This is a genomic window from Neobacillus sp. PS2-9 (assembly GCF_030915525.1).
Lineage (GTDB): Bacteria > Bacillota > Bacilli > Bacillales > Cytobacillaceae > Neobacillus.
Genome location: NZ_CP133269.1, coordinates 598,420 through 1,521,165, shown reverse-complemented (window position 1 = coordinate 1,521,165; position 922,746 = coordinate 598,420). Strand labels below are relative to the sequence as shown.

Below are 922,746 nucleotides of genomic sequence, written 5' to 3'. Positions count from 1 at the left end.
TGGCGAACGGTTGCTCAGCAATCGGCTTTTCTTTCTTTACACCTAAATTGATTGTTGTTTCCGGTTTCGTTCCCATAGGGGCTTCTTTCTTTATGCTTCCTCCTGTTGTTGGGACTTTTATTTTCATACCGGGCATAATCATATCAGGGTTGCTGAGCTGTGAATTAAGCTTCTTCAGCTCTTCAAAATTCACGCCGTACTTCTTGGCGATCTTCCAAAGAGTATCCCCTTTCTGTACGATATGGATCTTCACTCTGATTTCCCTCCTATGCATAAGTCCATATAGTGTATGTGAAAATGGGCAAAGTGCTATCATTCTTCAGAAAAACTTATGCTGCTTTTTGAAAAAATATGTATAAGGTCGAAAGAAAGGACAGCCACCTTGTTTTTTGCTACATGTATAAGGCACCATAATCTGTCTGTTGATTTCCGCTCCAGTAGCTTCGCTTTCCGTGGGTGTTTCGGCGAACCTCCTCGGCGAAAAGCGCCTGCGGGGTCTCCCCTGAACCATACTCCCACAGGAGTCTACGCTCCTTCCGCTCCAATCAACAGGTGTTTCAATTCAGCATAAGGCTTTAAACAGGCATATAAAAAAGATGCCTTTGCTAAAATGGCATCTTTTTTTGTTTATTTATTATGAATTTTGCAGCATTTTTTCAAGTGCCAGTTTGGCATTTTGGGCAATTTCTGGACTAACTTTAATAATATTTTGTGTTTCTTCCAAGGTATCCAAGCTCCAAACTAAATGGGGCAGATCGATTCGGTTCATAGTCAGGCATGGGCACATATGTGGATTCAATGAAATGATTTTTTTATCCGGGTGATTTTTTATTAGTCGATTAACCAGATTCATTTCTGTTCCAATCGCCCAAGCTGTTCCAGGCTTAGCATTCTCAATAGCATGTATAATATAACTAGTTGAGCCCGCCATATCCGCTAGCTCTACTACCTCTCGGCGGCATTCTGGATGAACAATGATATTCATATTGGGGTATTGGTACCTAGTATCAATCACATTTTGAACAGTAAAATTTTCATGAACCGAGCAATGCCCTTTCCAGAGAATGACTTTAATTACTGAAATATCACCATCAAACTCCAACTCATTGGTTATTGGATTCAAAATAGCCATCTCGTCTAAGCCTATACCTAAATCAGCCGCAGTATTTCTGCCCAAATGCTGATCAGGCAGGAAAAGAATTCGTTCTTTTTTCTCAAATCCCCATTTAACCATTTTCTCCGCATTCGAAGAGGTTACCGTTGCTCCTCCATGGGCTCCTACAAATCCCTTGATGGCTGCTGTTGAATTCACGTAGGTTAAAGGAAGAATCGTGTCACCAAAAAGTTCCTGAAGCCGTTCCCAGGCTCGTTCTGTTTGCTGGATATCCGCCATATCAGCCATCGAACATCCTGCGCGCATATCTGGCAAGATTACCTTTTGCTTTTCAGATGTTAAAATATCAGCTGTTTCTGCCATAAAATGAACGCCACAGAAAACAATAAATTCGGCCTCGGTATTTTTCGCTGATAATTGTGCAAGCTGTAGGGAATCACCAGTCGCATCAGCAAACTGAACGACTTCATCTTTTTGATAATGATGCCCTGGAATAAACAAACGGGACCCTAGCTGTTTCTTTATTTCCATTACCCGGCTTTCGAGTTCTTCACGTGTCATTTGCTTATATTTTTCAGGAATTATACTATTTTTTTCTAACGCCGCTAAAAAATTCACCTTACTCCTCTCCTTTGTTCCATCGGACTTTTACACTTATGTCTAATGCTTTATAAGAATGAGTTAAGTAGCCAAGCGAGATAAAATCCACACCAGTTTCACGGTAGTCGGCGATATTTGTTAATTGGATTCCACCTGAGGCTTCGGTGATGATAGACGGCGGAACTAATTTAATCAATTCCTTAATTTCATCAGGTGTACGGTTATCAAACATAATGACATCTGCACCTGCATTTACTGCTTCAAGCACTTGTTCTTCCGACTCAACCTCGACCTCCACCTTTACCATGTGACCAGCATTTTTCCTGATCGCATCTACTGCCTTTGTTATAGAACCGGCAAAGGAGATGTGATTGTCTTTAATCATGACTCCATCGTATAATCCGAAACGATGATTAAAACCACCTCCACAGCGCACAGCATATTTTTCAAGCATACGCAGGCCTGGTGTCGTTTTCCGTGTATCACAAATTTTCGTATGACCACTGTCAAGGGTATTAACTGTTTTTCGAGTTAAGGTGGCAATCCCACTCATCCGTTGAACAAGATTGAGAATGACTCTCTCGCCCTTTAATAAATCAGCAATTTTCCCTGAAACGTGTGCAAGCTCTTGTCCAATTTCGAATGACTGGCCATCTTTTACAAATACCTGTGCTGAAATAGTAGTATTTAATATCTGGAACCCCGTTTTAATAATCTCTTCACCGCAGAAAATTCCAGCTTCTTTTGCCAGAAAAACAATTTCCCCTTTTGTATCATCTGTAAAAATTAAATCTGTGGTAATATCTTGTTCGCCGATGTCTTCAATAAAATATTGCTCAAGTAGCGAGCGCAGTTTTAGTGTGTTCATTGGTTTTCTCCACTCCATGTATATATTTATGAATAATTGATTTCCTTAACCACATTTTGTCATCTTCCATTGGATAATCACTCCTAAAATGACCACCCCTGCTTTCTGTCCTCTTTAACGCGGACTCTGTAATCAGCTTGGAAATAACCAGCATAAAAACCTTTGTCATTTCCGCTGAAGAACAAGCATCTAAATTAATTTCTTCCGGCTTGTATTCGTCGATCCAGGCTAGCTGCTTCATAAGATTACCTTCATTTCTAACAATTCCAACCCGCTCCATCATTAAATCCCTTATCTGTTGAACATTTGGTAGAGCAAAGCTCTCTTTTTTAAAAGAAGGATAGAATGGCTTCGAATCTAAAGATTGAGTTTCTTTTTTGCCTTCATTGATCCATTTTGATAATTGGTCGCCTTGATATAATCCTTCTAAAAGGGAGTTGCTGGCTAAACGATTGGCACCATGCAATCCCGTGCAGGAGGCTTCTCCAATCGCATATAGTCCCATAATGGAAGACCTGCCGATTAAGTCTGTTTTAATTCCTCCCATTAAAAAATGGCTTCCTGGAGCGACAGGGATTTTCCCATCCGAAACACGGACTCCATTTTCCTCGCAAATCGTTGTAACCGAAGGAAATCTCTTTTCAAATTCAGCAATTTTACTGATATCTAAATAAACTTGGTTACCTTTTTTCAGACATTCATATATTCTTTGTGAAACAACGTGTCTTGGGCCTAGGTCCTTTAAAGGATGAACTCCCTCCATAATAGGAGTCCCGTCCTCCGTGATTAGGGTTGCCCCTTCCCCTCTAACAGCTTCCGATATTAATCCTTTTGTTTCTCCGTTTACATATAAGAGGGTAGGGTGAAATTGAACAAATTCCATATCCACAATTTCCGCTCCTGCTAAATAGGCCATCGCAATCCCATCACCACTTACCGTTTTCGCATTTGATGTGTAGCTATATAGTTGACCGCAGCCTCCTGAAGCGATAATACAATAGGTACCATAGAAGCTTCTTATTGACCCATCTAAGGCTTTAGCTTTAACCCCAATACAGCGGTTTTTTCTTGTATTTAGGAGTAATTCATAGGCGAAGACATTCTCTTCTACGATGACATTGTCCTTAAGCTTACTAATCAGATGCTCCATGACATTTTTACCAGTGGCATCACCGCCGCCATGAACAATTCTCTTTTCGCTATGTGCCCCTTCCATCCCAAGAAAAAGTTCACCCAGTTGATTTTTATCAAAAATATCGCCTTGTTGTGCCATCTTCTTTATAAGTAAAGGTGCGGCATGAATGACTTGTTGAACCACATCTGAATGGTTGTGAAATCTCCCTGCCTCTAGCGTATCGACCATATGTTTTGTTGGGTGGTCGTTTGCACCCAAGGCTGCTGCAATCCCACCCTGGGCAAGATAGGAATTTGCGGTTCTTATCTTTTCTTTTGTGAGTATCCTCACATTTAAATCCAGTTTTAATTGATTGGCAAGCTGCAATGCCGCTACTCCACTTCCAATGATTAATACATCATCTTTTGTCATGTTCTGACCCTCCTGACATAACAGGTGTCTTGACATATATATTTACATACAATTAAACTAAAAACAAGTATTTTAATAGAAAAATAGAAGGACAGTTAACTAGAGCTTTAGATTCTAAGACTGAATCAAAGGCAGTGTAAAAGAACAGTACTGATTTTTATATCCTGTTGATTGGAGCGGAAGGCGCGAAGACTCCTGTGGGAGTACGGTTCAGGGGAGACCCCGCAGGCGCAAGCGCCGAGGAGGCTCGCCGAAACGCACACGGAAAGCGAAGAGCCTGGAGCGGAAATCAACAGACAATTTTAACAGAGCCTAACCAAAAAATGAGTATGGGAGAAGTTTCATGATATATTGTGATTTTGCAGCCACAACGCCTATGGATCCGGAAGTAGCACAGGTATTTACAAAAGTTGCAACAGAATACTATGGTAATTCAAGCAGCCTCCATGATCTCGGTGGACTTTCACATTCCTTGCTTGAAAATTGTCGAGAAGAATTAGCCAATCTAATTGGGATTGACAAAAATGGGCTTTTTTTTACCAGTGGTGGATCGGAAGCAAACTTTTTAGCGATTGAAGCATTGTTGTCCTCCCCTAAAAAAGAAGGAAAACATATTATTGCTGGAATAGCGGAGCATTCATCTGTCCACGGAACGCTTAACAGGTTAAAAAAGGCTGGCTATCAAATCACTCTAGTACCGTTTAATTCAGTTGGACTGATTGATCAAGAACAGCTATTGAATGCTATAAAATCTGATACGATTTTGATGATCCTGCAACATGTGAATTCAGAGATTGGAACAATCCAGCCTATCGAAGAAATAGCTAGAGTATGTAACGATAACAATATCCACCTGCACAGCGATATTGTTCAATCCTTTGGTAAAATAGATATTAAACCTATCGCTTCTCTTGTCAGTAGTTTATCTTTTTCTGGTCATAAAATTTATGGACCAAAAGGGGTCGGGGGAGCATATGTCGATCCCCGAATTAAGTGGGAACCATTTTTTCCTGGAGCCTCTCATGAAAAGGGATTCCGCCCAGGAACGTTAAATATCCCAGCCATAGCTGCCATGACAGTAGCCGCACAGAAAATTCACGCAAGGCTCAGTGACGATAACATTCACTTTCAGTTGTTGAGGCGTAATTTTATCAATGCACTTGGTCCCATAAAAGACAGAATTAAGCTTTACCAAGCTGGCGAGGGGTCTCAGCTTCCTTCTATCATTGGACTTGGAATTAGTGGCATACAGGGACAATTGTTGATGCTTGAGTGTAATCGATTAGGCTTTGCTATTTCCACAGGAAGCGCCTGTCAGATTGGAATGCAACAACCCGCAAAGGTCACTCAGGCACTTGGGCTAAATTCGGAAGAAGCAAAGGAGTTTATACGGGTCTCTTTTGGTCAAAGCACCTCCCTTGAGGATGTTGTCCGTCTCGGGGAAACGATTGTTACTATTGTAAAGACATTTTGAGTTGTTCCCTTATTAAATCAAACGAAACTATGCTAGAATGATAAAACAGAATTAGATGTAGGAGGAATTATATGGTAGAGCAAAAGAAAATATTGGGAGAGGAAAGGAGGTCGCTCATTCTTCAACAGCTAAAGGATAGCCCCATACCGTTAACAGGCAGCGAGCTAGCAAGTAGAACAAATGTCAGTAGACAGGTGATTGTAGGGGATATCACACTGCTTAAAGCAAAAAATGAACCGATTATCGCTACCAGTCAAGGGTATATTTATTTACAGCAAAACTATAGTAAAAGTACGTTTGAAAGAACGATTGCGTGCAGACATTCACCTGAGGACACTGAAAAGGAACTTAATTTGCTCGTTGACCATGGAGTATTAGTGAAAGATGTCAAAATCGAACACTCGGTTTATGGAGATTTAACTGCATCGATTATGGTTTCTAATCGTCAAGAAGTTAAACAGTTTATGCAAAACATCCAGAATACAGGGGCTTCATTATTATCTCAATTAACAGATGGAATCCATCTTCATACCATTTCAGCCTCAAGTATTGATATCTTAGATAAAGCCGAAGTCGCGTTAAAAGATGAAGGCTATCTCATTGAATCATAAAAGGACTCGCTACATGCAGCGGGTCCTTTATTTAAGTATTAGAAAGTTTCAAAAGCGACTACGAGAATTGTCCAGCTCCAGCGCCTAGCCCCTCGGGTCAAATAACCTTCGGCAAGTAAAGTCAAAGAGCGACTTTTCTTGCCGAAGAACATTTGCCTGTCGGGGCTGATCAAGGCGCTTGCGCTTTTCTTATTTAATCTAGTTTTACCATTATGGATGGATAACTGCCTAATAATGTTACACCGCAGCCTAACGCTTCTAACTCCGCCATAGCGCCCGGAATCAAAACCTCATCAAGTTTCATTTCAATGTCAATAATGAAAAAGTAATTGCCAATTCCTGTCTTCATCGGTCTTGATTCAATTTTTGAAAGGTTTAATTTTCTCCACGCAAAGGCAGATAACACTTGATGAAGTGCCCCAGCTTGGTCATCTGCAGGAAGCGTCACCATCAACGTTGTTTTGTAATGAGTCGAACCACTTAATGATGAAAAATCAAAATCTGCTTCAGTTAAAACCACAAAACGAGTATGGTTGTAGTCAAAATCATGAATGTTCCTTTTGACAATGGCCAGCCCATATTCTTTTGCAGCCAGTTCATTCGCAATCGCGGCAGATTTTAATTCAGGTCGTTCCATAACAAACTGTGCAGCCGCTGCCGTTGAAGATACAGCCTCATACGGGATGCCTTTAAATTGATTATGTAAGAATTTATGACATTGAGCAATGGCATGAGAATGGCTGTAGATTTTGGAGACCTCCATCCAATTCTCTGCATTAGATGGATGGACCATTAGATGCTGCTTAATAGGTAATGTAATTTCCCCGACAATTGGAACCTGAACCATATGTGTTAAATAATCAAGAGTAATATTAACGGACCCTTCAAGGGCATTTTCAATCGGTACCACAGCAAGGTCTACTTCCTTTTCGACTAAGGCATCCATGCTTTCAGGAATGGTTCGATACGGCATAAGATCAAATCCTGAAAAAACCTTCTTAACTGCGAGTTCTGTAAACGTAGCTTTTGGTCCTAAAAAACCAACCTTCATTCTTCCCCACCCCCAAAAATATAAAAAGAAGGCTGAAAACAGCCAAGCATAATGAACAATCGGTTCATTTATGCACCTGTTCCCAGCACTTCTACTTTCTCGACAAATTCAAGCTTTCTTAACTCAGAAAGCACTTCATCGAATCCCAAAGTCAAGTTCGATGTGTTTAACGACAACGTCACATTAGCTCTGCCCTGAAGTGGAATCGTTTGATGAATAGTTAAGACATTACAGCCAGACGATGCAACTACTCCTAAAAGTTTGGAGAGAGTGCCGGAGCGATCCTCTAAATGGAAAAATAGGGTGATAAGCCTTTCCTTTGTAATCGTTGAAAAAGGAAATACCGTATCTCTGTATTTATAATAGGCGCTTCTGCTTAAATCTACCTTTTGAACGGCATCTGCCACCGATTCTGCTTTGCCACGTTCAAGCATATCCTTCACATCTATGGTTTTCTTCATCGCTTCAGGCAACACATCTTCACGGACCAGATAAAATTTTTTATCAACGTTATCCATCTTCATCTCTCTACCTCGATCTCTTACAGGAACTAATCAACAAACTCGAATTCAAATTCCATCAACTTAACGATATCCCCGTCTTTTGCTCCTCTTTGTCTTAACGCCTCATCAACCCCAAGAGTACGAAGCTGACGTGAGAAACGGCGAACAGATTCTTCTGTTTGGAAATTAGTCATTTTAAACATTTTTTCAATCTTTTCACCAGAAATAACAAACGAACCATCTGGCTCTCTCGTAATATAAAAAGCTTCTGGGTCTGCTTCGTGCTTATAAAGAACACGATGTACGCCTGTATCCTCTTCTTCATGGTCAAGCGGGAACTCTGGAGTTTGCTCAATCTTATCTGCAATAGAGAATAAAAGCTCCCTTAGTCCCTTTCTAGTAATAGCTGAAATTGGGAATATTGGATAATCCTCTTCGAGACGTTCTTTGAACTTTTGTAAATTCTCTTCCGCTTCCGGAATGTCCATTTTATTCGCCACAATAATTTGCGGACGCTCTGTTAGTCGGAGATTATATTCTTCTAATTCTTTATTAATATTCAAATAATCTTCAAATGGATCCCGGCCTTCTGTTGCTGCCATATCGATGACATGAACAATGACCCTAGTCCGTTCAATATGTCGTAAAAATTGATGTCCTAGACCTACTCCTTCAGAGGCACCTTCAATGAGGCCTGGTAGGTCTGCCATAACAAAGCTTCGATTATCTTCTGTTTCGACCATACCTAGGTTAGGAACAATCGTTGTAAAATGATATTCAGCAATTTTTGGTCTTGCGGATGAAACCACTGATAATAAGGTTGATTTCCCTACACTTGGATAGCCTACAAGACCAACATCAGCAAGAAGCTTAAGTTCTAATATTACTTCGCGCTCTTGTCCAGGTTCACCATTTTCAGCGATCTCTGGAGCCGGATTTGCCGGAGTAGCGAATCGAGAATTACCTCTACCTCCGCGACCACCTTTAGCAATAATTGCACGCTGACCATGTTCAACAAGATCGGCTAGTACTTCTTTTGTCTCAGCGTCAATGATTACCGTACCCGGTGGAACTTTAACAAGCATATCCTTCGCATTTCTACCGTGCTGATTTTTTGACATTCCATGTTCACCACGTGGCGCCTTGAAATGACGTTGGTAGCGGAAATCCATTAAGGTACGGAGTCCTTCATTTACTTCAAAGATCACATCTGCCCCTTTACCGCCATCACCGCCAGCTGGACCGCCTTTTGGTACATATTTTTCACGGCGATAAGCGACAATCCCGTTGCCACCGTCTCCACCTTTTACATATATCTTCGTTTGATCGACAAACATCTTATTCCTCCCGACTTGCACTTTTAAATAAACTGATGTCTTACGAAAACGCCTTCAAGCCCTTATAAAGCAGGCATAAATATTTCTACAGAGAGTTCGTTTTCAGTGAATTCCTTCACCTCTAGCTCTAATGGCTTCTTCTGGTCAGAAAGGCATTCTTCAATCAGTTCCCTTTTTAGTATTATCCCGCTAAAATCAAAAAAGAAACGAACTCCTTCTGATTGCGGTTCAATTGTTATTGATAAATGATTTTCCTGGAATGCTTCAATTGCCTTATTTAAACATGAAAAAAAGGAATTTGTCCAACTTGTAATCATTAGGTCATCAATTTTTGTTGACTCAGTGTCTTGAAAGACCTCATATTCCAGTTTAAATGAAGGGTTCACCCAATTGGATTTTAATAGTAAGGAAGCAAACAAAGGCATATGTAAATTTGAAAGCTTTGTCTCATGCTGAGCCTCAATCACAATTTCATCAATTACTGCTTTTGCCCGGTCCATTCGATTTAAATCCAAGTTTCCCTTTATTAATTGCAGTTTATTTAACCAATCGTGTCGTGAGTGCCGCAACACTTCAACGATATCCCATTCTCTCTCCATACTCACACTCCTACATAAATGCGGAACATTGTTTGCTGTTAGTATATCAAAAAAATTTCCAAGAGTAAGCATTTTTATCTGAATGATTTGGTTTGTGGTAAAAAATGAGCTTGACGAAGTAGTTTCCTTGAAGAGTTTTGATGGAAGGTGTACTTTCGCAGCAAAAAGAAAACTCTAACCAAACAGGTTAGAGTTTTCAAAGTAATCCTTAAGCTTCTTGAGCTACTGGATAAACGCTCACTTTTTTGCGATCACGACCGAAACGTTCAAATTTCACAACGCCGTCAACTTTTGCAAAAAGTGTATCGTCGCCTCCACGGCCAACGTTTTCACCTGGGTAAATCTTTGTACCGCGTTGACGGTAAAGGATTGAACCACCAGATACAAATTGTCCGTCTGCACGCTTAGCACCAAGGCGCTTTGCATGAGAGTCACGTCCGTTCTTTGTAGAACCTACACCCTTTTTAGATGCAAACAACTGAAGATCTAATTTTAATAACATTTATTCCACCTCCTGCTTTTTGAAGGTAATTTTTATGTGCTCTCCGTATGTTTCTTCAATCGATCGTAATGAGACAGCCATTCCTTCGAGAAGAATCTGGATTTTCTCATAAACGGCTTCCGGAAGTTCTTCCGGGATAACGCAACGGAGAAAACCATCTGCCCGATGTTCAAGGTCTGGAGTAACGCCGGTAAGCTCGTGCACCGCATTGATAGCACCAACGGACACGGCTGATACGCCTGCACAGACGATATCTTTTCCACGATCCGCGAACAAGGCATGACCGCTTAGTTCGAATGATTGAATTTTTCCGGATTCAGTACGATAAATAGTAATACCTATCATCTTTTTTCAACACCTTACGCGTTGATTTTTTCGATGATTACTTTAGTGTAAGGTTGACGATGACCTTGCTTCTTACGATTGTTTTTCTTCGCTTTGTACTTGAAAACAATGATTTTCTTCGCACGGCCTTGTTTTTCAACTTTAGCTGTAACAGTAGCGCCTGCAACAACAGGACTTCCAACTTTTACAGTTTCACCGCCAACGAAAAGAACTTTGTCAAAAGTAACAGTCTCACCAGCTTCAACATCTAATTTCTCGATGTAGATAGCTTGGCCTTCTTCGACTTTCAATTGCTTACCGCCAGTTTCGATAATTGCGTACATGAACTGCACCTCCTTATAAACTCAGACTCGCCAATTACAGGCGCTCCTGCAAATCTGCAGAAATCTTATTACCTGTTCTGTGCGGTTGTAGCACGGGTGCGCTACAAACATAACATTAAAATCATACATAATTTAATCGAAAGTGTCAACCTATTATTTAGTTTCCTTACGAATAATCCATTACTCGTTGAGAAATCTCCTGAATCGTACCGAACTGCTTTAATTGATAATAATGCCGTTCAGAGGGCTGTATAGAAAAATATAATGTAACCTTTAACAGGTCTTCTAACACTTCTCTATGCGCCTCATTTTCGCCTAAGAGTGCGTCCTTCACCTCTTCTGTTGCCTCAACTAGAATGGCTTCAAAATCAGCATGACGGTGCTCTAATAGCTCTCTTTCTAATCGGAAAGCCACCGTTTCAGCACTTAGGAGCCGCCCCGTCCCTTCACAAACCGGACATTTCACTTGTAACGCCTCAGAAATGCTTACCTTCGTCTTCTTCCTGGTGATTTGAAGAATGCCAAGTGGAGTAAATCCGATCATCTTTGTTCTTTTTTCATCCCTTGACAGCTCTGATTCCATTAGGGAGAGAATGGATTGTTTGTCCTTTTCACGCTTCATATCAATAAAATCGATTAGAACAATTCCACCGATATCACGAAGTCGCAACTGTCTGACAATTTCTTTAGCGGCGAGCTGATTCGTTTTTAACACCGTATCTTGATAATCCGTTTTTCCAGAGAACTTCCCCGTATTTACATCAATAATGGTTAGAGCTTCGGCTTCGTCAAAAATAAGATAGGAACCATGATCCAGCCAGACAATCCGTTTGAGTGCTTTGTCAATTTCGTGCTCTATCTTATTAACGGAGAAAATATTTTCTTTTCCATTGTAAAAAGTAATTTTAAGGTGCGGGTTGTTCTGTTCAAGCGTCTTCTTAACGTTCAAATCGTCTACTATTATTTCACCCGTCTCCATGGCAGCTACACGGTCTAGGACCATTTCCATAAAGGTATCTTTTTGGGATAGGAGCCTTGGCTTCTTAAAGTGTGATGTTTGCTGGAGCAATTCCTGGTGTTGTTGACGTAGTACCATCAATTCCTCTTCAATCTCCGCCTTTGTACAGGTCATGCTGGACGTCCGAAAAATGATCCCCTCTTCCTCCGTTTTCAGGCTGCTGCCTATTTTTCGGAGGGTAATATTTTGCTTTTCATCTGCAATTTTTTTACTAACTGCCACATAGCGTCCTGTAGGCATATAAATCAAATGGTTTCCATGAATTTCAATAATCCCCGTCACTTTAGGACCTTTTGTTCCTGTTGCATCCTTATCCACCTGAACGAGCATTTTCTCTCCCTGGTGAACAAATGAGGTAACGTTCTGTTGTTTTTCAGTTGACTGTACATACGAAGGCAGCTGATCGCGATGCAAGTAGGCATTTTTTTCCTCACCAATATCGATGAACACTGCATTCATGCCCGGAAGTACCTTCGTAACGGTCCCAAAATAAATATTACCGACCAGTGATTGATTGCCTGGTCGGTCAAAAAGGATATTTTCAACACGGTTATTTCTGAGATACGCCAACCTTTTTTCCCGCGTTGTGTAGTTGACAAGTAGTGTTTCCAATCCAGCTTCCTCACTTTTTTCATAGCTCTGCTAAAATTGCCTGCTGATTTCCGCTCCAGACGCGAGCGGTTCGTGGGCGTTTCGGCGAGTCTCCTCGGCGCTTGCGCCTGCGGGGTCTCCCCTGACCCGTACTCCCACAGGAGTCTTCGTGTCTTCCGCTCCAATCAACAGGGTATCATAATCAACAATGTTCTTTAACACAGCCTTTTTCATAGATGACTTCATTATAACCATAATCAATATAAAAATAGAAGGTCGCTGATTTTATCTGTTAATCGTTTATCTGTAAAGTACGCATGTAAAAGTTCATTTTCATCTAGGATTCCTTTTTCTTTCCCCGCTGCTTCCACTATAATTGGATGTTTGCAGCCTCGTTGAAATTTTTCTAAAACGTGGATCAATAAATCATGCTCATTCGCCTGTATAGGCTTTAAGGCACTTGGATTCGATTTTTTTCCATAATAGCGTTCTAATAAAAATCTCATAAAAATAAAGCGCCGCTGCTTCCATTCATGGTAAAGGGAAAAAGCTAAGAAGGCGATAATAACCCATACGTTGATATGCGATGGCGCAATGAATAGGATTAGGAATGAAAAAAGACCCAAACTTAAAAAGGAAAGGATAAGTGTCAGCCTGTGGGCACTCGGAAAGGAGTGTTTTAATGAGAGCAGTAAAAATATCAGCTTCCCCCCATCAAGCGGCCAAACTGGAAAAAGATTAAATATAAAAATCATTAAGTTGTAGTTGATAAAGAGCTGAAATAGGTCTTCAGAAATCAACGAGAACGATAGTAAGAGGTAAGCTGCTCCCATCATCCAAAGATGCTGAAGCGGTCCAGCTACCACCACAATTAATTCTTCCTTTAATGGGCGATTGCCGTGTTCATCCATCTCTGCAACCCCGCCAAAGGGAAGAAGGGAGATTTTTTTGATTCTCCATGAAAAAAAAGAAGCTGCCGCTGCATGCCCCATTTCATGTATAAAAATGATCCCCAGCAGCAAGCAAACTTCAAGGAAATGTGCGGTAGCGATAGATATAGCAATGATAATCCACAGCAAGGGGTGGATATGAACTTGTCTGAGTAATGAAATGGCTCTATTCAAAACGGATCACCTGAATAGGGTCGATAAATTCATCGCCTTTTTTTATGGCAAAGTAATATTTCCCTTTTGTTTTATCTTCACCCGTTGAAGTGGATACAGTTCCAACGACGGTTCTCTTGTCGATATATTCGTATAGGTTTACTTTTATTTCGTCTAAGTTTCCATACCATGTTTCCGTTTCATCTGAATGCTGGATGATGACGGTTTTTCCAATTCCCTCTTTTACTCCTGCAAAGGTGACTACACCACCGTTAATGGATTGGACTGGCGCTCCTTTACCGGTTTCAATCATGATGCCTTGCCCATTTTTTTCAAAATTTTCGAGGATCTTACCCATGGCTGGGACAGAAAACTCTGTTTGGACCACTTCTTCTTTTTTGTCTGTTTTATCTCCCTCTGAGAAAGGCAGAAGTGCTAAGGGTTTGCCAAACTTATCTTCGTACCAATTTGAAACAGTGGCAAATTTAAAATCCTTGTCCATTGCACTGGTCACATAATCCCTTACTGGATCAAAGGTCGCTGTCTGGTTGCGAAACAGAATGGCTACCACGAGAAAAAGGAGGATGGAAGCCAATATTTTGAAGAAGAACACTTCTTTTTTAAATAACGGATGTCCGTCGTCACCGTTGCTACTTTTGGAGCTACCCGTATAGTTAAATCCATATTTGTCATCATCATCCCCAGGCCAAGCGATTTGACGTTCTGGACGTTCTGGACGTTCTGGACCTTTTGTTGCTGTTGTTGAACCCATTTCTTTTTTTCGTTTAGCGATTCGTCGCCGTATTTCCTCCGGTGTAGACCGCGCCATTCCCATCAACCCTTTTCCCACTTTTTTGTACAAGTCTATGTGAGAATTTTTGAGAGTATGACTGAATTTAATTTTTAGGCTGTGTTAAAGAACAGTGTTGAGTTTTACACCCTGTTGATTGGAGCGGAAGGCACGAAGACTCCTGTGGGAGTATGGTTCAGGGGAGACCCCGCAGGCGCTAGCGCCGAGGAGGCTCGCCGAAACACCCACGGAAAGCGAAGTGCCTGGAGCGGAAATCAACAGGCATGTTTAACAGAGCCTTAAAAAAAAAGCCTGTCACGATAGATCGTGAACAGGCTTGTATTTATCTAACTCCGAAGAACTTCTTAAGTTTGGTGAAGACGCCTTTGTTTACTTCATCTAGTGGTTGCAGTGGAATCGATTCGCCTAGAATTCTTCTAGCAATATTTCGATAGGCAATCGATGCTTTGCTGTTTGGATTCAGGGCAATCGGTTCACCGTGATTTGATGCTTTAATTACCTCTTCATCATCCGCAACAATCCCAATTAACTCTATAGATAAATGCTGGGTAATTTCATCAATTTCCAGCATGTCCCCGCTCTTCATCATATGATTACGAATACGGTTGACCACTAATTTTGGAGGCTCCATGTTTCTTTGTTTTTCTAAGAGACCAATAATACGGTCCGCGTCACGTACCGCAGATACTTCCGGAGTTGTGACAACAATCGCTTTATCTGCTCCTGCCACTGCATTCTGGAATCCTTGTTCGATACCAGCAGGGCAATCAATAATTATATAATCATAGTCCTGCTTTAATTCTGTAATAAGCTCTTTCATCTGTTCTGGTTTAACCGCCGATTTATCAACAGTTTGCGCAGCTGGAAGTAGATATAATAATCCATCAAATCGCTTGTCCTTTACTAACGCCTGATGAATCTTACATCTTTTTTCTACTACATCGACTAGATCATAAATGATTCTGTTTTCAAGCCCCATTACGACATCTAAGTTTCGAAGACCGATGTCTGTATCCACTAAGCATACTTTTTTTCCTTGAAGGGCCAAAGACGTCCCAATATTTGCGGATGTCGTTGTTTTACCAACGCCGCCCTTACCAGAAGTAATTACTATTGCTTCTCCCACTTTAATGTCCCCCTTCTAATCTAGTTAAATCTGGCCTTAAATGAATTAAAGCTTGTAATCTATCAACGATAATTTGTCGGTTATCATCTATATAAGCACATTCCATTTCGCGATTTTCGCTAGTTTTTACAGAATCAGGCGAACGATTGATGCAATCGCTAATTCTAAGCTGCGATGGTTTCATGCTTGATGCCGCAATCACGGCTTGTTCATTTCCGAAACAACCTGCATGAGCCACACCCTTTAAGGTCCCCATAATGAAGATATTACCGCCTGCAACGACGGTCCCACCAGGATTCACATCACCAATCAACAGCAGATCGCCTGAAGTTTCAAGAACTTGGCCCGAACGAATGATTCTAGATACAGTCATAATCCCCGCTTCTGCCTTTAAACGTTCTGCTTCCACTTTTGTGATGACATTTGAAATAATATCATCCACAACTAAATTCTTTTTCTGACGAATTAAGTGCTTTAGTTCTTCTCGTTGTTCTTCCGTAATATACCGATTCCCAATTTCAACTTTAACAGAAATTAAGTGGCGGTCATCTTGTGTTCTTAAATTCGCCGAAAGCTTCTGATCCAGTTCTTTTTTTAGGTCGTCGTAAGAACACTTATCATCAAGATGAAGGACAAGACCTTCCTTCGTTCCTTTTATTGTAACATTTTGCCGTTTTTTCATGGAGAATTTTCACCTCATAATTAAGAAAGCCGTCTAGAAACGTGCAATTCCCGTAAATTTCAAGGAATTTTGCACGTCCTTACGCTAGTTCTGAATCGAAAGTACAGACTATTTGATAATAATTCGACATGATGCGTCCATTCTCCTCTTTTTTCAAATGAAAACTTAAGTAGCAAGGAACTTAAAAACAGTAAGCAGAAACTCATTATTCATCTCGTAAAGATTCCAAATGATTTTCAAATAATCTCTTTAAAGGAAAGCCTGCTAGGATAATAAAAGCCGCATTTAATAAAAGGGTTGGATAAAAACGCAAAGTAAGAAAACTCATAAAATCAAGGCTTGTGACATGGATTAAATAATCCATTTCATAAACACCCACTTCTAATAATGCAACAGCAAAAAGGGAAACGAGGAAAGCAATGATAAAATTCGCCTGCATGATGTGCATGATTTTAGAAACAAGATACGAAATAAATGGATAGAGAAATAAATAAATCCCAATAATTTCTACGTAAACCACATCAAACAACAGCCCGAAAATAGCGGCATAAATGACACCTTTCTTTTTACCCACAAAAATCGTTAAAAACAACAGTGCGACAAAAAGAAAGTGCGGTACAAGGATTCGATCCTTACCCAAAATGCCATCTGGTAAGTATTGAACAAAGATACTTTCAAAAATCAATAAAAATAGAAACAAAAGAGGAAGAAGGAATTTTTTCACGATCCTTCCTCCTTCCCACCGGTTAAATCATTTTGATTTGGCTCGGCCATAAGTCTCTTCGTTACCATCACTGACTTGATGTCATAAAAATCGGCACCTGGTTTGACTAGTGCAGTTTGGTTTAGTCCATACTGGTCAGGCTTTACCTCTACTACTTTCCCTATCATTAATCCTTTAGGGAAAATCCCACCTAAACCAGAAGTAATTACAGTCTGGCCTTTTTCAATTTTCGCACTAGAAGGAATCGCCTTCACCATAAGTAGTTTTTTCTCTTTGTCATAGCCTTCAACAAGTCCGTACACATCGGTAGTTCCTTGAACAATAGCGGAAATCCGATTCTTAGGGTCCATTGCACTTAACAGCTGTACGGTTGAACTGAATTGAGTTACACTCTTAACCTTTCCAATCAATCCGCTGGCCGTAACAACAGCCATATTTTTCTTAACTCCTTGTAGATTACCTTTGTCGATAATAATCATTTCATGCCAACGATCAGGATTTCTACCAATAACTGTAGCTGGAAGTGGTTTCAAATCTCTCAGGGTCTCTTTTTCACCGAGAATGTCACGCAATTCTTTGTTGTCTTTTTTCAGTTCTTGAACTTCTGCTTCAAGGCTGACAAGATTTTCAATCCGTGATTTTAATTCTTTATTCTCTTCATATGTATTGGTTAAGTCCTGGAGATTTTCAAAAAAGCCGGCAACATAGTTGGTAGGCTTTGAAACCAGGGATTGAACCCAGCCGGCTGTATCTTTAATAAATTGTTCCGGCCAGGTAAGCTTCTCTCTCTCCCTTAAAGAAAACCCAATCAATGCCACGAGAACAATAATGCTGACAAGCAAAATAATCAGTCGTTTATTCAAGAAGAACTGTGGCATGATTATACACCTCTATTTTTTCTAGATAAAATTGCGTCGCTTAAAAGAAGCTTCCTCTTTTTATCTTGAGTCTTTCGCTTTGTTTTTAAATAAATGAATATGATCTAACGCTTTTCCAGTCCCAATCGCAACGCAATCGAGTGGATTTTCAGCAATTAGGACCGGCATTTTTGTCTCTTCACTAATAACCCTGTCCAAATTACGCAGTAGCGCACCTCCACCCGTTAATACAATACCGCGGTCCATAATATCCGCTGCAAGTTCAGGTGGTGTTTTTTCTAATGTATTTTTTACAGCCTCTACAATCGCGTAGACCGTGTCATTTAATGCGGTGGCAATCTCTTTTGCTGTAATTTCAATGGTTTTCGGCAGACCTGTTAATAAATCACGTCCGCGAATTTCCATGTTGTCGATTCCTTCCGGTATACCCGCTGAACCAATTTCCATTTTGATAGCTTCCGCTGTACGCTCCCCAATCATTAAATTATAATTCTTGCGGATATACGAAATAATGCTATCATCCATTTCGTCTCCAGCAACGCGAATCGATTGGCTAGTCACGATTCCGCCTAAAGAAATAATCGCAACTTCAGTGGTACCTCCACCAATATCAACGACCATACTACCAGTTGGCTCCCAAACAGGTAGGTTCGCACCAATCGCAGCTGCGAATGGTTCTTCAATTGTGTAAGCATCCTTCGCACCAGCTTGTCTTGTCGCGTCAATCACAGCCCGCTCCTCAACCGCAGTTATACCTGAAGGCACACAAACCATAACATATGGCTTTCCAGAAAAAGGATTATTACTTTTTTGGGCCTGACGAATATGGTGCTTCATCATTGATGCCGTTGTTTCAAAATCGGCAATGACCCCGTCCTTCATCGGTCTTAGAGCAACCACATTCCCAGGTGTCCGTCCGATCATATTTTTAGCGTCATTACCAACTGCGACGATATTTTTTGTATCTGTCTGCATGGCAACTACTGATGGCTCACGCAAAACAATTCCTTTTCCTTTTACATATACGAGGGTATTCGCTGTACCCAGGTCAATTCCAAGGTCTCTTGATCTAATTCCAAACATAGTGTTGTATCTCCCTTTCTACACTTACAAAATGCAAAATAGCAATAGGCAGGTAATCGCCTTACTTATCATGTCTATTTCCTAATAATTTATTGGCCCTTTCACAGGGCAGTCCTAAAAAATCATAACTAATATTATATCGTATCGTCAAATAAAACAATAGTGTTATAAATACCCTTTTTCCTTTAAACTCACAAACTTATTTTCACCGATGATTAGATGGTCAAGAAGGTCAATGCCAATAATTTTTCCGCATTCGACCAATCTCTTTGTTACTTCAATATCCTCGCGGCTTGGAGTGGGGTCTCCGCTCGGATGATTATGCAGAGCAATAATGCTCGCAGCGGAGCGCTTTAAGGCCTCTCGAAAGACCTCGCGTGGATGAACAATCGAGGCATTTAAGCTGCCGATAAAAACCGTTTGTTTATGAATGACCTGATTTTTTGTATTTAAATATAAACAAACAAAATGTTCCTGCGATAAAAAGCGCATATCATTCATGACATACTTGGCTCCATCCTCTGGGGAGCGGATCACATAGCGGTCATTAAAGGATAGGTTGGAAATCCGCCTGCCAATTTCTACCGCTGCTAAAATTTGAATGGCCTTTGCTAAGCCTATTCCTTTAATTTCGGTTATTTCTTCTAACGTAGCGCCTTTTAATAGCCGTAAGCCTTCAAAATGGTTCAGCAGACGATTCGATAATTGCAGGACAGATTCATCCTTTGTTCCTGTCCGCAATAGAATTGCAATTAGTTCATGATTAGATAAACTTTGTGGTCCATGTTGAATAAATCGTTCCCTTGGCCTTTCGTCTTGTGGAAAATCGCGAATCATCAATGTATCAGTTGACATTTTTTTCCTCCCTATATTCGGGAGTTAAGGCACAAAAAAGTTAATACGGTAACTGGTAGCCTGCCTTTCTTAATTCTCTGATCGTCCTTGCTACTGGCAGACCGACAACCGCAAAATAATCTCCATTTATTTTTTTGACAAGCATACTTCCGAGCTGTTGAATTCCATAGGCACCTGCTTTATCAAGCGGTTCACCACTTTGCACATATGAACGGATTTCGTCCTCCGTTAACTCCCAAAACCATACTTCTGTTTTTTCATAGAAACGGGTCTTGCTCGTTGGAGACACTATTGAAACACCTGTAAACACTTCATGCTGACACCCTGAAAGAGTTTTCAACATACGAACGGCTTCTGCTTCATCAGCTGGCTTTCCTAAAATTTGATTATTCGCAAAAACAATCGTGTCCGAACCGATAACAAAGGCTTCTTGATTGTCCTTAAACACAGCTTGTGCCTTTCGTTCGGCTAACTCCATTACTACCTCCTCAGGGGAGAGTGTGGGGTCAAAGCTTTCGTCTACTTCACTGCTTGAGACTGCGAATGTTAAGCGGAGATTTTCTAGAAGTTCTTTTCGCCGTGGAGAAGAAGAGGCTAAAATGAGGTTCTGCATTCAATCACCTTACCTTTTTTGCTTCATTAGGGAGATACAATTCAATCCTATCAGAAATTGTAGAAGCAAACAATTTTTATATAACTAAATTTTGAAGAAATCTGTCAAATTATGCATTTGAATTTGAATTCTATCACTTATTAGGACGACGAAAAGCCTGCCCTATTTGGACAGGCTTTATGTTATTATTCATTTCCCGGAAAATATGTTTTTTTGTCGATTACATGGAATAGTAGACGGATAAAAAATTTAATAAGTGCTGTTGGGCTGCACTTAAGCTTTTCTCGTCTTTTGATTTTTGAAAGTCCTTAATTTTAACGTCTGCACCAGCTAATTCTGCATGTAGTTTTTTTACATTCTCATTTTTTAATCCACTTACCTTTAACTGCTCGCTTAGAGCTGTTAATGTCTTGGCGGATTCCTCTGGGATCGACTTCGTAACCATAGCGCTCGAAGTTACAATAGACAACGCCTGATAAATGGTAGGTGCCCCTTCTAAAAAGGCCTTTTCCTTTTCAGATACGTCAGCTACCTTCTTTTCATCTACTAATAATGGCTTGGCAAATACCTCTGAAATCCCATTTTCTTTGTATTGGTTTCCGAGGGTTTTAGCCATATCAATAGTATCCGCTACACCAAGAAATAAGTATTGCTTTCCGCTCATTTCTACTAATTTCGAGGGTATACCCTTTTCTGTAATCTGATCTGCTGTTGCCTTTGCACCATCTTTGGACGAGAAAACTCCACCTTGGATGACATAAGCCGTTATTTGCTCAATCGCAGCCGTAGTTGTTTTCCCTGTAGTTGTTGTTGTCGTTTCCGTTCCACCTGTTTCTTCCACCACAGCGGGTTCAGTTGCCACCTTCTTACTTGGTTCTGTCACCATCTTCAGCATAAAAATGCCAATCGTAAGACCGATGAGGATGGCAAAGGTCGCTGAAACAAAGATAGAGCCTAGCGGCCTACCATTCTTCTTCATGCTGTTTGATGATATCGATGTGTTCATTTTAGGACCCTTTTTCTTCGTATTAGTGGTAGTGGCAATTTTATATTCCATAAGATCAGTGTCAGAGGATTCAGGAATAATCCAGTCAAAGCTCTCATCGACCGACTCCTGTGAAGCAGCTGTCTCTAAATAGCTGTCCGATTCTGTTGGGGCTGGGTTAATTTTGATCACTTTCGTCGCTGTGTTTGAGCTGACTTCTGGCTCCATTTTTGAAGCTTCTTCCTCAAACTTTGTATTTTCTCCATTTAATTTAATCTTAATTGTATTGCCTTTGTTAGGCTTGTCCACTATTCGTACTCCTCTCTTCCGCTAGCTCATTGGATTCATCCTAACATACAGGCAAAAAAAAATAACAAGACTTTTGTCGTCTTGTTATCGTAGACTTTCGTCAAATTATTTGTAAGTTCGCAGTGTTGTTAATTACGGCTGTGTTTGTGCGGTTGAAGGAAACTGACTTAATGGGTTATCCTTACCCGCTGGTGCCGGTGCATCGATCGTTGGCTGTTCTGCAGCTAAATCAGCTAGAGTTGGCATATAAAAAGCTGAAACTGTTAGGCTGTAGCTAATAGGTGCGTCATCCTGACCCAGACTGGTGATTTCTTGGCCACCTGAATAGGTAATAGCCTCAACTACCACTAATCGTTGTAAGGATTCCAACGTTTTGATAAATTTTTCTAAATCCTCATATTTCGGTGATTCCACACTCAACTGGACAGTCATTTTTTTTAATCCTGCGGGTACAGGGGTAACCGGCTGTTGAGTTTGAGCAGCATTTGGGTCTGCCGCTGTTGTTTGTACAGTGTTTGTCGTTGTAGCTTGGGCAGCATTTGAATCGGCAGCTGCTTGGTCACTTGTAAGCGCAACATCTGCATCCTTCGCAAACCCCATAGACAGGATTTGACTATTTGAAACATTTTCAGCTTTTTCTAGGTCCAAAATAAACTGTTCCTGAAGTGGACCAACAGGAAGCTTTTTCTGAAGCTCCTTAGTGTCAACCGTTGTCGTTTTGGCGGAAGCCGCCTTTTTTTGACTGACAATATCCAACAGCTTTTGCTCTGACTTTAATTCCTGCTGCTTAATGCCTAAGTCAGACTTCAAAGGTGTTAACGAAAAGAATTGAGCATAGACGATGAGTAACACAAGCAAAAGAACACCGACGGCTACAATCAACTTGTGTTTTTTAGAGAGATAAAGCCTCATGAGCCCTTCACTCCTTCCCCATCCTTCTTGCTTTTCTTGATCTCTTCCTTGTTAAACTTGATTTCAAACTGTCCTGTATAGCGAGGAAGATAGTTGGTTGACTTTTTAATTGTTGAACTAGTTGTGGCTGTTGTTACATTCGTTTGATTGGTTGTAGTTGCTGTGTTGCTTTGTGCAGTTTGGTCGGATGTCCCAACTGTCGTGTTGTTCTGCCCCTCAACAGTTGTTGTAGCTGTTGTTGTCTGATTAGCACTTGTTTTCGGATTCGTTGTAGTTGATGTGCTATTTGAAGCTGCGGTAGCATTAGCAGCAGTAGTTTCTGATTCAGATTGTGCCGTTGATAGTGAGCTAAGACTAGCCTCATCAATCCATTTAGACTCGTGTAAACTATCTAAAAAGTAGGCTGCCTCTCTAGCGCTATCAAATTGAACCGTAAGCGTAACGGTTCCGGCCTCAGTATAGGCAAAGGATTGAATAAAGCCACGTTCTGGCAATAACGATGTTAAGTGCTGCATGACTGGTACTGTTTGAAGAGGATAGTCACTTGCCCACTCAATGGCACTTTTCAATTGACTCACAGAACTAGTAGATGCCACTGTATCACTGTTTTGCTGTTCTTTATCAGCAATTTTTTTGGTCATCGTAATTTGTTTATCTAGGGATGCTATCTCGTCATTAATGGATTGGGTTTGCCAAAAATAATAGCCACCAATGAGAATGAATAACGCAAGTAGTCCTGCAATCAGTATGAAAAAGCTAAATTTTTTCGGTTCCTTCTGTGGAAGCAGGTTAATTTCAACTAGCATTGCATTAATTCACCTCTTTTAAAGCGAGACCTAGTGATAGTAATAAATTTGCCGGCACGCTTCCTTTTATTTCCGGGTCATGCGCCAACCGTATTACAGGAGTTTCAAATCTCTCTCTCATTTCTTCAGTTACAGCCTGGATCATCGGATGATCACCGACTAACAGAAACTTGGATATATCATGTTTCTCTTTGTTTAGTGCATACCGATAAAAATCTAGCAATTTACTTAACTCTTTTAAAATATCTTCAAACTGGATAACTAATTCATCCGCTTCACCTGTGTATTTAAAGTCCATGGTTCCCATATTGTCATGTCGTATTTCCCAATGGTCTAAGTTAAACGGAAGGGCAAACGGACGCATGACTATAGGAACAGCTCCTTCAAAAATACATAAATTAACACTCGTTAAATCAAACTGAATCATGAAAAGGTTCTCGCTCTCATTTCCATGTCCGAGCTGATGATATAAGCGGTAAAGTGCCAACGGAGAAATATCCGCAGCTACAGGTGTCAGCTTTAAGCTGGAAAATAAGTTTGCATATTCCATCACATATTGTTCAGGTGCTGCAAATAAAAGAAGATCTTTTGTTTTTTCATTTTGTGAAAGCAAGTAGTAATCAAATATTGGTTCCTCAAACGGCAAGTGAATACTAGAACCAAGCTCTAGATAAAGATACCCCTTTATTTCATCCTCTTGAATATCAGCAGGCACGGAAACCTTGCGGATGATGACCAGTTGGTCTGGAACAACAAAACGGATTTGACGTCGTTGAATTTTCCATTCATCAATGCACTCATCCAAAATATTCACTAACGATTCCATATCGGCAATTTTACCGTCGCAAATAATTCCTGGTGGCAAAAAACGCTCTCCCCATTTCTGAGCTGTTGGGAGATTCGCTTGTTTCAGTTCCACATAGCGAATAGAGTGGTCATTTAGTACTAGATTAATTATTCGGTTTTTGGATGAGAAGAGGGAAAAAGCCATGTAAAAAACCCCTTAGTTAAAATCCTTGATTAAGAAAACGTATATAAAGTTCAATCATTTCCGATCCCCAATAATAAGCGGACAAGGTTCCCGCTGCTATAAAAGGTCCAAAAGGTATCGGCTGACGCCTTTTGACAATTCTAAACAACAGTGCTAATCCACCAAGAACTGCACCGTATAATGTCGAAAGAAAGAAGGACATAAGTACTAGTTTGAAACCTAAAACGAAACCTAGTAACGCGTACAGTTTAACATCACCAAAGCCCATACCGCCTTTGCTGACAAGTGCGATAATTAGTAGTAGGACAAAACCAGCGACTGCACCTGCCAAGCTGTCCCACCATGGGTGTAACGGCCAAATAATCCGTTCCAATAAAAAAATCCCTGCAAACCAGATGAGAATTTTATCAGGGATGATCATATAGTGAATATCTGAAACTATGATAATGATAAACATAGAAATTAGTGTTAACGCTAGGACTAATTCACTAGACCATCCAACAACTAATGGAGCTGTCGCAAATAGGATACCCGTAAGCAGTTCCATAGTCGGATATATAGGAGAAATCCGCGACTGACAGCCGCGGCATTTCCCTTTTTGGAGCAGATAAGATAGTACTGGTATTAGTTCGTAGGATCTTAATTGATGCCCACAGGTTGGACAAGCCGAGCGTGGAGCTACTATTGATTTTTTTACTGGAACCCTTAAGCCTACTACATTATAAAACGAACCAAATACCAAACCCAGAATTAATAAATATAAATAAAGAAAAATATTCATTTTTAATTACCATAATAAATTATTTTATTTTGTACCAGCAACATTATCAGCAACTACAGGTCTTTTTAGTAATGTTGATTCAGTGAGAGGTATATTTCTCTTTGAACCCAATAATTTAACACTATATTTAAGTCCTTTAGTTACTTTTTCAACTTTTACAAAGGAACCATCAGTAAGAGCAGTAGTTAATACTGTAGTTCCAGCAGTATAGGTGGAACCAGTTTTCACATATGCAACAGTTGTATCATCAGCATCTTTCATATCTTCAAGATAATCATTTTTGACTAAATAATCTAATGATAAATAGACCGGGGTACCATCAGCAGGAATTAAACTATTATCGCTAGCTACGGCTGTTTTTGCTGAGTTAACCATTTGTTGTGCGTTTGCAACATGAGCATCTTTTTTAGAGTTGTCTATTAGACCTAAAATTGAAGGGACTGCAATAGCTGCAATAATACCTAAAATAACAATAACTGCAAGTAATTCAATTAATGTTAAACCTCGTTGATCTTTTAACTTATTTTTTAACTTTTGTAACATATTTTCATCTCCTTAACGGTTCTATGAACCTAGTAATATTATCTCTTGTAGTATACATTAATTTACAGATATATGAAAAGAGATTTTTTGGGTATTTTGTCACATTTCATCATCTTTTATATTTTTACGTCTGTTACTGATTCATTTGTTGAAATTGGTCGAACATGCTAAACATTGGAACCATAATGGAAGTTACAATTGTCCCCACAAGCCCGGCTAAAAGGACTATCATTATTGGTTCTATTAACGATTTTAATTGGTCAGTACCTGTTTCTACTTCTTTCTCATAGAATTCAGCAATCTTAGATAACATTGCATCCAAAGCACCCGTTTCTTCTCCTATGGCAATCATTTGAGTTACCAAAGGTGGGAATGCCCAATGTTTTTGCATTGGCTCAGACATTGAACGACCTTTTTCGAGTGAATCCCTGGATTCTCGAATTACACTTGAAAGTACCTCATTCTCGACAACTTTTTCAACAATAGCCATTGCTTGCAGAATTGGAACAGAACTTGAAAATAATGAGCTTAGCGTTCTCATCATTCTTGAAAGTGCAGCTTTTTGAAGTAGCTTTCCAAAAATAGGCATCCTCAATAACATATAATCTAGATAATATTTTGTCTTCATATTGCTCTTCAAATAGGTAAATAAGACTATAAAGCCAAAAATAATTACAGCCACTAACCACCAAAACGATTGCATAAAGCCACTTGCAGCAAGAACAAACTTCGTAATTCCAGGCAGTTCTCCTCCCATATCATCAAACATCGAAACAAATGTGGGTACAACGGCAATAAGTAAAAATATTACAACTGCTATTGCAATGACTCCAACAGCAATTGGATAGGATAAAGCTGACTTTATCTTCTGAATTGTATAGTGTTGCTTTTCAAAATGATCCGCCAATCTGTCTAGTGTTTCATCCAAATTCCCACTTATTTCTCCTGCCTTTACCATATTAATAAACATTGGAGTAAATATTTTCTTATGCTTTGCTACAGCATCAGAAAGTGGGTTCCCTTCACGTAGTTCCTGCTCCACATCAATCAAAGCCTTTTTTAGCCCCTTACTTTCTGTTTGAGAAGCTAGAATGGATGTTGCTTCAACAACTGTTACCCCTGCTTTAATTAACGTAGAAAATTGCCTTAAATATATGACAAAGTGCTGAAGCTTTACCGGATTACCAATTGAGATATCTTTCGTAAACAAGGTTTCAGGAACTTCATTCATTTCAATAACCCTGATTCCCTCTTCCTTAAGCTTCATCATTGCTTCCCTTTTTGACCCAGCAGTTATAGTGCCCTGCCGCTTACCTTTTCGATCACGTCCAGAATATTTAAATCTAGCCATTCATCATCATCTTTTCATGCAAGTATTGTGAAGCGGCTTCCTTTTGAATCACACTTCTATCAATTAGATCTCTAATACTCATCTCGAGCGTATGCATTCCCTGGGCACGGGAAGTTTGCATCGTACTTTGAATTTGATGGATTTTCTCATTTCTGATTAGGTTAGCAATTGCAGCATTATTAACCAATATCTCAGTGGCAGCTTTTCTTCCTTTTTTGTCAATAGTCGGGAATAATCGTTGAGAAATGACACCGACTAACACAGACGCTAACTGTATACGTATTTGTGGTTGCTGTCCTGAAGGAAACACATCGATAATCCGGTTTATAGTCGTCGGTGCACTTGAAGTATGGAGCGTTCCCAGTACAAGATGCCCGGTTTCTGCTGCTGTGATTGCAATTGACATCGTCTCCAGGTCACGCATCTCTCCAACAAGAATAACATCAGGGTCTTGTCTAAGCGCTGCTTTTAAGCCACTGGCATAGTTATTTGTATCAAATCCTACTTCTCGTTGGTCAATAATCGAGTTTCCATGACGATGCAGATACTCGATTGGATCCTCTAGAGTAATGATATGCTTTCGCATCGTACGGTTCATATAATCAATCATAGAAGCAAGTGTCGTTGATTTTCCGCTCCCTGTAGGACCAGTTACAAGAATAAGACCTTGAGGCTTTTCTACTAGCTTAGATACAATTTCAGGTAAATCTAAGTCTTCAATTGAGGGAACCTTTGAAGCAACAACCCTTAGGGCTAAAGAAACACTTTTTCGTTGGTGATACGCATTTACACGGAATCGTGAGCTACCCGGAACACCATAAGAGAAATCAAGCTCCCCTTTTTCTTTAAAAATATCCCACATATTATCTGGAATAATGGCATGTGCCATTGCCTCGGTGTCATCTTGTAGCAATTTGTCTGACCCATACCTTCTTAAATCACCATTTATACGCATGACCGGCGGCACTCCGACAGTTAAATGAACATCGGAAGCTTTATATTCAATTGCTGCCCTTAAGATCGCATCTATTTTTTCTTTCATGCTCATTTACTCCTACTCCAGAATTGCTACTTTTAATACTTCTTCGGTTGTTGTTAAACCTTGCTTTATTTTTAATAAGCCATCATCAAGTAAGAAAATGGTTTTATTTTTAGTTGCAAGTTCTTTTAATTTTTGAAAAGACTCCCCATTCATCATTGCTCTACTTATCTCGTCATTGATGACTAACACTTCATGAAGTGCTATCCTTCCTTTATAACCAGTCATATTACAGGAAGAACACCCCTTACCACGTGTTACTTTTTCAATCTTCATTCCTCGTCTTGTAAAAATTTCATGCTCTCGCTTAGATGGTTCTATAAATACCTGACAATCACGGCAAACTTTACGAACAAGACGTTGAGCCACAATCCCACTTAAAGAAGAGGCAAGTAAGAATGGTTCCACTCCCATATCGATTAACCTGGTAACTGTTCCAATAGAATCATTTGTATGAAGGGTACTTAAAACTAAGTGACCAGTTAATGATGCGCGAATAGCCACTTCCGCTGTCTCCTTATCCCGGATTTCCCCGACCATGATAATATTCGGATCTTGTCGAAGAATCGATCTTAACCCCGCAGCAAAAGTCATACCCACATTTGGGTTCACCTGTATTTGATTAATCCCTTCTAATTGGTATTCTACCGGGTCTTCAATTGTTATAATATTAACTGTTTCATCATTTAACCTGTTTAGAGCAGCATAGAGTGTAGATGATTTACCTGATCCAGTTGGTCCTGTAATTAGGACAATGCCAGTGGGCTTTTCAATCATCTCTTTAAATCGTTTTAAATTAAGTGTGTTAAATCCAAGTTTACTTAAATCATTTAATGTTGAGCCCATATCAAGAAGCCGCATAACAATTTTTTCACCATATACAGTAGGAAGAGTGGAAACTCGAAGGTCAACAGGATGAAAATCAAGATTTAACTTGATTCGACCATCCTGTGGAATCCTGTGTTCAGTAATATCTAAATTTGACATTATTTTTATTCTAGCAGTCAGTACCCCTTGCATGTGACGTGGCAAAACACGTTCAACCCGTAAGACCCCATCAACACGGTAGCGGACGACAACCTTTGTTTCCTGAGGGTCAAAATGGATATCACTTGCTTTTTGAATCACAGCATTTGAAAGAATTTGGTTCACGAGACGGACAATGGGTGAATCAAGATCTGTAACATCTTCTATACGTCCCTTTTCATTTTGCTTCAATTCACCAAGGAGCTCGTCAAAAGCGTCATCAACGTTGTAATATTTATTTATGGCACGAAGAATATCATCCTTTGTGGCAATGGCTGGCTGGATTTGAAATCCTGTTGAAAGACGTAAATCGTCAATCACAATAAAATCCATTGGATTGGCCATCGCTACATAAAGCTTATTTCCATCTCTTTTTAGAGGAATAATTAGATTTCTTCTTGCTAATTCTTTAGAAAAAAGAGAAAAGAGATTTGTATCAAAAGGATAGTTAAATAAGCTAATGTGGGGAATACCAAGCTGAAATTCGAGTACTTCAATTAATTGCTGTTCAGTAATAAAGCCTCTTTGGAGCAAAGCCTCCCCAATTTTTTGGTTTTTTGATTTTTCCTCTAATGTTAATTGAAGTTGTTCAGGGGTAATTAACCCAACTTCAATTAACAAATCACCAAGGCGTTTTCGAGCTTGTCTCATTTTTAATCCCTGCTTTTATTTAGGTTGTTCATTCGGTTTTCCCCATAGATCACTATCAGCTGAATCTTGTTGGACTTGATCTGTTGCAGTCTGTGTTTGTATATCATTTGAATTAGTTGCATCATTCACCTGGCTGCTAGTTGTTGCAGAGTCAGTCCTAGTCTCTTGATCACTTCCACCTAGACCATGAATCTCCACCTGATAGGTTGGAGGATAATAATCCTCTGAAATTAACTCACTTTTTATAAACGCTTCACCCTGGTATACATCTCTATATACCTTAATCACTTGCCCCTCCACTCCTGGTGTTTGGACCTTGGTCTTTCCTGGGAGAAGCAACGGGCTATATTGAACAATCGTTTTAGGTTTAAGCTTCTGTCCGTCTTTTGTGCTGACTTTATAAGTATAGGTAAACTTTTGGCCCTTTAATGTAACCATTAACTTTTCATTCTCTAATCGTAGTTCAAGCGTATACTTTGTCTTATTAGGATTAGCTAGTACTAAATCAACATTTCTGCTTTCATTCACTTTTGCCTCATATCCTAATGTTACATATTCAGGAAGTGAACTACTAATATTTCTTTCTATGATTGAAATATTTGTTGGCAAGACAGCTTGATAAATTCCTGTAGCTAAAACATCTAACGAGTATGGATCTTTTAAATTTTGTTTCTTTACCAACTCTAATAGTGAAAATGTAGATTCATTTTTTATTTCAATCTTTGGATTTTTATCAATAAACGTTTGCAGCTCAATAGGTAGTTCATTTAAATTAACGATAGCAGTATTCAATGAAGCATCCTTATTCTGACTAGCTAATAGATAATCGTTATAAAGATTGAAGGAATGAGAACCTGCTTCGAATTGTGATGCTGTCTGATTTAATTCTTGAGTGAGCTTGTCTAAATCAAGGTCATTACTATTTACTTGAGGAAAAAGTAATTCCACTTGTTTTCCTATTTGCTGCTTTTCTATTGATATAAATGCGGTGTTTTTCTGACCATCTTTAATAGAGTCTATGGTTTGCTTTGCATCTAAATGGAACTCATTTAAATCAATGGGGGCAGATATTTCCCCGTATTGCAGCTCCATTGATGATTCCTTTACCCAATTAATAAACTTCTGTTCTAATAGACTCATAGCCTCTTCCTCTGTTTTACCAGCAACATCAAGGGTCCCTATCGTTGTTCCTTCAGAGTACTTTCCATCAGCATTTGAAATTGTCCCAAATGCTTTGGCACCATAATGGGAGAAGCTAAAAATAAATGCTGTGCCAAAAAATAAAACCACAAACACCTTTAACAATTGCTGATTTGTTTTCAATTGTATCTGCCTCCCCCGTTTTATTTTTGTAATGGAACCTTTTTATCTTCTTCAACCACTTCATGTGCTGCTGCTACTTCATCAAGGGGCATAAGATTATCCAACTCTTCTAACCAATCTCGTTTTTCCAACTCTTTCTTTTCAACCAATTGATCATCTAGTAAACTCTCAATATCAGATAAATAGGTAACTTCAACTTTAGGTTCATCTAATTCCTGTTGTTCATCCACACTTTTTTCAATATCTCTTTCTAATAAAAAGGAGATATCCTCTTCCGGCAAGGAATTTCTTTGTTGTCCCTGCTCACTAACTTGTGAGGATGAGACTAATGGAGTTGAGTTTAACACTAGTGACTCTTCTGTTTGTCTTAGTTCTGTTAATTCAAAAGATGTATCACTTTGACTAAGATCTAATTTTGAATTTAATACAGGATTAATCAATTCATCTGTCCATTTTTCTTCGAATACTGGTGTATCTTTAAATACTACAGTTCCCAAGCGTTTTTCAAAGAAATAAGCTGCGAAAAAGACTAACGCCACCAACATTAATGCTGTTTGCCATAAAGGGAAGGATACAACTGCAGCAAGTCCTCCTAGAGCAAACAAAAAACTAGTAACAGCAAGAAAAAGTTTGCCTTTTATCGTAAGTCCCAAAGGTAAAAAAGCTAAAATGAGAAAAAACACTAACATAGAACATAAGGCCCAAACCATTGAAGTCATTCATAATCACCCTATCTATATAGATCATAAATACTATTTAACTACATTTTTTTGCAAAGACTTATAAAATTTGTTGATTTCTTCAAAAATTAGACAAAAATCGCCTACTAAATATTGTATAATACTATTATGTTTTTTAAAAGGACTGGAAATTAATTATGGGCCAAAATAACTAAAATTTCTTGTTTATTCTATTATCTCTAAAACGCCCTGAAGGGAAAGAATTATTAATGAAACATATTCAAAATGAAAATGGATTAACACTCATCGAGGTCCTTATATCAATTGCTATATTATCAATTATCTTTGTTTCTTTTATGAGTTTTTTTCCTCAAATGGGATTTATGAATAAACAAAATGAAGATAAAACACAAGCAATTAATACCGCAAAAGAGGTACTTATAGAATGGCAAGAAATGCCGGATTTAAAAGCATTCCTTGTTGATCCTACAAATGACACCTTAGATGATTTACCGAGTAATAAAAAAACAGAAGGGGACTACTATTATTTTTATACAACAAAAAATAATTATGATGTGACAATTAAAATAAATATCTTACCAAGTAAAGAATCAAAAGCTGCTAAAGCACATCTTATCATGATCCAATTATTTAATAAAAAAGGTACGGTTGTTAGTGAAACATATGGTTATGTACTTAGATAGGAGTGGTTATGAATGAGTCGAAATGAACGTGGCTTAACACTGATTGAGGTTTTAATTGCAGTAGCAATTCTTTCAATTATTGGTGTTATCATTTGGAATGTCTTTTATCAAGGTTATTCGTATTCAAAAAAAGCTACATCAAGAAATTCTATGCAGCAGGAAACAAACATTCTTATAACCAACCTTAAAAAAATTCATCAATCAAATATTAATTACACAATTAAATCTTCAAATTGTGATATCACAGTTACTTATCAAAAAGACCCTACATCTACAGCTCAAACACAAATATTTAGTCATTCTCAAATATGCTTCAAGCTTGAAATTATTGTTGATTCTATCAATCAAGGAGCTGGACCGATTAATATCCAACCCAACAAGTCTGATATTACACTCAACATAAATACAAGTGATAAAAACAATCCGGGCAATAATTTAACTATAAGTACATTTCTTTATCGAATGAAGGGGGTTGGTTATTAATGCTTAATGCAAAGAGTGAACAAGGCTATGCACTTGTAACAGTTTTACTAATTGTAGTAATTTTTATGGTCGTGTTTTTGTCTTTCATGGGACAAGCTTTTACAAGTGTGAAGCAAAATCAAGTAGTAGAAAAGAAATCTCTTTCGATCGATACAGCTGAAATGGGTGTAACCTATTATAAAGTAGCTATTCAAAATCTATTTGAATCTAAACAAAGTGCTGTAAACGATAGAGTCAAAGCAATAATGACAACAACTCCAACAGCAAATTTTAAAAGACAGGCTGCAATTGTTCTCGCTGATGAAATACAAAAATCCTATCCCATTGGAACCACACAAGCACCGATACCAATAAGTGATACTAATGCTACATTTACAATTAGCAACTTAATAGCTTCTCCAGATACTGATATAAATTCTAGCAAAGTTTTTATCACTTTTGATATTGTTGGTAAGGAAACTGGAACGAGTAGTGGCTCCAAATTAACAGCAAAAATGACAATCAATTTAGACACTATAACCAATTTAGCAAACAGTGGGTCATCTGGTGGCTATTCTCTTCCAAGCTACAATGAAATACCAAAGCCTAAAGTTGGATGTAGTAATTTAGATTGCAGCGAAGTTTATATAGCCGGGAACGGAAACTTTAGTGGGAATAATTCATTTAAAAAATCTACTCAAACCATCTATACTACAGGTTCTTTTACTCAAGTAGGTACAGGGAATGAAAATAACAAAAGTAATATTTCTATACATGCTGAGGGTCCAATTACTATAGGGAACAACATGAATAAAGCATTAAATTTCAAAGTAGAAACGAAGGATAATGCTTATTTTGGAGGACATCTAGACATATATGGTTCTTCAAAAATACAAATTGGAGGAAATGCCACGGTGGCTAAATCCTTATCAATTGGCTCTTCTTCTAAAATGTGTGTTCGAGGCGATTTAACCGCCGGGAGTATTTCAGTTTCTACAAGTAATCCACCAGGGAAATTAATAGTATATGGGAAAGTAAACGGTAGTACAATATCTCCTTACAGGGTCACCGATTCTGCATTTAAATCTGAATGTGGAACCTACATCCCTTCAGCTTTTCAAATTAACTGGGGAGATGATATAAGTACATTAATTAATAATGTTGATTATAAATAAAAAAAGGAGTGTGATTGTTAAAAACAATTTCACTCCTTTTAACATGAAGAATATTCCGCAACACGATTCCGTCCAGCCCTCTTAGCCCCAACATAAAGCGCCCGATCTGCATGGCGGATTAATGCTAATGCATCTTCAGCATCCTCTGGTGCGGTTGCCACACCGATGGAAGCCGTGATTCTGACTTGCTGATGCTTTTGGTCTAACGACTGGCTTATGATGAAAGGCCAGTTGGCGATGGATTGACGGATGAGTTCAGCCATTTGATAGGCATCTTCTTTTGATACATCTGGTAAAAGGACCACAAATTCCTCGCCACCATACCGGGCAACAGTTCCTCGGCCTCCTACCAGCTTATTTAACCTGTTAGCCAGTTCGCATAGAATTTCATTTCCACTTTGATGGCCATACGTGTCATTCACGTTTTTAAAATGGTCAATGTCGAGAATAATTAATGAAAGCATTTTGCGTTCGAAACGGGTGAGTTTTTCAAATTCTTCTGTTAGCATATTCTCAAAGTAACGATAATTATATAGACTCGTTAAGGCACAACGTTCGCTCTGTCTCTTGGTTTGCTCATAATGGCGTGCATTTTCAATTGCTACGGCAAAATGAGAGCAAAGAATATCGATAATCATTAGTTGAGATTTTTCATAGGCCCGTTTTCTTCTTGAAGCTAACAGTAAGACACCAATTAACTTTTTACTTCGAATGATGGGTACACCCAGAATACTTTCGGCATCCTTCGGAATGTAGCCATTCGAATACTCAATCCAGTCCTTCTTAGTTTTGAATAGGAAGGCCTTTCGGCTTTCCCAAACCATTCCACTGATTCCTTCATGAATACTCATAGTCTGCTGATCATTTGGTAACGCATTCCCTGATTCAATCCGGCGAATCAATTTCAGTTCATCGCCACTAGCCTCAAGTATATAAGCATAGTCTACTGGTAGCATTTCACTTAATTTCTGAATAAATAGGTTAACGACATCATCAATATACAAGCGTTCAGCCATTTGATGACCAATTTCGGCTGCCTTTTGCAGGTACTCATTTATTTTTTCACTAGAATAATAGAGATTAAAGATCATAGATAAGCTAACAAATGGCACTCCCACAAAGAGGAGGGCTAATAAGCCTAAATTATTATAAAGAATGTACAAAATGAATCCGATTGGGAAGGTAATTAACGTAGTGATTGTCTCGACAAAGAGTTCTTTCCCAAAAAAAGGATCCTTACTTTTATAAATCACATATAAATTAAATGCGAGAATCACTTGATTTAAGGTATAGCTAAGTACCGCATACAAGACCGCCAACAACAAGAAGTCTGCATTAATTTGTAGTTTTTCTCCTGTATCTCCGCCAAGTAAATAATATAAACCGCCACTTAAAAAAGAAACGAAAAAGAACATAATCAAATTTAGCGGTAAGCGGAAAAATTCACCCCTGCGAAGGATCCTTAGTTTAAGTAATAATACAACAACTGCAATTTGAGCAAAGATAATCTCAACGAATAAACCAAACCGCAAAAAGGTAGCCAGCGCCACCCATTGAATTAAAAAGATATACATTTCGTTAATGACAATAGGCATGGAAGCAACCACAGAGGTTAATAACAAAAAGGCTAATAGATCTATCCAATGCCCATTAATCTCAAGAGGATACGTATGATAGGTAAACCACAGCCCTGCAGGTACTAATAAAAACCATACAAGAAAAATGGCTTGTTTTGTTAGCGGTTTAACCATCTTACTTACCTCCCCTTCATATTATTATTAATTCGAGATAAAAACATTTTACCACTATTACTATAGCTTGTCACAAAGAAATTTTCATATTTTTCAAATATTTACATAAATGTGGTTTTATCTCAGAGATAAAATAGAGAGAACCAGTAATAACAAGCATACTAGAAGAATCTATAGCCTGAATCTCCTCTAAAAGGTAGGACTCCCAGTTGGTTACTGCCACCTTATTGGTAGATTGACTGATCTTCAGTAACTCTTCCGCTGCAGCTGCCCGTGGAAAATCAAAGCTGACAAATGAGATTTGATTAGCTACTTGATCCAGCTTTGCAATCATTTCATCCAACTTCTTATCCTTTAATGCGGCAAACACAATATGGATGTGTCGTTCTTTATATCTCGTTGATAATTCTTTTACTAGGGCTGTAATCCCTTCCTCATTGTGAGCCCCATCGATGATAACTAACGGGTTTTCAGATAGAATTTCAAACCTGCCTGGCCAGTATGCCTTTTTCAGGCCTTCTCTAATGGCTTGGTCACTGATAAGAAAGGAACCCTCTTGATTTAAGTATAGTGCTGCACAGACTGCAAGGGCCGCATTTTCCGTTTGATGCTGACCGATCATACTAATTTCGAAATCATTGAAGGCTTGTGATGGTGTAGTTAAAGTAAACTTTTCACCTTTAGTCAATGATTGGTGCTCAGAAATGGAAAATTCCTGGTTCAGTCGATAAATCGGTGCTTTCATTTTTTCTGCCTGATTTTCTATTACTTTAAGAGCTCCTGGATGTTTAACCGCCGTAAAAATGGGCGTATGCTCCTTGATGATACCTGCTTTTTCAAAAGCGATTTCCTCATACGAGTTTCCAAGAATGTTCGTGTGGTCCAATCCGATATTTGTAATAATAGAAACTAGTGGATGAAGAATGTTGGTGGAATCAAATCGTCCTCCTAATCCCACTTCATAAACAACCACGTCCACCTTGCCCATTTCTGCAAAATAATAAAACGACATAGCGGTGATCACTTCAAACTCAGTCGGTCCCCCAAGCTCCGTTTCTTCCAATTCATCTGCTAATGGTCGAATAACATTGGCCAGGTGTAAAAGCTCTTCATCCGTAATCGGTTTTCCATTGACACTAATGCGCTCATTAAATTGCTCGATATAAGGTGAGGTGAAGGTACCCACCGAATAGCCTGCAACTTGTAAAATATTTCGAAGGTAGGTGACGGTCGAGCCTTTTCCATTTGTCCCACCCACATGGATCGTTTGGATCTTCTTTTCAGGGGAACCCAGCTTGTCCATCATCCATTCCATTCGTTTCAAACCAGGCTTAATCCCAAGCCGTAATCTCGCGTGGATCCAGTCTAGGGCTTCTTTATATGAAGTAAACATTTCGTGACACCCCATCTATTTTTATTAATAAGAAAAAGGAGTCAAACCCCACAATTATTTTAGTGGGGTTTGACCCCTTTATATAAAGGTTACCCTCTTAATTCTTTAATGCGTGCTTCCACGATGCTTCTTTTTTCAAGATAGTCATTTTCCTTTGCACGCTCTTCAGCAACAACACTTTCAGGTGCTTTCTTCATAAATCCTTCATTGCTTAATTTCTTTTGAACGCGCTCTACTTCTTTATTTAATTTTTCGTATTCCTTCTCAAGACGAGCAATTTCTTCGTCAATATTAATTAAGCCTTCAAGCGGAAGAATGATTTCCAAGCCTGTAATAACCGCTGTCATCGCTTTTTCAGGTGATTCAATATCGATGCCCATTTGTAATTCCTCTGGATTACAGAAGCGCTCGATATAGCTGCGGTTTGTTTCGATGGCCTTCAGGATTGATTCGTCCTTCGCTTTAACCAGCATTTTAATTTTCTTACTCATTGGCGTATTCACTTCCGCACGAATGTTACGTACCGCGCGAATCATTTCCATAAGTAGCTTCATATCCTGTGCTGCCTTGTCATCGGAAAGCTCTGATTTTACCTCTGGCCATGCAGCTGTTGTAATGGACTCACCAGCATGTGGGAGGTTCTGCCAAATTTCCTCGGTAATGAACGGCATAAATGGATGTAACAGACGCATCGTTTGATCTAATACATAAGCAAGGATGGACCGAGTCGTTTTCTTCGCTGCTTCATTTTCACCATATAATGGAAGCTTCGCCATTTCAATGTACCAATCACAGAAGTCATCCCAAATGAAGTTGTATAATGCACGGCCTACTTCACCGAATTCGTAGCGTTCTGAAAGCTTGGTAACATGGTCAATCGTTTCATTTAATCTTGTTAAAATCCATTTATCCGCAACGGATTTTTCACCACTGAAATCAATTTCTTCGTAAGTCATGCCATCCATGTTCATTAAGGCAAAACGAGAAGCATTCCAAATTTTATTAGCAAAGTTCCAGGTTGCTTCAACTTTTTCGGTGCTGTAGCGTAAATCCTGACCTGGAGACGATCCAGTCGATAAGAAGTATCGTAAGGAGTCTGCCCCATATTGATCAATGACATCCATTGGGTCCACACCGTTACCAAGTGATTTACTCATTTTACGTCCCTGTTCATCACGAACAAGACCATGGATTAGAACATCTTTAAATGGACGTTCACCTGTAAATTCGATGCTTTGGAAAATCATTCTGGATACCCAGAAGAAAATGATATCGTAGCCTGTTACCAAAACGTCTGTTGGGAAATAACGTTTAAAATCAGCTGCTTCTTTGTTCGGCCAGCCCATGGTTGAGAAGGGCCATAATGCTGAGCTGAACCATGTATCTAATACGTCTTTGTCCTGCTCCCAGTTTTCAGCGTCTGCTGGTGCTTCGTGACCAACATATACTTCACCTGTTTCTTTGTGATACCATGCAGGAATCCGGTGTCCCCACCAAAGCTGACGTGAAATACACCAATCACGGATATTTTCCATCCAACGCAAGTAGGTTTTCTCAAAACGGTCAGGAACAAAGTTGACTTTGTATTCTTTATTTTGCAGGGCAATTGCTTCATCTGCCAGTGGTTGCATCTTAACGAACCATTGAGTAGATAGGTAAGGTTCAACAACTGCACCACTACGTTCGGAATGGCCTACGGAATGGAGATGCTCTTCAATTTTGAAAAGAACGCCTTGTTCTTGTAGGTCCTTTACAATTTGCTTTCGGCAATCGAAGCGATCCAAACCTTTATATTTTCCTGCTTTGTCATTCATCGAGCCGTCTTCATTCATAACGAGAATACGCTCAAGATTATGTCGGTTGCCAAGTTCAAAATCGTTCGGATCGTGTGCAGGGGTAATTTTAACCGCCCCAGAACCGAACTCCATATCTACATAATCATCTGCTACGATTGGAATTTCACGGCCAACGATTGGCAGAATAACGGTTTTGCCAATTAAGTGCTTGTAGCGCTCATCTTCAGGATGAACCGCAACAGCTGTATCACCGAGCATCGTTTCTGGACGAGTTGTCGCAACCTCGATGGAACCAGTGCCATCTGCTAAAGGATATCTCAGATGGTAAAACGCCCCCTGAACATCTTTATAGATTACTTCAATGTCAGAAAGGGCAGTTTTCGTGGAAGGATCCCAGTTAATAATATATTCGCCGCGGTAAATTAAGCCTTTATTATAAAGGGTAACGAATACTTCGCGAACCGCATCTGATAGGCCTTCATCCAAAGTGAACCGCTCACGGCTGTAATCTAAGCCTAATCCTAGCTTCGACCATTGCTGACGGATGTGTGAAGCATATTCATCCTTCCACTTCCATGTCTCCTCAACAAACTTTTCACGTCCTAAGTCGTAACGGCTTTTGCCTTCACTGCGAAGCTTCTCTTCTACCTTCGCTTGTGTGGCAATTCCCGCATGGTCCATCCCAGGAAGCCAAAGCACGTCATAGCCTTGCATCCGTTTCATACGAGTAACAATATCTTGAAGGGTTGTATCCCATGCGTGACCTAGATGAAGCTTACCTGTTACGTTTGGCGGTGGAATAACAACGGTATATGGCTGTTTCCCCTCGTCATCCTTTGCTTCAAAATACTTTCCTTGCAGCCACCAGTCATAACGACCTTTTTCAATCGATTGCGGGTCGTATTTCGTTGGCATCGTTAATTCTTTTGTTTCCATCAAAAATTCCTCCTTCATAAACTACTGTTTCCACAGAAACATAAAAAACCCCATTCGTCATAAAAGGACGAATGGAGTTTGCTTCGCGGTACCACCTTTTTTCCAATCAAAAAACATGATTGGCACTTAACGGGATAACGGATTTCATCCGTCTTCAACTAATTAGATCATTTGACCTTTTCGCAGAAGAAGCTCCTGGGCGACCTTCTGATGTTCCTCTTAGGAAATCTTGCAGCTAATGATTTCCCTCTCTAAAAGTAGGATGGCATCGTACTCTTCCCTGTCGTTGCTTGTTTTTTAAATTATATTGTTATACTACCGAAAAAAAGGGTTTGACGTCAATCATGATAACCAATTTTTTTATTTTTTATACTGTATGTATTTAATGGAGAACTTCTATAGGCATTTGGAATATATATAAAATAAAGGTTAAATCCCAAAGGGGGAGATTCTGGGATGAAGAGGAATTTTCATAAATACAAATACAAGCCTTGGTTCATCATGTGCCGAAGGTTTGCTGCCCAATTGATTATTCCGTTTAGTATTTTTCAATTTATCCGGACGCTGCTTTTACCAACCGTATTTGATGTATTACTATTAACCTGTTTTCTTGTCCTTGCTGTATCCATTTATTTTGACATTATTTAAGGAGCCCATCTTGCAGAGTTATGACTGCTGCTGGGCTCCTTCTTTTGCTTTTTGTGCGTTTTCGATTTCCGTCATTTTCATGACAATATACTCAGAATTCTTTAAATGCCAGTATCGGTGCTGCAGCTGGCTGACATATTTCAACTCATTTTTTCGCCCCTGCTTTCGATAATAGCTCTCCGCTACCTGTATGATTGGAATGGGAAGAGCTAAATAGCTGAAGAATAATAGCTTCTCATCTGGTTTAAACGGGAAGTATTTGAAATAATGGTACACCCAGTCGATCGCTGTATCACTCCGCTTCGGCCTGGTATTAATTGCACGAGAAAGGTAAGGGAGCAAATCATGAATCGGGGAACCATAACGTGCATTTTCAAAATTAATAAAATAGCCGTATCCTCGATCATCATACAAAAAATGCTCAGAAGCTAATTTCCCATGGGTTATGACCATACGGGCCTTTTCGGTTTCCTTTGTGCTTTCGTACCATTCTTCAAATTTTGTTTTTGAAAACCTTAGCGCTTGGCTAATTTCGTTATAATACATGCAATACAATAATTCGAACGGAGACATGTAGGTCTTTTTTTCGCATTGATCGATAAAACCATCCAGGAATTCCTGTTGTTTTTCCATCTCTTGAATGGTCTTTTCATAATGCTCTGTTCGTTCTTCTTTGTTGACAGTGATTTCTTTTGCCGAAAGGGTATGAAGTCTCGCTAATTCGCGAAATAATTGCAGATTGGTTTGCTCGCGGTTTTCTTTTAAATCATTTGGCATCCAGGGCATGAGATAGTACAAGTCATTTTCGTGCAGCACCGCATACCTGCCGTCCATTGTTGGATAAATTGGGACGATGCGATTAAATCCTTTTTGGTACAGAAGATGCACATGGCGAATGAAATCAGTCCCGATTGAGGGATTGATTTTCTTTAAGGCAAACGTACCTTTATTGGAATAAATTTTTTGTACCGTACCATAATCCTCTACAAAATGAGGTTCAATATAATAATTTTTTAATACGGGTGCTAGCATTTGTATCCGATTTGACTCATTCATGTCAACTCGACCTTCTTTCAATGGAAAAGCCGAAATAGCTTTTAAAAGAAGCTGAGCAGGTTAAAGAAAACCCGCTCAACAATTGTGAATGGTTATTTTTTTGCAAAAGCACTAGGGATATATAATACTTGCCCCTCATACACATCTTGATTGAGTTCCAGATTATTTTCGCGCAACAGATTTTGAACCGTAACATCATAACGGTCTGCGAGGGTACTTACTGTATCCCCCTTCTGTACTATGCAAACTCGTAAACTGGTTTGGGCGGAGTTTTCATCTTTCCTTGCAAAAAATTCGGTAAGTGTCATACTCTTTTTCTTGGCTGCCTTCTTCTTCTTGACCTTAGGTGCTTCCTCAGGAGATGAAGAGCTTTCTTCTACATGCTTTACTTCCTCTTCAAAAATAACCTCTGGTTGTGGTGCTGCTTGTTCTTGAACAACGATTTCCTCTTCTTCAATCTCAACTGGCTGGCCGCCTTCATTTCTGGCCCATTCAGGCTCAAATTCTTCTTGTTCCTCTGCAGAAGGCTGATAGTTAAAGGTTGGGAACTTCGGTAATACTTCTACTTCTTCCTCTTCCTGTTGTTTTCTTGCCTCTGCTTCAAATAAGAAGTTGTTTTCGTATGTGCTTTGAACTGCTGCTTGTTCAATGGCTGCTTCTTCCTCAGCCTCTTCAATTTCGTAACGGTTAAGTACCTCATATTCAGGTTCTACTTGTTCCTGCTGCTCTGCATCATATAAACCACTGATGGTCAGCTCTGCAGATAGTTTAAGGCAACTGCGCTCTGGTGTAGCATAATCGAATGATTCAACGAGAACATCAATATCATAGATGCTTTGAATCCGATTGTTCGGGATGGTGATATCGACTGGGAAGCGATGTGAAAATTCACAGGTGCCCTCCTCGCGTTCTGCCACCCTTTCAACAAATTTTTGGGATGTTACTTCCTCTTCGCTACCCTCATTGCTAGGTTCGTAACTTTTATATTCGCCGGTAAGCTCCAGCGAACCACGTATGGTTACGTACTGATCGTTTTCCTGGATGGTAATATCCGGGTCTAGAGAAATCGATAGAAGTTCCTCGACTTCCTGTCCTTTTCTAAACCACAAAGATTCCTCCAAAGAAAATCGTAGGCACGATTGATTCTCTTGGGACAAAGCGACTCCTCCTTTCGTATCCTTCACGCAAAATCACTATGTCACTTACACTCTATGAACAATGAGATTTATTTATGATAAAAAACATTATTGCAGAGGGAAAAGAATTAGGAGAAACGTGATTCGCTGATAAAATCATAAATTCGCCGATAAATTGGGTAAATTCGCTGATAAAGGCTTAAAATCCGCTGATAAATCATTTCATCAGCCTAAATTAGTGTAATTTTACACCACTTACAATGCATTTTAGGTGTTTACAACTAGAAATTCAAATTATTTTATTGTTGAGTATTATTGATTGGCTCAAAATTTATCATTATTGGCTTATTTTAACCAACGATTGGCTCATTTTCGTAAGAGATTGGCTCATTTTTCAGGGTTATTGGCATTTTTTTCACATTTACCCAGAAATACCCAACAAAAAGACACCCACCAAATTAGGTGAGTGCCTCCCAAAACAAATTTATTTAAGCTTCGAAAATGCAATTTCCGCTGCTTGTATTGTTTTTTCAATGTCTTCATCCGTATGGGCAGTCGATAGGAATAATCCTTCGAATTGAGAAGGTGGTAAGAAGATACCTTGCTCCGCCATTTCACGGTAGTACTCTGCAAAGAACTCTAAATTAGATGTTTTTGCTTTTTCAAAGTTAATAACCTCTTCATTGGTGAAGAAGAAACCAATCATGGATCCCGCACGGTTAAATGTAATTGGAATATCGTACTTTTCAGCAGCCGCCTTAAAGCCTTTTTCAAGAAGATCTCCCTTACGGATAAACTCCTCGTAATGTTCCGGCGTTAATTGGCTCAAAGTTTCATAACCTGCTGTCATAGCAAGCGGGTTACCAGAAAGGGTTCCAGCTTGGTAAATCGGACCGCTTGGAGCGATTTGCTGCATGATTTCAGCTTTACCGCCGTATGCCCCTACTGGAAGTCCACCACCGATTACTTTTCCAAGACAAGTGATATCAGGAGTTACATTGAAGTACCCTTGTGCACAGTTGTAGCCCACGCGGAAGCCAGTCATAACCTCGTCAAAAATGAGCAATGCGCCATTTGATGAAGTAATCTCACGCAGTCCTTCCAAGAATCCAGGAAGCGGCGGAACAAGACCCATATTCCCAGCAACTGGCTCAACAATGATACAGGCGATATCTTCACCAAATTGCTCAAACGCATACTTTACACCTTCAAGATCGTTGTACGCTACCGTAATCGTATTGGATGCTACTCCTTCAGGAACGCCAGGGCTGTCAGGAAGTCCTAGTGTAGCCACACCTGATCCGGCTTTAATTAACAGGGAATCCCCATGGCCATGATAGCAGCCTTCGAACTTCAAAATCTTATTACGGCCTGTATATCCTCTTGCTAAACGAAGGGCACTCATCGTTGCTTCCGTACCTGATGATACCATCCGTATTACCTCGATTGATGGAACACGTTCAATGACAAGCTTTGCCAGCTCATTTTCCATCAAAGTAGGAGCACCATAGCTTGTACCAAGCTCCGCTACTTTTTTCATTGCTTCGACGACACGGTCATTGGTATGTCCAAGGATTAGAGGACCCCATGAAAGTACATAGTCAATGTATTCATTGCCATCGATATCATAAATTTTAGACCCTTTGCCTCTTTCCATAAAAATCGGGTCCATATTCACTGATTTAAAGGCACGAACTGGACTGTTTACGCCGCCAGGCATAAGGGTTTGGGCTTCTTTAAATGCTTCAATCGATTTTGTATATGAGCGCATCCTTTTCCCTCTTTTCAAAAATGTTTATTGGTCTTCTTTCAACCAGCGAATCGCATCTTTTGCTGCATACGTGATGATCAAGTCAGCACCGGCACGCTTCATGCCCATCAACATTTCAAGAACGGTGTTTTTCTCGTCAATCCAGCCGTTTGCAGAAGCTGCCTTAATCATGGAATACTCACCGCTTACGTTATAAATAACAATAGGCAGGTTAAAGGTATTTTTCATATCACGAACGATATCAAGGTATGGCATACCTGGTTTAACAATTAAGAAATCAGCACCCTCTGCTACATCCGATTCTGCTTCTCTGAATGCTTCCATTCGGTTAGCAGGATCCATTTGATAAGTCTTGCGGTCACCGAATTGTGGCGCGCCTTCTGCTGCCTCACGGAACGGTCCGTAGAATGCAGAAGCATATTTAACGGCATAAGACATAATTGGAATCTCTGTAAATCCAGCTTCATCAAGACCGGCACGAATAGCAGCAACAAAGCCGTCCATCATGTTAGATGGCGCAATAATGTCCGCACCAGCTTGAGCTTGTGCCACTGCTGTTTTAACAAGAAGATCTAATGACGCATCGTTAAGGATTTTTTCCCCTTCAACGACGCCACAGTGTCCATGGCTTGTATATTCACACAAGCAAGTATCAGCTACAACGATGATTTCTGGGAAGTGTTCTTTAATAAAACGAGTGGCTACCTGAACAATTCCGTGGTCATGATAGGCTTGCTCCCCACACGCATCCTTCGTCGCAGGAATACCGAATAACAGGACAGACTTTATGCCATGAGCAACGATATCTTCCATTTCAGCTTGAAGATGGTCCATGGAAACTTGGAACACGCCTGGCATAGATGACACTTCATTGCGGATGTTTTCCCCTTCATAGATAAACAGCGGATAGATAAAGTCCTCCGCTTTCAAGTGATTTTCTCTAACAAGTGCGCGCATGCTGACACTAGAACGCAGGCGGCGATGACGTTTGAATTGAAGTTCCATTTATGATTCCTCCACATCTAAATAAGCAATAGTGCTTTTAATCATTTCTTTTACGGTATATTCCTTTGGTGAAGCATGAACGGTAAGGCCGTGTTCAACTAGCTTTTTCTCTGTTACCGGACCGATACAGCCGATGACACACTTGTTTACCTGTTCTTCAAGGCCGTAGTCTTTGACAACCTCCATCAAATGATCCACCGTAGAAGGACTTGTAAACAGCAGAATATCCAGTTGCCCGTCAGCCAGCATCCTTGCCAGCTTTTCTCGGCTTTCATCAGGCAGATAGGTTTCGTAAATGACGATTTCATCAACCGCAGCTCCAGCTTCTGATAAGGCTCGTGAGATGTATTCCCGCGCGAGGTTTCCTTTCGGAAGCAAAATCCGCATACCACTTTGGATAAAAGGTAAAAACTCCTCAACAAATACCTCAGCCACATAGGCAGATGGAACGAATGCGGTAGTTAGCCCTTTTTTCTCCAAGCACTCTGCCGTCTTTTTCCCAATCACTGCGATTTTAGGAAATCTTTCATCCAATTCTTCCTTTTGGTAAAAAGAAAAAAAGGTCTCAACCGTTACATTGCTCGTAAAAATAATCCAATCATATGTATCAAGGGCCTTCAAAGAGTCTTGAAGGCGATCGACTTTTTCAATGGGTCGAAAGGAAATAAGAGGGATTTCGACTGGAATCCCTCCCTCCCTTTCTACAAGCCGTGAAAAGGATTTTGCTTGATTTTCGCCTCTTGGAACAAGGACTTTTTTATCAAGCAAGGGCAATGATTGGATCATTGACCTTCCAGCTCCCGTTTCACCTTTTCAATCAGGTCCTTGGCTCCTTTTTTAATTAATAAATCAGCAGCCTGAACACCAAGCTCTTCCGGATTTTGTCCTCTTAGTTCCTCTTTAAAGATCTCTTGACCTTCTGGAGAAGCAACAAGTACATTTAATACGACTTCATCATTTTCCTCTATTCGAGCAAATCCGGCAATCGGCACCTGACAGCCACCCTCCATTTTTTGCAGGAAAGCACGCTCGGCACGAACCGCTCTTTCTGTTTTCTTACAAGTGAATTTCTCAAACAGCTCTAGTAATTCTTTATCATCTTCGCGGCATTCAATGGATAGTGCACCTTGCCCAACAGCAGGAACACAAATATCGGCATCAATAAATTCTGTTACTACATCAGTAGCCCAGCCAAGGCGGGAAAGTCCTGCGGCTGCTAAAATGATCGCATCATATTCTTCTTCCTGTAATTTTGCTAGTCTTGTATCCACATTTCCACGAATCCATTTAATCTCTAAGTCTGGGCGTTGTATTAATAGCTGAGCACTGCGGCGAAGGCTACTCGTCCCAACAATTGCACCTGGCTTTAAATCTTTCAACTTAACATGATCTCTTGAAATAAGAGCATCACGATGGTCTTCACGGAAAGGAATACAGCCGATTGTAAGACCCTCAGGTAAAACAGCTGGCATGTCTTTCATACTATGAACGGCCATATCAATCTCTTTATCAAGCATAGCTTGCTCTATTTCCTTCACGAATAACCCTTTTCCGCCCACTTTTGAAAGTGTAACATCGAGGATTTTATCACCTTTGGTTACGATTTCTTTTACTTCAAACTCAAAACGAGAATCCAGCTTCTTTAGCTGTTCAATCACCCAATTGGTTTGTGTTAATGCCAACTTGCTTCGTCTAGAACCAACAATAATTTTTCTCATGACTGCCTCCTAAGGTTATGCATACCATAAATGGAAAGATGATAATCGACCAAATAAGAAAAAATTAATTAATACTATTAAAAATGAAGCCGTATTCCACATGGCTAACTTTCTGCCAGATAGGTTTTTTCCAATCCGGAGATATAAATAGATGCTGTAGGCCGTTAGCAACAAAAACGACCCAATAATTTTCATATCGTACCACGGCATCCCAGGAACCTTTAGAAATGCCCACTGTAAGCCTAAAATAAGGCTGAGCAGGAGCATCGGGACACCAATGACAGCCAATATGTAAGATGATTTTTCAAGTTTATCTAAATCTGCCAGGCGCACAAGCCTTGTTCCCCATTTTTTCCGTTTCAATAGATCATATTGAAGCAGATACAGGGCTGAAAATACAAACGACAGGGAAAATGCCCCGTATGAAAGAATCGCCATTGTAATATGGATTAACAGTAGTTCTGATACTAGCTGTTTAGCCATGATATGAGAATGGTACTGCATTGGAGCGAAGGTATGAATCGCCATTACGGTAAAACCAAGGATATTCGTAAAAAAGACGATAAAATCGACTCGCAGTAAATGATTTATCCCAATTGACAATGTTACTAATACCCAAGCATAAAAATAGAGTCCCTCAAAGATCGTTAGTACAGGGAACCTTCCTGTTTTTGTCATATAAAAAAATAGGAAAATCGTTTGTAAAACCCATACAAATGCAAGTAACCAGAAGGCAATTCGGTTTGCCTTCCGGTTATGGTGAATGAAATCAAAGAAATATAACAACACACTGAAGGCATATAGAACAACCGTTAATTCATGAAGCCTTGTCATAAAGACATCGAACATAGAAGGTACCCCTTATGACTGAAAGGAAGCCTGTGGTTTAAGAACCGGTGATGTATTAACTTCGGCTGCTCTCGAATGTTGTTCTTCAACAAGCTCTTCAATATTGAATATTTTAATAAACAAATCCATCGCCTGTTCGGCATCTGGTCTAGCAGCCATTTCTTTCGCTTGTAAAATCGGATCCTTTAAAAGCTGGTTGATAATGCTCTTTGTATGTTTGTTTAATACTTTCAGGTCACGATCTGATAAATTGGGCAATTTTCTTTCCAAACTTACCATTGTCTCAGCTTGAATAGCCAAAGCTTTTTCGCGAAGAGCGGAAATGACAGGCACTACACCAAGCATTCCAAGCCATTGCTTGAAATCAACGATTTCTTTTTCAATCATCAGTCTGATTTTAGCTGCTGCTTTTTGGCGTTCTTGCAGGTTTGCTTCAACAATGCCTTCTAAATCGTCAATATCGTATAAAAAGACATTCTCAAGCTCTGAAATTCTTGGGTCCAAATCACGTGGTACAGCAATATCTACCATAAATAATGGTTTGCCCTTACGCTTTTTCTCAACCTTAGCCATCATTTCTTTTGTAATGACAAAGTCTTTTGCACCCGTTGAGCTAATTAAAATATCCGCTTCAATGAGTGACTGCTGTAAGTCAGCCAACGTTTTCGCCTCGCCATTAAAACGGCTGGCAAGGGTTTTTGCTTTATCGTAAGTACGATTGATCACTGTTACCTTTTTCACACCGTTACCGTGCAAGTTTTGGGCTGCTAATTCACCCATTTTTCCCGCACCGAAAATCAATACATGTTTATTGGCAAGAGAGCCGAAGATTTTCTTTGCCAGCTCAACCGCAGCATAACTAACAGAAACGGCATTAGCGCCAATATCTGTTTCTGAATGTCCACGTTTGGCTACCGTAATCGCTTGTTTAAACAAGTGATTGAACACTGAACCAGTCGTTTCCTCTTGTTGTGCCAGCATAAAGCTAGTACGCACCTGCCCAAGTATTTGTGTTTCCCCTAAAACCATGGAATTGAGTCCGCATGTAACATTAAACAAATGCTCTACAGCTCCATCGTCTTCATAAACAAATAAGAATGGAGAGAATTCCGTTTGTTCCATACCGAACCATTCGGACAGAAATTCTTTTATATAATAGCGGCCTGTATGGAGTTGATCGACAACCGCATAAATTTCCGTACGATTACATGTAGACAAGATGATGTTTTCTAGGATGCTTTTTTTAGTGTTTAACTTTTTTATGGCATCCAAAAGTTCGGTTTCATTAAATGTCAACCGCTCACGGATTTCTACAGGGGCAGTTTTATAGTTAAGACCGATTACTACAATATGCATTTTTTCGTACACCCCCACTTAATAGTACATTAGCAGTATTAACTAGTATGATTATATCATGAGCAATTTCGACTTTTGCTCGTAAAATGTGAACAGAAAACGAAAGATATGTTATGATAAAAAAATAATAGGACTTAGTTTTATCTATTACTTCCTTAAGTACAGTATCAAAAAAATAGAATAGATTCAAGTGAACCTTATTGGAAGTGGTGTTTTTTAATGAAAAATCAGCGAATCTTTCCCGGAATTATTCTGATTGGTTTTGGAACTTACTTTTTACTACAGCAAACAGGAATTACTATTTTTCAACAATTTTATACATGGCCTACCTTGCTGATGATCGTTGGGATTGCTTTTTTAGGTCAAGGCTATTCAGCTAAGGAACATGAAGCCATTCTTCCTGGAGTTATCATGAGTGGTTTCGGTCTTCACTTTCATCTTGTCGGTCATGTGTCTTTTTGGCCAAGCCATACCATTGGCATGTTAATTCTCATTATATCAATTGGATTTTTCCTTCGTTTCCAAAAAACAAATACAGGCTTGTTTCAAGCATTCCTCTTTCTCATTTTAGCGGTATCGCTACTATTTTATGATAAAATTGCCGGCTATCTTGGCTTATTACAAAATGGCATGAGCTTTATTTGGAAATTCTGGCCCGCTCTTTTAATTGTTGTTGGTATTTATTTTCTACTAAAAAAGAAAAAATAACAGTGAAATTTTCCAGCCTGACATAAGAAAAACGCCTGGCACTTAACTGCCAGGCGTTTTCTTATGTCTTACTTACATATAACTCTGTAGCAAGGACCATGCTTTGTCTTTTCCCTCTCCCGTTTCAGAGGAGAAGACAATCAAGTGGTCATTTTTATCAAGGTCTAATGTTTCGCGTGTGACCTTAAGATGCTTTTGCCATTTTCCCTTTGGAATTTTATCTGCCTTAGTTGCGATAACAATGCACGGGATTTCATAGTGTTTTAAGAAATCATACATCATAACATCATCCGCTGTCGGCGGATGGCGTAAATCAACTATTAAGACGACTGCCCGTAATTGCTCACGAGTGGTAAAATACGTTTCAATCATCCTTCCCCATGCGGCCCTTTCTGACTTCGAAACCTTGGCATATCCATATCCAGGGACATCGACAAAATGAAGGATTTCATTAATCAGGTAAAAATTTAACGTTTGGGTTTTACCAGGCTTAGACGAAATTCTCGCTAATCCTTTCCGGTTTAGCATCTTATTAATAAAAGATGACTTTCCTACGTTTGAACGCCCCGCAAGAGCAAATTCAGGCAAATCTGTTTCTGGATACTGTTCTGGCTTAACTGCACTGATGACAATGTCTGAACTTACTACCTTCATTTTGTATCACCTTCTAAAAGGGCATGTCTTAGAACTTCGTCCACATGTGAGACTGGTACAAATTCTAGTTCATTCCTTACACTTTCTGGAATATCATCAATATCCTTTACATTGTCCTTTGGTAGAATGATTTTCGTCAGACCTGCGCGATGGGCACTTAAGGTTTTTTCCTTTAGACCACCAATTGGTAGAACTCTTCCTCTTAGTGTAATCTCACCCGTCATTCCAACCTCTCTGCGAATCGGTTTGCCAGTTAAAGCTGATACGAGTGCCGTTGCCATTGTAATTCCTGCAGAAGGTCCATCCTTCGGAACAGCTCCTTCGGGAACGTGGATATGAATATCATATTTTTCATGGAAATCGTCTTCGATGCCCAGTTCAGTCGCCTTTGAGCGAACATAACTAAATGCAGCTTGTGCAGATTCCTTCATCACATCGCCAAGCTTACCTGTTAGAACAAGCTTCCCTTTACCAGGAGACAATGAAACCTCTATCTGCAGGGTGTCGCCTCCAACTGTCGTATAAGCCAATCCAGTTGCCACTCCTACTTGATCTTCTGTTTCAGCCATTCCATAGTGGAATCTTGGCTTTCCTAAAAATTCTTCTACATTCTTTTCAGTGATAATCACCCGCTTCTTTTCACCGGAAACGATGATTTTTGCTGTCTTCCTACAAATGGTCGCCATTTGACGCTCTAAACTTCGAACGCCGGCTTCGCGAGTATAATAGCGAACCACTTTCAGTATCGCATCATCACGAACTTGAAGAATCCCTTTCGTTAAACCATTTTCTTTAATTTGTTTTGGTAGCAAATGGTCTCTACAAATGTGTACTTTTTCAAGCTCCGTGTAACCTGCAATCGTAATGATTTCCATTCTGTCTAATAGCGGCCCAGGAATGGTTGATAAATTATTAGCCGTTGCAATAAACATGACCTTTGATAAATCGTAGGTTTCTTCAATATAATGGTCACTAAAATTATGGTTTTGTTCTGGGTCTAATACTTCTAGCATAGCTGAAGATGGATCTCCACGGAAATCATTAGACATTTTATCTATTTCATCAAGTAAAAAGACAGGGTTTATCGTTCCTGCTTTTTTCATTCCTTGAATAATGCGTCCAGGCATGGCTCCCACATACGTTCTTCTATGGCCGCGAATTTCAGATTCATCGCGTACCCCGCCAAGAGACACTCGAACAAAGTTGCGATTCAGTGATGACGCAATAGAGCGGGCAAGGCTTGTTTTCCCCACACCAGGAGGTCCTGCTAAGCAAAGAATAGGGCCTTTTAAGGAATTCGTCAGCTTCTGTACCGCCAAATATTCAAGTACCCGTTCCTTAACTTTTTCCAATCCGTAATGATCTTGATTTAATACCTTTTCAGCACGGAGAATATCAATATCATCCTCTGTCTTTTTCGACCAAGGAATCGTTATCAACCATTCGATATAATTTCGGATGACTGCACTTTCTGCCGAACTAGATGGCACTTTCTCATATCGATCTAATTCCTTAAGGGCCGCCTTTTTCGCATGCTCAGGCATTTCAGCCTGCTCAATTTTTTTCGTCAACTCCGCAATCTCACCCGTTTTGCCTTCTTTATCGCCTAATTCTTTTTGAATGGCCTTCATTTGCTCACGAAGATAATACTCTTTTTGCGTCCGTTCCATCGACCGTTTTACTCGTTGGCCAATTTTCTTTTCCAAATTAAGTACTTCTTTTTCATTATGAATGGTATCAATTACACGATTTACACGGCTCTTTACATCAATTGTCTCAAGGATTTCTTGCTTTTCCTTTAGCTTGAGTGGTAAATGAGATGCGATGATATCCGCCATTCTTCCTGGTTCTTCAATATCAGCGACAGAGGCATATGTTTCTGCCGAGATTTTTTTTGAGAGTTTTATGTATTGCTCAAAATAGTCAAGCATTGTTCTCATCAGGGCTTGGTCTTCCACATCCTTAGTGTCAGGATCATCATACGTGACCACGCTTACCGAATAATACTCTTCTTCCTCATAAAATGAAACAATTTCCGCTCGGTTTAAGCCTTCTACCAATACTCTAATGGTTCCGTTTGGTAGTTTTAGCATTTGCTTCACTTTTGTTAACGTACCAACTTTGTATATTTCCTCTTCTGATGGATCATCGATTGATACATCTTTTTGAGTTGTTAAAAAGATTAAGTGGTCATCTACCATTGCTTTTTCAAGTGCTTGCACAGATCTTTCACGCCCTACATCTAAATGCAGGACCATTGTCGGATAAACAAGCAAACCTCGAAGCGGCAGGAGGGGGACGATCAATTCGTTCTTTTCCGCCATATAATGCACCTCCACATGCAATCCTCGTTTTCCTACTACTACTAGCAGATTAGTCTTTGTACAATTCTAACGTATTTATAATATGGTGTCTATTTTTAGAGATTCGAGATCTCTTTTTCAATATAATTTATATTTTCCCCAAACGTAAGGAAATCTTCCTAAGTTCATTTTGGATTTCTTATAGAAAAATGGCAATAAAAAAACTCCGGTTTGATTTTTACAACAAACCGAAGTTCTATAATCTCTTTTTAGATTAAATCGATTCTTTCTTAGTTAGCTCGATGGAGGCTGGGATGGCTTCGTGTTTTCCGAAGGATTGGACTAGGGCAATCTCGAATACTTCATGTAAATGGGTGACAGGAACGATGTTGATTCCGTCAATCTCATTCAAGATGGTTTGCATATTTTCCTCTGGAATGATGACGGTTTTGGCTCCTGCCTTTCTTGCTGCCTTCACTTTAGGATAAACCCCGCCAATAGGCTTCACATTGCCATGAATACTAATCTCACCAGTCATAGCTACCGTGTTATCAATGGGAATTTTGTAAATGGCGGAATAAATTCCTGTTGCCATGGCGATTCCAGCAGAAGGTCCATCGATTGGGACCCCGCCAGGAAAATTAACGTGAATATCGTAGTCATTAGCGGGTACTCCCATCGAACGGAGAACTGTAATCACATTTTCGATCGAACCACGTGCCATACTCTTCCGGCGAATGGATTTCCCTTGACCGCCAATACTTTCTTCTTCCACAATCCCAGTTATATTGATTGTTCCCTTGTCTTTTGCAGGGATAACCGTTACTTCAATCTCGAGCAAGGCACCAGAGTTTGGCCCATACACAGCTAATCCATTCACCAGACCCACATGTGAAATATCATTAATCTTTCTTTCCATCCTTGGAGTCATTTGACTGGAATGGATGACCCACTCAATATCTTCATCCTTGATATAATTACGGTCTTCTGTAATAGCAAGCCCAGCTGCAATTTGGATCATATTGACCGTTTCACGGCCATTTCTCGCATATGTAGATAAGGTATTCACACCTGTTTCAAAAATTTCTAAGTTTACTTTTTCAGCCGCTTTCTTCGCTACCTCCACAATTTCCTCCTGATTTAGATCACGGAAGAAAACCTCCATACAGCGGGAACGAATCGCCGGAGGAATTTCACTTGGAGTCCTAGTAGTGGCACCAATTAAACGGAAATCGGCAGGTAATCCATTTTTAAAAATATCATGAATATGCGTTGGTATTTGCGTATTTTCTTCATGATAATAGGCACTTTCCAGAAAGACCTTTCGATCCTCTAATACTTTTAGCAGTTTATTCATTTGGATTGGATGTAATTCGCCAATCTCATCAATAAAGAGTACTCCACCATGTGCATTTGTCACAGCACCTTGCTTTGGCTGTGGTATACCTGCCTGTCCCATTGCCCCTGCACCTTGATAAATAGGATCATGAACAGAACCAATTAAAGGGTCTGCAATTCCTCTTTCGTCAAACCGTGCTGTTGTGGCGTCTAATTCAATAAACACAGAGGATGCTTTAAATGGTGACTTTTGATTCTTTTTGGCCTCTTCTAGAACGAGGCGGGCAGCAGCTGTTTTACCAACTCCCGGTGGTCCATAAATAATTACATGCTGCGGATTCGGTCCACAAAGGGCCGCCTTTAATGATTTAATCCCATCTTCTTGGCCTACAATATCCTTAAAGCTTGTAGGGCGAACTTTTTCAGCTAATGGTTCAGTCAATGAAATGGATCTCATTTTGCGAAGCTGCTCCATTTCTTTACGGGATTCCCGGTCAATGGACACTTTTTGCGTACGCTGATTCCTCAACAAATTCCAAAAATACAGCCCAATAATGATTCCGAAAAATAGCTGTATAAATAAGGCAATCCCCGTCCAACTCATACATTTCCCTCCTACTACATACTCACAATATATTAATAAGTATTTCCTGCTGGAAGAAGGAATAAACCACAAAAAAAAAGAAAAGCGGAAGCGACTTGTTCAGCCCCGACAGGCAAATGTTCTTCTGCAAGAAAAGTCGCTCTTTGACTTTTATTGCAGAAGGTTATTTGACCCGAGGGGCTAGGCGCTGGAGCTGGACAATTCTCGAAGTAGAATTTAATATCCCTTGAAATAGAAAAAGACCTGGCAGAGAGCCAGGTCTTTTAAAGTTTATGCGGATTTTTCTTCTGCAACAACCGTTCCATCTTCTAACACTAATTTCGGAACACTGTTTTCTAAGACAGTTTCCTTCGTAATAATACATTTAGTAATGTCTTCGCGTGAAGGAAGATCAAACATGACATCAAGCATGATTCCTTCGATTATTGAACGAAGACCACGGGCACCCGTTTTTCGTTCAATTGCTTTCTTCGCGATTTCCTCTAATGCGCCATCTTCAAATTGCAGCTCTACATCATCGATTTCAAGCATTTTTTGATATTGTTTAACAAGCGCATTTTTTGGTTTTGTTAAAATTTCAATCAATGCTGTTTCATCTAATTGCTCAAGGCTAGCAATCACTGGAAGACGACCGATGAATTCTGGAATTAATCCAAAGCGAAGTAAGTCTTCAGGCAATACTTTTGAAAGAAGCTCTTTTTGAGAAACATCTACCTGCTTCACATCTGATCCAAATCCAATTACCTTTTGGCCTAAACGGCGTTTAATAATTGGCTCGATTCCGTCAAATGCTCCACCGCAGATAAATAAAATATTTGTAGTATCAATTTGGATAAACTCCTGATGTGGATGCTTTCTTCCACCTTGTGGCGGAACACTTGCAACCGTACCTTCAAGAATTTTTAATAATGCTTGTTGCACACCCTCACCAGAAACATCACGTGTAATAGAAGGATTCTCTGATTTACGAGCGATTTTATCAATTTCATCAATATAGATGATTCCTTTTTCTGCTTTTTCCACATCATAATCAGCAGCTTGGATCAATTTTAATAAAATATTTTCTACGTCTTCCCCAACATATCCAGCCTCGGTTAAGGAAGTAGCATCAGCAATTGCAAATGGCACATTCAAGATTCGAGCCAATGTTTGTGCTAATAATGTTTTACCGCTACCAGTTGGTCCAATCATACAAATATTACTCTTTGAAAGCTCTACGTCATCAATTTTGCTGTTCGAATTGATTCGCTTATAGTGATTGTAAACCGCTACTGATAGAGATTTTTTCGCCTGGTCCTGGCCAATGACGTATTCCTTAAGAATTTCACAGATTTCCTTTGGCTTTGGAACGTCTTTAAATTCTACTTCTTCTTCCGTTCCAAGTTCTTCTTCCACGATCTCTGTGCAAAGCTCGATACATTCATCGCATATGTAAACTCCAGGCCCGGCAACTAATTTACGAACTTGATCCTGTGTTTTTCCACAGAAGGAACACTTTAACTGTCCTTTTTCATCATTAAATTTAAACAATCCTTTCACCCCTTAAAACGTTGTTAGTACCCTATTTGAAGCAGTGATTTACACAAACAAAAGTCTATATTTTTCTAACTATTCAGGTGGTATGTATTTTGCATTGTAACACATGAAGCCAATGGACTGGAAATAAAACGCATTATGCCATTATGTTTTTTCTTTACTCTTTTTGTTTGTGTAAGTCGATGGAAAACTTATGTACTCATTAATCTTAACCATATTTTTTAAAATTAAGTCTTAAAACTATTTGGAAATTAATTATTCGCCTTCGTTTACTCTATTTCCTGCCCATAGAAGAATAAAAATTATTCCCTGCTGAGGAACTTAACAGGATAATAAACAGGTTTCCCTGTCCTTATTATAATATGTAATGAGAAAAATGTATAAAACAAGGCACGATAAAAATCGCACCTTGTTTTTTAAATGGTTAAAATTTATTTCTTGTTTTCAACAAGAAAATCAACAGCTTTTTTAAGTTTAAGGTCAGTTTTAATACCTTCAGAACCGCCAAGAGCTTGTTTAATCATATCAACTGTCATGTTGTACATACCAGCCATTTTTTCTAGTTCAGCTTCTACATCTTCGTCAGTTACTTCAAGGTTTTCAGCTTTAGCAATCGCTTCTAAAGTTAAGTTCACTTTTACGCGGGATTGTGCTTCTTCCTTCATTTGCTCACGTAATGCATTTTCGTCTTGACCAGAGAATTGGAAGTAAAGCTCAAGGTTCATACCTTGCATTTGTAAACGTTGTTCAAACTCTTGAAGCATGCGGTTTACTTCATTTGTAACCATAACTTCTGGAATTTCAACTTCAGCATTTTCAGCAGCTTTTTCAACTACAGTATCACGTAGGTGGTGCTCTGCTTCATGCTTTTTGCTATCTACTAAACGAGTGTTGATTTTTTCTTTAAGAGCATCTAATGTTTCAACTTCATCATCTACATCTTTAGCAAACTCGTCATCTAAAGCAGGAAGTTCTTTTCCTTTAATTTCGTGAACAGTCACTTTGAATACAGCAGGTTTACCAGCAAGCTCAGCAGCATGGTATTCTTCAGGGAATGTTACTTCAACATCTTTAGATTCACCAGCTTTTACTCCAACTAATTGCTCTTCAAAACCAGGGATGAAAGATCCAGTACCTAATTCTAATGAGTGGTTTTCAGCTTTTCCACCTTCGAAAGCTTCGCCATCAACGAATCCTTCGAAATCGATAACAACTGTATCACCGTTTTCAGCAGTTCCTTCTTCTTTAACAACTAACTCAGCTTGACGTTCTTGAAGAGTTTTTAATTCGTTTGCAACGTCTTCATCCGTTACGTTAGCATCTAATTCTTCAACTTCAAGGCCTTTGTATTCGCCTAATTTCACTTCTGGCTTTACTGTAACAGTTGCCTTGAAGATAAGCTCTTTGCCTTTTTCCATTTGCTCGATATCGATTTCAGGACGATCAACTGGCTCGATTCCAGTTTCATCGATTGCCTTTCCATATGCTTCTGGAAGAATGAAATCTAATGCATCTTGATAAAGTGCTTCTACGCCAAAGCGCTTTTCAAACATTCCACGAGGCATTTTACCTTTACGGAAGCCTGGAACGCTTACTGTTTTAACAACCTTTTGGAATGCTGCGTCTAGACCTTTTGTTACCTCTTCAGCACTTACTTCAACTGTAAGGACGCCTTGGTTTCCTTCTAATTTTTCCCATTTTACTGTCATACCTTTTTCCCTCCAACAAATCTATTCTCATATCATTCGTAACGAATTGAGTCGGAAATTGTCTTGTCCATCAAGCCAATCTTCCATTTTTAAATGTAAAATATAGTTTTTTACACAATGCAACCCCTACATTATAACACAGGATTGTTTTCTTTCAACAGCGAAGCCTATATATTAGGATAAGAAATTTTCTCAATTTCCTCTATTTGAACCCTCGCCTGCTCAATTTCTTCTATTGGAATTTGATAATCACTTGATAGCCTCTCAACTTTTCCATCCATCCCCAAATAATTTTCAGCTACTAAATGAAAGGCTGCCGCCCAAGCATTTGGTTTCTCCGGTTGGAAATCAAATGGATAAGTGATAAAAAAGGTTCGTTCTACCATCCCGATGGTGTGTTCAAATAGTATAGGATCACTGCTCTCTAACTGTGCTTCTAGTAGTTCCTTTACCCTTTTCATTTTCGGGTGAACCCTTACTTCAGGTAGGTTGACTGGGTGGAAGCTTTGTTCACTCGTAAATTTCTTTATCACAAATTCTCTATCTATTTCTTGCTCTTTTAAAAGAGTTAATAGCATTGTTTTAAGAAACGGATGCCCTGTTTCTACTTTTAAATAATCAGCAATTTCATTTATATAGGGGCGAATGTTTTTTTCCGCTAAGCCTGAAATAAGAAGTAGCTGATCGTTTAAGTTATTGATTTTTAATAGATTAAGCTCTTTTGCATTGGCTTCCTCGGACACGTTTTTTTCTTCTGGTGCCTGACGATTTTCCGCCATCCTTCGGCTGAATTGAAGGATGGTTAAGAAGTGATCATGTTTTTCTGTCGGAATTTCCTTTTCTTCAAAGAGAGCCTCAATAGTAGAGACAATCTCATGGTATTCATGCAACTGAATCAACACAGTCAAATACAAATCAACTAACTGAAAATATTCACCAATTCCCTTAAGCAGCATCTCCTTCGCAAGTACCTTGGCGTTCTTGAAAGAGCCTGCTTCAAAATAAGCGAGCACTAGCCCAATTAATATATTATCGTTATCCGGGTCAAGTTCTTTAGCTTCTTCTAAAAGAGTGATGGCTTCTTTAAATTTTTTCTTTTCAAGGCTTTCCAACCCTTTATCTGTTAACCTTTTTTCTAGTCCGGGAAAGTAAATGATATTATCTTTTCTTTTGGCTTGTTCCCGTTTTTTCATAGTATACCGTCCTTCAGATTATTGTTGGACATTAGTGTAGCATAATTAGAACATAAAAAAAACTCACCAGCGCTGGTGAGTTATATGATTGGTATGTAGTTACTTCTTACAAGAAAATGGCGTCCCAGGAGAGATTCGAACTCCCGACCGTACGCTTAGAAGGCGTATGCTCTATCCGGCTGAGCTACTGGGACATATTAATTGTTCTTTAAGACAAGATTTATTATATTATCCTACTATTAAAATGTCAACACACTTCCTTTTATTTTTTCAATAAAATAAATGGGGGAAAGGTTCCCCCTTATCTTCGTAGATTGAATTCACAAGCTAAATCTGTTAATTCGTGACCATTGACCTCGTATACGGACATTTTCACTTTCTCATCCTTCAAATCCAGGATCACATAGGTTTTTTCCAACCGCTCACGAGGGAGGCGTATGCTTCCAGGATTTAAAAATAATGTTCCACCGATTTCTTCTGCACCTAATACATGGGAATGACCAAAACAGACGATGTCCGCATCCACTTCTTGTGCCTTGTATTTTAAACTCATCAATGAAGTTTTGACAGAGTATCGATGCCCATGTGTAACAAAAAATTTATGTCCAGCAGTCTCTAATACCGTCTCTAACGGAAAGCCACCACCAAAATCACAATTTCCCATCACAGTTACATAGCCGGATATCGCCCGGTCATCAGGCATTAACTGTGAATCTCCGCAGTGAATCATAACATCTACGTCGCTTAAATGCCTTTCTCTAATGATTTCGAGCTCTTTAGTTAACCCGTGACTATCACTGACAATTAAAACCTTGCTCATGACTGTTCAGGGCTTTCTAATATAGAATCAAGCAATACATCGAGCTTTTTCAACGCATTTGCACGATGGCTGATTTTATTTTTCACATCAGCAGATAACTCGGCCATAGCAAGACCTTTCTCCGGCACATAAAACACCGGGTCATATCCAAACCCATTTACCCCTCTAGGTTCATTAAGTATACGACCTTCACAGGTGCCTGACACCGTCATCGTTTTTTGACCTGGTACGGCAACAGCCAATGCACAGTAAAATCTGGCTGTCCTGGTTTGATCAGGGACATTTTTTAATTCAGCTAACACTTTTTCGGTATTATTCTGATCATTCTTCGGTTCCCCTGCATAACGGGCAGAATAGATTCCCGGCCTTCCTTCAAGAGCATCAACAATCAAACCAGAATCATCACCAATGACCATTTTATTTAAGGCTTTAGAGACTGCCTCGGCTTTTAAAATGGCGTTTTCTTCAAACGTAGTGCCGGTTTCTTCCACCTCTGGAATCTCTGGAAAATCTAGCAATGTTTTGACCTCAATACCTCTTGATGCAAAAATATGTTCAAATTCTCTGGCCTTCCCAGAATTTTTAGTAGCAATAATAACTTCTTTCATCATGGTTCCCCTCTTATTTTTTTCTACGTGCTTCAATTTTCTTCGTAATGATCTCACCCAAAGCAGCTTTTTGCTGTTCAAATAGCTCCATTAGCCCTTCCTGAGCCGCTGAAAGCAGTCCTTGAAGCTGTTCATAAGAGAACGTCGATTCCTCTCCCGTTCCCTGTAATTCAACAAATTCACCGGCTCCTGTCATGACAACATTCATATCGACCTCAGCTTGGGAATCTTCCGCGTAGTTTAAATCCAGTACAATTTGTTTATTTTGCAAGATTCCTACACTAGTTGCAGCTAAATAATCTGTAATTGGAAACTTTGAAAGTGACTTTTTCTCTGCAAGTTTGTTAAGAGCAATCGTCATCGCGACAAACGCACCAGTAATGGAGGCTGTACGTGTGCCTCCATCTGCTTGAATCACGTCACAATCTATCCAAACCGTTCTTTCTCCTAGAGCTGAAAGATCTACAATCGCTCTCAGCGCACGGCCTATTAAGCGTTGAATCTCCATCGTACGGCCGGACACTTTTCCTTTTGATGATTCTCGAATGTTTCTAGTCTCTGTCGCTCTAGGAAGCATTGAGTACTCTGCGGTAATCCAGCCCTTTCCTTCCCCTCTCATAAAATGAGGGACTCTCTCTTCAATACTGGCTGTACAAATCACCTTTGTATTCCCAACAGAAATAAGGACAGAACCTTCAGGATGCATTAAATAATTGGTTTCAATATGTATTGGTCTTAGCTGTAATGGTTCTCTTCCATCCACTCGCACTTGTACTTCCTCCTTCATTTCGTAAAGCATTACTTCATGTTTATTATTCCAAATAAAGAAGAGGCGGCCTTCTAGCCAACCTCTTTCATTGTCACTATATAGTATAACAAAAAACTTTTTTTAAAAACTACCTGTGTTGACTTTTTCTGGTCGAGTTACCGGCTCAGTCAATTTTTTCCCTTTATCATTTTTTAACTCAGCTTTTCCTTTTACTTGGACAGCAACCTTCTCAACGCCTGTTTGTTCCGTTAAGGAAAGAACCAGTGCATCTAGTAGATGTTGAGAGATTACCTTTTCTTCAAAGCTGCCATAAATATTCTCATTAAAGTTTAAGGTAACTTTTCCATCCTCGTATTTAGGAGCCTCAAGAAGCTTTACATCTGGCATAAATTCTGAAACAAGGTTTGATTTTTCACTAGGCCCTTTTATTAACTCATTCACCACTGCAACGATATTATTTGACTCGCTCGCACTCACCCTGCGAGTAACTGGAACATAGTAGTAAGAGCCCTCTTCTCCACCAATATAATAGACGGTTACAGGCTTTGTATTCGTGATATCTACTACATCCGTTGTATCGTAGTTAATACCTGTTGCTCTTGAAAGATTTTCACTGATTGGTGTTCCATTTACAGGCATTTCCGTTAAGTCATGACCATTCATCTTAAGTTTGACTGATTTCACATTATCAAATTGAGTTAGTGTCCATGTTACGGACTGAAGAATTTTCATCTCATCCTCTGGCTGATAATTTTTAAATTCCTTCGAGAAGTTGACTGTAGCGACACCTTCTTTATTAATATCAACAGATAGCTCGGTATCCTCTGGCAGGACAGCTCTAAAATCATTAGGAAGCAGTTCGGAAACAGGTCCATTGGCCACTAGGTATTCTAATGCTTGTTTAGCTACGGAAGATGTTTTCGGCAAAGCTAGGGTCTGTGGTACCACATAGCCATTTTTATCAATTAAGTATAATTCTGTCTTTACGACATTTTCCGCATTTTCTTTTTTAGCTGCAGTTGTTTCTTTACTTGTCTTGTTTTCCACGACAGTTTTTGGCGGGTCGATTTTCTTTTGTGTTTCGGTCCCAAACAAGCCACAGCCAGAAAGTAGAACGGTTGAAGTAAGAACAGTTAAACCAATAATTTTTGCTTTATTATTAGACATCATAATTCCCCCCTAAGACAGTTTGTACTAACATGTATACGAGCCTTGTCAGAAATTAGACCGCCTTATGAAAGAAAAATAGAACTTTTCTATTAAAAAATTTTTTTAGAAAGTAGGCTGTGTTAAAGAACAATGTTAATTTTTATACCCTGTTGATTGGAGCGGAAGGCTCGAAGACTCCTGTGGGAGTACGGTTCAGGGGAGACCCCGCAGGCGCAAGCGCCGAGGAGGCTCGCCGAAACGCCCACGGAAAGCGAAGAGCCTGGAGAGGAAATCAACAGGCAACTTTAAAAGCGCCAAAAAACAAAGAAGAGGCTGCCTTTTGAGACAGCCTCTTCTAATTAGAGTTTAATTTTATTAACAGGATTAATAGGAAATCCCAGCCATTGTGAAGCAATTTTCGAAAAGATCCTTCTTGAACCAGTCGTGTAAAACTCATGTTCAGGCTCTTCCTCACAGGTCTCTAGCAAACCATTATATTCGAGGATGGCACTGATTTCACGTGCCGTTTCATCACCAGAACTAATCACATTCACTTCAGTACCCATCGTCTTTTTAATGAGTGGTTCAAGTAATGGATAGTGCGTACAGCCTAAAATAAGCGTATCTAAGTTTTGCTGCAGCATGGGTTTTAACGACTCGTTCACAATTTTTTCAGCTATCGGGCCATCATATTCCCCACTCTCAACAAGCGGGACAAATTTCGGACACGCATGTCCCTTTACAAAAATCCGGCTATTCAGCGATTTCAACGCCTTTTCATATGCACCGCTCTTAACCGTTACTTCTGTACCAATCATTCCAACCCGATAATTCTTTGTTCGTTTAATTGCAGCACGTGCTCCTGGATTAATGACTCCGACTACAGGAATGGAAAGTTCCTTACGAATGTCTTCCAGAGCTGCAGCGGTTGCTGTATTACAAGCAATAACAAGCATTTTGATGTTTTTTTCTAATAAGAAACGGGTCATCTCCCATGTAAATCTCTTTACCTCTTTGGTTGTCCTTGGACCATAGGGGCAGCGTGCGGTATCACCTAAATAGATGATTTTTTCATTTGGAAGCTGCCTCATTACCTCTTTGGCAACGGTTAATCCTCCGACACCTGAATCAATGACACCTATTGGTTGCTTCAAACTTCTCGCCTCATTCTTAACGCATTTCTTGATGTAATTTCTTTAAACTCTGTTGAAGAAGAAGGATTTCTTCTGAAGTGAAATCAATTAAAATTTCCTCTAGATATACCTGACGTTTTTTAATCACCTCATCGATAATTCGCTTTCCTTCTTCTAATAAATGAATTCTAACCACGCGGCGGTCACTTGGGTCCTTTACTCGTTCCACAAGCAAATTCTTCTCCATGCGATCGACCAAATCCGTGGTTGTACTGCACGCCAAATACATTTTATTAGAAAGCTCACCGATGGTCATGTCACCGTCTTCAAAGAGCCATTGTAATGCAACAAATTGGGGCGGAGTAATCTTATAATTACCCAGCATTTCTCTACCTTTTTGTTTGATAATACCGGAAATATACCTTAAATCCTTTTCAATGTTTGCTACTACGTCCCCATTCACCTTTTGTGAATTTTCGAGTTTCATCTATTTATACACTCCTATTAGTAGGCTTCTCCTCAAGACTTTTCATTAAAGCCCTTATGCCACGATGAACGTCTCAAGCTTGTACTTATTTTCTACTTTTTTCGCAAAAAATTCAAGACTTAAGTAAGAAAAACGGATGCCGACTTAGCATACTAACTTTCTACAGGCAGAATAAGTTCAACAATTGTTCCCTTTTTATCACTCCAAAAATGAACACTGCCATGATGATTTTCAACAATTTGCTTTGAAATCATAATCCCTAAACCTGTACCGCTTTCTTTAGTTGTAAAGAAGGGTTCTCCAATTCTCTTTAAAATATGCTGTGGCATGCCACACCCTGTATCCTTAAAAATAATCTTGACCTTACCCTCACTGTGCTGTTTCATTCCAACGGTAATCACTCCACCTTTTGGCATCGCATCGATAGAGTTCTTCAAGATATTAATGAACACTTGTTTTAACTGGTTTCTATCACAGCGAATGCTAAAGCTATCACTGTCATAAATGGTTTCTATTTGAACTCCATTCATAATGGCTTGCGTATTTATTAAGGTCTTTACGTTTTCCATAAGTGTAATGATATTCTCTACTTCAAATTTCAAGTCTTGAGGCTTAGCTAGTACCAATAATTCGCTTAAAATGAGCTCAATCCGATCGATTTCAGATTGGATAATAGTAAAGTATGTCTTATTATCTAATTGATTTTCCATTAGCTGTAGAAAGCCTTTAATTGCAGTAAGTGGATTCCGAACCTCGTGTGCAATCCCCGCAGCCAACTGTCCTGCAACGCTTAATTTTTCCGAGTTTAGTAAGAGCTCCTTTGTGTTGATCTGCTCTGTTATATCTCTTATGACACTGACTATTTCTAAAACAAGATGGGTATCGGGGTCAATAACTGGTTTGCAAAGAATTTCAACCCAAATATACTCTCCATTCTTTTTGGCAATACGATAGGAGCCTCTTCCATTTATATGTTCATTCAAAACATTTTTGCGATCCTGAAAAGCACGAACAGCGTCATCCGTATGTATGAATGAAAAAATATTTTTTCTGTATAATTCTTCAGATGAATATCCAAGGATATGCTCACTGGAGGGGGAAACATAAAGAATTTCGCCCGATAAATTGGTACTAATAATGATATCGAGTACATTATCAGTCAATATATGATGCATGACTTCTACTTTTCTAGCTTCTTCTTTTTTTCTTTTTAAATGGGTTATATCTTTTGCAACCGCAGAGACGCCTACTATTTGGTTATTAACACTAATAGGAATTTGTGTGACATTCAAATCAATGAGCTTTCCTGCTTTATTTTGTATCCTACAATCAAAATTTTGAAATTCGCCGAAAGAAGCTTTATGAAAATGGTGAAATATTTTATTCATATCTTCGATTGGAAAAAGAAATTGGAGTTTCAATTGCAAAGACTCTTCCTCTGAGAATTCTGTTAAGCTTTCAAATGCAGGATTCACTTGAACAATATGTCCTTCTAAGTCCATGGTAAAAATACTATCTGGATTACAAGCAAACAAGGTTTCAAATCTGCTTAGATTGTCATCTAAAAAATGTCTTAATAACAGTTTCTTTTCACTCTTAATTGCTTCTACAGAACCATTCATCTCTCTTTATCAGTTCCTTTCCCGTAGTCACCAGTCATTATATAAAAAGCCAAGATGGATTTATTCCCATCTTGGCTTGCTTTTAGAACAATAGTTTTTGTCTAATTCAAGTCCACTCTTTCGCTTTTGAAGCTGAAAAGAACAATCAATCTTATCTAGTTAAAATTGCAATTTGCCCCTAATTAAGATAAAGGTATTGAATCTTTTATCCTAATTTCATTGTAAATTTAACTAATTATTTTTTCAATATTTTTTGAACATTTTTCCATTTACTTATTCTATATTTACATTACCAATCATTAAATCAAACATTGGTAAAAACTATAGCTCTTTTATGGTCTGAGACATATGAACCGGCCTCCTAAACGGACGCCGGTCATATTTAAAGTTCTAGCTCTCCCATTCGAAGGAGCTCTACAACTGCTTGTGAACGCCCCTTAACACCAAGCTTTTGCATGGCATTTGATATGTGATTTCGAACCGTTTTTTCGCTTATAAATAATTCACCAGCGATTTCTTTCGTTGTTTTGTCTTGTACTAGTAATTCGAATACTTCTCTTTCACGTTTGGTGAGTAACGGCTTGTGATTATAATCATTCTCCTTCAAGTAATGTAACCCTCCTTGCCTCGCCAGTTATGAACACGGGGTGGGTATATATTTAGTCACCATATCTTATGTGAACGATACAAATGTAGTGACTTTTTTTCTTATGAGAAAATAAAAAAAAGGCCCTAACAATTAGGAACCTGTAAGCTTCGCATAAATGATATATCGTTTTGGCGCATTTCCTATATAACGAAATGGATAGCAGGTGGTTAAAATTAGTTCTTCTTTCTGCTTTTGTAAGGTGATAATACTTGTATCATTTGATTGAACAACTTTAGTGTGGGTAATTTCATAGGTGAAATTTCCATAGGGCATTTGCATCTTTAGTGAATCACCAATTTTCAGCTCCCCTAATCGCCGAAATACCGTATCCCTATGCCCTGATAAAACAATCTGCCCTGCGTCACCAGGGTAAAAAGAGCCTTTGTAATGTCCGACTCCCTTCTCAAGGTCATCCGGGTCTGTTCCTTCAATAATAGCTAGTTCAGCTTTAATTTTGGGAATCGTTAATAGTCCGACCGTATCTCCCGTTTGAGGAGGTGGGCTATCGTTTTTCTTCCCTTCATGTGTATTCACTGTCTGCCTTGAAACTAATTCTTTTGCTTTCTGCAGTGAATCATTTGTTTGGAGCTTACCATCAATTAGCTGCCAAATGCCGATTCCTAATACAATAACACCTATTAATATAATGAGTAGTGGAAGTTTTGATTTCAATAAATCCCCTCCCTATTTTTAATGGTAATGATATGTATAGTATAACAAAGTATTCGTCCGCATTTAAAATAAGAAAAGCGCAAGCGCCTTGATCAGCCCCGACAGGCAAATGTTCTTCGGCAAGAAAAGTCCGCCCTTTGACTTTTATTGCCGAAGGTTATTTGACCCGAGGGGCTAGGCGCTGGAGCTGGACCATTCTCGAAGTCAAAAAATTTATACTTTCCTATAGTACGAAAAAACCTCCTTTTCATACTAGAAAAGAAGGTTTTAAGATTGAAATCATAGGCACTAGAGACCTTGAACTTATTAACTATGGTCACTTCCGAAGAAGTTTCTAAACGATTGGAAAGTGGTGTCACGGTTCAATGCAGCAATGGAGGTAGTCAACGGAATACCTTTTGGACAAGATTGAACACAGTTTTGTGAGTTACCACAGTTGGCAAGACCACCCTCACCCATGATCGCTTCTAAACGCTCAGCCTTATTCATTTCCCCTGTAGGATGTGCGTTAAATAGGCGAACCTGAGAAAGCGGCTGCGGCCCGATAAAGTCAGATTTACTGTTCACATTTGGACATGCTTCTAGGCAGACACCACATGTCATACACTTTGAAAGCTCATATGCCCACTGACGCTTTTTCTCCGGCATACGAGGTCCTGGTCCTAAATCGTATGTTCCATCAATAGGAATCCATGCTTTTACTTTCTTTAAAGCATCAAACATTCTGCTTCGGTCTACCGCAAGGTCCCTCACAACTGGGAATGTTCTCATTGGCTCTAAACGGATAGGTTGCTCTAATTGATCAATCAATGCCGAACAGGATTGACGAGGCTTACCGTTAATAACCATTGAACAAGCACCACAGACTTCTTCGAGACAGTTCATTTCCCAAGTGATTGGGGTAGAGGCTTGTCCCTTTGCGTTCACAGGATTCTTACGAATTTCCATCAAAGCGGAAATGACGTTCATATTTGGACGATATGGAACCTCAAATTCCTCCTCGTAAGGAGTAGCATCCGGGGTATCCTGACGCATAACTAGAAACTTAACTGTTTTATTTTCAGACATTATTATCCACTCCCCTTTCTATTAATGCTTTGTTGTGTAATCTCGTTTCCGTGGCTTAATTAAAGATACGTCAATCTCTTCATAATGGAATGCTGGAGCTGATTTAGCATCCACAAATTTCGCCATTGTTGTTTTCATAAACTCTTCATCGTTACGCTCAGGGAATTCTGGTTTATAGTGAGCACCACGGCTCTCATTTCGGTTATACGCTCCGATTGTAATAACACGTGCTAATTGAAGCATATTTTGTAACTGTCTAGTGAACGCAGCTCCTTGGTTGCTCCATTTCGATGTATCATTGATATTAATATTTTGATAGCGCTCTAATAGCTCTTGAATCTTTTGATCTGTCTTTAACAGCTTGTCATTGTAACGAACAACAGTTACGTTATCTGTCATCCATTCACCAAGTTCCTTGTGAATGATGTAGGCATTTTCTGTACCGTTCAATGACATGATTGAATTCCATTTTTCTTCCTGTTCCATTACATGACGGTCAAAAACAGTAGAAGATACAGCATCAGAACTCTTCTCAAGGCCGCTGATATATTTAACTGCATTTGGTCCTGCAACCATTCCTCCGTATACAGCTGAAAGCAAGGAGTTTGCACCTAATCGATTGGCACCGTGTTGTGAATAATCACACTCACCAGCTGCAAAAAGACCTGGGATACTTGTCATTTGATCATAATCAACCCATAGTCCACCCATTGAGTAGTGAACAGCTGGGAAAATCTTCATTGGGACTTTACGTGGATTATCTCCCATGAACTTTTCATAAATTTCAATGATTCCGCCCAGTTTTACGTCTAACTCATGTGGATCCTTATGAGATAAGTCAAGGAAAACCATGTTTTCGCCGTTAATTCCAAGTTTCTGGCTAACGCAAACATCAAAGATTTCACGTGTCGCAATATCACGTGGAACAAGGTTTCCATAAGCCGGATATTTTTCTTCTAGGAAATACCAAGGTTTTCCGTCTTTGTACGTCCAAATACGACCACCTTCACCACGAGCGGACTCACTCATTAAACGAAGCTTATCATCACCAGGAATAGCAGTTGGATGAATTTGAATCATTTCTCCGTTTGCATAAGATGCACCCTGTTGATAAACAATAGAAGCAGCGGAGCCTGTATTTATTACAGAGTTTGTTGACTTACCGAAAATAATACCAGGTCCACCGGTTGCCATAATGACTGCATCCGCGGCAAATGATTTAATTTCCATTGTTTTTAAGTCCTGAGCAACAATCCCACGGCAAACGCCTTCATCGTCAACGACCGCACCAAGGAATTCCCAGCCTTCATATTTTGTAACTAATCCGTCCACTTCGTGGCGGCGAACTTGCTCATCTAATGCATATAACAATTGCTGACCAGTTGTCGCACCAGCAAAAGCTGTACGGTGATGTTGTGTTCCTCCAAAACGGCGGAAGTCTAAAAGACCCTCTGGTGTACGGTTAAACATAACACCCATCCGGTCAAATAAATTGATAATACCAGGTGCTGCATCACACATGGCTTTAACTGGCGGCTGATTCGCTAAAAAGTCTCCGCCATAAATCGTATCGTCAAAGTGAATCCACGGGGAATCCCCTTCACCTTTTGTGTTTACTGCTCCATTAATACCGCCTTGGGCACAAACAGAGTGAGAACGTTTAACCGGAACAAGAGAAAAAAGCTCTACCGGAGTTCCTGATTCTGCAGCCTTGATGGTAGCCATTAAGCCAGCTAAGCCGCCGCCGACTACGATCACTTTACCTTTACTCATTCGTGACTCACTCCCTTAATCCAAAAAATACTATATTTTCCGACCTTAAAATGATTATTGAACAAATGCGATAAGTGTTTGAATTCCAATAAAAGAAAGAACAATAAAAACACCAACGGTCACGTATGTAGAAATAACTTGTGAGCGAGGTGATACTGTGATCCCCCAACTAACAAAGAAGGACCAAAGTCCGTTTGCAAAGTGGAAAATAGCCGAAAGGATTCCCACTAAATAGAAAACAAACATAAATGGTGATGAAAGAATATTATGCATCATATCATAGGATACTTCCGCACCAAACGCCGCTGCTACACGTGTTTGCCAAACGTGCCACGTAATAAAGATGAGCGTGATTACGCCTGATACACGTTGAAGCATGAACATCCAGTTCCTAAAGAAACCAAATCTTTTTACATTACTTTTAGCGGTAAAAGCAATATAAAGTCCATAGATTGCATGAAAAAGCAATGGTAAATAAATAATTACAGTTTCTAAGACAATGCGGAATGGTAGACTTCCCATAAAGCCTGCAGCCTTGTTGAAAGACTCTGGACCTCCAGTGATAAAATGGTTGACTACAAGATGCTGTGTAAGAAACACTCCAATCGGAATGACCCCTAGCAGCGAATGTAATCTGCGATTAGCAAACTCTCGATTCCCCGCCATACATTTACCCCCCTTAATTTTTAAAAAATGATGTTAAGCTCTTTCTTCTATGTACCCCTTAAAGAAACTTAACCCAATACTACTGTGACAATAATGTGACATGTCCATTTTACTCCCATCGACATAGAGCGTCAAGAAAACGGATACACAAACTTTATCAAAAAATAAAATTTTTAAAATATATTGATATTATAATAGGATAGTACCTTTTCTAGAAAAAAAGCTGCTTCAGCCACCCACACAACCCATATTATTACATTTAATTACCAACATCTTACGGTTGGTATTTCCCCTTAAACGGATAAGATAATTATGATGATAAATAAGATAAGATATTCCAAAATAATATATCATTCACAAAAGGATTTATTCACATTTTCAGCAATTCAGTACTGAAAAATAAATCAAATTGTATATAATAGAATGATAGAAAGAGGGGAAGCTTGTGAAAGAAAGTACAGCCGTTAATCAACATTTTGATAATGAAGAGCCAGAACCAAGAACCATTTCAATGTTTGGGTATGAAATCATTAGGGAATACCTTTTGCCAGAAATCCTAGGCAAAGACACTCCTGAAATCTTATACTGGGCAGGAAAACGTCTTGCACGAAAGTTCCCATTACCTGACCACGAAACATTAGTTGAATTTTTTACTAATGCTTCTTGGGGACAGCTTGAAATAATAAAAGAGACGAAAAATGAAATCGAATTCGAACTAGTAAGCCCACTCATTGTTTCTCGTGTAAAATCAAAAGCAGAACACTTCTTCCAACTCGAAGCCGGCTTCCTTGCCCAACAAATTGAACTACAAAAAGAAGTGATTGCAGAAGCGTTTGAACACCCTGTAAAAAAAGCAAACAAAGTCCAATTTACTGTTAAATGGGATCGGAAAGATCTAATTTAATATCGGAAAGAGGCTGACTCACATTCCAACGAGTCAGCCTCTTCTTTGTTAATTTCCAAGCTCAAATGCACGGTGGAGGAGTTCAACTGCTTTTAACATATTCTTCTCTTCTAACACAGCAGACACTTTAATTTCAGAGGTGCTGACCATTTTGATTTGGATGCCATTTGAAGCAAGAACTTCAAACATTTTCGCAGCCACACCCGGATTAGAAATCATGCCTGAACCCACAATAGAAACCTTTGCCAGTTTATTCTCTGCATCAAGTTGTTCATAGCCAAGTACAGCTTTATTGTCTTCTAATACCTTTAATGTCTCTAACAAATCATCGGTATGTATGGAGAAAGATAAATTAGCCGTTCCTCCTTCTGTTGTGCTTTGAATAATAATATCAACGTTAATGTGATTTTGAGCAAGAGTAGTAAAAATCGTTGATAGGCTGGTTAAGGAATTGGTTAACCCCAAAACGGTAACCTTTGTAATATCATCTTCAAACGCGACACCACGTACAACTAAATTTTGTTCCATTGTTGCTTCCCCCTCAATGACTGTTCCTTCGATTTTCTCCATGCTTGAACGGACTTCAAGTCTTACTTGATAATTTTTAGCAAATTCTACCGCTCTTGGATGCAGTACACCTGCACCGAGATTGGCAAGCTCCAGCATTTCGTCATAGGAAACGGATAATAACTTACGGGCCTCTTTCACATATCTTGGATCTGTTGTAAATACACCTGTTACATCCGTGTAAATATCACATTTATCTGCTTTTAACGCCGCTGCTAATGCAACCGCTGTCGTATCAGAACCCCCTCGACCAAGAGTGGTGATTTCCCCATCTTCAGTTATTCCTTGGAATCCTGCTACAATAACAACCTTGCCTTCTGTAAGTTGGTTTTTAATGGATTCTGTCTTGATCGTTGAAATTCGTGCGTTTCCATGGACAGGTTCTGTTACAATTCCCGCTTGCCAGCCTGTATAGGAAACCGCTGGTAGACCTTGTTGATTTAAAGCCATAGATAATAAGGCAATGGTTACCTGCTCGCCTGTCGAAAGGAGCATATCCATTTCCCGTTTATTAGGTTGATTGGAAATTTCCTTCGCTAGACCAACAAGCTTGTCCGTGGATTTTCCCATAGCAGAAACAACGACAACAACGTTATTGCCTCTCTCTGTTTCATCTTTTACACAGGCTGCTACATTTAAAATTCTTTCTACACTGCCAACGGAGGTTCCCCCGAATTTTTGTACAACTAAGCCCATCATTTCCCCTTCTTTCAGTTATGCTCTACCTATTTTGCTACAAAACATAAATAAAAAAGCAATGAGAGGCATCTCATTGCTTTTTGAACACGAAAAATAAATTCCTGTACAAATAACGTAAGATAGCTCTCCAAGACCTGCGTCTTGACAATCCGGCATTTATTCAATACAGGACCAGCAAAGAAAGAAATGAGACTTTCTTTACTTCGGCGAACATCCCCTTTCATGATTCTTCCTTGAAGCTCATCCTTCTCAGAATCATTACTCTTGAAGCTCGCACCTCTACCTTCACTTTAGTACTATAAAGTGATAGTAATTTAAATTTTCACTAATTATAGCATGGTCAATTTATTCTGACAATAACTATTCTTGAAGTTTTTTCATTAACTCTTCTGCCACATTTGATGGAATACCCATGTCGGTAAATTCCTCCAGACTGGCTTCCTTCATTTTTTTTACAGAACCAAACTGTTTAAGCAATAGTTTTTTGCGTTTCTCCCCAATCCCCGGGATATCATCCAACAATGATTGAAAGGCGCTCTTTCCACGTATTTGGCGGTGAAAGGTAATGGCAAAGCGGTGAACCTCATCTTGAATACGTTGCAGTAAATAAAACTCCTGGCTGTTCCGTTCAAGTGGAACAATTTCTAACGGATTGCCGTATAACAATTGCGATGTACGGTGTTTTTCATCCTTTACAAGACCCGATAGTGGGATATCTAATCCTAATTCATTTTCTAAAACATCCCTTACCGTTTCTACATGTCCTTTTCCACCATCAATAATAATAAGGTCCGGTAGAGGAAGATTTTCTTTTAAGGCTCTCGAGTATCTTCTTCTAGTTACTTCCCTCATCGATTCATAATCATCCGGTCCCTTTACAGACTTGATTTTATACTTGCGATATTCTCTCTTATTCGCTTTCCCATCCGTAAACACAACCATCGCTGAAACAGGATCTGTCCCTTGTATATTAGAGTTATCGAAAGACTCAATCCGATGGGGTGTATAAATTCCAAGAAGCTTTCCGAGGTTTTCTACTGCCTTAATAGTTCGTTCTTCATCCTTCTCAATTAATGAAAACTTTTCATTTAGGGCAATTTTTGCATTTTTGATTGCAAGGTTAACAAGCTCCTTCTTTTGTCCCTTTTTCGGTTGAAGAACCTTCACTTCTAAGAGCTGTGCAGTCATATTCAAATCAATTTCATCTTGGATCAGGATTTCCTTTGGCTTAAAGTGATTGGCTTTTTGATAAAATTGTCCTAAAAACGTAAGGATTTCTTCCTCTGGCTCATTGTAGATGGGAAACATGGAAACATCCCGCTCAATCAGCTTTCCTTGACGGACAAAAAAGACCTGTACACACATCCAGCCTTTGTCAACAGCATAACCAAACACATCCCGGTCCGTGAAATCCGTCATGGTAATTTTTTGCTTTTCCATGATGGTTTCAATGTGGACGATTTTATCACGGAACTCTTTTGCTCTTTCAAAATCCAATTCTTCTGCTGCTGCCGTCATTTTTTCGGTTAGTTCTTTTTTTATTTCCTTATATCCGCCATTTAAAAATCGAGTAATTTCATCCGTCATTTGCTTATACTGTTCCTCAGGAACTTCGTTTACACATGGGGCGAGACACTGGCCTAAATGGTAATATAAACATACTCGGTCAGGGAGAGTCGCACATTTTCGCAACGGATAAATACGGTCTAGTAGTTTCTTTGTTTCATTTGCTGCTCCAACGTTAGGGTAAGGACCAAAGTATTTGCCTTTATCTTTTTTTACTTTTCTTGTGATAATCAGCTTGGGATGTCTCTCTGCTGTCAGCTTAATAAACGGATAGCTTTTGTCATCCTTCAGCATGATATTGTATTTTGGATCATATTTTTTGATGAGATTTAGTTCAAGTATCAAAGCTTCTATATTGGATGAGGTCACAATGTACTCAAAGTCTTCTATTTCATTAACAAGTCTTAACGTCTTTCCGTCGTGTGAGCCGGTAAAATAAGAACGAACGCGGTTCTTTAATATTTTTGCCTTCCCTACATAAATAATTGTCCCCTGACGGTCTTTCATTAAGTAGCAGCCAGGCTGGTCAGGCAGCAGGGTTAATTTTTGTTTAATATTTTCATTCACTCCGGCCACTCCTCTTTCTTTTATGCTATCCATAAAATTTTAACACATCTGTTGATAAAGGAAAGTGGGAGGTTTTGTAATCAACAAAAAAACCTTAGCCAGAACGTGTCCAGCTAAGGTTTTAATTTCTATAGGTTTATACGTGCTTTTGTAACACACTTGCTAAAGCATCTTTAGGTTGGAAGCCGACTACTTTATCTACAACTTCACCATTTTTTAAAACTAATAAGGTTGGGATGCTCATAACGCCAAAATTAGCTGCTGTTTGTGGGTTATCATCTACATCTAATTTAGTGATTTTTACTTTGTCTCCCATTTCTGCATCAAGTTCTTCAAGAACTGGAGCGATCATTTTACAAGGTCCACACCAAGGTGCCCAGAAATCAACAAGTACAGTACCTGAACCTGTTTCTGATGAGAAATTTTGATCTGTTAAATGTGAAATAGCCATTATATATTGACCTCCTATTGAATACTGAATTACTACCGAAAGTATACCATCGTTTGGAATATCAAGCTAATAATATGTTTCGCAACTAATATACCCCATAAAGCATTAAGTATTCTCTCTTTGTACCAAGTCAGTTGATTTCCGCTCCAGGAGCTTCGCTTTCCGTGGGTGTTTCGGCGAGCCTCCTCGGCGCTAGCGCCTGCGGGGTCTCCCCTGAACCATACTCCCACAGGAGTCTTCGCTCCTTCCGCTCCAATCAACAGAGTGTAAAAATCAACAATGTTCTTTAACACAGCATAATGATAAAAGCGAGCGGATTTTGACCGCTCGCTCTCCACTTTATTATTATGAGTGAACTTTAAGTTTTTTAAACTCTTCTGTTAGTAAAGGTACAACCTCGAAAAGGTCACCAACGATTCCGTAATCTGCCACTTTGAAAATGTTGGCTTCTGGATCCTTGTTAATGGCAACAATCACTTTCGAGTTAGACATACCGGCTAAATGCTGGATTGCACCTGAAATACCGCAGGCAATGTATAGATCGGGAGTTACAACCTTTCCTGTTTGCCCAATTTGTAAGGAATAATCACAATAGTCGGCATCACATGCACCTCGAGAAGCACCAACTGCTCCTCCTAGTACGTCAGCAAGTTCTTTTAGCGGTTTGAATCCTTCTGCACTTTTCACACCACGGCCGCCAGAAATAACTACTTTAGCCTCACTTAGATCCACACCTTCACTTGCTTTTCTTACTACTTCTTTAATAATTGCACGAAGGTCTTTAATTTCCACAGATAGTGAGGAAACCTCACCGCTTCTGCTTTCATCTTTTGCTAATGGGGCAATATTGTTCGGACGTACGGTAGCAAAAATTACGCCGTCTGTTACAATTTTCTTTTCAAATGCTTTACCAGAATAAATTGGTCTAGTAAATACAATGTTTCCACCCGCTGTCTCTACTGCTGTTGCATCGGAGATTAGACCCGATGAGAGCTTACCAGCAATCCTTGGTGAAAGGTCTTTTCCTAATGCAGTATGACCAAACACTAATCCTTCAGGCTTCTCTTGATCAATGACAGCTAATAAGGCTTGAGCATAACCATCAGAAGAATATTGTTTTAAATTCTCATGCTCAACTACCACTACACGGTCAGCCCCGTATTGAACTAACTCCGCACCTAAAGCGCTTACAGATTCGCCCACTAATACACCAACAACTTCTCCGCCCTCTGCAACTGTTTTTGCTGCTGCAACAGCTTCGAAAGATACATTACGTAATGATCCGTCACGAACTTCTCCTAATACCAATACTTTTCTAGTCATTTCATTTACCTCCTGAAAACAATTTTTATGAAGTTACGATTAGATTACTTTTGCTTCAGTATGAAGAAGTTGAACAAGTTCTTTAACCTGATCATTTAAATCGCCAGCTAAGACCTTTCCAGCCTCTTTTTTAGGCGGCAAATAAATTTCAATTGTTTTAGTTTTTGCTTCTACATCCTCTTCTTCAAGATCAAGATCATCTAATTCTAATTCCTCAAGCGGCTTTTTCTTCGCTTTCATAATTCCAGGTAAAGATGGATAGCGCGGCTCATTAAGCCCTTGTTGTGCTGTAACTAAAAGTGGAAGGCTTGTTTCAATGACTTCTGAATCACCTTCAACGTCACGAGTAACAGTCACATTTGTTCCATCAATTTCGAGTTTCGTAATGGTAGTTACATACGGAATATTGAGGAGTTCGGCTACTCTTGGTCCTACTTGTCCTGTTCCACCGTCAATAGCCACATTTCCACCAATAATTAAATCAACTTCTTTATCCTTTAGATATTCGGCAAGGATTTTAGCAGTTGTAAATTGGTCACCGTTTTCCACATCATCTTCAGTATTAATTAGAACAGCTTTATCTGCACCCATTGCAAGGGCTGTACGCAATTGTTTTTCTGTTTCTTCATTCCCTACAGAAATAACATTCACTTCTCCACCCTTTGCATCACGGACTTGAATCGCTTCTTCAATCGCATATTCGTCGTATGGATTGATAATAAATTCTGCACCGTCTTCATTGATTTTGCCGCCTGAAATCGTAATCTTTTCCTCTGTATCAAAGGTTCTTTTCATTAATACATAAATGTTCATGGTTTCGCCTCCTAAGAAAATTCAAACATTTTTTCAGTTCTAAAGATTGAGAAAATTTTATAGAAAAAAATTTTTTTATAAAAACTTCTTAAGCAAAACTTAAGAAGCTTTATTCACCTTTAAAATGTGGCTCTCTTTTTTCAAGAAAGGCTTGGATCCCTTCTTTTGCATCATTAGAAACAAAAACTTGACCAAACAGCTCTGCTTCTTTCTGTGAACCTTCATAAAATTCTTCCGTCTTGGCAAAATTCAATAATTGAATCGTTGCACTGATGGAGCCAGGACTTTTCTTAGCAATTTTTTCTGCAAGTATGTAGGCTTGCTCTAATACTTCGCTTTCTGGGTACGCATGATTAGCCAGCCCATATTGGACTGCCTCTACGCCTGTAATAGGCTCAGAAGTGAACAGCATTTCAGCTGCCCTTGCCACACCTACATATTTAGGAAGACGCTGTGTCCCTGCAAATCCTGGAATTAGACCAAGCTGTAATTCAGGTAAGCCAAGCTTTGCATTCTCACTGACAAGGCGGATATGGCATGCCATTGCAAGCTCTAATCCACCGCCAAGAGCGGCCCCATGAATAGCTGCGATAATAGGTTTAGGAAATTTCTCCATGCGATCAAATAAATCTTGTCCAAACTTCCCAAGGTTAGCAAAGCCTTCTGAAGAAGTAACTGTCGTAAATTCCTTAATATCGGCACCTGCTGAAAAAAAGCGTCCTTCACCATGAATAACAATAACACGTATATCACGGTTCGGTTCAATTTCGTCAAGTACCGCCGACAGTTCCCTTAATAAACCTGATGAAAGGGCGTTTGCCGGAGGACGTTGAATCGTAATGGTAGCAATACGATTTTGATTAGACCACTTTAAGTATTCCAATAATTTCTCCTCCTCTAAACTTTACCGGCCTCCAATTCCATTGATTAAAAGCCGATGAACTGGTGATGCCAATGCAAGTAAATCATACTTTTCTTCATTCATTACCCATGATGTTGCCGTTTCATCAATCGTTCCAAAAATCATTTGTCGGGCAAGGCGAATATCAAGGTCATTTGAAAACTCACCGGTTTCTTTGCCTTCAATTAGCACCTTATCAATTACCTTTAAATATCCTTTTAGAACGTTGTTGATGCGGAGTCTCAATTCCTTATTGGATTGACGGAGCTCTAGCTGCGTGACAATTGCTAAGTGATGATCCTCATAGAGCATACTGAAATGAGCTTCTATCATCTTTAATAATTTCTCTGCCGCCGTCCCTTTTCCTGCAATCATGTTATCTATTTTTTCAATGAAATTTCCCATTTTTTCTTCAAAGAGAGAGATTAGGATGTCTTCTTTGTTCTTAAAGTACAGATAAATGGTGCCATCTGCTACCCCAGCCTGTTTCGCAATTTTCGAAACCTGTGCTTGATGGTAGCCATTTTCAGCAATAGCAATCACTGCTGCATCAATGATCTGCATATATTTCGGCTTACTCTTTTTCATGTCTAACCCTCCTTTGAAGCTTTAAGCAATTAGAAAAGCGCAAGCGCCTTGGTCAGCCCCGACAGGCAAATGTTCTTCGGCAAGAAAAGTCCGTCTTTTGACTTTTATTGCCGAAGGTTATTTGACCCGAGGGGCTAGGCGCTGGAGCTGGACAATTCTCGAAGTCGCATTTTATACATTCTTTTAATCAAAAAATATGAATGAATCATCATTCATATTTTAATAATAGTGATTATATGTATTTCTGTCAAGAAATACTGTTGAACAACTTAATGATAGTATGATTTCTTTTTATAGACAAGCATATGAATTCAAAAAAAAATCTGAGCTATTGGCTGTTAGGCCTGCTTTGTACTTTCTTCTTCTATTTTTCTCATCTCTTCTTCTACAAGCATTCTTCTTAAAATTTTTCCAACGGCTGTTTTAGGCAATTCTTTTCTAAATTCATATAGCCTTGGTGCTTTATAGGCAGCCAAATATTTTCTTGCAAATTGATTCATTTCTTCTTCTGTCACAGATGAACCATCTTTTAAAACGATGTAGGCTTTGACTGTTTCTCCGCGGTATGGGTCTGGCACCCCGGCCGCAACTGCCTCAAGCACATCTGGATGTTCATATAAAACTTCTTCTATTTCTCGTGGATAAATATTATATCCACCTGCAATAATCATATCTTTTTTACGGTCAACGACGTAAAAATAACCTTTATCATCCATATACCCAAGGTCACCAGTATATAGCCAGCCATCTTTTAAGACTTCCTCGGTTTCTGAAGGCCGATTCCAGTAGCCCTTCATCACTTGCGGTCCCTTGATTACAATTTCTCCTATTTCTTTTATTGGTACAGGCTCACCTGTATCGACTGAAAGGATTTTGACATCCGTATCGGGATAAGGTACGCCAATGCTTCCCTTCACTCGTTCTACATCCCACAAGAAGTTGGAATGGGTAACCGGAGAAGCTTCTGATAAGCCATACCCCTCTACAAGCTTACCACCTGTAACTTCTTCAAATTTGTCCTGAACCTCGAGTGGAAGTGGTGCTGAGCCACTGATACAGGCTTCAATAGAAGAAAGGTCATATTTTTTCAAATCCGGATGGTTTAATAATCCAATATAAATGGTTGGTGCCCCAGGAAATAAGGTTGGCCGCTGTTTGTGAATCGTTTTCAAAGTGGTTACAGCATCAAATTTAGGCAATAGAATCATTTTACATGCCATCTTTATCGATAAAATCATGCAAACTGTCATTCCATAGACATGGAAAAAGGGGACAATTCCCAGCATCGATTCTTCACCCAATTTCGCTTTGTATAACCAGGCTTCACTCATTGCTGTATTTGAAATTAAGTTTTTGTGGGTAAGCATGACTCCCTTTGGAGAACCGGTTGTTCCCCCAGTATACTGAAGTAACGCAATGTCCTCTTCAGGATTGACTTCATACGTGGTTAATTTCTTCGGTTTCATTTTTACAATTTCTGTGAACAGATGGGTACTTCCTTCATGTTTTACTTTTACGACGATTCCATATTGTTTTTTCTGGATGAAAGGATAGGCAAGATTTTTCGGGAATGGCAGGTAATCTTTGATAGCGGTTACAATAATATGCTGTAAATCAGTCTGCGGCATGATTTTCGATACACGGGGGTAGAGGATATCTAATGTGATGATGGCCTTTGCTCCGGAATCCTTCATTTGGTATTCAAGCTCACGTTCCGTATATAAAGGATTGGTCTGTACAACAATTCCGCCTGCCATCAGAATACCAAAATAACTTATGACAGCCTGCGGAGTATTTGGGAGCATGATGGCAATTCGGTCATCTTTTGAGATACCTATTTCCTGTAAATACCCTGCAAAATTCAAGGCTTCTTCATAAAGTTTCTTGTAGGTTAACTCTTTTCCCATGAAATGAATCCCAATCTTATCTGGAAACCTTTCCGCTGTTTTTTGCAAGTAACTTTGAACAGGATCTTGGGAGTAGTGCAGTGTAGCGGGAATGTCTTTCGGATAAATGTCTAACCACGGTTTAGACTCTAACATAATAAACCTCCCTTTTTGTATAAATAATTTTAAAAATTCTAATTTCACTATCTATTATAGTACAGCGTGTGAAAATTAACAATGAAACCACTGAATAATAGTACAGAAAAAAGAGGCTGATTGATGTCAGCCTCTTTCATCCTAAAGATTGTTTAGTAGTTCTTTATGCAAAAAACACCATATATATAATTCCTATTAGTAAAAATAAGCCACATAATCCAAGAAGGATTTTAGCTAATGTCTCCACTCTTTTCTCCCCTAACTAAATTCCTGCCCCAATGACATAGGATAATCCAATTGAAATGACCATGGAAATCAGCCCCACTGCACGATTGTCTTTTTGAATTTCTTCGTCAATCTTGAATTTTGGTGTTAAAAATTCGAAAATAAAATAGCCAATTAATAAAAGCGTAAAACCATATATTCCCCAGCCAATCATGTTAAGTAAGGAATTATGTGCCTCAATAGTATGGCGAAAAATATTAGCTACACCAAATATTTTCCCGCCGGTAGCCATCGCAACAGAAATATTTCCATTTTTTATTTCCACCCAATTTTTATACTTCGTTACTACTTCAAAGATGGCTAAAAAAACAATCATACATAAAATAACAACACTATAATAGGCAGCTATTTGAATGTATTCGTTCTCCCAAAACTGGTCCATAGCTTAATCTCCCCGGTCATTATTTAAATTCTACTATGGTAACGCCAGACCCGCCTTCTCCAGCTTCTCCAAAGCGAATTTTTTTAACGGAACGATGATTTTTTAAATACTCCTGAACTCCCTGCCTTAAGGCCCCAGTCCCTTTCCCATGGATGATGGATACGCGTGGATAACTTGATAGAAGGGCATCATCAATATACTTTTCTACTTTTAATAAAGCATCTTCATATCTCTCACCGCGAAGGTCTAGTTCTAGTTTAACATATGAGTCCCGCCCTTTTACAATAGCAATTGGTTTTGTCTCCACTTGCTTCGGCGTGCTCATATACTCCATATCCTTCTCCTTGACCTTCATCTTCAAGATCCCGATCTGAACCTGCCATTCATTTTCAGACACACGTTCGACAAGTGTGCCTTTTTGGCCAAAGGTAAGGACTTTTACTTCATCTCCAGGCATATAGGTATGCGTCTTATTTTTCTTATTGGTCAGCTTCGCTGATTTCTTAATTTCCGGAGCTGCTTCTTCAAGACGCTTTTTCGCATCAATTAATTCATGCTCTTTAATGTCCGCATGCTTTTCCGTTCTCATTTTGCGGAGGTCCCGAATAACCTTCTCTGCCTCCGTCTTAGCCTCTTCTACAATCTCTTCCGCTTTTTCAGCCGCTTTTTCCAGCATGGAGTCTTTCTTCTCGTAAAATTCCATCATTTGCTTTTGCAAATCTTTATGCAGCATCTCTGCTTGCTTCAAGAAATCGCGGGCTTCCTCTTGTTCTTTCTCTGCTTGCCGTTTGCTTTCCTCTAAGGAAGCAATCATTTTATCGATTTGATTCGTATCCTCGCTAACATGTGAACGCGCCGATTGTATGACTCGATCATTAAGTCCTAATCGTTTTGAAATCTCAAAGGCATTACTTCTCCCTGGGACGCCTAACAGCAATTTATACGTTGGACTTAATGTCTCTACATCAAACTCCACACTGGCGTTTAGTACGCCTTCCCGGTTGTAGCCATAGGCTTTTAATTCAGGGTAGTGTGTCGTTGCGATTACCCTCGCACCTCTTCTATGCACTTCATCTAATATAGAGATGGCTAGTGCCGCACCTTCCTGAGGATCCGTTCCTGCACCAAGCTCATCAAACAAAACAAGGCTGTTAAAGTCCACTTTATTTAAAATGTCGACAATATTGACCATATGTGATGAAAACGTACTTAGGCTTTGTTCAATCGACTGTTCATCACCAATATCCGCATAAATCGCATCAAAGACAGCTAGTTCTGACCCGTCATAGGCAGGCACTTGTAATCCCGCCTGAGCCATTAAGGAACACAATCCTAGCGTTTTTAAAGTTACCGTTTTTCCCCCTGTATTCGGTCCGGTAATGACAATCGTCGTGTAGTCTTTCCCAAGCATAATGTCATTGGCAACGACTTCATCGATTGGAATTAATGGATGTCTCGCCTTATATAAGGCAATTCTTCCCTCATGATTCATAATCGGCATGGAAGCTTTCATTTGTTTGCCATATCTAGCTTTTGCAAAAATAAAATCCAAATTTGCTAACACGGCAACAATCACCTGCAGCTCACTTTCATGCTCTGCTGCTTGCGCGGAAAGTTCGGAAAGGATCCGTTCAATTTCTAGTTGTTCCTTGACCCGAATATCCTGCAATTGATTATTTAACTGCACAATCACTTGGGGCTCAATAAATAAGGTTTGTCCGGATGAACTTTGGTCATGGATAATCCCACCGTAATGGCCGCGGTACTCCTGCTTAACAGGAATAACAAACCTGTCATTACGAATGGTAACAATCGCATCGGAAAGCATTTTACTTGCATTGGAGGAACGAATCATACTTTCTAATTTTTCCCGTACCCTCGCTTCATTCGAGCGAAGCTGATGTCTTAAGGAACGTAAAAGTTCGCTTGCTCCATCTAATACTTCTCCACTTTCATCGATGGCATATTTGATAGCTTGCTCTAGGTTTGTAAGGGGGATAATTCGCTCCACTTGTTCGGATAAGATTGGAAGCTCGGTTCTCTCAGCAGCAATCTCCTCAATAAAACGTTTCATCTGTCGACTGGCATGAATGGTGCTGGCAATTTGGACCAACTCTTGTGGGCTAAGAACACCCCCAATGATCGACCGTTTTACATGAGCACGAATATCATAAACCCCTGATAGTGGGACATTCCCTTTTATACGTAAGACAGTGGCAGCCTCATCTGTTTCTGCTTGAAGTGCAACCACTTCATCAAAATCAATTGATGGCATCAAGTTCTTTATTTTTTCCATACCAAGTGAAGAAGAAGCATGGTTTAACAGCTGTTCCTTCACTTTGGTGAATTCTAATACTTTTAATGCTCTTTCTTGCATGGAGTAAATCCTCCTTATTGTCGATTGTGCAGGAATTCAAGCAGATCATTCTTGTCGAGTGCATTTAACACGGATGATTTTTTTATCCAGCCCTTTTTGGCAGTGGAAACACCTATTTCCATATGCTTTAATGTATCCATTTTGTGTGCATCTGTATTGATGAGAATCTTTACACCTGAATCCTGTGCTTTTCTTAAATATTCTGAAGCCAAATCAAGTCGATTTGGATTTGCATTTAGTTCTAAAGCTGTATTGGTTTCTTTAGCTAGCTCGATCAGTAAATCAATATCCACGTCATATCCTTCTCGACGACCAATTTTCCTGCCTGTCGGGTGGGCAATTAAATCCACATGGTGATTGGTTAAAGCGGTTTTTAAACGCTCCATGATTTTTTCCCTCGACTGAGAAAAGGCCGAATGAATGGAGGCAATAACAAAATCCATTTCAGCTAGGAGGTCATCCTCATAATCCAACGTCCCATCAGGAAGAATATCCATTTCTACTCCAGAAAGGATGAGAAAATCATCGTATTTCTCATTTAATTGTTTGATTTCTTCCCTCTGCTTTAACAGCCTTTCACGCGTCAGTCCATTCGCAACCTTTAAATATTGGGAATGGTCGGTAATTGCCATATACTGATATCCTCGAGCACGACACGCTTCCGCCATTTCCTCAATGGAATGGGCCCCATCACTCCACGTAGAATGCATGTGGAGATCCCCTTTTATATCTTCAAGCTCAATTAATTCTTGCTGAGCTGTGAATGTATCTACTTCTCTGCCGTCCTCCCTAATTTCAGGTGGAATAAACGGGAGTTCAAAATGCTTGAAAAATTCATCTTCAGACGAGAAGGTAAGAATTTCACCAGTCTCAACATTCTCTACTCCATACTCACTAATCTTCTCCCCGCGTTCTTTAGCAAGCTGCCTCATGCGGACATTGTGGTCCTTTGACCCTGTAAAATGATGCAAGGTTGTAATAAATTCCTCCGGCTTCACCAAACGAAAATCAACGGAGACATCATAATCAAAGGCAAAAACTAAGGAGACCTTTGTATCACCCGCACCAACCACTTCTTTGATATTTGGCCATTCTAATAGAGATTGACGAACATTCTCTGGTTGAGTGGTTGCTATAATAAAGTCTAAATCTTTAATCGTCTCTCTCATTCTTCGCAGGCTTCCTGCCCTTGAAAAACGATCGATAGCCGGGGTTTCAGCAAGTCTTACCTCAATCTGTTCCGCAATTGGGAGCATGTAAGCTAGCGGTAGCCGCTCAGGTCGATTTCCCACATTTGCAATAGCACTTAAGATTTTCTCTTCCGTCTTCTTACCAAATCCAGCAAGCGCCTGCACTTTTCCTGTTTGGCAGGCCTCTTTTAAGCTAGAAACGTCTACGACCCCTAATTCTTTGTATAGCTTGGCAATTTTCTTACCGCCAAGACCAGGAAGCTGCAGTAACGGAATGAGTCCTGATGGGACTTCTTCCTTGAGCTCAGCTAACACGGAAGAGGATCCCTCTTTCATGTATTCTTCTATTACAGCGGCAGTCCCTTTTCCAATTCCTGAGATCGCTGTAAAATCCTCAATTTCTGTTAAAGTTCGCTCATCTGTTTCAAGTGCAGTAGCTGCCTTACGGAAGGCCGATACCTTGAAAGGATTCTCTCCTTTTAATTCCATATAAATAGCAATCGTTTCTAGTAAACGAATCAAATCTTTTTTATTAACTTCCATTATGATTCACCCGCCTCATATTTAGCATTTTCATTTTAGCCTACTTTATGGCAGAATAGAAAAACTTCTCTGCTACAGAGAAGTTCAAGCAGCTGTATATTCAATCCACAAGCTCTTTATTTGCTGTGAAAGGATAGGGGTGTGGTTCACAATTGCTTTTGCCATAAACGAGTTGTCCAAAGGATTTTGTAAAAAATCTATTGGAATCAAAGCAGCAATATATAATAAAATAAATATAATGAGATAGACTTCCAAGAAACCGAAGATTCCTCCTGCCCACACATTTAACTGGCGTAGAACCGGCAAATGAGCAATGAAATCCAGCATGGACCCTATTACTTGCAAGAGGATTTTCACAGCAAAAAAGATAATTACAAAAGAGATGGCACGATAGAATGCGGTCTCCATATTAGTGCTATCAGTTAAGAGCTTTAAAGTTGTTCCTTCACCTAGGTTTGGATAGGGAATCCACAGGGTTAACTTTGGAGCCAGCTCTTCATAGTATATTGTAGCGACTACATATGCAATAATAAAACTGGTTAAATGCACAAGTTGCAGTATAAAGCCTCTTTTAAGGCCAACAAAGAATCCAATAATTAAGAGAATAATAATAGCTAAATCTAACATGATAAATTAGTCCTTTTCCTTTAGTAGTTCTGTTTGCAGTCGGTCGAATTGGTCCTTAATTTTAATATAATCATTGACTGCGTTTACGGCTGTTAAAACGGCAAGCTTACTAACGTCCAGAGATGGATTCTTAGAACTGATTTCCCGCATTTTATCGTCAACTAAAGATGCTACAAGCCTAATATGACTTGGGCTTTCCGTACCCATAATAACGTATTGCTGACCGTAAATATCTACGGTTGTTCTGTGTTTTTGTGTGTTTGACAACGCAAATGCCTCCAATCAAAGAATCCTACTCTCTATCATAACATGAACTATTCGAACTGGAAAAGTCAAACTAATTAAAAACTAGAGATAGCTTGAGTTTAAGAGATAATAATAAGTGGAAATGTGGTGTTTTTTACTTGGGAAATGTGGTAATTAAATTAGGAATAAATGAAATTACGGAAATGAAGAAGTATTACTCGAAGCAGCTTGTGGAAAAAAATCCGCCTGGAAGCGTGTTTTCGGCCAAGACTCCAGGTTGTGTCATCACAGCATACAATTCCGGCAAGGTGTTATTTCAGGGAAATGATAGTGAAAAGGAAGCTGGTAGATGGGGCAGTGTTGCTTTATCAGCTGGGGCTGGTGGTGCTAAAAAGGTTGTTTCTTCTGCTAAAGGGGATTTGCCACCTGGCATCAGTCAAATGTCTGCTATTGGTTCTGATGAAGTGGGGACGGGAGACTTTTTCGGTCCGATTACCGTTGTTGCCGCCTATGTAAAAAAAGAACATATCCCTCTATTAAAAGAATTAGGTGTCCGCGATTCAAAGGACTTAAATGATGAAAAAATCATTGCGATTGCAAAGGTTATCAAGGATGTTGTACCGTTCAGCTTAATGACTTTGAAAAATGATAAATATAATAAGCTGCAGCAGTCGGGTATGTCACAAGGGAAAATGAAGGCGATTCTTCATAATCAGGCGATATTAAATGTTCTGGAGAAGATTGCCCCCAATCAGCCAGAAGCGATCCTCATTGATCAATTTGTACAGCCGAGTACTTATTTTCAGCATCTGAAAAGCCAAAAAGCGATTGCTAAAGAAAAAGTTTGTTTCAGTACGAAAGCAGAAGGGATTCATTTAGCTGTTGCTGCTGCCAGTATTCTAGCTCGCTACGCCTTCGTCCAATATATTGACAAGCTGAGTGAAGCAGCAGGTTTTAAGATTCCAAAGGGTGCAGGGGCACAGGTAGATGTGGCTGCGGCCAAGCTGATTGTGAGTAAAGGGCGTGATATTCTCCCCTCCTTTGTGAAACTCCACTTCGCTAACACGGATAAAGCAATGGCTCTAGTAAATAAAAGGAAGTTCTGACAGGTGTGGCGAATACACTTATTGTGGGAGGGGATATTTTGGCAAATAGACTTAGTTTAACAGAGATTGGTCAATTCCTTGCGGAGTTAACAGGTTGGAAACTCGACGGTAAATTCATCGTGAAAAAATATCGTTTTCATGAATTTTTAAAAGGTGTTGCTTTCGTGAATGAAATTGCGGAGTTGTCTGAACAGGTCAACCATCATCCATTTATCGCGATCGACTATAAATTAGTTACTTTGCGGCTCACATCATGGAATGCCGGGGGATTGACTGATTTGGATGTGGAATTGGCGAAGAAATATGATGCTTTTTATGAAAAATATAAAGAAAAATAGAAAAAAAGAGGAAGTCTCTAGTTAATTTACTTAGAGACTTCCTCTTTTTATACTTTCTTATCGTGTTTTGATAGGTTTATTTGCGAAAAATGGTCTTTTATTTGCGTAAGTAGCGGTTTTATTTGCGAAAAGAATATGTTTATTTGCGATAAAGCTAGTTTTATTTGCGTTCGTACAATTCACGGAAAATTAACCGGAATATACATACGCATCTTCTTTGTCCCATCGGCTTTTATATTTTTTTCAGATCGTAACATTCTTCCAGCTGTATCAATTGAATCTAGTTGAACAAATACTCGGAATTGCTGATTTGTAATTATTAAATCTATTAGCAAAAAATAATCCTTTAGGGCAGTTACATGTGCATCTTTTGAGTATATGTTACATGAAGTGCAGTACCATTTCTTTTTCTTACGAATCAATGGAACATGATTGCAGGTAGGGCAAAAGACACCAGTTAATACATCCGTTTTATTGATTTGATATTTTTTAAAAATATAATTGGTTGGAATTGTATTCAGTTTTATCAATAGACGACTAAGCTTTCGGATCCCTTTAGCATTGAGAGTAGGCTTGGAATACTGATTTTCAATACTAGAAATTCTTTTTAGTAAAACATCTGCTTTACATACGCGAGCCTTTACTTTATGAGAATTTTTTCCGGTAATTACGTACGAAGAATACCCATTGCTGATAACCACAAGGTATAAAATTGGAACAGCAGGAAATTTATATTCTGCCATTAGTTTCTCAAGGTGATCTCTATGCCTTTCTGCTTGAGCTATGGGATAAGGATAACCTTTTTCCTTCTCATTATTTACTTGCATAAACTGTTCATTTTCTGTATCAAAAATTAGTTTGCCAGCCATATTTTTCACTTCAATAATAAGGGCGAATTCTTCTGTTAGGAGGAGAGTATCTATTTGGCAGTTGTAGTCACCATCTGGAAGGTTTAAATCGTGGAGTATTGTGTACTTATCCATTGGGAGTAAACGTAAGTAATAATCAAGACTTACCTCACCTTTGTATCCAGCTTGCCTCCTTCCTAATTCCTCTAAAACCTGCTGGTATTTAGGATAATTTAAGGGCAGCCGTCTGGACAAAGCCTCTAAAATAAGCATTACTAATGGAATATTCCTTTCTTTAACAACCAATCATTTTCACTCCTTTCAATTTAATAATGTTTTTCTAAAAGAATTTCAAAATCCCTGCCGAATTTTAGCGAAAATTGTTACAAACATAAGAATTTCATTAGAAAAAATCAATAAAAAAACCAGCCCGAAAAATTTTTCCGAGCCGGCCTCTTTCTATTTTTATGAAATTATCCGCGTAAAACCGCGCCTGCTTTTTCTTCTAATGCCTTAAGAACACTGCTGTGAACCTTTGTTACTTCCTCATCAGTCAGTGTACGTTCAGGATCCGCATATTTTAATGAGAATGCAATCGACTTCTTGCCTTCTTCCATCTTGTCGCCTTCATATAAATCAAACACATGAACCTCTTTAAGAAGCGGTGCACCTGTCGTTAAAATGATATCCTTCAAGGTGCCTGACACCATTTCACTGTTTACCACTAGAGCAATGTCTCTTGTGATAGATGGGAAGCGTGGAATCGCTTCATATTGTAATACTGGTGCTTCTGCTTCAAGGATCGCTTGTAAAGAAAGTTCGAATACATACGTATCTTTTAAGTCTAGATCTTTCTGCACATTTGGGTGTACTTGACCCACAAAGCCGATTTTCTCACCGTTAAAGAGAACTTCCGCTGTACGGCCAGGATGCATTCCTTCTACCTGTGCTTGAACATATTGGACTTTGTCAGATAAGCCAAGCTTAGTAAACATTCCTTCTAAAATACCTTTTACAACGAAGAAATCTACTGCCTTCTTTTCACCCTGCCATGAATGACTGTGCCAAAGACCAGTTACTGCACCTGCAACATGTTCTTTTTCGGTTGGAAGCGTATCTTCGCCATTTGCCAAGAATACAGCACCTGTTTCATATACGGCTAAGCTATCGTTTTGACGAGCGCTATTATATTTTAATACTTCTAACAGCTGTGGCATGATGCTCAAACGAAGCACGCTGCGTTCCTCGCTCATCGGCATTGCTAAACGGATGGTATCGCGCTTTTCAAGAGCAAATTGTGCCGCTTTTTCCTCACTTGTTAAGGAATAAGTAACGGCTTGATACAAGCCTGCTCCTTCAAGATACTGACGGACCACTCGACGCTTCTTTTGATACTCGGACAACTTTCCAGCAGTAGTAGAACCGATTGGTAATGTCTTTGGAATGTTATCATAGCCGTATAGACGAGCTACTTCTTCTAATAGATCTTCTTCGATTCGGATATCTCCGCGTCGTGTTGGTGCCGTAACAGTAATCGTATCCTGCTCTACACTAACTGAGAATTGAAGACGATCAAAGATATCCTTTACATCGCTCATTTGAAGCTCTGTGCCTAGGACACGATTGATTTTTTCAAGAGTAATTGATACCACTGCTGGTTCGACAGTAAGTGTATCTACCTCTGAAGCTCCCTCTAACACTTCTCCGCCAGCGTATTTTGCCATCAGATAGGCTGCACGTTCACCAGCTACACGGACACGGTTTGGATCCACACCCTTTTCAAAGCGAGCGCTCGCTTCACTTCTTAATCCATGATCCTTGGATGCTTTTCTAACAGTCCCACCGTTAAAATAAGCAGCCTCTAATAAAACAGTGGTTGTGTCTGAAGTTACCTCCGAATTGGCACCACCCATGACACCAGCAAGAGCTACAGGTTCTGAACCATTAGTAATCACAAGATGATCCGATGATAATGTCCGTTCTACGTCATCAAGTGTTACAAACTTTTCGCCATGGTTTGCACGGCGAACAAGAATCTCTTTTGAACCTAGGCGATCATAATCAAATGCGTGTAATGGCTGACCGTATTCTAATAAAATATAGTTGGTAATATCGACAACGTTATTGTGCGGACGAATGCCTGCAGACATTAAACGTGTTTGCATCCAAAGTGGTGAAGGACTAATTTTTACATTTTTAATAATTTTTGCCACGTAAAGCGGGTTATCGTCTTTCGCTTCAACCACTACCTTAACGTAATCAGATGCTTTTTCACTAGTAGGCTCCAAGCTCGTTTCTGGAAGTTTAACCTCTCTTCCAAGAATCGCTGCCACTTCATAAGCAACACCAAGCATGCTCAAGCAATCCGAACGGTTTGGCGTTAAGCTAAGCTCTAGAACTTCGTCATCACGATTAAGTAATTCAAGTGCATCTACACCGACCTCTGCATCGGCTGGAAAAACAAAGATTCCTTCAGAATATTCCTTTGGAACGACTTTCCCTTCCATTCCAAGCTCGGTAAGAGAGCAAATCATGCCATTTGATTCTTCGCCGCGAAGCTTCGCGCGTTTAATTTTAAAATTACCTGGTAGAACTGCTCCAACCTTCGCTACTGCTACCTTTTGTCCTTGTGCCACATTTGGTGCACCACAGATAATTTGTACAGGCTGCTCTTCGCCCACATCAACCAGACATTTACTTAATTTATCGGCATTTGGATGCTGCTCACGCTCTAGAACATGACCAACAACCACTCCTTTGATACCTTCGTTAAGAATGTCTACTCCTTCAACTTCAATTCCGCTCTTCGTAATTTTTTCAGCTAGCTCATCAGCTGTTACTCCAGTTAAATCGATATAATCCTGAAGCCATTTATATGAAACGAACATGTCGTAACCTCCTATTCATGTTTTGAAAATTGTTTTAAGAAACGTACATCATTGGTATAGAAATGTCTAATGTCATCCACACCGTATTTCAGCATTGCAATCCGTTCTGGTCCCATACCGAAAGCAAATCCAGTGTATTTCTTAGAATCGTAGCCTGCCATTTCAAGAACATTCGGATGAACCATTCCTGCTCCTAAAATTTCAATCCAGCCCGTTTGCTTACACACGTTACAGCCTTTGCCACCGCAAATTTTACAAGAGATATCCATTTCAACAGAAGGCTCTGTGAAAGGGAAGAAACTTGGTCTTAGGCGAATTTCACGGTCTTCCCCAAACATTTTCTTCGCAAATACCTCTAATGTTCCTTTTAAATCGCTCATGCGGATGTTTTCGCCGACAACTAATCCTTCGATTTGCATGAACTGATGGGAGTGTGTCGCATCATCATTATCGCGGCGGTACACTTTACCAGGGCAGATAATCTTAATTGGACCTTTACCTTGATGCTTTTCCATCGTCCGCGCTTGTACTGGCGATGTATGTGTACGAAGAAGGATTTCCTCTGTAATATAGAAAGAATCCTGCATATCACGGGCAGGGTGCCCTTTCGGTAAGTTAAGAGCTTCAAAGTTATAATAATCCTGCTCCACTTCTGGACCTTCTGCAACTTGATAGCCCATTCCAATAAATAAATCTTCAATTTCCTCAATGATTCTTGTTAATGGATGATGGTTTCCTACCTTAACAGGGCGTCCTGGAAGAGTAACATCAATACTTTCAGAAGCTAATTTTTCTAAAACAGCCGCTTCTTCTAGTCCCTTTTGCTTCTCTTCAATTTTAACTGCAATAGCTTCACGTACTTCATTCGCAAGAGCCCCCATAACTGGTCTTTCTTCCGCTGAAAGCTTACCCATACCGCGAAGCACTTCCGTAATTGGGCCTTTTTTGCCTAAATACGCAACACGTATATCATTTAGTTCTTTTAAGCTTGTGGACTGTTCAACTTTTTGAATAGCCTCTTCCTGCAATTCCTTTAAACGTTCTTGCATGTCTATTCCTCCTTATAAATTGTCATTATGTTTGTAGTCCTGCAAACAAACAAAAAAACCCCATCCCTGGAAAGGGACGAGGTTGTTGATTCGCGGTACCACCCTTGTAAACACGGTATGTAGAAACACATGTGTTCGCTTCATTGGGATAACGGCTTAGGCCGGTGCATCTTTACACTAAAGGGCAGGTGCCCGATTGTGGTCCCGATGCCAACTCAGGAGGTGAACTTCTCTGAACCTTTCCATAAAAGTGTTTTCAGTCACGACACTTTCTCCCTAAATGGTTCTGAATCAGATACTTTTCTCCGTCATCGTCTTTACTATTCAATATTGCATTATTATATAATAATTTTCCTTTTAAGGTCAAACTAGTTTTCGCCTATTTTTTCAAATAATAAAGAAGAACCCCTGTGGCCACGGCTACGTTTAATGATTCGCTTTTTCCGTAAATTGGGATATAAAGATTCTTCGTTGTGGTAGAAAGCAAATCTTTCCCAACACCGCTGCCTTCGTTACCCACAATTAAAGCGAAGGATTTTCCACCTGCAATTTCTGTATAAACTGCTGCTCCTTCAAGCGCTGTCCCATATACAGGAATATTTTTTTCATGGAGCTTATCCACCCATTCATGAAGGTCAGCTCGTAGAATTGGAAGGTGAAAATGGCTTCCTTGTGCAGCTCTTAAAACCTTGGAGTTATAAATATCCACACTCCCACGCCCAACGATCACTGCGTCAATCCCTGCTGCATCAGCTGTGCGAATCATCGTGCCAAGGTTTCCTGGATCCTGGACCGCATCGATCAATAAGTAGGTTTGACCTTCTTCCGCCTGAGCCTCCGTCCTCTTACTTGGCATTCTGCAAACGGCGTAAATACCTTGCGGTGCTTCCGTTTCTGTTAACAGATCAGAAATCTCCTCCGTAACAAGAGTAACTGGAGTAGAACTTACATCCCAACGCGGCGGCAGGCCAACTTTCTCGGAAACAATAATTTCTAATACCTGTTCTCCTTGTTTTAGTGCTTCTTCAACTAAATGAAAGCCTTCTACGATAAATGATTCGGTGTTATCGCGCTCTTTTTTCGTTAAAAGCTTTTTCCATTGTTTTACCTTAGGATTATTTACTGATTCAATATGTTTCAAAACTGGTTCTCCTTTAAAAAACTCTTCTGATTTTCTCATTATAGCCTAAAAAGGATACATAATAAAACCACATAATAGAAATGATATAAAAGAATGAAGGTTATAAAAAGGAGTGTGTGTTTATGAACTTAAATTTGCGAAATGCGATTATTCACAATGTCTCTGGTAATACGCAGGATCAATTAGAAGATACAATTGTAGATGCTATTCAAAATGGAGAAGAAAAAATGCTCCCAGGTCTTGGCGTTCTATTTGAAATCATTTGGAAGAATTCTTCTGAAGAAGAGAAAAAAGAAATGCTTGAAACTCTTGAAAGCGGGTTAAAGTAAACTCCGTGTAGCTGCCGAAATGAAATCGGCAGCTTTTTTCTGCAAAAAACCCCTGGCAACTTCCACCAGGGATTTCCTTTTTATTATTCAAATGTAATTTTATCAACTGCCTCACGGTCTAGGCGTTTGATAACTTCGACAATTAGCTTAACCGCATTTTCATAATCATCACGATGAAGCATCGCTGCATGCGAATGGATATAACGGGTCGCAATCGTGATCGCTAATGCAGGAACCCCATTATGTGTTAGATGGATTGAACCAGCATCTGTACCACCGCCAGGGATGGACTCGTATTGGAAAGGAATGTTTAGTTCCTCTGCTGTATCTGTAACGAAATCGCGAAGCCCTTTATGTGCCACTAAGGAAGCATCGTAAATGACCACTTGTGGACCTTTGCCCATTTTGCTCATTGCTTCTTTTTCAGTGATTCCAGGCGTATCACCCGCAATACCGACATCAACAGCAAAACCGATATCCGGTTGGATTTTAGCAGCGGCAGTCTTCGCCCCACGCAGACCAACTTCCTCTTGAACGGCTCCTACACCATAAACAACGTTCGGATGGTCAGTGCCTTGTAGCTGTCGTAATACATCAATCGCAATGGCACAGCCAATGCGGTTATCCCAAGCTTTAGCCAAAAGCATCTTTTGGTTGTTCATCACAGTAAACTCAAAGTATGGAACAACCATATCTCCAGGACGTACGCCCCACTCCTGTGCCTCATCACGGCTGGACGCACCGATATCAATGAACATATCTTTAATTTCAACTGGTTTCTTACGAGCTTCAGCTGATAAAACATGTGGTGGCTTTGAACCGATAATACCCGTTACATCGCCTTTTTTTGTAACGATGGTAACGCGCTGTGCAAGCATAACTTGTCCCCACCAACCGCCAACTGGTTGAAAACGTAGAAAGCCTTTATCGTCGATTTGTGTGATCATGAAACCGACTTCATCTAAATGACCAGCAACCATAATTTTCGGGCCGCCTTCTTTACCAACCTTCTTAGCAATTAAACTGCCAAGGCCGTCAGTAGTTACTTCATCAGCCAATGGAGTTATGTATTTCTTCATTACTTCGCGTACTTCACGCTCATTGCCGGGAATCCCTTTGGCATCGGTTAAGTCTTTTAACATCAATAATGTTTCATCAAGTTTTGCCACTTATTTAGCCCCCCTAATTATGTATATCCGACCTTCATTATACCTAAAAAAACTGTAAATTTACAATTTTTCTGCTAATAGTTATTTTGTTGTCTTTGATAATTTACTTCGTTTTTAAGAAAATATGCCTGCTCCATTTCTTTCTCGTTGAATCCAAGCAAGGAAGCCAGCTGCAAATATGCTTCAAAAACCCTAATGTAATCATTAAACTTTTTGCTCTTTTGAAACAAACCAATTGTCTCATATACTATCAGGAATTGTTCGGTCACATCCGAACTTGTTTGATTCACCTTTAAATTAAGTTCCATGTCATTAAAACCACATTCAATCCCTAGTGACAATATGAAATGGATTCCGTCCACAAACTCCTCAAGAATCACAGCTTTATCTGAGGAAGGCTTGACACTCCAAAACTTAAAACAACGAGTTTCATTTGCCAATTCTCCAATTTCCACAAGCAAGGCAAGAACCTTGCGATCAAATAAAGCCTCATTTTGCAGTTGATGTTTTTCTTCTATATGTGAATCTAATGCCTTTTGCATCTCAAATAGTTTTTTAAGTTGCATACGATTACCACCAAGCCTTTATTAAAAGTATCAGTTCGACTCCCGCTAGAAAGGGAAAGCCGATTTGAAATGCTAAATGCTTTGTTTTATGACGGTAAATCTGCATTCCTGCAGTCGTTCCGATGGCACCGCCGAATAATGCTACCAGCCATAATGTCCGCTCAGAAATTCGATATTGATGCTTCTTGGCACGCTTTTTATCTTCTCCCATAATAAAAAGTCCTATTAGACTCATTACGACATAAACCAAAAGTAAAACCAGTTTACTATCCAAAGCTGTATCCCCCTTATAGAAAAAGCCATCCTCAAGAGAGAATGGCTTTATATCTTTAATTATTTTTGTTGTTGTTTAGCTTGGTTTGCTAATTCAGCAAATGCGTTAGCATCGCTTACTGCTAATTCAGCAAGCATCTTGCGGTTTACTTCGATACCAGCAAGCTTTAAGCCATGCATTAAACGGCTGTAAGAAAGACCGTTCATACGAGCTGCTGCATTGATACGAGTAATCCAAAGTTTGCGGAAGTCGCGCTTCTTTTGACGACGATCGCGGAACGCATACATTAAAGATTTCATAACCTGTTGGTTAGCAACTTTATATAATGTATGTTTTGAACCGTAATAACCTTTTGCTAATTTAAGAACTTTTTTACGACGTTTGCGAGTAACTGTACCGCCTTTTACACGTGGCATGTAATTTCCCTCCTATAATAAATCAATCTGTCCGAGATTACTTAACGTAAGTTAATAATTGACGAATGCGTTTGAAATCGCCTTTAGAAACAAGAGATCCTTTGCGAAGTTTACGCTTAGCTTTTGTAGATTTGTTCGCGAATAAATGGCTTGTATAAGCATGGTCACGCTTAAGTTGACCAGAACCAGTCTTTTTGAAACGCTTTGCAGCGCCGCGGTGAGTTTTCATTTTTGGCATTGGAATATCCTCCTTATTACTTATCAGCTTTAGGTGCTAAAACCAAGAACATGCTTCGGCCATCCATTTTTGGATGTGACTCAATAGTCGCTACTTCCTTGCATGCTTCAGAGAAACGGTCTAATACACGTTGACCAATTTCTTTATGGGTAATTGCCCGACCCTTAAATCGGATGGATGCTTTTACCTTGTCGCCTTTTTCCAAAAACTTAATAGCATTACGAAGCTTTGTATTAAAGTCATGCTCATCTATCGTTGGGCTTAGACGAACTTCTTTAGTAGTAATAATCTTTTGATTCTTACGAGCTTCTTTTTCTTTCTTTTGATTCTCGAATTTGAATTTGCCATAGTCCATAATCCGGGCTACCGGAGGCTTTGCATTTGGTGCTACAAGTACCAAATCAAGATTTACTCGTCCAGCAATCTCCAACGCTTCGTTTTTGGATTTGATCCCTAACTGTTCGCCATTTTGGTCAATCAGACGAACTTCGCGAGCGCGGATGCCCTCATTTAACAACATGTCTTTGCTAATAATTAGCCACCTCCAAGGTTTTTTCACGAATACAACGTCTTGGGTACAAGAATGATTCACCTTACTATTTGACACCCTAGTTGGAATCGACAGGTATAAAACTTTTTATAAATGCTATTTCTTAAGTACACAAACAAAAAAGTGCGGATGAATACACCCACACTTTACGAAACATAAGTAAATAAACAAAAAGTTCACGTAAAACCTGCCAACTGCCGTATGCGTCAATCAGGTGAGAAGCGGGTGCTTCTTCTTTTCCCAAAATCATATTCAATTTAACCTTTGTAACTATAACATAAACAAAGACGTATTGTCAAACGAACTATTTATTCATGACAACGAAATTTATTGTAGCAAGAAACCAAAAATTATTCAATATATTTTTTTCAAAAACAAAAAGAAAGAGAGGAATGACCCTCTCTTTCTGAAAAATTTATCCTCTTTGCACTTCCGCTTTTATTTCGGCTAGGAAGTCTGCAAACGGCTTTGTTTCTGAGTTTTGCTCACCATATTTACGAACGTTAACCGCATGATCTTCTACTTCTTTGTCACCGACAACGAGCATATATGGTATTTTTTGCATTTGTGCTTCACGAATTTTATAACCAATCTTTTCATCACGGCCATCTAATTCTACACGGAAGCCTTCATTTTGAAGCTGTTCCTGTACTTGCTTAGCATAATCGTAGTGAACACCTGGAGAAACAGGAATCACTTGAACTTGAACTGGTGCCAACCAAGTAGGGAATGCTCCTTTATACTCTTCTATTAAGAAGGCAACAAAACGTTCCATTGTTGATACGACACCACGATGGATAACAACAGGACGATGCGGCTTACCATCTTCACCCACATAAGTTAAGTCAAATCGCTCTGGAAGTAAGAAGTCAAGTTGAACAGTGGAAAGAGTTTCATCTTTACCTAAAGCTGTTCTAACTTGAACATCAAGCTTTGGACCATAGAAAGCAGCTTCGCCTTCAGCCTCATAATAATTAAGTCCAAGTTCGTCCATAGCTTCCTTCAACATCCCCTGAGCTTTTTCCCACATTGCATCATCATCAAAATATTTTTCAGTGTCCTGAGGGTCACGATAGGAAAGACGGAAAGAATACTCATTCAGATTGAAGTCTTTATAGACCGCTAAAATAAGGTTAACGACGCGTTTGAATTCCTCTTTAATTTGATCAGGGCGAACAAAAATATGCGCATCATTTAGAGTCATTCCCCGAACACGCTGCAGACCAGAAAGGGCACCAGACATTTCATAACGATGCTGTGTACCGAGCTCAGCAATTCGAATCGGAAGCTCACGATAACTGTGAATGCTGTTCTTGTAAACCATCATATGATGCGGACAGTTCATTGGACGAAGAACTAATTGCTCATTATCCATCTCCATAACCGGGAACATATCTTCATGATAGTGATCCCAGTGACCAGAAGTTTTATATAAATCAACGCTACCCATAACTGGTGTATAAACATGGTCGTAACCAAGTCGCTGTTCTTTATCAACGATATATCGTTCGATTACACGGCGGATAGTAGCCCCTTTAGGAAGCCATAGTGGCAACCCTTGACCGACTAATTGATTAGTTGTAAATAAGCTCAGCTCTTTACCAATTTTACGGTGGTCACGCTCTTTTGCTTCTTCAAGAAGGCGAAGGTGTTCAGCTAAATCCTCTTTCTTAAAAAAGGCTGTTCCGTAGACACGTTGCAGCATTTTATTATTGCTATCACCGCGCCAGTAAGCACCCGCAATGCTCAAAAGTTTAAATTCTTTAATTTTTCCTGTTGAAGGAACATGAACCCCACGGCAAAGGTCGAAAAAATCACCTTGTTCGTAGATTGTCACGGTTTCTTCATCAGGAATCGCTTCAATTAGTTCAAGCTTGTAAGGGTCTCCTGCTTCTTTAAATAATTGAACAGCATCAGCACGGCTTACTTCTTTGCGAACAATCTCGATATTTTCATTAACGATTTTCGCCATTTCTTTTTCGATTTTTGGAAGGTCCTCTGGTGTTAACGACACCTCAAGGTCCATATCATAATAAAATCCACCCTCGATCACCGGACCTACACCAAGGTTTGCATTTGGATACAGTCTTCTTACAGCTTGAGCCATTAAGTGTGCTGTACTGTGACGCAATACCTCTAGCGCATCACTTGATTCAGGAACAACGATTTCTATAGAACCGTCCTCCATAATGGGACGACGAAGATCGAACATAGTTCCATTCCATTTACCAGCAATAGCTTTTTTCTTGAGGCCAGGGCTAATGGAAGCGGCAATATCTTCCGTTGTTGTTCCCCGTGGAAACTCCTTTACTGCCCCATCTGGAAACGAAATCTTAACAACGTCTGACATGGTAATTCCTCCTTTGATTTTGAGCGTTCATGGACTATCAATATCCGTCAAACGCTTTAAAAAATAGGCTATGTTAAATTTTCCTGTTGATTTCCGCTCCAGGCGCTTCGCTTTCCGTGGGCGTTTCGGCGAACCTCCTCGGCGCTTGCGCCTGCGGGGTCTCCCCTGAACCGTACTCCCACAGGAGTCTTCGCGCCTTCCGCTCCAATCAACAGGGTGTAAAAATCAACACTGTTCTTTAACACAGCATAAAAATAAAAAAACCCGTCCCTGGAATAGGGACGAGTTTTGATTAACACGTGGTTCCACCCAATTTTTCATGTTCAATACAAACGATTAATCATGACTTTGGTCAGGTAACGGCTGTTGCCGTCAACAATTACTAATTCCATAGAACAGGAAATGTTCACTGCTGAAGTTTAAAGGTGGTAAGTATTTATCCCGTGTTAGAAGACTTTCAGCCGGTGGTCTTCCTCTCTAGAAACCGTAAATGAAATACTGTTGTCCTTATCATTACTTTTACTACATATTTGCTATGTACGTTATTATAATGATTTACTTTTAAAATTGCAAGGTGCATAAAACTAAATATTGACATTATTTTATTTTTTATGCATGATTTTCCGATGAATTTTTTTCAGTAGTCCATTTTTTAATCTCACGAAGTGCGCCATACTCCTTAAGGGTTACTCTTTCCTCAAATATATTCTTGATGGTTCTTACCAGCGGCTCATCAGGATCTTTTGTATAAATAAAAATAGACGTTGGTGCAAGTGACAGCAGCGGTGCAATGGAAGCAGAGTCAACATAAACAGGATGATTCACCAATAACCTTCTGTCAATCAATCTTGTTAATTCACCTCTTTTAATTTCAACAAAATCCTCATTAAAAAAAGTAATTTCCTCATCGAACAATAAATGAAGCGTATCCATTTTTGGTTCACGGTTCACTAAAAAGTCTCTTAGCATGTGTACAAACATTTGATATTCCTGCTCCATTTTGTATTCATCAATGGCAATCTCAACATAGCTTTCTAGAGCATGTAGATAGGAACGCAGGCGAAATTTAACAAAAGAGTCGAAAGAGAACGTGACATTTTCATGAAGAATCTCATCAATAGCCTCACTAATTAGGTTAGGCTCTTCATTTATTTCTTTTAATAAAACAGCAAGATCCTCTCTTTGCCCGTCCAGTATGGAATAGATAATATCAATAATCTGCTGTTGCTCTTCCATGTCGGTATAATAATAATGATCCCTTACTATCTCTCGAAACCAATGATCCCGTTTCGTATTTGTTATAAACTGATAAAAGGCCGATTTCACCCTGTCAAACAGAGACGTAGAAAAGCAAATATCAACTATCTTTACTATATGTCGATCTTCTAAAAGAAGAATAGTTTCATTCATTGGATTATATGGTACGTACATCAGCAAGTGGTTATAAAGTTTTTGTGCATCCAGCTTGCTTTGGAAGATGATTTCCGCCAACCAAATCCCCCCTTTGAGGCATTGTCTGTTTAATATATATGGGGGACTTGGCCAAAATAGAAGTTAGATAACCACAGTTTTACTATAATAATTAAGAAAAGCGCAAGCGCCTTGTTCAGCCCCGACAGGCAAATGTTCTTCGGCAAGAAAAGTCCGCCTTTTGACTTTTATTGCCGAAGGTTATTTGACCCGAGGGGCTAGGCGCTGGAGCTGGACAATTCTCGAAGCCGAATTTTATACTTTAAATGTAAAAAGGACTACCGGGTGATCCGGTAATCCGATGGAAACACATATTATTCCTAACGCCTATTAGGACCACTAACTAGAACCGGCTCACTTAAGGTGCGAATTCGCTCCATGATTCTTCTCGCTTTCATTCTCTCTTCTTCCCCACGCTGGCTATAAGTCAAATGATGTTCCAACTCATTAAAATCGAAGTTCGAAGTAAAAAACGTCGGCAAACTTTCCAGCATCCTAAACTGAAGAATTGGACCTAATACCTCGTCCCTTGTCCAACTCGACATCGACTCTGCCCCAATATCGTCCAGCATCAAAATCGGCTCTTTCTTCAAAGCTTCAATTTTTCCATTTAAGGTCGAATCTGCAATCGAACTTTTCATCTCTCTAAGAAGTTCAGGTACATAGACAATCATAGAAGAGATTTGTTTTTGGGCCAATTTATTTGCAATTGCACCCAACAAATAAGATTTCCCTACTCCAAATTCACCATAGAAATATAGCCCCTTTGTTGGTTTTCCTTGTTTAAAATCAGCTACAAATGCGATTGTCTTCTTAAAAGCATCTATTCGCTCATCATCAGTAAAAAAGTTGTCAAAGGTAGCGTTTAAGATATCTTTCGGGACATATAAACTCTTAATTAAAGTTTCATTTTTTTTCTTTTCGTCATGCATGATTTTTCGATGACAGCGTTCGTATCGAACATCTATGAAATTTCGTGTTAAAACCAATTCAGGCCGATAGCCTTTCATCATATTGATACAATTATCAAGGCTTTCGCATTTCTCACAATCCTTACTTTGATTTGTATATTCAAAAAGCTTACCTAAACTTTTATCAATGATTTCTTTCGTTATTGCTTGTTCATTCTTTAAAATAAATTCTTCGACATCTGGGTTTTCGAGGGTTTCGCGGCGCATTTTATCGTATCGTCTTTGAAAATCTCCTTGTGAGGATAACCGTTTCAATGTTTGATTTATTTTCTCCATAAGTCACCTCTAGTCATCTAATGCCTTTAGCATTTCTTCTATCTCACGCTTTTTAGCTTCTAAATCAGGACTCTTCTCTACCTTCTCCGACTTTTTTGGTTTTTCTTTATCAAACCATTCAGGAAGAAGCTCTGTCCGAAGAGGCTTCTTATTTGTACCTTTTGTACTTTTTGCAGTTTTTTTGCTTTCTTTCCGTATGCGCTCGTCCTTCTTTGCAAGTTCCATTGCTTCCTTTACCGTCTTCACTTGCTTTCGTGCCCAATGACTGGCTATTGAGTCGACAAATGCTTTAGTAAACTTCATATCTGATTTTATCATGACAACCTCAATAAGAACATTCACTACCCCTGGAGGAAGTTTATACTTAATCATAATCTCCTCTAAGATATCCAAATTAGCATTTGAAGGTTCCACACCACCTGAAATGTCCTTAAAAACAGTTAAAGGAGAAGTAGTTTCATAATAACGAATCAGTTTTTCTTCTGGGGTTTTTGGCTCAGTAACTTGAACTTGGTGAATTACAGGCTGTGTTCTGTTTATAAGGCTCGGGAGCTTGTCATAATGAACAAATTGATACCAATCACGTGCGCCTTTTCTTAAGTCTTCTATATCAATTTCTTCATTCGGATTTATGGCACCTAAGATAAAATTTTTCATTTCAATCGGATTTATGTTATACAGAAAAGCAAGATTACTAATAACATTCTTTACTTTTGGTGTTAGTGCTTTTTTGGGAACCAAAGATTCATTAAGTCCTGCAGCTAATAAATCAAAATCAAACGTATTTGTATCAATTTGAAGTGGCTTTTGTTCATTACGACCGATAAACTGTTGATTTTGTTCTGCTTCAAGATCCTCTGTTACATCCTGAAGATACTGAAGGCTACCAGGCGTAGCTGAAGCAAACACATCTTGGAAGGCCTTGGTTACATCCTGATATTCCTTATCCTTTGTCATTTGCTGGTCAGAGAAAAACCGTTTTAGACGAGCAAAATGTTTTTTTCCAATTTTCCGATAAAGAAATATATTTAACATTCCATCCAAAAAGAATTGTTCAGGCGTTAAAGGAGGAAGCAGCTCATAAATAAAGGACCGGTCTCCCTCTTCATCTATTTTAACGAAAGTCTTTAATAACCCTATTCCCTCTAACTTTAGACGCGCTTCATATATATCCTTTAAATTTAACCCTAACAGGTTCATTAACAGATGGTGGGTGGATGAATCAGACCAGAGTTTATTTTCCTCCAGTTCCGCCCAAAGTGTCATATACAAGCTTAAACAAGTTGACCCAATCAAGGGCTGGTATAGAAACGTCAGCACTTTCCGGTCATACTCATGGAGCAGCCCATCGGCTGCTACAATATAACGATCGATAGGAAGAATTTCCTGCCAATGCTGCGCCATATGATTCCAACCTTTCTCTTTCAATAGTGAAAAAAGAGCCAAAGACGACCCTTTAGCTCATTACGATTTTTCTTTTTTTATCAGTTCCTTTAATTCGTCGATAAATACATTAATATCCTTAAATTGACGATAAACGGAAGCAAATCTTACATATGCGACTTCATCAACATGGGCAAGTCGATCCATTACCATTTCGCCAACAGCTTCACTTTTAATTTCAGAAATCCCCTGACTTCGAAGGTCCTTTTCCACACCGTGCGTAATATCTTCTAACTCCTTTAAGGCAACAGGCCGCTTTTCACACGCCTTAATCAAGCCCCTAAGTATTTTATCACGGCTGAATTCTTCCCTTGTCCCTTCCTTCTTTACAACTATTAAGGGAATCTCTTCAATTTTTTCAAATGTAGTAAAGCGATATCCGCATTCCTCACATTCGCGTCTTCGCCGTGTTGCACGTCCTTCATCAACAGGCCGAGAATCAAGCACACGTGTACCATAATTTTGACATGAAGGGCATTTCATTGTTAATCAACTCCAAATCTAACGAAATCCGAACAATATCCTACTTTTATCTTATAAAAAAGCAGACCTTTGCACAAGTACAAGTATTAGGAGTTTTGTTTTTCTTTAATAACCGTATGTAATTGATTCACCCGATCGTAATAAGAAACCACTCTTTTTTTTAGTTCAGGGTAATTACCTAAGATAGAGAATCGTTCAGTTGAAATATTAAAGTCTACAGCCGTTTCTAGTGCTTTCACAGAAACAATGGTCACAATCAGAAAACAAGGGAAGGGCTTTTTAATTTCTACCGCAATCTCTCCATGTTCTTTTGAGACCGTTAAAATGCGACAGTCAGCATCTTCATGAAATACCTTTTCAACCGATTCAAAAATTTTATTAAAATTGCCTTTATAGTAATGAGTCTTTAAAGAAGCATCCTTGTTTTGATCAGATGTTTCAATTTGACTTCTAAAGCGTCCGAATAAACTCATTTAAATATAACCCTCCAAAAATTCTTCCTTTTTATTTTTATAAGAAAGTATAAAATGCGGCTTCGAGAATTGTCCAGCTCCAGCGCCTAGCCCCTCGGGTCAAATAACCTTCGGCAATAAAAGTCAAAAGGCGGACTTTTCTTACCTAAGAACATTTGCCTGTCGGGGCTGACCAAGGCGCTTGCGCTTTTCTAATTAGTTTACAACATTATGAGGAAAATATAAAAAGAGGTGTACATAGTTCGTACACCCCTTCGATCATTTTTTTAGATTAAAGTACTTTTGCTTGCTTAACATTTACTGGACCCATACCACGTGGAATTTCAATATTTTCACGCGTTTGAGCATTTAAAGCCTCAGCAATATAATCAGCAGCTACATTAGGGTTTAAATCACCACAAGTATATACATCAATGCTTGCATATCCATGTTCAGGGAAGCTGTGAATTGTAAGATGTGATTCAGAAATTATTACAACACCGCTAACGCCTTGTGGAGCAAATTTATGAAAAGCTACTTCGCGGATTTCCGCACCTGATTTAAGAGCCGCTTCTACAAAAGTTGTTTCAATAAAATCCATATCATTTAATTTTTCAAAGTCGCATCCCCAAAGTTCAGAGATTACGTGTCGTCCCATTGTTTCCATATTCTTATTTCCCCCTCTAACCTTTTATGATGGTTTCCTGAAATCCGGTTATTGACGGTATCTTATAACTACCACGGGGGAAAGTTAGTCCAGAGAGGTCCTAACCCTTTAAGTAATTAATAGGTACCTAATTTCAAGAAGTTCACGATGACTAGTATACTTTGTTTATATTTTTTTTGCAACCTATCAAATTAAAATTTTCATAAGATATTTTTGTAACAAGGCAAGGTGGGCATATTCCTCTATATATAATAATAAAAAGTCATTAGTTCAAAAGCATTTTATGCCAAAATGTACAAAAATGGAACAGGCTAGGACAGAAAAAAATGCTGTCAATCGACAGCATTTTTCTACCTTTTTAATCTGTTCTAGCCGACCTTAACCTGTGAGGATTTAGCTATTTGCTCTGACACATATAGAGCCAAGTCTACGACACGAGACGAATATCCCCACTCATTATCATACCAAGCTAAAACCTTAACCTTTCTGGTCCCCATTACCATTGTCGAAAGTCCATCAATGATTGCTGAATTCTCGTTTGTATTAAAGTCCACTGAAACGAGCGGTTCCATTGTTAAATCCAAAATCCCTCTTAAACTGCCATGTGCAGCTTCCATAAAGGCATTATTAATATCATCAACCGTTACATCTTGGTGTAGGTCTACTACTAAATCAACAAGTGAAACATTTGGTGTCGGTACTCGTAGTGCCATCCCATGTAATTTACCCTTCAATTGTGGCAATACCAGCGATAGTGCTTTAGCCGCACCTGTTGTTGTAGGGATAATAGATTGTCCACAGGCACGGGCTCTCCGTAAATCTTTATGAGGATTATCAATATTCTTTTGGTCATTTGTGTAGGCATGAATTGTTGTCATTAAGCCACTTTCAATTCCAAATTTCTCATCTAGTACCTTTGCAACTGGTGCAAGACAATTCGTTGTGCAGGATGCGTTTGAAATAATATCATGCTGATTAATATCAAGCATTTCATCATTTACACCCATAACGATTGTAACATCCTCATTTTTCCCTGGTGCAGTTAAAATCACTTTTTTAGCACCTGCTGTAAGATGCAGGGCAGCCTTTTCTCTGGAGTTGAATTTTCCAGTTGCTTCGATCACGATATCAATCCCTAGCTCTCTCCATGGAAGCTGCTCCGGGTTACGTTCACTTAGTAATTTTATTCTTTTACCATTTACAATTAATTCGTTATCTAAAGGGATAACTTCTCCCTGAAAAGGTCCATGATTTGTATCATATTTAAGTAGATGAGCTAATGTTTCAGACGGATAGCTCGCATTTATTGCTACTACATCAAATTTTTTTTCAAGGATTGCTTTTCTAAAGACCATCCTTCCAATTCTCCCAAACCCATTTATTGCAATTCGTGACTTCATTTTACGGCCCCTTCCGTATTAATGTTATACTTTTAAGTTGTATTCTTGTAATTAGTATAACATATATAGGTTGAATTGCGATGAATAAACTGCGGATTTTTAAATGTTTTATAATTCTGATAAATTAGTAGTTTTTTCTACTTGCCTGTTGATTTCCGCTCCAGGCACAAGCGGTTCGTGGGTGTTTCGGTGAGCCTCCTCGTCAACAGTGTGTAAAAATCAACACTGTTCTTTATCACAGCCAAATTCAAAAAAGGAGAAGGGGGCTTCCCTTCTCCTCTTATGTTATTAAATTTTTATTCCAAATTGGGATAATACGTTTATGAGTTGTTTTTTTGTTTCTTCTATTGATCCATTATTATTAATCACAGCATCTGCTAATTTTATTTTTTCGTTGAGCGGCATCTGAGACTGTATTCGGGCCTTAGCATCATCTATCGAAAGGCTATTTCGCTTCATAAGTCTCTCTAATTGTATGTCATAATCCACGTATACAAGAATCGTCTTCTCAGCCATATAGGTTAGCTTGCTTTCAAACAATAGAGGGATATCCAGGACAATGACTTCTTCCCCATTCAACTGAGCCTCTTCAACCTGCCCCATCATTCTCTTTCTAACTTCCGGATGGACTATTTCATTTAAAAGCTTTCGTTTCTCTTCTTGATGGAAAATAATCGAGCCCAATTTTTGCCGATCAATCTCCCCGTCCTCTAATAAAATGTCCTTTCCAAACGTATCAATTATTTGAAAGTAGGCGGCTTCACCTTTCATCACAGCAAGGCGAGCCTCCACATCAGCATCGACAACTGGTATATTCATTTCCTTGAACATTGTTGATACAGTACTTTTTCCACTGGCAATTCCGCCAGTTAAACCGATAACTAATGACATGCTTTTTCCTTTCAGGTATCATAATTTCCAAATACCAATAATGATTAATAAAACCCCAGGTAAAAACGTAAACTTTTGAATCCAATCGAACTTATGGAAAAAAGTGCCACTTTTTATTCCTAATAGGACGAATAAAGAGCTCATGACTGCGACAGTAAGAGCTAAATATAGTGGAGGAAATCCAAGCATAGCCGCTCCAATCCCAGCCCCGAAGGCATCTAATGACAAGGCAAAGCCCAGCATTAATGCTTCGATCCCTGTAATGGTCCCTGACTGGTCAAAGTCAGCAGACATGGGTTTTTTTAATATACTAATAGCTAATCCTAGGGAGCGGATTTCAAGGTTTACGATTGTTTTTTCATGTTCCACTAATTCTTTTTCTTTTTCGGGCCGAAAAAATTGGTACAATACCCAGGCACCTAGAGCAATCAGAATAAATCCCCCTAGTTTTGCCGTAATATTCGGTGATATTACTTTTTCTAAGCCATGTCCAATTGACACAGCAATCATTAATGAGGCTGCCGAACAGGTTGCAATAACGAGAACGGATTTAATCGGCATGACCATTTTCCTTAATCCATAGGTAAACCCTACACTAAAGCTATCAAGACTAAGGGCAAATGCTAATATGAGAAGTGATAACAACTGAACCATTACGTCTAGGACTCCTTCCTGAAAATCACTACGATAGTATATGGCAGGAGCCCATCCAGTGTTATTGAATTGTTGTTCTCACATTCATTTTGCTTACCTCATAGTTTCTGACAGCTTGGGCAATAATGGGTGCCTCTTCCTCCGACTGTTGTTTTTTCTAGAGGAATTCCGCAATTTTTACAAGGTTCCCCTTTTCGCCCATACGCATATAATTCAAGCTGGAACATACCAATCTCCCCTTGGGAATTAACATAGGAACGAATCGTACTCCCTCCCTTTTTCACCGCTTCTCCTAAAGTAGCAACAATTTCACTATGAAGAATACTAACTTCGTCCTCAGTTAAAGTACTAGCAAGCCGCTCTGGATGTATTCCAGCCCGGAAAAGGGCCTCATCCACGTATATGTTGCCAAGACCTACTAGTAATTTTTGATCGAGTAAGGCAGGTTTTATTTTCCTATTGGTTTTTTTCAGTTTCTGAGACAGGTACGCTTGAGTAAACGCTTCTGAAAAGGGTTCAGGACCAAGCTCTATCAATGGAGGTTTTGTAAATTCTTCTCCCTTTTTATATAAATGCATCGTTCCAAACTTCCGGACATCTCTATACCGTAATTCTGTATCGTCAGTAAAATGGAAAATGACATGTGTATGTTTATCAAAAGGAAGTTCCTTCGGATGAAGTCCATACTTTCCTTCCATCCGTAAATGTGATACTAACGCAAAGTGATCTGTATATATGATAAGAAACTTCCCTCTTCGACCAACATCAATAATGGTCTCATTTTTTAATGCATCAATAAACTGCTCGACCTCTACAGGATTTTTAATGATTTTAGGCCAGTAGACGGTGATTTTTTCAATAGTCTTATTAAGAACCAGTTTTTTTAACGTCTTGCGTACTGTTTCTACCTCTGGAAGCTCTGGCAATATAGATTCTCCTTTTATTTATTTCGCATCAAACCAGGTTGGACCATAGGAATAATCCACTTTTAATGGCACCTTCAATTCAAGAGCATTTTCCATGACACTTGGAACTAGCTCTTGAAGAATAGCCACTTCATCCTCTGGAGCCTCAAAAATCAATTCATCGTGTACCTGGAGCAATAAGCGTGTCTTTAAACCTTTATCTTTTAACGCCTCATCCATATCAATCATTGCTTTCTTGATAATATCTGCCGCACTGCCCTGAATAGGCGTATTCATGGCTGTACGTTCTGCAAAACTTCTCAAATTAAAGTTTCGGGCCGTGATTTCAGGAAGATAACGTCTTCTCTGCATTAACGTGGAAACATAGCCTTTTTGCTTTGCCGAGTGAATAATATCATCCATATATTCTTTCACACCAGGGTAAGTATCTAAGTATCTCTCAATGAAACGTCCAGCTTCCTTACGGGTGATCCCTAAGGACTGTGATAGTCCATAGTCACTGATTCCGTAAACAATTCCAAAGTTAACAGCCTTTGCTTGACGTCTCATATTAGAGGTTACTTCATCTTCCGACACATGGAATACCTCCATTGCCGTTTTTGTATGAATATCAAGATCATCTTTGAATGCTTGGATTAGCTTTTCATCCCCAGCAATATGGGCAAGTACACGAAGTTCTATTTGCGAGTAATCGGAAGCAAAAATCACCCAGCCTTCCTCAGAAGGGACAAACGCCTGGCGAATTTTTCTTCCTTCTTCCAGTCGAATCGGAATATTTTGTAGGTTCGGGTCGATAGAGCTTAATCGTCCAGTTGCGGTTAATGTTTGCTGGTACCTTGTATGCACTTTTTCTGTTTTTGGATCAATCACTTTTAATAAACCTTCAATATAGGTAGATTGGAGTTTGCCTAATTGCCGATACAGAAGGATATGCTCAATTATTTCATGATCCTCAGCTAACTTTTCCAAAACATCAGCCGAAGTAGAATAGCCCGTCTTTGTTTTCTTTAATGCTTGAAGACCTAACTTTTCAAATAGAATGACACCTAATTGTTTTGGAGAATTAATATTAAATTTTTCTCCCGCAAGTTCACAAATCTTCTCTTCAATTTCCACTAGTCGTTCATTCAGTTCTTTGCCCATTGTCTGCAGACGTTCCCGTTCTACTTTTATACCACACGATTCCATATCAGCTAAAATGAGTGAAAGTGGCATCTCAAGCTCATTGAATAATTCATATTGTTCATTTGCTCGTAATTCATCTTCCAATTTATCCTTTATTTCAGCCATGGCAAGCCCTTTACGTACAAGATGTTCTGCTAGCTTTGGCTCTTCAGGGACTTTTCGTTTAGCTCCCTTCCCATAAAAGGAATCATCCGCTTGAATGTTATGATAGTGATATTTATGTGCAATCGCAGCAAGATCTTCTTGGGTCTCCGAAGGATTAATTAGATAGGAAGCCATTAAAATATCAAAGTCTGTACCTTTCAGATGGATATTCTGCCTTCTTAAAGAAACCTCCGACCGCTTTGCATCATAAACGGTCTTCTTTTTCCCTTCATCTTCTGCCCAGTTTTTAAACGCCTCTGATTTCAATGCTAGTTCCGTTGGCAGGTAGAATTGTCCATTTTCATTTTTAAGGGAAAACCCAATAATCTCTGCATAATGATAATTATCATCAAGAAGTTCTACATAAAAATAATTATTTTCAGCAAACATATCTTCGGTTATTTCGGAAGGAGTGACATATTCAATATCTACAAGCTCCTGATCGTTATGTACGGTTGTATCTTCCCCCAGCTTGTCTAATAAGGAATGAAAGCCTAATTCTTTAAAGAGGGGCACTAACTTCTCTCTAATATAGCCTTCAAAGGCGATTGTTTCTAAATCGACTTCGACGGGTGCTTGCCTTTCAATCGTTGCCAGCTCTTTACTCATTATTGCCTGGTCTTTGAATTCCTCTAATTTTTCCTTAAGCTTATTTCCGCTTACTTGATCAATAGATTGAAGCAGTTTTTCAAGGGTTGTAAATTCTTTTAACAGCTTAATAGCAGTCTTTTCACCCACTCCGGGCACACCAGGAATATTATCAGATGCATCCCCCATAAGACCTTTCATATCGATAATCTGTTCGGGTGTAAGACCATATTTTTCAGTTATATGCCGAGGAGTATATTCCTCTATATCCGTAATTCCTTTTCTAGTGATTCCTACAGTGGTATGGGGCGATGACAACTGAGTTAAATCTTTATCCCCAGAAATAACTTTGACTTCAAACCCATCCTTTTCAGCCGTTAGGGAAAGCGTTCCAATTATATCATCCGCCTCGTAATTTTCTAGCTCATACCTAGAAATCCCGTAGGCATCTAATAAATCACGAATAAACGGGAATTGCTCAGATAACTCTGGTGGCGTTTTTTGTCTTCCTCCTTTGTACTCTCCAAAGGTTTTATGTCTGAAGGTCGTTTTTCCCGCGTCAAAGGCAACAAGCATATGCGTTGGTTTTTCATCCTCCAAAATCTTCATCAACATCATCGTAAAACCATAAACTGCATTCGTATGAATCCCCTTATCATTATTAAGGAGCGGTAGTGCGAAAAAAGCACGATAAGCTATACTATTACCGTCTATCAACACAAGCTTTTTCTTTTCCAACTTCTTCACCATCCAATATCATTTCAAATATTTATGAAGCTCTAGGATAAACTCACTGCCTTCCCCTAACATACTTCTAACACTGATCTGCCCATGATGAGCCTCCACTAAATGTTTAACAATCGCTAAACCAAGACCTGTTCCACCTGAGTTACGGCTTCTTGCACGGTCCACCCGGTAAAAACGTTCAAAAATTCTTGGAATCTCTTCTTTCTTTATACCTACCCCAGAGTCCTTCACATGGATTCGGACTTTTTCATTGTGTTCCAGGAGGATGATTTTCACATCGCCTCCGGATGGCGTGTAGGAAATGGCATTACCAATTAAATTGATAAACACTTGTTTTAAACGATCCACATCACCAATGATTGGCACCTTTTCCTGCTTATTATAAAATTCAAGGCGTATGTTTTTAGCTTCTGCCTTTCCACTTAAAAGAGTAATTACCTCTTCAAGCAATAGCTTTAAGTCTACTTCTTTTAATAGTAATTGAAAGCCTTGCTGCTCAATTTTTGAAAGGTCCAATAGGTCCTGAATCAGGGTTTGGAGACGATCACTTTCTTTTAAGATAATAGATAAAAAAGATTCTAATGTTTCTTTATTATTCATCGCACCATCTAAAAGGGTTTCAGAAAATCCCTTAATAGACGTAACAGGTGTTTTTAGTTCATGGGATACGTTGGCCACGAAATCCTTGCGAATTTGTTCAAGCTTTTTTATTTCCGTAATATCGTGAAAAACAAGTAATACCCCTTTCCAAACATTGTTTTTCCCAATAATAGGCACACCATAAACCATAAAAAATTTTCTTTCTATCAATAAGGGAATAGATAATTGCTTACTTACTTTCTGTTCGGTTCGAAATACTTCGGCAACTAATTGACATATTTCTTCAGAATCAACTACTTCATAATAAAGTTTATTTAAGTAATTGGTAGGATCCATGTGAAATATCTCCACAAAGCCTTTGTTTATGAGACTGATATATCCGCGGCTATCAATTAATACTAACCCAGAACCCATATTTTCTATTAATGCACCTAAGCGATCCTGCTGCATTTCTTGTGATTTAGCTAATTCTTGCAGATTTTCAGCCAACATGTTAATAGCTGATCCCAACATTCCTGTTCCGTTAAGCTTACCTACAGATGTTCTCGCACGGTAATTACCGTTTGCCAATTGAATGGCAACATCAGTTGCTGCTTCTATTTGCTTTGAATACTTCGAGGTAGTTCTGACGCAGAAGAAGCTGATGACAATTAAGACCATAACAAGTATTAGGAAGAGTATAAGTAATACTTCAATTTTATATTGACCCTTTAGTAATTCTAAAACGTCATTTCTAAATAAATGGGTCAACCATATTCCAATCGCAATCAACACTGTAATAATAGTGAAAACTAATGGAATTAACAGCTTTGTACGAGATTTTGTCATTCTTCTTTTGGTCCCTCCAGCTTATAACCTAGACCACGAAGTGTCTTAATATAAACAGGCCTCTTCGTTTCTTCTTCAATTTTTTCCCTAAGGTGAGAGATATGTACATCAACTATTCTAGTATCGCCAGCAAACTCATAATTCCAAACAGCACTTAATAACTGATCCCGTGTTAATACCCGTCCTTTATTCTGTGCCAAATAAAGAAGTAATTCAAACTCTTTTAATGTTAATTCAAGGAGTTCCTCCTGAAAATAAGCTTCATATTTTTCTGGATAAATTTTTAATTTACCGATTTGAATTAGTTCATCGTTATTCTTTTCTGCTTCTTCTGGAACCTCATGTTGAATCTGTGTTCTTCTTAATATGGCTTTCACACGTGCAATCACTTCTCTTGGGCTAAATGGTTTGACCATATAGTCGTCTGCACCAAGCTCTAAACCAATTATTTTATCTAATTCATCATCTTTCGCTGTTAACATTAAAATAGGAATCATGATATTCTTTTGACGAAGCTGTTTGCATACTTCCATTCCATCTAATTTTGGCAGCATTAAATCTAAAACAATTATATCAGGAGATTCCGTTTCTGCTATTTCCTTCCCCTCTTGACCATCCATAGCTGTTAAAACCTCAAATCCCGACTGTTCTAAATTATATTGGAGTAATGTCACAATCGATTGTTCATCATCTACAACCAGTACTTTGTTTTTCATAATATCCCCCGCTAAATCAAGATACCTTCATTATAATAATAAAGAACAGGTATTTCCTAGAGATACATCTTCCTCATTTCTTATCTTTACAAAAAATTAACAAAGTATATATGTTTTTTATAAAAATGGCTTTGTAAACTTGTCTGTTGATTTCCGCTCAAGAAGCGAGCGGTTCGTGGGCGTTTCGGCGAGCCTCCTCGGCGCTCACGCCTGCGGGGTCTCCCCTGAACCGTACTCCCACAGGAGTCTTCGCGCCTTCCGCTCCAATCAACAGTGTATAAAAATCAACAATGTTCTTTATACACTGATAAAAAAAGCAAAAAGGAATGCTGAAAACACATTCCTTCGTTCATTTCTATTAAAAATTCTCTAATGCTTTTCCGTGTATATCTTCTAACCGGTGTGGAGGGCAGACTTTTACTTTTCCCTGAATGACCGTCTCATTTTTTTCATTGGTTCCCACTACACTGATTAAGATGGTATGTTCTTTCCTCTGTACATCAATCACTTCAAATAGGCATTCGACTGTTCCATAATGATAGACAGGCTTCGGAAAGTTAATTTCTTGACTTAAAATATGACTTCCTGGGCCAGGTAAATATTTTGAGATAGCCGAGGTGATAATACCTGTTAACATAATATTAGGTACAATCGGTTTTTCAAATGGTGTTTGTGATGCATAATCATGCTGTATGTATAAAGGGTTTGAGTCATCTGTTAATCCTAAATAAAGAAGGATATCCTTGTCTTCAATTTTTTCTGTTAATGATAGTTTTTCACCAACTGTTATTTCTTCAATCTTTCGACCTAACTTTCTTTTCTTCCCTAAAAGCATCCATTACACCTCCATTGTAAGCGATTTCATATAAATATAGAGAAAATTCGGGGCATGCACCCCGAATCCTATGTTTTCTATTATACTAATACGTTCATTACATTACGAACAGAATCAGCGGACTTATCTAATGCTGCTTTTTCTTCAGCAGTAAGGTTAAGCTCGATCACCTTTTCAATACCATTTGCCCCAAGGATAGTTGGAACGCCTAGGTATATGCCATCGTAGCCAAACTCGCCTTCAAGGTAAGCAATAGAAGGTAATACACGACGTTGATCCTTAAGGATTGCTTCACACATTTCAACTAGTGATGCAGCCGGTGCATAGTATGCACTTCCGTTACCAAGAAGGTTAACGATTTCGCCGCCGCCTTTTCTAGTGCGCTCAACAATGGCTTCTAAACGATCTTTAGGAATCAATGTTTCTAATGGAATACCACCAGCATAAGAATAACGAACAAGTGGAACCATGTCATCTCCGTGTCCGCCTAAAACAAATCCAGTAACATCTTTTACAGAAAGATTTAATTCTTGAGCAACAAACGTACGGAAACGAGCAGAATCAAGGACTCCTGATTGACCGATAACACGGTTTTTAGGGAAACCAGATTCTTTGAATACTGTGTAGGTCATAGCATCCACTGGGTTAGTTAAGACAAGAATAGTACAGTTTGGAGAATATTTCACAATCTCCTGCGTTACACTTTTCATTACTTTTTGGTTTGTTTGCACTAAATCGTCACGGCTCATGCCTGGTTTACGTGCAATACCCGCAGTAATAACTACAATATCAGAATCGCGTGTGTCTTCGTAATTAGAGGTACCAGTAATGTTTGAGTCGAACCCTTGAACAGGACTTGCTTCAAGCATATCTAATGCTTTCCCTTTAGTTGGGTTTTCCATTTGAGGAATATCAACTAAAACTACATCACCAAGTTCTTTTTGTGCAAGCAAAAATGCTGTCGTCGCGCCAGTGAATCCGCCGCCGATTACTGAAACCTTTTTACGTTTTAATGACATGTAACTCTCCCCTTATATGTAGGATTATTTATTTTGCAGGGCTGTTAAAGACAGACCCTGCAACTATTCTTGTTTATGCCTATTCCAGTTAGCTTATTCCATATTTTTAATTAGTTCATCACCGAATTCAGATGTTTTAACTTCAGTTGCACCGTCCATCAAACGTGCGAAATCATAAGTTACAACTTTAGATGCGATGGTTTTTTCAACTGATTTAATTACCATATCAGCTGCTTCGTTCCAGCCTAAGTGCTCAAGCATTAACACACCTGATAAAATAACAGATGAAGGATTTACTTTATCAAGACCAGCGTATTTAGGAGCAGTACCATGTGTTGCTTCAAAGATAGCATGTCCTGTTTCATAGTTGATGTTAGCTCCTGGAGCAATTCCAATTCCACCAACTTGTGCTGCAAGTGCATCAGAAATGAAGTCACCGTTTAAGTTCATTGTAGCTACCACATCAAACTCACGTGGGCGAGTAAGAATTTGTTGTAAGAAGATATCAGCAATAGCATCTTTTACAATGATCTTTCCAGCAGCTTCTGCATCTGATTGTGCTTTGTTTGCAGCGTCTGCACCTTGCTCAGCCTTAATGCGGTCATATTGAGCCCAAGTAAAGACTTTATCACCAAATTCTTTTTCTGCAAGCTCATAACCCCAGTTTTTAAACGCGCCTTCAGTATATTTCATGATATTGCCTTTATGCACGAGTGTAACAGATTTGCGACCCTCTTTAATTGCATAATTAATAGCTGCACGTACTAGACGAGTTGTCCCTTCTTCTGAAACAGGTTTAATACCAATTCCTGAAGTTTCAGGGAATCTGATTTTATTTACTCCCATTTCATTTTGAAGGAAGTCGATTACTTTTTTAACCGCTTCAGAACCTTTTTCATATTCAATTCCTGCATAAATATCTTCAGTGTTTTCACGGAAGATTACCATATCTGTATCTTGTGGACGCTTTACTGGTGAAGGAACACCTTCAAACCATCTTACCGGACGTAAGCAAACAAATAGGTCTAACTCTTGGCGTAAAGCAACGTTTAAGGAACGGATCCCTCCGCCAACAGGAGTGGTTAGTGGACCTTTGATTGCAATCAAGTATTCATTGATTACATCAAGTGTTTCTTTAGGAAGCCATTCGCCTGTTTGGTTGAATGCTTTTTCACCAGCTAGAACTTCCTTCCATACTAATTTACGCTCGCCTTTATAAGCCTTTTCAACTGCTGCATTTAATACTCGCTCTGAAGCAGCCCAAATATCTGGTCCAATACCGTCCCCTTCAATAAATGGGATAATTGGGTTGTTTGGTACATTTAATACTCCATTTGTAACTGTAATTTTTTCGCCTTGCATAGTTGTTCTCCCTCCTAGTTATGTAAAAAACTTTGAACTTTGTTCGTTCCCATAGAAAAAAATGCTGAATCAAAGGTTAGAGAGTTTACCTCTAACCTTTGATTCATTCTATCATATTGAATCAATTTTTTGAAAAAAAGTAAAATATTAAACTCTTTGTTCGATTGGTACATATTTTTGCATTCCAGGACCAGTATATTCTGCTCTTGGACGGATTAACCGATTGTTTTCATATTGTTCTAAAATATGAGCTAACCAGCCAGAAACACGGCTTACAGCGAAAATTGGCGTCATTAAATCGTGATCAATTCCTAAGCTGTGATATACAGAAGCGGAATAGAAATCAACGTTTGGTGGAAGCTTCTTCTCACCAGTGACGATTCCTTCGATCTTAACAGACATATCATACCAGTGCGGCTCACCAGTAAGTTCTGTTAATTTCTTAGACATTTCTTTTAAGTGTTTCGCACGTGGATCACCTTGACGGTATACTCTGTGACCAAAGCCCATAATTTTTTCTTTCTTTTCAAGCTTACCGCGAACATATGGCTCAACATTTTCGATTGTACCAATTTCCGTAAGCATCTTCATCACCGCTTCATTGGCGCCACCGTGTAGAGGACCTTTAAGTGCACCGATTGCAGCCGTTACTCCAGAGTAAACATCAGAAAGTGTAGCTACACAAACACGTGCTGTAAATGTAGAAGCATTCAACTCATGATCCGCATGTAAGACAAGCGCTTTATCAATTGCTTCAACAGCAATTGGCTCAGGCACATTCCCAGATAACATGTAAAGGAAGTTTGCTGCAAAGCTTAGATCCTGTCTTGGAGCAATTGGATCAAGACCTTTTCTTACTCGGGCAAATGTAGTAACAATTGCTGGCATTTTTGCCTGGAGTCGTACTGCTTTACGATAATTGGCTTCAGAATCCATTAAATCTGCTTCTTCATCATATAAACCTAACAAGGAAACAGCAGAACGGAGCGCTGCCATTGGATGTACTTTATCAATAGGGTACATTTTAAAATGCTCAATCACTTCCTGTGGAAGTGCAGCATTTTCTGCAAGTTGCTGTTTTAGTTCAGCTAATTGTTCAGCATTTGGCAGTTGGCGGTGCCATAATAAATAAATGACTTCCTCAAAGCTTGCGTTTTTTGCTAAATCATCAATGTCATAGCCAACATATGTTAGCGTGTCATCAATAATAGAGCTGATGGAAGAAGTTGTTGCCACTACCCCTTCAAGACCGCGTGTTACTGTCATAATAAATCTCTCCTCACATTCTTAATATCCCCATTGGAAAACAAACACAGAGAAATAAAACCCCTTTACTGATTAACACGGATGTAATAATGACAAATGGTATTATCTGAGTATAATACTCTACCTATTGCTTCATTCGTAAAAAATGACTGAGCGATTGCTCGGGATAGTCACAAAAAGATGTATGCCCTTTCAATCACAATAAAAAAACTATTTTACAAGTAATTCAGCATATATATATGGTTTATGTAGAAAAGGATACGCTTACAAGCCTATTATAAACAATTATCAGATTTTTGTGAATGAAAAGGCGTCGAAAAATCGAAAAAAATATTATTCCAAAAAAAATCTAGCTAAAAAAACTAAAAACTTTCATCGCTGCATAAGCAATACCTGCACCAATTAACGGACCTACCGCCACCCCTTTGAAAAGAGATACAGATAAAATGGTTCCTAATACTAGTGCGGTTGTAATTTGTGGGTCATCCGCTAGTAATTTCACTCCACCTTTTGCGAGTAATGCCACAGCCATTCCAGAAATGAGGGCAATCCAGGCATAAGAGGACTTAAATGCACTTGTTAAATCCTTAAAACCTATGTCCCCACTTGCAATCGGTGCTAGAACAGCTACCGTAATAATCGTCACTCCCCAGTTGATTCCTTTAGACTGCACAAAGGAAAAGGACTTCGCATCTAGCCCCCCGGCTTTTAATATAAGTAATATCCCAACAGCCACCAATAACGAGCTATTCTTAGCAATAAAGCCAATGATTAGAAGCAATAAAAGAAAAAGCAACGACTCACTAACCATTTGTTCACCATCCTTTATCCAAATTATCGTACCATAATAACTTAATGGAGTAAAAATGTGGCAAATATTCTCTATCTATATCTGAAACCTTTCCTATTTTAATTACGTAGTAATCTATTACACAGACATGATTTTTTGGAAAATTATGCAGTTTTATTCATAAAATGATAAACTAAAAACTATAAATTATATTTTAAGGAGGGTTGTCTTTGAATTCAAAGTACATAAATCGGACAATTAGATTTCTTCTTGTCATTGGAGCCGTTGTTTTGGCCCTGTACTCTTTTTTTTATTTGTCAAAAGTAACTTATCCATTTTTAATTGCTCTTGCGATCGCCTTTTTAATTAACCCGCTCGTCAATTTTTTTGAACTTAAAGCAAAAATGCCTCGAGCGCTTGCGGTTTTAATTGCACTCATTATTATCTTTGCTTTTTTTGCAGGGTTGATCACACTTTTAGTTGCAGAGATCGTCTCTGGAGCAGCTTATTTAGCTAAAGTCGTACCTGAACACCTTGATACATTAATTGAATATATCGAGAATTATTTTACTGGTCAGATTATCCCTCTTTATAATCAGTTAACAAGTGTATTCAATAAGCTCGAAGCTGGTCAACAGGATACAATCATTGGTAACATTCAAAATGTTGGTCAAAAAATAGGAACCACCGTTGGATCGTTTATCCAAGGTTTGTTCGGGAATATTCCAAATATTTTATCATGGTTTCCTAACGCAGCCACAGTCCTTATTTTCTCATTATTAGCTACATTCTTTATCAGTAAGGATTGGTATCGACTATCCATACTTGGTGGTAGGATTTTACCTGAGAAAGCAAAAACAAGCGGGCAAAAGGTCTTTATTGACTTAAAAAAGGCTTTATTTGGTTTTATTAAAGCTCAATTAACACTGATTTCTATAACTACGGTTATCATTCTAATTGGCCTACTTATCCTAAGGGTTGATTATGCCATAACCATAGCGCTGCTAACGGGGATTGTCGATATCATCCCATACCTTGGAACTGGAGCAGTTTTCGTACCTTGGATCATTTACTCGGCCATTTCAGGGAATATGGGCCTTGCTATTGGTTTAGGTGTACTTTATATCATTGTCCTTGTTCAAAGACAGATTATGGAACCGAAAATCCTCTCTTCTAGTATCGGTTTAGATCCATTAGCCACACTAATCGCCTTATTTGTTGGATTTAAAACCATTGGCTTTTTAGGCTTAATTGTCGGTCCTGTTACTCTGGTTATTATCAGCACGCTTTACCGAGCAAATGTGTTTCATGATGTCTGGACGTTCATTAAAGGAAAAGAAGCATAGTAAAAAACGTCAGCCTGTGTATATCAGCTGACGTTTTTCTATTTTATGATTTTTATATTTCCTTTATCAATACTTTTTCGCCACAGATTTTTTATTAAATATTTAAATGGCCTTCTGGTTAGTGGAAAAAGCAAGAGAAACCCTGTTAAATCAGTGACAAAACCTGGTGTAATCAGTAGGGTTCCACCAATAATTATACATATTCCATCCAAAACTGCTTCACTAGGAATCTCCCCATACCGAAGCTGCTCCCTAGCCCTGCGAATGGTCTGAAGCCCCTCTCGTTTTGCCATATAGGCACCAAGGACACCCGTTAAAATAATGATCGCTATAGTGGGCCAAACCCCTATTGTTTTCCCAGACAAGAGTAGCACTCCAATATCAATAGCAGGAATTACAATAATCAACAAAAATAAATACCGCATGTTTTGTCCCCTTCCAATCGGCTTGTTTCCATTATATTACGATTGGTGACGAATTAGTTTTATTATGTAGAAAAAGAAGGGTTTCCCCTTCTTTTCTTTTTTTACCTATAGGACACTAGCGTGGCCGTTGTAAATAACACCTCTCGATGAATCAACAGTGATCTCTTGACCATCTTTAAATAATTCTAACGCATTGTCGACTCCAACAATGACAGGAATTCCAAGGTTTAGACCTACAACAGCCGCATGGCTTGTTAATCCGCCTTCTTGTGTGATAAGAGCAGCACATTTTTCTAGTGCAGGAACCATATCACGATCCGTTCCTAATGTAACAAGAATAGAACCTTGCTTCACATTTTCTAAAGCTTCTTTTGCATCATGGGCAACAACTACTTTCCCAAATGCGGATTTACGGCCAATTCCTTGTGCCTTAGCAATAATATCGCCGACAACATGAATCTTCATCAAATTCGTTGTACCAGCTTCACCAACAGGAACCCCTGCAGTAATAACTACTAAATCACCGTGTTTTACAATACCACTGTTTAAGCTTTCTTGAACGGAAAGCTCAAGCATTTCGTCAGTAGTTGAGCACATTGATGTGATACGTGAATAGACACCCCAAACAAGTGACAACTGTCGAGAAACCTTGTCATTTGCTGCAACAGCAACAATCGGTGCCTTCGGACGATACTTAGAAATCATTCTAGCAGTATGTCCGCTTTCAGTTGGTGTAATGATGGCATTAACTTCTAAATTTAAAGCTGTATGGGCAACAGACTGACCGATTGCATCTGTTAGATTATGTCCAGTGTCTTTGCTGCGGCTTGATAAGATTTCTTTATGATCTAATGCCTGCTCCGCTCTTGAAGCAATATTATGCATAGTCTGAACTGCTTCTACAGGATAAATACCAGCAGCTGTTTCACCTGAAAGCATGATTGCGTCAGTACCATCAAAAATAGCATTGGCTACGTCACTAGCTTCTGCACGCGTAGGTCTTGGATTACGCTGCATGGAATCAAGCATTTGTGTTGCAGTAATAACTGGTTTACCAAGGGCATTACATTTCTTAATTAACATTTTTTGAACAAGAGGAACCTCTTCAGCAGGAATTTCCACGCCAAGGTCACCACGTGCAACCATCAAGCCATCAGAAATCTCAAGGATTTCATCGATGTTGTCAACACCTTCTTGGTTTTCAATTTTAGGGATAATATGGATATGTGTTGCATTGTTTTCCTCTAAAAGTTGACGGATTTCTAAGACATCTTTTGCACGGCGGACGAAGGAAGCAGCGATGAAATCAATTCCTTGTTCAATACCGAACATGATATCTTTAGTATCCTTCTCAGTGATTCCTGGAAGGTTCACTGACACACCAGGAACATTTACACCTTTTTTATTTTTTAATGTTCCGCTGTTTAAAATCTTTGTATAGATTTCATTTGCGGCTTTATTCACTTCCGTTACTTCAAGACCGATTAAGCCGTCATCTAAGAGTATCTTTGAACCAACATGTACATCTTCAATTAAACCTTGATATGTAACAGAGAACTTCTCAGCTGTTCCTTCGACTTCTGTCATAGAAACAATCACATTTTCTCCAGCCTTAAGCTCAATTGCACCGTTTACCATATTGTTTGTGCGGATTTCCGGACCTTTTGTATCAAGTAGAATCGCTACTGTTTTACCCGTTGCTTTTGCTGCTTCACGAATATTTCTGATTCGAGCACCATGCTCTTCAAAATCACCGTGAGAAAAGTTCAAACGAGCAACGTTCATCCCCGAATTTATTAATTGAGTTAACTTTTCAACACTTTCACTAGCAGGACCAATCGTACAAACGATTTTTGTTTTTCGTAGCATGCTATATTTCCTCCCATTTTAGAAAAGACAAACGCTATTCTTTAAATTGATAATTCCTTGGACAACTTGAACAGTTCAAGATCTAATGTATGTTTTCTACCTAAAGCTTCAATGATGTCATAATCAACAAGCTGATTCTTTTCAATACCTACTGCACGGCCGCCTTTTCCTTCGATTAATAGTTCTACTGCCCTTGCACCTAATCGGCTGGCAAGTACTCGGTCAGCTGCAGTTGGAGAACCACCACGCTGGATATGGCCTAACACAGAAACTCTTGTATCAAAGTTTGTTGCTTCTGACAGCTGCTTAGCGAATTCAACTCCACTGCAGACTCCTTCAGCCACAATGATGATACTATGCTTTTTACCACGCTCTTGCCCTTTGCGAAGTCTTTCGGCAATTTCATTCATTTCATAGTTTTCTTCAGGAATTAAGATGGTTTCTGCTCCACCAGCAAGACCCGCCCATAAAGCAATATCACCCGCATCGCGTCCCATTACTTCGATTACAAACGTTCTTTCATGAGAGGTAGCGGTATCACGAATTTTGTCTACTGCATCGATTACTGTATTTAAGGCGGTATCAAAGCCAATCGTAAGCTCTGTACCTGGAATATCGTTATCAATCGTGCCGGGTACACCAACACAAGGAAAACCTTGTTCTGTTAATGCCTTTGCTCCACGATAGGAACCATCCCCACCGATAACTACAAGCCCTTCAATTCCAAGAGCTTTCATTTGTTCAATTCCTTGCTGCTGTCCTTCTTTTGTTTTAAATTCTAAACAGCGCGCTGAATGCAGCATGGTACCGCCACGATGAATGATATCACCAACAGAACCTAGCTCAAGCTTCTTTATATTACCAGAAATTAATCCTGCATAACCGCCATAAATACCGTAAACCTCTACATTATGATAAATTGCTTTCCGCACAACGGCACGGATGGCCGGATTCATTCCTGGTGAATCTCCACCGCTCGTTAATACCCCAATTCTTTTCACACCTATCACCTCAATCATTGATTAAGAAACCCTCATTATACGAATGTTAATAACATTAAATTATCTCAGGATGTACTTCCTTTATTATTAACATAAAACCTACGAATATTTATAAAATAACACGAAGAAATCACCATAACAACCGATTCATAGTAGTAAATATAATAGACGGAATAATTAGTAAACTGGAAGCGTTTTATTCACAATTGAAAGCGTCATCATTGGAATTTCCTTGAACAATATGTGAACGTGAAAAAATCGTGCCCCCTAGGAGCACGATTTTTTATTTAGCACCAATGTAATCATTAACTATTGTGTATTCGCCAATTGTCCTAAAACGGTTATATCGGTCGGCAATTAATTCATCCTCTGATAGTTTAAGAAGTTGTTTAAGTGAAGACATCAGACATTTTTCAATTTCTTCTGATTGCTGTTTAACATCCTTATGTGCGCCGCCTTTAATTTCAGAGATAATATCATCGATTACTCCCAGTTCCTTCAAATCAGGAGCTGTGATTTTCATTGTTTCTGCAGCATTTTTAGCTAAGGATGCATCCTTCCATAGAATAGCTGCCGCTCCTTCTGGGGAAATAACGGAGTAGGTAGAGTTTTCCAGCATATAGATTCGGTTACCCACTCCAAGTGCAAGAGCACCGCCACTTCCGCCTTCTCCAATAACAATACAAATCACAGGAACTCTAAGACCCGCCATTTCAAATAAATTTCGTGCAATGGCTTCACTTTGGCCACGTTCTTCTGCAGCCTTACCTGGATATGCTCCCTTCGTATCAATAAAACAGATAATTGGCCGTTTAAATTTATCAGCCTGTTTCATGAGACGAAGTGCTTTTCGATATCCTTCAGGATGCGGCATTCCAAAGTTTCTGCGGATATTTTCTTTCGTGTCTTTTCCTCGTTGATGACCAATAACTGTTACAGGCAATCCCTTAAACTTGGCAACTCCTCCTACGATGGCTTCGTCATCCGCAAAGGTCCGGTCGCCATGTAATTCAAAGAAATCCTCAAATAGATAAGAAATATAATCAAGAGTTGTGGGTCTATTTGGATGACGGGCAATTTGTACACGATCCCATGGTTTAATATTCTCATATATATCCTGCTCAAGCTTTTCAAGTCGAGCTTCTAACTTAATAATTTCAGAACTTAAATCGACATCTGCTGTTTTAGTGAACTCTTTTAGTTCGGTAATTTTTCTTCTTAACTCCACTATTGGGCGTTCAAATTCTAATTCGCCTACCATTCGAGCTCACCTCCAGGTTGATGAATTTCTAATATATTTGTGATTTTCTCTACTAGGTCCTCACGAGAAATGATGGCATCCAGCTGACCGTGCTTTAATAGGAACTCCGCCGTTTGAAAATCTTCAGGTAATTCTTCTCTAATCGATTGTTCAATAACGCGTCGTCCGGCAAAGGCAATAAGGGCTCCTGGTTCAGCAAAGTTGAAATCACCTAATGATGCAAAGCTTGCAGATACCCCGCCAGTCGTTGGGTGTGTCATTATAGAAATGATGAGACCACCATTTTCACTAAACCGCTTTAACGCGACACTTGTTTTTGCCATTTGCATTAAACTTAATGCACCTTCTTGCATTCGGGCACCACCCGAAGCAGTAAATATAATAAAAGGCAAGGAGAGTTCATCTGCTTTCTCAATTGCACGGGTAATTTTTTCACCCACTACAGAACCCATACTTCCCATGCGGAAGGAAGCATCCATTATCGCCAAAACTATTTTTTTGCCATTTACGGCTCCTACACCTGTTACAACAGCCTCGTTCAACTTACTTTTTTGTCGGTCTTTTTCTAGCTTCTCCAGATAATCGGGGAAACCAAGTGGGTTTTCAGAAATCATGTCCTCATTAATTTCTTCAAAACTTCCTTCATCTAAAAAGCTATTAATCCGCTCATACGAATTCATTTGAAAATGAAAACCGCAATGTAAACAAACCTTATAGTTTTTTACTAGTTCCTTTGTGTACATGATTTTTTTACATGAAGTACACTTTGTCATAATCCCTTCAGGTACGTCATTTTTAGCTGTTTCTGTTGGAATTGTTGCATATTTCTTCTTCTTTGTGTGATTTTTTGAAAAAAGATCTTTAAGCGCCAAAATGAAACCTCCCTTGTGAACGCTCCTGCCATTTAGCAAGATTCTCAATCTAATGCTATCCTAGAAGTCTTTCTATCCTACATTAACTTCATACCTATCTGTGATAAGTGGTCAGACCACCATCTTGTAAAAAATACCCTTGATAAGAGGGCTTGTATCACTTTCACTATAAATTAAAAAGAATTCAAAATCTGTTAGTTTTTGTCGTTAAAACATGACAAATTTCGAAGCTCATAATAAGCAGACACTGTTTTTGCTTCATCTTTTGAAGCTAATGCTTCAAGTATTAATAAATAGTTTTCTTTCTTATAGTCCCTTTGTGGAAAATCTAAAGAATAATAATATTCCTTTAATATTCCCCACAATCTTAAAAATAGATGGTTATCAGCCAATTCTATGATTCGATAAAAAAACTCATCATCCTGTACACGATTTGATTTTTTTACCCATTCTTTCATATGCTCAATCGTTTGAATGTCCATTCGCTGAATTGCTAATCGGAGACAGTCCATCTCAATATAATTTTTTGTCTCATAAACATCTCGTATCGCTTTCTCATCCTGCAGAATGAATGTGCTGAGGAGCTGTACTAGCTGATGTCCGCGAAAATCTCGAATAAAAGTCCCTTCGCCTCTACGTGTTTCAATTAATCCAAGTAATTCCAATGCACGAAGGGCTTCTCGAACGGAAGAGCGCCCGAAATTCAGGCGCTCAGACAATTCACGTTCAGAAGGTATTTTATCTCCAGTCTTTAGACCATCCATTGTAATCATTTCTCGCAGCTGCTTTACAATCTCTATATATACTTTTGTATTCGTCACTTACTTGATCACTCACTTTTACCGATAATAGCGAGCCTCTGTGTTTTTTCTTTTACATCTTCTGGGTCAACCTTTAGGCGAGCAACACCTGTTTCCATTGCCGCTTTCGCTACCGCAGCTGCTACATCAGGGGCAACTCTTGGGTCGAAAGGTGCTGGAATCACATAATCTGCATTTAGCTCGTCCTCATTGATTAAGTTCGCAATCGCTTCAACAGCAGCCACTTTCATTTTTTCATTTATATGTGTAGCACGAACATCAAGAGCTCCACGGAAAATACCAGGAAAAGCAAGTACATTGTTTACTTGGTTCGGAAAATCAGAACGGCCTGTCCCAACTACTTTTGCTCCGGCTTCTTTTGCTTCATCCGGCATAATTTCTGGTACTGGATTAGCCATGGCAAAAATAATGGAATCATTGTTCATGGAAGCGACCATATCCTTGGTTAAAGCGCCTGCTACAGATACACCAATAAATACATCCGCACCTTTAATAACATCTGCAAGGCTGCCTGATAAGCTATCCCGGTTGGTATACTTTGCTACTTCTGCTTTTACTACATTCATTCCCTGTGGGCGTCCTTCGTAAATGGCTCCCTTTGTATCACACATGATAATGTCTCTTACACCATAGCTATATAATAATTTAATAATCGCAATCCCTGCAGCACCAGCACCGTTTGCGACTACTTTAATTTCAGTCATCTTCTTGCCAACTAATTTTAGTGCATTAACGAGGCCAGCCACAGTAACAATGGCAGTACCATGCTGATCATCATGGAAAATAGGAATATTGGCTTCTTTTTTTAGTCTTTCTTCAATAACAAAACAATTTGGAGCAGCGATATCTTCAAGATTTACGCCCCCAAAGGTCGGTTCAAGCAGCTTAACCGTTTCAACAATCTTATCCACATCCGTTGTATTTAAACAGATTGGAAAGGCATCTACACCAGCAAAGCTTTTAAATAATACTGCTTTCCCTTCCATTACAGGCAGGGCTGCTTCAGGTCCAATATTTCCAAGACCTAACACTGCAGTACCATCGGAAACAACAGCAACCATGTTTCCTTTCATGGTATATTCGTAAACCATCTCTGGTTTTTCATAAATATCTTTACATGGCTCTGCCACACCTGGAGAATAAGCTAAACTTAAATCATGAGCATTCCGAACAGGAACTTTGGACTTCGACTCTAATTTTCCTTTATTAATTCGATGCATATGCAATGCTTCTTCACGTAAAGTCAAGATATGTCACCCCTTAAATGATTACAATAGAATAATAACTTTGCTAAATTTAAGTCCAACAATAGTGGTCAGACCACACTCGTCTCATTATCACTATAACATATCTGCCATAGTTGTAAAGATTAATCTCTCAGTACTACATTTTTTTCCCCAAGAATCATTCTTAATTTTTGCTGTAATTCCGGGGTTGGCTGAACCTGATTTTCTGCACCTAATTTAACGGTTTTACGAGTCGTTTCATCATGTAAAATAACGGAATCTCCCCCTTTGTATTCCGTCAAAAGCAGTTTTATTTTATTTAGAATGTTCTCATCTTGTAATTCTGCAGAAATTTTCAAATATAATATTGGCTGTTTTAGCGACTGTGTTTGTAGCCATTGATCTAAATCAAACACTTGTTGAATAATAAATTGCAACTTTCCTTCTCGTTCCTCCATCTTTCCTTCAATTAATACAAAATTCCCTTGTCCTAAAAAAGCTTGGTACTTTTTATATACATTTGGGAAAACAACGGCTTCCATTTCACCGCTTCCATCACTAACAGTTAAAAAGGCCATCGAATCTCCTTTTTTCGTCCGAATCGCCTTCATTGCTGAAATATACACGCCAGATGAAACCCTTTTATCATCATTTCTTAACTGAAATAGGACCGTGGCTCCTCGTCGCTTAAGCTCTTTTTCATAAAGCGAGATAGGATGATCAGAAAGGTAAAAGCCAAGTGCCTCTTTCTCAAAGGCCAATTTGTGCTCCAGATCAATAGAATCAACTTGAACATATTTTGGCTTAAGCATGAACTCATCTTCAAATAAGTCAAATTGGCTTGAATCATCAGGTTTAAAAATTTGCGCATGTTCAATTGCTACATCTAAACTAGCGAGAAGAACTGCACGGTCCTCACCAAACTCATCAAAACAGCCTGAGTGAACAAGATATTCTAGTGTTTTTCGATTAATGACTTTTAAAGAAACTCGTATACAAAAATCAAAAAGGTCATCAAATTTTTTCTGCTTCCTGGCTTGAAAGATTTCCTTTAAGGCGGCAGCTCCTACACCTTTAATAGCTGCCAGACTATAACGAATTCCCTCTTTTTCTACTTGGAAGGAGAATACGCTATTATTAATGGAGGGAGGCAGAATGGTCATTTCTTTTTGTTTTGTCTCCATAAAGTATTGGGCTATTTTTGATTCATTACCAATAGCAGAAGTAAGCAGTCCTGCCATAAAAAACAATGGATAGTTTGCTTTTAAATAGGCTAACTGGTAGGCAATCATACTGTAGGCAACCGCATGGCTTCTGTTAAATCCATAATTGGCAAAGCGAACAATCAAATCGTATATCTCATTGGCTAGGGACTGATTATATCCCTTTTGAAGTGCTCCTTGAACAAAATGATTTCTCTCTTCGTCTAGGACCTCTTTTTGCTTTTTCCCAACTGCTCTTCTTAAAAGATCTGCTTCTCCTAGCGAGAATCCCGCCATTATGGAGGCAATCTGCATGATTTGTTCTTGGTACACAATGACACCATACGTATTCTCAAGGATCGGCTTCAAATTTGGATGGGGATATTCTACGGTTTTATCGCCATGTTTACGTTCAATAAATAGTGGGATATTTTCCATTGGACCAGGGCGGTATAATGCATTAACCGCAACAATATCTTCAAACCTGGAAGGCTTTAGACGAGTTAATACCTTCCTCATCCCTTCTGATTCTAGTTGGAAAATTCCAGTTGTCTCACCCCTTGCTAATAATTGAAAGGTCTCGGGGTCATGTAGCGGTATGGAACCTATATTGATTCTTCGTTTGGTGCTCCGATAGATAGAAGACAAAATTGATTCAATTAAAGTTAAATTTCGTAAACCTAGAAAGTCCATCTTAAGCAGGCCGATTTCCTCAAGGTATTCCATTGAGTATTGTGTTAAATAAACATCAGATGATCCTTGTTGAATAGGAATCAAATCTATTAGCGGTTTCTCGCTAATGACCACACCTGCCGCATGTGTGGATGTGTGGCGAGGAAGCCCCTCAAGCTTCACAGCAACATGAAAGAGCCTTTGGTTCATTGGGCTTTCGTTAATAAACCTTCTAAATGGTTCAGATTCTTTATAGGCAGATTTTAAGTCTACTCCTAATCGGGATGGAATAAATCTGGATAACTGCTCTAATTCTTTCGAATTCAATCCAAAAACCCTGCCTACATCTCGCAGCGCCGCTTTTGCAGCGAGCGTTCCAAAGGTAACAATCTGAGCAACATGCAGCTTTCCATATTTCTCGGCAACATATTCAATGACTTCATCACGACGATGATCAGGAAAATCGATATCAATATCAGGCATGGAAATTCGTTCAGGGTTTAAGAACCGTTCAAAAAGAAGCTGATGTTCGATGGGATCAACATCGGTAATGTACAAAACATATGCAACAAGTGAACCAGCAGCTGAGCCCCTTCCCGGGCCTGTTAAAATTCTATTTTCCCGTGCATACCTCATAAAATCCCAAACAATTAAAAAGTAATTGCTAAAATTCATCCGTTTAATAACGGAAAGTTCATAGGATAGCCGTTCAAAATAACCCTTTTCAGGTGAAGAGAACCGCTCACTTAATCCTTTCTTACATAACATTTCTAAATATTCATCTGCTGGCAGATTGTTTTCAGTTGGAAATGAAGGTAGGTAGGTTTTGTTTAGTTCAATGTTTACATTACACCGATTGGCAATGTGCAGTGTATTCTCCAAAACTTCAGGTATTTCAGAAAAGGTATTTACCATTTCCGCTGCCGTTTTCAAATAATATTGGTCACCATCTAATTTATCCCGATGATCGTCTTGTAGCTTATCTCCGTTTTTAATAGCTAACAGGCATTCATGGGCAAACATATCCTCTTTTTCTAAGTAATGTACTTGATTGGTCGCAACAAGCGGAACATTTAACTCGTTACTTATTTGTCTCAATTGGTTGTTAACTACAGCTTCTTGCTCTAACTCATGATTCTGGATGGAGAGAAAAAAGTTTCCGTTACCGAAAATGCCAGCCAATTTTTTAGTTAGATTCCTAGCCGATTCAACATTGCCATTAATGATTGATTGTTCAATTTCACCCTCTGTTCCAGGTGTTAAGGCAATAATTCCTTCCGCATAATGTTTTAGCCATTTTAGCGGGATTCCTTGATTGGATTTTGTTTGAACAGCACTGGATATTTTCAAGAGATTTTTAAAGCCTATATCATTTTCTGCAAGTAAAACGAGAGGATAGGATTCGTTCGTTGTGATTTCACTTTCCACATCTACAGTTAACCCCATTATTGGTTTTACATTTTTCTTCTTACACATTTTATAAAACTCAATAGCACCGTACATCACATTTCGATCGGTTAAAGCAAGCGCAGTAAACCCTTTTTTATGTGCAGTGTTAATTAACTCTGGGACAGACGCTGTACTCGTCAACAAACTATAGGCACTATATACATGAAGGTGAATAAAAGACATAATACTACACCGTTCCTTAACTTAATCTATTAATTATTATAAAACTTAATCTCAAAAAAAGAAAATATGTTCTCATTGTTATCCTTAAGGTAATCAAAAAACATAAATGCACATACTTGTCCATATAAATGATATATAGGTCTTTATTATGTAAAGAGGCGGTTGAAGGGATGAAAGAAATTGGATTTTTTCCTACATTTATTGAAAGCTACTTTATTGCTTTAGGAGTTGTACTTGGGGGGTCGCTCATTGGCGGTATTGCTTCTTTTTTAACGGGCCAACCTCCACTAACAACCGTCTATCGCTTATCTGCAGCACTCAGAATTTGGGCAATCGTAGCAGCAATAGGAGGTACATTCGATACGGTATATACCTTCGAAAGAGGTTTGTTTAATGCAGATACTAAAGATATTTTTAAACAATTTTTATTAATTCTCTCCGCATTAGGCGGCGCGCAAACAGGTGCCCTAATTATCAATTGGTTAACACAGGAGCATATTTCATCATGAGGATTCCACCCTATTATCGAAGACCCTCCTGGCAGCGTTTTTTTGCAGGTGCCGCAGTAGGCGGTGCAATAAGCTGGTGTATCTTTTTATATATTTACGGGGTATGGCAGGAAGAAAACACAGAATTATTAAGGATACAACAACAAAAGATTATAGACCTAAACGAAGAAAAAAAAATTTGGCAGGAAGAATATAAGGAAATGAATAAGCGGAATATCGAACAGCTAACTGTCCAAAAAATAAATATAAAGATTACAAACTGGGAAAAATATAAGCTAGATTTACTCAGTGTTTCCGAGACAGAAGACTCCGTCAAAGATGATATCAGTATGATGCTCGCAAAGGATTTAGATACCGTCTATAAAAGTAAGGATCTCCTGAAAAAAATAATTGAAAATAAACTGATTAAAATAAATGATAAACGATACAAACTTAAAGTAAAAGAAATGGTAGTCTACACTAACCTATCCATACAACTTGAGATACAATTTGAGTAAGAAAAGCGGCCCCGCACACATTGGGGCCGTTTTTTTTCTATTTTGTATAATTCCGGCATACCTCATCTAGTTCTTTTAAGACTTGATCTACTTCATCCCAAGAATATATGGAAGCGCCTGATGCAAGTGGATGGCCTCCACCTTTAAACTTTCTAGCAACACCATTTATGACCGGCCCCTTTGAACGAAGACGAACCCGAATTTGATCCTCTTCCTCAATGAAAAAGACCCATGCTTTAATGCCTTTTACATTCCCTAAAATACCGACTAGTAAGGAAGCCTCTGCAGGTCTTGCTCCATATTCCTTTAACAATTCCTTCGTAAGCATCACGGATGCGACTCCGTTTTCCTGAAGTTCAAAGTTCTGAAGGATATACCCGTTCAACTTGATGATATGAGCATCCAATTCATACATCTTATCAAATACTTCTGTACGAGAGAAATGATAATGGATCAGTTCACCTGCGTAAGCAAAGGTTTTCTCTGTAGTGCTAGGAAAAAGGAATCTTCCTGTATCACCGACAATACCAGCGAATAGCAGTCTTGCTGCTTCATCATTCATCTTCAACCCTTTTTCTTTACCGGTTAAATAAAACTCATAAATCATCTCGCTGCACGAACTGGCACTGGTGTCTACCCATAATAAATCACCATATGGATCTTCATTTGGATGATGATCAATTTTAATAAGCTTATCACCTAATGAATATCGGTCATCACAAATTCTTGCTGCATTTGCTGTATCACAAACAATGACCAAGGCACCTTTGTACAACTCATCCTCAATCACATCCAGTCTGCGCATAAAATGAAGAGTTGGTTCCTCTTGGCCGACTGCGTAAATCTTTTTATCCGGATACGACTCTTGTAAAATGGCTACCAGTCCACCCTGTGAACCATAGGCATCCGGGTCAGGTCGGACATGTCGATGAACAATGATGGTTTCATATTGTTCAATTGTTGCTAAAATTTGCTCAATCATAAACACTGCTCCTTAGAACCAATCATGGCTTTTTTATAAAAAAAAAGGTAAAATAATAATGATTTTCAAGACTTGGAGGATCCAATCATGTTTGTATTTGCTGTATTAGTTTTCATATTATTCGCTTTCTATTTATTTTATAAGACAAAATACTTTAGAAGCAACCGTGAAGTAGAAAAGAAATGGCTTTCCGCAAAATCAAATATAGCACTCGGTCTTTTTGTTTGTTTCTTTGGTTTAAATTATTTACTATTTATTTCTGAATCTACTTCAACTCTTATTGTTTCCGCTATTTTTATTATTTATGGTGCATTTTTCAGTTGGATAGGTTTTAAAAAGTATAAACATTACCTTCCATTCGCAGTAGAGGAAGCTAAGCTATACGAAGCGCAGAAATAATAATTAAGAGGTTGACTCGGAAAGGAGTCAACCTCTTTTATTATTGTCCAGCTCCAGCGCCTAGCATTTCTTATTGTCTATCAATCAATTGGCACATCATCATCGCTTTTCCTACCAAAATTCCTTCGTTGAAAACCTCAACATCTACCTTTCCGAATTTCCGTCCGACTTCAAGAATCCTCGGATATACCTCTAAGGTACTCTCCATTTGAACGGGCTTGATAAAATAGATGGTCATATTCTCAACTACAAGATCTCCCTTTTTATAGCTTCTCATGACCCGGTTAGCTGCTTCGGATACGATGGTTGTAAATACACCATATGAAATGGTTCCTAGATGATTGGTCATTTGAGGTGTTACTTCACAGGAATATACTTCTTCTCCTTTAACCTTACCCTGAATGAGGGCCATTTGATTTGTGACAATATCATCGATTGTTTCACCGACTTGTGGCTGTCTTTGATTCATTTGTAATGCCTTTAATACATCCTGTCTGCTTATGATTCCTTCTAATCGATTGGAGTCGTCCGCAACTGGAAGTACTTCTATTCCCTCCCATACCATCGTATGGGCAGTCGAAGCGACACTCGTTTTTCCATTCACCGTCATTGGCTGCTTCGTCATAATCTTATCAATCGACGTGTCTAAATCCTGTCCTAAAATATCCTTGCTTGTTACCATACCTTGAATTTTCATATTTTGATCGACTACAGGATAGCGACTGTGTCTTGTTTCCTGATTAAACTCATGCCATTTAGAAACCTTATCTATTGTTTTTAAATAATAGGTCTCAGATAAAGGGGTTAGAATATCTTCGACTAAAATAATTTCCTTTTTGATTAATTGGTCATAAATTGCTCTATTAATCATTGTAGCCACAGTGAAGGTGTCATAGCTAGTTGAAATGACAGGTAGTTCAAGACTATCAGCAAGCTTTTTCACGTGTTCTTCAGAATCAAATCCACCTGTAATCAGTACAGCTGCCCCTGCTTTTAATGCTAGCTCATGTGCTTGCGTGCGGTTACCGACAATTAACAGGTTCCCTGCCTCCGTATACCGCATCATAGCTTCAAGCTTCATGGCACCAATGACAAATTTATTTAGTGTTTTGTGCAAGCCCGTTCTTCCGCCTACGACCTGCCCATCAACGATATTTACTACTTCCGCAAATGTAAGCTTTTCAATATTTTCTTTCTTCTTACGTTCAATTCTAATTGTTCCTACTCTTTCAATGGTGCTGACGTATCCTTTATTTTCAGCTTCCTTAATCGCTCGGTAGGCTGTACCTTCACTGACGGTCATCGCCTTGGCGATTTGGCGAACTGAAATTTTTTCCCCTACAGGAAGTCCATCAATATATTGCAAAATTTGTTCGTGCTTAGTAGCCAAGACCTTCACCCTTTATATTTGAATTCCCATTACCTGGTGACAACACGACCAGATTAGTCTAAATTTCATTATAAAGTGTTAAAAGCCTTGATTCAATGCGGTTTCTCACATTGTTGTCTAAATCTCAGTGAAAAGACCTGGACTTTTTCTTTAATCGGCCAGCTTGAGACTTTTGTATTTGCCTTTTTGGACTATAAAGCAACCCTGTTAAGTTCCCCGCAATGACCATCAATGCAAAGGTCAACCAAGCTAATGAGAATATTCCTTGAAGACCATCTGCATGAATTGATAATCTAGGAACAGCAAAATAAAGCATAAGGCCACAAAGGAGCAGGCAAAGTAAGTATCGGTTCTTTTTCATCTTTCATTTCCTCCCTATAAAAAAGACTGCTTGTTCCATCTTTATGCAAGAGAGGGAAAAAAAAGTAGGTGATTCCAAAAGAAGATGATTAAATTTCGATAGATTCTCCAGGTTGAAGGATTTTACCGTTTTTATCATCGAGCATTTCTAAAAACGTATTTGGATCCTGCTTAATTGGTGGGAATGTATTGTAATGAATCGGTACAACTGTTTTGGCTGCTAATAATTTGGCTGCATAGGCCGCGTCTTCCGGTCCCATGGTAAAATTATCTCCTATTGGCAAGAAGGCCAAGTCAATCGGATGACGTTCACCTATTAGTTTCATATCTGAGAAGAGCCCCGTATCACCTGCATGATATATGGTTTTGCCTTCATTCATAAAAAGAATACCGGCGGGCATTCCGCAGTAAATAATCTCCTGGCTGCCAGCAATGACATAGCCCGAGCCATGGAAAGCTTGTGTCAGTTTTACTTTACCAAATTCAAATTGATAGGCCCCTCCAATATGCATGGCATGGGTCTTTACCCCTTGAAAGCTTAAAAATGCACATAGATCAGCATTCGCTATGACAAGGGCATTGTTTCTTTTTGCTAGTTCCACCGTATCACCTACGTGATCTCCGTGACCATGTGTGAGGATAATAACATCCGGTTTCACTTCGTCTATTGATAAATCTGTTAAACTGTTTCCAGTAATAAACGGGTCAATGATAATTGTTTTTCCATTGGTTTGAATTTGTACCACTGAATGACCATGATAAGATACTTTCATTTTTGTAACCCTCCCAAAGTTCTTTTAATAGTACTTCCATAAATAATATAGAAATTCCTTCCTCATTTATACCCATAAACCACCCGTTTTAGCACAAGATAACCTCAGATAGTTTACAATTCAAATTTATATTGTTACTCTCAAATTGGATTTGAAATTAGGGGGAGAAATGATGAATCAAAGATTGAACAAACTGCAAGCATGGATGAAGGAGAATGACATTGAAGTCAGTTTTGTTACTTCTTCCGAAAATGTATTTTATTTAAGCGGCTACTATACCGATCCACATGAACGCTTACTCGCCCTCGCTGTGTTCCAAGAGGAAGAGCCGTTCCTAGTTTGCCCAGGGATGGAAGTACATGATGCTAAACGATCTGGATGGGATCATGAATTAATCGGCTATAGTGACATTGATAATCCATGGGAAATGATTTTGAAATCTATCAATAAAAGAATGGATCGCGTGTCAAAGGTTGCTATCGAGAAAGAGCATATGAATGTAGAGCGGTATGAACAGCTCTTACGATTATTCCCTCATTCCACTTTTGTTTCAGGTGAGGAAAAATTAAGACTCCTTCGAATGGTCAAAGATGCTTCCGAATTAAAAATTATCGAAGAGGCTTGTGCACTTGCTGATTATGCGGTTGAATTCGGGGTTAATGAAATCAAGGAAGGGAAAACAGAGCTAGAAATTCTTAATGCATTAGAGTTTGCCTTAAAGCAAAAAGGCGTGACTGAGATGTCTTTTTCAACAATGGTTCTAACTGGTGCGAATGCTGCTTCTCCTCATGGTAATCCAGGCACTACTAAAATTCAAAAAGGTGATTTAGTTTTATTTGACTTGGGTGTAGTTGTGGATCGCTATTGTTCAGATATCACAAGAACCGTTGCATATGGTGACATTAACGACAAGCAAAAAGAAATATATGATACAGTGTTAAAAGCCCAATTGGCAGCGATTGAAGCAAGTAAACCTGGTGTGAGTGCAGCAGACGTTGACCTTACTGCTCGTCGTATTATCGCTGAAGCAGGATACGGTGAATATTTTCCACACCGTCTTGGACACGGCCTAGGAATTAGTGTTCATGAATATCCATCCTTAACCGAGACAAATCAACTGATTATTGAAGAAGGAATGGTTTATACCATTGAACCAGGAATCTATGTCCCTAATGTAGCCGGAGTGCGTATCGAGGATGATGTGTTTATTACTGCTGATGGGGCAAAGATTTTAACCAAATTCCCAAAAGAACTGCAAATTGTGAAGTAGGCAGATTTGGATGATTTTAGCATTGTATTTTTGTTTTAATTGAGGTAATATACTAATACAAGCTGCGTTGTACGTAATCATAATAAAGTTTTAACCTTTAAGCTGTAATAGGGAGTTTAACCATTGAAGCTGGAATGACAAGCCTTTGTCTATAAGACATGGAGGACACGCAGAAAAGCTTCTGAAAACACCCACTTTGAGGAGTGGTGGTTTAAAACTTTCTTATATTTCTTACGGCAATGGCGGCTACATACTTAGCACTCAAAACCAGTTTCTGACTAGAAGCTGGTTTTTTTGTTTACTACAATTATTACAAAAGAAGAGGCGGGCTTCCGGACCACCTCTTCTGCAACATAATTTATTATTGTTTCTCTAACAATGTTTTTGTATCTAAGAATTCAAGGCCGTGTGCTTCTGCGACTGCTTCATAAGTCACATAGCCGTTTAATGTGTTAATTCCTTTTAGCAAGGCCTCATTATCTAAACATGCCTTACGATAGCCCTTGTTCGCAATTTGAACCGCATATGGAACGGTTACATTTGTTAATGCAATAGTCGATGTTCGCGGTACTGCTCCAGGCATATTGGCCACTGCATAGTGGACTACACCATGCTTTACATACGTTGGATTATCGTGCGTAGTTATACGATCTGTTGTTTCAAAAATACCACCTTGATCAATGGCGATATCAACAACAACACTCCCCGACTTCATGGTCTTAATCATTTCTTCAGAAACAAGTTTTGGTGCCTTTGCACCTGGAATCAAAACTGCTCCAATGACTAGATCAGATTCTTTCACTGCTTCTGCAATATTATAAGGGTTCGACATTAATGTTGTCACATCAGATCCGAAAATATCATCCAATTGACGAAGGCGGTCTGGATTTAAATCAATAATGGTCACTTTTGCCCCTAATCCAATCGCCATTTTAGCTGCATTGGTACCAGCAACTCCACCGCCAATAATCGTAACAGTCCCTCTTTGTACACCGGGAACACCGGATAGTAAAATTCCCATCCCTCCGTGAACTTTTTCAAGGAATTGGGCACCAATTTGTGCGGCCATTCTCCCAGCCACTTCACTCATTGGCGTTAATAATGGTAGGCTTCGATTAGGAAGCTGAACTGTCTCATAAGCAATCCCTATAACTTTTTTATCAATTAGTGCTTTAGTCAGTTCAGGTTCCGGAGCTAAATGTAAATATGTAAATAAGATTAATCCCTCGCGAAAATATTGATATTCGCTTGGAAGTGGTTCCTTAACTTTCATGACCATTTCCATGGACCATGCTTCGGCTGGTGTTTCTACTAACTTTGCTCCTGCATCTCTATAGTCTTCATCTGAAAAACCAGAGCCTAAACCAGCTCCATTCTCAATAAAGACCTCATGGCCAAATTTCACAAGGTTGACCACTCCAGCAGGCGTCATTGCTACACGGTTTTCATTATTTTTTATCTCTTTAGGTATTCCGATTCGCATGTCCATACCTCCAATTAATATAAGCAGTAGAAAATAGTTCAAATAATTCCGAAAGTAAAAGCAATTTTATTTTACCAAAAAAATAGGAGTTACCCAAACTTATTCTAGTATAAGTTCTTCAAATAACCACAAATTCCCTTAATCTTAAAAAAGCTTTGACGCTAAATTAACGACAAAGCTTTTTTCTAGCAATTTAATAATAAGGGTAATATGGGTCTCCATAATAAGGATAACCATAATAAGGGTATCCATATCCATAACCATAAGGAGCTGATAATAACGCCCCTGCAGCTAATCCACCCAGGAACGGTAATCCGAATCCACCAAAGCCCCAGCCCCATGGACGGCCAAAACCGAATCCAAATCCTGGACGGCCAAAGCCTCCAAAGCCAAATCCTGGACGACCGAAACCACCAAACCCAAATCCTGGACGGCCAAAGCCTCCAAAGCCAAATCCAGGGCGACCAAATCCACCACCAAAATGTCCAAATCCACCAAAACCAGGACGGATCCGTTCATCCGCTTGGTTCATCGCAGGCATTCCATAAATTTCAGTACTCAATGTTTATTCCTCCTCATTTTATTTACTTCACACACTAAAGAATATGCATATCTAACGGGAAACTCTTGGGTAAATGCCCCTCATAAAGGAAAATTCCTAGATATATGTCTACTAAATACCTTTTGCAACAAGAACAAAAGGCGGAAGCGCCTCGTTCAGCCCCGACAGGCAAATGTTCTTCGGCGGGAAAAGTCCGCCTTTTGACTTTTCTTGCCGAAGGTTATTTGACCCGAGGGGTTAGGCGCTGGAGCTAGATTCAGACAACTAGTTCAGTTATCAACACTCGGACCTTTTTATAATTTCCTGGAACAAAGAAAAGGCCATCCTATTATGGACAGCCTTCGTTCGAACATCTTATTGCCTAGCTTTCTGTGTACCCGTCAGTATCTACTGATGCAGTGGCAGCGTTAAAATCAGCTTGGTCGGCTACTGCCGCTCCCTCTCCTATAAAACCGCTATTATAGGAATTCATTATCTGTTGACTTACTTCATTCGAACCTTGTTCATCGAATTCAAATGAATATTGGTTATTTGGATTTCTTTTTTCCATCACGCAAATCTCCTTTCATTCTAAGCTACTACTTCATTATTGTTCGAAAAATTGCAACAGTTATTCGTTGTTAAATAATGTATAATTTAGGTAAGGAGATGATGATCATGGGACTCAAATATAAAAATATTTTAGTCGCTATTGATGGATCGAAAGAAGCAGATTGGGCCTTACGAAAGGGTATTGAAATCGCGAAAAGAAATGATGCTGCCTTACTTCTAGTTCATGTAATAGATACTCGGTCATTCGCGTTAATCGAAGCCTATGACACCGTTATTGGCGATCGCGCAGAAAAGCTGGCAAAAGACATGCTAGATAACTATCAAAAGCAAGCTGTTGATTCAGGTGTAAAAGAGGTTCAATATGAAATTGAATTCGGTTCTCCAAAGGTTCGAATCCCTAGAGATGTGGCAAAAAAACATAATGTTGACTTAATAATTTGTGGTGCCACAGGAATGAATGTAGTAGAAAGATTCTTTATCGGTAGTGTATCAGAACATATTACACGATATGCACCATGTGATGTTCTAGTAGTTCGAACTGAAAAAGAATAAACAATAAATAACAGGGCATGCAGCATTTACTGCATGTCCTTTTTTCACTTATTCCATTGAAAAAGAGTTATGATAGGTAGGAAACAACTATTTGTAGTAAAATAAAAATTATTACACAGCTTGGAGGCAGCCAAATGAAGGACCATTTTTCTTTCGATCAGCGACTAGGTATCTTTCTTCCTAACTTAACAGTAGATTGGGAACAACATAGCAAAGATACTCAACAAGATATTCTTTTTCATTGGGAACAAATACGCGGCTCAATTCCTGACCGAATTGTAGACCTAGAAGATCAAATTAATCATAAACAAGCAGAGCTTTCTGATGAAAGTGACTTCATTCGTTCTTGTCAACTGAACAAAGAAATTGCAGAACTTGCCTCCATCATCAATGACTTATGGCTTTGGTATAGAGCAAACCAAACACTTTCCACAAAAGCTCATCATTAAAAAGAGGATGACACTAAATCGTCATCCTCTTTCTCTCTATTACAAATCTTTCTTTATTTCTCTTACCACATGCCCTAATTCGGGCAAAATTAATTTATTCATCGCAAGCTTTACCGCACCAGTGGAACCAGGGGTAGAAAATACCGCCCTATTATTCACTACACCAGCAATTGCTCTTGAAAGGATTGCTGCAGAACCGATATCTTCTTGATAACTCAACATCCTAAACAATTCTCCGAAGCCAACAATTTCTTTATTAAGAAGGCTTTTGACTGTTTCAATTGTGACGTCCCGCTTGGCTATCCCCGTCCCGCCATTAATAAGAATAGCGTCAATATCTTCCCGGTTACAGGCTTTTAAAATTTCATCTTGAATTGGGATTGCTTCATCCTTTACAATCACATAATCAGAAATTTGATGTCCGGACTGCTCAAGCAATTCAATCATCAGCTTACCACTTTTGTCTGTGTCCTTATTTCTTGTATCACTGACTGTGATTATCTTACAATTAATACTCTTAGGGGCTTCCCGTTTATGTTCCTGCGTGCTCATATTTGAAACTCCTCTTTTTCTTTTAGATAGCGGTATTGATAATATTTATGAGCTAATTCCGTTACTTTCCTCGTTAACTGATAATTTGCTCCTGCACCAATGGCTATGCTGACGAGCGGCATCCCTTGAATCATCTTTCTCCGAAACAAGGCAATAACCATCGCTTTAAATACTTGTTGCAAGGGTTGTTCAAGCCAGGTGATATTGGAAATCTCTTCTGTCCCCTCATAAAAATACGGATTATCGTACTTTTCTAATTCATCTTTTAACATGATCCAGCCTTCTTTTTGTATTCTAGGAGGCAAGGTACCTATATGAAATACCTTAAGGGATGTCATCATTTCATAAGGAGTGTTAACTTCATATCCATAAGTCATGGCTATTAATTGGACAACCCTCAAATTAATAACGGCCATTGCTGGGATATCCATCCCCAAAAGCAAGGAACTTCCGGTTCCCGCTAATCCTCCTTGAGCTAAGGAATAAAGGCGATGCCTAGCAATGTGCTGTTCTGCTATGTATTGTAATTGATTAATATCCAAATTTTTTAAGTCTGATATATTTTCTAAATTAGGGATAAAAACCCTTCCAGATGAAAGAATTCTTTCTTTTGCATCCATTTGAAGCTGAGAGCCTTGAATCATACCATGCAAATGGAACAGCCATGTATCAACAAGGGAAAAAAATTGCTTCTGAACTGTTTCAGGCAATAAGGAGAAAGAACGCTCCAAATATTTTTCATAAGTTAATTGAATGTCATTTGGTTCGTAATTGAATAGATTCTTTTCCCATTCGCTTATTTCATTCCATACTTTAGTTTCCCGGTCTGTATATGGCATCGTATGAACCTCCTCCAACATGCTTCTCCTAACAGTATAGCATAAAGCGAGAGAACGTTAAAAAGGCAAAAGCCATTTATTGTTAGCTTTTGCCTCTTTGGAGATTTAAGTTGAAGAGAGTTATTGTGCTAAGCGAACAACGTCGCGCGCGATCATTACTTCTTCATTAGTTGGGATAATAATAACTTTAACTGGAGAGTGAGGATAGTTAATGAAAGCCTCTTCCCCTCTTACTTTGTTAAGAGCAGGATCCCAATATACACCCATAAATTCAAGACCTTTTAGCACATTTTCACGAATGGTATCACTATTTTCACCAATACCTGCAGTAAAGATAATCGCATCTACACCATACATACGGGACGCGTATGAACCAATATATTTATGAATTCGGTTTGCAAATACATCTAATGCTAGCTGTGCACGCTCATTGCCTTTCTTGGCTTCAATTTCAATATCCCTTAGGTCACTTGAGAATCCAGAAACAGCTAACATACCGCTCTTCTTATTTAATACATCTAGAACTTCATCAGCAGTCTGGTTCGTTTTTTCCATGATATATGGAATTAAAGCAGGGTCAATATTACCTGAGCGTGTACCCATTGTTACACCTGCAAGTGGTGTAAAGCCCATTGATGTATCGATAGATTCTCCACCTTCGATAGCTGCAATACTTGCACCATTTCCTAAGTGACAAGAAATTAAACGAAGTTGTTCAACTGGGCGACCTAGTAATTCTGCTGCACGTTGTGAAACATATTTGTGAGATGTCCCATGGAAGCCGTATTTACGGATACCGTATTCTTTGTAGTATTCATATGGAAGGCTATAAAGGAAAGAACTTTCCGGCATTGTTTGATGGAAAGCTGTATCAAACACAGCAATCGCTGGTACATTTGGAAGTACACTTTGGAATGCACGGATTCCAGTTAAGTTTGCTGGATTATGCAGTGGTGCAAGCTCCGAAAGTTCTTCGATTTTATTTAAAACTTCATCTGTAATTATTACAGAGTCATTAAATGCTTCACCACCGTGTACAACACGATGACCAATTCCTTCAATTTCATCAAGTGATTGAATGATACCTAGTGTAGTTAATTTATCTAATAACATTTTTACTGCTATTTCATGATCAGGTATATCGGTTATTTCTTGGACTTTTTCACCGTTAACTGTAATATTAAAAATTGAATCGCTTAATCCAATTCTTTCGATAAGACCTTTTGTAATTACTTCTTCACTTGGCATTTCAAATAATTGAAACTTTAAGGAAGAACTCCCCGCATTGATTGCAATAATTTTTGCCATTTAGCTTACCGCTCCTTTTATATAACAACGTCGTGAATATACAATTTTGGTTAAGTACACTTTTATTTTGCGCAAACCGACCTTGTTTATTTCCCTCAATTCCTCATTTAATCACTGAATTTAGGACATTACAAGGAATAAATTGCTTGACAACGGTTACAGAGCAAATGTAATTATATTCAAATTTTTCTCTCTTTTTTACTAAAACTAATAAAGGATAAAATCGGGATTTTTCACCGATTTTATCCTTTATTTTCTTGGAACCATTTTTCAATTTGTGATAAGATTCGGTCCATTTCATACTGCTTTGACAGACTCGGTAGGTTTACGAGCATAGCCTGCTTCGGAGGCTGAATCCCCTCACCCTTTTTTTGCAAAATGAAAATATTTTTAGCTGCACTTTTATTTTTAAACATTGTTTCAGGCAATTGTAGAAGACCCTGAATGATTACATGTTCTTTTAAGAATTCATGAAGCTGTGCTGCTTGTTCACTTTCAAAAAGACCACTTGGAACTAGGAAGATCAAATATCCACCAGGTACTGTATGTCGTACACTTTGCTCAATAAATAAGTGATGCGAATACGAGTGTCCAGTATTTGCCTTTAATTGATAATCTGCTGCCCGTACATCATTTGGATAAAATCCAACAGGTAAATCAGCTATTACAGCCTCTACTGGATCAATAAATAAAGGCTCTAAGGCGTCCTGATTAAATAACTGAATTGGATGTTCCTGTAAATTCGCGTTTACATAGGCAAGTTTAATGAGAATATCATCGACATCTACTCCTATTGAGGTTATCTCTTTAGGCACATGATTTAAAACAGTCGTTAGTAAATTCCCTGTTCCAACCGCCGGATCGAGAAGCCTAAACGTGGATTGTTTTACAAATCGGTCAAGTAAGTATCCTACCAGTAGTCCAATCGTATCAGGAGTCATTTGGTGATTGGGTTGAACATTTTCCTTCATCCCTTTTAAAATAACTAGCTGGTAGGCTTTACGTATATCTTCCTTGGAATACTTGTCTAAATGGATTTCTTCGTACTGCTTTTTTAACCTTTTTGTAGTTAGTTCACTTAACTCATCCTGTAGAATTGTGCCTTGGAACATGTTTTCTCCTGTTTCGGCTAATGCCTCCAGATAACTACAAGACAATTCCTCTTGTAAAACAAGTGCCGTTTCATTAAATACAGTAAATAGTTGCTCTATTGGAGAAATTTTCATCTATTCCCCTCCGTTACTAAATTTCCTTATTCATTTTATACGAGTATGTATTTTTTAAACAAGTATAAAGGCCTCGCCATAATGCCGAGGCCTTGTTATTCCTATTTTATTTTGCATTTCTAGCAGCTTCAATTGCCGCTTCATAGTTAGGATGATTCGTTGCTTCACTCACATATTCTACGTATGTCACTGTATCTGTAGAATCTACTACGAACACAGCGCGAGTTAATAGTCTTAATTCTTGAATCGCAACGCCATATGCCTCTCCGAATGAAAGATCACGGTGATCAGATAAGGTTTGAACGTTTTCAATTCCTGCTGCTGCACACCAACGTTTTTGAGCAAATGGTAGGTCCACGCTTACAGTTAAGATCTTAACATGCCCTAAACCATTAGCTTCTTCATTGAAACGGCGTGTTTCCGCATCACAAACACCAGTATCTAGAGAAGGTACTGCACTGATTAAACGAACCTGTCCCTTCGTATCGTCTAAAGTCACTTGTGATAAGTCATTAGCTAATACTGTGAAATTTGGAGCCTTATCTCCTACCTTCACTTCATTCCCTAACAATGTTACTGCATTACCCTTAAAAGTTACATTTGCCATCCTTACATCCTCCTTTGTCGTGTTAAAGCAATACATGAAAAAGATGAATTTGCTTTAATATGTACAGTGTAAATATATCTTTTCAAATTCTATTTTGCAATTATTGAGCATCAAGAAAAAAGTTAACCTTCCCTAAAGAGAAGATTAACCCATTCATTTAAAACTCAAGCTCTTGTTTATGCTGCTGTGACTGTTGGGTCTGTTGATGATTTTGTTGCTGTTGTTTGTTCTCATCTTTCTTCGAGAACATTTGCTGAATCTTATCAACTGCTTGTGGAGCAAGCTCCAATATTTTCTCGTATAAATGAGTGCTTTCATCCAGGTGTAGCATCTTAACCCCATTTGAGTTAACAATTAAAAAGGCGATTGGAGTAATGGATACACCCCCCCCGCTTCCTCCACCAAACGGAAGCTTCGGTTGGCCTTGACTCTGACCCTGGCCCTGGCTCTGCGCTTGAGACTGGCCGCTATCTAATTTAAACTCGCTACCACCAGCAGCAAATCCAAACCCTACCTTAGAAACTGTTAAAATAACACTACCATCAGGGGTTTCAACAGGATCCCCAATAATGGTATTTACATCAATCATTTCTTTTAAACTTTCCATTGCAGTTGTCATCAAACCTTGAATTGGATGGTCGGACATGGATCTTTCCTCCTATTTCAAACAGAATTAGTTTTTTCATTTGCATACTTTTCTTTACTTTTTAAGTGCGGTTTACCGCCCTTCCAGAATTTAATCAGCTTTAATCCTGCGAGAATAGCATGCCCGATTCGGAACTGAAAAATACCTGTAAATCGTGTTTGAATGACAGCAGCTTGGAAATGAGGGGTAACTGATAATTCCGGAATTTGTTTCATGGCAAGGTAATGACTGAGAAGTCCTATTATACTTCCTTTAACCGCCCATAGCCCTCCAGTTATGATACCCGTATACGCTGCATCACCTACTCCAACCATCGTATGCCATTCAAGCTTTTTAATAGATACCTTTTTAAAAAACTTCCTAACAATCAGGTGCAGCTTAAACACATGCTCGAGCAGTTCTTTTGTATTATTGAAACTTGTCATAACATCACTTTTATCAATCTGGTTCACTGACACATTGTCTTTTTTCGTTTTTTCATTTTCCTTTTTCTTCTTCCTCTTAACAATAATGCTAGGGGAATTATCATCGATTTTTATTAAGGGAACATCTATTTTGTATTTAATTAATCCGAACCATAACCGAAACTCTACCTTCAAGTCATCATTGTCATTAAAATGGTAGTAATTTAAAAGAATCGTTAATTTAGAAAAAATAAGTAGGACGAATAAGAGCATTATTATTGATACAATGATCAGGACCCAAACCAAATTCCTTCACCACCTTTCAGCCTATTATTATTCGCTTATCGTAAAAAAATAAACCTGCCAACTTGTTGTTGACAGGTCATTACAATGTTCTTTTCCCCTCTTTCTTTTATCTAATAGGTTGTAACTGCTTTCATAATGTCTCTAAAAAATGCTAAACTAATTTCAGACTAACCTAATTTTATCAGTGTTTAATTTTTAATAATAAATATTTTCACCAACATTTAAAGGAGGCACAATTTATGGAATTAAGACGTAACATTTATTTTTATCATAAGCGTGATGCAGACATGCTTTCAAAAGCCGCTCCACTTTTTGAATTGGCTGACCGCTACGGTTTTACCATGGTAAATGATTATCGGAAAGCGAATATTATTGCCAGTATTGGCGATGATGGGACCTTTCTGCAAGCTGTTAGAAAAACAGGCTTTCGTGATGATTGTCTTTATATGGGAATCTCCACTAAAAATAGTTTAAGTATGTATTGTGATTTTCGAATCAGTGATACCTCAAAAATGATAGAAGCCATTACAACTAATGAACATATTGAGGTCCGTCGCTATCCAACCATTGAAGTAACTGTTGATGGCCAAGGGACGTTCCCATGTTTGAATGAGTTCAGCATTCGATCTTCTATCATTAAAACACTTGTTTTGGATGTATTTGTCGACCAATTACATTTCGAAACCTTTCGCGGAGATGGTTTAATTGTTGCAACACCAACAGGAAGTACAGCCTATAATAAATCAGTAAATGGTTCAGTAGTCGATCCTCTATTATCTTGTATGCAGGTAAGCGAGGTTGCGTCAGTGAATACCAATCGTTACCGGACACTCGGCGCTTCCTTTATTTTAGGAAGTGAGCGTACCCTGACACTTAAAGTCATTTCTGAAGGAAATGATCATCCAACCATGGGCATGGATAACGAAGCCTTAAGCATCCGCCATGTTGATAAAATCCAAGTAAAAATTAGTGATAAAAAGCTAAAAACATTAAAACTAAAAGACAACTCCTTCTGGGAAAAAGTAAAAAGAACCTATTTATAATTATAGCTGTGTTAAAGAACAGTGTTGATTTTACACCCTGTTGATTGGAGCGGAAGGCGCGAAGACTCCTGTGGGAGTACGGTTCAGGGGAGACCCCGCAGGCGCATGCGCCGAGGAGGCTCGCCGAAACGCCCACGAACCGCTCGCGCCTGGAGCGGAAATCAACAGGCAAGTTTAACATGGTCATAATAATAAAAGGCAGACTCATCTTATATGGAGTCTGCCCCTTATATTACATACTTGTTCTCTTTTCTCTCCGCCATTTCAAACCCTTTTCCGAAATCAGCTTTGTTTTAGAAAGCGAATAAATAGTTAACGCTGACCAAATGAACATAAATGACAAAAGCTGAACCTTCGAGAAATGTTCATTATACACAAAAACACCTAAAATCAAAGTAAGTGTAGGTGCAATATATTGTAAAAACCCTAATAGGGATAATGGGATTTTCTGAGCTCCTTTTGCAAAATAAAGCAAAGGCACAGCGGTTGCTACTCCTGCTCCAATTAAAAGTAAATCCGTTCCCAAAGTTGAAGAGAAAAGAGTATTCGCACCACGACTAAATAAGATTATCATATAAATAGCAGCAATTGGGGCAACCACCATGGTTTCTAAAGTCAATCCCACTGCAGATTCAACATTAATCAGTTTCTTTGCTAATCCATACAAGCCAAACGATACAGCTAAGGTAATTGCAATCCAAGGAAATGCACCATGGGCTACTGTTAAAATGACAACCCCAACGGCAGCCAGAACAAAGGAGATATATTGATAAATCGTTAATTTCTCCTTCAAAACCACCATTCCTAATAAGATGCTAACAAGTGGATTAATATAATACCCTAAACTCGCTTCAATCATATGCCCACTATTAACTGCCCAAATATAAACAAACCAATTGACACTTATTAGTAGTGAAGCAATCGTTAATGCATACAGCTGTTTTTTGTTTTGAGCAAATCCTTTAAACGTTTGGACAAACAGTTCCCACTTTTTTGTAAAAATCAACACTACAATCATAAAAATAAATGACCAAAATACTCGGTTCGCCAGTATTTCCTGTGCATTAACCTGGTCTAAAAACTTCCAATAAATCGGCAATAATCCCCAAAGTAAATAGGAAAAGCCGGCATGGATGGCTCCCTGCTGAAGTTCCGTCCGTTTCATATATTCTCGAGCCCCTATTCTTTCTAGTATCGAAATAATCTCTATTATAACCCGAATAACTTAAAATAGGGGATTAATTTGACTTGAAAATGGCTGTGTTAAAGAACAGTGTTGATTTATACACCCTGTTGATTGGAGCGGAAGGCACGAAGACTCCTGTGGGAGTATGGTTCAGGGGAGACCCCGCAGGCGCAAGCGCCGAGGAGGCTCGCCGAAACACCCACGAACCGCTCGTGCCTGGAGCGGAAATCAACAGGCAAGTTTAACAGCGCCTTGAAAATAATAAAGCAGACGGTAGCCACCGCCTGCTTTATTTTCATTAAACCTGTTTAGCCGCTGCAAACTCTTTTTGCCTAAGCTCTATACGACGGATTTTTCCTGAAGTCGTTTTCGGAAGCTCAGTTAAATACTCGATTTTTCTAGGATATTTATATGGTGCAGTTAATGTTTTTACATGTTCCTGCAGGTTTTTTGTTAATTCTGGGTCAGCAGGGTCTACATCCTCTTTTAAGACAACAAATGCTTTAACAATGAATCCCCGAATTTCATCTGGGCTAGCCACCACTGCGCATTCCTTAACATATGGGTGCTTAACTAGAGCATCCTCTACTTCGAATGGTCCAATGGTATAGCCAGAGCTTATAATAATATCATCCCCGCGTCCTTCAAACCAGAAATATCCATCTTCATCCATTTTAGCTTTATCACCCGTTACATAATAATCCCCACGGAATTGCATAGCGGTTCTTTCAGGATCTTTGTAATAATTTTTAAATAATGCCGGTGTTTCTACGTGGACAGCAATATCTCCAACCTCTCCAACGGCACACACCTGGCCTTCTTCGTTAATAATTTCCACCCTATTTCCAGGCGTTGGTTTTCCCATTGATCCTGGTTTCAATTCCATTCCTTTTGTTACACCTACAAGCAATGTGTTTTCCGTTTGACCATAACCATCACGAACTTCAACGTTAAAATATTTCCTAAACGTATCAATAACCTCACGATTTAATGGCTCCCCAGCAGATACCGCACTATGAAGGTTTGGTAACTGATAATCAGTTAAATTATCTACCTTCGCCATTAAGCGGTACTCAGTTGGTGTACAGCATAATACATTAACTGCATATTTTTGCAAAAGGCTTAAATAATTTTTTGGCTCGAATTTTCCGTTATATACTAACCCCGTTGCCCCTGAACCAAGTACTGATAAAAACGGACTCCATATCCACTTTTGCCAGCCAGGACCTGCCGTCGCCCAAACGGTATCCCCTTCTTCAATAGCAAGCCATTTTGGTGCAGCGGTCTTTAAATGAGCAAACGCCCAACCGTGGGTATGGACAACACCTTTCGGATTTCCCGTTGTACCAGAAGTATAAGATAAAAACGCCATATCATCTCTTAATGTATCTGCAAGTAGGAAATCATTTTTTGCCTGTTTCATTTCTGCATCTAGATGAATCCAGCCCTCTTCCTCTGCCCCAATTGTAAACTTTACAATTGGTTGTGTTTCGTTTATGTTTTTAAATTGGTCTACATATGGATAATAGCTGACCACCGCCTTCACATCGCCATGTGTAATTCGGTATTGCAAATCTTTTTCCCTTAACATTTCAGAACTTGGAATAACAACCATTCCTGCTTTTAATGCAGCTAAATAGACTACGTAGGCTTCAATGAGACGCGGTACAATAACAAGAACAACATCGCCTTTTTTTAAGCCATTTTCGATAAAAACATTGCCTGCTTGATTTACTTGCTTCAATAAATTCTCGTATGTAACCTGCCTTGTCTCCCCAAACTCACTTTCCCATTTCAATGCTACTTTGTTTGGATCTTTTGCAAAACGTTCTACTTCAGAAACAAGATTATACTTTTCAGGTGCAATCAAATCTTCCCTTTTCATCGTTCTCCCCCTTTACAAATATCCCACAAACCTTATTATACAAAATTATTTAAAAATTTAAAATTATTATTCCCTTAAGAGTAATTTTCCACAAAAAAGAGAGCGGGATAAATCCCACTCTCTGTAGCCATCGTATTTTGTTTTGGATTAACGAGCAAATCCGCCGCCTAATTGTTGTTCAGCCATAGCGACTAAACGCTTAGTGATTTCACCACCAACAGATCCGTTAGCACGTGAAGTAGTATCAGCACCAAGTTGTACTCCAAATTCAGTAGCAATTTCGTATTTCATTTGGTCAAGAGCTTGCTCAACACCAGGAACTAGTAATTGATTAGAATTGTTGCTTCTAGCCATGTGATATCACCTCCTTGTGAGTATAGAATGTGTAGAAGTGAGGTTCTTCATTCTATCTTACAAATGGTAAATGTTCACAAAAAATTCTTAATTTCCTTTATTAGAATAATGCATTAAACTCTGAGTGTAAATCATGAGCATCATCCGTAGTTATATTAAGAGTTTCAATTTTTTGTACAGCTTCCTCAATCAGTTTTTCAAAATCAACAAAGCTTTCATAACGATGGACCTTTTCTCTTCTTGGCTTCGTTTTTGGAGAAGCAGGTACAAAAATCGTACAGCAATCTTCAAACGGCCGATTAGAAATCTCAAGAGTATCTATTTCTTGCGCGATTTTTATAATATCGGTTTTGTCCATCGAAATCAAGGGACGTAAAATAGGGGTATTCGTCACTTCATTTATGGCAAACATACTTTCTAACGTCTGACTAGCTACCTGACCTAGGCTTTCTCCGGTAATAATCGCTAAACCTTCTCGTTGCTTTCGAATTTCATCCGTAATACGCAACATCATTCTTCTCATCGTAGTCATAGTATAGTTTTCAGGAACTTGCTCTTTAATGGCCTGCTGAATTTCTGTAAACGGCACAATATGAAGTGTCAGCGATCCATAAATTTCCGCTAGTTTTTTAGTTAGATCGATTACTTTCTCTTTTGATCTCTCACTTGTAAACGGAGGACTAAAAAAGTGGACAGCTTCAATTTCTAATCCCCGTTTCATCGATAAATAACCTGCAACTGGACTATCAATCCCACCAGATAACATCAGCATTGCTTTGCCAGCTGATTTAACCGGCAGTCCCCCCGCACCTTGTATGGTTTCACAAGATAAATAAACGGCTTCTTGTCTAACCTCGATTCTCACATTGATATCGGGTTCTTTCACATTCACTTTGAGACCTGGGATATTCTTTAGCAGATGTGCCCCTATGACTCGATTAATTCCGTCTGTGTCCAATTCAAAGGTCTTGTCAGAACGCTTAGGAGTAACCTTAAAGGTCTGCCCTGCACGAAATATTGAACTTACTAGCTCCAAAGTGGTTTGTTTGATGTTTTCTACATCTCTTTCTACCTTAATCGCAGGACTAAAGGACTGAATCCCAAATATCCCCTTTAGCTTTTCAATTATTTCCTTTCCGTCTTCACCATTTAAAATGACATACATCCGGTCGCGACTTGCTTCAACTTTAATATTTGGAAAGGAAGTAAGTGAATTAACAACACTTCTTCTAAGTTTTTCTACAAATTTATGACGATTCCGTCCTTTGGTTGAGATTTCTCCATAACGTATGAGTATACGATCATATTTCATTTATTTCATAACCTTTCGTATATGTTTAGCAGCTTTATTTATAGCTTCAATCGCTACTTGCGCCTCCTCAGGCGTATTTTCAAAGGATAAGCTTATCCTAATCGCACTGTCTGCCTTCTCTTCTGGCACACCCATTGCAAGCAATGTACCACTTGGTGATTTCTTCTTTGACGAACACGCACTCGTTGTTGAAACAAATATTTCTTCCTGCTCAAGGGTATGAATTAATACCTCAGACTTCAATCCTTTTAACGATATATTTAATATATGTGGAGCTGCATTCTCTACAGGAGTATGAATAGTTACTTGCTCTATGTTAGTTAACCCTGTTCTTAGCATGCTCAGGATGGTCTTCATTTTTGCTATACCTGCTTCACTTTTCATCAAGGTCATCCGAAGTGCTTTTGCCATTGCTACAGCACCTGCCACATTTTCTGTCCCGCTTCGAATAGTCCTTTCCTGATTCCCACCCGATAATAAAGGGGCAAGCTTGGCCCCTTCTCGAATAAAAAGAGCACCTGTCCCTTTAAGTCCATGAAATTTATGAGCAGAAAAGGAACAAAGATCGATTCTGTTTTGGTGAATAGCTAGAGGAACCTTTCCCACACCTTGGACAGCGTCTACATGAAAAAGGATGGTTGGGTATTTTTTCAACATTTCTCCTACCTCTTTAATCGGTTGAATTGTACCCACTTCATTGTTAACGTGCATAATCGAAATTAAGATGGTGTCCTTGCGAATGGCCTTTTCAACATCTTCCACACTCACCCTCCCCTGAGGATTGACAGGGAGATAGGTAATATCGAATCCATTCTGTTCCAACTGCTCCATAACTGCACGAACAGAGGCGTGCTCCACACTTGTAGTAATAAGGTGACGACCTCTTTTTTTATTTAATAATGCCGCACCTTTTATCGCTATATTGTTACTTTCTGTTCCACCTGAAGTAAAGTAAATTTCATTAGGTTCTACAGTTAAAAGCTTTGCCACTTGCTCCCTCGCATGAGTTAACAGCTTTTCTGCCTGTATTCCCAATCCATGCAATGAAGAGGGATTTCCAAAATATTCACTTGAAACAGTAACATAAGATTCAAGTACCTCTTTATATGGCTTTGTCGTTGCACTATTATCTAAATAAATCACTAACTTTCCCCTCCATAAGAAGACGAACTTACAAAATAAAATCTTAACATAAAAACCGAAACATTTGAAAAATAATATTATACAAAAAACCGACCTAGCTATTGCTAAATCGGTTTATCATTTTATTCCATTTCAATTGTAGCCTTTATCTTCTTTAACGCATCAGGGTCAACCCCATCCAAAGATGCCGCTACCTGTTCTAAAGCTTCTTGAAAATCATACTGTCTGAATGCCGTTTCAGCATCAGCTAATCCTTTAGCAACTGATGGATGGTGGCTACGATAACGATTTCCATATTGAATTGCTTTTTCAGCTAAAGTGACATTCTCAATAAGCTCAATCGTTGAATTTACAAGTTTTTCAACTGTCAGTACTGCAATTTCTAAATACTGATTTAGAGCAGATATATTTAGAGGCTTTTCTTCAAGTTGGTATCGGACATTATTGATGCTTTCGTTTGTATCTTCTATTAAATATTTATAATCCTCAGGCAACCCAGGAACGTTACTCTTTGAAACAAGACGAACAGTTTCTGCTACTTTCTTGGTAAGTTCCTTAATTTTTTCCCTTGCTTCAAGTTCGTCCTTTCTCAAGGCTTGAAGTTTTTGGGCAAAAGCTTGCTGCCCTTCACATATCATATCCAGTTGGTCTTTTAACTCACTTAATTCTTCACTAATCGCTGATTGAGCCGTTTCATTCATCTTTAACTTTTCAACCAAAATTTCATAATGCTTATACACCGTTGAAAGTTCTTTTTCTAGATTATTTTGAACCTCTAAATCACTATCTGATAATTGATAGCTCGCTTGAACATGAATTAATTCATTTGAAAGATTCTTATTTTCCTCTTGAGCAGAAGCAAGTTGTTCAGCAGCAACCTTATTATTTTTCATGACATAATGTTTTGCGTGTACTTCCTTTTCCAAGAGGTCAAAAAGAATATCAATTCGATCCTTTACTTCCTTAATGCCCTCTTCTGCTTTTTCAATTTCGGTGGTTTCAATCAAGCGAATATTTTCAGCAATTTTCTCTTCAAGGCGTTGTATTTCAGTGGTTACATTTAAATGCTCTAAGTGATAATCCTGCTCTGTCATTTCTCGATAGCCCTCAAGACAATCTGCTAGCTGATTTGGAAGAAGAGATTGACTTTCAATTAAAAGCTGAGGAATTAAATCCATATGGTTCTTGATTGTTCCAAGCTGACTATGAATAAGTAAAACTACTTCTCGAGCTTCAAGATAATTACCGAGCTCCGTTTTTTCATCAAATTCCTGGAACTTCTGTGCCACTTCATTTAGTTTTGCTTCTAAGTGCTTTTCAGACTTACCAAAACTATGACGATGAGCAAGTAACATTTTTTTTGATTCTCTATAAAGTTCCTTAAGTTCCTCAATTTCCACTCTGTTCTTTTCTTCACTGCCCACTAGTTCATGCAGCTCTTCTAGTACCTTTTTAATTTGTTCCTCTGTTTCCATTAGCTTCGTATTAATCGCCTGTTGGGCTTCTTTTGCCTTTTTGAATCTATAGCGATCTATATATTCTTCTGCATCAAAAAGCATTTCTTCTAAATCAGGAAGCTGAACCGTTACCACATCATCCCACTGACTACGCCAACGCTCAAAAAGCTCCTCAGTCTGACCCGTCATATTTAACTGTTTAACTTTCGACATTTCATCTAGTATGGGACGATTCATAATATCGATTTTCCACGCTTCCAATCGATCCATTTCTTTAAAATACTTTTTCTTTATTAAATATCCCACTATAAATAAGGCTAATAATAGGATGAAAAATCCAATGATAAATTTCACAAGTAAGCCCCCTATTTCAAACAACATTGATTCCACTATGTATTCAAATCATCTATTTTAGAAAAACTCATTAAGTTCAATTCAATGCTTTTATGATACCATGTAAACGACATTTTTTGACTATTATTTTCAATTTTTTTGTAAAATAAAAAAAAAATAGCGATTACCGCTATTTTAGTACTGCTCCCTTTTTGATAGGTATGTCTGAACAAAGTGTTTTATCAATCCATAAGTGAAGATCCTTAAGATATTTCTGCTCGAAAAATGGCTCATTCGGAAATACATATAGTACTTCTCTCATATAATTGCTATTCATAAACGGCATCATGATTAATCCTTTTAGCTGTATAATTAAATAAGGAATGGAATGTGGTCTGAATTCATGCCATTCAAAACCCCGTTCAAATATTTTTTGAAAATAATATTTTTCTTTTAAAGAATAGGTGGACATGATTTCCCTTACTACTTGGGAATCCATCGACATCTCCCTGTAAATGAAACTAGCAAGCTGGTAGTTCTCACATTGGTAATGGAGCAAATCAGATACCACACGTTTTAAGCACTCTTTTGCCCCTCTATCAATAGATGCATAAGCAGCTTCCATCTTTCGGGTGTACTGTTCAAAAAAATGCATAAAGCAATATTCTAAGAGACCTGTTTTATTATTAAAATGATAGGCAATCGTTGCGGTATTTACATTAGCTGCATGAGCAATTTCCCTTATTGACGTTCCTGAGTACCCATTGGAATTAAATAACGTGATAGCGGCCTTAACAATTGCTTCTTTTGCATTTTTCTTCATCCATTCTCCCCCTTCAGGTAATTCCCATAATCCCCTTATCATAATGATTCTTGGTGTCACAATTGATTCCTTTAAGAAAATATCGACAAAGTATGCTCATTTTCTCTGATTTTTGATAAAATAAAATATAAATTATAAGAGAAAAAGGTGAAATACCGTGTTTAACGTCGAAATGTACACCGGAAATCGAGAAGAAAATTATGAACTTGTTAAGAAGCAATTACAGGCTCTCCTTCACGATGAGAAAAATCAAGTTGCCAATCTTAGCAATGCCTCTGCCTTATTGAACCAATTTCTAGACCGCGTTAATTGGGTAGGATTTTATCTACTAGATACGAATGACGAACTAGTGTTGGGTCCCTTCCAAGGACTCCCAGCATGCATACGCATCCCTCTTGGCAAGGGTGTTTGCGGTACTGCTGCATTAAAAAAGGAAACCCTTCTTGTTGAAGACGTGAATCAGTTCCCAGGTCATATTGCATGTGATGCTGCTTCACAATCAGAAATAGTTGTTCCACTGCTAAAAGGAGAGCAATTAATCGGCGTTTTAGATGTTGATTCTCCTGAATTAAATCGGTTTGATAAGCTCGACCAACAAAAACTTGAAGAATTCGTAGAAATTCTCGTTACCTATCTGTAAAAACAAAAACTCGCTTAGGCGAGTTTTTTTAGATCCTATCAAATGCCTGCTCTAAATCTTCTTTAATATCCTCCCAGGCTTCAAGACCCACTGAAAGACGAAGCAAGGTTTGATTAATCCCCATTTTTAACCGTTCCTCGTCTGGAACAACGGCATGTGTCATGGTAGCCGGGTGTTGAATTAATGTCTCTGCATCCCCAAGACTGACCGCAATTTTAATTAAGTTGAGCTGATTCATAAACATTTGAGCCGTTTCTTTCGTTCCCTTAATCGAAAATGATATAAGCCCTCCTGGTTTTTTCATTTGTTTTTTCATTATTGAGTAATCAGGGTGCTCTGAATCCCCGGGATAATAAATAGCATCCACCTTCGGATGTTGTTTAAGAAAGTCAAATAAGACAGTTGTATTTTCACAATGGCGATCCATCCGTACCGGAAGCGATTTTAACCCCCGTAACAACAGCCACGCATCGAATGGCGAGATAATTCCCCCTATATCCTTTTGAGTTGTCCTTGAAACTTGGTTAATAGTCTCTCTTCCTCCAACCACGATTCCAGCGATGACATCGCCATGTCCGCAAATATATTTTGTTGCACTGTGTATGACAATATCGCAGCCATTTCTAATTGGATTTTGTAAATAAGGAGAGCAAAACGTATTGTCCACTACTACGGGAATTCCCTTTTCTTTCGCCACATCTGCAACCATTTGAAGATCAACAAGCTTCATTGTTGGATTAATGGGAGTCTCAATATAGATACAAGCTGTATTTGGTTTAATTTGGTTTTCAAGGGTCTCCCTTGTATCCATTAGTGAAAAATCATGTTCAATATGATACTTCTCCTGTAATAATTCGAGCAATCCAAATGTACAACCATAAACACCCTGAGAGCATAGAATGTGGTCACCTGATTTTGTTAAAGCAATTAGCACTGCACTCACGGCAGCCATGCCTGACGAAAAAGCTAAAGCAGCTTCCCCCTTTTCAAGTGCAGCCATTCTGTCTTCCAGAATTTTTACGGTGGGATTTCCTAATCTTGAATAAATATATCCCTCTTCTTTCCCAGCAAACCTACTTTCCCCTTGCTCCGCACTCTCGAAGGTAAAGGTGGATGTTTGATATAACGGGGGAACTAAGCTTCCTTGATGATTTTCCGCATGATAGCCAAAATGAATGACTTCAGTTTCAAAACGAGGTTTTTTATCTTTCAATGTAGACTCCTCCTAATTGTAAGCGTTATCATTTTTTTACTTATAAACTATGATGGGTATGTAAAAATCGTTAAGGGCTGAATTCTGTCAAGTTTCAGCCCCTTAACTTGCTTTACTATTGTCAGCTTGTGTAACTACTTTATTTTTCCCCGTGCCTTTTGCGTGGTACAATGCTTCATCTGCTCTTTTAAATAGATATTGATACGTATCAGGTTTTTCGCTATTCCAATAGGAAACACCACACGACACAGTAATGTGAGGGTTAGAACTCTCAGATACCTTTGTCACTAATCTTTCAGCGATAACCGCTCCGGATGATAAAGGAACTTTGGGGAGATAGATGGCGAGTTCTTCTCCGCCCCAGCGTGCTCCCACATCATTCCCCCTGATATTTCCTTTAATGAAATTTGCGACTTGTATAAGTATTTCATCGCCTATTTGGTGACCGTAGGTATCATTGATTTCCTTGAAATTATCAATATCAATAAGAATAAAGGTTCCTTCACTATCTACTTTCATAGAAGTCTGAATTTTTTCATCTAAATAATTACGTGAATGGAGCTTTGTTAGATGATCAGTGGTAACTAATTTCTTGAGTTCCTCTCTCAACATGGAGTTGGTTAGGGAAAGCGATAAATGATGTACTAATGTCTGAAGAAGTTGAAATGTCTCAAAAGAAAAGAAATAGGGTTTTTCCTGCATGATCATTGAAAAACCTTTTAAATTCTTACCAAGTACTAATGGTACAACCATTATGGAATGAAAGCATGTACTAGGATTGGTAAGCGGAAGACTTATATCCCCAAATAATAGTGGATCATTTTCAGTATTTAATTTTCCTTTTATGTATTCTATATAGGTTTGAGCAGTTGTTGAAAAAAAGAAGGGTGTGGAACCAGGGAGTATTTTGACCTTGGCTTTCTCAGTAGAGCCTAAAAAGAAACCAACCTCTTTTGCATTAAAGGAAGATTTAATTTGTTCTGCCATAAATGTCAATGTATCAGCTAATGGCAGGTTAGAATTTAAACGATAGGAAGTTTCGTTAATTAATTGAAGCTCTAAAATGGTCTTTCTTGACTGCTGATAGTGGTGGGCATTTTCGAGAGCGGCTCCTGCACTTTCTGCCAACAAGGTCATAAATTCCACTTCTTTAGTCGGAATATCCTGAGCATTAGGTGCAATAATCTGTAATACCCCATAAACCCCCTGCTTGCCTTTTAAAGGTGCATAAAGTATGGTACTCTTTTCCGTATGAGAAAACTCATATTGAACATTACCTGATAAATACGCTGTTGTTGCTGCAATATTTTCACTATCATATTCCAGGTCAATGACTGGGAGGTCGCTATGTTTGTAGGTAGTCTGTGACAATAACAGGAAATATGAAAAGTTTGGATATTCTTCTTTAAGAATAACCAATAGTTCGCTCAGAAGACCTTCTTCATCTAAAAACGAATGTAGCTTTTCTGATATTCCATATAATTTTCTAAAATCAACTATGTCCAAAATATTTGTTCTCCTCTTTAGCTAAAATCCCAAATATATACATCGCAACCTAATTATAGTTAATTTATGTTAGCAATTGATATACTTTTTTTGAATAATTTATTAATTTTTTTTACAAACATGTTTGAATGTCATTCCTCGAACTCTGAGTTAACAAAAATATACTTGACTTTAGAGTAATAAAAATAATATAATACTCTTTGTGTAAAATATTGCAGCCTATTGAGTTCACTTGAATAGTCTCATTTTGTTCCTCATGAGAGTTTTGCTATCTCATTTGATGGTGTATCTTGTAACCCTTAGCTGCTAGGGCGAAGGTGCATGAAAACAAAATGACTGTCAACGAGTCTCATACCGGTTTTTATTTTACCAAAATAAAAACACTAAGGAGGAGTCATTCATGGCTCGATATACTGGCCCAAGCTGGAAATTATCTCGTCGTCTTGGAATCTCTCTAAGCGGCACAGGTAAAGAATTAGAAAAGCGTCCTTACGCTCCTGGACAACACGGTCCAAACCAACGCAAAAAGCTTTCTGAATACGGATTACAATTACAAGAGAAGCAAAAGCTTCGTCACATGTATGGTGTTAACGAGCGCCAATTCCGTACTCTTTTCGATAGAGCTGGCAAATTATCTGGTATCCACGGTGAAAACTTCATGGCGTTACTTGAGTCACGTCTTGATAACGTTGTTTACCGTTTAGGTCTTGCTCGCACTCGTCGTGCAGCTCGCCAATTAGTTAACCACGGTCACATCCTAGTTAATGGATCACGCGTAGATATCCCATCTTACCGTGTAACTGCTGGTCAAACAATCAGCGTTCGTGAAAAGTCACGCAACCTAGATGTTATTAAAGAAGCAATCGAAGTGACAAACTTCGTACCTGATTTCTTAACATTTGATGCTGACAAATTAGAAGGTACTTTCACTCGCTTACCTGAGCGTTCTGAGTTACCTGCTGAAATTAACGAAGCTCTTATCGTTGAGTTCTACTCACGTTAATAGTAAAAAAGTCCTCATACCATTTGGTATGAGGACTTTTTTTATATTTCTCTTCAAGAAAAAGGGCTCTGATTCCTCAAAGCCCTTTACTATTAATATTTAATTAATGTGTATTTCTTTTTCCCTCTTCTAATAATGGTAAACTGACCGTCGATTCGATCATTTTCCTGAAGGGCATAAGCCGTGTCGGTAATCTTTTCACCGTTTATCGTGACTGCTCCATTGGTGATATCCTCACGAGCTTGACGTTTAGAAGGAGAAATTTTTGCAGCAACTAGTAAGTCAACCAGGTTGCCATCTTCCTCGCCTGCATCAAATGACGGAACATCTTTAAAGCCCTGCTTAATTTCAGCAGCAGAAAGATTTTTCACATCCCCGCTGAATAAGGCTTGGGAAATCTTAATGGCCTGCTGTAGAGATTCTTCACCATGGATTAGACGAGTCATTTCTTCCGCTAACGTCTTTTGTGCTTTACGAAGATGCGGCTCTTCTTGAACACTATGTTCCAATTGTTCAATTTCTTCGTGTGAAAGGAATGTAAAGTACTTTAAGTATTTCACAACATCCGCATCTGCTGTGTTGATCCAGAACTGGTAGAATTCGTACGGTGTCGTCTTTTCTGGGTCTAACCAGATGGCACCGCCTTCTGTCTTTCCGAATTTCGTTCCATCAGCCTTCGTTACAAGCGGAATCGTCAATCCAAATGCCTTTGATTCTTCATGCATTTTACGGATTAACTCTAGACCTGAAGTAATATTCCCCCATTGGTCACTTCCGCCAATCTGTAATTTACAATTATGGTGGTCATATAGATGATTGAAATCCATTGCCTGTAAAATCGTGTAAGTAAATTCAGTAAAAGAGATTCCCGTCTCAAGACGAGATGCGATTGTATCTTTTGCAAGCATATAGTTGACACCAATATGCTTACCGATATCACGCAGGAAGGTTACAATATCCATTGAACCTGCCCAATCATAGTTATTAACCATAATCGCTCCATTTTCACCGTCAAAGTCAAAAATAGAGGATAGCTGCTTTTGAATCCCTGCAACATTGTCCTGAACGGTTTCTAAAGTAAGCAATTTACGCTCTTCACTTTTCCCGCTAGGATCACCAATTAATCCTGTTGCACCTCCGACCAACACTATAGGTCGATGGCCGTGCTGTTGAAATCTTCTTAAAGTTAGAAACGCAACTAGATGCCCAATATGCAAACTATTTGCTGTTGGATCTACTCCGCAATAAAGGGAAATGCTTTCCTTACTTAATAAGTCCTTTAATCCTTCTTCATCCGTTTGCTGGTAGATGATGCCTCTCCAGGTTAAATCCTGTAATAAATCCATTTTAATCCCCTCCAAAAATAAAAATAAAAACGCCCCTGCAAATATGCAGGGACGTAAATTTACGCGGTACCACCCAGCTTGAGGAACTTTCCTCCAACTCGAAAAAAATAACGGTTTTGACCGTTCTCCATTACTAAGCAGTGTGTTCACAGAGAAAGCTCGAGGAGGTAATTCATTCTTCTATTTGTGTCAGCTTGCACCACCGCTGACTCTCTAGAAACAGGGATAGAAGAACTACAGTTTGTTCCTGTCAAAGCTTTTTATTAAAATTAACTATAGCTTTTTTTATCACATTTCAAAGAGCATGTCAAACATCCACTGGAAATTTCAGAAAAATGTAGAAGGTTGTCAGTTTTTATACCTTCTATATGCTATAATGTATGTGATTTTAGATGAGGTGATGCTATTGATGAATGAAAAAATGCAAGCCTGGATGGAAAAAGCAAAGTCCATACTCAACTTATTTACCCATAAAAAAACGGTAAAAAGTGCACGAATTACCTATCAAGTAGTTTGGAACCTTTTTCTCCTTGTGATGACGGTTGCCATTCTTGGAGGTTCATTTGCAACAGGTGTAGGAGCTGGTTATTTTGCCTCCCTTGTGAAAGATGAACCGGTCCGTCCTTACGAGAGTATGAAAAAGGATATTTATAATTACACGGAAACATCCGATTTATACTATGCTGATAATGTTTACCTCGGCAGGCTTCGCAGTGACCTTATACGCGAAGAAGTAAAGTTGGATCAAGTTTCAGAAAATTTAATTAATGCCGTAGTGGCAACTGAAGATGAGTACTTCTATCAGCATAACGGGGTGGTTCCCAAGGCAGTTTTCCGGGCCCTTTTCCAAGAAGTAACGAATTCTTCTGTCCAATCAGGTGGAAGTACCTTAACACAGCAATTAATTAAGAATCAACTTTTAACCAATGAGGTATCCTTCCAACGGAAAGCGAATGAAATTCTACTTGCACTCCGTTTAGAGAAATTTTTCGACAAAAAGGAAATCCTCGAAGCCTATCTTAATGTTTCTACATTTGGAAGAAATGCTTCCGCGCAAAACATAGCTGGTGTTCAGGCAGCAGCAAAAGGAATTTTTGGTGTAAAGGCTAGTGAGTTAACACTCCCACAAGCAGCGTTCATTGCTGGCTTGCCTCAGAGCCCGTTTGGTTATACTCCTTTTACAAGGGATGACAATGGAAAACCGGTTTTAAAGAATAATCTTGAACCAGGTCTCACACGGATGAAAACGGTTTTAAAAAGAATGTATGATGGTGGCTACATAGATGGAAAACAGTATGCTGAGGCATCATCCTATGACATTAGAAAAGATTTTCTCAAACCTACTGTTTATTCTCAAACAAATACTTTCCTTACAGACGAAATTGAAAAACGTTCTGTCGAGGTCCTTACTACCGTACTTGCAAAGAAAGACGGCTACACCGAGAAAGAATTAAAAAATGATGACCAACTTTTTTACAAATATAAAACTTTAGCAACCCGTGATTTACACCAAAATGGTTATGAAATTCACACAACCATCAACAAAGATATTTACGATGCGATGCAAAAGGTAAAAGATAGCTATAAGAACTACGGCCCTGCTAAAGCACAGGAAAAAAAGGATCCAGAAACGGGTGAAATAAAAACCGTGATGGAGCCTGTTGAAGTCGGAGCCGAGTTAATTGAAAATAAAACGGGTAGGATTATCAGTTTTGTTGGCGGAAGAAACTATGAAAACCAACAAATGAATCATGCCACAACCGCTCTACGGCCTAATGCCTCTACCATGAAACCGCTGCTCGTCTATGGACCAGCGATTGAATTGGGAAAAGCAGCACCTGGAACGCCAATACCAAATGTTGCGTTGAATTTTATTCCAGGTAGGAGTAAGCCTTGGCCACAAAACTACGACTACCGCTACAGCGGGATTGTGTCTGCTCGGTATGCACTTGCGAAATCGTATAACGTTCCAGCGGTTAAGGTATATTCCGAAATTGTTAATCAAAACCCAGCAAAATATTTGGAAAAGATGGGATTTACTTCACTAACGAAGGATGATCATACAAACCTTTCAGCTGCCATCGGTTCCATTTATGGTGTAACGGTTGAGGAAAATACAAATGCGTTTAGCACATTTTCAAACGGTGGGAAATTCATCGATGCCTATATGATTGATAAAATCGTAGATAAAAGCGGCAAAGTGATTTATCAGCACGAAGTAACGCCTGTCGATGTCTTCAAACCACAAACAGCTTATTTAACACTTGATATGATGCGTGATGTTATCAAAATGGGGACTGCAGCTGGAATTAATAGCAAATTAAATTTCAGAGCAGATTGGGCTGGTAAAACAGGAACAGGAAATGAATATAAGGACTCATGGTTCGTTGCGACCAACCCTAATATTACATTTGGTTTATGGACAGGGTATGATACGCCCAAATCATTAAAGATTTCAGGTATGTCGTATAGTCAACGAACAAATAATCTTTGGGCTGAATTAATCAATGCAGCTTATAAAATTAAACCTGATGTAATCAATCCTAAAGAATCATTCCAAATGCCAAGTGGAATTGTTAAGCGTTCATATTGTGCTGTTTCAGGTATGCTTCCTTCAAATGCTTGCTCGAAGGCCGGCCTGATCGAAAGTGATTATTTTAATGTGAATGATGTGCCAACAAAAGTGGACGATAGCTTAATTGAAGGAAATTTCGTTACTATTAGCGGCAAAAAGTATTTAGCATTGGATTCTACTCCAAAGGAATTTGCTCAATATGGCTTAATATTAAACCCAGACTTTATTACACGTATGGTTGGAAAAACGTTTAAAGACTATAGCCAGCTCATTCCACAAAAGGACCGATGGGGTAAAATTCTTGTACCTACAGCAAAAATGGTGGATAACGGAAAAAAACCTAATGCTGTTAACTTAAGTATTACCGGTAATACATTATCTTGGTCTTCCTCAGGGGACAATGATGTGGTCGGTTACCGAGTATATCAAGGCGGGCTGATATCGACCAAAGTAGCTAGTATTATAAATGGCTCAAAGCTTTCCTATAAGGTAGGAAATGGTTCATTTTATGTAACAGCAATAGATATAGCCGGTAAAGAATCCGCTCCGTCTAATCTAGTTGAGGTAGGAGCAACAGTACCACCTCCATCTGATACAACCGCACCGTAAAGACCAAAAGGCGGAAGCGCCTCGTTCAGCCCCGACAGGCAAATGTTCTTCGGCGGGAAAAGTCCGCCTTTTGACTTTTCTTGCCGAAGGTTATTTGACCCGAGGGGCTAGGCGCTGGAGCTAGATTCAGACAACTAGTTTAGTTATCCACACTTGGACCTTTTTATAATTTCCTAAACAATAGTAAAAACCGCACCGAAATGTCGGTGCGGTTTTTGTTTCAATTAATCTTCCATAGTTGAAAGATCACCCGTCGGCAAATTAAGCTCCCACGCCTTTAATACGCGTCGCATAATCTTACCACTTCTTGTTTTTGGCAGTTTATCTCGGAAATCAATTTCTCTTGGTGCAGCATGGGCTGCTAATCCTTTTTTGACAAATTGTCTGATTTCCTCTTTCAGTTCTTCAGAAGCCTCAAAGCCGTCACGCAGCGCAACAAACGCTTTAATGATTTCACCACGTACAGGGTCTGGTTTACCAATTACGCCTGCCTCTGCTACTGCTGGGTGTTCCACAAGCTTGCTTTCCACCTCAAATGGTCCTACACGCTCTCCTGATGTCATAATAACATCATCCACCCTACCTTGGAACCAGAAATAACCATCCTCATCCATATAAGCCGAATCCCCGGATACGTACCAGTCACCTGGCATAAAGTAGGATTCAAATTTCTCAGGATTATTCCAAATGGTGTGCATCATGGAAGGCCAGCCCTTTTTAATAGCCAGATTCCCCATTCGATATGGCGGCAATTCGTTTCCTTGATTATCGACAATTGCAGCCTGCACACCTGGAATCGGCTTACCCATCGAACCAGGTTTAATTTTCATACATGGATAGTTACTGATTAGTTGTGCTCCTGTTTCTGTCATCCACCAGTTATCATGAATACGATGGTTAAATACCTTTACACCCCATTTGACCACTTCTGGGTTCAATGGCTCACCCACACTTAGAATATGACGCAGGCTGCTTAAATCAAATTTCTTTACGAGTTCATCTCCCGCACCCATTAACATCCGGAAGGCAGTAGGAGCACTATACCAAACGGTAACCCCAAAGTCCTCAATCATCTGATACCAAGTTTCAGGGCTAAAACGCCCTCCCACAATGACATTAGAGGTTCCCGTTAACCACGGTCCAAAAATACCATACGACGTTCCTGTTACCCAGCCTGGATCTGCCGTACACCAATACACATCATCCTCTTTTAAATCAAGAACCCACTTTGCCGTTTGATAATGCTGAATCATTGCATTATGTACATGCAAAACCCCTTTAGGCTTGCCGGTTGAACCTGATGTGTAATGCAAAATTAAGCCATCTGTTCTGTCTACCCATTCGATCTTAAGTTCTTTACTTGCCTTCTCAAATTTCCCAAGGAAGTCAATGTATTGACCTTGTTCCTCCACATTTTTTCCAACAAGGAAAATATGCTTTAAGGCAGGTAAATCTTCCACAGGTACACGATCCAATAATTCAGGTGTAGTTACTAGAACTTTAGCTTCACTATCCTGCAGACGGTCACGAACCGCGCCTTCCATAAAGGCTTCAAATAATGGACCAACGATAGCTCCAAGCTTAATAGCACCAAGAACAGTAAAGTAAAGCTCTGGAGAACGAGGCATAAAAATAAATACGCGGTCTCCTTTTTCTACATCTCCATAACTCTTTAACACATTACCGGCTTTGCTTGAGAGATCCTTCATTTCCTTAAATGTGTACTTTTCATTACGAAAACCGTCTCGATAGTAAAGAGCAATTTTATTTTTTCGGAAGGTCTTTGCATGGCGATCAATGGCCTCATATGCCAAGTTAACAAGCCCTGTTTCACTCCAGGAGAATGTCTTTTCTGTTTCCTTCCAGTCAAATTGTTTGTACATTTCATCATAATTACTTAGATTATGGTCTCCTTGCACAACTGGTAGCGCTTCCACTTTCATTACTATCTCCCCCTCATGCTTTATAGAGATTATTATAGTACAAATAGGAACTATTCACAATTTTTTAAATATTATTATTCACGAATAATTGATTTATTGATATGTTGATTGGAGTAGACGGCGCAAAACCCCTGTATAAAACAGAAAATTTTGTGAAATCGCTTTCTCTTACTAGATTTTATGTATAATAGAATTAATGTACTAACGATTTTTTAAGGCAGGTGACCTTATGGAACACAAGAAAACATACAATGCAAAAGAATTGAAAACACCTCATGGGAATTTAATCATTGAAGGCCCTATTCCATCTGATAAATTAGCAGGTTATGAATTTCACGAAGACCTTGTTGCTTTTCGTCCTCCTGTACAACAGCATAAAGCTTTAGTGGGTATTGCCAATCTTCCAGAAGGTAGAATTATTATTGCTAGACATAGGCACACCATTGTAGGTTACGTTACTTATTTATATCCAGACCCGCTTGAAAGATGGTCTGAAGGGAAAATGGATAATTTAATTGAATTGGGTGCCATCGAGGTAATTCCACAATTTAGAGGCTGCTCTGTAGGAAAAAACCTGTTAATCGTTTCCATGATGGATGATGCAATGGAAGATTATATTACGATCACAACAGAGTACTATTGGCATTGGGATCTTAAAGGTACCAAGCTAAATGTGTGGGATTATCGAAAAGTAATGGAAAAAATGATGAATGCCGGTGGGCTTGAATGGTATGCGACGGATGATCCGGAAATTTGCTCCCATCCAGCTAACTGCCTGATGGCTCGAATGGGCAAGAGAGTCGATATGGAATCCATCCAAAGATTTGACCGTCTTCGGTTTATGAACCGGTTTATGTATTAAATATTTAGCTGAAATTCACTTGAGACCTGAGGTGATTTTATGATAGTGGAAGAAATTATGAAAACAGATGTGGCCACACTTTTACCAACAGACACCATTGCTGATGCTATGAAATTAATGGAAACAAAAAAAATCCGTCATATACCCGTCATTGATAATCAAAGACATCTAATGGGGTTAGTCACTGTCGCTAAAATAAGGGAAGCAACGCCCTCCATTTTTCATGCAAATGAGCATCCCGAAGATTTGAAAAAGCCGCTTGAGACGATTATGGAAAGAGATATGATTACAGGGCATCCACTGGATTTCGTCGAAGAAGTGGCTGGCCTATTTTATGAACATAAAATCAGTTGTATTCCCATCATTAATGACCGTAAACTAGTGGGAATCGTTACAGAAACCGATTTACTCCGAACCTTGGTTGAATTAACAGGGGCCCATCAGCCGGGGTCTCAGATCGAAATAAAGGTTCCGAATCTCGCTGGTATTCTTAGCGACATTACAAATGTGATTAAAAATCGAAAGGCTAACATTTTGAGTGTTCTCGTTTATCCAGATAAGACAGATGAACATTTTAAAATCCTGGTCATTAGAGTTCAGACAATGAATCCAACAGCCCTTATTCAGGATCTTAAGCAGGCCGGGTATCATGTCCTATGGCCGAACCTCCCGGGGATTTCCATATGAGTGATCGGTGTTCCTTTGTATTCTCAGAAGAACTGTTGAATTATAAATTCAGCAGTCATCATCCTTTTAACCAATTTAGGCTTAAACTAACTGTTGACTTGTTAGAGAAGATGAATGCGTTAGATCCTGCGCATACCATCTCCCCTAAGATGGCAACGGATGAAGAGTTAGCCCTTATACATGATCGAAGTTACATAGAAGCGGTTAAGAAAGCAGGACACGGAGAACTTTCAAAAGAAATCGCTGAAAATTATGGATTAGGTACAGAAGACACACCCATATTCCCGAACATGCACGAAGCCAGCGCCTTATTAGTAGGCGGTACCTTAGCCGCAGTTGACCAGGTTATGACAGGTAAGTCTCTCCATTCTCTTCACCTTGGAGGCGGTTTACACCATGGGTTCCGAGGAAAGGCGTCTGGATTTTGTGTATATAATGATAGTTCGGTTGCTATTAAGTACCTTCAGGAAAAATATCATGCACGTGTGTTATATGTAGATACTGATGCCCACCATGGGGATGGTGTCCAATGGTCCTTTTACGACGACCCCAATGTTTGCACCCTTTCCATTCATGAAACCGGACGATATTTATTTCCAGGTACCGGAAATATCAATGAAAGAGGCCAGGGCTCTGGTTATGGGTATTCTTTTAACATACCTGTGGATGCTTTTACAGAAGATGATTCCTGGCTCCATGCCTATACAAACTCCATAAAAGAAGTGGCTGAATTTTTTAAGCCTGATGTGATACTTACTCAAAATGGAGCTGATTCCCATTATTTTGATCCGTTAACACACTTATCGGCAACGATGAAAATTTATCGTGAAATCCCCAAGATTGCTCATGAAATTGCTCATCAATACTGTAATGGAAAATGGATTGCAGTTGGCGGCGGTGGGTATGACATTTGGCGAGTGGTTCCAAGAGCATGGGCACTTATCTGGCTTGAGATGACAGAAAACTCAAATTGTTCAGGGAATCTACCTGATGCATGGATTGAACAGTGGCAAAAAGAGTCGCCCGTTACTTTACCGAAGGAATGGGACGACCCTGACAACTTATATACACCTATCCCAAGAAAAGCTGAGATTACAGAGAAGAATGAAATTACGTTAGAAAAAGCTCTATACCCAATTCGTAATCAACAAAAAAGCCAAAAGGGCCTGCCATCTTAATGGCAAGCCCTTTTTTACATCTATTAGTTATTTAGTTGAATCACGATGCTCAATGCGGTGAGGAAGTACGACAATTTGTTCTTCAACGCCTTCTTTATTCATTAATTTTGTTAAGAGTCGCATTGCAACAGCGCCAATATCATATAACGGCTGCACAATCGTTGTAAGCTGTGGACGAACCATTAGTGATAATCTGGTATTATCTGATGTGATTACTTCAAAATCCTCAGGAATTTTATAACCTTTATCCTCGGCACCATGAACGACTCCCAGTGCCATTTCATCCGCTCCAACTAAAATGGCTGTTGGTCTTGCTGCTGCCTCGAGTAATTTATCAAAGGCTTCAATACCTGAATCGTACGTATAATCTCCTTCAACTATAAGCTCTTCATTATAAGGAAGCCCGGCTTCTTGAAGCGCCCTTTGATACCCTTTAAGTTTTTTCTGGGCATTTTTCGGTTCATGAAGTGGTCCCACCACAATGGCAATATTCTTATGGCCCTTTTGAATGAATTCCTTTACGGAATCATATACTGCTTCTTCATAATCAATGTTTACTGAAGGAATTTTATTTGACTCCTCAATAGAACCCGCAAGAACAATCGGTACTGGAGATTTCTCAAATTCCTCCACGTGGTCTGCAGTAATATTTCCTCCCATGAACACGATTCCATCTACTTGCTTCCCAAGCATCGTATTAAGTAAGTGTAATTCCTTGTCCATGTTTTGATCAGAATTGCTCAAAATGATATTGTACTTGTACATAGTTGCAATATCTTCTATGCCTCGAGCTAACTCTGCAAAAAAGATATTAGATATATCTGGAATAATTACTCCAACTGTTGTTGTTTTTTTACTAGCTAATCCTCTTGCTACGGCATTAGGGCGGTACCCTAATCTTTCAATAACTTCTAACACCTTTTTCCGGGTTACTGGCTTAACATTTGGATTTCCATTTACTACACGGGAAACTGTCGCCATTGATACATTTGCTTCCCTAGCCACATCATAAATCGTTATATTCACTTATAACACTCTCCTGTAACGTACATTGTTTTCTTTATTTTACATCTGTTATTAAAAACCTAGTCATAATATTGATTGTGAGATAATAAACAATCTTAGTATGTATTTAATGATACGATAAGAATATTAAAGCCGCAATTGCATTTGTCAACATTTTTCGTATATTTTTCTAAAAGTCATTAAAAAACCTCCTGCAAGCATGTGCAGGAGGTTTTTTTAAAAAATTGGCTCTGTTAAAATTTGTCTGTTGATTTCCGCTCCAGTCACTTCGCTTTCCGTGGGTGTTTCGGCGAGCCTCCTCGGCGCTTGCGCCTGCGGGGTCTCCCCTGAACCATACTCCCACAGGAGTCTTCGTGCCTTCCGCTCCAATCAACAGGTTATAAAAAATTAACACTGTTCATTAACACAACCAAAAAATTAAATCCGTACAAAGTTTGATGCTAGTAATTCATTATAAAATTTGTCAAATTGGTCAAGGTCCATTTGTTGCTTTTGGTCGGATAAGGCCACTGCCGGATCTGGATGAACTTCAGCCATGACTCCGTCTGCACCAATGGCAATCGCCGCTTTTGCAGCAGGTAATAACAAGTCTCTTCTACCAGTAGAATGAGTAACATCTACCATTACTGGTAAATGGGTTTCTTGTTTAAGAATTGGAACTGCCGAAATATCAAGTGTGTTTCTAGTAGCACGCTCGTATGTCCGAATACCTCGTTCACAAAGGATGATTTGGCCATTCCCTTGTGCCATAATGTATTCTGCTGCATTGATAAATTCTTCAATCGTGGCAGCAATCCCTCTTTTTAACAATACAGGTTTATTTACTGCCCCTGCAGCTTTTAATAGTTCAAAGTTCTGCATGTTCCGTGCACCAATTTGGATAACGTCAATATAATCTAAAGCCATTTCAATATCGGCTGGGTTTACGATTTCGCTAATTACTGCCATATCGTATTCATCTGCTACACGCTTTAAGATTTTTAGCCCTTCCACACCTAATCCTTGGAAATCGTAAGGAGATGTCCTTGGTTTATATGCACCACCACGGAGAAGCTTTAAGCCCTTTTCCTTCATCGCCTTAGCAACCGTCGCTACCTGCTCATAGGATTCAACCGCACATGGACCAAACACAAAATGTGGCTTGCCATCACCTATAGTTTCTCCCTTTAGGTTTACAATCGTATTTTCAGGCTTCTTCTTTCTAGATACAAGCAGGGCTTTCTCATGATCATCCTTTTGAAGATCTAAACCTGCTTTAAAAATTTCTTTGAAAATATGATCGATTGTAGAATTTTCAAATGGTCCATCGTTATGCTCTTTAATGATATCAAGCATTTTTCTTTCACGGACTGGATCGTAACGGTACACACCTTGATTTTCTTTTACCCGTCCAATCTCTTGGACGAGCTGAGCTCTTTCATTAATTAGCCTCAATAATTCCAAGTTTAACTCATCGACACGTGTTCTTAATTGATCCAATTCAACCTTTTTGCCCATATTCGTCCCCGTCCTTTCATTTGCAAATCTTACTAAACTCATAATGATTTACACTTAAAATTTTTTAATTTTATAATATTTCAATAATTAGGCTTTATTATAGCGGAAATATATTTCTTTGTCACTCATTTTTTCTTTATTAATTAAACGCTTTTAAGCGTTAAAGTATCATTAGGTATATAAAAGTATTGTATGTTACCTACTTAACATACGTGTCTAAATTTTTTATAAAGAAGAGGATGAACGTTCATCCTCTTTAGTATTTAGTATTACTTATTGAGTTACATTACTTGCAGTTAGTAGTGCCTTGTTGGTAATTTTCCAATGTGAAGCATTCCAAGTTGCTTCTCCATTCGAAAATAGGATTGCTTGTGGTGATTCATGTTTAATTTGAAATCTTTCTGCAACCTCGTTAGAAAGTGGCCGTGAATCTTGTACCGCTATGAAATATGTTGGCATATTCTGATTTTCATTTGCATATTTTTCGTACTCCTTGTACGCAGCATGACTGATCGGGCATGTTAAACTGTGCTTTAACAAATAAAATCTACTTTCTCTTTTTACTATTTCATCAAACTGTTCAATTGAATCAATTTTTTCTAACATCTTTACATTCCTCCATTAAAAAAAGCATACTGTCAGCAATGAACCCGACCTACTTTAAAAAAAGCTCTCTTTAAACTTGTCTGTTGATTTCCGCTCCAGGCTCGAGCGGTTCGTGGGCGTTTCGGCGAGCCTCCTCGGCGCTTGCGCCTGCGGGGTCTCCCCTGAACCGTACTCCCACAGGAGTCTTCGAGCCTTCCACTCCAATCAACAGGGTATAAAAATCAACTATCTTCTTTAACAAAGCCTAAATAAAAATAAACGGTGAAGTCATTTTATCACTTCACCGTTTGTATCACAAATAATATAACTATTAAAGTTTTACCTTGCTCTCTTCTTCATCAAAAGCTTTTTGAGCTTCTTCTAATTTTTTTCGAATTTCTTCACTGTCATGTGGCACTGATTCATTCGACTTTTTTACAGTTCCCTTTTCCTTTCCATGCTGGATTGGAATATAAGTTAACTCAGATTCTTCTTTGGGAGATTGCTTTCCCTTTACCTTATTTACTAGTTCGGAGGATTGAAGCACAATCCCCTGGGAAAGGGATGCCGTTTTAGATGCTAATTCACTGCTCTTGCTAACTACATTCTCCCGTAATGAACCACTCTTGTCCATAATTGAACCTGCTTGGTTAGTTAATGTTGAACGGAGATCTTTCCCTGTTTTAGGTGCAAAAAGTAAAGCTGCTGCAGCTCCAACTACCCCTCCAATAAAAGCTCCTAGGATAAAGCTGCTGGAAGATTCGTCGTTACGATTTTGATTCGCTTCCCTTGACTCATATTCTCTATTAGACATCTTCGTTCCTCCTTAATTCTAATGAGATCTTACCCTTTTAATCATTTGCTCTGATTCTTTTTCTTGTTTTATTTGCTTTCTAGCTTGCCATTTATCCTTCAATTCAAGGATCACATTACTCCATTGAACTATTTGTGAGATTTTTTCTTTACTATCTTCTACTTGCTGATCAACAGTATGGGTTAAGTTCAGTAACGTTCCGTTGAATTTGGAAACGGTCACCCCAACGTCCTTTACAGAATCCACCACACTATTTAAACTTTCGGATTTTTGCTGAATATCTTCAGCAAGCGCATTGGTCTTTTGTAAAAGTATTGTCGTTTCGCTTGTAACCCCATCCAACTGTTTTTCTAATCCTGACAGCGTTTTTGAAACGCTTGTAAGTGTACCCTGAAGTGATTTAAGCGTTTTTGATAAGTAGATAACTAGCACAAAAAACGCAATGGCTATCAAGGCTACGCTTAAGTATAAAATAATTTGCATCGTGCACCTCCGCCTTAACTATATCAATATGTATTACCCATCCATCATGGATATAAACCTCGCTAATATCTTATACTACTTCCATTCATTTGTCTTGTTTTCCTGCTATTCCATTAAAAAAATTCACTATTCATACGGAAGAAATTACTTTATTTTTCAACTTTCAGTCATTATTCGGTTACAATAGTATTGTACTTACATAATTGTTTGGAGGCGCTACCATGAAAGATCCTCGTATCGAGAAACTGGCAAAGAATTTAATTAATTATTCTGTGCAGCTACAAAAAGGTGAAAAGGTGTTAATTGAGAATTTTGGGTTGCAACGTGAACTTGTAACTGCGCTCGTGAAGGAAGCCTATGCTGCAGGTGGCTATCCATTTGTTCTATTAAAAGATCATCAGGTTGACCGTGCGCTATTATTTGGTGCCGAAGAAGAGCAATATAATATGATGGCTGATTTTGAAGCAAACGTCATGAGTAAAATGGATGCATACATAGGGTTGCGTTCTGGAGATAACATCAATGAACAAGCTGATGTTCCTGATGAAAAAATGAAAATTCACGGCTCTACAATTGGAAAGAAGGTACACCGTGATATTCGTGTACCAAAAACAAAATGGGTTGTTCTTAGATATCCTACGTCATCAATGGCGCAATTGGCCAAGATGAGCACAGAAGCATTTGAAGACTTTTATTTTAACGTGTGTAACCTGGATTACGGGAAAATGGATCAAGCCATGGACAGCTTGGTTGAACTGATGAATCGAACAGACAAGGTTCGCATCACTGGACCTGGAACAGATTTAAGCTTCTCTATAAAAGATATACCTGCCATTAAATGTGCAGGAAGATTAAATATTCCTGATGGTGAAGTATACACAGCTCCAGTTCGTGATTCAGTAAATGGAGTTATCACTTATAACACACCGTCTCCTTACCAAGGCTTTACCTTTGAAAATGTTAAGCTCACTTTTAGAGATGGAAAAATTGTTGAGGCTGAGTCTAATGATTCTAATCGTATTAACAAAATCTTTGATACAGATAAGGGAGCACGCTACGTGGGAGAGTTTGCAATCGGAGTGAACCCTTTCATCTTAAATCCGATGCAGGATATTTTATTTGATGAAAAAATTGCCGGCAGCTTCCACTTCACTCCTGGACAATGCTATGATGATGCGTTTAATGGAAACCACTCTAATATTCATTGGGATATGGTAAACATTCAGCGTCCGGAGTATGGCGGAGGGGAAATCTATTTTGACGATGTACTCATTCGAAAAGATGGTCTTTTCGTACTACCAGAATTAGAAGTATTAAATCCTGATAATTTAAAATAAACAAAAGAGAGGCTGACACTTATTTGTGTCAGCCTCTCTTTTGTTTATTGATTGAATTGTTTTTCATAAGATTCCTGGAACTTTTGAATATCCCCTGCACCCATAAATATAATTACACTATTGTCGTATTCATTTAATACTGAAGTATTTTCTTCTGATAGAACCTCAGACCCATCAATTTTTTCCTGTAGGTCCTTAATTGTCAGCTTTCCATGATTCTCACGAGCTGACCCAAAAATTTCACACAAGTACGCTTTATCAGCTAGACGAAGACTCTCTGCAAAATCTTCTAAAAAGGCTTGGGTACGTGTAAAAGTATGTGGTTGGAATACAGCGACAATTCTTTTATCAGGATATTTCTGCTTTGCAGCATCAATGGTTGCTTTGATTTCAGTCGGATGATGGGCATAATCATCGATTAAGATTTGCGTTCCAATTTTCTTTTCAGTAAATCTTCTTTTCACACCTTGGAATGTTAGCAATTGTTCTTTCACGATAGTAACATCAATCTCTTCATAGTGGCATAAACCGATGACTGCAAGCGCATTTAACACGCTGTGATCCCCAAATGTAGGGATTGAGAATGTGTCATAAAAAGTATTACGTATAAATACATCAAAGGTTGTTCCATTGGTGGATTTGACAAGATTTTTTGCCTGGTAATCATTTTCGTCGCCAAATCCATAAAACAATACAGGAACCTTCGCCTGGATTCTCTGAAGCTGCTCATCATCACCATAAGCAAATATTCCCTTTTTCACTTGAACAGCCATCTCTTGGAAGGCTGAGAATACATCTTCAATATTGGCAAAGTAATCTGGATGATCAAAATCAATGTTTGTCATAATGGCATAATCAGGGAAGTACGATAAGAAGTGCCTTCTGTATTCACACGCTTCAAAAACAAAATATTCTGCCCCTTCTTGTCCTTTCCCAGTTCCATCGCCAATTAAAAAGCTCGTAGGTTTAGCTCCTTTAATAACATGAGCCAGTAAACCAGTCGTAGAGGTTTTTCCGTGTGCACCTGTAATCGCAACACTTGTAAAATTCTGCATAAAATCGCCTAAGAAACGATGGTACCTTATTACTGGAAGTCCAAGTTTCATTGCCTCTTGAATCTCTTCATGCGTATCTGGATAGGCATTTCCTGCAATAATGGTCATTCCTGGCTTGATATTTTCCTTTTGAAAGGGAAATATCTTTATACCGGATTGTTCAAGGGCAAGTTGAGTAAAAAAGCGCTTTTCGACATCGGAGCCTTGAACCTCAAATTTCATATCATGCAGAACTTGTGCTAATGCACTCATCCCAGACCCCTTAATACCTACAAAATGGTAAATAGTCATAGAAGAACCTCCAACCAACGTCTATCTGTAAAACAGTATATGACATCTGTCTGTATTTGACATTGTTTATAGAATTACTGAACAAGTAAGCTTACTTATTTAAAATCATTTAATTATTATAACATTGTTTTCGCGTAAAAACTATTAGTGTCAATTATCTTTCTATCCACCCAGAATTTGCATTCATTATTATTTGTTCATACCTGGAAAGAATACGGTGGATTATTGATTTATATTATTCTTGAATGGCCTCTAAATCAGCTCCTGTTATTAAGACCTCACGAGCCTTACTCCCATTTGCACTTGTAATATATCCATTTTGTTCAAGTATATCCATTAATCTTGCTGCTCTATTATAGCCAATTTTAAAGCGCCGTTGCAGGCTTGAAGTGGATGCTCCCCCTTGCTCAATAATAAATTCACAAGCTTCATAAAAGAGTTCATCTTCTTCCTCTGTTACTTGGGCCTTTTTCAGCAGCTCTTCTTGTTCGAATAAATATTCTGGCTCGCGTTGATCCCTTACATGGGCAACCACAAGATCAATTTCTTCATCCGATACGAACGTTCCCTGCAATCTTACAGGTTTCGATGATCCATTTTCTAAGAACAGCATATCGCCACGGCCGAGTAATTTTTCCGCCCCGCTAATGTCAATAATGGTACGTGAATCCACTTGGGAAGAGACAGAAAAAGCAATTCGGGTTGGAATATTGGCTTTTATTAATCCAGTTATAACATCAACCGATGGTCTTTGTGTGGCTACAATAAGATGAATACCGCATGCCCTTGCTTTTTGAGCTATTCTACAAATTGCTTCTTCCACATCAGCTGGTGACATCATCATTAAATCAGCTAACTCATCAATGATTATCACAATAAAAGGCAGCTTATCAGAATAGCGCTTATGCTTTATTGCAAGTTCATTAAATCGGTTGATATCACGAACACCCGCATGAGCGAAAAGCTCATATCGCCTTTCCATTTCATCCACAGCCCACTTTAATGCAGCTGTTGCCGCTTTTACATCGGTAATGACAGGGCTGACAAGGTGTGGAATTCGGTTATACGGTGCAAGTTCTACCACTTTTGGATCAATCAGCAATAGCTTTAGATCTTCTGGACTGGCTTTACATAACAGGCTAACTAAAATTGTATTAATACATACGCTTTTACCTGAACCTGTTGCCCCAGCAATTAGCCCGTGTGGCATTTTCTTTAAGTCAGTTACAATCGGTTTTCCTGCAATATCTAGCCCCATTACTGCTGTTAAAGGAGACGTAGATTCTTGAAACACACTACTTTGAATGATTTCATTTATTAAAACAGGTCTTGACTTTTGATTTGGCACTTCAATACCAATGGTATGCTTTCCCGGTATAGGTGCTTCAATCCGAATATCCCTTGCTGCCAGACTTAATTTAATATCATCACTTAGATTAGTAATTTTGTTTACTTTTACTCCTGGTTCGGGTTGTACCTCAAAGCGGGTAACAGATGGACCTTGGGTCACGTTGACTACACTTGCACCAACATTAAAGTTTTTCAATGTAATATTTAGGAGTTCTTCTTGCTCTAACAACCAACCAATATCTTTATCTTCTTTAACGGGCGGATGTAATAGAGTTGATGGAGGGAGCATATAAGTCCCATTGGACGTTACCTGTTCAACTTTCTCCGCCACGGTTGGAGAGGAAACAACCGTCTGAATAATTGTCTTATCAGTTGGTTTTTCAATGGGCTTTTCTACTGGTATTTCTATCGTACTATCTTTTGGCTCCACCATATCTCTTTCTAGTAGTCTTTCTAATGAAGTATCAACTGTTTTTTCTACTAAAGTGTTCTTCCGTGCCTGAATAGGCTGCTCACGTTCTCTTCTTTGTATTTTTTCTTCCCATTTTAGTTTATCCTGCTTTAACATCATTACATTAAATGGCAAACGAGAACGCTTGGTCTCAGGCTGCTCGGGTTGGGGTTCGGCTACATTCTCAGATTCAGCTTGTAGTTCGACAGAAGTTTCAACCGGTAAATTCGGTTCGAGCTCCATTGGCTCAGGCTCATATTCAATCGCCTCTATCACATTTTCTTGCAAGGATTCAAATTCAATACTAGATTCCTCATTCGTAATAAGGGACGCTTCAGCAATTATCTCTTCAAATACTGCTGAATGGTTAAGCAGATCTTTATCCTCTTCGTTTAAAAAGTGGCTCAACTCATGCTCTACAACCGTCTCTGTCTTCTTAGGCCTGTTAAACCCGAAAATAGGAGAAGGAATTTCTGTTGGGTGAAATGGGCCCCTCATTCTCGGTTGTTGCTTTGGCTCTTTGATTGGTTTTGGGACTTCCGTTTTTACAGGTTGGGTTTCTTTTTGTTCCCTTCTGCTTCTCTTTTCAGGCTGTTTCTCTAAAATCCTTTGCTGTCGGACATTCTCCCTAACTTTGGGCTTGACCTCAGATAAAGGTGTAGTGGAAGAACGCAGGCCACCTTTTGGATATTGATAGGAAATTCTCGTATCTAAATCCTTTAAACTTTCGTATTGGTTTAGATGTGGAAGTTCATCGTTTCTATGGTTATGTATAACAAATTCGTTTAATTCCTCTTCCCCATCTTTTTTAAACTTTTGAAAAAAGTTTTGGATCCAGCTCAAAACTATCACTCTTTCTACTTTCATCTATCATTCTATTTTATCAGTATTTGATATTTTTTCGAGATAATTTCTCAGAATAAGTCGAAATATATTCGAATTGGATATATCCTCCAAAGAAGTAATGAAAAAAGACCACTTGATGTGATCCTTCTTTCATTCATTTTATTTATTTTTCCCTAAAATGAAAATGGGTTCTAACTCCCCATTTTCATAGATGAATGACAAAGCTGTTATTGGAACACGCCCATTCGCAAAAAAGCTCATAGCCATCTGGGCCATAACATCATATCCTCTGTCGTTACGAATATCCGCCATGATTAATACATCTTGGTGGGGAACGGCTAAAACCATCGTCCCAACCATTCGTTTCTGCATTTCATTGAGGAAGCCTTTATTTAGGATTCGGCTTGCATCATATCCATCATTGGTGTTGAGAAAATAAAAACTATTCCCAGCGACCTGATCTTCCTTAAAAGGAGTTGACAGGGATCTTGCGTTGAATAAGGCAATTTCCTTAATTCTGTTCGCTTCCCAGCCTTCCTTTTCCATGATTCGACGGTCAATTAACCGGTACGTCTTCCCCATGTCATAAGCGTAATAGATCTTCGTTTCGGCGGTATGATCATCGCTCATGAACGGGTTTCCCTCTTCTGATTCATTAGGAAAAGACGTAGACCGAATAACCGGAAAAATATTCTTTTCATGATCTGTTAACTGAACGGTATCCTCCATTGCTTGCAGACCTTCATTTACATAATAAACGACTTCATCAATCGCCTTTTCTTTTTCGGTATGCCATTTGGCTATAATTCCAGGTATTGTGACGGTAATCCCCTTACCTGTTGCTTTATTTTCAAATCTGAGAGTGTCTTTATCTCGGTCATAGGAAATGACTCGTTCCTCATTTGCTAAACGAGTTTCTAATTCTTTTCTCATTTTTTTACTGTCCATTTTCATGTTTGTTCCTCCCTTCAAGGGCTGCTAATCCATTGTACAATAAAAATGAGGCTGACTCAAAAGCAAAGAGCCAGCCCCGGAACTTATTATTTTAAACCATTGATGAATTGTTCGATTTCTTCTTGTGTTTTTCGGTCTTTACTTACGAAGCGGCCGAGTTCCTTTCCGTTTTCGAAAGCAATAAAGCTTGGAATGCCGAATACATCTAATTGCTGACACAAATCAATGTAGTCGTCACGGTCTATATGAACAAAGGTGTATTCATTAAATTTTGCTTCTATCTCTGGAAGGATTGGTTCAATTACCCGACAATCTGGACACCAGCCTGCAGAAAACATAAAAATGGTTTTCCCTTGGTCCCGAAGTTGTTCAAATTGTTCCATTGATTCTAAATTCTTCATCATTAACGCCTCCATTTATTCTGTGAACTTGACTGAATTAACTATTTGCATCATCATTTTCGTATTTTGTACCAAATCACTTGTTTCAGATTGCGTCGTTATTTTTGCCCCGCCCACTCCGATTGTTAATTCATTTAAACCATCGTCCTTAAGTTGGTCAATGGTTATAAACCCAAGCTTGTTGTCGGTAGAAGTAAATTTCTCATTTGTATATAATTCCTTATATTGATCGACAGTTGCTTTGTACACAACATCACTTGTTGTGCTTTCCTTTGGGTTAAAGAAAAGAATATACGTATCTGAACCGTTTCTTAAAATAATATTATTAGCTAATACACTTTTTATAACATATCCTGCAGGTAAGAAAAAGTGAATCTTTCCACTCTTTTTATTTGGCTTTTTCTCTTTTTCAGTGAACGTTGCTTTCGCTGTTTTTTTTGCAGCTATACTTTCTTCTTTTATGGAAGCATTGTCGCTACATGCACTTAGTAAAAGCAGCGATAGTATGAAAATAGTAATGGTTTTTAAAAATTTCAGCTTTTTCGCCTCCCGTTCATACGAATAAAGTCCCATAAATATATCATACCTGCCTGAATATTCAAAAGACAAGACTTTTGTCGAATGAGGATGTCGAAAAAAAGCTACTCTGTTCTGTTAATTGCTTTTTCGATAGTAATATTGACCCACTAAAAGATTTGTAAGGTGTGTAAACATATCTACCCGATTAATTACACCATTAGTGAATATCCCTACTGCTCCCTCGTGTTTCCTTACGTTCTTCATTTTTGCATAATCATCCATGACTGGACCAAGCTCTTCTCCTGCTCTAAGCCTTACTGCAACTTCTTCAGGAAGAAGAAATCTTGCTCCACCTGCAATTATAGGCTCCCCAGTTCGAGAGGCTAGTGCTCCCCAGTTACAGAGCATCAGACCCTGGGATGTTTCTTGTACACCGCCTTCTAGACCGATACCAATATCACCATTCCCCTGCTTTAAAGCCCCTATAGCTCGATTGATTGCCCCTTGGATCGTTTCTTCATCAGAAAAAGGCTGATCGCTCACATTCGATGGAATATCTAACACTAAAAACTCCACTTCCTCATGAATGAAACTATTTTTTACTGCTAAAATTTTGGCTGGGTTTTTAGAACCGATAATAATTTTCATTTCTAAATCTCCTATCGATGTAAAAAGGAAGCATGAATCATGCCTCCCGAAAAATTAGCTGTTTGATCGAATGGTATCAACCGTAGTTCGGTCACATGCTTTAACAAGTTTAACAATTAATTCTTTCGCTGCCGCATAGTCATCAATATGGATGATTGACGCATGGGTATGGATGTAGCGTGAACAAATTCCCACTACAGCACTTGGAACGCCCTCATGGGATTGATGAACACGTCCTGCATCTGTTCCACCCTGTGAAACGAAATATTGATATGGAATCTGATGTGTTTCCGCAGTATCAAGAACAAACTCTCTCATCCCACGATGCGTAACCATGGATCTATCAAGGATTCGAAGCAATGCCCCCTTGCCTAATTGGCCGAATTCTAGTTTGTCTCCACTCATGTCATTAGCAGGGCTTGCATCAAGTGCAAAGAAGATGTCAGGCTTAATCATATTTGCGGCTGTCTGAGCACCGCGTAAACCTACTTCCTCTTGGACTGTAGCACCCGAATAAAGGATGTTTGGTAATGTTTCATCCTTTAATTCTTGTAGAAGTTCAATCGCTAAGCCACAGCCATACCGATTATCCCATGCCTTTGCCATGATTTTTTTCTTATTTGCCATCGGAGTGAATGGACAAATCGGCAAAATAGCCTGACCGGGTTTAATTCCGATTTTCTCAGCATCTTCCCGGTTATCTGCACCAATGTCAACCAACATATTCTTGATTTCCATTGGTTTGTTTCGTTTTGACTCATCTAAAAGATGAGGCGGAATCGAACCTACTACGCCAATGACAGGACCATTATTTGTCATAATCTGAACCCGTTGGGCGAGTAGCACTTGACTCCACCAACCTCCAAGCGGCTGAAAACGAACCATTCCGTTTTCAGTAATGGAAGTTACCATGAAACCCACTTCATCCATATGGCCCGCAACCATTACTGTCGGTCCCTGTCCATGTCCTTTTTTCAGGCCAAAAACACTACCTAAATGATCTTGAACAATTTCATCTGAGTATAGAGCTAATTGCTCCTTCATAAACTTTCTTACTAAATGCTCATTTCCCGGTGCACCTGGAAGCTCCGTTAAGGTTTGAAAAAGTTTTAATGTTTGTTCATTCATTTTGAGACTCCTTCAGGAATAGATTCTGTGATCTTATGTATAGTTTTATTTTACAGAAATTTCGTGTCTCTTACCAATATTTCATCCGATATAAGTAATATTACCTTCTTACTGCTAAATACGATATACTGAGAGGAGAATCCTTATACGTAATCTTTTCCAATTTATTTTTTGGAGGTCCTTCACTATGAACTGGAAATCTTTCATCGTTGGAGCTGCGGTCGGTTTAATTGGCGGTTATGTGGTAAAAGAAGTAATTGATCAAAAAACGAATGTGTCACCCGAAAAGGTACTGGAACAAGTAAAAAGACAGTTTAAACAAAATGGCCCCATCAGCGGCTCTTGGATACATATGGAAACCGAACCATATGAAAAGCAGCATATACACTATCGTGTATACAAAGGCGGAATTTCAAAAAATAATGAAGGCTCTACTGAGCAATATGAATTTATTGCTGATGCGCAGACGGGTACTCTTATAGACATTACACCCTTATAAAATAGTAACAAAAAAGCCGTATCCTCAGTGGGTACGACTTTTTTGTCTCTATTTTCTTTTTATCACTTCAGCTAATTTCCCTTCGTTGTCCCATTTTACTGCTCTGTAGAAGGCATCATGGTAAAAGGTAAACCATGCATTTTTCTTTAACCCAAAAGGGAGCCATTTCTCTTTTGCGAATATAGAGTCCATTGGGTAGTCATCATATGCCATTACCCATAATACATTTTGATGGGCATGTGTCGCCATTAAATCTGCCATGTGAATAGCGATGTCTCCACCATCTTCAACCATAACAATAGAATGACCGTTACTATGCCCGCCGGTATGAATCATCCTAATAGCTCCTAAAGACCATTCACCTTCAAATGATACAACTTGAGTTTCAACAGCTTCCCAGTTTTCTTTCCAATATGTATTTTTTGAACGTATATTAGGATTTCGCATTTCATCCCATTCCACTTGTGACGTGATGATTTTCGCATTAGGAAAGGTTGAAACATAACGGTCATCCACAAGCTTCGTCAATCCTCCTGCATGGTCAAAATGCAGATGGGTCATTAGAACATAATCAATATCATCTGTACTCAATCCTAACTCTTCCAAAGATGAATCAAGCTCAGATTCCTGTGTGACACCAAAGTTTCTTAATTGTTTTTCGGTTAATTTTCCTTTTCCCAATCCTGATTCGACCAGTATATTCTTCCCATCCATTTGAATGAGAATGGGATCGGTAGGGAGCTCAATTTGATTTTTATCGTTACACGGATACTTTTTCGACCATAATCCTTTGGGGACAACTCCAAACATGGCCCCACCATCCAAATTTGTAACGCCGCCTGATAACCATGTGAATGAAACACGACCAATCTTTAATGTTTCCATTTACCATTCCTCCTCTTCCCTCATTTTTCTATATTTTAACATTCGGAAGGTGGGTAGAGAAGAACAAAAAGCGGAAGCGCCTCGTTCAGCCCCGACAGGCAAATGTTCTTCGGTGGGAAAAGTCTGCCTTTTGACTTTTCTCGCCGAAGGTTATTAGACCCGAGGGGCTAGGCGCTGGAGCTAGATTCAGACAACTAGTTCAGTTTTCCACTCTCGTACCTTTTAAAATTTCCTATAGAAACAAAAAGACAGTTCATGGAATGAACTGCCCTAAAAGATCTACTTTTCATTTTGATATTTAACTTCACTACGGTAAATTCGCTGTCCCATTTCAGAAAACTTCTGTTCATATTCGGTCATGATGTTTCCTTCATACCCACTGTTATGGAAATCAAGGCTTACATATTTTAGTAATAGTCCATAAGCAGAAAAGCTCGTTAAGGAATATTCAAATAATCCTTGGTTGTCTGTTTTAAAGTGAATTTCCCCACCATCGACCAAAATATCCTCATATAACTTCAAGAAATCTTTATAGGTCAACCTTCTCTTTTCATGACGGGATTTCGGCCATGGATCAGAAAAATTTAAATACACTCTGTCTACGTCATTTTTCGAAAAATATTTACCTAGATCAGCTGCATTCACATTTAAAAGCTTTAGATTTGGTAAATCTGCTTCAATTAAACGATCCAAGGCTGCTACAATGACGCTGACATGTAATTCAATACCAATATAATTTATATCAGGATTTGCTTTTGCCATTCCTGTAATGAATTGCCCTTTACCTGTACCAACTTCAATATGAAGTGGCTGGTTTTTTTCAAACACATTATGCCAATTACCCTTGTGCATTTCGGGATTTGCTACAACAAATTGAGGATGTTGATCTAATTTATCCTGTGCCCAAGGTTTATGTCTAAGTCTCATTACGACACTCCTAAAAAATAATTTCGTTCAAACCATATCATGCAAGACCTTCGCATGCAAGCAGTTCTTGTTGGAAAATAAGAAAACGCATAAACAGAAAAAGAATTCACAACCTAACTGTGTGAATTCTTTTTAAATACCACTTGAGAGGGTGTCCTTTATGCCATTAAGTCATGGTGACCAAGTAACATTACTAAAAGATATATTGAACAACCATCAGTCCGATTGCTGTGGTTCCGTAGCGGAATGTGAACAGCTAGAACGCTTAGTGAAATCTCTAATGGTCAACACACAAGTTGATCAAAATGTTAAGAACATTCTACAGGAAGTGTACCAGTATAGCCAAAATGGTGCACAAACAGCTGATTTAGATCAACATATTCTATCTAATCAGAATAACTTATCACAATGGGTTAACGATATTGATGAATTTTCATAATTTATAGAATTTCATGTAAAAAATGGATCCATTTGTTCATCTCTTCCAGGCGATTTTTATTTTTATGCCACTGAATGGAAGATAAGGTTTGCACGGTCACATACCACTTCATTCTTAACTTTAGATGATCTGTTAGCTCTTTTCCGTACATGATTAGCCAATCCTGCCAATTTTCTTGTGGGATATACCAATATAGGAGTAATCCAAGATCAATAGCAGGGTCTGCAATCCTGGCTCCATCCCAATCAATCAAATACAACTGGTTGTCTTCTGCTAACAGCCAGTTGTTATGGTTGACATCTCCATGACAAACCACTTTTTCATCACAATAGACATGTAATGCTTCATCTTTTAAAAAGTTTATTGCTTTTTGTGTTTCTTCTAAGGATCGAACTTGATCGTCTAACTCATTGACCACTGATTGAAAAATGGTTTCCGGGTGTAATGGCGAGTTCTCTATCCTGCTTAACATTCCAAGCATCGGCTTTGAGCAGTGAATTTTCTTGAGAAGCCTGGCAACAAGCTCTTGATTCATTTCCGCCGGTGTTAATTCTCTGCCTGGAAGCCATTGTTGTGCTGTTATTACATCTCCATTTTCCAACCGTTTGGTCCAAACAAGCTTTGGGACAATGCCTTCTGCTGAAAGAACCGCAAGGAATGGAGAGGAGTTACGCTTTAAAAAAAGCCTTTGATCCTCATATTCTGCATAAAAGGCTTCACCAGTAGCGCCTCCGGCAGGGGTAATTTCCCACTCTTGTCCTAGTATATGTTCCAAAATCGTTCACCTTCAATTTATGCCGTTCTATTGGGCTTATTCCCCCAAATCATTCGGAGGTAAAACCTGTGCTGCTGGAAGGTTTAAAATAACCAGAGTTCATTCAACAGCTTTTATTTTTTATAAAACAAAAAAAAAGCTATTGAAACCATTGCACACAATAGCCATCTTAATAAATTTTATCTCCAATTGCCTTTTTTCGTCAAGTAATCTCGAGAAACTATTTTTTTAGTAAAACATTTAAAGATATAGGTTGTATCTTGACATCGCCACCATGTAGCACTCCTTTGGAATAAATTCCCGCCTGATTTTTATCAACCAAAATGGACCAATCTCTCTTTGGAAGAGTAAATCCTTGTTCCCTTGTTGAGGGATTAATGATTAAAATTACCTCATCGTGAACCATTTGATAGATGCACGCTAGAGTCGGAGGTGAAGATGGGAGGGCACGAATATTGCTTCGAATTTCATCAGAAGTTCTCATTCGAAAACAAGGGAAGGCTTGGCGGATCTCAATCAAACCTTTAATGTAATTTACATTATCTATAAATTGACTCTTTCTCTCCCAATCAAGTTGGTTAATCTGATCAGGAGCACAGTAACTATTTCCTTTTCCTTGCTTGGTTCGGAAAAATTCCTGCCCACTATGGAGAAAAGGAATTCCTTGTGACAACAAAACCATTCCGGTTGCCAGACGATGAAATTGTGCGCGTGTGGTATCATCAACGTGTGGAAGACAGGATTGAAGTTTATCCCAAAGGGTATGATTATCATGACATTCAACATAATTTAATGATTGGGTGGGTTCATTAAAAAGTCGCAAATTTCTCTTCTTAAACCCAATGCTCCCCGTTATGACCTCCAATGCTGCATCCAAGTAATGGTCATTCCCAAGTGCATATCCCTTATCCAATATATTAAAAGTGCTTCCCTTAATAACATCACGAAATTTATCATTAAATTGAGCAATCTGGGGTATTTTTGCTTGATTAGCAATTGTCGCTTTTAGTTCTGTGGGAAGTGGTGTGTTCAGATTCCATCCCTCTCCAAGGATCAGTATGTCGTCTGCCATACTGTCACACGTCTTTCGCACTTCTCTCATCGTTTCCACATCTAAAATCCCCATTAGATCGAAGCGAAATCCATCAATATGGTACTCTTCCATCCAATAACGAATAGAGTCAATGATAAATTTCCTAACCATTTTCCGCTCGGATGCGATATCATTTCCTACACCTGTTCCATTTGAAGGCAATCCTAATTCGTTATGACGAAAATAATAACCTGGAACGATTTTTTCAAAGGGGGAATCCTCCCGAATAAATACATGATTATACACTACATCCATAATGATCCTTAGTCCACTTTCATGGACTCGATTAATTAGTTCTTTTAACTCTTTAATTCTAGTGTAAGGGTCGGCAGGATTGGTCGAATAGCTACCTTCTGGTGCATTGAAGTGGAGAGGATTGTATCCCCAGTTATAATCCTTATTGGGCGTCAACTCATCTACACCTGCATAGTCATGAAAAGGCAGAAACTCAAGATGCGTAATCCCTAGCTCTTTTACATACGATAACCCTGTCGGTTCATCGTCTTTTCCTTTTGTATGCAATTCACCTGCTCCTAGATATAATCCCTTATTCTTTATTCCACTATGGGGATGGATACTAAAGTCCCTTATATGGGTTTCATAAATAACTGCATCGACAGGGTTTTCTAAGGGAGGCAAATCAGGCCTAGGTCTTGGAGGGCTGTCTGGCATTACTACTACACCCAATTCTCCATTTACCGTTACGGCTTTCACATATGGATCAACAGCCTCGCGCCATTCTTGATTGATTAGGACCAGAAAACTGTAGTGATAGAGCTCTAAAACCCGCGGAACCATAACAGACCATATGCCTCTATCCCCCCGCTTCAGTTTGATGATTTCCGAAAAACTGCTCTCTGGAGGAGTAATTTTTAACTTGACCTGGATAGCCGTTGGTGCCCAAAGCTTAAAGCGAGTCTCTTCTGCACACAGGGTCACACCAAGGTCATCTCCATCATAGTAAAATCTCTCGTCAAAACTCTCTGTCCGAATCACTGCACCAATTTGAAGGTCTGTTTTCCCTCCATGCTCATCTACTACCCAATATTGCTTTTCAAAGGAATAATCTCCTGAAAACCTACAAATATATTTATGATGATCGACTATTTCACTCTTTGCAATAATGTCCAATGGACACTTTCCTGAATCATTAACAAGATAGAAAGTGGACGACACTCCTCCATGATAGGAAAGTGGCAGAAGAATCGTAATGATATGAAGCTCATCTAAATAGGCAAGAAATTTTCTGTCAGTACCAATCATTCCTACCCCTCTCTTTCAGCTCAACTTCCTTTTTAGAACGTATTCGCGTTAACACTTCAACCGCTTTATCTTGAAGCTGAATAGTCAGTGGTGTATGCCCCACATGCTCCCCATCTGCATGAACAAATAATGAATCAGTAGAATGAATAGAAATGGCTTTTCCTTTATACGTTTTCACTTCTTTAAAATGAATGTGCTTTCCCCAAAAAACACTAACGAAAACAAGCAGCAATTTTAGCCTTGATAACTGGTGAACGACAGTAATATCAAACAGCCCGTCATCTGGCACTGCAACAGGAGCTATTTTCATCCCACCGCCATAATAGGGTTGATTGGAAACAGTTACAAACCATGTTTGTTCAAATATATGCTTTTGACCGTCAATTGATAAATAGATTGTTGTGGTTTTATAAGTAAATAGCTTTTTGAGTAGAAAATAAACATAAACAAGCCTGCCTAACGAAAGCTTATTTAACAGTGCCTTCATCTGTGATTGATTGACTTCGTATGATATGACTGCATCAAATCCAGCACCCATATTATTAATAAAATTATATTCCTGCTGATTGGCCATTTTAATTTTACCAATATCAATAGCTAGCGCCTCCTGCTTCATCAAGCGAAGAATGACCGTTAAGGCTGCCACCGGCTCTGAAGGGATTTGGAACCCTCTTGAAAAGTCATTTCCTGACCCTCCTGGGATAAAGCCAAGGGTAATATGATTTTTTTTTACTACACCATTCATGACTTCATGAATGGTCCCATCTCCACCTACCGCAATGATGATTTTTTCTTCGCAGTTTTTTTGGGCAATCTGGCTGGCCAGTTTTTTTGCATGTCCTTGATATTCTGTAAAAACAGCAAGATAACTAACTTGTTTTTCTTTAAGTTGATTTTCAATTTTCTCCCATATCTTAAGACAGTAACCGTTTTTTGCCTTTGGATTAACAATAAAATAAATTTCTTTCATAATACCAACCTTTTTTATTTGTTGGCTCTGTTAAACGTGTCTGTTGATTTCCGCTCCAGGCGCTTCGCTTTCCGTGGGCGTTTCGGCGAGCCTCCTCGGCGCTAGCGCCTGCGGGGTCTCCCCTGACCCGTACTCCCACAGGAGTCTTCGCGTCTTCCGCTCCAATCAACAGGGGATAAAAATCAACAATGTTCTTTAACATAGCCTATTTGTTTTTCATTCCGTTAGTGGAAATACCTGGATTGCTTCATATTTTGGTGTTTTATGGAGATGTGTTTGATATAAAACCACCTCATTCGCTTGAAAAGCGAGCGGCTCTGATTGGAGCTCGTTCCATATTTCGAGAAGTGTCTGTTGAAATGCTTTTTCGCCTATCCACTTTCTTGCTAAGGTAATATGGGGACGGAAGGGCCTTGTCTCCAGTTCAAATCCCGCGTCTTCACAAGCTGAAAACACCTTATTCCTTAAAAGATTTAGTTCATTACTTTCCTCTGTATCTGCCCAAAAAACACGTGGAGAGTGACTACTTCCGAAAAAACCAAGTCTATTTATTTTTAATTGGAATGGCTTTGCATTATTTAAGGCATCTTTCACATTGCTAGCAGCTGTTGCTAGTTTTTCTGGGGATGCTGCACCCAAAAAAGCCAAGGTGATATGTAAATCTTGAAAATGTACCCAGCGGCTAAAAGGAATTACAGCTTTTATTTTTTCAATATGTTCCTTCATCATTAGTTTTGTTGCTTCGGGCATCCTAACAGCAAAGAAGAAATGCGTTTTCTGTTCCATTGTTTATTCAGTCCTTTACTCAATTTTAGTTTATTTTCCCCAGATTGTATCTATTTGTGGCAGAAGAATAATCGATATTTTTTACAAGCCGCCTTTTTTTATTTATGATTATAGAGTATATAAGAAAATTGTAGATGATACAGAAGATAGAAAGGATGGGTCCCTATGAAAGTAGTCAATAATATTGCTGAATTAATTGGTGAAACACCACTGGTCAAACTTAATCGCTTAGCTCCTAAAGGCGGGGCCTCTGTTTATTTGAAGCTTGAGTTTTATAACCCAAGCAAAAGTGTAAAAGACCGCGCTGCATTTAATATGATTATAGAAGCAGAAAAAGCTGGTTTATTAAAAGCGGGCTCTACCATTATTGAACCAACTAGTGGAAACACAGGAATTGGCCTAGCCATGAATGCGGCTGCACGAGGGTATAAATCCATTATTATTATGCCTGATACAATGACTCAGGAACGGATTAATATTTTAAAAGCCTACGGGGCAGAGGTTGTCCTTACTCCAGGGGATGAAAAAATGCCTGGTGCCATAAGAAAGGCACAGGAATTAGCTAGTGAGATACCAAATAGCTTCGTTCCGATGCAATTTGAAAATGAAGCCAACCCCGATGCGCATCGGTACACTACTGCTGTGGAAATTATTGAGGCAATGAAAGAAATCGGTAAACCATTATCCGCATTTGTTGCTACAGCAGGAACAGGAGGTACCATCACGGGTACTGGTGAAACCTTGAAAGAGCATTTTGAGGGATTAACTGTACATGTTGTGGAGCCTAAAGGTTCGCCTGTTCTATCAGGTGGCAAGCCTGGTAAACATAAGCTTGTAGGGACAAGCCCTGGCTTTATCCCTGAAATTCTAAATCAAGATGTGTATGATGAAATTCATGCGATTGAAGATGAAGATGCATATGATATTGCTCGCAGGTTAGCGAAAGAAGAAGGAATTCTTGTTGGCCCATCCTCTGGTGGAGCTTGCTACGCTGCTTTGGAGGTTGCCAAGCGTCTGTCTCCTGATGATGTAGTGGTTTGCATTGCTTGTGATACCGGGGAAAGATACTTATCGAGCGATTTGTTTCAGTATTAAATAAGAAAAGCGTAAGCGCCTTGTTCAGCCCCGACAGGCAAATGTTCTTCTGCAAGAAAAGTCGCTCTTTGACTTTTATTGCAGAAGAACATTTGACCCGAGGGGCTAGGCGCTGGAGCTGGACAATTCTCGAAGTCAAATTTTATATTTTCTTATAAGTAAGTAGAGAGGCTGACTCGTTAAGGGTCAGCCTCTCATTTTGGTTATGAAGAAATCTTTTCTTTTAAATCCCCACATTGCTTCTCTATTTCTTCAGTTAATAAGCTTTGTAGCTTTCTTGTGATAGGGCCAGGTAAACCCTCCTTAACCTGATCTTTGTCAATTTCAACAATTGGCATAACCTCTGAAGTCGTACTAGACAGGAATACTTCATCAGCCGTAGCCAGTTCAGCCAAGGTAAAGGAGCGTTCTTCAAATGGAATGTTGTTTTGGGAACATATCTGTAAGATTACATCTTTAGTAATCCCCTTCAAAATAAGATGATTTGATTCATGCGTAATAACCACACCGTTTTTCACAATAAAAATATTCGAGCTGCTACCTTCTGTGACTTGATCTCCACGGTATTGAATCGCTTCAAAGCATCCCTGCTCCGCAGCCTTTTGTTTGGCTAATAGGTTGCCCAATAAATTTAAACTCTTGATATCACAACGAAGCCAGCGAATATCCTCCGTACGAATGGTTTTCACACCATTCGTCAGGCTCTCAACAGGACGTGCCACTTCTTTCGTATAGGCTACAAGTGTAGGAACGACATCCTTTGTTGGAAAAACATGATTACGCGGAGCCGTTCCCCTCGTAATTTGCATATAAATGGTTCCCTCAACCAAATTATTTTTTGTAACTAGTTCTTCTAACAAAGCTGTACAATCATCAATGGAATAAGGTAATGTAATCCCAATACTTTCAGCACTTTTCACAAACCGCTCCAAATGTTCTTTTACCGTGAACATTTTTCCATTATAGACACGGATGACTTCATATACTCCATCCCCGAACTGATAGCCTCGGTCTTCTATATCTACCTTTGCTTCCAATCGATTGACCAATTTTCCATTTATAATTGCAAAGTTCATTCTCCCTGTCCCCTTTTGTTTATCTATTCACTCTTTGCCAACTCATAAATTGCTTGTGCATAAATGGCTGTGGCCTTCAGTAAATCTTCAATATACATATATTCATCCTTTTGATGGGCAATGTCGGGGCGCCCTGGAAATAATGGTCCAAAGGCAACACCGGACTTTAACGAACGGGCATACGTTCCTCCACCAATAGCAATTAATTCAGCCTTTTCACCGGTTTGCTCTTCATACACCTTTTTCAACGTTTGGATTAGGAACTCTTTTTCATCGACATGATGTGGTTTAGAGTCTGAGAAGTTATCAAGAACAAATCCTTCCGTTTGTAAAAGCGCCTCTAATTTCGCCTTCGTCTCTTCCATTTTATTTGTGACAGGGTATCTGCACGTCATTCCAATTCTTCCATTTGTATCTTTTGAGTAGGATAGCTTACCAGGATTAATGGTTAATTCTCCTGAAATGTCATCTGAATAAGCAACACCAAGATTCACACCCCGTGAATCTTCAAAGAAATAGTGGGATACAAATTGGAAATAATGTGAAGCTTTTGCATCTACATTCAATTTAGACAGAAACTCTGCTAAAAACAAACCGGCATTCTTCCCATTTTTAGGCTCCATTCCATGGGCTGAAATACCTTTTACTTCTAAGTAAAGTGCCCCGTCCTCTAGTTGATGACTGTGCTCTAACTCGTACTTTGTCATGAATTCAGTAAACTGACGGACAATTTCTTCTTCGTTTTCCTTAACTAGGATCATCGCTTTTGCTAAATCAGGAACCATGTTGTATCTCTTCCCAGAAACAAAGTTCTCCACTTCAATCAAGGCTTCCTTCGTATCAAAGGAAGATTGCTCTTGAACCATATCGAAATCGGCAATGCCCTTCTCTGCATTGATAATAGGAAAATCTGCATCCGGTGCAAACCCGAGTGTCGGCATCTCTTCATGCTTGAAATAATGGTCTACACAGCGCCAGTTGCTTTCTTCGTCTGTTCCAATAATCATTCGAACACGTTTACTCAATGGCAAACCTAATTCTTTTACAATTTTCATTGCATAATAGGCTGCCATTGTAGGCCCCTTATCATCAAGTGCACCACGAGCAAAAATTTTACCATCTCTGATTTCCGCTCCAAATGGATCACTTGTCCAGCCGTCTCCCTCTGGAACTACATCCACATGGCAAAGAATGCCTAACAATTCTTCTCCTGAGCCAAACTCCAGATGTCCTGCTAAATTGCCCACGTTTTTCGGAATGAAACCATCCCTTTCCCCAAGGTTTAGCATAAAATCTAATGCTTCCTTCACACCTTTTCCAAGTGGTGCTTCAGGTGATGTATTTTCTTCATCTAGCAGGCTTTTAATATGTAATAATCCTTGTGTGTCTTTTATTAGTTCTTCTTTTCTTTTTTCTACTTCGTTCATCCAATTAATCAGTGTCAATATTCTTTTCCCCCTCTATACTATTTCTTTTACAATATCATTTTTGCGAATATCTTAGCAATTTTGCTTTTTAAAAAGGCTGTGTTAAAGAACAATGTTGATTTTTACACCCTGTTGATTGGAGCGGAAGGCACGAAGACTCCTGTGGGAGTATGGTTCAGGGGAGACCCCGCAGGCGCTAGCGCCGAGGAGGCTCGCCGAAACACCCACGGAAAGCGAAGTGCCTGGAGCGGAAATCAACAGACAAGTTTAACGAAGCCTTTTAAAAAGGAGTAAGTTTCTCCTTAACGCGTTATGTTAGAATAAATTATACATTTTAACTAAAAATTCAAAAAAACTTAGCATAAACCCAGCCATATTTACCATATCTTAGAGTATAAAATAAATTAGGAGGTAGGAAAAAAAGACGATTTTTGTAAATTTTTGATGATATTTATGTAAACTTTACTATAGTGGTGGAAATTTTCAGAAATTATGGGTACAATAAATGTAGATGTATGACATCTAAGTCTCACTACTCCAAAAAAAAGGAGATGTCTGCGCGGAAAAGAAACTACATATGATTGAAGAGCAATCTTCAAAGAGGCTGTCGGTAGCAGGGTTAAAGCCATAAGGTTTGAAAAAAGGATAGGGAGTGGTTCTTTGAAACCTTCAACTAACCGGATGTTAAACCGCATCAAATGTATCTACATGTTTATTCGCAATAAAGGCACTGTTTCAACGCAGGAACTTGTAGAGGAATTTGGTATCACTCCTCGCACCATACAACGAGATTTAAATGTCTTAGCCTATAATGACTTGGTAATTAGCCCAAGCCGCGGAAAATGGACAACAACAGAGAAGAAAGTGAAGATGTCATCTTAATATCAGTGAAACCATAGAAAATAATCTAGGAAGCACACGAAATCATCGTGTGCTTTTATTTGTTTCGTATATAATTTTTCTAATTATACTATAGAGAATATCCAATGAAATTCTCTAAATTTAATTGACAGTTTTAATAAATATGATATATTAATATAAAATTCTTTAGCGCTTAAAAGCGTTTATGTAAAAAAGAAGATTGGTAGGTTCATCATGGAGAATAATCAGCAGAACTTAAAGAAGGGTCTCTTACCGCGGCATGTTCAATTTATTGCCTTGGCAGGGATGATTGGAACAGGGATTTTTAAAGGCAGCTCTGACACCTTAAATATTGCTGGACCTAGTGTTGTGTTTACCTATTTAATGGGCGGCTTACTATTATTTATCGTTATGGCAGCCTTAGGGGAAATGGCTCTTGCGTTTCCTAACTTCAATGTTCAGCATTTAGTTAATAAAGCATTTGGTTTTCGCGTTTCCTTTATCGTAGGCTGGCTCTATTGGATTAACTGGATCCTGGTAACAGTAGTAGAACTACTTGCTGCAGGAAGTTTCCTCCAATTTTGGTTTCCAGATACCCCATTATGGCTATTAAGCTTAATTTGCGCGTTTGTTATTATTGGCATTAACTTATTTCAAGTAAAATATTATGGAGAAATGGAATTTTGGTTCGCTGGAATTAAGATTCTTGCATTAGTGGCCTTTATCGTTTTAGGATTCTTCCTATTACTTGGTTTCATTCCTAGTGATGTTGAAAACCCTATTTCAAACTACACTGGGCACGGAGGATTTTTCCCTCATGGAGTCAGCGGAATGCTGAGTGCCTTTTTGGTTGTAATGTTTTCATACGGAGGAGCAGAATTAATTGGGGTCGCTGTTACTGAGACAAAGGATGCGGACAAAGTATTGCCCAAAATTATTAAAGGGGCAGTATGGCGGGTTATTATTTTTTACGTTTTACCGATCCTAATTATTTGTGGGATTATGCCTTGGAATAGGGTATCTAGCGTCGATAGTCCATTTGTACAAGTTTTCAGTATTACTGGGTTACCAGGGGCTGCACACATCATGAATTTTGTGCTCATGACAGCTGTACTTTCAGCAGCCAATTCAGGGATTTATGCTACATCTAGAACACTATTTTCGATGGCTCAGAGTGGCGTTGCACCAAAAGGATTGGCAAAGACATCAAAAAAAGGCATTCCGTTAGTAGGAATCATGATCACAACTGTGTGTATTTTGGCTGGAGTTTATTTAGCCTATATCACACCAAGTAAAATCATTAATTACCTTATGACAATCCCTGGTTTTACTATTATGTTGATTTGGATTTGTATTTGTGCAGCACAATTGAAGCTACGTCCTACGTACAAAGAAAAACCACATTTTCAGGTAAAAGGGTTTCCGTATACAACTATTTTCGCAATTGTCAGCTTAAGTGTTATTTTTATTGGGTTCTTAACAAGTCCAAGCAATCTGATTGGTTCGTCCGTAGCACTTGTGACAGTTGGTGTGCTAATTATCCTTTCCTTACTTGTTAGGAAAAATGGTTCCAAATAATATACAAAAGTGATACCCGAAAAATTTGGGTATCACTTTTTTGTATTACAGATTTACTCATTTTCATCTGACTCAACAAATAATCTTAGTGCAGTCAGCTTATTTTCCCAAAATAATTCAAAATACTGCAGCCAATCTTTTAATTCCATTAAAGGTTCAGGCTCGAGCTTGTACCGAGTTTCTCTGCCGACTTTCCGTTCTTTTACCAATCCTGCATCTGCTAATACGCGCAAATGCTTAGATACAGCCGTACGGCTAATTGGAAATTTTTCACTGATTGCTGTGACAGGCATCTCTTGGTTACTAAGAAGCTTTAATAAACTACGTCGGGTTGGGTCAGCAATCGCTTGGAAAACATCATGCTTAGCAGAAGCAGCGACCATCTACGCCTCAACATATCCTTGTAATTTTTTAACAAGCCCTGCCCAGCCTTGATTCATGTTGTCTCTAATTGGTGTATGTGGAACACCAAACTCTGTAACCTTATTAACATCCCAACCGCCATGGATTAGTGTTAATTCTGTCTTATCTTCTAGTGCCTTTAACTCAAACGTTAGTGTCCAATCCTTCCCCCAATTAAAAGAGAGGCGGTTTGGCGGATCTACTTGTGTCACCTTACATGGAGACATACCAAATTGGCCTGCGTTAATATGAAATTCATGACCTTCAACAGCCTTCAGATCATTTGGCATGAACCAACCGGAAAGTCCTTCTGCGGTAGCTACTGCATTCCAAACTTTATCAATTGGTGCATTGTATACTTCCGTGTATTTGATATCTTCTAATTTTGGTTGTGCTTCGTTTGTCATTAGATTTCCTCCTAAGATTGAGCTATTGTTAATGTTTCATTTTTTGGTTGTTTTTAATACGAAACCATTTGGTTACGTATTAAATAATATAACACCTTTTGGTTTCATGTCAAGTTCCTTGATTTTAAAAATGGCGGCACTATATAATCATCCTGTTAAAATATGTAGGCTTTTTTCTTAAAGATTATTGTTATGGGAGAAAAGCAGAGGTTTATTCATTTAGAATCAGTGCTAAACTACGAAAAAGTGGACTAATTGATTGCCAGCTTAGAAGAATACCAATAAACGGAGTTTTTCCCCTTATTTGCAAAATCGAGCTCATTATGGAAAAAATAAGCGGAGTTTTTCCCCTTATTCAAAGAAAATTGCCCCATTTTTGCGTTTTAAAATCAAATAAGGGAATTTCTCCGTCTATTTAAGCTAATTTACATCCAGTTTCCCAAATAAGGGGAATTCCTCCGTCTATTTATTAGAACGAACCTTAAATAAGGTATCCAAAGCCAAAAGCAACAATTTCTTAGAAAAGAGCCAATATGTAAAAGGTGTTACTACCTATTATTAACAAGTTTTGAATGATAAAATATTACTAAAAATGTATTTTAGAGGTAGTCCTATGTTAAATTCTCAATATTTACGAAGGATCCATTTAAAAAGGGAGGAAATTCCCTCTTTTAGCAAATATCCTTTTAAACTGACAGCTATAAAGACACTTGATGAGCTCGTGTTTCATCCTAATGTTACGTTCCTTATTGGTGAAAATGGAATGGGTAAATCCACTTTATTGGAGGCAATTGCAGTTGCATTAGGGTTTAATCCAGAAGGTGGATCCTTTAATTTTAATTTCTCCACTTATGATTCTCACTCTTCGTTAGCTGACCATTTGAAGGTAATCAAAGGTGTAGAGAAACCTCAAGATGGATTTTTCCTTAGAGCAGAAAGTTTTTATAATGTAGCTTCAAACATTGAAGAGCTTGATAAGGGAGGCGGCGGTCGTAAAGTCATTGATTCTTTCGGCGGTGTTTCCCTTCATGAGCAATCACATGGTGAGGCATTCTTTGCCACGTTTCTTCATCGTTTTAGGGGTAATGGCATCTATATTTTAGATGAACCTGAAGCGGCCCTCTCCCCTTTGCGGCAGATGTCGATGTTAACGAGGATTCATGATTTAGTCAATGAACAATCCCAATTTATCATCGCTACTCATTCACCGATCATCATGGCCTATCCCCATGCAAAAATCTTTGAATTTACAGATGAGGGTTTAATAGAAAGTAAGCTTGAAGAAACCAATCATTACAGGATTATGAAGCAGTTCTTTGACGATAAAAATCGTATGCTTCATCATCTGCTAGATGATTAAAACGTAAAAAGCTCGGTAATTCCGAGCTTTTTTGTTACACCATGTTTTTCCCGTAAAAAATTTCATCCATCTCCAGCTTGAGTCTTTCAGTGATTTCAATATGTTCATCAGGAGTCAATTTATCTTTTGTATAGCCAAATAAATAATGATTTAAATCAAATTCCCGAAGCTTACATTTTGTATGGAAAATGTTTTCCTGATAGACGTTCACATCAATCATATCGAATAGTTCCCCGACATCTTCAGGAATGTAATTTTGAATCGAGTTAATTTCATGGTCAATAAACAGCTTATGCCCCGTTTTATCCCGAGTAAATCCGCGAACACGGTAATCAATAGTCATCACATCCGTTTCGAACGAACGGATTAAATAGTGAAGAGCCTTAAGCGGTGAGATTTCCCCACATGTGGAAACATCAATATCTGCTCTAAAGGTGCTGATTCCTTCATCAGGATGAAATTCCGGATATGTATGAACCGTGATATGACTCTTATCAAGCTGCATCACCACTGATTCCGGAAGTGGGCCTGGAGATTCCTCAAACGACTCAGAAGGAGCATTGGTAAGCGGCCCCTCTGAAACTAATAGCGTCACACTCGCTCCAGCAGGCTCAAAGTTTTGCGCAGCCACATTCAATACATGAGCCCCAATAAGATCTGAAACATTTTTTAGAATAGCTTCCAGTCTCTCCGCGCTGTATTGTTCATCAATATATTTCAAATAGGCTTCACGCTCATCCTTTGTTCTTGTATAACAAATATCATACATATTAAAGCTTAGTGACTTCGTCAAATTATTAAAGCCGTGTAATTCAATTGCCTGCTCGTGCGTAAGTCTCATGGCAATTCCCCCTTGTAAGAATAACATTCGAAAGTAAATATTATTAAGATACCCATTGTTATACCCAGTTACTTATTTTTTAAAAACTTTTTGATCTTGATAATTCTTTCCTTCTTGTGAACAATAATCGAAGGACTTTCTTAAGAGGTGAAAGGATGAAGAAAAAGTTTTATCTTATATTGATTTTCCTATTATTACTTCCTAACCTAGCAATAGCGAAACCTGAATCGGATAAAGTAAAAGTGGCATTTGTTAGAGATGGCATTCTTTGGACGAAAATGAATGGCATAGAAGAAAAAATCACGATCAAACCTACCAAGTATAACGAGCCACCCCAATGGTCTCATGATGGAAAGTGGATTGTTTATGGTGTAGAACCGAAAGAGAAACTTAGTCCGAACTTAGAGTCCCAAACAGAGATTTGGGTGTATAGTTTAGAGACGAGAAAACACAAACGAATTACCTATGACGGCTCGAAGCCAAAATGGTCACCGGTTGAGAATATCCTAGCCTTCAAAAGCGGTGGTGTCTTAAATGTCTCCAACCTGGATCAGTTTTATAATATTGCGTTAGGTGTAGGAGATTATGATTGGTTCCCGGATGGAAGGGCCTTTATTACCTCCTCAGGCGCTTCACTAAGACCCGATGGCTGGACAAATCCTGTTCTTTACAAAATTGGACTTGATAAAGATTTTTCAAAAATCACGAGCCTAACAAAAAATGTGAAAAAATTGTACACCATTCCAAGTGAAATAAAAAAAGGGAATATTAGTTTACTTGCCATTGATGCAACTAATTTTCAATTTTCCCCTGATGGAAAGTGGATTTCTTTTATGGTCAGCCCCACCGCTTCCTGGTCAATGGACAGCAATATGATGTGTGTGATCTCATCTGATGGACAAACCTTCGAGGTTTTAGATGAAATGATTTGGGAAGTTGACTCTCCTCAGTGGGCCTTCCATCAAAACCGGTTAGGTTATATTGCGGGTGGGGGAAGAATTGTTTTAGGGTTCAAGAATAAAAAAATGAAGGTCACGGAACTTCCGGCTTTCAAGTCAATCAGCTTGACTCCCCCTCACTTTGCGGAGTTAGGTTTTACATGGAGAGATGATCAGTCAGTAGTTGTCTCAAGGGTTAAAGAGAGCGAATGGTCAAATGATCCTAAGCAGAGGCCCGATCCTTCTATATTTTTAATAAAAATGGGGGAGCAAACGCAATTGCAATTGACCCATCCGCCAAAGGGGTTTGGTGATTACCACCCTATTTATCTTCCTTCAGCCCGTAAATTAACCTGGGTCAGAAAAAAGGATTTGGCTGAAACACACAGAGATTTATGGATTGCCGATCAAAACGGAGAAAACGCTCGGGTATGGATCAAAAATGTGGTTGGATATGATTTTTATCAAGGGAAATAGATGATGACAGGCCTCCTTTTCATGTAAAGCGGGGCCTTTTTTTGTGTGAATTTCATTTATCGACCACTTCGGGTCAAAAATCGGCCGATTTAGAAATTATTTCGTCCACTTTGAGTGATTTTTTGTCCACTTTTTGGTTTTATCGTCCACTTCATGTAACTTATCGGCCACTCTGTCCTAATCTCCTTCCATTTTTTACAATTAAATCATTGACAAAAAGAATATTCAGAATATATATTGCTTTTAAGAGTAATTATTTTTCTTTAAAGAGTAATTCTATCTAAAGGAGGATTACCATGGATCAATTAAGACTGAATGTTGAATTATTACGAAAACGTGTGCCTAATCTAACTGTTGCAGCCGCTGCAATCGGATTACGTCCCGCCACCGTTTCTAACCTTTGCACTGGGAAAATTCCTTTAGCACGTGCTGAAGTCAAGACCCTTGTCACTCTTGCAGACCTTGCAGAATGCACCGTGGATGATTTAATCATCAGGGGATCAGATGCGGAGATGCTGGAAACCGGGATTAAAGTCATTGACCTTTTTGCTCCGTTAACACGCGGGGGTACCATCGGATTTGTTGCTCGACCGGGCATGGGTCAGCTTGTCGTTTTAGCAGAGATTTTCCATCGTATGAACCTCAATGGTTTTGAAACCTTCTTCTTGAAACCTAAAGAAGATGCTTTGGGTTTAAGTGATGTCATCAACGAAACGAAACACGTCTGTTACTCTGTCCAGGAAGCTTTCGAAAAAATGGTGAACATGTCCAAACAAACCATCTTTCTCGCTGCGGATCGGCAAATGGTTTTAACCGGGGAAATTTACGACCTCATTGAAAAATTAAAGGATGCAGGAGTCACTCCCACTACTTTGTTAGTCGACTTACGGGGTGAAGCTGTCGATGAACAAGATCCATTTGGACCATTAGATACCCTGTTGCAATTTGATGCAGAGCTGGTTTCTCGAAAAATTTACCCAGCAATCAATCCACTCCATTCTACTTCGGTACTAATTGAAGGAGCAAAGCTTTCGAAAGTACAATTGCACACACAGCAGCAGGCAAAAAAAATCCTGCGCCGTTATCGTGAATTACGTTTTCTAGGAACGGAGCTAATCCCTGCATCTGAGCGAGAGACTTATCACAAAGGACTTCGTCTCGAAGCGTATTTTACACAACCATTTTTAATAACAGAGCCTTTTACAAAGAAAAAAGGAGTTTCAGTTTCAACTCAAATGACCGTCGCAGATGTCCAACGAATCTTAAAAGGGGAAATGGATGATGTGGATCTGGAGACTCTTTTCTATGTGGGTGAACTCAAAAAAAAGGAGGAATGAACAATGTCAACCTATCAATCTGGATTTGCTGAGATTAATGGAGCTACAATTTTTTATGAGGTAAAAGGAGAAGGTCGCCCCGTGTTACTATTGCATGGATATCCTCTAGATTCAAGAATGTGGGATGATCAATTCGAGGAATTCTCCAAGTACTATCAAGTTATTCGCTTTGATTATGCAGGCTGTGGAAAGTCTAGTCATCACGATGAAGATTTTTCACTAGTAGAAGATGCTAAAAACTTATTATTATACCTAGGTGTGGCAAAAGTGGAACTTGTGGGCCTCTCAGTTGGTGGGAATCTAGCAATGGACTTTGCCTTAGCCTATCCGGAGATGGTCGATAAACTGATTCTGGCTTCCTCAGGATTATTAGGGTGGACTGATTACTCTCCTGAAAGACAAAATTATAATAAAGAAGTGAATGAGCTATTTCAGAAGGAGTCCCTTGAAGAGGCAGTTGAGTTAATGTGCAAGGCATGGGTCGCAGGTCCTTTTCGGTCTATCGATGAAATCAATCCAGCAATTATAGAGAAATATGCTGCCATGCTGTCAGGGAATATAACTAGAGAGAACGGTACGGGCAAAATGATTTTACCAGAAAAGAAAACATTGGAATTGGTTGGGAACATATCTGTTCCAACGTTGATTATCTCCCCTGATATCGATTTCCCTGATTTCAGTGCAATTTCAGAGCTCCTTCATGAAAAGATTACGGGTTCACAGTTAGTTGTGATTCCTGGCACTGCCCACATGATGAATATGGAAAAACCATTGGAATTCAACCAGCTTGTAGTGGATTTTCTAAACAGGACGCTGATTCGCTCATTGCCCCAACAATTTTTAAAATAAATAGAAAAAGCAGCTCATGCAAAGCTGCTTTTCCTCTATTTCACTTGATAATTCATCAAAAGCTCGATTTCTTCATCAGTTAATTCGCGGTATTCTCCCAACTCAAGGGTTTCGTCTAATGCAAGTGGTCCCATGGAAATACGCTGGAGGTATACAACTCTTTTTCCTACCGCTTCGAACATTCTTTTTACTTGATGAAATTTCCCTTCGGTGATCGTCAATTCTATATCGGAACGAATTCCAGATTTCAATATCTTTAATTCACCTGGCTTTGTTTCGTAGCCGTCATCCAATGTTACACCATGAGCAAAGGCAGTAATATCCGCTTCTGTTACTTCTCCTTCAATCACAGCAAAATAGGTCTTCGGAACATGTTTTTTCGGTGTCAGCAATCGATGAGCCAATTGACCGTCATTGGTGATTAACAATAAGCCCTCTGTATCCTTGTCCAATCTTCCAACAGGAAAAGGCTCATACACTTGGTCTTCAAGTTCCAATAGATCAATGACCGTTTCACTATTATTATCCTCCGTTGCTGATAAAACGCCTGGAGGTTTGTTCATCATTAAATAGATAAATTCTCTATATTCAATGACCTCACCGTTAAGCGTGACGGTTTGTTTCTCCGGATCAACATGCTGTTTTGCATCTTTCACCACAACATTATCTACTTTAACTGAGCCGCTTTTTAGAAGTTGCTTTACTTCTTTTCGGCTACCAAAACCAAGGTTAGCTAGCATTTTATCAATTCTCAAGCAGTACCCCTCCTTCTTGGCAATTTTAACTTTGTCATTAAACGCTCAAGCCTAGTTCCAAATAAGCGGCTGGCAAGGCCTGATTTTAAGCCTAAATAAAAATAGATAGCTGCCCCTACTCCTGCACTAACTAAAATTAACAAAATAGATTGCCCTTTCAATGCTGGAGATAGGAATAATGATAGGAACTTATAGACGGCCTCTGTCCCTGCCCACATTAATCCAGCAAAGATCATGATTAATAAACCCCTTCGCCAAACAAGTCGGAATGGGTAACGAGAATACGTTTTTATAACGATGATATTGATAATAATGGCTGCAAGGTACCCAAGTGTGGTAGCGAGTACAGCCCCTTTTGTTTCCATCATTTTTATTAAAGGAATGTTTAACGATAATTTTATTAATAATCCTACAAGGAGACTTAAGATTGTAAATCGTTGTTCATTAATACCTTGTAAAATGGCAGCTGTAACTGAGTAAAGAGAAAATAGAATCGCAACCGGTGCATAGGCCCTTAATACTTCTGCTCCAAGTAAGTCATGCTGATAAAAGACGGTGTAAATAGGCTCAGCCAGCAAGGAAAGACCAATCGAAGCCGGGAGCGTTAAGAATAATAAGACCTGAAAGGTTTGATTTAATTGCCGATTCATATTTTTCCTGTCGTTCTCAACAAAAGCCTTCGTAATACTAGGAACAAGCGTTAACGAAAAAGCTGTTGCGAGTGACACGGGGATGATGACAATCTTGTGCGACTCGAAATTCAACATGGAGAAGAAAGATTCAGCGACTTTCGCCGATTTCCCAATTTCCGCCATCGCCTTTGTAAAAGTAAACTGATCAATCGCCTGAAATAATGGATTCGCAATGCCCACTAAAACAAATGGAAAGGCAGAAATAAAGATTTCTTTATAGATTTCCTTGAGTGAGATATCCATCGTACCCTTATCATGTTCAAGAAGCTCGTCTAAATACGGCTTTCTTTTATACCAGTACCAAAATAAAACGGCAAGTCCACCAATAGCTCCAATAAAAGCAGCAAAGGTAGCTACACTAACTGCCGTTACCATTTTTCCATGGAAAATATTTAAAACTGCATAAGCACCTAGTAGTGTAAATAGAATCCGTACTATTTGTTCTACTACTTGAGAAAGTGCCGATGGCCCCATCGATTGATGGCCCTGAAAATATCCTCTGATCAAACTCATGAACGGAACAACAATTAAAGCAAAGCTAACTGCTCTCATCACGGTTGTGACATCTTTTAAATTCGCTTTTTCACCTTGTGTACTCATTTCAGCCAACATAGGGGAAGCAAAATACATGGCTAAAAAGGCAACAAATCCAGTGATGAGCATAATCATTAATCCAGATTTAAATAGCTTCCTGCCAACAGCGTATTCTTCAAGTGCATTATATTTAGAAATAAATTTGGAGACCGCCAACGGTACACCTGCTGTGGCGACACTAATAAAAATGGTGTAAGGAACATATGAAAATTGATAAAGGACCGTCCCTTGACGCCCGACAATTTGAAAGAATGGAATAACGTAAATTAACCCCAAAATTTTGGAAAGTATCGTTCCTATAGTTAATATAAATGTTCCTCTTAAAAGCTTAGATTGCATAAAATCCCTTCCTACCCGAAGAAATACGTGCGTGTTTTCACAAAGTACCTGTCGACTTTTTTTGCACACTATTAGTAGTTTACAACTCTTTTCCCTTCGATGCTACTAACAAATCAAGTTAATTTTATTAAAATCTTGCCTATTTGTTTTAATTCATCAAGAAATGTTTATAATGAAGTGACATGAAATCTTTGAATGAATATAAAGTTGGTGTAAATATGGATTATGATGTGATTGTCATCGGCGGGGGCCCATCCGGTTTAATGGCTGCCATCGCCGCTGGTGAAAAAGGCGCGAAAGTACTTTTAATAGATAAAGGCGACAAGCTGGGCCGAAAGCTTGCTATTTCTGGGGGCGGACGCTGTAATGTGACGAATCGCCTGCCCGTTGAAGAAATCATTAAGCACTTGCCAGGAAATGGCAGGTTTTTATACAGTGCTTTTTCCATCTTCAGTAATGAAGATATAATTAGATTTTTTGAAAAGCTAGGAATCGAATTAAAGGAAGAAGACCATGGGCGTATGTTCCCTGTTTCCGACAAAGCACAATCGGTCGTGGACGCACTTTTACATCAATTGGAAAAGCTCAATGTAAAAGTGTTCAAAAATAGTCCTGTAAAGGATCTCATGTATGAAGATGGTCAGGCATCCGCTGTCTTGTTAAAGGATGGCCAACGTCTATCAGCCAAATCCATTGTGATTGCTGTTGGCGGAAAGTCTGTTCCCCATACAGGTTCCACAGGAGATGGGTATGCATGGGCAGAAAAAGCGGGGCATACCATTACGGAACTGTTTCCTACTGAGGTACCTGTCACGTCCAACGAACCTTTTATCAAAAATAAATCGCTGCAGGGTTTATCTTTACGGGACATTGACTTAAGCGTCTTAAATCCAAAAGGGAAACCGATCATCTCTCATCGAATGGACATGCTATTCACTCATTTTGGCGTTAGCGGCCCCGCTGTATTACGTTGCAGTCAATTTGTTGTAAAAGCAATGAAGAAATGGAACTTAAAAGAGGTTACCATGAGTCTAGATGCTCTACCCGATAAAAAGGAAGAAGAGATTTTTCAAGAAATCATTAAACTAGTAAAAGGCGAACCTAAAAAGAGTATTAAAAATACACTAAAAGGGCTGCTCCCTGAACGGTATTTACTATTTCTCTTAGAACAAAATAGCATCGACCCATCCGAGCAGGGTGGTACCATTTCTAATGAAAAAATCAGAAGTTTTTCTAAAAGCTGTAAGCAATTTCTCATTAAGGTAAATGGCACTCTTCCACTTGAAAAAGCCTTTGTAACCGGTGGTGGGGTCTCGGTTAAGGAAATTGAACCGCAAACCATGGGGTCAAAGCTAATGAACGGCTTATATTTTTGTGGGGAAATTCTTGATATTCACGGGTATACAGGTGGCTATAATATAACCTCCGCGCTCGTAACCGGAAGACTTGCTGGGACTAACGCCGCCCTCTTCGCAAAAACTAGTTATCACTGAATATAAGAGCAAAAGAATCCTATTAAGTGACTTTTCATTTCTTACTAATAGGGTTCTTTTTTTGTGGGATTACTTATGTACCAAGATTTTCAGCATTAGCGTTTTTTAGTTTCTTTTTAAATAGAAGCCCTAGCAATAACAAAATTATAGGCACACCAACGCTGATAGACATCGCGAGCAAGACCCAGTAGGACTCAATATAACTGATGGCCCGGTGGTGATCAAGTACCACCCAATACCCAAAAGCACTTAGTACAAAGCTCACGGGAATAATGGTTCGGTTGAACTTTTTTATACCAAATATTCGTTGAACGGAAATCGTTGCACAATAAAAGGTCATAATGATTTGAGTAATAGACGAAAGAGCAAAGAATGCAATCATAATCATTTCATACCGATGGATAAACAACCCGATCTCTGCGCTTCTTGCCATTTGCATGCAGGAAATAATGTACTGCCCAGCTACTTCTGCCGATAAAACACCTGACTCAAGAATCGGCCACAAGACAACGAAGGCTCCCCCTAAGAGAATGCCGTATGCTCCCGATTTACTCCATGTTTTATTTTCTTTTACTTTCGGTAAAATCATCGCGGCCATCAAGGTCGCCATTGCCCAGTCTGTATTATTATGCCTGCTTGCCCAAACATCTGGAACCAGCCCAGCATCAAAAATAGGTAACAGCTCCTTGATATCGAAGTCAGACATAGACCCAATAATGATTAAAATATTGAGCATTAAAATGGAAAAAACACCGATAAGGGCCATTCTTCCGATGACCTCAATTCCATGATATAGAGCAAAAACAGCAATCACCATGCCGGCTAAAATAAATAAGAACGTGGGGGCTTCAGGCAAGAAATAATCTTTAAGATGGTAAACAAATGTGGTAAATACCGCCCCAGCTGCACCTACAAAAAAGAAGAAGAGAAGTAAACTAATTATTTTCCCAAACCATTTACCTAATAGCACTTCACTTTGTTCAATGATATTGAGGCTTGGAGTTTTGCGTATTAGATATACCGTTAATAGCATCATTAAACAACCCTGGATGGTAGAAAATAATGTGGAAATCCACATATCCCCACCTACCTCTCGGGCAATCGATCCTTGTGTTAAACCAATGGCTTTTGCATATACCATATTAATTATGAGTGCCATAAAAATCCCATTTGAAATCTGTACTTTCATTTAGTTCTTCACACTTCCTGGCTTTGTCTGTTTTTTTAATAAAACAGTATCATTTATTGTTGCTTTCGTATGAACCTCAACTGCTACTGTCGGAAAAATCGTTTCCCAACTGGGCCCAATTTTCCGCCATTCTACCGGATATTTATTGTTAAACACTTTTCCAAGTTCAAGGAAATCAGATTTAAATTCAATCTGGGCTTTTTTTACAATCTTCTCGAAATCTTTTTTCTTTTCTTTCTCTATCATTTTTTCTAGTGCTCTTACCTTGTCTCTTTCCTCTAACGCAAAGGGACAAGCTGCCTCCACTACACTTCCCGTGGTTTGGTAGGATATCTTAAACGACGGTTTATTATTTTGAAAAGAAGGAGTCACACTGAATTTCTGGTTCTTTAATTCCACTGTCATTTTTTTACTTTTGTCATCGGGGCAAGACAAGATATGTACACCTGTATCAATTGGTTCAATAAAAGGAATCATCCCTCTCACTTCCACAGGCTTTAAAGTTCCTACAAGCTTATCCTCCCGAAAGATACCCGCCCCTGCTAATTCAACCTGATTGTAGGCACCAGCCTGCCCCTCCTTTTTATTGGAGACACCCCGTTTTACAAAATGGAGTCTTGCCAATATAGGTTGAGTACTTTCATTTAGGTAGGCAGACTGCAAATCAATCATTTGTGTCCGTGGCGCTTGTACTGAAATGGGGGTATACCTGAATAACTTATCTAACGCTTCTCCTGGAACCACTTCTAATCCCGTCATCGTACTAACTACTTGGTTTGCCGGATTTGGTGTGACAACAACCCAAGTTCTCATCCTAAGTTCTGGATTTCGTGTAAAGAAATCAATAATGTCACTTATTCCTTCCTTTGCCAGGTCTTCATTAATAACAATAATGAGATTATGAGCCCAAAATACCCTTCGACTGGAAAATGTGGATAAGTTTCGTATGGCTTGAAAAATCGTTTCACCTTCTGCGGAAGCAGACCAAATAGGATCTCCCGTTTGCCCGGAAGGAGCCCCTGTGGAACCTCTTGCATCTGCTGGCCTTGCAATCTGGGTGGTTACTTTTATAGTTCCTTCTTTCTCTCCTTTATCTAGACCTACTGCCATAACTAGTGCTAGATCGCTTAATTCTCTTTTTCCTGTTTTACAACCGCTCAATAGTAATAAACAAGATAAAAAGAGAATGATATATTTAGGAAACACTATCGTTCACTCCTTTTTCGATAGGTTTTTCCGTTAACCTTCATTATTATTGTTTCCTTGTGGGTTTTTAGGTTTTTGACTATCACTTGCACGTTGTCTTTGCTTTGCCAGGTGTGGCAGTCGTTCCATTGACCACCACGGAAACCTTATAATCATATCCTTCTGATCAGAAGGCTGAAAAGGAGTGGCCGGAGCTAGATATGACTCACCAAAGGACCTTAAAGATAACGCGTGAATAGCGATAAGAGAAAAAACAACTGTAAATCCTAACAAACCTAACGTTCCTGAAGCAATTAATAAAGGAAATCTAACTAGCCTTATGGAAAAGGAGGCTGCATAATTCGGCATAACAAATGAAGCAATACCAGTAATTGCAACGATAATAACCATAAAGGGAGAAACCAAACCGGCTTGTACGGCTGCTTGTCCGATGACTAGAGACCCAACGATACTCACGGCCTGACCAACAGGTTTAGGCATCCTTAGCCCTGCCTCCCGCATCAGTTCAAAACTTATTTCCATGATGAGCGCCTCTATCAAGACCGGGAATGGAACTACTTCTCTCCCAGACGCAATCGTTAACGCTAAAGCTGTTGGAATCATTTCTTGATGAAAGCTTACCAACATAACATAAATAGACGTTAGGACAAGACTGATAATGAAAGCAAAATAACGAATGAGACGAAAGAATGAACCAGCCATGTACCTAGAATAATAATCATCACTTGCCTGTAAAAATTGCCAAAAATAAGTTGGAACGATCAACACAAAAGGGGAATTATCAACAAAGATTGCTACTCTACCCTCTAAAATAGACGCTGCCACCTTATCAGGGCGTTCCGTGCTTTGCACGGTAGTGAACGGAGAAAGTGGCGCATCCTCTATTAATTCCGATATATAGCCCGAGTCGATAATTCCATCAATATCAATATTGTCCAATCTCTTCATTACCTCTTCAACCAAGCCCTTTTTTACAGTCCCTCGATGGTAGGCAATGTTAAGCGTGGTCTTAGATGACTTTCCAACTACAGTCGATTTAATAGAAAGAAGCGGATCCTTTATTCTCCTTCTAACGAGAGCAGTATTTGTGCGCAAATTTTCAGTAAAGCCATCTCTAGGACCAATAACTACTTGCTCTGTCTGTGGTTCGCTGACAGCTCTGTCCGCCCAACCTCTAGTCGAAACAAGGATGGCTTGATCACATTTTTCAATAATAAATACGGAATCACCCGATAAAATGGCATCAATCACATCTGCTACCTTGGAAATTAATTTAACACTGTGTGCATGAAGGATATGCTTATTGATTTTATCCGGAAGATTCGTATAAAGAGTATTTATATCCATGTCTCTTAATAATCGCGGGGCTTGATAAATAAAGGAATCAATAACGGAGCCAATGATATTGGTGTTTACTAAACCGTCGATATAAAAACAAACGATCGCTATGTTCTTTTTCTGATGAAAAAAAAATTCTCGTACAATTAAATCTCCATTATCAGTAAGAATCTTTTGGATTAATAATTTATTTTCCTCGTAATTTGCTGTTAATTCTTTTTTTAGATGCTGATCTAGATTATTTTCCATTACTTTACCCTCTCCGTGTAATGAACATTTGAATCTATTCTCTTTATATCCAAACCACTTATAAAATAACCCCTACTAAGGTATGAATGGTGTATAGGGCGTCGACAATAACATTGAGGTGTTTGCAATGGATTTTTATCATTTTTGGCTATACCAATATGTGATAAACACGATATGGTTTTTATGGATAATTGTTGGTGTCGTGATAGTGTTAAACTTTTCGGGGCCAGTGATATTTTGGCTGGTGATGACAGGCAAGGGAAAATCCAAAAAGAAACAAAAAGAAAAACCTAGTCTTAAACAATAAACTTGCTTAAGCTAGGTTTTACATTTCCTATAATGAGAGTTTCACGGTCACGAGCGATAGATAATCATCGCAGAAAAGCAATAAATTTGTTCTTCCTCTTCCTCTTCTGTCATGGCAGCAACGTTATATTTAATATCGAGCAGACTCTGCTCATCAATTCCTCTTAAGAAGCGATTCATTTCTTTTTCTAAATCCTTCTCATGCTCCCGGTCAAATAACTTTACCTGAATCACTGTACTCTCCCTCTCCTTTTTACTATCATTATTTACCATTTTTCTGAATTTTATAAATTAAAGTCTGTAAAAATTTAAGTTTATATTAAGGTTTAACTTGTAAACTCCTAAATGTAAGACATTTGAAAGAGGAAAGGAGCACTACAATTGGATAAAAAACAAAAAATCTCATGGAGTGTAAGTTTTGGTAGTTTAGCCTTAGTGGCAGGAATGGTGTCCTATCTGGGATTATCAAATGGAGATCAAGCAAACAATTCCTTAGCATTAAATCAGGGGCAACCTTCTAACAATAATTCCAATCAGCAGTCACAAGATAATTTTAATTCTCAAGCGCCTGAGGAATCAAATCAAGGGTTTAATCATTCTTTTCGCGGGGATCGTTCCTCTCAATTTAATCAAAATGACCAAAGTTCAGATAATAGTGATCAATTTTCTGGCAATAATGATCAATCCTTTGACAATAGTAATCAGCAAGATCAATTCTCAAATGGTGGCAGTCCTGAGATGGGCCATCATGGCGGATTTGATACTACTACTGGTGGAACCTGATGTACTCCTATCGATTCAACTCTATGAGTACGATTGTTCAAATTTCTATCAATCATGAACTGTTTGCAAATGATATGATGCCCATCTATAAACTATTTGAATTAATAGAGTCGACGTGCAGCCGGTTTCGTGAAGATAGTGAACTTTGTCGGTTAAATCAGCAGGTTGAAAAAGAAGTCACAATTTCTAGTGAAATGTTGTCCATTCTTACCGATGCCTTTCGTTTCTATAAGGAAACAAAAGGTATCTTTAATCCTTGTGTATTAACGTCACTAGAGGACAATGGTTATGCTAGATCGATTGAATATATTAAGGGGCAGGTAGTCGTACCACTCCCTTCAACTGCTGTAAATACGACTCGATCACCATTTACTCTTTATAAAGAACAGCAGACAGTCACACTTCATGACAAAATTGATTTAGGTGGGATTGCCAAAGGCTGGGTCATTGACCGTGCTGCTGAACGCTTGGAAAAGATGGGCTATGGTTTTATTAATGTAGGTGGAGACATTCGGATCTTTGGAGAATTACCTCGTGCAATAAACATAGGAATTGAAAGTCCTTTTGATGAAAAACAAATGCTATCCTCTATTCAGGTGACCAGCGGAGCAGTAGCTACCTCCACCTCAATGAAAAGAAAGTGGATTGTTAATGGCGAGTGGAAGCATCACCTGATTGATCCACGAACGGGTCAGTCATCTGAGAGTGAAATTTTATCTGCTACTATTGCCGCTCCAACCGCTGTAGAAGCTGATGTATGGGCAAAAACCGTCCTTCTTTTAGGAGAAGAGCAAGGTAAAGAGTGGATTAAAGAGAAATGGACACAAGCCGTTTTAATCAATAGGAAAAATGATATTTGGAAAGGAGAAAACTAGTCATATGGAAATGTTTGAGTGGTATATGATTCGAGCGACTGGAACGGTGTCTTATTTACTACTTTACCTTTCTGTCCTTCTCGGCCTGTATTCTCAGGTTCAAAAAAAGAGAAAACAAAAAGTTACCGTTTCCTTGTTTTTGCATGAGGCACTTTCCAACTGGGCACTGATTCTTGTCTTAGGCCATGTTGGTTTTTTGCTCATTGACTCGTATATTTCCTTTCAATGGGTTGAAGTGTTAACACCTTTTAATACAGACTATAAGCCTCTGCCAATGGCAATGGGGACAGTGTCATTGTATTTTTTAATCATGACGATTTCCACCTCAAAAGTACGAAAAAAGATTGGCTATCAAAAATGGCGTAAATTACACGCCTTGAATCCGATTCTCTATATTTTAGTGACGCTGCATGGACTATTCATCGGAACAGACTTCCAAGGGGTTGTCCTTTTAGTCATCAATATACTACCAGCCTTGCTAATAGGTAGCTTGCTTTTTAGAGATAAGTCGACACTTGAAGCAACTCATTGAGATTATAAAAAAACCGATTCTCCAAGGGAAGAATCGGTTTTTTGGTTTATTTCTTTGTTTCACCTGTCCAGTTTAGCATTCCGCCAATCATGTTGCGGACCTTATAGCCTTGTTCCTGCAAATAATAGCAGACATTCCCACTGCGGGCGCTTGAGCGGCAAATAAGAATATATTCTTTATCCTTGTCAAAGTAATCAAGGTTTGCAGGAATATCGCCCATACGAATATGTTTAGCGCCCGGGATCATCCCTCCTGCTACTTCCTCATCTTCCCTTACATCTACAAGATCAAGCTTTTCCCCTGCTTCAAGTTTCTTTTGTAACTCTTCAGGTGTAATAATTTGAATTTCTTCCATGTCATCCATCCCCTTTTTAAGAGTAAAGAGGCTTACCCCATTCGCTTTGGAGGCAGCCTCTTCATTTCATTTAGTTTGCTACAATGTTTACAAGTTTACCCGGAACGGTAATCACCTTGCGAATGGTTTTTCCTTCGATTTGCTCTTTCACTCGATCATCATCCATCGCAATTCCTTCCAACGCTTCCTTACTTGCATCAGTTGGTACCATAAGCTTTGTTTTTACCTTACCATTTACCTGGATTACAATTTCCACTTCGTTATCTACTAACTTCGCTTCATCATAGGCTGGCCACGCTTCATACGAAATAGTTCCACCACTATGACCAAGTTTTTCCCAAAGCTCTTCCGCGATATGCGGAGCAACCGGTGATAGCATTTTAACAAATCCCTCCATATAATCCTTTGGAAGCACAGTCGCTTTGTAGGCTTCATTGATGAATACCATCATTTGAGAAATAGCAGTATTGAAACGTAAGCCCTCGTAATCCTCAGTTACTTTTTTCACGGTCTGATGATAAACCTTTTCCAAATTAGATGCTTCTTCATTTGGCTGGATTTTTGGATTTAACCCTCCATTTTCTTCTACCATCAACCGCCAAATCCGGTCAAGGAAACGACGTGATCCGTCTAAACCATTCGTTGACCACGCAATCGATGCATCAAGTGGTCCCATAAACATTTCATATAAGCGAAGTGTATCAGCACCATGGCTGCTTACAATATCATCCGGATTCACAACATTTCCTTTTGATTTGCTCATTTTTTCATTGTTTTCACCTAAAATCATTCCTTGGTTAAATAGCTTTTGGAATGGTTCTTTTGTTGGTACCACTCCGATATCATACAAGAACTTATGCCAGAAGCGCGCATAAAGCAGGTGAAGTACGGCATGCTCGGCACCACCAATATAGATATCAACAGGAAGCCAGTGGTTTAACTTCTCTTGGGAAGCTAGTGCCTGATCATTTTTCGGATCAATATAACGTAAGTAATACCAGCAGCTGCCTGCCCATTGTGGCATGGTATTTGTTTCGCGGCGGCCTTTTTTACCTGTTTCAGGGTCAACTACATTTACCCAATCCTCAATATTGGCTAATGGAGATTCTCCTGTACCAGATGGTTTGATATCTGTTGTTTTTGGTAATGTCAATGGAAGCTGATCTTCCGGAACAGCAGACATTGTGCCATCTTCCCAGTGGATAATTGGAATCGGCTCACCCCAATAACGCTGACGGCTGAACAACCAATCGCGTAAACGGAAGGTTACCTTCTTTGTTCCGATTCCTTTTTCTTCTAACCAAGCAATCATTTTTGAAATGGCTTCTTCTTTGTTTAAACCATTTAAGAACTCAGAATTGATGTGTTCACCGTCACCAGTATATGCTTCTTTTTCTACATCGCCGCCTGCTACTACTGGTTTAATTGGTAAATTGAACTCCTTCGCAAATTCAAAATCACGCTCGTCATGTGCAGGAACTGCCATGATTGCACCTGTTCCATAGCTTACTAATACATAATCGGCAATCCAGATAGGCATTTTCTCACCATTCGCTGGGTTGATGGCATAGGCACCAGTGAAGACACCCGTTTTTTCCTTCGCAAGGTCTGTACGCTCAAGGTCACTCTTCGTTTTCACCTTATCTAAGTATGCATCCACTGCCGCACGCTGTTCTGCTGTTGTAATTTTATCAACAAAGGAATGCTCTGGAGCAAGAACTGCATAGGTTGCACCGAATAATGTATCTGGACGAGTGGTGAATACAGTAAACGTTTCTTCGTGTCCGTCAATTTGGAAGTTTACTTCAGCGCCTTCTGAACGTCCGATCCAGTTGCGCTGCATTTCTTTCAAGCTTTCTGGCCAATCAAGTTCTTCAAGATCTTCTAATAAGCGGTCACCGTAAGCTGTGATTTTTAACATCCACTGCTTCATTGGGCGGCGCTCTACTGGATGGCCACCACGCTCACTCTTACCATCGATGACTTCTTCATTAGCCAAGACGGTTCCAAGTGCAGGACACCAGTTTACGGCTACTTCATCAATATAGGCTAAGCCTTTTTCGTAAAGTTTTAAGAAAATCCATTGTGTCCATTTATAGTATTCAGGGTCAGTCGTATTCACTTCACGATCCCAATCATAGGAGAATCCTAATGCTTTGATTTGTCTGCGGAAGGTATTGATATTTTTTGCCGTAAATTCAGCCGGATCGTTCCCTGTATCCAATGCGTATTGTTCTGCTGGTAGACCGAATGCATCCCATCCCATTGGGTGAAGGACATTATAGCCTTGCATACGCTTTAAGCGTGAAAGAATATCGGTTGCTGTGTAACCTTCAGGGTGTCCAACGTGTAGGCCAGCACCTGATGGATATGGAAACATATCTAACGCGTAGAATTTGCGTTTATCATATTCTTCACTTGTTTTAAATGTTTTTTCTACTTCCCATTTCTTTTGCCATTTCTTTTCGACTTGTTGATGATCGAAACTCATACTGCTTTCCTCCTAGCTAGATAAAAATAAAAAATCCCCTCATCCCAAAAAGGGACGAGAGGATTGTATGTATCTTCCCGCGGTACCACCCACATTAGTGCTTATGCACTCACTTCATTCATCCTTAACGCGGAATACGGCAAACATTACTGTTCCTTCATGTTTGCAACTCAAAGGCGAGTTCATGATGTACCCGGTTGACTTTCACCAGCCGTCAACTCTCTTCGTACGGGTATGGACCACTACTACTCCTAGTCACTGTCTTTTCAATATGAAGTATTACGGTTATTGTATTAAATTTATCATAAGTATGCAAGTAAACATAGCCTAATTTCAGAATTGACCAAATCCCACCGATTTAAACTATAAAAAGACATTTAGGCCTGGATCAGGTATATTCCTTTTCAAATTATGTGTTGATTGCCTCTTGAAGTACCTCTAAAGTTACCTTTTTTTATTTCTTCCTTTCTTACTTGTCACTTTCGGAGGTTTACTTGTCTAAATCCATGATTACTCGTCTATTTTTCATTTTACTCGTCAACCTTCTCACTTTACTCGTCACTATCCACATTTTACTTGCAAACTACTAAACTACACCCAATTCTCCATAAAAAATACCACATTATTCAAGGACTGTGATGGGACAGAATTATATAAAAAGAACAAAGGAGACCGGCTCCTTTGTCCAATTGTCCAGGTGGGATGGACAAACTCCTACATTTGTCCATGGATGGTGCCTGACACCATTTTTGTTTTTAAAGTGCGGTCATAGATCAAAGTGGTTACGATTGCAATGACGAATAGTCCTATAAGGACGATAAATAGGGCTGAAATATCGTAAATGTCTACGATTATTCCTCCAAGCAGAGGTCCAATCATCCTTCCGCCGGTGGCAGTGCTGTTGACGATTCCTTGATAGAAGCCTTCGCGTCCTTTAGGTGCAAGGTTAAAGGCAACGGTCGGTACAGCAGGCCAGATAAACATTTCTCCTATTGTTAAGATAATCATTGCAACTAAAAGTCCAGAAAAAGCATTTGCCTTTCCTGCAACAATAAACGAAACGATAAAAATACCAATCCCGATAAGCATTTGAAGCTTCAGTGAGGATGATAGTCGCTTCAATACCCCATTTAAGAGTGGCTGCCCTAAAACGATAATGGCACCATTGATTGTCCATAACAAGCTATATTGACTTAACGAAATGTTGATTTCCTGTGTATAAGATGAAATCGTTGTTGACCACTGAACGTATGCGACCCAGCAAAGTAAGTACCCTATGCACAGAATTAACAATGCTTGCAGATTATTTCTGTTTTTTACAACTGGTCCATCTGTGTCACTTATTGGCTTAGCTGAAGCGGTAGCGATTCCTTTATAACCAAACACAGCAATGAGAAGAAAGATGATATACATGATCGTATTGGCAAGGAAGATGAGCTGGAAGGAATAATCTGCTACAATCCCGCCCAAAGCTGCTCCTACTGCTACCCCAAGATTTTGAGCCACATAGATTGCGTTAAATGCTTTGCGACCGCCCTCTACCCAAACGGTGCCCGCCATCGCGTACATTGCTGGAAATACCACCCCAGAACCAAAGCCAATGATGGTTAAAAACACAATATATGCTGGCCAGCCATGCCAAAACGTCAGGCCTATCAGCGCAGCGAGCGTAATACCAATTCCCAAAATGATAGATTTATAGCCGCCTATTTTGTCAAATAGACTGCCGCCATAAAGGTTTCCGATGACACTGGCTGCCGAGTTAAGCATCAAGACAACACCAGCAACGGATAAGGATTTACCTAAATGATCGTGAATATAGATTGTATTTAAAGGCCATAAAAAAGAAGAGCCTGTTACATTCACTGCCATCCCGATGATTAAGAGCCATAAGGCACGTGGCATGAAAAACGCTCCTTTACAATTAGCTATTATTTCAATTCCCAAAGAAATATATTATTCCTTTTTCAGCGGAAGTGCAATTATTTTTCATTGCCAGCACCGGGTAAATGTTCGCTGGATTTCTAGTCAATTCACTGAATTTCGATAGATTCCGCCAAAGTTGAGATTTATTCCGCCAACTTTGCAGTTTATTCCGCCAACTTCGAATGGAATTCCGCCAACTCTGCAGTTTATTCCGCCAACTTTGAATGGAATTCCGCCAACTTTGCAGTTTATTCCGCCAACTCTGAATGGAATTCCGCCAACTTTGCACTTTATTCCGCCGACCTAAAAATTAGAACTCTAAAATTGACTCACCACAATTAATTTGACAAAATAAACGCAAGAAAACACTGTTTCTCACGAAGAAACAGTGTTTTCTACAACGTTACCTAAGGCTCTTTCCATTCTTATTCCTTCTTGGCGGGACGAATAAGATGATTAATGGAAAAGTCTATTTTTTTACAGGCGGTACAACAGGTGCTTGAGCAGGGAAATAACTATTTACTGCCTTATCTTTTTTCTTCTCATTTACCTTTTCATCCAGGACTGCTTTTTTCACTTTTTCAATTTCCTTATCCAGCTCATCCATGTTAACGCCTTTTTTCACAAGTTCTTCAGTAGCTAAGCGGATGGCTTTATTGGACTGCTCAATAGAGATTCGTAACGAATCCATCGACCCTTGTGGATTATGAAAGCCTGCAGAGTTTTCAGCTGCAATAATATCCCAGAACCATTGTCCCTTGCGTACAAATTCCTGTGCTTGTTTAATTTTCTCTTGGCTTACCCCAGTAGTAATCATTTTGTTTACATAATAGTGAGAGGTGGTTGAAACGTCCTGTGCTTCGTGTAATGCACTAACATTTGCCTCTTGAATCTCAAGAACACGATCTTTTAATTTGTCTAAATCACGGTCCCCGTGGCACTGGCCGCAAGAGGTTTGCATCGTTTTTAGTGGAGACGTCCACCAGTGTGATGTGATCTTTCTTTTTCCATCGACGCGTTCATACGGCATGTGGCAATCTGCACAGGAAACATTAGCTTTACCATGTGTACCGGATGAGTGTGTTTCATATTCAGGATGTTGTGCTTTTAACATAGGAGTACCAGAAATATTACTTACCCAGTCCTTCTCAAAACCGTTTTCTTTTGCAATCGTATTATAGTATTCATACATTTCTTCCGGCTTAAATCCTTTTGTCCAAGGGAAGGTTACTTCACTATTCTTTGAAGCAAAGTAATACTCCACATGACATTGTCCACATACATAACTGCGCATATCATTTTTCGTTGGTTTGGATACATCTACTCCCTTAGCTTCTAAAGCTTTATAAAAACTAGGACGTGTCACTCGCAAGTCCATCGTTTTTGGGTCATGGCAATCAGAGCAGCCAATTGGAGAGTGTCCCATCGCTTCACCCTTTGGCCAAATATCCTTGTTAAAATTGGCCCCCCAATAGCTATCGCCCATTTCCTCAATCATTTTTGGAACAGCCGTTGATTTACATGTATAACAAGAACCTACAGATTTATCAGTAATTCGTTTAATATTACGAATATCTTCTAATGCATACGTATGCCCACGCTCTTCGTTATACTCGGTTGCAAATCCATAACCATTAAACAAAATCGGCAGCAATGGCTCTTTATCCTCATCATACTTGCTGCGTTTGACAGAGCCACCGTATGTTGTATCTTCCATCTTTTCATTTTTCTTATAACTGTTGTACTGTAGCGGAAATAAGTCTTTGAATGCTTCATTACTAATTTCATCTGCTGAGAGGCCAGTTGTCTTTTTACCTGCAGCGGTTGCTGTTTGATCACTGGATTCAGTGCCACAGCCAGTGATCAATAGTACAAATGCAAGCAGGAAAAGATATGCCCCATATCGGAACCTTCCCATTATTAAAATCCTCCCTTATTTTCTAATAATTCTCCTGATTTAGGTGGCTTATTATAGTGGTCATCTTTAAAGCCTTTCCCATGTGGTACTGTTTTGTGACAGGAGACACAACTATCCTTCGCGTCATGAGACACATTAGTAATGGTACTCTTGTGACAGGAAACACAGTTTTCATTGATTACTTTCATCGTACGGTCTGTGGCCTCAATGACATTCGGGATATCATCTGTTCCTAGTGAGTTGTAATACACATGAGTCATCCCTGCTCGACCTTTAAAAAATAACTTTCCTACTTCACTCTTGTGCGGTAAATGGCAGTCATTACATTGAAGTTCTGCATGAGTAGAGTCCATGAATGATGTGTATACATTCTTCATCGTATGACAGTTTTGACAGAAACCTGGTGAATCCAGATATGCCATAGTCTTTACTGTTGTGAGTGATAGAAGGACACCGATTAGAAGTACGACTACAAATAGAAATTTTTTGTTGATTTTTAAAAGCTTTTTGAACATCTCTTCACCTCCCATAGAATTCTTTTTTCTCTTTTTTATTTATTAAAGTACTTACGTACCTTAATTCCCGGTAGATTGTTTTCTTTTTCTTTTCTTTAAAAGAATGGCCAAGATCCCTGCTGAAAGGACAGTTATTCCACCAAATGTGCCAACGGCCAGATGTGTGGCATTCTTCGTCTCTTTCTTTTCATCTATGTTTACTGCATTATCATTTAGTTCTGTTGTTGGTTTCGTTTCTTTACGGTCATACTTCAGTTTGAATTCTTTCCCGTCCCCTGCTTTCACATCTTGGAAAAGATAAGATAACGTTTTATCTCCTTCAACATGATTCTGATTCTCTTCTGGAGCTGGCGTAAGCTTCATATTCTTTGCTTTTTCGGGCTGGGTAAAGGAAATGTTAAGAAGTCCAATATCAGCAAAACTTTTAAAGTCATACGCTAATGACTTCTTTTCTTTTTTAACCATTAAGCTATCCGTAAAAAATTCAATTACGAATTTATATCGTTCATTTGGACCTATTTCTTCACTTGTAGTCCAGGAAATGGTCTCTTTTTCACGATCTAGCACATATTCAATCTCATACGCCTTGCTTAAATTAATTGAGTAATCTGCCACGTAGCCAATTCGAAAATTCTTCTCCTTAGTTGGCAGCGGAATTTCGATTTGACCTTTTTGGGGCCCTTTTGAGTTGTTTACCATAGTCCCTTGATAGCCGATTAATAGTGGGGCATGGTTCTTTTTTTGATCATTTGGGTGATACGCATACTCCGGCATGATATGTATCGACAGTTCTTCCATGCTTAAAACACCTTGATTTTCTGCATAGCCATTCATTGGAAACATTAGGACGAAGAACATACTTAGGAAAAATAGATACTTTTTCATTGTTACTCCTCTCAGGATCGGTTGGTAAAAAATGTGGATGATTTGTGAACATGTTCACATGGTATGTTTGAAAAATTGTTAGGTGACCGTCCTCAAACTCTTTGGTCTCCTAACAGAAAGTGGAGGTTTTGGAATGGAATCTTATAATCCATACCTTATTTAAACCATGTTAAACACACCCAATCTGTGACCTACATCACACATCAAAACCCAGTTGTTTCTAATGTGTGAACGGGATTTTTCTTCTATTTTCAAGGTGTTTTCGTTGAAAAATTTATATAGAAGGGGTTTAAGGGGCTCTTTTAACGAAAAGAAGAGGCAGACTTTTTTGTCGGCCTCTTCTTATTTTTTTTTAGGAGGATTGATTTTTTTCTTGGTGGAATTTAGACTTCACTGGCTGGCCGCCAGTTTTTTCGTACTTCTTTTTGGATTGTTTAACCACATCGAAATCCTGACCAAGCTCAACGTCTTGATTATTTACTCCATTTCGAGTTTTTTGCTCAGGGTTTTGTTGTTTTGAACGTTTTTTCAAGATTTCTCCTCCTCTTAATGACTTTCAAGGATCATTGAGTTTTGAATCTGCTGTAGCTGCAATCTCATTCGATGGAGTTGTTCACGCTGTTGTGAATTCGCACTATGTGCCATTTTTGCAATGTCCTGATAGGTTTCTTCTAGCTGTTGTAATGCTTTTGTGTAATCATCGTCATTATAATGCTCTTGAAGGCTGCTTTGCTTATATTGATCCTCAGCATATCGAAGCGCATCCTCACACTGCTGCATTAGATTATCCATTGATTCACGAGTAGCCATGTAAAAGAACCCCCTTTATTTTGAAGCAAGCACACTGCTTCATTTCTTATTTTGTTCTTGTTTCTTTTTCCTATAACACAACCAGTTTGATAAATGCTGGCAATTTTGTATGAAAGAATTTCAATTGGATATGCTCTTGAGTTCATGTTAAAATTTTTCTATCTTATTCAATTTATTGAGTGGAAATTCTTTAACAAGGAGGTTTACTGATATGATTCAGACTAAACCTTTTCCCTATGCTGTTGATGATAAGCGATACCATACATGGAATTACCACCTGCGAAACCAATTTGGGCACAAGGTATTTAAAGTGGCACTAGACGGCGGATTTGACTGCCCAAACCGTGATGGTACCGTTGCTCATGGCGGTTGTACTTTTTGTAGTGCTTCTGGATCTGGTGATTTCGCAGGAAACCGTGCGGATGACCTTGAGAAACAGTTCATTGATATCAAAGAGAAAATGCACACTAAATGGAAAGACGGCAAGTATATGGCCTATTTTCAGGCTTACACTAACACCCACGCACCCGTTGCCGTTCTCCGTGATAAATTTGAAAGAGTTCTACAGCAGGAGGGTGTCGTAGGCTTGTCAATCGCCACTCGTCCAGATTGTCTCCCGGATGATGTCGTGGAATATCTAGCAGAATTAAATCAGAGAACCTATTTATGGGTGGAGCTTGGCCTACAAACGGTCCATGAACAAACGGCGGCTCTTATTAATCGAGCCCATGATTTCCAATGTTATATCGATGGCGTTAATAAATTAAGGAAGCACGGGATTCGTATTTGTTCCCATATTATTAATGGGCTGCCACTTGAATCGTATGACATGATGATGGAAACGGCAGGAGAAGTTGCAAAACTTGATGTACAAGGGATTAAGATCCACTTGCTTCACCTTTTAAAAGGCACACCAATGGTTAAGCAATACGAAAAAGGAATGCTCGAGTTTCTTTCCAAGGAAGACTATATAAAATTAGTATGTGACCAATTGGAGATTTTACCGCCGGAAATGATTGTTCACCGTATCACAGGTGACGGCCCGATTGACTTAATGGTGGGTCCAATGTGGAGCGTAAATAAGTGGGAAGTGTTAAATAGCATTGATGCGGAGTTAAAAAAGAGAAACAGCTGGCAAGGGAAATTTTATCACGGGCAGGCGGAGGAATAAAATATGAAGATGGATCGTATTTTACCTTTTGCCAGAAAATTACTTGAAAAAGCTGTAAAACCTGGAGATATCGTAATAGATGCCACATTAGGTAATGGCCATGATACCGTTTTTTTAGCAGGTCTAGTTGGAGATAGTGGAAAAGTGTACGGGTTTGATGTACAGAAAGAGGCGATTGCTGCGAGTAAGGATCGCATACATCAGCATGGTCTTTCCGAACGAGTAGAGATTTTTCACGAAGGTCATGAGAATCTTTCCCGACTTATCCCAACTATCCATCATGGTAAGGTTACTGGAGCTATTTTTAACCTAGGTTATTTACCAGGAAGCGATAAATCCATTGTAACTCGTCCTGAAACAACCATTTCAGCAATTGAGCAATTATTAGAAATGATGACTCCAGAAGGCACCATCGTGCTTGTTATCTACCATGGACATGTGGAAGGAGCAGTAGAACGTGATTCCTTGCTTCATTACTGTCAGCAATTAGAGCAAAAAAAGGCCCATGTCCTCCAATACCAATTCATCAATCAGCAAAATAACCCGCCATTTATTGTGGCTCTTGAAAAACGCTAAAGAGGCTGACTTGAAAAACGCTAAAGAGGCTGACTTGAAAAAGTCGCCTCTTTTATTTTGTCATTAATCTTATCACAAAGGATGGTACAGATTTTTGAATCGACCGATAGGCAAGTCCATTAAAATAAAAGAAATAACTAACCCACCCACCCGATTTAATCATTCCTCTTGCCAGCTTACGGACATTTTTTTGCTTTCGTACTTTCTCATCTGATAAATAGATCCCTAGCAGACCGCGATTGATCAGCTGGTGAAATTTTTTATGAGGGAGAAACTCAGTGTGCCTATCTGCTTCCATAACAAAATGGTTTAAACGATTAAAGAGAGTTTCTTGATTTTCATAGTAAGCACAAAAATTCAAGTCTCCTCCGGCAATATCCTCTTCTTGATCAATAAAATAATCCAACAAGATATGTAAGCCTTGAATATAAGGGAAATACCCTTTGCGAATGTTCTCAGCATCGCTGGTCTTAAAATCGTCACGCATAGCATAGGAGACTAAACAAAAGATCCCCAATGTAGAACCTGAACATGCCGAGAATTCATACCATTCCATTTCAGGCAGCTGTTGTTGGTAGTGATTAAACCATTTTTCCAGACGTGGGACACGTTCATCGTGAACTACATGTTTATTTATTTGCAGGTCGCAATAATACTGGCATAGTTCAAGTAGATAATCCTTGATCTTGTCGTAATGTTTTAATTCCCGTAATACTGATCGGCAGGTTTCCGATAAATCATGCAAGTAATTATCGTCGTTTTGGTCCTCACGGAACCGGTAATAGTTTTTCTCTTCAGCGTGTAAAACCAGCGCATCTGACATAGATTCATGCAGGGCAGCAAAATCGATAGGATCAAGAGACGTACTTCGGTCACAAAGATTATCTAAGTAATCACTGATCGTTTGGTAGGCCACTATGAATTTTATTGCTTTTCTATATTCTCCTTTGGCAGTTAGAGCAAGGATGGCTCCTCCTTCACAGTGGAAGGTTTTATGCTCTATACTCGCCAGGGCCTGTGCCCTTAGTTCAGGATTCGGGATTTTCTCAGCTCGGCTTTTCCAATAGGCCAATTCTTGATGGACTGCTGGAAGTACTTTGCGATAAACCCTGGACATGAGGGTGATTGGCATCATGAAAAAAAATCCACCTTTCTATACGATATAGCCAATTGCTTTTAGTTGACTGTTTACAAAATCCTTGGCATATTCAAATACTTCTTCCCGCTCTGGCTCATTAAAGATTTCATGATAGCATTTTGGCCATTCCTTAAATCTTTTTTCGGATAATGGGGCGTGATTAAACCATTCCTTAACGGTTGCCTTATTGACAATCAAGTCATCCCCACCCTGCATCACCAGCATGGGAATATCCTGTGTTTGATCCATAGTTACGAATGCCTGCTTCATGGCAGCAACTAACTCTCTATACCATCTGACAGAGACTTTTGTAACGTATAGGGTATCATTGGAATCCGCTTCTCGCACATCTTCATTTCTAGTCGCCATTTGAACCGTTAAGCCTGAATTCATCCGTAAAGATGGGAATACCACATTCAAACCGTAAGATAGAATGTCTATAACTTTAGATGGGGATTTAACCAGGCCCAAACATGGTGATGACAAAATGACACCAGCAATGTTTAGCTTTTCTTCCTGTAATAAACGGATAGAAATTAATCCCCCCATACTATGGCCTAATAAAAATACAGGTAAATCATATCGGTAAGCCGCCTGAATCCAATCCTTTACCTCATAAATGTATTCGTCGAAGGAATCGATATGGCCACGGTTCGCCCTCGTTGTCATACCCTGACCGGGAAGATCGGCCATAATTACATGAAAGCCCGATGAACGCCACATTTCAATCAGCCAGCCATAACGCCCATGATGTTCCATGGCACCATGAACCATCACAATGACTGCTCTTGCCTCCCCTTCCGCTTCCCACTTCCACATATATTTTCCCCCTAGAAAAATGTAATTGCTATTTGTTGAAAAGTTTATTTTACTATAGTCATTAAAAAAGATGAATTTTTTGAATTCCCGGTCATGCATTCGCTACAATAAAGATATCATTGTAAAAAAGGAGCGAACAGAATGATTTACCCTTATAAAGATAAGTATCCATTAATCGCTGAGTCAGCGTTTATTGCCGATTATGTAACGATTACTGGTGATGTTGAAATTGGTGAGCAGTCCAGTGTTTGGTTTAACTCGGTCATTAGAGGGGATGTTGCCCCCACCCGAATTGGCAATAAGGTAAATATCCAAGATAACTCTATCTTACACCAAAGCCCTAATAACCCGCTAATTTTAGAGGATGAAGTAACCATCGGTCATCAGGTTATCCTTCACAGCTGCATCATTAGAAAACGAGCTTTAATTGGCATGGGCTCCATTATCCTCGATCAAGCGGAAATTGGTGAAGGTGCCTTTATAGGTGCAGGCAGCCTTGTTCCTCAAGGTAAAAAAATTCCTCCTAATACCTTAGCATTTGGCAGACCAGCAAAAGTTATTAGAGAATTAACAGAAGAAGATATAAAAGATATGACAAGAATCTATACAGAATATGCAGAAAAGGCCCAATATTATAAGTCACTTCAATCATAAATTTTAAAAATAGGCTGCGTTAAAGAACAGTGTTGATATTTACACCCTGTTGATTGGAGCGGAAGGCACGAAGACTCCTGTGGGAGTATGGTTCAGGGGAGACCCCGCAGGCGCTAGCGCCGAGGAGGCTCGCCGAAACACCCACGGAAAGCGAAGTGCCTGGAGCGGAAATCAACAGGCAAGTTTAACAGAGCCTAAAAATAAAAAGAGGCTGACTCAATGCTCAAGAGTCAGCCTCTAAATATTAATGTTTTAGTGATTCTAATACTTTTTTCTGTGCAAAGTCACGTTGAAAAGAATAAACATCTTCAACGTACACTTGATGCCACACCATAAACATAAGAACCGTCCAAATCTTACGGCTGTTGTCCGCCTTACCTTGACAGTGGTCTTCAAGCAATTGCAATACATACGCTTTATTGATTAAATGATCCGTATTACTTTCACGGATTATTTTTTTCGCCCAATCGTTCATCTCATTTTTTAGCCAATGACGAATTGGAACAGGGAATCCAAGCTTCTTACGGTTAAGAACATGCTCTGGAACAACACCTTCAGCTGCCTTGCGCAAGATATACTTTGTTGTGCCATTAGCAGTTTTCAAGCTTGTCGGAATTTTAGATGCCACTTCAAAAACGGCCTTATCTAAGAAAGGGACACGAAGCTCTAACGAATGAGCCATAGTCATTTTATCCGCTTTTAGAAGAATATCTCCGCGCATCCATGTATGGATATCAATATACTGCATTCGATCCACTGGATCATATCCTCTCGATTCTGCATAAAGAGGATTAGTAATGTCTGTATACTTTAGTCCTTCATGATACACATTCAATAAATCACGTTTTTCTTCTTCGGTGAACATCTTGGCATTTCCGATGTAACGCTCTTCCATAGGAGTTACACCACGCTCAATGAAGCTCTTTCCTTTAGTGCCTTCTGGCATCATATTGGCAATTCCTTTGAGAAGGACTTTCCCTACTCGAGGAATTTTGTTGAAAATCTCTAAATCTTGTGGCTCACGGTAGATGTTATAGCCGCCAAATAATTCATCAGCGCCCTCACCTGAGAGAACAACGGTTACGTGTTTTCTCGCTTCGCGAGCAACAAAGTAAAGTGGTACGCAGGCAGGATCTGCTAGGGGGTCATCCATATGCCACATAATTTTTGGAATTTCATTCATATATTCATCAGGAGTAATCACATAGCTGATATTTTCTACACCCAGTTTCTCCGCTGTTTCTTTTGCCACATCAATTTCACTGAAGCCATTGTGTTCAAAACCAACAGAGAAGGTTTTAATGGCAGGATGAAACTCTTTCGCAATAGAAGCAATTATAGACGAATCGATTCCACCAGATAGGAAGGAACCTACTGGTACATCACTACGCATATGCTTTTCGACTGAATCGAATAAAATATCACGAATTTCTTTTGTAAAGTCACTCTCTGATTTTTGAACAGGACTAAAATGTGCCTTCCAATAGCGCTTAATTTCCATTGGTGAGCCAATTTTTTTTGTAAAATAATGACCTGGCTCAAGCTTTTTAATCCCTTCTGATAAGGTATTGGGTTCAGGAACAAATTGATACGTTAAATAATGCTGAAGAGAATCATAGTCTAAAACATCATTTTCAAGTGCAAGCAAGATACTTTTCTTTTCTGAAGCAAAGAAGGTTTTCTCACCGTCTTCTAAATAAAAGAATGGTTTGATACCGAACGGATCACGGGCACCAAATAATCTTTGCTCTTGTTTATCCCAAATGATAAAAGCAAACATTCCACGCAGCTTTTCCACTGCTTTCTCTTTTAAATGACTGTATAAGGCAATAATAACCTCAGTATCAGAGCTCGTTGCAAACGAAAGGCCTTCTTTTACCAATTCCTCACGAAGCTCGACATAGTTATAAACTTCACCATTAAAAATAATCCAGTAACGTTCGTTTTCATATGTTAATGGCTGATGTCCACTCTCAATATCAATAATACTTAAACGGCGAAATCCAAATTGAATATGTTCGTCATAATAAAAACCATCATCATCCGGTCCACGATGGGTAATGATATCGTTCATATTTTTAAATAGTTGTTTTTGTTCATCACTAAAGTTTTGTGTTTTGTCGTGTACACAACCGATAAAACCACACATTATGTACCTCACCTACTCCAATCTAAATTAAACATTCTCTAAAAAACATCTCTATAATACTACCACTTTTTTATTAAAATAACACTGTGAACTTATAGGTAATTTTCGTACTATCATTTTTCACTTCTTTAGACCTACTTAAACATTTTATTCCAATAACCAATTACGTACCAACCATTTAGACGAAAAAAGAAAAAGAGAGTTACATTTAAAATGCAACTCCCTTCTATTAGGGTATTCGCTTGAGGGCGAATGATTTTTAGTGATTTGCTGCTTGTTCTTTTAATGTGTCTGCTTTGTCTGTACGCTCCCAAGGAAGATCCACATCTGTACGGCCAAAATGTCCGTAAGCTGCTGTCTGCTTGTAGATAGGACGGCGAAGGTTCAACATGTTAATGATACCAGCTGGGCGTAGATCAAAGTTTTGTTCTACTAAATCAACTAATACATCTTCACTTACTTTGCCAGTGCCAAACGTATCAACAGAAATGGAAACCGGTCTTGCTACACCGATTGCGTAAGCAAGTTGAACTTCACACTTCTCAGCAAGTCCTGCAGCAACAATATTCTTTGCTACATAACGTGCTGCATAAGCGGCAGAACGGTCAACCTTTGTAGGATCCTTACCAGAGAATGCGCCACCGCCGTGACGTGCATAGCCACCGTAAGTATCAACAATGATTTTACGGCCTGTTAAACCAGCATCCCCTTGTGGTCCGCCGATAACGAAACGGCCTGTTGGGTTAATGAAGTATTTTGTATTTTCATCGATTAATTCTTGTGGAACAACCGGATTGATCACATACTCTTTCAGATTACGTTGAATCTGTTCTAATGTAACTTCAGGGTGGTGTTGAGTAGAAATAACGATTGTATCAATACGAACTGGTTTATCGTTCTCATCATATTCAACTGTTACTTGTGTCTTTCCATCTGGACGTAGGTAAGGAAGTAGCTCTTCTTTACGAACTTCTGTTAAACGGCGTGCAAGCTTGTGCGCAAGGGAAATTGGAAGCGGCATAAGCTCCTTTGTTTCATTACATGCGAAACCAAACATTAAACCTTGGTCGCCTGCACCAATTGCTTCAATTTGCTCATCTGACATTTGGCCTTCACGAGCTTCAAGCGCTTGGTCAACACCCATCGCGATGTCAGGAGACTGTTCATCGATAGAAGTTAAAACTGCACATGTTTCGGAGTCAAATCCGTATTTTGCACGATTGTAACCAATGCTTTTAATTGTTTCACGAACAATTTTTGGAATGTCCACGTAAGTTGAAGTAGTAATCTCGCCAGCAACCAAAACTAAACCAGTTGTAACTGAAGTTTCAGCAGCAACACGTGCATTAGCATCTTTTGCTAAAATAGCATCTAAAATGGAATCAGAAATTTGGTCACAGATCTTATCGGGATGACCTTCAGTTACTGATTCAGAAGTGAACAAACGACGTTTTGTTGACATCTGAATTCCTCCTATATAGTGAGATAAGTGAGGTTATCTGTGTGGGTATGTAATGACCTTGCCGTTTAACCTCGGATTGATACGGAACTCATTCCCTTAGTAGTATGAAATAAATACAGGGTTTTTATTAATTAAACAATATTCTGCAATAACCCCATAGAAAATTCTAACGATGGAATAAATAGAAGCGATTATATAGCACGAAATCATTTGCAAACAAAAAACCTTTCCATCTCTGAGGAAAGGTTGATAGCAAAAGTTTTGCGCGCCTTTCACTCTTATCGTTCAAGGCTAGGCCTTGCTTCAGGTTTAGCACCTTTGCCCGAAAATAATAATAGAAGAAAACCTACTACTATCTTGCTTTCGTTTGCAGGTTGCTGGGTTTCATTGGGCCTGTCCCTCCACCAGCTCGGGATAAGAGAGTATCCGTTCAAGGGTAAATAATAACCTACACTGTCGAACAATGTCAATGCATTTTTCAAGAAATTTAAATTTAATCCATACAACCTATTTTTCATTAATTAGTATAGATTATTTGAATAAATGTGTTATACTTTTTATTAAATTATTACCATTAAAAACATGGAAAAAGGAAGGTTGCAGTAGATGAATTCTGTTCATATTCCCAATGACTTAAAACAAATGTTATCAGAAAGTAATGTCCACGTGCAATTATCAGTTCCCCAGTTAGTAGAAAAGATCTTATGTCGTAACGAAGGTTCTTTAACTTCGACTGGCGCTGTAAGCGTTTCAACTGGTAAATATACAGGCCGCTCACCTCAAGATAAATTCGTTGTGATGGAAGAGTCCACAAAGGATAAGATTGCTTGGGGTTCGTTGAATCAACCTATATCTGAAGAAATATTTACGAAACTTTATCAAAAAGTCCTAAATTATTTAAAACAACAAGAAGAGATTTTTGTGTTTAAAGGATTTGCAGGGGCAGATAAAAAATCCCGATTGCCTATCCAAGTAGTGAATGAATTTGCCTGGCACAATCTTTTTGTTCATCAACTATTTATACGTCCATCAGAGGATGAACTTTTATCGCATGACCCAGGATTTACGGTAATTTCAGCACCTAATTTTAAGGCAGATCCTAAGGTCGACGGAACCAATTCAGAAACCTTTATCATCATCTCATTTGAACGCCGCATTGTTCTCATCGGTGGGACTGAATATGCAGGTGAAATGAAAAAGTCCATTTTTTCCGTAATGAATTACTTATTACCGGAAAACAATATTTTCTCCATGCACTGTTCTGCAAATGTAGGAATTGAGGGAGATGTCGCTCTATTCTTTGGTCTATCAGGAACAGGAAAAACTACTTTATCCGCTGATCCAAATCGCCGTTTGATTGGTGATGATGAGCACGGTTGGTCATCAAACGGTGTCTTTAATATCGAGGGAGGGTGCTATGCGAAATGCATCAATCTTTCTAGGGAAAAAGAGCCGCAAATATTTGATGCCATTCGGTTTGGAACTGTTCTTGAAAATGTAACGCTTAACCTGGAATCGCGGGTCCCTGATTATGATGACGGAACGTTAACAGAGAATACTAGGGCAGCATATCCAATTGATGCCATTGATAATATTGCCAAACCAAGTATTGCCGGACACCCAAATACAATTGTCTTCTTAACTGCAGACGCGTTCGGGGTATTACCTCCTATCTCAAAATTAACAAAAGAACAGGCTATGTATCACTTTTTAAGTGGGTATACGTCTAAGCTTGCCGGTACCGAACGTGGTGTAACCTCACCTGAGGCAACGTTCTCAACCTGCTTTGGTGCACCATTTTTACCGCTTCCTGCTACTCGCTATGCTGACATGCTCGGTGAAAAAATTCTTGAGCATAATGCGAACGTATTCCTTGTGAATACAGGCTGGACTGGCGGAGAATATGGAATTGGAAGCAGAATGAAGCTCGCTTACACAAGAGCCATGATTCAAGCGGCACTTGAAGGGGAATTAAACCATGTTGAGACAACGAAAGATGAAATCTTCGGTTTAAATATTCCACTTCATATTGCCGGTGTTCCTGATGAAGTATTACAGCCAAGTAAAACATGGTCAGATCCAGATGCCTATGAAAAGAAAGCAAAAGAACTTGCAGCAAAGTTCCGCGAAAACTTCAGAAAATTCACGGATGTATCCGTTGAAATTGAAGAAAAAGGCGGTCCAATAGCCTAATAAGAAAAGCGCAAGCGCCTTGATCAGCCCCGACAGGCAAATGTTCTTCTGCAAAAAAGTCGCTCTTTGACTTTTATTGCAGAAGGTTATTTGACCCGAGGGGCTAGGCGCTGGAGCTGGACAATTCTCGAAGTCGAATTTTAACTTTCCTATAATGTGTGAAAAGCCCATATCATTCATTTGATATGGGCTTTCTAACTTCTACAGCCTCCGAATGTTTTAACACGCTAAATCGGTATTTGCCGCTCTTTTTAATTTGAAAATCACCTGTATATAAAGAAACCTTTCTACCGTCAGTTGTTGTGTAGTCTGTTTTGTCTTTAAATGTAAAGGTAGTCACTTCAGCATTTTCTATTTGAAATAACTCTAGTTCAATTTCAGTTGGAAGATTGTCACCTTCAACTTCAATCACAGCATCCTCATAAAAACCAGCGTATAAATCTTCTTGTGAGATCATTAAAGTAGAATTCCCTATTTTAATATAAGGTTCCTTCACATAAATGGAGAATGTACCTACCTTTTTATTTCCAGCAGTAAAGGTAAGGTTGTATACGCCAGAATCAGTAAATGGCTCGAAACTTGTCATGGCATGGCCATCAGACCCATACATGCCACCAGATATCACGGTTGTTGCTAGATGTTCCTTTACACCTGTTTTCACATGAACAGCATCCACTTTAAGCGGTTTATTGGCAAAATCCTTCTGGTAGTCTCCCCATAAATAAATCATGATTTTTGATACTGAGCGCTTATCTTTCGCAATCCATTCGGTTGGTGCCAACAAACTGACTTTATTAGGAATGCCGTAATTGCTGTCTACATAATGTGGACCGTTCTCATCCATCAGCGCAAAGAAGTCCCCCTGCTCTACTTGATTACTCGTTTCCCCTTTTGAGCCTGTTCGAATAGCATCGTTTTCCTTGCTACTTGAAAAATATAGAATCGGGGCAATTAGAATCAAGACAAATACAGCAGCCCATGCAGCAAATCTTTGAAAATTAAATTGGTTGCGCTGTTTACGACTGCCGGACTCACCAAGAACTTTTAACATTTCTGTCCTCTGCCTCGTGTTTAACTCATGTTTAGGGAAATCCGCCATCACTTTAAGTAGTTCTTTATCCGATAATTGACTCAAACTGCTCCCCCTCCTTAAGTCGATCATTTAGTTTTTTGACAGCTCGGTAAAAAGTCACGTTCACTTTATTTTCTGACCACCCAAGAACCTGACCCGCTTCCTGTGAAGACAACTCACTAATGCCTCTAAGTAGGATGACATCTCGATAGTTGGGTTTTAGAGCATTAATTGCCTCATATAAATGGGTATATTCCATTTTTTTAACTACTTTCTCTTCAGCCCCTTGTTCCCGAAGTTCGGGTGCTTCGAGATTTATCAATTGTTTCAATCTGTTCCAGCCCGATTTCTTTCGGTAAAAATCAATAGCAGTATTGCGCGCTATGGAGATCAGCCATGTTTTGGGGCTGGATTCATTTTTAAAACGGTTTATAGCTCTAATCGCCCGCAAGAATGTCTCTTGGACCAAGTCCTCTACATCGGTGGTACCCGTATAATATACGAGATAATTTGTGACATCCTTTTCGTAGTCGATGAACCATTTCTCTATTTGATGGGTCCGTTCCAACCAAATTCCCCCTTTCTCTGTCTACCATTTGTTGTTAACTACTAATAAGACGTACCTTCCAAACTTTTTCTTACACTTTTTTCAAAAAAAAAAAGCAGGTAACTTTTTACCCGCTTAATTCGTAGAGTTTAAGGAAACTAATTGATATGTAATAGTGGTATTGCCTTGCTGCCACTCCACTTTCTTGATTATAGCTGTCCCGCTTGAATCGCTGTCCATCGTTTTTCTCACATCAATGGGAATGTCAATCGGATAGAGTCTGTAGCCTTCTTTTTCCATTACAAAAAGATTTTCCTCCACCCTTTTCTCTCTACCTTTTGTTACAATCATCGTATTTAACTCAAGGGGCATACCCATAGCAATCCGCTCCTCTGCTTGTATTAATTGTATTTTATCATCTTTTGCCTTGCCTTTTCATCCACTTTGTGGCATCTTCCACGACTTTTCTATTTACTGCAGGTGGAAAATAGTGTGTAAACTCATCAAAATACCAACATTCGACTGCTTTGTTTAAGCCCCTAAGCCGCCTCTCTAATCGATAGGAGTGCTCAACGGTGACGTTGTGATCGTTCACACCGTGAATGATCAGTACTGGGGCCGTAAGTTGTTCCAATTGGTAAAGTGGAGTCCTTTCCTGATAACGTGCAGGATATTTTTCAGGCGTCCCACCAATAACCCGTTTCATCATTTTTCGTAAATCAAGGCGCTCCATATAGGTTAATGACATATCACTGACCCCACCCCAGGTGACTACAGATGCTGCCTCTGGAAAATTTATGCCTGTCAGAAGGGCCATAACACCGCCGCGCGAAAAACCAAAAATATGGATTTGACGGACTCTAGGTAGTGATTTTAACAGTGAAAAAGCAGAAAAAGCGTCTTCCCGGTCTTCCCCTGCAAAATCTTCATTCCCTTCGCCACCTTGATTGCCACGATAATAAGGAGCAAAAACGATAAAACCCTCAGCCGCAAACTGAGCAATTCGGGCTGGCCTTACTTTTCCCACATTTTTTATTCCTCCACGTAAATAAAGCAGTCCATCATATACTCCTTCTTCAACCGGCTCAGCCAGCATCCCTTTTACGCGTAAACCACCAGATAGGTAGGTAATCACCCTTAATTCCACTTTTGGATTTGGAGATGGAAAGCGATAGCTCTCAAGTATTTTTCCATTATTGTCATTGTTCATTTCAATTCTTCCCTTGTATATTAAGAAATTATTTGTTCCTAGGCATTCACACATTTTTCTCAACTTCATACGATATCTTAGGCAATTAGCCCAGATTCCTTTACGGAAATAAGGAGGTTTTTTTGTATGAAAAAATGGATAAGATTCAGTTTCTCCTTTCTTCTTATCGGTATACTTATGATTTCATTAGCCGCTTGTAATAATGATTCCACGAATGAACCAAAGAAACTAGAAAAGGTTCGTATTGCAGAAGTGACACGTTCCATTTTCTATGCCCCTCAATATGTTGCCCTATCTAAAGGATTTTTTAAAGAGGAAGGCTTGGACGTCACACTGGCAACGACAGCTGGCGGTGACAAGACGATGACGGCCTTACTTTCTGGAGGGGCAGATATTGCACTAGTCGGCTCGGAAACATCCATTTATGTCTACGCTCAAGGGGCTAATGACCCAGTAATCAATTTTGCCCAACTCACCCAGACAGATGGCACTTTCCTTGTTTCAAGAGACAAAATTGACAATTTCTCTTGGGATTTACTAAAAGGAAAAACCTTTTTAGGTCAGCGCAAAGGCGGTATGCCTCAAATGGTTGGTGAGTTCGTTCTTAAGAAACATGGAATCGATCCACAAAAGGATTTAAATCTCATCCAAAACATCGATTTTGCCAATATTGCGAATGCTTTTGCCTCTGGCACAGGTGAGTTCGTTCAGCTATTTGAACCAACAGCGAGCATTTTTGAAAAAGAGGGTAAAGGTCACATTGTTGCTTCCTTCGGTAAAGAATCCGGCCATGTCCCTTATACAACATTCATGACCAAGGAAAGCTACTTGAAAGAACATAAGAGTACGGTTGAAAAATTCACGAGAGCCATTTATAAAGCCCAGCAATGGGTAGAATCCCACAGTGCCGAAGAAATTGCTAAGGCCGTAGAACCATACTTCCCTGACACAGATTTTGAGATTATGAAAACCGTTGTTGACCGTTATAAAAGCCAAGGCTCCTTTGCCACAGATCCTATCCTAGACGAAGAAGAATGGAATAATCTCCAAAACATTATGAACGAAGCTGGCGAGCTTCCAAAAGAGGTGGATCATAAAACCCTAGTGAATACGGAAATCGCTTCAAAAGTAATCAAAAAATAATAGGATAGGGAGGCCGTCCATATGAGTTTTTTAACCATTCAAGATGTCCAGCACATATATTTTACCAAAGCTAATGCCACCACGGCCCTCTCCGATATTTCACTAACAGTTGAGGAAGGAGAATTTATCTCCCTCCTCGGCCCTAGTGGCTGTGGAAAAACCACCTTGCTATCGATCATATCCAGTTTACTTAAACCGACACAAGGAACGATATTGTTAGAGGGTCAACCCGTTTCAACCGCTAAAAATGAAATTGGCTACATGCTTCAGCAGGATTATTTGTTCCCTTGGAAAACGATTGAGGAAAATATCTTGATCGGGCTGATATTATCCAATCAGTTAAATAAACAAACGAGAGCAAGTACCTTAGACTTACTTGAGCAAATTGGCTTAAGTGGAGTGGAGAAGCAACTCCCTAAGCAATTATCTGGCGGCATGCGACAGAGGGTCGCCCTTGTTCGGACACTAGCGACACAACCAAAACTGCTTATGCTTGATGAACCTTTTTCTGCACTTGATTATCAAACAAAGCTTAAACTTGAGGACCTGGTTTCACGAACATTAAAAACCTTTGGTAAAACAGCCATTCTTGTTACCCATGATATTGGCGAAGCCATTGCGATGAGTGATCGTGTCTATTTGCTCTCACCAAGTCCTGGAAGGATTTACAAGACGTTTGAAATGCCTGAGGAGTTAAAAAGGCTGTCACCCTTTGAAGCAAGGAATCATGAATTGTATCCAGATATCTTTCAAATGATATGGAAGGAGTTGGAATCTCTTGAACCAGAACAAGAATAAGGTAGCACTCCTCCATAAAAAGTACATTCATACTTTAAAAATTGAACAAAGATGGATCCGATTTTATCAAGCTGTTATTTTTATCGCCTTTTTCTCTAGTTGGGAACTATCCAGTCAAAAGCAATGGATCGATCCATTGATCTTTAGTTCCCCATCTAAAATATGGAATTTATTTTTAGATAAAATCCAAGATGGTTCATTACTATCCAATTTAGGTGTCACCTTAACGGAGACCATTTGTGGATTTATTCTTGGAACCTTATTAGGAACCATACTGGCTGCCGTCCTTTGGTGGTCACCTAGGATACAAAAGATCCTCGATCCCTATTTGGTTATTTTAAATGCTATGCCCAAAGTAGCACTGGGACCGATATTAATTGTAGCCTTGAGCCCTGGGTATCCTTCTATCATTGCCATGGGTGCGATCATCTCTATCATCATTACCACTATTGTAGTGTATACGTCCTTTAAGGAGGTAGACCCCAACTACTTAAAGGTATTGCAAACATTTGGGGCATCACGTCTTCAGTGCTTTAAGGAAGCTATTTTACCTGCAAGCTTTCCGACGATGATTTCTACTTTAAAAGTAAATGTCGGTCTATCCTGGGTAGGTGTTATTGTTGGAGAATTTCTTGTTTCTTCCCGTGGACTTGGATACATGATTATCTACGGTTTCCAAGTGTTTAATTTTACACTGGTATTCTTATCACTTTTAGTGATTGCTGTAGTTGCCACGCTTATGTATCAGTTGGTTGAATTGTTGGAAAAGAAACTAATCAAAGAGTAGTGGATTGCGGAGAGGCTTCCACTATTCTTTTGATTTTTGGTTAATATGATGGATACATTCTTCAATGACTTGATCCTTCATAATAAAACTAAACTGATTTCCCATTCTTAATTCCAATACATCTCCCTCGAGCATGACAGGCCCATTTGTTTCATGATAGTTGTTCGTCCTATCCATTTCTTTTACTTGTCCCCAAAAAACTGCTTTAACAAATGAACTGTTTTGATCGCTCACTTTATACTCTGCAACAAATTGTAGTTGTCCCAAAATGGCACCTGTTTCTTCAAAGGTCTCTCTTCTTGCTGCTTCTTCAAGGGTTTCAAAGGGTTCTACTTTTCCACCAGGAAATTCGAGGCCTCTTTTCTTATGATTCGTTAAAAGCCACTTGTCCCCTTGCTGGCAGATAACCAGTACATGTTTGGCCTCTTCTTTAAAGGCTTTTTGTTTGAAATCAAGTTCTACTTTATTTCTATTCTGATCGAAAAACTGTATCATTAAAAAACCGCCCTATTTTTTCAATATACTTTTATTATAAGCGAAAAAAGAGACTGACTCAAAAACTAAGGAGTCAGCCTGTTACTTGCCATTATTCTTGTTTAGGTAAGATATTCATACTATCAATATGATTTTTTGCCTCGTCATCGCCTAATTTGTGGAGCATTCCATATACTCTCTGAATAGTTTGATCATACGCATCGTTTTCTCTGTCATAATGATACTGAACATAAGGAACATGGGCTCTAAAAAAGTTCTGCCACTCAGTGGAGTAATTTTCATCAAACAGTTCGCGCAGCTGGGTTATTTCTTCATCGTCAGCTTGAATTTTATAACTCCATGTCGAGCTAGTGGCACTTTGTGAAATTTCACCCGTTCCAACATCTATATAATACGTTTTCTTTTGCTCACTCATCAATGTCATCCCCTTTTACCTATAGTAGTCCACAAATGAGAAAAATTTATTCTTTTTCAAATTTCGACTTTTTTTTAGATATGAATACGCTATAATGAGCATACAATCAAGAAAACAGATTTTTCAGTCAATTTTTTCCAAGGGTTTATTTTATCTTAATATGGGAATTCAATAAGTTATGAATGTAAATGATTATTCTAAGGAGGTGTGGCAATTGAAATTGGTCGATGAGTTATATGAAATGTATCGAAATAAGCTAACTGGTGACGAAGAGGATATTGATATGCTTACATTTGCCTTTTTAGAAGAAATGACACATGAAGATCTTCTAGCCTTAATTCAAGAAATGGATAAACAAGAACTGTATGATTTAATGGGGCTTTACTTAATAGAAAGTCTTAAAGGGAAATTTGCACAGGAAGAATATGGGCAACTTCGCACAAATACTTATTATCCTAGAAATATTCATTGATTGTACATACCATTGGAAAATCAGATTAAGGAGGCTGTCCAATCAGCTTCCTTTTTAATTGTTTTTTATCAATAAAGGTCTATTCATGATACAATGGGAGAAGAACAAGGAGTCAAGGAGGCCATAGCTTTGTATACGGTATTTGTCGTTTGTATTGTCATTGTCATTGTTGTTTTACTATTAGCTGTAGTAACCACTTCCAAGGCCTATTCCTATAAACATACAATCGATTCTTTAGAAGAAAATGCTCATATTGACCACCTGAATAAACAAGAGAGTAATCAGGAAAATAAGCCGAAATAAAGAGGTTGACCCGAGTCAGCCTCTTTATATTTTTTATGCAAATACCTGTTTTAAATCCTCTTTACTTTGCTCAAGCCAGAAACGCATTAAGCGTTTTGCACCTTCTAAATCATGCAGTTTTGCTTGACCGCATTGTCTTTCATTTGCAGCAGGGATATCAATGATTTCAACTGCATCCTTCATAGTATCCTCAAGAAGATCGATAATCTCCTCTACCGTTGGTTCACCGCTTACCACTAGGTAATATCCTGTTTGGCAGCCCATTGGTGAGATGTCAATAATATCAAAGTGATCGTACTTCTCTGAATGCTTGCGAATATTAAACGCAAGCAAGTGCTCCAATGTATGAATCGCATCTGGTTTCATAGCTTGCTTGTTTGGCTGGCAAAAACGAATATCATATTTATTTACAATCCCGTCACTACCTACCTTATGAACACCACAATGTCTTACATAAGGGGCTTTAACAGCATTATGATCTAAATCAAAGCTTTCAACTGAAGGCATTAAGAATCACTCCTTTTATAATCTACCTACTACTATACCGCAAAAACCAAGTTTTTTCATCTACTTAGTACAGTTAAGCATTTAGACGTACATTATAAAATATGGTATGTTTACATTAATCGTAATTAGGGAGTGAAAGCCGTGTTGAAAAAAATTTTTATTTCATTCATTCGTTTTTACCAAATTGTAATTTCACCCATCAAACCACCAACATGCCGCTTCTATCCCACATGTTCTCATTACGGTTTAGAGGCTATTCAACGGTTTGGTGCCTTCAAGGGCGGCTGGCTTACCATCAAACGGATAGTAAAGTGTCATCCTTTTCATCCAGGAGGCTTAGATCCTGTTCCTGATAAAGAGAAGCATTAATTTTTGTACCCATCGACAACTAAATCTAGTTTTCCTGTTTTCGGATCAATGACTAAGCCATGAACCGGAACATCCTTCGGCATTAATGGATGGTTTTTAATAATGCTTACACTATTTTCTACGCTCTCTGTTACATTATCAAAACCATGCAACCATTGTTTAATATCAATCCCAGAATATGTAAGTATATTGAACGTTTCCTCAGAAACCCCCCGCTCCTTCATATTCTCAATCACAGGTTCTGCCTTCATACCACTCATTCCACAATCATGGTGAGCTATTACTAAAACCTCCTGCGCTTTTAATTGATATAAAGCGATGAGAATACTCCTCATAATACTTCCATACGGATGTGAGACAATTGCTCCTGCATTTTTAACAATCTTCGCATCCCCATTACCTAAGTTTAAAGCCTTAGGCAATAATTCCAATAAACGTGTATCCATACAAGTAAGGATGACCATTTTTTTATTTGGGAATTTGGTTGTTTCATATTTCTCATATTCATGTTTTTCGACAAATTGATGATTAAACTCTAAAATTTCATTTAATATTGTTGATTTTTCCATTAATAATCCCACCCTTCTATCTAAGCATACATAATATGCCTAGTTTGAAACAAATATTATACTTGCATTTATAGTTTTTTTTTTGTAAGATACTAGAGGAAATCGGAATCGTTCCGTATTATACACTATTTTTTCTTATTACTATTCTAAATTTTTTTTGACAAACAAATCGTAATAAATCCGATTTAAATATAGGATGAGGAGTTTTTATGAAAAAAATTATTCTACTACTTTCTCTGTTGTTGCTATTAACACTTATTTTATCTGCATGTTCTGACGGTACCCAACCGTCACAATCAAAAAAAGACAAATTAACGATTTATACAACGGTTTTCCCCTTGCAATATTTTACAGAACGGATTGGAGGTAACTTGGTCGATGTAAAAACCATTTATCCACCAGGTGCCGATGAACATACTTTTGAGCCATCCCAAAAAGATATGATGAATTTGGCTGATTCAGACTTATTATTCTATATTGGACTTGGACTTGAAGGCTTTGTAGAAAAGGCAGAAGGTACATTAAAAAATGAAAATGTAAAGTTGGTGTCTGTTGCGGATCAACTTCAACTGCCAAAGGAAGATAGCACTCTTCACGAAGAAGAGACAGACGACCATGAGCACCATGGTGATGTTAACCCACATGTATGGCTTGATCCTATCTATTCAAAGGAAATGGCAGCCGTAATTCGTGATAGATTAACTAAAGAAATGCCGAAAAATAAAGACCTTTTTGAGGCCAATTATCAAAAGCTGGCAACTGAACTAGATGAACTCAATACCCAATATCAGCAGACGATTTCAACTGCAAAACATAAAAAAATAATCGTTACCCATGCTGCATTTGGTTACTGGGAAAAACGGTATGGGATTGAACAAATTAGTATTTCCGGACTTTCAACAACGAATGAACCTACACAAAAAGAACTTGAAAAAATAATCTCAATTGCTGATCATGACGGCTTACACTATATTCTTTTCGAACAAAATGTCCAATCGAAACTAGGAAGAGTCGTTCAAAAGGAAATTGGAGCAAGAGCATTGCCGATTCACAACCTTGCTATCCTGACCAAAGACAACATCAAGAACAAGGAAACCTATTTTACTTTAATGTCTAAAAATCTAGAATCATTAAAAACTGCACTGAATAACTAATGGTCTATCTCCCGATTCCTTCGGGAGGTTTTTTTTATATGAATAGAAATATTTACATATTCCTCCTTAACATGTAAACAATACATTCATACGTGTTTAACTAGAGAGGGAGATTCACATGGAAGATTTATTAATCGCAAGGAGTCTATTTGGAACAACGATGGGCTTCCATATTATCTTTGCTACTATTGGGGTTGGATTACCTTTTATGATTTTGACTGCAGAGCTCATTTATCAAAAGACCAAGGATATTGAGTATGTTGTTATGGCTAAAAGATGGACAAAAGCATTCGCCGTTCTTCTCGGTGTAGGCATTCCTACCGGTACCATCGCCGGGGTCCAACTGTCCTTGCTATGGCCCGGGTTCATGGAAGTGATTGGAAAGGTAATGGCATTACCCTTTCAAATTGAGATTTATGCTTTCTTCATAGAGGCCTTATTTATGTCCATCTATGTCTATGCCGCAGAGCGCATTGCCCCATGGATGAGAATTACGAGTTTACTCCTCGTTGCCATTGGAGCAATGGGGTCAGCTGTATTGATTACCAATGTCCATGCCTTCGAAGGGACACCAGCAGGTTTTAATATCGTCAATGGAAAGATTGTAGATGTAGATCCATGGGCAGCTTTCTTTAATCCAAGTTTTTTCGTAACCGCCGGTCATGTAGCACTATCTGCTTATACAACAGGGGCCTTCATTGTAGCAACGGTTTCAGCATACAAAATGCTAAAAGCAGATCGTTCTTCAAGAGTTTATCAATTCCATCAAAAAGCCTTGATGCTGAGTCTTATCGTTGGCGGCCTTTTTTCCTTATTAACTGCTCTTAATGGGCATGAATCTGCCCAACTTCTTCATGAATACCAACCAGAGAAGCTGGCGGCTGCTGAAGGATTATTTGAAACTCAGTCCCATGCACCACTTGCGATTGGTGGAATTACAGATCGAGAAACAGAGACCATAAAAGGGGCGATTGAAATCCCATGGGCACTAAGTTTTTTAGCTGGAAATAGTTTTAATACCGTTGTTAAAGGGTTACACGATTTCCCTAAAGAACACTGGCCGCCACTGTTTGTTCATACCCTGTTTAATGGAATGGTAGGTATCGGTTCCCTACTCATACTCCTTTCCTTTGTTGGACTTGCATGGAAACGAGTATTTAAAAAAGACCACTTTCCGAAATGGTTAATGTGGCTCTACGTGCTTTCTGGCCCTTTGGCGGTTTTAGGAATTGAATTTGGTTGGGTCTTTGCTTGTACAGGAAGGCAGCCATGGACTATTTATCATGTGCTTTCTACGAAGGATTCCGTCACTACTGCAACCAATTTGGGAATATTATTCATCCTGTTTGCGATTGTCTATGCGATTTTAGCCTTTTCAGTTCTATTTGTCCTTCGGTATTATTTCAAGAAAAATAGCGTTATTGATGACCTAAACCGTGCAGACCAAAAAGGAGTACCACTGTTTAGTTCAAATTCATAAGAAGGTGGAACAATATGTTGGATGTTTATCTTGCAATAACAGTATTATGGGGATTTGTGTTCATCTATGCTGTTATGGCCACAATGGATTTTGGCGCAGGATTTTGGTCGATGTTCTACATTAACGGTAGAAAAGCAACAGCAACAAGCATTGCTAACCGCTACCTATCCCCGACATGGGAGGTAACCAATACGTTTATTGTAGCACTTGTTGTTGCCGTCTACAGTCTTTTTCCGAGAGGTGCCTACACGCTGGGTACAATATTATTAGTACCAGGGAGCCTAATCTTATTACTGCTTTCAATCCGCAGTGCGTTTTTGGTCTTTTCTAATATAGCTGAAGAGTACAAAAAGCCACTTACATACATTTCTGGTATTTCAGGTATACTCATACCAGGATTATTAATTAGTGTACTCCCCATTACTCATGGAAACTATGTGGATTTCTCAGGGAACCGGCAAACCTTAGATTTAGCTGGAATGTTTACGAGCCCCAATGAATATGCTTTTTTCGGATTTGCCCTAACAAGTACTCTATTCCTATCCTCACTTCTATTAGCGGACTATTCCAAAGCCTCTGAGGAATTCGAGGCTTACCGGGTCTATCGGAGAGATGCATTGTTTATTGGTCCCATTTCTTTAATAATGGCATTTCTAATTATGTTTACATTAAAAAATGAGGCAGCTTGGATTTATGGAAAAATGATGAAAGACCTTCCACTACTTTACCTATCACTTGGTTGCTTTTTAGTCGGTGGGCTTGGCTTATTGTTGCCATCTCAAAAGACAAAGACACCAGGCTGGCCTCGACTATCTGTTATTGCCATAACTGCACAATATTTAGTAGCCAGTTATGTATATGGCAAGGCGCATTTGCCTTATATCGTCTATCCTGAAGTGACGATTCATTCTGCTTTTACTGACCCTAATTCTTTTCGGGCTATTTTTATTACTTATATTGTTGGTTTCGCCATTTTGTTTCCTGGTTTTATTTACTTTTGGAGCTTATTTATGAATGATAAACGCTATTTAAGACAAAGCAAAACAAGCATTCCTAAAAAGTAATATCCCTATTCTGGCAGGCATGTTTTCCATGAAATCATCAAATGCTATTCCTGTATCTTAAAATCCAATAAGGAGTGATACTTTCAATGGCTAAAGATGTGTTATGTGAAGTAAATAACTGTTCGTTTTGGGCGAAGGGAAATAGATGTAGTGCGGATCAAATTTATGTAGTCAGCCATACTGGTGATACAGCTGATAATAATAGGGAAACGGATTGTAAAACATTTGAACCAAGCGGATTATCTTAATCGAGGATAAAAGAAGAACCAGCCGACACGTAGGCTGGTTCTTTCGTATTAGAATTGAAAAGTCTTTTTGGTTAGAAGAATCTCATTAAGTCTCTTCTCATTTACATTAAAACCAATACCTGGTTGATTCGGTACGGTAATAAATCCATTTTCCACGACAACTTCCGGAGTGATGATGTCTTCCTCCCAAAAACGGTTCGATGCACTGATATCTCCTGGTATGGTGAATCCAGGAAGGGAAGCAAGCGCAATATTGTGAGCACGAGATACACCAAATTCAATCATGCCGCCACACCAAACAGGGATATCTCTTTCATAACAATAGTCATGGATTCGTTTGGCCTCATACAGTCCTCCCACTCGTCCCACTTTGATGTTGATCACCTTACAGCAGCCGAACTCGATTGCCTTTCTTGCATCTTCAAAACTGACAATGCTTTCATCCAAACAAATGGGAGTCTTCAGTTCTTTTTGAAGCAAGGAGTGTTCTAGAATATCATCTTGTGCAAGCGGCTGCTCAATCATCAGTAGATTAAAATCGTCTAGGGCTTTTAAGCGGTCGATATCTTCTAATGTATACGCAGAATTAGCATCCGCCATAATCGGGATGTCTGGGTAAAAACGACGAATTTCTGACAGGAAGGAATAATCCTGGTTCGGATGAATCTTAACTTTAATACGCTGATATCCTTCATCAAGATATTGTTCAATCTGTTGTAATGCTTTTGAAGTTGAATCTGTTGCTACTACCACACCTGAGGCAACCTGTAAGCAGGTTCCGCCAAGGATGTTTGACAAAGAGTATGAGTGAATTTTCGCATATAAGTCCCATAAGGCCATTTCTAATGATGCCTTTGCCATATGATTTCTTCTAATAGAACGAAAAAGGGTATGAATATCCTCCGGGTGGATAATTGGATGTTTTTTCAATATTGGAATGAAAAAATCCGTTAACATATGTAAGCTGGTTGAAACTGTTTCTTCTGTGTACCATGGGGATGAAAAAGCTACACCTTCCCCATACCCTGATATCCCCTCTTTATTTGTTACCTTTACAATGATTCCTTCTCGAGTGTCAACGGTACTTAAATGAGTTAAAAAAGGAGATTTTAAGGGCATCTGAATGACAAAAAGTTCAACTGACGCAATCTCCATCATATGTCCTTTCCTTCTTTCAGCCATTCTCTGAGATTTCTTCGCAGTAATTTTTTTGCAGCATTTCTTGGGAGACTTTCGGTAAAATAAAATGCTTTTGGAACCTTATATTTTGCTAGGTGCTGCAAACAAAACTGTTTGAGATCATCCACCTCTACTTTTCTGCCTTCCCTACATACTATAAACGCAACGGGTACCTGTCCCCACTTCATTTCCTCTACCCCGGTTACACCAACTTCGGCCACATCCGAATGGGCGAGCAGGACCGATTCAATTTCAGCTGGATAAATATTTTCTCCCCCTGAAATAATTAAATCAGAACGTCGGTCGATTACAAATAAAAACCCTTCCTCATCCTGATAGCCAATATCTCCGGTATAAAACCAACCATTGCGAACCTTTTCTTCTGTGGCATCCGGTCTATTTAAATAGCCAGGAGTAACATTGGGTCCTTTAACAACAATTTCTCCTACCTCCCCTGCTTCAGCTTTCCGACCGTCCTCCAGCCTGATTTGAAGCTGTGCCGGGAACAAAGGCTTACCTGCCGAACCAAGCTTAGTTAAGCTATATTCGGGGGAAAGTGTCACGATTTGTGAGGAGGACTCCGTCATTCCATATGTTTGGAATACAGGTATATCCTTCTCCAAACAAGATTTCAATAATGGTAACGGTGCAGGTCCTCCGCCCAGTAGCATACAGCGAAAAAGAGGGGGGAGACGCCTCTCCTGCAGTGTATCAACAATCCTGGTTAGCATGGTTCCTACGACAGACATGATGGTGACTTTTTTAGTGGTAATATCTTCAATCGTTTGTTCCACATCAAAGCTTTCATGTAATACAATAGGCATGCCATAGATGACACTCCGCATTAAAATGGAGAATCCGCTGATATGAAACAGTGGAACCGCACATAACCAGCAATCACTATCCATAAATCCTAAATTTAATGCGGATCCCACCGAACTCCACCAGTGGTTCCCATAGGTTTGTATAACTCCTTTTGGATGACCTGTTGTTCCTGACGTATACATGATCGTACAGGTATCTGATAAGTTGATTTCCTCCTGTATTACGGGAGTTTTTGCTTCCACGTTAAACAAGCCACTTTTTGTCATTGTAGCTAGAGATGGTATTTCGATTCTTATGGCTTGTTCTATATCTGAAAACGAGTCTTCAACAAGGAGAAAGGCTGCTTTTGAATCCTTCAATTGCCATACTAATTCTGCTGGTGTTAAACGGTTATTCAAAATAACTGCTTTTACCCCTAATAACTGAAGGGCAAACAAGATCACAATGGTATCTAGATGATTTTTTAATAAAACAGCTAGGTAATCATCTTTTTGCACTCCTAGTGCCTGAAGCTGCCCTGCAGCCTTAAAGGAACGTTCATAAAGTTCTTTAAAGGTTAAGGTCTGCTCGTTAAAATAAACTGCCGTCCGATCCGGCGTTAAAAAAACTCGTTTCTTTATGAAGTTAGGAATAGTCTCGTATTGCATTAAATCATCGCCTTCATTTTTTCTATTAGGCTTTGTTAAAATTGTCTGATGATTTCCGCTCCAGGCTCGAGCGGTCCGTGGGCGTTTCGGCGAGCCTCCTCGGCGCTTGCGCCTGCGGGGTCTCCCCTGAACCGTACTCCCACAGGAGTCTTCGAGCCTTCCGCTCCAATCAACAGAGTATAAAAATCAACAATGTTTTTTAACACAGCCTTCTATTAAAAACAGCCTGATGGGGAACCATCAAGCTGTAAGCAATTTTTGATCAAGGAAAACGTGGGAATTGGCCGAAATCAGGTTTACGTTTTTCCTTAAAGGAATCACGGCCTTCTTTTGCTTCATCCGTTGTATAGTAAAGTAATGTTGCGTCACCAGCGAACTGCTGTAGACCGGCTAAGCCGTCAGTATCAGCGTTCATTGCTGCCTTCAAGAAACGAAGCGCAGTTGGACTCTTCTCAAGAATTTCATTACACCATTGAATGGTTTCTTCTTCGACTTTCTCAAGCGGAACTACTGTATTTACAAGTCCCATATCGAGGGCTTCTTGTGCATTGTATTGACGGCATAAGTACCATATTTCACGGGCCTTCTTATGTCCGATAATTCTTGCAAGATAACCTGATCCATAACCAGCATCAAAGCTACCCACTTTAGGACCAGTTTGTCCAAATCTAGCATTATCAGCGGCAATCGTTAAATCACATACCACATGAAGAACATGTCCTCCACCAATTGCATATCCCTTAACCATCGCAATGACTGGCTTAGGAATCACTCGAATTAAGCGTTGAAGATCAAGAACATTTAAGCGTGGAATTTGGTCTTCTCCCACATATCCGCCATGTCCACGGACCGATTGGTCTCCTCCAGAACAGAATGCCTTATCACCAGCACCAGTTAATACAATAACCCCAATACTTGAATCATCACGTGCAAACGCAAATGCATCGATTAATTCCGATACGGTTTTCGGTGTAAACGCATTATGTACGTGCGGACGGTTAATTGTAATTTTTGCAATCCCGTTATATGTTTCATATAAAATCTCATCATATTTACGTCCTGCAATCCATTCTACTGTCAAAATGATATCCTCCTTTATTATGTATTAAGAAAGTCACTTACTATTGTACCAAACTTTTCTTTTTCTTCCACATGAATTGCATGTCCACTGTTTTCAAAAGTCATCCATGTTCCGTTTTTTAACTCTTTGACCATTTTTTCCGCTAGTAAACAAAACTTAGTATCTTTTTTACCAGTAAGCAGCAGGACATCCATTTCTAGTTCGTTCAACCTTCCCCACCAAGAAGGCTGTGACCCTGTGCCCATGCCTAACAAGCTATTCGCAAGCCCTATGGGAGAATTGTTTAAACGTTGGCCTCTTATGGATTCATTGATTGACTTAGGCAAGCTCTTCATGGTCGAAAATAAGGGAATCTCCTCCCAGTAATCGACAAATGCTTGAATTCCACGGTCTTTTATAAAATTTGCAAGTTCAGCATCTTTCATTCGGCGAAGTTCTCTTTCAGTCTCTGTTAATAGTCCTGGAGAGGCACTTTCTAAAATCAACTTACGAACTCTTTCAGGAAAGAGTATAGCAAAGGTAAGGGCAAGTCTGCCACCCATTGAATATCCAAGCAGATCTACTTGGTGCACCTCAAGATGTTCGAGGAGCTTGTTTAAGTCATGAGCAGCAGATTCTATATAATACCGCTCTATTTCTTCAGGGGACTCCGTTTTCCCATGTCCAATAATGTCAGGAAGGATTAACTTAGAACGCTTACACCAATCCTCAAGAAAAGGAGTCCAGGTTGTTACATCTCCCGTAAATCCATGTAAACAAACTAAAGGAAACCCATTCCCATAAACATCGACATGATAGGTAAGCCCTTCCACCACTACATTCATTAACGAGCTCCTTTGACAAATTCTGATATTTCCTGGGAAACAGAACGCCAAATTCCGCGGTGCTCATCACGATTTTTTTCTCTGTTCGTTGCCACCTCGTATACATTAATACCAAACTGGTGAACTGATTTTTTCATTTCCAATTCAAACTGATCCCAATTCTGGATTTTTGAAAAGTTTCCATTAAACATGCGAACGGCGTGCTCAAATTCTATGTTTAACGGTGTACCAAACAATAGTTCAAAATTCTTGGGGTGTTCTGACTGTGGAAGGAATGAAAAAATTCCGCCCCCATTATTGTTCACTAGGATAATATGGATATTAATATTGTAAAGTTTTGCTGCAATAAGACCATTTAAATCATGGAAAAAGGTTAAATCTCCTAACACGAGATATAATGAATCAGCATACAAGGCAGCTCCTAATGCTGTGGACACAGTACCATCGATTCCGTTAGCACCTCTGTTAGCCATGATTTTAATGGATTTACCATTATTATGAAAGAAACTATCTAAGTCGCGAATCGGCATGCTATTCCCAACAAAAAGAGTTGAACCTTCCGGCAATAAATCTGCTAATTGGTAAAACAGACGCCCCTCACTTAATTCTGTGATATCTCGTATTTGGGTCATATTCGATTTCGTCAGCTCGTTAACCTTACGCCATTCTTCTAAAAATGAAGAAGACACTTTGCTTTCATTAAAGCTAAGCAACTTCTCACAAAATAATGTTTCATTACAAAAAATCATTTCAGTAGATAACGATGCAGGGTCACGCCAGCCTCCACCACCATCGATTACATATTGCTCCGCTTCATGATTTTCTTTTAAGAAAATCGTTAATGCTTTCGAGATCGGCATTGCCCCGAATCGAATCACGACTTCCGGCTTCAGAAAGGTTTTGGCATCTTCATTTCGTAAAAACGTATCGTACGTTTCAATTATGTTTTCATGACTATGTTCCCCGCTTCTTAATTGAGATAACGGGTCTGCCAATATTGGAAAGTTTAACGAGGTGGAAAGTTTGGTCACAGCATCAGCAAAATTTGTGTCTTCGAGATTCCCACAAACAATGATGCCTCTCTCTTTTCCCATTAACTTTTCTGCCATTTCTTTAAAATACTCATCATCTATAGTTAATTCGCCATTATGAACCTTCACATATCCTTTTGGCCGTTCTGTTAATTGGAACAGATTTTCATCCAACTTAGGGATAAGCGGTTCCCTAAATGGAAAATTCAAATGGACTGGTCCAGATGGTGCCCCTGTTGCTATAGCCGTGGCGCGAGCACAGACTGTCCGGGCGTAACGAATCATTTCGTCACTATTCTCTGGTAAGGCCATTTCCGCAAACCACTTAACATGTTTTCCATATAAATGAATTTGGTCAATTGCCTGTGGGGCACCCACTTCCCTTAACTCATGAGGTCTATCTGCAGTCAGCACAATTAAAGGCACCCTAGAGTAGCGAGCCTCAACAATAGCTGGAAAATAATTAGCTGCAGCAGTGCCTGAGGTACAAAGAATGGCTACCGGTCTGTTTGTTGCTTTTGCTATTCCTAAGGCAAAAAAAGCCGCTGATCGCTCATCCACATGGATATGAACCTTTAAATCAGGGTGTTCCGCCATCACCATCGCCATGGGGGTAGACCTTGAGCCCGGGCTTACAACAACATCTGTTATCCCTGAAGAAAATAGTTCTGCAACAAAGGCAGCAATATATGCGGTTAAAGCTTCTTGATGATTCATATTATTGTCCTCCAAGAGCTCGAAGCATGGGTCTAAACTTCAAACTCGTCTCCAAATATTCACTTTCTGCATTCGAGTCTGCAACCACACCACATCCAGCAAACAACGAAGCCTCTTTACCCTGGATTAGCCCAGAACGTATCGAAACTGCAAATTCACCATTCTGCCTATAATCAACCCAGCCTAACGGAGCAGCATAAAAACCACGGTCTAAATCCTCCACCTGTCTAATTTTTTCAACTGCCGCCTCTTTCGGTAACCCTCCGAGTGCAGGAGTAGGATGAAGCCGTTCAACTAATAACAATAAGGAAGCAGCAAAATTACATTTTCCAATTACTGGTGTGTACAAGTGTTGAATATCTCTAATCTTCATTAACTGCGGCTTAGCTGGAAGAATGATTTCTTCACATGATTCTTCTAGGGCTTCCTTAATCATTTCCACCACATAACTATGCTCGATTAAGTTCTTCTGATCGTTTAATAAGGTGTCACCTAAAATTCGATCTTCCTCTTCGGTCTTACCCCTTGAAATAGAACCAGCAAGACATGTAGAGTACACTTCTGTCCCTTGTTTTTTAACAAGCCTCTCTGGTGAAGCACCGATAAAGCAATCCCCATTCGACTCAAAAGCAAAAATAAAGCTTTCATGCTGCTGGTTGTACAAATTATTCAGTACAACCTCAGCCTCTACTAAGTCGTTAAAAACAAGTCTCAATTCACGAGCAAGAACAACCTTTTTTAACGGACCATTTGTTAACTCATTCACAACTCCATCAACAGTGCTTTTCCATTTTTTAGGTAGTATCTCTCTTTTTTCAACTAATGCACTAGATAGTGGTTTAGATTTCCGTTCTAAAGAATGTAATAGTTGATTTCTTTCTTCAAGAATCTTGTTGAATAAAGACAAGTCATCATGTGGTGTACAAATTGTGTTAATCGTTAAAAAGGCCTTTCCATCAACAATACTTAATAAGTATTTAGGAATATGAAATAAGGAATCCGCAAATTTAGACCAGAGCTCGGTTTTTTCTTTATAAGGGTCAAATGAAAAACCACCGAACATAACAGGACCTGTACCGATCTCGTTAAAGTCGTTATAAATAAGGCTATCCTTTAAGAAGTTTTTCCACTCCTTCTCAACAAGAAAAAAGCGGTCAGTAGCCTGATCCGACTGAATTTGTTTAGAAATCCCAAGTCCAATAAGTATGACCTCATTTGTAGGATCCTTCCAGAAAAAACGTTCCCCTTGGTAGCGGTCTTTTCCAGCATTAAAAAATTGTAGTGGGTGAATCATGTCCATTTGATGAACTTCACTTATTAAAATCGGTCGACCGAGTTCTTTCGCACGATTAACAGCCGAAAGACCCCTTTCCATTATTTCCGTTTCTTGAATGGTAACCAAACAAATCCCTCCAAAACAGCCGAAATGACTGTTATCCATTCATTTTAAGCTTTATATAAGATACTATTCCCATTGTAAAGAAGTCAATATTACTTGTCACTACTAAAACTGCCTTCATTCCTTATTATATATCAAATTGTCACCTTTTGGGTGAAAACGGATTTATCATTACTTTCATTGTCCCACGAACCAACTAATAATAGTCGAACAGGTATTATCTTCTAGTTTTGATAGCAAAAATTAATTGACACTATTACTGGAATTCCATACACTTAGTTTTGGACATAAACCCATACAACACTACTAATTGAACTTCATATAGAGAATAAATTTAGAAAAGGGAGAGAATAATATGCAGCCAAATATAAAGCAGAATTCGAAACCTGTCGTAGAATCAAATCGCGGCATTCAAGTTTGGTGGCAAATGACCCGTCCGCATACATTAACTGCTGCTTTCGTACCGGTTTTACTAGGTACTGCACTTGCATTAAAGTTAGGCAACATTCACTTTGGGCTATTTTTAGCCATGTTAATTGCTAGTTTATTAATTCAAGCAGCTACGAATATGTTTAATGAGTACTTTGATTTTAAACGCGGCCTTGATAATGAACATTCAGTTGGAATTGGCGGATCTATTGTCCGTGACGGAATTAAGCCAAAGACAGTTATGCAAATTGCTTTAAGCTTATATGGAATAGCCCTTTTATTAGGAGTGTATATTTGTTTGAACAGCAGCTGGTGGCTGGCAGCAGTCGGCCTCATTTGTATGGCAGTTGGCTATCTATATAGCGGTGGTCCATTACCGATAGCTTACACACCATTTGGTGAATTATTTTCAGGATTTTTCATGGGAATGTTAATTATTCTAATTACTTTCTTTATCCAAACAGGGACTGTTTCCAAGACAAGTATCCTTATTTCCATCCCAATATTAGTGTTGGTTGGCGCGATTAATTTTTCAAATAACATACGTGACCTTGATGGGGATAAAGAAAATGGCCGTAAAACATTAGCCATTCTTATTGGAAAAAAGAAAGCCATCCGCTTATTAGCTGTCATGTTTATCTTTTCTTACCTTTGGATTCTGGGGCTTATCATTAGCAATGAAGCACCAATTTGGACAGCAGTTGTTATACTGAGTGCACCGAAGGCAATCAAAGCAATCAAAGGCTTTATCGAAGGTACGCTGCCAATTCAAATGGCACCAGCAATGAAGGCAACTGCCCAAACCAATACAATTTTTGGATTTTTATTAGCGATTGGGATTTTTATCGGACATTATATTTAAATAAAACAAAGAAAGCTTCTGCCATTTTAGCAGAAGCTTTTTTGTTAAATTGATTTAATTCCCCATATACCATCCGCGTACTCTCGAATGGTTCGGTCACTCGAAAAATAACCTGCATGAGCAATGTTCGTTAAACTCATTCTTTGCCATCTTAAAGGATCAATAAACGCTTCTCCAACAGAACGCTGAATATCAGCGTAGGAAGCAAAATCCTTCAAGACAAAATATTGATCGTTTTCCTCAAGTAATGAATCAAAAATAGGCTCAAATTCGTTGTAGACTCCAGGAAAAAATCCGTTTACCAGTTGATCGACTGCCTGGCGAATTCTAACATCATGGTGATAATAGTCAACGGATTGGTATCCTCCATGTTGATAATAATGGAGAACTTCTTCTGCACTTAGACCAAATGTAAAAATATTTGAGTCGCCCACTAATTCCTTTATTTCAATATTTGCACCATCTAATGTCCCTACCGTTAATGCACCATTGATCATAAATTTCATATTTCCCGTACCTGACGCTTCTTTGCTTGCTGTTGAGATCTGTTCACTTACATCTGCAGCAGGAAAGATTTTTTCAGCTAAAGAAACACGATAATTCTCAAGGAAAATGACTTTCAAGCGGTCATTCACTTTTGGGTCATTATTTATTTTTTCAGCCACCGTATTAATTAATTTGATAATTTTCTTTGCATAATAATACCCCGGAGATGCTTTTGCTCCAAAAATAAATACTCTTGGTACAAGCGAAAAACTGGAATCCTCTCTAACCTTATTATAAAGGTGCATAATATGTAACACATTTAACAATTGACGCTTGTAGGCATGAAGTCGTTTTACTTGAACATCGAAAATTGCCTGTGTATCCACAGCAACTCCCGTTTTATCAAGGATAATATCTGCCAGTACCTGCTTATTTTCATTTTTAATTTTAAGGAGCTGCTCTAAAAATGCGGTATCATGTTGAAAATTAAGTAAGCTGGAGAGTTCTGTTCCTGAATAAGTCCAGGATTCCCCAATTGACTCAGTGATAAGGGTTGATAATTTCGGGTTGGCTTTGAGGAGCCAGCGGCGGTGTGCAATTCCGTTTGTCTTGTTATTAAACTTTTCAGGATATAGCTGATAGAACTGATTCATCTCCCGCTGCTTTAAAATCTCCGTATGCAGCTTTGCCACACCATTGACACTAAAGCTTCCGACAATAGCTAAATGAGCCATTTTCACAAAATCATCTGCAAGGATTGCAAGTCCCCTGATTCGCTCCCAATCACCTGGCGTTTGATTCCATAATTCCCTGCAGAACCGTTCATTAATTTCTTCAATAATCATATAAATCCTAGGTAGTAAGGGCTGAAAAATATGGATTGGCCATTTTTCCAAGGCTTCTGATAAGGTTGTATGATTGGTATATGAGATCGTATTTTGAGTGATTTCCCATGCCTGTTCCCAGTCAAATCCTTCTTCATCAATGAGGATTCTCATTAACTCTGGAATAGCAAGTACTGGGTGAGTATCATTGATATGAATACAAATATGTTCATGTAGTTGATGTAAGCTCGTATGTTGTTTTCTGTAGCTTTTAATAATGGATTGGATACTAGCTGAAACGAGAAAATATTGCTGTTTTAATCTTAAAATTTTCCCGTCATCATGCGTATCGTCCGGATATAAAAACTCAGAAATCAATTCGGTTTCTCGCTTATATTTTAAAATATCCTTATGAAAAGGAAATTGCGAGGGTTCCGCATTCCAAAGCCTTAAAGTATTAATGGTATTTGACTTATATCCTATGACAGGCATATCATGAGGCACAGCTGTAACGGTTTCCGCATTTAGATGTTGAAAGACCAGACGTCCATTTTCCATTTTGGCTTCCACCTTACCCCAAAATGGAATTTTTACAGCATAGTCTACTTTCCTAATTTCCCAAACATTACCGCTCCGCAACCATTGCTCAGGCAATTCCACTTGATAGCCATCCACAATTTTTTGTTCAAATAACCCATGTTTATACCGAATTCCGTGACCATGCCCCGGAAGGTTAAGGGATGCTAAGGAGTCTAAAAAGCAGGCGGCTAATCTACCTAAGCCGCCGTTTCCTAGACCCGCATCTGCTTCTAATTCTTCTAACTCTCCCAGGTCGATTTCCAGTTCTTGCAGACCTTCTTGGACAGTTTCTTCGATCCCTAGATTGATTAAATTTTGCCTTAGTAGCTTTCCTAATAAATATTCAATGGAAAGATAATATACCTGCTTACCTGGGGCAGCAAGGTACCGTTCGTTTGTTGCAATCCAGTCATTACTCACATATTCACGAATCATATTCCCTAGTGTTTGATAGTGGTCTCTATTCGAGCTATCTGAGAAACTCTTCCCACACAGCATCTCAAGCCTCTTTAAAAAGGTCTTCTTAAACTCAGTTGTACTAGAAAACATGGGTTTCACTCCTTGAGATGAGCTCCGCGTAGAGCTGGTTATATCGGAATGCGGACTGTGCCCAGCTATAATCCATTTTCATTGCTTGTGTGACAATGGTTTCCCATACATCACGGTCATGAAAAAAGCTAATCGCTCTTTGAATAGTATAGAGCATGTCATGTGCATTAAAGTTTTTAAAAGAGAATCCATTTCCTTCACCAGTAAATTCATTCCAGGCATGGACTGTATCGTTTAAGCCCCCCGTTTCACGGACAATTGGTACTGCGCCATATTTCATAGCAATCAACTGGCCGAGTCCGCATGGTTCAAACAAGGATGGCATTAAAAATAAGTCTGCGGCTGCATACAACTTATGGGCAAGCTCTTCATTAAAACCAATATGAACTTTTAATTTTTCAGGATAAATACGGGCAACCTGTCTCAAATGTTCTTCGTATTCGTAATCCCCAGTGCCAAGAAAGATGATTTGGATATCTTCTTGTAAAAGATCACGCAGCACACATTTCACTAAATCAAGTCCCTTTTGCTTCGTTAGCCTTGAAATCATTACGAGTAAAGGAGTTCTTGAGCTTTGTGGCAGGTCAAACCGTTTTTGAATCTCACTCTTATTTATTGATTTTTTTTGGTGAGTATTCGCTGTATAGGTTTGGTAAATCATTTCATCTTTCGCTGGATTGTAAAAGTCCTCGTCTATTCCATTTAGAATACCTAGGAGATCTTCATTTCTCTCCCTTAGAAGTCCATCCAGTTTTTCACCAAAGACTGGCGTTTGAATCTCCTCTTTATAAGTCGGGCTTACAGTGGTGATTTTATCTGCTGCAACCAGTGCACCCTTCATAAAGTTAACATTGCCAAAAAACTCTAAGCTGTTTGGACGAAAGACTTGATAGTCGAGTCCAAGTAAATCACCAAGCACCTCTTTAGGAAATATACCCTGAAATTGAAGATTATGAATCGTAAACATCGTTTTAATAAGACCGTACCCTTTTCTCTTGTAATATTCAGTTCTTAATAGAAAAGGAATCATCGCTGTATGCCAATCATGACAATGCATGACATCTGGGAAGAAATTCAATTGAGCGATGGTTTCAAGTACCGCCCGATTAAAATAGGCAAATCTCTCGCCATCATCATAATAGCCATAGAGGTTTTCCCGCTTAAAATAGTATTCATTATCTACAAAATAATAGGTAACACCTTGATGAGTAAGCTCTTCAACGCCACAATATTGATTTCTCCAGCCAACAGGAACAGTAAATTCTTTTATCTTTTTCATTTCCATTTTATACTCTTCAGAAATGGTTCCATACTTAGGTAATATTACTCTTACATCTGTTCCTAAATTTTTTAGTTCTTTAGGAAGTGAACCAGCAACATCTGCTAGACCTCCAGATTTCGCAAATGGACCACACTCCGAAACAGCAAATAATACTTTCACGAGTTCATCAACGCTCCTTGTTTCGTCCCTTTTCGAATCACATATGGGGAAAGAGCAGTTCCGACTAAGTGGGTTCCTGCCTCTACTCTCACATCTTTATCTAGAATAACTGAATCTAGATAACAATTATCTTCTATATGGCATTTCTGCATGATAATACAGTTCTTAATCACTGCCCCTTTACCGATCTTAACTCCACGTGAAATGATACTATTTTCAACATGACCCTTAATTAAACAGCCATTTGCAATCATTGCGTTTTTCACTTCTGAGCCTTTTACATATTTGGTCGGAGGTTCATCCTTTACCTTTGTAATAATCGGCTGTTCTTTGATAAAGAGTTTTTTCCATATATCAGGCTGCAACAGGTTCATGCTAGTTGAAAAGTAGTTTTCAATGGAATCAATCATTACCGCATGACCCTCATAATTATAGCGGCAGATTGTGTAGTCATTATGTAGATCATTTACTACATCCTTCATACACGTATATCCTGTTTCATTTCTTGTTTCAATTAGCTTTATTAACAAAGAGGTCTTAATTAAATACATCTCCATTGGACGGCCGTCTTTATGATGGATTTCAGTGATATCACATCCATTTTCACTATGCCAATTAAGAACAGAATGAAAGGTCATGTTGAAAACGGTATAACAATTAGAAATAATTGCATATTCTTGGGTGCTTCGATAAAAGAAGTCCAAATTCGCGGCAAAATGCTCAAAGGATCCAATTTTATTTCCATCATTATCAACAATCGGAGACGGGAAAAAGAAAAGTCCATCCCGCTTTCGATTTAGGTCCCAGTTTTTCCCTGAACCAAGATGATCCATAAGCGAGCGATATTGCATTTTTGGAAAAATGGCTACACTTCGGATCCCTGAATTTACCATATTTGATAACACAAAATCTATAATTCGGTATCTGCCTGCAAAAGGTAGTGCAGCTAGTGAGCGGTGGGTTAATAAATCTTCTAAATCCTCATGGTAAGTAGTGGCATCAATGACGCCTAAAAGCTTTCTTTTCACTCCGAAACCCTCCAATTAATAAAATGGGAAACGCTTTTTCAAGGGGGCTACTTAGCCCCTTGAAATTAATTAAAAAGCAGGATACAGTCCGCTTATCATTTCGTTCGTAACTAAAACAATCTCACCATCAAAAGAACGAATCACTGTTCCGTCTGGTACATGAACATCGCATGGAACAATCGCTTTTTCAATCAAGCAATTATTTCCGATTGTGGCATCTGGCATAATAACAGACTCTTTAATAATAGAGCCGCTTCCCACCGTCACCCCTTGGAATAATACAGATTGCTCGATTTCACCTTCAATCGTACATCCCTCGTTGATTAGTGATTCCTTAACCACTGCATTTGGTGATATATATTGTGGAGGTTGGTTCGGATTGACAGAGTATATTCTCCAGTCATGATCAAATAAATCTAGGTCACAATCCTCTCCTAACAAATCCATGTTTGCTTCCCAAAGACTTTGAACTGTTCCAACGTCCTTCCAATACCCTTTAAATGGATAAGCAAATAATTTCTTATTTTCCTCTAATAGCATCGGAATGACATCTTTACCAAAATCATGGCTTGAATCAGGATTTCGTTCGTCCATTTCTAAAAATTCCTTTAGGACATTCCAGCTGAAAATATAAACACCCATGGAAGCAAGATTGTTCTTTGGATTCGCTGGTTTTTCCTCAAACTCTACTATTCTCATATCCTCGGTTGTATTCATGATGCCAAATCGACTTGCTTCGACCCAAGGCACCTCGATTAAGGAAATCGTTACATCTGCCCTTTTTTGAATATGATAATCAAGCATACTTTCATAGTTCATTTTGTAGATGTGGTCCCCGGAGAGGATTAATACATATTCCGGCTGATATTGCTTCAAATAATTTAAGTTTTGATAGATGGCACTTGCAGTACCTGTATACCACTTTACTTCTGAAGACTCACTGTAGGGTGGTAAAACAGTAACTCCGCCATCTTTACGATCGAGGTCCCATGCACTGCCAATTCCAATATAAGAATTTAACAGCAAGGGTTGGTATTGAGTAAGAACACCGACCGTATCTATCCCAGAATTAGCACAGTTGCTTAGCGTAAAATCTATAATTCGGTATTTACCACCAAATGGTACCGCTGGCTTTGCTAAATCCTTTGTTAGTGAATTAAGTCTGCTCCCTTTCCCTCCTGCTAATAACATGGCTACGCACTTTTTCTTTGCCATTTCCTTTTCGCTCCTTCCGTTTTTTAACCGGTCTAATTATTTGAAAACCGAATGCGGGAATGCTGATGTTAATTGAGTATGTTTGACCATGGAATGGTTCTTCTAACGCGAAAATGGTCTTTTTGTTAACCATTCCCGTTCCACCGTATTCTTTTTGATCACTAGTAAAGATTTCTCGATACTCTCCTGGTAGAGGGACACCGACTTTATACACCGGGTATCTAGCACCAGTAAAGTTGCAAATAATGATTAAATGATCCTCTTCTTTTTTACCCTTTCGAATAAAGGAAAAGATTGATTGATGACTGTTATTCGCATCAATCCATTGAAACCCTTCGTGTAGATGATCCAGTTCATAAAGGGCTTTTGATCGCTTATACACCTTTGTAAGCACCTTGACATAGTCATTTAAGCTCCGGTGCATGTCATAGTCCATTAAGTGCCAATCAAGTTGTTCTTTATCTTTCCATTCGGCAAACTGCCCAAATTCAAATCCCATAAATAAAAGTTTTTTTCCTGGGTGGGCAAACATATAGCCGAGGAGAAGCCTTAATTGAGCAAATTTCTCCCAATATTCACCTGGCATCTTATCTAGTAACGATTTCTTCCCATGAACCACTTCATCATGCGAAAAGGGGAGCATAAAGTTTTCTGAAAAAGCATATAAAAGTGAAAAAGTGACTTTTGAATGGGCCTGCTGCCTTGAATATGGAGGGGTTTCCATATATTCCAGCATGTCATTCATCCAACCCATATTCCATTTGTAATCAAATCCAAGACCGCCATAATGAACGGGTGCTGTAACTTGTGGAAAATCAGTTGAATCCTCACCGATCATTAAAAAATGTGGATCGTATTCATGAATTTCTTGATTTAATTTCTTTAAAAAATTTATTCCAAATGGATTCTCACTCTTACCGTTTGAAGCATTCGGCCAATAAATGATATTTGCCACCGCATCCATTCGGAAACCATCAATATGGAAATATTCCATCCAATACCGAGCATTTGAGATGAGGAAACTTTGTACTTCTCCCTTACCAAGGTCAAAGTTTGCTGTACCCCATACAAGATTTTCTCTATCGCATTCATGCATATAAGAATAGATATGAGTACCATCAAAGCGATAAAGTCCGTGAGCATCTTTACAAAAATGTCCTGGTACCCAATCAAGAATGACACCAATACCATGTTGATGACATTGGTCTACAAAATGTCGAAAGTCATCTGGTGTTCCATACCTTGAAGTGACTGAGAAATAACCTGTACCTTGATAACCCCAAGAGTCGTCGAGCGGGTGCTCGACAATCGGCAACAGCTCTATATGAGTAAAGCCATGCTCTATAACGTATGGTATTAGCTCTGAAGCTAGTTCTTGATAAGTTAAGTATTCATTGTTGGCTTTCTTCTTCCAGGAACCCATATGGACCTCATAAATGATGGCTGGTTCAGATAGGAAGTTCTTTTTTCCTCTACGATTCATCCAATGATTATCTTGCCACTTATAGTTATTTAGTGAATAAACGATCGAAGCCGTCATTGGTCTTATTTCAGAATAAAACGCGAATGGATCTGCCTTTAACAGTCTTTCTCCTGTTTGTGAGAAAATTTCATACTTATAAAGTCTTCCTGTCATGTCTTGCTTCAAGATTAGAATCCAAACGCCTTCATTGTTAACCCTTTGTAATTCATACCCTTCACCATTCCAGTTGTTAAAATCCCCTGCAAGTCTTACCTGATGGGCATTAGGGGCCCATACGCAAAAGCGGGTGTATACCTGATCGGAATTCTTGAAGATATGAGCGCCAAAGAGCTGATGACTTTGAAAGAAGTTTCCTTCATGAAATAAGTGCAGCTGATAATCTGTAGGAAATAACGTGTTCACTGTCATGGCTATCCTCATCCCCATTGAAAATATGTATTACAAAGACCAATTATAATTCCAATTGGGTGATATGCCTTCAAAAACTTTTTTATCTTTTCTGACAATTGGTGCTGAAAACCGCTATAAAGAGGCAGTTTTCAGCAATATTCAACACCAAACGACAAATAATCCATCGTGAATCGACAGGAATCTTTAAAGTTTTTTTGATTTTTTTTATAAAAAACCTTTAAAAAAATTATTTGATTTATATCACTTTAAAGGAATGAATTTTCAGAAAATCCAGTGTTATGTAAGCGTTAACAATTTTTATTCGGGATAAAAATCCACTAAATTGTTATTTTATTATAATATTTTTACGTGTTATTAAGTGAGTGATTGTTAAAATAGATTAAAGGGACCTTTTAGCTAGTGCGTGAGGAAATAGTCACGAAATGGAAAGATGGACTTTTAAAGCTGCTCTTGTAAAATCTGGGGGATCTATACGTTGTGCGATAATGTCTAGAATGTAGCAATTGGTAATGGACATGTTGTCTACGTTACCCTAATGGTTTTTTGGGCTTTGTTCGGTCACGTAAAGGTGTCTACGTGACCCATATGATTTTTTTCCTCTGCGCTCGGTCACGTAGGAACGGTCTACGTTACCCATATGATTTTTTTTCGCTGTGTTCGGTCACGTAGGAACGGTCTACGTTACCCATATGATTTTTTTTCGCTGTGTTCGGTCACGTAGGAACGGTCTACGTTACCCATATGGCTGGTTGACGTTATGTTCGGTCACGTAGGAGACATATACGTTACCCATATGGTCTTCTACGCTGTAATCGTTACCGTAAAAAATCCATCTTAAACAATCAATAATCATAATCCAGCTTCTTCTAAAAAAGAACACAAAAAAACTGATGACAATGTATCATCAGTTTTTTTGTATGACCCCTACGGGATTCGAACCCGTGTTACCGCCGTGAAAGGGCGGTGTCTTAACCGCTTGACCAAGGGGCCGATAATTAAATTATATGGCAGAGAAGAAGGGATTCGAACCCTCGCGCCGGTTACCCGACCTACACCCTTAGCAGGGGCGCCCCTTGAGCCACTTGGGTACTTCTCTACATGGCTCCGCAGGTAGGACTCGAACCTACGACCGATCGGTTAACAGCCGATAGCTCTACCACTGAGCTACTGCGGAATAATATATGGTGGGCCTAAATGGACTCGAACCATCGACCTCACGCTTATCAGGCGTGCGCTCTAACCAGCTGAGCTATAGGCCCATAATATGGAGCGGGTGATGGGAATCGAACCCACTACATCAGCTTGGAAGGCTGAGGTTTTACCAGTAAACTACACCCGCAAAATAAATGGGGCGACTGATGGGAATCGAACCCACGAATGCCTGAACCACAATCAGGTGCGTTAACCACTTCGCCACAATCGCCACAATAAAAACACTATTAAATTAAAATGGTGGCTCAGGACGGAATCGAACCGCCGACACAAGGATTTTCAGTCCTTTGCTCTACCGACTGAGCTACTGAGCCAACAAATGGCGGTCTGGACGGGACTCGAACCCGCGACCTCCTGCGTGACAGGCAGGCATTCTAACCAACTGAACTACCAGACCATATTGCGGGGACAGGATTTGAACCTGCGACCTTCGGGTTATGAGCCCGACGAGCTACCAGACTGCTCCACCCCGCGACGGTAAAAAATATTTAATTTAGAGCATGAGCCATGTTTTAAGACCGCACCGATTTCGGAAAGTCTATTCAAGCAGCGGCTCAATCGTTGCGCTGTAGATAACTCGAGAAGCATATTCGAACGTGCTCCACCCCGCGACGGTAAAAATTAAGTTTTTAAAAAATAATATGGAGGAGGAAGAGGGATTCGAACCCCCGCGCGGTATGACCCGCCTGTCGGTTTTCAAGACCGATCCCTTCAGCCAAACTTGGGTATTCCTCCGTGTTAACGATTAAATTAATGGTGGACCTTGTAGGACTCGAACCTACGACCGGACGGTTATGAGCCGTCTGCTCTAACCAGCTGAGCTAAAGGTCCAAGATCTATAAATATATCTGGTAGCGGCGGAGGGGATCGAACCCCCGACCTTACGGGTATGAACCGTACGCTCTAGCCAGCTGAGCTACACCGCCAAATATACAATTTAATTAAGGTGGAGCCTAGCGGGATCGAACCGCTGACCTCCTGCGTGCAAAGCAGGCGCTCTCCCAGCTGAGCTAAGGCCCCATAATTATAGTAAGGATGGTCGGGAAGACAGGATTCGAACCTGCGACCCCTTGGTCCCAAACCAAGTGCTCTACCAAGCTGAGCTACTTCCCGTTAAAGTGCGCCCTGAGAGATTCGAACTCCCGACCTTTTGATTCGTAGTCAAACACTCTATCCAGCTGAGCTAAGGGCGCATATTAGTTTAATAAACTTAAGTGGTGCCGAGGACCGGAATCGAACCGGTACGGTAGTCACCTACCGCAGGATTTTAAGTCCTGTGCGTCTGCCAGTTCCGCCACCCCGGCACATCTGGAGCGGAAGACGGGATTCGAACCCGCGACCCCCACCTTGGCAAGGTGGTGTTCTACCACTGAACTACTTCCGCATATGATTTAAATGGTGCGGGTGAAGGGAGTCGAACCCCCACGCCTTGCGGCGCCAGATCCTAAGTCTGGTGCGTCTGCCAATTCCGCCACACCCGCATATTCATTTAAAATGGTGAGCCATGAAGGACTCGAACCTTCGACCCTCTGATTAAAAGTCAGATGCTCTACCAACTGAGCTAATGGCTCGAAAAAGGTGCCGGCGAGAGGACTTGAACCCCCAACCTACTGATTACAAGTCAGTTGCTCTACCAATTGAGCTACCCCGGCATAGGTATAAAATAAATATGGTGGAGGATGACGGGATCGAACCGCCGACCCTCTGCTTGTAAGGCAGATGCTCTCCCAGCTGAGCTAATCCTCCATATTACAGCCTGGCAATGTCCTACTCTCACAGGGACTTTCGTCCCAACTACCATCGGCGCTGAGAAGCTTAACTTCCGTGTTCGGTATGGGAACGGGTGTGACCTTCTCGCCATAATTACCAGACCATTTATTCGACACTATTTTATTATAATGTCTTTTTCATATTTTGCAAGAGGAAATTTTAACTTTTTCATTCCCTCAAAACTAGATAATGCAGAAGAAGTTTTTGTAAACTACGAGTTCGCTTTAAAAATTGGTTAAGTCCTCGAACGATTAGTATCAGTCAGCTCCACATGTTACCACGCTTCCACCTCTGACCTATCAACCTGATCATCTTTCAGGGTTCTTACTAGCTTGACGCTATGGGAAATCTCATCTTGAGGGGGGCTTCATGCTTAGATGCTTTCAGCACTTATCCCGTCCGCACATAGCTACCCAGCGATGCCTTTGGCAAGACAACTGGTACACCAGCGGTGCGTCCATCCCGGTCCTCTCGTACTAAGGACAGCTCCTCTCAAATTTCCTGCGCCCACGACGGATAGGGACCGAACTGTCTCACGACGTTCTGAACCCAGCTCGCGTACCGCTTTAATGGGCGAACAGCCCAACCCTTGGGACCGACTACAGCCCCAGGATGCGATGAGCCGACATCGAGGTGCCAAACCTCCCCGTCGATGTGGACTCTTGGGGGAGATAAGCCTGTTATCCCCGGGGTAGCTTTTATCCGTTGAGCGATGGCCCTTCCATGCGGAACCACCGGATCACTAAGCCCGACTTTCGTCCCTGCTCGACTTGTAGGTCTCGCAGTCAAGCTCCCTTGTGCCTTTACACTCTACGAATGATTTCCAACCATTCTGAGGGAACCTTTGGGCGCCTCCGTTACTCTTTAGGAGGCGACCGCCCCAGTCAAACTGCCCACCTGACACTGTCTCCCACCCCGATAAGGGGTGCGGGTTAGAATTTCAATACAGCCAGGGTAGTATCCCACCGACGCCTCCACCGAAGCTAGCGCTCCGGTTTCTCAGGCTCCTACCTATCCTGTACAAGCTGTACCAAAATTCAATATCAGGCTACAGTAAAGCTCCACGGGGTCTTTCCGTCCTGTCGCGGGTAACCTGCATCTTCACAGGTACTATAATTTCACCGAGTCTCTCGTTGAGACAGTGCCCAGATCGTTACGCCTTTCGTGCGGGTCGGAACTTACCCGACAAGGAATTTCGCTACCTTAGGACCGTTATAGTTACGGCCGCCGTTTACTGGGGCTTCGATTCAGAGCTTCGCTTTTAAGGCTAACCCCTCCTCTTAACCTTCCAGCACCGGGCAGGCGTCAGCCCCTATACTTCGCCTTGCGGCTTCGCAGAGACCTGTGTTTTTGCTAAACAGTCGCCTGGGCCTATTCACTGCGGCTCTTCGAGGCTATTCACCTCAAAAAGCACCCCTTCTCCCGAAGTTACGGGGTCATTTTGCCGAGTTCCTTAACGAGAGTTCTCTCGCTCACCTTAGGATTCTCTCCTCGCCTACCTGTGTCGGTTTGCGGTACAGGCACCTTTTATCTCGCTAGAGGCTTTTCTTGGCAGTGTGGAATCAGGAACTTCGGTACTAAATTTCCCTCGCTATCACAGCTCAGCCTTCACGGAAAGCGGATTTTCCTACTTTCCAGCCTAACTGCTTAGACGCGCATATCCAACAGCGCGCTTACCCTATCCTCCTGCGTCCCCCATCACTCAAACGATAAAGAGGTGGTACAGGAATATCAACCTGTTGTCCATCGCCTACGCCTTTCGGCCTCGGCTTAGGTCCCGACTAACCCTGAGCGGACGAGCCTTCCTCAGGAAACCTTAGGCATACGGTGGATGAGATTCTCACTCATCTTTCGCTACTCATACCGGCATTCTCACTTCTAAGCGCTCCACCAGTCCTTACGGTCTAGCTTCAACGCCCTTAGAACGCTCTCCTACCACTGACATCTAAGATGTCAATCCACAGCTTCGGTGTTACGTTTAGCCCCGGTACATTTTCGGCGCAGAGTCACTCGACCAGTGAGCTATTACGCACTCTTTAAATGGTGGCTGCTTCTAAGCCAACATCCTGGTTGTCTAAGCAACTCCACATCCTTTTCCACTTAACGTAAACTTTGGGACCTTAGCTGGTGGTCTGGGCTGTTTCCCTTTTGACTACGGATCTTATCACTCGCAGTCTGACTCCCACGGATAAGTCTTTGGCATTCGGAGTTTGTCTGAATTCGGTAACCCGATGAGGGCCCCTAGTCCAAACAGTGCTCTACCTCCAAGACTCTAACTACGTGAGGCTAGCCCTAAAGCTATTTCGGAGAGAACCAGCTATCTCCAAGTTCGATTGGAATTTCTCCGCTACCCACACCTCATCCCCGCACTTTTCAACGTGCGTGGGTTCGGGCCTCCATCCAGTGTTACCTGGACTTCACCCTGGACATGGGTAGATCACCTGGTTTCGGGTCTACGACCACATACTCAATCGCCCTATTCAGACTCGCTTTCGCTGCGGCTCCGTCTCTTCAACTTAACCTTGCATGGGATCGTAACTCGCCGGTTCATTCTACAAAAGGCACGCTATCACCCATTAACGGGCTCTAACTACTTGTAGGCACACGGTTTCAGGAACTATTTCACTCCCCTTCCGGGTGCTTTTCACCTTTCCCTCACGGTACTGGTTCACTATCGGTCACTAGGGAGTATTTAGCCTTGGGAGATGGTCCTCCCTGCTTCCGACCGGATTTCTCGTGTCCGGCCGTACTCAGGATCCACTCAGGAGGGAACGAAGTTTCGACTACAGGGTTTTTACCTTCTCTGACGGGCCTTTCCAGGCCGCTTCATCTACCCCGTTCCTTTGTAACTCCATGTTGAGTGTCCTACAACCCCAAGAGGCAAGCCTCTTGGTTTGGGCTATGTCCCGTTTCGCTCGCCGCTACTCAGGGAATCGCGTTTGCTTTCTCTTCCTCCGGGTACTTAGATGTTTCAGTTCCCCGGGTATGCCTTCAATACCCTATGTATTCAGGTAAAGATACTGTTCCATTACGAACAGTGGGTTCCCCCATTCGGAAATCTCCGGATCAAAGCTTACTTACAGCTCCCCGAAGCATATCGGTGTTAGTCCCGTCCTTCATCGGCTCCTAGTGCCAAGGCATTCACCGTGCGCCCTTTCTAACTTAACCTAAAAGGTTTGTTTCTCTTAATTTAATAAGAGAGAAAACTAAAATGGCGATTACTCGATGTATTTACTTGACTTCTTCATTACGATTATCTAGTTTTCAAAGAACGATGTTTTGAGAGAAATTGCACTCTCAAAACTAAACAAACAAGAAACAATCAAACAAACATGTTTTGTCTGGCTCATATGTCCAGCTTATATCCTTAGAAAGGAGGTGATCCAGCCGCACCTTCCGATACGGCTACCTTGTTACGACTTCACCCCAATCATCTGTCCCACCTTAGGCGGCTGGCTCCTTACGGTTACCCCACCGACTTCGGGTGTTACAAACTCTCGTGGTGTGACGGGCGGTGTGTACAAGGCCCGGGAACGTATTCACCGCGGCATGCTGATCCGCGATTACTAGCGATTCCGGCTTCATGTAGGCGAGTTGCAGCCTACAATCCGAACTGAGAATGGTTTTATGGGATTGGCTAAACCTCGCGGTCTTGCAGCCCTTTGTACCATCCATTGTAGCACGTGTGTAGCCCAGGTCATAAGGGGCATGATGATTTGACGTCATCCCCACCTTCCTCCGGTTTGTCACCGGCAGTCACCTTAGAGTGCCCAACTGAATGCTGGCAACTAAGATCAAGGGTTGCGCTCGTTGCGGGACTTAACCCAACATCTCACGACACGAGCTGACGACAACCATGCACCACCTGTCACTCTGTCCCCCGAAGGGGAACGTCCTATCTCTAGGAGTGTCAGAGGATGTCAAGACCTGGTAAGGTTCTTCGCGTTGCTTCGAATTAAACCACATGCTCCACCGCTTGTGCGGGCCCCCGTCAATTCCTTTGAGTTTCAGCCTTGCGGCCGTACTCCCCAGGCGGAGTGCTTAATGCGTTAGCTGCAGCACTAAGGGGCGGAAACCCCCTAACACTTAGCACTCATCGTTTACGGCGTGGACTACCAGGGTATCTAATCCTGTTTGCTCCCCACGCTTTCGCGCCTCAGCGTCAGTTACAGACCAGAAAGCCGCCTTCGCCACTGGTGTTCCTCCACATCTCTACGCATTTCACCGCTACACGTGGAATTCCGCTTTCCTCTTCTGCACTCAAGTCCCCAGTTTCCAATGACCCTCCACGGTTGAGCCGTGGGCTTTCACATCAGACTTAAAGGACCGCCTGCGCGCGCTTTACGCCCAATAATTCCGGACAACGCTTGCCACCTACGTATTACCGCGGCTGCTGGCACGTAGTTAGCCGTGGCTTTCTGGTTAGGTACCGTCAAGGTACCGGCAGTTACTCCGATACTTGTTCTTCCCTAACAACAGAGCTTTACGACCCGAAGGCCTTCATCGCTCACGCGGCGTTGCTCCATCAGACTTTCGTCCATTGTGGAAGATTCCCTACTGCTGCCTCCCGTAGGAGTCTGGGCCGTGTCTCAGTCCCAGTGTGGCCGATCACCCTCTCAGGTCGGCTACGCATCGTCGCCTTGGTGAGCCGTTACCTCACCAACTAGCTAATGCGCCGCGGGCCCATCTGTAAGTGTCAGCCGAAACCGACTTTCAGCTTTTCCTCATGAGAGAAAAAGGATTATCCGGTATTAGCTCCGGTTTCCCGAAGTTATCCCAGTCTTACAGGCAGGTTGCCCACGTGTTACTCACCCGTCCGCCGCTAACCACCGAAGTGGTTCGCTCGACTTGCATGTATTAGGCACGCCGCCAGCGTTCGTCCTGAGCCAGGATCAAACTCTCCAAGAAAGTTGATTAGCTCATTTTGTTACGTTGGCCTAGTTTCATAAGAAACTAATAATTTTTTGTTTGTTGACGTTTTTGTTTGTTTAGTTTTCAAAGAACAATATTTGCGCTATCGAAAGTGCTTCACTCTTGCTTAGAAGCTTGTACCGTCCAAAAGCGACTTCCTTAATTTATCATATCGCTCAACTTAATGTCAACAACTTTTTTCACTTTCTTTTGTTGTTTAACTCTCTCGCTGAGGACGAGATTTAATATAACATGTTATAAAAATGATTGCAATATAATTTTAAAAGTTTTTCGGATTAAAATTATTTATTATTACTATTGAACATTTCCTATATCTTCTCTTTAAAAAAACTATTGGTTAATTTCTTTCTTATTTATATTAATTTGTGGGTAAATAAATTAAGTCATAACCAGTATGAGGGAAGGATAAAATAATAGGAACACCTTCAAATACTTTCAAATCATTTGACGCGTGTATCCCCTAGGAATGCTTTAGTTCTTCCCTTAGAAACTCCGTTATGTGTAAAATCAAAGTATGTTCCTCTTAGGTAACCGCATTCTATATTAACTGCTTACATTCTACTAACTAATAAATAGGACGTGAATGAGTATGAACAGTATGGAGATAGATGTTCTAATTAAACTGGGTATTTCCGCAGTTTTTGGCCTGATTATTGGTATGGAACGTGAATTAAAAAGAAAACCTGTAGGACTGAAAACCAGTCTTGTTATATCTGTAGTAAGCTGTTTGCTCACCATTGTATCTATTCAATCTGCATATATGTTTCCTAATTCTGATGATGTAAAGATCACCATGGACCCACTTCGCTTGGCGGCGCAAATTGTTTCTGGAATCGGTTTTCTAGGGGCAGGTGTAATTTTAAGAAGAGGGAATGACAGTATTTCAGGTTTAACAACTGCTGCTATGATATGGGGAGCAGCTGGTATTGGCATTGCAGTTGGTGCCGGATTTTATTTAGAAGCATTTGTAGGGGTAGCTCTTCTTATTATAAGTGTTGAATTAATTCCTTTTTTAATGAAACTATTTGGACCGAAACAATTACGTGAAAAAGAAATTACGCTTCAACTCTTTATAAGAGACCAATCACAAATCGACAAAGCAATTACCTTTCTCCTCGAAAAAAAATATATCATTCGTCGACTTAGAATTAAAGATTTAGATAACGGAGATCATTTGGTGCAGATATTACTAGCAGTAGATTATCGTAATAAGACTACAGAAGTGTATGCATCAGTCTCTAATATAGAAGGAGTACAAAAAGTAGAAATAGAAAGTATAAGTTAATAGCCCTGTTACTATTGAAAAAAATTACAAAATTTCCTCTTGCAAGTTATTTGTAATACGGATATAATTTTCCTTGTACCAAATTATTAGGGGGCTTAGCTCAGCTGGGAGAGCGCTTGCATGGCATGCAAGAGGTCGTCGGTTCGATCCCGATAGTCTCCATATTCAAAAAACCTTTGCGAAGCAAAGGTTTTTTTATTTTGTAACCCTACTTTTTCACCCCTCTCAAAAATGATAGAAATTTCCTATTTTTACAAATTCATCTTGCGTTGTTAATTGTATTTTCACTATAATAAGAGTGTATAATAATCTTAAAATTTAGAAAAATCTGTAATCAAGGGGGATTAACTACTCAAAACTAATATATGATATTTCCTCATGTTCTTCTTTCCAGCTTGAGTTTCTTCACCATTTGACCCACCAGCATTGTCTTTTCTTTTAACCTCAGATTCAGCACAAAGGTTTTTTATGAGAGGGGGAGCTTCCATTGGAGGCAAAACAAATAAAGGCTAATTCTGAAAGCGATTATAGTGCCATTGTTCAATCAGCATCTTTCCAGACATTACTCTCCGAAAAGAAAAAATTTATCATTCCCATTACCATATTCTTTTTCTGTTTTTATTTTGCATTGCCCATATTAACTTCTTATACCACGGTATTAAACCACAAGTTTATTGGAAGTATCACTTGGGCATGGGTTTTTGCTTTCTTACAATTCGTAATGACATGGGTTTTGTGCATGCTCTACTCGAAAAAGGCAGCAAGATTTGATGAGTTAGCTGCTCAAGTGGTTGAAGAAGGAGGAAAAAGCTAATGAATACAGCTGCTTTTACGATGTTTCTTTGTATTGTTTTTGTCACTTTAATCATTACCTATTACGCTTCGAAACGGACGAAGAATGCTAGTGAATTTTATACTGCTGGTGGAGGGTTGACAGGTTGGCAAAATGGACTCGCCATTGCTGGTGATTATATGTCTGCCGCATCCTTTCTTGGGATAGCTGGTGCAGTAGCCTTAACAGGTTTTGATGGATTCTTTTATAGTATTGGTTTCCTTGTTGCTTACCTAGTGGTTCTGTATATCGTAGCCGAACCCATGCGAAACCTTGGAAAATATACCTTTGCAGATATGATTGCCTCCCGCTTTGATGCGAAGAAAGTACGTGGATTTGCTGCCATGAACACCGTTACAATTTCCATTTTTTATATGATCGCTCAACTAGTCGGAGCGGGTGCACTCATTAAATTATTATTAGGCTTAGAATACACAACTTCTGTATTAATTGTTGGTGTGTTAATGACAGTGTATGTTATTTTTGGAGGCATGCACGCAACAAGCTGGGTGCAAATCATTAAAGCAGTTCTATTAATGGGTGGGACCTTCGTCATTTCTATTATTGTTTTTGCTAAGTTTAATTACAGTATTACAGATATGTTTGCTCAGATGAAAACCGCCACTCCTTTAAAGGAGGCATTCCTAAATCCTGGTGTGAAGTATAAAATTGGGCTTGATACAATTTCCTTAAACATGGGACTTGTTCTCGGTACTGCCGGTCTCCCTCATATATTAGTCCGCTTTTTCACCGTTAAGGATGCAAAGACTGCCCGCAGTTCTGTTGTTTACGCTACTTGGATTATTGGTATCTTTTATGTTATGACAATTTTCCTTGGCTTTGGTGCAGCCGCCTTTGTTGGTACAAGTAAAATTGTGGCCGCGAATCCTGCAGGTAATATGGCTGCTCCGCTTTTGGCCCAGGCATTAGGTGGCAATATGTTGTTTGCTTTCATCTCTGCCGTAGCATTTGCTACCATCCTAGCAGTTGTAGCTGGGCTCGTTCTAACAGCAGCATCTGCATTTGCCCATGATTTTTACAATGAAATCCTGAAAAAGGGCAAAGCAACAGAGAAACAGCAAGTTAGCATGGCACGTTGGGCTGCTATTGGTGTTTCTATCATTTCTATTATTCTTGCTTTAGGAGCTCAAACACTTAATGTGGCTTTCTTAGTTTCACTCGCCTTTGCCGTTGCAGCCAGTGCAAACCTTCCAGTCATTATCTACACTATTTACTGGAAGCGATTTAATACAGCTGGTGCAATCTGGGCAATGGTGGTTGGACTGATTTCGGCAATTGGGCTGGTAATTATTAGTCCGAATGTGTTCAGTCCTGAAGTAGGAAAAGCTATTTTTGTTGGTACCCCTCTCTTCCCTTATACTACACCGGGAATCCTTTCAATTCCGCTTGGCTTCCTTGCAGGTTATCTTGGAACGATCTTCTCGAGCCAAAAGGCAGATATGAAGAAATATGAAGAAGTATTAGTTAAATCAAATACAGGTATAAAAGCAGGAATATAACAAAGAAAGGGACTGAAAATTTCTTCAGTCCCTTTTGCTTTTTAAATCTATCATTTACCGCTGTTTATTTCTTGTTGATCCCGTTTTTGTTCCATTATTTCTAGGCGAACCACTTTTTGTTCCACTTCTACTGGACTTAAATCCTTTGGAAGGTGTGCTGGCTTTTTTTCCCTTGATCTGTCTATCCTGTCTCCCACGCTCTGGAGAGTTTTCTTTTCTTCCTCCACGTCTTTCTTTTTGGCCCTCCGGTCGGGGTTTTCTAGTATCCTTCTGACTCTCTTCTATACTATTTGTGTTTCCTATGTTTTGTTTTGGAATCGTAATGTTTAGCTCATCTTCAATTAATTCGAGAGCAGGACGGTCGTCTGAGGTGTAAAAAGTTATGGCCAAACCTGTCATTCCTGCTCTGCCTGTTCGTCCTATCCGATGAATGTAGCTTTCAGTATCCTGAGGAATATCATAATTGAATACATGAGTAACTCCTTCTACATCTAATCCTCTTGCTGCGACATCCGTTGCAACTAATAGCTGAGTCTCAGCCTCTCTAAATCGCTTCATTACTTGTTCTCTTTTTGCTTGTGATAAGTCCCCGTGCAGTTCATCACATGAAAAACCGTGAGCTTTTAAGACATCATAAAGCTTACTGACTCTTCGTTTCGTTCGGCAAAAAATTACCGCTAAAAATGGCCGATAGGTTTCAACTAATTGAATAAGTGTGCCTTGTTTTGCCCGATCGGTTGTATGAATAGCGATCTGTTTCACACTTTCAGCAGGTCCCTGTGTTTTTTCCACTTGAATGTATTCAGGTTCTCTCATATGCTTTTTAGCTAACTTGCGGATTTCCGGAGGAATGGTAGCCGAAAACAACATAGTCTGCCTTGTCGGAGGCGTTTCCCTGATAATATCCTCTACTTCTCCTAAGAATCCTATATGCAGCATTTGATCTGCTTCATCTAAAACAAGATAGGAAATTTCTGATAATCTAATTGTTTCTCTTCTAATATGATCCAATAGCCGACCAGGTGTTCCAACCACAATTTGCGGGTTTCTCCTTAATTTTTTTAACTGCTTTGCCACGTCCTGGCCACCATAGACGGCTAATACATTTACATCAGTCTTATCAGCAATCAATTTTTCCACTTCTTCTGTGATTTGCAAGGCCAACTCCCTTGTAGGAGTCACAATCAGCGCTTGAATATGTGTTGCATCAGTCTGAATCTTCTCAAGAATCGGTAGGATAAATGCAAACGTCTTTCCAGTTCCTGTTTGTGCTTGAGCGATGAGATCACTGCCCTTCATTGCAAAAGGAATCGATTGTTCTTGAATGGGTGTGGGTTTTGCAATACCTATACCGCGAAGTTGTTCTACTAACGATGGGGAAATACCCAATGATAAAAAATCTGACAAAAATACCCCTACTTTCTTCATAACTTCCTATTAATATTGATTGTTTATCGTTTGAATTGCAAATATACTTTTTTATGTTTGAAACCGCAAATAATTATTTGCTTTGACTTCCGTTGCCTTTTTCAACCGAAAAGATTATAATTTTGTTAATACCAACTTATTTCATCGGAATAGTAAACAAAGAGGAGAGGGATTATTTGAGCCAATACAGTTTTTTAATTGTTCATGGATTAGGTGGGAGCGGACCAGATCATTGGCAAACCTGGCTTGCACAGGAGTTGAGACAAAAAAACTATCACGTTTGTTATCCAACATTTACTGAATTTGACTCACCCAACAAAGAAGTGTGGCTGAAAGAATTGACTGCAGCAATCCAGACAATTCCTGAAAATCAGCAATTGATCGTTGTTACACACAGCTTAGGTTGTTTACTTTGGATGCATTACGCTGCACTAAATAATAAGCGAATAGCTAAACGAGTCATTCTAGTTGCCCCTCCTTCTCCAGAAATCGTCCTTAAGGAAGCGACATCTTTTTATCCAGTACGCTTAGAGAAGAGGAATCTATCAAGAACAAGTGAAGAAACCCTTTTTGTTCATTCATCGAATGATCCATATTGTAATCAACAGCATAGAGAAAGGTATATTAATATGGGGGTACCTACTATTACATTCCCAAACATGGGCCATATTAATGCAAATTCAGGACATGGGAAGTGGTCTTGGATTTTGGACCAATGTCTAACCGCTGAAAATGCATCCATAATTGTTTAAAAAAATACTGCTGAGATTTACTCAGCAGTCTTCTGCATTATAACGGTTCTTTAATGTTGTATTTTCGGAGGATGCTCTCAATTTTAAATCCGGTGCTTAAGTCACCTTTTGCTTTTACCTTACCAGTGAGTAAGGCCATGGTACCACTTTGTTTACCTAGGAGGAATTTCTTGAAATTATCATATGACAGCGCCATCGTTACATTAGGAACTGCTTCTACACCTTGCTTAATCATTAATTTTCCATCTTGAAAAAAATGCTGGTAGGTTGCAGGTTCCTGGTCGTAAACGTCATACTGTACCACGGCGTTAAAACCTTTAATTGGTCCTGGATTTTCATTGAATATTTCTTCTATCCTCGTCATCAGATCTGCCAAGGAATATTCCTGAATCGCTTTTGCCATCTGTTGCCCCTCCTAGATATTTAAAATATCAAACATTTCTTATAACTCTATGATACTAATTTAAATTCAAATTTAACAATGGACGTTTTTTGAACTTTTTAAATCCAATCAGCTATTTTATGATAAAATAAACTATTCAAATTATCTATTTTATCTATTACTATTAATCGAAAAGTCTGGGGTGATAATTCTTGGATTTACACCAGTTATACGTATTTACAAAGGTAGTTGAACATAAAAGCTTCTCAAAAGCAGCTGAAGATATTTTCTTAAGTCAATCAACAGTCAGCTCTCATATCCAATCGTTGGAAAAGACGCTTGGTATCAAGCTTTTTGATCGCGTTGGCAGGGAAAGTATCCTAACTCCAAATGGGGAACGGTTGTATCAATGGGCACGTAAATTGTTATTATTAAAAGACCAAGCTCTACTTGATTTGAAACAGGGGATGACTGATCTTCGAGGGATGATTCGAATGGCTGTTAGTTCTGTACCCGGGCAATTTGTGATTCCAAAAATGGTGAAGCAATTTAGGCAGAACTATCCAGAGGTCTACTTTCAAATCCACCAATCATCTTCAAAAAACGTGGCTGAAAAGGTACTGAACGGATCAGTTGATTTCGGTGTTTTAGGGGAGAAATATGAGGATGATAAGCTTCGCTATATTCCGTTATTAAAGGAGAAGTTAGTCCTAGTTACCTCGAATGAAATGGATATAAATGGTCCAGTTAACATTCAGGATATTTTACATTACCCTTTTGTGATGCGTAATTCATATTCAGGAACGAATGCCATCCTCGAAAGATTCTTGAAAAAAAATAAAATAGCAAAGGACCAGATAAATGTTGTTGCCTATATAGAAGACGGGCAGAGCCTTTTACAATTTGTCATCCAAAATGTAGGTATTTCGGTGACGTCAGAAATAGTCGCAAGGGAATATTCCGGTAAAAACATGCTGAAGATGCATGAATTATTTGGTTTCGATGATGAAAGGTATTTTTATCTTGTCTACAACGTAAATAAAACACAATCGCTTCTATCAAATTTATTTATTGAAGGCGTAATGGATTTGGTTTAGAGGCAAAAATGTATCACTGGTTAAACAATAATACTATCTATAACAGCAAATGATTTCACGAAAAAAAGGATGGTATCCATCCCTCTTTGTGAAATCATTTTTTTCATGCTTAATGTGGTTTTAACACCACTTTGATACAGCCATCTGTTCTCGTATCGAATACTTCGTAACCATGTTTTGCTTGAGCTAGCGGTAAAACATGCGTAACTACATCTCCTGGGTCTACTTCACCTTTGGCAATTAAATCATATAAAAACGGCATATAGGGAATAACAGGAGCTTGTCCCATTTTAATATCAATATTACGGTTCATAAAATCACCAAGTGGAAACCCATTATAACGGCCGCCATAAACACCTGTTACTTGAACGGTACCACCTTTACGTACGGCTTGGGAAGCGATAACGATACCGCCCATTGCTCCGCCATGAAGCTTTAAGCCTGATGCAAGAAATTCCATCGGAGACATTTTTCCGCTCATGCCTGAGCAATCGATAACGATATCTGCACCGCCATTTGTAATTTCACGTAAGTATTCACCAGTATTATCATGTTGTTCAAAATTCACCGTTTCAACCTTATTGGTTCTCTTTGCATGCTCTAAACGATAATCGATGTAATCCACTGCGATAACCCTTTTAGCTCCTTTATACCAGGCAAACTTCTGTGCTAGTAAACCAACAGGGCCACATCCCAGTACAATGACAGTATCCCCAGGTTTAACCCCTGCATGGTCAACACTCCAGTATGCAGTAGAACAGGCATCAGCTAAAGTCACCAATTTTTCGTCATCCACTTCACAGTTTTCCGGGATTTTAAAAGGAGTAAAATTACCGTATGGAACACGTAGATATTCTGCTTGACCGCCAGGAATTCCACCCGTTGTATCCGAGTATCCAAAATACGCGCCCATTTCCCCATTTTCATTTGAGTTATCACACTGACTTGTCAAATCATGCTCACAAAACCAGCAATGACCGCATGCGACATTAAACGGAATAATCACGCGGTCCCCTTTTTTTACTTTTGTTACTTCTGGTCCTACCTCTTCCACCACTCCCATTGGTTCATGCCCAATAACAAAGTCTGTTGGCATATTTGGAATCATTCCATGTAATAGATGCAGGTCAGACCCACAAATGGCGGAGGTTGTAACTTTGATAATGATATCATCTGGTTTTTTAATAGAGGGATCTTCTACCTCTGTGACTTCTACATTTTTAATTCCTTGGTACGTAACGGCTTTCATTTAACAATATCCCTCCTTTTATTTATTTGGCGTTGCAAACATTCCGCCTCGATCCGTATCAATCGGATAAAGATTTAATTGGGCAATTTGGACAGCTGTTTCAGCACCTTTTATATCGATTGGAAACTGTTCTTTAAAATCATATGGATGAAGCCATTTATTTTTCATCATCAGATCGGATATTTCACCATGTAAATCGATTGCGGCTTCCATTTGTTTAACCAAAATACTTCTCAGCTGTGGATTTGCTGTTTCTGTAATCGCAAAACCATAATTTCGGATTCCATTTTTTACAGATAATAAAAAATCAAGTGCAAAAGCTGAATCTGCTAGATTTGGCATTCCCTCAGCATTCCTCGGGTCTAAATAATCTTCCATGATTCCACCTCCAATTAATGTAGTATTTGACTCTGTTTATAAAAGGGCAGAAGTTCGTTAATATCTTGAATGGATTGTTGTACATCTTTTTCCATCAGCTGTTTTAACTCATTGTTGAAACATATTCCTTGCATTAATTTCGATCTAAGCAAACATACGGTTTTAAAGTTGATGATTTCATGGGTTTCTAACGTCTCATGTAAAGCTAAGGTTTCCTTTTCCATATCTTCACCTCCAATTTGTAACAGAAGTATTTTCCCCCATTACTTTTTCCATTTATGCAAGCTTATCGATTTTACCTATAAATATTTTCCCTCAAGATAAATGAATAATAAGTTCTGTTCATTGAAAATATAAGAAAGCAATAAATGCATTATAATGGGGTGAGATGAATGACTAAGTATTTAGGGCTGCACGAAACACTTGAAGTTCATGAATTATTAACTTTTAAAAACCTTTGCTTAACAAAAGCAACTACAATGAGTGCATTAGCACAAGATGAAGAACTTAGAGCTATACTCTCAGCGGATGTAACAAGTGGAACTGGGCACATTCAACAATTACAGCAGTTTTTAACGAATCGGGGTGAACAATGATGAATCAGTTTTTACAAAACATGACTGGAATGAGCGGAATGACAGATCAGGTGATTGCAACTGATTTCTTGATTTCGGCTAAATCGGGAGTAAGGAATTACGCTGCTGCGATTACAGAAGCAGCTACTCCAGAACTAAGAACTGCTTTAAGAGTACAATTACGAGCAGCGATTGCTACACATGAAACAATTAGCAATTATATGGTTGCTAATGGATATTACCATCCACATGAATTAAGTGAACAACTCCAGGTCGATTTAACTGCAGCAGAAGCAGCGATAAATCTTGCCCAACATTAAAAAAGGAGAACAATTTGTTCTCCTTTACCTAATCTGACTTATTTCTTTTAATTTCTTTTTATCAATCTTTCCAACATGTGTTTTAGGGAGCTCATGTAAAAGAATGAATTTCTTAGGAATTTTATACCGACCTAGTTTAACTTCACAATATTCTCTCAACTCTTCCACATTTAATTGGAAAGAATCTTTAAGTATAATAAATGCAGCCACCATTTCTCCCCACTTTTCATCCGGCAAACCTATTACTGCTACTTCATCAATCCCAGGATGCTCAGCGAGCCAGTGCTCAATTTCAAGAGGGTACACATTCTCGCCACCGGTAATAATCATATCCTTTTTCCGCCCAACGATATAAAAGAAACCCTCCTCATCTTTTTTTGCCAAGTCCCCAGTATGAACCCATCCATTTCTTAATGTTTCCTCGGTGGCCTGTTCGTGATTCCAATAATACGAAAAAGCATGCTTCCCCTTAATACAAAGCTCACCAACTTCGTTAGCACCTGCTTCTTGACCATCTACTTTCATTAGTTTGATCGAGTTAAACACCATCGGCTTACCCACTGAACCACGTTTGACTTGGGCATCTTGCGGACTAATATAAAAATTATTCGGCCCTGCTTCCGTTAAACCGTATCCCTCTTTAAAAGCCAGCTTCTTTTTTTGAAAGGCGTCGTATATTTGTAAGGGACATGGTGCAGCACCAGATAAAAAGATCTTCATTGTCGGAAAATCAGTAGTCTGAAATTCGTCAGTTTGGATAAGCATATGATACATTGTTGGCACCAAGAGTATTATGGTGCAGCGATAATGATTGATGGACTCAATAGTTTTTGGGGCATAAAACTGATCTCCTAGTACCACTGTTCCTCCAATCATAAGGATTGGAATGCTTAAAGCATTTAATCCGCCGGTATGAAACATAGGTAAATAGTTTATTGTTACATCTTCCCCTGTTAGGCTCCAGCTGATAATTGTGTTCATCGCATTCCATAGGATTGATTGATGGCTAAGTACCACACCTTTTGGCTTTCCGGTTGTCCCCCCTGTATAAATCATCGCTAACGGATTAGTTTCAAATATATCTTCGGTAAAATTTTCACCCATTGGAAAGGAGGCGATCGTCTCATAACTCGCCTCTCCAACACTAAAGCAGCTTGAACCTATGTCCGTAAATTGGTCACTGAGAGTTTCAAATTGCAGATGAATTCCTATTAAAACTGGGCTGCAATCTTTTACGATTTCTCGTATCTCATGTATGGATAAACGCCAATTAAGTGGGACGAAAATAGCACCGATTTTACTGCAGGCAAATAATAAATCAAAGCAACTAATATGATTGGGAGAGAGCAATGCAATGCGGTCTCCTTGTCTAACACCGCGTCCCTCAAGCCAGCTTGCCACAGAAGCAGCACGTTCATTTAATTCTTTGTATGTCCAACTTTTATTTGTATTTTCATCGATAACCGCTATTTTATTTGGCGATAATCTAGCTCTATTATCCAGCCAATCCAGTTCCCACCTCACCAAACAATCGCTCCTTCACTACTAGATGGAACCATTTTACTTTTACCAAGTTACAAGGAAGTTACATATAGTCATTTAGCTTGGTTTTTGGTGGGATGAGAATGGTTATCGACACGTTTTCTAAACATATCTACATGATTTCACAAGATATCTACACATTTTAATGAGATATCTACATACTTTCAGTAGATATCTACACGTTTTTGAACTTTATCTACAAATTTTCTTCCTATAAAAATAACGACCCCTCAAGGTCGTTTTTTCCACTCACATCATTATTCCGCCGTCAACATGAAGCACGGTCCCATTTACATAATTGGATTCATCTGAAGCCAAAAAAAGATAGGCATTTGCAATATCCTCCGGCTTGCCTAGTCTGGCCAACGGCACCATTTGCTTCATTTGATTTAATACTTTTTCTGGAACCTTAGCCGTCATGCCTGTTTCTATAAAGCCTGGGGCAACCGCATTGACATTGATTCCTTTTCTTCCAAGCTCCTTTGCCCACGATTTCGTCATCCCAACCACGCCGGCTTTTGTTGCAGCATAATTCGTCTGACCCACATTTCCGTAAATGCCTGATACAGAAGAAGTGTTGATAATTCTACCTCTCCCCTTTTCAACCATCGATGGTAAGACTGCTTGTGTACAATGGAATACACCTGTCAAGTTGACATCAATCACCTTTTGAAAATCTTCCACCGTCAACTTTGACAGCATGGCATCTCTTGTGATTCCCGCATTATTAATCAGGATATCGATGTTTCCATATTCCTCACGTACCTTTTCGACCATTGAATCCACACTGGCACGATCGGCTACATCGACTTGAAAAAATGTCACCTCATAACCTTTTTCCCGTAACACACTCGCCTGCTCTACTCCTTGTTCCACGTTATAATCTGCCATGGCCACTTTCGCACCTTCACGCGCAAAAACTTCTGTTGCCGTTAATCCAATTCCAGCAGCAGCCCCTGTTATAATGGCCACTTTATCCTGTAATCTCATACCTTTACCTCACTATCTAAAAATTGTTCCATTGCATGCAACAATTGCGGTAGATCATCTACTAATGCCGAGTGACCGCAATTCTTTAATTCTATGACGGTTACTTTATCTCCCAAGTCCTCAATAAGCTCGTTTGTCATTTCTTGTACAACCACCATATCCCGCTCTCCGTAAAGAACCAATACAGGTACATCGATATCATCTACTTTCCCATTGCCCTCGACCAGGCCATTAAAATGATGGCTAATATTAAAGTAATTTAAGGCATAATACACCTCAGCAAGATTTCGTTGCGTTCTCATATCCTGAACATATTCATCATAACGTTCAGGCTCTGGTTGATTGTGGGTATAAATAACCGAATTCCATATCAACTTTAGCAACTTAGCATTATTCGTGTCATATGCTGATTGAATAGGAATGGTGCGAACGAGATCCCGCTTCATTTCTTCATGCATGGTTAATCTCCGCAGCTCGTCTTCATCCTTTATTTTCCCATCGTACGGATAACCCCTTGTGGATGCAGAAGCAAGTAAAATCAGTTTGTTACAATAGCCTGGATAATCAGCAGCAAACTGCATCCCTACTGCACCACCGGTTGACCATCCAGCAATAGCAAAGTCCCTTAAGCCAAGTGCATCAACAAACAACTTCACATCATCTGAAAAATCTTTAATAGACATGACTAAATGGTTATACGTCGAGTTTCCGAACCCGCGTAAATCAACTGCATAGACTTTATACTTTGGATCGATATTTTCATAGACAAGATCCCAATGCTTGGAGGAAGTCATGTTTCCGTGGATTAATAAAAGCTTTTTCTCCCCGCCTTCTCTTTCTCTGTAGGCAAGTGTTTCTCCATTTGGCAGCAGTACTTCTTTCATTGTTACATTTACCATACTAATCACCCTTTCCCCATTTAATTGTAGTTGCTCCCCAGGCGTACCCAATTCCAGCACTAACGAAGACGACGACATCGCCATCCTTTACCTTTTTGGACTCTAAGGCTAATTCCAGTGATAGAATTTGATCAATTTGACCAATATGCCCATAGTCTTCTAGATAAATAGACTGTTCGTCGGACAAACCTAATTCCCTTAATACATATTCATGGGCGGATTTCTTCATGTGGAGAATAGCTAAATAATCAATATCTTTCTCACTAAAGCCACTTTTCCGGACCGATTCACGGATGACCTTTAAAAAATTATCCATCGACTTCTGTTCTAATCGCTGCTTCATCCCTACTGGGTCAAGAACATCAAGCATATTCAGACGTTGGTCAATTGCCTCTTTTGAAATGGGGTTCTTCGTTCCTCCAGCAACAACCACGACATCCTCCGAAAAAGAACCGTCCGTAATCATTTGGGTGTCTAATACCAGGTTTTCGTTGTGGTCTTTCTTAAGAAGGATAGCTCCTCCCCCTGCCCCGAGATTATACATGAAACGGGTTCTTGGATTCTCGTAATCAATGAAATCTACGTTCCGATACCCTCCTGCCAGCAGAACGGTTTGAATGTCCGGGTCAGCGAGCATCATACTTTTAGCTACTTTCAACGCCATAACAGTCGTCCCGCATCTTAAGGCCACATCAAATGCCCAAGCATGAAAAGCACCGACTTCTTCCTGGAGTTTAATTCCTGCTGTCCAAAGAGGGTATTCCTTATGTTCCTCGCCAATATAGATGACTAGATCAATCTCTAATGGATCGATGCCCGCCTTTGATATTGCTTGTTTAGCAGCAATAATCCCCATCTCACACGTATGATCTGATGGACCTGGAACATGCTTCTTCTTTATTCCCATTTTCTCTTCGACAATACCGTGTGGGATACCTGCCAATTCGGCAATCTCTTTTCCCGTCATATATTTCTCTGGTAAATAAATCCCTGTACTGAGTATTCCTATCTGCAAACCCATCACCTACTCATCTATGCTTCTTCCGCCATTTCCTGCATAAATTCCATGGCTTCTTCAATTGACTCAAACAACGTCTCCCTATCCTCTTGAACATGCGTCACTTTAATTCTCCAATGTTTCCTTCCAGTGTCCTTCTCGACAGTGGCCAGTTGAAAACGAACGACGAAGGAAGCTATTTGATTGATTTCCACTAGGTCCTCCTTCTACCCCACCATTTTTTGTTCTTTTTTTACGGAAGGGTGTTTTTTACGTTTCCATGAAATTGTACTTAACGTACCCACAATTCCTCGCGGGAAGAACATAACGACTAAAATGTAAATAATCCCGAAAAAGATAATCCAACGTTCAAATATCCAATGCTCTTTTGCCAGTTCGGTCAGCCAATCATGAGCAAATTCTATTAACCCAGCTCCGATGATTGCTCCGACTAGTGTTCCAACTCCACCAATAATCGTCATTAATAAAGCATCTAGAGTTATATCCATTGAAAATACGCTTGTATTCACAAATCGGAGTGAAATCGCATATAAAATACCGGCTATTCCTGCTAAAACCCCAGAAACGATACTCGCTGCAATCTTATAATGCAAGACATGGAAGCCAAGCGATTCTGTCCGTTGTTCATTTTCGCGAATGGCCTGAAGCACCCGACCAAGCGGAGAGTTGGTAAAGCGTTTCAGGATCAAAAACACGGCCACCATGACAAAAAGACAAAGAAGGTAAAAATGAGTCCGGTCAATAAACGGTTCTGGTACTCGAAAAGTAAAACCATCATTCCCATACGTCATGGTCCGCCATTTTTCTGCTAACACGAGAAAAAGTCCAGATAATGAAAGAGTTAGCATGGCATAAAAATGACTTTTCAATCGAAGCGTGAGTAATCCAACAACGAAACTAACAACAGCTGTAAGGGTAATCGTAGTCAAAACTGCCAAAAAGAAGTAGGACATGGTTGGCTCAAACCTCTTCATAAAGATCCCCATTGAATAGGCGCCAATTCCAAAAAACATGGCATGACCAAAAGAGACAATTCCCGTAAAGCCTAGTAATAGGTCATAACTCATCGCAAAAATAGAAAAAACAAACACCTGTGTTAATAAGATAAATAAGTTTCTAGATTCATAAACAAACGGCAATAGGAGAAGAAAAGCCGCAACGACTAACACGATGGCTGTCATCCTATTTCCCTGCAAAAACCTCAATGTATTCACCCCTTTGCCCCGAATAGACCCTGAGGCCGAATAATTAACACAATCGCCATTAGGAGCATATTAACAGCGAGGGAAAGATCCGGAACATAATAAGCCATAAAAGACCCGGAGAGCCCAACTAAAATAGCAGCTAAAACGGAGCCTTTAAAATTGCCCATTCCTCCAATCACGACAACGATGAAGGCTAAAATAGCAAACTCCATCCCCATACCCGCATGAATGACCCCAGAGTAAGGTCCGAGCAAGACGCCTCCAAGTGCCGCCATCCCAGCTCCAATCATGAAAACAAACATAAACACACGTTGAATGTTGATTCCAAGTGCTTGAACCATTTCTTTATTCATAACACCTGCCCTGACAACCAAGCCGATTTTGGTTTTCTTGAGTAAATATTGCACTCCGGCAAAAATAAGAAATCCTACTAAAATAATAAATACTCGGTATTTAATGATAATGACGCCGCCTAGCTCCCAGCTACCCTTCAAATAATCAGGAGGTGAAGCTGTTAGTTGATTCGGCCCCCAAATGACCTTCAACATCTCAGACAATACAAGCATGAGACCTAACGTAATCAAGATTTGCTGCACATGATTTCCGTAAACTGGCTTGATAATCCACTTTTCTATTATTATTCCTAGCAAAAATCCGGTAACGATTGCACCCAGAATTCCAATGAGAAAGCTGCCAGTTTGGGAATAAATCCAAAGACCACTATATGCGCCCCAGGCAAATAATCCGCCATGTGCAAAATTTAGAACATCCATTAAACCAAAGATTAAGGTTAAACCTGCTGCTAATAAAAAAATCAGCATCCCTGTGGCCAAACCATTCAGGGCTAAATTCATGAATAAGTCCACGAAGAACTTCCTCCTTCCTTAGGCAATTCCTAAGTACTTCCGTTTCATCTCTTCATCTTCCTTTAATTGCTTCATATTGCCATGGCTAACAGACCTTCCATCATCAATAATGTAAAAACAATCACCAATGGTACTAGCCATCATAAAATTTTGTTCTACTAATACAATGGTGGTTTGTTCCTTCATTTGTAAAATGGACTCCATCACTTTTTCTACTACGATTGGCGCTAAGCCCTTGCTCGGTTCATCAATTAATAAGAGCTCGTTTTCATTCACATACGCTCTAGCAATAGACAACATTTGCTTTTGCCCTCCGCTAAGTAACCCACCTGGTTTTTTCCAGAATTTCTTTAAGTCAGGAAACAGGTTTAAAATATAGTCCATCCGTTTTGATGTTTCCTCGTTCTCTTTCTGAATGGCTACCTTCATGTTTTCTTCAACGGTTAAACCAGCAAATATTCCTTGGTCCTCAGGCACATAGCCGATCCCCTTTTGGGCTATCGTATAGGTGGGCAGGGTCTGAATGGGTTCACCATTAAAAACAATGCTCCCCTTTGATGCTGGATTGAGGCCCATGATCGTACGTAATGTTGTTGTTTTCCCTGCACCATTTCTCCCGAGAAGCACGGTCACTTCGCCTTTTTTCACCTCTAAGGAAACGCCTTGGAGAATGTGGTATTGTCCGATAAACGTTTCCACTCCATTAAGCTTCAATAGGTCGTTCATCAAATTGACCTCCTAAATATGCGGACTGCACCGTATCGTTTTTCATGATTTCTTCAGGGGTTCCGTCAGCAAGGAGCCTGCCATTAAATAGGACCATTACCGAATCAGATAAATCGAGAATCATATCCATTTTGTGCTCAATCAAGATGATGGTTCGGTTTCCTTGTTCCTTAATTCGTTTGATCACTTCTAATATGGCTGGAACTTCTTCGAGAGACATCCCTGCTGTAGGTTCATCTAATAAGAGGACCTCCGTTTCAAGAGCCAGCAGCATGGCAATTTCTAGTTTCCGTTTTTCACCATGTGCAAGATTACTAGCTAATGAATCCTTTTTATCATCCAAAAGCACGAGCTTTAGCCACTCTAATGCCCGCTTTTCAAAGGTTCGATACTTTTTATAATGAAACACCATTTGATACCGAACTCCCGACTGGGATTGAACGGCTAATCGGACATTCTCTAAGACAGTTAGGCTCGGAAATACATTGGTAATTTGGAAGGAACGACCAATCCCAGCTCTCGTCCGATTTGTCGGGGAGTAACGTGTAATGTCTTTCCCGCGGAAGAGAATTTTTCCATTTGTGGGTGTCAATTGGCCGCTAAGTAGATTAAAAAATGTTGTTTTCCCTGCCCCATTGGGACCAATGATGGATTTAAAGTGCTTTTCTGGGATGCTAATACTAACGGAATCGACAGCTGTATGACCACCAAAGCGTATGGATAAATCACTTGTTTCTAAAAGAGTTGCCATCTGTTTCACCACCTCTATTTGCTAAAAATAAGGAAGAGGGTGACCGGTAATAAATTCGGTCAGACCCTCGTCGTTTTTATTAATGGAGCAGACTCGCTTCTTCTTGTTTGATATGCATTACTTGTTACGAATTGGCGGAGCTGTTTCCTCTGGAGATAATTCTCGAATTAATACTGGCACAGGATATGGAACGCCATCTTTCTTTTCTAATTTAATGGCGTACAAGGTTTGCAGTGCCTGGTGATCCTCTTTACGGTAAGTCATTTTGCCTTTCGGTGTGTCAAAGCTCATACCTTCCATTGTTTGAATCAACTTATCAGAATCTGCCTCACCATTTGTTTTCTTTAATGCTTCAACAATGGAAATGGCAGCACTCATCCCACCAGGCGTAAATAAATCCGGAACATCGCCGTTAAAACGTTTCTTATGCTCAGAAACGAGCCAATCATTGATTTTATTTTTCGGCAGATCATGGTAATAAACAGTGAAACCTTCCATACCAATGAGTGGTTCCATTGTTGATAAGGCAGCAATATCAGGTGCGCCAGTAGAAATCTTGATTCCTTTTTCTTGAACCTTCATATCGGCAATTTGCTTCCACGGGGAGTTGGCGCCAGCCCATACAACAAATAGGTAATCTGGTTTTGCGTCAACAATTTTTTGTATGTTAGAAGTGAAGTCTGTAGCAGCAGGATCTGCATACTCTTCCTTCACAATCTCTGCGCCAAGCTTTTTCGCTGCTTCTTTAAAGGCAGCCACTCCATCACGACCAAAGGCATAATCAGGAGCAAGTGTAGCAATTTTCACACCCTTCTTTGCAATAGCCGCTGCACCGGCAACGGCATCCTGAGAGGAATTACGTGCGGAATGGAAAATATACTTATTAAACTCTGAACCTGTAATACTATCAGCCGCAGCTGGTTCAACAACCATGATTTTTTGATATTCTTCTGCCAGCGGGAGCACGGCTAACGTATCTGCTGAACTTGAGGATCCAACAAGGAAGTCTACCTTATCTTCCTCTAATAGCTTTGTTGCTTTTTGAACTGCAACTTCAGGTTTTGTTTCTGTGTCCTCAACAATGAATTCGATTTTATGACCAGCAACCTCCATTTTTCCTTCCGTTGCATAATCAAGCCCTAACTCAAAGCCTCGAAGTGTTTGTTTTCCGTATGCTTCTAACGCACCTGTCTTAGAGGCAAGAACCCCAATCTTAATTGGTTCTTTACTTTCTGTCTTTTCTCCACCCTTTTCATTTGACTCAGATGATGACTTGTCGGAGCTGCACGCACTGGCAAATACCATCATAAAAATAAGTAATCCTAATAAGGCCCATCTTCCTTTGTTTCCCTTCACTCTTTTTCCCCCTTAAAATAGTTATTCACAAACTGGCAAAGCTTTGATTTTAGGATAAAATACGGGAGTTACATGCAAGTTACAAATCCGTTTTAATATAAAAATAGGGCATTGGCTCATTTTCAAACAGTATTGGCTCATTTTCACGCGACATTGGCTCAATTTCTAACAGTATTGGCCCATTTTTACGAGGCATTGGCCCATTTTTCGGAGTTATTGGCCATTTTACCATTTAAAAGTAAATCTCTCTTCCAAAAATTACTTTTTCTTAAAAAAAGAACAGCCCTATATATTAAGGCTGCTCAATTGGATTGATGATGCTTTGTGATTCAATAATCATTTCGTACATATGCTTCGTCGGTTCTAATGGAGACACACCGAGCTCTTCCTCCAGTACTTCTGTGCATTTTTGAAACCACTTCATCGCTTGTGGACGATTGTTTTTTCGATAATAACAATACATCAGTAAACGATAAGCTTCTTCCCAGGTCCGGTCACGCTCTAAAATTTTTTCACACCAGTAAATGGCCGTATCATAGCTTTCTCTTCGGACCATTAACTGGGCCATTTTTTCAGCACCTCGTAAAAAATATACGAGCATACTTTCTCTTTTACTAATACACCAATCTTCATAGCGTCGGTCAGGTAAATATTCTCCTTGATAATGGGTTAAGCCCTTATCTAAAAAATAAACAACCTTATCAAAGTTAGTCTCATTTAATCCATCCTGAATACAGGACTGAAATTCAGTCGTATCCAATTCGATGACCGCCTGCGGGTTTAACCCATAAAACATTCCTTCTCTTATGATAAAAAAAGGAGCAGCCCTTGCTTTTCTTGTTGGTTCTAATACATGATGAAGACTGTTTAATGCCACTTTAAAATCACGGTCCGCACTTTTTTTATCATGGTTAGGCCAGAGAACCTGGATTATTTCATCCTTCGCCATCGGCTCACTAACTGTAATAAGTAACTGAAACAATTCTTTCGCTTTTTCTCTGGGCCAATCCTTGTCAACTACCTCCTTCTCACCAAGCCAAACCTTAAATTGACCAAGTGTCTGAACTCTTAGTGAATACCCAGGATGTGAGTCGATTATGGCTACACCCATATTCTGAAGAATTTTCGTCACATATGGTTGATGAATTTCTTCTTTTATCGCCTCCAATAATAAGGGGACAAATACTTGTAGATCCCTCGGACTAAAGACCGATCTTTTATGTAAGAAAAATTCATACTCGTTACTCTGCACGACATTTAGAAAATCAGTTATACTCTTCCTAAAATCTTCCGTTCTTTTCTGTACATAATAAACATGAGACATCCAGAAATGACTTAACATCAGTCCAAAATAATCCTCACATAGTAAAAATAATGACTGGGTTTTTTCAAGATAGTGATGTGCCTTCGGCAAACGATCATTATAAATACAGGTAATCCCCATACACAAAGTAATAAGTGCTGACAGCCATACATCATGAACCTTTTCTGTTTCCTGAAGGGCTATTCCCCCTGCCTCCAAAGCCCGTTCCAGCTCACCTCTTGTTCCATATAAAATACAGAGCCCCATAAGCGGCTCCGCTTTACCGCGATCCACATTAAGCTGCGCCATAATATCTAATGCGGTTTGGTAACAGGTTTCTGCTAGATTTAAATCATATTTATTTAACACTTGTACGGCATGCCCCATACGAATCCAGCCACAGGCTTCAACAAATGGCGCATTTAAGTTTATACCTTGCTGAATTCCGGCTTGGGCTAGCTCCTTCGCCTTTATCCCTTCTCCTGTAAAGGCTTCGATGAGGGAAAGTAATAAATCGGTTTCACGGTGCGCTTGCGGCAAGGAGGCAACATTTGTCCCATTCAGCTCTCCTTTTTTTGAATAAAGCGCTTTCTTCGCTTGTTCAAAACGACCGGTTCGTAGATATAATCTAGCTTCTAAATTTCCATCCAAGCTGTCCAGCATCGATTCCTTCGTCTTTTTTATCCACTTTTCTGCTTCAGACGATTTACCTGAGTTTAATAGATTCTCAGAAAGTAAGTGATAGAGTTTCCCCTTTTCCTCCGCTGAACTCATAGTTTTCTCTCGAAAAGTAATTGCTTCATATAAAAATTTTTCTGCGAGCTGCGGTTGTATCGTATCTAAATAGATTTTGGCTTTTCCTTCTAACGCCCTGCTCATGCCCAAATAGTCCTGCTTTTTCTCAGCACCGGCGAAGGTTTTGCTGTAACACTCCTCGGCCTCTTGGTACTGAGATCGGTAACGATACACCTCTGCTTTTAGAAACCAAAGGAGATAATAGGCTTGCATTTCCACTTCTGGAACCATTCTTAGCTGATCAAATAAGCTATCTAATTTGCCACTTTCAAGCATTCTTAATCCATTCTCCTGAAGAATAGAAGCAATCGCTTTATAGTGGTTAATTTTTTTATAGTGGTGAAGGGCTTCCTCCCATAATTCTCGTTTTTCATAAAAACGAGCTGCTCTTTCGTGAAGCATAGCATAATTAGATGGATTGTTTTTTTGGAGGGACTCTTCTAAGAATTCTTTAAAAAGTGCATGATACCGGTAATGGCTCAACCCTACCTTTTGTATAAATAAATTTCTTTCTTTTAATTGCTCTAGCATTCCAGAGGCGCCTTGAAGCCCAATCACCTCATCACAAATTTCTTCTTCTATTTCATCAAAGATCGAGGTCTGCTCTAAAAACTGTTGGATGATTGGAGGCTGTTTTGAGAAGACTTCCATCACTAAGTATTGGAATAAATCTTGAAGTGAATGTGAGGAGTGGTCAAAAAGATCCGAAATGCCTTGTGAAAGAGGAATTTGCTGTGCAATCATGCATAAAGCAATCACCCATCCCTCTGTCATTTGATAAATCGTTTGTAAATGGCTTGCCTCAATATCTAATCCATAAAGGTCGGTTAATAGCATTTCCATTTCATCGAGGGTTAGGACCAAGTCTTCCTTCGTGATTTCTAGTAATTGCCCACATACCTTCATTTTTGTCAAATGCTTCCATCCTGGTCTACTTCGGCTGGAAATAACAATATGTAAATTGGAAGGGATGTGTTCAAGCAGTTTCTCTATCCAGCTATTAATCGTATAGGAATGTTCTATTTGATGGAAGTCATCTAAGATCAATGTTAATTCAGTTGAGATGGAAAGGACTTCATTTATAAAAAGTGAACATAATATACTGAGTTCCTCTGCACGAATATAACGGTCCATTGTATCAATATAATTCGATAGTTCCATTCCGAATTCAGGGACAGCTCGGCGAATGGAATGGATGACATAGGAAAGGAATGGCAGGATGTCGTCATCCATTGGCGAGATGGAGTACCAACATCCTTGTACGGCTTCGTCTCTCATAAATAAAGCAAGCGCCGTACTTTTTCCAAAACCTGCACCCGAATGAATGATGGTCAAAGGGTAGTCAGGAATCTTCTTCATTTTCTGTGTTAGTTTTGCTCTTCTAATAAATTCATCCTTCACTGCAGGGATTCGTAGTTTTGTTTCAATAATTGGTAGCTTCAATTTATGAGACCCCCTCTCTTTTTCGCAATATTTACACTATTTTACCATATAGTGAGTCATAAGTGTACGAGTAAGGAGAAACAAATAAGGAGCATATTTATTCAGTGTAAATCATTTTCCGAGTCATTCCGCCATCTATGACTAAATTAATACCAGTAACAAAATCATTTTCATATTCTGCTAAATAGAGACAGGCACGTGCGATATCGCTAGGTTTGCCTACACGTTTAGATAGATGCTGTTCATGATCGAGTTCCGATAGTTCTGACTCGTCTCCGGTATGAATCCAGCCTGGAGAAATGGCATTAACTGTAATTCTATCGTTACTAAATGAAGCAGCCATTGCATGGGTTATTGCGGTAATTCCACCTTTCGTTGCGGCGTATGCTTCTGAATTTGGCTCTGACATAATGGCTCTAGTGGATGCGATGTTTACAATGGATCCCCCTCCTTCGTTCTCTCTCATATACTTAGCCGCCTCCCTCGAGCAAAGGAAAACACTTCGCAAATTGGTATCGATGATATCGTCCCACTCTTCTATAGATAACTCATAGGGGGATTTAAACACACTCTTCCCGGCATTATTAATTAATATATCGATGGTTCCATATGTATTCTTGGTCGTTTCAAATAGGTGAATAATGTCCTTTTCCGATTTTACATCTGTTTTCACAAATTTTACTTCTGCTCCATTGTTTCTTAATTCGTGAGCGGTCATGTTCCCTGACTCAGAGTCTACATCCGCTATAACTACCTTTGCACCTTTTTCAGCAAAGGCGGATGCCACACCACGTCCAATTCCATTTGCCGCACCTGTGATCACAACTACCTTATTTATAAAATCCATTTGTCAACCATCCCTTCTTTTTTATAACTAAGCTTATTCCCATATGATATACGGAAATTTCAAGTAATAAAATAGGGCCTGCTTGAAAAAACTAAACAGATAATAGAGGGTTATCTCCTCAGTTAATTGGAGTGTTTAATATTGTCCATTAAGAAAAAGATTCCGCTACTTTTTTGCCTATTAGTTTTCTTGATTCTACTATGCAATAATACCTTTCATTATGTTCGTTCGAAAAGTCAGTTACTCAATTATAACGAGAAAGAAATCGAAATGATTATTAAAGAGGTCTCCTTCCAAGTAGAGAAAACAAAGGAAGGTTCGCTTTATGTGGAGGATATTCTAGGTAGAGACCTTAGAATAGCTTCACTAGCAATCAAACAAAAGCTCCCCCCAAACTACCAAGACATAAGCAATGAACAGTTAACATCATTAGCTAAAGAGGTAGGAGTATCCCATATTACATTATTAGCCAAAACGCCAGATGACATTATCGGCGTAAAATCCTCCGACCCTGAAGAAATTAACATGTCTACTAAGGACTGGGGCTATTGGTATGATGCCTATCAACAATTGTTCGCTATAACTCCTGTTTCCGTTGGTAAAGGGTTAACCTTACAGGATTATTGGTCTGGTCCAATAGAAATTGCGTCCTCCGACCCCGAACATATCGATAAATGGGGCTACTATTTTGATGGGTCTACCAATTACATCATTAACCCTTATTTTAGAGACAATGAAGTGTTAGAATACGAGGAAAGATTCGGACCTGGGAAGGTAATCGAAGGTTTCATTAAAGAACGGGGAGTTTTGGAACTATCCGTCATCAATCCTAAAAACTTTGGTAAAAAAAGTGAAGTGGTTCATCTAAACGGAAATAGTTATATACGAATTTCCGCTAGACCCATTTGGTATGGATCCTACAAATACCGCAATGTGATAGATGATACAAAATTTGTAAAAAAGGCGATAAAAACGAAAGGATTACAATCATATAAGGTTTGTTTGAATGGAAAAAGTATCATGAAAACCTTTGTGCCTGTTTTTCCTAAAAATGACCAAGCCTATGTGATTGGTCTTGTTTATAATTATGGCTTGATTGAGCAGGAACTTCGTCATGAGTTAATGGTCCATGTCCTTCTGTCTATTGCCATTATGATTATTGTATTAATAATCAGCTTTATCTTTTCTCGGTCCATTACACAGCCAATTGGATATATCGTTGACCAAGTCAATGAAATCGCCCAAGGAAATTACGAAAAAAACATCCACTTAAATCGAAAAGATGAGTTAGGATTACTTACTGAAAATGTGAATTCTCTTTCTAAACATTTACAGAGCTATGTTAAAGACTTACATCAAAGTAAAGAACTCATTGAATACCAGGCCTACCATGATCCTTTAACAGGCTTATTAAACAGAAGATATGTCCTTGAAAAATTAACCCCTTTTATTAACCGTGCTAATAAAACGGGTGAAAAAATATCTGTTTTATTCATCGACTTGGATCGGTTTAAACAAGTCAATGACTCCTTTGGACATAGCAAAGGGGATGAAATATTGAAAACCGTTGCTATGCGTATTAGAAGTTCTCTCCCGGAAGATGACACCATTATCATTACAAGACAAGGCGGAGATGAATTTATTATTTTTCTAGTGGACTTTGATCTCTCCGAAACAAAAAAGGTTGCTGAAAAAATTGTCAGCAAACTTAAAAAATCATATTCTCTTGATGGCAGTGAAATTTACCTTGGTGCCAGTTGTGGAGTTAGCTTGTATCCTGACCAATCAAAAGAAATAGACACACTTGTTATTTATGCGGATTTGGCTATGTATGCAGCTAAAAAGATGGGTGGCAATAAGGTAGTGGTTTACTCGGAAAAAATAAATAAATCCAATGTAAAAAGGCCGCGGTTAGAAGCCCGTTTACGTAAAGCTATTGAGAATGAAGAAATTGAAGTGTATTACCAACCCAAAATCAATGCTGACTCTGGTACAATCTTTGGTGCTGAGGCATTGGTCAGATGGAATGATGAAGAATTTGGATTCGTAGCACCAGATTTATTTATCCCGATTGCTGAAGATACGGGACTCATTCAACCTTTATGGGAAATCGTCATGAAGACAGCTTGTCAACAGGTTAGCAGCTGGAACATGAAGCGTTCCCAATCGCTAACAGTTTCAGTGAATTTCTCTGCACGTCAATTTCAAGAGCCGGATAGTATGGTCAAACGTGTGAAAGAAATTCTATCCGAAAGTCGTTTAAACCCACATAACTTTGAAATTGAAATTACCGAAAGTATACTTCTTAACAATTCGACTGAAATTGTTCATTCACTACAAACTCTACAAAATATGGGAATTGCTATTTCAATTGATGATTTTGGTACTGGTTACTCTTCCTTAAGTTATTTGAAAGATTTACCAATCGATTCCTTGAAGATTGATAAATCGTTTATTCAGAATATCGATGAAGACTATAGAAATACGGAGATTCCTGAGGCCATCATTAATTTTGCTCGAGCCCTTCATCTAAGTGTCATCGCTGAAGGGGTAGAAAAAGACTTCCAAAAGGATTTTTTACTTTCGAAAAACTGCGTGCAAATGCAAGGATATTTATTTAGTAAGCCATTGAGTAAAGAGGATTTTGAGAAATACATGAATGATTAAGAAAAGCGCAAGCGCCTTGTTCAGCCCCGACAGGCAAATGTTCTTCGGCAAGAAAAGTCCGCCTTTTGACTTTTATTGCCGAAGGTTATTTGACCCGAGGGGCTAGGCGCTGGAGCTGGACAATTCTCGAAGTCGAATTTTATACATTCTAATTATGTAAAAAATGAGGCAGCCATGGCTGCCTCATTTATTTCTACTGAACAAATTCTTCTGCGGTACATATATTACTTCCTGTATCACTGATAGACAACAGCATTGCGTGCATTTCAGGAAATCCAGCTTGCATTGTATGCATAAGCTGCTTCCCTTTTCCTTTCTCGATAAAACAAATAACCGTTGGTCCAGCACCGCTTAATGCTACTCCGAATGCGCCACTAGATTTGGCCAGTTGTTCCATTTCATGATAGGCGTGAATAAGCGGTTTACGGTAAGGCTGATGAAACAAGTCCTTCTCCATCATTTTTCCCGCTAATGACCAATTTTGGCTTAATAAAGCTGCGATTAATAGATTGGCTGTAGAAGAGGCTTGGATTGCCTCTCCTTGAGAATAGGTTGTCGGCAGAACTTCTCGAGATTCTTTAGTCAGTAATATGTCTTGTGGAACCAGGGCTACCATTTCAAAAGGAAGGTCCGTAAAGGAGAGCATATCTACTTCATCTTGGCCATAACAACCAATGACAAGTCCTCCAAAGAGAGATGCGCCCACATTATCAGGATGCCCTTCCCATTTAGTAGCAAGGAGAAGCTTCTCTTGCTTAGTCAAGCCCAGATCTCCTACTGAATCAGCCAGCTCAATACCGGCCACAATGGCTGCGGCACTAGACCCAAGTCCCCGTGCTAATGGTATCTCACTATCCACACTAATTTTACATGGGGATAGTTTTGTGCCATAGTGAGCAGCTGTCTGAATCGCAACTTGGCAAATGAAATGACTCTCATCAGTTGGTAAATCCTTTAATTCTTCACATTGAGATCGGCATTCCCATTTGTCATGTTTCTCAACTTCTAAGGTCAAATACAAATTTAATGCTAGACCGATTGAATCAAATCCTGGTCCGAGATTAGCTGAACTTGCTGGTACTTTAATGATTAGCCGGTCATTTAGAGTCACGTTGGACCACACCTTTGATATGATCTTTTACCGCCTCTTCATCATTCGGCAATTGAACTGGTTTAACCAGACTGCTGCCAATAGCTGTATCCGGATCTTTTAGCCCATTCCCAGTGAGGACAGCCACAATCTTAGCCCCTTTTTTTACTTTTCCCTGTTGGATACTTTTGTAAATACCAGCAATAGATGCACAGGATGCAGGTTCAGCAAAGACCCCTTCCGACGAGGCTAGTTTTTTATAGGCAGCAATAATCTCTTCGTCTGTTACTTCATCGAACTGACCATCTGACTCCTGAACAGCAGAAACAGCTAGATTCCAGCTGGCCGGATTCCCAATTCGAATGGCCGTTGCAATCGTTTCCGGGTTTTCAAATACTCGGTTATGCACAAGAGCAGCCGCTCCTGCTGCTTCATAGCCAAACATTCTTGGCAACCCGGTTCTCTTCTTATCAGCAAATTCTTTAAATCCTTTCCAATAGGCACTAATGTTTCCTGCGTTACCAACTGGGATGGCTAAAATGTCTGGAGCTTCTCCTAACTGCTCACAAACCTCAAATGCAGCTGTCTTTTGCCCTTCTAGTCTGAATGGATTAACGGAATTCACTAGTGTGATTGGCTCTTCTTCGCTAATATTTCGAACCATTTGCAATGCCTGATCAAAATTCCCCTCAATGGAGATGATTTCTGCTCCATACATCATCGCCTGAGCAAGCTTGCCTAAGGCGATTTTCCCTTCTGGAATAACGATAATACACTTTAATCCTGCTCGTGCTGCGTATGCTGCTGCAGCCGCAGATGTGTTACCCGTAGAGGCGCAGATAACCGTCTTACTACCTTCCTCTACGGCTTTGGCCACAGCCATCACCATTCCTCTGTCTTTAAATGAACCAGTTGGGTTTGCACCTTCCATCTTTACATAGAGGTCTACATCCCATTCCTTTGAAAGTCGTTCAAGCTTAATTAAAGGCGTATTTCCTTCATTTAATGTTAGATTAGGTGTGTTGTTGTTTATTGGTAAAAATTCTTTATATGCTTCTAATAGTCCTGGCCATCTCATAATGATTTCCTCACAACCCTATATGCACTTTTTATTTCTTTGACTGCTGTTAAATCATATAGTTCTAGTAAAATTTTATCGTAATTTGTGACTGAAGCTCGATGTGTCACTAAAACAATTTCTGATGTTTCATTCTTCTTAATTGGCAATTGAAGGATTTTTTCAAAGCTAACTCCGTATTTTGCAAAAATGGAGGTAATATCAGCAAACACGCCTACCTCATCCTGGACATGAATTCGGAGGAAATACTTGGAGAATTTCTCTTCATCCTCTTTTAATCGCTTAGGGTATTGCGGTGTAACCGCACTTCGTCCATTTACACCCAGTCTTAAATTTTTTATCACACCTACCAGATCAGAAACAACGGCAGTTGCGGTTGGTAAACTTCCTGCCCCTGGCCCATAAAACATCGTTTCCCCTACTGCTTCACCATAAACATAAACTGCATTATATTCATTTTGAACGGAAGCAAGTGGATGATTATCTGATAAGAACGTCGGTGCCACACTTACTTCTACCTTTTCTCCTTCACGGTGAGCGAAGCCAATTAGTTTCATTGTATAGCCTAATTGTTTACCGTATCTTAAGTCCTCTTCCGTTACATTAGATATACCACTTACTTTTACATCATCCAAATCGATATGCATAGAGAATCCTAGTGTCGCTAAGATAGTCATTTTCCTCGCGGCATCTAATCCCTCCACATCTGAGGTTGGATCGGTCTCTGCAAATCCCAGTTCCTGAGCTTCTTTCAAAACTTCGTCATAGGAGCGGCCTTCGTTGCTCATTTTTGTTAAAATATAGTTAGTGGTACCATTCACGATACCCATCATTTGCGTAATCCGGTCAGAAGCCAAGCCATCGACCAAGCCTCTTAAAATGGGAATTCCTCCCGCCACACTTGCTTCATAAAACAAGTCACAGCCATGTTCTGATGCAACGGTTAACAACTCTGAACCATGCAAGGCCATTAAATCTTTATTTGCAGTGACCACATGTTTTCCTTGGCGAAGTGCAGTAATCAAATAATCCTTTGTCTCTTGTACTCCGCCCATAACTTCAATGACAACATCAATGTCATTGTCGAAAAGTATATCATCGGCGCTTGACGTTAACATTTGAGCTTCTACCTCAACAGGTCTACTTTTATGTAGGTCTTGTACAAGAATTTTTTTGATGACTACCGGACACCCCACTTGGTGAATTAATTTATCCTGATGATTTTTAATGATTTTGACTACACCTGAACCAACTGTTCCTAAGCCTAATAGTCCAATAGAAATTGCTTTCATGTGTTCGCCTCCCATATTCGTGTCCGCATATCACGCACAAATGTTTTTCTGTTGTAGACATTATATGACTGTCTGAATTTTTTTACAATATATTTATTTAGGCGAAACTATATGTAATCGCTTACTACCGCGCCGTTACTGAATAACTTTTTTATGGTGAATTTCCTCATCTAAAAAGTTAAATTTTTTTCCGCTTTATCCCTTTACAATCCTGAAGGTATGGTTGTAGAATAATCCCTATATTCAATTGAATTTTGAAATTTCGAGCAAATTAGTTTTTTATATAGTAAAAAAGTATTGATGAAGACGGCAATAAGAAAAAGCTTCAGAGAGCCGGTGGCTGCTGTGAACCGGTGCTGTTTCTTAATATGCCTAGCCCTTCTGAACTGGCTGCTGAAAGCTTTTAGTAGGCTCGCCCGGTAGAAACCGTTAATTTCTTGAGGCTGCACTTCTTTTGTGCAGCAAAAGAGGGTGGCACCACGTGACCTTACGTCCCTCATAACAAGACAAATCTGTCTGTTATGAGGGACGTTTTTTATTAGAAACCTATGTTAAAGAACATTGTTGATTTTTATCCCCCGTTGATTGGAGCGGAAGACGCGAAGACTCCTGTGGGAGTACGGGTCAGGGGAGACCCCGCAGGCGCTAGCGCCGAGGAGGCTCGCCGAAACGCCCACGGAAAGCGAAGCGACTGGAGCGGAAATCAACAGGCCGTTTAACAAAGACTATTAGAAAGCAAAAATTGAGGAGGCTTGGAGGAAAATGTACAAAGTACTTGTAACCGATGGAATTAGCAATACAGGATTAAAAAGCTTATTGGAGCACCCTAATTTCGTTGTCGACCGGCAACCCACTCTTCCTGTCGAAGAGTTGAAAACCATTATTGGGAATTACGACGCTCTAATTGTGAGAAGCCAAACAAAAGTAACCGGGGAGCTGCTAGAAGTGGCTGGCCGATTACGAGTCATCGCAAGAGCAGGTGTTGGCGTTGATAATATTGATGTGAATGCAGCTACTCGTAAAGGAATTATTGTCATTAATGCTCCTGGGGCTAATACAATTGCAGCAACTGAACATACTTTAGCGATGATGCTATCCTTAGCTAGAAAAATTCCCCAAGCCCACAAAAAAACTTCTAACGGCGAATGGGACCGTAACTCCTTTAAAGGGGTGGAGCTTTATAAGAAAACACTCGGTGTTATTGGAATGGGTAAGATTGGGACCGAGGTAGCAAAACGGGCCAAAAGCTTTGGAATGAACATTTTAGGGTTTGACCCTTATTTGACAGAAGAACGGGCCCAAAAACTGGGGATGACAAAGGCAAGTCTTGATTTAATTGCACAGGAATCAGATTTTATTACCATCCATACTCCTCTAACTAACGATACAAGAGGACTAATAAACGATGAGTACTTAAGCAAAACAAAAAAAGGTGTCCGCTTTGTCAACTGTGCTCGTGGAGGCATAATTGATGAAAAAGCACTGGTAAGGGCCGTACAATCTGGCCATGTTGCAGGAGCAGCCCTTGATGTGTTTGAAAAAGAGCCAGTTGCAGACCCGGAATTACTAGAAAATCCAAACATTATTGTGACGCCGCATCTCGGTGCCTCAACTGTTGAGGCACAGGAGAAAGTTGCCCAAGAGGTAAGCGCGGAAATTATCGATATTTTTGAGACACAGTCGATTCAACATGCCGTAAATATGCCGCAAATGTCTGGGGAAACTCAGGCAAAACTGCAGCCCTATTTACTTCTTGGCGATCAAATGGGGCAGCTTGTCATTCAATTATTAAACAAGCAAGCTCCTACCAAAATAGAAATCAATTATTATGGTGATTTAGTAAATGAAGATACAGAGTTATTAACTCGTACTTTATTAAAAGGTGTTTTATCTTATCATTTAAGTGATTCCGTCAATTTGATTAATGCACTTCATCTTTTGAAGGAGCAAGGTGTTTCTCATAACGTGGTAAAGAACGCGACGAATAAGGGCTTTGCAAATTATATGGAGCTTAGCGTATCACAGGGGAATCAGACAGCGAAGATTGGAGCAACGGTCTTAAATGGCTATGGCGCGAGGATTTTGAAAATTAACCAATATCGGATCGATGTGAAACCAGAGAAATACCTACTTTATATTAAGCATCGCGACGTTCCTGGTATGATTGGAAAAGTGGGTTCATTATTAGGCGATCACAATATCAATATTGGAACGATGCAAGTAGGACGGACGGAAGTTGGCGGCGAGGCAATTATGGTATTAACTCTCGATAAAACATTAAGTCCAAATGTAATCCGCGTACTAAAGATGATTGATGGATTAAATGAAGCACAAGTCCTGGAGTTGAGTACGGTCGATTCGTTTGAGCCTGGGCGGCTGGAACCTGAAAAAGTAGAAAGTATCTAGGGTTATTTTGCATAGAAAGAGGGATAGCACTAGCTGCAATCCCTCTTTTTTTATCTTTCAGGATTCTTTCTCAATAATAAAAGTCAATGCGGTACCCGCCGTTTCAAAAGGAAAGCTGAACGGATGATGAATTCCAACTGCAAAAAGGGCAATCGCCAACACAATCATGTATGGAATACTTCTTTCTATTGTCCGATTACAATTCCATCCTCCTCTTTCCATGTGACCCTTACACAATCACCTGGTTGACAGATCTGATCCCCTTTACTTTGCATCATTGCTACAATTCTCTGTCCTTGAGGCAGCTGTATTACCGCGCGAATAAAAGAACCTACATAAATGAGTTCCTCTACCGTTCCTGAAAGGAAGTATGGTGCCTCTTCGCCATGGGCCAGAAGCTTTACCCGTTCTGGTCGAACCGACAAGAAATTCCGATTGGATAGACCTTTAGGATCACGTATCTTTCCACCTACCTTTGTTCCTAACAGATTGAGAACATTATTCTCTTTTGTTGGCGAAATTTGAATTTCAAACAGGTTGGTATCACCAATGAAGTCAGCGACGAATTTGGTGGAAGGATTTTCGTAGATTTCTTTAGGTGAAGCAACCTGTTCAATCACTCCTTTATTCATGACGGCAATGCGGTCTGAAATGGTCAATGCTTCTTCTTGGTCATGGGTTACATAAATAAATGTAATTTCCAATTTTTGCTGGAGATGTTTTAATTCAATCTGCATTTGTTTTCTTAACTTCAAATCAAGCGCGCCCAAGGGCTCATCAAGAAGTAATACCTTTGGATTATTCACTAAGGCTCGTGCCACTGCTACACGTTGCTGCTGACCTCCACTGAGCTGACGCGGTTTTCTATCTCCGAAATTCTCAAGTTGAACGAGGCGTAAGGCTTCTGTCACCCGTGCCAATCGCTCTGACTTTGGAACCATTTTCATTTTTAATCCATAAGCAATATTCTCATTAATTGTCATATGTGGGAACAAAGCATAGTTTTGAAAGACCGTATTTACATCCCTTTTATAAGGAGGGATACCAGAGACAGGTTTCCCATCAATCCAGATTTCTCCTGCATCCGGTTCCTCAAATCCTGCAATCATTCGTAGAGTCGTTGTTTTCCCGCATCCGCTTGGACCAAGCAAGGTCAGAAATTCCCCAGGCCTGACGTCTAAATTAATGCCTTTGACAATGAGCTCATTTCCGAATCCCTTTTCCACTTGCTGAATTTTTACAATATTATCCACTCTCGTCTCTCCTTCCTACTAATCTACTTCTCTATTCAATCTTGTAACAATGACAATCATAACCATAGAAAAAAGGAAGATGAGAGTCGAAATTGCATTAACCTCGGGTGTAATTCCTCTACGAAGCATGGCCCAGATCTGAACGGGCAGCGTCAATTCCCTTCCTGTCAAGAAATAACTAACAGCGATTTCATCGATCGATAGGGTAAAGGATAATAAGGTTGCCCCTATCACAGCTGTTTTGATATTAGGCAGTGTGACATAAAAGAACGTCTTTAAACGTGTAGCTCCTAAATCCAAGGATGCTTCCTCAATGGCCCGGTCCAATCTTTTAAGCCTAGCATAGACCTGTGTCATCACCACAGCGATAAGGAATGTACCATGACCGATAAGTATCGTGATTAAGGACAGCTCGACTCGCATCATAACAAAGACACTCATCATCGCTACACCTGTGATAATCCCTGGCAAAATCATGGGAAGGAGGACAATTCGCTCAAACACGATTTTACCGGGAAAACGGAAACGGTCCACCACAAAGGCTGCAGGAATACCAAGGATCAAACCGATGCCCGTTCCTGCGAGAGCCACTAGAACACTGTTCTTTAGCGATACCAATAGAGCGCTATCTTCAAGCATGACACTATACCATTTTGTAGACCAGGTTTGTATGGGAAAGCTATTGACAGCGTTGCCATTGAAGGAATATACAACAACTACAATCATCGGCAAATAAATAAAAAGAAAGATAAGCCCAGAGGAAACTCTAAGGCTCGCCGAAATCCAATCAAAGCGTGATGCCTTCCCCATGATTACACCCCCTTATTTTCTTTGACGTTTTCAAAGCTGGATGTCCTTTTTTCCAATCGATGCGTTACCTCTAGGATCACTAGAACTAAACCGAGAGTCACGATTCCAATGGTTGAACCCAATGGCCAGTTGTTGGCAACCCCAAACAAACTGTATACGACATTCGAGATCATCATACTGCTAGTTCCTCCTAATAATTGAGGTGCCAGAAAATCCCCCATGGTCAACACGAAGGCAAAGGTCGCTCCGGCAATCACTCCTGGCAAACTAAGCGGCAAAATAACCTTGAAAAAAGTTCGAAACCTTCCTGCCCCTAAGTCTTTTGATGCTTCTTGCAGATTACGAGGGATATGCTCTAACGAAGTGTAAATCGACATTAGCACCCAAGGAGTATAAATATGCGTTAAAGCAAGTACAACAGCATAAGGGCTATATAGAAAGACCTCTAATGGTTTGTGAATAATACCTATACTGATCAATACACTGTTTAAAATCCCATCCTGCCCAAGAACAATCTTCCATGCGTACGCTCGAACCAAATAACTGACCCAAAGTGGGATAATGACCAGTGTATACATGAGCTGTTTATTTTTCTTCACCTTAAAGTTAATAAAGTAGGCCAGAGGATAACTGAGCATCACACTAAAGATGGTTACTAGGGACGCAATTTTTAAGGTTTTCAAGAGTGTCCCATAGTACAAATCATTAGTAAAAAATTTCGTATAATTATCCCATGTAAAAGTATGAACAATGGTTCCAAAGTCCACCTTCCAAAAGCTGTTCAAGAAAAGGGCGACATAGGGAGTGAATAGAAATACAGACAACCAAATGAGAGGTGGAATGAGCAATACCAATAATCTAGGGTTAAATCGTTGGTGCTTCTTTTTTTCCCGACTGGTTGTCTGTCGTACCTGTGTAGAAATGTTAACGGACATATACGCTTCCTCCCTTAAATAAAGCCATAACTAGCAGTCTGCCCGCCATATATAGCTGTTAAAACCTTTTACTGTGCTTTTACCTCATTCCAAACCTCGTTGTATTGATTTCGGTCTTTTACAATCTGCCAAAAATTAATGCGCTTCATATAATTTTCCATATCATCGATATGAATGGATTTTGCTTGCTCCGGTGACATGTGTTTCGCCGCATCCTTATTCGCTACCCCATACCCAGTGGCATCACTGACCAACTTTTGCGTCTTTGCATCCGTCACATAATTGATGTACTTTTCAGCCAGCTCCTTATTGGGAGAAGATTTAACAATCATTAGTCTATCGATCCAACCGGTAATTCCCTCTTTTGGGATCACTTCCTTTAAGTTTCTTCCAGTAGCATTAAGTGTTGTTGGAGTAAGCGGCCAACCTACGGCTAAGACAACCTCTTTATTGGAAAATAAATCATTAAGCTCTCCTGCACTCGTCCAATATTTACGAATTTGAGGCTTTAAATCTAGTAATTTTTTCTTAGCATCCTGCAGTTGTTTATTCGTCATGTTGTATAACGCAGAAGGATCATTTTTATCTAATCCATCCATTTGTCCAGCTAGGTAAATATTTGAAATATCATCCCACAAGGACACTTTGCCTTTATATTTTGGATCCCAAAAAATATTCCAGCTATCCGGCTCGTTCTTGATGACATCAGCATCATAAATCAAAGAATCCGGTCCCCAAGTAAACGGAATTCCATATACTTTTCCATCTTTTTTGACATCATCCATCTCGACGAGCTTAGAAGCTAGTCTTTTATAATTTGGCACATTGTCTAAATCAATAGGTGAGACTAGATTCTCCTTTACTAAATAACCAGCTACATCAGAGGAAGGGGATATGACATCATACACGTTCCCTCCGCCGCCTTTCAGTTTAGAGACAAGCTCATCACTGGATCCAAAATAGGTGGCGGTAACTTTTACCCCGTATTTTTCTTCAAATCCCTTTACAAATTTAGGATCCGCATATCCTTCCCAAGTGAGAAGGTTGAGTGTTTTCCCATCACTCTTTGTTGTCTTTGGCTGACTGCTGCTTTGCTTATCTCCACCGCATGCAGTTAACGCAAGCGAGCAGCTCAATGCGAGTAAGACTTTGGACCATCGTTTTTTATTCATATAACATTCCTCCTATATACAATCTACCTATAGTAAATGCAATAATTGTGCCAATATTAAAAAAACATTAAAAAACGCAGAATCATACCGATTCTGCGTTTTTGAGAACTTAAATTCTATTGGCTGTAATGCTCCACTGCATCATAAAAGCATGAATTGGACTTAGAAAGCATTACATTATATCCATCTTGTTTAATTTTCGAACAACAGTTGATTGATTGATTTTTAATAGGTCTGCGATTTTGTACGTACTAGATACCATCGTTCTCGCCTTCTTGATTAATTCTTTTTCAACCAAATCAATCGCTTCCTTTAAAGGAATAACCTTATTGATTATAATCGGTACCTCTCCATGTATACCTAAGAGTGACTCTTTGAATTTAGGCGGCAGTGCGTCCACTTCTATTGTCTCGCCATCAGAAGCAACACACAACCACTCGACAGTATTTTCTAGTTCTCGTACATTCCCTGGCCATTGATATCTGCTCAATAAGGACATTACTTCGGTTGAAAATTGTTTTTCAATCCCATCTCTAGCAATTATCTTCTCTAACGATGTTAGGAGTAATGGGATAATATCCTCTGGACGTTCTCTTAAAGGCGGAATAGCTAATGGAATGACATGAAGGCGATAATAAAGGTCTTTTCTAAATTTTCCGTTCTCCACTAATTCTTCTAAATTCTGGTTCGTAGCTGCGAGCACTCTAACATTGACGTGAATCACCTCAGAACCCCCGACCCGATAAAAAGACTTATTCTGTAGGACATGTAAAAACTTAGCTTGCATGGACAAGGGAAGTTCTGCAACTTCATCTAGAAAAATCGTCCCTCCATTTGCAAGCTCAAAAAGTCCCTTCTTTCCTTGGCGCTTCGTACCTGTAAAAGCCCCATCCTCGTATCCAAACATCTCACTTTCCATAAGCGTTTCAGGTACTGCAGCACAGTTTATGGACACAAACGGTTGGTGCTGTCTTTTGCTCATCTTGTGAATAAGTCTTGCCAACTCCGACTTTCCATTCCCTGATTCCCCCAGAAGCAGAATAGTAGAATCACTCTTTGCTACCTTAGAAGCGAACCTGAAAAATTCTTTCATTCTACCACTTTTGATGACGAAATTTTCCTGTCTTAGAATGTCAATAAAATCATTTTGGCTATGCAAAGTAGGTAAGAGGAAGCGGGGCTCTATAGTTGAAATATCCTTTGAAGTACAGATCACCCGATAGATCTCAGCATTTTTTTCCCAAAGGATATTCGCCTGAACAAGTAGCCGCTTTTTATTTACCGTTTCCTGAAGAATGGATATATTCTCTTTTTTGTCGATTGCTAAAGCAATGGCAGAAGGGAAAAAAACACCTTCTTGTTCTAAATCCCTTACATTTCTACCAATCAACTGTTCTTTCGAGCAATTATAAATCTGTTCACACTTATCATTAACTTTGAGTATTTTTCCTTGCCTATCCGCAATGATGATGTCATCAATGGATAAATCGATGAGAACCTGGGCTTCATCTCGATATGCAGCTTGCTCCAGTGATTCAGCTTGTTTTGGATTTCTCATGATCAGTGCCATTCCGTCTCCAAAACCAGGAATTATTTCAACACCCATTTCAGGAGCTTGCAAATTAGTGAACCTCTGATAACGATTTTCCCACATATTTTGTATTTCCCTGGGCAGGTCCTTTATGGTATTGACAGCCTGAGTAGTTTTCAGTATTTTCCTTGCAGATGTATTAAAAATTAGAACTACTCCCTCAGGATCAATAATAATTACCCCTTCCTCGAAATGTTGAAAAATTCTCGTCATAAATTTCCAAGTTAATGCAGATGGACCACGTTCTAGCATATATCCTCCTAATAAACTAGCAATTTTTGAAATTCATTAAATTACAATTAACATTCGATAGCTACCTCTTCAAACGGCCAAGCTGGGAGCATCTTTCTGAGTGTTTTGTCCTCTCTATACCCAAGAGCATACTCAGCCTGCATAATTGTATGAATTTCTCTTGTTCCCTCATAAATAACCGGTGCCTTTGCATTTCGTAAATAACGCTCAACAGGAAATTCATTTGAGAATCCATATGCACCGTGAATTTGCACGGCATCATTTGCTGCCTCAAATGCAGCATCGCATGAGATCCATTTTGCCAATGAGGTTTCCTGCGTGTTTCGTTTGCCATTATTTTTTAACCAGCCTGCTTTAAAGACTAGTAAACGTGAGATCTCAAGATTTGCTGACATTTTCGCAATCATCTGTTGGACGAGCTGATGTTTACCGATTTCTTTGCCAAACGTTTTTCGTTCTTCGCAATATTTTACACTTGCCTCAAGGGATGCCATAATGGTTCCGCAAGCACCAGCTGCTACAGTAAATCGGCCGTTGTCCAATGCAGACATGGCAATTTTAAATCCCTCTCCTTCCAGCCCGAGCATATTTTTGGCAGGAACTCTAACATTATCTAAAAACACTTCACCAGTATTTCCGGCTCGGATTCCAAGCTTCCCTTTAATAGCTTTCGTTGAAACCCCTGCAAATGTTCTCTCAACGATGAAACAGGAAATGCCATGATGCTTCAATCCCGGACTCGTTTTAGCAAAAATTAAAAAGTGATCTGCTACGTCACATAATGAAATCCAGGTTTTTGACCCATTTAATAGAAAGTAGTCTCCTTCCTTTACAGCTGTCGTTTCCATCGCCGCCACATCCGAGCCGGCATTCGGTTCGGTCAAACAAAAGGCTCCAATTTTTTCTCCGGCCGCTTGTGGAACAAGATATTTCTGTTTCTGTTCTTCCGTCCCCCATTGTAATAGAGTCATACTGTTTAATCCCGTATGAACAGAAACTGCTGTACGGAAGGCGGTGTCCCCTCGTTCTAACTCCTCGCAAACGATAGCGAGTGTATTATAGTCCATTCCCACCCCGCCATATTCTTCTGGGATACATACCCCCATCAACTGTAATTCTGCTAAACGTTTTAAAATATTTGTTTCAAAATGACCTTTCTCATCCCATTCTTTAATGAAAGGGATGATTTCTCGATCTACAAAGGATCTAACTACCTTTCTCACGCTATTTTGTTCATCTGTTAATGAAAAATTCATTTTGCTTCCTCCTTATATAATTTGGTCTTGTTTCATCTTCTTTATTTCTAATAGTGAATAGCCGAGCTTTAACAGAACTGCTTCCGTATGCTCACTATGCAATGGAGGATGACAATCCATTTTCACCGGTGTTTTTGAAAATTTTAATGGCGAACCAACTAGCTTCAGGTCTGGAATGGTTGGATGTTTTACTTTCACGACCATGTTCCTTGAATTTGCCTGGTCTGATTCTAACGCTTCTTTTACATTGTAAATAGGCCCATTCGGGATGCCTGCTTCATCTAGAAGCTGTTTCCATTCAGCTCTTGATTTCGTTCTAATCCTTGCTGCGATGATTTCTATCAGCTCACTCTTATTTTGTAGTCTGCTAGAATTTGTTTTATATTTTTCGGTAAGCAGTTTTTCATCTTCCAGCAGGATGGTTAGCTTTCGATATTGCTGGTCATTTCCAACAGCAATAATAAAATCACCATCACTCGCCGTAAACACTTGATATGGAACAATATTCGGATGAGCATTACCGAGTCGTTCAGGTATTTGTCCGGAACATAGATAGTTGCTTGCGACATTTACTAAAGAAGCCAGTTGGGAATCAAACAATGAAATATCTACTTCCTGCCCCTCTCCCGTCCGGCTCCGGTGATGAATAGCTCCTAATATCCCGATACAAGTAAAGAGGCCGGTAAGGACATCGGCAATTGCTACTCCCACTTTTGCTGGCTGTGCCTCTATTTCACCAGTAATGCTCATTAATCCCGACATTGCTTGGACAATATAATCGTAGCCTGGAAGATGGGAATAAGATCCGGTGCTGCCGAAACCACTTATTGATGCCAAGATAATTTCTTCATTTATCTTCTTCATTTCCTTATAACCAAACCCAAGTCTTTCGAGCGTTCCTAGCTTAAAATTTTGGACTACTACATCTGCATCTGAAACTAGCTTTCTTAATATATCAATGCCTTTTTTTGATTTTAGGTTTAATGTGATTCCCTGCTTATTTCGGTTGGCACAAAGATAATAGGCACTTTCTCCCTCCACAAAAGGCGGCCCCCACCCCCTTGTTTCATCCCCGTAATCCACACTTTCAATTTTGATTACTTCCGCTCCCATATCACCAAGGAGCATCGTGCAATAGGGACCTGCGAGAACCCGCGACAAATCTATTACTTTGACTCCTTGAAGTGGCCCTGTCATAGAATGCCTCCCTTACTATAAGGTTTGTTAATAGAGTGGTCCGCTAAAAACTTATAAATCTACTGCTTAAAAAGCCAGCTAAAACATTCCATGACCAATTAAGTCACTGAAGGTTTCACTGGCTTTTATCAAGGTTTCTCCTTAGGAAGGAGGAGAAACCAAATGGGACAGTTATTATTAATATTTAAAAAATAATTTTTCAGAAATCCAATCCAATCGATATATATTTCACTTCTAAAAACTCTTCTATCCCGAAATGACCGCCTTCACGACCAAGACCGCTTTCTTTGTAGCCTCCAAATGGGACTTGGACAGCGGACGGCAATGCATCATTAAGCCCTACGATTCCATACTCAAGCTGCTCCGTGATTCTGAAAGAACGGCTTAAATTTTCAGTGTAGACATAGGCGGCCAGCCCATAAAAAGAATTGTTCGCCCGTTCAATGACTTCCTCTTCCGTCTTAAAGGTCGAGATTGGCGCCAGCGGACCAAAAATCTCATCCTTCATACATTCCATCTCGTCATTAATATCGGTTAAGATCGTTGGAACAAAGAAATAGCCTGTGTCATTGGCAGGTTTTAGCCCGCTATAAGTGACTTTTCCACCCTTTTTAAGTGCATCGTTGACCAATCCTTCAACCTTCTTATAGGCAGCTTTATCAATTAATGGGCCAATATCGGTTCCTGCTTCAAGCCCATTCCCAACCTTAAGCTTTTCCAATTCTGCCTGAAAAAGCTTAATAAATTCGTCGGCCACCTTCTCTTGAACATAAACCCGGTTCGTGCAAATACAGGTTTGACCAGCATTGCGGAATTTCGATTGAACAAGTCCAACAGCTGCTTTTTCCAGATTTGCATCGTCCATGACAATAAACGGAGCATTCCCGCCCAGCTCGAGCGACACTTTTTTTACATTTTCAGCCGCGCCGCGCATTAACGTTTTTCCGACCTCAGTTTAACCCGTAAACGTTATCTTAGTCACACGTGGGTCCTTTAACCACACATCACCGATTTCCGCGGACCTCCCGGTAATGACATTGATTACCCCATTAGGAATGCCTGCTTCATGAGCAAGCTCAGCCATTTTTAGGGCGGTAAGCGGTGTTTGGGTAGCAGGTTTAACTACAACCGTACATCCCGCTGCCAGTGCCGGTCCTACTTTTCTCGTAATCATCGCGGCTGGGAAATTCCAAGGTGTAATTGCAGCCACGACCCCCACTGGCTCTTTTCTGACAAGGATCCGCTTATTGGGATGGGATGCGGGAATGGTTTCCCCATATATCCGTTTTCCTTCTTCTGCATACCAGGAGATAAATCCGTTTGCGTACTGAACCTCTCCCAATGCTTCTTTTAACGGTTTTCCTTGCTCAATCGTCATAATTCTAGCAATCTCTTCCTTGTTTTCCTCAATCAAATAAAACCATTTCATCAATAGCTGATAGCGCTCTTCAGCCGTTTTTTTCGACCAGAGCTTGAAAGCCTTATGGGCCGCATCAACAGCCAGCTGGGCTTCAAATGCACCACCAGTTGGAACAGCACCTACAACTTCCTTTGTTGCCGGATTAATAACTTCAGTAAAAACATCATAGTCACTGCCAACCCAATCACCATTTAGATACATTGGGTAGATTTGATATTTTTGCTCTACGGTATCCATTTTATTTCCCTCCAACTGATAAGGCAGGATCATTCAGATAAACTGCTTCAATCGCTTCCTCAAGAATTTGTAATCCTTCTTCAAGCTGGTCGTCCGTAATCGTTAACGGCATAAGTATGCGAATGACATTACTAAAGAGGCCAGCACTTAGCAACATTAAGCCCCGCTCTCCTGCTGCTTTGACAATTTTACCGACCGCTTCTTTATCAGGGGTTTTGGACTGTCTATCCTTGACGATTTCCATCGCGCACATCGCCCCGAGACCTCTAACATCTCCAATACACTCAAATCGGTCCGCAAGTAGCTCCATTTTTTCAATGACCCGAGCACCAAGCTTGTCGGCGCGCTCATTAAGGTTTTCACTTTCGATAATATCCAAAACAGTCAGTGCGGCACGGCAGCCAAGAGGACTTCCTGAATAAGTACCGCCGATTTCTCCCACTTCAGTAGCATCCATAATCTCAGTCCGGCCAATCACACCGCTGATGGGAACACCTGCCCCCATTGATTTTGAAATTGTGATTAAATCAGGAACTACATCAAAATGATCAATCGCAAAATATTTTCCCGTTCGGGCGAATCCCGTCTGAATTTCATCGGCAATAAACAAAATGCCATACTGGGTACATAGCTCTCTAACCCTTTTTACAAAGGCAGTGTCAGGTACGATAAATCCTCCTTCCCCTTGAACCGGTTCCATTACAACTGCAGCAATCGTTTCCGGTGCAACTTCAGCCAGGAGGAATTGTTCAAATTGTTCAATAATCATCGCACTGTATTTTTGTTCGCTCATTCCATCTGGTCGTCTGTAAACATATGGATATGGCGCTTTATAAACCTCTGGAGCAAATGGCCCAAACCCGAACTTGTATGGCTTCACCTTGCTGGTCATCGTCATCGTCATTAATGTTCTGCCATGGAAGCCTCTTGTAAAAGATACAATCCCTTGACGCTTTGTATATTTCCTCGCAATCTTTACCGCATTTTCAACCGCTTCCGCACCGCTATTAAAGAAAGCGACCTGTTTGTCGAAATCCCCTGGTGCAAGCACGCAAAGTCTTTCGGCAAGATCGATGTACGATTCATACATCATGACATTAAAGCCTGTATGCACAAATTGGCTTGCTTGTTCCTGCAAAGCCCTCACCACTCTTGGATGAGAATGGCCAACGTTTAGCGTTCCAATTGCACCAGCAAAATCAATATAGTGATTACCGTCTACATCTTCGACAATGGCTCCTTGTGCTTTTTTGACAAAGGAATGGCAGTTATTGCTGATTCCTTTTGAGACAAATTTATTTCTTCGCTCCAAGATTGCCCTTGATTTCGGACCTGGTATCTCTGTTTGGAGCTTGACGTATTTCTTTTCCACTTTCGTGATCCCCCTTTTTACTACACATACCTAATAAATGAATGTTATTCTTTCACCTGCTCTAAAACCTCTTTGAAGGTACTGACAACCTTATCAACCTCTTCATAACTGATGGTCAGCGCAGGCTCGACGCGGATGGTCTTCGAATTGATGAGTGTTCCGGCAACTAGAATACCTCGGTCAAACATTCCTTTTGAGACTTCATAGCCGATTTCATCTTTATGAAATTCAATTCCAATCATCAAGCCTTGACCGCGGATTTCTTGAACTTTATCTTCGTGTCCTTTCGCCGCTTCTTTCAGCTGTTTAAGGAAATATTGACCGACCACTGCAGCTCTTTCTGGCAGGTTCTCTTCAATTAAAATTCCGATTGTAGCAATCGCTGCTGCACAAGCCAATGGATTGCCGCCAAAGGTTGTTGTGTGCATGAACGGATTAGGGAACCAACTCTTAAACACTTCTTCTTTTGCGACTATGGCACCTGCAGGCATGACCCCGCCTCCGAAGGCTTTTGCCAAACAAATAATATCTGGAACGACGTCATACAATTCCGCAGCGAACATTTTTCCGGTACGTCCCATCCCTGTTTGTACTTCGTCAAAAATGAGCAGTGAACCATATTGATCACAAAGCTCACGAACCTGTTTTAAATAGTTTTCCGGAGGAAGAATAATTCCGCCTTCCCCTTGAATCGGTTCTAAAATAACAGCCGCGACATCTTCTCCGACTGAAGCGCACACTTCGAAGGTTTTTCTCATCATGTCGATATCCCCGAATGGCACATGACGGAAGCCAGGAATCAATGGCAGGAACGGTTTACGGAACATTCCTTTTGCGGTACCTGACAACGCACCTAAGCTTTTTCCATGGAATGCACGAGTGGTGGAAATAAATGTTGTCCGCTCACTGTACATTTTCGCAAGCTTTAGTGCGGCCTCCACGCTTTCCGTTCCGCTATTTGTAAAGAAAGCATATTTCAAATCACCTGGGGTGATATCAGCTAAGATTTTGGCTAGCATCGCTCGGAGCGGATCAAGCAGATCTTGGCTATGAAGAGCCTGACGCTTCAATTGATCAGTTACCGCCTTTACAACCTTGGGATTCCTGTGACCGACATTGTAAATGCCGAAACCTCCAAGACAATCCACATATTCTTTCCCGTTTACATCCTTAAAGCAGGCTCCATTATCAGACCATTCAACAGCGGCAAATTGCCCTCCCTCTGTAACTGTTTTACGGTATTCCAGAAAACCTGGATTAACGTGCTCGCGGAAGCCATCAACCGTTTCCTTTGTGATCCAAGCCGCATCTTCTGCAGTTACCTGCTCTTTTTCTATTAAGCTTAAAACCTTGTTAATGTAATCGCTCACATTTTCCTTCTGCTCACTTTTAGTCTCTCGTGTTAATTCGATACTCATATTATTGCTCCTCATCATGATTTAGTTTGAAAACCAGCCTACAGGCTCAATTTGTAAATTGATATTAATTTGCTTAATTTCCTGAAACTCCTCAAGACCAAATGTTCCTAGACTGCGGCCAATTCCACTTTGTTTATAGCCACCCCAAGGAGCTTCATTATAAGTAGGGTGATAGGAATTGACCCAAGTAATCCCTACACGCAACTTCTTAATTACTCGAAGGGCCTTGGCGCCATCATTGCTAAATACTGCACCAGCAAGTCCATAAACCGTATTATTCGCTAGCTTTACTGCTTCGCTTTCATCCTTGAATTTTTGAATAACTACAACTGGTCCGAAAATTTCCTCCTGAACGATTCGCATTTCCTGCTTTACGTCAACGAAAACAGTCGGCTCCACAAAGTATCCTTTTTCTAAGCCGTCACGAACGATTCGGCTGCCACCGCATGCGACCTTCGCACCTTCCTGCTTTCCTAACTCGATATAATATAGGACCTTTTCCAAATGCTCCTTGCTAACAAGCGGGCCCATCTCTGTTGAAGAGTCGTTCCCTGGTCCGACCTGAATTTTTTGAGCTCTTTCAACAAAGCGTTCAACAAACTTATCGTAAATACTCTCTTCCACTAGAATTCTTGACCCGGCTGAGCATACCTGACCAGCGCCGGCATAGATTCCAAACAGAGCATAATCGACAGCAGTTTCAAAATCAGCATCCCCAAAAATGATATTAGGTGATTTACCGCCTAACTCCAGAGAAACCTTTTTCATTGTATCGGCAGCGGCCTTCATAATATGTTTTCCTGTTTTGGTACCGCCAGTAAATGAAACCATATCCACTTCTGAATGAGTGGCAATTTCATTTCCTACCACTGGTCCTGCGCCCAATACCATATTAGCGACACCCTTTGGCAGACCCACTTCCTCGAAAATTTCGAATAGTTTTTTCGGTGTAATCGGTGTCACCTCTGAAGGTTTAAAAACGATTGTATTGCCTGCGGCTAAAGCAGGGGCAATTTTCCATACGCTCATTAAGAGCGGATAATTCCATGGAACAATCAATCCGCACACGCCAACCGGTTCACGAACAACCATAGCCTGCATCGGATCTGCTACATGATACGTATAACCGTCTGGCTTCGTAATCAGACCGGCATAATAACGGAAACAGGCAGCTGCATCACCAACATCATATCCCGCCTCTCTTAATGGCTTGCCGTTATCCATTGTTTCAAGTTGAGTAAGTTCTTCTGCATACTCATCAATTTTGTCTGCAATTTTGAATAAATAGGAGGCACGTTCCTGTGCAGAGATTCCTGACCAGACACCTTCCTCAAATGCTCTGCGTGCGGCGAAAATGGCTGCGCGTGCATCTGAAATAGTACCTTCTGGCGCATATGAAATAACCTCGCCATTTGCCGGATTAATGATTGGGCGTGTTTCTTGATTCTCCGCATCTTTCCATTCACCATCAATAAACATCTTTAGGTTAATCACTCTATTGTTTACCTCGACCATTATCAGTTCCTCCTTTTATTTCTCTCATTCTTTATTATTGCAAGAAGCGTGCCAAAACTTAAATCCTAGTAAATACATGCCTTTCGAAAAATAAACATATGAGGTTATTCATTTTTGCATAACACTATTGTTGATTGCATAAAAAGAAAAAGCCGCTTCAGTTCGTAGAAACTGAAGCAGCTTTTTCTTTTTATAGAGTAGATAAGTTCTCGATATTCATATTTTTCTCGCTTAAGATTTTTTGATATTTCCTGCTTACGGAGGATTGACTGATTCCTAATGCTTTTGCTGCCTTGGTGGTCGTTTTGTACTGGTTCATCGCCATGACAATCAGCTGTTCTTCGACATGATCGATGGCATCCTGTAACGGAATAACCCTGGTTATGACTGGCTTCATTTTTTTATGTTCATAGCCAAGCGATAAAAATTGGCTTACAAATTCGGCATCAATCGCTGAATGATCTGCTGTAACCACTAGTCGTTCAATAATGTTTTGCAGCTCCCTGACGTTGCCTGGCCATGGATAAAATTCCATGACATTCACTGCATCAGGCGTTAAATGATAGTTTCGATCGTATTTTTCATTGAGCTGCTGAAGGAAATGGAATGCTAGCAAGGATATGTCTTCCGTGCGCTCTCTTAATGGCGGAATATGAATCGGAATAACATTTAAGCGATAAAATAAATCTTCGCGAAATGTTCCTTCCTCGATCAGTTTCTCTAATTTTTTGTTCGTGGCTGCGATGATTTGAACATTTACCTTTATTGGCGTGGTGCTGCCGACTGGAATAACTTCCTGCTCCTGAAGTACCCTAAGGAGCTTCACCTGCAGATGCATTGGCATTTCCCCGATTTCATCAAGGAACAAGATGCCTTCATTCGCTTGTTTAAAGTAACCTTCTTTTCCATTCTTATCAGCACCTGTAAAAGCACCTTTTGCATAGCCAAACAATTCGCTTTCCAACAAATTTTCCGGAATAGCACCGCAATTTAATTTGAGAAACGGTTTGGAAGAACGTTTTCCTAATTGGTGTATCGCTTGAGCAATTACTTCTTTTCCGACTCCCGATTCTCCGTGAAGGAGAACAGTAGAAGAAAAGTCAGCAATTTTCTTCACCTGGTTCATGATTTTTTCCATTTTTGGACTGCAGTAAATTAACTTTTTTAAAAAGCGGTCTTTAGATTTAAAGTCATCTAATTCCTTCTTATATTGCTCTGATATTTTTCTCATTTCCAGCAATTCGCTTTTTAAGCGAGTTGTTTCTGTTATATCCCGAGATGCCACAATAATCCGGTCGAGCTCACTTTTTTCATTAAAGACAGGATTCCCAACGGCGAGAATTTTTCGGCCGGATTTTGTTTCCTGAACTACCGATACTTTTTTTCTTTTTTCCATCACAAGTCTTGTTACAGATGGTGTAAACAACCCCTGGTCCTCAAACTCAAGAATATTTTTTCCGATTAGTTCCTTTAAATCGACCTTCCAGAAATCCTGAATAATATTATCACTAAATCTGATAAGTTCTCCTTTTGCATTTACAACCAGTATTTCATCATAAATGCTTGAGAGAATTGCATTTAAATCCTTATTCAAATCCTTGATATATTCAATTTCCAGTGCCATTTCTTCGACCATCGGTAAATCTTGAACCACAATGATAATTCCTTCGACCTCATCATCATAGTTTAAAATCGGGCTATAATCCACGAGGACACCCATCTCGTTCGTAATCTCAAGATGGTTTAAGAGTGTTTTACCGGTTGAGAACACATTGTCAATATGATGTCTGCTGAATATAGTTTCTGCTGGAAAATTTAATACTTTTTCCGCAGTGGATTTAATCATTTTTAAACCAGCTTCATTGCAATTAATGATGCGCTTTTCCTTATCAAGCACAAAAATGCCCATCGGAATGGAGGTGAGAATAATTTTAAGTAAATCTACGCTTTTATTTTCCTGCTTAAAAAGCTCGGCCAAAACGTCTTCTCTTCTTATGTAACCGGATGGCTTTCCATCCTCTCCCTTTATGAGGGCAAACGGCTCACCGATAATTTGGAACAAAACAGGCAGTGAAATATTCTCACTCAAATGACAGATGGTTTCGATGGACTTGGCGTGTTCAAGCAATAATTCTTTTGAAAAATTTTGCGCCTTCAGCTTCTCTAGCAATTGATTACTTAAGGATACATACGCAAATAATTTATTTTGTTTTTCTAAGAATATAAAGGGTTCTTTTAATTTGTTTAAGACCGATTGTAAAACTTCTTCATTTTCAATTGTGACTGAAATTATTGGCTTGATTTTTTCTTTAGCGACGGAAAACATTTTTTCATCCCCCTCGTCCTTATCTACCTAATACTAACACTTTTTAGAATCTTTTAAATAGATAAAAATCATTAAAAAAAGAAGATGGACGCCCATCTCCTTTTTCTACCGTTTAGTCGCTGCCGGTTACATACAAATCTTCTTTTATATATACGAGAACCATGCCAGGGATGACGTCATCTCCTTCCTGTACTTCAAGGGATTCTACCTCTCCACTTACGCCGGTAATAATCATCTCTTCATGACCATCATCTGCTTTAATCATAAATAAGGGGTCCCATTCATATATTCTTTCTTCATTCTTTATTTGAATTTTTTCTACCCTCCCGAAGCACGGGCTAGTAACCACTCCTAGGTACATGAAAGTCCTCCTCCATTCTCGAATTAATATTGTTCCTGAAAAGGCGCTGTCTGTAAAACAAGGCCGAAGAACTCTTGGAATTCCGGGATGTCCTCGACCTCAATTCCCAGTCTAGCTGCCCAAAGATCATCTGAATACGTGTCCTCTTGGCAAAGTAAAACCATATTTCCAGTTTGAATTGAAGTCACCATCGCTTTGCCAAAAAAGTGCTCTGAATAGCTGATAATCAAATCATAACGATGGTTATTGGAAATTAAGCAAAAATAATGTAAAAGCTGCCGTTCTTTTTGTTCTGATAAAATTTCTAGCTTCATTCTCCATTCCTCCTTTTTAACATTTCAACCATCCTCTTAGTCTTGAAGCTTCAGCTAATTTTTGAATACCTTCGATATAAGCTGCAATTTTTAAATTAACTCCGTGTTGTTTAGAGGTATTAAAAACATTTAGGAAACTTTCGATAATTTTTTCCTTGAGCCTCTCATCAACAGTATCCTCAGTCCAGTAATAACCTTGATTATTCTGACACCATTCGAAGTAAGAGACGATCACGCCGCCGGAATTGGCTAGTATATCAGGAACAACGAGAATCTCTCGTTCATCGAGAATTTTTAACGCCTCTTTTGTCGTTGGCCCGTTTGCCGCTTCAATGATAATACTACAACTCAGACTGCTTGCATTTTGTTTATGAATGACACCAGATATCGCCGCCGGAATGAGAACATCGCATTCTTTTTCCAATAACTTTTGATTCGTGATGGAGTTTTTAAAGCGATTGGATACAATCCCAAAGGAGTCTCTATTTTCTAGGAGATACGGGATATCGAGGCCATTTTCATCATATAAACCGCCAAGTACATCACTAATTCCAACCACTTTAGCCCCTAAATCATATAAATATTTTGCAAGATAACTCCCTACATTGCCGAATCCTTGAATGATCACGCGGAGGTTTTTTAATGATAGCTTTTTTAATTCACATACCATTTCCAGGGTGTACAAAACGCCTTTTGAGGTGGCAGTTTCCCTCCCTTTCGAACCACCGAGGGCAATCGGCTTTCCTGTGATAAAGCCTGGGGAATCGAATTCGCGGATGTGATCGTATTCATCGAGCATCCAGGCCATAATTTGCGAGTTAGTATACATATCTGGCGCCGGGATATCCTTTGTCGGTCCGACAATTTGGCTGACCGCTCTAACGTAGCCCCTGCTTAATCGCTCTAATTCATCTAAACTCATTTTGCGGGGATCACAAACAATTCCGCCTTTTGCCCCTCCATATGGAAGGCCAGTAATCCCACATTTTAAACTCATCCAGCCCGCCAATGCCTTCACTTCTTCAGGGGTAACATCCGGATGGAAGCGAATCCCGCCTTTTGTCGGCCCTGATGCGTCATTGTGCTGGGCCCTGTACCCTTGAAAAATCTCAGTTTTACCGTTATCCATGCGGACGGGAATGCTAACTTCCAAAAATCTCATCGGCTTCTTTAAAAATTCAAAGACCTGCGGAGGATAATTTAGGATACCTGCTGCCTCTCTTAATGTTTCTTGAAACTCAGTTAAGGAGTTATCCTTTTCCATTAATCCCTCACTCTTTTTCAAATCTAAAGAATCGATTGCCATCATAACACCTCATTTTTTGTTGTTACTAAAGTAGTAGCAATTTTCGTGCCAACTTATGAAAATAGAATTATTACGGCTTTTTTCATGTAATGTATTTAGAAAAATGTAAACGCTATGAAAAATTGATTGGATTATGCATTTTTGCATACTATTGAAATATGCCTAGAATTCAAATGGAAATAAAAATAGATGACCAAAAACTCAGTCACCTATTTTTCAGCTATTTTTTATTATAAAGTAGTAGGTTTCTCCGCTTCATCAAAATGTAGATCAACAATACTGGTTTTAGAGATTTTAGTTTTGACGGCCAAGTAGATTAGCCCAATGACAATCCAAGCAATTCCACCAATAAGTGCATCTGCTTGCAGGTTATACCACAATATCCCCGTAGTTCCTGCTCCAAGGATAGGCATTATAAGGAAAGAGAATATATCTTTGCCTGTTTTATATCTTTTTTGACGGAAAACGAAATGGGCAATGACGGATAAATTAACAAAGGTAAAGGCAATTAACGCCCCAAAGTTGATAAAGGATGAAATTAATTCAAGACTTGGTGCAATCGCAAGCAGCGAAACAACGCCAACGAGGATGACATTAAAAGCCGGAGTCCTAAATTTCGGATGGACCGATCCAAACAGTTTTTTTGGAAGGACACCATTCCGTCCCATCACGTACAAGAGACGTGCAACACTCGCATGTGATGCCAGCCCAGATGCAACAGTGGCAGCAAATGCACCTGATAAGAATATGAGTTTAAAAAGCGTTCCCCCAACAAACAGTCCAATTTCAGGCAGCGTATCATCTGTCACTTTAAAATTAGAGACATCTGGGAATAATGCCTGAGCAAAGTAACCGCAGATGAAAAAGATGGCTCCACCGATTAATACAGTCAGCATAATTGCTTTTGGCATTGTTTTTAGGTCGACCGCCTCCTCGGCGTACATGGTGACAGCATCAAAGCCAATAAAGGAAAAACAAACCACTGTTGCTCCTGTTAAAACTGCACCAAGATGGACATTGGAATGAAAAAGCGGTTCAGTTGTTAAAATGGTGCCTTGTCCCATCCCTTGAGATAGCTTCACAAAAGCAAGGACAATAAAGGCCACAATTAAGACGACTTCAAATATAACAAGCAGGGAATTCAAATTTGAGGTTTTACTCATACTCCATACATTTATGGCAGTAACGATGGCGACATAACAGACCACCCAAATCCATGCTTGAACCGAAGGAAAGACAGATACCATATAAATACGGATGATTAAGGCATTCACCATGGGTAAAAGGATATAATCAAGTAATGCAGCCCAGCCAACGATAAATCCAAGATGGGGGCTCATTGTCTCTTTCGTATACGTATAGGCAGATCCAGCGCTTGGAAATACTTGGACCATTTTTCCATAACTAATTGCCGTAAACAACATAACAGCCAATGCCGTTAGATATGCAAGAGGAACAACACCATTTGTTTCATCTGACACAATCCCAAAGGTATCAAACACAATAGTAGGCGTCATGTAGCCTAAACCAAGACCTACGATGGCCCATAGTCCAAGTGAACGCTTAAGGGTAACATTCTCCAATTTGAACAACTCTCCTTTTTTAAAAAATAATTAAAAAATGTAAGCATTTTCATTTTTGTTCAAATCAATAGAAGTATGAGGTTTTAAAAGCTCATACTTAACATTCCGAACCTCCCCTACAAATTAATTATATTACTATTCAAAATAGTTGCAATTTTCATGCCAATTATTTAAGTGTGAAAAAATAAAAATATAACTCCTTAATTCTATGAAATTTTGCATAATCTAATCTGATTTGCATAAATAAGTCCATCAAAAAAACCTTCAATCTAAAAAATGATTGAAGGCTTAAAAGATGCTTGATTTTTTTATTATAGGCTGTGTTAAAGAACAGTGTTGATTTTTATACCCTGTTGATTGGAGTGGAAGGCTCGAAGACTCCTGTGGGAGTACGGTTCAGGGGAGACCCCGCAGGCGTGAGCGCCGAGGAGGCTCACCGAAACGCCCACGGAAAGCGAAGAGCCTGGAGCGGAAATCAACAGACAAGTTAACAAAGCCTTATTATAAAATCCCTTTAATATCTAATACAGAATCTAAAATATAATCCGCTTTGTGTTTCTCGAACTCATTTCTTGCGTCTTTCCCTGATAGTCCAGTTAAGACAGCAGCAAATTGACATCCCAATTGTCTGGCGGCAAGCAAATCTGCCAAGGAATCTCCGACAACTAAGACATCTTTCCCATTTTTAATAGGGAGAGAAGTATTTAAACAGTCTGACACAGATGTGCCTTTCCCTTTAAGACCCATAATGTATGTATAGGGATGAGGTTTCGATAAGGATTTACTGCCTGGAAGCTCTTGTTCTGCCTTTAACACGTCATCAGCGGTTACCATCCGTTTTTCATCAAAATACTGTAACCACTTTAAATGGTGAAAAGGCTGAATCGTTTCTAATTCCGGTCTTCCTGTTCCTATACCGATTGTATATCCAGAGGTGGTTAGGAAATCGAACAGTTCACTAATTTCTTCCTGAGGAGCTAATGTTGTTTCATTGGCAAGGAAGCCATGTTTCCCTTTTTGCACCGATGGTCTACCAGTAGAAGCTGAAACATGCTCATCCCCTACATACCACTCCTGGGAAACATGTTCACACACAGACCACAGCTCCCCTTTTAGAAAAATGGACGTTTCCACTCCCAGCTTCTCATAAGCCAACTCATTTAAATAGCCCAGTAATTCCTGTTTCGTTGCCTCAGATTGCTCAAATTCCTTCACAAACAAAGAAAAATCCATCTTTACAGGATAATTCCCAAGAACCCTTCCAATCTCAAGCAACGTTTCACGATTAATGGGTGCCTGACACCAGTTGTTAATTTTTTCAAATTCATACTCTTTTATTTGTGATAACAGATGGATTAGTTGATGGCTGAAGGAAAGAAAGATCATATCCCAGTTCGCGTTTAGGCCGCGGGATTTCATCAACTTAAGAATTTGGTCGTTTATAAAAACTCGTTCTCTTATTCCCTTCATTTCCTCTGCCGTATAGTCTGTTTTAAACTTATCCGGAGACAGCCCTAAGTACTTATTACTAATTAACATCTCCCAAACCGTCAATGCTGAAGCATCAAAATAGTGCTCTTCACTTAACAGGACACCATCCACGTCAAACAAAATCGTTTTAATCAATTTCCCTTCCCTCACTTCTAGTTATGCTTTTATACGCTATCGTAACACAGCAATCCTAATTATTTAAAGGGATTTGTTAAAATAGGACGGTTTAAATTTGCACATAATAAAAAAAGCTAACCAATTAGGCTAGCTTTTTAGGACAACTATTATCTCGCGAAGCGGTGATTACCGATTGTCACAGTCACTTGGCGTGATGTAATCCAAGAGCTGGTAGAAGTTTTAGGATTATAGAAGAATAAAGATCCATTCCCTTTTCCCATGAATGCGATCGCTTCATTAACCGCTCTCTTTGAAGCATTATCCGCTGGTTGATTAATTTGACCGTTTGCGACAGGTGTGAATGCATAGTGGCCATTTGAAATTTGATAGATGACGCTTTTCACAGTTGAAGGGAAATCAGGGCTCTTCACTCTATTTAAGATAACAGTTGCGACTGCAACCTTCCCTGCATATGGTTCCCCTACAGCCTCTGCCCGAACTAAACGTGCCATTAATTCTTTCTCTGCTGGTGTAATTGGCGAGTTAGGAATTAACATGTTTTGACCAGTATAAAGTGGTTTCGAATGATTTGTCGCCATTAATGTATTGATTGGCACACCAAAGCCTTTTGCTATGTTCCAATAGGTTTCACCGGATTGAATTTTATGAGAAGTCGTTGCCGCTTCTGACTTTTCAGTTAACGTAAAGGCTGACATTGATAAAATTAATCCCGTTGCAATAACTAGTTTTTTAAGTTTTTTCATGTGTTAGTACCTCCCGTGTTTTGTCTGTCGTTTCTCTACTCATAAGGCTATCAGTTGTAACATACTAATTCATCGTCCAAAAAGTGGTAACTAGTAAACTACTAAAACCGCGCCCATCCTCATGCTATCTCTCTACTAAATGGAATTTTAAACCACTTCTATTTTTTATCCTAAAAATGGTTTTATTAGATAGTTTTGGTTGCCTTATTACAATTTGTATCAGCTATGTAACATAGAAAGGGAGCCAAATAGACCTAGTTTTCACGATATTGACAACAAAAATCCTTATTTCCATGTAAGTTATCATCCAAAACTTGGGTAAGATAAAAGAGACAAAATAATCGGGAGGCTTTAAAAATGAAAAATCAATTAGTTGACGTACTCAACAAACAAATTGCCAATTGGTCTGTCTTGTATATCAAGTTACACAACTACCATTGGTATGTGAAGGGCGAAAATTTCTTCACCTTACATGCTAAATTCGAAGAGTTCTATAATGAGGCTGGATTACATGTGGATGAGTTAGCTGAACGATTACTTGCAGTTGGAGGCAATCCCGTTGCAACGATGAAGGAATGTTTAGAACTATCTTCTATTGAAGAAGCATCTGGTAAAGAATCTGCATCTGATATGGTTCAGTCTATAATAAATGATTTCTCCATCATCACAGGTGAATTAAAAGAAGGTATGAGTACTGCAGAGGAATTAGATGATGAAACAACAGGAGATATGCTACTAGCGATTCATTCTGGTTTAGAAAAACACATTTGGATGTTAAATGCCTATCTTGGTAAGAAAGTTTAATAAATAGATCAAAAGAGGATGACTCATTAACCATTGGAGTCATCCTTCTTTTCAAAATTATGACTTTGTTAAATTGTCTGTGGATTTCCGTTCCAGGCGCTTCGCTTTCCGTGGGCGTTTCGGCGAGCCTCCTCGGCGCTTGCGCCTGCGGGGTCTCCCCTGAACCGTACTCCCACAGGAGTCTTCGCGTCTTCCACTCCAATCAACAGGGTATAAAAATCACCAATGTTCTTTAACATAGATTAAATTATAATAATTATTAAAAAGGTTTGACTTTTATTTAGTATTAATATTATTATAATAATTAGATAAATTCCTACTGGGAGGTAGAAACATGGAGAAACTAGAAGTAATTGTCTACAGTAGTACAGGCTGCCCATATTGTGAAAAGGTTAAGGCTTTCCTTAAGGAACACGGAATTGACTTTGAAGAGCGAAATGCCTCTATACATAAAGAATATTTTGATCAATTAAAGGAACGGAAAATCTTTGGAACCCCAGCAACCCTTATTAATGGAAAGCTAGTCTTAGGTTTTCAAGAGAAAAAATTCAACAAGCTTCTCGGTCTTGCAGAAACTACACCTGCGAGTGTGACACCCCCTACTCTAGCGGAAGCACCAGAAGAGACAGCAGACAACATTTTTCAACCAGTTAATCAAAGAGTGCTTGATGAAGTGTATGATTTCGTTACAATAGGCGGTGGACCTGCAGGTGCCTCAGCAGCTGTTTACGCAGCCCGTGGGAAATTAAAAACGCTTGTTATCGATAAGGCTCCTAAAGCAGGCACACTAGCTATTACACATAAAATCGCAAACTATCCTGGTGTTCGCGAAGAAGTAACAGGTCTTGAGCTCCTTACGAGGATGCAGGCCCAAGCAAAGGATTTCGGGGCAGAATTTGTTCGTTCCACCGTACTTTCTGTTAATTTTTCCGATGAAATCAAGAAGATTGAAATTGCCGAAGGAACCATTCAGGCGAAAAGTGTCTTTATTGCTGTCGGTGCAAAAGCCCCCTCGAGTAAAATTAAAGGGGAAGAAGAATTTACGGGACGTGGTGTAAGTTACTGTTCAACCTGTGACGCGGCCTTCTATCAGGACCAAGTCGTAGCTGTTGTCGGAGATAATGATGAAGCCATTCATGAGGCTGAAACACTAGCTAAGTATTGCAAGGAAGTGAAATTATTAATTCCAACCGAACAGTTAAAAGGAGACGCAGATCTTTCTTCTTTAGAAGCAAATCCTAAGGTTGAAATCTTTAGACGTCATCGAGTCCGTGAAATTCTAGGGACAGATAGTGTGGAGAAAATTGTTATTCTTACTGATAAAAAAGAAGAACAAGTTTGGGCTGTTGACGGTATTTTCTTATACTTAGGTGGAATGAAGCCCGGGACAGACTTCTTAAACGGAGCCGTCATGCGGGACGAAGAAGGTTATGTAGTAGTAGATGAATACCTTCGCACTAATATTGATGGCGTGTTTGCCGGTGGAGACGCCCGTAGAACGCCAATTAAACAAGCCGTTATTTCTGCTGCAGATGGCGCCATTGCCGCACTTAGTGCAGAGCAGCACGTTAATAAACGAACAAAACTACGACCACAATACAGCTAATTAGAAAAGCGCAAGCGCCTTGATCAGCCCCGACAGGCAAATGTTCTTCGGCAAGAAAAGTCGCTCTTTGACTTTCCTTGCCGAAGGTTATTTGACCCGAGGGGCTAGGCGCTGGAGCTGGCCAATTCTCGAAGTCGAAGTTTTCTTATACTAATAAAAAGGACGCCTATTAGGTGTCCTTTTTCTCATATTGCCTTCCGTTGTTGTCAGATTCTGTCGGAAACTGTACAATTTAATACAAGATATTAGAATGGCAATTGGGGGAATAACCATGAAAAAGTGGATTTTTTTATTACTAGCCGTATTTATTCTTTCTGCCTGCACGCCAAAAGCCTATACCGAAAGTTTGGATGCTGGTAAGGCTGCACTGGAGAAAGAGAACTATACTGAAGCGAAAGACAAATTCGAAAATGCATTAGAAGAAAAAGAAACAAATGAGGCAAAGAATTACCTTCATGCAGCTGAAATCATGCAGGAAAGTGTCACACTCTATCATAAAGGTGATTTTGATACTGCCACTTATACGCTTAAAAACCTGTTAAGTAAGAAAGCCACTAAAAAGTTAGTTAGTAAACAGGCTAATGCACTCATCAAAGAGATCCAAGAGGCAAAATCACTTTCTGACTCAATGAGGGAACGAATCATTAAAGGTAAAGCATTAATGGAGCAAAATCAGTATGACCAGGCATTAAACGTCTTTAAAGAAGTATCAGAAACCATTCAATTTACTGATATCCCTTCTATTGAAGAAATTACAAAAGAAGCCTCTGAACTTATGATTGAGACAGCCAACAAGAAAAAGACCGCGGACGAAGAAAAGCAGAAACTAGAGGAAACAAAACAGAAAGAAAAAGAAGAAGAAGCAAAAGCAAAACAAGAAAAGGAAGAAGCAAACCAACCACTTACACATGCACAAGCAGAGGATTTAGTGAAACAACATCTTAACCTTTCTTCTGATCAAAATGTTAAAGTGGTCTATGATCACGATGCTGATAACGGTGATTACGTTATCCACGTTTATGAGTTTGTTGTCGATAACTCACAAACTGGCGAAGGACATACGACAACATGGGGCTGGTATGGTGTGAACAAACAAACGAAGATGGTGTATGATGCAATGCAATAACAAGAAAAGGCTGTCCCGTGTTAAAAAAACACATTGGGCTCAGCCTTTTTACTTTTTCCATCAACGTTTGTCCCTTTCACTATGAACAACACCTGCATACATTGTATTAGTTTAGTATGGGAGGTGATCTTCTATGTCAGACGGCAGACACAATAACAACGGCTTTGCTTTAATCGTTGTATTGTTCATTTTATTAATTATTGTTGGTGCATCTTATCTATACTAATTATTTAAACTGCACCTAATAAACAAAAAGAGCGGTAAAACCAATCGGTTTTACCGCTCTTTTCTTTAATTGATTACACTACTCTTTATGGCCTCGTGCAAGGACCACTAAACTTACTGTAATAATAGTAAATGCAATAAAGGCTAATAAAGGGATCGTAATAAAACCAAGCCAATTGATGTAATCTCTCGCGCAAGGCACACCCGAAGTACACATTTCAAACTGCTGTAAATAAGGAATCTTTTGCAATAGTGTATGATAGCCCGAAATCAACATGCCAATGATCGACAATGGCAAAACATATTTATGAATTCTTAAATCGTTACGATAAACTGCCATACCTAAAATAATGGCTAATGGATACATGAAAATCCTTTGATACCAACAGAGGGTACATGGAATGTAGTGCATCACTTCACTAAAATACAAGCTGCCAAGTGTGGCGATGACAGCAGCAATCCAAGAAAGTAATAATGATTTATTCATTTTATTTCTCCTTAGTGGCGTCCTCTACCATTTTAATTAAATCATCGATGGTTTGTCCTTCAAACAGCTTACCATTAACGAAAATAGTCGGTGTTCCCGTTACGCCTAGTTTTTCTGCGTAACTCATATCCTTGTCCCACGAATTCTCCGACTTCTTATCACGGAAGTTTTTAACCACTTTATCCACTTCATTGCTATCAGCCACTTCTTTTAAAGTATCAGTTAAAAAGGATTCAGTGAAGATATCCATTTTTTCTTTTTCAGGCTCGGCTGGTTGCTTTTCATATAGAAGATCATGAAATTTCCAAAACTTCTCGTTCCCAAGCTCCTGATAAACTGATTCAGCAAATTTAGCCGAACGAATGGAATCGACATTGATGAAAGAATCATTCATGAAATAGAATTTAGCTTTCCCGTTATCAACAAGCTCTTTTTGAATAATTGGAACAACCTTCTCAGTAAAGTTCTTACAATTTGGGCATTTGTAATCGCCAAATTCAATAATGGATACCGGTGCAGACTTGTCTCCAAGAAATGGCTGATTGCTATAATCAATCGCTTCCTTTGTTTTAGACTCTTCTTGTTTGGAGTGATTCCCCAAAAAGATAAATCCTAGAACAAAGGCTGCAATAATTCCTACCATCCAAAAGACAAACTTAGAGGATGATTTTGTTTCGTTTTTCGTATTCTTCTTTTTAGAAGCCATATTCAATCTCCTTTTATGCAATGTATGAGAAAATAGTTTATAAATAATTATAGGATATTATAATAGAGGATACTAATTTTTTCACTTAAGGAGCAAAGAAAATGACAAATACGAATCATTATATGGGGTATATTGGCACATACACAAAAGGAGAGAGTAAAGGAATCTATTCCTTTACCTTAAATACGGAAGACGCAAAGATAGAGAATGTTACGATTGCTGCAGAGTTAGAAAATCCTACATATGTAAACATTAGCAAAGATAATCGCTACCTTTATTCGGTTGTCAAAGAAGGAGAAAACGGCGGGCTTGCTGCTTTTTCCATTCATGAAGATGGTAGCTTAACTGCCATTAATCGTGAGCTTTCAGCCGGGGCATCTCCTTGTCATGTTAGTGTAGACAGCCAGAATCGATATGTGTTTGGTGCTAACTACCATAAAGGTTTGGTAGAATCTCATTTACTAAACAAAGAGGATGGTTCGATTTTACCAGCTGCTTCTATCATGATTCATGAAGGTTCTGGCCCAGATCCAAGGCAGGAAAAACCTCATACTCATTATGCCGGACTTACACCAGATGAAAAATATCTAGCTGTCGTGGAATTAGGGATTGATGCCTTAATCACATATGCGGTAAACAGTGACGGAACACTTACGAAAGTAAAGCTTCTGCCATTAAAGGCTGGAAGCGGTCCAAGGCATTTAGTGTTTCATCCGAATGGAAAAATTGCCTATGTAATGACAGAGTTTAGCTCTGAAGTCATTGTGTTAACCTATCACGAGGAAAATGGCCATTTTACAGAAAAGCAGTATATCTCCACACTTCCTGAAGACTTCACTGAAAACAATCAAGGCAGTGCCATTCATATTTCATCTGATGGACGTTTTGTCTATGCGGGGAATCGTGGACATAATAGTATCGCCGTTTTTAGTGTGAATCCTGAAACTGGAGAGTTAAGTTTTGTAGAACATGTTTTAACTAAAGGTGACTGGCCGAGGGATTTTGCTCTAGATCCGAGCGAGAAGTTTATTGTAGCTTCGAATCAGGAGTCGGGGAATCTTGTGCTTTATTCACGGGATGAGGGAACTGGAACACTAACGTTAATTCAGTCTGATATAGTGGTGCCTTATCCGGTTTGTGTGAAGTTTTTGCATGAGTAAATTCTAGTGTAACAGCCATTTGTCAACGGACAGATGGCTGTTATTATTCTTACCCTGATATTGATACAGTTTTTTTGGGAACAGAACGATAGGCTGGAAAATAAGTTTTATTAACTTCATCTTCATAATAGTTCTCCCATTTTTGTATCAGTTGATTATATAAAACAGGATTATGGACTTTCTTACCAATATAAAATGGGAGTACTCCATTAGGATTAAAACGGGATTTAAATTGAAAAAGAGAATCTCTTCCTTTATGGCCTCCACCCAAATGGAATCTTTCTAATCCCGCTCTTTTCCCCCAAATGCCTAATTGATGAAGAAGAAAGGTGTTCACACCTAAATGTAAATATTCCTTATTGGAACAACCCAAATGATAATGCAATGAATTGCCTTCATACAGACACATAGAGGCGGCTACCATCTGATCTTTATAAAAAACAGCACCAATAATTGAATACTGACTTAAATGAGATAATAAATCTTTTATATAACTAGTAGAAAAGTAAGAATAGGTAGAAGCATTCAATTTATCCATTGTTTCTTTATATAATTGGTAAAAGGTTTCTACCACTTCAAGTGCCTCTTCATTTTTAAAAACTCTGAACACTAACTCTTTTTTATTTGCTTTGTTAATATTTCTTTTATGGTTAGTATGATAACCATTAAAAATTTCCTTTTCTGTTTTCGTCAAATCTATAAAAATAGTCTCCCGATCAAAAGAGGTGTCTACAAATTCCTCCATTATCCGGCAATTCTGCAGCAAGGGATGAAACCTAATAAATTCACATATTATATTTTCTTTTTGACAGTATTCTTCAAACTCTTTTCTAAATGCCGATACTAGCTGTTTTTCTTCCATGTCGTATAATGGGCCCCCATAGCCGTATGAAGGTGTAATAATATCGTAAATGTCATCATTCGTTTCATGTTTGGCAAAAGGCAATCCCTTAATCTTTCTTTTTAGAAAGACATAGCCTACCTTTTTTCCACTCTGATCTTCATAGAAAAATAAGTGAGGTTCTCCATCCCCCATGCTTTGATACAAACCAGAATATGAAGGGTGATAGAAGATATCCTTTTTGGAAAGTGTGTTTAACTTTTCTTCCCAAAATGTTTTCTGCTGAAAAGAAAAAACCTCGTACATAACAATCCCCTTTTTATACGGATTTTTGTAAATGATGGTGAAATGGAACTTGATCTATCCCTCTTAAAATTAATACATCATCAAACTTTATCATGACAGATCCATCAGAATAATTTCCTATATCAACCGAATTACACATGCCCGCTAAATTATTTACTATATTTTTCACAAAATTTTGACCTTCTTCATGTGCATGAAGATATCCTCCACCGAACCTTGGATTAATTTCTGAAATAATGTACTCGCTATCCGTTTTAAAACAATCAATATCTACAGGTCCTATTGCTTTTAGTTCATTTAGCGTTTTTTCAATTAAATGAAGAAGTTCAGGATCATTCACGGCGATTGATTTGTCCGTTTCTCCTGCTCTCATTTTTATTTTCTTTTTGCAGAAAATATTGGTAGTTTTATAGTTAATAAAGTCAACATAACAATCTACTCCATATTCATCCCCCACAATAAATGGCTGGGCAATCAACTCACCCGTATCCTTCCAAAGAGCGTGTAACTCTTCCAAAGAATGAATAATCGAGATTCCTAGACTTGCACTGCCAGTTCTCGGCTTTATAATTAAAGGAAACTGAATTTGATTCTTTTCAATTTCAGAGAGTATATCATCGATCTTTACGTATGTGGGGACTGCCGGCAAGTTGTGTGATGTTAAAAAAGTATAGGTGAGGAATTTGTCGAAACAGATATTTACTACATCTTTATTAGAAACAATTATGTTTATATTCTCCTTTTCAAACTCAATCTTATTCTCTGCTAGTAGGCTTAATTCGGGATCAATCAGACTTAACACGGCATTGATTTTATGCTTTTTGCAAACCTGTTTTATGTGTTGGATATATTCTGGATGGGTGATACGGGGCACTATTTCTGCTGAGTCTGCAAGATACAAGGCTGGGGCGGAAGGATCACAATCTGCAGCTACTACTTTCCCCCCTATTTTCTTCAGTTCTTCTTTAAAATATTTAACTAATTTCACTCTTCTCCCCGCACTACATAGTAAAATATTCATACTCTATCCCTCAATCATAGTTATTTAAAATACATAAAGATCCTCATTAAAAAATTCCTTCAAACTTTCCTTTCTTCGTACAGTGAAAAATTCACCGTTAACTGTTGCCACAATGCCTGGTCTTTCCTTAATAAATGGTGGATTAAAGACAACCGTATAAGCACCAACATTCTCGAAAATAACATAATCGTCTTTTATGGGTAATAGCCCTTTTACTTTGTATGCTAAATAATCCTTTTCCATGCAGGTATATCCTACTATGTTATATGTGTCGTAAGAGTTTCGTTCTGGATTTTGGAACACATGACGCATAGGAAGATTTCTTTTATGCATGGTAGGCTTAATATTGTGAACGCTGCCATCTATTAGAACAAATGAGTTTTCTTGTATTGTCTTTGTATCGATTACTTTTGCAATAAAGGTAAATGCATTTGCTACCATGGAAATTCCAGGTTCCAATATTAAGTATGGCTTTTTTACATAACCTTCAAATTCGTTGTTCATAATACGACAAATCGTATCAGCATAATCCACAAAACTTGGTGTTTGCAGTTTAAAGGAGGCAGGTAGTTCTCCATATATGCCACCTCCTATGTCTATATATTCAATAGTGTCTGGGATATACTGCTTGGCTAGTTCGCATAGTTTCCTCGCAATAGTCCCATATGTTTCGACTTTTCTTTCTTTCGTGGAGAAATGACCATGTAAGCCAACAATATTAAGATTTTCTAATTCCTTAAGCCTCTGTATAGCAGAATGAAAGTCTCCATTTGAAACACAGATTCCAAATCTACTAACCTCATATCCTTCCTGAAGTGGACTTTCCCCATTAGAAGAAAGGTCGAAGTTAACTCTTACACCTACTTTTACAAGATTTTGTTTATTCTTTAAGCAGTAGTCTGTCACATAGTCTATTTCATAGAGCGAATCAATGTTTAACATACTTCCATTTTCTAGAGCTGTTTCAATATCTTCAGAAAATTTTAAAGGACCATTAAAGATAATCTTTTCTGGAGGAACTCCTATTTTTACAGCTAAGTCATATTCTAATCTAGAGACAACCTCGGCATAGGCTCCTAATTGATTCATTTCCTTGCATAAGTAAGGCAAGTAGTTCGTTTTATACGAATAACCAATAATAAAGTTTTGGTATCTACTCCTAAATGCAACGTCAATTTTTTGATAATTACTTTTTAATTTATCTACATCTAATAAGAAAAAAGAAGACCCAAACTCTTTGTCTAGGCCTTCTAGTTGATGGTATGTTAAAAACATGTATTCACCTTATTTCAATAATTATTTTGTCGACACAAAATTTTTACTATATTTATATTCAGGACTTTTTCTCCACTTAAAATGTATCGGAATAATTCCTAACTTTCCAATTAGACTATTGGAATAAAAAATCCTTGAGTCAAATCCAGTTATGGGTCCGAACTCTAGTTTGAACTTATTTACGTTTTGCCCCTCTATGTCTTCCTCATTCATTATTTTTCCACCAAAGTTATACCATTTACATCCTTTTTGTTTAAAGCTCTGAATATCTTTCCAGTGCAAATATCTATTAGCTCTTCCTATTAAGTTACGAAAACCGGAATCGTCATGATTATAGCGCCTAGATGCAGAGTATATTAAATATCCTTGTTGATCATCTTTTTGATAAACATGATAACATAGAAACCGACGGTCCTTATCTGTAACAAATGACATGACTAATGCCCCTTGGTCTCTTAATTCCTTCAGTTTATTGACATCACAAGTTCGAATATTTCTTTCCTTCGCAAATGGGTTAAAAAATATTTTAAATTCCTCAATTTCAGAGTCAGTTGGATTTGTATGCTCAAAGTAAAGTAAATCATCTCTATTTATTGCTCTGTTTATTTTATACCGGGTATTTTTGTGTATCTTGTTAAAAATTTGACTTTCTTCTTCAGCTAAATTTATTAGATAGTTTGGGATCAAAAGACGAAAGGAAAAATTCCTTTTATTAAGTTCGGAATTCTTAGGTGGAGAAAACAAAAGCTCAAATCTAATGGTGATATCTGGTTTTATTGTTTGATTCTCATAGCTACCAGAACCTATCTCTTCACAGATTTGGAAAATACTTCTTTTGTAATTCAACGTTAACATATGAGCCTCCCACTTCTTTAACAAATATTAATCAACTTCATTTAGACAGCTGCTTTACCTCTAACAAAGCAAGCCTTTTTTGCAAAATACTCCACAACTGAATAATCAATAGTATCATCAAATTTCCTTGCGAAGAATTGATTTGAATTCTCTATTATGTTAATATCCTTACTTGTTAAGTACACAGGGGAATTTCTCTCACTTAGTTTTTCCCCCATTCTTAGATACAAAAGATTATTATTCACCACGTCACATTTAAAATGTGAATTCATAATTAAAGTATGGAAAAACCACTCATCAGGAGTGTAAGTATTTTTAAAGTATTGGAGATACCATGTATTATTATCTAAAAACTCGATGATGTAATTTGCAACATTAGAAGGTATCGTAAACCATTGCGAACCGCAATAAAATGAGTATTCCTTAGGCCAATAATTAGTATTGGGGAATAAATTTATTCCCTTATCGTACAAAGCTTTGATTGTTCTTCTGTAAATTCTAAAAGGATGTGCGGAAGTATACCTTTTTCTTGTAATATTAGGCCAATTTATCCTCATTGCACCTTCGTTTTTCCATGTGATATTAATGAAATCCATAAATATCTTACCTTTATTATTCAATAAGAAATCCTTAAATCCATCCTTTACAAGTAAATCTTGCCCACTTCTTAAGCAAACAAAATCATACTTATTTTTGGAGGCTAATACTTCCCTCAACAAATGGATAGTCGTTTCTACTTGGCTAATATGTCCCCACTCACAAACAATACTTTTTTGTAAAACTTTAACATTTGGACTTTTGATTATCTTTTTATTCATGTCTTCATAATTTCGCTTATCAATATGAACAAATACATCCGCCTGATCGCCTGAAATTAGTTGATTGATAAACTTATTCACTTGATCTGGATTTTTATGGATTTGTAAAATATAAGCAGTTCGTGGGGAAGAATTCATTTTATATCCCTCCTTAAGGGGTTAATATAATTAGAAACGTACAAATAATTCATTATAAAGAACGGTGTAATAAAAAAATACCGTTAAAACCCCTGAATGTACCTTAATTCATTAGGAATTTCCTCTATAAAATTTGTAAGAGTGTGAATTAGTTTTGTGAGCCCTGCTGAGAATATTGTTCTTTTTTTATTTTATTTATTAATTTTGATTCTTTATTGATCATTATGTTGGAATATATTTGTTCCATTTCTGTTATTACATTTTCAATTGAATATGTTTGAATAAGTTCCTTATTTTTATCAGCAAACTTCTCCCTTAATTCTTGTGAATTATACAGTTTCTCAATTGCATTCGCACATGCTAGTGAATCATTATCACCTACCACAATCCCATTAACATCATTTGATATTAAGTCCCGATTCCCACGGCAGTCTGTAACAATTATTGGTAACCCAACAGCCATTGCCTCCATAACATTAACCGGGAGACCTTCCTGCCTAGAAGTTGAAACTGCAAGATCAGAAATACTCATAAGTGCATTAATATCTTGCCGGTAACCTAAAAAATCCACATGGTTCTCCAATTCTAGTGTTTGGACCAACTGCTTGTAATTGCTGAGTTGATCTCCTTCTCCAACAAGTAAAAGTTTAATATTTTTTATCTTCTTACTAACAATGCTTACTGCCTGTATCAACAAATCTTGGTGCTTTCTGTAACATAGTTCTCCAACATTTATAATAATAAAATCTTCTAAATTATAATCATTTTCTTTTCTTAATGTACTTTTCTCTTTAGGATTTGACGGTTTAAATCTAGTCAAATTGAGCCCAATACCATGTACTTTGTAGACTGAATTCCTTTTTCTTAATTTTAGTTTCTTAGCTGAGGAAAAGTCCTCATCATTCATGGTAATGATTCCATCGGTCCATTTAGCTGCAATTTTCTCAAGTGAATAGTATATAACCCAATTTATTTTTGGAGCACCCTTAAAAAAATGAAATCCATGTGCAGTATAAAGCATTGTGACTTCAGACATATTTTTACATGCCCATCGGGTTATTAATGAAGCAACAGGTGCATGTACATGTACTAATTTATACCCTTCTGTTGAAATAATCTTTTTTATCTCTTTTAATGCATAAAAGTTATTTTTGTTAAACGGATTCCTTTGGAACTTAACATGATGAATTTTACATCCTAATTTAATTAATTCAGGATTGATTTCTTTATCTTCATTGAATGCCAATCCTACCTCGTTTCCTTGTTCGACTAAAACTTTAATATGAGGAATCAAAAATGCATTTATCATATTAGATATTGTGGCAACATATAAAATTTTCACCATCGGACTCCTCTTTCCCGTATTTTTCCAGTACTCCCTTTATCATTACACCTCTATTTTTATATTTCAGCAGCTTCACTTTCCGTTAATGGTCTCAATTTCCCTTTTATTTCACCAATTATCATTTTCATTTCCTTAATTTTAAATAAGTAAATAAGTATAAAGTACACAACTGCACCTATACATACTGAAATTATTAAAGAGATATCTAGATTAAACTTATTAAGTAGTAAGCTATAAATATATTTACTTAGTCCCCCCATAGCTAGTGACGCAATTAATATTTTCAAAAAGGAAATTGACACACCCGTTAGACCAAGATTCCCTATTCTTTTTCTGAGATTAAATACTAAGAGAATTGTGCAGAAGATAGTAGATATACTTGTTGCCAGGGCTAATCCGCCGATTCCTAAATACTTGGATAAGGTCAAATTCAAAACAATATTTAAAATCATTGCTATGGCCGCGTTTATCATAGGAGTTTTCGTATCTTGAAGAGAATAAAAGGTATTCGATAAAATTTCCCTATGACTTAACCCAACAATTCCAATTGAGAAATAGAAAAGTGCATTTGATGTCATATTCAAAGCATGTGAGTCAAAATTCCCTCTACCATATAAAAACTCAACGATCGGTCCAGAAAAAATCATACATCCAACAGCCGCAGGTAACACGAGTATGTTGACAGCACCAATTGCCCCAGATAATACTGTTTTCATTTCTGTAATTTTATTATCAGCAGACAATTTAGATATTTTGGGATAAAGTACGGAACTAATCGATAAAACAAAAATCCCAATTATGACTACACTTAATGTACTTGCATAATTTAATGCCGCTATTCCTCCCACTTCTAGCTTAGAAGCTATTGTGCGGTCAATTAATAAATTAATCTGTGTAACTGAAGTACCTAATATAGCCGGTAATGCTAAAATGGCCATTTTCCTAATATTTTCATCTCGATAATCTAATTTTGGTTTATATCTATAATTACTTTTATAACTAAAAATGAATAGAAGTAAAAATTGTGAAAAAATTGCTATTAAACTTCCTACTGATAATAAGTAGATATTCTTATGTGAGCTAACAATGATAGAAGCAACCATAATAATATTTGCTGGTAACCCCATAAGTGCTGGAATGACAAATACACCTTTAATTTGGAGATATGCTAAATACACATAATTAACCCCGGTAAAATAAACCCCTATTAACGTGATTCGAGTAAATGTTACTGTCAGTTCTAGTGTCTTACCTTCAAAGCCAGAAGCAAATAATTTTACAATAGGCTCTGTAAAAAATAATCCTACTATAAAAATAGCCGTACATACTATAAGTACAAAATTAATAACGTTATTGGTATACTGATTCGCTCTTTCTGTTCCATTTTTACTTTCTATTCGGGTATACATAGGAATAAACCCAACAGATATCCCTTTACCCACAAAGGCAAATATGACAGTAGGAATTGTCAAGGAAATTAAGTAAACATCACTTATATCAGAAGCACCATAGAAATAGGATAATACTATATCTCTTGCAAATCCTAGAACTTTCGAAATGATCGTTACTAACATTAAAATAAGAACCGTTTTTTTCATGGTTATCCCCACTAATCATCATTGTCTACAGATATTAGCTGCTTTGACTGATTTTTGATCATCTCCCTTAATCTATCTAGCATTCTTTTAAATTTGTCTAAGATATCTACTTGCTCAACCGTCCCTAAATGAATGCCCCGCTCTGTAAAAAAATTCAGGAAATAAATAATTATATAGTCAAGTTTTAACTTTTCATCAAACGATAAATTAAATAAAGAAAATAACTTATAAAAATAATTATTGTATTCACCTTTTATATACTTATGAATATAAAGATGATTATTATTCACATACACCTCAAGCCACATCATATTAAATAGATCATAGAAAAATATATACTCTCTTGAATATTCCCAATCTATGTAACAAATATGACTCTTTCCTTCCTTAACGAGCAGGGTATTTGATGTCCAAAGATCACCGTGCAGTTTTACGCAGGGAAACTTTACATCTAGTAATTCAGGATTAATTTTATTCCTAATGGGTTCTATTACTGCGTTCATTTTTATTTGAGAAATTAAATCTGTAGGACTACTAGATGATTGAATTCCATTTTCCACGCAAGCCTTAAAATAATTTATATTTCTTTCAAAGACATCTTCCATAACAAACAGGTAATCTTCTTCTATCCACGTATGATTTTGTTCAAAATTAACTAGTTCCTCCATTATTATAAGTTGCTCAGCATCTGCCTGTAAGATGGCTGGCATCGGAAAAAACTTTTTAAAACTTTGGTAAATACTAAGCACAGATTGATATTCTTGTTTATTTGAAAAAATGGACAGTACCTGGTTCCGCGATAAATCAAATATCTTACTGTCGTTATAGCCATTCGAGCTTCTAACTGGCCTATAAACACTCCCAGAAAACTCATTTTTTTGCTCTGCAGGTTCCACAATTTCTACCTTTTTTCTAAAGAATGTCTTTCTTAATAAAAAAATAAAAACCTTGATAGCAGCTTGATAATAATTATTCTGAAAAATTTGCAAGGCTCTATTTTTAGTGTACGAATCATTCCTCGTAATATACTTTAAAGAATCATCATAAACGTAAATCCCAGCACACATATACTTTGTGTTTCTTTGAAAGCCTTTAAGTATCTCCCTCTTTCTTTTTAAGAAGAGGTAAATCTTCTTAAACATATTTCCCCCCCGTTTTTTTGCATATTTGATTCCTATCTAAAGAAGAAACTAGCGCCCCAAAAACCAGCCATAGGATTCGCGCATTATTCAATGAAATAGCCATTGACCCAATCAATAGGATGATAATAATATCTCGGAAAATCAGGTTATTCTCAAAATCGGGTGAATCCGACACAGTTGAAGCCTTCCCTATGATAAAAAATACATAGGCAAAGAAGGTAAAAGCTAAAGGAATTCCCCACTCAGCAGACAACTGTAAAAAGGTGTTATGTGAGATATCACTTTGATGGAACATTTCAACGGCAATAGTCGTGTACGTTCCAATTCCAACCCCTATTACTGGGGAGAGTTGAATGATTTGTAAAGCAACCTTCCAAGTAATATTCCTTCCAGAACCATTTTCTGAAAGTGCGCCATTAAAATCAGTAAAAAGAGGCTCAATTCTCGCAAAGGAAGGTACAGTAGTACTGAGGAAACTCACCAAATTCTGCAGAAAACTAAATACTATGGGAATGGCCAAAATTATTAGACCAATTGTAAATAACTGAACAACAACTGAGAATGCTTTTTTCTTGTAAGTTAATAAATATTCTATTACCCTCAGCATTACATAACTAGAAAATGTAAGGATTCCTGTTTTTGAGCCTGATATTAAAACTGCTAATGCTGTAATGAGAACTGCGGCATACTTATACTTCATTTTTATGCTCTTCACCCTAGTAATATAAACTAGAGACGTTACTTGAAGGATGGAAAAGTAGTTAGGGTCAATCATTAGTCCTTTATACCTAACCCCTCCATAAAATAGAATATCTGTATGAATGTTTAGCACAGTAAAAACTAATCCTATTCCCCCAATTAACATACCGAAAAAAGAGTACCACTTTAAAATATCTACCATATGATCGTTTCTGGACAAATTATATCCAAAAATAAAATAGACCAATATAGCTGCCAATTTTGCATAGTCACTAACAATTTCCATTGGGTTTGGAGTATACATAAATTGTGATGGAATATAGAAAATAGAAGTTAACAAAACCACAATGGAAACAACTAAAAAATATATAACTGGTGTTACCGGTATTAACAACTGTTTATTAAGTATGAAAACGATAAAAATAAGGACACAAAATAAATCTGCAAATGAAATATTTACCCCAAAAATAACTTGGGATTGATGTAGTAATATAGCCATAGAAAAGAGTGCCATTGTAAACAAGATATTACTATTTTTATGACTATCGATTACTTCTAGTGAATAGTTCACTCCTCACCTGCACCTTCCTTTTTTAATTTCACGGTAATATTAAAAAATTCCTAAGAACTTCTTCCTTATTGGAATAGGCTGCTCTTTTTGAGGGTATTGCCCAAGCAGGAGTAATTCGGCATTTTCTTGAAAATAAAAGGTGTGGTCTATACCAAAGCCTTTTGTTATTGCTTCATATGCCCCAATGAGTTGAAAACCTCTCGTAGTAATATTATGAGCATCAGTTGCGATGAAGTGGGTTAAATGGTGCTCAATAATTCTTTCAGCAAAAGTCTTTACCTTTTTTCCAAAATGGCCGATTATGCTGCCTGCTGTCACTTGAGTTAATGCTCCCTCTAGAACGAGATCAACTAATAGATTGTTATCCTCTAAAAAGCCTTTATTTCTCTCCGGATGGACGATAATGGGAGTGATTCCTTTCAATAAAAGCTCATAGACTACCTCTTGCGTGTAGTTAGGAACCTCCCCTGACGGCAGTTCTAACAATAGATATTGTCCTTTATTATCAAGGGTCATCACTTCTTCCATTTCAAGGGAAATAAATAATTCCCGGTTCACTCTTAATTCTTGCCCTGGATGCACAAGTAGGGGAATATTCTCCTGTTCAAGCTGTGCATTAAAATCTTGTACATATTTCATGATATTTCCTTTTAAATTTTCATAACGACCGTTCATGTGATGCGGAGTGGCAAAAAGGTGGGTAATTCCTGCATTAGCTGCCTGTTTTGCCATAGCTAAACTCCGAACAAAATCTGGAGGACCGTCATCAATTCCCGGTAGAATATGACTGTGTATATCAATCAAAATATACATCCTCCTTTTTTAATTTAGATACTTTACTAGATTTCCTATCCAACCATCTTAAGCGTTATCCATACTCATAATAGTAACCACCGCTTCTTAAATCGACACCATTTACTACCGCACCAAGTAAGTGTGCGTTTGCCTTTTCTAACAACGTCTTAGCTTTCATCGCTATTTCCTTGCGTGTTTTCCCACTGGCTACCACCATGATTACGCCGTCGCATTTATTAGCCATAATTTGCGAGTCGGTAACAGCTAGTATCGGAGGTGTATCAAAAATGACAAAATCGAATGCTTCTTTAAGCTCCTCCATCATCACTTCCATCGCTTTCGAATCTAGTAATTCAGAGGGATTGGGTGGAATAACTCCACTTGGTAATACCTTCAAATTAGGAATATGAGTATTTGATATCGCTTCTTCCATACTAATTTTTTTAGTCAACACACTGGTTAATCCATCCATATTACTAATGTTAAACGCATAATGAACAGAGGGTTTTCTTAAGTCAGCATCCACCAGTAACACTTGTTTTCCTTGCTGGGAAAGAACGATAGCTAAATTAGTTGAAGTCGTAGACTTCCCATCTGAAGGTTCAGGTGATGTTACTACAATAGATTTAATCTCTTTATCAACGGATGCAAAGTTAATATTATTTCTAATTTGACGATACTGCTCTGTTATTGGTGACTTTGGATTAAAATGGGCAATGATATTAACCGCTCTTTTCCCTCTACTTTTTGATTTACGAAGCAACTGTTTCACTCCCCATCTTTTGATTTGTTGAGGTTTTTTTTCCTTTGCTTTCGTTTTTTGGCATTTTAGGAATTGCTCCTAGTACTGGCATTCCTAATAGTTCTACAACATCTTGATCATCCTTTAATGTACTGTCCAGGAAATCCAATAGGATGGCAAGCCCAATACCTGCTAATAACCCAATCACCACTCCAATTGTGATATTAAATAATGGATTGGGTTTAACGGGAACAGGATTCTTTTTTATTTTTGCCTCTGCAAGAATGCTCACGTTATTAACATTCATTATGTCTAGAATTTCCTTTTGAAATGTTTCAGAAATGGTATTTGCTATTTTAACTGCCAGAGCAGCGTTGCTATTCTCAACCGTCAACGAAAAGACCTGTGAATTTTCTTGGCTAGTTACCGAAATATTTTTAGTAAGCTGCTCTACACTTTGTCTAAGTTCCAATTTATTTATTACTTTTTCCAATATGCGTGGGCTCTTTACGATCACACTATACGTATTAATTAAATCCACATTACTTCGTAACCGGGACTCATCCAATTGATTTTGAGAATCCTTCTGATTGACAAGGATTTGTGTAGATGCCTGATATACAGGTGTTAATACAAAAAACGAAAGGATGCCACTCAAGGTTGTTGCTGACAATAGCACGAGCATAATTAACATCCAACGCTTTTTTAGCGTTTTAAAGATATCAGTTAATCTAATTGTTTTATCCATAATTTCCTCCAGTATTGTAATCCGCATGAACTAAATTACTGACTTTTTAAAAATTCATATAAAAATTCAAACCATATCCAGTTACCCTTATTATTTGGATTAATATAATCATTAGTTAGAACATCTACTAATATTAGGTTTTCTTCTGTCAGTTTCTTCTCAATTCCAGATATGCTATCAATATATTGCCAGCTATTTTTTGTTATTAATTCTTTAGAAGCATTAATATAATCCATATACGTTAGCCCTAAACTATTTTTAGTATCTTTATTAACAACCGGATTAGGAGACATAATAAAAATCCTGGCATTAGGAAGCCCCGTCTTTAATGCGGCCATAATGTTTTGCAAATCTTGTGTAGTCTGTTCAATTGTTAATGACTGCAAATGATTATTAATAAGCGAGTTTTCAAAAATAATTAAATCCGGCTTTTCCTTGATTACTAAATCTATTTTTTTACTTGTTAATAAATCGGATGTCGAGTATCCTTCATATCCATGGTTTACAAACCTTAATGAACCTATGTCCGCGGTATCTGATTGTAATTGTTTACGTAAAAGTTCTGCCCAACCATAAGAAGAATCTGTTGCCCCAATTGCAGCAGTAACATTACTACCAACAACTGAAACTTTAACTTGATTTTCTGTAAGGGCTCTATAACGTAAAAAGTCTATAAAGGACTGCTTTTTATTGTTTTCAGGCTTTAAACTATTTATCAGGGCTTGTTTTTCTGCTTTTTCTTTTTCTAGTAGTTTTTCAACAGCACTTCTCCCTTCAATCTCTGCTGCTTTACTCTTATTTTTCCAATACGTGTGACCGAATACCAACACCGCTATACAAAGGACCGCCATAAATAAAACCAGAAACTTTTTCATTTTCCCTCCAACCTACCTGTCATTTCTTTATCTTTGTTTAGTTTCTGAATTTTCATTTTTCCATCTTATAAATTCTATTACTGTTTTATATTGCTGTATTTGTTCCTTTTCAAGCCCCGATTCCTTTAGTTCCCGTACAAAATCGAACCATTCTTTTTCCATAAACAAATTACGATCCTCTTCAAGACCTGTTTGTAAAAGTGTGATAAGATCAACCTTTAACACTGACGCAATCTTTATCATTATTTGAAGCGAGGGGTTCTTATTAAGATTACGCTCAATGTTACTTAAATAGGATTTTGATATATTCGTAAGTTCGGCCAGCTCCGATAAGGAGTAACCTCTTTGGTTTCGTAGTCTCGCTATATTTTTTCCAATCATTATGTTTACCTCTTTATTTTTTATTTATTTGATAATCACGTTTACATTACATTTCCCCCAAATTTATCATGGTTTTTACAAACTATTGAATGTTTTCTTAATACATTCAATGACCCGCAATTGTTCTTGGACTGTCAAATTTGAACCTGAGGGTAAACAAATTCCTGTTTGGAACAATTCTTCGGACACACTTTCGTTCTCAGCATGTGGATAATACTTATTTTTATTAAAGAGGGGCTGTAACTGAAGCGGTTTCCAAACAGGCCTCGCTTCAATATTCTCCTCTTCTAAAGCAGCAATTAACTCCTTGGGAGAGACGTTGGTTTCTTCCTTGTTAATCGTAATAGCAGTCAGCCATCTAGTTGAAAAAGTATCTTCTAACTCTTGCATGAAAGAAATAGAAGAGATGTGTGCAAGCTCCTGTTGGTAGGTATTAAAAATTGCTCTTCTAGCATTAATTCTTGCATCCAAGACCTCTAACTGACTTCTGCCAATTCCCGCCAATATATTACTCATTCGATAGTTATAACCTAGCTTGCTATGCTGATAATGAGGAGCAGGGTCTCTAGCTTGAGTTGCTAGGAAACGAGCTTGCCTTAACGCCTCTGTATTATTGGAAACGAGCATGCCTCCGCCTGATGTTGTAATAATCTTATTTCCATTGAAAGAAAAGATACCAAATTCCCCAAATGTCCCACTAGGTTTACCTTTATATTTAGCTCCTAGTGACTCGGCAGCATCTTCAATAATAGGGACATGAAACTTCCTACAAATAGATACTAATTCATGCATTTTGGCAGACTGTCCATAAAGATTTACTATGATTACTGCTTTAGGTAATTTATTTTCAGCAACCGCTTCTTCTAATGCTTCTTCTAATGCAATCGGTGACATATTCCACGTATCTCGTTCTGAATCAATGAATATAGGCTCCGCGCCTTGATATAAGATGGGATTGGCACTTGCAACAAATGTTAGACTAGAGCAAAAAACAGTATCGCCTTTTTGGACATCTAATAAAGAGAGGGCCAAATGGATCGCTGCCGTTCCTGAACTAACTGCAACTGCTCCATTCATTCCAATATATCCTGCTACTTCCATTTCAAATGCATCTACATTTGGCCCTAATGGAGCAACCCAATTCGTTTCAAATGCCTCATTAATAAAATTCATTTCCTTACCGCTCATATGTGGTGATGAAAGAAATATTCTCCGATCTGTGGTTGTATGTAACAACTCATACACCTCCTACTTTTTTTCCTTTGTGAGAGAGAACACTACTAAATTTTCAGATTAGTATTTTAGACTTCATTTGCTTGTCAAGCTTACTAGATTATTAACCATGCCCCTCTTTGTCATTTGTTTGTGTGCCCGTAAATCGAGCAACTGTGACATGATTATCCTCGGAGATACCTTCAGATCGAATCACTTTTTTTACAGTAAGAAATAAAATTTTTATATCAAGTACCAGTGTTTGATGATTCACATACCAAACATCCAGTTTAAACTTTTCCTCCCATGTAATGGCATTGCGCCCATGAACCTGAGCCCATCCTGTAATTCCAGGTCTAACTAAATGCCTTTTTGCTTGTTCCTCCGTATATAGGGGGAGATATTCCATTAATAGTGGCCGAGGACCCACTAAGCTTAGATCGCCTTTTAATACATTCATTAGCTGTGGCAGCTCATCTAAACTAAACCTCCTTAGAAAAGATCCAAAAGAGGTTAAGCGCTTTTCATCAGGCAGAAGTACTCCCCTACTGTCCTTCCAATCAGTCATGGTTCTAAACTTATATAAAAAAAAAGGTCTCCCATTCAATCCAGGGCGTTGTTGTCTGAATAGAATCGGAGAACCAAGCTTATACTTGACTAAAATAGCTACTATAAAAAGGATTGGAGCGAACAAAACAAACAATAGTAAAGAAATAAGTACATCCATCATTCTTTTCATATACTCACTTCCTTTTTTTGATTAAGCAGTTGTGATGGAGAATTTAATTCTGTTTTCATCTCAATAGTTTTTACTTTATTAACTCTTTGTCTAATACAGAAGACAGATACTCTAATAACCTACCACGTAATTCCTTACGTTCTAAAGCATATTCAATATTGGTTTGAATAAAGCCTATTTTTTCGCCCACATCATATCTAATACCTTCAAAGTGGTAGGCATAGACTGCTTCATTTTGATTTAATACTTCTATTGCATCGGTAAGTTGAATTTCACCACCGGCGCCAGGCTCTTGATTCCCTAATATATCGAATATTCTCGGGCTTAATATATATCGTCCTAGAATGGCAAGGTTTGATGGTGCTTCTTCTACTTTTGGTTTTTCTATTAAACTATTTACACTGAAAAATCGATCACTTATACATTTACCATCAACAATTCCATACCTCGAGACATCAAATTGTGGTACTGGTTGAACACCAAGTATGGAAGCATTGTATCGTTCATATTGGTGCATTAATTGTTTTAGGCAGGGGTTTTCCGCCTTAACAATATCGTCACCAAGTAGCACAGCAAATGGCTCATCTCCAATAAACTTTCGTGCACACCATATAGCATGCCCTAATCCTTTTGGTTCCTTCTGTCGAATATAATGGATGTCAACTAGACTTGAGGATTTTTGAACTTCACCTAGTAACTCGTACTTCCCATTTTCGAAAAGATTATGTTCTAATTCAAAACTGTTATCAAAATGGTCTTCAATCGCTCTTTTCCCCTTACCCGTGACAATAATAATATCCTCAATTCCTGATTCGACTGCTTCTTCGACGATATATTGAATGGTCGGTTTATCGACAATGGGTAGCATTTCTTTTGGCATTGCCTTCGTGGCAGGAAGAAATCTTGTCCCCAATCCAGCTGCAGGGATAATGGCCTTTTTAACCTTCATTATTCCACCTCCTAAATAGGTACTTTCATAATCGTCATTTCCTTGATCCTATGATTAGCAATATCTAAAACTCGTTTTCTTAATTCTTGCTTTTCTAATTTTCCATAGATTGAAATAAGCTCCTCTATTTCCCTCATATATAGCTCAGATGTTTTTCCAATATAGATTTTTGGATAGATTTGGTGCTCTTCCACTTCTTCTTCTTTTAATAATTCTTCAAATAATTTTTCACCAGGTCTCATACCTGTGTATTCAATTCCAATATCATCAAGTGAATTACCTGAGAGTTTTATTAAATTCTTAGCCAAATCTACAATTTTCACAGGGTCCCCCATGTCTAAAACGAAAATTTCTCCTCCTCTTGCTAGAGCACCGGCCTGTAATACCAACCTCGATGCTTCTGGAATTGTCATAAAATAACGAACCATATCAGGGTGTGTAACGGTAATGGGACCACCTTTTTCAATTTGATTTTTAAAGAGCGGAATAACACTTCCTCTACTTCCTAATACATTTCCAAAACGTACAGCAACGAATTTAGTAGCACTTTCTTTATTCATATTTTGGATAACCATTTCGGCCAACCTTTTTGTTGCCCCCATTACACTTGTTGGGTTAACTGCCTTGTCAGTAGAAATCATCACGAATGTCTTTATCCCATTCCAGCTAGCTGCTTTTGCTGCATTTAACGTACCAATGATGTTATTTTTCACTGCCTCTTCCGGGTTTTTTTCCATAAGAGGGACATGTTTGTGGGCAGCAGCATGATAGACAACATCCGGTTGATAGGTACTCATCACAGCCATCATTTTCTTTTCATCCTGTAAGTCAGCTATAACTGGTACGAACTCTATCTTATTGTTTTTATAGTTTTCTTTTAATTCCATTTCGATGGTATAAATGCTATTCTCACCATGACCAAGCAGGACCAACTGTCTTGGTTGGAATTTTGCGATTTGGCGGCATATTTCCGATCCAATTGAACCACCTGCTCCTGTAACCAAAATAACGTTATTTGTAATATTTTGAGAGATTGTATTTATATCTAATTCAACTGGTTCTCTGCCTAATAAATCTTCCACTTGTACATCGCGAAATTGATTAACTGAAACCTTCCCCGTCATTAAATCCTCGAGCAATGGGAGGATTTGTGTTTTTGCATTCGTCTTAGCGCACTCCATAAAGATCTTATTTAATTGCTTCTTATTAAGCGATGGAATGGCAATCACAATATTTTCAATCTTAAGTTTCTTAACGATTTCTTCAATTTTTGAAACTCCACCCAAGACAGGGATTCCTAAAATATCAAGTTTATGCTTCTTCTGATCATCATCAATAAAGCCCACAGGCAATAAGTTCGAATCATTTTTCCTGTTAAGTTGTCTGGCAACCATTATTCCGGCTGAACCTGCACCAACAATGAGGATTTTCTTTTGATTATTTTTTTTATGCAAGAAAGCATCCTGAAAAGCGCGCCAACAAAAGCGAGACCCACCAATAAAAGTCAAGTTTAGCAGCCAAGTTACAATTAATAGTCTTGTAAAGGTTTCATGAAACATAAGCTGTTGAACCAGGGCTGCAATAAAAATGGTAAACGTTTCTACTTTTATGATGCTTATTAATTCTCCTACACTCGCATACACCCAAGCTTTTTTATATAACTTGGATTGAAAGGATAGGTAATGATGGCTTAGTAATATAACTATGGAGCTAAACACAGCTGGGAAGGTAATTACATCTAATGTCGCGTTTACAAGAAAGTAACTAATAAAAATAGCAGTAAGTACTATACAAGAATCTATACAGACAAAGAGTGGTAATCTTTGATTATAGGTCATATGTTTCCTCCCCCTTCATTAAAAAAAAGATTTAATTATATACTCTTTATGAGGGTATATAATTAAGTCTTTTTTTAATCAGGCATCTAACCTGCCCTCACATCACACTACCGACGACTTGCGTCTAAGGTACTAGACCCACAGTATGACCGAGTGCCTCCATCGATAATGGAAAGGAGACATCACCAAGGTTGAATAACAACCTTATACATATTCGTTCTAAATAAAGAACTTCCTAGTAAAAATTTTTTGGTTTCGATCATACATTCAATTAAGATTATAGTTTGTTCTTAAAATAAGTCCTATATCAATAATATTAGTTCTTTATACAGAACATGTCAATTCTCCATGTAGAATTATATTTTTTTATTTGGCTGTTTTAAAGAACAGTGTTGATATTTACACCCTGTTGATTGGAGCGGAAGGCACGAAGACTCCTGTGGGAGTATGGTTCAGGGGAGACCCGCAGGCGTAAGCGCCGAGGAGGCTCGCCGAAACACCCACGGAAAGCGAAGTGCCTGAAGCGGAAATTAACAGGCAAGTTTAACAGAGCCTTTTATTTAATTGTTAACCCTATAAAAAAAGTTTGACATCCCCTACTAATCTGTAGTAAATTTTATAAATAATCTAAATAATTGATTTCTTATCAAGAGAGGTTGAGGGAATGGCCCTGCGACGCCTCAGCAACCTTCAATGAACGGTTCGTTCATTGAAAAGGTGCTAAGTCCTGCAAATTTTACTAATTTGCAAGATAAGAAGAATGACAAGTGTGTCGTACATACAAAAGTCTTCTTCTTATAAGAAGACTTTTTTTATTTATCTGAAAGCTTTAGCGCCCTGTAGCGTTAAAGTTGGCAATTAAAACTCTAATTACAACATTAAACTTACCTTTAAGGAGTGTGCGTTATGTACAAAATTGACACAAAACTAGCCCAAATTGGGAACCGCAGCGAGACAGCGACAGGTACAGTGAACCCGCCTGTTTATTTTTCTACTGCTTATCGACACGAAGGTATCGGGCAATCAACAGGTTTTGACTATAGCCGAACAGGGAACCCAACGCGTCAGCTCCTGGAAAAAACGATTGCTGATTTAGAAGCTGGGGACCAAGGTTTTGCCTGCAGTTCAGGAATGGCTGCGATTTTCACGATTCTTTCCTTATTTCAATCGGGAGATGAATGGCTGGTAAGCGAAGATTTATACGGCGGTACCTATCGCTTATTAGAACAAGGCTTTAAAAAATGGGGATTAAACACTCAATATGTAAATACCTGTTGTCCGGAAGAAATCGCAGGGAAGATTACTCCACAAACAAAGGCCATATTTTTGGAGACTCCTACTAATCCCCTCATGCAGCAATCGGACATTGCTGCTGTTTCTCAGATTGCTAAGAAGCACGGAATACTCTTGATTGTTGATAATACCTTCTTTACTCCACTATTACAGCAACCGATTAAGCTCGGGGCTGATATCGTTATTCATAGTGCTACAAAATACCTGGGTGGTCATAACGACGTACTTGCAGGTTTGATTGTCGCAAAAGGAAAGGAACTATGTGAAGCATTGGCTTTTCATCATAACGGTGCGGGTGGTGTACTTAGCCCATTTGACTCCTGGCTGTTAATGCGCGGAATGAAAACATTGTCTCTCCGCATGGAAAGACATGAAAAGAACGCAAAGTCAGTGGTGGAGTTTCTTTCCAATCATGAAGATGTGACAGATGTTCTATATCCTGGACGCGGCGGAATGGTATCTTTCCGAGTAAAAGATGAAGCATGGGTGAACCCATTCCTACAAGGATTATCTCTCATTACGTTTGCAGAAAGTCTCGGTGGAACGGAGAGCTTTATTACGTATCCTGCTACACAAACACATGCGGATATTCCGGAAGAAATTCGAATTCAATCCGGAGTTTGTAATCGTTTATTACGTTTTTCCGTTGGGATTGAAGATCCACAAGACTTAATTGATGACTTGAAAAAGGCTTTCGCGAACGTGAAAGAAGGAGTGATTGCGTAATGTCACACGAAGAATACACCTTTGAAACCAGGCTACTTCATAATCAGCATAAAGTGGACCCGACAACTGGTGCGGTTAGTGTACCCATTCAGCATGCATCCACCTTCCACCAATTTGATTTCGACCAGTTCGGTAAATACGATTATGGTCGCAGCTTAAATCCAACAAGAGAAGCGCTTGAGGATGTGATTGCAGAACTTGAGGGTGGTGTAAAAGGCTTTGCTTTTTCTTCTGGTATGGCCGCCATTTCGACTGCGTTCCTTCTGCTTTCCGCTGGTGATCATATTGTCATTACTGAAGATGTATATGGTGGTACGTTCCGGATGGTCACACAGGTCCTTTCCCGGTTCGGTATTGAACATACCTTTGTGGATTTGACCCATTTAGACGAAGTTAAACAAGCGATTCAGCCGAATACAAAAGCATTTTATGTTGAAACACCCTCCAATCCATTAATGAAAGTGACTGATATTGAGGCAATTAGCAGGTTAGCAACGGAAATTGGAGCTTTAACCTTTGTTGATAATACGTTTCTTACCCCTTCACATCAAAAGCCATTGGAATTAGGGGCAGATGTGGTCCTTCATAGCGCAACGAAATTTTTATCAGGACATAGTGATGTCGTTGCGGGTCTCGCTGTGGTTAAGGATGAAAACTTGGCGAAAAGATTAGGCTTTTTACAGAATGGATTTGGTGCTATATTGGGCGTCCAGGATGCCTGGCTCGTACTAAGAGGGATAAAGACGCTTCACGTTCGGCTAGAACAATCACAGAAATCAGCTATTAAACTCGCAGAATTTTTAGATGAACATCCGCTTGTGAAAAAGGTGCATTATCCTGGGCTCGAAAGTCACCCTCAATATCACATCCAGAACAAGCAAGCAGCAGGACCTGGAGCCGTCTTATCCTTTGAATTAGAAAGTGAAGATGCGCTCCGAACCTTTTTGGCCAATGTAGAAATCCCTGTTTTCGCTGTCAGCCTGGGAGCAGTCGAATCAATTCTATCTTATCCGGCGAAAATGTCACATGCCGCCATGCCTCAGGAGGAAAGAGAAAAGCGCGGGATTACTAATAGCCTCGTCCGACTATCGGTTGGACTAGAAAATCCAGATGATCTAATCAAGGATTTTTCCCAAGCGTTTGAGAAAGTTAATCGAATTCAATTAGTATTCGAGCGGGGAGAATAGCGATGAGCTTTTTAGAAAAATTAAAAAATCAAATCTTAATAGCCGATGGAGCCATGGGGACTCTATTGTATTCGTACGGAAAGGATAGTTGTTTAGAGGAACTGAATCTTTCCCAGGCAGAACATATCCAAACGATCCATCAAGCGTATATCGATGCCGGTGCTAATGTCATTCAGACCAACACCTATGCTGCCAATTATTTAAAGCTGCAGCGATATGGTTTGGAGGATTCTGTAAAGGAAATTAACAGTGCTGCCGTAGCTATTGCTAAAAGAGCCGCTTCAAAAAGCCAGTCGTACATCCTTGGAACAATTGGCGGAAATCGAGGAATTAAACCTGATTCAATCACCATTGAAGAATTAAAACGAAGCTTCCGCGAACAATTATATTGTCTTCTCCTTGAAGGCGTAGATGGTTTGTTACTTGAAACCTTTTACGATTTAGAAGAACTTGAAACGATTTTAACCATTGCTAGGAAGGAAACCAACCTGCCAATCATTGCACAAGTCTCCCAACAGGAGCCAGGATTTTTGCAGGATCGAACTCCTGTCAATGATGCCTTAAAACGGCTTGAAGGTCTTGGCGCCGATGTCGTCGGTCTGAACTGCCGGCTCGGCCCCCACCATATGCTGCTAGCATTGGATCAGATAGAAATACCTGAACATGCATTTCTATCAGCCTATCCAAATGCCAGTATCCCTGCCTATACGGACGGAAAGTTCCACTATGAAGGAGATGCCGATTATTTCCGAAACTCTGCAAAAGCGTTCCGTAATCAAGGGGTACGATTACTGGGCGGTTGCTGTGGGACAACGCCAGATCATATTCGAGCCTTTGCAGCGGAATTAAAGAATAGTGTTCCAATTACTGAAAAAATAGTAAAATTAAAGCCAAAGCAGATTGTGGTTGAATCAACACCCTCTCCGATAAGGGAGTATGCTCCCCTACAAGAGATTGTGAGAGAAAGACCTTCTGTTATTGTAGAATTAGATCCTCCTAGGAAGCTAGATACGACCAAGTTTTTCGAAGGAGCCAAAGCATTAAAAGAAGCTGGAATTGATTCTATTACTTTAGCTGATAATTCCCTTGCAACTGTACGTATTTCCAACGAATCATTGGGATATTTAGTGAAAGAAAAATTAGGCATGCGACCGCTTATTCACATTGCATGTCGCGACCGTAATATTATTGGATTACAATCCCACTTAATGGGGCTCCATACTCTAGGATTAAATGACGTTCTTGCGATTACAGGCGACCCTGCAAGAGTAGGAGATTTCCCTGGTGCTTCATCCGTCTATGATGTGTCATCATTTGAACTAATTCAGATGATTAAGCAACTAAATGAAGGTTTGTCTTTTTCCGGTAAAGACTTAGGACAAAAAACCGACTTTAGTGTGGCAGCAGCTTTTAACCCGAATGTGCGCTCACTCGAGAAAGCTGTTAAAAGGCTTGAGAAGAAAATTCAATTTGGTGCAGATTATTTCATCTCCCAGCCTGTTTTTTCAGAAGAAAAGCTGATTGAAATCTATGAACATACAAAACACCTTAAGGCACCTATTTATATTGGACTCATGCCACTGACAAGTAGTAAAAACGCTGAATTCCTTCATAATGAAGTTCCTGGGATTAAAATTGCCGATTCGATACGTGAGCGAATGGCCAGGTTGAATGACAAACCGCTTCAAGCAGCGCGGGAAGGTATTGCTATAACGAAGTCACTCATTGACGCGGCTTTAGATTTATTTAATGGAATTTATTTAATTACACCATTTTTACGTTACGAATTAACTGCAGAGCTGGCTCATTATGCCCGTCAGCGTGCAAGTGAAGTGAGGGGGAACAACATTGCTGAAAACATCATTTACTGATCAGTTGAAGAAACGAATCCTCGTAATGGATGGAGCCATGGGAACAATGCTGCAACGAGTCAACCTTACCGCTGAGGATTTTGGCGGAGAGGAATTCGAGGGCTGTAATGAAAACCTTAATTTAACTGCTCCCTCTGTCATAGCCAATATTCACCGAGAATATCTTGAGGCTGGCGCAGACATTATTGAAACCAATACGTTTGGGGCAACTAGCCTAGTGCTTGATGAATATGGTCTCGGCTACAAAGCCTATGAAATCAATAAAATCGCTGCGATGATTGCGATTGGTGAGGTGCAAAAGGTTTATTCTGAGGACTGGCCACGTTTTGTTGCTGGTTCGATGGGTCCGACGACGAAAACATTAAGTGTGACTGGTGGAACGACCTTTGATGAACTTGCGGCAAGTTACGAGGAGCAAGCAATTGGCTTAATTGACGGCGGCGTTGATCTTCTGCTACTTGAAACAAGCCAGGATATGTTGAATGTAAAAGCTGGGTTCGCTGGTATCCAAAGTGCTTTTTCGAAGACAGGTACTACACTTCCGATTGTGATATCGGGGACGATTGAACCGATGGGTACCACTCTTGCAGGACAGTCTATCGAAGCGTTCTATATTTCAGTTGAGCATATGAAACCAGCTGCAGTAGGACTGAACTGTGCAACGGGTCCAGAGTTTATGCAGGATCATATTCGTTCCCTTTCTAATCTTGCGACAACTGCCGTTAGCTGTTATCCGAATGCTGGTCTGCCTGATGAGGAAGGACACTATCATGAAACACCGGAAATCCTTGCGAAAAAGCTATCTGATTTTGCTGCGCATGGCTGGTTAAATATTGTCGGCGGCTGTTGTGGCACGACTCCTGAACATATTAAAGCCATTTCGGAAGCAATGAAAAATTATCAGCCACGGGGATATGAGCCATCTTCTGTTCACATGGTATCAGGTATTGAACCATTTGTTTACGATGATCCGACATTACGTCCGATCATGGTGGGAGAACGCACGAACGTCATTGGATCTCGTAAATTCAAACGGTTAATCACCGAAGGGAAATTTGAAGAAGCATCAGAAGTTGCACGGGCACAGGTGAAAGGCGGCGCTCATGTCATTGATATCTGCCTTGCTGACCCTGACCGCGATGAAATCGTGGACATGGAAAATTTCATTAAAGAGGTCGTAAAAAAGGTTAAGGTACCTCTTGTAATCGACTCAACTGATGAGAAGGTCATTGAAAAAGCACTCAAATATTCTCAAGGAAAAGCGATTATTAATTCAATAAATCTTGAAGATGGCGAGGAACGTTTTGAAGCGATTGTTCCATTGATTCATCGCTATGGGGCGGCTGTTGTTGTCGGTACAATTGATGAGGAAGGTATGGGAGTTACTGCCGAGCGAAAGCTGGAGATTGCCAAACGTTCCCATGATCTGCTGGTCCATAAGTATGGGTTGCAATCGCAGGATCTAATTTTTGACCCACTAGTGTTCCCTGTTGGTACTGGGGACGAACAATACATTGGATCTGCGAAGGCAACGGTTGAAGGAATAAGGTTAATTAAGGAGCAGCTTCCAGGGGTGCAAACGATTCTTGGGATTAGTAATGTATCCTTTGGATTACCGCCAGTTGGAAGAGAAATTTTGAATTCGGTATTCCTTTATCACTGTACACAGGCTGGTTTGGATTACGCCATTGTAAATACAGAAAAGTTGGAGCGCTTTGCCTCCATTTCTAAGGAAGAAGTTACCTTAGCGGAGGATTTGTTATTTAGAACAACTGATGAGACGTTAGCTGTTTTTACAGAGTTTTACCGTGGTAAAAAGAAAGAAGCGAAGAGCACCGTCCCAAATATGACTTTGGAAGAGCGTCTCGCCTATTATGTTGTGGAGGGCACGAAAGAAGGCTTACTATCAGATTTGGATTTGGCACTTGAAAGCTATCCTGCCCCGCTTGCTATCATTAATGGACCGTTAATGGATGGCATGAAAGAAGTTGGGCGACTATTTAATGATAACCAATTAATTGTTGCTGAGGTTTTACAGAGTGCAGAAGTGATGAAGGCCGCGGTATCACATTTAGAACCGCATATGGAAAAAGGCGATGTGTCTGCGACAAAAGGCAAAGTTATTTTAGCGACTGTAAAAGGTGATGTTCATGATATTGGTAAAAACCTTGTAGACATTATACTGAGTAATAATGGTTATGATGTGGTTGATCTAGGAATTAAAGTGACTCCTACTGAGTTGGTAAAAGCGATCCATAGAGAAAAACCGGATATGGTTGGTTTGTCAGGTTTACTTGTTAAGTCTGCACAGCAAATGGTGTTAACGGCTCAGGATATGAAAGATGCTGGCATCTCACTCCCTATCTTAGTTGGCGGTGCCGCTCTATCTCGTAAGTTTACCGATACGAAGATTGCTAAGGAATATGATGGACTTGTTTTGTATGCAAAGGATGCGATGAATGGATTATCACTGGCAAACCAACTGCAAGACCAGGAGGAACACCAAAAGCTGTTGGATGAGAAGGCTGAAAAGCTGGCTGCATTAGAGATACCAAGAGAGTTACCAATACGTCAAGTTGGGGCTGTAGCAGTTAAAGTGAAGCCCTCTGTATCAACAGAAGCTCCAGTATTTACGCCAATGGATACAAAAAGACACATTTTAAAAACCTATTCCTTATCTCATATTGAGCCATACATCAATATGCAAATGCTAATTGGGCATCATCTTGGTGTTAAGGGAAAGGTTGCTAAATTGCTTGCTGAAAAGGATGAAAAGGCTGTAAAAGTTAAAGAGGTCGTGGACCAATTGTTAGCAGATGCAAGCCGTGAAAATTGGATTACACCGAATGCTGTTTATCAGTTCTTTCCGGCACAGTCGAATGGTAACAAAGTAATTATCTATGATCCTGAAAATACTGAGACAATCATTGAAACGTTTGATTTCCCGCGCCAAGATGCGGCGCCACATCTTTGTTTAGCTGATTTCTTAAAATCCGTTGACAGTGGTGTAATGGATTATGTTGGCTTCTTTACCGTAACAGCTGGAAGAGGTATTCGAGAAAAAGCGGATGAATTCAAGGCGGACGGTCGTTTCCTTGAGAGCCATGCTCTCCAATCATTAGCACTCGAGACTGCAGAAGGCTTTGCCGAATTGATACACCGTCAGATGCGTGACCGCTGGGGCTTCCCGGATCCGCTTACGTTTACTATGCAGGACCGTTTTGCTGCTAAATACCAAGGACAACGTTTTTCATATGGATATCCGGCCTGCCCAGATTTAGAAGACCAGAAAAAGTTGTTTAAATTAATTCAGCCGGAAGAACTTGGAATCCAATTAACAGATGGTTGCATGATGGAACCGGAAGCTTCTGTTTCTGCGATGGTTTTTGCACATCCTGAGGCAAGGTATTTTAATGTACTAAGGTAATTTTTTCTTATTCCCGTGGAATCTTAGATTGATTCCGCGGGATTTTGTGTTTATTCCGCGAGTTTTCATGATTATTCCGCGCACTTTCTAAATAATTCCGCGCAATTCTCCAGTTATTCCGCCAACCCTCGAATCGGGCTCCAAATTGTGAACATTCCTTGACATATTAATATAAACACTATATAGTTACCTAGGTAACTAATTATACGCAGTATCGGAGTGCAAATATGTTAACCCACGAATTATTTCATACTCTTCACCAGCTTTCACGTCATCTCACCAACAAACTTAATGAAGCATTGTCCTCAATGGGCTTGTACGGTTCGCAATGGGCCGTTATTTTTGTATTAAAAACCAAAGGATCGTTAACACAGAGAGAACTTTGTGATTATCTTTTTGTTGAGGCACCGCCCATGACACGAACCATCCAACGCCTTGTAAAACAAGGCTATGTGAGACAGGTGTCAGGTAAAGACAAGCGGGCAAAGTACATTGAATTAACAGAAGAAGCATTGAAATTATATCCCGAATGGGAAAGTGTTGTGAACGAGGTCAACCAGACATTACTGCGGCATTTTCCAGAAAAATCACAGGAGGAATTACTGACATTGCAATACAGCTGGTTAAAGCAGCTTTTATAAAGGAGTGTATTACATCTATGAACAAACCCAAATTATGGACGAAGGATTTTATTAGTGTTTCTTTAAGTAACTTTTTTCTGTTTTTAACCTTTTATATTTTACTTGTCACTCTCCCCACCTATGCACTTGATGAATTACATAGCAGTGCAACTGTTGCCGGATTGATGACAACTGTCTTTTTACTTTCCGCGATTATTTCACGTCCGCTTGCAGGACAGTGGCTTGAACGCGCGAGCAACAAAAAAGTACTCTTAACTGCACTCATTATTTTTACTGCAGCTGCCCTTCTATATTTTATTCCCAAAACAGTTGCTGGTTTTCTTGTCATCCGACTGCTTCATGGAATTGGTTTTGGTATGGCAACAACTGCAGTTGGTACAATTGTTGCAAATATCATTCCCGCTTCACGCAGGGGCGAAGGAATGGGATACTTTGTCATGTCCACGAACATGGCAATGGTTTTAGGACCATTTGTCGGATTGATGGCAATTCAACATTGGGGCGCGAACACCCTTTTCATTCTTAGTGTCATTGTTGCTGCTGGTTCTCTCCTGACTGGACTTAGTGTAAAATTAACTAATTCTGAACAGCCGAATCAGCCAAAAGCTGCTTCAGCCTTTTCATTTAAAAACTTATTTGAAGCATCTGCTGTTTCTATCTCGATTGTTGGAAGCTTCCTAGCGATTGTCTATTCTGCTCTTTTATCATTTGTCTCGATTTATGCAACAGAAATTCATTTAGCTAGCGTTTCAAGTCTTTTCTTTGTTGTCTATGCGATTGTTCTGTTACTTTCTAGGCCATTCACAGGTAAATGGCTCGATCTTTATGGTCCAAACGTAATTTCTTATCCCTCTATCTTGCTCTTTGCTATTGGGATGTTTGTATTAAGCCAAAGCACCGGAGCATTCATGTTCCTCTTTTCTGCGGGAATGATCGGCTTAGGATGGGGAACACTATTCCCTACCTTCCAAACGATTGCCATCCAAGATGCTGAGCCTAGAAAAAGAGGTCTAGCGACAGCAACCTTTTTATCTATCTATGATACCGGTATTGCACTAGGTTCGTTGGCAGTTGGCTTACTGGCAGCTAACATGGATTATAGTTCGTTATATTTCATGTGTTCCTTTTATATTTTAATTGGGTTGGTACTCTTTTACTTCCTTCATACGAAGAAAAGAAGTACCCCGCAGGAGCAATCAAAAATTCAAGAAATTTAATATTTTCTCTTCACACTCCTTCAAAATATTATATAATGGTAGGAAACCATTTATAGGAGTGATTACAATGGCGAAATCAAAGGCCAAAAAGCTGCGTGACAAGCTGACACGCGAAGGAAAATTGAATCCAGAAAACAAGCGAAGCCCATTTGTTTTTACGGATATGAGAACAAGAGCAACAAAAACGAAAAAAGACAATATATACCAATTTAAACACAAGAACCATCAATCCCAGAACGGAAATGATGGTTCTTTTTATTTTGTCAGTTAGTTTATCTTGAAATTTGGTTTGTAGGTTAACTCAATCCTGAGCAGGTGTATGTCTTGCTCCTTGTCTTCCTCTTGCAAGAGAATCGTCCAGTTTTTAGCGATCATGTCACGGAGTACCTGAAGATTTTCACTGGTCATTCTAACCGTATCTAGAAACTCCCCAGTATCAGTGAAGTCTTCACCTTCATTCATTCCAAACTTAATGGCTAACAAGGATTTAAGTGAACCTTTTGTCATAAAAGAAAATTCGTACCCAGAAGTGATGGCTTGGTGACACTTCTCTTTATTTTCATGGTAATAGTCGACCATTGCTTTCCATGAAGGAATTCCTTCTCCGATACTCTCAAGTATTTCTTCATTACCTTCATTTAATAGAGCAAGGATGGTCGACTGATCGAATCCTTTTGCTTTCATCATTTCAAGCATTAATGCATAATTTAACGCTAATTTTACCTTTTCCATATATCCGGCCACCTTATTTTAATATAAATGGCAGGCAACAAGATGCTCACCATCTACTTCTCTTAACTGTGGATCTACTTCTGCACAAATGGGCTTTGCAAATGGACAGCGAGTTCGGAAGCGGCAGCCTGTTTGCATCTCAATTGGGCTTGGAAGCTCTCCTGTTATGATTTCACGCTTGTTATTCTGTGCTTTAATTGGATCTGGTATAGGAATCGCAGACAATAACGCTTGCGTATATGGATGCAGCGGTTTATCGTATAGCTCATCACTCTTAGATATCTCGACCATTTTTCCGAGATACATTACACCTATTCGGTCAGAGATATGTCGCACCATTGATAAATCATGTGCTACAAACAAATAAGTAAGATTCATCGCACTCTGTAAATCTTCTAACATATTAATAACTTGCGCTTGAATGGAAACATCGAGTGCTGAAATGGCTTCATCGCATAAAATGAAATCAGGATTAATTGCTAACGCACGGGCAATACCTATTCTTTGACGTTGACCACCACTGAATTCATGTGGAAATTTTCCTAAGTCGTCCTTTTTCAGTCCCACTTTTTCAAGCATATCGATAATGACTTCTCTTCTTTCATTTTTCGATAGAGCGGTATGAATTTCGAGTGGCTCATCAATGATTTCTTCCACATTCATATAGGGGTTAAGTGATGAATACGGATCCTGAAAGATCATCTGCATTCTTTTTCGATACGGTTGAAGATCTTTGTTATTTAAGTTGGCAATATCTTTCCCATCAAAAAGAATTTCTCCCGCAGTCGGGTCGTACAAGCGATTTAGGGTTCTACCTAATGTGGACTTACCACACCCCGATTCTCCTACTAGTCCAAACGTTTCCCCTTTATAAATATGAAACGAGACATCATCCACAGCCTTTACCACTTGTTTGCTTTTGCTAAACATCGAAGTTTTTAATGGAAAGTATTTCTTTAGATTCCTTACTTCAATAAATCTTTGTTGTGTCTCAGTCATCTAAGTGATCTCCTTCCCCTGCTAAGAAGCACATACTTTTCTGTGTTGCTGAGAAGTTTTTGTATTCGGGTATTTCCTTAAAACATTTATCCATCGCATAATCGCAACGTTCGGCAAAGGGACAACCGCTCTTCATACTTTCAAGCGATGGAGCTGCACCTTTTATCGGCTTTAATCTCGTTTTTTCTCCGTCCACCCTTGGTATAGAATTCAATAACGCCTTTGTATAGGGATGTTTGGGTGAATAAAAGATTTCATTCGCAAGTCCCTCTTCCATCACCATTCCTGCATACATAACCAAAATGCGGCTGCATATTGTCGCCACGACCCCAAGATCATGGGTAATGAACACTACCGACATATCATTTTCTTGCTGCAGTTTTTTTAACAATTCTAGAATTTGTGCCTGAATCGTTACATCCAATGCCGTAGTTGGTTCATCAGCAATTAACAGCTTGGGATTACAAGCTAACGCCATTGCAATTAAAACCCTTTGTCTCATTCCACCCGAAAATTCATGAGGGTACTGATCTACTCTCGTTTCAGGAGAAGGAATTCCTACCATTCTCAGTAATTCCACTGCCTCGAGCTTGGCTTCTTTCTTTTTCATCCCTCTAACTCTAACTAATAACTCAACAAGATGTTCTCCTGCCTTTTTTAATGGATTAAGAGCTGTCATCGGATCTTGAAAAATCATTGCAATATCTCGGCCTCTTATGGCCCTTTTTTCTTTATTCGATAGGCTTTCGAAATGCTTCCCATCTAAAATAATCTCTCCAGAATCAACTTTTGCGTTACTCGGAATAATGCCGAGAATCGACTTCACCAAGATACTTTTTCCGCTCCCAGATTCACCGACAATTCCAAGGATTTCACCCTTTTGAACAGAAAAGTCTATCCCACGGACTACCTCCGTTTTTGACTTGCCTTTATAAAAGCTTGTACGGAGGTTTTTAACATCTAGTAAACTATTATTATCTATTAAATTATTTTTCATATCATCTAAACCTCCTATTTACTTCCCACTCGTCTTTGGCTCAATAACCGCTCTAAGAATATCACCAAGTCTATTAAAAGAATAAACGGTTAGTACAATGAGAAGTCCAGGTAATATGGCCATATATGGGGCATTCCCTAAATTTCCTTGTGCATTTTGCAGCATGCTCCCCCATGAGGATAATGGCTGCTGTATGCCTAAGCCAAGAAAGCTTAAAGCTGACTCCATTAATATGGCATTAGCGATACTGACGGTAGATGCCACAATAAATGTAGGAAAAACCGCTGGAATGATATGTTTCAAAATAACTTTTTTTAATGATTGTCCTGAAGATTTAGCATATAATACATATTCTCTTTCTTTTATCGAAAGTGTCTCAGCACGAACTAATCTAGCCGTGCTCATCCATGTAAAAAGACCTATAACAAGGATAATGGCTTTTAAACCTGGGGTAAGATAGATACTTACAACCGTCACAAGAATCATCCATGGAATCGAAGAAATCACATCTACGGTCCTCATTAAAAAATTATCCACTCTACCTCCAAAATAGCCGCTTATTGTACCAATTAATACTCCAATGCTAGTAGAAATGAGCATCGCTAAAATCCCAACTGTGAGGGAAATTCGTCCACCATATAATGCCCTTGTCAGATAATCTCTTCCAAGCTCGTCTGTACCAAACCAATGCTTACCACTTGGTCCTTCAAGAACACTTGTTACATCAACCTTATCAGGAGGATAGGGTGATAAAAAGGCAAAAATCGATATTAATAGAATAAGAAAAAGGAAAATAAGGGCTATGGCTGCCGTCTTATTGCGTTTAAACTCTTTTTTAAACTGTTGCATTCTTCTATTTTTCTTTCCGGCCAACTTTTATTCCCCCATTCCCTTAATTCTTGGATCGACAATGCTATATAAAATATCTGAAACCAAATTCCCAAGAATAACAAGGCTCGCTGATAGCAGCATGATTGCCATGACAACTGGATAATCAAACCCTTGAATCGCTTTTACAAAATACGTTCCAATTCCCGGCCAGCCGAAAACTGTCTCCGTTACGACTGCACCAGTTACTAACATTGGTAGGCTCATCCCTACAATAGTAATGATAGGCAGTAAGACGTTCCTAAGTACATGCCTAAATAAAATAGAAGTTGAATGGGCCCCGTATGCCCGTTGTACCATCACATAATCTTCAGAAAGCTGGCCAATTGTAGATGAACGGACATACCTTACAAGCTCAGGCATGAATGAAAGCATTAAAACCGTACAAGGTAGGACCATATGACTGAGAAGATCGGAAAAAGATTCTTCATTCCCAATTGTGTGCATCCCGAGGATTGGAAAGATATTGAGACGGTGGCCAAAAATGAATACTAGAATCATTGCCATCCAAAAGCTAGGAATGGCAATCCCAAATGAACTTAAACCATCAATGATTTTATCCGCTAATTTCCCCTTCTTAGCACCGGCAATTAATCCAAGAATAATAGAAAATAGCAAGGCAAGTATGTAAGCGGGAAGAACGAGTAGAATCGTATTTGGTATCCTCGCTGTAAGATCCTTTGTAATGCTTTCATGTGTAACAATGGAATATCCCCATTCTCCACTTAAAATCCCTTTCACCCAATAAAAATATTGCATATATGCAGGCTGGTCTAACCCATATCTAGCTTTAATCAGTTCAACTGTTTTCTTCGTCATGTTCGGTGTCGTCATTGCATCCACCGCATCATATGGAGCCAATTGGATGAGAGTAAAACAAATGATTGAAATAATAAACAGTAACGGGATCGCCTGTAAAATTCTTTTAAAAATGTACTTTAACAAAAATAACCCCACTCCTTACGCTTCTCAACTAGTGATTTGCCTTATGGAAACGAATTCTAACACTCTTTTCTTTACCATTCTATTACTTTTTCTGTTAAAAAATAAAGATAAACAGCGGACTGTTTATCTTTATCTTTAAATAAGCAATTTTATTAATAGGACAGCTTCGACATATCCTCGAATGTGTAAACAGGTACTAGTCCCGCTTCATCGATGCCTTTGATTCTAGAATCAATTGCAAGAATACGTTTGTTTTCAGTTAGAGGATAGAAGGCAGCATCTTCGATAATAAGCTTTTGAATTTCTTCATAAATGGTTTTACGCTTCGCATCGTCTCTCTCTACACGACCTTGATTAAATAACTCATCCACTTTTGTATTGCTGTAATGCATGTAGTTTGCTTCACCATTTGTTACAAATAATGAATTAAATGTGTCTGGATCAATTCCCATAATGTAGCCGCTAAGATACATATCAAAATCAGTTTGAACGCTTTGTAGCTTCTTGCTTAATGCAGTAGCATCCATTCCTACCAACTCAACGGAAATACCCGCTGCCTTTAAGTTTTGTTGGATCACAGCCGCTTGCTTCTGCTGAATTGGATTATTAGCAATAAACGCGAGCTTTAATTTAAGATTAGAAGCTCCTGTTTTTGAAAGTAAGTCTTTTGCTTTTTTTATATCAAATTTATGTTTTTCTACTTTGTCAGTAAAATAAGTTGCTTTCTTTGGTAAGAATGAATACGCAGGCTTAGAATAATCAGTAGATACATAGCTTGCCGTATTTATTTCATCACGATTTAATCCGAAAGCAATTGCCTGTCTTACCTCTTTATTCTGTACTGCTTTTGAGCTTAAGTTAAACGCTAAGTAACCAATTCGTCCTTCTTCATAAGGTTTAATAGTCACATTTGAATCTTTAAACTTGCCTGCATCTGAAGGCTGAATAGCTAAAGCGTTAATCTCACCTTTTTGAAGAGCCATTGTAGCAGTATTTGGATCCATAATAATACGGTAAACCACTTTTGCAATCTTTGGAGCACCTAAAAAATAATCGTCATTCTTTACAAATGTTACACTTTCCCCAGCTTTATATTCTTTTAATTTATAAGGACCAGTCCCCACTGGAGTAGCGTTCTTTGTACTATTCGCAATGTTTGTTTCACCTTCATAAACATGTTTAGGCATGATAAAAATATTACCTAAAGCTTCCATTGCACCCATGCTAACAGTTGGCAATGTGAATTTTACTGTATAGTCATCTACTTTTTCAACTTTAACTGGTTGATTATTAAATAATAGCTGGCTTCTTGCCCAACCACCATTTTCTTCTTTTAACATTTGCTCATAAGTGAAGACAACATCATCGGCATTAAATGGCTGGCCATCATGCCATTTCACGTCTTTTCTTAATTTCGCTGTATACGTTAAGAAATCTTCTGATGGTGTCATACTTTCCGCTAAGAAATACTTAACATCATCTTTCCCGTTATACATATACAATGGAGAATAAATAGTTTTAATTTCCATTAATCCATAACGGTCACCGGTTGAGATGACGTTAACCGCATTTCCTGGATCTCCATCAATTCCATAAATAAAAGTATCTGGTTTGTTGGTCCCTTCATTTTTTGTGCTTGCTTTATCTGTCGATTTTGAAGAACAGCCAGCAAGAGCTAGTAAGCTACTTAATAAGATGGCTACAAGAATATTTACATTTTTACGAACCAATTGACTTCCCCCTAAGTAATTTTTTAGAACAATAGAATAGTAGCATTTTTAATTCCTACTATTCATATATGTATTACAAGAAATCATTTTACATGATAGGCAAATTTAAGTAAATAATAATTTCTTTTATTTTCTCATTATACATATGAAAAAGAACGAGACGTCACTTGATTGTAAAAAAGAGTTTTATTTTGCCGCAAGACATAAGTGCTTAAGAAATAGCAGTCTTTCAAAATATAATCTTTGTGCTTCTTTAAGAGAGACTTCCACAAATTGGATTTTGGTGTCAGGCACCGCTTGGGCGAGCAGTGGAATATCAACGGAAATAACCGTTCCTATTCTTGTGTAGCCGCCGGTTGTTTGTCGGTCAGCCATGAGGATGATGGGTTGGCCGCTAGCAGGAACTTGAATCCCTCCTAATGGAATGGGATCAGAGATGATATCCGGGCCTTGAACGTGGTCAAGCTTTGGTCCATTAAGCTGAAAACCCATTCGATTTGACTGCGGTGTCACAATAAATTCTTCTGAGAGGAATCGCTCGATGCTTAAACCGGTAAACCTCTGCACGTGCGGACCAAGAATGACCCTTACAGTTAGCTGTTTTTTAAAGTGCGGAATAAATTTCGGAGGCAGTGATTTCAACGGCTTCCTAATGACTGGCTCACCAAATATAAGGTCTTTTTTTTGTAATGTGCGTCCCTCATATCCTCCAAACCTTCCAATTAAAGAGGTAGATTTACTATTTAAAACAACAGGGACATCGATTCCACCACAAACAGCAACATAAGCCCGGGCACCTTGTTTACACGAACCTAAAGATAAAGTTTCCCCTTTTTTTAATAGAAAGCTCTTCCACATAGGAGCTTCTCGATCATCTACCTTCGGGGAAAAATCCCCACCGCAAATAGCAATGACCATGTGACTGCAAGCTTCTAAAACAGGCCCTGTAAAAGACACTTCCAGTACTGCCTCCCCTGGAAGATTCCCAACTAAGATATTCGCCAGCTGCATGGAGTATGAATCCATCGCCCCAGAAGGACTGATTCCAAATTGTTGATAGCCATATCTTCCTAAATCTTGAACAGTCGATTGTAATCCTGGTTTTATTACTTTAAAAATAACTGTTTTCATTGGCCATGCCAGGTTTTTCTTATTATAATATTTTCCTGTGTCAATGCCTTTCGTAATTCACTGACAAACTCGACTGCCTTCGGTCCATCACCATGTACACAAATTGTATCAACCTGAATATCAAGGTCTGTTCCATTTACCGCTTTCACTTTCCCTTCGGTAATCATCCGAACCACTCTCTGGATGGCTTCGCTAGAATCATGAATGAATGCGTTGTTCTCTCTTCTTGATGTCAATGTCCCATCCGGCTGATAAGTACGGTCCGTAAACACTTCCTGCGCAACCTGAAGCCCTTTTTCCTGCCCTGCTTTTATTAATTCACTTCCTGCTAAACCAAACAGTACTAGTTGTGAATCGAGAGCAACGATTGCCTCAGCAATTGTATCTGCTATTTCCCTACTTCTACCCGCCATATTATATAAGGCACCATGGGGTTTGACATGGGAAAGAGACGCTCCGTTTGCCTTACATACACCTTGTAAGGCCCCTATTTGATAAATGATTAGATTGTATATTTCCCTCGTGGAAAGATTCATTTCACGGCGGCCGAATCCAGCAAGGTCAGGAAATCCTGGATGCGCCCCTATTTTCACACCGTTTTTTTGGGCAAGCCTGACTGTTTCAAACATGACATTATGGTCACCCGCATGGTAGCCACAAGCTATATTAGCAGAGGAGATATACTTTAACACCTCTACGTCATTTCCGATTTTAAAGGCTCCAAAACTTTCTCCAATATCACTATTGAGATCAATGATTTTCAAGTTGCTCCCCCCTTATGTAAGTTTTCACTTTGTATTCTTTTCTATCGACCAATTGTTTAATAGTTTTATATTCTTCAAAATTTATCGGAATAAATTTTATATAATTGCCTGGTGCAACAAGGGCTGGCGGGGAAATTTCAATAGCAAACAGCTTTAGTGGTGTTATACCAAGAATCCTCCAGCCCGACGGTACCTCTGAAGGATAGATGCCTGTTTGGTTTCCGCCAATGCCCACTGAGCCGGCAGGGACACTTCTTCTTGGATGTTCATGCCTTGGGACAGAAAGCATTGATGGTAATCCTCCTAGATAGGGAAATCCAGGTATAAACCCTAGCATATAAATGAGGTATTCTTTATTACTATGAAGTGCAATGACTTCCTTTTGACTTATCTCACAATACTGGGCAATAGAGGCTAAATCCGGACCTGTTTCACCTCCATAGTAAACGGGGATTTCATATACCACCGGCTGATAGGGTTCATTATGCTTTGAAGTGGTATAAATGCCCTTTACCTTATCCACTAAGGTATGATAGCTAATCTCCTCCGGACGATAATAGACGGCAAGGGAAGTATAGGACGGTACCCATTCTATGATCCCTTTCACCCTCGTATTGTTCAGTCCGACAATAAATTGGCGAATCTCCCTATGAATCTTTTCACTAATTTTTTCACCGAAATAAATCACAATAGCCGTATCCCCGAGTGGTTTGATTTCTATGATCATCACTCCTAAGTTCTTCTTTGCTTTTAAGTTATCTGCTTGCTTAGAATATTTCAACATATTTTTACATCTCGTTTACCAAATATCTTGAAACGAGCAGTTTATTTTACATTCACTGTTTGTTAGGCTACATTTATTTTGTTACTAATTAAAAATTCTGGAGGTTTTGGAAATGTTTGATGTGTTAATTGTCGGAGCTGGACCTACCGGTGCGAGCGCTGCTATTTTTACAGCAAAAGCTGGAAAGAAAACCGTAGTGGTTGATAATGATAAAAGTGTGACTAAGCGTGCATGGATTGAAAATCATTATGGTGTAACAGAAATTACAGGACCTGACCTTGTTGAAACTGGTAAAAAACAAGCGATTAAATTTGGTGCTGAAATCGTCCAAGCAACTGTTTCAACTATCAGTAAAACTGAAAGCGGTTTTAAAGTAGAAACAGATCAAGGTGAATACGAAGCAAAGCATGTCATTTTGGCTACTGGAATGTCTGTTGACCTTGCTGAAGCAGTTGGACTAACAACAAAGCCTGGAACTGAGCCAAGAATCAAGACAATCCTTGACGTGGATGCTGCTGGAAAAACAAATATTGAAGGCATTTGGGCAGCAGGTACGGTTGCTGGGGTGAGCATGCATACGATTATTACTGCTGGAGACGGTGCTAAGGTAGCGATCAATGTAATTAGTGAACTAAACGGTGAGCGCTACGTTGACCACGATGTATTAAAAGCCTAAGACAGATAGGTAGGTGGGTGCCAAATGGCTGTTAAGAAAATGGACCATGTTGGTGTATACGTAAGCAACTTAGAAACATCCCTGACTTTTTATCAAGAAGTCGTAGGGTTGGACTTAAAAGACAGATTCACTATTTCAGATGGGGCTGTCACTTTAGCCTTCCTTGGATTTAATGGTTCCGATGAAACAGAGTTAGAACTAGTGTATGGCGGGAATCCAAACCTCCCTAATGAAGGAAAAGTGAATCATATTGCCTTCTTAGTTGATGATATTAATGAGGAATACGAACGTTTAAAAGAATTAGACGTATCCTTCATAAGGGATGAGGTTGTAACACTTCCCAACGGTTATCGTAACTTCTTTGTTCACGGCCCTGATGGTGAAAAGGTTGAGTTTTTTCAAAGATAATCCCCGAATTTTTGGGGATTTTTTTCTTATAATAAACTGATGCTAGCAAGGAGGAGGTTTTCATATGAAGTATCGTAAATTAGGAAGTACTGGTTTAGATGTATCGGTTATTGGTGTGGGGACCTGGCAGTTTGGCGGTGAATGGGGCAAAGATTTTTCCCAGAGAGAAGTAGATGACATTTTACATAAAGCGAATGAGCTCGGTATTAACTTTATTGATACCGCGGAATGTTACGGCGATCACCTTTCCGAAAAACTGATTGGTGGGTATTTGAAAAATAATAAACGTAATGACTGGGTTGTTGCTACAAAGTTCGGGCACCACTTTCTAAATGATGGCTTTAAACGGGCAGATGAATGGTCTGCAGATGACATAGTCAAACAGTTAGATACCTCTTTAGCGGCATTGCAAACTGAATACATTGACCTCTACCAATTCCACTCAGGCAGTGATGAAGTTTTCAATAATGATCCCTTGTGGACGGCTTTAGATAAGCAGGTCCAAGCTGGCAAAGTTCGCCACCTAGGTATCTCTATTAGCAGTAAAGCGGATACCTCCTATCAAGTCGACTCTGCCACAAAAGTAGGGGCAGAAGTGATTCAAGTGGTCTATAATCGTTTAGATCGTAAACCGGAGGAACTGTTCTTCCCGGCCGCTGAACGTCAAAATCTTGGTGTCCTTGCTCGTGTCCCGCTAGCCAGTGGATATTTAAGTGGAAAGTATAAGCAAGGAGCCGTTTTTGCTGAAACAGACGTACGGCATGGGCATGATCCAAAGGAAGTAGCAAGACAGCTTCAACTAGTTGAAGAAATACAAAAACACGAAGTACCTGAAGGCGTCAATATGGCACAGTGGGCACTAGCTTGGTGTTTGAAGCATCCAGCTGTTACACTCGTTATTCCAGGATCTAAAAATGTTGAACAGGTTACAATGAATGCTAAAGCAGCTGAGTTAGTAGAATAGGATATGAAAAAGGGACTTTTTCTCAGGTCCCTTTCTCTATTTTACCGATATCTTTAAGGTTGTATGTAGTGTCTCCCCTGGTCCTACCATCACTAATTCTTCTTTCCGATTCAGTTCATCTGTCATTGCCATCCATGGTTCGACACAGACAAATTCTTGATCCTGTTCGGTCCATAACACGACGTACTTAAATTCCTCCCCATAGGTCATCGTAAGCGACATCTGGCGATCGGGTAGCTCAAATGAGATTTCCTTTTGGACGGAATCCAAGAGGACGAGAGACTCTTTTTTATTAGTTAAATCTAATGAGCTTTGAATGGATTTTGTTTCCATATCATTATAATCTAAATAGGTCTTCGCGTCGGTATGATAAACCAAGTTTTTGCTGGCCGTTTTGAAATACGGATGAAACCCTGCATAAATCGGCATAGGCGCACCCGAAATATTTTGATAGGCTTGGGCAATAGTGAGTCCGTTTTGGGTCAATGAGTAGGTAAAAACTACCTCAAAATCAAAAGGATATTCCTTTTTGGTCTCTTCATTGCTTACTAAACGTAAAGTAATAGTGGCTTGTCTGTCATCCGTATGAGTATTGACTACTTCCCATGGATAATTCCTCGCTACTCCATGGTTTTTCATTTGATAAACAGTACCATCCCATTCATATTTCCCATTTTCCAACTGACCAGAAATCGGAAAGAGAATCGGAATTCCCCCTCTTATATTTTTCTTACTATCATATAGTGTTTCTTTATTTAAAAAGAGGACCTCTTCCCCACTTACTCCATAGCTAGTAATAATTCCACCACGCTCTGGTACAACTTTAATCCAGCTGCCTAACTCGGAGTCCCTTAGTTCATATACACTTAGTTCTTGCTCTTTCGTTACCATAAGCTGATACATTAGCTCATTCGTCCCTTCTATGTAAAAACAACATTCTACTCATTTTAGTTATTATTTGACAAATTTTCAACCAGCCTTATAGAATTACTTTAGCTATCTTTCTAGCAGCTTTTTTTAATGGACAAACCTTAAAATAACCGAAAAGGAGCGACCTTTTGTTTTAACCTACTTACATTTTGGAAAATTAAAGGGTGATTAATTTGATTAAAAAAGACAATAATCTTAAGTTCGTTGTCACAGGCTTGTTACTAGCCATCTTGATGGCAGCCATGGACAATACCATTGTCGCAACAGCCATGGGTACGATTGTTTCTGACCTTGGCGGTTTTGACAAATTTATTTGGGTAACTTCTGCTTACATGGTAGCAGTTATGGCCGGGATGCCAATCTTTGGAAAACTCTCCGATATGTATGGACGGAAACGCTTCTTTATTTTCGGATTGGTTGTATTCCTTATTGGCTCTGCCCTTTGCGGAATTGCTCAGTCGATTGTTCAGTTAAGTATTTACCGGGCCATTCAGGGGATTGGTGGCGGCGCCTTGATGCCAATTGCTTTTACCATCGTATTTGATATCTTCCCCCCAGAAAATCGTGGAAAAATGACAGGTCTTCTTGGAGCAGTATTTGGTGCCTCCAGTGTCCTTGGACCATTGCTAGGTGCGTATATAACTGATTATATCAGCTGGCACTGGGTGTTTTACGTCAATGTTCCGATTGGTATTGTTTCGATTATTTTAATTGTTCGTTATTATCATGAATCCTTACAGCACTCTAAGCAAAAAATCGACTATCTTGGAGCAATTACGCTTGTCATTTCCGTAGTTAGCTTGATGTTTGCTCTTGAGTTGGGCGGCAAAGAATACGAATGGGACTCTGTTCAAATCATTGGATTATTTTCAAGTTTCTTTGTTTTCTTTATTGCCTTTTTCATTGCAGAATTTAAGGCAGAAGAACCGATTCTACCACTGTGGCTTTTTAAAAGACGTTTGTTTGCGACATCCCAGATCCTATCCTTTTTATATGGTGGGACGTTTATCATTCTGACTGTCTTTATTCCTATCTTCGTGCAGGCTGTTTATGGCGGCTCAGCTAAAAATGCAGGGTTGATCTTAACACCTATGATGTTAGGGTCCGTTGCGGGAAGTTCCATAGGAGGTATTTTCTTAGCAAAGACCTCTTATCGTAACCTGATGTTTATCTCAATTGTATCTTATTTACTCGGTATGTACTTCCTTGGAACGATGACGATAGACACGGCTCGCTACTTACTAACGATCTATATGATTCTTGTTGGATTTGGGGTAGGGTTTTCATTCTCATTGTTGCCAACGGCGTCGATGCACAACTTGGAACCACAGTATCGCGGAACGGCTAACTCTACTAACTCGTTTTTACGTTCGTTTGGGATGACCCTTGGCGTGACCATTTATGGAACGCTGCAAACGAATATGTTTACAGAACAGTTAAAGGAAGCATTTAAAGGGATGCAGGGTGCGGGGAATTTCAAAATGGGTGATCCTCGGCAAATTTTCCAACCAGAACAACGCTCAAAGATTCCTGATTTTGTTTTAGATAAAATCGTTCACGCGATGTCTAATTCCATTACACATACCTTTTTGCTTACGCTGATTCCGATTACAATTGCAGCTGTTACTATCTTTTTTATGGGCAATGCTCGTGTAGTAGTGAGTAAGAAGCCTGCTAAAGGGTAAAAGAAAAGCACTGGACCGCTCTTGTGAGGTGGCCCGGTGCTTATTTTATTCTGCGAATTTGCCGGCCATGTAATCGCGGTATGCCTGGCGAATTTCTTCTTCGGTATTCATGACAAACGGTCCTCTGGCTACTATTGGTTCATTTAGAGGTCTACCTGCATATAACAAGACTCGGAGGTTTTCCACTGACTTTATAGAGATTTCGCTAGCTTGTCCCGTCTCTGCTTTCTCTAGCAAAAGAACATGCCCTTTTTCAGCCTCTGTCTGATTTTTTCCGAAAAGTCCTTTTCCTTCTAAAATATACATGAAGCCGTTGTAATCACCCGGCAGGTCCTGTGTAACCATTGCACCCGGTTCGACGTTGATTTCAACCATTGTTACTGGAACATAGTTTTTCGTATCAGACTGAATGCCACCTGAAGAACCAGAGAAAATCCTGATTAAGGCTCCGTCTTCTTTACGGACCGGCATGTCTTTCGCACGAAGATTTTGATAGCGTGGTTCTGCCATTTTATGTTCACGCGGCAGGTTCACCCATAGCTGCAAAGAGTGAACAGTCTCCTCTTCGGCTGGGTCCTCAATGTGAATGACACCTCTGCCGGCCGTCATCCATTGAACATCACCCGGTTCCAGCTCCCCTTTACCGGCTTTATTATCTTGATGCTCGAGTTTCCCTTCGATCACATAGGTAACGGTCTCGATGCCGCGGTGCGGGTGGAAGTCAAATGTTCCTTTTTTAAACCAATCCTCTGCTAAAAAAAGAAAAGGATCTGATTCTTTCATTTTGTTAGGATCTAACACCATTCCTGCTATATGAATTGGACTATTCTGGCGATGTTCCACCGTCCAAATCCGTTCGATACCCCTTTGTTGAATAGAAGTCATTATTTTTCCCCCTTTGGTGTTCAAATTAATGGTAGCGCTGTTTGGGGGTATTATCAAATAAAATGGACTGGTTTTGAGGTTCGCCGATTGGATGCGGGAATTCGCCGATAGAACCCACGAATTCGCCGATAAAAAGAACAATGTAATATTTTTTACAAGATCCGATGAATTTCGGCAGGATTTTTAAAATCCTTTTAGAATTTATAAGTTAAAATGAAAGGAGTGATATTGATTGATTATAAAAGAAAGGTCTATACCATTAAAGTTACTCATCTTACAGGCTTTATTGCGTAGTCTCCTTTTAAGCCACGAAAAATATCAGCAAATTTCAGAAGAAGTAGGAAGGCGCTCTGCTGGCTATCAAGGCGAGAAGTCTCTTGACTACTATTATCGGTCGCTTCCACAACAAAAGTACATGATCCTCCACGATTTAAACCTTCCTGACGGTGATTACAACTGTCAAATTGACACTTTTCTATTAACTCCGGAATTCGGCCTAATTATTGATGTGAAAAATATGGCTGGGAAATTAACCTTCGATACTGATAACGAACAGTTTATCCAAAATAACAATGATAAAGAAAAAGGTTACGATTATCCGATTGCGCAAGCAGAACGGCACAGAAAATATATTCAAGAACTGCTTCGGGCTCATCACTTCCCACCTGTTCCAATCGAGTATTTAGTTGTCATCAGTAACAGTTACGCTTCCTACATCATTACAGGGAAAAATTCGTATAAAGTGAAACCTCGAATTTGTAAAGCTGATGTCATGCTAAATCGGATTGAACAATTGGAAAAAACGTTTACCGAACCCATCCTCAATAAAAAAGATCTCCGTAAGCTTGGCAGACTCCTACTGAAAATGAATACTCCACCTACTATTCAAATACTAAAAAAATATGGTATTCAAAAGTCTGATTTGTTAACCGGTGTCCACTGTCCTTTCTGCAAGCATCTGCATCTTATACGTAAAAAACAGCAGTGGTACTGCACCTCTTGCGATACCTATTCAAAAGACGCACACATTCAAGCACTTATGGACTATTTTTTACTAGTTGATTTGAAGATCACTAATATGGAGTTTCGTGAGTTTGTTCGTTTAAGCTCCATTCATATTGCTGGTAGATTATTGCTTTCCGCAAATTTAGACTATACGGGGAAAAATAAAAAACGAGTCTACTTTATGAAGGATTTTCCTACTTAAATCTCAATTCGCGAATAAACCGTCTAGATTCGCGAATACCCTTTATAAATTCGCGAATAAATAACAGAAATTCGCGAATAAACGTTTAAAATTCGCGAATAGAACAACTTTAACACCTCAAAACTCTAAAAAAACATAAAAAGGACGCTACAATTGGCGTCCTTTTTGTGGAATTCTACTCCTAAACCTTCAAATCTCTACCCTCTTCAACGATATGGAAGATTAAATGAGCTAGGTGCTGCATGGCCCCGTATTCTTGCTCCTCTTGCTCCTCCCCTTCAACTTCCTCGTAATCAATGTCATTTAGGTACAGCGCCATAAATTCGTAGAAGTCCTTCAGCTGGAAAGAATAGCAGGCAGAAGGCTCTTCATTTTCTTCTTCATACTGCAGCACCATATAGGATAGATTTCCATCTTTATCTGCTCCATCAAAAAATACAAAGAGCCCAATGTTTGTGTCGAGTTCAAATAAATGCCTTGTTCCACCCTCCGTAGCCTTCCCAAACTCCTCTTGACTAAGCTTTTGGATTTGCATTGAATCCACGTTATCTTCTTGATGAAAACTAACAATAAATGATTTCATTTTGTCCTCCTTAACCTTCTACTGGAATTAAAACACATATTCTTAGGATACCCCTTAAAAGGTAGGATTCATTCTTTTTATCAAAAATAACTATTCTTCCTTTTCATTTCGCTCAATATGATATTCGGTTAAGAGCGGATTTTCAGTTGTAGCAAATCGAGCTGATTGCAAACTCATCTCTGGTTCCATTCCAAATAATTCTTGCATGGCCTTCTTTTCCCACTCTTCCTCCATACTTTTCGGGTCCTTTTCTTGTTCTTTCACTTCAATCACCTCTCTTTACCTTTCATAAAATTAATCCTATTGTCTGCCATCAGATACTCTTACATTCCCACAAATAAAAAAACCCCTGATATTATCAGGGATTTGCTTCCACGATCATCCGATTGGCGGTTGAATAGGGTGGTCAGAAGGATCAGAATAGGCTACATGATGGACCGATTTTTGAACATCTACATTCTTTGCAGATGAGAAAAGTACAAGCATTGAAACTGACATTAATAGTACAACAAATTTTTTCATAGTAAACCTCCTAAGTAATTTTATTTAAATAATTCACAGCTTCCATAATCATTCCCTTACCTTGGTAATAATCAGCAAGCATTTTATAAAAACTGGTAAGGTCATCAATATGTTCATTTGCTTCTTCAAAATAAGGGATTACTTTTGTTTCTAAATATTTAAACCCTTTTGATGGAGAAACCAAAAGGAATAAATAAAAATCTGCTAGAAGCCTATATTTTTTCACACCTAAATCCTTTGCCAATGAATGTACTTCTTGAAAACATTCTCTAGCCTTCTCAACTGATTGAAGATGATAGTTAAGTTCTCCTATGGAATATAAGGTTACTAGATAGTGTTGATTAAAATTAGGTTGCAGGTCGAGACTTTTTTCGTAGTAATACAATGCACCCTTTACATTTTTCATTTTATTTTGCAAATAGCCCATATTATGATAGATTTGCGGAAGCATCCTTTCTTCCTTTAATAACTCAGCATTACGTATCAAATGTTGAAAGCATCCTTGGGCTTCTTCATAAATATTGGAGTGTGTATAATTGATCCCTAGAAGCATCAACGTATGAAGAATTCTATAAAAGTTATGCTGATTCATAAAGATCTGCAAAGCCATTTTCCCAAAATGGATAGCATGACCTGACTGCTCAAGGGAACTTTTTATCAAGGCACGGTGATAAAGAAATTCTCCATCTGTCGTTTCATTACCATTTTCTGCATGCAAGGCTTCCAGGATATCATCTGCATTTTTATATTGACCCTTCCACATTAAAAATACAGCATTATAGTATCTAAATAAATAGTCTTCATGTTGGGAAAAATTCTTCTTCTGCTTGTATAATAGATCCTTTTGACTTTCAGCTTCAGCGACTAAACCTTTAAATATTAAGTATCTAAATTTATATAATTCCCAGACATAAATATACTTGGAGAAAGGTATGATATGCTCTATCTCTTTTAACTGTTGGAAGGTTTCATCAATTTTATCCTTTAGGTAAAAATTAATCTTTTCTGCAAATTCTCGAAGTAAGATTTTGATTTGATCTTCTTTCTCCTCTATCTCTTCCAAACTTATTTCTAGCCGCTCCAATAATAGAGAAATCGTTTCCTCATTCGCTTCTTTGGAGTTATTCTCAATTTTGCTCAAATGCGGGACAGAGCAAATCCCTTTTGCAAGCTCTGCTTGAGTGATTCCTCTTTGAGTTCGATAAAATTTAATTAATGCCCCGAATTCCATATAACCACCAGCTTGCCTTTCGTTTTTTACCATTTTACTACTATAGTAACTATTTTTACAAATATTTTTCAGATTATTTTTAAAAGATTGAATAATTCATTTAAAAGCCATCCAGACCCAGGTCTAGATGGCCATAATCATTATTTTACTCTAGGGAAGCCGAAACCTGAGGCATAATCATCGCCAGTAGTAGCACCTGTTCCACCTTTAATATCATACGCTTTCGCTCTGTTTTGCAGTTCTGCGCGTAGCTGGCTCGCTGACCAAGATGGGTTCGCTGCCCAAATCTTTGCAGCAAGACCAGAGACGTGAGGAGTAGCCATCGATGTTCCACTAATGGTGTTATATCCACCATCCTTCCAGGTTGACTCAATCGCTCTGCCTGGTGCAGATACCTCTACATCACGTTCTTGGATTACATAGTCACCATCAGTTGCTGGATTTCCTCTGGATGAGAAATCTGCCACACGATACGTACCATTTTCCTGTACATTCTCTAATGCAGCTACGGCTACTGCATTGACTAACGCACCTGGGTAACCAATCGTATTGTCTCCAGGGCCGTCATTTCCTGCAGCGGCGACAACAAGTACACCTTTACTATATGCATAATCAACCGCATTAGAAATTAGCGAATCCTTCGAGCTTGACCCCAGTGACATCGAAATAATGACTTTTGAACCCGTCCGTACCGCTTCATCTGCTACTTTATTTATGGCTGCAGCAATATCATCAGAATAGCCGCTGCCACGATCGTTCAATACTTTATAGGACCATAGGTTTGCTTCTGGAGCCACACCGTAAATTCCCTTACCTGTGCTTCCGCCGTTAGCAAGCACCGTACCAGATACATGTGTTCCATGTCCGTTACCATCTGTACAGGTCCCATCTACCCATGAAACTTTTGTTTGTGAAAAGTCTTGACATTGTTTTACGTTGCTAGCTAAATCAGCATGGTTTTTATTTACACCTGTATCTAAGACCGCTACCGTGATGCCACTTCCTCCGGATGTAGCCGCGATGGCAGAATCATTATAGATCGCTTGAATTCCCCATGGTGTTCGATCACTAGGCACTGCACCTGTTGTTCCACCTGGTTTGGCTGCTGCTTCTTCTCTCATGGTTCCTACGTTTACCTCAGAAACTTTTTCAATCGTTAAGTTTTTGTTGTGTAAAAGCGCCTCGTATTGCTGTGCATTGACTGTTGTTGTAAACCCTTTACTGTTAAAGTCCCAGCGAACTCCATAATTTGCCTTTGCTTTTGACTTTTCGGAGGCAGGTCCTTGAATTAATACTCGATAAGATTCCTTACCATTTGTTTGCTGACCAAATGCACCGGTTGCGAACATTGAAATCCCCATTACCACACTCATTACCGTAGCCCCAAGAACTTTCTTTCTCTTCATCAAGAAACTCCTCTCAAAATATGTTTACAGCAAACTCACTGCTCTTTAACTATATTTTGATTTTTCTGAAAATATATGGACAAATAGTCCTATTGGAAGTTGGGAAAATTTTTGATTTTCAACAAAAAAGAGGCAGAAAAAAAATAAAAAGCCAGCACATTAAATGGCTGGCAATCTAAAAATATTTCTTTTTCCAAAATATAAATGCAGTTAAGCTAGCAAAAAAGACCGAGATAGAAAGTGGAATGACATACGGGTGACGAATATGTTGAAACGGAATGTCTACGTTCATTCCATAAAAGCTTGCTACCATCGTGGGCAGGGCTAAAATAATCGTTATGGACGTTAAGAACTTCATCACGATATTCAAGTTATTTGAAATAATGGAGGCAAAAGCGTTCATCATCCCGGTTAAGATCGAACGGTAAGTTTCAGCCATTTCTATTGCCTGTGTTTTTTCAATAATGACGTCTTCCAACAAATCCTTGTCTTCTTCATACATTTTTAGGTAATTAAAGCGCAAAATTTTATCAAGAACGACCTTATTAGATTTTAATGAAGTCGTAAAGTACACCAAACTTTTTTCTAAAGCTAGAAAAGCATATAGTTCTTTATTCTTCAATGACTGGTGAACGACTCGTTCAATTTCATTAGTTTTCTTGTTGATTTGTTTTAGGTACCGAAGATAATACGATGAAATAACAAACAAGATTTGCAGAGCGAAGCGGGTCTTCTTAAAGGTAAAAAACTCTTTAACTCTGTTTCTCTTAAATTCCTCTAAAATCGGTGTATCCTTCAATGAAACAGTGATAATACATTCATCCGTTAGGATAATGCCAATTGGGATGGTCTCATACCCTTCATAGCCTGTTTCATCCTTTACGATATACGGAAAGTCAACGATGATATATACTCTGCCGTCATCACGTTCAATCCTCGGACGTTCTTCATCATCCAATGCGTCTTTTAGGATGTCAACGTCGACTTGAGCATCACTAGACACTCGATTAATTTCTTCTGCTGTCGGAGCATGCATATTAACCCAGCAGCCTTTTGAAATCACATCAACTTTTTCCAAGACTTTTGTTTCCGTACTTTTAAAAATTTCTAACATGCAAAAAACCTCCTCGCCTACTTGTTTTGAGGAAGCCAACAACCTTTTCCAGAGTTGATATTCTTGCTATTATTCAATTCAATCCATTCAAAGACATTGACTTCCCCTCGCCTACTACTTGGGTCCGGGTCAACGGAATAACTCAACAATATCAACTCCCTCTAACTTTTTTATATCCTTTCCTATCATAAACCCTAACGCTCAAAAGTACAAAGGAGTTTTTTATTTATCTTCTGGAAAATACGGATTTAAATGAATCAACACTTCATGAATGTTATCAAATTGATCCATCAGCTTTTGTTTAATGGTTTTGGCGAGATCATGACCTTGCTTAATTGTTTTGAAATGATCAATGGAGATACGTAAATCAACCAATACATAATGTCCATGCTCTCTTGCTCTTATGCGGTCAATTCTTCTAACTTCATCAAAATGATTAATCACTTCAATGTATTCCTGTAGTGTTTCTGAATTGATATTTCGTTCTAATAAGATATCAAATGCTTCCATCAACATTTCCTTAGCAATCTTAAAAATTAAGTAGGCCACAAATATGCTTGCTGCCTTATCTCCATAAAGTAAGAAGTGAATATCCATTCGTTCCCCAACAACGGAAAGTAGGACCCCGATAGCCGCAGCGATGGATGCCACAATATCTGCTTTATGGTCAAACGCAATGGCTTCAATGGCCTTACTATTATGCTGCTGTGCAACCTTAAGTGAACTCCTGTATAAAATAATCTTGGTAATATAAGAAAATAAAGCAACCCACATGGCCAGCAAACTCGGTGACTCCACTTCATGAAAAAAGCCGCTGATTCCCTCGTAAACGACATATATAGCGACAAAGAAGAGTAAGATTCCTATAATTCCTGAAACAATAACCTCCGCTTTCCCATGTCCGTATGGGTGTTCAAGGTCTGCAGGTTTATTCGCTATTTTAATCACCAAAAGGACAATAATCGAAGCAAAGACATCGGCAGCAGAATGAATCCCATCAGCAAAGACGGCATCACTATTTCCGTACCACCCGATGGCAATTTTTCCTACCGTTAAAATAATATTGCTGATTACACTGATCCAGGCTATTTTTTTAGCCAAGGTTTCTCTCATTTCCATACTAAACCACCTTTTTAATTCTTATGCCTTTGGATTGTCTTGATTTTCTTTTATCATTTCAACTTCCTCAACCACAGAAATTTTGTTAATTTGGTCATGAAGAAAATGAAAAGCTTCGTCTAATTCTTCTCTTGATGGAAATTCATTTTTTTTGTTCATTTTTTTCACTCCTTAAAGATTTATTTTTTTATGTGTAATACATGAGTAAAAAGGGAAAAAATACCGTTGTACCAAAATTAATAAAGGAGTGGTTCATTTGGAAAAAAAGAGTACGAATAACAAAAGTGCAGAAATCGCAGGTCGAGTTTTTGATACAAGCGATTACCAAAAAGGGGATGCCCTTTCATCTGGGCTTGCAACCACACATGAACAAGTGAGCGACACCTATATGGAAGGCGATATTGGTGGCGTTAGTGATGACGCAAATGGTCAGGACACCGATAACGCCGAAGAATAAAAATCAGAGAAAACAGCTCTCAATAGAAAGCTGTTTTCTTTTTTGAATAACTTATTTTTCGTCATCCACATACGGATCATGTTCATAGGCTGGTAAGTCGCCGAAACTGGTCATGATTCCCTCTTCATCTAGTGCATTTTCGTATTGCTCATGCTGTGGATTAGGATAAACCGTTATATCCTTTCCATACATATCAGTACCTACGAAATTTTCGAAGTCTTCTACATATCCAACATTTTCGTTTGCTTCTTCGTATATATCCTGATAATTATCCTGTGGGAAGGCTAAATCTGACGGTGTTTCAGAAGTACCCCACTGAGCAACCTCCTGCCAAGAATCCTCTGCATCATAAGCAACATTTTCATCCTTTTCATCCATATCAAATTTCCCGAAATCCGGCATTAATACTCCTTCTTCAACGGGACGATTGTGTGAAACGATTTGATCCGGACTATGTTCAATACAATAAGTAGTATTGGGCAGAGCTTCTAACCTTTCAACTGGTATCTCACTACCACATACTTCACATTTTCCGTAGGTTCCTTTTTCCATGGCTTCAAGAGCGTGATTAATATTTCTAAGCTGTAGCTGATAGTGTTCATTTAATGCAAGATCCTTTTCACGTTCATATAGCTCGGTTCCTTCATCAGCAGGGTGATTATCATAGCTGGACAATTCCCCCATCGACTCATGAAAATGCCCTCTTTCCAAACCAAGATGATCATTTTGTTCTAAATGCTCTTCCACATCATTCTTTTCCTGCAATAATTGTAAACGCAACTCAGCTAACTGCTGTGTAGATAACATGGGATAAACTCCTTTCATGAAAAGCGCAAGTGAATCTTTTTTCAACAAACATTTATACTTTATATTTTCATTTGTTTCGCGTTTGATTATGTAACAAAAATTTAATTCCAGCAAAATTCAATCTGTAATGCTTCCAAGGAATTCGAATAAGATTTGTCTTCACGCGCATCTTAAAGGATATAAATGATGAGAAAGAGGAGATTTTATGGTAAATGAAAACTTTCGTAAATTTAGAAGTGTTCAACAAAAACACGAAGGGGAATATCTAGGTTCTGACAGAGAACAAAAGCCTGGTTTAAATGACCCTGAATATAATAACCAAGATAATACCGATAAATCGCCAGGTGCAACTGGCCGTGACCTTCAATGAGTAAAGCTAAATCGACGAAAGGGGAACAAAGCAATATGAAATGGTGGCAGCTTTCTCTCTTTGGAGTTGGCTGCACAATTGGTACTGGCTTTTTCCTTGGCTCAAGCTTAGCAATAAAGATGACGGGACCATCCATCTTAATTGCATTTATCATTGCTGCCATTGGAACCTACTTTGTCTTTGATGCACTGTCTAAAATGACATCTAAGGAGCCGCTTAAAGGCGGGTTTAGATCCTATGCCAAAAAAGCCTACGGTCGATGGGCAGGCTTTAGCAGCGGCTGGGTGTATTGGAGTTCAGAAGTACTCATTATGGGAAGCCAAATGACGGCCTTATCGATTTTTTCCCGCTTTTGGTTTCCTAAAATACCTTTATGGATTTTTGCCACCATTTACGGTGTTCTAGGAATAACCGTCATTCTTATTGGAATAGGTCTATTAAATAAGATGGAAAACATTCTTGCCATTTTAAAAATTTCTGCCATCTTAATGTTTGTCATTATTGCAGCTTTAGCTATTTTTGGTGTAATCGACGGTGACCGACCAATTTCTTATCCTGACAGCCAGAGAGATATATTTCCTCATGGGCTTAAAGGTTTATGGTCTGCCGTCATTTTTGCCTTTTACGCATTCGGAGGCATTGAAATTTTAGGATTAATGGCCACCAATTTAAAAAATCCTGATGAGGCACCGAAAGCCGGAAAAGTGATGCTATTTGTGCTCACCTTTATTTATGTCCTTTCGATTGGTCTATCTGTGCTTATGGTTCCATGGAAGGAATTTAATTCGAAAGACAGTCCCTTTGTCGTTGCCTTAGATACATATCACCTTTCGTTTGTGCCTCACTTCTTTAATGCTGCGTTAATTATTGCTGGTTTTTCAACAATGACTGCTTCTCTTTATGGGGTTACAAGTGTCCTTATGACCTTAGGAGAAGAAGGAGATGCGCCAGCATGTTTTTCTAAAAAAGGGAAACTAAAGGTCCCTCTATTTACTTTGCTGATTACCATGATAGGAATTACTGCCTCTATTGTGGCAGCATTGGTGATGCCTGATAAAATTTACGAATATATCACAACAGCAGCAAGCTTAATGCTTCTATATAATTGGATTTTCATTTTAGCTTCCTCAAGAAAAATTTTGGAATTGAAGGTAAAGGATAAAATATTCTATTCAATTGGTGCGCTGTTTATTTTGATTGCCGTATCCGGAACTTTGTTCCATGAGACAAGTAGACCTGGATTTTTTATCAGCTTAGCCTTTTTGTGCGTCATAGGTGTCATCACCTTTATTATGCACTTTAAATGGAATAAAGAAAAAAAGAAGAGTAAAAAGAAAGTGCTTAAGCCGTGGCCAACAGCATAGAAGAGGCTGACTCATAAGGGGTCAGCCTCTTCATATTATCCAAATAACACCTGAAAGGCCTGCATGCCGAAGTAAATACCAAAACCGATTAAGGAAACCCCAGAAAGAAGAGAAATACTAACTAGTAATCTGGAGGTCAGAAACTTTCGAAAACTGCTGGCCACTCCTGCCATTGTTATATCCCAAAGTAACAGACCGATAAAAATGGCACTGCTGTAAAGAATCAGCTCGCTGCTGTCATAGGTTGCGGCTGTCTTTGCAAGGACAGAACCGTATATACCCAGCCAAAACAAAATCGTTAGTGGATTCGATATGGACATCAAGAAACCAGAAGCAAATGACTTTATAAGAGGTTCATTGCTCCTCGAATGCTCAAGGTTAATTTTCCCCGCACTCATGAAGGTTTCAATGCCGGTATACATGAGAACAAAACAGCCAAAACACCAAAGAAAAGTTTGCATAAAGGCTGTCTCTAGAAACTGAACCACACCTATGTAAACAACAAGCATATACACTCCATCAGCGACAACGGCCCCCACTCCAATAAGCCAAGAGTGCATAAAGCCATTTCTTATTCCCCTGTCAATTTGTGCTGCATTAATCGGTCCAATAGGAGCAGCAAGCGATAACCCCAGTAAGATATAGCTTAAGAATACATTCATTTTTATCTCTCCCTATTTGAACATAAAAAGCCTGTCTACCCATTTTTATTCAGCAAGGGAGGGTTGTACGACAAAAAAGTAAAAAAGAGCCTCCCTTTAATAATGTGTACCCGTTGTAAAGGACATTTTTAAAAAAAGCCTAGGCAGATTTAAGAAGATGGTCTCTGTATTGAACAGGGGTCATCTTTTTTAAATTCCATTGATATCTATAGTGGTTGTAATACGTCATATATTGCTTAATTTCTCTTTTTAGCTCCTCTAGGGTTGTACATTCTTTTATATAAGCTTCGTCTTTTAAGTGGCCAAAGAAAGATTCTTGAGGTGCGTTATCCCAACAATTACCTCTTCTTGACATAGATTGGCGTAGTTTAAGTTTTTTTACAGCTTTTTGAAAATCCGGATGCGTATAATGTACTCCTTGGTCTGAATGGATCAATGCATCTTTCGCTTTTTTAAAGTGTTTATTCTTCTTTAGTTTTTTAAGAGTGTCTGTGGCTAAATCAATGGTCATACGTTCTGAAATATTATAGGCTAATAGTTCACCTGTGGAACCATCTTTTATGGCTGATAAATAAGCTTTCCGACCTTCACCGTAAAATAAGTAAGTGATATCTGTTAGAAGAACTTTATAAGGGATTTCCTGTTTAAATTCCCGATTTAAAAGGTTTGGTACGACTCTATGTTCTTGTGTGGCTTTCATCATCCGTCTATAGGGATTTGCCTTTCTAATAGGGCAAATAATACCGTATTTCTTCATGATTCTTCTAATCCGTTTTAAATTGTATTTAACATTAAATTGACCCGCCAAAGTCATTTTAATTTGACGTGCCCCTTTCTTACGGCGTTTAAAATGAAAGGCTTTTAGGATGATCTCCTTCACTTTCTCATCTTCCGCTTCTTTTTCTTTTCTTATTTTTTGTGACCGTTCAGAGAAATAATTATAATAACCAGACCGTGAAACACCAGCCACGTTACATAAATAGCTCACCATATTCTTCAACTTATATTTCTGTATAACTGAACGGATAAGGATAAACTTTTGATCAGTGGGTAAGGTTATAGGTTCCTTTTCAGCCCCCTTTCTGCAAATCGTATCTTTTTTAATAGTTCATTTTCTGCCTTTAATAAATTATTTTGAGCTTCTAATCTCGCAAATTTCTCTTCTAGTGTTAGCTCCCTTTCACCAAGTCTCCCTGAATTTTCACCTCTGGTATCGCGTAGACCGGCTACTCCGTTTTCTCTATAGGAGGCGCGCCATCTCTTACCAGCAGCTCTAACACGATCCATTCCTAAAACATCAATATCGAATCCACATTGTTCAAATATCTCTCTAGGTAGCTTTCCACCTGCATTTTCTTCAATGAAAAGATGCTTAAACTCATCTGTATAGGTTATTCCCTTTGATCTAACTGATTTAACATAAGGGTTATTAGAAAGAATCTTAACCTCTTTCTCTGTAAATAATCTCTTACTCATCTGCATTCCCCAATCCCATTTTTCTTAAGTATACAAAAAAGTACCCGATAGAGGACTTTTTTAAGTGTCTACTCTATCGGGTACATTTTATAAATGGAAAGCTCTTTTTAGCCGATTTTATTTGTAAAGACAAAGTATTTTTGCCCTAGATAATTGCTAATGGTATAAAACACACTGCCTAAAAGAACAGAAACATTTTTCGCCATTTCTGGGCTGATGATAAAATATTGGCTAATCCACTCCCCCATTTTCCCACTAAGAAAATAGGAGCTAAAATAACATAGTAATATAACAATGATAAACCGTGACAGCCCTTTATGATAGGAAACCGTACTTTTAAACGTAAAGGCTCTATTTAATAAAAAGCTGACACATGCACCGATTGCATTCCCAGTAAATGTGGAGACCCAATAGCTGGCTCCGACAACATTAAGCAACAAAAACATAATGGCCAAACCAATACCTGTATTCACCAACCCCACAAGCAAAAAACGGACAAGTGAATGATTAGTTGGTATCAGATACTTTTCTGAAATCAAGATTAAATACCTCATCTTCTTTGGTTTGATTAACTAAATGGTGCCTTGGTTTTGGGAGATTAAAGGAATCGATATCGACGATATATTTTGGCCGCTGTTTGGCCTCTTTATAAATTTTCCCGACATATTCACCAATCAGTCCGATTGCGATTAATTGCAATCCACCAATTAACCATATCGATGTAATTAACGATGTCCATCCCATGGTTGTATGACCAAAAAATTTCAGAGTTAAAAAGTACCCTCCGAATATGAGACTCATGAAAAAGGAAATAAATCCAATCAGCAACACAAACCGGATGGGTGACACCGAAAAGGAGGTGATTCCATCAAAGGCAAAGCCTAGCATTTTTTTTAACGGGTATTTTGTTTCACCAGCCTGCCTTTCTAACCGATTATAATAAACGACATCTGATTTAAATCCCAGCAGTGGCACGATTCCCCGCAAAAACATATTCACTTCTTTAAAGCGCTCTAGCTCTTCTATAGCACGTTTGCTCATTAAACGAAAATCAGCATGATTATAGACGAGGTCTACTCCCATCTTTTTCATTAACTTATAGAATCCTTGTGCGGTACTCCTTTTAAAGAATGTATCTGAATCTCTTCCTTTACGTACACCATAAACAATATCAGTGCCTTTTTGAAACTTATTAATAAATTCACGGATTACTTGAATATCATCCTGTAAGTCAGCGTCAATTGAAACAACACAATCAGAAAGCTCGTTTGCGGCAAATAGCCCAGCAAGCAGTGCATTTTGATGTCCGACATTCCTTGATAATTTTAATCCTCGGACATAATCGCTTCGGAGCCCTTCTTTATATATTAACTCCCATGTTCGATCCTTACTTCCATCATCAACAAATAAAATTTTACTTTGATTTGAAACAAGTGCTTCGTTTATCAGATCTTTTAACAGCCACTGAAGTTGATCAATGGTGTCAGGTAAGACCTCTTCCTCGTTATAGCATGGTACAACAATAGTTAGGACTGGTTCCATCATCTGTTCAAAACCCCCGGTGTCTACAAAGTCTTGTATAAGTAAATTTTCCATGCTGATGTCTTTGAAACAAATACTCTATCCAATGAGAGGTGATTTTCCTCGGCATTGTCAATCGGTAAAGCTGAAAGGATGTACCTGCCGCCCATCTCTTTAAACACTTTTGTATTCAACTGCAAATGTTTCAAATGTCGTTTTGAATCTTTTTTTATCATATATCTTTTTCCAAGCTGTGCTGTAAATAGATAACAGCGACCGCCCCATTGGTCAAAGTATGTGCGAATGGTTTTATTTTTCTCTAATTCCTTTTCAATTATTTTTCTAAACTGGTGTTTATAGCTTAAGGGATAAAAATTATTATAGGTATCGATCGTGTAAAATCCATTATACTGAGAAATGGCAGGATGGATTCCGATACTAGCGACGCGGTATTCTTCCTGCCTTAAACCAATATGCTCTTTAATGTCCTTGAACAGATCCTCCGCAAAAAACTCTTGGACTGTTGGCTTTTGTTGATAAATAATCTCATCATTAAATAAGCCTAAAAAAAGAATTTGTAAGAGAAGCAACCACTTTGCAGTTCTGACCCAGCTTCCACCCTGTAAGGCGATGATTTTTAAGGCAAGAGCAAACCCACTATAAATGACCAGCGGTCTTAAAAAATGATACCGTGCAAAATTAAAGGTATTCATAAAATGAAATCGTTTGGTTAAAGGAACCCAGCCTTCATAAAACCAAAAGGCATACCAGATAGATAGCAAAATATTTATTGCAAATAAAAACACAAACAACTTTTCCTGCTTCCAAAGCTTTTTTCTAAAAATAAAATAAATAGCGATAAACGTTGCAGGCAAAATAAATAGAGTATGTACAGTCATGACATGAGTGTGTCCGAGCGTGTAATTCTTTAAGGTAAGCCTTACTGCTCTCCAAAAAGACAAGTGAGCATGAAAATATTCATCACGACTATTCGGCTCTGCTGTATATAAAAAAGAAAAAACGAGGCGGTATTCCACGAGCATAAATATAGAAGTCATATAAGCAATAGCGGTCAAAAATCTTAGATTCCAGCCCTTCCCACGTAAACCATCTACCAGCCAGAAAATCCCCATCGCGCTTAGAAAAAAGAAGAATCCCAATACAATGCTAGCGTACAAGGGCAATAACGTAAGGACAAGATATTCCTTCCAGGTACCAGTCCCTGCTCGAATGTTTAAGAAAGCCCACAGTGCCAAGGGCATCCCTAAAGTGCTAAGCATCCCTGACGGCCAAAATGGTGTTAATGCAAACGCAAGTGCAGAGCCAATTTGCAGGTCCATCCATTTCCCGCCCGGAAGGAAATGTTTCTTTAATAATAAATACATCCCAATAAATGCTACCACCCTTGTTAATGCCTGACTGAGCCCATATGCAATCATCGTTGGGAAAAGTGCATACAACCAAACGATGATGCTGTATTCCGTCCCAAAAGCATTTCTCTGTAGCTGTCCATTGATAATCTGAGGAATAGTGGCATCGACTGCTCCAAACATTTCCCCGCTCCTCGCAAGCACCTTGTACCAAGCCAGGTTTGAATCTAAATTATCATGAACCCGGATATGGGCATTTTCCTGTAAAATAAATAACGGAGAGAGATAGATCACTAGAACTAGTAAAGCAAAGAGGATGAATCTCTGCTCCTTTTTCGTTTCATTAACCACTCTTCTACACCTCAAAACCTTCTTCTCAAAGAGAACTTCCGTTTTAAATTTTGCTTCTAAGATGAAAATTATTCTTCAATCTTACAATTTAGGATAATGAACTATCATTCACGTAAATACTAATTCTTTTTTAACCTGCATAGGATGTAAACAAGGATTCCTAGTCATTTACATGTAAAAGGGGATGAATGAATGATAAAAAAGGCCGTCATACCTGCTGCGGGCTTAGGGACACGATTTTTGCCTGCGACAAAAGCACAGCCAAAAGAAATGCTCCCCATTGTCGATAAACCCACCATACAATACATTGTGGAAGAAGCCGTACTTTCTGGAATAGAGGACATTATTATTGTAACGGGGAAAAACAAACGAGCGATTGAGGACCATTTTGACAAATCGCTAGAATTAGAAATCCAACTGAAAACATCAGGCAAAATTAAAATGTTAAAGGTTGTTCAGAGTATTTCAAATCTAGCTGATATCCACTACGTGAGGCAAAAAGAGCCTTTAGGACTTGGCCACGCTATCTTATGTGCTAAAAAGTTCATCGGAAATGAGCCTTTTGCAGTACTGCTCGGAGACGATATTATTGACAGTGAAGTACCTGCCTTGAGACAAATGATTAATAAATACAATGAGGTTCAGTCCACCATATTAGGCTGCAAAGAAGTGCCCCGTATGGATGTTGTGAAGTATGGAATCGTTGAATACTCTTACAAGTATAACGATATGTTTAAGGTTCAAAGCCTTGTTGAAAAACCATCAATAGCCGAAGCTCCTTCCACCCAAGCCATTGTTGGACGTTACATTTTAAGCCCTGTTATATTTGAAATGCTCGAAAAAATAAAACCAGATGAAAAGGGTGAACTTCAGCTAACCAATGCCATTGATCTTTTACTAGCAAGAGAGCCAATCTTTTCTTATTTAATTCAAGGATCTCGTTACGATGTAGGTGACAAGTTCGGCTTCCTTCAGGCGTCCATCGATTTCGCTCTTAAGCGCCCCGAACTAAAGAAGAAACTGGAGAAATATTTAAGAGACTCCATACGAAAAATCGAAAAAGGCCAGAGCTAAACGCTCTGCCTTTTTATTTTGAGTCGACAAAAATAGACATTTTCCATTATTTACATATTAATAAATTTCCGTTAAAATAAATTTAACCATTAAAATTTTTTTTAACGATAAAATATATTTTGGAAGGATGATCAACAATGTTGAAGATTCTTAGTAACCGGACCTATTTTCGTTTTTGGTTAGGTCAAATCATTTCACAATTGGGCGATGGATTTACACGAATTGCCATTGTCTACTTGGTAGCTACCTTAACAAAGGATCCCTTTGCGATTGGTTTAGTCATTTTTGCCCAGCTTCTGCCAACGGCCTTTTTTGGTATTTTCTTAGGCCCATTAGCTGATAAATACAATCGTAGATGGTTAATGGTCGGGGCCGATGTATATCGAATGGTTATCGTACTTTTAATGATTCCTTTCCACCATTCTGCATTAGCCCTAATCCTACTTATCGCTCTTCAAGGGATTGGTTCTGCCCTCTTTGACCCTGCCCGCTCCTCATCCATACCGGACTTAGTTGGTGAAGAAAATATTCAGCAGGCCATCTCTCTGTCACAATCAACAAGAGCGGCCATGGATATCATTGGTCCTTCTGTTGGTGCCTTATTGATGATGACAAACAATTATAATTTTATTTTTGCCATTGATGCGGTTACCTTCGGCCTGTCAGCTATGTTCATCCTTACACTCCGAAATCTTGGTAGAATGACATATTCAAAAGATGCAGTTAAAGAATCTTATTTCATGTCAATACGCTCGGGCGTAAAAGAGGTCATTGGTATGCCTGCATTACGTTTTTTGCTGATTCTATTGATTCCTATAACACTTGTATGCGGAATATTGAACACCAACCTTATTGCCGTTCTTACCAATCAGTTCCATGTATCCGCCTTCCATTTTGGATTTATTGAAGCCGCTACCGCTGTTGGTGTTATTTTCGGTGCAGGCTTTGCTGCACCATTTGCACTCAAGCACATTAGTCCAAGTACTATTTTTTTAGCAGGTACTGCTGTAATTGGACTTTGGATGGTGGTTATCATCCCTGTTGACAGCTTCCGTTTACAATTTGGCCTCCTGCCTGTCTATATTTGGAGTATAATGGTAGGTGTATTAAACGCCTTTTTAAATGTCCCGTTGAGCAGTTTATTTTTAAAAGTGACACCTGCTGCCTTTAGAGGAAGAGGTTCCTCTTTATTAGGAATAACAGCAAGCACCTCCTCTATTGTTGGAATTTTAGTGGGTGGTTGGCTTTCTAGAGAAATTGGTGTATTGTATGGTACTGCATTCTCAGGTGCCCTTCTAGTCGTTGTTGCGATATTGATGCCATTACTGAAGGGATATAGGAGCCTATCGGAACATAGTGACGCAGACGCTGTCCGAAAAGCAAAGCAGCCTGCGGCCGTTAATTAATCTTGGAGGTACGTTTGTGAAAAAAATAGATGATATTGAAATTGCAAAAATGATGTTAGATGTAAGAAAAAGAAGTATTATTGACATTGCTAGCAAACCTGTGACCGTCAGTCAAATTGCCGAGGAATTAAATGAAAAACAATCTCGGCTATATTATCATGTAAAAAAGCTGGAGGAGGCAGGATTACTAGAATTGGTGGAGACCCGGCAACAGGGGAATTTAATTGAAAAGTACTATCAAAGAACCAAGGTTGCAGGAGAAAGATTTGAATTGGATGAAGCATTATTAAGAGAACATCATGATTCAGTCATGGAGGAAATCATGAAACTTCTTGAGCCTGGCTTGAAGCTCCTTCAATCCGAGTTAAAACAAGGAAAATCAGATTTTGATAAGCAAGTAAATTTAATGATTAGTTTGCCTACCCTGACAGGCAGAGAATGGGAAACCTCTCATGATCGAATGATGCGGTCGATTCGCGAAGAAAGTGAGCAGCAAGGCTCCTTCGAGGATTACAGTCTGCCAAAGCTTTCAGAAGAAGACAGAAATAAAAAGTCAAAATATGCTTATATCATGTTAAGTTATCGAGTCGAAGATGCTCAGTAACGATCGATGACTGTGGAGGCTGACTCATTTGAGTCAGCCTCTTTCTATCTCTTAATAATGAGATGAGCATTTTTGGATAATAATAGATACTATCCAAGGGAGGTGAAGTTTGTGCAAAACAGAGTTTATATCAGCTTTTTACGAATGCCGCTCCTTATTCGTATTCTATTCATAGCCATTCTTGTCTTTCTAACATTTGGAGTTTCTATTCACTTGTTAGAACCTCAAACCTTTCCTACGGTTTTTGACGGAATTTGGTGGGCTATTATCACCGCCTCTACAGTTGGCTATGGAGATTATGTGCCACATTCTATTTTAGGCAGAATTACTGCGTTAATTTTGATATTACTAGGTGTCGGATTTGTTTCCTCCTATTTTGGAACCTTAGCAGCCGCTGCTGTGACTAAACAAGATGCCTTGTCCGAGGGAAAAATCCCCTTTAAAGGAAGTGGCCACATTGTTATTATCGGCTGGAATGAACGATCGAAAGAGTTGATTAATAAATTGATTCAATTCCCGCAAACGATCGTCCTTATTGATGATACCCTTGAAGCAAATCCAGTCCATTCAAGATACGTTCATTTTATTCAAGGGAAAGGACATGTCGATGAAACGATTATTAAAAGTGATATAGAGAAGGCTGAGAAGGTCCTGATTACAGCAGATAGAGGAAGTGAAGAACTCCAGGCAGATATGAATAGCATATTAACGTTACTTACGATTAAAGGCCTCTGCTCCCAAGTCAAGTGCATTGTCGAAATATTGACGGCAGAACAAGTCATTAATGCGTTACGCGCTGGCGCAGACGAAGTTATTCAATCCAATAAGCTAACAAGTGTCTTTATGATTAATAGCCTTCATTCCAATGGAGATGGGTTGTTGTCAAATGTTGTACATCAGCTTCAGGAGCGAAGATTATCCTCCCATTCGGTGGATGAAGCATATATTGGAAAATCATTCGGAGAGTGCTGCCAAGAGTTAATGTTAAACGGACTCCTGTTAATTGGAGTAAAAAGAGGGGAAGAAACCCTGTTGAATCCCTCCCACTCCATTTCAATTGAGAAAAATGATGAATTATTAACCTTTAAATAAGTTTAATCGGTTAAAAGAAGCATCTCTAATTCGGAAACAAGGTTCTTGCCATTTTCTATATAATTTTCAGGAAAGCTGGCATCCTTATCAATTGGGTCCTGAAATTGATTTATTGAACCTGAAAAGGTTCCTGTAGACGCGTCATCGTCTAGATTTCCTTCGTATAAATGGGACAACAGAAACGGTCGCCCTAATTCAACAGTACAGTTCCTAGCATCAAGCTGTCCATCTACTGCTGAAAATGGCAACCTTAAAAATTGGTAGCCTTCTTCATCATTAAGCTTATAATCAAAAGCACCATGATCATAATCCCAGTTGCCGCCAATTGAATAGCCAATTGGCTTTAATTTTTGTTCAAGCTTATATAAATCAAACTGTAGCCCTTCTACCTTTGATGGTAATTGAATCATCTATTTTACCCCCTTTAGTCATTAGGGTTAGTTTCTCCAAACTAAATTGTTTCATAACAAAAGAGTGCTGACGCTTTTAGCATCAGCACTCTTTTTTTCAACATTATTTCAACCGTTTTTCTAATTCTGCCTTTTTCTCTTCAAATCCAGGCTTGCCTAATAGGGCGAACATGTTCACTTTATAAGCTTCAACACCCGGCTGATCAAATGGGTTTACCCCTAGAAGATAACCGCTCATCGCACAAGCTTTTTCAAAGAAATAGACAAGGTACCCAAATGTATACTCATCCATTGCAGGGATAGAGACAATCAGGTTAGGTACGCCTCCGTCTGTATGTGCAAGCATGGTTCCTTCAAATGCTTTATTATTAACAAAATCCACTGTTTGTCCAGCCAAATAATTAAGACCGTCCAAATCATTATCAAACGCTTCAATTTTCAACTCATGACGCGGCTTATCCACCTTAATTATGGTTTCAAATAAATCACGGCGTCCTTCTTGAACATATTGTCCAAGTGAGTGAAGATCTGTTGAGAAATTGGCTGAAGATGGGAAGATTCCCTTTTGATCTTTCCCTTCACTTTCTCCAAACAGTTGCTTCCACCATTCAGAGAAATACTGAAGACCTGGCTCATAATTAATCAGCATTTCAATAGTTTTACCTTTGTTGTAGAGGGCATTTCTAACGGCTGCATATTGATAAGCTGGATTCTCTTCTAGCTCTGAATGACCAAAGTCCTCTTGTGCTACTGCTGCACCCTCCATCATTCTTTCAATATTTGCGCCACTCACCGCAATGGGAAGCAGCCCTACAGCGGTTAAAACAGAGTAGCGACCGCCAATATCATCTGCAATTACAAAGGTTTCGTAACCTTCTTCTGTTGCAAGCGTCTTTAAAGCTCCTCTTGCTTTGTCAGTTGTTGCATAAATTCTTTTTCTTGCTTCTTCCACACCGTACTTTTCCTCAAGAAGCTTGCGGAAAATACGGAAGGCAATCGCTGGTTCTGTTGTTGTTCCAGACTTCGAAATCACATTGATAGAAAAATCTTTTCCTTCAAGGAGATCCATTAAATCTTTCATATAAGTGGAACTTATATTGTTCCCTACAAAAATGATTTGTGGAGTTTTACGTTGTTCCTTTGTTAAAGCATTATAAAAGCTGTGCTGCAGCATTTCAATGGCTGCTCTTGCGCCAAGATAAGATCCACCAATCCCAATCACAAGAAGGACATCGGAATCGCCTTTAATTTTCTCAGCAGATTTCTGAATACGCGAGAACTCTTCTTTATCATAATTAGCTGGCAGGTCAATCCATCCTAAAAAGTCATTGCCTGCTCCCGTTTTCTCATGTAAAGAATGGTGTGCTACTTTCACTGCATCGCGAAGGTATGTAAGTTCATGTTCCCCAAAAAAAGTAAGTGCTTTTGAGTAATCAAAACGAACGTGTGTCATGTATGATCCTCCATAAATTTATTTTTCAATAACCACTTTAACCAATGATGAGCGGATAATCAAGGAAGGTACCCTCTTGTAAGCGTACCCATTTTCGACAGTTTTAAAAAAATTGTCACTTAATGATGAAATTAAAGAAAAGACTCGGACAATGTATGCTCCGAGTCTCCCCCAATTATAATGATGCCCGATAAATAGCTAAGGTATCTTCTCTATTCAACTTTTTGAAATTACCGAACTCACCGTTTGCCATTGCCCGGTCAGCCATTAAATCCAGCTTGCTATCATCGATATCGTAGTCAGCTAAACGAGCTGGTGCTTCAATGCTGCTCCAGAATTCACGTAATTTTTGAATCCCCTCAAGACCTGCTTCCTCGGCAGTCTTTCCTTCAGGGTTCACGCCAAATACTCTTACAGCTAATTGCTTAAAGCGCTCTGGTTTTACTGCTAGGTTATGTCTCATCCAGTGAGGGAAAAGGATAGCTAAACCTCCTCCATGTGGAATATCATAAACAGCTGAAACCGCATGTTCTAGATTGTGAGTTGCCCAATCTCCTCTATAGCCCATATTCAAGATGCCGTTTAATGCCATCGTACCGCTGTAGAGAATGGTCGCTCGATAATCGTAATTTTCAAGGTCCGCTAATAATTTTGGCGCAGTCTCCATAATAGTTACGAGCAGGGATTCACACATACGGTCTTGAAACTCCGTTTTTTCTTCCAAATGGAAGTAATGTTCAAGAACATGTGACATCATATCAACTATTCCATAAATGGTTTGATTCTTTGGAACAGTATACGTATGAACAGGATCTAAGATAGAAAATTTAGGGAAAGTAACAGGACTGCCCCACCCATATTTTTCATTGGTTTCCCAATTCGTAATAACCGAGCCTGCGTTCATTTCTGAACCAGTTGCTGCGAGGGTCAATACTGTTCCGAATGGAAGGGCCTCCCGAGCAAACGCCTTTTTAATCACTAGATCCCATGCGTCTCCGTCATACTTTGCTCCAGCAGCAATCAACTTTGTGCAGTCGATTACACTTCCTCCACCTACGGCTAAAAGGAATTCGATTCCTTCTTTTTTACATATTTCTACGCCTTTTCTCGCAGTTGCGATACGTGGATTTGGTTCCACGCCTGAAAGTTCAAATACCTCAGCACCTATTTCTTGTAAAAGTGCTTGAACATTATCGTATAGCCCGCTCTTTTTAATACTGCCACCGCCATAAACGAGCAATACTTTTTTTCCGTATACAGGAATTTCCTTTTTTAATTGTTCGAGTTGTCCCTTACCGAAAATTAGCTTTGTAGGATTCCAAAATGTAAAATTCTCCATAGTTTGCACTCTCCTTTTCATTAAACATTATTAATTATTATCTCCCTTTTTGCAAAAATAAGGATTTTATTTTTTTAGGAATAGTTAAGCAAATATTGAATCAAACTAAACCTGAAACAATTTTAAAGGAGGATAAATCATGAGTTCTATTCAACGTATCGCACTAGTTCTTACTATTATTGGCGCCATTAATTGGGGCTTAATTGGCTTCTTTCAATTCGATCTTGTCGCTAGCATATTTGGTGGCCAAGATTCTGCCCTCTCTAGAATTATCTATGGTTTAGTAGGTATTGCTGGATTGATTAACCTTGGTCTTCTCTTCAAACCAAACGAAGAACGTGTAAGAGAGCCAGAAACGGATAGAGTGTAAAAAACAAAAGGCGGAAGCGCCTCGTTCAGCCCCGACAGGCAAATGTTCTTCGGCGGGAAAAGTCCGCCTTTTGACTTTTCTTGCCGAAGGTTATTTGACCCGAGGGGCTAGGCGCTGGAGCTAGATTCAGACAACTATTTCAGTTTCCATTCTACCCTTTTATTATTTTCTATATAATAAAAAAACCTTGCAGCCCAAAAGAGACTGCAAGGTTTTTTTATTTATATCCATCCTCTGAATAAGGATGCCTCTGCCATTTTTCTTACGCCCACCATATAAGCAGCTAACCGCATATTAATATTCCGTGCTATGGCAAGCTCATAAATATCATGGAAGGATTGGATGATTCTTTTCCTCAATCTGAACTCAACCTCTTCCTCACTCCAATAGTATCCTTGATTGTTTTGGACCCACTCAAAATAGGAAACGGTAACACCACCGGCACCTGCAAGGACATCAGGCACAAGCATAATATTACGCTCTGTTAGTATTTTTGTTGCTTCAAATGTAGTAGGGCCATTGGCAGCTTCTACAACAATCTTCGCTTTAATATTATAAGCATTTTCAGCAGTAATTTGATTCGAGACAGCAGCTGGTATTAAAATATCACATTCCTGTTCAAGCAGTTCTTGATTGGTAATCACGCCCTCAAAAAGGGTAGTTATGGTACCAAAGCTATCGCGACGGTCTAATAAATATTGAATTGGCAGGCCGTCAGGATCATAAAGTGCACCATAGACATCTGAGATTCCAATAATCCTGGCACCCATTTCATGAAGAAATTCCGCAATAAAACTTCCCGCATTTCCAAAACCTTGGATAATAACTTGGGCACCTTTTATGTTAATTCCACTTTTTTTGGCTGCTTCTTCAATACAAATCGTTACACCCTTTGCTCCTGCTTTTTCCCGGCCCTCAGATCCTCCAAGCACGAGCGGTTTCCCCGTTATAAACCCTGGAGAATCAAATTGTCGTAGACAGCTGTATTCATCCATCATCCAGGCCATAATCTGAGAATTTGTATACATATCTGGTGCCGGTATATCCTTCGTCGGCCCAACGATTTGGCTGATTGCACGAACATACCCACGGCTTAAACGTTCAAGTTCCCCCGATGACATGGTCCTTGGGTTACATACAATACCGCCCTTCCCCCCACCAAAGGGTAAATCAACAATCCCACATTTCAAGCTCATCCACATGGATAATGCTTTGACTTCATGTTCGCTTACCATGGGGTGAAAGCGGACACCGCCCATTGTCGGTCCAACCGCATCATTATGCTGGGCACGGAAGCCTGTATAAATTTTCGTAGAACCATCATCCATACGAATGGGAATTCGTACGGTCATGGTTCTTAAAGGTTCTTCCAATAAATGATACACGTCTTGATTAAGCCCTAGCTTGTTTAATGCATCATGAATAACAATCTGCGTTGATGAAAGAAGGTTGATTATTTCCTTTTCCATTCCGTCTCCATCATTAGTCCCCATTTTTGCACCCCTATTTGATAATCTTAGCCTAATACTTTGACAATCCGCTCGATTGCCCAATCTAACTCTTCTTTAGTAATGACGAGGGGAGGTGCAAAACGAATGACTGTATCATGAGTTTCTTTACATAGAAGTCCAAAATCCTTTAATTGTTCACAATACGGACGAGCAGCTTCTGTCAATTCCACTCCGATGAACAATCCTCTTCCGCGAACGTCCTTTATTTTAGGATTCTTAATCTCTTTTAATTTGCTAATAAAATATTCTCCAAGTTCTAATGATTTTTGTGCAAGCTGTTCATCAACCAACACATCTAAGGCTGCAATAGAAACTGCACAAGCCATTGGATTTCCGCCAAAAGTAGAACCATGTGAACCAGGATTAAATACGCCCAAGATATCCTTATTGGCGACGACACATGAAATGGGGAATACACCCCCGCCAAGTGCTTTGCCCAGAATATACATGTCTGGTTCAATTCCCTCCCATTCACATGCAAACATTTTACCCGTACGTGCTAGTCCCGCTTGAATTTCATCTGCTATAAAAAGAACATTATTTTTCTTACAAAGGTCCATTGCTTGCTTGATAAACCCTTCAGGTGGAATGACAATGCCAGCTTCACCTTGAATCGGTTCAATTAAGAATGCAGCTGTATTTGGAGTAATCGCTGCTTTTAAGGCCTCTAAATCTCCATAAGGAATGAGCTTAATTCCTGGAAGCATGGGACCAAATCCACGTTTATATTCAGGATCGGAAGATAATGAAACGGCTGTCATTGTTCTTCCGTGGAAGTTTCCTACACAAGCAATGATTTCTGCTTGGTCTTCTGCAATCCCTTTCACATCATAGCTCCAGCGGCGAGCTGCCTTTACAGCCGTCTCAACAGCTTCTGCCCCTGTATTCATTGGAAGGACCATTTCTCTATTCGTTAATTGGCTTACTTTTTCATACCACGGACCAAGCTGGTCATTATGGAAGGCACGTGAGGTTAATGTCACCTTGTCTGCCTGATCCTTTAATGCTTGAATGATTTTTGGATGACGATGGCCCTGGTTTACCGCAGAATAAGCACTAAGCATATCCATGTATTTGTTGCCTTCCGGGTCTTCCACCCAAACACCTTCAGCACGTGATATGACAATTGGAAGTGGATGATAGTTATTTGCACCATATTTCTCTGTTTTCTCAATCAATTCACTTGTATTAACGTTAGATTTCATGAATCCTTCCTCCATTTCAATCCTGAAATTTAAGTATGTATAGTACTATTGTAGCCGAGCCCCAAAAAAGAATGAACACTTCTAATAAACTTTTTTTAATCTCTAAAAAAAAGCCTAGTCCAAGCTATGTGTCATAGCAGGTCCTAGGCTTTTAGATTCTTTATTTTTTAATTTCTTCGCGTTGTGACTGATCGATCCACTCTTGAAGCTTATCTTTTAACGTGTTAAAACCTTGTTGACCATCAGCTTCAGGAATAATTGCTGCTGCCTGGCGCTTACGAGGCTTCTTAGCTTTAACAGCTTGTTGTTGTTGAACAGGTGCTTCTTCTGTTGCACGAATAGATAAGCCAATTTTTCCAGCACTTTCGTCCACAGATAATACCTTAACCTTGATTTCATCTCCAACTTTAAGGTGTTCATTAATATCTTTTACATAGCCGTGCGTGATTTCGGAGATGTGTACAAGACCTTGTGTATTTTCGTCTAGCGCAACGAACGCACCATATGGTTGAATACCCGTTACTTTACCTGTTACTATACTGCCTGTTTCGAATTTTTCTGACATGAAAACACTCCTAAATAATAATTATTTATACCCTTATATACGCATTTAAAGATTATATCATACTAAATAGGTTTAATCAAAAAAGCTTCTCCATGAATTAATGGCTCTAGAAGAATTTTTTAACAAAATGTTCAAAAAGGGAATAAGTAAAAAAATAATACAATGATATACTAATAGTGAGAAAATATATTTTCTAAAAAGAGGTGAACGGTATGAATACCATCGGCCACACCATTAAAACTTACCGCGAAAGAGTAAACATGACCCAAGAGGAACTAGCTCAAAAGATTAGAGTGGGAACGCAAACCATTGAAAAGTATGAATCTGGGGAACAAATCCCAAGTAACCAAACGATTCTAAAAATATCTACTGTTCTAGATATCCCTGCTACTGAATTATTAGCACATAGTGAGTGATTATAAAGCAACGTTGAAAAGCGGGTCAAAAGTACCGCTTTTTTATTTTTTTCTTTTAGGAGTATATAAAAAGAGGAATCTGGAAAAGCTTAAAATATAAAGCTTTCTAGTATTCCCCCTTTTTGAGAGGACAACCATAATGGTTTGTCCTTTTTTTTATTAGATGGCTCTGTTAAAATTGCCTGTTGATTTCCGCTCCAGGCTCGAGCGGTTCGTGGGCGTTTCGGCGAGCCTCCTCGGCGCTTGCGCCTGCGGGGTCTCCCCTGAACCGTACTCCCACAGGAGTCTTCGAGCCTTCCGCTCCAATCAACAGGGGATAAAAATAAACAATGCTCTTAAACACAGCCTATTAGATAGAACAAGATTCATTTTCTTTTATGATGAGTAATTTCTCTGCCATTTTCAAACAGCTTTCCATCGGGATTAGTTTTTCAAATGATAACTCATAAATGGCTTGAATTCGCTCAGCAAGCTTTTTTGAATCATTTAATTCATGCACTGCTTGCACCGTATCAGCAATCTCTGTTTCATAGCCGCCCGTCTTTAATTGAAATGGATCCCACTCATTTAATGCATCCACATACTGCAAGTTTGTTTGAAGCTCTTTTCTCATATTATTCTCTCCAGCTCATCTTCGTCGTATTATTTCAGAACATATTCTGCAAGAACACTTTGAAGCTCATAGATGTTAAGGTTTTTGTTAAATTGCTTTTGTAATGGAAGGGCATTCCCTGAGATCCAGATTTTCAGTTCTGCATCTAAGTCAAAGTTTCCTGCTGTTTCAATACTGAAATGTGTAATGCTTTTATAAGGAATCGAATGGTACTCGACCTTTTTCCCTGTAAGTCCTTGTTTGTCTACTAATATTAATCGCTTATTAGTAAAAATAAACATATCACGAATAAGTTTATATGCCTTTTCAATTTGTTCAGCCGGTGCTAGAACTCGTCCAAATTCCCGCTGTACTTCTGCAGCATTTACTTCTGATGCATTACCCATTAATCCATCTAAAAATCCCACGATTTTCACCCTCTCACGTTTCTAATCCAAGTATACCTAAATATCCAAGCAAAGAAAACTTACAGGAAGCTATTTTAAACGCGCTAAGATAAGTTCAAGAATCTCTTCTGCTGGTAGGTGGGCATCTCCTCCGCCTTGTGCAAAGGATTCATTTCCACCGCCTTTTCCATTTATCTTTGATAGAATTTCTTCAACCAATGCTTTCATATTTTCTTCTCTTGCAGCACCTCTAGCACACACAAGCTGTAACCGACCTTCATTGGTTGAGACAATGAAAACTAGAACCTGATCGTTTTCAGCAGTTATAAGTCGAGCAAGCTTTTGCAGCTCTTGGATGGTGCGATTTTGAAATACCTTACCCACTATTTGACGAGCGTCCTCTGATTTGGCCAATAGATCCTTTGCTTCATATTGAAGTAAATTTTCCTTCGCTTGCTCCAACGCCTTTTCCAAACTTTTACCGTTTTCAATCAATCGACTGACAGCAGCTTCCATTTCTTTTTCGGGAGCATTGAGTAGCTTAGTTAATTCAAGCATAACCTTTTGTTTTTTCTCAAGCTGCTTTATTACTCGGTGCCCGCAAACAAATTGCAGACGAATCTTTTTCTTCTGTCTTTCCCAATTTAATATTTTAATGGCGCTAACCTCTCCAGTTGATTTAGGATGTGTTCCACCACAGCCGTTATAATCAAAATCCGGAATAATCACAAGTCGAATATCCTCTTTTACCTTTGTCTCTTTTCGAAGGGCATATTGGGATAACTCTGCTTCCGTTACCCATTTCACTTCAATCTCTCTATTTTCCAAAATAGTTTTATTTGCAAGTTCTTCGGCCCTTTTTACTTCGTGTTCTGTTAGAGTTTCAGTTTCAAGGTCTATCGTCAGCGTCTCTGCTCCTAAATGAAAACCAACTGTTTTATATTGAAAAAGATGATCAAAGGCTGCTGATAAAATATGCTGTCCACAATGCTGCTGCATATGGTCGAACCGTCTTTCCCAATCAACTCTCCCTTCTTTTATTCCTTCAACCTCCTGTAAAGGGGTTTCCAGGTAATGACGGATTTCTCCCTCTTTTTCTTCCACATTGATAACGTTCCTATCTGCAATGGTTCCTTGATCATATGGCTGTCCGCCACCTGTTGGATAAAAGGCAGTCTGGTCTAAAACAACATACCACTGTCCCTGCTCATCTTGTTCTTGTTTTACTATTTGAGCAGAAAACGTTTGTATGTACGCATCTTGGTAATATAATTTTTGTTCCATTGTCCATGCACTCCAATAATTAATTTAATGAATTCATTGTCTTGAAAAATACGATAAAAAGCAAGAAATAGAAAAACCTGTCCCTTATAAAAAGTTGACAGGTTTACCTATAGTTCAGATGACACTCATTATTTTTTGTCTTTTTTTCGTTGGCCGCCCATTGATGGTGGTTTCTGTCCTTGAGTCGATCCACCCATCTGTTGCCCGCCCATCATTTGTGGGAATCCAGGTTGCTGTCCACCCATCATTTGTGGAAAGCCTGTTTGCTGCCCACCCATCATCGGTTGTTGAAAGCCTCCCATTTGTTGAGGAAAGCCTCCCATCATTTGTGGATAGCCGTGATGGTGGTGATAGCCTCCCATCATCTGTCCAAATCCAGGCTGCTGGTAACCTCCCATTTGTCCAAATCCAGGCTGCTGATAGCCTCCCATTTGTCCAAATCCAGGCTGTTGGTAGCCTCCCATTTGTCCAAATCCAGGCTGTTGGTAGCCTCCCATTTGTCCAAATCCAGGTTGCTGATAACCTCCCATTTGTGGGTAACCCATTTGTCCGGGGAATCCGCCAAATTGTCTTTTGTCCATTTTATCGCCTCCTTACCGTCTCTAATGTAGTGTATGTCTCACTTTTTGGATAAGCTTAGATTCCTACCCATTATGAATAAATTTTTTTAAGAGGACATAAAGAACAAAAGGCGGAAGCGCCTCGTTCAGCCCCGACAGGCAAATGTTCTTCGGTAAGAAAAGTCCGCCTTTTGACTTTTATTGCCGAAGGTTATTTGACCCGAGGGGCTAGGCGCTGTAGCTAGATTCGGACAAATAGTTCAGTTATCCACACTTGAATCTTTTTATAATTTCCTGGCTAAACACCAAAAAGCTATCCCCTGATAGAGATAGCTTTCAGTTTTATTCTTTTTCTTCCTGCGCCTTTTTTTGTCCATTTTTATTCTTTGAAATTTCACCACAAGCGATTCGATTTCCGGAGTCTCCCGTTGGTTGGGTCATCCCATCATCCTTTCCTTCGGTGACGACAATAGATGTTCCTTCTTTCGTAAATAATGACTTCTTCCCATTCTTTAACGTTACATTTGGCGCCATTAGTTCTGCCGTAACAGCCCCACTATCCTCTACAATTAAATTTGGCAAGTCTCCAGCATGTGCCCCTTTGGGATGAAGGAGTCCATGTTCTTTTTTTTCTGGGTTAAAATGATTACCTGCCGATTTAAAATCAGGTGCTTCACATTTCCCCTTTTCATGAATATGAATCGCATGCTCTCCAGCTGGAAGACCCTTTAAACTTACCGACATTTTCACACCGCTGGTTTGCTCAGCCAATGTAACTGTTCCAAGTGAGTCTCCTGAAGCATTGAACATCTCAACATCCAGTTTTTTTATTTCCTTTTCCATACATCCTGTCAGCAAAAGAAGTGGAATAATCAACCAGCTTTTTTTCATATGTACTCCCCCATTAATAGACAATTTGCGCTTAGTATGGGCTTGAGTGGGTAGACCTATTCACCTCATTTCATATAAAAAAAGAAACAGCACTGGTTAACTGTTTCTCTGATTGGACTGATTATTTTTTAGTATTTGTTCCTCTAGCTCTTTTGTCTTCAGAGCCTCACGTTTTGAAATCTTTATGATGAATCTCATTGTCAGAAGAGCACCAATTAAAAAGATGGCAAACGTAATGGCTGCAGGAATATACTCTGATTTATCTTCCGGAAAATATAAAAACAATGATAGAACGGATGGTAGAAACATTTTTCTCTCCCTTTCTAAAAGGAATGGCTCTAAAAAGTAATTATAGCAACAAAAAACGTTTCTTACCAATGAATCATTTTACAGTTACGCTTATTTTGGCTCTGTCAAACTTGTCTGTTGATTTCCGCTCCAATCAACAGGGTAAAAAATTATTACTGTTCTTTAACACAGCCATTATTTTAAAACGGTAATTTTTTTGATGATTACGTCTTTTTCTGGCTTGTCCTTTGGATCTACTGGGGTATTGGCAATCTTATCAACAATATCCATCCCCTCAACTACTTGACCGAAAACTGTATGTTTATGATCAAGCCATGGTGTTCCACCATTTTTATCGTAGGCTTCTATCATCTCTTTTGGATAACCCGCTTTTTCCATTTCCGATTTCATAGATGGATCTAGAGAGGTCTTTTGAACAATAAAAAACTGACTTCCATTTGTGTTCGCACCGGAGTTAGCCATTGAAAGGGCTCCGCGTAGATTGAAAAGATTATTAGAGAATTCATCTTCAAACGGATTGCCGTAAATACTTTCTCCACCTGTTCCATTCCCATTAGGATCTCCGCCCTGAATCATGAAATCATTTATTACTCTATGAAAAATAAGTCCGTCGTAATACCCTTCTTCACTGTGTTTCACAAAGTTCTCAACTGCTTTTGGTGCATACTCGGGGAATAATTTAATTTTGATTTTCCCCATGGAAGTTTCCATTTCAATCAATTTCTCATTTTCAGCTACTTCAGTAGTTAACTGAGGATACACTGTATTTGACACTTGTTCGTCTCCTTTCTTTTGTTCTGTTTTTGGCGTGGCAGTCTTCACTTTTGCTTCTTCCTTGTTCGAACTTGTCCCACATGCTGCCAATACTAGAACGATTGTCATTAGTGTGACAATTATTTGCAATTTCTTTCTCATTTAGCTTCCCTCCAATTATCCACTTTAAACGAATGAATATTATTTCACACATTGTTTTTAATTTACTATGTTTTCTTATAAAATGAAAGGAGAAACAATTAGATGGAGGAGTGATGGATGTGTCGGAGATGCAAATTGGTGATATTGTTACAGGAATTTATAAAACTGGGAAATATATTGGGGAATTAACGGAAATTCGACCTCAGCATTATTTAGTAAGAGTTTTGAGTGTTCTTAAACACCCGATGCAAGGGGATCTTCATAATCCCAAGGATGCAGATGTTCTAATTTTCCATGAAAGACGGGCACTCGCTTTTAGGGAGCAAGCTAATATTCCGAAACAGATGGTAAAACAGTTTGACGGTGAAATCCCTGAATATCAGGAATCCTTAAAAGAAGCTATGGCCAAAATGAAAAAAGACCTCGAGGAAGCTCCATCAGAATGGGCTGAAATGAGCTTGAAAGCGGTCGCAGCATTAGAAAAGGATTATAAGTTATAGAAGAACAAAAGGCCAAATCAGTTTGAATGATTTGGCCTTTTATGCAAATTCATTTAATAGCTTTGAAAAATCAATACGATCCCCAATAGTTGTTGGTTTTGGTTTTTCCAAGTATCGTTTATCCTTTTCAACAAGTTTGAATATATTGTAGGTAGTCAACGCATCATCTAATGCCCGGTGGTGCCTGCCTGTCCCTTCTTTGCCATATTCCTGAACAGCTTTCCATAAGCCGGTTTGATTTTGATCACCAAAGAACCGTTTATATTCCATAGACAAATCAATTTCAGCTGCCTTAAAAGGAAATGCCATACCCGCCTGTAAACAATTATGCCGTAAGACCTTCATATCCATATTTCCCCAAGTAACAATAGTGGTATCATAGTTAATTTTATTGAACTCCTCCAGCTTTTTTATAAGTTCATAAATTGATAGCCCCTTATCGACCTGCTGCTGTGAAATATGTAAGAATGATTTGCAGCGCTCTGATAGTTTTGGGAATTTAAGTGGTGAAACATAGGATGAAAATTGTTCCGTAACCTCATCATCAACTACGGCAACTATTCCAACCTCGATGATTTCAGCAAAAAAATCTTTCATACGCATATTTCGCTCAGGCATTGTAAATTCAAAATCAATAAATAAATATTGTTTCTTTGTTCTCATTTTACTATCACCACCATTCGTTTCCATCTTACTATCATTATATAAAGAAACCTGTACAAAAAATTGTGCTTTTTTTCTATTTTTTTTATTTCTTTGATTATATCATGAAACCAATCTAAATTTTTTAAATTTTTGTACAATAGACATAAAAAAGAATGGAAAAAATCCCATTCTTTATTTGGTTACTGTTTTATTTTTTGGCTCTGTTAACGTGTCTGTTGATTTCCGCTCCAGTCGCGAGCGGTTCGTGGGCGTTTCGGCGAGCCTCCTCGGCGCTTGCGCCTGCGGGGTCTCCCCTGACCCGTACTCCCACAGGAGTCTTCGCGTCTTCCGCTCCAATCAACAGGGTATAAATATCAGCAATGTTTTTTAATAAGCCTATTTTTTTAATTTAATCACTGCCATTGTACATCTAGAAACACAAATTAGTCGGTCTTGTTCATCTGTAATTTTAATATCCCAAACCATCGTTGATTTCCCTTGGTGCAGAACTGTCCCTACTGCCGTAACCACACCTTCGGTTTTCGGACGAACATGGTTTGCGTTTATTTCTAATCCTGCTACACCCTCTGTTTCTTTATCCACTAATTCATAAGCCCCAATACTTGCAACTGTCTCTGCTAAGGCAACCGAGGCACCTCCGTGCAGTAATCCAAATGGTTGACGAGTTCGCTCATCTACTGGCATTGTGGCAGTGACTTTCCCTTCTCCTAATTGAGTAATCTCAATTCCGAGCGCTTCAATTAATGTGTCCTTTATCATTTATATCCCTCCGGTATGTAGGTCTTTTCTATCTAAACCTATTCTCCATTTCTTAAAAATTTCCTTTTTTTATCTATCATCTAAACGAAAAAAACAGCCTCGAGAGCTGTTTTTAACTTTTTCCTAATAATAACCTGGGAATCCCATTGGAGGATAGCCTACAGGGGAAAAGCCCATTGGCGGATAGCCGAAACCTGGGTAGCCAAAACCTGGGTAGCCGAAGCCGCCATAAAAAGGGCGAGCTGCAAAAGATGCTCCTAATCCGCCTCCTAGTAATCCCCCTAGAAAACTAAGTCCACCTATCGCTAACGGCAATCCAAAGCCAATAAATCGTTGATCGTGTACCGGGTACGGGCTTCGATAAGGGTACATACACCATTACCTCCTTTTTCATCTATACTTGCCTACACTATTGCATATGCAAAAAGATGGGGTTTGGAGTGGGCAAATGCGTATGTAATCCTCTAAATCGAATATGAAGCTTTCTCCAGTCTATTTTCCAATCGGTTCAAATCGTTCAACAAATAAGGCAAGCGTACGCGTCATAACTCCTGTTGCACCTGCTGGACCCAGGTCATAGTCCTTCGAAGAAGTAGCCGTTCCTGCAATATCCAGGTGTACCCATGGAGTCCCTTCAGCAAACTCACCAATAAACGCACCCGCGACTAATGCATGACCTTCACTGCCAGGAGAGTTATTCAAGTCAGCTACTTTACTATTTCTTACACGTTCAATCTCGGTGTCAAATAACGGCAATTGCCACATCTTTTCTCCCGCTTCCATCGAAGCTTCCAGTACTTGTTCATATAAAGATTCATGGTTCGTCATTGCACCCGTTGTATGTAGCCCTAGTGCAGTGATAACGCCACCCGTTAATGTAGCTACATCTACTAGATAATCCGCCCCATGATGCTTAGCATAGGTAACTGCATCTGCTAGCACAAGGCGGCCTTCTGCGTCTGTATTTAGCACCTCTATGGTTTTCCCACTCATAGACGTAATGACATCGTCTGGCTTAAACGCTCCACCGCTAATCATATTATCTGTTGAAGGAATGACTGCTACAACGTTTTGCTCTGGTCTTATTTCTCCGATAATCTCCATAGCACCAAGGACAGCAGCCGCTCCGCCCATGTCGGTTTTCATGCCCACGATTCCAGCCTTTGTTTTAATCGAGTAGCCACCCGTATCAAAGGTAATTCCTTTTCCAACAAGACCAATGACATCCTTCCATTCGTCTTTTCCTTGATATTTTAAAACAATCATCTTAGGTGGTTCCGTAGACCCTTGATTAACCGCTAGAAACGCACCCATCCCAAGCTTTTCAAGCTCTGCCTTCTCTAAAATTTCTACTTCAAAATCATACTTGGCTGCAAGCTCTTTTGCATAGTTCGCCATATCAGTGGCTGTTAGTAAGTTACCTGGAGTGTTCACAAGAGTCCTTGCGGAGTTGGTCGCTTTTCCAAAAGCATAACCAACATTCAATGATGCATGCACATCTTCTTCCTCATTAGTGTTACAGAACACAGTCAGATTCTCTAATTTTTTCTCTGGCTCATTCGACTTTTGCTTATATCCTTCGAATTGGTAGGTAGATAACGCAAACGCCTCACTTAATGCGTGTGCTGCATCCAAAGTATCTACTTTGTCTGAAATAAACGATTCTAAGTAAATGGCTGTTTCTACAAGCTTACTTGCTTTAATCTCCTTGAATAGCTTACCAAATGAGGCTCTAATCTTTTCAAAGGACGCTTCTTTTTCTTTTCCTAATCCTACAAACCAAATGCGCTTTGCTGCTATTTTTCCAAAGCTATGTACTTTTGTGATACTTTTTAATTTTGCTGAAAGATCACCGGACTTAACCAATTCGGTAAGCTGTCCATCAAACCTCTCATCAAGATTGGCTAATGATCCTGTAAATTTCTCGGGTTTATCAAACAAACCGATAACCAAGCCTTCATGCTCTGTTGTAAAATCCAATTCTTTTTTAACGTGAAACATGTCCACTCCACCTCCATGTTAGTCTTCTCTATTATATCGAAAAGGTTTGTTTATTTCGATAGACTAAATTTTCATCCTATAAAAAGGCTTCGTTAAACTTGTCTGTTGATTTCCGCTCCAAGCGCTTCGCTTTCCGTGGGCGTTTCGGCGAGCCTCCTCGGCGTTTACGCCTGCGGGGTCTCCCCTGAACCGTACTCCCACAGGAGTCTTCGCGCCTTCCACTCCAATCAACAGGGTATTAAAATCAACAATGTTCTTTAACACAGGTCTATAAAAAAAAACAGGCACAGTGCCTGTTTCTTATCTTTTCTCTGAGCTTATATACTGTTGGCGGAATACTTGCAGAGTCTTATCTTCATTTAATGCCTGTAATTGCGCCTCAGTTAATTTACCATTTCCTTTTTGAACTACATACACGTCCACCTGTTTTTTGCCCCATTTGTTATAAACATCCTCAACCGTTTCGTAATAAAGGTCGAGCTCATTTCCTTTAATGGCTCCTCCTTTATCCGCGACGACACCATATCCATAGCCTGGAACAAATAGGATCGTACCAATAGGGAAAACGTTTAAATCAGCTGCAACGGTGGAGAATAAATCACGTTTAACTTTTACACCAGAATAGGTAATTCCATACTCCGGGTGTCCTTTGCTCTTACCTGTTGATTCAATCCCTGCTGTATATCCTGTGGCCGTAACTGTATGTTTAGGATACTTTGACCAATCAAAAGCATCCTCTAACGATGGCGACGTTGTGTTTGAAGCAGTTTCACTTACAGAAAGTCCAGACGCAAAATGATTAATTAGAGTTCTTGCATTTACGCCAGAGATGGATTGGAAGGTTGCTAATAATGCCATTAAGAATAGACATACAAGAGCAAATCGTTTAATCCAATTTTTTGTTTTATTCATTAAAATTTTCACTCCTCCCAAAATATTCATTCCCAAGCTGAAGGGAAATATTCAAAAAAGAAGTGGGAAATTTTTTCCAACAACTAAAAAAGACTTTTTACCTTAAGGTAAAAAGTCTTAGAACATCTGATATCCATTTTTACGTAATAACTTAATTGTAAACCCAGCAGCAATGGCCCCTGCTAACCCACTTACCAATATTAGAATATCTGCGGTGGCTAAAGAACCGAACTTTTGCCCTAGTTCCTGAAAGGCCACTTTACTATTTGTAAAATATTCAACAAAACGGACTTTATCTACAATTAAAATTGCCACTACAGGGTACACTATAGCCATTACCCATGACATTCTTAGCAGCATATTAAGGATAAATCCAATTCCAAAAAATAAGACAAAAAATAGCACAATCGATATGATTAACACCACAATGCTCATTTGCATCCGAGATTCCTCCCTTTATACATCAACTTTTAGTGTACTGAATGTCTAAAAGGGAGTCAATTAAAAACAAAAAAAATAGCTCTTCGAAGTGATCCGAAGAAGCAATGTAGAGCATTTTACAATCATTCTGATTTATCTTTAGTCTTTTTTCGTCCCTGAACCCCCGCAGCAGGAACAAGTTTCCGATCCTCCTAGTAATAGTTGAAAATATCCATTACCTGAACAATAATCACACTTTTTTGTATCCACGCTCTTCACTGTCATCTTGATCATCCCCTTAAATTATTAACTTAATTTTCTGATAATATATCAAGGAACGAGCAAAAAGAAAAGACCGGAAATTCACCAAATAAGGCAAAGAAAACGGATACATTGTAAGTTTTCTTTCATTTCCTAAGTGTTACTTAAATTTTCTAAAAATTACAAAAATAATTTATAGGCTGTATATCCAAATTGATTTCCAGGGTTTAAATCATCTACACCGGGCTTACTAGTTAATTCCATTTGTTCAATTAAATAATGTAAAAGAATGGACGCATCCTTTTCAAGAAGCAATTTATGTGGAGCTATAAATCTTGCTTCATATAGCTCATTCTCCTGATGTATGATTCTTTCCTCCTGTTTTACAGGTTCAAGCAAGAATACAAGCATATTATCACTTATTTCCCCTTTTAATACACCTGTTCTTAATCCAATTAACCCCTTAACAGTACAGCTGATTCCGGTTTCTTCTTTCACTTCCCTAATCACAGCCTCGTCAGCGGTCTCCCCCTCCTCAACAAAACCTGCAGGTAAAGACCATTGCCCCTTTAAGCCCCCGTACCTCTTCTTTACCACGAGCCAATGGCCTTCACTGGATTTCACTAATCCAGAAACGGCCAACCACACCTTCCCGCGTTTTTCACGACTGCTCATATCAACACTCCCTATGTAAACTAAACTATTTAATCTACTATACCAAAAAAAGGACAGAAGATTCTCTGTCCTTTTACCTGTTGTATTTTTAGAATACGTTAAATTTACCTTTTTTCAACACTAGGCCTGCTCCGCCAATCATATAAAGAGAACGATTGTCGATTACTTTCTTCATGAAGGATGCTTTAGCACCAGTTAATTTTTTACCAAATACTACACCAATTGCATCATCTTCGCCAAGGGAACATACTGTACCTTTATTGTCGAATGTGAAGGATTCAAGTTCAGACTTATTGCGAACTAGTGCTGCTAAGTTGCGCGCAACCACTTCACCTTGCTGCATAGCAATTTGTGCAGTTGGTGGATATGGACGATTGATTTCTTCATTGATTACAAGAGAACTGTCACCAATAATGAATACCTCATCATGTCCAGGTGCGCGTAGGTCAGATTGTACTTTTACGCGACCTCTCATTGCTTCAAAACCAGACTTTTCGATAATCGCATTACCACGTACACCTGCTGCCCAAACAACTGTTCCAGCCTTAATTTCGCGTGTTTCCTCTTCTCCTTTAGCTACAAAAATACCTTCAGGAGTCGCTTCTTTAATCGCCGTTCCAATAAGGAATTCAACGCCTTTACGCTCTAGTTGAGAAACCGCATAATTTACAAGCTCTGGGTCAAATCCTGGTAATACCGTTGGTGCAGCTTCCACACAGATAATCTTTACCTTATGGAAATCAACATCATATTCATGACATAATTCAGGAATACGGTTCGTTAACTCACCAAGGAATTCAATTCCTGTAAATCCTGCTCCGCCAACAACAATAACCAAGCGGTTGTCGTTCTTTTCTTCTTCCATATTGTACGTAGCAAATTGATATTCAATATGTTCACGTAATTGGCGGGAAGAATTCACATTGGTAATTCCAAATGCATATTCTTTTAAGCCTTTGATTCCAAACGTTTCAGGCTCGCCTCCAAGTGCGATAACAAGGTAGTCATAATCGACTTCACCTTTGTCTAAAATAACCTTTTTCTCTTCTCTGTTGATTTCAACCACCGTATCTTGAACAAAATCAACCTTACTACGATCAATGACATCTCTAATATCATAACGAACACGATCATGATGTAATGTACCAGCAGAAGCCTCGTGTAACCATGTTGTTTCATAATGGTAGTCGTTCTTATTTATTAATACGATATCTGCTTCATTTACACCGATTAACTTTTGTAAACGAACTGTTGTCATAAGTCCGCCGTAACCAGCACCGATAATAACGATTTTAGGCTTTCTCAAAGTGATCACTTCCACCTTTTATAATAATATTTTTGAATAAATTTCTCTTTTTCTTATCTTCCACTGCTTAGCCCATTTTTATTTTGCTTTGTGTAAAAATGTATGTGATATTATTCACGAATGGCTTCAAAGAAAAAGAATAAACTAGTAAGCACATAGGGAATGAATAAAATAAATAAATTAGACTGAATATTCGAACCTGTTACATCATTCACATAAATGTGCCTTTTTTGCCACAGAATGTTAACAATATATCCACATTACATCTTATGCTACTTTAACACTATTTTCAAGCTGATTTTTAAAATATTTACCTTAACAATATTATAAAATCGGCCCCATTATGACTGAAATTTTATTATTTAAAAATTACACCTACTCTGAATAATTGCTAGAAAGTTGTGAGGATTTCCTAGTTTTATGATATTATAGTGAGTGGAGTTTGTTACTACTAGTTGGGGGGATACGGAGTGCAAGAAAATCAAACAGTTTATGACATTACAATAATCGGAGGCGGCCCTGTTGGTCTATTTACTGCCTTTTATGGCGGAATGAGACAAGCATCAGTGAAAATCATTGAAAGCTTACCACAGCTTGGTGGACAACTATCGGCTCTTTATCCGGAAAAATATATTTATGACGTAGCTGGCTTCCCAAAAGTCCGTGCTCAAGAATTAATTAATAACCTAAAAGAACAAATGGCCAAGTTCGACCCTTCTATAGCTCTTGAGCAATCTGTTGAAAAATTAGAGAAATTAGAAGATGGAACGTTCAAATTAACAACTAATAAAGAAGTGCATTATTCAAAGACAGTTATTATCACTGCTGGAAATGGGGCTTTCCAACCGCGCCGTCTTGAATTAGAAAGTGCACAACAATATGAACATAAAAACCTCTATTATTTCATAGAGGATTTAAATCAGTTTGCTGGTCAAAAGGTAGTCGTATTCGGTGGCGGAGATTCTGCAGTTGACTGGGCATTAATGCTTGAACCAATTGCTGAAAAGGTAACAATTGTTCACCGTCGCGATAAGTTCCGTGCACATGAACACAGTGTGGAAAACCTTTACAATTCAAAAGTTGATGTAAAAACTCCATACGTGCCTGCTGAATTAATTGGCGATGAGAACGGAATTAAACAAGTGGTTCTTTCTACGGTAAATGGTGAAGAAAAGGAAACAATTGATGTAGATGCAGTCATCTGTAATTATGGGTTTGTTTCTTCCCTTGGACCAATTAAAGAATGGGGTCTTGAAATTGAAAAGAATTCCATCCTTGTTAATTCAAAAATGGAAACAAATACACCAGGCATTTATGCTGCTGGAGACATTTGTACCTATGATGGAAAAGTGAAATTAATTGCTTGTGGTTTTGGTGAAGCACCAACAGCTGTTAATAACGCCAAAACATACATCGATCCAAAGGCAAAAGCACAGCCATTACACAGTTCTTCTATGTTTAAGCAATGATAAAAAAAGGCGTCCAATGGGCGCCTTTTTTTTGTTCTAGCACTCTTCCGGTGTTCCTGTAGCAGTAGCTGTTCTAAAAGAAGATCCGCATCCGCATGAAGCGATGGCATTAGGATTATCAATCGTAAAGCCTCCGCCCATCATGGACTCTTTATAGTCTAATTTTGTCCCTTGGAGGATAGCTGCACTTTCTTTATCAACAAGTACTTGAATCCCATGCTGTTCGAGTTGAAGGTCATTTTCATTTACCTCATGATCAAAGCCCATCCCGTAGGATAATCCGCTGCATCCGCCCCCTTTTACGCTAACACGTAAGAGTGCACCTTCTTCCTCGTTATGCTTCATCATTTCTTTAATATGAAGTGCTGCTGCTTCAGTTAGTATAACAACTTCCTTACTCATTCAAATTCCCCACCTTTACCTGCGCTTTTAATATAGTATATACACTACAATTACAGGACTCAACTGTTAAGATTCACATACTATAATCTATTCTATTTAAGAAAAAAAGGAAGCGGCTTGCTCCCTTTAGTTAAAACATCGGATTTTCCTCTAGATATTGGTAAATATTATCAACCAATTCATCTGCTGTGTTACCAGTAACGACCTCTCCGTTCACTAGAGCATAAAGTGTGGTGGCACATTTCCCGCAATATCCGAGACATCCATATTCAATAATATCCAAGTCAGGATCTTTTTGTAATTTTTCAAGTGCCTTTTGAGCACCATTTGCCAAGTTACTTATACAAAATTCAATGATAGGCTGAATCACTAGTTTCACCTCTCCACACCTAGATATGCTACTCTATTTCAACCTCTTCGTCAATTACCATGTTCTAGGGTTTACTGTCAAGAATAGTATGAAAAATGTTGTTATTTGTACACATTTTAGTTATACTCGTATGTGGTAAAGAAAGAGATTATTATTCTAATATTTTAAAATTGCAAGCGCTAACCATTCTTTATGAAAAACCGGATAAACAAAGGGGAATTAATAATGAAAAACCTTGTCATTCTCGGTGGTGGATACGGCGGGATGAAGATTCTAAGCGAGCTTCTTCCAAATCATTTACCAGAGGACGTAACAATTACACTTGTTGACCGAGTCCCTTACCACTGCTTAAAAACGGAATATTATGCATTAGCCGCTGGAACGATTTCAGATAAAGAAATCCGTGTTACATTCCCGGAACACCCTCGTTTAGTCGTAAAATACGGCGAGGTTATCGGGATTAATACGTCTGATAAAAAGATTGAATTAAAGGATGCTGAGGCAATTAGCTACGATGATTTAGTTGTGGGTCTTGGCTGCGAGGATAAGTATCATGATGTTCCAGGTGCAGAGCAATTTACCTATAGCATACAGAGTATTGATAAATCACGTCACACTTACTCTGTTTTAAACAATCTCGGACCTGGTTCTGTTGTAGCGATTGTCGGTGCTGGTCTAAGTGGAGTAGAGTTAGCTAGCGAATTAAGTGAAAGCCGAGAAGACCTACAGATTAAATTATTTGATAGAGGGAACCATATTTTATCCTCTTTTCCTGAACGTTTAAGTAAATACGTGGAAAATTGGTTTGTTAAAAACAACGTGGAAATCATTAACAATTCAAACATCACCAAAGTAGAAGAAAAGAAGTTATACAATCACGATGTTCCTATCGATTGTGATGTCATTGTATGGACGGCTGGCATTCAAGCAAGTAAAATTGTCCGCGATATGGACGGGGAAAAAGATCGTATGGGAAGATTGGTCCTTACTCCACTTCATCATTTGCCAAGTGATGAGCACGTGTTTGTTGTCGGTGACTGTGCAAGCCTTCCACATGCTCCTAGTGCTCAATTGGCTGAGGGACAGGCAGAGCAAATTGTTGAGGTACTAAAAAGACGCTGGAAAGGTGAAGAGCCTCCTACATCGTTCCCTCCGATTAAATTAAAGGGTATCCTTGGCTCTCTCGGCAAAAAGCATGGCTTTGGATTGATGGCTGATCATGCCATTACCGGACGTGTGGCCCGTTTATTGAAATCAGGAATTCTTTGGATGTATAAATTTCATAATGGATAATGGAAAAGAAGCATTCCACTGCGGAATGCTTCTTTTTACATTGCTTGATAGCCATATTTTTCTAGTTCTGAAAATATGGTCTTTAATCGTGGGTTTCCTTCACCCACTACTTTGTCTTTGATCACGACAACAGGATAAAACATGTCCTCATCAATGACTCTTTGGGCAAAGCTACGTTTTTCATCATCACCAGTGGGTTGCTGTATATCTACATAAACCATCTTAACGGGTTGATTAGGAAACTTTCTTGCAACAGCAGCTTCAAGCCATTCGAAGGTTTCTTTTGAAGAAGGTAAATTAACACAGCTAGGACACAATTGTTCAGCACCATAAAGAACGATTTCCACTTCAATTCTACTCATGTATACTTCCTGCCTTTTTTCTTTTGGCTGTATTAAGGAATATTGTTGATTCTTATACCCTGTTGATTGGAGCGGAAGGCGCGAAGACTCCTGTGGGAGTACGGTTCAGGGGAGACCCCGCAGGCGCAAGCGCCGAGGAGGCTCGCCGAAACGCCCACGGAAAGCGAAGCGCCTGGAGCGGAAATCAACAGACAAGTTTAACAAAGCCTTTCTTTTATTGTACTTTATATTTACTATAAAAACTAAGAAAATGTATTTAAATGTGTGCTTTACTAATTTCTGAGAATGGATTTTTAGCACTAATGACATTATAATATAATTAGGAAAGGAGTCGATTAACAGTGGAAGAACAACAAATGATTGAGCAAGTTCAAGAAGTATTAGATAAGTTACGTCCATTTCTTCTTCGCGATGGCGGGGATTGTGAATTAGTAGATGTAGAGGATGGTATTGTTAAGCTCCGCTTATTAGGTGCTTGCGGAAGCTGCCCAAGTTCAACTATCACATTAAAGGCTGGGATTGAAAGAGCATTATTAGAAGAAGTTCCAGGCGTTGTTGAAGTAGAACAAGTATTTTAATAAAATGTTAAAGCGATTGCCAAGGCGGCAATCGCTTTATTTATGCTATTAAGCCTTGACTAAGGGTTTCCAATCTTTATTCACCAATGTCTTCGGTTCATTTCCCTCTATCCCAGCTTGAATATTTGACAAGCAGAGCTTCATCATTTCCATTCTTGTTTCCACACTAGAACTTCCAATATGCGGCAATGCCACAACATTAGGAAGCTGTAATAATGGATGGGTTGCCCCAATTGGTTCTTTCTCAAACACATCAAGACCCGCACCAGCAATCTCTCCTGCAACTAATGCATCAAATAGAGCCTGTTCATCAACAACTGGACCTCTTCCGGCATTAATAAAAATAGCTGACTGCTTCATTTTCTTAAACATCTCACGGGTAAACATTTTTTTCGTTTCACTCGTAAGCGGAGTTAGGCAGACAATAAAATCTGCTTTTTCCACTAATTCATCAAGGCTCACGTACACTGCTCCAAGCTCTTGTTCAACCGCAGGCTTACGTGTTCGGTTATGGTACAGTATATTCATCTCAAAACCAGTTGCCCGTTTTGCTACCGTCTCACCGATTTTCCCCATACCAACAATGCCAATTGTTTTATGATGAATGTCATGTCCAGCTAATAACAAAGGGCTCCAACTTTTCCATTTTCCGTCTTTCACAAACTCTGCCGCTTCCATTAATCTTCTTGCTGTCGCCATAAGCAGTCCAAAGGTTAAATCTGCAGTAGTATCCGTTAACACATCAGGTGTATTGCACACTGCGACTCCCTCTCTGCTGGCAACTTTTAAGTCAATATTGTCAAAACCCACAGCAAGGTTTGCGACTACCTTTAACTTCTTTCCAGCGGTTAGAACCTTTTCATCAATGAAATCTGATAGCATCGTTAGTAGTGCATCCGCTTTTTTTGCTTCGGAAAGGAGTAAATCTTTTGGAACAGGGATATCCTCCTGTTCCCACATGCTCACTTCATAGTTTTGCAGTAGTGGTTTTACAACTTCGTCTGGAAGCTTCCGTGTAATAAAAACGTATGGCTTCATGCTGCATTCACTTCCTTAATTATTCTGAATCACATTATTATATTACCATATGTTTTTTAAAACGTTGTTCCACAAGTCTGAATACTATAAATTATTTTCCAAGCCACTCCAGTTGAGGGAGGTTGAACCGGCGAATCGGTGCTCCAGCCATTTGGAAGAACCCAGCCAAAAACCGTTCGTACTCACTTGCTTGCCGTAATATTTTGCTTAAACGTTCCTCTAATACCTTCTTATCCTGTTCAGAACGAGTAATATAATAACTTTCAATACAATCATAATAGTGAAGTGGAAAAATCAATCGAGAATATAACAACCTCCAGGAAAAGGATGTTAATGGGGAAACACTTTGGTATTCGTTAAAAAACTGTTTTAAATCTACATCATAGGTTTGGATATTGCGGAAATATCTTTCCCTTGTCCATTCAGCTAAGTCTCGGCTGCGGTGATCAAAAACCCAGTCAAATGGACTTTTAATCATATAATGTCCACCCCATGTTTGCTGTGTAAAACGTTCATGGCAAACAGTCCCACCATCTGTTTCTGTAGGCTCATCATCAAGCTCCGAATCAACCAAATATTGAATCGCATTCTCCGTTAATCCTAAGTAGTAAGGAAATGAATCAATGAACATCTTTTCGAATTCATCTTCTGGTGTTTGGAAGAGCAGATTGTTCCACACTTTCTCCATCTGTTCGAGACGCTTTTCCCATAAGGACTTCCATTCCCCAATTCTGCTCGACCTTTCAATTTGAAAGGGGACCCTGCGGCCACGTTCGTGAAATTTAGCTAGCTTTCGTCCCAGTTTGATTTTTCGTTGCTCTTCCATTTGCCGATTGGCTAACACACAGTATTTATTTTGCTCCCAAGTGGTAATTAGTTGGCCTTCCTTTGTTGGCAAGAAGATAGGGACATATTGATCGCCATAATTCCTTAAATGTTCCGCAATTTTCTCAAGCTCCGTCACATCTGCTTCTTCCCTGCCAGAAGGATTAGAGACTAAATACAACCAGCCATTTCCTCTTAGCGCATCATACCTATCTAATTTCACATATTCCTCAACAGTAATCCCATATTGATTCTCAAGCAATTTTTGAAGCATTCCTCCACCTCGTCTCTAGACATCTATTTACCTCATATATATGTATGGGGATTCAAAAACTTGTTTCTTCCCCTATTTTTTAAAAAGAATAGCGGAGTTTGGTGAAGGAAATAATAAAATTTTGGTTTACTCCTTTTACATAAAATTGCATATCTTATGGAAAAAGAGTATATATATAGTGAAAATCCAAAGAAAAGGTGATCAGAGGATGGCAGACCACAAAAAAGTAGATTTCACTGAAGAAACAGCTCGCAGATGGCTAAAAGAAAGAGGCGTTGAAGTTCAGGATATGGCTGATTTAGTCTTCTTTTTGCAGGAAAAGTACCATAAAAACCTCAAAATGGAAGACTGTATAGCAAACGTGGAACGTGTTCTTTCTAAACGTGAAGTACAAAATGCCATAATCACAGGAATACAGCTTGATATGCTTGCAGAAAAAGGGATGTTAGAGGAGCCTCTTCAATCGATCATTGGATCCGACGAAAGTCTTTATGGGGTGGATGAAATCCTGGCGTTTTCTATTGTGAATGTATACGGCTCCATCGGTTTTACAAACTATGGATACATCGACAAATTAAAGCCCGGGATTTTAGCGCACTTAAATGATAAATCCACTGGTGAATGCCATACATTTTTAGATGATATCGTCGGCGCCATCGCCGCCGCTGCCTCAAGCCGACTGGCACACCGTGCCGCACGACAAGAGGAAGAAAGAGAAAAAGAGAAATAAAAAAACGGGGACAGTCCCCCGCCGCTTTAAAGCGGTGGGGGACTGTCCCCTTTATAGTTTCCATTGGTCTAGGGTATCAACAACAAATGTTGGCTGGCGGTCATAGCCGGTGAGCAATTCTTTTGTGGTGACTCCTGTATGGACTAGTAAGGTATCCATTCCTGCATTCATTCCAGCTAATATGTCTGTATCATAATAGTCTCCAACCATCAATGTTTCTTCCTTAGCGGTTCCTAAAACCTTTAACGCTTGTTCCATAATAATCGACTCAGGTTTTCCAATAAAGATTGGTTTGGTCTGGGTAGAAACGGAAATAACAGATGTTAGGGCACCATTCCCCGGTAATAGCCCTCTTTCAGTTGGGATTGCTATATCCCCATTAGTTGAGATAAATGTAGCCCCGTTTCGTACCGCTAAACAAGCAACAGCTAATTTTTCATAGGTGATTTCACGGTCTATGCCAACAACGACAAAATCAGCCTCAACACCAGCAAATGAAAAACCTTTTTCTTCAATAGCTGTCTGTAACCCCTCTTCACCAATAACATATACAGATGCATCTTTTTTTTGTTCATAAATGAAATTTGCGGTTGCTTGACTCGTTGTAAAGACCATTTTTTCTTCGGCTGGAATATCAAAACTAACCAGTTTCTCAGCCACCTGGGCAGGAGTCCTTGATGAATTATTCGTGACAAACAGATACGGGATTCCATTGTCACGGAGATTTTTCACAAAATCAGAGGCCGCTTCAATCCTCTCCGATCCTTTATACATCGTTCCATCTAAATCAATTAAATAGCCTTTATACTTTTTCATATCATCACTCCCTTAGTATTTTTCCCTAAAATAAAAAAAAGAAAAAGGTTGACTGCGTCAACCTCTAATTAGTTTTTAAATGCAGAAACAGGCCCTAGTTCATTGGCTAAATAATCCCGAACATTTGCCGCGAAAGTGACCAACTCATGAAGATAAGCTGAAAACTGATTGTTTAGTTCTATATGATTGATACTAATATAGTCCTGTACAAGTTTTTTACGATAGTGAATAAGAACTTTTAAACTTTCTCCTGTTTCAGCAGTAATGACCTTTTCATCGACTAAAATATCGATAATGTCTTCATAGCTTCCTGGATCACGCATGATAAAGCCGTCAATCATTGCATTTCCGACATCTAAAACAGACTCAATCATCATGTGATTTAACCGTTCTAAAGCTACTTTTTCCAGAGATGATGACCAATTTTTTTGCTGTGAAAAGAGGTGAATGAGTTCTTCTAAGTAAATTAATGTTGCTTCTATTTTTTCCCTGTCTACAAAATACATAGGGTCCCACTCCTTTTTCTAGGTTGCAATAGCTGATACCAACGCTGTAGGTCGTGCATAAAAATACCCTTGTGCCAAGTCCACATTGTTTCTTGTTAGTACGGATGCCTCGTTTTCATTTTCGATTCCTTCTGCTACAACTAGGGAGCCCACTTCTCTGGCTACTAGCATCAGCCCTTTTAACATGGATTCTTTAATGGAATTTTTATCTATATTTTGAATAACTGAACGATCAATTTTAATAATATCTGGCATGATGTCACTAATAATACTCAAGCTAGAATATCCAGCACCTGTATCATCCATGGCAATTTTATAGCCCATTAAGCGCAGCATTTTTATATTATAGATAAAGTTTTTCAAGCCTTCAATCGAATCATTTTCCGTTACCTCAATGGTAATCTGACGAGGGGGTATATCTTTATATTGCTGCATTAAATTTTTAAGATCTCGGGTAAATCGGATATTTCCAAGTGTAAGCGGGGTACAATTCACAAATATATCTTTCCTGCACTTGGCAGCTTTTATTTGTTCAAGCACCTTTTCAATCACGATCATTTCTAAGTCATATAGCAAGCCTGTTTGCCTTGCTACCGAAAACAACGGTAAAGGGCTTTCGAGAACCGACCCTGTTGGGCCACGGGTCAGCATCTCCCATGCGTGTACTTCTTTCGTAGCCACGTCTATGATTGGTTGTGCTAACAGATTTATATCTTTTTTGGAAATAATCCTTTTCATTAAGTAGACCATTTCATTAAATTCAGATTTCACTCGTTTTTCAGCCATAGCAATAGCCTGTCTTTGAGCTCTTCCAATTGAATCCTGAATGGATAAATGTCTTTTTTCTACAAACATATATCCAGTCTTAAACATAGGCTGGATGTAAGGATAAGCCTTATGCAGGCTATGCTCCACGCTATAAACGATTTTCTTCATAGCTAAATCAATCTCAGAGAGAGTGTGACGTGTATAATCCACTTTTATGTATAACGTTAGTCCATCACCGTAAAAATCATCAAGGGTAATCACATCTTGATTGTCTATTTCTTTCTCCACAGCAGAGCGAAAGAATTTCTTAGTATGTTTGATAAATTGATGGCTTTGGGACTGTCCTAACTGCTCTGACAATTCATTCATATCTTTTAGATGAAAGACAACAACAGCTACCTCGTGTCCTTCATGAAAAGCTGCTTTAACCCCTTCTAACACAGGATTTCTTAATATAAATTGGGGAGGATAAAAGCGCATGGTTGAAAGAGGTAAGACGATCTTTCCCCATTTCAATACACTTTTGACCTTTTCTATGTACTGACGGACCATTAAATTCATCCCTCTCAGAAGCCAACATACATGATTTACGTATATTGTAGCATAATTTGACACCATTCGTGTTTTTTTAACCATAAATTTCTAGTAAAAAATCACGGAATATTCTTTACTCCCCTCCTTTCTATTTATTTGTTACTATATAAGAGATGTCAGTTTTAATTAAAGGAGACCATTTCATGAAAGAACGCTTTTTCCTATACGATGATACAGAAAGTACGAAAACAAGATTTGTTAGCTTTGTCGGAGAAAACCAGCGATTTGATTTAGCTATTGTCCAAAGTGACCGTCATTACGGAAAGCATTTGGTACTTGATATGCAAGGCAACCGCTTTGCTATTATTGGATTGGATGATTTACAAGAAGAGGGTTATTTAGAATATGCTTTTCAGTTAAGTGAAGAAGATGCCGAGGAATTACGCGGCTTTTTGATGGAGTTAATTTAAGTTTCATAAATACACACTTCTTTTCAAATAATAGGGAGTAAAGGAGTGTGTTTATCATGGCAGATATAGATTCTGAGCAGTATCATGATTTCTCGAATGTGGAAGCTCAAAGGAACTTCTTAACGGTAGAGGATCTTCCAGAGGGACCATACGGATCTCCGCGGGGTAAAAATGATCCAGTTGAGAATAAAAGCACCCCCTGGGAACAAGAACAGCGCTACTATAGTGCATTTAATTATGAATATAAATCACTTCATGAAGATTTGCCTAGACAGATGGACGGGGCACACCCGCCACATGATGACCCTGAAACAGACAAACAGGCTCCCTATAATGAATAGAAACCAATGGCAAAGTAAAAAGAGGTTGACACAAGTCGACCTCTTTATTTTTTCACTTTTTTCAATACAAAGTATGCACAGCCAAAGTTGCAATATTCATAAAGGTACTCACTTAACGTGCTAATTTTTGTATCAAAAGTAGCTTTTTGGTTTTGGTCATCAAAGAACCCTTTCAGGCGCAGCTGTCCGTATCCCCAATCCCCTACAATATAATCATACCTAGATAAAATATCGCTATACCTTGATTTAAAAGCCTCTTCATTATACCCATCCCGATATTCCTGGAGAATTTCATAAGAGATATTGTTTATTACGATCATATTATTCACCTCAGTTATCCCAGCCATTTCCTACTATCCATTATAACCGATTCACCATCAATTACTAAGAAAAAAAACGGAACATTGGTCATTCTAATAAAAGGAGGTGTATATGATGAAAAAATTTATCATAATCGCTGGATTATGTACCATAACAGCATTAACTGGATGCTCAAAGGATATGGGAAATCGTGATGTATATGAAGAAAGCGGTAATACCATTAATGTGAATAACAAAAGACACGAACTTTACAATGAAGGTGCTAGCCGTGGCGTACGTAACGTTAGTGACAATTATGGTTTTGTTCGCCACCAAAAGAGCCCAATAATGAATGATAATACGGCAAATGACGGCTATACAGCCTTAGACCGCGAACAGCTTGCCAATATTATTAGTAAATATAGTGTAAATGTTCCTAACGTGAATGACGCAGCCACACTTGTTACTGATCAGGAAGTGTTGATTGCTTATACTACCGATTCAAAAGATCGTAATATGACGGCTGATCAGGTGAAGAAAACCGCTTTTTCAGTCGTACCAAGATACTATCACGTCTATGTAACAGATAATAAAACGCTAATGCGCGATGTAGAGAATTTAGCTAATCTGGACTCTACAAGCCGTAATGCGCGTCATGCCGTTACTGAACTGATTACGCAAATGAAAAAGTCCCCTCAGGGTATGCGTTTGAGTGATAGCGAAAATGAAAACGGCGAAACACAAGATGATATGGATATCAAAAGGATTAATATGCATAAGCGTTAAGACTAAAAGAGAGAGGTTGACAACAGTCAACCTCTCTCTTCCCACTATTTTATGCTTCCTGGGCTTCTTTTTCACCAAGTAAGTGTTTATGTTTCGCTGCTGCATTTACTTGTTCATCCGCATGATAAGATGAACGGACAAGTGGGCCTGCTTCACAGTGGCTAAATCCTTTGTTCATTGCGATTTGTTGTAATTCCTTAAATTCATCAGGGCTATAATACTTCTCAACCTTTAGATGACTTTTGGTTGGCTGTAAATACTGACCTATAGTCATAATATCTACATGATTCGCTCTTAAGTCATCCATTACTTCCAAGATTTCTTCTTTCGTTTCTCCGATACCAATCATTAAACTGGATTTAGTGGGAATGCTTGGCTGCATTTCTTTCGCACGACGGAGGAACTCGAGAGAGCGATCATATTTAGCGCGAGCTCTCACTCTTGGTGTTAAGCGTCTAACGGTTTCAATATTATGATTAAGGATATCCGGTTTCGCATCCATTAATAGCTGTAAATTTTCTTCTTTCCCGCCCATATCAGAAGGAAGTACTTCAATACTGGTAAATGGATTTTTACGACGAATGGCACGAACCGTTTCAGCAAAAACAGCGGCCCCGCCATCTTTTAAATCATCACGTGCAACTGCTGTAACTACCACATGCTTTAAGTTCATTAATTGAACGGAGTCTGCCACTCTTTCAGGCTCTTGTAAATCTAATTCAGTTGGTAAACCCGTTTTAACCGCACAGAAACGGCACGCACGCGTACATGTATCACCAAGAATCATAAAGGTTGCTGTACGTCTTACTGCCCAGCATTCGTGTATATTAGGGCAGCGAGCCTCTTCACAAACTGTATGAAGATTTTTTTCACGCATCATTTTCTTTAACCCTGTGTATGACTCATTGGTATTTAGCTTTATTTTTAGCCAGTCAGGCTTTCGTAGAATTTCTTCTTTTTTACTCATTATGACACCCCTTGAATCCCATTAATATGTATGGTGAGTGAGTTCTTCTTTGTCACTTTACCATACTAGAAAAGGAACGACAAGCAAGGAAGTTTTATTACCAATTATTAGCGATAATGAAATAACTCAATATCCATAAACTAAACATGTACATTAATTGGGAAGGAGGATTCCTGTTGCGGGCTGTTCTGATTATTGGAACTTTCCTTTTATTCTTCACCTCTTCTTTTGCTGTAAGGAATGCACATGCGGAGGAACCCGATCCATATAAGGAAAGAATGAAATTATATAAAAAAGTTGAAACGGTCACACAAATTCCGTGGTATTATTTAGCAGCCATTGATCAATACGAAAGAAGCATCCGTCAAGTCCGCAAAGACTTGCCTAAACCAGATAGTGTAATCGGAATCTACTTTCGTCCTGAGGAGTGGGCGGGTCTGACCAATCCGAACTCGGAAGAAGAATCCCCTGCTGTCATCCAGTTTTTCAATGGAATGGGTGTGGATGGAAATGGGGATGGAAAAGCAAGCCTTAAAAGCGATGAGGATGTTTTATATGCATTTGCCCATTATCTTCTTTCTTACGGTGTGGACCCTGATAATATAAAGATTGGACTTTGGAATTATTACCATCGTGATAAAACGGTCGGAATTATTGCTGGTAAGGCAAAAATTTATCGCCACTTTGGACGGCTCAATTTAGATACTCAAGTATTCCCTGTGCCCATTCGTAGCAATCATAGCTACAGAAGTACTTGGGGAGATGCACGAGGTTGGGGCGGGAGAAGAATACACGAAGGTACCGATATATTTGCAGGCTATGGCGTTCCTGTTCGAGCTACTAACTATGGCATTATTGAGATGAAGGGCTGGAATAAGTTTGGTGGCTGGAGAATTGGTATTCGTGATATTAATAATACGTATCATTACTTTGCCCATCTAAGCGGGTTTGCTAAGGATTTAAAAGTTGGGCAGATTGTAGAGCCAGGAATGGTCATCGGTGGTGTTGGAAGCTCTGGATACGGCCCTCCAGGAACCTCAGGAAAATTCCCTCCGCACTTGCACTATGGTATGTACAAAGATAATGGAATAACCGAATGGTCATTTGACCCTTATCCACATTTAGCCAAATGGAAACGGATTGAACGAATTAATATACGAAAAAAATAGAGGCTGACTTTGGTCAGCCTCTTGCTACTTTCCAGACTTTTTCGTTTCAGTTTTCTTCTTTGTTTCTGTTTTCTTTTCTGGTATTTGAATAGATGGTGTGATGCTTCCTCCGCCTCCATTATAGAATTGTGGAACCTCTCCATGGACCAACGAGCCACCTACAGGTATGCTTTGTTTTAATTTGGTAATTTTCGTTGCAAACGGAGTAATAATCTGAACTGACACTTGTATATCTACAGAAACCTCCACCCATGTATTATTGATTCCCATTTCTTTTGTTTGGATATGGACATCCGGTTCCACTTCACCAATGGCATGAAATTTGACTGGTATTTTCGGTCCAATATTCCCCAAAAGGGAAATATTTGTTGCTTGCCCTAATGGTACATACCAGACAATCCCATCATCCTTTTCCGTATTTTCCGTTTCGATTTCAACATCCGACTCTAATAAGGCGATTTCGCCCCTTCTGGCAGTTTTTAAGTTCTTTTGAATTTGTGCAGTTATTTCAGCTAATACACGATTGATTAAATCTGTATTCAACTGTGCATTTTCCCCTGATCCATTGCTTCCTGGCACAATTTTTATTACTTCATTATTGTCTCCCACATTTGTCGTCCGTTTTGTAATCGCCCTGTTGATGACAAGCGACGCAATATTCCGCGTTTCTGTTTCAGCATATCGCATTAAGGTGGGCTCGATCCCTTTATTAACCATCCATAAGCCAGTAGCAGTGGAAAAAAGAAAAAAAACAAAGGTTAGCAGCATGACATATCGGAAAGGCAGCGGTCCACGTTTAGGTAGACGCCGGCGTAATTTTCTCAAGAACAATCACCCCTTCATGCTATATGTATGCAAAGAAAAGATGAACTAGCCCATAAAAAAAGCCTGCTATTTTTTCAGCAAGCTTTTTAAACCATCTTCAACAAGGCATCTTTACCGATCATCCCTTGATGAATACCTAATTCTTCTGCTTCTAATGTGACAGATTCTAGCGGAGCATTTAGTAGCTGATCAATAGTCCTCACACCGACTGCACGACCAGCAATGATTTTACGGTCCTTTAACTTCTCGTTTAATAAGCCCACATCTAAGGCACCGCACATAATATATCCTTTATCGCTTGTCACAGCAAGCAAAGTTGTCTTTGGAAGTAATACGGAAACAGCCAGGAAGGTATGGCCGTTTATTTCAATTGGCGAAAGATCAATCAATTTCCCAACACTCCTTTCCTCACTATCACTTTATGATAAGTTTGGAAAAAGCGTGTATCCATAGTGTTTTAATTATCGATGGGAACCTGAAAGCTTCCATTTTAATATATCCCGTAAAAACTCAGGCAAGAAATACTTCTTTTCTTTTTTTGGAAGGATGTCTTTGAAAAAATGGCCAAAGGTAAACATATCAGGAAGTGCGAGGGTGTAGGTCTGATCAAGCTCCAATTCCTTCCCTGCAACAAAGATTGTTTTTCCTTTGGTGATAATTTGGTCATAGACGAAGATCCCTAGCACAGTTCCTCTGAAGCCAAGGCCCTTTATTTGTTTATGGTGCAAGGCTTCATCCTTTGTTTGTTTTAGAATAGACATTAATTCTTTCCCCGTTAATTCAATGACACACGGATTTATTGGATGTGGACAAATTGAGAGCAAATCGTACTCAGTGACTTCGCCCGATAAACTACCCAGAAGGAGCCCTGCATTCACGACGGCACAATCTGTCCCGCACCATTCTCTTAACGCTTCACAAAGCAATCGTACTAAGTTGGTTTCACGGAAGGGATCACTTTGTAAAGGCTCGGTAATGACCGTGACTTTTTCGCTTAACATACCCTGCCCCTTTTTTAAAAAGGACGCAATTTTATCTTGTTCATTTAAGACAGCCGGCAGTTGGTTAAAATCATAGAGGGTTGCTTCTTTTTGGGAGAGTTTCTTTTTCTCATCCAAATGAAGAGTTACATGACCAACGAAGTTCCCATGCTTTCCGGCTGCCCCAAGAAGTACTTGGTTGATTACCTTTCCTCTCTCCAGTACATGATGGGTGTGGGCACCTAGAATCACATCAATATCTGGAAATTCTTCCGCAATGCGTTCATCCTCATGTAAACCAAGGTGGGAAAGTAGAATGATAATGTCCACTTCTTTTTTTAAAATCTGTATCCAGTTGCTCAGTTCTTCAATTGGGTCAGTCAATCTCCAGCCAAGCAGTTCGTAGAGATGGGTAAATGGGGCGGTTAATCCTAGGACCCCAACCTTTGTCCCACTACTTGTCTTGTAAATCTCATATGGCCTTGCCCAAGAAGGATAGTCTTGATTTACATAAAGATTGGCTAATATGACGTCAAACTTAGCTTCATCATATAGCTGGTATAAATCCTCGTATGGGAGATTAATCCCTTCATTATTACCAATCGTGACAGCCGTATATTGACTCTCATTTAAAAGGGTTACATTCCCCTTGCCTCTAGTTGCCTCTGTATAGGGGTGCCAACGATCAAGAAAGTCGCCAATATCAAATAAGAAAACTTCTTCTCCTATGTTCTTGAGTTGCTCTCTCTGCTGCTTCAAGAAATGTTGAATGCGCGGCCAATGCTCGAAATGGCTGTGTAAATCATTGGTATGAAAAATATGTATCGTTTCCATTTTTCACCTTTACCCTGTTATTCCTTGATAGATTAATCGTATACCGACAATAATAAGGATTACTCTGATAATCCAGACAATCGTTTTGCTTTTTAGCTTTGTATTTAAGAATACTCCTACTTTTGCTCCCATCCAAGCACCAGGTACTAATGCCAGTGCATACAGCCAATTCACATTACCTAAAGCAATATGAGTAATGGAACTTAAGATAGCTGTTGGCAAAATCATGAACATAGATGTGGCCACAGCTACATGCGGTGGGAAAAAGAAAAGAATAATCATCGTTGGTACCATCAAAGAGCCGCCGCCTATTCCAAAAATCCCTGATAAAAATCCAACTACAAAGGAAATGAGAACGGCCATTATCGGGTTAAAACCATATTCGAAGTTTCTCCCAATGTTATCGGTAAATTGACGGACAACTCCCTTATCTTTCCGAAAAGGAAGAGGCTTTAATTTATCCTTTACTAGTAAAACAAAGGAAACAAAAATAATAAATAATCCGAAATATAGATTAAATGAATGCAAATCGAGCTTTTCAGTAATCCAGGCACCTAGAATGCTACCTGGACCACTTCCAATAAGAAAAATAAGTCCACTTTTATAATCCACGGTCTTAATTTTCATATAGGCAAGTGTGGATGAAAGACCCGTAAAAATCATTGTAAAAAGGGAGGTCCCAACCACAACCTGCGGGGTGAGGTGACTGAATTCAGGCAGTGTGGCTAAGTAAAGTAAAGCAGGAACAACGATAATTCCTCCTCCCATGCCAATGAGTGACCCTAAAGAGCTTGCAATCAACCCCACTATAACTAAAACAATCCATTCCATTACTTTCACCTTCTACTTTTCTGTGTGATGCCTTAAGTTGCTAGATTGAACTACCCCTCCTTAACACCTCGTGGGTTGTTTGAAGAAGGGGATTCCTAAGAACACCATTGTAACCACTAGTTATTGATTAGGCGATCCCCATAGTCCCTATGGTTAGAAGTCTAATGGCTTCATTCTTTATGTTTATACTTGCGTTACTATCTCGATTATGATGGGTAAGGCATTTAGGGCAATCCCATTCACGTAATCCGAGATTTTTAACCTCTTTGTTTTTGTAGCCACAACAAGAACAAAGCTGACTACTAGCGAAGTTTTTTGAAACAGTTATGACTTGTCTACCGTACCATTTCGCTTTGTATTCAATCATGCCTTTGAATTGTGACCATGATACTTCGCTGATCCCTTTGGCAAGATGGTGATTCTTCAACATGTTACTTACTGACAAGTCTTCCATACCGATGACGTCGTGGTTTTTGACAATCTCGGTGGAGATTTTATCTAAGTAATCTTTACGTGCATTCGCAATTCTTTCATGAATACGTGCTACTTTGAATTTGGCTTTGTACCAATTTGCACCGCCAACGGTTCGTCTGCTCATGATTCGTTGTGCCTTTGCTAATTTTTCTTCTAAGGTGCGGAAGAATTTAGGGTTCGAATATGTGATTCCATTAGAAAGAATGGCAAACTCTTTAAGCCCTACATCAATACCAATAGCGGAATTCGTTTTGGTAATTCCGATACCTCTGTTTCAGTCGATAGAGAAACAAAGTATTTACCAGAAGGATTTCGTCTAATAGTTGCATTTAAAATTCTTCCTTTAACTTCACGACTTTTCGCAAAACGAACGTTCCCTAGTTTTGGAAATTTAATATAGTTGTCTACGACATCTATATTTCCGTTTGTATGTTTTGTTGTATAAGATTGCACTGGATTTTTTTTCGACTTAAATCGAGGTTGTTTATTTTGTTTTTTATAGTAGTGATCATATGAATCAGCTAGACATTCTACTGATTTTTGCAAAGCAATACTATCGACTTCTTTCAAAAATGAATAGTGTTTTTTTAGTTCAGGAAGTGATTTCACTGTTTCATATTTGTTTAAGAATTTGCCTTTCCAATTATTCGCTGGGAACTGACCTTTTTGCACCATTTCTTCGACGATATACCAGTAAGCATCTTTTTCTTTTTGTTTGCCAAGAAAAAAATTGAATACAAATCTTGAACAGCCAAAGGTTTTGTTAATCAGTTCAATTTGTTTTTTGTTTGGGTAGATGCGGAACTTGTATGCCTTGTTTACTAGCATTTAATTCACCTCACCTAACAGGAACGTTTGTTCTTATTATGGCATAAGAGGAAAGTTTTGGCTATCGCTAACCGACATTCATCCCCTCCCTACTCATTGGGCTTCGCCCTTCATATTCCTTGAGGAAGGGGTATTCTGTCGGAATTAAAATAAATCCAATTGCCTTGGGGCTAGTCCTTCGTATTCTATGTCTAAAAGATTCATCATATCCTTCGCATTATCCGCTGCATCTCCGCCAGAGTTGTTATTAAACAAAAGATAGACATGTTCAGTCTCTTCCGAGAGCTTTACTATCGACTCGCGCCATTCCTCTAATTCTTTCTGGTTATATCGATACAGATAGCGTACCTCACGCCAATTTTCTGCATTCCTCTTTTGCCAGCCATGAACATTGCGGCCATGGAATCTCACCAGAACCCTTTGATGGTCTACAGCCGTTAAAACGGTGGGAATAGAACCTTCACCAGACTGTGGTTCGTCACAAATACTATGGATCCAGTTTTCCTGTTTCATAAAATCAAGCGTTTTTTGTATATAAGGGGGAGCAAACCAGGATTGGTGCCTGAACTCTAATGCACAAGGGACCTCTTCCATTTCTTGTTTACACCATCGTAAGTATTCAACATTTTCACGTTTACAACTAAACCACGGTGGGAATTGAAACAGGACCATGGCTAGTTTACTTTTTTCTATGTATGGCTGTAAGGAGTCTTTAAATGCAAGAAACATCGCTTGTTTGCTTTCAAAGGGAATTTCTCCACGCATATGCCCCGTCATACCTTGGTAGGCTTTTACGATAAACTGAAAGCTTCCTGGCGTTTCTTGCACCCACTTTTCTGCATTTCGTTTGGGCTGAATTGCATAAAATGCAGAGTCTACCTCTACAATTGGAAAATGGCCCGCATAGTGCTTTAATTTGTCCCTTGAGGAAGTTCCACTTGAATATAAGCTGTCATGGTCTCCCCAGCCTGTGACACCGATATAAATCAATTCGTTCACCCCCAGTTATTAATAATAGCATACAAAAACCCGCCAGCTATAGCCAGCGGGCGGGTTTCTTTAGTAAAAATATTAACCGATGGAACCTTCCATCTCAAACTTAATCAGACGGTTCATTTCAACGGCATATTCCATTGGTAATTCCTTTGTAAATGGCTCGATGAAGCCCATAACGATCATTTCAGTAGCTTCTTGTTCAGAAATACCACGGCTCATCAAGTAGAAAAGCTGCTCTTCTGATACTTTAGAAACCTTGGCTTCGTGCTCAAGTGAAATGTTATCGTTTAATATCTCATTGTAAGGAATGGTATCTGATGTCGACTTGTTATCCATAATTAATGTATCACATTCGATATTAGAACGGGCACCATCTGCCTTACGTCCGAAGTGCACCTGACCACGGTAGGTTACTTTACCGCCGTGCTTAGAAATGGACTTGGAAACGATTGTTGAAGATGTGTTTGGTGCTAAATGAATCATTTTTGCTCCAGCATCCTGATGCTGACCTTTACCTGCAATCGCAATAGATAAAGTCAAACCACGAGCACCTTCACCTTTTAAAATAACGGCTGGGTATTTCATTGTTAACTTAGAACCGATATTTCCGTCAATCCATTCCATTGTTGCGTTTGCTTCACAAACTGCACGCTTGGTAACTAGGTTGAACACGTTGTTAGCCCAGTTTTGAATGGTTGTGTAACGGCAATAAGCATCTTTTTTAATAACAATCTCAACCACTGCACTGTGCAGGGAGTTAGTTGTATAGACTGGTGCAGTACAACCCTCAACGTAATGCACGTGTGCACCTTCATCTACGATGATTAAGGTACGTTCAAACTGACCCATGTTTTCAGAGTTAATGCGGAAGTAAGCCTGTAAAGGAGTATCCACTTTCACACCTGGTGGTACATAGATAAATGAGCCCCCTGACCATACGGCAGAGTTAAGTGCAGCAAACTTGTTATCTGTTGGCGGAATTGTTTTTCCAAAGTGTTCCCGGAAAATATCTTCATTTTCTCTTAAAGCGGAATCGGTATCTTTAAAGACGATTCCTAATTCTTCTAGTTCTACCTTCATGTTGTGATAAACAACTTCAGATTCATACTGTGCAGATACCCCAGCAAGGTACTTTTGCTCTGCTTCAGGAATTCCTAGTTTATCAAAAGTAGCCTTGATTTCTTCAGGTACTTCATCCCATGACTTCTCAGATTTCTCCGATGGTTTTACATAATACGTAATTTCATCAAAGTTTAAAGAAGCCATATCGCCGCCCCATTGTGGCATTGGCATTTTGTAAAAATGCTCAAGCGATTTCAAACGGAAGTCTAACATCCATTGGGGTTCGTTCTTCAACTTAGAAATTTCTTTTACTATATCATCTGTTAAACCGCGTTTTGATCGGAATATGGAAACGTCTTTATCGGCAAAACCATATTTATAATCACCGATTTCTGGCATTTTTTTCGCCATCGTCTTATTCCTCCATTTCTTAAACGAATAAGGCCTAAAAATGCCCTATTTCATCCTATTCTTTTTCATCTTCTTTCAATCCTTTTTCCATTGCCTTCCACGCTAACGTGGCACATTTAATGCGGGCTGGAAACTTGGCAACCCCTTGGAGGGCCTCAATATCACCTAAATCAAGGTCTTCATCATACTCTTTCCCTTGCATCATATCAGAGAAGATTTGTGACATTTTTAAAGCCTCATCGATCTTTTTCCCTTTAATTGCTTGAGTCATCATCGAAGCCGATGACATGGAAATCGAACAGCCTTCCCCTTCTTGCTTTGCATCAACCACAATTCCATTTTCCACCTTAAGGCTCAATTGAATGCGGTCTCCACATGTAGGGTTATTCATGTTAATCGTATGGCTTCCATCCTCCAACACACCACGGTTTCGAGGATTTTTATAATGATCCATAATGACTTGACGGTAAAGTGAATCTAAATTATTAGAAGACATCGCTGAAATACTCCTTTGTTTTGACAAGCCCTTCAACGAGTTTATCAATATCCTCTTCAGTATTATATAAATAGAAGCTAGCACGAGCAGTTGCTGAAGCCTTAAGCCACCTCATCAACGGCTGTGCACAATGATGTCCCGCACGGACAGCAATACCTTCTGCATCTAATACGGTTGCTACATCGTGTGGATGTACGTCTGTTAAATTAAATGTTATGAGACCTGCGCGTTTCGCCGCATCAAGCGGGCCATAAATCGTCATACCTTCAACTGCAGACATTTTATCTAACGCATAAGCAGCAAGCTTATGTTCGTGCTCAGCAATATTCTCTAAGCCTATTTCAGTTAAAAAGTCGATGGCAGCTCCTAGACCAATCGCACCTGCAATTATAGGTGTTCCGCCTTCGAATTTCCACGGAAGCTCTTTCCACGTTGATTCCTGCAATTGCACGAAATCAATCATTTCACCGCCAAATTCAATCGGCTCCATGTTTTCTAGTAAATGTTTCTTTCCATAAAGAACGCCGATACCAGTAGGAGCGCACATTTTGTGTCCAGAGAATGCAAGGAAATCGCAATCCAAATCCTGAACATCAATTTTCATATGCGGAGCACTCTGCGCACCATCTACTACCATAATTGCCCCATTTTCATGGGCGATTTGTGCAATTTCTTTCACCGGATTAATAACGCCAAGTACATTTGATACTTGCATCACAGAAACAACCTTTGTGTTCGCTGTAATGGTTGCACGTACATCATCAAGTGAGATGGTTCCATCCTCTTGGAGAGGAATGTATTTTAACTGGGCACCTGTCCGTCTGGCCACTTGCTGCCATGGGATAATATTGCTGTGGTGCTCCATATAAGTTATAACGATTTCATCGCCTTCTTTAAGATTAGCGGCAGCATAGCTTGCTGCCACAGTATTAATAGAAGTCGTTGTTCCTCTTGTAAAAATAACTTCCTGAATCGATTTAGCATTGATAAATTTGCGAACCTTTTCTCTTGCCCCTTCGTACGCATCAGTAGCTCTTGTTCCTAAAGTATGCACACCACGATGGACATTGGAATTGATTTCACGGTAATATTTATCAACTGCCTCGATCACTTGAAGCGGCTTTTGTGATGTAGCAGAACTATCTAAATACACCAACGGATTGCCGTTCACTTCTTGGTCTAGGATCGGAAACTGTTTGCGAATATCCTGGATATTCATTAGCGTACTTTCCTTTCGATCACTTCAGTCAGTTGTTTCTTTACTCCTTCTATCGGAAGCTGGTTAACAACCGGTGCAAGGAAGCCATGAATGATTAAGCGCTCTGCTTCTTGCTTTGGAATTCCGCGGCTCATTAAGTAGTAAAGTTGCACTTTATCCACTCGGCCGACAGATGCAGCGTGACCTGCTGTTACATCATCTTCATCTATTAAAAGAATTGGGTTAGCATCTCCGCGCGCTTTTTCGCTAAGCATTAATACGCGTGATTCTTGCTCGGCATTTGATTTAGAAGCGCCATGCTCGATTTTTCCAATCCCATTAAAGATGGAAGTTGCACTATCCTTCATAACACCATGCTTTAGGATGTACCCTTCGCTATTTTTCCCAAAGTGAACAACCTTTGTCGTAAAGTTTTGTGTTTGCTCTCCACGTCCAACGACAACTGTTTTTGTATCACCATAGGAACCATCACCAATTAGGTTGGTTGTGTTCTCAGAAATAGTGTTTCCTTCGTTCATTAACCCTAACGCCCACTCAATACGTGCATCTCTTCCAGCAACACCGCGACGGTTCACATAGGTAGTTGTTCCTTTTGCAAGGTAATCTACTGCACCATATACAACCTTCGCATTGTTATTTGCGATAACCTCTGAAAGAATGTTTACCACAGAATTAGAATCTTCAATCGTTGAAATATAGTTTTCAACATATGTGACAGAGCTGTTATCTTCTGCTACCACGATAACATGGTTAAAAAGATTAGCTTCCGCGTGGTCGTGAACGTAAACCGCTTGAATAGGTTGAGAGATGACTACGTTCTTTGGAACATATAAGAAGACTCCACCGTTCACAAGTGCCGTATGAAGGGCAGTGAGACGGTGTTCGTCAGCATTAATTGCTTGTGTCATATAATACTTTTTCAAAAGCTCGCCATGCTCTCTAGCTGCTGTGAAAATGTCTGTAAAGATAACACCCTTACTTTTTAGATCTTCTGATAAAGATAAAAAAGCAGGAGTTTGATTACGTTGTATATATAGATTCTTATCATCTGCTTCCAAATCAACTAAAGCTTTTACTTCCTCCGGTAATTCATCAAGAGAAGAATAAGCAGCACTTTTAACAGTATGTTGATTGAACTGAGTGAAATTCCATTTATCTATTTTTGTTTTATCAGGTCTTGGCATTGGCAGTTGTTCAAAACTCTCTAATGCTTTGAGACGGAACTCTTCAAACCAAGCAGGCTCGTTCATTTCTTTCGAAAAGGAGCTTACAAAACCCTTATCAAATGGTAATTTTGTTTCTGTTGTCATTGTAATCCTCCTAACACTATCTTACGCTTCTTGCCCAACTGTTTCATCTTCAATTCCAAGCTCTTGCTTGATCCAGTCATATCCTTCTGCTTCTAAGCGTTGTGCTAACTCTGGCCCGCCTGATTTCACAATACGACCCTGCATCATAACGTGCACATAGTCAGGAGTGATATAGTCTAAAAGACGTTGATAGTGAGTAATAACTAGGCATCCGAATTCTTCGCCTCGCATTTCATTGATTCCTTTTGACACAACTTTTAATGCGTCAATATCTAGCCCTGAGTCAATTTCATCCAGGATCGCAATTTTTGGTTCTAACATCATTAATTGTAAGATTTCATTACGCTTTTTCTCTCCACCAGAGAAACCTTCATTTAAGTAGCGTTGCGCCATATCAAGGTCCATTTCAAGGAATTCCATTTGCTTATCCATCTTACGGATGAATTTCATTAATGAAATTTCATTACCTTCACCTAGGCGACTATTTAATGCTGAACGTAAAAAATCGGCATTGGTTACGCCGTTGATTTCACTTGGATATTGCATTGCTAGGAATAGACCTGCACGAGCGCGCTCATCTACTTCCATTTCAAGGACATTTTGTCCATCTAAAGTAATGTTACCACTAGTTACTTCATATTTAGGGTGACCCATGATTGCAGATGATAAAGTGGATTTACCAGTTCCGTTAGGTCCCATAATTGCGTGGATTTCTCCACCTTTCACTTCAAGGTTAACACCTTTTAAAATTTCTTTCCCATCAATTCCTACATGTAAATCTTTAATCGTTAAAGTTGATCCAGCCATATCTATACCTCCGAAAAGAAAGTGTTGTATCTTGCAGACCGTGTTAGGTCTATAACTCTATTCTCATTTTATTCTCATTACAATCTTATAACAAATGAAATGTATTAGCAACTCTAAAACAGTAAAAACAGTACCCCTATTTTCATTAAGTAATTGCTAATTGAGAATAAGAAGTGCTTTTTAAAGAATTTTCTGATAAAAAAATTCTTGAACCCATATATGTAAAAATACACTCGGTTAAAATCATACCTTATTTTTTCAACTTTTGCCAAGTGAATTTGGGTGTATATCTCTTCTATTTTTACCCAATTCTAACGTTTCATGTATGACTTCAGAAATAGCAAAAGCCAGTGAATAGCTCACTGACTTTTACTATTTTCTTCTTATTTATATGGTAATCGTTTTTTATTCAGAAACAGGTACAACTGCACCTTTGTATTTTTCAAGGATGAAGTCTTGGATTTCTTTTGAATGAAGGACTTCTACAAGAGCTTTGATTGCGTCTTTATTTTCGTCACCTTTACGAACGGCAATGACGTTTACATATGGTGATTCTTTGTCTTCAATTGCAATAGAATCCTTCACTGGGTTTAATCCTGCATCAATTGCGTAGTTAGAGTTGATCAATACTGCATCACCTTCACCATTATTGAAGATCTGTGGTAAAAGCTTCGCTTCATAGTTTGCATCAAATTTTAGGTTCTTTGGATTTTCTACAACGTCTTTTAATTCTGCTTTTGTTTTATCAATGCCTTCTTTTAACTTGATTAAGCCTTGTGCTTCTAGTAATGAAAGTAGGCGGCCATGGTCAGCTACAGAGTTACTCATGATTAAGTGAGCACCCTTTGGAAGGTCACTTAACTTTTTATATTTTTTAGAATAGACACCGATTGGCTCGATGTGAATACCGCCAGCGTTAACAAATCCGTAGTTAAATTCTTTGTTTTGTGATTCTAAGTAAGGGATGTGCTGGAAGTAGTTTGCATCTAATTCTTTTGAAGCCAATGCTTTGTTTGGTAAAACATAGTCAGTGAAAGTTGTGATTTCAAGGTCGATTCCTTTTTCTTTTAATAACGGTTTTGCTTGTTCTAAAATTTCAGCGTGTGGCACAGTTGAAGCCCCAACTACTAATTTAGTAGTGCCACCCTTTTCTGAAGTACCCTCAGATTTTTCTTCTGATTTACCGCAAGCTGCAAGAGCTAGGGCTAATGTTAAAGCTAGTAAAACGGATAACCATTTTTTCATGTTGAACTCTCCTTTTATTTTTATCTTTTATCTAATTTTGAAGTGATGAGATCACCAATTAACTGAATGATAAACACAATAATTAAAATAATGACGGTAGCGACAAATGTGACGTCATTTTGATTTCGTTGGAAACCATAGTTGTAGGCAAGGTTTCCTAATCCACCTGCACCAATCGCTCCTGCCATTGCTGTGTAACCCACAAGAGCAATAGCTGTAACGGTAATACCGGAAATGAGCGCTGGCATGGATTCTGGTAGTAGCACCTTCCAAATGATCGTGCTTGTTGTTGCTCCCATTGACTTAGCGGCTTCAATGACTCCTTTATTAATCTCTCGAAGACCAATCTCCACCATCCTTGCATAAAAAGGGGCAGCCCCAATAATCAGTGCCGGCAAGGCCGCATCTTCTCCAATCATCGTTCCTAATAAGAAGGTGGTGAACGGGATTAATAATACAATTAAAATGATGAACGGAATGGAACGAAAAATATTAACTATTCCACTAATAATCGTATTAATCGGTTTATTCTCCCACATATTACCTTTCGTTGTTAGGAAAAGAAGTAAACCTAAGATTGTCCCCAAGATAAAGGTAACGAGAACCGAAATGGCTGTCATATAAACGGTGTCTTTCGTTGCGTCCCACATCATGAGCCAATCGACATTTTCAAAATATTTTCCACTATTATTCATTTGTTACCACCTCCAAACCAACCTGCTGGGAACGAATAAAGTCTATGGCTTTGTTTACTTCTTTTTCGTCACCATCAAGATGAATAAAGAGAGTTCCATATGAACCACTTTGTGTTTGCGAAATTTTCCCCTGCAGAATATTTACTGTAACCTCATGGTGTCTGATTAAATTTGAGATGAGCGGCTGCTCAGCTGACTCGCCAATGAAAGTCAATTGAACGACCTGACCAGAATGATACCGTGCCAGCAAATGTTCCGCTGTTTCTTTTGTTTCTTCAGGCTCTGTCACCTGTTGAACAAATCGCTTCGTGATTTGCTGCTGCGGATTACGGAACACATCCAAAACGGAACCAAGCTCAACTACACGGCCGCTTTCCATGACGGCAACCCGATGGCAAATTTTTCGAATAACATGCATTTCATGTGTAATCAACACAATGGTCAGACCTAGTCGCTTATTGATATCGACTAATAAATCCAAAATGGAATCGGTTGTCTGAGGGTCCAGTGCTGAAGTTGCTTCATCACAAAGTAAAACCTTTGGATTATTAGCAAGGGCTCTCGCAATCCCTACCCGCTGCTTTTGTCCCCCACTCAATTGAGAGGGATAGGCGTTTTCACGTCCCTCAAGGCCGACGAGTTTGATGAGCTCATTGACTCTTTTCTGTCTTTCCGGTCCCTTTATACCTGCAATTTCCAGTGGAAAAGCAATATTTTCACTTACTGTTCTTGACCAAAGTAAGTTGAAATGTTGAAAGATCATACTGATTTCTTGACGTGCTTTACGAAGCTCACTGCCCTTAATCTTTGAAATGACACGACCAGCCACTGTGACTGATCCATCGGTTGGTAGCTCCAACCCATTAAGCATTCGAATTAACGTACTTTTTCCGGCACCACTATATCCGATGACTCCGAAAATTTCCCCCTCTTGAATTTCTAAATTCACGTCATCGACCGCTTTTAGCTGGCCTTGTTTGGAAGGAAAAATCTTACGGACGTTTTTTATTGAAATCATTTGAATCACCCGCTTCTATCCTATTTACCTAAAATTCAGAAAGTATCTACTATAACCTGACATTTACTTATAGAATTTGACTGTACCCCTGAAAAGATTCTATTTTAGAAAAATAAAATGCCTTTCTGCACGGGCAGAAAGGCATTAGTAAAATAGACCTTTCTCCCATCTCCCAAAGCAAACGCTTTGTGTGAATTGGCACCATTTCAATGTAACATTGACGGTTGCCGGGCTTCATCGGGCACATCCCTCCACCTCTCTTGATAAGAGCTTACAGCATTCTATATTCAATTAACACGTTAGTCAGTTTAAGTAGTTATTTTAGTACGAAAGCTATCGTATCATGGATAAAAAAGGGTGTCAATAAAAAAATCTATTAATTCTTACTTATTGGATGAGGTAAATTTTAGGCATTTGCTTTGACAGATGCCAATCCCGTTGCTGTCTCAATCGCAGATTCGAGATCATCAATTAAGTCTTCAACATTTTCAATCCCAATAGAGAGACGGATTAAATCTTCTGATACACCTGCTGCCTTCAACCCCTCTGCATCTAATTGTTGATGGGTAGTACTAGCTGGGTGAATGATTAGACTTTTTGAATCGCCAACATTGGCCACATGTGCCCATAAGGATAGAGAATCAATGAGCTTCGCTCCTGCTTCCTTCCCACCTTTAATTCCAAAAACAACCATGGACCCTGCACCTTTAGGTAAATATTTTTTCGCTAATTCATAGTCCGGATGTGATGGATGCCCCGGATAGGATACCCATTCTACTGCTGGGTGGTTTAATAAATAGTCCACAATCGTTTTCGTATTGGCTACATGCTCTTTCATCCGAACATGCAGGGTTTCAAGGCCTAGTGTAAATTGGAATGAATTTTGCGGGCTCAGTGCCGGACCGAGATCACGCAATAACTGTACACGTGCCTTTACAATATACGCTACAGCGCCCAATGCTTCTGCATAGACAAGATCATGGTAGCTTGCATCCGGAGTCGTAAAGCCAGGGAATCTAGAAGAGTTCCAGTCAAACTTCCCACCATCAACAATTATGCCGCCCGTTGATGTCCCATTACCTAATAACCACTTTGTTGCCGAGTGAACAACAATGTCTGCCCCGTACTCAATTGGTCTGCATAAGTATGGTGTCGCAAAGGTATTGTCGATAATTAATGGGACACCTGCCTCGTGTGCAATATCAGCCACTTTTTCAATGTCTAACACACGTAAGCTTGGGTTCCCGATTGTTTCTGCAAAGACAGCCTTTGTTTTTGGAGTAATCGCTGCTCTGAAGTTCTCCGGATTTTCCGAGTCGACAAATTTAACGTTAATTCCGTACTTTGGAAGGGTCACTGCGAATAAATTATAGGTTCCACCATAGAGGTTGGAAGCAGCAACAATCTCATCTCCTGCCTCAGCCACATTCAGAATGGCGAGGGTAATTGCTGCCATACCACTAGCAACGGCCAGGGCTCCGACACCGCCTTCTAGCAGGGCTACTCTCTCTTCAAATACGGTTGTAGTAGGATTATGAATACGGGTGTATATGTACCCTGGTTCTGCTAAACTAAATAGGTTTGCTGCATGTTCAGTGTTTTTGAATTGATAGGCATTGTTTTGATAGATGGGAACGGCACGCGCTCCTGTTACTGGATCTGGAGCCAATCCTCCATGAACACTCAAGGTTTCAAAACGATATTTCTTTTGATTTTCTCCCATTTTCCTAGCTCCTCCCTTAACAACATAAACAAAAACCCCCGCTTCATAAGAAGAGGGGGCTCTCTTCTTATCTTTCAGAGCTTTTTATGCTCTGCTGGATTTAGCACCGTGTATAAACCGGTTGCCGGGCTTCAAAGGGCCAGTCCCTCCGCCACTCTAGATAAGAATGTTTATGTGGTTGTTTTAATTAATAGAATATTTAAACAATATATTACATGATGTCCCTTTAGAAGTCAATGTATTTTAAATGATGTTTGCAAAATCTTCCTGTGCTTTTGTTAGGTAAAAAAGGGACTCCAGTAATAGGCTAATTCTTAACGGTGCATCTACTTTTATTTCTTCTTTTTGTTCTAGTACTCGCAGCCTTGCCGCTCCTTCAACTAGTTGTTTCATTGACAAATCGCTACCTCTAATTTCATAGGCCACTTGATGCTCAGATGGATTTTGGAGAATAAACACTGCCCCATTTTTTATCACTAACTGGACCAGTTGCTGGTCGCAACGAAGGTTTACATGGACTTCTGCCTGACGAATTAAAGGATACACATGCTCCTGTTGTTGCATTTTCACAAGAAATTTTTGGATTTCCTCTATCATTTTTACCACTCCGGTCTATACTCTTATATCTAAACTATTCAGCAATAGGAGCGGAATTCCTTTTATAATCGCTCGACAATATTTGGGCTAATGGTCATAATTTTCCTGAGAAATATGTCGGATACTTAGGGTTTATGAAATGTCGGTAATTGGTCACACATTTGGAGTGGCTTTTTAATTAAACTGAAAATGGTAGGATGTGGTTTTCTATTTTGAAAGGATGTGGATTATGGCTTATAAAGAGCGGTGTGAATCGATGGAATTAATAATTCTTAAATTACTTTCCCAACGAATGACTCTAGAAGATAAATACAAACAATCATATCACAACCTCGAAAAGGGATATGAGGGTGAAGTTGTGTTTGATTTATTGACAGAAAAGTTGAGCTGTAAAAGTTTTATACTAAACGATTTATTGCTGGAGACCAGTGGTGCGAAATTCCAAATAGATTCTTTAATAGTTACTCAAGACCCAATTTATCTTTTCGAAGTAAAGAATTATGAAGGTGATTATTATTATGAATCAGGTAGGTTCTATACCATTTACAAGAAAGAAATTACAAACGCTTTACTACAAATTGAAAGAAGTGAATCCTTACTCCGGCAGCTTCTCCAAAATCTTGGGTATCGAATCCCCATTAAAGCGTATGTAGTTTTTATTAACCCCGAGTTTTATTTATATCAGGCTCCCCTAGACAAACCTATTATTTATCCAAATCAGCTTAATCAATTTATGAAAAAATTGAACAATCATCCTTCGACATTAAAAGACCACCACAAAAGGTTAGCTGACCAATTAGTTTCTATGCACCAAACTGATTTTAAAAAGGACAAGATTCCCCCTTATGATTTGCATTCTGTTAAGAAAGGAATAAATTGTTGTTTATGCCATTCCTTTAACGTTACTGTTTTAGGCAAAAAATTAGTTTGTGATGTTTGCGGTTATACAGAAGGTCTTGACAGCTCTATATTGAGGGGAGTAAATGAATTTAGTTTACTATTTCCAAATGAAAAAATAACAACCAATGTGATTCATGATTGGTTTCAAGTGTTGGATTCAAAGAAGACTTTTTTAAGGGTTTTGAAGAAGAATTGTGATGCTGTTGGAAAGAAAGAATTTATTTTTATTAAATAGAATTAGTTTTTCCACAGAACTAATAATAGCAAAGGGTATGCTGATATTACGGGGGTTATGATCTTTCCTCTTTTTCGGGGACATCGGGATTTGTGAACCTTTCACAATTCCCATACTCGCTCTTTTTAGAGGCTACAGGATTTGTGAGCCCTTCACAATTCCCATACTCGCTCTTTTTAGGAGTCTACGGGATTTGTGAGCCCTTCACAATTCCCATACTCGCTCTTTTTAGGAGTCTACGGGATTTGTGAGCCCTTCACAATTCCCATACTTGGTCTTTTTAAAGGCTACGGGATTTGTGACCCTTTCACAATCCCGATACTTGCTCATTTGGGTTCTATGAGGCTGTAGAGTCCCAATGTATTTGCTCACATTCCCCATATCGGAAGTAAAAAGCAGACACCCCGAGGTATCTGCTCCACTAAATATAACTCTTAATTTTATCCAACAAAAACGGAACAGAATGAAATGCATACAGCATTTCTACTACCTTTCCGTCTCTCACGATTAACAGACAGGGTACACTTTCAATCGCTAAATCCTTCGCCAATTGTGGATAAAAATTTAAGTTCATTTTTCCCATTGGCCTATCTACCAACTCTTCGACCACCTGCAGCATCTTGGAAGCGAGCTGGCACGTACCACAAAGTGGTGTATAAAAATAGATTAGTCCTGTTGACTTATTTTCAAGGAAATCAACAAAATCATTTTGGTTCCATTCGTTCATTTTTCGTTATCCCATTTCTAAAAACTCAGTATGCACATCGATGTTCGCCCCTAAAAGCACAGTCGCCAAATGCTGTACTGGTGCCGTTGCGACCTCGCGATACATCCGATCAATATATATATGCTCAGCATGTGGAAATTCCCGCTTAAATTGCTTACGAAGCTTTTCACCTGCTTTATCTGCATCAACAAGAATATAGACATCCTTATCCTCAAGAAACTCGATTAATTCATCGAGTCTCGAAACACTGATGGTTCCATTCGTACAAATGATTTCAACCGGTTCCTTTACAATACTTTTTACCTTATTTTTATCTGACTTTCCTTCGACAATAAGAACTTTGTCAACATACGAATCATTCATATCCATCACCTGTAATAGAAGTTGTTTATGTTAACATATTCTAAAATTTTGATTACGTGTGTCTTCTTCTTAGTATGTTAACTATATCATTATTGTCATCTTAAAAATAGGTATTTGCTCATACTCACGACGGCTACAACGTAGGAGTTAACACCATCCACCTTCATCACAATCGGTATATTTCGCATCAGGTTGATCGGTAACCGTAACATGCTGGTATATCTTTTGTTGGTCAGCCTCAAAGTGATGCTCTAGGTCATACTGCATATTTTCAGGTAGTTTAATTTTTCCGATAGAGGATGATTCTAAGAACAGTTCAATCTCACCATTTTTAATTTTCCCTACTACACGATCAGTAACGTCTACCTTTTGTTGTTTCAATGACATATGTCCACCCTCTTTAATATATTTACGTTTAGTTTCCCCACTTTAGTAGAAGAAATCGTGGAAATTATTATAAAAAAGAGGAACCCCTATATTATTAACAGAAAAAGCACCCTAAAAGGTGCTTTTCTAATGATGATGATTAGTCTTCTTTAACCATTTCTTCGTACTGTTCAGCAGTCATTAGCTTATCTACTTCGCTGCTGTCAGAAAGTTCGATGACAATCATCCATGCTTTTTCATATGGAGATTCATTTACAAATTCAGGACTGTCATTTAAGTCTTCGTTTACTTCTACCACTTTTCCGCTTACAGGAGCATATAGCTCAGAAACTGTTTTAACAGATTCAACGCTTCCGAATGGCTCGTCAGCTGATACTTCAGTACCAACTTCAGGTAGTTCTACGAATACGATATCTCCTAATTCATGCTGTGCAAAGTCAGTGATACCAACGCGCACCTTTTCCCCTTCAACTTTTACCCATTCATGTTCTTCTGAATAACGTAACTCTTTTGGTGTACTCATTCGCTTAAATCCCTCCATTGTTTTTTCTAAAATCTATCATCGAATAAAATCGATTACCATGAGTCAGGAAAGGAAGAGCAGGCTTATTGCCACATTTTTTCATACTCTTCTTCTTTAAAGCCTACGGTGACTCGTTCGCCATCCGTTAAAATCGGCCGTTTGATTAACATCCCATCGGAAGCAAGTAGGTCTAGCAGCTCTTCGTCCGTTGCTGACTTCATCTTATCCTTTATACCTAATTCACGATACTTCATACCGCTCGTATTAAAGAATTTTTTAAGTTCTAGTCCGCTTTTTTGATAAAGATCCTGCAGTTTCTCACGACTTGGGGGATGTTCCACAATATGTACTTCTTCATAGGAAAGTTGATGGGCATCCAGCCATTTCTTAGCGTTTCGACATGTGCCGCATTTTGGATACCAGTAAAAAGTCATCGACATAAGTTTCACCGCCTTTTCCCACTTCATTCAATGACATAATCACGTCATTTGAATATTATCATAACGTTTTTCAAAATCCTAATGCAAAAAATATGTTCCAAATAAAAATTCGACTAATTTCGTAAATACTCCTTCTTTATCTAAATATAATTTTAAAAAATAAATAGCCCCCTTGAGAAAAAGGGAGCCCTGATTTCATTTTAAACGATATAGCGTTCTGCTTCGATAAGCGCGTCTGCTGCTTCACGCTTTTTCGCAATCACGTTAATTGGCGTGTGGCGAGTAAACTTGCGAAGAGATGATAACATCATGCGAAGAGTATCACCGTGTTCAACGGCCACCAATGTTTCTTTCGCATCTGCTTCGATTTTATTAAATGCTTCTTGGCAGAAAATTTGTGTGTAAAGAAGCTTTTGTTTGCTCTTCTCCACTCCATCTTTAGCGATTGCTTTTTCTGTACGTAATACGACAGATTCCATAGCATACGCATTAGAAACAATATCAGCAATGTTTACGAATATTTCTTGTTCTTTTTCAATCGCCTTGCCGTATTTTTGTGCGGCTAAACCAGCTGCAAGCAAACCAATTTTCTTCGCATTTTTCACCAAATATTTTTCTTGTGCTAACGGCTCATCACCTGGCTCCTCAGGCATAAGCATCATAAGTTCTTCTTGAAGTGCCATTGCTTTTTGGAATAATGGAAGCTCACCCTTCATAGCTTTACGCAGATACGTGCCTAATACTAACAAACGGTTGATTTCGTTTGTACCTTCGAAAATGCGGTTAATACGAGAATCACGGTATGCTCTCTCGATTGGGTACTCTTGCATGAAACCATATCCGCCATGAATTTGAACGCCTTCATCAACGACATAATCTAACACTTCACTGTTAAAAAATTTGTTTAATGAACACTCAATCGCATACTCTGCAATTGAATTGGCCACCTTTTTAATGTCTTTCGCTTCCTCATCGGTCAGCTTACCTTGGTTATCCTCATATAATCCGATTGTACGGTAAACAGCACTTTCTGCTGCATAAATTTTGGATGCCATTGTACCAAATTTCTCTTTTGTTAAGTTGAACTGAGCGATTGGCGTTTTAAACTGCTTACGGCCATTTGCATACTTTACAGTCATTTCAAAGGCACTCTTCGATCCGCCTACACCGCCAACAGCTAATTTATAGCGGCCGATATTTAAGATATTAAAGGCAATGACGTGGCCCTTACCAAAATCACCTAATAGGTTTTCAACTGGTACAGGAACATCTTCTAAAATAAGAGTACGAGTGGAAGAACTCTTGATCCCCATTTTCTTCTCTTCAGCGCCAGTTGAAACGCCTGGGAAGTTTCTTTCAACGATGAATGCAGTGAAGTGTTCACCATCCACCTTTGCATACACGACGAATACATCTGCAAAGCCTGCGTTTGTAATCCATTGTTTTTCACCGTTTAAGATATAGTGTGTGCCTTCAGCATTAAGCTTCGCTGTTGTTTTAGCACCAAGGGCATCAGAACCTGATCCTGGCTCAGTTAATGCGTAGGCAGCCAGCATTTCACCTGATGCAAGGCCAGGTAAATATCTGCCCTTTTGGTCATCGTTACCGAATAATACAATTGGCAAGGACCCAATACCAACGTGGGCACCATAAGAAAGTGAGAATCCGCCAGCCCTAGACATTTTTTCAGTAATTAATGAAGAAGTAATTTTATCTAGACCTAGACCATCAAATTCTTCTGGTACGTCAGCTGCTAAAAGACCAAGCTCCCCCATTTCCTTTAGAAGCTTTACCGTACGATCAAACTCATGGTTTTCTAAGTGTTCAATTTGTGGTAGTACTTTGTTTTCCACAAAGTCTTCTGCTGTTTTAGCAATCATTTTGTGCTCATCTGAAAAATCTTCCGGTGTAAATACTTGATTATAAGAAACATCCTCAATTAAAAAGCTTCCGCCTTTAATAATCTTTTCTGTTTGATTTGCCATCTCTATTCCTCCTAGACTTTAATTAGCCAGGGGCTAAGTCCCGCTTACCCCTGGTGCGTCTTGATTACAAAAGTTCAAATACTCCGGCAGCACCCATACCGCCGCCGATACACATGGTAACTACACCGAATTGCTCGTTCCTGCGTTTTAATTCATGAATAAGTGAGAGTGTTAGTTTTGCACCCGTACATCCTAGTGGGTGTCCAAGGGCAATCGCACCACCATTTACGTTCACAATTTCTTCGTTAAGACCTAATTCTCTAATTACCTGAAGCGACTGTGAAGCAAACGCTTCATTCAATTCAAACAAGTTAATATCGGATAATTCTAATCCAGCTAGCTTCACTGCTTTTGGAATAGCTACCACTGGGCCGACACCCATAATTTCAGGTGGCACGCCTCCAACTGCAAACGATCTGAATTTTGCTAGTGGCTTCAAACCAAGTGCTTCCGCTTTTTCACGGTCCATGACCATCAATGCAGCTGCTCCGTCACTTGTTTGCGACGCATTACCTGCCGTTACCGTTCCTGTAACAGAAAAGGCAGGACGAAGTTTACCTAATGTTTCTAAGTTTGTATCTGGACGAACGCCCTCATCTTGTGAAAATTGGATTGTTTTTTCAACTAGTTTATTGTCATGTCCAACAGTACGAATGGTCACATCAACTGGTACGATTTCATCGACAAATTTTCCTTCTGCAATCGCTTTGGCTGCCCGCTGATGACTTCTTACCGCAAAAGCATCTTGGTCTTCACGGCTGATGCCATATTTCTTTGCTACTTCTTCTGCTGTATGGCCCATTCCCATGTAATATTGCGGTGCCGTTTCGGCTAGTTTAATATTCGGCCGAACCACATGTCCCATCATGGGAATCATGCTCATTGATTCGGCTCCACCTGCAATAGCTGTGTCAATTTGCCCTGTCATAATTCCTTGTGCTGCATAGGCAACCGCTTGTAGCCCCGAAGAACAGAAGCGATTGATTGTGATAGCAGGGACCGTATGTGAAAGCCCTGCAAGTGCACCGATATTACGAGCCATGTTATTCCCTTGTTCTGCTTCAGGCATAGCACAGCCAATGATTAAATCATCAATATTTCCTTCATAGTTTCCTGCACGTCTTAATGTTTCTTTTACCACCAATGCTCCCAAATCATCAGGACGAACATGGGCAAGCGTTCCTTTCTTTGCCTTACCTACCGGGGTTCTGGCTCCTGCCACGATTACCGCTTCTCTCATGCAAGTTCCCTCGCTTTCTATCGAATTAGAAAAATAAAAATCTATTATTAGTTACGTAGAGGTTTTCCTTTTACAAGCATGTGCTGCATACGTTGTTGTGATTTTGGCTCTGCAATTAGACTTAAGAATGCTTCTCTTTCTAAATCTAATAAATATTGCTCATCTACTTCCGTTCCAAATGGCACTCTGCCACCGGCGATCACATAGGCAACCTTCTTAGCAATTTTCAAATCATGCTCGGAAATATAGCCAGATAAGCGCATCGCTTCTGCACCCAGTAAAAGTGTTGCATAACCGGTTTCACCGACTACGGGAACCTTTTTACGTACTCTTGGCTTATAGCCCTGCTCATGTAAGGCAAGAACGGCTTGCTTCGCATCATACAATAGGTGATCCCCATTAAAGCTGATGCCATCAGATCCGTCTAAGAAATTCGTTTCGCGTGCTTCTTCAGCGGATGTAGAAACCTTTGCCATTGCAATCGTTTCAAACACTTTGTTAGCGACGTTTTGCAAATCAAACGGAACACCGCTTGGAAGATTTTCTAAGTGCTTAATATAAAGCTCTTTGTTTCCACCGCCGCCTGGAAGCAGGCCGACACCGACTTCAACAAGCCCCATATAGGTTTCTGATGATGCTTGAATATGTGCCGTTGGCAGACAAACCTCTGCACCGCCGCCAAGTGTCATACCAAATGGTGCTGCCACCACTGGCTTCGAGCTGTATTTCACTTTTAATAATGCGCTATGGAGGTGACGGACCACTAAATCAAGCTCATAGATATTGTCATCCTGTGCTTCCATCAGCATCATGGCGAGGTTCGCACCGACACAGAAGTTCTTTCCTTGGTTACCGATGACAAGGCCCTTATAATTCTTCTCCACCTCATCCACAGCAAAATTGATCATTTGAACGATATCAAGACCAATGGCATTATTCGGTGAATGGAACTCTAGGAGTGCCACACCGTCGCCAATGTCAATTAGGCTCGCGCCACTGTTCTTCTTAATGACACCTTTTTGGTTTTTAATCTTTTTAAGGTCAATTACCTTCGGATTAAATTCTACTAAACGATATTGACCCTTATGATAGAAGAAGGATTCACCGTTTTCCTCGATATAGAAGGAGGTAAAGCCTTTTTCAAGCATCTCCGTCACCCAATCAGGTACTTCCATTCCTTCTTCCTGCATCTTTTTAACTGATTTTTCAACACCAATTGCATCCCATGTCTCAAACGGTCCTTTATCCCAGCCAAATCCCCATTTCATGGCACGATCAATGGCTACGATATCATCAGCAATTTCACCTAATAGCTTTGCTGAGTAAAGAAGCGATTGCTTGGTCGTATTCCATAAAAATTGCCCCGCCTTATCATTGGCGTAAACAAGCGCTTTCAATTTATTCCCTGAGCCTTTTTCCTGTTTTGCCAATTCAACAGATGGAGTTGTCAGCTTTTTACGCGGTCCATATTCCAATGTGCTTGGATCAAGCTCAAGAATTTCTTTTCCTTTTTTCAAGAAAAACCCTTGTCCGGACTTGCTGCCAAGCCAGCCTTTTTCCACCATCGCCTTAAGAAAAGTAGGAATTTCAAACACTTCTTTCTCATGGCCATCCACTTTCTCATAGACGTTGTTGGCAACATGATAGAAGGTATCTAATCCAACTACATCCAATGTACGGAATGTTGCACTCTTCGCACGGCCAATCAGCGGACCTGTGATGGAATCAACTTCTCCAACACTTAAGCCGCCTTTTAACATTTCTTGAACCGTAACTAGAAGACCGTACGTACCAATGCGGTTTGCAATAAAGTTAGGCGTATCCTTTGCCACTACCACGCCTTTTCCAAGTACATCCTCACCGAAAGTTTTCATAAAGGAAAGAATTTCTGGATCCGTGTACTGAGTTGGAATAACTTCGAGTAATTTTAAATAACGAGGTGGATTAAAGAAATGTGTTCCTAAGAAATGCTTTTGGAAATCTTCTGAGCGGCCTTCAACCATCGCCTCGACAGAGATACCTGATGTATTAGAACTAATGATACTTCCAGGTTTACGGAATTGATCCACTTTTTCAAAAACCTGCTGTTTTACCTTTAAGTTTTCAACGACTACCTCGATAACCCAGTCGACATCTTTCAATTTCACTAAATCGTCTTCAAGGTTTCCTGCTTCAATGAGAGCAAGATTTTTCTTGGAGGTCAGTGGGGCCGGCTTTTGCTTTAATAGCTTTTGAATAGCGGTCGCACTGATTCGGTTGCGAACTTGTTTATTTTGTAATGTAAGTCCTTTAGCTTCTTCCTCTTTCGTTAATTCACGTGGCACGATATCCAATAATAGTGTAGGAATTCCGATATTCGCTAGATGTGCTGCAATCCCTGAGCCCATAACTCCTGATCCTAGGACAGCTGCTTTCTTAATTAATTGGTTCAACACTGTCTCCCCCTTCAAACTTTGAATGAATACTCATTCATTTTTTAGTCAAAAAAAATATTTCTGAATGAGCTTTGTTATTATTTATAATAAAATATTTCGAAAATTTGTGCAATCGATAATAGCGGAAATTTGAAATTTTTTTGAACATTTGTCTCCTCTTACATAATTTCTAAGCACTGGGCATCCTATTCTTGAGGTGATAAAGATGGCGAAAATGAAAAAGAACCCTTCCAAAGCTGGAGTTAGTGCGGCTAGTGTCAAGGGAAATGGCGGGCCAGGAAATGAAGAGGCCCACCTAGACAAAAAAAACAGCCAGAACAATCAGTTCAAAAGGTAATTAAAATCCAAAGAACAAGGAGGATTCTCTATGCAGCAACAAAATATGAACATGCAAAATCAACAAGCGACCATGCAACAGCCTCCAGGTGTAGTATCGACGAAGGATGCTCTTTATTTAACCGATATGATGTCATGGAATTTACTCTCTGCGAAGAAAGCACACTTCTTTGCCGGACAGTGCCAAGACCCTGAGATTAAAGCGGAAGCAGAAAAGGTTTGCCAAATGCATGAGCGTCACTACCAACAACTTCTAGGCCACCTAGGCATGCATTCAGGCCAGCAACAGCCACTTAACAACATGCAATAACGAAAAGCGGAATCGCCTTGGTCAGCCCCGACAGGCAAATGTTCTTTGGCAAGAAAAGTCCGCCTTTTGACTTTTATTGCCGAAGGTTATTTGACCCGAGGGGCTAGGCGCTGGAGCTAGACAAAAAAGGAGGAATCTGATGATGAACCAAAGCCAACAAAAAATTCAAAACCCTGAATCACAGGTGCCAAAAACTCCACAAATGAACGATCGTGATTTTATTAATGATATCCTGTCTACGGAAAAATATATGACTACGGCTTACACTATGGCTCTGCATGAAGCTAGCCACGAAGGCTTGTATCAGGATGTTATGCAGATTTTCACTGAAACACAACAATGTCAGCGCGACCTTTACGACCTTATGTTTAGAAAAGGCTGGTATGCAATTGAAGCTGCCGATCAACAAAAGCTTCAGCAATCGTACCAGCAGTTCCAAGGTTATACAAACCAGTTGCCACAGCATGGCGGCGGCAATACCACTATGCAATAAGAAAAGCGCAAGCGCCTTGGTCAGCCCCGACAGGCAAATGTTCTTCTGCAAAAAAGTCGTTCTTTGACTTTTATTGCAGAAGGTTATTTGACCCGAGGGGCTAGGCGCTGGAGCTGGACAATTCTCGAAGTCGAATTTTAAACATTTTTATTATTTAAGCTAAAACCCGAAGGCGCCGCCTCCGGGTTTTTTATGTACTTATTGAGCTGATTTCCGATGCTTTTCGTTCATCTGCTTAATTTCGCCAACTATCTGTTTTATTTCTTCTTTCCCATCAGGGTACAGTTCATTCCAATGCTTAGCTAAAGCAGGCATGGACTTCGCAATATGCGTATACAAGGCCCACGCCTTCACTTTTTCCTTCACCTCTTCGTTGGATTCTCCAACCAAAAGCTCACTATACTTCTCAAGCAAAGCTTCGAACTGCTGAACAAATACTTTCTCCATCATGACACCTTCCATCCTTAGTTACATGCGTACATGGGCATACTTTACAGCGTTTTCCTGCTGCAAGCTGATAAGAGAAACAGCACGTTTTTCGTAGACGAATCTCTTCATCCATTTCTTCTACAAACGTCTTTTCTGCATAATAGCGTTGCAGGGGATTTAAGTTATATTGGCCGAATAAAGAACCTTCTGCTTCTAGTAACAAATAACGGAAGTCGTCTGCTACATTACTATTCTCGTTCTCTTTTAATTCTTTTTCATAGAGCCAAAACAAGTAAACAGCAATATTTTCCCACAGAATTAACTTGGATATACCAACAGCTTTTTCTAATGCCATAATGATTGGATAAATGTTATTGGCGAAAAGGTCCCGGAGCACAATATCACGCCATAGAGTGCGATCCTCTCCATTCCAATCCTGTGTAGTCATCTCCTTCAACGAAAAAGACGGGAGCCAGGCTTTCCCCTGTTCAGGAGATTCCATTGATACATTTTCTACCGATACATTCAGCTTTTTATTCCAAACACTCATACTATAAAGGACCGTTACCGCTAAAAAAGCATATCTTTTGATAAAAATGGATGCGGCAACCTTTGTGGAAGGTGCACCAATGGTCAGAGCTAACTTTTCAAGAAAGTCTTTAAGGAATGACTCGTCAAGCAGAGAGGCAATAGGAAAAGAATTCGTACTTTTACTGCCCAACCTGTATTTCTCCAATACAAGAAGTTCATTTTCTGTCAGCTCTTTATCCATTCATCGCCACCGCCTTATCGATAATACATCTTCCCCTGCCATAAGGAATGCATAATGGTGTTCCGAATAATGGATCCATCGTGACCTCACAGTCCATACCAAACACATTTTTCACAAGGCCACAATTGATGACATGCTCAGGCTTGCCCTGGGCATACACCTTTTTATCCTTAATAGCTACCACGTTATGAGCATAACGGCAGGCAAGGTTAAGGTCATGAAGGACCATCACAACGGTCCGCTTTTTCTTTTCATTTAATTCAAACAGTAAATCGAGAATTTCGATTTGATGTGTCATATCCAAGTAAGTGGTTGGTTCGTCTAAAAGAATGACATCTGTATCCTGAGCTAAGGTCATGGCAATCCAGGCACGCTGTCTTTGTCCGCCTGAAAGTGAGTCTACTGTTCTTTCTTTTAACTCCTCTAAACGGGTTGCCTTTAAGGCTTCATTGACCTTTTTTTCATCTTCCTCCGACCATTGTTTTAACCAAGTTTGATGAGGGTAGCGCCCCTGTTTAACGAGTTGAAGTACGGTTAGCCCTTCTGGTGCGGAAGGAGACTGAGGTAAAATGGCCATCCTTTTGGCGATTTCCTTAGTTGAAATCTTTGCGATGGCTTTTCCTTCGAGCAACACACCGCCAGAAGTTGGCTTCAAGAGACGGGCGATCGAACGAAGAAGGGTAGATTTCCCGCACCCGTTTGCTCCAATAAAAACGGTGATCTCACCCTTTGGAATTTTTAAATCCAACTCATTAATAATGAGGGTCTCTCCATATGAAAGTGATAAATTCTTCGTTTCAATCGCGTTCATTCTCATGCCAGCTCCTTCGTTAACGTTTGTCTTCCATTATGCATTTCTTGTTTTAAAAAGTAAGTAGATAAAATATGGTGCCCCGATACCGGCTGTAAACACACCCGCAGGTACCTCCATAGGTGAAAACATGGTTCTTCCAATCAAATCGGCTGTCATAACAAGAATTCCACCAATAAGTGCAGAAGCCGGAAGCAGCGCACCAAAGGAGGAGCCTACTAATCGCCTTGCCATATGCGGTGCCATCAAGCCAACGAAACCAATTCCTCCAGCAAAAGCTACCGAACTTCCAATCAAAGCGGTGCTAATCATCAATAATAAAAATCGTTGTTTTTGGACCTTTCCACCTAACCCCGTTGCCACTTCATCGCCTAGTTCTTGAATATTAATGGTTCTCGCTGCAAAGAAAGCAATTAAGAGGAACGTAATCGTCCAAGGAACCAATGTAGCAACATTTTTCCAGTTAGAGCCGTAAACCGTACCTGTAATCCATATGTTTGCCTGACTTGCCTGATAGATCGGTCCCATAATCATCATCAATGTCGTTAGTGCTTGCATCAAAGTGGATATCCCAATCCCGATTAAAACAAGACGTATAGGCGATACTCCATTTTTCCAAGCAAGGATGTACACTAAAAAGGCAACAATCCCAGCACCCAAAAAGGCGGCTAACGGAAGCCAAGCAATACTGACTGTTAAAGCATTATTTTTATCACTAAAGAAGGCTAAAAATCCAACCACTGCAACAGTCGCGCCACCAGTAATTCCAAGAACATCAGGCGATGCCAGCGGATTTCGAATCATCCCTTGTAAAATACCACCGGCCACCGCTAATGAAATACCAACCATTAAGGCAACAATGATTCTTGGCAATCGAAAGGAGGTAATAATAAGCTTTTCCATTTCAGGACCGCCGCCGAACAATACTTGTACCACCGTGAGTGGGTTAATTTTCATTTCCCCCATCCCTGTACTAATAACAAAGACAATGAAGGCTGCAATCAGCAGGATGATAAAAGTGGTAGCTGCCTTCTTATCGATTAAAAAAGAGATTTTATCATTGAATAAGCGAAAGTTTTTATATTTGCTCATCGTCCGTTGAACCCCCTTCTTGCAATAAAAATAAAGAATGGAGTCCCAATAACCGCTGTCATGACACCGACAGGCACTTCAGATGGCATTAAGACATATCTTGCAGCGATATCTGCTGCCAATAAGAGGATGGCTCCCAAAATACCGGATAAGGGAATCACCCAACGATGATCAATTCCAATAATGGATCTTGTAATATGAGGAACAACAATCCCCACAAAGCCAATCGGACCAGCGACTGCTACTGAACCGCCCGCAAGTAGGATCACAATGACTCCAATGGCTAGTTTGACTAGCCCTGTGTTTAGCCCCAGCCCCTTAGCCACATCTTCCCCCATGGACAAGATATTCATTTTTCCAGAAATAAGCACGGCTCCTACCCAGCCAACACCAATATAAGGTAAGACAGAAAACAAGGTCTCCAATTTTCTTCCTTGAACAGACCCTGCCAGCCAGAACAATACCTGCTCCAATGCCGCTTCATCAACTACAAGCAAGCCTTGTGTAAAAGATGAAAACATGGCTGACATCGCTGCTCCAGCTAAGGTTAGCTTCATCGGTGTTAAGCCTTCACGACCGAAGGAACCGATGGCATATACACTGACAGCGGCTACAGCTGCACCCAAGAATGCGAGACCGTTGAATGCTTGAAGGTCTGTTACTGAAAATAAAGTAATGGCCACAACAACTGCAAACCCTGCTCCCGCATTAATCCCAAAGATTCCTGGCGATGCCAAAGGATTTTTGGTTAATGTTTGCATGAGAACCCCAGCAATGGCAAGGCTTGCCCCCACTGCGGAAGCAATTAATGCTCTCGGAAATCTAACAGTTTGAATAATAATATGTTCGTTTGACCCATTATAACTCGTATAGGACTCGATTGCTGTCCGCCAGCTAGTGTCTGTATAACCATAGATGACACTGGCACACATTAATAACAGCATTAGCAAAATGGCAGTGATTAGCCCCAGCCATTTTAATGGTGTACTTTTTAACAGCATGTGATTGAAACCCTTCTAACATGTTTATAGTAGTAATTAATTTAAGTCTATCTCTAAATGATAATGATTGTCAATGACTATGAAAATCATTTTCATTTACCTTTTAAAGTTTGTTTACAGTGTCGTAAATGATTTTGAAAATCATTTTCAATTAAATCGTTGACATCCTCCAATTGTTCATTTTATGATAAAGATGTCATTGAAAATGATTATCATTTACATTTACCAAGGAGGATACATACCCATATGAAAATGACAAAATCTTTATTATCTATCTTCTCCATCCTGGCTATATTCTTATTAGCAGCTTGTGGCGGTGCAGAGGACAAAACAACTAAAAAGAAAGAAGCACCAAAGACAGCTGCTGAAAAAAGCTATACTGTCGAACACGCAATGGGATCAACCACTATCAAGAGTACGCCAAAACGCGTAGTTATTCTTACAAACGAAGGAACAGAAGCCCTTTTATCTATGGGAGTTACTCCAGTTGGTGCGGTTAAATCTTGGACGGGTGACCCTTGGTATGAGCATATCGCTGGTCAGTTAAAGGACACAAAAGTTGTGGGTACGGAGAGTGAAGTTAACGTTGAAGCAATTGCTGCATTGAAGCCTGATTTGATTATCGGTAATAAAATGCGTCAAGAAAAAATTTATGAGCAATTAAGTGCGATTGCTCCGACTGTTTTTGCCGAAACTTTACGTGGCGACTGGAAAGCTAACTATTCTCTTTATGCGAAAGCTGTTAATAAAGTAGATAAAGGGAATGAAGTTTTAGAAAAGTACAATGGCCGAATTGCAGATATCAAGGAAAAACTTGGCGACAAAAAGAATATGAAAGTTTCTATGGTTCGTTTTATGTCTGGAGAAGTTCGTATTTACCATAAAGATACCTTCTCAGGTGTGATCTTAAATGACCTTGGGTTTGCTCGTCCTGAGAGCCAAAACGTGGATGATTTTGCTGAAAAGAATGTAACGAAAGAGCGTATTCCAGCAATGGATGGGGACATTCTCTTCTATTTCACTTATGATACAGGGGATGGAAAAGGCAATACGCTTGCAAAAGAATGGCTTGCTGATCCATTATTCAAAAACCTAGAGGTAGCAAAAAAAGGTGAAGTACACAAAGTAAACGATGCTATTTGGAACACAGCTGGTGGTGTAATAGCTGCAAATCTAATGCTTGATGATGTGGAGAAAATCTTCCTTAAGAAATAACATCTCATATGTAACAAAAATAGAAGAGAGCGGGGTTGCCATGACCCCGCTCTCTTCTGTTTTAAGCTGTTGTTGAAAACATGTATTTTTTATAATGGTAGCGTATGGAAAAGATTAAACCCAGTCCGAGCATATTCCCCATGAGGGCACTTCCTCCATAGCTGATGAATGGCAATGGAATACCGGTAATTGGCAGAACTCCAATAGTCATTCCGATATTTTGAAACACGTGGAAGGTAATCATGCTGATGACACCTACACATATATACGTATAAAAGTTATTCTTCGTTTCCATTCCAACCTTGGTAATGTGATAAATTAATAAGAAAAATAAACTGATTAACACACTTGCTCCAATGAAGCCATATTCCTCCCCGACGACACTAAAAATGAAATCAGTTTGGCTTTCCGGTAAATACACTTCACGGTTACCTGTTCCTTTTCCCCCAGTCTGCCCTGATCCAATCGCAAGTAACGATTTGGTCAATTGATAGGCATCTGAGCCTTGATAGCTATACGGGTCAAGCCAGGAATAAATCCGATTGAACTGGTATTGTTTTACTCCAAGATATTTTTCAAGTAGTTCTGGATTCCAGAGAACGAAGTAAAAAATCGTTCCAATAAGCAAGACACCGACTGAAAACAACGGTGTGAGCAGCTTCCAGGAAATTCCCGAAATAAAGATCATACCTAATAGGATGGCAAGGAAAACGAGAGAAGTTCCTAAGTCCTGTTTAATGATTAGAATCAACGGTGCCATTGTTACCATTCCAAGCTTCACTAACAACCAAAAATCGGATTGCATCGTTTTGATTAGATTTTTCTGATGGTGGTCCTCAATCGTCCGGGAAAGAGCTAAAATAATGAAAATTTTAACAAACTCTGACGGCTGGATGGTACCCAATCCCGGAACCTTAAACCAGTTTTTTGCTCCGTTGATGACCGGTGCAATACTTGGTGGCGCGACAATCAGGAATGCCAGCAGGAAAAGTCCGAATCCATACGCATACCAGGTTAGCTTTCGTAATTGATCCGAGTCAAGTGTCATTACACTCGCAATAATTCCCCCACCAACGACGTACCAAACGATTTGCTTTAATAGGAAGTTCTCCTTATATTGACCGCTTGCCTGGGCGCTATAGATTGCTAAACAGCTGGCTAGAAAAAGTAATATCAGTATAAAAACGAGATTATAATCAAGTTTAGAAGTTGTATTATTATTTGAAGTCATACTAGGTCTCCACCTTATATTAAAACTTGTCCATTCCTCCATTATATTTTTAAAGAGGACAAATCACAACTTCTAAACGACAATGGTTTTATTTACATACTATTTTCCTATATTAAACTTGTCTGTTGATTTCCGCTCAAGACGCTTCAATCAACAGAGTGTCAATTAAAGATTTTGCTTTAACCTATCATTTAAAGTAAATCCGCTTTACTTCGTTTGTCATCCATTCTAGGTTGCTTGGGACTTGTGGAAGGCCATAGCCGATGTAGAGTGGAGTGGTGACGAAACGGGAGACAACCTTGGCGTAGATTTTATCATCTATATGATGAAAAAACACATTGTAGCTCGTTGCCTTGAATGGAAAATGATTCAGTATATAATGAACCGCTATTTGCAGATAATCCGAAAATGGTTCCTGGTAGCTCGAATCATTCATCTCGATATTAAACTCATAAAATCCCACACGTGGTTTGGAGGAAAGCGTAAATCGAGTGCCCTCCTCTTCTGCAATCACAAGCCCCTCAAACATTTCATGGGTAACTTTTTCTTTATAATCAATATCATTTAAGCCAACGATTTGCATATGCGGATGGGCAAGTGTTCCTCCAGATAATGGGCCATGATTTTTGAAGAATATCACCGAACGATAGCGACCAGTCTCCTCCATTTCGAGCCAATGCTTGATTCCGAACTTTATTAAGCGATGCAAATGATCTTTTGAATAAGTTGACAGCTCTGCATGGCAATCGTCTGTTTCAATTAAGACGGTCTGATATGCATTTTCTAAAACCGGGTATTTATTTTTCAATAGAATGATGGGTCCATCCACCGCTAGAAGGTCCGTCAGTTGGTCGCGTTCGCAAAAAGGGCAGGCCTGTTGTTTGTTCCGGATATTTTCTGGCTTTTTGACTCCAATAGAAGTATTAAAATGCAGATGTGTATGTTCCAAAGTGTTTCTCCTCTCGAACGTTATAGTTCTATTTTATGGGAGTCGACCCTTCATTTGCACTTATTTTGTTTGAATGTCGGAGAATTTCATTGACCCAATTGGTAAAATAAACCTAAAATAAAGGTGGATTTCATGAAGCTGCTTTTCTATGCATATCATTTATATGTACAGGCTTATTATTATGTAGAAATGAGAGGGGACCTATGTTAACAAAACTGGAAGCACTTATTCTCGGAATTATCCAAGGTTTAACGGAATTTTTGCCTATTAGCAGTACAGGCCATCTTTATTTAGGAAGAAATTTATTTGGGCTGCAGGAAGCGGGGCTTTTACTCGATACCATGCTCCATATCGGTACCTTACTCGCTGTTTTCGTTTTTTATAAGGATGAATTTATTAAAATCATCAAAAATCCCTTTAGTAAGTTAACCTTTTTGTTGATTGTCGGTACGATCCCTGCGGTTATTTTCGGTCTTACTTTAAAGGATTACATTGATGAAATTTCCAAGACAGGCGTTACGATTGGCTGGGAGTTTCTCGTTACAGGATTATTCCTGTGGCTCGCAGATTCAGCAAAAAATGGTTATAAGAAAATGGACGATATTAGCTATAAAGATGCGTTGATTATTGGGACTTTTCAAGCGGTAGCCATTATGCCTGCCATCTCTCGTTCGGGTATGACGATAGTAGCAGCCCTGTGGCGGAAATTAGATCGAGAAACAGCGGCCTATTTCTCCTTTCTCTTATCAACCCCTGCTATTGCTGGTGCGATTGTGCTACAAACGAAGGATTTGTTGGGCGGCGCTGGTGAGGAAATCTCCTTGTCTGCTTTGCTCGTGGGGATAATCTCTTCTGCCATTTTTGGCTATATTGCTGTTAAATGGATGATTGGTTATTTGAAAAAGAATTCATTAAAACCGTTTGCTATTTATGTATGGGCACTAGGAATTATCGTCTTGTTTTTCCAATTTACAGGGAAGTTTTAATCAGGTGGAGCGGTTTCGCAAATAAAAGGTCTGTTTTCGCAAATAAAACATGGATTATCGCAAATAAAAGGTGGATTATCGCAAATAAACCACCTTTTATCGCAAATAGAATAGATTAAACTCAAAAAAAGGCAGTTCGAGATGACTCGAACTGCCTTTTTTTATACTGTTTCAGTCTGTTTTGCCATTTCTCGAGCAGCCTCCGCAGCCTGTGCTTTCGCTTTTGCCATAATTTCCGGGACTATTTTTGGAAAATGATCCATTCCTTCTGCAAAAACGGTTTCCATCAATTCAAAGCCAAGGAATTCAAGGGCTTTGCTTAAATAACGGTCGCCCATTTCAAAATCCACCATCCGGCCACTTGAATAAATGCCTCCACGTGTTTGAATGTGAATAGCCTTTCTTCCCGTAAGAAGACCCTCTGCACCATGCTCAGAGTATTTAAACGTTTTTCCTGCAATAAATAAACAATCCATAAAGGATTTTAAAATGGCCGGTGCACCCAGATTCCATATTGGAGTAACAAAAACATAGTAGTCCGCATCAATAAATCGCTCAGCAAGTGCATGCATTTTTTCGATTTTTGTCAGCTCTTCTTCTGTAAGCTGATCTTTTGTATATCCCATAAAGGATAATTTTGCACGTGCATATAGTAAATCCATGTCAATCTGGGGGATATCCATGCTATATAAGTGCATATGTTCAATTTCAACATCCGGCTGTTCCTTTTTAAACTCCTCTAAAAATACTTCCCCAATCTGCATTCCTTTTGAAAGCTTTATATCGTTTTTCGGATTAGCCGTAATATACAAGAGCTTCGACATGTACATCCCTTCCCTTATCACACAATTAATATTTCTACTACTATACTACAACAAACTTCCATGCTCACCATTGAACAAAAAGTGAAGTTTGTGATATTTATGTGAAATTTACAGCTCCCTTTGAACAAACAGTGACAATTCCACACGAAACCAAACAAAACTTAACAAAACTTAACAAAAATCACAGCTATTATGATAATCTTTTAATAAAGTAAACTTGGAATTGGAAAAGGTGGGTGACACATGGAAGAAAAGGCATATACTCCCGATGAAGTGGCCCAAATCTTTCAAATCTCTAAACATACTGTTTATGAGTTAATTAAAAGAGGTGAGTTGCAGGCATTTAAGATTGGTAACAAAATGAGAATTGAGCACGCCGAGCTGGAAAGGTACAAAGAGAATACGAAAGCTCCGGCAAAGAAAAGTCATGCTGGACTATCAAACACGTTCAATAATCAGCCCCTCTCTATTCGACTATCCGGAAGTCACGATTTTCTTGTCGAACATTTTGCTAAACAGGCTGGCACTGCATTAAATCTACAAATTCAGCCATCTTACATAGGGAGTCTAGAAGGGCTCATGATGCTATACCGCGGTCAATGCGATATCGCTGCCATTCATCTATTAGATCCGACATCACAAGAATATAACCTGCCATTTATTCATCAGCTTTTTGTCTATGAATCCATCCTGGTCCTTCGATTGGCTGCAAGACAGCAAGGCTTTATCGTTGCAAAGGGCAATCCAAAAAGTATTCTTGATTTCCCTGACCTTGTAAGAAAAGATGTCCAATTTATCAACCGTCAAAAGGGAGCAGGGACAAGATTCTTACTTGACTCTAAGCTATCAAGCTATGGGATTAATCCTAGTAAAATTAACGGTTACGAAAATGAAGAATGGAATCATCTTTCTGCAGCTTCTTATATAAGCAGAGGGGTCGCAGATGTGGCCTTTGGGATTCAGTCCGCTGCTAGCCATTTAGGACTAGATTTCATTCCCGTTGCGCAAGAACATTTTGATCTTGTGTTCCGTTTCACAGATGAGAACAAACAAAGCCTGAAAGAGATCATCCAATATCTACAATCTCCTGAGTTTAAAAATAGTTTAACTGAATTAGAAGGTTATTCTATCGTTGATTTAGGAAAAGTAATCTATCAAACTACTTTACCGGAGGAAACCACATGTTAAAAAATCGCTATGTTGCTGTTTTATTTGCTTTTATGCTTTTAGTCCTTTCCGCCTGCGGAAAATCCGAAACCAATGATGCAGCTGCGAAAGAGAAGAAGGTAGAACCTAAGGCAGCACCAACTGAAATGATTCTTGCTACAACAACAAGTACACAGGACAGTGGTTTATTAGATGTCCTTATTCCTATGTTTGAAAAGCAAAATAATGTAAAAGTAAAAACCATTGCGGTTGGTACTGGACAAGCATTAGAGATGGGAACAAAAGGAGAAGCAGATGCCCTTCTAGTACATGCTCCAGCAGCTGAAAAAGCAGTGGTTGATGCTGGTGATGCTATTAACTATAAGCGCGTAATGTATAATGACTTCATTTTAGTTGGTCCAAAAGAGAATCCAGCGGGTGTCAGCGGTGATGACGTTACTGCTGCGTTCAAGAAGCTGGCAGAGGCGAAAGCTACTTTTATTTCCCGTGGGGACGACTCTGGTACAAACAAAAAAGAACTTGGCATCTGGACTTTAGCGAACATGAAGCCTGCAGGTGACTGGTATGTTTCAACAGGTCAAGGTATGGGTCAAACATTACAGGTGGCGGCAGAGAAAAAAGGCTATGTGCTAACAGACCGTGCTACTTGGCTTGCCCAAGAGAAAAACTTAGACACTCTTAAAATTGTTGTTGAAGGCGGCAAGGATTTAATGAACATTTATCATGTCATGCAAGTAAATCCTGAAAAGCATGATAAAATTAATAGCAAAGATGCCGAAAAATTTGTAGAATTTATGGTAGATCCTAAAACACAAGATGTGATCGAAAACTTCGGCAAGAAAGACTATGGCCAATCATTGTTCTATAAATATACTGAATAGATTTACCAGCGGCAGGAAGGTCTCTTTGATTCTTCCTGCCCTGTTTTTAACCTGGAGGGCAGCTATGTATGGAACTATTAATAGATGGACTTAAAAAAGCAATAGAGATGATCCTCTCTGGAGACCCAGAGATTTTTCAAATTACATGGCTGACTCTAAAGGTTTGTTTAATTTCCATCCTTTTTAGCACCTTACTTGGTCTTCCCCTGGGTATTCTACTTGGATTAACTAGATTTAGAGGCCGCAAATTATTTCTATTATTCATTAATATGGGAATGGGGCTCCCCCCTGTTGTTGCAGGACTTTGGATTACCTTGTTTTTATGGCGCTCTGGCCCGTTAGGTGATTGGTCTCTGCTGTATTCACCCACAGCCATTGTCATGGCACAAGTGTTAGTCTCCTTGCCCATAATTACAAGCTTAACCTGTTCTGCTTTTCAGCAAATTAATGATAAAATGCTTCTGCAAATCAAAGCGCTCGGAGCAACGAAATGGCAAACGTTAGTCATCCTCATCAAACAATCTAAAATTGCGATTCTAGCTGCGGTAATGGCTGGGTTTGGGCGGGTCATTGCTGAGGTGGGTGCCGCCATGATGGTTGGTGGTAATATCCAAGGGGACACACGAATTTTAACTACTACGATTGTGATGGAAGTATCAAAAGGTAATTTCGATATTGCCCTCGCCCTTTCGTTTATCCTATTGACCGTAGCCCTATTAATCACAGCCATCTTAACCTTTTTACAGCAAAGGAAGCGATTTTCATGAGCCCACTAATTGAGTTGAAGAATATCACTTTTAACGCGCATGATCGAACAATTCTCACGATTCCGGATTTCCATATTCATGAGGGAGAGTTTCTTGGCATCATGGGGCCGAATGGTGCAGGAAAAAGTACACTGCTGAAGGTGCTTGCTTTTCTTGAAAGCCAAACAAGGGGTGATATACTTTATCGTGGACAGTCCATCCCAAAAGGAAATGTCCCTCTAGAGTTACGACGGAAATTCTCGATTGCTCTTCAACAGACCTTACTTCTAGATGGAACTGTTTTTCAAAACATTGCTATTGGGTTAACCTTACGAAAGGTTCCAAAAAGCATCATAAAGGAGAAAGTGGCTCATTGGATGGAGGTATTCGGCATCACTCATCTAGCGAAGAAAAATGCCTTGTACTTATCCGGTGGTGAGGCACAAAGGGTCAATTTGGCACGAGCAATGATTGTGGAACCAGAAATTCTGTTTCTAGATGAGCCTTTTTCTGCTTTAGATTTCCCGACTAAGATTAAGCTAATGGAAGATTTCAAGCGAATTATTGAGGAAGCGAACACGACGGCTGTGTTTGTCAGCCATGATTTGATGGAGATTCATTATCTCACAAACCAGCTCGCCATTATTGTCAATGGAGAAGTGAAGCAAACGGGGCCAACTTCCCGGGTGTTAGATCAGCCGAATGCAGCCACCTCCCCTTTCCTAAATGAATGGAAAAAATTCTTTCCAGTCGCACGTTAAACGGCATCTCCCTCTAGAGCTGCCGTTTTTGTTTGATTAAAAACGACGAGAGGAATAAAATATGGTAGAAGTTAACTTTTTACAGATACATATTAATCTGAGATTTTAAGGGGGAGTTCATTCCATGAAATATGCAATAATAACCGGTGCATCAAAGGGGCTAGGTGAAGCGATTGCGAAACGCCTCATTCAAGAACAAATTGCCGTCGTTTCTGTTTCTAGAACAGAAAACGAGGAAATTAAACAATTGGCTGCCGAAAAAGGGCTATTTTATCAGCACTATGCCTGCAATCTCTCTTTGGAAAAAGAAGTACAGGAAGTATTTATGGAGATTGCCCACTGGATTTTTGAAAAGAATCCTAAAGAGATTCTTCTTTTTAACAACGCAGGCGTTATCGAACCGATTCAGACAGTCGGAAATTTAGATCAAACGCCGATTATCCGTAATATCCAAGTTAATTTAATTGCACCGATCATTACAACTAATCTCTTTTTTAATAAAGCGCAGGTCACAAATACGGCAGTACAGGTCATCAATGTAACCTCCGGGGCAGCCGTTCGTTCAATCGAAGGCTGGAGTGTGTACTGCAGTTCTAAAGCGGGCATTAATATGTTTACACAGACAGTAGCACTCGAACAAACTGAACTGAAGACGAACAACAAAATCATTGCCTTCAGTCCAGGGGTCATGGATACTAACATGCAGACTACCATTCGCTCTTCCTCAAAAGAAGCGTTTAAAGATTTGGAACGCTTCAAGGAATTTAAGGAGAAAAATACTCTCTTACAGGCAGACACCGTGGCCAATGCATTAGTAGACTTACTGTTAAGCGGGAATGTTGAAAGTGGAAAAGTGTACAATATTAATGAACTATTAAAGTAAGCAATGAGGCCTTGCATCTAGCAAAGGCCTCTTTTCATTATAAAAAAGTATAAAATTCGACTTCGAGAATTGTCTAGCTCCAGCGCCTAGCCCCTCGGGTCAAATAACCTTCGGCAATAAAAGTCAAAAGAACGACTTTTCTTGCCGAAAAACATTTGCCTGTCGGGGCTGACCAAGGCGCTTCCGCTTTTCTAATCTTCCTGTGGAAACCATAAGGTGATGCTGGTTCCTTTGTTTAGTTTACTTTTTACTTTGATTAACCCTTTGTGTGCATCCATTAAGGCCTTCACAATAGAGAGACCAATGCCGACCCCGCCTGTTTTGCGGTCTCGTGATTTGTCACCGCGATAGAACCGTTCGAATATATGCGGGATATCATCTTCGGCCATACCTGAGCCTTCATCTTGAATTTTGAAGCCAACATAGCCTTCCTTATCCGTTTGGACGGAAAGGGTGACATTCTTCCCTTCTGGTGTATATTTCAATGCATTATTAAGTATGTTTGAAAGGATTTGCATGAGCTTGTCTTTGTCCGCCTCAAACAATTCCTCCTGTTTCGGTTCCTCGATGTGAAGATGAACACCTTTTTCCTTAAAAATAGGCATAAACATTTCGTACAATGCCTCTAATACACTACCAGCCTCTAATTCTATTTTTTCCAGCCTAATTTGCGGATTTTCAGCAGCTAGTAATTTTTCTAGTTCATTCACTAGTCTTACTAACCGCATCAGCTCTTCGTGACTTACCTGTAAACGCTGTGGTGTTGGCTCCCAAATCCCATCCTGAAAGGCTTCAATTTGACTTCTTAAAGTCGCCAGGGGTGTCCTTAATTCATGGGCCAGGTCACCGGTAAACTGCTTCCGAAGCATTTCTTCCCTTGCCAGGGATTCTGCAAGGTTATTGAATGAGATGGCAATTTGCTTCACTTCTGTAGGCAGACCTGACAATGGAATGCGAATATCCAAATTATGCTGCTGAAGTTCATTTGCAGCAAAAGATAACTTCTTTAAACCAGATGTCAGCTTTTTTGAAAAAAGCATGCTGAATACGATGGCTAGAACAATCGTTAAACATACCGCTGCGTAAATATAGAGTTGGATAGATTGGATAAACGTATATTCATCATCAATTAAGCCTTTAGGATAAATGGCCACCAATTTCCCAATGATGGTATTATTCACCTTCAGTGTGTAGGACTTGGAATGCCACTCCTCCCCATCCGGTGCTGGTTCAGTCAAACCGAAGCTATTCAGCATGCTCCTAATGTTAGAAGAATCCATCTGCAGTTGTCCAAAGCGATCATATAATTGAAAATAAAGCTGATCAGTCATTGCATGCTCGTGCAACAGACCATACACAGGATCACTGGTAAAATGTCCATTCTTCCTATAATCCTTCTCAATTTCCGTGATAATTCGATCAATTTTCTTTTCTCTGTTGTGGTCTAAATAACTATTAAAGCTCTCTTCAAATCCATATTGAATAAAAAAGCTGACGATTAAGATTCCGATCATAGAAATCAAAACTAAATAAAAAAGGATTTTAGACCGGAGTGTTTGCAGCATCTAGTACCCCTCCAAATTTATAGCCCATCCCAAAAACAGTAACGATGAAATCCGGCTGTCGTGTATCTTGCTCTATTTTTTTCCGGAGGTTTTTAATATGTGTATCCACACTGCGTTCATAGCCTTCATAATACATGCCCTCGTCCTGAATTTTCTCTAATAAGTCCATTCGACTGTATACACGACCTGGATTTTCCGCCATATTCGTTAATAGCTTGTATTCGATTGGTGTTAATGTCACATATTCTCCGTTTACTTTGACTTCTTTCTTTATAATGTCTACCACTAATTTTTTTTCGTTGAATTCAAGGAGTTGTACTTTCTCCGTCTTTTTGACACGCCTTAAAATGGCCTGAACGCGTACAACCACTTCCCGAGGACTAAATGGCTTCGTTAAGTAGTCATCTGCACCCATAACAATTCCGTTGATTCGGTCATCCTCTGCCGATTTGGCCGTAAGCATCAGAATGGGAACATCTGATTCTTTCCGTACGAGCCGGCAAACCTCTTCCCCAGAAATATCGGGCAGCATAAGGTCTAATATAATTAAGTCAGGGTTTATGCTTTTTGCCTTCTTTAAAGCATCTATTCCATTATCAGCACTGTGAATTTCATAGCCTTCTCTCTCTAAGTAGGCCTCGAGAACTTCTATAATTCTACGTTCATCATCCACCAATAATATTTTCATTATAATCACTCCCCATATCTTTACTATATCATCTTGGGTCTGTGATTTTTGTAACTTCACAAATTCGCTACAACTTAGTCAAAACATCTTCAATTTTTAAAAATTGGCTACAACTTGAGACTACTTTTACTCTATTGTTGTAGTATTCTTAGGAGAGTGAGGTGCTGAATAGAATGAATAAAATATCATTTAAAATAGGCTTGCTTTTCTTCTTAGCCATTTTTCTACTAGAAACGATTTCGATGTTCTTTTTGCATAATAATATTATTCATTCCCGCGTGCATGAGGAGCTGTCTGCGCTCCAGACCAGGGGAAATAACCATCGGGAAGTATTAGAGGCTTCATTTCATGATGAGACAAATAGACATATTGCTATGATGGAAGCCCAGACAGATACACAGGTAATCCTTACGAAACCAGATGGATCCATTTATATGTCGTCCAATAAAGTGACAGATGAAATGAAGCAAATTCTCCGTAATACACCGAAGAAGATACCACATGAAGGACTGATTTTAGAAGACAATTGGAAAAATGCGACGTATATTGCTTCAATTAGTCCTGTTGTCATTGATCAACAGATTAATGGCTATGTATACATGTTCCAAAATACACAAAAAATTAAAGACTTAATCTCCGGACTTAACCAGCATTTTCTACTTGCCGGACTGCTATCCCTTCTCTTTATGATGATTATCATTGTGTTTTTAACCCGAGTGGTCACACATCCGCTTATTCAAATGAGTGAGGTGACCAAACGAATCAGTAAAGGTGACCTCAGCGTCTCTTTGCCAAAGTTGGGGAAGGACGAAATAGGGGAACTGGGAGAATCCATTAAAGTCTTAGCGAGTGATCTAGAAATTTTAAAGAATGAACGAAATGAATTCCTGGCAAGTATCTCACACGAGCTGCGAACGCCGTTAACTTATATTAAGGGCTATGCAGATATTGCCCGACGTAAGGAAACGAATGAACAGGATCGGAAACACTATTTAGACATCATCCATGAAGAGTCACTGAAGTTATCCAACCTGGTGAAGGAACTATTTAATTTGGCTAAAATGGATGAAAATACGTTCTCTATTGAAAAAGAAGAGGTTCACTTACGTCCTTATTTCCAAGGAATCATTGAAAAAGTTTCTCCAGCACTGAAAGAACATCATATGAACCTTTTTCTTGATTGCCCGGATGATCTGTATTTATCGATTGATCCGATCCGATTTGAACAGGTCATTCTAAATCTGCTGGATAATGCGCGGAAATATTCTGAGCCTCATACCAAAATTAGACTTGGGGCGAAACAGATTAGTGGAAAAATTCATATACGAGTACAAGATGAAGGAAAAGGTATACCTGTAGAGGATTTACCTCGCATCTTTGAACGCTTCTATCGTGTGGATAAATCAAGAACCCGGGCACTTGGCGGCTCGGGGCTTGGACTAGCTATTGTAAAACAATTGATTGAGGCCCATGGTGGAACAGTGGAGGTAACAAGCAGCCCAAATGAAGGTACGACTTTTGACATAATCCTATAATTAAAAACTCCTTATCGCAGTATTCGATAAGGAGTTTTGTTATTTATTCGGTCTTCTTTTTCACTTCGTCTGTTAATTCCTCAATGCTTTTTCTCACATTACCTTTACCTGAGTAATTCTCAATCAACTCTTTTACATCGATGCCGCTTGATGCCTTTAAGGATTCCTGAAGGCTCGCCATTAGATTCGTTGCGTAGCTGGTGATTTTATTGGCACCGCCATTTTCACCTGAGCCACCGCCCGTATCCACGACCGTAATTTTATCGATATTAGATAATGGAGCAGCCACTTGCTTTGCATATTCAGGAAGCATTTTAATAACCATATCCAAGATCGCTGCTTGCCCGAATTGCTCGAACGCTTCGGCGATTTTTACTTTCGCTTCTGCTTCTGCCAAACCTTTTAAGCGGATAATTTCTGCCTCGGTTGAACCCTGGGCCTTTTGTGCTTCCGCTTTCGCCAAACCGTCGAGGCGGATTCGTTCTGCTTCCGCCTTTGCCATTGCTTCGATCCGGTATTTATTTGCTTCTGCTTCCGCCATTTGCTTCGCTTTATCCGCTGCTGCTGATTGCTCAACAGAGTAACGGTCTGCATCGGCCTTTTTCTTCACTTCAGAATCATATTGGCGCTCACGGCGCTGAATTTCTTTTTCTTCTAGTTCGATTTGCTTTTGTCTTTCGATGATCTTGATTTGCATTTCTTGCTCCATTACCTCTTGCTTCGAACGTGCACTTTCAAGATCATACGCTTGGTCGGCACGGGCTTTGGCTATATCTTGCTCACGGCGGAAATCAGCAACTTTCAGCTGATTCGTTTTCTCTGCTTCAGCGATTTCAGTTGCGCGCTCTAGTTCACTGCGTTTTGCTTCCTTAGCGGCTTCCGCTTTTTTAATCCGTGTTTCTTTCTCTGCCTCGGCCGTAGCAATATCGGCATCCCTTTTTACTTGCGCAATACGCGGCTTACCAAGTGAGTCAAGGTAGCCATTTTTATCACGAACATCTTTAATAGTGAACGAGACAATGACTAACCCCATTTTCGCTAGATCCTGTGATGCTACCCTTTGGACCTCCTGCGAAAACTTATCGCGGTTTTTATAAATTTCTTCCACTGTCATAGAGCCAAGAATCGACCGTAAATGACCTTCAAGAACTTCCCTTGCTTCGTTTTCACGATCTTCCTTCGGCTTGCCAAGAAACTGTTCAGCAGCCGTTGCGATTTCACTAATAGAACCGCCAATTTTAATAATTGCGACACCATCAGCCATAACCGGCACACCTTGCTCTGTATAGACCTCTGGAGTGGTTACCTCGAGTTTACTAGAAAGCAAGCTAATCGGCTTTGCTTGTTGGAATACTGGTAAAATAAAGCTACCTCCGCCGCGGATAATCTTGATTTTGTTTCCTGATTCGTCGACATGTACACTCCCGTTACCGAGGAAGCTACCTGTTATGATAAGTGCCTCGTCAGGTCCAGCTGTTCTATACTTTGTGATAAACACGCCAATTAAAGCAATAAGAATAAGTGCGACAATACCGATAATAACCCAGATAATGCTAAATTCCATCTCTTAAAACCCCCTCTAAATAAAACTCTCTAATTCTTGATGAACAGTGACTTCAAGTACCCCATTTTTCACCTGCACGACAAGTACAGTTGTGCCATTCGGGATTTGCTCTCCATCAAAGCTTGATGCCGGTTTGGCAATTCTTCCACTTGTGCTATCAATCATTACTTCCCCAAAGCCATCCACAGGGATAGGTGTGATCACGGTCCCTATTCGTCCCCTTAAATCTGAATCTTTGTAGACCAGAGACTCCTCCGCAGAGGATAAAGGTACGAGTACAAATACATTTAATAAGGTGACGATCATAAAAGCGGCAACTGCAGATATTCCCAAAATCAGTAAATAATGTAGAGATGATAGCTTTTCAAACAAATAACCGCTTGCTGATAAGATCGTGATAAAGGCAAAGATCAAGACAGGATTGAGAAAATGAAGTCCCCCATCGCCTGCTCCGTGGAAATGAAACACATCCGCAAACAAGACATACACAACAGTTAATACACCCGAAATGATTAAGCCATACAAATAAATCGTCTCTAAAGGAATGCTAAAAGGTTCCAAAGGCATCAGTCCCTTCTTATGTAGGTACCATATTTACGTTTGAATGTGGAAAAAGTTTCATTTTTCTTCAAATATTTACCTAATAATTATAAATTCAACATTGAAACTGAGTATCCTACAGTAGGATAAGGAGATATTATGAACAATTTTACTGCCAATTTTGCGATTGGCTCATTTTTGGGAAACATTGGCTTATATTTTGGGTGGATTGGCTCATTTTTGTGGGAGATTGGCTCATTTTCAAAGGGTAATGGCTATTTTTCCAAATACTAGAAATATCAACAACAAAAAAGTGCCATAGCTCCCCGAGCTACAGCACCTTACTGAATCATATTCAAAAACTTCCTGGTTCGTTCTTCTTTTGGCTGGGTGAAGATGACCTCTGGCTTGTCTCTTTCGACCACTACACCTTGGTCCATAAAAATGACCTCATCCGCCGCTTCACGGGCAAAGCGCATTTCGTGGGTGACTACAATCATCGTCATGCCTTCTGCGGCAAGATCCTTCATAACTTTTAAAACTTCACCGACAAGCTCAGGGTCAAGCGCCGATGTCGGTTCATCAAACAGCATCACCTCAGGCTCCATTGCAAGCGCCCTGGCAATCCCAACACGCTGCTGCTGGCCGCCTGAAAGCTGTGCAGGGTAATAGTCCACCTTATCCCCAAGTCCTACCTTCTCTAATAGTGACAGGGCTTTTTTTCGAGCAGCCTCTTTACTTTCACCCTTTACCACCACTGGTCCTTCCATCACGTTCTCAAGGGCCGTTTTATGTGGGAAAAGATTATAATTTTGAAACACCATTCCGGTTAATCGCCGGAACGTAGAAATATTTTTTTTCGCAACTGCTTTTGAAAAATCAAGACTCTGACCTTCGATGGAAATAATACCTTTTGTAGGAGTTTCCAGCACATTCAAGCAGCGAAGCATAGTCGTCTTTCCGGAACCGGACGGCCCGATGACAACCACCACTTTTCCCTTCTCCACCTCAAGGTCAATTCCCTTTAACACTTCTAATTGACCGAACTGTTTATATAGACCATTAATTGAAATCATCGTAAAACTCCCTTTTTTCCGTTAATCCCCATGCTATGCTCCATATCGGTCCAGTCTTCTTTCCATAAAACCTTGAAGGACGGATAGGAAAAAGCAAATGACCCAATAGAGGAGTGCCGCTTCGGAATAGACCAATAAAAATTCATAATTGGTTGAAGCAATCTCCTGAGCCCGGCGAAACATCTCAGTTACAAGCACAAGTGAAGCAAGTGATGTATCTTTTACAAGACTGATAAAGGTATTCGATAAGGGCGGAATGGAAACTTTGGCTGCCTGTGGAAGAATAATTCTTCTTAATGCTTGCGTATAAGACATACCAATGGAATATCCCGCTTCCCACTGTCCTTTCGGAATAGAAAGAATAGCTGCACGGATGATTTCTGATGCATATGCCCCTACACTAAGTGAAAATCCAATGACCGCAGAAATAAAAGGATCAAGGGTAACACCAAGATTAGGAAGCCCGTAAAAAATAATAAATAATTGCACTAACAACGGTGTTCCTCGAATCGCTGAAACATAGACTCTAGCAATAATTTGCAATACCCTTACATGAGAAATCCTAGCTAACGCTGTCAGCACAGCCAAGATTATACCGCAAATAAAGCTAACAATAGTCAACGGTATCGTATTTAAAATAGCTCCCTCCAGCATCGGCTGGAGGGAATTTTTTGCTATCTCAAATAACTTTTGTGCTCTTTCTGGGTCAGTAAAAATACTATTTAAGTACATCTTCACCAAACCATTTCTCTGAGATTTTTTTATACGTACCATCATCGACGATATCTTTTAATGCCTTATTCACTTCATCCACAAGCGAGCCGCTTTTCTTTCTAAACATAAATCCGCTAGTTGAAGCATCATCACTAGTAGCAGCGACCTTAACCGGTGCATCTGGCTTACTCTTTTTAAAGTCTAAGAATGTTAGTTTATCATTGATAGTTACATCGACACGTTTTTGAGCAAGCAGTTCAACCGCTTGTTGGAAGCCTTCTACACCAACGATATTAGCTCCCAGTTTTTTCGCCATATCTGCATAGTTACTTGTCAAGGACTGGGCAGAGTTTAATCCTTTAATGTCTTCAAAGGCTTTTACCTTATCATTGTCCTTGCTTACAATTAATACAGCAGATGACGTAATGTACGGATCAGAGAAATCATACTTTTCCTGACGGTCAGGACGAATTCCTACCTGGTTTGCAATCATATCAAAACGCTTGGCATCCAGTCCGGCGAACATCGCATCCCACTGTGTTTCTTTGAATTCAGCCTTAACACCCAGACGCTTAGCGACTTCTTGTGCAAGCTCCACATCAAATCCAGTTAAGTTTCCACTTGTATCATGAAAGGTAAATGGTGGATATGTACCCTCAGTACCAATAGTAATCGTTCCATCAGCTTTTATTTTTTTCAATAAGTCCCCATCAGCTTTTTCAGCTGTCTTTTTATCTGAATCCTTTTTATCTTTATCAGCATTCTCGTCTTTACCACATGCTGATAGTACAAACATGAAGCTTAATAAAAGTGCAAATAGTACAGTTAACTTTTTCAATTTTAAAACCCCCTAATTCTGATAGTTTTTATAGGATTTAATTATCATATTACATCCATTCCTATCTGTCAAAAGAAATAAATTGTTTGGAATCAAAATTATTTTGCCCCTTTCAATAAAAAAAAACCTATCAGAGAATCCCTGATAGGCTTTTTTATGCGGCCTTTTGTTGGGCCTTATTCGCCCTTTTCTTTTTCAACATTGGTCCGTAGAATAAGATTCCACTTGCTAAAAGAATCATTCCGTAGGTAAAGGTTTTAATATCCGCCGTTCCTGCGATGATGACCCAAACCGAATAAATGGTTGAAAGCAGAGCGATGATTCCATCTGTGATTCTGGATTTATCCCCATTATAGGTATCTCCTGTAACAACTAATTTCAGTTGATAGACAGACGAGATAAAGTATGGAACTAAATACGATAAAGTGGCAATGACAATAACAAAATCAAATGCACCTGAGATTGATTTTGAAATCGTAGAGAAAATGAACAATTGACCTAAACCGTTTGAAACAATCATTGAAAAGACTGGTATGCCTTTTTTATTTTCTTTTAAGAAAGCTGGAAGGAACAATCCCTGTTTTGCTGCTTGATACGGAACCTCTGCACTTAACATTAACCAACCAATCGTTGATCCAAATAAGCTGATTAGTCCCACTGATGCTAACACTTTCCCACCAATTGGTCCTAGTACAGTAGAAATCGCATCAATTAATGGCTTATCCGAGTGAATAAGTGTGTTTTGGTCTAACATCCCCATCACTAATGTACTGATTCCGACGTATATTCCAAGCGCAATAAATAATCCAAGTATTGTCGCACGTTTGACGTCTGTCTGTTTTCTCGCACGTGAGGCAAAAACGACTGCTGATTCCACACCAATAAATGCCCATAAGGTATTAACTGCTGCGTTGTTAATTTGCTTCATCATACTAATCGAGTGACCAGCGTCATCGAGTCTTTCTGCCATGAATGGAAGCATATTACTTTTTTCAAAAGCAAACAAACCAACGATAATAAATAAGATAAATCCAGCAACCTTAGCAGCAGTAGCTAAAAAGTTTAATTTACCAGCACTTTCCATCCCGCGGAGGATAATTGTATGCGTACCCCATAATAGAACGGAACAAACGATAAAGGTTAAACCATTCCCCACCTTAAGTGTAAAGTTACCAATAGTGAACCAGTCAGCCTGGCTTGTTAAAATCGGGAAAAAGGTAGATAAATAACCAGCGAAGGTAGTAATCATGGCTACGTTCCCTGCTAAGTTCCCGATCCAATAACCCCAAGTAGACATAAACCCTGATAAAGTAGATGCATGTGAACCTTGTTTAAACAAGTCTTTTGCATAAATTTGCGGTCCGCCTTGTAATTTAGGTTTTCGTACCGCCAAGTTTCCGAACACGAGCGCAGTCATTAATACACCAAGTCCAGTTACAAGCCAAGCAGCAATAACGCCGGCAGGACTTGCTGATTCTGATAAAGAACGTGGAAGCATAAAAATACCCGAACCAACCATGTTACCAACAACCAGTGCGGTTAGCACCCAAAAACCTAACTTATTTACTTTCCCCATGCTGTGAACACCTCTCCGATGAAATGTATATTTTTATTGTGCAATAATTTTTGAAGTCGACAATTCATTGTATAAATATTAATAATCAACGGTTTCTAATATAGGATGAATCAGAATTTATGTCAACAGAAAATTTTATCTTAGTAAAGTGTTAACATGTTAAAAACACCAAAAAAAATAGTAAGTAATCAAACGTCGTGATCACATTACTACTTGAATTTGCTCTATAGAACAGTTCCCATTATATCTTCAATATGTTGTTAATCAAATATGAGGTTAATGGAAATTAGGATAGTTTTCGCCATTATATCCATCTCCTCATTTTCGGCTCTTCTTCATTCTTTTCTTCCTCTTCAGCGATCTTCCGATTTGAAAAATAAAAACTCTTTAAGATGAAATAGAAACCAAGTGTTTTAAAAATATGGCCCAAAAAATTATCCAGATCAAATACACTTTGATAGATGGTAAAAACTAGCTCTGTTAACAGTAAATAAACAAATGCTAAAGCAAGCGAAAGTGTCGCTTCACTTTTTTCTAGATGATATTGATACAATGTCCTAATTAAAGTGACAAAAAGAATAAAACTAATCCCATATTCAATTCCATTTTTCAAAAGGGTTGTTCCTTTACCTTCTACCATAAGGATAGGCAAGTTTTTTTCATAATAAATAATCAAGAAGCCGATCATTAGTGCAACAATTATTCCAGCTAGTAAAGTTAGCGGGCGGTAATCCCTTGATAATTTTCGCTCAGGAATGAATAGGGTAGCTAAAATGAATAATGACTGAAAAGTTCGTGCACAAACCCAAAACCAGGTGGCTTTCGCGACAGAGCTTTCAGTAAAAAAATAAGGCATCCCTTTAAAGGATAAGGTGTGGAGCAGGTCAAGTGTCCCTACTATTAAGAATGTAAAAGATAAGAGGAGCATCCGACTGGACTGATTCTTCTCAAAGCTTTTCAATCCATACAAAAGTATAGCTGCAGAAGCAGCGATGCTAAAGCTCTCTAAAAGCGTATGAAAGCCAACGTAGTTCGCGGGGTTATAAAAGACAGCAATTTGCGCTTGAAACACATGAATCATCATTAGTAAAACGATGGCCAAAACCGAAAAGATTAGAAATCTCCCTTCCGTTATTTTCACACCAGTTACACCTCCTTTGACATCTTGTTTTACTTTATTATAAAAGCAGTTGACTACAAATGACGGTCATACTTGTAGCTGTTTTATGAATTTTACAAAAAAAAGAGACTGCCGGATATGCAGCCTCTCTTTTGGTTTATTTCCACCAGTCGTCAAACATAGTAGCGGGCATCTGACGCTTGTGCTCCGTCATGAGATATCGTTTCTCCACTTTTTCAGCCACTTCTTTGGAGACAGGTTTTCCTTCTAGATAATCATCCAGTTCATCATATGTTATCCCTAATTCCGTTTCATCTGCCTGACCAGGTTTTTGATCGAGGAGGTCTGCCGTTGGAACTTTTAAATAGAGACGCTCATCTGCACCAAGTTCCTTTAGCAAGGCCTTCCCTTGGCGTTTACTTAATCCAGTCAATGGCAGGATGTCCGCCCCGCCGTCTCCATATTTTGTATAAAAACCAGTCACTGCTTCTGCTGCATGATCGGTCCCAATAACAAGCAGCCCCTCCATACCACCGATTGCATATTGGGCAATCATTCTCATTCTCGCTTTTACATTTCCTTTATGGTAATCACGTAACGGCTCACCATCAATGCTAGCATTATACTCATTTTGAACCTCGTCCACGGCTGTTTTTATATTAAAAACATGCTCACGGTCTGCACGGATAAAGGCTAATGAACGCTGTGCATCCTCCTCATCTTTTTGCAAGCCATATGGAAGACGAACAGCAATAAACAAAGCATCTTTTCCTTCACTTCGCAATTCTTCCACTGCCAACTGTGCCAATCTTCCTGCGAGTGTGGAATCTTGACCACCGCTAATCCCTAGTACATATCCCTTAGCCTTGGTTTGTAGCAGGTAATTTTTCAAAAAGTCGATTCTCTTACGAATCTCCTCTTTTGGTTCAATGTTCGGAGTAACATGTAAATCCTTCATAATTTGTGCCTGTAAATCCATTGATTGTACCTCCTGACCAGATATTGATATATGTAATGTACCACAACTACGTTTCATTCGCTTATTATTTAACTGCTTGTTCTAGGTATGAGGACAATCATCTTTCATTTTTAAAAATAAAATAAAAATAGGACGGTGATGAGCATGTCGTTTTCAATAAATATCGACTATTTCAAAGTAAATTCTATCAATAATAATGCAAATATTAATGTTGGGCCAACAGTTCAAGACAGTAATACGGCAAATAGTAAACAAGTTGGCTGTACGATTAACTTTGGTGACCACTGCACGATTATATCCAAACATGTATTTCAAAGTGTAAGCAAGGATTTTGAAGTAAACAAATAATTCCACATTGAAGGGCATAAGGTTTATAATCTATTACTATCGTGGCCATACTAACAAAAAATATGCCCATGGCCATCTACTAAGTATGTTGTAGGGGTGCAAAAGAAGTGTGGAGTGATAATAATGGAAGCAAAGACTTGTAATGAATCTAGAGTAGTAAGAACGAGTAGAATTTTCCCTAATGATGTCAACAACCATAATACGTTATTTGGCGGTAAGTTAATCAGTGATATTGATATGATTGCTTCGATTTCAGCGGTTAGACATTCCCGGGCTGAATGCGTAACGGCGTCGATTGATTCGGTTGATTTCCTCAGTCCAATTACGCCGAAGGATTCCGTTTGCATTGAAACGTTTGTTTCCTATACAGGAACCTCGTCAATGGAAATTTTCGTCAAAGTTATCGCCGAAAATCTGATGTCAGGTGATAGAAAAATTGCAGCCACCGCCTTTTTAACGTTTGTTGCGTTAGATGACAATGGTAAGCCAACTAAGGTCCCTTCTATTATTCCTGAGACAGAGGAAGAGAAGAAGCTATTTGAAACGGGGAAAGATCGGGCGGAAAAGCGGAAAGAACATCGAAAGAGCAGTAAGGAACTGGCCGGGGTTTTTACAACCAAGAAGCCTTGGGAATAAAAAAGTTCGCGAAATTTTCGCGAACCTTTTTTATTAGGAACCCTACTCCGGATTTAATTCACTCTTGCTCTTCCAGGTCATGACTCCATCTTCCTCATCAATCTCGATTGTTACATCCACGACGCCTTTTTCAGCCATGATTTTTTCTTCTAAACGGTCCTTAATATCATCGGCAGCTGCCACCGTTAATTTCGGGTCCACTTCAATTTCCAATTCAACGTGAAGGTCTTCTCCCTCTTTGATGACCGTAATCCCTTGAATATCCTTTACATCAGGGTCAGCCATAACAAGTGCTCCTATTTTATTCTCCATCTCTTCATCTGCTTGTCCTATGACACCTGCAGCATTATCTAAAAACACCTTACCCACCACGAAAAACATCATCGCCCCGATGATCATAGAAGCGATTCCCTCTAGTTGGTGCAAATCGGTGTAATGAGAAATTACAACCGCAATTATCGCTAACAAACCGCCCAACGTTGCAACCAAATCCTCCATGAATACAAGCTTTGTGGCAGGCTTCGCTCTACTCAAATTAGCAAAGCTTTTACCAAACACACTTAGACCGCTTGCTTCCACCTCAATATCATGCAATATTTCCTTCATCGCCTTAAACAGGACAAACGTTTCCAAAAGCGTTGCAACTGCAAGCACGATAATATTAATGGCGAAACCACCAGACTCGGTTGGATGTACCACATGGTGATAGCCTTCTTTTATTGTTTCAAAGGCCATGATTCCAACGATTAGGACAGCCCCTAAAAGGACAAGATTGACTAAACGGCCAAATCCATTTGGATATTTTTCTGTCGGTGCCTTTTTACTTAAAGCGGAGCCGATAAAAACAAAGAACTGATTGGCAGCATCCCCTAAACTGTGCATCGTTTCAGCAAACATCGCGACATTGCCAGTATACATAAAGGCTACACCTTTAATAATTGAAATGACCGAATTAATAATAGCTGCGAGCATGGCTGACTTATTTCCACGCTTTAATAATTGAAATATTTCTCCCATCGTATCCTCTTTTCTTTTACTAAAGTATGTACACTTACTATTTTCAAAAATAACATATTTCATGATAAATAACTTGTTGGACCTTTCAAGAAAAGTAAATTTATTAAAATTGATGTTATTATGGAGAAAAATGACAAGAAGTTGAGGTCGCTAGATGAAATTAGATGAAATCATGCATAAGCTCGAGGAACTGGGGTCCGAACAAACTAAGAAAACATTTATGAATCATGGTGCTAAGGGAGCATTCTTCGGTGTGAAAGTCGGAGATTTAAAAAAGCTTGTAAAATACGTGAAAAAGGATCAGGAATTAGCGTTGGCACTTTACAACACAGGTAATCATGACGCTATGTATTTAGCAGGACTTTCTGTAAATCCAAAGCTCATGGAAAAAGAAACGCTTCAGGAGTGGGTGAAGAATGCCAACTGGTATATGCTCGCGGAATATACGGTGGCGAGCGTGGCGGCAGAAAGTAATTACGCCATGGAACTGGCAAAGGAATGGATGAAATCAGAAGTAGAGATGACTGCCGTTGCCGGGTGGAGTACATATTCTAATTATTTATCGATTACACCTGATGAAAAGCTGGACCTGGAGGAAATACGCACGCTCTTGAAACAGGTTGAAACTTCGATCCATTTAGAAAAAAATCGGGTCCGCTATGTGATGAATAATTTTGTTATATGTGTTGGAGCTTATGTTGTTGAGCTTTACGAAGAAGCGATCCGGGTTGCCGGAGTTATTGGTAAAGTGCATGTCGATGTTGGAAACACTGCCTGTAAGGTACCGCTTGCTACCGATTATATTAAAAAGATTGAGCAGCGTGGTAAAATTGGGGTCAAGAGGAAGACTTGTATCTGTTAAGTGGGATGGGAATTTAAAAAAACAAGTAAAAGTCGATGTTGACACGTTTTACTTTTACTTTTCCTTGGTTAAGCCTGTAAAAGTCGATGTAGACTCGTTCTACTTTTACTTTTCCTTGGATTAAGCCTGTAAAAGTCGATGTAGACTCGCTCTACTTTTACTTTTCCTTCAAAAAAACGAGCAAAAGTCGATCTAGACTCGCTCTACTTTTACTTTCCCTTGAAAAAAGCGATCTAAAATAGATCTAGACACTTTTCCCCCGGAAAAACAAACCAATAAACCAAATTAAAAAGGGTCGCGTATCTTCAAGATTCTACGCGACCCACAATGATTATAAGTTCCTTAACACCAAATACAAACGCTCGTTACGAGCACTTTGCTCCTCACCAGACGCTAAATCATACTTTTTCAGCAAATGGAACACTTCATTTAAAAGCTCCTGCGTATGCTCACCTGCAAAGAAGGAATCAAATAATTGCTTCATGTCCTCCGGTAAAAATTCAGCCTGAGACTCGTACTTACTTTTCACATCTTCTTTTGTATGGTTCAACTTACACTCGCCCATCTTAACTCCTCCTCACCTGCATCATACCCTTAGCATATCAGAAAATGACAAACAAAAAAGCCCACAAAAGGGCTTTTTTACGTTTTCTTCGTCTCCGTCACTTCTAATACATCCAAAAGGAAAACAAACACCGGAATCCCGATAATCAGTCCCCATATTCCAAAAAAGTGTTCTGAAAAAATTAGCACAATGAATGTATAGAAAACAGGAAGATTCGTTTTTGAACTCATTAAATTAGGATTTAAGATATAAGCTTCCACACCATGAATGATCATAATGGCAATACCTACATACAGTACCTTCATCATACCGCCTATACTGTAGGCAATAATGACAAGTGGTATAAGTGAAATAATGACACCTGCCACAGGGATTAATCCCAATATGAAAATCATAATGGACAATCCGCCTAATTGCGGAAAATCAAGCAGCCATAGGGAAATCGTCGTTAAAGTACAGTTAACCACGGCAATAATTAATTGTGCCTCAATTACTTTACCAAAAGTACGAACAAATTTCTTAGCGAAGAATTCAATTTCCGCATAAAACGGTGCAATTTTACTCGTCTTGAATTTCTTCGTAAATTCGATTAAGCGTGGTTTTTCTAATAAGAAAAATAAACTCATTAATAAAGCTAATAACACTTGTAACGTAATTTTACTAATATCAGTAAAATATTTTAATACAAACTGAAAGCCTTGTTCCAGATAACTAGAAATCTGAATTTCTTCAATTCGCTTGACTACATAATTTAAAAAGATATTATCATGCTTTGATGTGTAAAAAGCGGTTAGCTGCTTAATTAACGCCGTAATCTCACCGGCAATCATTGGCAGGTACATCACCAATCCATAGGATAGCAATCCGACAATACATGCATACGATGTAACCACAATCAATTTGCGATTGAGAGGTATTTTTCTCTCAATGAATTGCACTAATCTATCCATTAGAAAGGTGAAAATAAACGTAAGTAAGATTAAATTAATCATCGATTGCATCGCATACAAAACGAGTGCAATTAGGACAAAAATTGATATTCTCTTAAAACCACTGCTGTTCAAAATTTTATTTATCATAGGAAATTATCGGACCCCATTATTTATACTATTAACTGCATGTTAATTATATCAAACCCTGAAGCATTTTGTCCTACCTAATTGCTATCTTACCGTAAATTGAACCGGCGTCATAGAGCTATCGATCGCTTTACCTTCGTATCCCTGTTTACTCAAATAGTCAAGTAAAGCCGGTAAATGCATAAGCGTTTCCTTTCTTTCATGCATAAGAATGACAATCGGACCATTATGGTTAGCTAACTTTGTTAATTGTTGTTTGACACTCTCCACATAGCGTGCATCTTTATAATACCAATCTTTGCTGTCAATATTCCAATCCCACATTAAGTAGCCATTATCGGTAACCGCTTTACGGTACTCTGCAGTCATGCCTGGTACACTACCATAAGGTGTTCTCATAATATACGAATCGACCCCCGAAACTTCTTTTAGAGTATTTCGGTTTTGGGTTAATTCATTGATTACAGATGTGGCAGATGCATAGAAAACCTTTTGATTGTGGGAGACACTATGAAGTGCCACTGTCTCTCCAGATTGGACCATCAATTTTACCGCGTTTGGATATCTTCTTATATTGCCGTCAATCATAAAGAAGGTCGCTTTGTAGTGAAATTTTTCTAAAAGCGCGATAATTTCCCCAGAAAACGCAGCTGGGCCATCATCGAATGTTAAGTATATCGTTTTCTTACTTGCTGCCGCTGGCTGTGCATTAGCTGGTTTCGTTTCCGTTGATGGCGGTTTTGTTTTTTCTTGGTCCTTTGGTGTTGTAGGCTGTGTTGAAGGCTGTGTAGTGGCAGTATCAGTAGTTGTTTTTTCCGGAGCCTTAGTTGCCTCTCGCTCTTGTTTATTTCTCCCAACCATCGCTTCCTCTTGTTTCTTGTGAATCATTTCTTTCTCAATCCGTAAATCATTGGTATTCTGAACAATAGTTTCTGAGGTTTGACCAGGATGATTCATAAATTCATTTTTTTCTTGAGTAATAGGTTTACTGGCGGCTTTTGCCTTAAAATAGTTGTTCACAAATACCCCTGCAAACAAGAACCCAATTGCAAAAATGACAATAACTAATGTCCCTTTGGTCCATCCTTGCTTTTGATCCCCCATGTTTCATTACCCTCTTTGATGTTTTATGTCTTTCTTCATTATAGACGAAGCTTCTCTTGAATTGTTACTATCCTATTAAAAATATTACAATTCTATTAAAATATAACTTTTATATCAGCACATCCTCCAAAAGTCTTGAACTGAAAAATTCCCCCATTTCTTATATACCCCACTTTTTACCAATCTATTATAACAGGTAAATTTAGAAAATGTACCCGTGGACAAAATTTAAATCAGAAATTTCTAAAAGAAGGACAGGCAAATTCTCCTGTGAACTGACATACATATCATTGAACGGGATTTTCTTACTAGATGGAATTCCTCTTAATTTTGAGTTATGGAGGTGAAGTTAGTGTCAGGTGGGCAAAAAGCACTCTTTTATATCTTATCTATACTTATTCCTGTGGTCGGGATCGTTCTAGGAATTATTTGGATGAACGATCAAGATCCAGAAAAGAAAGCTGTCGGAAAAACCTGTTTATACATTGCTTTAGGTATGATCGTATTGAGCTGTATCTGTTGGTTCGCTCTTTCTGCCTTCTCCTTTTTGCCGTTTATGTCGGGGTATTAAAAAAGTGGAAAAACCCAATTCATCTCTTCAAGAATTGGGTTTTTCGTATAGGAGTGATACTCGTTGTTACACGAACTATTGGATTTCTTTGGAAGAGCCATCTGTCACCAATTAGAAGAAAGATCACTCCAAATTTCAGGAGAAACTCTTTCCGTTTGCGCCCGTGATACAGGTATTTATATTGGGATTTTTTCCTCACTTACGTATTTGCATTTCACTAAACGAAAATCAAAAATCACCATACCTACAATTAAAGTAAGCTTCTTTCTTCTATTATTAATGGTCCCCATGATGGTTGACGGCCTAGGCTCCTATCTGCATTGGTTTGAAAGTGACAATATCAAACGATTAGTGTCAGGCACCAGCTTTGGTTTTGTTTTGCCCTATTTTCTATATCCGTTGCTTTCGTCAAGGTCGCTTGATAATGATAGTGAGCCTTGTGTGAAGGGTAGCAGAGATTGGATTGTGCCACTGATTGTAAGTGCAGTTTTGGGCGTTGTAGTTTATTGGGGAATGATTTCATATTATATTTTTGATAGCTTTATCATTTTGACGGTGGTCATTTGGCTCAGTTTATTTACTTCAAGGCTTTTTTCATCCGTCTCCAACTATAGAATAAAATCCCTTTTTTCAATCCTAGTTAGCCTTGGGATCTTGTCGCTCCTTTCGTTACTTCACAATGTTGTCTTATCCTGATGAGAAATTAATTAAGAAAAAAGAGAGCCAGAGTCAACTGGTCTCTCTATCAATGAAACTTAACACTCACTTATCACATGGATTAATTCTTTTATCTGTTTTAATTTCTGAGGACTCAGTTGCTCCTCCGACAGTTCAATTTCTACTTTTAAGATACTCTTAACAGAATATTTCCCTTTAGTACTATTAGTTGATTCACTATCTTCTTTTTTCACTAGCTCTTCCATATCTACTTCCAAAAGGGTTGCAAGCTTATTTAATATTTCTAAGCTAGGATTCCTTTGAATATTACGTTCAATCAAACTTAAATAAGACTTTGATATACCCGTACATTCACTAAGCTTTGTTAATGAAAATCCTTTTCCCAGTCTCAACTGTTTGAGTCTTTTTCCGTCCATTTGATCTCTCCTTAATCCAAAACAACAATGTCGTAAATCCCACCATTCTTGTACTTAGAAATTATCCACCGAATCCCTTTGTGACCAAAGTAATGACTAACGGACCTAATATGATGATAAATAAGGCTGGAAAAATGAAAAACACCATTGGAAAAAGCATTTTTACAGGGGCTTTCATGGCTTGTTCACGGGCTGCTTCACGACGCTGTTCTCGTACACGGATCGTGAGATTCCCTAACACCTTAGCCATACCAATTCCCAGTTGATCCGCCTGAATTAATGAAGTGATAATCGTTTGAAACGAATCAGAAGGTACTCTTTTGCGTAAATCATAAAAAGCTTCTCTTCTTGATTTTCCTAGCTTCATATCCTCCAATGTATGTAGAAACTCCTCTGAAAGAGGGCCCTTATTGTTTTTAGACACTTCAGCAATTGCTAAATCCAGCCCCATTCCTGCCTCAAGTAATAGGTTAACCGTATCGAAAAAATCAGGCATCGACTTATTAATCTCCTTTATTCTTGCCGTCTTCTTTTTTCCAAGTAAAAATACAGGCAAGCGGAAGCCTAGCAAACCCATGGTAATGGCCAATATCCAAGTTATCATCTTGTTATCAGCTATAGGCAGAATGAAAAGAATAAAAGGAAGAGCAAGAGCTGCACTTAGTACAAATTGAAATAATCTAAAATCAATAGCCGTTTTAAATGGATAGCCTGCATCACGAAGGGTGCTATCTATTCTTTTTCTTTCTGTTTTTGACACTTTTTTATTTAACCAATTTGTCCCCATATCCCAATATCTTTGAAATCTTAGTTTTAATTTACTTTCCTTCAGATTCTCAGAATGCTCCATTTTTTCTTTTCCTTTAGGTTCTTCAAAAAATTTGCCTACACGCTCATTAAAAGCGAGCTGTTTTTTGAATACAGAAAATAGTATGCCAGCAAGTAGAAAAGTGAGGAAGGCTCCTGATAATAAAATAAGAATCATTTCCTGCATGATCACACCTCTATTCGGATAATCTTTTGAATAAATATCCAGCCAATCATTATAGAAACCCCGCAGATAAAGAGCATTGCCCAGCCAAGTGGGTGCTCAAGCATGGGGCCAAAATATTCTCTGTTCACTAATGATAAATATAAGCCTAACCCAACTGGGAGTAGTGTAATAATCCATGATGACATTTTCCCTTGTGCGGTCAGTGTGTTTAACTCTTCTAAAATTCTGACCCTGCCTCTAATAGTTTCCTCCATCGTTTCGAGAAGCTCAGCCAGGTTCCCTCCACTTTTTCTTTGTGCTAGAATGGCACGTACCACTACTTCAAGTTCTTTATTCGGGACCCTCTTGACTAATTCTTCAAAGACCTCTTCCATTGGCATCCCTAGTGCTACCTGTCGAACAACTCGATCAAACTCAGGACCAAGTGGGGCTGGAACTTCTTTTCCGACCAGTTGCATGGCCTGCATAAAACTAAATCCCGCCCTCATTGAATTCGCCATCATCCCTAAAATATCAATTAACTGGAGGGATGATACATGTAGTCTTTTTTTTCTTTTTTTCTGCATGAGGAATTTAGGAATAACAAACCCCATGATAATCGGTATAGCAACGAGATACCATGACAGCCCTAAAATAAGAGTCACGCCTCCTAAACCTGATGCTGACAATAATCGAAGAGCAAAAAATTCCTCGGGTTTTAATTTGCTCCCTGCCTCAAGTAAGATATTCTCTGTCCTTTCACTAAATTGAACATCCTTAAACAGTAAGCTAATCGATAGAAAAAAATGCTGGAATAGAGGTTGTCCTTTTTCTTTTATGCTGTGAGAGTTTTCCAAGGAAGGAGTTGGCAAAAACTTATCTAGACGGTGCGAGATTCTTTTCTTATTTGAATAGCTTTTTAAGAAAATGAAGATCAATGCACTTGTTATTAAAAAAATGGCAGTTAGTTCCATTATTAGTATCAACTATTACCACTCCCTCACAAACCATGAAGCAGGCATTGAATAGCCATTTAATTCAAGCTGCTCTGTAAATTTTGGCCGGATACCTGTAGAAATAAATTTCCCTTCGATTTTCCCGTCATGAGAAAGCCCAGTCTCTTTATATAAATAGATATCCTGGAGAATAATGGTATCACCCTCCATCCCCAGTACTTCGGTGATATGTGTAATTTTTCGAGAGCCATCCTTCAATCTCGATTGATGAACAATTAAATCAATCGCATTCGCAATCTGTTCTCGAATAGCCTTTACTGGCAGGTCAAACCCAGCCATCAAGACCATCGTTTCCAGACGGGATAAAATATCTCTCGGCGAGTTGGCGTGACCGGTACTTAAGCTGCCGTCATGTCCGGTATTCATGGCTTGGAGCATATCCAAGGCTTCGGCACCACGGACCTCACCAACTACTATACGGTCAGGACGCATACGTAGTGAATTTCGAACTAAATCCCGAATCGTGATTTGCCCTTTGCCCTCAATATTTGGCGGACGAGATTCTAATGCCACAATGTGCTCCTGATTGAGTTTTAGTTCTGCAGCATCTTCAATCGTAACAATCCGTTCATTGTTAGGAATAAAAGATGATAAGACATTTAATGTAGAGGTTTTTCCTGACCCTGTCCCACCACTGATAAAAATATTGAGTTTGGATTTTACACATACATTAAGGAATTCCGCCATGTCTTTATTTAAGGTTCCGAAATGAACAAGATCCTTAATTTTAAAAGGAATATCAGAGAATTTCCTGATTGTTAAACTAGGTCCTTTTAACGCCAGAGGAGGAATGATGGCATTGACACGCGATCCATTCGGCAGACGCGCATCTACCATGGGAGAACTCTCATCGATCCTCCTGCCAATCGGGGAAACAATCCTCTCTAGGACACGCATCACATGATGATTATCAACGAAATGAACATTGCTTCTAATAATCCGTCCATTTTTTTCATAATAAATTTCGTCATAGCTATTAACCATAACCTCACTAATCGTTGGGTTTTCTAATAAAGGTGTAATGGGACCGTAGGCCATTAGCTCGTCTTTGACGTAATTCAAAATTTCTTGTTTTTCTTCAAATGTCAGTCTGCCGCCCTCTTGCTCAAAGAAAGCCTGCCCTAGTTCTTCTATTTTTAATGTTTCTTGTTCTCTATTTTGTCCGGGGTATTTCTTTAACTCTTCTAAGAGGAAATCGTGAAGATCTGCTTCAAGCTTCCAAAATTCTTGTGATCTCTTAAGCACCGAAAATTCCAGTGTATCTGTTGCTATGCTTTTGTTCCCCTGTCCTTTAACCGATTCCTCTTTAAATCGTTCAAACAGTGACAATAGGATCCCCTCCTTACCTACCTATAAGAAACCAACGTTTTTCCTTTTTTGTTTCGGTCACGACTGGATTGATTTGTTCAGAGAGTTTCTCTGCTAATTTCCAAACTCCCTTACCAATTTGACTACGAGAATTCGAAAGCATAAATGGCTCACCGGATTTAATCGAGGCAGCCGCGACATTTGATTGTTCTGGTAAAAGGTGATAGATTGGCATTTCAAAGATACCTTCAATTTTCTTAAGTTCCAATCCCTTGCCTTTTTCGAATCGGTTTAAAATCAGCTTTACTTTGTCTTTTTGCTGAATGGTCTCAAGCGTTTCAAGGTAAAGTTGGCTTAGTCGTAAAACTGCGATATCATTGCTGGCCAGAAGTAATATGTCGTCTGCCAAATCCAAACACCGTAAATGAATTTCTGAAAGATATACCGGCAAGTCAATCAGGACAATATCATACAGATTCTTCGCTGCTTCAACCGCTTCTTTCATATGTTCCTCTGAAATACCTTCAAAGAATTCGGGACGTGGTGGTGCTGCCAGGATGGATACATCGCCATCAACAGCCGTCATATATTGTTCAATAGAATAGGTTCCACGGCTAGAGGCTTCTTTTACCCATTCATAAATCGTTCTTTTGGGTTTTGAATTAAAGTACATGGCCACTTCACCAAATTGCAGGTTCCCATCAATGACCGCCACTTTTTTCCCCATTCTGGCAAAAGCAATCGCTAGATTGACTGTAACTAGTGTTCTACCAACCCCACCCTTGGGAGTGGCAACGGCCATGACTCTACTTTTTTCTTTTAAATGGAACATGGAATCCTTTTTTGCGCGGTGCTCCATATATTTCTTCGCATGATCAATCGCTTCACTAAGTTCTTCGTCAGTATACGAAGATAGGAGGGTATCGGACGCTCCCATCAGCATGGCCTTTTTCAAATTTTCCATGTTGTCAGCCACTATTAATATGATATAAACGTGCGGATAAAGGACCGAGATTTCCTGACACAGTTCATACACGTTATATAGTGTATGGGCTTTAATAAATAGGACCGACTGGTTATTTTGGACTAGAAGGGAATGCAGTTTTTCAACCTGATTGGATGCTGTTAACTGAAATTGCTTTTTTTCCAATAGTGCTTTAATTTCTCCAGGAGGAGTATTGGTATCAGAAAAATAAATCCAGTTTATACTCATTTCGAATCTTTACCCTCCCCATTGTCATCTTTAATCACTTCTCTTGTTTGTTTTAACCCTGCTTTACCACTCTCATTATCATCGGTATTTCGGAGCATGAGGTAAAATCCATCCTTATCCTTTGATGCTAGGCCAAGCATGATCCCTTCTTCAGGTGTCACCTCTAAAGTAACGGTTTCGTAATGAAGGGCCTCTTCTTTGTTATCTGAGGATTTGCCTGAGGTTAAGACTTTTACATTTTCAAGCACGAGGACGGCAGATTTGAATTCCTTTCCTTCCGCATCTTTAGTAGTTTCATAAGCAATGACATCTACGTTTGAATTTTGTGCGATGTAACCCGATACCCCCTGCTCGAGGTCTACCTTGATTGACATCGCTCGTTTCCCCTTGCTTACCTCGACAAGATAATTTTTAAATTCTCTTTCACTCTTTTTCTTTTCCTCGTCCGCTTTTTTCTTTTCTTCTGCTTGCTGATTGGATTGGTCAGTAGCTTTCTGTTGCTGCTCCTGTCCTGTCTCTGTTCCCGAAGCAGTTGTAACGTTTCCCTTTGATAAAATAGTAAAATAAGCAAAGCAAGCAACAGTCATGCCAAGTATTAATGAAATCATCCATATCTTTTTCGTATTCATAACGTCCTCCTACACCTCTTGCTTACATGAATTATCATTCTACTAGTTTGACACTATATAAGGTGCCAACGCCTGTATCACTAATCTCTCCTGGTTGAAGTCTAGTCAGGAATTGACCTTTGAGTGTTTTGTCGTCAAATCCCTCAAGCCAATAGGATGCAAATCCGGTTACATTTAATTCGTCTCGTCCATTTGCTCCATCCCAAGTGTCAATGACTACAATGTTTATTACTCTGTTGCACTGATTATCGGCAGTTTTTGGGTCCTGACACTGTGGTTTGCTTGCATCACTAGCAATCAAATCATTGATTGCTTTACTGGTGGGTCCCCACGTTACTCCAGGTTCGGTTAAAACTGTTTCGCCAACAGTATAAACACTTCCATTTCTAATCGCTTCCTCTAGGCTAGATGCACCTCTTCCATCTAGAGCTAGAAAACCACAGTTCCCCTTGTTCTTCTCAAAGCAGGTTAGCTCCTTGCCATTTGGAATATGACTTTCTTCTACTGCTATCGGAGCCACTCCTTTTGCCATCCGTACATGTCCAACAATCGCCTTAGCAGTTGCCTTAACATCTGTATCATTTTTTCCTATTACCCTTGCAAAAGTAAGCGGTACATTTACAAGTTTTGTTGCCTTTATGCTGTCACCTGTTATAGTGAGATTACTTTCTGTAATTGAAAAACCGTTTTTTGCAGCGACATCTTTAGCGTTTGTAATTGCTTGCGTCTCACTCTTCTTTAAGCCTTGGGCCCCTGCTAATACTGCTGCATCTAGAGCATTCTGCAACTTGCTTTTTTCAACATAAAGTCTTCCACCATCTATTACTAAAGCAGTAAAGCCTAGAAGAGCAACCAAGGAAATGGCCACTATTACCAATGCTGACCCGCTTTCATCATTCAAATTCAACAACCTAATTATTTTTTTCATTTACTCCACCCTCATTGTTGTGGTGTCCTTTAAGGTTAAGGATCCAACGATTTCTCCAATTACTGGGGTTAGAAATGTGATTGGATAGGTAATGGTTATCGTTACATTGGTACCAGAATTCCGAGTACCAGAAATGGCTACCCTATCTGCTGTTAAACCGATACTTGTCGCATCGTTTACAGCGGTATTTTTTATCTCTGAAACATCGTTTCCAATACTGGCTGCCCGGGCAGCTTCTCTTCCTGCATGATCCATTGTCAGGTAAACATGAAAAATTCTTGAAAAGTCAATAATTCCAAACAGTAATAAAACTATCAAAGGGAGAACTAGTGCAAATTCAACTAGTGATTGACCATTTTCAGACTTCATTAAAATCCACCCCAGATTAGTGAACAAAGTGTTCCAAGTACTATGGCTATTCCATACGGAAAGGAAATGCTTGATTGGTTGCCATTAGCTAAGTGAATGGAACCTAGATTGCTTCGGATAAATACAATTGCAAAGAGGAATGTCTTAATCATATTTACAAAACCCTTTTGTTTTACAATCAGCACAACTGCAATTAATCCACCAATTAATGCTGTATAGATAAAAGAATAAAAAACAAAGCTAGTTCCCATTAAAGCTCCTATTGATGCCATTAGCTTTACATCCCCTGCTCCCATTCCACCTAACATATACGGAAGAATAAGTAGCCCTAATCCTACTAGAAATCCTTTTCCGCTAAAAAGGAATCCATCTAATCCTTGAAAAGATAAATAATAAACAAAAGCAAACAAGATTGCTGGCAAGGTGACAATGTTTAATATCTTTCTACTTTTTACATCTGTATAAAATGAGATTAATAATATTGCTAAAAGTATTATTTTTGTAATCATAGGAAATACCTCAGTTTTTTAAGAATTAAGCCCCACTTTTTAAAGCAGGGCTTCTTTCGAAAATCCATAATATTTATCACTTTAATTTATCAGTGATTTTCCCAAACACAGTTACTAGCTCATTTTTTAACAATATCAGTGATCCCGCTACAACAACTGCAACTAATGCAAGAATTAATCCATACTCAGTTAATGCCTGGCCTTCTTCTTGTACTACTAATCCCTTAATTTTTTTCAACATGTTTTTTTCCTCCTAGAAATAGTTTAATTTTTCGAGTGTCGTTCATTGTACAGAACACCTATCAAATAATATTCGTTCTTTATATTACGTAAATATTATGGTGTTTGTTCTTTTTAATGAACAGCTCTTGAGTAAATAATAGTACGATTGGCATGAATTGTAAATAGATTCCTAGTAATCTTGTTCTAAATAAAAAACGACATGTTTCTACAACGTTCAATATTGAGAACTGCTATTCAATACTGTATATTCAATATAAAGAACAAAAAATTTAAAGGAGACTATTTAATGGAACAAGTAACGAGGACCATTCCCTATTCTATTAACCTTGCTGATTCATTTTTTAAAAGATTAAAAGGATTAATGTTTCGGAAGGAGGTACTGATGGACGAGGGTTTATGGATCATTCCCTGTAATTCCATACACATGTGCTTTATGAACTTTGAAATTGATGCCATTTTTCTTAGTAAAGAGGGACAAATTGTTAAAATGATTGAAAAGCTCAAGCCATGGCAAATTGTTAAACCAATCAACCATGCCTACTCAGTAGTGGAACTTCCAGCTGGTGATGTATCAAAGTTAGGATTAAAAAAAGGTGAAATAATTATGCTTAAATAACCCAAGAGACAGATTCTACTGTCTCTTTTTGTTATTCAATCATTGTTCACCATTTATACATACCAATCCCCATCAATTACCAATATGATAATAATATAGATACCTATAGAAAGAGAGTTAGGGCCGATGATGAATAAACAGATGCGGTTACAGATGATTACGGAGCTTATTTCTGATCAGGAGGTAAAGACGCAGGAAGAACTGGGGCAATTGCTTTTAGAGAACGGACTGCCGGTTACTCAAGCAACCATCTCGAGAGACATCCGGGAGCTGAAACTGGTCAAGGTTCCTTCTAAAGATGGCAGTCTGAAGTATAGCCTTAAAGTAGATCAGGACCATTTAATTACGGAGAAGTTCCGCCATAAACTAAAGGATGCACTTATTAACATCGAAGTAATTAACTACTTTATTATCATCAAGACGCTTCCTGGGCATGCCCATTCCTTCGGTGCCCTGCTCGATTCCATGGACTTGGACGGGAAAGCAGGAACCATTTGTGGAAACGATACATGCTTGATTATTTGCCGTTCACCACAAGAAGCACTTGGCATCGAAGAGCAGCTCAAAGTCTATCAAAAGTAAAGGCTAGAACTACACACACGCAAAAGGAGGGTTACGATGCTCAACTCATACGTGGAAAAGATGGATGTACTTTCTGATTTACAACAAATTGAATTATTAAAATGTCTTCCAGTAAAAACACTAAAAAAATATCTACCTTACTTCTATTTTCGCTCCTACAAGAAAAATCAACTCCTCTTTATGCAGGGAGACCCGCGCGATAAAATCTTTTTTTTACTAGACGGATATGTCATGTATGAACGCAGCAGCCAGGATGGCAGCATGCTTTATTTAGACTTTATTAAAAAGAATCAAATGTTTCCCTACGGGGGCATTTTTCAGGATCAGGTGTACCAAGACACGGCCATTGCTGTCACGGACGTTCATTTGTACTTTATTCAAACCCACGTTGTGGAAGAACTATTGAAAGCCAATCCTAAACAACTACTCTATATCATCTCTAAACTATCAGACATTCTTAATCTTCATCAAAAACGCGTCCAAAAAATTCTCATTCCTAACGCACAGGAACGCGTGCTGCATTCGCTCCAGTTTTTAATGGAGGACCTGGGCGAAAAGGATGGCGCAGGAATCGTCATCCCCTGCCCTCTCACGGCTACAAACATTTCTAAACTATCTGGAACCACACGGGAAACCGTTAGTTTACTAATGAATCAATTAAAACGAGAGAACATCCTCTCCGTTACCGGAAAAAAAATAACCATTCATCAACCTGATTATTTTAAAAGCATATAGAGAGGCTGACTCCACGAGAGTCAGCCCTTTTTGTTGGCTCCAATAAGTTTTCTTAATATTAGAACTTTATCTGTGAACAATCTTTGTCATTCAGCCATTATTCAGCATATTAGATTCGAGAAAATCGATTTCCATGTATATATACATAAATATGCAAACCCGTTTATGTGATCGACAAAAAACTGTAAGGATTATTACATTTTGTTTGTTATGAAGCTTACAAAGGCAATCACTTTCTATGCTTAGAATGAAGGTGTAGCAAGGATTCTATCAAAAGGAGGAAGAAAGATGAGCAGTATAGCCGAAATCACTTCTCAGAGGGACATGCAGACAAAGCTAAAGCACCCGATCCATGTTACATCTGAAATCGGAACGTTACGCTCGGTGTTGCTGAAACGGCCTGGAAAAGAAGTTGAAAATTTGACGCCTGAATATCTGCAGCGGCTTTTATTCGATGATATTCCTTATTTGCCAATTATCCAGCGCGAGCATGACTATTTTGCCGAAACCTTAAAAAATCGAGGAATCGAAGTCCTTTATCTCGAAAAATTGGTGGTTGAAACCTTAAGTAATCCAAACATCAAAAAGCAGTTTATTGATGATATTTTACGAGAAAGCAAGGCCAATGTGAACGGAGCTTCTCGCGTGCTAAAAGAATACCTACTCTCTTTTTCCACAGCAGATATGGTGGATAAGGTGATGAGCGGGATTTTAAAAAGAGAAATTGAGCCCGAGAAAAAAGCTCACCTTTATGAATTCATGGAGGACCACTATCCCTTCTATTTAGATCCAATGCCTAATTTATATTTCACTCGTGACCCAGCAGCTTGTATTGGCAATGGCTTATCCATCAACAAAATGCGTGAACCGGCAAGGCGCCGCGAGTCCTTATTCATGCAATACATCATTAAATACCATCCACGATTTGCTGGACATGACGTACCAATTTGGCTAGACCGCGACTTTGAATTTTCAATTGAAGGCGGCGATGAATTGATTCTTAGTGAGGAAGTCGTAGCCATTGGTGTATCCGCCCGTACCTCTGCTCGTGCGATAGAAAAACTGGCCCTTAACCTCTTTAAGAAGCAGGATTCAATTAAAAAAGTGGTTGCCGTGGAAATTCCGAAGTGCCGCGCCTTTATGCATCTTGATACGGTGTTTACAATGGTCGATTACGATAAATTCACTATCCATCCTGAAATCCAAGGACCTCAAGGCAATATGAATGTGTATATTCTTGAAAAAGGCAGTGATGACGAACGCTGTACCATCACACACCGGACGAATCTTCAGGAAACATTGAAAGAGGTTTTACATTTAGACGAGCTTGTCTTAATCCCTTGCGGCGGCGGAGATGAGATTGCTGCCTCTCGTGAGCAATGGAATGATGGCTCGAACACCTTAGCGATTGCACCTGGAATTGTGGTCACCTATGACCGCAATTATATTAGCAATGATTTGTTACGCCAGCATGGCATTGAAGTACTCGAAATCACCAGTTCAGAACTATCCCGTGGCCGCGGCGGCCCACGCTGTATGAGCATGCCAATTGTACGTGAAGATATACGACATTAATTTTTAAATAAAAGGAGACGATTTTGATGTTAGTAACTGCCCCACAATTACACGGAAGAAGCTTTCTTGCAGAAAAGGATTTTACCAAAGAAGAGTTTGTTTATCTCATTGATTTGGCTTTCAAACTAAAGGATGAGAAAAAGCATGGCATTCCCCATCGCCACTTAGAAGGAAAAAACATCGCGCTGCTTTTTGAAAAGCCGTCTACCCGTACACGCTGTGCCTTCACAGTAGCCTGCGTTGACCTTGGTGCCCATCCTGAATATCTAGGAAAAGATGATATCCAGCTCGGTAAAAAAGAATCAATAGAAGATACTGCAAAAGTGTTGGGCAGGATGTTTGACGGCATCGAGTTCCGTGGATTTGAGCATAAAAAGGTAGAGATGTTAGCAGAGCATTCGGGTGTGCCTGTCTGGAATGGGTTAACCGATCGCTGGCATCCAACACAAACACTTGCTGACTTTTTAACGGTAAAAGAAAACTTTGGCCGCTTAGAAGGAATTAAATTCGTGTATGTTGGTGACGGTAGAAATAATGTGGCCAACAGTCTGCTCGTTGGGGGTGCACTTGTAGGAATGGATGTGCGCATCTGCACACCCGAATCGTTGTTCCCAGAACCTGAGGTCATTGAACTGGCAGAAAAATTCGCCGAGAAGTCAGGCGGCCGGGTAACTGTCACAAGCGATGTAGAAGAAGGAGTGGCTGGTGCTGACGCCATCTATACAGATGTTTGGGTTTCCATGGGGGAAGAAGATAAATTCGCTGAACGGATTGCTCTGCTGTCGCCTTATCAAGTAACAATGGACATGATTAAGAAAACAGGCAATGACAAAGTGATTTTCCTACACTGCCTCCCTGCCTTCCACGATCTTGAAACCAGTTATGGCAAGGATATTTATGCGAAACATGGAATGCCAGAAATGGAAGTGACTGATGAAGTCTTCCGCAGCGAGCATTCCAAAGTATTCGACCAAGCGGAAAACAGAATGCATACAATCAAGGCGGTAATGGCTGCGACACTTGGACATTTAGAATAAGTGGTTAGGAGTTGGGTGTCTGGCACCCTTCTCCTTCCCGTTTTACCAAACGAATGGAGGAAAAACATGAATCAGATCTCCGAACAACTCATTTCTGAGCTACGAAAGGTAGAAGGTGAGTTTCACCATGCATTAAAGCAGCTGGTTGATATCCCTAGTGTAATCAGTGAACAGGAGGATGGTTTTCCTTTTGGAAAAAATATTGATTTAGCTTTGAAAAAGTCATTAGAAATCTGTGAAGAGCTTGGATTCCGGACGTATGTTGATCCGAAAGGTTATTACGGGTATGCCGAAATTGGTGACAGTGGAGAAATGATTGGTGTTCTCGGCCATTTGGATGTGGTACCCGCTGGCAAGCTGGAAGATTGGCACACTCCTCCCTTCGATGCAACCATCATAGAAGGCAAAATGTACGGCAGAGGAACACAGGATGATAAAGGACCGACACTGGCTACTCTTTTTGCCACGAAAGCGTTAATGAATCTCGGTGTTTCTTTTAACAAAAGAATTCGGTTTATCTTCGGGACAGATGAAGAAACACTATGGCGCTGCATGAACCGCTATTGTGATCTCGAGGAAATTCCCAGCATGGGCTTTACTCCCGACTCCACCTTTCCGTTGGTTTACGCCGAAAAGGGCTTGCTACAGTTTCATTTAGAAGGAACTAACGAAACCAACCTCCGTTTACAAGCAGGTAATGCCTTTAATGCGGTACCTGACAACGCAAGATATGCCGGAGAAAATCTAGAGGAATTACAAGCTGCTCTAGAGGAATTAGAGTTTGATTACGAAGTGGCTGACGGTAGTGTCGTGGTCCTCGGAAAGGCCGTTCATGCCCAAGTTACGGAAAAAGGAATCAATGCGGTTAGCAGGCTATTGCTGGGGTTGAAAAAGATTGGCGTCACCTCAAAAATAATTGAGTTTGTTAATGACCTAATTAAAGAAGATCCGTTTGCAACCAGCATTTTTGGCAACTGTGAAGATGAGCCATCAGGTAAGCTAAAGTTCAATGTCGGAAAAATAGAGTTAACGGAGGAAATAGAGCAGTTATCCATCGATATCCGCATTCCTGTGACTGCTGATAAACAAGAAATCGTTAACCAGATCTCCCAAGTTGCAAAAGAATACGGGTTAACCTACAAAGAATTTGACTATCTAAAATCGATTTATTTACCAAAGGATTCATTTCTAATCAAAACCTTAATGAACGTTTACCAGGAAGTAACTGGGGATACCGTTTCCGAACCGATTTCTTCTGGTGGTGCCACCTATGCTAGAGCCATGGAAAACGTCGTGGCCTATGGCGCCATTTTTCCAAAGCAAGCAAAAACCGAGCATCAGCCGAATGAACATATTGAATTAGACAAAATGTTTACAGCGATGTTGATTTACGCAAAAGCCATCTACGAATTAACTCGATAGGTATGCCATTTGACTAATGGAGGAATACTCATGAAAAAGTTCAAGATGCCTACCGCTTATACGTTATTATTCTTGATTATTGTTGTGATTGCCGCCTTCACCTGGATCATCCCAGGTGGGCATTATGATACTAAAGTAGATAAAGCAACGGAAAAAGAAATTCCTGTCTCCGGAACCTACCAGCAGCTGCCAAGTGACGAACAGACACCTCAAGGGGTGTGGGAGGTTTTAAATGCACCGATCAACGGCTTTTTCGATGCGAAGGATATTGCATTGTTCGTTCTAGTGATTGGCGGTTTCTTAGGGGTAGTGATGAAGACGGGTGCGATTGACGCCGGGATTACACGGGTCATCCGCAAGCTAAAGGGGCGAGAGCAATGGCTAATTCCGATTCTTATGGTTCTATTCGCAATTGGTGGTTCCACTTACGGGATGGCAGAGGAAACCATCGCGTTTTACCCCATCCTCATTCCAGTACTGATAGCAGCAGGCTATGACGCTTTAACCGCTGTCTCGATTATCGCCCTTGGTGCAGGGGTTGGTTGTTTAGGATCCACCGTTAACCCGTTTGCTACGGGCATCGCTTCTGGATTTGCCGGAATATCAATTGGAGATGGGATGGGACTTCGCCTCATCATCCTTGCAGTCACGCTTATTTTCACAATTATTTTCGTCATGCGCTACGCAAAAAAAGTAAAGGCAGACCCATCTAAATCATTGATTGCCCAGATGAAAACAGAAAATGAACAGCACTTTTTATCACAGAAAGCGGAAGAAGTAACATTTACCGGCCGTCATAAGGCCGTGCTTACGGTATTTGGTTTAACCTTTGTTGTCATGATTTTAGGAGTTATTCCATGGGCTTATAAATTTAATATTACTATTTTTGAAGATTTCACCAAGGCCGTAGCAAAAATTCCGTTCATTGGGAAATTACTCGGCGGGGTCCTTCCGCTTGGAGACTGGTGGTTTGGTGAGTTAACGATGTTATTCCTAACCTCCTCCATCATTATTGCTTTTATTTATAGAATGAAAGAATCTGAGTTTACTAGCACGTTTGTGAATGGGGCAAGAGATTTGTTAGGCGTTGCCCTTATTATTGGCATCTCTCGCGGAATTACCGTTGTCATGGATGCTGGCGGAATGACTGCGACCGTGCTTCATTGGGGCGAAGGAATGCTGGATAACATGGGCTCTGTGCTTTTTACCAATTTATCATTCTTGTTTTATCTGCCGCTATCCTTTCTTGTGCCATCGACTTCCGGTCTCGCCACTTTATCAATGCCGATTATGGCACCATTGGCTGATTTTGCGGGAGTAGGTAGACATTTAGTGATTACCGCTTACCAAAGTGCATCCGGGGTTGTAAACCTACTGACTCCTACAAGTGCGGTTATCATGGGAGCACTGGCCATTGCAAGGGTTCCATATAGCACCTACCTCAAACATGTTTGGAAATTAGTTTTGTCACTTTCTGTGATTGTGATGGTGATTTTGAGTATCGCCACCATGATGAGTTAATCGTTTATAAGTGCCATTTTTCAAAAAGAAGAGGGGTTTAATCATGACAAAGCAAAAAGTGGTGATTGCGCTAGGCGGGAATGCCATTCAATCGGGAAACGCAACCGCAGAAGCGCAGCAATTAGCATTGGAAAAAACAGCACGGCAACTTGTTCAATTTATTGAAAAGGGAATTGATATTATTATCTCCCATGGTAATGGTCCACAGGTTGGTAATATTCTGCTTCAGCAAAAGGCAGCTGATTCAACGAAAAATCCGGCCATGCCCCTGGACACGTGCGGAGCGATGAGCCAGGGAATGATTGGCTATTGGATGCAGAATGCGATGGATAAAGTATTAAAAGAGCGCAGAATTGATAAAAATGTCGTCACAGTTGTAACAAGGGTAGCCGTGGATAAACAGGATTCTGCGTTTCTCAATCCGACGAAGCCCATCGGACCTTTCTATAGGGAAGATGATGCGAAGGAAATCATGGAGTTAACGAATACCTGTTTTAAAGAAGATGCAGGACGTGGCTGGAGACGGGTGGTTCCTTCACCGATGCCTGTGAGTATTTTAGAGCATTCCGTAATCAATTCATTAGTCGAAAAAGGCAACATCGTCATTGCGGTTGGTGGCGGCGGTATTCCTGTTTTAGAAACAGAACACGGGTTAATCGGAATTGAAGCGGTAATAGACAAAGATTTTGCATCGCAAAAGTTGGCTGAACTGGTAGATGCGGATGCGTTAATCATTTTAACTGCAGTTGACAATGTGTACATTGATTTTAACAAACCAACGCAGCGGAAATTAGAGGACGTGAGTATTGCTGAATTAAGGGCTTTTATAGAAAAAGGTCATTTTGCTCCTGGAAGCATGCTGCCAAAGGTAGAGGCTGCAATTAATTTTGCGGCAACAAGTCCTGAGCGCAAAACGATTATCACTTCATTGGATCAGGCGTTTCACGCTCTTGAGGGTAAGGCCGGAACTGTTGTGAGCTTGCTTGGTGCGGAAGTGTTGGCGTAATAGGAAAAACCCTCTTTGAAGTTAGTTCAAAGAGGGTTTAGTTTTAATCGGTAGATTGAATGATATCAGGCTTTGGCTGCACTTTCTGATTGTAAATCGGTAAAATCACTAACACGCCGATAATAAACAAGACGGCTGACATTTCAAACGTTGTCACTAAGGAAAATTGCTCTTTTAGAACTCCAGCGAGACTCATTGTTATGACCATTGATCCTGCGAATAATGGACTTAGAATTCCGTTAACCCGGCCGATAAAGGCTTCTTCTGTATTTTGTAAGATCAAGGTGTTGATTCCAATTTGAATGCACGGCATCATGAGACCACTAAAAAACTCTGCAAGTAAAGTAATCCATAGATTTGTTGAGAATCCCATTACAGCAATACCTAAACCATTAACGAGCATTCCAAACACAAGGAGTCTTTGTGGTGGAACATTTTTAGCAAATATCATCGCGCAAGCCCCACCCAAGATCATTCCGACTCCATTGACCATAAGCAGCCACTGTAGGTTCTCTTTCGGGAGGTCTAATTGTTCAGTGACAAGAAAAATGTTTAGAGGATTAATAAATCCTACTCCAAGTCCTGCAGCCATAAAGCACAGGCCTAATAGACTTAATTCTCTTTTTCCTAAAACATACTTTATTCCACTTTTCATCTCTTGTAGCAAGGTAGATTCTCCTGCCTCCTCCATTGGACGGTCTTTTGGAAGGAAAGCAAGTGCCCCTGCAGAAAGCAAAAAGGCTACACCAGTAACAGCGATGCTGACGTCAATTCCAAACGATTGAAAGACGAATGTGCCAATAATCGGTCCTAATACCATGAAAAGAGCAAAAACCGTTTGATATACCGACATTGCACTTTGGACTTGGCTTTCTGACAAATGCATTTTAAACAATTTCATCCCTGATGGCTGGGAGAATTGTGAGAGTATGGCTGAGATTAATGTAGCGAAAAATACTACTTTCCATGTGCCAAATACTAGGGTAATCAGCACAACAAATATTGATATAGCACTTAAAATATCACACCACACCATCGTTTTTTTCGGTGCCCAGCGGTCTGCAAAGGTTCCGCCGATAAAGGAAAAGATGAAGATTGGTGCAAATTCAGCGACTGAAATCATGGAAACGGCGAATGCATCCCCATTTGTTTGATCCATAACAAAAAGTAAAACAGCAAAGTTCCGGACCCAAATTCCGATTTGAAGGAATAGTCCAGACATGATGATGGCTAAAAATACTCTGTTTCGGAATAAGTTGCCTGTTGATGAGGGTGTTACTTCTTTATTGGTTAAATCCATATAAAAACCTCCTGCTTAATTTTTGGACAGGAGGCAGTACTATACAATATTCGAGTGACATTCTATCCCCTAATTGATGGGGAAGTAATGATCTTTCCGACTTGTATAAAAGTACAGACTAATCCTATCCAAGAAAAAACGATCGTATTTATCACGATTTTTTTCATCTAAAATAGGATTAAAAGATCATCGTTACAAGGTCACCCTTCCGCTTTTTGGTAAGTTGATTGTATAGGATTTGATAATGTAAATCAAGTACTTTCCTTTTCGGAGTGACTGATCTCAGCTTTTTTCCTGTTGCCGACATATATCCTCTCTCTATTTACCGCTCTCGATTTTTTTCAGAACTACTACGGTCATTTAGACATTTTTACTTAAAGTTGATAGTTAAATTGATGGAGAGGGAACAATCACATTAACCAGAATACATAAAAAAGAACATCGGCGTCCCTGTATTACAATTGCTTCAACAGATAAAGAACTGTTATCTTATGTACATACTCTAATTGGAGGGACAATTAACAATAAAAAGAACTATAATCCCGACAGGCATAAAGATTCCTACACATTAATCATAAAGAAAAAAGAACTAGTTTTATCAACTCTGAAGCAAACTCTTCCCTACCTTCGTGTAGATAAAAAAAGAAACCGCGCTCTTTGGATACTCGATAATTATGAGAAAGTTACACCTCGCAACGGCAAATACAGTTCATTATTACTCAAAAAGAAATTAGCTATTGAAGAAACTTTTTTTCAGATATAAAAAAGACCAGCATTTCTGCTGATCTTGTTATCCACCTATGTATGGTGGAGACGGCGGGACGTGCTTTTCCATGCTTTCGTCATGGCACTGACTATATCTTGAACCTGCCTCAACAGGTCCCTCGGCGTCTTATGCGAAACGTAAATTTACCTCTTCAAGGTATGGATTTCGCATCCTAGTACTACCATCTAAGCATGGCAGCCTATGAGTCGATACACGGCTGTTGGATTGCTCCACATACCGCTCGGCATTGCCCTATCGCAAATTGTGCGACTTAGGTTTCACCGATAAAGCCGAATTTTCACTTATGTGTTACCACATAAGGCGACTAATTACTAATCGAACCCGCGTCCAAAGATATCGGCACTTAAGCATCTACGAGTGTAGTCGATATATTGGCGTTTCACTGATCCATTTGCCTATCGACCGGCGTCCGGTCAGCTAGCCTGGTTGTTCTCTTCCTTCATCCTCAGGCGGTGGAATCCGGCGTAGCCCACTTAGAGTGAGTCCCTTACCCTACCACATGGGCAATGGAGGGAGGAACCGCTATGCAGTATTAAGCTGCGAAAGCGAAGTTGTTGTTAGTTTTGCCAGTTATGGCTTTGACGTTTTAACGAGGCCGATCCCCTCGACTCGCAACCTAAGCTCAAACTACCCCTGTCGAATCCGTAGCGTCCCCATTATAAAATGAGCTGAAATCTAATTAAAGGTTTCTGCATCAGACGTTAGGATTGCTCGAACGTTTGTAAGAGCAAAAGTTAATGTCGCGTCTCTTAGCGACAAACTTATTATAACACACTCAAAACATTTTTCAATTGTAACAATCTGTAAAATAATTTCCAGCTTAAGAAATTGGAACCCACAGCCTTACATCTTCTGACGATCGCGGAATGCTCGTTCAATTTCACGCTTCGCCTCTTTTTGCTTTAACACTTCACGCTTATCATAATTCTTCTTACCCTTTGCTAACCCTAGTAAAACCTTACAGAAACCATTTTTTAAATAAAGCTTCAATGGAACTAAAGCATATCCTGCCTCTTTCGTTTCCCCAATCAGCTTATTGATTTCACGTCTGTGAAGTAATAGCTTACGTGTTCGTAATGGGTCATGATTAAAAATATTTCCTTGTTCATAGGGGCTGACATGCATTCCAAAAAGAATAGCTTCACCATTTTGAATTCTAGCATAAGCATCCTTGAGATTCACTTTTCCCGCACGAATGGATTTAATCTCTGTTCCCTGTAGAACAATACCCGCTTCATATGTTTCTTCGATAAAGTAGTCATGGTAAGCCTTTTTGTTTTGCGCGACTACCTTCCCTTCACCTTTTGGCATCGATTTTCACCTCATCTTACCATTCATTTTAACAGAACAGACAAGCGACTACAATTGAAAGAGAGCCTCGTTCTTAAGGCTCCCTTTCCGCGATTATTTATTTTTTCGTTTTGTACTCTTCGATTTTGGTACGTTGTCGTAAAACTTGCGTTTCTTCTTCTTTTGACCCTGCCCGGTGCCAGTGCCAGTGCTGCCACCAGGTTCCGACTTATTGCGGTCGCGATTACGACCACCGCCACCTTCTTGCTGCTTGTTCCGGCGCGGCTTTTTCGTTTCACTACCCGTTTTGAAAACCTTCGGTGTCTCTGTCCGCTCTCTGCGGGTACCCTTCATGCCGACGATTTCAAAATCAATCGAACGCTCGTCTTTATTGACTTTTACGACACGAACGGTAATTTCATCCCCAATTCGGAACACTTTTCCTGTCCGTTCACCGATCATCGCATAATGACGCTCATCAAAACGGTAATAGTCGTCGGTCATATAGCTGACATGAACGAGACCTTCTATCGTATTTTGTAGCTCAACAAACATTCCAAAATTGGTTACCGAGCTAATAATGCCATCGTATTCGACACCAATTTTATCTTCCATGTATTCCGCTTTCTTCAACTCATCCGTTTCACGCTCGGCATCGACAGCACGACGCTCCATTTTTGAAGAATGATCGGCAATTTCAGGTAAGCGGGCATTCCACTTTTCCCTTGTCCTTTCATCAAGCTTTCCTTCAATTAAATAGGTGCGAATTAAGCGGTGGACAATAGTATCCGGATATCTACGAATCGGCGACGTGAAATGGGTGTAAAATTCCGTTGATAAGCCGAAATGTCCCAGGCTTTCTGGATTATATTTTGCCTGTTGCATCGAACGTAGCATAACGGTCGAAACAACCATTTCTTCCGGCTTTCCTTGAACTTCTTCAATAATTTCTTGAAGCGCTCGAGGGTGAACATCGTTGGCTGTCCCTTTTACGATGTAACCAAAGTTCGTGATAAACTCGAAAAATTTCCTGAGCTTATCTTCCTTCGGATCCTCGTGAATACGGTAAATAAACGGTACTTCCATCCAGTGGAAGTGCTCCGCTACCGTTTCATTGGCAGCTAACATAAACTCTTCAATTAGACGCTCAGCTACTGAACGCTCACGAAGGACGACGTCAGTCGGTTTTCCTTCTTCATCCACCAGCACCTTTGATTCTTTAAAATCAAAGTCGATGGCGCCTCGGTTCATCCGTTTATTTCGTAGGATGGCGGCCAACTCTTCCATCATTTCGAACATTGGGACAAGCGATTCGTATCTTGCCCTAGTTTCTTCATCCTGTTCCGCAAGAATCATATTCACATCATAGTAGGTCATACGCTCTGTTGTTTTAATGACACTTTGGAAAATCTCGTGTGAAACAACAGCGCCATCTGATGTAATTTCCATCTCACAGGATAAAACCAGTCGGTCTACTTTTGGATTTAATGAGCAAATTCCATTCGATAAACGGTGCGGGATCATCGGAATTACGCGGTCTACTAAATACACACTGGTTGCCCGGTCTTCCGCCTCTACATCGATTGGTGTACCTTCTTTAACATAATAGCTGACATCGGCAATGTGAACCCCGAGCTTATAGTTGCCATTTTCTAGCCTTGAAACGGTTACCGCATCATCAAGGTCCTTTGCATCGGCACCATCAATGGTAACAATGGTTTCGTTCCGTAAATCACGGCGGTTCTTTAATTCGCTTTCATCGATGGTGTCAGGCACCTCATTTGCTTGTTGCAGTACATCGTCAGGGAAAGCCATAGGAAGTCCGTGCTTATGTATGACAGACAGGATGTCCACGCCTGGGTCATTTTTATGACCGAGAATGGTTATAACTTCACCTTCAGCACTTTTTCTCCCTTCAGGATATGTAACAAGCTTGACGACTACCTTATGTCCCTCAACCGCTCCTTTAGAAGCTGACTTTGGAATAAAGATGTCGCTGGCGAACTTTTTATCATCAGGAATCACAAAGCCAAAGCTTTTGCTTTCAACATAAGTTCCTACTACCTGCTGAACGCCGCGTTCAATGATGCGGATGATACTTCCTTCCCGGCGCTGCCCAGATGTTTCCGAAGAAACGCGAGCGAGAACGATATCTCCATGCATTGCGGTATTTGTTTCATTTGGCGGAATAAAAATGTCATCCATTCCTGGTTCATCAGGGGTGACAAACGCAAATCCTTTCGCATGACCAATCAGTTTACCGCGAATTAAGTTCATTTTTTGCGGTAGGCCATACCGATTGCTGCGTGTGCGTACAACTAGACCCTTTTCTTCCATTTGAACAAGAGCCTTTACAAACTCTTTAAAGTCACTAGAATCCTGAATACCAAATGCTTCTTCAAGCTCTTGGACTGTTAATGGTTTGTAGGCCTCATCCCTCATATATTGCAAAAGCCGGTCAACATGCTTTTGGATGTAATCTTCCAAGCCAATCCCTCCTTTATGGGTGCTTTATTAATCATGCCAGTTAAGTTTTTCTAAAAAAGCATAGACATCTTCGTGTAACTTATCACGTTCTTTATCTAACGTTATTACATGTCCAGATTCTTCATACCATTTTATATCCTTTGTAACTGACTCGATTTCATTGTAAATAATGTTTGCACTGTCCGTATTAATCATGTGGTCGTGGCGTGCTTGAACGACGAAGGTTGGGGCATAAATCATGTCCACATTTTCGCGAACATCAGCAATCAATGCCTGAAGCTCCTTTAATGTCCTCATTGGAGTTTTCTTAAAGTCTTCCATTTCCATTTCGATTTGCTCGTCTGATTTTCCTTCACGCTTTTTAAATTCGCGAGCATACTCGAGGATTCCTTCGTACATAACCTCTTCACTTTTTATATACATTGGGGCACACATCGGTACAATACCCTTTATAGGTACAGTGTAACCCAATTTCAAGGAAAATACGCCGCCAAGAGACAGTCCGGCTACTGCAATTTCCTCATGCCCTTTATTTTTTAAAAATTCATAGCCAGCCATGACATCTTGCCACCAATCTTTTGGTCCAGAATGTACTAGTTCCTCAGGTGGCACCCCATGCCCCTTGTAGTGAGGTGCATGGCAGGTATAGCCTTTCTTTTCTAAAAAACGTCCCAGCATCCGGACGTCAGCCGAGTTTCCAGTGAAACCGTGGAGCAGCAGTACCGCTCGCTTTCCTCCTTCAAAGGTAAATGGTTTCGGTGAAGCAACTTTCATTTTAAAAAACTCCTTTTATTTCAATTCACTTAGTATAGTTTAAGCAATGACGTGGTGAACATTCCAGAAAAACGACTTTGTCTATTCAGATAAAACAAAAAACCTGGCTGGTTGGCCAGGTTTGAGTGTTTATATTAGATTTTAAAGTAAGTAACAGCAAGCGCAAGTATGAAGAATAATACTGATAATACAATCGTGATACGATGTAGAATCAAATCGATTCCACGTGCTTTTTGTTTGCCGAATAGGGATTCAGCACCACCAGAAATGGCACCAGATAATCCAGCGCTCTTACCAGATTGAAGTAAAACAACCGCAATAAGACCAATACTTACGATAACTAATAATGTTACGACCAATGCATGCATGTAAGCCACCTCCTGTTAGACGTACAGTTCACAGTATATTAAATTTACCATATTATTTCCCATTAGACAATACAATTCTGGGGACATTCCCCCACTGCGTTAAAGCGCCGGGGGACTGTCCCCTATCTTAGGATGGAGGAGGCCATTCTGACGTATGTATGCCGCTTTCCTCTTACTACAATCGAGTAGGATGTGATGTTTTCTGGGATCGCTATTCCCGCTGCTCCTGCATCACCGATATGATATAAATCGGCACCGGCCATTTTACTATTTAAGGCGATCTGTTTAACGGTTGCTTCATCTGAACCTTCTTGGCTTGTTCCTGTTGTCAAAATCGCAAGTGCTCCCTTTTCGTGGACACTATCGACTAGCTTGGCTGTTCTTTCAATCGTAAAGCCTGGCACCGTCCCTGGTGATGGAATGAGGATGATGTCTGCTCCTGCTTCGATAAAGGAATGTAAGGTTTCGGTTGACATCAAGCTGCCACCTACCTCACCAGCAACACCTGCACTATGCATTTTCCCAGCAATAATCAATCCGTCTTCGCCGAAAACGGTTCGGGCCACTTGAATAGCTTTTGTAATTTCTGCATTCGATACGCCTGTTTTAGGATTTCCTGTCAGACAGACAAAATCAAAGCCTAGTTCTTTTGCCTTTTGTAGTGATTTTTCAGTAGCCAATCTTCCTTCAGGTAATTCAATTAAAGCTTCAACCTGCTTCGCTGTAAGATCTACTGGCTCTAAATTTAGACCAATGGGACGGCCTACAAGCTTTTTCAGGGTGCGCACAATGGTGTCAGGCACCACTTCAGGTAATCCCTCCATTGTCGGATTAAACACATCAAAGAAGTTTAATAAGATGAGGTCTGCTCCAAATGCGGCGGCCATTTCTGCATTGGTCACGGCAGGATAATATGGGGTAATGCTTCCGATTACTTCCGCCACAATCGTTCTTCCCTCTGATGCGAGAATACTTTGCTTCAATTCTTTTCCTGTCATTTTTTCAAAATCAGCAGCTGTACAATCTAATAAACGTTTCAAATAATCAACTCCCAAAATTTTTTCCTATCTATATGAAAAATACCACAAATTGTATATTTGTGGTAGTAAGAAAAGCGTAAGCGCCTCGTTCAGCCCCGACAGGCAAATGTTCTTCGGCAAGAAAAGTCGCTCTTTGACTTTTATTGCCGAAGGTTATTTGACCCGAGGGGCTAGGCGCTGTAGCTGGACAATTCTCTAAGTCGAATTTTAAACATTACATTATGAAAAGACACCCCGGAATGCGGAGTGCCTTTGAATATAAAAATTACTTGCTTAAGTTATAGAAAGAATTAAGGCCGTTGTATTGGCTAGTTTCACCTAATTGATCTTCGATACGAAGTAATTGGTTGTATTTAGCTACACGGTCTGTACGTGATGGTGCACCAGTCTTGATTTGACCTGCATTTGTAGCAACTGCGATATCAGCAATTGTGTTATCTTCAGTTTCACCAGAACGGTGAGAGATAACAGCTGTGTAACCAGCACGCTTAGCCATTTCGATTGCATCAAATGTTTCAGTAAGAGTACCGATTTGGTTAACCTTGATAAGGATGGAGTTACCGATACCTTTTTCGATACCTTCAGAAAGCTTCTTAGTGTTAGTTACGAATAAGTCGTCACCAACTAATTGAACTTTTTTACCAAGACGCTCAGTTAAAAGCTTGTGACCTTCCCAGTCGTTTTCATCTAAACCGTCTTCGATAGAGATGATTGGGTATTTATTAGCAAGCTCTTCATACCAGTCAACCATTTCTGCAGATGTTTTCACAACACCTTCGCCAGAAAGATGATACTTACCGTCTTCTCTGTTGTAGAACTCAGAAGATGCAGCATCCATTGCTAACATAACTTCTTCGCCAGGCTTGTAGCCAGCTTTTTCGATCGCTTCAACGATTGTTTGAAGCGCTTCTTCGTTAGAACCTAGGTTTGGAGCAAATCCACCTTCGTCACCAACAGCTGTGTTAAGACCTTTTGCTTTAAGAACTGATTTTAATGTATGGAAGATTTCAGCGCCCATACGAAGTGCTTCTTTAAAGCTTGGAGCACCTACAGGCATGATCATGAATTCTTGAATATCAACGTTGTTATCAGCATGCTCTCCACCATTAACGATGTTCATCATTGGAACTGGAAGCTGCTTAGAGTTGAATCCGCCAAGGTATTGGTATAAAGGAATATCAAGGTAGTTTGCTGCAGCGTGAGCAACGGCCATAGACACACCAAGGATTGCGTTTGCACCTAACTTACCTTTGTTTTCTGTTCCATCAAGCTCGATTAATGCATGGTCAACCGATACTTGATCAAGTACGCTGAATTCTTCTCCTACAAGCATTGGAGCAATGATTTCGTTCACGTTGTCAACTGCTTTAAGAACACCTTTACCAAGGTAGCGAGACTTGTCACCGTCACGAAGTTCAACTGCTTCGTATTCACCAGTAGAAGCACCACTTGGAACTAGAGCGCGACCAAACGCACCTGATTCTGTGAATACTTCTACTTCGATTGTTGGGTTACCACGGGAGTCTAATACTTCACGAGCGTATACATCTGCAATAAATGGCATTTAATATCTCTCCTTATAAATGGTTTAATTAGTCCGATTGAAACGAACGGTATTATTTTATTAATGAAGTCCCAGTCATTTCGGCTGGTTTTTCAACCTTTAATAAATCTAACATAGTTGGAGCGAGATCTCCAAGGATTCCGCCGTCACGTAACTCTGCACCTTGCTTAGTTACAATAACAGGAACAGGATTTGTTGTGTGAGCAGTCATTGGCTCGCCTTCTAAAGTGATTACTTCGTCGGCATTCCCATGGTCTGCTGTAATAATTGCTGTACCACCTTTTTCAAGAATCAGGTCAACAATTTTTCCTAGGCACTCATCCACCGTTTCAATTGCTTTGATTGTCGGTTCAAGCATTCCAGAGTGTCCAACCATATCTGGGTTAGCGAAGTTCAAGAGGATCGCATCAAATTTATCATTTTGGATTTCATTGAGCAATGCATCTGTAACTTCATATGCACTCATTTCTGGCTTAAGGTCATAGGTTGCAACCTTTGGAGAGTTGATTAAGATCCGCTCTTCGCCAGGGAATTTCTCTTCGCGTCCGCCGCTCATAAAGAACGTCACGTGAGGATATTTTTCTGTTTCCGCAATTCGAAGCTGCTTTAAGTTATTTTGAGCCAAGACTTCACCTAACGTGTTGTCTAAGTTTGATGGTTTAAAGGCTACATACCCATCAACAGATTCACTGAAGTGTGTTAAGCAGACAAAGAACAAATCCTTTGGATGCTTTGGTCCGCGGTCAAAAGCACGGAAATCAGCGTTCGTAAATGTATTGGAAATCTGAATCGCACGGTCCGGACGGAAGTTATAGAAAATAACCGCATCATTGTCCTGAATCGTTGCAACTGGCTGTCCATCTTCCTTTGTAATCACGGACGGGATTACGAATTCATCAAAGATCCCATGTTCATAGGAATCCTTTACAACATCCATTGGGTTTGTGTAGGCTGGACCTTCTCCATACACCATAGAACGATAAGACTTTTCTACACGCTCCCAGCGCTTGTCACGGTCCATTGAATAGTACCGGCCTGAAATGGTTGCGAATTCGCCCACGCCATACTCCTTCATTTTATCCAAAGTTTGCTGAATATATTTTTCAGCTGTTTTTGGTCCCACATCACGGCCATCAAGGAAAGCATGGATATATACTTTTTCAACGCCTTCTTCTTTAGCTAGCTTCAATAAAGCAAACATATGTTGAATATGGCTATGAACACCACCATCTGATAGTAAGCCAAATAAGTGTAGAGCCGTGCCATTCTTTTTCACGTGTTCCATCGCACCTGTGAACGTTTCATTTTTTTCAAATTCACCTTCACGGATAGCAATGTTGACACGTGTTAAGCTTTGGTACACGATACGTCCTGCACCGATATTCAAGTGTCCTACTTCAGAGTTCCCCATTTGTCCTTCTGGTAGGCCGACTGCCTCCCCAGATGCCGTTAAATGAGAATGTGGATAGTTGCTCCAGAAGCGGTCAAAGTTAGGCTTTTTCGCGTGTGCAACCGCATTACCTTTTTGTTCTCCTCTGCATCCAAAACCATCAAGGATAATCAGAGCAACTGGAGATTTACTCATAACTTCCTGCCTCCAGTAACTGTAAAAATGATTGTGCTTCAAGGCTTGCTCCGCCTACTAATGCACCATCAATATCAGTCTGTGCCATATATTCTTTAATGTTTTCCGGTTTCACACTGCCGCCGTACTGAATTCTTACAGCGTCTGCGACATCTTGAGAGAATTGCTGTGACACCACTTGACGGATATGCGCGCAAACATCGTTGGCATCCTTAGAAGTTGAAGACTTACCAGTTCCGATCGCCCAAATTGGTTCGTATGCGATCACTGATTGCTTCACTTGCTCATCAGTTAAACCTGCTAATGCCTTCTTCACTTGGTCACCAACTAATTGGTTGGTTTCACCATTTTCACGCTGTTCTAGCGTTTCTCCACAGCAAATGATTGGAGTTAAGTTGTATTTAAACGCTGCTAGCGCTTTTTTGTTCACTGTTTCATCAGTTTCGTTGAACATTTCACGGCGTTCAGAGTGGCCGATGATGACATAGTTCACACCAAGATCTGCAAGTGCTTTTGGGCTAATTTCGCCTGTAAACGCTCCGTTTTCTTCAAAGTGCATGTTCTGAGCACCAATTTTCACATCGCTACCTTCTGTTACTTCTACAAGGTTTTGTAAAAATAAAGCAGGTGCACAAATAATAGAATCGATTCTATCTGCAGCAGGTACAAGACCTTTCACTTCTTCCGCAAAGCTTCTTGCTTCAGAAAGGGTTTTGTTCATCTTCCAGTTACCTGCAATGATTGGTTTACGCATTAAAAGCACATCCTTTCATAGTTGTATAAATGAGCAAGATTATTTATCGTTTAACGCAACGACGCCTGGCAATGCTTTGCCTTCCATAAACTCAAGGGAAGCGCCACCGCCTGTAGAAATGTGGCTCATTTTATCTGCTAAGTCGAACTTCTCAACTGCAGCTGCTGAATCTCCACCGCCAATTACTGAATATGTACCTTCTGCTTCGGCAAGTGCTTCTGCAACGGCCTTCGTACCGCCAGCAAATTTATCAATTTCAAATACACCCATCGGTCCATTCCAAATGACAAGTTTTGATTTCTTAATTACATCAGCGTAAATCTCTCTTGTTTTTGGTCCAATATCAAGAGCTTCCCAATCTGCAGGAATTTCTTCAATTGCTACCACTTTTGAATTAGCATCAGCAGAGAAATCATCAGCTACTAGCGCATCGACCGGCATATAGAAGTTAACACCTTTTTGTTTTGCTTTTTCCATGAATGATTTAGCTAGGTCAATCTTGTCTTCTTCAAGAAGAGACTTTCCAACTTCATGGCCTTGTGCCTTCACAAATGTATAAGCAAGTCCACCACCGATGATAAGGTTGTCGACTAATTCTAATAGATTTTCAATTACACCGATCTTGTCCTTAACCTTTGCCCCACCAATAATCGCTGTAAATGGACGCTCAGGATTAGAAAGTGCTTTACCAAGTACATCAAGTTCTTTTTCCATTAAGAAGCCTGAAACTGCTGGGAGGTTATGAGCAATTCCTTCTGTTGAAGCATGCGCACGGTGTGCCGCACCAAAGGCGTCGTTCACATAAACATCAGCAAGCTCCGCAAATGCTTTTGCCAACTCAGGGTCATTCTTTTCTTCACCAGGGTAGAAGCGTACGTTTTCTAGTAATAGAACATCGCCCTCTGCCATTGTGTCTATTAACGCTTTAACAGAATCGCCATAGGCTTCATCTGCTTTTTTCACGTCTTTACCAAGAAGTTCTGATAGTCTAAGACCGACTGGAGTTAAGCGCATTTCTTCGACCACTTTTCCCTTTGGTCGACCGAAATGGCTTGCCAAAATCACTTTTGCTCCCTGCTCGATTAAGTACTGGATCGTTGGCAATGCTGCACGAATACGTGTTTCGTCTGTAATTTTTCCATCCTGCATTGGGACGTTAAAATCTACTCGGCAAAAAACACGTTTACCTTTAACATCCACATCTTTTAATGTTTTTTTGTTCATGTAAAGGACCTCCTTTAGTGTGGGCGCATATTAAATGCTTTAAATTTCATAAAAAAAGGAGGGGGAATCCTCCCCGCTCCCCTTTGGAATACCATTTAACATTATAATTTGTTTATGACTGGAATGCCAATCATATCCAAGTTAAAAATTAAAGTCCTTTTGCTGCGATATAATCACAAAGGTCAACAACGCGGTTAGAGTAACCAACTTCGTTATCGTACCAAGATAATACTTTCACCATGTTTCCTTCAAGAACCATAGTTGATAATGCATCGATTGTAGATGAAGCAGTGCTTCCGTTGTAGTCAGTTGAAACTAATGGAAGATCACTGTAAGCTAAAATTCCTTTTAATGGGCCTTCTGCAGCTTCTTTTAATGAAGCATTAATTTCTTCAGCCGTTACTTCTTTATCTAATTCCATAACCAAGTCAACGATTGACACGTTTGGAGTTGGAACGCGCATTGCCATACCATTCAATTTACCCTTAAGTTCTGGTAATACAAGAGAAACGGCTTTTGCAGCACCAGTTGAAGTTGGGATCATGTTTTCAGCTGCTGCACGAGCACGACGGTAGTCCTTGTGTGGCAAGTCAAGGATTTGTTGGTCATTTGTATAAGAGTGAATAGTTGTCATCATACCGCGCTTGATTCCGAAAGTATCGTTTAATACTTTAGCAAATGGAGCTAAGCAGTTTGTAGTACAAGATGCGTTTGATAATACGTGGTGGTTATCTGCATCGTACTTGTCTTCGTTAACACCCATAACGATTGTGATATCTTCGTTAGATGCTGGTGCAGAGATGATAACTTTTTTAGCGCCTGCTTCAAGGTGCTTCGCTGCATCTTCACGCTTTGTGAAACGGCCAGTAGATTCAACTACTACATCAACACCAAGGTCTCCCCAACCAAGTTGTGCAGGGTCGCGCTCAGCGATAACTTTTACTTTGTGTCCGCCAACTACTAAGTATTCACCGTCAACAGTTACATCTTCTTGAAGAGTTCCGTGAACTGTATCATATTTTAAAAGATGCGCAAGCATGTTTGCATCAGTTAAGTCATTGATTGCAACGATTTCTACATTGCTATTGTTTAATGCCGCACGGAATACGTTACGACCAATACGTCCAAATCCATTAATACCAACTTTTACTGCCATGTTAATTTCCTCCTTTTATATGGGAAAAGATATATTTTTTAAAAGGAATTACCCTTTCAACAACCGTTTAGCCACACCTTCATCGGTAATAAGTATCGTCGAGGCTGGTGCTTGTTTAAAATACGCCTTAATGGCTTTTGCCTTTGAGGCCCCGCCTGCAACTGCAATCACATGTGGGATCTCTGCAAGGTCTTCCAGCTGAAGTCCAATCGTAAATACCTTGTGGACAATCTCGCCTTCTTCGTTAAAATAATAACCAAATGCTTCCCCGACTGCCTTCCCATCTTCAAGCTTTTTCTTAATATCCGGGTTGGTTTTCCGTCGTTCAGCCATTGTGATAGCATCCCCAATTCCATGAAGAACCATGCTTGCTGATTTAATCAAATGCAATACATCATGAATATCAGGTTCTTTAATGAGGGATTCATAAATTTCTGAACTGACCTGATCGGGAACATAGAATACACGATGTTTAGAATCGGTATTTTTTGCCATATTCGAGCAAATGGTGTTCGCCTGGTTATGGACATCTTCACCAACTCCGCCTCGAGCAGGGACAAATAGCAATTCCTTCTTAGAAAAATCAGGTGTTAATCTTTCTGCAACAGCAGCCATGGTTGAACCGCCAGTAACAGCGATGATATTTTTCCCGCTTAGAAGCTTTTTCATGCAAATCGCACTTGCTTTGCCAAGCTCTCCTTTGACCATCGGTGACTCATCACTATCGCCAGGGACGATAATGACCTTCTTGATGCCAAGCCGGTGCTTTAATTCCAATTCCATTACATCAATACCCTTTAACTCACGCATCAAACCTTCTAAGTCTTCTAGTAAATTTTTCCCTTCAGAAGTTAAACTCATTCCCACATTGTTTGTAAAAATAAGATTTTGCTCTTTCAGGAATTCAACTTCACCACGAAGGACTCGTTCGGTTAATTCTAAGCTAACGGCTAAACTTCTTCTACCTACTGGCTGCATAAAACCTATGTATCGTAGGATAGAATAACGTTTCTGCAGGACTTGAAGAAGATCGGGTACTAATTTTTTTTGGATATCGATAAATGACTGCATGATGTTCATGCTCCTTTTATTCTATGTAGTTGGTCGTTAAATGTCCACCATAGACATATTGTGTCCCACCTACTCTAAAAAAAATCACCCCTACTACGTTTTTCATTGTAACAGGAGTGAAAACCTATTTCAACTTATAAAATTGCCTTTTTTTCATGTAAACGATTTCTTATGTCAAATTTGTTAACGAAGCCATATCCTGCCTCTACTCCGTCAATGAGAACCACTGGAATCATCAGTCCATATCGTTCTGTTAATTCATCACTTGTTTCAATATCAATTTCTTCGAGGTGAAAATTCCATTCCTCTTTTAATTCAAGGAGAGTGTCCTTCGCTTTATCACATAATGGACAGCTTTTTCTTGTATATAGGGTAATCGTAGTTTGTGACATTAGTCGATTCCTTTCCATCTTGTCGTTCTAGCCTTATAAAAATACCAATGTTTAAAGCTGAAATCCACTATATTACTTAAACCTTTTTCTTTTTGAGGAAGATTGAATCCCTAATTGTTCGCGATACTTAGCAATGGTCCGTCTGGATACCACGATTCCATTGTTCTCCTTTAAAAGACCAACAATATCTTGGTCAGAAAGTGGCTTTTCTTTATTCTCTTGTTCTATTAAATTACTAATCTCATTCTTCACCTGTGTTGATGAAGTGCTTTCATCATCTGCAACAGTTTGTATGGTACTTGTAAAAAAGGATTTTAAGGAAAATGTCCCTAACGGAGTTTGGATATATTTTTCCCTTACTGCCCGACTAACGGTCGATTCATGAATATCAAGCTCGGTGGCAATTTCCTTCATGGTCATCGGTTCTAAATATTTCATCCCTTTAAGTAGGCATACGGTTTGTTTTTCAACGATTTTCGCGATGACTCTTGTTAGTGTCTCTCTTCGTTGTTCAATGGCCTTTAAAATCCACTGATAATCCTGAACCTTATCGTGGAGAAATTTGCTGACCTGCTGATCCTGATCTTTAAATTTTTTGAAATAAGATTCGTTAAAGCTAATCCTCGGAAGAGAGTCATCAAACATACGCACCTCAAGGCCATCTGTCGTTCGTTCCACAATGGCATCTGGAATAATATATGATGATGTTTCTTCTCTTAGAAAAGCCCCTGGTTTTGGATTAAGGAGCTGAACCTGATCGAATAGATCTTGAATCTCCTTTAGTGATACCTGAAGCTCCTTAGAAATTTGTCTCCATTTCTTTTCAGCGAAAGGGACAAAATGGTTTGTAATGATGGTTTGGGCCAGTTCGTTATTTGGATTTTGATAATATAGTTGCATCAACAGACACTCTTGCAGGTTTCTTGCACCAATTCCTGCCGGTTCCAATGTTTGAATGACTGCGAGACATTCTTCTACTAGTTCCTCATCTACAAGTAAGCTTTCTGCAATTTCATTTAGGTGACCCGTAAAGTAACCGTTTTCATCTAAATGTAGAATGAGATGTCGTATCACTTTTAGTTGATCTGTTGAAAGGTTGGTTATTTTTAATTGAGAGAGTAAGTGTTCTTCAAGAGAAAATGGTTTTTCGGCAATTTGCTCAATCCAATTCTTTTCCTCTTTTTGATGTTTCCGTCGATTGCGATCAATCAGGGGATTCATTGGCTTGACCGTGCTACTTTCGAGTTGCATCAAGGGGTTTTCAAGTACTTTATCTTCTAAAAAGGCAGTAAGCTCCTGAGCCGAATACTGTAGTAAGGCAATTGCCTGAGATAATTCCTGTGTCATTGCCAATTTTAACGTTTGCTGCTGCCATAAACCCGCTTTCAAGTTCATTCCGATCCCCCCATGGTACCTATTTTACACGATAGAGGGATATTGGTGTATTGGAAATATTAGAAAGAGGGGTATGTTTGGTGGTTTTGTGCCGAATTGGGTGGGTTTTGTGCAGATTTCGGGGTGTTTTGTGCAATTTTCAATGGGTTTTGTGCCGTTTTTAATGTGTTTTGTGTTATTAGCCATATATTGGAATGAATTCACAAAAAAATACCTCTGCTCTTTAATAAAGAACAGAGGTATTTGATGACGCCCTCGGCAGGAATCGAACCCACATCTCAAGAACCGGAATCTTACGTGCTATCCGTTGCACCACGAGGGCATAAATATTAACGACTTACATATTATATGCCATTACAATGCAATTTGCAAGTAGGGATTGGGTTTAAAAATATGTGAAGTGGGTATGATGAATTAGGGAAAGCTGTCGAACAAATTTAAGTCAAACCGTTTGACCTTTATTGACCATCCAGTGTATGATAACAATACATAATATTTTTACCTTTCTATTCAAAAGGAGGAAGAAACATGAATTTAATCCCTACAGTAATTGAACAAACAAACCGTGGCGAAAGAGCATATGACATTTACTCCCGCCTACTAAAAGACCGGATTATTATGCTTGGAAGCGCGATCGATGATCATGTAGCTAACAGCATTGTTGCCCAATTATTATTCCTTGAAGCTGAAAATCCTGAAAAGGATATTACTCTTTATATCAACAGCCCAGGCGGAAGCATCACATCCGGAATGGCTATTTATGACACCATGCAATATATTAAAGCAGATGTTTCAACAGTATGTATCGGTATGGCTGCCTCTATGGGTGCATTCCTTCTTGCTGCAGGTGCAAAGGGTAAGCGTTTTGCCCTTCCAAATGCTGAAGTTATGATTCACCAGCCACTTGGCGGTGCTCAAGGTCAGGCAACTGAAATTGAAATCGCAGCTAAGCGAATTCTTTTCCTTCGTGAAAAATTAAATGGCATTTTAGCAGAGCGCACTGGTCAACCTCTTGAAGTGATTCAAAAAGATACAGACCGCGATAACTTCATGACTGCTGAAAGAGCAAAAGAATACGGTCTAATCGACAGCATCATTTCTCGTAAGCCTACTGATTCTGCAGAAAAGAAATAATTACTCAAGCAATCGGCGAACGCCGGTTGCTTTTTTATTTGTAATAAAAAAGGGTTCAGACTCCTATTCGAGAGTCGAACCCTTTTTAATTTATTGTTCTTTTTGAATAAAATCAGTTAAAGAGTGGATCGCATTTTCTTCATCGTCGCCATCTGCAATAATATTAATCACGACGCCTGAGCCAACAGCAAGGCTCATTAATCCCATAATACTCTTGGCGTTAACTTTCTTACCATCTTTCTCTAGAAAAATATCTGCTGAGAAACGGTTTGCTTCTTGCACAAAAAGTGCAGCTGGTCGTGCTTGAAGACCAGTCTTCAATTTAACTTCTACTTCTTTTGCCAACATCGCGCATTTCCTCCTCGTGTCCATTCTCTATATTCATAAAACAATTTCAACCAGTTACTAATCCCTTGAAGCGATTTCTCCCATCCGTAGCTTTTCGGCAATTTCATCAATCTTTCTTAGGCGATGATTAATGCCTGATTTACTGATGGTCCCACCAGACACCATTTCTCCCAATTCCTTCAAAGTTACATCCGTATATTGCATACGGAGCTCCGCAATTTCCCTTAGTTTATCGGGTAGAATTTGAAGACCGACTGTTTGATTAATGAAGCGGATATTCTCCACCTGCCTGATAGAGGCACCAATCGTTTTATTCAGATTGGCAGTTTCACAGTTAACAAGGCGATTGACCGAATTCCGCATATCTCTTACGATTCTTACATCTTCAAAGCGCAGCAAGGCATTATGAGCACCAATAATATTTAAAAACTCGGTAATTTTCTCCGCCTCTTTTAAATACGTAATATAGCCTTTTTTACGCTCAAGCGTTTTGCTGTTAAGACCAAATATATTCATCAATTCACATAAAGAGTCGTTGTGCTCTTTATAAAGTGAAAAAATTTCCAAATGATAAGAAGATGTTTCTGGGTTATTGACCGACCCACCTGCCAGAAATGCGCCGCGTAAATAAGAACGCTTACAGCACTTCTTCTTTATGAGGTCCGGCGAAATATCATGAATAATGGTAAATCCTTCCCCGAGTATTTTGGTATCTTCGAGAATTTCCCTCGCCTGTTCTGACAGGCGCACAATATACACATTGTTCTTTTTTAGCCTCATTTTCTTTCGAACAAGCAGCTCCACCTGTATTTGGTAGCTCTTTTTTAATAAGGTATAAATCCTTCTAGCAATTGCAGCATTTTCGGTTTGAATATCAACAACTAACTTCCTATTTGAAAAGGAAAGGGAACCGTTCATGCGGATCAATGCTGATAGCTCAGATTGAATGCAGCATGTTTTCACTTCCAGGTTAGTTAATTCTTTTTTCGTCTCCGAAGCGAAAGACATCCCCTCACCCCCTAAAACCTAATAATGATCTTGTTTCTTAACTTTTAACCTACAAGTATTTACGCTTCATAACGCTTTTTGGTTTCATCTAATAACAAATTATATAAAATTTTTGCTACCTTTTTTGGATCATGTCTTAACGCACCATTCTCTTGGTAGGCAATATCTGCATGCACCACTTCAAGACCCAGCTCATAAAGCCTAGGCAAATCATATTCCACAGGGTTCGCCAATTCTTCATTGTAACGAAGCTGAATATCCTTTGGCACTTCTTCATTGTTAACTAAAATGGTATTCATAAACGCACAGCTCATATGATCATAAATTGCCTTTACATGATCGCTCGCTGTATAACCGTGTGTTTCCCCTGCCTGTGTCATTAGATTACAGATATACACTTTTTTTGCACGGGAACGACATACTTCATCCCCTAAACGTGGAACCAACAAGTTAGGCAGAATACTGGTATACAGGCTTCCAGGACCAATAATAATTAAGTCCGCCTGACGAATGGCTTGAATCGTTTCAGGTAATGGGCGGATATTTTTTTTAGATGTTAAAAAGACTCTCTTAATTTTCTTGCCGGAATAAGGAATTTTCGATTCGCCCGAAACAATCGCCCCGTCCTCCATCTCCGCATGCAAAACCACGCTTTGGTTGGCGGCAGGCAGCACCTTCCCACGTACATTTAGAATCTTACTCATCTCTTGAATGGCGTGAACAAAATTTCCGGTAATCGAAGTCATCGCAGCTAAGATTAAATTTCCTAATGAATGGCCGGAAAGTTCATTTGACGTTTTAAACCGATGTTGAAACATTTCCTCCACAAGAGGTTCTACATCAGATAATGATGCCAGCACATTGCGAATATCTCCTGGAGGAGGGATATGGAGGTCATCGCGCAAGCGTCCTGAGCTGCCTCCGTCATCCGCGACTGTCACTATGGCGGTAATGTCCACAGGATACTGTTTTAACCCTCGCAGCAAAACTGGTAATCCTGTTCCTCCGCCAATAACGACAATTCGAGGCTGTCCGTAATTACTCATGTTGTTTTATCCTTTCTCCTCTCAATGTCACGGTGGGAAACTATCGTCTTATAATCATTTTTGAAAAATTCACCAATATATTCAGCTAGCGCAACCGAACGATGCTGCCCACCTGTACAGCCGATGGCAATCACCAGTTGTGCTTTACCCTCCCTTTTATAATGCGGAAGCATGAAGGTGAGTAAGTCAGTGACTTTTTCTAAGAATTTATGCGTTTCGTTCCATTTTAAAACATAGCTAGAAACCTCATCGTCCAGCCCTGTTTTTGGCCTCATATGCTCGATATAGTGTGGATTCGGTAAGAAGCGCACATCAAAAACAAGATCAGCATCAATTGGAATCCCATGTTTAAATCCAAACGACATGACATTGACAGTAAAGATTAGTTGTCTATTAGCCGTAAATTCGGTTAATATTTTTTCGCGTAACTCACGCGGTTTCATCTGAGAAGTGTTATAAATCAACTGTGCCCGGCCTTTTAATTCCTCCAAAAGCTCTCGTTCAAGCGTGATACCTTCTAGAGGCAAACCTGTTTGAGCAAGCGGATGTGACCGTCTTGTTTCCTTATATCTGCGTACTAGTGTAGAATCATCCGCATCTAAAAATAGAATCTGCGGCGTTACCCAAGAGGTTTCAGTTAACTCATCGAGTGCTTTAAAGAGATGATCGAAGAATTCTCTCCCTCTTAAGTCCATTACAAGGGCAACTTTATTCATTTTATTCCCTGATTCCTTCATAAGTTCAAGAAATTTAGGAAGTAACGTAGGAGGCAGATTGTCGACACAGAAGAACCCTAAATCTTCAAAGCTTTGAATGGCTACAGTTTTTCCAGCCCCAGACATTCCTGTAATAATGACCATTTGAGTTTCAATTGTCGAACCAGTACTCATTTCCCATTCCCCCCAAAAACTATATATTCTTATTCCTCCAAACGCCATCTTGATTTCGCACATGGCTTGTCAATAATGCGTTTACATTTAACTCGGGTCTAATCGGTAACCTATTAGCTCAAATTCCTTGGTATAAGTAAATGTACCGTAGATGATTCCTTTTCCATGAACCATGTAATCAATAATATGATAGTCACCCTCGGCCATCGGCAGACTTTTCACCTGATCAATTGGTTGCCACGCGAGCTTACCTTCAGGCGATTCCTCTAAATCCACCCCATCCGATTCCGTGGCGCAAAAAGTGAACATCATCCATTCTGAAAGGAGCTGTTCTCCTTCTTTCATGATCATAGTAAAAATACCTTTAAGCTGTGGATTTTTGAGATAGATTCCCGTTTCTTCACGGTATTCTCTTATGCAAGAATCACGAACCGATTCACCAGGTTCCATTTTTCCTCCTGGAGCCACCCACCAGCCGCGGCTTGGTTTTTGCAGCAACAAAATTTTATCCTCTTTTATTAATACACAATTGGTGACCCGCTGCATGTTTCCACCCTCTTTATTTAAGCACAAAGGCTTGTGTAAGTATGCCAAATATCCTAATATAACATTTAATTTATTCTTTTCATTATACTATTTTTAAGATACAGTCACAATGAATACAAATTTGATATTTCTGTTAATTATTTCTGTTAGCAAACTTGGGAAACTAGTTTTGAGGAGACTTGATTTTTTAGCCACAAAAAAAAATTGCACAAGCTGCTGGGCTTGTGCAGGAAGGTATATATTTTTAAAGGGGGTCAATTATTGTTATCATACCCTAACTATATTTCACTACTGTTACAGAAGAGTTAAAACAGGATTACGTTTCTGTGAATGTTATGTTAACACCACTCACAATAGTGCTAACCACCTATTTTCTTACCTTCATCTCTTCCTTCAGTTCTTCTACAAAATGTTGAGCGCTCTGTGCCGCAATACTACCGTCACCTGTCGCAGTAACAATTTGGCGTAAGGTTTTTTCACGAATATCCCCCGCTGCAAACACACCAGGTACTTTTGTTTCCATGCGGTCGTTCGTTTCGATATAGCCGTTTTGATTCGTAATGCCCAGGCTCTCGAATGGTTTTGAAAGTGGAACCATTCCAACGTAGATAAACACACCATCTGCTGACAATTCTTGTTCTTCTCCAGTTTCAGTTGAAACAAGCGTCACGCTACCAACCTTGCCGTCTTTTCCATTGATTGTTTTAACCGTGTGATTCCAGATAAAACCGACCTTCTCATTTGCAAACGCACGATCTTGAAGAATCTTTTGTGCACGAAGCTGATCACGTCGATGAACAATGGTCACTTTAGAAGCGAAACGAGTTAAATAGACGCCTTCCTCAACGGCAGAGTCTCCTCCACCAATAACAAATAATTCTTTTCCTTTGAAAAAGGCACCATCACAAACAGCACAATAAGATACGCCACGGCCGCCAAGTTCTTTTTCACCAGGTACTCCAAGCTTTTTATATTCGGCACCTGTTGAAATGATAACGGAGTGCGCTTTGTATTGTTTTGCACCAGCGGTTACTAGTTTGTAATCGCCGTGGTCAACGATTTCCTTAATATCGCCGTAGGCATATTCTGCACCAAATTTTTTCGCGTGCTCGAACATTTTTGTGGATAAATCTGGCCCTAGAATACTCTCAAAACCCGGATAGTTTTCCACATCCTCTGTGTTGGCCATTTGTCCGCCCGGCATCCCACGCTCAATCATAAGTGTGGAAAGGTTGGCGCGTGATGTATAAACAGCAGCGGTCATCCCAGCAGGACCAGCCCCCGCAATAATAACGTCATAAATTTTTTCCTCAGACATGGTAATGTCACTCCTTAAATAAAAAAACGATTAAGTATATATTTCCCTACTTAATCGTAATAAACAATCGGTTTATAGTCCATTTATCTGCTTAATTTAGAAAATCGTTTACAAGTTTGACATATTTACCAATTGTTGCAGATGAAAGTCCGTAACGGTTGGCTACTTCTTGCTGCGAAACTTTTTCACTTCGCAACTTGTACCATACATATTCCACTGCCCCAGCCCAGGCACGTTTATTTTTCAAGCTGACGTTGGCTTTAGAAAGTTCAACGAAAACAGAAAACCACATCAAATATAAGCCTGACTCCATCATTCCAATCGGCTGATGATTTTCATAAAAAATCTCCGCAATTTCCTGTGCATCTGCTGTTGTCGATTGTTTTCCCGAACGAATTAATGAAATATATTCCTTCTCTAACGTGGTAAGCTTTTGATTTTGAAAAAGCCGCTTAGAAGTAATAATTTCTTCTTTTTTACTGGATACTGTTGTGAGAAACAGAGCAAATAATCGCTCTTCTACATAGTCGCTTTCAAGCTTTTGAAAAATAGAGCCTGACAGGTCTTCAAAACCATTCGCGACTTCTTTTTCTCCCCATGGCTCAGAACCTTCCTTGTCAGGGTTCAATTCAAGCACCTTTTTCCAAGTGCTTTTTGCAAAGTTTTGATTGCCAGTATAATACGCTGAATAGGAAAGCCAATAATAAAACGGACCGTCCCCATCATAGCCATGCTTATATAGCTTCTTTAACCACAAATAAGCCTGTTCATATTCGCCCACTAAGGCGAAGGTAGTACCCAGTTTAAATTGATGTTCGCTTAACATAGGTTGAATTTTTTTCAGGGATTCAAGCAAATTGGCAGCATTTTTCAGTTTTCCTTGGTAATGAGCAAAGACCAAACGGTTACAAAGGGCATGTAAATTCCCTGGATTCCGCTCGAGCACATCATCTAAAATGCTTTCTGCCTTTTCCGCTTTTCCTAAGTAAAAATAGGCAAGCGCTAAGTTGTTGTATGCTGACCAGTATTCTGGGTATTCCTTGACGACATCCTTTAACAGCTCAATCGCTTTTGGAAAGTATCCCGACTCTAACAGGTCACGAGCCTGTTCTTGTTTGACAATTAAATCATCCTGCTCATACCAATCGCCCTCTAGGCCATCTGATTCAAAGGTTAGGAGCTCTAATAAATCTTCCGTGTCATCAGAAAAATCACCCTCTGGCTCTAGTTGTAGGTAGAGCTGCGCGTGATGATACGCATCTTTAAAAAATCCCAGGTGGGCATAATTATTTGCTAAAAAGTAGTGGCATTCCGCCATTTCCGGATCAAGTTCTTCAAGGATGATATGCAAGAGTCGGTTGGAATTTTCAAACTCGCCAAGTTCTGTTGACACGATCGCCAACTGGCATGTAATCATCGGTTCACCCGGCTCAAGCTGAATCGCTCGCCCAAGATATTTTTTTGCTTTTATGAAATCACGTCGATGGTATGCCTTCAAACCCTTCGTGAAATAATATTCCCCCGTAGGAACAAATGAAAGTATTTTTCCCGTTTGCATTCTTGCTTTCGCTTTTTTTCCCATGAAGTCCTCCACATTCGTCAATATAACTTAGGTAGTATAACACATTAAAGGGTTGTTCGAGAAGGGGATTATAATATGCATGCTTATAGAATCTATCTTCCCAATATCCTTAACGTAAGAAAACCAGCCCCATTAGGACCGGTCATTGTGTCTTTCTTCTAAGGTTCTTAGTACTTCTTTAAATGGAAGTCCTTGTTCCACCAATAAAACCTGCAGGTGATAGAGTAAATCTGCCGCCTCCCAGCGCAGTTCTTCTTGATCACGGTTTTTGGCAGCAATAATCACCTCAGCCGCTTCTTCCCCGACTTTTTTGAGAATCTTATCGACGCCTTTTTCAAAAAGGTATGTGGTATAGGCACCTTCCGGACGCTCCTGCTCCCGTTGACAAATGACCTGCTCGAGCCTCTGTAGGATGCCATAATCAGCCAATCCAGTCTTCCGGTCCGCTACCTCGTCCGTAAAACAGCTAACGGCCCCCGTATGACAAGCAGGCCCCTTCGGATTGATCAACACGAGGAGTGCATCCTGATCACAGTCATATTTGATGCTGACAACTGATTGCGTATTCCCACTTGTTGCCCCTTTATGCCATAACTCTTGGCGTGAGCGGCTGAAGAACCAGGTTTCACCCGTCTCAAGGGTCTTTCCAAGCGATTCCTTGTTCATATAAGCTAACGTTAAGACTTCCATCGTTTCTACATCCTGGATGATGGCAGGGACAAGACCCTTTTCATCAAAACGAATCTCTTCTATATTCATCGGACCACAACTCCTTTTTCCCGCAAATAGCTTTTCACTTCATGGACGGACGTTTCTTTATAGTGAAAAATCGACGCCGCTAAGGCCGCATCAGCTTTCCCGCTAACATAAGCTTCTTCAAAGTGTTCGGCATTTCCTGCCCCACCCGATGCAATAACAGGGATGGAAACAGCCTCACTGACCGCTTTTGTTAATGATAAGTCAAATCCACGCTTTTCCCCGTCACTATCCATGCTGGTTAATAAAATCTCACCAGCCCCACGCTCGGCAGCTTCCACAGCCCATTCGATTACTTTTTTCTCCGTAGGTGTTCGTCCACCATGTGTATACACACGCCACGTTCCGATTTCAGGGTCAAATTTCGCGTCGATTGCGACGACAATACATTGCGAGCCGAAGTATCCTGCTCCTTCCCCAATAAGTTCAGGATTCATAACGGCGGCCGTATTTAACGACACCTTATCCGCTCCAGCTCGAAGAATTCTCTTCATGTCCTCTAAAGCGTTGATACCACCGCCCACGGTAAACGGAATCGCCAGCTCTGTGGCGACTGCCTTTACAACCTCGACCATCGTTTTTCTGCCCTCAACGGATGCAGAAATGTCGAGAAAGACAAGCTCATCTGCACCTTGTTCATCGTAAAAGCGCGCCAATTCCACTGGGTCCCCCGCATCGCGAAGCTGCACGAATTGGACTCCTTTCACTACTCGTCCATCCTTCACGTCAAGGCATGGAATAATTCGTTTTGTTAATGTCATCACTTACACCATCCTTTTACGTGCCTGCCTGTTTCTTTTTTAAATTAAGCTTTGGCCGTGGCCAAGGCTTCCTTCAAGGTAAAACGATTTTCATAGAGGGCCTTTCCAACAATCGCCCCGCTAATACCTTTTTCAGAAGCTAACGCCTTCAAATCCTCGAGACTGCTTACTCCACCGGAAGCAATGACATTTTTTCCGGTTACTTCAGCCATCTGGCAAACCGCCTCAATATTTGGTCCAGAGAGCGTACCGTCTGTTGCAATGTCTGTAAAAATAAAGGTTTCCGCACCTGCATCTGCAAAACGTTTGCCAAGATCGATTGCACGAAGCTCCGAAGTATCCAGCCAGCCGTGTGTGGCCACATATCCGTTTTTAGCATCGATGCCAATCGCAATTTTCCCACCGTACTTTTTAATCATTTCCATCGCAAAATCCGGGTTAGAAACGGCAATACTCCCTATGATTACCCGATCCACGCCGTTTTCGAGATAATGCAGGATGTCTTCCTCCGAGCGAATGCCACCGCCAATTTGGACCTTCACGTTCAACTTTTGTGCGGTCTCAATGACAAATCGGTCGTTCACCCTCTTGCCATCCTTTGCGCCATCAAGGTCGACCATGTGAATCCACTCGGCTCCCTCAGCTGCAAAGCTTCTTGCCATATCAAAAGGGGAATTCCCGTAGATTGTTTCCTTATCATAATCCCCTTGAAGAAGACGGACGCAATTGCCACCCCGCATATCAATGGCAGGATAAATTGTGATACTCATCGAACGCCCTTCCTTTCTTCCACCATTTGTAAAAAATTATTTAAAAGGGCCATCCCAAGTTTGCTGCTTTTTTCAGGATGGAATTGCATTCCCATGATATTGTCCTTACCAACCACTGCCGAAACCTGTTCATGATAATCTGCTTTTGCGATTAACACTTCGGAATTTTGTGCGTCTACGAAATAGGAATGAACAAAATACACATATTCCTCTTCAAGATTTTTTATAAGTGGTGAATCGTTCACAAATTCAAGCTTGTTCCATCCCATGTGTGGAACTTTGTAGGATTCGCCTTCTGGTGTTTGGCCTGGGAAACGCTGTACACTTCCCGGTAGTAGTCCTAATCCTTCCGTGAGCCCGTTTTCTTCGCTGCTTTCAAAAAGCAACTGCATACCGAGACAGATGCCGAGAAGGGGTTTACCTGTTGCCGCATATTCCTTAATCGTGTTTACTTGGAGGCGTTCCATGGCATCTCGGAAGGAACCAACGCCGGGAATAATCAACCCATCTGCGTTAAATAATTCATTATGATCAGCCGAAATAAAATATTCGGCCCCTAGCCGTTCCAACGCCTTACTCACACTAAACAAATTTCCCATACCATAATCAATAATCCCAATCATCGTGCCCCTCCTTTCTAGGTGCATTTTTCACACCGTCCTCCTACGGTGGACAATGTCCACGAGTGGTGCCTGACACCCTTGTGGATAACTTTTTTTATAGCATCCCTTTTGTGGATGGGATGCCTTTGATGCGTGGGTCGATGGTGGTTGCTTCGTCGAGTGCCCGGCCCAATGCTTTGAAGACAGCTTCAATCATGTGGTGCGTGTTTTTTCCATAATGAACAATTACGTGGAGGTTCATTCTCGCCTCTAAGGCTAGTTTCCATAGAAATTCGTGGACAAGCTCTGTATCAAAGGTTCCAACTTTTTGCCCAGGGAACTCCGCACGCATTTCGAGATGCGGGCGATTACTGAGGTCAACAACCACTTGAGCCAAGGCTTCATCCATTGGAACAAAGGCATTACCGTAGCGCTTAATGCCTCGCTTATCTCCAAGGGCTTCTCTTAATGCTTGCCCTAAGCAAATGCCGATATCTTCTGTTGTGTGATGATCATCCACCTCTGTATCGCCGTTCGCATTTACGGTCAGATTGAATTGCCCGTGTTTTGTGAACAAATCAAGCATATGACTAAGGAATGGTACACCTGTCTCTAGATTAGACTGTCCTTCCCCATCTACAGCTAATGATAGTTGGATTTTTGTTTCATTCGTGTTCCGTTCAATACTTGCCACTCTTTCCATGAAGATAACCTCCTGTAATTCTAGCTTCAATTTTCTTATGTACTTTATTAGGGTTGTGGCGTTATGAAGGACATTTTCACCGTTCTATCAGGTCGTTTTGTCCTTCATCCTACTTTTTATCATTTTCCAAACGTATTTCCACGGCCCGGGCGTGTGCCTCTAGCCCTTCCATTCTTGCAAACTCGGCAATCTTCGCCGCATTATCAGTTAAAGCTTTCTTGCTATATACAATCACACTTGATTTCTTTTGAAAATCATCGACATTCAGCGGACTGGAGAAGCGCGCCGTACCATTCGTCGGCAGTACATGATTCGGTCCGGCAAAGTAATCACCAACCGGCTCTGAGCTATAACGCCCGATAAAAATCGCTCCCGCGTGACGAATTTTACCAAGAAGCTCCATCGCGTTCTCGGTCATAACCTCCAGATGCTCAGGCGCTAACTGATTAACCGTCTCAACGGCTTCATCCAAATCAGCGGCCACATAAATCGCACCATAATCCGCAATCGAACGGGCAGCAATTTCTTTTCGCGGCAGTAGAGCAAGCAGTTTCTCCACTTCTTCCACTACTTCTTCTGCTAAACTCATAGATGCTGTAACCAACACACTGCAGGCACGTGGATCGTGCTCTGCCTGTGATAACAGATCCGCGGCAATCTCGTCAGCTCGTGCCGTTTCATCTGCTAAAATAGCAATTTCACTTGGCCCAGCAATCATATCAATATCCACGTCTCCGAATACTTCGCGTTTAGCCAATGCTACAAAAATATTTCCAGGGCCAGTAATTTTATCAACGGAAGCAATCGACTCTGTCCCATAAGCTAAAGCCGCTATTGCTTGCGCTCCGCCCACTTTATATATCTCCTCGACACCTGCTTCCTTCGCTGCAACCAACACGGCTGGAGGCAAATTCCCCTCTGAATCCGGCGGTGAAACCATTACAATCCGCGTGACCCCTGCTACCTTCGCTGGAATCACGTTCATTAGTACCGAAGATGGATAGGCGGCTGTGCCACCTGGAACATATACCCCAACAGAATCGAGGGCGGTTATTTTTTGACCTAGAATCGTCCCATTCTCCTCTGTCGTCATCCATGATGGCCGAAGCTGTTTCTCATGGAAGGAACGAATATTTTCCGCCGCCTCTCGAACAATGGAAACAAAACCTTCATCGACCTTCTGATACGCTGTCTCAATTTCCCCCTCGGTTACGGAAAAAGAAGAAAGGTTCACTCGATCGAATTTCTCCGTATATTCTCTTAGCGCCTTATCACCTCTGGTCCGTATCTCTTGAATAATCCCCTTAACGATAGCCACCTGCTCAGTGGTCCCCGCTTCAATCGAACGCTTAATCGAAATCTGTTCCGACACTTTTAGTATTTTCATATTACAAAACCCCCTGTGACACCACTTCTGCCAGTCGGCTCACCAGCTCATCAATCCGCTTGTCGTAGATGCGGTAGCTGACAGGGTTCACAACTAGCCTTGAAGTCACATCTCCAATTCGTTCATATTCAACCAGCCCGTTTTCCTTTAAAGTCCTACCGGTTGATACAATATCTACAATCCGGTCGGATAATCCTATAATGGGTGCTAATTCAATAGATCCGTTTAACTTAATAATTTCGACTTGTTCCCCCTGCTCGCGGAAATAGGCTTCCGCAACATTCGGATATTTGGTTGCCACTCGTGGAGCGACATCATTCATTTTAGTGTTCGGCAGGCCGGCAACTGCCAAGTAGCAGTAGCTAATTTTAAGATCAAGGAGTTCATACACATCGCGCTCCTCCTCCAATAAAACATCCTTCCCGGCAATTCCCACATCAGCCACGCCGTGTTCTACATAAGTAGCCACGTCCATTGGCTTTGCTAAAATAAAGCGTAAGCCTTCCTCTTCTACATCAATAATTAATTTTCGGGAGTCATCAAATTCCGGTGGCAGATTATAGTTGGCCTTCCGCAGCAGTTCCACTGCCTCCTCAAATATACGTCCCTTTGGCATCGCAATTGTTAGTATGTTACTCATCACCGCGCCCTCCGATTAAATAGGTTGTCTCGGCAAACCTTTTTGTAAAAGCATCAAGATTATTGACACCAGTGATATCCTGTAGCACCGCTTTTTGCCCCTGCTCGTGCATCTTACGTGCTAACTGAAAGGCTTCCTTGCGCCGTTCCTGGCTGAAAAAAATGCAGTGAGTAGTATTTTCCAGAGGACCGCCACCGAGTGCTTCTAGAAGCATATCTACTCGAACAGCAAATCCAGTGGCACTTGCCTTTTTTCCAAACTTCTCTATTAAACTATAGCGTCCGCCATTCCCAATCGGAAAACCGACATTCCCGGCGTATGCCTCGAATAAAATGCCCGAATAATAGCTCATATGGCTGACGATAGTAAAATCAAACTTCACATAATCTTCGACGCCGTAATCTTTAATGACATCCCAAAGCTCTTTCAATTCGACAATGGCTTCTTTCCCCTTGTCGTTTTCAATAATATCAAGCGCCTGACCGATGACCTCTTCTCCGCCTCTTAATTGTAAAAGCTTTAAGAGACGTTGCTTATCAATGGAAGAGAGCTGTAAAGAGTTTACATGCTCGCGGTAACCGACATAATTTTTCTCAAATAAAAACTTACGTAAGGCATTCGCCCGGCCATTCGTTCCGAGAATTTGAACAAACAATTCCTGGGCAAAACCAACATGCCCAACGGACACTTGAAATTGTGGCAGTCCTGCTTTTTTCAAAGAAGAAATCAGTAAGGCAATGACCTCCCCATCGCAGGAAACGGTGTCCTCGTTCAAACATTCCACACCTATTTGTTCGAATTCAGCCGGTCGGCCGCCTTCACGCTGCTGGGCACGAAATACATTGGCAGAATAGGCTAATCTTACAGGAAGGTCTTCTTCTAACAGCTTGGATGCTGCCACCCGTGCGATGGGTGCGGTCATATCTGGACGAAGGACCAAGGTATGTCCCTCTTTATCCAACAATTTAAATAACTGTTGATCAGCAATGGCTGATGCTGCACCAACGGTTTCATAGTATTCAAGCGTAGGTGTTTCAATAAATTGATAGCCCCAAAGTTTCATCGTATCGGACATGTATGTACGTACACCGTCTTTTTTTTCATAAAGCTCTGGCAGTGTATCCCGCATCCCCAATGGCTTTTCAAACATAAACAAGCGACTCATCCGGCTCACCCTTTATTGTAAAATTGCAATTGCTTTAGTCTGCTAATGTGATAATGAATTAAAGTTATTAGTAGTTTACCTCTAGTCATACTGTTCGTCAATGAAAAAGTGTTCTACTTTCTGGAAAACAAGTACAGTTTGTGATTATTTTACCCCAGTTATTGGATTAATCCACCATGAAGCAAATTTATTCAGTGAACTAAGTACAACATTCCGCCGAATTTATCATTTATTCCGCCAATTCGGGACTGAATTCCGCGAACTTTCCTATTTATTCCGCCAACTTGTGGCGAGATTCCGCCACTTTTCCCATTTATTCCGCCAAACCTCTCATTCCCAGCTGAATTTTTTCCATAAAAAAAGCCCAGTCGTTAAACTAGGCTTACACATGTATTATTTTTGACCATAAATCGGATCATCGGCCCAGCGCTCGGCCAGCTCTTCCTTTGTATAAATGACCCGCATCGGGTTTCCGCCAACGAACGCACCAGCTGGAACATCTTTATGCACTAGTGTTGCCGCTGACACGATGGCTCCATCACCAATCGTAATCCCGGGCATAATCGTAGAGTTCGCACCAATCATGACCTCACTCCCAATCGTTACGGGACCCAGCCGGTATTCCTTAATTAAATACTCATGAGCCAGGATAGTCGTATTATAACCAATCACAGTGTTGCGCCCAACGCTGATTTTTTCTGGGAACATGACATCTAGCATCACCATGAGTGCAAAACTGGTTTGCTCACCCACCTTAACTCCTAGGAAGGTACGATACAGCCAATTTTTTATTCCCAGAAATGGCGTATAACGCGCCAACTGTATTACGATAAAGTTTCTGACTACCTTCCAAAATGGCACGGTCTTGTAGACATGCCATAAGGAGTTCGCACCTTCAACAGGATAGCGGGTCGTATTCCTCATGTTTCTCACTCTCCGAGAATCGTTAATAAATCCTTCATGTTCTCTAGCATATAATCTGGTTCATACTTCGCCACGTATTCTCTACCTTTAATGGACCATGCCACACCAGCTGTAGCCGTGCCCGCATTTTTCCCAGCCAAAATATCGTGGAAATTATCCCCCACCATGATTGATTCTTCAGGCGTCGAGCCCAACTGTTCAAGAGCCTTGAAAATCGGTTCTGGGTCAGGCTTCACTTTTTCTACATGATCATAGGCCACAATCACTTCAAAGTAGTCTTCTAGTTCCATCAACCGCAGCCCTTTAAGTGTCACATCATGACGTTTAGTAGTAACAATCCCCATCTTATACCCACGCTCTTTCAACGTTTGAACCGTTTCCTTTACACCAACGAATTCCTTTACAAGTTCATCATGATTGGCAATATTAAAGGCACGGTATTCTGAGACCATTTCTTCCACCCGGTCAGGGTCCATGTTGCCAAACACCTCATGCAATGTAGGTCCGAGGAACGGCAGAACATCCTCTCGCTGGTACTTGCTTGGATAATATTTTTCAAGGGTATGCAAATAAGTGGTGATAATTAATTCATTCGTATCAATTAGTGTTCCATCTAAATCAAAAAGAACGGTTGTAATTTTGTTAGTCATAGGTAGCTTCCTTTCTTTTCACTAGTCCCGAGCGCGTCCAAATGGTTCCAACTATTAGGGTTAACACAATGGCCACACCCAGTCTGATTAAGAATAACGGCCATACTGGAATACCGAGCGGAACAAAGATCAATGTATCTTCCACAACGGCATGGCAGGCCATGAGAAAAATAAAGGCTAGTGTGATATCCTTCTTGCTGACTCCATCCTCTTTCACCGCCTGGATCATCACACCTGCCCCATAGGCTAAACCGAATAATAGGCCGGCCGCCATCGTGGTTGAGGTATTTTCCTTCATACCAAGGGTTCTCGTGACTGGAGCCATTGTTTTTGAAAAGCGATTTAACCACTGTAAATCTTTTAATATCTGAATAACAACCATAAGCGGAATGACAATCATCGCTAATTGTAAAATACCGAGTCCTGCTTTTTGAACAGCCTCCAAAATAATTCCAGTTACCCCATCTGCGTGTACGGTATTTGACTCAATTAAACCATACTGTGCCTTCTCTCCGCCCCCATGCCAGACAAGATTGATGACTGCCGCTGAAAGAAGGGCGAGCCCTGGTCTTGTTACAAGAACCACCCACAGCTTTACCCCTGCTTTCATGGCCACACTAGATTCGATGAATAAATTATGTGAAAAAGATAGCATGACGGCTAAAATAAACACTTCTTTTACCGAGAAATCTAGCGTGAGTATCGCGCCAATCGCCGCATATAAGTTGAGAAAATTCCCTAGAACAAGCGGAATGGCGGCATCCCCGGACAAACCAATAAGCTTCATGAGCGGGGATACCAATTTTATGACCCAGGGCAGTACAGGTGTATACTGCAGCACTGCCACAATCAAGGTAACGGGGAATATAATTTTCCCTAAGGTCCATGTTGTCTTTAAGCCAACCAGCAGCCCCTTTTTTAATGAGCTTAATAGCATTCCCCTATACTCCTTTGCCAATTTAGTCTCTATAATTTAATTTGCTTGATCTAAATAATGCGTCTCTGCAAGTTTCTTCTTTCGGCGATAAATTAAAATAGCCAAGGACCCAACTACAAGAGCAATCGAAATCGTTTGCGCCATTCGGAGACTTCCAAGCATCAAACTGTCTGTTCGCATTCCCTCCACGAAAAAGCGGCCAATGGAATACCAAATTACATAGGAAAGGAAAAGCTCTCCACGACGGAAATTTACCCGACGAAGTAAAATTAATAGGAAGAAGCCAACAAAATCCCAAATGGATTCATATAAGAATGTTGGGTGGTAATATGTTCCATCGATATACATCTGATTAATAATAAACTCTGGTAAGTGCAGGTTCTCTAGGAATGCCCTGGTGACTTCTCCACCATGTGCTTCCTGGTTCATAAAGTTACCCCAGCGGCCAATTGCCTGTCCAAGAATAATACTTGGTGCAGCGATATCTGCAATTTTCCAAAAGGAGATCCCGCGCTTTTTCGAAAATACATAGGCTGTTATGACCGAACCAATCAGTGCACCGTGAATCGCGATACCGCCATTCCAAATCTGTGGGGCTTCAATCGGATGTTTAATATAATACTTCCATTCAAAAATAACATAATAAATGCGTGCCGAAATAATCGCAATCGGGATCGCCCAAAGCATTAAATCGGCAAATGTATCCTTCGGCAATCCTCGGCGATCCCCTTCTCTAATCGCAAGGAATAACGCTAATGCCAAACCGGAACCGATGATAATCCCGTACCAATGCACATCGATTGGTCCTAGTGAAAAGGCAATCGGATTTAGCGGTTGAATCGTTTCGTTCATCTCTCTCTCTCCTTTACCCTTTAAATATCTTCGTGTTCTCCGTCTTCAATCACATCTGATAAGCGATCTGTAAATTGCTGTGCTGCGTTTACACCCATTCTTTTTAGTCGGAAATTCATCGCTGCTACTTCGATGATTACAGCTAAGTTTCTTCCAGGACGGACAGGGACGGTCATCTTTGTCACTTCCGTATCAATAATCTTCATTTTCTCTTCATCTAAACCAAGGCGGTCATATTGCTTTTTCGCATCCCAGATTTCTAAATTCATGATGAGTGTAATTCGTTTGTTGCTACGTACTGCACCAGCACCGAATAAGGTCATAACATTGATAATTCCTAAGCCACGGATTTCTAATAGGTGTTCAATTAACTCTGGGGAGGTACCTACTAATGTATCCTGGTCTTCTTGGCGAATTTCGACGCAATCATCAGCAACAAGGCGATGGCCGCGCTTTACTAGCTCTAGCGCCGTTTCACTTTTACCTACGCCACTTTTACCGGTAATCAATACACCAATTCCATACACATCCACTAACACACCGTGGACGGCTGTGGTTGGAGCCAGCTTACTTTCTAAAAAGTTCGTTAAGCGGCTGGAGAAGCGGGTGGTTTTCATGCTTGTCCTTAAGACAGGCACTGATTCCCGTTCCGAGGCTTCAATTAATTCCACAGGAACTTCAATATCTCTAGTGACGATAATAGCTGGAGTGATATCCGTACATAACCTCTCCATTCTAGAAACTCGCTCACTCTCAGAAAGCTCTTCGAAAAAGGATAGCTCCGTTTTTCCTAAAAGTTGAATGCGCTCCGCTGGATAAAATTCAAAATACCCGGCAATTTCGATACCTGGACGCGATATATCACTCGTAGTAATGGGACGATTGATTCCCTCTTCACCACTGACCAATTCAAGCTGAAATTTCTTTACTATGTCTATCGTGCGTACTTTTGGCAAGTAGCTTCCTCCTCATTGAATGGCATTATTCATAAACGACAGTTCACAAATAATACAAAAAATTTCATTACCTCCTATTTTAGCATTTTTTGAAAAAGAACCAAAGAACAAAAAGCGGAAGCGCCTCGTTCAGCCCGACAGGCAAATGTTCTTCGGCGGAAAAGTCCGCCCTTTGACTATTTTTGCCGAAGGTTATTTGACCCGAGGGGCTAGGCGCTGGAGCTAGATTCAGACAACTAGTCTATTTATCCAAACTAGTACCTTCTTATAGTTTCCTCTACAATAAAAAAAGGGTGCAAAGTTGCACCCTCATTTATCCTTTGATTTCCTAGATGGATCTAAGATGGTTTTATGAATGATAATATTTACAAGAGACATCATAACGGCAAAGAATAGTGCCATACCGAAGCCTTGAATCTCAAATGCTTCACCCATTAGATAATCGGTTAATTCAAGTGTGATGGCATTGATCACAAACAAGAAAAGCCCCATCGAAAAGATGGTTACAGGTAATGTAAATAAAATTAAAAGCGGTCGCACCAGAACATTTAAGATGGATAATAAAATGCTCGCTTGAATGGCGGCCCAAAATCCTGTCAATTGAAAGCTTTCATGAAAATAGCCAGCAAGTGCCATGAACAAAACTGCATTAATTAAACATCCTATCAGCCATCTCATAATTTAAAATCTCCTACTTATTCTTCAAGTGATTTGTGGATCGTAATGGAACCTGTTTTTGTATCTGCATAGATTCTCATCATTTTATCAGGATGATTGACCGATTGAAAGCGAAGTGACTTTTGAATCATTTCCGTTTTTTCTTCGAGCACCTGAACGCCAACGAGGTTCACATGAAACCCACCTAAATTTGTTTTCAACTCACCATTAACAGGGATTCCCTCTGGAATAAAGACCTCTATGCCACCCGTGATCGCTTTTGCTTGAATCCATTCAGAACGATTTCCTCGTACCTTATAACTAATATTACCGTTAAAGGATTGCGTTTCAACCTTCTTAAAATCACCCTCTACCATAATTGCTCCATGTATGGTTTCTGCTTCAAGTTCATCGAGCACACTGCGGTTGACCTTAATTTTCCCATGGGCTGTTTCCAATTCCGCTTTCTTTCCGTTCAACTGATTCAGCGTTATTTTTCCATTAGCGGTCTTTACACGAAGGTCACCCACATTCATCTCTTCTCCTACTACCGTACCATTAAACATCCTAATTCGGATCCGATCATATTGAGCCTTTGGAACAAAAATGATTGCATCGACCTTCATCCATTTTTGCTGGGTCGTGAAACGTAACTTCTCATTCTCAATTGAAAAGTGTACATCACGAAGGAAGTTTTGACGTGCCTGGTCTTGGTTTTCCACACGATACACTTTGGCCTGACATTCAATTCGTACATCAGGTTGATCCCAAGCAGCGATTTTAACGGTGCCATTAGCCACATCAATATCTATATCCTTCATGGCGGCATCCCCATGCTGAAAAATATGAGAAATATCAACAGATTGGCCAAAGTTCAAATCAAAATCAAAGTCCTTGAGCTTTTTCAAAGCGGAATCAACAAAGTCAAAAATTTTATCCTTTGTGGATTGATACTTCGCTTGAAACGCTTCTTCCTTTTGTGCTTCCTCAAATTGAACAGCAGTCGACAGTTCATTCACCATTTGCTCCTGCTTCTGCTCCATCGTCTGCTGCGCTTTTTCTAATTCCTCAAGCAACGTTAAAGCTTCCTCCACCTTCAGCTTGCCTTCTTCCACCATTTTTAAAATTCTGATTCTTTCCTCTTTCATGGTTTCCACCTCAGCCTCATAATTTTTCCCTCTTAAAGCTTATTCAGCAAGTAATACCTTTACGCCTTTTACAATGTTCCAGATTGTGACAGCGATTCCGGTGATTGCAAGAGCGACTATGCTAATGATTGTAAAAATAGGAATCTCATTTTGGATGTTGACAGAATCATTCAGGACAGCAATCACAACAACCGGCATTAGAATGAGCGGGATTAGATGTGAGAATAACGATTTTTTAGCATGCGCTTTTGTTCCTTGATCACCGCTGGCAAAATACACCACAAGCGGAAAAATAAATCCAGCAAAAAAAATACTGAAATAACACAAGCTTGATAGAACCTTTCTAGTTTCCACTTCGTACATCACCTCTTACCTCTATGTACGAATGGAAAGGAAAAAAGTTTCTATAAATCTGATCGAAACGTCCGATATTTCCTTTCAAAAAACCTCTGCATGCCGTCCGCAAACATATTAAAGATAAAAATGGTGAGGGCAATGGCCCCGATAACAGAAAAGGGGATCCACTCGTATGTAAAAATATCCTTCGTAATGGTCGAGAACATTGTTGGCCAAGCGAGCGAGGTATTCACGACCTCATATGCGCCACTCTCCACCGTCATAAATTTATGCGTGACGTAGATATGGACAACGCCAAGCTGTGCGATCAGGAACAGCACCCTTCCCATATCGTTGATGATTAAGATAATGATATGGGGAATAACTGCGGGGAAATAATAGTTTTTAAACATCTTAAACGGCGAACCACCTGCGGCAATGCCGGCTTCAATATATGGCCTCCGCCTCGTCTCCTTCATATGTTGAAGAATGATTTCGGCGACACGACCGGTTTCCAGGACAGCCAGTATCACTATCACCCGAAACCCACGATCAGGGGCAAAAAAGATAAATGGCAAAGTCACGAAAAATGAAACAAAAAAGATCGGCGGCATAAAGGAGAAAAGCTGCTGCCAGGCCTGGAGAATTTTTTCAAGCCATTTCGAATAAAAGCCGCCAACAGCTAACGGAATTGCTAAAAGATAGCGAATGAGAACGACCATGATAACAATGCTCAATGTCTCTTTTGCTCCCATCACGAGAAGGCTTAATATATCGACCCCTTCATGGTTACTCCCAAGCGGATACCCTTCCATCGGAGGAAACGGCGGCAGATAGAATTTCCCCTCCTCTGTTTTTATGGCTCCATTTTGCTTTAACTTACTATCCACAAACGGTAGGGAAGGGCCGGCAAACACAATAATCAATAAAAATAGTAAAAAGATGCTGCTAATCCACAGCTTATAATTCCTCAATCCGATCCCCTCCTTTCTAACGGAGATACCATTCCTCTGGCGATTTCACTAAGAACCTTCGCTAGAAAAATAACAGCGGTAAATAGAATAATATATCCCGCTGCCGGATACAGCTGAATTTTTATATTCATTCCGACTCGGAAGAACTCTGGAGAGGTTACCGTTTCATAGAAAAAGATAGCAGCTCCCCGATAGTTTGTTAGAAACTCAACTATAAACAAGTTTGATAGAGTATAAAGCGTAATCGTATTGGTATGGCTTAATATTTTCACAAAGCAATTTTTTAGGACATGGCGATATAATACTTTAAAGGAAGAGGTCCCTTTGGAAAATGCTGTCCGTATGTAATCCATTCCCTGCTCGTCACGGATACTGAAATAAGTGATATTCGCTATGTAAAACAGCGGGTAAATGGCTAGAAAAAGAATATCTAATAAAACGACGCTAATCTGGTCACTCCCGTATACTACGATGTGTGGCAAGATTCCTGCTTCATAGCCTTCCATGATGAGAAGCTGTAGGGCAATGATTAAAAATAGATCCGGAACTGAGAGGAAGAATCTTGTCGTGCTTACTCCAAACAGTTTCCCTCGTTTGCTGCGTATTCGGAAATCGAAAATTCCTTTTGCGACTCCGAGGAAAAAACCAAGGAGTAGTGCCGGTATGACGATGAGCATGCTTTTTTGGAAGGTGCGCCAAATATTCGTAGTTAGGGAGTAGCCGTTATACACTGTGCCAAGTCCTTTGTTATCTTTTATGTATTGAAAAAATTCCTCGAATTGAACCATATGTTGCTCAAAGGAATAATTATATTCAGCGCCTGTATACATGCCCCCTGCTCCGGTTTGATAGGAGGTGGTACGCGGTAAGAATAAGAGACTTAAAAATAGAAATATTGTAATTAACCACAATATCGCCTGATAGACAATGGAACGAATAATCATTATTTCAACTCCTTTATTCCCATATATTACCAATGTCACAAAAGTGTTTCAATATTCTAACTAATCTACCTATAAGTAGACGTAAGAAAAGAGAAAAGGTGACTAGTTTTCAGAACTTTTATTAGGTGATGTGGGGGAATTCCGCCGGTTTCTGGAGTTATTCCGCCGGTTTGATCTGAGATTCCGCCAACTTTTGGAGTTATTTCCGCCAACTCTTGCCAGAATTCCGCCAATTTTCCAAGTTATTCCGCCAAACACAATTTTAGCCCATAAAAAAAAAGCCGAAACCTGTAACTGGTTTCAGCTGTTTTACTCATTTCAAGCTTCTACTGCACTTTTATCTTCAATTTGTTTTTTCATTCTTAAACGATCACGCTCGAGGATAGGCTTTAGATATTTGCCCGTATACGATTCAGGCACTTCTGCTACCTTTTCCGGTGTACCTGACGCAATAATAGTTCCACCCTTGTCACCGCCTTCAGGTCCTAAATCAATTAGAAAATCGGCAGCCTTAATGACATCGAGATTGTGTTCAATCACAAGGACTGTATCCCCATTTTCCACCAATCGCTGAAGTACAACGAGTAAACGTGAAATGTCATCCACATGAAGTCCCGTTGTCGGCTCATCTAGGATGTAAAACGACTTACCGGTCGAGCGGCGGTGTAGCTCTGAAGCAAGTTTCACCCGCTGGGCTTCACCACCGGAGAGTGTGGTTGCTGGCTGGCCAAGCGTAATATATCCAAGTCCAACATCCAATATCGTCTGCAGCTTGCGGCTGATTTTTGGAATGTTTTCGAAAAATTCAACTGCTGCTTCAACCGTCATATCAAGAATATCGGAAATATTTTTCCCTTTATACTTCACTTCCAGCGTCTCACGGTTATAACGCTTGCCGTGGCACACTTCGCAAGGAACATACACATCAGGTAAGAAGTGCATTTCAATTTTAATGATTCCATCCCCACGGCAGGCCTCACAGCGACCGCCCTTCACGTTAAAGCTGAAGCGGCCTTTTTTATATCCACGGACCTTTGCTTCGTTCGTAGCGGCAAATACATCACGCACGTCATCGAAGACACCTGTGTAGGTTGCCGGGTTGGAGCGCGGTGTTCTGCCAATTGGCGACTGGTCAATATCAATTACTTTTTCTAAATAATCAATTCCTTTGATGCTCTTATGCTCGCCTGGCTTCGTTTTTGCACGATGAAGCTTTTGTGCCAGTGACTTATGAAGAATTTCATTAATTAGCGTACTTTTTCCGGAACCTGATACACCAGTAATAGCGATAAACATACCAAGTGGAATTTTTACATTGACATTTTTCAAGTTATTTTCAGATGCGCCTTTTATTTCGATGTAACGCCCATCTGGCTTACGGCGTTCTAATGGCAAAGGAATAAATTTCTTACCCGATAAATACTGACCTGTTAACGAATTCGGGTCCGCCATGACTTCTTCCGGTGTACCGGCCGCAACTACCTGCCCGCCATGCACGCCAGCACCTGGGCCGATATCAATTAAATAATCGGCAGCTATCATTGTATCCTCATCATGCTCAACAACAATGAGGGTATTGCCAATGTCCCGCATCTGCTGCAGCGTTCCGATTAAACGGTCATTATCACGCTGATGAAGTCCAATCGACGGTTCATCTAGAATATATAATACGCCCGTTAAACGTGAACCGATTTGCGTCGCTAAGCGAATTCGCTGCGCCTCACCACCGGAAAGCGTACCAGCCGTTCGGCTGAGCGTTAAATAATCGAGACCGACGTTGATTAAGAAGCCGAGGCGCTCACTGATTTCGCGAAAAATGAGTTTCGCTATTTGCATCTCTTTCTCCGTCAGTTTCAATTCAGAAAAAAATTGATGCGCTTCTTCAATCGAAAGGTCGGTTACTTGGGCAATATGATGACCATTAATTAGGACAGCAAGAGTTTCCTTTTTCAAGCGGTAGCCTTTACAGGTTGGACATGGCTGCTGAGCCATATATTTTTCCATTTGTTCACGGATATAATCAGAGCTTGTCTCCTTGAAACGACGCTCAACGTTCCGGATGACCCCTTCAAATTCGATATTTCCTTCACGGATTTGGCCAAAATCATTTTCATAGCGGAAATAGATTTTATCACGGCCGGATCCATATAATACTTTTTCTAATAAATGCTCTGGAATATCCTTCACGGGGGTGTTCATATCCACCCCGAAGTGATCACAGACTGCCTCAAGCAGCTGTGGGTAATACTGCGAGCTTGTCGGCTCCCATGGGGCAATTGCATGCTGCTTTAACGTCAGATCCTTGTTAGGAATGACTAAGTCCACATCTACTTCGAGTTTGGAACCAAGTCCATCACATTCTGGGCAAGCACCAAATGGGCTGTTAAAGGAAAACATCCTTGGCTCCAGTTCACCTATGGAAAAACCACAAAGCGGACAGGCATGATTTTCACTAAATAACAGTTCTTCCTCACCAATCACATCGACAATAACTTTTCCTTCACCGAGCTTTAACGCTGTTTCAAGTGAATCGGCAATTCGAGCAGAAATGCCCTCCTTGATCACGATTCGATCGACCACCACTTCAATCGAGTGCTTTTTGTTTTTTTCTAATTCAATCTCATCTCCGAGATCGAGCATTTCACCGTCCACACGGACCCGAACAAAGCCTTGCTTTTTAATATCCTCTAGGACCTTTACATGCGTTCCTTTTCTCCCAGAAACAACCGGTGCAAGGATTTGCATCTTTGTCCGTTCCGGATACTCGAGGATCCGATCGACCATCTGTTCAATTGTTTGAGACGAAATCTCTATATGATGAATCGGACAGGTTGGGTGTCCCACCCTTGCAAACAATAATCGTAAATAATCATAAATCTCTGTCACGGTCCCGACTGTTGAGCGCGGGTTCCGGCTTGTTGTCTTTTGATCGATAGAAATGGCAGGGGATAAACCTTCAATCGCATCGACATCTGGCTTATCCATCTGACCTAAAAATTGACGGGCATAAGCAGACAGGGATTCTACATACCGGCGCTGCCCTTCTGCATAAATCGTATCAAATGCGAGCGAGGACTTCCCTGAACCGGAAAGCCCCGTCAACACTACAAGCTTATCTCTCGGAATGGTGACATCAATATTTTTTAAATTGTGGGCTCTGGCGCCTTTAACAACCAGTTTCTCCATCGCCATGTATACGTCATCCTTCCGCTTTAAGTTCCAATAATAGGTCACGAAGCTCGGCAGCACGTTCGAAGTTTAATGCCTTTGCTTCTGCCTTCATCTCTTTTTCCATCGTAGCAATCAGCTTTTCTCTTTCCTTCTTGTTCATCTTGCTGAAGGATGCGGCTGGTGCGTACTCTTCTTGCTCCTCGGCCGCATGTGTCGCACGTATGACATCACGGATTGCTTTTTGAATAGTCTTTGGCGTTATTCCGTGCTTTTCGTTATATTCTTCTTGGGTGGCACGGCGCCGCCTTGTTTCGCTAATCGCCAGCTCCATCGAATTCGTCATGCGATCAGCGTACATAATGACATGTCCATTGGCATTCCGTGCTGCCCGGCCAATCGTCTGAATGAGTGAGCGCTCGGAGCGGAGGAAGCCTTCTTTGTCTGCATCAAGAATGGTTATGAGTGACACCTCAGGAATATCTAAACCTTCACGGAGCAGGTTGATTCCAATAAGAACGTCATATTTCCCCATTCGCAGTTCACGGATGATTTCAATTCGTTCTAGCGTTTTCACTTCTGAATGTAAATATTGAACTTTAATCCCGATTTCTTTTAGATAATCGGTTAAATCCTCTGACATTTTCTTCGTCAAAGTAGTGACAAGGACACGTTCATTTTTCTTCACACGTTCGTGAATTTCACCGATTAAATCATCAATTTGTCCCTCAATCGGTCGGATCTCAATCGTTGGATCTAAGAGTCCCGTCGGGCGGATGATTTGCTGAACCATGTCCGGCGTATGCTCCAATTCATATGGTCCAGGAGTCGCCGAAACAAAGATGGCGTTGTGAACATGCTTTTCAAATTCATCAAAGGTTAACGGCCGGTTATCAAGAGCCGATGGTAGACGGAAACCATGGTCCACGAGGACTTGTTTCCTTGCTTTGTCACCATTAAACATACCCCTGATTTGTGGCAGGGTAACATGGGATTCATCGATAATCATGAGAAAGTCTTCTGGAAAATAATCCAGCAGTGTATACGGCGTCGATCCTGCCGGCCTTAAGGTAAGGTGGCGTGAATAATTTTCAATGCCTGAACAAAAACCCATTTCTCGCATCATTTCTAAATCATAGCGGGTCCGCTGTTCAATTCGCTGGGCTTCAAGTAACTTATTGTCCGCTCGCAGCTCCTCAAGGCGTTCCTCCAGTTCTTTTTCGATATTCTGAATGGCAACGCGCATTTTCTCTTCTCGTGTAACGAAGTGGGAGGCTGGAAAAATGGCGATATGCTCGCGTTCACCAATAATTTCACCTGTGAGCGCATCCACTTCACGAATCCGGTCGATTTCATCACCGAAAAATTCTACGCGCACACAATGCTCATCACGTGAAACGGGGAAAATTTCGACCACGTCTCCACGAACCCGAAAGGTACCGCGTTTAAAATCAATATCATTTCGTTCATATTGGATATCGACTAAGCGATGGAGCAGGTGATTGCGCTCGATTTCCATACCACTTCTAAGCGATAGGACCATCTCACGGTATTCTTCCGGAGAACCGAGACCATAGATACAAGAGACACTGGCGATGATGATGACATCTTTCCGTTCAAAAAGAGAAGAAGTGGCCGAGTGGCGCAATTTATCAATTTCATCGTTGATGCTAGCATCTTTTTCAATGAAGGTATCGGTTTGCGGCACATACGCTTCCGGTTGATAGTAATCATAGTAGCTGACAAAATACTCTACCGCGTTGTTCGGGAAAAATTCCTTAAACTCGCTGTACAGCTGTCCTGCCAATGTTTTGTTGTGGGCAATGACAAGGGTTGGTTTATTAACCTCTTTAATCACATTTGAAACGGTGAACGTCTTTCCTGTTCCTGTTGCCCCAAGGAGTGTTTGATGACGCTTATTATTTCGAATGCCCTCGACTAACTGGCGAATCGCTTCCGGCTGATCCCCCTGTGGAGAGTACGCTGAGACTAATTCAAATTGGTCTTTCACACGATTTCCTCCCGTACAAATAAATCACTTTTCAGCTAAAAATCTAGTTATTGATCGGGATGGTGCTGGAAAGTGTATCCTCTAAAATTTCATATTAACATTCTACCACAATACCCCAAAAACAAACCAACAATATGCGAACTAGTATTCGTTTTTTTATTTTTTCATTTAATATAATGGCTGAGTTAAAGAACAGTGCTGATTTTTACACCCTGTTGATTGGAGCGGAAGGCACGAAGACTCCTGTGGGAGTATGGTTCAGGGGAGACCACGCAGGCGCTAGCGCCGAGGAGGCCCGCCGAAACACCCACGGAAAGCGAAGTGCCTGGAGCGGAAATCAACAGGCAAGTTTAACAGAGCCAATATAATAAAAAGCCTGCCAGTTTTCCTGACAGACTTTCGGAGATTAATTCAGATTACTAGGTCTTCTTCACTGCTCTTGGCTTCATTTTAGCCGCCAGCCAGAAACCAGCGGTTAATGAGAAAGCATCAATGACAATTAACACGAAGGTATTCGTATACCCTTTATATACAGAGGCTGCAATCAGTGCAACCGTTAATACAAGGCCGATCAGTCGATTGTAAGTAACCCGTGTAAAAAGCAGGACTAGTAACCCTGGCAAAATAAGTGCCGACAAGTATTCAATAACATTTACCAATGGGTACACCTCATTCAATAAATTTCTGTTAATTAATTCTAGAAATTTATTAACAAAATTGCAACAAAAATATTAAATTCAGCGGACCTTATGATTCATGCTTCATTTGAAGAACTGCTTCTTTTTGACTTGTCATCAAGCTTACTAGTACAAAACAAAGAAATGAAAGTAAAATCGGCATAACCACTGTATGAAGGCCAAATGCATTTGGATGAAAACGGTCTAATAATATATAAGACCCCATTCCCACAATCATAGATGTTATCGCTCCATACTTATTCCCCTTACTCCAATACAACCCTAAAACTACAGGCCAAATAAAGACAGATTCAAGACCGCCAAACGAGAATAAATTCAGCCAGACAATTAAATCAGGTGGACTTAAAGCAAGCAGGATAACAAGAATCCCAATCACCGCCGTGACACTGAAGCTGACCTTTTTTACATGGTCGTCTCCTGCGTGTGGCTTGATATAATTTAAATAAACATCCTTTACTAATGCAGAGCTTACAAGAATTAATAAGGCATCTACCGTGGACATAATCGCTGCCATAGGAGCTGCAAGGACAATTCCGGCAACATACGGTGGCAAGACCTTCATCGACAACAACGGCATGACGGTATCACCAATTTTTACATTTGGTAGAACAGGACGGGCAAACACCCCAATCAGGTGCATGCCAAGCATGATAAAGCCGACTACAATAGTACCAATTATAATTGCACTGTGCATGGCCTTAGAATTTTTATAAGACATCGCACGCACCGTAATTTGTGGTAATCCAACTACACCGACCCCTACTAAAATCCAAAAAGATGAAACATACGCCGGAGTCAGATTATGCTGCGCACCAAATGGGCTGATCAGGTTTGGGTTCTCTACTGCTAAATCAGAAATAATTTTAGGGATTCCACCACCAGCCTTAATGGTTGCGATCAGCAGAATCAATGTCCCCATAAACATCACAACGCCTTGGACAGTATCCGTTAATGCAACTGCTCGAAATCCGCCAACAATCACGAATACAAGGACAGAGAAGGCAAAAATCAATAATGCAGTGGTATAGGAAAGGCCTGTTAAACTTTCTACCAGCCTGGCTCCACCAATCCACTGGGCTGTCATTGAGGAAAAAAGAAAAATAATAATACTTGCTGCAGAAAGTAACACGACTGTTTTGCTTTTATACCGTTCCTTCAGGAAGTCTATTAATGTGATAGCTTTATACTGCCGAGCGACAATAGCAAATTTCTTTCCTAGTACCATTAAGGTAAAATAACCGGTTGCCAGTTGAGCCATCGCAAGCAGGACCCAGCCTAACCCCTGTGTATAGGCAATTCCGGGGCCACCGATAAAGCTGCTGGCACTTCCGTAGGTAGCAACCATCGTCATGGCTAGAATAAAGCCGCCCATTTGGCGTTCCCCTAAAAAGTACTCCTCTAGGAATGAATTCGTTTTAATGACTCGTTTGTTTGACCAAAGGCCAATCGCAAAAATAATTAATAAGAAGATAATCAACGGTGTGATAACGGGCCAGTTCACTTTCTCTCCCCCTCTTCCACTTCAAAGGGTACATCTTTGAATAAAAATTTGATGGTCAAAACAACTAGTATGACCATAACAATAAAGCCAACAATACAACTGTAAAAGAACCATGCAGGCAGTCCAAATATGTATGAGTAGTTGTTAACATTACCGGAGCCAAGGCCATAGCCAAAGCCATACCACCAGATAAAATTGATGAGAACAAGGATGACACCTATCCATGCTTCTCTATGCGCGATCCTAAATCGATTGTCCTCTGGATTGACTATCTTTTTCAACAGTACTCCCCCTCTGATATTTTCATATTATGTTTCACTAATATTGAACATTTTACCAAACATAGTGGATAAATAAAGAAAAAAAGAAAAAACCATATGAGCATAGGTCCAAAAGGCCATGCTCATATGGTTTTTCTTATACACTATTTTATCATTGCACCTGTTGGGCCAAGCTTGTAGCCCCCCATTTTGGTGTTGTAGGCCATGGCACCGCTGCTGTAAAAATAGTACCAGCTTTTGCCGACGAGAACCCACCCCATTTTCATTGCACCGCTGCCAGCCAAATAATACCAAGTTCCGCCTTGTTTCAACCAACCTGTTTTCATCGCACCGTTGCCATCAAGGTAGTACCAGGTTGTGCCTTGCTTTAACCAGCCAGTCTTCATCGCACCACTATTCGCAAAGAAATACCAGACATTTTTAACCTTTTTCCATCCCGTCTGCATTTCGCCATCAGCATTGAAGTAGTACCAAATTCCCGAAACCTGTTTCCAGCCTGTCACATAATCACCGATCGCCGGATCATAGTAATACCATTTTCCATCATACTGCTTCCAATTGGATGCTGTTTTGAACTTGATGATAATGTCATTAGCTAAATTTTGGCCTTGAGGTCCTGTTAACGCCTCTTTTTTTATCGTTAAAGTGTAGGTTGTACTGCCTTTCAGCACATCAGGTATAACAATTAAGGTATCATCAGATGTCTCATTGTATGTTTCAACATAACCTTCTGGTCCTTTTATTGTTATTAGGGATTCGTCAGCAAGCTCAACATTCAAATCAAAATGAAAACCTAACAAACTATCTAGTGGCACATTTGTAACACCATCATAAAAGTTATCATGAAAATCAAAATCTTCAATATCATCGTTCCAAATAAGGGTCGCAGCCTCAAGCCATCCTACTGGTGAGGCTGGTGGAGGCGTCACCGGATCTGTCGGTGTACCCGGATCTGTCGGAGTGCTCGGTGGTGTATCCACTGTACCCACTGTTTTAGCATCAATACTAACAATAGAATACTTTCCGTCACTGCTGGTAGTGACAGCAATCAATTGCCCATTCTGAAAATGAAGCTTTTGAACCGTAAGATCCTGCTTAATCGTGTATAAATACTTATTTGTATTATATTGATACACATCGATTCCGCCATCAACTCTAGCAGCAAACGTTAGTTGGTCCTGTAAGCTAAACTCATAATCATTATATTTTCTGCCTAATTGGAAGGAATAAGTCATGTCCCCTGATTGGTATATCGCCAAATCAAACACAATACCACTATTATTGTACATGCTCGCGCCATCTGGTGTGATTTTTGCAAAAGGATCAAGAGGATAGTCCCCATGATAAGGAGAATCATAGTGCTTCTTTATTGTTCCGTTATCTACTTCAAAAGCATCCACATCTCTTGGGCTTGTATCCGTTGAAATAGAATAAATCTTTGATGCTTCAGGATTAGCATATAGATAAGACCATGCACGCATATTGGCAATATAAGTGTTAGGTACTTCCCCACCTGTTGTCAGAGAGTAAACCTTCATGTTTTCCCACTGGTCAGAACCAGGAGCAATATAAATATAGCCATTTTTATCAATCGCAATATCATACGGATCTGCATCAACATCAATGACTCTCGTTAATGCGAAGGTTTTTGTATCTACTTCCGCAATCGCTCCAATGAGTGTGGAAGCAACATATTGATGAGTCATTTTATGTTGTGTGACATACAGCTTATTATTATATAACTCCAGCCTCTCTGCTGGGTATGGAAGGGCTAAGGATTTAATCTCACCGGTTGACACATTGGCTGAATAGATTGTTTTGCTGCCCAATTTTGTCATATAAACAATAGGCCTATTCGGGTCAATGGCTGTATCATTTGGCTTAAATCCAAGGTTAGTAAGAGTTCCCGCTGGGTCAGGGACACCAGGAGTAGTGGGAACACCTGAAGATGGCGGCGTATCCGCATTCATTGTCTCAATAAAATAATTCCCGTTGCTATCTTTATTAATCGTGACTAAAACACCGTTCTGGATATGAAGCTTTTGAACATTTAAATCTTTTCTTAATGAGTAGAGGTACGTTTTTGTATCATATTGATATACGTCGATTCCACTAGTTGTGCTCGCTGCAAAGGTCAGACCAAGCGGCATGCTAAACTCGTAATCATTATATTTTTTCCCAAAAGAAAAACGGTAAGTCATATCCCCAGATTGATAGGTAGCAAGCTCAAAGACCGTACCACCAGTATTGTAAATATACTGACCATCTGGAGAAAATTTCGCAGATACATCTAGTGGATAATCACCATGATAAGGAGAATCATAATGATTTTGAATCGTACCATTCACTACTTCAAAAGCCTCAATATCTCGTGGACTAAGAGAAGTATCAATGCCATAGACTTTTGATGTTTCTGCATTGTAAAAGATATTGGTTTTTTCATAGATGTTTGTACCTGGATATTTTACCGTTTGGACCACTTCTTTTTTATCTTTCATGGAGTATACTTTTAAGTTGTCCCACTGACCGGAACCAGGTGAAATATATACAAACCCTTGATTATCAGCAGCGATATCATATGGATCTTGGTTAATGTCCAAAACACTGCTGAGCGTAAAAGTGGCAGAGTCCACTTCAGCAATGGCGCCAGAGAATGGCCCGTCATTATAAGAATCATGACTCATTTTTAGCTGAGTAACATAAAGCTTATTATTATTGAAGTCTAATCTTTCAGCTGGATATGGTAGATTAAGAGTCTTAATTTCCCCAGTGGAAAAATTCACTGCATATATCGTCTTGCTTCCCAATTTTGTAGCATAAATTACTGGTTTATTTGGGTCTATAGCTGTGTCATTCGGTTTGAAAGGCAAACTAATAGGACCACTTATCCCCTCAGCTTTAACCGACTTTCCGGTAATAAAAGGGCCCACACTAGCAAACAACAGAACAAAGATAAATAAGGACCGTATAAACGCTTTCAAAAACAACATTCCTCCTACTAAATTACAATATTTAGAATATCATATCATGCTAATTTCCTATTTACCATTACCATTTTTATGACATTTATCTATTGGCATAAGGGGACGGATAAAAATAAAAAATCTATAAAGAGTGTTAAAGAATTTGTTTAGGTAATTTTTGTACGAAGGTTAGTAGTAAACTCATACCATCGTGAGTTTCCTTCGCTGATAAGGATCGAATTAACTGGAATGGAAACAGCTTTCAGGAGGTGAAGGCTTTATTACAAAGACCAATAAGTCAAGGTATCAAAAATACCTAACAATAGCATCATTCCACCTGCAATCCATTGAATGACCATACCAAACTTTCTTCCCTTTTTCAAAATCACGCCGCTGCCACCGAGGTACCAAATGATAAAAATGAAAATTAATAGTGGAATAGCTGTTCCAATGGCAAAGACGGAGGGGAGAACAAATCCATACGGACTAGCCAATACGACAGGCATTAAAGTGACAAAAAAGAGGATAAACATCGTCGGGCAAAAGGCAAGTGAGAAACTAAATCCTAGCATAAATGAACCGAATGGGTTTTCATGTTTATATTCTTTTGAGCCTTTATACAGCTGAAAATTTCCTCTCAATTTGATAAACCCTAGCATAAATAAACCAACAAATATTAATAAAGGTCCCATTATCTTTCGAAGCCACGGAAAATAAAAGGTTAGATTTTGTTCAATTTCTCTACCGAGCAGCCATACCAACGCACCTAATAACGAAAAGGCGACTATTTTTCCTAAAGTAAAGCTTAGGACATCCTTCCAGGCTATATTTCTTTGAATAGAACGATTCCCATAAAGGGTTACGGCACTAATATTTCCAGTAAGCTGACACGGAGCAAGGGCCCCTACTAACCCTAAGATTAAAGCAAAGACAATTGGCCACGATTCTAGGCTATTTGCGATGTTAAAAAACGGCTGACTTAATACTCCACTTATCTTGCTCAATAAACTGTACAATCTAGATCACCTTTAATCGCAATAAATTTATATTTAAACGATAACATAAATTCATGCAGAAAATGTGGAGATTTCCTTACAAAATAAGAAAGAGACTGACTATTATAAGTCAGCCTCCTACCTTTTTATTTTGTTTTATCTGCTAATTCTTTCAAAGCATCAGTAAGTTGATCGTTCAATGTGCTTAATGCATCTTTATCTAATGTGTCTGCCTCTGAACCAGCAATCGTTGGGTCAAGATATTTTTCAATCTTCTCATACAAATCCTTATTATCTTTTTTCACGTCATCCTCGAATGATGACCATTGATCTTCCAATTTTGGTCCAACTTCCTTTACCTTAGCTTGGTCACCCTTATCAATTGCTTTTGATAATTGCCCAGTTGTCTCTAGCATTTCATTTACCCCATCAGATACTTTACTTTCAGTAGAACTACATCCCGCTAAAAATAATGCACTTCCAAGACCAAAGGCTACAACCATTGATGTTAATTTTTTCATAATTTTTATCCTACTTTCTCTATTAATTATTTTCTGCTGCTGTCATTACATTTTTAGTTTTTAATCTTTTAAATAGAATAATGAAAACTGCACCGAGGACAAGAATGACCTGTGGGATCGTGCTTTCCCATGTTGGATATAAAGCAAAGAAATCTATACTTGGGATATTTTGTGAATTTGTGGTTGGGATTAATCCCGCCAATTGCAGGCTATGAATACCCATTCCAGTAAATTTAACACATAGATAAAAAACGATGACACTTGATACCATAAAGAATGGACGAAGTGGTAATTTAAGACCAACAATAATTAGTAAATAGGCTAATACCCCAAGTATGGCAGCACCAATTAAAAACCCAATTAAAAGAGATTGGAGCTTAATTTGACTCGCCATCCCTATATAAAATAATACTGTTTCCGTTCCTTCACGAAATACCGCCAGAAAGGCAAGAATACCTAATGATACAAGCCGGCCTGTGGTAACTGCTGTCTGACTTTTTTCACGAATATAGCGATTCCAATCAGCGATATTGGATTGACTATGAAGCCAGTAACTCATGTACAATAACATGACTGCTGCAAATACCCCTGTCCATCCGCCTATTAGAGCGTTGTTATTGCCAAATGCACCAGATGAAATAACAAACTTAACAATCAGGGCAAGGATTAAACTAACACCTAAACCAGCTGCTACTCCAGACCAAATCCAGCCTTTCCCCTTTGTCAGACCTGATTTTTTCACAAAAGACATCAGAGCAATAACTACAAGTAAAGCTTCTAAGCCTTCGCGAATGAGAATCATTGCCGCATCCCAATACGTGTATTCAGATTTACTCGCTAAAGGAGTAAGGTAATTTACCATATTATCGATGGTTTGAGTTGCTTTCTCATAGTTTGGTGGATTAGCGGTAAGCATTGCTTGGATCGTAACTAAATCTCTTTCCGAGTCACTGTATACTTTTGCAGATTGTGCAACTACGATTCCTTCAACGCTTAGCCAACTATCACTTGCCTTTTGAATGCTTGAAATGGCTTGAGTTCGCTTTTCGTTTTTAATTTCTTTTTTTGTATTTTGTAACAAAAGAATAAATTCTTCTAAGGTTATATCTTTTTTCTTAAAGCCCGCCTCTTTTGGATAGCCGCCATTAGCTACTTTTACATTAACAGCCTTTAAATTTTGCAAGGCCTGTAAAACTTGATCCTGTTTTTTTATCGTAAAGGCATAAACAACCTTGCCCATATTTGATTCAATATCTCGATAGGCAGTTGCTGATTCAGCTTTAATACCTTCTTCAATTTCTCTCCAGGTTTTATTAAATCGTTCATATGCCTTCTCTGCCTCTGAAAGATTTCCTTCGGTAGCATAGCCAATTGCCTCATCTACCGATTCTTCAGCTTTCAAAATATCTTCTTTAGCATTCCCGGCAGCTAATGCTGGATTATGTACTCCAAATCCGACTATTAGTAGAAGGATCATAATTTTATGTAATATATTTTTGCCCATGATATTCCTCCTTGACGGATTTCAATTGATAATGAATCTCATTTTCACTTATCTTTATACTATTTTATTTCCAATGATAATGGTTGTCAATTGAATTTTTCAAAATAATTTTACGGTATTGTGGACTGACGCCATCCCTTTATACAAGAAAAAAAGACATCCTTTTCAGATGTCTTTGACCTTAATTACAAGTCCCATGTGGGCTGGGACAGCCAATGCATTCTCTTTCAACCTGGATCGTACTATGCTCGATGTGAAATTCATCATGAAGAATTTTTTGTGATTGGGCTAAGATTTCATCATGGACACCGTCATCACAGATCGTCATATGGCAGCTTAAAACCGGGTAACCTGAAGTAATCGTCCAAATATGCAAATCATGGACTTCCTTCACCAGTGGAATTTTACCAAGTGCTGTTTTTACTTGATTCGTATCGATTTGCTCTGGGGCACCCTCCATCAAAATATGAAAAGAATCCTTTGTTACCCTATACCCACTAATTATGATTAAAACAGCCACAATCACACTGGCAATCGGATCGGCAATTCCCCAGCCAAAAAACATGATTAGAAGTGCCGCAACAATAGCTCCCACGGACCCTAGCATATCTCCTAGCACATGTAAAAAGGCACTTCTCACATTCAGGTTCTCATCTTTATCGCCTTTCATTAATATCCAAGCAGCAACTATGTTAACCAGTAAGCCTAGTACAGAAATTATTAACATACCCGTGCTTTGTACCTCTGGCGGATCAATAAATCGGTGAATAGCCTCATAAAAGATATAAAGAGAAATGACAACTAGCGTGATTCCATTTAATGCCGCAGAAATAATTTCAAAGCGCTTATAACCATAGGTTTTTTCTTGTGATCCCTGCTTCTCGCCGAGCTTGATGGCGAAAAAGCTTAATCCTAATGCTGCTGCATCGCTAAGCATATGGCCTGCATCAGACAATAGCGCCAAACTATTTGTTAACAAACCGCCAATGACTTCCACGACCATAAAAGCAGCTATTAGTATGAAAGAACTCAATAGTGCTTTCTTGTTACTTGTATGTGAATGACCGTGAGAATGGCCGTGTGAATGTCCATGATGATGACCCATGTTAATTCCCCCAGAGAGCCTTTAAAGTGGCTCCATATTTTATCTTTTTCTAAAACGTAAGAATTTCGATTGTGTTAGTTTTTTCTAATCTTTATTTTTCGATACATTCCACCGAACAACACAGCGCGGTTTTCTAAGAGGTTTAGCTTCATGCCACTATGTTTTTCATAGATTTTTTCAAAGGAGAGACCGATATCCGTACCTAAAGCCTTAATGACCGGCCTAATAAGTTTCTTTATTATTGAAGGCTTAGAAGCGAATTTATCAAAAATAATCATTTGGCCCTTTGACCGTGTCACTCGGACCATTTCTTCAAAGGCCTTGTGACTGTCTGGAACAACAGATAGGATTAAGCTGGCCACGACATAATCGAAAGCTTCATCCGGAAGGGTTAATTGTTGGGTATCCATCTGCTGAAAGAATAAAGAAGTAGTTGGGAATTTCTTTTTCGCCTGGGCAAGCATCTCTTCAGAATAGTCAATCGCTGTGATATCCAGCAGGTCAATGGGAATTTGCTCAAGATCAGCACCCGTACCGACCCCAACAAACAAAACCTTATCACCTTCATGAAAGTTAACGTCATTGAATAGTTCCTGCCGAGCTTTTAGAAACGGCCCTTTATTGAAAAAACGATCATAAACCGGCGACCACCATCGATATACCCACTTATTCCACCTGTTATTCATCAGACTCACCCTCTATCCCCGTCCAAAACTGTCTTGCCCTTCTATTCTTTTACTCTTAGTAGCCGTAAGCCATTTAGTGTAACGAGTAAGGTTACTCCCATGTCTGCGAAAATGGCTATCCATAACGTCAGCCAGCCCGGAACGACGAGCAACAGTGCCAAGAGCTTGACTACAATCGATAAGGTAATATTTTGTTTGATAATCTGCAAAGTTCTTCGACTCAACTTGATGGTAAACGCCAGTTTTTTCAAATCGTCATTCATTAAAGCGATATCCGCGGTTTCAAGAGCGGTATCCGTTCCTGCCCCACCCATCGCAATTCCTACCGTTGCTGCTGCAAGTGCTGGCGCATCATTCACGCCGTCACCAACCATTGCTACTCTTCCAAACTGATTTTTTAATTTCTTAATAAAATCTAACTTATCCTGTGGCAGTAATTCACCCTCCATTTCGGTGACTCCTGCCTCGTTACCTATCGCCTTAGCGGTTGCTTGATTATCTCCTGTTAACAAGATTGTATGCTCAATCCCTAGCTGATGGAGGCGCTCGATTACTGCTCTACTGCTCTCACGCACTTCATCGGCAACGGCAATCACTGCTAGAATTTCGTGTGCGGTTCCAACAATCATAACGGTCTTCCCTTGTTCTTGAAGTGAGGTCATTTCATTCAACACATAGTCAGGAACTTCATCAAATAACTTCAAGTTTCCAACCCGATATTCAGTTCCATTGACTACACCTGTAATTCCTTTTCCTGTTACAGATAAGAAATCATCGACTTTGAAATCTCTGTTACTATATGCTGCTTTATTAATAATGGCATTCGCAAGTGGATGCTGTGACCTACTTTCAATTGCAGCAACGATGGATAGTAAGTCTTCATTGTCTGTATAATTAATAAAGTCTGTTACAGCAGGAACCCCTTTTGTCAATGTCCCCGTTTTATCAAAGGCAATCGCCTTTAGTGCTCCCGCTTCTTCTAAAAAGTTTCCACCCTTTATTAACACACCGTTCCGAGCAGCATTTCCAATGGCGGTAACGATGGAAACCGGGGTAGAAATGACCAGTGCACATGGGCATCCAACCACTAATACTGCAAGCCCTTGGTAAATCCACTCCTGCCAGCTTGCTGCAAACAACAGCGGCGGGATAACCGCCACGAGGGCAGCAATTACCATAATCACCGGCGTATAATACTTGGCAAACCGATCGACAAAGCGTTGGGAAGGTGCCTTTTCCCCTTGTGCTTCTTCCACTAAATGAATAATTTTTGCAATGGTCGTATCGTCTACTAGCTTCGTTATCCTTACTTTAAGAAATCCTTCTACATTCAGTGTTCCAGCGAAAACCTCGTCGTTAATGACTTTTTCAACCGGAACAGATTCACCGGTAATTGCAGCTTGATTGATGGAGGATGCTCCCTCAATAATGACTCCATCCATTGCAATCATTTGCCCAGGCTTAACAAGCATGAGATCTCCAGCTTCAATATTTTCTGCCTTTAGTAACATCTCTTTGCCGTTTCGAACAACTAGTGCCTCTGTGGGCGCCATTTCCATCAATGACCGAATCGAGGCTCTTGCTTTATCCATAGAATAACCTTCAAGGACTTCGCTGATGGCAAATAAGATGACAACTACTGCCCCTTCACTCCACTCTCCGATAATAGCTGCCCCAATAATCGCCACGGTCATGAGCGTTTTCATATCAAAATCGAATCGGATTAGATTCTTTAAGCCTGTTTTAAAAAGAGGCAAGCCTCCTAGTAAAATAGAAGCGGCAAATAGGATATTTGATGAAAAAATGTACCCGGCTAACAGAAACAACAAGGATAGCCCTAAAAGGGAATATTGCTTCCAAAGCGGCTCCTTTACTGCCACTGGAGGATGCTCTTTTTCAGGGTGAATCGTTAGTTTTTCAAACGCTCCTGCTTCATGTAATGCATCTAAGGTGGTATCTCCATAGACTGTGAGCTTAGAGGCTCCAAAATTTACTTTTGCATCAACCACACCATCCAGGTGTTGGACGTTCTTTTCGAACTTTGCGGCACAGCTTGTTCAGGAAAAGCCTTGCACCCGATAGACTTGTTTTTCAATCGTCTCACTCACGTCCAGCCACCTCCTCCTGATGGGCAAATGCAATATGAATTAATTGCTTAACATGGTCGTCATCAAGCGAATAATAAACCAGCTTTCCCTCTTTACGATATTTGGCAAGGCCAAGATTGTTTAGATGACGTAAATGATGGGATGCAGTTGCGGTCGTTGCTCCAACAATATGGGCCACATCACAAACACAAAGCTCATCTTCAAGTGTCAGTGCATATGCTATTTTCATCCGGGTTTCATCCGAAAGAGCTTTAAAAATCTTGATTACTTCACTGATATTATGATCTTTTTCGAGCTGTTGCCCGACTCGAGCGGTTTTTTCATTATCGACACAGGTAATCTCGCATACATCGCGATCCTTCATAACTATTCACCTTCTTCATTCAAATGTTCGTTTGACTATATGATATTCAAACAGGGGTTTGAATGTCAACGTTTTTTGCTTTTTTTGTAAAAAAAACAAAAAGACATCACCAATCCCATCTAATAGTGGGTGGTGATGTCTTTTCATTTAGTATTACACTCTGTGCATCATAGGAAGTGAGAATAAGTATATGTTAGCGACAGCTAGTGCAAACATCAGTAAATAGTAGGGAAGCATTGCTTTAAATGCTGTCTTTTTCCCCATTCTGTACACAACATATGAAGTACCAACTAATCCTATTAAAATAACGATATACTGAATCAGTTGAACCGTTGGGGTTGGGGCGAGACTTAAACCTGCAGGATTTGTTTCTACTCCAAAAAGGCGGATGGAGTTAAACCATACAGCCTTGCCTTCTGTGAAAATATGAAATAAGTTATGAGCTAAGTGTCCAGCTAAATCTAAAGGAATAATCGCATATCCAAAACGAGTAAAGTTCTTTTTGACGGTACCTTCCATTCCAAGTAAGGAGGCCAGTTTTGCAGTTCCCAATAGTAATAGAATTGGTAAAGCCATTGCAATAATAAAGGCAACAGTAAAGTTAACATTGTAATTAGATGTACCAGTAACCGTTCCAATAGCACTTAAAATTTTCTGCCAAGGTTCAAGCATGGTAATGTTTTGTACAAACACGATCCCCATAATAACGGCAGCTAAGGAAGCGTGCTCAAGCTTCGGATTTTTCAAGCCCCATAATTCTTTTGTAGGAACTCTAGTCGTAATTTTAACGGAATTGTTAGGACAGTTTTTTACACAGTTACCGCAAATATTACATTCTGCACTAGATTCCATTGTTCGTGGAAACTGGAACATTGGACAACCTTCCACGCCTTCCGTTCCTTTGTAGCAGGATTGCACTTTACACGTTTTACAGATGTCAGGTGTCGCCTGTACCTTTAATGCACCCGAACGCGAATAGTTTCCTGCAAGTCCCCCAAGAAAACAAAGTGTTTTACAGAAGGTTCTTCTTTCGTAAAAAACAGACGTTGCTACTACCATTGTTACTAGTAACAGTAATAAATAACCTGATCCTCGTGGCGACTCTACGATTCCCCATACGTGGTCACTATATGTGATAGCAATGAAAAATAAATCAATGAGCCAAATCCCATATTTTCTTAAGAATTTCGGCATAGGACGCTTGCTACCAACGAACTTCCTAACGATATCACTTAATTTCCCAAACGGGCAAATGGCACACCAAAAGCGGCCGGTTACTAAAAATAATATAGGAATGATTGGCCACCATAACACCCAAGTCATGGTTGTACCGAAGTTTTTACTTGGATCCACAGTTCCCATTACGAGTTCATAAACAATAATAGAAAATACGAAAATAACCATCCATTGAAAGATCCCAGGATACCATTTACTTTTAACAAATTTTTTAACCACAGGAATGGATAATAAGTCGAATGATTCCTTTTCCGGTTTTAAGTTCTTCTCAGGCATTGCCATTATTTACTCCCCCATTCCTACGAAACCATTTATTCCAAATACCGATTAAGATAAATGCTAGATTCACTGCACCATATGTTCCTAAGATTTTATAATTTGGCGGCGTTTCAACCACTGGTCCGTGATGTTCATGGCTTCCTCCCTCCATGTCCATCCCTTCCATATCACTTCCGCTGCCATGATCCATATTCATTCCTTCATGATCACTTCCGCTTTCATGATCCATGTCCATCCCTTCATGATCGCTACTGCTTTCATGATCCATGTCCATTCCTTCATGATCCATAATATTCATATTCATATCATCATGGTTCATGTTTTCATGTTCCATTTTTTGATCATGTGAATGCCCTTCATCTGCGAGGACTCTTACATCAAATGAAAATATAAAGGCTGCTGCCAACAAAAATAAAAAAATCCTATTCAAACTTTCCACCTCCACAAAGTAGATTAACTATTAAATGTTTATACGTTAAATGTAGAGGGGGAATTTGCAGATTTAATGCAGAAACCTTGCATTTTTTATGAAGTAATCCTCCAAATTTCATTTGTTCATACAATTGTAAAATATGAACCATGTGTATTGAACACCTAGATGACCTTTCCATAGCTTCTTCAGGCTTTACGGTTAAATATTTTTAATATTTCTATTATTTATCAAGCTATATACGACACTTTGATAATATGGTAGTGTAATAGCGTGGTAACGCACTAAAGTTAATTTACAAAAATAATAAGGTGGTATTTTAATATGAAACGTTTAGCTACTATTGTTCTAGTCATAGCAGCAATGTTATCTCTCGTTACAGGATGTTCTTCTAAGTCAGCAGAGGGAAAAGAAAATAAAACACTAGTCATTGGGATCGACGACAAGTTCGCACCAATGGGCTTCAGAGATGAAAATAACAAAATTGTTGGATTTGATATCGACTTAGCGAAAGCAGCAGCAGATAAGATGGGGAAAAAGGTAAAGTTTCAACCAATCGATTGGAGCACAAAAGAAGCGGAGTTAAGCAGTGGGCGCATTGACCTGATTTGGAACGGTTACACTATTACAGATGAACGTAAAAAGAAGGTTCTTTTCACGAAGCCTTATTTAAAAAATGCACAAGTAGTTGTCACAAGAGCTGATTCGAGCCTTTCTAAATTAGATGATCTAAAAGGAAAGGTTGTTGGTTTACAATCACTTTCTTCTGCAGCAGATGCATTAGACGCAGCACCGATTAAGTCTAAAATTAAAACTGTTACAGAGTTTGCGGACAATGTACAAGCATTGACTGACCTTAAGAGTGGTCGTTTAGATGCAGTCGTTATTGATGAAATTGTAATCAATTATTATATGACAAAAGAGCAAGAGGCATTTAAAGTATTAGATGAATCTTTAGCTCCAGAAGAATATGGTATTGGTGTAAAAAAAGGAAATGAAGAATTATTGAAAAATCTTCAAAAAGCACTTGATGATATGAATGAAGATGGCACTGCCGCTCAAGTATCCAAGAAATGGTTTGGCGAAGATAAAGTATTAAAATAACGAATATAAGGCAGAACAGGATTTCCTTTGGGAAGCCTGTTTTGTTTTTGGAGGAATTCCTATGTCATTCGATTATATAATGTCTATCCTTAAACCCATGCTGGAAGGGGCACAGATGACCGTCCTCTTGTTTCTCATCGCCATTGTGGTGTCCATTCCACTGGGGTTTCTATTAACACTAGCTGTTGGCAGCCGTTTTAAGCCTCTATCCCTGATTGCAGAGGCCTATATTTATATCATGCGCGGTACACCGCTTTTGCTCCAGCTCCTATTTATATGCTTTGGTTTACCTATGATTCCCGTTGTGGGTGAATACTTAGTGATAGACCGATTCGTAGCAGCTTGCCTAGGATTTATCTTGAATTATGCGGCCTATTTTGCTGAAATTTTCCGTGGGGGTCTGCTTGCTATTGATAAAGGTCAATATGAGGCGTCTCAAGTTCTAGGATTAAATAAATGGCAGACATTGACGAGAGTCATTTTGCCGCAAATGTTCCGTATCGCCCTTCCCTCTGTGGCGAACGAATCTGTAACATTGGTAAAAGATACGGCGTTACTCTATGCCGTTGCTGTTCCTGAATTGCTGCACTTTGCTCAAACAGCTGTAAACCGTGATTTTACCATTGTGCCATTCTTTGTGGCAGGTATCATTTATCTGATTATGACACTGATTTTAACGATGTTCTTTAAATGGATGGAAAGACGGCTCAAATTTGATTAGGAAGGAGTGTATAAAATGGCTATTATAGAAATTACTAGTCTCAAAAAATCGTATGGCAATCTGAATGTATTAAAACAGATTAGCTTTAACGTGAAGAAAAATGATGTCGTTGCGGTAATCGGCCCTTCCGGCTCTGGAAAAAGCACGATGCTCCGCAGTTTAGTCAATCTTGAAAAAATAGACGGCGGAAGCATTGTTGTTGCGGGTAGTCATTTAGTGAAGGACGGTATGTACGCTAATCCACAAGAGATGAAACAAATTAATGCCAAAATGGGAATGGTCTTTCAACATTTTAACCTCTTTCCGCATCTGACGGTTACGGAAAATTTGGAGCTTGCTCCAAGGATGCTAAAGAAGGAATCCACTGCGGCAATTCAACAACGAAGTCGTGAATTACTAAAGAAAATCGGACTATCAGACCGCGCAACGGCTTATCCTGCAAAGCTTTCCGGCGGCCAAAAACAAAGAGTAGCAATTGCCAGGGCGTTGATGATGAATCCAGAAATTCTTCTATTCGATGAGCCCACCTCTGCTTTGGATCCCGAGTTGACCGGAGAAGTGCTACAAGTCATGAAGGACCTTGCTCAAGAGCATATGACCATGATTGTGGTAACACATGAAATGGGATTCGCTAAAGAAGTGGCCAACCGAGTGATCTTTATGGATAATGGGGAAATTGTTGAATCTGGTTCTCCTGATGAGTTGTTTACAAACCCACAAAATGAACGGACAAAGGCATTCTTAAATCGTAGTTTGAAATGATGTAAAAAACGGCTGAAATCTTCAGCCGTTTTTTACATCATTTTCTTATTTTAGGATAGTTCCTATGGTATCAACCGGTTGGGCTACGTTACCCATCACACTCACAAAAGAAGGTTTGGGTCACGTAGAAGCCGGCTACGTTACTCCCATTATCAGTCAATCCCCCTAAGGTTACAGTAGAGCAATGACAGAACCACCAACCGCGCCAGTAACGACTATTACCCATGGTGGAAGCTTCCAATAAACTAACATACTAAACAAGACTGCAGCAAAGGCAAAGTCAATGGGGGCTAAAATGGAACTCGTCCAGATGGGCTGATAAAAGGCAGCAATCAGTATGCCTACAACGGCTGCATTGACCCCCATTAATGCCCCTTTAATCTTTGGATTTTGACGAAGCATATTCCAAAAAGGCAGTGCACCTAAAACCAGTAAGAATGCCGGTAAGAATATAGCGACAGTAGCTAAGATGCCACCCTTCCAACCGTTGATCACTGCACCAATATAGGCAGCAAAGGTAAACAGAGGACCTGGAACAGCTTGTGCTGCTCCATAACCGCTTAGGAATTCTTCTTTTGTTAGCCACCCGTTCGGTACAAACTCTCTTTCAAGCAAAGGTAGTACCACGTGTCCCCCGCCAAACACGAGTGAACCCGAGCGGTAAAAACTGTCAAACAACGCAACCCAACGGACAGAGGTTACTTCCCTTACGATTGGTAAAAGAGTCAGCAGGCTGAAAAACAATACTAAGCAGATAATACCAACCCGCTTAGAAATTGGAAAAGCTAACCTGGTATCTATCTGCTCGATCTCATGCTTTTTATAAATCAGTAATCCTGCCACACCAGATAAAATAATTAAACCGACCTGGGTGTAAGCTGTTTGCCACATTAACGTACCTACCAAGGCAAATAAAGCAATAGCTTTCCGATTGAGGTCAGGGGTAAGCTTTTGTGCCATCCCTAATACAGCATGTGCCACAACGGCCACTGCAACGATTTTTAATCCATGAATCCAGCCGCTATCATTTATTTGCAACCCCTGGAGAATCATTGCAAAAAGAACTAAAACTATGACAGAAGGTGCAGTAAAACCAAGAAACGCTAATATCCCACCTAGCAATCCACCACGGATTACCCCGATTCCGATGCCGACCTGACTACTTGCGGGACCAGGTAGAAATTGACACAAGGCCACTAAATCTGCATAACTTTTCTCATCAATCCATTTCCTCTTTTGAACATATTCCTCAAAAAAATAACCTAAATGTGCAACAGGTCCACCAAATGATGTTAAACCAAGCCTTGTCGAAACTAACCATATTTCTAATAAAGAATTCCCCTTGTTTTGTGACACAACCTGTGACCTCCAATTTTCCTCGAACCGTGAAAACTTTTTAAATTAATTATATCTTTATTAACAATTACATACAAAAACTCCTTCTTTTACAGATAGGAGTTTTTTTGTTTAATGGTGTCAGCACCCTATTGAATCGGATTAGTTGGTTCTTCAGTTAGAAGATCCTGTAGAGAGTGTCTCCGAATCGCTAATACAAGGTCTGCAAGGAAGTATAAGCCCACTGCCGACCAGATCCACCCCCAATATAAAGCAATAGTCTCATACCATGAAGCAATCATAGGGTGAACCGAAAATAAACAGATTAACGATAAAAGTCCCCAACAGACGGAGAAAGGCAAACAGATATGGCCGTGAAGCTGTAGCGGAGTATCTGAATAATCCCACCATTGTTTATGGAATAGCTTCTGCAGCAATGCTCCACTTACATACTCCACTATCGTTGGAATTGCAACACAGAGGAACAAAACAATCGCCCAATGGTTTTTAGGTGATATCAAATAAACCAAAAGGATTGGCGCAAAACCATACATCGGTTTAAAGGGTCCATATAAAAAATTCTCCTTGAAAAATATTTGTTTAGTGAAGAAGCTATAGCTATTTTCGAGCAGCCAGCCAATGAATGAATACACCGTGAAATAAAACACGATCCTCGCAACTCCTTCGATACTAATCAACTCCAAATGTCTGAATTCCATATTATTCAAAAAGCTAAGACTCATGGCTAAACCACCTTTCAAGTTTAAAAATTCCCCCTATAGCTTTAGCCCCTCAGCTTCCATTTATTCAATAAATTACCTATGATAAGGCTAAAAAATCACTTCAAATAATGAACGTGATGTTGATTATTTTACCTCAGGTTGAATATACTTTGTTTAGCACTATACAGGGGGATTATTATATGACGGATATAAAGAAAACGGATAAACGCATTGTACGGACGAAACGTTTGATTCGGGATGCTCTTACAGAACTCATGGAGGATAAAGGATTTGAAGGACTCACTGTCCGTGATTTAACGGAAAAAGCGGATATTAACCGGGGAACTTTTTATCTGCATTATCAGGATAAATATGATTTGTTAGAGAAGAGTGAAGCGGAGATTTTAACCGAAATTGTGAAAATAACTCAACTGATCCAGCCAAAGGATGTTTTGACCTTCAATCAAAATACCGCATTACCTTTTATCATTAAGCTTTTTGAACTATTTCATGAAAATTCAAGTTTTATGAAAGTAATCTTAGGTCCAAAAGGTGACGCGAAATTTCAGGGAAAACTACGGGATATCATAAAAAAAACCTTCCTCCAAAATGTCATTTCCAAAATAAAAAAGGATGAAATGCTCGTACCAGCCGACTATCTTTTTTCTTACGTCAGCTCCGCCCATCTTGGTGTGATTCAGCATTGGTTAGAAACTGGAATGGAAAAAACACCGCAGGAAATGGCAATGATCTTATCGCGAATAACCTTTTTAGGACCTGGACATGTGGCAGGATTTAATAAATAGGCTATTGTTTTTTTATATAGGCTATGTTAAAGAACAGTGTTGATTTTTACACCCTGTTGATTGGAGCGGAAGGCACGAAGACTCCTGTGGGAGTATGGTTCAGGGGAGACCCCACAGGTTCATGCGCCGAGGAGGCTCGCCGAAACACCCACGGAAAGCGAAGTGCCTGGAGCGGAAATCAACAGGCAAATTTAACAAAGCCTTTATATAAAATCCACACATTCCTGATATTTGACAGATAATCAACACATTGTCGTTTATTGTTTATTGCTTCTATCTCTACTCGTTGTAAAATAAAGACATACACGGTCAACATCCGAGGAGGAATGATTGATGGAATCAACCATAAAAGTGGAACAAGTCAGTAAAAGCTTTGGAAAAAAAACAGTTTTGAGCAATGTGAACCTAACGATTGAAAAAGGACAATTGTTTGGATTTATCGGCCCTTCTGGAGCCGGAAAAACCACTCTCGTTAAAATGATCGTCGGAATGGAAAAAGCAGATACCGGATCCATCCATGTGTTAGATCAAAAGATGCCTAACCTTGCACTAATGCAGGACATCGGCTATATGGCTCAATCCGATGCCTTATATGTAGACTTAACAGGAGAGGAAAACTTAAAGCTATTTGCTTCCCTTTATAAGATAAAAAAGGCAGACCAGAAGAAGCGGATTGCCTACGTCTCTAGCCTAGTCAATCTGACAGACGACCTAAAAAAACGAGTAGCTGCCTATTCAGGGGGAATGAAACGAAGGCTATCCCTTGCCATTGCTTTAATTCAAGACCCGAAAATCTTAATCCTGGATGAACCCACTGTGGGAATCGATCCTGAATTAAAACTGGCTATTTGGAAAGAGTTCTTACGATTAAAAGAGGATGAGCAAAAAACGATTATCGTGACTACGCACGTCATGGATGAAGCAGAAAGATGCGATTATATTGCAATGGTTCGAGATGGTCGAATTCTAACAAGCGGATCTCCATCGGAGTTGAAGGCGTTATATGAGACAGATAATTTCGATGAGGTATTCTTACGAGCGGGGGTAAAGCAATCATGAGAGTCATTGCATTAATCAAAAGAATCTGTCAGCAAATGCTACGTGACAAACGGACTTTGGCTTTATTATTAGTTGCTCCCTTACTAATCCTAACCCTGATGTATTTTTTATTTAACGGGAGCACTGTTCAACCTAAATTAGGTGTAACTGCAGTAGATGGTCAGCTTGTCAAAGTTCTAAAAGAGGCAAAAATTACGGTAAAATCTTATGAAAATGTAACAGGAAAAACGGTCGTTAAGGATGATCTTGATGGCTTACTGGAACAGGAAAATGGACAGTTTAGATTAACCATACTAAATGATGATCCATCGGCAGCGAAGGGCTTACAAATGAAGGTGAACCAGGCGATTGCCGGACAGTCTCAGGCTAAATTGTTGCAACAAAACCCAGCAGCTGCAAAAATGATGCAAACCCACCTTGAAACAAAATACGTGTATGGCAACAAAGATACCGTCTTTTTTGATGTCCTTAGCCCCATATTAGTTGGATTTTTCGTATTCTTCTTTGTCTTTATTATTTCTGGTATTGGGCTATTGCGCGAGCGAACAACTGGTACATTAGAACGGCTGATGTCCACTCCAATTCGCCGTTGGGAGATTGTTACAGCGTATTTAATTGGTTATGGTATTTTCGCTGTGATTCAAACAATTATTGTTGTCTTTTATTCAATTAATATTTTAGACATTGTACTTGTCGGGTCTGTTTGGAATGTACTACTGACAAATTTATTGCTAGCATTGGTTGCTTTGTCACTTGGTATCCTATTATCAACCTTTGCTGCATCAGAATTTCAAATGATGCAATTCATCCCGATTGCGGTCATTCCACAGGTGTTTTTTGCAGGTGTTTTTCCCATTGAAGGGATGGCTAACTGGCTGCAAGGCGTTGCCAAAATCATGCCCATGTATTATGCCGGGGATGCTTTAAAAGGTGTGATGTATAGGGGAGCTAGTATTAGTGATATCAGTGGTGACCTGTTGGCATTATTCCTTTTCGCCGCTATTTTCGTCGTCCTAAATATCTTTTCATTGAAGAAGTATCGAAAATTATAAACTTAATAAAAGCCAAAGGAGCGCATAGCCTTTGGCTTTTTGTTGCTTATTTTCTTCGAGACCAAATCACGACTGGGATAAGCAGGAGAGAAAGAAACCCACCGGCCAGTGAAAGTGTTCCGAAGCTCGTTTGTGCCATAATCATCCCGGATAAAGCGCCGCCTGATGCCCCCGATAATGCAATCAATACATCAACAGATCCCTGTGTTCTTGCACGTGTGGAAGGAGTGGTCGCATCTATGATAATGGCTGTACCACTAATCAAGCCGAAATTCCAGCCTAGACCTAGAAGAGCAAGTGCAATGACAAGCCCAATCATAGAATCAGCAGGTACAACTGCACCCATAATACCAGCAGCAAGTAACGTAGCTCCAGAAGCAGTCGCCATCATCGTACGGCCAATCTTATCTACAAGAATTCCAGTGAGAAGAGAAGGCAAGAACATAGCCGCAACATGAATGCCAATGACCATTCCTACTTGATCCAGCCCATGTCCATGGTGTCTCATATGTACCGGTGTCATCGTCATAATGGCAATCATCACCATCTGGGTTAATACCATGATCGTAGCTCCAACTATAATTCCACGATTATTGATACTTAGGGTATTTGGATTGTTAACTACCGAATTGTCCGTTCTGTTTCTATTTTCTGCTGCAATTGCCTGAGCCACTAGTAGAGGGTCAGGTCGTAGAAAAATGAGCAGTACCAGACCAGCGAGAATAAAGGCAGTTGCTGCAAGAATGAATGGTCCAGCTAATGCTGGCACACCAATGGAATGTGCAATCCTCCCCATGACCTCCACCATGTTTGGCCCAGCAACGGCTCCGAATGTGGTTGATACCATAGCGATACTCACAGCTGTTGCCCGTTGAGTGGAACTAGCTAAATCTGTCCCTGCATACCGTGCCTGGAGATTGGTTGCCGTACCTGCACCATAGACGAATAGTGAAGCAAAAAGCAGAAAAACATTATTTGTTACCGCAGAAACGATAACACCGATCGCACCAATTCCGCCCGTCAAAAATCCTGCAGCTAGACCGAATCGGCGCCCGTAACGTTGAGAGAGTCTTCCTACAAGCAAGGCAGCGACAGCAGAACCCAATGTAAATAAACCAGCAGGAAGTCCTGCAAAGCTTTCTGTACCAAGCATATCCTGAGCAAGAAGTGCTCCGACGGTTATACCTGCAGCGAGTCCAGCACCACCAAAGATTTGTGAAAGGACGACGATCATTAACGTCCGTCTATATAATTGTTGTTGTTTTTCGGGAGAATCAAGATAAGGTTGTAACCAAGCAGCTCGATCTTCTAATGCTTTTCCTGCATCTTGCGACATTGTTTTAGCCGCCTTTCTATAGTTATATCATAACCACTCGTATACCCCCAACAGTATAACATAAGATATAATACCTTAGCATTATAAAATGTATTTGTTGATGATACGAATTATTTCTCCTGCAGCATCAAGTAGAAAAGCCAAAAGATTTTGTCCTTTGGCTTTTCTACTTATATTTTATAATTATCCTATTTTCGCATCATACTTATGATCGTCCGGAACAAAGAGGATTCCAAGTTCATGGTGATCGCCTTCGAATAGCGCACGTTGAACGAAGCGAACCTCTCCATTTGTATCGAGGACGTCCAGCTTACAATGGGCGCGGTTCTTCTGTAAAGCTTCATAGAATGTCCCCTCATCTCGAACTTGAGCTCCATTAACTCTTGAAATAATCTCCCCAACTTTCAATCCCATTTTACTTGCTGGCGACTCAGGGATAATTCCTATAATCATCAAACCATTATTCTTTTTTGAAAAATAAAACGGAAGATTATCATCCTTCAAAACAGACATTAACGTAATGAGTTCCCGCCCAATAACAGCTATCGCAGCAATGACGATGGATGATAATGGGTACCAATAACCCGTAACCGATAAAATGGAAATAAAGACCCCAAGACCAATGACTCTTCGACCATGAAGCTGTATCGCTTCTTTTGGGAGCATTCCTTTAATCTGCTGTTGAAAACCTATGGCGAATGGGACAAGAATGATTGAGTATTCCTTTGCTCCTAGGTGAAATACTGGCCACCAGTCAAATGGCAGATGAAGAGCGTCACCAGGAATAAGCAAGAATAAGGGCAACATCCATAGTCGCATTACTTCATGAACGCCTACATTTTGGCCGCGTTTGCTTATTGCTAATTTAGGAGAGGTTCCCTTACTACCATTTTTTAGAATTAGCATCCCTTCGGCAATTAACAAGAGTCCCATAACAATTACAACTGATGGATAAACCTTGTCACTAATAGAATGAAAAGCCTTTGAAAAAAACGGGATAGACCAATTATTTTCGGCCATTAAAATGATGGTAAAAAATGCAGCGCCTGCCGTATAAACGGGAGACATGAGCCGGACATTTGTGGTTAGTGACCAAATGAATGTAAATCCAGCTATCAAAAGAATGGCCGCGAATGGTACGGTAATTCCTGCTGCAACAATGATTACGGATAGAACAAGACCCATTAACACTCCCGGCGAAAATAGCTGCCGCAGTTCAAAATAAGCATCATGTGCTCGAATATGGAAATTTTTCCGCTCACGTTTCACCCTCATTACGCCTAGTATTCCAGATAGGAAAACGAGATAGTATAAAACAGGATGAAGAAATAACTTGCCTGTTCCTTTAAGTAGTTCCACAAGCCAGATTTGCACCAATTCCTGTCACCTGCCTCTATTAAAGTTTCTAGTAAATAAAAATCTCTTAACGATTATTTTACCAAATTACAGCCACAAAACATATTGCTAGTTTATTAAAAAAATAAAAATGTCGTAACATTCTAGATTTTCGTTCTGGTTCTTTTAGGACTATCGGCGGATTCCGCCAACTTTTGTAGGAATTCCGCGCGAATTGGGGAAGTTTCCGCCAACCTAATGACTATTTCCGCGGAAATTCCCAATGATTCCGCCAAACCTGACATATATTCCGCCAAAACAAAAAAAACAGAGGCTAAAAGCCCCTGTTCCCATTATTTAGTAATCAACCGTAATGCCATTTGTAGTTGCAAATCATTTTTCTCTTTTTTCATAGCTTTTACAGCTGCTTCTTCCAGCTTGGCTGCTGTTTTTTCATCAATTTTCCCTGTTGGTGGCAGGTCATTCTGCTGCTGGAAGCCTTTTATCGCCATATCCGTTTCTGCACTAAAATATCCGTCTTTCCGGCCGGGAGCAAATCCCAATCCGGCTAATATTTCTTGAGCATTCTTTACCTGTTCATTGTTCATATCCTTTTCAAGGGGCTTTTCCACTTGAATGGGATGGGTCGCAAAAATTGCTGGCTGTTTGATCACTACATCCGGTTTAATTCCTTTTTTATGAATCCAGTTTCCATCAGGAGTCAGCCATTTAAATAGAGTTAATTTAATGTTGCTTCCATCTCCCATTGGTACCGCCTGCTGAACCGTTCCTTTTCCAAAAGTAGTTTCTCCTACGAGCTGATAGCCCGCTGCCTCTTGCAAGGAGCCCGCCAATATTTCTGATGCAGAAGCACTTCCTTTATTCACAAGAACGACTACTGGGTAATCCTTTTTCTTAGGCGTAGTTGAGAAATACCGTTCTTTTTTTCCATTGCGCTGTTGAATTTGAACATATGGTTTATCTTTCGGTATAAACTCCTTCAGAATCTCACCGACACTATCTAATAAACCTCCCGGGTTGCCACGAACATCAATAATCAACCCATTAATATGGTCATTCTCTAATGCTTTTAATTCCTTTTTAAAATCCTGAGCCGTATTTTCTGAGAAGGAGGTTACCTCGATATACCCCACCTTCTTTCCATCATGCTTCTTTACAGAGGCATGGACGGTTTCAAGGGGAATTTCATCGCGCTTAACATCAATGGATAGTGGATCCTTTAACCCTTTTCTAGCAATCTCCAATGTGACGGATGTCCCCTTTTTTCCACGTATCTTTAATGTTGCTTTATTTAAATCTAGCCCTTCTACACTCTTCCCATCGACTTTTAAAATTTGATCATTTGGTTTGATGCCGGCTTTTTCAGCAGGTGAATCTTTGAATGGGGAAACGATTACAATTTTCCCATCTACCATTCCCACTTCTGCCCCAATACCTTCAAAAGAGGATTCAAGCGTTTGTGTGAATTGCTGTGCTGTCGCTTTATCCATATAAACTGAATATGGATCCTTTAATACAGATAGCATCCCTTGAATGGCCCCCTCAACTAGTTTTTCCTGGTCCACTTTTTCGACATAGCGGCTTAAAATTAAGTCATAGGCCTGTTGTACTTTTTCCAGGTCCTCCGTATTAACATTAGAATCTGCTTCAGGTTTTTTTGGAATCGCTTGCTCTTGTTCGGGTACATCTACCTTTTGATCTAAGAGTTGCATTCCAGCGTAGGTACCGCCTGCTCCTGTAAGCAGCGAAACCGTCATTAATAAGGCAATCCATTTACGATTCATCCCAATCCTCCTCAAGTAAGTATGCCTGTCCTTTCTAATTTTCTATAAAGGCCCAAAAATCCTGCCCGATTATTAACTTATATGTTTGATTGGGACGAGATATGTGTAATAAAAAAGGAAGAAGCGCGAGGCTTCTTCCTTTTTCTTTATGGCAGTGGCACTATTCCTACTGGACTAATCGCATAACGCTTATCCTGTGTCCACGGTCCTTTATGAAGTTCAAAGTGTAAGTGCTGTCCTCTTGATGCACCTGTATTACCCATTACACCAATTTGTTGGCCTTTTTTCACGACGGCTCCGTTTCCAGCAATCCGTGATGACATATGTGCATAGACAGTTGTAAACACCTGTCCATTAATGGAGTGGGAGATGAATATACAGTTACCATAACTGCTAGAATAATAGGATTTAATAACTACACCGTCTGCTGCAGCTAAGATTGGAACCTTTGTTCTATTGGCAATATCAACACCAAAGTGCATCTCAGATCCACGGCCTCCGAATCCTGAACTTAATACACCCACCGCTGGTTGTGTCCAGTATCCACTTGATACACCTGGCGTTGCTCCAGAACTAGCGCCACCGCCACTGCTTGAGCTTCCACTACTAGAAGAAGATTGCTTTGCTTGAGCTGCTGCTCTAGCTTGGGCCTCTTGCTCCAGCTTGATGGCTTTTTGAATGGCTGCCTCTTGAGATGCTAAGATTTGCTCCTGCTCCTGCAAATCCATCATGTGTTCTTGCTCTTCTTGTTCTTGTGTGACAAGAGTAGCTAATAATCTATCTTTTTCTGCCTTTTGGGTAGCCAATTGTCGATTTAATGTTTCTAAGTCTGCAACCATCTTTTCCAAACTAGCAAGATCTTTTTTTACCTGAGCCTGTTTCTCCTCAAGCTCCTTTTTGTCAGCCTCTTGCTTTTGAATGATGTCCTGATCGGCCTGCATTATGGTTGCTACCGCATTGGCCCGATCAATAAAATCGCTGAAGCTTGAAGAACCCATTAACACATCAAGGTAATTAACCAATCCACCTGTCTCTTGGTAGCTTCGAGCGCGTTCCTTCAATAGTTCGTTACGAGCTTTAATACGTTCCTTTAGAACCTCTGTTTCTTTTTGAAGCTTAGTAATTTCAGCCTTTGTTTCTTCAATCTTGGCGGTTTTTTCATTTATTTTATTAGTCGCATCTTCAATCGCATAATCGATGCGTTTCATTTCAGTTTTAACATCTACTTGCTGATCTTTTAATGAATTGATTTTATCGTTTGCTGCATTCATATCTGACTTTACATCAGAACGTTGGTCTTGAATTTTATTTTGTTCACCTTTTAGCTTGGAGATTGATTCCGCTTCAGTTTTAGTAGAAAAACCTCCGAACGTGGTTCCAAACCCGACCAGTACAGCAACGGTCAGCGTCATCATTGATTTTCTCATTTCCGCATACTCCCCTCCATCTCTTTATATGTAAACCTTTATCTATCTTTGAACTCTAGCAAATAGGAAGGGCCTAGCGTTCGGCCCTTCCTGAAAAAGACTACACTTTCAAGAATTTTCTTACGGACATTACACTGCCCCATACCCCAATTAAAGCGCCCATTAACATCAAAATACCGGAGACCTGGTAAACAAACGGGTCAACTGGCAGGATTTTAATAAAGGTTCCTTCAAGCTTTGGACCAATATAATCATATGCACGGTAGTACGCAATCGAAATGAGGATAATTGGCAAAATCGAGCCCATGATACCAAGCCATAAACCTTCTAGGAAAAACGGCCAGCGGATAAAGGAGTTCGTTGCTCCAACTAATCTCATAATTTTAATTTCTCTTCTTCTAGCAATAATAGTTATTTTAATAGTATTAGAGATTAAGAATATCGCAGTGAAGAATAAGCCTATAATTAAGACAATTCCTACGTTACGGCTCGCCTTGATAAACTTAAATAACTTTTCAACCTTACCTTGCCCGTATTTTACCTTAGCAACAAAGTTTGCTTTTTCAATTTTCTTAGCGACTTTCATTGTGTCAGTTGGTTTTTTCGTTTTTACGATAAATACATCGTTTAGTGGATTATCTTGTTCAAAAAGCTTAAAGGCTTTTCCGTCCTCACCCAAGCTTTTCACTAGATTATCTAGTTCCTTCGTTTTAGGTGAAAATTTCACACTTTTCACTTCGGGAATTCTCTCAATCTCACTTTTTAAAGCTTGCTGATCTTGTTTATTTGCAGCAAAATCGATGTGAACGCGAATTTCCACGTCCTGTTCAATGGTTTGTGCTACTCTATTTAGATTCATCATAATAACGAAAAAGACACCGACTAAAATCAAAGTAACTGTAACTGCACTTACGGATGCAAAGGTCATCCATCCATTTCTAGATATACTTTTTAAACTTTCTCGGGCATGACGGCCAACAGTTCTAATTTTCATAACCGTACTCCCCTCTTTGCTCATCACGTGCAATTTTCCCGCTTTCTATGGCAATAACGCGATGCTTTATTGTATTTACGATTTCTCTGTTATGAGTTGCCATAACAATCGTTGTACCTCTAGCATTAATTTCTTCAAAGATGTTCATAATTTCCCATGATGTTTCAGGGTCAAGGTTACCTGTAGGCTCATCCGCAATCACTATTTTAGGTGAGTTGACGATCGAGCGTGCAATAGAGACACGTTGCTGTTCTCCACCAGAAAGCTCGCCAGGAAGCATCTTAATTTTATGCTTAAGACCTACAAGGTCAAGAACTTCCATTACACGTTTTCTAATAACCTTTGGCTGCGCCTCAATTACCTCAAGTGCAAAGGCAACATTCTCATATACTGTTAGATTTTGAAGTAGTTTAAAGTCTTGGAAAACAACGCCTAGATTTCTCCTAAATAAAGGAACCTTCTTCATTTTCAGCTTGGCTAGATTGACGCCATTAATCATAATAGTCCCAGTAGTAGGGATTTCTTCACGATACATCATTTTAATAAAAGTGGATTTCCCAGCACCACTTGGTCCGACAACATAAACAAATTCGCCCTGATTAATTCGGACGTCAATCCCGTTAATGGCGGTAACACCATTCGGATACTTTTTATATACTTCTTGTAGTTCTATCATTGTTATCACCTATAGTTAAAGATCTCATCAAAAAAGGATATTCGACAAGACTCTTTATTTATTTGCAAAACAAACCAAAATCCACAACAATATGTGCATAATTTCGCATAGATTTATTATAACATCATAAATCGCTAAAAAAAGCGGTAAAAATATTACAGTTTCTTTTCAAAGGATACAAAACCTGACAAAATCAGACAAAATCAGCTAATTTCACTAAAATAAAAAAACGTTCTGCAGAAGTTAGCAGAACGTTTTTTATTCTTTACTTTTTAGCTGCTAGCCAGTCAGCCACTTGATCTGCTTCATCACCTGAAACTAGACCTGCTGGCATTCCGCCTGATTTACCATTTTTGAGAATATCCAAAATTTCATCTTTAGAGTACTTTGATCCAACCTTTGTTAGGTTTGGACCCATTCCACCCTTCATGTCGCCACCATGACAACTAGAGCATTTTTGGTCAAAAATCTTTTGTGCATCGCCTGCTTGTGCAGTTTCAGTACCGCCATTCCCTGTGTCTTTGGTTTTGTCATCGCCGCCCCCACAAGCAGCAAGGCCCATTACTAAGGATGTTCCCAACAGCAATGTTAGTAGCTTCTTCTTCATCACAATACCCCCTCAAGAAATTAATACCATCAATGTGTTATTATACCAATGACTATTCGTGTTTGAAACCCTCCCCAAGTACCTCCGCAGCGTCCATAACAACGACAAATGCAGATGGATCAAGGGTTTTGACCAAATGTTTCAATTTTGTGAACTCAGTTTGATCGACAACACACATAAGAACAGGCCGCTCATGGTCAGTAAAACCACCATATGCTGATAGTTTTGTCACTCCACGGTCAATTTTATTCAAGATTCCTTCACGAACTTCTTCCTGCTTATTAGTAATGATCATTGCCATTTTTGACCTACCAAATCCAACTTGAATTAAATCAATCGTTTTGCTGGTAACATAAAGAGCAATCAATGCATATAAACCCTTTTCAATATCAAACACAATGGCAGCTGTAAGGACAATTAATCCATCAATCATCACTACACATCTACCTAATGTGAAGCCTGTATACTTATTAATAATTTGAGCAGCAAGATCCGTACCACCAGTGGATGCATTTCCCCTAAATACAATGCCCAGTCCCAGGCCAACACCTATTCCGCCAAACAATGCACCAAGAAGCGCATCATGTGTCCATGGCTCTAAATTGTTTGTGAGAAAAACGACCATGGGTAAAAAAATGGTGCCTACCAATGTTTTTATTCCAAATTGCTTTCCTAAAAGAATAACGCCAGCAATAAATAATGGGATATTAAAGGCCCACTGGACATATGCCGGTTCCCAGCCAACCACTGTTTTCAGGATCGTACTTATCCCGCTTACTCCTCCAGAAGCTACTTGGTTGGGGAGCAAAAACACATTAAAGGCAAATGCTATAATGGCTGAGCCAATTAAAACTAAAACATAATCTACAGCTATACGTGTTCTAGGATAGGATTTTGTTAGATTGCTTAAAATATTCATAATAACTTTCCCCTCTATCTTTCCTTCTACCATGTTCATTCATGTAACCGAAAGTGAGTATAGCACGGGTAAATTATGGTGTAAATGCCAGTAAGTTGACGTGGTAAAGGGTTAAAACTAGTATTAGCATTTGCAGGTATGATGCATTTCATTATAGCCTTCTACTTTTGTGAAAAAGTAAAGAAATTATTAAAATATGTTATAATTGGTTGTTAAGGAGGTGAACAGGAATGGAACAAATATTGAAGCAAATGATGGATCAAATGAATCAACAATTTGAAAAAATTGACCAACGATTCGAGAAGATAGACCAGCGATTCGATGCCATCGACCAACGTTTAGAGGGGATGGACCAACAATTTGTCGGTGTGAATCAACGTTTAGACAGAGTGGAGGAAAGTATCCATACCTTAAAGGAAACCATCGAGAATAATGCGTCTGAATTTAGAGGCCACTTTAGACACATTGAAAACAAACTTGAGAACCATGACAGGATGTTTGAAGTTGTGTCTGAAGAAATGAGGCGCGGCAACTGGATGTAATATTGCCCCCACAACCACTTGCCACTAAAAAACCCCCAGATCCTCTTCCATCATCACGTTCGGCAAAAATCCAAAAAAGAAGCCCTTGTCGACCAGTCAACAAAGGCTTTATTTCTTTATGAAATTCTTGAACGCAAATAAGCATTAATAAACTGATCTAAATCCCCGTCCATGACCGCTTGAACATTACCACTTTCCGTACTCGTTCTGTGGTCTTTTACCATCGAATAGGGATGAAAAACGTACGAACGGATTTGGCTTCCCCAACCAATCTCCTTTTGTTCGCCTCGGATTTCCAAAAGTTCTTGTTCCTGACGTTCAATTTCCCGTTGATATAACTTCGCTTTTAACATTTTCATTGCGGCTTCGCGGTTTTTAATCTGTGAACGCTCGGATTGGCATGTTACAACAACCCCTGAAGGAATATGGGTAATACGAACAGCCGAATCGGTCGTGTTAATATGCTGACCACCCGCTCCTGTTGCACGGTACGTATCAATCTTTAAATCTTCAGTACGTACTTCTACTTGTATTTCCTCATTGAATTCCGGCATCACTTCACAAGAAACGAACGACGTATGTCTGCGGCCAGAAGCATCGAACGGTGAAATCCTTACCAATCGATGAACACCCTTCTCTGCTTTTAAATACCCGTAGGCATTATGACCTTTAATGGCCAGTGTCACACTTTTTATTCCTGCTTCATCCCCAGGGAGATAATCGAGCGTCTCCACTTTAAAGCCCTTCTTTTCTGCCCAGCGCGTATACATTCGAAGAAGCATAGAGCCCCAGTCCTGTGATTCCGTTCCACCCGCACCAGGGTGAAGCTCCAAAATAGCATTATTTTTATCATACTCTTCACTTAAGAGAAGCTGCAGTTCAAACTGACTCAATCGCCCGCTTAACTGTTGTAGCTCTTCTTCCAGCTCATTCCTCAGCTCTTCATCGTTTTCTTCTTTCACAAGTTCATAGGTTAATTCTAAGTTTTCATACGACTCATTTAACTCATTAAACTCATTCACTTGGTCCTTCAATGCATTTGCTTCACTAATGACCGTTTGTGCCTTATCTTGATCATTCCAAAAATCAGGCTGAAGCATTTCATCATCTAACTCTGCAATCCGCGCTTCCTTATTCTCTAGGTCAAAGAGACCCCCTAAAGTCCGCTAATTTTTTAGCTGTTTTCTCAAGTTCATTCCGAATTTCTGCTAATTCCATTTTCGTCACCTCTATAGTAAATAATTGCGTCTCATCATAAGTTTATTCTTTTTATGCTGGTAAGTTCTCATTCATTATAGCGTGATAACCCTAAAAAATTCAAAGATTGACAAAAATATAAGAATAAATCCTTTAAAAGGGAGGTTTTCAAAAAGTATTTTTATATACCAACATGTCAAAAATGGTACTATAAATAAGAAAAGACCGGATAAAAACCGATACATAAATAAGAAAGAGAAATAGAAGGAGTGGAGTGAGATGGAGAAAATATACAGAAATGACCCTTGTCCGTGCGGAAGCGGGAAAAAGTATAAACGTTGCTGCGGGGCAGGTGAAGCTGTTCCTATCACTACTATCATTGAAGGCGAAATTGACGAACTACAAAAACAAATCCTTCAATATGCTTACCACCACTTTGGGCACGTTCTTCAAGATGATTTTGAAAGTTTTGAAGAATTGAGTGAATTGGATGATGAGCAGGAGCTTGAATTTTTCGAATTGATTCATACCGTTTGGTTTTCTCTCTTTGAAGGTCTTGACGACGGTGAAACAATTATTGAAAAATTTATCCACGGCCAAATAAGTAAAATAAAACGTCCTAAGCTTAAGCAAATTTTACAAACCTGGACATTTGCTAGGACGTTCGTTGGCAAGGTAATCAGTATTGATGAAAATAAGCTGAAGGTGGAGGACGGACTTAGTTCTGAACAACTCGATACCATTGTAACAAGTTTGTCTCCAACTGTTAAAGAGGGTTCTTTTATCATTGGAATCTTAGTTCCATACGATCAAAGTTATGTCTTCTTCCCTTCTGCATTTGATTTACCAGAGCTCATGCCTGAACATGCCTACTCCTATATAGAGGATTGCAGCATGAATGCTGAATATGACTCACCACAGGACTATTTAACAGACAATTTTTTGGAAGTATTGAGTGAACTGCCGATGATAGGTGGATTACTTGAAATAGATGAACTCGAATGGCCTGCCCCCGTTTATAAAGAAGTGGTGGACATCCTGAGAGAAAAACTGATTTCCCTTGTCCCGCCACCCATTATAGACCTGGGGGTCATTCTATGGATTAATTATGTTCAGAGAAAGCAAAAACGAATACAGAACCCAAATCTTTATGCTGCTGCCATGCACTATTTACTTACCACGATTGCCCCTATGAACGTGATGTACACACAAAAGGAGCTGGCGGAACAATATGGAGTGAATGCACGTAGTATTTCTTCTATTGTTTCTGAATTAGATGGGGTGTTAGCTGAGGATATCGCTCAACTAATGGAACTTGGTCTTATGACTGAAGAAAACGATCCTTCTCCTCCCTTTATACCGCGACTAGAAGGGGCATCCGTAATTGAATTCCCTAAAAATAGCAACTCAGAAGCAATTGGTAGTGGAGCTTCTCGTTCTAGTGGTCCAAGTGAAAAAACTACCAAGAAAACAAAAGTGACTACTCGCGAGGTTTCAAAACGGGACGAAGAAAGAGCTAGAAACCTAATTTACGATGCTCTCCAATCGGAGGGGAAAAATCGGTATAAGCTGGCTGAAGACGCATTGACCTTAAATCCGAATTGTGTCGATGCCTATGTGATTCTGGCGGAAAAAACGAAGAGTCTTGAAGATGCTATCCTTATGTATGAAAAAGGAATCCAGGCTGGGGAGAGAGATCTAGGTAAAGCGTTTTTCAAGGAAAATAAGGGGTTCTTTTGGGGATTAACTGAAACAAGACCGTTTATGCGGGCGAAGCAGCATTATGCCGAAGCACTATCTCTGTTAGGAAAAGTAAATGAGGCAATCGGTCAGTATGAGGAGCTCCTCGAATTAAACCCTATGGATAACCAAGGGGTGCGCTACTCCTTGTTTGTAGCTTATATAGATGAAGGTGAATATAAAAAAGCTAGTAACCTGTTGCAGCAATACGATGAGGCAACAGCACATGGTGCATACAATAAGCTCTTACTTGAGCTGAGTGAAAAAGGTTTTACAAAGAAGGCTCAATTACTGGTAAAGGCAGCAAAAAAAGAAAACAAATATGTCATTCCATATTTAGTCGGTAAAAAACGACTTCCAGCCTATCCACCTGACTATTATGGTTTTGGTGATGAAAACGAAGCGATTGTCTATGTTGATATGCATTTGCATTTGTGGAAGAAGATTGAGGGGTTGGCGGAATGGTTGAAGAATAAGTAATGCCCGTAGGCTCATTAGGAGCTTACGGTTTTTTTAGTTACATAAATATTCACATGATAAATAAAAAACTTGTTTAACCAGGGGATATAATTGAGACAGATATTTTTATGAAGGGATTGTTCTCATGAAAAAAGTTCTGTTAGTTATTGCACTTATTCTATTTGGAACAGGAATGTACTCCATTCAATATTTTACTACTCTTTTTGATTCAAAGGATTCAGCTATTATTATCAATAAATCCTATTCCTTTAAAGACGATTTTGAAGACAAGCAAAAACTGGCTAAAACTGTAGACAATATTTTTATTGGTGAGGTCGTTAGGGAAGTCGGGAATGAACCTTATACAGGAACTCATAATACTCAGTTTTCAGTACGAATCACCCAAAATATCAAAGGCGCCCTGCTCGGGGACATTACCCTCAATCAACTAGGTGGGTATTATAAGGAAAAAGGAAAATATTATCTTTTTTCCTACGAAAAGTCCCCCATGTTAAAGGAAAAGCAAATGTATTTGTTTGCTGTTACCAACACGAAAAAGGGCTATTTTGAAATGATGCCGAAGTACGGGAGTGTTCTTTTAGATAATGAGGATGAAAAGCTTAAGCTGATTGAGGAATTCAGGGAAGTGTTGGAGAGGAACTAACACTTTCCTGAATGGAAAAATACTGAGACAAGAGCTCCATACCTTGACATTGGCCTATCATTAATTCCTTTTCACATTAAATCCTTTTCTATCATCCTATTTTTAATGAATTGCCGTAATTCCATAAAGACTTGCTATCTAAGTGTCCTAATATTTGTCATGTTCCTTCCTCTCCTTGAAAAAGGACTAACTTGGTTCACCTATGAATTCACCTTTATGGCAGAAATCACAATAAACATCTGAAGGAGCAGTTCCCCCTTTCACGTCCGGCTTTTCATTATCATGGCAGACAAAGCATCTTCTTCTTTCTTCCGGGGTCCCGGAATTCTTTCGATGCGCATCATATAACCATGTGTAGCGATCCTGATGGTTTGCCGGGCTATAAGCATGACATGTACTGCAGAAATAATTGTTGCGCGATTCTTTAGCAACTGTGACCAAGTCTTGTTTATAGGTTATTTTCTTTTTGGTATCCGTTAATAATGATTTTATATCTTGTTTTTCAAGCTCTTTTATCCATAACGAGTCCTGATGACAATTGAGACATTTATCTAATTCTTTTACAGCAAATTCACCATGGCGTTGTGTCCAGTTATGAATATCATGATTCTCAGGTGTTTTGATTTGTTGATGGCATGTAAAACATTCCATTGAAATCTTTACATCGGTTTGCTGTTTTCCCATGGCTTCAAGAACCGTCTTTTGCTTAATTTCGGGTAGTTCCCTTTCCCAAATGCCTGCCCTCATTTCTGGAGTTTCAATGTAGTTCACGCCAACTACTTTTTCTTCCTGGTTCCTATTATTTACTTCTGGCAGGCTATAGGCTATTTCCTTCCACGGCTTTTTGCCTTGGTTGACTTGGTCATGACAGTCAATACAGGTGCCCATGTTTGGTTTAATATTTTTTTCACCCATTAGCTTTTTAGCATTTTCTTTCGTCCAGTAAATATAAGTGGATGCATCATTGATTCCTCGCTCGACAATCTTCGCGTGGGTCACACCACTATGACAGGTGATACAAGGTATTCCTTCCTCAGCGTGTCCTTTATGATTGACAATTAAATCACCAGTTGCAGTAACTAAGCGATTTCTCGAATGACACTGTTCGCAGCTCCCGTTTGATACTGCAACTGAGTGTACTATCTTATCAGGAGGCCCAACAATATGGGAGTAAACCTCTTTAAGAGATTCAATTTTATGTATCACTAAATTTTTTGTGCCAGGTTTAATATGACATTGTATACATTTTATTTGATTGTGGGCACTTGCCTGAAACGTAACATGTTCTGGTGCCATTTCATGACAAGTCGAACAGAAGGACGATGTTGAGGTATAGCTAATCGATCCATATAGCAAACCCAGCATCGCAAAAAATGTGGTTAGAGCCGCTACAAGCAGCTTCCAACGGTTGGCTGGATTTCTTACTTTTCTTTCTTTTCTATCTGTTGGTTCAGAATCTTCCCAATTTGGTTCCTGTCCTAGCTCAATATCTTGATTCACTTTAAAGAATACCATGGAAATCCCCTTTTTTCTTGAATAAATAAACATACTGTTACATTTCCAAATTTAATCAACTCTAAAAAGGATTGAGCTTCTTATAATAAAGGCCCAATCCTAACTTATAATCTACGTTTTTTACTATTGCTATTGTTTTTATATTAATAATTGTAAAAATATACCATTATTTATATAGGTAAATTATACTACTAAAATAGAAACTAATACAACCTGAAAAAATAGTTAATTTTCACTTTTAATTAAGTGAAACATTTCTACAGTATATGATTATTAAGATAATCATCAAAAATAGCGTTCAGTTGTTAGCTTTTAAGGTTGTTTTGGTAATCAGTAGTTGACCTTGTACGCTAAACGATGAAAAAAAGACGTGTTGCATTAACACGTCTTTTCTGAATAATCATAACTAAATTTTTTATAGTACAAGATATCACTCTTTAGTTTCTTTTTCCCTTTTTTGGAGCATGTGCTGCCTCAATATACGAATTTTTATCGCTATGACATTCAGAACATGGTTTTGTACTATCATGTTCAGGAATACCCGGATTAACTGATTTACCTGTTATTTCATCAAAGATTTGTGTACCTACTATACCAAAAATCGCTGTTTTACCATTATGGCAAGTTAAACAGAATACCCTTTCCTTATCTGCGTCCCATTCACCACTTTGAATATCAAAAGATGTTGGATTTTCAGTACCTATTTTACTTTTAAGGAGTTTAATATTATTCGAACCATGTGTGTCATGACATTCTGCACAAGGAATGTGCCCTGCAAGAGGACTTCCATCTTGGGCTTTAATAATATGTCTTGAAAAATCTTTTTCTTCTGTAGAGATCTCGCGTTTAGAGAAAGATAATGGACCATTGACCTCTTCATATTGTTTCTTTATTTCTTCTGTCAAATTATCATAATAGCTTGCTATATCTGTAGTTTTGTCAAACTTCTTTTTAAAGTCTGCATTATGACAACGAAGGCAGAGATCATAATCCTCATATATGCCCGTTGCTTCACTTGATTTATTGTACTGGAACACACGATAATTCACAGCAGGATCGGCTATTTTCTCACCACTATTCGTTTCATGGCAGGATTCACATAATTGTTCTTTACTGCTTATTTCCTCTGTAGGTTTAATAGGATCTACAGGATTAGACGGTAAATGCTTATAGGTAATATGGTCTTGTGCCAAGTTAGGATTATTTTCTGACCAATCTAAATGCGGATTATGACAACTAGCACAGGAGCTTCCGCTTGGTTTACCATCAATTTTTACAGCAGCATTATGGGTATGGACATTAAGCCGGTTCTCAGGCATTGGTGCCACCGTCCCGTCATGGCATGCCATACAATAGTTATCCGCAGCGAGACCCTCTTGCTGATCTGAATCACCTGCGGATTTTGGTGAAAGTAAGTTTGAATCCTTTGCTTGGTGTGTATTATGACAATTCCCACATGTGTTGACATTATTATCATAACTACCATGCGGGTTTTGGTGTGTTTCAGAAGTAATAGCGATAGTCGTGAACGACCACGCTCTTGGGAAGGCATTATTTCCTGCCAAATCAATGATCCCTAATGGATTTATAACTACATTGTACTTTGAATTCGGCCTTAATGGAGCGGACGGTGTAAATGTGATTTCCTTTGTTACACTATTATAGCTATGTGTTCCGTCCACCTTAGTGCCATTTTGACTAACGGTGATACTTTTATTAATTATTTCATCACTCTCATCTAATGCAGTTGCATCCAAAATCTTGACTCTAATCGTTGGATTCAGCGCAACTTGTGTCATATCCTGCTTTGGGGAAATTTCCGGCAGGACTATAGGTCTAAGTGTATCTAATGTAAAGGTTATTTTAGTAACATTCCCAATGTTACCTGCTCGGTCTGTTGCTTTGGCATAGACAGTATGGCTGCCTTCAGTTAATTGAGCGTCTTGGTAATCCCATTTCCCCAAACTATCAGCCAACGTCGTCATCCACGTTCCTATAATCTGTCCATCACTATCTTCTGAACAATCCATACAACTCTCAACGATAGCACCAGGTTCCGAGGTGCCTTCTAAAGATTTTGAATTCAAATAAGCTCCATTGAGTGGTTTTATAAAACTTACATTAGGAAGGGTAGAATCAATGGTTACCTTAATAAGGTTTGAACTAATTTCCACTCCATCAACGACTGTTTTGGCAGTGAGTGTGTGGACGCCCTCAGACAAGGTGAGAGGAATGGTCCAGTTGTTTTCTATCACTTCGCTGGTTGTACCTAGTTGCTCTGTTCCATCATATATAATGATAGATACCACTGTGGAAATATTCTCAATGACACCGGAGATAGTTAAGTTTGTTTCACTTACAAGTGCACCTGTTTCCGGTGAGGTAATCATAATCTTAGGTTCTGTACTAATTACTTCTTCGCCGTTGACATGTAGCACAAAAAATGTTTGCTGGGATCCTAACATTTGAATAAATAAAACAAGTATAATTAATACTCGTAATTTCATTTTATGCAGGAGTCCTCTTCTTTTCATGTAGCACCCCTCGTTTCTCTACTATTTATGCAGTGTCAAAATGATGTCCTCTATACTTATTTTATTCCTATTGGTGGAAGGGCACTAGAGGAAGAAGATAATATTCAATAAATATTCATATATAGATTATAAAAAAGTGGATTACTTGTTTCTGAAGGTTAAAAATTCTTTTTTTAATATATAATATGTAAAGTATTAAATTTGACAATTCAATGACAAAAATGTTACTATATTGTCAATAAATAAGATGCTATGCCTAAGCATAGCACCCTATTATCCAAACATTTACCTTTGAGCTAATAATTAGTTGCAGCTAATTATTAGCTTATTTTATTAATAGCCAGTTGGCATTCCGATTGGGTGATCGTCACGACGCTCAGTGTTCTTAATTGATTCAGCATGAGAGCTGTTGTGACATGCCCAACATACTGACATGTTAGTGAATTTCTTAAGAGCAGAAGAAGCGTTGTTGTCTTGCATGTAGTTTAATGCTTCTGATTCAGTTTTAGCACCAGAATCTACTAAGCTCTTTATTGTATTTCCAAGAGAATCTTTCATGATGTAAGCATCAGTACCGTGACCATAGTGACAACGTACGCAAGTGTAAGAGTCACTGTTAGTGCTGTGACGGTATGCTGCATTTTCAGCTTCAAAGTGAGTTGATTTAGTTCCAGAAGCAGTTAAGTAATCTGTGTGACAAGCCGCACAGAACTTGGACATTGCAACACCGATTCCTGTTACAGTGCCATCAGCTTTTACGGTGTAGCCAAGATCCTTTAGTTTTTGCTCTGAAACGCCCATTTTAGCTACAGTAGATCCGCCAAAGTAAGCAGCTTGATTAACAGTGTGGGTTGCTTCATCTTTTTCCATTTTAACAACTACTGGACGAGCAAGGAAACCAGTTGTGGCATTATTTAGAGCTGTTTTTCCTGCATCAGTAGTAGAATATGCTTGGGCATGTTCGTAATCGAAATAAACTCCAGCTGTTGAACCGTAAGCTGCAACAGTAGTAGCATCTTTCATTAAACGTGACCAGTAAGTTTTTCCATCAGTACGGTTGTCATATCCATATAACCATGGAGCCTCAGACTTTGTATATGCAGAAGTACCTTTGTTATATTGTGCAACAGTTACAACACCAGAAGTAGCATCTGTAGTACGATATAATACTACAGCAGGAGCAGCAGCATCAACTGCTGGTAATGTAGTTACTACAGGAACGTTCTCTAATTGCATACCACCTTGAGAAGCTGGCATTGAAGCAATCCCGTTTGGATTGTAAGAAAGCAAACGGTCAGAGTAAGATCCGTGTGGTGCGTGACAGCTAGCACAGTTGAAGTTTTCGCCCCAACCAGTTCCACTAGTTTTAGAACCTTCAGTGTGATTTCCACCTGGTGCAGCACTGATTTTTACTGCATCGTTAGCTTGGTGCTGAGATGCGCCGTGAGTACCACCGAAAGTACCAGCACCAGTCATTTTAGCAGTTTCGCCGCTAGCAAATACGTTAGCAAATCCTAAAGTACCATCATGACATGCAGTACAAGTGTTATAAACATCATCCGCAAATAGTAATGAGTCGCCTTTTGCAGTGTGTGTTTGGTGACAACTTGCACAAGAGTTTGTGTTATTTTGGTAAGAAGTGTGCATTTTTTGGCCAGTTAAAGCCTTGATAACAGTACCAGCTGTAGAACCGTCGTTAGTGTCAACACCCTCAGCTGTATGGTTTGCGTTTGTAATTGTTGTTCCTTTTGTTCCTGGAGTCATTGTTGTTCCTGCTGCAAACGCAGCTGCTGCAAACATGCCCATAAGCATGATTGCGAACAAGAAGCTTAAACTAAACTTTCTCATTCTTAAAACCTCCCAAAAAATCTCTCTTTTTTCTCTCTCTTTATCTTATATACTTTGAAAAAACCTTTAGACGATACGTTTTTCTATACCACCCCCTTAAATGTGAAGGAAAAAGTTTATCAAACTAGTTCTTAAAGGTTACAACCAACTTGATTCTGTTATTTGAAGACTTGAACCCGAATGTTTAGTGTATCCGTAATATATACATTGTCGTTTTTGTCAATATATAAGCCATTTGGCAGGGAGAATTGTCCGTTGTTTTCACCCATTCCGCCAAATTCGAATACCTTTTTACCATCCTTATCAAATCCATAAACAAGGTGTGTAAGGTTGCTGACAACATACATTATTCCGCGGCTATCAATGCCAATTCCCCTCGGGTTAACAAAAATTGATTCACCCTTACCATTGTTAGATCCATTAATAATTTTTACAAACTTACCTTGTTTATTAAAAATTTGCACCCGTTGGTTAGCAGTATCAACCACATAAATATTTCCGTCCTCATCTGCGGTGATCCCATTTGGTGCGCTTAACTCACCATCATTTTTTCCAGGCTTACCAACGTCAAGGAGCAGTTTGCCATTCATATCGAATACATAGGCTTTGTTCGTTTTTATATCGGTAATGTAAACTTTTTTATCAATAATTCTTAATGCAGCTGGTGATGAAATTTTCTTTTCTGTCATGGTTTTCTGGGCGAAGTAGTCGATAAATTTCCCTTTTTCATCGAAAATCGAGATATTTCCATTATATAAATCTGCTACGAATACTCTTCCTTTATCATCAGTTGCAATCCCATAGGGGAATGTGAATTGTCCCTTGCCTGTTCCTTCCTCGCCAAACGAGAACAGGAGGTTACCGCCGACATCAAATGCCAGAACGCGTTTATTATTCGTATCCGATACATAAGTAAATGAATTATTAGAAGTAACATCCATTGGCTTTGCCATTGGTTTGTTAAAGTCTCCTGTAAGTGCACTACTGTAGTTCGGTTCCCCTTTTGGGTTAATAACTTTTAGTAAACCCGTATCAACTGCTTTGGTTTGATTAAAGAAAAGGAAGGTAAATACTGCTGCCGTGGCTATAGCAATGAGCGCCATTCCGATATACACATTACGTCTTTTCATTGTTATTCACCTTTAGCCTTTGTGTCTTTATCTTTCAATCTATCTAATGCATCTACTGCATCCTTAAACAATGGATCATATTGAAGTGCATCTTTGTAAATCATTATCGCATCATCGTATTTTCCTTGTGCCTCTGCCACCATGCCTATTTCATAAATAATGTCAGCATTGGTTGGGGCTAGTTTATTAGCCTGTTCTAAGGCTTTTGTGGCCTTATCGTATTCACCCAATCCACGATATGCAATACCCATTTGTACATAACCCTTAAAGTCTTTAGGAGCTATTTTTACTGCTTTCTCAAGTTCAATCAAAGCCTCATTAAAACGTTCCTCACTTATATACACTAAACCCAGGTTATAACGAGCATCATAATAATTTTTATCTTGCTCCAATACATTATCAAACTGTTTTATAGCTTCCTCATTATCACCCTTAAGATAATAAGTGTAACCAAGTACAATTCGATTTTGTAAATTTGCAGGATCTTTTCTAACTTCTTCTTTATAATAATCAAGCTGTTCATTGACCCGTTTCATATCAATATCATTCCAAAAATAAAAGTGACCGAGAGCATATCCTGTACCGATTGAAATAACTAATGTAAGTAATAATAGCAGGATACCCGTTTTCTTTTTAAAGGTCTTGACCGGCTTCTTAGCTGCTGCTCTTCCCTCTAATTCCTGAGGTACTTTTTCTGCTTCCATAAATAAATCCCCTCTCGGATTCTTTATTGCTTGCTATTAGTTTTGTGACACCTATTGCAAGTTTTTTCCACGTGGCATTTTAGACATGTTTTATTATATTTTTGATTTTCTGGTACTTTGAATGGATGTCTATCTCTCCATGTGTCCCTATGTGAACTAGGATGACACGAAGCACACTGAACAGTAGTAACTGGTGAATCACTAACATTCCTATTATCATGACAAGTGAAGCATTTTTGAGTATCCTTCGATAGACGTCCATGCTCGGTCATAAAGGAAGAAATTTTATGACTGTTTGGTTTAGTCCCGTGACATTCTTTACAGAAACTATTTGTCTTTGCAAACTGTGCTACAGTTACTTTAGTAGAGTTTTTTGTATCCCCATTTAAGAACCTTTGATATACTGGATCCTCTTTAAATAAATCATACTTCTCAGTCGACATATAGGAATGGCATTGCTCACATTTTTTCAAATTAGAGGGTTGAATCTTACCATGCCCGCCAGACTTAAACTCTTCTGTTTTATGATTCTTAGGTACCATCGTTGTTTCGTGACACGCCTTACACTCCAAAGTAGCCTTTCTTGCTTCATGACATTCCATACAAGTATCCATTTGTGGACTAGTAAACTTTTTATCATTCATAAGTGATGAACCTAGTTTTTCATCCCATTTTCCATAATCACTTTTATATGTCACTTTACGATCAGATATTTTTCCGTGAGCAGTTCCACTGTGGCATTGAACACATTTAATGCCTTCTGTCTTGTGTTTGGTATGTGGAATTATGATATCCCCTGAAGGAGTAACATCACGATATTTCATATTGTGACAACTCTCACATGCCTCATCAGGTATCAGATTCGGCATCTTAATGGGTGCGATATAGGTATCTTTTTCTTTTTTATAAAATTCTACGAGGCCATTTCCTTTCGCTTTCACGATATTCTCTGCCCCAGGCCCAATATGACAGTTAACGCATTCTACCTCACTATGAGATGAAGCTTTCCATGTATAGTACTGGGGCTTCATTTCATGACAGGATGCGCAAAACTCTGAGCTTGATGTTGCTTTTAGCCCTAACCCTCCGACAATGATGAAAAGGGCTAAAACCAACACTGTTAATGTCGCAATTTTGATTAGCTTATAGCGAAATTTGGGAGGGGCCGTCAGCTCTTCTTTGTGCTCCTCTTCCATAAAAGCGACCCTCCTGTTTAAAATTTATTATTTTTTCACATCTGATTTAAAACCAGTTCTGTGACAGTATTGACAATATACATCAGTAGGTGCTTTTACATCAGTTGAACCTGGCTTTGGTTTTTCACGATCGTGACAGACAAAGCATTCGGCTTTTTGAGTATCAGTCTTTGCTCTTGCTGCGTGCGCCGTTAACCACTGATTACTTTCAACGTGTCCAGGAGGACGGTTTGCGTGACAGGCACTACAGAATTTGTTAATTCGTGATTGTTCTTTAACGATGGTAATATTTGGTGTGTACTTTGTTTTTGTCTCCTTCATCTTAAGTAGTGACATAATGTCTTCTTTTGGAATCTCTCTAACCCACTTAGAATCCTGGTGACAGTTCACGCACTTATCTAACTCTTTAACTGCTGTACCACCGTGCTGTCCGTTCCAGCCTTCTACCTTGTGGCTCTTAGGAACCTTAATCTTTTTGTGACAAGTTTCACATGCCATAGAGATCTTAACGTCTTTCTGTTGCTTTCCAATGGCTTGTAAAATAATATCCTGTGTTTTTTGGTCATGCTCTGCTGCAATGGCTTCTGCACTTTCGTCTTCTGCTGTTGCTTCTGTAGATGTTTCTTTAGTTGGTTCTTTTTCTTTCTCTTCTAGTTTCTTCTCCATCTCTTCTGGATTTGGAGGAACGTTGTAAGCCACTTCCTTCCATGGCTTTTCACCGTTGTTAACTTTGTCGTGGCAATCAATACAAGTTCCCATGTTAGGTCTCAAGTATTTCTTTTCCATAAATTTTTCAGCATTTTCTTTTGTCCAATGACCGCGAACTTCTTCGGTGTTAATTCCGCGAGTGGCCATTTTGGCGTGCACAACTCCTGCGTGACAAGTAATACAAGGGATATCTTCTTCGATATGTCCTTTGTGGTTCACCTTCAAATCCCCTGATGCTGTTACTAGGCGATTTTTAGAGTGACATTGTAAACAGTTTTCATTTGAGACAGCTTCTTCTTCTGTTTGAACGATTTGCTTTGGTACGCCTGTTACGTGATAGTATACTTCTTTCATCGACTTCATTTTGTGCGTCAGCATGTTGATCGTTCCTGGCTTAATATGACACTGTACACATGAAATTTGATTGTGAGCACTGGCTGTAAATGTTGAGTACTCCGGCGCCATTTCGTGACAGCTCGAACAAAAGGATGGCGAGTTTGTGAAGGAAAGGACTCCATATCCTCCACCAAATACAATGATGCAACCTACAAGTGAAACAAATAGAAGTTTCCACCTGTTCACTGGATTCTTCCAATCTATACTTCGGAACTTATGCCAAAGTTTTCGCATTGGGCCTTTTTTTCTATCTTCTCTCGTTTCGGGATCTGCTTCTTTATTTTTCTTTCTCCCCCAAATGGCCACTTTACTCACCCTTCCCATCTTGGATTGATTCTCTATTTATTTTCCAGATTAACCTCTCTAAAGGTAGTATCTAACATTGTAAGGGTATAATCCAATGTACAATTTGTGAATATTTCTACACACCTGTGACAGATTTATTAACCATAAAAACAACATGTAAACATTGTTATATCAAGCCTTTAGTTATCACTATGCGAATAGTAGTAACTTGTATAAAATCAAATAATTATACAAAAATAAACACTTTTATTCATATTTTATTAAAAACATTTTGCTCCTTTTTCATATTGAAATAGCTTTAAGCTTTATTGCCATGAGATTGTCAAATATGACAAATAACCGAACCCTTCAAAATAGAAGTTCTGCTGTGAAAGAGATATAATAGTAGAATGACAAAATTTGCTTCCACGCTAACAATGTTGTCACTCTATAGTGGAAGTGGTAAGATGAAAAAGGAAATTATCGAATATTTTTGACAGAATTATTTTTGAAAAATACGTACTAGTCTCGATAAAAAGGAGCGTTCATCTGATATGGGGATTTTAAATAAAGTGTTTGATCTGAACAAGCGTGAGTTGAAGCGGTTAGACAAACTTGCCGTGAAAATTGATGCACTCGCTGCAGAAACTGAAAAGCTGACTGACGATCAACTTCGTGAAAAAACTGAAGAATTCAAATTACGCTATCAAAAGGGCGAAACGCTTGATGATTTATTAGTAGAAGCATTTGCCATTGTTCGCGAAGGTGCTCGTCGTGTTCTAGGGCTATATCCGTACCATGTTCAGCTAATGGGGGGGATTTCTCTCCATGAAGGGAACATTTCGGAGATGAAGACAGGGGAAGGTAAAACCTTAACGGCTACCATGCCTGTTTATTTGAATGCTCTTTCTGGTAAAGGCGTTCACGTAGTAACTGTCAACGAATACCTAGCAAGCCGTGACGCGACTGAGATGGGTCAGCTATATGAATTCCTAGGCCTAACCGTTGGCTTGAACTTAAACAGCATGGATAAGGAAGAAAAACAGGCAGCCTATGCCGCTGATATTACCTATGGTACAAACAATGAATTGGGATTTGACTATTTACGTGACAATATGGTCCTTTATAAAGAGCAAAAGGTACAACGTCCGCTTTTTTATGCGGTCATTGACGAGGTCGACTCCATTTTAATTGATGAAGCCCGTACACCATTGATTATTTCAGGCTCAGCTCAAAAGTCAGCTGTTCTTTATATTCAAGCCAATGCTTTTGTCCGTATGCTGACAAAAGATACTGACTATACGTACGATGAAAAGACAAAAGGCGTTATGCTGACAGAAGAAGGAATCAGCAAGGCTGAAAAAGCCTTCGGAATTGAAAACCTTTTTGATATGGCACAAGTTACGTTGAACCATCATATTAACCAAGCGTTAAAAGCAAATGTCAGCATGCACCTTGATATCGATTATGTGGTGCAGGAAGGCGAAATTGTCATCGTTGACCAGTTCACAGGCCGTTTGATGAAGGGCCGCCGCTACAGCGAAGGCTTGCATCAGGCAATTGAAGCAAAAGAAGGCCTCGAGGTTCAAAACGAAAGCATGACCATGGCTACAATTACATTCCAGAACTATTTCCGTATGTATGAAAAATTAGCCGGTATGACAGGTACAGCGAAAACAGAAGAAGAAGAATTCCGTAATATTTATAATATGAATGTTATCGTCATCCCAACGAACAGACCAATTGCCCGTGACGACCGCGCCGATTTGATTTACAAATCGATGGATGGTAAATTCCGTGCCGTCGTTGAGGATATCGCTGAACGTCATCAAAAGGGACAACCAGTCTTAGTTGGTACCGTAGCGATCGAAACATCTGAGCTTATTTCCAAGTACTTATTGAAAAAAGGGATCCGCCACAATGTCTTGAACGCGAAAAACCATGAACGTGAAGCCGAAATTATCGCCGAAGCAGGCCATAAAGGTTCTGTTACCATTGCGACTAACATGGCCGGACGTGGTACGGACATTAAGCTTGGCGAAGGAGTAATTGACTTAGGCGGTCTTGCCGTAATCGGTACGGAGCGTCATGAAAGCCGACGCATTGATAACCAGCTCCGTGGACGTTCCGGACGTCAAGGAGATCCTGGTGTTACCCAGTTCTATTTATCAATGGAAGACGAACTGATGCGCCGCTTCGGTTCTGATAATATGAAAGCCATGATGGAACGTCTCGGAATGGATGATACCCAGCCTATCCAAAGTAAAATGGTTTCCCGTGCAGTTGAATCTGCTCAAAAACGTGTCGAGGGCAACAACTTTGACGCCCGTAAACAGCTTTTACAATATGACGATGTTCTCCGTCAGCAACGCGAAATCATCTACAGTCAGCGCGATGAAGTATTAGAATCTGAAGACCTTCGTGATATTGTACAGAAGATGATTCTAAACTCTATTCAACGTAATGTAGATGTCCACGCCTCCCGTCATGAGGACGAGGAAGAATGGGATCTTCAAGCCATTGTTGAGTATGTACATGCAACCCTCCTTCATGAAGGTGACATTACTCTTGATGATTTGAAAGGTAAAGACCCAGATGAAATAGTCGACGCAATTTTTGCTAAAGTGAAGGAGCGTTACGATGAAAAAGAGCAAATCCTTTCTCCAGAGCAAATGCGTGAATTTGAAAAAGTTATTACATTAAGAGCTGTTGATTCCAAGTGGATTGATCACATTGATGCAATGGATCAGCTTCGTCAAGGAATTCACTTACGTGCATACGGTCAAATTGACCCGCTTCGTGAATACCAGCATGAAGGCTTTGCGATGTTTGAAGCAATGATTCAATCGATTGAAGATGAAGCAGCTATGTATATCATGAAGGCTGAAATTCGCAACAACCTTGAGCGCCAAGAGGTAGCAAAAGGTCAAGCGGTAAATCCGAAAGAAGACGGCGAACCCGTTAAGAAAAAGCCTAAAGTCAATCAAATGGATATCGGCCGCAACGATCCATGTATCTGCGGAAGCGGTAAGAAATATAAAAACTGCTGTGGAGCAGCGAAGTAATCTTGATGTAGGGACCGGCGAATGATCGTCGGTTCTTTTTTAATATAACTATGTGGTTCAATGTCCGGAGGTAAACATGAATAATATAATCAAAGTCTCTCACTCCCTTCTCTCGCCTCAATCAGTAAGAGAACTTTTAGATGGGTATCATTTTGAAACAGAGATTGTATCCTGTGAATTCCTTACCAGAGGATTAAATGATTCATATGTCATCACCACTCAAAACGAAAAGTATATCTTTAGGGTCTACAGGCACAATTGGAGGAGCAAATCAGATATCCTGTTTGAAATGGATGCTCTTAATTGTCTAAAAGAACAAGGACTCCTCGTTTCGGCTCCTGTTAAAACAACGCAAGGAAATTGGACCGTTGATATACAGGCACCTGAAGGAATAAGATACGGGGGTTTATTTACTTACTCCCCTGGAGACAGACCAGAAATCAACGAGGAAAACTGTAGCATCCTCGGAAGATCAATAGCCGAACTTCACCATAAGAGCAATTCATTAGTTTCCTCTCACGAAAGAAGTTTTGAATTGGACATTAATCATTTGTTAGCAGAACCTGTTTCGACCCTTTTACCTTTATTGGATAGACATTTACAACCCGACGAAGTCGACACTTTTAATACGATTACTGCAAAACTAGAAAAAATGATAAGAGAAAGCAAGCTAGAATACGGATTTTGTCATGGGGATTTTCACAACTTTAACATGCACTTAAATAACCAACAGCTGGAGGTATTTGATTTTGATTGCTGTGGTTTTGGCTACCGTTCCTATGATATAGCCGTCTTTTGGTGGAATTTAAAAAATAATTACCGTACGGTTGAGAAAGCTTGTTGGGATTCATTTTTGAATGGGTATTTAAGTCAGCGGAACATTCCCGAAGAAGACATCAGGAGTCTACCTTATTTTATATCGGTACGAAGAATTTGGCTGCTAGGAACCATGTTGAAAAATGAGGAGGTTTGGGGAAGGAACTGGATAAACTCAACTAACTTTAGTCATTTTCTTAAGGAACTTGTGCAGGATAGGGAATTATACAAAAGTTAATTTACCTGTTAAAAATCAAACAGGTGCGCCAAAGAGGCTGCACCTGTTTGTAATATTAATGGTTTCCTTTGCCGTGATGTTCGTTGTCGTCACCTTTTTCATGGTGATCTTTTTCATGCTTTTTTTCTTCAGACTTTTTAGCTTCTTCTCTTTGCTTTTCTTGAGCTTTTTTAGCCTCTTCTCTTTGTTTCTCTTGAGCTTTTTTAGCTTCTTCTCTTTGTTTCTCTTGAGCTTTTTTAGCTTCTTCTCTTTGTTTCTTTTGAGCTTTTTTAGCTTCTTCTCTTTGTTTTTCTTCTGCTTTTTTAGCCGCTGCTTGTTGTTTTTCTACACCCTTGCTAGCTGCTGCAAGCTTATCAGTCTCTTGTTCAGTTGTTTCTTGTTCCACTTCGGTTGAAGTTTCTTCAGTAGTAGATTCATCAGTTGCCACTTCATCATCAGAAGATTCATCACCGTTCACTTGATCTTCAAGCTTCTTCATCTTCTTAGCAAACTTAGCATCTTTCATTTCAAGCTTAGCCGCCTTTTTCTCTAACTTAGCAAAAGATTTTTGAATATTTTTCATTAGTGAGTGTTGAGCTTTAGGGTTTTCAACATGTTCAAGAGCCATTAATAAAGCATCAATGTTATGAGCAAGTTTACTTTTTACTTTGACCTCAGTATCATCTGCTGCTTCTGTTTCATCAGTAGCTTCTGTTTGATCTGAAACTTCACCTTCAGTATCACTTACAGTATCTTCCCCAGTTTTTGCTTCTTCAGAAACTTTGTCGTTCGCTTGTTCTTGTGTTGCAATCGCTTCTTTTAATAGAGCTGTAGCCTCATCAGTTTTTCCTTCTGCAATTAAAGCATTTGCTTCTGCAATACGCTCAGCAGCAAAATCTGCTAGAAGCTGTGCTTCTTTATAATCGTCAAAAGTGAATGCAAGTCGAACTTTTTCAGCCATTAATTTTACAAAATAGAAGAAATCTCCGGGAACTAATGAAGGAGCTTTGACTTCTTCTTCATCTGCTACTTCTGTATCTTCTGTTGTAGCTTCATCTGATTGTTCAGTTGATTCTTCCTCAGTAGTTGCACTTGAATTTTCTGTAGTTGTTTCTGTTTCAACAGCCTCAGATGTTGTATCTTCAGTTGCGTTATCGTCAGTTGTTGCTCCAGTATCAACTGTTGTATTTTCAACAGGTTCAGTTACAGTACCTGTTTCAGTTGTTGTTTCAGTTCCATCACCATTTGCAAATGCAGATCCTGTACCAAATGAGAAAATAATTGTTGAAGCAAGCATACCGCTAGTTACTAAATGTGCAACCTTTTTAGATTTCATGTCGAAAATTGCCCCCTATTTATTTGATACTAGAGGGTTCGACTAGTACTATCATTTTTATGATGGTGTATTTAAAAAGTTTTTTCACAAAAATTCTTAAACTTTTTCAAATGAAAAACGCTGCCTCCAACAAGTGGAGACAGCGTTCTCTTTATCATTAATGTGTTTCAATTAATCCATAACGCCCGTCTTTACGCTTGTAGACAACGTTTGTACGGTTAGTATCTGAATTTGTGAATACATAGAAGCTATGACCAAGCAAATTCATTTGCAGTATTGCTTCTTCACTATCCATTGGTTTTAAATCAAAACGTTTTGTACGAACTAATTCAAGATCATCTTCGTCCAAATCAGTTACTTCTGTGTTTTCAGAAGTTGCAAAAGTAATTGGGAAGTCCCCTTTTTCGCGGAATTTACGATTGACCTTTGTTTTATGTTTGCGAATTTGACGCTCAAGCTTATCGGTAATCAAGTCAATACCTGCATACATGTCAACGTTTGTTTCTTCTGCACGTAAAACTAATTGTTGTAGCGGAATGGTTACCTCTACTTTAGAAGTTTTATCTTGATTGAATCTTAGATTCACGTTTACCTTTGCATCCGGTGCCTCTGTAAAATAACGCTCCAATTTAGCAATTTTCTTTTCTACATACTCTCTAATTGCTGGAGTTACCTCAATGTTTTCGCCACGCACGTTATAGTTCATGTGGACTCCTCCTTTAGTTAAGGCTATGTATTAACATTTCTATTTTACCCTATGATAATCCTGCTAAATCAGAACAATAATTTTGTCGAATTATTGACAAAAACAACAAGCAAATAGTGACAATGGTTAAAATCTCATTTGACTTAAGTGGTATTTTTTTCTAAAATGAATGGTTGTTCACTTTTATTATATTACTTCCTAGTAGATTTTGCTACCATTACGCTTAGTCGACGGGTTTGAATATGCTACTTACGTCACCTTGCCAGAGTCAATGATTGAATACTTTCAGCCCCTGCACTCTTTAGAAGCTTTGCTGCATGTCGGAGGGTAGATCCGGTTGTATAAATATCATCAATTAAAACCACTCTTTTTCCTGTTATATCTATTTCTGGTTCAATCCTAAAAACTTGAGAGACATGAATCCGTTCAGACCTTGATTTTTTCGATTGTTTTTCAGAGTGAACTCTGGTAAGTAGTTCCTGTGGTGCAAAGCCTGATTCTTCAATTAGAGCTTTTGCCTGGTTAAACCCACGTTCATAAAGCCGCTCTTCACTTAATGGAATAGGGACGAGAACATCCATATCCATTTTCGATAGTTCCTTTTGAACAAACTCAACAAATATCTTCACCAGTACATAATCTCCGCGAAATTTAAATTGGGCAATGACTTCTTTTAAAAACTCATTATAGTGAAAAAGGGAGTGATTTTTTTCGAGTAGATTTTTCCACTCCGAATCTTCCTCCCAGCGAAAGCAATCATAACACAGATCGCCAATGTGAAATTTCTCTTCGAGCAGGTGAAAGGGACGGCCGCAGATACGACATGCTTCTCCTTCCAGTTTTTCAAGTTTTCTTTCACATGTGGAGCAAATGTACTTTTCTATTTCAATTGAGAAGAGAGCTCTCCAACCTAAGATTGGCATAATTACTGAATGACAAATGAGACAATAATCAGATTGGAATGGATACATACCTTACTTCCTTTCTTTTGTATACCCCTTTATAAATCAAGCAAACCTCTTTTCTTCCCCTCCCGATTCATGGAGATAATTTGCTTCCTTGCCTTTAGCATTTCTTCGGTCTTGCCGTAATGAAAAAAAGTGACTACTCCATCAGGATGATTCTTGCTTCTTCCTGCTCTTCCAGCAATTTGGACAAGAGCACTTTCTGTAAAAATAGGATCCTCCGCCCCAACAACGGCCACATCGATATTTGGGAAAGTGACTCCCCTCTCTAGAATCGTTGTCGTTAAGAGTAAGGGGATTTGCTTATCTCGCATGCGTTGAACCTTCATCTTCCTTTCAGGGTCTTCAGCATGTACGGCCTCAATTTCAGTATTAATTTTCTGAAGGATGTTTAATGCTTTTTCCATTAAAGGAATATGAGGGAAAAATAGTAACACCTGTTTGCCTGCATGGAGACGTTTCTCTATCCAACGAAGCACAACGGCTGAAAGCTTGTCTTTTTTGAGTAATTTTTGCCAATCGCCACTCCAAACAAATTCTGGCACCGGAAGTGGATGACGATGAAATCTCGCTGGAATGGTAGTAAAATTTCTTTTCCCAGTACGGCATTCTCTTTGCCATTTTTCATTTGGGGTGGCAGTTAAGTAAATCATGGCTGAATTGGGTTTACGCGACTGGATGGCAGCATGCTGGAGGGATTTCTCCACAGTGTAAGGGAACGCGTCGACTTCATCTAAAATAATGACATCAAAAGCATGGTAAAAACGAAGCAGTTGATGTGTAGTCGCAATGGTAAGGGGAGCGAATAAGTGGCGGTCTTCACTTCCACCATACAGGGAGGCAATGGTCAGTTCTGGAAAGGCTGCCTTTAATCTGGGCGTGAGTTCTAGTACAACGTCTGTCCTTGGAGTTGCAATACAGATCCTTTTAAGAGCCTTGATGCCTGCCTCTATGCCCTCAAACAATACTTCTGTCTTACCGGCTCCACAAACGGCCCATATCAAGTGCTCCTGATTTTGCAAAATAGCCTCTACCACATGATTTGAAGCAGTCAATTGGCCAGCTGAAAGCTTTCCGTTCCAGGCCATGATGTTTTTAGGAAGCGGTATGTCAGGTTCAGGGCCACACCAGCCGATAAGCGGTGTACACTCGCTAATTCTCCCCATCATAAGACAGTGGCGGCAATAATGACACTGTTCTCCACACCTCGAGCATGGATAGGATGCAAACTTTTGCTGGTCTTTATTTCCGCACCGAGTACAGATGAACTTGTCTCCGCTTCTTTCAATCCCTTTTCGGTAGGTTATATAGCCATTTTGATAATGAGTTTGTATGTCGATGAGATGTATTGGGAGATCTTCAAGGAGAAGTTGTTTGCCACTTAGTAACTTTTGTAGATCGGGATTATAGGCGAATAGTGGATTGAGCGGCGGATGAGGGATCGTTGGAATTTTGGAGATGGGAAGGGATTCATCGTTTGTGAGGTCTGGGAGTATCAGTCCATTCTTTACTATAAAACGCATAGTTTCACCTCATTGGGTCGCAGGTGGTAGATTCGATCTCTCGTTTTGCCTGTAACTTGTAATTTTAATCTTTGAAGAATTTTTTGAGCCGTATCACTTGTAGGGAGATTAAGAAAGATTCGAAGTTCTGAGTTAGTAATGGTTGGCTTAATTAAGTAATAGTAATCACTAAGTGCGTCTATGTGGGCATCTTTCGAGGTTAGGGGGCATTTCGAACAAACCCACTTTCCTTTTTTATATTCCATAGGTGTATGAAGGCATTGTTCATTAGGACAACATACTCCACTAAGAATCTCTTTTCCTGTAAGCTTGTACTCTTCTAAAATTTTTATTTCCTTTGGACTATGATGGCTTAAGAGTAAGTTTCCTATATGGTTAAGTGCCTCCATATCAATCAGTTCTTTCTTAAATCGTTGCTCCAGTGCGTTAATTTTATTAAATAGGTCTCTTCCTTTGCATATTTTATTTAAATCCGTTTTGTCGTTGGAGGTGGTTTTCAGTATTGTATTGGTCGCACTCTTAAAAAAAACTAGGTAATCAACCGGCAGCAAATCGCAGCCATGTGACTTCATCCAGCCCCTTAAAAGAGATTGAAGACGTTGACCTTGGACACGTGGATCCTCAAAGGACTCTTCAGTGCCATCATGGTTGATTCGAATAAGCTGTTTGAATACATTATCAAACTGTAAAATCCCAATAATATTCTTTGCTTCAATAATTAGGATATGAGTACGGGAAATTAGTAACGCATCAATTTGGAAGTGAACACCATTGTGTTTTAATTGGAGATCATAAAAAATGAAGTATTTTTCTTGAGGGAGTTCTTTGAGGTAATTAGATAGGGCAACTTCACCCCAGTATCCTGCCCAACGTTTAGCCAGATCTTTTTCTAAAATTGAATGTTTACTATGACCTTTTATTAACCGTTTCTTTACTATGTTTGTCAATATGAGTCTCAGCGGTAAAGGAAGTTCTTTTAAAACCAATTGTATCGTCACTCCTTTTCTTTTTTTTTGATAAATTTCTACAAATGCTGGAAAAATTCCTTCTTAATTGTCGAAAGTTTTTTATTTTTGTTTGAAATATTTGGCTGGATAGGAGGGGATTCCGCGCGTTTGGACTGGTATTTCGCCAACCTGCTGTCTTATTCCGCCAGTTTTCTGAGGTATTCCGCCAACTCATAGCGTATTTCCGCCAACTTTCTCAATAATTCCGCCAAGACTCAATAAAGTGACCAATTACTATAAATACAAAACTAGTTTTGATCATGTTCGCTGCTGCATCCTAGCATGGGGATTCCGCGCGTTTGGACTGGTATTCCGCCAACTCATAGCGTATTTCCGCCAACTCTCACAATAATTCACCCAAACTCCGTTTTATATTACCTTTGTATAAAAAATAAAAACCATTCCGACCTGAAGCCGGAATGGCAGCATATTAAAGCATTTTATTTTTTCATCCAGCCCATCCCCATGGATCCTTCTCCTAGATGGGTACCGATGACTGCACCAAAATAACCAATAGAAAAATCTACGTTTGGATACATGGCGGCTAATTCTGTCCGCCACTCCTTTGCTTCTTCCTCACGATTGGCGTGGATAATAACGGCTTGATAGTTCCCACCTTGTAAGGCATCTTCGCCTAGCAGGTCGACCATGCGTTTCAATGCTTTCTTACGGGTTCGGATTTTTTCAAACGGAACAATCACCTTGTTCTCAAAATGTAGCAACGGCTTTACCTGTAGCAGACTTCCGATAAATGCCTTTGCACTTGAAAGACGCCCACCTCGCTGAAGATGTGCGAGGTCATCGACCATAAAGTAGGCACGAGCCGATTTTTTCATTTCTTCAAGCCTTTTCATAATGGACGCAGCATCTCTACCGCGTGCCGCCAACTCTGCAGCTTCAATGGCATAAAAACCTTGTACCATGCAGCTGATTTCTGAATCAAACGGATATACCTCAATGCCCTCAACCATCGTACTGGCCGTGACAGCGCCTTGATATGTACCGCTTATTCCGCTTGATAGATGGATGCTAATAACTGCATCGTACTCTTGGGCTAATCGTTCGAATAATTCAACAAACTGACCAATTGGTGGTTGGGAGGTAGTTGGCAGCTCTTTCGTCTTTACCTCTTCGTAAAATTCGCCTGCATGAAGATCCACTTCTTCCCGATATACTTCATCACCAAATATGACATGTAACGGGATCATATGTATATTAAATTTCTCTCGTAATTCCTTCGGTATGTAGGCGGTGCTATCCGTGACAACTGCCGTTTTCATATATTAGTTACCATCCTTGTCTTTTTAAACTGTTCGGTACGATCGCACTACAATTCGAACCTTCATGATGCCGCTCACATTAAAAATAATGAGTGATTATTCATTCCTAACATTATGTCTATTTTATATGAAAGTGAGGAAAATTGCATTATTAAAAGGAGCTATATAACAAAAATAGGACATGCTAACAAAGCATGCCCTACTTACTATAAAACTAAAAGTCTATTATCTTACTTCTACCCAGCCATTTTTAATAGCAACGACTACTGCTTGCGTACGATCGTTAACGTTCATTTTTTGCAAAATGTTACTCACATGGTTTTTCACTGTTTTTTCACTGATAAATAAGGCTTCACCGATTCCACGGTTACTTTTACCATCAGCAAGCATTTGTAACACTTCGCACTCTCTACGAGTTAGCAGGTGCAATGGACGGCGAATTTCATGTGTTGGTACGTAGCCACCGCCACTACCGGAAACGCCAGCTGCCAATCTGCGATATTCATTGACTAGATTGTGAGTAACCTTTGGATGTAAATAGGATCCTCCATCTGCCACAACCCGAACTGCTTCAATCAGGGCATCCGCGTCCATTTCTTTTAATAAGTAGCCACATGCTCCTGTTTTTAAAGCATGTGTGACATAATTCTCATCATCATGAATGGATAAAATGATAACCTTTGTATCAGGGTATTTTTCTACTAGCTCGCGGGTTGCTTCGACCCCATTCATTTGGGGCATATTAATATCCATAATGACAACATGAGGCTGGTATTCTTGCACTAGACCTAATGCTTCACTGCCATCATCGCCCTCTGCTACAACCTGGAATGATTTTTCAAACTCAAGTATTCTTTTAACGCCTTCTCTGAATAGTTGGTGATCATCGATAATGACAATTTTAGTAGACATTCTCATTTCCCCCTAATCCTTCTCAGTAATAATATTTTTTCAGTCAACGAATCTTCTTTTTTAATTGGTCAATGGTACTCGAATCCATACTGCTGTCCCTTTGCCTATTTTTGAATCAAAGGTGATATCTCCATCAAGCAAGTCAACCCGCTCTCTCATGCCAATCATTCCAAAAGACTCAGGTTTCTTAATAGAGGTGTCAAAGCCTCCCCCATTGTCTTTAATGAGCACGGTGATATCATTGTTGGTTATTTCTAGTTTCACCTTGATTTCACAGGCATTCGCGTGCTTGAGCGCATTTTGAACGGATTCTTGGATCATTCGAAACAACGCGACTTCGTACTTAGTTGGAAGCCTGCGCTCTAGGCCCAAATTCACAAATGTTATTTTGGAATTCTTATGATATTCTTCGATTGTTTGTAGATATTTTCTGAGGGTAGGTACCAAACCTAAATCATCCAGTGCCATTGGACGTAGGTCATAAATAATCCTTCTCACCTCATATAGTGCTGAACGCACCATTTTTTTGAAGCTATTGACTTCAGAGAAAGCTTCATCTGGGCCTTTTTCGCGAAAGACTCGCTCAATTAAATCCGAGCGCATGATAACATTGGCAAGCATCTGTGCTGGACCGTCATGTATTTCCCGTGACAATCGCTTTCTCTCTTCCTCTTGCGCTTCAATTATTTTCAAACCGAAGTCTTGCTTTGCTTTAGCATCTTCTAATACTTCACCGACTTGTTTTAAGTCACTGGTTAAATAATTCATAACAACGGAAATTTGTGAAATAAGCTGATCAGCACGATCAATCGTATCAATTAATCCAATAAGTCTTCGTTCAAGATCATCTCTTTTATCAAGCAGTTGTTTTTTATACTGCCAGTTAATCGATAGATCCATTTGTAACTGATGTGCTTTTTCGTAGGCTTCACGAACCTCTTCCTCAGTATAGTGTTTAAAATTCATACTGACCTCTGAAAGAGTCAAACGTGCTTCTTTGACCTGTTCTTCCAACTGGTCTCCCTCTTCAATAAGCTTAACCATCATTTGCTTAATATTAGCTAATTCATTTGTCATGCTCTCATAGTCATGACGGCATTTCTCACCAATACGAAAAATATCACTTTTACTACAGGTGACGGTATCAATCATTTCTTCACGAATTTCATCAATCGATTTCATATCAATTTGCTTAATTTTCATCACATTCCTCCGGGATTTTTTCCCTTTAGGCCTTACGCTTTATTTAACAAACTTTAGAATAAACCAATAAAAAACTTTTCTAGAAACCTCAATATGAGTCTGAAAGTAGTATAATATTAATATTATTTTTACTGCTTTATTCCTATTAAACTATACTTTAATAAAATAGAAAAGTATTTCACCCACTAGGCCTATTATAACATTCGAACTTTACTACCATATTAAAGGTATATTACAGCAATATTTTATATTTTTTCTTTTAAGGAAAGGAGCCCTTACATGCTGTCTCGATATTATACTGTAAAAACATTAGGAGAACATGAAATCAACATTCAAAAGTCCCGTTTTATTGCACATATTAACAGAGCTGAAACGGAGTTGGAAGCACAGGATTTCATTCAGGCGATTAAGAAACAACATTGGAATGCTACACATAACTGTTCAGCCTATCTCATTGGTGAGCATGATCACATTCAAAAGGCTAATGATGATGGTGAGCCAAGTGGAACAGCAGGCGTACCTATTCTTGAAGTTTTGAAAAAAAGAAAGCTAAAAGACACCGTTGTTGTCATAACCCGCTATTTTGGTGGTATTAAATTAGGTGCAGGTGGCCTGATCCGTGCTTACGGAAAGGCGACATCCGAAGGCTTAGACGCAATTGGTATTGTCGAAAGAAGACTTTCACAGATTATCCATGTGAAAATTGACTACACCTGGCTAGGAAAAATTGAAAAGGAATTGCGTGCCTCCGAATTCACCATAAAAGAAATTCACTATTTGGATGTGGTTGAAGTTGAAACGTTCGTAGATGAAAGTCAGGTCCAAAACTTTATGGATTGGATGGTAGAACTAACGAACGGCCAATGCACATTAACTAAAGGTGATACAATTTATCTAGAAGAAGATTTCTCAAGGTAAAACAGGTATGTCTTACTGTGGATTATAGTAGGTCTTTAGAAAGAAGGCAATTGGGAAAAAAAACGAAAAGGGGCTCATTTTTGAGTCCCTTTTACTATGATCGACCTTTTGCCGTACTCATTTTTAATGTTCGAACCATATTTAGTAATGGACGATGGTCCTTTCCCATTAAACCAATTTTTTCAGCAATAATCTCAATAGTTAGGACGACAATCCCAATTAAGAAAAGAGCTCCACCAATTCTGGCCTGGGAGTAAATGACTGCGACAAGTCCAAAAAATGCAGCCATGGCATAAATTAGTAACACGGTCTGACGGTGGGAATAGCCCATTCTCAGCATGCAGTGATGAAGATGGGATTTATCAGGTGCTGATAATGGCTGTTTATTGATAATTCGCCGGATAATCGCAAATAAGGTATCGGATATGGGAACGCCCAGAATAATAACTGGAATAACAAAGGAAATAAAAGTTACATTCTTAAAACCCAATAGTGAAAGAACAGAGATAATGAAACCTAGAAAAAGAGCTCCTGTATCCCCCATAAAAATACTGGCAGGATGAAAATTGTAAATTAAAAAGCCTAGCGTGCTTGCGAGGACGATTGACCCCACTGCCACCACGTAAAAATTCCCTTGAATAATTGCCATTCCAGAAATGGTAATTAAGGCAATGGACGAAACCCCTGCTGCTAGCCCATCGAGTCCATCAATTAAGTTAATGGCATTCGTAATCCCAACAATCCAAAGGATCGTAAATGGAATACTTAAAAGCCCAAACTGAAGCTGACCACCAAATGGAAGGTTAATAAACACCATTTGCAAATCACCTAAAAACACAACCGAGCACGCCGCTGCTAATTGACCGAGAAGTTTATACTTTGCCGGTAATTCAAACAAATCATCACAAAAACCGGTAATTACGATGAACAGACAGCCGATGAAGATGCCAATTGAGTATGGGTTATCTGGTCTTAATAGGAAGATACCTACCATAAAACTAATAAATATAGCTAAGCCACCTAGCCTTGGCATAATCGACTGATGAACTTTCCGATGATTTGGACGATCTGTCGCGCCAATGCGAAAGGCGAGTTTTTTTATAAGTGGAGTAATAAGAATGGAGACAAAAAAACATACTATCAAGGTAAGATACAGCATTAAACATCCTCCTTGTTTTTCAGTTTGTCCATTATTAGCAAAACGAAAACAATTAAAGGATAGTAATAAACGGAAAAAATACAAATAAATTCAGAAAGCCATTTGAGTATATTTTTGCAAAAAAAGAGGCAATCCCCTAAGGAATTACCTCTTTCAGTGGTGCATAGATTACTTAATCCATGCTCCATCTTTACCTAATTTGTATCCACCGATCGTTGTGTTAGCAGCCATACTACCATCAGCTTTTAGGTAGTACCACTTGCTTCCAGTGAATACCCAGCCAGTTTTCATTACACCGCTAGAAGCAAGGAAATACCACTTCTTGCCTGTGAATACCCAACCAGATTTCATATCACCGTTTGTTTGATCAAGGAAATACCACTTCGTACCATCCTTAACCCAACCAGTTTGCATTGCTCCGTGGACATTGAAGAAGTACCACTTACCATTTATTTTAGCCCAGTTAAGTTTCATATCACCGTTAACTGCATCTAAATAATACCAAGTGCCATTTTCTTTGTACCAGCCAGTTTGCATTACGCCGTTTTTATCTAAGAAGTACCATTTACCTTTAGATTTAACCCAGCCAGTTTGCATTACACCATCTTCATTATAGAAGAACCATTTGCCGTCTTCTTGTACCCAGCCAGTTTGCACCGCTTGGCCACTAACTTTTAGGATACGGCCTTCAATTGATGAAGTAACAGGTTGAGGTAATGATTTAAAGTATTCGATAAAACCATCTAAATCTGTCATTTTAGTTACGCGGTTTTTACCGGATTTAAGAACTGCAAATCCGTCGCCACCATCAGCCATAAAGTTATTAACTGTTATGCTGTATTCAGCTTGCGGATCGATTTTCTTACCATTTTCTAGGTAGATATCAAGAACCTTTTCACCATATGGCTTATCATCAGACCAAGTATATTTTAAACCTGAAATTGCCATGATTTTGTTATAGCTTGGTGGTGCTTGGAATTGTTGATTTAAGAAGGTTCTGATTTGCTCACCTGTAATTGTCATAGTGACCAAGTCGTTACCAAAAGGTTGAACCTTGAATAAATCTCCCCATGTAATAGTTCCTGCTGGAAGCGGGTTACGAATACCACCTGAATTCATAAATCCAAGCTGTGTTCCTGTAACTTTACGCATACCATCAGCAATTAAGTTACCTAGTGGTGATTCACCACTTTCATTTGCATCCTTACTGATTCCATCTTTTGTAGAACCAACAACTTGGCTAACGATTGGTTTGATATCTTCTTGGTACCCATCTAATTCAGCCTTAATTTTTGCATCAGCAGTAATTTTGCTATGAAGCGTGTCTACTACTTCTGCTTTCGTTTGATCCTTAACTACATCGCCTGTAACAGGGTCAATTGTTAAATCAATATCAGAGAATGCAGTGCCGTAAGACCAAGATTGAACTAATACTTTTCCATCGACATTGGTATTTAGATATTTGTGGTCATGTGCACCGTAGATTACATCCACTTCAGGATCAACTGCTTTAGCCATATCAACAACTTGTCCAGTAGCATTTGAGCCATCAGTATTGGATGAACCAGGATTGTGAGCAAGGACCACGATTGTTTTAACACCTTGTTTTTTCAATTCAATAACATTTGTATTAATTGCTTCAACTTCATCAGTGAATTTTACACCTGCAACACCTGCTGGAGTAACAATTAATGGTGTATCCTTCGTTACGACACCAATAAAGCCAACCTTGACGCCATCTACTTCTTTAATAGCATATGGAGGTAAGATAGGTTTACCTGTTTTTTCATCGACTACGTTAGCAACAGTATAAGCCATAGTTGAACCTGTAAACTTGCCATACTTCTCTTCATATTTCTTAGTTTTTTCGTTGTCACCGCCATTGATTAGACGCTTCATTTCTGTTACGCCTTCGTCAAATTCGTGATTACCTATTGTACCTACGTCAAAACCAAGTTCATTCATGAAACGAATAGTTGGCTCATCTTGCAATAATGCAGATACTGGTGGGCTAGCTCCTACAAGGTCACCCGCTTGTAACATTAGGGTATTAGCTGGGTTTGCTGCTTCTCTATCTTTCAAGTAAGCGGCTAACCATTCAATACCACCTGAGTAATCTACTACTTTACCATCTTTGTCTTTAATCGATCTCCAAGTATCAAGCTGACCATGGTAGTCATTGATTCCTAGTAATTGAACGTGAACATTTTGATCAAGAGCATACTGTTCAAAGCCTGAACCATCAGGAAGTGCCCCAACATCCTTCACACTTGGTGCAGATGTTAATACATCTTTTGCAGCTGGTGAAGATTTAAATGTTAGAGTTTTAGCAACTCCTCCAACAGGAGCGATTTTCCAGTTATTGTCTGCTACTGGATTAACCACTTTTTGCTCTTTAATGTAATCCATTAGAATTTGACGGTTTTCAAATGGAGAATCTACAACGATTGTTGCTTTTCCGCCCTTAGTTCCTGGGAAGTTACCACCGCCAGTTGCACGATAGTTGTTTGTAGCAACAATAAACTTCTTATCAGGGTCGATTGCTTTTCCATCCATATCAGTGAAGTTAATGATACGGTGAGAATCAGCATTTTTCACTGTTCCATCAAGGTAATTGTATCTTGCTGGCTTAGTAACATCAACTTGATACTTAACACCATCGATAACATCAAAGTTATATGGTTGGAAGCCATAATCAATTAATTCTTGAGCGTCAGCTTTGTTTGGATCAATTTGATTAAATTGTGATGCTGACATTTCTAACCATTCTTTTACTTCAGCACCAGTTAACTCAACTGCTTTTAATGTATTGTTATACAAGTAAAGGTCGTTGGCACTCTTAATAGAAAGATCACCTTTTGCAATATTTGTATAATCAGTTGCACCTTGTCGGCCTGCCTTAAAAGGTGCACCAGCAGAAATAACAGGAATATCTGCTAATTCAGGTTTGTTCGTTTTAATCCAATTTTTCACGTAATCAGCTTGAGCATTGTTTACGATTTGGATAGTTGGATCGTCCATTACACGTGAGAAGTAGCTGTACATTGATGTAGTAGTTTCACCAATTTTTCCGCGTACATAATCAAGTGTTGCTTGGTGCTCATCCTTCACTAAATCAACAATTTTTTCATCAGCTACAGTATCAGCTGTAACAGGCTTAGTGACTGATTTAGATTTCGTACGATCCGCTTTCCATGTGCCATCTTCTTGCTGTACTAATTCCAAGTCAAGAACACCTAAGTTATTACCCCAGAATCCAGCTTCAACTGCAGGTGTACCGTTGATTGTACCTTGCGTGTTATCAAGTCCTGGTAAATCTGGTTGATCAAGCTTTCCACCAACGTGGAACTCTTTACCGCCTGGGAATGCATAGTGTGCATGTCCGAATAATAGGGCATCGATGCCTGATACTTTACTTAGTGAGAATACTGCATTTTCTGCATCCTCTTGACCTTCGTTTGTCACGTCACAGCCAGAGTGCGCAATCGCTACGATTACATCAGCACCCTTTGATTTCATTTCAGCTACATATTTCTCAGCAGTTTTAACGATATCTTTTACAATTACTTTGCCTGCTAGGTTATCCTTATCCCATTGAAGGATTTGCGGAGGTGCGAAACCTACGATACCAACATTAACTGTTTGTTCAACACCGTTCTTATCCTTGATCTTTTTAGGGATAATTTGGTATGGAGTGAAATAATTTTCATCATTTGTTGGATCATTGTCACCATCAACTTTATAAATGTTAGCGTTTACAACTGGGTATGGAGCATTCTTTAAAGCAGTATTTAAGAAGCCTAATCCATAGTTGAACTCGTGGTTACCTACGATACCGCCATCATATTGTAATTCTTTCATAGCTTTGAACATTGGGTGTGTATCATTTTCAGTTAAAGGCTTAACTTTAGCAACATAATCTGCCATCGGATTCCCCTGTAGCAAATCACCTGCGTCGAACAACATAGAGTTACTAGCATCAACCTCTGATCTTGCTTGGGAAATTAAGCTTGCCGTTTTTGCTAGACCATAGTTGACACCTTTATCTGTGTCTTGATAATAATCGTAAGCCATTACAGCATCATGTAAGTCTGTCGTTTCTAAGATTCGTAGTGTTGCAGAATTACCAGATATTCCTTCAGCCTTTGCAGACTGCGGGAAAATATTCAATGGAACTACTGTAAGTGCTAGCGCAGTAGCTAGAGAACCATTAAGCATTCGTCTTTTCATGCTTCGTTTGATCTGTCTCTTCACACTTTTTCCGCCCTTCGACAAAAATATTTGTATTGCAAGACTATTCTACTAATTTTTCCAAAAGATTGATAGTCTTTTTTGTAAATAATTTGTTGGTATTTTGTAGGTAGTTTGTAAATTTAATTTGAATTTAATTTTTAGAATTTTATATTTTCTCAATAAATACAGTACATTTTTTTAGTAATATAGCATGTAACTAATACAGGGGACCTTTCGTCTATACATATAGTAAGACATGCAAAGTTTGTAATATTATAGAAGAATCATATTTTCAAACTTCGACACAAAGTTTCAATTTACGTATATAGTAAAAAGCGGTAAAATGAAAGTTGGTCTATATTAAATTAATAAAAATACAAAAGTGATAATGATAACTTAAAGGAGAAATTATATGGCCGAATTCCAACGTACTCATCTAATGAGCCAAAAAAAGAGAAAGAGTCGAAAAAAGCGTTTCTTTATGTGGATTATTCTCCCACTACTAATCGTTGCATTAGGTGGCACAGCTTACGCAACTTTTATTCTAAAAAAAGCAGAATCAGTAGTAAATAAATCATATAAGCCGGTAGATGTAGCTTCTAAACGTGAAGTAAAGGTCGACCCGAGTATGGATAACATCTCTATTTTACTGATTGGTGTAGATACTAGTAAAAGCAGGGAGAAAATCTATGGTGATGCAGTTAGATCAGATGCACTCCTAGTGGCAACCTTAAATATTAAGGAAAAATCAGTAAAACTTTTGAGCATCCCACGTGATTCATATGTGTATATTCCCGGTAAAGATAAATTTGATAAAATTACTCATGCTCACGCATATGGTGGACCAAAAATGACGATTGAAACTGTGCAGGAAATGCTTGATATCCCGATTGATTATTATGTAAAAGTAAACTTTTACGCTTTTATTGATGTAGTTAACGCATTAGATGGAATTGATGTTGAAGTGCCATATGCCATTTCTGAAAAAGATTCTGAGGATCATCATGACGCAATCCGATTAAAACCAGGTTTCCAAACATTAAATGGTGAACAAGCGCTTGCTCTAGCAAGAACACGTCATAAGGATACAGATGTTATGCGTGGTATGAGACAGCAGGAAATCATAAAAGCAATCTTGAAAAAAGCTTTATCTATCCAATCCTTCTCAAAACACACGGATGTGATTGAAGCGGTTGGTGACAATATGCAAACAAATATGTCTTTTAAAGATATAAAATCATTAATGGATTATGGTTTAGCCGGAAGCGGATTAAAAATCGATACCTTAAACTTAAAAGGTGAAGATGCCTATATTAATAGAATTTACTATTATAAGCTCGATGATGAGAGTCTTGAAGAAACAAAGAACATTTTAAAGGCACATCTTGGTACTAATTCTTCAGATTCAACTACAACAAGCACAGATAGTGAAGGTTCTAATTCTGATACAGATAGCACAGAAGAAAATAACTAATAACAAAACTGAAAACCGCATCACATCACGTGAAGCGGTTTTTTATTATGTAAAAAAAGCCTGACCATGATTGGCCAGGCTTTTCGTATATTATTATCTATTTCGTACGCTTGTAACTAGTAGAACGCGCATCATTTTAATTAATGGACGGTAGTTCTTTCCGACCAGTCCAATCATTTCAGCGAACAATTCGATCATAATCAACAGGATGACAATGAAGAAGAAGCCACCCAAGAGTTTAGCTTGAGAAAAGATAATCGCCGCAAGTCCGAAAAATGCTGCCATCGCATAAATCATCAAAACTGTCTGACGATGAGTGAAACCAGCTCGAAGAAGACAATGATGTAAATGAGATTTATCTGGTGCTGATAATGGCTTTTTATTTACAATTCGACGAATAATCGCGAAGAATGTATCAGAAATTGGTACGCCAAGAATAATGATTGGAACGATAAAAGAAATCAATGTTACGTTCTTAAAGCCTAATAATGATAATACCGATATCATATAACCTAAGAATAATGCCCCTGTATCACCCATAAAGATTTTGGCTGGGTGGAAATTGTAAATTAAGAATCCTAATGTACTTGCAAGTACGATTGACGCAACAGCCGTTACATATCCATCACCCATAATAATAGCCATTCCTGAAATGGTAATTAGAGCAATAGATGAAACACCCGCAGCAAGGCCATCCAAACCATCAATCAGATTAATGGCATTCGTGATACCCACTATCCAGATAATGGTCAAAGGAATACTCAAGTAACCAAATTCAACTTGTCCCCCGAAAGGCAGGTTGATAAATTGAACATGGACGCCGCCCCCAATAACAACGATCCCCGCAGCAGCAATCTGCGCAATAAATTTCACTTTCGCCGAAAGCTCCATAATATCATCTAGTATTCCAGTAACAACAATGATGATACTTCCGATAATAATAGGAGTAGCAAATTGTCCTCCTGGACGAATGACTAACATACCAATAATGAAGCTTAAATAAATAGCAAGTCCGCCTAGACGCGGCATAATTTTCTGATGAACTTTTCTATGATTTGGGCGATCAGTTGCCCCAATTTTAAAAGCAAGTTTCTTAACTAAAGGCGTAAGAAGTATGGAACTAATAAAGCATAATATTAAGGTGATGTAAATCATCATGATCCTCCCCGGAACTGTTAGCCTATCTCTTACACCATGAAACAGGCAAAATTTCGCAACCATTAAGTCACATGTAAGTTAGTTATCTATTTAACAATCAATTTTACATACATAGTTTCAATCGTACCATGTGGATTATAACATAGCTAAAAGCTATTTAAAATAGATTTTCCTTTTCAATCAACTTACTAATTATTTCATATATTACAATTAATTGAGGAGATTACTATATTAATAGAAAATAACTCAAAGGGCTCTTCTTATCTGCCCTTTACTTTTTGTGATTGATATAGATTCATCACGCGGTCCGTCATGGTGTTTTGGTCATTTTCTTGCGCTTTTACGAGCCCATTACGTACTAGCTTTTCTTTAACCTCTTCTGAGAGAAGAACAGATTCAATCCCCTTTTTCAAAGAAATAACATCATTTACCTCAACTAAAACACCATTTTCATTGTTCAGCAGATATTTTAGTCCACCTACATTCGTCCCCACTACGGGTGTTCCACAAGCCATCGCTTCTACTGCAACAAGTCCGAAGCCTTCAATATGTGAAGGGAGAATGAATACATCAGCAGCTGCCATCCAGCATGCAACCTCTGCTTGACTTTTCGTACCAAGTAAATGAATACTTTTTGTCATACCCAGTTCCTTAATCAAAGATTGCAGTTTTTGAAAATAATTTTGATCTTTGTTAGAACCAATTATGTATAAATGGTAATTTGGATTTTCTTTTTTTAGCATGCTGAATGCTTCAACAAGCTCATTAAGACCTTTTTGCTCAATAATATTACCGACAAACAAAAGCGGTGTTTGATTAGTGTTAATTCCGCAACGTTCTCGTGCTTCTTTTTTATCGATTGGACGAAATACATCCAAATTAACCCCCATATTAATAAGGGAAAGCTTTTCTCTAGGAACCCCAAAGTCTTCCTCAAGTGTAGCATATAGCTCTTCACCAACAGCAATGACCTGATCAGCGTCGACAAGAATACTTTTTGTCATTGAATAAATACGATGGTTTTTTTTGACCATCTTATCGATATCCCCACCATGGGCGGTGACAATCATTCGAGCTCCAAACCATTTTTTGTACCATTTTGCCAGCATTCCGCTTGGAAAAACATAGTGGGCATGGACAACAGAGGTCCTACTGCCTTTAAACAGCAAGTGCAAGGCAAAAGTTAGAAACCATTTACCATATTTCTTAAGTAAATTTAGCTTCCCTTTATTAGGATTGTCTATGGCGATAACATCTACTATTAGTCCCTTGTTCCTCAGCGCTTCCACTTGGTTTTTAACAAAAATGCCCCAGCTCTTATGCTCTCTTGAGGGATACATATTTGAGATGACAGTTACTTTATTTTTCATAACTTCTCCTAATATTTTTAGCTTAATTGCAGAATACGTTCTTTTTAATATACCATGAATTATGACGAAAAACACAACCCAAAAGTTACATATTCGTTATTTTTTCCGTTGATTTGCCATATTCTATGCTTATTCGACACAATGCAATGCGTCCCGTTACTATGTTATAATAACTTCGTGTTTTGAACATCATTAGGGGGTCAGAATTTTGTTATTTAACTCATACATATTTATTCTCGTTTTCTTACCAATAGTATTCGCAGGATATTACCTGCTTTTGAACTTAAAAAACAAAAACATTGCAAAAATTTTTTTTGTGATAGCCAATCTGTATTTCTACAGCTATTGGAATGTGAAGTATTTACCAATAATTGTCTCATCCATTGCGGTTAATTTCAGTCTGGCAACCATCTTAAATAAAATTCAGAGCCTCGTGTTAAAAAGAATCATATTAACCGTTGGCATCCTTTTTAATATTGCCTTGCTCGGTTATTACAAGTATTATGATTTCTTTATAACCAATATCAATGCAGTCTTCAGAACTGATATTTCCCTGTTGAATCTAGCTTTACCACTAGCAATCAGTTTCTTTACTTTCCAGCAAATCGCTTACCTGGTTGACACCTTTCGGGAAGGAACAAAAGAATATTCTTTACTTGATTATGTTTTCTTTGTCACTTTCTTTCCCCACTTAATTGCAGGGCCAATTGTTCATCATCGTGAAATTATTGATCAGCTTAGAGATGGTTCAAATTACAAAATGAAATCGAAAAACATTGCCTCTGGGCTATACATTTTTTCAATTGGACTTTTTAAAAAGGTAATTATCGCTGATACACTCGCTGAATGGGCAAATCTAGGCTATAACAATATCGCTTCCTTAACACTTTTTGATAGCTGGATTACAACGCTGGCATACACTTTCCAGTTGTATTTTGATTTCAGTGGCTACTGCGATATGGCGATTGGTTTAGGACTATTATTTAATATTAAACTCCCAGTTAACTTCAATTCACCCTATAAGTCATTGGATATACAAGATTTTTGGCGCAGATGGCATATGACTCTTGGCCGCTTCTTTACTCATTATCTATATATCCCATTAGGCGGAAGCAGAAAAGGTAATATCCGCACATATATTAATCTTTTCATCATTTTCTTTGTCAGCGGAATTTGGCATGGTGCCGGCTGGACATTTGTTATTTGGGGGATTCTACACGGAATCGCTTCTGTTATTAACCGTTATTGGAAAGGACTCGATATTAAGCTTCCTAGGTTTATTGCCTGGTTTATTACCTTTTTCTTTGTACACATAGCATGGGTATTTTTCCGCTCACCAGATTTAACAACAGCCAAAGTCATGCTAACAAAAATGTTTAGTATCCAAGCCTTCCATTTTCCAGCTGGAATTACAGCAGCCTTAAACGAACGTCTTGGAACACATTTTATTCCATGGGCTTATTATTTTGATTTGAAATTATCCGCCCTATTTGTGGTGATATTAGCAATTATCCTTTTAACCAAAAACTCAATTGAACGATTAAATACATTCAAACCAAGTTATCGTATCGCTGTTTTTATCAGCTTTATTGCCGTTATTGCCTTATTGTACTTAAATAGGGTTAGCGAATTTCTATATTTTAAATTTTAAGGAGTTAACTTAATGTCTTATAAAAGATTCCTTGCAGTCTCAGCTATAATCTCAATGTTATTTATCCTCATTGTTTCGATATTTATGTATGTGGTTGACCCTTTATTTTATTTTAGAAAAACCACGCTTTATCGTCCCCAATATTCTGGTGCTGAACGGTACCAAATGCCGGGACTATTAAAAAATCAAGATTACAATACAGTTTTTACTGCTACATCAATGGGCAGAAATTTCCGTGAAAACTATGCAAATGAAAAACTTGGGGAGAAGACTTTCAATGCATCTCTTCCTGCGTCTACCGCAAAGGAACAATCCATGGTCGCGGAATCTGCTCTTCGCAATAAACCAAATCTAAAAAGAGTTATTTGGGAATTGAATTACTATTCCTTTGCTAGTGATCCTGAATGGGTAATGGGCCCACCAAGTGATTTTCCAACTTACATGTATGATCAATCAAAAATAAATGATATTCGCTATTTGTTTAGTTCATACTCTGTTGAAATCTTTTATAAAAACTTGATGGCAAATAAAAATGGGGATGAGCGTTGGCGGGAGGTAGAAACTCTCTACAAATTCGGTCAAGTCGCTCCTGTTGAATCCATTAAGCACATTCAAACGTCATTAAATAATGTACAACCTATGAGTCAGCTTCCTAGCTTTGAAAAAGCTTCAGTTCAAATAAAATCATTTAAGGAAAATGTGATTTCACTTGTTAAAACACACCCAAATACAACATTCACATTATTTTATGCACCCTATCCAGTGTATAATCATGTATCCTTTTATAAGAAGCATCCGGATTACTTAAAGGAAAGATTGAAGTTTAAAAAAGAGGTTTTTGAATTAGCTCAGAAATATCCAAATATAGAAATTTACGATTTTCAAGATGCAAAGGAAATTACCTTTAACATAGGAAATTATCAAGGAGACCAAGTCCATTATTATAGTTTCATTAATAATTGGATTATTGATTACTTGGCTAAAAATAAACCCATTCAAACCGAAGAAGAGTACGCTGTAAAGCTACAAAATTTCAAAGAGCAAATAACAAACTTCCGTATTAGTCAGTTAAAAACAGAAAGTACAATAAAAGAAAATTATGTAGCCCAATAAGCAAAGAGCCAGACTTCCTAAATAAAGGAATCTGGCTCTTTGTTTATTTGTTTGTTCAAGACAATACCCAGAAGGATAAAGTAGAACATCATAAAAGTATCATTTTCAAGGATGTTATAAACTGCTCCTCCGACAATTAAGGCAATAAATAAGTAGGAAAGCAACGGTCCATAAAACTTCTTTCTGTTTTTCCATGTAGCAACTAATAAGAAATAGCTCACCAAGATAAGAGCAAGCGTTCCTAGTATTCCTGTTTCAGCAAGGACAAGAATATATTGGTTATCTGAATAGAAATTGGATTCAATTCCGTAATCATCATAAATCGGTGAGGAATAAGCAAGTGTTGCCGCCCCGCCAAATGTGCCGAACCCTGTTCCAACGATTGGATGGTCTTTAAAAATCTCAACTGCTTTTTTAACGTAATAAAGTCTTCCGCTTGAACTACTCTGTCCGATGGTTTCTTCAGAAAATGCATTTTTATATCGCTTCGAACCGTTGTCACTATCTTTTCCGTATCCCTCTTGGTCTTCACCGGTTAAATAATGATTATAATACAGGTCTGCTGCTTGGTTAACGCCAAAGAACAAACCAATAGACACAATAGCAACAATGCTAAGCTTTACAAAAGGTCTCCATTTTCTATTTACAATTAAATAGATGACAAGAAAAGCAAATAGCGTCAGAAGAGTTCCACGTGAATACGTAAGCAACATCGTCGTACCCATTAAAGTCATCCCTACATAAAGGAAAGAACGTGCCTTACCGTGAACCTGCTTTAATAAATAAAGAGAGATGATAATTGCGATTAATAAATATAGTGATAATTCATTAGGTCCTTTAAGCAAGCCATAAACACGAATTCGGTTCGTTGGTGACAACCACCATTCCTGCCATTCCTGCGGCATTAACGCTGTTTTATTAGAGATTTTTTCAACTATCCCCTGGATAGACATGATAACAGCTAAGAAAAAGGTGGTGTATGACATTCTTCGAATCATCACTGAAGTGATATCCATGCGCTTAACAATATAATAAACGAGATAAAACAAAAAGTAAGCACGGAACTGGACAATAATTGCCTTAAGAGAAACATCAGTTATTAAGGCAGAAAGCACACCGATTACAGCAAAAGCAAAAAACGCTAATTCAAATGGATGGAAGGTAAACAACTTTCTTAGTTCTTTGCGAGAATCCCAAATGGTCCGAATAAGTAACAGGCCGATAATGGCATCACCAATTACTTTAAACCCTGGATTAACCGCTATTAAAAAAGGTCGTAGTGGAATAAAAATCAGTAAAAATAAAATTCCATTTTCTTTTTTCCAAAAAGACAATAGCGCTATAAACACCGAGATCAGTAGAGCCAATTTCGAATTGGTTACTACTAGACCGACTATTACCGCCAGTATTCCTATAAATAAGATTGAAAGGTTTCTTTGAAGTAAATTCATTAATTTGTACCCCTAAACATAATTTTATTACTTATAAAGTGCAATTGTTTCTTTCACCATTTTTTCTAATGTGAAATTCTCATCAAAATACTCTCTTCCCTTAATGGAAAGTTCTTGGACTAGCGCTTGGTCAGTAAACAGGCTTAAAAGAGTTTGTGCTAACTCTTCCGTATCCCCATACTTTACAAGCATCCCAGTCTCTCCATGCTTGACAATTTCAGGCAAACCGCCCACGTTTGTTGCTACCACAATCCTGTTATAGGATAGAGCTTCCATCGCCACATAGGATAATGCCTCATTGCTTGATGGAATGACGATAATGTCACTACTTAGGTATAGCTTATCCTTATCTGAGGAAAAACCTTTAAAATGAACAAAATTTTCAAGGCTTAATTGTTGGACCAAGGAAGTTAATTCTTCCTGCTGTGGACCTTCCCCGTAAATATGGCATTCCCACTTGATTTCTGGGTTATGCTTCCTAAGCATTGCTAAGCTTTTAATCAAAAAAGCCTGTCCTTTTTCTTCACGGAGTCTACCAACAACTGATATCACTGGTACAGCTCTTAGGCTAGTTAATGGATCACTGTATACCGGGCCATTCACTCCGTTATAAATTAATTTTAGCTTGTTAGTTGAGACTCCCTTTTGCTGCAGCTGCTTAAACATAAATAGGGAAACAGTAATCACCTTATGATTGAAGGTTGTCATGACTTTATTTAACGTTCGGATGGCCTTGCCCATTGGAACATCAACGTGATAGCTCCATATAACCTTGCAGCGAGCCCCCATCAGTTTTGCCAATATTGCGAGGTAATTTTCCCTTAAGAACTGAGCATGAATGACGTCCACCTGTTCCTTAAGAGCTATTTGCTTAACTTGCTTAGCAGCATTAAGATCAAACGGACCTGTCATTTTCACTTGATGGATATTAACGTTAGTTCGTTTAAAATCCTCTAAACCAGGACCCTCTTCTGAATAAATAAACACACTATTTTCTGGTCCTACTGCATGAATTAAATCTAAGACGTACTTTTCAGTTCCGCCTTTACCAACGAAATTTAATAAGAATAAAATTTTCTTCAATAGGAACCCCTCTTGAATGATATAGTATAAATTCGATTGAGAACAAAATAATGTTATCGTTTATCGCGGTTTTTATCAAGTCATAACTTACATCTTTATCACTACGACAAAAAGAAGAGCACATTTAGAGCTCTTCTTTACCCATTATTCATTTTGGTTTAAAAGCAAACAATTTTTTCATATAACCATATGCTATCTGTTCTCGAATTAATAAAAGAACTCCTACATATACCGATACTCCAATCACTACTTTTAAGATGATCGACAGCAAGAATGACAGTTGAAAGTAAGAACTTAACTGATATCCAATGAGGGCCATAACAATAGAAGCTACCAAATAGGTAATCATCGCCTTTTTGGTTCCCACCTTAAAGTTAAGAACACCTCTTAAGAACCATAATTGAATGGCTAATATTAATCCTTCTGTTACTGTCGTCGCAATGGCCGCTCCCGCACCACCATAGCGTGGGATCAGCATTAGATTTAGAACAAAGTTCAATAGCGCGCCAATAACGATTGGCAATGTATACTCTTTATTCTTTTTCATAGGAACCAGGTACCAGGAACCGAAGATGACACCTAATGACTTAAATATAATAATCGGTGCCATAATCATCGCAATCCTAACGCTTGCCTCAAATTTACTTCCCAAGAACCACAGCACAAAATCCTTAGAAATAAGTAAAAATCCAAAGGTGATTGGCAGAACTAGAAACACAGTAAAGGTGACCCCATCCCTTAGCACCTGCCTTAGCTTTTCAAACCTCTCCTCTGCAATAAGAGAAGAAGTCCGCGGCAGCATGACGACTCCTGAAATATTAATCAGAGATGAAATCATATAAACAATTTTATAGGATTGTTCGTAAAAGCCTACCTGAGCCGTTGTGGACATAATCCCGAGCATGGTTTTATCCAATACAGAATATATCATAGCTGAAAAGCTAGGGATGAATAGAATTAACATCTGTATAAAATGTGTTTTGTAAACGAGGTTTGTTACCGTCAAACGAACATATTCATGTAATCGGTAAAACAGAGCCACATTCCCAACGATTACAGCTGCTCCCATTATAATGGTATATAAAACAAGATCCTTTTCATCTTTTACAAAAATAAACACACTTCCAAAGCCCAACAGCTTGAGCGTAATATTCCGAGTAACCACCTTCTTGAATTGTTCCAGCCCTTGGAACAGCCAGGTAATATCAAAAAATGCGCCAATTAAATGGAGTGACTGCCAGAAAAAAACAGCATCTCCATTCCAAATGAGTGGAACGCAAACAAAATAAATAACCGTTGCTATTGCTAATAATCCCGTACGTATAAGAAATATTTCGCTAAAGGAACGAGATAACTGTTGCCCATCTGCTTTCACATTTGCGATTTCCCTGATGGCATACAAGTTGGATCCAAGAAGAAATACATTTATGAAAAGGGTAATGTAAGAAAAACTATAACTATAATGTCCCACACCTTGTGGGCCCAAGATCCTCGAAATATATGGGATAGTTAAAAAAGGCAGCCCAAGCAAGACAAATTGTTGAAGCAGTACGTAAAGGAAATTCTTCTTTAAAGTAGACATAATAAACCTCAAATTTTGACTTTATCCATGATTATAGCGGACAACTGTATACACAATATTAAAGTTTCCTTAAGTTTTGCTTAAGATATAAATGCAATGAAAACTGCTTATTTTTTCAACAATTTACCCTTTATTTTAGAAGTAATTAAAGTAACGATTTCATCTCTTGTGAGGAATAAAATCAATATATAGTATAGACCACAGGCTGCAATGATAAGAACGAATAGGGTAATCGTTCCGCTGACAACCGAGCGAATGGCCAGGGAAATAAGAATAAACGGCAGTGAGTAGACAAGATATTTCAGGTTTGTCCATGAGAGTAACTGAATTGGAATTTTAAGATACTTCCTAATATAAACGTATTCACTGGCAATCAGTAACACGTTGGCAATTGCCGTCGTCAGGATGGCAGTTTTCGCATCTAGGATGCCTAAATATAAGAAGCCAAAATTCAGCGCTAGATTGGCTATTCCACAGACAAAAATTAAGCGAACAAGGATATTTTCTTTCTTTTTAATATAGATGACCTGATTGGATAAAATGGATTCAAATCCAATCGTAATCATATAGAGGGCAAAAATAGATAGAACCGGGCCTGCAGCTCTAAATTCTTTATCCCCATAGATAATAACCCCCAGGTCTGCAATAGCGTAAAGCCCAATCGCCGCTGGAAACAGCAAGGCAGAATAGATTTTGGTAATTTTCTTTAGCAGGTCAAGGTACTGCTCCTCATTTTCCCCACCTAATAAGAATGACAGCCTTGGAATCGTCACCTGAATGATACTTAACATCAACGCATTAATCATCGTGGCGATTTGCTGTGCCAAGGTATAATAGGAAACGGATTTTTCACTGACGAATTCCCCAAGCATAAACCGGTCCAGCTGCGTGTACAGGATGTTACCGTTTGAAAAAATAACGACTAGAAATAACGGCTTGAGATGCGGTCGGAAATGTAAGTTTGAAAAGTCAAATTTCACTCTACTTTTCACATAAAAATAACTAATCACGTTATTTAAACCAGTTGATAGCACTAATAGTCCGACAAATATAAGGTAGTCATCCGTGCCTTTAATGAAGGTTAACAACAATATGACATAGACGATCTTCACTGCGATCGTCTTAATGGTAATAAAGCCATAATCTTCGTAGGCTTCGTTTACCCATTCAACATAGAAAATATTGAAGAAAAAGTTGATCGCATACACCATTAACACAGGGAATAATGCCTTTTCCCCATAACCGAAATAGGCGACAGCCATATAGGTAATTAAGGAGACAACGTTTGTCAGTAAGCTGAAAGTAAATAAGCTGGTAAATAGTTGTGCTACCTTTTGCTTATCATTCTTGATTCGACTAACCTCACGAAGTCCATATTGATAGATCCCAAAGGCCGCAAAAATAAAGAAATAGTTAAAAATCGTTTCCCCGTACTTTACTCTTCCGATGGCATCCGAGCCTAATGTACGATAAACATAGGCTCCAATTAATACAGGTAAAATTAGATTAAAGAAGTTTAACGTAATTTTATAGATTGCGTTTTTTATTAACGACTTTTGCATAAAACAACCCTCAAATCAAAAGGCAAAGGCCCGCCACAGAGACAGCCCTTCCATTCCTAAATATATTCCTTTACAATAACCGGTTTATCAACCAGCTTAATATTATCTGGTGATTCTCCTGCAACCCAGTTCTCATCTTTTTTCATATAGCTTGTCCCGTAGTTATCAACCAAATACTCATGATAGTTTGAAGGAATCTTAAACAGTTCACCTTTAAATTCATAGTCCATTAACCCCGTAAAACGGGAGGTAACGGATTGGGTGCGATACCCTTTAGCAATTTGATAGTCCGAATGATTTTCAAACTCCATCTTCGTGCCGATATCACTAAAATAACACCAAATTTTATCCTCACCGGTCTTCCAATAATAGAAGATATCAATATGTAAGCCATTATAATGAAAGGCCTGTTCAAAAATCTTTCCGTCCATTTCATATTGTTTGTAAAGCTTTACCCCTTTTTTCTCTAACACCTTAACAAGCTTTGCTTTCGTTTGGTCATCAAAATTAAAGCAGCCAATATCAAGGTCCTTGTCGTGCCCAATAAAGTCCTTCTCTCTTACTGCACCAAGCAACGTCCCATAATCGAGCCAGAATTCTTCTCCGATTTCTGCAAAACCTTCTTTCATATATTTCAAGGTTTGCATACCGTAAACATGGACCATATCCTTCTGCTTTTGGTATTGTACTTTATCATATTTTCTTTTCATTTTTATTAAAACCGGATTATTTTTAGCTACCCCATAGAATTTACTGGCGCGTAATTGTTTGATTAAATTGTCAACAAACGTTGCCATCATTCTTCCCCTTCTTCCATGAACTAAAAGCCTCTCCCTTTTAAAATCGAGAAAGGCCTCTGATGTTATTTTTTTAACGTTCTTAATAGAAACTTTGGTAAAATTAGCTGCCTTTTCCAGCGCCAAGGTTCTTTCACAAGTCGGTAAAACCATTCAAGACCAAGGGACTGAAATACTTCAGGCGCCCGTTTCAGATTCCCTGATATGACATCATAGGAACCGCCGACTCCTTGAAACACGTAAGGTGCCACTTGATCCATATGATTGACAATCCAATATTCTTGTGCTGGACTGCCAAGTGCAACGAACATAATTTCAGGATCATGCTGATTAATCGTCTTGATAATCACTTCTTCATCTTTTTCATAACCATGAAGTGTACCTACAATGTTAATGCCAGGGATTTGCTTTTCCAGCTCTGCTTTGGCCGCATCAGCCACTCCTGGTTTTCCACCATATAAGAAAATGCGCTTTCCTTGTGCAGCAGCTGTTTGACACAGCTTCAACATCATATCAATCCCTGTTACCCGGCTTTTCACTTGACCACCCTTTAGCTTGGACGCTAAGATGACTCCAATCCCATCTGGAATTTGATAATCAGCGCGGTTCAACAGTTTTCTAAGCTCCACATCTTCTTGGGCCTTCATAATTTTTTCCGGATTAATGGCAACTATAAATGATTTTTTTTTCGTTTCGATATCCTTCATCAATAACGAGGCAAGCTGATCATAATCATAATTACAAACATCCACCCCGAGGAAATTTTCCTTCATATGTACCACCTGTATTATTTGGACTTCATATACGAAATGAACTGCGGCTTAGGTTCAGCCGCAGTAATTATCCATTAACTATTTTTAGAATCCCCTAATAAGCGAACGTCAAAACCTGCATTTACCCAAGCTTCGCGTGGAAGGCAATTTTTTGTATCTAAAACAATTTTTGAACGAACCAGGTTCGCTGTTTGCTTCGGATCAAGTATTTTAAACTCATCATGCTCTGTTAAAATAAGAACGATATCTGCATTCTTTAATGCTTCTTCCAATTGTAACGTTTGCTGAGGAATTTTCTGCTCCTTAATATGTGGATCAAAAGCAGTAAATTCAAGATTCAGCTCTTTTAAGTGATGAATAACTTCAACAGATGGACTTTCACGCATATCATCAATATTAGCCTTAAACGATAACCCTAAAACGGCTACTTTAGGATTTGTGATTTGGTGTTGCTCGCTAATCGTTTTGACTTTATTAGCCACATAAAGCGGCATAGAATCATTTGTTTTACGTGAAAGGTGAATGATTTGTGCATTTTCTGGATCCTGCTCCACTAGGAACCATGGATCAACTGCGATACAATGTCCGCCAACCCCAGGTCCCGGTAAGTGGATATTTACACGTGGGTGATGATTCGCAAGCTTAATTGCATCCCACACATTCACGCCGATTTTTTCACTGATTCGTGCAAGCTCATTGGCAAATGCAATGTTGACATCGCGGTACGTATTTTCAATAACCTTTACCATCTCGGCTGTTGTCGCATCAGTTAAGAAAATTTCACCTTTAACAAAGGCACGATAAAGCTCAGCTGTCTTTTCAGATGATTCTTCGTTAATTCCACCAACAATACGGCTATTATTTACAAGCTCTTCGAATACACGACCTGGAATAACTCGTTCAGGGGAGTGAGAAACAAGTAGTTCTGTTCCGATTTCGAGTCCGCTTTCTTTTAAGATTGGAATCATTACGTCTTCTACCGTTCTTGGAGGAACAGTTGACTCAAGAATGACAAGGTTTCCCTTTTCAAGATAAGGAACGATAGATTTTGTAGCTGCTTGAACATATTTCATATCTGCTGTTTTATCAGAGTTAATTGGTGATGGAACGGCTATGATAAAGACATCAGCTTTTACCGGTGTAGTTGAAACAGTAAAATTACCGCTGTCGATTGCTGCAATCAGGCGCTCCTCTAGTCCATTTTCTTCGATATGAAGCTGTTTATTTTGGATTTTTTCAACTGCCGCAGCATTTACGTCTACACCGTGAACCTGAATGCCATTATTAGCAAACATAACAGATGTAGGAAGACCGATATAACCAAGGCCGATGACACAAATTTTACTCATGAAGTAAACTTCCTTTCCAGACATACTTTGAATGACTATAATCATATATTTTACCTTGATGATGAGATCTACCCTTCAATAAGGTATGACAATTAAATTTTTACAACTAATTGTAACAAATAACAGCACTAAAAGAAACTGTGAGCCGCAAATGATGTCGAATTTTACCCTTTTGTTCATTAATTAACTAATATTTATTTGAAAATAAAAAACGAAACCTTCTTAAATGGTTTCGCTTTTTGTACTTATTTTGCTTATTGAATCCAAGCCCCATTACTGTTCAATTTATACCCACTAATGGTTGTGCTTTTAGCCATGGTTCCATCGGAGTATAGATAATACCATTTTCCACCTGAATATATCCAACCCGTACTCATAGAACCACTTGAATACATATAATACCAATCATTATGCCAATATAACCAACCAGTAGCCATTTCACCGTCTGTGTCCAAATAATACCATTCGCTGTTATCTTTCAACCATCCAGTCTGTTTTACACTATTTTTATAGAAGTACCACTTTTTATTTGAAAGAACCCAACCATTCGTGGTATTCCCAATACGTTTAGAACCAATATATGTTGATGAGTAATAAGATTCTGACAGAGAACTAACTTTTACACCATTTGATGACGCATGAACAAACTTATTGTCACTTAAATAAATACCCACATGAGAAGCTCCAGCCTTATATGTACTAAAGAAAACTAAATCTCCTTCTTGTAAGTTACTTTTCGAAACCGCTTGCCCTCTAGTGTATTGATCAGAAGCTGTTCGTGGGATAGTAATACCCGCTTGCTTGTATGTATAACTCGTAAAACCAGAGCAATCAAATCCACTCGGTGATGTGCCTCCCCATACATAAGGAACTCCAATGTATTCAAGTGCTATATCTGTAACCTTATCTCCAAATGATGCTGCTTCTGTTTTCTGTCCACCAATAAATCCGCTCAAGAGTAAAGAACATGATAGTAGACCACTGACTATAAACTTCTTCATGATAACCTCCGTGTTTCTTTTTCTCTCTCTCTATTAATTATTTATAGTATCTCATAAAAGTTGCTAGTTTTAATTTACAGTTGTTTATTAATAGTATTACAGGAATGTTTCAAATACTGACCATATTCGACTTTTTATTTGATTTTTCTGAAAAAATGGTAAAAATTCAGGTATATAGCCTTAATAAATCTCGTGACTTTCAAACTATGTTTGGGAGTGACTTGTATAAATGCTAGCGAAATTTGTCAACTCATCTTCTTTTTTGGAAAAATCCTAAGAAAATAGAATAGGAACCACCATTAAGTGATTCCTACTAAAAAGTTTGATTAAAGCATGGCACCCGTTTTTCCTAGACGATACCCGCCAACGGTAGTGTTGGCAGCCATATGGCCATCCTTGTATAGGTAGTACCATTTGCCACTAAGCTTGATCCAGCCTGTTTGCATGACACCACTATTATTTAAGTAATACCACTTACCGCCAGTGTAGAGCCACCCAGTTTTCATGTCGCCATTCTTAAAGTCAAGGTAATACCATTTTCCTCCTGAATACAACCAACCAGTTTTCATATCGCCGTCTGGGTTGAGATAATACCATTTGCCATTTATCTGTTTCCAGCCTGTAAGCATGACACCTGACGACGTGTCTAAGAAATACCATTTGTTTTTATCTAGAAGCCAGCCTGTTTTATAGGTGCCGTCCCCATTATTGTAATACCATTTTTCAGCAATATTTTTCCAACCTTTTGTATAAGTAAAGATGTTAAATTCTTTAATAATCGTTGAAATTTTTCCAGCCCACGCTTCATCTGTTGAGTATTGATGTAATTCATCATTAAATCTCATATTATCAAGAGTTGGCTGTGGGAATGGATACTGGAATCCCGTAGTTCTGTTTACATATCTAGTACTAATAAATTTAGCCCCTTCAATAATGCCTGTACTTTTAGAAGAAAACGTATCCGCACCCTCTGCAGGCTGTGAATCATAGGCGCCAATTCCATAATAGTTATGGACATTTTTAACGATATCCGAGGTTCCCCATTTGGTCTCAAGTCCTGAATGTGCCAAAAGGTAGACAGCATTTAAGTGTGCACTAGTTTGGGCTTCTAGATAAGCAGATCCCATTGCAGCCATTTCCGTAGTGGCTCCATTCGTCTTATACTCAATAAACTTGTTTATTTGATTGGCTGTTACTTTGGCAACAGTATTTAATGGAGTAAAGATTGAAAGGTTAGTGGTCACTTTCCCCTCTTTATCAAATTCATACGGAATCACATTTAAGCCTTTTCCGTAATCAATGAAATTTGATCCTTCTCCTTCTTGATAGGTTCCTTTAATCCAACCTTCATGTCCATCTGTCGTTTGGATTTTATAGAATTTACTTTGTTTATCATAATCAAGGACATATACTTTCGCCTTATCGGGAACAGACCCTATTGAAGGCTTTGTCGTACTTGGGTCTTCTCTTAGATTTCTGCCTTCTTTTACAAGCCACGTTTGATTCATGATATTACTGCTTAAATAATCCTTATGGACCCAGCCTGTCCTACCATCTGCCATACGTATTTGTGCAGCGTAGTCCTTCACACTGAGGATTGTCACCTTGTCCTTAAAAGATAACACTGCATATCTCTTGTAGTCTGAACCTAGATGAATTCTAAAATCAGATAACTCCTCGAAATTCCGATAGACTGGTAAATTTATTGAGATGACAGTCATTTCGGATTGTGTCGTTGATTCGGCAGCCATTGCCTTATTATGAAAAATCCCCAATAACAAAAGAACAACTAAGAAACTTCGAAATACTACTTTTTTCAATTCCTTTCTCCTCTCAATCTATTTATCTATTTTTAAGGGTAACATATTTTCCAACCGTTTCCACCCTAATTCGACAAACATCTTGTAATTTCTTCAAGGAATGTTCAAACTTTTTTTATCATCGAGTGAGAAATTTTATTAAAATGAAAATAGAATTGGATAAATTATGAAGGGAAGTGCTTTATGGCTTTTAAACCTCGCACGGAACGGCAGGAATTAATAATATTAAGAAGCTTGAATGCTAGGATGGAGTTACCAGATGTCGATAAGAGGAACTTTTATAATCTAAAAAAAGGATACGAAGGGGAAGTGATGTTTGATTCATTGACCGAAAAAATTCAGAGTAATTGTTATGTATTAAATGACTTATTGTTGGAGGTTAATAATAATAAGTTTCAAATTGATACGTTGATTATTAAAGATACCCTGCACATTTTTGATGTTAAAAATAATGAAGGTAATTATTATTATGAAAATGGTGAGTTTTACTCTAAGAAGAATGATACGAAAATCACCACCAACCCACTTGATCAGCTAAAACGCTGTGACTCTCTCTTTCACCAGTTACTGCAAAAACATGGCTTCAGAATACCAGTAGAATCCAATGTTGTCTTTATTAACCCCGAATTCACGCTTTACCAAGCACCAAAAAATAAACCTCTTATTTTTCCTACACAACTGAATTCCTTATTTAAAAAATTAAATACACCTACAAGGAATCTTACTAACAGACACAAACAATTGGCTGAGCTATTAGATTCGTTGCATCAAGTAGATTCTCCTTATCCGAGGCTGCTGAAATACGAATTTGGACAGCTCGATAAAGGGCTCAGTTGTTGTACTTGCCAGTCTTTAAGAGTTTCAGTCAGAGAACTGAAAGCCACTTGTGATGATTGTGGGGCCGAAGAAGAAATCGAATCTGCTGTTTTACGAAGTGTGATGGAACTTAAGCTTCTTTTTCCTGACATAAACATTACCACCAACCTTGTTTATGTCTGGTGTCGTGTAATTTCAAAAAAGACAATTAGGAGAATTCTTAAGAAGCATTTTAAAGCTATAAATAATAGAAGAAATTGTTATTATGAGTAAAAAGCAATCTTTTTCTCTTAGAGCGGGCCATAGTAAACAATCCTATTGCCCACTCAGGGATTTTTTTCCTTGTCTCGGGCTTTAGGATTTTTTTCTATTGACCCTTTGAACACTTTTCCCTTTGCCACGGGCATTAGAAGAATCCCTTATTTACCGGTTGTACACTTTTCTCCTTGCCACGGGTATTAGAAACTTTCCCTATTTACCGGTCGTACACTTTTCTCCTTGCCACGGGTATTAGAAACTTTCCCTATTTACCGGTCGTGCACTTTTCTCCTTGCCACGGGCATTAGAAACATTCCCTATTTACCTCTTGAGCACTTTTTCCCTTGCCAAGGGTATTAGAAGCATCTCCTATTTACTGTTCGTGCACATTTTCCCTTGCCAAGGGTATTAGAAGCATCTCCTATTTACTGTTCGTGCACATTTCCCCTTGCCACGGGCATTAGAAACATTCCCTATTTACCGCTTGAGCACTTTTTCCCTTGCCACGGGCATTAGAAACTTCTCCTATTTACCGTTCAAGTACTTTTCCCTTTGCCACGGGCATTAGAAACTTCTTCTATTTACCTTTTGAGTACTTTTCCATAGGATCGAGGCATAAAAAAACGGACACTTTAGTCAAAGTGCCCGCCCGCTTGCTCACGCTCTATCTATTTCTCCATCACCAATCGCTTCTTTACTTTTTCAAGGTCTTCGAGTGAATCGATTTCGTAGCTGTCGTCTGGGTGAATCTCCTGTAGATACACGTTTAGGTCGCGAATGTTATCCTTAACAATGTCATCCCAGTAAAGGTCCTTGAAGTTTGCGCCAGCGACCGCTTCCTCCAGCTTCTTAACGATATAACGGCCATCTTCCTCTGACCAATACGAGATGCCGCATAAAATGTAATCATGTTCGCCGTCGCCAACTTCAATGTCATAGACCTTGAAATTGTCATCGAAGCGAATCATCCACTCCGCTTTAAACTCTGGCTTTCGTGAACTAAAGTACATCGACTTCTTCGGATCACGCAAAAGGAAGTTATTTTTCAAAAAGACATCGGCGTCAATTACGTACGAGTCTGGAAGATATTCCCTAACTAAATACATAGTGTAAATGTTGTTATACACATCGTATTTATCATTATGAACAAGCGTAACTCCATACTTTTCTTTTAAGTACTCGAACTTTTCCTTCAAATATCCTGTAACTACGATGATTTCCTCCACACCGACTTCTTGAAGGAATTCCACCTGCTGCTCGAGCATCGGTTTCCCGTTAACTTCAACCAAGGACTTCGGTGTAGTTAGTGTTAATGGTCGTAATCTTGTGCCCATTCCTGCTGCTAATAGTATTGCTCTCATAATTAAGCGGTTCTCCTGCCTTTAGTTAGATTCATCCATTTTAACTCATCTTTGGTAGCGACAGTTAATATAGATCCTAATAAAATCATAATACTAAAAAAGACAACCTTTAGGGTAATTGGAGAATCTAGAATAATGAAACTTAAGAAAATCGCCCATGCTGCATACGTAATATTCAAGGCCATCGCACGAGTTGGTCCCATAACGTAAATCGCTTTGTAATAGTAAACATAAGATGCTGTTCCAGACAGAGCAACTCCAGCGATCAAGAATAATTCACTGCTCTTAAACACTTCACCCACAAGAGGGTACGCATTGAAAAACGGTAAAATTAAGACCGCATAAGTGACAGCAGATACAACCTGACGAATCTGCAACGCTTGCTCTGGTGAAATCTCATCATCTTTCATTCCGTAAGCAAGGATAACGCACTCCATTCCCCAGCCAAAGATACACAATAGGATAAACGAGAATCCAAGAATAAAGCTTGGAGATGGTTCTCCGCCTGCAAAGCCTAGTAAGAAGATAAATAAAATACTTATAAAAAGTCCAATCCAGTTTTTCAAAGTTAATCTGTCTTTTAGAATCAAGAAAGCAAAGAAAGCACCAATTGCTGGATACACTGCTGAAATGGAGGCCGATAGAGAGGCACCCAAATATTTAACCGCAAGAACGTAACCAGTCATTCCTATTGGTCCACCTAGTAAAGCGCCTAAGATAACAAACCGTCCACTGCGCGTCGCTAATTTCTTAAATGAGATGGCTAACTCCCCTCTGAAGAGCATATAAAGCATCATCCAGAAGCTAGAAAGCATGTCATGGAAAAACGTACTCACTAGCGGTGCTAGAAATATAACCGCATCTGATGAAACAAATACTGCTTTGGATAAAACCATTCCAATTAAAACGGTGTCAAGCGCCCAGGTGAAGCCTGAGAACAAACCGAAGAAGATCCCTTTATTTTTCATACGAGTATGCCAACTCCCTTATCAGTTCATGATTTAAATTTTCTCTAGCTCTGTTAAAGCGATTGATTCCGTACTGGCCGAAGTCATCGCCCTTTGCTTCTTTAATAATAGTCCAAATGCTCCAAAGGAAATCTTGGAAAATTTTATTCATTAGTACTCTTTGTTGAATGTCGAGTGGAATTTCATCCTGTTGCAGGTAAAGCGATAAGAACAATTCCTCATCCTCTGGTGTAAACTCACATTCTAGCGAGTGTGCCGCTACATCCCACATTGGGTCATTCATACCTGCATATTCCCAGTCGATTAAATACACTTTGTCGGTGCCGCTTTTCACCAAGTTTTCTGGAACTAAGTCATTGTGACATGGATTTAACATGATATTCATCGCTTGGTAAACATCCTTCAAAACCATAACCTGAGCTCTTACTTCATCATAATGCTCATATGGCTGGCCCTTTGCTTCTTCCATCAGTTCCTCATATTTTGAAATATTTTCAAACACATCAAATCGATTGGCCATCTCAATACCCGATACGTGCAACTTTCTAAGAACTGCCGTTGTTAACATCATGTAGTCCTGGCGTTTAGCTGTTTTTCCGGTTAACGTCTCCGCATTTGGAATAAGTTCCGCAATTTTCACGCCTGTTTCTTCATTAAAATAAGCGATTTCTGTATCGATACCGAGCTGACTAACAAGGGTCGAATTAATTTTTTCCTCTCTTCGGTTAATCATCTGCTCTGTTCCATTACCAGGAATCCGAAGCACATACTCCTTGTCGTTAACCGTTACCTTGAAGTTCTTATTTGTCATCCCGCCAAACGGCCTAATTTCCTGAATATCCTCATAGGCAAGGTCAAGGGCTTCCATTAAGTAGCTCTTGATTTGAATTTCTCTAAACTCCGCTTCTTTTCTTTTTAGAATTGGATAGGTTTTATTAATGATGGTATTATAATGCTCTTGGCTGTCGATTTCTCCCCAAATGAGGTTGTGCATTTTGAGGAAGCCGATATTATAATGTCTGGATACATCAAGCAGCATATATTCATAGTTCATATATGGGTTCTTGTTGTTTTCCTTATAGTCATTAACCATTTTTGTAAAAACTTCATAGGATAGCTTACTGAATCCGATCATCTCACCGTCGACATGATTGAATTGGTGTATATCCTTTGACACCTTATAAAGATAGCCATTTCGGAGCTCTACGAAGGCTTCATCGCCAGAGCCACTTTCGTCAGTGATTAGAACACTGTCGCGTTGCTGATGCATAAGCATTTCCTTAATCGCCCGTTCTTCAATTAAAATATCATCTTCGATAAGGAGAATATCCTCAGAAATCAAATCATAAGCAAGTGCCAATGACGCCATGGATCCCGTCCATTTGTATTTTGGGTTATGCACAAAATTCAGGTGACTTAGTTCTGGGATATCCTGAAACGCCTCTTTTTGGTAACCAGTAACTATAACGATATGATTAATTCCGTTTTCTTGAAGGATCTCTACATTTCGTTTTAATAATGTGGTATCATCAATTGGCATCAATCCTGCAGGTTTGTTAAAATCTTTTCGATAACCTGCTGCTAAAATAACAGCCTGCTTAATCTCCGTTAACGGCTCTTGATGGATATTTACTTTTTTGTCTTGGAAAGCCTCGATTCCTTTCTTTAATGAATCTATTCCTTTTTGTGTTAAGAAGTAGCTAATATTTCTGCCTTTTTTTTCGCTGTAAATATAGTCTCCAAACGTTAAATCGTGGATTAGGTAGTTGACTTTCCCAATTGAAATCCCGCAGATTTCAGCCATTTTCTTTTGATTTAAGTTGGCGTTTTTATTAATCGCCTCTAATAATTGAAATGAGTGCTGTTCCATTGAAGGTCCTCCGATATATTCAAAAATTGAATGTATTTTCATTGTAACTCAGCCTATATAAACTGTAAATAAAAATATATTGATTCGACTTTAGTATGTACTATTTTCGTAGGATTTTGGTAAAAAACATAGAAAAAGGGTGATGCTTAGTCGCACCACCCTTTTCCTATTTACTTATATTCTGGAAGCTCATAATATAACGTATACGAACTTAACGAATCATAGATTCTTTTTATGTTATTTGTTTGTTTTACGGCCCAACCGATATCAGTTGCATATTGATGGCTAGGATTAATAGGATTCCATCTCATTTTATAAAGTGTATTTTGTGGAACTGAAGCGTTAATGTAGCCTTGTCCAATGAATGCTGCTCCACCGATAATTGCTGCTTCTGGTGTAAACCACCCTTGCTTGTAAGCATATTGGGAGCCACAAGTATTCGGGCAACTATCAATAGCTCCCACACCATACATGTTGTATACCGTTTTCGGTTCTACTGGTTGCCCATCTACTGTATCAACAATAATTCCCTTTGCCAACTGAGATGTACCATTGCCCGTTTCAAGCAATGAATGTGAAATAAGGTACACTTCATTCACATTATATTGCTGACTTGCTTGAATAAACGCTTGGCCTTTTCCATCCAAAATCCCTTTGCCAGCCAGTGGCTTCGCATTCAGATCTTTTGCAGTAGTTCCGGCACTTTTATTTAGAAGGAGGAACTGGAAGTATTCCGTACTTGTTGAGCTAAAGGTATTTGGATTGAGATAATAGCTTACGTCTTCAGACTTGGCATTTCTCCATGTATCATATTTAATTTCATACCAAGTTCCAACGGTGGAAACAATGGTTACTTGAGATCCATTCTTTAATGTTCCAAAAATAAAGGAATTGGTATTCGTATTCTCCCGAACATTAAGTGGTGTTGTGGATATCACCACACCCTTGGTTGGATCTGTTACATCTTTTAGCACATATTCACTACTTACATATGCGTTCACATTTCTATACTTATCTGTTTGTGGAGTCCTAGTCATTTCAAGATCAAGCATTTGTTGATACGAAAGATTATAGCTTGTCGTTTTCACCACAGGACCAGTATTCAAAACACCATCTTCAAAAAAGTTATACGTCTTTCCATCTATTATCTTTTCACCAGTTACCATTTTGCCATTCGTATCAAAATAGTACCATTTATTATCTAATGCTAGCCAACCGATAAACATATCTCCATTATTCGTAAAATAGTAGGTAGAGCCATTATCGGTTAACCATCCGGTTTGCATTTCTCCGTTGGCATTTAAATAGTACCATTTTCCATTAACATAGACCCAGCCAGTTTCCATGGTTCCATCAGAGTTAAAATAGTACCACTTTTTATTAACATTTTGCCAGCCATTGACCATGACTCCATCCGAACCGAAATAGTACTTTTCCTCACCTTTGGTCATCCAGCCCTTCACCGCTGCACCGTCGTCTCCAAGATAATACTTTTTATTTTCAATGGTAATCCAACTATTCTTTTGCATCACACCGTTTGTACCAAAATAGTACAACTGGTTATCAATCGTTTGCAGACCAGTTAAAATAGTACCCTCTTTACCCAGGTAAAACTTTTTATCACCCTCGGTCAACCAACCTTTGTACATGACACCGTCCGTACCCAGGTAATAGGATTTTCCCCCATAGGTAATCCAGCCGGTCTTCAAAGCACCATCTGTTCCAAGGTAATAACGTTTATCACCATCGTTCAGCCAACCAACCTGCATTTTACCATCTAAGGCAAAGAAATATTTTTTATTATTTTCTTCTAACCAGCCGGTATGAATCAATCCATCTTGTTTAAAATAATATTTATTAGCATCTTCAACCAACCAGCCTTTGTGCATCACTCCACCAGAGTCAAAATACATGACAATAGAGCCATCACGGAACCAGCCTGTTAGTGGAGATGTATTTAAGGCTCCAGAGGACGCAAAAACATACGGTTTCCCCTCAATGAATTTTTGACCCGTTATCATTGCACCACTTAAACTTAAATAATATTTTAAACCTTTGTCTTCGATCCATCCTACCTTCATTGCACCGCTTTTTTCGAGGTAATACCAACTATTTCTATCTAAGAGCCAACCGGTCTTCATGGCACCACTAGGCAAAAGGAAATACCAAATATTATTTTCTTTTAGCCATCCTGTTTTCATCGCTCCGCTATTCCTATCAAGATAGTACCAAATATTCTTGTCTAGTAGCCAGCCAGTTTTCATCACACCATTGCTGCCAAGATAGTACCAATTTTTATTATAAAGAACCCAGCCTTTTACAGTTTTACCTGTTGAGGATAGGTAATACCAACTATTATTTTGATACTTCCATGTATAGGTTTCAGATGCCGCAACGCCTGAAGCTGTTGAAGAGAACAACATTGTTGCGAGCGCTAAAGCAGTAAATCGTTTTTTCTTCAATATTTTTCCCTCCATGAATTTTTCTTCTATTAAACTATCATTTTATTGAAAAAAGGTTAATAACGAGGACTTTCATTTAGATGTTGGATAAAAGGCTAGATTGATGTGGATAATTGTCGAAAATCAAAATTTCTAATACGATTATACTAAATTACCATATTTATGGATATGGAAAATAAAGTAAAACCCCTTACTAAGGTTGTATTCTCAATGTTTTACACCTACACCATAAGAAAATCCTTCATTACATCTAGTAATGCAAACCTCCTTTTTATATAAAGATATATATATACTCTTTTATTCTCTCATTTTGACACAATTTTTCAACAAAAAATTGAAAATTATGTCGCATTTAGTATTTTTATCATATAGTGGTAATTATTTATTACTATGTAATTTTGATAATTAACCATAAAAAAAAATGAAGACGAGCATTTGCTCATCTTCATTTTTAAAACTACTTAATCCACGCACCGTCACTACCAAGCTTGTAGCCGCGGATTGTCGTGTTGACAGCTAGCTGTCCGTTGTTGTAGAGGTAGTACCATTTGCTCCCCAATTGGATCCAGCCTGTTGACATTTGTCCGTGACCATTTAGGTAGTACCATTTGCCATTTAAAGCAATCCAGCCGACTTTCATCGTGCCTTTTGACCCAAGATAATACCATTGATTTTGGTATAGGACCCATTGATTTACCGCCATGTCACCATTTTTATTTAAGAAATACCATTGATTTTTATCTTTTAACCAACCTGTTTGCATTTTCCCATCTTGACCAAGGTAATACCATTTGTTGTTAGCCTTTAACCAACCAGTTACTTTGCTGCTATTCTTATAGAAATACCAAGAGTCGTTTTCTAATTTCCAGCCTGCTACGTTTGCACGGTTAATGACTACTTCCTTCACCGTTTCATTGCCTGCAAGATCACGCAGTTTGAGGGTGAACTTATTTTCACCAAGCTCAAGTGGTACTTTCACGTCAATAGAGTCATTAGCAGCTTTCATAACATCTAACGGATCATTTATCGCTTTTTCAAACTCATGATTATCATCAACGAATAATGATAAATAGTTAAAATTATCTTTCATATTCAGCTTTAGGGTTGCTTCTTTAACATTCTCAGCAACTAGCTTCGGTGCATCCACAGCAATTTCTGGAACTGTTGTATCTACAAACACCTTACGGACTATCGATGTAGCTTGTCCAGATTTATCTACTGCCTCTACTTTAATATCGTAAAAACCGTCCTTCTCATAGTTTACCTTGGTGGAAAATGCGTATACTCCGCCAAGATAATTAAATTTCACTTCTTGTCCATTGACCGTTAATGACTTCAAGCCAAGGTCCTCTTGAACTACCCCAGTGACAGGAATTTCCTTGGTGTTATATACGCCGTAAGGAACTGTTGTCCAATCATCCACAATGACGACTGGCGCTTGATCCTTCACATCCCCAATTGGAACAGACACGCCACCAAAGTTGAGTGCGTTATCTACTGCCAAAACATCAACGATCGCACTTTCCGGTAAATCCTTTAATTTATATTTCGTTACATCTGGAGTCACTTCGTCTACGAATTCTCCATTTACAAAAATACCATATGCCATCACGCCGGAACCTTCTTCTTTGGATTCCCACGTTACGGTTGAGTTCTTTTGGTTAAACTTTGCTTTAAGCTGTGGTTCAACCGTATCAACTAAGATTGGTATTTCTTTTGATTGAAACTTTGCCCCAGGATAATCAATTACAGATTTAATCTGGTAATAATATAATCCATCTTTTACTGTTTTGCCTTTTACTGTTCCATCCCATGCACGATCCCAATTGTAAGAGAATGGCATTCCATAACCATCAGCATAATAGCTCTTATAATCGTCTTCTTCTAATTTCACTCGACGCAGTTGCTTTTTATTCTTATCTAATATATTGAATTGAACCTCTGATGCATTTCTTAATAAGGCAGGTAAAACATTGATATCATCATGCATCCAGTCTCCATTTGGTGAGAAAGCATAAAAATCTTTGTCTGGTACAGGTGCTAGGAACCAGTCATCTGAGAGCATATCATGGACAGGTTCTTCTACCTTATTGCCTTCCTCATCCTCGTAATCAAACATTCCCTGCAGATCGAAGAAACGTGATTCTCCTAGATCCTTAAAGCCGTCAACAATAGCTGGGCGATCCCACTTTCCGTAAAACCCAGTATAAGGAATAGATAGGTCCGGACTAAGCTCTTTTTTACCTTCCTTATTTCTATCAGCATCAATCAGGCGGACAAAGCCCTCCACAAACATATCCTCTTTTAATGCGACTGTTGTTTTGTTTCCATTAATATCAATAGCAGGTACTTTTGCTTTACTCAAATCAACATGAATGGTAAAGTCTTTTGATTTTCCTGCAGGAACTGTGATAGTGGTTGGTCCATCTACCTTAGCACCTTTAAGATTTCCAGCAATTAAAGCATTATAGTTTTCACCATCATCATTTAACTGAAGTGTATCCGCTAAAACATCCGTAAGAACGTTGTACGTTACATCTTTAGTGGAAATATTTTTAGCCGTAAGGGTCATTGTAAAGTCTTTTGATGTAAAATCTTTCAGTTCAACCTTTGCTTGACCTGTGTTTTTATTAACCACATAGACAGGTGTTGTCACTGCGTTATACGTTTGCATCATCCCAGCACCTTGACGACGAGGGGAGAATGGCTGTCCATTCACATCTGTAATGACTTTAGCCGTATTCATTAATAATGTTTTCGCCAAATGAGTCCGCTCACTTACCGTTAAAGAAGTAAAGCGCTTATCCTTTTGCAGGTACTGCTGAACAAGAGCCGAACCACCCGCAACATGTGGCGAAGCCATGGATGTACCGCTCATTTCACCATATTGGTTATCATTTAAAGTTGAAATAATTCTTCCACCTGGCGCCGTAATTTCTGGTTTAAGTTCTAGACTTGGAGTCGTCCCCCATGAGGAGAATTCAGTCATTCGGCCTGCTTCAGGATCTACTTTTGTTTCTGACTGTCCAATTTTCAAACTTGTATGTCCCTCAGCAATGGCATCTTCAAGGGCTTGGCCATCAGCTTGTGAGATTAACATAAATGGTATATCAAAGCCGCCTTGATTTTTATATAAGGTGGAATTTCCATCATCATACACAATGATGCCAGCTGCTCCGTATTCTGCTGCAATCAAAGCTTTATCAGCAAATGAGATATCACCGCGTTTTACAAGGACCACCTTTCCTACAACATCCAGTTCATCATAATCCCATGGATATCCGAATCCGCCGTTTAAGCTGACTAAGTCTAATGGTTCATCCGCAGATAACAGCTTCGACCAATCATCTACACCATACCCTACTCCAGTAAATCCATCTACACCATCAATGGTAAAAGGATTTTCATAAAGGTAAGAAAGATTTCCTGACGCTGCCACTTGAATGCTGTCAGTATTTAAACCAGGTGCACCGACCACACCGATATCCGGGTTTTTATAAAATGGATTTTTCCCCCATCCATAGGAAATGTCCCCCGCATTACCTGCAGCAATCGCACACACAATCCCGTTATTGGTTGCTCTTGTAATCGCTACATCTTCCGCACTTTCTTCATTATAGAAGGATGCGTCTGAACCAAGACTCATGTTGATTACATCTGCACCTAGCTTAATCGAATCATCAATCGCAGCTAGATAGACATCGGACCATGTTGAAGAAAATAATGGATCATTACTAAAGACCTTCATTGCCAGTAGCTGGGCTTCTGGTGCTACACCCTTAATACCGCCTTTTTCTTCATTGCCATTTGCTGCTACTGTACCGGCGACATGCATTCCATGCATCGAAGCATTTGGCCCTGAGTCTTTAATCGTGTCATTTTGATCAAAATAGTTATATCCAAATGGAACTTTATCTGTGAAGAATTTACCTTTTAGACCTTTTTCTTTAATAATATTGTTAACTTGCGTTTTGGTTAGGCCCTCTTTACTTTTGTCTGTAAGTTTGAAGTCTTTATGACTTGGGTCAATGCCGGTATCGATAACCGAAACAACCATTCCTTCTCCCTTTAGACCTGCATCAGCCCAAGTGGAACTTGTCTGAATATAAGATTTACTATTTTTCATATTTGGCTCATCTAATGGACGTTTGTATTCATGGGCCAAATAAACGTGTTTGACGCCTTGTACTGCTTCAAGCTTTGCCATGTCACCAAAGGTCATTTCACCACTGAACCCATTGAAGGCTGTTGAGAAATGATTTTTATATTTTATAGATACTCCTGTGGCCTTAATCTTAGCCTTTACCGTGTTTTGTTGTTCCTCCACTTTGGCAGTTAAAGAAGCTTTCACGGATGGAGAAATGTTCTTGTATAGTTTTCCTTGCTCAGTTGCAATTTCTACAGGTGTTTTTCCTTCCACTTCAACAATGACACGAACCTTGTCCGTGGCTTTTAGATTTGCTTTCAACTTCGTTTTTAATTCTTGTTTTTTTCCACTTGTAGCTTTTAAATGCTGTTTAAACTGTTCAATCTGCGGTGCGAAATCCTTTGTTGGTGTTGGTGATGCCGCAGTTGCTGGTGCAACAAAACCAAGGTTTGATAGAACCAAAGCAGATGCCAACGCATACGAAGCCATCTTTCTTTTCTTTTTCAATGACTTTAGGCTCATGACCTTTCCTTCCCCTCTAAATATCTACACACCTAAATTATTCTAATCTAGCAAGTAATCTCAAAATTGTAAGAAAAATCTAAATGATAATCTAATTTTAGTAGAGTGCTAGAATCCGGTCAATGCTTTTTTAATAGAATATAAACAAAATAAAAAGACGAACAGATTAGAATCTGTTCGTCTTCACGGGAGAGGAAATTACTTAATCCAAGCCCCGTCTTTACCAAGCTTATAGCCATCTACTTTTGTGTTAGCAGCCATCTCACCTGATTTGTATAGGTAGTACCATTTGCCATTGACATATTTCCAGCCTGTTGCCATCGCACCATTTGGATTTAGGTAATACCACTTGCCACCTTCTAATAACCAACCAGTCTTCATAGCACCGGACTTAGTTAAGTAGTACCAAGCGCCACCATTAAATACCCAGCCAGTTGCCATTTTTCCATCTTTATTCAAGAAGTACCACTTACCGTCTGTATCCTTCACCCAGCCAGTAGCTTTCACATCTTTCACATAATAGTACCAAGAACCACTTTCAAAGCTCCAGCCGTTCTTTAATACTGGTGGCTTTTCAGCATCTTTACGGTTAACCACAACTTCCTTCACTGTTTCGTTACCAGAAAGGTCAGTCGCTTTTAATGTAAATTTGTTTTCGCCTTCTTTAAGTGGAAGCGTTACTTCATAATCCTTGCTTAATGGATTTAATACATCCACAGGGCTTACAAGCGGCACTTCAAACTCGTGATCTTCACCTACGTAGAAGTTTAAGTAGTTGAAGTTATCTTGTAGGTTTAATTTCAAGGTAACTTTATCAACATTCTTATCCACTCTTTCAGGTGCATCCACATTGATTACTGGTTTCGTTGTATCAACGTAAACCTTACGAGCAATGGAGACGGTTTTATTTGAGTGGTCAATCGCTTCAACCTGAACATCAAATAGTCCATCTTTTTCGAATGAAACAGTTGTTGAGAAATGGTAGTTTCCATCTTCGCCACGTTTGAATTCCGTTACTTTGCCATTCACTTTCAATGTTTTTAAACCAATATCGTCAGATACAAAACCTTTTACTTCAATATCTTTTTTGTCATAGGCACCCCATGGTTCTGGTGAATTTGGTACATATTCACCTTTGGAATCCTTTTGACCGTCAGTGATAACGATTAATGGAGATTCTACATCACCAATGGCAGCCGTATCATAGCCGTAGTTTCCAGCATAATCCCAAGCCACTACTTGTACAATTGCTTTTTCTGGTGCATCTTTTAAAACATAAGAAGTAGTTTTGCCATCGACTGTAGCAACTTTTTCACCATTTACAAAGATCCAGTACTCTTCAGTACCCGTGCCATTTTCTGTTGTTTTCCAAGATACAGTAGACTTTTTAGCGTCAAAAGTTGAAGCAACCTTTGGAGCAGTCGTATCTACATAAACTGGAATCTTCTTAGATTGCCATTTTGCTCCAGCATAATCTACTACTGTTTTAATTTCATAGTAGTACAAGCCATCTTTAACTGCTTCGCCTTTTACTTTTCCATCCCAAACGCGGTCCGCTTTATATGAGAATGGATTAGCAGCGCCGCCATCATATGCATTTTTGTAAACATCTGATTCAGCTTTAATACGGCGAAGTTGGTTGCCATCCTTGTCCAAAATGTTGAACTGAGCTTCAGCAGCATTTCTTAGGAAAGATGGAATTGGATTGATCGTATCTAAGTATTTATCACCATTTGGAGATAATGCATAAAATTTGTTATCAACCGATGATCCGAAGTATTCTCCATCCACTTCTACGTCTGTACCACCTTTAAAGAGGTACTTAAGGTCGAAGTAGCGGTCTTCTCCAAGTGTTGCGAATCCATCCAAGATTTGTGGCTCATCCCAGTGACCATAGAAGCCAACATATGGGGCTGTTAAATTAGGTGCTGATTTGTCAGTGCTTACTAATGTAACTGACCCTTCAACGAAAATTTTGTCTCTTAGATCTAGAAGAGTCTTGTTGCCATCCGCATCTAGACCTGGAATTTTTGCATTTGAGAAATCAACTTTAACCGTAAAGTCTTTTGATTCTCCTGCTGCAACTGTTACAGTTTTAGGTGCATCAACCTTAGCATCTTTAAGGTTTCCTGCAATAAGAGCATTATACTCAGGAGTGCCATCTGCATAATCTTGAATCGTATCTGTTAAAACGTCAGTATTGAAACTGTAAGAAACAGATTTATCAGAAATGTTTTTAAGAGTGAAAGTCATTTCGAAATTCTTCTTAGTGAAGTCCTTTAATTCAACTTTCGCGTCACCAGTAGCCTTGTTGACAAAGTATGCAGGTGTTGTAACAGCTTCATACGTTTGCATCATACCAGCACCTTGACGGCGAGGTGAGAAAGGTTGACCGTTTAAGTCTGTAATATTTTTAGCAGTGTTCATTAATAATACTTTTGCAAGATGCGTACGTTCTGCAACAGATAAATCTTTGAAACGTGCGTCTGTTTGTAAGTACTGTTGTACAAGTGCTGAACCACCGGCAACGTGTGGTGATGCCATTGAAGTACCGCTCATGACAGTGTACTTATCATTGTTAACTGTAGAGTAAATATTACCACCAGGAGCTGTAATTTCAGGCTTTAATCCAAGGGATGGAGTCGTACCCCATGATGTAAAGCTTGTCATACGTCCCATTTCAGGACTTTCTTTCTTGTTAGCTGTAGCCACATTAATGTATGTTGGCCCCTTAGCAATTTGCTGTTCAAGGGTGGTGCCTTCCGCACCGGAAATTAACATGAATGGAACGTCCCATCCACCTTGGTCTTCATAAAAGAAGCCATTCGTTGCGTTGTAAACAATAATGCCGGCTGCACCTGCGTTCGCGGCATTCACTGTTTTATCAAAGAACGTTAGAGATCCACGTGGGACAAGAACGATTTTACCTTTAACATCTACACCTTTATAATCTTCTGGAGCACCAAGCTTGCCGCCAAGGCTGACTAATTGAAGCTTGCCACCTTGAGCTGCCGCGAACTTCTCCCAATCATCAATACCTTGACCTACGCTAGTGAATCCTGATAACCCATCAACAGTAACATTTGTTTTATACCAGTATGCTTCGTTACCAGAAGCAGCTACGGAAATACCGTCTGGATTTAAGCTTGGTGCACCTACTACACCGATATCAGGGTTTTGCGCATATGGGTTATCCCATCCATCACCGATATGGTTCGAGTTACCTGCAGACATCGCACAAACGATTCCGTTTGCAGTCGCTCTTTGGATAGCAAGGTCTTCTGCACTATCTTCTTGATAGAATGCAGCCACATCCCCAAGGCTCATGTTAAGAACGTCAGCACCTAATTTGATAGAATCATCAATTGCAGCTAGATACACGTCAGACCAAGTAGATGGATAAATTGGGTCATTACTGAATACCTTCATGCCAAGTACTTGCGCTTCAGGTGCAACCCCTTTAATTCCTCCCTTTGATTCGTCCCCATTAGCTGCAACAGTACCTGCAACGTGCATACCGTGCATGCTTGCACCAGGTCCTAGGTCAAGGATGGTGTCATTTCCATCATAATAGTTCCAGCCAAAAGGAACTTTATCTGTATAGAATTTACCTTTTAAGCCATTATCAGCAACAGCTTTTGCTACTTCATCTTTTGTTAAGCCTTCCTTAGATGGATCTGTTAGTTTAAAGTCACGGTGGGATGGGTCAACACCTGTATCAATGACAGCCACAACCATACCTTGACCTTTATAACCAGTTTTCTCCCAAGTTGTACGTGATTCAATGAAATTATGGCTTGTCTTCATATTTGGTTCAACTTTAGGACGGTTATATTCGTTCGCTAAGTAAACAGCTTTTACACCTGCTACGGATTCAATTTTATCAAGATCACCATAGGCAATCTCCCCGCTGAAACCGTTGAATGCTGTTGAAAATTTCTGCTTATACTTAATGTTTACACCTTTAGCCGCAATTTTGTCTTTCACAGACTTTTGCTGACCTTCAGCTTTAGTAGAGAAAGAAGATTTTTTATCCTCTGATAATTGTTTGTATAATTTACCCTGCTTTGTTGCATATTCAACAGCCGTTTGTCCCTCTACTTCAACAATCACACGGACTTTGTCTGTTGCTTTAAGGCCGGCTCTAGCAGTTGTTGCTGCTTTCTTTGCTTGTGCTTTGAAAGACTCTCTCGTTTGCTGTTGCTTTAATTGTTGAATTTTCGATTCGATGTCGCCTGGCTTATAAGCAGCTGACGTGGGCGACACGAAAGCAAAGTTTGATAATACAAGAGCTGAGGCTAATGCGTATGTAGCAATTTTGCGCTTTTTATTGTAGTTCTTTTTGCTCATTAAATACTTTCCCCCCCTATTAAAATAGTAATAACAATATCTTCCCTACTAATCTCCTTTCGGGTCAAATCACCCTACTATTTAGAAAAGTCGGAATATACAAATATAATTTTAGTATTTTATTGTAGTAAAGGTCAATAGTTTTTCGGTGTTCGAATAAAAATATTTTCGCAATATTCGACATAGTTACATAAATAACCACCCTATATGTGATCTGCGCTAAGAATTTACCCCTTTAAAGGGATAATATTTTAGCGGAATATAGGTTCTCCTAACCTACGTTGTCAGAAAATACGAGCTGGTTTAATTGCATAAACTCGTGTTTTTGATAAAATTGGCTCACAAAATGTCCTTGGTATTTTTTTTTCGCTTAAAAATCTAATTAGCCTGACAAGACATCAATAATTCTTGTGGTGTGGAAATAATAAAATTCACTAATGATTACAAAAAAGAAAAGTAATAAGCCTTATACTAGAAAAGTAAAGAAGCTCGAAAAGTGATAGACATTTTATCTCTATCTTTTTTCCTATAAATTATTTTATTTGCAAATTGTTGGATCAATCTTTTAATTTATCCTAACACTACCAATTCATTTGTTGGACTCGAAAATAGTCGATAATTGGTGAGAAGAAACGGTGTTTCCCACTTCCAAAATAAGGTATTATAAAACTACTACTTTTATTGGAGGTTGATAGAATGCCACTCTTGCATATGAAGGAAATATTCACTCCTCTAAAGTTTATTGGAATTAAAATGTTTCGATGTACAGAAGGAAACACCTACATAAAGGTCTGGAACAGGCCACGAAAAAGATTATTTTATAAAGAGGCTGGTTAACAGCCTCTTCTTTTTTGGTAAAAAAGGCTTTATTTATATAGTAAAATTAAGGAATAAATGGATTTTTCACCCCTTTTTATAGTAGGATAGTAATAGTTTCTACTATTCTACATAAAATGGAGGGCGAAGGATGCTGACTCCCGCACAACAAAAAGTGAAGCAAGAACTGGAGGAGTTACAGTTAAAGGCACAAGTTCAACCTTACGCTGAAGAACCTCCACCTAATAAAAGTACTAGGAAAAAGTGGTCTTATATCATAGCTGGATTTTGCGCAGTGGTCATTATTAGTAGTTTTTTACTACAAGACTTCACTACATCAACTCAAGATGAGACCATTTCCTACTTAAAAGTCGTACAATCCTATAACAAGCAAAGCTCGAACTTATTAAGGCAGGTAACAGAACAAGAGACCGGAAATCTTCAGCAAGCTGTCGAGAAGCAAGCAGAGCTCGTACAGAAAGTAGGTAACTTAAAGGCACCTTCTGGATTAAGTAAACATAAATTAGATCTGCTTGATGTAATGCAACAAAGGTTAGACTTGATTACCTATCTAGCAGAGGCAAAAAATAGAGACGCCTTTCAGATTAATAAAAAGTTATTGAAACTAAAGGTTGCCCAAGGGCTGGCAGCCGAAAGGTTAGCAGATACTTTTGATAGGGAGAAGATTAAATACGTTCAGCAAGAGGATGGGACGATTGAGTACTGGGTGGATACCAAAGTATATCAATATCATTTTTAAGGGGGAAGTATATAAATAAAGCAGAAACCCAGGGGTTGCTGCTTTTTTCTTTCCATATATGAATAATCTTGGTGCTTACGGCCATTGTGCCAGATCAACGGCAGCTATTTCCTTCTTCAAACGGCTTTGCTGTATTTTTTCTATAGTAAAAAGAATGATGTGAAGAGCCAAGCAACCTAGAGCGAAGAATTCAACTGCGTAATCGATGTAATACCACGACAGTGTGGCGGTTATATCGTAAAGGGAATGAACAAGGACCGTCACCCAGAGGTTACGAGTCCATAATAAAATTAAGCCAAATAACAGCCCCATATTAGCGAAGGTCACAATCGCACCGATTCGAATCGACCATGGCTGTTCCGTATCCAGCGTGTGATCGACGCCAAATAAAATCGACGTAAGAAATAGTGAAAGCATGAGGAATAGATCCCTGCGCCCGCTATTCCAGCGCTTAGGAAAGAGCTTCTTGAAAACGATAAGGATGAGAATCATATAGGATAACCGCCATACTTCTTCTAAACCAGCGAGAGTATCGGCATATAAATCCGCGCCAATCGTATCGACCTTATCAAAAAAGGACCCTACCGAATTAATTGGAGCTCCTTCCTCATCCTCATCCACGTCAAAGGATTGTGTTTCCGCATAATCCTGCACATATTGGTCATAGTCATCGCTAAATGCCTGAAATGTATTCGTTGAGTAAATATTTATGACCGTACTACCAAGGAAGAAAACAAGAAAAGCACCGGTAAATTGCATCATCATCCGCCGTGGCCGTTTGGGAGGATTCGCTGGGCTGCCAAGCCGGCGATACAGCTTCCATCCGATAAAAAAGGAACCAACCATGACACCATCATACAGTGAGCTTGCCATATAGCTGTACCTGGATAGATAAAGAAGGATTTCCACACCGATCGTCACGATGAGCATCGCGAAAAGTAGTTTTTTCGAAAGTGGTTTTGCTAAATTAGAGATCATAATGTCATTCCCCGCCTGTTAATTTGTAGAATCTTCCTACTTACTTAATAAATTGACCGCTAGTATCCCGAACCCATTTAGAAAGAGCAGGAAAAGGAAACAGGCAATCGTCCACTTCTTTTTTCTCGACACGGATTTGTCTCCTTTAATTGTAGGCTTTGTTAAAAAATATTGTTGATTTTTACACCCTGTTGATTGGAGCGGAAGGCACGAAGACTCCTGTGGGAGTATGGTTCAGGGGAGACCCCGCAGGCGCTAGCGCCGAGGAGGCTCGCCGAAACACCCACGGAAAGCGAAGTGCCTGGAGCGGAAATCAACAGACAAGTTTAACAGAGCCTAACTTTAAGAATATAATAGTAATAATTTAACATATCGATAGCCAATTATCATCATAATGTTCTTTCCATTTTCTTGTTTGTTATAGGGGTTGTTTACAAAAGTAGGCTTCCAATTTATACTTATTTGTATAAAAATTTACAGTTCAAAAGCTGTAAGAATAGGAGATTGTTAAATGAAACGACTTGTTTCCATCATTCTTTTCATTGTGGTTATTTATGTGTTATCCGAAACCAATCCTAATCGCTCGGAATATGTGGACTGGATCAATCACAAGACAATGGATCAATCTTCCAATCTACTACAAAAAGGAGTCCTCTCAGTGGCAGGGAAATCAATTTTTGATATGGGCACCACACAAGAGGATTATTTTATTTTCACTGTTTATAAAACAGACTTTTCCAAAGTAGGAATGGGAGAAGTCACATCGGTCGGTATATTTAATCGCTTTATCCCTATCTCTAGTAAAGAATAGTAGAAAAAGGGTTCAGAACCACTAATAACAGTTGGATCTGACCCTTTTCATTTTGGATATGTTAAAGCATTATTCGATTTGACACACCTGTTGATTGGAGTGGAAGGTGGCGAAGACTCCTGCGGGAGTAGCGGTCACGGGAGACCCCGCAGGAGTGAGCGACGAGGAGGCTCCCGGAACGCCCGCGGAAAGCGAATCGCCTGGAACGGAAATCAACAGACAAATTTAGCAGAACCTTTTTTTTATTCCACTTTTTCAACTTGGAAAACGGGTACGCGGACTTGTTCTCCATTCTCATTGGTGATTGTCGTGTAGCTGTTAAACACACCGATCACAGTATAATTCGTATAGATGGTAAAATCCACAGACCCTTTTAATATCAAATACGATTTCTCATACTTACCGGTACTATAATTGTAGCCTTCTGATAGAGTGACGAGTGCAGCTCCGCTGGATGTTTTTGACACAGCATAACCAGTAAAGCGTACTTTTTTTCCATAGTATTTCGCGATATCACTGACTTGAATATCCACATAATCTACTTTAATTTTGGTAAATTGATATTCACCATTTATGCCAGGTTCATAGTAGGAGAGCTCTCCTGCTCCTTGGCCCACAGGATTATCGAGTAATAAAACCTGCTTCGCTTCAACCGTTAGATTGTCAGCTTCGACATCGAGAATCGTTTTAATTGAGTTAGTGCCCACCTCATAAGCTAGGTAATGATGCTTTCGTTCGGACGATTTAGCATCCATAAAGATAACTGGTTTTTCAGATGTACTGTAGCTGCTTTGGAAGTTCAACTTGTTGATCACAGGGGCCCCGGTTAACGTCCCTTCCATAACCGTCATTGCCTCTTCTCCTTTAATTCTGCCAAAATATATTATGCCATCCTTAGAGACGGCGGCCACAACACTATCAGCGCCCCATTTATTTCTCGCATTCACGAAATTTGGGAACTCCTTATCTGGATACAAACGCTTTAAGACGCGAATCGGCTCATATTTGTCCCAGGCAAGATTGGTCTTTGCAATAAGCTGCTCCGTATTTTCCAATGGTGTAAGAGCTTCGTAAATGCTGATGGCCTCCTCGTACTTATTGCTCGCTGTTAATTTATTTGCTTTAGAAAGAAGGTCCGATTTGGACTTTTCAATATACGCAAAAACCTTAGAATCCTTCATATTTGAAAACAACTTCTTCGTGCTATTCGCCTGTTCCGCAAACGTGGCATATTCCTTTTTTGCAATTGCTGCGGTAAGAACGTTTAACAGATAGGAATCTAGCTTTTTCACCAGCCAGCCAGATTGAATCGAAAACCTGGAGAGCATGCCGAATTGCCGACTTCCTTCAGTTACAATATCTATAACAGAAGCATCCGCTGCCGTTAATTTATTTACTTTTCCTTCGTAATACGTTTGGAACGAGGTGATAATCTCTTTTGCTTTAGCAGACTTTCCGCCAAAATATTCGATTGGAATTTTGTTTACGTTCGTATAAATCTGTTCCTCTGCTGATTGGCCAATCGAAGCATCATTTTCCAGTTTCGCAAGATTCGTCTTTTTTATAGCAGAAAAATAGCCCTTCATATCCTGGTCCAGCTTGGTAATGGCGAGCATCTCTTCATACATGTCCTTCTGTATATTGGTGCCTGAAACCCATCTTTGTTGGTTTGTTTGCCAGCGGTCATACATATCAACAAGAAGGTCAAGTTCGTTTTCCTTATAATAACTGGCTGCCTTTTCGTCTAGGTCCTCCATGACTTCCCGAATGGGAGAAAGGAGGGAGAGTTTTATATTAATATCTTTGTTGTGATCCGTAACGGAAAGATTGAGCTTGGCGGCCCGGAACTTCTTCTCTGCCTCTACCAAGTTTCCTGAACGATACAACTGCATCGCTTCCTGATAGGTCGTAAGTTTTTCATGCGCCAAAATAATTTTGCCCCCCACTAGTACCAAGAGAAAACTAAGGATAATCAGATAGAAATTCCGCGATAGATTTACTTTTTTATATACAGTTAATTTAAACATGACTTACTGCCCCTTCATCATAAGCAAAGCGCTTGAAATCAGGATCGTAATGATACTTCATTGTAACTAAACGCCTTGTTTTATCCTCAAGGCTCCCCCAGTCCACATCGGGATTTGTCTGTAAAATACTACATAAACGTAGAATCCTTTCCTTTGGAAAATAGTCGAGGAATTCTTCGATAAACGGGGCAAACTCCTGAATATACAGCTTCATCCGTAAGGTGGTACCTGCAACTGAAATAAGGGACTCCATCCCAAAATCTCTGATTATCGCTTCACGGTGCTTAATAAAATAAGTAATTCCCTTTTTCATCATCAGAGACCGGTTGATTTTTACCACCTCAAGTGCATATTTCACAAAATCCTTATCATATGATGAAGGAACGAGGGGTTCAAGCTCCAGCTCCATATCGCTTCTTAGAACGATCTCGTTCAAGGCCATCACGCGGCGGATTTTCATCTGATCATTATAGATAAAATCGCCGATTTCACGGAGTTTTTCATAGGCAGGGGCAAGTCTTTCCTCCTTGACATCCTTTTTTGCGAGGTCGCTGTCAAACTGAATACCCGCTGCAATCTTTTTTAAGTCGACCCGAAGTAATTTCTTAAGCTGCGTAAAATATTCACTTTTCATAAAAATGGACGTTAGGATCACATAGCAAATGACAAAGAGGAACCCGGTAATGAGAGAGAAGTATAGTGACCTGACCGTTGGAGCAGCAATTATTCCAATGCTGATAATGATTAAAATCCACGTTATTTCAGTAAATAGACGGTTTTTAAAAATGGATTTGACGAGACTCTCGATTCCTACAAAAGACGTGCCGCAGGATGGACAGTTTTCATCCTTTAGCACAGAGTAACGATTGCACTTTTTACACATTTTCAGCTTTTGAAAACGGTACTGTGTCCGTTTTTTCTTGGAAAACTGAATCGCCTGTTTAGCCAATCGACTCACCCTCGTTCAGCATGATCACTAATTCCTGGTCTACATCGTCAAAGTGGCCGCTGTTTCTTTTATTTTTGAACAATTTATAAGTTTTCCAGATCAGGATCAAAACTAGAATACTAGTAAATACAATGCTATACATTCTACTTCCCCTTTTCGGATGGTTTTTTACAGAATACTACCGTTTTTTCCAAAAAATACATTATTTTATATTATAATAGGTAAATTTTAATAATTCTAGCGAATATTGTTTAGGAATATAATGACAGCAGTGGTAAAATAAGTTTATTATGAGGGAATTTGAAATTTTTTTACAATAAGGAAACTGCTGGTTGGAGGTTACTTCAGATGATAAAAAAATGGATTAGTAGTTTGATAGTGGTCACATTTCTTTTATACAACATCAGTTTTTATACTGTACGCGCTGCAAGTCCGTTACATTCCACTTCCCGGGTCGAGGGAATGCTGGTAGTCGATGTGAGTAATTCCATGAAAAGCAGCGATCCAAATAATATTAGCAATGAAGCCATGAAGATGTTTATTGATATGGCCTCCTTTAATGGCGATAAAATTGGCGCCATTTCTTATGCAGAAGAGGTCATGCGCGAAAAGGCGCTGGTCAAAATTCGCTCCGAACAAGACAAGAAGGATTTGAAGGACTTTATCGACTCACTAGAAAAGTCCACGTATACAGATATCTCTTCCGGGGTGAAGGAAGCCGTTAAGGTATTGGACTCGAGTCATGAAAATAATTACTTTCCTCTTATCGTGCTGCTAGCCGATGGCAACAACGAGCTCGACCCAAAGAAGTCCAAGACAGCAAAGCAAGCGGAGGATGCGCTCAATGAAGCGGTTGCCGCTGCAAAGGCGAAAGGCTATCCCATTTATACGATTGGGTTAAATGCCAATGGCAAGCTGAACAAGAATGTCTTATCTAATGTAGCTAAAAGTACAAATGGGGAATTTTTTGAGGCGAGCTCAGCGGATCAGCTCCCAAGAATTCTTAGTGAAATATTTGCTAACCATTTGAAGCTGAAAATGGTCCCTGTTAACCAATTGGTGGCAAATGGAGATTATCAGGATATTAAAATTAATGTCCCGAACGAGAATGTTTTAGAAGCCAATATCTCACTGATTTCAAGTCAGCCGGTAGAAGTGAAGCTGCTTAATCCTTCAGGAAAAGAACTGGCCATTCCGTCAGACCAAGTCTTTCTCTCTAAATCGAAAACCTATTCGATGGTTAAGCTGCTGAAGCCTGTCCAAGGTGATTGGACGCTGAAGGTGAAAGGCGTCCCTAAGGATAAAATTGATATCAATCTGGTGTTTAACTACGATTTACAGCTAAAACTCACGCCGCTTGCCAAGAAGACCTACAAAGCAGGCGAAACAGTTAATATTGGTGCCTTCTTTGAGGATAATGGCACAGCCATCGCGGATAAAAACATCTATAAATCAATGAAAGCTCGCGCTTTCGTGAAAGACCTCGACAAGGGCAAAACGGAGGAAATTAGTTTAACATCCGCCGAGCAAGGTTTTGCAGGACAGTTCAAGCTTGGAAACTCTGCTAACTATGAGGTAGTGGTAAAAGCGGAGGACAACAGCTTCTTTCGCGAAACAGCACCAGAAAAGCTAACGGTTAAACAATCTGGGGCAGCTGTACCTACAGTATCCAAACCAAGTCCGCCGGAAGAGGAAACACCATTTCCGTGGCTTTATGTGACGCTTGGCGTGATTGGGGTCCTACTGCTAGCGGCACTTGCTTATGTGTTGTTCGCAAAGTTGAAGCAAGCGAATCGTGGATTCAGCGGCCAGATGGTGGTTGAGATTAAGAATGAGGACACGGGCGAACGAACCAGCCCACAATATAAAAAATTGAAAGGTTTTAAAGGGAAATTCCGTCTCCATCAGCTTCTGTCGCTATCACCAGAGTTTGCGGAAACGGATCAAATCCTTTTCAAACCGGCATCAGGGGACTCCCTTCTGCTAATCAACAACTCAGACTGTACCATCGAAAAAGGCGGCCGCGCCATCGACGCCAAAAAAGGCCGAGACATCAAACGCAACGACCGCTTACGAATCGTCCTAAAAAAAGTAAACAAATCCATCTATATTGAGTACATCAGCTAGATGAAAATTTCGGGCACCTTGTTGAGGCAATCTGTTGATTGGAGCGGAAGGCGCGAAGACTCCTGTGGGAGTACGGTTCAGGGGAGACCCCGCAGGCGCAAGCGCCGAGGAGGCTCGCCGAAACGCCCACGAACCGCTCGCGCCTGGAGCGGAAATCAACAGACAAGTTTCAAAGCCGTTCCAAAAAAGGTGCCTGACACCATTTTTTTGAATCTTTTGACGTCATTTTGCGTCTATATAGGTAGTTGATTTTCAGCCAGGGAGGAATTTTTGCATGAAAGCTAGTGTGAGAGAGCATATTCAACAGTTGGATGTTTCCTTAGGTGGAGGTATTATATCAGAAAAAATCCGTGTTGAGACCATTGACAACCCGATGCTCGTCATCGGCTTAGGGGGCACCGGCATTGATGCCCTGTTACGACTCAAATATCAAGTCAACCGCCGCTTCAAACTTCCTCAAGACCCACTATCCAAGAAGAAAAAAGAAAAGCCAAACAACATCGAATTCCTAGCATTTGAAACAAATGAATATGACCGCAATAAAAAATATAAAGGCATTGGCCTTGATCCGAACAAGGAATTCGTCCTCCTTTCTAACCCAGAAATTGGTGGCCTGCTGCAAAACCGCAGTACGATCGAGTCGTACATAAAGGAATGGCTGTCACCTGAACTATTAATCACTGACGGGATCAGCGGGGCTTCCGGCGTTCGTCAGGCAGGTCGTCTGCTTCTGTTCACAAAAATCAATCAAGTCGTACAAACCATCGAGCGAAAAATTGAATCAGTATTAGAAGGCACAAATAAACGCCTCTATGTTTTCATCCTAACAGGTCTTTCCGGAGGTACTGGCAGCGGCTGTTATCTCGATATCTCCTACATTACCCGCGGCATCATGGAGCGGAAATTCGGTCCGACCGGTGTCGATAAAGTCAGCATGCTCGGTTATCTGTTCACGCCGGATGTGAATTTGTCCAAACGAGGCTTAAGCTCACACACAGTTGAATATATTGAGAAAAATGGCTACGCCGCCCTAAAAGAACTCGACTACTGGATGAACTGTGATGAACGAAACGAACGCTTCAAAATGAAGTACGGCAGCTTGCTTGATGTAAATTCACCGATGCCTCCGTTCAATCTGTGTCACTTAATCTCCGGGACGAACCTGGAGGGTAAATGGCTGGAAAACGCTTATGATTACTGCATGAACGTTACGGCAGAGAACATTACGAATTTCATGGCCAACGAGGAAAAGCAATCGGGCGAAGAGTTTGCCATCCATGATTACATCAGTAACATCCGCACCAATATTGCGCAGATGCCCAAGCCATATGCCGCGAACTACCAATACAACATTATCGGTGCTTCAATGGCAGAAATCCCGCTGGAGGAAATGACGACCTATGTCGGCTATAAGCTGTTTGAAAAAATGAACAGCATGTTTGACTCCAACCCTGACCAAACGGAAGTCGAACAATTTGCGGAGAAGCTTCGGATTGATCCGGATTCCGTCCATCAGCGCTTTAATGAGCGCGTACCTGAGCCGTTGTCCGGATTCGAAAACAGCGACCGCTTCTCTTACAACAACGTCATTAAAACATCGGTCATCAATCTAGATGAAGAGCTTGACCGTGAATTTTTACTCAAAGCGAAGGAACAGTACCGCAAGTGCAAGAAACAGGTTCCTGGAGAAATTATGGAGGAGTTCCGCCGTCAAATTGAGCGCCTATTCCTCCATCCGAAAAAAGGGCCTATTTTCGCATCACGATTAATTTACTCAAACGATGGTTTCTGCTTATTAAAAACATTACAAGCCTACGTGGAAGGGCTCCGCGACCGACTCGAACGCCTGCCGAGGGCGATTCAATCCGAAACTGAATATGCCTATAACAAGCTCGAGGATGCGAGAAGCGCCTTTATTTCAAAAGATCGCAAAAAGAATGCCTATATTGAAGCGAAGCTGAACGAGTTTTATGCACGGGCTGAAAAAGCTAGAATCGAAGAAATGATTGAATTCTATGAAGATCTCTATGCGCTGCTTAACAGCCAGAACAACAAGATTTACGAGGTATACAAGGAAATCCTCGAAACGTTGAAGGGTATCTTTGAAAAGAATGCCGATATCCTTGTCGATGGGGAAGAAGTCAAACGGGAACAGGATGTAACGTATTACTGGCATCTAGTCAGTGTTCCAGATGTAGCCCGTGAAATCGAGCGGATGTTTGATTCGAAAGACGGAGAATTATTAGTCCAGCAATGGGCCGAAATGCTCCTTGAAAAATCGACCTATTGGGTAAAGGAAACCGATGTCGATGTTGTGGGCACCGTTTCTGAATTCCTAACAGACCAATTTGGTGAATTAATCACTAAGTCGATGGAAGATTTTTTACGATTGAAGTACGGCGACGATCAGCCGATTGATAAAATCATTGAAGATAAGATTGCCGCCCGCTTAGACCGGGATGCCCTTCCGGTGTTCCACCTGGCTAACAGCAACGGGCAGCTTCACTTCCCGCAATGGGGCTTCGTCTCTGTTCCAGTGAAGGCCCCTAATATTTTTAACGGTATTAAGAATTTCGAACGACACTCGTTAAGCCATTCCCGCTTTACGATTAAGGAAAGCGAATTGAAGAATCGAATCTTCTGGCTAAATACAAAGAACGGGATACCATTGTTTGCGTACTCACCACTAGCGAATTATGAAACACAGTACGAAAAAACGATTTTAGAAAAAGAAGGAGTGGGCCGACATCTGGTGCAAACGGCGAAAGAAAACTGGGCCTACCTCCCTTCTCCAATTCCGGAAAAGTCTTGGGGAGATACGTATCAAAATGAACGGGTAAAACAATACAATGCAGCGATCCGCAGCCTGTTTGACCAAGCAAAGACATTCGGAGCTATTACCGAAAAGAATGCTGAACAAAATACTAGTGCAAGATTCCAGTGTCATTTTACAAAAGAAATTAGCTTAGCGGATTTATTTGCTGCAAATGATGTGAACCCTAACCAGCTAGATAAAGCAAGTCTTGGGAACTTAAAGCAAGTTCTTCGTGTATTAAAAGACATGTTCGCCGGCCAGATGGAATCAGCGGGTTCCAGCGATATTTTCGGCAGCACCAACGAAGAATTAGCTAAAGAAAACTTCATTCGCTCACCTAAGCTGATTGAGAAAATGAAGCTGGAGGTTCAAAAGTACAGCCTCATTCAGGAGAAAATCACTGAAATTGAGCAGTATATTGCCTCACAAAAGGACAAAGAAGCTTCACTAAATCAGTTCATTCAGGCAGTGTACACCAAAACGATTCGGAAGCGCGGTGCTCTTTATGTATACGATAAAGAGATTGAGGAAGATGCGTGGGAGCCGTTTGTCAATCTAATGAAGACAACAAAATTCGTAGATTATGAGATTTATCAAGCCTTTAAAGCCTTAACTCCAAAACAAATGGATCAGCTTGAAAAGAAATCGGAACGCCGCAGTTATGAGTTAATCAATCAAGAAAGTGCGTCTGAGCTGGTGGCAGCATTAGAGGAAATGGCGGCTACCTACAAAAAGGAAAAAGAAGAGCTTGATTACGACTATAAAGATTTTGCCAATGGCGAGGAACTTTACAGCTTCTATAAAGAGACGATGATCAAGGTTTCGGATATGCTTCGTCAACTAAAGTCATAAACCGAAACAAATACAATTCATAGTCCTACATTTACTCAGGCCACTTGCAGCATTTGCTTGTGGCCCGCCTCTTATCAAACCCTGCTTTTTGGAGTCGGGGGAACGTTTTCTATGGGAGGGAAACAGCTTGAGAGAACTTTTACAAAAATACGCCAACACTTTTTCACTCGAACTGGAGAAAATGAGTCTGTCGGAAAATGAACAGCGCAGTGTCAACCATCCGATTATCTTTCTTTTCCTAGGTGACCTGGTTACAGATGCCTTAAAGTCCATCATCACCATCAATGAAGAAAAGTGGCAAAATAGTTCCGGCGTCTTATATTTTCATGCCTATCAATCTGCCACCATCACCAACTCAAACGTGTTATCCTTCCAGCTTCCTGGTGACGGGTTGGATCGGAAGGAGCAGCGAAAAGATTTATATAAAGCCTTTTACCATAATGAAACCCAGCTAATTAGGTTAAATCAAACCTTTCGTAAGCTTTCCACGAAGATCGCTGAGTACGGCAAGGTTTATTCTTCATTAAAAAAAGTTAATCTTTGTGTGGTAACAGCCATTGATGACCCCGCCAACATCCTAATTCAAGAGTGTACGTTGCTACTAAAAAGCATTCTTCAAGAGTCGTTTCGCTTGGTGGAAGTCGATTTATATGGATTGATGAAGGAAAAACAGGACGGCGATCATTATGCCCTTTCCACCTCTTTAGGCATCAGTTTTTTCAAGGAACTAGACAGCTATCAAAGAGAGGATTACACATTTGAGAAGGATCTTCAGCTAACTGAGGATCATTTGCGGCTGACGGTTAGCCACCCTCCTTCCCCCCTCTTTGATATGGTGTATTTATTAAGTGATAAAAATGAAAATGGGTTGATTTCAAGTGACAGCATGAAGCAAAACTATGAAATCATTAGCAATCTTAATCTGTTAAAAAATCGCAAAATGATGACCGATTATCACGAAAAGATGGACAGCTATAATCATCAGGACTTTAAACGCGGAATGAAGGGCAACACACGAGAACCCGTTTACGCTTCTGCCGGCTTTGCCAAGGTGAATCGCCCCAATAAAGCCATAGCGCTCCATGCCGCCAATTTATTTTTCCAAGAGATGCTAACAGCATTAAAGGCAGCAAGTTCCGAGCCGGGCGAAAAAGTACTCAGTCTATTCGGGCTTTCTGAGGCTTCCTTTCAAAAGTATTTTCACGAATGCCTGCCACCCGTGGATCAGCTTGAAAATATGACAGGATTGTTGGGTACTACAAACTCCTATCAAGCGGTAAAACGAATGTCGCTAAAGGAAGCGGAAGATTATTTATACGAAGGCGGAACGGAACGCTTCTTTTCAGTTAACTTTGAGGAACCTGTTCGTGAGTACTTACAAGGGCTGGACCTGAAAGCTCATATTACCCATTCTCTCTATGAAAACGTAATTAACCATGAACAATATGGATTGTTTGCTGCTTACGTATGGACCTCTGATTCTATTGATTCCGAAAGTTGTGTAATGAAGGAAATCGCTAAAATGCAGCGGGATACGAAACAGGATCGTCTTGAAGCAGAGGCCAGGCTTGAACAACTCTACCAGCAAACAGTTGATAGCTGTGATTTTAAAAAGAGCTATTTCCCCTTTGCCGATAAGAAAAATTTATCCAGCTTTGCCCACTACTTTTTTGACACCATTTATGGGCTCAAGTATGAACTGTTAAGGTATGAGGTAAAGCTGGCGATTTTAAAGCAATATCAAGAGGTTCTTGCAGAAAAACATCTCTATTTCCAGACAAAAATGGAGCTCATCGATCAAGTGGAGTCTTGCCTGAAGCAAGCAGCGGCTGAAAGCCTTTATGATACCGATGAGGAGCTGGATCAAAATATTGCCGAATATTACGCAGAAATGATCAGTCAGATTACAGCGAAGTTGAAGGAAAAGTACGGCGAAAGTTTCTTTTCTGATGAGCGCTTTTTTGGAAATCTTCTCTCATTGCTTGAAAATGGATCTCTTGCCCTCTTGAAGAGACTATTGTATGTCTGTAATCGGGAGGTATTAACCGCGGAGGTATTCCATCGTAGTTTTGAAGATGAGCTGTTAGAACGGGCGAATGTGAAAACCCACTATGAAAACCGTGACATCCTTTCTAAAGAGGATTTATTCAAGCAGTTATATCAACGACTAAAAGATCATGCGTCGATTCATATTGAGGTCCTGAATTATACGCAGGATCATCGCTACGAAGAAAAATACTTTTTTGGCGATTTCTATAGCAAGTTCATGTCCTACGCTTTAGAAAAAGAACATGAAATCAGACAATGTAAAATCGGCTGTACCCATGAAAAGAAATCGAGCGGTATTGAAAAGCTGGCCATTATGGGCGGCTTTCAGTTAAAAGATTTATTGTACTATCGTAATGGTGAAAAGTACTATGATGCCTATACGAAAAATGGATATGTTTTTCACCATCAACCCATGGAAACCAACTCTATATCATAAGGAGTCTTACACATGCCTGTCCGTAAATTTAGTTTCCTCTTTTTTGTTTTTAGTGTCATTGCAGGCTTTGTTGGCGCTATTGCTGGCGAATGGTTAATAGGCACTTACTATGGTGTTTGGCCTAATATTCTGTTGATGGGTGCTTATTTTGGACAGCTTGCCTTATTTACCGGGCTCTTTTGCCTAATTGCTGAACTGATTACACCTCTAATAAATGGACGCAGCTGGCGCTTAGAATATTCGGGTTTATCCTGGAAGGTCCTTTTGCCGTCCACCCTTGTGATGCTGTTTACTGCTGGTCTTATTTTTCAATTCCTTTATTCACTTAATTTTTCAAGTGTGAAACCACCCGACGATATTGTTATGGTCATGGATATTTCGGACAGCATGAATAAAACCGATCCGCGCCACGAAAGCTTGAAGGCAGCAGGAAAGCTCATTTCTACGATGGAGCCACATCATCGTGCGTCTGTTATTTCTTTTAATGAAAACGCGTCTATTACCAAATCAATGTTTAACATTAACGATCAAGCGGAGCGTATGGATGCAATTGATCAAATCAATCACTTGAAAGCTAGTGGCAGTACAGATATTGGCAAGGCCTTAGATACGGCAATGAAGGAAATCAACGATCATCAGCAAGCCGGTCGAAAACCGATGGTCATTCTTTTTTCTGATGGCTATAGCGAGCTGAACCTGGATGCAGTGGTTGAGCCTTATCAAGACAAGGATATCATCATTAATACCATTGGCATGAGTAAAATTGACAGGGGCGGTGCCCAGCTCCTAAAGTTAATTGCCTCCCGGACTGGTGGTTCCTTCTATGACGTCAAAAAGGCCAATGAGCTCACAAGCGTATTTGAAAGAATTTATTTAGAAAATCAAGACCGTTTGCTTGTGACCGAGCGGCACGGATTGTTTAAAGACAGTCTCTATCTCGCCGTTCTTCGGGTACTTTTCATGATACTGATTGGTGGTTTGTTTGGATTAGCATTAGGCATTCTCTTTGATAACCGCTATTTGGTAAAAAGCTACGGGATCACTGGTCTTATTTCGGGATTATTGGCCGGGCTCGTGCTTGAGCTTGGGTTGCAAAATCAAATGCAATCCGGCTTTTCCTATCGACTAGCTGCTGCGATTCTCTTAACAGCTTTAACTGCTCTTGGCACGATGATCATTCCGATACGGGAAAAACTTGCTGGTGGCACATCCCGTCATTTCGGCGGAGTAGACTTTACATCAAGAAATTCCTCAGCCAAGCGCGAGCCCTATAAGAAGGGTTTTTAATAAAATGATAAACAACTAGAACGAGATGGAGGGTGATTGCTTGCTGAACTGGGAAACCATTTCTTCTCCTAATCTTGAAATTAAAGACATAAAAAAGACCATACGAGATTCCGAGGTTCATTTATCCTGGTTTTGGTCAAAGGAAATCGACTTTGTCTACATATATAAAGCAGTTGCAGACCAGGTCTGTCCCATTAATGAACTGAATGAAGCTGATTTAAAGCTCTACACCCGTGAGGAATATAAGGCCAATCAAGGCTATATTGGCAGAATGGATAGCATCGGCCGCTATGCCTACCGCATTTTCCCCTGCCAAAAACAGGACGGAAAACTCATTGTTTATAGACAGGAAAACGAGCAGAATCTCATCTATGTATCCGGATCAAAGGCAAGAGTTTATTTTTCCATTACCTATAAAAATAAACTCTTTCAGCCAAAGAAACGCGTAAAGATGAGTATTATGACCGAGCTTCCGCTAGATAAGGAACTGTTAGTGTACGTAAAAAAAAGGGGCGGTGTGCCAGTATCGGTCGACGATGGAACGGTGTATCCCTTTGTTCGCGACTTTCCTTCAGGGAAAACACTGTCGCCTGAAATCGAAATCAATAAAGATGAATATATACGAATCTTTTTTAGTAACGGAAAGAAATCAGCTGAAATGTATGAACTGATACCTGAATAGGGGGCTTAATGATGTTCGCCATACTAAAACGAATCTTTGAAAAAAAACAACCTGTAAAAGAAAGATTACCATTTTACGATATTGTCTGCCCTTACTGCTTTTCAAAATTTCATCATGAAGAGGTCGTCTTCCGGGCGGCCCATCACCGCGATGTTGATGAAACGCTGGCATTACAGGAAGATGAGTTATTGAACAAATACCGGGAAAAATTTGGTCTTGCTCCCATTGATGAATTAGAGGCTATTGTCTATCCTTCCATGATTCCAGATGAAAACAAGATTTATTCTGATCGTGTACTCATGGGTGTTTCCGATAAATACTCGGTCGTGACTAAGAACCGTCTCTGTCCATCCTGCCATAACGACCTACCGGTTACTGCCGGTAAACATCCAAGCAATATTGTTTCGATTGTTGGCGCGACTTCTGTTGGAAAGTCCGTATATATGACGTCATTGATTCATACCCTACAGCATGTGACGGCCAATAACTTTAATGCAGCATGTATCCCTCTAGATAATGAAATTAGTAAACGATTCCGAACCAATTATGAGATTCCCTTGTTTGAAAAAGGTAGCCTGCTGCAATCAACAGAGAAATCAAATCGACAAGAGCCGTTTATCTTTCAATTTGTTTTTAAGGATGAAGACCAAGCCCCGTTGACACTTGTCTTTTTCGATGTCGCAGGTGAAGGTATGACAGATAAAGAATACATTAAACTTCATGCCGCCCATATAAAAAACTCGGCCGGTATTCTTTTCTTGGTGGATCCGATGCAAATTCGTGCCATCCGTGAAAAGCTAATCCATCAAATGGGAGAAAATCCTGGGAAAATCGTCGGTCAGGGAGACGAACCGCGGGAAGTCGTCATTTCCTTATTTAGTGATTTTATTGCCCATTTAGAAAATAGTAAAACCGATATCCCAACAGCCGTGGTATTGACGAAAAGTGATCTGCTGCATTCCTTAAAGCATGATGACGGCGAATATATTCGTACCAATAGCAATGTATTTCGTCATGTCACCCATAAGGGCCATCTACATTTAGATGAATATGAAAATATTAATGGAGAAATCAGGCGATTTTTATCCAAAGTGGATACTCCGTTTGTAAATGCACTTGATGTTTATTTTAAAGATACCTCCTATTTTGCAGTCTCCGCACTCGGAAGCAATCCGGTCGACCAACAGGTGAGCGGCATCATTAGTCCGATTCGTGTGGATGAACCTTTCATTTGGCTGCTTTATAAGCTTGGATATATAGAAGGGAGAAATGAGCAGTGACCGGGAAGTTGATTCAGCAGCAGATGTATACACGGGAACGGGGCGGAATTTTTCATCCCACCGATGGATATGACACCATTGCCATTTCCGATGGTCTTGAACATGCATTTGTGAAAAAGTATTTACATCCATTTTGTATGTATCATGCGCCAAAGGCTTTAACCGAACGCGGCGAAAAGGATGCCTCCCTCTTCCCTGAAGCTGTGACGATTTTTCAGCCTGAAACTGGCCATCTTGTCGTTGGTCAGGCTGTATTTGTCCCTGCCGATTTCACTGGGCAGCGCAGCACCTATTTCATGCACAATTATATTGTCCCTCCGAGTCGGAAGGATGAATGGGTCAAGCATCCTGAGAGGTTGTTTCAATGGAAGGGATTTGCGACTTCCTATGATATCAGTGATGGAAAAGTACTTCCTGAATATGAGCATATGGAATCTGGTGAGAATGATATTCTTCTAGATAAAGAGTTACTGTTAAAGAAGCTTGGGATGAGCGAGGGCCAGTTTAAACAACTTTTATTCGCAGTTATGACTTCGATTGCAGGTAAGAAAAAAGTGTTTATTTCCTTGACTGTTCCGTTGAAGGATTATTCGTCCTTTGCTCTACAGTTACTTGAGCTAATATCTGTTTATTTGCCCTATGCTCATCGTCGTAAATTAGGCGCAATGACGTTTACCAGTACCCCTGAGACAAAAAATTATATTCATGTGATGTTTTATGAACCTGGAACACTAAATATGGCGGACCGCTCTATTGAAAAGCAATTAATCTTTGACCTTTCCGCAAGGAGAATTTCCGGAGTGGAGATTGATGGCCAGAAGCACGAGTATTTAGATTTTGCCATGGAGCATTTTTCCCATTCAAGGAGAATAGAAGATTTTTTCGATTTTGCTGAGAATGCCCTGTCTGGTCTAGGAGAAGATCAGAAGCTGGAAGTAGCTAGCTACTATCAATTAACTGCTATTTATTTAACTCTTAACAATCAAAACGGGACTTTCTATCACAATAATAAAATCGGTTTTTTACATAGTTTGTTAAAGTTTCTTCAGGTAAAAAGTGAAGCAAAACCAGCTTTGGCTGAACTGTTTATTAAACTAGTGACCGAGGAGAAAGTAACTGCAGATAAAAATACCGCTCTTGATTATATTCAGGCAGTTGTTGCCATTAATTCAATTGTGAGAAGCGATGAGGCACTTGGGATGATTGTAGATACGATTGCCTTCTATCAAAACAATCCTCTCTTCCATAAACTATGGAAAGTGATTGAACAGGACAAGTTGGGATACCAGGCTATCTTGCTGTTTATGAATAACCATTCAGATTATGAACTGCTCCTTGAACAATATCTCGATGAACGTTTAGTACAGGTGGTCCATACAGAAGACGTCTTAAAAGAGCTTCACCTGTTGCTGGCCACTCCTTTTCTTTTAGATGTTGAGAAATTTAAGGCTGTTGCGATTCGTAAGGTAGTTTCTTCTATTAACCATGCAAGTAATCCATTTCATTCGGTTCTATTGGTGAAAAATTTTAGCATGGAGAAGCCGAGTGCTGCTTTTATCGAATTTAAAGATGACCTGCTTGCACGTGCTAAACTTGCCCTCCTACGTTCGATTCGTTTGAAGGAACTTACGATGAACGATATCCTGACGTTCGGTATGATTTTTCCAAAGGAACATAATGTCAGGGATATAAAGGATGTGAAGGTAAAGGAAAATTATCAAATCACAAATGCACTTTACCAACTCATCAGTATACCCTCTCAGGCGGGTACCTATGATTTACGTCCATTAACGGGGACCCTTCGTGCCCACATTAGAAGCACCCTTCAGCAGCTATTGCAAAACAAGCCAACTGCCGAACAATTCCCACTCCTTTTTGTAGCCTTTGATTCGGAGTATGATGGAGTCGATTATCAGGGGTTGCTGGATTATTTGATTAGATACGGTGAGGACCAGACGCTTTTGTCGTTTATTAGCAGGAATGTTAGAAAGGTTGAAACGGATGTACACTACAAACGTTCACTTAGAAAATATTTGATTAGTCATCCTCAATCTATTTGGAAGAATTCTTCCCTACGAAAAGAGCTAATGTTAATAAAAAACTATAGCTTTAAAAATTTACTAAAAGACGTGGAAATAGAAACAGCCAGTCCTTTAGTTAAATTCCTAAGGAAGAATGGGCTGAAAATAGGTTTATCTTTGTTTATCTTAGGTGGCGCTGGAGGAGGAGCTTGGTATGGCTATAGTAAATTATTTCCCGATGTACCAAAGCCTAAGGCAAAGGTGGAGAAAACCATGGGGATTGTAAAAGCTGATAAAAAAGAGTCAGTGGATCCGAAGAAACCTGCAGGTATTTCACTGAACGAATTCAAAGAGGCCTCACAGGGTGAAGTAGCGGGACAGACATTTGTCCTTAATCTTGGGGGAAAACAATTAAGTACTATCTCTGGACAAGATCAGGTGGTAACAATGACAGATATAGATGGGGAATCCTATCAGCTGAACTTTAATACTAAACCAGCGACAGACCCCATTGACCTTAATAAACTACTAAAAAATGGGTATTCCCTTTCAGGCGTCGAATATGACTTTGATCCTTCGGATGAGTATGTTGAGGTAGTATTAGTCACACAGAATCAAGCAGAAGATACCACTGTCTGGATCTTTTCAATTAACAAGAAGGGATTAAAAGGGATCCTTTCTCCTGTTCTTAAGGAAAGTGGATTTTCAAATGTTAGGCTGATTGAGAAGACACTTGTTCTCACTCGTGATAAAAAAGAAGTTAATTACACATATTCTGCTGACATGAACAGTTTCACTGTCCAATAATAACTTCCTATAGTAGAGCCATTAGATTAGACAGGGGCTCTACTTTTTTTGGACACAAAAAAGGGCAGCTAATATAGCTGTCCTTTTTCGTGCCTGGCAACGTCCTACTCTCACAGGGACTTTCGTCCCAACTACCATCGGCGCTGAGAAGCTTAACTTCCGTGTTCGGTATGGGAACGGGTGTGACCTTCTCGCCATAGCTACCAGACCTATTTTGTTAGAGAGATCATTCTCTCAAAACTAGATAATGTAGAAGAAGTGTTTGTAAACTACGAGTTCGCTTTAAAAATTGGTTAAGTCCTCGAACGATTAGTATCAGTCAGCTCCACATGTTACCACGCTTCCACCTCTGACCTATCAACCTGATCATCTTTCAGGGTTCTTACTAGCTTGACGCTATGGGAAATCTCATCTTGAGGGGGGCTTCATGCTTAGATGCTTTCAGCACTTATCCCGTCCGCACATAGCTACCCAGCGATGCCTTTGGCAAGACAACTGGTACACCAGCGGTGCGTCCATCCCGGTCCTCTCGTACTAAGGACAGCTCCTCTCAAATTTCCTGCGCCCACGACGGATAGGGACCGAACTGTCTCACGACGTTCTGAACCCAGCTCGCGTACCGCTTTAATGGGCGAACAGCCCAACCCTTGGGACCGACTACAGCCCCAGGATGCGATGAGCCGACATCGAGGTGCCAAACCTCCCCGTCGATGTGGACTCTTGGGGGAGATAAGCCTGTTATCCCCGGGGTAGCTTTTATCCGTTGAGCGATGGCCCTTCCATGCGGAACCACCGGATCACTAAGCCCGACTTTCGTCCCTGCTCGACTTGTAGGTCTCGCAGTCAAGCTCCCTTGTGCCTTTACACTCTACGAATGATTTCCAACCATTCTGAGGGAACCTTTGGGCGCCTCCGTTACTCTTTAGGAGGCGACCGCCCCAGTCAAACTGCCCACCTGACACTGTCTCCCACCCCGATAAGGGGTGCGGGTTAGAATTTCAATACAGCCAGGGTAGTATCCCACCGACGCCTCCACCGAAGCTAGCGCTCCGGCTTCTCAGGCTCCTACCTATCCTGTACAAGCTGTACCAAAATTCAATATCAGGCTACAGTAAAGCTCCACGGGGTCTTTCCGTCCTGTCGCGGGTAACCTGCATCTTCACAGGTACTATAATTTCACCGAGTCTCTCGTTGAGACAGTGCCCAGATCGTTACGCCTTTCGTGCGGGTCGGAACTTACCCGACAAGGAATTTCGCTACCTTAGGACCGTTATAGTTACGGCCGCCGTTTACTGGGGCTTCGATTCAGAGCTTCGCTTTTAAGGCTAACCCCTCCTCTTAACCTTCCAGCACCGGGCAGGCGTCAGCCCCTATACTTCGCCTTGCGGCTTCGCAGAGACCTGTGTTTTTGCTAAACAGTCGCCTGGGCCTATTCACTGCGGCTCTTCGAGGCTATTCACCTCAAAAAGCACCCCTTCTCCCGAAGTTACGGGGTCATTTTGCCGAGTTCCTTAACGAGAGTTCTCTCGCTCACCTTAGGATTCTCTCCTCGCCTACCTGTGTCGGTTTGCGGTACGGGCACCTTTTATCTCGCTAGAGGCTTTTCTTGGCAGTGTGGAATCAGGAACTTCGGTACTAAATTTCCCTCGCTATCACAGCTCAGCCTTTACGGAAAGCGGATTTTCCTACTTTCCAGCCTAACTGCTTAGACGCGCATATCCAACAGCGCGCTTACCCTATCCTCCTGCGTCCCCCATCACTCAAACGATAAAGAGGTGGTACAGGAATATCAACCTGTTATCCATCGCCTACGCCTTTCGGCCTCGGCTTAGGTCCCGACTAACCCTGAGCGGACGAGCCTTCCTCAGGAAACCTTAGGCATACGGTGGATGAGATTCTCACTCATCTTTCGCTACTCATACCGGCATTCTCACTTCTAAGCGCTCCACCAGTCCTTACGGTCTAGCTTCAACGCCCTTAGAACGCTCTCCTACCACTGACATCTAAGATGTCAATCCACAGCTTCGGTGTTACGTTTAGCCCCGGTACATTTTCGGCGCAGAGTCACTCGACCAGTGAGCTATTACGCACTCTTTAAATGGTGGCTGCTTCTAAGCCAACATCCTGGTTGTCTAAGCAACTCCACATCCTTTTCCACTTAACGTAAACTTTGGGACCTTAGCTGGTGGTCTGGGCTGTTTCCCTTTTGACTACGGATCTTATCACTCGCAGTCTGACTCCCACGGATAAGTCTTTGGCATTCGGAGTTTGTCTGAATTCGGTAACCCGATGAGGGCCCCTAGTCCAAACAGTGCTCTACCTCCAAGACTCTAACTACGTGAGGCTAGCCCTAAAGCTATTTCGGAGAGAACCAGCTATCTCCAAGTTCGATTGGAATTTCTCCGCTACCCACACCTCATCCCCGCACTTTTCAACGTGCGTGGGTTCGGGCCTCCATCCAGTGTTACCTGGACTTCACCCTGGACATGGGTAGATCACCTGGTTTCGGGTCTACGACCACATACTCAATCGCCCTATTCAGACTCGCTTTCGCTGCGGCTCCGTCTCTTCAACTTAACCTTGCATGGGATCGTAACTCGCCGGTTCATTCTACAAAAGGCACGCTATCACCCATTAACGGGCTCTAACTACTTGTAGGCACACGGTTTCAGGAACTATTTCACTCCCCTTCCGGGTGCTTTTCACCTTTCCCTCACGGTACTGGTTCACTATCGGTCACTAGGGAGTATTTAGCCTTGGGAGATGGTCCTCCCTGCTTCCGACCGGATTTCTCGTGTCCGGCCGTACTCAGGATCCACTCAGGAGGGAACGAAGTTTCGACTACAGGGTTTTTACCTTCTCTGACGGGCCTTTCCAGGCCGCTTCATCTACCCCGTTCCTTTGTAACTCCATGTTGAGTGTCCTACAACCCCAAGAGGCAAGCCTCTTGGTTTGGGCTATGTCCCGTTTCGCTCGCCGCTACTCAGGGAATCGCGTTTGCTTTCTCTTCCTCCGGGTACTTAGATGTTTCAGTTCCCCGGGTATGCCTTCAATACCCTATGTATTCAGGTAAAGATACTGTTCCATTACGAACAGTGGGTTCCCCCATTCGGAAATCTCCGGATCAAAGCTTACTTACAGCTCCCCGAAGCATATCGGTGTTAGTCCCGTCCTTCATCGGCTCCTAGTGCCAAGGCATTCACCGTGCGCCCTTTCTAACTTAACCTGAAAGGTTTGTTTCTCTTAATAAATTAAGAGAGAAAACTAAAATGGCGATTACTCGATGTATTTACTTGACTTCTTCATTACGATTATCTAGTTTTCAAAGAACGATGTTTTGAGAGAAATTGCACTCTCAAAACTAAACAAACAATAAACAATCAAACAAACGTGTTTTGTCTGGCTCATATGTCCAGCTTATATCCTTAGAAAGGAGGTGATCCAGCCGCACCTTCCGATACGGCTACCTTGTTACGACTTCACCCCAATCATCTGTCCCACCTTAGGCGGCTGGCTCCTTACGGTTACCCCACCGACTTCGGGTGTTACAAACTCTCGTGGTGTGACGGGCGGTGTGTACAAGGCCCGGGAACGTATTCACCGCGGCATGCTGATCCGCGATTACTAGCGATTCCGGCTTCATGTAGGCGAGTTGCAGCCTACAATCCGAACTGAGAATGGTTTTATGGGATTGGCTAAACCTCGCGGTCTTGCAGCCCTTTGTACCATCCATTGTAGCACGTGTGTAGCCCAGGTCATAAGGGGCATGATGATTTGACGTCATCCCCACCTTCCTCCGGTTTGTCACCGGCAGTCACCTTAGAGTGCCCAACTGAATGCTGGCAACTAAGATCAAGGGTTGCGCTCGTTGCGGGACTTAACCCAACATCTCACGACACGAGCTGACGACAACCATGCACCACCTGTCACTCTGTCCCCCGAAGGGGAACGTCCTATCTCTAGGAGTGTCAGAGGATGTCAAGACCTGGTAAGGTTCTTCGCGTTGCTTCGAATTAAACCACATGCTCCACCGCTTGTGCGGGCCCCCGTCAATTCCTTTGAGTTTCAGCCTTGCGGCCGTACTCCCCAGGCGGAGTGCTTAATGCGTTAGCTGCAGCACTAAGGGGCGGAAACCCCCTAACACTTAGCACTCATCGTTTACGGCGTGGACTACCAGGGTATCTAATCCTGTTTGCTCCCCACGCTTTCGCGCCTCAGCGTCAGTTACAGACCAGAAAGCCGCCTTCGCCACTGGTGTTCCTCCACATCTCTACGCATTTCACCGCTACACGTGGAATTCCGCTTTCCTCTTCTGCACTCAAGTCCCCAGTTTCCAATGACCCTCCACGGTTGAGCCGTGGGCTTTCACATCAGACTTAAAGGACCGCCTGCGCGCGCTTTACGCCCAATAATTCCGGACAACGCTTGCCACCTACGTATTACCGCGGCTGCTGGCACGTAGTTAGCCGTGGCTTTCTGGTTAGGTACCGTCAAGGTACCGGCAGTTACTCCGGTACTTGTTCTTCCCTAACAACAGAGCTTTACGACCCGAAGGCCTTCATCGCTCACGCGGCGTTGCTCCATCAGACTTTCGTCCATTGTGGAAGATTCCCTACTGCTGCCTCCCGTAGGAGTCTGGGCCGTGTCTCAGTCCCAGTGTGGCCGATCACCCTCTCAGGTCGGCTACGCATCGTCGCCTTGGTGAGCCGTTACCTCACCAACTAGCTAATGCGCCGCGGGCCCATCTGTAAGTGACAGCCGAAACCGTCTTTCAGCTTTTCCTCATGAGAGGAAAAGGATTATCCGGTATTAGCTCCGGTTTCCCGAAGTTATCCCAGTCTTACAGGCAGGTTGCCCACGTGTTACTCACCCGTCCGCCGCTAACCACCGAAGTGGTTCGCTCGACTTGCATGTATTAGGCACGCCGCCAGCGTTCGTCCTGAGCCAGGATCAAACTCTCCAAGAAAGTTGATTAGCTCATTTTGTTACGTTGGCTTAGTTTCATAAGAAACTAATAATTTTTTGTTTGTTGACGTTTTTGTTTGTTTAGTTTTCAAAGGACAATTTGATGAGACAACTTTCATATCTTATCATTTTTCATTCGCTGTTGTCAATAACTATTTTCTTTTTTTCTAAAAGGTTAATAGTTATCAGCGACAACTTTTATACTATACTACTTATCAATCATTCTTGTCAACAAATAATTAATCTTTTTTTGAAATTCATCTTGTTTTGCGGACAGTTCCTAAATTCTATCAGCAAAATAAATATATGTCTACTTGTTTATTTTTCCAATTATAAGTGCTTGAATATAGTATAATAATAGATAAATTGCGCAACAGAGGTGAGAGAGTGTGCTTACTTTCATATTAGTTGTTTTAGTATTATTCCTGATTCCTGGGCCTGCTGTTTTACTCACTGTCACACAAACAGCAAAAGGCGGAAGAAAAGCAGGCATCATTACTGGAGTGGGAATAGCTGTCGGAGATTTAATTCATACCGTTGCGGCTGTTTTTGGTCTGTCAGCCATTTTAATGACATCCGCTTTAGCTTTTGAGATCGTGAAATATTTAGGTGCAGCCTATTTGATTTTCTTAGGAATCAAATCGTTACTCGAGAAAACGAAAGCCCTCGAAGAAAAACCAGTAACCGATACAATAAAGACTGATCCTTCGGTGCCATTTCGTCAGGCATTGCTTATTGAGCTGCTTAATCCAAAAACAGCGCTTTTTTTCTTAGCTTTCCTGCCACAGTTCGTTCATCCTAACGGCACACCTGTAGTATATCAACTGTTAATTCTTGGACTTACATTTGTGCTGATGAGCATCTTGTATACGACTCTTTTATCCTTCCTTACTAGTTCAATCGGGAAACGATTATATTCTAATAAGAATAGTAATTTCACTCGCTGGCAGGGAAAAGTCGTTGGAGCAATTTATATTGGTTTAGGGCTGCAGCTGGTATTGCAAAGCCAGAAATAACGTGATAACACAAAAAAGAGCATTCATCTATGCTCTTTTTTTTTTTTTATATTAATGATTTGCTACCCCTAGGTAGTTGAATCCCAGGCTTTCGACCAAGCTCTTATCAATCATGTTTCTTCCATCGAAAATATATGATTGATTCATTAACGGTTTAAGACTGGCCCAATCGAGGGCTTTATAGTCGTCCCAGTCAGTACAAAGAACTACCGCATCCGCCCCCGTCACCGTTTCCGCTACTGTCGGGAACTGCCCGCTTGCTAACTTTACAATCGGATCATGTACCCTAAGATTCACTTTCTCTTCTATTAATTGTTTGATTATAACGAGACTTGGGGCTTCCCTCGTGTCATCGGTGTTAGCTTTAAACGCTAGTCCTAGAACAGCAATCGTTTTACTTTGGAGATTTCCTCCGAGAGCCTGCTTGATTTTTTCAATAAAATAATCTGTTTGTTCTTTGTTCACTTTAGCGGCGCTTTCTAATATGGACAACGGGCGCCCGTTTTGTCTCGCTATTTGGATTAATGCGCTCACATCCTTAGGAAAACAAGAACCTCCATAGCCTAATCCGGCATTAAGGAAATGAGGGCCAATCCTGTGATCCAATCCAATCGCCTTTGAAACATCATTCACATTAATCTGAAGTCTATTACACAATCTAGCTAACTCATTAATATAGGAAATCTTTAAGGCGAGAAAGGAGTTAGCTGCATACTTTATCATTTCGGAAGCCCTAGGGTTCGTTTCGACGATTGGACAGTGAAAGTCTTTATAAAGGTCTCTCATTATGCCTCGTGCTTTTTCGCTTGTTGTACCAATAACAATGCGGTCCGGGTTTAGTGCATCTAGAACAGCTGAACCTTCACGTAAAAACTCGGGATTGGAGACGACATCAAAAGGAATTTGGTCCTTTTGTGATTCACTGATCCACTTCGTGACCAGCTCTGCCGTACCAACCGGCACCGTACTCTTCGTGACAATCACCTTATAGTTGTCCATATTCTTTCCAATGGATTCCGCCACATTTTTCACAAAAGTAAGGTCTGCACTTCCATCTGCGCCTTGAGGTGTGCCGACGCAAATGAATATAACATCATTTTCTTTAACGGCCTTTTTAGTCTTTTTTGTAAAAGAAATATTTTTCGCAGCGAGATGCTTAATTAACAGGTCTTCAAGTCCCGGCTCAAAGAAGTGTAATTTACCAGATTCCAGCGCTTTAATTTTGGTTTCGTCTAAATCAAGCCCTGTTACCTGATGACCCATCTCACAAAAAATCAGACCCGTCGTCGTTCCTACATATCCTGTACCGACGATTAAGATTTTCACGATATTTTAATCCTCCTTAGGTCCACATAAATAATTAATCAGTTTCACGTACTCCGTGCTTTTAGCAATATCATAGCTTTGACCTTGTATCTCTAGAGCATAGCTTGTATAATCCTGGGACATCAATTTAATGGCGTCTGTCAGTTGAATTTCGCCCCCTACGCCCGGTGAGACGGTTTCAAGATAATGAAAGATGGAAGGGTTAAATATATACCTTCCGATTACAGCTAAATCTGACGGGGGTGCTTGCTGTGGTTTTTCGACGATGTCCTTGATGGTGTATTCTTTTTCCCTTAGTGCTTGAGGTTGAATGACTCCGTAGTTTTTTAATAGGGATGGATCCGTTTTTTTGACACCGATAACATTTCCCTTAAATTCTTTGAACATCTCAATTAACTGACTTAATGGCGGCTGCTTGTCAGAAAGAATAATCTCATCTGGTAGCAAAACAGCAAACGGTTCATCCCCTACAAAGTGTTTACCAAGCAGTATAGCCTCCCCTAAACCGCGTGCATAGGATTGCCGAACATATTGAAAATGTACATCTGGTAGGCTGATTTCTTTTAATAAATGGTTCTTTCCCTTTTCCTCTAAATAAGTTTCCAATTCTACTGACCTGTCATAGTAATCAAGAATCATATTTTTTGATCTCGACACTACTATTAGGATTTGCTCAATTCCTGATTTGATTGCCTCTTCAACTAGATAGTCAATTGCCGGTCTCCCGCATATCGGCAGCATCTCCTTGGGCAGTACCTTCGTGATCGGCAGGGTTCTTGTTCCATACCCTGCTGCAGGAATAATTGCCTTTCGTACCATTTTCTTCCCCCCCTTACGAACTAGTATTAATTTATTCTTGTACCTATTTGAAGGAAGGTTGTCCAACATAGAAAGGGCAATAAATGGGTAGTTGTCCACGACTTGAGGGGGACAGTCCCCCGGCGCTTTAACGCATCGGGGGACTGTCCCCAAAATAAAAAATCCGGCCAACTTAGAAATGGGACCGGATTACTACTCTATAAATAAAACAGTTCTCTACAACCAGCCCTTTTTTTCGGCGATGGCGGCGGCTTCGGTTCGATTTTTGGCGTCTAGTTTGTGAATGATTTCGGAGATGTAATTGCGGACAGTCCCAGAAGATAAATAGAGTTGAGATGTGATTTCTTTTGTTGTTTTACCTAAGGCTGCTAATCTTAAAATCTCTTGTTCTTTCGGAGTGAGCGGATTCTCCTCCCGAATGACCGTAAAGGCGAGCTCAGGACTGAACACACGTTTTCCAGAGATCACCTTACGAATGGCATCTGCCAGCTCGTCGATCTCTCCGTCCTTCAGCAAGTAGCCATGGACGCCGATTTTCACGGCCCGTTCGAAGTATCCCGGTCGAGCAAACGTGGTTAAGATTATAACCTTGCAGGAAGCCTCCCGGCGTGCGAGCTCCTCTGCCACCTCAAGTCCGTTCATCACAGGCATCTCAATATCCATTAAACAAACATCTGGCTCCAGTTCCAAAATCGTGGAAAGAGCATCGGCTCCATTCATCGCCTGGCCCACAACCTTCATGTCAACCTCTAAATCCAAGAGGGAGCCAAGCGCTCCCAACAACATGCGTTGGTCTTCTGCAATAAATAAGCGGATCATCCCGCTGCCCCCTCTGCTTTTTTAATAATTGGCACCGTTATTTCCAAGACGGCACCATTATGATTGGATAGAGTCAGTACACCTTCAACAAGCGCAAGTCTCTCTTCCATCCCCCGTAAACCATTCCCAAACACTCGACCAGTGCTTACACCCATCCCGTCATCACGGATGACGATGTTCATTTTCTCAGAAAGAAGCTTGATAGAAATGGAACAATGGGTGGCACGGCTATGTTTCACCACATTAGTAGCGGCCTCCCTCACACACATTCCGATTATATTTTGCGAAAATAGAGAAATGGTCGAAAAATCAACCTCACCATCGTATTGATAGGTAATTCCTGCTGCCCTTAAAATTTGCTGTACCTGAAGGAGCTCTTCCGCGATGGTGGCAGCGCGCATATCCATCACCAGCTCGCGAACCTGCTTAAGTGCCGCACGAGAGGTGACTTCCATTTCCTTTGCCTCCAGCCGTGCCCTCTCTGGGTCAACCTTGGTCAACCGTTGAACAAGCTGGCTCTTTAAGGTCAAAAGGGACAGGGTATGCCCGAGCGTATCATGAAGATCGCGGGCAATCCGCACTCGCTCCTCCCGCTTCACCAATTCCTCAATTTTTTGGTTCGCTTTGTCGAGCGCTTTTTCCAGCTCCATTCTACGATTCATCGAACGAATGCCAAATGGAGAAATCAACATGATGATAAGGAACGGAACATAATAAATCATCTCTTTGGCGTTGAAGTATGAACCTGTCTTCACTACATGAATGATAAATGGAAGCAGTTGAACGATAACTAAACTAACGAGCCCCCTTTTAAACAACCTCTTATCCTGATACCAGCCAATGAAATTCGCCGGGAAAAATCCTAAAAACATGTAGTTTAAGTGATAAAACAGACTAAAGGAAAACACGATCGCTAGTTGGACCGCCAGCCAGTACGAGAAGCTTTTTTTTGCCATTGAAAAATAAAGCTGGCGGTACGTTACTAAGAAAAGCAGCACCATTAGATAACCAATGAGCTGCTTCATTCCTGCTTCCTTTGTTAAATAGTAAATAGGAAAACCTAGATATATAAGAAACATATAAGGAAAGAATCCAAATTGTCTTGGAAAAATAGAGAATTTCACACCACATCACACCGCTTCTTGTTTTCTTCTAATATATTTCGATAGTAGCATGAATACGGCTAAGTAGGCGACCAAAATAAGAATATTTTTCCAATCAGGCAGGTTACCACGGACAATCTCCCATGCACCGTTACCGAAATTGTAGGAAGGAAGCCATTTAGCAATCGATTGCATCATTTTAGGCATGACTTCCAGCGGCATCCATAAGCCCCCAGCCACAGCAAGTACCATGTAAAGGACATTACTGATTCCGGCTGCTGTTTCTACTTTTTTCATCATGCCAATAAGTGTACCAATCGCTAGGAACGGCAGTGAGCCAAGCAAAATCCAGATGCCACTCATGATCCATTCCATGGCCGTTAATGACACACCGTTAATAAGAGCACCTGCGATAAAAATAATAATAATCGAGAGAAGGTGGATCGCGCTTTGGCCAATCATCTGGGATGCAAAGTAGACTGTGTCAGATAAAGGCGTGATACGAATGAATGTGGACCAGCCCTGCGAGCGCTCCTGTACCATACGGATACCAAGCGTCATCATGGATGAACCCATTACGCTAAATACGGTCATTGACATTAGATAGTGGGCCTGCCATTCGGCTTTGTTCGGCACATCCGAATTCACTAGGTTGGTAAAAATATAATAGAAGACAATCGGCATGATGAGCGACCAAAAGACAAAATACCGATTCCTTAAGATCCTGATGATTTCGACTTTACATTGCATTTGAAATGTTTTCATTTATATAGCCTCCTTTGATTCGCTAGTCAGCTGCTCAAACGCTTCCTCTAGCTTTCCACGTTCAATTTGGATGTCATGTGCCCCAATTTTCTCTTTAAAAATTAGTTCCAAGACCTTATCCGTATTAGATGTTTGCACGAACACCCGGTTATTCTTTCGATAGATGTCATCAATTACACTGTGCTGATACAATTTCTCCAATGACATTTCCGGGTCAACCATAAAGGAGACGGATTGCTTGGAGATTCTCGCTTTGATTTGTGCCGGTGTTCCGTCAGCGACGATGGAGCCGTCTTTAAAAAGAAGAATCCGGTCTGCCGCATCATCTGCTTCCTGTAAATAATGGGTGGAGAAAATAATTGTTTTTCCTTGTTCAGCAAGCATGCGAACGGTTTGCCAAAAGCGATTTCTCGCGGTAATATCCATGCCTACGGTGGGTTCGTCAAAGATGATGAGTTCTGGATTTCCTGCAAGGGCGAGGGCAAAGCTTAAGCGGCGCTTTTGTCCTCCTGACAATTTTTCCGCCCTGGTCTTTAAATCCTGATCGGTGAGGCCAGTCAGGTGGATGAGTTTCTCCATCGGAAGCGGCTCTGGGTAATAGCTGCTGACTAGCGCGAGGATTTCGCGTACCTTCAGTCCTGGCATGACACTAACTTCTTGAAGCATCGTGCCGATTTTTTCACGGACCCTCTTTTCATGAGGCTGGTGGTTAAAAAGGGTTACCTCTCCAGAACTTGGCTTGAGCAAGCCTAGGATCATAGAGATAGTGGTTGTTTTCCCGGCGCCATTTGGACCAAGAATCGCGACTACCTCCCCCTTGCCAATTGTAAAACTAACCTCAGTCACTGCCTTTTTATGTTGAAATGACTTTGTCACCTTCGTTAATCGTAAAATTTCGTTCAATTTCAAACACCTCCTGCTTTCTTGATTTCATTGTACGATTTAGAAGTGGGGAGTTTTAGTACGTTATGTCATCAAAACGAGATGACAAATGTCATTTAAAAAATGAAACTGCCTATTTCCTAAGCAAAAAGCCAGGCGTTTTGCCTGGCTCAAGTATCTTCCTTGAAAATTATGTGTTGATTACCACTTGAAGTACATTAAAATTACCTTTTTATATGATTTCCTTGGTTACTCGTCACTTTCGATGTTTTACTCGTCAAATTTATGATTTGCTCGTCGATTTTCTATTTTACTCGTCAAACTTCACACTTTACTCGTCAAAAACCACATTTTACTCGCCCACTACTAAAACTACACCCCCTCCTCCATAAAAAACACCAAAGTTATCAAGGACTGTAGTGAGACAGAATAATATCCTTTCTATTAAGAAAAGCGCAAGCGCCTTGGTCAGCCCCGACAGGCAAATGTTCTTCTGCAAGAAAAGTCGCTCTTTGACTTTTATTGCAGAAGGTTATTTGACCCGAGGGGCTAGGCGCTGGAGCTGGACAATTCTCAAAGTCGAATTCTATACTTTCCTATTATGTAAAAAAAGGACCTCCGAAGAGACCCTCTAATTTGGGGACTGTCCCCACCTCATAACGTTAATATTCTAATCCATGGCCATAGCCATATAATACGCTGCCATCCTGGTTGTAAATGGTCACCGGCAGCTTTCCTGTTGGCAGGTTTTCACCGAAAATGGTGTTTACTGATGCTTCAAAGCTCGCTGGCTTGAATCCATACTGGACAAGATAGGCTGCAACTGTTGGATAGGACATGATGTCATAGGGGTTTCTTGCGCTCACCGCCACAACAGGAATTCCCGTAGAAATTAGCTGGTTCGTCATTACCATTTGATCTGCTGTAGGTGCCCGGCCGCTTACTGACGAAGTATACGTCCCAGCAATGATATATTTAGCATCTTGAATTTGGGCAAGCTGCGCTGATGTCAACTTCTTTGAAGTATTAATATACGTCACATTTTCATGATGCTTTTTCACTTCGTCAGCGAGTACATTCATGTAGAAGCCCGAACCCCCGACCACCGCAATCTTATTTTCATTTGTGGCCTTTAGCGGAAGCACCCCATTATTTTTTACTAAGGTAATCGATTTTGCGGCTGCTTCCTTTTCTACTGCTTTATGTTCAGTCGAGCCGACTATTTGCATGGCATTTGCCACTTTCTCATCTAAGCTCTTTTCTTCCTCGGCCTTCACGATAACTCGATTTAGTTTCAATGTTAAAATGCGCTCCACTGATTGGTCCAATCTTTCTGGTGAAATATTGCCAGTTTTCACTGCCTCATAAATGCCGTTCGCTACCTCGGCAACTCCAACCGGCATGAGAAGTATGTCCGCACCTGCTTGAACCGCACGAATCGCTGCATCTACGGGACCGAAATGCGTTGAGATAGCTCCCATGTTCATGGCATCCGTCACAATGACTCCTTTATAACCCATTTCTTCACGCATTAATCCCGTTAATACTTTTTTGGATAAGGTGGCAGGAACTGCAATTTCTGAACCATCCGCTTTCGAAATAGCTTTTGTATCATCTATTTTGGGAAAAGTAACGTGTGCCGTCATGATGGCGTCAATACCGGCATCCATAGCCATTTGAAACGGTACTAATTCCACCTTTTTCAAACGCTCCATATCATGCGGCACTTCCGCAATGCCTAAATGCGAATCCACCGAGGTGTCCCCGTGTCCTGGAAAGTGCTTCGCAGTAGCAGACGTTCCTGTTTGGTGAAGTCCGTTGATATAGGCATTGCCTAATTTCCCGACTAACTCTGGATTTTCCCCGAATGAACGAACTCCGATGACTGGATTATCCGGATTCAAATTTACATCTAAAACAGGTCCAAAATTCATATTAATACCTAATGCATCCAGTTCTTCCCCAATCGCTTTGCCTGCTTTTTCGGCTACCTCTTCAGAACGCGAGGCTCCAATTGCCATGTTCCCTGGAAAATCGGTTCCTGTCTGGAGGCGTGTGACAATCCCACCTTCCTGATCAATTGAGATTAACATTCCGTATTTTTCTGATGCTTCCTGATAGGCACTGACTAGCTTGGTTGTTTGATCCGCTGTCACCGTATTTTCCCGAAATAAAAAGACGCCGCCAAGGTGATAATCTTTTACCAGTTGGGCAATTTCAGGCTTCATTTCCGTAACATCCACGTTATTCCATTTGCGGAAATCCGGCATCAGCATTTGCCCGACTTTTTCCTCCATCGTCATTTTTTTCAATGCCTGGCCGATAAGGTCATAGCGGGATTCCTCTTGTTTTTTCACAAGGACCTGATTCTCCTTATATTGAATGGAAATTCGATCACAATACCTTCCGTCGCTGACAGAAATAAAGGTTTTTCCCTTGTGCCCTTTTAAGGTAACCAGGCCATCTTTATTGACAGTAGCTACGTTTTTATTCGAAGATTTCCACTTTGATTTTGATGCCAACATGAAGCGTCCATCCTGATACACATGTAAAGGGTTTAATTTGATTTGTTTGTCTTTTACCTCTCTTGTTACTTGGGGTACATTTAGGTCAACCACTAAATCCTTTACCTTTGACTCCTGCGCTTCTGCGTTTCCTGCTCCAATCAGGGGAACACTAGATAAAATGAGTACAACAACGATTGCTGCAAAAAAGTACTTCTTTCTAAAAAATAGATTCATAAAACCTCTCCCTTTTTTAATTTTAGGCTGTGTTAAAGAACAGTGTTGATTTTTACACCCTGTTGATGGAGCGGAAGGCACGAAGACTCCTGTGGGAGTATGGTTCAGGGGAGACCCCGCAGGCGCTAGCGCCGAGGAGGCTCGCCGAAACACCCACGGAAAGCGAAGTGCCTGGAGCGGAAATCAACAGGCAAGTTTAACAGAGCCTATTTTTATAAAAATAGAAAGTTTGTATGGTCATTGATGTGGGTAATTGAATGTTTGAGGTTCTATGGTGGGATGAATAATTGAGGTAAATACGGTATAAGAAAATCATATATAATTCATTATTAAACGTCCATGCCGCTTTAGGCCTAATCGGAAAGTCACTACATCGAATAAATAAGTCCACAGGTCTATCCACAGTTTTATACAAAATATCCACACAAGAACTAGGTTTATCAACAGAAAAATAATAATTATCCACATTTACCAACAGCTTTATCCACAATACTGTAACTAGCTTAGTGGGAATTTATACTTAACCAACTTATATCCACAACTTCAAATGCAGATATCCCCAAAAATTCAGACTTATTCACAATTTTATCCCACTTACCCACAATGATATTGGGCATAGTCAAAGGACCTAATTAACGCTAACTAGGCCCCTTACATTTGTTAATCGACTAGTTCGTTTTTATCAGTGCTGGCTGATTCTGCTTTTTCAACAATCTCTCTAAGCTCTCCTTCATCGCCCTTAGCATTGATGATTTCAAATATTTGATTCAGCCCTTCACTTGTTTTGTCACCTTTATTTTTCAAAAAAAATCCCTCCTTTTATGTCTAGAATATCCATATTTCCGTGGTATTATTTAGCATTTACACAGTGCAAATACAAGTTTGCTCACTAATTCACAAAATGTTCACTATCAAAGTCTGATTGAGTGATTATTATCACTAGGGGGTTTTTTCCAAGAAGTAAAATGAAAGCGTAGACAAAACAATTAGGGGATAAATGGAGGAGATTTAAATGGTTAAGATCGCAAAATTTGCAGCAATTCTCGTTTCTTCTGTCATGTTAGTAAGTGCTTGTGGAAAAACTGATTCTTCTAATGAAAAAGTTGTTAAAGCCGAAGCCAGCAAGAAAACCACATCACAAGTGTTTGGACCCCATGAGCATTTGAATCAGAAACCAACTCCCATAAAAATAGCCCGCATTGGTGAACATGAAGTAAACGTTGAAATGACGGCTCAAATTACTGATATTGAAATTTCAAAAGGGGATATGTATAAAGCATGGACCTTTAATGGCGAAGCACCTGGACCAGTCATTGTTGTCAATCAGGGGGATAAAATCAATTTTACCTTAAAAAATATGGACCCATCGATTCCACATAGCATGGATATGCATGCAGTACATGCCGCACCATCTACCGATTTTGCTAATGTTATGCCAAATCAAACGGGAACGTTCAGCTACCCAGCCGATAATCCAGGGGTGTTTATGTATCATTGCGGAACAAAACCTATTCTCTCTCATATTGCGAACGGAATGCATGGGACGATTATCGTCAAACCAAAAACAGGCTATCCAACAGATGGCGATGTTGATCGCGAGTTCGTGATTGTACAAAATGAATGGTATAAATACAATGACTTGGACGATTTTACAAATGGCACACCAAAATATGTAGTTTTTTCAGCTAAAGCTTTAAAAGATGGGGATACCAATACAAATGGTACGGTTGGTGCCCTTGTTGACAAACCGCTGCTAGCAAAAGTGGGGGATAAAGTACGGTTCTATGTGATGAACGTTGGTCCGAATGAAGTCAGCAGCTTCCATGTCGTAGGTACCCTTTTTGATGATGTGTATATGGACGGAAATCCGTATAACCGAATGAAAGGACTACAAACCGTCCTACTTGCAGCAAGTGGCGGAGCGGTTGTGGAATTTACGGTAACAAAAGAAGGCAGCTATCCATTCGTAACCCATCAGTTCAATCATGCGACAAAAGGCGCTGTCGGAGTGTTGAAGGTGACCAAAGACGGCCATGATGACGGAAGTGAAACAATGTCGCATTAAAAATATTTAAAGCCTAGGCTACGGGAGCCTAGGCTTTACTTTTTAATCATAGTGGCAGCGTCTGCATCTTGGAAACAAGCTCCAATGCCTTACTATAATGATATGTCGCTTTTACCTTAAGTTTCATTTTTAACTCTGCACATAAGCAATCCTGTTGCAACAGTTCGTTGTGACGGTGTTGAAATAAATGATAGTAGTACATACCCTTCATCAACAATTTTAACACATGAAAACCTCCTCAATTGTGGTTTACATAAATCGACGGAGTAAGTCGTGTTCGGTAACTGGCTGGCATTGTCATGAAACAGTAGCCCCTTTAGTTTTGCGTCACCATTTTTCAATGGTTTTGCCGTTTCGTACGATTTATGTGTTTATAAAAATCATAAGCAACATAATTATTTTTATAAAGAGTCTTTAGACCTATATATTGGGACAAATTACTAATTCAACCTAATGAAAATATAAAAAATAGGTAAACAGGAAAGTAATTCATGATTGAGTTTATGTGGACTGATTTGATTTAGGACGTTTTAAAGTCTTTTATCGTGTCCATGATGGTGAATGAAGTGAATTATTTTATAAAAGGACGTTTGCCATGTCAAATTTGCGAGTTACTGTTGTATCTTTACTCATTTTGGTTTTTGTCGTTGCTGGCTGCTCATTGAAAAATCATTTTACGCAAAATGACGAGGAGAAGTGGAACAATCAACCAATTAGTGCGAATAAGTCTGCAATTAAAAAAAAGAGCGTCCATCCTGAAAATGAGGCTCTCCAAGTGGTTGCCTCTCCTGAAGCCATTCCTGTTTTGATCAATAAGAACCATAAACTGCCTGATGGTTATACCCCAACCGATTTAGTCTATCCAGATATTCCATTTACGTTTGAAAAAAAGACAGAGAAACGAAAATTGCGCATAAAAGCAGCGGAGGCGATTGAAAAATTGTTTGCTGGGGCAAAGCAGGATAGCGTTAATCTACTTGGTGTTTCTGCTTACAGATCCCATGAGGCCCAAACCGTTTTATTCAATTATTACGTGAGTTTAGATGGATACGAAGCAGCCCGAACCTATAGTGCCATTCCAGGCACTAGTGAACATGAGACTGGACTTGCCATCGATGTGACCGGAGGTGATGGAAAATGCGCAGCAGAAGATTGCTTCGCGGGAACGCCGGAGGCAGATTGGCTCGAAAAGCATGCGGCTGAATATGGCTTCATCATCCGCTACCCAAATGGCAAAGACGCTGTTACTGGTTACAAATATGAACCCTGGCACCTCCGCTACGTTGGAAAATCCATCGCCAAACAAATCACGAACCGTGGCATCACCCTCGAAGAATACCTAAAAGCAACCCCGGTAAATAACTAAATGCGGGTGTCATTGCGGTGCCAGGCACCAATAAAGACACTTTTCCTCCTCTCGTGGGACAACTTTAGCAAAAAAACACCCCGCTGCAGTGGTAAGCAGCAGGGTGTTTTTATTTGCCTTTGATTTCGAGTAGTTTGAGGCGAAGGTCGTTTTCCATGGTGGCCAGTTCTTGTTCGGCGAGACGGCGCTTGTGGCGGCCTTCTTCCTGTATTCGCATCGTTTCTTCCAGTGTGGAAATCAAGCTCTCTTGGGTTTTCTTTAAAGTTTCGATATCAACGAGACCACGCTCGTTTTCTTTTGCCGTTTCAATGGTATTGGTCTTTAGCATTTCTGCATTTTTCAACAGTAGCTCATTGGTCGTTTTCGATACTTGCTTTTGTGCCTCAACTGCATGGCGCTGGCGAATTAATGTCAATGCGATGGCCACTTGATTTTTCCATAATGGAATCGCCGTCATGATCGATGATTGAATTTTTTCAACAAGCGCTTGGTTAGTATTTTGAATCAGCCTAATTTGCGGCGCACTTTGAATCGTGATTTCTCGGCTTAATTTCAAATCATACAGCCGCTTATCCAGACGGTCTGCAAACTGAATCATGTCGTTTACTTCTTGAAACTTCATTTGGTCATTTGTCGTTTCCGCCGCTCTTTTCAACTGCGGGATGGTTTTTGTCTGCATCTCTTCCAGCTTAATTTCTCCTGCAGCAATATACACGTTTAACGCATGGAAATATTCTTTATTTGTCTCATAGAGCTGTTCAAGCAGCTTAATATCCGATAAAAGAACATTTTTACTGCGATCGAGCTTCACACTAATCCGATCGATTTGCGCCCCTGTTTTCTGATACTTGGACAACACCTCTTGCAGCGATCCGGAAATTTTCCCAAACATCCGCGCAAACAAGGAAGGCTTCCCATCCTTTAATTCATCGGGATTCACCTCATTCAATCGCTTCATTAAGTCATTGATGATATCCCCAATTTCGCCGACATCTTTCTTCTGTACATGCTCAAGCATAGTATGTGAGAAGGACAACAGTTTACCTTGCGCCTGGGTTCCGTACTGAATCATAGCTTGATGGTTGGTCGGATCAATTTGTTCCGCAATCTGGTAGGCTTTTGCCCTATGCTCTGCTGGAATTACATCAATTAATTTGACTGGCTTGGCCTCACTTGACTGCTGGACTGGCTGTTTAGAGAGCTCAAGTTGGTCACCGAACGGATCTGCTAGAATATCATCTAGTAAATTTCCACTTTTATTTAAATCAATTGGGTTGTTTTCACTCATTTTTTCCACCTATTTTCTTCAGGGAATTTAGCATCCTTTTGCTTATTAATCGAATGCTTGGCAACATCAATTTCAAAGTTCAATGTATCAATATCATCGGAGATCACATGATATAAATCCTCTTCCAGCACCTTTGTCAATTCGTTTAAAGTCCTGCGAGTTTCGATAAGGGATTGCCCCATCTCCATGTTTTGTTTGGGTTGGGAGGATAGAAAGCTATATTTTTCAGTAAGCTCGACAACAGAATCTAAATGAGAAAAATAAAATTGCTCCGCTTGATAAAAACGCTTCGGTTCCTTCATCGTCATTTTCTGGATCTTCTTTGTAATCCGTAAAATATCAATTCTTTGTTTCACAGAGGACAGATCCCGAATGGAAAAGAGGTTTTTATTTAAGCGATTAATTTTCCGTTTCGCCTCTGATAAGTTTTTCAAAATATAGCGATATTCCTTTCTAGACAGCTGATGCTTTTTTAAAAAGCGGATGTTCTGAAAGAATGCCAAGACCACATGGGTAAGGATTCCACCCAGGATAGCGAAAAAAGTGGATGCCCAAAATCCTTGGCCTAGTGGGATGTAGCATATAAGCCATGTGAGTACTGTAATAGGGATAGCTACGAACGAGCGGACAATTAACGATAATATTGGATTCATAATAGATCGACTCCTGACTAATATCCTTTTTATTCATACGAATAAAAGTAAACGAATGTTTCATTTACTTTAAAAAACGTCTTCAAAAGAAAGATATTTCCATTTATTACTTCAACAATACATGAAAAAGTTCCTGCCTGCCATGGACTACAAACGGAAAGAAATCTAAGTCTTAAGACGTATTTTTCATTTATGGGCTTTTACCCAAGAAAGATAGAAAAAGATACATAGGCTAATGGATAAAGCGAAAGAGGAGAGTGAGGAATGATGTATCAACCTTATCACATGCCCGGTGAGCATCAACACCTTTTGGTAAGACAACACGGAGGACATCACCATTCTGGCAACTCATCTCATCAAAGCAATCAGCAGCATTACCATAGTGGAGGCGGTCAGGATCACCTTGGTAATCCATCACATGGTCATGGTGGTCCGTCTCAACATGGAAATCCAACACATCATTGGTACCCGCCACAACATGGAAGTCAGTCAAATCATGGTGGATCATCCTACCATGGGAACCAGCCCCATCATGACTATCCATCTCATCACGGAGACCATCACAATCATGGACATCAATCTGATTCCGGCTTTGGCCTGGGGCAATTAGGATCAGGGCTCCTGGGTCTCGGATTAGGCTATTTAGGTTCTTCTGGACTTCTCGGTGGAGGTGCGCCTGTTTATGGCGGATATGGGCCTGGGCAGGGCTATTATGGATATGGTCCGGGAGCAGGAGCGCTGGGGGGTGTTGGGATCCCTCCTCTAGCAGGGATAGGCTCTACTGCACAAATCGGAGGTTATTCTGGGGTAGGATTTGGCACCCCAGGTTATCCAGGAGCGGTAACCGGCCCACTAAATCCCTATGGCCCCTATTCCCAAAACCCGAATATCGGTGGATACGGCACCTGGTCCCCCTATGAATATGGTATTCCAGGTGTCAGGTACCACTTGTGAATAGATGTCCACCCCTGAAGGACCACGCATATAAAAAAGAAGCAGGTGATCCACTTGAGATTACCTGCTTCTTTTTCGTAAACTCTTATCGCTCGTAAAGTTCGATCGGTAATCCGTCAGGATCAGCGAAAAACGTAAATTTCTTGTTCGTCAAATCATCTATACGAATCGGTTCAACCTTGATTTGAAGGCCTTCTAAATAGGATACGGCGCTTTCTATGTCCTCTACCTCAAACGCAAGATGTCTTAATCCAGCCGCTTCCGGGTAACTAGTTCGCGGCGGCGGATCTGGGAAGGAAAACAGCTCAATCTGATAGTGACCGTTGACTTCCAGATCAAGTTTATAGGAATCTCGTTCCTCCCGATAAACTTCACTAATAGGCCTCAATCCTAAAATCCGCACATAGAAATCCTTTGACCGATCGTAGTCCGAACAAATCACCGCAATATGATGGATTTTCAGTAATTTCATCAACAACACAGCCTCTTACTTGTTTGGGCCAAAATCCGCAGGTTTTCCTTCGTTTCTGCCAAAGTGATAAAGAATGGCTTCCACTATTCGTTTTGAGGCAAAGCCGTCTCCATATGGATTAGATGCCTTAGCCATTTTGTCGTGGGCAGCTTTGTCAGATAGTAACTCGTCTGCTAAACCAAAGATGGTTTCCTCATCGGTACCAGCCAATTTTAATGTACCCGCTTCAATACCTTCCGGACGCTCCGTGGTATCACGCAGAACAAGAACAGGAACACCCAGCGATGGCGCCTCTTCCTGTACACCACCTGAATCAGTTAAGATTAAATAAGCTCTTGATGCAAAATTGTGGAAATCAATTACATCTAGCGGCTCGATTAGATGAATTCGGTCATTTTGCCCCAGCACCCGGTTAGCGATTTCACGTACTACAGGGTTCATATGAACAGGGTACACGACCTGAACATCCTCGTGTTTCTCCACGACACGACGAATCGCGCGGAACATGTTTTCCATTGGCTCTCCGGTATTTTCACGACGGTGTGCAGTCATAAGCACCAAACGGTCATCCCCCAGCTTCTCTAATACCTGGTGAGAATACGTGCCCTTCACCGTTGTTTTTAAGGCATCAATCGCGGTGTTACCTGTAATAAAGATGGACTCTTCTTTTTTATTTTCAACCATAAGATTTTGTTTTGATTGGACCGTTGGTGAAAAATGAAGATCAGCCAATACACCAGTTAACTGACGGTTCATTTCCTCAGGGTAAGGTGAATACTTGTTATGCGTCCGTAAGCCCGCTTCCACATGTCCAATTGGAATCTGGTGATAAAAAGCCGCCAAGCTTGCCACAAAAGTAGTCGTTGTATCGCCATGTACCAACACGATATCTGGCTTTACTTCCGCTAAAACTTGATTAAGCCCCTCTAAACTACGCGTGGTCACATCGATCAAGGATTGTCTTGCCTTCATAATGTTTAAGTCATAGTCAGGCGTAATCTCAAAAATATTTAAGACCTGGTCAAGCATTTCACGGTGCTGTGCAGTAACCGTGACAATCGACTTTATTTGATCTGGATATTTTTCTAACTCTTTTACAAGCGGAGCCATTTTAATGGCTTCCGGTCTCGTGCCAAACACTGTCATAACCTTCAATTGATTTTCCATAAAAACCTCCAAGTTGTTATCTATTGCCATTATACCTCTCTCTTGTCTTTTTGAAAAATCCCTGTCGTATCATGCTCAATTTTAGTCCATGCTTTTTACCTTTTTCAAGAAATCTTCATAAAGAATTCCCATTTACAATGGTCATTCTCGAATTTTCATAAAATTTTAATGTACAATATTACCTTTCACCCAAATCCGAATATATTGCAGAGTGCATTGTAAATATCAATTAAGAGGTGAATTGTATTTTGAAGAAAAGGGCCCTTTTTACCATACCTTTAAGCTTAATCCTCATAGCAGTAATTGTTACCTCCTTCTTCCTAATAAATATCAAACCTGCGACGGGCAATATTGCTCAAGCGCAAAAGTTAGCGGAATACACGAAGCCGGCTGTTGTTCGGATCCTTGATTACGCGGTCGTAGAATGGCAGTTTAATAATCCCAATGACCCTGAAGTAATGGCCCTATTGGAACAGCTAAACTATCAATCTGTTCTTGGTGGTTCAGGCTCTGGTGGGATTATCAGCTCCGATGGCTACATCGTAACAAATGCTCATGTAGTGGAAACGACGCAAATGAAAGATGAAGACATTGCCAATGCCGCCTTTGAACAGCTCGTTGGTATTATGGCAGACTATTTTAAAGTGGATTATGATACCGCCTATAAATATATGCTGAACTACACACAATACACGGGTGTGAAAAAGGTATTAAAGGTAATTTTACCTGGTGGAGACGTTCTTGATGGCGAGGTGAAGAGCTATGGTGCGCCAATTAATGAAGGAAAAGATGTCGCTGTTTTAAAAATTGAAGGCAAAAATCTGCCAACTTTACCACTTGGAAACTCAGACAATATTCAAAACCAAGACAATATTTGGGTCATTGGTTACCCGGCGGCAGCAGACTCTGACCTGTTATCACCAGACTCTTCATTAGTTTCCTCCATGAATGCAGGGCAAATTTCTGCTACTTCGAAAAAGACGGAACAAGGAAGCCCAGTCATTCAAATTAATGCGGCTGCCACTCATGGCAATAGCGGAGGCCCAGTTATCAATGAAAAAGGCGAGATTATTGGATTGCTCACCTTTAGAGGTGATACCGTAAACGGCCAAGAGGTCCAAGGCTTTAACTTTGCCGTACCAGTCAACACGGTGAAGGAATTTGTGAATCAGGCCGGTGTTAGAAATACGAAGAGTGAAACAGATAAGCTTTACCAGGAAGGCCTAGAATTATACTGGGGCGGCTATTATAAGCATGCTTTAGAGAAATTTGAGGCAGTGCAGCGAATCTATCCAAATCACTCTGAAATTAAACAATATATTGCTAATTCCGAGAAAAAGATGGATAGCAGTAAGACATTGTGGTCTGATTATGCAACGATTTTCTATATCATAGATGGTGTGGCAGGGTTGCTTATTCTTGTACTATTAGTGTTTACCTTTGCATTTAAACCGAAAGGACCCGCTGCAGTGGTAAGTGGTCCAACTCCTCCAATGCCAGGAAGTGGCGGCTTATCCGACCTTAATGGCGATGGAAAAATTGATGTCCAAGACATTCTCTACGCCCTACAGGAACAGCAGCGAAAACAAAATAAAGACAACAATAACAATAATCATAACAATTAGCAGTAAGGAAGTAGAATCGTAGAGGTAAGCTTATGGGGGCATTTGCGAGGGCCAAGATAGATAAATGAGGTGCAGTTTAAACTGCACCTCATTTTCTTTTGAATAGGCTGTGTTAAAGAACAATGTTGAATTTTTTTACACTGTTGATTGGAGCGGAAATCAACAAACAAGTTTAACAAAGCCTTTGAATAAAATAAAATATATGAACAATGGGATTTTTTCACGATAGGTGTTACAATAGAAAAAAAGTACTTTATATAGCACATTTTAAACTTTCTTCTCCATAGAAAAAGACTTACAACCTTATATGTTTGGGGGTTTTTTTATGTTTCCTGTTCGTTATAAAGAAAACAAAAGCATGAAATGGGTAAAGGTAGCAGGAATTATCCTACTTTTCCTTGTGATTGCGGGAGGTGCCTATGCCTTTACCGTATATAAGTCACTTAAATCTGCGGTTGTAACGATGCACCAGCCCGTTGAGCGAAAAATACAAGTCATAAGGCAAGAGCCGGTCGTCTTTGAGGAAAAAGATCCCTTCTCAGTTTTAATGCTTGGAGTCGATGAGCGGGAAGGTGACAAAGGAAGGTCTGATACGATTATTGTGCTGACGGTCAATCCGAATACCAATTCTGTAAAAATGCTTAGTATCCCACGAGACACACGGACGGAAATAGTAGGAAAAGGTACCGAGGATAAGATTAACCACGCCTATGCTTTTGGCGGCGTTCCCATGTCCATGGATACCGTAGAGAAATTTCTAGATATCCCAATTGACTATTACATGCAGATTAATATGGAAGGCTTTAAAGAGCTTGTGGATGCCGTGGGAGGAGTAAAAGTTCAGAATGATTTAGACTTCACGGTATATGGTTACCACTTTGCAAAAGGAGAAATTACACTAAATGGCGAAGAGGCTCTAGTATTTTCAAGAATGAGACATGAGGATCCGCGAGGTGATTTTGGAAGGCAATTCCGTCAGCGACAAATCATCCAAGCAGTGATCCATGAAGGGATGAGTTTATCAAGCCTCACCAATTTTTCTGATATCTTTAATGCGCTTGGAAAAAATATTAAAACCAATCTTACTTTTGAACAAATGGTAGATATTCAGAAAAACTATAGAAATGCAGGAAGAAACATTGAACAAATGGAAATAAAAGAAACTGGAACGATGATTAATAAAATCTACTATGGTTTGGTTTCACCAGAAGAAAAACAAAGAATCCAAACCGAGCTAAAAAAACAACTAGAATTACAATAGTAGTTCAATAGCTTAGTAGGCTGGCTCATAAAGAGTCAGCTTTTTTGGGTTATTTATAGGATGTCATTCTTCCGTTCTCCCTTTGTTGCTTGAAGGAAACATTTCTGAGTTAGTGCATATAAAATATAACTAAAAGTTCATGAGAATTTGATTATAAATTCCAAAAAGGGAGAGAATCGAAGGTGAATGAAAATCTGTTGTTGGCATTTGGATTAACATTATTTGCTGGCCTTGCAACCGGGATTGGGAGCGTTCTAGCATTCTTTACATCCCATACCAATACAAAATTTTTATCGGTGACCCTTGGTTTCTCAGCAGGAGTCATGATTTATGTATCAATGATTGAAATATTTGTTAAAGCTAAGGTTGCACTTGTTGACGCCTTAGGCTTAGGGCCTGGTAGTTGGGTAACAGTTGGTGGCTTTTTTGGCGGAATGCTGCTGATTGCCAGTATTGATAAATTTATTCCTAAACAAAGCAATCCCCATGAATTGAAGACAGTTGAAGATATGAATAATCCCTCTAGTCCAGGAAAAAAAACAGATTTATTAAAAATGGGAACTTTTACTGCCCTGGCTATTGGTATTCACAACTTTCCTGAAGGGATCGCCACCTTCACTTCTGCCTTACAGGATCCTGCGCTCGGTATTGCCATCGCTGTTGCTATTGCCATCCACAATATTCCTGAAGGCATTGCCGTATCGGTTCCCGTATATTTCGCAACAGGTGACAAAAAAAGGGCCTTTAAGCTTTCCTTCCTGTCTGGTTTATCAGAGCCAATTGGCGCCTTAGCTGCCTATCTATTCTTAATGCCTTTTCTAAATGACATTATGTTCGGAATCATTTTCGCATCCGTTGCGGGCATCATGGTTTTCATCTCCTTAGACGAACTACTCCCCGCAGCAAAAAGATATGACGAAGCCCATTTATCCATCTATGGTCTAATTGGTGGTATGGCGGTTATGGCCCTCAGCTTATTACTATTTATCTAACAAACAGTCGTAGCGGAAACATCCCAGCAACAACCGCCCACATATAAATTTTGCCATAAGAAAATCACAAGTTCCTTGGTCATCCCGGTCAAGAAGACTTGTTATTTAGCGGAGTGCAGAAAGACCTAGTCGTACTTAAGAGTACAAAAGTCCATATCCTTTAGTAGCTAGGTAACCTTGCCTTAGGCATTAGAAAATGCTCCTATTACTGGTCTGGCACTTTTTCTTTTAGCTCGGGCAATGGAACCTTCTTCTAGTTACCGGTCGCGCACTTTTTCTCTTAGCTCGGGCATTAGAACTTTCTTCTAGTTACCGGTCGCGCACTTTTTCTCTTAGCTCGGGCATTAGAACCTCCTTCTATTTACCGCTCGGACACCTTTTCTCTTGGCTTGGGCATTAGAACCTCCTTCTATTTACCGCTCGCTCACTTTTTCCCTTGGTTTGGGCATTAGAAGCTCCTTCTATTTACCGCTCGCTCACTTTTTCCCTTGGTTTGGGCATTAGAAGCTCCTTCTATTTACCGTTCGCGCACTTTTTTCTTGGTTCGGGCATTAGAACCTTCTTCTAGTTACCGCTCGCTCACTTTTTCTCTTGGCTTGGGCATTAGAACCTCCTTCTATTTACCGCTCGCGCACTTTTTCTCTTGGCTTGGGCATTAGAAGCTCCTTCTATTTACCGTTCGCGCACTTTTTCTTGGTTCGGGCATTAGAACCTTCTTCTAGTTACCGCTCGCTCACTTTTTCTCTTGGCTTGGGCATTAGAAGCTCCTTCTATTTACCGTTCGCGCACTTTTTTTCTTGGTTCGGGCATTAGAAATTTTCTTATTTATTGGTCTAGCTTCTTTCCATTTGATCCAGACATAAAATTCCACACTATCAATGACTGTGGCTGTGACAAATTTTATCCTTTCGTACCTTTTATCAAAAAGACAGCGAGCATACACTGCCCGCTGTCTTTTCCACGTGGCCTATGTCCACGGATGGTGCCTGACACCTAACTTACACTTTTTTTACTATTAGTTCCTCTACTTCATGTTGGTATGGCATCGCAGGTGCAGTTCCAATTTTGGTTACAGAAAGAGCTGCAACGGCGTTGGCATAGGCCATGGCTTCACGCACGGAAAATCCATTGCTTAGGGCATGAGCAAAGCCTCCATTAAAGGCATCTCCTGCTCCAGTGGTATCAACTGCTTCAACCTTAAAACTAGGTACAAGCTCTCCACTTTCGCCCCCAGTATAAAGGTAAGCGCCTTTGGAACCTAGAGTGATAATTACTGTACCCACACCTTGGCTGTAGATTTTCTGTGCGGCAACTAAGGCAGATGCCTCATTTGTAACTTCCACTCCCGTTAATTCAAACGCTTCTGTTTCATTAGGTGTAATATAGGCAATATCTGAAAGTATTTCTCTTGGAAACTCCTGAAAGGGAGCAGGATTTAATATCACCGGAACATCCCATTTCTTGGCTAGACGTACCGTTGTCACCACTGCCTCAATACTAGTTTCTAATTGAACTAACACAACGTCAGCTTCTTTGAATGTTTCTTCAGCAGCAACTACTTCATCTTCTGTAATTGTACCGCATGCCCCTAATGCCACCACAATGCTATTTTCGCTCCGGTCATCAACAGCAATCAATGCGGCCCCTGTCGCTTGATTAGGGTCCACCTTCATAAACTGGGTGTTTACTTTTTCCGCAGAAAAATGTGCCAAGGCCTCTCTTCCAAAAAGGTCATCACCCAACTTAGTAATAAACGTTACCTCTGAACCAGAGCGGGCCGCTGCCGTAGCCTGGTTCCCACCTTTTCCACCAGGTCCCATCTTGAATGGGCCACCTAGAACCGTCTCACCTGGTTTCGGAAGATGAGGCGTACGACTCATTAAATCCACCACATAACTTCCCACTACAACAACCTTTGACATGAAGAAACCTCCCTTTAAAGTAGTAAAAACGCAAGGTTAGATGCGTTTTTACTACTCTAACTATTATTCGATTACTTAGTTTTAACCTCATTTACGTTCTTAGGAGTCACAAGTGTTGAATCAAGAATTACTTCTTTATCAACTGATTCCTTTTTAGAAATTTTTAAAGCTGTCTTAACCGCTTCTTTTCCTAGGAATACTGGTGGTTCAGCAATGGTTGCTTCTAATTTTCCACCCTTAATCGCTTCAATAGCAGGATCAACTGCATCACAACCGATTAGAGTTATTTCATCTAGACGGCCTGCTGCTTCAATTGCAGCTAAGGCACCAAGAGCCATTTCATCATTTGCTGCATATACACCATCAATCTTAGGGTTTGCTTGTAAAATATCTTCCATTACTTTCATTGCTTGACCACGGTCAAAGTTTGCAGCCTGTCTTGCAACCACTTTGAATCCAGGAGTTTCGTCCACCACAGAATTGAAACCTTTACTTCTGAACTGTCCTACGTTTGTTCCTAGGATACCTTGAATTTCAACAATGTTTCCTTTACCGCCAAGAACTTCTTTTAAGAAGTTACCAGCAATCTTACCAGACTTAAGTGCGTCAAAACCAATATGGGTAACAACTTCCCCACCATTTGATTGACGGTCAATTGTAAATACCGGAATTTTGGCATCGTTAGCTTTCTTAACACCTTCTGCGATCGCATCACTATCGGCAGGGTCAATAATAAGGACATCGATATTTTGCTCTAAAAGGTTTTCAACATCTGCTAATTGTTTACCAGGATCGTTCTGTGCATCTGTAACAACAAGGTCAACCTTATCTTCCTTCGCCTGTGCTTCTGCCCCTTCTTTAACGGCTACGAAGAACGGATTGTTTAGAGTATTCATGGATAGACCGACTTTTAGCTTGCCATCCTTAGATTTTGAACCGGATGTTTTTGTACTTGAACCTTCGTCCATACTGCAACCAACAAGACCAATAATAATCGCAAATAATGCCAACAAAGAAATAATCTTTTTCATCTTAATACCCCCAATGTTTTATTTTTTAATTTTTGAAAACTTACTATCTACTAATACAGCAATTAGAATGACAAGACCTTTAGCAATACTTTGATAGAATGGAGAAACGTTCATTAAGTTAAGAACATTATCAAGGACCCCCATAATTAAAGCCCCGATAAGCGTCCCCGTAACTCCACCTTTTCCCCCTGCTAAACTAGTCCCCCCAATAATAACGGCCGCGATAGCATCCAACTCAATTCCTGTACCCGCAGTTGGCTGAGCTGACATTAATCGTGAGGTATAAATAATCGCGGATAAAGCTGAAAGCAAACCTGAAATTCCAAAAACAGCTATTTTAATGGCTCTCACATTAATACCTGCAAGAATAGCCGTTTCTTCATTTCCACCGATGGCAAAGATGTATCGGCCAAAACTGGTGTATTTTAACATCCAATACATGAATCCAAAAACAACAAACATAATGATAATCGGAATAGGTACTCCAAAGAAACGACCGCTCCCAATATAACGGTATGCTTCATTACTTACTACTAATGGATAACCCTTCGTATAAACAAGCGTCATCCCTCGTGCAATAACCATGATTGCCAAAGTGGCAATAAAGGAAGGGACACCGAATCTTGCTGTAATAAACCCATTAAATAGTCCGAATAGTAATCCTACGCCAAGTGCAGCAAGCAGTGCTAGTGCCAGCGGCCAACCAGCGGTCAATGCTCCAGCTAAAATGGCTCCAGAAAAGGCCATTACAGCCCCAACCGAAAGATCAATACCTGCAATTAAAATGACGAGCGTCATCCCGCTTGCAATGATGGCAATAATGGATACCTGACGAAGCACATTCATCACGTTGCTCATTGTAAAGAAAACATCTGACAATGCCCCTGCAATCCCACACAATATAATAAAAATCAATAATACACGGTACTTTTCAATGAGCGAAAGCCAGTTAAAGGCTTCCTTTTGCACCTCTTGCTTAACAGGTGTCGTATTAGACATTCGTCACACCCCCTGATGCGTAATAAAAGATTTTTTCCTGAGTCGCTTCTTGCTGACTGAGTTCAGCTGTTATTCTTCCTTCATTCATAACCAAAATTCGATTGCTAAGACCAAGCAGTTCCGGCATTTCAGAAGAGATCATGATTATGGAAATCCCATCTTCTGTAAGCCTTTTCATAATTTGATAAATTTCAGCTTTTGCACCAACATCAATACCCCTTGTTGGTTCATTTAAGATCAACACTTTAGGATTCATCTGTAGCCATTTTCCAAGGACCACTTTCTGTTGATTTCCTCCACTTAGCGTCCTGACTTCTACGCTCGGATCATGGACCTTAATTTTCAAATCCTTGACCCATCGGTTTACAATCTCATCTTTCATTTTCTTCTTGGAAACACCAAACCGTGAAATCCTCCGATAAGTCGGTAAAAGAAGATTTTCATAGACTGATAACCCTAAGACTAAGCCTTCCTGCTTACGATCATCTGTTACAAGAGCAATACCTGCATCTATGGCTCCCCTTGGGCTATTTACTGTCTTCGAATCTACTTTTACGGAACCGCTCATATTGTTGTATAAGCCAAATATCGCTTTTGAAAGTTCCGTCCTACCAGAACCCATTAATCCAGCAATGCCAAGAATTTCTCCTTTTTTCACGGAAAAATTAATGTTATGCAGCATGTCCGGAACCGAGACATCTTTTACCTCAAGTAAAACATCATTAGCAGGAATACCCTTCTCTGGATACAAGTCAGTCAGTTCACGGCCCACCATCATTGTAACCATATCATCTTTTGTAACGTCTTTTACCTGGGCACTCCCAATGTATCTTCCATCTCTTAATACAGCGATCGAATCAGCAACCGCTTGTACTTCTTCCAAGCGATGGGTAATAAAGATCACTCCCATTCCCTGTTGCTTTAAGTCCTTCATAATGGCTAAAAGTTTACTAGTTTCTTCATCATTTAAAGCAGCAGTCGGCTCATCCATGATAATGATTTTAGAATTAAACGAAAGGGCCTTGGCAATTTCTACTAATTGCTGTTCTGCCACAGATAGGTCGATGATTAGATCATCAGGTGAAACACGTGTTAACCCTACCCGGTCTAACCAATTTCGAGTTTCCTCTCTAACCTGTTTCCGGTGAATGATCCCTTTTGTTTTGCGAGGCTCTCGTCCAATGAAAATATTTTCGGCTACACTCATATGCGGAATCAAATTAAATTCTTGATAGATAATACTGATTCCAAGACTTTGAGAGTGTTTGGGTCCCTCTATCGTTACGGGTTCTCCATTTATATAGATCTGCCCATTACTAGGCTGATGAACTCCTGCAAGCACCTTCATTAACGTGGACTTGCCAGCCCCATTTTCGCCAAGTAAGGCAAGGATCTCTGACTGATTTACATGAATAGATACATGATCAAGAGCTTTCACTCCAGGAAACTCCTTCGATATTTCCCTCATTTCAAGTAACGTTGTACTCATTCATTTTTCCCCCTTTGAACGAGTTACCAATTTTTCAGTAAACAACACCTGCTACTAAAATAACATTGGCATACCCAGTAAACTCACCAGTTCGAATTAATCCTCTTGCTTGTTTAGTTTGTTGTTTAAACTCCAAATGTGGAACGTATTCAATAGGAATGTTTTCAAATCGACTTACAATTTGACCATGCATTTCTGGACTGACAGTTTTAACTTCCTCTGCTAGAATGACCTTCTCCACCTCAAGCTCTGTTAAAACCGTATCCAGCGTTTCTAGAAATCCAGGTACTCCTTCCTTGAGTGCCAAATCAATTCGGTGTGTCACATTTTCAGGAATAGGTAAACCAGCATCTGTCACGACAACATAGTCTGTATGACCCGTTTCAGAGATTAATTGATTAATTCTTGGATTTAAAATTCCGCCTTTTTTCATCGTATGTCTCTCTCCTTTTGGTAAAATGTAAACGTTTAGATTTTTATTTTTACTTGGCAGGATTCTCGTATTTTTAATTCAGGTGATAAAAGATACTCTCTCTTTGGAAGATCACCCTTCACATTCATTCGTTCGTAAAGTAATTGGACAGCAATTTCGCCAATCGTCATCATCGGTCTAGATACTACGGATAATCTCGGCTTGATAAATGTAGCAATTTCCACATCATCAAATCCGATGAAGGATACCTCTTCTCCTAATTTCCAATCTAAATCTATTAAGCCTTTTATACACCCAATTGTCATAAGATTGTTTGATGAAAAAATAGCAGTGGGTCTATTCTCTGAATCGTACAGTTCATGTGCAGCCGAATAGCCGCTGCCTTCCATAAAATCTCCTTGAATAACTAAGCTTTCATCAAAAGGTATATTATATTCCTCGAGTGCTTTTTTATAGCCTAAAAACCGTTCAAGCCCAGGTGTTGTTTGCTGTGGACCACAAATAATAGCGATTCTTCTATGCCCTTGTAAAATGAGGTGCTGAACTGCCTGATAAGACCCATTCACATTGTCAACCAGTACTGTATCAACATCAAATTTCTTGATGGCCCTGTCAACAGCTACGATGGGGATACCTTGGTCCTGTAAAAGTTTAATATGATCGCCCGTCTCATTGGCCGTTGTAATAATGACTCCATCTACACCGCGTTCAATAAAGATCTTCACGATCTCTTCTTCTACAATAGGCGATTCATTTGTACTACTTAGAATGGTGTAGTACCCTAGCTCTCTTGCCTTTTGTTCAATGCCAGAAACAACAAGCGGAAAAAATGGATTTTTAATATCTGGCACAATAATGCCAATGGTATGTGTTTCTTTACTTTTCATACTTCTTGCTACAGCGCTGCGAATGTAACCAAGTTCATTGATAGCGTTTACAATTCGATCTTCAGTAACTTTTCGAACGCCACCCTGGTTATTGATTACCCTCGAAACCGTAGCAATTGAAACCTTCGCAAGCTTTGCAACATCTTCAATTGTTGGTTTGTACTCCATTTTATGTAACTCCTAAAATGTAAACGTTTAGATTTATGTTTTAAAAAATAATAGACTTAAAAGTTTTAGTCTATTGGTTATGTTTTCTTCAAATGTAAACGTTTAGATTTTTTATAGTTTGATAATATCACCGTCTAGCATGAAAATGCAAGAGTGCTTTTTAAATATTTTTAAAATTTTTAAAACATAAACATCTTTCTTATAATATTAAGCTATGAATGGTTCTATCTAGTTTTCTATTCCACATTTAAAATACACTTTTTAAAGTAAAGTAACGGTTTAAATGTATCGTTGTACAGGTCACAAGTAAATGTAACGATAAGTTGATTTTCAGGGGCGACAATAATGTACTGCCCTCCATATCCCATGGCAAAATAGACCAGTGGCTGTGCTGGCTGATGATCATCATAGGTTAGGATCCACCAATGATAGCCATAAGAGCCAATTTTATTATAGGTATGAAAACGCGGAATCGTAGACTCCATCACCCAATCCTTTGAAACAACCTTATGCCCGTTCCACGTTCCTTCCTGTAGCATCAACTTCCCTATTTTCAGCATATCTTCTGCCTTTAATGACAACCCAAATCCGCCAATTACTATCCCTTTCGCATCTGAATACCATGTATAGTCATATATCCCCATTGGCTTAAATAGGTAGGCATCTGCATATTCTGATAAAGACTTACCTGCAGCTTTTTGTAGAATGGCACTTAACAAATGGGAGCAGCCTGAATTATAGTGCATATTTTCTCCTGGAGCCTCAACCATGGGTCTTTCTAGGATAAACCGAACCCAATCTCGCGAATTAATCATAGGCATCGGTCTCCCACCCCAGCTCGAAAACTCAGGCCAATCAAAGCCGGGTGTCATTGTAAGCAGATGCTCGAGAGTCAACTGCTTTTGCCAGTCTGTAAGATTCGGGAAAAAGTCAGCTATTGGCTGGTGAACTCCCTTTATATCCCCACGGTCAATAGCAATTCCCACTAAAATAGAGAGTACACTCTTCGTAACAGAGTTTACTTTATGCTGTTTGTCCTTCATTTTATTATTTTTATAGTATTCGAAAACTAAAGAATTCTCATGTTGGATGAGACATGACGTGATTTTATCCTTTTTTATCTTTTTCTCTAATTCAGTTAAAATATCATTTGAAATCACTAGATTTTCACCTCAAAATATAAGGAACGAGCTCATGCTTTTTTATTACCTCATAAAATAATTCTATCTATGTCCTTTAAGACCTCCATCTTTTTTAATTTTTCCACCTATAAACTTATGGGAGTGAGCCAATGATTTATCTTTATCTTGTAATTTCCTATTTAATCGGCTGCGTCATGTTCGGATATCTGATCACAAAGATGTTTTATCATAAGGATATCAGGCAACTTGGTAGCGGAAATGTTGGGGCAAGGAATGCTGGACGGATTCATGGGAAAAAGGCATTCGTTCTCATCTTTTTAGGTGATGCCTTAAAGGGCGTTATGGTCATTTGGCTCGCTCACTTTTTAGATTTTCCCGCACCCGTTCAGCTTCTAGGGTTAGGAATGGCCATTATCGGGCATGTCAAACCTGTCACGTTGAAATTTAAGGGAGGAAAAGGAATCTCCACCTTTATTGGGGGTATGATTATGTTTGAACCACTTCTAATTCCCGTAATAATCATTGGATTCCTTGTCCTTTATCCTTTTACCAAAAGCTTTACTTTTGCAGGATTGGGGGCATTTCTGCTTATTCCTGTATTTCTAGTGGTCAATCAGGTTGATTGGGTTAGTTGTGTTATTGTAGGGTGTCTCCTGATAATTATTCTATTGGCGCATTCTGGGAATATTAAAGAGAGACTGATTAAATAAGGGCAGGTTACTGGGAACATGCTTTTATCTTCGTTTTACTTAAATGTTCTCTCTTTCCTGCTACCACTTCGGGCACGTGTAGACCGCTTCTACATTACCCTTTTCTCTTTTTTCTACGAGCCCGAATTATCTGGTGTAGAAAGGTTTTGGTCGCATAGACGGACGGGTTCTACGAGACCGAATTGTCTTGTGGAGAAGGGGTTTGGTCGCATAGATGGGTTCTATGCTACCGAACTTCCTGATGGAGATGGGGGTTAGTCGCATAGACGGGTTTTATGCTACCGAACTTCCTGAAGGAGATGAGTTTTGGTCGCATAGACGGGTTCTATGCTACCGATCTGCCTGATGGAGATGAGTTTTGGTCGCATAGACGGGTTCTATGCTACCGATCTGCCTGATGGAGATGAGTTTTGGTCGCATAGACGGGTTCTATGCTACCGATCTGCCTGATGGAGATGAGTTTTGGTCGCATAGACGGGTCCTATCCGCCGAACTTCCTGATGGAGATGGGGTTTGGTCGCATAGACGGGTTTTATGCTACCGAACTTCCTGAAGGAGATGAGTTTTGGTCGCATAGACGGGTTCTATGCTACCGATCTGCCTGATGGAGATGAGTTTTGGGCTCATAGACGGGTTCTATGCTACCGAACTGTCTGTTGGAGATGGGGTTTGGTCGCATAGACGGGTTCTACGAGACCGAATTGTCTGGTCTAGAAAGGTTTTGGTCGCATAGACGGGTTCTATGCTACCGATCTGCCTGATGGAGATGAGTTTTGGGCTCATAGACGGGTTCTATACGACCGATCTGCCTGATGGAGAAGGGGTTAGGGCACGTAGAATGCCGACACCTTCCAACAATAAATTGACACCAGATATATATTGCAATCAAGTTACGATTCCCTAAATAATGTATAAAAAGTCCTAGGCGGTAATATTTATTTGTATATGGCGGATTGTTTTTTGACTACATCTGGGGGGGATGCTTCTGAAGGCGATTAGAATCATACAATGGTTGATTGGGATTTTCCTTTTCGTGTATGGGGTGTATCTAATTTTTGGTGTACAGGAATTCTTTGGTACGTTAGCCATCATTGCCGCGTTTTTAATCTTCCCTAGCCTTGAAAAAAAGGACCAAACTGCTGCAGCAGCCTCTAAAAGTTATAGCAACGACCCTTATCACGCCTCTGCCTTTAACAGTATTGATTCCGACGAATCCGATGATAACGATAATGGAAACTCTGACAATGACAACGATGGGGACTATGGTGGAGACTCAAATGACGATTAACCGATCGCCTCAAAAAAACAGGGCTGGACCCGTGAGAGTATCCTCCAGAGTCAGCCCTGTTTTTTTCTTATTTATTTTTTGTAAAATAATACAGGAACCACACCGCATGATTTTGCTCGTCTGCTGCCGCTCTACGGAATATTTCCTTAATATATGGATCCGTGGTTTCATCGGCTATCGAAAGATAAAAATCAACTGCCTCTTGCTCATCTACTAACGCAAACTCCAGACCCTTTACATACGTATTTGGACACTCCTCCGTGATTTTTGGCTGAGGCTGCCTTCCCGTAAGACTCGTATAGATCCTAACGAATTGATGATAATGCTTTTTCTCATCTTCACGTATTTCAAGAATTTGTTTTCGCTGCTTTTCCTTTGTTGCCATTTTAGCAATTTTTTCATAACAATGAATCGCACTATATTCCCCATTTATCGCTTTTTCAAGATCCTGAATCAACTTATTTTGTTGTCTACTTAGCGCATCAGAGTAATTTGAATAAGGATACATAGCTCTCCCCCTCCTATTTCCTACCTATCCCTATCTTACTAATGACTTGGTCATCGGGTGCCTGCCCAAGTCGGATAATTTTTAAAAGGCATGTTTCGTGGTTATTCAACAAATTCCCCACCTAATCAACTGTTTTATTAAATGGCCCCAACACCGTACAGATTATGCGTTTTCAAAACTAAGGAATAAAAAAGATTGTCGATTTGCGCTTCACAATCTTAAAAATACAGTTTAATATAAAATTAACAAATTTAGGATAGACTCGTAGTTTTTGGTAAGTAACTACACAAGACCTCTAGAGCAAAAGGAGTGTGAGAAATCTAGTAGAGGCAGAAATACAGCTCTGTAACTCGAGACTGTAGCGACTCTTTAGAGTGACACTTAGCACAGAAAGGGAATTTTAGCGTTGAAGAAAAAAATTTTACTCTTATCAATTTTTGTATTATTACTCATGAACTTGGGGATAGGTTTTACTCCGTCCTATGCAGCGACTACAGGCTGGAAGCTGGAAAACGGAAAGTGGTATTATTATCAAAATGATGCTCCTGTAAAAGGATGGATTTTCATAAGAGAAAAATGGTATTACCTTGATGCCAAAGGGATTATGAAGACCGGGTGGCTCCTTGACAAAGGAAAATGGTATTACCTACAGGCAGATGGTTCAATGAAAACGGGCTGGGTGAACATCAATAATAAATGGTACTTCCTTCAAACAGATGGTGCGATGAAAACCGGGTGGCTGTTACTAGGGACAGATTGGTATTACTTAAATTCAAGCGGCGAGCGAACGAGCGGCCTTCTTTCCATTAATTCCAAGCTATACTATTTGAACAATGATGGTGTTATGCTTGCAAACAAATGGCAGGAAGTGAATGGTAAGAAGTACTACTTTAAGAACGATGGGTCTGCTGCAACCAATGTAACCGAAATCGCTGGAAAAAAGTACCTTTTTACCACAGATGGAACTCTAGCCTTCGGGTGGAGATTCGTAAATGGAAAATGGTATTTTTCAAACACAGAAGGACTTGTTCAAGCCGGCTGGATTATCGACAAGGACAAGAAATACTTCTTAGATCAGAATGGAGTAATGTTAACAGGTTGGGTTGAGGAGCAAGGGAAGAAATACTATTTTAATAGTAGTGGTGCGTTAACCACAGGAATGACCACACTGGCTAGTAAAACTTACTATTTTAATAACGAGGGAGTTCTGAACACTGCAGGCTGGGTTATGTCAGGTGCCAAGAAATATTACGCAGATAATGCTGGTGTTCTAAAAAAAGGCTGGCTCTTTTTGAATAACACCTGGTACTATTTAGCGAGTGATTTTTCCATGAGCACAGGCTGGGTGCGTGATGGCGGCAAATGGTACTATCTTAATGATCAAGGCCAAATGCAGACAGGCTGGGTATTGGATAGCAATAAGAAGTATTATCTAAATGGCAGTGGGGCTATGCAAACAGGCTGGCTCAAATTAGATGGAAAGAAGTTCTACCTAAACCAGACAGGAGCCATGGTAACCGGTTGGTTCCAAGATAAAGGGCTTTGGTACTATTTTGATGCTAACGGTATCATGCAAACAGGATGGATTACCGTGAATAGTGAAAAATTCTTTTTAGATTCAAACGGTGTCTGGGTCCCGATTACAAATGATTTAAATGGGAAAACAATTGTCATTGATCCCGGACATGGTGGATATGATAGCGGTGCTAATACTGACGGAGTATATGAAAAAAATATTAATTTACAAGTAAGCTTGAAATTTGCGGATGCACTAAGAAGTCATGGTGCAACAGTGTATATGACAAGAAGTAAGGATGAATTTATTTCATTAGATAATAGAGTGATATACTCCAACTCTATTAAACCGGACGCCTTTATTAGTATTCATGTCAATTCATCTGTCAGCACAAGCGCATCGGGGATAGAATCGTATTATAATTCTGTTGACGGTGTTATGCCTGAGGAAAGTAAACAGTTGGCAACTTTCCTGCAAAACGAACTAATTAAGATAACAGGTGCTGTCACTAGGGGAATTAAGGACGAAAGCTTCCGTGTAATTAGGGATAATGAAGCACCAGCTGTCTTAGTGGAAATTGGCTTCGTCTCTAATCCGACGGAACGAGCCAACCTGACAAGCGACACCTACCAGAACAAATTGGTCACTGGGTTAATCAATGGCGTATTGAAGTTTTTCAATCTGTAAGTAAATTGGACAAGCATTGGGGACGTCCATGACTGGTGCCTGATAACACAGATGATACCAAAAAGAAGATACCTCGCCGGTATGGCACGGTATCTTCTTTTTATTTGTTTGTATTTAGGTTTTCCTTCAAGCTAATTTGGAACACCGCTCCTCCCTGCCCCCGATTAAACGCAGTAATTGATCCGCCGTGTCCCTCAATGATGGCCTTGGTTATAGCAAGGCCCATTCCTGAGCCACCTTCATCACCGCTATAAAAACGTTGGAACACCTTCATCTCTTCTCCGGGTGCAAATCCCTTTCCATCGTCCGCCACCTCCACCAAGACAGCAGTTCCATCCTCTGACACTTCGGACATGACGGAAACAGTAGATTTCGCAAATCGGATCGCATTCCCTAATAAATTGATAAACGCCCTTTTCATCTTTTCGCCATCCACCAAGACCGGTTCCACCACTCCACTTTCTACACCAATCTCAATCCCGCGTTGCTCAGCCAGTGCCCTAACACTCTCCACAGCCTCCCCAACAATCACATCTAGTGACTCCCGCCTAAACACAAAGCTCTCCTCGACACTCTCCAGCTTCGCTAAATATGTGATACCTTCGACAATCCGTTTCAAGCGCTGGCTTTCGGCAATGATGACATTGAGACTGGCAGTCACGTCTTCACCAGTCACCACTCCATCCAAAATCCCCTCTGCATTTCCCTGAATCGCCATTAACGGAGTTTTTAACTCATGGGAAGCATTCTGAAAAAAGATTTTTTGATCAGCATCATACTGCTTCAACCTTCGAGACAACGCATTAAAGCTGGCGGCTAATTCCCCCACTTCATCCTTTGACTCCAGCTTAATTTCCTGGTCCAAACCTTTGAGCGAAAAATGCTTCATATGCTCTGTCAATCTTCGAATCGGTCGCGTTAAGTTCTTTTTAAAAAAGACACCCAGACCAACGGCAATTAAAGCTGAAATAACTAAACTAATTAACTGTGACCTTCGCATAAGACGATTAATTTCTTTTATTTCGACAAGTCTTTGGACCAGAGTGACATATCCTTTTGTTTTCCCATTTTTAGACGAAATCTTTACGGTCTCGGAGATAAACCTTCTATCCGGATCCTTCCTAAATTCAACGAGGGCCGCAGCCTTTAAATCCGTATAAACAATTACCTGATTCTTGTTCCAAATAATTAATTCCGAAGAAAGCAACCGTTCCGACAGCGCCAGGGCCTTGCGATTCACCAGCTGTTCTTTAACCGTTAGACTTGATAGAACCGTCTTCCCTAGTAATTGACTCACCACACTGGCTTCCTTATGCAACTGCTGCTTGGTTTCATGAATTAAATAACGCTGGGCAATGAAATGAAAAGTTAGGCTAGTAATCAAAAAAATACTAATAATTAATAGAAAATATGTGAATAAGAGCTTTGCGCCAATTCTCATTTAATCATCCACCCTGTATCCATAACCCCAAATCGTTGAGAGTTCAACCGAAGATTCGTGCTGCTCTAGCTTTTTACGAACGCGCTTCACGAGATCATCAATCAGCCGACCATCCCCGGTATATTCATACCCCCAAATAAACTCGAGTAGTTCTTCCCTCGTGAACGGCTTTCCTTTATTCCGGGCTAGAAAAATAAATAAATCATATTCTTTGGTTGTTAATTTGATTTCAAGTCCCTCTTTTTCTATGTATCTTCGCTCAAAATCAATCATTAAATCGCGGATTGTCAGCATTTGCGGTTTACTTACAGTTGTTTTTTCCATCCGTTTAAATATATTTTTAATACGAACCATCAGTTCTCTTGGACTAAACGGCTTTGTTAAATAATCATCGCCACCAAGCTCTAGCCCTAGAATACGGTCAAACTCCCCGTCCCGGGCCGACACAAAAATAATCGGAATTTCACTCGATTTGCGAATCTCTTTACAAAGCTCGAGCCCATCCATATGAGGAAGCATGATATCAACCACCAACAAATCCGGTTTTAAGCGCAGCATCTCCTGATAGACATTCACCCCATCTGAAAAAAGGGTGACTTTGTAGCCTTCGCTTTCCATGTATTTTTGCAAAATATCGCGGATATTCTTTTCATCATCTATCACAAAAATATGCTTCATCAGTGCTTCACCTCGTCCCTATTATATAGTAAAAAAGAGATAGCATTCTAACACTATCTCTTTCGAACGATACTATTTTAAACTGTCAATCATTTGATTAAGAAGCGACAACTGCTCTTTCATCTTGTCGTTGACTTGTTTCTGAACCTCAATGACCTTGTCGAACTGTTCAGTGGCATCGCCCGCTTTTACCGCCTCCTGCAGTTCCTTCCTCTCATCCTTGCCCTTTGTTAGAAGGGCTTTCAATTCGCCATTTCTTGTTTTCAACTGCTTTTTACTTTCCTTTACCTGCTTCAGAGCCTCTTTATTTCCACTCTTTTTTGCTGTTAAAAATAAATCAACTAACTGGTCCTTTTTCTCGACCATTTGTTTTTTCAGGTCTAACCGCTCTTCACGCAGTTGGTTGACCTGATGGATTTTCTCCTGGTATTTACTTAATTTATCGAACTTTTTCCCGTTATGTTCTTTTGCCACGACGGTTTGAGGGTTATCAGCCGCATATGCACTCTGAATTTGATATGTCCCGCCTAACAGCAACAGGGCGCCAATTCCAACAGCTAATCCTTTTTTCAGCTTCATCTTTATCTCTCCTTCGCTTGTCTTACTTACCCTCTCAGTATAGCCAACGGGTTAGGCAGAACTTCGGAATAAATGTGTGAAAAGTGTGTGAAAAAAATCAGCCTCTTCCCGCGGAAAGCGAAGCTTCTTGAGCGGAAATCAACAGACATTTCAACAAAAATCAAACAAGAAGAAATGGTACTATTAAACTTAACAGGAATTTTTCCGGAACCTAAACCACTTCGCTTCGTCTAAGTTTGTAGGAAAGGGGGATATCGAAGTGTATGTTATAAAAAGAAAAGAACATTCGACACCTAATGAAATTAGCTATTTATCCAAGGATGATCAACTTGCCTGGTTAATGGATGAATATGGAGATATGGTCGTTCGACTTGCGTTTACATATGTCAAAAATAAAGAATTGGCTGAGGATATTTCACAGGAGGTATTTATCAGCTGCTATAACCACCTAGACGATTTCCAAAACCGGTCGACCTATAAAACCTGGCTATACCGAATCACTGCCAATAAATGCAAGGACGTATTGAAAAGTTGGTCCTTTAGAAACCTTCAATACAAAGACTTTTTACAAATGATTTTAAAAAGTGGGGCACCTACAGCAGATATGAAAATGATTGAGAGTGAAGAGAAAGAGTTGATTTTTCAACAGGTGCTCTCTCTCCCAATCAAATTGAGAGAAGTGATTACCCTTTATTACTATGAGGAATGTACCGTCGATGAGATTGCCAAGCTTTTAAATCTCAATACCAATACAGTAAAAACCAGGCTTCATCGCGGAAGAAATTCATTAAAAACATCATTAAAGGGGAGCAATATTTATGAAAAATAATGTGAAATACCCTAAAGCTGTATTGGATGAACTACAATTTAAGAACGAACATAAGCAAAATGTTTTAAATAAAATTAAGCAGCAAAACGGCGAACCCCGATTGGTAACAAAAAAGAGAGCTTCGAGGAAAGTGCTCTTTTCAGGCATTACCGCTGCCGCTGTTTTTGTCATCTTAATTGGGTCTGCCAATTTGTCACTCGGTGCAGCCAAAGTAGCAGCGAAGATCCCTTACTTCCATTTGTTTATCCAGCAAGAAGAATATAAACATGCCGCGGCAGAAGTGATTGGTGATGTCGCCAATGACAAAGGGTACCAGCTTGGCTCCTTTGAATTATCCATACCTGATAAAAAAGTAAAATTGGGACTGCGGTACTCGAAGAGTGATTACAACAATATTAAGAGCCATGTGGAGAAAAATGTGAATAACGCGTTAATCGCCAATAATTTTGGCAGCTTTGATATAATCACCAAGCGTGAAAGAGTCATCGTTCCTGAAAAAGAAGATCCAAAAGTAGAGAAGTATCAAAAGGAAAGTGAAGCTCTTCAGCAGCAAATTATCGACTATCTTGAAAAAAATCATTACCAGATGCCCTTCCCAGTTGAGGCTAGAATCAATCAGTTTGAGAGATTTGTATATGTAGCTATTCCAAAAACAGAAACAAGAACCGAAGAACTGAAACAGTTCCTCGACACCACAACCGCTTTGTATGGCGGCAAGTTTAAGTATCGAATCAGCAAAATCAATATGACGGCGCGCGAACAAGAATTACGATGGGGGAAAAATAACATCATTAGTATTCTTGTAGGTGGTCTTATGGCGAACAAAGAGTTTAAAGTGAGTGGTTTTTCTTATTCCTTCCACCCGCTTCCACTGCAAATTACGATTAAGACATCGGTCGAATCATCTGACGGCGATGCGAAGGATCTCGCGAAACGAATTGAAGATGAGATCAACAGCTTCATTCAAACAGATGACTTAACCAAAGAAGTCCGGAACGACCCATACGAAATTACCATTTTGAGTAAAGATAAAAAGAAAATCAATTAAGACAAAGGGGGCTAGACTTGGGGTCAGGCCCCTTTTGACATGGGGACAGACCCCCTCTGACATATTTTCTGATAAGATAGAAGGTAAGATTACATTTGTTTAAGGGAGGGTTTGGTCTATGCAGCAAGATGGAGTGTTCCGCTCTGTTTGCTCCCTCGATTGCCCTGATCAATGTGGGCTGCTCTTACATAAGAGGGATGGAAAAATTGTGAAGGTTGAAGGCGATCCGGAGCATCCAGTGACGAGAGGGCATATTTGCAACAAGGTTCGCCATATGACTGAACGAATTTATGACGAAAAGCGATTAAACTATCCACTCAAGCGAGTCGGAGCCAAAGGTGAAGGGAAGTTTGAGCGGGTCAGCTGGGATGAAGCCATCCGTACGATTACAACCCGTTGGAAGGATCTGATTACATCCGATGGTCCGGAGAGCATCCTTCCCTACAGTTTTTATGGAAACATGGGACGGCTTACCGCAGAGGGTATGGACCGCCGCTTCTTCAACAAATTGGGTGCTTCCCAGTTAGACCGGACGATTTGTTCCTCTGCCGGCTCTGTTGGCTACAGCTATACCATGGGCAGCAGCGTAGGAATCGATCCTGAGGACACCATCGAATCCAAACTCATCCTCTTTTGGGGGATTAATGCGGCTAGCACTAACATGCATCAGGTAGCCCTGGCCCAAAAGGCACGGAAGCAAAATGGAGCCAAAATTATTGTGATTGATGTCCACAAAAATCAAACGGGTAGATTAGCAGATTGGTTTATTCCGATTTTACCAGGGACGGACAGCGCTCTTGCCCTTGGTGTGATGCATATTTTGTTTGCAGAAAACCTAGTGGATCACGACTTTTTACAGACCTATACGATTGGACATGAAGAGCTGCGCGAGCATGTCAGCCAATACGATCCCGACACTGTTTCCACCATCACGGGTGTACCGGCAGAAGATATTTTCAAGCTTGCCCGCTTGTACGGAAAAACCTCTCCTTCTTTTATCCGGATCGGGAATGGACCGCAGCATCACGATAACGGCGGCATGTTCGTCCGTACGGTTTCCTGCTTACCTGCCCTCACCGGCCAATGGCTAGTAAAAGGCGGCGGTGCGATTAAAGGAAATTCTGCCTATCTCTCATTCAATACAAATGGTTTGCAACGGCCGGACCTTTTGAAAAAGAAAGCGACAAGATCAATTAATATGAACCAGATTGGTGAGGCGTTATTGAAACTGGATCCGCCTATTCGTTCCTTGTACGTGTATGGTTCGAATCCTGCTGTTGTTGCGCCTTCCAGTAGGAAAGTTCGGGAAGGTCTTGGACGTGAGGACTTATTTCTCGTGGTTCATGATTTATTTTTAACAGAAACGGCCATGCATGCGGACCTTGTTTTACCAGCGACCTCCTCCTTTGAGAATACGGACTTTTATACCTCCTACTGGCACCATTACATTCAACTTCAGCAACCTGTAATCGAGCCATATGGAGAGTCAAAATCAAATTTGGAAGTCTTCCGATTGCTGGCAAAAGAGATGGGCTTGGCTGAGCCTGCCTTAGAAGAGACGGAGGCCGAGATGATTGCTACAGCCCTTGATTATCCGCGGAACACAGGACTCAAGGGAATCAATTATGATGCCCTCGTCAAGCATTCATACATGAAGGCAACTGTGAAACCGATGTTTCCTGGAAGACTTGCGACACCTAGCGGGAAAATAGAGTTATATTCTGAGAGAATGCGTGAGGCCGGGCACCCACCTTTGCCAACATACGTACCATTGATAGATGACGGGGACCATCCTTTTCAATTTGTTCCAGGACCTAATCACAATTTCTTAAACTCTACTTTTTCTAATAATGTTAAACACGTCACACTGGAAAAAGAACCACGTGTGCATATCAATCAAAAGGATGCCCTTCCGTTAGGAATTAGGGATGGCGACCAAGTTCGTGTCTGGAACGATCTCGGGGAGTGTGTGCTAAAGGCTTCTGTTGGAGAAAGTATTCTTCCCGGGGTCGTGGTTACCCAAGGACTTTGGGCCGACCGAGATGGAACAAAACAGCTGGTCAACCAACTCACACCCGACCGCATCGCAGACATGGGAGGCGGAGCTACCTTTTTTTCAGGAAGAGTGAGCTTGGAGAGAATTCACAAATAAATAAAGGAAGGTAGCTTTTAAGAATAGTAAAGGGTTCCGTTCTTAAAATACCTGCCGAAATGACAGTCGGCAGTCGTTATTGGTATATAAAAAAGTAAAATAAGCGGAGATTTTCCGGTTAAATTTAAAATCATTCTCGTTTCGGTGTAAATAAGCAGAGATTTTCCGCTTATGCTAAGTAAAATCTCCCCATTTTCACATTTTTCGAGTCAATAGGCGGAATTTCTCCGTCTATTTAAGCTTTTTTTTATAATAATTACTAAATAAGCGGAATTTTTCCGTCTATTTATCAGATCGGGTGCTTAACCTCATCCCCCAATCGATAAGAGTTAATAAAATTTCGTAGATACCTTGATAAAAAAAGAAAAAGACGTATGCCAATTCATACGTCAATTCTTGTGTCTTTTAATAAGATAACACCGGTAAACGGAACCCTTTATAAAAATAGCTGCCTACCTTTTCATAAAATGATACCTATTCCACATTCAAAGTAGAATCCTTTTTCGCGAGCTTCAAGTAAATCATATAGATAATTCCGATTGCCATCCAGACGAAGCCAAGCTTCTTCGAGGTTGGATCAAGGTTGAACCACACGTATCCGATAATAACAAAGCCAATCAACGGGAACACAAGGTGATTCAAGTAATCTTTACTTTTTTGCTTACGGACAAAATAATTAATAACCGACAAATGCAAGAATAAGAAAGCAGTCAAGGCACCAAAATTCACAAGTGAAGTAAGACTATTAATCTGTGACGCAAATCCAATCGTCACCACAAGAGAAATGGTAGCAACAAGAAACGTACTAACATACGGTGTTTGATACTTCGGATGAACCTTCGAAAGAATCTTCGGCAGCTTTTTATCGCGAGCCATACTGTATAAAATACGAGAAATTGCAGCTTGGGCCACCAATGCATCGGCAATTCCCCAAGCAAGGGCTGTGGCTAAAATCGTTGTCCATTTTAACCATGGACCTCCGGCAATTTCAGCAATTTGATAGAACGCAACATCGGCATTTTCAAATGAAGCATAATCCGGCCAAATTAATGCGGCCACCCATGTCTGGATGATGAACAATACTCCCACCACTAACAACGAGAAAATAATGGCACGGCCAACGACTTTCTTGCCGCCCTTTGTTTCCTCTGCTAACGTCGAAATCGCGTCAAATCCAAGGAAGCTTAACACCGCAATGGAAACAGCCCCCATAACGGCACTCATGCTGAAATGCTCTTTATCATATAATGGCTTAAAATTAAATTCTGCTCCATTTACTCCTTTTGTAATCGCGATAATGGCAGCAACGACAAAAACCACAAGGACAATTAATTCAAGCGCCACAATAACTTTGTTGGCTTTAGCTGTAAATTCGATCCCGAAAAAGTTAATCACTGTGTTAATCCCAATAAACGCAACCAACCAAATCCAAATCGGAATTTCTGGTGCCATGTCATGTAAGGCTGCGGCACTGACTAAATATAACAAAGCGGGTATTAAAATATAATCCAATAAAATAACCCATCCTGCAAAAAAGCCCACGTGCTCGTTGATTCCGCGCTGCGCATAGGAATAAACTGAGCCAGCAATCGGAAACGCCTCAGACATCCTTGCATAACTTAACGCAGAAAATATCATTCCGACCATTCCTACCAAATAGGCAAGGGCGACCATTCCGTTAGATCCCTGGGCAACATACCCATAAATTCCGAACGGAGCAATCGGCACCATGAATACAAGACCATAAATGAGCAAATCCCAAAAGGTTAATGCACGTTTTAATTCCTGTTTATAACCGAATTGTTCTACATTTGTCTGTCCACCTTGTGCATTTGACTGTTGTTTTGTTGGTACGACTGGTTCCATATTCTTTTTCCCTCCCTATCCGAAAAGCTTCACATCGTAAGCTTCGAGAATGGATTTTGGTACGACAAATCTTGCAGTTAGAAGTGGGTCAACAATTTGCGAAACCTGAACCTCTCCTGCAGCACTGAAAAGCATCGTCAGTTCAGCCAGCGTCAAGTCGGTATGCGGAAGCAGGGTATCAACAAAAATTTCCACAGCTGATTTTGCCGCTTCATCAAGCGTCCCCTTGGATACAATGACTGCAGTACCTTCTTCATTTTCAAGAAACGGGAACGGAATGGATTTCCCCTTCAACACTTCTAAAGTAACCGTTACTTTCCCAGGAATCTCAATGCCCGATACGCCGATTTCTCCATCACCCATTGCGGCATGTAAATCTCCAAGGCCAAACAACGCACCCTCTTGGAATACAGGAAAATAAAGTGTCGCTCCCGTTGTAATTAACTTGGTATCCATATTGCCGCCATGTGCACCCGGTGTCCCACATGGAACGGGTTCCCCTTCAGGTGCAACCCCAATCACACCGATCATTGGATTTAATGGCAGCTTTACTCGCTCATTAAACACCGCTTTTCCATCAACAATCGGAACCATCTTGACGGTGAACTCATCAATTCGGTGCCCCATAACGCCCAGTCCCGGTCCGGTAGCTAGTACGCCGCTATCACCAAGCTCAATGTTGTCTATTCTAACTTTTAAAACGTCCCCAGGTTGTGCTCCTTCTACAAAAATCGCTCCCGTGGCTGGATTAATTTGATTCCAATCAATCGCATTAAATTCCGTCTCCGTTGATTGAATTTGGTCCTGAAAGCAATCAAAAGTTTCAACTACCACCTGTGCCCCAGACGGTACACGTAATCCGACCTTGTTCTCTTTACTAAAAGCATAGAAATACTGTTGTTTTTCCAGCGTTTGTACCATATGCTCGCCTCCCTTTTTTCTCATTATATCGGAGGGGTGGACGGCTGTTTTGCAGTTTCTTGATGATATTTTGCAGTATTTTTACATTGTTCTAACTTTTCTGATAAATAGGAAAAATAATACAGCACTTGATATCCCTAAATTCACACTAACCCCGGTAAGGATTTCACTGGTAAAAGAAATCCAAAGACCCAATCCGTTGGAAGCGATAAGCACAAGGGAAAGCTCCCAACCCCAGCGTACACGGTAACCAAGAAGCAGCCATAGAGGTAAACAGATCGAGACAAACAAATGAATATAAAAAATAAATACCGTCGTAAAGTCCACGGCGAAGGACGCTCCATAGAACAATAGGCAAAGGAAAAGGCTCGATGCATAACCCTTATACGCTCCTTGCTCTTCTTTAAAAAGGGGAATCAGCAAGCCCGTCAAATGGTGAAGTGATACCCCAAGACTTAAAGCTAAGCAGGATAAAACACTTACCGCCAGGACATATAAAAGAGGGGTAGAAAAAGCATGACCCATCGTATTCAGAAGCCCGTTTATTCCATTCCCGCCACCACGGGACATTAAATAAACGACTATAACGGACACAGCCACTGGCATACTGCTCCAGCATATCGCTGTTAGTCCAATTGTCGCTTTTAATCTCGTAGGCTTTACTGCTAATAGATCACTAGATAAGAGATAATAAACAAGTAAATGTCCTGCAGTGAATACCATAAATAAAAGGGCAGCAACCACTAGTTCTCCCTCATCCCAACTAGCTCCTGGCAGCCGGACAAGTTTTTCATGGATCGAGGCAACGCCATGGTAGAGGATGGTTGCAACCGGCAGAATAGTAATTCCGGTAAAAAAGCCAAACAAAAGCCAGCGCCCCATTTTCTGAACCCCGCCAGCCCCGCCCATGCCTGAAAAAACAAAAACAAAAAAGAACAGAATGCTACTCGTCCATATCGGCTGGATTGAAAAAACCGTCTTCATAAACGAGTTAGCTAGGGCTGTACTAAGAAGAAGTCCTTCACTACCCGCAAGAAACAGCAACACATAGACCGCCGCTCTTCCTCTTTCTGGCATTCGCTCCCGTAACAATGCTCCTATATGTTGAAAAGCCGAAAAGTTGTCGTTCATCTGGCTGACTTTTCTGCTGAACCAAAGCAGGACAGCCACCCCTGCTATAGAAAGTACCAGTCCCGCCAAGTATCCGCGACTTACAGTTAAGTAAACAGGTATAAAAACATAGGTCCCGGTTAGAAACCGAAAAAGCATTGAAACAGTCCCCGTCGATACTTGATTTTTTCCTGAGAGCCTTACATAGGTAACTGCATCCTTGTGACCGGCAAATTCCCCCATATGGAAAATCAAGAGGACGATCGCTAAAAATAGAATGACATACCAATCAATCATTGGTTTTTCTCCTTAACTAATTGGCTCCACGCCTGAGCAAGGGAAGCTCATCCCCGTTTTTCCTTGTACATACTCGGCGTCATGCCCTCTACTTTTTTAAAAATATTGCTAAAATGATGCTGGCTTGAGAATCCGGTAGCTTCGGCAATTCTGCTCATACTCCAGTCCGCTTTACTTATGATTAGCTTTTTTGCCTGGTGGATTCGGTATGTTAAGAGATACTCCTGAAAGGTCGAGCCGATTTCCTCTGAGAATAAATGGCTCAGGTAGGAGGCACTCACCGGTATTTCATCTGCAATCTCCTGAAGACTTAATTTTCCAGAAAAATGGAGTTCGATTTTCTTGATCACATATTGAACATGTGCAGATTTTGCTACTGCATGTTTATTGACCTCAAGGTACTTTTCAATTACCGCTAATAATTCCTGTTCAATAACAGGCTTCACCAGGTAATCCATGACTTCTGCTTGAATGGCCCTTTTGGCATAGGAAAAATCCTGATGTGCAGAAACAATGACAATCTCAATGCCACTTTGTTTTTCCTTTAATCGCTTGGACAGAGTCAAACCGTCCTCCCCTGGCATCCGAATATCAATAAAGGCCAGATGAATGCTTTCCTGCTCCGTTATTTTCCATGCAGATACGCTATCCTCTGCTGAAAAGATATTCCATAATGGATATTTACGGTGGATGAGAAAGCGTAGCTGTTCAATTTCCAAGTATTCATCATCAACAAGTAGGATGTTCATTCAATCATCTCCAGGTAAGTATGGCCAATAGGCATGGGCTAATGTCCGCCCATCCTTCGTTTCTGATAAACGAATCGTCGACGGCAGATCGAAAATGAGTTGAAACCTTTTTTCAATATTATGTAGCCCTGTTCCCTTCCAGTAAGCAGGCTCAAGTATTCGGTCAGGACCGTTATCAAACACTTTTAAGGACACCCAATTCCCTTCCCGCTCAAACACAATCGTCAATTGCTTGTCCCCCGCCTTTTTCTCAAGTCCATGCTTGAAGGCATTTTCCACAAGTGTTTGCAGGGTGTATGGAGGAATCTTACTGTCAAGCAACGTTGAATTTATCTCGTAGGTAACGGTTAACCGTTGTCCGAAACGCAACTGTTGGACAGCTAAATAGTTTTTCGTGTGGTCTAACTCCGTTGAAAAAGGAACAAGCACTTCATGATCCTGATACCGGTAGCGCAGAAACAGCGAAAACTGTTCAAGTCCTTCTGTCATATCTTGATGTCGGCCAATTCTACTTAAAGATAAAAATGCATTTAAGGCATTAAATAAGAAGTGTGGCTGAATCCGCTCTGACAATTGCCGGTACTCACTCTCCTTCAGCTCTTTTTCCAGTCGGACCTTAATATTCTCTAGTTCTAGGACATCCAGCTCCTGGTCGAGCAATCCCAGCATCACTAAAACGACGAACCCGACGATGGGCATTAACACACCAAGAAACATCACCAGTACAAACACAAGCACCACCACACATAAATGTTATCTGAATATTATTGTAAATGAAAAAACGAGCCAGGTCACCACTTAGAAAATATTAGCTGGCTCCTAATTTTAAAAATAAATGCTATGTTAAAGCATTATGTTGATTTAACACACCTGTTGATTGGAGCGGAAGGCACGAAGACTCCTGCGGGAGTAGCGGTCTCGGGAGACCCCGCAGGAGGAACGACGAGGAGGCTCCCGGAACGCCCGCGGAAAGCGAAGTGCCTGGAGCGGAAATCAACAGACAAGTTAAAAAAATCCTGAGGTCAGTCAAGGACTTCCTTGATGGACGCTCAGGATTTTAGTTTACTGCCCATATTATTTTTGCAACTCTTGTTCTAACGCATCGATTTCAACTAAGTTCCATGACGTGATGATTCCGAGAGGCTTCTCCGTTGCTATCCCATTTTCTGTAATAATGACAGCTTCTAGCTTCTTTTGGGCTAAAAAGGCATCTTCGAAAACTTCTTCTACCTCATAAATATCTATCTCTTTTTTTACAAAGACAACTTCATGCTTTTTTTCATGAACAAAAAGGTCATGAACACGAACGTCTTCAATGGAGATACCTGAAAGTGGCTGTTTGGATAACCAACGAATAATCCCTTCCGAAGTAAGCAACCATTTAAACGCGCCAGTTGAGTCGTAAATCGGAAACATCGTGTATGATAGCCTGTCTACAACTTTCATAATATCCTTTAACGGTGTCTCTTCTTTGTAATAGAGCACCGGCGAACTGGCAATAGATAAAACAGATCGTGGTTTTTCAAATTGCTCAGCAATCATTTCAATGTGCGACACTACGTCCACATTTGGCTCTGCAATATAATAGCGTTCCTTTATTTTTTCATGGACAAGGGCATTACGAAGCTTTGCATATTGATAGAGATCATGCCGATGGGTCCGAATAATGGCATAGGAATTTCCGCTGTCCAATAATACTTTAAAACTATCACTTCTTGCGTTACGAACTAGTTTCATAAGGCATTTATGTATCCGATTAAAAGCTGTCTCAAATCTTTCAGCCAATGGGGTTGCAGTATGAATATCTTGCACTTCTATTCTCTCCCAATCATAATTACTCTTTAATTTCTTTCATTCTTCCAAATATACTAACCCGCTTTGTAGCCCTTGCCCATCATTTCGTGGACGTTGTGGATGGTGACGTAAGCGTTTTGGTCGATGTCGCGGATGATGCTTTTTAGCTGGACGATTTCTTGTTTGTTAATAACGATGTAGAGGACTTCTTTGTTTTGCCCGGAGTAGCCGCCGCGACCGTCTAGCACAGTTAAGCCCCGTGACATTTTACCCGTAATATTCTCCAAAACGAGTTCTGGTGAATTGGAGATAATTAATACAGCCACCCGTTCATCCAATCCCTCAACAATGAAATCAATCGCTTTCGCCCCAATATACACGATTAGTAACGTGTACATCGACTTCTCAAGACCAATAATAAATACCGAACACGCTACTACAATGATATCAATAATGAGCATCGCCTTCCCAATGCTCCAACCTAGCAGCTGGTTTGCCAATCTTGCTAAAATGGTGGAACCCCCTGAGGTTCCCCCAGCGCGGAAAATCAAGCCCAGACCGACACCGACCAATAACCCCGCAAACACGGAAGCCAAAAAGGTATCCTTAGTCAGTTGCCTTCCTAAATCCTCCGTCAGAAACAACAAACTGGAGCAGGCGCCAATTGTAAATAAGGTATAGAACATGGTTCTTTTATCAAAAAACTTATAACCGATTGCTAACAGGACAATATTTAAAACAAAGTTCACCACACCCGGCGACCAATCAAATAAATAGTGGGCAATAATTGTGATCCCTAAGATTCCACCTTCAGACAACCGATTCGGAATGGTGAAAAAGTTGACCCCTATGGCAAAAATAAGTGCGCCGACTAAAATAAGCAGAATATCTTTCCATGTTTTTCTCATATAATTGCCACCCTTAAATCAATTACTATCATTAACTCTTGTTTCTATCTCAAGGATTGTACCGTTAAGCACCTCAAATGTTAACGGTTTACTAATATAATACCCCTGGATAATGTCACAACCCAGATTTCCCCAGACCTGAAACTGTGTATGATCTTCAATTCCTTCAATAATCACCTGTAAGCCCAGATTATGGGCCATCTGAATAATCGGTGCTATGACACCTTCATGCTGTTTGTTTTTCAATAAACTAAAAACAAAATGGCGGTCCAGCTTAATGAAATCAATGGGTAGTTTAATAAAGTCCGAAAATGAGAAATAGCCGTTACCGAAATCATCTAAAGCCATCGTAAAACCCATTTCTTTCAAAGAGCGTAACGTATCATTCACCTTTTTTACTGTATAAACCTCAATGTTTTCGGTAATTTCCAATGTAATTTGGCTTGCCGAAACCGAATAGAACCCTATCAGCTTAGTGATTTCGGGTAAAAAATAGGAAAGGAGGAGTTGATTCACGGACAGATTAATCGAATATTTCAAGTTCCTCTCCGTTTCACTTTGAATTTGTTTACATACCTCTTCGAACATCCAGAAAAAAAGACTATGGCTCATGCCCGCATCATCGGCATATGGAATAAATTCAACCGGTGAAATGTCTCCAAGACTTGGATGATTCCAGCGGATTAACGCTTCTACTCCCTCGATGGTTCTCTTTTCCAGATGAAACTGCGGTTGGTATTGGACATAGAGCTGGCCCTTCTTTAATGCATACGGAAGATCGTTTTCAATGAGCACTTTCCGGTGGGCCGCTTGATTTAATTCCCCCTTGTAAAGTACAAATTGATTATCCCCCATCTCCTCTGCTTCATACATGGCCGTTTTGGCAATCGACTGGAGCTCCTCAGGTGCCTCCGCACCATACGGAAACATACAAATCCCCATATTGCTGTTAATGGAAAAATGATGAAAGTCGATGGTATAAGTATCCGTTATCGAGCGGAGAATCCTCTCGCTTATGACCTGACAATCATGCTCAGTGATGTCTGCAATCAAAATAACAAAATCCGTTCTATTTATTTTCACAACGGTATCAATATCCCGAATCGTCCGCTTTAATCTCACTAGGATCTTACTAGCAAGAGTCTCTTCGATCTCGTCGTCTATATGTTGGGATAGCTCTAATGGAAGATGTAATCGGAGATAACAAACAGCTGCCGACATTTGATATCTTTTGCTGAAGGCAAGAGTTAGGTTGAGGCGCTCCTTTAGTAATACACTATTCCATCGTTCAGCCTTGTTATCCTTATTATTTGTAGGATTATACTCCAAAATGAACACCTCATTTTTTCATTGACATATGGTTTGGACAATTAAATCTTAACCCAAAACACAAAAAAGGAACAGAGCTATTCACTCTGTCCCCTCGTTGAATTAAGGGTTTTAAAAAATTGGTGTCAGGCACCAAAGAAAGACATTTGTCCACAATCAGTGGACACCCCTGTTTTTAGGCGATTTCTCCGTCACCTTTTTTCATTAATGCCTGTTTTATCCAGTTCTTGCCTTCGACGAGTCGTGTGACGAGCATCGCACAGACAGTATTACCGGTTGAGTTCAGCAGGGTAGCTGGTGCATCAATGATCGTACTGATGACCGCAATGATTGGCAGGGTTTCTGGCGGGAAGCCATATACGCTGATGATGAGCATTTCACCAATCATTCCACCTCCAGGAATCGCTCCCATTACCGCACCAACCAAAAAGGCTACAGCCAAAATGCTTAAAATATTGGAGATGCTCGTTAAATCCTTTCCGAACAAAGCGAAGAGGAAAACGATTTTCAGCACGCCACCAAAGACGGAACCATCTTTATGCGTATTGGCTCCAAGAGGGATGATCGTTTCTGCGATATCCTTTGGTACGCCCATCCTTCTAACTGTTGCCAAGTTGACAGGAATACATGCTGCACTTGAGCAGGTCGCTAGCGCGGTAACCGAAGGCGTGATGGCATTTTTCCAGAAAATCTTCACCCCGTCCTTACCACCTGCAATAAAGGCGTAAAGAGTGAAGAAGCCGAAATAATAAATCACGGTAAGAATTAAATAAAGGACAAACGAACGAGCGTATCCTTCTAAAATTTGTGGACCAAGCTCGCCAATAACAGCAGCAAAATAACAGCCCAGTCCAATCGGAGCATAGTACATCACAATGCTAACCATCTTCATGATGACAGCTGTTGCCGCCGATAAAAAGGTAGTAACAGGTTTCGCTTTCTCCCCAACCATCGCCGTGGAGATTCCAAAAAGAACCGCAAAAACAATCAACTGCAGCATATTGCTTCTCGATAGCAATAAATTAAAATCAGAGACAGTAAAAGTGGCTACAAGTTGTCCTAGGAACGTTACCTTTTCCGCATCCGTCTCCCCCGATGATTGGTTCATTGCCTCTTTAATCGAAGCTATATCCGCATGCTGAATGGGTTGGATAATGGACGCACCCGCTAATCCGAGGATAGCAGCAATAGAGGCAGTCACTAAGAAAACCACAACAATACTGCCCATTATTTTTCCCAACCGTTTCATGCCATTCATATTAGCGATAGCAGAAGCAATGCTAAAAAACACTAATGGCACGATGATCATAAACATTAAATTAAGAAATAGATCCCCTAACGGCTTAACAACAGCCGTCTTCGGTCCGAAAACCAATCCAGCTGCCCCGCCGATGATTATAGACAACAATAAAATAAGCGTAAAACGATAATTTTTTAAAAATGATTTCAAAATCCCACTGCCTTTCTATATAACTACTAATCATCATAACACAAGTTATGGGACCAGCTTTTTCAATACTGGAACTTTACTTAAGACATAGCTACCGAACCCACTTAATGTTATGACAATCATTACATTTACCGTTGTGGCAATGGCAGGATGAAAATGATTCCAAATAGGATTAAATATTTCATTCGATAACACTTGCATGACCAAGATATGGGCTAAGTATATACCAAAACTAACTTTGTTTAACACCCTAAATAGGAAGGGCAATTCTGTTGTCCTTGTTACAATGACTCTAAAAAATAAAAATATACCAATAGATGCTACTACCACATTAGGGGAATAGTATTCATACCAAAATTCCTCAAGAGCTCCTCCATTTCGTTTCGTATCAAAGTACGTAAGAAGGAAGGTAGTAAGGATACCTACAACTGAAAGCACTAGTGAAATATATTTCGCCTTCGTAGTTAATGGCAGATTGGCTAAATAATAGCCTAAAATAAAATAGCCAACATAATTAGTTACGAAGAAAAGTTCCAGGTTCAGACCTAAACCAAAGTGGTACTTAATAAATTTCACAACCACCGAAGCAAACAGCCATAACAATAGATAGTATTTCAAGTCTTTTTTAGAGGCACCCTTTACAAATACTTTTATCAATGGAGTCGTTAAATAGATACCTAGAATCATATACATAAACCATAAATGAGTACTGATTCCATTGGTAATCAACAGTTCTAAAAACTGTTTGACTGAAAAACCGTCAAAATAGTCCCCTCGATAAACCAGGTAGGAGTAATAAATCAAACTCCAGCCCAACAACGGGATCGCTATTTTGCTAATTCTTTTTTGCAAAAATTCTTTGTAGCTAAGGTCCCGTTTGTCGCCAAGAAGCAGGGCTCCACTAATCATTACAAAAAGAGGAACTGACGCTCTTGAAATCGATTCAAATACGTTACCTGTCATCCAATGTGAAAGTGGCGTTTTATCAAGATGGGTTCCCACAAGCCAGGCAGAAACATGGATAGAAACCACCATAATGGTAGCAATCACACGAAGCCAGTCCATATAATATACTCTTTGTTTCATCAAATCTCCCCATATGTATAATATTTTTCTATTAATAATAAATTATATTAATAAACTTCTCTACCTTATTATGCGTTTTACCAACATGTGGGTAATATGGGCATAGAAAAAGGGAGAAAAGCTTTCCAGCTAGTCTCCCTGACTATAATAATATTAATATTGTTGATTTTGATGCCAATTCCAAGCATCAGCGATGATTTGCTCGAGGTTTCGTTCTGCTTTCCAGCCTAGCTCGGTGAAGATCTTTTGTGATGAAGCAACCAATCTAGCAGGATCACCTGCCCGGCGGTCTGCCATTTCAACGTTCGCCTTCACTCCGGTTACTTTTTCACATGTTTCAATGACTTCCTTAACCGAATAGCCAAGCCCGTTGCCAAGGTTATACACTTCAGCCGATTTCTTCTCTGTCAACAAAGCTTCGAGTGCAAGAATATGTGCCTCTGCTAAATCAGTCACATGAATATAATCCCGAATACATGTCCCGTCAGGAGTTTCATAATCGGTACCGAATACCGCTACTTTTTCCCTTTGTCCTAATAACTGCTGAAGGACGATTGGAATCAAGTGGGTTTCTGGGTCATGACTTTCGCCAATAACAGCAGATTTATGCGCACCCGCGGCATTAAAGTAGCGAAGAACCACATAGTTCAATCCGTAGGCTTTTGAAAAATCAGCAAGAATCTTTTCTACCATTAGCTTAGAATGGCCGTAAGGATTGATCGGTGCAGTGACACTTGTTTCATCAATAAGATCCACTTCTGGAATTCCGTAGGTAGCCGCCGTAGAAGAAAAAATAAAGTTTTTCACTTTAAATTTCATCATTACTTTTATCAGAGTTAAAGTCGCTGCCACGTTATTTTCATAATATTTTAATGGGTCCACTACTGATTCCCCAACTAAACTATAAGCAGCAAAATGCATAACGGCCTTGATTGGATAGCTTCTAAAGACCATTTGCAAGTCCTCTTCATTACCAAGGTCACCTTTTACAAAAATTGCTCGGCTATCAACAGCGTCACGGTGCCCTGTCGATAAGTTATCAAGCACAACGACCTCTTCTTTTTCTACTAACTCCTTCACAAGATGGCTACCAATGTAACCAGCTCCGCCAACAACGAGAATCATATTCATTTCCCCTTAGCTAGAATTTCATTAACCTCTCCCATTATAGCATTTTTGGAAAAAGGACGGCTTGTTATTGGTACCTGCTAAAATTTCCCCTTATATCCATGTACAAAAACTTGATTAATCGTTCGAAGTATTTAAGGAGAACACAAAACGATTTTCTATCTAGTGGCGGTTTTCAACTAATTGAAGAGGTGATAAACTTGGTTCATCAATTGACCATTCAATGGCACAAGTGGCGTTATCATTACTTTCACCGTATTTCACAGGACTGTTTAGACTCGAATTTAAAACAACAAATTATTGAAAAAGCAAAATACCATCAAGAAAGACTGTTAAGGTGCTATGAATCATAGCACCTTTTGATTTTGTATATAGTTGTAGCTTTGCTTGCCGCCCTTCGGTCTTTTTTTGGGAGACGCTTGGAATTAGTTTCCATTATTTGTAGAATTGGTTCGTGATTTTGTAGAATAAATCTAATTTTTGTAGAATTCCTTTGTATTTGTGTTGAATAAATCTAAATTTTGTAGAATTCCTTAGATTTTGTGTAGAATTCTCATAAATTTGTGTAGAAATCCCTCTTAAATGTGTAGAATCTGACCTTATCGGAAAATTAAATCCTTATGGCAGCTCATTATTTACTTGGTCCAGTGCTTTGTGCTCCCTTTCCACCGTCATTTGGAGGCATGTTACTGCCCTGCATGCCACCCATTCCACCCAGTATCAGTGCTTGTTCCTGCCGAAGCAACGACTACATATTTCTCATTGTTGTTTGTGTATAAAGCATCCACTGGGACATAAAGTGCATCCTTTTTGCTAGCTGTAAGAATATTAGCTTTCTCACTCATCCTCCATGGCTTACCTACGCGCACTCTATCCATGAATAGAATAACTTGATGCACCCATTATCATGTGAATTCCTTAACTTAACCTTAAGAAAATAAGATGGTGCCTGACACCAAAGAAAGACATTTGTCCACACACAATGGACGTCCATTCGTAATGGCTAATGCGTTGCACGTTTGGGGTGGTGGAATTATAATGGGGAATGGAATATGAAGGTTTAGAATATTTCAACATGGAGGTACATATGAGGAATTTGGGATTAATAGTGTTGTTAGTGTGCTTAGCTGTAATGGGAGCAGGCTGTAACAACAGTGATTCGGACAAGGCTAAAGATACAGACACACCGAAAAAGGAAACGACTACACAGAAAGATAAAAACAACACGTCCAAAAAGGAGACAGTAACCGAACAAGTTTCTATCGAGCCAGGACTGGGCGATACAGTAGATGCTTTCACAAAGGTATACGGTGAGAACAAAGGAAATGAACAAATGGGTAGGTTCAACAATGATTACATGCTGCCAATGTTTATTAACAATCGCGCGATAGACATCACTATTCAATTCGAAACGACTGATCAAAAAAACCGTTCAATGGAAGAATCCAAACAAATAGCTGCAAAATTAATACCGAAAGATGCAAAATTAGAAAAAGAATTCACGGATACATCAGACTTACCTCAAAAAGTGATGCTTTATCATAGTGACACCTTGGCCAAACTGTTCCCTGAAATGGAGCCAGTTGGGAAGTTTGTCGTTATCTTCAACTATCACGAAGGCAATGAAAACCAAGTCTTCTCCATTACAATCGGTTTAGGAGATACACCTTAATATCTAAAAACGCTTCTTCCAATTGGAAGGAGCATTTTTTTTAGCACTTTGTTGATAGGAACGGAAATCAACAGGAATAACGAAGATATGGACAGGCTATGTTTTTTTTCAAGGCTGTGTTAAAGAACAGTGTTGATTTTTACACTCTGTTGATTGGAGCGGAAGGCACGAAGACTCCTGTGGGAGTATGGTTCAGGGGAGACCCCGCAGGCGCTAGCGCCGAGGAGGCTCGCCGAAACACCCACGGAAAGCGAAGTGCCTGGAGCGGAAATCAACAGGCAAATTCAACAGAGCCTTATTCAAAAAAATAAATAAAGGGCATAATAAAAAATAACTATTGAAAAACAAGAATAAAACGAATATTATATATAAAGTCTTAATATAACGTTCGTGTTTTGGAGGAAACCTCATGTTTAAGCTAAAAGAAAATCAAACAAATACAAAAACAGAACTACTGGCAGGCATCACGACCTTCTTTACCATGGTATATATCGTAGTGGTCAACCCAGTCATTCTTGCGGATGCTGGCGTCCCCTTTGAGCAGGTGTTCACGGCCACTATTATCTCTGCTGTACTGGGAACCCTTTGGATGGGCCTTTTCGCAAACTACCCGATTGCCATCGCACCTGGAATGGGGCTTAACGCCTATTTTGCCTATTCCGTAGTTGGAGCGCATCAAAATATCAACTATGAAACAGCCTTTGCAGCCGTTTTTATCGCTGGTGTCATCTTTATCATTTTGTCCCTCACACCGTTACGAGAAAAATTAATTGAGGCGATTCCAGAAAACCTGAAATATGGAATTACTGCTGGGATCGGTTTATTTATTGCTTTTATCGGATTGCGTCTTTCAAAAATCATTACTGCGCACCCGACCAATCTCGTGGGACTTGGCGACCTGCATGCTTCGTCTGCTTGGTTGGCTCTTCTCGGACTTGCCATCACTCTAGTCCTCATGATGCTGCGAATCAACGGGGCATTATTTTTCGGCATGGTGATTACAGGGCTTATCGCATTCTTTACCGGTCAGTTGCACTTCGACCAAGGATTTATGTCACTTCCTTCCCTTCCTGAGGGACTTGTGGTCTCAAATCCATTAACAGCATTGACTGATGTCATTCAGCACAGCTTATATGCCGTTGTTTTTTCCTTTATTCTTGTTACCATATTTGATACAACTGGTACGATGATTGGAGTTGCTAATCAAGCCGGATTAATGAAAGGCAACAAATTGCCGCGTGCCCGCCAGGCATTGCTCTCCGATTCCATCGCCACTACAATCGGTTCCATGTTTGGGACAAGCCCGACAACCGCTTATATTGAATCCACTTCAGGAGTGGCAGCTGGAGGTCGAACGGGTTTAACCTCTGTGACAGTAGCCGTTTTATTTATTCTGTCTGCATTCTTCGGACCACTCGTTGGAGCTGTTTCAGGGCTATCTTCAATTACTGCACCTGCCTTAATTATTGTCGGCAGCTTGATGATGGGAAGCATTTCAAAAATCCGCTGGAACGAACTGGATGAAGCCTTTCCTGCTTTCTTGACGATTTTGAGCATGCCGCTCACATCAAGTATCGCAACAGGAATTGCTCTTGGCTTTATCAGCTACCCGCTGTTAAAAATAGTCAAAGGTAAGGGACGTGAGGTTCATCCTCTCCTCTACGTATTCGCTGTCCTATTCTTTTACCAGCTGGCATTTTTACCACATTAATACCTTAGAGATATGAAAAGAAACAAAAGAGGCTGACATCCTGGGAGGATGTCAGCCTTTTGTCCATTAAAAAATCAGTCTGCATTACGTATAGTAGTACCCGAAATGTCCTTGGCTACCCCAATGACATGGATAACCTCGCCGCTATTATCCAACACCGGAGTCAGTTTTACCTTAAAATGCTTCCAACCATCTTCTTGTGTGGCTATGCGGTATTGAATTTGGCAGGGCTGTTTGCTCTGAATCGTGCTTACAAAGGTACGTTTGTAAAACAACTGATCTTCAGGATGTAGATTCGAGAAGGAGTTATAATTCTCATAGTAACTAGATGGGTATCCAAGTACCGATTGGTGGGAAGGGGATGCATACTTAATTTTCCCCTGCAAATCGAAAATTGTAATTAGGTCCGTCATATTCTCAGCCACCAGCTGGTACATCTCTTGGCTTTCCCTTAACGCTTTCTCTGTTTCCTTGAGATTCGTAATATCACTGCACGAAACAATGACCTCTACCACTTTTCCACGTTTTTTTAAAGGGCTTAACGCAGCCATATAATAAATTCCATTTATTTTCGCCTCATAAGTGATATTCTCTTCACCCTCCCAAGCTTTTTGATAGAAGGGAAGCTTGGCCAGTGCAAGGTGGGCAGGGATAAATTCATGCAATTCCTTACCGATTACCTGCTCTGGAATTAAACCAAAGCGATACAATAATTCTCCGTCACACATGGTATGAACAAACCTACTGTCAATCTTTTTATATTTGATCGTCAAACCCTGCTGTCTCTGAAGGGTATCCTGTAATTCCTGACGGGCAATCCTTACGGTTTCTTCCATCCACATTCGCTTAGTAGTATCTTGCGAAATGCCGAATGTACCTATAATTTCCTCCATTTTAGTAAAAAATGCCTGATTCCAGTCTGTTGCTGGCAGGGGCTCACTAAAGAAATAACCTTGTGCCGTGTCACAAAGATGCTGTTGCAAAAACACAAGCTGCTCTCTTGTTTCAATCCCTTCTGCAACGACATTCAATTGTAAGGTATGGGCCATGGAAATAATTGTTTTGACTATGGTTTCGTCATTTGTTTGATTGTATAGCTCGCGTACGAAGGATTGATCGATCTTTAATGTATCAACAGGAAACTGTTTCAAATAATTTAATGAGCTAAATCCCGTCCCAAAATCATCAATACTAATTAAGAGTCCAAGCTTCTTTAATTCCTGTAACGTGACGATTGTCCGTTCAATATCCATCGTCATACTTTCTGTTATTTCAAGCTCTAAATACTGAGGCTCTAATCCTGTCTGTTCCAAAACCTTTTTGACAGTCTTTACAATTTGACATTGTGAGAATTGACGGGCGGATAAATTCACACAGATGACCATATTGGAGAGTCCCTGCTCCATCCATTTCTTTTGCTGCATACATGCCTCTTGAAGCACCCATTCACCAATTGGGATGATTAATCCTGTCTCTTCTGCAATGGGGATAAACTGGGAAGGTGGAATCATTCCCCGCTCAGGGTGGTTCCAACGAATCAGTGCTTCGGCACCAATGACTTTGCCCGTTTTCAAATTGATTTTAGGCTGATAATGTAAAATAAACTCTTGACGTTCGATGGCCTTATGCAAATCCATTTCCATAAGGAGGGGATTTATGCCCTCTTCTGTTTCTTTATTTGAATAAAAGCGAAACGTATTTTTCCCTGCCTTTTTCGCTTGGTACATCGCAAAATCTGCATGCTTAATCAGTGTTTCCATTGATTCTCCATCTTCTGAATAGAGACTGATACCAATACTCGGAGATATAAATAAATCACTTTTGTTTAAACTAAATGGTGTGGCCAGAACCGAAAGAATCCGAATCGCTACCTTTTCTGCAATCGTACGGTCAGCCTCGTCTAGAATAACTATAAACTCATCTCCACCCTGTCTAAAAACCTGATCTTTCACAAGGACAGAGGATTTCAAACGTTTTGCCACTTCTTTTAATAACAAATCACCGACTGAGTGACCGAATGTGTCGTTGATTGCTTTAAAACGGTCGAGGTCAATAAATAATATCGCAAGCTTTCGATTCTGATAGGCGGTTAAATCAAGTTCCTTGGATAGATGATTATCAAGAAGATTTCTATTTGGCAGACCCGTTAAGTAATCATGGTAGGCCAAATGCTGAATCATAGCTTGGTTCTTGATTTGCTCCGTGATATCTTTGGCTATACCGTAGATTCCCACAACTTGTTCATCCACTATAATGGGAACACTAGTCACATTAAGATGAATCATTTTTCCATTTTTATGGTTCAGTCTAATATTATGATTTTGAGGGCTTCCACCGTTTTTAATGGTGGACTCAAATATGTTTATTGTTTTTTCTAAATCATCCACAAAGATGAAGTCAGTAAATTTCTTATTGATAAGGTCTTCGGGGCTGTAACCTGAAATCGTCTCACACGCTTTGTTGGCACTAGTAAATTTCCCATCTAAATCAAAGCTATAAACGGCATCTGAATGATACTCAAATAAGGATTTATAGCGCTGTTCATTGATATTTAATTGTTCCTGCAAGTTCTTCTTTTCGGTGATATCACTACCGATTGCCATGAGAGCTGGTTTTCCATTAAACATAATCGTTGAACCAACAGCCTCTACGAAAATAGTCTCACCGTTCATCGTATTAAATTTATATTCATGGAGGGCAACAAATTCACCGTTAAGTACTTTCTGTAAATTGGTAATCAACTCTTCCTTACTTTCAGGATGAACCAAATCAAGAAGTGATTTCCCTAATAATTCATGTTCGTTAGACGATTTAAACAAGCTCAAAGCTGCTGAGTTGGCGTAACCAATTTTATTATCTTGGTAAACTAGTATGCCTTTAGGTGACAGCTCAACCAAGCTTCGATAACGGTCTTCACTTTCGATTAACTTGGCTTCCGTTTGCTTACGTTCTGTCTGTTGTGTAATAATTCTCCGTCCAACATAGATGCCACATGATGCAATAATCAAGATGCCTAGTATAAAAAAAAGTGCTGCATTGCTCAAATAGACCCACCCCAGGATTCAATTAAAATTCATATGGCTAAATATATCACCAAATAAGACCAGGCATCACTGTAAAATTATTTCCATCTTAATAAAAGAAAGGCTGTGTTAACAAACAGTGTTGATTTTTATACACTGTTGATTGGAGCGGAAGGAGCGAAGACTCCTGTGGGAGTATGGTTCAGGGGAGACCCCGCAGGCGCTTTTTTGGCCGAGGAGGCTCGCCGAAACACCCACGAACCGCTCGCTCCTGGAGCGGAAATCAACAGACAGTTTAACAAAGCCCAAAGAAAAAATCCAACCCCTAAAAAAAGATAGGAATTGGATTCTAGTAACAATACTATTCAAATAAAGGACTTACAGGTTTTTCATTGTGAATACGGTCAATCGCTTCCGCTAGCAATGGAGCAACAGATAATGAAGTGATTTTACTAATCATTTTCTCTTCTGGCAGTTCAATCGTATTTGTCACGACTAACTCCTTGATCGGTGAAGCTTCAATTCTACTGACAGCCGGTCCTGAAAGAACAGGATGTGTACAGCAAGTATAGACAGCTTTTGCTCCTTTTTCCATTAACCCTTGCGCTGCAAGCGTAATCGTCCCAGCGGTATCGATTAAGTCGTCAATAAGAATCGCATTTTTCCCTTCGATATTTCCGACAATGTTCATGATTTCCGCCACGTTAGGTTTCGGACGACGCTTATCAACAAAAGCAATCGGCGCATGTAAGCGGTTTGCCATCTTTCTCGCTCTCGTTACCCCGCCATTATCTGGTGCGACCACGACAATATCCTCTAATCCCTTACTTTCAAAGTAATCCGACAGAATCGGAACACCTAGAAGCTGATCAACAGGGATATCAAAGAAACCTTGAATTTGCGGAGCATGCAGGTCCATCGTAAGAACTCGATGTGCTCCCGCTTTTTCTAAAAGATTAGCAATTAACTTAGCAGTAATCGGCTCACGTGAACGTGCCTTTCTGTCTTGACGAGCATATCCATAATATGGGATGACTACATTGATCGATCTAGCCGATGCTCTTTTCAATGCATCAATCATAATAAGGAGCTCCATGATATATTCATTCCCTGGTTGTGAAGTCGATTGAACTAAATACACTTCACTTCCACGAACACTCTCTTCTATGTTAATATGAATTTCACCATCACTAAAACGAGATACAGAGCTTCTTCCTAACTCACAACCTAGAATCTGCGCCATCTCTTCTGCAAGCTTACGATTAGAATTTAACGTAAACATTTTAAAACATTCTTTTGTTTGATAAGCCACTGTAAGTCCTCCAGCTGTCTTCATGATTTGAACCTTGGTCCTATCCTATCTTACCATAATCGTTTAGTCCGTTAAAATGTTTATATTATTAATACCTTGTCAATATGTACCACATTTTCAAGCTTATTGGTTATAATCCCACAGGATCCTCCACTTTCCCTTTTCCTCAGTCACAAATACCTCTTGCTCCAGGTCAAAATTCCCGTATTTTCCTTTGTAGGTTTGTGTGACCGGTACTTTATATACATTTTTCAGGGAAGGTCCTGTTTTAGACATTTTCCAATCCTTCAATTCCTCAAGCTCCCCGATCGTATAAGAAAAGGTCTCGACCCCAAAATGGTTCATAAACACATGGGCTCGGTCCTGTATGTAGTTTCCCTTGCTGAACTTTTTCTTCATTGAGGAATGAAAAAGCCCCCAGGAATTAGCAAAATCGCCTTCTTGTTCATATCCATAAAATTCATCTACCACTTCCTGCGCCTCACCGGTGGACGAGAAGAAGGCCGATCGTATGATTAAAAAAACTGCAAAAATGCCGGCAAGTACCAGAATGCCGCTTAGCAATCTCTTGGATAATGCTGATTTTTTCCGCATGGTGCATACTCTCCTTTATTCTCACCCTTTTACCAAAGAATATGTCACACCATGTCCAAATAGTAGCTAAATTTTATGGTGTTTTGGTTAGTAAAATCTGCTTAATCTTCGTCTTTTTCCTGAAATATTTGTAAAGTTGCGCTTCTGACGCGAACGTTGTCAACCCCTTTTCCCTGCACAATAAATGGTATTTTTTATAATAACTAGTAGAATGAGATGATGCTATTTTAAAAGAAAAATAGTCCTTGAACCTCATAATGGGGCAACTTTTTATCGGAGAAGGCCTCTAGAAGAAGTTGGCACTGTAAAATCCTACCTGAAATATGACAAAAATCGTATGGTACGATGTTGCTGTTAAGTTCACAGCAGTTTTTCAACCTAAGGAGGATGTTAGTATGTTGAAGAAAAAAGCAATGTTAACGGTAGCAGCGGCGGCTGCCGTAGTAATGGCAAACCCTATTTTAAATAAAGCACATGCTGCAACGTTTACACCTACAACACAGGAAAAGGTGTATGTGCATAAAGCATCAAATATGGATGAGATTAATAGTATCATTGAAAAGTATTTAGCAAGTCTTGGAATGTCGGTTACTCAAAATACGGTGAAGCAGCCTGCACCAATTCCTGCACCGGCACCTGCACCAACACCTGAGCAGACAACCCAGGCTTCAACCACACCGGTACAGCAAGAGCCAGCACAGGCCGAGACTACTACTACATCGGAATCTACTTATAGCTTAAGTGCATATGAGCAGAAAGTGGTTGATTTAACGAATCAAGAACGTGCGAAGAATGGTTTATCTGCGCTAAAAGTAGATGTATCGCTGAGCAAAATGGCTCGAGATAAATCACAAGACATGTCTACCAATCACTACTTTAGCCATACAAGCCCAACCTACGGTTCACCATTTGATATGATGAAAAAATATGGCATTACCTACCGCTATGCGGGTGAAAATATTGCCATGGGACAAAGAACGCCTGAAGAAGTTGTAACGGCATGGATGAATAGTGAAGGTCACCGTAAAAATATCTTAAGCCCGAACTTTACCTATATCGGGGTTGGATATGTAGCTGATGGAAATTATTGGACACAGGAGTTTATTGGGAAATAGAAAAATGGAAACAGTCGGTTGGTATAGGAGACTGATCGCTGTTGTTTTTCACCTAAATGGTCGCGTAGAGGCTTTCTACGCGACCATTTTCTGTTTTTAGGTTCGTCTTCGGGCATGTAGACACGTTCTACGTTACCCACTCCCTCTTTTTCCACCCTGCTCGGTAACGTAGACTCCTTCTACGTTACCAATCGCTCCTTTTTCCATCCTCCTCTGGCACGTAGACTCCTTCTACGTTACCCGCTGCCTCTTTTTCCATCCTCCTCTGGCACGTAGACATTAGAAAAAGAGCTTGGTACCCCAAGCTCTTTCTATTCCCGATACCATCGCTCATCAAAGGAAAGGTTCAATGCCTCCCCTAACATCTTGCCAAACCTAATAAATCCTCTTCCTCTTGCAGTGATCAACTTCCCATCCTGAACGACCAGCTCATCTGAGTAATTGTCACTTTCAAAAAACCCAGATAGGATCCTTGCCTCTTCCGTCAATCCAACGGTATATTTTTTCCCCTTTAATAAACCTGCTTTTGCCAAAAGGAACGGGGAACTAGATATGCTTGCGACCACAGATACTTTCTTTTCTAACAAACTTAGAAACTCAAATAGTTTTGCTTCGTCCTTTAATGCAAAAATATCCATACAACCAGTTAATAATAAGCTATCGACTTCTTCTACATTAACCTCTTCAATGGTCATATCAGGTACAACCGTCAGTCCTGCTTCCCCTCTAATGGGCTCATCTTTTAGACCGACAATGATAACAGGTTTCTCCCCCTGCATCAAAATCGATAATGCGACACTTAGTTCATACTCGCTAAATTGCGGATAGAGTAGAACGGCTGTCTTTTTCATTATACTAGCGCCCCTTTTTAAAAAAGGGACTGTAATTCTGAGTAGAATTACACCCCTTGATATTAACTATTAATGGTTTTATTCGAAGCCTCTTTCGCAAACATCACTTTCAAATTAGACCATTTGAACTTCTCTCCATAGACCATAACGCCTTTCACATAAATTCTTGAGGCAAGATAGGCGATGAAGAGGATCGAAGCTACTAAAATGCTGCCGCTCAATGCAAGTTGACCAGCTGTCATTTCTCCTAGGACATATTTGGAGAAGGCAACAATAGGAGAAAAAAACGGGAAATACGTCCCAAAGGTAACCAATCCACCTGTTGGATCCATCAAAGTTTTCATTCCCACAAACAAGGCTCCCATGACAAGCACCATCACCGGTCCCATGACACTTCCTAAATCCTCTGTCCGTGAAATAAGTGAACCTAGTGCAGCAAAACATAGCGCATACACAAGGTATCCACAGGTAAAGAAAAAAACGAACAACGCCACTAATGGGGCATCGATTTGCGACAGGTCGAAGGTAAAGCCCACGATGCTCAGTTGGTCGGACTTAATCCAACCTAATAAATAGCCGATATATCCTGATAAAAAGAAGATAGTTACTTGAATTAACCCTGCTGTCAGGTTGGAAAGAACCTTCGCAAACAGCATATAAATCGGCTTTATTTTTGTGATCATGACTTCCATCACGCGGGTCGATTTTTCCCCCGTGATGCTCATCGCAATTCCTTGACCAAACATGAGAATAAATGTGTACATTAAGAAAATGAAGACATACACAATACCGAGGCTTCCGTTATTCTTAGCCAGCATGGTCTCGTCTACAGGAATACTCTGAAACAACTGATTCATCACATCGTTCGATAAGGAATGTTCCGCTGAAACCTTTGCCATATACTGCTGTTGTAATTGAGCGGAAAAAGGATAGAGAACCCCTGGATCAGGAGAACGATGGTAATAATACTGGAGCACCGGAAGGGAATCCTTCTCTTGAATGACCACCAAATGATCCAGGTCCTGATCTTGAATTCGTTTCTTCTCCTTCTTGATATCTTTTTCATCCTTTGTAAAAAGAGTTAATCCATCAATACTTTTTTTCAATAATGCTTCATCAATTTGATAAGATGATAAATTGACGACAGAAACACGAACTTCATCCTTATTCGAGGAGAAATGGTTATAGGCTAAAAACCCAAGGATGACAACGGAAATCACAACCGATGTAATCCGAAATCCTTTGGAACGAATTTGTTCTTTTAAATGAAAGAAGTAAGAAATCCATAATGCTTCCATTCTATGACCCCACCTTATCTATGAAAATCTGATGAAGGGTAGGCTGAAGGAACGTGACTTCATTCACCGGAATCCCCTCTTGTTTTAATTGCGTCAACACGATAAGTGGATCCTGATCTTTTGTTAACGAAACAATGACTCGTTTCAGTTCCTGTTCAAAGGAATACTGATGTTGCTGGCAGAATCCCTTCAGCTTTTCTATATCCCCGTACAGTGACAAGTACATAACCCCATAGGAAGCTTTCACTGCTTCTAATTCTCCACCTAAGAGAACTCTGCCCTCCTTTAAAAGCACCACATTTTTGCAAAACTTCTCCACCTGATCCATTTGGTGGCTGGACATGATGATAACCTTGCCCTTCTCTTTTTCTTCTAAAATTACTTCTGTTAAAAGATTTGAGTTAACGGGGTCTAGTCCACTGAACGGTTCGTCTAAAATGATGAGTTCTGGGTTATGTAAAAGTGTCGCAGCCAGCTGTACCTTTTGTTGGTTTCCTTTCGACAGTTCGCCCGCAAGCTTGTTTTTGTACATGCCTATATCGAATCTGTCTACCCAGTAATCAATGCTTTTTTTAATCTCGATTCGACTCATTCCTTCTAATCTCCCAAAATAGGACAATTGATCAATAACCTTTGTTTTGGGATATAACCCTCTCTCCTCTGGCAAATAGCCAAAAGACGTATGTTTCAAGCCTCGTTTGCTATTCCATAACACATTGCCGTGATTGGGAGCAATAAGACCAAGCATCATTTTGATCGTCGTTGTCTTCCCTGCCCCATTTCGTCCAAGGAGGCCGAACACTTCGCCTTTTGAAACCGTGAACGATAAGGACTCTACGGCGGCTTTTTCCCCATAATATTTTGCTAGGTTTTGTACTTCTAACAACCTGTTTCCCCCTTCATTCGTACCTACTCGGGACAATATTCCTATTTAATCGTAAATGACAAATAGTTCACTATCAAGCAATTTTTACCAAAACATTGTTAACTTTCAAATAATTTCCAGTCAAAAACTAACAATTCATTTACAATTCTCATATACAAACTCAATAAACGGGCTATATAATTAGTCTTGTATTCAATCAATTCCTAAAGGAGTGGTTGTTCATGCTAGATATGTTGATAAGAATAATGATTCTCACTTCGTTTTGTACAATTCTCGCTCCTTAAATCTTTATTTATAAAAATAAGAGCCGTAATCTCAAAGATTACGGCTCTTTTGTGATCTCATTATTAGAGATTTTCCTCAAACCAGACCACGATATAATCCAACCGGCTTTTTCGGAGGCTTGGCTTACCGCTTCTTGAAAGCTCGTGGTTTTCTTCTGGAAAACGAACGAATTTCGTTTTCTTGCCTAATCGTTTTAAGGCGATAAATAGCTGTTCAGCCTGCTCAACCGGGCAGCGGAAATCCTTCTCACTATGCAAAATTAATAAAGGTGTTTCTACCTTTTCCACATAGGCAAGCGGAGAATGCTTCCACAGCTTTTGAATATCGCGGAAATCAGCATCGATTTGCCACTCCGTGAAATAATAGCCGATATCGCTAACCCCATAAAAACTAATCCAATTCGAGATCGACCGCTGTGTCACCGCCGCTTTAAATCGATTGGTATGGCCAACAATCCAGTTTGTCATAAAGCCGCCGTAGCTTCCGCCTGTCACACCAAGTCGAGATGCATCAATAAAATCATACGTTTCCAATACATGATCTACAGCAAGCATGAGATCCTGATAATCGCTACCGCCATAATCTCCCCGAACGGCATCAACGAATTCTTGGCTATATCCATGGCTGCCTCTTGGATTCACGTATAAGACTGCATAGCCTTTTGCCGCTAAAATTTGAAACTCATTCATATATGTATTTCCGTACATCATATGTGGACCACCATGAATTTCTAGTAATAACGGATATTTCTTCCCTTTTTCAAAGCCAACCGGCTTAATCAACCAGCCATGCACCTTCCAGCGGTCCGCCCCTTCAAACTCAATGGATACAGGTTGCGACAGGGTCGTTTCGGATAAGAATGCCTCGTTTACATTCGTTCGCTTTTCTAATGTGCCTTCTTTTCCTGTAAGACTGAACAAGTACAAATCGCCAATTTCAGTCGGACTGCTAATTGCAGCTAGAGCATTTTTCGATTCAGAATGAATGGAATAGCCGTATACATGGTGCTCACCCACTAGCACAGGATCGATCCCGCCATGTAAATCGCTATAGTAGAGGTTGGTATTTCCTTTTTCCGATGCTACAAAATAGAATCCACTACTATTACTGTTCCACAACAATCCCGGGGAACTCGCGCCCTGGTGGAAGTCTCCCGTCATATAATCGCCCACTAGCAGATTCCTATCGGCTGTTAGGCACTTCATTTCCTTCGTTTGGAAGGAATAAACCCAGATTTTTGTATGCGTGGCATTCTCAAATTCCCGCTTATGCCCAAGCATTCCAAGATAATTTCCATCCGGTGAAAAAGTGGCACTGCCAAAGAAGCCAGTAGAATCTGTCACAGAGATGAATTCTTTTTTGGAAATGTCTAATAAAAAAACATCAAAGATATATGAGGCATCCGCATCCTCTGCTAAATCTGCACCAACCGCGAGATACTTCCCATCTGGTGACCAGGCATAGAGTGAAACATCGCGGTGGCCTTCAGTAAGCTGCGTTAATTCTCCGTTTTTTACATCAACCATCACCACCTGCTTGAAGTCCCCCTGCCAAAAACCGCTAGCATCTGATTTATAACGCATGTTCGTCACTTCAAGCGGTATTAGCTTTTCTTGCTTATTCTCTTCTTTTTTTTCAAAAATGCTTTGTTCTGGTTTGACGGATGTAGTAAAAGCAATCTTGTTTCTATCAGGCGACCATACGGGGTTGCTCGCCCCACTCGGGAGAAACGTTAGCTGCCTTGCTTCTCCACCACTGGAACTTAGAATATGAATCTGGTTTTTTCCGCTTCGGTTGGAGACAAACGCAAGCTCCCTTCCATCTGGGGACCAACGAGGTGAATGGTTTTTCCCTTTTCCAAACGTCCACTGAACTGGCTGTTTATCATTTTCAGTTGTTTGGTAAATAATATGAGACTGATATTCATCCGTTTCTCCATCAATGGTTGTTTGCACATAAACGAACGATTGACCATCCGGAGAAAATTGTGGATTCACCACAGATTTCAATTCATATAAATTCTTAGATTCGACTCCTCTACCTACCATCATCGCTGCCCCCAATTAAAATAATCTTCACCTTCTTTTATTTCGACAATAGAAATATGTTTCCCTTCTGGTATGAAAGGGTATTATGTATGGAAAATACAAAAAAACCGAGGAAAATTTCCCTCGGTTGCTTCGTTGTCAGCTAAAACTTCTACAATGATTGAATCTATTACCACTTCAAAGATAAAATCTGCATTAATTTTTTCACAAATAATATTAAAGAATTTACTGCAGAGTCTAGTTCTGCATCTTTAATTGTTTCAGATGGGCTAACTACTTTTGTTGCTTCTTCAGTAGTATCGTCTGCTTTAACTGTTGCTGCTTCTGTTGTACCTTCTGCTTCTACTGCTGTTGTTTCTTCTGTTGTACCTTCAGCTTCTACTGCTGTTGTTTCTTCTGTTGTACCTTCTGTTTCCACTGCAGTTGTTTCTTCAGCAGGTTGTTCAGTTACCACTTCTGTTGACTCTTCTGCTGGTTGGTCTGTTACAACTTCAGTTGCTTCTTCTTCGCACCAGCTAATACCGCAGAGTTTGGTGCAGCATGTAATTTTGCTGTTTCGCTTGCATGTGCACTTGCTCGAGACTTTGCTTTGTTAGCTGCAGATGGATTTACTTTTTCAGTAGTTTCATCTGTTACAACATCTGTTGCTTCTTCAGTAGCATCATCAGCTTCAACCACCGCTGTTTCTTCTGTTGCATCATCTGCTTCTACAGTTGCTTCTTCTTCAGTAGAACCTTCTGTTTCCACAGCTGTTGCTTCTTCAGTTGGTTGTTCAGTTACAACTTCAGTTGACTCTTCTGCTGGTTGCTCAGTTACAACTTCAGTTGACTCTTCTGCTGGTTGTTCAGTTACAACTTCAGTTGACTCTTCTGCTGGTTGCTCAGTTACAACTTCAGTTGCTTCTTCTGCTGGTTGCTCAGTTACAACTTCAGTTGCTTCTTCTTTTCACCAGCTAATACTGCTGAGTTTGGTGCAGCATGTAATTTTGCTGTTTCACTTGCATGAGCACTTGCTTGAGACTTTGCTTTGTTAGCTGCAGAAGGATTTACTTTCTCAGCACCTTCTTCATCTTCTAAAACAGCAGCTGCTTCGTCTTCGTCATTTGACTTAACAATGACATGAATATCTTTTAACATTTTCTCAGACTTAGACTGCTCATCTTCATCTTCTTTTTCTTCCGTCTTTACTGCTGTATCTGCATCAAGATCGGCGTCTTTTTCATCCTCTTTAACTGTTACTTCTTTTTCTTCATCCTTAACAGCAGTGTCTTCCTTTTCAACATCTGCAGTTTCAGTGATTTCAGAATCAGTAGTTACAACAGGTTCAGATGTTACCTCTGTTTGATTTTCAGTAACTTCTGGTGTAACAGGCTCTTGAACGGGAATCTCTTCTGTTACTTCAGACTCTTCTGTCACTTTAGTTTCTTCAGCTTTTGGCTGTTCTACCTTACCATGAACCGCTGAATTAGGGGCCGCATGCATTTTCGCAGTCTCACTTGCATGTACACTCGCTTGTGATTTGCTAGCATTGCCTGTCACAGGCTTCACAGTAGCTTTAACTTTAACTTGAACTTTCGGCTGTACCTTAACTTTTCCGATAGCTTTTGTGCTATTTACATTGTTTACATGAACACTGTGCTCAGCCTTCGCATTTCCGTGTCCTGCCGCTTCAGTGAAATGGCCTCCTGCAAATACTCCAAAAGATACTGCTCCAGCCAATACAAGAGATTTAAATACTTTATTGTAATTTAGATAATGTTTCATTTTATTATTAGCTCCTTTTATTATGTTTTGTTCCGTGGCTTTTAGCTGCGGGTAACCGTTTCTAATAAAGGAGCTGTCTGCGGTGGTGGTGAAGGTGGAGCATTTTCCCATTGATGAATCATCCATGTAATCCTTGAGTGGTATGGCTGGATAAGCGTGATGTCATGAAGTTTATTCCATTCAAACCATTTATCCATCATACTCAACGTACTTAATCCCTGGTTTCCTCGATCATTGGACTGCCCTCCGGAACTATTCGTCCGTTGGTTAGAATTCCACATCTGGTTAACCTTTGGAATTTCTTCCTTACTTTCTGGGATTGGTCCCTGTTTTAGCGGTTCCTTTACAGGGGGGTCAAAACTACTTTCCTTTTTAGATAGTGGTACATACGAACCCTTTTGTTGAGATGGCAACCAATTGTCGTCTCTCGTGATTCGGGTTTTATTTATAGCCACGGTATCATTATGCAAGGAAGGTTTGTCAGAATTGACGGTGCCTTTTACGGAAGCCTTCGTTTCCTGTACTACCTCACGTTTAGCTTCCTGTATAGCTGCACCCTTTCCATTACCGCGAGAATTAACGCTTATCTCCGCCTTTTTTGTCGGATGATTCGTGTTCACTTTTGCCTGTATCGGCAATGCGGTTGGTTTGTGAGCTACAGTTTGTTGAGGCGTACTGTTGGAGTTCTGCTGTTTAGCCCCGCCCTGATTCGATTGAGCACTGTTTGGAGCTATAGATTTTCCCTGGGATTTTGTGCTATTTGCTTTTACCGGAATTTTTTTTTCTGAAGCTTGATCAGATTTTGCAGAACTTTGTCCATGGACAAACTCTTTCGGAGTCGTTTGAAGTCCACTAGAGTCATTTTTTTCTGCAAAAGCTTGATTTGGTAAAAACATAGCTGCTCCGACCATTAATCCCGTGATAAGAAAATGTCGGAAGTGCAAGATTTCACCTCCTTTTCAAAAATCGTAACCTTCATGGACAACATTCGAGGTTATAAAAAAGTTTTTGACCGTTTTCGTCACTTTACGCAAGAAACCCTTCTTTTCACCTAAAGGTGCATGAATCAAATTGCCCCTAATTTTGGGATTTTTTAATAGCTAGAGACTAATATTGGGATTGGACTTATGTCGAAAACTTTTTTTTTGGCTTGCATCATTTTCATTATCTTTTAGAGTTTATTTGATATGTTAAAAGGGTATATATCCATTAACGATGATTTACATAATAGAGCTATGTTGGCTAGTCCTACAGTAAAACCAGATCTGAATAGTTAAAAACCCAACATTATGACCATACTGATGAAAGCAATGATGGCACTATCAACTTTCAGGTAGGAGTGGATTTCATGGAAGAAAAGGGGAATTTTTTCGTGGGGTTAATGTGGGGGACAACTTTAAGTGTCCCACTGTGGATTGCTTTTCTCGGATGGATAAAAATAGTCATTGGTTTTTTCTATAATTAAACCTTAATAAAGATGATGCCGGACCCATGTATTTGGGATCCGGCCTCTTTTATGTTTACCTATGTACGTATACAACTAGATACTTAAACTTTTAGCTGTTTTTTTCTTTGAAAAGTAGCTGTAGAGCCTGGCTACTTCTACTTTTTGAATCTTCTTCCTGAGAAAAGTAGATCTAGAGCCTAGCTACTTCTACTTTTTGCTTCCTCTTTCTGAAAAAGTAGATCTAGAGCCTGGCTACTTCTACTTTTTGCTTCCTCTTTCTGAAAAAGTAGATCTAGAGCCTGGCTTGAAATCCCCTAACTTCTTTCTATATTCTCCTATTTTTTTATTTGAATACCAAAAAAGCAGTGTAATTCCTAATGAGAATCACACTGCTTCGAATTCCGCTCCGTGCCTTAAACCACGGCTTCCCTACGCTGTTTCGCTTCACGGCGTTGTTCCTTGATCATGACTCCCCCAATCAAACCAATGACTGAAAAAATCACCGGAATGATAAATCCGTAATGATAGCCGACATTAGGCGGCGAAGAATGGAAATGATCTAATACCTTCCCAAAAATACCCGGCAACAGGACGGCACTTAGAAAACCACCGGTATTTGCTACCCCAGAAACCACACCGACTACCTTAATATCAAACGACTTTCGAACGACAGCAAACGTTAATGCACTCGCTCCATTCCCATAGCCAATTAGAAAAAAGATCAAAACGAGCATAGAGTAGGTTGGCTTCCCGTCTAACACAAGAAACGAAGTCCAACATAACAGGACAATCAAATGAACCAAAATATATGGACGTTTGATCGATCCGACGCGGCTTGAAATCCAGCTGGTCAGCGGAGCACCCAATAAAGCACCAAACAGCCCAATCATTATGAGCTGACTGGCACCAGAACGCGTCATTCCATAGACATGCATCCCGTAAGGCACTGCCCACGAGCCGATGAAACCTACATACGTACCAACCACTCCAAAGTGACAGAGAAAAGTGGCCCATGCCTGCCGTTCTGAAAAAATACGTCGTAACAAAACGAGCGTTTTTTCGCGTTCCTTCTTTACTTTTCCAGCAGACTTACGGTCATTCTTGAACAATTGCTTTGGTTTTCTCTCCAACACATAATATAAAAGAATCCCGGCAAGACATAACACAATACCTGTTGTGAAAAAGGGGGTTCGCCAGCCAGCTTCAGCAATCCAGGCCGAATACGGCACGGTCGCTAGCAGGAACCCAAAGCTCCCTGCCATTCCCGCAAAACCGAGCAACTTGACAAACTCATTTACCTTAAACCACTGGCTCAAAATCAATACCAAATTGACCCATATGGTCGCGTCCCCAATCCCCGCTAAAAAGCGAGCAAACAGAAGGACAAACTCATTCGGCGCCATGCTATAAATCAGCGTACCTATTCCATTCAGAAGAGCCCCAATAACAAGAAAAAAGTTAGGTCCAAAACGGTCAGACAGGATTCCAATTGGAATCTGTAGACCAGTGTAAGCAAAAAATTGAATACTTGCTAATAATCCGATGGTCGATGCGGTCAGATTAAAATCCTTCATTAATTGGTCGGAAATCAATCCTGGGGCAGTTCGTTGGCTCACAATGATAAAGTACACAAATAACACCGTGGCAAAAACCACCCATCTATACCTGCTATTCTGTTTTTCCAATATTCTCGTCTCCCATTTGCGATATTCAACCTATTATACACTAATTTTTCCAAATGGATGGCCAACGGAAACCTCTAGCATATAGGAAAAATTTGCTATACAATTTACCTATGTTTGAAAAAAGTTGGTGAGTAATATGTTTAAACTCTTATTAATAGAAGATGATACAACGCTATTCCAAGAAATAAAGGAGCGGTTAATCGGCTGGTCCTACGACGTAGTCGGGATTTCCGACTTTAGCAAGGTGCTCCAGGAATTTACCGAGCACCATCCGGACTTAGTCATAATTGATATCCAATTGCCTAAATTCGATGGGTTTCATTGGTGCCGAATGATTAGAGCCCATTCTAATGTGCCGATTCTGTTTCTATCCTCACGTGACCATCCCACCGATATGGTGATGTCAATGCAGCTTGGCGCAGATGATTTCATTCAAAAGCCGTTCCATTTTGAGGTGCTCATTGCCAAAATACAAGCGATTCTTCGCCGTGTGTACAATTACAATACGGACCAAACTGAGCTCAAAACCTGGTGCGGGGCAACCATCGATTATCCGCGCAACACGGTCAGTAATGAAACGGGTACGGTTGAACTGACAAAAAATGAAATTTTTATTTTAAAATTGCTCATTGAGCAAAAAAATAAAATCGTCAGCCGGGAAGATTTAATCAAAAGCCTATGGGATGATGAGCACTTTGTTAGTGATAATACCTTAACCGTTAACGTCAATCGCTTGCGAAAAAAACTAGAGGATCTTGGCCTCGGTCAGTATATTGAAACAAAGGTCGGCCAGGGATACAAAGCGATTGAAGAGGCAGCCTTTTTATGATGAAGCCATTTTTAATAGAACGGCGCAGCTGGATTGCCCTTTTTATTGTATTCCAAGGGCTTTTCCTATTTGTTGCCTCGATTGATTCTGCCATTCCGTTCACACCCATCCTCTATATGGTGTTTTTATCAAGTATTATTTTTATCCTATTTTTGTTCCTTCGTTACCAAAGAGAAACGAAGTTTTTCAAAGGTCTGGAGGAATGGGAGAATGACTTAGATTTATTGACTTCAGCTAACAGCCCTTTTGAAAAAATGATCGAAGAAACGCTGACGAACCAGACCAAGCGGTTAAAGCAGGAAGCCTCGCAAAACCAGATGACGTTAGAAGAGGAGAAGGATGACCTCCTTGCCTGGATACATGAAGTGAAAACTCCATTAACAGCGATGCATTTAATGCTTGAACACATGAACGATGAACCATTAAAAACAAAATTAACCTATGAGTGGCTACGAATTCATCACCTTCTAGACCAACAGCTGCACCAAAGACGCATTCCCTTTATGGAAAACGATTTATATATCGAGCAGACCGACTTAAAATCGATTATTTTTACAGAGATTCGTGGACTGCAATCCTGGTGTATGCAAAAAAGGATTGGCTTTGACGTCGATTTACAGGTCCCTTCTGTTTTGAGTGACAGCAAATGGCTTGCTTTTATCGTAAGGCAGCTGTTAACCAATGCGGTCAAATATAGCGAGGCTTCAGATATTATCATCACGAGTTGCGAAAAAATTGGACAGACCATTCTTGAAATTCAGGACTTTGGCCGCGGGATTGCTCCAAAAGATCTACCGCGCATTTTTGAAAAAGGATTTACCTCTACAATCAATCATCATGACAACAAAGCAACAGGGATGGGACTTTATCTCGCAAAAAAAGCATCCAAGCCCTTACTGATAACGATGGAGGTTCAGTCCACACTAGGAAAAGGGTCAACCTTTACCTTACGTTTTCCCAAAAGAAACGACTTCAACAACATCATCGGCATGTGACAACATTGTCACATGCTTCTCTTATTTTGTTAGACCAATCGAAGGAAGAGAACCGCCTCTCCTTTTATAATTAGGTTATGTTAAAGCTTTATGTAAATTTGGCATCCTGTTGATTGGAGCGGAAGGCGCGAAGACTCCTGTGGGAGTATGGTTCAGGGGAGACCCCGCAGGCGCTAGCGCCGAGGAGGCTCGCCGAAACACCCACGGAAAGCGAAGCGCCTGGAGCGGAAATCAACAGACATGTTAAAAGTCTTAAATAAAGCTATCGAATAAAGGAGTGTGGATCGGAATGACCATTCTACAAGCAACCAAAATTTATAAAAGCTACGGCAACAAATTCAATAAACAGGAAGTACTGAAAGGCATCGATTTAACCATTGGGAAAGGCGAATTCGTGAGTATTATGGGTGCGTCAGGTTCAGGAAAAACAACCTTGCTCAATGTTCTATCGTCGATTGATCAGGTTAGCCAAGGTTCCATTCAAATTGAAGGAAAAGAAATGACAACCTTAAAGGAAAAACAACTGGCAGAATTCCGCAAACATCATTTAGGATTTATTTTTCAAGAATATAACCTGCTTGATACGCTTACAGTCAAAGAAAACATCCTCTTACCCCTGTCGATTACTAAAGTGTCCAAACAAGAAGCAGACGCCAAATTCAAGGAAGTGGCAGATGAGCTCGGCATTTATGAACTCAAAGATAAGTACCCCAATGAAATTTCCGGCGGACAAAAACAACGGACCTCTGCGGCCCGGGCGTTCATCCACGAACCAAGCATTATTTTCGCGGACGAACCAACCGGTGCCCTGGATTCCAAATCGGCATCCGATTTGTTAAACAAGCTCAGCCAATTAAACCAAAGACGACAAGCCACCATTGTGATGGTTACCCATGATCCTGTGGCAGCCAGTTATTGCTCCCGGGTGATTTTTATTAAAGACGGGCAGATGTTTACACAGTTGAATAAAGGAGAGCAGTCGCGGCAGGCGTTCTTCAAGGATATTATGAAAACCCAAGGGGTCTTGGGTGGGGTGCAATATGAGCATTAATCAACTCATCCTGCGTAACCTCAAAAAGAACCTAAAAAACTATTTTCTCTATGTGTTTGCGTTAATCTTTAGCGTCGCTCTTTATTTCTCGTTCGTCACACTGCAGTATGACCCCGCGTTGGATCATACCAAAGGGACGATTAAAGGGGCGGCAGCTATTCGAGCGGGCTCCATCCTGCTTGTCGGCATTGTGAGCATCTTTGTTTTATACGCCAACAATATTTTTCTTAAACGGCGCAGTAAAGAAATTGGCTTGTTTCAATTAATCGGAATGACCAAGAACAGGATTTTCCGCATTCTCAGTGCTGAGAATTTTATTCTTTACTTTGGTTCCCTCATCATCGGGATTTTTATTGGTTTTTCGGTTTCTAAATTAATCATTATGATTTTATTTAAAATTACGAAGGTTGATGCGATTGCGACCCTTCATTTTTCCAGCCAGGCATTGATTCAATCCCTTATTGTGTTTGGTCTAATTTATCTGTTCATCCTATTGATGAATTTTGTCTTCATTAAAAGGCAAACGATTTTAGCCTTATTTAGAGTCCTTTCATCGACAGAAGGGAAAGCGAAAAAGCTCTCCTTGGTGGAAATGGTCCTGGGAACAGTTGGCATTCTTCTGATTGGATTCGGATATTATCTTTCGTCGAAATTGTTTTCCGGCGATTTCACCGACATGATGGAGCTATTCCTGGCGATGACAGGCATTTTGGCATCGGTCATTATCGGAACGTACCTGTTTTACAAAGGGACAGTTAGTTTCCTTTTTCATCTCATTCGGAAAAAGAAAGACGGCTACCTTAAGATTCACGAGGTGCTTTCCCTTTCGTCTATCATGTTCCGGATGAAATCGAACGCTCTTTTGTTAACCATCATTACGACTGTTTCCGCCCTTGCCATTGCTTTATTGTGTCTAAGTTATATCTCCTACTATTCAGCTGAAAAAACAGCAAAGGATCAAGTAGCGGCAGATTTTGCTTTTACCGATACAGATGCGGCTGCACAATTTAAGGAAGCACTTGATGCAAAAAATCTGAAGGTTACTGAGAAGAAGATTGATGTAGTCCAAATCAACGCCAACTTAAAATCAATCATGGATTCAAATCTCGAAGGAATGAAGGCGGATCCGAAGAGCATGTCAATTTCAGTTATTAGCGATCAAGAGGTTGCGGGTCTAGATGTAGGGCCAGAGGATACCGTATTTACTGGCTATAACGATTTACTGCAAAAATTTATGCCTTTGAAGGACTCAGGAAAAATTGAGCTAAAAGGGAAAACGGAAGTCATTCCACAAGACTATTTAGGGTTAAAGGATCTTCACCTCATCTCTTGGTATTACACGAATGGCGGCCAGCCAGTCGCCATTGTGGATGACACTATTTTCGAACAGTTACAGAAAGATGCCGATCCTTCATTACAAAAAGAATCGTCTGTGTTTATTGGATTTACTTTAAAAAACGAAGACCAATTAAAAGAGGCGAACGCGATCTTTAAAGACATGAAGTTTACCGAGAATCCGGGCTTTGACTCTCGTCTGGAAATGAGCAACAGTCAGAAACAAACGATGGGACTGATCATGTTTATCGTCGGTTTCTTAGGATTAACATTCTTGGTAACTTCCGGTTGTATCCTGTATTTTAAACAAATGGGGGAAAGTGAAGAAGAACAGCCGCATTTTACGATTTTGAGAAAACTTGGCTTTTCGCAGGGGGACCTGGTAAGTGGGATTACGATGAAACAATTATTCAGTTTCGGAATTCCGTTAATGATTGGGCTCGTTCATAGCTACTTCGCCGTCCAATCCGGCTGGTTCCTGTTCGGAACGGAACTATGGACACCGATGATTATTGTCATGGTATTATATACCGCTCTGTACTCCATATTTGGTGTACTCTCTGTTAACTACTATAAGAAAGTAATTAAAGAAGCACTATAATGGTGATTAGGGTCAGACATGAGGTCTGACCCTAATTATGTCTAACGGGGACAGTCCCCCACTCTGTTAAAACTTTACCATTTTAAAATGCTGAAATTTATTATACTCTGAGACATATGAACTGATTTTTGCTTGAACTACTGTTAAACAACATGACTACATACTAGGAAGGGGTTCGGCAACTTGAAACCGAGCAAATGGCTTTTCCCAGCACTATCCATGTTACTTTTCTCCTCAACAGCTCTCACGACCAACGCTTTTGCAACTGAGAATAAAAATGAAGTGAAAACACCTATTATCCAAAAGAATCCAGCTAGCTATCAAGCGGGCGAGCTAATTATCAAATATAAAAATACCAATGCAGCCGCTTCTTTTAAAAAGAAACATCCCTTCAAAACAAAAAAGAAGCTTCATTCCATTGGTGCAGAGATCGTCAAAGTGGATTATGGAACCAATATTGATAGTCTTATAAACAAGTTACAGACAGATCCTTCCGTCGCTTACGTTCAACCAAACTATAAATATACGATTACGGCACTCCCCAATGACCCTGAGTTTAGTAAACTATGGGGATTGCACAATACCGGACAGGCGGTTAATGGCACTTCTGGGAGTAACGATATCGATATCGACTATCCGGAAGCCATCCAGGAGTTTACGAATAGTGACAATCAACAACAGGTGGTTGTTGGCGTGATTGATACTGGCATTGACTTAAATCATCCAGATTTAAAGGATAACATTTGGACGAACCCTGGTGAAATTGCCGGTAATGGCATAGATGATGATCATAATGGCTATATCGATGATGTCCATGGCTGGGATTTCTACCATAATGATGCCAGCATCTTTGATGCAGAGGACGGGGATGACCATGGTACACATGTGGCCGGAACAATTGCGGCTAAAGCGAATAATGGCATCGGCATCACGGGAATTGCCCCCAATGTAAAAATTATGCCACTGAAATTTATTGGACCTGACGGAAATGGGAACACTGCGGATGCCATTCTGGCGGTTGAGTACGCCAGTAAAATGGGCGTAAGAGTAACCAATAACAGCTGGGCGGGCCTTGAATATGACCAGGCGCTGAAGGATGCCATCGACAAGTCTTCATTGCTTTTTGTAGCGGCAGCTGGAAATGAAGGGGTAAACAACGACCAAGTGCCTAGCTACCCTGCCAACTATGACACACCCAAAGTGATTTCCGTTGCGGCGATCGACTCATCTGGCAATCTAGCAGACTTCTCAAATTTTGGTGTAAACAGTGTAGATATTGCCGCTCCTGGCACGGGGATTTTTAGTACGGTTCCAAGAAAAAAGGAAGAAGGGGCAGCAGCGCAAATTTACAACAGTACGTTTAATTACAAAGCCATTTTTAACGGGTTTGGTTTTGAAAACCTCTCAAGTACGGATAGACAATCTGCTTTCAATAAGGCAGTAAGCTATCTTGGTTTAACATCTTCTTCTAAAATTCTATTAGTTCAAGATGATGAATCTACTAGTGGCGGTGCTAGTTTTGCAGATGTCTATAAGAACCTATTAAAAAATGCTGGATTATCATATACCCTTAAAACCGTAGCAACTGGCGAGAATGGTCCTAATTTCCCGACGCTTTCTGGCTACGATTCAGTAATTTGGTTTACTGGAAACGCCATTGGCGATGTTCCACCCAATTTAACATCAACTGACCTTACTTCATTAGAGCGATTTTTAAAAAAGGGCAATAAGACGCTGATGTTAAGCGGACAAGATATCCTCTATCAAAACGAGGACTCCTCCTTTGTCACGGATACGTTATCGCTCACCATTAAAGGAGAGGGTGAAACTAGCGTACGGGTGACAGGAGTAGAGAGAACCGCTTATGAGGGAGCATCGTACAGCATCGACTATGCTCCGTACGCGGATTATATTACAAGCAACAATGAGGCCATGGCAAAGGTGAATTTAATTTTTCCAGAAGAGACTTCGTATGCCACTGCCTACGCATTTGGAGATGGGACTTCGATGGCTGCCCCGCATGTTTCAGGAGTAGCCGCACTCTTGGCAGGCAAATACCCTAACGCAGGGCCGGAAAAATTACGTTCTATCATTCTAGCATCAGGAGATAGTCTCTCCAATTTGGCTGGGAAAGTTCAATCAGGCAAAACGGTAAATGCTTGGAAAGCTTTAACCTATAACTCTAAGCCTGTAGTTAGCGAAGTATCGAATAAGGATACTATGGTGACTGGTAAAGCGGAAGCAGGTACAACAGTTGAGGTAAAAGTAAACGGAGCGGTTGTTGGAAGTGACGTTTCCGATACGGATGGCAGGTTTGCCGTTGCGATTCCAGCGCAAGACGCAGGAGTTGAATTGGTGATTACAGCAACAGACAACACAGGACTAGTGAGCGAGGCCGCACTCGTAGTGGTCAATGGTTCTGCAGCAGATCAGCCAGATATTAACATCGTTCCGGTTAATGGTTGGGTTTATGCCAATAATCATTGGTATTACTTTGATGGTAAAGGAAATTTAGTTACAGGTTGGCAGCATATTGGTGGCAAGTGGTATTACTTTGATGAGGACAACGTAATGAAGACGGGTTGGCTGAAATTAGGACCAACTTGGTATTTTCTTGATAGCAGTGGGGCTATGAAGACTGGCTGGCTTAAGTCCAGAGCCTCTTGGTATTACTTAAACGGCAGCGGCGCAATGGAGACGGGCTGGGTAAAAGTTGGGACGAGCTGGTACTATTTCTATTTAGATGGGCGAATGGCATTTAATATAACGATTCAGGGCTATAACCTTAGCTCGAGCGGGGCTTGGGTGAAATAAACTTTTTGTTCTTTCGGTTTCTCTGAAGACAACACAAAAGGTATGGCAACTATTCAGCCATACCTTCTTTTATTTTATCGAACTCTTCTTTCATTGCCTTAAGTTTACCTTTGCAAATTCAACCAGATCCTCCCTCCTATTTATAAAATATATTTAAATAATATTAATCTTTTAAATTTTATTTATCTTCCTACTAAATGAGCGTGACATCCATCGCAAAACAGATTAAAATCTTTTATATATTCTTATAGTACGAAAAATGAAAGTGGAGGTAGACCGCACATGCGACTTAGCAGTGAGGAAATTGAAATTCTTAAAATTATAGAAGAAAACCACAAAATCTCAGTGGAGACCATCGCATCGATGGCATTGTGCAGCGAAGAAACAGTGAACCAAACAATCGAAAAGCTTGAACAAGCAAAAATCATAATGAGCTACCCTACATTAATTGACTGGAGCAAAGTTGAAGGCCATGAAAATGTTGTCGCAATGATCGATGTGAAGGTCACTCCAAAACGAGGTGTAGGTTTTGATGAAGTTGCCGGCCGCATTTCTCGTTTTTCGGAAGTCTCCTCATTGTACCTTATGTCAGGCGCCTACGACCTATCAATTACGGTCGAAGGAAAGACCATGAATCAAATTGCCACCTTTGTCTCAGAAAAATTATCGACAATTGAAAACGTTGTTTCCACCACCACCCATTTCATGTTAAAAAAATACAAGCATGATGGCGTGATATTTAGCAGTGACAATGAGGACAAAGACAGAAGAATGGTGGTAACACCATGAGTCTCGAGTATAATCGCTATCTATCCCAAACGGCTAAAGAGCTGCAACCTTCTGGGATCCGAAAATTTTTTGACCTTGCCGCAAGCATGGAAGGCGTTATTTCTTTAGGGGTGGGCGAGCCAGACTTCGTCACGCCTTGGAGTATACGTGAGGCAGCCATTTTATCGATCGAACAAGGGTTTACCTCTTACACAGCCAATCCAGGAATGCTTGAATTAAGACAGGAGATCACCTCTTATCTTGGCACGCGGTTTGGGGTGAAGTATGATCCAACAAATCAAGTCATTGTAACGATTGGAGCTAGCCAGGCGATCGATCTTGCCTTTCGGGCAATTTTAAACCAAGGGGATGAAGTGCTGATTGTCGAACCAGCCTTCGTCTCGTATGCCCCATTGGTTTCCATCGCCGGCGGAACACCAATCGCTGTGGCTACTTCACCGGTTAATGGATTTAAGGTAACTGCTGCACAAATCGAAGCAGCAATCACTGAAAATACAAAAGCTATTCTCCTGTGCTCACCTAACAACCCGACAGGCAGCACGCTAACCAAGGATGAGCTTTTAGAAATTTCAAAGGTACTAAAAAAGCATGACCTCCTTGTCGTTTCAGACGAAATCTATGCTGAATTAACCTACGATGAAAGCTTTACTAGCATGGCCTCTATTGAGGGCATGTATGAACGAACCATATTAATCAACGGTTTTTCAAAAGGATTTGCCATGACAGGTTGGAGATTAGGTTTCTTAGCGGCCCCTAAGGAATTTGTCGAGGTCATGCTGAAAATATTCCAATACACCACCATGTGCGCTCCCAATATGCTTCAGCACGGTGCCATTGAAGCATTGAGGAATACCTATCATGAAGTGGAATCGATGCGGAACAGCTATAGGAGAAGGAGAAACTTCGTCGTCCAAGCTTTGAATCAAATGGGCCTCGATTGCCATACTCCTGGCGGTGCCTTTTATGTATTTCCATCGATACGTGCTACTGGCCTTAGTTCCGAGCAATTTGCTGAGGAATTGCTGATGCAGGAAAAGGTTGCAGTAGTTCCCGGTCATGTATTCGGTGAAAGCGGCGAAGGATATATCCGCTGCAGCTATGCTACTTCTATGCCGCAGCTGCAAGAAGCACTCAAACGGATACAGCGATTTATTGAATCTCGCGGGGTGAATCCTAAAAAAGACACTGTAGAATGCCACACCCCATCCTAAAGGAACAGCCCAATTCTTATTACATAAGATTTGGGCTTTTTTATGTAAGCCATCATTCTTGTAACTATTATTTAAATCGTGTAAGATTAAATCGTTAACGATTTATTTTTCGCCTAAATAAAAAATTGCCGCCAATTGAATAATCTCGGGAGGAATGAATGATGAAAACCGTTTATAATTTTACAGTCAAGAAGACGAATGGTGAGAACAAATCTTTAAAAGATTACGAGGGAAAACCGCTAGTGATTGTCAATACAGCGAGTAAGTGCGGGTTAACTCCTCAATTTACTGGCCTTCAGGAATTATATGATAAATACAAGGACGATGGACTTGAAATACTAGGCTTCCCATGTGATCAGTTCAACAACCAAGAATTTGCTAATATTGAAGAGACCACTCAATTTTGCCAATTAAACTACGGGGTTACCTTCCCCATCTTTGCCAAAATTGATGTGAACGGGGTCAACGCGGATCCCTTATTCAAGTATTTGAAAGATCAAAAAAAGGGCCTATTAGGTGGCATGATTAAATGGAATTTCACCAAATTCCTGATTGACAGTAATGGCCAGGTGATCGAACGTTATGCACCAACCACGACACCTGACAAAATTGAAGCAGATGTAGTGAAATTACTATCCACTTCAGCGTCACACTAAAAAAGCAATGAAAATAAGGTGAGATCATCATGGAAGACTTCTTAACGCTAGAAAAACAATTATGCTTTGCAGTTTATGAAACAGCTAGTGAATTTAACAAACTTTATACGAGCGTACTGCAGCCATTTGGATTAACCTACCCTCAATACTTGGTTCTATTGGCATTATGGGAAACAGATGGACTTCTTGTGAAAGAATTAGGAGAACGGTTAAATCTAGGCACAGGGACATTGACACCGATGATTTCTCGGATGGAAGCCAACGGCTGGCTTCGTAAAGAGCGTGCCAAAACAGATGAACGTAAGGTGTATATTCATTTAGAGAAGAAAGCCTATGAAGAAAAACAACCTATTACTAAAATGGTCGGGAAGGAAATTCAATCCTGTAAAATTGAACTAGACGAATACAAACAACTCTTGCAGCAATTACATGTTTTATCCAACAAATTAAAGGGTCGGAAGGTGTAAATTCGACAGCTATATCCCAACTGCCAATGGTAGTTCGGGATATTTTTTTGTATCCTTTTACGTATGATTTGGTATAGGATATGGAAATGAATATTAAAAGTAGTGTCATTACAACAAAAATAGGGAAGTTGGAAAAATATGCGTTTAGAAGTTTTAAAAGGACGGCAATTTAAAATAGTTCCAGTAATCATTTGGGGGATCATATTATTGGTGCATACGTGGACCAGTAATTTAGGATTGCTCTTTCGGGATCAAGCTATCCGTTTTAAGTGGGTAGTGTCTCCAGATTATTTATCGTTCTTTTATTTACAGGATATCAGCAAAATTCATCATTATTTTATCATCGTAAAAACGGGACATTTCATAGGGTTTGCTATATTTGATTACCTTCTTTTTAGATGGTTCAAGAATCACAAATGGTCAATGATGATCTCTATTACTTTTGCGTTAATGACGGAGATTCTTCAGCTTTATTTTGGAAGAGACGGCCGGTTGTATGATTTGGTGATTGATTCACTAGGAATCTTAACCGTTTACTTCATCTTAAAAAACCACCTACTCACAAAGCAAAGTCAACTCACAAAAAGTAACTAGGAAAGCTGCTAAAATGCAACTTTCCTTTTTTACATTCAACTATTTCGATTCTGTGGAAACCTGCCAAGTGACACCGAACTTATCAGTAACTTGCCCATATAGGGGGCTCCAGAAGGTTTGTTGCAGAGGCATGTCGACTTTTCCGCCGTCTTCCAATTTACTGAAAACTTCCTTTGATTTTTCTTCGTCAGTGATGCTTATCGCAATCGTCACCTGATGGCCTAACTCATAAGGATGACCTGGGAACGTGTCGGAAAGCATAAGGTCGGTATTCCCCACTTTTAAATGGGCATTCAATACACGATTTTTTGCTTCTTCAGGCATGGGATGATCTGGATTACCTGGCATATTGCCAAATGTTTGAACTGACAGAACCTTTGCATCCAATGCATGTTCATAAAACTTAACCGCTTCTTGTCCATTACCGTTTAAAACCAAATAAGGATAAATTCCAGAAATCATGAAGACACCTCTTTTAATAGTTTAGTTACATAAACAGAACTTACGTTCGCACTAATGTTACCATAAATTTCTTTTATTCACAACACCATTCTTCCCAAAAATAAACAATAAAAAACCCCTCGGGTGTCAGGCACCACAAAAAGACACTTTCCGTTCCAGGTGGACATTTTTAGAAAAATAGGAAAAAGGTCCTTTTTTGTCGTATAATGGATGAATACGATTTGTTAAGGGGAGAAAGAGAATGGGATGTGAAGTTTGTCTGCCGGCGGCTAGGGGTTATACCGTCTATTTTGCTGAAAATGAAAATGCTTCAAAGTTAACTCCATATTTCAAGCAGTTCTCTGAGCAGTCATGGAAATGGATCAATGATCGGATGATTTGGATGAGTGAGCCGGTCCTATTTAATTTACTAGATTATCTTGAAGTCCACATGGACCCGGAACATATTTTTGCCGTATTATCAAGTATAGTTGATCCATTAAAAGATCTAGATAAAGTACGGCCTATTCAGGCCTTTAAACTCGAAAGAGAGGCTAGCTGGATTGATAGATTAATAGAAAACAGCTCCATTCAAACCCACTATCAGCCAATTGTTAAGGTTGAGAATGAAAGCATACAGATCATCGGTCATGAGCTTTTGTCTCGTGGGTTGGATGAAAATGGGGAACTCATTTCTCCATTTAAAATGTTTGAAGCGGCAAGGATTAGAAATCGTACATTTGCACTCGACCGCGTGTGCAGGATGCAATCAATTAGAAATGCCTCCGCCGTGAAGGATCAACTCATTTTTATTAACTTTATTCCAACAGCTATTTATGTGCCAGAGCACTGTTTGTCGACGACCTTCGCTTTGATCAAGCAATTGAATATTAAACCTGAACAGGTGGTATTTGAAGTCGTCGAAACAGACGAAGTAGAGGATCTCGAACACTTAAAATCTATCTTAAATTTTTACCGGTCCCATGGCTTTAAGTACGCCTTGGACGATGTCGGAGTAGGCTTCAATAACGTAGAAAAGCTCACTAAAATGGAACCGGATATCGTTAAACTTGCGTTTGAATTTACAAACGGGGTGAGCGAGGATACTGAGAAACAAGAAGTTGCTCAATCTGTGATGACAATTGCTCACAAGATGAACGCATTGGCACTTGCTGAAGGGGTTGAAAAAGAAGAGGACCTCCACTTCTTAAAAGAAATGGGCTATGATTTATTCCAAGGCTATTATTTTTCCAAACCTCAGGAAAAACCTGTTGAGGTAATTCATATGCAGTTTCATAGCAAAGTTTAGGAACTTCCCCCGCAACACTGCGGGGGTTTTTTTTGACCATATAAAAATCTGTTCCATCCACTTATCTTTTTAAAACTAAGTATCTTTTTTTACTTAACCTTTTTTTGCCACAACTATGAGTCTTTTATTCGGATCCTTTGTGCATGTAATAAGTGTGATTATGCTTTCCTCTTGTTCAGACTGGTCCAATGGGGATAAATCATTTTTATTCACTATATATTTATCAACCATGATATATTCTTCTTTTTCCCCATCTCGATTTTCTAAATAAATTTTATCTTGAGGTGTTATACGGTTTAACCTTCCAAAAAAACTGCCATTTTTCATATTATGACCAGCAAGAACAAGATTTCCGTTTCGATGAATGGCTGGTCCTGCTACTTTAGTAATGGAAATGTCTAAATTTTTATCTGTGGTTACATTTAAGATAATATAATTAATATTTAGTGAGGGAATCATAATTTTCCCAATGATTTTTCTATCTTCCGAAGAATGTAAAGACGTTTTCCCTTCTATCGCATTTATATACACTTTCTCCAGCTTTTCCCGTTCCTTTTCATTTGCACGCGCCTCATAAAACCGAAGCATACGAAGTGATACCGCTGTCACTAATAGAAGAATCAAAACCACCCAAACAGCCTTTTTCATTATTTCACCTACCATAGTAAAGAGACTGAACTTATCAGTCCTTCCACATCGTGAAACAAGTAGATAAATTCAGTCTCAATTAAATTAATTAGTCTTTTCTCTCTTTTGTCTTCTTTTATAAAACCACATGATTAGAAGACTCGCTGCTAGAACAGCAATCGCACTATTTAGAATGGTATCAATATAGGAGTCGTCTCCTGTCTTTGGTAGAGAATCTAAGTTCACTTTGTCTGTTGTAATATTTGTATCTTTAGTGGAATCCGATTTGGTCTTTTCCACAATATTTAGTTTACCAGAATCCAATCCAACTTTCAGGGAATTGTTGGATGGATCTGTGAAGGATAACGACTCAAGTTCCTTTACTTTTATGGATAAATTACTCTCTCCGATATAGTCTGTCTTTAAGATTTCCACTTGAATGGTAAAAAGCTTCAAACTATCATGAATTGGATGATCGCCTGCAGTTGGATCTGCCCATGCCACCCTTAAAAAACCCTCTTCATTGTTAACATTAGACCAGAAACAGCCTGCTGTTTCTTCCGCGCATGTTTGAGATGTACTCCCATACTCAGGTTGAATCCCTACAACTTTCACATGCTTGTTATCGAAATCCACTTGTATACCATACGCAGCGATCTCTTTTTTTACTTGACCAACTTTTACCGGCACGTTGACAACTTCTCCAACAGATCCCTTTACATCACCAAACATTACAGTTGCATCGTACTCACCCTTTTCCTCATCAGCCCATGCTGTAAGTGGCAGGGAAAGAAGAAGGATGAATAAGGTAAGACTAGCCAGCCGTTTAAATTTTACATACATTTTCATCTAATATTCTCCCTTTAAAAAATCACTATTCTAACGTTCTTTTAGTCATTACGGAGTATGATTACCAATATATTGGAAAGTGTCCACCGGGTACAATGCCCACTGGTTTTTATCATACGGACTTAATCCATCTCTAATCCCCATTTTTCTAACCATTGTTCCCCCATTTGGTAGGATAGCCTCAGGACCATTCACAAATGGATTTCCGACTGTATCGATGACCTTTCCATCCTTCTTTAAAACGAAGGCATTATTGATTAATCCTGGCATTGCAATAAAAGCCTCATCGTTATAGTACCAATTATTGGTTATATCAAAGAAATCATAGAAAATGCTGTTAATCACGATATAAGGCATATTAGGAGTGACTGGATTTAATGGTAGACTCCACACCTTTTTTTGTCCTTTTGCTACATCCCACTGGTGCACTTCAAGCTGTAAGCCTGTAACTGGATTGGACGTACCGTCACCGGTGTAATAGATCTCAATAGCTGACCGATCAATCGTACTTCCTTGCAAATATTCGGATATAAACGCAGACTGTGCATCAACGCTCGCTTTAATCGTCATATTATTTGATGTGACAGCTTTTCCTTTAAGAGTCGCTGTATCTTTCGCGGTTACTGAAAAATCAGTAATATCATAATCAAAGTCAAGTCCATCATATTGAAGCAGTAGACCAGCTGTTGTATCATCTAATAACATGGCTGAGACAATCGTCATGCCATCAGGAGCGTGATTTAAGACAAAGTCATTTTCTGAAATCGTATCTTTAAATTGATCATTGGTTAAATCAACCGTAATAAAGGTTCCACCTTGTGACTTTAGATCTGCTTCCGTTATTGGTGCCAGCGGGTCCGGTCTATATGGATCAGGGTGAATCGTTAGAACTGATGTCAGTCCCGCAACTTTGTCCGTCGTATTGATGATAAAGGGTTGATTTGCTTGCTCTCCTGTTACAGCAACTGGGGTAACTTCAAAAAATAAATAATAGTTTTCGTCCACATCTTTGATGATATATTCTTTAGAATTCGCCCCACTAATTGGTGTCTTGTCACTGCCATCTTCCTGTTTTCCTCTATACCATTGATATACTGAGCTTCCCTCTACATCATTCTCCACATCTGTATACATATAGGTACCATTTACGGTTTCTCCCATTACCAGTTTTCCATTAATAGAGAGATCTGAAATGGTTGGTGCATCGTTGACAGCTTCAATCGTCACCTCAACAGTAGCCACTTCTGAGTCCGCTGTTCCATCATTCACCTTAAATGTGAACGAACCTTTTCCATTTTCGTTAGAATTTGGCGTATACGTATAGGCTCCTGTTTTTGGATCCAAAATCATTACTTTTCCTTTTTTCCCATTGTCCACAATCGTGTAGGTTAACTCTGAATCCTCTACATCAGTTCCAGTAAGTTTGCCTTCGGCTTGGATGTCCTCTGTCACTTTCAGTGTTCCCGCTTCTGCGACTGGGACATCGTTGACAGCTTCAACCTTAATTGTTACTGTCTGTTCCTCAGAATCTAGCTCGCCGTCATTTACTTTATAGACAAAATGATCGGTTCCATTAAAATTAGCTTTCGGTTCATAGGTAAACGTACCATCCTCATTCAGCGTTAGCTTTCCATGGTCTGTTCCAGTTACTAATTTTACTGTTAACGGACTACCTTCAACATCCTCATCATTTTTGAGAATACTAAAGTTTGCGTCAACCGTTAGTGTCTCGTCCTCTTTCACTTTAAAGCTATCTGCTTGGGCAGCCGGGGCATCGTTCACTGCATGGATGGTCACCTCTACAGTAGCCACTTCTGAATCCGCTGTTCCATCATTCACCTTAAATGTGAATGAGTCTTTCCCATTTTCGTTAGGATTTGGCGTATACGTATAGGCTCCTGTTTTTGGATCCGTAATCGTTACTGTACCCTTTTTACCATTGTCCACAATCGTGTAGGTTAACTCTGAGCCCTCCACATCTGTTCCAGTAAGATTGCCCTCTACCTGGATATCCTCCGTGACTTTCAGTGTTCCATTTTCCGCAACTGGGACATCATTCACAGCTTGAACCTCAATCGTTACTATCTGTTCCTCTGAATCTAGCTCGCCGTCATTTACCTTATAGACAAATTGATCGGTGCCATTAAAATTAGCTTTCGGTTCATAGGTAAACGTACCATCCGCATGAAGCGTAATTTTTCCATGAGCCGTTCCATTTACTAATTTAGTTGTTAAAGGATCTCCTTCCACATCTTCATCATTGTTGAGAATACTAGAGTCTGGGTCAACCGTTATTGTCTCGTCCTCTTTCACTTTAAAGCTATCTGCTTGGGCAACCGGGGCATCGTTCACTGCTTGGATGTTCACCTCTACAGTTGCCACTTCTGAATCCGCTGTTCCATCATTAACCTTATATGTGAATGAGTCTTTCCCATTTTCGTTAGGATTTGGCGTATACGTATAGGCTCCTGTTTTTGCATCCGTAATCGTTACTGTACCCTTTTGGCCATTGTCCATAATGGTATACGTTAAGCCTAACCCTTCCACATCTGTTCCAGATAGTCTGCCTTCTGTTTGAGTATCCTCCGTTACTTTCAGTGTTCCATTTTCCGCAACTGGGACATCATATACAGATTCAATCTCAATCGTTACTATCTGTTCCTCTGAATCTAGCTCGCCGTCATTTGCCTTATAGACAAATTGATCGGTTCCATTAAAATTAGCATTCGGTTCATAAGTAAACGTCCCATCCTCATTCAGCGTCAGCTTTCCATGAGCCGTTCCACTTACTAATTTAACTGTTAAAGGACTTCCTTCCACATCTTCATCATTGTTGAGAATATTAGAGTCTGGGTCAACCGTTATTGTCTCGTCCTCTTTCATTTTAAAACTATCTGCTTGGGCAACCGGGGCATCGTTCACTGATTGGATATTCACCTCTACAGTTGCCACTTCTGAATCCGCTGTTCCATCATTCACTTTATATGTGAACGAGTCTATTCCATTTTCATTAGGATTCGGCGTATACGTATAAGCTCCTGTTTTTGCATCCGTAATCGTTACAGTGCCCTTTTTCCCATTGTCCATAATCGTGTAGGTTAACTCTGAATCCTCTACATCTGTTCCAGAAAGTTTGCCTTCGGCTTGAGTATCCTCCGTTACTTTCAGTGTTCCAGCTTCCGCAACTGGAGCATCATTTACAGCTTCCACTTCAATCGTTACCGTCTGTTTCTCTGAATCTAGCTCGCCGTCATTTGCCTTATAGACAAATTGATCGGTTCCATTAAAGTTTGCCTTCGGTTCATAAGTAAATGTCCCATTCCCATTCAGCGTTAGCTTTCCATGGGCTGTTCCACTTACCAATTTAGCTGTTAACAGATCGCCCTCCACATCCTCATCATTTTTGAGAATACTAGAGTTTGCATCAACCGTTAGTGTCCCGTCCTCTTTTAATTTAAAGCTATCTGCTTTCGCAACCGGGGCATCGTTCACTGCTTGGATGGTCACCTCTACAGTTGCCACTTCTGAGTCCGCTGTTCCATCATTCACCTTAAATGTGAACGAGTCTTTCCCATTTTCGTTTGGATTTGGCGTATATGTATAAGCTCCTGTTTTTAGATCCGTAATCGTTACTTTACCTTTTTTACCATTGTCCACAATCGTGTAGGCTATCTCTAAATCCTCTACATCTGTACCAGTAAGCATACCTTCTGCTTGGATGTCCTCTTTCAATTTCAGGGTGCCATCTTCCGCAACCGGGGCATCATTTACTGATTCTACCTTAATTGATACAGTCCGTTCATCTGAATCAACTTTCCCATCACTTACTTTATAAGTAAATTGGTCATCCCCGTTAAAATTTTTATCTGGAACATATGTGAACGTTCCATCTTGATTTAACGTTAAGTCACCATGAGCCGGATTGCTCATTTTCTTCGCCGCTAAGGAGTTCACGTCGACATCTATGTCATTTTTTAGAATACTTGAATCACTTTCGACTTTTAATGTCTCATCTTCTTCTACTGTAAAATGATCATCATTTGCTATAGGGGCATCATTGACCTCTGTAAATACAACAAAAAAGTTTCGGTCAGCCGTAGTCATTGGCTTTTTCCCTACGTAATTAGTCATCAATTCGCTAGCATCTGCATTCGTTATTTTACCGTCACCATTAATATCTAGTAGTTTCATCTGTTCTGTTGTTAAAGTCACTTTTCCACTTGTCACTTGATAAATGAGAAGAGCATCCGCGGGAGTAATCATTCCATCGCCATTAAGATCACCTTTTTGGGTAATCTTTAAATGAAATTGGTCCGTAACTGCTTTACCTTCACTATCTCTGGCTGTTACTTTAATGACAGATTCTCCAAAACTCTTTACGTTTAAATTTAATGTACGTTCACTTACTGAAACCGAGACGATATTACTACTTGATGCAGCTTCTAATTGAATGGCGCCATCCTTAAAATAAGAGGAAAAACGCTTACTAAAATCAATACTAATTTCTTCTCCATTCAAAGTAGCATTCGGCTTCATCCAATCTATATCCTCAGAAAATACAATCTTGGAATTATCTATTGTTTGAGCATTAACAAGGTTAGTAGCTGCTGATGAAAGTATGACCGCACTACTAAATATAGTTATAAATCCCTTTTTACTCAACGGAAAAAGGGAAAAGTTAGTTTCTTTCAATGAAAATCCCCCTAAAAAATAGTAAACAATACCTATAAATTTAACACAAAAAGTTAGAAAGTAGTCGAAAATTCTTGAAATTTAGTGACGAAATTCATTGAAATTTGTAGAAATATGACTTGACATAAATGAGACGAAAGTGCCTCTCTTAACCCCCGACAAACAAATAACCTTCGGCAAAAAACAGTCAGTTTAATTGACTTTTCTTGCTGAAGGCTATTTGAAATCTTATCGTTAACAATAAATATACGGGATACTGGATGAAACCTGGCTAGGTGCTAGAACCAGATATTCACCTGGTCGAAATAATTAAAAAAGGAACGTTCACTTCTTTTTGAATCTATTCAAACAACCGCAAGAACTGACCATATCCCTCGTTGATGAGCTTGCTTTTCGGTATAAACTGGAGCGCAGCTGAATTAATACAATAGCGAGCACGATCAGGGCCAGGACCATCATCAAACACATGACCAAGATGAGAATCAGAGGTTTTGCTTCGGACCTCAATTCTCCTCATCCCATGCGAGGTATCAAACCGCTCCTCCAGTTCATTTCGTCTTAGTGGTTTCGTAAAGCTGGGCCATCCACATCCAGCATCATATTTATCCGTGGAACTAAACAACGGTTCTCCCGAAATAATATCCACGTATATTCCCTCCTCCGTATGATTCCAAAATTCATTACGGAAGGGTGGCTCTGTTGCATTTTTCCTAGTCACTTCAAACTGGATTGGAGTTAATACCTGTCTTAGTTCTTCATCGCTTCTTCGTTTCTTCCAATTTTCACGAATAAACCGCGCACGTCCTGAGCCCTCCCGATAATGGTTATAGTGGAAAGGGAATTTTTTATAATAATCCTGATGCTTTTCTTCAGCCATGTAAAATGGTTCTGCAGGAAGGATTTCCGTCACAATCGGCTGTTGAAAGCGTCCACTAGCCATAAGCTCTGCTTTAGATGCTTCCGCCTGCTTTTTTTGTTCCTCATTATGATAAAAAATAGCCGTCCTATAGGAATGTCCTCGGTCATTAAACTGCCCGCCAGCATCGGTTGGATCGATTTGCTGCCAAAACAACTGAAGTAATTTTTCATATGGAAACACCTGTGGGTCAAAGGTAATTTGAACGGCCTCCAAATGACCGGTGGTATTGGAGCACACTTCTTCATAGGTAGGATTTTCCTTATAACCGCCAGTGTAGCCTGATAACACTTCCTTAATTCCTGGCTGCTCATCGAACGGTGCTACCATGCACCAAAAGCAACCACCTGCAAACGTGGCTAATTCCATTTTTCCAGTCATTCGATCCCACTCCTTACTCTTACATTTCAAACAGTATTTTTTTAATAAAATCAAACAGAAAACTGAAAACTCCCATTAGTGTACCTCAACAACTTAAAATATAACAGAACAGCACACAAAAGGAGGATGATGATTCATCCCCCCTCAAGTTAACAACATATTAATTACTTTATTACACCGCTCAACTAGGCACTCATAAACTCTTCTATATTGATCTTGGACATCGGTTTTGCATAGTAGTATCCCTGGATTTCATCACAGTTAAGTTGTTCCAATATTTCTATTTGATTTTTTTCCTCTACACCTTCCGCAACAACCCTTAATCCAAGTGTATGAGATAAGGAAATAATTGAATGAATAATTGCTGCATCTTGTTTATTATTGAAGATACCATTAATAAATGAACGATCAATCTTCAGGTAATCTATGGGTAGTGATTTAAGGTAGCTTAAAGATGAATACCCAGTGCCAAAGTCATCCAAGGAAATACTAACCCCTAGCTGCTTTAGTTGCATTAGTTTTTCAATCGCATCCTCCACATTGTATAATGCGACCCCTTCAGTAATTTCTATATTTAGATAGGCTGGAGAAAGATCACTCTCATTTAATACTTGCTCGACCATTTTCACAAAATCATCTTGTAAAAATTGCCTACTAGAAATATTCACACACACATGAACTGGAGGTAACCCTTTCTTTTGCCATTCACTGTTTTGTTTACAAACTGTTTCTAATACCCACTTTCCTATAGGAATAATTATTCCCGTTTCTTCAGCTAGAGGAATAAATTCAGCAGGAGATACAGCACCAAGGAGAGGATCGTTCCACCTGGCAAGGGCTTCTAAACCAGTTACTTTGTTGGTGTATAGATTGATTTTAGGCTGATAAAAGACCTCTAATTCATTCTTTTCAATAGCTTTACGTAATCTCTGTTCTAGCTGTAACCTTCTACTTGACTTTTTGCTAAATTCAGAAGTATAAATTTGATATTGGTTTCTTCCATATTCTTTTGCAACATGCAATGCGGAACTAGCCTTTTGAATTATGTCCTCCAAGGAATCCTGATTTTCTAAAAAGGCAAGCCCAATGCTTGCAGTTATCCGAATTTCCTGGTCCTCCAATATTAATGGTTCAGAAAAGTACTTCAATAAATAATTTGCTAAATCGGTTGCCTGACTCTTAATTGTATAGGGCAAATAAAGAATGAATTCATCCCCACCAGCACGAATAACAGCACCAACATCTTGAATAGAATCTACTAATCTATTTGAAATTATTTTAAGCAATTGATCACCAACACGATGTCCAAAGGTGTCATTAATTAATTTAAAGCGATCAAGATTAAAAAACATCATGCTAATGGGTATTCCTTCTTTTTTAAACCTTTGAAACTCCTCTTTAATAAAGGTATTTAAATAATTCATATTAGGGAGACCAGTTAAAATATCATGATTTTCTCTATAATGTAATTCTGCTTGCGCTTTCTTTCTATCAGTGACATTTAAAACAATACCGATAATTGCTGATTCCCCGTTAATAGTGGTTAAGTTGGCTTGGATTTCAAGATATCTTGTTGTTCCGTCATGTGCCTTAATCTGGATCTTATCTATAACAAAGGACACTTTTCCGTCTTTTAGCTTTCGAAATTGCTTAAATAAACGTTTATTGTCATCCCTAATATAGTTAATAAAATTGGTACCAAGTAATTCCTCTTTACTTATTCCAAGAATGTTTGTAAACCATTGGTTTACAAAGACCATTTTGAAATTCTGAATTAAAAAAACTCCCACAAGTGCATTTTCAACCAAGATTTTATATCTCTCTTCAGACTCCTTCAGATGGAATTCTAATTCTTTTTGTCTAGTAATATCAATGTTGGAACCATCATATCTTTCTAGACTTCCATCCTCATTGATAACAGGTAACCCTCGATCACGTATCCAGCGAACCTCACCGTTTGGCTGAGTAATACGATACTCAAATTCATACTTCTCAACATCATTCCATTTTTCATCAATTTTTTTGACAACAGAAAAATCCTCGGAATGAATAGAATTTCTCCAAAAATCAGTATTATTTAATCCTTCTTCGCGGGTCTGACCGTAAATATTTTCTACCCCTTTAGAGAGAAGCATATTTTTCTCCTTATTAATTGACCAAATAGCAATATCAAGATTATTAAAAATACTTTCCAAGAGATCTTTTGTTTTTATTGGTTCCAGTTGCTTCTTTTTATTCTTCTTAATAAGAATCCCAATAAGTACGGAAATCAACAGATTTATTAACATAAGTGCCACTAGTGAAATAACATCATACTCTCCCATTTCACCAGGCTTCAATGATATAAAAACTAGATAGAGAAAAGGAGGAAAGTTATAATTAACCAACAATATAATCCATATTTTTCGATCTATACTCCTTACTAATTTAGAAGAAACGTTCAACAAATTTCTCACCCACCTATCAACTAGTTCAATTATACTGACTTTTCTTTAATAAACATATATTTTGTCGAAATATAAATAATTATTGATAATTGGGAAAATTTTATAGTTTACTTAATATCTAATCAGTCAAAAAAAAAATAGAATTTTTATGGTAATTAACTTATTTATGATTATAATAGAAACAGTGAAAAAATTTGGGGCAAAATCACTGAAAAGTGATGACGCAAAGCTATAGGGACCTCAGACTTTTAGTCTAGGTCAGCCAGCTACCATCAAACTATAAAAGGAGAAAAAGTTGATGTCTAAGAGTGATTGGCTTACACCCGAAGAAGTGATTGTAAGAAAGAAGAGGAAAAAAGGACTTATATATGTATCTTTCATGCTCGGTACAATCCTACTCAGTGCATTAGTAACTATAATTGCAAACCAAATATAAGATTAAGGATTCTAGCCCAAGCTAGAATCCTTTTATTATAGGAACTAGAGAGGATATGCCGCTGGGAATATCCCCTAGTTGAGTCCATGGTAAAACGCTAGTATAATATTAAATAGTTTAGTATGCTAAAGCATAAATATAGAGTAAAAGACCTGATAGCAGGCATCGTATTAGGGGGAGAACATGAAACAGGAAACTTCAAGATCCATTGCCCTGCCGCTTACTATTTCGATTATAGCCATCTCGTTTTCAGCTATCTTTGTAAAATGGTCAGACGCACCAGCCTCAGTTTTGAGTATGTATAGGATGTTATTTGCAAGTATTTTAATGCTCCCAATCGTTTGGAAACATCGGCATGAATTTAATAAAATTAAAAAGAAGGATTGGTTCTTCTTATTTTTTTCAGGCTCATTTTTAGCCTTACATTTTGTCCTTTGGTTTGGATCATTAAAGCTAACGACAGTAGCAAGTTCGACCATCATTCTAGCTTTGCAACCAATTGTATCGTTAGTAGGGGGCTTTTTCCTTTTTAGAGAGCGAACGACCATATCAGCCTTAATGACAATGGGAATTGCGATTATAGGCGCCATGATGATTGGCTGGGGAGATTTCGGGTTGAGCGAGGATGCCATTATGGGTGATGTCCTTTCCTTTTTAAGTGTTATCTCCGTTGTAGGCTACCTCTTAATAGGCCAAACTATCGTGAAAAAAATTTCCCACTGGCTTTATAGCTTTTGTGTGTTTTTCTCAGCTGCTATGGTTTTAATGATTTATAATTTTTCAACAGGTGTGGACTTTGGCGGTTATCCAGCTAAGGAATGGGGAATCTTCCTTTTACTTGCTACCGTACCTACCGTAAGTCACGTCATAAATAACTGGCTGTTAAAATACGTCAATGCTACCACGATTTCTATGAGTATTTTAGGTGAACCCGTTGGCTCTACTTTTTTAGCTTATATTTTATTACATGAACGTCTTGTCCCATGGCAGATTGCAGGGGGACTACTCGTCCTTGTCGGCGTCTTCTTCTTTATGACCCAGAAGCAAAAGCCAGTTCCACAAGTGGTTGAAAAAGAAACATTTCAATAGGAAAGAACACAGGCAAATTAACCTACTAAAATCTTCATGTTTAGTAGGTTATTTTTTTCTTTGTTATCTATGTCATTTTAAATAAAAGTGATTATAGACTTGGATAAAGTGTGACATTTCTCATAACAATCTATCCCTCTTAGCTAATATATTGATATAGTAACTATTTCTTTAACTGGAAATTTCTATATTAAAATGAATAAATTAACAACTAAAAGGGAGGGCACTAGTATGTTTCGAAATGTGTCAATAAATGTGAAACAAATGGGAAGTTATATCATTATTATCTTATTTTTCATTGTTATAACAGATGTTTCCTATAACAATGTTAACCATCTTAGGGACCAAACCATTACACTAGGAAAAACAGATGTACCCAAGATTGTTATAGTAGCGAACGTAAGAGAAGAATTTAACGGCCTTATACAAAATATCAATAAGCATGCATTTGTGCATGAAGCTGTAGAAAAAGAAAAGATAGAAAATCTTATTAATGAGGATATAGCAAATACAAAAAAGAATTTAGAAAAAATGAAGAAACTTAATTATACTAATCAAAATGAAAAATTAATTGCCGATTTCAATAAAAATTTTGAACAGTTTATCGGAAACCTGCCTACATTCTATAAGGAATCAAGGCAAAACAATTATGAGAGTGTACATAAACAAGTGAATGAATTAAGTCTTATTAGTGAAAAAAACAATATTTTACTTAAAAAACTCTATCAGTCAGCTCAAGAAAATGCCAATGTCACTATTGATAACTCATATAAAGACTCTAATAGATTCAATTATGAGATCCTTGTTCTTTCAGTTATTGCTTCACTATTTAGCTCATTAATTGCCCTGCTTACGACAAAACTCATTTCGCAAACCGTTAAAGGACTCGTGAAGAATGTGGACGTTACAACTACCTCCGTTACTGAAATTAAAAAGTCAATTGATAAGACGGCTATTAGTGCTCAAGAATTAGACGCTTCAATGAACAAAGCAAATAACTCTGTAAGCGAACTGGTTGAGTCTATTAAACAGGTTGCTGGAAACACCACTGCAACCGCTTCTGGTGTAGATGAAATTTCTGCAGCAATAGAACAAATGAGTGCTTCAATAAATTTGGTAGCTCGAAGCGCAAATACACTCTCTTCTTCGGCCGAAGAAACTTCTTCTGCAATACAAGAAATGATGGTTTCTATTGAGCAAGTAGCTGGAAATACCGAGAATGTAAATGCGAACGTAGAACATATTTCTGAAGCTATCGAAGAAATGAGCAGGTCAATTAGAGGAGTTAACGAAAATGCAATTGGATTGACAACTACCGCGGAGCAAACTTCTGAAACGGTTGAGGAAATGATTGATTCAATTAAACAAGTTGCTGCAAGTGCCCAAACAGTAAACAAACTTAGCCATTCAGTTAAGTCTGATGCACTTGAGGGGACAAAATCTTTGAACGAAACATTGAATGGACTGAAAGAAATTTCGTTAGTGATCCACCAAGCAAGTGATGTAATGGAAAAGCTAGGAAAAAGTTCGGAAGAAATAGGAAGCATTATTGAAGTGATTGATGAAATTGCTGACCAAACCAATCTATTAGCTCTGAATGCCGAAATTGAAGCTGCACGAGCTGGTGAACACGGTAAAGGATTTTCAGTGGTTGCTGCAGAAGTGCAAAAATTAGCAGAACGATCCGCTCGAGCAACAAAAGAGATTGCACTTTTAATAAATGGAATTCAGGCAGAGACTGCTTCTGCCTTGACCTCAATAAAGGTAGGGGCACACAAAGTAACCCTCGGCAATGAGCTAGCGGATAAAACAAATCGAGCCATCAAGAAAATCACAGAGGGTATAACACAAGTAACTGCGGAAATGAATCAAATTGCTAAAGTAACGGAAGAGCAAAAGAAAGATAGTGAATTAATTACCCAAGCTGTTGAGAATGTTACAATGCAAACCATTCAAATGACTAATTCAACAAAAGAACAAGTGAACACAGCTGAAGAAATTGTAAAGGGAATCATAAATACAAAGGATCAGGTGGTACAAATATCTATTGCTACTGCAGAACAAGCGAAAGGTAGCCGAGCAATCGTAGAGGCAGTGGAAAAGGTCACAAAGCAATCAAGCTCGGTGACGAATGCGACGAGTGAACAAGCTATAACTTCAGAAGAAATTGTTCGAAATATCATAACCATTAAAGAAACCGTTAAACAAATGACTACAGCCATAAATGAACAAGCAAGATACGGTCAAGAAATTGCATTAGAGGTTGAAAATGTTCTGAGACAAACGGAAGAGTTAGATTCAAGTATTGAAATGCAGACCAACGAATTGAAAGATGTAGCAGCTGCTATTAGCGACGTCAATAATCAAGTTAAAGTATTAAAATAATGCATTACAATTTAAGTTAATCAATAAAAAAACCTGCTAGAATAAGTACTTTTCTAGCAGGTTTTTTATTTATGCCGCTTTATTATTTCCACTATTATTTGAATGCTTATTAAAAATCACTTGGTCAAGCGCAAACAATTTACTGTCATTGACGGCAATCACTACAGCCATCGCAAGGAAAGCTAAATCTAGTTCATAGCCTGCCATTTGGCCATTTCCTAAAAATCCGACAGCTAATTTCACTTTAATCATGGCACCAATCATGACGAGAGATAAAAGAATAGATACGACTCTTGAACCTAAACCAATTACTAAGGCTAATCCACCAACCAACTCAATCACTGCCACTACATAGGCCAATCCACCAGGTAAACCGATACTGTCAAACCAACCAACAATATTTTCTATTCCGCCCTGGAACTTAGTAAGCCCGTGGATAAAAAAACTAATCCCTAAAACCACACGTAAAATGAATGTACTGACTTCAAATTTATTATTCATAAAAAACTCCTCCTGTATTTTGTAAAATTAATTAAACTGCCATACACTATGGCTTAAGCTTCCATATCGGTAGCTGCGGTGCAGTAATTCTGCTTTTTCCCCATTATCCGCTGCACCCATTGCATAAAAAATAGGTATAAAGTGCTCTGTGCCATATGGCGGCACGGCAATGTTGGCATTCGGTGCTAATGTCTGATAATTGAAAAGTGAGTCTACATCCCAATTTTTTAAATGACGGGCTAACCACTCATCAAACGCGAGTGCCCAGTCATCAATTCCGCCGGTGCGATCCTTATCCCAATTTAATGCTCGGAGATTATGCACCGTTCCTCCACTGGCAATAATTAATACATCCTTTTCTCTTAACCCTGCCAAAGACTTCCCAATCTGATACTGTTCTGCAGGTGAAAGGTCGGGATTAACCGACATCGAAATCACAGGTATATCCGCATTTGGATACAACATCCTCAATACAACCCATGCACCGTGATCCAATCCGCGCGTTGCATCAACTTCATATGAAACGCCTTGGCTAGTGAATAGTTCAGTAATTTCTTTGGTGATGTCATGATTTCCCTTAGCTGGATATTCTATTTTGTACAAGGCTTCAGGAAATCCGCCAAAATCATAAATCGTGCGGTATTCAGGGGCACTGCTCACCTGTTGCATATTCGATTCCCAGTGGGCGGAAAATAAAACAATTGCCTTTGGTCTTGGTAGAGTACGTCCTAATTGATTTAAAAACTGTGTATACTCATTGTTTTCAATCGCAAGTAACGGAGCTCCGTGTGCGATAAATAATGATGGAAGCATATGATCCTCTCCTTAAAGTTTTATATAAAGGGGTTTGTAAATTTAAATAAAGATAATATATTCATATTAGAAAACTATTAGACGAAAATAAGTTTCCAAGTAGGAATAATTATTATCTATAAGATAACTCCAAACACTATGGATTGTCAATCACTTTTTTGCTAAGATAGAATTAAGTTTTTTATTAGGAAACATTCGAGGTGGCTTACGTGGATATTGGATCTAAGATTCGCGCGATACGAAACAGGAAGAAAATTACGATTGCCCAAATGTGTGAAGGAACGGGACTATCGAAAGGCTTTATCAGTAATGTAGAGAACAATAATACCTCTCCTTCCATTAACACACTGCAGACAATAGCGACTTTTCTAGGAGTGCCTTTACCCTATTTATTATTAGAAAAAAAGCAGCATATGCGTGTGGTTAAAAAGACGGAACGAACGTATTCAACCTATAACAACTTAAAAATTGAGCATTTAACTTCACAAGGTGGCTTACACATGAGGTTGGTGGAGTTTCCTCCGGGTGCATCCATGGGGGAAGCCAATGCCCATGAAGGGGAGGAGTCCCATTTAGTCTTAGAAGGAAAAATCCTTGCCGAACAGGGCGAAGATTCATTCATCTTGGAAGAAGGGGATACCTTTAGCTGGAATGCAAGCGTCCCCCACTTTGTTAAAAATGTGGGTGAGGAAAAAGCGATAGTACTGATCTCCGTCTACTCTGATACAGAACGGAATGATGTTTTCTAGCTTATAATTTCGGTTGACATTTATCCTTAATATGATATCTTTTTCATATAACAAAAGCAGTCACAGTAACTGACGACATCTGTGGAAACAACCACAAGGAAGCTGTGTACTTATATGGTCGGGTCGTCTGGGCAGAGATAAGGATGTATTTCCTTATCTCTTTTTTATTTTCTTTCGGAGGCGATAATATGGAAAAAATCATTTTGGATGGAACTGTTGTAGCTAAAGAAATCAAAGAAAAATTAAAAGGACGAATTGAAACGTTAAAAAACGATGGGATCATACCATGCCTTGCAACGATTTTAGTAGGAAATGATCCTTCCTCAGAAACGTACGTAAGAATGAAAGGGAATGAGTGTGAAAAATTAGGGATTCATTCGATTAGGGTCCATTTGCCTGAAGAAACAACGACGGAAGAATTGTTAGCAGCCATTAAAGATTTAAACGAAGACGACTCTGTACATGGGATTCTTTTGCAGCATCCTGTTCCATCGCACATCGATGAGCGCCTGGCTTTCGAGTCTATTGATATCCGAAAAGATGTAGATGGGGTGACAAGTGCAGGTTACGGGCAGACGGCATTAGGGTTTGGAATGTATCCATCCTGTACACCAGCAGCCATTATGGAAATCATCCATTATTACAAGATTCCTGTCGAAGGAAAACATGCGGTCGTTGTGGGAAGAAGCCCGATCTTAGGTAAGCCTGTTTCGGCGTTACTGCTTAATGAAAATGCGACGGTGACCACGTGCCATTCTAAAACAACCAACTTATCCAACCTGTTAAAACAAGCAGATATCGTTGTGGCAGCAGTAGGAAAGCCTAAATTTATTCAAGGTTCCTGGCTAAAAGAGGGGGCTGTTGTCCTCGACGCTGGATATAACAAAGGTAATATTGGAGATATCGATTATGAATCTTGCTTAGAGATGGCAAGTGCCATCACACCTGTCCCAGGTGGAGTAGGCCCTGTAACCATTTCCATGCTCTTGAAACATACGGTTGATTCGGCTGAGAAAAATAGATTGTAATAAAATGCTGTGTTAAAGAACGGTGTTGATTTTTACACCCTGTTGATTGGAGCGGAAGGCACGAAGACTCCTGTGGGAGTATGGTTCAGGGGAGACCCCGCAGGCGCCTTTCGCCGAGGAGGCTCGCCGAAACACCCACGGAAAGCGAAGTGCCTGGAGCGGAAATCAACAGGCCATTTTAACAGAACCCAATGAAAAAATAGGAAGCTAGTCTTTTTAAGATTAGCTTCCTATTTATTTACCTCTTAAAAAGTTTCCTTTGTTTCATGTAATCGATAGCCTTAGTTTTATTCTTTTGTTTAGAAACATATTCTGCTTCGTTTTTATCACTATAATAGTTATTAAATCTTTCTTCTGGAAGAGTACCTTCAGAAATTGCCTTTTTAACTTCACAGTCAATCTCGTTTATATGAGTACAGTCAGAAAATTTACAACTCCTGGATAACTCTATTATATCTTCATATCCATGATTTAAGTTTTTAACTACTTCTTTATTAAATTTCATTTTTCAACTCCCTCTTTTATCTTGTTGAACCAACCTACAACATTACTTCAATACTAAAGTACATTTCTCCTTCTTGAAGAAATGCACCCTTTTACTTTAATAAATGGAAAAATGACGTGTGGCAATTCACACGTCATTTTTAAAAGGGATTCTATAAGATTTGATTCAAAAACCGCTGTGTCCGCTCATGCTGAGGGTTCACGAAGATCTCATTTGGATGTCCTTCTTCTATTATATTGCCGTCCGCCAACATGATCACACGGTCAGCCACTTCTCTTGCAAAGCCCATTTCATGGGTCACGATCACCATCGTCATCCCTTCTCGGGCCAAATCCTTCATAACCTGAAGCACTTCCCCTACTAGCTCAGGATCCAATGCCGACGTTGGCTCATCAAACAGCATAACTTTCGGTTCCATCGCCAACGCTCTTGCAATCGCCACCCGCTGCTTTTGCCCACCAGACAGCTGCTCCGGATAGTAGTTTGCTTTATCAGCAAGGCCTACTTTTTTCAAAAGGTTCATCGCTTTTGTGCTTGCAGCTTCTTTCGTTTCTTTTCTAACAAAAATGGGGGCTTCGATAATATTTTCTAACACCGTTTTATGCGGGAAAAGATTGAAGTGCTGAAACACCATTCCTACCTTTTCTCTCACTTTATTCAAGTTCGTTTTGGTGAGATCAATTTTCTCAGAATCAATCGTAACCTCTCCCTGCTCTGCCACCTCTAAAAAGTTCAAACAGCGAAGCAACGTACTTTTACCAGAACCGCTGGCACCAATCAGGACGACGACTTCTTGTTCATGAATCTCCAAGTCAATATTCTTTAACACGTCAAGCTTACCAAAGGATTTTGATAGATTACGAACTTGAATCATGCGACACGTACCTCCTTCGGTTTACTCACATCGAGTTTCTTTTCAATCAGGTTAGCTACCCATGTGAAAATTAGAACGATAATTAAGTAATAGATTCCTACGACAAAATACGTTTCAAACGGCATATAGTTTTCCCCTTGTACACTAAGGGCCGTGTTGTAAAGGTCTGTTACCGCAATATAGGCAACTAGTGAAGAATCCTTTAAGCCAATAATAAACTGATTGGCAAGGGCCGGAATTGATCTTTTGAAAGCCTGTGGGAAAATAATTCTTCTCATCGCAAGTGAATAGTTCATTCCAAGCGACCTGGCCGCTTCCATCTGACCGCGGTCAATCGATTGAACCGCTCCTCTGAAAATTTCTGCGATATACGCGCCCGTGTGAACACCCAATGCCAATGCCCCTGCCGTGAAGCTATCCAAGTTCACGATGTTGGCAAGTCCATAATATAAGAACATGATTTGAACAATCAGCGGGGTTCCGCGAATAATCCCAATATAGATGTCAGCAATGCGATTTAATAGTTTACTAGTCGAGATCTTAAAGGCGGCAAAAATAATGCCGATCACCATCGCAAATAATAGAGAGATCGCTGTAATTGAGATCGTCATCCAAGAAGCTTTCAAAAAAGCAATTCCATGCTCACTAAAAATACTAATAATATTATCTAAAAAAACCACGAGGCTTACCTCCTTTTTTTGAAGGGGGACAGTCCCCCTTCGACACAATTTCTTACTTTTCCATTACGTTGGTGTTGAACCATTTCATACTGATTTTTTCGTACGTACCATCGTCAATCATTGATTGGATTGCTTCGTTAATTTTGTCAGCGAGTTCTTTGTTTCCTTCAGCAACCGCTACACTCACACGGTCTTCGTTCAACAATCCGCCGATTGCTTTAATTTTTAGACCTTTTTCATTTTTTGCACTTACCCCAACAATTTTGTCAGTGATAACAGCATCCAAACGACCAAGTGCCAAGTCTTGAAGAGCGTTGACGTCTGTTGGATAGCCTTTCACTTGGTCAGATAGATCTTCGGCCATGTCCTTCCATGTGCTCGCTTGAATAACTCCGATTGTCTTACCCTTTAGGTCTTCCTTTGACTGAATATCTGTGTTGCCTTCCGCTACAAAAATCTGTGCACCAGATAGATAGTATGGATTCGTGAAGTCAACCTGCTTATCACGCTCAGGTGTTGCCGTCATACTACCGATAATCGCATCGTATTTCTTTGCCTTTAACCCTTGAATAATCGTTTCCCATGGGTTTGTTACAGGATTGGCTTCGAGTCCAATTCTTTTCGCAATTTCTGTTCCGATTTCAACGTCAAATCCAGTTAATTTTCCGTCTTTCTTAAAGTTTAATGGCGGATATTGTCCAGTCATAGAGAACGTTAAGGCACCTTTTTTCACTAATTCATGCTTACCACTGCTTGCTTTCGCTGCCTTTTCCCCATCAGCCTTCTCCGTGCCGCAAGCAGATAGAAGTAACATCATCGCTGCAGCTAATAAAATTGCAATTTTTTTCATAAATATACCTCCCTAGTTAATAAAAAAACACCGTCACAATGGCATATGACGGTGTTCTACACACCCTCATCGATCAGCATTGGTGAAGATAGTTCTCCACAATTCCAAGGAACTGTGACAGTTCTGCCCCTATTCGAGTGCAGACCCAGCTTTCTGAAAAAAGTGATTTCAGAAGCTTCGGCGATTGATCCTTTTTCCTATTTTCATAGATTTCACTGAATCTCCCATAGGATACTGATATAAATCGCGACCTCTACCCCATCTAATGCTTAAAGATGAGGATTTTCATATTTAGTTTGACGAAACTTTTTTTAGTATATAAAAGTATTCTAACAAATGCAATAATATTTTTAATGGAATTTACATCCAAATGAAAACCCTTGACGGGTTTTCTTTCTTGAGATACATTTTTCTAAAATAGGAAATTTCCAAATTACTAGAAAAGAAGGTTAGGCATATGTTGCAATGTCGAGAAGATGTACTGGCATTCACGAAACAGCTCGTAAACATTGAAAGTGTTGTAAATACTTATGGCGAAAAAGCCATTGCCCAGGCTTTATATGCAATGATTTCCTCATGGCCCTATTTTTCAGAAAATCCAGGCCAGCTTGTTTTAGAACAGACCCACAATGACAATCAAGAGCGTTATAATGTGCTGGCGTTTGTCAAAGGAACAAAGGGTACGAGCAATCGAACCGTCATCCTAATGGGTCATACGGATACAGTCGGAATTGATGATTTTACTCACTTGAAAGACCAGGCCTGCTATCCCGAGGAGCTAATGGAATCCCTGAAAAAAGAGAATCTGCCCGCTTCTGCACAAAAACATTTACAGTCGGGAGATTGGATGTTTGGCCGTGGCGTCCTTGATATGAAAAGCGGAGTCGCTAGTCATCTCTATCTCTTAAAATATTACTCGGAACACCCAGAAGAATTAGACGGAAACCTGGTTCTTTTAGCAGAGTGTGACGAGGAAGACAGCTCACACGGTGTTCTTTCTGCCTTAAAAACTTTAAAACGCTGGAAACAGGAACATGGTTTTGCCTATTCCGCTGCCATTAATGCCGATTTCGTGGCGCCGCGCTATGAAGGCGATGACAATCGCTATATCTATAAAGGCACAGTAGGAAAATTGCTGCCATCCTTTTTCATTACAGGAGCAGAAACACATGTAGGCTCTGCCTTTGAAGGACTCGATCCGAACTTTATCGCAGCCGAGCTAACTCGACAAATCAATTACAATCCAGAGCTATGCAACGAAGCGTTTGGCGAGACGACCGTGCCGCCTGTTTCGTTAAAACAAACGGATTTGAAGCCGTCCTATACGGTTCAAACGGCTCTGTCTGCTTATGTTTACTACAATTTCTTTATTCACTCTTGGTCTCCAAAGGATGTCCTTGAAAAATTAAGAGAACAGGCAGATATCGCTTTTACCAATGCCCTGACTTCTTTTGAAGAAAGATATAAACAATACAGTACATTGAGTGGCGAACCCTATGTCCAGCACCCTTGGAAATCGAAAGTCATGACGTACGAGGAAATGGAGCAATTATTGGTGGCTGAGAATGGTGAAACATTCACCGCACATATGAATGAATTTAAGGAAAAGCTAGTCAATAATCCGGAATTAGATACGCGCATGTTTGCTGCGAGAGTGGTGGAGGAAGCGTGGAATTGGATGAAGGATAAGAGCCCGGCGATCATTCTATTTTACTCGTCCTTATATTCACCAAGAATTGAATTGACAGGAAAAACAGAGGATGAAATGAGCTTGATCCAGGCGTTGGATGAAGCGGTGGAAGAAATGCAGCCACACTATCCACATCCGATTGTGACGCGGAATTTCTTCCCGTATATCTCGGATATGAGCTTTGTCGCGCTGAGTGATGATGAATCAGGCATAAAGGCGGAAACCAACAACAACCCTGGCTGGGGCACGAAGCTCTTTGTTGACTACCAAGACATCCGCGACATCAATGTACCAGTCATCAACATCGGTCCATACGGCTTAGATGCACATAAAAAGCTGGAGCGGATGGAAATGACCTACTCACTCCAAGTCGTTCCAAACCTAACCAACCTTGTAATTCAGAAACTTTTAAACAAATAATCTCCAAAGCTTGTAGACCCTTCTACAAGCTTTTTTTATAAGAACCATGAAAAATAAAAGGAAATTGAGTGAAAAACAGGCATAAAAAGGGGGATGGTTGTGAAGAAAATTTTGATTTTTGCGGCCATTGTTTTGGCTGTTTTACTGGGTGGATTTTATGGAGCCTATAAATTGATCAACAGCGAGGCCGTGTCAGGAAACAAACTAGAGAAAGTAGAGACGGAAGCTGTGGATAGTTCTACTTCTCCTGAAGATGAGGAAAGCAAACAAACAGATAAAATTGGCGGTGTTCAGTACGATATCGGCATTGATAATACCAGCTCCGAATATAAGGTCATTGAAGTGATGCACAAAATGACGCATCAAAAAGTGAAGGCTAACGAAAAATGGGGAGCCATCCCTATGATGCAGGATACCATTAATCGCGTGTACGAGATTGTGAGCAACAGTGACTTCGACCGAAAAGACCAATTGCTGGCCATTCTTGAAAAATGGAAGGCGGGGAATTTTTCCGCAGTCGATGACGACCACAACTATTTCTGGCAATATCAAGGCGGTACCGTTGGGCAAGCCCACGGAATCTTAAGCAAAGCAGAAGAAGAAACCTTCATCTTGAATAATTTTGGTGATGACATCGCAAAAGAAGTAAGCTCCCAGCCGTAGCGGAGCTTACTTCTTTTTTGATCCTATAGTGAATTATGGTTTCGCATTGATCGTCCAGGCAAGCATAAACATGAGAAAGGTAAAAAGGAGAATAAATACGTTGATCCCCAATCCCCACCACGCATATAGCCTTGGTCGCCTTCTCGTAAATAGTCCGATTACACCAAGAATAATGCCAAACATTGGATTCTTTATTAAAAAAAAATCAGGAAAGGTTTCTGTTTTTAATAATAAGGCTGCATTAAGAATCGCAAGTGAAAATAGCCCCCATACGAACGAAAGAATGCCAGCCAGCCCAATCAATTTGCTGAGTGTGGACTTCTTCTTTATTTCCAGTTCCATAGCTTTACCTCCCCTACCTTTACAGCCCGTACCTCTTTCATCTGCTCTAATTTTCTAAGTTCAGACGTTGGTCCGGTCACAACAGCCCCATATACTTGAATACCATTTTTCTTTAGATAAGCCATTCGTTCCTTTAACTCAAGCGATTTGGCCCTAGCTACTTTTGTTGCCACTTCTTCATTTTTTGAAAGTTGTGTAAGAATATCCATGAACACTTCTTCATTTGTTTGTTCTCTGCCGTTGAAAGGCGACCAAATGGTTGAATCAATTTGAGCAGGATAGCCGATTGCAGTGATTGGTACGCCTTCTTTATCTACCTGTTTTGCTTCAAGCCCGGTATCCACAGCTAACCAGCGCACCTCTGTTTCCTTTGGCAAGATTTGCTTAATCTCATCAGGCTTATGCAATGTGGATAACGACACATACACTTCGGCAACCGTGCCATCTGGAAGCCCCTTTAATATACTCCATTCTCCCCCCGTATCAAACGGAATGTTAGCGTCTGGATGAAGCAATCTTTCTGTTTCAACACTTGGAATTTCAGGTAGCGGCCGTTCTAAAAGGGTCGTCTTTTTAGGAAAATTAGGTTGATCTAAAGTGAAGTAAATATCATAGTCTCCAGCTTTATAATCCTCTTTTCCTATCCGTTTATTCACATCAAACAGGAGATGCATGGAAAATAACCCAATGTCGTCCTCAATTTTTATTTTTTCCAGATTGATATTAGGCTCCGTTACGTAGATCGTATTTGAAGCAACCTCAATAAGCTTGTCAGCCCTTCCCCCGATTGCGTAATAAAAATAGGTGATGAGTGTCATAACTGGGATGATCAGTAACAGGACGGCAAGACTTATGAAAATATTCGTTAATCGTGCATGATTCTTCCCCACGTTAACAATGGTTCGTTGGGCTTCTTCAGTAAGAATATGACTCGTCTTATATTCCTGTTTCGTATTTTTAATGAAATTTTGATAGAGTTCATCATCGTTTGGATTTATCTTATCACTCATCTGTCCGTTCCCTTCCTTTCACTTTGTCTATCAACTTTTTTCTACCTCTAAATAAGTGGCTTTTTAACGTGTTTAACTTTAAATCAAGAATATCTGCAGCTTCCTGGTATGGAAGATCATGAAGATCACATAGGAGTATGGTGTGCTTTTCATTCTCTTGCAGGCTATTAATATCCCTTAACAATAGATTTAATGATTCCTTTTCTAGTATTTCCTTCTCTGGTGTGGCCTGATTAACATCAACTTGTTTAGCCATTTCATAATCTATAATGACCCGTTTATTCTTCCTCTGAAAATCAATAAATGCATGATAGGCCACCTTAAATAGCCAAGCTCTAATATTTCTAATTTCATAATCTTCTAGAGACACATAGGCTCTATAAAAAGCTTCTTGAACGAGGTCTTCTGCTACAAAGTGGTCTTTAGAAAGGGAATAGAGATATCGATACAAATCATTTAGATTCTCTTTAAATACATCTTCAAGCTGCACGAACCATCCCCCTTTCACCTAATCCACGTTTTAACTTACCAAAAAGTTGCATTTTTAACAAAAATATTTAATTTTTTTCACAAAAAAAGAGAAGTGCATTCACACTTCTCCGTTCATTCAGACAATAACTATTTATTTCGGTTTTACCGTTTGCGGCGGTTCCTCCATCCAGCCATGTTTAATCATGATTTTTGCGCCTTCATGCGCATATTCAAAAATATCCTTCATGAAGATTGACAGCTTCGCCGGCAGGTCATTTCGTAAGCTAAATGCCGTTCCTACAGAGTTACCGCCTAAAGAAAAGCTGCAGAACAGGCTGACGCAGTACATCATGATTTTATCTGAGAAAGGAGCAAGGGTTGAAGTAGTGATATTCCCACCAGCAGTAGCTGGAACGGGAATATTATTTTCTAATAGGACCTCACTCATCTCTTTAATGATGGCTGCTGCCATCTCTCCACCCTTTGTGAAAAATTTACGAACATCCTTTTTTTTCGCACATTGGGCAAATCCGTAAATCATTTGCATCCCCGTCACATTGGATTCGATGGCATGATAAATGTTTGCCAGCTCCACCGTGTTGAGAGAGCGTTTCCCACTAAACAGGTTAAATCCACCTAGATAGTTGGTATCTTTGACAAACTCCACTTCCTTAGTGGTTGAAACATACGGCGAACGGGGAACTAACCCTTTTTCTAGTAAGTATTTAGTACATTGATGATAATACTTTTGTGTCATACTTGTGAGGTTCTTATAGAGTTGAATCATATCATCGCGATAGGACATTGTGATATTTAAGGTGTGCATTGCCATACTGATTTCTTTAATCATTCGGACAAACATGATATCAAAACCATTATCATAGAGCTTTGGGACTTCTTTATTGATATCTTGGTCAGTAAATCCTATCGGAGTAGGGATTCCTTCACTTTTAAAAAGTTGAATCATCTGCTCTATATAAGGACTGATTTCTTCATGTAAGTTAGACATAATTTTTTTGGCCTCTGGATCATCTGCTTTTTCTATATAGTACTCTAACATATGTTTAATCATCGTCTTTTGTTGATAGGTCATCCATAACGTTCCGATCTCGGATGACGCTAAAGCTGGCATTTCAGGCATGTGAATCTCTCCTCAGTTAAACGTACTTTTTGTTAGTTTGAACCATGAATGCCATATCATTCACTTACTAAAAAAATAGTAGAATGCCTCCCTCCACAATTTGACATACATATACTATTTTTTTCCATCCAATCGTTTTATAATATAGGGTGGGCTTTCTATTATTTTTAAGGGGAATATGTAATGAGACAGACAGAAATCATAAACCCAATTTGGGCCTATTTTGTCTTAATTGGGGGAGGAATATTTGCGTTAACTACCTTACCAGGGATGCTCTTGATGATGACGATTCCATTATGGAAACCGGATGAAATCAGCTTCTTTTCGATTTTATTTATGGTCATTGGGCTATGTATCATTATTGTGCTTGGATGGGGAATGAAAAAAGCGTTTGTTGCAATCAAAACCTATAAGCAATGGAGGAAAACGGCGAGTCCTATCGTGAGAGTAGGTGAGAAACCGGCAGAACTTATCAGTGGTGGGTCAGAGAAAAAGAAAAAGCCAATTTGGCCTTGGATTGCACTTGCACCAGGCGCTTTACTATTGGTTAGTTCAGGACCGGGCGTCCTCATGCTGCCGATTTTTCCACTCTTTATGGCAGGAATGTCAACCGATTCAGGGAATACCCCAGGCTATGTGCCAGGTCTCATCATTGTAATTGGGTACGGACTATTGATTGGGTATATTATTTTGGTGGTCAAGGCGATTAAACGACTGCGAACCAAATAAGTTTGTTAATAAAAACTATTGTCTTGTGGATATTGTAATTTTTCATAGATTTTCATCCCCTTTTTGTGGATAATGCATCTCTTTCTTGCGGATGGAACGGTTTTACTTGTGAGTCATCCACTTTTATTTGTGGATGACTCCTTTTATTTGCGGATAACTCGCTTTTATTTGCGATTAATCCACATTTATTTGCGGATAACCGGCTCTTATTTGCGGATAACCCACTTTTATTTGCGAACAACCTGAACCCAATTATCCACAGTTCCCGAGTTACCCTTTGACAGAACCTTGTGTCATGCCCTCGACTATGTATTTTTGCGCAAAGGCGAAAAGGATAAGAGTAGGAATCACGGATAAGACGGTTGCCGCGGACATGGATCCCCAGTCAATATCGTACTTGGTGATAAAGGAGTTCATCGCAACCGGAATGGTCTTCGCTTCTTCCTTATCGATAAACATAATGGCAAGGAACAACTCGTTCCAGCACTGCACAAACGCGAAGATAAAGGTCGCTGCAATCCCAGGTAGCATCACAGGAATGATGACCTTGAATAACGCCGTCAGCCTCGAGCACCCATCAATCATGGCCGCTTCCTCTAGTGTGGATGGGATTCGCTCGAAAAACCCTTTCATAATCACCGTACAAAAAGGAACCATCATGACCGTGTACATCAGCATAAGAGATGGCAACTTGTTGAGCAGCTGAAGCTTGGACATTAATAAATATAATGGCGCCAACCCAATAAATAACGGGATCATTTGCGTAATAAAAAAGGCAAAAATCACTTGCGATTTCCCTTTAAACTCAAAACGGGCTAACACATAGCCGCTCAGCATCGCAATGAGAAGCGAGAAAACTCCAGCAACCACAGACAAAATCAAGCTATTTGTGATATAAATACCAAAATTAGAAATTTTAAAGATGTCAATATAATGTTCAAACGTGATCGTTTCAGGCCAATAGTGAATGGGGAACGTAAACATGTCCTTGCCTGGTTTTAAAGAAGTAATGAAAATCCAATAAAGCGGAAACACCGTAAAGACAAGGAATAAGGAGAGAAAAATCACCTTAAACAGCTGTTTCCAATTGATGAGCCTCGTCATTAAAAATCACCCGCTTTATTGAATTTCGTTGCCAGTACATAAAAAATCGAAAAGCACAGGAGTAAGAAAATCATAATGACACCGATCGCCGCTGCCTGTCCATAGTTCTGTCCCATGATTAATTTTTCCAGCATGAAGGTAGATAGAATATGTGTTGACCCTGCAGGCCCGCCGTTCGTTAAGGAATAAATCAGATCAGGGAAATTTAGAATCCAGATAATACGTAGTAATGTCGTCACAATCAGCGTTGGTAAAATATACGGAATGGTAATCTTGAACAGTTGCTGGAAATAGTTCGCCCCGTCGATCTTCGCCGCTTCAAACAATTCGTCAGGAATAGATTGCAGGGCGGCTAAAATCATGATGGCAAAGAAGGTAATTCCGTACCACACGTTGGCCACAATGACGGATACCATGGCCCAAGTGGGGTCCGCTAAGAAAGGAATCCCGGTATCAATGATTCCTGCCTTCAACAACAGGTCATTTATTACGCCGCTTTGGCCATTTAACATCCAGCGCCAAATTAATCCGATTAAGAACCCCGACATCGCCCAAGGAAAAAATATAAAGGCTTGATACACGCCTCTGCCCCGGAATTTTCTCCGCAATAACAAGGCAACACCAAAGCCAATCACAAACTGGGGAATGAGTGAAAAAAAGACCCAATAAAAGCTGTTCACTAAGGATTCTTTAAATCCTGCTTCAGCCATGACCGCCTTGAAGTTATCGAATCCGATAAACTCAATGTTCGTTAAGTCAAATAGCGAGTAATTTTGAAAGGCCATAATGACCCCTTTGAATAATGGATAATAGATGAAAATGGCGACAAGCAATAAGGCAGGGAGTAAGCTAAGGAAAATAAACAGTCCATGCTTGGAGATCGAAAACGTTGGCAAGCTTCGATTGGTAACTGGTTCAGTTTGCGTCTTCAAGTTTCATACGCTCCTCTCTAAAAAACATAGGGGCAGCAGAACTCCACTGCCCCCAACCGGTGCTATTTTTTATTGGCTTTTTCCTTTTTCCAAAAATCAGACCACTTGGCTAAAGTGTCTTTACTCGATACCTTTCCTAACAGCAGGGCCTGAATATCTTTATCTGCCATCGCTCTGTATTCTGCATATCCCTTGTACTCAACAGGGCGGTCAGCAATCAAGAACTCTTCTGGCTTTGCATTCATTTGGATATAAGAGCTGAAGTAACCTTCCTTGAAATATGGGTCATCCCCTGCACTTAAATGAATCGGAATTAATGAGTTATTTTTCGCAAAGTATAGGTTTTGCTCTGGGCTTGATAGGAAAGAAACTAGCTTCCACGCTTCATCCTTATGCTTTGAGAAAGCTCCGATTCCCCAGCCAGCTGTTCCGGCAGGCTGTTGAGCGACACCTGATGGCGTACCCTTTGGAAGTGGAGCTGTTGCCCATGTCCCTTTTTTCATATTTTCTTCAGCCGTTACAATAACCTCTGGATCCTGGATTAACATCGCTGTCATGCCAGATGTGAAGCCTTGCACCATTTCCGGGTAGCTCCAGCTAACAGAATCCGGCGGGGACGCTTCTTTGTATAACTTCAAATACGTATCCAGTACTTGCTTCGCTTCAGGTGTTTCAAACATCGTTTTTCCGTCTTGTGTAAAATAGGCATCATTCTGGACAATGTTCTTTCCAAGGTAAGACCATGTCATAAATTCGATATAATCTGTGGCACCTGCACCGCCTCGGAAGCTATAGCCGTAGCGATTCTTCGATTTGTCCGTTAATTTAATCGCCGCATCCACTAGCTCATCCCATGTTTCAGGAACCTTGATGCCAGCCTCTTCAAACCAATCTTTCCGGTAAAATAACGTTTTTTCATATACACCATACGGAATATAGTATGGATTGTGGTCAACCGCTGTCGCACCGTGTTTGATGGTTTCCGTTAACGTGTCCCATTCCTTCCACTGGCTTGTATAGCGGGAAAGGTCTTCAATAAATTTGTTATTTGCGAAGTTTTTAACAGTTTGCTCGCGAACCTCTAATACATCAATATCTTCTTTTGCCATTAACATTTGGGTGATTTTTTCGTCGGCACTCTTTAATGGTGGGGAGATGAGCTCCACTTTAATCCCTGGATTTTCTTTTTCAAACTTGGCAAGCATCTTTTTCAACAGTTTGGTTCTTGCTGGGCTTGTAATACTCTCAACCATTCGTAGTGTGACTTTTGCGTCGCCGCCTTCTTCAGAGCTTGTTTCTTTGGAGCCGCTACAGCCTGCGAGCAGGCCTAGGAAAACCATGACTAGCACCAACATCAAAAATCCTTTTTTGAGATGAAGCATCAAATTTTATCCCCCTCTGAAATGTTTTTCTTTTTTTATATAAAAGGTCAGCCTTTTATACCGTTTGTGATTGTACCTGCAATGCCATGTTGAGGTCTTCCATCAGTTCATCAGCATTTTCTAAACCGACGGATAGTCGAATTAAGCCAGGATCCATGCCACTGGCAACTAGTTGCTCCTTGTTATAGCCGTAATTCGGTGAGATGACGAGACTCTCAAAGCCACCCCAGGAAACTCCGATTTGGAACTGTTTCAGGCTGTTAATCACCTTACGAACGGACTCGAAGGAATTGTTCGCGAGTTCAAAACTCAATAGACCGGCATATCCTTTTAATTGCTTGGTGCCAAGTTCATAATCTGGAGAGCTCTTTAAGCCTGGATAGTTTACTTTTTTGACAGAAGGATGATTTTCTAAAAAGGTGGCGATTTTCATTCCGCTTTCTTGATGGGCTTTCATTCGTAGAGGCAGGGTGCGCAGACCGCGCATTAATAGCCAGGCTTCATAGGGCGGCATGACTCCGCCTAGCAGTTGGTATTCGTGATAGAAAAGATGGTCCATGATTTCTTTGCTAGTGATGAGCGCCCCGCCAACGAGATCGCTATGGCCGCCTAGGTATTTGGAAACGGAATGAACCACGATATCGATTCCAAGTGTAATAGGGTTCTGAAAAATAGGAGTCGCCCAAGTGTTATCAATAATTGTTTTGATTCCGCGCTGCTTGGCTAGATCGGAGATGGCCTTAAGATCAACGAGTTTAAAGGTCATGGTGGTTGGGCTTTCTAGGTAGATGACTTTGGTGTTGGGTTGAATGAGAGATTCGATGGTGTCTAGATCGGTTTGAAGTGTGTTGGTGTGAGTGATACCAAATTTTTCGGCATAGGTGAAAAACTTCGTAGTAGGACCGTAAATATTGCTGATGCTTAGTACGTGATCGCCTGCTTTTAGGAACGTGAGGATGGCGGATGAGATGGCGGCCATTCCAGAGGAGAATAGTTTACATTTCTCACCTTTTTCGAGGGCGGCGATTTTTTGCTCGACAATTTGGACGGTGGGATTGGTGCCCCGCCAGTATAGGTAGCTGTTTTGCTCATCCTTCATGGCCTCGGCGAGCTGGTCAAAATCCTTAAAGACAAAGAGCGAATTTTGATAGATAGGCGGAACAACGGCTCCGTGGAAGCGGTCATATTCGTCACCGAGATGTGTGACAATATGTTCATCTGAGAAAAACTTGTTTGTCATGGTCATTCCTTCTTTCCTTGGTTTTATGGCGGCAAACCGTATCGGGAGAGTGGCGGCCTGCCTAGATTCGGCGAACGGTATCCTCGACCGCATCTATGATTTTATTAAACTCCTGCAACGCATAAGCAGGGTCACGCTGCTTAATGCCGTCAAGCATCGTGCTGTGAAATGGCAGGGTATCACTAAAAATATGCTCGATGCCAAAAGGTCTGCTCCAAAGCTTATTGAAGGTGTCGGATACCGATTCGGCGACACTTTCTAGCAAGGGGTTATGGGAGGCTCGATAGATGGCCTTATGAAATTCCCAGTCCACCTCCGATGAATCGATCCCCGCATCTCTTAGGCGGATCACCTCTATAAGCAGTTGGTCCATTTCTTCAATTTCTTGGTTGGTTGCCCTCAGTGTCGCTAGCTCTACTGCTTTTCCTTCTAGTGCTCTACGCAACTCACTAATGTGTAGCAGATAGTTCTTCTCCTGCTCGACATCAATTTTGGCCTCGATTTTTAAGGCTTCTCCTTCTTTCACGAAGATGCCCTTTCCGTTTTGCACCTCAATGACATCGAACCCTTCAAGATATCGGAGACCTTCGCGGATGCTCGACCGGCTGACACCGAGAATGCTAGTAAGCTCAGCCACAGACGGCAGTTTGTCCCCCTTTTTCAACTGATGGTCATTTATGTATCTCTTGATTTCTTCCGCAATCATTTCGTGCATAGATACCTTTTTGATAGTTTTCATGAGACGGTCACCTTCTCTCTCATTTTCTACTATACGACTGTCCACCTATCTGATAGGTAAAGTTTATTCTGAATATTTTAAAAAGTCAATTTTATTTTAAGATAACGTATTGGCAATAAAGAAGCGTAAGTCCCCAATTGGATTTGGGTCTTACGCCTTGTTTGTGGGATGAAGGACATTTTCAACTGGATTCCTCTTCATTTTGTCCTTCATAAAAAAAGGGACAGTCCCCCGCCGCTTTAAAGCGCTGGGGGACTGTCCCCTTCATTGTTACGTATGTGACACAATCAGTTGGCAGTTGCCGTCGATTTGGAATTCTCCTGCACCTACTGGGAGGATAAAATGCGTACCTTTGTTTAAAGCATAGGTTTCACCTTGATGGACAAGGGATCCTTCACCTTTGATTACACTGAAAAGCACGTATTTGTCTGCAAAGGAGAAGCTAGCTTTACCACGGACAGCCCATTTGTAAACAGAGAAAAATTCTGATTCGACAAAAGTGGTTACTGTTGCGTTCTCTTCCTCTTTCACTCGAGGTGCCGTCTCTGCATCTTGGTGTGGAACAGTCGTTACTTCAATCGCTTTTTCCAGGTGAAGCTCACGTAAATTCCCTTCCACATCGCGGCGGTCATAATCGTATACTCGGTAAGTTGTATCAGAGCTTTGCTGTGTTTCTAACACAAGCGTGCCTTCGCACAACGCGTGAATCGTGCCACTTGGTACATAGAAAAAGTCCCCTGGTTTGATTTTCACCCGACGAAGCAAATCATTCCATTTTCCTTCGTTGATCTGTTCAACCAATTCTTCACGCGTTTTCGCATTGTGTCCGAAGATCATGTCAGCATCTTCTTTACAATCGATGATGTACCAGCATTCAGTCTTTCCTAGTTCTCCATTTTCGTTAACTTTTGCATACGCGTCATCTGGGTGCACTTGCACCGATAGGTCCATATTGGCATCCAAAATCTTGGTTAATAGAGGAAACACTTCTTCAGTTGGATTTCCAAAAAGCTCGGGATGCTTCTTCCAAAGCTCATCAAGTGTAACCCCTGCAAATGGACCATTTTCAATAACCGAAGGGCCATTCGGATGAGCAGAAATTGCCCAGCATTCTCCTGTATGTTCAGATGGGATTTCATATCCAAATTCTTGTTTGAGGGTTGTCCCTCCCCAAATTCTCTCTTTAAATACGGGCTTCAAAAATAACGGCTGCATGATTGGTTCCTCCTGCTCTATGTAGTCACGGGTGTGGAGGCTTTGTCGAAAGGGGTCTGACCCCTTATGCATTTGAGCCAGCCTCCAATAATAAATAAGTAGTTTTTGTAAAAAACTAAAAATGAACTCATTCACAAGAATACTCCATTTCTAAAATAGAAGCAAAATAAAATCCGTCCGTTCTTCGTCACATTTTCGATGGTGACAGAAAAAACGTAATATGATACCATTCACAAATGTTCGATAAATTCCGCATTGGATCACAACTGGTGTCAGGCACCGCTCGTGGACACTGTCCACCTGAGGCGTACACAACCACAACATTATTAAGTGAGGTGAAAAAGAAATGAATGAACGGCAACGGACGATGCTGCGGATTTTGCTTGAGTCCCGTGATAAGTTTTTGTCTTCGCAGCAACTAGCGGACAGACTAGGGTGCTCGGAGAAGACGGTAAGGAATGATTCGAAGGTGCTCGATCTTTGGTTAAGTGAGCATTCACATGCGACTCTCTCCAGAAAGCCCAATATCGGTTTTCAGCTGGAGATTAGCTCAACTGAACGAGAAGAACTTTTGAATACGCTTTACCACGCGAGCACAGGGTCAACGAATGATGAGATGGATGAAAAGAACCGATTAGTTCGCATTTTGGAATTACTTCTAGTAGAGAAAAAGTCCTTAACCCTTCAAAAGCTATCAGACCTATTTTTTGTCAACAAAGCGGTGATCAAAAAAGATCTCGAGAAAATTGAAGGCTTCCTCGCGAAATCCAACCTACAGCTTACAACAAAAAAGAAGCTAGGAATTGAGGTAGAAGGGGCGGAGCAAAATTGGCGTCAAGCAATCTCGAAAGTACCAGCCTTCGTAGAAAGCACAGCCAGTCGGATGCAATTTTGGGAGCAATTTTTCGAAAAGCAGGACGTCCAGACCATAAAACAATCCCTTGAGGACGCAAACACGCTGAACACCAACCCGTATACAGATGAAACCTTGCAAAACCTCACCGTACATATGCTGATTGCAGTCAAACGGTTAAAACAAGGTCATTCCATCCAGCTTCCCGAAGCAGAGCTCGACAGCATCCTGACAAAAAGGGAATACGCCACTGCCGAAGACGTCATGAAAAAAATGGAGCATCATTTTGCCATCCGTTTTCCACAACAGGAAATGGCCTATATCGCTCTTCATTTTTTAGGAGGAAGGGTTCAACATGCACCTGAAGCAGGCAACGAAGTGGATGTAGATGTGCAAGAACTAACAGCCACGTTGGTTAGTCAACTCTCTCACATGATGCATATTCCTTTTTCTCACGATGAGGACTTATTCCGTGGATTACACGTTCACCTTCAATCCACGATGAATCGGATTCGCCATCGCCTGAGTGTGACGAACCCCATACTGGATGAAATTAAGCGAATGTATCCGTACATGTTTGATACGATTATGAACGAAATCATCCATGTAAACCAGAGCCGGGACCTACAGATTCCTGAAGAAGAGGCCGCCTACCTCACTCTTCACTTCCAAGCATCCCTTGAAAGACTACAGCGAAAAAGCGGGAGCAACAAGAAAACGATCATTGTTTGCCCGATGGGAATTGGTGCATCTGTTCTCCTTCGTACGAAGCTGGAACGAAAATTCCACTCGTTAGATATCCTTGAATCGGTTTCGATTAACAAAATCAATCAGTACACAGCGGCAGATATTGATTTCATTATTTCGACCGTGCCAATCTCTACTACCACCCTCCCTGTGGTTCAAGTAACACCTCTTTTAACAGCAGAGGAGGAAAACAAGCTGCAGGCATTTATAGAAGAGCTCAGCAGTCAAAAAGCAACATCGGGCACAGCCCAGCATACCGGAACCCTCCCTTATTTACGAGAGCTAGTGAAAGAAGAATTGATTGTAATGAACCTAAAGTACAGTCATCCCTATGAAGTTATTGAAGCACTCACCACCAGGCTCGAGGAACACGGTTATGTGAGTAAAGAATATATCGAATCCTCCATCATTCGTGAGCAGCATTCCTCCACGAACATTGGCGGAGGCATTGCCATTCCACATGGGGACCCTTCGTACATTAAAAAGTCCGCCATCGCTGTCGGGATATTGAATAAGCCGCTCTTTTGGGGGAAAGAATACGTCTCCCTCGTCCTAACCTTAGCGACCAAGCCTGAGGAATATACGACGACCAGGGAATTGTTCACCGAAATTGGACAATTAACCGATCATCCACTGCAGATGACGAACTTAATCAAGCAAAAAACACTAGAAGAGTTTATCAAAAGCTTATAAAAAACCGTCAAATCCTTAGAATTTGACGGTTTTTGTCGTATTAAAACAGGTTTTTCCGCATATTGCGGTAAACATTCATTCTTTTTGAAATCGATTTCAGTAGTATAACTAATACATAGACATTATTTAAATTATTTTTCAAAAAAAATCTTACATACAGGAGATGAAAGCATCCATGAAATTATTAGCGATTACCTCATGTCCAAACGGCATTGCCCATACGTATATGGCAGCTGAAAACTTACAAAAGGCCGGCGAAAAGCTAGGACATCAAATGAAGGTCGAAACGCAAGGGTCCATCGGGGTCGAAAATGAACTAACGGAACAAGAAATTCAAGAAGCAGATGGTATTATCATCGCTGCCGACAAAACCGTTGATACAGCAAGATTTGTTGGCAAAAAGCTGCTTGTTACAGGTGTGCAGGACGGAATCCGCAAGCCCGAAGAATTAATCAACAGCGTGTTAACTGGTGACGTTCCTGTTCACCAAGAAAGCATGAAGTCCGTTGATCAAATTAAAAGTGAAAGAAAAGAGAAACAAAACCCGTTTTATCGCCACTTAATGAACGGTGTATCTTACATGATTCCATTCGTTGTGGTCGGCGGAATTTTAATCGCATTAGCATTAGGTCTTGGCGGTCATCCGACAGCTAAGGGAATGGTGGTCGATCCAGATTCGATTTGGAATTCTGTCTTAAATGTCGGTGCGGCATCATTCGGATTTATGGTTCCCATTTTAGCCGGATTTATCGCGATGAGTATTGCAGACCGTCCTGGATTAGTACCTGGTATGGTCGGTGGATATATTGCAGCACATGGGGAATTTTATAGCAGTGAAGCAGGCGCAGGGTTCCTTGGAGGAATTATTGCCGGTTTTATAGCAGGATATGTAGCAAAATGGATCAAGCGCTGGAAGGTACCAAAAATGGTGCAGCCAATTATGCCTATCTTGATTATCCCGATTTTAGCAAGTGTCGTAGTTTCAGCCGTCTTTATCTTTATCCTTGGTAAACCAGTTGCAGGCGTGTTCACAGCATTAACTGATTTCTTAAATGGTATGCAAGGTACAAGTTCAATTTTATTAGCATTATTATTAGGTGCAATGATTTCCTTTGATATGGGTGGTCCAGTGAACAAGGTAGCGTTCTTATTCGGTTCTGCAATGATCGCTTCTGGTAACTACGCCATCATGGGTTCAATCGCAGCAGCAATCTGTATCCCTCCAATTGGTATGGGTCTAGCAACACTAATGAACAAGAGAAAATACGAAGATGCGGAAAAAGAAGCAGGAAAAGCCGCCTTCTTCATGGGTCTATTCGGTATCACAGAAGGGGCAATTCCATTCGCAGCCAAAGACCCGCTTCGCGTTATTCCAAGTATCATGGTTGGTTCCATGGCAGGTTCGGTCATAGCGATGCTAAGCCACGTTGGCGACCACGTTCCACACGGAGGATTGATTGTTGCAGCACTTGGTGCAGTGGATAATGTGGTAATGTTCTTAGTTGCAATTGTAGTTGGGGTCGTTGTGACAGCACTTATGGTCAATGCATTGAAAAAGAATGTGGAGTGATAATAGATGAAATTAACGGATTTAATCAGTCTAGAGCTTATTGAAACAAACATCCAAGGGAACACGAAGGAATCTGTAATTGATGAAATGATTGAGAAGTTAGACGAGTTTGGCGCCATCAAATCGAAGCGTAAATTCAAAAAAGCGATCATGAATCGTGAAAAAGAAAGTACAACAGGAATTGGCATGTCGATTGCTATCCCTCACGGTAAATCGAAGGCGGTTGTCAAACCAACTGTGGTGTTCGGTCTGAAACGCGATGGTGTGGACTGGGAAGCGTATGACGGCACACCTGCCAAGTTAATCTTTATGATTGCTGTGCCGGAAGAAGCAGCGGGCAATGAACATCTTAAGATTCTTCAGATGCTATCTCGGAAACTGATGAACGAGGAGTATAGAGAGCAGTTGTTAGCGATTGAAACCAAGGAACAAGCATTAGAGTTGTTGGGGCAAATTGAATAGGTTTGGTTTTGGGAAGAAGAGTCCGGGGGTGGACTCTTCTTTTTCCTGTTTTCGTGACTCTTAAGTGCTTAAGCTCCAAGGAAAAATAACCAAGCCCAATCTTCTATAGAGGAGATTGGGCTTAGTTTAATTTTTCGGCATAGGCAGTGTCTCACTTACCTTACATTTAATCCGCCTTGAGTTTGTATTGGTTGATTTTTATTGGCTGGCAAGAATTTATAACCTGCCCAGTAGAGCAAGGAGCTGAGTGGTAAGCTGACCATCCATGAAATAGAAAGGAAGTATACTCCGACAAACCCACTGATTAGCAGTGAACCAATTCCCAGCCAGTTATACTTGACAGTTTTTGTATAGTGCTCCTCCATGTTTAGCTTTTGTTTGCGCACGATATAAAAATCTGCTAATAAAATCCCGAGTAGCGGTCCTAAGAAGGCAGAATAAAAAGCAATGAATGTGTTAAAGGCAGAACTTGTAATTAACAGCCATGGGAAGGTAACAATACTTAGGATTCCAACTACAATAACAGCGGTTCCCCATCTTATATTAAAAGTTTCCATTAACACAATGGCAGGAGGTTCGATATTGATAGTCAAATTACTAGTAAACTGAGCAATGACTATAAAAATCATTAATGCAACTGCTACAATTGGGTTAGGAATAACTGAAACCAATGCCTGAACCGGATCCCAAATTCCAGTTGCTGCCGCTGATAACACACCAATCGCCAGCATAATGACAAACATTGGAACGATTCCAACAAAATGACCTATCCAATTATTTTTGGTTTCATTCTTCAAATAGCGGCTTAAGTCTCCGTTACTGATAGCAGCTGTGATTAAAATCCCGACTGAGGCTGATATTGCAGCATAGAATGGTGCTCCCCATGTACCTTCTGTTTTCCACGTTTCTTCCATGTTCCCTCCGCCAACATTAATTAATTGAATAACAATATAAATGAGAAATCCAAGAATGACGACGGAAAGCGCAGAGTCAAACCACTTAATTGATTGGATTCCATAATAAGCGATAATTGTCTGAACTAATTGGAACAGAATGAAATACAACCAAATATTTTCATAGCCCCAAATTGTTTTTGTTACATAATTGATTGCACTTGCACCAATCCAGGACCCAATTCCATACCAGAAAATAGCTGGTAAGACACGGATAAGGGAAGCAAACCTTGCTCCGTTATATCCAAAAGGCAAGCGAGCTTGAACAATAAACGGAATTCCATACACCATTCCCGGCTTCGAGTTGAGTACAAAAAAGATTCCTGTTATTAAAGCAGAAATACCCGCAACAACCCCCGCTTGTAAAATGTTCAGCTTGCCTGCAGGCGGTAAGAAGGATTGACCAATCATAAAAATTTGAATAACTACCATCGAAGAAATCCACATCAAAATATAACTAGATAAACCAAAAATACGTTTTTCATTTGGTACTGGATTTAAAGCCTCGCGTTTTGAACTTTTCGTTAATTCTGTTGAATCATGACTCATTTTCATCATCCTCTCAGTTTTCGTGTAGTTATTTACATAATTTTCAGAAAAGTTACGATAAAAAAGAAAGTGCAATCAGGTACATTTACTTGTTAGATTGCACTTTGTAACACTACATCGAACGGAGAACTGCCTCTAATAAAAGTTCAGTCCCCAAAGCAATATCTGCTTTTTCTGCATGTTCATTCGGTTGGTGACTAATCCCTTTCGCACATCGGACAAAAATCATGCCGACATCTGTTATTTCTGCAAGAAGCATGGCATCATGACCGGCCCCGCTAATCATAATAGGGGCATTCATTTCCTTTTCTTCACTTATTTCATTGAACAATTGAATAATCTCATCCGAACAATAAACTGGATCAATTGCCATATATTTTTCAACATTAAAAGATAAATTCCTAGAAAAACTTACATTTTGAATCTTATCTAAGATTTGTTGGTAGATACGGTTTCGTCTGGTAAGATCAATATCTCTTAAATCTAATGAAAATTCGACGGAACTAGGAATGACGTTACTTCCTCCTGGAAGGACCTTCACCCTGCCTACCGTTCCAACCGTTTCTGCATTAGGATCTTGTGTACATAACCTTTCAACTTCAGAAATAATTTCAGCAGCCCCTGCCACTGGATCTTTTCGTAAACTCATAGGAACTGTACCAGCATGCCCTGCTTCTCCCTCAAGCTTGATATTATACCAAGAAGGACCGGCAATTCCTTTGACAATTCCTACAGGATAATCATTGGAGTCTAAATAAGGACCTTGTTCTATATGCATCTCAAGGTATAATTTAATATCCTTTGCTGTGCGGACAGACTCAGCAATTCGATCAGGATCGATGTCGAACCCAAATGATTGTAATGCCTCGTAACGAGTTACCCCATTTTCATCCTTCAACTTAAGATGAGATTGGTCAATTCGGCCAACCATCCCCCTACTTCCAAAAAGACCATCATTAAAACGGGAACCCTCCTCCTCACAAAAGGCAACTACTTCAAGTGGGTGTTCGTGGGAAAGTTCGGCATCATGAATCACTTGAACAATCTCTATACCAGCTATAACACCGATAATTCCATCAAAGCGGCCACCGTTACGGACGGAATCTATATGGGAGCCGATCACGATAGAAGGAAGAGAAGAAGATGATGATATCCCTTCCTTCCTACCAATTAAATTTCCAAAGTGATCATGGCTCACTGTCATTCCCGCCTGTTCCATCCACTTTGTGACAAGGATTTGTGCCTCTTTATCTTCCTTACTTAATGCAACACGCTTTACACCGTCTTGAACCGTTTTCCCTATATCTGCAAGGGTCATAATCCGCTCATACATTCGTTCACTATCAATCTTATAAACGGTTTGCATAGCTACCTCCTTCAGCTAAAGTTTTATTTTCAAATAATAATAGGGAGGTGAAACTAGTTTTCACCTCTAAATTGGGCTGTTTTCACCAAATCGACTTGCTCATCCTCTGTAATCACGACTCCGTAATCATACAAAGCTTTATCACTGGTTATAAATCCATCGAGAACATCAGCTAATACCTTTTCTGGATCACGTTCAAAAGGATTGCCGTAGCCTCCACCGCATGGACCTACGAGCTGAAGGATACTTCCTGGTTTTGTAACTGTATTAGCTAGTTTCGAAGGAAGCTGTTTCCTGTCTGTTCCATCGGCATTACGGATGGACAAGCCACCTACTGCACCGGACTTTCCGCCATTAAATCCCCATGGTGCATATTTATGGCCATCACCTTCAACAGAAACGCTACCTCCGGATAGGAAGCTGATTTCACGAATGGAACCGATCCCCCCGCGCCATTTCCCAGCAGCACATTCATTATCGCGGAGCTCGTACCGGTTCACTCTTAAAGGATAATGTGCTTCGATATCCTCAATCGGATTGTTTCTCGTATTGGCATATAAGGTATCTACTGCATCCATACCGTCTTTTCGGTAGCGACCGCCGTAACTTCCCTCCATTATGTCCATATAAACCCAGTAGTTTTCATCCTTCTTCCCACTGAAGGCTACAACCTGTAAATTCCCCACACCCGCACTGATTTGATGTGGAACCACCTGACCTAATGCCTTCATTAATGTATCGGCAATAATATTCCCCGAGCAGAAACGAGCAATTGTAGGGGCCGGGTAGACTGGGTTAGCAATGGTTCCTTTTGGTGCAACAATTGAAATCGGTCTTGTTAAACCGGAATTTTGCGGAAAGTTCCCATAAATAGTTGAATCTAATAAAATAGATCGTAGCGTTAGGTAAATCGCAATATCGACTGTGCCTACCAATGGCATATTAATAGGTTTATCTGGAACCTGTGGAGAGGTACCTGTTAAATCAATTGTAATATTGCTTTCCTTGACCTTCACAGTAACCACTATTTTTAAGTCCTTATTTGATGCATAAGGACTGTCCAAATAACCATCCAAGTATCCTTCCGCACTGTACTCACCGTCAGGAAGCTTCATAATCGCATTCCTCAACATTTTTTCTGAGTAATTCATCAATTCATCCGTTGCCGCTTCTATAGTATCCAGACCATATTTTTCAACAATCTCTATATATCGCTGGGCACCAATCTTTGCGGCTGCTATTTGAGCTTCCATATCACCCACAACCATCTCAGACGCTCGAATATTATCAAATAAAATATCCCAAATATAACGGTTCTTAACACCCTTTTCATATACCTTAATGGCTTTAAACTGAAGACCTTCAGCATATGCATCCACTGCATCAACAATCCCGCAACTCCCTGGAGTAGAAGCGCCAATATCTAGATGGTGAGCTGTAGTGACTGAAAAGCCAATTAGTTCATCTTGATAGAAGACAGGTACACAAAAGCCTACATCAGGACCATGCGAAGCACCATGATAAGGGGAATTGTGCATAATAATATCCCCTGGATGAAACGTGTCACCACGTTCCTCCATAATTTGCTGGATTCCTTTTACATAACCGGGAATGGGCCCCGATTGAAGTGGTGTACTATGGGTCGATTCACACAGCTGCTGACCTTTAATGTCTACTAATGCACATCCAAAATCCTCTGACTCTCGGATAATACTTGAGTAAGACATGCGAGCGAGTTTATGCCCCATCTCGACTGCCACATTTTCCAATGCACCAAGAACAACCTGTACTGTAATAGGATCCACCTTTTTTACTTGAACATTTGATTGAGTCATTTTATTCACCCACCTTGATAATCATATTTCCATATTCCTCTATATAAGCATTACAATTAGGAGGAATTACGGTTGTAGTATCCTTTTGCAAAACAATACATGGGCCTGAAAATTCAACTCCAACTGGAATTCTTTCTCTTTGGTAAAACTTCGTTTCCACACTTTCCAAATGTCCGTTTACATTAAAAATAGATTTGCCTGTTTTCACTGTAGCTTCTTCGAGAGTATAGTCGTGGTTAATGGCTTGTTTTTCAATCTTTGGCATTACACCAATACCAGTTACACGAATATTGACGATTTCAATTGGGCTGTCTAAAAAGGAATGTCCATATTCATTTTTATGACTTTGATGAAATTCTTCAAATGCTTCTTGAATTGTAAATTCATTTAATTCACCAGCAGGCAGATTTACGCGAAGCTCATATCCTTGACCGGCATAACGGCAGTCTGCACTTCGCTTAATTTGCACCTGATTTCGGCTGATTCCATCCTCCTCTAATTGTTGGAGCAATTGCGTCGACAAGCCCTTAAGGTCACTGTTTAAACGTTCAAAATCTACAGCCGTACTGAACATAAACTCTGTTTTAATGACGTCATATTTCAAATCAGTCGTTAATAACCCCGTTGCGGAATTAATTCCAGGATATAAAGGAACTAATACCTCTGGTATATTTAAGATTTGTGCGACCTCAACAGCATGTAGTGGCCCAGCTCCGCCAAATGCGACCAAAGAGAATTCACGAGGATCTTCTCCCTTTTGAATGGTCTTCTCCCGAATTGCATTGGCCATATTGTTATTCATAATTTGAAGAACACCTTCTGCTGTCTTCTCCCGACTCAAGCCTAATTGATCGGATAATTCATCAATAACCTTATAAGCCGCATTTGTATAAATCTGCATTTCTCCGCCAAGGAAATTATGTTCATCAATTCTGCCAAGTACCACATTGGCGTCACTAACGGTAGGCTTTAATCCTCCATGCCCATAACAGGCAGGGCCTGGACGAGAGCCTGCACTTCTTGGACCTACCTTAAATGCTCCACCCTCATCAATATGAGCAATACTACCGCCGCCTGCCCCAATTGTGTGGATATCGATCATCGGTACCATAACAGGATACCCAGCAATCCATGTATCACGAGCGGAGGACTCTGAATAACCGCTATTTGTAATGATTCCAATATCAGCACTTGTACCACCGACATCAAATGTAATTAACTTTTGTCGGTTCGATAATTCACCAGCCCAAGCTCCTCCAAGTATTCCTGCTGCCGGACCCGATAGTAAGGTGTTCACCGGTTTTTCTGAAACGGTTTTCGGAGTGGCCACCCCGCCATTAGAACACATAATATGTAGTTCTGCTGGTATGCCGGAATCCTTTAAACTTTGCTCTAAATTAGTAATATAATTTTTAACCTTTGGCCCTACAAATCCATTGATTGAAGCTGTCGTAAAGCGTTCAAACTCTCGGAATTGGGGAGATACATCGGAGGATGTGGTAATAAACACTTCAGGGTACTCCTCTTCAATAATCGCTTTTACTCTTTGTTCGTGCTCCGGATTAATATAAGAAAATAAGAAGTTTACGATAATTGATTCAACTCCTTTTTCCTTAAGCGTCAACACAGCTTCTCTAACTTCCTTTTCATTAAGCGGTGTAATTATTTCATTTTTAACTGCTCCTGTCCGTTCTGTTACAGCTAACCGATTTCGTCGCTGGACCAAGGGGCGTTCCTGCCAAGGGATCTCCTGCATGATGGAATAGTTTTGCGGACGCTGATGCCTGCCGATATGAGTAATATCACGATAGCCCTTTGTGGTAATCATTCCTGTTTTTGCACCATCATTTTCTAAGATTGCATTAGTAGCGATAGTGGTACCGTGGAAAACATGATCAATAGTGGATACATCAATATTTTGTCGTTCGCATAGTTCAAGAATGCCCTGGACAACACCGTTAGAAGGATCATCTAAGGTGGTTGGAACCTTATGAATAGAAGTCTCTCTTGTCTCAGTATCACTAAAAATAACATCTGTGAATGTTCCGCCAACATCTACACCAAATAATTTCATCAGATTTGCCTCCTTGATTTTGTTACTTAATTACTAATGCAAGAACCATGCCAAGTTGAAAAAATCGAATAAATATAGGTACCAAAAGAAGCTAAAAAAATAATAGTTGCAATTATGCAACTATTCAAAAAACAAGCAAGCTATAAATGGTCAATTCCCCCCAAATAAAGACCTTTCTATTAATTATTGCGATTTTACAACGCCGATTGCAATTTCGCAATTTTGATATTATGTTTTTTGACTTTTCTGCCAATTGTTGATGCATCAATTCCTAAAATCTCACTTGCCTCTTTTAAAGTGCTCGTCATTTCAAGTGTATTAATAATTAATTGTTTTTCATATTGATCGACCGCCTCTTTAAGACTTCCATTCTGTGATATGGGAGTGAGGTGATTTTGTTTTGCTATTTTCTCGGGAAGGTGGTCTAATCGAATAGAATCCATCGGCACTGTAAGTACTAATCGTTCAATGGTATTTTGAAGTTCGCGGATATTCCCTTTCCACTTATAGTCCATAAATAGTTGGAAGATATCTTTGTCAAAGCTCTTTTGCAAATGATACTTTTCATTAAATTGCTGCAGAAAGTGGTTCATTAAAAAAGGGATATCCTGCTTTCGCTCTGATAAAGAAGGAATGGTAATAGGAATGACAAACAAACGGTAATACAAATCCTCACGAAAATCTCCCTGCTGTACCATTTCTTCTATATTTCGATGGGTCGCGGTGATAAAACGAACATTTACTTGTACAGGTTTGGTATCACCCAATGGAGTAAATTGCTTTTCTTGTAGGACTTGAAGTAATTTAGCTTGAAGATTGAAAGGCAGCTCCCCAATTTCATCTAGAAATAAAGTGCCATGATTAGCAGCAAGAATAAGTCCCTTTTTCCCCTCCTTATTTCCACCAGTAAAGGTTCCTTTTGCATAGCCAAACAGTTCTGATTCGATTAGGTTTTCTGGAATAGCTCCACAATTAATTTTTATAAAAGGATTTTGCTGCCTCGAGCTAAGATTATGAATGGTCCGTGCTAAGACCTCTTTACCAACACCCGTTTCCCCCTGAATAAACACTGTCGCGTCTACATCTGCAATTCGTGAGGCCAAATCATATACTTTTTCCATTTCTTTTGATTTATAGATAATATCCTTTGACTTACCCTCCAGCTTACTTACCTCTTTTTTGTAATAGAGGAGGCTACTATTGGCTTCCTCAAGTTTATTTTTCAAATCGGAAACTTCCGTGATATCTTTTGAGATATTTATGACCTTATGCAGTTTTCCAAGTTCATTAAATATTGGATAGCCATGAACGAGCAGTCGTCTTCCTGTCTTTGTTTTTTGCTGGACCGTAACTTTTTGCACTTTTTCTATTACTCTATTGGTGGAAGAAAAATTGATAACTCCATCTTGTTGTAAATGAATGGCGGATTTTCCAACAAAGTCACTCTCTTTTACACCCATAATTTTCTCGCACGTGCTATTCACTCGCAGTACAATTCCATTAGCATCAGTAATGGTCACGAGCTCTCCACTTAAGTTCATAATAGCTTCCAATTCCTGTTTTAAATCCACTAGCTTAGGAGAAAAGTCAACAATCTTTTGCTGCACTTCTTTTGGCAGGATTAAAATGACACCGAGTTCCCTCAACTTCATTGGAAATTCAATTAATGTAAAAGGGAACTCGCCGCCATGGGTCGTTAAATCAAAGTGACCGTTTTTGATAACCCTAATTATGTTACTATTTGGTAACATGTGTTGAACCTGCTGAGTTTTCCATTGTCCTTCCTTGAGCCTTAGTTGCTCCTTAGCACATGAATTTATATATACGACCTCACCTTTGAAATTGACGAGCAGCATACCGAAAGGCAATTGACTTTCCAAATCTTTTTCATCCATAGAAAAATGCTCCTCCTTTATAAACAGTCAGGCGTTTATTCATATATTCGCTAAAAAACCGGAAGTTCCTCCAAATATAAAACTAATAGCTTTTGGTAAAAAAGACCTAAGACCTATATGTTAAAATAATAGTCTTTAAAAGGATGAATCCAAGTCAGATGGGAAATATGCCTGTTAGTTGCATCAGGAAAGATGCAATTTTTCATCATTAAGATTATAAAAGGCCGAAACCACAAGAAAAACTCTTGGGATTTTCGGCCTTTCATTTAGTAGGGTGCGTCCCACTACTACTTCACTCGTCTCTTTAAGATGATTTCAAAATAAGCGGCAGACCCATAGGCTGCTGTTCCTGGAGCAAAAATCTGCACTAATTCCCATCCATTCTTTTCATACTCCTTTATAATGTCGTGGTAGCTCTCTTTCGGTTTGCCTCCAAACATTGTTAAATCTACTCTTACAAATTCATGCTCATACATATGTAATCACTCCTACATCTAATAATCTACCTAATAATACGCTCAGCAAAATATAAGGTTTCATATTTTTTCCATTTGGCTTTTCATTGACATCTAGTCACCTTTTAATTATTATATGTTTAAACACTTAAACGTTTAAACACTTGAACATAAATACATCTGATGGGGGTATACTTTATGAAAAAAACTGCATTAATTACCGGTGCAACTAGCGGCTTAGGGTATGAATTTGCTAAACTGTTTGCGAAGGATGGCTATAATCTTGTTTTAGTAGCGAGAAACGAAAACACTCTAAAGGAAATGAAACAAACCTACTCCAATGTAGAAGTGATCATCATTTCTAAAGACTTAAGTGTTCCTGGCGCTGCGAGAGAAATTTTTGAAGAAGTCGAACAAACGGGGATCTCCGTTGACGTCATTGTGAATAATGCCGGCTTCGGATTGATGGGCAAATTCGATGAACTCGAAATTGAGAAACAATCGAATATGATTCAATTAAACATAACGGCCCTAACGGAACTTACCTATTACTTCCTGCCAAAAATGAAGAAACGAAACAGCGGCAGAATTCTTAATGTTGCCAGTACGGCGGCATTCCAGCCTGGTCCATTGATGGCAGTTTATTTTGCAAGTAAGGCCTATGTCCTTTCGTTCTCGGAAGCACTTGTGGAGGAGTTGGCTGGAACTGGTGTAACTGTAACCACCCTTTGCCCTGGCGCCACAAAAACGAACTTCGGTGCGGTGGCGAGTGTCGAGAACTCGAAAATGTTTAATCAAGCGATGTCCTCGGATGTGGTGGCAAAACAGGGATATGAGGCATTGATGCGCGGGAAACGCGTGATTGTGACCGGCGGCTTAAATAAAGCAGGGGTGCTTGGGGCAAAATTTATGCCGAGAAGTTTGGCTGCGAAAATTTCCAAATATGTAGCAGGGGAAAAATAAACTTTTTCACAAACAAAGGGGTTTTGTTAAGAATGGCTCAACAAGCTATTGATGTATTTCGTTCATGTATACCGTTATTCACCGCTCTTGCGGACCCAGCAAGGCAGGACATCATCCTGTTGCTTGCCGAAAAAGAACCGTTAAGTGTCAATGAGATCGCCGAGCAATCGAACCTGTCGCGCCCAGCCATCTCCCATCACTTAAAAATCATGCGCGACACCCAACTCGTCGTCAGTGAACAAAAAGGAACCCAGCGCTATTATTCCCTTTCACTAGTGCAGAGTGTGTCACAATTGAAGCAACTAATTCAGATCGTTGAGAGCGAGTGCATTTTGTGACTTGCTCTTTTTATTTTGGCTCTAACTGAAAAAACAAAATTAGAATATAGGTAAATGTCTATCCCTCTTTAAATGGGGACACATACATTATTTCTGAAAACAATTTGAGGAGGAGATAGAAAATGGATAGACAATTCTTTGGACCTGGTATGGGATTTGGAGGTTATCCTGGCTACGGCATGGGATATGGAGGCTTTTATGGCGGTTACCATGGTTATGGCATGGGGTATGGAGGTTCTTATCCTTTCCACCACCATCATGGATTCCATCATGGTTGTGGATGTTTCCCAATGTACCACCACGGTTTCTGTTGTTAACTCTCAAAATGTATTTAACCCTTGGAGCATGTCTTCAAGGGTTATTAGTCGTCTTCTTACGTTCAAATTGTCACTTATAATAGTTGGAATTATTTTTATATTATGTTTAAAAAAATATCATGATAGTATTAAATGGTAAAGGTGGAAATTCACTAGCATTTTAAGCAAAAGGAAGGATTCATTTGTCTTGAAAAATAGTATAAACCTGTCGTCCTTTAATCCCCAAAAAAACCCTTTGATCATAAGTATGAGTTTGCTTGTACTTCCTGTAGGAATACTATTAGACGGTTATATATTTAAAGATACAACCCTATTATTATCATATGTTCCGATGATGATCATAACGGGTCTCATTTGTCGCACCAATTTTTTCATCCTATTTTTATCTATACTAGCTACTGCTCTACTATTCACAAACTCAAATGAGGCATGGACAGTCGAACTCCTCCTATTTAGGTGGTTATGCTATTTTCTAATTGCCTTTGTTATAAAGATTTTAATGGACAATTTAAGAAACGAGAAAGAGACATTGATTAATATGACAGCAACTTTAGCAGTTTCAATAGACGCTAGAGATGAATACACAGCCTTCCATTCACGGAATGTGGCCTATTACTCACGTGAAATAGCCAGAGCCATTAAGTTACCCCGCAAAGTCTGTGATGATATCTATATAGGCGGCCTATTACATGATATCGGGAAAATAGGAGTGCCGGAATCCATATTAAATAAACCTTCCCGGTTAACAGAAGTTGAATTTAATCAAATAAAGCAGCATCCTCAACTCGGTTATGATATGCTGAAATACATTCCATATTTCAAGAAGAATGGCATACTTGACATGGTATTATACCACCATGAAAAATTCGACGGGACTGGATATCCTCACGAACTACAAGGTGAATCTATTCCCTTGGTCGCGAGAATAATGGCCGTTTCAGATGCGTTTGATGCCATGACTTCCAGACGGAAATATCGAAATGAGATTGACCTTGAGTATGCAATGAATGAAATAAGAAATGGGAAGGGAACACAGTTTGACCCTCAAATTGCTGATGTTTTCCTTGAATTAATAGAGAAAAAGAAAATTCAAATACGTGGTATCAATCATCCTTTAATAGAAAACCATTCTTTTTTACGTAAAAGGAAAAAAATAAGTCCTTAATGTTTTTAATAGAAAGCGAGAGATTGTATGTATGCCTTTAGAATAAATTGGTTCATCCATATTCCTAAAATATTTCTTCCGATTATTCTGTTCTGCTATGCGATTCCATTTGCCCTTGAAATGTATATTTCGGATAAGCTTCAATTTGCCCCACAAGTTTCCATAGCTTGGGGACTTTGTCTAATTCCTTCTTTAATTTTTGCTTACTACTGCGGATTTTTCGGAGGAATAATTGCTACTATTTTTTCTACCTTGTTAAATATCATAACAAAGATAATAAATGCTCTTGAGGGTAAAATTTATCTCTTCGAATACTATTTGTTGGGTGAAGTGACATTTACAAATTTAATTGTAACCATTCCTGTTAGTTTTTTAGTCAATAAATTGCATTTAGAAAAAACTCAGTTGGTATTTGTAAATAATGAATTAAAGAAAGCAAAAGATGAGGTTAAGAAAATTGCATTTCATGACTCCTTAACTCAGTTGCCCAATCGACGTTTTTTTGAGGAGTATCTTAACAATGAAATAACAAAAGCAAATGAATTGGGACAAGAACTTGATGTTATGTTCATTGATTTAGATGGTTTTAAAGCGGTAAATGATACCCATGGCCATGAAGCTGGTGATTTTTTGCTTCGCGAAATTGCTGCCCGCTTAAAGACAAGCGTAAGAGAAAGTGGCTTTGTTGCTAGATTAGCAGGTGATGAATTTATTATCAGTCTTCCACAAGCTCAGAATGAAAAAACAATTGAAGTGGCTGAAAGAATTTTAGCTCAATTAAACAAGCCTGTATTAATAAATACCATTCCCATCATGGTAACCCCAAGTATAGGCGTGGCCAGATTGTCTGAGCATGGAAGCAATGTTGAAACACTGATCAAATTTGCCGATCATGCTATGTATAACGCAAAAAAAATGGGAAAAAACAATGTTCAATTTTATAAAGCGGTATAAAAATAGGATAGTTAGTTCTGTTATAGGACTGATTATCCTTTTTTATTGCCTTTATCCAATAAAGCATTGACCATTTTAGCAAATTGATAAAAACATATTTTTTATTTTCTGATTGTCCACGCCTTGTTTCCTAACCATTCATATTTTATCTAAGAGAGTAAGGAGGAAAGGGGGAAAAGGGTCAGTGCAGGAAAACGGAGAACAAATGAAACGGAAACCTAATCGTAAGTTAGACCGTTTCTCAAGTTTTATATTTGGACACAGAGAAGCTGTCAATAATGACGACAATCATTCACAAGAATTTCCCGAACATAAAGATGATTCATCTTTCGAAAGCAGATCTGTGGATGATTGGTTCTTTGGCTCTAGAAGAAAAGAGCCTGCTCCCCAAAATTATACAACTCAAAATCAGATTGAAAATTATCTTAACAATATAGATTTGGCATTACTAATGGAAACGATTGATATGTTTGTTACCACAACAAAACAATATAAACCATTGTTTAATGAAATCACTCCTTTTTTGAAGAAATTTAGTAAAAAATTCAAATCTAGTAAATAGGGGACAGTCCCCAATGAACACCTGATTGGTCTTTCGCATAGATTAGATTACACCATTAATTAAAAAGGGATGTTTGTGTATGTCTTTTGGGCCAGGGCAAGTGTAGATTGATACGGTAAGTGGCGGGGTTGTGCAGTTTGGCGGAGCGGTATTTGTATCGCCTAAAAGTGCCACTAAAAGTTTCAATGGTTCGGGTGTAAGCAACACTGGTGTTAACATCGTTACTGTTAACGGTGCAAGTTCAACCAATACGGTTGATACAGATGTGCTGGACCAGCCAATCGTACAGGATAACTAAAAAGGAAGGAAAGAGCATGGATGGGTATGTGCTCTTTCCTTCCTTTTCTAATAGGATCTTTTCCTTTTTCTAAAAAGATAAACGAGCGACAAAACGACCAACGCCCCAAAGGCATCAATCAATACATCTTTATACGTTGCCGTTCGACCTGGCATAAATGATTGATGATATTCATCGCTCATCACGTAAAGGACGGTTACTATCCATGCGAAAAAATGGGGACAGTCCCCCGGCGCTTTAACGCAGCGGGGGACTGTCCCCGTGAACTAATTTAATGACCTTTGCATAGATTAGATTACATGATAAACTTAAAAAGGATGTTTTTATATGTCGTTCGTACCAGGGCAAGTGAAGATTGACACGGTGAGTGGTGGGGTGGTTCAGTTTGGCGGAGCGGTGTTTGTGTCACCGAAAAACGCTTCGAAAAATGCCTTTGGCTCAGGGGCGTCCAATACTGGCGTTCACATCATAACGGTTACTGGAACAAGCGCAACAAATAATTTAGATTCTGATGTTGTCGATCAGCCAATTGTTAACGATAACTAATAAATAGCAATCATAAAAGCCGTGCTCAGCACGGCTTTCTATTATTTAATATAATAGATTTTCCCTTTATTGACCCATACTTCCGTTTTGCGGCCTTTATCGTCGACCCCCCGAACTAAATAAAACGGCCCAAGGTCTTTATCATTTTCACTAATTTGCTGATTGATACTAAATACTTTGACAAGTTTCGTATTTTTCAATACTAGCTCACTTGCTAATTCTGCTTCACTTTTTGGTGCCTTCTGGTTTTCTTTTCCTTTCGAACCCGTTTCCTTTTTGACTGAAGAAGCTTCCGTCTTTTCTGCTGGCTTTGACGCTTCCTTATCTTTTGAACACGAAATGAGCGAAGCCGCTAGTAACGATACAAGCGCCAGTAATCCTAATTTTTTTAACAAAGAACCGACTCCCTTCAAAAATAAACTATACTCATCCCCAATTTTAAAAGTTGATTTCAAAAGAGTCGACCCCAAAACCTAGAGGCCGACTCTCCCTACCTTCATTAGTTGTTTAGGTTAATAAGCCATTGATCCATTCCAACTAATTTTCCATCTACGACACTAAATTTAAGATTTAATACGTACCACTTCGCCTCCGATTCTAACCAAATGCCATCTAATTGATAAGAGCCATTCGGTACGACCAAGCCAAAGCTTCCGTCTGCCGCTGTTTTCACATTGTACCATTGATCACCTGTAGTGGAATGGAAACTGAATACAACATTGCCTAACGCTTCTGTTCCTTTCGTTAATACACCTGTCACGTTTTTAACTGGTGCAGTTGGAATCGTTACATCAAACTGCAGAGAACCAGAAACAGTAAATTCTTTTTGTAGCTCATACCATCTGCCATCTTTATCAACCCAGATTCCTTCAAGCTTGTAGGAACCATCTGGCAGGCTTAACTTGAAGTTTCCATTCGCATCCGTTTGTGTATCATACCAAACAACTTCGCCAGTTGACTTATGAACACTGAAGATCGTATTGGCTAACGGAGTATCACCCTGTTTTAACGTCCCCGTTACATTTCCTTCAATTGAAGTCACATTTACAAGTAATTGGTCTGTGCCTACTAGCTTTCCATCCTTGACTGTAAATTGTTGATTTAATACATGCCACTTGCCTTTTGCTGCTTCCCAAATTCCATCTAACTGATACGTTCCATCTGGTACCTTGACTGCGAAATTCCCTTTCGCGTCAGTTCTTGTATCGTACCAGTTCGCGCCATCAAGAGAATGAACGCTAAATGGAATGTTAGCAAACGCATCGCCATTTTTCGTTAATTTACCCGCAATGTTCCATTTGTTAGGGTCTGTTGGAACTTGATAATCGTTAGCATTAACGACTAGTTTGCTACCATTCACTAAACCATTTTTAATCGTAAATGATCCGTTTAATGGGTACCAAGTCGGAGCTGCCCAAACACCATCAATCTTATAATCTCCATCTGGAAGATTGTGTGTAAAGTTTCCATTTGCATCCGATTTTAAATCATACCAAACTTGGTTTGCACCAGCCGTGTACACGCTGAATGGAATGTTGGCTAATGGTTGGCTATCTAATAATAACTGACCTTTACCTGCGTCTGGATTTGGCTCCGGATCAGCAACCTGTCTTGTAATCGTAATTTCTTTTGAGGCAGAGTTTTTTGCTTCATCATCGACTGTAATCTTTACTTTGTTATCCCCTTCAGTCAAGCCGTCCAAGGATACATGGAAAGAACCATCTTGATCAAGCGTAATAGCTGTTGTTCCTACTTGTGTTTCACCTTTGCTATTTGTTAATTGATACTTTGCTTGTAGTTTTGAATTGATGTCATAGCTTTCACCAAATACTTCTTCTACTCCTGGAGCCCAATCGATATACGAGTCATTCAGGCTTCCTGAAAGGTCAAATTTGTCAGTTTTGGTCGTATAGCTGTTTTCAGTTACAATTTTTGGAGCTGTTGTTTTAATAAAAATCGGTCCAACATATCCCGAAGCAGCAACCGCCGTTTGCGCTTGGTTTAAAGTTGTAATATCAATCGTGTATACGCCGTCAGCAGCAAGAACCTTTTTACTAGTTCCCCAATCCGTATACTGTCCATTAATAGCCAGTGTCTTTGCTCCTGTGGTTGTTGAAGAGGCAGCAAGGAAGTAGCCTAGATATCCGTCACCATAATATCCTGCTTCCTGATGCAGTGCATCCCATAGCTCGATATATGTGGTGTATTGACGGTCATAGAACTCATAACGTAAGGTTGTGCTGTCTAATTTTCCATCAGCATTTGGTGAAATTACCTTACTATCAATCGTGTAGCTCTTTAAGCCAGTTGGTGGTGCAAGGTTACCCGCAAACGGTAAAATTAATTTTGTTTTACCATTCGTGATGTGGATATAACCTAGAATTTCGTTTCCAGTTGATCCGGAACCTTTTGGAACATTCAAGGTTACTTTTAACGCCTGCTCACCTGATGCAGACAAGTTAAAGCTTGCTTGATCCACTGTGACATTTGCAGCTGCTAACGTACCCGTTGCCGCCTTTGTCGTTTGAACTGTGACTGTATAGTCACTTGCTTCACCAGTGAGGTTTTTCACGACAATGTCCCTTACTACTTTGGATTCAGCAGTAGTACTTGTTGCCACGTTTCCGAATGTAACGGTACCTTTGATGTTATCATAGGTTTTTCCAGAGAAACTTGTCTTATCGATAGAATAAGCCAAAGCCTCAGTCGTAGCAGCCTTTAATGGTTGCACACGTCCAGGCCCCTGGGCAAAAACATCATACTTTGTTATATCGAGTTGCTTCGCAGTATTTGAAATTGCTACTTTTAAATCAAACGGCGTCCAAGTTGGATGCTCTGATTTTAGTAAGGCAGCAATACCGGCAACATGCGGAGTCGCCATACTTGTTCCTGTGAAACGATCATAGGATTCAGAGTAATCAGCGTTTGGATAGTCTTTACCATAAGCAGGAACTGAAGACATGATATTCGTGCCTGGAGCAGATACGTCTGGCTTCAAGTCGAAATTCGGGTTCGCAGGTCCACGAGAACTTGAGCTATTGATATCATCTCCAGCTGTTTTGTTAGATGTAAAGTTTCCAAAAGTGACAGTCGCTTTTTTCGTTGCTAACGCCGTTCTAAGTGCGTTACCATCTGTAGTTGACATATCAAATGTCGGAATGAAATGGAACGAATCCCCTAGGAAAATTCCAGCTGGAGTTGTTCCTGTATTATTATGAATAATTGTAGCCACTGCTCCTGCCTTCTTCGCTGCAGCGATCTTGTCAACAAATGCAACTCCGCCGCCACGAGAAACGAAGGCTACTTTTCCCTTGACGTCTAGGCCTGTATAATCGGCATCTACTCCAAAGTTTGGAACAGCTACAACGTCATAAGTACCTGTTAATAAATTACTCGGCTCTGTACCGAATTTCCAACCCATAAGGTTCATATTATAGGCAGTTGGTGCAGATCCCTCAACTGTTACTGTAGCTTGTCCAGCCTTTGTTGTTTCAGGAACAGTAGAGTTGGCAACAGAAATTGCAAAAGCTGCAACTCCAGGACTTCCAATTGTTCCACGATTCGGGCCGTCATTACCTGTTGCGATGACGGCTGTTACGCCCGCAAGCGCAGCATTGTTAATTGCAATCGCATCTGAAGAGGTTTGGGTATTATTGGATCCCCCTAAGGATAAGTTGATAATATCCATTTTCTCTTGTGCAGCCTTATCAATCGCTGCAATAATACCAGAGTTGGCACCGCTTCCATAGGCGCCTAGTACGCGGTAGGCATATAAATCTACCTTTGGAGCAAGGCCTTTGATCCCGAATGGATTTTTTCCTTGTGCCGCAATCGTACCGGCAACGTGTGTACCGTGCTCGGTATAGAAGGCACTACCATTGGCATCAAACTCAGCTTTATTACTCGGACGATCTAAAGGAGTCGTTTCATATGGATCATCCGCAGTTCTAGTTCGTGCATAGTTCGCAGAGTTGGACTGATCGATAAAGTTGTATCCACCTTTGTACACGCCCTCAAACTCAGGGTGATTATAGTCAATTCCTGTATCAAGGACGGCAACTTTTACGCCTTGTCCTTCATAGCCTAGGCCCCATACAGAAGGAACTTCTAAGAATGGACTGCTCGTATTCATTGTTGCATTCTTTTGATCACCAGGAACAACTTTTTCTCCAAGTGCAACTTTTTCTGCATCTGGTTCGACTAATTTAACACCATCAACTGAAAGAAGCTTTGCCACGTCACTGGCTTTTAATTTCAAGGCCATTCCGTTGAAGGTGTAATTGTAAGTAAATCCAACCTTTGCCGCAATTCCCTTTGCACTTAGGTTGGTTTTAAATTTTTGTTGTTGAGTAATGACTTTTTGCTGAATGGCTTTTTCTTCTGTTTTAGAAGTCAACTTGCCAGCTTGTTTGTTGATTCCTTTTACTAAAGCAACAGGGTATTCGGACAACTCAACAATCACGGCGACTTCTTGATTACCTTTAAGGTTTTTTAAACTTGGATGTAAGACAGGTCCTTGCGCTAATGCTGCCTTTTGCTGGGCAATTAGATTTTTCTCTAATGAGTTTGATTCATTGTTTACAATGTTTTCTTTTTTCTCTAATGGCGTAGTTGCAGCGCCATATGATGGAAATAGCATGGTGAAGATAATGGTTAAGACGAGAAAACTACTAAATAATTTACGATAATGCCTTGCCTTCAATCTCCCATTCCCCTTTCGAAACGATTAATTTTTCCTCCTAATAAAAAATGCTCACCTCCTTTAAGAAATAAATCTATGAATATAGTAAAAAGGTGTTTTTAATTTAAGTGATACACAAAACATATTATTCCTACTTTTTTACTTATATTTAAGGGAAAAATAATAATGACCTATGTAAGATCGTTAAATAGTATATGAGGTATCTAGTGGAGTGTATTTTGAAAGTAGATAATATTCAGATAATTATCATTGTACTCGATTAAGAACTAGTAGTAAAGACCTAAATAAGAGAAAAAGAGAATAAAAGAGTATAATAATAAGTACTCTTTCATTCCTTTTTAACTAACATTTTTTTCTTAAAATAATTAACCAACGATAAGACAACTAGTGCACCAAAGGAATCAATCAGTACATCCTTAAAAGCCGCCGTCCTGCCAGGCATAAAGGATTGATGATATTCATCACTCATCGCGTAAAGAGTCGTTAGGATCCATGCGAGTATGTACGGAAAACGAGTGGTTTCCAGCGATTTGAACAGTAACAAGGCAAGGATTCCAAATGCCGTAAGATGTGTTGCCTTTCGGATCAGGAAGTTCAGCACCTCAATCACCCCATGGTCCGCACTTGGTGTATCGATGCTTTTATGTTCCGTATCAACTACCTTTTCAATGGTCTTTGACGTATTTTCCCCCGTAAAGTACGGAAGCTGGGTCGCACAAAAGATCCCCGTCATCCATATGATAGCCGCTATAAACCACCATTTTCTTTTTCCCATGTGCAAAACCTCCCTTTTTCTCATAAAAATAAGCTACCCCTATTCTACAGGAAACTAGTTTTGTTAACTAATTTTCTACACACTTTACCTATTTATCTACACAAATCCCCCAGATATCTACACACTTTTCTTGTTTATCTACACAAATCCCAACGATATCTACACATTTTATAAGGATATCTACATATCTATTAATTTGGCCTGCCCGCAGCGGCCCAGGGCATCTCCGCATTCTTCTTGACAGGCACCAAAAATTGCTTTAATATATCTCAAGTTCAAGATTTTTACAGTGCGAACAATTTCTCAATAATAAAAGGGGTTATATAGATGAAAAGTAGAACAACTGTGATGGTTAGTATTGTACTTGCGATGCTGGTTGCGTCTATCGATTCGACGATCATGAATACGACGATGCCCATCATTGCAAAAGAGTTAGGCCGATTTGACCTCTATGCATGGTCGTTCGCGTCCTACATGATTACCAGCACCATTCTTTCACCTGTGGCTGGTAGATTATCCGATTTATTCGGAAGGAAAAGAGTCTTTGGAACTGGGATCCTTCTATTTTTAGTAGGCTCACTCCTTTGCGGGCTGTCCGCCAATATGATTCAATTGGTTATTTTCCGCGCTGTGCAAGGGATTGGCGCAGGATTTATGATGCCGTTTCCTGCCATCATTGCCGGAGATTTGTTTTCTGTTGAAAAACGAGGCAAAATCCAAGCGTTATTTACGGCGATGTGGGGCTTATCCGCCGTGCTTGCACCATTGCTAGGATCATTCTTTGTAGAGTTTATGACGTGGCGCTGGATTTTCTTTGTCAATCTGCCGGTGTGTATCATTTCGTTTATCACCCTGCTGCCTTACAAAGAAAATTACCAGCCGAAAAAAGCGAAGGTCGACTACATCGGTGCCATTCTCTTCGCTGTCGGTGTCACCTTCCTTCTATTAGATACAATCGTGAAGGAGAACCGCGTCCTTTATGCGCTGATTGGGATCGTATTCTTAGTGGTCTTTTACTTTTTTGAAAGGAAACAAGAGTCACCTATCGTTCCGCTTTCTATGTTTAAAAATAAGATGATATCAAGAATCAACATCAATGCCTTTATTGGGACGACCGCTTTATTTGGGGCTTCCAGTTTTGTTCCCTTATTCTTGCAAAATATCGCTGGGCTTTCGCTGTTCCTTAGCGGTGTGGCCTTACTCGGAACGGCTATCGGCTGGATGGTAGCTGCCGTGCCAGCAGGTAAATGGATTCTGAAATATGGCTATCGCATCTTGTTAATCATCGGAAATGTATTATTGTTCCTTTCTGGATCTCTGTTAACCCTGCTTGATCCAAGCCACGGTTTCTGGTTTGTTTTCTTAGTCATGATTGTTCAAGGCTTAGCGTTCGGTCTCCTCACAACAGTTGGAATGATCGGCGTGCAGCAGCTTGTAGGGGGGCATGAAAGAGGTATCTCCACTTCCTTCTTCATGTTCTGCCGGAATATGGGGACCGCGATTGGTGTAACCATCATGGGGGCATTATTAACGAGCGGTGCGAACTTCATGCAAGGCATTCACCATCTCTTTATATTTGGGTTTGTAGGTAGTATCTTAGCATTACTCACATCCTTCCTGATTCAAAAGGACCCATCCTCCGAGCAACAAGGATTGGTGGCTAAACCGAAATTGAGTTAATAAAACGGGGACAGTCCCCCACCGCGCTAAAGCGCCGGGGGACTGTCCCCTCTCTTTCTATTTTTGTTTCTCGAGTCCATTTACATCAATAAACGGTGTGGCTCCACCTGTGACACTTGGCAGGCGGCCATCCCATTTCTCCAAAGCCTTCTCTTGAACTTCAATTTGTTTTAATTGGATTAACTCCGGCGTAACTTCTTGCTTTTTCAAGCGGAGGGCTTCTGCTTCTGCCCCTGCTTGAGCGACCTTCTGCTCCGCTTCTATTTTGATTCTCTCTAGATCTCTTTGTGCCCTTAACGCGTTTTGTTCAGCCGTTTGCTTGGCTTCAATCGCTTTATTGAATTCTTCACTGAAAGCAAACTCTTTGATATTAATATCTTCTAGAATCATATGATATTTTGTTAATTTAGCAGCAAGCATCTCTTTTACTTTTGCTGATACTTCTGGGCGTTTTGAAATCAATTCTTCTGCTGTATAAAGTGCGGTAATTGCCTTTAACGATTCGGCAATCGCTGGATCAACAATTCTGGAACGATAATCCAGTCCGATTTCTTGATATAATTTATTCGCGGCTTCAGGATTAACAGAAAAGTTGACGGCCACATTTGTAGTAACAATTTGTAGATCTTTGGAGGCAGCGGTCTGTGAGCTTTCTTCTTTTTGTACCCGTACCTCAATCGGTTGAACGGTTTGGATAAACGGAAGCTTAAAGTGAAATCCTTCTGTTAAAATGGTTGGCTTAACAGCCCCTAATTGCAAAAGGACACCTCTATAACCTGACGCAACAGTGGTAGTCGAAAAAAATCCAACTACTAAAATCACAATGGCAATGGCCCCACCAATTATTGATTTCTTATATTGCATGTCGTTCCCCCCTTTTATTACTCAAACAAAGCTTTTACATAGAAAAATAACTGTTTACCTAACTGTATGAAAACTTCACCAACATTATGAAATTAGAACCAATGACCCTTGCGTACCTTTATCACTGTGACGTATTACCCCGTCGGGGGACTGTCCCCGCAAAAAGAGTGAAAAATATTAAACAAAAACCTAAAGATTTTTAATTTTTAAAAAACATAATATCTACTATACTCTCAATTGTTACATAAATTTGTGAGAGGAGTTGAAAAATTTGAAAACGCTTACCAAGGTAAGGAGTATCCTTCTATCCACGGTGTTAGCACTAAGTACAGCACCGATGCTGGTCACATCGGCCAAGGCGGCAGAAGGCACACAGGGATACGATTCCTCCCAGTTAAAGTGGGAGAGCATCACTTTTGGACAGTCGACGGATCTCAGCTTCTCACCGAATGTCCTGCCTGAAAAAGTGGGAACAAACTATGCCCACCCTGACAAACAAGGCACCATTGAGGGTGAGATAGTCTTAGAGAGTAGAGGTGGAAAATTGGCACCGGGCCATGACGGACTCACTTTTTACTACACAAAGCTTGATCCAAAGGTGCACAACTTCGTTCTTGAAGCAGACATGACCATTGATCAGTTTGGACCGGAAACAACGGCTGGACCGAACGGACAGGAGTCAAATACCCTTGGGGAAACTTAGGCAGTGAGTTAAAGGCCTCTCCTTTTACAACAGATTCAACTTACAAACTTCCAATTGGGACACCTGTCCATGTGAAATTAGAGAGAACCGATAGCGAATTTATCATGTCTGCTACCTTTACCCACCTAGTGGAGCAGAAAACTTTTGAAAAAAGAATCACGGGTGCAGACATGGTACAGGTCATCGATCCGGATCATATGTATGTAGGCTTTTATGCAGCAAGAAATGCAAAAATGACCATCCGAAATGCGAGCTTATCACTAAGTGAGGCTCATACCATACCAACACCCCCGGCACCTGTTGTTGAACCAAAGGCAGCCATGGAAATCGTTTCTGCACCAGAAATTGGCTCGGCTAACTATGAGCTAAAAACTCTGGCTAATTATGATGGAACGATTACGGTAACGAAGGATGGATCAGAGGTTGTCAGCAACGAAGGATGGATCAGAGGTTGTCAGCAACGAAGCAGTCAAAAAGGATGAACTCTACTCCTTTGCAACAAAGTTGGACAACGATACAACGAATTTTAGTGTGACCTATACGCCAACAGGAGCTCCTTCTACTACACCGATTACAAAAACCATTCAAGTAACAAAGAAGGTGTACAACTCGGGTGCCGGACTTTATGTGTCACCAAATGGTACAAGTTCAGCACGAGGCACCATCGACGACCCGATGAATTTAGAAACAGCAATCAAGTATGTTCTTCCTGGGGAAACTATTTTTATGCGCGAAGGGACTTATACGCCTTCCGCTATCATCGATATTAAAAAGGAATATAGTGGTGAGAAGGATAAAGTAAAAACGCTCGCCGCCTATAACGGCGAAGAGGTCACCATAGATGGGCAAAACCATCTTGCTAATGTGCTCAAGTTAAATGCGGATTATTGGCATTTGGCTGGGATCCATATTACTAGGGGTGTATCCAATGGAATGAGAGTAAGCGGAAATCACAATGTGGTCGAGCAAATGCTCTTCAATTTTAACGGGGATACAGGTTTGCAAATTAGCGGCAGCGGTTCAGATCCTGAAAAATGGCCGAAGTACAACTTGATTTTAAATTGTGAATCCCATGACAACCATGATTTGAGTGATGAAAATGCCGATGGTTTTGCTGCAAAACTCGGTGTAGGTGCGGGCAATGTGTTTAAAGGCAATATCGCCCATCACAATATTGACGATGGTTGGGATTTATATAACCGAACAAATGAAGGGGCAAATATGCCGATTACCTTGGACGGAAATATTGCTTATTCCAATGGGAAGCTAAGTAATGGCTATAACGAAGAGGGCAATCAGGGGAATGGCTTTAAGCTAGGTGGAGAAGGCCTGCCGGTTGCTCACATCGTCCGTAACAACATTGCGTTTGATAACAATATGGACGGCTTTACCGATAATTTTAACCCTGGAAAAATTGTCGTCGAGAACAATACTTCTTTCAACAACAAACGCTTTAATTATGTGTTCCGAATCAATCCTTATTTTACAGCTGTGGAGCAGGGAATATTTAAAAATAATCTCTCCTTTAGAACGAACGGCGGTACCATAAGAGATTCAATCAGCGGAAATGTCGATGAGACCAATTTCCTTTTTGACGGGTCAAAGACAGTGAATAGTGCTGGTGTAGCGGTTTCAGCGAAGGACTTTGTCAGTCTCGATGTCCCTGAAGAGTTTACTAGATATGAAAATGGTGCCATTAATTATGGGAACTTCCTCCGTTTAGCTCCTGAGAGCGAACTAAGTAAAGCGGGAACCCATGTCGGCGCGTTAGCAGCTAACCCAGTATCTATTAAAGTGGAAGGTCCGGATTCCTTAAGAGAAGGAGAAACGGCTTCGCTTGTGGTGAAGGGTGTTTATTATGATGGATCTGTCCAAACATTGACCGATGAAGTGGAATTTACTAGTGCGGATCACACTGTTGCGGTGGTGAACCAAAACGGTGTTGTTCAAGCTGGTAAAAAAGGTAAAACAACAATCAAAGTCTCGTACCATGGCTTAACAGCTGAGCTTCAAATCCATGTTAAAACCATGCCGCCTGGGCTGAAAAAGAAGTAAAGAAATGGGGACAGTCCCCCGCTGCGTTAAAGCGCCGGGGGACTGTCCCCATCTTTTCCCCTTATTTCTTCATCCACTCCGGCTTTCCAAAGCCTTTAAACTTCTCATCAATGACTTTTTTGAAGTCTGCAGATTCCACGACTTCTTTAATATCTTTTGCAAGTTGAGAATCTTTGTTTTCTGTTTTTACCGCAACGATATTGCGATAGGAATCTAGCATATTTTCAAGTGCTAGTGCATCTAGCAGGTTCATTTTTGCAGCCAATGCGAAGTTTCCAGGTACTGCCGCTAAATCGACACTGTCCACAGAACGAGGAAGCTGGCCTGCTTCAATTGCTTGGAACTTCAAGTTTTTCTTATTTTCAACAATGTCCTTCTCAGATACTTTCAACGGGTCGGCACTTTCGTTAATTGTAATTAGGCCTTCATCACGAAGTGTATTTAAGGCACGAGCTGCGTTTGTTGGGTCATTCGGAAGCGTAACCGTTGCTCCGTTTTTCACTTCATCCAATGATTTGAATTTCTTTGAGTAAAGCCCCATTGGTGCAGTTGGAACAGAAATCAGTGCAGACAACTTCATGTTGTTTTCCTTCGCAAAATTCTCTAGATAGATAGAATGCTGGAATAGGTTTGCTTGGATGTCCCCATTGTCTAACGCTTTATTTGGCTGGATGTAATCACTGAATTCTACAATCTCAACTTTGTAGCCCTTCTTTTCTAAACCAGGAACAATTGCTTCCTTCAACATATCACTGTACGGACCAGCAGTAGCCCCTAATTTAATATCTTTAGATTTTGCTACTGCTTTGTCTTTACTCTCTGAACTGCTGCCGCATGCTGCTAACGCACCTACAACTAAAACTAACACCATTGCTAAAAACCATTTTTTCATAACTTTTTCCTTCCTTCCTTATCTTCTTTTATCGACAACTTTGGCAACAAAATCACCAAGCAGTTGAATAACCTGAACTAAAATAATTAATATAACAACAGTGGCAATCATGATGGTATTGTCATAGCGGTAATACCCAAAGCGAATTGCTAAATCTCCAATTCCACCGCCGCCCACTGTCCCGGCCATCGCCGAAAATCCGATTAAACTAATAAGGGTCAACGTAATACCCGAGATGATTCCTGATCTTGCTTCAAGGAGCAGAACATCTTTTATAATCATGGTTGGCGTCGCTCCCGCCGCAATCGCCGCTTCGATGACCCCTTTATCGATTTCCCTTAATGCCGTTTCGACGATTCGAGCAAAGAATGGAATGGCTGCCACCGATAGCGACACACTTGCGGCTGTCGGTCCAATCGTCGAACCAACGATGAAGTTGGTTAATGGAATTAGCGCTACCAGCAAGATAATAAATGGAATCGAACGAATCAAGTTTACTAGGAATCCCATCGTTACTTGAATCATGCGATTTTGTAAAAACAAGCCTTTGTCAGTGACAAATAACAGGATTCCCACTGGCAAGCCAATGACGATGGCAATCGCTAAGGAAATCATAATCATATAAATCGTCTGCATAAAAGCAGTATTGATATCTGGAATTAATTCCACCAGATGCTGAAAATCAAATCCCATTTCGTAACACCTCCACTTGCGCGGCCCGGTCCTCAATGTATCGAAGGGCCGCGGTCAATTCCTCTTTCGCACCTTTCAGTTCCATAATGAAAATGCCCAAGGGCAATTCTTGGATGTATTCAATCGAACCATGGAGGAAGTTCCCTTTTACGCTGAATGTCTGCAGCATATCGGAAATGACCCCCTCACCGGCGACTTTCCCTTTAAATAACACCTTAATGATTGGCCCTTCACTGCTAGACAGGATGGACTCCGGTATATCAAAAGATACTACACTATCAATAAACTCTCCGGTGAGCTCCGCCTGAGGGTTGGCGAAGATGTCATAGACTGCTCCTTCTTCAATCACCTTCCCGTCTTGCATAATCGCCATCCGGTGGCAAATTTCTTTTACTACGTCCATCTCATGCGTGATGAGAATAATCGTAATGTTAAGCTCCCTGTTGATCTTTTTTAATAGATTCAAAATCGACTTGGTTGTGGTCGGGTCAAGGGCGGAGGTTGCCTCATCACACAGCAGGACTGTTGGATTATTGGCGAGTGCCCGTGCAATCCCCACCCGCTGCTTTTGTCCACCGCTCAGCTGGGCTGGATACACATCGCGCTTATCCGCAAGTCCCACCGTTTCTAGTAATTCCATCACACGGGTGCTGATTTGATTCTTCGGATAGTTGGCCGCTTTCAGCGAAAAAGCAATATTTTCATAGACTGTCTTTTGACTGATGAGGTAAAAGTGTTGAAAGATCATGCCAATCTTTAGCCGTGCCAGACGAAGCTTCTCCCCTTTTAAGGAAGTAAGGTCCGTCCCATCGACAGTAATAGTGCCTGAAGTAGGTTGTTCCAACAAGTTAATGCAGCGGAGCAACGAGCTTTTTCCGGCGCCAGAGTAGCCGACGATACCATAGATTTCCCCTCGTTGAACCGTTAAAGAAACATCATCGACTCCCTTGACCGTTCCACTTTTCGTTTTATATTCCTTTGTTAGTTGACGAATCTCAATCATAATGATGACCTCTTTTTTCATGAGCGATATTTTAAAATAATGTTTATCCAGTTAGCCTGCTACGACCCTGTTGGATTTTTCCATACAAAAAATGCCCCTTTCAACTGAAAGGAGCATCGAAATACAAACAATTATTTCAAGCTTATCTTTCAGAATGAAAGTCATTCTGCTGGAATTGGCACCTTCCCAATTAGGGGGTTGCCGGACGTCATAGGGCCAAGTCCCTCGGTCACTCTCGATAAGAATTATTAGTTTTTTTTAACATTTTTGATATTACTAATCTATTTTTATATTGTCAATCATCAAAAAATAATATTCTACCATTGTAAGTGTTTCCATTATTATCAAATCAACTATTTAGGGCGTCTAAAAAAATTTTTGGGGACAGTCCCCCGGCGCTTTAGCGCAGTGGGGGACTGTCCCCGCTCTTTTAGATAAAGTTCTGTGTCGTATTATTTCTACTGAACCGATACACGGCGATCAGGAAGAATGCCGCTGCAAAGGCGAATAGAATGATGTAGTGTAGGTACAGGCCGCTGAAGGTGCTTCCTTCCTGCAATTTAGTGAGTGTGTCTAAGGTCCAGCGCTGCGGCAGGAATTCTGCAATTTTTTGCAACGATTTCGGCATGACTTCAACTGGCCAGAAGCAGCCAGACAGCATGACAGTCGGAGTGATCACTAAGTTTTGCAAAGCGCCCGCCGCACTCCGGTTGTTGGCGAAAGAAATGATCACTAATGACAAACCGACTGAAATCAAGGAAAAGAGAATCATAACAAACGCGGCTTCCCAAAAGGACACATTCACGCCCATATCAAAGACCATTCTCATAATGGTTAACGTGATTAACACCTGGATCGTCATCACAATCATATTCACAATCACATTCGCGAATACATACTTCCTCGCATTGATCGGTGTCGATAATAAGCGGTAATACGTCCGCTGTTCTTTTTCCAACAAAATAATCTCAGATAGATTAACTGCCGACATCATCATGATCATAATCAGGAACCCAATCGCTTGGTTGGTCATAAGCTTATTTTTTGAAGCATCTTCCACTGAATGGTTCACAAGCTTATATCCACTTTGCTGATAGTCCTTCACCATCTGTTCGAACATCGGCTGGTTACCGTCCGCCGCACGACTGATCGTTGCTAAATTATTGATATATTGATATAAATAGGACTTCACAAATCCTGTCACCGCAGCCCCTTTGATAGAGCTAATCTCAATATGGTCAGGTGAACCCTTCAGCACGCTATCTGAGAATCCTTTTTCAAAGATAATCACAGAGTCAAGCTTGCCAGACGTAATCTGCGCCTTCCCCTCTGCTGCCTCCACCCCGGACACCTTCACGTTCTCTAACCCTTTGAGAAATTGAATCGTATCTTCCGTAACCTCGCTCTTGTCTTGATTCACGATGCCTACCGTGAGGGTCGGTGTTTGATTTCCGCCATAGGCAAGAAGGGCAATGAAAATTCCCACCAAAGGCATGAGCAAGAACATGATTACATTTTTTCGTTTACGAAACGTCATACTTAATGTGTTTTGAATTAACCAGAGGATATCCTTCATTTATAGCCCCTCCCGTCGTTTTAAAGAGATAACCGCTACTAGTAAAAAGAGGAGTGACCCAGCCATGTTGATGGTGATTGCAGGGATGGCCGCAGATAGGTCATTCGCATAAATTAATTTCATTAACCCGTTGTTCATCCAAGTAAGGGGAGAAAGCTCCGTAATCAATTTGAAGAAACCCTCAGGATTCACAATTCTAAAATAGGACCCGCCAAAGAAGGAGGATAACTGAGCAACGAGTGTAATGATCACTTTTGGAGCGGCATGTGTTTTTGCTAAAAAGCTGATTCCAATCCCTAAGCTCACCGCAAAAATAATCTCAGTCAAAAGAACCAGGTAGACCATTCCTTCATGATCGCCCCAATTCGCATGGAATAACAGCTTGCTCAGCTGAACTACCAGCAAGGCAGATAAACTACTGCTGACAAGACCTCCAAGTACTTTTCCGATAAAAATTTCACTTTTTCTAATCGGAGAGGCAATCAGACGATTGGCCGTCCCTCTCACTCGTTCTTCCACAATTAACGAACTGGCCGACATCGCTCCGTACAGGATAATCATCGTCGTAATCACAATCGCATAGTAATCCATCGAACTCGGCTGCTTATCAGGTTGAAGCGAGGTTTCTTTGATAAAATTCGCCTGGCTATCGCGAGAAAACGCTGCCATTTTATCCGGTGCCGTCTTCATGATTTCAGTGGCAATATTGTATTGATTCACATAAGCGGAAAGCATGCCTTGAAGAATGTTTGCTTCGATGCTGCTGCCATTATTGAGATACAGCTGCACTTCCTTATCTGATACCTTGACATAGCCATCCACTTTACTTTGCTGCACGTCTTTTTTCGCCTTGGTTTCATCGATGACTTTTTTAAAATGAACACCCGACTTTTTGACCTCCTTAACAAAAGGCTGAAAGTTCTCCCCCTTTGTTGTATCTGTGTATACCACGTGGAGATCATCCACAGGAATACTGGTGGTAAACGTGTTCGACAAAGCCGTACCTAGTACAAGCATCAAGACAATCGGAAAGAGGAGCATAAAAAACAAGGTTCTTCTGTCACGAAAATCGGATTTAATTCCCTTCCAAGCCATACTGAAAATGTTCATGGCCGTCCCCTCCTTTCCTTATTGGTCCCGTAAATTCCTGCCTGTTAACGTTAAAAAGACGGTTTCTAGGTTTGGAGCTTTTTCCTGTAATGAACGGATTTCGATGTGCTGACTCATAAAGTGTTCCATGATTTGATTTAAGTTGTTCACACCGGTATCCGAGTTAATTTTGATAAAGTTTTCGTCCACCGTAACGGCTTCGACCCCTTTGATTTCCTTAATAGCCTGAACGTTCACGTGTTCCGTTGATTTGACCTCTATCCATAAATCCTTTGTATTGGTGATGATTGATTTCAATTGTTCCTTCGTGCCTTCCGCAATGATTTTCCCATGATCGATGATGGCAATCTGCGTGCAGATTTCCTCAACTTCCTCCATATAGTGGCTGGTGTAAATGATCGTACAGCCCATCTCATTTAGCTTCCGAACCGAATTGAGGATATAATTCCGCGATTGCGGATCGATTCCGACCGTCGGCTCATCCATGATAATCAGTTTTGGCCGATGTGCAATGGCACAAGCGATGTTCAATCTACGCTTCATCCCGCCGGAAAAACTTTTCGGATAACTTTTATGGCGGTCTTGTAGTCCGACAAATTCTAAGGCTTCCTCTACTCGTTCTTTTAACTCGGACCCGCGTAAACCGTACAGCCCGGCAAAGAATTTCACATTCTCATAGGCCGTCATGTCCTCGTAAATGGCGAGGTCCTGTGGCACCATTCCGATATTCATTTTGGCGTAACGGCTGTGTTTCTCCGTATCCTTGCCAAGGATCGTAATCTTCCCCTCGTTGCTGCGTAAGAGACCGGCAATCATGTTAATCGTCGTACTTTTCCCGGCTCCATTGGATCCGAGGAACCCAAAGATTTCTCCCTCTTTGACGGATAAGCTCATATGATCGACAGCGATAAAATCACTGAATTTCTTCGTTAAGTTTCTAATTTCCAACACGTTCATCGTGTTCACCCCTGTTCCCTTGTATAATTCAAGTATAAAAAAAAGAATGAACCTGCATAAGTGCAATCGTTCATTCTTTTCACATGAGAATCTTCATGTCTTTCGTGTGAGATGGTCATGGTGACGCCTTTGGCAACATCTTCTTGTGTGAAGAACTTCATGGAGGTGTGATTGGCAACCCGGTTTTGTACAAAAAACGTCATGTTGATGCGAGTGGCAGCAGGACGGTGACCGAAAATCATGGTGATGCGTTCCCCAACATGGTAGCGGCGCAAAGTCTGTGATGCAATCGAAACCCGGTTTCGAGTAAAAAACGTCATGTGGATGCGATTGGCAACAAGGTGGTGACCGAAAATCCATGCGTACTGTCCACGATGATTTTGCCGTTCACAGTAGCCGTCCGCTCTTCCATCCCAATAATCCCAAGGCCCTTCTTGATCATTTCCGTTCCAACTCCATTGTCCTTCACTTCGACGCGAATGATTTTGTTTAGCACTTTGACATCCACCGAAATAAGCGTGGCCCCAGAATACTTCATGGCATTCGTTAATGCCTCCGTGACATTTTCATGGATGATTTTCCACTGAATCGGCGTGATGTGATCTAAATTGCCTTCGTAGGTAAGGACGGTTTTGATGGATTGCTTGGCGTTGAAATCGTCGATTAAGAGCTTCATCCGATTAATTCCCACCTGCTCGGTTGGGGGCTTGATATTTTTTAACGTCATCCGAATCTTTTCAATCCCCTCCTTGGAGATGTTGATGGCATTTTGCAGGAGTTCAGTGGCTTTTGACTGATCGGTCTCCATCAAGCGTTTCGCCGCTTCCATTTGAAAAAGAGCCCCGGTCATCGAGTGTCCGATTTTATCGTGAATCTCCTGTGAAATTCGGTTCCGTTCTTCTAACTTGAACGTGTATTCTGATTGGCGGATGTACTCTGTGTTTTCATTGATATTCTTCGTTAACCTGTGGAGCGTCTTGCGCATCGTATCAATCTGGGCTTCATTTTTTTCGAGCTTATCATGATACAGTTGAGTCATGGTGAAAATCAAAAAACAAAGGGTGGCCGCCAACCCGTAAATGGGCTGAAGCTCGACCTTTATGTAAAGAATAGGAACCGCGGATAGCATCAATAGAGTAAGACGGCTATGCACAAATTCTCCCGACAATTCGATGATTGCGAGCGGCAATACCAAACAAAACAACGGCTGAACAAGGATGCAGGCCGTGACCGAGAGAGCGATAGTGAGCATCAGCAACACCCGTTTAACGGTGTGATTTTTAAAAATATACATCGTGATTGTAAGACAAAAATAAAGCAGGAAAGTAAGTACCACCCATGAGATGTGATTGACCTCTGCTCGAATACAGGTAAACGCGATATACAAAAGTAAGATAAGCTTCGTAAAAATCATCCAAAGCTCCATTTAGTCTACTTTCCCCGTTAGATAGTAAATGGCGATTTGAGTCCGGTGCTCGAGTCCGGTTTTATTTAAGATTGAGGTAATGTAATTGGCGACCGTCCCTTCAGAAATAAACAGCTCCTTAGAAATCGCTTTGTTGGAATACCCTTTGGCAATCAACGACATGATGTCCCGCTCTCTTTCTGTAAAAAGGGAGAGGTCCAGCTTGGTGTCGGACGGTTTCGTGCCACCGCCGAGGTTCAATTTGAGCTTTTCTAAAATCACGTCTTGAATAATGCTGTTTCCTTTATACACACTCTTGATGGCATCGCGAATTTGTTCCGGGTCATTATTTTTCAATAAATAGCCCTTGGCTCCATTTTTGATAGCATCTGTTATGTATTCATCGTCATCAAAGGTGGTCAAGATGATGGGCTTTGTCTTCGTCTTTTCGGTCAAAAGCTTCGTGGCTTCTACACCGTTCATATGTGGCATTCTCACATCTAATAAAGCAATATCCACCTCATGCATTTGGCAGTAGTCCACCGCTTCTTTTCCATCACTCACGGTGTCCAGTACGTCAAATTCTGCATAGGTAGATAGAATGATTTTTAACCCTTCTCGGATAAATGAGTTATCATCCGCAATTATGACTTTGATTTTCATAAGATGGGGAGCCCCTCTCCAATTTTCACTATATCTATCTGTCATTATAGCAAGAAAATGGCAGAAGTTTGAATATCAAGTCATAGTCCTTGATGCCTCCACTCTATCATTTCCATATTTTTTACATACCTCTTAAACTAATTTTTTGTTAACATAGATAAAGATTGTAACTTATTTGTAAGTTTTTAGGAGGTTCTGTTTTTATGAGGGCTCGAAAAAAGAAAAGAAAACTAAGAAAATGGGTAAAAGTGACAGGCACCATCCTTCTAGCTATAGGAATTGGTGGAGGCGTGTACGCTTACTCTGTATATAAATCTTTTAATAACGCGGTTGATTCAATGCATCAAGCAGTTGATCGAACTTCTGATAAGCGCGAGAAGCCTGTGGCGGTGGCGGAAAAGGATCCTTTTTCCGTTTTAATGCTGGGTGTAGACGAGCGCGAAGGAGATAAAGGCCGCTCGGATACGATGATTGTGTTGACGGTCAATCCAAAAAATCATACGGTAAAAATGCTGAGCATCCCGCGTGATACGCGTACGGAGATTATTGGAAAAGGAAAAGAGGATAAAATTAACCATGCCTACGCTTTCGGCGGCGTCCCAATGGCGATGAATACGGTTGAGGATTTCCTTGATATTCCGATTGATTACTATATCCAAGTGAATATGGAAGGCTTTAAGGATATGGTGGACGCGGTTGGCGGTGTGAAGGTAAACAATGATTTAGACTTCACGCAGGATGGCTTCCATTTTGCGAAAGGGAAATTGAAGCTAAACGGCGAAAAGGCGTTGAGCTATACACGAATGAGGCATGAAGACCCTAGAGGTGATTTTGGCCGTCAAATGAGACAGCGTGAAATTATTCAGGGCGTGATTGACGAGGGTGCGAGCTTATCCAGCTTAAAAAACTTTGCAGGCATCTTTGACGTACTCGGGAAAAATGTGAAAACCAACCTAACCTTCGACCAGATTGCTGCGATCCAAAAGGGCTATGACGTGAAGGATACAACGATTCAACAAATGGAGTTAAAAGAAGAAGGCACCAAGATTAACGACATCTACTATGGTTTAGTTTCACCAGAAGAAAAGCAACGCGTGCAAAACATCTTGAGAGCACAGCTTGATTTATAATAACGAGATGGGGACAGTCCCCCGCTGCGTTAAAGCGGTGGGGGACTGTCCCCTAATTTGTGCTGGTTACAACAATGTTGATGCATCTACTTCGACTTTCTCTCCTTCTTTTTAGCAAAAAGTTGATGTAGCTCCCTTCTACTTCGACTTTCTCTCCTTCTTTTTAGGGAAAAGTAGACGTTGCTCCCTCTACTTCGACTTTCTCTCCTTCTTTTTAGGGAAAGGTAGACGTAGCTGCCTTCTACTTCGACTTTCTCTCCTTCTTTTTAGGGAAAAGTAGACGTTGCTCCCTTCTACTTCGACTTTCTCTCCTTCTTTTTAGTGAAAGTAGACGTTGCTCCCTTCTACTTCAACTTTCTCTCTTCTTTTTAGTCAAAAGTAGACGTAGCTCCCTTCTACTTCGACTTTCTTTCTATTATTCTAGGAAAAGTAAACGTAGATCCACTCTATCTCAACTATCCATCTCTTTTTCCAAAGAAAACTAGAAGAGAAGCACCAACACAATCTTTCAAAATCCCACATACCAAAGAGGAAAATTATGTTAAAATCTAATAGACTCCCTACAAGGAGCACTACATATGAAAAAGTGGGTATGAATGATGATTCATAAAAATATACTGGGTTTCCTTATCCTGTTTGCTGTCTACCATACATCCGAGCTGGTCGGTAGCAACCCAATGCTACTGTTTGCCTCCTTTATCTTATTCTTTATCACCGCACACATCGTGGCAAAAGTCCGTGGCGAAAAGGGACTTTCCACTTTTGGGCTGCACAAACACAAACTAGCATCTATGAATCTATGGACTGGTTATTTTCTAGGCGTCTTATTTTACGGCGGAAGCTTTGTAGTCTCGGTCTGGACAGGAAAAATTGAATTGGAAGGTACCTTTTCTCTCCAACAAATCATCCTGCCCTTTGTGGGAATCATCTTGCTTACATTCCTTTCCTCGGCCAGCGAAGATATCTTAACCCGCGGGTACGTGTTCAAGTACCTCCCGAAAAACTGGACACTCCCTACTATAGTCGTCGTCTCGTCAGTCATTTACGTCCTCAATCACATTTGGCGGATTGGCGATAGCTACACCCAGTGGATCATGCTGTTTCTTATGGGACTAACCTATGCCATTCCCTTTGCCATAACAAAGTCCCTATGGTTCACCATTGGGTGTCACTGGGGCTGGAACACCGTGTCCCTGTTCAAAAGCCAGATTGGCAATTTTAGTGATTTCAAGGTCGTTGACCATACAACGGACTGGACCTATATAGTTACCATGTTCCTCTTCCTGTTATTCGTGATGGGGACAGTCCCCCACCGCGCTAAAGCGCCGGGGGACTGTCCCCACAATGAAACCATCCCACGATAGCCTCGTCTAAAAGGTAAGTGCAGAAAACTACAGGGAACGAGGGGTTGGAATGAAAAAATTTGGTTTTATCTTTATCGTGATACTAATCGTGGTCGGCGTCTTTAGTTATAAAATGGTCACGGCAGACAAAAGTGTGAGTATTAAAACACAGGTGAAGAACTTTGGTGAAAAGAAAACCAATCAGGTTCCGTTGGATTATACAATAAAGGAAGCGCTTGAAAATGGAGACATCCTACAAGGACAAATTAAAGCGAAACAACGAGCAAGGATTAACGAGTTTAAGAAGAATGTAGAAGATGGAAAACCCGACCTTCTTCGCTTTATTCGCTTCAACACAGATGACAAGCCTGGAGAAATTACGGAATTCCAATTCAATGGTGAGATCATTTATTACAGCCAGGAAGCGCGAGATTTCGATGGGCAGAAAGAAGTAGTAAGCGACTATTGCCAAAAAATCGAGAAGTTAAAGAAGCCTTGGAAAGGAACCTTTCTCACGCACTGTCTGAATCCTAAAGCCGTATACGAGTTTTAAACGACAAGAGAAGGGACAGTCCCCGCTGCGTTAAAGCGCTGGGGGACTGTCCCCTCTCTTTTTATTTTGCTCTTTCCGCGAGCATCAATGCCCCTGTAATCCCGGCATCGTCGCCTAGTTCCGGGCGCACGATGTAGTCGGATAGTTCTGGTAATGGGACGTAATCGTTCAACAGTTCAGGCAGGTACTTATAGATGGCTGCAAAGACGGCTTCCTGGTGGCTCACTCCCCCGCCGAGGATGATTTTTTTAGGCGAAAGGATCAGAATATATTGCATGAGAGCTTGAGCTAAATAGTAGCCCTCCAGGTCCCAAACCTCTAGACGCTCCACCAAATCCACGCCTTTTTCTCCCCAGCGCGCTTCAATCGCAGGACCGGCCGCCAAGCCCTCCAAACAATCACCATGATAAGGGCACTTCCCTTGAAACGTATCATTCGGATGACGTCGTAACAAAATATGACCCATTTCCGGATGAGACCACCCTTGCAAAAGCTGTCCCTGCACAATCGCGCCTGCACCAATCCCGGTGCCAACCGTGATATACAAACAGCTGTCCAACCCTTTCGCCGCACCAAACGAAGCCTCGCCTAACGCCGCCGCGTTCACATCCGTATTAAATCCAATCGGCACACCGAACGCTTCCTTCATTGTCTGCACGAAAGGATAATCCTTCCATCCCGGTTTCGGCGTAGACGTAATATACCCGTAGGTTGGACTCTCCACATTAACATCAATCGGTCCGAACGATCCAATCCCGATTGCTTCAATATTATATTTTTCAAAGAAGGCAATGACCTGTGGCATCGTTTCCTCAGCTACAGTGGTCGGGATTTGAATTCGTTCCATAATCGTTCCCTTTTCATCCCCCACTGCACAAACAAATTTTGTTCCGCCTGCTTCAATGGCACCTAGCATACAGCAATTCCCCCATTTAAAAATTTATCCTATAATTCTTTTGGTCCAAGCACAGCTTCCTTTTTCGGTCTTTTCCAAATAAAGTATAGCGCTGGAATCATTATGACATAAACAATTGGAAAAACGCTAAACGATACGGGTAAAAGCTGTTCAAAATCAAAGTATTTCCTCATCGCTAAGAACAGGAACACACCGATAATTCGTCCCACACCAAGTGGAATCTCGCGAATGATAATATAGTCCAAACGCCGTTCCTGATATAGCGGATCCTTTTCAATCGATTCATAAATCATGGCATTCATCGAGGTCGTGATCATATTCATCGCTACAGGAGATATAATTCCAAAGACCACCAACGAAAAAAGCACAGGCAATACGGATAATAAGACAGAGCTAAAAAATACACTAATCGAGCCTATCGCAAAAATCGCCAACCGGTATTTCGGATTCGAGAACTTAGCGAGCACATAGAACGCGACAATTGCGACAATCTCCGCCGCCGTATTATACACCCCTAAGCTCAGCTCTCCCCCGGCAACCTTGAAGGTAATCATCGTAATTAAAAAAGTAGAGTAAACACCGGACACAATGCCATCGGCAAACATGACCTTGTACATCTTCATCCATTCCGGTGACGGTCGCTTGATTACATTCCAGAAGTGACTCTTTGTCGTCACCGGACTTCCTTTCACTTTTAACGAAACCAAGAAAGAAATGAAGAAGAACACGCAGGTCGCAATAAAAACTACATAATAACCAACCATACCTTGGAATTGGGAAATCAACACACCGGCAATGAGTGGAGCAATGACCCCTCCAATCGTCAGCAAAATCCCTTGAATATACAAAAACTGATCGCGCTTATCATTCGTAGTCAAATCTAACACGGCCATATGGACGCCCACATAGTAAAGGCTCATTGCCAACCCATTGGACATTCCGAGCAGAAAGATGTGATCTCGTAACGTATCATGGAAGATCAACATAATGAGATAGGTAATCAGGTAAAAAACAAATCCTAAACGCATCGTAATCATCGGACTAGTCTTCCTGGCAATCCAGGCACACACCCCGAAAAAAACAATGATCGCCAATGACCAATACAAGCTATAGTACGCGAGCAGGGAATACGTTTTATCCAGTTTCCACAAAAACACGCTTTGAAAGACCCCCGACAAGGCTCCGCCAAAGGAAAAAAAGGTATTCATTAGCAAATAAAACTTTAATTCCGTGGAAAACGATTTAAAAATTTGAAACATAGTTTAATCTCCTTTAAAGGGGTGGAGCTTTAATGCAGTGGGGGACTGTCCCCCGTCACTTTAATGTGTAATAATCCCTTTAGACACTCCGAGTGAAGGATAGTCTGCCATCGCCGCAGGCAGTTCTTCTTTTGTAAAGCGGTGTGAAATGAGCGAGCTCACATCGACTACCTTTTTCGCGATTAACCTAATCGCTTCTTCGTGTGTATAAGGGTTAATAAACGATCCCTTGATCGTTAATTCTTTTGAAAAAATCTCAAACGGTGACACAGAAATCACTGTGTCAGGGGCTGCGACTCCAAACAAGAGCACCTGCCCGCCTTTCGCCGCTGATTTCACCGCAAGCTCCATGCTTTCTGGTCGGCCGACACATTCAATCACCACATCTGCTTCAAGCTTTGCAGCATCCATAGGTTGAACGACGTCATCCGCTCCAAGCTGATACAACAGCTCTCTTTTATTCTCAGCCGGCTCACTGACAACAATCGATTGAACGTGGTGTTGCTTCACCAATTGCAAAAACAACTGGCCAATAAAGCCGCCTCCGATAATTAACACCCTGCTCAGCGGTGACAAGGTTATTTTTCTAAAGCCATGTAACACACAGCCTAACGGCTCCACCAATGCCGCTTCCTCAAACGTCATCATATCCGGAATTGTATAGCAATTAGCACTCGGCACCGTACAATATTCGGCCATGCCACCATCTCTTGTGACACCTACCGCCTGAAGTTGTTGGCAAAGATGCGCACGATTGCTGCGGCAGTACTCACAGGTTCCACAGTAAATGTTCGGATCAATCGACACACGGTCGCCTGCTTGTAAACTCGTAACCTCTGAACCTACTTCCACCACTTCTCCCGCTAACTCATGTCCAAGCACGATCGGCGGATGAACCTCGGCAGAACCTGGATGTCCATGGTAGATATGCTGGTCCGTGCCGCAAATCCCACAGCTCTTTACTTTCACCACTACTTCATGTGCTAGAGGTCTTGGCTTCTCCCACTCTACCACTTCCAACTGCTTTGTTCCCTGCAATACCGCTGCCTTCATTTAGTTCATCCTTTCTTGCTATTGATCGCTTTTACTCGTAAAGTCTCCCAAGGAATTTCTTTTCCCTGCGCCTGCTCAATTCCAATCACACGGGTCTCATTTGCGAGTAGGTCAAAGAAATTATCCTCCATCACTAGTTGCTCCTGGTCGAGTTCAATCGTGACCATCCGTGCAAGTGAATTCGTAGAGACAGTCAACTCGTTCGTCTCCTTATTGACTGAAACCGTCAATTCAACCTCTTCAAATCGCAAATCCTTTTGATCACGGAAAAAATAGATATTCTCGCCAGCTTGATTATTTTTCGAACGGATAACGATCACGGACTCCTCCGGCTCTAATCCACCGAGAGCTTCTCGTTCAAGGACGGTCTCAATCTGTGTCGCCGAATTGGCTTCCACACTGACCTGCCATTCCTTCGAAAACACCTTTTCCCCTTTAAAATCGTACACAGCAAGTTCAATTTCATCCTGATAGGCTTCTAACTTGTCATTCACGACCCACACCTTGATGTCTTCCCCTGGCGTTTGATCGAGCGTCAAAAGAATTGGGCTGAAGAATTTCCGCGCATAGTGATAAGAAGCCTTCGGCAATAAATAATAATCGATCACCGACCAGCTCGTCCCCGGCCAGCAATCGTTCAGCTGCCAAAACAACGCCCCACTAGTATGCGGCTTGTTTCGGCGATAATGCTCAATCCCAAATTTCAATCCTTCCGCCTGGGTCAGCATTGAATAGGCAATATATTCATCGAGATGCTTCGGAGCACCAGTGTACCCTTCCATTAACAATATTCCTTTAGGATGGTGAATATCTTTGTTCCGGTACGCCATTTCTTCGCTTCCCCAGAAAAATTGCTCCGTCGGGATATTCCTCTCTAATGTGTAGCGGTTGGAGGACGCATGCATACCAAATTCGCTGGCAAACAGCGTTGTATCCGTTTTGAAATTTTTAAACGAAAGTCCTTCGATACTGTAATTGACACGTTGCGGTTCCCCGAACACTCGCGGCTCGATATTTCCATGCCACACCTGCCAATTATGCGTATCCCCCTCTTCCCTCGAGTTATGGTCATTCCCGCCAAACGGGGAGCTCGGCCAAAACAGCCGGGTGGGGTCGAGTTCCTCTAGCAATTCCGGCATTAACTCATGGTAGATTTTCTCTCCGTAAAAAGGATGGGTAATCTCACCGGAAGACTTTAATGCTTCATACAACCAGTCATTTTCGTTGTTGCCGCACCAAATCGCCAGGCACGGGTGATTGCGCAGACGTTTAACGACATGACTAATTTCTTCACGAACATTGGCCATGAAGTTTTTGTTATAGTCTGGATAAAGTGCACAAGAGAACATGAAGTCCTGCCACACTAGGATTCCCAGGCGGTTGCACTCTTCATAGAACACCTCTTTTTCATAGATGCCGCCGCCCCACACGCGGAGCATATTCATGTTGGCATCCTTCGACATCTTAATCAGATGCTTATAGCGGGTGTCAGGCACCGCTCCTATGAAACTATCAATTGGGATCCAGTTGGCACCTTTCGCAAAAATCTTTTCGCCATTTAGAACGAAGGTAAAGCACGGCTCACCATTCTCGTCTCTTCGTCTGACTTCGATCGTTCGGATACCGATGGCTTCTTCTTTTTCGTCGATTTTCGTTCCATCGGCTAGCAACTCGACCTTCAACTGGTACAGGTACGGCGTTCCGATATCATGGGTCCACCATAATTTTGGGTTATCCACTTCCAGGACAGCTGAAGCTTTTTTTCGGTCAACTTTCACCTTTGTGGTGGTGATTGGCTCCTCGCCGTCGTTTAGACTGATGAGGGCCTCGAATTCTTTTTCCCGAGTGTACGAGGTAATGTCCACATCCACTTCAACGGTAGCTTTGTTAGCGTCAATCGATGTGGTTCTCGCAAACACATGGTCAAGTTTAGCTGTAGACCGTTTTTCTAAATGAACATCTTTCCAAATCCCCGCAGCCACGAGTCTCGGACCCCAATCCCAGCCATAGTGACTTTGGGCTTTCCGCGTCCAAATTCTTTTTTTGCTAAAACCGGACCAGTAATATTGCACTTTATCTTTGACATGCACTGTGACCGGATCAAAGCGAACCGCCAGCACGTTTTTCCCTTGTTTCAGCTCGCGCGCTACTTCAAAGGTGTGGCTGATAAACATATTCTCCGTTGAACCGATCTCCACTCCGTTTAGATACACTGTTGCGAACGTGTCGAGTCCTGCGAAAATGAGTTCATAGCGGTCTCCTTTTTGGATCTCGTCGTGAAATTCAAAAGTAGTCCGGTACCACCACACCTTTTCCTCTACCCACTGACATTTCAGGTCGTTGTGTCCGTAAAAAGGGTCGTCGATCAATTTCCGTTCGATTAAGGTAGAATGGACATCGCCCGGCACCGCCGTTGTCATCCAAAAATAATCAATATACTCAGGCGAAGCCACCTCCAGGTCACGCGCAGCCCCCACATCAAAATGCTTCATCTTCCAATTGTCATTCAGTTTCATCGAAACGTCACCTGCCTTGTTGTAAGCTTTTTTGTAAAAGGATGTGTTAAAGAAGATTGTTGATTTTTATCTCCTGTTGATTGGAGAGGAAGGCGCGAAGACTCCTGTGGGAGTACGGTTCAGGGGAGACCCCGCAGGCGTGAGCGCCGAGGAGGCTCGCCGAAACGCCCACGGAAAGCGAAGCGCCTGGAGCGGAAATCAACAGACAAGTTAACAGAGCCTGGTAAAAAACAAACGAAAGGCCAAAATCGAGTGAACAATTTTGGCACTATAAACAACTACTTTATATAGGTCAATGAATCTAAAATCTCCTGTACACTTAACTCCGCACAAGCCATAGACGTATCAGCTACACCATAGAACATCTTAACCACATCGCCCTCCACAACCGCACCGCAAGAGAAAACAACGTTTCCAAAGAATCCTTCAACCTCATACTCTGCTTCCGGCTCAAGAATCGGCTGATCAGAACGCGCAATTACCTTCGTCGGATCCTCTAAATCTAGCAACACAGCTCCCATGCAATAGCGGTGATCCGTCGTCGCACCGTGGTAAAGCTCAAGCCAGCCTTTTTCTGTTTTAAAAGGAACCGCTCCTCCGCCCATGCGCGCGCTATCCCACATGCCTTCACGTAAACCTAACAAATGCTTGTGGTTACCCCAGTGTATTAGATTCGTAGATTCCGCAATCCACATCTCCGGCATCCCTACACTCTTTGGAACTGGTCGGTGAATCGCGTAATATTTTCCATTGATTTTTTCTGGAAAAATTAACACATCTTTATTTTCCGGGGCAAAAATCATCCCGTGGTGCTCCGTCGTAACAAAGTCCTTCGTGGACACCATCGATTCCCCGACACCCACCGGTGAAACCGCACTAAAATAGATATAATACGTATCGTCAATCTTTGTAATCCGTGGATCCTCAATCCCAAACGTCTCTAACTCATTAGATGGATACACAAACGGTTTCTCATCAATCGTAAAATGGTGACCGCCGTCCTTGCTGCGAGCAATGCGTAAATATGCAATCGATGTTAAGTATTCAAAGCCTTGCGTATCGCCGCTTCGACGAATCACACGCGGATCAGAAAAATCATATATCGGATCATCTAAACGGAACTCGATAATTTCAAGCTCATTTGTTTGTGGATTAAAGATCGGCGCTTTCACGATATTCGGGTCGTGACTAATTGGGCGCTCGGCCACACGAAGCATCATGATAATTTCATCGTTGAAAGTCGTTACCCCTGCATTAAACGCACCGATGACCTCGAAATCTTCACGGTGAGGCGTAACATCTGCCGGAGTTACTAATGGGTTCTGTTCATATCTATATACGTTCATTTGTCTAGTCTCCTCTTAACCTTCGTATTGTAAAAACGGATCAATAATCGTAATTTTTTGCGCTTCCGCATCGCTGATTCCTGCATACATATCAGCCGTTCCATCAGCTTTTCGAACGAGCCCGCCGCTAAACACCACATCAATTAAGTCTGGACGCTTCGCAGGGCCAGGCAGGAAATGACTTCTTGTCGCAATTAACTCGATATCAGAGATGTCACCTGTTTCAGGATTCAAGGCAAAAACCATTGGATAGTAGTGGCGATTTCCTTCTTCATCAAAAGATGCAATGTGTCCTAACACACCGACAAGTCCGTTGGCAAGAAGATGCGGTTCGTTCGCTCCGCCCCACTGTTCGTCGATAAACTGGCCTTCTAATAAAGGTGCCTGCTCCACCACATCAATGGTAAGCTCATCTAAGGATGCAATGCGTGTCCAGCCAATTTTTCCACGACCGCCCTTTTCCCCTTGAGGCCTCGTCAATACACCGATGCTTCCGTCCTTTAACTCGATTAAGCGAAGGTCCTTCATGCCGTCTGGTCCTTTAGCGAATTCCTTCAGGCTTGCAATGTTGGCGCCTTTGTAAAAAACGGTTCTCCAGCCGAGGGCGCCTTTATTGATGGGGTGCGGGAAAATTTGAACGCCGCCCAAGACGAGTTCCCCTGCAATTTTTGTAAAAAAAGGATCCTGTAATTCTAAGACAGGTGCGCCTTCACGCGGCACCCACTGCCCTTCTCGCTCAACGAAAAAATACACATTCGAATGTTCGCTGTCACGTGACTCAACGCGGCCTGCGATGACAAGCTCCCCTTCATCCTCAAACGGCGCCGAAATGTTATACACATCATTTTCACCGACTCCAGTGAAGACAATTTTTTCAGGACTCGTAGGTGTTTTTGCAAATTCCTTTACCAACTGTTCACAGGTTTTGACATTTCCTTTCGTTAAAACGGTCATTACTTGAGATCCTCCTTTAAAATCATGGCTTCGTTGCCCAAAATTCTTTTTCCATCGAGAGTGGTTCGTTTGTTAGACAGCAGCAGAGTGCCGGTTGACCCATCAACTGTTTTCGGCTCATCCGAAAAGTTCAGCGCCACAAGGATTCTTTCTGATTCATCTTTTCTGATGAACGTCATCAATCCATCCTCGTAACGTAAAAATTCATAGGTTCCTAAGGTTAAAGCTCTATGTTCCTTGCGCAGCTTCAACAAGCTTTTATAAAAAGAAAGCATCGATTCCGGCGCGTGCAGCTGATCTTTTACATTTATGAGTGCCGCATCGTTCGGAACGGTAATCCATGGTTTCTGCTCAGAAAAGCCAACATACTCACTTCCGTCCCATTGCATCGGTGTCCGCGATTTGTCACGTGATTTGTCATTCGCGATGACGAGCGCTTCCTCATGCGACTTGCCTGCCTCCAATGCCAGCTTGTAACCCATGACACCTTGGACATCCTTCATTTTCGCGATGTTATCGGTAATCCAATCACGCATGCCGATTTCATCACCGAAATAGATGAACGGCACTCCTCTTGCGGTAAGCATCAAAGTCGCAATCAGCTTCGCACGGTCCTCATCGCCGCCAAATCGTGAAATAAAGCGCGACATATCATGACTACCAAAGAACAACGTCGGCACCTGTGTTTCGTCATAGGCTGCCTCTGTATCCGTGAGCTGCTGATACAGCTTCTCCGGATCAAATTCCGCAATACTTCCAATGTTAAAATTGAACACCACATCTAATTTTCCCAGACCCGAATACTGTTTTAGGATGTCGAGGTCCTCTGACCCCACCTCGCCTACGAGAAATTTATCCGGATACTGATGAACAAAGGCCGCAATCTCCTCAATGATGCCGAGGATTCCTTCCTGGTCTTTATCGTATACATGCTCTTGTTCCTGCTTCGAGGCATCATACGGATTGTCCACGAACTGATCATTTATTTTTAAAAAGTTGATGACATCAAGGCGAAAGCCATCGACCCCTTTTTCAAGCCAGAACTTCATGACATCGAACATGGCCGCTTTCACTTCTGGATTGGCCCAGTTGAGGTCAACCTGTTCCTTCGCAAACGCATGGTAGTAATACTGCTCGGTCGTCTTATCGTACTCCCAGGCCGTGCCGCCGAAGAACGATTCCCAGTTGTTCGGTTCGTCTCTCCAAATGTACCAATCGCGTTTCGGATGGTCCTTTGATGACTTCGACTCCTGAAACCACTCGTGCGCTGAAGAGGTATGGTTCAGAACCAAATCGGCGATGATTTTGATTCCGCGGTTATGAGCTTCTTTTATAAAAAGTTCAAACTCCTCCATTGTTCCGTAAGCCGGGTCGATGCTCACGTAATCAGAAATGTCATAGCCATTATCTACCTTGGGCGACGGGTAAAAGGGCGTAAGCCACAAGCCATCAATTCCTAGATCTTTTAAATAGTCGAGCTTGGAGGTGATGCCAGCGAAATCCCCCATCCCATCGCCATTTCCGTCTTTAAAACTTGGCATATAGATTTCATAAAAAGTCGATTGCTGCCACCATTTCACCATTTGATTGGACTCCTAACCTTGGAAGACTTTCTGACTGATCTTTACTTTTTTTAAAAACTAACTTTGTGTTTGCGATATGGGATTCCGCCAGTTTTAGCATTTATTCACCCAACTTGGACCGGGATTCCGCCAGTTTCAGCATTTATTCCGCCGACTTGGATCGGGATTCCGCCAGTTTCAGCATTTATTCCGCCGACTTGTTCATGGATTCCGCCAGTTTTAGCATTTATTCCACCAACCGGCATGAATCCCATCTACTTCAGCATTTATTCCGCCGACTTGGAACGGGATTCCGCCAACTTCTACGTTTATTCCGCCGACTTGGGCCAGAATTCCGCCAACTTCACAAATCCCGAACACAGCTCCCCTGCCTAAACGACTATTTAAGCGTAAACTGCATTCCTTCTTGGAACTTTTTCGCAAACAGTAAGAAAATGATAATAATCGGCATCGTTAGTAACACGGATGCTGCATACATTGGGCCTGGATAGCCGCCGTATGGACCGAACATTTGTGAAAGCAACACGTTCAGTGTCAGCATGCTGTCGCTCTTCACCACTAACATATCCCATAAAAGCTCTGTCCAACGTTCCATGAACAAGAACAAGAAAATAACCGTCGTAATCGACTTTGACATCGGCAACACGATTTTGAACATGATCTGTAGCTCGCTCGCCCCGTCTAGCTTCGCCGCTTCAATAAACGTATCTGGAATCGCCTTGAAGAAGTTCGTATACATAAACACAGCCCATAAGCTGAGAGCTTTTGGCAAAATCATGCCCCAATACGAGTCATACATGCCGATTCGTTGAATCACCAAGAACGTTGGGATTAACAAGATGATCGCCGGGAAAAACATTTGGAACAAAATCACATTGTTAATCGTGTCTCTTCCCTTAAAAGGAATTTTTGCTAATGCATAAGCCACCATGACCCCAGTGACCATCATCAAGAAAGTCGAACCGGCTGACACAAGAAAACTGTTAAAGAAAGCACTCACCCAAGGTCTTGGAATGACCGCTTCTCCTCCGCCAAGAAGCCATTCATACGATTTCAAGCTAAACTGTGTGGGAATGAGCTTTTTATCGACTTGGTCCCAATCAGCAAAAGAATTCAATACCATATAAATGTATGGAAAAATCATGACTAGTAAGAGAACGATCGCAAGCAGGTAGCGAAACCATACTCCCTTTTTCTTAGCTCCATCCATTTCTTTTCCCCCACATTTCTAGAAGTTTTCGAATGATAAAAATGGAAATAAACGTGACAACAGATGCAATAATCGCTACAGCAGACGCATAACCTGCCTGAAGATTCGAGAACGCTCTTGTGAAAATCTCCATTTGCCATGTATTCGTTGCAAAGTTTGGTCCACCGCCTGTTAACTGGTACACCTCTGTGAAAATACCGAACGTCACACCAATCGATAAAATTAGAACAGTAAACAATGCCGGGTATAGAAGCGGGAAGGTAATCTTCCAAAAACGCTGCCAACCTGTCACTCCATCGATACTAGCTGCTTCGTATACTTCCTTATCAATGCTTTCAAAACCTGATGTTAAAATCAGCGCATAGTAGCCAGTGAATTTCCAAGCGATAATGACTGCAACCGTAAACAGGGCCGCAAACGGACTACCAAGCCAGTCAATATCTAAGCCTAAAGACCCTCGTAAAAATTCATTCACCGGACTGTTATACGATAAAAGTCCTTTTATAATCAGAGAGGAAACAACCCCTGACGCTAAGTAAGGAAGGAAAAAGCCAATTAAAAATAATCCTTTGAATTTCGGTAATCCTTGAACGATTAAAGCAACAATAATCGATGATGCAATCACCAATGGGACAAACACGGCCATAAACTTAAATGATACGAAGAAGGCCGATTGCACTCCTGGACTTTTAAAAGCCTCCGTATAGTTTTCCAATCCTACGAAACTAAACGTAGGCGCAATTAAGTTCCAATCAGTAAAAGAAAGAAATAATGACCACACCAGCGGTATTAGAAAGAAAACAATGGCGTATAAAAGATAAGGACTGGCAAATAGCCAGCCCAACCTTCCTTGTTTCGTGCTCATTACTTAAGAGCCCCCTCAATAGCCTTCTGCATATCCTTCCATGCAGTTTTTGGATCTTTTTCACCCTTTACTACTGGATTGAATGCCTGTTGGCCAATTAATGTTTGAATATCATTGTATTTAGCGTTATCCATTGAAGGAATTCCGTTTGGAACAGCGGCTGCATATGGCTGTAATGCTGGGTTTTTATCAAAGAACGCTTTGAACGCATCATTAGATGTTAAATCATCACGTGCAGGTGGTAAGCTTGTCTTTTCAAGCCATTTCACATCATTGTCAGGGTTAGCATACACCCACTTAATGAATTCCATTGCTGCTTTTTGTTGTTCTTTCGTTGCAGAAGCGTATACGACTAAACCTTTTGTATCAGCGAACGTCTTCGCATTAGCTGGGTCCATATCATCTGGAACTGGCGGTAATGCTAATGTATAAGTTTCGTTAAACTTCATATCCGGGAATTTGTCTGCCCAGTATGGAATAGTCCAAGGACCAATGTCAGTGAAGATTCCTAATCCACTTTCAAATGGATCTTTTGCTTGCTTCGGAAGTAACGCATTCTCTTTACGAAGACCATCAACTAATGAAAGAACTTGTTCGCCTGCTTTTGTTTCGCCAGTGAATTTTGTTCCTTCCACAAACTTGTTACCATTTGATGCTGCATCGTAAAGCATGAAGAAGTCAAACCATCTCTTCCAAGCCGTTGGGTCAGCCAGGTCCGCTTTTGCCCAAACATATTTATCAGGATATTTTTCTTTTAATTTCTTAGCAACAGCTAACATTTCGCTGTAAGTTTTTGGTGCTTCGTTAAAGCCAAGCTCTTTTAAGATATCGAGTCTCCAACCAAATAACATTGCATTAGAGTAGATTGGCAATACATATTGATGGCCGTCTGCGAATTCCCAGCCCTTCATTGTATTTTCCATCTTACGGCTTTCAGTTACTTCCTTCCATCCATCTAATTCATCCAGCGGGACAAGCGCTTTACTATCTGCTAATTGCGCCGCGAACCCACGGTTAATGTTTTCAGATAATGTTGGAGCACTTCCACCAGCGATCGCTGATTGGATGCTTGCCTCTGATGTTGGGCTTTCCTTCATCGGACTAACATTCACTTTGATTTTAGGATTTTCTTTTGTGAATTCTTCCGCTACTTCCTTCCAATATACTTGCTGCGTTGGGTTTGGAGCGGCCCAGAATTCAATCGTTGTTACTCCATTTTTTGATCCTGCTGTTTTCGAATCCTTGTTGCCTGTTGAACAGCCTGCAAGACCGGAAACAGTCAGTGATGCTGCGAATAAGATTGATGCTACTTTTTTTATTTTCATCCTAAATTCCTCCAATTATTAATATCTTGTCTTAATTTGAAGAAGTTAAAAACATGATTACGAATCTACGAAAAATAAAGTATGATAACGCTATCATTGTCCTGCAAAAAAATTTACAATGAACATGTAATCATTTGTCATGGAAGGTCAGTCTTGCCGTAATCCCTCATTTCCTATAAATGATCCCATCATTACAAAACTAGCAAATTACTCATCTTGTAATGTTGTAATTAACGTTACAAGTACATTATTACACTGTTAATATGTAATGTCAAACATTATTTCGTGAAAAATTTACAGAACTAACACAAAATTTACCTAAAATACTACGTAATGCTCTATTGCAATAATAAACTTGTAACGTTACAATAAGATTACAACAAATGACAAATTAAAGATAACGTAAAGTTACTATATAAAGGGAGAATGTTATATGGAAAGAAAGGTATCGATGCAAGATATAGCTGATCGGCTAAACATATCGAAGAACTCGGTGTCTCAAGCTCTTTCGGGGAAACCAGGGGTTAGTGAGGAAACAAGACAGTTGGTTCAAAAGGTAGCCGATGAATTAGGGTATCAATATGCAGGCAGCCGTAAGCTGAAGCAACCTGAACACACCACTGCACCAAAAAACATCGCATTGATTGCTTCTGATTTTGCTTTTTCACTTGTCAGCTTCTTTGGAGAAATTTACTTAAGTGTGGAAAAAGAAGTCAGAGACCGTGGCATGAATTTGTTCATTGAATCGATTAATAGTGAATCAAAAGAGAAGTTAATTTTACCTAGCCTGCTCTCTAACCATCAAATCGACGGCATCCTGATTTTATCTCATATTAGTACAGATTATATTGCAAAAGTAATTGATACCGGCATTCCAACGGTTCTTATTGACCATCATGAACCAAGTTTGCAGGCGGATGCGATTTTAACCAACAATCGGTTCGGTGCGTACTCGGCAGTTGAACATTTAATCCAACTGGGCCATCAAGAGATCGGCTTTATCGGTGATGTGACTTTTTCACCGAGCTATCAAGAACGATTAGATGGGTATTTTCTCGCGCTTAGACAATACGGGTTGGAGCCGAAGCATGAGTTCATTTTTACAAAAGCGCAGGAAGATTTAGGGGAGTTAAATCAGTATTTTGAAGCACTGGATACGAAGCCTAGTGCCTGGTTCTGCGTGAACGATGGCCATGGTTTCTTGATTACTTCCTTATTACAGCAAAAAGGCTACAAGGTTCCTGAGGATGTGTCGGTTTGTAACTTTGATAACGGTCAGCTTTCACAAATTGCCACGCCGAAAATTACGACCATGGACATTGATTTAAAGTACTTTGGTAAAAAAGCGGTGGAGCAGCTTTGGTGGCGAATCCATCATAAAGAGGACCCAATCCAGGAGATCCTCCTTCCGACAAAATTGCTAGTGAGAGATTCAACCGCAAAATTTCATAATATTGGATAAAACAGAAAAGGGGAAGCGCCTTGGTCAGCCCCGACAGGCAAATGTTCTTCGGCAAGAAAAGTCGCACTTTGACTTTACTTGCTGAAGGTTATTTGACCCGAGCTGTAACAATCATCGCTTTATCAAGCCATGATTGTTACAAGATACTCAAGGTAGATTATTCAGGATGAAAACTGGCTAGGCGCTGGAGCTAGACAATTCTCGAAGTCGAATTTTATACATTCTTGTCATGTGAGCAAATACACCTTGTCCAAATTCCGGACAGGGTTTATTCTAAAAAGAGGAATAAAAGAAGGAGAGATGGCTTTTGAATTGGACACAACATGCAGATAAATGGTTCTCTTTTTCAGCATTAGAAAAAGATCAAAATGACAAGTTAGTAGAAATTAAGGATAACGCAGGTCTGTTAGAGGATAGCTTTTATAAACACCTTGAATTCGGTACAGGCGGGATGCGCGGTGAGCTTGGACCTGGAACTAACCGTTTAAATACCTACACGATCCGCAGAGCTGCAGAAGGTCTTGCTCAATATATCGTGGAACAGGGCGAAGAAGCCATGAATCGTGGGATCGTCATTGCCTACGATTCTCGTCATAAGTCTCCTGAATTTGCGTTAGAAGTAGCCAAAACGGTTGGAAAGCACGGCGTGAAGGCATATGTATTTGATGCGCTTCGTCCAACACCAGTCCTTTCCTATGCTGTTCGTTACTTACATGCGTTTTCCGGCGCTGTCATTACAGCGAGCCATAACCCACCGGAATATAACGGCTTTAAAGTGTACGGCGAAGACGGCGGGCAGCTTCCTCCTGAAGCAGCCGATACGATTATCCGCTATGTCAACCTGGTTGAAAACGAGTTAGCTGTAGAAGTGGCCGAGGAGCAAGAATTGCTTGCAAGCGGATTACTAACATATGTGGGTGAAGAAATTGACAATGCATATGTCGAGCAGTTAAAAACACTTCAGCTAAACCCTGAAATGGTGGCTAGCGTGGCAAATGAATTGAAAGTTGTTTTCACTCCATTACACGGTACGGGGAACAAGCCCGTTCGTGCCGGTCTGAAGGCATTCGGTTTTGAAACCGTAACGGTTGTGGCGGAACAAGAACTTCCTGATGCCAACTTCTCAACAGTGAAATCGCCCAATCCAGAGGAGCATGCGGCCTTTGAATTAGCGATTAAAGTAGGCGACGAAATCGGTGCGGACGTATTGATGGCAACAGATCCGGATGCAGACCGTTTAGGCGTGGCTGTGAAAAATAGCGCCGGTGAATATACGGTTCTAACCGGTAACCAGTTGGGCGCCCTTATGCTTGAGTATTTGTTATCGCAAAAACAAGCCCAAGGAACATTGCCTGCAAATGGCGTCGTGATTAAAACGATCGTTACTTCTGAAATCGGTCGTGCGATTGCCGAGCACTACGGTATTCAAGCGATGGATACACTGACTGGCTTTAAATTCATCGGTGAAAAAATCAATGAATTTGAGCAAACCGGCGAGCATACCTTCCTATTCGGTTACGAAGAAAGCTATGGCTATTTGATCGGCGATTTCGTGCGTGATAAGGATGCCGTTCAATCAGCCATTTTTGCAGCAGAGGTAGCGGCTTATTATAAATCTAAAGGCATGACCATGTTCGAAGGCTTGCTGGCGATTTTTGAAAAATATGGTTTCTATCAGGAATCGCTTCAGTCCATTACGTTAAAAGGAAAAAATGGGGCTGAACAGATTGCTAGCTTAATGGAGACATTTAGAGCGAAAAAAATGAGTGAAGTGGCTGGAATTGAAGTGGCGGCAATTGAGGATTATGCGACTTCTATCCGAGTGGCTGATGGCGCTGAAAGCCAGATTGACCTCCCTCGTTCGAACGTGTTGAAGTACCACTTAGCAGATGGATCTTGGTTCTGCTTACGTCCTTCAGGCACGGAGCCGAAGGCAAAGTTCTACTTTGCGGTCAAAGGCGAGTCATTAGAGGATAGCCAGATGAAATTGTCTTCCATTCAAACGGCGGTTATGAATAGAGTTCAGGAAATTGTAGGATAACTGGTTTGAGCCCTTGTCTATTTTTGTAGGCAGGGGCTTTTTAATGGAATAAAACTTCATACACGGCTAAAGCCACGCTTCCCAAACCAATGCAAATAACAAATAAGATGACGTCCCGTTTTTCTTTTTGCACCATTTTCTTCTTATTAAGCTGTTCCCGGTAAATTTGCTGGGCTCTTTCTTGCTTAAAAGCAATGTGGTCTAACTGCCTCATGATTTTCACACCACCTAAATAGGTCTTTATTATTATGACGATGCTGCCGGGGTAATGGTTACAGATGGTGTGGAAAGTTTTGGTTCTACGGGACATGTTCAGGCGTTAATTTAATTTAGTAGGAGGTGACGAGGGTAGGATAGAATTCCATTCCTACTGGCTCCTTCAGTGGTCTGCTTGCTATTTACTTAGTCTATAAAAAGTCGACGACTACTTCTACTTTTCTTTAATTTTTGTTGCTGAAAGTAGACGTAGTCTCCTTCTACTTCTACTTTTCTCTAACCTCTGTTGCTGAAAGTAGACGTAGACCCCTTCTACTTCTATTTTTCTCTAATTTTTGTTGCTGAAAGTAGACGTAGACCCTTTCTACTTCTATTTTTCTTTAATTTTTGTTGTTGAAAGTGGACGTAGACTCCTTCTACTTCTACTTTTCTCTAACTTTTGTTGCTGAAAGTAGACGTAGACTCCTTCTACTTTTCTCTAATTTTTGTTGCTGAAAGTAGACGTAGACTCCTTCTACTTCTACTTTTCTCTAATTTTCGTTGCTGAAAGTAGGCGTAGACCCCCTCTACTTCTACTTTTCTTTAATTTTTGTTGCTGAAAGTAGACGTAGACTCCTTCTACTTCTACTCTTCTCTAATTTTTGTTGCTGAAAGTAGACGTAGACTCCTTCTACTTCTACTCTTCTCTAATTTTTGTTGCTGAAAGTAGACGTAGATTCCTTCTACTTCTACTTTTCTTTAATTTTTCGTTGCTGAAAGTCGAGGATACAAAAGTAATGGTTTTACTCTTGGTATAGACGGTAACATGTGCGGATATCGGAAACTTTCGTGTTGAGTTTGAATTTACGGTTATGGGACTGATGGCCAAATCACGATTTCATAGGGATCAGAATATTTATTACAATGCTAGGCAATTCAGCACAGAGAGGTCGGTTCCAAATGAAAACCGGGCTCATTTTTATCCCAACTCCTCCCTTCTTTTCCTCAAAATGTACCATTTACTACAAATATACTAGGATAGTAGAATGAAGCAGTATGTACTAGATATATAGGGGGCAAATATATGAAAAAGACACTACAGGCCGTGGCCTTGGTTACTGGTTTAACGCTACTTTCTTCTCCTGTTTCATCCTTTGCAGCAACAAATAGTACAACGGTTGCTAAGTACCAAAATCAGTGGGTTAAAAAAGATAGCTACTGGACTTACTACAATACGAGCGGGGCACTCCAAAAAGGCTGGTTCCTTCTAAATAGTAAGTGGTACTTCTTTGATGCATCAGGCATTATGAAAACAGGCTGGGTTCCTTTCAACAACAAATGGTATTATTTCACTACGAGTGGTGCAATGAAAACAGGCTGGGTTTACGTTTCAAATAAATGGTATTACCTTGATAACTCCGGAGCAATGAAAACGGGCTGGTTGAAGATTGGCCCAGATTGGTACTTCTTGAATTCAAACGGATCCATGAAAACGGGTTGGTTACAATCAGGCGGCAAGTGGTACTTCCTAGATCTTTCTAGCGGAAAAATGTTACTTGGGTGGAACATTATTAATGGAAAGACGTATTTCTTCTATAGCACAGGCATGGTAACCAATATAACAATTGAAGGAAAAGTCATTGGTGCGGACGGGGCAGTGATTGAAGAGAATACGATATTAAAAAAAGTGTCTGATCTTGCTGCTCCATACGGCGTAACAGTGGAATATGACGCAGAATCAGATGCCTATGATTTGTTTTATGGTAAGGAACCAATTGGATTCGTTATGCCGGACGGGTTAATTATGGGAGACCCTGCATACGGAGAATTATTTAACAAGCTCGCTCTTGCGGTAGGCATCCCTGTAACAGAAGCACAGTTAAACGATCTAGTGGCACAGGCGAAGGAAAATGGCGAAGTGGAATCAGGCGACATCTATATCTATATTAACAACGACGAAGACACATACATGATCTCTTGGGGATCTGAAGGAGAATAAGGTTTTGGTATTTGGTTAAGGCCCTTTGATAAAAGGGGCCTTTTTTGTTTGGGGACAGTCCCCCGGCACAGTAAAGCAGCACCGCACTGGGGGACTGTCCCCCAAACAAATTTTTTCTCTAGCCTGTCTTTTTCCCCTCTTAATCACTATATAGAAGGTGAAAGGAGGTGAGCGAGATGGCACAAGCGTTATTAGAAGGTACAAAGCTTCGAATGGTGTTTGAAACTGGGGTCGATGAGGAAGGAAATCCAATCCTCCGTGCAAAAACGTTTAGCAACGTGAAAAGCGGAGCAACCACTGACCAGTTGTTTCAGGCTGCACAAGCAATCAGTGTGTTATGTAATGATACGCTGAACAAAGTAGAGCGCAATGACAACACTAACATTATTGCGTAGTAATCCTTATGAAACGATTGAATGGAGGTGAATAGAATGGCAAAAACATTGGAGTTGGAATTCGGTACGGAGCTTGGAAAGACCGCACGTATTTCGGTTGAGAATCCAAAAGAGCCGGTCGATGAAGAAGTCGTGAAGTTATCGATGGCACAGATCATCGCATCCGACGTATTTTCCACTAACAGCGGAAAGCTTGCTGACGTCAAAGGAGCAAGAATCGTCGAGCGTAATGTAACAGATTACGAGCTAGTTTAATGCTAGAATGAGGGTCAGTCCCCCACTGCTTTATTGCAGCGGGGGACTGACCCCAGAAAGGAGTGAACTCTCGTGGAACAAATCATTCCGCTCATCAGTGAGGTGGGATTCCCCATAGTTGTCACCCTGTATCTGCTTTATCGGATTGAGTCGAAGCTGGATATGGTGGTCCAATCGATACAGAATCTTCCCGATCGCATGAAGGCATGATCAAACAGGCAACGATAGCGCAACACCCTTCGCTCCCCGGCGTTGGGTGTTTTTTTATATTAATAGGATTCTTACGAAAATAAATTGATTTTGCAGCAAACCAACCGAAAAATAGAAATTGATTGCAGATATCTGAGATTCCCCACTTTTTTCAATTAAATAATGAATTTGCAGCATTCGATAAAATGCTAGATTCTAGTTATCGTTGTCTGAAATGAAGCCATAGAAAAGAAGCGCGTTAAAGAAAATGAGGACACAGTTGGAGTGAACGCATCAAGGTCTCTTGAATACTATAAATAATGATGATTAACACTTACAACCGACAAACGCAGTGGGTTAATTAATGTAAAGGAGAGTAAGAGTATGGACTATCCAATTAAAAAAGATTTAATCCCTGGCTTACCAAGAGATCCGTACCGCAACGGAGTGGGGGCATATGAAGGTGTAGTGGCTCATTCAACAGCAACACCGGAAGCGACTGCAGAAGCAGAGTCCGTTTATTTTCACAGAGAATGGGACAATCGAAATGCCTTTGTTCACTTCTTTGTCGACTGGGATTCAATCGTCCAAACAGCAAGTACAGATTATAGAGCGTGGGGCGCTGGTAAAGGCAATGCTCGTTACGTTCATGTGGAATTGTGTGAGACAAGCGACCATGCTAAGTTTATAGATTCCTATCGTCGCTATTGCTGGCTCATCGCCCATCTTTTAAAAGAACGGAATTTAAAGGCGATTGATGGTCAAACTTTGGTTTCCCACGCATGGGTATCTAAAAATCTCGGCGGTACAGACCACATGGACCCGCTAGCCTATCTTACCTCACATGGCGTGACATGGAACGAGTTTGTAAATGATGTTCGGGCTGTCGGGGATGCACCAAAAAGAGGCTGGGTCAAGGAAAATTCAGTCTGGTATTTTTATGAAAATAACGAACGACGAACCGGATGGCTCCAGGATAAAGGCAAATGGTATTACCTCCACGAAGTGACGGGCGCCATGATAACAGGATGGTATAAGGTAGCAGATAACTGGTATTACTTTGATACACACGGAGTCATGCAAGTAGGATGGAACCGTTCCAGCAGCAAATGGTACTACCTTGACGAAAAAGGAAAAATGGCCACAGGCGAACGAGAAATCAATGGGGTCAAATATAACTTTAATAATAGTGGCTCGTTAATAGAATAAACCTTGGGGACAGTCCCCCACTGCGTTAAAGGGGTGTGGGACTGTCCCCAAGTATGTTTATTGGTATTTTAGGCAATACTCTTTATAGAAGAACGTTAGATTAGAAGCTTGATATGTTGGGGAGAGTGGAATAGGTGGAGAATCTTCATTTTATGTTTAGTGAGCTTTCGGTGATGAAGAAGAAGGATCTGGACGAATGTAACGTGGAACTTACAAACAGCAGCCATAGTGCGATTGTGAGAAAAGCGTTGATGGTGTATAAATCAGAGTTACTCGAATGTCTTGAGCTGTATGATCGTTACCTGGATGTAAAGTAAATAGATAGCAAAAAAAGGAGGGCTTCGAAGCTCTCCTTTTTTGTTTGAAACGAATATGAATTAATCAATCAGTCAGAAACTTGTATCTTAGGACAGCGGCCAATCCCGCACCATGCTTGAATTCACCTTGGCTTATCAATTCCTTTAAATCTTCCATTGATAGATAGTGCAGCTCAATTTGCTCGCTGCTTTCTAAATTTTGGACAGAAGGAGTCAGACCAGCTGCGGCAAACAAAAAGATTTCCTCTGTTGTCGAGCCTGGAGAAGGATAAAAACTGCCTAGATCCAGCCAATGCTCCGCTACAAAGCCTGTTTCTTCCTCAAGTTCTTTTTTGGCACTGTCGATTGGAGTTGGGTCGGTGGGGTCAATCATCCCAGCCGGAAGCTCCCATTCCCAGCTTTTAATGGCATGTCGGTATTGTTTTAGACAGATGACTTCTTTGTTTTCCGTGATAGGAAGCACGCAGACTCCTTTTGCAAAATCCAAATAGGAAAAAGTCTTTTCTTCGCCGTTTGGCAAAACCACCTGATCAATCGCAATCCCAAACCTGTCCACCTTTGCTGCGGTGGAGTTTTTTACTTTCCAAGTCATATTCTTTTTCTCCTTCTATTCATCGAGTGTAATTTCCTAATAATTCTTCTCCATTGCATATCCAGTCATCTTTAAATATTCGGTAATCGTGATCATGATACTCTTATTGTTGCCCCACCAACGTGTTTCATCGAAATGAGGGTCCTTTGCGTTAGCGTAATAAAGCTTGATCTTGCTAGTTTTAAAGTCACGGTCAAAAATCATTTCGACGCGTTTCATATGAAAATTGGATGAAACAACAATGGCAGAGTGAATGGGATAGGACTTAATGATCTGTCTAGTAAATTCCGCATTTTCATAGGTACTGTCGGCACGGTCCTCTAAGACAATCGCCTTTTCTGGTACCCCTAGCTGAAGGGCATGATCCTTCATTAGCTGTGCAGCGGTAACATCGTTATAGGTGATCCCACCAGAAATCACAAAGTATTTTCCATAGCCCTGATGATACAGCTCAGCTGCCTTTTCCACTCGTTCCCCTTTGTCTCCACTTAACACAATAATCGCATCTGACTTTTGAATTTTTTCGTCAACAACCAAAAACTTTCCTGCGTTAAAAACAGCAAAAACTAGCAGAATGACAAAAAATAAAGCTACAAAAAGACCCCATCTTCATTTGACCATGACCTCTCCATCCTTACCAATTTACTAACTTTCACTATATCCTTTCTAGCGTTTAACTTCAAACAAAAAGAGGGGGGTCAGTCCCCCGGCGCGCTAAAGCGCTGGGGGACTGTCCCCTCCTTTTTGGTGGTTATCACCATTAGTGCCGGTATCGCAATAGGCCTTACAATGAAGGTATCAAGGAGGACGCCGATTGCTACGGCAAAGCCGAAAACGCGAAGCTCCATGACTGGTTGCGTGATTAAGACGGCGAAGGTGGCAGCCAAGATGAGACCTGCTGAGGAAATGACCCCTCCTGTTTTCCCCACACCCTCCCGCACTGCGTCCTTAATCGGCAACAGCTTTCTCTCTTCACGAATACGGGAGATGAGCATGATGGAGTAATCCACTCCCAATGCTACTAAAAACACAAATGTATACAAAGGCGTACGGTAGCTAATCCCCGGATAGCCAAGTAGGTCTTGGAAAACAAAAATACTCAATCCTAGCGCTGCTCCAAAGGACAAAAGAACGGTAGCCATTATATAGATAGGTGCGAAGAAGGATCGAGTTTGAATACCAAGCATCACCATGATCAATACCGTCATAATCAATAGAATTCGAATTTCATCCCCATGACTGGCCTGACGGATATCGGCGTTTTGAGCCGTTTCCCCTGCAATCAATAACTTTGCTTCATGGATTTGACTTGCTTTTAATAGAGTAGCAGAGTCCTCTCGAAGTCTCTCGATATCGTCAAAAGCCTTCTCCGAATAGGGGTTATGTTTCAACACGAGATTGATTTTCACCACATTCCGTTGCTGCTCTGCATAGGGCTTCCCTTGGACCTCTGCTGTGGAAACAGAGTCCCGGCGATTTAATTCCTCTACCAAACGGTGAACCTGCCCCTCGGACACCTCTCTTTTTGCTTTCACAATCACCGTACTTGGGGCAATCTCACCGGCAGAAAAGGCAGCATTTAATCGAGCAAAGCCTTGAATAGAGGACATCTCCTGCGGAAATGAATCCAGCAGGTTGAAAGAGTACTGAACCTGTCTAATCATCGAGGTACATAACACCAGCACCAACACAATCGGAACCAAAGAAAGCCACGGTTTAGCAGTAACGAAGCGGCCTATTCTATGCCAAAAACCCTCTTTCGCTAAGCGCTTTACCACCACCGTACGTCTTCGTGGATTAGCAGGCCAAAACGCTTTTTCCCCAGCAATCGCAAACAGCGCAGGTAGTAACGTTAATCCCGAAAGAATCATCAATGCAACAGCGACAGCGAATACCGGTGCAAACCCACGATACGGTTCGTACACAGCAAAAAACAAGGTCAGCATACTTAAAAACACCGTCCCGCCACTGAAGAGGATGGGCTCTTTTACGAAGCCTAAGGCTGTTTTCATGGCATCATTGACCGGCAAGCCTTTTTCCAATTCCTCTCGGAAACGAGCAAATAACAAGAGCGAATAGTCGGTAATCACCGCAAACAATAAAATCATCATAATCGATAAGGCCTGGCTGTCGATGGCAAACCAATTATACTTCCCCATCAAACCAAGCAATCGATCAACGATTGAATAAGAGATACCCGCACCAATCAACGGAATCAAGGCCAATAAGGGCGAGCGGTAAATGACGATTAACAATAGAAAAATCAACCCCACGGTTGCAAGGATTAATACCACATCGGCTTTTGAAAACATTTCATACGTATCTGCCACGATGCCGGCAGGGCCCGTGAAATAAGTATCTAGCTTCTGCGACAACCCGTTTGCCACTTCTTTTTTCAGCCCATCCATCGTTGTTTTCACCACTTTATTTTCCAGCCCACTTGGAAATAACACCGGTAAAAAGAACGTGGTTTGCTCCTCTGAAAAGAAGGAAGCGCGTGCTTGTGGAGGCATCTTTGATAACGGGATGATGGTTACATCCTGCTCCGCCTCACCCACCACTTTTTCAATAACAGTGATTGCTTTTTCCACATCAGGTTCCTTCAAACCCTTTTTGTCATAGACCACAACAAACAACGGAACTCCTTCAGAAGAAGGGAAATACTGCTTTAACGCTTTTTCTGCTTGTATGCTTGCGGCCGTATCCGGTAATCCTGCGTTTTTATTAGGTGAGGTTTGCTCCTTAGCACTTGTTGCAAACAGGGAAAGCGCAGCAGCTGCAACAAGCCAGGCCAGCAAAATCAGCAACCATCGTTTTTTCTCTTTTAAAAGTCTCATGATACTTGCTCACCTTTGACTGGCTCGATCATGAACGTGACGATGATGAATAAGACGAAACTAATTAATAAAATGGTGCCGCCTACAATGTAAAAGATTAATGCAAGTGTTTCATTGATTTCAAATGGCTTGACCAGATGGAGCCACATTCCGGCTGTTAACCCAATGGCACCGATTCCCGCCGTCCAGCCCTGTGCGGCTACTAGTTTGGATGACTTGATTTTAAACACCCGGTAAAACAGTCCCCATACAAAGATCGATAACCAGCCGACCACTAAAATGTGTGCGTGAACCGGGCGTATTTGGTAATTCCCTGACCCGGCCATGTCTGAACCGATGATGGCTCCTAACAAACCAAAGACAGCCGCAAGGCGAATGAGTCGAATACTCCATTTACTTTCCATTATATTAACCCCCATAGTTTTTATTTCTACAGTGACTATAGTAATTGGTTAACATGAACTCTATATGAACTTTACGTTACAAATAGGGAAGCTTGATGGTAAAAATGGTCCCTTCGTCTGGCGTACTGGTGACGTGGATTTCTCCTTTATGGAGCTCGATAATTTGTTTCACTATCGATAATCCGAGACCGGTTCCCTCCTCTGAACGCGATTTGTCAGCACGGTAAAAACGTTCGAAAAGCTGTGCTTTTTCTTCTTCCGTGAGACCTATTCCAGTGTCGCTCACAGTCACCTCTAGTCCCGTTTCTTTTGCTTGCAGACGAATGTGGATTTCGCCTTCCGGACGGTTATATTTAATCGCATTGGTCAAAAGATTATCCCAAACATTTTCTAATAATGCGGCATCGCCTTGATAGGTCGTCGGTTCGAATTCCATCAGTAAGTTAATCTGCTTTTCCTCCAGCCACCAGCGATATTTGTTCACACAGGCCTTTAACTGCTCATCCAACTGAAATTCTTGATACTTCACCATTCTTGTCGATTGATCGAGTGTAGTTAATAGTAAAAGCTGACGGGTGAGCTTCGATAACCGCTGGGTTTCTGATTGGATGATTTCAGCATAGTTCTCACGGTCCTCTTCCGTTAAATCGGTTGATTTCAATAAGCCTGCATAGCCTTGAATATTCAGCAGCGGAGATTGAAAATCATGGGACACATTGCTGATGAATTCCTTGCGAATCTGATCATTCTCCTGAAGCTGACCAACCATCGTATTAAAACTTGCTGCCAGCTGACCGATTTCATCACGGCGGTCAATGTTCAGCTGGGTATCATATTTTTCATGGGCAATCCGTTTGGTTGCTTCCGTTAACTGTGTGATGGGCACAATCAAGAGCTTGGCCACGACCAGCATCAGCAATAGGCTTAAAACAGCGGTTCCTACGATGAGGCCGCCTAAAATAGTATGGACCTCGCTAAATAATAGCTTGATATCCGGTCTGACAAAGAGTGCATAGCGCTTGTTTTCATAAGTAAACGGAATACCGATTGTGTTCGACAATTCGTTGGCAAAAAAACCGGTCACAAATGTCTGACGAGGAAATTCGCGCATCCCATGATAGATGTAGCCGTCGAGTACCTTTTTCACTGAAGATGCTTGTAAATCTTGTACCCGATACTTCCCGCCGTAAAAATGGCCCTTGCCCGATTCATCGACGACATAAAGCTGGTAGCCGATTTTTCCCACCGTCGATAGGTAATCGGATAAAGGGAGATTTGGAGAGGTCTCGATGTGAGCGGCAATGGATTTAGCAATTTCCACGTTTTTCTTATCATTCCGCTCTTTCACCACGCTTTGGTAATAGGTGTTCGTTAGTAAAAAACCAAAGATTGTGCTAAACAGCATGATAAGAATGGTGGTTAGAACAAATCTTCCATATAACGATTTCATGAGTGATGCACCTCTAGCTTATATCCCACTCCGCGGACGGTGATGATTTCAACGTCTTTTGCGATTTTCGCGAGGCGTTCGCGGATTCGCTTGATATGGGTGGTAAGTGTTTGTTCGTCTCCCTCGTAATCGTAGCCCCAAATTTTCTCCATTATGGCGGCCCGTTCAAAGACTTGGTTTGGCTTAGAGGCAAGTAAGGAGAGCAATTCGAATTCCTTCAGCGGGAGGAGTAAGGTGCTTGCGCCTGCGGTGACTTCGAATCGCTTTCGATTGATCAAGATGGATCCCACTTGCAGCATGGTATCTGTCAGTTTATCGTATCGTCGTAGAATGGCGGCGATGCGGTATAGCAGTTCCTTGGGTTCGAAGGGTTTGACGATATAATCGTCTGACCCAGCAAGGAACCCCTTTTCCTTATCTTCTAGTTCCCCTTTGGCTGTCAGTAATAGTACGGGAATGTCGCGGTCATTTCTTATTTTTTTCGTCAGTTCATAGCCGTTCAAACCGGGCATCATCACATCCACGATGGCTAGGTCAGGCAGCTCGTTTTCCAATATTCCAAGGGCTTGGATGCCATTCTCTGCCTTAAGCACCTGATATCCTGAATGGGTGACATGAATGCTAACTAATTCAAGTATATGTTTATCGTCATCCACGACTAAAATTTTCCTCATATGCGCCAGCTCCGTTTCAGTAGCTTCATTTTTTGGGGGACAGTCCCCCGTTGCGCTAAAGCGCTGGGGGACTGTCCCCGCTTCGAAAAGTTTTGTCTTTGTTCATAAATGGGAGGGTTCTCCCGGTCCAACCTCTATTAAGATGGAGATAGGAAATCTTTATTTGTTTGGAGGAGACATCGTGAATCGACTTTGGGCTGTTGTAGCACTCACGCTTTTAATAATAACCGGCTGTTCGTCTGGTAGTTCGAGTTCTGCCAAGGATGGCGAAACAATTTACAAGGAAAATTGTTCAGCATGCCACGGTGACCAATTAAAGGGCGCTGTTGGTCCGCCTGTAGTCAATATGAAGGGTAAGCATTCAGAAGAGGAAGTACTGAAGATCATCAGTGAGGGTACCCCTAAGATGCCTGGGAATTTACTTGGTGATGTGGAATCAAAGATTGTAACGAAATGGTTGATGGAGAAATAGATAGATGGGTAAGGCTGGGTCGCGTTCGTGTATCGTACGCGACCTTTTGCTGTTGAGAATTTTCCTGATTGGGCACGTAGTACCCGCTTAAACACTACTAAATAGTTTGTTGACCCATAACCCCATTAATCGAGTAACTTGCGCTTATCTCTGCACTCAAGGAATGGGAGACCGAGCAATATTTATCCTTTGACAGCTGGATGGCCCGTACCACCTTATCTTCCGGCAAATCGCCTTCTAAAGCATAATGAATGTTGATGGTGGTAAACTTTTTAGGATGGTCATCTGCCCGTTCACCCTTAACATCCATATGAAAAGACGCAGGCTCAAGACGCATTTTATGCAAAATCGAGATAATATCAATCCCTGTACAACCTGCAACTGCATTCAAAAGCAGCTCCGTTGGACGTGCTCCTGTATTTTCTCCACCCACCTCTGGAGCGGCATCCATCTTAATCTCATGCCCAGAGGGAGTCGTCCCCGAAAACGCCATCTTCTCATTCCACTTAACTGTTAATTCCATCACTACATTACCCCTTTCATTATGTTAATTTTACCAAACTATTGGTTACTTATGTTAATAAAAGGGGACAGTCCCGCGGCGCGTTAAAGCAGCGGGGGACTGTCCCCCCTTTATTGTGGTATTATTTAAATAAAAAGAGGTGAGGCATGTGTTAAGTTCAACGGACATGAGAAAGAAAGCGGCAGCTGAGAAGGCGGCTGAATTTATTCAGGATGGAATGACGATTGGCTTAGGTTCAGGTTCGACCGTTTACTGGCTCATACAAAGGATAGGCGAATTAGTAGAACAAGGGCTATCCGTTAGAGGGATTCCTTCCTCTATACGTACGGAAGGATGGGCCAAGGAATGCAAGATTCCCTTAACCGATTTTTCCCAAGTACAAAGTCTCGATCTCGCCATTGATGGCGCGGACGAAATTGATCCTAATTTCAACTTAACCAAGGGTGGTGGCGGTTCTCTTTTACGAGAAAAACTCGTGGATGCCCATGCGAAGCAGCTCATCATCATCGCCGACGAATCAAAAATTGTACCATCACTAGGGAAGTTTCCTCTTCCTGTTGAAGTCGTTCCCTTTGGCTGGGAAGTAACAGCACAAAGTATCGCAAACCTCGGCGCTACCCCACAATTAAGAATGAGAGATGGAAACGTCTTCGTTTCTAATAATGGTAACTATATTTTGGATTGTCATTTTCAAACCATTGCGAATCCCGCTGAACTGCATAACCAACTAAAACTGTTACTCGGTGTCGTCGAAACCGGCCTGTTCATAGGAATGACAGACACTGTCATCATTGGTGGGGATGAGCAAATAAAAGTCCTTCATAAAAATAAATAAGGAGAGGCTATGCCTCTCCTTTCATTTTAACCCTGAACTAAATCCCTGCGAATCGGTGTGAAAATATCTAAAATCACACATTCCTCTAATACCTTGACCTGGTGTAAAACATTCGATGGGATATATTGTTTATCACCTTCAGCCAAGATTCTCTTTTCACCATTTACTTCAAATTCTACTTTTCCTTTTTCAATATAGCTGATTTGTTCCTCAGGATGCTGATCCACATCACCGATAAACCCTTTAGCTAATTGAACCTTTACTAACATAAGTGAACCGTCGCTGCTTAAAATTTCTCTTTTTACCATGATGTCCTCCTAAATGTATGCCAATTCCAACAACAGCGTTTTATAAAAATAATCCTGGATTGATGAGCTTTGGCACAAAGAATGCAATGCTTGGGAAAAAGGCCACAAAAATAAGTACAACAAGAATAATGGCTATATAGGGCATAACTGCTGAGAGCGACTTTTCAATACTCAATTCCCCAATCTTTCCAGCAAGCAATAAACATAACCCATAAGGCGGAGTAACAAGGCCAATAGCTAATGTTATGACGACAATAAGACCTAAATGAACAGGCGTCATTCCAAAGTGTGTAGCCGTAGGCAAAATAACTGGAACGAAGAGAATCATAGCCGGTATGGCATCCATAAACGTTCCAATAAACAAGAAGAAAGCGATGAGAATTAAAATAAATACCCACTTAGCCCCAACATTATTTACAAAGAAGTCTTGAGCCATTGTGGATAATTGATAGTAACTCAATAACTCACCCAGCGCACTAGCTGCTGCTAGAGCAAATAAAGAAAGTGAGCTAAGTGCAAGCGTATCAGTTAAAATCTTAGGCAAATCAGAAAGTTTAATTGTTTTATAGAAAAACATACTAATAATTAATGTATAAAGTGAGGCTACTGCCGCTGCTTCTGTAGCAGTAAAAAACCCTGTAATAATCCCACCAATGATAATAAATGGCGTAATTAAAGCTGGGATTGTTTCATAAACCAATTTTAAGAATTCCTTCATTTTCGCTCGTTCTGATTTCGGATAGCCTTTTTTGAGTGCTCGGAAATAAACGAAAGCCATCATTCCCAACCCGATTAAAATACCTGGGATGATCCCGCCTAAGAACAATGCGCCAATGGATGCATTGGTTAAGCCAGCAAAAATGATCATTGGAATACTAGGTGGAATAATAACACCAATGGTAGAAGACGCAGCTGTTACCCCAACCGCAGTTTCCGTGTCATACCCTTGTTTCTTCATATTAGGAATTAAAATTTTCCCAACACCTGCAGTATCAGCTTGTGCCGCACCAGATACCCCCGCAAAAATCATGGAAACAAGGATATTTGCATGGGCTAAACCGCCTCTAATATGGCCGACAATCGCCATTGAAAGGTCAATCAACTTTTGTGAAATTTTCCCGCTATTCATCAAATTCGCAGCCAAAATAAAGAGTGGCACGGCAAGCAGGACAAAGGAATTGATTCCATTTAGCATTTTCATCGGTACTGTCACTTCTGGAATATATGGAACTGTAAAGATTCCCATCAACGCAACAATCCCAATAACAAATGCAATAGGAACTCCGATCAACATGAGGATGAGAAACAATGCGACTAAAAGAATTGCCGTCATACCTTAGCCCCCCCTCTCTTTATTTCTTTGAAGCTACTAATCAAATGATTAAGAGAATAAATGGCCATTGTAAGCCCTGTAATCGGGATAGAAATCCATACATAGCCCATTTTCATCGCTGGTAAAGAGGTCCAATTATACGTCCAAAAATTCTGTACAGCCTCGATTCCATAATAGAAAAGAGCGACAGCAAACAATAATACGATCGTATCAATTACCATTAATAAAGTCGATTTTGATACTCCGTTAAGCTTTTGCAATAAAAAGTCAAAGCTAAAGTGTTCTTTTCGATTCAACATCACCGCGGCCCCCATAAAGACTGACCAAATGAAAGAATAATTTGCTACTTCCTCCGTCCAAATAACCGGGATGCCTAAATGCCTGGTTGCAATTTGAATAATTATGGTGATAAAAAAGATCGATAAGCTTAAAACACCAATAGTAAGCTGAATTTTCTCAAGAATCTTGATCATGCTTATCGTTTCCCCCCTTGTTTAGGAGTAAAGGGAAGAAACATCTTCCCTTTATCCATTCAATCTATTTACTTCAAGTCTCTGATTTCTTTTAATAATTTTTCTACGCCCATTTCCTTCGCAGCCTTGTCTTGTAATGGCTCTGCTAATTTAATAAATGGTGCACGATCGATCTCGTTGACAACTGCTCCTTCAGAAATTGCTTTTTCTTTATATTCTTTTTCTTGAGCAATAACAGAAGCTCTTTCAGCTTCAACAGAAGCCTTTGCTGCTTCTAAAATAATTTCTTTCTGTTCTTTCGTATAGGAGTCAAACTTCTTGCCGTTTACTAATAAGAATCTTGTTGTGTAATCATGAGCAGTTTCAGTGATGTATTTACCATTCTTCGTCTTGTGGTGATTTTGTTGTACAAAATACGGATAAGCATTTTCAGATGAATCTACCACGTTTTGCTGTAATGCTTGGTATAGTTCTCCCCAGGCAATAGATGTAGGAATAGCACCAGCTTGTTTCCAGTAATCAGCCACAACACCTGAAGTTTGTGTTCTAAATGTTAGCCCTTTTAAATCGCTCATTTTGTTAATTGGCTTTTTACCATAATAATGTCTTACACCAGCAGACCAGTAGCCCACAATTTTGAAATCGTTATTAGACTTTTCATTGATTAACTTCGTGATGTCTTCGCCGACTTTACCATCTACAACTTTTTCCCAGTGCTCGTAGCTATCGAATAGGTATGGCAATGCTAACAAATCAACTTCTTTAATACCTGTTTGTGTCATAAATCCAGGAGATACTAATACTACATCCGCAGCTCCTAACTTCAGCTTTTGTACTAATTCAGCCTCTTCTGTTCCAATCGTTCCCGCATGAACTTCCACTTCAATGTTCCCTTTTGACTTGCTTTCAGCCACTTCTTTGAACTTTAAAAGACCAACTTGATATGGGTTATCCGGAGATGTTTGGTTATGAGCTGCAACGAGCTTAATCTTTTTAGCTCCACCATCTCCTTCACCGGCACTCTTTGTTCCAGTTTCCTTACTGCTACAGCCTGCTAAAACAACAGATAAAGCTAAAAGTAATACAAAGGATAATGAGAATATTTTTTTCATTTTACTAGCTCCCCCTACTTTTTTATAAGTATATTATTTTTTTTAACAACCTCTGAGTATGCAAGTGCTTTACTAGTTAAGGCTTGATAATCGTCCTCACTTTTTAAAAGGGCAGGATTGACTAAGTTGCTTCCTACTCCCACCGCTAAAGCACCGCTGCCAATGTAATCAAGAACATTCCCTTGATTGATTCCCCCTGTCACCATTAATGGAATATGCGGGAACGGTCCATGAATATTTTTAATATACCCGGGACCGAAGGCATTGGCTGGAAACACTTTAATCATATCGGCACCGTGCTCATAAGCTGTTAAAATCTCTGTTGGTGTTAAGGCGCCTGGTATGCTGGTTACTCCATAACGTTTTGTCATTTTGATGGTCTCTGTGTTAAGAGATGGCGAAACAATAAACCTGCTTCCTGCAAGAATGGCTGCTCTAGCCGTTTCGGGGTCCAACACCGTTCCCGCACCAACCAGAACCTCATCTCCAAACTCATCCACCACTTTTTCTATCATGGCCATGACTTTTGGGGTTTCCGCAGTAATTTCTACTACTTTCACTCCCCCTAGGGATAAAGCGTTTACAATTGGAACAATATTTTCAACCGATGCTTCGCGTATGACCGCAACTATCGGATGTTCTTTAATGAAATCGATTACACTCATTTCTAAACCAACCCCTTTTGTAAAAAGTCTCCTATTCTAAGTTCGTATGTCGCTTTGTCATTTCATCATAGGTAGAATCTTGATCTTCTATCTGTAAAGTCCCAATGATAATCGCGTCTAGAACGAGGTGAACAGATTGATCAAATTGATTCCCAAGGGGCTGGATCGTCTCTGGTTCACTTGGTCTTCGGTATTTGGTTGCAGCGGGAATTACAAGAATCCCGTCACAGATTGAAGCAATCTTAGAATCTCTATTTGTCGTAACTAGAAACACTTTGGCACCCAATTCTTTCGATTTTGCCGCATACTGTAAGATGGCTCCTGTTGACCCTGATCCTGAGATGGCTACTAATAAATCATCTGCGTCAATACTTGGTGTGACCGTTTCACCAATCACATAAACCGGAAAGCCACCGTGCATAAGACGCATCGCAAACGCTTTTCCCATTAGACCCGAGCGCCCTTCTCCATAAACAAAGATTCGCTTTGCCTCTCGAAGATGCTTGGATAAATGGAGCGCTTCTTCCTCGCTGATCTGGCCAATGACAGTGGAGATTTCATTCGCCACTGTAGTAATAATAGATTTCATCGTGGTAACAGTCCTTTCATGACAGCAGCAGCTTCTGCTGGAATATCAGCCTTCGTGATCGCACTGCCAACGATAATGGTATCAGGCTGAATTTGTAACACCGTCGGAAGGGAATCTACATTAACTCCACCTGCAACTGCTACATCAAACTGGTCAAAGCCATGTGTTAAGGCCAATTGCTCAGCACCCATTTCACCTTCTGCCTGCATATCCTTGCCAAAGTGAAGACTCACTAGGTCCACACCAAGCTGCTGTAATTCAACTAGACGGTTGCGATTGGTTACTCCCAATAGGTCAATCATAATCCGCTTGTTATAGGTTTTCGCCACTTCAAGTGTATCCAAGATCGTTTTATCAGCAGAAAAGGCCATCACGGTCGTAATATCTGCACCTGCCTCAAAGGCTTGAATCGCTTCATGCTTCCCAGCATCACATGTCTTCATATCAGCAACGACTACTTTATAGGGGTAAGTCTCTTTAATCTCCCGAATAATGGCCATACCGTATTCCTTGATTACTCCGGTGCCTATCTCTATCCAATCCACAAAAGCTTCTGTTTCTTGTAAAAGCTGAAAGCACTCATCCCGCGTTAAGCGGTCAAGGGCTAGTTGAAGATTCATTCTCTCACCCTATCTTTCTATGAATTCTTTTTCTCCTAAATGGACTAATACTTCATCTAAATAAGGCAGCCCCTCGTTGTCACCAGAAACACTGACAACCATCGAACCGATGGTATTGGCAAAATGCAGGGTTTTCTCCAGCGGCCATTGATTTAATACCCCATAAATAAAGCCGCAATCAAACCCATCACCAGCACCAACCGTGTCTACAACCTTCTTTGCTTTTACCGGTGGAGCCTCGATATACAGTCCATTATGATAGCCAATGGAGCCTTTATCTCCTTGTTTGATGGCTACATAGGAAATACCGTAATGCTTGCTTTTTTCAATGATTTCTGAGGGATCACTTACCCCTAATAGCAATTCTGCTTCTTCCACGCCGGTTAATAAAATATCCACATGTGGGAGGAATTCTCGTAATGCAGCTCTCGCCACTTCCTTACTCCAAAGCCTTAATCGGATATTCGGATCGAACGAGATTAACACCCCATGCTTTTTCGCCAGTGAAATTGCATATTTTACTAGTTCAATATTCTTCGCTTGGTCAACTGCGGGGAATATACCAGTGATATGAAAGACTTTCGCGTTCTTAAAATAAGCTTCATCGAGTGTATCCACGGTTAAAGCTGTTGTCGGAGAGTTGGTTCGATAATAGAAGGTACGGCCACTACCATCCTCCATAATCTCTTTAAAATTCAGTGAAGTAGGATACCCATCTACTAGCTCTAATTGAGAGACATCGATTCCTTCTCCGCGGACAAAATTATAGATAAACCTACCAAACTCATCATTACCTAACCGGCTGATCCACCCAGTTTTTAAACCCAAACGGGCACAGCCGATGGCAACATTTAGTTCAGCTCCCCCTACTTTCCTTTCAAAAGAGGGAACATATCTCATAGGTCCCGTTGAGACGGGATTAAACGTAATCATTGCATCTCCAATGGTAATGATATCCTTCATATGACTAACATCCTTTTTTAACAAGAATTTCTTACAATAAGTCTCGGTTCTAAACGATAATTGGCTTGTTCTTCCTCTACATCTTTTTTCTGAATTTTACTAAGTAAGAGTTCAGCGGCCTTCTTCCCTATCTCAAATGATGGCTGCTCAACAATCGTTAAGGCTGGTTCGTAAAAGCTAGCAAAGGAAACATCATCAATGCCTATGATGGCAAGGTCAGCTGGAATACGAAGACCTTGTTTTTTTACGTACTTTAAGATCTCCATTAGAGTAAGGTCATTCCCTGCCAAAATAGCTTGGATGGGCTCTTCGAGAGAAAGCATTTCTTCCAATCCCGCTTGGATTTTATTAATTTCTAGTTTCTTAATGTACTCTTCTTTAATAGGAATTCCATTACTTTGTAAAGCCTTTTTATAGCCGGTAATCCGCTCCATCCTCGGTGATACATTGCGAATGACATTCGTAATAATCCCGATTCGCTCATAGCCTTTTTCAATAAAGTGCTGTACAGCAAGACCAGCCGCATTTTCGTTGTCTAGCATGACAGATGGAATCGATACTTCCGGTACGATACGGTCGACAAAGATCACTGGGTACTTTTCATCTACCATTTCTTCATAGAGCTCTACGTTATCACCTGTAGGAAAGAGAATAATACCATCCACCTGTTTAGCCCTAAGCATGTCAATGTATCTCTTTTCTTTTTCTGGATCATCGTCCGCATTACAAACAATTAGGTGGAAATCATAAAGATGGCACATGTCTTCGATGGACCGAATCACCTGAGTTGAAAAATTGTGCAGGATATTGGCAACAATCACCCCAATTGTCATGGTGGATTTTTGCTTTAAGCTTCTTGCCACGATATTTGGCCGATAATCCAACTCCTTAATAGCATCCTCAATTCGCTGTTTCGTATTTTCTGCCATATAGTCGAATCTCTTATTTAAATATTGGGAAACTGTACTTTTAGAAACATTTGCATGCTGAGCTACATCAGCAATTGTCGCTTTTTTCATAGAATCTTCTCCAGAATTTCTAACATTATTTGATAAACCGATTTACTAAATCGGTTTACTAAATCGATTTAGTGTTAGTATAGAGTAAATGAAAGCGTTTTACAATAGGAATTTTCAAAAAACTTTAGGGGACAGTCCCCCGCTGCTTTAAAGCGCTGGGGGACTGTCCCCTAATTGGTTTTTTTCCTTTATCTCTTCAGGTCGATCATAAATTTATACCGGTCCGCGCGGTAGAGGGATTTGACGGTTTCTAGCGGGACATTATTTTCCAGCATAGCGATCCGCTGAATGAAGAGAGTAGGAGCCCCTTTGGGGATTTGGAGATACTCTGCCTCCATGCTATCCACAACCGAAGCCTCAATTGATTGGCTAGCGTGTGTAATCGATAAATTCAATTTCTCTTGGATAAACTGATAGATTGAGTGATTCAATAGCTCCACTGTTATCCCAGGAACTAAATCTGCCGAAATATAGTTGGTCTCCAGGGCCATCGGGACACCATCCGCCAAACGAACCCGCTTGATTTCATACACAGGATCAGCTTCCTTGATGCGCAAATCCTGGGCAATCGCCGTAGTGGCCGGTATAACCTTGAAATCCAACAGCTCACTGCTTGGCGTCATCCCTCTTTCAAGCATATCCTCCGAAAAGCTCGTTAACCCACGCTTTTCAATCTTCAGATCCGACACAAAGGTACCTCTTCCCTGCTTTCGATCCAGTAACCCCATTTGCACCAGGTTATTAATCGCTTGGCGGACCGTCATCCGACTAATTTGATACTTCTCAGAGAATTCCCTTTCAGACGGCAACAAGTCGCCCGGCATCCATTCCTTATTTTCAATCATTGTCTTTATCTGTTGTTCTAATTGATAATAAATCGGGATCGGAGAGGTTTTATCAATCATCCTATTCATCCTCCCTTCAACAAAAATCCTTCGCCTCAGTCAACGCTTGTTGATCAGCAATAATCGTGACATTCGGATGTAATTGTAAAATGGAAGCTGGAAAGCTTTCGGTCACTTCCCCACAAAGCAGCTGCTTCATCGCTTCTTTTTTCGATTCACCCGAAACCAGTAGAAGAATTTCTCGACTTTTCATAATCGAAGCAATTCCCATCGAAATCGCAAACCTCGGCACCTCATCCATTGACTTAAAGTATCGTGAATTCGCCTCCCTCGTTGATTCATCGAGCGTCACAATATGTGTCTTAGCACCAAACTTTGTCCCAGGCTCATTAAAGCCAATGTGGCCATTGCTGCCAATCCCGAGAATTTGGAGGTCAATTCCACCATGGTCATCGATTGATTTTTCATACCGCACACATTCCTGTTCCATATCCTTCGCATCGCCTCTAGGAATGTGGGTCTGGGCCTTCGGAACATTGATATGATGAAATAATTGTTCATCCATATAGTAACGGTAACTGCTTGGATGCTCCCCGGAAAAACCAATATATTCATCTAAATTAAACGTAGTCACCTGCTCATAGGAAGTCCCGTTTTCGCCATGATCGTTAATCAGCTGTTCATAGGTTCCTTTTGGAGTCCCTCCCGTTGCCAATCCAAGAGTAAGCGTAGGGTTCTGCTTCACCTTTTCGATGATATAGTTCGCTGCCGCTTGGCTCATTTGTTCATAATTTTTCACTTCAATAATCTTCATACTTACTCGTCTCCCCTCTTGAATGCCAAGTGTCCTTTACAAAAAGTCATAACGACCTCGTTATTTTCATCTAAAACAATTAAATCGGCATCCTTGCCAACCTTTAAGCTGCCTTTCTGGTCCAACACACCCATTTGTTTGGCAGGGTTATAAGAGCTCATTTGAACCGCGTCTCTTACAGAACAGCCCGTAAAGGAAAGGATATTTTTAAACGCTTGCGCCATGGTTAATACACTGCCCGCCAATGTTCCATCCTCTAAGAGTGCTTTTCCCTTTTTCACAAACACCCTCTGACCGCCTAAGTCATATTCTCCATCTGAAAGGAACTGGGCTCTCATCGCATCGGTAATCAGAATCATTCGCTCCGGAGTGATGAGCTCATATGAAACCTTCACCATCTCAGGAGACACATGAATTCCATCAGCGATGATCTCCACCATTAATTCCTTTCGTAAATAGGCCGCTCCAACCACACCTGGTTCCCGGTGATGCAGCCCGCGCATTTGATTAAACAAGTGGGTGATATGGGACGCACCCGATTGAATCGCTTGTCCTACTTCTTCGAACGTCGCATCTGTATGACCAATGGATGCAACGATACCTTTTTCTTTTAAAAATTGAACTAGCTCCGTTCCTTGCGGCAACTCAGGTGCTAACGTGATGAGCTTAATGGTTTCTTTGGAGAGATCCAGCCACTTCTCGAATAAGTCTATGTCAGCAGGAATAATGTGCTGAAGCGGTTGAGCACCCGCTTTTGTAGGATTAATAAACGGACCTTCAAAATGGATCCCAAGGATTTCTGCCTGACCACTCTTTTGTTTATCAGAAATATACTCGCCTGTCTGACGTAATGCCTTTTCTAATAAGTCTTTACTTTGCGTAATGGTAGTAGCCAAAAAGCTGGTCGTCCCACTTTGTGGAAGCGAAGAAGCCATATTTTCTAGTGCCTCATCCGTACAATCCATCGTGTCAGCACCATTTGCCCCATGGATATGCACATCAACAAAGCCAGGTATAATTTTATAGGAATCAGGAAGAATAAGTTCTTGAACACGCTCATCCAAATTTCCTTCCATTTTAGACCCTATTGCTTCGATTTTCCCGTCTTTAATGAGGAGCGATCCTTTGTCAATCTCCTGATTTTCTGCGTAAATCACTGCATTTTTTAGCAAAATAGTACGGAAACCACTCATTATAAAAAACCTCTTCTCTAAAGTTATATAGTTGTCTAGACCAGTTAATCCTTTATAAAAGGAACCCAGCTTGGTTTTAGCATAGTTTCCTGTATTTATTGATATCTACTGTTTCCTTTATTTTATCAGGAAAAGCCGTTTTTACAAAAGGAGTATTTGCTAAAACTACACGGGGACAGTCCCCCGTCGCGTTAAAGCGCTGGGGGACTGTCCCCACACTTATCTACTCCGATAGAGTTCACGAGTTTTGTAACCTGCACGAAGGATCATTTTCATTTCTTCACGCCGCTTTTCTTTGGTTGCCTCTTGTTTGGCGCTATAAATATAACGGGCCCAATCTTTTTGGTACCCCGGGGTAAGTGATTGGTAGAATGCAAGCAGGTCCGCCTTGCCCTGCAAATCCTTTTCTACTTCTGGTATCATGGCAATGTAATCATCTACACACTGACTTGCTTTTGAACTTTTACTTTTCTTGTTTCGATTCTCTTCTTTAAGCCCAACTACCGTAAATACTTCATCTAGTCCAACCATTCGGGCAAATTTAATGTTGCTGGTTCCTACATACCCTTCTTCTTCCGCACCTAACGCCTCGAATAATTCATCACGATGGATATACGTCTGATAAACCTTATTCCCTTTTTTAGGATACGCAATGTAAATATATCCATTTTCATTTAGATATCTTTTCTCGATGACCAAATCCATCAATTGTTTCAATTCACTCTTCGTAAGGACAAAAGCAAAAATGAGATCATACCCTTTTTCCTTAAACGTTGTATCGTAAGCTGATAATCCGTTAAAGTAATCTCCGCCCTCAGGCATGTCCAATACAACAACTTTCTTATATTTAAGCAAGTTTAATTTTTCAACGATGGTTTTAGACATTAATAATCCTCCTGCATCCATTAAATTGTCTGCTGAATAAATCTTAAAACAAAATAAGTTGAACAACAAGGGGACTGTCCCCAACTAATCTAACGGTTTTTGATGGGGGTGCCTAACTAAAAAGATCTCAATATTTCTAGATGTGAGGCGAAAAAGACTTTGTAGGGATCAGACTTACCAACAGATATAAGTACCATTGGTAAATCAACAGGGTAACTTTTTATGTAAACTGTTTTACCCGGAATATAGACGCTATAGTCTACTGATTGAAAATAAAATTCAAAGGAGGTTTTTAAATAAGGTGATATTTGGGGTGGTTCAACAGTTGCTCTCCATTTGTCGAGCTCTAGTAGGGATTGAATGGCTGATTTTCTTCATTATACTTCCACTTTTAGATACCCAGCATTTTGTTGATTTCTTCTTCAGATAATATTGGATTATCTTCTTCCAATGCTTTTCTGAGTTGAGATTCTTCATCCAAATCGGTGACTTCGTACACATTGGGTTCTTTAATTTGTTCTACTTCAAACAAAAGGAATTTCCGATCATCAATTTGAATATAGTCCTCTCCCGAAATAATAACTTTTCTAATTTCCTCATTTTCTACTTTAACTGGCTTCATGTTAACTTCCCTCCTTACGTAAATTACCATTATTATAATATTAAGAAGTACAAACATTCAAAACCATTAATGATGGAGGGATAGCAATGTCACTAAATGAAAACAAAGAACTTACCATATCAGGCACATTATCATTTGATGATTTCAAAAAATATAATTACCATGTAAAAAAAAAAGCTGAGCTTTACTATTTCATTTTAATTACGCTGATCTTTCTTTTATTATTAAATTTATTTAGCCCTGACCTCTCGTTAGGATATACTGTTTTCTTGGCGTTATTGGTTGCTGTAATCGTTGAATTGATACGATGGGCTATAAGGTACTTGCGCATAAAAAAAGAGTTTACCAGTGACCGGATGATAAAAAACGAAATCATCTATACTATTAGCCCGGATGGGATCCAGCAACAAAGAAATCGGACAAATGTACACATTGATTGGAAAGACATTCTATTTATTAAAGAACATAAGGAATTATTTCGTATTCATTTATCTAAAAACAAAGCCATTGTTCTACCGAAAGGTTTTTTTCCATCCGAAGAAGATTTACATACCTTTAAAGAAATTATTAGTCAAAATATAAATTAGGGGACAGTCCCCCGCCGCGCTAAAGCGCTGGGGGACTGTCCCCACTTTTCCCTTATCTTACTGTCTTGCAACTCGGGCAGGCTGGGCTGGTTGAGTCGTATTGGTTTCCACATGCTCGGCAGAAGACGATGCCTGTTACCGCAGAAGCGGCTGCCGCCTGGGCGGAGCCGCTTGCCTCCTTCTGACCAGCAGCCCCCAACTGTTTTCTCCTAAAAGACACAATCACCACTATCATGGTTACGAGATTAATAACCAAACTAGCTACCAGCAGCACAATCACAAGGGATGTTTCTTCAAACATGGTCGATTAACCTCCTATCCTACCACTCGATCTTCTACTTCATCTTGATCGTCTTTACTCTTCTGTTTCCGGTACAGGAAGTATCCTCCGATGGCGATAGCAATTCCGCCTACTCCACCAAGAGATCCAGCGAACACAGGCGTATTGTTATACCAGCGGATGATTGGATTGGTCGATACGAGAATGTCATTGACCTTGGACGTCAGCTCATTCCCCGCTGCATCCACCGCAATAATCTTCACATTCTGCTTTGAGTTCGAGCTTCCCATATCAAACACGAAACTCTCTCCCTCTTCCTTATGGTCAACCTTCTTATCATTCACATAAATCTCCGCACCCTTAAGAACAAGATTATCCTTAATCGAAACCGTGACTGACTTCTTCTCAACCGGGTACTGCTCCCCACTCTCAATATCAATCGGAACAATCACTGGAGCCGTCTTGTCGATCCCAAAGGAAATCTCCGCCTTCTTCGTCTCATCGATTGTCTCATTGATGTTGCCAGCCGCATCCTCAGAGTACAGCGCCACCGTATACCTGCCATCGCCAGCAAACAGCGACTTCTTGATCGTGTACTTGTACTGACTCCACTGACCTTTTCCGCCAGATTCCGATACCGTATAATCGTTCCCTTTCACAAGGTCCGTCGGCGTTCCGTTCTTCGTCATCTTGACCTTCACCGTATCAGGCTTCAAGCTGTCCACATTGGTTTCCGTCACCACGACATCCGTTTCATTTTTCACATACTTCCCATCAATCGCTTTCAACGCCTTATCAAAAACATAGACGGATCCAAATCGATTAACAGAGAACTGAATCGTTTGTGTCGTCCGGTTACCAGCCATATCCACAAGGGCTGCAGTCAATGTGTAAATATCATCAACTTCCTTTTTCTTCGCAAAATTGTTGAACGTATACACCTGACCGTTTGGAGCAGCCGCATAGGAGCCGCTCAACCCGACTTCACCTTTGTGGTTGGCACCTGATAATTTAATTGACACGGCATTTTTATCAAAATTCGTATCTGAATAAGAAATGACAGAAATCACATCGCCCTTATTGGCCGACTTGTCCTCCACACCTGAAATCGAAAGCTTAGGTGCCGTTTGGTCGACATAAAACTCATCTGCTTTGTAATCGGCCGCAAGATTCCCAGCCATATCCGTATAATCAATGTCAAAGTGGTACTTGGCATCAGCCGAATAATGAATCGTGGCCGTATGCACATCGCCACTCGTTCTCCAGCCACTTACCGCTGGGAACGCCACCGCCTCGCCATTATCCGTTGCGGTGCCTGACACCTTCATGCGGCTCGTTTCAAAGTTATGCTCGGTAATTGAAATCGTCGCGGTACGGGCTGATTTATAATAATTGCCTTTCGCCGCCGCCCCATTACTATAAGACACCTTAATCACAGGCTTGGTTTTATCAATCGTAAACTTCTGCTGGGAAAAAGCCAGTGCCGCATTCTCTGCATTATCCTTATACTTGATATCAAACGTATAATCGCCATCTGCCGCATACTTCACCGTGGCTGTATGCGTCGTCTGATCCGGATTCTCAGAATTGACCCTCGTCGTCCATCCCACTAACTTCGGAATCACACCATCCGTATTCGTGATGGCATACATCACATCTTTAGTGTTGAAATTACGCTCGGTAATCACAATCGTCGCAGTGCGGTCTTCCTTGTAAAAATCCTTATTCTTCGGGTCAAATTGGTTGTTATCATAGGAAACCTGAATCGTCGGCGCTGTCTTGTCAATGCTGAACGTCATCTCATCCTCTGACACGTTCCCAGCCCGGTCCGTCACTTTTACCTTTACCACAATACCATTACTATTATTTTTTACCGAAAGGGTCTTCGTCATTTCCGTAACAAGGTTCAAATCGATCTTCGTTTGCTGCCAACCGTCCACCGAACTGCCCGCTGCATACGTTTTGTCATTATTAATCGTCAGGCTTCCCGACTGATTGTTCGCCGTATCATAAGGCGCCACCACTGACCATTCCACCTTTTGAATCCCTGAGTAGGAATCCATTACAGTCACATTCACGTCTACATTTTTCGCATAAAGCTCTAAGTTGTTTGAATCCTTATAACTGGTTTTCGCTTTTTCAAGCTTGATATGCGATTCTTTCCCATGCTGCTTTTCATTTTCAATCACGGTCCCGTCTGGGGTTTCAAACGTACCCGTGTTATTGACCTCATCCGTTGCTTTTGAAAAAATCTGTCCCTTGAACGCTTCTGGCACAGCGAAAGTGAACTCGCCTGTTGTAGGAACCGGTGCAATTTTATCAACACCTGACACCAAGATTTCTTTAAAAGAACCATCAGCTAGTACTGCATAATACTTTCCATTCTCGTAATCTTTTAAATACACAATCATCGATTTGACGTTACTGGTGTATTCGTTCGCCACTACAGGATCCTCTGCCTTCACGCTTACCCGCGTTGGCTTCTTGAAAAAGTAACCATACCCCGTTAGTTCAACCGAGCCCTTCAGCGTAACGGTTTGCTCCACTTTTTCATAGCTGCCCTGGTCATTTTTCGTTAAGAAACTGAAATCAGTGATGGCAGGAGCAGTTTTATCAATATAGATGGTTTTTTCAACCTTTTTCGTATTACCTGCGTTATCTACCACATAGATCGAAACTACGTACGTTCCATCTTCATGTACCTGGACACCTGGATCATTCGTCGCAAACGTATACGTCTGCTTCTCCGTCATGTCCGAATAATCGTATTCCATTTTTTTACCGTTCACATCTACGGCAACCGTGTTGATCCCTGATTCCGCATCTTGTACGGTCACATCAAAGGTGACATCGCCGTTGTATGCGTCTCCATTGGCAAAAACGTTTTCTTTAGGAGTAACCTCAACCTTGGCAGAAGGATCCCCCTTCTCAATCATCACGATGCCACTGTTGTCGGCCTCGATATTTGAGTTGTCTTTCGTCACTAAGTACGGCTCAGCGTTTTTATTTTTCACATGGTCGGTTACCGTAACATGGAACGTCCCCTTGAAGCTTTCCGCATCTACCGTGAACTTCGCTTGCGCAAACAATCCTTCTTTTTCAAAGCTATCCTCCACCAGCTGTGGAACAACCTTCTCATCACTGGTTTTTAACGCAATGTCTTGAATTCCGGAGGCATCATCCTTCACTCGAACGGTTACTTCCACTTCTTTATTGAAAAACGTTCCAAACGAAAGGAGGTTTAAGACTTTTGAAAAATAATCATCATTCTTCTGCTTGAAAGTAACGGCTTCCCCGTCCGCGAGTGTCGGTTCTTTTTTATCAATATTAACCTGAACCGTCTTCAACGTTGAAGCGTTCCCCGCTTGGTCAACCGCCCAAATGCTATAAATCCCACTGTACTGTTCATCGTCAGGCTGGAAAGAATAGCTGTTTGTCTCTGCGTTAAAAGTAGCTTCCTTACCTGGCTCATAAGAATTATAAGCACCCTTTTGGTAATACACTTTTTCAATTGGAGTGGAAAAAGTAACACCATCAAACGTCTGCTCAGTATTCTCAATCTTACCAGAAACGGTGACGCCGCCACTGAACCAGACAGAATTATCAACGGTTGCTTCGTCTGAGCCATTAACGGTTGGCTCCTCCAGGGTTGGACCCTCTGTATCAAAAAGAACAATTAAATGGCCAGGAAGATTCACTTCCTCTCCACCATTTCTCCCATTGGTCACTAGTAATCTTTTAATCGTAGTTGATTCTCTTAAAATATAATTTCCTTTCCAGTGCTTAATCGTATCTGAGATATCTACACGGTAATACGGGTCAAGCGCCGAAACAACGACGATGGCATCCTTTGAATAGACACGAATCTCATTATCGCCCTCTTTATACGATTTGAGCAAGGAGCCGGAAGCAGGTTTGATTGAAACATAGGTTTCCCACTCTCCCTCTAGCATCGAGATTCGCTCAAACGCGACTTCGATCGTCGTATCCTTTGTCACATTCTTCACCGTATAGGTGTAACTCGTGCCGTCGTTATTATCCACAAAATTGTCATTGTTGGTGAGGTCGACCGCTACACCGTTCACCTTTAACGAAGCGACTTTATAGGAGTTATCTTCAGGAGTGATGACGGCCTTCACGTCACTGTTATAGTCTACCTTGGATTGCTCGAGTTCAATGGTCCCATGGTCTCCGTGAACAGCTGCCGAAATCTGATAGGTATTGATGGCAAACTTTACTTCCACCTCATGGTTGGCGGTCACTTTTGAAAAAGTATACATATAACCGCCGTTGGTGACCGGTGTCAGGTCGGTTACCAGGTTAATTGGCGTTCCATCGATGGTAATGCTACCTAAATGATAGCCTGTTGTTGGAATGATCGTGAAAGAAGAATCGGTACCATGCTGAACATTCACCGTCCCGCCGTCCGAGTTAATTGTTTGATCCTTGTCATCCTTTATGGTCCCATTTTTATAGCTTGTAAAAGAAATCGTGTACGTTTTTAAAGCAAATTGGACGTCAATCGTAGTATCAGCTGCAAGGGATTGGAGCGTTTCTGTGTACCCCTCGTTGTTTGCGACTGTTTTTGCTTCTCCATTCACTTTGACACTCTTAATCTCGTAATTGGGATCGGGTGTAATGCTGACGTCCACCTTTGTCCCTTCTTCGAGTTGAACAGGGCTTGAATAGTCGGTGTTGTTTAGTTTGATTTGACCCGAACCGGTTTGGTTCACCGTCAGAGTAAATTTCGCTTTCACCGGTGCAGGCGGTTCTTCTGCTAGGGTCAGCTTTTCGGTGGCCACATCGTAAATATAATGGTCCGTGGTTCCCTCTGTTAGCACGATGGAAAAAGTCTTTGAAGCTACTAAAAACTCAAACTGATTGTTTTTGTTGAATTGGGCAATGGTGAGTTCCGGGAATTCGACCAGTCCATCCTTGTCCGTTGTGCCTGTTAGGCTGACCTCATTATTGCGGTTATGTCCGGTAATTTCCTGATTGGTCAGGGGGGCACCATTTTCTAAGATTTTTAAGGTGAATACCTTTTCGTTTGTGCCTGTTTGGGCAAACGCCTTGGTGATGACACCAACAGGTATGTTATAGCCGACAAGCATGATGGCCAGAACGACAGCCATTATCCGTGTCAGCTTAGATTTCCTTTTTGAAAACATGATTCACACTCCTTTGCAACTTGCTTTTTTAAATAGTTGTTGCTTTGTATATATTTGCGCTGATATAAATGCTTGATTTGGACAGGTTTGCTAGTTTTAAGGGCTATTTTGTCCGAATGCTTGGCTGATTTGGACAGGTTTGCTAGTTTCAAGGGTTTTCTTGTCCGAATGCTTGGCTGATTCAGACATTTTTGCTTGTCTCATAGGCTTTCTTGTCCAAATACCTATCTGATTCAGACAACTTCACTTCTTTCAAGAGCAATCTTGTCCGAATGCCTACCTGATTCAGACAACTTCACTGTTATTAAGAGAAATCTTGTCCGATTACCTACCTGATTTGGACAACTTCGCTCCTCTCAAGAGCAATCTTGTCCGAATGCTTGGCTGATTTGGACAGTTTTACTATTCTCAAAAGCTATCCTGTCCGAATGCTTAGCTGATTCGGACAGTTTTGCTAGTCTCTTAGGCTTTCTTGTCCGAATACCTATACCTACCTGATTCAGACAACTTCGCTCCTCTCAAGAGCAATCTTGTCCGAATACCAACAGCCTTTGAAAAAACCTCAAATAACTTTATTTGTATGTGTGACCTTGATATCTTTCACGACCTTAAAATCGACCGCAGGTATATTGTCGGTCTCTTCTTCCATTTCTAATTCACCGGTCGGAGTTAACACCGTTGTCCCACCTTCATCTGATAACAGCTCCGTACCATAATCGAGCACCTCTGTCTCGTGCGATAACACTTCAGTTTGTGGCCTTCGCACCTCTGGTACTTCCTTTGCGGTTGACAACACTTCGGTACCATTTGAAGGTGAAATCGCCGATAGGTTTGAAGGATTCAGTTTTACGGCCGTCCGCTCCTCTGTATTTTGCGACAGAATTTCTGTAAGCGATAAAAGAACCTCTTTCGGTACTTCTACCGAAAGAGAAGGTTCTTCTATATGACTCGATAAAATCTCCGTCAATGATAAAAGAACGTCCCGCTCTTTTGACTGAACCGGAACTGGGGTCACCCGCTCCTCTTTCTCATTGGAGAGTACTTCCGTTAACGATAAAAGCAGCTCTTTTTCCACATCAATGGAAGGTGAAGCAGGCTCCTCTGTGTAGCCAGCTAGAATGTCAGTCAGTGATAACGGGACCACACGATTATGTGATTGTCCCATCGATGCGGCAGCAGGCCGATCCACTTTTTCCATAGGCACAACCCTAACATCATCAAACAGCACTTCCGTTTCCGGCACCAGCACCTCTGTCTCCTTCGAAACCGCATCCGCTTTTTCAAGCACAGGCGTTACCGCCGCTAACCCCGGCTCAATATCAAACACCATAGGCTTCTGACGCTTATTCTCTCTACGCTCGCGGATTTCCTGAATCTGTCTAGCTGCAGTCCGCCCCGTTAACTCTCCGATAATGGCCGGAATCTTCATCTTGAAAAATAGAACAATGGCTGTGATCAGGAGTGCGGCTGCCAGGGAATATCCGACAATGGAAATGATTTGCCATGTAATTGCATTCATTCGAAGCCCTCCTATTCTGTCCTGTAGGCATTTGCAATCGCTTGTTCCGTTACATCAAAACGACTGATCACCTCATTTTTTATCGTTTCCGTCTTTTCTGCAGTCACCGACACACGGTTCGTACTTTGCTTGACCGCTTCCGTCACAGAGCGAATCTCACTTTCCTTCACCCCATCTAACTTAAACTTCCTCGCATACGTCTCGATGGAATACATCGTTAACTTGTAGAGCTCGAGCTTCACTATTTCACTTTCATCCGGATTCTGATCGATCATCTGAATCAAATGCCTCATATCATCCCAATAGGGCTTGTACTTTCCTTTATCCGACGCCTCTTCAATGTTGAGCGTAATATCCCGATTAAATCGGCCAATATCCCGGTAAATGGTCGCCATTTCGTAATACTCCCGATCCTTTAAACCATATTTAACCGCATCCTCAAACCATTGAATCGAGCTTTTCATTCTTGTGATTTGGTTGTCATTCGTCTCAGTTTTTCCATAATTGTAGTAGTACCAATAGACCTTTCCGATTTCAAATGCAAGATCACCGTACCGGGGATTTTCACGAATTTCATTCAGATGGGCGTTTACCTTTTTCTTTAACTGCCCTTCTTCCTTCACCGTAAAAGCAGCATCCCCTTTAAAAGCGTCGAGTAACCCGACATACGCCTCTTTCTCCGATGGCTTAATATCAATGGCTTTTAAATAGTAGTCGATTTTCGCCTGATCATTAGATGACTTTTCCGCCATTTGAATGTTGTTGGTATAGTCCGCATTATTGGTATCAGTCTTCATCACTTGCCCTAACACGCCCACCCCCAAACACAACACGGCGGCTCCGGCCACAAGGCTAAAGTTGCGAAGCTTCCGTTTTTGCTTCGCCCGATACAGGTCATCCACCTGTTCATAATGGTTGAGCGCATATAACAGCTCGGCACAGGTTTGATACCGGTCATCCGGATTGAGCTGTGTACATTTTTGAATAATTTTTTCCAAACCGCCCGATAGCTTCGGATTCCACTCTCGAATCGGATATAATTCGTAAGGTGGCTCACATGGGTTCTGGCCCGTTACCAAATGGTAAAGCGTCACACCCAAACAATAGACATCCGTCCTTGCATCGGTTTGTCCCTTGCCTCCAAACTGTTCCGGTGCCGCATACCCTTTTGTTCCCAAGCTAACGGTATCCGCCAAATTTTCTTCCTTATACTCCCGCGCGATTCCGAAATCAATCAGCTTCAAATGCCCATCCGGCTTCAGCATGACATTGGCCGGCTTCATATCCCGATAGATGATCGCAGGATCACAGGTATGTAAGTAATCGAGCACCTCACAAAGCTGCTTGGCCCAATCGATGACGAGCTCCTGCGGCTGGGCACCATATTCATCTAAAATCTTGCTCAAGGGCTCCCCCTCGATATAGTCCATGATGACAAAAATCACCTGGCCATTATCGATGATGTCGACAATTCGAGGCAATGCCGCGTGGTCGAGCTTCTTAATCATGTTGGCTTCGGCGATTGCACTCTGAATAATGACTTCGTTGTTCTTATCCCTTGCTCTTTTTTCAATCTCTTTCACTGCCCACTGCTTATTTAGCCGTTTGTCCATGGCAAGGTATACCTTTGACATACCACCTTGTCCAATCAGCTTGAGTATTTCGTATTTACCGTCTATTACCGACCCAATAGCTGCCAAAAGTATTCCCCATCCTTACAGAATTTTCACAAGCAAAACAGTGATATTATCTGTTTCGTTCCTCTGCTTATTCAGTTCCACTAACTCTTTCGCTTTCTGTTCCATCACCGCTTCATCCATCAACCTTTGTGGGGATAAAGCGTGAAAAATTTCGTCATCCGAAATCATATGCCGGAATCCATCCGAACAAAGCATAAAGACTTCTCCCGGCGCTGGTTTGCCTTGGATGAACTCTGGTTCCACGAGTTTCGAAGCCCCGATACACTGCAAAAGGACATTTCGTCTTGGATCTTTCTTTGCCTGCTCCGGCGTCATCCGGCCGCGCTTCAGTTCTCTGCCAACAACGGTCTGATCATCTGTCATGACCTCAACCGTCTGATTCATTCGATAGACGCGTGAATCACCCACATGACCAATCAGTAGGAATGTGGAATCAATGAGTAAGAGCGCGGTCAACGTCGTTCCAAGCTGAATCTTGATTTGATGTCCGTATTCGGCGATTCGCTGATTCTGCTCTTTAATAATCCGGCTCCAGCGATACTGAATATCGTTCCAATCCTGTTTTGCCAGCTGGACGGGAAGCTCTTTGTCGAACCACTGTGAAAAAGCATGGATGACACTGGCGCTAGCCACTTCCCCTTGGGAAAGTCCTCCCATGCCATCACAAATGACGGCTAAAACGATTTTTCCGACAGATGTTTCGGCAATCTTTAACAGGTAGCTGTCTTGATTGGTTTCTTTCTTAATGCCAATATCGGTATATGCTGCTGTTAATACGTCCATTTCCAAGCTCCTTGCCTATATGTAAAAAACAAAGTCTTCGTTTGCGAGTCTTAGTTTGGTGCCTGAGAAAATTTCAATCTCTTTTTCTACCGGAATCACTCGTCCATCGACAAACGTCTTATTGGTGGAGCAGTTGTCGACAATATAGTAGCGGCGATTTCTCGTAATGATGTCCGCATGATTCCGGCTCACCGCGTTATTATCAGCAACCATATAATCACAGTCGTTACGTTCCTTTCCAATCCGAAAAGAAGGTTGGTTGATGCGGATCGTTTCCTGCGTTTTTTCCCTTACCAAATATGGAAAAGCTGGTTCTTCAAACAAGTCGGCCCCAAGCACCGTGGTCCCGCCATCCACCTCAACCATTCCTAACACAGTGGTTTCACTAATAGGTGCCTTTTCGATCAATCCACGGTTCCCCAGCGGATTATAGGCCACGTTTCCGGTATTCCCTTTGGCTTCGTCTACTCTAGGTACCTGCGGTTCAGGACCCGTAGAGCCTGATGGGATATGAGACTTGTTTTCTACTATTTTCCCCATTAAACCGAGGATAAATTTTTCAAAATGATTAATAGAAAAAGGTGCCTGACACCTGAAGTAGCCAATATAAGCGGCCACATACTCAGGATCCTCGTGTTTCGAAAAAACAACGCGGAACGGAAGGTCACGGAAAAACTCAGCGGGGACTATGGTGTGTTGATTGTTCACAATCGGCCAGAATAGGCAGGTTACTTTTTTTGTCCTTGGGTCAAGAAAAACAGAGTCCCAATTCAACATAAGATTGTTTACATTCATCAACTTTTTCTCGCATTCCTTCACCACCGCCACCAACTGAATCAACGTATCCAAAAACATCTTCTTATTAACCACACTGTTAAAATACGATTGCAACGTCATCCGATCCTCGACCGTGCTTTTCATAAGAACGCCCTTTTTGCTTTGTTCCGTTGTTACGGGAATCAGACCTTCTATGACGCCCTCGGCAATGGCCCGTAATTCTCGTTCATTAATGGCTTCCGGATACGTTAACCGATTGATGACCGTATACTCATTTTTGTTTTGTTCAACTGTCGTTTTTCCCATAAAAATCCCCTGCTATCAAAATCTACTTTTAGAGACTGTTCGCTCGATTGACCGCTTTTGTTTGAGCGTCCTTATATTGGCCCGCTGCATATCGTAAAAAGTCCGCATAATTTTCTAGAGCCTTTGTCATGTTTCGAGAGGTTGAATCCGCCTCCGTCACCTGATCCCACTGTTGCTGAAATTGCGTGCTGTCTTTCCCCTGCCAAGTCGCAGAAAGAGTTTTGACTTCTTGCCCGGCCGCATCCATATTTTTATTGTGGCTCTTAACATAGGTGTCAATGGCATCGGCCGCCGATTCAAATTCCCGGTGGTTCACCTTAATATAGTTGCTCAATTCCATTCCCCCTTAAGCAATGAATCTATTATTTGAACCGATCCGCTAACGAGACATTCGTTGTCTCTGTTTGGGTATATCCCGGATCCACCTGCTGGTGTAAAAAGGTCACAAAATTATTCATCACTTCGTAGCGCGGTTCATCATAGGCCTGTTTCAACTCATGAAAGGCACTTATCGCCTGACTAGACGCTGTGCCGTCCCAAACGTTTGCTAAAGCCTTCATCGCCGACTCCACCGCTGAAAAATCGTCTCTAATTTTCCGGTTGTACTGTGCAATCTGTTTGGCAGCAGCGGATACGCGCTCTGTATCCACTTTAATCAAATCAGCCATCGTTACCCCTTCTTTCTATTCTTATTTGGAAGTGGCAGCCCCACCATGACTTTTAGCGAACTCTTCAGTCACTTTAGAGGTATCTATATTGTTCAGTTTCCCCTTTACAAATCGATACTGCTCGGCAATTGAATTCACTTTGGAGGAACATTTTTCATTGCCGATTCCTTCAAAATCACTGTGAATGCAAGAGGCGATACTTTCTAACTCATCTATGATACTTTGAAGCTCTTGTTTAATTAAATAAAGCTCCTGCTGCCCACTTTCATTCATAACTCAGCCCCCCTTACAACTGCTGAATAATCTTCCGTTCCACTGTTTCAAAATCATCGGCCGTTTCGTTTAAATAGTAGATACACTTCTTGATATTCCAGCTTTCCTCTGTGAACAAATCGGCCTGCAACAGGTTCCATAAATCTGAAAAGCCTGCTTTTAGATAGAGAGAATCCATCCTGCGGTCAATTTGGCTAATCCGTCTGTTTATGCTCTCTAATCGATCGGCGTAGTTTCGTAGTTTATACGTATCTACTTTTATCAAAGGATTGGCGGTCGCATATCTGTATCCCGCATTGAAGGTCAACTTGAACAAGAGCGACACGCCTTTGACGAGACCGCCGACGAACTGGATTAAAGCAATCCTTGCAGCATGGGATATCACTCTAATTTGATCAATGGCCTGTTTCAGGTATTCCACGAATTGGTGCACCATGTCCGGCAAGTCATTGATCATGAAATTCCCGACGCGGACCACCGTATTAATGGCGAAGGAATACACTCTTAGATGGCTTTGAATATCACCCATAACGGCGGTCGCTAGGGTGGATGCTAGCCCTTGCCAGGCATAGCCTGAAAAAGGATCCTTCTCAATTACGGCATAGCCACGATTATCTAGTTTCATAGATTCAATCGAATGCGGACCAAAAAAGCCTGGCTGTGTGCCATTGTTTTCAACATAGCGAACGGGGTAAGGGGTTCGACCTAACCAGGATACAAGGTCTCCGTTTACGACTACCGCATCAAATTTTTTCGACTGCAATGCCGCTAATTGATCGGGCCCGAGCTTGTAGGGATTGATTGGCTGTGGGTTAATGATGTGAACCCCAAGAACATTGGTATAATTTGTTGTGTACACCTCGGCCGCTAGTTCGCCACCTTTAGAGTGACCAAAAAGATAGTTTTTTCCGCTCTTCTCTTCATTTTTTTCAAAAAAAGCAATTGCCTCTAATGACTGTGGCGAGACCCCCATGGATGCGGTTAATGTATTATCCGCCATATCCTTTGGGTTGTGGAGCAGGTCATCCATGCCTTCTGTTCCCCTGAAGGACATGCCGACTTCCCCGGTCTTCGGGTCTTCGAACGCAATGGCGCAAAAGCCGGAGCGGTCGTTTTTATTCATATAATCCTTGATGACGAGTTGTCCGAGGCCGGCATCTTTCAGTTCTGCAGCAAGATCGGCATCCACCTGTAAAACCATTTTGTACAATGATTCTCCAGGTTTCCAATTTTCTAGGATGTCGACATAGGCTAGTTTATTTAATACGGCATTTTGCTGATCCCTTAGTTCGCTTAGTCGCACTTGTTCGAAACCATCTTTTAGATTAGGCATTCGTCCATCCTCCTACTTTAGTTGACTCTTAAATTCTTCGTAGGATAATCCGTTTTCGTTTACTTTAAGCACACGTTTTACCGATTTATCGTATTCCTCCCACGGTTGCGTGCCATAGAGGAAGAAATTATTTACATACTTTTCCGCTTTAGCTTCGTCACCAGAGAAGGCAGCAATAAGGCCTGTATCTTCGTAACCTAAGGATTGAAGCTGTTGATAGACGTCGTACAATTCCTTTAGCGTTTTCTCATCGGCATCACCCGATATAGACACGATGCTATGCACCATAATGACATCATCTTTTGCTACGCTCGATACACCATTTTTTAATGTGTCAAGATCCACTTCGGGTGTAAGAGTGATATAGGTTTTTGCTAGATGCAGGTTTTCAATAGACCCATAATTGATTTTGTCCTTAAGGGATTTAGAAGCCACGGCATTACGGTAATCATCAAAAAACTTCCCCGGTTTGGACAATCTTTCACGAACATTGACTAGTAGGCCGTCTTCTGATTTCGCCACCAAAATGTTCAGATTCATGCTGTCATTGAAGCCCCGCTTTGCCGGGATATAGTTTATCGCCGAAAAGTTCTGGTCGTACTTCTTATCCAAGTAAGAAAGCATCGCTGATTCACTCGTCTTCTTTTCCTCTTTCGTCGGTTGCTGGCTCATACATCCACTCACTCCTGCCACTAAAAGTACTAAAAAAATACTAACTATGAATTTTTTCATTAGCTACTTCTCCATTGTTTTTTTAATCTATATTTATATTATCCAAACGGTATTGTTTTCAAAGTTTAGGTGTGGGGGACAGTCCCCCAGGGTGGTAACGCATTACCGTAGCAGGGGACTGTCCCCCGACTTAGTAACGCGCTACCGTAGCGGGGGTCTGTCCCCCTATTTGAATGCGTCAGCTAGGTTGGTGTTGACGCTTTCTGTTTCGAAGTATCCTTGGTCGACGTTGATTCGTAGGAATTTCACGTAGTTATCAAGGATATCGTAGTAATTCTGGAAGAACTTCGCCGCGAACTCTTCATAGGAAGCAATCGTTGCTTGGGCTGCTTCACCATCCCAAGTGTTCGAAAGATTTTTAATCGTATTCTGACTTGTTTTTAATTCTTCTGCTAGTTGTCTATTTAAACGCTCAATTGTTGATGCAATGTCGGCCACTTGAGCCGTATTGACTTTAATATGCCCAGCCATTCCCTTCACTCCTTTGCGTGTATGTTAGTTTATTAGTTTGTTAACTTTCTTACTTGAACCATGTTATTTTCTTGAGTAGCCACATAATTGGCTCTTTGGGCTTCTAGCGCCTGACTAGCCGTTGCTAGTTTATCCGCCATATTTTTTAAATCTTCATTGAAGCCATTGATTTGATCAACGAAGGCAAGATTATCCTCACCCTCCCAGGCTTCACCCATGGTTCCTGCAGCCTGCATTAACTGGGTGTAAATCCCTGTGTACGTTTCAGATAGCTCTGTTAGTTTCTTCGAAGCTGTTTCAAGTTCTTGTGGAGTGACTTTGATTCGTTTCCCCATTTTCCTTACCCCTTTCTTCTTTTGAAAAATTTAGCTTTGGTAAGCTTGCCAGCTGATTGCTGCTACAATTAACTTAGCCTAAAAATTTATATCAGCATGAGCTTGGAACCGTTTTGAATGCCCAGTTCCGCAACAGCCATGTTAATATTGAAAATAATTCCCGACCCTGCGTCACACAAGACAGGATTGCCCATCGCTTTGTATTTGCCATCTGACAAGTCACTTAATAGCGTGGATACTAAGACCAATACCTCACTCATTTTACTTTCGAGCGGCAGGTACACATCAAAGCTCCTATTGGCAGCAGGAAGAAAAATTTCAACAAGGACTTTATTCATTGTTGTCCTCCTCCTTTTCAGAATTGACTAGCTTGACCTTGACACTCTTTCCTTTTTGTAAGGAGAAGCCAAAGTCAGCGGTCATTTCCTCACGCAGTTCGGGCGTCGTCTTCGACGGCTTCAGCTGATATTGCTCGGTAATCCCGCTGCCAATCCAAATGCCATCCCCCTGATTCATATGGCGTTTATACCACTTATCATAGGAGACCCCTGACAGATTCTTCGCCTGCTCGGCAAAAATAATCGTGAGGTTATACTTCGCTTCACCCTTTTCAAGGATTAACGCAAGCTTTTCAGCACTTTGGCCAGATAGACCATTTTTCAAGGCTACGATGCTATTGATGACAATGACTCTTTGGTCAAAGGATGGAATCTCTCTTCCCTGCTCGAACGCCTCTTTAAAGGTGTTGTTTCGGTAGACTACCAGCTCAAACAGTTCATCCATCACTTGTTCAAACTCTTTAACCGTAGAATAGTAGGTAATTGCCTTGTTATTTTTATCAGCAAAGCTCTGCTGCGCATCAAGCATCGTTACATCCAATCCACATTTCTCTGCCATAAACACCGATAAGTCATGTGTAAAGGACTGATGCTCGGTACCAGCAGATAGAATCATCGAGACATAGAACTGTCCGAATGGATAGTAGTGAACATTCAAGGAGTTCTTTTCAACCCCAATCGGGATGGTGAGACTCTTCTGTGGCCCCACGTAGTCTGCCAAGAATTCAAAATCCACATACTCTGGTAAAATAGGAATCTTTTTCGCGGCATGACCTTTCCAAACGACCTGCAGCTTTTGACATACCTGTTGAATAAACGTAAATAGAACCGGTGCATCGGTGACGCTTGCGATTTGGAATTCGTACACTGCGTCTTTTTTCACCAAGCCTCTTCCTTTGAACTTCGACGGGAACAACCCATCCGTTTTGCCCACGACTGTGGAATAGTCGGATTCATCATTTAACTGCAACGTAATCAATTGTTTGAAGTTTTGCAGCAACCTGAACCGGACCGCATTGGTGCCAAGCGCCGTTAAGACGAAATAGATGCCATACTTGGTCCCTTCGCGTGAAAGGAAGCTGACCGCTGTTTCTTTTTCCTCGTATATTTCTGTAAAAGCAGCAAAGTTATTAATCGCCACCACGATGGATGGCAGCCTCCCGCCAGTTGCCTTCACATAGGACGCATGATCGCCGCCATAATCAGCGAACAGCTTCTTCCGTTTTTCCACTTCGCTTTGCAGCAGTTTAAATAGATTGCTAACTTTCTCACTTTCATAAGAGAGAATCACATCACCCACATGCGGGGCTTTGGCGAAAGCCCGTAACGTTTCCGAAGCAAAATCTAATAAATAGATGTTGACTTCGTCTGGCGTATATTCTTGGATAAGCGAATACACCATCGTCGTGATGAATGTGGTTTTTCCACTGCCGGCCACCCCGTAGACAATCGTATTCCCTTCTTCCGTAAGCGGTAGACGCAGCAAGCATTGCTGCTGTCTGACCGGGTCATCATACTCACCAATGACGGGATTCAGCACAAATGACTCATTGTTTCGAGCGTTATATTTCCGCTTTACATCATCTAGTAAAATCATTGAAGGAATCGGATCCAGCCACAGCGGGCGAATACGAATCTGTTCTTCCTCCGCAATCATATGCAGGTAGTCGGTCACGACATCAAGCTGCTTTTTCGGATTGGCAAACAGGCTTCTCTTTTTATCAATTTTCGCTTGTTTGATTGGGCGGCCATTTCGGTCAATGACCACGACAGTATTATCTTTTTCCACCACCACTTTATCGGAAGGATAATAAGGAGCACCTGCCCAGGCCGACTGTCCCATCTCAAACAATTCGTTATAGCCCACTTGAAGATAGAAGCGTCCGGTATCTGTCAGTTCCGCCGCATCCGGCCGCTTCAGCATATCCATGCTGTCCGCTCGTTCTTGAACCTTTAAGCTGACCCTAAATTTACTGTTACTCCAAATTTGGTCGTCGACGACACCGCTTGGCTTTTGCGTTGCGAGGATCAAATGCACGCCCAAGCTTCGGCCAATCCGGGCGGCACTGACTAGCTGCGACATAAACTCCGGCTGCTGTGTTTTTAACTCAGCAAACTCATCCGAGATAATGAACAAATGCTGTAGCGGTTCGGTCACGACGCCTTCACGAACCAGCTTTTGATAGCTGTAAATATCGATATTGCTCTCGCCAATCAGTTTACTTGCCTCTGCAAAAAGGACCTGCCTGCGCTTTAATTCACTTTCAATCGAAACCAGCGAGCGTTTGATCATGGCACCATCTAAGTTGGTGATGATGCCGGCCGTGTGTGGCAATTTTTCAAAGGATTTCGCCATGCCGCCGCCTTTATAGTCAATCAAGATAAACGCCACTTCATTCGGATGGTAGTTCACGGCTAGGGATAAAATGTAGGTCATGATGAACTCACTCTTACCTGAACCCGTCATCCCCGCAACCAATCCGTGCGGTCCGTGGAATTTCTCATGTAAATCAAGCTTGAATAATTCCCCTAATGTGTCCACGCCGACTGGCGCTTCCAATGACTTCGTGGGATCATTGTCCTTCCATCTGGTCAACGCATTGAGATGCTCCACTTTTCCTACCCCAAATAGTTCTAAAAAGGTAACCATTTGCGGGAGGTGGAACGAATGGCCGTGTGTATCCAGCGGAATGTTCGCGAGCTTAACACTCAGCTCATTTGGGTCTGATGTAACGTAAATGTCAGGAACAAAGGACGTCGATTGGCCAGTGAGATCATCTTTATCGAAGAGCTTCCCGCTGTGTTCTTCCACCTCCACCACCATCGTGCATTCTTTCGGGAGATTTTTCAGTTCATCATAAAAGGTAACAACACTGATATGGAGATTTTTTTTCTTGGCATAGACCTGCTTCAGCATCTCAGCCCGGATAGCCAGATTCTTACTCATCGCAAACACAATGTAATATGGCGTCACATCGTCTAGCTCACTTTCATTGATTTGCGAGCGGAGGTCGATTTCTTTTTCAAGGTAGGCGGAAACTTCCTTCACCTCATTATGATTCGTGGCTATGAAACGGAACTTATTATCCTGGCTCCACACGTGCGGCAGCCATTTGGTAAAACCAAACTCGGCTTCTTCCTCCTGGTCATAAATGAAGACCATCTTTACCTCGTCATAGCTATACAGTGCCGCCAATTGGAAAATCAACCCTTTGGCGAATTCCCTCGCTTGTTTGCGGTAGCCAATGATTCCAGTGATATATTCTTCAAATAACGATAGGGTAATCGGAATGTTTTTCAGAACCTTTGGTGATTCGCATAAGGTGTACAGTTCTTCCTGTAGGTTGTCGTCATCGATTGAGAATTTTTTCTCTGAATAGGTGATGTCCGCGGATAACAGACCGTCCCCGATTCCTACTCTTAGCTTCAAGAAGTCATTTTGTCCGGGTCCTCGTTCCCATAGGTTGCGGTCCACCTGTTCAATCCGCTGGACCACTTCTGTAATGGGAACATAATTTTCCCGTAAGATTTCCTCTTGCTTATGGGACTCTTCCTTAAATAAGACGGCAAATTTATCTAGATACTCTTTGTATTTTTGCTGGCGGATTTTCTCTTTTTTCCTTCTTCGTCGCATATCATACTTTTTTGATAAAACAGGCCAAAGGATGGTTCCGAGCAGCATGCTTCCTGACATAATGATAGAGGGCATCGCCCGTGAGATATCTCCTGTTACCATGGCGTTATTGATGGCGAAAATTGCTGTCGCCATGGAGGCCATTCCCATGGTCATCGATGGACCAATCACCAGCATCATCGGCATTTCTTCCCCAATAGCATTAGGCGGGGGTGAATCGATTTTAAAAACTGCCTTTTCGACGTCTCTTTTAAATCGTGGGGATCGGTAAAAATAATCCACGGCTGGTGCCTCGAATTCATCCTCTTCTTCGTCGGGAGTTTCTACGGCTTGTGGGATAAATGGCTTGAGTGCACTTTTACGGAAGGATACCATCCCATCCGGATTATTGAAGGCCAAGAAGCAGCTGCCAATGATGATTTTCAATCCCATTATGTATATGATGTCACCCATCTTTAATTCGCTGCTTTTCACTCGTACGCCATTAACGAAGGTCCCGTTCGTGCTATCCATGTCAACGATGCGCCATTGGCCATTAAAAATAGTTAGTTTGGCATGGGAGGCGGAGACAAATTGGTTCGATAGGACGATATGGTTTTTCTCGTTTCTCCCAATGTGAATGTCCATATCCTGGTCAACTACAAATTTGGTGAAGGTTTGGCGGTCTACTGTGTTGGGCTCTGCGAACACAAGTGTTTTGTGTTCTTGGCCCTCGATGGCCAAATGGTAAATGCTTAATGGCTGTAATACTGTGTTTCGAATCGAGGTGCCTGAAGAATCAACAATCTTGGCATCTTTGTTAGACTTTAGAATCCACTCACCATTTGCGCCTTCGATCCCGACCAGTTTTTTGGAGGTGTTGGGATGGGTGTCATAGATCCAATACTGCCCCTGGATTTTTTCAGGTAAGGTGATGGAGTTGATGTTTTCTTTGTTTATTAACGTGACGATCATGTGTATTTCCCCTTGTGAAACATTCTCTATTACTCTTGGAATTATTTTTTATAATTTTTTAAAATCCGAGGTAAACGGATAAATTTTCGGTTTGTTTCGGAAACGAGTGGTTGATTATGTAGAATTATGAGACTTTTGTCCTCGTTCAAAAGTGACATAATTTGGGTAATTCCGAGGATTTTTGGGACTATTGTACTAAATATAGCACGATAAGTTCTTTATAAAGATACAATAAACTAGAGTTTATTTTACAACATCTTACAAAACCTGTCGACATAAAAAAAGAGGGGGACAGTCCCCCGTTGCGCTAAAGCGCTGGGGGACTGTCCCCTTCTATGTTTTTCGTGTACCGGCATTTTGGAAAACTGCTGCATCCGAGGAAGTTTCCTCGCTTACCAGTTCTTAAAACCATTGGGCTACCGCACCTGCCACAGCTTGAGTCAGGGCTCGATGGAATGGTAGGAATAGGAATAACGGGGGTAGATTTAGTCTGACTTATTGTCTTAACACGAGAGTTCATTCCTAGAATCTCATCAATCAATTCATCACGGTCCACTAATTTAACTTGGCTCTTTTGGGCTAACTCAATAGCAGCCTTCGTAAAGTAGCGATTGGAAACAACCCAGGCCTCATCTGCACTATAATAGGACTTAGCACCAATGACTTCTTGAACCGCCTTGATCCCTACATCTTTTGAATAACGTTTGGCTTGAACAACCACCTTTTTCCCGTCCTTTTTCAGCAGTAAATCTCCACCATAATCGCCGGTAGGACTGGTTACTCCTGCTGAAAATCCTTTCATTAAGTACAGTTCCTTAAGATAGTGCTCAAACTGAATTCCATCCATGACATCAATCTCAGTGATACCAGAGTTTCTTAACCGTTCCTTACGTTTACTATTTTGATAGATTAAGATGCATAGAATAACTAAAAAGGTAATAAATGCAAAAATAAAAGCTACTATAGGGTTGTGGGTTTGATACCAAGCTATACCTGCCACAAATAAAATGATTAGTACTACACCAGCCTCTAATTTTCCTTGTTGTTTCTTGGTTCTTCTTTTACTCAAATCAATTCCCCCATTTTGGGGACAGTCCCCCGTTACGCTAAAGCGCTGAGGGACTGTCCCCGAAAATTACAATTCTTTCACCATTTTCACAATCTCGTTTTCAAAGTTGAATTTTTTATAGAGATTGATCGCTCTTTCGTTCTGTGCAAAGACGTTCAATGTTAGTTGCTTGTATCCTTTGCTTCTTGTCCATTCCTCCGCCTTCTCCATCAGCTTCCTTGCGATTCCTTTCCCTTCGCCCTCTTTGGCAACGGCAATGGAGGAAATATAGCCTTGTTCTTCTCCGGAAAAGTAATCTACATTTTTTGTCATATGTAGAAAGCCTAATAAGTTTTTCCTATCATCTTCTACTACAAAAATATCAGAATCAGGATCGTTGCTATGGACAGCTTCTTGAGCCATCTTTAATTGAGCATCCTTCATTACTTGAGGATCCCTCCACTCCATAAAATCAAACTCGGTAAAACGAGTCGATAAACCAATAATAAACTCTTTATCGGTCTCTTCCATTTTTCTAATATGTAAGCAATCCATGTTTCATCTCTCCTATCAGACGTTTTTACCTTTATTTTACTATTAGTAGGTACGAGTGACTATTACATTTATTAAATAAATGTTGATTCCGTTGACAAACATCGACCGATTTCCTTATATGCTATACTATTCAAACGTTTGAGTAGAACGGGCTTTAAGCGCTCCCTTATGCAATTGCTACCTAGATTGTCTTAAAAAATTTGGTGAAAAACTATTTCCAAAATACCTTCTTGTTCCGCAATAAATGAGAAATTTCCCGGGTCATGACATCATTCTATGAATATTCCCTTTTTCTGCTACTAATCAAACGATTAGTTAAATACAACTTTATCCTTGTTCAATATAGGTTTTCACCTCAATATCTATGAGAGAATTGTAAAAGATTAGGATTTTTTTATTTTACTAAGGTAATATAATGAGTATAAACAGACATCCAATGGAAAAGTAGATTAAAGAATGCAGGTGAGAATAATCGCTACAACATCACAACAAAAATCCCCGGTAGCTTTACTTTTAAAGGGAGAACTCATTCAAAAATTAAAAGTATCGAGAACTCAAATGAATGCCTACTTACAGGATGGCATGCCTCACTATTTGATTGGCAATGAATTTCGCTTTTTAGAAAGTGAAATAAGGACCTGGCTGGAGACTTACAAACCCTCTCAGGAGCGGCTTGAGAGTGAGTTTCGAGATAAAAAGGGACGCACTTTAGAAGAATATGTCACGGAAAAAATCATCGTGGAAACACTAAGGATCACAAAAGAGAAACTGGTAGGTCTATGTAAAAAGGAAATGCCATATGAGAGAGTCGGAGAAAAGGATTTCTTCCACGTTCAGGATATTCTGGATTATTATCGGCAGGGTGCAGCAACAGGAACGGAAAAGGCACGGCCACAAAGTTCTAAGAACACAACGAAGATCATGCAGCCTTCTCAAAACTCCAAAAAATCTTTCTTAATGCCTTTGTGTCAGAAAGTCCCTAAAGAAGTACCGTTTATTATCATTGATGGGTCTTACGATTTTAAAAATCATTTTGCAGGAAGCGGATTAGTTCTGGTTGAAAACTGGGATAAGGCAACGTCCTTTTCGAATGTAAGGAAGATTGAAACCACAAAATCCATAGTTTCTGAATATCTTGCATTATTGGATGCTTTACACGTTATTAAAGACCAAAACATAAATAAAGCTGTCATTGTTACCGACCAACAGGCCTGGGCAAAAGGAATTTCTATTAATGCGAAAAACTTTGAAGAAACATTTAAGCCCTACATAAAACAATTTAATAAGCTCTGGGCAGAGTTGAAAGGAAAAGTGAAAGTGAAATTCGTAGGAGAATTAACCTCAGGGAAAAAGAATGCCCTATATAAAAAGGCCCACAAACTAAGCCAAGAACATAAAAAGGGAACCTATGAAATCATTGAGATATAAATAAGGGACAGTCCTCCGGCGCTTTAACGCAGCGGGGGACAGTCCCCACAAAAGAGTTAGCAAAGGACATGTGAGACACAAAATACGACATTTCAGCACACGCTGATTGTCGGACAAGTGAATTATAGGTATGATAGGTCGAAAGAGGGGGTCATCTCCTTTACGTCTATTGTTATTTCACCCCCTCTTGTTTCTCTAGCATACTAGAGTTTTCCAAATCAAATAATCGTACAAGCTGTCCCTAGACCGGACGGCTTTTTTTGACCCGGATTCACTACACGTGATTCGACACTAACAATCTACTATACTAAATAGAAGAAATGGACGAGTGTGGCTTCATTTTTCATCACTAGGACAAAGGGGCAACCGGAATGATAACAATTAAAGAATATCTCGTTAATGCCGCTATGATCATTTCCATCATCTACTTATCGAGTTTTATTCATAAACATCTGCTGGTGAACATGAAAAAGGGACTCAAAACCCTCTTTTTCGCAGTTGTTGCCATCTTTACTGGCTGGTGCTCTATGTTCTTTGGGATTCACTTAAACGATTCCGTCATTTTTGACCTGCGATTCGTGCCCATTATTATCGCAGCCCTCCACTACCGCACTCCCCTTACCATGCTGGCCATTGGTGTGGGAATAGGCCTGTTACGATTATCCTTTGGAGTGAACACTGCGGCTATCGTTGGTTTCATGAACATGGTCGTTCTCTCTCTATCTGCAATACTTCTTATTAGGATTTCAAAAAACTGGGGCCATTATAAAAAGGTACTATTCATAGTTCTTATGCTAAACCTGCTCAACACAATCATTACGATGATTTTCGGGGTAATTTCCGTTAAAAACTACCTCCTTCTCATTCTACCGACGGCACTACCCATGAACATCCTTTTCAGCTTGTTGCTGCTTTGGATTGTAAAGGACTTAAAGAATGAGTACATACACAAAATTGAATTATGGAATCGTGCCAATAAAGATCCGCTAACAAAGGCCTATAACAGAAGGGCTTTCAAGCATTTTTATCAGGAATATGTTTTCGAGAAAAAAGAGACGTATCCATTGTCATTGGCATTTATTGATATTGACCATTTCAAAAGAGTAAATGATACATACGGCCACCTTGTAGGGGATGTCATTCTAGAAAAGGTCAGTGGTCTTGTCTCTGATCACATAAGAGATGCCGACATACTAGCCAGATACGGCGGTGAAGAATTTGTCGTAATTCTGCCCTCCTGCACGAAGGAACAGGGTATAAGTGTGATGGAAGGAATCCGCCAAACAATTGAAAACCATCCGTTCCTGGTCAACGACCTGACCATTCACATCACTCTTTCCGTAGGCATGGCCAGCACAGAAACCACCCCACCGAAACACCTGCTAAAAACAGCAGACGACGCCGTATACCAAGCAAAAGAAAACGGCCGTAACCTAGTTCAATATGGGGACAGTCCCCCACTGCGCTAAAGCGCCGGGGGACTGTCCCTTTTTTCGAATAAGAACGTCACCCCTGGCACATGCTAATGGTAAATAATTCATAAAAGGGGCCAGCATGGATAACTACACAAATCAGAATACTGCCAGACGGTATATTGCGCATGTTAGTATTTTCGGGACATCACAGATTCATTTAAGAAATCCCTACATCATTGCCTGGTGGTCCGCCGCTTTCCCTGGGTTCGGACACATGCTTTTATCCAAATATCTCCGAGGTTACGTTCTGTTTATTTGGGAAGTCGTTATTAACATTAAGGCCCATGTGAATGATGCCATGATTCTTTCCTTCCAGGGGAACACCGAATTAGCCAAAGAGGTGTTAAACACGAGATGGCTCTTGATGTATATTCCCGTTTATTTATTTGGTATTTGGGATAGCTACCGGACAACCGTCGATATGAACAGGGTATATGAATTAGCCAACAACGAGGGCCACCGTTACAATACCTTTGCTCTAGGTGCACTAGAAATTAACTACCTAGACAAACGTAAACCATCCCTCGCCGTAATGTGGTCACTGTTTATCCCAGGTTTAGGGCAACTTTATATTCATAGGATTTTAACTGCCTTTTTTATCATCTTTTGGCTGGTCGTTTTCTTCTATTTCTCACATGTGCAAGAAGCTATTTCTCTTCTTTTTTTAGGAAAAATAAAAGAAGCGACCGCTGCCTTAAAACCGGAATGGCTCTTGTTTATTCCTTCTCATTACGGGTTTGCCACTTATGATGCTTATATTCACACGGTTGAAAATAATAAGCTTTTTGAAAAGGATCTTAGAAGCCATTTGAAAGAAAACTACCAAAGCAAGAAATTCCGTATTTTAAAAGGGCAAAAGGTGAAGTGATACTTTGCAAATATTTTCGACATTTGAAACGACTGGGTTTCTAGAATTGGCTATTACGACATTAGAGAAAAAAGGGATTAAAAAGGAAAACATATTTGCCGTCCCGCTTGATAATCGCACGGAGGAAAGAAAGCTATTTGATTCGCTTCATCGCTCCGACGGGACCACATTAATCGATATAGGCATGGCATTAGCCACCGCCTGCTCTGTTATTACCGCTAGTATCGGTTTCAAACTATCTTGGGGTCCGATATATTGGGGACTGATAGGAGCAGCTGGAGGGTTTCTTATCGGCCTACTCATTCGTTTATTTATAGAAAAAGTCATTAAAAAACGAAAAAGACAATTAAAAGGGATTCATTCCGAAATCATCCTCATTATCGAATGCGAAGAAACACAAGCCGAAGCAGTCGAAGGTGTACTATGGGACAACTTCGCTATCGGAGTATCAAAAGTAAAATAAATCGGGGACAGTCCCCCACCACGCTAAAGCGCCGGGGGACTGTCCCCAAAATTATTCCTCTTCCTCGACTTCCTCAGTCTCCTCCTGCAAACGTTGGATTTCCTCGGTTAGCTGCTCAAATGCATGGATTCGAAACTTGGCACTAGCGATCAGATCATCAATAATCTGTACAAAGCTGTCATATTCAATGCCGTTTTCACTGCATTCTTTGATCAACTTTAAAAAATCATCTTCATATAAATGGTATCTCTCTTTAAACGTCTCATCCTTCATAGTTAAAAAGTATTCTTCATCCACTACAAATTCATTGAATACCTTCTTTGTTAACCGATGTTTCGTCACTTCTATTTCTTCTTGGTCCTTTTTATCTTTGTAATGCTGAGCATCTTCATACTCGGAGCAAAGCGTGGCATAGATCTTCTCAAGCAGCTCAGTCGGTTCTAAATACTTCAAATCTGCCATAAAAAGCCTCCAAAAAACCTCTTTTCTCTATTTATTGCCAAACAGCAGACTTTCAACCCCAAAAATTGGGGACAGTCCCCCGTTACATTAAAGCATTAAGGCACTGGGGGACTGTCCCCCTGCTTATTCATCACAAACCGAATATAGTTATCCCTCTGGGGTTCTGGGTAATAAGAAAATATTCTTTCTGTTGTGACAAACGGATGCTGGGAATCTACTAAAAAGGCAGAGTAACTGCTCCAGAGGTAATCCTCAGGATTTTGGACCATTTCCGCTTCAACCGGATTCCAATGAACATACCGGCTGGTTTCGAGAAAATAATTAAGCGAATCTATGAACTGAGCATCATAGCGTCCCTGGAACAGATGCCCCACCAATTCGTGACGTTTATTAAAATACATGGCGTAACAAGTATGGAGCATTTTCATGATGTGCTTTGGGTGATGATCGATGGTTTCTAATAGAAGATGAATATGGTTAGGCATGAGGCAATAGGAGTGGAGAATAAACGGAAATTTTCGTTTGACTTTATGGATTAATTCCATATAGGTGAGATAATCTGCATCATCTACAAAAATTGCTGCCTTTCGATTTCCGCGACTCGTGATATGATACGTGGCACCAGGAATCCAAACACGTGGCTTTCTTGACAAAATTTAAACACCTCTTCTTTCTAATATCGATTTGACTTTTACATAATTCGACAGAACCTCCTTCATTTCCTCTCAGTATGATAAATAATTTACAAAAACAGGGACAGTCCCCCATTGCGCTAAAGCGCTGGGGGACTGTCCCCAAACTAGTTTTAAGACCTACTTAATTCGATGAGTGCATAAACTTTAATTGCTTCATATTCTTCCGCTGTTAATCGCTGCATTACAGCTGCTTTAATCTCAGCTTTGACCTGTGGTGTAAGTCCTCCCTTTGCTTTATCAGCAAACCCCAATAGCTCGCCCATTGAGAACTTGGTTAATAAAAATTTCTTGACTTGTTCTCTGGAATTGAACTTTAATTTTGGTTTTGGTTTTGGTTTCACCGGAGCTTGTTGGTTAGTTTGAGAATTTCCGTTGTTGGTTACTGGTTGCTGTACAGTTTTTACTGCACTTGTTTGGTTTCCTGCATTACTTGTAGTAACAGGAGACGAACTTACTACGTTATTCTCATCTGTATTCACTGCATACTTATTAAGGAATTCGTCTTTCTTTTCTTCCCCCACCTCGTTTTCAATCATCTGTTGGATATTGGGGTCCGTTAATAAATTCTTAATATCTTCTTGCGGCATCTGCTTAGCTACTTCATCCACCATTTTTTCAGAAGCCAAGTTGACTCCGATTTTATACCCAGCAAACCCTAACACGAGCACCAAAAGTAGAGGCATTCCAACCTTAAACTTCTTTTGTGTCCATAATGGTATTATAGATCGACGGTGATTGGCCCCTATTTTTCTATAGTATTTTCCATTTTCACCGATAAAATAGCGGATACCTAAAACCTTAAAAGGTGTCTTTATCTCTCTCATTCTAACTCTTTGCATGATCTGTTCCCCTTTAACGTACCTAATTAACTCTATTAATTTTCAATCTATTAACAAAAAAAGTCAATATTAAAATATACTTCCAAAACAAAAAAGGGACAGTCCCCCACTGCGGTAAAGCAGTGGGGGACTGTCCCTAACCTTTGTCTATTGCCAAATGGAGTCGGCCCATTCTGGGTGATCTATGAATGGATTACGATTGCCTTGAATGGATTGTATAACGTCGTTTCTATGTTTTTCGAAGGCATCTGGTGGATCCATTTTGCTCCATTGAAGCAGGACTGATTTTTTCCCGTGGAACGGTGTTGGATACGTATTTACCTTGTCAGCTAGTTCAAGGTCAAGTTCACCGCCATCGCCTTCATAACGAACGTCCATATACATAAGCATTCTTGCGATATCGCCCTTCACACGATCAGGTGGCTCAAACGAATCACCATCGTATTTACATTCTGCACACTCACCTTGAGGGTTGCCCCCCATATCAAAATCCAAATGTCCGCGTGTACTGTTAACAGACGCATCAGCTGGTCGTAAGTGATGAATATCTGTTCCCGGTCCAACGCTCGTCCCAAAATCACCATGTGACTTGGCCCAAACATGCTCACGGTTCCAGTCATTTACCCCTGAACCGAACGTTGTTTTTGCCTGAGAACGACCGGTGTATAGAAGGATGACGTTATTTGGATTGTTCGGATCTTCATCCGTTTTCTTTAAAGCTTCCGTTACCTGTGCATATGTTAACTTTGTTTGTACCTTGATAATATTGTGTAAAGCAAGCTTTAAATCTTCCCCTGTTTTTCCAGCAGCCGCTGTGTAGTACGATTCTACGGTAGAATCAGGTGCTGCTGCTACCGTTAAGGTAAAGGAGAGACTTAACGTTTTCTCCCCATCGTTCGCTGTGACAGACACATTAGTAGTACCTGCCGTTGCAGTTGGAAGCATTAAAGTAGACCCTTGAACGGTACCAACAGTAGAAGTGTACGTTAAGACACTTCCTTCAGGATCAACAAAATAGTCATTTAAATTAATCGAAAATGGTTGACCTACTGCAATCGCAAAATTAGGGAAAGGCTTTGTTTGCATTGGAGCTTGATTCACTTTCGGCCCACCAGTTACTGGTGGTGAAATCACAACACCGTTCGCATCAGTGAACTTTAGAGTAGATGGTAATGTCACTCCATCCTTCACGGTCCACTTTTGAACCTTTTCCACACCTCTTAATTGACTAACATTTCCATTTTCAATTACAACTTCTTTAACCTCAACACCGCCAAAATCAATAACAGCGGCCTCGCCAGGTTCCACTGGGCTCACTGTAACCACCGTGTTCTTTAAGCCCTCGCCCCTTAACTTAGCGTAAGCACTTTTCAGAACGATTCCATCCGAAATCATGGAAGATCCATCGATGGTAATGTCAGCAGCCACATTGTTTACGGTTAACTTTTTCGTCTTAAAGCCATTTAAGTTGTACACCTTTGTCGATGCTGGAGGTGTGACAGGAGGCAAGACTTCTCCTGCTAACTGGGTTTGAATAATGATAGGATCATGATCACTTGCCCGTCCATGAACCTCCATAAAACCAGAGTTAATGTGTAAGATATCTACCGCAGTGTTAGCGACCATGTTGTTGGTAACTAAGACTTGGTCTAAAACTTGCGCGTTCCCTTGATAAGAGTAATTGTAACGCTCATTTTCAGGAACAAGGTCAATCATGTCAGTTAATTCATGCCCTTTAGCAATTTCTACTGTTTTCGTGAATTCAAAATCATTGAAATCTCCCAGTAAAACTACGTTTGCATTGGCATCTTTTGCTTTCACATCTTTAACGAAGCTATTCACAAGCGTTGCAATTTTATGTCGTTGAACTTCACTGCTTAGAACAGGCGGCTGATTTTTTCCAAAAAGTGGTTGGTCCCCACTCTTAGAATTAAAATGATTGGCCACCACGATAATGCTTTGACCTTGGAAGTCAAATTGAGCAGCAAGTGGCTTCCGGCTGGAAGTAAACGCAGCGTTTGTCGGGTCAATGCGTCCTGGGTTCAATGTAAGCTTTCCATTTTCAAAACCAACAGCTTGTGTCGAAGTTCCTTTAGGCGCTCCAGCCGTTAGGGAAACACGATCCTTATTGTAAAGGAAGGCCACACGAATATTTCCACCAGGTGCTCCGCCGTCTTGATTATTAACTGGTGCAATTTCAGCATACTGATAAGTTGGTCCACCTAGTGCTTTTACTTTATCAATAATCTTTTGAGCACTTTGCGTTCCATCTACCGTGCCATTATCCGTTTCACCATTATTATCTTGAATTTCATTCAATCCAATAATATCCGGATTTTTCAACTTCGTCACAATGGCATCCGCAATCTTTGTGACTTTGTCATCTGGAGTCACAGTAGAGAAATTCTCCACGTTATACGTTGCAATCGTTAATTTATTCGTTGCTGGTGTAATTTTTGTAGCAGGTCGAACGATTGGTGTTTCAGTTAATGTTGGAAGAGTTGATTCTTGCGTCATTACTTTATAGTTGCTGTAACCGTAGTTAACCACACCTTTAATCGCCCCGGTAAAATAATCCCCCATTTTGGCGCGGTAAGACTTGTTTGCCGTAGCTCCATTTCTTACATCCACACCAATACGGTCTGGGTTATAGTCCGTCGCAGTGATTCGTAATCCGCCATTCACCACATTGGTAGGATAATCCTTAGGGACCACCCAAACTAATCCATCTTTTTGGAGAGCAATAACTTTTCCATCGTCAACTTGAACGTACATTCCTTCTAGGCTTTCCCAGAAATCAATGGCATCTTCTTGTGGATCAAATTGTGCAAATTGATCGTTGTCAATGATTTCTGTTGGAGCAATTCGGTCAACCCCAAGCTTGACTGGTGCTGGAAGTGGAGCCGTTCCATTTTTCGTAATGGTTGTGGCTTCAATTTCTGTTATCGCTAAATCCGTCGTTGCTTTCTCAGTAAAACCTTCGCCAACAAATTCTGATACTTTCCCTGTAACCTTAACCCGATCACCAATGGATACACCATGGCTCGATTTAAAAACAAGGATACCATCAGAGGTGTTAGGATCTCCGTCCCCTACAAGATCTTGTAGGAAAAATCGGCTTGTTCCATCAATATACGTTACAACGCCTTCTACATCAGTAACTGTTTTACCAGTAAATGTAGAAGTATGTGATTTTCCTTGAATATCATAGATGTGAGTGGCAGTACCAGCAACTTCAATCGTGTAAGCAAAGCTGCTAACCGCACTATTCGTTAAGCCTGATTTTACCGCAAAAGCTTTAATGGTTGTTGCCTGTGTTATAACAATTGGCTGCGAATAGACTGCACTCGCTTCTGTTGGTTCCGTGTTATCCGTTGTATAGTAGATGACTGCACCTGAAGTCGCAGTCGACAAAGTGACTGTTGTTCCACTTGGAACTGTACTCGCTCCTGGTGATGCCGTTACGTTTGCCACTTGTGTTTCTACCGGTGGTGGAGTGCCACCGTCCATCGTGTGGGAACCAAGATAGGTAAATACATCTTTCCCCATGTTATCCCATTCAACAGCAGGGTCGAATGCATCGTCTGGATTAGCATCTCCCTTTGTAACCCAGCTTTTTCTTACCAACGTTTGATCAATTGTCTTAACAGTTGTTCCCCAATTCAAACGTTCGCCCACTTTTCCAATCACGTCAATGATGGTGCCATTATGCTTTAAAACAACCGCATCATCACCGTTCCAGTTAATAACGGTTTTGCCAGTGTCTAAAAAGTTTGTCTTTGCCACAATGGCAGGGTCCGCATCACTGCGTGAAATGACAAAAGTAGATCCACTTGCTAGAGTTGAAGATGAATCAGTGGATAACGCCATTTTATAAGTGGTAGTCGTTGCACCATTACTATAATGTTCAAGTGTATATTCACTTAATTTAACAGGAGCCCCTGTCCCATTGTAGAGCTCGAGTGCCTTGTTAAAGCTGGAGCCTTCGATATATTCAGAGATGAATAGATCGGTCGCTTGTGTAGCAGCAGTGGCTCTTTGGATATAGAAGTTAGGTAAGACTAAGCTGATCAGCATGACAGCAACAAGAACGATATGAAATCTCTTCTTACTTTTTCTAGACAATACTGCACCCCCTGGTTAGTTATGATTACTGGGTTAAAGAAGGCCGACACATCGGTGAAAAGTCAGACGTCACGCTCAAATATCTATCTCAGTGTCCTAGATACGGCCTAAATGTGGCGTCAGCTCCTTGATGGGTCAGCCTCCTTCTTAGTTATTAATCTTGAAAAATAGTATCCCCATCAACAGTTACGTTAGAAAGTTCAACTCCTGTATTGCCTTTTAATGTTAGATTACCATGTACGGTTGCGTATTCAAGCTTCGTTACACCAGTTACATCAACAACAATGTTTCCGTAGTAGACCTTAGGATTGGCAGCAGTGCCACTGAAGGAAGAAGCTGAAACCGTTTGTGGAACCACGTTAACAATACGTCCTTCTACTTGAGCATTTACCGTTTTATTTGGTTGTGCCGCAATGTAGTCTCTGAACATTTCCCAATCCACAAAGCCCGGCTCACTTACACGACCTTCTGCGTAAGCTTTAGCAAATACTGTATATCCATCTCCACCTTTAGCAGTGAAAATGTTTGTTGCTACGGCATAGTTTTTAGTAAGGTCTAGAGCTGTGTATGTGCCATCTTGACCTTTTACAAGTACGCTTTGAACTTTTTCACCAACAGGCTTTGTGCTATCATACGTGAATTTCAAGCCAGAAACTTGTAAGAACGCGCCATTTGCAGTTGCTGGAGCTGTTTTCACTCCAATTTCAAGTGCTTCTTTAATCTCTGAACCTTTTAAATCCATAATCGCTAATGCGTTTCCGAAAGGTAGAACGGTGAAAATGTTGGCTAAAGTAATATTACCAGCCGGTAGAGTAACCCTTACGCCACCGCCGTTTTGTAACGCAATTAGTGTATTAGGGTTAATCGTTTTCGCTTTTGCAAGCATACCGTCAGCAATGAAGTTACCAAGGTTGGTTTCTCTTGTACGTGCTGGTGGGTTTCCACCTTCTAAAACAACAGAAGATGTACCAACTACTTCCGCTTTCATTGCATCAATTGATGGCTTGTATTTTGTGTTTAAAATACTAGCAGTTGCAGGATCCTCTGCATAAGTAGCAACGTCAAGCAGTTTGCCAGTTGTTTCTGGAACGATGACTTTTCCTTTTGAATCAAACGTGACATCCAATGTTCCAAGGAACTTATTGTATTCGTTCGCTTGAACAATTACAGTTGGCTCGTCACCAGTTGTTTCGATAAATGGTGCATCCAATTTAGAATGAGAGTGCCCGCCAACAATGACGTCGATTCCTTCAACTGCAGCAGCTAAAGTTAAGTCGTTGTCCCATGCATTAGAATCATCGTAACCAATATGGGTTAAAGCAACGATTTTGTTCACGCCTTGTGCTTTAAGAGCATCTACTGATTTTTGTGCTTCTTGAATGTAATTTTTAAAGGCAACATTCGGCCCTGGACTTGAAATAGTCGGAGTCTCTTCAGTTGTTAATCCAAAAATACCAACTTTTTCCCCATTTATAACTTTGATGATTCCGTTATAAATGTTGCCACCTGCAGGGCTCTCTGTAATAACATCCTTATGGAAACGAGAGCTTAAATTCTCTTCTTGAGTAAAATCAAGGTTCGCACTGACAAATGGGAAGTCTGCTTCTTTTACAAAGTCCGCCAATGTTGGAATACCAGCATCGAACTCGTGATTTCCAAAAGTCATCGCATCATAGCCTGCTAATTCCATAAACTCTAAATCTGCTAAACCTTTATACTGATTGAAATACAATGTTCCAGAGAATACATCTCCAGCGTCAAGTAGTAATGCATCCGGCTTTTGGGCACGAACAGACTTAATCGCCGTCATTTTTCTAGCCACATTGTCAAGGTTTGCATGCGTATCATTAGAATGCATGATATTCAATGTAAATTTGCTGTTTGCTTGTCCTGCTAACACGTCGATATTGAATTCCTTCGTACCATTTACAGTAAATTCTTGTTGTAAATTGTACCATTTGCTTTCTGTGCTGAGCCATACACCTTCAAGCATATAGCTTCCATTTGGTAATGTCGTGCTGTAAACACCGTTGGCATCCGTTGTAATGTCATACCATTTCACTTCTCCAGAAGTAGTATGCACACTGAATACCACATTTGGTAGAACAGCAGTACCTTTCTTTAGAACACCAGTAACGTTTGGTGAAACAACACCTGTTCCATCTGTTAATACGTCAAGATTTAATTGCAATTGACCTGCAACGGTAAAGTCTTTCTTCAACTCGAACCATTTGCCTGCCACGCTATCCCAAATTCCATCAATCGTGTAGGAACCGTTAGGAAGCTTTAATGCAAATGCTCCGTTCGCGTCCGTGTGAGCATCATACCATTTCACTTCACCAGAAGAAGTATGAAGGCTGAACACAGTATTTGCTAATGCTTGTGTTCCTTTTTTCAAGGTACCTGTCACATTGAATACGCCAGAAAGGTCGATTTGTAATTCAGTAGCGCCTTCAAGCTTTCCGTCTTTCACGCTGAACACTTGGTTTAGTTCAAACCATTTGCCGCTTGCTTCTACCCATACTCCGTCTACTTGGTAGCTGCCATCTGGCAATTTAAAATTGAATTTTCCATTTTTATCTGTTGTCGCATCGTACCATTTTCCATCTGTACTATGTACACTGAATGGAAGTTTCGCTAATGCTTGTGTACCATTTTTTACAGTCCCTGATACATTCCATGTTCCTTCTGCAGGGTTTAGTGCATCAATTTTCAATTCATGTAGACCATCTACTAAACCATTTTTAATAGTGATCGTTTTGCCTAGTGGATACCAGGTTGGTGCTACCCAAATCCCTTCAATTTTGTAGGTACCATCTGGCAGATTGTGCGTGAATACACCATTTGCATCTGTTGTGAAATCATGCCAAACATTTGTAGTGGTATCTCTTAAGCTAAAGGTGACATTTGCTAGTGCTTCATCACCAACAACCAGTGTACCTTTGCCTGGAACGGCACCTGGATCTGGCTGTGGCTCTTGAGCTGCAGCAGTTCCTTTGAACTCAATTTCACCGATACGGCTTGTACCAGTGGAAGCCACGGTTGCTCCACCGATGGATGTAGTTGAGTTTCTTAACCATCTGACGTAGACGACATCCTTGTCATTTGCTTGGCTTGGAAGCGCCACGTCTGTTAACACGCCGCTTGTCCAGTTGGTAGCAACTGTTACTGTTGCACTTGGTATATCCTCCCAAGTAGAGTTGTCTAAGCTATATTGAACTTTAAAATCTTTTGGTCCTGTGCTTGAACCATATTGTTTAGATGATAGTGTGATAGATTGGTAGCCTTTTGTGGATAGTGATACTTGCCAATAGGCTGGATTGTTTGTCCATTTATCTGCGTTTGGAACTGTAATTCCAGTCGTTGGCCCGTTTACATAAGGATTAGCTGTAGAAAGAGCTGCTCCTGTAACGGACAGTGTCTTGTTGAGGTTCTCTGATGTTCCTGAGGTAGCTTGTAGTTTGTTTGTCGTGCTACTAAAGTCCCATTTCACTAATGAAACTGGTGACGTTGCAGCATTTACTCCGTGTGGCAAGACTAGTGCTAACAACATGATTGCTGTTAAGGTCATACTCAGCCACTTTTTGGACTTGTTGAATACGTTACGCACTGATAAAATCCCTCCAAACAAGTTATTAAATTGTAAACCCACCCTAGAAAATATATTACCTATTAAAATTACTTATTCTCCCAAACACTCACCGCCCTTCCTTTTTAGGCATATATTACTATTTATAGTTTATAATGTATTACTACAAACTTCTACACAATAATTCTAAATAGTCTAAAGAAATTGTAAAAGGGGACAGTCCCCCGGCGCTTTAGCGCAACGGGGGACTGTCCCCTTTCTTTTTTTGAAGCCATAAGAATACATTTGTAAGCAACTTTGCCATGAGTAATGGGATTACATAGATGACCAAACGGTAGGCATAATTAGTATGACTATAAAATCTTATCAATCCCATTTTCACGAATATGGGATCAACAATAAAGGCCAATAATACAGCTACGATTAGTGCCGTTTTATAATATTTTTTTTATGATGTAATGTCCATTGATAGACTAACATGAAAGTTACCGGCACAAAACTTGAATCAAACGCGAAACTTGGCATGGTAGGTATTAATTGAAAAGGGTAGCTCCAAAGCCCCCTATTCACGCCAAGTAAATTAATATAAAAAGATAACATATGAACACTGTATCCATAAAAACCAATCAAAAATATTTTACTTTTATCGATTTTTAGGAGGATAACAATTAGTGGTACGAAAAACAACGCAACTATGCACCAAAACTCAAAAGTAGTAAAAATGGAATAACGTGACCAATAATCTAGAAGAATGTCTGCAGACTCTTTCCTCAATTCACAGCTTTATCTAACTGATCCAAGCGGGAATCGAACAATACGATCATTCCTAACACGGTAATTTTTCTTAACTTTCCCTATTAGGAAGAACATATGCTACTGATTAGTTACTCAAATACACAATCCCGTTGCTTCTCTTTACCTTAAAGATTAAACCATCTTCTGCCCGAAGAAAGCTAGCCGCACCTTTATATTGATCCGTTTGAATTGATAGGCCATATCCCTTGTTCTCTGGATACCCATAAATATAGCAAACCACTTTTCCATCCTTCATAAACACAATCTGATCCATTCCCTCATTCACCGTCTCACTTACCCGGTCCCATTTATACCCTACCGTTTTGTAGATATCTTCTTTGGGAGTATACGGTGGAAAGCTATAAGCCACATCCCATTTAAATGGCGTGATTTCTCGCAAATTGACCGTTTCAACTGAAGCCCCAAGCGATAGCACTTCCTCTTTCAACAAATCTTCATTTTGATCCCAAACGTCCTTATGTAATAGGTTGATAATAACAGTAATAGCCAGACATAATAAACCAATCGCCACAATTGCAGCTGTCCTTTTAGCTTTCAAATCCCCACCTCTTATCCGCAAAGCTATATGATTATAACTTTCTACTTTTGCCACCAGACTTAATGATAAGATTAAATCCGGCCACTTCACCTGAATCCAGCTGGATTTTTAGCTTAGATACATCAACACTTGTTTCAATTTTCACTACCCTACGCTCACTTCCTTCTAACTTGACCTTATATGGTGCATGACTGTTCATAATGGATTCAAGCGGAAAGGAGTCCAAATTTTTAAATTCAACATTGAAATCCACACTCTTGTCACTGTAATTTTCAAAAGGAAGTTCACATATCGCATTTAAGGTTGTCGCATTATTTTTTTCAAAACTACAAGTGCTTTCTTCAGATTCATAGGAGACAGCATAAATGCCTGTAGCGAACGTTTTTTGAATTGACTTTACTACATAAGGCGGAGTAAAAATAGCAATTAAAATAGCAAGCAAGCTCATCCGAACCTTGTATTTATTTAATGATTTACTGAGTAAATAAAGACTTAAAATCAATAATAATAAAGATACTATTCCTATAAAATTTATTCCATTTTCTGTTCGAACGGAAATATCAAAAACCGAAACAAGCGTCTCTCCATATGGAGCTGCATCCGGAAAGGGGAAATTTAATGCCATTGACAGTAAAAAAGGGATTAGGGCAATGTAAAGATATTTTTTATCTTTTATCAATAGAATCACACCCATTTATCAAAATAGATTTAATAACATACAAACACTAGTAATCTACAGTGACTTCTGAAAATGATGACAAGTAATATCTAACCCACATTTAAGATAAAAACGGTGCGCATCAAATCTTTGTACACCTGAATCCAAGTGGAATTCCTCACAGTTATTGATTTTGGCTTGTTCAATCAGCCAATCCCATAAAGTTTTTGCATAACCTTTGCGCCGGCTTCCCTCATCAGTAATCAAATCATCCACATAAAAATACCTTCCCCATGCGAGCGATTCTGTCACCCGGTATCCCGCTGCCGCTTTCACTTCATCATCCTCAATCACCGCAACTAAGTGATATCCATATGTCGCTTGCATTCGTTTGATCTTTTCTAAAAAATCATCCTCAATTAAGTGCGGCCGCAGTTGTTTAATCGTCCTAAACGTCAACATTATTTCTGCATCTGTTTGCATAAGCTTTACAATTGAACCCATTCTCTTCACCTTATCTCTTAATTTTTTCTACCTAATTCTACCATTTAATAAATTCAACAATAGATATGGTATTTCCTTTATTTGAAAAAAAAGGGGGACAGTCCCCCGCTGCGTTAAAGCGCTGGGGGACTGTCCCCTTCCGTTTAATTATTTACCTTTTAATCGTAGAAATATATTGTTTTACGACTTCATAGACATATTCTTGGTTGGCTGTTGCCGTATTAGGGTTGTAGGCTCCGCCATTTGTTTTATTATTAGATAGAATTCGAATACCCAAAAAGGCTACATTATAAGCATCAGCGATCTGTGCGGCCGCTGCACCTTCCATTTCTTCAACAGATGTACCATAGTTGGTATGGAACCATTTAATTCGGTCCACTTCATTATTCCAAACATCCGCTGATCCGATTGTCCCCTCTACCACTTTCCCCTTTGTGTATGTATCCTTCACCGCATTCGCAGCTGCGAGTAAATCCTTATCGCCCTCGTAGTAACGGATTTTTTCAGCATTTGGATCCGATCCACTTCCTTCAGAAGCCATCAGGTCCATCGGATTCCACTGAGATGGATCCATCCCCTCGTTTTCATTCTTACTTTCTGTTTTTAAGGAACCGATATTGGTCGTTCTTTTTCCTAACACAATGTCAAATACGTTCAACTTCGGATCATGTCCACCAGATGTACCTTGGTTGATGATGGCGATTGGGTTATATTTTTCAATTGCAATAGCCGTAGCCGCTGCTGTATTTTCCATTCCCTTGCCTGTTTTCGCCACAATGACAGGATAATTATCTAGCTTTCCTTTATAAAAAACAAACGTTCCTGATTTTTCTACCTTCACTTTATCTAATCTCTGAGCAAATTTTTCAGCCTCTATTGGCATCGGGCCCTCAATGAGAATCGGCCTTTGAGCAGCTTCTACTTTTGTTTCCTTTACAATAGTGGAGCGGTACCCCGCAAACATCAATAATAATAGGGCACCAATAGTGACCAAGGAAGTAAATTTCTTACCCATTTTGTTTTTCATCCATCATTTCCCCTTTTCTCATGTTGTTTGATCTACTCGATTGTTTTCAAAACAAAAAGGCCTAGAACGGCAGAATGTTCTCTACCCTCTAGACCTACAAAGTCAAAGTATACATAATGAGGCATATCTAAAGAATGCCTATTATAATATGACATCGGCTAAAAACCGAATAACTGCCACATACTTCAACTCGTAGTCTGGTTCTTTCAGTGGGAACCAGGTAGAAACGCTCAGCCCATATTACCGAGTATATACGAGTAAATTTTTTTCAAACGATTACTATGACAATATAGCAAAATAATCTCAGAACATCAACGTAAACATGAACATTTAATTCAAAGTACCTATATAATGTACGTGTTTATAACAAGGGACAGTCCCCCGTCGCGCTAAAGCGCCGGGGGACTGTCCCCAAATTTTTTCTACTCCTTAACAATCAATCCCATCAACGTCGCAAACTGAATTGCCTGATGGGAGGATACCTTGCAGCCAGCTAGTTTTTCCATGGAAACTGTGAGTGTATCAAAGGTGGAGGAACTAATATCGATTCCTTTTAATGATGTTTGATCAAAGTTTGCTCCATCGAGCTGACAGAATTGATAGTCCACTTTCTTAAGCTTACAATCATAAAAATCGGTATTCCTCAAAGAAACATCCTGAAAAACTACCTTCTCCAGCTTCGAATTTCCGAAGGTCGCCAAATTCAACACCGAATTCGTAAATCCAACGTTTCCAAAGCTCGACTCTGCAAAATTCACACCGACCAGCTTACAATTTTTAAACTCTACGCGATGAATAGAAGCCTTACTCAAATTGACATTGGAAAAATCACAGTTCTCAAAACACACGTCCGTAAAATCGCCGCTTCCGAAATCCGTTTGGTTGAACCTGCAATTTTTCACCACCGCATTCGATAACCGCACGCGATCAACCACTTCATTTTCAAACACAGAATCCACAATGGTGCACATCTCTAAGATGGAATCCTCTTCATAAAAGATATCATGGAACCTCTTAGTCGATCGATCAGGTGAAATTCTAGGTGAATCGATTTTCATGCAAGCACCTCTCTATTAAAAACTATTTACTAAATTGAATGGACTTAGCCAGTTTTATCACATCGTCACTACTTTTTCCACCTGAAATAGAATAGATATATCCATCACTGACCACAATTAACCGATGAACCCCATCTGCTTCAAAAGGATTTACTAGAATAGCCTGGTGACCTCCAATGGTTAACATAGAGCTAAAACCGGAATACCTTTTTACCAACGAATCATAAGCCCGTTTCGCAGAACCACGTTGATTAATAGCCGTTTCAATAGATATGGATTTTCCACCTTTAACAGGATAAATGACACTAGCTAGAACCCGCCCTTGATCCTTCGTTGCAGCAATTTCTGGTTTTCCTGCAATTGAAGGAAAGATGATTGTAGTAGGAATAACAGCTTCTTCTGTTAAAAAGCGTTCCTGATCGCTGTTACCCTTTTCAATTAAATCTTGCTCTTCCCTTGAAAAAGTAACGGATACATCTTTATTTTGTGTGGGTTGCTCGAACGTGTTTATCCCTTCTGGGTACGAGCTGCGTGATGAATGGCTGCGATTGAAATTTTCCTGTTTAACTAGAACAAAAGCTATCGCTAGCACAGCAGCCGCTACACACATTCTTACAGGAAATGCAAAACCTTTATTCCTCCTAGCTTTTACGGAAATCTTATGTAAATCCCTTATCAATCGCTCTTTCATTTCATCACTTTGGCCGTTTTTCCAAACGATATCTGCCTCGAATTGAGCTAACTCGCTATCCAATATACTCCCCTTATATGGTTTCTTCAAGCAGATATCCCTCCTTTAACAGTTGCTTCTCCAATACGGGAATCGCTCGAAAAAGAGTAGATTTCACCTTACTATCAGACCAGCCTAAAATCTCCGCTGTTTCCTCAATCGAAAACTCTTTAATTTTCCGCAAGATAATCACTTCCCTGTAGGAATCTTTAATGGCCCCCAATGCTTTATAAAGTTCATATGCACTCTCTTTTATTTCTATCTTTTCTTCAGGTAACGGATTCGGATCCTTCTTAAACAAAAACGCTTCTTGTAAAAATAATATCGGCTTCCGCTTTCGGATAAAATCAATGGTTAGATTATGCGCCATACTATAAAGCCACGTTTTTGGGTTGGATTGACGCCGAAAGGAATCATAATGAACATAGGCCTTTAAAAAGACTTCGTGCCTTAAATCTTCTGCTTGCTGATAATCCTGTATCATCATAAAAATATACTTAAAAATAGGTTCGTTAAACTCCTCATACCAACTCAATATCTCTCTATCTCGTAGATACGACACCTTCATCCCCCTTTTTAAGAGCTTTGATGTTTAGACGTATATCTTGAAGAAAAGTTTTACGGGATTGAAAAAAATTTAGGGACAGTCCCCCACTGCGCTAAAGCGCCGGGGGACTGTCCCCATTCCACCTCTTATTTTCCACAACACTTCTTATATTTCTTCCCGCTTCCACAAGGGCACGGATCATTACGACCTACTTTTTTATTCTCATCAACAGATGGTAATGGAAGCAAGTGCTTCATTTCTTCTTGAGCCAGCTCAGAAGGTGAATATCCTTTTAGTATCCACATGCGTGTCTGGTTATAAATCTCCATTGCATGCGCGGTTATTTCTTGCACAAATTCAAAGGTAGGAAACTCAAGCCGTGAATTTAAATACTTAATCATCATCGATGGATGGTCATCCATATTAATGATATTGATTAACTGCATGGCCAAATCTTCAATTTCTGGCTGGGTTAAATCATAATGTTCTAATAGGAACCCTAGGAACTTGTCCATGGCAGGTACTCGGTCAATATAACCAGTCTCTCCCGCGTTTAACAACTGTTCCTTTGTAAAAGGATAAAAGTCGATACTAGATCGCTTGTTATGTTCATCGATAATTCCTTCGGTCTCAAATACTCGGTCATCTTCTAGACTAACCCCATTGGACGAAAATTTTGCTTGCCCGTAATACTTACTTGCAGCTGAAAAAACATGTAAGTATTCTAAACTATCCACTTTTTGCTGAGTATATTGTCGTACCTTCTGTAAAATAAGAAATGTTTCCATAACCCCATAATAGTAAAGCATCCCATGAGTGAGGCCGATCCACTCGGTATTCCGACAAATAATATTCTTCAGCTCAGGTCCATCTATTTTTGAAAATAGCTCTACAAGTTCAGCAGGCATGGTTAAGAACCTTTGGCCCTGCTCAATACCGGGGAAAATAATCCCCCACTCCATGAGTGTTTCAACTTTTGAAATAGAAATTTCATTATTCTTAATGGTATATTTAGAGTTCTTAACAATTTCATGGATGAGGTCATATCTCTCTTGATCTAACTTATGTAGGATCTTTTCAAAATGAATCGGGATCAATCGTTCAAGCTCACTAGCTAACGCACCCTTATTGAGTGTGCTAAGACCTTTAAGGTCAAGTCTTTTACGGATACTATCCAATTCATGCTTTTTCAACAAACTTAATAAGTCAATGTGGCGGCATGGCGTATCGATTTCTTTCCAAAGTTCCTTTTCTCTTCTCATTTCCAACTGTCGACTATGATCCTTTGCACGATCTACCGCACGTAGTAAAGTGTCTTGTGTTTTTTTATCCAACTGTGTACCATTCATTTGAAATCCTTCTTTCTTGCTGTAATGCGTCCTAGTTTGCTATAAATCTAAAAATAATAATTAACAAAAAACTAATAGACCCAACTTTATAAAAGCTGGGTCTTACCATCCACAGGAACAGTTCTCGTAGTTCACAAAAAACACCTTGTAAAGGTCAAAAACCACCAGAACCACCTCTATGGCCATCCTATCTGTTAATTAAAACATATTATTCCTCCCTATTCAAAGGAAATTAAAGGAGGCAGCGGGTTTTATTATATAATTGAATTTTACTGTTCCCGTATGCTACCTGCCCCTCTATAACACAAAAACGGCGCTAATCCCTTCTCAGTTCAACACCCTATTAGTTTTATCTCCTATAAAGTTGGGCCATATGAATTCATCCCATGTTCTGACAGATACTCCTTGATCTTAACCTTATAACTTTCGCCATCTTACACGAGCCCTTTTTTAAACCAAAATACAAATTTCTTTATTACATAAATAAGGATTAAATTACTTAACACACTCGAGAACCAGTTCCACTTTAAATAATCGATTAATGAACTATATTTTTCGATGAGTAGTGTGTAGGTTGAAATGGCAATGGAGTTCAGCAGAAAATGAACAATGATTCTTAGTTTGCCTTTTTCCAAAGGATAAAAAAGAATAAAAAACACACAGAATGTTGGATAGACAAAATAGTGAAGAGAAAAACTCATTTTAGACGCAACTTCAAATTCTCTAAATGGGAACTCTACCAACCCTAGAATCACTTGGAGATACTCATAAATCCATGCGATTGTTGAAGAAAATAAAAAGGTGATATGGGCATACCTCTTTTTGTCGACTGGTACATATCTCAACAATAAAAATATGCATATGATCCATGAAGACACCAAAATAAGAATTTCAATTCTCATACGTTTTCAACCTTAACCAGTCTTTTTTTAAACCACGAATAATACTTATGATTTAAAAATAACGAAATCATAACAGTGATTAACGTCCAATACCATTTCCACTCATGATATTTCACAAGGTTGGTATACCTTTCAAGCAGGACTTCGCAAATGGTGAAGAAACCAGTAAAGGATAAATAGTAGATAATTGCACCTTTAGGTTTAACCTTAGCTGGATAATACAAACTAAAAAACACCGCAACAATAGGGAAAAGGAAGAACTCAAAGGAGAAGCTTGTCCGGTTGTATTGATTAACATGCGGGAATAACTGTGTCGGATATTCAATCCACCCTTTCTCGACTGCAAATAAGCCCGCCGGCCAAGTGATTATTTGAAGAAAGGTAAATAAAACCCAGGCATCTCTTGCTTTACTCCTGGGGATCAATTTGAAGAGTGCAATAATGCACAGAGATGAAAAACCTATAAGAATCCATCTTTCCATATTCATACGCGTCACCCTAGCCCAATTTATGGCTATATTATGCTTCGGTGACTCAAAATTATACGGGGACAGTCCCCCGCTGCGTTAAAGCGCCGGGGGACTGTCCCCCAAACAAAACTATTCCTTACATCTTCCCATCATATAAGTGTTATAGTATTTTCCATCTGAGAGGATTCGGTCGTTTTTCATTAGACCTTCAATTTCAAAGCCGAGCCTTTTGTACAGTTCAATCGCCTTTTCATTCGTTTCCACAACACCAGCTAACACTATTTTTTTAATGCCGTTGGCGTCAGCCCACGAGATAGTTTCTATCATTAGATTCTTTCCAATCCCATATCCCCAGAAATCCTTCAAAACACCTAAACCAAATTCCACTTTATGTAAGAATCTTTTTAAATCATGACCTTCACATCTTGAATAACCTACAATTCGCCCGTCCACTTCTGCAACTAAAAATAAGCGTCTAGGATGGTTAGTATCCGTTTCAATAATCTTTTCAAAACAGGCCTGGTCTATGAACGCCTCTCCTTTTTCTCTGTCCATATTTTCGGTCTCTCCATCAATCTCTACTCTTAATTCTGACAAAACTATTGCGTCACTTTCCACAGCAGTTCTAATCACGTAGTCTAATCCTTTAACATTGAAATCTCGTTGATTAATAATCATGAAAATCACTCCAGTCCTTTTACGTTTCCAGCCATGAATCACTTAATGAGGAAAACTATTATACTTCTAATCACAATAATAAAAAAGAAAATAATTACATTTTTTCATTTTTTTGTTTTAGGGAACTTCATAATAAAAGGATGAAACCATTACGATTTCATCCCATATCCTTTTTAACCAATAAACCTGTATGACACACTTTCTTACTCTCCTATCCAAATAACCAAACACCTAAGAAACTAATAGTAGTGATTGTCCATAACAAGACTTGAAAATATGTCTTTTTCTTATTTTCTCCTATTCTCCTTGCTATGAGAAAATCGAAGATTCCTATTATAATTAAAATAACGCCAATCCAAAGAGGTCCATTCACGCTTATCCTCCCCCTCAGTTTCCTGCATTTCGTATCTTTGAAGATAATTCTCTTTCTACGTTGTTTTTCCACTTCCAACTGAACCAATGATATGTATTCTTTTAGGTATTCTTTTTTTCAAATGAAACCGATGGTACTTCTTTAATGAATAATTGCTTAATTAAGAAGAGAGGAATAATGGGTATAAATAATTTTGCACCATTTAATGGAGACCCACAAATAACCCCTTTTAATTTTGGTTTATCAATAATTCGATATAATTGAAAAATATTCGTCTCACACTATCACCTTCGTACACCAACACTTCTCCACCACTCTACTTCTCAATCAAAACGTTCTGTATCAAATCCATCCAAAATATCCTCTAATTCGGTAAGAAAATTAAGTTGTACAGGAGCAGGGATTTGCTCCATCCACTTTTTTATTTCAGGTAACTCCTCAGCCTC

840 protein-coding genes, 24 tRNA genes, 6 rRNA genes, 2 other RNA genes, 5 pseudogenes, 10 riboswitches and 7 other annotated features (1 of these 894 only partly in view) are annotated in these 922,746 nt (G+C 40.1%); of the genes and pseudogenes, 218 read left to right on the top strand and 659 right to left on the bottom strand.

Translation table 11 applies throughout. The annotated features are described in order from the left end of the window. Nucleotides 1-105 precede the first annotated feature (105 nt). The 4 genes and pseudogenes from safA to nadB all read right to left on the bottom strand — a co-directional run. Nucleotides 106-253, bottom strand: a pseudogene (safA, locus tag RCG25_RS26055) (SafA/ExsA family spore coat assembly protein); the annotation flags it as partial. A gap of 381 nt (nt 254-634) precedes the next feature. Then, complete coding sequence (gene nadA / locus RCG25_RS07455; protein ID WP_308083034.1) at nt 635-1,732, bottom strand: quinolinate synthase NadA; 1,098 nt, start codon at nt 1,730-1,732, stop codon at nt 635-637. Between the two features lies 1 nt (nt 1,733). Then, nucleotides 1,734-2,582 carry a carboxylating nicotinate-nucleotide diphosphorylase gene (nadC, locus tag RCG25_RS07450; RefSeq protein WP_308083033.1) on the bottom strand — a complete coding sequence of 283 codons (849 nt, stop codon included), beginning with the start codon at nt 2,580-2,582 and terminating at the stop codon, nt 1,734-1,736. Next, on the bottom strand, nt 2,551-4,128 hold the full coding sequence (nadB, locus tag RCG25_RS07445) for an L-aspartate oxidase (RefSeq protein WP_308083032.1): 1,578 nt from the start codon (nt 4,126-4,128) through the stop codon (nt 2,551-2,553). Before nadB ends, nadC begins: the two co-directional genes overlap by 32 nt. A gap of 343 nt (nt 4,129-4,471) precedes the next feature. On the opposite strand from nadB, the gene RCG25_RS07440 reads away from it, so the two are divergent. Continuing rightward, nucleotides 4,472-5,602, top strand: a complete 1,131-nt coding sequence (locus RCG25_RS07440; protein WP_308083030.1) for an IscS subfamily cysteine desulfurase — start codon at nt 4,472-4,474, stop codon at nt 5,600-5,602. Nucleotides 5,603-5,673: 71 nt separating this feature from the next. After that, entirely contained in the window at nt 5,674-6,213 is a 540-nt protein-coding gene (locus RCG25_RS07435) for a transcription repressor NadR (RefSeq protein WP_308083029.1), read from the top strand. Nucleotides 6,214-6,406: 193 nt separating this feature from the next. On the opposite strand, the gene pheA is transcribed toward RCG25_RS07435, so the two are convergent. The 28 genes from pheA to RCG25_RS07295 form a co-directional block, all read right to left on the bottom strand. Then, complete coding sequence (gene pheA / locus RCG25_RS07430) at nt 6,407-7,264, bottom strand: prephenate dehydratase (protein WP_308083028.1); 858 nt, start codon at nt 7,262-7,264, stop codon at nt 6,407-6,409. Nucleotides 7,265-7,332: 68 nt separating this feature from the next. Next, entirely contained in the window at nt 7,333-7,788 is a 456-nt protein-coding gene (locus RCG25_RS07425; RefSeq protein ID WP_308083027.1) for an ACT domain-containing protein, read from the bottom strand. 26 nt (nt 7,789-7,814) lie between these two features. After that, on the bottom strand, nt 7,815-9,104 hold the full coding sequence (obgE, locus tag RCG25_RS07420) for a GTPase ObgE (protein ID WP_308083026.1): 1,290 nt from the start codon (nt 9,102-9,104) through the stop codon (nt 7,815-7,817). A 62-nt stretch (nt 9,105-9,166) separates the two neighbouring features. Continuing rightward, entirely contained in the window at nt 9,167-9,703 is a 537-nt protein-coding gene (locus RCG25_RS07415) for a Spo0B C-terminal domain-containing protein (protein WP_308083025.1), read from the bottom strand. A gap of 208 nt (nt 9,704-9,911) precedes the next feature. Continuing rightward, nucleotides 9,912-10,205, bottom strand: coding sequence for a 50S ribosomal protein L27 (rpmA, locus tag RCG25_RS07410; protein WP_308083024.1), 294 nt, complete (start codon nt 10,203-10,205; stop codon nt 9,912-9,914). Next, entirely contained in the window at nt 10,206-10,550 is a 345-nt protein-coding gene (locus RCG25_RS07405) for a ribosomal-processing cysteine protease Prp (RefSeq protein ID WP_308083023.1), read from the bottom strand. A 14-nt stretch (nt 10,551-10,564) separates the two neighbouring features. Then, complete coding sequence (rplU, locus tag RCG25_RS07400) at nt 10,565-10,873, bottom strand: 50S ribosomal protein L21 (protein ID WP_283919673.1); 309 nt, start codon at nt 10,871-10,873, stop codon at nt 10,565-10,567. 13 nt (nt 10,874-10,886) lie between these two features. Beyond that, nucleotides 10,887-10,970 (bottom strand) — a sequence feature (ribosomal protein L21 leader region). 69 nt (nt 10,971-11,039) lie between these two features. Next, nucleotides 11,040-12,503 carry an Rne/Rng family ribonuclease gene (locus RCG25_RS07395; protein ID WP_308083022.1) on the bottom strand — a complete coding sequence of 488 codons (1,464 nt, stop codon included), beginning with the start codon at nt 12,501-12,503 and terminating at the stop codon, nt 11,040-11,042. A 236-nt stretch (nt 12,504-12,739) separates the two neighbouring features. Next, a complete protein-coding gene (locus RCG25_RS07390) occupies nt 12,740-13,606 on the bottom strand; it encodes a M50 family metallopeptidase (RefSeq protein ID WP_308083020.1) in 867 nt (288 codons plus the stop codon). Beyond that, nucleotides 13,599-14,414 (bottom strand): peptidoglycan DD-metalloendopeptidase family protein, encoded by an 816-nt coding sequence (locus RCG25_RS07385; RefSeq protein WP_308083019.1) that lies wholly within the window; start codon nt 14,412-14,414, stop codon nt 13,599-13,601. Before RCG25_RS07385 ends, RCG25_RS07390 begins: the two co-directional genes overlap by 8 nt. Before the next feature lie 304 nt (nt 14,415-14,718). Next, nucleotides 14,719-15,522, bottom strand: coding sequence for a septum site-determining protein MinD (gene minD, locus RCG25_RS07380; protein ID WP_308083018.1), 804 nt, complete (start codon nt 15,520-15,522; stop codon nt 14,719-14,721). A 1-nt stretch (nt 15,523) separates the two neighbouring features. Next, nucleotides 15,524-16,204: a septum site-determining protein MinC gene (gene minC / locus RCG25_RS07375; protein ID WP_308083017.1), complete on the bottom strand. Its 681-nt coding sequence runs from the start codon at nt 16,202-16,204 to the stop codon at nt 15,524-15,526. 205 nt (nt 16,205-16,409) lie between these two features. Beyond that, nucleotides 16,410-16,928, bottom strand: coding sequence for a rod shape-determining protein MreD (gene mreD / locus RCG25_RS07370; protein WP_308083016.1), 519 nt, complete (start codon nt 16,926-16,928; stop codon nt 16,410-16,412). Next, nucleotides 16,925-17,806 carry a rod shape-determining protein MreC gene (gene mreC / locus RCG25_RS07365; RefSeq protein WP_308083015.1) on the bottom strand — a complete coding sequence of 294 codons (882 nt, stop codon included), beginning with the start codon at nt 17,804-17,806 and terminating at the stop codon, nt 16,925-16,927. The genes mreD and mreC overlap by 4 nt, the downstream gene beginning before the upstream one ends. A 60-nt stretch (nt 17,807-17,866) precedes the next feature. Next, nucleotides 17,867-18,889, bottom strand: coding sequence for a rod shape-determining protein (locus RCG25_RS07360; RefSeq protein WP_308083014.1), 1,023 nt, complete (start codon nt 18,887-18,889; stop codon nt 17,867-17,869). Nucleotides 18,890-19,054: 165 nt separating this feature from the next. Then, complete coding sequence (radC, locus tag RCG25_RS07355) at nt 19,055-19,744, bottom strand: RadC family protein (RefSeq protein ID WP_308083013.1); 690 nt, start codon at nt 19,742-19,744, stop codon at nt 19,055-19,057. Between the two features lie 40 nt (nt 19,745-19,784). Further along, nucleotides 19,785-20,357 carry a Maf family protein gene (locus RCG25_RS07350; RefSeq protein ID WP_308083012.1) on the bottom strand — a complete coding sequence of 191 codons (573 nt, stop codon included), beginning with the start codon at nt 20,355-20,357 and terminating at the stop codon, nt 19,785-19,787. A gap of 220 nt (nt 20,358-20,577) precedes the next feature. After that, a complete protein-coding gene (locus RCG25_RS07345) occupies nt 20,578-21,651 on the bottom strand; it encodes an SPOR domain-containing protein (RefSeq protein WP_308083011.1) in 1,074 nt (357 codons plus the stop codon). A gap of 132 nt (nt 21,652-21,783) precedes the next feature. After that, nucleotides 21,784-22,563 (bottom strand): hypothetical protein, encoded by a 780-nt coding sequence (locus tag RCG25_RS07340; protein ID WP_308083010.1) that lies wholly within the window; start codon nt 22,561-22,563, stop codon nt 21,784-21,786. Beyond that, nucleotides 22,560-23,369 carry a PilN domain-containing protein gene (locus tag RCG25_RS07335; RefSeq protein WP_308083009.1) on the bottom strand — a complete coding sequence of 270 codons (810 nt, stop codon included), beginning with the start codon at nt 23,367-23,369 and terminating at the stop codon, nt 22,560-22,562. The genes RCG25_RS07340 and RCG25_RS07335 overlap by 4 nt, the downstream gene beginning before the upstream one ends. Nucleotides 23,370-23,373: 4 nt before the next feature. Next, a complete protein-coding gene (gene pilM, locus RCG25_RS07330; RefSeq protein ID WP_308083008.1) occupies nt 23,374-24,360 on the bottom strand; it encodes a type IV pilus biogenesis protein PilM in 987 nt (328 codons plus the stop codon). Nucleotides 24,361-24,376: 16 nt separating this feature from the next. Continuing rightward, nucleotides 24,377-25,141, bottom strand: a complete 765-nt coding sequence (locus RCG25_RS07325; protein ID WP_308083007.1) for a prepilin peptidase — start codon at nt 25,139-25,141, stop codon at nt 24,377-24,379. Between the two features lie 24 nt (nt 25,142-25,165). Beyond that, a complete protein-coding gene (locus RCG25_RS07320) occupies nt 25,166-25,684 on the bottom strand; it encodes a type II secretion system protein (RefSeq protein WP_308083006.1) in 519 nt (172 codons plus the stop codon). A 133-nt stretch (nt 25,685-25,817) separates the two neighbouring features. After that, nucleotides 25,818-27,035, bottom strand: a complete 1,218-nt coding sequence (locus RCG25_RS07315; protein WP_308083005.1) for a type II secretion system F family protein — start codon at nt 27,033-27,035, stop codon at nt 25,818-25,820. Continuing rightward, nucleotides 27,028-28,077 carry a type IV pilus twitching motility protein PilT gene (locus RCG25_RS07310; RefSeq protein WP_308083004.1) on the bottom strand — a complete coding sequence of 350 codons (1,050 nt, stop codon included), beginning with the start codon at nt 28,075-28,077 and terminating at the stop codon, nt 27,028-27,030. Before RCG25_RS07310 ends, RCG25_RS07315 begins: the two co-directional genes overlap by 8 nt. 12 nt (nt 28,078-28,089) lie before the next feature. After that, nucleotides 28,090-29,751: a GspE/PulE family protein gene (locus RCG25_RS07305; protein ID WP_308083003.1), complete on the bottom strand. Its 1,662-nt coding sequence runs from the start codon at nt 29,749-29,751 to the stop codon at nt 28,090-28,092. 15 nt (nt 29,752-29,766) lie between these two features. Beyond that, a complete protein-coding gene (locus RCG25_RS07300; RefSeq protein ID WP_308083002.1) occupies nt 29,767-31,074 on the bottom strand; it encodes a G5 domain-containing protein in 1,308 nt (435 codons plus the stop codon). A gap of 20 nt (nt 31,075-31,094) precedes the next feature. Further along, entirely contained in the window at nt 31,095-31,793 is a 699-nt protein-coding gene (locus RCG25_RS07295; RefSeq protein ID WP_308083001.1) for a hypothetical protein, read from the bottom strand. A 230-nt stretch (nt 31,794-32,023) separates the two neighbouring features. On the opposite strand from RCG25_RS07295, the gene RCG25_RS07290 reads away from it, so the two are divergent. The 3 genes from RCG25_RS07290 to RCG25_RS07280 are packed head-to-tail and all read left to right on the top strand — an operon-like array spanning nt 32,024 to nt 34,095. Next, nucleotides 32,024-32,458, top strand: a complete 435-nt coding sequence (locus RCG25_RS07290; RefSeq protein WP_308083000.1) for a prepilin-type N-terminal cleavage/methylation domain-containing protein — start codon at nt 32,024-32,026, stop codon at nt 32,456-32,458. Between the two features lie 12 nt (nt 32,459-32,470). Continuing rightward, a complete protein-coding gene (locus RCG25_RS07285; protein ID WP_308082999.1) occupies nt 32,471-32,941 on the top strand; it encodes a PulJ/GspJ family protein in 471 nt (156 codons plus the stop codon). After that, nucleotides 32,941-34,095 carry a hypothetical protein gene (locus RCG25_RS07280; RefSeq protein ID WP_308082998.1) on the top strand — a complete coding sequence of 385 codons (1,155 nt, stop codon included), beginning with the start codon at nt 32,941-32,943 and terminating at the stop codon, nt 34,093-34,095. The genes RCG25_RS07285 and RCG25_RS07280 overlap by 1 nt, the downstream gene beginning before the upstream one ends. A 38-nt stretch (nt 34,096-34,133) precedes the next feature. On the opposite strand, the gene RCG25_RS07275 is transcribed toward RCG25_RS07280, so the two are convergent. The 3 genes from RCG25_RS07275 to RCG25_RS07265 all read right to left on the bottom strand — a co-directional run bounded on the left by RCG25_RS07275 (nt 34,134) and on the right by RCG25_RS07265 (nt 39,971). Further along, entirely contained in the window at nt 34,134-35,846 is a 1,713-nt protein-coding gene (locus tag RCG25_RS07275; protein WP_308082997.1) for a sensor domain-containing diguanylate cyclase, read from the bottom strand. 70 nt (nt 35,847-35,916) lie between these two features. After that, complete coding sequence (locus tag RCG25_RS07270; RefSeq protein WP_308082996.1) at nt 35,917-37,239, bottom strand: bifunctional folylpolyglutamate synthase/dihydrofolate synthase; 1,323 nt, start codon at nt 37,237-37,239, stop codon at nt 35,917-35,919. 89 nt (nt 37,240-37,328) lie between these two features. Then, the gene (locus RCG25_RS07265; protein ID WP_308082995.1) at nt 37,329-39,971 is read right to left on the bottom strand and encodes a valine--tRNA ligase; all 2,643 of its coding nucleotides are present in this window, start codon (nt 39,969-39,971) and stop codon (nt 37,329-37,331) included. A 60-nt stretch (nt 39,972-40,031) separates the two neighbouring features. Continuing rightward, nucleotides 40,032-40,267, bottom strand: a binding site (T-box leader). A gap of 160 nt (nt 40,268-40,427) precedes the next feature. On the opposite strand from RCG25_RS07265, the gene RCG25_RS07260 reads away from it, so the two are divergent. Continuing rightward, a complete protein-coding gene (locus tag RCG25_RS07260; protein WP_308082994.1) occupies nt 40,428-40,619 on the top strand; it encodes a hypothetical protein in 192 nt (63 codons plus the stop codon). 18 nt (nt 40,620-40,637) lie between these two features. Here RCG25_RS07260 and ysxE read toward each other — a convergent pair whose 3' ends face one another. The 8 genes from ysxE to hemA form a co-directional block, all read right to left on the bottom strand. Next, entirely contained in the window at nt 40,638-41,675 is a 1,038-nt protein-coding gene (gene ysxE, locus RCG25_RS07255) for a spore coat protein YsxE (RefSeq protein WP_308082993.1), read from the bottom strand. A 92-nt stretch (nt 41,676-41,767) separates the two neighbouring features. Further along, complete coding sequence (gene spoVID, locus RCG25_RS07250; protein WP_308082992.1) at nt 41,768-42,859, bottom strand: stage VI sporulation protein D; 1,092 nt, start codon at nt 42,857-42,859, stop codon at nt 41,768-41,770. A 436-nt stretch (nt 42,860-43,295) separates the two neighbouring features. Next, a complete protein-coding gene (gene hemL, locus RCG25_RS07245; RefSeq protein ID WP_308082990.1) occupies nt 43,296-44,582 on the bottom strand; it encodes a glutamate-1-semialdehyde 2,1-aminomutase in 1,287 nt (428 codons plus the stop codon). Between the two features lie 24 nt (nt 44,583-44,606). Beyond that, nucleotides 44,607-45,587, bottom strand: a complete 981-nt coding sequence (gene hemB / locus RCG25_RS07240) for a porphobilinogen synthase (RefSeq protein WP_308082989.1) — start codon at nt 45,585-45,587, stop codon at nt 44,607-44,609. Next, on the bottom strand, nt 45,588-46,373 hold the full coding sequence (locus RCG25_RS07235) for a uroporphyrinogen-III synthase (RefSeq protein ID WP_308082988.1): 786 nt from the start codon (nt 46,371-46,373) through the stop codon (nt 45,588-45,590). Further along, nucleotides 46,370-47,305 (bottom strand): hydroxymethylbilane synthase, encoded by a 936-nt coding sequence (gene hemC, locus RCG25_RS07230; RefSeq protein ID WP_308082987.1) that lies wholly within the window; start codon nt 47,303-47,305, stop codon nt 46,370-46,372. Before hemC ends, RCG25_RS07235 begins: the two co-directional genes overlap by 4 nt. A gap of 15 nt (nt 47,306-47,320) precedes the next feature. Next, on the bottom strand, nt 47,321-48,154 hold the full coding sequence (locus tag RCG25_RS07225; RefSeq protein WP_308082986.1) for a cytochrome c biogenesis protein CcsA: 834 nt from the start codon (nt 48,152-48,154) through the stop codon (nt 47,321-47,323). 12 nt (nt 48,155-48,166) lie between these two features. Then, the gene (gene hemA / locus RCG25_RS07220; RefSeq protein WP_308082985.1) at nt 48,167-49,510 is read right to left on the bottom strand and encodes a glutamyl-tRNA reductase; all 1,344 of its coding nucleotides are present in this window, start codon (nt 49,508-49,510) and stop codon (nt 48,167-48,169) included. A 219-nt stretch (nt 49,511-49,729) separates the two neighbouring features. Here hemA and RCG25_RS07215 point away from each other — a divergent pair, with 219 nt between their 5' ends. Continuing rightward, on the top strand, nt 49,730-50,218 hold the full coding sequence (locus RCG25_RS07215) for a LiaI-LiaF-like domain-containing protein (RefSeq protein WP_308082984.1): 489 nt from the start codon (nt 49,730-49,732) through the stop codon (nt 50,216-50,218). Between the two features lie 72 nt (nt 50,219-50,290). Here the strand turns inward: RCG25_RS07215 and yihA are convergent, their stop codons facing one another. From yihA to RCG25_RS07120, 19 genes are all read right to left on the bottom strand, one after another. Further along, nucleotides 50,291-50,872 carry a ribosome biogenesis GTP-binding protein YihA/YsxC gene (gene yihA / locus RCG25_RS07210; RefSeq protein ID WP_308082983.1) on the bottom strand — a complete coding sequence of 194 codons (582 nt, stop codon included), beginning with the start codon at nt 50,870-50,872 and terminating at the stop codon, nt 50,291-50,293. Further along, entirely contained in the window at nt 50,869-53,196 is a 2,328-nt protein-coding gene (gene lon / locus RCG25_RS07205) for an endopeptidase La (protein ID WP_308082982.1), read from the bottom strand. The genes yihA and lon overlap by 4 nt, the downstream gene beginning before the upstream one ends. Nucleotides 53,197-53,449: 253 nt before the next feature. After that, nucleotides 53,450-55,117: an ATP-dependent protease LonB gene (gene lonB, locus RCG25_RS07200; protein WP_308082981.1), complete on the bottom strand. Its 1,668-nt coding sequence runs from the start codon at nt 55,115-55,117 to the stop codon at nt 53,450-53,452. Nucleotides 55,118-55,387: 270 nt separating this feature from the next. After that, nucleotides 55,388-56,647, bottom strand: coding sequence for an ATP-dependent protease ATP-binding subunit ClpX (gene clpX, locus RCG25_RS07195; RefSeq protein WP_308082980.1), 1,260 nt, complete (start codon nt 56,645-56,647; stop codon nt 55,388-55,390). Between the two features lie 437 nt (nt 56,648-57,084). Continuing rightward, complete coding sequence (gene tig / locus RCG25_RS07190) at nt 57,085-58,362, bottom strand: trigger factor (RefSeq protein ID WP_308082979.1); 1,278 nt, start codon at nt 58,360-58,362, stop codon at nt 57,085-57,087. A gap of 167 nt (nt 58,363-58,529) precedes the next feature. Next, the gene (locus tag RCG25_RS07185) at nt 58,530-59,555 is read right to left on the bottom strand and encodes a tetratricopeptide repeat protein (RefSeq protein WP_308082978.1); all 1,026 of its coding nucleotides are present in this window, start codon (nt 59,553-59,555) and stop codon (nt 58,530-58,532) included. 117 nt (nt 59,556-59,672) lie between these two features. Next, nucleotides 59,673-59,749 (bottom strand) — tRNA-Arg (locus tag RCG25_RS07180). A gap of 107 nt (nt 59,750-59,856) precedes the next feature. Continuing rightward, complete coding sequence (locus tag RCG25_RS07175) at nt 59,857-60,375, bottom strand: metallophosphoesterase family protein (protein WP_308082977.1); 519 nt, start codon at nt 60,373-60,375, stop codon at nt 59,857-59,859. Then, the gene (locus tag RCG25_RS07170) at nt 60,372-60,983 is read right to left on the bottom strand and encodes an XTP/dITP diphosphatase (protein ID WP_308084121.1); all 612 of its coding nucleotides are present in this window, start codon (nt 60,981-60,983) and stop codon (nt 60,372-60,374) included. Before RCG25_RS07170 ends, RCG25_RS07175 begins: the two co-directional genes overlap by 4 nt. Nucleotides 60,984-60,996: 13 nt before the next feature. Beyond that, the gene (gene rph, locus RCG25_RS07165) at nt 60,997-61,752 is read right to left on the bottom strand and encodes a ribonuclease PH (RefSeq protein ID WP_308082976.1); all 756 of its coding nucleotides are present in this window, start codon (nt 61,750-61,752) and stop codon (nt 60,997-60,999) included. Between the two features lie 120 nt (nt 61,753-61,872). Then, nucleotides 61,873-62,919, bottom strand: a complete 1,047-nt coding sequence (locus tag RCG25_RS07160; protein WP_308084120.1) for a GerMN domain-containing protein — start codon at nt 62,917-62,919, stop codon at nt 61,873-61,875. 341 nt (nt 62,920-63,260) lie between these two features. Continuing rightward, nucleotides 63,261-64,055 carry a glutamate racemase gene (gene racE, locus RCG25_RS07155; protein ID WP_308082975.1) on the bottom strand — a complete coding sequence of 265 codons (795 nt, stop codon included), beginning with the start codon at nt 64,053-64,055 and terminating at the stop codon, nt 63,261-63,263. Between the two features lie 16 nt (nt 64,056-64,071). Further along, entirely contained in the window at nt 64,072-64,521 is a 450-nt protein-coding gene (locus RCG25_RS07150; protein ID WP_308082974.1) for a MarR family winged helix-turn-helix transcriptional regulator, read from the bottom strand. 152 nt (nt 64,522-64,673) lie between these two features. Beyond that, the gene (locus tag RCG25_RS07145; RefSeq protein ID WP_308082973.1) at nt 64,674-66,143 is read right to left on the bottom strand and encodes a PAS domain-containing sensor histidine kinase; all 1,470 of its coding nucleotides are present in this window, start codon (nt 66,141-66,143) and stop codon (nt 64,674-64,676) included. Nucleotides 66,144-66,525: 382 nt separating this feature from the next. Further along, complete coding sequence (gene gerE, locus RCG25_RS07140; protein ID WP_007087335.1) at nt 66,526-66,750, bottom strand: spore germination transcription factor GerE; 225 nt, start codon at nt 66,748-66,750, stop codon at nt 66,526-66,528. A gap of 132 nt (nt 66,751-66,882) precedes the next feature. Beyond that, entirely contained in the window at nt 66,883-67,464 is a 582-nt protein-coding gene (locus tag RCG25_RS07135) for a class D sortase (protein WP_308082972.1), read from the bottom strand. Between the two features lie 306 nt (nt 67,465-67,770). Beyond that, nucleotides 67,771-68,532, bottom strand: a complete 762-nt coding sequence (sdhB, locus tag RCG25_RS07130; protein ID WP_308082971.1) for a succinate dehydrogenase iron-sulfur subunit — start codon at nt 68,530-68,532, stop codon at nt 67,771-67,773. Nucleotides 68,533-68,553: 21 nt separating this feature from the next. Continuing rightward, the gene (sdhA, locus tag RCG25_RS07125; RefSeq protein WP_308082970.1) at nt 68,554-70,305 is read right to left on the bottom strand and encodes a succinate dehydrogenase flavoprotein subunit; all 1,752 of its coding nucleotides are present in this window, start codon (nt 70,303-70,305) and stop codon (nt 68,554-68,556) included. Between the two features lie 54 nt (nt 70,306-70,359). Beyond that, nucleotides 70,360-70,971 carry a succinate dehydrogenase cytochrome b558 subunit gene (locus RCG25_RS07120; RefSeq protein ID WP_308082969.1) on the bottom strand — a complete coding sequence of 204 codons (612 nt, stop codon included), beginning with the start codon at nt 70,969-70,971 and terminating at the stop codon, nt 70,360-70,362. Nucleotides 70,972-71,416: 445 nt separating this feature from the next. Between RCG25_RS07120 and RCG25_RS07115 the strand changes: the two genes are divergently transcribed. Continuing rightward, complete coding sequence (locus RCG25_RS07115; RefSeq protein ID WP_308082968.1) at nt 71,417-71,875, top strand: YslB family protein; 459 nt, start codon at nt 71,417-71,419, stop codon at nt 71,873-71,875. A 48-nt stretch (nt 71,876-71,923) separates the two neighbouring features. Here the strand turns inward: RCG25_RS07115 and RCG25_RS07110 are convergent, their stop codons facing one another. The 13 genes from RCG25_RS07110 to zapA form a co-directional block, all read right to left on the bottom strand. After that, a complete protein-coding gene (locus RCG25_RS07110) occupies nt 71,924-73,138 on the bottom strand; it encodes an aspartate kinase (protein ID WP_308084119.1) in 1,215 nt (404 codons plus the stop codon). A 115-nt stretch (nt 73,139-73,253) separates the two neighbouring features. After that, nucleotides 73,254-73,431, bottom strand: a riboswitch (Lysine riboswitch). Between the two features lie 70 nt (nt 73,432-73,501). After that, the gene (gene uvrC, locus RCG25_RS07105; RefSeq protein WP_308082967.1) at nt 73,502-75,274 is read right to left on the bottom strand and encodes an excinuclease ABC subunit UvrC; all 1,773 of its coding nucleotides are present in this window, start codon (nt 75,272-75,274) and stop codon (nt 73,502-73,504) included. A 136-nt stretch (nt 75,275-75,410) separates the two neighbouring features. Next, nucleotides 75,411-75,725 (bottom strand): thioredoxin, encoded by a 315-nt coding sequence (gene trxA, locus RCG25_RS07100; protein WP_308082966.1) that lies wholly within the window; start codon nt 75,723-75,725, stop codon nt 75,411-75,413. Between the two features lie 345 nt (nt 75,726-76,070). Next, a complete protein-coding gene (locus tag RCG25_RS07095; protein ID WP_308082965.1) occupies nt 76,071-77,048 on the bottom strand; it encodes an electron transfer flavoprotein subunit alpha/FixB family protein in 978 nt (325 codons plus the stop codon). 39 nt (nt 77,049-77,087) lie between these two features. Further along, nucleotides 77,088-77,861 (bottom strand): electron transfer flavoprotein subunit beta/FixA family protein, encoded by a 774-nt coding sequence (locus tag RCG25_RS07090; protein WP_308082964.1) that lies wholly within the window; start codon nt 77,859-77,861, stop codon nt 77,088-77,090. Nucleotides 77,862-77,970: 109 nt separating this feature from the next. Continuing rightward, nucleotides 77,971-78,744: an enoyl-CoA hydratase gene (locus RCG25_RS07085; RefSeq protein ID WP_308082963.1), complete on the bottom strand. Its 774-nt coding sequence runs from the start codon at nt 78,742-78,744 to the stop codon at nt 77,971-77,973. A gap of 21 nt (nt 78,745-78,765) precedes the next feature. Further along, nucleotides 78,766-79,350, bottom strand: coding sequence for a fatty acid metabolism transcriptional regulator FadR (locus RCG25_RS07080; protein WP_308082962.1), 585 nt, complete (start codon nt 79,348-79,350; stop codon nt 78,766-78,768). A gap of 338 nt (nt 79,351-79,688) precedes the next feature. Then, nucleotides 79,689-81,392, bottom strand: coding sequence for an AMP-binding protein (locus tag RCG25_RS07075; RefSeq protein WP_308082961.1), 1,704 nt, complete (start codon nt 81,390-81,392; stop codon nt 79,689-79,691). 262 nt (nt 81,393-81,654) lie between these two features. Continuing rightward, on the bottom strand, nt 81,655-82,059 hold the full coding sequence (locus RCG25_RS07070) for a DUF350 domain-containing protein (RefSeq protein ID WP_308082960.1): 405 nt from the start codon (nt 82,057-82,059) through the stop codon (nt 81,655-81,657). A 19-nt stretch (nt 82,060-82,078) separates the two neighbouring features. Continuing rightward, a complete protein-coding gene (locus RCG25_RS07065) occupies nt 82,079-84,436 on the bottom strand; it encodes an endonuclease MutS2 (protein WP_308082959.1) in 2,358 nt (785 codons plus the stop codon). A gap of 14 nt (nt 84,437-84,450) precedes the next feature. Continuing rightward, nucleotides 84,451-86,169 (bottom strand): DNA polymerase/3'-5' exonuclease PolX, encoded by a 1,719-nt coding sequence (gene polX / locus RCG25_RS07060; protein WP_308082957.1) that lies wholly within the window; start codon nt 86,167-86,169, stop codon nt 84,451-84,453. An 84-nt stretch (nt 86,170-86,253) separates the two neighbouring features. Further along, complete coding sequence (locus RCG25_RS07055; protein WP_308082956.1) at nt 86,254-86,796, bottom strand: CvpA family protein; 543 nt, start codon at nt 86,794-86,796, stop codon at nt 86,254-86,256. Between the two features lie 6 nt (nt 86,797-86,802). Next, nucleotides 86,803-87,063, bottom strand: a complete 261-nt coding sequence (gene zapA / locus RCG25_RS07050; protein WP_308082955.1) for a cell division protein ZapA — start codon at nt 87,061-87,063, stop codon at nt 86,803-86,805. 137 nt (nt 87,064-87,200) lie between these two features. Here zapA and rnhC point away from each other — a divergent pair, with 137 nt between their 5' ends. Then, the gene (rnhC, locus tag RCG25_RS07045; protein ID WP_308082954.1) at nt 87,201-88,148 is read left to right on the top strand and encodes a ribonuclease HIII; all 948 of its coding nucleotides are present in this window, start codon (nt 87,201-87,203) and stop codon (nt 88,146-88,148) included. A gap of 38 nt (nt 88,149-88,186) precedes the next feature. Continuing rightward, entirely contained in the window at nt 88,187-88,486 is a 300-nt protein-coding gene (locus RCG25_RS07040) for a 4a-hydroxytetrahydrobiopterin dehydratase (protein WP_308082953.1), read from the top strand. A gap of 179 nt (nt 88,487-88,665) precedes the next feature. Here the strand turns inward: RCG25_RS07040 and RCG25_RS07035 are convergent, their stop codons facing one another. The 4 genes from RCG25_RS07035 to RCG25_RS07020 all read right to left on the bottom strand — a co-directional run bounded on the left by RCG25_RS07035 (nt 88,666) and on the right by RCG25_RS07020 (nt 94,412). After that, the gene (locus RCG25_RS07035; protein WP_308082952.1) at nt 88,666-89,640 is read right to left on the bottom strand and encodes a nuclease-related domain-containing protein; all 975 of its coding nucleotides are present in this window, start codon (nt 89,638-89,640) and stop codon (nt 88,666-88,668) included. Between the two features lie 167 nt (nt 89,641-89,807). Continuing rightward, on the bottom strand, nt 89,808-92,222 hold the full coding sequence (pheT, locus tag RCG25_RS07030; RefSeq protein ID WP_308082951.1) for a phenylalanine--tRNA ligase subunit beta: 2,415 nt from the start codon (nt 92,220-92,222) through the stop codon (nt 89,808-89,810). 11 nt (nt 92,223-92,233) lie between these two features. Next, a complete protein-coding gene (gene pheS / locus RCG25_RS07025) occupies nt 92,234-93,271 on the bottom strand; it encodes a phenylalanine--tRNA ligase subunit alpha (RefSeq protein ID WP_308082950.1) in 1,038 nt (345 codons plus the stop codon). A gap of 69 nt (nt 93,272-93,340) precedes the next feature. After that, nucleotides 93,341-93,592: a binding site (T-box leader), on the bottom strand. A 58-nt stretch (nt 93,593-93,650) separates the two neighbouring features. Further along, nucleotides 93,651-94,412 carry a TrmH family RNA methyltransferase gene (locus tag RCG25_RS07020; RefSeq protein ID WP_308082949.1) on the bottom strand — a complete coding sequence of 254 codons (762 nt, stop codon included), beginning with the start codon at nt 94,410-94,412 and terminating at the stop codon, nt 93,651-93,653. A 122-nt stretch (nt 94,413-94,534) separates the two neighbouring features. Between RCG25_RS07020 and sspI the strand changes: the two genes are divergently transcribed. After that, a complete protein-coding gene (sspI, locus tag RCG25_RS07015) occupies nt 94,535-94,741 on the top strand; it encodes a small acid-soluble spore protein SspI (RefSeq protein ID WP_308082948.1) in 207 nt (68 codons plus the stop codon). An 83-nt stretch (nt 94,742-94,824) separates the two neighbouring features. Here sspI and RCG25_RS07010 read toward each other — a convergent pair whose 3' ends face one another. The 25 genes from RCG25_RS07010 to RCG25_RS06890 all read right to left on the bottom strand — a co-directional run bounded on the left by RCG25_RS07010 (nt 94,825) and on the right by RCG25_RS06890 (nt 120,038). Further along, nucleotides 94,825-95,910 carry a M42 family metallopeptidase gene (locus RCG25_RS07010; protein WP_308082947.1) on the bottom strand — a complete coding sequence of 362 codons (1,086 nt, stop codon included), beginning with the start codon at nt 95,908-95,910 and terminating at the stop codon, nt 94,825-94,827. Nucleotides 95,911-95,984: 74 nt separating this feature from the next. Further along, a complete protein-coding gene (locus RCG25_RS07005; protein ID WP_308082946.1) occupies nt 95,985-96,476 on the bottom strand; it encodes a dUTP diphosphatase in 492 nt (163 codons plus the stop codon). A gap of 4 nt (nt 96,477-96,480) precedes the next feature. Continuing rightward, a complete protein-coding gene (locus RCG25_RS07000) occupies nt 96,481-96,750 on the bottom strand; it encodes a DUF1294 domain-containing protein (protein WP_308082945.1) in 270 nt (89 codons plus the stop codon). Nucleotides 96,751-96,809: 59 nt separating this feature from the next. Beyond that, nucleotides 96,810-97,166, bottom strand: a complete 357-nt coding sequence (rplT, locus tag RCG25_RS06995) for a 50S ribosomal protein L20 (protein ID WP_308082944.1) — start codon at nt 97,164-97,166, stop codon at nt 96,810-96,812. 37 nt (nt 97,167-97,203) lie between these two features. Beyond that, complete coding sequence (rpmI, locus tag RCG25_RS06990; protein WP_308082943.1) at nt 97,204-97,404, bottom strand: 50S ribosomal protein L35; 201 nt, start codon at nt 97,402-97,404, stop codon at nt 97,204-97,206. A 16-nt stretch (nt 97,405-97,420) separates the two neighbouring features. Next, entirely contained in the window at nt 97,421-97,924 is a 504-nt protein-coding gene (infC, locus tag RCG25_RS06985; protein ID WP_308084118.1) for a translation initiation factor IF-3, read from the bottom strand. A 141-nt stretch (nt 97,925-98,065) separates the two neighbouring features. Beyond that, nucleotides 98,066-98,197, bottom strand: a sequence feature (ribosomal protein L20 leader region). A gap of 172 nt (nt 98,198-98,369) precedes the next feature. Beyond that, nucleotides 98,370-100,304, bottom strand: coding sequence for a threonine--tRNA ligase (thrS, locus tag RCG25_RS06980; RefSeq protein ID WP_308082942.1), 1,935 nt, complete (start codon nt 100,302-100,304; stop codon nt 98,370-98,372). A gap of 609 nt (nt 100,305-100,913) precedes the next feature. Further along, on the bottom strand, nt 100,914-101,795 hold the full coding sequence (gene ytxC / locus RCG25_RS06975; protein WP_308082941.1) for a putative sporulation protein YtxC: 882 nt from the start codon (nt 101,793-101,795) through the stop codon (nt 100,914-100,916). A gap of 299 nt (nt 101,796-102,094) precedes the next feature. Then, complete coding sequence (gene dnaI / locus RCG25_RS06970) at nt 102,095-103,021, bottom strand: primosomal protein DnaI (RefSeq protein WP_308082940.1); 927 nt, start codon at nt 103,019-103,021, stop codon at nt 102,095-102,097. 9 nt (nt 103,022-103,030) lie between these two features. Beyond that, on the bottom strand, nt 103,031-104,425 hold the full coding sequence (locus tag RCG25_RS06965) for a replication initiation and membrane attachment family protein (protein ID WP_308082939.1): 1,395 nt from the start codon (nt 104,423-104,425) through the stop codon (nt 103,031-103,033). 60 nt (nt 104,426-104,485) lie between these two features. After that, nucleotides 104,486-104,947 (bottom strand): transcriptional regulator NrdR, encoded by a 462-nt coding sequence (gene nrdR, locus RCG25_RS06960; RefSeq protein WP_144564449.1) that lies wholly within the window; start codon nt 104,945-104,947, stop codon nt 104,486-104,488. Between the two features lie 86 nt (nt 104,948-105,033). Next, entirely contained in the window at nt 105,034-105,420 is a 387-nt protein-coding gene (locus RCG25_RS06955) for a hypothetical protein (RefSeq protein ID WP_308082938.1), read from the bottom strand. Between the two features lie 271 nt (nt 105,421-105,691). Next, nucleotides 105,692-106,066 carry an adenosylmethionine decarboxylase gene (gene speD / locus RCG25_RS06950; RefSeq protein ID WP_307290748.1) on the bottom strand — a complete coding sequence of 125 codons (375 nt, stop codon included), beginning with the start codon at nt 106,064-106,066 and terminating at the stop codon, nt 105,692-105,694. A 368-nt stretch (nt 106,067-106,434) separates the two neighbouring features. Beyond that, the gene (locus RCG25_RS06945; protein ID WP_308082937.1) at nt 106,435-107,466 is read right to left on the bottom strand and encodes a glyceraldehyde-3-phosphate dehydrogenase; all 1,032 of its coding nucleotides are present in this window, start codon (nt 107,464-107,466) and stop codon (nt 106,435-106,437) included. 288 nt (nt 107,467-107,754) lie between these two features. Next, a complete protein-coding gene (gene coaE / locus RCG25_RS06940) occupies nt 107,755-108,357 on the bottom strand; it encodes a dephospho-CoA kinase (protein ID WP_308082936.1) in 603 nt (200 codons plus the stop codon). Between the two features lie 18 nt (nt 108,358-108,375). Beyond that, nucleotides 108,376-109,011 carry a sporulation membrane protein YtaF gene (gene ytaF / locus RCG25_RS06935; protein ID WP_308082934.1) on the bottom strand — a complete coding sequence of 212 codons (636 nt, stop codon included), beginning with the start codon at nt 109,009-109,011 and terminating at the stop codon, nt 108,376-108,378. Nucleotides 109,012-109,109: 98 nt separating this feature from the next. Further along, complete coding sequence (mutM, locus tag RCG25_RS06930; protein WP_308082933.1) at nt 109,110-109,937, bottom strand: DNA-formamidopyrimidine glycosylase; 828 nt, start codon at nt 109,935-109,937, stop codon at nt 109,110-109,112. Nucleotides 109,938-109,955: 18 nt separating this feature from the next. Continuing rightward, entirely contained in the window at nt 109,956-112,604 is a 2,649-nt protein-coding gene (gene polA / locus RCG25_RS06925; RefSeq protein WP_308082932.1) for a DNA polymerase I, read from the bottom strand. A 6-nt stretch (nt 112,605-112,610) separates the two neighbouring features. Continuing rightward, on the bottom strand, nt 112,611-114,029 hold the full coding sequence (gene pnpS / locus RCG25_RS06920; RefSeq protein WP_308082930.1) for a two-component system histidine kinase PnpS: 1,419 nt from the start codon (nt 114,027-114,029) through the stop codon (nt 112,611-112,613). Then, complete coding sequence (locus RCG25_RS06915) at nt 114,026-114,745, bottom strand: response regulator (protein WP_308082929.1); 720 nt, start codon at nt 114,743-114,745, stop codon at nt 114,026-114,028. The genes pnpS and RCG25_RS06915 overlap by 4 nt, the downstream gene beginning before the upstream one ends. 358 nt (nt 114,746-115,103) lie before the next feature. Next, entirely contained in the window at nt 115,104-115,580 is a 477-nt protein-coding gene (locus RCG25_RS06910; protein ID WP_308082928.1) for a MaoC/PaaZ C-terminal domain-containing protein, read from the bottom strand. Between the two features lie 80 nt (nt 115,581-115,660). Next, complete coding sequence (gene mdh / locus RCG25_RS06905) at nt 115,661-116,599, bottom strand: malate dehydrogenase (RefSeq protein ID WP_308082927.1); 939 nt, start codon at nt 116,597-116,599, stop codon at nt 115,661-115,663. Nucleotides 116,600-116,692: 93 nt separating this feature from the next. Further along, complete coding sequence (gene icd, locus RCG25_RS06900; protein WP_308082926.1) at nt 116,693-117,961, bottom strand: NADP-dependent isocitrate dehydrogenase; 1,269 nt, start codon at nt 117,959-117,961, stop codon at nt 116,693-116,695. Nucleotides 117,962-118,108: 147 nt separating this feature from the next. Continuing rightward, nucleotides 118,109-119,227: a citrate synthase gene (citZ, locus tag RCG25_RS06895; protein WP_308082925.1), complete on the bottom strand. Its 1,119-nt coding sequence runs from the start codon at nt 119,225-119,227 to the stop codon at nt 118,109-118,111. A gap of 349 nt (nt 119,228-119,576) precedes the next feature. After that, complete coding sequence (locus tag RCG25_RS06890) at nt 119,577-120,038, bottom strand: DUF441 domain-containing protein (RefSeq protein ID WP_308082924.1); 462 nt, start codon at nt 120,036-120,038, stop codon at nt 119,577-119,579. A 209-nt stretch (nt 120,039-120,247) separates the two neighbouring features. Here RCG25_RS06890 and ytvI point away from each other — a divergent pair, with 209 nt between their 5' ends. Continuing rightward, nucleotides 120,248-121,363 carry a sporulation integral membrane protein YtvI gene (gene ytvI, locus RCG25_RS06885; protein ID WP_308082923.1) on the top strand — a complete coding sequence of 372 codons (1,116 nt, stop codon included), beginning with the start codon at nt 120,248-120,250 and terminating at the stop codon, nt 121,361-121,363. Nucleotides 121,364-121,401: 38 nt separating this feature from the next. Here ytvI and RCG25_RS06880 read toward each other — a convergent pair whose 3' ends face one another. The 8 genes from RCG25_RS06880 to dnaE form a co-directional block, all read right to left on the bottom strand. After that, on the bottom strand, nt 121,402-121,788 hold the full coding sequence (locus RCG25_RS06880) for an FxsA family protein (RefSeq protein WP_308082922.1): 387 nt from the start codon (nt 121,786-121,788) through the stop codon (nt 121,402-121,404). Nucleotides 121,789-121,893: 105 nt separating this feature from the next. Continuing rightward, on the bottom strand, nt 121,894-123,657 hold the full coding sequence (gene pyk / locus RCG25_RS06875) for a pyruvate kinase (RefSeq protein WP_308082921.1): 1,764 nt from the start codon (nt 123,655-123,657) through the stop codon (nt 121,894-121,896). A gap of 41 nt (nt 123,658-123,698) precedes the next feature. Continuing rightward, nucleotides 123,699-124,658: a 6-phosphofructokinase gene (pfkA, locus tag RCG25_RS06870; RefSeq protein ID WP_308084117.1), complete on the bottom strand. Its 960-nt coding sequence runs from the start codon at nt 124,656-124,658 to the stop codon at nt 123,699-123,701. A 283-nt stretch (nt 124,659-124,941) separates the two neighbouring features. Then, on the bottom strand, nt 124,942-125,919 hold the full coding sequence (gene accA / locus RCG25_RS06865; protein WP_308082920.1) for an acetyl-CoA carboxylase carboxyl transferase subunit alpha: 978 nt from the start codon (nt 125,917-125,919) through the stop codon (nt 124,942-124,944). After that, complete coding sequence (accD, locus tag RCG25_RS06860; RefSeq protein WP_308082919.1) at nt 125,913-126,791, bottom strand: acetyl-CoA carboxylase, carboxyltransferase subunit beta; 879 nt, start codon at nt 126,789-126,791, stop codon at nt 125,913-125,915. The genes accA and accD overlap by 7 nt, the downstream gene beginning before the upstream one ends. A 194-nt stretch (nt 126,792-126,985) precedes the next feature. Continuing rightward, nucleotides 126,986-127,564 (bottom strand): FadR/GntR family transcriptional regulator, encoded by a 579-nt coding sequence (locus tag RCG25_RS06855; protein ID WP_308084116.1) that lies wholly within the window; start codon nt 127,562-127,564, stop codon nt 126,986-126,988. Nucleotides 127,565-127,620: 56 nt separating this feature from the next. Next, nucleotides 127,621-128,859, bottom strand: a complete 1,239-nt coding sequence (locus RCG25_RS06850) for an NADP-dependent malic enzyme (protein WP_308082918.1) — start codon at nt 128,857-128,859, stop codon at nt 127,621-127,623. A gap of 122 nt (nt 128,860-128,981) precedes the next feature. After that, nucleotides 128,982-132,344: a DNA polymerase III subunit alpha gene (gene dnaE, locus RCG25_RS06845; RefSeq protein ID WP_308082917.1), complete on the bottom strand. Its 3,363-nt coding sequence runs from the start codon at nt 132,342-132,344 to the stop codon at nt 128,982-128,984. A 170-nt stretch (nt 132,345-132,514) separates the two neighbouring features. Here dnaE and RCG25_RS06840 point away from each other — a divergent pair, with 170 nt between their 5' ends. Together RCG25_RS06840 and ytrI are read left to right on the top strand one after the other, a co-directional pair. Next, on the top strand, nt 132,515-132,853 hold the full coding sequence (locus RCG25_RS06840) for a sporulation membrane protein YtrH (RefSeq protein ID WP_308082916.1): 339 nt from the start codon (nt 132,515-132,517) through the stop codon (nt 132,851-132,853). Beyond that, nucleotides 132,850-133,350, top strand: coding sequence for a sporulation membrane protein YtrI (gene ytrI, locus RCG25_RS06835; protein ID WP_308082915.1), 501 nt, complete (start codon nt 132,850-132,852; stop codon nt 133,348-133,350). Before RCG25_RS06840 ends, ytrI begins: the two co-directional genes overlap by 4 nt. 37 nt (nt 133,351-133,387) lie before the next feature. On the opposite strand, the gene RCG25_RS06830 is transcribed toward ytrI, so the two are convergent. Continuing rightward, complete coding sequence (locus RCG25_RS06830) at nt 133,388-134,332, bottom strand: DHH family phosphoesterase (RefSeq protein WP_308082914.1); 945 nt, start codon at nt 134,330-134,332, stop codon at nt 133,388-133,390. Between the two features lie 87 nt (nt 134,333-134,419). Here RCG25_RS06830 and RCG25_RS06825 point away from each other — a divergent pair, with 87 nt between their 5' ends. Next, nucleotides 134,420-134,731 (top strand): YtpI family protein, encoded by a 312-nt coding sequence (locus RCG25_RS06825; RefSeq protein ID WP_308082913.1) that lies wholly within the window; start codon nt 134,420-134,422, stop codon nt 134,729-134,731. Nucleotides 134,732-134,801: 70 nt separating this feature from the next. On the opposite strand, the gene RCG25_RS06820 is transcribed toward RCG25_RS06825, so the two are convergent. From RCG25_RS06820 to RCG25_RS06810, 3 genes are all read right to left on the bottom strand, one after another. Beyond that, a complete protein-coding gene (locus RCG25_RS06820) occupies nt 134,802-136,121 on the bottom strand; it encodes a DRTGG domain-containing protein (protein ID WP_308082912.1) in 1,320 nt (439 codons plus the stop codon). Nucleotides 136,122-136,245: 124 nt separating this feature from the next. Continuing rightward, complete coding sequence (locus RCG25_RS06815; RefSeq protein ID WP_308082911.1) at nt 136,246-136,482, bottom strand: hypothetical protein; 237 nt, start codon at nt 136,480-136,482, stop codon at nt 136,246-136,248. Nucleotides 136,483-136,570: 88 nt separating this feature from the next. Continuing rightward, nucleotides 136,571-137,254, bottom strand: coding sequence for a metal-dependent hydrolase (locus RCG25_RS06810; protein ID WP_308082910.1), 684 nt, complete (start codon nt 137,252-137,254; stop codon nt 136,571-136,573). Between the two features lie 172 nt (nt 137,255-137,426). Between RCG25_RS06810 and RCG25_RS06805 the strand changes: the two genes are divergently transcribed. Together RCG25_RS06805 and ssrS are read left to right on the top strand one after the other, a co-directional pair. After that, on the top strand, nt 137,427-138,524 hold the full coding sequence (locus RCG25_RS06805; RefSeq protein ID WP_308084115.1) for a M24 family metallopeptidase: 1,098 nt from the start codon (nt 137,427-137,429) through the stop codon (nt 138,522-138,524). A 56-nt stretch (nt 138,525-138,580) separates the two neighbouring features. Continuing rightward, nucleotides 138,581-138,777, top strand: a non-coding RNA gene (gene ssrS, locus RCG25_RS06800) — 6S RNA. A gap of 108 nt (nt 138,778-138,885) precedes the next feature. Here the strand turns inward: ssrS and ald are convergent. The 3 genes from ald to RCG25_RS06785 all read right to left on the bottom strand — a co-directional run bounded on the left by ald (nt 138,886) and on the right by RCG25_RS06785 (nt 141,119). Then, nucleotides 138,886-140,007 (bottom strand): alanine dehydrogenase, encoded by a 1,122-nt coding sequence (gene ald, locus RCG25_RS06795; RefSeq protein ID WP_308082909.1) that lies wholly within the window; start codon nt 140,005-140,007, stop codon nt 138,886-138,888. Between the two features lie 193 nt (nt 140,008-140,200). Beyond that, entirely contained in the window at nt 140,201-140,539 is a 339-nt protein-coding gene (locus tag RCG25_RS06790) for a hypothetical protein (protein WP_308084114.1), read from the bottom strand. A gap of 391 nt (nt 140,540-140,930) precedes the next feature. Further along, nucleotides 140,931-141,119, bottom strand: a complete 189-nt coding sequence (locus RCG25_RS06785; protein ID WP_308084113.1) for a hypothetical protein — start codon at nt 141,117-141,119, stop codon at nt 140,931-140,933. A gap of 107 nt (nt 141,120-141,226) precedes the next feature. Here RCG25_RS06785 and RCG25_RS06780 point away from each other — a divergent pair, with 107 nt between their 5' ends. Then, nucleotides 141,227-141,673 (top strand): universal stress protein, encoded by a 447-nt coding sequence (locus RCG25_RS06780; RefSeq protein ID WP_308082908.1) that lies wholly within the window; start codon nt 141,227-141,229, stop codon nt 141,671-141,673. A gap of 134 nt (nt 141,674-141,807) precedes the next feature. After that, complete coding sequence (locus RCG25_RS06775) at nt 141,808-142,122, top strand: hypothetical protein (protein ID WP_308082907.1); 315 nt, start codon at nt 141,808-141,810, stop codon at nt 142,120-142,122. Nucleotides 142,123-142,161: 39 nt separating this feature from the next. Here the strand turns inward: RCG25_RS06775 and RCG25_RS06770 are convergent, their stop codons facing one another. From RCG25_RS06770 to RCG25_RS06740, 7 genes are all read right to left on the bottom strand, one after another. Next, nucleotides 142,162-142,674 (bottom strand): MogA/MoaB family molybdenum cofactor biosynthesis protein, encoded by a 513-nt coding sequence (locus RCG25_RS06770; protein WP_308082906.1) that lies wholly within the window; start codon nt 142,672-142,674, stop codon nt 142,162-142,164. Further along, nucleotides 142,671-143,513, bottom strand: coding sequence for an EcsC family protein (locus RCG25_RS06765; protein ID WP_308082905.1), 843 nt, complete (start codon nt 143,511-143,513; stop codon nt 142,671-142,673). Before RCG25_RS06765 ends, RCG25_RS06770 begins: the two co-directional genes overlap by 4 nt. A 120-nt stretch (nt 143,514-143,633) precedes the next feature. Further along, entirely contained in the window at nt 143,634-144,821 is a 1,188-nt protein-coding gene (locus RCG25_RS06760; RefSeq protein ID WP_308082904.1) for an acetate kinase, read from the bottom strand. A gap of 242 nt (nt 144,822-145,063) precedes the next feature. Next, nucleotides 145,064-146,047, bottom strand: coding sequence for a class I SAM-dependent methyltransferase (locus RCG25_RS06755; RefSeq protein ID WP_308082903.1), 984 nt, complete (start codon nt 146,045-146,047; stop codon nt 145,064-145,066). A 106-nt stretch (nt 146,048-146,153) separates the two neighbouring features. Beyond that, nucleotides 146,154-146,654, bottom strand: coding sequence for a thiol peroxidase (gene tpx / locus RCG25_RS06750; RefSeq protein WP_308082902.1), 501 nt, complete (start codon nt 146,652-146,654; stop codon nt 146,154-146,156). Between the two features lie 157 nt (nt 146,655-146,811). Further along, complete coding sequence (gene ytfJ, locus RCG25_RS06745) at nt 146,812-147,300, bottom strand: GerW family sporulation protein (protein WP_308082901.1); 489 nt, start codon at nt 147,298-147,300, stop codon at nt 146,812-146,814. 17 nt (nt 147,301-147,317) lie between these two features. Continuing rightward, nucleotides 147,318-148,010 (bottom strand): DUF2953 domain-containing protein, encoded by a 693-nt coding sequence (locus RCG25_RS06740; RefSeq protein ID WP_308082900.1) that lies wholly within the window; start codon nt 148,008-148,010, stop codon nt 147,318-147,320. 239 nt (nt 148,011-148,249) lie between these two features. Between RCG25_RS06740 and RCG25_RS06735 the strand changes: the two genes are divergently transcribed. After that, nucleotides 148,250-149,053 carry an NAD kinase gene (locus RCG25_RS06735; protein WP_308082899.1) on the top strand — a complete coding sequence of 268 codons (804 nt, stop codon included), beginning with the start codon at nt 148,250-148,252 and terminating at the stop codon, nt 149,051-149,053. A gap of 232 nt (nt 149,054-149,285) precedes the next feature. Here the strand turns inward: RCG25_RS06735 and rarD are convergent, their stop codons facing one another. The 7 genes from rarD to refZ form a co-directional block, all read right to left on the bottom strand. Continuing rightward, the gene (rarD, locus tag RCG25_RS06730; RefSeq protein WP_308082898.1) at nt 149,286-150,218 is read right to left on the bottom strand and encodes an EamA family transporter RarD; all 933 of its coding nucleotides are present in this window, start codon (nt 150,216-150,218) and stop codon (nt 149,286-149,288) included. Nucleotides 150,219-150,537: 319 nt separating this feature from the next. Then, a complete protein-coding gene (gene mbcS, locus RCG25_RS06725; protein WP_308082897.1) occupies nt 150,538-152,124 on the bottom strand; it encodes an acyl-CoA synthetase MbcS in 1,587 nt (528 codons plus the stop codon). A gap of 147 nt (nt 152,125-152,271) precedes the next feature. Then, entirely contained in the window at nt 152,272-152,478 is a 207-nt protein-coding gene (locus RCG25_RS06720) for an alpha/beta-type small acid-soluble spore protein (protein ID WP_308082896.1), read from the bottom strand. Between the two features lie 100 nt (nt 152,479-152,578). Continuing rightward, complete coding sequence (thiI, locus tag RCG25_RS06715) at nt 152,579-153,790, bottom strand: tRNA uracil 4-sulfurtransferase ThiI (RefSeq protein ID WP_308082895.1); 1,212 nt, start codon at nt 153,788-153,790, stop codon at nt 152,579-152,581. Continuing rightward, the gene (locus RCG25_RS06710) at nt 153,791-154,933 is read right to left on the bottom strand and encodes a cysteine desulfurase family protein (RefSeq protein ID WP_308082893.1); all 1,143 of its coding nucleotides are present in this window, start codon (nt 154,931-154,933) and stop codon (nt 153,791-153,793) included. A 122-nt stretch (nt 154,934-155,055) separates the two neighbouring features. After that, complete coding sequence (gene ezrA, locus RCG25_RS06705; RefSeq protein ID WP_308082892.1) at nt 155,056-156,744, bottom strand: septation ring formation regulator EzrA; 1,689 nt, start codon at nt 156,742-156,744, stop codon at nt 155,056-155,058. A 169-nt stretch (nt 156,745-156,913) separates the two neighbouring features. Then, nucleotides 156,914-157,546: a forespore capture DNA-binding protein RefZ gene (gene refZ, locus RCG25_RS06700; protein ID WP_308082891.1), complete on the bottom strand. Its 633-nt coding sequence runs from the start codon at nt 157,544-157,546 to the stop codon at nt 156,914-156,916. Nucleotides 157,547-157,703: 157 nt separating this feature from the next. Between refZ and RCG25_RS06695 the strand changes: the two genes are divergently transcribed. Continuing rightward, on the top strand, nt 157,704-158,186 hold the full coding sequence (locus RCG25_RS06695; RefSeq protein ID WP_308082890.1) for a GAF domain-containing protein: 483 nt from the start codon (nt 157,704-157,706) through the stop codon (nt 158,184-158,186). 28 nt (nt 158,187-158,214) lie between these two features. Here the strand turns inward: RCG25_RS06695 and megL are convergent, their stop codons facing one another. Both megL and RCG25_RS06685 read right to left on the bottom strand, forming a co-directional pair. Then, nucleotides 158,215-159,399 carry a methionine gamma-lyase gene (gene megL / locus RCG25_RS06690; protein WP_308082889.1) on the bottom strand — a complete coding sequence of 395 codons (1,185 nt, stop codon included), beginning with the start codon at nt 159,397-159,399 and terminating at the stop codon, nt 158,215-158,217. 102 nt (nt 159,400-159,501) lie between these two features. Then, nucleotides 159,502-160,905 (bottom strand): sensor domain-containing diguanylate cyclase, encoded by a 1,404-nt coding sequence (locus RCG25_RS06685; RefSeq protein ID WP_308082888.1) that lies wholly within the window; start codon nt 160,903-160,905, stop codon nt 159,502-159,504. A 400-nt stretch (nt 160,906-161,305) separates the two neighbouring features. Between RCG25_RS06685 and rpsD the strand changes: the two genes are divergently transcribed. Then, nucleotides 161,306-161,908 (top strand): 30S ribosomal protein S4, encoded by a 603-nt coding sequence (gene rpsD / locus RCG25_RS06680; protein ID WP_308082887.1) that lies wholly within the window; start codon nt 161,306-161,308, stop codon nt 161,906-161,908. Nucleotides 161,909-162,000: 92 nt separating this feature from the next. Here rpsD and tyrS read toward each other — a convergent pair whose 3' ends face one another. Next, nucleotides 162,001-163,254: a tyrosine--tRNA ligase gene (gene tyrS, locus RCG25_RS06675; protein ID WP_308082886.1), complete on the bottom strand. Its 1,254-nt coding sequence runs from the start codon at nt 163,252-163,254 to the stop codon at nt 162,001-162,003. Nucleotides 163,255-163,298: 44 nt separating this feature from the next. Further along, nucleotides 163,299-163,517, bottom strand: a binding site (T-box leader). Between the two features lie 146 nt (nt 163,518-163,663). Between tyrS and RCG25_RS06670 the strand changes: the two genes are divergently transcribed. Further along, nucleotides 163,664-166,438 carry a transglycosylase domain-containing protein gene (locus RCG25_RS06670; RefSeq protein ID WP_308082885.1) on the top strand — a complete coding sequence of 925 codons (2,775 nt, stop codon included), beginning with the start codon at nt 163,664-163,666 and terminating at the stop codon, nt 166,436-166,438. Between the two features lie 224 nt (nt 166,439-166,662). On the opposite strand, the gene acsA is transcribed toward RCG25_RS06670, so the two are convergent. Then, a complete protein-coding gene (gene acsA, locus RCG25_RS06665) occupies nt 166,663-168,381 on the bottom strand; it encodes an acetate--CoA ligase (RefSeq protein WP_308082884.1) in 1,719 nt (572 codons plus the stop codon). Nucleotides 168,382-168,610: 229 nt separating this feature from the next. Here acsA and RCG25_RS06660 point away from each other — a divergent pair, with 229 nt between their 5' ends. The 3 genes from RCG25_RS06660 to RCG25_RS06650 are packed head-to-tail and all read left to right on the top strand — an operon-like array spanning nt 168,611 to nt 171,108. Further along, complete coding sequence (locus tag RCG25_RS06660) at nt 168,611-169,243, top strand: GNAT family N-acetyltransferase (RefSeq protein WP_308082883.1); 633 nt, start codon at nt 168,611-168,613, stop codon at nt 169,241-169,243. A gap of 39 nt (nt 169,244-169,282) precedes the next feature. Beyond that, on the top strand, nt 169,283-169,930 hold the full coding sequence (locus tag RCG25_RS06655; RefSeq protein WP_308082882.1) for an acetoin utilization AcuB family protein: 648 nt from the start codon (nt 169,283-169,285) through the stop codon (nt 169,928-169,930). Further along, complete coding sequence (locus RCG25_RS06650; RefSeq protein ID WP_308082881.1) at nt 169,927-171,108, top strand: acetoin utilization protein AcuC; 1,182 nt, start codon at nt 169,927-169,929, stop codon at nt 171,106-171,108. The genes RCG25_RS06655 and RCG25_RS06650 overlap by 4 nt, the downstream gene beginning before the upstream one ends. 27 nt (nt 171,109-171,135) lie before the next feature. Here RCG25_RS06650 and ccpA read toward each other — a convergent pair whose 3' ends face one another. The 5 genes from ccpA to RCG25_RS06625 form a co-directional block, all read right to left on the bottom strand. Beyond that, nucleotides 171,136-172,134 carry a catabolite control protein A gene (gene ccpA / locus RCG25_RS06645; protein WP_308082880.1) on the bottom strand — a complete coding sequence of 333 codons (999 nt, stop codon included), beginning with the start codon at nt 172,132-172,134 and terminating at the stop codon, nt 171,136-171,138. 417 nt (nt 172,135-172,551) lie between these two features. Continuing rightward, nucleotides 172,552-173,673 (bottom strand): bifunctional 3-deoxy-7-phosphoheptulonate synthase/chorismate mutase, encoded by a 1,122-nt coding sequence (locus tag RCG25_RS06640; protein ID WP_308082878.1) that lies wholly within the window; start codon nt 173,671-173,673, stop codon nt 172,552-172,554. 231 nt (nt 173,674-173,904) lie between these two features. Further along, nucleotides 173,905-174,237, bottom strand: coding sequence for a bacillithiol system redox-active protein YtxJ (gene ytxJ, locus RCG25_RS06635; protein WP_308082877.1), 333 nt, complete (start codon nt 174,235-174,237; stop codon nt 173,905-173,907). A gap of 310 nt (nt 174,238-174,547) precedes the next feature. Continuing rightward, nucleotides 174,548-175,030 carry a YtxH domain-containing protein gene (locus RCG25_RS06630; RefSeq protein WP_308082876.1) on the bottom strand — a complete coding sequence of 161 codons (483 nt, stop codon included), beginning with the start codon at nt 175,028-175,030 and terminating at the stop codon, nt 174,548-174,550. 18 nt (nt 175,031-175,048) lie between these two features. After that, nucleotides 175,049-175,513: a DUF948 domain-containing protein gene (locus RCG25_RS06625; protein WP_308082875.1), complete on the bottom strand. Its 465-nt coding sequence runs from the start codon at nt 175,511-175,513 to the stop codon at nt 175,049-175,051. 221 nt (nt 175,514-175,734) lie between these two features. Here RCG25_RS06625 and RCG25_RS06620 point away from each other — a divergent pair, with 221 nt between their 5' ends. Then, complete coding sequence (locus RCG25_RS06620) at nt 175,735-176,850, top strand: aminopeptidase (protein WP_308082874.1); 1,116 nt, start codon at nt 175,735-175,737, stop codon at nt 176,848-176,850. Nucleotides 176,851-176,894: 44 nt separating this feature from the next. On the opposite strand, the gene murC is transcribed toward RCG25_RS06620, so the two are convergent. The 7 genes from murC to RCG25_RS06585 all read right to left on the bottom strand — a co-directional run bounded on the left by murC (nt 176,895) and on the right by RCG25_RS06585 (nt 184,493). Beyond that, nucleotides 176,895-178,196, bottom strand: a complete 1,302-nt coding sequence (murC, locus tag RCG25_RS06615) for a UDP-N-acetylmuramate--L-alanine ligase (protein WP_308082873.1) — start codon at nt 178,194-178,196, stop codon at nt 176,895-176,897. A 235-nt stretch (nt 178,197-178,431) separates the two neighbouring features. After that, nucleotides 178,432-180,840: a DNA translocase FtsK gene (locus RCG25_RS06610; RefSeq protein ID WP_308082872.1), complete on the bottom strand. Its 2,409-nt coding sequence runs from the start codon at nt 180,838-180,840 to the stop codon at nt 178,432-178,434. Nucleotides 180,841-181,002: 162 nt separating this feature from the next. Further along, nucleotides 181,003-181,791 (bottom strand): DUF1444 domain-containing protein, encoded by a 789-nt coding sequence (locus RCG25_RS06605; RefSeq protein WP_308084112.1) that lies wholly within the window; start codon nt 181,789-181,791, stop codon nt 181,003-181,005. Between the two features lie 92 nt (nt 181,792-181,883). Continuing rightward, the gene (locus RCG25_RS06600) at nt 181,884-182,198 is read right to left on the bottom strand and encodes a thioredoxin family protein (protein ID WP_308084111.1); all 315 of its coding nucleotides are present in this window, start codon (nt 182,196-182,198) and stop codon (nt 181,884-181,886) included. Nucleotides 182,199-182,213: 15 nt separating this feature from the next. Continuing rightward, a complete protein-coding gene (locus RCG25_RS06595) occupies nt 182,214-182,771 on the bottom strand; it encodes a hypothetical protein (RefSeq protein WP_308082871.1) in 558 nt (185 codons plus the stop codon). A gap of 81 nt (nt 182,772-182,852) precedes the next feature. After that, the gene (locus tag RCG25_RS06590; RefSeq protein ID WP_308082870.1) at nt 182,853-183,365 is read right to left on the bottom strand and encodes a DUF84 family protein; all 513 of its coding nucleotides are present in this window, start codon (nt 183,363-183,365) and stop codon (nt 182,853-182,855) included. 54 nt (nt 183,366-183,419) lie between these two features. Then, nucleotides 183,420-184,493, bottom strand: coding sequence for a M42 family metallopeptidase (locus RCG25_RS06585; RefSeq protein WP_308082869.1), 1,074 nt, complete (start codon nt 184,491-184,493; stop codon nt 183,420-183,422). Between the two features lie 187 nt (nt 184,494-184,680). On the opposite strand from RCG25_RS06585, the gene RCG25_RS06580 reads away from it, so the two are divergent. After that, nucleotides 184,681-184,992 (top strand): PepSY domain-containing protein, encoded by a 312-nt coding sequence (locus tag RCG25_RS06580; protein WP_308082868.1) that lies wholly within the window; start codon nt 184,681-184,683, stop codon nt 184,990-184,992. Between the two features lie 48 nt (nt 184,993-185,040). Here the strand turns inward: RCG25_RS06580 and RCG25_RS06575 are convergent, their stop codons facing one another. Together RCG25_RS06575 and trmB are read right to left on the bottom strand one after the other, a co-directional pair. Further along, nucleotides 185,041-185,877, bottom strand: a complete 837-nt coding sequence (locus RCG25_RS06575; RefSeq protein WP_308082867.1) for a YtnP family quorum-quenching lactonase — start codon at nt 185,875-185,877, stop codon at nt 185,041-185,043. A 279-nt stretch (nt 185,878-186,156) separates the two neighbouring features. Beyond that, nucleotides 186,157-186,804, bottom strand: a complete 648-nt coding sequence (trmB, locus tag RCG25_RS06570) for a tRNA (guanosine(46)-N7)-methyltransferase TrmB (protein WP_308082866.1) — start codon at nt 186,802-186,804, stop codon at nt 186,157-186,159. A 160-nt stretch (nt 186,805-186,964) separates the two neighbouring features. On the opposite strand from trmB, the gene RCG25_RS06565 reads away from it, so the two are divergent. Beyond that, nucleotides 186,965-187,243, top strand: coding sequence for a YtzH-like family protein (locus tag RCG25_RS06565; protein WP_308082865.1), 279 nt, complete (start codon nt 186,965-186,967; stop codon nt 187,241-187,243). Nucleotide 187,244: 1 nt separating this feature from the next. On the opposite strand, the gene RCG25_RS06560 is transcribed toward RCG25_RS06565, so the two are convergent. The 4 genes from RCG25_RS06560 to thpR all read right to left on the bottom strand — a co-directional run bounded on the left by RCG25_RS06560 (nt 187,245) and on the right by thpR (nt 192,130). Next, nucleotides 187,245-188,018: a phosphotransferase gene (locus tag RCG25_RS06560; RefSeq protein ID WP_308082864.1), complete on the bottom strand. Its 774-nt coding sequence runs from the start codon at nt 188,016-188,018 to the stop codon at nt 187,245-187,247. Between the two features lie 220 nt (nt 188,019-188,238). Then, the gene (pulA, locus tag RCG25_RS06555; protein ID WP_308082863.1) at nt 188,239-190,374 is read right to left on the bottom strand and encodes a type I pullulanase; all 2,136 of its coding nucleotides are present in this window, start codon (nt 190,372-190,374) and stop codon (nt 188,239-188,241) included. After that, nucleotides 190,361-191,344 (bottom strand): diacylglycerol/lipid kinase family protein, encoded by a 984-nt coding sequence (locus RCG25_RS06550; protein ID WP_308082862.1) that lies wholly within the window; start codon nt 191,342-191,344, stop codon nt 190,361-190,363. Before RCG25_RS06550 ends, pulA begins: the two co-directional genes overlap by 14 nt. A 216-nt stretch (nt 191,345-191,560) precedes the next feature. Beyond that, nucleotides 191,561-192,130 (bottom strand): RNA 2',3'-cyclic phosphodiesterase, encoded by a 570-nt coding sequence (gene thpR, locus RCG25_RS06545; protein ID WP_308082861.1) that lies wholly within the window; start codon nt 192,128-192,130, stop codon nt 191,561-191,563. Nucleotides 192,131-192,295: 165 nt separating this feature from the next. Between thpR and cysK the strand changes: the two genes are divergently transcribed. Further along, complete coding sequence (cysK, locus tag RCG25_RS06540) at nt 192,296-193,225, top strand: cysteine synthase A (RefSeq protein WP_308082860.1); 930 nt, start codon at nt 192,296-192,298, stop codon at nt 193,223-193,225. Between the two features lie 203 nt (nt 193,226-193,428). On the opposite strand, the gene dat is transcribed toward cysK, so the two are convergent. Together dat and pepV are read right to left on the bottom strand one after the other, a co-directional pair. After that, on the bottom strand, nt 193,429-194,301 hold the full coding sequence (gene dat, locus RCG25_RS06535) for a D-amino-acid transaminase (protein WP_308082859.1): 873 nt from the start codon (nt 194,299-194,301) through the stop codon (nt 193,429-193,431). A gap of 23 nt (nt 194,302-194,324) precedes the next feature. Further along, nucleotides 194,325-195,746, bottom strand: coding sequence for a dipeptidase PepV (pepV, locus tag RCG25_RS06530; protein WP_308082858.1), 1,422 nt, complete (start codon nt 195,744-195,746; stop codon nt 194,325-194,327). 642 nt (nt 195,747-196,388) lie between these two features. On the opposite strand from pepV, the gene RCG25_RS06525 reads away from it, so the two are divergent. Further along, nucleotides 196,389-196,610: a DeoR family transcriptional regulator gene (locus RCG25_RS06525; protein WP_307286019.1), complete on the top strand. Its 222-nt coding sequence runs from the start codon at nt 196,389-196,391 to the stop codon at nt 196,608-196,610. Nucleotides 196,611-196,823: 213 nt separating this feature from the next. After that, nucleotides 196,824-198,167 (top strand): amino acid permease, encoded by a 1,344-nt coding sequence (locus RCG25_RS06520; protein ID WP_308082857.1) that lies wholly within the window; start codon nt 196,824-196,826, stop codon nt 198,165-198,167. A gap of 53 nt (nt 198,168-198,220) precedes the next feature. Here the strand turns inward: RCG25_RS06520 and RCG25_RS06515 are convergent, their stop codons facing one another. Together RCG25_RS06515 and RCG25_RS06510 are read right to left on the bottom strand one after the other, a co-directional pair. Then, the gene (locus RCG25_RS06515; RefSeq protein WP_308082856.1) at nt 198,221-198,550 is read right to left on the bottom strand and encodes an ArsR/SmtB family transcription factor; all 330 of its coding nucleotides are present in this window, start codon (nt 198,548-198,550) and stop codon (nt 198,221-198,223) included. Further along, entirely contained in the window at nt 198,551-198,976 is a 426-nt protein-coding gene (locus RCG25_RS06510) for an SRPBCC family protein (RefSeq protein ID WP_308082855.1), read from the bottom strand. It lies immediately after the preceding gene. Nucleotides 198,977-199,589: 613 nt separating this feature from the next. Between RCG25_RS06510 and RCG25_RS06505 the strand changes: the two genes are divergently transcribed. Further along, nucleotides 199,590-200,336 (top strand): AAA family ATPase, encoded by a 747-nt coding sequence (locus tag RCG25_RS06505; RefSeq protein ID WP_308082854.1) that lies wholly within the window; start codon nt 199,590-199,592, stop codon nt 200,334-200,336. 34 nt (nt 200,337-200,370) lie between these two features. On the opposite strand, the gene speD (RCG25_RS06500) is transcribed toward RCG25_RS06505, so the two are convergent. Next, nucleotides 200,371-201,177 (bottom strand): adenosylmethionine decarboxylase, encoded by an 807-nt coding sequence (gene speD / locus RCG25_RS06500; protein ID WP_308082853.1) that lies wholly within the window; start codon nt 201,175-201,177, stop codon nt 200,371-200,373. A gap of 155 nt (nt 201,178-201,332) precedes the next feature. Here speD (RCG25_RS06500) and RCG25_RS06495 point away from each other — a divergent pair, with 155 nt between their 5' ends. The 3 genes from RCG25_RS06495 (at nt 201,333) to RCG25_RS06485 (ending at nt 204,778) form a co-directional block, all read left to right on the top strand. Further along, the gene (locus RCG25_RS06495; protein ID WP_308082852.1) at nt 201,333-202,592 is read left to right on the top strand and encodes a TolB family protein; all 1,260 of its coding nucleotides are present in this window, start codon (nt 201,333-201,335) and stop codon (nt 202,590-202,592) included. A 296-nt stretch (nt 202,593-202,888) separates the two neighbouring features. Further along, nucleotides 202,889-203,929, top strand: coding sequence for a hypothetical protein (locus RCG25_RS06490; RefSeq protein ID WP_308082851.1), 1,041 nt, complete (start codon nt 202,889-202,891; stop codon nt 203,927-203,929). A gap of 3 nt (nt 203,930-203,932) precedes the next feature. After that, on the top strand, nt 203,933-204,778 hold the full coding sequence (locus RCG25_RS06485; RefSeq protein WP_308082850.1) for an alpha/beta fold hydrolase: 846 nt from the start codon (nt 203,933-203,935) through the stop codon (nt 204,776-204,778). 35 nt (nt 204,779-204,813) lie between these two features. Here the strand turns inward: RCG25_RS06485 and RCG25_RS06480 are convergent, their stop codons facing one another. Continuing rightward, nucleotides 204,814-205,533, bottom strand: a complete 720-nt coding sequence (locus RCG25_RS06480; protein WP_308082849.1) for a pseudouridine synthase — start codon at nt 205,531-205,533, stop codon at nt 204,814-204,816. After that, a complete protein-coding gene (locus RCG25_RS06475; protein WP_308082847.1) occupies nt 205,530-207,158 on the bottom strand; it encodes a putative polysaccharide biosynthesis protein in 1,629 nt (542 codons plus the stop codon). The genes RCG25_RS06480 and RCG25_RS06475 overlap by 4 nt, the downstream gene beginning before the upstream one ends. Nucleotides 207,159-207,376: 218 nt before the next feature. Here RCG25_RS06475 and RCG25_RS06470 point away from each other — a divergent pair, with 218 nt between their 5' ends. Next, nucleotides 207,377-208,651 carry a BaiN/RdsA family NAD(P)/FAD-dependent oxidoreductase gene (locus RCG25_RS06470; protein ID WP_308084110.1) on the top strand — a complete coding sequence of 425 codons (1,275 nt, stop codon included), beginning with the start codon at nt 207,377-207,379 and terminating at the stop codon, nt 208,649-208,651. A gap of 73 nt (nt 208,652-208,724) precedes the next feature. Here the strand turns inward: RCG25_RS06470 and RCG25_RS06465 are convergent, their stop codons facing one another. From RCG25_RS06465 to RCG25_RS06450, 4 genes are all read right to left on the bottom strand, one after another. Beyond that, complete coding sequence (locus RCG25_RS06465; RefSeq protein WP_308082846.1) at nt 208,725-209,840, bottom strand: GerAB/ArcD/ProY family transporter; 1,116 nt, start codon at nt 209,838-209,840, stop codon at nt 208,725-208,727. Next, complete coding sequence (locus RCG25_RS06460; RefSeq protein WP_308082845.1) at nt 209,841-211,046, bottom strand: Ger(x)C family spore germination protein; 1,206 nt, start codon at nt 211,044-211,046, stop codon at nt 209,841-209,843. Nucleotides 211,047-211,079: 33 nt separating this feature from the next. After that, on the bottom strand, nt 211,080-212,633 hold the full coding sequence (locus RCG25_RS06455) for a spore germination protein (protein WP_308082844.1): 1,554 nt from the start codon (nt 212,631-212,633) through the stop codon (nt 211,080-211,082). Between the two features lie 354 nt (nt 212,634-212,987). Further along, the gene (locus tag RCG25_RS06450) at nt 212,988-213,173 is read right to left on the bottom strand and encodes a sporulation protein Cse60 (protein WP_308082843.1); all 186 of its coding nucleotides are present in this window, start codon (nt 213,171-213,173) and stop codon (nt 212,988-212,990) included. 147 nt (nt 213,174-213,320) lie between these two features. On the opposite strand from RCG25_RS06450, the gene RCG25_RS06445 reads away from it, so the two are divergent. The 3 genes from RCG25_RS06445 to RCG25_RS06435 are packed head-to-tail and all read left to right on the top strand — an operon-like array spanning nt 213,321 to nt 215,129. Then, nucleotides 213,321-213,722 (top strand): hypothetical protein, encoded by a 402-nt coding sequence (locus tag RCG25_RS06445; RefSeq protein ID WP_308082842.1) that lies wholly within the window; start codon nt 213,321-213,323, stop codon nt 213,720-213,722. Then, nucleotides 213,722-214,597 carry an FAD:protein FMN transferase gene (locus tag RCG25_RS06440; protein ID WP_308082841.1) on the top strand — a complete coding sequence of 292 codons (876 nt, stop codon included), beginning with the start codon at nt 213,722-213,724 and terminating at the stop codon, nt 214,595-214,597. The genes RCG25_RS06445 and RCG25_RS06440 overlap by 1 nt, the downstream gene beginning before the upstream one ends. A 4-nt stretch (nt 214,598-214,601) precedes the next feature. Continuing rightward, nucleotides 214,602-215,129, top strand: coding sequence for a ferric reductase-like transmembrane domain-containing protein (locus tag RCG25_RS06435; RefSeq protein ID WP_308082840.1), 528 nt, complete (start codon nt 214,602-214,604; stop codon nt 215,127-215,129). A 46-nt stretch (nt 215,130-215,175) separates the two neighbouring features. Here the strand turns inward: RCG25_RS06435 and RCG25_RS06430 are convergent, their stop codons facing one another. From RCG25_RS06430 to RCG25_RS06395, 8 genes are all read right to left on the bottom strand, one after another. Beyond that, nucleotides 215,176-215,484, bottom strand: coding sequence for a rhodanese-like domain-containing protein (locus RCG25_RS06430; RefSeq protein WP_308082839.1), 309 nt, complete (start codon nt 215,482-215,484; stop codon nt 215,176-215,178). Between the two features lie 70 nt (nt 215,485-215,554). Then, nucleotides 215,555-217,975: a leucine--tRNA ligase gene (leuS, locus tag RCG25_RS06425; protein WP_308082838.1), complete on the bottom strand. Its 2,421-nt coding sequence runs from the start codon at nt 217,973-217,975 to the stop codon at nt 215,555-215,557. A gap of 47 nt (nt 217,976-218,022) precedes the next feature. Next, nucleotides 218,023-218,243 (bottom strand) — a binding site (T-box leader). Nucleotides 218,244-218,689: 446 nt separating this feature from the next. Beyond that, entirely contained in the window at nt 218,690-219,880 is a 1,191-nt protein-coding gene (locus tag RCG25_RS06420) for an MDR family MFS transporter (RefSeq protein ID WP_308082837.1), read from the bottom strand. Nucleotides 219,881-220,370: 490 nt separating this feature from the next. Next, a complete protein-coding gene (locus RCG25_RS06415) occupies nt 220,371-221,819 on the bottom strand; it encodes an ammonia-forming cytochrome c nitrite reductase subunit c552 (RefSeq protein ID WP_308082836.1) in 1,449 nt (482 codons plus the stop codon). Between the two features lie 2 nt (nt 221,820-221,821). Then, on the bottom strand, nt 221,822-222,334 hold the full coding sequence (locus tag RCG25_RS06410) for a NapC/NirT family cytochrome c (RefSeq protein WP_308082835.1): 513 nt from the start codon (nt 222,332-222,334) through the stop codon (nt 221,822-221,824). A 60-nt stretch (nt 222,335-222,394) separates the two neighbouring features. Continuing rightward, complete coding sequence (locus RCG25_RS06405) at nt 222,395-223,219, bottom strand: hypothetical protein (RefSeq protein WP_308082834.1); 825 nt, start codon at nt 223,217-223,219, stop codon at nt 222,395-222,397. 352 nt (nt 223,220-223,571) lie between these two features. Beyond that, a complete protein-coding gene (locus RCG25_RS06400) occupies nt 223,572-223,751 on the bottom strand; it encodes a glycogen biosynthesis protein GlgD (RefSeq protein ID WP_308082833.1) in 180 nt (59 codons plus the stop codon). Between the two features lie 14 nt (nt 223,752-223,765). Beyond that, nucleotides 223,766-224,029, bottom strand: coding sequence for a YtzC family protein (locus RCG25_RS06395; protein WP_308082832.1), 264 nt, complete (start codon nt 224,027-224,029; stop codon nt 223,766-223,768). Nucleotides 224,030-224,240: 211 nt separating this feature from the next. Here RCG25_RS06395 and RCG25_RS06390 point away from each other — a divergent pair, with 211 nt between their 5' ends. Both RCG25_RS06390 and RCG25_RS06385 read left to right on the top strand, forming a co-directional pair. Further along, complete coding sequence (locus RCG25_RS06390; RefSeq protein ID WP_308082830.1) at nt 224,241-225,200, top strand: tRNA modification radical SAM protein MnmL/YtqA; 960 nt, start codon at nt 224,241-224,243, stop codon at nt 225,198-225,200. Nucleotides 225,201-225,203: 3 nt separating this feature from the next. After that, nucleotides 225,204-225,776: a tRNA 5-(aminomethyl)-2-thiouridylate-methyltransferase MnmM gene (locus tag RCG25_RS06385; RefSeq protein ID WP_308082829.1), complete on the top strand. Its 573-nt coding sequence runs from the start codon at nt 225,204-225,206 to the stop codon at nt 225,774-225,776. A gap of 52 nt (nt 225,777-225,828) precedes the next feature. On the opposite strand, the gene RCG25_RS06380 is transcribed toward RCG25_RS06385, so the two are convergent. Together RCG25_RS06380 and RCG25_RS06375 are read right to left on the bottom strand one after the other, a co-directional pair. Then, entirely contained in the window at nt 225,829-226,911 is a 1,083-nt protein-coding gene (locus tag RCG25_RS06380) for a tetraprenyl-beta-curcumene synthase family protein (protein ID WP_308082828.1), read from the bottom strand. Between the two features lie 18 nt (nt 226,912-226,929). Next, a complete protein-coding gene (locus tag RCG25_RS06375) occupies nt 226,930-227,733 on the bottom strand; it encodes an alpha/beta hydrolase (protein WP_308082827.1) in 804 nt (267 codons plus the stop codon). Between the two features lie 141 nt (nt 227,734-227,874). Here RCG25_RS06375 and RCG25_RS06370 point away from each other — a divergent pair, with 141 nt between their 5' ends. Next, nucleotides 227,875-228,387 carry a gamma carbonic anhydrase gene (locus RCG25_RS06370; RefSeq protein WP_308082826.1) on the top strand — a complete coding sequence of 171 codons (513 nt, stop codon included), beginning with the start codon at nt 227,875-227,877 and terminating at the stop codon, nt 228,385-228,387. 244 nt (nt 228,388-228,631) lie between these two features. On the opposite strand, the gene asnB is transcribed toward RCG25_RS06370, so the two are convergent. Both asnB and metK read right to left on the bottom strand, forming a co-directional pair. Continuing rightward, entirely contained in the window at nt 228,632-230,536 is a 1,905-nt protein-coding gene (gene asnB / locus RCG25_RS06365) for an asparagine synthase (glutamine-hydrolyzing) (protein ID WP_308082825.1), read from the bottom strand. Between the two features lie 259 nt (nt 230,537-230,795). Further along, the gene (metK, locus tag RCG25_RS06360) at nt 230,796-231,998 is read right to left on the bottom strand and encodes a methionine adenosyltransferase (RefSeq protein WP_308082824.1); all 1,203 of its coding nucleotides are present in this window, start codon (nt 231,996-231,998) and stop codon (nt 230,796-230,798) included. Nucleotides 231,999-232,273: 275 nt separating this feature from the next. Further along, nucleotides 232,274-232,419: riboswitch (SAM riboswitch) on the bottom strand. Nucleotides 232,420-232,604: 185 nt separating this feature from the next. Between metK and pckA the strand changes: the two genes are divergently transcribed. Then, complete coding sequence (gene pckA, locus RCG25_RS06355; protein WP_308082823.1) at nt 232,605-234,191, top strand: phosphoenolpyruvate carboxykinase (ATP); 1,587 nt, start codon at nt 232,605-232,607, stop codon at nt 234,189-234,191. A gap of 172 nt (nt 234,192-234,363) precedes the next feature. On the opposite strand, the gene RCG25_RS06350 is transcribed toward pckA, so the two are convergent. From RCG25_RS06350 to RCG25_RS06335, 4 genes are all read right to left on the bottom strand, one after another. Further along, a complete protein-coding gene (locus RCG25_RS06350; RefSeq protein ID WP_308082822.1) occupies nt 234,364-235,326 on the bottom strand; it encodes a hypothetical protein in 963 nt (320 codons plus the stop codon). After that, entirely contained in the window at nt 235,307-235,831 is a 525-nt protein-coding gene (locus tag RCG25_RS06345; RefSeq protein ID WP_308082821.1) for an RNA polymerase sigma factor, read from the bottom strand. Before RCG25_RS06345 ends, RCG25_RS06350 begins: the two co-directional genes overlap by 20 nt. 114 nt (nt 235,832-235,945) lie before the next feature. Then, on the bottom strand, nt 235,946-236,188 hold the full coding sequence (locus RCG25_RS06340) for a DUF2584 domain-containing protein (RefSeq protein WP_308082820.1): 243 nt from the start codon (nt 236,186-236,188) through the stop codon (nt 235,946-235,948). A gap of 37 nt (nt 236,189-236,225) precedes the next feature. Then, nucleotides 236,226-237,020: an alpha/beta hydrolase family protein gene (locus tag RCG25_RS06335; protein WP_308082819.1), complete on the bottom strand. Its 795-nt coding sequence runs from the start codon at nt 237,018-237,020 to the stop codon at nt 236,226-236,228. A gap of 126 nt (nt 237,021-237,146) precedes the next feature. Between RCG25_RS06335 and RCG25_RS06330 the strand changes: the two genes are divergently transcribed. Genes RCG25_RS06330 through RCG25_RS06320 form a run of 3 tightly spaced genes read left to right on the top strand, consistent with a single transcriptional unit; the run spans nt 237,147 to nt 239,748 of the window. Then, a complete protein-coding gene (locus RCG25_RS06330; RefSeq protein WP_308082818.1) occupies nt 237,147-238,163 on the top strand; it encodes an ABC transporter substrate-binding protein in 1,017 nt (338 codons plus the stop codon). Between the two features lie 21 nt (nt 238,164-238,184). Then, the gene (locus RCG25_RS06325; RefSeq protein ID WP_308082817.1) at nt 238,185-238,961 is read left to right on the top strand and encodes an ABC transporter ATP-binding protein; all 777 of its coding nucleotides are present in this window, start codon (nt 238,185-238,187) and stop codon (nt 238,959-238,961) included. Continuing rightward, nucleotides 238,942-239,748: an ABC transporter permease gene (locus tag RCG25_RS06320; RefSeq protein ID WP_308082816.1), complete on the top strand. Its 807-nt coding sequence runs from the start codon at nt 238,942-238,944 to the stop codon at nt 239,746-239,748. The genes RCG25_RS06325 and RCG25_RS06320 overlap by 20 nt, the downstream gene beginning before the upstream one ends. Before the next feature lie 21 nt (nt 239,749-239,769). Here the strand turns inward: RCG25_RS06320 and ytkD are convergent, their stop codons facing one another. Next, nucleotides 239,770-240,243: an RNA deprotection pyrophosphohydrolase gene (gene ytkD, locus RCG25_RS06315; RefSeq protein WP_308082815.1), complete on the bottom strand. Its 474-nt coding sequence runs from the start codon at nt 240,241-240,243 to the stop codon at nt 239,770-239,772. A gap of 91 nt (nt 240,244-240,334) precedes the next feature. Beyond that, a complete protein-coding gene (locus RCG25_RS06310) occupies nt 240,335-240,658 on the bottom strand; it encodes a hydrolase (RefSeq protein ID WP_308082814.1) in 324 nt (107 codons plus the stop codon). Nucleotides 240,659-240,872: 214 nt separating this feature from the next. Here RCG25_RS06310 and RCG25_RS06305 point away from each other — a divergent pair, with 214 nt between their 5' ends. Together RCG25_RS06305 and ytzI are read left to right on the top strand one after the other, a co-directional pair. Further along, nucleotides 240,873-241,130, top strand: a complete 258-nt coding sequence (locus RCG25_RS06305) for a DUF6154 family protein (RefSeq protein WP_308082813.1) — start codon at nt 240,873-240,875, stop codon at nt 241,128-241,130. Between the two features lie 129 nt (nt 241,131-241,259). Continuing rightward, a complete protein-coding gene (ytzI, locus tag RCG25_RS06300; RefSeq protein ID WP_308082812.1) occupies nt 241,260-241,433 on the top strand; it encodes a YtzI protein in 174 nt (57 codons plus the stop codon). 33 nt (nt 241,434-241,466) lie between these two features. Here the strand turns inward: ytzI and RCG25_RS06295 are convergent, their stop codons facing one another. Beyond that, complete coding sequence (locus tag RCG25_RS06295; protein ID WP_308082811.1) at nt 241,467-241,940, bottom strand: S-ribosylhomocysteine lyase; 474 nt, start codon at nt 241,938-241,940, stop codon at nt 241,467-241,469. 141 nt (nt 241,941-242,081) lie between these two features. Here RCG25_RS06295 and yidD point away from each other — a divergent pair, with 141 nt between their 5' ends. Next, nucleotides 242,082-242,309, top strand: a complete 228-nt coding sequence (gene yidD / locus RCG25_RS06290) for a membrane protein insertion efficiency factor YidD (RefSeq protein WP_308082810.1) — start codon at nt 242,082-242,084, stop codon at nt 242,307-242,309. Here the strand turns inward: yidD and RCG25_RS06285 are convergent. Then, the gene (locus RCG25_RS06285; protein WP_308082809.1) at nt 242,306-242,878 is read right to left on the bottom strand and encodes a beta-class carbonic anhydrase; all 573 of its coding nucleotides are present in this window, start codon (nt 242,876-242,878) and stop codon (nt 242,306-242,308) included. The two genes, yidD and RCG25_RS06285, sit on opposite strands and share 4 nt — an antisense overlap. 209 nt (nt 242,879-243,087) lie before the next feature. Here RCG25_RS06285 and RCG25_RS06280 point away from each other — a divergent pair, with 209 nt between their 5' ends. The 4 genes from RCG25_RS06280 to RCG25_RS06265 all read left to right on the top strand — a co-directional run bounded on the left by RCG25_RS06280 (nt 243,088) and on the right by RCG25_RS06265 (nt 246,824). Next, nucleotides 243,088-244,032 carry a metal ABC transporter solute-binding protein, Zn/Mn family gene (locus RCG25_RS06280; RefSeq protein WP_308082808.1) on the top strand — a complete coding sequence of 315 codons (945 nt, stop codon included), beginning with the start codon at nt 243,088-243,090 and terminating at the stop codon, nt 244,030-244,032. Between the two features lie 118 nt (nt 244,033-244,150). Further along, nucleotides 244,151-245,512, top strand: coding sequence for a cytochrome ubiquinol oxidase subunit I (locus RCG25_RS06275; RefSeq protein WP_308082806.1), 1,362 nt, complete (start codon nt 244,151-244,153; stop codon nt 245,510-245,512). A gap of 14 nt (nt 245,513-245,526) precedes the next feature. After that, nucleotides 245,527-246,576, top strand: a complete 1,050-nt coding sequence (locus tag RCG25_RS06270) for a cytochrome d ubiquinol oxidase subunit II (RefSeq protein WP_308082805.1) — start codon at nt 245,527-245,529, stop codon at nt 246,574-246,576. 86 nt (nt 246,577-246,662) lie between these two features. Beyond that, nucleotides 246,663-246,824: a DUF1540 domain-containing protein gene (locus RCG25_RS06265; protein WP_308082804.1), complete on the top strand. Its 162-nt coding sequence runs from the start codon at nt 246,663-246,665 to the stop codon at nt 246,822-246,824. A gap of 48 nt (nt 246,825-246,872) precedes the next feature. Here RCG25_RS06265 and menC read toward each other — a convergent pair whose 3' ends face one another. The 6 genes from menC to RCG25_RS06235 form a co-directional block, all read right to left on the bottom strand. Then, entirely contained in the window at nt 246,873-247,979 is a 1,107-nt protein-coding gene (menC, locus tag RCG25_RS06260) for an o-succinylbenzoate synthase (RefSeq protein ID WP_374121064.1), read from the bottom strand. Next, nucleotides 247,979-249,475, bottom strand: a complete 1,497-nt coding sequence (locus tag RCG25_RS06255) for an o-succinylbenzoate--CoA ligase (RefSeq protein WP_308082802.1) — start codon at nt 249,473-249,475, stop codon at nt 247,979-247,981. Before RCG25_RS06255 ends, menC begins: the two co-directional genes overlap by 1 nt. 262 nt (nt 249,476-249,737) lie before the next feature. Further along, the gene (gene menB / locus RCG25_RS06250) at nt 249,738-250,556 is read right to left on the bottom strand and encodes a 1,4-dihydroxy-2-naphthoyl-CoA synthase (protein ID WP_308082801.1); all 819 of its coding nucleotides are present in this window, start codon (nt 250,554-250,556) and stop codon (nt 249,738-249,740) included. A 17-nt stretch (nt 250,557-250,573) separates the two neighbouring features. Next, nucleotides 250,574-251,380 (bottom strand): 2-succinyl-6-hydroxy-2,4-cyclohexadiene-1-carboxylate synthase, encoded by an 807-nt coding sequence (gene menH, locus RCG25_RS06245; RefSeq protein WP_308082800.1) that lies wholly within the window; start codon nt 251,378-251,380, stop codon nt 250,574-250,576. Continuing rightward, nucleotides 251,380-253,128, bottom strand: coding sequence for a 2-succinyl-5-enolpyruvyl-6-hydroxy-3-cyclohexene-1-carboxylic-acid synthase (gene menD, locus RCG25_RS06240; protein WP_308082799.1), 1,749 nt, complete (start codon nt 253,126-253,128; stop codon nt 251,380-251,382). The genes menH and menD overlap by 1 nt, the downstream gene beginning before the upstream one ends. A gap of 1 nt (nt 253,129) precedes the next feature. Beyond that, nucleotides 253,130-254,530, bottom strand: coding sequence for an isochorismate synthase (locus RCG25_RS06235; RefSeq protein WP_308082798.1), 1,401 nt, complete (start codon nt 254,528-254,530; stop codon nt 253,130-253,132). 352 nt (nt 254,531-254,882) lie between these two features. On the opposite strand from RCG25_RS06235, the gene RCG25_RS06230 reads away from it, so the two are divergent. After that, complete coding sequence (locus RCG25_RS06230; protein WP_308082797.1) at nt 254,883-255,818, top strand: 1,4-dihydroxy-2-naphthoate polyprenyltransferase; 936 nt, start codon at nt 254,883-254,885, stop codon at nt 255,816-255,818. 44 nt (nt 255,819-255,862) lie between these two features. Here RCG25_RS06230 and RCG25_RS06225 read toward each other — a convergent pair whose 3' ends face one another. The 29 genes from RCG25_RS06225 to RCG25_RS06085 form a co-directional block, all read right to left on the bottom strand. Further along, nucleotides 255,863-258,256, bottom strand: a complete 2,394-nt coding sequence (locus tag RCG25_RS06225) for a glycogen/starch/alpha-glucan phosphorylase (protein WP_308082796.1) — start codon at nt 258,254-258,256, stop codon at nt 255,863-255,865. Further along, on the bottom strand, nt 258,246-259,697 hold the full coding sequence (glgA, locus tag RCG25_RS06220; RefSeq protein WP_308082795.1) for a glycogen synthase GlgA: 1,452 nt from the start codon (nt 259,695-259,697) through the stop codon (nt 258,246-258,248). Before glgA ends, RCG25_RS06225 begins: the two co-directional genes overlap by 11 nt. Beyond that, nucleotides 259,694-260,725, bottom strand: a complete 1,032-nt coding sequence (locus RCG25_RS06215) for a GlgC family sugar phosphate nucleotidyltransferase (RefSeq protein ID WP_308082794.1) — start codon at nt 260,723-260,725, stop codon at nt 259,694-259,696. The genes glgA and RCG25_RS06215 overlap by 4 nt, the downstream gene beginning before the upstream one ends. A gap of 69 nt (nt 260,726-260,794) precedes the next feature. Further along, the gene (locus RCG25_RS06210) at nt 260,795-261,940 is read right to left on the bottom strand and encodes a glucose-1-phosphate adenylyltransferase (protein ID WP_308082793.1); all 1,146 of its coding nucleotides are present in this window, start codon (nt 261,938-261,940) and stop codon (nt 260,795-260,797) included. Further along, the gene (gene glgB, locus RCG25_RS06205) at nt 261,882-263,831 is read right to left on the bottom strand and encodes a 1,4-alpha-glucan branching protein GlgB (protein WP_308082792.1); all 1,950 of its coding nucleotides are present in this window, start codon (nt 263,829-263,831) and stop codon (nt 261,882-261,884) included. The genes RCG25_RS06210 and glgB overlap by 59 nt, the downstream gene beginning before the upstream one ends. Before the next feature lie 921 nt (nt 263,832-264,752). Then, nucleotides 264,753-264,824 (bottom strand) — tRNA-Glu (locus RCG25_RS06200). Nucleotides 264,825-264,839: 15 nt separating this feature from the next. Further along, nucleotides 264,840-264,930: transfer RNA gene (locus tag RCG25_RS06195), tRNA-Ser, on the bottom strand. Nucleotides 264,931-264,933: 3 nt separating this feature from the next. Then, a tRNA-Asn gene (locus RCG25_RS06190) sits at nt 264,934-265,008 on the bottom strand. A gap of 8 nt (nt 265,009-265,016) precedes the next feature. Then, nucleotides 265,017-265,093, bottom strand: a tRNA-Ile gene (locus tag RCG25_RS06185). Between the two features lie 6 nt (nt 265,094-265,099). Then, nucleotides 265,100-265,173: transfer RNA gene (locus RCG25_RS06180), tRNA-Gly, on the bottom strand. Nucleotides 265,174-265,181: 8 nt separating this feature from the next. Continuing rightward, nucleotides 265,182-265,257: transfer RNA gene (locus tag RCG25_RS06175), tRNA-His, on the bottom strand. A gap of 27 nt (nt 265,258-265,284) precedes the next feature. Beyond that, nucleotides 265,285-265,360, bottom strand: a tRNA-Phe gene (locus RCG25_RS06170). A 6-nt stretch (nt 265,361-265,366) separates the two neighbouring features. Next, a tRNA-Asp gene (locus RCG25_RS06165) sits at nt 265,367-265,443 on the bottom strand. Nucleotides 265,444-265,446: 3 nt separating this feature from the next. Further along, nucleotides 265,447-265,520, bottom strand: a tRNA-Met gene (locus RCG25_RS06160). A gap of 168 nt (nt 265,521-265,688) precedes the next feature. Then, nucleotides 265,689-265,781: transfer RNA gene (locus RCG25_RS06155), tRNA-Ser, on the bottom strand. 19 nt (nt 265,782-265,800) lie between these two features. Continuing rightward, nucleotides 265,801-265,877 (bottom strand) — tRNA-Ile (locus tag RCG25_RS06150). Nucleotides 265,878-265,895: 18 nt separating this feature from the next. After that, a tRNA-Met gene (locus tag RCG25_RS06145) sits at nt 265,896-265,972 on the bottom strand. 21 nt (nt 265,973-265,993) lie between these two features. Then, nucleotides 265,994-266,066, bottom strand: a tRNA-Ala gene (locus RCG25_RS06140). 16 nt (nt 266,067-266,082) lie between these two features. Beyond that, nucleotides 266,083-266,159 (bottom strand) — tRNA-Pro (locus RCG25_RS06135). 6 nt (nt 266,160-266,165) lie between these two features. After that, nucleotides 266,166-266,239 (bottom strand) — tRNA-Arg (locus RCG25_RS06130). 22 nt (nt 266,240-266,261) lie between these two features. Then, nucleotides 266,262-266,350, bottom strand: a tRNA-Leu gene (locus tag RCG25_RS06125). A gap of 5 nt (nt 266,351-266,355) precedes the next feature. After that, nucleotides 266,356-266,430, bottom strand: a tRNA-Gly gene (locus RCG25_RS06120). Nucleotides 266,431-266,442: 12 nt separating this feature from the next. Beyond that, a tRNA-Leu gene (locus tag RCG25_RS06115) sits at nt 266,443-266,527 on the bottom strand. Between the two features lie 14 nt (nt 266,528-266,541). Next, nucleotides 266,542-266,617, bottom strand: a tRNA-Lys gene (locus RCG25_RS06110). Between the two features lie 8 nt (nt 266,618-266,625). Further along, nucleotides 266,626-266,698 (bottom strand) — tRNA-Thr (locus tag RCG25_RS06105). Nucleotides 266,699-266,716: 18 nt separating this feature from the next. After that, nucleotides 266,717-266,792 (bottom strand) — tRNA-Val (locus tag RCG25_RS06100). Between the two features lie 8 nt (nt 266,793-266,800). Beyond that, a 5S ribosomal RNA gene (gene rrf, locus RCG25_RS06095) occupies nt 266,801-266,917 on the bottom strand. Between the two features lie 130 nt (nt 266,918-267,047). Continuing rightward, nucleotides 267,048-269,984 (bottom strand): 23S ribosomal RNA (locus RCG25_RS06090). 203 nt (nt 269,985-270,187) lie between these two features. Next, nucleotides 270,188-271,724: ribosomal RNA gene (locus RCG25_RS06085) — 16S ribosomal RNA — on the bottom strand. Together the 16S, 23S and 5S rRNA genes with 21 tRNA genes alongside form the textbook arrangement of a ribosomal RNA operon. A gap of 622 nt (nt 271,725-272,346) precedes the next feature. Between RCG25_RS06085 and RCG25_RS06080 the strand changes: the two genes are divergently transcribed. The 4 genes from RCG25_RS06080 (at nt 272,347) to RCG25_RS06065 (ending at nt 275,385) form a co-directional block, all read left to right on the top strand. Continuing rightward, on the top strand, nt 272,347-273,033 hold the full coding sequence (locus RCG25_RS06080; protein ID WP_374121063.1) for an MgtC/SapB family protein: 687 nt from the start codon (nt 272,347-272,349) through the stop codon (nt 273,031-273,033). 89 nt (nt 273,034-273,122) lie between these two features. Further along, nucleotides 273,123-273,195, top strand: a tRNA-Ala gene (locus RCG25_RS06075). Nucleotides 273,196-273,520: 325 nt separating this feature from the next. Continuing rightward, entirely contained in the window at nt 273,521-273,847 is a 327-nt protein-coding gene (locus RCG25_RS06070; RefSeq protein WP_308082791.1) for a DUF485 domain-containing protein, read from the top strand. Further along, complete coding sequence (locus tag RCG25_RS06065; protein ID WP_308082790.1) at nt 273,847-275,385, top strand: solute symporter family protein; 1,539 nt, start codon at nt 273,847-273,849, stop codon at nt 275,383-275,385. Before RCG25_RS06070 ends, RCG25_RS06065 begins: the two co-directional genes overlap by 1 nt. Nucleotides 275,386-275,439: 54 nt before the next feature. Here RCG25_RS06065 and RCG25_RS06060 read toward each other — a convergent pair whose 3' ends face one another. After that, nucleotides 275,440-276,792, bottom strand: coding sequence for a DEAD/DEAH box helicase (locus RCG25_RS06060; RefSeq protein ID WP_308082789.1), 1,353 nt, complete (start codon nt 276,790-276,792; stop codon nt 275,440-275,442). Nucleotides 276,793-276,989: 197 nt separating this feature from the next. Here RCG25_RS06060 and RCG25_RS06055 point away from each other — a divergent pair, with 197 nt between their 5' ends. Further along, complete coding sequence (locus tag RCG25_RS06055) at nt 276,990-277,565, top strand: RBBP9/YdeN family alpha/beta hydrolase (protein ID WP_308082788.1); 576 nt, start codon at nt 276,990-276,992, stop codon at nt 277,563-277,565. A gap of 37 nt (nt 277,566-277,602) precedes the next feature. Here RCG25_RS06055 and RCG25_RS06050 read toward each other — a convergent pair whose 3' ends face one another. Then, nucleotides 277,603-277,968, bottom strand: coding sequence for an SCP2 sterol-binding domain-containing protein (locus RCG25_RS06050; protein WP_308082787.1), 366 nt, complete (start codon nt 277,966-277,968; stop codon nt 277,603-277,605). A gap of 191 nt (nt 277,969-278,159) precedes the next feature. Here RCG25_RS06050 and RCG25_RS06045 point away from each other — a divergent pair, with 191 nt between their 5' ends. Continuing rightward, complete coding sequence (locus RCG25_RS06045; RefSeq protein ID WP_308082786.1) at nt 278,160-279,044, top strand: selenium metabolism-associated LysR family transcriptional regulator; 885 nt, start codon at nt 278,160-278,162, stop codon at nt 279,042-279,044. Between the two features lie 109 nt (nt 279,045-279,153). On the opposite strand, the gene RCG25_RS06040 is transcribed toward RCG25_RS06045, so the two are convergent. The 3 genes from RCG25_RS06040 to RCG25_RS06030 are packed head-to-tail and all read right to left on the bottom strand — an operon-like array spanning nt 279,154 to nt 280,895. Further along, on the bottom strand, nt 279,154-280,293 hold the full coding sequence (locus RCG25_RS06040; RefSeq protein ID WP_308082785.1) for a zinc-dependent alcohol dehydrogenase: 1,140 nt from the start codon (nt 280,291-280,293) through the stop codon (nt 279,154-279,156). Between the two features lie 18 nt (nt 280,294-280,311). After that, nucleotides 280,312-280,671: a spore coat protein gene (locus RCG25_RS06035; protein WP_308082784.1), complete on the bottom strand. Its 360-nt coding sequence runs from the start codon at nt 280,669-280,671 to the stop codon at nt 280,312-280,314. Between the two features lie 14 nt (nt 280,672-280,685). Further along, nucleotides 280,686-280,895: a spore coat protein gene (locus RCG25_RS06030; protein WP_308082783.1), complete on the bottom strand. Its 210-nt coding sequence runs from the start codon at nt 280,893-280,895 to the stop codon at nt 280,686-280,688. Nucleotides 280,896-281,063: 168 nt separating this feature from the next. Here RCG25_RS06030 and RCG25_RS06025 point away from each other — a divergent pair, with 168 nt between their 5' ends. Both RCG25_RS06025 and RCG25_RS06020 read left to right on the top strand, forming a co-directional pair. Continuing rightward, nucleotides 281,064-281,267 (top strand): hypothetical protein, encoded by a 204-nt coding sequence (locus RCG25_RS06025; protein WP_308082782.1) that lies wholly within the window; start codon nt 281,064-281,066, stop codon nt 281,265-281,267. Next, nucleotides 281,267-281,566 (top strand): spore coat protein, encoded by a 300-nt coding sequence (locus RCG25_RS06020; RefSeq protein WP_308084108.1) that lies wholly within the window; start codon nt 281,267-281,269, stop codon nt 281,564-281,566. The genes RCG25_RS06025 and RCG25_RS06020 overlap by 1 nt, the downstream gene beginning before the upstream one ends. A gap of 24 nt (nt 281,567-281,590) precedes the next feature. Here the strand turns inward: RCG25_RS06020 and RCG25_RS06015 are convergent, their stop codons facing one another. From RCG25_RS06015 to RCG25_RS05960, 12 genes are all read right to left on the bottom strand, one after another. Next, nucleotides 281,591-283,090 carry an acyl-CoA synthetase gene (locus RCG25_RS06015; RefSeq protein ID WP_308082781.1) on the bottom strand — a complete coding sequence of 500 codons (1,500 nt, stop codon included), beginning with the start codon at nt 283,088-283,090 and terminating at the stop codon, nt 281,591-281,593. A 267-nt stretch (nt 283,091-283,357) separates the two neighbouring features. Next, nucleotides 283,358-284,098: a 3-oxoacyl-ACP reductase FabG gene (gene fabG, locus RCG25_RS06010; RefSeq protein ID WP_308082780.1), complete on the bottom strand. Its 741-nt coding sequence runs from the start codon at nt 284,096-284,098 to the stop codon at nt 283,358-283,360. Beyond that, the gene (locus RCG25_RS06005; RefSeq protein WP_308082779.1) at nt 284,095-284,997 is read right to left on the bottom strand and encodes an intracellular short-chain-length polyhydroxyalkanoate depolymerase; all 903 of its coding nucleotides are present in this window, start codon (nt 284,995-284,997) and stop codon (nt 284,095-284,097) included. Before RCG25_RS06005 ends, fabG begins: the two co-directional genes overlap by 4 nt. A 1-nt stretch (nt 284,998) precedes the next feature. After that, nucleotides 284,999-286,018, bottom strand: a complete 1,020-nt coding sequence (locus tag RCG25_RS06000; RefSeq protein ID WP_308082778.1) for a 3-oxoacyl-ACP synthase — start codon at nt 286,016-286,018, stop codon at nt 284,999-285,001. Between the two features lie 11 nt (nt 286,019-286,029). Beyond that, nucleotides 286,030-286,209, bottom strand: a complete 180-nt coding sequence (locus tag RCG25_RS05995) for a hypothetical protein (RefSeq protein ID WP_308082777.1) — start codon at nt 286,207-286,209, stop codon at nt 286,030-286,032. Nucleotides 286,210-286,221: 12 nt separating this feature from the next. Further along, entirely contained in the window at nt 286,222-287,220 is a 999-nt protein-coding gene (locus tag RCG25_RS05990; protein WP_374121037.1) for a branched-chain amino acid ABC transporter permease, read from the bottom strand. 5 nt (nt 287,221-287,225) lie between these two features. Then, the gene (locus tag RCG25_RS05985; RefSeq protein ID WP_308082776.1) at nt 287,226-288,086 is read right to left on the bottom strand and encodes a branched-chain amino acid ABC transporter permease; all 861 of its coding nucleotides are present in this window, start codon (nt 288,084-288,086) and stop codon (nt 287,226-287,228) included. Nucleotides 288,087-288,104: 18 nt separating this feature from the next. Further along, nucleotides 288,105-288,812 carry an ABC transporter ATP-binding protein gene (locus RCG25_RS05980; RefSeq protein WP_308082775.1) on the bottom strand — a complete coding sequence of 236 codons (708 nt, stop codon included), beginning with the start codon at nt 288,810-288,812 and terminating at the stop codon, nt 288,105-288,107. Further along, on the bottom strand, nt 288,790-289,563 hold the full coding sequence (locus tag RCG25_RS05975; protein ID WP_308082774.1) for an ABC transporter ATP-binding protein: 774 nt from the start codon (nt 289,561-289,563) through the stop codon (nt 288,790-288,792). Before RCG25_RS05975 ends, RCG25_RS05980 begins: the two co-directional genes overlap by 23 nt. Before the next feature lie 117 nt (nt 289,564-289,680). After that, a complete protein-coding gene (locus RCG25_RS05970; protein WP_374121036.1) occupies nt 289,681-290,919 on the bottom strand; it encodes a substrate-binding domain-containing protein in 1,239 nt (412 codons plus the stop codon). A gap of 292 nt (nt 290,920-291,211) precedes the next feature. Further along, nucleotides 291,212-294,460, bottom strand: coding sequence for a winged helix-turn-helix domain-containing protein (locus RCG25_RS05965; protein WP_308082773.1), 3,249 nt, complete (start codon nt 294,458-294,460; stop codon nt 291,212-291,214). Between the two features lie 97 nt (nt 294,461-294,557). Beyond that, nucleotides 294,558-295,307 carry a glucose 1-dehydrogenase gene (locus RCG25_RS05960; RefSeq protein WP_308082772.1) on the bottom strand — a complete coding sequence of 250 codons (750 nt, stop codon included), beginning with the start codon at nt 295,305-295,307 and terminating at the stop codon, nt 294,558-294,560. A 141-nt stretch (nt 295,308-295,448) separates the two neighbouring features. Here RCG25_RS05960 and RCG25_RS05955 point away from each other — a divergent pair, with 141 nt between their 5' ends. Next, the gene (locus RCG25_RS05955; protein ID WP_308082771.1) at nt 295,449-297,974 is read left to right on the top strand and encodes a bifunctional diguanylate cyclase/phosphodiesterase; all 2,526 of its coding nucleotides are present in this window, start codon (nt 295,449-295,451) and stop codon (nt 297,972-297,974) included. A gap of 193 nt (nt 297,975-298,167) precedes the next feature. Here the strand turns inward: RCG25_RS05955 and thrB are convergent, their stop codons facing one another. From thrB to RCG25_RS05940, 3 genes are read right to left on the bottom strand one after another with little or no spacing between them, the layout of a single operon-like run. Continuing rightward, nucleotides 298,168-299,085, bottom strand: coding sequence for a homoserine kinase (gene thrB / locus RCG25_RS05950; protein WP_308082770.1), 918 nt, complete (start codon nt 299,083-299,085; stop codon nt 298,168-298,170). Further along, a complete protein-coding gene (gene thrC, locus RCG25_RS05945; RefSeq protein ID WP_308082769.1) occupies nt 299,072-300,142 on the bottom strand; it encodes a threonine synthase in 1,071 nt (356 codons plus the stop codon). Before thrC ends, thrB begins: the two co-directional genes overlap by 14 nt. Further along, on the bottom strand, nt 300,139-301,434 hold the full coding sequence (locus RCG25_RS05940; RefSeq protein ID WP_308082768.1) for a homoserine dehydrogenase: 1,296 nt from the start codon (nt 301,432-301,434) through the stop codon (nt 300,139-300,141). The genes thrC and RCG25_RS05940 overlap by 4 nt, the downstream gene beginning before the upstream one ends. A 288-nt stretch (nt 301,435-301,722) precedes the next feature. After that, nucleotides 301,723-301,934 (top strand) — a binding site (T-box leader). Between the two features lie 262 nt (nt 301,935-302,196). Here RCG25_RS05940 and serA point away from each other — a divergent pair. Next, on the top strand, nt 302,197-303,840 hold the full coding sequence (serA, locus tag RCG25_RS05935) for a phosphoglycerate dehydrogenase (RefSeq protein ID WP_308082767.1): 1,644 nt from the start codon (nt 302,197-302,199) through the stop codon (nt 303,838-303,840). A gap of 185 nt (nt 303,841-304,025) precedes the next feature. Here the strand turns inward: serA and RCG25_RS05930 are convergent, their stop codons facing one another. From RCG25_RS05930 to RCG25_RS05845, 18 genes and pseudogenes are all read right to left on the bottom strand, one after another. Next, nucleotides 304,026-305,093, bottom strand: a complete 1,068-nt coding sequence (locus RCG25_RS05930) for an ABC transporter ATP-binding protein (protein ID WP_308082766.1) — start codon at nt 305,091-305,093, stop codon at nt 304,026-304,028. 18 nt (nt 305,094-305,111) lie between these two features. Next, complete coding sequence (locus tag RCG25_RS05925) at nt 305,112-305,903, bottom strand: ABC transporter permease (protein ID WP_308082765.1); 792 nt, start codon at nt 305,901-305,903, stop codon at nt 305,112-305,114. A 2-nt stretch (nt 305,904-305,905) separates the two neighbouring features. Beyond that, entirely contained in the window at nt 305,906-306,838 is a 933-nt protein-coding gene (locus RCG25_RS05920; protein WP_308082764.1) for an ABC transporter permease, read from the bottom strand. 68 nt (nt 306,839-306,906) lie between these two features. After that, nucleotides 306,907-308,010, bottom strand: coding sequence for an ABC transporter substrate-binding protein (locus tag RCG25_RS05915; protein ID WP_308082763.1), 1,104 nt, complete (start codon nt 308,008-308,010; stop codon nt 306,907-306,909). Nucleotides 308,011-308,182: 172 nt separating this feature from the next. Continuing rightward, nucleotides 308,183-309,853: a sigma-54 interaction domain-containing protein gene (locus RCG25_RS05910; protein ID WP_308082762.1), complete on the bottom strand. Its 1,671-nt coding sequence runs from the start codon at nt 309,851-309,853 to the stop codon at nt 308,183-308,185. Between the two features lie 47 nt (nt 309,854-309,900). Continuing rightward, nucleotides 309,901-311,109 (bottom strand): acyl-CoA dehydrogenase family protein, encoded by a 1,209-nt coding sequence (locus RCG25_RS05905; RefSeq protein WP_308082761.1) that lies wholly within the window; start codon nt 311,107-311,109, stop codon nt 309,901-309,903. Nucleotides 311,110-311,121: 12 nt separating this feature from the next. After that, nucleotides 311,122-312,306 carry a CaiB/BaiF CoA transferase family protein gene (locus RCG25_RS05900; protein WP_308082760.1) on the bottom strand — a complete coding sequence of 395 codons (1,185 nt, stop codon included), beginning with the start codon at nt 312,304-312,306 and terminating at the stop codon, nt 311,122-311,124. Between the two features lie 199 nt (nt 312,307-312,505). Continuing rightward, nucleotides 312,506-313,927: pseudogene (locus RCG25_RS05895) on the bottom strand (NAD-dependent succinate-semialdehyde dehydrogenase). 37 nt (nt 313,928-313,964) lie between these two features. Then, the gene (gene gabT / locus RCG25_RS05890; RefSeq protein ID WP_308082759.1) at nt 313,965-315,335 is read right to left on the bottom strand and encodes a 4-aminobutyrate--2-oxoglutarate transaminase; all 1,371 of its coding nucleotides are present in this window, start codon (nt 315,333-315,335) and stop codon (nt 313,965-313,967) included. A 44-nt stretch (nt 315,336-315,379) separates the two neighbouring features. Continuing rightward, nucleotides 315,380-316,753, bottom strand: a complete 1,374-nt coding sequence (locus RCG25_RS05885; RefSeq protein ID WP_308082758.1) for a putrescine aminotransferase — start codon at nt 316,751-316,753, stop codon at nt 315,380-315,382. A gap of 21 nt (nt 316,754-316,774) precedes the next feature. Next, nucleotides 316,775-318,247 carry an aldehyde dehydrogenase family protein gene (locus RCG25_RS05880; protein ID WP_308084105.1) on the bottom strand — a complete coding sequence of 491 codons (1,473 nt, stop codon included), beginning with the start codon at nt 318,245-318,247 and terminating at the stop codon, nt 316,775-316,777. 211 nt (nt 318,248-318,458) lie between these two features. Then, nucleotides 318,459-320,594 carry a sigma 54-interacting transcriptional regulator gene (locus RCG25_RS05875; RefSeq protein WP_308082757.1) on the bottom strand — a complete coding sequence of 712 codons (2,136 nt, stop codon included), beginning with the start codon at nt 320,592-320,594 and terminating at the stop codon, nt 318,459-318,461. Between the two features lie 112 nt (nt 320,595-320,706). Continuing rightward, nucleotides 320,707-320,955: a biotin/lipoyl attachment domain-containing protein gene (locus RCG25_RS05870; RefSeq protein ID WP_308082756.1), complete on the bottom strand. Its 249-nt coding sequence runs from the start codon at nt 320,953-320,955 to the stop codon at nt 320,707-320,709. Between the two features lie 23 nt (nt 320,956-320,978). After that, on the bottom strand, nt 320,979-321,269 hold the full coding sequence (locus tag RCG25_RS05865) for an SAV0927 family protein (protein WP_308082755.1): 291 nt from the start codon (nt 321,267-321,269) through the stop codon (nt 320,979-320,981). Nucleotides 321,270-321,285: 16 nt separating this feature from the next. Then, nucleotides 321,286-322,575: a Glu/Leu/Phe/Val family dehydrogenase gene (locus RCG25_RS05860; protein WP_374121062.1), complete on the bottom strand. Its 1,290-nt coding sequence runs from the start codon at nt 322,573-322,575 to the stop codon at nt 321,286-321,288. A gap of 230 nt (nt 322,576-322,805) precedes the next feature. Continuing rightward, entirely contained in the window at nt 322,806-324,158 is a 1,353-nt protein-coding gene (locus RCG25_RS05855) for an APC family permease (RefSeq protein ID WP_308082754.1), read from the bottom strand. A gap of 501 nt (nt 324,159-324,659) precedes the next feature. Continuing rightward, entirely contained in the window at nt 324,660-325,784 is a 1,125-nt protein-coding gene (locus tag RCG25_RS05850; RefSeq protein ID WP_308082753.1) for an HAD family hydrolase, read from the bottom strand. Nucleotides 325,785-325,933: 149 nt separating this feature from the next. Then, nucleotides 325,934-326,530: a cell wall hydrolase gene (locus RCG25_RS05845; RefSeq protein ID WP_308082752.1), complete on the bottom strand. Its 597-nt coding sequence runs from the start codon at nt 326,528-326,530 to the stop codon at nt 325,934-325,936. Nucleotides 326,531-326,887: 357 nt separating this feature from the next. Between RCG25_RS05845 and RCG25_RS05840 the strand changes: the two genes are divergently transcribed. The 4 genes from RCG25_RS05840 to RCG25_RS05825 all read left to right on the top strand — a co-directional run bounded on the left by RCG25_RS05840 (nt 326,888) and on the right by RCG25_RS05825 (nt 330,292). Next, nucleotides 326,888-327,334, top strand: coding sequence for a Dps family protein (locus RCG25_RS05840; RefSeq protein WP_308082751.1), 447 nt, complete (start codon nt 326,888-326,890; stop codon nt 327,332-327,334). A 334-nt stretch (nt 327,335-327,668) separates the two neighbouring features. Continuing rightward, on the top strand, nt 327,669-328,940 hold the full coding sequence (locus tag RCG25_RS05835; protein ID WP_308082750.1) for an FAD-dependent oxidoreductase: 1,272 nt from the start codon (nt 327,669-327,671) through the stop codon (nt 328,938-328,940). A gap of 271 nt (nt 328,941-329,211) precedes the next feature. After that, on the top strand, nt 329,212-330,066 hold the full coding sequence (locus RCG25_RS05830) for an outer membrane protein assembly factor BamD (protein ID WP_308082749.1): 855 nt from the start codon (nt 329,212-329,214) through the stop codon (nt 330,064-330,066). Between the two features lie 133 nt (nt 330,067-330,199). Beyond that, nucleotides 330,200-330,292 (top strand): YjcZ family sporulation protein, encoded by a 93-nt coding sequence (locus tag RCG25_RS05825; RefSeq protein ID WP_308082748.1) that lies wholly within the window; start codon nt 330,200-330,202, stop codon nt 330,290-330,292. Between the two features lie 78 nt (nt 330,293-330,370). On the opposite strand, the gene RCG25_RS05820 is transcribed toward RCG25_RS05825, so the two are convergent. Then, nucleotides 330,371-330,778, bottom strand: coding sequence for a disulfide oxidoreductase (locus RCG25_RS05820; RefSeq protein WP_308082747.1), 408 nt, complete (start codon nt 330,776-330,778; stop codon nt 330,371-330,373). A 1-nt stretch (nt 330,779) separates the two neighbouring features. After that, nucleotides 330,780-331,484, bottom strand: coding sequence for a DsbA family protein (locus RCG25_RS05815; protein WP_308082746.1), 705 nt, complete (start codon nt 331,482-331,484; stop codon nt 330,780-330,782). A gap of 101 nt (nt 331,485-331,585) precedes the next feature. Between RCG25_RS05815 and RCG25_RS05810 the strand changes: the two genes are divergently transcribed. Then, nucleotides 331,586-332,644, top strand: a complete 1,059-nt coding sequence (locus RCG25_RS05810; protein WP_308082745.1) for a lactonase family protein — start codon at nt 331,586-331,588, stop codon at nt 332,642-332,644. A gap of 49 nt (nt 332,645-332,693) precedes the next feature. Here RCG25_RS05810 and RCG25_RS05805 read toward each other — a convergent pair whose 3' ends face one another. The 18 genes from RCG25_RS05805 to RCG25_RS05720 all read right to left on the bottom strand — a co-directional run bounded on the left by RCG25_RS05805 (nt 332,694) and on the right by RCG25_RS05720 (nt 351,532). Next, nucleotides 332,694-333,506: a lipid II:glycine glycyltransferase FemX gene (locus RCG25_RS05805; protein ID WP_308082744.1), complete on the bottom strand. Its 813-nt coding sequence runs from the start codon at nt 333,504-333,506 to the stop codon at nt 332,694-332,696. Nucleotides 333,507-333,804: 298 nt separating this feature from the next. Next, on the bottom strand, nt 333,805-334,812 hold the full coding sequence (locus tag RCG25_RS05800) for an ATP-grasp domain-containing protein (protein WP_308082743.1): 1,008 nt from the start codon (nt 334,810-334,812) through the stop codon (nt 333,805-333,807). 24 nt (nt 334,813-334,836) lie between these two features. Next, the gene (locus tag RCG25_RS05795) at nt 334,837-336,087 is read right to left on the bottom strand and encodes a type III PLP-dependent enzyme domain-containing protein (protein WP_308082742.1); all 1,251 of its coding nucleotides are present in this window, start codon (nt 336,085-336,087) and stop codon (nt 334,837-334,839) included. Nucleotides 336,088-336,108: 21 nt separating this feature from the next. Beyond that, complete coding sequence (locus RCG25_RS05790; protein ID WP_308082741.1) at nt 336,109-336,942, bottom strand: hypothetical protein; 834 nt, start codon at nt 336,940-336,942, stop codon at nt 336,109-336,111. 41 nt (nt 336,943-336,983) lie between these two features. Further along, nucleotides 336,984-337,898, bottom strand: coding sequence for a beta-1,6-N-acetylglucosaminyltransferase (locus RCG25_RS05785; RefSeq protein ID WP_308082740.1), 915 nt, complete (start codon nt 337,896-337,898; stop codon nt 336,984-336,986). A gap of 148 nt (nt 337,899-338,046) precedes the next feature. Further along, on the bottom strand, nt 338,047-339,243 hold the full coding sequence (locus tag RCG25_RS05780; RefSeq protein WP_308082739.1) for a glycosyltransferase family 4 protein: 1,197 nt from the start codon (nt 339,241-339,243) through the stop codon (nt 338,047-338,049). 56 nt (nt 339,244-339,299) lie between these two features. After that, nucleotides 339,300-340,841, bottom strand: a complete 1,542-nt coding sequence (murJ, locus tag RCG25_RS05775; protein WP_308082738.1) for a murein biosynthesis integral membrane protein MurJ — start codon at nt 340,839-340,841, stop codon at nt 339,300-339,302. 11 nt (nt 340,842-340,852) lie between these two features. Then, on the bottom strand, nt 340,853-341,983 hold the full coding sequence (locus tag RCG25_RS05770) for a protein kinase family protein (RefSeq protein ID WP_308082737.1): 1,131 nt from the start codon (nt 341,981-341,983) through the stop codon (nt 340,853-340,855). Next, the gene (locus RCG25_RS05765) at nt 341,976-343,253 is read right to left on the bottom strand and encodes an O-antigen ligase family protein (protein WP_308082736.1); all 1,278 of its coding nucleotides are present in this window, start codon (nt 343,251-343,253) and stop codon (nt 341,976-341,978) included. The genes RCG25_RS05770 and RCG25_RS05765 overlap by 8 nt, the downstream gene beginning before the upstream one ends. A 39-nt stretch (nt 343,254-343,292) precedes the next feature. Continuing rightward, entirely contained in the window at nt 343,293-344,066 is a 774-nt protein-coding gene (locus tag RCG25_RS05760) for a tyrosine-protein phosphatase (protein WP_308082735.1), read from the bottom strand. 55 nt (nt 344,067-344,121) lie between these two features. Then, the gene (locus RCG25_RS05755) at nt 344,122-344,820 is read right to left on the bottom strand and encodes a CpsD/CapB family tyrosine-protein kinase (RefSeq protein ID WP_308082734.1); all 699 of its coding nucleotides are present in this window, start codon (nt 344,818-344,820) and stop codon (nt 344,122-344,124) included. Continuing rightward, entirely contained in the window at nt 344,801-345,538 is a 738-nt protein-coding gene (locus tag RCG25_RS05750) for a YveK family protein (RefSeq protein WP_308082733.1), read from the bottom strand. The genes RCG25_RS05755 and RCG25_RS05750 overlap by 20 nt, the downstream gene beginning before the upstream one ends. A 35-nt stretch (nt 345,539-345,573) precedes the next feature. After that, complete coding sequence (locus RCG25_RS05745; protein ID WP_308082732.1) at nt 345,574-346,413, bottom strand: SGNH/GDSL hydrolase family protein; 840 nt, start codon at nt 346,411-346,413, stop codon at nt 345,574-345,576. A gap of 27 nt (nt 346,414-346,440) precedes the next feature. Continuing rightward, nucleotides 346,441-346,794 carry a helix-turn-helix domain-containing protein gene (locus tag RCG25_RS05740; RefSeq protein ID WP_308082731.1) on the bottom strand — a complete coding sequence of 118 codons (354 nt, stop codon included), beginning with the start codon at nt 346,792-346,794 and terminating at the stop codon, nt 346,441-346,443. Between the two features lie 75 nt (nt 346,795-346,869). Beyond that, nucleotides 346,870-348,030 (bottom strand): DegT/DnrJ/EryC1/StrS family aminotransferase, encoded by a 1,161-nt coding sequence (locus RCG25_RS05735; RefSeq protein WP_308082730.1) that lies wholly within the window; start codon nt 348,028-348,030, stop codon nt 346,870-346,872. Nucleotides 348,031-348,130: 100 nt separating this feature from the next. Continuing rightward, nucleotides 348,131-348,745, bottom strand: coding sequence for a sugar transferase (locus tag RCG25_RS05730; RefSeq protein WP_308082729.1), 615 nt, complete (start codon nt 348,743-348,745; stop codon nt 348,131-348,133). A gap of 70 nt (nt 348,746-348,815) precedes the next feature. Beyond that, nucleotides 348,816-349,694, bottom strand: coding sequence for a UTP--glucose-1-phosphate uridylyltransferase GalU (gene galU / locus RCG25_RS05725; protein ID WP_308082728.1), 879 nt, complete (start codon nt 349,692-349,694; stop codon nt 348,816-348,818). 11 nt (nt 349,695-349,705) lie between these two features. Next, nucleotides 349,706-351,532: a polysaccharide biosynthesis protein gene (locus RCG25_RS05720; RefSeq protein ID WP_308082727.1), complete on the bottom strand. Its 1,827-nt coding sequence runs from the start codon at nt 351,530-351,532 to the stop codon at nt 349,706-349,708. Nucleotides 351,533-352,172: 640 nt separating this feature from the next. Next, nucleotides 352,173-352,290, top strand: a riboswitch (SAM riboswitch). A 148-nt stretch (nt 352,291-352,438) separates the two neighbouring features. On the opposite strand from RCG25_RS05720, the gene RCG25_RS05715 reads away from it, so the two are divergent. The 7 genes from RCG25_RS05715 to RCG25_RS05685 all read left to right on the top strand — a co-directional run bounded on the left by RCG25_RS05715 (nt 352,439) and on the right by RCG25_RS05685 (nt 362,165). After that, nucleotides 352,439-353,551 carry a methionine biosynthesis PLP-dependent protein gene (locus tag RCG25_RS05715; protein WP_308082726.1) on the top strand — a complete coding sequence of 371 codons (1,113 nt, stop codon included), beginning with the start codon at nt 352,439-352,441 and terminating at the stop codon, nt 353,549-353,551. After that, nucleotides 353,551-354,738 (top strand): cystathionine beta-lyase, encoded by a 1,188-nt coding sequence (metC, locus tag RCG25_RS05710; protein WP_308082724.1) that lies wholly within the window; start codon nt 353,551-353,553, stop codon nt 354,736-354,738. The genes RCG25_RS05715 and metC overlap by 1 nt, the downstream gene beginning before the upstream one ends. A 2-nt stretch (nt 354,739-354,740) precedes the next feature. Further along, the gene (locus RCG25_RS05705) at nt 354,741-356,609 is read left to right on the top strand and encodes a bifunctional homocysteine S-methyltransferase/methylenetetrahydrofolate reductase (RefSeq protein ID WP_308082723.1); all 1,869 of its coding nucleotides are present in this window, start codon (nt 354,741-354,743) and stop codon (nt 356,607-356,609) included. Then, a complete protein-coding gene (gene metH, locus RCG25_RS05700; RefSeq protein ID WP_308082722.1) occupies nt 356,587-360,036 on the top strand; it encodes a methionine synthase in 3,450 nt (1,149 codons plus the stop codon). Before RCG25_RS05705 ends, metH begins: the two co-directional genes overlap by 23 nt. A gap of 227 nt (nt 360,037-360,263) precedes the next feature. Further along, nucleotides 360,264-360,677 (top strand): MarR family winged helix-turn-helix transcriptional regulator, encoded by a 414-nt coding sequence (locus RCG25_RS05695; RefSeq protein ID WP_308082721.1) that lies wholly within the window; start codon nt 360,264-360,266, stop codon nt 360,675-360,677. A gap of 17 nt (nt 360,678-360,694) precedes the next feature. Then, on the top strand, nt 360,695-361,894 hold the full coding sequence (locus RCG25_RS05690; RefSeq protein ID WP_308082720.1) for an MFS transporter: 1,200 nt from the start codon (nt 360,695-360,697) through the stop codon (nt 361,892-361,894). A gap of 67 nt (nt 361,895-361,961) precedes the next feature. Then, on the top strand, nt 361,962-362,165 hold the full coding sequence (locus tag RCG25_RS05685) for a hypothetical protein (RefSeq protein ID WP_308082719.1): 204 nt from the start codon (nt 361,962-361,964) through the stop codon (nt 362,163-362,165). Here the strand turns inward: RCG25_RS05685 and RCG25_RS05680 are convergent. The 9 genes from RCG25_RS05680 to pxpB form a co-directional block, all read right to left on the bottom strand. Further along, nucleotides 362,162-362,626: a hypothetical protein gene (locus RCG25_RS05680; protein ID WP_308082718.1), complete on the bottom strand. Its 465-nt coding sequence runs from the start codon at nt 362,624-362,626 to the stop codon at nt 362,162-362,164. The genes RCG25_RS05685 and RCG25_RS05680 overlap by 4 nt on opposite strands. A gap of 18 nt (nt 362,627-362,644) precedes the next feature. Then, nucleotides 362,645-363,625 (bottom strand): ABC transporter ATP-binding protein, encoded by a 981-nt coding sequence (locus RCG25_RS05675; RefSeq protein WP_308082717.1) that lies wholly within the window; start codon nt 363,623-363,625, stop codon nt 362,645-362,647. Further along, on the bottom strand, nt 363,618-364,622 hold the full coding sequence (locus tag RCG25_RS05670; protein WP_308082716.1) for an ABC transporter ATP-binding protein: 1,005 nt from the start codon (nt 364,620-364,622) through the stop codon (nt 363,618-363,620). Before RCG25_RS05670 ends, RCG25_RS05675 begins: the two co-directional genes overlap by 8 nt. Before the next feature lie 18 nt (nt 364,623-364,640). Then, complete coding sequence (locus RCG25_RS05665) at nt 364,641-365,471, bottom strand: ABC transporter permease (RefSeq protein ID WP_308084103.1); 831 nt, start codon at nt 365,469-365,471, stop codon at nt 364,641-364,643. A gap of 27 nt (nt 365,472-365,498) precedes the next feature. Beyond that, nucleotides 365,499-366,455 (bottom strand): ABC transporter permease, encoded by a 957-nt coding sequence (locus tag RCG25_RS05660; protein ID WP_308082714.1) that lies wholly within the window; start codon nt 366,453-366,455, stop codon nt 365,499-365,501. A 152-nt stretch (nt 366,456-366,607) separates the two neighbouring features. After that, complete coding sequence (locus RCG25_RS05655) at nt 366,608-368,185, bottom strand: ABC transporter substrate-binding protein (protein ID WP_308082713.1); 1,578 nt, start codon at nt 368,183-368,185, stop codon at nt 366,608-366,610. 186 nt (nt 368,186-368,371) lie between these two features. Further along, nucleotides 368,372-369,316, bottom strand: coding sequence for a 5-oxoprolinase subunit C family protein (locus RCG25_RS05650; protein WP_308082712.1), 945 nt, complete (start codon nt 369,314-369,316; stop codon nt 368,372-368,374). Beyond that, a complete protein-coding gene (locus tag RCG25_RS05645; protein ID WP_308082711.1) occupies nt 369,313-370,080 on the bottom strand; it encodes a LamB/YcsF family protein in 768 nt (255 codons plus the stop codon). The genes RCG25_RS05650 and RCG25_RS05645 overlap by 4 nt, the downstream gene beginning before the upstream one ends. Beyond that, nucleotides 370,067-370,864, bottom strand: a complete 798-nt coding sequence (gene pxpB, locus RCG25_RS05640; protein WP_308082710.1) for a 5-oxoprolinase subunit PxpB — start codon at nt 370,862-370,864, stop codon at nt 370,067-370,069. The genes RCG25_RS05645 and pxpB overlap by 14 nt, the downstream gene beginning before the upstream one ends. A 112-nt stretch (nt 370,865-370,976) precedes the next feature. Between pxpB and RCG25_RS05635 the strand changes: the two genes are divergently transcribed. The 3 genes from RCG25_RS05635 (at nt 370,977) to RCG25_RS05625 (ending at nt 372,912) form a co-directional block, all read left to right on the top strand. Next, complete coding sequence (locus RCG25_RS05635) at nt 370,977-371,540, top strand: FAD-dependent oxidoreductase (protein ID WP_308082709.1); 564 nt, start codon at nt 370,977-370,979, stop codon at nt 371,538-371,540. Nucleotides 371,541-371,564: 24 nt separating this feature from the next. After that, entirely contained in the window at nt 371,565-371,948 is a 384-nt protein-coding gene (locus tag RCG25_RS05630; RefSeq protein ID WP_308082708.1) for a VOC family protein, read from the top strand. Nucleotides 371,949-372,012: 64 nt separating this feature from the next. Next, nucleotides 372,013-372,912, top strand: coding sequence for an aldo/keto reductase (locus tag RCG25_RS05625; protein ID WP_308082707.1), 900 nt, complete (start codon nt 372,013-372,015; stop codon nt 372,910-372,912). 36 nt (nt 372,913-372,948) lie between these two features. Here RCG25_RS05625 and RCG25_RS05620 read toward each other — a convergent pair whose 3' ends face one another. After that, nucleotides 372,949-373,815 carry an aldose epimerase family protein gene (locus RCG25_RS05620; protein WP_308082706.1) on the bottom strand — a complete coding sequence of 289 codons (867 nt, stop codon included), beginning with the start codon at nt 373,813-373,815 and terminating at the stop codon, nt 372,949-372,951. Between the two features lie 200 nt (nt 373,816-374,015). Here RCG25_RS05620 and RCG25_RS05615 point away from each other — a divergent pair, with 200 nt between their 5' ends. Continuing rightward, entirely contained in the window at nt 374,016-375,527 is a 1,512-nt protein-coding gene (locus RCG25_RS05615; RefSeq protein ID WP_308082705.1) for an MDR family MFS transporter, read from the top strand. Nucleotides 375,528-375,572: 45 nt separating this feature from the next. Here RCG25_RS05615 and RCG25_RS05610 read toward each other — a convergent pair whose 3' ends face one another. After that, nucleotides 375,573-376,412 (bottom strand): pirin family protein, encoded by an 840-nt coding sequence (locus RCG25_RS05610; protein WP_308082703.1) that lies wholly within the window; start codon nt 376,410-376,412, stop codon nt 375,573-375,575. A gap of 232 nt (nt 376,413-376,644) precedes the next feature. Here RCG25_RS05610 and RCG25_RS05605 point away from each other — a divergent pair, with 232 nt between their 5' ends. Then, on the top strand, nt 376,645-377,619 hold the full coding sequence (locus RCG25_RS05605; RefSeq protein WP_308082702.1) for a nuclease-related domain-containing protein: 975 nt from the start codon (nt 376,645-376,647) through the stop codon (nt 377,617-377,619). Between the two features lie 181 nt (nt 377,620-377,800). Here RCG25_RS05605 and RCG25_RS05600 read toward each other — a convergent pair whose 3' ends face one another. The 8 genes from RCG25_RS05600 to RCG25_RS05565 all read right to left on the bottom strand — a co-directional run bounded on the left by RCG25_RS05600 (nt 377,801) and on the right by RCG25_RS05565 (nt 383,753). Continuing rightward, nucleotides 377,801-378,202 (bottom strand): cytosolic protein, encoded by a 402-nt coding sequence (locus RCG25_RS05600; protein WP_308082701.1) that lies wholly within the window; start codon nt 378,200-378,202, stop codon nt 377,801-377,803. A gap of 90 nt (nt 378,203-378,292) precedes the next feature. Then, entirely contained in the window at nt 378,293-378,466 is a 174-nt protein-coding gene (locus tag RCG25_RS05595; RefSeq protein WP_308082700.1) for a hypothetical protein, read from the bottom strand. A gap of 114 nt (nt 378,467-378,580) precedes the next feature. Further along, nucleotides 378,581-378,724, bottom strand: coding sequence for a hypothetical protein (locus RCG25_RS05590; RefSeq protein ID WP_308082699.1), 144 nt, complete (start codon nt 378,722-378,724; stop codon nt 378,581-378,583). Nucleotides 378,725-378,734: 10 nt separating this feature from the next. After that, a complete protein-coding gene (locus tag RCG25_RS05585; protein WP_308082698.1) occupies nt 378,735-379,955 on the bottom strand; it encodes a helix-turn-helix domain-containing protein in 1,221 nt (406 codons plus the stop codon). Nucleotides 379,956-380,095: 140 nt separating this feature from the next. Then, nucleotides 380,096-381,361 (bottom strand): S8 family serine peptidase, encoded by a 1,266-nt coding sequence (locus RCG25_RS05580; protein ID WP_308082697.1) that lies wholly within the window; start codon nt 381,359-381,361, stop codon nt 380,096-380,098. A 175-nt stretch (nt 381,362-381,536) separates the two neighbouring features. Beyond that, nucleotides 381,537-382,475: a magnesium transporter CorA family protein gene (locus RCG25_RS05575; RefSeq protein WP_308082696.1), complete on the bottom strand. Its 939-nt coding sequence runs from the start codon at nt 382,473-382,475 to the stop codon at nt 381,537-381,539. Between the two features lie 222 nt (nt 382,476-382,697). Next, nucleotides 382,698-383,594, bottom strand: a complete 897-nt coding sequence (locus RCG25_RS05570) for a cation diffusion facilitator family transporter (protein WP_308082695.1) — start codon at nt 383,592-383,594, stop codon at nt 382,698-382,700. Between the two features lie 21 nt (nt 383,595-383,615). After that, on the bottom strand, nt 383,616-383,753 hold the full coding sequence (locus RCG25_RS05565; RefSeq protein ID WP_308082694.1) for a hypothetical protein: 138 nt from the start codon (nt 383,751-383,753) through the stop codon (nt 383,616-383,618). Nucleotides 383,754-383,850: 97 nt separating this feature from the next. Between RCG25_RS05565 and RCG25_RS05560 the strand changes: the two genes are divergently transcribed. Beyond that, nucleotides 383,851-384,051: a YozQ family protein gene (locus RCG25_RS05560; protein ID WP_308082693.1), complete on the top strand. Its 201-nt coding sequence runs from the start codon at nt 383,851-383,853 to the stop codon at nt 384,049-384,051. 51 nt (nt 384,052-384,102) lie between these two features. Here the strand turns inward: RCG25_RS05560 and RCG25_RS05555 are convergent, their stop codons facing one another. Then, a complete protein-coding gene (locus tag RCG25_RS05555; protein ID WP_308082692.1) occupies nt 384,103-384,858 on the bottom strand; it encodes a yteA family sporulation protein in 756 nt (251 codons plus the stop codon). Between the two features lie 205 nt (nt 384,859-385,063). Between RCG25_RS05555 and RCG25_RS05550 the strand changes: the two genes are divergently transcribed. Together RCG25_RS05550 and RCG25_RS05545 are read left to right on the top strand one after the other, a co-directional pair. Further along, on the top strand, nt 385,064-385,228 hold the full coding sequence (locus RCG25_RS05550; protein WP_308082691.1) for a hypothetical protein: 165 nt from the start codon (nt 385,064-385,066) through the stop codon (nt 385,226-385,228). A 35-nt stretch (nt 385,229-385,263) separates the two neighbouring features. Further along, the gene (locus RCG25_RS05545; RefSeq protein ID WP_308082689.1) at nt 385,264-386,592 is read left to right on the top strand and encodes an amino acid permease; all 1,329 of its coding nucleotides are present in this window, start codon (nt 385,264-385,266) and stop codon (nt 386,590-386,592) included. A 35-nt stretch (nt 386,593-386,627) separates the two neighbouring features. On the opposite strand, the gene RCG25_RS05540 is transcribed toward RCG25_RS05545, so the two are convergent. From RCG25_RS05540 to RCG25_RS05520, 5 genes are all read right to left on the bottom strand, one after another. After that, complete coding sequence (locus RCG25_RS05540) at nt 386,628-387,254, bottom strand: LysE family transporter (RefSeq protein ID WP_308082688.1); 627 nt, start codon at nt 387,252-387,254, stop codon at nt 386,628-386,630. A 139-nt stretch (nt 387,255-387,393) separates the two neighbouring features. Further along, nucleotides 387,394-388,730, bottom strand: a protein-coding gene (locus RCG25_RS05535) for an IS3 family transposase (RefSeq protein ID WP_308080071.1) whose coding sequence is annotated in 2 segments (ribosomal slippage) — nt 387,394-388,343 and nt 388,343-388,730 — 1,338 coding nt in all. Because the reading frame shifts where the segments join, the coding sequence is not laid out codon by codon here. 107 nt (nt 388,731-388,837) lie between these two features. Then, a complete protein-coding gene (locus RCG25_RS05530; RefSeq protein ID WP_308082687.1) occupies nt 388,838-389,269 on the bottom strand; it encodes a GtrA family protein in 432 nt (143 codons plus the stop codon). Next, nucleotides 389,238-390,275, bottom strand: a complete 1,038-nt coding sequence (locus RCG25_RS05525; protein ID WP_308082686.1) for a glycosyltransferase — start codon at nt 390,273-390,275, stop codon at nt 389,238-389,240. Before RCG25_RS05525 ends, RCG25_RS05530 begins: the two co-directional genes overlap by 32 nt. A 20-nt stretch (nt 390,276-390,295) precedes the next feature. Further along, on the bottom strand, nt 390,296-391,972 hold the full coding sequence (locus tag RCG25_RS05520; RefSeq protein WP_308082685.1) for a DUF6044 family protein: 1,677 nt from the start codon (nt 391,970-391,972) through the stop codon (nt 390,296-390,298). A 192-nt stretch (nt 391,973-392,164) separates the two neighbouring features. Here RCG25_RS05520 and galU (RCG25_RS05515) point away from each other — a divergent pair, with 192 nt between their 5' ends. From galU (RCG25_RS05515) to RCG25_RS05500, 4 genes are all read left to right on the top strand, one after another. Further along, entirely contained in the window at nt 392,165-393,046 is an 882-nt protein-coding gene (gene galU, locus RCG25_RS05515) for a UTP--glucose-1-phosphate uridylyltransferase GalU (protein WP_308082684.1), read from the top strand. A gap of 137 nt (nt 393,047-393,183) precedes the next feature. Continuing rightward, nucleotides 393,184-394,452, top strand: a complete 1,269-nt coding sequence (locus tag RCG25_RS05510; RefSeq protein ID WP_308082683.1) for an MFS transporter — start codon at nt 393,184-393,186, stop codon at nt 394,450-394,452. Nucleotides 394,453-394,468: 16 nt separating this feature from the next. Continuing rightward, nucleotides 394,469-395,056, top strand: coding sequence for a winged helix-turn-helix domain-containing protein (locus RCG25_RS05505; protein ID WP_308082682.1), 588 nt, complete (start codon nt 394,469-394,471; stop codon nt 395,054-395,056). 111 nt (nt 395,057-395,167) lie between these two features. Next, complete coding sequence (locus RCG25_RS05500; protein ID WP_308082681.1) at nt 395,168-396,148, top strand: potassium channel family protein; 981 nt, start codon at nt 395,168-395,170, stop codon at nt 396,146-396,148. 2 nt (nt 396,149-396,150) lie between these two features. On the opposite strand, the gene RCG25_RS05495 is transcribed toward RCG25_RS05500, so the two are convergent. From RCG25_RS05495 to RCG25_RS05485, 3 genes are all read right to left on the bottom strand, one after another. After that, complete coding sequence (locus tag RCG25_RS05495; protein ID WP_308082680.1) at nt 396,151-396,558, bottom strand: YugN-like family protein; 408 nt, start codon at nt 396,556-396,558, stop codon at nt 396,151-396,153. Nucleotides 396,559-396,661: 103 nt separating this feature from the next. Further along, nucleotides 396,662-398,011, bottom strand: coding sequence for a glucose-6-phosphate isomerase (locus tag RCG25_RS05490; RefSeq protein WP_308082679.1), 1,350 nt, complete (start codon nt 398,009-398,011; stop codon nt 396,662-396,664). Between the two features lie 175 nt (nt 398,012-398,186). Beyond that, on the bottom strand, nt 398,187-399,350 hold the full coding sequence (locus RCG25_RS05485) for an iron-containing alcohol dehydrogenase (protein WP_308082678.1): 1,164 nt from the start codon (nt 399,348-399,350) through the stop codon (nt 398,187-398,189). Between the two features lie 139 nt (nt 399,351-399,489). Here RCG25_RS05485 and RCG25_RS05480 point away from each other — a divergent pair, with 139 nt between their 5' ends. Further along, nucleotides 399,490-399,720, top strand: a complete 231-nt coding sequence (locus tag RCG25_RS05480) for a DUF378 domain-containing protein (RefSeq protein ID WP_308082677.1) — start codon at nt 399,490-399,492, stop codon at nt 399,718-399,720. A 221-nt stretch (nt 399,721-399,941) separates the two neighbouring features. Here the strand turns inward: RCG25_RS05480 and RCG25_RS05475 are convergent, their stop codons facing one another. The 3 genes from RCG25_RS05475 to yugI all read right to left on the bottom strand — a co-directional run bounded on the left by RCG25_RS05475 (nt 399,942) and on the right by yugI (nt 403,001). Then, entirely contained in the window at nt 399,942-401,213 is a 1,272-nt protein-coding gene (locus tag RCG25_RS05475) for a Glu/Leu/Phe/Val family dehydrogenase (RefSeq protein WP_308082676.1), read from the bottom strand. Nucleotides 401,214-401,236: 23 nt separating this feature from the next. Beyond that, the gene (locus RCG25_RS05470) at nt 401,237-402,436 is read right to left on the bottom strand and encodes an ornithine--oxo-acid transaminase (RefSeq protein ID WP_308082675.1); all 1,200 of its coding nucleotides are present in this window, start codon (nt 402,434-402,436) and stop codon (nt 401,237-401,239) included. A 160-nt stretch (nt 402,437-402,596) separates the two neighbouring features. Further along, nucleotides 402,597-403,001, bottom strand: coding sequence for a S1 domain-containing post-transcriptional regulator GSP13 (gene yugI, locus RCG25_RS05465; RefSeq protein ID WP_308082674.1), 405 nt, complete (start codon nt 402,999-403,001; stop codon nt 402,597-402,599). Nucleotides 403,002-403,213: 212 nt separating this feature from the next. On the opposite strand from yugI, the gene RCG25_RS05460 reads away from it, so the two are divergent. Then, a complete protein-coding gene (locus tag RCG25_RS05460) occupies nt 403,214-403,417 on the top strand; it encodes a helix-turn-helix domain-containing protein (RefSeq protein WP_308082673.1) in 204 nt (67 codons plus the stop codon). 349 nt (nt 403,418-403,766) lie between these two features. Here the strand turns inward: RCG25_RS05460 and RCG25_RS05455 are convergent, their stop codons facing one another. From RCG25_RS05455 to RCG25_RS05425, 7 genes are all read right to left on the bottom strand, one after another. Beyond that, the gene (locus RCG25_RS05455) at nt 403,767-404,030 is read right to left on the bottom strand and encodes a DUF1871 family protein (protein ID WP_308082672.1); all 264 of its coding nucleotides are present in this window, start codon (nt 404,028-404,030) and stop codon (nt 403,767-403,769) included. A 29-nt stretch (nt 404,031-404,059) separates the two neighbouring features. Continuing rightward, nucleotides 404,060-404,437: a PH domain-containing protein gene (locus RCG25_RS05450; RefSeq protein ID WP_308082671.1), complete on the bottom strand. Its 378-nt coding sequence runs from the start codon at nt 404,435-404,437 to the stop codon at nt 404,060-404,062. A 69-nt stretch (nt 404,438-404,506) separates the two neighbouring features. Beyond that, on the bottom strand, nt 404,507-405,700 hold the full coding sequence (locus RCG25_RS05445; RefSeq protein WP_308082670.1) for an alanyl-tRNA editing protein: 1,194 nt from the start codon (nt 405,698-405,700) through the stop codon (nt 404,507-404,509). Between the two features lie 128 nt (nt 405,701-405,828). Next, nucleotides 405,829-406,281: a polyadenylate binding domain-containing protein gene (locus RCG25_RS05440; protein ID WP_308082669.1), complete on the bottom strand. Its 453-nt coding sequence runs from the start codon at nt 406,279-406,281 to the stop codon at nt 405,829-405,831. A gap of 321 nt (nt 406,282-406,602) precedes the next feature. After that, on the bottom strand, nt 406,603-407,151 hold the full coding sequence (locus RCG25_RS05435; protein ID WP_308082668.1) for a superoxide dismutase family protein: 549 nt from the start codon (nt 407,149-407,151) through the stop codon (nt 406,603-406,605). Between the two features lie 96 nt (nt 407,152-407,247). Continuing rightward, on the bottom strand, nt 407,248-407,460 hold the full coding sequence (locus tag RCG25_RS05430) for a hypothetical protein (protein ID WP_308082667.1): 213 nt from the start codon (nt 407,458-407,460) through the stop codon (nt 407,248-407,250). 174 nt (nt 407,461-407,634) lie between these two features. Further along, on the bottom strand, nt 407,635-408,171 hold the full coding sequence (locus RCG25_RS05425) for a peptidylprolyl isomerase (protein WP_374121061.1): 537 nt from the start codon (nt 408,169-408,171) through the stop codon (nt 407,635-407,637). A gap of 323 nt (nt 408,172-408,494) precedes the next feature. Here RCG25_RS05425 and RCG25_RS05420 point away from each other — a divergent pair, with 323 nt between their 5' ends. After that, the gene (locus tag RCG25_RS05420; RefSeq protein WP_308082665.1) at nt 408,495-408,875 is read left to right on the top strand and encodes a kinase-associated lipoprotein KapB; all 381 of its coding nucleotides are present in this window, start codon (nt 408,495-408,497) and stop codon (nt 408,873-408,875) included. A 39-nt stretch (nt 408,876-408,914) separates the two neighbouring features. Here RCG25_RS05420 and kapD read toward each other — a convergent pair whose 3' ends face one another. The 9 genes from kapD to RCG25_RS05375 all read right to left on the bottom strand — a co-directional run bounded on the left by kapD (nt 408,915) and on the right by RCG25_RS05375 (nt 415,875). Further along, a complete protein-coding gene (kapD, locus tag RCG25_RS05415) occupies nt 408,915-409,538 on the bottom strand; it encodes a 3'-5' exonuclease KapD (RefSeq protein ID WP_308082664.1) in 624 nt (207 codons plus the stop codon). Nucleotides 409,539-409,916: 378 nt separating this feature from the next. Next, nucleotides 409,917-410,300: a hotdog fold thioesterase gene (locus RCG25_RS05410; RefSeq protein WP_308082663.1), complete on the bottom strand. Its 384-nt coding sequence runs from the start codon at nt 410,298-410,300 to the stop codon at nt 409,917-409,919. 123 nt (nt 410,301-410,423) lie between these two features. Beyond that, nucleotides 410,424-410,672 carry a hypothetical protein gene (locus RCG25_RS05405; RefSeq protein WP_308082662.1) on the bottom strand — a complete coding sequence of 83 codons (249 nt, stop codon included), beginning with the start codon at nt 410,670-410,672 and terminating at the stop codon, nt 410,424-410,426. Between the two features lie 120 nt (nt 410,673-410,792). After that, nucleotides 410,793-412,301, bottom strand: coding sequence for a leucyl aminopeptidase (locus tag RCG25_RS05400; protein WP_308082660.1), 1,509 nt, complete (start codon nt 412,299-412,301; stop codon nt 410,793-410,795). Nucleotides 412,302-412,601: 300 nt separating this feature from the next. Further along, nucleotides 412,602-413,213, bottom strand: coding sequence for a 3D domain-containing protein (locus RCG25_RS05395; protein ID WP_308082659.1), 612 nt, complete (start codon nt 413,211-413,213; stop codon nt 412,602-412,604). Nucleotides 413,214-413,330: 117 nt separating this feature from the next. Then, nucleotides 413,331-413,654 (bottom strand): YuiB family protein, encoded by a 324-nt coding sequence (locus tag RCG25_RS05390; RefSeq protein ID WP_308082658.1) that lies wholly within the window; start codon nt 413,652-413,654, stop codon nt 413,331-413,333. A gap of 138 nt (nt 413,655-413,792) precedes the next feature. Continuing rightward, nucleotides 413,793-413,918 (bottom strand): YuiA family protein, encoded by a 126-nt coding sequence (locus tag RCG25_RS05385; protein ID WP_308082657.1) that lies wholly within the window; start codon nt 413,916-413,918, stop codon nt 413,793-413,795. 156 nt (nt 413,919-414,074) lie between these two features. Next, on the bottom strand, nt 414,075-414,569 hold the full coding sequence (locus RCG25_RS05380) for an NUDIX hydrolase (RefSeq protein ID WP_308082656.1): 495 nt from the start codon (nt 414,567-414,569) through the stop codon (nt 414,075-414,077). A gap of 88 nt (nt 414,570-414,657) precedes the next feature. Further along, nucleotides 414,658-415,875 (bottom strand): NAD(P)/FAD-dependent oxidoreductase, encoded by a 1,218-nt coding sequence (locus tag RCG25_RS05375; protein WP_308082655.1) that lies wholly within the window; start codon nt 415,873-415,875, stop codon nt 414,658-414,660. 470 nt (nt 415,876-416,345) lie between these two features. Here RCG25_RS05375 and RCG25_RS05370 point away from each other — a divergent pair, with 470 nt between their 5' ends. Next, the gene (locus tag RCG25_RS05370; RefSeq protein WP_308082654.1) at nt 416,346-417,344 is read left to right on the top strand and encodes an NAD(P)/FAD-dependent oxidoreductase; all 999 of its coding nucleotides are present in this window, start codon (nt 416,346-416,348) and stop codon (nt 417,342-417,344) included. A 36-nt stretch (nt 417,345-417,380) separates the two neighbouring features. On the opposite strand, the gene erpA is transcribed toward RCG25_RS05370, so the two are convergent. Both erpA and RCG25_RS05360 read right to left on the bottom strand, forming a co-directional pair. Further along, nucleotides 417,381-417,746 (bottom strand): iron-sulfur cluster insertion protein ErpA, encoded by a 366-nt coding sequence (gene erpA / locus RCG25_RS05365; protein WP_308082653.1) that lies wholly within the window; start codon nt 417,744-417,746, stop codon nt 417,381-417,383. A 130-nt stretch (nt 417,747-417,876) separates the two neighbouring features. After that, nucleotides 417,877-418,116 (bottom strand): YuzB family protein, encoded by a 240-nt coding sequence (locus RCG25_RS05360; protein ID WP_308084102.1) that lies wholly within the window; start codon nt 418,114-418,116, stop codon nt 417,877-417,879. A gap of 225 nt (nt 418,117-418,341) precedes the next feature. On the opposite strand from RCG25_RS05360, the gene RCG25_RS05355 reads away from it, so the two are divergent. After that, nucleotides 418,342-419,409 (top strand): NAD(P)/FAD-dependent oxidoreductase, encoded by a 1,068-nt coding sequence (locus tag RCG25_RS05355; protein ID WP_308082652.1) that lies wholly within the window; start codon nt 418,342-418,344, stop codon nt 419,407-419,409. Nucleotides 419,410-419,444: 35 nt separating this feature from the next. On the opposite strand, the gene RCG25_RS05350 is transcribed toward RCG25_RS05355, so the two are convergent. Beyond that, nucleotides 419,445-419,771 (bottom strand): YuzD family protein, encoded by a 327-nt coding sequence (locus tag RCG25_RS05350; RefSeq protein WP_308082651.1) that lies wholly within the window; start codon nt 419,769-419,771, stop codon nt 419,445-419,447. 356 nt (nt 419,772-420,127) lie between these two features. Between RCG25_RS05350 and RCG25_RS05345 the strand changes: the two genes are divergently transcribed. Beyond that, complete coding sequence (locus RCG25_RS05345) at nt 420,128-420,349, top strand: NifU family protein (RefSeq protein ID WP_087946365.1); 222 nt, start codon at nt 420,128-420,130, stop codon at nt 420,347-420,349. A 48-nt stretch (nt 420,350-420,397) separates the two neighbouring features. Here RCG25_RS05345 and RCG25_RS05340 read toward each other — a convergent pair whose 3' ends face one another. Both RCG25_RS05340 and yutH read right to left on the bottom strand, forming a co-directional pair. After that, nucleotides 420,398-421,387, bottom strand: coding sequence for a 2-hydroxyacid dehydrogenase (locus tag RCG25_RS05340; RefSeq protein WP_308082649.1), 990 nt, complete (start codon nt 421,385-421,387; stop codon nt 420,398-420,400). A 91-nt stretch (nt 421,388-421,478) separates the two neighbouring features. Further along, nucleotides 421,479-422,486: a spore coat putative kinase YutH gene (yutH, locus tag RCG25_RS05335; protein ID WP_308082648.1), complete on the bottom strand. Its 1,008-nt coding sequence runs from the start codon at nt 422,484-422,486 to the stop codon at nt 421,479-421,481. A 208-nt stretch (nt 422,487-422,694) separates the two neighbouring features. Between yutH and RCG25_RS05330 the strand changes: the two genes are divergently transcribed. Further along, complete coding sequence (locus RCG25_RS05330; protein ID WP_308082647.1) at nt 422,695-423,216, top strand: phosphatidylglycerophosphatase A family protein; 522 nt, start codon at nt 422,695-422,697, stop codon at nt 423,214-423,216. A gap of 51 nt (nt 423,217-423,267) precedes the next feature. Here RCG25_RS05330 and RCG25_RS05325 read toward each other — a convergent pair whose 3' ends face one another. The 3 genes from RCG25_RS05325 to RCG25_RS05315 form a co-directional block, all read right to left on the bottom strand. Further along, the gene (locus RCG25_RS05325) at nt 423,268-424,032 is read right to left on the bottom strand and encodes a TIGR01457 family HAD-type hydrolase (RefSeq protein ID WP_308082646.1); all 765 of its coding nucleotides are present in this window, start codon (nt 424,030-424,032) and stop codon (nt 423,268-423,270) included. A gap of 68 nt (nt 424,033-424,100) precedes the next feature. Beyond that, nucleotides 424,101-424,538, bottom strand: a complete 438-nt coding sequence (locus tag RCG25_RS05320) for a DUF86 domain-containing protein (protein ID WP_308082645.1) — start codon at nt 424,536-424,538, stop codon at nt 424,101-424,103. A gap of 18 nt (nt 424,539-424,556) precedes the next feature. Further along, entirely contained in the window at nt 424,557-425,858 is a 1,302-nt protein-coding gene (locus RCG25_RS05315) for an EAL domain-containing protein (protein WP_308082644.1), read from the bottom strand. A gap of 185 nt (nt 425,859-426,043) precedes the next feature. On the opposite strand from RCG25_RS05315, the gene RCG25_RS05310 reads away from it, so the two are divergent. Together RCG25_RS05310 and RCG25_RS05305 are read left to right on the top strand one after the other, a co-directional pair. Continuing rightward, nucleotides 426,044-426,310, top strand: a complete 267-nt coding sequence (locus RCG25_RS05310) for a DUF3055 domain-containing protein (protein WP_308082643.1) — start codon at nt 426,044-426,046, stop codon at nt 426,308-426,310. Between the two features lie 56 nt (nt 426,311-426,366). Further along, nucleotides 426,367-426,651 (top strand): cytosolic protein, encoded by a 285-nt coding sequence (locus RCG25_RS05305; RefSeq protein ID WP_308082642.1) that lies wholly within the window; start codon nt 426,367-426,369, stop codon nt 426,649-426,651. Nucleotides 426,652-426,695: 44 nt separating this feature from the next. On the opposite strand, the gene RCG25_RS05300 is transcribed toward RCG25_RS05305, so the two are convergent. Further along, nucleotides 426,696-426,971, bottom strand: a complete 276-nt coding sequence (locus RCG25_RS05300; RefSeq protein ID WP_308082641.1) for a YutD family protein — start codon at nt 426,969-426,971, stop codon at nt 426,696-426,698. Nucleotides 426,972-427,083: 112 nt separating this feature from the next. Here RCG25_RS05300 and RCG25_RS05295 point away from each other — a divergent pair, with 112 nt between their 5' ends. Continuing rightward, the gene (locus RCG25_RS05295) at nt 427,084-427,737 is read left to right on the top strand and encodes a YhcN/YlaJ family sporulation lipoprotein (RefSeq protein ID WP_308082640.1); all 654 of its coding nucleotides are present in this window, start codon (nt 427,084-427,086) and stop codon (nt 427,735-427,737) included. A gap of 49 nt (nt 427,738-427,786) precedes the next feature. On the opposite strand, the gene lipA is transcribed toward RCG25_RS05295, so the two are convergent. After that, on the bottom strand, nt 427,787-428,704 hold the full coding sequence (lipA, locus tag RCG25_RS05290; protein ID WP_308082639.1) for a lipoyl synthase: 918 nt from the start codon (nt 428,702-428,704) through the stop codon (nt 427,787-427,789). A 146-nt stretch (nt 428,705-428,850) separates the two neighbouring features. On the opposite strand from lipA, the gene RCG25_RS05285 reads away from it, so the two are divergent. After that, nucleotides 428,851-429,873: a M23 family metallopeptidase gene (locus RCG25_RS05285; protein WP_374121035.1), complete on the top strand. Its 1,023-nt coding sequence runs from the start codon at nt 428,851-428,853 to the stop codon at nt 429,871-429,873. Between the two features lie 24 nt (nt 429,874-429,897). Here RCG25_RS05285 and yunB read toward each other — a convergent pair whose 3' ends face one another. The 16 genes and pseudogenes from yunB to RCG25_RS05205 all read right to left on the bottom strand — a co-directional run bounded on the left by yunB (nt 429,898) and on the right by RCG25_RS05205 (nt 446,224). Beyond that, nucleotides 429,898-430,698: a sporulation protein YunB gene (gene yunB / locus RCG25_RS05280; RefSeq protein ID WP_308082637.1), complete on the bottom strand. Its 801-nt coding sequence runs from the start codon at nt 430,696-430,698 to the stop codon at nt 429,898-429,900. Nucleotides 430,699-430,784: 86 nt separating this feature from the next. Further along, nucleotides 430,785-431,087, bottom strand: a complete 303-nt coding sequence (locus tag RCG25_RS05275; RefSeq protein WP_308082636.1) for a YunC family protein — start codon at nt 431,085-431,087, stop codon at nt 430,785-430,787. Nucleotides 431,088-431,159: 72 nt separating this feature from the next. Continuing rightward, a complete protein-coding gene (locus RCG25_RS05270) occupies nt 431,160-432,512 on the bottom strand; it encodes a bifunctional metallophosphatase/5'-nucleotidase (protein ID WP_308082635.1) in 1,353 nt (450 codons plus the stop codon). Nucleotides 432,513-432,521: 9 nt separating this feature from the next. Further along, the gene (locus tag RCG25_RS05265) at nt 432,522-433,343 is read right to left on the bottom strand and encodes a sulfite exporter TauE/SafE family protein (protein WP_308082634.1); all 822 of its coding nucleotides are present in this window, start codon (nt 433,341-433,343) and stop codon (nt 432,522-432,524) included. Nucleotides 433,344-433,459: 116 nt separating this feature from the next. Beyond that, nucleotides 433,460-434,645: pseudogene (gene tnpB, locus RCG25_RS05260) on the bottom strand (IS200/IS605 family element RNA-guided endonuclease TnpB). Between the two features lie 144 nt (nt 434,646-434,789). Next, entirely contained in the window at nt 434,790-435,635 is an 846-nt protein-coding gene (locus RCG25_RS05255; protein WP_308082633.1) for a DUF72 domain-containing protein, read from the bottom strand. 81 nt (nt 435,636-435,716) lie between these two features. Continuing rightward, nucleotides 435,717-437,114 carry a Fe-S cluster assembly protein SufB gene (gene sufB, locus RCG25_RS05250; protein ID WP_308082632.1) on the bottom strand — a complete coding sequence of 466 codons (1,398 nt, stop codon included), beginning with the start codon at nt 437,112-437,114 and terminating at the stop codon, nt 435,717-435,719. A gap of 55 nt (nt 437,115-437,169) precedes the next feature. Beyond that, nucleotides 437,170-437,610, bottom strand: coding sequence for a Fe-S cluster assembly sulfur transfer protein SufU (sufU, locus tag RCG25_RS05245; RefSeq protein WP_308082631.1), 441 nt, complete (start codon nt 437,608-437,610; stop codon nt 437,170-437,172). After that, entirely contained in the window at nt 437,600-438,829 is a 1,230-nt protein-coding gene (locus RCG25_RS05240; protein WP_308082630.1) for a cysteine desulfurase, read from the bottom strand. The genes sufU and RCG25_RS05240 overlap by 11 nt, the downstream gene beginning before the upstream one ends. After that, on the bottom strand, nt 438,829-440,139 hold the full coding sequence (sufD, locus tag RCG25_RS05235; protein ID WP_308082629.1) for a Fe-S cluster assembly protein SufD: 1,311 nt from the start codon (nt 440,137-440,139) through the stop codon (nt 438,829-438,831). The genes RCG25_RS05240 and sufD overlap by 1 nt, the downstream gene beginning before the upstream one ends. Nucleotides 440,140-440,160: 21 nt before the next feature. Next, nucleotides 440,161-440,946, bottom strand: a complete 786-nt coding sequence (gene sufC / locus RCG25_RS05230) for a Fe-S cluster assembly ATPase SufC (RefSeq protein ID WP_308082628.1) — start codon at nt 440,944-440,946, stop codon at nt 440,161-440,163. Between the two features lie 405 nt (nt 440,947-441,351). After that, entirely contained in the window at nt 441,352-442,191 is an 840-nt protein-coding gene (locus tag RCG25_RS05225) for a MetQ/NlpA family ABC transporter substrate-binding protein (RefSeq protein WP_308082627.1), read from the bottom strand. A 20-nt stretch (nt 442,192-442,211) separates the two neighbouring features. Continuing rightward, on the bottom strand, nt 442,212-442,886 hold the full coding sequence (locus RCG25_RS05220) for a methionine ABC transporter permease (RefSeq protein WP_308082626.1): 675 nt from the start codon (nt 442,884-442,886) through the stop codon (nt 442,212-442,214). Then, nucleotides 442,879-443,904 carry a methionine ABC transporter ATP-binding protein gene (locus tag RCG25_RS05215; protein ID WP_308082625.1) on the bottom strand — a complete coding sequence of 342 codons (1,026 nt, stop codon included), beginning with the start codon at nt 443,902-443,904 and terminating at the stop codon, nt 442,879-442,881. Before RCG25_RS05215 ends, RCG25_RS05220 begins: the two co-directional genes overlap by 8 nt. 162 nt (nt 443,905-444,066) lie before the next feature. Beyond that, nucleotides 444,067-444,174, bottom strand: a riboswitch (SAM riboswitch). A gap of 136 nt (nt 444,175-444,310) precedes the next feature. Next, entirely contained in the window at nt 444,311-445,627 is a 1,317-nt protein-coding gene (locus RCG25_RS05210) for an O-acetylhomoserine aminocarboxypropyltransferase/cysteine synthase family protein (protein ID WP_308082624.1), read from the bottom strand. Between the two features lie 64 nt (nt 445,628-445,691). Continuing rightward, nucleotides 445,692-445,794, bottom strand: a riboswitch (SAM riboswitch). 76 nt (nt 445,795-445,870) lie between these two features. Beyond that, entirely contained in the window at nt 445,871-446,224 is a 354-nt protein-coding gene (locus RCG25_RS05205; RefSeq protein WP_308082623.1) for a hypothetical protein, read from the bottom strand. 229 nt (nt 446,225-446,453) lie between these two features. Here RCG25_RS05205 and RCG25_RS05200 point away from each other — a divergent pair, with 229 nt between their 5' ends. Then, on the top strand, nt 446,454-447,359 hold the full coding sequence (locus RCG25_RS05200) for a nuclease-related domain-containing protein (RefSeq protein WP_308082622.1): 906 nt from the start codon (nt 446,454-446,456) through the stop codon (nt 447,357-447,359). Nucleotides 447,360-447,780: 421 nt separating this feature from the next. Here RCG25_RS05200 and RCG25_RS05195 read toward each other — a convergent pair whose 3' ends face one another. From RCG25_RS05195 to RCG25_RS05160, 8 genes are all read right to left on the bottom strand, one after another. After that, the gene (locus tag RCG25_RS05195; RefSeq protein WP_308082621.1) at nt 447,781-448,086 is read right to left on the bottom strand and encodes a thioredoxin family protein; all 306 of its coding nucleotides are present in this window, start codon (nt 448,084-448,086) and stop codon (nt 447,781-447,783) included. Nucleotides 448,087-448,092: 6 nt separating this feature from the next. Further along, complete coding sequence (locus tag RCG25_RS05190; RefSeq protein ID WP_308082620.1) at nt 448,093-448,449, bottom strand: toprim domain-containing protein; 357 nt, start codon at nt 448,447-448,449, stop codon at nt 448,093-448,095. A gap of 147 nt (nt 448,450-448,596) precedes the next feature. Continuing rightward, nucleotides 448,597-448,836 carry a YusG family protein gene (locus tag RCG25_RS05185; RefSeq protein WP_308082619.1) on the bottom strand — a complete coding sequence of 80 codons (240 nt, stop codon included), beginning with the start codon at nt 448,834-448,836 and terminating at the stop codon, nt 448,597-448,599. A 139-nt stretch (nt 448,837-448,975) separates the two neighbouring features. Then, the gene (gene gcvH, locus RCG25_RS05180; RefSeq protein ID WP_308082618.1) at nt 448,976-449,359 is read right to left on the bottom strand and encodes a glycine cleavage system protein GcvH; all 384 of its coding nucleotides are present in this window, start codon (nt 449,357-449,359) and stop codon (nt 448,976-448,978) included. Nucleotides 449,360-449,442: 83 nt separating this feature from the next. After that, nucleotides 449,443-449,799, bottom strand: coding sequence for an arsenate reductase family protein (locus RCG25_RS05175; RefSeq protein WP_308082617.1), 357 nt, complete (start codon nt 449,797-449,799; stop codon nt 449,443-449,445). 200 nt (nt 449,800-449,999) lie between these two features. Further along, nucleotides 450,000-451,784: an acyl-CoA dehydrogenase FadE gene (locus tag RCG25_RS05170; RefSeq protein ID WP_308082616.1), complete on the bottom strand. Its 1,785-nt coding sequence runs from the start codon at nt 451,782-451,784 to the stop codon at nt 450,000-450,002. A gap of 64 nt (nt 451,785-451,848) precedes the next feature. Further along, nucleotides 451,849-453,024 carry an acetyl-CoA C-acetyltransferase gene (locus RCG25_RS05165; protein WP_308082615.1) on the bottom strand — a complete coding sequence of 392 codons (1,176 nt, stop codon included), beginning with the start codon at nt 453,022-453,024 and terminating at the stop codon, nt 451,849-451,851. A 47-nt stretch (nt 453,025-453,071) separates the two neighbouring features. Next, nucleotides 453,072-455,456 (bottom strand): 3-hydroxyacyl-CoA dehydrogenase/enoyl-CoA hydratase family protein, encoded by a 2,385-nt coding sequence (locus tag RCG25_RS05160; RefSeq protein WP_308082614.1) that lies wholly within the window; start codon nt 455,454-455,456, stop codon nt 453,072-453,074. Between the two features lie 208 nt (nt 455,457-455,664). On the opposite strand from RCG25_RS05160, the gene RCG25_RS05155 reads away from it, so the two are divergent. The 3 genes from RCG25_RS05155 to RCG25_RS05145 all read left to right on the top strand — a co-directional run bounded on the left by RCG25_RS05155 (nt 455,665) and on the right by RCG25_RS05145 (nt 456,598). Continuing rightward, a complete protein-coding gene (locus RCG25_RS05155) occupies nt 455,665-455,796 on the top strand; it encodes a YuzL family protein (RefSeq protein ID WP_307285483.1) in 132 nt (43 codons plus the stop codon). A 30-nt stretch (nt 455,797-455,826) separates the two neighbouring features. Next, the gene (locus RCG25_RS05150; RefSeq protein WP_308082613.1) at nt 455,827-456,105 is read left to right on the top strand and encodes a hypothetical protein; all 279 of its coding nucleotides are present in this window, start codon (nt 455,827-455,829) and stop codon (nt 456,103-456,105) included. A gap of 142 nt (nt 456,106-456,247) precedes the next feature. Continuing rightward, a complete protein-coding gene (locus RCG25_RS05145; RefSeq protein WP_308084101.1) occupies nt 456,248-456,598 on the top strand; it encodes a spore coat protein in 351 nt (116 codons plus the stop codon). Between the two features lie 198 nt (nt 456,599-456,796). Here the strand turns inward: RCG25_RS05145 and RCG25_RS05140 are convergent, their stop codons facing one another. The 5 genes from RCG25_RS05140 to RCG25_RS05120 are packed head-to-tail and all read right to left on the bottom strand — an operon-like array spanning nt 456,797 to nt 460,703. Further along, nucleotides 456,797-457,045: a YusU family protein gene (locus RCG25_RS05140; RefSeq protein ID WP_308084100.1), complete on the bottom strand. Its 249-nt coding sequence runs from the start codon at nt 457,043-457,045 to the stop codon at nt 456,797-456,799. Next, nucleotides 457,005-457,799 carry a siderophore-iron reductase FhuF gene (fhuF, locus tag RCG25_RS05135; RefSeq protein WP_308082612.1) on the bottom strand — a complete coding sequence of 265 codons (795 nt, stop codon included), beginning with the start codon at nt 457,797-457,799 and terminating at the stop codon, nt 457,005-457,007. The genes RCG25_RS05140 and fhuF overlap by 41 nt, the downstream gene beginning before the upstream one ends. Further along, complete coding sequence (locus RCG25_RS05130; RefSeq protein WP_308082611.1) at nt 457,792-458,610, bottom strand: ABC transporter ATP-binding protein; 819 nt, start codon at nt 458,608-458,610, stop codon at nt 457,792-457,794. Before RCG25_RS05130 ends, fhuF begins: the two co-directional genes overlap by 8 nt. A 36-nt stretch (nt 458,611-458,646) precedes the next feature. After that, nucleotides 458,647-459,702, bottom strand: a complete 1,056-nt coding sequence (locus RCG25_RS05125) for a FecCD family ABC transporter permease (protein ID WP_308082610.1) — start codon at nt 459,700-459,702, stop codon at nt 458,647-458,649. Then, nucleotides 459,699-460,703: a FecCD family ABC transporter permease gene (locus RCG25_RS05120; RefSeq protein WP_308082608.1), complete on the bottom strand. Its 1,005-nt coding sequence runs from the start codon at nt 460,701-460,703 to the stop codon at nt 459,699-459,701. The genes RCG25_RS05125 and RCG25_RS05120 overlap by 4 nt, the downstream gene beginning before the upstream one ends. Before the next feature lie 246 nt (nt 460,704-460,949). Here RCG25_RS05120 and RCG25_RS05115 point away from each other — a divergent pair, with 246 nt between their 5' ends. Next, nucleotides 460,950-461,918 carry an ABC transporter substrate-binding protein gene (locus RCG25_RS05115; protein ID WP_308082607.1) on the top strand — a complete coding sequence of 323 codons (969 nt, stop codon included), beginning with the start codon at nt 460,950-460,952 and terminating at the stop codon, nt 461,916-461,918. Nucleotides 461,919-461,979: 61 nt separating this feature from the next. Here RCG25_RS05115 and RCG25_RS05110 read toward each other — a convergent pair whose 3' ends face one another. After that, complete coding sequence (locus RCG25_RS05110) at nt 461,980-463,149, bottom strand: FtsW/RodA/SpoVE family cell cycle protein (protein WP_308082606.1); 1,170 nt, start codon at nt 463,147-463,149, stop codon at nt 461,980-461,982. Nucleotides 463,150-463,336: 187 nt separating this feature from the next. Further along, nucleotides 463,337-464,098, bottom strand: coding sequence for a DUF4931 domain-containing protein (locus RCG25_RS05105; protein WP_308082605.1), 762 nt, complete (start codon nt 464,096-464,098; stop codon nt 463,337-463,339). A 203-nt stretch (nt 464,099-464,301) separates the two neighbouring features. On the opposite strand from RCG25_RS05105, the gene RCG25_RS05100 reads away from it, so the two are divergent. Further along, a complete protein-coding gene (locus RCG25_RS05100; RefSeq protein ID WP_308082604.1) occupies nt 464,302-465,084 on the top strand; it encodes an undecaprenyl-diphosphate phosphatase in 783 nt (260 codons plus the stop codon). Nucleotides 465,085-465,245: 161 nt separating this feature from the next. Here RCG25_RS05100 and RCG25_RS05095 read toward each other — a convergent pair whose 3' ends face one another. Beyond that, a complete protein-coding gene (locus tag RCG25_RS05095) occupies nt 465,246-465,908 on the bottom strand; it encodes an FMN-dependent NADH-azoreductase (protein ID WP_308082603.1) in 663 nt (220 codons plus the stop codon). 243 nt (nt 465,909-466,151) lie between these two features. On the opposite strand from RCG25_RS05095, the gene RCG25_RS05090 reads away from it, so the two are divergent. From RCG25_RS05090 to RCG25_RS05070, 5 genes are all read left to right on the top strand, one after another. Beyond that, nucleotides 466,152-467,096 carry a helix-turn-helix transcriptional regulator gene (locus RCG25_RS05090; RefSeq protein WP_308082602.1) on the top strand — a complete coding sequence of 315 codons (945 nt, stop codon included), beginning with the start codon at nt 466,152-466,154 and terminating at the stop codon, nt 467,094-467,096. Then, complete coding sequence (locus RCG25_RS05085) at nt 467,090-467,956, top strand: ABC transporter substrate-binding protein (RefSeq protein WP_308082601.1); 867 nt, start codon at nt 467,090-467,092, stop codon at nt 467,954-467,956. The genes RCG25_RS05090 and RCG25_RS05085 overlap by 7 nt, the downstream gene beginning before the upstream one ends. A gap of 68 nt (nt 467,957-468,024) precedes the next feature. Then, nucleotides 468,025-468,723: an ABC transporter permease gene (locus RCG25_RS05080; RefSeq protein ID WP_308082600.1), complete on the top strand. Its 699-nt coding sequence runs from the start codon at nt 468,025-468,027 to the stop codon at nt 468,721-468,723. Beyond that, nucleotides 468,720-469,463 carry an ABC transporter ATP-binding protein gene (locus RCG25_RS05075; protein WP_308082599.1) on the top strand — a complete coding sequence of 248 codons (744 nt, stop codon included), beginning with the start codon at nt 468,720-468,722 and terminating at the stop codon, nt 469,461-469,463. Before RCG25_RS05080 ends, RCG25_RS05075 begins: the two co-directional genes overlap by 4 nt. A gap of 124 nt (nt 469,464-469,587) precedes the next feature. Continuing rightward, nucleotides 469,588-470,346 carry a (S)-benzoin forming benzil reductase gene (locus tag RCG25_RS05070; protein WP_308082598.1) on the top strand — a complete coding sequence of 253 codons (759 nt, stop codon included), beginning with the start codon at nt 469,588-469,590 and terminating at the stop codon, nt 470,344-470,346. Between the two features lie 191 nt (nt 470,347-470,537). Here the strand turns inward: RCG25_RS05070 and RCG25_RS05065 are convergent, their stop codons facing one another. Together RCG25_RS05065 and RCG25_RS05060 are read right to left on the bottom strand one after the other, a co-directional pair. After that, on the bottom strand, nt 470,538-471,911 hold the full coding sequence (locus tag RCG25_RS05065) for a HAMP domain-containing sensor histidine kinase (protein ID WP_308082597.1): 1,374 nt from the start codon (nt 471,909-471,911) through the stop codon (nt 470,538-470,540). After that, entirely contained in the window at nt 471,889-472,599 is a 711-nt protein-coding gene (locus RCG25_RS05060; RefSeq protein WP_308082596.1) for a response regulator transcription factor, read from the bottom strand. Before RCG25_RS05060 ends, RCG25_RS05065 begins: the two co-directional genes overlap by 23 nt. A gap of 173 nt (nt 472,600-472,772) precedes the next feature. Here RCG25_RS05060 and RCG25_RS05055 point away from each other — a divergent pair, with 173 nt between their 5' ends. After that, nucleotides 472,773-474,134 carry a sensor histidine kinase gene (locus tag RCG25_RS05055; RefSeq protein WP_308082595.1) on the top strand — a complete coding sequence of 454 codons (1,362 nt, stop codon included), beginning with the start codon at nt 472,773-472,775 and terminating at the stop codon, nt 474,132-474,134. A gap of 43 nt (nt 474,135-474,177) precedes the next feature. Here the strand turns inward: RCG25_RS05055 and RCG25_RS05050 are convergent, their stop codons facing one another. From RCG25_RS05050 to nadE, 8 genes are all read right to left on the bottom strand, one after another. Continuing rightward, complete coding sequence (locus tag RCG25_RS05050; RefSeq protein ID WP_308082594.1) at nt 474,178-475,698, bottom strand: flotillin lipid rafts scaffold protein FloT; 1,521 nt, start codon at nt 475,696-475,698, stop codon at nt 474,178-474,180. 15 nt (nt 475,699-475,713) lie between these two features. Next, complete coding sequence (locus RCG25_RS05045) at nt 475,714-476,265, bottom strand: NfeD family protein (RefSeq protein WP_308082593.1); 552 nt, start codon at nt 476,263-476,265, stop codon at nt 475,714-475,716. 314 nt (nt 476,266-476,579) lie between these two features. Then, nucleotides 476,580-477,314, bottom strand: a complete 735-nt coding sequence (locus tag RCG25_RS05040) for an amino acid ABC transporter ATP-binding protein (RefSeq protein WP_308082592.1) — start codon at nt 477,312-477,314, stop codon at nt 476,580-476,582. Nucleotides 477,315-477,347: 33 nt separating this feature from the next. Beyond that, complete coding sequence (locus RCG25_RS05035; RefSeq protein WP_308084099.1) at nt 477,348-478,046, bottom strand: amino acid ABC transporter permease; 699 nt, start codon at nt 478,044-478,046, stop codon at nt 477,348-477,350. Continuing rightward, complete coding sequence (locus tag RCG25_RS05030) at nt 478,033-478,866, bottom strand: amino acid ABC transporter substrate-binding protein (RefSeq protein ID WP_308082591.1); 834 nt, start codon at nt 478,864-478,866, stop codon at nt 478,033-478,035. The genes RCG25_RS05035 and RCG25_RS05030 overlap by 14 nt, the downstream gene beginning before the upstream one ends. 154 nt (nt 478,867-479,020) lie before the next feature. Beyond that, complete coding sequence (locus tag RCG25_RS05025) at nt 479,021-480,442, bottom strand: amino acid permease (RefSeq protein ID WP_308082590.1); 1,422 nt, start codon at nt 480,440-480,442, stop codon at nt 479,021-479,023. A gap of 304 nt (nt 480,443-480,746) precedes the next feature. Beyond that, on the bottom strand, nt 480,747-481,583 hold the full coding sequence (locus RCG25_RS05020; protein ID WP_308082589.1) for a membrane-associated sensor domain-containing protein: 837 nt from the start codon (nt 481,581-481,583) through the stop codon (nt 480,747-480,749). Nucleotides 481,584-481,719: 136 nt separating this feature from the next. Beyond that, entirely contained in the window at nt 481,720-482,541 is an 822-nt protein-coding gene (gene nadE / locus RCG25_RS05015; protein ID WP_308082588.1) for an NAD(+) synthase, read from the bottom strand. A 144-nt stretch (nt 482,542-482,685) separates the two neighbouring features. On the opposite strand from nadE, the gene RCG25_RS05010 reads away from it, so the two are divergent. Both RCG25_RS05010 and RCG25_RS05005 read left to right on the top strand, forming a co-directional pair. After that, the gene (locus RCG25_RS05010) at nt 482,686-482,889 is read left to right on the top strand and encodes a spore germination protein (protein ID WP_308082587.1); all 204 of its coding nucleotides are present in this window, start codon (nt 482,686-482,688) and stop codon (nt 482,887-482,889) included. 123 nt (nt 482,890-483,012) lie between these two features. Next, nucleotides 483,013-483,525, top strand: a complete 513-nt coding sequence (locus RCG25_RS05005; RefSeq protein ID WP_308082586.1) for an acyl-CoA thioesterase — start codon at nt 483,013-483,015, stop codon at nt 483,523-483,525. Between the two features lie 42 nt (nt 483,526-483,567). Here RCG25_RS05005 and RCG25_RS05000 read toward each other — a convergent pair whose 3' ends face one another. After that, complete coding sequence (locus RCG25_RS05000) at nt 483,568-484,542, bottom strand: cation diffusion facilitator family transporter (protein ID WP_308082585.1); 975 nt, start codon at nt 484,540-484,542, stop codon at nt 483,568-483,570. Nucleotides 484,543-484,696: 154 nt separating this feature from the next. Here RCG25_RS05000 and RCG25_RS04995 point away from each other — a divergent pair, with 154 nt between their 5' ends. Next, a complete protein-coding gene (locus RCG25_RS04995; RefSeq protein WP_308082584.1) occupies nt 484,697-485,404 on the top strand; it encodes a DNA alkylation repair protein in 708 nt (235 codons plus the stop codon). Nucleotides 485,405-485,735: 331 nt separating this feature from the next. Here RCG25_RS04995 and RCG25_RS04990 read toward each other — a convergent pair whose 3' ends face one another. The 3 genes from RCG25_RS04990 to RCG25_RS04980 form a co-directional block, all read right to left on the bottom strand. Further along, a complete protein-coding gene (locus RCG25_RS04990) occupies nt 485,736-485,969 on the bottom strand; it encodes a hypothetical protein (protein WP_308082583.1) in 234 nt (77 codons plus the stop codon). Between the two features lie 77 nt (nt 485,970-486,046). Next, on the bottom strand, nt 486,047-487,048 hold the full coding sequence (locus tag RCG25_RS04985; protein WP_308082582.1) for an AI-2E family transporter: 1,002 nt from the start codon (nt 487,046-487,048) through the stop codon (nt 486,047-486,049). 84 nt (nt 487,049-487,132) lie between these two features. Further along, a complete protein-coding gene (locus RCG25_RS04980) occupies nt 487,133-488,152 on the bottom strand; it encodes a polysaccharide deacetylase family protein (RefSeq protein WP_308082581.1) in 1,020 nt (339 codons plus the stop codon). A gap of 352 nt (nt 488,153-488,504) precedes the next feature. Here RCG25_RS04980 and RCG25_RS04975 point away from each other — a divergent pair, with 352 nt between their 5' ends. Next, nucleotides 488,505-488,723 carry a hypothetical protein gene (locus RCG25_RS04975; RefSeq protein WP_308082580.1) on the top strand — a complete coding sequence of 73 codons (219 nt, stop codon included), beginning with the start codon at nt 488,505-488,507 and terminating at the stop codon, nt 488,721-488,723. Nucleotides 488,724-488,786: 63 nt separating this feature from the next. Beyond that, entirely contained in the window at nt 488,787-489,419 is a 633-nt protein-coding gene (locus RCG25_RS04970) for a DUF2085 domain-containing protein (RefSeq protein ID WP_308082579.1), read from the top strand. Between the two features lie 59 nt (nt 489,420-489,478). Here RCG25_RS04970 and RCG25_RS04965 read toward each other — a convergent pair whose 3' ends face one another. From RCG25_RS04965 to RCG25_RS04920, 10 genes are all read right to left on the bottom strand, one after another. Next, nucleotides 489,479-489,817 carry a helix-turn-helix domain-containing protein gene (locus RCG25_RS04965; RefSeq protein ID WP_308082578.1) on the bottom strand — a complete coding sequence of 113 codons (339 nt, stop codon included), beginning with the start codon at nt 489,815-489,817 and terminating at the stop codon, nt 489,479-489,481. A 61-nt stretch (nt 489,818-489,878) separates the two neighbouring features. Next, nucleotides 489,879-490,811 (bottom strand): type II secretion system F family protein, encoded by a 933-nt coding sequence (locus tag RCG25_RS04960; RefSeq protein WP_308082577.1) that lies wholly within the window; start codon nt 490,809-490,811, stop codon nt 489,879-489,881. A gap of 2 nt (nt 490,812-490,813) precedes the next feature. Next, the gene (locus tag RCG25_RS04955; protein ID WP_308082576.1) at nt 490,814-491,776 is read right to left on the bottom strand and encodes a type II secretion system F family protein; all 963 of its coding nucleotides are present in this window, start codon (nt 491,774-491,776) and stop codon (nt 490,814-490,816) included. 3 nt (nt 491,777-491,779) lie between these two features. Continuing rightward, the gene (locus RCG25_RS04950) at nt 491,780-493,135 is read right to left on the bottom strand and encodes a TadA family conjugal transfer-associated ATPase (protein WP_308082575.1); all 1,356 of its coding nucleotides are present in this window, start codon (nt 493,133-493,135) and stop codon (nt 491,780-491,782) included. Nucleotides 493,136-493,148: 13 nt separating this feature from the next. Next, on the bottom strand, nt 493,149-494,327 hold the full coding sequence (locus RCG25_RS04945; protein ID WP_308082574.1) for a CpaE/TadZ family protein: 1,179 nt from the start codon (nt 494,325-494,327) through the stop codon (nt 493,149-493,151). After that, nucleotides 494,324-494,956, bottom strand: a complete 633-nt coding sequence (gene cpaB / locus RCG25_RS04940; protein ID WP_308082573.1) for a Flp pilus assembly protein CpaB — start codon at nt 494,954-494,956, stop codon at nt 494,324-494,326. Before cpaB ends, RCG25_RS04945 begins: the two co-directional genes overlap by 4 nt. Before the next feature lie 34 nt (nt 494,957-494,990). Then, on the bottom strand, nt 494,991-495,884 hold the full coding sequence (locus tag RCG25_RS04935) for a TadE/TadG family type IV pilus assembly protein (RefSeq protein WP_308082572.1): 894 nt from the start codon (nt 495,882-495,884) through the stop codon (nt 494,991-494,993). After that, nucleotides 495,885-496,253, bottom strand: coding sequence for a TadE/TadG family type IV pilus assembly protein (locus RCG25_RS04930; RefSeq protein ID WP_308082571.1), 369 nt, complete (start codon nt 496,251-496,253; stop codon nt 495,885-495,887). Beyond that, nucleotides 496,253-496,762, bottom strand: coding sequence for an A24 family peptidase (locus tag RCG25_RS04925; protein WP_308082570.1), 510 nt, complete (start codon nt 496,760-496,762; stop codon nt 496,253-496,255). Before RCG25_RS04925 ends, RCG25_RS04930 begins: the two co-directional genes overlap by 1 nt. Nucleotides 496,763-496,838: 76 nt before the next feature. Then, nucleotides 496,839-497,003: a Flp family type IVb pilin gene (locus RCG25_RS04920; protein WP_308082569.1), complete on the bottom strand. Its 165-nt coding sequence runs from the start codon at nt 497,001-497,003 to the stop codon at nt 496,839-496,841. A gap of 288 nt (nt 497,004-497,291) precedes the next feature. Between RCG25_RS04920 and RCG25_RS04915 the strand changes: the two genes are divergently transcribed. The 8 genes from RCG25_RS04915 (at nt 497,292) to arcC (ending at nt 505,499) form a co-directional block, all read left to right on the top strand. After that, nucleotides 497,292-497,621 (top strand): DUF192 domain-containing protein, encoded by a 330-nt coding sequence (locus tag RCG25_RS04915; RefSeq protein WP_308082568.1) that lies wholly within the window; start codon nt 497,292-497,294, stop codon nt 497,619-497,621. A gap of 129 nt (nt 497,622-497,750) precedes the next feature. Continuing rightward, on the top strand, nt 497,751-498,203 hold the full coding sequence (argR, locus tag RCG25_RS04910) for an arginine repressor (RefSeq protein ID WP_308084098.1): 453 nt from the start codon (nt 497,751-497,753) through the stop codon (nt 498,201-498,203). A 51-nt stretch (nt 498,204-498,254) separates the two neighbouring features. Then, a complete protein-coding gene (locus tag RCG25_RS04905) occupies nt 498,255-498,938 on the top strand; it encodes a Crp/Fnr family transcriptional regulator (RefSeq protein WP_308084097.1) in 684 nt (227 codons plus the stop codon). Between the two features lie 324 nt (nt 498,939-499,262). Further along, nucleotides 499,263-500,513: an arginine deiminase gene (gene arcA, locus RCG25_RS04900; RefSeq protein ID WP_308084096.1), complete on the top strand. Its 1,251-nt coding sequence runs from the start codon at nt 499,263-499,265 to the stop codon at nt 500,511-500,513. 26 nt (nt 500,514-500,539) lie between these two features. Next, nucleotides 500,540-501,550, top strand: a complete 1,011-nt coding sequence (gene argF, locus RCG25_RS04895) for an ornithine carbamoyltransferase (protein WP_308082566.1) — start codon at nt 500,540-500,542, stop codon at nt 501,548-501,550. A 66-nt stretch (nt 501,551-501,616) separates the two neighbouring features. Beyond that, nucleotides 501,617-502,972 carry a M20 family metallopeptidase gene (locus RCG25_RS04890; protein ID WP_308082565.1) on the top strand — a complete coding sequence of 452 codons (1,356 nt, stop codon included), beginning with the start codon at nt 501,617-501,619 and terminating at the stop codon, nt 502,970-502,972. A gap of 30 nt (nt 502,973-503,002) precedes the next feature. Then, the gene (locus RCG25_RS04885; RefSeq protein ID WP_308082564.1) at nt 503,003-504,493 is read left to right on the top strand and encodes a YfcC family protein; all 1,491 of its coding nucleotides are present in this window, start codon (nt 503,003-503,005) and stop codon (nt 504,491-504,493) included. A 43-nt stretch (nt 504,494-504,536) separates the two neighbouring features. Then, nucleotides 504,537-505,499: a carbamate kinase gene (arcC, locus tag RCG25_RS04880; RefSeq protein WP_308082563.1), complete on the top strand. Its 963-nt coding sequence runs from the start codon at nt 504,537-504,539 to the stop codon at nt 505,497-505,499. 43 nt (nt 505,500-505,542) lie between these two features. On the opposite strand, the gene RCG25_RS04875 is transcribed toward arcC, so the two are convergent. From RCG25_RS04875 to RCG25_RS04800, 16 genes are all read right to left on the bottom strand, one after another. Further along, nucleotides 505,543-506,799: an MFS transporter gene (locus RCG25_RS04875; protein WP_308082562.1), complete on the bottom strand. Its 1,257-nt coding sequence runs from the start codon at nt 506,797-506,799 to the stop codon at nt 505,543-505,545. A 1,099-nt stretch (nt 506,800-507,898) separates the two neighbouring features. Further along, nucleotides 507,899-508,233, bottom strand: a transfer-messenger RNA (tmRNA) gene (ssrA, locus tag RCG25_RS04870). Between the two features lie 196 nt (nt 508,234-508,429). Beyond that, nucleotides 508,430-508,897: an SsrA-binding protein SmpB gene (gene smpB / locus RCG25_RS04865; RefSeq protein WP_308082561.1), complete on the bottom strand. Its 468-nt coding sequence runs from the start codon at nt 508,895-508,897 to the stop codon at nt 508,430-508,432. A 93-nt stretch (nt 508,898-508,990) separates the two neighbouring features. Next, nucleotides 508,991-511,318: a ribonuclease R gene (gene rnr, locus RCG25_RS04860; RefSeq protein WP_374121060.1), complete on the bottom strand. Its 2,328-nt coding sequence runs from the start codon at nt 511,316-511,318 to the stop codon at nt 508,991-508,993. A gap of 72 nt (nt 511,319-511,390) precedes the next feature. Continuing rightward, nucleotides 511,391-512,137: an alpha/beta hydrolase gene (locus RCG25_RS04855; RefSeq protein ID WP_308082559.1), complete on the bottom strand. Its 747-nt coding sequence runs from the start codon at nt 512,135-512,137 to the stop codon at nt 511,391-511,393. A 134-nt stretch (nt 512,138-512,271) separates the two neighbouring features. Next, nucleotides 512,272-512,505: a preprotein translocase subunit SecG gene (gene secG, locus RCG25_RS04850; RefSeq protein ID WP_307285392.1), complete on the bottom strand. Its 234-nt coding sequence runs from the start codon at nt 512,503-512,505 to the stop codon at nt 512,272-512,274. Nucleotides 512,506-512,627: 122 nt separating this feature from the next. Further along, the gene (locus RCG25_RS04845) at nt 512,628-513,545 is read right to left on the bottom strand and encodes a DUF7916 family protein (RefSeq protein WP_308082558.1); all 918 of its coding nucleotides are present in this window, start codon (nt 513,543-513,545) and stop codon (nt 512,628-512,630) included. A 265-nt stretch (nt 513,546-513,810) separates the two neighbouring features. Beyond that, entirely contained in the window at nt 513,811-515,109 is a 1,299-nt protein-coding gene (gene eno / locus RCG25_RS04840; protein ID WP_308082557.1) for a phosphopyruvate hydratase, read from the bottom strand. 52 nt (nt 515,110-515,161) lie between these two features. Further along, nucleotides 515,162-516,694, bottom strand: coding sequence for a 2,3-bisphosphoglycerate-independent phosphoglycerate mutase (gene gpmI, locus RCG25_RS04835; RefSeq protein WP_308082556.1), 1,533 nt, complete (start codon nt 516,692-516,694; stop codon nt 515,162-515,164). Further along, nucleotides 516,687-517,448: a triose-phosphate isomerase gene (gene tpiA, locus RCG25_RS04830; RefSeq protein WP_308082555.1), complete on the bottom strand. Its 762-nt coding sequence runs from the start codon at nt 517,446-517,448 to the stop codon at nt 516,687-516,689. The genes gpmI and tpiA overlap by 8 nt, the downstream gene beginning before the upstream one ends. Before the next feature lie 39 nt (nt 517,449-517,487). Further along, entirely contained in the window at nt 517,488-518,672 is a 1,185-nt protein-coding gene (gene pgk, locus RCG25_RS04825; protein WP_308082554.1) for a phosphoglycerate kinase, read from the bottom strand. Between the two features lie 148 nt (nt 518,673-518,820). Then, complete coding sequence (gene gap / locus RCG25_RS04820) at nt 518,821-519,828, bottom strand: type I glyceraldehyde-3-phosphate dehydrogenase (RefSeq protein ID WP_308082553.1); 1,008 nt, start codon at nt 519,826-519,828, stop codon at nt 518,821-518,823. Between the two features lie 48 nt (nt 519,829-519,876). Further along, nucleotides 519,877-520,899 carry a sugar-binding transcriptional regulator gene (locus RCG25_RS04815; protein ID WP_308082552.1) on the bottom strand — a complete coding sequence of 341 codons (1,023 nt, stop codon included), beginning with the start codon at nt 520,897-520,899 and terminating at the stop codon, nt 519,877-519,879. A 134-nt stretch (nt 520,900-521,033) separates the two neighbouring features. Beyond that, nucleotides 521,034-521,291, bottom strand: coding sequence for a glutaredoxin family protein (locus RCG25_RS04810; RefSeq protein ID WP_308082551.1), 258 nt, complete (start codon nt 521,289-521,291; stop codon nt 521,034-521,036). Nucleotides 521,292-521,363: 72 nt separating this feature from the next. Beyond that, on the bottom strand, nt 521,364-522,686 hold the full coding sequence (rpoN, locus tag RCG25_RS04805; protein ID WP_308082550.1) for an RNA polymerase factor sigma-54: 1,323 nt from the start codon (nt 522,684-522,686) through the stop codon (nt 521,364-521,366). Between the two features lie 250 nt (nt 522,687-522,936). Beyond that, nucleotides 522,937-523,008 (bottom strand) — tRNA-Arg (locus tag RCG25_RS04800). A gap of 206 nt (nt 523,009-523,214) precedes the next feature. On the opposite strand from RCG25_RS04800, the gene clpP reads away from it, so the two are divergent. Further along, complete coding sequence (gene clpP, locus RCG25_RS04795; RefSeq protein WP_308082549.1) at nt 523,215-523,820, top strand: ATP-dependent Clp endopeptidase proteolytic subunit ClpP; 606 nt, start codon at nt 523,215-523,217, stop codon at nt 523,818-523,820. A 90-nt stretch (nt 523,821-523,910) separates the two neighbouring features. Here clpP and RCG25_RS04790 read toward each other — a convergent pair whose 3' ends face one another. The 40 genes from RCG25_RS04790 to RCG25_RS04595 all read right to left on the bottom strand — a co-directional run bounded on the left by RCG25_RS04790 (nt 523,911) and on the right by RCG25_RS04595 (nt 565,570). Further along, a complete protein-coding gene (locus tag RCG25_RS04790) occupies nt 523,911-524,168 on the bottom strand; it encodes an HPr family phosphocarrier protein (protein WP_308082548.1) in 258 nt (85 codons plus the stop codon). A 57-nt stretch (nt 524,169-524,225) separates the two neighbouring features. Further along, nucleotides 524,226-525,176: a DNA-binding protein WhiA gene (whiA, locus tag RCG25_RS04785; protein ID WP_308082547.1), complete on the bottom strand. Its 951-nt coding sequence runs from the start codon at nt 525,174-525,176 to the stop codon at nt 524,226-524,228. 59 nt (nt 525,177-525,235) lie between these two features. Continuing rightward, nucleotides 525,236-526,222 carry a gluconeogenesis factor YvcK family protein gene (locus tag RCG25_RS04780; RefSeq protein WP_308082546.1) on the bottom strand — a complete coding sequence of 329 codons (987 nt, stop codon included), beginning with the start codon at nt 526,220-526,222 and terminating at the stop codon, nt 525,236-525,238. Further along, nucleotides 526,219-527,112 carry an RNase adapter RapZ gene (gene rapZ, locus RCG25_RS04775; protein ID WP_308082545.1) on the bottom strand — a complete coding sequence of 298 codons (894 nt, stop codon included), beginning with the start codon at nt 527,110-527,112 and terminating at the stop codon, nt 526,219-526,221. Before rapZ ends, RCG25_RS04780 begins: the two co-directional genes overlap by 4 nt. Nucleotides 527,113-527,199: 87 nt before the next feature. Beyond that, complete coding sequence (locus tag RCG25_RS04770; RefSeq protein WP_308082544.1) at nt 527,200-527,658, bottom strand: NUDIX hydrolase; 459 nt, start codon at nt 527,656-527,658, stop codon at nt 527,200-527,202. A 367-nt stretch (nt 527,659-528,025) separates the two neighbouring features. Next, the gene (gene trxB / locus RCG25_RS04765; protein WP_308082543.1) at nt 528,026-528,976 is read right to left on the bottom strand and encodes a thioredoxin-disulfide reductase; all 951 of its coding nucleotides are present in this window, start codon (nt 528,974-528,976) and stop codon (nt 528,026-528,028) included. Nucleotides 528,977-529,067: 91 nt separating this feature from the next. Next, the gene (locus RCG25_RS04760) at nt 529,068-530,558 is read right to left on the bottom strand and encodes a tetratricopeptide repeat protein (protein WP_308082542.1); all 1,491 of its coding nucleotides are present in this window, start codon (nt 530,556-530,558) and stop codon (nt 529,068-529,070) included. Between the two features lie 132 nt (nt 530,559-530,690). Then, nucleotides 530,691-531,317 carry a bifunctional phosphoribosyl-AMP cyclohydrolase/phosphoribosyl-ATP diphosphatase HisIE gene (hisIE, locus tag RCG25_RS04755; protein WP_308082541.1) on the bottom strand — a complete coding sequence of 209 codons (627 nt, stop codon included), beginning with the start codon at nt 531,315-531,317 and terminating at the stop codon, nt 530,691-530,693. Beyond that, the gene (gene hisF / locus RCG25_RS04750) at nt 531,314-532,075 is read right to left on the bottom strand and encodes an imidazole glycerol phosphate synthase subunit HisF (protein WP_308082540.1); all 762 of its coding nucleotides are present in this window, start codon (nt 532,073-532,075) and stop codon (nt 531,314-531,316) included. The genes hisIE and hisF overlap by 4 nt, the downstream gene beginning before the upstream one ends. 44 nt (nt 532,076-532,119) lie before the next feature. Then, a complete protein-coding gene (gene hisA, locus RCG25_RS04745) occupies nt 532,120-532,845 on the bottom strand; it encodes a 1-(5-phosphoribosyl)-5-[(5-phosphoribosylamino)methylideneamino]imidazole-4-carboxamide isomerase (protein WP_308082539.1) in 726 nt (241 codons plus the stop codon). Further along, nucleotides 532,842-533,468, bottom strand: a complete 627-nt coding sequence (gene hisH, locus RCG25_RS04740; protein ID WP_308082538.1) for an imidazole glycerol phosphate synthase subunit HisH — start codon at nt 533,466-533,468, stop codon at nt 532,842-532,844. Before hisH ends, hisA begins: the two co-directional genes overlap by 4 nt. A gap of 94 nt (nt 533,469-533,562) precedes the next feature. Beyond that, nucleotides 533,563-534,150, bottom strand: a complete 588-nt coding sequence (hisB, locus tag RCG25_RS04735) for an imidazoleglycerol-phosphate dehydratase HisB (RefSeq protein ID WP_308082537.1) — start codon at nt 534,148-534,150, stop codon at nt 533,563-533,565. Between the two features lie 109 nt (nt 534,151-534,259). Further along, a complete protein-coding gene (gene hisD / locus RCG25_RS04730; protein ID WP_308082536.1) occupies nt 534,260-535,537 on the bottom strand; it encodes a histidinol dehydrogenase in 1,278 nt (425 codons plus the stop codon). A 1-nt stretch (nt 535,538) separates the two neighbouring features. Then, nucleotides 535,539-536,177, bottom strand: a complete 639-nt coding sequence (hisG, locus tag RCG25_RS04725) for an ATP phosphoribosyltransferase (protein WP_308082535.1) — start codon at nt 536,175-536,177, stop codon at nt 535,539-535,541. Further along, a complete protein-coding gene (locus tag RCG25_RS04720; protein WP_308082534.1) occupies nt 536,170-537,342 on the bottom strand; it encodes an ATP phosphoribosyltransferase regulatory subunit in 1,173 nt (390 codons plus the stop codon). The genes hisG and RCG25_RS04720 overlap by 8 nt, the downstream gene beginning before the upstream one ends. A gap of 393 nt (nt 537,343-537,735) precedes the next feature. Continuing rightward, entirely contained in the window at nt 537,736-538,266 is a 531-nt protein-coding gene (locus RCG25_RS04715) for an acyltransferase (protein ID WP_308082533.1), read from the bottom strand. Nucleotides 538,267-538,271: 5 nt separating this feature from the next. After that, on the bottom strand, nt 538,272-538,916 hold the full coding sequence (gene ppaX, locus RCG25_RS04710) for a pyrophosphatase PpaX (protein WP_308082532.1): 645 nt from the start codon (nt 538,914-538,916) through the stop codon (nt 538,272-538,274). Beyond that, on the bottom strand, nt 538,909-539,853 hold the full coding sequence (locus RCG25_RS04705) for a nucleoside recognition domain-containing protein (RefSeq protein WP_308082531.1): 945 nt from the start codon (nt 539,851-539,853) through the stop codon (nt 538,909-538,911). Before RCG25_RS04705 ends, ppaX begins: the two co-directional genes overlap by 8 nt. A 36-nt stretch (nt 539,854-539,889) precedes the next feature. Next, nucleotides 539,890-540,705, bottom strand: coding sequence for a prolipoprotein diacylglyceryl transferase (gene lgt / locus RCG25_RS04700; protein ID WP_308082530.1), 816 nt, complete (start codon nt 540,703-540,705; stop codon nt 539,890-539,892). Between the two features lie 20 nt (nt 540,706-540,725). Then, entirely contained in the window at nt 540,726-541,661 is a 936-nt protein-coding gene (gene hprK, locus RCG25_RS04695) for an HPr(Ser) kinase/phosphatase (RefSeq protein ID WP_308082529.1), read from the bottom strand. 309 nt (nt 541,662-541,970) lie between these two features. Beyond that, nucleotides 541,971-542,339, bottom strand: a complete 369-nt coding sequence (locus RCG25_RS04690; protein WP_308082528.1) for a phage holin family protein — start codon at nt 542,337-542,339, stop codon at nt 541,971-541,973. Between the two features lie 17 nt (nt 542,340-542,356). Further along, nucleotides 542,357-543,466 carry a DUF4097 family beta strand repeat-containing protein gene (locus tag RCG25_RS04685; protein WP_308082527.1) on the bottom strand — a complete coding sequence of 370 codons (1,110 nt, stop codon included), beginning with the start codon at nt 543,464-543,466 and terminating at the stop codon, nt 542,357-542,359. Nucleotides 543,467-543,505: 39 nt separating this feature from the next. Continuing rightward, nucleotides 543,506-543,820, bottom strand: coding sequence for a magnetosome magnetite crystal formation protein family (locus RCG25_RS04680; RefSeq protein ID WP_374121034.1), 315 nt, complete (start codon nt 543,818-543,820; stop codon nt 543,506-543,508). Between the two features lie 50 nt (nt 543,821-543,870). Continuing rightward, nucleotides 543,871-544,776: an ABC transporter permease subunit gene (locus RCG25_RS04675; RefSeq protein ID WP_308082525.1), complete on the bottom strand. Its 906-nt coding sequence runs from the start codon at nt 544,774-544,776 to the stop codon at nt 543,871-543,873. Further along, nucleotides 544,773-545,720, bottom strand: a complete 948-nt coding sequence (locus RCG25_RS04670; RefSeq protein ID WP_308082524.1) for an ABC transporter permease subunit — start codon at nt 545,718-545,720, stop codon at nt 544,773-544,775. The genes RCG25_RS04675 and RCG25_RS04670 overlap by 4 nt, the downstream gene beginning before the upstream one ends. Before the next feature lie 318 nt (nt 545,721-546,038). Next, complete coding sequence (uvrA, locus tag RCG25_RS04665; protein ID WP_308082523.1) at nt 546,039-548,912, bottom strand: excinuclease ABC subunit UvrA; 2,874 nt, start codon at nt 548,910-548,912, stop codon at nt 546,039-546,041. A gap of 7 nt (nt 548,913-548,919) precedes the next feature. Continuing rightward, a complete protein-coding gene (uvrB, locus tag RCG25_RS04660; protein WP_308082522.1) occupies nt 548,920-550,899 on the bottom strand; it encodes an excinuclease ABC subunit UvrB in 1,980 nt (659 codons plus the stop codon). Between the two features lie 419 nt (nt 550,900-551,318). Beyond that, nucleotides 551,319-551,558: a DUF2198 family protein gene (locus tag RCG25_RS04655; RefSeq protein ID WP_308082521.1), complete on the bottom strand. Its 240-nt coding sequence runs from the start codon at nt 551,556-551,558 to the stop codon at nt 551,319-551,321. Nucleotides 551,559-551,646: 88 nt separating this feature from the next. After that, complete coding sequence (gene panF / locus RCG25_RS04650; protein WP_308082520.1) at nt 551,647-553,098, bottom strand: sodium/pantothenate symporter; 1,452 nt, start codon at nt 553,096-553,098, stop codon at nt 551,647-551,649. Beyond that, on the bottom strand, nt 553,095-553,379 hold the full coding sequence (locus tag RCG25_RS04645; protein ID WP_308082519.1) for a YhdT family protein: 285 nt from the start codon (nt 553,377-553,379) through the stop codon (nt 553,095-553,097). Before RCG25_RS04645 ends, panF begins: the two co-directional genes overlap by 4 nt. A 143-nt stretch (nt 553,380-553,522) precedes the next feature. Beyond that, nucleotides 553,523-556,360, bottom strand: a complete 2,838-nt coding sequence (locus RCG25_RS04640; protein ID WP_308082518.1) for a hypothetical protein — start codon at nt 556,358-556,360, stop codon at nt 553,523-553,525. A 263-nt stretch (nt 556,361-556,623) separates the two neighbouring features. Continuing rightward, the gene (locus RCG25_RS04635) at nt 556,624-557,358 is read right to left on the bottom strand and encodes an urease accessory protein UreH domain-containing protein (RefSeq protein ID WP_308082517.1); all 735 of its coding nucleotides are present in this window, start codon (nt 557,356-557,358) and stop codon (nt 556,624-556,626) included. 125 nt (nt 557,359-557,483) lie between these two features. Further along, nucleotides 557,484-557,858: a hypothetical protein gene (locus RCG25_RS04630; protein WP_308082516.1), complete on the bottom strand. Its 375-nt coding sequence runs from the start codon at nt 557,856-557,858 to the stop codon at nt 557,484-557,486. Nucleotides 557,859-557,880: 22 nt separating this feature from the next. Further along, the gene (locus RCG25_RS04625) at nt 557,881-559,362 is read right to left on the bottom strand and encodes an FTR1 family iron permease (protein WP_308082515.1); all 1,482 of its coding nucleotides are present in this window, start codon (nt 559,360-559,362) and stop codon (nt 557,881-557,883) included. Between the two features lie 181 nt (nt 559,363-559,543). Then, nucleotides 559,544-560,467, bottom strand: coding sequence for a cation diffusion facilitator family transporter (locus tag RCG25_RS04620; protein ID WP_308082514.1), 924 nt, complete (start codon nt 560,465-560,467; stop codon nt 559,544-559,546). A gap of 74 nt (nt 560,468-560,541) precedes the next feature. After that, the gene (locus RCG25_RS04615) at nt 560,542-561,153 is read right to left on the bottom strand and encodes a class I SAM-dependent methyltransferase (RefSeq protein WP_308082513.1); all 612 of its coding nucleotides are present in this window, start codon (nt 561,151-561,153) and stop codon (nt 560,542-560,544) included. A 41-nt stretch (nt 561,154-561,194) separates the two neighbouring features. Next, nucleotides 561,195-563,267, bottom strand: a complete 2,073-nt coding sequence (locus tag RCG25_RS04610; protein ID WP_308084095.1) for a heavy metal translocating P-type ATPase — start codon at nt 563,265-563,267, stop codon at nt 561,195-561,197. Beyond that, complete coding sequence (locus RCG25_RS04605; RefSeq protein ID WP_308082512.1) at nt 563,254-563,625, bottom strand: ArsR/SmtB family transcription factor; 372 nt, start codon at nt 563,623-563,625, stop codon at nt 563,254-563,256. Before RCG25_RS04605 ends, RCG25_RS04610 begins: the two co-directional genes overlap by 14 nt. A 153-nt stretch (nt 563,626-563,778) precedes the next feature. Next, complete coding sequence (locus tag RCG25_RS04600; RefSeq protein ID WP_308082511.1) at nt 563,779-565,143, bottom strand: 4Fe-4S binding protein; 1,365 nt, start codon at nt 565,141-565,143, stop codon at nt 563,779-563,781. Then, entirely contained in the window at nt 565,130-565,570 is a 441-nt protein-coding gene (locus RCG25_RS04595) for a hypothetical protein (RefSeq protein ID WP_308082510.1), read from the bottom strand. The genes RCG25_RS04600 and RCG25_RS04595 overlap by 14 nt, the downstream gene beginning before the upstream one ends. Before the next feature lie 324 nt (nt 565,571-565,894). Here RCG25_RS04595 and RCG25_RS04590 point away from each other — a divergent pair, with 324 nt between their 5' ends. The 3 genes from RCG25_RS04590 to RCG25_RS04580 all read left to right on the top strand — a co-directional run bounded on the left by RCG25_RS04590 (nt 565,895) and on the right by RCG25_RS04580 (nt 568,157). After that, nucleotides 565,895-566,674 (top strand): amino acid ABC transporter substrate-binding protein, encoded by a 780-nt coding sequence (locus RCG25_RS04590; RefSeq protein WP_308082509.1) that lies wholly within the window; start codon nt 565,895-565,897, stop codon nt 566,672-566,674. A gap of 61 nt (nt 566,675-566,735) precedes the next feature. Next, the gene (locus RCG25_RS04585; RefSeq protein ID WP_308082508.1) at nt 566,736-567,395 is read left to right on the top strand and encodes an amino acid ABC transporter permease; all 660 of its coding nucleotides are present in this window, start codon (nt 566,736-566,738) and stop codon (nt 567,393-567,395) included. 15 nt (nt 567,396-567,410) lie between these two features. Then, complete coding sequence (locus RCG25_RS04580; protein ID WP_308082507.1) at nt 567,411-568,157, top strand: amino acid ABC transporter ATP-binding protein; 747 nt, start codon at nt 567,411-567,413, stop codon at nt 568,155-568,157. Between the two features lie 171 nt (nt 568,158-568,328). Here RCG25_RS04580 and RCG25_RS04575 read toward each other — a convergent pair whose 3' ends face one another. Both RCG25_RS04575 and RCG25_RS04570 read right to left on the bottom strand, forming a co-directional pair. Continuing rightward, complete coding sequence (locus RCG25_RS04575) at nt 568,329-569,513, bottom strand: chromate transporter (RefSeq protein ID WP_308082506.1); 1,185 nt, start codon at nt 569,511-569,513, stop codon at nt 568,329-568,331. A 128-nt stretch (nt 569,514-569,641) separates the two neighbouring features. Continuing rightward, complete coding sequence (locus RCG25_RS04570) at nt 569,642-570,235, bottom strand: putative ABC transporter permease (RefSeq protein WP_308082505.1); 594 nt, start codon at nt 570,233-570,235, stop codon at nt 569,642-569,644. A gap of 179 nt (nt 570,236-570,414) precedes the next feature. On the opposite strand from RCG25_RS04570, the gene RCG25_RS04565 reads away from it, so the two are divergent. The 3 genes from RCG25_RS04565 (at nt 570,415) to RCG25_RS04555 (ending at nt 573,131) form a co-directional block, all read left to right on the top strand. Continuing rightward, complete coding sequence (locus RCG25_RS04565) at nt 570,415-571,020, top strand: TetR/AcrR family transcriptional regulator (protein ID WP_308082504.1); 606 nt, start codon at nt 570,415-570,417, stop codon at nt 571,018-571,020. A 333-nt stretch (nt 571,021-571,353) separates the two neighbouring features. Beyond that, a complete protein-coding gene (locus RCG25_RS04560; RefSeq protein WP_308082503.1) occupies nt 571,354-572,079 on the top strand; it encodes an ABC transporter ATP-binding protein in 726 nt (241 codons plus the stop codon). Next, nucleotides 572,076-573,131: an ABC transporter permease gene (locus RCG25_RS04555; RefSeq protein ID WP_308082502.1), complete on the top strand. Its 1,056-nt coding sequence runs from the start codon at nt 572,076-572,078 to the stop codon at nt 573,129-573,131. Before RCG25_RS04560 ends, RCG25_RS04555 begins: the two co-directional genes overlap by 4 nt. Nucleotides 573,132-573,177: 46 nt before the next feature. Here the strand turns inward: RCG25_RS04555 and RCG25_RS04550 are convergent, their stop codons facing one another. From RCG25_RS04550 to RCG25_RS04515, 8 genes are all read right to left on the bottom strand, one after another. Further along, nucleotides 573,178-574,467 carry an MFS transporter gene (locus RCG25_RS04550; protein ID WP_308082501.1) on the bottom strand — a complete coding sequence of 430 codons (1,290 nt, stop codon included), beginning with the start codon at nt 574,465-574,467 and terminating at the stop codon, nt 573,178-573,180. Nucleotides 574,468-574,650: 183 nt separating this feature from the next. Beyond that, nucleotides 574,651-575,844, bottom strand: coding sequence for a PDZ domain-containing protein (locus tag RCG25_RS04545; protein ID WP_308082500.1), 1,194 nt, complete (start codon nt 575,842-575,844; stop codon nt 574,651-574,653). A 311-nt stretch (nt 575,845-576,155) separates the two neighbouring features. Beyond that, nucleotides 576,156-577,607 carry a S41 family peptidase gene (locus RCG25_RS04540; RefSeq protein ID WP_308082499.1) on the bottom strand — a complete coding sequence of 484 codons (1,452 nt, stop codon included), beginning with the start codon at nt 577,605-577,607 and terminating at the stop codon, nt 576,156-576,158. Between the two features lie 146 nt (nt 577,608-577,753). Then, complete coding sequence (locus RCG25_RS04535; protein WP_308082498.1) at nt 577,754-579,034, bottom strand: murein hydrolase activator EnvC family protein; 1,281 nt, start codon at nt 579,032-579,034, stop codon at nt 577,754-577,756. 100 nt (nt 579,035-579,134) lie between these two features. Then, nucleotides 579,135-580,028, bottom strand: coding sequence for a permease-like cell division protein FtsX (ftsX, locus tag RCG25_RS04530; RefSeq protein ID WP_308082497.1), 894 nt, complete (start codon nt 580,026-580,028; stop codon nt 579,135-579,137). Beyond that, nucleotides 580,018-580,704: a cell division ATP-binding protein FtsE gene (gene ftsE / locus RCG25_RS04525; RefSeq protein WP_308082496.1), complete on the bottom strand. Its 687-nt coding sequence runs from the start codon at nt 580,702-580,704 to the stop codon at nt 580,018-580,020. The genes ftsX and ftsE overlap by 11 nt, the downstream gene beginning before the upstream one ends. A 265-nt stretch (nt 580,705-580,969) precedes the next feature. Next, a complete protein-coding gene (gene cccB, locus RCG25_RS04520) occupies nt 580,970-581,311 on the bottom strand; it encodes a cytochrome c551 (RefSeq protein WP_308082495.1) in 342 nt (113 codons plus the stop codon). Nucleotides 581,312-581,363: 52 nt separating this feature from the next. Continuing rightward, entirely contained in the window at nt 581,364-582,230 is an 867-nt protein-coding gene (locus RCG25_RS04515; RefSeq protein WP_308082494.1) for a YitT family protein, read from the bottom strand. A gap of 230 nt (nt 582,231-582,460) precedes the next feature. Here RCG25_RS04515 and RCG25_RS04510 point away from each other — a divergent pair, with 230 nt between their 5' ends. Beyond that, nucleotides 582,461-582,772 (top strand): hypothetical protein, encoded by a 312-nt coding sequence (locus RCG25_RS04510; protein ID WP_308082493.1) that lies wholly within the window; start codon nt 582,461-582,463, stop codon nt 582,770-582,772. Between the two features lie 116 nt (nt 582,773-582,888). On the opposite strand, the gene prfB is transcribed toward RCG25_RS04510, so the two are convergent. Beyond that, nucleotides 582,889-583,990, bottom strand: a protein-coding gene (gene prfB / locus RCG25_RS04505) for a peptide chain release factor 2 (RefSeq protein WP_308082492.1) whose coding sequence is annotated in 2 segments (ribosomal slippage) — nt 582,889-583,917 and nt 583,919-583,990 — 1,101 coding nt in all. Because the reading frame shifts where the segments join, the coding sequence is not laid out codon by codon here. Nucleotides 583,991-584,248: 258 nt separating this feature from the next. Here prfB and RCG25_RS04500 point away from each other — a divergent pair. Further along, on the top strand, nt 584,249-586,189 hold the full coding sequence (locus tag RCG25_RS04500; RefSeq protein ID WP_308082491.1) for an SEC-C metal-binding domain-containing protein: 1,941 nt from the start codon (nt 584,249-584,251) through the stop codon (nt 586,187-586,189). A gap of 124 nt (nt 586,190-586,313) precedes the next feature. Beyond that, nucleotides 586,314-586,832 (top strand): hypothetical protein, encoded by a 519-nt coding sequence (locus RCG25_RS04495; RefSeq protein WP_308082490.1) that lies wholly within the window; start codon nt 586,314-586,316, stop codon nt 586,830-586,832. A gap of 186 nt (nt 586,833-587,018) precedes the next feature. On the opposite strand, the gene RCG25_RS04490 is transcribed toward RCG25_RS04495, so the two are convergent. The 7 genes from RCG25_RS04490 to RCG25_RS04460 form a co-directional block, all read right to left on the bottom strand. Continuing rightward, the gene (locus RCG25_RS04490; RefSeq protein WP_308082489.1) at nt 587,019-588,347 is read right to left on the bottom strand and encodes a cytochrome c3 family protein; all 1,329 of its coding nucleotides are present in this window, start codon (nt 588,345-588,347) and stop codon (nt 587,019-587,021) included. A 437-nt stretch (nt 588,348-588,784) separates the two neighbouring features. Further along, nucleotides 588,785-590,881, bottom strand: a complete 2,097-nt coding sequence (locus tag RCG25_RS04485; RefSeq protein WP_308082488.1) for an Ig-like domain-containing protein — start codon at nt 590,879-590,881, stop codon at nt 588,785-588,787. Between the two features lie 333 nt (nt 590,882-591,214). Beyond that, the gene (locus RCG25_RS04480) at nt 591,215-592,729 is read right to left on the bottom strand and encodes a cytochrome c3 family protein (protein ID WP_308082487.1); all 1,515 of its coding nucleotides are present in this window, start codon (nt 592,727-592,729) and stop codon (nt 591,215-591,217) included. Between the two features lie 158 nt (nt 592,730-592,887). Then, the gene (locus RCG25_RS04475) at nt 592,888-593,859 is read right to left on the bottom strand and encodes a 6-bladed beta-propeller (RefSeq protein ID WP_308082486.1); all 972 of its coding nucleotides are present in this window, start codon (nt 593,857-593,859) and stop codon (nt 592,888-592,890) included. Nucleotides 593,860-593,861: 2 nt separating this feature from the next. Then, complete coding sequence (locus RCG25_RS04470; protein ID WP_308082485.1) at nt 593,862-594,563, bottom strand: tetratricopeptide repeat protein; 702 nt, start codon at nt 594,561-594,563, stop codon at nt 593,862-593,864. 23 nt (nt 594,564-594,586) lie between these two features. Then, a complete protein-coding gene (locus RCG25_RS04465; RefSeq protein ID WP_308082484.1) occupies nt 594,587-595,759 on the bottom strand; it encodes a cytochrome c3 family protein in 1,173 nt (390 codons plus the stop codon). 27 nt (nt 595,760-595,786) lie between these two features. Continuing rightward, complete coding sequence (locus RCG25_RS04460; RefSeq protein WP_308082483.1) at nt 595,787-597,178, bottom strand: cytochrome c3 family protein; 1,392 nt, start codon at nt 597,176-597,178, stop codon at nt 595,787-595,789. A 524-nt stretch (nt 597,179-597,702) separates the two neighbouring features. On the opposite strand from RCG25_RS04460, the gene secA reads away from it, so the two are divergent. Beyond that, the gene (gene secA / locus RCG25_RS04455; RefSeq protein WP_308082482.1) at nt 597,703-600,213 is read left to right on the top strand and encodes a preprotein translocase subunit SecA; all 2,511 of its coding nucleotides are present in this window, start codon (nt 597,703-597,705) and stop codon (nt 600,211-600,213) included. A 76-nt stretch (nt 600,214-600,289) separates the two neighbouring features. Next, on the top strand, nt 600,290-601,267 hold the full coding sequence (locus tag RCG25_RS04450) for a phosphotransferase (RefSeq protein WP_308082481.1): 978 nt from the start codon (nt 600,290-600,292) through the stop codon (nt 601,265-601,267). A 55-nt stretch (nt 601,268-601,322) separates the two neighbouring features. On the opposite strand, the gene RCG25_RS04445 is transcribed toward RCG25_RS04450, so the two are convergent. The 8 genes from RCG25_RS04445 to RCG25_RS04410 all read right to left on the bottom strand — a co-directional run bounded on the left by RCG25_RS04445 (nt 601,323) and on the right by RCG25_RS04410 (nt 610,178). Next, nucleotides 601,323-602,582: a DUF5667 domain-containing protein gene (locus RCG25_RS04445; protein ID WP_308082480.1), complete on the bottom strand. Its 1,260-nt coding sequence runs from the start codon at nt 602,580-602,582 to the stop codon at nt 601,323-601,325. Nucleotides 602,583-602,739: 157 nt separating this feature from the next. After that, entirely contained in the window at nt 602,740-603,288 is a 549-nt protein-coding gene (hpf, locus tag RCG25_RS04440; protein ID WP_308082479.1) for a ribosome hibernation-promoting factor, HPF/YfiA family, read from the bottom strand. Between the two features lie 254 nt (nt 603,289-603,542). Continuing rightward, nucleotides 603,543-604,259: a ComFC family protein gene (locus RCG25_RS04435; protein ID WP_308082478.1), complete on the bottom strand. Its 717-nt coding sequence runs from the start codon at nt 604,257-604,259 to the stop codon at nt 603,543-603,545. Nucleotides 604,260-604,288: 29 nt separating this feature from the next. Further along, nucleotides 604,289-605,776 carry an ATP-dependent helicase ComFA gene (locus tag RCG25_RS04430; RefSeq protein ID WP_308082477.1) on the bottom strand — a complete coding sequence of 496 codons (1,488 nt, stop codon included), beginning with the start codon at nt 605,774-605,776 and terminating at the stop codon, nt 604,289-604,291. Continuing rightward, nucleotides 605,764-606,762: a nuclease-related domain-containing protein gene (locus RCG25_RS04425; RefSeq protein WP_308082476.1), complete on the bottom strand. Its 999-nt coding sequence runs from the start codon at nt 606,760-606,762 to the stop codon at nt 605,764-605,766. Before RCG25_RS04425 ends, RCG25_RS04430 begins: the two co-directional genes overlap by 13 nt. 461 nt (nt 606,763-607,223) lie before the next feature. After that, on the bottom strand, nt 607,224-608,063 hold the full coding sequence (locus tag RCG25_RS04420) for a DegV family protein (RefSeq protein ID WP_308082475.1): 840 nt from the start codon (nt 608,061-608,063) through the stop codon (nt 607,224-607,226). A gap of 225 nt (nt 608,064-608,288) precedes the next feature. Continuing rightward, nucleotides 608,289-608,975, bottom strand: coding sequence for a response regulator transcription factor (locus tag RCG25_RS04415; RefSeq protein WP_308082474.1), 687 nt, complete (start codon nt 608,973-608,975; stop codon nt 608,289-608,291). 60 nt (nt 608,976-609,035) lie between these two features. Beyond that, nucleotides 609,036-610,178 (bottom strand): sensor histidine kinase, encoded by a 1,143-nt coding sequence (locus tag RCG25_RS04410; protein WP_308082473.1) that lies wholly within the window; start codon nt 610,176-610,178, stop codon nt 609,036-609,038. Between the two features lie 279 nt (nt 610,179-610,457). Here RCG25_RS04410 and RCG25_RS04405 point away from each other — a divergent pair, with 279 nt between their 5' ends. Next, nucleotides 610,458-611,096, top strand: a complete 639-nt coding sequence (locus RCG25_RS04405) for a YigZ family protein (protein WP_308082472.1) — start codon at nt 610,458-610,460, stop codon at nt 611,094-611,096. A 94-nt stretch (nt 611,097-611,190) separates the two neighbouring features. Here the strand turns inward: RCG25_RS04405 and RCG25_RS04400 are convergent, their stop codons facing one another. After that, entirely contained in the window at nt 611,191-612,255 is a 1,065-nt protein-coding gene (locus RCG25_RS04400; RefSeq protein ID WP_308082471.1) for a glycosyltransferase family 4 protein, read from the bottom strand. 168 nt (nt 612,256-612,423) lie between these two features. After that, the gene (locus RCG25_RS04395; protein ID WP_308082470.1) at nt 612,424-616,509 is read right to left on the bottom strand and encodes a bifunctional 2',3'-cyclic-nucleotide 2'-phosphodiesterase/3'-nucleotidase; all 4,086 of its coding nucleotides are present in this window, start codon (nt 616,507-616,509) and stop codon (nt 612,424-612,426) included. Nucleotides 616,510-616,900: 391 nt separating this feature from the next. On the opposite strand from RCG25_RS04395, the gene RCG25_RS04390 reads away from it, so the two are divergent. Continuing rightward, nucleotides 616,901-617,962: an LCP family protein gene (locus RCG25_RS04390; RefSeq protein ID WP_308082469.1), complete on the top strand. Its 1,062-nt coding sequence runs from the start codon at nt 616,901-616,903 to the stop codon at nt 617,960-617,962. Nucleotides 617,963-618,055: 93 nt separating this feature from the next. On the opposite strand, the gene RCG25_RS04385 is transcribed toward RCG25_RS04390, so the two are convergent. Further along, nucleotides 618,056-619,117: a glycosyltransferase family 4 protein gene (locus RCG25_RS04385; RefSeq protein WP_308084094.1), complete on the bottom strand. Its 1,062-nt coding sequence runs from the start codon at nt 619,115-619,117 to the stop codon at nt 618,056-618,058. 263 nt (nt 619,118-619,380) lie between these two features. Then, nucleotides 619,381-620,490, bottom strand: coding sequence for a glycosyltransferase (locus tag RCG25_RS04380; RefSeq protein ID WP_308082468.1), 1,110 nt, complete (start codon nt 620,488-620,490; stop codon nt 619,381-619,383). A gap of 208 nt (nt 620,491-620,698) precedes the next feature. On the opposite strand from RCG25_RS04380, the gene RCG25_RS04375 reads away from it, so the two are divergent. Continuing rightward, entirely contained in the window at nt 620,699-622,141 is a 1,443-nt protein-coding gene (locus RCG25_RS04375; RefSeq protein WP_308082467.1) for an MBOAT family O-acyltransferase, read from the top strand. A 12-nt stretch (nt 622,142-622,153) separates the two neighbouring features. Beyond that, entirely contained in the window at nt 622,154-623,254 is a 1,101-nt protein-coding gene (locus tag RCG25_RS04370; protein WP_308082466.1) for a hypothetical protein, read from the top strand. Nucleotides 623,255-623,271: 17 nt separating this feature from the next. Here the strand turns inward: RCG25_RS04370 and RCG25_RS04365 are convergent, their stop codons facing one another. From RCG25_RS04365 to RCG25_RS04325, 9 genes are all read right to left on the bottom strand, one after another. Continuing rightward, entirely contained in the window at nt 623,272-624,705 is a 1,434-nt protein-coding gene (locus RCG25_RS04365; protein WP_308082465.1) for an O-antigen ligase family protein, read from the bottom strand. A gap of 27 nt (nt 624,706-624,732) precedes the next feature. Then, nucleotides 624,733-625,788, bottom strand: a complete 1,056-nt coding sequence (locus RCG25_RS04360) for a glycosyltransferase family 4 protein (protein WP_308082464.1) — start codon at nt 625,786-625,788, stop codon at nt 624,733-624,735. 148 nt (nt 625,789-625,936) lie between these two features. Continuing rightward, nucleotides 625,937-627,370: a flippase gene (locus tag RCG25_RS04355; RefSeq protein WP_308082463.1), complete on the bottom strand. Its 1,434-nt coding sequence runs from the start codon at nt 627,368-627,370 to the stop codon at nt 625,937-625,939. Nucleotides 627,371-627,477: 107 nt separating this feature from the next. Beyond that, nucleotides 627,478-628,932 (bottom strand): oligosaccharide flippase family protein, encoded by a 1,455-nt coding sequence (locus tag RCG25_RS04350; protein ID WP_308082462.1) that lies wholly within the window; start codon nt 628,930-628,932, stop codon nt 627,478-627,480. Nucleotides 628,933-628,988: 56 nt separating this feature from the next. Continuing rightward, nucleotides 628,989-629,732, bottom strand: a complete 744-nt coding sequence (locus RCG25_RS04345) for a LicD family protein (RefSeq protein ID WP_308082461.1) — start codon at nt 629,730-629,732, stop codon at nt 628,989-628,991. Between the two features lie 62 nt (nt 629,733-629,794). Further along, nucleotides 629,795-630,502: a WecB/TagA/CpsF family glycosyltransferase gene (locus RCG25_RS04340; protein ID WP_308082460.1), complete on the bottom strand. Its 708-nt coding sequence runs from the start codon at nt 630,500-630,502 to the stop codon at nt 629,795-629,797. Nucleotides 630,503-630,576: 74 nt separating this feature from the next. Then, nucleotides 630,577-631,851, bottom strand: coding sequence for a nucleotide sugar dehydrogenase (locus tag RCG25_RS04335; RefSeq protein WP_308082459.1), 1,275 nt, complete (start codon nt 631,849-631,851; stop codon nt 630,577-630,579). 254 nt (nt 631,852-632,105) lie between these two features. Next, the gene (locus tag RCG25_RS04330) at nt 632,106-632,852 is read right to left on the bottom strand and encodes a C40 family peptidase (protein WP_308082458.1); all 747 of its coding nucleotides are present in this window, start codon (nt 632,850-632,852) and stop codon (nt 632,106-632,108) included. A 326-nt stretch (nt 632,853-633,178) separates the two neighbouring features. After that, nucleotides 633,179-634,672 carry a glucosaminidase domain-containing protein gene (locus RCG25_RS04325; RefSeq protein WP_308082457.1) on the bottom strand — a complete coding sequence of 498 codons (1,494 nt, stop codon included), beginning with the start codon at nt 634,670-634,672 and terminating at the stop codon, nt 633,179-633,181. Between the two features lie 183 nt (nt 634,673-634,855). On the opposite strand from RCG25_RS04325, the gene RCG25_RS04320 reads away from it, so the two are divergent. Beyond that, on the top strand, nt 634,856-635,761 hold the full coding sequence (locus RCG25_RS04320) for a nuclease-related domain-containing protein (protein WP_308082456.1): 906 nt from the start codon (nt 634,856-634,858) through the stop codon (nt 635,759-635,761). 653 nt (nt 635,762-636,414) lie between these two features. On the opposite strand, the gene RCG25_RS04315 is transcribed toward RCG25_RS04320, so the two are convergent. From RCG25_RS04315 to RCG25_RS04290, 6 genes are all read right to left on the bottom strand, one after another. Next, nucleotides 636,415-637,107 carry a sugar phosphate nucleotidyltransferase gene (locus RCG25_RS04315; protein WP_308082455.1) on the bottom strand — a complete coding sequence of 231 codons (693 nt, stop codon included), beginning with the start codon at nt 637,105-637,107 and terminating at the stop codon, nt 636,415-636,417. A 2-nt stretch (nt 637,108-637,109) separates the two neighbouring features. After that, nucleotides 637,110-638,075, bottom strand: a complete 966-nt coding sequence (locus RCG25_RS04310; RefSeq protein WP_308082454.1) for a DMT family transporter — start codon at nt 638,073-638,075, stop codon at nt 637,110-637,112. Next, entirely contained in the window at nt 638,065-639,945 is a 1,881-nt protein-coding gene (locus RCG25_RS04305) for a phosphotransferase (protein WP_308082453.1), read from the bottom strand. Before RCG25_RS04305 ends, RCG25_RS04310 begins: the two co-directional genes overlap by 11 nt. A gap of 170 nt (nt 639,946-640,115) precedes the next feature. Then, nucleotides 640,116-642,407, bottom strand: coding sequence for a glucosaminidase domain-containing protein (locus RCG25_RS04300; protein ID WP_308082452.1), 2,292 nt, complete (start codon nt 642,405-642,407; stop codon nt 640,116-640,118). Between the two features lie 457 nt (nt 642,408-642,864). After that, complete coding sequence (locus tag RCG25_RS04295; RefSeq protein ID WP_308082451.1) at nt 642,865-647,076, bottom strand: S8 family serine peptidase; 4,212 nt, start codon at nt 647,074-647,076, stop codon at nt 642,865-642,867. Between the two features lie 198 nt (nt 647,077-647,274). Next, entirely contained in the window at nt 647,275-651,426 is a 4,152-nt protein-coding gene (locus RCG25_RS04290) for a S8 family serine peptidase (RefSeq protein WP_308082450.1), read from the bottom strand. Nucleotides 651,427-652,393: 967 nt separating this feature from the next. Here RCG25_RS04290 and RCG25_RS04285 point away from each other — a divergent pair. Continuing rightward, on the top strand, nt 652,394-653,002 hold the full coding sequence (locus RCG25_RS04285) for a hypothetical protein (protein WP_308082449.1): 609 nt from the start codon (nt 652,394-652,396) through the stop codon (nt 653,000-653,002). 75 nt (nt 653,003-653,077) lie between these two features. Here the strand turns inward: RCG25_RS04285 and RCG25_RS04280 are convergent, their stop codons facing one another. Further along, the gene (locus tag RCG25_RS04280; protein ID WP_308082448.1) at nt 653,078-653,980 is read right to left on the bottom strand and encodes a CPBP family glutamic-type intramembrane protease; all 903 of its coding nucleotides are present in this window, start codon (nt 653,978-653,980) and stop codon (nt 653,078-653,080) included. Nucleotides 653,981-654,491: 511 nt separating this feature from the next. On the opposite strand from RCG25_RS04280, the gene RCG25_RS04275 reads away from it, so the two are divergent. After that, a complete protein-coding gene (locus tag RCG25_RS04275) occupies nt 654,492-654,791 on the top strand; it encodes a DUF4359 domain-containing protein (protein WP_308082447.1) in 300 nt (99 codons plus the stop codon). Nucleotides 654,792-655,033: 242 nt separating this feature from the next. Here the strand turns inward: RCG25_RS04275 and RCG25_RS04270 are convergent, their stop codons facing one another. The 3 genes from RCG25_RS04270 to RCG25_RS04260 are packed head-to-tail and all read right to left on the bottom strand — an operon-like array spanning nt 655,034 to nt 657,909. Next, nucleotides 655,034-656,818 (bottom strand): hypothetical protein, encoded by a 1,785-nt coding sequence (locus tag RCG25_RS04270; protein WP_308082446.1) that lies wholly within the window; start codon nt 656,816-656,818, stop codon nt 655,034-655,036. Continuing rightward, on the bottom strand, nt 656,811-657,767 hold the full coding sequence (locus tag RCG25_RS04265) for a hypothetical protein (protein WP_308082445.1): 957 nt from the start codon (nt 657,765-657,767) through the stop codon (nt 656,811-656,813). Before RCG25_RS04265 ends, RCG25_RS04270 begins: the two co-directional genes overlap by 8 nt. Beyond that, nucleotides 657,760-657,909: a hypothetical protein gene (locus tag RCG25_RS04260; RefSeq protein ID WP_308082444.1), complete on the bottom strand. Its 150-nt coding sequence runs from the start codon at nt 657,907-657,909 to the stop codon at nt 657,760-657,762. The genes RCG25_RS04265 and RCG25_RS04260 overlap by 8 nt, the downstream gene beginning before the upstream one ends. A gap of 206 nt (nt 657,910-658,115) precedes the next feature. Between RCG25_RS04260 and RCG25_RS04255 the strand changes: the two genes are divergently transcribed. The 7 genes from RCG25_RS04255 (at nt 658,116) to RCG25_RS04225 (ending at nt 672,123) form a co-directional block, all read left to right on the top strand. Next, complete coding sequence (locus tag RCG25_RS04255; protein WP_374121059.1) at nt 658,116-659,894, top strand: VWA domain-containing protein; 1,779 nt, start codon at nt 658,116-658,118, stop codon at nt 659,892-659,894. Between the two features lie 274 nt (nt 659,895-660,168). Continuing rightward, the gene (locus RCG25_RS04250; RefSeq protein ID WP_308082442.1) at nt 660,169-663,561 is read left to right on the top strand and encodes a tubulin-like doman-containing protein; all 3,393 of its coding nucleotides are present in this window, start codon (nt 660,169-660,171) and stop codon (nt 663,559-663,561) included. Nucleotides 663,562-663,688: 127 nt separating this feature from the next. After that, nucleotides 663,689-666,046 (top strand): hypothetical protein, encoded by a 2,358-nt coding sequence (locus RCG25_RS04245; protein ID WP_308082441.1) that lies wholly within the window; start codon nt 663,689-663,691, stop codon nt 666,044-666,046. Between the two features lie 12 nt (nt 666,047-666,058). Further along, nucleotides 666,059-667,333: a vWA domain-containing protein gene (locus RCG25_RS04240; RefSeq protein WP_308082440.1), complete on the top strand. Its 1,275-nt coding sequence runs from the start codon at nt 666,059-666,061 to the stop codon at nt 667,331-667,333. A 40-nt stretch (nt 667,334-667,373) separates the two neighbouring features. Further along, entirely contained in the window at nt 667,374-668,015 is a 642-nt protein-coding gene (locus tag RCG25_RS04235) for a beta-mannanase (protein ID WP_308082439.1), read from the top strand. Between the two features lie 11 nt (nt 668,016-668,026). Continuing rightward, the gene (locus tag RCG25_RS04230; protein WP_308084093.1) at nt 668,027-669,295 is read left to right on the top strand and encodes a TRAFAC clade GTPase domain-containing protein; all 1,269 of its coding nucleotides are present in this window, start codon (nt 668,027-668,029) and stop codon (nt 669,293-669,295) included. Then, the gene (locus tag RCG25_RS04225; protein ID WP_308082438.1) at nt 669,292-672,123 is read left to right on the top strand and encodes a GAP1-N2 domain-containing protein; all 2,832 of its coding nucleotides are present in this window, start codon (nt 669,292-669,294) and stop codon (nt 672,121-672,123) included. Before RCG25_RS04230 ends, RCG25_RS04225 begins: the two co-directional genes overlap by 4 nt. Before the next feature lie 91 nt (nt 672,124-672,214). Here the strand turns inward: RCG25_RS04225 and rrf (RCG25_RS04220) are convergent. From rrf (RCG25_RS04220) to RCG25_RS04210, 3 genes are all read right to left on the bottom strand, one after another. Beyond that, nucleotides 672,215-672,331, bottom strand: a 5S ribosomal RNA gene (gene rrf, locus RCG25_RS04220). Nucleotides 672,332-672,412: 81 nt separating this feature from the next. After that, nucleotides 672,413-675,349 (bottom strand): 23S ribosomal RNA (locus RCG25_RS04215). Nucleotides 675,350-675,552: 203 nt separating this feature from the next. After that, nucleotides 675,553-677,089 (bottom strand): 16S ribosomal RNA (locus RCG25_RS04210). Between the two features lie 388 nt (nt 677,090-677,477). Here RCG25_RS04210 and RCG25_RS04205 point away from each other — a divergent pair. After that, nucleotides 677,478-678,104 carry a LysE family translocator gene (locus RCG25_RS04205; RefSeq protein WP_308082437.1) on the top strand — a complete coding sequence of 209 codons (627 nt, stop codon included), beginning with the start codon at nt 677,478-677,480 and terminating at the stop codon, nt 678,102-678,104. 51 nt (nt 678,105-678,155) lie between these two features. Here the strand turns inward: RCG25_RS04205 and RCG25_RS04200 are convergent, their stop codons facing one another. From RCG25_RS04200 to RCG25_RS04165, 8 genes are all read right to left on the bottom strand, one after another. Further along, on the bottom strand, nt 678,156-679,430 hold the full coding sequence (locus RCG25_RS04200; protein WP_308082436.1) for a UDP-glucose dehydrogenase family protein: 1,275 nt from the start codon (nt 679,428-679,430) through the stop codon (nt 678,156-678,158). Between the two features lie 6 nt (nt 679,431-679,436). Next, nucleotides 679,437-680,249, bottom strand: a complete 813-nt coding sequence (locus RCG25_RS04195; RefSeq protein ID WP_308082435.1) for a UTP--glucose-1-phosphate uridylyltransferase — start codon at nt 680,247-680,249, stop codon at nt 679,437-679,439. 216 nt (nt 680,250-680,465) lie between these two features. Next, nucleotides 680,466-681,068 (bottom strand): response regulator transcription factor, encoded by a 603-nt coding sequence (locus tag RCG25_RS04190; protein ID WP_308082434.1) that lies wholly within the window; start codon nt 681,066-681,068, stop codon nt 680,466-680,468. After that, entirely contained in the window at nt 681,065-682,147 is a 1,083-nt protein-coding gene (locus tag RCG25_RS04185) for a sensor histidine kinase (RefSeq protein ID WP_308084092.1), read from the bottom strand. The genes RCG25_RS04190 and RCG25_RS04185 overlap by 4 nt, the downstream gene beginning before the upstream one ends. Before the next feature lie 51 nt (nt 682,148-682,198). Continuing rightward, a complete protein-coding gene (locus tag RCG25_RS04180) occupies nt 682,199-682,936 on the bottom strand; it encodes an ABC transporter permease (RefSeq protein ID WP_308082433.1) in 738 nt (245 codons plus the stop codon). Continuing rightward, complete coding sequence (locus RCG25_RS04175) at nt 682,937-683,839, bottom strand: ABC transporter ATP-binding protein (protein WP_308082432.1); 903 nt, start codon at nt 683,837-683,839, stop codon at nt 682,937-682,939. It lies immediately after the preceding gene. A 641-nt stretch (nt 683,840-684,480) separates the two neighbouring features. After that, on the bottom strand, nt 684,481-686,559 hold the full coding sequence (locus tag RCG25_RS04170; protein WP_308082431.1) for a glycoside hydrolase family 3 protein: 2,079 nt from the start codon (nt 686,557-686,559) through the stop codon (nt 684,481-684,483). A gap of 660 nt (nt 686,560-687,219) precedes the next feature. Next, nucleotides 687,220-687,363, bottom strand: coding sequence for a hypothetical protein (locus RCG25_RS04165; protein WP_308082430.1), 144 nt, complete (start codon nt 687,361-687,363; stop codon nt 687,220-687,222). A 208-nt stretch (nt 687,364-687,571) separates the two neighbouring features. Here RCG25_RS04165 and RCG25_RS04160 point away from each other — a divergent pair, with 208 nt between their 5' ends. Continuing rightward, nucleotides 687,572-688,624, top strand: a complete 1,053-nt coding sequence (locus RCG25_RS04160; protein ID WP_308082429.1) for a multicopper oxidase domain-containing protein — start codon at nt 687,572-687,574, stop codon at nt 688,622-688,624. A 46-nt stretch (nt 688,625-688,670) separates the two neighbouring features. Here the strand turns inward: RCG25_RS04160 and RCG25_RS04155 are convergent, their stop codons facing one another. Beyond that, on the bottom strand, nt 688,671-688,850 hold the full coding sequence (locus tag RCG25_RS04155; protein ID WP_308082428.1) for a hypothetical protein: 180 nt from the start codon (nt 688,848-688,850) through the stop codon (nt 688,671-688,673). Nucleotides 688,851-688,900: 50 nt separating this feature from the next. Beyond that, a riboswitch (cyclic di-GMP riboswitch) is annotated at nt 688,901-688,985 on the bottom strand. Nucleotides 688,986-689,219: 234 nt separating this feature from the next. Between RCG25_RS04155 and RCG25_RS04150 the strand changes: the two genes are divergently transcribed. Further along, nucleotides 689,220-689,990, top strand: coding sequence for a M15 family metallopeptidase (locus RCG25_RS04150; protein ID WP_308082427.1), 771 nt, complete (start codon nt 689,220-689,222; stop codon nt 689,988-689,990). Nucleotides 689,991-690,099: 109 nt separating this feature from the next. Here RCG25_RS04150 and RCG25_RS04145 read toward each other — a convergent pair whose 3' ends face one another. Both RCG25_RS04145 and RCG25_RS04140 read right to left on the bottom strand, forming a co-directional pair. Beyond that, entirely contained in the window at nt 690,100-691,278 is a 1,179-nt protein-coding gene (locus RCG25_RS04145) for a toxic anion resistance protein (protein WP_308082426.1), read from the bottom strand. Further along, the gene (locus tag RCG25_RS04140; RefSeq protein WP_308082425.1) at nt 691,275-691,931 is read right to left on the bottom strand and encodes a 5-bromo-4-chloroindolyl phosphate hydrolysis family protein; all 657 of its coding nucleotides are present in this window, start codon (nt 691,929-691,931) and stop codon (nt 691,275-691,277) included. The genes RCG25_RS04145 and RCG25_RS04140 overlap by 4 nt, the downstream gene beginning before the upstream one ends. Nucleotides 691,932-692,195: 264 nt before the next feature. On the opposite strand from RCG25_RS04140, the gene RCG25_RS04135 reads away from it, so the two are divergent. Then, nucleotides 692,196-692,885, top strand: coding sequence for a hypothetical protein (locus RCG25_RS04135; RefSeq protein WP_308082424.1), 690 nt, complete (start codon nt 692,196-692,198; stop codon nt 692,883-692,885). 85 nt (nt 692,886-692,970) lie between these two features. On the opposite strand, the gene RCG25_RS04130 is transcribed toward RCG25_RS04135, so the two are convergent. Together RCG25_RS04130 and wecB are read right to left on the bottom strand one after the other, a co-directional pair. After that, entirely contained in the window at nt 692,971-693,357 is a 387-nt protein-coding gene (locus tag RCG25_RS04130; protein ID WP_308084091.1) for an SMU1112c/YaeR family gloxylase I-like metalloprotein, read from the bottom strand. A 15-nt stretch (nt 693,358-693,372) separates the two neighbouring features. Continuing rightward, complete coding sequence (wecB, locus tag RCG25_RS04125; protein ID WP_308082423.1) at nt 693,373-694,524, bottom strand: non-hydrolyzing UDP-N-acetylglucosamine 2-epimerase; 1,152 nt, start codon at nt 694,522-694,524, stop codon at nt 693,373-693,375. A 248-nt stretch (nt 694,525-694,772) separates the two neighbouring features. Between wecB and RCG25_RS04120 the strand changes: the two genes are divergently transcribed. The 3 genes from RCG25_RS04120 to zupT all read left to right on the top strand — a co-directional run bounded on the left by RCG25_RS04120 (nt 694,773) and on the right by zupT (nt 698,402). Further along, on the top strand, nt 694,773-696,149 hold the full coding sequence (locus RCG25_RS04120; RefSeq protein WP_308082422.1) for a S1C family serine protease: 1,377 nt from the start codon (nt 694,773-694,775) through the stop codon (nt 696,147-696,149). Between the two features lie 325 nt (nt 696,150-696,474). Then, nucleotides 696,475-697,410 carry a polyisoprenyl-teichoic acid--peptidoglycan teichoic acid transferase TagU gene (locus RCG25_RS04115; protein ID WP_308082421.1) on the top strand — a complete coding sequence of 312 codons (936 nt, stop codon included), beginning with the start codon at nt 696,475-696,477 and terminating at the stop codon, nt 697,408-697,410. A gap of 182 nt (nt 697,411-697,592) precedes the next feature. Next, nucleotides 697,593-698,402 (top strand): zinc transporter ZupT, encoded by an 810-nt coding sequence (zupT, locus tag RCG25_RS04110; protein WP_308082420.1) that lies wholly within the window; start codon nt 697,593-697,595, stop codon nt 698,400-698,402. A gap of 998 nt (nt 698,403-699,400) precedes the next feature. Here zupT and rbsK read toward each other — a convergent pair. The 7 genes from rbsK to RCG25_RS04075 form a co-directional block, all read right to left on the bottom strand. Continuing rightward, complete coding sequence (gene rbsK / locus RCG25_RS04105; RefSeq protein WP_308082419.1) at nt 699,401-700,324, bottom strand: ribokinase; 924 nt, start codon at nt 700,322-700,324, stop codon at nt 699,401-699,403. 71 nt (nt 700,325-700,395) lie between these two features. Beyond that, nucleotides 700,396-701,355 (bottom strand): substrate-binding domain-containing protein, encoded by a 960-nt coding sequence (locus RCG25_RS04100; protein ID WP_308082418.1) that lies wholly within the window; start codon nt 701,353-701,355, stop codon nt 700,396-700,398. An 18-nt stretch (nt 701,356-701,373) separates the two neighbouring features. Continuing rightward, entirely contained in the window at nt 701,374-702,354 is a 981-nt protein-coding gene (locus RCG25_RS04095; protein ID WP_308082417.1) for an ABC transporter permease, read from the bottom strand. Further along, on the bottom strand, nt 702,347-703,843 hold the full coding sequence (locus tag RCG25_RS04090; protein ID WP_308082416.1) for a sugar ABC transporter ATP-binding protein: 1,497 nt from the start codon (nt 703,841-703,843) through the stop codon (nt 702,347-702,349). The genes RCG25_RS04095 and RCG25_RS04090 overlap by 8 nt, the downstream gene beginning before the upstream one ends. A gap of 34 nt (nt 703,844-703,877) precedes the next feature. Next, nucleotides 703,878-704,276 carry a D-ribose pyranase gene (rbsD, locus tag RCG25_RS04085; protein WP_308082415.1) on the bottom strand — a complete coding sequence of 133 codons (399 nt, stop codon included), beginning with the start codon at nt 704,274-704,276 and terminating at the stop codon, nt 703,878-703,880. Nucleotides 704,277-704,311: 35 nt separating this feature from the next. Beyond that, nucleotides 704,312-705,331, bottom strand: coding sequence for a LacI family DNA-binding transcriptional regulator (locus tag RCG25_RS04080; RefSeq protein ID WP_308082414.1), 1,020 nt, complete (start codon nt 705,329-705,331; stop codon nt 704,312-704,314). Nucleotides 705,332-705,567: 236 nt separating this feature from the next. Then, complete coding sequence (locus RCG25_RS04075) at nt 705,568-706,491, bottom strand: serine hydrolase domain-containing protein (protein WP_308082413.1); 924 nt, start codon at nt 706,489-706,491, stop codon at nt 705,568-705,570. A 131-nt stretch (nt 706,492-706,622) separates the two neighbouring features. Between RCG25_RS04075 and RCG25_RS04070 the strand changes: the two genes are divergently transcribed. Further along, a complete protein-coding gene (locus tag RCG25_RS04070; protein WP_308082412.1) occupies nt 706,623-707,183 on the top strand; it encodes a glycerol-3-phosphate acyltransferase in 561 nt (186 codons plus the stop codon). A gap of 979 nt (nt 707,184-708,162) precedes the next feature. Beyond that, nucleotides 708,163-708,471: a hypothetical protein gene (locus RCG25_RS04065; protein WP_308082411.1), complete on the top strand. Its 309-nt coding sequence runs from the start codon at nt 708,163-708,165 to the stop codon at nt 708,469-708,471. A 67-nt stretch (nt 708,472-708,538) separates the two neighbouring features. Here the strand turns inward: RCG25_RS04065 and RCG25_RS04060 are convergent, their stop codons facing one another. Next, nucleotides 708,539-708,979: a ferritin-like domain-containing protein gene (locus RCG25_RS04060; RefSeq protein WP_308082410.1), complete on the bottom strand. Its 441-nt coding sequence runs from the start codon at nt 708,977-708,979 to the stop codon at nt 708,539-708,541. A gap of 406 nt (nt 708,980-709,385) precedes the next feature. Here RCG25_RS04060 and RCG25_RS04055 point away from each other — a divergent pair, with 406 nt between their 5' ends. Continuing rightward, nucleotides 709,386-711,182 (top strand): N-acetylmuramoyl-L-alanine amidase, encoded by a 1,797-nt coding sequence (locus RCG25_RS04055; RefSeq protein WP_308082409.1) that lies wholly within the window; start codon nt 709,386-709,388, stop codon nt 711,180-711,182. Nucleotides 711,183-711,282: 100 nt separating this feature from the next. Here the strand turns inward: RCG25_RS04055 and RCG25_RS04050 are convergent, their stop codons facing one another. The 3 genes from RCG25_RS04050 to RCG25_RS04040 all read right to left on the bottom strand — a co-directional run bounded on the left by RCG25_RS04050 (nt 711,283) and on the right by RCG25_RS04040 (nt 713,880). Further along, the gene (locus RCG25_RS04050; RefSeq protein WP_308082408.1) at nt 711,283-712,623 is read right to left on the bottom strand and encodes a sensor histidine kinase; all 1,341 of its coding nucleotides are present in this window, start codon (nt 712,621-712,623) and stop codon (nt 711,283-711,285) included. Continuing rightward, a complete protein-coding gene (locus RCG25_RS04045; RefSeq protein ID WP_308082407.1) occupies nt 712,624-713,301 on the bottom strand; it encodes a response regulator transcription factor in 678 nt (225 codons plus the stop codon). Nucleotides 713,302-713,373: 72 nt separating this feature from the next. Continuing rightward, nucleotides 713,374-713,880: a hypothetical protein gene (locus RCG25_RS04040; protein WP_308082406.1), complete on the bottom strand. Its 507-nt coding sequence runs from the start codon at nt 713,878-713,880 to the stop codon at nt 713,374-713,376. 259 nt (nt 713,881-714,139) lie between these two features. Between RCG25_RS04040 and RCG25_RS04035 the strand changes: the two genes are divergently transcribed. The 3 genes from RCG25_RS04035 (at nt 714,140) to RCG25_RS04025 (ending at nt 717,909) form a co-directional block, all read left to right on the top strand. Continuing rightward, nucleotides 714,140-714,709, top strand: coding sequence for a sigma-70 family RNA polymerase sigma factor (locus RCG25_RS04035; RefSeq protein WP_308082405.1), 570 nt, complete (start codon nt 714,140-714,142; stop codon nt 714,707-714,709). Continuing rightward, nucleotides 714,699-715,757: a DUF4030 domain-containing protein gene (locus RCG25_RS04030; RefSeq protein WP_308082404.1), complete on the top strand. Its 1,059-nt coding sequence runs from the start codon at nt 714,699-714,701 to the stop codon at nt 715,755-715,757. Before RCG25_RS04035 ends, RCG25_RS04030 begins: the two co-directional genes overlap by 11 nt. A 118-nt stretch (nt 715,758-715,875) precedes the next feature. Continuing rightward, the gene (locus tag RCG25_RS04025; RefSeq protein WP_308082403.1) at nt 715,876-717,909 is read left to right on the top strand and encodes a molybdopterin-containing oxidoreductase family protein; all 2,034 of its coding nucleotides are present in this window, start codon (nt 715,876-715,878) and stop codon (nt 717,907-717,909) included. A 474-nt stretch (nt 717,910-718,383) separates the two neighbouring features. Here RCG25_RS04025 and RCG25_RS04020 read toward each other — a convergent pair whose 3' ends face one another. From RCG25_RS04020 to RCG25_RS03965, 12 genes are all read right to left on the bottom strand, one after another. Continuing rightward, nucleotides 718,384-719,775 carry an APC family permease gene (locus RCG25_RS04020; protein WP_308082402.1) on the bottom strand — a complete coding sequence of 464 codons (1,392 nt, stop codon included), beginning with the start codon at nt 719,773-719,775 and terminating at the stop codon, nt 718,384-718,386. Between the two features lie 15 nt (nt 719,776-719,790). Beyond that, nucleotides 719,791-720,696 carry an acetamidase/formamidase family protein gene (locus RCG25_RS04015; protein WP_308082401.1) on the bottom strand — a complete coding sequence of 302 codons (906 nt, stop codon included), beginning with the start codon at nt 720,694-720,696 and terminating at the stop codon, nt 719,791-719,793. A gap of 81 nt (nt 720,697-720,777) precedes the next feature. Further along, nucleotides 720,778-722,103, bottom strand: a complete 1,326-nt coding sequence (locus RCG25_RS04010) for a hypothetical protein (protein ID WP_308082400.1) — start codon at nt 722,101-722,103, stop codon at nt 720,778-720,780. A 47-nt stretch (nt 722,104-722,150) separates the two neighbouring features. Beyond that, a complete protein-coding gene (locus tag RCG25_RS04005; protein WP_308082399.1) occupies nt 722,151-722,852 on the bottom strand; it encodes a response regulator transcription factor in 702 nt (233 codons plus the stop codon). Further along, a complete protein-coding gene (locus tag RCG25_RS04000; RefSeq protein WP_308082398.1) occupies nt 722,853-723,584 on the bottom strand; it encodes a sensor histidine kinase in 732 nt (243 codons plus the stop codon). Between the two features lie 342 nt (nt 723,585-723,926). Further along, complete coding sequence (locus tag RCG25_RS03995) at nt 723,927-724,664, bottom strand: hypothetical protein (RefSeq protein WP_308082397.1); 738 nt, start codon at nt 724,662-724,664, stop codon at nt 723,927-723,929. A 56-nt stretch (nt 724,665-724,720) separates the two neighbouring features. Continuing rightward, entirely contained in the window at nt 724,721-725,554 is an 834-nt protein-coding gene (locus RCG25_RS03990; protein ID WP_308082396.1) for a YitT family protein, read from the bottom strand. An 18-nt stretch (nt 725,555-725,572) separates the two neighbouring features. Continuing rightward, nucleotides 725,573-726,883, bottom strand: coding sequence for a putative bifunctional diguanylate cyclase/phosphodiesterase (locus RCG25_RS03985; RefSeq protein WP_308082395.1), 1,311 nt, complete (start codon nt 726,881-726,883; stop codon nt 725,573-725,575). Between the two features lie 175 nt (nt 726,884-727,058). Continuing rightward, entirely contained in the window at nt 727,059-728,333 is a 1,275-nt protein-coding gene (locus RCG25_RS03980) for a dicarboxylate/amino acid:cation symporter (protein ID WP_308082394.1), read from the bottom strand. A gap of 45 nt (nt 728,334-728,378) precedes the next feature. Next, entirely contained in the window at nt 728,379-729,419 is a 1,041-nt protein-coding gene (locus RCG25_RS03975) for an acyltransferase (protein WP_308082393.1), read from the bottom strand. 153 nt (nt 729,420-729,572) lie between these two features. After that, complete coding sequence (gene galE / locus RCG25_RS03970; protein ID WP_308082392.1) at nt 729,573-730,544, bottom strand: UDP-glucose 4-epimerase GalE; 972 nt, start codon at nt 730,542-730,544, stop codon at nt 729,573-729,575. Nucleotides 730,545-731,233: 689 nt separating this feature from the next. Then, complete coding sequence (locus RCG25_RS03965) at nt 731,234-731,392, bottom strand: hypothetical protein (protein ID WP_308082391.1); 159 nt, start codon at nt 731,390-731,392, stop codon at nt 731,234-731,236. 242 nt (nt 731,393-731,634) lie between these two features. On the opposite strand from RCG25_RS03965, the gene RCG25_RS03960 reads away from it, so the two are divergent. Continuing rightward, nucleotides 731,635-732,219, top strand: a complete 585-nt coding sequence (locus RCG25_RS03960) for a hypothetical protein (RefSeq protein WP_308082390.1) — start codon at nt 731,635-731,637, stop codon at nt 732,217-732,219. 409 nt (nt 732,220-732,628) lie between these two features. Continuing rightward, nucleotides 732,629-733,930 (top strand): NCS2 family permease, encoded by a 1,302-nt coding sequence (locus tag RCG25_RS03955; protein ID WP_308082388.1) that lies wholly within the window; start codon nt 732,629-732,631, stop codon nt 733,928-733,930. 74 nt (nt 733,931-734,004) lie between these two features. Here the strand turns inward: RCG25_RS03955 and RCG25_RS03950 are convergent, their stop codons facing one another. The 3 genes from RCG25_RS03950 to RCG25_RS03940 form a co-directional block, all read right to left on the bottom strand. Further along, nucleotides 734,005-736,974, bottom strand: a complete 2,970-nt coding sequence (locus tag RCG25_RS03950; protein ID WP_308082387.1) for an EAL domain-containing protein — start codon at nt 736,972-736,974, stop codon at nt 734,005-734,007. A gap of 340 nt (nt 736,975-737,314) precedes the next feature. Then, a complete protein-coding gene (locus RCG25_RS03945) occupies nt 737,315-738,289 on the bottom strand; it encodes a ribose-phosphate diphosphokinase (protein WP_374121033.1) in 975 nt (324 codons plus the stop codon). 99 nt (nt 738,290-738,388) lie between these two features. Further along, nucleotides 738,389-738,859, bottom strand: a complete 471-nt coding sequence (locus tag RCG25_RS03940) for a hypothetical protein (protein ID WP_308082385.1) — start codon at nt 738,857-738,859, stop codon at nt 738,389-738,391. A gap of 398 nt (nt 738,860-739,257) precedes the next feature. Here RCG25_RS03940 and RCG25_RS03935 point away from each other — a divergent pair, with 398 nt between their 5' ends. Continuing rightward, the gene (locus tag RCG25_RS03935) at nt 739,258-739,974 is read left to right on the top strand and encodes a CAP domain-containing protein (RefSeq protein WP_374121058.1); all 717 of its coding nucleotides are present in this window, start codon (nt 739,258-739,260) and stop codon (nt 739,972-739,974) included. A 311-nt stretch (nt 739,975-740,285) separates the two neighbouring features. Here the strand turns inward: RCG25_RS03935 and RCG25_RS03930 are convergent, their stop codons facing one another. From RCG25_RS03930 to RCG25_RS03890, 9 genes are all read right to left on the bottom strand, one after another. Continuing rightward, nucleotides 740,286-740,825, bottom strand: a complete 540-nt coding sequence (locus RCG25_RS03930; protein WP_308082383.1) for a DJ-1/PfpI family protein — start codon at nt 740,823-740,825, stop codon at nt 740,286-740,288. Between the two features lie 62 nt (nt 740,826-740,887). Next, nucleotides 740,888-742,123: an ABC transporter permease gene (locus tag RCG25_RS03925; protein ID WP_308082382.1), complete on the bottom strand. Its 1,236-nt coding sequence runs from the start codon at nt 742,121-742,123 to the stop codon at nt 740,888-740,890. A gap of 1 nt (nt 742,124) precedes the next feature. Beyond that, the gene (locus tag RCG25_RS03920) at nt 742,125-743,009 is read right to left on the bottom strand and encodes an ABC transporter ATP-binding protein (protein ID WP_308082381.1); all 885 of its coding nucleotides are present in this window, start codon (nt 743,007-743,009) and stop codon (nt 742,125-742,127) included. A 347-nt stretch (nt 743,010-743,356) separates the two neighbouring features. Beyond that, nucleotides 743,357-745,345 carry a S9 family peptidase gene (locus RCG25_RS03915; RefSeq protein ID WP_308082379.1) on the bottom strand — a complete coding sequence of 663 codons (1,989 nt, stop codon included), beginning with the start codon at nt 745,343-745,345 and terminating at the stop codon, nt 743,357-743,359. Nucleotides 745,346-745,511: 166 nt separating this feature from the next. Further along, entirely contained in the window at nt 745,512-745,796 is a 285-nt protein-coding gene (locus tag RCG25_RS03910; RefSeq protein ID WP_308082378.1) for a hypothetical protein, read from the bottom strand. A gap of 29 nt (nt 745,797-745,825) precedes the next feature. Next, on the bottom strand, nt 745,826-746,089 hold the full coding sequence (locus RCG25_RS03905) for a hypothetical protein (protein WP_308082377.1): 264 nt from the start codon (nt 746,087-746,089) through the stop codon (nt 745,826-745,828). Nucleotides 746,090-746,262: 173 nt separating this feature from the next. Further along, nucleotides 746,263-747,105, bottom strand: a complete 843-nt coding sequence (locus RCG25_RS03900; protein WP_308082376.1) for a hypothetical protein — start codon at nt 747,103-747,105, stop codon at nt 746,263-746,265. Between the two features lie 41 nt (nt 747,106-747,146). Continuing rightward, complete coding sequence (locus RCG25_RS03895) at nt 747,147-748,049, bottom strand: hypothetical protein (protein WP_308082375.1); 903 nt, start codon at nt 748,047-748,049, stop codon at nt 747,147-747,149. Nucleotides 748,050-748,965: 916 nt separating this feature from the next. Further along, nucleotides 748,966-750,237 carry an MFS transporter gene (locus tag RCG25_RS03890; protein WP_308082374.1) on the bottom strand — a complete coding sequence of 424 codons (1,272 nt, stop codon included), beginning with the start codon at nt 750,235-750,237 and terminating at the stop codon, nt 748,966-748,968. Between the two features lie 136 nt (nt 750,238-750,373). On the opposite strand from RCG25_RS03890, the gene RCG25_RS03885 reads away from it, so the two are divergent. The 10 genes from RCG25_RS03885 to RCG25_RS03840 all read left to right on the top strand — a co-directional run bounded on the left by RCG25_RS03885 (nt 750,374) and on the right by RCG25_RS03840 (nt 761,579). Continuing rightward, a complete protein-coding gene (locus RCG25_RS03885) occupies nt 750,374-751,066 on the top strand; it encodes a response regulator transcription factor (protein ID WP_308082373.1) in 693 nt (230 codons plus the stop codon). Beyond that, entirely contained in the window at nt 751,063-752,061 is a 999-nt protein-coding gene (locus tag RCG25_RS03880; RefSeq protein WP_308082372.1) for a sensor histidine kinase, read from the top strand. Before RCG25_RS03885 ends, RCG25_RS03880 begins: the two co-directional genes overlap by 4 nt. Before the next feature lie 289 nt (nt 752,062-752,350). Beyond that, the gene (locus tag RCG25_RS03875; RefSeq protein WP_308082371.1) at nt 752,351-753,112 is read left to right on the top strand and encodes an ABC transporter ATP-binding protein; all 762 of its coding nucleotides are present in this window, start codon (nt 752,351-752,353) and stop codon (nt 753,110-753,112) included. Beyond that, nucleotides 753,102-755,048: an FtsX-like permease family protein gene (locus RCG25_RS03870; RefSeq protein ID WP_308082370.1), complete on the top strand. Its 1,947-nt coding sequence runs from the start codon at nt 753,102-753,104 to the stop codon at nt 755,046-755,048. The genes RCG25_RS03875 and RCG25_RS03870 overlap by 11 nt, the downstream gene beginning before the upstream one ends. A 183-nt stretch (nt 755,049-755,231) precedes the next feature. Further along, nucleotides 755,232-757,862 carry a S8 family serine peptidase gene (locus RCG25_RS03865; RefSeq protein WP_308082369.1) on the top strand — a complete coding sequence of 877 codons (2,631 nt, stop codon included), beginning with the start codon at nt 755,232-755,234 and terminating at the stop codon, nt 757,860-757,862. A 282-nt stretch (nt 757,863-758,144) separates the two neighbouring features. Next, nucleotides 758,145-758,651, top strand: coding sequence for an Lrp/AsnC family transcriptional regulator (locus RCG25_RS03860; protein ID WP_308082368.1), 507 nt, complete (start codon nt 758,145-758,147; stop codon nt 758,649-758,651). Continuing rightward, the gene (locus RCG25_RS03855; protein WP_308082367.1) at nt 758,648-759,862 is read left to right on the top strand and encodes an aminotransferase; all 1,215 of its coding nucleotides are present in this window, start codon (nt 758,648-758,650) and stop codon (nt 759,860-759,862) included. Before RCG25_RS03860 ends, RCG25_RS03855 begins: the two co-directional genes overlap by 4 nt. Before the next feature lie 161 nt (nt 759,863-760,023). Next, nucleotides 760,024-760,518: a glutathione peroxidase gene (locus RCG25_RS03850; RefSeq protein WP_308084090.1), complete on the top strand. Its 495-nt coding sequence runs from the start codon at nt 760,024-760,026 to the stop codon at nt 760,516-760,518. Between the two features lie 29 nt (nt 760,519-760,547). Continuing rightward, a complete protein-coding gene (locus RCG25_RS03845; RefSeq protein WP_308082366.1) occupies nt 760,548-760,985 on the top strand; it encodes a MarR family winged helix-turn-helix transcriptional regulator in 438 nt (145 codons plus the stop codon). A gap of 138 nt (nt 760,986-761,123) precedes the next feature. Beyond that, nucleotides 761,124-761,579, top strand: a complete 456-nt coding sequence (locus RCG25_RS03840; protein ID WP_308082365.1) for a VanZ family protein — start codon at nt 761,124-761,126, stop codon at nt 761,577-761,579. A 39-nt stretch (nt 761,580-761,618) separates the two neighbouring features. Here the strand turns inward: RCG25_RS03840 and RCG25_RS03835 are convergent, their stop codons facing one another. Next, nucleotides 761,619-762,041: a VOC family protein gene (locus RCG25_RS03835; protein WP_308082364.1), complete on the bottom strand. Its 423-nt coding sequence runs from the start codon at nt 762,039-762,041 to the stop codon at nt 761,619-761,621. A gap of 241 nt (nt 762,042-762,282) precedes the next feature. On the opposite strand from RCG25_RS03835, the gene RCG25_RS03830 reads away from it, so the two are divergent. Beyond that, the gene (locus RCG25_RS03830) at nt 762,283-763,329 is read left to right on the top strand and encodes an EAL domain-containing protein (RefSeq protein ID WP_308082362.1); all 1,047 of its coding nucleotides are present in this window, start codon (nt 762,283-762,285) and stop codon (nt 763,327-763,329) included. Nucleotides 763,330-763,422: 93 nt separating this feature from the next. Here RCG25_RS03830 and RCG25_RS03825 read toward each other — a convergent pair whose 3' ends face one another. The 5 genes from RCG25_RS03825 to RCG25_RS03805 form a co-directional block, all read right to left on the bottom strand. Further along, nucleotides 763,423-763,977 (bottom strand): sortase, encoded by a 555-nt coding sequence (locus RCG25_RS03825; protein ID WP_308082361.1) that lies wholly within the window; start codon nt 763,975-763,977, stop codon nt 763,423-763,425. Between the two features lie 84 nt (nt 763,978-764,061). After that, nucleotides 764,062-764,805: a cohesin domain-containing protein gene (locus RCG25_RS03820; RefSeq protein ID WP_308082360.1), complete on the bottom strand. Its 744-nt coding sequence runs from the start codon at nt 764,803-764,805 to the stop codon at nt 764,062-764,064. A gap of 48 nt (nt 764,806-764,853) precedes the next feature. After that, the gene (locus RCG25_RS03815) at nt 764,854-769,497 is read right to left on the bottom strand and encodes a tandem-95 repeat protein (RefSeq protein WP_308082359.1); all 4,644 of its coding nucleotides are present in this window, start codon (nt 769,495-769,497) and stop codon (nt 764,854-764,856) included. 340 nt (nt 769,498-769,837) lie between these two features. Then, a complete protein-coding gene (gene msrA, locus RCG25_RS03810; protein ID WP_308082358.1) occupies nt 769,838-770,794 on the bottom strand; it encodes a peptide-methionine (S)-S-oxide reductase MsrA in 957 nt (318 codons plus the stop codon). Between the two features lie 185 nt (nt 770,795-770,979). Further along, nucleotides 770,980-773,241 (bottom strand): sensor domain-containing protein, encoded by a 2,262-nt coding sequence (locus tag RCG25_RS03805; RefSeq protein WP_308082357.1) that lies wholly within the window; start codon nt 773,239-773,241, stop codon nt 770,980-770,982. 188 nt (nt 773,242-773,429) lie between these two features. Beyond that, nucleotides 773,430-773,515: riboswitch (cyclic di-GMP riboswitch) on the top strand. A gap of 24 nt (nt 773,516-773,539) precedes the next feature. Here RCG25_RS03805 and RCG25_RS03800 point away from each other — a divergent pair. From RCG25_RS03800 to RCG25_RS03790, 3 genes are all read left to right on the top strand, one after another. Further along, a complete protein-coding gene (locus RCG25_RS03800; protein ID WP_308082356.1) occupies nt 773,540-773,677 on the top strand; it encodes a hypothetical protein in 138 nt (45 codons plus the stop codon). Nucleotides 773,678-773,860: 183 nt separating this feature from the next. Continuing rightward, entirely contained in the window at nt 773,861-774,766 is a 906-nt protein-coding gene (locus RCG25_RS03795; protein WP_308082355.1) for a DMT family transporter, read from the top strand. 231 nt (nt 774,767-774,997) lie between these two features. Beyond that, on the top strand, nt 774,998-777,151 hold the full coding sequence (locus RCG25_RS03790; protein ID WP_308082354.1) for a methyl-accepting chemotaxis protein: 2,154 nt from the start codon (nt 774,998-775,000) through the stop codon (nt 777,149-777,151). Nucleotides 777,152-777,220: 69 nt separating this feature from the next. Here RCG25_RS03790 and RCG25_RS03785 read toward each other — a convergent pair whose 3' ends face one another. Both RCG25_RS03785 and RCG25_RS03780 read right to left on the bottom strand, forming a co-directional pair. Beyond that, nucleotides 777,221-777,652 (bottom strand): DoxX family protein, encoded by a 432-nt coding sequence (locus RCG25_RS03785; protein ID WP_308082353.1) that lies wholly within the window; start codon nt 777,650-777,652, stop codon nt 777,221-777,223. A 27-nt stretch (nt 777,653-777,679) separates the two neighbouring features. Continuing rightward, a complete protein-coding gene (locus RCG25_RS03780; protein ID WP_308082352.1) occupies nt 777,680-778,465 on the bottom strand; it encodes a dioxygenase family protein in 786 nt (261 codons plus the stop codon). 209 nt (nt 778,466-778,674) lie between these two features. On the opposite strand from RCG25_RS03780, the gene RCG25_RS03775 reads away from it, so the two are divergent. Together RCG25_RS03775 and RCG25_RS03770 are read left to right on the top strand one after the other, a co-directional pair. Continuing rightward, nucleotides 778,675-779,214 (top strand): helix-turn-helix domain-containing protein, encoded by a 540-nt coding sequence (locus tag RCG25_RS03775; RefSeq protein WP_308082351.1) that lies wholly within the window; start codon nt 778,675-778,677, stop codon nt 779,212-779,214. Between the two features lie 188 nt (nt 779,215-779,402). After that, nucleotides 779,403-780,242 carry a bifunctional 5,10-methylenetetrahydrofolate dehydrogenase/5,10-methenyltetrahydrofolate cyclohydrolase gene (locus RCG25_RS03770; protein ID WP_308082350.1) on the top strand — a complete coding sequence of 280 codons (840 nt, stop codon included), beginning with the start codon at nt 779,403-779,405 and terminating at the stop codon, nt 780,240-780,242. Between the two features lie 238 nt (nt 780,243-780,480). Here the strand turns inward: RCG25_RS03770 and RCG25_RS03765 are convergent, their stop codons facing one another. From RCG25_RS03765 to RCG25_RS03750, 4 genes are all read right to left on the bottom strand, one after another. Then, on the bottom strand, nt 780,481-780,747 hold the full coding sequence (locus RCG25_RS03765; protein ID WP_308082349.1) for a hypothetical protein: 267 nt from the start codon (nt 780,745-780,747) through the stop codon (nt 780,481-780,483). 151 nt (nt 780,748-780,898) lie between these two features. Further along, on the bottom strand, nt 780,899-781,621 hold the full coding sequence (locus RCG25_RS03760) for an amino acid ABC transporter ATP-binding protein (protein ID WP_308082348.1): 723 nt from the start codon (nt 781,619-781,621) through the stop codon (nt 780,899-780,901). Continuing rightward, the gene (locus RCG25_RS03755; protein ID WP_308082347.1) at nt 781,618-782,301 is read right to left on the bottom strand and encodes an amino acid ABC transporter permease; all 684 of its coding nucleotides are present in this window, start codon (nt 782,299-782,301) and stop codon (nt 781,618-781,620) included. Before RCG25_RS03755 ends, RCG25_RS03760 begins: the two co-directional genes overlap by 4 nt. Nucleotides 782,302-782,353: 52 nt before the next feature. Continuing rightward, on the bottom strand, nt 782,354-783,151 hold the full coding sequence (locus tag RCG25_RS03750; protein WP_308082346.1) for an ABC transporter substrate-binding protein: 798 nt from the start codon (nt 783,149-783,151) through the stop codon (nt 782,354-782,356). Nucleotides 783,152-783,232: 81 nt separating this feature from the next. Next, a riboswitch (Lysine riboswitch) is annotated at nt 783,233-783,415 on the bottom strand. Between the two features lie 193 nt (nt 783,416-783,608). Between RCG25_RS03750 and RCG25_RS03745 the strand changes: the two genes are divergently transcribed. Both RCG25_RS03745 and RCG25_RS03740 read left to right on the top strand, forming a co-directional pair. Beyond that, a complete protein-coding gene (locus RCG25_RS03745) occupies nt 783,609-785,261 on the top strand; it encodes a M20/M25/M40 family metallo-hydrolase (protein ID WP_308082345.1) in 1,653 nt (550 codons plus the stop codon). 99 nt (nt 785,262-785,360) lie between these two features. Continuing rightward, nucleotides 785,361-785,924, top strand: a complete 564-nt coding sequence (locus RCG25_RS03740) for a DUF6241 domain-containing protein (protein ID WP_308082344.1) — start codon at nt 785,361-785,363, stop codon at nt 785,922-785,924. Nucleotides 785,925-785,957: 33 nt separating this feature from the next. Here RCG25_RS03740 and RCG25_RS03735 read toward each other — a convergent pair whose 3' ends face one another. The 4 genes from RCG25_RS03735 to RCG25_RS03720 form a co-directional block, all read right to left on the bottom strand. Beyond that, nucleotides 785,958-786,266 (bottom strand): hypothetical protein, encoded by a 309-nt coding sequence (locus tag RCG25_RS03735; protein WP_308082343.1) that lies wholly within the window; start codon nt 786,264-786,266, stop codon nt 785,958-785,960. Further along, a complete protein-coding gene (locus tag RCG25_RS03730; protein WP_308082342.1) occupies nt 786,251-787,276 on the bottom strand; it encodes an anti-sigma factor in 1,026 nt (341 codons plus the stop codon). The genes RCG25_RS03735 and RCG25_RS03730 overlap by 16 nt, the downstream gene beginning before the upstream one ends. Next, nucleotides 787,269-787,766: a sigma-70 family RNA polymerase sigma factor gene (locus tag RCG25_RS03725; protein ID WP_374121032.1), complete on the bottom strand. Its 498-nt coding sequence runs from the start codon at nt 787,764-787,766 to the stop codon at nt 787,269-787,271. The genes RCG25_RS03730 and RCG25_RS03725 overlap by 8 nt, the downstream gene beginning before the upstream one ends. Nucleotides 787,767-787,898: 132 nt before the next feature. Then, complete coding sequence (locus tag RCG25_RS03720) at nt 787,899-788,888, bottom strand: DUF3231 family protein (protein WP_308082341.1); 990 nt, start codon at nt 788,886-788,888, stop codon at nt 787,899-787,901. A 183-nt stretch (nt 788,889-789,071) separates the two neighbouring features. On the opposite strand from RCG25_RS03720, the gene RCG25_RS03715 reads away from it, so the two are divergent. After that, nucleotides 789,072-789,617, top strand: coding sequence for a hypothetical protein (locus RCG25_RS03715; protein WP_308082340.1), 546 nt, complete (start codon nt 789,072-789,074; stop codon nt 789,615-789,617). Between the two features lie 270 nt (nt 789,618-789,887). Here the strand turns inward: RCG25_RS03715 and RCG25_RS03710 are convergent, their stop codons facing one another. From RCG25_RS03710 to manA, 6 genes are all read right to left on the bottom strand, one after another. Further along, nucleotides 789,888-790,721, bottom strand: coding sequence for a carbohydrate ABC transporter permease (locus RCG25_RS03710; protein WP_308082339.1), 834 nt, complete (start codon nt 790,719-790,721; stop codon nt 789,888-789,890). Continuing rightward, nucleotides 790,721-791,653 (bottom strand): carbohydrate ABC transporter permease, encoded by a 933-nt coding sequence (locus tag RCG25_RS03705; protein ID WP_308082338.1) that lies wholly within the window; start codon nt 791,651-791,653, stop codon nt 790,721-790,723. The genes RCG25_RS03710 and RCG25_RS03705 overlap by 1 nt, the downstream gene beginning before the upstream one ends. Nucleotides 791,654-791,715: 62 nt before the next feature. Then, nucleotides 791,716-793,035 (bottom strand): ABC transporter substrate-binding protein, encoded by a 1,320-nt coding sequence (locus tag RCG25_RS03700; protein ID WP_308082337.1) that lies wholly within the window; start codon nt 793,033-793,035, stop codon nt 791,716-791,718. A 55-nt stretch (nt 793,036-793,090) separates the two neighbouring features. Next, complete coding sequence (locus tag RCG25_RS03695; RefSeq protein ID WP_308082336.1) at nt 793,091-794,275, bottom strand: trans-sulfuration enzyme family protein; 1,185 nt, start codon at nt 794,273-794,275, stop codon at nt 793,091-793,093. Between the two features lie 61 nt (nt 794,276-794,336). Then, entirely contained in the window at nt 794,337-795,014 is a 678-nt protein-coding gene (locus tag RCG25_RS03690; protein ID WP_308082335.1) for a FadR/GntR family transcriptional regulator, read from the bottom strand. A 270-nt stretch (nt 795,015-795,284) separates the two neighbouring features. Then, complete coding sequence (manA, locus tag RCG25_RS03685) at nt 795,285-796,232, bottom strand: mannose-6-phosphate isomerase, class I (protein WP_308084089.1); 948 nt, start codon at nt 796,230-796,232, stop codon at nt 795,285-795,287. A 343-nt stretch (nt 796,233-796,575) separates the two neighbouring features. Between manA and RCG25_RS03680 the strand changes: the two genes are divergently transcribed. Then, nucleotides 796,576-798,522 (top strand): BglG family transcription antiterminator, encoded by a 1,947-nt coding sequence (locus RCG25_RS03680; RefSeq protein WP_308082334.1) that lies wholly within the window; start codon nt 796,576-796,578, stop codon nt 798,520-798,522. 175 nt (nt 798,523-798,697) lie between these two features. Next, nucleotides 798,698-800,554: pseudogene (locus RCG25_RS03675) on the top strand (fructose-specific PTS transporter subunit EIIC). 155 nt (nt 800,555-800,709) lie between these two features. Here the strand turns inward: RCG25_RS03675 and RCG25_RS03670 are convergent. The 6 genes from RCG25_RS03670 to RCG25_RS03645 all read right to left on the bottom strand — a co-directional run bounded on the left by RCG25_RS03670 (nt 800,710) and on the right by RCG25_RS03645 (nt 809,702). Continuing rightward, nucleotides 800,710-802,056, bottom strand: a complete 1,347-nt coding sequence (locus RCG25_RS03670) for an NCS1 family transporter (protein ID WP_308082333.1) — start codon at nt 802,054-802,056, stop codon at nt 800,710-800,712. Nucleotides 802,057-802,168: 112 nt separating this feature from the next. Continuing rightward, complete coding sequence (locus RCG25_RS03665; protein WP_308082332.1) at nt 802,169-803,422, bottom strand: Zn-dependent hydrolase; 1,254 nt, start codon at nt 803,420-803,422, stop codon at nt 802,169-802,171. Between the two features lie 53 nt (nt 803,423-803,475). Continuing rightward, on the bottom strand, nt 803,476-805,257 hold the full coding sequence (locus RCG25_RS03660; RefSeq protein ID WP_308082331.1) for a hydantoinase B/oxoprolinase family protein: 1,782 nt from the start codon (nt 805,255-805,257) through the stop codon (nt 803,476-803,478). 1 nt (nt 805,258) lies between these two features. After that, complete coding sequence (locus RCG25_RS03655; RefSeq protein ID WP_308082330.1) at nt 805,259-807,331, bottom strand: hydantoinase/oxoprolinase family protein; 2,073 nt, start codon at nt 807,329-807,331, stop codon at nt 805,259-805,261. Nucleotides 807,332-807,525: 194 nt separating this feature from the next. Further along, entirely contained in the window at nt 807,526-809,226 is a 1,701-nt protein-coding gene (locus RCG25_RS03650; RefSeq protein WP_308082329.1) for a sigma-54 interaction domain-containing protein, read from the bottom strand. A gap of 287 nt (nt 809,227-809,513) precedes the next feature. Beyond that, a complete protein-coding gene (locus RCG25_RS03645; RefSeq protein ID WP_308082328.1) occupies nt 809,514-809,702 on the bottom strand; it encodes a DUF4177 domain-containing protein in 189 nt (62 codons plus the stop codon). A gap of 177 nt (nt 809,703-809,879) precedes the next feature. Here RCG25_RS03645 and RCG25_RS03640 point away from each other — a divergent pair, with 177 nt between their 5' ends. The 7 genes from RCG25_RS03640 (at nt 809,880) to RCG25_RS03610 (ending at nt 814,278) form a co-directional block, all read left to right on the top strand. Next, nucleotides 809,880-810,644 (top strand): SDR family NAD(P)-dependent oxidoreductase, encoded by a 765-nt coding sequence (locus RCG25_RS03640; protein WP_308082327.1) that lies wholly within the window; start codon nt 809,880-809,882, stop codon nt 810,642-810,644. 32 nt (nt 810,645-810,676) lie between these two features. Further along, nucleotides 810,677-810,982 (top strand): ArsR/SmtB family transcription factor, encoded by a 306-nt coding sequence (locus RCG25_RS03635; RefSeq protein WP_308082326.1) that lies wholly within the window; start codon nt 810,677-810,679, stop codon nt 810,980-810,982. Between the two features lie 122 nt (nt 810,983-811,104). After that, the gene (locus tag RCG25_RS03630; protein ID WP_308082325.1) at nt 811,105-811,299 is read left to right on the top strand and encodes a hypothetical protein; all 195 of its coding nucleotides are present in this window, start codon (nt 811,105-811,107) and stop codon (nt 811,297-811,299) included. Between the two features lie 538 nt (nt 811,300-811,837). After that, a complete protein-coding gene (locus tag RCG25_RS03625; protein ID WP_308082324.1) occupies nt 811,838-812,464 on the top strand; it encodes an HD-GYP domain-containing protein in 627 nt (208 codons plus the stop codon). 27 nt (nt 812,465-812,491) lie between these two features. Then, entirely contained in the window at nt 812,492-813,418 is a 927-nt protein-coding gene (locus RCG25_RS03620; RefSeq protein WP_308082323.1) for a diguanylate cyclase domain-containing protein, read from the top strand. 184 nt (nt 813,419-813,602) lie between these two features. Further along, nucleotides 813,603-813,980, top strand: coding sequence for a hypothetical protein (locus RCG25_RS03615; protein WP_308082322.1), 378 nt, complete (start codon nt 813,603-813,605; stop codon nt 813,978-813,980). Between the two features lie 106 nt (nt 813,981-814,086). Then, nucleotides 814,087-814,278 (top strand): spore germination protein, encoded by a 192-nt coding sequence (locus RCG25_RS03610; RefSeq protein ID WP_308084088.1) that lies wholly within the window; start codon nt 814,087-814,089, stop codon nt 814,276-814,278. A gap of 47 nt (nt 814,279-814,325) precedes the next feature. Here RCG25_RS03610 and RCG25_RS03605 read toward each other — a convergent pair. After that, a pseudogene (locus tag RCG25_RS03605) lies at nt 814,326-814,484 on the bottom strand (VanZ family protein); the annotation flags it as partial. A 121-nt stretch (nt 814,485-814,605) separates the two neighbouring features. On the opposite strand from RCG25_RS03605, the gene RCG25_RS03600 reads away from it, so the two are divergent. After that, entirely contained in the window at nt 814,606-814,824 is a 219-nt protein-coding gene (locus RCG25_RS03600; RefSeq protein ID WP_308082321.1) for a spore germination protein, read from the top strand. A 41-nt stretch (nt 814,825-814,865) separates the two neighbouring features. Here the strand turns inward: RCG25_RS03600 and RCG25_RS03595 are convergent, their stop codons facing one another. The 3 genes from RCG25_RS03595 to RCG25_RS03585 all read right to left on the bottom strand — a co-directional run bounded on the left by RCG25_RS03595 (nt 814,866) and on the right by RCG25_RS03585 (nt 820,301). Then, the gene (locus tag RCG25_RS03595; protein WP_308082320.1) at nt 814,866-815,219 is read right to left on the bottom strand and encodes a hypothetical protein; all 354 of its coding nucleotides are present in this window, start codon (nt 815,217-815,219) and stop codon (nt 814,866-814,868) included. Nucleotides 815,220-815,323: 104 nt separating this feature from the next. Further along, entirely contained in the window at nt 815,324-819,526 is a 4,203-nt protein-coding gene (locus RCG25_RS03590; RefSeq protein ID WP_308082319.1) for a S8 family serine peptidase, read from the bottom strand. A 328-nt stretch (nt 819,527-819,854) separates the two neighbouring features. Then, the gene (locus RCG25_RS03585; RefSeq protein ID WP_308082318.1) at nt 819,855-820,301 is read right to left on the bottom strand and encodes a VanZ family protein; all 447 of its coding nucleotides are present in this window, start codon (nt 820,299-820,301) and stop codon (nt 819,855-819,857) included. A 327-nt stretch (nt 820,302-820,628) separates the two neighbouring features. Between RCG25_RS03585 and RCG25_RS03580 the strand changes: the two genes are divergently transcribed. Continuing rightward, a complete protein-coding gene (locus RCG25_RS03580) occupies nt 820,629-821,981 on the top strand; it encodes an MDR family MFS transporter (protein WP_308082317.1) in 1,353 nt (450 codons plus the stop codon). A gap of 57 nt (nt 821,982-822,038) precedes the next feature. Here RCG25_RS03580 and RCG25_RS03575 read toward each other — a convergent pair whose 3' ends face one another. Further along, entirely contained in the window at nt 822,039-822,845 is an 807-nt protein-coding gene (locus RCG25_RS03575) for a prohibitin family protein (RefSeq protein ID WP_308082316.1), read from the bottom strand. 271 nt (nt 822,846-823,116) lie between these two features. Here RCG25_RS03575 and RCG25_RS03570 point away from each other — a divergent pair, with 271 nt between their 5' ends. The 3 genes from RCG25_RS03570 to RCG25_RS03560 all read left to right on the top strand — a co-directional run bounded on the left by RCG25_RS03570 (nt 823,117) and on the right by RCG25_RS03560 (nt 825,603). Then, nucleotides 823,117-823,548, top strand: a complete 432-nt coding sequence (locus tag RCG25_RS03570) for a hypothetical protein (RefSeq protein WP_308082315.1) — start codon at nt 823,117-823,119, stop codon at nt 823,546-823,548. Between the two features lie 71 nt (nt 823,549-823,619). Then, complete coding sequence (locus RCG25_RS03565; protein ID WP_308082314.1) at nt 823,620-824,030, top strand: hypothetical protein; 411 nt, start codon at nt 823,620-823,622, stop codon at nt 824,028-824,030. Next, nucleotides 823,972-825,603, top strand: coding sequence for a right-handed parallel beta-helix repeat-containing protein (locus tag RCG25_RS03560; RefSeq protein WP_308082313.1), 1,632 nt, complete (start codon nt 823,972-823,974; stop codon nt 825,601-825,603). Before RCG25_RS03565 ends, RCG25_RS03560 begins: the two co-directional genes overlap by 59 nt. A gap of 61 nt (nt 825,604-825,664) precedes the next feature. On the opposite strand, the gene RCG25_RS03555 is transcribed toward RCG25_RS03560, so the two are convergent. From RCG25_RS03555 to RCG25_RS03515, 9 genes are all read right to left on the bottom strand, one after another. Next, nucleotides 825,665-826,495 carry a MetQ/NlpA family ABC transporter substrate-binding protein gene (locus RCG25_RS03555; protein ID WP_308082312.1) on the bottom strand — a complete coding sequence of 277 codons (831 nt, stop codon included), beginning with the start codon at nt 826,493-826,495 and terminating at the stop codon, nt 825,665-825,667. 18 nt (nt 826,496-826,513) lie between these two features. Continuing rightward, on the bottom strand, nt 826,514-827,188 hold the full coding sequence (locus RCG25_RS03550; RefSeq protein WP_308082311.1) for a methionine ABC transporter permease: 675 nt from the start codon (nt 827,186-827,188) through the stop codon (nt 826,514-826,516). Then, on the bottom strand, nt 827,178-828,191 hold the full coding sequence (locus RCG25_RS03545) for a methionine ABC transporter ATP-binding protein (protein ID WP_308082310.1): 1,014 nt from the start codon (nt 828,189-828,191) through the stop codon (nt 827,178-827,180). The genes RCG25_RS03550 and RCG25_RS03545 overlap by 11 nt, the downstream gene beginning before the upstream one ends. A gap of 139 nt (nt 828,192-828,330) precedes the next feature. After that, nucleotides 828,331-828,436: riboswitch (SAM riboswitch) on the bottom strand. A 185-nt stretch (nt 828,437-828,621) separates the two neighbouring features. Continuing rightward, a complete protein-coding gene (locus RCG25_RS03540; protein ID WP_308082309.1) occupies nt 828,622-829,767 on the bottom strand; it encodes an ABC transporter permease in 1,146 nt (381 codons plus the stop codon). Beyond that, nucleotides 829,768-830,877: an ABC transporter permease gene (locus RCG25_RS03535; RefSeq protein ID WP_308082308.1), complete on the bottom strand. Its 1,110-nt coding sequence runs from the start codon at nt 830,875-830,877 to the stop codon at nt 829,768-829,770. Between the two features lie 18 nt (nt 830,878-830,895). Next, nucleotides 830,896-831,834 (bottom strand): ABC transporter ATP-binding protein, encoded by a 939-nt coding sequence (locus tag RCG25_RS03530; protein ID WP_308082307.1) that lies wholly within the window; start codon nt 831,832-831,834, stop codon nt 830,896-830,898. Nucleotides 831,835-831,839: 5 nt separating this feature from the next. Next, a complete protein-coding gene (locus tag RCG25_RS03525; protein WP_308082306.1) occupies nt 831,840-832,076 on the bottom strand; it encodes a hypothetical protein in 237 nt (78 codons plus the stop codon). Nucleotides 832,077-832,150: 74 nt separating this feature from the next. Further along, on the bottom strand, nt 832,151-833,260 hold the full coding sequence (locus RCG25_RS03520) for a sensor histidine kinase (RefSeq protein ID WP_308082305.1): 1,110 nt from the start codon (nt 833,258-833,260) through the stop codon (nt 832,151-832,153). Then, nucleotides 833,261-833,902, bottom strand: a complete 642-nt coding sequence (locus tag RCG25_RS03515) for a response regulator (RefSeq protein WP_308082304.1) — start codon at nt 833,900-833,902, stop codon at nt 833,261-833,263. A gap of 203 nt (nt 833,903-834,105) precedes the next feature. Here RCG25_RS03515 and RCG25_RS03510 point away from each other — a divergent pair, with 203 nt between their 5' ends. From RCG25_RS03510 to RCG25_RS03500, 3 genes are all read left to right on the top strand, one after another. Next, on the top strand, nt 834,106-835,032 hold the full coding sequence (locus RCG25_RS03510) for a polyisoprenyl-teichoic acid--peptidoglycan teichoic acid transferase TagU (RefSeq protein ID WP_308082303.1): 927 nt from the start codon (nt 834,106-834,108) through the stop codon (nt 835,030-835,032). Nucleotides 835,033-835,628: 596 nt separating this feature from the next. Further along, nucleotides 835,629-836,396, top strand: coding sequence for a CPBP family glutamic-type intramembrane protease (locus RCG25_RS03505; RefSeq protein WP_308082302.1), 768 nt, complete (start codon nt 835,629-835,631; stop codon nt 836,394-836,396). 49 nt (nt 836,397-836,445) lie between these two features. After that, nucleotides 836,446-836,928 (top strand): hypothetical protein, encoded by a 483-nt coding sequence (locus RCG25_RS03500; protein ID WP_308082301.1) that lies wholly within the window; start codon nt 836,446-836,448, stop codon nt 836,926-836,928. Between the two features lie 61 nt (nt 836,929-836,989). Here RCG25_RS03500 and RCG25_RS03495 read toward each other — a convergent pair whose 3' ends face one another. The 12 genes from RCG25_RS03495 to RCG25_RS03440 form a co-directional block, all read right to left on the bottom strand. Next, the gene (locus tag RCG25_RS03495) at nt 836,990-837,844 is read right to left on the bottom strand and encodes an ROK family protein (protein WP_308082300.1); all 855 of its coding nucleotides are present in this window, start codon (nt 837,842-837,844) and stop codon (nt 836,990-836,992) included. 29 nt (nt 837,845-837,873) lie between these two features. Then, a complete protein-coding gene (locus tag RCG25_RS03490; protein WP_308082299.1) occupies nt 837,874-839,103 on the bottom strand; it encodes an MFS transporter in 1,230 nt (409 codons plus the stop codon). A 60-nt stretch (nt 839,104-839,163) separates the two neighbouring features. After that, the gene (locus tag RCG25_RS03485; RefSeq protein ID WP_308082298.1) at nt 839,164-840,156 is read right to left on the bottom strand and encodes a zinc-dependent alcohol dehydrogenase family protein; all 993 of its coding nucleotides are present in this window, start codon (nt 840,154-840,156) and stop codon (nt 839,164-839,166) included. Between the two features lie 5 nt (nt 840,157-840,161). Continuing rightward, entirely contained in the window at nt 840,162-842,672 is a 2,511-nt protein-coding gene (locus RCG25_RS03480; RefSeq protein WP_308082297.1) for a beta-mannosidase, read from the bottom strand. Nucleotides 842,673-842,950: 278 nt separating this feature from the next. Beyond that, nucleotides 842,951-844,018 (bottom strand): BtaManbiosPhlase, encoded by a 1,068-nt coding sequence (locus RCG25_RS03475; RefSeq protein ID WP_308082296.1) that lies wholly within the window; start codon nt 844,016-844,018, stop codon nt 842,951-842,953. Nucleotides 844,019-844,033: 15 nt separating this feature from the next. Further along, a complete protein-coding gene (locus RCG25_RS03470; RefSeq protein ID WP_308082295.1) occupies nt 844,034-844,972 on the bottom strand; it encodes an MTP-1 family protein in 939 nt (312 codons plus the stop codon). Next, complete coding sequence (locus RCG25_RS03465) at nt 844,972-846,555, bottom strand: glycoside hydrolase family 13 protein (protein ID WP_308082294.1); 1,584 nt, start codon at nt 846,553-846,555, stop codon at nt 844,972-844,974. The genes RCG25_RS03470 and RCG25_RS03465 overlap by 1 nt, the downstream gene beginning before the upstream one ends. Before the next feature lie 104 nt (nt 846,556-846,659). Next, nucleotides 846,660-846,800, bottom strand: coding sequence for a hypothetical protein (locus tag RCG25_RS03460; protein WP_308082293.1), 141 nt, complete (start codon nt 846,798-846,800; stop codon nt 846,660-846,662). Further along, entirely contained in the window at nt 846,775-846,915 is a 141-nt protein-coding gene (locus RCG25_RS03455) for a hypothetical protein (protein WP_308082292.1), read from the bottom strand. The genes RCG25_RS03460 and RCG25_RS03455 overlap by 26 nt, the downstream gene beginning before the upstream one ends. Before the next feature lie 19 nt (nt 846,916-846,934). Then, a complete protein-coding gene (locus tag RCG25_RS03450; RefSeq protein ID WP_308082291.1) occupies nt 846,935-847,765 on the bottom strand; it encodes a carbohydrate ABC transporter permease in 831 nt (276 codons plus the stop codon). Then, nucleotides 847,752-848,630, bottom strand: a complete 879-nt coding sequence (locus RCG25_RS03445; protein WP_308082290.1) for a carbohydrate ABC transporter permease — start codon at nt 848,628-848,630, stop codon at nt 847,752-847,754. Before RCG25_RS03445 ends, RCG25_RS03450 begins: the two co-directional genes overlap by 14 nt. After that, nucleotides 848,630-849,955 carry an extracellular solute-binding protein gene (locus RCG25_RS03440; protein WP_308082289.1) on the bottom strand — a complete coding sequence of 442 codons (1,326 nt, stop codon included), beginning with the start codon at nt 849,953-849,955 and terminating at the stop codon, nt 848,630-848,632. The genes RCG25_RS03445 and RCG25_RS03440 overlap by 1 nt, the downstream gene beginning before the upstream one ends. A gap of 433 nt (nt 849,956-850,388) precedes the next feature. On the opposite strand from RCG25_RS03440, the gene RCG25_RS03435 reads away from it, so the two are divergent. Beyond that, on the top strand, nt 850,389-851,417 hold the full coding sequence (locus RCG25_RS03435) for a LacI family DNA-binding transcriptional regulator (protein ID WP_308082288.1): 1,029 nt from the start codon (nt 850,389-850,391) through the stop codon (nt 851,415-851,417). Between the two features lie 307 nt (nt 851,418-851,724). Next, nucleotides 851,725-853,458, top strand: a complete 1,734-nt coding sequence (locus tag RCG25_RS03430; protein WP_308082287.1) for a phospho-sugar mutase — start codon at nt 851,725-851,727, stop codon at nt 853,456-853,458. 40 nt (nt 853,459-853,498) lie between these two features. Here the strand turns inward: RCG25_RS03430 and RCG25_RS03425 are convergent, their stop codons facing one another. Then, nucleotides 853,499-853,672, bottom strand: coding sequence for a hypothetical protein (locus RCG25_RS03425; RefSeq protein WP_308082286.1), 174 nt, complete (start codon nt 853,670-853,672; stop codon nt 853,499-853,501). Nucleotides 853,673-854,737: 1,065 nt separating this feature from the next. Between RCG25_RS03425 and RCG25_RS03420 the strand changes: the two genes are divergently transcribed. The 6 genes from RCG25_RS03420 (at nt 854,738) to RCG25_RS03395 (ending at nt 858,017) form a co-directional block, all read left to right on the top strand. Continuing rightward, on the top strand, nt 854,738-855,652 hold the full coding sequence (locus RCG25_RS03420; RefSeq protein WP_308082285.1) for a cell wall-binding repeat-containing protein: 915 nt from the start codon (nt 854,738-854,740) through the stop codon (nt 855,650-855,652). A 176-nt stretch (nt 855,653-855,828) separates the two neighbouring features. After that, nucleotides 855,829-856,047 (top strand): DUF1659 domain-containing protein, encoded by a 219-nt coding sequence (locus RCG25_RS03415; protein WP_308082284.1) that lies wholly within the window; start codon nt 855,829-855,831, stop codon nt 856,045-856,047. A 36-nt stretch (nt 856,048-856,083) separates the two neighbouring features. Then, nucleotides 856,084-856,302: a DUF2922 domain-containing protein gene (locus tag RCG25_RS03410; protein WP_308084087.1), complete on the top strand. Its 219-nt coding sequence runs from the start codon at nt 856,084-856,086 to the stop codon at nt 856,300-856,302. 72 nt (nt 856,303-856,374) lie between these two features. Beyond that, entirely contained in the window at nt 856,375-856,512 is a 138-nt protein-coding gene (locus RCG25_RS03405) for a YvrJ family protein (protein ID WP_308082283.1), read from the top strand. A gap of 363 nt (nt 856,513-856,875) precedes the next feature. Further along, nucleotides 856,876-857,700 carry a peptidoglycan recognition protein family protein gene (locus RCG25_RS03400; RefSeq protein WP_308082282.1) on the top strand — a complete coding sequence of 275 codons (825 nt, stop codon included), beginning with the start codon at nt 856,876-856,878 and terminating at the stop codon, nt 857,698-857,700. 134 nt (nt 857,701-857,834) lie between these two features. Continuing rightward, nucleotides 857,835-858,017 carry a hypothetical protein gene (locus RCG25_RS03395; RefSeq protein ID WP_308082281.1) on the top strand — a complete coding sequence of 61 codons (183 nt, stop codon included), beginning with the start codon at nt 857,835-857,837 and terminating at the stop codon, nt 858,015-858,017. A 64-nt stretch (nt 858,018-858,081) separates the two neighbouring features. Here RCG25_RS03395 and RCG25_RS03390 read toward each other — a convergent pair whose 3' ends face one another. The 6 genes from RCG25_RS03390 to RCG25_RS03365 all read right to left on the bottom strand — a co-directional run bounded on the left by RCG25_RS03390 (nt 858,082) and on the right by RCG25_RS03365 (nt 863,974). After that, nucleotides 858,082-858,609, bottom strand: coding sequence for an NUDIX hydrolase (locus RCG25_RS03390; protein WP_308082280.1), 528 nt, complete (start codon nt 858,607-858,609; stop codon nt 858,082-858,084). A gap of 36 nt (nt 858,610-858,645) precedes the next feature. Next, entirely contained in the window at nt 858,646-859,146 is a 501-nt protein-coding gene (locus tag RCG25_RS03385) for a YdcF family protein (RefSeq protein ID WP_308082279.1), read from the bottom strand. A gap of 161 nt (nt 859,147-859,307) precedes the next feature. Then, nucleotides 859,308-861,446: an MMPL family transporter gene (locus RCG25_RS03380; protein ID WP_308082278.1), complete on the bottom strand. Its 2,139-nt coding sequence runs from the start codon at nt 861,444-861,446 to the stop codon at nt 859,308-859,310. Next, a complete protein-coding gene (locus tag RCG25_RS03375; RefSeq protein WP_308082277.1) occupies nt 861,443-861,850 on the bottom strand; it encodes a hypothetical protein in 408 nt (135 codons plus the stop codon). Before RCG25_RS03375 ends, RCG25_RS03380 begins: the two co-directional genes overlap by 4 nt. A 76-nt stretch (nt 861,851-861,926) precedes the next feature. Continuing rightward, nucleotides 861,927-863,300: a sensor histidine kinase gene (locus RCG25_RS03370; protein ID WP_308082276.1), complete on the bottom strand. Its 1,374-nt coding sequence runs from the start codon at nt 863,298-863,300 to the stop codon at nt 861,927-861,929. Beyond that, a complete protein-coding gene (locus RCG25_RS03365; RefSeq protein WP_308082275.1) occupies nt 863,297-863,974 on the bottom strand; it encodes a response regulator transcription factor in 678 nt (225 codons plus the stop codon). The genes RCG25_RS03370 and RCG25_RS03365 overlap by 4 nt, the downstream gene beginning before the upstream one ends. 181 nt (nt 863,975-864,155) lie before the next feature. Between RCG25_RS03365 and RCG25_RS03360 the strand changes: the two genes are divergently transcribed. Continuing rightward, nucleotides 864,156-864,446 carry a c-type cytochrome gene (locus RCG25_RS03360; RefSeq protein WP_308082274.1) on the top strand — a complete coding sequence of 97 codons (291 nt, stop codon included), beginning with the start codon at nt 864,156-864,158 and terminating at the stop codon, nt 864,444-864,446. Between the two features lie 97 nt (nt 864,447-864,543). Here the strand turns inward: RCG25_RS03360 and RCG25_RS03355 are convergent, their stop codons facing one another. Continuing rightward, the gene (locus RCG25_RS03355) at nt 864,544-864,969 is read right to left on the bottom strand and encodes an OsmC family protein (RefSeq protein WP_308082273.1); all 426 of its coding nucleotides are present in this window, start codon (nt 864,967-864,969) and stop codon (nt 864,544-864,546) included. A gap of 148 nt (nt 864,970-865,117) precedes the next feature. Here RCG25_RS03355 and rpiA point away from each other — a divergent pair, with 148 nt between their 5' ends. Beyond that, entirely contained in the window at nt 865,118-865,804 is a 687-nt protein-coding gene (rpiA, locus tag RCG25_RS03350; RefSeq protein ID WP_308082272.1) for a ribose-5-phosphate isomerase RpiA, read from the top strand. A gap of 26 nt (nt 865,805-865,830) precedes the next feature. On the opposite strand, the gene RCG25_RS03345 is transcribed toward rpiA, so the two are convergent. From RCG25_RS03345 to RCG25_RS03280, 14 genes are all read right to left on the bottom strand, one after another. Further along, nucleotides 865,831-866,112, bottom strand: a complete 282-nt coding sequence (locus RCG25_RS03345; protein WP_308082271.1) for a cupin domain-containing protein — start codon at nt 866,110-866,112, stop codon at nt 865,831-865,833. 40 nt (nt 866,113-866,152) lie between these two features. Further along, nucleotides 866,153-867,445: a TRAP transporter large permease gene (locus tag RCG25_RS03340; RefSeq protein WP_308082270.1), complete on the bottom strand. Its 1,293-nt coding sequence runs from the start codon at nt 867,443-867,445 to the stop codon at nt 866,153-866,155. Beyond that, on the bottom strand, nt 867,442-867,918 hold the full coding sequence (locus RCG25_RS03335; protein WP_308082269.1) for a TRAP transporter small permease: 477 nt from the start codon (nt 867,916-867,918) through the stop codon (nt 867,442-867,444). Before RCG25_RS03335 ends, RCG25_RS03340 begins: the two co-directional genes overlap by 4 nt. Nucleotides 867,919-867,986: 68 nt before the next feature. Continuing rightward, nucleotides 867,987-869,030: a TRAP transporter substrate-binding protein gene (locus RCG25_RS03330; RefSeq protein WP_308082268.1), complete on the bottom strand. Its 1,044-nt coding sequence runs from the start codon at nt 869,028-869,030 to the stop codon at nt 867,987-867,989. A gap of 14 nt (nt 869,031-869,044) precedes the next feature. Continuing rightward, nucleotides 869,045-869,695, bottom strand: a complete 651-nt coding sequence (locus RCG25_RS03325; RefSeq protein WP_308082267.1) for a bifunctional 4-hydroxy-2-oxoglutarate aldolase/2-dehydro-3-deoxy-phosphogluconate aldolase — start codon at nt 869,693-869,695, stop codon at nt 869,045-869,047. A 31-nt stretch (nt 869,696-869,726) separates the two neighbouring features. Next, nucleotides 869,727-870,284 (bottom strand): 6-phospho-3-hexuloisomerase, encoded by a 558-nt coding sequence (gene hxlB, locus RCG25_RS03320; RefSeq protein WP_308082266.1) that lies wholly within the window; start codon nt 870,282-870,284, stop codon nt 869,727-869,729. Next, nucleotides 870,281-870,904, bottom strand: a complete 624-nt coding sequence (gene hxlA / locus RCG25_RS03315) for a 3-hexulose-6-phosphate synthase (protein ID WP_308082265.1) — start codon at nt 870,902-870,904, stop codon at nt 870,281-870,283. The genes hxlB and hxlA overlap by 4 nt, the downstream gene beginning before the upstream one ends. A gap of 9 nt (nt 870,905-870,913) precedes the next feature. Continuing rightward, complete coding sequence (locus RCG25_RS03310; protein WP_308082264.1) at nt 870,914-871,867, bottom strand: sugar kinase; 954 nt, start codon at nt 871,865-871,867, stop codon at nt 870,914-870,916. 17 nt (nt 871,868-871,884) lie between these two features. Beyond that, on the bottom strand, nt 871,885-872,886 hold the full coding sequence (locus RCG25_RS03305; RefSeq protein WP_308082263.1) for a LacI family DNA-binding transcriptional regulator: 1,002 nt from the start codon (nt 872,884-872,886) through the stop codon (nt 871,885-871,887). 188 nt (nt 872,887-873,074) lie between these two features. Continuing rightward, on the bottom strand, nt 873,075-873,791 hold the full coding sequence (locus RCG25_RS03300; RefSeq protein WP_308082262.1) for a GntR family transcriptional regulator: 717 nt from the start codon (nt 873,789-873,791) through the stop codon (nt 873,075-873,077). Nucleotides 873,792-873,807: 16 nt separating this feature from the next. After that, the gene (gene nagB / locus RCG25_RS03295) at nt 873,808-874,545 is read right to left on the bottom strand and encodes a glucosamine-6-phosphate deaminase (protein ID WP_308082261.1); all 738 of its coding nucleotides are present in this window, start codon (nt 874,543-874,545) and stop codon (nt 873,808-873,810) included. 2 nt (nt 874,546-874,547) lie between these two features. Next, nucleotides 874,548-875,738 carry an N-acetylglucosamine-6-phosphate deacetylase gene (nagA, locus tag RCG25_RS03290; protein WP_308082259.1) on the bottom strand — a complete coding sequence of 397 codons (1,191 nt, stop codon included), beginning with the start codon at nt 875,736-875,738 and terminating at the stop codon, nt 874,548-874,550. Between the two features lie 219 nt (nt 875,739-875,957). Continuing rightward, nucleotides 875,958-876,623 (bottom strand): YdeI/OmpD-associated family protein, encoded by a 666-nt coding sequence (locus tag RCG25_RS03285; RefSeq protein ID WP_308082258.1) that lies wholly within the window; start codon nt 876,621-876,623, stop codon nt 875,958-875,960. Between the two features lie 391 nt (nt 876,624-877,014). Next, on the bottom strand, nt 877,015-877,245 hold the full coding sequence (locus tag RCG25_RS03280) for a hypothetical protein (protein WP_308082257.1): 231 nt from the start codon (nt 877,243-877,245) through the stop codon (nt 877,015-877,017). An 86-nt stretch (nt 877,246-877,331) separates the two neighbouring features. On the opposite strand from RCG25_RS03280, the gene RCG25_RS03275 reads away from it, so the two are divergent. Then, the gene (locus tag RCG25_RS03275; RefSeq protein WP_308082256.1) at nt 877,332-877,832 is read left to right on the top strand and encodes a YcxB family protein; all 501 of its coding nucleotides are present in this window, start codon (nt 877,332-877,334) and stop codon (nt 877,830-877,832) included. A gap of 52 nt (nt 877,833-877,884) precedes the next feature. Here RCG25_RS03275 and RCG25_RS03270 read toward each other — a convergent pair whose 3' ends face one another. The 17 genes from RCG25_RS03270 to RCG25_RS03190 all read right to left on the bottom strand — a co-directional run bounded on the left by RCG25_RS03270 (nt 877,885) and on the right by RCG25_RS03190 (nt 898,706). Beyond that, nucleotides 877,885-878,133 carry a hypothetical protein gene (locus tag RCG25_RS03270; protein WP_308082255.1) on the bottom strand — a complete coding sequence of 83 codons (249 nt, stop codon included), beginning with the start codon at nt 878,131-878,133 and terminating at the stop codon, nt 877,885-877,887. Between the two features lie 14 nt (nt 878,134-878,147). Next, nucleotides 878,148-883,280, bottom strand: a complete 5,133-nt coding sequence (locus tag RCG25_RS03265) for an Ig-like domain-containing protein (protein WP_308082254.1) — start codon at nt 883,278-883,280, stop codon at nt 878,148-878,150. Nucleotides 883,281-883,842: 562 nt separating this feature from the next. Then, nucleotides 883,843-884,799: a hypothetical protein gene (locus RCG25_RS03260; protein ID WP_308082253.1), complete on the bottom strand. Its 957-nt coding sequence runs from the start codon at nt 884,797-884,799 to the stop codon at nt 883,843-883,845. Between the two features lie 11 nt (nt 884,800-884,810). Continuing rightward, nucleotides 884,811-886,499 carry a serine/threonine protein kinase gene (locus RCG25_RS03255; RefSeq protein ID WP_308082252.1) on the bottom strand — a complete coding sequence of 563 codons (1,689 nt, stop codon included), beginning with the start codon at nt 886,497-886,499 and terminating at the stop codon, nt 884,811-884,813. Between the two features lie 15 nt (nt 886,500-886,514). Then, on the bottom strand, nt 886,515-887,282 hold the full coding sequence (locus tag RCG25_RS03250) for a PP2C family protein-serine/threonine phosphatase (protein ID WP_308082251.1): 768 nt from the start codon (nt 887,280-887,282) through the stop codon (nt 886,515-886,517). Between the two features lie 15 nt (nt 887,283-887,297). Then, a complete protein-coding gene (locus RCG25_RS03245; protein WP_308082250.1) occupies nt 887,298-888,365 on the bottom strand; it encodes an FHA domain-containing protein in 1,068 nt (355 codons plus the stop codon). 28 nt (nt 888,366-888,393) lie between these two features. Continuing rightward, entirely contained in the window at nt 888,394-888,699 is a 306-nt protein-coding gene (locus tag RCG25_RS03240; RefSeq protein ID WP_308082249.1) for a WXG100 family type VII secretion target, read from the bottom strand. A 28-nt stretch (nt 888,700-888,727) separates the two neighbouring features. After that, the gene (locus tag RCG25_RS03235; RefSeq protein ID WP_308082248.1) at nt 888,728-889,033 is read right to left on the bottom strand and encodes a WXG100 family type VII secretion target; all 306 of its coding nucleotides are present in this window, start codon (nt 889,031-889,033) and stop codon (nt 888,728-888,730) included. 21 nt (nt 889,034-889,054) lie between these two features. Beyond that, nucleotides 889,055-889,306, bottom strand: a complete 252-nt coding sequence (locus tag RCG25_RS03230) for a hypothetical protein (RefSeq protein ID WP_308082247.1) — start codon at nt 889,304-889,306, stop codon at nt 889,055-889,057. A gap of 13 nt (nt 889,307-889,319) precedes the next feature. Continuing rightward, nucleotides 889,320-890,639: a hypothetical protein gene (locus RCG25_RS03225; RefSeq protein WP_308082246.1), complete on the bottom strand. Its 1,320-nt coding sequence runs from the start codon at nt 890,637-890,639 to the stop codon at nt 889,320-889,322. A 12-nt stretch (nt 890,640-890,651) separates the two neighbouring features. Then, nucleotides 890,652-891,371, bottom strand: a complete 720-nt coding sequence (locus RCG25_RS03220; protein ID WP_308082245.1) for a hypothetical protein — start codon at nt 891,369-891,371, stop codon at nt 890,652-890,654. A gap of 165 nt (nt 891,372-891,536) precedes the next feature. Further along, on the bottom strand, nt 891,537-891,842 hold the full coding sequence (locus RCG25_RS03215) for a WXG100 family type VII secretion target (RefSeq protein WP_308082244.1): 306 nt from the start codon (nt 891,840-891,842) through the stop codon (nt 891,537-891,539). 32 nt (nt 891,843-891,874) lie between these two features. Continuing rightward, nucleotides 891,875-892,177, bottom strand: a complete 303-nt coding sequence (locus tag RCG25_RS03210; protein ID WP_308082243.1) for a WXG100 family type VII secretion target — start codon at nt 892,175-892,177, stop codon at nt 891,875-891,877. Between the two features lie 86 nt (nt 892,178-892,263). Then, nucleotides 892,264-892,515: a ubiquitin family protein gene (locus tag RCG25_RS03205; protein ID WP_308082242.1), complete on the bottom strand. Its 252-nt coding sequence runs from the start codon at nt 892,513-892,515 to the stop codon at nt 892,264-892,266. Then, the gene (gene essC, locus RCG25_RS03200; protein ID WP_308082241.1) at nt 892,508-897,103 is read right to left on the bottom strand and encodes a type VII secretion protein EssC; all 4,596 of its coding nucleotides are present in this window, start codon (nt 897,101-897,103) and stop codon (nt 892,508-892,510) included. The genes RCG25_RS03205 and essC overlap by 8 nt, the downstream gene beginning before the upstream one ends. A gap of 307 nt (nt 897,104-897,410) precedes the next feature. After that, complete coding sequence (locus RCG25_RS03195) at nt 897,411-898,172, bottom strand: restriction endonuclease (protein WP_308082240.1); 762 nt, start codon at nt 898,170-898,172, stop codon at nt 897,411-897,413. A 66-nt stretch (nt 898,173-898,238) separates the two neighbouring features. Then, on the bottom strand, nt 898,239-898,706 hold the full coding sequence (locus RCG25_RS03190; protein ID WP_308082239.1) for a GNAT family N-acetyltransferase: 468 nt from the start codon (nt 898,704-898,706) through the stop codon (nt 898,239-898,241). A 456-nt stretch (nt 898,707-899,162) separates the two neighbouring features. On the opposite strand from RCG25_RS03190, the gene RCG25_RS03185 reads away from it, so the two are divergent. From RCG25_RS03185 to RCG25_RS03170, 4 genes are all read left to right on the top strand, one after another. Further along, a complete protein-coding gene (locus RCG25_RS03185) occupies nt 899,163-900,134 on the top strand; it encodes a reverse transcriptase-like protein (protein ID WP_308082238.1) in 972 nt (323 codons plus the stop codon). A 371-nt stretch (nt 900,135-900,505) separates the two neighbouring features. Beyond that, nucleotides 900,506-901,603, top strand: a complete 1,098-nt coding sequence (locus RCG25_RS03180) for a GGDEF domain-containing protein (protein ID WP_308082237.1) — start codon at nt 900,506-900,508, stop codon at nt 901,601-901,603. A gap of 85 nt (nt 901,604-901,688) precedes the next feature. Next, entirely contained in the window at nt 901,689-902,477 is a 789-nt protein-coding gene (locus RCG25_RS03175) for a hypothetical protein (RefSeq protein ID WP_308082236.1), read from the top strand. 4 nt (nt 902,478-902,481) lie between these two features. Beyond that, nucleotides 902,482-902,940, top strand: a complete 459-nt coding sequence (locus RCG25_RS03170; RefSeq protein ID WP_308082235.1) for a hypothetical protein — start codon at nt 902,482-902,484, stop codon at nt 902,938-902,940. Between the two features lie 51 nt (nt 902,941-902,991). Here the strand turns inward: RCG25_RS03170 and RCG25_RS03165 are convergent, their stop codons facing one another. From RCG25_RS03165 to RCG25_RS03085, 18 genes are all read right to left on the bottom strand, one after another. Continuing rightward, nucleotides 902,992-903,402 (bottom strand): hypothetical protein, encoded by a 411-nt coding sequence (locus RCG25_RS03165; RefSeq protein ID WP_308082234.1) that lies wholly within the window; start codon nt 903,400-903,402, stop codon nt 902,992-902,994. 95 nt (nt 903,403-903,497) lie between these two features. Further along, nucleotides 903,498-904,055: a transposase gene (locus RCG25_RS03160; RefSeq protein WP_308082233.1), complete on the bottom strand. Its 558-nt coding sequence runs from the start codon at nt 904,053-904,055 to the stop codon at nt 903,498-903,500. Between the two features lie 152 nt (nt 904,056-904,207). Beyond that, complete coding sequence (locus tag RCG25_RS03155; RefSeq protein ID WP_308082232.1) at nt 904,208-904,936, bottom strand: hypothetical protein; 729 nt, start codon at nt 904,934-904,936, stop codon at nt 904,208-904,210. Between the two features lie 147 nt (nt 904,937-905,083). Further along, nucleotides 905,084-909,061, bottom strand: coding sequence for an endonuclease (locus RCG25_RS03150; protein WP_308082231.1), 3,978 nt, complete (start codon nt 909,059-909,061; stop codon nt 905,084-905,086). A gap of 154 nt (nt 909,062-909,215) precedes the next feature. Then, nucleotides 909,216-912,671 carry a 5'-nucleotidase C-terminal domain-containing protein gene (locus RCG25_RS03145; protein WP_308082230.1) on the bottom strand — a complete coding sequence of 1,152 codons (3,456 nt, stop codon included), beginning with the start codon at nt 912,669-912,671 and terminating at the stop codon, nt 909,216-909,218. A gap of 402 nt (nt 912,672-913,073) precedes the next feature. After that, nucleotides 913,074-913,250, bottom strand: a complete 177-nt coding sequence (locus RCG25_RS26050) for a CBO0543 family protein (RefSeq protein ID WP_374121057.1) — start codon at nt 913,248-913,250, stop codon at nt 913,074-913,076. A 280-nt stretch (nt 913,251-913,530) separates the two neighbouring features. Beyond that, nucleotides 913,531-914,004, bottom strand: coding sequence for a hypothetical protein (locus RCG25_RS03140; RefSeq protein WP_308082229.1), 474 nt, complete (start codon nt 914,002-914,004; stop codon nt 913,531-913,533). Nucleotides 914,005-914,035: 31 nt separating this feature from the next. Then, nucleotides 914,036-914,683 (bottom strand): hypothetical protein, encoded by a 648-nt coding sequence (locus tag RCG25_RS03135; protein WP_308082228.1) that lies wholly within the window; start codon nt 914,681-914,683, stop codon nt 914,036-914,038. A gap of 54 nt (nt 914,684-914,737) precedes the next feature. Continuing rightward, nucleotides 914,738-915,166 carry a GNAT family N-acetyltransferase gene (locus RCG25_RS03130; RefSeq protein ID WP_308082227.1) on the bottom strand — a complete coding sequence of 143 codons (429 nt, stop codon included), beginning with the start codon at nt 915,164-915,166 and terminating at the stop codon, nt 914,738-914,740. Nucleotides 915,167-915,317: 151 nt separating this feature from the next. Further along, nucleotides 915,318-916,193, bottom strand: a complete 876-nt coding sequence (locus RCG25_RS03125; protein ID WP_308082226.1) for a 5'-methylthioadenosine/S-adenosylhomocysteine nucleosidase — start codon at nt 916,191-916,193, stop codon at nt 915,318-915,320. Between the two features lie 173 nt (nt 916,194-916,366). After that, nucleotides 916,367-916,470: riboswitch (purine riboswitch) on the bottom strand. A gap of 145 nt (nt 916,471-916,615) precedes the next feature. Then, nucleotides 916,616-917,251, bottom strand: a complete 636-nt coding sequence (locus RCG25_RS03120; protein ID WP_308082225.1) for a pentapeptide repeat-containing protein — start codon at nt 917,249-917,251, stop codon at nt 916,616-916,618. A 22-nt stretch (nt 917,252-917,273) separates the two neighbouring features. Further along, on the bottom strand, nt 917,274-918,032 hold the full coding sequence (locus tag RCG25_RS03115; protein WP_308082224.1) for a hypothetical protein: 759 nt from the start codon (nt 918,030-918,032) through the stop codon (nt 917,274-917,276). Continuing rightward, nucleotides 918,016-918,549, bottom strand: coding sequence for an RNA polymerase sigma factor (locus RCG25_RS03110; protein WP_308082223.1), 534 nt, complete (start codon nt 918,547-918,549; stop codon nt 918,016-918,018). Before RCG25_RS03110 ends, RCG25_RS03115 begins: the two co-directional genes overlap by 17 nt. Nucleotides 918,550-918,674: 125 nt before the next feature. After that, complete coding sequence (locus tag RCG25_RS03105) at nt 918,675-919,877, bottom strand: YecA family protein (RefSeq protein WP_308082222.1); 1,203 nt, start codon at nt 919,875-919,877, stop codon at nt 918,675-918,677. Nucleotides 919,878-920,311: 434 nt separating this feature from the next. Further along, on the bottom strand, nt 920,312-920,779 hold the full coding sequence (locus tag RCG25_RS03100; protein WP_308082221.1) for a CBO0543 family protein: 468 nt from the start codon (nt 920,777-920,779) through the stop codon (nt 920,312-920,314). Beyond that, a complete protein-coding gene (locus tag RCG25_RS03095; protein ID WP_308082220.1) occupies nt 920,776-921,267 on the bottom strand; it encodes a CBO0543 family protein in 492 nt (163 codons plus the stop codon). The genes RCG25_RS03100 and RCG25_RS03095 overlap by 4 nt, the downstream gene beginning before the upstream one ends. A 111-nt stretch (nt 921,268-921,378) precedes the next feature. After that, entirely contained in the window at nt 921,379-921,927 is a 549-nt protein-coding gene (locus RCG25_RS03090) for a GNAT family N-acetyltransferase (protein WP_308082219.1), read from the bottom strand. Nucleotides 921,928-922,623: 696 nt separating this feature from the next. Continuing rightward, on the bottom strand, nt 922,624-922,746 hold the end of the coding sequence (locus RCG25_RS03085) for a hypothetical protein (protein ID WP_308082218.1). The gene runs 177 nt beyond the window's last position; the window shows 123 of its 300 coding nt (coding positions 178-300); its start codon lies off the right edge, out of view; the stop codon is at nt 922,624-922,626.

What these genes read in the sequence shown, in the direction of transcription:
- nadC (WP_308083033.1), bottom strand. Translation starts at nt 2,582, where the DNA reads ATGAACACACTAAAACTGCGCTCGCTACTTGAGCAATATTTTATTGAA.
- nadB (WP_308083032.1), bottom strand. Translation starts at nt 4,128, where the DNA reads ATGACAAAAGATGATGTATTAATCATTGGAAGTGGAGTAGCGGCATTG.
- RCG25_RS07440 (WP_308083030.1), top strand. Translation starts at nt 4,472, where the DNA reads ATGATATATTGTGATTTTGCAGCCACAACGCCTATGGATCCGGAAGTA.
- RCG25_RS07435 (WP_308083029.1), top strand. Translation starts at nt 5,674, where the DNA reads ATGGTAGAGCAAAAGAAAATATTGGGAGAGGAAAGGAGGTCGCTCATT.
- pheA (WP_308083028.1), bottom strand. Translation starts at nt 7,264, where the DNA reads ATGAAGGTTGGTTTTTTAGGACCAAAAGCTACGTTTACAGAACTCGCA.
- RCG25_RS07425 (WP_308083027.1), bottom strand. Translation starts at nt 7,788, where the DNA reads ATGAAGATGGATAACGTTGATAAAAAATTTTATCTGGTCCGTGAAGAT.
- obgE (WP_308083026.1), bottom strand. Translation starts at nt 9,104, where the DNA reads ATGTTTGTCGATCAAACGAAGATATATGTAAAAGGTGGAGACGGTGGC.
- RCG25_RS07415 (WP_308083025.1), bottom strand. Translation starts at nt 9,703, where the DNA reads ATGGAGAGAGAATGGGATATCGTTGAAGTGTTGCGGCACTCACGACAC.
- rpmA (WP_308083024.1), bottom strand. Translation starts at nt 10,205, where the DNA reads ATGTTATTAAAATTAGATCTTCAGTTGTTTGCATCTAAAAAGGGTGTA.
- RCG25_RS07405 (WP_308083023.1), bottom strand. Translation starts at nt 10,550, where the DNA reads ATGATAGGTATTACTATTTATCGTACTGAATCCGGAAAAATTCAATCA.
- rplU (WP_283919673.1), bottom strand. Translation starts at nt 10,873, where the DNA reads ATGTACGCAATTATCGAAACTGGCGGTAAGCAATTGAAAGTCGAAGAA.
- RCG25_RS07385 (WP_308083019.1), bottom strand. Translation starts at nt 14,414, where the DNA reads ATGGCGCGGTCTACACCGGAGGAAATACGGCGACGAATCGCTAAACGA.
- minC (WP_308083017.1), bottom strand. Translation starts at nt 16,204, where the DNA reads ATGAAAAAACGGCAAAATGTTACAATAAAAGGAACGAAGGAAGGTCTT.
- mreC (WP_308083015.1), bottom strand. Translation starts at nt 17,806, where the DNA reads ATGCCACAGTTCTTCTTGAATAAACGACTGATTATTTTGCTTGTCAGC.
- RCG25_RS07360 (WP_308083014.1), bottom strand. Translation starts at nt 18,889, where the DNA reads ATGTTTGGAATTAGATCAAGAGACCTTGGAATTGACCTGGGTACAGCG.
- radC (WP_308083013.1), bottom strand. Translation starts at nt 19,744, where the DNA reads ATGTCAACTGATACATTGATGATTCGCGATTTTCCACAAGACGAAAGG.
- RCG25_RS07350 (WP_308083012.1), bottom strand. Translation starts at nt 20,357, where the DNA reads ATGCAGAACCTCATTTTAGCCTCTTCTTCTCCACGGCGAAAAGAACTT.
- RCG25_RS07340 (WP_308083010.1), bottom strand. Translation starts at nt 22,563, where the DNA reads ATGAGGCTTTATCTCTCTAAAAAACACAAGTTGATTGTAGCCGTCGGT.
- RCG25_RS07335 (WP_308083009.1), bottom strand. Translation starts at nt 23,369, where the DNA reads ATGCTAGTTGAAATTAACCTGCTTCCACAGAAGGAACCGAAAAAATTT.
- pilM (WP_308083008.1), bottom strand. Translation starts at nt 24,360, where the DNA reads ATGGCTTTTTCCCTCTTCTCATCCAAAAACCGAATAATTAATCTAGTA.
- RCG25_RS07325 (WP_308083007.1), bottom strand. Translation starts at nt 25,141, where the DNA reads ATGAATATTTTTCTTTATTTATATTTATTAATTCTGGGTTTGGTATTT.
- RCG25_RS07320 (WP_308083006.1), bottom strand. Translation starts at nt 25,684, where the DNA reads ATGTTACAAAAGTTAAAAAATAAGTTAAAAGATCAACGAGGTTTAACA.
- RCG25_RS07315 (WP_308083005.1), bottom strand. Translation starts at nt 27,035, where the DNA reads ATGGCTAGATTTAAATATTCTGGACGTGATCGAAAAGGTAAGCGGCAG.
- RCG25_RS07310 (WP_308083004.1), bottom strand. Translation starts at nt 28,077, where the DNA reads ATGAAAGAAAAAATAGATGCGATCTTAAGGGCAGCAATTGAATATAAA.
- RCG25_RS07305 (WP_308083003.1), bottom strand. Translation starts at nt 29,751, where the DNA reads ATGAGACAAGCTCGAAAACGCCTTGGTGATTTGTTAATTGAAGTTGGG.
- RCG25_RS07295 (WP_308083001.1), bottom strand. Translation starts at nt 31,793, where the DNA reads ATGACTTCAATGGTTTGGGCCTTATGTTCTATGTTAGTGTTTTTTCTC.
- RCG25_RS07290 (WP_308083000.1), top strand. Translation starts at nt 32,024, where the DNA reads ATGAAACATATTCAAAATGAAAATGGATTAACACTCATCGAGGTCCTT.
- RCG25_RS07285 (WP_308082999.1), top strand. Translation starts at nt 32,471, where the DNA reads ATGAGTCGAAATGAACGTGGCTTAACACTGATTGAGGTTTTAATTGCA.
- RCG25_RS07280 (WP_308082998.1), top strand. Translation starts at nt 32,941, where the DNA reads ATGCTTAATGCAAAGAGTGAACAAGGCTATGCACTTGTAACAGTTTTA.
- RCG25_RS07275 (WP_308082997.1), bottom strand. Translation starts at nt 35,846, where the DNA reads ATGGTTAAACCGCTAACAAAACAAGCCATTTTTCTTGTATGGTTTTTA.
- RCG25_RS07270 (WP_308082996.1), bottom strand. Translation starts at nt 37,239, where the DNA reads ATGTTTACTTCATATAAAGAAGCCCTAGACTGGATCCACGCGAGATTA.
- RCG25_RS07265 (WP_308082995.1), bottom strand. Translation starts at nt 39,971, where the DNA reads ATGGAAACAAAAGAATTAACGATGCCAACGAAATACGACCCGCAATCG.
- RCG25_RS07260 (WP_308082994.1), top strand. Translation starts at nt 40,428, where the DNA reads ATGAAGAGGAATTTTCATAAATACAAATACAAGCCTTGGTTCATCATG.
- ysxE (WP_308082993.1), bottom strand. Translation starts at nt 41,675, where the DNA reads ATGAATGAGTCAAATCGGATACAAATGCTAGCACCCGTATTAAAAAAT.
- hemL (WP_308082990.1), bottom strand. Translation starts at nt 44,582, where the DNA reads ATGCGCTCATATACAAAATCGATTGAAGCATTTAAAGAAGCCCAAACC.
- hemB (WP_308082989.1), bottom strand. Translation starts at nt 45,587, where the DNA reads ATGGAACTTCAATTCAAACGTCATCGCCGCCTGCGTTCTAGTGTCAGC.
- RCG25_RS07235 (WP_308082988.1), bottom strand. Translation starts at nt 46,373, where the DNA reads ATGATCCAATCATTGCCCTTGCTTGATAAAAAAGTCCTTGTTCCAAGA.
- hemC (WP_308082987.1), bottom strand. Translation starts at nt 47,305, where the DNA reads ATGAGAAAAATTATTGTTGGTTCTAGACGAAGCAAGTTGGCATTAACA.
- RCG25_RS07225 (WP_308082986.1), bottom strand. Translation starts at nt 48,154, where the DNA reads ATGTTCGATGTCTTTATGACAAGGCTTCATGAATTAACGGTTGTTCTA.
- hemA (WP_308082985.1), bottom strand. Translation starts at nt 49,510, where the DNA reads ATGCATATTGTAGTAATCGGTCTTAACTATAAAACTGCCCCTGTAGAA.
- RCG25_RS07215 (WP_308082984.1), top strand. Translation starts at nt 49,730, where the DNA reads ATGAAAAATCAGCGAATCTTTCCCGGAATTATTCTGATTGGTTTTGGA.
- yihA (WP_308082983.1), bottom strand. Translation starts at nt 50,872, where the DNA reads ATGAAGGTAGTAAGTTCAGACATTGTCATCAGTGCAGTTAAGCCAGAA.
- lon (WP_308082982.1), bottom strand. Translation starts at nt 53,196, where the DNA reads ATGGCGGAAAAGAACGAATTGATCGTCCCCCTCCTGCCGCTTCGAGGT.
- lonB (WP_308082981.1), bottom strand. Translation starts at nt 55,117, where the DNA reads ATGAGTTGGACGGGGATTGCCTTATTTATACAGCTATTTTTCGGAATC.
- tig (WP_308082979.1), bottom strand. Translation starts at nt 58,362, where the DNA reads ATGACAGTAAAATGGGAAAAATTAGAAGGAAACCAAGGCGTCCTTACA.
- RCG25_RS07185 (WP_308082978.1), bottom strand. Translation starts at nt 59,555, where the DNA reads ATGAAAAAACGGGAACAAGCCAAAAGAAAAGATAATATCATTTACTTT.
- RCG25_RS07175 (WP_308082977.1), bottom strand. Translation starts at nt 60,375, where the DNA reads ATGAGCAAGGTTTTAATTGTCAGTGATAGTCACGGGTTAACTAAAGAG.
- RCG25_RS07170 (WP_308084121.1), bottom strand. Translation starts at nt 60,983, where the DNA reads ATGAAAGAAGTTATTATTGCTACTAAAAATTCTGGGAAGGCCAGAGAA.
- RCG25_RS07160 (WP_308084120.1), bottom strand. Translation starts at nt 62,919, where the DNA reads ATGTCTAATAATAAAGCAAAAATTATTGGTTTAACTGTTCTTACTTCA.
- RCG25_RS07150 (WP_308082974.1), bottom strand. Translation starts at nt 64,521, where the DNA reads ATGAAACTCGAAAATTCACAAAAGGTGAATGGGGACGTAGTAGCAAAC.
- RCG25_RS07145 (WP_308082973.1), bottom strand. Translation starts at nt 66,143, where the DNA reads ATGAATGGTTCTGTAGAAGCAATTAAGAGTGAAAAGAAACTGTTATTA.
- sdhB (WP_308082971.1), bottom strand. Translation starts at nt 68,532, where the DNA reads ATGTCTGAAAATAAAACAGTTAAGTTTCTAGTTATGCGTCAGGATACC.
- sdhA (WP_308082970.1), bottom strand. Translation starts at nt 70,305, where the DNA reads ATGAGTAAAGGTAAAGTGATCGTAGTCGGCGGCGGCTTAGCTGGCTTA.
- RCG25_RS07120 (WP_308082969.1), bottom strand. Translation starts at nt 70,971, where the DNA reads ATGGCGGGGAATCGAGAGTTTGCTAATCGCAGATTACATTCGCTGCTA.
- RCG25_RS07110 (WP_308084119.1), bottom strand. Translation starts at nt 73,138, where the DNA reads ATGGGCTTAGTTGTACAAAAATTCGGGGGAACCTCCGTTGGCAGTGTA.
- trxA (WP_308082966.1), bottom strand. Translation starts at nt 75,725, where the DNA reads ATGGCTATTTCACATTTAACAGATCAAAATTTCTCATCAGAAACAGGT.
- RCG25_RS07095 (WP_308082965.1), bottom strand. Translation starts at nt 77,048, where the DNA reads ATGACTAGAAAAGTATTGGTATTAGGAGAAGTTCGTGACGGATCATTA.
- RCG25_RS07090 (WP_308082964.1), bottom strand. Translation starts at nt 77,861, where the DNA reads ATGAACATTTATGTATTAATGAAAAGAACCTTTGATACAGAGGAAAAG.
- RCG25_RS07080 (WP_308082962.1), bottom strand. Translation starts at nt 79,350, where the DNA reads ATGAAAAAGAGTAAGCCGAAATATATGCAGATCATTGATGCAGCAGTG.
- RCG25_RS07075 (WP_308082961.1), bottom strand. Translation starts at nt 81,392, where the DNA reads ATGTTAGAGTCTAAACCGTGGTTAGACATTTATCCGAAAGACATTCCC.
- RCG25_RS07070 (WP_308082960.1), bottom strand. Translation starts at nt 82,059, where the DNA reads ATGGACCAGTTTTGGGAGAACGAATACATTCAAATAGCTGCCTATTAT.
- RCG25_RS07065 (WP_308082959.1), bottom strand. Translation starts at nt 84,436, where the DNA reads ATGCAAGAAAGAGCATTAAAAGTATTAGAATTCACCAAAGTGAAGGAA.
- polX (WP_308082957.1), bottom strand. Translation starts at nt 86,169, where the DNA reads ATGGAAGTTAATAAAAAAGATTTGATTCGTTTACTAGAAACGATTGCT.
- RCG25_RS07055 (WP_308082956.1), bottom strand. Translation starts at nt 86,796, where the DNA reads ATGTTAGATTTAGCTATTATTATTCTCTTAATTATTGGATTCTTTGTT.
- pheT (WP_308082951.1), bottom strand. Translation starts at nt 92,222, where the DNA reads ATGTTCGTTTCATATAAATGGCTTCAGGATTATATCGATTTAACTGGA.
- pheS (WP_308082950.1), bottom strand. Translation starts at nt 93,271, where the DNA reads ATGCAAGAACGTTTAAAGGAATTGCAGGAAGAGGCTATTCAAAAAGTT.
- sspI (WP_308082948.1), top strand. Translation starts at nt 94,535, where the DNA reads ATGAACTTAAATTTGCGAAATGCGATTATTCACAATGTCTCTGGTAAT.
- RCG25_RS07005 (WP_308082946.1), bottom strand. Translation starts at nt 96,476, where the DNA reads ATGCAACTTAAAAAACTATTTGAGATGCAAAAGGCATTAGATTCACAT.
- rplT (WP_308082944.1), bottom strand. Translation starts at nt 97,166, where the DNA reads ATGCCACGTGTAAAAGGCGGTACAGTTACTCGCAAACGTCGTAAAAAA.
- rpmI (WP_308082943.1), bottom strand. Translation starts at nt 97,404, where the DNA reads ATGCCAAAAATGAAAACTCACCGCGGCGCTGCAAAGCGTTTCAAAAAG.
- infC (WP_308084118.1), bottom strand. Translation starts at nt 97,924, where the DNA reads ATGTTGTTAAATGAGGGCATCCGCGCTCGCGAAGTTCGTCTGATTGAC.
- thrS (WP_308082942.1), bottom strand. Translation starts at nt 100,304, where the DNA reads ATGTCAGACGTTGTTAAGATTTCGTTTCCAGATGGGGCAGTAAAGGAG.
- dnaI (WP_308082940.1), bottom strand. Translation starts at nt 103,021, where the DNA reads ATGGAGAAAATAAATCAAACATTGAAACGGTTATCCTCACAAGGAGAT.
- RCG25_RS06965 (WP_308082939.1), bottom strand. Translation starts at nt 104,425, where the DNA reads ATGGCGCAGCATTGGCAGGAAATTCTTCCTATCGATCGTTATATTGTA.
- nrdR (WP_144564449.1), bottom strand. Translation starts at nt 104,947, where the DNA reads ATGAAATGCCCTTCATGTCAAAATTATGGTACACGTGTGCTTGATTCT.
- RCG25_RS06955 (WP_308082938.1), bottom strand. Translation starts at nt 105,420, where the DNA reads ATGAGTTTATTCGGACGCTTTAGAAGTCAAATTGAAACATCTGATCAA.
- speD (WP_307290748.1), bottom strand. Translation starts at nt 106,066, where the DNA reads ATGGAAACAATGGGACGACACGTAATCTCTGAACTTTGGGGATGCGAC.
- RCG25_RS06945 (WP_308082937.1), bottom strand. Translation starts at nt 107,466, where the DNA reads ATGAAGTCACGAATTGCAATAAATGGGTTTGGGAGAATTGGAAGGATG.
- coaE (WP_308082936.1), bottom strand. Translation starts at nt 108,357, where the DNA reads ATGTCATTAGTTATCGGTTTAACTGGCGGAATTGCCAGTGGAAAAAGT.
- ytaF (WP_308082934.1), bottom strand. Translation starts at nt 109,011, where the DNA reads ATGGTTCAGTTGTTATCACTTCTCATATTAGCATTTGCCCTTAGTCTT.
- polA (WP_308082932.1), bottom strand. Translation starts at nt 112,604, where the DNA reads ATGGTGAAGAAGTTGGAAAAGAAAAAGCTTGTGTTGATAGACGGTAAT.
- pnpS (WP_308082930.1), bottom strand. Translation starts at nt 114,029, where the DNA reads ATGACAAAATCTCGTACAAAGCTGTTAATTCCATTAGTTTTCACTATT.
- RCG25_RS06915 (WP_308082929.1), bottom strand. Translation starts at nt 114,745, where the DNA reads ATGAAAAACAAAGTACTGGTTGTAGATGATGAACAATCGATTGTGACA.
- RCG25_RS06910 (WP_308082928.1), bottom strand. Translation starts at nt 115,580, where the DNA reads ATGCTTTTAGGGAAGAAAAGAAAGTTAGGTCGAAAGATTGAAGAAATA.
- mdh (WP_308082927.1), bottom strand. Translation starts at nt 116,599, where the DNA reads ATGTCATTAAAACGTAAAAAGGTTTCAGTAATCGGCGGCGGATTCACT.
- icd (WP_308082926.1), bottom strand. Translation starts at nt 117,961, where the DNA reads ATGCAAGGCGAAAAAATTACAGTTACAAATGGAGTATTAAATGTACCA.
- citZ (WP_308082925.1), bottom strand. Translation starts at nt 119,227, where the DNA reads ATGACAGTAACACGCGGTCTTGAAGGGGTAGTGGCAACAACTTCTTCC.
- RCG25_RS06890 (WP_308082924.1), bottom strand. Translation starts at nt 120,038, where the DNA reads ATGGTTAGTGAGTCGTTGCTTTTTCTTTTATTGCTTCTAATCATTGGC.
- RCG25_RS06880 (WP_308082922.1), bottom strand. Translation starts at nt 121,788, where the DNA reads ATGCGGTATTTATTTTTGTTGATTATTGTAATTCCTGCTATTGATATT.
- pyk (WP_308082921.1), bottom strand. Translation starts at nt 123,657, where the DNA reads ATGCTACGAAAAACAAAAATCGTTTGTACGATTGGTCCTGCTAGTGAA.
- accA (WP_308082920.1), bottom strand. Translation starts at nt 125,919, where the DNA reads ATGGTAGGCGAATTAGAATTTGAACGCCCAATAGTGGAGTTAAGAAGA.
- RCG25_RS06855 (WP_308084116.1), bottom strand. Translation starts at nt 127,564, where the DNA reads ATGATTACAATGGATGGTCTAAAGACTGGAGATAAAATACCTTCTGAA.
- dnaE (WP_308082917.1), bottom strand. Translation starts at nt 132,344, where the DNA reads ATGTCTTTTATTCACCTTCATGTATATAGTGCCTATAGTTTGTTGACG.
- RCG25_RS06840 (WP_308082916.1), top strand. Translation starts at nt 132,515, where the DNA reads ATGAAAGAAATTGGATTTTTTCCTACATTTATTGAAAGCTACTTTATT.
- ytrI (WP_308082915.1), top strand. Translation starts at nt 132,850, where the DNA reads ATGAGGATTCCACCCTATTATCGAAGACCCTCCTGGCAGCGTTTTTTT.
- RCG25_RS06830 (WP_308082914.1), bottom strand. Translation starts at nt 134,332, where the DNA reads ATGATTGAGCAAATTTTAGCAACAATTGAACAATATGAAACCATCATT.
- RCG25_RS06825 (WP_308082913.1), top strand. Translation starts at nt 134,420, where the DNA reads ATGTTTGTATTTGCTGTATTAGTTTTCATATTATTCGCTTTCTATTTA.
- RCG25_RS06815 (WP_308082911.1), bottom strand. Translation starts at nt 136,482, where the DNA reads ATGAAAAAGAACCGATACTTACTTTGCCTGCTCCTTTGTGGCCTTATG.
- RCG25_RS06810 (WP_308082910.1), bottom strand. Translation starts at nt 137,254, where the DNA reads ATGAAAGTATCTTATCATGGTCATTCAGTGGTACAAATTCAAACCAAT.
- RCG25_RS06805 (WP_308084115.1), top strand. Translation starts at nt 137,427, where the DNA reads ATGAATCAAAGATTGAACAAACTGCAAGCATGGATGAAGGAGAATGAC.
- ald (WP_308082909.1), bottom strand. Translation starts at nt 140,007, where the DNA reads ATGCGAATCGGAATACCTAAAGAGATAAAAAATAATGAAAACCGTGTA.
- RCG25_RS06790 (WP_308084114.1), bottom strand. Translation starts at nt 140,539, where the DNA reads ATGAACCAAGCGGATGAACGGATCCGTCCTGGTTTTGGTGGATTTGGA.
- RCG25_RS06785 (WP_308084113.1), bottom strand. Translation starts at nt 141,119, where the DNA reads ATGGAAAAAAGAAATCCAAATAACCAATATTCATTTGAATTCGATGAA.
- RCG25_RS06780 (WP_308082908.1), top strand. Translation starts at nt 141,227, where the DNA reads ATGGGACTCAAATATAAAAATATTTTAGTCGCTATTGATGGATCGAAA.
- RCG25_RS06775 (WP_308082907.1), top strand. Translation starts at nt 141,808, where the DNA reads ATGAAGGACCATTTTTCTTTCGATCAGCGACTAGGTATCTTTCTTCCT.
- RCG25_RS06770 (WP_308082906.1), bottom strand. Translation starts at nt 142,674, where the DNA reads ATGAGCACGCAGGAACATAAACGGGAAGCCCCTAAGAGTATTAATTGT.
- RCG25_RS06765 (WP_308082905.1), bottom strand. Translation starts at nt 143,513, where the DNA reads ATGCCATATACAGACCGGGAAACTAAAGTATGGAATGAAATAAGCGAA.
- RCG25_RS06760 (WP_308082904.1), bottom strand. Translation starts at nt 144,821, where the DNA reads ATGGCAAAAATTATTGCAATCAATGCGGGGAGTTCTTCCTTAAAGTTT.
- RCG25_RS06755 (WP_308082903.1), bottom strand. Translation starts at nt 146,047, where the DNA reads ATGAAAATTTCTCCAATAGAGCAACTATTTACTGTATTTAATGAAACG.
- tpx (WP_308082902.1), bottom strand. Translation starts at nt 146,654, where the DNA reads ATGGCAAATGTAACTTTTAAGGGTAATGCAGTAACATTGTTAGGGAAT.
- ytfJ (WP_308082901.1), bottom strand. Translation starts at nt 147,300, where the DNA reads ATGTCCGACCATCCAATTCAAGGTTTGATGACAACTGCAATGGAAAGT.
- RCG25_RS06735 (WP_308082899.1), top strand. Translation starts at nt 148,250, where the DNA reads ATGGAATTAAGACGTAACATTTATTTTTATCATAAGCGTGATGCAGAC.
- rarD (WP_308082898.1), bottom strand. Translation starts at nt 150,218, where the DNA reads ATGAAACGGACGGAACTTCAGCAGGGAGCCATCCATGCCGGCTTTTCC.
- mbcS (WP_308082897.1), bottom strand. Translation starts at nt 152,124, where the DNA reads ATGAAAAGGGAAGATTTGATTGCACCTGAAAAGTATAATCTTGTTTCT.
- RCG25_RS06720 (WP_308082896.1), bottom strand. Translation starts at nt 152,478, where the DNA reads ATGGCTAGAAGCAACAATTCTAATCAATTACTAGTTCCTGGTGTTGAG.
- thiI (WP_308082895.1), bottom strand. Translation starts at nt 153,790, where the DNA reads ATGAAATATGATCGTATACTCATACGTTATGGAGAAATCTCAACCAAA.
- refZ (WP_308082891.1), bottom strand. Translation starts at nt 157,546, where the DNA reads ATGAAGAAAAATGCAAAAGAAGCAATTGTTAAGGCCGCTATCACGTTA.
- rpsD (WP_308082887.1), top strand. Translation starts at nt 161,306, where the DNA reads ATGGCTCGATATACTGGCCCAAGCTGGAAATTATCTCGTCGTCTTGGA.
- tyrS (WP_308082886.1), bottom strand. Translation starts at nt 163,254, where the DNA reads ATGGATTTATTACAGGATTTAACCTGGAGAGGCATCATCTACCAGCAA.
- RCG25_RS06670 (WP_308082885.1), top strand. Translation starts at nt 163,664, where the DNA reads ATGAATGAAAAAATGCAAGCCTGGATGGAAAAAGCAAAGTCCATACTC.
- acsA (WP_308082884.1), bottom strand. Translation starts at nt 168,381, where the DNA reads ATGAAAGTGGAAGCGCTACCAGTTGTGCAAGGAGACCATAATCTAAGT.
- RCG25_RS06660 (WP_308082883.1), top strand. Translation starts at nt 168,611, where the DNA reads ATGGAACACAAGAAAACATACAATGCAAAAGAATTGAAAACACCTCAT.
- RCG25_RS06655 (WP_308082882.1), top strand. Translation starts at nt 169,283, where the DNA reads ATGATAGTGGAAGAAATTATGAAAACAGATGTGGCCACACTTTTACCA.
- RCG25_RS06650 (WP_308082881.1), top strand. Translation starts at nt 169,927, where the DNA reads ATGAGTGATCGGTGTTCCTTTGTATTCTCAGAAGAACTGTTGAATTAT.
- RCG25_RS06640 (WP_308082878.1), bottom strand. Translation starts at nt 173,673, where the DNA reads ATGAGTTTAGTAAGATTTGCAAATGAAAGGACGGGGACGAATATGGGC.
- ytxJ (WP_308082877.1), bottom strand. Translation starts at nt 174,237, where the DNA reads ATGTTAGAAAAAATTGATTCAATTGAACAGTTTGATGAAATAGTAAAA.
- RCG25_RS06630 (WP_308082876.1), bottom strand. Translation starts at nt 175,030, where the DNA reads ATGTCTAATAGAGAATATGAGTCAAGGGAAGCGAATCAAAATCGTAAC.
- RCG25_RS06625 (WP_308082875.1), bottom strand. Translation starts at nt 175,513, where the DNA reads ATGCAAATTATTTTATACTTAAGCGTAGCCTTGATAGCCATTGCGTTT.
- RCG25_RS06620 (WP_308082874.1), top strand. Translation starts at nt 175,735, where the DNA reads ATGAAAGATCCTCGTATCGAGAAACTGGCAAAGAATTTAATTAATTAT.
- murC (WP_308082873.1), bottom strand. Translation starts at nt 178,196, where the DNA reads ATGACTATTTACCATTTTGTAGGTATTAAGGGGTCTGGGATGAGTGCA.
- RCG25_RS06605 (WP_308084112.1), bottom strand. Translation starts at nt 181,791, where the DNA reads ATGGACAGTAAAAAAATGAGAAAAGAATTAGAAACTCGTTTAGCAAAT.
- RCG25_RS06600 (WP_308084111.1), bottom strand. Translation starts at nt 182,198, where the DNA reads ATGAAGAATTTAGAATCAATGGAACAATTTGAACAACTTCGGGACCAA.
- RCG25_RS06595 (WP_308082871.1), bottom strand. Translation starts at nt 182,771, where the DNA reads ATGGGACTTTATTCGTATGAACGGGAGGCGAAAAAGCTGAAATTTTTA.
- RCG25_RS06590 (WP_308082870.1), bottom strand. Translation starts at nt 183,365, where the DNA reads ATGAAAATTATTATCGGTTCTAAAAACCCAGCCAAAATTTTAGCAGTA.
- RCG25_RS06585 (WP_308082869.1), bottom strand. Translation starts at nt 184,493, where the DNA reads ATGAATGAACAAACATTAAAACTTTTTCAAACCTTAACGGAGCTTCCA.
- RCG25_RS06580 (WP_308082868.1), top strand. Translation starts at nt 184,681, where the DNA reads ATGAACTGGAAATCTTTCATCGTTGGAGCTGCGGTCGGTTTAATTGGC.
- RCG25_RS06575 (WP_308082867.1), bottom strand. Translation starts at nt 185,877, where the DNA reads ATGGAAACATTAAAGATTGGTCGTGTTTCATTCACATGGTTATCAGGC.
- trmB (WP_308082866.1), bottom strand. Translation starts at nt 186,804, where the DNA reads ATGAGACTTAGACATAAACCTTGGGCACAGGATAAATTAGATCAACAT.
- RCG25_RS06565 (WP_308082865.1), top strand. Translation starts at nt 186,965, where the DNA reads ATGCCATTAAGTCATGGTGACCAAGTAACATTACTAAAAGATATATTG.
- pulA (WP_308082863.1), bottom strand. Translation starts at nt 190,374, where the DNA reads ATGATTGGTACTGACAGAAAATTTCTTGCCTATTTAGATGAGCTTCAT.
- RCG25_RS06550 (WP_308082862.1), bottom strand. Translation starts at nt 191,344, where the DNA reads ATGAAAGAAATTTATTTTATTGTTAATCCAAAGGCAAAAAACGGTTAC.
- thpR (WP_308082861.1), bottom strand. Translation starts at nt 192,130, where the DNA reads ATGGAACAGAAAACGCATTTCTTCTTTGCTGTTAGGATGCCCGAAGCA.
- cysK (WP_308082860.1), top strand. Translation starts at nt 192,296, where the DNA reads ATGAAAGTAGTCAATAATATTGCTGAATTAATTGGTGAAACACCACTG.
- dat (WP_308082859.1), bottom strand. Translation starts at nt 194,301, where the DNA reads ATGAACTTTGCAATTATAAATGGAAAATTGGTCAATCGATTGGAAGCA.
- RCG25_RS06520 (WP_308082857.1), top strand. Translation starts at nt 196,824, where the DNA reads ATGGAGAATAATCAGCAGAACTTAAAGAAGGGTCTCTTACCGCGGCAT.
- RCG25_RS06515 (WP_308082856.1), bottom strand. Translation starts at nt 198,550, where the DNA reads ATGGTCGCTGCTTCTGCTAAGCATGATGTTTTCCAAGCGATTGCTGAC.
- RCG25_RS06510 (WP_308082855.1), bottom strand. Translation starts at nt 198,976, where the DNA reads ATGACAAACGAAGCACAACCAAAATTAGAAGATATCAAATACACGGAA.
- RCG25_RS06505 (WP_308082854.1), top strand. Translation starts at nt 199,590, where the DNA reads ATGTTAAATTCTCAATATTTACGAAGGATCCATTTAAAAAGGGAGGAA.
- speD (WP_308082853.1), bottom strand. Translation starts at nt 201,177, where the DNA reads ATGAGACTTACGCACGAGCAGGCAATTGAATTACACGGCTTTAATAAT.
- RCG25_RS06495 (WP_308082852.1), top strand. Translation starts at nt 201,333, where the DNA reads ATGAAGAAAAAGTTTTATCTTATATTGATTTTCCTATTATTACTTCCT.
- RCG25_RS06490 (WP_308082851.1), top strand. Translation starts at nt 202,889, where the DNA reads ATGGATCAATTAAGACTGAATGTTGAATTATTACGAAAACGTGTGCCT.
- RCG25_RS06485 (WP_308082850.1), top strand. Translation starts at nt 203,933, where the DNA reads ATGTCAACCTATCAATCTGGATTTGCTGAGATTAATGGAGCTACAATT.
- RCG25_RS06475 (WP_308082847.1), bottom strand. Translation starts at nt 207,158, where the DNA reads ATGCAATCTAAGCTTTTAAGAGGAACATTTATATTAACTATAGGAACG.
- RCG25_RS06470 (WP_308084110.1), top strand. Translation starts at nt 207,377, where the DNA reads ATGGATTATGATGTGATTGTCATCGGCGGGGGCCCATCCGGTTTAATG.
- RCG25_RS06465 (WP_308082846.1), bottom strand. Translation starts at nt 209,840, where the DNA reads ATGAAAGTACAGATTTCAAATGGGATTTTTATGGCACTCATAATTAAT.
- RCG25_RS06455 (WP_308082844.1), bottom strand. Translation starts at nt 212,633, where the DNA reads ATGGAAAATAATCTAGATCAGCATCTAAAAAAAGAATTAACAGCAAAT.
- RCG25_RS06440 (WP_308082841.1), top strand. Translation starts at nt 213,722, where the DNA reads ATGTACTCCTATCGATTCAACTCTATGAGTACGATTGTTCAAATTTCT.
- RCG25_RS06435 (WP_308082840.1), top strand. Translation starts at nt 214,602, where the DNA reads ATGGAAATGTTTGAGTGGTATATGATTCGAGCGACTGGAACGGTGTCT.
- RCG25_RS06430 (WP_308082839.1), bottom strand. Translation starts at nt 215,484, where the DNA reads ATGGAAGAAATTCAAATTATTACACCTGAAGAGTTACAAAAGAAACTT.
- leuS (WP_308082838.1), bottom strand. Translation starts at nt 217,975, where the DNA reads ATGAGTTTCGATCATCAACAAGTCGAAAAGAAATGGCAAAAGAAATGG.
- RCG25_RS06420 (WP_308082837.1), bottom strand. Translation starts at nt 219,880, where the DNA reads ATGCCACGTGCCTTATGGCTCTTAATCATCGGGATGGCAGTGAATGTA.
- RCG25_RS06415 (WP_308082836.1), bottom strand. Translation starts at nt 221,819, where the DNA reads ATGGGAAGGTTCCGATATGGGGCATATCTTTTCCTGCTTGCATTTGTA.
- RCG25_RS06410 (WP_308082835.1), bottom strand. Translation starts at nt 222,334, where the DNA reads ATGTTCAAAAAGCTTTTAAAAATCAACAAAAAATTTCTATTTGTAGTC.
- RCG25_RS06405 (WP_308082834.1), bottom strand. Translation starts at nt 223,219, where the DNA reads ATGAAAAAGTATCTATTTTTCCTAAGTATGTTCTTCGTCCTAATGTTT.
- RCG25_RS06395 (WP_308082832.1), bottom strand. Translation starts at nt 224,029, where the DNA reads ATGGCTACTCGTGAATCAATGGATAATCTAATGCAGCAGTGTGAGGAT.
- RCG25_RS06390 (WP_308082830.1), top strand. Translation starts at nt 224,241, where the DNA reads ATGATTCAGACTAAACCTTTTCCCTATGCTGTTGATGATAAGCGATAC.
- RCG25_RS06385 (WP_308082829.1), top strand. Translation starts at nt 225,204, where the DNA reads ATGAAGATGGATCGTATTTTACCTTTTGCCAGAAAATTACTTGAAAAA.
- RCG25_RS06380 (WP_308082828.1), bottom strand. Translation starts at nt 226,911, where the DNA reads ATGATGCCAATCACCCTCATGTCCAGGGTTTATCGCAAAGTACTTCCA.
- RCG25_RS06375 (WP_308082827.1), bottom strand. Translation starts at nt 227,733, where the DNA reads ATGTGGAAGTGGGAAGCGGAAGGGGAGGCAAGAGCAGTCATTGTGATG.
- RCG25_RS06370 (WP_308082826.1), top strand. Translation starts at nt 227,875, where the DNA reads ATGATTTACCCTTATAAAGATAAGTATCCATTAATCGCTGAGTCAGCG.
- asnB (WP_308082825.1), bottom strand. Translation starts at nt 230,536, where the DNA reads ATGTGTGGTTTTATCGGTTGTGTACACGACAAAACACAAAACTTTAGT.
- metK (WP_308082824.1), bottom strand. Translation starts at nt 231,998, where the DNA reads ATGTCAACAAAACGTCGTTTGTTCACTTCTGAATCAGTAACTGAAGGT.
- pckA (WP_308082823.1), top strand. Translation starts at nt 232,605, where the DNA reads ATGAATTCTGTTCATATTCCCAATGACTTAAAACAAATGTTATCAGAA.
- RCG25_RS06340 (WP_308082820.1), bottom strand. Translation starts at nt 236,188, where the DNA reads ATGGGTATGCCCCTTGAGTTAAATACGATGATTGTAACAAAAGGTAGA.
- RCG25_RS06335 (WP_308082819.1), bottom strand. Translation starts at nt 237,020, where the DNA reads ATGAACAATGACAATAATGGAAAAATACTTGAGAGCTATCGCTTTCCA.
- RCG25_RS06330 (WP_308082818.1), top strand. Translation starts at nt 237,147, where the DNA reads ATGAAAAAATGGATAAGATTCAGTTTCTCCTTTCTTCTTATCGGTATA.
- RCG25_RS06325 (WP_308082817.1), top strand. Translation starts at nt 238,185, where the DNA reads ATGAGTTTTTTAACCATTCAAGATGTCCAGCACATATATTTTACCAAA.
- ytkD (WP_308082815.1), bottom strand. Translation starts at nt 240,243, where the DNA reads ATGATACAGTTTTTCGATCAGAATAGAAATAAAGTAGAACTTGATTTC.
- RCG25_RS06310 (WP_308082814.1), bottom strand. Translation starts at nt 240,658, where the DNA reads ATGAGTGAGCAAAAGAAAACGTATTATATAGATGTTGGAACGGGTGAA.
- RCG25_RS06295 (WP_308082811.1), bottom strand. Translation starts at nt 241,940, where the DNA reads ATGCCTTCAGTTGAAAGCTTTGATTTAGATCATAATGCTGTTAAAGCC.
- RCG25_RS06285 (WP_308082809.1), bottom strand. Translation starts at nt 242,878, where the DNA reads ATGGAAAAATCAACAATATTAAATGAAATTTTAGAGTTTAATCATCAA.
- RCG25_RS06280 (WP_308082808.1), top strand. Translation starts at nt 243,088, where the DNA reads ATGAAAAAAATTATTCTACTACTTTCTCTGTTGTTGCTATTAACACTT.
- RCG25_RS06275 (WP_308082806.1), top strand. Translation starts at nt 244,151, where the DNA reads ATGGAAGATTTATTAATCGCAAGGAGTCTATTTGGAACAACGATGGGC.
- RCG25_RS06270 (WP_308082805.1), top strand. Translation starts at nt 245,527, where the DNA reads ATGTTGGATGTTTATCTTGCAATAACAGTATTATGGGGATTTGTGTTC.
- RCG25_RS06265 (WP_308082804.1), top strand. Translation starts at nt 246,663, where the DNA reads ATGGCTAAAGATGTGTTATGTGAAGTAAATAACTGTTCGTTTTGGGCG.
- menC (WP_374121064.1), bottom strand. Translation starts at nt 247,979, where the DNA reads ATGGAGATTGCGTCAGTTGAACTTTTTGTCATTCAGATGCCCTTAAAA.
- RCG25_RS06255 (WP_308082802.1), bottom strand. Translation starts at nt 249,475, where the DNA reads ATGCAATACGAGACTATTCCTAACTTCATAAAGAAACGAGTTTTTTTA.
- menH (WP_308082800.1), bottom strand. Translation starts at nt 251,380, where the DNA reads ATGAATGTAGTGGTGGAAGGGCTTACCTATCATGTCGATGTTTATGGG.
- menD (WP_308082799.1), bottom strand. Translation starts at nt 253,128, where the DNA reads ATGAATCATCAAGAAGCTTTAACCGCATATATTGCTGCCTTTGTTGCA.
- RCG25_RS06230 (WP_308082797.1), top strand. Translation starts at nt 254,883, where the DNA reads ATGCAGCCAAATATAAAGCAGAATTCGAAACCTGTCGTAGAATCAAAT.
- RCG25_RS06225 (WP_308082796.1), bottom strand. Translation starts at nt 258,256, where the DNA reads ATGTTTTCTAGTACAACTGAGTTTAAGAAGACCTTTTTAAAGAGGCTT.
- RCG25_RS06210 (WP_308082793.1), bottom strand. Translation starts at nt 261,940, where the DNA reads ATGGCAAAGAAAAAGTGCGTAGCCATGTTATTAGCAGGAGGGAAAGGG.
- glgB (WP_308082792.1), bottom strand. Translation starts at nt 263,831, where the DNA reads ATGACAGTGAACACGTTATTTCCTACAGATTATCAGCTGCACTTATTT.
- RCG25_RS06080 (WP_374121063.1), top strand. Translation starts at nt 272,347, where the DNA reads ATGGAGATAGATGTTCTAATTAAACTGGGTATTTCCGCAGTTTTTGGC.
- RCG25_RS06065 (WP_308082790.1), top strand. Translation starts at nt 273,847, where the DNA reads ATGAATACAGCTGCTTTTACGATGTTTCTTTGTATTGTTTTTGTCACT.
- RCG25_RS06050 (WP_308082787.1), bottom strand. Translation starts at nt 277,968, where the DNA reads ATGGCAAAAGCGATTCAGGAATATTCCTTGGCAGATCTGATGACGAGG.
- RCG25_RS06040 (WP_308082785.1), bottom strand. Translation starts at nt 280,293, where the DNA reads ATGAAAGCCGTTACGTACCAAGGAATTAAAAATGTAGAAGTCACAGAG.
- RCG25_RS06035 (WP_308082784.1), bottom strand. Translation starts at nt 280,671, where the DNA reads ATGGAAGATTATTTAGACCCGAGGAATGCTGAGGGAATGCCAAATCTA.
- RCG25_RS06030 (WP_308082783.1), bottom strand. Translation starts at nt 280,895, where the DNA reads ATGGAAAAGGAAACCTTAGCTTTACATGAGACGTTAGAAACCCATGAA.
- RCG25_RS06025 (WP_308082782.1), top strand. Translation starts at nt 281,064, where the DNA reads ATGACTAAGTATTTAGGGCTGCACGAAACACTTGAAGTTCATGAATTA.
- RCG25_RS06020 (WP_308084108.1), top strand. Translation starts at nt 281,267, where the DNA reads ATGAATCAGTTTTTACAAAACATGACTGGAATGAGCGGAATGACAGAT.
- fabG (WP_308082780.1), bottom strand. Translation starts at nt 284,098, where the DNA reads ATGAGATTACAGGATAAAGTGGCCATTATAACAGGGGCTGCTGCTGGA.
- RCG25_RS06005 (WP_308082779.1), bottom strand. Translation starts at nt 284,997, where the DNA reads ATGGTAAATGTAACAATGAAAGAAGTACTGCTGCCAAATGGAGAAACA.
- RCG25_RS06000 (WP_308082778.1), bottom strand. Translation starts at nt 286,018, where the DNA reads ATGGGTTTGCAGATAGGAATACTCAGTACAGGGATTTATTTACCAGAG.
- RCG25_RS05980 (WP_308082775.1), bottom strand. Translation starts at nt 288,812, where the DNA reads ATGAACGACCTATTGAAGCTTAATGGAGTGGAAACGTTTATCGGACAA.
- RCG25_RS05975 (WP_308082774.1), bottom strand. Translation starts at nt 289,563, where the DNA reads ATGGCAACTCTTTTAGAAACAAGTGATTTATCCATACGCTTTGGTGGT.
- RCG25_RS05960 (WP_308082772.1), bottom strand. Translation starts at nt 295,307, where the DNA reads ATGGATTTTATAAATAAGGTAGTTGTGATCACAGGTGCGGCAAATGGA.
- thrC (WP_308082769.1), bottom strand. Translation starts at nt 300,142, where the DNA reads ATGAGATGGCCAGGACTATTAGAAGCATATAAAGAATTTTTACCAATA.
- RCG25_RS05940 (WP_308082768.1), bottom strand. Translation starts at nt 301,434, where the DNA reads ATGAAAGCAATTTCTATTGGACTATTAGGCTTAGGAACAGTTGGTTCA.
- serA (WP_308082767.1), top strand. Translation starts at nt 302,197, where the DNA reads ATGTACAAAGTACTTGTAACCGATGGAATTAGCAATACAGGATTAAAA.
- RCG25_RS05925 (WP_308082765.1), bottom strand. Translation starts at nt 305,903, where the DNA reads ATGGGGAAGGCATCACGCTTTGATTGGATTTCGGCGAGCCTTAGAGTT.
- RCG25_RS05920 (WP_308082764.1), bottom strand. Translation starts at nt 306,838, where the DNA reads ATGTCCGTTAACATTTCTACACAGGTACGACAGACAACCAGTCGGGAA.
- RCG25_RS05915 (WP_308082763.1), bottom strand. Translation starts at nt 308,010, where the DNA reads ATGAATAAAAAACGATGGTCCAAAGTCTTACTCGCATTGAGCTGCTCG.
- RCG25_RS05910 (WP_308082762.1), bottom strand. Translation starts at nt 309,853, where the DNA reads ATGCTAGAACGTGGTCCATCTGCATTAACTTGGAAATTTATGACGAGA.
- RCG25_RS05905 (WP_308082761.1), bottom strand. Translation starts at nt 311,109, where the DNA reads ATGAATTTTTCATTAACAGATGAACAAAATAGCGTGAGAAAGGTAGTT.
- RCG25_RS05900 (WP_308082760.1), bottom strand. Translation starts at nt 312,306, where the DNA reads ATGACAGGGCCACTTCAAGGAGTCAAAGTAATAGATTTGTCGCGGGTT.
- RCG25_RS05885 (WP_308082758.1), bottom strand. Translation starts at nt 316,753, where the DNA reads ATGAGTATCGAATTAACACGAGAGACTAAAAGTGAGCAGAAGGAAAAT.
- RCG25_RS05875 (WP_308082757.1), bottom strand. Translation starts at nt 320,594, where the DNA reads ATGTTTTCCGTCGCTAAAGAAAAAATCAAGCCAATAATTTCAGTCACA.
- RCG25_RS05870 (WP_308082756.1), bottom strand. Translation starts at nt 320,955, where the DNA reads ATGTACCTAGGAGTGGTTACTAGCCCGTGCTTCGGGAGGGTAGAAAAA.
- RCG25_RS05865 (WP_308082755.1), bottom strand. Translation starts at nt 321,269, where the DNA reads ATGAAGCTAGAAATTTTATCAGAACAAAAAGAACGGCAGCTTTTACAT.
- RCG25_RS05860 (WP_374121062.1), bottom strand. Translation starts at nt 322,575, where the DNA reads ATGGCAATCGATTCTTTAGATTTGAAAAAGAGTGAGGGATTAATGGAA.
- RCG25_RS05845 (WP_308082752.1), bottom strand. Translation starts at nt 326,530, where the DNA reads ATGAAAAAACTTAAAAAACTAGTTATTGCAACGGGATTAATTTTATCA.
- RCG25_RS05840 (WP_308082751.1), top strand. Translation starts at nt 326,888, where the DNA reads ATGAAAAATCAATTAGTTGACGTACTCAACAAACAAATTGCCAATTGG.
- RCG25_RS05835 (WP_308082750.1), top strand. Translation starts at nt 327,669, where the DNA reads ATGGAGAAACTAGAAGTAATTGTCTACAGTAGTACAGGCTGCCCATAT.
- RCG25_RS05830 (WP_308082749.1), top strand. Translation starts at nt 329,212, where the DNA reads ATGAAAAAGTGGATTTTTTTATTACTAGCCGTATTTATTCTTTCTGCC.
- RCG25_RS05825 (WP_308082748.1), top strand. Translation starts at nt 330,200, where the DNA reads ATGTCAGACGGCAGACACAATAACAACGGCTTTGCTTTAATCGTTGTA.
- RCG25_RS05820 (WP_308082747.1), bottom strand. Translation starts at nt 330,778, where the DNA reads ATGAATAAATCATTATTACTTTCTTGGATTGCTGCTGTCATCGCCACA.
- RCG25_RS05815 (WP_308082746.1), bottom strand. Translation starts at nt 331,484, where the DNA reads ATGGCTTCTAAAAAGAAGAATACGAAAAACGAAACAAAATCATCCTCT.
- RCG25_RS05810 (WP_308082745.1), top strand. Translation starts at nt 331,586, where the DNA reads ATGACAAATACGAATCATTATATGGGGTATATTGGCACATACACAAAA.
- RCG25_RS05805 (WP_308082744.1), bottom strand. Translation starts at nt 333,506, where the DNA reads ATGGAAGAAAAACAGCTAGTATCGGCATTTAGAAAAGAGTTTGAAGAA.
- RCG25_RS05800 (WP_308082743.1), bottom strand. Translation starts at nt 334,812, where the DNA reads ATGAATATTTTACTATGTAGTGCGGGGAGAAGAGTGAAATTAGTTAAA.
- RCG25_RS05795 (WP_308082742.1), bottom strand. Translation starts at nt 336,087, where the DNA reads ATGTTTTTAACATACCATCAACTAGAAGGCCTAGACAAAGAGTTTGGG.
- RCG25_RS05790 (WP_308082741.1), bottom strand. Translation starts at nt 336,942, where the DNA reads ATGTTAACGTTGAATTACAAAAGAAGTATTTTCCAAATCTGTGAAGAG.
- RCG25_RS05785 (WP_308082740.1), bottom strand. Translation starts at nt 337,898, where the DNA reads ATGAATTCTTCCCCACGAACTGCTTATATTTTACAAATCCATAAAAAT.
- RCG25_RS05780 (WP_308082739.1), bottom strand. Translation starts at nt 339,243, where the DNA reads ATGGTGAAAATTTTATATGTTGCCACAATATCTAATATGATAAATGCA.
- murJ (WP_308082738.1), bottom strand. Translation starts at nt 340,841, where the DNA reads ATGAAAAAAACGGTTCTTATTTTAATGTTAGTAACGATCATTTCGAAA.
- RCG25_RS05770 (WP_308082737.1), bottom strand. Translation starts at nt 341,983, where the DNA reads ATGTTTAAGAAGATTTACCTCTTCTTAAAAAGAAAGAGGGAGATACTT.
- RCG25_RS05760 (WP_308082735.1), bottom strand. Translation starts at nt 344,066, where the DNA reads ATGTATATTTTGATTGATATACACAGTCATATTCTACCGGGAATTGAT.
- RCG25_RS05750 (WP_308082733.1), bottom strand. Translation starts at nt 345,538, where the DNA reads ATGGATAAAACAATTAGATTAACTGATATCTTTAAAACGCTAAAAAAG.
- RCG25_RS05745 (WP_308082732.1), bottom strand. Translation starts at nt 346,413, where the DNA reads ATGAAAAAGTTTCTGGTTTTATTTATGGCGGTCCTTTGTATAGCGGTG.
- RCG25_RS05740 (WP_308082731.1), bottom strand. Translation starts at nt 346,794, where the DNA reads ATGATTGGAAAAAATATAGCGAGACTACGAAACCAAAGAGGTTACTCC.
- RCG25_RS05730 (WP_308082729.1), bottom strand. Translation starts at nt 348,745, where the DNA reads ATGAAAAGAATGATGGATGTACTTATTTCTTTACTATTGTTTGTTTTG.
- galU (WP_308082728.1), bottom strand. Translation starts at nt 349,694, where the DNA reads ATGAAGGTTAAAAAGGCCATTATCCCTGCAGCTGGATTGGGGACAAGA.
- RCG25_RS05720 (WP_308082727.1), bottom strand. Translation starts at nt 351,532, where the DNA reads ATGACCTATAATCAAAGATTACCACTCTTTGTCTGTATAGATTCTTGT.
- RCG25_RS05715 (WP_308082726.1), top strand. Translation starts at nt 352,439, where the DNA reads ATGTACAAAATTGACACAAAACTAGCCCAAATTGGGAACCGCAGCGAG.
- metC (WP_308082724.1), top strand. Translation starts at nt 353,551, where the DNA reads ATGTCACACGAAGAATACACCTTTGAAACCAGGCTACTTCATAATCAG.
- RCG25_RS05705 (WP_308082723.1), top strand. Translation starts at nt 354,741, where the DNA reads ATGAGCTTTTTAGAAAAATTAAAAAATCAAATCTTAATAGCCGATGGA.
- RCG25_RS05695 (WP_308082721.1), top strand. Translation starts at nt 360,264, where the DNA reads ATGTTAACCCACGAATTATTTCATACTCTTCACCAGCTTTCACGTCAT.
- RCG25_RS05690 (WP_308082720.1), top strand. Translation starts at nt 360,695, where the DNA reads ATGAACAAACCCAAATTATGGACGAAGGATTTTATTAGTGTTTCTTTA.
- RCG25_RS05685 (WP_308082719.1), top strand. Translation starts at nt 361,962, where the DNA reads ATGGCGAAATCAAAGGCCAAAAAGCTGCGTGACAAGCTGACACGCGAA.
- RCG25_RS05680 (WP_308082718.1), bottom strand. Translation starts at nt 362,626, where the DNA reads ATGGAAAAGGTAAAATTAGCGTTAAATTATGCATTAATGCTTGAAATG.
- RCG25_RS05675 (WP_308082717.1), bottom strand. Translation starts at nt 363,625, where the DNA reads ATGACTGAGACACAACAAAGATTTATTGAAGTAAGGAATCTAAAGAAA.
- RCG25_RS05670 (WP_308082716.1), bottom strand. Translation starts at nt 364,622, where the DNA reads ATGAAAAATAATTTAATAGATAATAATAGTTTACTAGATGTTAAAAAC.
- RCG25_RS05665 (WP_308084103.1), bottom strand. Translation starts at nt 365,471, where the DNA reads ATGCAACAGTTTAAAAAAGAGTTTAAACGCAATAAGACGGCAGCCATA.
- RCG25_RS05650 (WP_308082712.1), bottom strand. Translation starts at nt 369,316, where the DNA reads ATGAAAACAGTTATTTTTAAAGTAATAAAACCAGGATTACAATCGACT.
- pxpB (WP_308082710.1), bottom strand. Translation starts at nt 370,864, where the DNA reads ATGTTGAAATATTCTAAGCAAGCAGATAACTTAAAAGCAAAGAAGAAC.
- RCG25_RS05635 (WP_308082709.1), top strand. Translation starts at nt 370,977, where the DNA reads ATGTTTGATGTGTTAATTGTCGGAGCTGGACCTACCGGTGCGAGCGCT.
- RCG25_RS05630 (WP_308082708.1), top strand. Translation starts at nt 371,565, where the DNA reads ATGGCTGTTAAGAAAATGGACCATGTTGGTGTATACGTAAGCAACTTA.
- RCG25_RS05625 (WP_308082707.1), top strand. Translation starts at nt 372,013, where the DNA reads ATGAAGTATCGTAAATTAGGAAGTACTGGTTTAGATGTATCGGTTATT.
- RCG25_RS05620 (WP_308082706.1), bottom strand. Translation starts at nt 373,815, where the DNA reads ATGTATCAGCTTATGGTAACGAAAGAGCAAGAACTAAGTGTATATGAA.
- RCG25_RS05610 (WP_308082703.1), bottom strand. Translation starts at nt 376,412, where the DNA reads ATGACTTCTATTCAACAAAGGGGTATCGAACGGATTTGGACGGTGGAA.
- RCG25_RS05600 (WP_308082701.1), bottom strand. Translation starts at nt 378,202, where the DNA reads ATGAAATCATTTATTGTTAGTTTTCATCAAGAAGATAACGTGGATTCA.
- RCG25_RS05590 (WP_308082699.1), bottom strand. Translation starts at nt 378,724, where the DNA reads ATGAAAAAATTTGTTGTACTATTAATGTCAGTTTCAATGCTTGTACTT.
- RCG25_RS05585 (WP_308082698.1), bottom strand. Translation starts at nt 379,955, where the DNA reads ATGGAATTCGGGGCATTAATTAAATTTTATCGAACTCAAAGAGGAATC.
- RCG25_RS05580 (WP_308082697.1), bottom strand. Translation starts at nt 381,361, where the DNA reads ATGAAGAGAAAGAAAGTTCTTGGGGCTACGGTAATGAGTGTGGTAATG.
- RCG25_RS05575 (WP_308082696.1), bottom strand. Translation starts at nt 382,475, where the DNA reads ATGTTAGAAATTTTTAAAAGTACGGAAACAAAAGTCTTGGAAAAAGTT.
- RCG25_RS05570 (WP_308082695.1), bottom strand. Translation starts at nt 383,594, where the DNA reads ATGGAAATGAGAGAAACCTTGGCTAAAAAAATAGCCTGGATCAGTGTA.
- RCG25_RS05565 (WP_308082694.1), bottom strand. Translation starts at nt 383,753, where the DNA reads ATGAACAAAAAAAATGAATTTCCATCAAGAGAAGAATTAGACGAAGCT.
- RCG25_RS05555 (WP_308082692.1), bottom strand. Translation starts at nt 384,858, where the DNA reads ATGTTATCTACACAGCAGTTAGCTGAGTTGCGTTTACAATTATTGCAG.
- RCG25_RS05550 (WP_308082691.1), top strand. Translation starts at nt 385,064, where the DNA reads ATGGTAAATGAAAACTTTCGTAAATTTAGAAGTGTTCAACAAAAACAC.
- RCG25_RS05545 (WP_308082689.1), top strand. Translation starts at nt 385,264, where the DNA reads ATGAAATGGTGGCAGCTTTCTCTCTTTGGAGTTGGCTGCACAATTGGT.
- RCG25_RS05540 (WP_308082688.1), bottom strand. Translation starts at nt 387,254, where the DNA reads ATGAATGTATTCTTAAGCTATATCTTACTGGGGTTATCGCTTGCTGCT.
- RCG25_RS05525 (WP_308082686.1), bottom strand. Translation starts at nt 390,275, where the DNA reads ATGATGGAACCAGTCCTAACTATTGTTGTACCATGCTATAACGAGGAA.
- galU (WP_308082684.1), top strand. Translation starts at nt 392,165, where the DNA reads ATGATAAAAAAGGCCGTCATACCTGCTGCGGGCTTAGGGACACGATTT.
- RCG25_RS05510 (WP_308082683.1), top strand. Translation starts at nt 393,184, where the DNA reads ATGTTGAAGATTCTTAGTAACCGGACCTATTTTCGTTTTTGGTTAGGT.
- RCG25_RS05495 (WP_308082680.1), bottom strand. Translation starts at nt 396,558, where the DNA reads ATGATTCAATTACCATCAAAGGTAGAAGGGCTACAGTTTGATTTATAT.
- RCG25_RS05490 (WP_308082679.1), bottom strand. Translation starts at nt 398,011, where the DNA reads ATGACACACGTTCGTTTTGATTACTCAAAAGCACTTACTTTTTTTGGG.
- RCG25_RS05485 (WP_308082678.1), bottom strand. Translation starts at nt 399,350, where the DNA reads ATGGAGAATTTTACATTTTGGAATCCTACAAAGCTAATTTTCGGTAAG.
- RCG25_RS05480 (WP_308082677.1), top strand. Translation starts at nt 399,490, where the DNA reads ATGAGTTCTATTCAACGTATCGCACTAGTTCTTACTATTATTGGCGCC.
- RCG25_RS05475 (WP_308082676.1), bottom strand. Translation starts at nt 401,213, where the DNA reads ATGGGGACTAATGATGGAGACGGAATGGAAAAGGAAATAATCAACCTT.
- RCG25_RS05470 (WP_308082675.1), bottom strand. Translation starts at nt 402,436, where the DNA reads ATGAAATCTAACGTTAATACAAGTGAATTGATTGAGAAAACAGAGAAA.
- yugI (WP_308082674.1), bottom strand. Translation starts at nt 403,001, where the DNA reads ATGTCAGAAAAATTCGAAACAGGCAGTATAGTAACAGGTAAAGTAACG.
- RCG25_RS05460 (WP_308082673.1), top strand. Translation starts at nt 403,214, where the DNA reads ATGAATACCATCGGCCACACCATTAAAACTTACCGCGAAAGAGTAAAC.
- RCG25_RS05455 (WP_308082672.1), bottom strand. Translation starts at nt 404,030, where the DNA reads ATGAGAAAAGAGCTTCAAACAAACTTGCAGTATGTGGATGCATTAAAT.
- RCG25_RS05445 (WP_308082670.1), bottom strand. Translation starts at nt 405,700, where the DNA reads ATGGAACAAAAATTATATTACCAAGATGCGTACATACAAACGTTTTCT.
- RCG25_RS05440 (WP_308082669.1), bottom strand. Translation starts at nt 406,281, where the DNA reads ATGGACAAAAGACAATTTGGCGGATTCCCCGGACAAATGGGTTACCCA.
- RCG25_RS05435 (WP_308082668.1), bottom strand. Translation starts at nt 407,151, where the DNA reads ATGAAAAAAAGCTGGTTGATTATTCCACTTCTTTTGCTGACAGGATGT.
- RCG25_RS05430 (WP_308082667.1), bottom strand. Translation starts at nt 407,460, where the DNA reads ATGTTTCTACCATCCGTTCTATCATTGTTTTTATATTTTCCGGAAGAT.
- RCG25_RS05425 (WP_374121061.1), bottom strand. Translation starts at nt 408,171, where the DNA reads ATGGAAACTTCCATGGGGAAAATCAAAATTAAATTATTCCCCGAGTAT.
- kapD (WP_308082664.1), bottom strand. Translation starts at nt 409,538, where the DNA reads ATGAGAACAAAGAAACAATATTTATTTATTGATTTTGAATTTACAATG.
- RCG25_RS05410 (WP_308082663.1), bottom strand. Translation starts at nt 410,300, where the DNA reads ATGATAAAGGACACATTAATTGAAGCGCTCGGAATTGAGATTACTCAA.
- RCG25_RS05405 (WP_308082662.1), bottom strand. Translation starts at nt 410,672, where the DNA reads ATGTACCCTTATCGAAGCCCGTACCCGGTACACGATCAACGATTTATT.
- RCG25_RS05400 (WP_308082660.1), bottom strand. Translation starts at nt 412,301, where the DNA reads ATGTTTCACGTTAAAAAAGAATTGGATTTTACAACAGAGCATGAAGGC.
- RCG25_RS05395 (WP_308082659.1), bottom strand. Translation starts at nt 413,213, where the DNA reads ATGAATAAAACAAAAAATTGGATTAAACGATTTGCTCTTGTATGTCTA.
- RCG25_RS05390 (WP_308082658.1), bottom strand. Translation starts at nt 413,654, where the DNA reads ATGCAAATGAGCATTGTGGTGTTAATCATATCGATTGTGCTATTTTTT.
- RCG25_RS05385 (WP_308082657.1), bottom strand. Translation starts at nt 413,918, where the DNA reads ATGACAGTGAAGAGCGTGGATACAAAAAAGTGTGATTATTGTTCAGGT.
- RCG25_RS05380 (WP_308082656.1), bottom strand. Translation starts at nt 414,569, where the DNA reads ATGAGCAGTCGTGAAAAACGCGGGAAGGTGTGGTTGGCCGTTTCTGGA.
- erpA (WP_308082653.1), bottom strand. Translation starts at nt 417,746, where the DNA reads ATGAGTAAGGAAGTTGTTATACTAACTGAAGCAGCAGCACTTCATATT.
- RCG25_RS05355 (WP_308082652.1), top strand. Translation starts at nt 418,342, where the DNA reads ATGAAAAACCTTGTCATTCTCGGTGGTGGATACGGCGGGATGAAGATT.
- RCG25_RS05350 (WP_308082651.1), bottom strand. Translation starts at nt 419,771, where the DNA reads ATGAGTAGAATTGAAGTGGAAATCGTTCTTTATGGTGCTGAACAATTG.
- RCG25_RS05345 (WP_087946365.1), top strand. Translation starts at nt 420,128, where the DNA reads ATGATTGAGCAAGTTCAAGAAGTATTAGATAAGTTACGTCCATTTCTT.
- RCG25_RS05340 (WP_308082649.1), bottom strand. Translation starts at nt 421,387, where the DNA reads ATGAAGCCATACGTTTTTATTACACGGAAGCTTCCAGACGAAGTTGTA.
- yutH (WP_308082648.1), bottom strand. Translation starts at nt 422,486, where the DNA reads ATGCTTCAAAAATTGCTTGAGAATCAATATGGGATTACTGTTGAGGAA.
- RCG25_RS05330 (WP_308082647.1), top strand. Translation starts at nt 422,695, where the DNA reads ATGGCAGACCACAAAAAAGTAGATTTCACTGAAGAAACAGCTCGCAGA.
- RCG25_RS05325 (WP_308082646.1), bottom strand. Translation starts at nt 424,032, where the DNA reads ATGAAAAAGTATAAAGGCTATTTAATTGATTTAGATGGAACGATGTAT.
- RCG25_RS05320 (WP_308082645.1), bottom strand. Translation starts at nt 424,538, where the DNA reads ATGTATTTTGTAGACAGGGAAAAAATAGAAGCAACATTAATTTACTTA.
- RCG25_RS05315 (WP_308082644.1), bottom strand. Translation starts at nt 425,858, where the DNA reads ATGGTCCGTCAGTACATAGAAAAGGTCAAAAGTGTATTGAAATGGGGA.
- RCG25_RS05310 (WP_308082643.1), top strand. Translation starts at nt 426,044, where the DNA reads ATGAAAGAACGCTTTTTCCTATACGATGATACAGAAAGTACGAAAACA.
- RCG25_RS05305 (WP_308082642.1), top strand. Translation starts at nt 426,367, where the DNA reads ATGGCAGATATAGATTCTGAGCAGTATCATGATTTCTCGAATGTGGAA.
- RCG25_RS05300 (WP_308082641.1), bottom strand. Translation starts at nt 426,971, where the DNA reads ATGATCGTAATAAACAATATCTCTTATGAAATTCTCCAGGAATATCGG.
- RCG25_RS05295 (WP_308082640.1), top strand. Translation starts at nt 427,084, where the DNA reads ATGATGAAAAAATTTATCATAATCGCTGGATTATGTACCATAACAGCA.
- lipA (WP_308082639.1), bottom strand. Translation starts at nt 428,704, where the DNA reads ATGAGTAAAAAAGAAGAAATTCTACGAAAGCCTGACTGGCTAAAAATA.
- RCG25_RS05285 (WP_374121035.1), top strand. Translation starts at nt 428,851, where the DNA reads ATGTACATTAATTGGGAAGGAGGATTCCTGTTGCGGGCTGTTCTGATT.
- RCG25_RS05270 (WP_308082635.1), bottom strand. Translation starts at nt 432,512, where the DNA reads ATGGAAACGATACATATTTTTCATACCAATGATTTACACAGCCATTTC.
- RCG25_RS05265 (WP_308082634.1), bottom strand. Translation starts at nt 433,343, where the DNA reads ATGGAATGGATTGTTTTAGTTATAGTGGGGTTGATTGCAAGCTCTTTA.
- sufB (WP_308082632.1), bottom strand. Translation starts at nt 437,114, where the DNA reads ATGGCGAAAAAAATGCCAGAAATCGGTGATTATAAATATGGTTTTGCC.
- sufU (WP_308082631.1), bottom strand. Translation starts at nt 437,610, where the DNA reads ATGTCTTCTAATAATTTAGATTCACTTTACCGTCAAGTCATTATGGAT.
- RCG25_RS05240 (WP_308082630.1), bottom strand. Translation starts at nt 438,829, where the DNA reads ATGAATATCCAGGATATTCGCAAACAGTTTCCGATCCTAGACCAAGAA.
- sufD (WP_308082629.1), bottom strand. Translation starts at nt 440,139, where the DNA reads ATGACAACAGAAACAAAATTACCATTTGATAAGGGTTTTGTAAGCTCC.
- sufC (WP_308082628.1), bottom strand. Translation starts at nt 440,946, where the DNA reads ATGGCTGGATCAACTTTAACGATTAAAGATTTACATGTAGGAATTGAT.
- RCG25_RS05225 (WP_308082627.1), bottom strand. Translation starts at nt 442,191, where the DNA reads ATGAAAAAATGGTTATCCGTTTTACTAGCTTTAACATTAGCCCTAGCT.
- RCG25_RS05220 (WP_308082626.1), bottom strand. Translation starts at nt 442,886, where the DNA reads ATGAATAATAGTGGAAAATATTTTGAAAATGTCGATTGGCTCATGATG.
- RCG25_RS05215 (WP_308082625.1), bottom strand. Translation starts at nt 443,904, where the DNA reads ATGATTTCAATAAAAAACGTCCGTAAGATTTTTCCTTCCAAACAAGGC.
- RCG25_RS05210 (WP_308082624.1), bottom strand. Translation starts at nt 445,627, where the DNA reads ATGGGAGAAAATCAAAAGAAATATCGTTTTGAAACCTTGAGTGTTCAT.
- RCG25_RS05205 (WP_308082623.1), bottom strand. Translation starts at nt 446,224, where the DNA reads ATGATAGAGGAAATCCAAAAATTTCTTGTGAAAATGCAACAACAGGAG.
- RCG25_RS05200 (WP_308082622.1), top strand. Translation starts at nt 446,454, where the DNA reads ATGGCTTATAAAGAGCGGTGTGAATCGATGGAATTAATAATTCTTAAA.
- RCG25_RS05195 (WP_308082621.1), bottom strand. Translation starts at nt 448,086, where the DNA reads ATGAACGAATGGAACCAAAATGATTTTGTTGATTTCCTTGAAAATAAG.
- RCG25_RS05190 (WP_308082620.1), bottom strand. Translation starts at nt 448,449, where the DNA reads ATGAATGATTCGTATGTTGACAAAGTTCTTATTGTCGAAGGAAAGTCA.
- RCG25_RS05185 (WP_308082619.1), bottom strand. Translation starts at nt 448,836, where the DNA reads ATGTCATTGAAACAACAAAAGGTAGACGTTACTGATCGTGTAGTAGGG.
- gcvH (WP_308082618.1), bottom strand. Translation starts at nt 449,359, where the DNA reads ATGAGTACACCAAAAGAGTTACGTTATTCAGAAGAACATGAATGGGTA.
- RCG25_RS05175 (WP_308082617.1), bottom strand. Translation starts at nt 449,799, where the DNA reads ATGTCGATGACTTTTTACTGGTATCCAAAATGCGGCACATGTCGAAAC.
- RCG25_RS05170 (WP_308082616.1), bottom strand. Translation starts at nt 451,784, where the DNA reads ATGGCAAATCAAACAGAAAAGATTATTAAAGGCGGAAGCTTTTTAATT.
- RCG25_RS05165 (WP_308082615.1), bottom strand. Translation starts at nt 453,024, where the DNA reads ATGAGAGAAGCGGTAATCGTGGCAGGAGCCAGAACCCCGGTAGGTAAG.
- RCG25_RS05155 (WP_307285483.1), top strand. Translation starts at nt 455,665, where the DNA reads ATGGCGAAAATGAAAAAGAACCCTTCCAAAGCTGGAGTTAGTGCGGCT.
- RCG25_RS05150 (WP_308082613.1), top strand. Translation starts at nt 455,827, where the DNA reads ATGCAGCAACAAAATATGAACATGCAAAATCAACAAGCGACCATGCAA.
- RCG25_RS05145 (WP_308084101.1), top strand. Translation starts at nt 456,248, where the DNA reads ATGAACCAAAGCCAACAAAAAATTCAAAACCCTGAATCACAGGTGCCA.
- RCG25_RS05140 (WP_308084100.1), bottom strand. Translation starts at nt 457,045, where the DNA reads ATGGAGAAAGTATTTGTTCAGCAGTTCGAAGCTTTGCTTGAGAAGTAT.
- fhuF (WP_308082612.1), bottom strand. Translation starts at nt 457,799, where the DNA reads ATGGATAAAGAGCTGACAGAAAATGAACTTCTTGTATTGGAGAAATAC.
- RCG25_RS05130 (WP_308082611.1), bottom strand. Translation starts at nt 458,610, where the DNA reads ATGAACGCGATTGAAACGAAGAATTTATCACTTTCATATGGAGAGACC.
- RCG25_RS05125 (WP_308082610.1), bottom strand. Translation starts at nt 459,702, where the DNA reads ATGAGCAAATATAAAAACTTTCGCTTATTCAATGATAAAATCTCTTTT.
- RCG25_RS05120 (WP_308082608.1), bottom strand. Translation starts at nt 460,703, where the DNA reads ATGCTGTTAAAAAGTACACCATTAAAATGGCTGGGGCTAATCACTGCC.
- RCG25_RS05115 (WP_308082607.1), top strand. Translation starts at nt 460,950, where the DNA reads ATGAAAATGACAAAATCTTTATTATCTATCTTCTCCATCCTGGCTATA.
- RCG25_RS05110 (WP_308082606.1), bottom strand. Translation starts at nt 463,149, where the DNA reads ATGACTTCAAATAATAATACAACTTCTAAACTTGATTATAATCTCGTT.
- RCG25_RS05100 (WP_308082604.1), top strand. Translation starts at nt 464,302, where the DNA reads ATGTTAACAAAACTGGAAGCACTTATTCTCGGAATTATCCAAGGTTTA.
- RCG25_RS05095 (WP_308082603.1), bottom strand. Translation starts at nt 465,908, where the DNA reads ATGTCGAAGCTCTTGTATATTACGGCTAATCCGAAAAACGATATAAAG.
- RCG25_RS05090 (WP_308082602.1), top strand. Translation starts at nt 466,152, where the DNA reads ATGGAAGAAAAGGCATATACTCCCGATGAAGTGGCCCAAATCTTTCAA.
- RCG25_RS05085 (WP_308082601.1), top strand. Translation starts at nt 467,090, where the DNA reads ATGTTAAAAAATCGCTATGTTGCTGTTTTATTTGCTTTTATGCTTTTA.
- RCG25_RS05080 (WP_308082600.1), top strand. Translation starts at nt 468,025, where the DNA reads ATGGAACTATTAATAGATGGACTTAAAAAAGCAATAGAGATGATCCTC.
- RCG25_RS05075 (WP_308082599.1), top strand. Translation starts at nt 468,720, where the DNA reads ATGAGCCCACTAATTGAGTTGAAGAATATCACTTTTAACGCGCATGAT.
- RCG25_RS05070 (WP_308082598.1), top strand. Translation starts at nt 469,588, where the DNA reads ATGAAATATGCAATAATAACCGGTGCATCAAAGGGGCTAGGTGAAGCG.
- RCG25_RS05065 (WP_308082597.1), bottom strand. Translation starts at nt 471,911, where the DNA reads ATGCTGCAAACACTCCGGTCTAAAATCCTTTTTTATTTAGTTTTGATT.
- RCG25_RS05060 (WP_308082596.1), bottom strand. Translation starts at nt 472,599, where the DNA reads ATGAAAATATTATTGGTGGATGATGAACGTAGAATTATAGAAGTTCTC.
- RCG25_RS05055 (WP_308082595.1), top strand. Translation starts at nt 472,773, where the DNA reads ATGAATAAAATATCATTTAAAATAGGCTTGCTTTTCTTCTTAGCCATT.
- RCG25_RS05050 (WP_308082594.1), bottom strand. Translation starts at nt 475,698, where the DNA reads ATGGAATTTAGCATTATCTGGGTTATTATCGGTATTGTCGCACTTATT.
- RCG25_RS05045 (WP_308082593.1), bottom strand. Translation starts at nt 476,265, where the DNA reads ATGCCTTTGGAACCTTTTAGCATTCCTTTAGAGACGATTTATTTGTAT.
- RCG25_RS05040 (WP_308082592.1), bottom strand. Translation starts at nt 477,314, where the DNA reads ATGATTTCAATTAATGGTCTATATAAACAGTTCGGTCAATTAGAAGTG.
- RCG25_RS05035 (WP_308084099.1), bottom strand. Translation starts at nt 478,046, where the DNA reads ATGTACTTAAATAGTATTTTTACTGACCCAGAAAGAGCACAAAAGTTA.
- RCG25_RS05025 (WP_308082590.1), bottom strand. Translation starts at nt 480,442, where the DNA reads ATGGGGAAAGTAAATAAGTTAGGTTTTTGGGTGCTAACCGCACTGGTT.
- nadE (WP_308082588.1), bottom strand. Translation starts at nt 482,541, where the DNA reads ATGGATTTACAGGCACAAATTATGAAGGATTTACATGTTACTCCGAAC.
- RCG25_RS05010 (WP_308082587.1), top strand. Translation starts at nt 482,686, where the DNA reads ATGTCGTTTTCAATAAATATCGACTATTTCAAAGTAAATTCTATCAAT.
- RCG25_RS05005 (WP_308082586.1), top strand. Translation starts at nt 483,013, where the DNA reads ATGGAAGCAAAGACTTGTAATGAATCTAGAGTAGTAAGAACGAGTAGA.
- RCG25_RS05000 (WP_308082585.1), bottom strand. Translation starts at nt 484,542, where the DNA reads ATGGGAGAAATATTTCAATTATTAAAGCGTGGAAATAAGTCAGCCATG.
- RCG25_RS04995 (WP_308082584.1), top strand. Translation starts at nt 484,697, where the DNA reads ATGAAATTAGATGAAATCATGCATAAGCTCGAGGAACTGGGGTCCGAA.
- RCG25_RS04990 (WP_308082583.1), bottom strand. Translation starts at nt 485,969, where the DNA reads ATGGGCGAGTGTAAGTTGAACCATACAAAAGAAGATGTGAAAAGTAAG.
- RCG25_RS04985 (WP_308082582.1), bottom strand. Translation starts at nt 487,048, where the DNA reads ATGATAAATAAAATTTTGAACAGCAGTGGTTTTAAGAGAATATCAATT.
- RCG25_RS04980 (WP_308082581.1), bottom strand. Translation starts at nt 488,152, where the DNA reads ATGGGGGATCAAAAGCAAGGATGGACCAAAGGGACATTAGTTATTGTC.
- RCG25_RS04965 (WP_308082578.1), bottom strand. Translation starts at nt 489,817, where the DNA reads ATGGACGGAAAAAGACTCAAACAGTTGAGACTGGGAAAAGGATTTTCA.
- RCG25_RS04960 (WP_308082577.1), bottom strand. Translation starts at nt 490,811, where the DNA reads ATGCAGGAAATGATTCTTATTTTATTATCAGGAGCCTTCCTCACTTTT.
- RCG25_RS04945 (WP_308082574.1), bottom strand. Translation starts at nt 494,327, where the DNA reads ATGAGTATAAACTGGATTTATTTTTCTGATACCAATACTCCTCCTGGA.
- cpaB (WP_308082573.1), bottom strand. Translation starts at nt 494,956, where the DNA reads ATGAATACGAAAAAGATATGGATGATTTCATTAATACTTGGCATGACT.
- RCG25_RS04935 (WP_308082572.1), bottom strand. Translation starts at nt 495,884, where the DNA reads ATGAAAAAAATAATTAGGTTGTTGAATTTGAATGATGAAAGCGGGTCA.
- RCG25_RS04930 (WP_308082571.1), bottom strand. Translation starts at nt 496,253, where the DNA reads ATGAAGTCTGAAAATGGTCAATCACTAGTTGAATTTGCACTAGTTCTC.
- RCG25_RS04925 (WP_308082570.1), bottom strand. Translation starts at nt 496,762, where the DNA reads ATGATTACAAAAATAATACTTTTAGCAATATTATTAATCTCATTTTAT.
- RCG25_RS04920 (WP_308082569.1), bottom strand. Translation starts at nt 497,003, where the DNA reads ATGTTGAAAAAAATTAAGGGATTAGTAGTACAAGAAGAAGGCCAGGCA.
- RCG25_RS04915 (WP_308082568.1), top strand. Translation starts at nt 497,292, where the DNA reads ATGGAACAAGTAACGAGGACCATTCCCTATTCTATTAACCTTGCTGAT.
- argR (WP_308084098.1), top strand. Translation starts at nt 497,751, where the DNA reads ATGAATAAACAGATGCGGTTACAGATGATTACGGAGCTTATTTCTGAT.
- arcA (WP_308084096.1), top strand. Translation starts at nt 499,263, where the DNA reads ATGCAGACAAAGCTAAAGCACCCGATCCATGTTACATCTGAAATCGGA.
- argF (WP_308082566.1), top strand. Translation starts at nt 500,540, where the DNA reads ATGTTAGTAACTGCCCCACAATTACACGGAAGAAGCTTTCTTGCAGAA.
- RCG25_RS04890 (WP_308082565.1), top strand. Translation starts at nt 501,617, where the DNA reads ATGAATCAGATCTCCGAACAACTCATTTCTGAGCTACGAAAGGTAGAA.
- RCG25_RS04885 (WP_308082564.1), top strand. Translation starts at nt 503,003, where the DNA reads ATGAAAAAGTTCAAGATGCCTACCGCTTATACGTTATTATTCTTGATT.
- arcC (WP_308082563.1), top strand. Translation starts at nt 504,537, where the DNA reads ATGACAAAGCAAAAAGTGGTGATTGCGCTAGGCGGGAATGCCATTCAA.
- RCG25_RS04875 (WP_308082562.1), bottom strand. Translation starts at nt 506,799, where the DNA reads ATGGATTTAACCAATAAAGAAGTAACACCCTCATCAACAGGCAACTTA.
- smpB (WP_308082561.1), bottom strand. Translation starts at nt 508,897, where the DNA reads ATGCCAAAAGGTGAAGGGAAGGTAGTCGCGCAAAACAAAAAGGCTTAC.
- rnr (WP_374121060.1), bottom strand. Translation starts at nt 511,318, where the DNA reads ATGAGGGATGAGGCCTACAAACCATTAACAGTCCAAGAGCTTGAAGAA.
- RCG25_RS04855 (WP_308082559.1), bottom strand. Translation starts at nt 512,137, where the DNA reads ATGAAAGTTGCTTCACCGAAACCATTTACCTTTGAAGGAGGAAAGCGA.
- secG (WP_307285392.1), bottom strand. Translation starts at nt 512,505, where the DNA reads ATGCATGCATTGGTCGTAACATTATTAGTTATCGTAAGTATTGGTCTT.
- eno (WP_308082557.1), bottom strand. Translation starts at nt 515,109, where the DNA reads ATGCCATTTATTGCAGATGTATACGCTCGTGAAGTATTAGACTCCCGT.
- gpmI (WP_308082556.1), bottom strand. Translation starts at nt 516,694, where the DNA reads ATGAGTAAATCTCCAGTTGCTCTGATTATCCTTGATGGTTTTGGATGC.
- tpiA (WP_308082555.1), bottom strand. Translation starts at nt 517,448, where the DNA reads ATGCGTAAACCAATCATTGCAGGTAACTGGAAGATGAACAAAACCCTT.
- pgk (WP_308082554.1), bottom strand. Translation starts at nt 518,672, where the DNA reads ATGAACAAAAAAACATTAAAAGATGTGGATGTTAAAGGTAAACGTGTT.
- gap (WP_308082553.1), bottom strand. Translation starts at nt 519,828, where the DNA reads ATGGCAGTAAAAGTTGGTATTAATGGATTTGGACGTATTGGTCGTAAC.
- RCG25_RS04815 (WP_308082552.1), bottom strand. Translation starts at nt 520,899, where the DNA reads ATGCAGTCATTTATCGATATCCAAAAAAAATTAGTACCCGATCTTCTT.
- RCG25_RS04810 (WP_308082551.1), bottom strand. Translation starts at nt 521,291, where the DNA reads ATGTCACAAACTACGATTACCCTATATACAAGAAAAAGCTGTCCATTA.
- rpoN (WP_308082550.1), bottom strand. Translation starts at nt 522,686, where the DNA reads ATGAACTTGAAAGCGGGTTTATGGCAGCAGCAAACGTTAAAATTGGCA.
- clpP (WP_308082549.1), top strand. Translation starts at nt 523,215, where the DNA reads ATGAATTTAATCCCTACAGTAATTGAACAAACAAACCGTGGCGAAAGA.
- RCG25_RS04790 (WP_308082548.1), bottom strand. Translation starts at nt 524,168, where the DNA reads ATGTTGGCAAAAGAAGTAGAAGTTAAATTGAAGACTGGTCTTCAAGCA.
- whiA (WP_308082547.1), bottom strand. Translation starts at nt 525,176, where the DNA reads ATGTCTTTCGCTTCGGAGACGAAAAAAGAATTAACTAACCTGGAAGTG.
- RCG25_RS04780 (WP_308082546.1), bottom strand. Translation starts at nt 526,222, where the DNA reads ATGAGTAATTACGGACAGCCTCGAATTGTCGTTATTGGCGGAGGAACA.
- rapZ (WP_308082545.1), bottom strand. Translation starts at nt 527,112, where the DNA reads ATGAGTACTGGTTCGACAATTGAAACTCAAATGGTCATTATTACAGGA.
- RCG25_RS04770 (WP_308082544.1), bottom strand. Translation starts at nt 527,658, where the DNA reads ATGCAGCGGGTCACCAATTGTGTATTAATAAAAGAGGATAAAATTTTG.
- trxB (WP_308082543.1), bottom strand. Translation starts at nt 528,976, where the DNA reads ATGTCTGAGGAAAAAATTTATGACGTTATTATTGCGGGGGCTGGTCCT.
- RCG25_RS04760 (WP_308082542.1), bottom strand. Translation starts at nt 530,558, where the DNA reads ATGGGAAAAAAAGCGAAAGCAAGAATGCAAACGGGAAAAATACTTTCA.
- hisIE (WP_308082541.1), bottom strand. Translation starts at nt 531,317, where the DNA reads ATGAATATAGAAGAGATTCGTTTTGATGAAAAGGGTCTTGTCCCTGCC.
- hisF (WP_308082540.1), bottom strand. Translation starts at nt 532,075, where the DNA reads ATGACATTAACAAAACGAATTATTCCATGCCTTGACGTGAAGGATGGA.
- hisA (WP_308082539.1), bottom strand. Translation starts at nt 532,845, where the DNA reads ATGAGTATCACAATTTATCCTGCCATTGATATGCGGGGTGGCAATTGC.
- hisH (WP_308082538.1), bottom strand. Translation starts at nt 533,468, where the DNA reads ATGATTGGGATTATTGATTATGGTATGGGAAATTTGTTTAGTGTGAGT.
- hisB (WP_308082537.1), bottom strand. Translation starts at nt 534,150, where the DNA reads ATGGAAAGAGTGGCAAGTATTGAACGGAACACGAATGAAACAAAAATC.
- hisD (WP_308082536.1), bottom strand. Translation starts at nt 535,537, where the DNA reads ATGAAAATACTAAAAGTGTCGGAACAGATTTCGATTAAGCGTTCGATT.
- hisG (WP_308082535.1), bottom strand. Translation starts at nt 536,177, where the DNA reads ATGAGTAACATACTAACAATTGCGATGCCAAAGGGACGTATATTTGAG.
- RCG25_RS04720 (WP_308082534.1), bottom strand. Translation starts at nt 537,342, where the DNA reads ATGAGTCGCTTGTTTATGTTTGAAAAGCCATTGGGGATGCGGGATACA.
- RCG25_RS04715 (WP_308082533.1), bottom strand. Translation starts at nt 538,266, where the DNA reads ATGAGGAATACGACCCGCTATCCTGTTGAAGGTGCGAACTCCTTATGG.
- ppaX (WP_308082532.1), bottom strand. Translation starts at nt 538,916, where the DNA reads ATGACTAACAAAATTACAACCGTTCTTTTTGATTTAGATGGAACACTA.
- RCG25_RS04705 (WP_308082531.1), bottom strand. Translation starts at nt 539,853, where the DNA reads ATGCTATTAAGCTCATTAAAAAAGGGGCTGCTGGTTGGCTTAAAGACA.
- lgt (WP_308082530.1), bottom strand. Translation starts at nt 540,705, where the DNA reads ATGAACGAAACGATTCAACCGCTAAATCCGATTGCCTTTTCACTAGGA.
- RCG25_RS04690 (WP_308082528.1), bottom strand. Translation starts at nt 542,339, where the DNA reads ATGAGATGGCTGATAGGATGTTTAATTAATGCAGTTTTGTTCATGGCA.
- RCG25_RS04685 (WP_308082527.1), bottom strand. Translation starts at nt 543,466, where the DNA reads ATGAAAGAGGAAAGAATCAGAATTTTAAAAATGGTGGAAGAAGGCAAG.
- RCG25_RS04670 (WP_308082524.1), bottom strand. Translation starts at nt 545,720, where the DNA reads ATGATTATTCGTTCCATTGTCTATCAGGCGATATTGTGGTTAATTACA.
- uvrA (WP_308082523.1), bottom strand. Translation starts at nt 548,912, where the DNA reads ATGGCGATGGAGAAACTGGTTGTTAAAGGCGCCAGAGCCCACAATTTA.
- RCG25_RS04630 (WP_308082516.1), bottom strand. Translation starts at nt 557,858, where the DNA reads ATGAAAAAATTAACATCAATGGTTGTAGCCTTTGGTCTTGGAAGTGCA.
- RCG25_RS04625 (WP_308082515.1), bottom strand. Translation starts at nt 559,362, where the DNA reads ATGGGCAAAAATATATTACATAAAATTATGATCCTTCTACTAATAGTC.
- RCG25_RS04620 (WP_308082514.1), bottom strand. Translation starts at nt 560,467, where the DNA reads ATGGGTCATCATCATGGACATTCACACGGCCATTCTCACGGTCATTCA.
- RCG25_RS04615 (WP_308082513.1), bottom strand. Translation starts at nt 561,153, where the DNA reads ATGAATAACAGGTGGAATAAGTGGGTATATCGATGGTGGTCGCCGGTT.
- RCG25_RS04605 (WP_308082512.1), bottom strand. Translation starts at nt 563,625, where the DNA reads ATGAAGGATCGCGATGTATGCGAGATTACCTGTGTCGATAATGAAAAA.
- RCG25_RS04600 (WP_308082511.1), bottom strand. Translation starts at nt 565,143, where the DNA reads ATGGCAATGCCTGAGAAGAACTTAAAACCGGAAAAGGAATCATTCGAC.
- RCG25_RS04590 (WP_308082509.1), top strand. Translation starts at nt 565,895, where the DNA reads ATGAAACGTTTAGCTACTATTGTTCTAGTCATAGCAGCAATGTTATCT.
- RCG25_RS04585 (WP_308082508.1), top strand. Translation starts at nt 566,736, where the DNA reads ATGTCATTCGATTATATAATGTCTATCCTTAAACCCATGCTGGAAGGG.
- RCG25_RS04580 (WP_308082507.1), top strand. Translation starts at nt 567,411, where the DNA reads ATGGCTATTATAGAAATTACTAGTCTCAAAAAATCGTATGGCAATCTG.
- RCG25_RS04570 (WP_308082505.1), bottom strand. Translation starts at nt 570,235, where the DNA reads ATGAGTCTTAGCTTTTTGAATAATATGGAATTCAGACATTTGGAGTTG.
- RCG25_RS04565 (WP_308082504.1), top strand. Translation starts at nt 570,415, where the DNA reads ATGACGGATATAAAGAAAACGGATAAACGCATTGTACGGACGAAACGT.
- RCG25_RS04560 (WP_308082503.1), top strand. Translation starts at nt 571,354, where the DNA reads ATGGAATCAACCATAAAAGTGGAACAAGTCAGTAAAAGCTTTGGAAAA.
- RCG25_RS04555 (WP_308082502.1), top strand. Translation starts at nt 572,076, where the DNA reads ATGAGAGTCATTGCATTAATCAAAAGAATCTGTCAGCAAATGCTACGT.
- RCG25_RS04550 (WP_308082501.1), bottom strand. Translation starts at nt 574,467, where the DNA reads ATGTCGCAAGATGCAGGAAAAGCATTAGAAGATCGAGCTGCTTGGTTA.
- RCG25_RS04540 (WP_308082499.1), bottom strand. Translation starts at nt 577,607, where the DNA reads ATGAATCGTAAATGGATTGCCTTATTAATGACGGTTTCGCTGCTTACA.
- RCG25_RS04535 (WP_308082498.1), bottom strand. Translation starts at nt 579,034, where the DNA reads ATGAGAAAATCAATGATGACGCTGACCGTTGCTGTACTGGTCGGGTTT.
- ftsX (WP_308082497.1), bottom strand. Translation starts at nt 580,028, where the DNA reads ATGAAAATTAGAACTGTTGGCCGTCATGCCCGAGAAAGTTTAAAAAGT.
- ftsE (WP_308082496.1), bottom strand. Translation starts at nt 580,704, where the DNA reads ATGATAGAACTACAAGAAGTATATAAAAAGTATCCGAATGGTGTTACC.
- cccB (WP_308082495.1), bottom strand. Translation starts at nt 581,311, where the DNA reads ATGAAGAAGAAGCTACTAACATTGCTGTTGGGAACATCCTTAGTAATG.
- RCG25_RS04515 (WP_308082494.1), bottom strand. Translation starts at nt 582,230, where the DNA reads ATGAATATTTTAAGCAATCTAACAAAATCCTATCCTAGAACACGTATA.
- RCG25_RS04510 (WP_308082493.1), top strand. Translation starts at nt 582,461, where the DNA reads ATGGAACAAATATTGAAGCAAATGATGGATCAAATGAATCAACAATTT.
- RCG25_RS04500 (WP_308082491.1), top strand. Translation starts at nt 584,249, where the DNA reads ATGGAGAAAATATACAGAAATGACCCTTGTCCGTGCGGAAGCGGGAAA.
- RCG25_RS04495 (WP_308082490.1), top strand. Translation starts at nt 586,314, where the DNA reads ATGAAAAAAGTTCTGTTAGTTATTGCACTTATTCTATTTGGAACAGGA.
- RCG25_RS04490 (WP_308082489.1), bottom strand. Translation starts at nt 588,347, where the DNA reads ATGGTATTCTTTAAAGTGAATCAAGATATTGAGCTAGGACAGGAACCA.
- RCG25_RS04485 (WP_308082488.1), bottom strand. Translation starts at nt 590,881, where the DNA reads ATGAAAAGAAGAGGACTCCTGCATAAAATGAAATTACGAGTATTAATT.
- RCG25_RS04480 (WP_308082487.1), bottom strand. Translation starts at nt 592,729, where the DNA reads ATGAGAAAGTTTAGTTTAAGCTTCTTGTTCGCAATCATGCTTATGGGC.
- RCG25_RS04475 (WP_308082486.1), bottom strand. Translation starts at nt 593,859, where the DNA reads ATGAAAAGACGTAATGTGTATATCGGAATGGCGCTCATTGCTATAGCC.
- RCG25_RS04470 (WP_308082485.1), bottom strand. Translation starts at nt 594,563, where the DNA reads ATGGAAGCAGAAAAAGTACCTCAGGAATTAGAGGGAAGAGCAGCAGCT.
- RCG25_RS04465 (WP_308082484.1), bottom strand. Translation starts at nt 595,759, where the DNA reads ATGGAAGAGGAGCACAAAGAAGAGCTGACGGCCCCTCCCAAATTTCGC.
- secA (WP_308082482.1), top strand. Translation starts at nt 597,703, where the DNA reads ATGGGGATTTTAAATAAAGTGTTTGATCTGAACAAGCGTGAGTTGAAG.
- RCG25_RS04450 (WP_308082481.1), top strand. Translation starts at nt 600,290, where the DNA reads ATGAATAATATAATCAAAGTCTCTCACTCCCTTCTCTCGCCTCAATCA.
- RCG25_RS04445 (WP_308082480.1), bottom strand. Translation starts at nt 602,582, where the DNA reads ATGAAATCTAAAAAGGTTGCACATTTAGTAACTAGCGGTATGCTTGCT.
- hpf (WP_308082479.1), bottom strand. Translation starts at nt 603,288, where the DNA reads ATGAACTATAACGTGCGTGGCGAAAACATTGAGGTAACTCCAGCAATT.
- RCG25_RS04435 (WP_308082478.1), bottom strand. Translation starts at nt 604,259, where the DNA reads ATGTATCCATTCCAATCTGATTATTGTCTCATTTGTCATTCAGTAATT.
- RCG25_RS04430 (WP_308082477.1), bottom strand. Translation starts at nt 605,776, where the DNA reads ATGCGTTTTATAGTAAAGAATGGACTGATACTCCCAGACCTCACAAAC.
- RCG25_RS04420 (WP_308082475.1), bottom strand. Translation starts at nt 608,063, where the DNA reads ATGAAAACGGCAGTTGTCACGGATAGCACCGCCTACATACCGAAGGAA.
- RCG25_RS04415 (WP_308082474.1), bottom strand. Translation starts at nt 608,975, where the DNA reads ATGTCTACTAAAATTGTCATTATCGATGATCACCAACTATTCAGAGAA.
- RCG25_RS04410 (WP_308082473.1), bottom strand. Translation starts at nt 610,178, where the DNA reads ATGAAAATTAAGCAAATTGATATGAAATCGATTGATGAAATTCGTGAA.
- RCG25_RS04405 (WP_308082472.1), top strand. Translation starts at nt 610,458, where the DNA reads ATGCTGTCTCGATATTATACTGTAAAAACATTAGGAGAACATGAAATC.
- RCG25_RS04400 (WP_308082471.1), bottom strand. Translation starts at nt 612,255, where the DNA reads ATGCTGTATCTTACCTTGATAGTATGTTTTTTTGTCTCCATTCTTATT.
- RCG25_RS04390 (WP_308082469.1), top strand. Translation starts at nt 616,901, where the DNA reads ATGGCCGAATTCCAACGTACTCATCTAATGAGCCAAAAAAAGAGAAAG.
- RCG25_RS04385 (WP_308084094.1), bottom strand. Translation starts at nt 619,117, where the DNA reads ATGATTTACATCACCTTAATATTATGCTTTATTAGTTCCATACTTCTT.
- RCG25_RS04380 (WP_308082468.1), bottom strand. Translation starts at nt 620,490, where the DNA reads ATGAAAAATAAAGTAACTGTCATCTCAAATATGTATCCCTCAAGAGAG.
- RCG25_RS04370 (WP_308082466.1), top strand. Translation starts at nt 622,154, where the DNA reads ATGTCTTATAAAAGATTCCTTGCAGTCTCAGCTATAATCTCAATGTTA.
- RCG25_RS04365 (WP_308082465.1), bottom strand. Translation starts at nt 624,705, where the DNA reads ATGAATTTACTTCAAAGAAACCTTTCAATCTTATTTATAGGAATACTG.
- RCG25_RS04355 (WP_308082463.1), bottom strand. Translation starts at nt 627,370, where the DNA reads ATGTCTACTTTAAAGAAGAATTTCCTTTACGTACTGCTTCAACAATTT.
- RCG25_RS04350 (WP_308082462.1), bottom strand. Translation starts at nt 628,932, where the DNA reads ATGCAAAAGTCGTTAATAAAAAACGCAATCTATAAAATTACGTTAAAC.
- RCG25_RS04345 (WP_308082461.1), bottom strand. Translation starts at nt 629,732, where the DNA reads ATGATGGCAACGTTTGTTGACAATTTAATCAAACAATTACGCGCCAGT.
- RCG25_RS04340 (WP_308082460.1), bottom strand. Translation starts at nt 630,502, where the DNA reads ATGAAGGAAAATTTCCTCGGGGTGGATGTTTGTAATTATGATTATGAT.
- RCG25_RS04335 (WP_308082459.1), bottom strand. Translation starts at nt 631,851, where the DNA reads ATGAGTAAAATTTGTGTCATCGGCCTTGGTTATATCGGTCTTCCTACA.
- RCG25_RS04330 (WP_308082458.1), bottom strand. Translation starts at nt 632,852, where the DNA reads ATGAAGAAGTTTATAGTCAGTGGTCTACTATCATGTTCTTTACTCTTG.
- RCG25_RS04320 (WP_308082456.1), top strand. Translation starts at nt 634,856, where the DNA reads ATGGCTTTTAAACCTCGCACGGAACGGCAGGAATTAATAATATTAAGA.
- RCG25_RS04315 (WP_308082455.1), bottom strand. Translation starts at nt 637,107, where the DNA reads ATGAGAGCAATACTATTAGCAGCAGGAATGGGCACAAGATTACGACCA.
- RCG25_RS04310 (WP_308082454.1), bottom strand. Translation starts at nt 638,075, where the DNA reads ATGAAAAATAAAGGGATCTTCTTCGGTTTGTTCTCAGGCTTCACCTGG.
- RCG25_RS04305 (WP_308082453.1), bottom strand. Translation starts at nt 639,945, where the DNA reads ATGGAACAGCACTCATTTCAATTATTAGAGGCGATTAATAAAAACGCC.
- RCG25_RS04295 (WP_308082451.1), bottom strand. Translation starts at nt 647,076, where the DNA reads ATGAGCCTAAAGTCATTGAAAAAGAAAAGAAAGATGGCTTCGTATGCG.
- RCG25_RS04290 (WP_308082450.1), bottom strand. Translation starts at nt 651,426, where the DNA reads ATGAGCAAAAAGAACTACAATAAAAAGCGCAAAATTGCTACATACGCA.
- RCG25_RS04285 (WP_308082449.1), top strand. Translation starts at nt 652,394, where the DNA reads ATGCTGACTCCCGCACAACAAAAAGTGAAGCAAGAACTGGAGGAGTTA.
- RCG25_RS04280 (WP_308082448.1), bottom strand. Translation starts at nt 653,980, where the DNA reads ATGATCTCTAATTTAGCAAAACCACTTTCGAAAAAACTACTTTTCGCG.
- RCG25_RS04275 (WP_308082447.1), top strand. Translation starts at nt 654,492, where the DNA reads ATGAAACGACTTGTTTCCATCATTCTTTTCATTGTGGTTATTTATGTG.
- RCG25_RS04270 (WP_308082446.1), bottom strand. Translation starts at nt 656,818, where the DNA reads ATGTTTAAATTAACTGTATATAAAAAAGTAAATCTATCGCGGAATTTC.
- RCG25_RS04260 (WP_308082444.1), bottom strand. Translation starts at nt 657,909, where the DNA reads ATGTATAGCATTGTATTTACTAGTATTCTAGTTTTGATCCTGATCTGG.
- RCG25_RS04255 (WP_374121059.1), top strand. Translation starts at nt 658,116, where the DNA reads ATGATAAAAAAATGGATTAGTAGTTTGATAGTGGTCACATTTCTTTTA.
- RCG25_RS04250 (WP_308082442.1), top strand. Translation starts at nt 660,169, where the DNA reads ATGAAAGCTAGTGTGAGAGAGCATATTCAACAGTTGGATGTTTCCTTA.
- RCG25_RS04240 (WP_308082440.1), top strand. Translation starts at nt 666,059, where the DNA reads ATGCCTGTCCGTAAATTTAGTTTCCTCTTTTTTGTTTTTAGTGTCATT.
- RCG25_RS04230 (WP_308084093.1), top strand. Translation starts at nt 668,027, where the DNA reads ATGTTCGCCATACTAAAACGAATCTTTGAAAAAAAACAACCTGTAAAA.
- RCG25_RS04195 (WP_308082435.1), bottom strand. Translation starts at nt 680,249, where the DNA reads ATGGTACGAAAGGCAATTATTCCTGCAGCAGGGTATGGAACAAGAACC.
- RCG25_RS04190 (WP_308082434.1), bottom strand. Translation starts at nt 681,068, where the DNA reads ATGATCCGCTTATTTATTGCAGAAGACCAACGCATGTTGTTGGGAGCG.
- RCG25_RS04185 (WP_308084092.1), bottom strand. Translation starts at nt 682,147, where the DNA reads ATGTTTCTTATATATCTAGGTTTTCCTATTTACTATTTAACAAAGGAA.
- RCG25_RS04180 (WP_308082433.1), bottom strand. Translation starts at nt 682,936, where the DNA reads ATGAAAACATTTCAAATGCAATGTAAAGTCGAAATCATCAGGATCTTA.
- RCG25_RS04170 (WP_308082431.1), bottom strand. Translation starts at nt 686,559, where the DNA reads ATGAATCTATTTTTTAGAAAGAAGTACTTTTTTGCAGCAATCGTTGTT.
- RCG25_RS04160 (WP_308082429.1), top strand. Translation starts at nt 687,572, where the DNA reads ATGGTTAAGATCGCAAAATTTGCAGCAATTCTCGTTTCTTCTGTCATG.
- RCG25_RS04150 (WP_308082427.1), top strand. Translation starts at nt 689,220, where the DNA reads ATGTCAAATTTGCGAGTTACTGTTGTATCTTTACTCATTTTGGTTTTT.
- RCG25_RS04145 (WP_308082426.1), bottom strand. Translation starts at nt 691,278, where the DNA reads ATGAGTGAAAACAACCCAATTGATTTAAATAAAAGTGGAAATTTACTA.
- RCG25_RS04140 (WP_308082425.1), bottom strand. Translation starts at nt 691,931, where the DNA reads ATGAATCCAATATTATCGTTAATTGTCCGCTCGTTCGTAGCTATCCCT.
- RCG25_RS04135 (WP_308082424.1), top strand. Translation starts at nt 692,196, where the DNA reads ATGATGTATCAACCTTATCACATGCCCGGTGAGCATCAACACCTTTTG.
- RCG25_RS04130 (WP_308084091.1), bottom strand. Translation starts at nt 693,357, where the DNA reads ATGAAATTACTGAAAATCCATCATATTGCGGTGATTTGTTCGGACTAC.
- wecB (WP_308082423.1), bottom strand. Translation starts at nt 694,524, where the DNA reads ATGGAAAATCAATTGAAGGTTATGACAGTGTTTGGCACGAGACCGGAA.
- RCG25_RS04115 (WP_308082421.1), top strand. Translation starts at nt 696,475, where the DNA reads ATGTTTCCTGTTCGTTATAAAGAAAACAAAAGCATGAAATGGGTAAAG.
- rbsK (WP_308082419.1), bottom strand. Translation starts at nt 700,324, where the DNA reads ATGTCAAAGGTTGTTGTAGTGGGAAGTTATGTGGTGGATTTAATGAGT.
- RCG25_RS04100 (WP_308082418.1), bottom strand. Translation starts at nt 701,355, where the DNA reads ATGAAAAAGATTATTTCTTTGTTGGCATTATTTGCGATTATTATTGGT.
- RCG25_RS04095 (WP_308082417.1), bottom strand. Translation starts at nt 702,354, where the DNA reads ATGTCTAATACGACACCTGTTAAGCAAGAGGTGCAAAAGGAAGCCTTT.
- RCG25_RS04090 (WP_308082416.1), bottom strand. Translation starts at nt 703,843, where the DNA reads ATGAGTACAACGTTACTTGAAATGAGGGAAATATCGAAGGAGTTTCCT.
- rbsD (WP_308082415.1), bottom strand. Translation starts at nt 704,276, where the DNA reads ATGAAAAAAGGCGGAATTTTAAATCCAAGAATTAATCAATTAATCTCT.
- RCG25_RS04080 (WP_308082414.1), bottom strand. Translation starts at nt 705,331, where the DNA reads ATGGAGTACAAACCAACAATTGAAGATGTTGCAAAGCTTGCGAAGGTT.
- RCG25_RS04070 (WP_308082412.1), top strand. Translation starts at nt 706,623, where the DNA reads ATGATTTATCTTTATCTTGTAATTTCCTATTTAATCGGCTGCGTCATG.
- RCG25_RS04065 (WP_308082411.1), top strand. Translation starts at nt 708,163, where the DNA reads ATGCTTCTGAAGGCGATTAGAATCATACAATGGTTGATTGGGATTTTC.
- RCG25_RS04060 (WP_308082410.1), bottom strand. Translation starts at nt 708,979, where the DNA reads ATGTATCCTTATTCAAATTACTCTGATGCGCTAAGTAGACAACAAAAT.
- RCG25_RS04050 (WP_308082408.1), bottom strand. Translation starts at nt 712,623, where the DNA reads ATGAGAATTGGCGCAAAGCTCTTATTCACATATTTTCTATTAATTATT.
- RCG25_RS04045 (WP_308082407.1), bottom strand. Translation starts at nt 713,301, where the DNA reads ATGAAGCATATTTTTGTGATAGATGATGAAAAGAATATCCGCGATATT.
- RCG25_RS04040 (WP_308082406.1), bottom strand. Translation starts at nt 713,880, where the DNA reads ATGAAGCTGAAAAAAGGATTAGCTGTTGGAATTGGCGCCCTGTTGCTG.
- RCG25_RS04030 (WP_308082404.1), top strand. Translation starts at nt 714,699, where the DNA reads ATGAAAAATAATGTGAAATACCCTAAAGCTGTATTGGATGAACTACAA.
- RCG25_RS04025 (WP_308082403.1), top strand. Translation starts at nt 715,876, where the DNA reads ATGCAGCAAGATGGAGTGTTCCGCTCTGTTTGCTCCCTCGATTGCCCT.
- RCG25_RS04020 (WP_308082402.1), bottom strand. Translation starts at nt 719,775, where the DNA reads ATGGAACCAGTCGTACCAACAAAACAACAGTCAAATGCACAAGGTGGA.
- RCG25_RS04015 (WP_308082401.1), bottom strand. Translation starts at nt 720,696, where the DNA reads ATGGTACAAACGCTGGAAAAACAACAGTATTTCTATGCTTTTAGTAAA.
- RCG25_RS04010 (WP_308082400.1), bottom strand. Translation starts at nt 722,103, where the DNA reads ATGATTGATTGGTATGTCATTCTATTTTTAGCGATCGTCCTCTTGATT.
- RCG25_RS04005 (WP_308082399.1), bottom strand. Translation starts at nt 722,852, where the DNA reads ATGAACATCCTACTTGTTGATGATGAATACTTGGAAATTGAACAGCTA.
- RCG25_RS03990 (WP_308082396.1), bottom strand. Translation starts at nt 725,554, where the DNA reads ATGAGAAAAACATGGAAAGATATTCTGCTTATTTTAGTCGGCGCACTT.
- RCG25_RS03975 (WP_308082393.1), bottom strand. Translation starts at nt 729,419, where the DNA reads ATGAAACAAAGAGTATATTATATGGACTGGCTTCGTGTGATTGCTACC.
- galE (WP_308082392.1), bottom strand. Translation starts at nt 730,544, where the DNA reads ATGATTCTCGTTGTTGGCGGAGCTGGTTACATTGGTAGCCATCTTGTG.
- RCG25_RS03965 (WP_308082391.1), bottom strand. Translation starts at nt 731,392, where the DNA reads ATGAGTGAGAAAGCTAATATTCTTACAGCTAGCAAAAAGGATGCACTT.
- RCG25_RS03960 (WP_308082390.1), top strand. Translation starts at nt 731,635, where the DNA reads ATGAGGAATTTGGGATTAATAGTGTTGTTAGTGTGCTTAGCTGTAATG.
- RCG25_RS03955 (WP_308082388.1), top strand. Translation starts at nt 732,629, where the DNA reads ATGTTTAAGCTAAAAGAAAATCAAACAAATACAAAAACAGAACTACTG.
- RCG25_RS03945 (WP_374121033.1), bottom strand. Translation starts at nt 738,289, where the DNA reads ATGAAGACAGCTGGAGGACTTACAGTGGCTTATCAAACAAAAGAATGT.
- RCG25_RS03940 (WP_308082385.1), bottom strand. Translation starts at nt 738,859, where the DNA reads ATGCGGAAAAAATCAGCATTATCCAAGAGATTGCTAAGCGGCATTCTG.
- RCG25_RS03930 (WP_308082383.1), bottom strand. Translation starts at nt 740,825, where the DNA reads ATGAAAAAGACAGCCGTTCTACTCTATCCGCAATTTAGCGAGTATGAA.
- RCG25_RS03925 (WP_308082382.1), bottom strand. Translation starts at nt 742,123, where the DNA reads ATGGAAGCATTATGGATTTCTTACTTCTTTCATTTAAAAGAACAAATT.
- RCG25_RS03915 (WP_308082379.1), bottom strand. Translation starts at nt 745,345, where the DNA reads ATGATGGTAGGTAGAGGAGTCGAATCTAAGAATTTATATGAATTGAAA.
- RCG25_RS03900 (WP_308082376.1), bottom strand. Translation starts at nt 747,105, where the DNA reads ATGAAACATTATCTAAATTACAATAAAGTATTTAAATCTCTTGTATTG.
- RCG25_RS03885 (WP_308082373.1), top strand. Translation starts at nt 750,374, where the DNA reads ATGTTTAAACTCTTATTAATAGAAGATGATACAACGCTATTCCAAGAA.
- RCG25_RS03880 (WP_308082372.1), top strand. Translation starts at nt 751,063, where the DNA reads ATGATGAAGCCATTTTTAATAGAACGGCGCAGCTGGATTGCCCTTTTT.
- RCG25_RS03875 (WP_308082371.1), top strand. Translation starts at nt 752,351, where the DNA reads ATGACCATTCTACAAGCAACCAAAATTTATAAAAGCTACGGCAACAAA.
- RCG25_RS03870 (WP_308082370.1), top strand. Translation starts at nt 753,102, where the DNA reads ATGAGCATTAATCAACTCATCCTGCGTAACCTCAAAAAGAACCTAAAA.
- RCG25_RS03860 (WP_308082368.1), top strand. Translation starts at nt 758,145, where the DNA reads ATGCGACTTAGCAGTGAGGAAATTGAAATTCTTAAAATTATAGAAGAA.
- RCG25_RS03855 (WP_308082367.1), top strand. Translation starts at nt 758,648, where the DNA reads ATGAGTCTCGAGTATAATCGCTATCTATCCCAAACGGCTAAAGAGCTG.
- RCG25_RS03850 (WP_308084090.1), top strand. Translation starts at nt 760,024, where the DNA reads ATGAAAACCGTTTATAATTTTACAGTCAAGAAGACGAATGGTGAGAAC.
- RCG25_RS03845 (WP_308082366.1), top strand. Translation starts at nt 760,548, where the DNA reads ATGGAAGACTTCTTAACGCTAGAAAAACAATTATGCTTTGCAGTTTAT.
- RCG25_RS03840 (WP_308082365.1), top strand. Translation starts at nt 761,124, where the DNA reads ATGCGTTTAGAAGTTTTAAAAGGACGGCAATTTAAAATAGTTCCAGTA.
- RCG25_RS03835 (WP_308082364.1), bottom strand. Translation starts at nt 762,041, where the DNA reads ATGATTTCTGGAATTTATCCTTATTTGGTTTTAAACGGTAATGGACAA.
- RCG25_RS03830 (WP_308082362.1), top strand. Translation starts at nt 762,283, where the DNA reads ATGGGATGTGAAGTTTGTCTGCCGGCGGCTAGGGGTTATACCGTCTAT.
- RCG25_RS03825 (WP_308082361.1), bottom strand. Translation starts at nt 763,977, where the DNA reads ATGAAAAAGGCTGTTTGGGTGGTTTTGATTCTTCTATTAGTGACAGCG.
- RCG25_RS03820 (WP_308082360.1), bottom strand. Translation starts at nt 764,805, where the DNA reads ATGAAAATGTATGTAAAATTTAAACGGCTGGCTAGTCTTACCTTATTC.
- msrA (WP_308082358.1), bottom strand. Translation starts at nt 770,794, where the DNA reads ATGACTGGAAAAATGGAATTAGCCACGTTTGCAGGTGGTTGCTTTTGG.
- RCG25_RS03800 (WP_308082356.1), top strand. Translation starts at nt 773,540, where the DNA reads ATGTCTAAGAGTGATTGGCTTACACCCGAAGAAGTGATTGTAAGAAAG.
- RCG25_RS03795 (WP_308082355.1), top strand. Translation starts at nt 773,861, where the DNA reads ATGAAACAGGAAACTTCAAGATCCATTGCCCTGCCGCTTACTATTTCG.
- RCG25_RS03790 (WP_308082354.1), top strand. Translation starts at nt 774,998, where the DNA reads ATGTTTCGAAATGTGTCAATAAATGTGAAACAAATGGGAAGTTATATC.
- RCG25_RS03785 (WP_308082353.1), bottom strand. Translation starts at nt 777,652, where the DNA reads ATGAATAATAAATTTGAAGTCAGTACATTCATTTTACGTGTGGTTTTA.
- RCG25_RS03780 (WP_308082352.1), bottom strand. Translation starts at nt 778,465, where the DNA reads ATGCTTCCATCATTATTTATCGCACACGGAGCTCCGTTACTTGCGATT.
- RCG25_RS03770 (WP_308082350.1), top strand. Translation starts at nt 779,403, where the DNA reads ATGGAAAAAATCATTTTGGATGGAACTGTTGTAGCTAAAGAAATCAAA.
- RCG25_RS03765 (WP_308082349.1), bottom strand. Translation starts at nt 780,747, where the DNA reads ATGAAATTTAATAAAGAAGTAGTTAAAAACTTAAATCATGGATATGAA.
- RCG25_RS03760 (WP_308082348.1), bottom strand. Translation starts at nt 781,621, where the DNA reads ATGATTCAAGTTCGTAATCTATCAAAATCCTTTGGTAAGCTTGACGTG.
- RCG25_RS03750 (WP_308082346.1), bottom strand. Translation starts at nt 783,151, where the DNA reads ATGAAAAAAATTGCAATTTTATTAGCTGCAGCGATGATGTTACTTCTA.
- RCG25_RS03745 (WP_308082345.1), top strand. Translation starts at nt 783,609, where the DNA reads ATGTTGCAATGTCGAGAAGATGTACTGGCATTCACGAAACAGCTCGTA.
- RCG25_RS03735 (WP_308082343.1), bottom strand. Translation starts at nt 786,266, where the DNA reads ATGGAACTGGAAATAAAGAAGAAGTCCACACTCAGCAAATTGATTGGG.
- RCG25_RS03730 (WP_308082342.1), bottom strand. Translation starts at nt 787,276, where the DNA reads ATGAGTGATAAGATAAATCCAAACGATGATGAACTCTATCAAAATTTC.
- RCG25_RS03720 (WP_308082341.1), bottom strand. Translation starts at nt 788,888, where the DNA reads ATGCCTGAAATGCCAGCTTTAGCGTCATCCGAGATCGGAACGTTATGG.
- RCG25_RS03715 (WP_308082340.1), top strand. Translation starts at nt 789,072, where the DNA reads ATGAGACAGACAGAAATCATAAACCCAATTTGGGCCTATTTTGTCTTA.
- RCG25_RS03710 (WP_308082339.1), bottom strand. Translation starts at nt 790,721, where the DNA reads ATGACGAGGCTCATCAATTGGAAACAGCTGTTTAAGGTGATTTTTCTC.
- RCG25_RS03700 (WP_308082337.1), bottom strand. Translation starts at nt 793,035, where the DNA reads ATGCTTCATCTCAAAAAAGGATTTTTGATGTTGGTGCTAGTCATGGTT.
- RCG25_RS03695 (WP_308082336.1), bottom strand. Translation starts at nt 794,275, where the DNA reads ATGACAAACAAGTTTTTCTCAGATGAACATATTGTCACACATCTCGGT.
- RCG25_RS03690 (WP_308082335.1), bottom strand. Translation starts at nt 795,014, where the DNA reads ATGAAAACTATCAAAAAGGTATCTATGCACGAAATGATTGCGGAAGAA.
- RCG25_RS03680 (WP_308082334.1), top strand. Translation starts at nt 796,576, where the DNA reads ATGAATGAACGGCAACGGACGATGCTGCGGATTTTGCTTGAGTCCCGT.
- RCG25_RS03670 (WP_308082333.1), bottom strand. Translation starts at nt 802,056, where the DNA reads ATGAGTCATGATTCAACAGAATTAACGAAAAGTTCAAAACGCGAGGCT.
- RCG25_RS03665 (WP_308082332.1), bottom strand. Translation starts at nt 803,422, where the DNA reads ATGCAAACCGTTTATAAGATTGATAGTGAACGAATGTATGAGCGGATT.
- RCG25_RS03660 (WP_308082331.1), bottom strand. Translation starts at nt 805,257, where the DNA reads ATGACTCAATCAAATGTTCAAGTAAAAAAGGTGGATCCTATTACAGTA.
- RCG25_RS03655 (WP_308082330.1), bottom strand. Translation starts at nt 807,331, where the DNA reads ATGAAATTATTTGGTGTAGATGTTGGCGGAACATTCACAGATGTTATT.
- RCG25_RS03650 (WP_308082329.1), bottom strand. Translation starts at nt 809,226, where the DNA reads ATGGATGAAAAAGATTTGGAAAGTCAATTGCCTTTCGGTATGCTGCTC.
- RCG25_RS03645 (WP_308082328.1), bottom strand. Translation starts at nt 809,702, where the DNA reads ATGTATGAGCATGAATTTGTAAGAGTAGATTTAACAATGTTTGGAGGC.
- RCG25_RS03640 (WP_308082327.1), top strand. Translation starts at nt 809,880, where the DNA reads ATGAAAAAAACTGCATTAATTACCGGTGCAACTAGCGGCTTAGGGTAT.
- RCG25_RS03635 (WP_308082326.1), top strand. Translation starts at nt 810,677, where the DNA reads ATGGCTCAACAAGCTATTGATGTATTTCGTTCATGTATACCGTTATTC.
- RCG25_RS03630 (WP_308082325.1), top strand. Translation starts at nt 811,105, where the DNA reads ATGGATAGACAATTCTTTGGACCTGGTATGGGATTTGGAGGTTATCCT.
- RCG25_RS03625 (WP_308082324.1), top strand. Translation starts at nt 811,838, where the DNA reads ATGACAGCAACTTTAGCAGTTTCAATAGACGCTAGAGATGAATACACA.
- RCG25_RS03620 (WP_308082323.1), top strand. Translation starts at nt 812,492, where the DNA reads ATGTATGCCTTTAGAATAAATTGGTTCATCCATATTCCTAAAATATTT.
- RCG25_RS03600 (WP_308082321.1), top strand. Translation starts at nt 814,606, where the DNA reads ATGTCGTTCGTACCAGGGCAAGTGAAGATTGACACGGTGAGTGGTGGG.
- RCG25_RS03585 (WP_308082318.1), bottom strand. Translation starts at nt 820,301, where the DNA reads ATGGGAAAAAGAAAATGGTGGTTTATAGCGGCTATCATATGGATGACG.
- RCG25_RS03580 (WP_308082317.1), top strand. Translation starts at nt 820,629, where the DNA reads ATGAAAAGTAGAACAACTGTGATGGTTAGTATTGTACTTGCGATGCTG.
- RCG25_RS03575 (WP_308082316.1), bottom strand. Translation starts at nt 822,845, where the DNA reads ATGCAATATAAGAAATCAATAATTGGTGGGGCCATTGCCATTGTGATT.
- RCG25_RS03555 (WP_308082312.1), bottom strand. Translation starts at nt 826,495, where the DNA reads ATGAAAAAATGGTTTTTAGCAATGGTGTTAGTTTTAGTTGTAGGTGCG.
- RCG25_RS03550 (WP_308082311.1), bottom strand. Translation starts at nt 827,188, where the DNA reads ATGGGATTTGATTTTCAGCATCTGGTGGAATTAATTCCAGATATCAAT.
- RCG25_RS03545 (WP_308082310.1), bottom strand. Translation starts at nt 828,191, where the DNA reads ATGATTGAGATTCGTCAACTAACAAAGGAATATAAAACGAAAAGTGGA.
- RCG25_RS03540 (WP_308082309.1), bottom strand. Translation starts at nt 829,767, where the DNA reads ATGAAGGATATCCTCTGGTTAATTCAAAACACATTAAGTATGACGTTT.
- RCG25_RS03535 (WP_308082308.1), bottom strand. Translation starts at nt 830,877, where the DNA reads ATGAACATTTTCAGTATGGCTTGGAAGGGAATTAAATCCGATTTTCGT.
- RCG25_RS03530 (WP_308082307.1), bottom strand. Translation starts at nt 831,834, where the DNA reads ATGAACGTGTTGGAAATTAGAAACTTAACGAAGAAATTCAGTGATTTT.
- RCG25_RS03525 (WP_308082306.1), bottom strand. Translation starts at nt 832,076, where the DNA reads ATGATTTTCGGTCACCGTCCTGCTGCCACTCGCATCAACATGACGTTT.
- RCG25_RS03520 (WP_308082305.1), bottom strand. Translation starts at nt 833,260, where the DNA reads ATGGAGCTTTGGATGATTTTTACGAAGCTTATCTTACTTTTGTATATC.
- RCG25_RS03515 (WP_308082304.1), bottom strand. Translation starts at nt 833,902, where the DNA reads ATGAAAATCAAAGTCATAATTGCGGATGATAACTCATTTATCCGAGAA.
- RCG25_RS03510 (WP_308082303.1), top strand. Translation starts at nt 834,106, where the DNA reads ATGAGGGCTCGAAAAAAGAAAAGAAAACTAAGAAAATGGGTAAAAGTG.
- RCG25_RS03505 (WP_308082302.1), top strand. Translation starts at nt 835,629, where the DNA reads ATGATGATTCATAAAAATATACTGGGTTTCCTTATCCTGTTTGCTGTC.
- RCG25_RS03500 (WP_308082301.1), top strand. Translation starts at nt 836,446, where the DNA reads ATGAAAAAATTTGGTTTTATCTTTATCGTGATACTAATCGTGGTCGGC.
- RCG25_RS03495 (WP_308082300.1), bottom strand. Translation starts at nt 837,844, where the DNA reads ATGCTAGGTGCCATTGAAGCAGGCGGAACAAAATTTGTTTGTGCAGTG.
- RCG25_RS03490 (WP_308082299.1), bottom strand. Translation starts at nt 839,103, where the DNA reads ATGTTTCAAATTTTTAAATCGTTTTCCACGGAATTAAAGTTTTATTTG.
- RCG25_RS03485 (WP_308082298.1), bottom strand. Translation starts at nt 840,156, where the DNA reads ATGAAGGCAGCGGTATTGCAGGGAACAAAGCAGTTGGAAGTGGTAGAG.
- RCG25_RS03480 (WP_308082297.1), bottom strand. Translation starts at nt 842,672, where the DNA reads ATGAAACTGAATGACAATTGGAAGATGAAGCATTTTGATGTGGGGGCT.
- RCG25_RS03475 (WP_308082296.1), bottom strand. Translation starts at nt 844,018, where the DNA reads ATGAACGTATATAGATATGAACAGAACCCATTAGTAACTCCGGCAGAT.
- RCG25_RS03470 (WP_308082295.1), bottom strand. Translation starts at nt 844,972, where the DNA reads ATGACCGTTTTAACGAAAGGAAATGTCAAAACCTGTGAACAGTTGGTA.
- RCG25_RS03465 (WP_308082294.1), bottom strand. Translation starts at nt 846,555, where the DNA reads ATGGTGAAATGGTGGCAGCAATCGACTTTTTATGAAATCTATATGCCA.
- RCG25_RS03460 (WP_308082293.1), bottom strand. Translation starts at nt 846,800, where the DNA reads ATGCCGGTTGGTGGAATAAATGCTAAAACTGGCGGAATCCATGAACAA.
- RCG25_RS03450 (WP_308082291.1), bottom strand. Translation starts at nt 847,765, where the DNA reads ATGGATGGAGCTAAGAAAAAGGGAGTATGGTTTCGCTACCTGCTTGCG.
- RCG25_RS03445 (WP_308082290.1), bottom strand. Translation starts at nt 848,630, where the DNA reads ATGAGCACGAAACAAGGAAGGTTGGGCTGGCTATTTGCCAGTCCTTAT.
- RCG25_RS03440 (WP_308082289.1), bottom strand. Translation starts at nt 849,955, where the DNA reads ATGAAAATAAAAAAAGTAGCATCAATCTTATTCGCAGCATCACTGACT.
- RCG25_RS03435 (WP_308082288.1), top strand. Translation starts at nt 850,389, where the DNA reads ATGGAAAGAAAGGTATCGATGCAAGATATAGCTGATCGGCTAAACATA.
- RCG25_RS03425 (WP_308082286.1), bottom strand. Translation starts at nt 853,672, where the DNA reads ATGAGGCAGTTAGACCACATTGCTTTTAAGCAAGAAAGAGCCCAGCAA.
- RCG25_RS03420 (WP_308082285.1), top strand. Translation starts at nt 854,738, where the DNA reads ATGAAAAAGACACTACAGGCCGTGGCCTTGGTTACTGGTTTAACGCTA.
- RCG25_RS03415 (WP_308082284.1), top strand. Translation starts at nt 855,829, where the DNA reads ATGGCACAAGCGTTATTAGAAGGTACAAAGCTTCGAATGGTGTTTGAA.
- RCG25_RS03410 (WP_308084087.1), top strand. Translation starts at nt 856,084, where the DNA reads ATGGCAAAAACATTGGAGTTGGAATTCGGTACGGAGCTTGGAAAGACC.
- RCG25_RS03400 (WP_308082282.1), top strand. Translation starts at nt 856,876, where the DNA reads ATGGACTATCCAATTAAAAAAGATTTAATCCCTGGCTTACCAAGAGAT.
- RCG25_RS03390 (WP_308082280.1), bottom strand. Translation starts at nt 858,609, where the DNA reads ATGACTTGGAAAGTAAAAAACTCCACCGCAGCAAAGGTGGACAGGTTT.
- RCG25_RS03380 (WP_308082278.1), bottom strand. Translation starts at nt 861,446, where the DNA reads ATGAGACTTTTAAAAGAGAAAAAACGATGGTTGCTGATTTTGCTGGCC.
- RCG25_RS03375 (WP_308082277.1), bottom strand. Translation starts at nt 861,850, where the DNA reads ATGGAAAGTAAATGGAGTATTCGACTCATTCGCCTTGCGGCTGTCTTT.
- RCG25_RS03370 (WP_308082276.1), bottom strand. Translation starts at nt 863,300, where the DNA reads ATGAAATCGTTATATGGAAGATTTGTTCTAACCACCATTCTTATCATG.
- RCG25_RS03365 (WP_308082275.1), bottom strand. Translation starts at nt 863,974, where the DNA reads ATGAGGAAAATTTTAGTCGTGGATGACGATAAACATATACTTGAATTA.
- RCG25_RS03355 (WP_308082273.1), bottom strand. Translation starts at nt 864,969, where the DNA reads ATGGAATTAACAGTTAAGTGGAATGAGAAGATGGCGTTTTCGGGGACG.
- RCG25_RS03345 (WP_308082271.1), bottom strand. Translation starts at nt 866,112, where the DNA reads ATGGTAAAAAGAGAAATTTTAAGCAGCGACGGTTCACTTATGTTAGTA.
- RCG25_RS03340 (WP_308082270.1), bottom strand. Translation starts at nt 867,445, where the DNA reads ATGACGGCAATTCTTTTAGTCGCATTGTTTCTCATCCTCATGTTGATC.
- RCG25_RS03335 (WP_308082269.1), bottom strand. Translation starts at nt 867,918, where the DNA reads ATGATCAAGATTCTTGAGAAAATTCAGCTTACTATTGGTGTTTTAAGC.
- RCG25_RS03330 (WP_308082268.1), bottom strand. Translation starts at nt 869,030, where the DNA reads ATGAAAAAAATATTCTCATTATCCTTTGTATTACTTTTAGCTTTATCT.
- RCG25_RS03325 (WP_308082267.1), bottom strand. Translation starts at nt 869,695, where the DNA reads ATGAGTGTAATCGATTTCATTAAAGAACATCCGATAGTTGCGGTCATA.
- hxlB (WP_308082266.1), bottom strand. Translation starts at nt 870,284, where the DNA reads ATGAAATCTATTATTACTACAGTGGCGAATGAAATCTCCACTGTCATT.
- hxlA (WP_308082265.1), bottom strand. Translation starts at nt 870,904, where the DNA reads ATGAATCTTCAACTAGCCCTTGACCGCTTAACGCGGGATGAGTGCTTT.
- RCG25_RS03310 (WP_308082264.1), bottom strand. Translation starts at nt 871,867, where the DNA reads ATGAAGGATATCATTACCATTGGAGATGCAATGATTACGTTTAATCCC.
- RCG25_RS03305 (WP_308082263.1), bottom strand. Translation starts at nt 872,886, where the DNA reads ATGAAAAAAGCGACAATTGCTGATGTAGCTCAGCATGCAAATGTTTCT.
- RCG25_RS03300 (WP_308082262.1), bottom strand. Translation starts at nt 873,791, where the DNA reads ATGATTGATAAAACCTCTCCGATCCCGATTTATTATCAATTAGAACAA.
- nagB (WP_308082261.1), bottom strand. Translation starts at nt 874,545, where the DNA reads ATGAAGATTATTGAAGTGAAAAATTATGAACAAATGAGCCAAGCGGCA.
- nagA (WP_308082259.1), bottom strand. Translation starts at nt 875,738, where the DNA reads ATGAGTGGTTTCCGTACTATTTTGCTAAAAAATGCAGTGATTTACGCA.
- RCG25_RS03285 (WP_308082258.1), bottom strand. Translation starts at nt 876,623, where the DNA reads ATGTCTAAAACCATCGTTGAAAAATTAAACTTGCTTAAATATAAGAAA.
- RCG25_RS03280 (WP_308082257.1), bottom strand. Translation starts at nt 877,245, where the DNA reads ATGAAGCCAGTTAAAGTAGAAAATGAGGAAATTAGAAAAGTTATTATT.
- RCG25_RS03275 (WP_308082256.1), top strand. Translation starts at nt 877,332, where the DNA reads ATGTCACTAAATGAAAACAAAGAACTTACCATATCAGGCACATTATCA.
- RCG25_RS03270 (WP_308082255.1), bottom strand. Translation starts at nt 878,133, where the DNA reads ATGTTTGAAGAAACATCCCTTGTGATTGTGCTGCTGGTAGCTAGTTTG.
- RCG25_RS03265 (WP_308082254.1), bottom strand. Translation starts at nt 883,280, where the DNA reads ATGTTTTCAAAAAGGAAATCTAAGCTGACACGGATAATGGCTGTCGTT.
- RCG25_RS03260 (WP_308082253.1), bottom strand. Translation starts at nt 884,799, where the DNA reads ATGAATGCAATTACATGGCAAATCATTTCCATTGTCGGATATTCCCTG.
- RCG25_RS03250 (WP_308082251.1), bottom strand. Translation starts at nt 887,282, where the DNA reads ATGGACGTATTAACAGCAGCATATACCGATATTGGCATTAAGAAAGAA.
- RCG25_RS03245 (WP_308082250.1), bottom strand. Translation starts at nt 888,365, where the DNA reads ATGGGAAAAACGACAGTTGAACAAAACAAAAATGAGTATACGGTCATC.
- RCG25_RS03235 (WP_308082248.1), bottom strand. Translation starts at nt 889,033, where the DNA reads ATGGCTGATTTGATTAAAGTGGATACAGAGCGCGTATCCGCTGCTGCC.
- RCG25_RS03230 (WP_308082247.1), bottom strand. Translation starts at nt 889,306, where the DNA reads ATGAATGAAAGTGGGCAGCAGGAGCTTTATTTAATTAAACAAGAGCTT.
- RCG25_RS03225 (WP_308082246.1), bottom strand. Translation starts at nt 890,639, where the DNA reads ATGCCTAATCTAAAAGATGGTTTCGAACAAGTGCGACTAAGCGAACTA.
- RCG25_RS03220 (WP_308082245.1), bottom strand. Translation starts at nt 891,371, where the DNA reads ATGAAAAAATTCATAGTTAGTATTTTTTTAGTACTTTTAGTGGCAGGA.
- RCG25_RS03215 (WP_308082244.1), bottom strand. Translation starts at nt 891,842, where the DNA reads ATGGCTGGGCATATTAAAGTCAATACGGCTCAAGTGGCCGACATTGCA.
- RCG25_RS03210 (WP_308082243.1), bottom strand. Translation starts at nt 892,177, where the DNA reads ATGGGGAAACGAATCAAAGTCACTCCACAAGAACTTGAAACAGCTTCG.
- RCG25_RS03205 (WP_308082242.1), bottom strand. Translation starts at nt 892,515, where the DNA reads ATGAATAAAGTCCTTGTTGAAATTTTTCTTCCTGCTGCCAATAGGAGC.
- essC (WP_308082241.1), bottom strand. Translation starts at nt 897,103, where the DNA reads ATGATCGTCACGTTAATAAACAAAGAAAACATCAACTCCATCACCTTA.
- RCG25_RS03190 (WP_308082239.1), bottom strand. Translation starts at nt 898,706, where the DNA reads ATGGATTGCTTACATATTAGAAAAATGGAAGAGACCGATAAAGAGTTT.
- RCG25_RS03185 (WP_308082238.1), top strand. Translation starts at nt 899,163, where the DNA reads ATGCAGGTGAGAATAATCGCTACAACATCACAACAAAAATCCCCGGTA.
- RCG25_RS03180 (WP_308082237.1), top strand. Translation starts at nt 900,506, where the DNA reads ATGATAACAATTAAAGAATATCTCGTTAATGCCGCTATGATCATTTCC.
- RCG25_RS03175 (WP_308082236.1), top strand. Translation starts at nt 901,689, where the DNA reads ATGGATAACTACACAAATCAGAATACTGCCAGACGGTATATTGCGCAT.
- RCG25_RS03165 (WP_308082234.1), bottom strand. Translation starts at nt 903,402, where the DNA reads ATGGCAGATTTGAAGTATTTAGAACCGACTGAGCTGCTTGAGAAGATC.
- RCG25_RS03155 (WP_308082232.1), bottom strand. Translation starts at nt 904,936, where the DNA reads ATGCAAAGAGTTAGAATGAGAGAGATAAAGACACCTTTTAAGGTTTTA.
- RCG25_RS26050 (WP_374121057.1), bottom strand. Translation starts at nt 913,250, where the DNA reads ATGTTATCTTTTTATATTAATTTACTTGGCGTGAATAGGGGGCTTTGG.
- RCG25_RS03130 (WP_308082227.1), bottom strand. Translation starts at nt 915,166, where the DNA reads ATGGGTTCAATTGTAAAGCTTATGCAAACAGATGCAGAAATAATGTTG.
- RCG25_RS03125 (WP_308082226.1), bottom strand. Translation starts at nt 916,193, where the DNA reads ATGAAAAACAAAATGGGTAAGAAATTTACTTCCTTGGTCACTATTGGT.
- RCG25_RS03120 (WP_308082225.1), bottom strand. Translation starts at nt 917,251, where the DNA reads ATGAAAATCGATTCACCTAGAATTTCACCTGATCGATCGACTAAGAGG.
- RCG25_RS03110 (WP_308082223.1), bottom strand. Translation starts at nt 918,549, where the DNA reads ATGAAGGTGTCGTATCTACGAGATAGAGAGATATTGAGTTGGTATGAG.
- RCG25_RS03105 (WP_308082222.1), bottom strand. Translation starts at nt 919,877, where the DNA reads ATGAATGGTACACAGTTGGATAAAAAAACACAAGACACTTTACTACGT.
- RCG25_RS03100 (WP_308082221.1), bottom strand. Translation starts at nt 920,779, where the DNA reads ATGAGAATTGAAATTCTTATTTTGGTGTCTTCATGGATCATATGCATA.
- RCG25_RS03095 (WP_308082220.1), bottom strand. Translation starts at nt 921,267, where the DNA reads ATGAATATGGAAAGATGGATTCTTATAGGTTTTTCATCTCTGTGCATT.
- RCG25_RS03090 (WP_308082219.1), bottom strand. Translation starts at nt 921,927, where the DNA reads ATGATTATTAATCAACGAGATTTCAATGTTAAAGGATTAGACTACGTG.